Here is a 922,746-nt window from a genome sequence, read left to right as displayed (position 1 = left end):
CAAGTTATTCTGCTTGATAAAGTAGCAAACCTGGGCAGCCTGGGTGACCAAGTGAACGTTAAAGCGGGCTACGCTCGTAACTTCCTGGTTCCACAGGGTAAAGCTGTTCCGGCAACTAAGAAAAACGTTGAGTTCTTTGAAGCACGCCGTGCAGAATTGGAAGCCAAATTGGCTGGCGTTCTGGCTGCTGCTGAAGCTCGCGCAACCAAAATTAACGAACTGGTCAGCGTCACCATCGCTTCTAAAGCAGGTGATGAAGGCAAACTGTTCGGCTCTATCGGTACTCGCGACATCGCTGATGCAGTTACTGCAGCTGGCGTTGAAGTAGCCAAGAGCGAAGTTCGTCTGCCGAATGGCGTTCTGCGTACTACTGGTGATCATGAAGTTCACTTCCAGGTACACAGCGACGTGTTCGCGCAATTGAACGTGATCGTGGTTCCAGAAGCGTAAGTTACGCTGCTGTAAACCTGTTAAAACGCCAGCCTCGTGCTGGCGTTTTGCTTTTGAGGCAAGTGACAAAAGGCATTAGGGTGCCGCTGGCAACATAATATCAAACTCACACAGTTCAGGTGCCACTCCCGAACAGCGGTAAAGTTCAAAGAACGCCGCTTGTTGATACTGCCAATAGGGTTTTCCACTGATAGATGCCCGCCATGTTTTATTATCGAAGTACATATCAAGTAACTTACCTTCGGCTTGCAAGTTATAGGTACATTTCTGGAACCGCCCCTGATCAATAATATTATCTTCTCCGCCATCACTATTGAGAATCAAAAGGGCTTCATGGAAACTCTTAATCGTGCCGTCGTGGGGGATATCCCCTTGTAAGGTGCCCCCCCACTCGCCCACACCAGCGGTATGGGCGTTATAGACTCCGTTGCTGTGTTTGATGGTATCAATAGCCGGGCAATGCTGTGTTGCGAATGCGCCAAAGGGCATCAGTAGCAACACGAAAGGTAATTTATATTTCATCATCATTCCCTCAATTTATGAATACAGCTGTTTATAAATACAGCTGTCAGCTAGTGGATGGCGTTAACCATCCAAAACAACTTAATTCGAGGGGAGTTAGGATGACAATATCAAAGAAAATAAGGCGTTAGATAGAAGGGCTATGGTTCGCAGCCATTAACGCACGCGACGATAGCTGCCATCGCTTTGGCGGGTAAACAGCACTTCCGTACTATTGGTGGTTTCAATAGCCAAGGCGGTGACCACGCCTTGTGCATCCAGCATGATTTTGACTTCCTGACCGGCTTTAAGGTTACTGAGCGGTTTATCATTACCTTCGGCTTGCGCCATGGCAAAAACGTCATTTACCGGCAAATTATTATCGCGAAATAGCTGTGCCAGTGTTTTTCCTGCTTGAATTTGATAACTCTGCCAATTTCCCTGTAGCGGGGGAGTCGCCTCAGGTGTAACCGGTGGTGCCACCGTTGGAGGTGGCGGAGCATCAAGATTACCCTGTAATTGGGCCTGTAGTGGCACGTCTGTGGACGGTGCACTCACCGGAAATGCATTATTGGTATTATCACGGGAAACCGGCCACAACAGTGCCAGCAGCAATACTGTGGTTGCAATAATGACCCAGCGACGGTGAAAGTGAGGTAATGGCTCCATCCACTCAAAATTGTCTGGCAAGTGCCAGATTTTCAGCAGTAGCTTTTTAATCCCTTTTTCCTGTGCGGCGGTAGCGACACTTTCAGGGGACACATTATTTTCAGTAGGGGTGATATCCTCTGCGGGAGAAATGTGTTCAGACGCACTGACTTCAGACATCAGATTATGATCATCAACATTTTTAGCATCTGGCATTATTCTCTGCCTGATACTCAGCCAGGTGTGCAGCAGTGGCTGATAAACCCGAGTGCTTTTCCTTCTCCTGGGCGCGATTCTGCCCATGGTGACCTCTCTTCGACTACGTAAAACTACATAAATAATAAAATGGCACTTTACCCATAGGCTTCTAAGTATAACCCTTCTTGCTTGAAGTTGGGCTAAGCCACTGTCTAACTGATGCCAAAAGACAGAATCTGGTGATACCTAAAGAGGGATCCGCGACTATTGTTTCTTTTTCTACGACAAAAGTCATCATTCGCGAAGCAAGATTTTACCGCACTCCCCTGCTGCTGTTATGCTGACGGCTTCGACATGATTAGCGACTAAAGGAAAATCCATGACAACCCCTTCTTTTGATAGCGTTGAAGCGCAAGCAAGCTACGGAATTGGTTTACAAATCGGGCAACAATTGCAAGAGTCCGGGCTGGAAGGTTTACTGCCAGAAGCACTGTTGGCAGGTTTGCGTGACGCGATGGAAGGGAATGCACCCACCGTTCCTGTTGATGTCATACATCGCGCGCTACAGGAAGTGCATGAAAAAGCTGATAAAGTGCGTGTTGAGCGCCAACAGGCTTTGGTAGAAGAAGGGAAAGCATTCCTGGAAGAGAATGCCAAGCGTGATGACGTTACCACCACTGAATCTGGCTTACAATTCTCTGTATTACAGGCGGGTGATGGCCCGATCCCATCCCGTCAAGACCGTGTACGGGTACACTATACTGGCCGTCTGGTAGATGGCACTGTATTTGATAGCTCAGTTGAACGTGGCCAGCCTGCAGAATTCCCAGTCAGTGGTGTTATTCCGGGCTGGATTGAAGCTCTGTCCATGATGCCAGTTGGTTCTAAGTGGAAGTTGTACATCCCGCACAACCTGGCTTATGGCGAGCGTGGTGCTGGTGCGACTATCCCACCATTCAGCGCATTAATGTTTGAAGTGGAACTGTTGGAAATTCTGTAATTTTCGCAAACAGTGACAATAAAAAAAGGGCGACATGATGTCGCCCTTTGGCATTTAGTGAGCCGGTAAATAATGGGCAATGAAGTTATTCGCCATCCAGCGCGCGGGGAAACAGCAAATTGTTTTCCAGATGAATATGTTCCATCAGGTCAGTTATGAATTCATTGATGCCAGTGTAAAGCGCGCGCCAGGTATTACAGGCACCTTCTGGTGGCGTCATATTTTGTGTTAGTCGTTTAACGATTTCCAATTGTTGCCCTACCGCATCATGCTCAGCTTCCATCACAAAGATGGGCCCACCGGCCTGTGACCCCATACCGCGTTTGATCATTGGAAACAGAATTTGTTCCTCTTTGTACATATGCTGGGTCAGTTCTTCTAAAATCGCCGTCAGTTCGGTTGCTAATCCACGAGGGCAGGCTGGTTTCTCGCCATGAACGCGTTCAACTTTTTCTGCCATAAGAATCAATTCTGGCAGTTGTTCGCGATGGCGGTTGTGATAGCGGCTGATAATAAAATCAATGATGTCTGCCAGCGGTTGCTGTTGCCAATCCTCAGATGACTGCGGTTCGGCTTGCAAAGCACTAAGCTGCGCCTCCAGCTCATCAATATTAAGATTTAACTTAGTGGCGGCCCGTAACAGTGTTTGCTTGCCACCACAGCAGAAATCCAACTGATGCTGACGGAATAATTTTGTTGCCCGTGGAATGGCGATAGCCAAAGCCCCTAGAGATTGATTGCGGTAATCCATGATGACACCTCATTGAGTAATTAAATATTTATAACATGCATAATAAGTACATGTTATAAATTGCGATATAGCTCTAAAGAGGTAGGTGAGACAGCCACAGCGCTCCGTAACGCGCTGTGGCAAGAGGTTAATGACAAAACTGCTGATAGCTCAGTGAGTGAAGGGTTTACCGTACCAAGGGGTACTCCGGTGGCTCACACCACTACGACCCCAACGGCACGATTCTCCTTCATTTAACTTTGTCAGTAGCAAAGCGTGGCGCTGTGGCCAGAGGTTATTTCTGCTGTAAATCTATTTTGTATACTTCGAAACCGATCTCGTCAGTACCCATTGCTTTCATTGGGTATTGCGCTTTTTGCTTAATAAATTCAGCGGCTTTGGCACTTGGTGAGGTTTCAAAACGAACATCCAGCGGCTGCGGACTGTTCAGCGTCGCTAAACGCCAGTTGTTATCCGCTTGCGGGGTTACCTGCCCATTTTTTTTGGTTTCTGCACTGATATAAGCTGACAGAACCGCCCGGTTTTCATCTGGAGAGGCGAACGCAATATGACTATCACCGGTGCCAGCAAATTTACCGCTATAGGCTCGGTAGTTGTTGGTGGCAATCAGGAATGTGGCTTTCGGATCAATAGGTTTGCCATTAAACGTCAGATTTTTGATGCGTTCAGCTTTGTCATTAATTAGCGCACACTCGCCGTCATAGCGCGCAGGCTGGCTGACATCAATTTCATAGTTAACCCCATCGATAACATCGAAATTATAAGTACGGAAACCTTCCCAGTTAATCAGTGACTGCGGTTTACTGCTGTTCACATCAATTTGATTAAATTGTCCGGCGGAGCACTCCAGCCATTGTTTAACATCCGCGCCGCTGGCTTTCACTACCACCAATGTGTTCGGGTAAAGATAGAGGTCGGCGGCGTTGCGGAAGGTCAGTTCGTCTTTTTCCACTTCGACAAAACTGGCGGGGTCATTTTTACGGCCACCGGCTTTAAAGGGCGCTGCAGCAGAAAGTACCGGTAAATCGGCCAAATCAGGATCGCCCTGAATAAAGTGTTCGGTATAGGCGCGCTGGGCATTATTGACAATTTGTACTGTCGGATCGTCTTGGATCAGCGACAAATAGCTATACATATTATCCGATGCTTTGCCGATCGGTTGACTGACAAAATTACGGGTGCCTTGATGATCGGCGGCTAACACTTTGACCAGGTTTGCATTTTCGGCGGCCAGCGATTTTTGTGTCGCTTTATCAAAGATAGGGCGGGCTTCGGCCTTGGCTTGAGTCACCTGCCACTGGCCTTGGTCGTTATTCAGAACAAAATCAACTACACCAAGATGGTCACCCCACTGGCCTGGCATCACTGCCGGAATACCGTTTAATGTTCCCTGTGCAATATCCGCCCCTTTGATAGTGGCAAAGTCTTTACTCGGGAAAACGGCGTGGGCATGGCCAAACATAATGGCATCAATTCCTGGCACTTGGCTGAGGTAGTAAACCGAGTTTTCCGCCATAGTTTTGTAAGGGTCACTGGAGAGGCCGGAGTGGGGGATAGCGACCACTAAGTCGGCACCTTGCTTACGCATTTCCGGTACCCATTTTTTAGCGGTTTCGGTGATGTCATCGACGGTAACTTTGCCGGTAAGGTTGGCTTTATCCCATATCATGACTTGCGGAGGCACAAAACCAATGTACCCAATACGCAGGTTATGGTTTTTCCCGTCGCGATCTTTGACCGGGGTATTAACAATTATATAAGGTTGAAACAGGGGTTTACCGGTTTTGACATCAATGACGTTGGCATTAACATAGGGGAATTTAGCCCCTGCCAGTGATTTTTTTAGATAATCCAGACCATAATTAAATTCATGGTTGCCGATGTTGCCCACGGCATAATCCAGTGTGTTCATCGCCTTATAAACAGGATGAATCTCACCGGCCTTTAACCCTTTGGCGGCCATATAATCACCCAGTGGGCTGCCCTGAATCAGGTCGCCATTATCCACCAGCACACTGTTAGTGGCTTGTTGGCGAGCCGCTTCAATCAGACTTGCCGTACGGACCAGGCCGAATTTCTCCGTAGGTTTGTCTTTGTAATAATCGAAATCCATCATATTGCTATGCAGGTCGGTGGTTTCCAGTACTCGCAAATCAACCGTCGCGGCCTGCGCTGTTGAGGTTGTGAGAGCAATCAGGCTGGCAAGAAGGGATAACGTCAGCGGACGCTTAAACATGGCTTTCTCCATCGTGGCTTTTCCATTAAGAAAACAATTCGACCTGTATCGCAAAAGAATATGTAAATTTAATAGGTCGTCATAACAAAGTGTGAAGTTTGGCAGAAAATGGTTTTGGATAACGCGGAGATGCTCACAGTTGCAGTAGGCAAGTTTCCCTGATTTTATTGAGGGTTATCCGACAAAGGTGGCTATTTGGCCGGAAAATAATTAGTCTGCCAAACATGTATTACGCATTGTGACGATTAATTTTTATTTTAGCTTTGCGTTCTAGAATGAATATAGCGTGGGTGATAAGTTCCAGGAACCCTTATTGATTTAACAATCACTATCAATATTCGACATGACTCATAAAACCAAGGGGTGGATGATGTTAGAGCAAATTTGCCAGTTGGCCCGCGAGGCAGGCGTGGCGATTATGGCGGTCTATCAGGGGGAGAAGCCCCTTGATATGGCCCATAAAAAAGATGATTCGCCTGTTACGGCGGCAGATCTTGCCGCCCATCAAATTATCAAAGCCGGATTGGCGGCATTGACCCCTGACATTCCTCTGTTATCTGAAGAGGACCCACCGACTTGGGCGATGCGCCAACACTGGCAGCGCTACTGGTTGGTTGATCCACTGGATGGTACCAAAGAATTTTTGAGTCGCAATGGCGAATTCACCGTCAATATCGCCCTGATTGACCAAGGGGTACCGGTGTTGGGAGTAGTTTATGCTCCGGCAAGCGAGGTGATGTATAGCGCGGAAAATGGCCAGGCGTGGAAAGAAGAGTGTGGCCGGCGTATGCAGATTGAGGTACGTGATGCCGTTCCGCCGCTGGTGGTTGTCAGCCGGTCTCACAGTGATGCTGAGTTGGAAGATTATTTGGCGCAATTGGGCGAACATCAGACGGTAGCGGTTGGCTCATCACTCAAGTTTTGTTTGGTCGCTGAAGGAAAAGCGCAACTATATCCTCGCTTTGGGCCGACCAATGTGTGGGACACCGCCGCTGGACATGCAGTCGCTATAGCTGCCGGGGCACAAGTTCACGATTGGCAGGGTAAACCACTTTCTTATATCCCACGTGAATCATTCCTGAACCCCGGCTTTAGAGTGTCTTTGTTCTAGTTTTACTGTTTCACAAGTTGGTGCAGTTGGTCGATGACCTGCTGCACTTCTTCTGCGGTCAGCGCACCGTCTTTGATAAATTTAACGTTTCCTTGTTGGTCCAGTACCACGATAGCCGACCCTTTCTCTGCTAAACCCCAGGCCTTTTTGACATTCCCATTGCTGTCGACCACAAACTGCGACCAGGGAAATTCCCGCTTATTACTTTCAATGCTATTACGCACAAACATTGCGGTACCAATGATGGCGTCATCGGTATTGACGATTGTCGTCGTTTGGTAATGTTCGTGTGGCAGATTGGCGTGTTTGATGGCCTCCACCAACGGCGCATTCAGTTCTTTTGCTGATGTGCGGCCAGCAATATGCTGGACAACTCGCACTTTGCCGGGCAACTGCGAGCTATTCCAGTTTTTATAGCTAAACTGATCAGTAGCCTTATCGTAGTTTAATTCGCCTTTATCGCTGACACCTACTGGCGGAACCCGCTGGTCAACTTGGATGGTGAGCGCGCTAGCCATAAAGGGAGTTAACAGCAGCGACAGTATAAGCAGGCTATTTTTTATCATGGGATGTCCTTTAGGATCTTATGAATGATGACTTAGTCCTGACAGCAGACAAGTTTCCCAATAATAGGTGCAGATCAGAGGTCTGTCCTGTTTGTCTAAAATAATTATTTCTGGCACTGACTAGATGGTTATTCTGTCCTTAGCTCTCATTATTTCTCACTCACACTGTAATGTTGTGTCAGGTCAGCATCAATGACTAGTTTTGCGGGAACTTAACGCCATACTCTAGGTCTATTACTCTGCAATTATCTTACGCTACCTGTGATCTTGGTCGCTAAGGCGCCAGAGGGTACGTACTAGTGCTATGGGAGGAAAGTAAAACAATGAGGATCTTCCAACGTTACAATCCTGCAAAAATCGCGATGTATGTCAAAACGCTATTTCGCGGTCGGTTGTATATCAAGGATATGGGGGCTTTTGAGTTTGATAAGGGCAAAATTTTAATCCCGAAAGTTAGGGATAAACGCCATTTTGAGGTGATGTCGGAAGTTAACCGGCAAGTAATGCGTCTGCAAACTGAAGTCTAGTGACATCCCCGGCTCGAATTAATTGCGGCTCCTAAATAGGGGCCGCTAATGTTTCAATCATCATAAAAATGTCAGCGGTTATGCGTCACTACTTTCATGCGGTGCTTTTGGTAATATCGGCGCCGGCTGATCACTGAGTTTGGTCACCAATAACTGATCGATTTTATAGCTATCGATGTCCACCACTTCAAATTTGTAACCGGCATATTTGACGAAATCGGTACGCTTTGGAATTTTGCGTAACATATACATCATAAAGCCACCGATAGTTTCATAATTGCCCGATTGCGGGAATTCGTCGATATGCAACACGCGCATGACGTCTTCAATTGGCGTACCACCCTCAATCAACCATGAGCTTTCATCACGGGCGACAATCTGTTCTTCCTGCCCCTGGCCGACCAAATCGCCCATCAAGGTGGTCATCACGTCATTCAGCGTGATTATCCCAACAACCAACGCATACTCGTTGAGGATAACCGCAAAGTCTTCACCGGCAGTTTTAAAGCTTTCCAGTGCTTCAGAGAGAGTCAGGGTATCCGGCACAATTAACGCTGAGCGGATTTGCACGCCGCTGCTGAGCACCAGGCTCTGGTTGCCCAAGACCCGGTTCAATAAGTCTTTGGAGTCAACATAACCCACAACTTGATCGATATGACCATCGCAGACGAGGAATTTTGAATGCGGGTGGGTCGAAATCTTCTCTTTGATGCTGTCTTCACTTTCCCGTAGATCAAAATAAATCACGCTTTCGCGTGAAGTCATGGAAGAAGGGACGGTACGGGACTCCAGTTCAAAAACGTTTTCAATCAGCTCGTGTTCTTGCTTACGTAGAACCCCCGCCAATGCACCCGCTTCCACAACTGCGTAGATATCATCCGAGGTAATGTCATCATTGCGAACCATTGGCAGCTTGAATAGACGGAAGATCAGGTTCGCCATCCCATTGAAGAACCAAACTAATGGACGACAAATCATCAGGCAGAAACGCATCGGGTTGACGATCCGCACAGCAACCGCTTCAGGTGAAATCATACCGATGCGCTTCGGGGTTAAATCTGCAAACAGAATAAATAAACTGGTTACCAAGACAAATGAGCAAATGAAACTGACTTGATCGGCAAGCTCAGGCGATATAAAACGTTCAAATACCAGCTTGAAAGAGGGCGAGAATGCCGCATCACCGACAATACCACCGAGGATGGCGACGGCATTTAGCCCAATCTGAACCACGGTGAAGAAAATCCCCGGAGTTTCTTGTAATTTAAGTACTCGTAAGGCGTTGATATCGCCTTCATCTGCCAGAAGTTTTAATTTAATTTTTCGCGATGCTGCGAGTGAAATCTCTGATAACGAGAAGAAAGCACTCACTGCGATTAAAAATAGAATCAGTAAAATACTGTTTAACATAATCTGTCCGTGTCGTACCGACGATAGCGCCGGCGATCGTAAGGAAGGGCCATACTGTTATTTCACCCGTCATCTTTCCAACTGCAGGTGTGTTGGCTACTTTCGTTATACCCAAATCACTTACCTGTGTAATCTCATCGGGGTTATAAGCCTCATCAGAGGCTCACTCTGCGGGACAGCGCTTGCCGCCTTCCTGCATCTTGAAATATACCGGGTATATCGTTCAGGTTGAATTTCTGGATAACGGCAGAAAGTCGTTATCGGGCTGAAAATGAACAGCCCGAAGTAGTATAGCAGCAGCAGTGAGAGCGCCGCCAGCCTTACAAATTAGGAGGCATACAAACGCCGATACCGCCCAAACCACAATATCCATGTGGGTTTTTGTATAAATATTGCTGGTGGTCATCTTCGGCGTAGTAAAACGGCAGAGCAGCAGCAATCTCGCTGGTGATAGCTCGGCTGTCACCGGCTTTTATCATGGCTTGTTGGAACAGGGTCTTACCCTCTTGCGCTTGCGCTTCCTGTTCTGGGGTCAACACGTAAATAGCTGAACGATATTGTGTTCCGACATCTCCACCTTGACGCATCCCTGAGCGGGATCGTGATTTTCCCAGAAGATCTGCAATAGTTGCTTATAACTAATGATGGCAGGGTCAAATACAATACGAACCACTTCTGCGTGCGCGGTGCGGCCACTACACACTTCATGGTAGGTTGGGTTTGGTGTGTATCCGCCACTGTAACCTGCGGCGGTGCTATACACGCCCGGTTGTTGCCAAAACAGGCGCTCGACACCCCAGAAGCAGCCCATGGCGAAGATAGCAACTTCCATACCTTCGGGGACATGTGTCATGGAGTGTCCATTCACCACATGGAGAGTTGCGACCGGCATCGGTGTTAGTCGGCCCGGCAAAGCATTCGCCGCATCAATGACGGCAGTTTTATCAAAATTTTGCACCACAATAGACTCCGATGTTGACAGTGAATCCTAAGTTTACAGTAAATTGCTAACAAGATGTTTACAGTGAATGGCGATAGACAGTTGTATCTGATGGCGAGTTTGCACACAATAAGACCCATTCCGCATAAATATAGCGGCTTAAGATAGAGTTTTAGGGGTTATAGGCTTAAATCGGTCTTTGTACGCGGGATGATAGTGTGTTTGATGCCACTTTTTTGAAATGCCCGTAAGATCGTTTTTTACAGGAAAGTAGATCTATTAGATTTCGAGGTACAGGAAGGCGGCAAAGGAGATAATCCCGATAAGCTTACACAGGTAAGTGATTTGGGTGAACCAAAATAGCCAACACACCTGCAACTTGAAAGATGATGGGTATAAAATTTATTGGGAGTACGCGTGCCACGATACCCTATTATTCTGTGTTTTTTATGTGTATTACTCGCCACACCTATCACCTATGCCGCTAATGTGCGGTTGCAGGTTGAGGGTCTTAGCGGGGATTTAGAAAGAAATGTCAGGGCGCGTTTATCAACAATTGGTACTGATGAAGTCACGGCTGATGGACGCTTTCGTTCCAGGGTGGATGAGGCTATCCGTCAGGGGCTACGTGCTTTGGGTTATTACGACCCCACCATTACTTTCGATTTACAAGAACGTCCTGCACCTGCTCGCTCGGTCTTAATCGCCAAAGTGGTTCCCGGAGAGCCGGTTTTGATTGCCGGTGTGGATATCGTGCTGCAAGGCGGGGCGAAAACCGATCCCGATTATCTGGCATTGGTGCGCCGGGATACGCCTAAAATTGGCTCTATTCTCAATCATGGCGATTTTGATAATTTCAAAAGTTCACTGACTGGCCTGGCTTTACGCCGAGGCTATTTCGACGCCAATATGATCAAAAGTCAGTTGGGCGTTGCTGCTGAACTGCGCCAAGCATTCTGGGATATCGATTTCGACAGCGGCGAGCGCTATCGCTTCGGTAAAGTCATCTTCCAAGGCTCACAAATCCGTGAGGACTATCTGCAAAATCTAGTGCCATTCCATGAGGGGGAGCTGTACACCTCTGATGAGTTGGCCGAGCTGAACCGCCGTCTGTCTGCTACAAACTGGTTTAACTCCGTGGTGGTTTCGCCAGATTTTCGTGATGCGAAAAAAACTAAAATATTGCCGCTTGATGCTGTTGTAACCCCACGAACAGAGAATACCGTTGAGTTGGGGGGCGGTTATGCCACAGATGTCGGCCCGCGCCTGACGGCGAGTTGGCGTAAACCTTGGGTTAACTCCTACGGACACAGCCTGACGACTAGCACCACACTCTCGGCCCCTGAACAGACGCTGGATTTCAGCTATCGCATCCCGTTGTTAAAAAATCCACTCGAGCAGTATTACCTGCTTCAGGGCGGGTTCAAACGGACTGATCTTAATGACACTAAATCAGATACCACGACACTCAACGTTGCTCGATTCTGGGATTTGTCCAGCGGTTGGCAGCGCGCGATCAACCTGCGCTGGAGTTTGGATCACTTTACTCAGGGCAGTGTGACTGACACCACGATGCTGCTGTACCCTGGCGTGAGTATCAACCGCACCCGCCAGCGTGGTGGAGCCATGCCGGTTTGGGGGGATAGCCAACGCTATTCCATTGATTGGTCTGATACAACCTGGGGTTCCGATGTTGATTTCGGTATATTCCAGGCACAAAACGTGTGGATACGCACTCTGGGTGAGAAAAACCGCTTTGTGGTACGCGGCAATTTAGGCTGGATTGAAACCAATAATTTTGACCGTGTACCGCCGTCATTGCGCTTCTTCGCTGGTGGGGATCGCAGTATTCGAGGCTATAAATTCCGGGATGTTTCTCCGCGTGATAGCGAAGGTAAGTTAACGGGTGCTTCTAAATTAGCTACCGGTTCTTTCGAATACCAATATAACGTCACTGGTCGTTGGTGGGGCGCGGTGTTCGTCGATACCGGTGAAGCAGTAAATGATATTCGCAAAAGTGATTTAAAAACTGGCGCTGGGTTTGGCGTGCGTTGGGCTTCCCCAGTCGGCCCGATCAAACTGGATATCGCGAAGCCTATTGGTGATAACGAAGCACATGGCGTGCAATTTTATATCGGTTTGGGGCCTGAACTATGACTCGCATAAAAGAACCGACGCAAATAGAGGAACAGGTGCCGGCAGAGAAACCGATGCCGGTAAAGAAACTGAGGTGGGTCAAGAGACTCAGTATCGCCTTTTTGCTCATTATCCTATTGTTAGTAGGAACTCTGGCGGGCTTACTTGGTACCACCAGTGGTTTGCATTTTGTTATCAACAGTGCCGCGCGTTGGGTGTCTGGCCTGGATATAACCAGTGTCAGCGGTGGCTGGCGTGATCTAACACTCAAAGGTATTCAATACCAAATGCCGGGTGTCACCGTGAAAGCGGGGCAGTTTCATCTGTCATTGCAGCTATCATGTCTGAAACGCAGTGAGCTGTGTGTTAATGCACTGACAGCACAAGATGTGGATGTGGTAGTCGATACTAAAGCTATGGAACCTGCCACCCCCGCACCTGCCAGCACTGAACCTATGGGCGAATTGAGTACTCCGTATCCCATCACCCTACGTTTGCTATCGCTGAATAATGTCAAAGTGACTATTGATGACACGGCGATTTCACTCAATGAATTCCGCACTGGCGCGCATTGGCAGCAGCGTGCATTGAACTTGATGCCGACTAAGATCAGTGGGTTATTGATTGCATTGCCAAAAACAGTGCCTGCTATTGTCCCTGATGCGGCGAAACCCGCAGTGGAAACCGCTATCGCCGTCAAAGAAGCGGTTGAGCAACAGGCTGCGGCCCCCGCGCCAGCCGAAACTCCTCTGGGTGAAACCTTAAAAGAGCTATTTGCCAAGCCACTATTACCCGATTTGCCAGACTTCCGTTTGCCGCTGGATTTACAGATTAAAGAGATTTCAGGGCAGCAGCTTCGGCTAACCGGTGACACCGATGTGCTTATCACCAGTCTGTTACTGCAAGCCAGCACGCAAGATAACCGCATCACACTGGATAAACTTGATATCAAATCGCCACAGGGCGGGGTGTCTGCCCGAGGTGAGGCGACACTCGCAGATACGTGGCCACTGAGTATCACCGTCAACAGTGTGTTGAATATTGAGCCACTGAAGGGCGAAAAAGTGAAACTGACTGTGGGGGGCGGGTTACGCGAGCAACTCAAAGTCGCGCTTAATTTATCTGGCCCGGTGAGCGCGCAATTGGATGCCGAAACCGCATTAGCACAGGCGGGGTTGCCAATGGCACTGACCCTGCAAAGTAAGCAATTGCGCTGGCCACTGAGCGGTGAACCTCAATTTCAACTCGATAATCTCAGAATGCGGCTTAATGGGCAGGCGACAGATTACGCACTCTCAATCCGCTCGGACTTTAAAGGTACTGACTTGCCGCCCGCACTCTTCACATTGGACGGCAAAGGGAATGTTGAGCAATTCAATCTGACGCGTTTGCGCCTGGCCGCGCTGCAAGGTAATACCGATCTGACCGGTGTGGTGGATTGGAGCAAGGCGATCAGTTGGAACTCGGTCTTAACTCTGTCAGGGATTAATACCGCCAAGCAGTGGCCGGAGTGGCCGGCAAAACTGGATGGCAAGATTGTGACTCGCGGCAGTATTCATGGCGGCAGCTGGCAATTACAAGTGCCGGAGCTGACGTTGGACGGTAATGTGAAACAGAATCGCGTTACTGCTCGCGGTTCATTGACCGGTAATGCAGCAGGACAGTGGCATATTCCGGGCATCAATCTGGCATTGGGCCGTAATAAGCTGGATGTCAAAGGTGACCTAAATGACAACTGGCTGCTAGATGCCAATGTCGATGCACCGCAGCTTGATGGTGCATTGCCGGGGTTGGGCGGCATTGTCAAAGGCACACTGAAATTACGCGGTAATCTTAAAGCGCCACAACTGTTGGCAGATCTCACCGCAAACCGCTTGCAATGGCAAGAATTGACCATTAATCGGATCAAGATTGATGGCGATGTTCGTTCGACAGATCAAATTCAAGGCCAGCTGGCCATAAGGGTCGAGCAGCTCAAGCAAGCCGACTTGGTAGTCAGCCTCCTAACATTAGATGCCCGTGGCAGTGAAAAACAGCATCAGTTGCGCCTGAATATGCAGGGTGAACCGGTTTCCGGCCAGTTGGCACTGGAGGGAAGCTTCGACCGGCAGCAAGAACGCTGGCACGGGACTCTCAATAACACGCGCTTTGATACGCCGGTAGGTGAATGGCGTTTAAGCCGTGCCATCGCATTGGATTATCAAAACACACTTGAGCGAGTCACCATTGGGCCACATTGCTGGCTTAATCCGAATGCGGAACTTTGTGTGCCGCGTGCGATTGAAGCAGGCCCGAGTGGGCAGGCGAGTGTGGTGCTTAATCGCTTTGATTTAGCGATGATAAAACCGTTCCTTGGCCCGGATACCACTATGAGTGGTGTATTTACCGGGCGGGCCGATGTGAGTTGGAAAGCTGGTGGTAGCTTGCCAGATGTGCGGGTATCACTCAGTGGTAATGGCGTCAAAGTCCAACAAATGGTGCAGGGTAATCCACTGCCGATCGCCTTTGAAACACTAAATTTAAATGGTGGTTTGGCTAATGGGCAGGTGCGGGCCGACTGGTTGATTAAACTGGTGAATAATGGCCAATTCTCTGGACAGGTGCAGGTGGCTGACCCTGAGGGGCGGCGTAATCTATCCGGTAACATTGCTATCAGTAATTTCTCGTTGGCAATGATCAATCCCATCCTGGGTGATGGTGAAAAAGCCTCTGGCTTATTAAATGCCAATCTCCGTTTAGGTGGCAATGCGAAAAGCCCATTAGTCTTTGGTCGGTTGGCGCTGGACAATGTAGATATTGATGGTAGTTGGATGCCATTTGATATCACCGAAGGGCGTCTGGTGATGAATTTCGACGGTATGACCTCGACGCTAGAGGGGCTAATTCGCACCTCACAGGGGCAACTTAATCTATCCGGTGATGCTGATTGGCGTGATATCAATGCCTGGCGAGCCAGAATTGCGGCAAAAGGTAATAAATTACGGGTCACTGTCCCGCCAATGGTGCGGATTGATGTATCTCCGGATATTGTTTTTGAAGCCACGCCGCAACTGTTTAGTCTTAATGGCTCAGTGGATATTCCGTGGGCGCGTATTACGGTGCAAGAAGTACCGGAAAGCGCCGTCGGTGTCTCGCCAGATGAAGTGATGCTCAATAATGATTTACAGCCAATTTCACCGCGCTCGGCCGGTATCCCAATTAACAGTAACTTGGTTATTCATGTTGGTAATGATGTTCGCCTGAATGCATTTGGCCTGAAAGCGCGCCTACAGGGCGATTTAAAAATGATACAGGACCAGCGCGGTTTGGGCCTGAATGGGCAGATTAATATCCCATCTGGTAGTTTCCGCGCTTATGGACAGGACTTGATTGTTAACAAAGGAGTATTGCTGTTCTCCGGGCCACCGGATCAGCCGCTACTTAATATTGAGGCAATCCGTAACCCTGATGCGACTGCCGATGGCGTGACTGCTGGTGTACGCGTAACAGGCATGGCTGATTCACCACGGCTGGAAATATTCTCAGACCCCGCGATGTCACAGCAAGAAGCGCTATCTTACTTGTTACGTGGGCAAGGGTTGGGTAATTCAGGAGCAGACAGCGGACTGATGACTTCAATGTTGGTCGGCATGGGGGTTGCGCAAAGTGGTAAGCTTGTGGGTAAAATCGGCGAGGCATTTGGCGTCAGCAATCTGGCACTGGATACTCAAGGGGTTGGTGATAGCTCACAAGTGGTGGTGAGCGGCTATGTCACCAAAGATCTGCAAGTAAAATACGGTGTGGGTATATTTGATTCGCTGGCTACGTTAACATTACGTTATCGGTTGATGCCCAGGTTGTATCTGGAAGCGGTGTCTGGTATTGATCAGGCATTAGATGTGCTTTATCAGTTTGAGTTCTAACAATGCGAATTATTGTCTACGGTAGTTTACGGCGCAAGCAAGGTAACAGTCACTGGATGACGGACGCCCAATTGTTGGGCGAACATGACCTGGAAGGCTTTGATATGTACAACTTAGGTCACTATCCGGCAGTGGTTCCCGGAGATGGCACTGTGCATTGTGAAGTTTATCGGATTAACTCATCTATTATGAATGAGTTAGATGAACTGAAAAGTAATACCAAGGATTATCGGCGTGAATTGATCCAGACGCCTTACGGCAGTGCCTGGATATACCTTTACCGTTTACCGGTTGAAGGATTGCCACGGATTTACAGTGGTGATTGGCTTAAGCGCCATGAAGAAAATGATAAACCGCAAAGCTAGATAAGCAAAAAAAACACCGCACAATGGCGGTGTTTTTTTTATTCACTTAAAAAGCACCTTTTCAGGAGGTGCTGTTTGTTATTTATTTTTTGTTATATAAAACAGAAAATTACTTCTTAGCGCGCTCGAAAGAGGACAGAATTTCGGCTTTAGCTGCTGCGGCATCTTCCCAACCGTCAACTTTCACCCATTTGCCCGTTTCCAGATCTTTGTAATGCTCAAAGAAGTGTTTGATCTGAGCTTTCAGCAGCTCAGGCAGATCTTGTACGTCTTTAACGTGATCGTATTCTTTGGTCAGTTTGCTGTGCGGAACCGCGACCAGCTTGGCATCTTCGCCTGCTTCGTCAGTCATTTTCAACACACCAACTGGGCGGCAACGAATAACTGAGCCTGGCTGCAACGGATATGGCGTTGGTACCAGCACATCAACCGGGTCTCCATCTAATGACAAGGTATTGTTGATGTAACCGTAGTTGCACGGATAAAACATCGCAGTAGACATGAAGCGGTCTACAAACAGAGATCCAGTCTCTTTATCGATTTCGTATTTGATCGGATCCGCGTTCGCAGGGATTTCGATCACAACATAGATATCTTCTGGCAGGTCTTTACCTGCGGGTACTTGGTTCAAGCTCATGTCGGTTTCCTTTTATCAAACCAGAAATGGAGTGCTGGCTATTATAGCCAAGTCTTATCTGAATTCCTGTCCTTTTCACTGCTTGATGATGGTGAGATTGCCTGAAACAAGGCCATTTCAGGGAGATAAAATACCGTCATTATCTAATTGCATCTATTTTAAGCTGTTTTTCCGGTGGCGGTTCAAGACGACTCTCTTAGCGTCGATAACTTAATCAAATAATAAGACCGTCCGCTGTACTGCTAACACTTTGTAATCTTAACCATTTGCACACAACCGGAAAAAACCGATGTTAAAAAAGATTACCATTAAGAATGGGCTTATTGCTCAACTAAGCCTTATGTCATTGATTTTGTTAATCGTCAGCGTAATTGGCATCAATTCAATCCAGGAAAGTTCACGTGCATTACAGGCCATAAATCAAATCCAAGGGGAGGAGCTGGGATCATTATCAAATAGCTTTACTGCCACATTAAGTGCCAGAACTGAGGCGGCATTGGCCATTCATCAATTAGAGATAGGTTTGATTGATGAATCTTTGCAAACTGCAAAGCAGGCCGAAGAGTCGCTGGCATTATCGCAGAAGGAGATGGCTCGATTTGTCAGCGCAGTATCTGAACGGGGAGATGGGCAGGAACTGGCGACTAATATCCAAAAAAGTTATCAAAATTATGTTGATAAGGGTGTTATACCCATGTTGACGGCCATCAAGGCCGGTTACGCTGACGAGTATTACGAGGTGCTGGAAAAGAGAATTACTGATATCAGCAAAGCATTCAATAATGATGTCGCGGCTTTTCGCAGTTATGCGTTGAATGCGGGCCATTTACAAATTGATAAAGCTAATAGTGCCGCCAAAATTAAATTAGCCATCATTGTGGCTGCGGGCATAATCACCTTAATTTCTGCGGTGCTGGCGTGGTTTGCGCTGAAATACATCATTTTGCAGCCATTGGAGCAATCAATTCATCAGTTGGAATATATAGCTGATGGCGATTTAACTCACACTATCAACAGTGAGGGCAATACGGAACTGACCCGGCTGGCAAAAGCGCTGCAAACCATGCAGCAATCGCTGGTGGTATCTGTCAGTCATGTGCGCGATGTCGGTGGTCAAATTGGTATTGGATCGCGAGAATTAGCCGCAGGTAATAACCATTTGGCGAAACGAACAGAAGAATCGACATCTTCATTAGAGCAGACTGCGGCCAGTATGGAGCAGTTAACCTCGACGGTAAAAATGAATGCTGAAAACTCGGATCAAGCCAATCGTCTGGCGATGAGTGTGTCGGATATCGCCAGTAAAGGCAGTGAAGTCGTCAGCCAAGTTGTTGATAAAATGCAGGCGATTACCACCAGTTCACGGCGTATCTCCGATATTATTGCTGTGATTGATGGCATTGCGTTTCAGACCAACATCTTAGCGCTTAATGCGGCAGTTGAAGCCGCCAGAGCCGGAGAACAAGGTCGTGGTTTCGCAGTGGTGGCGGGCGAGGTTCGCAACCTGGCTCAGCGCAGCGCACAATCAGCAAAAGAAATTAAAGACTTGATTGTTGAATCGCAAAATCGAGTGCGGGAAGGGGCGGATATGGCTGAGTCCGCAGGGAAAACCATGCATGAGATTGCCGATGAAGTGAACCGAGTCACTGCATTGATGCGTGAAATCTCAGCTGCTTCTTATGAGCAAAGTAGCGGAATTGAGCAAGTGAATGTCGCTATAGCTCAGATGGATCAGGTGGCGCAACAGAATGCCACATTGGTGGAGCAAGCGGCTGCGGCAACGCGTTCATTAGAGGAACAAGCCGATGCGCTGTCAGCCAGTATGGCAGTATTTAAATTACAAGGTGATGAGCTGGCGGTCGTAGCATAAAAAAAACAGCGGCTTAGTGGGCCACTGTTTTCTCATGTTAGCGATAGTTACTTAGCTTCTTCATCCGGGAATTTGGCGATAAAGCCTTCCGCATCTTCAACCATGGATTTAGTGCCCACGAAGAAAGGTGCGCGCTGGTGCAGTTTCTCCGGCACGATATCCAGAATACGATTAACCCCATCAGTGGCTTTCCCACCGGCTTGTTCTGCCAGGAACGCCATTGGATTGCACTCGTACAGCAAACGCAATTTACCTTGTGGATGGCTGGCGGTACTTGGATAAATATAAATCCCACCTTTCAACAGGTTACGATGGAAGTCGGCAACCAATGAGCCAATATAGCGCGAAGTGTATGGGCGCTGGGTAGCTTCATCCTGCTCCTGGCAATACTTGATGTATTTCTTCACACCCAATGGGAATTTAATGTAGTTCCCTTCGTTGATGGAATACATGCAACCGGTTGCGGGATAACGTACTTTTTCGCCGGATAAACAGAAAACGCCCAGCGATGGATCATAAGTGAAAGTATGGACGCCATAACCGGTGGTATACACCAACATGGTTGACGAGCCGTACACCACATAGCCTGCCGCAACTTGCTTGGTGCCTGGTTGCAGGAAGTCTGCTTCAGTAATAGGCGTACCAAATGGGGTGATGCGACGATAGATAGAGAAAATAGTACCGACGGACACATTCACGTCAATATTTGAAGAACCATCCAGTGGATCCATAAGAACCACATATTTGGCATTTTCTGCTCGACCACCATCAAAGATAACAATGTCATCTTCTTCTTCTGAGGCGATACCGGCCACTTCGCCACGTGCCTTTAGAGCTGCTTTCAATTTTTCATTGGCAAACAGATCGAGTTTCATCTGGTCTTCGCCTTGAATATTTGAAACACCGCTCGCACCTAAAATATCAACCAGACCTGCTTTGTTGATGTCGCGATGAATGATTTTTGCGCCGAGTTTGATTGCTGAAAGTAATGCAGTTAATTCGCCGGTGGCGTGAGAGAAGTCTAACTGTTTCTCAACGATGAATTCGCCTAACGTTTTCATGACACAATCCCTGAATCTACGGTTAAATATCGATTTATTAACGAACAGCTCACTTAATGGCAGCAGTGTAGCCCAAAGGTGAGAATGATTCATAGGCAATTCCATTTCTTCTCTTTGATTCTGAGCGGTAGAATGGTGACAAACTCGAAGCTATTAATACGGAAAATTTATGCGCATTCACATATTAGGTATCTGCGGCACTTTCATGGGCGGCTTGGCTATGCTCGCCCGTTCATTAGGTCATGAAGTGACGGGATCGGATGCTAACGTATATCCGCCGATGAGCACATTGCTGGAGAATCAAGGGATCGACTTGATCCAAGGATATGACCCGGCTCAACTGGATCCAGTACCGGATCTCGTTATCATCGGCAATGCCATGACCCGTGGTAATCCTTGCGTTGAAGCAGTATTGGAACAAGGCATCCCGTATGTATCTGGTCCACAATGGCTGCATGACTATGTTTTACCGGGGCGCTGGGTATTGGCAATCGCCGGTACACATGGCAAGACCACTACTGCAGGGATGGTAGCTTGGATTCTGGAAGCTTGCGGTTATGAGCCGGGTTTTGTGATTGGTGGTGTGCCTGGTAATTTCGATGTTTCAGCTCGTTTAGGAAATAGCCCATTCTTTGTCATTGAAGCTGATGAATATGATTGCGCCTTCTTTGATAAGCGTTCCAAATTTGTTCATTACAGCCCAAGAACTTTGGTAATGAATAACCTTGAGTTTGACCATGCGGATATCTTTGATGACCTTAAAGCCATTCAGAAGCAATTCCATCATCTGGTGCGCTTAGTTCCAGGGACGGGCAAAATCATTGTTCCGGATAATGATAATCACTTAAAACAAGTGATGGCGATGGGCTGCTGGAGCGAACAAGAGCTGGTGGGTGAAACAGGCAGCTGGTTTGCACGTAAAGTTGCGGTAGATGCCAGTGTCTTTGAAGTGTTCCTTGACAATGAATTAGTGGGCGAGGTCAGTTGGCCATTGGTGGGTGAGCATAATATGCATAATGGCTTGATGGCTATTGCTGCAGCCCGTCATGTGGGCGTGCTACCGGCAGATGCTTGTCGGGCGCTGGGGGATTTTATTAATGCCCGTCGCCGGCTGGAATTACGCGGTGAAGCCCATGGTGTCACGGTTTATGATGATTTTGCCCATCATCCAACGGCAATTCTTGCCACACTGGCGGCGTTGCGCAGTAAAGTCGGCGGAACAGCACGAATTCTGGCCGTACTGGAGCCACGTTCTAACACCATGAAGTTGGGGATGTGTAAAAACGAATTGGCTCCATCTTTAGGTCGTGCTGATGAAGTATTCCTGTTCCAGCCGCAGCATATTCCATGGCAAGTCGTCGAAGTTGCCGAAGCCTGTATTCAGCCAGCGTATTGGAGTGCTGATATTGATGCGTTAGTTGATATGGTTGTTAAAACAGCTCAACCAGGGGATCACATTCTGGTGATGAGTAACGGCGGTTTTGGTGGTATTCACGACAAACTATTGAGTGCTTTGAGTCAAAAAGCAGAGCATGAGGTTCAGTCTCAGGAGTAAGCAGGATAAAAAAAGCCCCCGCATAGCGGGGGTAAAAGGATTCGTCGGATAGACGACCCGGGATTATTCTGTTGCGGTAGTGATCTAATACATCCATTAAATCAATATCATTTCCAATGAGTACTCTATTCAATAGTCCGAGAATTCATCTTTGTCTTAATGTTCAACCTATTGAATAAACCATCGAAACATGGAAAACCTAAAATAGAAAGTATGCCCCTTATTACGGGGCATTTACTTTCATTTCTTATAGTTACTGGTAGATCTTGGCAGTGGCATGCCAGTTGTTCTCTTCGCGAGCTTCAATCACTTTGTAAGCTTTAGCGCCCATTGCATCGGCTTTATCAGACAGTGCCTGGCGAATATCAGAAGGTGCACCATTCAGGCCGCTGACGGTAATAGTCCCCATTGGCTGTAAGTTAGCGGCTTGATTTTCACTGATTGAATCAGCTGCAAAAACACCAAATGACAGTGCAGATAGAATGCTCATTGTTGCGATAGTAGTTTTAACTTTCATGTTATTGCCTCTATTTATTTTTTATCACTTCACAAGAAGTGTGATTTACGTCACGAAAATGAGTATACATCTAGTAACTAAGAATATTAATAGCTCGCTAATAATATTTAATGTCACTTTATCGTGAGTTATTACTTTTTAAGAACGAAAAGGAATAAAAATTGATTAAAAAACAGTAGGTTTAAGAAAAAATAGTGTTTTTTCAATACGATAAGTGTTTTTGACTAAAAGTGCGAAAGAGTATGGTGACTTTGACCATAAATAGAATAAAAGCAGGGGTATTAAGTGATTTTAAATAGATGAGGCAGTCTGATGCCCTGTTTATTGCGAGGTATTTAGGGCTAATAAGGTAGACGTGTACCAAATAAGAAAATGCGGCATATAAGGCCGCATCTATAAATTCGCGGAAAATTAAAGCTCTTGTTCGAACAAACGGAGGATGGCCTCGTGTAACTGTTCGACAGTGAAACCTCTGGCTGGTGTGGTAAAAATAGTATCGTCACCGGCAATGCTGCCTAGAATACCTTCCGCTTTACCTAATGAGTCCAGTAGACGTGCGATCAATTGGGCCGCGCCTGGGCTGGTGTTAATCACTACTACCGAATCGTTATAATCGACATCTAATACCAAGTTCTTTAGTGGGCTGCTGGTTGTCGGAACACCTAATTCAGCCGGTAAACAATAAACCATCTCCATTTTTGCATTACGCGTTCTGACCGCACCAAATTTGGTCAACATGCGAGAAACTTTGGACTGGTTAATATTTTCAAAGCCTTCTTCCTGTAAGGCCAAAACGATTTCACCTTGAGAACTGAATTTCTCTTCTTTCAATAGCGCTTTAAACGCCTTGATAAGATCTTCTTGTTTGGCGGGGTTACGCATTTTTTATGCCCTGAACAGTCAATAGTGAATAGGATTATTATGCATATAAATGAATTTTTATTCAACATGACTATGGAGTATTGGTGATAAAAGCACTGATATCAAGGTGTGCTGAAATTTCAACCCTACTCGCCTGTTACGATTATGCTAAATCAGCTTTATTTAACATTTGTACTGAGTAGCTAAAATGTTATTAAAATGATGTTGTTTTGATGTAAAGGAAGGGTGTAATGTAACCGCCGATTAACCTGTCATGAATACTGAGAAGAACTTTAGAATAATGTGCGCTATATCATTAATGAATAAGCGATTTAATCTAAAATAGACAAACTTTATGTGCCTTTTTGATGCGCGATATCTCAATCTGACTGTTAATAGATTGTGTTTAAAATCGCAATAAATTAAGGTTCGTAAATAGATGAATTCACGGCAAATTTAAATTAAATATAATAAGGAGTATAGGATGAAAGTTGCAGTTCTCGGTGCCGCTGGTGGTATCGGCCAGGCCCTCGCTCTTCTACTCAAGACCCAGCTTCCTTCAGGTTCAGACCTCTCATTATATGATATCGCGCCAGTGACTCCTGGTGTTGCGGTTGATCTGAGCCATATCCCAACGGCTGTTAACATTAAAGGTTTCAGCGGGGAAGATGCTACCCCGGCCCTGAAAGGGGCAGATATTGTTCTGATCTCTGCGGGTGTCGCACGTAAACCTGGCATGGATCGCTCAGATCTGTTCAATGTGAACGCGGGTATTGTTCGTAATCTGGTTGAGCAAATCGCGCATACTTGCCCGAAAGCCTTAATTGGTATCATTACTAACCCAGTGAATACAACCGTTGCTATTGCGGCAGAAGTGCTGAAAAAAGCCGGTGTTTACGATAAAAACAAATTATTCGGTATTACGACCCTCGATACTATCCGCTCAAATACCTTTGTTGCAGAACTGAAAGGTAAGCAACCTCAGGATATCGAAGTACCAGTTATTGGCGGCCATTCAGGTGTGACCATTCTTCCATTGCTTTCACAAATTCCAGGTGTCAGCTTCACAGAACAAGAAGTTATTGATCTGACTAAGCGTATCCAGAATGCAGGTACTGAAGTTGTTGAAGCAAAAGCCGGTGGCGGGTCAGCGACCCTGTCTATGGGGCAAGCAGCTGCACGTTTTGGTCTTTCTTTGGTTCGTGCCTTACAAGGCGAAAGCAATGTTGTGGAATGTTCTTACGTTGAAGGTGATGGCAAGTATGCCCGCTTCTTTGCTCAGCCAATTCTATTGGGTAAAGATGGCGTAGCCGAACGGAAAGATATCGGCAAACTGAGTGCTTTTGAACAACAAGCATTGGAAAGTATGCTAGATGTTCTGCATAAAGATATTGAGTTAGGCGAGCAGTTCGTCAAATAAATCAGTGTAGTAGGGGCTATAGTAGCCCCTAGAATGACACCATCAACCGCCGATGCAGTTTATTGGCGGTTTTTTTATGCTTCGGTTATAGGTTGTCTTATTCTCACTTTTCGGTCGAGAAGTGCACCGGTTTTTAAGTCAAAATAGCGTGTCGGCCAAATTTCAGAAGGATGAATTTCCAGACATTCTGCAATCAACCATTCCCCCTTAGGCCAAGGCCGAGTTAGCGCATTAGCAAGCGTGGATGAGCTTAAACCTGCTTTTCGAGAGACTGCTGCCAGAGTGGTGTCTTTTTTACGTAGTGCCGCAATGATGTCGGCTGGGTGCCAATCAGATTTCCTTAAAATCATCTTTAATCCTTTTTTTTTCTAAGCCGCTGGCGTGTTAGTGATATAAATAACGGTACATTGTTAATCGTACGGTGAACAGAAAGTAATCATTTAGAAGTATTCTAACATTTATTTTCTGAAAGATTTTAAATGTTTTCTAAATATTCCTTTTTTGTGTCGTAACGCATATTAGGAAGCAACACCATGAAAAAAGAGTGGTTTGCCGCTAAGGAATTGGCAGGTCTTGATGGGCTACCGTCATCACCACAAGGAGTTAACCTCATGGCTAAACGTGAGGGATGGGAACAGCGCCGCCGCCGTGGTGTTCAAGGCAAGGCTGTCGAGTATCATATTGAAAGTTTACCTCCCACCATACTGAATTCATTACAGTTAAGGGAAGATCCTGCTCAATATACGACAACACGACAGGACCCGCTGGTTCTCTGGGTTGAAGCGTATTATCATTTTACCGAGGCTGAACGTGAGCAAGTCATTACGTTTATTTTTCGTGAGGGCGCTAAAAGCTTGATAGAGCGGTTGACGACGGATTAGTGCAGGGATTGTTGCTAATGGATAACTCCGGCGATGATACCGGAGTTTCCAGAAAATTTCTCAAAATGAACGTTGTACAGCAATGTGAGCCAAACCTTCTAAAGCCAGGCGATAATCGCTTTCAGGGAGAACCTGCAAAGCAGCAATGGCTTTGTCTGCCTCTTCTTCAGCACGCTGACGGGTATAGTCGAGTGAGCCACACTGCTGCATTGCATCTAATACGGGTTCAAGTAAATGGCGGCCATTACCTTCTTCAATGGCTTGCCGAATCATTGCGGCTTGCTCTGGCGTCCCATTGTGCATTGCATGCAGCAAAGGGAGGGTTGGTTTGCCTTCGTTCAGGTCATCACCGGTATTTTTACCCAGAGTGGTGCCATCTGAACTGTAATCCAGAAGATCATCGATAAGCTGAAAAGCCGTGCCCAGATAGCGGCCATAATTCTGTAAGGCGAGTTCCTGCTCTTCAGTCGCATCGGACAAGACTGCTGCCGACTGCGAAGCTGCTTCGAACAAGCGGGCTGTCTTGCTGTAAATGACCTGCATATAGTTTTCTTCAGTGATGTCAGGATTATTGCAGTTCATTAACTGCAAGACTTCGCCTTCCGCAATCACGTTGGTTGCGGCTGACATCAATGTAAGAACACGCAGCGATTCAAGGCTGGTCATCATCTGGAATGAGCGCGTATAGATATAGTCGCCCACCAATACACTGGCAGCATTACCAAAGGCGGCATTGGCTGTAGCCTTACCACGGCGCATATCTGATTCATCGACGACATCATCATGCAGCAGAGTGGCTGTATGGATAAATTCAATCAATGCCGCGACCGTAATATGTTTAGTGCCTTGATAGCCAAGCGCTCGAGCCACCAGAACAGCGATCATTGGACGGATACGTTTCCCACCGCCACTAATAATGTAATGGCCCAATTGATTGATGAGAACAACATCAGAGTTCAATTGATCGAGAATGGTTGTGTTTACAGCCGCCATATCTGGCGCGGTTAAGTCGATAATCTTTTCTAGGTTCATTGTTATATTCAGCTATTTTTCTCTTTAACTGCGACGAGATTACCGCCCACATTATTACATGACGTTCCCTGAGACTATGATTGTACTTGAAAAATCCATCAAATAAACGAGATGTAAGAAACTGTGCTTTTTTTCTTCTCTTGAGCTGATTATATACTTGTCATTCACTACATTTTTGCGTAGAATTCGCGCCCTATTGTGAATATTTATAGTGCGCTCTGGACTACAAAAGTGGAGTGCGCGGAAAGCGGAGTTTTATATGTACGCGGTTTTCCAAAGTGGTGGTAAACAACACCGAGTAAGCGAAGGTCAAACCATTCGCCTGGAAAAGCTGGACATCGCAACTGGTGAAGCTGTTGAGTTTGACCAAGTTCTGATGATTGCTAACGGTGAAGAAATCAATATCGGCGCTCCTTTAGTTGTCGGTGGCGTGGTTAAGGCTGAAGTCGTTGCTCACGGTCGTGGCGAGAAGATTAAGATTGTTAAATTCCGTCGTCGTAAGCATTACCGTAAGCAGCAAGGTCATCGTCAGTGGTTCACTGATGTTAAAATCACCGGTATCAGCGCTTAAGATTTAGGAGAGCGGATAAATGGCACATAAAAAGGCTGGTGGCTCGACTCGTAACGGTCGTGACTCCGAAAGTAAACGTCTTGGCGTAAAACGTTTTGGCGGCGAAGCAGTTTTGGCAGGCAGCATCATCGTTCGTCAGCGTGGCACTAAGTTCCATGCAGGCATCGACGTAGGTTGCGGCAAAGACCACACTCTGTTTGCTTTGAAAGACGGTAAAGTCAAGTTCGAAGTTAAAGGCCCGAAAAACCGTAAATTTATCAGCATCGAAGCTGAATAAGTTTTTCGCGTCCTGTAAATAGATGTAAGCCCTGCAATTTCGTTGCGGGGCTTTTTACATTTCTGGGTTAACCCCCCTGGTAAAAAATGGATACGAAGCAGCAGGCTGGTTTAGGTATTTTTTTGGCACTAACCACTGCCGTATTCTGGGGTGCCTTGCCGATTGCAATGAAGCAAGTACTTGAGGTCATGGAACCTTATACCATTGTTTGGTATCGCTTTATGATGGCGACTATCGGCTTGGGGATTATTCTGGCTTCACGTCGTCAGTTGCCTTCTCTTAAACTTTTTCGCCAACGTCGCTGGCTAGTATTACTGATAGTTGCGACTTGTGGCTTGCTGGGGAATTTCATCTTCTTCAGCTCATCATTACAATATCTCAGCCCGACCACATCTCAGGTTATCGGGCAACTCTCGCCGGTAGGGATGATGGTTGCCAGTGTGCTGATTTTAAAAGAGCGGATGCGCATCACCCAGGTTATTGGTGCGGTCATGCTGATTTGTGGGCTACTGTTATTTTTTAATACTAGTTTGCATGAACTCTTTACCCGCATGACTGATTATACCCTTGGCGTGGCATTAGGGGTCTGTGCTGCGGTTGTCTGGGTCAGCTATGGTGTTGCCCAGAAGGTGCTATTGAGGCGTATGGCATCGCAACAAATCCTATTATTGTTGTACACTTTATGTGCAATCACATTATTCCCATTAGCAAAGCCCGCCGTTATCTTTCAGCTAAATGGGTGGCAGTTTGCCTGTTTACTGTTCTGTGGGGTTAATACTCTGGTTGGTTATGGGGCTTTGGCTGAAGCCATGGCGCGCTGGCAGGCCGCGCAGGTAAGCGCACTCGTCACACTGACGCCGCTGTTTACCTTGTTTTTTTCAATTTTATTGGCGCTGGCCTGGCCAGATATGTTCGCCGCACCATCTCTCAACTTTGTGGGATACGTAGGCGCATTCGTGGTAGTGGCAGGTGCAATGTTTTCCGCAATTGGGCACCGTTGGTGGCCACGTCGGACAGAAATAAATCGGGTTGCTGCGCAAAAATAGCAGCTCGGTGAATGATTTACGGAGAAAGTAAATGAAGTTTGTAGATGAAGCTACAATTTTGGTTGTAGCCGGTGACGGTGGTAACGGTTGTGTCAGTTTCCGTCGCGAGAAATATATTCCTAATGGTGGCCCTGACGGTGGTGATGGTGGTGACGGCGGTGATATTTACCTGCTGGCTGATGAAAACCTCAACACACTGATTGACTATCGCTTTGTGAAGTCTTTCCGGGCTGAGCGCGGTGAGAATGGTCAGAGCCGTGACTGTACTGGTAAACGCGGTAAAGATATCACCATTAAAGTCCCTGTTGGTACTCGAGTACTGGATCAAGGTACCGGTGAGATTGTTGGCGATATGACTCGCCACGGTCAGCGCCTGATGGTGGCAAAAGGCGGTTTCCACGGGCTGGGTAATACCCGTTTCAAATCCTCAGTAAACCGCGCACCTCGTCAGAAAACTATGGGGACGGAAGGCGAAACTCGTGAGCTGATGCTGGAGCTGCTGTTATTGGCTGATGTGGGAATGTTGGGTTTACCGAATGCGGGTAAATCAACCTTTATTCGTGCTGTTTCTGCTGCTAAACCAAAAGTTGCTGATTATCCATTTACTACGCTGATCCCAAGTCTAGGTGTGGTTCGTATGGATCACGAGCAGAGCTTTGTGGTAGCTGATATCCCAGGTCTGATTGAAGGCGCTTCTGATGGTGCTGGTTTAGGTATTCGTTTTCTCAAACATTTGGAACGTTGCCGCGTACTGTTGCATTTAGTGGATTTGGCCCCGATCGATGAATCTGATCCGGTAGAAAATGCCAAAATCATTATTAATGAGCTACAACAATACAGCGAAAATCTTGCCCAGAAGCCACGCTGGCTTGTTTTCAACAAGATTGACCTGGTAGGGCCGGAAGAAGCTGAAGCACGTGCTAAGGCCATCGTAGAAGCTCTGGGATGGGAAGATAAGTATTATATGATCTCAGCTGCAAATCGCGATAACGTGAACGCCTTATGCTGGGATGTAATGAACTTCCTGAACTCACAACCTAAAGCGATGGCTATTGCTGAAAGCACGCCAGAAAAAGTTGAATTCATGTGGGACGATTATCATCGTGAACAACTGGCTGAAGTGGAAGCTGAAGCAGAATCAGAAGACGACGATGATTGGGACGAAGAAGATGATGACGGCGTAGAGTTCATCTACGAACGTTAAGTTTCTCAGTAGCTGCACGTCAGTGAAGTAGGATGTGAACAAGGGCTGCCATTCGTGGTGGCTCTTTTGTTTGCAAGAGGAATGCTGTTATGAGTAAATCCGTCTAGCTGTGTGTGATCGCCGGTATCCAGCATTGTGCTTTTAGCCCTGAACGGTCAGAACGATTTTCCAGGGTTAGCCTGCCTTGGTGTAGTTGGGCAATTCGGATCACAATATTCAGCCCTAAGCCGCTGCCGCCATAGCGTTGGTCCATTCGGCGAAATGCCTGCGTCAGTTCACCTGCTTGTTCCTGCTTTATTCCTGGCCCTTCATCCATGACTTGCAACAGCGTGCCCTGCGCTTCAGAGGACAGTTTGACTGAAATTTGACTACCGACCGGGCTGTAGCGATGTGCATTTTCAACCAGATTACGCAGCATTAAACGCAGCAATGTAGCATCGCCCTGAGTTTGAGCATCAGCGGGGAGTTCCCAACGTAGGATTTGCTGACGTTGAGCACACATTTCTCCCAGCTCTTCTTTCAGTGGTTGCACCACGTTCTCTATCCAATCCAATGTCTGATAAAGGCCACTGGCAAAATTCTGACCTGCCCGCGACAGCATCAATAGCTGTTCAATGGTATGCATCAATAAATCAATTCTGCTGATAAGGGACTTACTTTCAGCAATACCTTGTTGTTCCATTAATTCAAGATGCAGCCGGATACCGGCAAGAGGGGTACGTAGCTCGTGTGCCGCATCGGCGGTAAACAGGCGCTCTTGTGCAATGGTATTGGAGAGTCGGGATAGCAATTGATTAAGGGTAGAAGTCACAGAGACAATTTCTTGCATGTCACTATTTACCACGACAGGGGTCAGGTTATCTGCGGAGCGCTCAGCCAATTTCTGCTGTAATTGATCCAGCGGTCGAATTATCCAACTGATGGCCCAAAAAGAAAGCTGCAGAGTAATTGTCATCATAATGAGTGACGGTGCAAGAAGTGAGGCTATGGCCTCGGCTATTTCAGTATCAACCCGTTCATTACGCACTTTGGCGCTCAGTGTTTCATCGACCAAAAAGCTAATTTGTTCTTGGCTTTCATGCCACAACCAAAATGCACTGATCAACTGGGTAATCAGTAATATTAACGCTAACATTAAAATGAGACGGCGCCGCATACTGATCATTATAGTGCTTCCAGCCGATAGCCAATACCCCGAACTGTTCGGATCCGATCCTTACCCAATTTACGCCGCAGATTATGGATATGTACTTCCAGCGTATTGGAGCCAAGATCGTCACTCCAAGTATACAGATCTTGTTGCAACAACTCACGATTGACGGTTTGACCCGCTCGCATGATTAAACGTGACAAAATCGCAAATTCTTTCGGTGTGACTTCCAGCGGCTGACCCTGCAAACACACTTGCTGTGTTGATAGGTTGAGGCTTAGGTCATCTTGCTGTATCAGATTATCACTTTGCCCTTGATAGCGGCGGATAAGCGCTCGTACACGAGCCAATAATTCTGCCAGAGCAAAGGGTTTTATCAGATAATCGTCAGCACCGGCATCCAGTCCATCAACTCTATCCTCAAGGGCATCACGAGCAGTGAGGATGAGCACGGGTAGCGTGATGTGCTGGCGTCGCCATTGACGCAGCAATACTGCGCCATCCTGATCCGGTAAACCGAGATCGAGAATAACCATGCTGTACTGACTGGAGAGTAACAAACTATGCGCTTGTGCCGCGGTGCCAGCACAGTCGCAGGCATAGCCCCCGCTGGTCAGCGCCATAGCTATTCCTCGTTGCAGTAGTTCATCATCTTCGACAATCAGTAGTTTCATCGTTTTTAGTTGTTCTGATAAATATCTTTATACAGCCGGCTTTCGAAACGTACCAAGGGTGCGCGGCGATTTTTTTGATCTTCTGGTGGCACCGCATAGCCTGACAAGAATTGCACGAAAGCCATGCGTTGCCCACTGGCGGTAGTAATAAATCCAGCCAAATTGTAGACGCCTTGTAATGCGCCGGTTTTAGCTGAAACTTTGCCGTCAACACCCGCTTCGTGCAGTCCACCACGGTAGCGTAGTGTGCCGTCGTAGCCTGATAATGGCAGCATTGAAATGAAGTTAAGTTCTTGATCATGCTGTGCTATATACTGTAAGGCCTGCATCATGGTTGCCGGTGAAATAAGGTTATGACGTGATAAGCCCGACCCATCCACGACAATACTGTTCCCCAGATCCACACCTGCTTTTTGTCGCAATACCTGGCGCACAGCATCAGCACCGGCGCGCCATGTCCCCGGTACGCCAAAACGCTGATGACCAATAGTTCTAAATACGGTATCAGCAATCATGTTGTCAGACTTTTTCAACATGATTTTCAGCAAGTCATGTAGCGGCGCTGATTGAGCTTGAGCTAACACGGTTCCAGCGGCATTGGGTGTCGTCTGGCGGCGTAAACTGCCATCAATTTGGATATCAGCTTTTTTTAATTCATCTTTCAAAATAGCACCGGCATAGCTGGCCCCATTTTGTACTGCAAAGGCTAAGGGTAGCGGTTCACTGCGCTGCGTTAGGCAGCCGGTAAGAGTGAATCGGTTTAATTCGCCAGGCACTACATCTAATTCGCAATATTGCGCATCAGGCGAACCTTTTGCTAAGGTGCGAACTTCACTAAACATTTGCACCGGGTAATAAGATGCGACTCGGATAAATGCCATGTCACCTGGATTCGGTGCGCTATAAAGAGAGACAGAAAAACAGTTACGATCGACAATCGCGGCCGCAGGCGGCGCACTAAAGCACTGTGTCATGTCGTTCCATGGCCAGCCTGGAGCTTTGTCATGGCTGGCAAACACCGACGTATCAATAATCAAATCACCGGCGATTTGTTTTACGCCTGACTTTCTCAATGTCGCGACCATATTACGCAATTGCTGGCGTGTTAAAGTGGGGTCGCCATCAAAACGTGCTATCAAATTGCCACGTAAAATCCCATCACTAATCGTGCCGTGGCTTTCCAATGTGGTATTGAAGCGAAAATCTGGCCCAAGTTGCAATAATGCCGCCAGCGCAGTCAGGACTTTTTGCGTACTGGCAGGCAATGCCATCTGCTGAGCGTGATAGTCTATTGCTGGCGTTGTAGCCCCGATTTTTTGTACGACTAACGCAAGATTTGCCCCATCAGGCAGATATTGTGTGTAATTCTCGACCTGAGCCGCATTGGCGTTAGATATGCTGATATTGATCGCAATAGCACAGGCCAATCCACTGACAATTCGTGAAAAATGCATAATTTCGGTATAACTGCTGAATAACGTGTTGCCATACTACGGTGCAACGAGGGCGAAAGTAAACGATGACCCTAAAGGAACTCTACGTTAAAATGCATATCAAAATGCAAAATTGATCCTGACTTGGGGTTTTGGCTCCGGGGTGATTTTTTTTGTTTATCGCCTGGAGGCGGGTAGGGTGTCTGGCTAACCGCATTTTCATTCGAAAACGTTAGGATGACGGTTTTTTGAACAGGACAGATTTAGAGGTATTTAAAAGATGAAACAGATTCCGATGACGGTAAATGGCGCAGAGAAACTGCGCGAAGAACTGGATTATTTAAAAGGCGTTCGCCGCCCTAAAATTATTGCTGATATCGCTACTGCTCGTGAACATGGCGATTTAAAAGAAAATGCAGAATATCATGCAGCCCGCGAGCAGCAAGGGTTCTGTGAAGGTCGTATTCAAGAAATAGAAGCGAAGCTTTCTAATGCGCAGGTGATTGATATCACCAAAATGCCGAATAATGGTCGCGTTATTTTTGGTGCCACTGTGCGTGTATTAAATGTGGTTTCTGAAGAAGAGCAGCAATACCGTATTGTGGGTGATGACGAAGCTGATTTTAAACAAAATCTTATTTCAGTTAACTCACCTATTGCTCGTGGCCTGATTGGTAAAGAAGTCGATGACGTGGTTGTTATTCGCACTCCAGGTGGCGAAGTAGAATATGAAATTCTTACCGTAGATTATGTGTAATACTTGTTCATCTGAATAGTAAGTACGCATTGTTTATAAAAAATGAAGTTGTAAAGAAAAGTAAAAGGCCGCTTGCGGCCTTTTATCAGAACAAAGTGCATGGCACCTTTTCTCTAAAACAAGCGTCATTAACGCGGTAAAATAATTTTACGCTCTTTTGCCGGACGATAGAGCACTAAAATATTACCGATGATTTGGACGTTAACGGCACCGGTCTCACGCACGATGGCATCAGCAATTAGAGCTTTGGTTTCACGCTCTTCTGCAGTGATCTTCACCTTGATAAGTTCATGATGTTCCAACGTTTGTTCGATTTCAGCCAGCACCCCTTCGGTTAACCCGTTGTTGCCTAGCATCACTACTGGTTTTAACGGATGGGCCAAGCTTTTCAGGTGCTGTTTTTGTTTGTTATTCAGATTCATCGTCTTTTTTGCTTAAGTTGGGATTGAAAACGGTTCATTCTACCGCCATCTCATGTGTATCACCAAATCGGTCTACGCCGAGAGGGAGTTTACGCGAGCTAAGCAACAGATGCGCGGGCTCTTAATTAAGATAGTTGGAAAAAGAGATGTCTAATAAAAAGCGTTCGGCTAGCTCCAGTCGCTGGTTACAAGAACACTTTAGCGATAAATATGTCATTCAGGCACAGAAAAAGGGGCTACGCTCCCGCGCCTGGTTTAAACTTGATGAAATACAACAGAGCGATAAGCTTTTTAAGCCGGGTATGACTGTGGTCGATTTAGGCGCAGCACCTGGTGGTTGGTCCCAATATGTTGTAACCCAGATCGGTGGTAAAGGGCGGGTCATCGCATGTGATCTTCTACCAATGGATCCTATCGTTGGTGTCGATTTCCTTCAGGGCGATTTTCGTGATGAACTGGTTCTGAAAGCTTTACTTGAACGTGTTGGGGATAAAAAGGTTCAGGTGGTCATGTGTGATATGGCCCCGAATATGAGTGGTACTCCGGCAGTCGATATTCCTAAATCAATGTATCTGGTTGAATTAGCTTTAGATATGTGTCGTGATGTACTAGCACCAGGCGGAAATTTCCTAGTGAAGGTGTTCCAGGGAGATGGCTTTGACGAATACCTACGGGAAATTCGCTCCCTGTTTACGAAAGTTAAGATTCGTAAGCCAGACGCTTCTCGCGCGCGATCGCGTGAAGTGTACATTGTAGCGACAGGGCGGAAACTGTAGTACCCTAACGCTGTTTGTTAACACAGTTGTAATATGAGGTTAATCCCTTGAGTGACATGGCGAAAAACCTAATTCTCTGGTTAGTTATTGCAGTCGTATTGATGTCTGTATTCCAGAGCTTTGGACCCAGCGAATCGAATGGCCGTAGAGTGGATTACTCTACTTTCATGTCCGACGTAACCCAAGATCAGGTTCGTGAAGCACGTATCAATGGACGTGAAATTAACGTTAGTAAGAAAGATAACAGCAAATATACGACTTTCATTCCGGTCAACGATCCAAAGCTGTTAGATACCTTATTGACTAAAAATGTGAAAGTTGTTGGCGAGCCACCGGAAGAGCCGAGCTTGCTGGCCTCTATCTTTATCTCTTGGTTCCCAATGCTGTTGCTGATTGGGGTCTGGATCTTCTTTATGCGTCAAATGCAGGGCGGCGGTGGCAAAGGTGCAATGTCCTTTGGCAAGAGCAAAGCCCGAATGCTGACAGAAGATCAGATAAAAACTTCTTTTGCTGATGTGGCGGGTTGCGACGAAGCAAAAGAGGAAGTCAGTGAATTAGTTGAATACTTACGTGAGCCAAGCCGTTTCCAGAAACTGGGCGGTAAAATTCCGAAAGGCGTATTGATGGTGGGCCCTCCGGGGACAGGTAAAACCTTGCTGGCGAAAGCTATTGCAGGGGAAGCTAAAGTGCCATTCTTCACTATTTCGGGTTCTGACTTCGTAGAAATGTTCGTTGGTGTGGGTGCATCCCGTGTCCGTGACATGTTTGAACAGGCTAAAAAAGCTGCGCCTTGTATCATCTTTATCGATGAAATTGATGCGGTAGGCCGTCAGCGTGGTGCAGGTCTGGGTGGCGGTCATGACGAACGTGAACAGACACTGAACCAAATGCTGGTTGAGATGGATGGCTTTGAAGGTAATGAAGGCATCATCGTTATCGCGGCAACTAACCGTCCAGACGTTCTTGACCCGGCGTTACTGCGTCCGGGCCGTTTCGACCGTCAGGTTGTGGTTGGTTTACCGGATGTACGTGGGCGTGAACAGATTCTGAAAGTTCACATGCGCCGCGTACCACTAGATATCGATATTGATGCTTCTGTTATCGCTCGTGGTACACCAGGCTTCTCTGGTGCTGACCTGGCCAATCTGGTCAACGAAGCCGCACTGTTTGCCGCACGCGGTAACAAGCGCGTCGTTTCCATGGTTGAGTTCGAGAAAGCGAAAGATAAAATTATGATGGGCGCGGAACGTCGCTCCATGGTAATGACCGAAGCGCAGAAAGAATCAACGGCATATCATGAAGCAGGGCATGCGATCATTGGTCGCTTGGTGCCTGAACATGACCCAGTACACAAAGTGACCATTATTCCTCGTGGTCGTGCATTGGGTGTGACATTCTTCCTGCCTGAAGGTGATGCAATCAGTGCAAGCCGTCAGAAATTGGAAAGTCAGATCTCGACTTTGTATGGTGGTCGTCTTGCTGAAGAGATCATTTATGGCCCGGAAAAAGTGTCTACCGGTGCGTCGAATGACATCAAAGTGGCTACGTCTATTGCGCGTAACATGGTGACTCAGTGGGGCTTCTCCGAGAAGCTGGGGCCGCTGCTGTATGCTGAAGAAGAAGGCGAAGTATTCCTTGGCCGTTCAGTGGCGAAAGCCAAGCATATGTCTGATGAAACAGCGCGTATTATCGATCAGGAAGTTAAATTACTTATTGAGCGTAACTATCAGCGTGCACGTAAGTTGCTGTTAGAAAACATGGATGTTCTTCATTCCATGAAAGATGCGCTGATGAAGTATGAAACTATTGATGCACCGCAGATTGATGACTTGATGAATCGCAAAGAAGTTCGCCCGCCAGCGGGTTGGGATGATGCGAACAAGACTAAATCGCCGGACAACGATAGTACGCCAAAGGCACCTACGCCGGTTGATGAGCCACATACACCAACGCCAGGCAATACAATGTCAGAACAGTTGGGCGATAAGTAAGTCTACTGTTGGCATCTATACTCTAAATAATTCGAGTTGCAGGAAAGCGGCAAGTGAATGACAAATTGGTTGCAAACCATTTTGAACGGCGCTTGCGCTGGCCCGCAGGGTGAGTCTCTGATGAGGCTCATCATCCCGATAAGTTGACGCCAGTCAATGATTCGGGTGAGAGAGCAGCTAACGCACATGCAGCTTGAAGTAGACCGAGTATAAAGCGTTGTGATTAATATAAACCTCGGGCTTGCCCGGGGTTTTTCTTTTTTATTGTCATATATACCCTAACTAATTCGAGTTACAGGAAGGTGGCAAGTGAATGGCAAATTGGTTGCAAACCATTTTGAACGGCGCTTGCGCTGGCCCGCAGGGTGGCCTCTGATGAGGCTCATAATTCCGATGAGCTTATATGAGTAAGTAATTCGGGTGATTGAACGTAGCCAATGCACATGTAACTTTAAGTATGACGGGTATATAGAATCGAAGTGAATTGCCACTTTAAGGCGCGAACGCATGCATTTAACGGTCAGAGATCTGGTTTTGGATCTCACTCGCCCACAAGTAATGGGTATCTTGAATGTCACACCGGATTCATTTTCAGACGGTGGGCACCACAATGATCTTGATAAAGCATTACAACACGCCGAACGGATGTTATCAGCCGGTGCTACGCTGATTGATATTGGTGGAGAATCTACCCGCCCAGGCGCTACTGAAGTCAGTGAACAAGAAGAACTTGATCGGGTTGTGCCTGTGGTAGAGGCGCTGGCGAAACGTTTTGATGTTTGGTTATCTGTCGATACATCTAAAGCGGCGGTAATCACCGAGTCGGCTCATGCGGGCGCTCATCTCATCAATGATATTCGTTCATTACAAGAGCCAGGTGCACTCGAAGCTGCGGCTAAAACTGGGTTACCGGTGTGTCTTATGCATATGCAAGGGCAGCCACAGAGTATGCAACAGTCCCCTCATTACGAAGATCTGATGGCCGATGTAAATCAGTTTTTTAAGCACAACATTGACCGCTGTATTGCGGCTGGTATCGCAAAAAGTAAATTGTTACTCGACCCAGGCTTCGGTTTCGGTAAAAATCTGGCGCATAATTATCAGCTACTGGCACGCTTGGCCGAACTTCACCATTTTGAGTTGCCACTTTTGGTCGGGATGTCACGAAAATCAATGGTCGGTCAGCTGCTGAATGTTCCACCACAACAGCGGGTTATCGGTAGTGTGGCTTGTGCTGTTATTGCCGCCATGCAGGGTGCACAGATTGTCAGGGTGCATGATGTCAAAGAAACTGTCGAGGCGATGCGAGTCGTCGAGGCAACACTTTCAGCGAAGGAATAAATAAAAATTATGAGCGACCGTAAATACTTTGGTACAGATGGCATTCGCGGCAAAGTGGGTGACAGTCCGATTACGCCAGATTTTGTATTAAAGCTCGGCTGGGCCGCCGGAAAGGTTCTGGCTCGACATGGTTCTCGTAAAATTATTATTGGTAAAGATACGCGTATTTCTGGGTACATGCTGGAGTCTGCACTTGAAGCTGGCTTAGCTGCTGCCGGGCTATCTGCCTCATTTACCGGCCCTATGCCGACCCCTGCGGTCGCTTACCTGACGCGAACTTTCCGTGCAGAAGCCGGTATCGTTATTTCTGCCTCTCATAATCCTTTCTATGACAATGGCATCAAGTTCTTCTCAATTGATGGCACTAAACTGCCTGATGATGTCGAGGAAGCCATTGAAGCCGAAATGGAAAAACCACTTACTTGCGTCGAGTCTGCTGAATTAGGTAAAGCTAACCGCATTGTGGATGCTGCGGGCCGCTACATTGAATTTTGCAAAGGAACATTCCCGAGCGAGCTCAGTTTGAATGAACTGAAAATTGTGGTCGATTGCGCCAATGGGGCAACTTATCACATTGCGCCAAGTGTATTACGTGAGTTAGGGGCAACCGTGATAACCATTGGTTGTGAGCCAGATGGTATGAACATTAACGAAAAATGCGGTGCTACAGATGTCCGTTTGCTGCAAGAGCGTGTTCTTGCAGAGAAGGCGCATGTTGGCCTGGCATTTGATGGTGATGGTGACCGGCTGATGATGGTCGATCATTTGGGTAATAAGGTTGATGGTGACCAAATCCTCTACATTATTGCCCGTGAAGGCTTGCGTCAGGGCCAGCTGAAAGGCGGTGCTGTCGGCACTTTGATGAGCAATATGGGGCTGCAATTAGCCTTGAAAGAGCTGGGTATCCCATTTGTTCGCGCCAAAGTAGGTGACCGCTACGTGTTGGAAGCTATGCAGGAAAAAGGCTGGCGTATTGGGGCTGAGAACTCCGGTCATGTGATTCTGTTGGATAAAACCACCACCGGTGATGGTATCGTCGCTGGCCTGCAAGTGCTGACAGCAATGGTACGAAACCATATGACCTTACATGATTTGTGTAGCGGTATGAAATTGTTACCACAAATCCTGGTGAATGTGCGTTTCTCCGGCGATCATAATCCACTGAAATCAGAGACAGTCGAAGAAGTGACCCGTCAGGTTGAAAAAGAACTGGGTGATCGTGGTCGTGTCCTGTTACGTAAATCAGGTACTGAGCCATTAATCCGAGTGATGGTTGAGGGCGATGACGCAGAATCAGTGATTGCAGAAATGGCTAATCGGATTGCTGATGCAGTGAAAGCAGCAGGTTAATGACTTTTTTGCTGAGGGAGAGGTCGCTCTCCCCTGTAAATTGCACTGAAGTTGAATAACTTGGCGTTTTTTTCTGCAAATGAACCCATGTAATGAAATTGCCCTTGCGTGTATTAGACGCTTTGGTTAGTATTCACACCCGCTTAAGTGGGTGAATAAGTCCCCGCTTGATGGGTGAGAAGCATTTGGCATGCGGTGAACCCGCAAGGATACAGGTACAACTATGTACGAAGCTCTTCTGGTTATTTTCTTGCTGATTTCGATTGGGCTAGTTGCTCTGATCATGTTACAGCAAGGCAAAGGCGCGGATATGGGAGCCTCATTCGGAGCAGGTGCTTCTGCAACTCTGTTCGGTTCGAATGGTTCCGGTAACTTTATGACCCGTATGACGGCTGTATTGGCGGCGCTGTTTTTCGTCATTAGCTTGATTTTGGGTAATATGAGCACCAACCAGGGCAATAAAGGCAGCGAGTGGGAAAATCTGGGTCAGCCAGCGAAATCTGAGCAGACTGCAGCACCAGTAGCGCCGGCTAAGCCGAGTAGTGATATCCCGCAGTAATGTTTCAAAAGTAGTCAGTAGTAAGAATGAGAAAGAAAGTTTTAAAGTGGTTGTGAAAACTTAAACAGTAAAAACAACCATTTGAATCAGTGCCGGGGTGGTGGAATTGGTAGACACGCTACCTTGAGGTGGTAGTGCCCGATTGGGCTTACGGGTTCAAGTCCCGTCCTCGGTACCAAATCAGACAGATAACTTGCTTTTTTGTCGTTATCAACGTAATATTTGCCACGTTTTCGGACGCGGGGTGGAGCAGCCTGGTAGCTCGTCGGGCTCATAACCCGAAGGTCGTCGGTTCAAATCCGGCCCCCGCAACCACTTTCCTAAAGTGTTTTTTTTCAAATGTTGTATTCGGTAGACCTCAGATACTTTCGATTTCAATTTGAAAAAAATACTTGTCAGAAAGTTGTACCGAAGCCGCTTTGCGGCAAACAGGGTCCAGTTGCATAAAGCCCCGAATTTCGGGGTTTTTTGTTATTTGACAGCAGAATCACTGGGCTATTAGGCCCTTTTTTTATGTCTTGGGGGTGGGCTTGTCCACATTAGAACAAAAGTTAACAGAGATAATTTCAGCACCGGTTGAGGCCTTAGGCTATGAATTAGTCGGCATTGAGTTCATCCGGGGGCGCCAATCGACGCTACGAATCTATATTGATAGTGACGACGGAATCACTGTTGATGCTTGTGCTGATGTCAGCCACCAGGTCAGCGCTGTCTTGGATGTAGAAGATCCCATTACGGTCGCTTACAACTTAGAAGTTTCCTCTCCGGGCCTTGAACGCCCAATGTTCACTGCTGAGCACTATACTCGTTACCTTGGTGAAGAAGTCACTCTGGTTTTGCGTATGGCAATGCAGAACCGCCGTAAATGGCAGGGCATTATCAAAGCCGTTGATGGTGAAATGATCACGGTTACTGTGGATGGAAAAGATGAAGTGTTCGCGCTGAGCAACATCCAGAAAGCGAACCTGGTACCCCACTTTTAAAGTTTGGATGAGGCAACTAGGATGAACAAAGAGATTCTGGCTGTTGTAGAAGCAGTTTCCAATGAGAAATCCCTTCCGCGCGAGAAGATTTTTGAGGCGTTGGAAACCGCTCTAGCGACAGCGACCAAGAAAAAATACGAACAAGAAATTGAAGTTCGCGTCAGCATTGACCGTAAAACTGGTGATTTCGACACCTTCCGTCGTTGGGTTGCCGTTGACGAAGTCACGATGCCAACCCGCGAGATTACGTTAGAAGCGGCTCAATACGAAGATCCTTCGCTCCAGTTGGGCGATTATGTTGAAGATCAGATTGAATCTGTCACTTTTGACCGCATTACAACCCAAACCGCCAAGCAAGTTATCGTACAAAAAGTACGTGAAGCTGAACGTGCTATGGTTGTTGAACAATTCCGCCAGTATTTAGGTGAGATTGTGACCGGTACGGTTAAGAAAGTTAACCGCGACAGTATTGCACTGGATCTGGGTAATAATGCTGAAGCGGTTATTAACCGTGAAGATATGTTACCGCGTGAGAACTTCCGTCCAGGCGACCGTATCCGTGGTGTTTTGTACGATGTCCGTCCAGAAGCTCGCGGTGCTCAACTGTTTGTCAGCCGTTCACGCCCTGAAATGCTGATCGAGTTGTTCCGCATTGAAGTGCCAGAAATCGGCGAAGAATTGATCGAAATTAAAGCTGCTGCCCGTGATCCTGGTTCGCGTGCTAAAATTGCGGTCAAAACCAATGACAAACGTATCGATCCGGTCGGTGCTTGTGTTGGTATGCGTGGTGCCCGTGTTCAAGCTGTTTCCAGCGAACTTGGCGGCGAGCGTATTGATATTGTATTGTGGGATGATAATCCAGCCCAGTTTGTTATTAATGCCATGGCGCCAGCTGATGTTGCGTCAATTGTGGTTGATGAAGACAAACACACGATGGATGTTGCCGTTGAAGCCAGTAACCTGGCGCAGGCAATTGGCCGTAATGGTCAGAACGTACGTTTAGCAGCACAGCTGAGTGGCTGGGAACTGAACGTAATGACGGCGGACGATCTTCAGGCGAAGCATCAGGCCGAGGCTCATGCCGCTATTGATACCTTCACCAAATATCTTGATATCGATGAGGACTTTGCCACCGTCTTGGTAGAGGAAGGTTTCTCTTCTCTGGAAGAGTTGGCTTACGTGCCAATGAAAGAGCTTCTGGAAATCGATGGTCTTGACGAAGATACGGTTGAAGCGCTGCGTGATCGCGCCAAAGCTGCATTGACCACGCTGGCCCTGGCACAAGAAGAAAGTCTTGGCGACCAAAAACCCGCTGATGACCTGCTGAATCTGGCCGGTCTGGAACGTAGCATGGCATTTAAATTAGCTGCGCGCGGTGTGTGTACGCTGGAAGATCTTGCCGAGCAGGGTATCGACGATCTGGCAGATATTGAAGGGCTTAGCGATGAGCAAGCCGGCGAGCTGATTATGGCCGCACGTAATATCTGTTGGTTTGGCGATAACGCGTAATAAACTGTAGCAGGAAGGAACAGCATGACAGATGTAACCGTAAAATCGCTGGCAGATGAGATTCAGACTCCAGTTGATCGCTTGGTACAGCAATTTGCTGATGCAGGGATCAAGAAGTCTGAAGTAGACTCAGTTACCCAGCAAGAAAAAGAAACATTGCTGGCACACTTAAACCGTGAACACGGTAGTGCGCCTAATAAACTCACGCTGCAACGCAAAACGCGTAGCACCTTGAATATTCCGAGCACCGGCGGAAAAAGTAAATCGGTGCAAATCGAGGTCCGCAAGAAACGCACTTATGTAAATACGCCGGAAGCTGAACAAGCGAAAGCGGAAGAGCAGGCACAGCGTGAAGCGGAAGAGCAGGCACAACGTGAAGCGGAAGCAGCAGCGCAGAAAATCGCTGAAGAAAAAGCTAAACGTGCGGCCGAAGAACAAGCCAAACGTGAGGCCGCTGAAAAAGCTAAGCGCCAAGCAGCGGAAAAAGAAAAAGTGACGAATCAACAAACCGACGAAAAAACCAAGCCAGCTCAGACTGATAAAGCACGCCGTGAAGCTGAAGCTGCCGAGCTGAAACGCTCAGTAGAAGAAGAAACACGCCGTAAGGTCGAGGAAGACGCTAAACGCGTTGCTGAGGAAGCCCGTAAAATGGCAGCCGAAAATGAAGGTAAATGGCCAGAACCTGTGGCTGAGCAGACTGAATCTGCCGATTACCATGTAACTACCTCACAACATGCGCGCGCCGCGGAAGATGAAAACGACGCCAAAGTTGAAGGTGATCGCCGCAGCCGCACCCGTGGTGGTAAAGCGACTAAACAGAAGAAAGGCAATAAACTCTCTGAGTCTAAAGCTGATCGCGAAGAGGCACGTGCTGTTGGCCGTAAAGGCAAACGTAAACCAAGCACATTGCAACAGAGCTTCAATAAGCCTGTCGTCGCCGTTAACCGTGATGTAGTGATTGGCGAGACGGTAACTGTTGCTGAACTGGCCAACAAAATGGCGGTTAAAGGTTCTCAGGTCATCAAAGCGATGATGAAACTGGGTGCAATGGCAACCATTAACCAGGTTATCGATCAGGAAACAGCACAGCTGGTTGCTGAAGAGATGGGCCATAAAGTTATCCTGCGTCGTGAAAACGAGCTGGAAGAAGCGCTGATGAGCGACCGTGATACTGGTGCTGAAGCTGCAGCCGAGCACCGCGCTCCGGTGGTGACCATCATGGGCCACGTTGACCACGGTAAAACTTCTCTGCTGGATTACATCCGCTCCACGAAAGTGGCATCAGGTGAAGCCGGCGGTATTACTCAGCACATCGGTGCTTATCACGTTGAAACTGAAAACGGCATGATCACCTTCCTGGATACTCCGGGACACGCCGCATTTACTTCAATGCGTGCCCGTGGCGCTCAGGCGACTGATATCGTGGTGCTAGTTGTTGCAGCCGACGATGGCGTGATGCCACAGACTATCGAAGCTATTCAGCATGCTAAAGCGGCGAACGTGCCAGTTGTGGTTGCAGTGAATAAAGTTGATAAACCAGCCGCTGACCCAAGCCGCGTTAAAACTGAATTGATTCAACACGGTATTATATCCGAAGATTTTGGTGGCGATGTTCCATTCATCGAGGTATCTGCGAAAGTCGGTACCGGTATTGATAATTTGCTGCAAGCAATTCTGCTGCAAGCTGAAGTCATGGAACTGAAAGCAGTTCGTACTGGCATGGCAAGCGGTGTTGTTATCGAATCCTTCTTGGATAAAGGCCGTGGTCCTGTAGCTACCGTGCTGGTTCAACAAGGTACGCTGAACAAAGGTGATATCGTACTGTGTGGCTTTGAGTATGGCCGTGTACGTGCGATGCGTGACGAGTTAGGCCGTGATATCACGTCTGCTGGTCCGTCGATCCCAGTTGAGATCCTTGGTTTATCCAGTGTTCCTGCTGCCGGTGATGAAGTTACTGTTGTTCGTGACGAGAAGAAAGCCCGTGAAGTTGCACTGTATCGCCAGGGCAAATTCCGTGAAGTTAAGCTGGCTCGTCAGCAGAAATCTAAACTAGAAAACATGTTTGCTAACATGACCGAAGGTGAAGTTTCTGAACTGAACATCGTCATCAAATCTGATGTACAGGGTTCTTGTGAAGCTATCTGTGATTCACTGGAAAAACTGTCTACCGATGAAGTGAAAGTACGCATTGTTGGCTCAGGCGTTGGTGGTATCACCGAAACTGATGCAACATTGGCAGCTGCTTCTGGCGCAATCATCCTTGGCTTCAACGTTCGTGCTGATGCTTCAGCGCGCCGTGTTGTTGAAACCGAAGGCTTGGATCTGCGTTACTACTCGGTCATTTATAGCCTGATTGACGAAGTTAAGCAGGCAATGAGTGGTATGTTGGCACCTGAGTACAAACAGCAGATTATCGGCTTGGCTGAAGTTCGTGATGTATTTAAATCACCGAAATTTGGCGCGATTGCTGGTTGTATGGTTACTGAAGGTGTGATTAAGCGTAATAATCCAATCCGTGTTCTGCGCGACAACGTGGTTATCTATGAAGGCGAGCTGGAATCTCTGCGCCGCTTCAAAGATGACGTTAACGAAGTCCGTAATGGTATGGAATGTGGTATCGGCGTTAAGAACTACAATGACGTCCGTACTGGCGATGTGATCGAAGTCTTCGAAATTATCGAAATTAAACGTACCATCGCTTAACCACCTCTGATTTGCTTATATCCATTTGGGGGGCCTTGGCCCCCCAAATTGTCTGGAGAATCCCAAATGGCAAAAGAATTCAGCCGTTCTCAGCGTGTTTCACAGGAAATGCAGAAAGAGATCGCACTCATCTTACAGCGCGAAATCAAAGACCCTCGTGTTGGCATGGCAACAGTGTCAGGTATCGAACTGTCTCGTGATTTGGCTTACGCTAAAGTCTTTGTGACCTTCCTGAACGTATTAACTGACAATGCTGATCCGGATACAGTAAAAAATGGCATTAAAGCGCTGCAAGATGCTTCCGGTTATATCCGTACTCTGCTGGGTAAAGCAATGCGTTTGCGTATCGTGCCAGAACTGACCTTCGCTTATGATAATTCTCTGATTGAAGGGATGCGGATGTCTAACCTGGTGACTAATGTCATCAAAAATGATGTAGAACGTCAGGTTAATCCAGGAAACGACGAGGAGAAGTAATGGGTCGTCCACGTCGTCGCGGCCGTGACATTAACGGCGTTCTGTTATTGGATAAGCCGCTGGGCCTCTCCTCTAATGATGTTTTGCAGAAAGTAAAACGTCTCTTTAGCGCAAACCGCGCAGGCCATACCGGTGCGCTCGATCCATTGGCGACCGGTATGTTACCTATCTGTTTGGGCGAAGCGACCAAGTTTTCCCAATTCTTACTCGATTCTGATAAGCGCTATCGGGTGATTGCCCGTTTAGGTCAACGCACGGATACCTCAGATGCCGAAGGCGCATTAATCAGCGAGCGTGAAGTTAATGTCACACAGGCACAGATGGATGCCGCGTTGGACAGTTTCCGTGGCGATAGCCAGCAGGTGCCGTCCATGTATTCTGCGCTGAAGCATCAAGGCAAGCCTCTGTATGAATATGCCCGTCAGGGGATTGAAGTAGAGCGTGAGGCGCGCAGTATTACCGTCTACGAACTGCTGTTTATCCGCTGGGAAGGCAATGAATTGGAACTGGAAATCCACTGTTCCAAAGGCACCTATATTCGTACCATTATTGATGATTTAGGTGAATTACTGGGTTGCGGCGCACATGTGAGTTATCTGCGTCGGTTGCAAGTGGCGACTTATCCAAGTGACCGTATGGTGACATTGGAACAGTTGACTGCAATCGTTGAAACAGCGCAAGCAGAAGAGCGGTCACCAAACGTTGAACTGGATGCGTTGCTATTACCAATGGATAGCGCGGTGTTAAACTTCCCTGAAGTCAATCTGTTACCTGCTGTTGCGGCCTATGTGAAACAAGGGCAACCAGTACATGTAGCGGGAGCACCTGGTGAAGGGATGGTTCGCATCACTGAAGGTGAAGAGCGTAATTTCATTGGTATCGGCACGATTGCTGAAGATGGCCGTGTTGCTCCGAAACGCTTGGTTGTTGAATATGTGGATGGTGCAAACCCTGTTGTAGCAGGTGTAATAGCAGGAAACACACAGTAGGCCACAAGGCCTTCCTTGCGATCCCGCAGTTCAAAGAGTAGAATAGTGCGGCTTACATATTGGGTTGCTGAATTAGAGATCGGCGCCTGTCTTAATTTATCTATATATTTGGAGTTGTATCATGTCTCTAAGTGTTGAAGCGAAAGCTAAAATCGTTGCTGACTTCGGTCGCGATGCCAATGACACCGGTTCAAGCGAAGTTCAGGTTGCTCTGTTGACTGCTCAAATTAACCATTTGCAAGGTCATTTCTCCGAGCACAAAAAAGATCACCACAGTCGTCGTGGTCTGCTGCGTATGGTATCCACGCGTCGTAAGCTGCTGGACTACCTGAAGCGTAAAGATGTAGCGAGTTATGTTTCCCTGATCGAACGTCTGGGTCTGCGTCGCTAAGTCTGCGAGTTTCGGGAGAAAGGGGCCAAATTGGCCCCTTTTTTCTAAGAAGCAATGATAAAATACGTTAGTATATTGTTGTTGTTCTATAAGATTTGTATGCCCAATAGATTTCGAGATGTAGGAAGGCGGCAAGCGAAAGAGTCCCAATGAGCTTACATAAGTAAGTGATTTGGGTGATTGAACGCGGCCAACACATCAACATCTTGAAAGATGACGGGTATAAATAGGATCTTCCGGTGCAGAGGTTCGCGCGGCTAATGAGAGACTTTAACTTATGGGAGTTAAGGGTTGTCATTAGTCGCGAGGATGCAGTGTGAAGGTATGAGTAACAGGTGGATGAGATCGTCAATACGATCCGGCACCGCATAGTATAAGGATACTATTTTGCTGACTCCGATTATTCGTAAATTCCAGTACGGCCAACATACCGTTACCATTGAAACTGGCATGATGGCTCGCCAGGCGACTGCTGCCGTTATGATCAGCATGGATGACACCGCAGTATTCGTTACTGTTGTTGGCCAAAAGAAAGCTAAACCAGGCCAGAGTTTCTTCCCTCTGACTGTTAACTATCAGGAGCGTACCTACGCTGCTGGTCGTATACCAGGTAGCTTCTTCCGTCGTGAAGGTCGCCCAAGTGAAGGCGAAACACTGACTTCCCGTCTGATTGACCGTCCGATTCGCCCACTGTTCCCAGACAGCTTCCTGAATGAAGTTCAGGTTATTGCGACTGTTGTTTCTGTTAACCCACAAGTTAACCCAGACATCGTGGCACTGATTGGTGCATCAGCTGCGCTGAGCCTGTCAGGTATTCCATTCAACGGCCCAATCGGTGCTGCTCGTGTTGGTTTTATCAACGATCAGTATGTGCTGAACCCAACCACTGATGAACTGAAAGAAAGCCGTCTGGACTTGGTTGTTGCCGGTACTGCGGGTGCAGTATTGATGGTTGAATCAGAAGCAGACATCTTGTCTGAAGATCAAATGTTGGGCGCGGTTGTGTTCGGCCACGAACAACAGCAAGTTGTGATTGAGAATATCAACGCTTTGGTTGCTGAAGCGGGCAAACCTAAGTGGGATTGGCATGCTGAGCCCGTAAACGAAGTGCTGCATGCGCGCGTTGCTGAGCTGGCTGCTGCACGTCTGGGTGATGCTTATCGCATTACCGAGAAACAAGAGCGCTATACTCAAGTTGATGCTATCAAAGCTGATGTAACTGAAGCACTGTTGGCGCAAGACGATACATTAGATGCTGCGGAAATTCAGGATATCTTAGGTAGCGTTGAGAAAGATGTAGTTCGTAGCCGTGTACTGCGCGGCGAACCGCGTATCGATGGTCGCGAAAAAGACATGATCCGTGGTCTGGATGTGCGTACTGGCGTGTTGCCACGTACCCACGGTTCTGCGTTGTTCACCCGTGGTGAAACTCAGGCGCTGGTTACAGCAACACTGGGTACTGCTCGTGACGCACAAAATATTGATGAGCTGATGGGTGAGCGTACTGACTCATTCCTGCTACACTATAATTTCCCTCCATATTCTGTTGGTGAAACAGGTATGGTTGGCTCACCGAAACGTCGCGAGATTGGCCATGGTCGTCTGGCGAAACGTGGTGTGTTGGCAGTGATGCCAAGCCCGAGCGAGTTCCCTTACACTGTGCGTGTGGTTTCTGAAATCACCGAGTCTAACGGTTCTTCCTCAATGGCTTCTGTTTGTGGTGCTTCTCTGGCCCTGATGGACGCAGGTGTGCCGATTAAAGCCGCTGTTGCCGGTATTGCAATGGGTCTGGTTAAAGAAGATGAAAACTTTGTTGTTCTGTCTGACATTCTGGGTGACGAAGATCACTTGGGCGACATGGACTTTAAAGTAGCCGGTAGCCGTGACGGTATCACCGCACTGCAAATGGACATTAAAATTGAAGGTATCACCCGCGAAATCATGCAGGTGGCTCTGAACCAGGCTAAGGGTGCGCGTCTGCACATTCTGGGTGTTATGGAACAGGCTATCAGCACACCGCGCGGCGATATCTCTGAGTTTGCTCCACGTATCTACACCATGAAAATCAATCCTGAAAAAATCAAGGATGTGATCGGTAAAGGCGGTTCTGTGATTCGTGCGCTGACTGATGAAACTGGCACCACCATTGAAATCGAAGATGATGGTACCATTAAGATTGCAGCAACTGACGGCGACAAAGCGAAACATGCTATCCGTCGTATCGAAGAGATTACTGCTGAAATCGAAGTGAACCGTATCTATGCGGGTAAAGTTACCCGTATCGTTGATTTCGGTGCATTTGTTGCCATCGGTGGCGGTAAAGAAGGCTTGGTACATATTTCTCAAATCGCTGACAAGCGTGTTGATAAAGTGACTGATTACCTACAAATGGGTCAGGAAGTACCAGTTAAAGTTATCGAAGTTGATCGTCAAGGCCGTATTCGTCTAAGCATGAAAGAAGCCACGACTCCTGATGCAGAAGCACCGGCACCAGAAGCAGCAGAGTAATTAGTATTCCACAGCTCCTTACTCATGAGTGAGGAGCTGTGTTATCTCGAGGGCAGGATGCTCTTGTGTTAAACAAATGGATGAAAGGATATTTATCCAATGTTTGTCTTCGGGAGTAGGAAATGAAGCCTTTCTTGCGCTGGTGTTACGTTGTGACAGCACTCATGCTGGCAGGATGCAGCAACCATGATTGGCGTAAAGACGAGGTATTGGCAATCCCGTTGCAACCTACGTTGCAGCAGGAAGTGATTCTGGCTCGCATGGAACAAATCCTTGCAAGTCGGGCACTTACGGATGATGAGCGCGCACAGCTTTTATATGAGCGCGGAGTGCTGTATGATAGCCTCGGGCTGCGGGCACTAGCGCGAAATGATTTTTCGCAAGCGTTAGCTATTCGTCCTGATATGCCAGAAGTTTTTAACTATCTGGGGATTTACTTAACGCAGGCAGGCAATTTTGATGCTGCCTATGAAGCGTTTGATTCTGTACTAGAGCTTGATCCAACTTACAATTACGCGCGTTTAAACCGGGGTATCGCTCTGTATTATGGCGGTCGACTTCCGTTAGCGCAGGATGATCTGCAGGCGTTTTATCAAGACGATCCAAATGATCCCTTCCGTTCGTTGTGGCTGTATCTGGTGGAAAGAGAAATCGATCCCAAGACAGCGGCAGTAGCGTTACAACAGCGCTATGAAAAATCGGACAGAGGGCAATGGGGATGGAATATTGTCGAATTCTACCTAGGCACGATCAGCGAAAAAACGCTGATGGAAAGGCTTAAGGTAGATGCAACGGATAACACTTCGCTCGCTGAGCATCTCAGTGAAACTGACTTCTATTTAGGTAAACATTACCTAAGTCTGGGGGACAAGAACACCGCTTCGGCGCTGTTCAAACTGACGGTAGCTAACAACGTTCATAACTTTGTTGAGCACCGCTATGCATTGTTGGAATTGGCGCTTTTGGGCCAAGAACAAGACGACCTATCGGAATCGGACCAGCAATAGCTGACGAACAACTATTAGCCTGACTACCTTGGTTTTTGCCAACGTTAATCACCCTAACAGGTGATGGCCTTTTTGTTCGTTTTATAATCTAATTTGAGCCGGTTCACACTTTTCAATGAAAATGACTGAAAATTTTCTCGACGAGTTATGTAGACTGGCTGCCATTATTAATGAGGCACGTGTACATGACTACTGAGCTTGAAACCTCTTTTGCTGATCTGGGGCTGTCCGCTCCAATTCTTTCTGCTCTGACTGATCTTGGTTATGAAAAACCATCTCCTATCCAGTTGGAATGTATCCCACACCTGTTGAACGGCCGTGATGTTCTCGGCATGGCGCAAACCGGTAGTGGCAAAACAGCCGCATTTGGTCTGCCGCTGTTACACAACATTGATCCAAGCCTGAAAGCACCACAAGTGTTAGTACTGGCTCCAACTCGTGAGTTGGCTATTCAAGTTGCTGAAGCATTATCTAGCTTCTCTAAACATATGAACGGCGTTAACGTGGTAGCCCTGTATGGTGGCCAGCGTTATGACGTTCAATTACGCGCTTTGCGCCAGGGGCCACAAGTTGTTGTTGGTACCCCAGGTCGTCTGTTAGATCACCTGAAACGCGGTACTCTTAACTTGTCCAACCTGAGTGGTTTAGTGTTGGATGAAGCAGATGAAATGCTGCGCATGGGCTTTATCGAAGACGTGGAAAATATTCTGGCGCAGATCCCGGCTGAACATCAGACCGCGCTGTTCTCTGCCACTATGCCAGAAGCGATTCGTCGTATTACCCGTCGCTTTATGAAAGAGCCACAGGAAGTTCGCATTCAGTCTAGCATGACTACCCGTCCTGATATCAGCCAGAGCTATTGGGTTGTAGACGGTGTTCGTAAAAACGATGCATTGGTTCGTTTCTTGGAAGCTGAAGATTTTGACGCTGCTATCATTTTCGTTCGTACCAAAAACGCGACGCTGGAAGTGGCTGAAGCTTTGGAACGTAGCGGTTATAACAGCGCTGCATTGAATGGTGATATGAACCAGGCTGCACGTGAGCAGACTCTGGAACGCCTGAAAAATGGTCGTTTAGATATTCTGATTGCAACTGATGTTGCGGCTCGTGGTTTGGACGTTGAGCGCATCAGCTTGGTTGTAAACTACGATATCCCTATGGATTCAGAGTCTTACGTTCATCGTATCGGTCGTACTGGTCGTGCTGGCCGTGCAGGTCGTGCATTACTGTTCGTTGATAGACGTGAACGTCGTCTGTTGCAGAACATTGAACGCACTATGAAGATGACTATCCCACCAGTCCAATTGCCAAACGCCGAATTACTGGGCGAACGTCGCTTAGCCAAATTCGCGGCTAAAGTTGGCCAACAGCTGGAAAGCAGTGATTTGGATATGTACCGTGCGTTGTTGGCTAAGCTGCAACCAGAAGAAGGGTTTGATATTGAAACTCTGGCTGCTGCACTGCTGAAAATGGCACAGGGCGAACGTCCTCTGATCTTGCCGCCAGAAGCTCCGCGTCGTCCACAGCGTGAATTCAATACTCGCGATGACCGTGGTAGTGATCGCGGTCGTGATCGTAATGACAGCCGTCGTGAACCTCGTTCAGACAGCCGTGACGGTGGCGAACGTCCAGCACGTCGCGAACGTCGTGATGTTGGTGAGATGGAACTGTACCGTATTGAAGTTGGCCGCGATGATGGTGTTGAAGTTCGTCATATCGTTGGCGCTATCGCTAACGAAGGTGATATCAGCAGCCGTTATATCGGTAACATCAAGCTGTTTGCTTCGCATTCAACTATCGAGCTGCCGAAAGGTATGCCGGGCGAAATGTTATCTCACTTCACTCGTACCCGTATTCTGAACAAACCGCTGAACATGCAGTTGTTGGGTGATGCACAGCCGCATGAACGCCGTGAGCGTCCTGCTGGCGGTAACGGTGGTGGTGAGCGTCGTGGTGGTGGTCGTTCATTCGGTGGCGAGCGTCGTGATGGTGCTGCTGGTGCTCCTCCTCGTCGTTCATTCGGTAGCGACCGTGCTCCAGCCGGTGCTGGCGAACAGCGTCGTGGCAATCGTGATGGTCAGCGTTCAGCTGCACCACGTCGTGATGATGCCGCAGCGCCTGCCGCACCCGCTCGTCGTCGTTTCGGTGACGCATAAGCCTTAATCATCCTTGATGATTAAACATAAAAACCAGCCCTCGGGCTGGTTTTTTTATCTCTAATCTATTTACCTACAATAGATTAGCAGTGCTCCCCAGCTTGCAAGTCTTGTTGCAGACTGGCAACTATCTCAAATGAAGATAATCTCGCCTGGTGATCAAAGATCTGACCATTCACCATTAACTCATCAGCTTGAGTTTCACGCAATAACGACTGAAGCCCGTGTCGGACTTTACTCTTATCACCAATAATGGACAGTCGCAGCGCTTGATCAATACCAAACTGTTCGGCTGGCGAGAAGATTTTCTCCATATCTTCGACTGGCGGAGGAAGCTGCCCCGGAGTGCCACGGCGCAGATTGACAAACTGCTGCTGCATCGAGGTAAACAAGAAACGGGCATCACGCTCGCTGTCTGCGGCGACGACATTCACACACACAATCGCATAAGGTTTCGGCCATTGAGCGGAGGGTTTGAAGTTTTCGCGGTACAGTTTGAGCGCCTGGAATAGCATGTCCGGCGCAAAATGCGAAGCGAAAGCGAAAGGTAGGCCCATAGCCGCTGCCAGTTGCGCGCTGTACAGGCTGGAACCCAGCAGCCACAAAGGGACATGCAAACCTTGACCGGGAACAGCTTGTACTGCTTGCCCAGGTTGCACTTCGGCAAAGTAGTTTTGCAGTTCGCGCACATCAGACGGGAAGTTATCTACCTCACCGGACAAATGGCGACGTAGTGCCATCATGGTGCGCTGGTCAGTGCCAGGTGCTCGGCCCAGACCGAGGTCGATACGGTCAGGATACAGCGAGGCGAGGGTGCCAAACTGCTCAGCTATTACTAATGGTGAATGGTTTGGCAGCATAACACCACCTGAACCGACACGGATGGTGCTAGTGCCACCGGCAATATAGCCAATTAGCACAGAGGTCGCAGCACTGGCAATGCCGGTCATATTATGATGTTCAGCCAGCCAGTAGCGGTGGTATCCCCACTTTTCAGCATGTTGAGCCAAGTCTAGCGAGGCGTGAAATGCATCTCGTGGCGTCTTGCCCTGAGCTACCGGTGATAAATCGAGAACAGAAAGCGGGACTTGTGCTTTATCTGTTGTAGCAACATTGTTGTCATTCATAGAATCGTCCATCTTAACCTTATGTCGAGTCGCTTGAAGGGCGAACGCACGAATCCTCTTCGTCCTCGACGTTGCAGGGGTGCTAGCTGCGCGCACTTACCCGAGTCACTTACTTGAGTAAGCTCATCGTGATCCGTTTGCTGACTGGCGACCTGCACCACCAATGACGTTGAGGATCGAACTAACTGGCTCACAGAAATGTGAGGCTATTACCCTTAGCAGCATAATCTAAATAATAGTTGCAGACGGGGTAATAAATGCGGCGATTAAATGGCTGGTAAGCCTATCAGGATTACCAACAAGCATTGGCAATGTAGCTGAAACAATAGCCGCGCTGAAAACCGTGCGTATCAATTTGGTCTATACCCAAGTGCGGGCACCCAATCTATGCGCAATTGGAGCATAACGCATCCGAATCTTTATCTTCAACGTTCGACCAATTTAGCACTCTCCGTTGATCTATCTAGTCAATTATTCTGATTTATTAGCCGATAAATCAATTATAAAAAATTTAATGCTGTTTCAAGTGTTATTGGATCTGGTAGATGTGACCACATCGACAAATATCACATTAACCTTTGTATTTGAGTGGTTAATTTTTATTGATGATCGTCACACATTTACTGTGGAAAAAATAATGTACCGCAGCGCTTATATACTAATAAATCATGTATAATCCTTATTTATCAATACTTTATTGAATATCTTATTGTTTATTGAAATAATATGCTGCTTATTGATCATATGTGTAGATTAAAATTCAGGATAAGACTCTTTTTGTAGAATATTTTTCCCTTCATGATGAGTTAATTAGGTTAAGTGAAAAAAACATTCTCTATTCCTCGGCGTAATATAGCCAAAAAATAATAACACCTGCCCTCGGCTATTTTCCTGAATGGGTTAAATAGCGGATAACTCGCTCTGTACATATTTATAACAATAAAACTTACTAACCAGAGATTAAGGCGAGACCGATTATGGAAACGGCAAAAACAAATAAGAGTGTCATTTTAATTGATTCTCCGGCAGCCAAAAATGCCAAGATGACTGAGAGAGAATGGCAGGAAGCTATTAAGTTTGACAGCACGGATTTTGGCTGGGTAATAATGAGTATTGGGATGGCTATCGGTGCAGGGATTGTATTTTTACCCGTGCAAGTTGGGTTAATGGGATTATGGGTGTTTTTGCTTTCATCTATTATTGGCTATCCTGCCATGTATCTCTTCCAACGATTATTTATTAATACATTGGCAGAGTCACCAGAATGTAAAGACTACCCCGGTGTTATCAGTGGATATTTAGGGAAAAACTGGGGGATCGTCTTAGGCGCACTCTATTTTATTATGCTGGTTATCTGGATGTTTGTTTATTCTACTGCCATTACCAATGACAGCGCTTCCTATTTACAAACATTCGGTGTAACTGAAGGGCTATTATCCGATAATCCTTTTTATGGTTTAGTGCTAATTTGTGTGCTGGTGGCAATCTCCTCCCGAGGTGAAAAACTGTTGTTCAAACTGTCGAGCTTTATGGTGATTACCAAGTTATTGGTGGTGGCTGCATTGGGTATTTCGATGGTAGGGATGTGGCACTTGTACAACGTTGGTATGCTGCCACCCGTGGGTTTGCTAATAAAAAATGCAATAATTACACTGCCGTTTACCCTGACGTCTATCTTGTTTATTCAAACACTCAGTCCAATGGTTATCTCATATCGGGCCAAGGAAAAGTCACTGGAAGTAGCTCGTCATAAAGCCCTGCGGGCGATGAATATTGCTTTTGGTATTTTATTCTGCACGGTATTCTTCTATGCGGTTTCCTTTACGCTAGCAATGGGACACGATGAAGCGGTTAAAGCTTATGAGCAAAATATTTCAGCGCTGGCTATCGCTGCTAAATTCTTCCCCGGCGGATGGGCAACTGTAGTCAGTGTTATTTTAAATATCTTTGCAGTAATGACGGCATTCTTTGGTGTTTATTTAGGCTTCCGTGAAGCGACACAAGGTATTGTGCTTAATATATTACGTCGCATCATGCCACCTGAAAATATTAATGAGCGCTGGGTGCAAAATGGAATCATGGTCTTTGCTGTATTACTGGCATGGGGCGCGATTATATTAAATGCACCAGTCTTGAGCTTTACTTCTATTTGTAGCCCAATATTCGGCATGGTGGGGTGTTTGATTCCTGCATATTTAGTCTATAAAGTTCCGGCACTGCATAAATATAAAGGTCTGTCTCTAACAGTTATTATTATTACCGGTGTTTTACTGTGTATTTCTCCATTCCTGGCATTCTCTTGAAATAACGGCATCTGACATTACCTGCTGTAAATGTTTGAAGGTATTCATTATGAGTAACACAACTGATTTTTCTTTATGGACTGCGTTTATCCATGTCATTCAACGGGATGTGCAACCCGCCGTAGGGTGTACTGAACCGATAGCCTTGGCGTTGGCATCAGCCATTGCTGCTTCATATTTGCCCGCGAAAGCTGAGCGTATTGAGGCGCGGGTTTCACCAAACCTGATGAAAAATGGTATGGGTGTGACAGTGCCTGGCACCGGCATGGTGGGATTACCAATTGCCGCCGCAGTCGGGGCATTAGGCGGTAATCCTGATGGTGGGTTGGAGGTATTGAAAAATCTCAGCTCGCAGCAGGTGGCGGAAGCAAAAGCCATGTTGGATCGGGGGGATGTACGAGTCGATATACAGACGGGAGATGAAATCCTGTTTGCCGAAGCCACGCTATATCACGAAGATCAATGGGCTTGTGTCACTATTGCTGGTGGCCACACTCATGTGGTGAGAATTGTCATTAATGGCAATGTTCTATTTGAACTGGCGTCAGAGTCCCCGTCAGAACAGGTGGCGTGTCATGCTCATGATTGTCTGAAGCAGGCGACGGCTCGTCAGGTTTATCAATTTGCCACCCAAGTGCCATTTGAGCAGATTGCCTTTATTTTACAGGCCGCCAAATTGAATGGGGCACTGTCGCAAGAAGGGCTAACGGGCAACTATGGCTTGCACATTGGTGCTTCACTGATGCGTCAGCGCGGGCGGGGGTTACTGGTTAAAGATTTACTGTCGGATATTATGATTCGCTCAGCGGCGGCATCTGATGCACGCATGGGCGGGGCGCTGTTGCCCGCGATGAGTAATTCCGGCTCCGGTAATCAGGGGATTGCTGCCACCATGCCAGTATTGGTGGTGGCAGAGCACGTAGGGGCCAGTGAGGAAGAGTTGGCGCGGGCGCTTATTCTTTCCCATTTGATGGCTATTTATATTCACAGCCAGTTACCCGCTTTGTCTGCATTATGTGCCGCAACCACCGCCGCAATGGGTGCTGCTGCAGGGATGGCGTGGCTGCTGGAGCCACGTTATGAACCGGTAGCATTGGCCATTGGCAGTATGATTGGTGATATCAGCGGGATTATCTGTGATGGTGCGGCCAACAGTTGTGCGATGAAAGTCTCCACCAGTGTCAGTGCGGCGTATAAGGCGGTGTTGATGGCATTAGACAGCAGCGGGGTTACCGGCAATGAGGGGATCGTCGCTGATGATGTCGACCAGTCAATCGCTAATCTGTGTGCGCTGGCCTGTGGTGCGATGCGGCAAACAGACAGTCAGATTATTGAGATTATGGCGCGAAAGTGTCACTGTGATTAAGCGTTGATAAGTATAAATAACCGGGAGGGCAGTGATGCTCACCCGGCTTATTGTTATTGGCTTATGACACTAATTCCAGACCGGCGAGCCGTCGCCAGTAGCCATTACAATCGGCTTTATCAGCCAGTGTCAGTGGGTTTAATCCCAACTCGTTGGTGCGGAACTGATCAATGACACCCAGCGTTTCCATGCCTTGTGGCGAAAGGCGGACAATATCCACCAAACCTTGCATAGAAATCAGATCGTTACCGAGGTTATAGCAGTAGCCACTTTGGGTCTGAATCCCATTAAGGATAAACACCTGTTGGTCTTCCTGTGACAGCACCGGCCGCCCTTGCGGGTATTTAATGCAGCAGGTCTCACACTCGTCTTTAGCCCGATCTTCTGAGCGTGCAGTAAAGCATCGTGCAGAATAAGCCAGCGGCAGGTGACCGTAGCTCAACACCTCGACTTCAAACTGATTGCGGAACCCCAGTTCTTCACACTGTTGCAGCACATGAGTCAGCCAATCGCGCGAAAGCTCAACTGGCATACACCAGCGCATCATGCCCTGACGATGCAAAATCCGCAGAGTATAGGCGTTGTAGCAATTGAGGGCATGACCGGCCACAAAGGGTAAACCGCGCTCCACCGCCATATTTACCGCACCTAAGTCATTAGCTTCTAACAAGAACTCGCCGTTTTCGACATAGCGCTTTAATTCATTTAATTCTGACGGCGCTTGCAGCAGGGCCAGTGTGGAAATCACCACCTGTTTGCCGCTGGCGGCAACGTCTTTGGCGAGTGCTAACCAGTCACCCACTTTCATTTCGCGGCGTTTGGTACAAACATTCTCACCAAGATAAATGATATCAGCACTGCTGCTGGCAGCAGCCTGATAAAAAGTTTCAATATCGGTTTTTGGCCAGTAATAGAGTACTGCGCCTAAGGCGTACTTCATATTTCCTCCGGCTACTGCCACTTGCGATGATAAGCGCCCAGGGTGGTTTGGGTGCCTTCGGACATTGCACCCAGTTGTTCCATCCATTCTTCTTTGGCGGAAAATTGCGCAGGGTTGGCCAGATAGCGGTCAATCGCCTGCCGCCACACTTTTGCCACCTGGCTGACATAAGCCGGGCTGCGCTGACGCCCTTCAATTTTCACCGAGGCAATATTGGCGGCAAATAATTCCGGTAGCAGTTCAAGTGTATTCAGGCTGGTCGGCTCTTCCAGTGCATGATAGCGTTGCCCATCCACCAGATAGCGCCCTTTGCACAAGGTCGGATAGCCGGCATTTTCGTTATCTTCATAACGGTCGATTAGCACTTCATTGAGGCGAGACTCCATCCCTTGCGGGGTTTGCTGCCAGCGCACAAAGCGCGCCGGAGAGCAGGCACCGACAGTATTGGGTGATTCACCGGTCAAATAGGATGAAAGATAACACCGCCCTTCAGCCATAATGCACAAGCTGCCAAAGGCAAAAACTTCCAAGGGAACCGGGCTGGTGCGGGACAGTTGTTTTACCTGATGCATGGATAGCACCCGCGGCAAAACAACTCGTGCCACATCAAAATGGCGTTGATAGAAGCGGATAGCTTCATCATTGGTTGCCGATGCTTGTACCGATACATGGCGTTCAACTTCCGGGTAGCGTTCGGCGGCATATTCCAACATTGCCAAATCCGCCAGAATCAGGGCATCAGCCCCAAGCTGTGCTGCCATATCAACAGCCCGTTGCCAGCGGGAATAGCCGTCAGGATGAGCAAACGTATTGATGGCGATATGCAATTTCCGTTTGCGGCTGTGAACGTAATTGACGGCTTCCTGTAATTTTTTATCGGTGAAATTCAGTCCGGCAAAATGGCGGGCATTAGTATCATCTTTCAAGCCGATATAAACCGCGTCAGCACCATTATCGATTGCGGCCTTTAATGCGGGTAAATTACCGGCAGGACAAAGCAGCTCCATAGAATTTTCCCTATCCGAAGATGATAGTAGAGTTTAGCGAATGGCGATTTTAGTTAACCCGCCGTGAACTGACCTTGATTTAGGGCAGTTTCTTTCGCATTGGTGCCATTCTTCTGATATTTAGCAAAGATCTGGTGCAAAATTTATTGATATAACAGGCTTCCACATTCTGCCAATGTGGCAAAATAGAACTTTATTTTATACAGATTAATACCCAAAGTAATTGGAGTTGCAGGTAGGCGGCAAAAGAACTCATCCCAATGAGCTTACATAAGTAAGTGATTTGGGTGAGTGAATGTAGCCAACACCCCTGTGGCTTCAAGTACAAAGGGTATATCACCAAAAAGGAGTCAGCCTGTGTTGGGAGAACTACGAGCACGCCTTGTACGCCAAGGGCCAGCGCTGCTGCGGAGGCCGTTAAAATTTACGCCATTTGCTTTGCAACGCCAGGTATTGGAGCAAGTGTTGGGCTGGCAATTCCGTCAGGCGCTGCTGGACGGAGATCTGGAGTTTCTGGAGTCTCGCTGGTTAAAAATTGAAGTGCGTGACCTCGCATTGCAATGGTTTATGACCGTGGAAAACGGTAGGCTGGTGGTGAGCCAACAGGCTGAGGCGGATGTTAGCTTCAGCGGTGATGCCAACGATCTGATTCTGATCGCTGCCCGCAAAGAAGATCCGGATACGCTATTTTTCCAGCGCCGGCTGCGAATTGAAGGGGATACCGAATTGGGCCTGTATGTGAAAAATCTGATGGATGCCATTGAATTGGAATCCATGCCGACGCTACTGCGAGTTGGTCTGCAACAACTGGCGGAATTTATTGAGGCGGGTCAGCAAGAGGGTGCGGCGAGTACTTCCCGTACGTTAGCATCGTGCTGATCCGGGTTGAAATTCCAGTGGATGCTCCGGGGATCGACGCCTTATTACGCAAGGCATTTAAGGGCGATGATGAAGCAGAATTAGTGCAACAATTGCGCGAAGATGGCTTACTGACGCTGGGCATTGTGGCAACCGATGATGAAGGCGGTGTAGTCGGTTATGCGGCATTCAGCCCGGTAGATGTGGGCGGAGAAGACCGTCAGTGGGTTGCACTGGCCCCGCTGGCAGTGGAAGAAGGTCTGCGTCGTCAAGGATTGGCTGAGAAGCTGGTCTATGAAGGTCTCGATTCGCTCAATGAGTTCGGCTATGCCGCGGTGGTAGTATTAGGCGATCCCGCCTATTATCAGCGTTTTGGCTTTGTGCCAGCGGCCCGCCACCAATTAACCTGCCGTTGGCCTGATACTGAAGAAGCCTTTCAGGTGTACGCGTTGGCAGAAGATGCATTGACTGATGCCGATGGCGAAGTGGTATTTTCTGCACCGTTTAATCGGTTCTAACGTCTAGCAACGATACCAATGAGGAGGGCTGGTTCACCACCAGCTTCTCTTTTTGTTGCTTATTGAGCTGCTTGACTCGATATTCCAGCTTCAACGCCGTTGAGCGATCCCCTGCTTCACAATGAAATACCAGCGCTAACTCTCCCTTGCCCCGTAGCGCTTTTGCGCCTTTTCCAGCTTGATGCTGCGTCAGTCTCCTGGCCACATCAGTGGTAATTCCGGTATACAGCATGCCACTGGTGGTGCGCAGCAGATAGAGATACCAAAGGCTGTCCGACATAATCTTATTCCAGTCCGGGGGTAGCGGTTTGGAACATTATTACCGGAATTTCCCATTGCATCCTGACTTTTTTATCTGCTGGCACCTGATCAGTTTAAATGAGTTCTATTTGGCTCAATATGAACCATTCAATTGCTTATTTAGTCTTTGTTGCAAATTCAAAGCGTGGTGAAACCAAACCGTACAATGTCCAACCCAGGAAGGTGACAATCGCACCCCAAGTCATGGCTTCCTGGCCTGAACTATAAAGCGCATAGAAGCTATACATCGCACCGATAAAGGCAATGATATTGGCTTTGCGCGCTTTTGCCGGTGGAACATTGGCGGTTTTCTGAATAATGACCAACGCTGCCATCGATAGAATATAAGGGATGATATTGGTCACGACTGCCAGATTCACCAACACATTGAATTGTTTATTCAATGATGGGCTAATGGTCATTAGCGACAAGACACTTTGGATGGCAACAATAGTCAGCATCCCTTTGATTGGCGCATCAGCTTTACTGACTTTAGAGAAGATTTTCGGGAAGAAACCTTCATCGGCAGAGGATTTAAATACTTGAGCGATGGTGAACTGCCAGCCGAGCAATGAACCTACACATGACATAATCATCAATGCCATGATGATCTTACCCACTGCAGGGGTAAACATATAAGCGAATGCCAGGCCAAACGGCGCTGTTGAGTTCGCCAAGTCCATATTAGGGACAATACCGGCGATGACGTTGGTCGAAATAATATAGATAACCGCTGCACCTAAAGTCCCGCCCAATACTGCAATCGGAACGTTACGTTCAGGGTTTTCTACGGCGTCGGTATTAGCACAGGCAGATTCCAGACCCAGGAAAGCCCATAATGTCATCGAGATGGAGGAGCCGATTGCTTCAAAAGTAGGCACGCCATGTGGGTTCCATGCCGCCGCGTAAGCGGAGCCGCTAAACCAGAACCAACCAATAATCGAAATCCCCACGACTGGAATAATCACCCCCCAGATAGTGACACTACTGATTTGCCCGGTAATACGTGCGCCGCCGAAGTTAGCCACTGTTGCCAACCACAGTACGCCGATAGTCGCGATACAAATACCCAGTGGCGTTAAGGTGGCACCCAGTAATTCAGTTCCGTACCCGACCGCAGATATGGCAATAGCGATATTGGCAATCAATAGGGACGCGCCATAGGTATAGTTGGCCATGAAGTTGCCGGATTTACCGAAGGCGTATTCTGCATAACCGCCCATCCCACCCGATTTACGGCTGAACATCCCGCACTGGGCAAATGCATAAGCCAGCGCCATGGAACCCACGGCGGTGACTAACCATGAAACGATAGAAATCGTCCCAACTTCGGCGAGTTTGGTTGGCAGCATAATTATGCCTGACCCCATCATATTGACGGCAGTCAGAATAGTTAGCTGTACTACTCCCATCTTATTATTTGTTTTACCCATTTTTATTATCTCTTTTTAAATTTCAGAGACTGCGGGAATAATCTCCCGCAGGTTTGAGTTATTGGTGTTGTATAATAGAAGTCTTCTTTTTTACTTGTTTTTCATCATGTAGCCGTATGCGCGGTTCCATCCGTCTTCATCGACTTGTAAATAAACACCTTGTAATTCAGGTGCAAAACCTGGCAATAAGTTAATGCTTTCTTCAAGTGCCAGGAAATAACGTTGAGCAGCCCCCCCCCAAACTTCACCAGGGACAACACACAATACTCCCGGTGGGTAAGGAAGTGCGCCTTCAGCGGCAATTCGGCCTTCTGCTTTACATAATGGAACTAATTCAGCATGTCCACGAACGAATTCAATATTGGCATCCTGAGGATTCATCATGACTTTAGGGAAATATTGTTTGCGGAACATTTCTTTTTGCAGCTGTTTAACATCGTAGCTGACATAAAGGTCATGCATTTCCTGACATAATTTACCGATGGTATAGCCTTTATAACGAGTTTCGTTATTACGATAAACTGTTGGTAATACATCACTCAGCAATGCATCTTCTTCAATGAAACGTTCAAAGCGAGCAATTTGCGCCACCAAATGTTGCATTTTTGCCAAGTCTTCTGCTGGCGTTAATAAGAACAGAATAGAGTTAAGGTCGCATTTTTCTGGCACGATGCCATTTTCACGCAGGAAGTTAGCCAGAATAGTGGCCGGAATACCTGAAGCGGTATATTCGCCGGTATTGGTATCAATGCCTGGTGTAGTTAATAACAATTTACAAGGGTCGACAAAGTATTGTGATGCTTCATAACCTTCAAAAGCATGCCATTTTTCGCCTGGAATAAAATTAAAGAAGCGTAAATCTTGAGCCATAGCCTCGGTGTCATATTCTTGCCAAGGTTTACCATCAACTTCTACCGGCACAAAAGGTTTAATCATATTACAGGTATTTAAGATCATTTTACGGGCTTCAATACCGGTCTTCACACAATCTAACCACATGCGCTGACCACTTTTCCCTTCATGCATTTTCGCATTAACATCTAATGCTGCGAATAATGGATAGAATGGACTGGTGGAAGCGTGCAACATAAAGGCATTATTAAAACGTTTATGGTTACAATAACGATCCTGGCCTTTAATATGTTTATCTTTCTTATGAATTTGCGAGGTTTGCGAGAACCCAGCTTGTTGTTTATGTACTGATTGCGTAACGATAATACCGGGATCGTTTTCATTCAGTTCAAGTAATAGTGGTGAGCAATCTTTCATCATAGGAATAAACTGCTCATAACCCACCCAAGCAGAGTCGAACAGAATATAGTCACAAAGGTGGCCGATTTTATCCACAACCTGACGAGCGTTATAAATGGTGCCGTCATAAGTGCCTAATTGGATAATTGCCAGGCGGAATGGACGCGCTTCGTTGGCACGCTCCGGGGCGACGCTACGTATTTGTTCACGCAGGTATTTCTCTTCAAAACAATGAGCATCAATACCACCGATAAAGCCAAACGGGTTACGGGCAGTTTCCAGATAAACTGGTGTAGCCCCTGCTTGAATCAGTGCGCCGTGGTGGTTGGATTTATGGTTATTACGGTCAAACAGGACCAGATCACCACGGGCTAATAGGGCATTGGTGGCAACTTTATTAGAAGCTGATGTTCCGTTCAGTACGAAATAGGTTTTATCGGCATTAAATACTTTTGCAGCATGTTTTTGAGCATCACAAGGTGCGCCTTCATGAATAAGCAAATCGCCTAACTTGACGTCAGCATTACACATATCAGAACGGAAAATAGTCTCACCGTAGAAGTCAAAGAATTGACGTCCAGCCGGATGTTTACGGAAGAATTGACCACCTTGGTGTCCTGGACAGGCAAAAGTAGAATTCCCCATCTCAACATATTTTTTTAATGTACTGAAGAACGGAGGTAGCAACTCTTTTTCATATTTTTCAGCTGCGGACTCCAGTTGTTTACCGTAAAAGTCAGTATTATCACCGCACAGTTCAAATACTCCATTTAAAGACGGTAATACATCGGTATTCAGCTCTTCTTCACAACAAACAGCCGCAAAAATAGGAATATCCAGACCTAATGAATGAATGCTTTCAATAACACCATTATTAATGTCTTGAACAGAAAGCACCACAGCAGCTATATCAGTAAAATCGGTATGTAAAACATCCACCACTTCACGTTGTGATTCGAAACAAGGGATGGCAGATGTGCTCGCCGCGATATTTAATTTTTTCATCATAAATTCTCTTTTATTTTAAGAGGCTATTTTACTTGTCACTTTGAGATTGAGCAGTGCTCGAAATCCTCACGTAGCCATAATTTTTAAGGTCATGGTGTACGCTCCGGTTTCTGCGCGCTGGTCGCACTCAAATTGTCTGCGACAATTACGCCTACATTATTTGTTGGTTTATTTAAATTAATGCTTATTAAATTTTTGGTATAGCAGTCCGTATCAATGAATTAAAACTCATTAATAAGTAAGTCTGCTTTTCTGCGCAACACGATGCCTTTATACCATTCCTGGTCTTTACATAAAAAAGACAGGATTTAAGGCATAGTGATCCTCATGTCATTTAGCATTAATGACAAAAGTGACATTTAATTTTTACAGGATAGCTATTTTTCTGCTAAAGACTTAAACACCAAGCCAATAGAAATTGAGTCGTAATTAGCAACAATCTATTAGGCGTTGAAATATTACTGTGTGTTGGTCTTTTCGGAGAAAGCAGACAATAGTTAACATAACGAAAAGATATCAAGAGATTTTCGTTGTTGTTAAAATTGTGCATAGACAATGACTATCCAATAAAAAGCGGATGTCATCGCAGGAGGGATATTATCTATAATGGTAATAAGAAAAATTAAAATAACTACGTTGCGCCGGCATCATCAAATGCGTTGTCCGCCTTATATACGCCATTTTCTTGTTGTTATTTTCCATTTGTGTAAGGTCTCTGTTTTTTTAAACAAATTTCCGGTTTTAAACAAGGATGTCGTTTTAAACAAGATTTTCTAAAAACGATCTGATAACGGCTATTCTAGCTATAACATTTATTCATTCTGTGACGCATGTCATGTTTTTATCCTATTTCTAAATGCCTTTTGACTAAAATATGAATAAATAGCTGCTTTTATTCATTTTAAACGTTATATATTCAAAACTGTACTGGGTATTATGCAAAACAGTAAGGTTATATTTAACACAGTAGATACATTACCAGAGCTATTATTATGCGATATTAGCAATGAAAGCGGGTTCTTAATTTAAATTGTATTTTATTTGTTAAGCCAAAATTATTTGTTACATCCAAATTTATACGGGAATATTGCATATAAATTCAAATTCAGCATATGCAGTAAATGTTAGCTAAATCACGTTATCAGGGTGTTACTCGTCTAAATCCCTATAATCAGGGAGGTTATGCTTGTCATCTTATTGTCGTTAGAGATAAATGTGGCAAAACAGGAGCAAAAGCCGCCCCCGAGAGGAGAAATTTAACTGAATAGCGATAGACCACTGGCGGTAAAGGGAATTTTTATCTGTATAACCTGCTGTTACCTGACATCACGCGACCGTCTGATGTGGCAAAGTGAGTCGGGCCAAGGTTAATCAAGCTAAAGTTAATGTACACTCAAGGCTGTTTTTCAGTTGGAAAGTGATATGAACAATGAGTGATGTGAATAACCCTGATGATCTGATCTCCATTATCCGCTTCCTGCGCCAGCAACATGTACTGACGCTGTGCACTGGCAGCGGTATGGATATGTGGTGTGCCAACTGTTTTTATGTCTTTGATGAAACGAAAATGGCGCTTTATCTGATGACAGAAAAGCACACCCGTCACGGCGAGCTGATGCAGATAAACCCGGAGGTGGTCGGCACAATTGCTACCCAGCCGCGCACGGTAGCTTTGATAAAAGGCATTCAATATCGCGGTGAGATAACCGAATTAAAAGATGACGCAGAGCACATCGCCCGCCAGCACTATTGCCGCCGTTTCCCGGTAGCTAAAGTTGTATCCGCCCCCCTCTGGCAGCTCAATTTGCTGGAAATCAAGATGACCAATAATACCCTTGGTTTTGGCAAGAAATTGTATTGGAATGCAGGCCCTTCGCCCTTGAAATTATAGGGATGTTAGCTACTAATACTTACCCAAATCACTCACTGGTTGTTGATCTTAAAAGTCAGTGAGCTCATCGGGATTAATGAGCCTCATCCTTGAGGCTCCCCCTACGGGCTAGCATAAATGCTGTTCAAATCGGTTCCCGACCGATTTGTTATTCGTTTGCTGCCTACCTGCAAAACTCCAATGACTTTGGGCATAGTTTCTTCGCTATGTTCTGGTGTTTCTGGTATTTATTATTCATATCAATTGATTTGATGATTATCTCCATGTTGGGGTGGCGCTAGCGTTTTTATCAGGAGGTCAGATGGCGAAGGTATTATTACTGGGGGCAAGTGGCCTGGTGGGGGGCGAGTTACTGCGCTTGCTGCGTTTGGATGCCCGCGTAACCGCTATTATTGCGCCAACTCGCAAGCCGTTGCCAGCCATGAATAAACTGATTAATCCGCAAGGCGAGAATATCGGCGAGTTACTAAAAACTCTCGATGAGCCGGTGGATTTGGTGTTTTGCTGTCTGGGTACGACTCGCCAGCAAGCGGGTAGTCAGGCGGCATTTCGTCAGGTGGATTATCGACTGGTGCTGGCTACGGGTGAAACCGGTTTGCGGCTTGGCGCGCGGCACTTCCTGCTAGTGAGCGCGATGGGGGCTAACCCGAACTCGTGGCTGTTCTATAACCGCACCAAAGGTGAGGCAGAGCGAGATTTACAAACTCAGGGCTGGCCACAACTCACTTTCGCCCGTCCTTCAATGCTGGCCGGTCAACGTACTAAACCGCGCTTGATGGAAAGCCTTAGCGCGCCGTTGTTTGCCTTATTACCTGATAAATGGCGCTTAATTAAAGCCAAAGATGTGGCACAAGCGCTGCTTGATCAGGCTTTCGCTCCACCGAAAGAGGGAGTGACAGTATTATCTTCAGCCCAAATGCAGCAACACTCATTATCATAAGCTAATGATCTGATTATCCTGCGCGATGGCGATGCCGTCGGGCAGTGTGTTGTCGAGTGCCCAGGCATCCAACTGGTGGCTGATATGGGTCAGCAAGGTGGCTGCCGGTTTTAGTAACTCACTGATGGCGATGGCCATTGTCACATCATTATGATTACGTGGCGGCGGACGGTGTGGGGAAAGATGATGTGGTGGATGGCTGCAATCTTGTACCAGCAAATCGATATTCTTACTGGCTAAAAATAGCGCACTATCGGCGGGCAGCCCAATGGTGTCGGTGAGATAAGCGATAGCCCGGTTAGGGCTTTGCAGCAGGTAGCCGAAGGTGATTTTTGAGTGATTGAGGGGCACTGGCGTAATCTGTAAATCGCCAAATTGAATCGGGTGAAATGCGCTGAGTGGCGGCTGAAAAGCCAGTATTCCCGGGTGCTTATACAAATCGTCACAGCCATCAGGATCTGGCGGCGCGTACACCGGGATCGCATTTCCACACCCCCAACGTAACGGAAATAACCCCTGAACGTGATCCATGTGGTAATGTGTAAGCAAAAAACGCTGAATTTCCCCTCCAGCAAAAAGCTGATCCAGTGTCGGCAACCCGGCATCAATCAAGGTCGTTTCCCCCTGATAACGCAACATTGCACTGCAAGGTTGACGGCGCAGCGCGGGTTCTACCCTGGCTTTGGTACAAATCACACACTGACAACCAAACACCGGCACCTGTTGGGCGCATCCGGTTCCTAACAATGTTAGCTCCATTTTTGATTCCCCTCCTACTGCGTTGTGGCGGGCGTTGCCATAATTGCTGTAATTGCTCCAGCGTGTGGTGCAGTTCGCCATCATTACAAAGTCGCTGGCAGTTAACCGGCAGTTGCTGTTGATAATGTTGCGCCCGCTGTAAACGCGCCTTGATTTGCTCATTGTTCTCGCGCCCGCGTTGCCGTAAGCGCTGAGCTAAAATTGCTGGCGAAACGGTCAGACACAGTGGCAGTAATTGGTGGTGATAGCGCTGTTGGGCTTCGGATAAATAGGCGCGGGAGCCATTGACCACCACATCCAACCCGTGTTGTAGCCAGATATCAATCTCAATTCCTACCCCATAATGATGCTGATGTGCCTGCCAAAACAGCGCAAATAGCCCCTGTTTAGCCCGCAATAAAAACTCCTGTTCACTCAATGCGATATGATTTTCAGCACCCGCATGGGCTTCGCGGGTAATATAACGATGCGCGACCATAACGTTGGTGGGCATGGCCGCTCGTAGCGCGGACAGCAGGCAATCCTTGCCAGCACCGGAAGCACCCATCAGATAGATTAAGCGCGCCATTAGAACACCTGTATTCCCTGCCGCCAGACGTTTTGCACATACACATGCTGGTTGTGCGAACCCTTATGGGTGCGCGCCAATATCAAATCAGCCCGCTTACCTTCGGCAATCACGCCGCGATCCTCTAATCCTAAAGCTCTGGCCGGGTTACGTGTCACCAGATTGACCGCTTGCGCTAAGGTGAGGCTGTTGTTCTCGTCATGCGCGATACGGAATGCGGCATCCAGCAGGCTGGCGGGATAATAATCGGAAGATAAGATATCCAACACGCCCAGTGATGCCAGTTGGTGCGCGGCGACATTGCCTGAATGGGAGCCGCCACGCACAATATTGGGTGCGCCCATCAATACTTGTAACCCATGCTGATGTGAGGCTCTGGCCGCCACTTCGGTGGTGGGAAATTCAGCAATAACACTACCCAATGCCTGTGATTCCGTCACATGTTCAGCGGTGGCATCGTCATGGCTGGCCAAAGCTATTCCCCGCTGACGACAATGAGCGGCAATGGCCTGTCGATTCAGCCCCGACCAGTGGGCGGATAGGCTGATTTGTTCTTCTTCAAACGCGGCCATTTGCTGATCGTTAAGATGATATTTACCCTGATAATATTCACGGTACTTAGCGCGTGAAGCGAACTGGCGCTGGCCCGGTGAGTGATCCATCAGAGATACCAATGAAAGCTCTGGCTGCATCATCAGTTCTTCAAACAGTGGCAAGGTGCTGTCATGGGGCAATTCACAGCGCAAATGAATTCGATGTTCGGCTCGATTCAATCCTGATCGCTGGCTCTCTACCACGGCGTTAATCATTTTTTGCAGATTATCCAGTCGATGGCCGCCATCCCGCACATCACCAACAGCTACGGCATCCAACACGGTAGTTATCCCGGAGGCAACCATTAGCGCATCGTGGCTACTCATTGCCGAATGTGCCGGCCAATCCACATTGGGGCGTGGGGTGAAAAACTTGTCGAGATTATCGGTATGCAGCTCGATCAATCCCGGCAACAACCAGCTATTTTGTCCATCAATTGCTGCTGAAAGTTGTGTCGGACGATCACTATAACTGCGGATCACCCCTTGGTGGATTTCCAGTGATCCACTGACCACCTGATCCTCAAGAATAAGATTGACGTTGTTGAAGATCATGATGGGATCTCTGTGCTGACGTGAGAGGGGGGCGGTGTCATGGTCAGTAAGCGGTCACTGACATGATTGCGTACTTTTTCATCATGGAAAATACCGACAATTGCGGCTCCGCGCTGTTTAGCTTTATCAATCAGGCTGACCACCGCGGCGCTGTTGGTGCTATCGAGAGAAGCCGTCGGCTCATCCAGCAGCAAAATGGGATAATCGACAATAAACCCTCGCGCGATATTAACCCGCTGTTGCTCGCCGCCAGAGAAGGTAGAAGGAGCCAGATCCCACAAACGCGGTGGCACATTGAGTCGCGTCAACAGGTCCTGCGCCCGCTGTTGGCAGATTTGCCGATCAACCCCCAATTCCAGCAGGGGTTGCATCACCACATTTAATGCACTGATTCGCGGGATTACCCGTAAGAATTGACTAACCCAACCCACCGTATGGCGGCGTACCGCCATAATTTGCCGGGCTTGCGCGCTCACCATATCCAGCCATTCTCCCTGATGTTTCACCCAGATATGGCCGCTGTCGGGTAAGTAATTGGCATATAAAGAGCGCAGAAGAGTAGATTTTCCGCTGCCGGAATGGCCGTGCAGCACCACACATTCGCCACTGCTCACTTCCAATGAAGTTTGATGCAGCACCGGCAGGCGAATACCGTGCTGGTGGTGTAACACAAAGGTTTTACTGAGATTTTCAACTTTCATTTGTAGTATAGGCAGCTGTAGGGTGTTCATAGTCAGTTCTCACTCAGTTTTGTAATACCGATGAAACCAGTAGCTGGGTATAGGGATGGTGCGGATCATCCAGCACCCGGTCAGTCAGGCCAGTTTCGATAACTTGTCCCTCTTTCATCACCAGTAGACGGTTAGCCAATAAGCGGGCAACCCCCAAGTCATGAGTAACAATCACCACCGCCAATTGCATCTCCACCACCAGATTGCGCAGTAAATCCAGCAGCCGTGCTTGTACTGACACGTCCAGGCCACCAGTCGGTTCATCCATAAACACCAGCTTAGGATGCGTCACCAGATTGCGGGCAATTTGCAGCCGCTGCTGCATGCCGCCGGAGAAGGTGGTGGGCAGGTCATCAAGACGAGATAAGGGGATCTCGACATCTTCCAGCCAGCGGCCTGCTTGTCGGCGTATCTCGCTATAATGGCGCTGACCAATAGCCATCAGTCGCTCGCCGATATTGCCGCCCGCCGAGACTTGTGGTCGCAGCCCATCGAGTGGGTGCTGATGCACCACACCCCATTCGGTGCGAAGTAAACGGCGGCGTTGGCTTTCGGCCATCTGATACAAATCAACCGCTGATTGTGCATCAGGTCGATAAAAAATTTGCCCATGTTGCGGTGCCAGGCGGGCTGAAATGGATTTCAGCAAGGTCGTTTTACCCGAACCCGATTCACCAACAATCCCTAACACTTCACCGGGATACAGCTGGAAAGAGACATCACTGAACCCCTTACCTGGTGCATACAAATGGGTAAGATTCTCCACCGACAACAGCGGATGAACAGCAGCGGATGGGGAGATAATCTGTTCAGTAATCATGAATATTGGCCTCTGATGCGGTAGTTTGAGCCAGTTGCTGCTGGCAAAAATCAGTATCCGAGCAAACAAACATCCGGCTGCCCTTATCGTCCATCACCACCTCATCGAGATAACTGTGGTGCGAGCCGCACAAAGCACAGGGTTCATCCCATTGCTGCACGCTAAAGGGGTGATCGTCGAAGTCCAGACTTTCCACTTTGGTAAAAGGTGGTAGGGCATAAAGGCGTTTTTCACGGCCGGCCCCAAACAGTTGCAGCGCGGGCATCATGTGCATTTTGGGATTATCAAATTTCGGAATGGGCGACGGATCCATCACATAGCGATCATTCACTTTTACCGGATAGGCATAGGTGGTCGCGATATGGCCGTAGCGAGCGATGTCTTCATATAGCTTGACTTGCATTACGCCGTACTCCTCCAGCGCATGCATTTTGCGCGTCTCGGTTTCACGCGGTTCAATAAAGCGCAGAGGTTCCGGGATCGGTACCTGATAGATAAGGATCTGATCTTCCGTTAGCGGCGTTTCTGGAATGCGATGCCGAGTCTGGATCAAAGTGGCGTCAGCGGTTTTTTCGGTAGTCGCCACTCCACTGACCCGCTGGAAGAAGCGGCGGATCGACACCGCATTAGTGGTGTCATCGGCTCCCTGGTCGATCACTTTCAGCACATCGTAACGGCCAATCAGGCAGGCGGTTAACTGAATGCCACCGGTGCCCCAACCATAAGGCATCGGCATCTCACGGCCGCCGAAGGGTACCTGATAACCGGGGATGGCCACGGCTTTCAGTAACGCGCGGCGTAATGTTCTTTTGGTTTGCTCGTCCAGATAACCCAGATTGTAACCGGTGAGAACTTCAGTCATGGCGTGGCTCCTGTTGTTCTGCGGCTACGGATGAATGCTCACGGCGCAGGCGCTTGAGTAACTCCAGCTCGGCTTGAAAATCAACGTAATGGGGCAGTTTGAGATGAGAAACAAAACCGGCGGCTTCGACATTGTCGGCGTGGGATAACACAAATTCTTCATCTTGCGCTGGGCTGGCAATATTTTCGTCGTATTCCCGGCTTTGCAAAGCACGGTCTATCAAGGCCATCGACATGGCTTTGCGCTCACCACGACCAAATACCAAACCATAACCGCGAGTGAAATGTGGGGGTTCTGCTTCCGGACTGACAAAACCATTCACCATTTCGCATTCGGTGAGTAAGATCTCGCCGATATCAATCGCAAATCCCAGTTCTTCCGGCTCAATTGAAATGGTCAGCTCGCCGGTACGGATCTCGGCGGCGAATGGATGAGTTCGACCATAGCCGCGCTGGGTGGAATAGCCCAGCGCCAGCAGGAAACCTTCATCACCGCGCACCAGCTGTTGCAGCCGAGCTGAGCGATGACACGGATAAACCGGTGGGTTGCGGGTGATATCTTCCGGCGGAGTGCCGTCATCCTGCTCAACTTTCGCTAATTGCTCTTGCGCTAATAAATCAAACACATGAGCGCAATTATTTTGCGATATATCTTCTGGCGATATTTCTCTGCGATTGAGCGCATGCGGCGCTTCACCTGAGGCCAGCAGGGTGAAGTCCAGTAGTCGATGGGTGTAATCATAGGTGGGGCCGAGCACTTGCCCGCCGGGCAAATCTTTATAAATGGCGGAGATGCGCCGCTCCAGCTGCATATTGCCGGTTGCCAGCGGTTGGCTGACGGCCAGACGCGGTAATGTGGTGCGGTAGGCGCGCAGTAGGAAAATCGCTTCGACCAGATCACCGCTGGCTTGCTTGATTGCCAATGCAGCCAGCTCGCGGTCATAGATACCGCCCTCGGTCATCACCCGATCTACCGCCAGACCTAACTGTTGCTCAATCTGTTCGCAATCGATAGCCGGGATTTGCGTATCACCACGACGCTGGTGTTCGAGTAGTTGATGGGCTGCCGCAATGGCTTTTTCGCCCCCTTTGACGGCAACGTACATCAGCACACCTCCACATGGGTGGTTCGTGGGATAGCCATTAGGTTCTCGCCGCAGGTCAATAAAAAATCGAGGCCAGCAGGGAATGCGATCGGGCGGTTAAGCAGGTAATTCAGCACGGCAGAGGGTAATTGGGGAGCTACAGTACGGTGGTGCTCGATGCCCGGCCCACGTAGGCGCAGAGGTATACCAAGGTGCAGACTTGTGGCCTGAAGAATGACGGTGGTGGAGTACTCTGGCGAAAGTTCACTACCTACGGGGCAGCTAATTAAGAGTTTTTCTTTTATCTCATTGTCAAATAAAGAAAAAATTGAATTTTTGATGCTGGCTGTCAGCGGTGCTCCGCAATGAAAACGTATATTCTGTTGCACGGCATCACTGTTGAGCGGTTCATCCAGGTAGAGCGGCGTTTCCTGATCAATCAAGGTCAACAGGATGCTGGTGGTGGCGGGGTTTAATGGCTGCCAGCCGCTGCTATGGGGCAGAGAAACGACAACGCCTGGTTCGCTTAATGCCTTGAGAATACGGCGAAAAGCATGCTGAGCATCATCAACCGGCTGGTCAAAATGGTTTAATAGGCTCATTAGCCTTCTCCTCGCACCAGGGTGAAGAAATCCACTTTACTGGTGGCGATAGCGCGGGCACGTAATTCCCGCCGCTCCTGCTGTATGGCCGCCAGAGGATGAATGACGGTTTTCAGCAGCAATTCACTCAGACCGGCTGGTTTTCCGTTAAGGGTGGAAAGCTGTAATAACGCATCTAATAGCGCGCAGAGTTCTGCATGAGGTTTATTGCGTCCGGCAATGTAGCTGTAACCATAGATATCGGTGCTGTGGTTGAGTTTGATTACCGCGCGGGTGAGGGTCATATCGCCCAGAATAAACCGGCGGCCAGTGCTGCCCATTCGCGCCTGTAATTGGCTCAAACCAATCTCTGGCGCACGGATCACCTGATATTGCGGTGCCAGATTCAAGGGTTGCCAATGTGCGAGTAATTGCGTCGGTTGGCTGTGGGCCAACACTGACATCCAGTCCTGACGGGTGTTAGAGATACTTTCCATTTAGTGCTCCATGGTCAGTTCAATCATGTCGGCACGCGTCAGGCTGACGGAGTACTCCGCCACCTGCTGGCTATCAACACGGACATTTAAAGTGCGCACACAGAGCAGCGGCGCATGGGTGGCAATCTCAAGTAAACGGCTTTCTTTGGCCTGAGCACGGCGTGCGCTAATGCGAGTCTGGTTACGGCTTAAAGGCTGTTGCAGATGTTGGCTGATGAATTGATGCAGTGAACCGGAGTTAAATTGCTGCAACGCGGGCCACCAACTCAAATCCGGCAGGTAGTGATCGATAACGCAGACAGGCACACCATTGACTCGCCGTAGGGTGCGTAAATGGATCACGGTCGTCCCTTCATCCACTGATAGCGCTTTGGCGACATGCTCAATGCACGGGCGTAAGACGGCGAGTAAGCGCTCACTGGTGGGGTCACTACCCTGATCCAATAAGTTCTGGCTAAAGCGCGCATTCGCATGCAGCGGGTAGTCATAAGGGCGCATTAACACCAGAATGCCAATACCTTGCCGACGTTGCAGCCAGCCGCGTTCGACCAATTCATCGACGGCCCGACGCAGGGTATGGCGATTGACCTGATAACGTTCGGCTAACTGCTGTTCAGACGGCAGATAATCCCCGCAGCGATAAGCACCGCGCAGCTCCTGTTCTAGCTGGGCCGCAATTTGTTGATAGCGGGTGGGATAACTGGTCGGTGGTCTAGATAAGTGCATGGCAGATAACCCCTCTGTGTGCATCACTTCTGACGGCCATCCACAATGAAACACAAGGAGCAATACTGATGAGCAGGTTGCGGATTGTCATGGTGATAGCCAGTAAGTTTTCTCACCCGCTATGCTGGCGGTTTTCAATGACAGTAGGGTTAAGCTGAGATGGCGGAATGATGAAATCTTGTGGTTGTTAACAAGGTTTTTTATGGGCTAAAAAGTACGGCTTATAAGAAAACGTTTTATCGCATTATCAATCTGATACATATCACTACGAAAAATCCTCACCTTAAACAAAAAATAAACATTTTCTTAACTTTAGAGAAGCATAAGTTTCTCTTATAGTTAATTTGCGCCGCTGTGGCGTTCTCTCTGGGGGGGTTACTATGTGCCCTAAAAATATCAGCCGTTTGAGCAAAATAAGTTTGGCAATATTACTGGCTTGCTCACTCGCGGCATGTAGTGGCAGTGGCGGAGGTTCTCACAATTCTGCGAAGAATAATGCGGGTCAGACCACGGGAGGTTCGGGCAGCGGAAGCGGAGGTGATGGTTCTGGCAGTGGTAATGGCGGAAATGGCTCTGGTGGCGGGACGGGCGGTGGCGGAACTGATGGCGGTGGCGGCACGACAGCCAGTAATTCTGCGGTTGGAAATGTAGTAATTGGTGTCGGTAACGCGGTAGATGGCGTTGGTAATACCGTCAGTGGTGTTGTAAGTCAAACTCCTGTGGGTAGCTTGCCAATCGTTGGTGGTGGTTTTGTTACTGTCGTCGATAGCGCGGGTAATGCTGTCAGTGATATCGGAACCGGTTTACAGAAGGGTGTAGGTCAATTGGGAAATAATCCTAATGCATTGGGCACTACTGCTGCCGGTATACCGAAGGCTGTGGCTGATGTGGGCACCGGTGTTTCAGGATTAGGTGGAACAGTTTCAGGTATCGCAGCCAACACGCCATTGGGCGGAGTTACCGGTACCGATGGTGGGTTAGTTGATAAAACGGGTGGGGCAGTCACTTCCATCGGTAACGGATTGGCGCAAGACCTGCAAATCGGAACGACCAGTAAGCTAACCACCGCAGCAACCGGGATAGTGACGCCAGTGGTGGGTCAGGTACAAGATATTACTCAGACCGTTGGCTCGACCACTGGCATTGGTGCGCCAGTGAATAATTTACTGACCGCTGTCGGCGGGACGATTGTGACGACGGGTACCCAAGTGGGTACCAATGCGCCAACGTTGGCGGGAGTTGGACAGGTACTGCAAGGCAGCGGGCAAGCCGTTGAGAAGGCGGGTGGTTTAGTCACTCCGCCAACATCAACAGGTGGTTCGAATGGCTTACTGGCAGGTGTCACCAATACCCCGGTACTACCCTCTGGAACCTCTGGTGGCAGTAACAGCAACTTATTGGCTGGGGTGAACAATACTGTCGGTGGTGTTAGCGGCGGATTAACTGCTGATGTCTCAGCCAATGCCAGTGGTGGTTTAGCTGGCGGGATCGGCGGAATATTAAAACCAAAAACCAATTAAATATATATACCCTAGATAATTCGAGTTGCAGGAAGGCGGCAATTGAGACACAAATTGGTTGTAAACCACTTTGGACAGCGCTTGCGCTGGCCCGCAGGGTGAGCCTCTGAGTCCCGATGAGTTGACGTCAGTCAATGATTCGGGTGAGCGAGAGCAGCCAACGCACATGCAGCTTGAAGTATAACGACACTAGCTCTCCCTTATTTATGGGGAGAGCATCGTTATTATAAAAAAATAGATTGTTAAAATTATAATTTAATGTGCGCATAAGGAAATATTCTATGAATAATAGAGTGTGTCTCGTATTTTTATTTGGTGCGGGAAGTGTATGGCAGTTCAGCGCGCTCGCTAATACTATTCCTATGTTAATTGACCAGAATAACCCTTCTAAAATATCGCGCGATATAGCAAGGCCACAAACACCTCGCACGGTGGCACCAACGATTTCAACTCCCGTACCAGAACCCAATTCTAAACTAACACTGGATACTTTAATTAATGTAAAACATATCCAGTTTATTGGTGGTACCCAATATAATATTAATATACTCAGCGAACCATTTACGCCTTATATTGGTAAAAAAGTACCATTAAAGACTCTGCTTTTAGCAACTCAGTCTATTACAAAAATGTATCAGCAAGATGGTTATATTCTCTCTTATGCTTATTTGCCGACTGATAACTTTGCCAATGGCGCATTAAAAATAGGTTTGGTTGAGGGCTATATTGCCAATACCCGTATTCAAAGTGACAACGCAGCGATAGGGAGCTGGCTGACCAAGTTGTCTCAGCGCATTATGGTTGAGAAGCCGCTGACACAGGATACCTTTGAACGCTACAGCATTTTGATGAGTCGAATGCCGGATACTAAAGTGATCGCCACGGCTAAAAACCCGGATAATATTTATGGCGCAACATTATTAGATATTAAAGCCGATCATCCACGTAACTGGAATGTCAGTACTGCATTGGATAGCCGCAAAGGTGTATACAGTGGGGTACTCAATGCAACTCTAAGTGGCTTTACATCTTATGCAGAGCAATTGGGTGTCGCGACATTATTACCGTTAGACAGCAAGAATCGTAACCAATATTTAGGTATAAACTATCAACAATACTTAGGTAGCAATGGCTTATTACTGCAAACCCGTAGTAGTTATTATAAGCAAGAACCGAAAGATTATACTGATATGCTGACACTATTCCCCGCTAATATCACGTTATCCAGTCGCACGCAGCAGATACAATATACTGGTGGGGTGGTGTTAAGTTATCCATTAGAATTAACCCGTAAACGTCAATGGACAGTGAGCGGGGGCGTAGATTATTTGGAGAAAAGCTATAATCTAAAGAGCCGAGCCAGATTTAATAATACATTGCTCGATTTAGAAGAACAGAACCAACGGATGCGTTATCCGGCTGCCGAGTTGGCACTGACGGGTTATCGGGAATATACCCAATCTTATTGGAGCACCCGTGCCAGCGTGCGCAAAGGAATAAACGGCGCTTTGGCCTCTAGTTCAGTTCCTTGGGGAGACTTAGGTTTTACCCGCTGGAAACTCACCGGAGATGGCGCGTATTTAATGGCCGAAAAATGGCGATTGAGTGCCTCGGCGGAAGGTGATTGGTCTGACAATGATTTGCCAGAAGCAGAGCATGTGATTTTTGGCGGGTTACGGTTTGGCCGAGGTTATCCAGATGGTGAGGCAGCGGGGGATTATGGCTATGGCGGACAGGTAGAAATGCGCTATATACATAATCGGGAAAATGGCAATTGGCTGAAAACCATTCAACCTTATGCGGTGCTGGATACGGCACACACTTGGTATAACTCACCGATATTTCGCGCACAAAAACTGGCATCGTACGCGGTGGGGGTGACCTTGGGTGATAACAAACACTATTCATTATCACTGGAAGGGGCGAGGCCGATTGGCGACCTGCCCAGTGATAGTACGCGTCGTGATTGGCGGTTTAACGCGACCTTAACCTATAACTTTGCCAATTAGCGCAAATGATGGATAACTTGATTACCGCTGCCACGCCAAATAAGCGACGGATCTTTTAGGTCTTGCACGAATTTGCCATCGACCAGCACATTGATTAAATCCACCACTTGTTGTTGGTCGGCGGTCAGTTCAGCCAGGGTATAGCCAGTCCAGACCCAAATATCTTTCCCGTCGCACTCTTGGCGTACGCGTTTCACCAATTGCAGAATGGCAGACAAATTTTGTGGATGCAGCGGATCACCGCCGGAGAGGGATAACCCTTGCCGGTGGATACGGGAATCGTTCAGATCCGCTATGATTTTATCTTCCATTTCTTGGGTAAATGGCTTACCCGAATTCAGTCGCCAGGTGCTTTTGTTATAACAACCCACACATTCGTGTACGCAGCCAGAGACGAACAGCGTACAGCGGGTACCGGGGCCGTTGATAACATCGACCGGGTAATATTGATGATAGTTAATAATTACTTGTCCAATATGTTCCCCTTCGTACTTGAAGCTGCAGGGGTATTCGCTGCGTTCACAAACCCGAATCACTTACTGATGTAAGCTCATCGGGATTTATTTGCTTGCTGCCTACCTACAACTCCAATTCCTTTGGGGGCGATTAATATTATTGGGGTAATTTCAATATTGAAAATCAGCCCAGTTGTCCGTTTGCCAAATGCTTAACGCGGCGCTTCACTTCTTCTTGCTTACCGGCGTTAAATGGCCGTGCATCCGGGCTACCTAAATAGCCACAGACCCGACGGGTGACTGACACTTTTGATGGCTCATGATTACCACATTTCGGGCAGGTGAAGCCCTTGCTGGTACAGGAGAATTCGCCGGTAAAACCGCACTCGTAGCATTCATCAATGGGTGTGTTGGTGCCGTAATATGGCACTCGGCTGTAGCTGTAATCCCAGACATCTTCCAGCGCTCTGAGGTTATGCTGCAAGTTAGGGTATTCGCCATAACAGATGAAACCGCCGTTAGCCAATGGAGGATAAGGTGCTTCGAAGTCCAGTTTGTCGTACGGGTTAACTTTCTTTTCAACATCCAGATGGAAGCTGTTGGTGTAATAGCCTTTGTCGGTGACACCTTCTACCACACCAAATTCTGCGGTATCCAGGCGGCAGAAGCGGTCACACAGGTTTTCGCTCGGCGTGCTGTACAGGCTAAAGGCGTAGCCGGTTTCTTCTTTCCAGTTATCCGTGGCTTGTCTCATGCGCTCGACGATAGCTACGCCTTTTGCACGTAACTTTTCGTCATCAAAGACATGGGATTGATTGCCAAACAAAGCATTAACCGTTTCATGGATACCAATAAAGCCCAGCGAGATAGATGCGCGGCCATTTTTGAAGATTTCAGAGATATTGTCATCCGCTTGCAAGCGCACACCACAAGCCCCTTCCATATACAGGATAGGCGCCACGCGGGCTTTGATCCCTTCGAGTCGGGCAATGCGGGTCATTAAGGCTTTCTTGGCTAGCAGCAGCCGCTCATCCAGCAACCGCCAGAATTTCTCTTCATCGCCTTGAGCTTCCAATGCAATACGTGGCAGGTTAAGGCTGATAACCCCCAGATTGTTACGGCCATCGTGGATCTGTTTGCCATCTTCTTCATAGACGCCAAGGAAGCTGCGGCAGCCCATGGGTGTTTTGAAAGAACCAGTAACTTTAACCACTTGATCGTAATTGAGAATATCTGGATACATGCGTTTGGTGGCACACTCCAGCGCTAACTGTTTGATATCGTAGTTGGCATCGCCAAATTTATGGTTAAGGCCATCGCGGATAGCAAACACCAGTTTCGGGAACACCGCGGTTTTACGGTTTTTGCCTAAACCGGCAATGCGATTACGCAGAATCGCCTGCTGAATCATGCGCGATTCCCAACGGGTACCCAGCCCAAAGCCGAAGGTGACAAACGGAGTCTGGCCATTGGCGGTATGCAGGGTATTCACTTCATATTCCAGTGACTGGAAGGCGTCATAACACTCTTTTTCGGTGCGTGACATGGCATAACCGGCGGCATCAGGGATCTGCCACTCTTCTGCGACCCGCTTGTGTTTATTGAAACTTTCAGTGACAAACGGCGCCAGAATTTCATCGATACGGTTAATGGTTGTACCGCCATAGATATGGCTGGCGACCTGCGCAATAATCTGTGCGGTCACTGCGGTAGCGGTAGAAATGGATTTTGGCGGCTCGATTTCCGCATTACCCATTTTAAAACCTTGAGTCAGCATGCCATCGAGGTCAATCAACATGCAGTTGAACATCGGGAAGAATGGCGCGTAATCCAGATCGTGATAATGAATTTCACCACGTTCATGAGCCAAGACCACGTCTCGTGGCAAAATATGTTGTTTGGCGTAGTGTTTCGCGACAATACCGGCCAGCAGATCACGCTGAGTCGGGATGACTTTACTGTCTTTATTCGCATTTTCGTTCAGCAGCGCTTTGTTACTTTGCTCTACCAAACCCCGGATTTCCTGATTCAGGCGACCACGCAGTTCACGCGAGATATCCCGGTCATGGCGATACTCGATATAGGCTCGGGCGAGCTGCTTGTATTGACCGGCCATCAGTTGGTTTTCTACCGCTGTTTGGATATCGCGGATATCAACTTTCGGCTGGCTCTCCATCGTCTGAGCGACCACACGGGCAACAGTTGCGCAGTAATCCGCGTCTACCACGCCAACCGCCAAGGCTGCACGCTCGACCGCCTCCTTGATTCGTACCTCATCAAAAGGTACCTGACAACCGTCCCGTTTAATCACTACTGTTTTCACAATGTCGCTCCTGTATCCTGCCGCGTAGGATTAGCCCCAAAACAATCTTATCCACAAGGCAAACCGCAGCACATAAGGGCTGCGAGGGGGTGTGGATGGTTTTGTGGATAACTACTACATATAGGTGTCTTGATTCCTATAGACACTATATATGGGTAATGGCAGAAGTGACAGTCAACATAATTGACCTAGAACAAGGAAATCAGCTTTAGGTTTATTCCCTGCTCAGTGCATCACAAAATGGACATTTTTATGCCACTTTTTTTGCACGAAATAGTATGAGTTAGCGCTTCATCGGGCGGAAATGTTCCAGTAAAAAATCGACCCAAACGCGTACCCGCGGGGGTAAATCGGCAGAGGCATAATAGAGCCACAATGGAACCGGCGCAGGCCAGTGATGGGCTAGGACTGGCACCAAACTGCCGTCTGCAAAATGGGGTTCAGCATGCCACTGTGCGATATAGGTTATTCCCATATCGGCCAACGCCGCATTCATTAATACTTCGGGTTGTGAAATGACCAAACGGCCCGATAACTCGAAAGATTGCACCTCATTATTGTGTTGCAATAGCCATTTGACTATTCGTCCAGTTGATGGATTGCGGTGTAGTAAACACTGATGCTGATAGAGATGCTGCGGATTGCTGGGAGTGCCATAGCGTGCCAGATATGCGGGGCTGGCCGCTAACACCATTTGCATTGGGTAAAACTGGCGTGCAATCAAGCGACTATCGGGATCAATGTGAGTGCCGATCCCCACATCAAACCCTTCTCCGACCAAATTAACCACTCTGGCTTCCAGCGAGAGATCTAAATCAATTAGCGGGTAGCGCGCCATAAACTCGGGAATCAGCGGCATTAATCGTAGGCGACCAAAACCGGGGATCAAACTGACTCGAACCGTGCCGCTGGGATGTTGCTCATCATTACGTACGGTGTCCAGAGTGTGTGATAGCGCCTGCCAAAGCGGAGCAACCCGCGCTAATAAAGCCTTACCTTCATCGGTTAGCACCACACTATGGGTATTGCGTTGAAACAGACGCAGCGCCAGTTTTTCTTCTAATACGCGGACATTTTTACTGACAGCGGCAGGAGTTACCCCTAATTGACGGGCCGCGACAGAAAAATTCTCATTTTGGGCGGCGCTTAGGAAGGCGGGCAATAAGCGATGAATATCGGAAGGCAGCGACATGGGTTGATACCTTAGGTTGAAATTAATGTGACTGATTGCAGCCTACACCGACAGTGCTGAAAATGAAAAGATAGTGTCATTAAACCTGTTGGGGAATGTGTGATGCCACGTATTTTAGTGTTGACTGCCCACCGTAAGCCGGATGAATCCCGTATCAACCATCGGTTAATAGAGGCTGTTCGCCCACGACCGAATGTGACTGTACATGAGCTGATCCGTGAGTATCCAGATTTTCAAATTGATGTCGCTCGTGAGCAAGAATTACTGGAGTCACATGATGTTATCGTGATGATGTTTCCATTTTACTGGTATAGCTCGCCGGCCATTTTAAGTGAATGGCAGGATGTGGTGTTAACTTACGGCTTTGCTTATGGCAGTAGTGGGGACAAATTGCGTGGTAAGCCATTGCAACTGGTGGTGTCTACCGGCGGCAATGAGCAGGCCTACAGCCCACAGGGCTATAATCGTTACCCGGTGCTGGATTTGTTATTGCCCTTCCACGCGATGGCCAATATGACGGGTATGGATTTCCTTCCGCCATATTTAGTACAAGGGGCCAATGCGATGGAGGAGGAGACTTTGGATCGCTATGTTCAAGGTATGGTGGGGATGATTAAGGGGTTTAGTTGATATAATTGCGTGTACAAATTTAGTATAAATTTGATATTTCGCGGTGCGGGTGATAGCTTGCTTAGAGTATGAACGGTGATTGAAGGAGAAAGCTATATGGCAACAACTATGTCCCAAAAAGCGGCGCGAGAAGGGCTAGGCTCTCCCGAACTTTTTGACGGCGGCGTTTTCGTCACAAAAAATGGTGTCGCTGAGCTGTTTGTCCAACCTGCAGCAGAAAGGGAGGCGGAGATGAGGGAACGTCATCTTGAGCGCCAATCAAATGCTCTGCTGAAGCTGGTTATGCTGGCTAAACAGGATATTAAAAACCAGCAAGGCATGTCGCCGGAAGAAACGCTAAGGAAGCTGCGCGCTGCGCGCAAGTAATAATATTGAGGTTAGGAATGCCCCAAATAATTATATCACCAGCAGCAGAATGGACTCTTCAGGATATCGAATCCTTTAAAAGCGCTACTATGGGGCCGGTTAAGGCTGGGGAGTTCGTTGATAATTTATTGATATCATCAATAACAGCGATCAGTGAAGATCCGGTCTGCTATCGTTTTAACTCAATGTTATCAGATAGCGGTGTGCAATTGCGTGAGCGGCTGGATCCCGACAGTGAGTATCGCGTCATCTATGATTATGATGGTCAAACTGCGGAAATACTGGCTTTTGTCAGTATGAAACAAGATTTGGAACGGGTGCTCTACCGTTACCTCATGTTTCGATAGTATTCTACACCCGGTTTTGCCGGGTACTGAATGGCCTTTGTTGTCCTATAAAACGCTACCCCATAAAATGTTCCGCCAACTCAAGATCCCGCCGCGTAAACTCTCTGACAATCTTCCCACTCTCCATCATGGCTGCGCGCTCGGACATATGTGCCACCACATCACTGTCATGGCTGACCAACAAATAGGTCATACCATGTTCGTGTTTCAAATGATTGAGTAGATTGAGGATTTCTGCTTGCACTGACATATCTAATGCTGAAGTCGGTTCATCCAATAGCAGCAGTTTGGGTCGTAATAGCAGGGCGCGGGCAATGGCAATGCGCTGGCGCTGACCACCGGAAAATTGATGCGGATAGCGTTGTGCCGCCGATGTCGGTAAGCCCACTTGTTCTAAAGCCTGGTCAATACGTTGTTGGATGTTTTGCTCGCCGTGAATCTTTAGCGGCTCACCCAGTGTGCGCTGAATATTATGTTGTGGATGCAGTGACGCATAAGGGTCTTGGAATACCATCTGCACATCTTTACGTAATTGGCCGATGAAACGTTGCCCCGGTTGCAATGGTTGGCCCAGCAAGGTTATCTCACCTTGCCACTCCCGCTGTAAACCGGCCAAAGTACGTAACACGGTGGATTTACCACAGCCAGATGCCCCAATCAGACTGAATGTTTCACCTGCTTCCACCGCAAAACTGACCGACTCAACCGCCGTTTTTAGTTGATTCTTTTGGGCAAAACTGACGCGTAGATTTTTGACTTCAATCAGTGCCACGGGAACCTCCAGAGAAATCAGCGCTACGATCTAATACCGGCAGGTCCGTGCCATAGGTGCTGGCATTCGGGCGGCAAGCCCATAAGGTATGAGTATAAGGGTGAGTAGAATGAGGCAGGTCAGCCGCCGCGCCCTGATCCACCAGTTTCCCCTGATACATCACCAACACGCGATGGCAATGCTCGGCGACTAACGGCAGATCGTGGCTGATCAACAACAAACTTATATTGCGCTGCTCAGTCTGTTCGACAATCAACTCCAGTATTTGATTACGCAATTTGGCGTCCAATGCGGAGGTTGGCTCATCGGCAATTAATACCCGTGGATTATTCACTAAAGCGATAGCTAACATGGCCCGCTGTCCCATACCGCCAGAAAGTTGGCCGGGGTAACTGTGCCAGACACTTTCATTGAGTCCGACCGCGGCTAGCGCATTCAATACCCGCTCGCGGGTATCCGCGCGGGAAAGCGTATTATGTAGCAGCAGGGATTCTTCAATTTGTTTCCCCACGGTGCGAACCGGATTCAGTGCATAGCGCGGATCTTGCAGCACCATAGCAATCTCGCTACCACGTAATGCGCCCCATTGCTTCGGTTTCAACTGCAATAGGTCGTGTTCGATAACTTGGCCTGAATTGCCCTGTTGATCAGTGTTATCAGCATAATAACTGAGTTTTTTAGCACTGACTTTGCCCGGAGCACGAACTAATCCCATCAATGCTCTGGCGGTAATGGATTTGCCCGAACCGGACTCACCCACCAGTGCAACCCGTTCACGACCGAGATGGAATGAAATATTATCCACCACTCGCTGCTGCTGGAAATCGACACAGAGATTATCGATGGCAAAAATTTTATCAGTCATGGTGAGGGTCCAAAATATCGCGCAGGCCATCGCCTAACAGATTAAATGCCATACTGCTCAATAAGATAGCACAGCCCGGAATGGCGGCAATCCACCATTGGTCAAAGATAACCTGCATGCCATCCGCGACCATGGAACCCCATTCTGACATTGGCGGGCGTGCCCCTAACCCGAGGAAGCCAAGACCTGCTGCAGCCAGGATAATACCCGCTAAATCTAATGCCAGGCGCACCACTGCAGAAGGGAGGCACATAGGGAGAATATGTCCCCACAGTAATCGCAACCCTTTGATTCCCATCATTTCAGCAGCTGCCAGATAATCACTTTTACGTAATAACTGAATCTCGGCTCTGGCCTGACGGGCATAGGCTGGCCAAGTGGTCAGGGCCAATGCCAGCGCGCCGTTAATTAAACCGGGGCCAAGCATGGCAACAAAAGCAAAAGCCAGAATCAGTCGTGGCATCGACATCACCACATCGGTGACGCGCATCAGAATACGTTCGAGCCAACCGCCGTAATAACCAGAAAGCACCCCGACCAGTAAGCCTAGCGGCAAGGTTATGACGGTAACCAGCAGCACCAACCCTAAGGTGGGGCGCGTGCCATAAATCAGTCGCGACAGCATATCGCGGCCATAACTGTCCGTTCCCAGCCAGTGAACTGCGCCCGGAGGTAGCAACCGATCGGCCGCGTTCTGCCAGTTGGGATCAAAGGGTGCCAGCCATGGGGCGAAAATCGCGATGAACACCAGTGAGGAGAGAATAAACAGACCAATGCTGGTGGAGGGGGAGCGCTTTAGCGTGTGGCAGATCTTTGTTATCGGTATCGACATATCAGCGCGTTCTCGGATCCAGTAAGCGGACCAGCAGATCCGTCACATTGTTAATCAAAATAAAGCACATACCGAGCAACAGTGTTCCACCCATAATGGCTGTGGTGTCTCCGGCAAACAGCGCGCTAGTCAGATAGCGGCCAATACCCGGCCAGGCAAAAACGGTCTCGGTGAGCACTGCGCCTTCCAACATGCTGGTATAGGCTAGAGCAACCACTGTCAGCAAGGTGCCACGAATATTCGGTAGCACATGCGTCAATAAAATTCGCATCTCACCCGCGCCTTTGGCTCTTGCCAGCGTGATGTACTCTTTGTTCAGTTCACTCAGGCAAGCTGAACGTGTGAGACGAGTGATGCTGGCAAGTGCGTAATAAGAGAGCAGAGAAACCGGTAAGATCAAATGGGCCAGAGCATTACTAAAGGCACCAGCATCACCTGAGCGCCAGGTATCGATCAGGGCAAAGCCGGTTTTCGCTTCCACGGTATATTGATAAATATCATCGAGACGGCCGGGGCCGGGGCTCCATTGCAGGCGTGCATAGAATAGTAATAGCATCAGCAGGCCAAGCCAGAAGATAGGAACCGAGTTTCCGAGCAATGTGATAAAGCGGATAGTGGCATCCAGCTTGCTACCCGCCCAGCGGGCGCACAACAAGCCGAGGACAATCCCCAGTACTGCGCCAATCACTAGCGATAATGTTGCCAGTTCCAATGAGGCAGGGAAAACGGTCAGCAGATCTTGTAATACCGGCTGACCGCTGGCGCTGGCGACACCCAGATCTCCATGAGCCAGGCGCTCCAGATAGTGCCAGAACTGAACCGGTAAAGGTTTATCCAACCCAAGTTGTTGTTTAACTTGCTGGTAAGTGGCCTCACTGGCGTGGTCTCCCACGATTTGCAGCACCCTGTCCACCGGCGACAACGCCGACAGGAAAAAGGTAATAACCAGTAGACCGAATAAGGTCAGGCCCAGGGTGAATAACCCCTGTAAAAAACCCCAAAAACGACGCCGGGATAGGGTTCCCGGCGTTTGATTTAGTGCGACAGGCATCGACTAGCAACTCACTATTTCACAAATAAATTTATCAATCAGCTATGCCCAAGAACTTGGCGTTACAGTTAGGCGGCAAGTGAACGAGTCCCGATGAGCTTACATTGGTAAGTGATTCGGGTGACAAATCGGTCAGGAACCGATTTGAACGCTGCTTGCAGCGGCCTCGCAGAGGCGAGGCCCATGGACGGGCCGAGTAACGAACGCAGCTAACAACCCTGTAACTTCAAGTACGCAGGGAATAGGTTATTTGCTGACACGGTCATAATAGACCATATCGGCATTCAGACCTTGTTGATAGCCTTTTACATTATCTCGTAGCACAACTTGTGCTTTGGCTTGATCAATAAAGATATAAGGCGAATTCTTTTGCAACTCTTCTTGTAACTGAGTGTAGAGCGCGGTGCGCTTGGCCGGATCAGCCTCGGCGACTGCCGCTAATGTTTGTTTATTCAGCTCAGGAATAACCCAACCGTTTAAACCGGCCACGGTGCTGCTCTTACCGTCATTATAGGCAAAGGCGCTGGCATTTGAGTGTGCATCAAAGTAGTCCGGGATCCACAGACGGATTGCTGACTGATGCTGCTTGGCACGCACGCGGCCATACACCTGGCTACCCGCAGCTGGCAATAACACCAATTTCACTCCACCTTGGGCAAAGCTTGCTTGCAGCGACTGGGCAATCGTAATGAATGGCGGTTTGTTCTCTACATCCAGAGTCAGCGTGGCATCCTTAATACCGGCTTTGGCCAGAATTTTTTTGGCTTTAGCAGGATCAAAGGTAAACGGATTGCTTTCCAGCGCACCCGGTAAACCCACTGGCAGGAAGCTTTGATGGACAAAATACTGGCCTTTTAGCAAATCTTTGGTAATTCCCTGATAATCAACCAAATAACGGGCTGCCTGCCAGAATTCAGGTTTACTCAACAGCGGATTGGCCTGATTGGCCGTATTAAAGACCAGATAGTTTTGTTCGGCAGACGGGATTTCGACAACTTTTATCCCTGCTTGGGTTTTAAGCGCCGCAGTTTGATCTGGCCCTAATTCACGTGCGATATCAGCATCGCCTTGTTGGATCAGCAGGCGACGAGCACTTGGATCGGGAACGTTTTTAATAATGATATTTTTAATCAGAGGCTTATCGCCAGGTGATGTCGGATTGGCATCCAGTACAATGGCTTGATGCGGTTGATAAACACGCATTTTGAATGGGCCACTACCGGCTGAATGCATTTTCAACCAGGCATTACCATAATCGCCCTCTTTCACATTGGCAGTTACCGCTTTTTTATCAACAATTGAAGCAATGGGGGTTGATAAAATATTCAGTGCAACTGCGGGGCTGACATCTGCACTCCAGCTCAGTTGCACGGTGTTGTTATCAATTTTCTTCAAATGCTGATCGATATTACTCGCATCCCAGCCCAAGACATTCAGGATAAAGGCCGGTGAACGGTTCATTTTGACTGCGCGATTAAAGGAATAAATCACGTCATCAGCTTGCACCGGATTGCCGGAGGCAAACACCGCCTTCGGACGTAATTTTACAGTCAGGGTTTTGGCGGCAGCATCACCTTCCCAGCTTTCCGCCAGAACGGGTTCTATTTTGGCCGGGTTATCACGATCGGCTTGCACCAGTCGCTGATAAAGACTGGGGACGGTCTGAATACTGGATAGCTCATTGCTTTCAGCCGGATCAAGGCTAACGATATCATCCAGGGATTGCACCACAACCAGAGTATCTGGCGGCGTTGCTGCAAATGCACTGCCAGATAGCGCTGTTAAAACCAACAGTGACAAAATTTTAGCTTTCATTGAGACTCCCTGAAATGGATTAAAACATCGTGTTTTTAAAATATAGCGGTTGTAGTAACACCAATGGGAAATTATTGTTTTTTCGACTATTTCATCGCAGTTTCTCACGATAATAGCTTTGATGTCTGTGGTCAAAGTCTCAACAGTTATTTGTTATAACAATTAGTGATAAAGAAATATTTAAAAATGTAATGATTCCGCGGTGATTTAATACTGTTGGTAGAAACCGATGTAAGCAGCACCACAGGCTGTTTTGGTATAAATAAATGTTAGAGATTTCCCACTAAACATAGAATGAAATGGTTATAATGGAACGTCATTTCATTTTACTTATGTGAAGGGAAAACTATGATCACCGGAAACATCCATCATTTGGAGTTATTGCCTTATCTGCCTGCGCAATTAAAAGAAGCTATTGAATATGTGAAAAGTCATATCACAGCAGAAACGCCATTGGGTAAGCATGATATTGATGGCAACAATCTGTTTGTATTGCTGTCCAATGACAGCACTGACTATCTTGAAAACCGCCGCGCGGAATATCACGCTAAATATCTGGATATTCAGATAGTCCTGGCGGGTGTTGAGGGGATGACTTTCAGTAACTTACCGGCTGGCAAACCCGATACCGACTGGTTGGCAGACAAAGATATTGCGTTCTTACCAGCAGGAGTTGATGAGAAGCTATTTGTAATGAAAACCGGTGATTTCGTGGTGTTCTATCCGGGAGAAGTACATAAACCATTATGTGCAGTGGGTGAACCGGCACGAGTAAGAAAAGCTGTAGTCAAGTTGGCAGTAAAATAAGCTATTTCACTTGCCAGCTTGAGCTTCGGGCAGTGCTCGCCGCCGTCACATACTCCCTGTATGCTCCGTTGACTGCGCGCTGTCCGCACTCAATCTGCCTGCGCCAATAACGCTTATTCATTAGGTGTGAAAATAATTAAAAGCCGACACCGTAGCTGTCGGCCTCATCATGATTACTCTTGACCCAATGTCGCAACCATTACGGCTTTGATGGTGTGCAGGCGGTTTTCGGCCTGATCAAACACAATGCTGTGAGCCGATTCAAATACTTCGTCGGTCACTTCCATACCCCCCGGTAAGTCATAAAGTTCCGCCATTTGTTTGCCGACGGTAGTTTGGTCATCGTGGAACGCGGGCAAGCAATGAAGGAATTTAACCTGTGGGTTGCCGGTCAGTTTCACCACATCCATATTGATCTGATAGGGCTTGAGCAATGCAACCCGCTCCTGCCAGACTTCTTTCGGTTCGCCCATCGAAACCCATACATCGGTATACAAGAAATCAGCCCCTTTGACGCCTTCGACAATATCTTCGGTCAAGGTAATTTTACCGCCGGTCTTTTTAGCCTGCGCCTGACAAGCAGCGACTAGTTCGGCCTCCGGCCAGCATGCTTTTGGCGCGACCAGGCGTAAATCCATCCCTACCAAAGCGGCTGCTTCTAATAGGGTATTGCCCATGTTGTTACGTGCGTCACCAAGATAGGCAAATTTCATTTCACTCAATGATTTGCCCGGCAAGTGCTCCTGCATAGTCAGTAAGTCTGCCAGTAACTGGGTTGGATGGAATTCATTGGTTAGGCCATTCCATACCGGCACGCCGGCAAATTCAGCCAATGTTTCAACCACCTTTTGGCCGTGACCACGATATTGAATACCATCATACATACGGCCTAATACTCTGGCGGTATCTTTAATTGATTCTTTATGCCCTATTTGACTTCCGCCTGGGCCGAGATAAGTCACCCGCGCACCTTGATCATATGCGGCAACTTCGAAAGAGCATCGAGTACGGGTCGAGTCTTTTTCGAAGATGAGCGCGATATTCTTACCTACCAATTTTTGTTGCTCACAGCCGGATTTCTTGGCTTGCTTCAGATCAGCCGCCAACTCTAGCAGGGTTGTAATCTCAGCGGGGGTAAAGTCCAGTAACCTTAGAAAGTGACGTTTATAGAACTGACTCATGGTGTTCATCTTTTGCATCCTGAATAGTCCAATTGAATTTAAATTCAATTTATACGTATAAATATTCAATTACAACCCCAATCAATAAATCTTTCTCGTTTGTAGTGGAGGCAACAGCGTGGGTGTGGGAAAATAGCGCCATACTAAGCCCATTGACTGAGGATAAAGGCATGGCAAACCGCGAAATGCTAGACGAACAACGTGACGAGACCCGCCTGATCATCGAAGAACTTCTGGATGATGGCAGCGATCCGGATGCGCTCTACACTATTGAACACCACCTTTCAGCCGAGAAATTCGAAGTGCTGGAAAAGGCTGCTGTTGAAGCATTCAAGCTGGGTTATGAAGTGACGGATGCTGAAGAGCTGGAAGTCGAAGATGGCTCAGTGGTGATGTGCTGTGATGTGATCAGCGAAGTTGCGCTGAATGCTGAAATTATTGATGCGCAGGTTGAACAGCTGATTGCACTGGCTGAAAAATGTGGCGTGAATTATGACGGTTGGGGCACTTACTATGAAGATCCTAACGCAGAAGATGATGAAGACGGCGAGTTCGACGACGAAGAGTTGATCGATGAAGACGACGACGGTAAGCGCCACTAGATTCCTCTTCGTACTTGAAGCTGTAGATTGTTTGCTAATACTATCAGGGCGCTTGATGCGCCCTTAGACTGCAGACAAAGTCAGATGAAGGGGAAACGTGCCGTTGGGGTCGTAGTCGCTTAAGCGACCGGAGCGCCCCCGAAGTGCGGTCAACCCTTCACTCACAGTACTATAAAAGTGCTGTCAATAACCTCTGGGAGCAATGCACTCTGAATAATTATAATGTTTTCAGCATAGTCACTTCGCAATCCACATGACCGGTATTTCCCATTGGGCCATTGATATGCTCAAAACCTAATCTTTCATATAAGCCTACGGCACTGGTCAAACTGGCCGTGGTTTCCAGATAACAGCGGTTGAAGCCCTGTTGACGGGCAAACTCCAGCGCTTGTAACGCCAACTGCTTAGCCAACCCTTTACCACGCAATATCGGCAGGAAATACATTTTCTGCAATTCACACAGAGACGCTTCACCACCCGACAAAGGTGCCATGCCACCGCCGCCCGCAATATTTCCGTCGACTTCAATCACCCAGTAAGCGCTACGTGGCTGGCTGTACAGCTCATATAAGTGATCCAAATTGGGATCAGACACGGTATAGCCTTTATCGGCAGTCAGGCCGAACTCAGCCGAAACTTCCCGAATGACATTAGCGATAGCGAGGTTGTCTGCTACGGTGATGGGGCGTACCAGCAGGCGGATAGGTGTGGCTGTGGTCATACTCTTTAAACCTAAAGGTAATAACTTAGTAATAATCTGTAATACCACTGAATGATGTCAGGCTGCAATGATAAAAAAACAGCGGCTACCTAAATAGTCCGCTGTTTCTATTTTGCTGTTGAATCTCAGGTTAATTACAGTGCGGCGATAGTCGCTTGTTGCTCAATTAACTTTTGCTTGGCTTCCGCACAGGCCGCCATTCTTTCGCGCTCTTTAGCAACCACGGCTTCTGGCGCACGCGCCACAAAACCTTCATTACTCAACTTGCCTTCGATACGCTCAATTTCAGCTTCCAGCTTAGCCACTTCTTTTGCCAGCCTTTCCAGTTCGGTGGCTTTATCAATCAGGCCAGCCATTGGGATCAGCACTTCCGCGCCTTCAACTAACTTGGTCACAGATACCGGGCCTTTATCACCTTCAGGTAACAGGGTGAGAGAGGACAACCGCGCCAGTGACTGGATGAAACTCTGGTTTTCCAGTACGCGGCGCTGAGCTTCAGCATTGGCGCCACGCAGCATCACTTCCAGTGGTTTACCCGGTGCGATGTTCATTTCTGCACGGATATTACGCACCGCAATAATGGTTTGCTTGATCCACTCCAGATCACTCAGTGCTTTCTCATCAACCTGACTGGCATCATATTCCGGGAAAGGCTGCAACATAATGGTGTCCGCAGTAATACCTTTCAGGGTTTTGACTCGCTGCCAGATGGTTTCTGTGATGTAAGGAATGATGGGGTGTGCCAGACGCAGCAGGGCTTCCAGAACTTCAATCAGAGTATGACGCGTCCCGCGCAGTTCCGCTTCAGAACCGCTGTTCATCACCGGCTTGGCCAGTTCCAGATACCAGTCACAGAACTGGTTCCAGGTAAACTCATACAGAATATTAGCGGCCAAATCGAAGCGGTAAGTGTCCATCGCTTCGCGGTAGGCTTTGATGGTCTGATTGAATTCAGCCAGAATCCAGCGGTCAGCCAATGACAGTACCATTTCGCCGCCATTCTGCCCGCAATCCTGCCCTTCGGTGTTCATCAGCACGAAACGGCTGGCGTTCCACAGCTTATTACAGAAGTTGCGATATCCTTCCAGGCGCTTCATGTCCCAGTTGATATCACGGCCGGTGGAGGCCAGAGCTGCCAGCGTAAAGCGCAGAGCATCTGTACCATGCGGCTCAATACCGTTCGGGAACTGCTTCTCGGTGCGCTTGCGGATTTTCTCCGCTAGCTGCGGCTGCATCATGTTGCCAGTACGTTTTTCCAGCAATTCTTCCAGCGAGATACCATCAACCATATCCAGTGGGTCAATCACGTTACCTTTCGACTTGGACATTTTCTGCCCTTCGTCATCACGGATAAGACCGGTCATGTAGACGGTTTTAAATGGCACCTGCGGCTTACCATTTTCATCTTTCATAAAGTGCATGGTCAGCATGATCATGCGGGCAATCCAGAAGAAAATAATATCAAAGCCACTGACCACAACACTGGTCGGATGGAAGGTTTTCAGTGCTTCGGTTTGCTCAGGCCAGCCCAGAGTGGAGAAAGTCCACAGGCCAGAGGAGAACCAGGTATCCAGTACGTCTTCATCCTGGCGCAATGCAACATCAGCGCCCAGGTTGTTTTCACGGCGTACTTCAGCCTCATCACGGCCCACATACACTTTACCCTGCTCGTCATACCAAGCTGGAATGCGGTGGCCCCACCACAACTGACGGGAGATACACCAGTCTTGGATATCGCGCATCCACGAGTAATACATATTTTCGTACTGCTTCGGTACGAATTGGATCTCGCCGTTTTCGACAGCTTCGATTGCCACTTTAGCCAGCGGAGCGGTGCGAACATACCATTGGTCAGTCAGCATCGGCTCGATAACCACGCCGCCACGGTCGCCATAAGGCACAGTGAGATCGTGGGCTTTGACTTCTTCCAGCAGGCCGAGTTTATCGAATTCAGCCACCACAGCTTTACGGGCAGCAAAACGCTCCAGACCTTGGAACTGTTCTGGAATTGCACCGCTGCATGCATCAGTCGCTTCGCCATTGGTATCAAATACTTCTGCTTCGGTGCGAATATCACCGTCGAAAGTCAGAATGTTGATCATCGGCAGGGCGTGGCGTTTACCGACTTCATAGTCATTAAAATCGTGCGCTGGTGTGATTTTCACACAACCGGTGCCTTTTTCCATGTCGGCATGCTCGTCACCGAGGATCGGAATACGGCGACCAACCAGCGGCAGGATCACTTCTTTGCCGATCAGATCTTTATAACGTGGATCTTCCGGGTTTACTGCCACGCCGGTATCACCCAATACAGTTTCCGGACGCGTGGTGGCGACGACCAGATAGTCTTTGCCATCCGCAGTTTTAGCACCATCGGCCAGCGGATAACGCAGATGCCACATGGAGCCTTTTGATTCGCGGTTTTCGACTTCCAGATCAGAGATAGCCGTGCGCAGTTTCGGATCCCAGTTCACCAGGCGCTTGCCACGGTAAATTAAGTCTTCTTTGTGCAGGCGTACAAAAACTTCTTTAACCGCATTCGACAGGCCATCGTCCATGGTGAAACGCTCACGTTCCCAATCCACGGAGTTACCCAGACGGCGCATTTGGCGAGTAATGGTGCCGCCAGATTCGCCTTTCCATTGCCAGATTTTATCGATAAATGCGTCACGGCCGTAATCGTGGCGAGTTTTACCTTCTTCTGCGGCGATCTTGCGCTCAACCACCATTTGGGTCGCGATACCGGCATGGTCAGTCCCGGCTTGCCACAAGGTATTTTTGCCCTGCATACGTTGATAACGAATCAAGGTATCCATGATAGTTTGTTGGAACGCATGGCCCATGTGCAGGCTGCCGGTGACGTTCGGCGGCGGGATCATGATGCAGTAGCTTTCTTTGCTGGTATCGCCGTTCGGCTTGAAATAACCTTGTTTTTCCCAGTGTTCATACAGCGGTTGTTCGATTTCTTGCGGGCTGTATGTTTTATCGAGGGACGGCTCAGTTTTATCGATATTCGAAGGTGTGTTTTCCATTTTCTTTTTTAGTTCAATTAGTTGGCGGCGTTGCCGTGGTCAAGTGGAAGCCGACGCTGCGATAAGACTTATATCGGTCGCGCGCCAACTGTTTCAAATTTTCTTCGTAAGGAACGAAGTCTACCACTTCATGGAAAGCGGTGGCAAAACCTGCGAACTCTGGTAGCAGGCTGATAAGCAGGTCGCGGGGGGAGTTTCCACGTCGTTCAGGCCATGCCAGTTCGACTGGTGCACCATATTTTGGCCCTTCACCCGCCAAATTATGGGGAACAAATTGCTCAGGTGCCCGTTGCCATAGCGCTTCATCCAGCCGCTGGGCCTGCTCCTGACTTTCACAGGCGATCAGTACCCGTTTGCCTGCTCGCCAACGCTCAGCCGCAATTTCGCAGGCCAACGCCTCATGAGCGCGCAACTCACCAGCGGGCGTGTCGTGTTCGAGCAGATAAAAGGTGGCGTTTTTCATAAATTCTCTCACCCTTCGTACTTGAAGCCGCAGGGGTGTTCACTGCGTTCACTCACCCGAATCACTTACTGGCGTAAGCTCATCGGGATGCGTTCGCTGGCTGTCTACCTGCAACTTCAATTACTTTGGGTGTATATCAAATGGAATACATCAAAACGATTAATCGTCGCCGTTTAACCCTGCGCGGTTAAGCAAGAACTGGGATAACAACGCGACTGGACGGCCAGTTGCGCCTTTGTTCTTACCTGAACGCCATGCCGTACCCGCGATATCCAAATGCGCCCAGCTGTATTTGCGAGTAAAGCGTGACAGGAAGCAACCGGCGGTAATCGCACCGCCCGCACGGCCACCAATATTTGCCATGTCGGCAAAATTGGAGTCCAGTTGCTCGTAGAACTCATCACCCAGTGGCAAACGCCATGCACGGTCACCCGCTTGTTCGGATGCCCCAATAAGCTCGTGAGCCAATGGATTGTGATTCGACATCAAACCGGTGATGTGATGGCCTAATGCCACAACACACGCCCCTGTCAGTGTCGCTATATCAATCACTACTTCTGGCTCGAAACGCTCAACATAGGTCAATGCATCGCACAGCACCAGACGGCCTTCGGCATCAGTATTGAGTACTTCAACTGTCTGACCAGACATGGTGGTGAGAATATCGCCTGGGCGATAAGCGCGGCCACCTGGCATATTTTCACAGCCCGCCAATACACCAATCACATTCAATGGCAATTGAAGCTCGGCCACTACACGCATTACGCCATAGACAGTCGCAGCGCCACACATGTCGTATTTCATCTCATCCATGCCTTCGGCAGGTTTGATGGAAATACCGCCGGAGTCGAAGGTCAACCCTTTACCCACCAGCACAATTGGCTTAGCGTCCGGGTTTGGATTACCCTTATATTCTATCACTGACATCAATGATTCATTCTGCGAACCATGGCCTACAGCGAGATAGGAGTGCATTCCCAACTCTTTCATTTGCTGCTCACCAATTACGCGCGTGATGATATTGGTGCTGAATGCATCGGCTAACTGGCGTGCTTGCGAAGCCAGATAGGCGGCATTACAAATATTGGGCGGCATATTGCCCAAGTCTTTCGCCGCTTTAATACCGGATGCTACCGCCAGACCATGCTGAATTGCGCGCTCACCGCTGGTCAGTTCGCGGCGAGTGGGTACATTGAATACCATCTTGCGTAATGGACGACGCGGCTCGGTTTTATTACTTTTAAGCTGGTCGAAGGTATAAAGCGTCTCTTTCGCTGTTTCTACTGCCTGGCGCACTTTCCAGTAAGTATTGCGGCCTTTAACATGCAGCTCGGTCAGGAAACAAACGGCTTCCATTGATCCGGTGTCATTAAGGGTATTGATGGTCTTCTGGATCACTTGCTTGTACTGGCGCTCATCAAGCTCACGCTCTTTGCCACAGCCAATTAACAAGATGCGCTCGGAGAGAATATTCGGCACATGGTGCAGTAACAGCGTCTGCCCGACTTTGCCTTCAAGTTCACCGCGGCGCAATAAAGCGCTGATGTAGCCATCACTAATTTTGTCGAGTTGTTCGGCAATGGGAGATAGACGACGAGGTTCGAAAACGCCGACTACAATACAGGCACTGCGCTGTTTTTCCGGGCTGCCGCTCTTTACACTGAACTCCATGCACTCTCCTGAATCTTAAAGACAAAGGCGGGAGCTACCGCTAGAATGTAGCGCTCCGCAACGATCTCTCTCCGTTGTGTTAACGACGTGTGTTAACCTTAACGGCATAAGTTGTTTTGTTTTGGCGACTATAAGCATGTTCCTATAGGACACCTAAACGCTAGATGCTGTAATACTATTTTAGCTGTGAAGGTTGCCATATGATGAGAATAAATGGCGGATTAACGATGAAACTATCGATTTTCCTGCAAAAAGACAAGTTTTCACAGGCGTATTAGCGTGATCATCATTAGATATCTGGTACGGGAAACACTTAAGAGCCAAATTGCGATTCTGTTCATCCTGCTATTAATCTTCTTTAGTCAGAAGTTAGTACGGATATTAGGCGCTGCGGTCGATGGTGAAATTCCGACAAACCTGGTTTTATCCCTTTTAGGGCTCGGTGTGCCGGAAATGGCACAACTTATCTTGCCATTAAGCTTATTCCTTGGCTTATTGATGACGCTAGGTAAATTGTACACGGAGAGTGAAATCACCGTGATGCATGCCTGCGGCATGGGCAAGAAATCCTTGATTATGGCTGCATTGATCCTGGCGCTGGTCACTTCTACGCTGGCTGCGGTCAACACTATTTGGCTTGGCCCATGGTCTTCTAAACATCAAGACGAAGTACTGAATGACGCCAGAGCCAACCCTAGTCTGGCCGCTTTGGCTGGTGGGCAGTTTAAATCCTCAACTGATGGCAATTCAGCCTTATTTATCGGTAATGTGACGGGCAAAGAGTTTAACCGTGTATTTCTGGCACAATTGCGGCCAAACGGTAATCAGCGCCCCTCTGTCGTTGTAGCTGACAGTGGCTACATGACCGAACGGCCTGATGGTTCGCAAGTGGTTATCTTAAATAAAGGTACTCGCTATGAAGGCACCGCATTGTTGCGCGACTTCCGCATTACTGATTTTGTCGATTACCAGGCCATCATTGGTCACCAGGAAGTCCAACAAAATAATAATACGGCTGACCAAATGACCATGAAACAGCTGTGGCGTTCGAATCAGCCTGATGCCCGCGCCGAGTTCCATTGGCGCCTAACGCTGATTGTGTCGGTTATCGTCATGGCGTTGCTGGTGGTGCCCCTCAGTGTGGTCAATCCGCGACAGGGCCGTGTACTGAGTATGTTGCCCGCTATGTTACTGTATTTAATCTTCTTCCTGTTACAAAGCTCCCTGCGCTCTAATGCAAGCAGTGGCAAGCTGGACCCCTCGATCTGGATGTGGGTTGTAAATGGTGCTTATCTGGCTCTTGCGGTGATATTGAACCTGTGGGATGGCCTGCCGGCTCGTAAGCTACGTGCTCGATTGAGAGGTGCTGCCTGATGTTTGGTGTATTAGACCGTTATATCGGACGGACTATCCTCAATACCATCCTGATGACGCTATTCATGCTGGTATCGCTGTCTGGCATTATCAAGTTTGTCGATCAGTTACGTAAAGTTGGGCAGGGCGATTACTCAGCGGCATCCGCTGGCATGTACACCTTGCTCAGCATCCCTAAAGATATCGAGATCTTCTTCCCGATGGCCGCGCTGCTAGGTGCATTGCTGGGGCTGGGTACATTGGCTACACGTAGTGAACTGGTGGTAATGCAGGCTTCGGGTTTTACCCGCATGCAAATTGCCGCCTCGGTGATGAAAACAGCGATTCCGCTTGTATTGCTGACCATGGCCATCGGTGAGTGGGTTGCGCCGCAAGGTGAGCAGATGGCGCGTAACTTCCGCGCGCAGCAAATGTATGGCGGTTCATTGCTGTCAACGCAATCTGGGTTATGGGCAAAAGACGGTTCTGACTTTATTTATATCCAACGCGTATCGGGTGATAAAGAACTGACCGGGGTGAATATTTATCATTTTGATAAACAAGATCGCTTGCTCTCGGTTCGCTATGCTGCCACCGCAACTTTTGAAGACAACCTGTGGCGTTTATCGCAAGTTGATGAGTCTGACTTAAGCAATCCAAATAAGGTGACTGGCACGCAGACACTAACCGGTGAATGGAAGACCAACCTGACGCCAGAAAAGTTGGGTGTGGTTGCCATGAACCCAGATTCCCTCTCTATTAGCGGGTTGCACGATTACAGCAAGTACTTGCGGCAAAGTGGGCAGGAGTCGAGCCGGTATGAATTGAATATGTGGGGCAAGATATTTGCACCATTCTCAGTTGCCGTAATGATGTTGATGGCGTTGTCATTCATTTTTGGCCCATTACGAAGTGTACCAATGGGGGTTCGGGTGGTCACCGGTATCTTCTTTGGTTTTGTTTTCTACGTGTTGGATCAGATTTTTGGCCCACTGAGCTTGGTTTACAACATTCCACCGGTCATCGGTGCGCTGTTACCGAGTATACTTTTCCTCCTAATCAGTGTTTATTTGCTGCTAAAACGGCGTTGATGGCGGTTTTTTCAACACTTAGACTAAACTTGGTGGGATAACAGTTGCATGCGGACTTCGGGTAGGTATAATTCACCTCGTTCTCCGCATACTACTTCAGTGCCGAAGTGGCGAAATCGGTAGACGCAGTTGATTCAAAATCAACCGCCGCGAGGCATGCCGGTTCGATTCCGGCCTTCGGCACCATTAGTATGTAAAGAGACGTCTACGGACGTCTTTTTTTATGTCTAAAATCCAGTCCCCGCAAGGCTTTTCCTCTCTTTTCAGTCAACCGACGTCAATCTGAGTTACCCCACATCAACCTGCTTGTGAGTATACAAGTGAGTATATATGCTGGTTCGATAACGTTTATATACTCACGGCGGCATATGGAGGGATTACCATCATGGCCCTGACTGATACTAAGGTTCGCGCTGCAAAACCTGAAGCAAATGACTATTCACTTGTCGATGGTGACGGCATGTCCTTGCTGATAAAACCTAACGGTTCAAAGTACTGGCGCTTTCGCTTCCGTTTTGGCGGGAAGCAACACCTAATGGCCTTTGGGGTTTACCCCGAGACATCTTTGGCCGATGCCAGACAAAAAAGAGAAGCAGCCAGAAAGCTTGTTGCTGCGGGCATAGACCCCCGTGAACATAAGCGTGCTGAGAAAGAAGAACAGGGTAAAGAAGTTATTACCTTTGAAGTAGTCGCTAGAGAGTGGCATGCCAGCAATAAAAAGTGGTCTGAAGCGCATAGTGCTCGTGTGCTGAAAAGTTTGGAAGATAAGCTGTTTGGCGCTATTGGTAAACGTGCTATCACTGAACTTAAGACCCCTGATTTGCTTGTACCAATTAAAGCCGTAGAGATGGCTGGACGTCTTGAAGTGGCTTCCCGCCTGCAACAACGAACCACAGCGATAATGCGCTATGCCGTACAAAGCGGTTTAATTGATTACAACCCCGCGCAGGAGATGGCGGGCGCTGTTGCTACCGGTAAAAGAAAGCACCGTGCTGCACTTGAGTTAAACCGTGTTTCAGAGTTGCTTCATCGCATCGACTACTACAGTGGCAGGCCACTCACTCGGCTAGCGGTAGAATTGACTTTATTGGTCTTTATCCGTTCCAGTGAATTACGCTTTGCCCGTTGGTCAGAAGTAGATTTTGAAACCGCCATGTGGACCATTCCTGGAGAACGTGAACCACTTGAGGGTGTTAAGCATTCGCACCGAGGTTCAAAAATGCGCACTCCCCATCTTGTTCCCTTATCCCGCCAGGCTCTCGCCATTCTGGAAAAGATCAAAAGCATGAATGGAAACCGTGAACTGATCTTTATCGGCGATCATGACCCACGTAAGCCCATGAGTGAGAACACGGTGAACAAGGCTCTACGAGTTATGGGATATGACACGAAGGTTGAAGTCTGTGGCCACGGTTTCAGAACCATGGCTTGTAGTTCATTGATTGAGTCGGGATTGTGGTCAAGGGATGCAGTAGAGCGGCAGATGAGCCATCAGGAGCGCAACTCTGTGCGTGCGGCTTATATCCATAAGGCTGAGCACTTAGATGAGCGTAGACTGATGATCCAGTGGTGGGCTGATTATCTGGATGCGAATCGGGAGAAGGGGGTTAGTCCGTTTGATTTTGGTAAAATATAACTGACAAAAATGCCGTGATAGCTTTAATTAAAGCTATCACGGCATTTTGTTTTTTCTGTTGTAATAATGTTGATTATTTAGTGTTATCAGATATATATCTTCTTTTGGAAGAGACATTGACTCTGTAACTGTGATGGAGCTTATAGATATTTACTAACTACTTCTTTAGTCTTAGAACTATGAGTCATAGCGAATACATCTAAATGTGGGTGTTTTTTAGGAATAAAGAATTAAATGGAAATGATGAATTTTGACGAAGTAATTACTTATCTACATAAAAAATCTAGACCATATTCTTTACTTATAGGGAATGGTTTTAGTATGGCTTATGATAGTGAGATATTTTCATATAACGCACTCTATAATTTTTTGACATCAAGAGATGATTTATTAATAAATAAGCTGTTCGATGTCATAAAAACAAAGAATTTTGAGCTGGTGATGCAGCAATTAGACACAACATTAGCATTATTAGAAGCTTTTGGCTCGGATGATAAATTACAGGAAAATATTAGCTTAGCAAGTAAGAAATTGAAAGACGGCCTACTAAGTTCTATACATCAACTTCACCCTGAGCATGTATACAAAATACCAGAAAGAAAGATAATTGCTTGCGCTGAATTTTTGAATTTATTTATTAAAAGCGGTGGGCATATATTCTCTACGAACTACGATATGTTATTGTACTGGGCCCTTATGCGACAGCATGTTGAAAATGCTATTGATGGGTTTGGGCGAGAAATAGAAAATATTGATGAAGTTCTTCGCGGGGAAACACCTGAGTATTCTGATCTTGTTTGGGGTCCAAATATAGATAACCAAAATATCCATTACTTACATGGGGCTTTGCATATTTTTGATTCAGGGGTTGATATTGAAAAAGAACAATATGATCAGAGTAATTTTCTAATAGAAAAAATTAAAAAAAGACTCGACAGAGGGAGTTATCCAATATTTGTAACTGCAGGTAATGGCGATGAGAAACTTAGTCACATTAGGCATAATAGATATCTATCACATTGCTTTGACAAATTATCATCGTTAGATGGTTCTTTGATTACCTTCGGCTTTAACTTTGGTGAGTATGATGACCATATTATTGAAGCAATCAATAAAGCCACTCATGCTCAAAATAAAACTCCACCTAAATTATGGAGTATTTATATTGGTGTATACTCAGATAAAGATGCGGAACATATACGTTCAATACAATCAAAATTTCACGCAAAAGTTAAGCTTTTTGATGTGAAAACAGTTAACGTTTGGGGTTAACTAATTGAACTGCTCTAGTAACGTGATCTTCTCCCTGAAAACAGTGCCAGTCTAAACTGAAGTATCCGATCTTTCTTTCATCTCACTAAGTGTCTGCACCAAGAGCTGGTATTTCGTGAGTGTTGTTAGAACCACACAGTAATCTGTGTGGTTATGTATCCATTTCTAATCAACCACTATCTGTACTTTTGCATAATCTATATCTGGTTGACCCTGTCTAGCATAGTAGGAAGAAAAACGCGCAACGATATCTTTCAAAAATGGAGATGAAATCTGAACTGAAGGATTTTCAAATTTTTCATCAAAGTTCTCCTGTGTATGCGTTGCTATTTTTCTGAAATTAATAAAACCTCCTTTAAAAAATTCAGTCTTTGGAAGCCAATGGTAGTAAGCGGTTTTGTGCTGTCTGATAGATTTAATTGAGGACTCCTTTTCATTTTTAGCTAATTCATTAATCTCTGGTTTTTTAATCTTTATTTTTATAAGTTTATCTGATAAAAAATCAGCCTCAGAATCTATTTTTGCAAGAAGTGCTCTGTCAGTATTACAGCCACCATTATGACGCTCGGCAAGATCACAGGCCGGATTCATAACAATATAGAAATTGTTAGAGTTTTTACTTTTTACAATGCATCCAGTATTAATTCGCAACGAAATAGGCGGGCATATATACATTTCTTCTGGGTAGCATTTATCTACATCACCGTCAAGAAGCTGAATAAGGTGATTTAGCGCGTGTCTAAGAAGTGCTTTTTCTGTTCTGTTGTTGTCTTCTTCACCATAATTGACCCAGTTTTTCCTTTGTGGAAGAAGATTTGTAACAAAAATGTGGCTGAGACTTTTTTCTATTTCTCCTCTTCCGCCCATTATCTTGGTCAATCCTGTTTTATATATTCCACACAATTCAGTGATTATTTCTGAATATGGTGTTTCACCTTTTTTATAAATAGCAACTAGTGGAAAACCTTCTGTTTCTGCTGCATCCGGTGTGCCTGTCATAATTGCTACTGGGATTCGTCTAAATGTTTCTTTTATTCGGTCTATGACTTGATTTCCTTCATTGCCTTGACCGGCTAGTCTCATATCTATGATTGCGCCGTCATAGTGTGACTCATTTAACGCAGTCAATGCATCATTAACATTTGTACATACTTTAATATTTATTGTGCAGTTGTTATCCTCCTGAAAATCACTTGCTGCATGTTGGCAGGATTGTTGATCCTGCGTTGCATCTTCTACAAGTAGCAGATTTATCTCAGTCATTATTGATTTCCTTTATCTGAAGTCTGAAATAAGCTCCGGTTGATGATTCCAGAGCTTTAAGTTCCAAGTGATTTCTTTCAGCAGCCTCACCAGCAATGGCTAACCCGATACCGCTACCGGATGGCTTGGTACTGAATTGGGGCTCAAAAATAACACCATCGCTAATGTGGGACGACTCTATGCCCGGTCCTGTATCTCTATAGTTAATGTATGCCAGTTTCCCATTTTCCTCAGCAATATCCACTGTGATCTTTCTAATTGATGATTTTTCTTTCATCCAGAAAATGCTGTTGTCAATCAGATTGGCAAAAACAGCGTGAATATCCTGACTCCAAGCTGAAAATATGAGATCCTCACCACCATTAACTTCAAATTCTATATTATGGTCTTCCATTTCCTGGCGAAATATTGCAAAAGAACTCAGGACCTCACTCTTGATATTTAAATTTTTACGAGCAGATCTTTTTCCCATTGCTAGAGGGTCGAGTCTTTTGAATAAATCTGACAAAACAATGGCATTAGATTCTACACCTTGGGTAATCCCAAGGATTTCTTCAATATTCTTCTGATCTCCAGTTTCGGTAAGTTTCTTTCTGAATCGAGATATGCGGGGAACTTCATTACGGAAGTAACTCAAAGGTCGGCGCCCTTCATGGAGAACTACATTTATAATTTTCCCAAGAGTAGCCTGTCCCTGATAGGTGGCAACAGCTTGGCGAATGTCATCTGCCGCCTTAGCTTTTTCTTCTTCCTCATGGGTAATCAGTGCAATAACTTCACCGGCCGCACTCTCAGCCATGCCACCACCGATTAACTTTTCCCGGATTTCCTTTTTCAGGCTGTCAAAAGAAAAGAGTCTTTCCAGCTCTTTTTCAACTTTCAAAGCTGGTTTACTCAGACCTGCCTTGCGACGGTAACTGAAGCGCCGTTCTTCCAATTTACCAATTACTTCTCTAGTTATTTCTTTAAGTTGCTCATACGCCGAATTTTCACGAAGGCCATCACGCGCACTTTTTTCAATCAAACTGGATTGCTCTTCAGACTGAATAAGTACATAACCAATTGCTTGGTTGCTACCGATCCGTAGGGATGGATTCTGAACACGTTGTTCGTTCAGTTTTAGCCAGTCAAAATCAGCATCTCCGAGTGGTCGAATTCTGAATCCATTACGGTAAACACCAATACCGTTAGACTCATTTAAAAGCTGTCTGGCCTGTAGCTTACCAACATAATTTCCATACTTATCCTTCAGCCCTCGAGTGATTAAAGACTCTATGGCGTCAGCCTCACGATCATAAACTCGAATATCAAATGTGAGCTCTCCACACCCTGTGGGTTTACTCAGATTAATTGGTATGTTTTCATCAACGCTATTTCTGGCTTTTTGAAGAGAGCAACTCAATGTACCTTTTCCATCGGAATTTATACTGCCAGATATCCGATAATCAAAAAGCTCAAAAATAGGATAAGACTCAACCGTTTCATCAATATCAGGAACATCTGGGAAACCTGAAATTTTCAGTCTGACTTCAAAGTCTAGGTTTTCTTTGCTAACCACTGAACCTATAGGAGATATTAGTTTTTTTAACTCAAATCTGAGTTTATCAAACTGTTTTTTATTCCATTCGGCTAGATATCTTACATCGCCGGTTATTGTCAGTAATGTCCCTGAACTATCATCTGAGATCTGGCTTTCTATTAGTATTTCTACATCATCTAGGTAATCAGCATTTTCAAAACTTTGCCACTCAACAAAAGCTGTGGTTTTTTCTCTATCGGTAGATACTGTTTCCAGAAGAAGATCAGAACCAAGTACAGAGGCAGCATAACGTCCGACTCCCTTTCTTCCTTGCATTACTCGCCCTTTGGGGCTAGTTTTTCGCTCCAATTTATCTCTGGTTGACGGCACCATCCATTTATTAATGACAGTATCTCTGGACATGCCATGACCATGATCCTGAACCGTGACAGTGTATCCCATCAGATCTTCCTTGGCAGTGAAACAAATATCCACATTCGGAGAATCTGCGTCATAAGCATTCTTAACCAGTTCAACAACAGCAGCATAACTGTCCTGAATAAGCTCTCTGCCAATAGTCAGCAAATGGCGGCCTGCAGGTCTTATTCTGTATGTTCCACTTTCATTCATATCCATTTATCCTTCAATTTTTCAGCAATCTTTCTTGCCAGCAATACAGGAACTGCATTTCCTATTTGCCTGAATGCGGCTGTTCTCCCAGGTTCCGGCTTAATACTTTCAAAATAGTAATCATCCGGGAAAGTCTGAAGCCTAGCGGCTTCCCTTGGTGTGATTGAGCGGTTCTGACTGATATCTGGATGAATATAGTAGTGCCCATCTTTTGATAAATGAGCGACCACTGTGTGAGATGCAGGCAAGTCCGCAGCAACAACTTTAAATCTGTCAACAAAAGCAGTTCTGTTATTATGGGTTTTCAAGTAGTTTGGAAGTTCGTTGTATTCTAGGCGCTTTTGTTTCTGGTTCCATAGCTCTACAACCCTTCTATAGATCTCTAGGTCTTGCGCTGTATTTGGGCGTGATTGATGCCAAGTCACAGGCATTACATCATTCCTAATTCCTGCTTCATAAAGCCATTTTCCAGTATAAGGTTTCAACTGGCAGGGGGAAGCTTGGCCATCTCCAGCTTTGAGCGAGGGAAGATCATTAAACACCTCTGCCACGTTAACAGTAGGATTCCATTTTTCAAGTTCAGGATAGAACCCCGTGAGGTATCCTTTTCTGCCGACCAGAATAATACGTTTGCGTGTTTGCAAAACGCCATAATCATCTGCGCTTAGTATGCGATATTCTGTCTCGTAACCAGACTCGCGAAACAACTGACGCATAGCCTCAAAATAGCTATTACCTCCACTGTCCTTTGCCGACAATAGCCCCAAAACATTTTCAAAGACAAAATACTCTGGTTTATAACGCTTTAGAAATTCCGCATAAAAAATGTATAAATAATTTCTCTTATCTCCAACCATCCGTTTGCTGTCACGGGAACGGCCAACCAGTGAGTAGGCCTGGCAAGGGGGCCCACCCACAATCAGATTCAGTTTGTTTCCTTGAAGCTGTCCATCGATCGCATGAAAGATTTCTGTCAACGATTCTTCAGATATTTCCCTATTTATTACTGATTTTCTGATTTCGTCAGGTACAACTGCATAGAGTTCATTTCGGGATATTTTTCCTTCCAAGTACTCGGCATAGAGCTTTTCCCTGCCGACGGACTGCAGCCAGTGGTACGCCATTCGTGTTCTCAAAGTAAAGCTAGCTGCTTTATCAATTTCCACGTGTGCAACAGGTGAAAATCCTGCCTGAATAAAACCTTCAGATAAGCCACCTGCACCGGCAAATAAGTCAATAAAGCATAAATTTTTTTTCATTGTACAACTTCCTTGGGTACCGATCCTGTCAGTTGCTCGCTAGAAAGGAGTTTAGTGAGGTGGGTATCTCGCACAACCATGAGCACATCCGATTCTTTGATGTTTTTCTTGATGCGTCTGAGCAGAGGCCTTATTAAATTTTCAAACGCTTCAAGCAATTTTTCATATGGAAGCTCGCAAATCACCGTTTCAAATGTCGTTTGTGTGATTGTATCAAAAACAGCACTGTGCGTAACTGTCATCTGATTCTGTAACGAGAGACTGTCGCCGGAACGTTCTTCGAGCTGTTGGTTGATAAAATCAACGTGCATAGTGAATTTTCCTACACTTTTGGTTCGAAGCTGACCTTCAGAAAATTTGTACCCATTTTGGCCTACGGCAATTAAGGCAGGCGATTTTATGAGATAATCTCGGTCAATATCACTTCGCATACAGTGTCAGACGCTCGCTAGATATTCATCAATGATGGGTTTTCTGCTTGTCAGAGGCTTTCCCTCAAGGCGTGGGCGTCGATTATTTTTCATAAAAAAGAGAATGCATTACATGGCTAAATCACCAACCAAGAAAGCTGGCAAAGGCTTCGAAGAAACACTTTGGGATACTGCCAATCAGCTGCGTGGCAGCGTGGAGTCCTCCGAATACAAGCATGTGGTGTTGAGCTTAGTATTCCTGAAATTTATCAGCGACAAGTTCGAAGCCAAGCGCAAGCAGTTAATCGACAACGGCCAGGAAGCCTTTGTCGATATGGATGTTTTCTATCAGCAGGATAATGTTTTCTTCCTGCCACCAGAAGCCCGCTGGTCTTATGTCAAAGCCCGCGCGAAGCAAGATGACATCGCGGTGATTATCGACACGGCCCTTTCTACAATAGAGAAACGCAATGCGTCACTGACTGGTGCCCTGCCGGATAACTACTTTTCCCGTCAGGGGTTAGAGGTGAAAAGGCTCGCTTCTCTTATTGATACCATCGAGAACATAGACACCCTCGCCAACGAATGCGATCTGACCGAAGAGGACCTCGTAGGCCGCGTCTACGAGTATTTCCTTAGCAAGTTTGCCGCTAGCGAAGGTAAAGGTGGTGGAGAATTCTATACCCCTAAAGCAGTGGTGACCTTGCTTGCTGAAATGCTCGAACCCTATCAGGGTAAGATCTATGACCCATGCTGTGGTTCTGGCGGTATGTTTGTGCAGTCCCTCAGATTTGTTGAAAGCCATCAAGGTAAGAGTAAGGACATCGCTATTTACGGCCAAGAGCTGACCAGCACAACCTACAAGCTGGCCAAGATGAACCTGGCGGTGCGCGGACTCTCCGGTAATCTGGGAGAACGTCCAGCCGATACCTTCTTTGCCGATCAGCACCCAGATCTTAAGGCCGACTTTATCATGGCCAATCCCCCCTTTAACCTGAAGGACTGGCGCAACGAGGTGGAGCTCACCAACGATCCGCGCTTTGCAGGTTTTCGCACTCCTCCTACCGGCAACGCTAACTATGCTTGGATCCTGCACATGCTCTCCAAGTTGAGCGAAGACGGCACTGCGGGCTTTGTGCTGGCCAATGGCTCAATGAGTTCGAATACCAGCGGTGAAGGGGAGATCCGCCAAAAGCTGATAGAAGATGACCGTATTGAATGCATGATTGCCTTGCCGGGACAGCTGTTTTTCACCACCCAGATCCCGGTTTGCCTGTGGTTTATCAGCAAAAGTAAGCAAGCCAATCCTCAATATGGCTACCGCGATCGTCGCGGCGAGACTCTGTTTATTGATGCCCGCAATCTTGGCACTATGGTGAGCCGTACCCAAAAAGAACTGACCAATGAAGATATCGCCACCATAGCCGATACCTTCCATGCCTGGCGCAGCAGCGAGAGCGAACTCAAGCGTCGCATTGAGGCCAAGGAGATCGGTGTCGAGCAATATCAGGATCAGGCTGGTTTCTGCAAGGTTGCCACTCTTGATGAGATGAAGGCTAACGGCTTTGTCCTCACTCCTGGCCGCTATGTCGGGGCTGCAGATGTGGAAGATGACGGAATCGCTTTTGAAACCAAAATGCAGGAATTGACCCAGACCCTCTATTGCCAAATGGCTGAAGCGGCCGAGCTGGATGTGGCGATCCGTACAAATATGGAGGCGCTAGGATATGGAGAGTGAAGTACAAATGGTACCTATTGGGGAGCTTTGCGATTTTCTCAGCGGTTTTGCTTTCAAAAGTGAGGATCTTAAAGGTAACTCAGGTATACCCGTTGTAAAAATCAAGAACGTTAACAACAAAGTTGTAACTCTTGAGGATATGCAATTCTATCCAGAAGATAAATTGGACTCTAAAGTTAGTCGTTTTTTGCTATCTGATGGTGACGTTCTTATTGCCATGACGGGGCAAGGTAGTGTTGGCCGAGTAGGTAGGCTAACTAAGCCGAAAGGGACTAAATTGCTTTTGAATCAACGAGTAGGAAAGTTCATACCAAAAAAGACTGTCGCATGTCTCGATTACATATATTACGTAATTTCATCCGAAAAATATGAAAACATACTTTTCAACGCAGCAAGCGGCAGTGGCCAACCAAATCTTAGCCCTGCAATAATCAAGGCTATACAGATACCATTCGTTCCTCTAAAGGATCAGATTGTTGTATCGCAGATACTAACGAAACTGGATAACAAAATCACTCTAAACCGCCAAATCAACCAAACCCTGGAACAAATGGCACAAACCCTGTTTAAATCGTGGTTTGTGGACTTTGACCCAGTAGTCGATAACGCGTTGGATGCAGGGTTTTTCGAGCAAGATTTAGAGTTCCCTGATGAGTTGCTGCGCCGTGCTGAGGCCCGCAAAGCTGTTCGCGAAAGCGCTGACTTCAAAGCCTTGCCGGAGGATATCCGTCAGCTTTTCCCTGCAGCTTTTGAGGGATGCTCTGAGCCTTCACTTGGTTTGGGGGGTTGGGTGCCGGAGGGGTGGAAAGTAAAGATTCTCGGCGAGATAACGAGCGAATTACGTCGTGGTATTTCACCAAAATATATCGACGAGGGTGGAGTTCAAGTCATTAATCAAAAGTGTATTCGTAATCACGAGGTATCCTATGAACCAGCTCGCCGTCATGATCAAGAAGCAAAGAGAACTGATGGGAGAGCACTTAAACTCGGTGATGTATTAGTTAATTCTACAGGGGTTGGAACCTTGGGGCGGATAGCACAAGTAACTCATCTATCTGAAACTACAGTTGCTGATTCGCATGTCACTGTCGTAAGGGTGATTGATAATGCATGCCCTATTTTTACTTTTGGTCAATTAATGCTTTCTCTGGAAGCATTAATTGAGCGACTGGGCGAGGGAAGCACTGGACAAACAGAACTTAGTCGTAAAATTCTATCAGAGCAATTCGTGGTTTTACCGCCATTTGATATTGCAGAGAAAGCAGAGCGATCATTTAAGTCATTTTCTGAAAAGCAGGTATCAAACCGTCAACAGAACTCCGAGCTCATCAAACTCCGAGATACCTTGCTACCCAAACTAATCTCCGGTGATCTGCGCATTAGCGATAGTGAGGTCGACACCGCAGAGGAAGTATTGGCATAAACCATCCTACCGCCACACGGTTTATTTACGGTGAGGCGGTTATTACTTGATCGGCCATACCGACCACAACACGAATAAGAAGCCATTGCCATGAGCCATATTTTCACGGAAGCGAAGCTGGAACAGGCCATTATCTCCCTACTGGGGCAGCACTCGAATGCGAAAGGCCAGCCCTGTTACCCTCACTTTGTCGGTAGCAATGTGCCGCGAAAAGAGAAAAGTGAGGTGCTGATTACGGATGACCTGCGTGAGTATCTGGCCAGGCAATATCAGGCAGAGGGGATCACGGAAGGGGAGATTTCTCACATCCTCCACCAGTTGCAGACGCTTCCTGCCAGCGATCTCTATCAGAGCAATAAAACCTTCTGCCACTGGCTCAGCAACGGCTTTTTACTTAAACGTGAAGATCGTAATAAGAAAGACCTCTATATCGAGCTGATGGATACCAGCACCTTGTCAGAGCAGTTAGCCAGCTTATTTACAGGGCATGGCGAAGAAATGGCCGAGGTGGGCAATAATATCTACCGGTTGGTTAATCAACTGGAGATAGAAGGTCGGACCCGTGACAGCGGACTGCAACTGCGCATCCCCGATGGCATCTTGTATGTGAACGGCCTGCCGCTGGTAGTCTTCGAGTTTAAATCGGCGGTACGGGAAGAAGAGGCCACCACCTATGACGCCTGGCGCCAACTTTGTGTACGCTACAAGCGCGATATACCTAAGCTGTTTGTCTATAACGCGCTGTGTATTCTCAGCGACGGGGTGAACAATAAGCTGGGTAACCTGTTTGCTCCTTACGAATTTTACTATGCCTGGCGCAAGGTGGCCGGTAACGAGTCCACCGAGCAAGATGGTATCAATGGTCTCTATACCCTGATCCAGGGGCTATTTCACCCGGTCCGTCTGCTGGACGTGTTGAAGAACTTTGTCTTCTTCCCAGACACCAGCAAACAGGAAGTGAAGATCTGCTGTCGCTACCCGCAGTATTACGCCGCCCGTAAGCTTTACTACAACATTAAAAAAGAGCGCAAGCAGATAACGGTTAGCGGCGAGAATATCGGTGGCACCGGTAAAGGGGGAACCTACTTTGGTGCCACGGGCTGCGGCAAGAGCTATACCATGCAGTTCCTTGCCCGGCTGCTGATGAAGAGCGTCGATTTTGCCAGCCCGACCATTGTTCTCATTACCGACCGCACCGATCTCGATGAACAGCTCGCGAAGCAATTCTGCAATGCTACCGCTTTTATCGGCGATGCGGTGATTGAACCGGTCACCAGCCGTCAAGATCTACGGGACAAGCTGGCCGGATGCGCCAGCGGCGGGGTTTTCCTCACAACCATCCACAAGTTTACTGAAGATATTCAACTGCTCTCCAATCGCAGCAACATTATCTGTATCTCTGATGAAGCCCACCGAAGCCAGATCAACCTCGACTTAAAGATCAGTATCGATGCTGAAAGTGGGACGGTGAAAAAGACCTACGGCTTTGCTAAGTATTTACACGACTCGCTGCCTAACGCTACCTATGTTGGCTTTACCGGTACCCCTATCGACGCCACCCTGGATGTGTTTGGCCCCACCATCGATAGCTACACAATGACTGAATCGGTTAACGATGAAATCACGGTGCGGATTGTCTATGAAGGACGAGCTGCCAAAGTGGTGCTTGATAATAGTAAGCTGGAAGAGATCGAGCAGTACTATCAAGAATGCGAAAAACTGGGTGCCAGTGAACACCAGATTGAAGAGAGCAAGAAAACCACGGCCAATATGAATTCTATCTTGGGCGATCCGGATCGCATCGAGGCATTGGCTAAGGATTTCGCGCGGCATTACGAAAAACGGGTTACGGAAGGCTCGACTATCAAAGGCAAAGCTATGTTTGTCTGTGCCAGCCGCGAGATTGCCTACGACTTCTATAAGAGTCTGAAGCTACAGCGCCCCGATTGGTTTGAGGCGAAACAGGCTATCGATGGCGCCACCCTTACCGAGCAAGAGAAAAAAGAATTGATGAGTCTTCCTCTGGTCAACATGGTAATGACTCGGGGCCAGGATGATGATGAGGCCATGTATAATTTGCTTGGTACTAAGGAGTACCGCCGTGAGCTGGACAAACAGTTCAAGAACCCCAAATCTAACTTTAAGATCGCCATCGTAGTGGACATGTGGCTGACCGGCTTTGACGTGCCCGAACTTGATACTATTTACATCGATAAGCCGCTGCAAAAGCATAACCTTATCCAAACTATCTCGCGTGTAAATCGCCGATTTGAGGGGAAGGAAAAGGGGTTGGTAGTCGATTACATAGGCATCAAAAGCCGGATGAACATGGCATTGGCCATGTACTCGAAAGCTGATAAGTCCAACTTTGAAGATATCCAGCAGTCGCTGATTGAGGTGCGTAATCACCTGCACCTGCTTGCTCAGGTGTTCCATCATTTCGATAGCCGCGGTTACTTCTCTGGCGCACCTACACTACAACTAGACTGCCTCAACCGGGCTGCCGAGTTTGCTCTGCAGACCAAGAAGATTGAGCTGCGCTTTATGGGATTAGTGAAACGTCTGAAAGCCGCCTATGACGTTTGCGTTGGCAGCGAAGAGATTACCCAGGATGAACGTGAGCGAATTCATTTCTATCTGGCCGTACGTTCTATCGTCTACAAACTTACTAAAGGCGACGCGCCTGACACCGCGCAGATGAACCAGAAAGTGCGAGAGATGATTGCCGAGGCACTCAAGGCTGAAGGGGTGGAGGAGATCTTCACCTTAGGCGAAGATAAAGCCGAGACCATCGACATATTTGATGACGAGTACATGGCTCGCATTGGCAAGATCAAGTTGCCCAATACCCGGATGCAACTGCTGCAAAAGATGTTGGCAAAAGCCATCAGCGATTTTCAAAAGGTGAACCAGCTTCAGGGGATCAATTTCTCCAAGCGTTTCCAAGCATTGATAGAACAGTACAATCAGCGCAAAGAGAATGACGTGCTCAACGGAGAAGAGTTCGACACGTTCACCCAGCAGATGGCCGACATGATCTACGACATCAAGACCGAGATGATGTCATTCGCCGATATTGGCATCGACCTAGAGGAGAAGGCCTTTCTCGATATCCTGGCGCATATGTGCGAGAAGTACGATTTCACCTATGACAAGGATAAGATGTTGGAATTGGCCAAGGATATGAAGGTGATAGTCGACGACAGCGCCCAGTACCCCGACTGGAGTAACCGCGATGACATTAAGGCTAAGCTGAAAGTAGATCTTATCCTGCTGCTACACCGCTATGGCTTCCCTCCAGTGGCCAACGATGAGGTCTACAAAAGTGTGCTAGAGCAGGCGGAGAACTTCAAGAAGTACCTTCATAGCTGATTTATCAAATAGAGGTTTGGCATGAAGTTTCATGTATAGCTGAATGCCGCCTCAGGATGAATGGGCTCTGGTTTGATTACACTTCAGAACCCATTTTGTAGTGACTCGATGCGTTAAAAGAAACAGATTTATGAACCTCCGCTTTTGGAACTGAGCTGCTAAATACAACACCTAACTCTTTCAGCTCTAGTCTGATGATTCGTTCTTTTGTTCCACATAGAAGTACTTATGAGCGTTTCGCATGAGTGAAAATCAGACATCCTGTCGCCTTCATAACCAGAATGGCAGGGACTAACGACAGATGGCTGAAAAACAGGAAATCTTAAAATGAGTGGTACTACCACGGAAGCATGTACAGCAGTCGCTGCTAATAAAGAAAATCCGGTGATTAATGGAGGCTATGGATTATTGGCCGCCGCCATGGGAAACGTAAGTCACGATGAACATCAAGATGTGCATGTGCGGCTGACCAGCTTTGCTGAGCTGGCCACCACAACGCAGCCCCTGATGTTGGACAGTTATCAGCGTGCTTATGTGTGGACAGAAGAAAAAGTAATCCAACTATTGGAGGATTTTGCTGAGTTTATTGCTGGTGAATCATTAGATAGTCAATATTATCTGGGTACTTTGTTGTTCCATCAGAAAGAACATCAAGGGCAGAGTTGTTATTGTGTGATTGATGGGCAGCAACGGCTCACTACATTGGCAGTATTGTATTGGCTGCTGAAGGGAATGTTACCTGATTTTGTTCAGTTCGAATTTCGGTCGTCATATTCTCTGGTGAACGTGCAACAAGCGAAAAACACCATGCAGGAATGGCTTAAGCAGCATTTAGACTCTTATTCTACATTGGTCACCCTCTTTGCCCAGTTGCGCTTCACCGTAATTACCGTAACGCGCGAAGATTTGGCATTTACTTTTTTTGATACTCAGAATAATCGCGGCGTCCCATTGGGCAGTACCGATTTACTTAAGGCATTTCATCTACGTGCAATTCAAAGTGGTGATCTTCAGTTGGTTGAACAACTGCAAAGCCATTGCGCCAGAAAATGGGAGCAGGTGCAGCAACGAGGTGAGCTGGTTAAAAAAAGTAAACGTTACGATTTTGCACCAGATTTGTTCCATTATTATTTGTGGCGTGCCCGTAACTGGCGAGGCTCTGACGTTAATGAGCTAGATAGTCGGGATGAAATGCTTAGCCATTTTGGGGAGCAAAGCCGGGTATCTAAAATCGGGCAAGTGAGACTGTATCCTGGTGGAGCTAATCAGTGGGGCCGAAAATTAGAACTAACAGTGTCGAATGATTATCGCCTCACACCAGCAGTGCAGCAGTTTGGTCAACAAGCGTCACATTTACCTTTTTCAATGCAGCAGCCCATTAGCCGGGGTGTTGGCTTCTTCCTTTATGCAGAAAAATACGCCAATTTGTTGCAACAGCTATTGTTCTCTCCGAGCTTTGAGCCTGAAATAAATGCCACTCAACAATTCTACAAAAATGTTGTGTGCACGTTATCGGCCTATTTACAAAGTCTGTTTCGTTTAGCCTTGCTGATTTACTTTGATCGCCTAGGCAGTCAGGGATTAATGCGTTGTGCCCTATATTTAGATCACCGCTTTGGGGCGCTGCGCCTGTCTAAGTCAGATGTTCGCCGCGAAACACCGCTAAAATTTCTTCGGGAAGCCAAACGCAATTTACTGGATGTAATCTCCTCTGCCTACGATGGTGATGAGATAATTAATTTTCTACAGCAGGATAACGTCGATGGTATATATGCACAAAATGATGGCTGGCAGAAAGAAATTTTGAATAAAGGTAATAAAGTTCAAGGGCGATATGTCACAGCAGTTGCGGATTACTACAAACTATCTCGGCTATCGTTAAAAACGGCACAGTGTATGGACGATAAAGTTAGAGCTGAACTATCAAACTCCAGGCAAGATCATGGTTTACATCAATCAAAAGAGGATCCTTATGGCTCAGTTTTCCTCTGATTTGATTACTCTTAATGATGTAGTAACAAACCGCTATTTATTTAATATTCCTATTTATCAACGTTTATATGTATGGGGAAAAGAGCAGATACATGCTTTGCTTGATGATATCGTTTCAGCTTGCCAGGAGGATAAAAGTTTCTTCTATCTAGGTGGAACGTTGGTGATCGAACGCGACCATGTGATGAACGATAACCGTTCTTACCCTTTATTTGACCTTATCGACGGCCAACAGCGTTTTACTACTCTGTGGTTAATCAGCGTTGTGTTAGGCGGATTACTGAAGGATTACCAGCAGGTCAATACAGACACCGGCGTACGTCCACGTATTAGCTTTGCCATTCGGCCGGAAGTAAGCACATTTTTTGAAAAGATATGTCGTAGCGAAAATACCAGTTTACCTGAAGCAAAGCAGTTAGAAGATGCGCTTCAGGAAATACGGTCATTTTTCGACAATTACTCAACGTTAAATCAAAAGACGTTAGATAAGGCTGCGCTTACCTGTTTTATTCGCCATCGTGTGCAGCTAATTTTAACCAAAGTACCGCGTAACACTGATCTGAATAAGTTATTTGAAGTGATTAATAATCGGGGTGTGCAACTACAACACCACGAAATTTTAAAAGCGAAGTTACTAGAAAAAATTAGTCAGGAAGAGCGGGAAGTTTATGCTCTATTATGGGATGCCTGCTCAAATATGAATGATTATGTTGAGCGTAGCCTGCGGCAAACTACCAAAATCGATACGCTTGCGTTATACGAGGCGAAGGCGCTAGATATTTCGCTTGCTTTTGAACGGGAAGCTTTAGCGAATCCAAAATGCGTCATCACTGCTTTAAGTGAGCAAAAGACTCGCGAAGAGTGCGAACCATGTAGTTTATCTTCTATTTTGACTGCAACTAACATGTTTATTCTTAAAGAAGGCGAAGTGTCTTCAATTGAAGAATCAGATTTGCCAGATCGTGTAAACAGCATTATTACTTTCTCAATGCTGTTGCAGCATGTTCTGCGGATATACCTACAGAGAATGACTGGCTTTGGAGCTCGTGATATCAGCAAGGTATCGGATAAAGACTTGTTGATCCTGTTTGATATGCACTGGTTAAAGTACAAACCGACAGGCACTGATGTGAAAGCCTTTATTGAACTACTTTGGCAAGCACGCTATCTCTTTGATAAACATGTAATCAAGTGGGTTTCAGTTGAAGATGAGCGTGTACATGCAATTCGCCGTTTGTATGTCAACCGCAGTAGCGCGAAAAACACAGCCTATTTGCAGCGCCAATCAAGTGATGCTGAACCAGATTTTGCTTTGTTGCAAAGCATGTTGTACCACTCTCAGCAGATGACAACACACTATTGGCTGACGCCATTACTGAATTATTTGCTCGATCATGATGAGTTAAAAGCCAACTTATATTTGCGCCATTTAGATAACCACTTGCTGAGCAGTGAAGCGGATGCGTCTTTAATTGAAAGAACTCACCGCTATCTGGTTAATCCCTGGCATAAAGAAACATTTCTGGATGCGAAGTTTAGCCTAAACCAACACTTTGATAATGGAACCCAGTATCCACATTACTGGTTCTATAAACTAGAATTTGTATTGTATCTCAAGCTGAAGGCTCAGAGTGAAAGGTCTGTTGATGGTTTTAGAATGACAGCTAAAAACTCAGTAGAGCATGTTACGCCACAAAACCCAGAGAAGGAAAGTGATCGTATTCCGGATGACCTTTTGCATAACTTTGGCAATTTGGCACTTGTGACACGCAGCTTAAATTCTGAGATGAGTAATAAAGGTTTCAGCATAAAAAAAGCCGAGTTTGAGGAGCGCCATCGTGGCCAAAATGTGTCGTTAAAACTGGAAAATATCTATGTCAACTTTCGATGGCAGGAAGCAGAAATCAAATCGCATCAGGAAAATATGATTCAAGAATTTAATCAATATCTAAGTACGGTTGAACGCCAAGTACAGAAATTGATTGATGAGTAGACTAGGTCAAATCGTTACTAAGTAGCGGATAGTGACGCTTTGACTCGCACATAATGAGGTGTAACCTCTTTTCGCCGGATTGCAGGCATGTGTCACTCAGGACCTCGGTTGGCATTTGAACTTACATATCCAATTTGGTTTTTAACACTTCATAAGGTTGACCTGCCCCCAGAATTAGATACAACGCTCAGTTAGTAATGTCGAACTACTGACCCGCTCGGTAATTGCCATTTATATAGCTGCTATACACTTCACGAAAGTAATAACGTGTAGCACTAGATTCAATGAGATCAGCTTTTTCTTCTATACCCATGCTGTGAACAACGTTCATTTGCCATCCTAAATTGTCAGTAAAAGTCCATAACAAGATACGTCAATATGATTAGTATCGTCATTCATGTATGTCAAAAAAGCATCGATATCTGCTTGAATTTTCTCAGCATCCATTTTTTACCTTATTTTTTTAAGAGAGCTAGGAAATAAACATCGTGATAATCAGGTCGCGTGCGTTTTTACTCGTGCTCCTCATCCAAAAAGCCATTTGAAAATCTTTATAACTATATTTTTGTGGGAGGTTTGCTGCTTTGAGATTGTAGCAGTGCTTGGAATATTTTGAGTTGACGATGATTGCTGTGAAACTGAAGTTCTAGTCGGTGCTACATAATGCGCTGATGATTTATTAGGCACTACATGCTGTGTTTGCACTCTCGCTGGTGTAGAAGGCTGCGTTGATGCTCGTATCTTGTCGAGGATTGCCTGGTTTGCCGATGTTGCCTTAGCGCTCATAGGCTGAGGAGCTGAAGTGGTATTCTTACCCTTTATGCGCTCCAAGGCTTCTTGGTTGCTTCTTGTAGAAGTTAGCGTTTGTTGGCTATCGTTTGGCCCAGCAAGACGCCAGCGGGCATCTGTTTCTGAGAGAACTGTTATTTGACCGATGGTCGTTACAGTAATTGCGAGATGCGAATATTTATATTTGTCGTTAGCGAAAGGTGGTTCCATAAGACCGATGACACTAATCCATTTCCCCACCCATGAGGCATCAGGTTTGACAGGCAAAACCTTGAGGCCTTCGCTCCATATTGATATTTTGAAGATATTACCGCGCCAATCTCCGAAATTAACGAAGATATATGGTTTGCCATTTCTGGCCCTATTGAGTTTGACGTCAATAATTTTCCCGATAACTTCAACTTTATCACCAACTCTTTGAAGGCAGGCACTGTACTCTAACGCTGATAATACGGCGTAGGCGCCGATGTAACCGTGTTTCAGCCTGCTGGCTGGAGCATCCCCATTCATACTGATCGAAGCTAGTGGCATGGGGATGTTTCTAGCGGCAATGAAGTCACCAAGGGAAGGCGTTTTCTCCATCGCTGAAGCGCAGACTGCGGCAAAATTCTTTATAAGGGGGGAAAGCTGTTGAATGCCCGATAGCATCCCTAAGATGGAAGATGAACCAGGGTCTACAAAATCATTAGCTCGAAAAATGATTGCATCCAGTTCTGAATTTGATCTATCCCAAATGGACGGGTCGATTTGCAAGGCTTTAAGAGCCAGCCAGAGTGAAATCAGTGAGAAACGGTCCAGAGTGTGATTGAACGGATTCGTTGCTTTACGACGGGGATGCTGAAAATTGACATGCCCTAGCTCTGAGCTTCCTAATGTCTTAATTTCATCAACGAACATTCCGTCATAGTCGATTAACTGAACGGTTGCTCCTCCGTCGGAAACCATCAAGTTTCCGGTCTGGAAATCACCATGTGCAATTTTTTCTTTTTCAAGGTAGGCGGCAAGTGATTCAATCGATGTAGATAGTTTCGCCATTGCTTGAGTAGAACGCCTGTTAACCTCAAGGAACTCTCCTAGCGTCTCTCCCTTAGCCCATGCCATTTTGACGATAGGGTAAGATACTCCTTCGACTTTGATCCCTTGAGGTTGAAACTGGAAGTCGAGAAAATAGGGTGAGCGAAGGCTGGAAATCTTCCTGGATATAGCCTCATAACGACGTTCTAAAGCTTTTGATTCCCTGTGAAAACAACGAACAGCGTATTTCTTAACGCCTGATTTGATCGTATAAGTAAGCGCAAAGCCACCACTAATGGCGAGTGGCAGACCCAACCCTGTTGTTGCGACTGAGCCTGATCTCAATTCAGGATCGCTTAACAGTTTGCTATGTACTTGAAACGCTTGGTTATATTGCTCAAGAGATGGATAAGGCATCTTTATTTCCGCGTTAAAACGATAGTACAAATAGCGTTGAGTCGTCGATACGCATACGTTTTGCTGCTCGCTCCTGCAGGACTAATTCTGCAAGCTGCTCTTCCGTTTGCAGCGAAAGTAATTCGATAAAACCAGAATCCTCCGCCAGCGCTTGTTTCAGTGCCCATTCGCCGAGTGCATCAGTCATACAGAGGAGTTTGGGTTGGGTTAGTTTTTCAAGGTAAAAAGTTTTCCCATGTAGTGTCCAGAAATTACTTCCACTAACGAAATCGTTATGAGCGGGGAGCGTAGCAAGCAGTGTCGGTCGTTCTTTAAATTTTTCCGGATCATCGAAAGGCCAAGCGCGAATGAGTTTCCCGCAATCAACCAGCATGGTGATGCTATCTCCGATCGCAAGAATTTCTATCGTCTGATGCTCTTCAAATTGCTCTACGCCTATAAGTGTTGCAAAGCTGCCTCTTTCGAATGCCGCTTGTTTGGACCAAGACATAGACGGGAAGTCATGCGCGGCAGAATATTCAGCTAAAGCAGATGTTACCCATTCAGGGTTGACTTTCGGGTCTGCAATAAATTTACGAGCGAGAAGATCAGCCCATAACTTTGAGTTGAAGGACTCGCTCGCCCCATCGCAGAGAGCAAGCCTTCTCCCGTCTTCGGAGAAAGCAAATTTGTCCTCATTTTCCTCAGGGCATTCAGGATCTTTTGGAACTGTCCCTGAAAATTCCAGTTTCATTGCTGACTCAGCGCAGTTGAGAAGCGCGGGTTCCGATGTCGAAGAAATCAACGAGTTCGGCAGCCTCAGCATTGAACATGAAACCACGGGATTCTATACCGACTGTATGGCCTTTTTCCTGTGAAAAATGTACCAAGTGCTCAGGTAGAGGGCTGGACATGCGGAACAGTAGTTTAGCGTAGGCATCTGGCAAGCCAGTATCAGAGGAGGGGAATCTGATTGGATCGTTTCCAAGGGAGCTAACATGGATATTGAGAATCAGAACTTCTCCATCGTTGGTGCGAATTTGCCGGAGGTGATTGGCAATCTCTTCTGGGTCCCCGTCGTTTGATTCGCCGTCAGTGACATGCAGGATAGTCGGAGGATAGCAATCTGGATGGGAGTCACACCAAGTCACCAACTCTTCGGCGGCTCTGGTTAGGGCTTCACGCATAGGCGTGCCACCACTTGCAATAGGATCGAACCATACTGGAAACTTAATTGCTGTCTCGATGATTCCGCCTGCTCCATCATCCATCTTCCGTTTGCGATCTTCCACTCTGGCTGGATTCTGTTCGAGAGCAGAAATTGGATTGAGGACTTGTCCTCCCAGCGGACCAGAGAAGCCATTAGACACCCCTTGACCGCCATAACCTAAAACACCAATTTCGAAATAGTCACGCACGCCTTCCGATTTAGTACAGCGGGTGATTAGGTTCATTAAAGTTCGATTAAGCGCATCGGCGACGAATTCAGCCTTGCTTCGACCGGAGGACATTTTGTCTGACATCGAGCCAGACTGATCGACGACGAAAAGAAATGCTGCTGGGTTATTACGACTGATCTGAGCTTCGTAAGCCATATGTCTTTTTCCTCTTTGAAATTGTTTCTATCGTATCAATTTGTTAGCTGAATGCGAGAAATGCTCGAAGAACAGTTCAAATTTTTAGCTAGGTCTTGACTAAAATCACACTAAGCCAATTTATTGAGAAGACAACTAACATAGCGTGCTTATTATTATGATTTTAATGGCTAAATTATATTAATTGACCTAGACCACGCATTAATCGCTACAAGTAATGACATAGATCCAGTCTTCACATTGTGGGCATACCTTTTCACCATGCCAACAGATATAACACCAGTAGCATCGCCAGTTTTGTTTCGTCGTTTTACAGGCGAGCAGGTACCGCATGGCTAGCTATGATAAAAGATCAGAACATCACAGGGACAGTGATTGAATCTGGATTATGCCGAGGGACATGGCTTAACCAGGCGTATCTGACCTGTCAGTTCGGGGTGTACAGGCCTAGCTCTGTGCTCAGTAGGGAACGAGTCGGTATAGCGCCACTAGCACCACTATATTCAATATCACACTGATGATGAAGTACGTTTTAAAGGGCTGCTTTTGTGTTTTATGGCGAAAGATTTTCTGACCGAGAATTGCTCCGGGCCATCCACCCACGAATCCGAACACCAGCAAGGTGAACTCAGGCATTCTACGCCAGGCTTTGCGGGCCGCCATTTTATCTACACCATAAACCACGAGCGTCAACACGTTAGCAAACAGGAGCCACATCACAAGAGGATGGAGCAAGAATGAGCAGCCCATAGCAACTAAGGCCAGAAGTAAATAACAGAAGCGATTGAGGTTCATACGATAGCAACAGCATTAATCAATCAGAATGGAAGGGAACTATATCCGATTCTGTAGGCCGGCAGTAATCTTAACGTTTTCCAAATGGTCATTTACGGGTAAAAGCGCTATTTTAGCGGTTGTTGCTATAACTTCCTGTAATCGTGGATCCGGTTAAATATCCCGACTCGATAGTCGGGATTACTTAGTAAGGCAATATCATGCAAAAATAAGATAAATCCAAACGATATAGAGAAGCCTCGCTAACCATAAAAGTAAATTATTAATACTAATTTTTCTTTCTGAGAAGAATTCTTTTAGAAACTCAATTCCATTTTCATTTTCGAATCGTCGGTTTGATAAGAACCTACAATGAAAGAAAAATAAAACTATTGAAGCTAATCCCATAGTATTAGAAAAAATCAAACTAACCCCCTCCTCTTTGATAAAGCTCAGGAAAGTTCCAAATATATAAATAAATATGAAAAATATCATAGAGTAATTAGATAAAATTCTTTTTTCAAAAAAACAGAAATCAAAGAATTTTAAAGGGGCAGTTACATCCCTAAACGAAAATTTCTTATAATGGCAAAAAATAATAAAACACACTACAAAGCCTATTAAACTCAACGCCATCAAGGAAAAAACAATATACAGTATCATTACTATTTCCCTTCAAAATCATGTTTATATATTTCAGAACTAGTGGAACCATTCATATCTATCTCACCAAATGGGGTTTGTTTGGAAAAACCAGCCCACCCAAAGGATGGGCCAACACCAAACGATAGTCCTATACCATCTTTTCCTGCTGACATGCCAACAGTGCCATACCCTAACCCTAAATCGAAAGAATAACTTTTATCTGGTGATCCGATGACACCAGGGAAATATGGTCCAAATGTTAAACCAACGGTTGCACTTCCTTTCACTCCTAAGGCTGAGGTCATTCCGCCATTAATTAAGAGTTGGTTTGGATCAATAGTTGCTTCGGCAAATCCTGCTGGCCCTAAACCTCCAGCAGCATCAACTTTAGCATAAGGTTTTACTTTGTATGTTGTTCCACCAGAAGGTCCCAGGTAAAGCTCTGAAGACATTTTCATTTGCTCCTCAAAAGTCAGTCGTGGTATAGCTTCGCCTTTCTCATTAACGAGATTCGCTGTATTAAACCACAACGAACCTTGTGTGTTCATTGTGCCTTCAAGGCCAGAAGGAAGAACTGAACCTAAATTAAGGTTATTATTCTCCAGCGCATTCTTCCCAGCCTGCGCACCCGCAACCGCGTCGGCGGAACTGTCACCCGTCAAGCCACCGGCTAACCCTGCAGCTAATGTGCCCAGTGCACTGATGGTCTGTTTCTGTTCTTCGCTCAGTTCATTGCGTGGGATATCGGGATAAAGCTGCTGTGCGATAAATTCACCCATTAATGCACCAGATGCCCCTGACAGCGCGTTATTACCGTTTACCTGCGCCATGACAGCACCCAATACCGCGTGCGCCATCAGGTTAGCTTCGGTGTTCACCTTACCCGTGACCGGGTCAGTAGTCATATTGTGAATAACTTCTGCCAGATACGGTGCAGAGGCTCCCGCCAGCGCTTTCGCCATATCTCCGCCAGCCAAACCTTGGATAGCCGCAGTTGCTGCCTGCGCCGCCTGCTGGAATTTACCCCCTGTGCCATAGCCTGACTCATTGAACGCCTGATCATAAGCCGTTTTATAAACCTGCCCGTTGATATCCTCAGCCGTTGCAACTTTACCCGGATTGGCTTTCTCCCACTGTGCTTTGGCGTCTACCTTATCTTTTTCACTCACATCCAGCATTTTTTCATTCGCCGCTTTGGTGGCGATAATTTTCCCTTGCGTCCGAATAACATCACTGACCTGGCTGCCTATCTCACCTATCAGCTGCGCTTCCCGCAGGCGGTTTTGCTCTTTCTCTTTGTCGAAAATAGGCGACAGGGCGTTGTTGGCGTGCTCGACATCGCGACTCAGGTCATCAACATTTTGTTGCTGCTTTTCGGTATCACGAATGGTGAGGGTGCCGTCGGAGACAGCGGCATGGGTGGTGCTGTCGGAGTGTCCTTCATTGTTGACGCCCGTCAGCAAGCCGTTGGCCATATTACCGGTAAACTGACCGCCGATATTGCCGCCGGTGCTGATGCCCACACTTTGATGCTCAACCTTGAAATCGGCTTTATTTTCAATATCACTGAAGCCCAGCGTGCCAGTATCCAGTGTGTTTTTATCGGCGGTAGCGGTGGAGCCAATCACTGCGCCGTCAAGCTGAGTATGCTCGCCGACTGTAATATCAAAGCCGCCTTTGCCTGCAAAAATGCCGGTCTGTTCCTGCACCGAATCAAAGTTGCTGTGCATCTTGTCCTGGCTGGCATTGATGCTGGCGCTGCCGGTCATCGAACCGAAATTGAAGTTGCCACCGACACTGGCGTCTTGCTGCTTCGAATCGTAACGGTCGCTGTCTTGCTGGCTTTGCAGCAGCAGGTCACGGCCCACATCCGCTTTGACTGTTTCCCCGCTGACCTGCGCGCCTTGCAGCACGGTGTCGCGGCCACTGGTGATGTTGAGCTGGTTACCGGCATTGACCGTGGTTTCCGTGTAAGAAACCCCGTTGCCGCTTTCACTGCCTTTGCCCTTATTCAGGCTGGCCGACACATTGATGCCCCAGCCACCCTGACCGGCACCAATACCTACGCCCAGTGAGCCGCCGCTGCTGCTGTTACTGCCGTCCAGCGTCTGGCTCTCTTGAGTGGATTGCAGAATCACATCGCGATTGGCTGTCAGACTGGCGTCTTTACCGGCCTGTAACTGGCTGCCCTGTACCACAATGTCGCCATCCTGACCTTTCACGCCGTTACCGGTGGCGGTGATATTCAGGTTATTGCCCGCCGTCAGGGTGCTGCCCTGATGGGTGGTTTGATTAACGGTTTGTTCTGACTTTGACGACTGGCTACCATAAGACAGACTGACACCAATGGCATTTTGGTCACGGGCATCCAATGTGGCCAGTTTCCCGCCTTGCACTGCCTGCACGCCACTGAGTGCCGCTTTCACCCCTTGCAGGGCGGCCAGCCGGCCATTGCTTTCTTCGCTGGCGGCTTTGGCGGTGGTAACGGCAGTATTCAGGGCGCTGCCCACCGTGCCGGACAGGGCCAGTGTCAGGCCACTCGATTTTTGCTCGACGGTATGGGTCTGGCTGCTCTGGTTTTCGGCCGCCAGAATACTGACGTTTTTCCCGGTCAGATTGATGTCTTTACCGGCTAACACCTCGGAGCCTTTTACCGTCAGGTCTTCACCGGCGGTCATGTTGACATTGCCCAGTAGGCTGCCGACGGTGCTGCCCACATTGGACGTCGATTGGCCGGTATCAGTGACTTTGGTGCTGTTGCTGCCGACCGTGACACCAATACCGCCAGTGCTCATCAGGCCAGATTTTTTCTGCTCAAACAGGTGAGACTCGCTTTCACTCTGCTGCGCGGTGCCGATGGTGATATTCTCTTGCGCCCGCAAGTTAATATCGTTATCAGCCACCACATTACTGCCGATGACCGCGATATTTTTACCACTGATATCCATAGAGCCGGCTGACAGCATCGAGCCGACCGCCAACGTCTGGCTAATACTGTCTTCGGTGCGGGTGGTAGTGCTGGAGGCCAGATTTTTGCTGATGCCAGTATGATTGCGCTGCTCGTCATGCTGCTCAGTTTGGGTAGTGAGGGTGATATCGCCGCCCGCAGCCAACTTTAGCGCACCGTCGGTTTGTATCGCACTGGCACTGAGGGTGATGTCTTGCGCCGCCTGTAAATTGATGTCGCTCCTGGCATTCAACTGGCTGCCGAGCAGGGTTTCATCATAGAGATTCACTGAGCTGGTGTGGCGATCGCTGGAAGATTCCCCCGTCACATGCAGGCTGTCGGTGGCGGCACTCAGGCTAATATTCTGCGCCTGTACATCAATAGTATTGGCATTAATATTAGCGCCGATGGCGGTCAGATTGTTGACGTTAGCGGTCAGCGCACCGCCGACATTCACCTCACTGCCCAGATGGCGGATATGCTCACTGGTCGCGCTGCCACCGTTATAACTCGAACTTATCTGGTCGCTGTGTTGGACGGTATTGAGCAGCCAGTCGCCGCCAGTATTGACCTGCAAATCCTGACCGACATTGAGGCCAGCGCCTTGCATGATAAAGTCACGTTCAGTATTGATAACCGCGTTATTGCTGACATTGATGCTCGCCAGCGGCCCCAGCACGGTTTGGCTGCGCTGGACGGCCCCATTATCACTGCTGAGCTGCGCACTGTCGGTGCGTAAAATGATATCGCGGCCGCTGTCCAGTTGCAGGTTGGTGGCAGTTAATCGGCTGCTGGTCAGGTCAATATCGCTGTTCAGCGTGCTGAGCAACATGTTGCCGCCCGCCTGCAATAAGCCGCCACGGTTATTCAGGTTGATGTCTTGCGCCATGCTGATTTGCAGGTCATTGGTGGCGTTGATAGCCCCCTGATTGGTGAAACCTTGCATATCGGTTAAGGCGATATTCTCGGCGGCAATTAATGCGCCGTTGGCCTGTAAATCGCCCGGCTTGACCCCCGCCAGATAGACCACCGGCACCAGCACGGTTTGCCCGGCGACTTCACGGCTTTCCATCAGCACGATATTGGTGGTTAATGTTGCCATCTGCTCAGCACTAAGATGGGTACCCAGGGCAATATTGAAGGCTTCACTATATTCGAGGCCTGCCGCAAATAATTCCTCGAACTGCTCCTGGGCGCTACGGTAATCACTGGCTACTGTCTGCCCGGTCAATGCCAGTACCTGATCCCGCACCAGACGCTGTTCATAGGCGTTATCCCCCAGACGTTTGAATATCACATTCGGGTCGTTATTCAGTTGCTGCAGCACGTAGTCCGAACCACGCCAGCTGTTCAGGTTGGCAAAGGCAGGATTCGTTTCTATCAAGTACTGGCTGTTGACGGTGTAGTCAGTACTGAACTGATACAGCCCGCCATTAGGCGGTGTCAGAGAAATACCGTTAAACTCGATGGCCAGATCTTTTCCGCTATTGTTACTACCCTGGGGAGGCGCAATGGCACCGGGATTAGCCCCATTGTTGATCGTGGTGCCACTGCCGCTCAGGGTTTGTGCGGTAATACTGGAGGCATATTGGTTAGTCGCACGCTCGCTGACCTCTGGGCCCCAAGAGGTGCCCCATAAATCGCCTTTGTAGGTGCGGTAGCGCCACTCTCCCGTGGAGGTGGTCTGCTCCATCAGGCGTTGCTGGCTGCCCCAACCATCTTGTTGCAGAGTGACACCGGTGAGTGAAATCTCTCCCTGCGCACTCACTTTACTCCAGTAATTTTCCAGCGTGCCCACCTGAGGGGTAAAGTTACCTCCGGCCAGCAGTTGCGCCTCTGGGCTTATCTGATCGATGCTGTTATAGGCGATACTCGACGTATAATCCGTGCCGATATAATCGCTGTTCATCGAGCCGCCATGAGGCGGTTCAGCATAGCGTCCCCCCGGAATATCGGGGTTATCCTCCGTCCAATAAGCCGAGCCATTCACCGTATCGGCCACGACAAAATCACTGTTGGCGGTGAGAATATGGCGGCGATTGGTCAGGGTCGTGGCGTAAACCAGCAGGTCTTTGCCGGATTCAATCAAGCCGGAAAGGTTGAGCACCTGAGCTGCCTGCTGGTAATTCCCACCACTGTCTTGCCCGCCCGCCAGAATAATCGTGCCCATAGCTAAAATGGTGGTGGTCGGGGCGGCATCAGTGTCAGTGACGGTATCACTGTTTTCAATCACCGGAGCCAGTAAGGCTAAAGTACCGTTTTCATCGGTGGCACCGATCAGGGCGTTAGGGCCTGAGTTGGTGATGCGCTCGCGTGCTTTGAGTGTGGCTTCGGCACCAATCAGGGTGCCGGTGTTGAATAGAGTGTTGGCGTCAGTATTGAGGCTGCCGGTGGTGAGTATTTCGCGGCTATTAATCAATGCACCCGCGACTTTGAGATCGGCTTGCGTCGCAATAATCGTGCCGCTATTCAGTAAGTTGCTCGAATCGGTACTGAGTTTACCACCCGCCAACAATTGCCCGCTATTGGTCACGTCGCCAGAGGTGGTCAAGGTTAAATCACGCCCAGCCTGCAGTGTCGAGCCAGCCAGATGGGTGAAGTCACGCTGTAAGCTAATCGCCAGATCTTCGCTGGCTGTAATCTTGCCCGCGTTATTGTTCAGTTGGCTCAGTTTTAAATGGATGCTATTGGCTGCCAGTGTACCACTCTGGTTATTGAGGGTTTGCCCGGCATTGGCACTGGCGTTAAGGGTCAGTGCGCCAAGGGCGAGTAGATTGGCACGCTGGGTGCTGATATCTCCCTGAGTGGCAGTGATATTCATCTCACGAGCTTGGGTGTAACTGTCACTCAGATCAATCCGGCTGCCGGTTAATATCATGGTATCGGCGGCGAGGGTTTGTCCTTGGGCGATTAATTCCTGACGAGTATTGACCAGCAAATTACCGGATTCTGTCAGGCGGCCATCACTCTGTATGCCCGCGCCCAGCAGGCTGTTGCCGTTGCTGTTTACACCTTCGGTTTGTAGCGAGAGTGTGCCGGTAGACAGCAGAGTGCCATCACGGTTATCAATATAACCCGGCAGATTTAGGTTGAAATCTGTGGTGCCGGTTTGCGCAATCACGCCGCCCACATTAGAGAGGGTTTGCGCGTTAAAGGTTATTTTATCTGCAATCAAGCGGGCATTATTGGTATATAACACCGAAGTCGTTGATGCCGACAGGCTCTGGCTGGCAAGCACCTCAGCCCCGGTGAGATTGATGTCCCCGCTTTGTGCTGTGAGGGCCACATCACGGCTTTGCGTCTGACTACCGCTCAGATCGATACTGTGCGCATTGAAGCTCTGCGCCGTGCCGCTAATATTTTTCCCTTGGGCGATTAACTTGCCGCTGGCTTCTACTTTCAGTGTGCCACTGGTAATGCTGCTGTTGTCGGATTTTACGCCCGCACCTAACACAGAATTTCGGCTGCTATTAACCTCAGCCGCACGCAACGAAGTGTCTCCCGCCGCGGCAATAGTGCCACTGTTAGTCAGTTTACCGGCGGTGGTGAGTTGGTTATTGGCACTCGCATAGAGCACCCCGGTGTTCTCTATTTCAGCACCGGTTTTCACCACTAAGTGCTGTGCGCTGTTGATTTGGCCACTGTTCATCAGCATGCCGTCGGCGGTTATGGTGATATCGCCTGCCGAAGCTCCTATCTCTCCAGCATTGCGTACGCCGACACCGGTTTCGGTGCCAATCAGGCGGATTTTACCGGCGTACATGCCGCCTAAATTGGCGACATCTACTGCGACGGTAGGGCGTGGGCTGCCATCGCTGGCTTTGGCATTAATGCTCTGATGCGCGGCATCCACCTGATTACGTCCGGTGGTAACATTCAGTTCTTTGGCCCAAATACCGGCATTCACTTTGACGGAACGCGCGATCAGATCAGTATGGTCTTGACGGCTGCTGTCCAGGCCGTTGCCCTGAATAACAATTTCGCCCCGTTCTACATCGTAGCCCGTCAGTTGGCCATGAGTGAGTTGTGCCTGACCGGTGGTTAATGTCGCGCGGTTAGCATTGATAAAACCGCAGCCCTCGCAGGTAATACCTGATGGGTTGGCAATCACCACCTGCGCTTTGCGCCCGGCCACCTCGATATAACCATTGAGTTTGCTTGGGTCGCGGCTGTTCACTTCGTTGAGGATAATACTGGCCTCACCACGTGCCAGCCACGGGTTGCCATCCACCACGCCAGCAATCTGGGTTTGGTTGGGTCCGTGGCCGTTATTGAGGATCACGCCGCGATTATCGACATCGAACTGGTTATAAACGTTACGTGAAACACCGCCGCTGCTCGGTGTTTGGATATTCACCTGTGGTGTGCCATTGGCGCTGTTGATAATGGTCGGTTGCTGATTAGTCGGCGCACTGCCATCGGCGACAATATTGGCCTGAGCGGATAATGAGACACAACCGAATGCCAATAACAGGCTGAAACTGAGTGGAGATAATGCGCTAATACGACGGCTTTGAGTGTGCCCAACACCTGATGACGCAGAAGAGGCGGCCTGACCGGAAGCGGCAATATCAGCCACGACCATCAGCATGCCACGCGCCTTGTTGAAAACAATACGGTACAGGTTCTTATTCATGGTTCATTCTCAAAGAGTCGTGATTAATCAGGCGCATTAGTATTGCCAGTTCAGGTTAAAGCCCACTGTCACCGAGTCGGTTTTAAAGCCACCGGGCTTAGACAGCGGTTTACCGGCAAACAAGTCATATTGGGTATGAAACACGCGGCCACGCACCCCGACGACACTGCCCGCCAGATGGTGGCCCAATAAGTAAGGGTCGCTACGGCCGCCGACTTCGCCGTAATCCACACCGACATACAGTTCATGCCCCGGCAGTGGCGTATACCAGCCCAGATCATTGCGCACCGTCCAGCCACGATCGGCATTAAGCGTGCGTTCGCCGTCAAACCCGCGCACTGACCAGCGCCCGCCGATACTGAACTGATCCTGCGGCGTCAGTGGCGTGTTAGTGCTTTGGCGCTGATATTGCAGGTTGTAATGGAAGTTTTGTTTTTGAATGGCAAAAGGAATATCCAATTGCGCATTCATGCGCAGAATTTTGCTTAATGCCGTGGCTTCGCCAAAATATTCTTCCTGCGCAGGCACGGCACCAAACCAGCGAGTGCCGCGTTGATAACTGATACCCGCGTCCAGAGTTGCTTGTGAAATAAAGTGGCGATGTTGTAACCCGACACGCCAGGCCGAGGTGCGGCGGCGCTGCACTTCCACTTCGGTATCATTGATGTAGTTTTTCGACGAGCGAGTCAGTACATCATAGGTCAAAGTGGTTTTCTGGCTGGCATTGCGGTGCAACAGGCGGCTAAGTTGCAACGAGACATTCTCACTTTCCCCGCGATAGCTATAGTCGCCATTCAGACCCGCTACGGTCTGATGATAGTCATAACTGCTGGCGGTCAACCCGGCGGTCCAGTAGCCGAACGGCAGCGAGTAATGGCCAGTCAGGTTATTGGTGCCTTTATCACCGCGATTCTTCATTGAACCACCGGCAGAGACATAGAACTGGTCACTCAGGGAGAGGGAATTATCCAGAAATAGTGTCGCGCCAGCTTGATAGCGGCCGGTGCTGCGGGTGCCTGAGTCATCCAGTGAAGCCGCCAATCGCCACATTTTGCTCTGTTTCCAGCTCAGGGCGATATCGGTTTCACCGGGTTCAGTACCGGGGATCAACTCCATACTGGCCTGAACGGTGGGCAGACGCTGGAGATTTTCCAAACCTTGTTCAATATCACGTAAATCCAACAGGTTACCGGGGCGGGCAGGGAAGGCACTGAACAGTGTGACATGGCGGTCACTGTCTGGCGTGAGCTCAACACTGCGTATTTTGCCGGGCACAATTTGCAGCGCCAACGTGCCACTGTTCAAATCCTGTTGCGGGGCCAGCACACGGGTGGTGATATAGCCGTGGTCGACCAGACGATTTTGCAACTGGCTCATTAACAGATTGATGCCCTTGGCACCCAAACACTGGCCTTGCGCCTGATTGGCGATACGTTGTAGTGGCAACCAGCGCGGCAATGGCTCTGCGCCACTGATTTTTATACGATCAATGGCAAAGCAGGGTTTTTCCGCCGGGAAAGAGAGGCGACCCAAAGAGGTTGAGGGTGCAGATAAACGTACATCCGGTATTGCAGGGGCCAGACGTTCTTCCAGGGCGCGTTGTCGTTCCTGTTGGTGAATACTTTGTTGGATAGGTGCTAATTCTGCGCCATGACTGACATGAGTAATAGCTACCGCAGGCAATAATACGCCAGCAGTTAATATAAAATTATAGGAATGCAGCACAGGGAATACCCTTATTTGCCCAAAAAAAACAGATAAATAGTCGAATAAAAATAATTTGTCGCATTATGCCTACTTAACTATTATTTTCAACGTGTTTTTAATTCTATAAATAACAAAAAAATAGCACCTGATTATTGTAGGAAATATCCCACAAATTAGATAAGGCCAAGAAATATCTTATTTTGTTGAATGCAAAGTGAAAGGAAGTAAGTATTAAATATCGCCATAAATAAGATGCCCCTTAAAAAAGGGGCAGAAAAACTTAGAATCGCAGCCGGAAGCCGATATTAGCCGTTACCGGTGTTTCAATTTTTGAACCATTGAGATAATCCACTTCGGCAAAAATAGTGGTGTTGCTGGCAACGATGGCATCAACACCCACGCCATATTTGCCGACATTACCGGAAAAATCATTATCAAAGCCGATACCGTTAATCGCGACTGCATTGGTTTTGATAAATTCACGGGCAATAGCCAGTTTAACGTAAGGTTTGACTGCCATTGTATTGACGGTATAAGAGGCCGCCAATATTGTGCCTAACTCACCCTGCACGCTATTCGCTTTCGCCACATCCGCTGCCATACCGTTACTGAGGGTATAATCTGCATTACCCATACGTGAATAGCTGACTTTGCCATACGGCTCCAGCACCAGATGGGTATAAACAGGTAACTGATAACCACTTTCTACCGAGGTGGTAAACGCATTCTGGCTGTATTCTGCCCGAGCGCCCTGAGCGCTTAGCTCATGATTAAAACGGTTAGCTTTCAACACAGTATCAACATAAAATCCGCTTTTATCCAGATAGGTCAGGTAGAGGCCACCATTGTAACTGCGAATATCACCATTGGCATCCGCGCGGTGAGTGGCTTTGACATTGGATGAACTGTAGCCGGTAAATGCCCCGATCAACACATTACCCCGACTCAATCCGAGTTGTTTATCAGCCCCAATCTCCATGCCGCTCAAGGTATTTTTGAAAGAGACATTTTTATTATCAGACAACCGACTGTCATCAGTAAGATAACGCGCCCAGACACCGACAGTCCCTTCGGCATCTGTTTTCAACTCACCCTGGCGCTGACGCAAGGTACTCAGTTCCGCATTCAGGATATGCCGCGGTGCTGCGGCCATATTCAGCACGCCTTGTGCCGCAGCACTGAGCACCGGAACGGCTACGTTCAGTGTCGTGCCAGGGTGATCCGCTGCATTGGTAGCCAAATACCAGTCAGTACTGCCATTGGTTTCCTGACTGTATAGTCCGTATTGGTAAATGCCTAAATCCACCACGCCGCCTGCATTGAGTAAGCTGAATTGAGCATCGCCACGATTAATATGCACCAATGTCACGCTGTTGGCGGATTGTGGTTCTTTACCGCTGTCCTGAACAGTAATACCAAACTGGCCGGTCGCCTGCTGCGAGACCGTAATTAAATCACCGGCATTGCTGGCAAGCTGGGTAGTCATCGCAAAATTACCCTGACCAGACAGATTTTCTATCTCCAGTCGGTTAAATTGCCCGCCAGCAGAATAGGGCTGCAGGTTGATATCCCCCCCTTGCATCGTCACATTATTGATTCGAGTCACCAGCACCGGTCCCAAGATTTCAGGAGGAGAAACCGGCACCACACTCGTTCCTACCCAGGAAGGGCCAAGGTCGACTAAGCCCGCTACAGTGAGGTTTTCAATGGTGACATTGGCAGGCAGGGCGGGATTGTGGGTGGTCACATCGCTGGTATAGGTATCATTATTGGAAATAAAAAGTTCTGCCCCTGCGGCGATATTGAGATAACCTTTCGACTGGCTATTGAGTCCCAGAGTCATATAGCCGCCATCATTAATCTGGCTATTTGTCACGATCCCCGCAGTTTTAACCCCAAGCAACCCGCCCTGATTAACAATAGTACCGATTGCAAAAGCATCGGTAACCTGTAACCAACCGCCATCATCCACAGTGGTATTATTGGCTGTACCGGCACTGCTCCCGTTGGTGACAGCAATCTCGGATTTTGAAACAATACCATTATTGATGTGTCCGTGAACCCGGCCATTATTAATGACACCACCGTTACGCACAATTTGTCCGCCATTATCAACGACTTCATTGTTGACGGTTATCCCCTCTACAATCGGTGTAAAAGCCCAGACCTGAACAGGTAATGTGACGAAAGACAGACTGATAATGCCGGCCAATAATGTTTTGTCCATAAAACCCTCAAAAAGATTAAATGCGGTGAGATGATGCCATATCACCCATTACAAAAAGAGACGTACTGTACCCCCTTGGGGCGGTTTGAAAGCAATGGTTATCAGCGGCGATAACCATTGTGGGGAAATACACTGACAATCAACGACATTGAGTCTAAAGGGATATTTACCTCAAGTGAAAAAATGTTGTTTTATATTTTAGCGAAATGAAATTAGCACAGTTCAGCTTGGAATTATAATAGGGTCGGGGTTATTTTTTTGATGAGGCTCGGTAAAGAATGAAATATATTCAACTCGCGCAAGAATAGTCTTAATTAATATTGAGATTATTCTTGATAATATCATCGAATCTATTTTCCCGTAATAAGCGGAGTGATCCAGTGATGTAATACTTAATGCTGCCATCATTCGCTTGAGGTGAGCGAAGCTAACGGGTTTCCGCCGTATACAGGTGCTGTTGGCATTGGGGACACGTCTTTGGCCCACGGTATTCATGTTGGCATAACACACAGAAGTAAGTTCTGTGTGGCAGAGTAGTCTTTGGTTGTGGTGGCGTCATGATAGTGCTTTGCTGGGGGGCTAAGGAGTGAGTTGTTGGTGAAGATATTGGTGCTGTTCTTATCGGGTATAGGTATTGGCAGTCCCTCTCCGACTGGAAATCCGGATGCTCCTGGTTATGAATGAATAGACGTCCTGCAAAATGCGAATGCCGCAATTGCAGCGGGTTATGACAGGAAGGGCAATAATAGTGCTCTGTTATGGAACCTGGAGAGAGGTGTGTGCTATTAACCTGATGGCCCTGTGCCGTCAGGGCCGTTCTGATGCGATGATACATGATGATATCCTTTGATTAATCCTTAATCCCCCAGGTTTTATGCATGCTAAATTGACCTCCGGTCAGTGCGGTGGTTGATGGCATTGGCTTGGGATGATGAGAGAGAAAAGCTGATAAGGTGAGACGCTCGGGGCTTAGAAGCCGTTTTTAGACGTTTTGATGCTGTGAATGCCGGTCTGGCAGGGTTTACAGTATTTCTCCCCATGGTAGTTAGCCGTGCATTTTGTGCAGTGCCAGTCTGCTTTCCTGACCAATGGAAGGGCCCCAGGGACCAGCCTGCGCAGTGCAATGATCCTATCAAGTTCTTCCTGTTCCGGATTGAGGTAAGGGCAGTCATTACGACGGCGCGTTGATATAGGCTGCTCGATATGCTCAAACCAGGGGGACCTGCCGGTTCCCGCGTCGTGGAGTTCCACCGGGCAGCCACACAGATGGCATGTATACACGTGGTGAGGGACTGACAACGCTGAGCGTGCTGACGTTAATCGTCCGGTGCTGCTGATGGCGATGAATGATTTTGCGTACACGGTATGACTCCTTTTCGCCGGACTGCAGGCATGGCTCATCCATCCCTTGAGGGCAGATATCGATGCAAATGCAGGGGCGTAAATCGTGGGGAAAGTGGGGTGTTGGTTAATGACTAATCAAGGGACTCAGGGCGGGACTGGGCGATGCGTTCCTGTAACCAGGCTTCCAGTTCGCTTTTCAGCCAGCGAGAGCTTCTCCCCAGCTTGATGGGCCTGGGGAATAGCCCCTCACTGATAAGCTTGTAAAACCATTTATCCGATAATCCCGTGAATTTTTTAATGAAAGCCATCGTGACCATTTGGTCATCAAGTAATGTAGACATTTGTATTCTCTCTCGTTAAGTGAAATGAGTGAGAGCGTTGTGTGATGTTATCAATACTCAATGTCGGTATCTGACTGTCATCACGTGCTGCTTCTCATTTCATTCATCAAAGAGATAAAAAATTACGGAGCACCTTGTGTCTCGGTGGTCACATCAGGCTAAATGCAGGGAGTGACAACACTCTGGGCCTGCCACGTTTTTTATCCGGTAATTTCATCCTCTCTCCTTTCCCAAAAGTCCGTCCTTTGTCGGGTAATGTCAGTCGGGCAAACGTATCGACTTTGGTCAGATAGGTCACCGCTCTTCGTAAGCCCTCCCGCATGGCGTTATCGGCATGGCTTACCAACCCAATGCCATTGATTCGGTAGTCTGCTTTCCGGGCATTGCAGTTGAAATAAAGTCCTGTGCCTTCGGTGATACTGTCCCGCCAGTACTCACCTATCAACCTGGCCAGGGTCACATCCTCGCGCACCTTAGCGCCATCAAAAAAGAAAATCATGTGGTAATGAAAGCCCTTGTATTCACCAAACTCCAGCTTCCAGATATAGCCCACTACGTGTTCAAAAAGTCGATTGGATTTCATATTTCGGAACAGGCGTTCACGATGCTGCCTAGCCAGTGTGGCGGTTATGTGTTTATTCGCAGCGCGTTGATAAGATAAATCAACACGTACCACCAGTAATTTTGCGTATCGGTCAAACAGATTATCAATGTAGTTGAATGCACTTCGTTGATTCTTTATTGCCACCCGCTGGAAATAGCGCAGTGCCAATTTATGCTTTGCGCCAGAGGCTGCTGCCCTGAAATGGGCCAGGAACTGATTAAGGTGTTTCACCTGCATTTCAATATTGGCCATACGGTCACCCCATGACCGTAATGAATATTGCTCAGTTAACTGACAGAACAATACCAGCGTTGGGTGGAGCGTTCGTTGTGTAGATGCGATATTAGGTAGGTGAGCAATTATTTCAAGTGTCTTCTTCCCTGTTGTTGTGGTATTGAGTGAGGTATATCCCTTAAGTCTATAGTGCATCATGCTGAATTCAGTTTGATTGGATTGTGCTATCTGAGTGACTGTATTTACCCATTTCATCATGTCGTTGAGGTAATTATAATCGTAAGAGAGGGAGAGTGTTTCCTCGTCATTATTATAAGAACTTGTCGATAATGACAGGTATTGTTCATAGTCTATGTTCATCATTGGTTTCCCTGCGAAATCTATTGAATGGCTTTATCGAGAATAAAGCCTGAATATTTACTATGACGGGATAGACAGTGAATTATGGATATTACCCAGACTCACCACAATACGTTACTGAGTATTGTCTATGACTAAGAGTATCACTGGGGTTATCTGTTATATGGGGTACTCTAATCAAATTCCTGTCTATGCCTAAGGCTTAATGATATTGTTTGTCAGTATGCTTAGTGGTATTGCCATAGCCTATGGACATGCTTAATACCACTGCCTGGTGTTATGCCTAATGATACTGCCTATTACTAGGCTTACTTAATAATATAAACTCCTAAATTAGTTATTTTAGTTAATAAACCTGGATTAACGTTTCAGTAGCAGATAACAGACTGACAGCGTCAAATAACGATTAATTAATGTATTTACCCTTATGGTAAGTTAGTGTTTTTCTGACAGTAAAATGAATGTTATTGCATTAGGGCGCTATACTTAAGTACAACGCCAATAAAGGGGCTTGGGACCGAATGCATATTGCACTTACTGTATGATAAAGAATCTTTGCTACAAGTAGGGGGAGAATGCGTTCATCCATCGCGTATCGTTCGGGTTCTATTTATGCGACGCAAGCGGCGGTATATTCAACCGAAGACATTAAAAAGTACAGTGAGTACTGTCATTGGCTATTAATCGTGTTTGCTGGGGTTCATCTCATAGAAGATCTGGGTAAAAAATTACATAAGCTATCACTCTGTTTGTATAGGCGAAGAAATAGCAGTATTCGATAACAGATAGATACAAGGGCTGGTCATAATGAAAGTCATGACGCAGTGTTTAGTAATGAGTGAGGAATGTCCGATGTATCAAGTATCCTATCGGGTCTAAATACACCAAGAAACTTTGTTTATGGAGGGGTATTCACTTAACCATTTCTTCAATATGTGACTCCTGATACCTAATTAGTGCGATTTCCCGACTCACGTCCTTGACGTGGCAAGAATGATGGCTAACATGTACTACATCAAATCATTAACTTGTACATCAAAATGAAAGAAAAATTATATAAAAATGATTTTAAATTTATTACTCCAAATATAGCCAAAACCTCTGAATTAATAGATTTTAATGAAATAACTAATGATTTTTTTAAATTAAAGTCAGAATATAATATCTATAATTACAACAAAATATCGGGGTTTTATGATGTTTTATCAGCGGTTGAGCAGGATTTTAAAGAGCTTTTAAATATTAATCTCGAGGAAAGATATGTTAACTATTTAAATGAGTTGACTAGATTGAGAAATTTAATATGGCCTCTTCTTGAACAAAAAGAGAATTTTTATAAAGCCTTGTCAGTGCATTTTTTAAACTGTAAAGCAAAGTACGAAAACATTACAATACAGCGATTTTCATTTTCGCTCAAAAAAAATTATATGTTTTCTCCTGCGAACGTAACCCTGAGTGATATTATGATAAATGCATTAATACTTGGTGACTACTTTAAGCGCTTTCTTAATCTTTCACGGCACAGAGTTATACACGATAAGATATGTGGCTATTTTTGGACATGGATGCGGATGCCAAATGGGATGCCATATTTACATGTCAATTTTTATATGAAGCGAGGATTTAATGCGAAACTTCCTTGCGATATTATCAATCTTTGGTTAAAGTGCTCACGCGATAGAGGGGCGGTAATCTATTTTTCAATTGGTTCTGATTTTGGAAATTCAGAGGTTTATCACGGAAAAGTGAAAACATTACAATCCAGGAGTCTGTCAGAAAATAGAACTGACTCTTTTGATGTAATTCATTGTGATTATAATTACTCTGTAATGTCAAATATGCATAGTTACTATAAATTTGCTAGCACTCCTAACGACATTAAAAAATTCCATCAATATCTTGATATTGTTTCCCGAGAGCACTATGCATTAAATCTTATTCCATCCGATAGACTTCCTGTATTTGTAAGCAGCAAAAAATCAAAACCAAAAATCATACGTAGTTATGGATTCTCTCAACTAAAATAAAAAAATTATACACCTATATCACTGAATCGAACCTGGCCATGGTATTTCATCGTGGCTTTTCATTCGTTGCAAAGGTGATATATGGATGATGACGTTCCGTTTAGTTCTTTTTACACTTGGCTCGATTTACTGTACGAACACGCGGTTAATGGCGGTGCAGGGCTGGACTCCGCACAACAACTTGCCGATATTTACTTACAACACTTTCCTGACAAAGTGACCTCTGCCTCCAACTTAATTCTCTGGGAATCAACCAAAGCGGCAACCAGCGGTTTTATTACCGGACTTGGAGGGGCGATTACTTTACCGGTGTCTATTCCGCTTAATATCTCCAGCATTCTCTTTCTTCAATTCAGAATGATTGCGGCGGTGGCGATTATTGGCGGTCATTCCGTTAATGACCCCAAAACCCGAAACCTGATTTATCTCTGCCTGGGCGGCAATATTGCCAAAGATATTCTCAAAGAACTCTGTATATGGCGGGTGTTCAGCACACTTTCTGCCAGTTCCGCGCGTCATCTTCAACAGCAGGTGACCACCCAATTAGTGACCCGGCTGACAACACAATTTACCGGAGGAATAACACGCTTTATTCCCCTGATTGGTGGCGTCATCAGTGGCGGTTTTGACTACCTGTCGACATGGGCCGTAGGCCAACTTGCCCGGACGATTTTCATTTCCGACTGAGCCTTATCTCTCATTTTCCCTTTGATTGTTTTGGGCTTATCAAGCCTGAATCTCTCCTCTTTAATTCAAGGAATTCCTATGACACGTCTGGCCTCCCGCTTTGGGCGGGTAAATTCTGTTCGCCGCGACCGCCCATTAACCCATGATGAACTGGCGCACTTTGTCCCCAGTGTATTTTCTGAAGAGAAACATGAATCCCGCAGCGATCGTTATACCTATATTCCTACTATCAGCCTGTTAGGCAGTTTAGCTAAAGAAGGCTTTCAACCGTTCTTCGCCTGCCAGACACGGGTCCGTGACCCGGGCAAGCGGGAACATACCAAACATATGCTGCGTTTGCGGCGGGAGGGACAGATTCAGGGGAAAGAAGTCCCTGAAATCATCCTGCTGAACAGCCATGATGGTTCCAGCAGCTATCAGATGATCCCGGGCATGTTCCGATTCGTTTGCGCCAATGGCATGGTGTGTGGTGACTCTTTTGGCGAAGTGCGTGTACCGCATAAAGGGGATGTGGTTGGGCAGGTGATTGAAGGGGCTTATGAAGTGTTGAATATCTTTGATCGGGTGGAAGAGCAACGTGAATTGATGCAGGATATTCGCTTGTCCACGCTGGCTCGTCAGGCCTTTGCCCATGCGGCGCTGAACTACCGTTATGGTGAAGAATACCATCCGGTGACTGAAGCGCAGATCCTGACGCCGAGGCGGTGGGAAGATAAAAAAGACGATCTCTGGACGACCTATCAGCGTGTGCAGGAAAACATGCTGAAAGGCGGACTGACGGGGATCTCGGTCAACGGCAAACGGGCCCATACCCGTGCGGTCAAGGGCATTGAGGGGGATATTAAACTCAATCGCGCCCTGTGGGTCATGGCGGAGCAGATGCTGGCCCATGCTCAGCCCCGGCATCAGTGACACGGCTTTTGTCCCGATAACAGTCAGTGTTGGTGTGGCCATCTGGACAGGTCATGTCCAATAGCCACGTTTCGTCTGTTGCAAAAAGCATGTTTATCGGCACAAGGCTTATTCTGTGCGGGTTGGCCGGTTTCTCTCTGCCCTGAAAAATAATTCATCCTGTGGTCATACCCTGTCCAGGGGGGCGTGTAAGGTAATCAATAGATTAACTGCACGTTTCATTCTGGAGAACAGCACTGATGGCCACTTACCGCCCTGACCCTGATTTATGTTTCCTTGGGCAATGCGACAACGATGACCTGGAATTCCTGGTGTCATTACTCACTCACGACCCGAAAGACGGCTCACTGCGCTGGTCAGAGACACTGACCGGCACCGATGAGTACAAGCGTCATCATCCCGACCACCAGCAGTATTGGCAGGCCATTGCCGCAGAAGTCCAGACTTTTGGTGCAAACAGTTTTGCCAGCGTACTGCGTGGGGGAAAAGGGGTGACGTACCGTGAACTGTTGTGTGATGCCTGTGACAACATGAAGGTGAATTACAGCAAGAAAACCAGTACGGAGAATATTGAACTCAACATGCTATTGAAGGTGTTGGAGACAAGCTTGGCCGAAATGTCGCCTGACGAATTGAATGAATTCACCAGTGGCATGGAAATTGAACTGACGAACCCCACCCCAGAGTTGATCCTGATGGCCATTCAGATAGCGATACGGGCATCGGGTTTTGCCGCTTATCGCCTGGCGGTCGTCGTGGTGAGCACGGTAGCAAAAGCATTACTGGGACGCGGATTGCAGTTTGGCGCGTTTGTATTGCTGACGCGCGCTATCAGTGTTCTGGCGGGGCCAGTGGGATGGGCGCTGAGCTCATTGTGGCTGGCCACTGACCTGGCCGGGCCCGCCTATCGCATTACTATTCCATCCTGTCTGTTTATCGCGTATATGCGCCAAAAAGCGTTATATCAGTAAATAAGGCGGGTATTTCATCGTGTCTGACAGAACAATGGAACACGGCTTATGTCTGGAGTCAGCATGCACTATGACCGGTTAGCGGTCCGACTGGCCTTGATTATCGGGCGGTTATTGAGGGGGGAAGGGTTATCCATTAACGCACTGGCCAGTGAATTTAATGTTTCCCCCAGAACCTTGCGACGCGATTTTAATCAACGACTGATATACCTCGATCTGGAGCAAATCGATGGAATTTATCGGCTCGCCAAATCCCCTGTCGGGTACCGGACTGACGGCGACATTATTCACTTTGCCAAAGTGACACATATGGCCCCGTTTTTTCCGGCACTCGACAGCAAATTATTGTCGGTCCTGCTCAATAAGAATGTGGGGTCGCCTTATGTGGTCTATCACGCTCCGCCGAAAAACCCGCCGGCATTATTCGGGGGATTTTATCGAATAACCCAGGCCATTATTGATAATGTCTTTATTGAATTAAGTGTGCAGGGAAATGAATACCCTAACCTGGCCCCTTACCGATTGGTTTATTTCGATGGCTACTGGTATTTGGTGGGGGAGCATAATCTCACGCTTCAGGTGTTCCTGCTTATCCATATTACGGATGTGACATTAACCCCCAGGCGGTTTACTAAAAAGGAATACATCACGGCATTAACGGCAGAGGTGGACTTTATAAAAGCACTGCCCCATTTTCAATTTGTACGCAATTTGGTTTTTAATCTGAAAGATAAATGAACAACGCTCAACATTAAAGGATATTACGATGAAAAGAAGACATATTGTCGCCCTGTTATGGGCGTTTTCCGTGGGGGCCTTTGCTGAAATTAACCTGTCAGAGGTCGAGCACTGGACAAACAAGGGGACACCCAACCTGTATTACATGAACACATCCCTGGATGCTGTCGTGGCAGAAACACCCCATCATGCGTTGGTTCGTGCAGATGCGGGCACCAGTTGCCCCGCCGGGTCGTATTACTTATTGAATAAGCAAGACCGCAGTTACCTGCCGGTCGACAGCGGTACGTGTGATGACCGCAAGTTGAAAACGACACTCAGTGCAACGCAGTTAATCTTCACCTCTCACGGCAAGGTCACCGCCCTCTACCCACTGAACTGATGCGGTAGGGCGTTTACTTTTTATTAAAAATTGAATAAGGGATTTTATCATGCACGATGTGACCACGCTAAAAACACAGCTTCAGACTAACACATTACATCTGGCTCTCTTGACGGTGGCGACGGGCGGGATTTACCCGTTACTGTGGTTATACAAAAACCAATCCACCGTGTTCAGCGTCATCGGGAATACGTTCTCCAGTGCGAGTTTCATCATTTGGATAGCCGTATGCACAGGGCTGTCGCGGGTTTTGCCTGGATTAAGCCGTCCTGACGAATACGGTTATAACGCCGCCGGAGAAACGCTGACCATCTTGGCGGGGCTATTGACGCTGGGAGGGGCTGTTTTATATATCATCTGGGCATTCAAAGCTCGGACAGCATTGCAACACTATACGTTACAGACATTCCGTTTTGAATTAAAAATGAATGTATTCTATACCCTGGTATTTAATGTCTATTACGTCGTGTATTGCATCAATGCCCTGCCTGATGCGTTGGCAAAACATACCATCATCTATGGCCACACAACGATGCCGGAGAGTACCTCTGGTACTCATAATATCACCAAAGGGGAGTGAATATGGACCTCAGACAGACGCTGTTGCTTTCTTCCACTCTCGTTATCTCCCTGATGTTGTTGGCAGCGCCTGCTCAGGCCAAACGGGAGGGGAACTACATTCTGTATCGTCTGGTGAAACAGCAAAACAGCCCAGCTGGCGGTGGTTTGAAAATGTGCACGTATAAAAGTGAGTTCGACGGCGCAACGGTAGATATCAATGTGCTTACCTGTAAGGATCATGTTTTCTATTACCCCAAATTGGGTTTGTTCTATGAAACTATTAACTGATCTGGATCAATAGCCTTAAATAAGAAACGTATTATCACGGATAATATTCTTTCCCTATACAAGAAAATTAAACAACAGGATGTATTAATACTGACGTATTAATTACCCCCATAAAACCTCCCTTCCTAAAGGTTTCCCTCCTTACGGATTGTTTGCCATAGAATACATCTCACTGATGTTAATAAATGCAATCTAATACACAAGCAGATACCCAGTAGAGGGGTATCTGCCTTTATGCCGTTATAGGACATTAACCATTTAAATTATAAAGCCGCTATATCACCGAACAGGGGTTTTATTTTTACAGGAATTAGCTATGCAAGATGAAAGCCCGCAACAGCGTATTATCACGATGGCGTTATTGCTGCTGGATAAACAGTTAAAACGAAAGTCAGTTGTCTTCCCCTCTACAGCGGAAGTGAAGCAGTATTTGCGTTTACAGTTGGAGCAGCAAGAAAGAGAACTATTTATGGTGATGCATCTGGATAACCAGCACCGCCTAATCCATTGTGAAACCGCCTCTCTCGGTACCCTTAACCAAACCGCCGTCTACCCCCGCGAAATCGTTAAAACCGCGCTTCACCACAATACGGCTGCGGTAATACTGGCACACAACCATCCCTCCGGTATCCCCGAACCCAGTAATACCGACCGGCAGATGACTGACAGAGTACGGGCAGCACTTAACCTTATTGATGTGAAGGTTTTAGATCACATCGTGCTGGGTCAGGGGGCGCTGGTGTCGTTTGCCGAGCGTGGCTGGTTGTGACGACAATCCCCGGTAATGCCGTTCAGGCACCGTTTCACCCGCATGATTTGAGCCACCGCTCGGGTACCCGGTCAATATCAGACGATGATATCTGTGCCTGGTGCAGCCATCTGTATTACCGCCCCGGTGAAACCAGCCTGTGCCAATTGGCCAGGGAAGAAGGCTATTGGCCTGCCTGTTTTGATGCCAATGGCTACGCGCAATCCTGCCCCCACCTGCAACTGATGTTCACCGCTTCCCAGCCAGCACACGACGGATAATTAATCGTACCTAAACGTCCCCCTGGTAAGTACTTACTCACTTTTATCCCCCCTACGAACAGGCTCCCCCGATTTTCCGGTGGGGCCTGTTTTGTTATTAACCAATGATGACACAAGGTTTTTTCCCATGAAAAGACACCGCAATACCGAAACAAACGGACTCACCGCCACCCAGGTTTCTGATGCGCAGCGCATCCATTTCTGGCCAAGACACTTTGGTCAGATACCTAAATGGGTATTGATTGAACCACAGGTTTTTCGTTGGCTGGATCGCTTATGTGCCGACTACCACGGTGGATTATGGGATTTTTACACCCTCAATAACGGTGGTGCCTTTATAGCCCCAGAAGCCGACGCTAATGAAAAATGGACGCTGTTCAACAGCATGAACGGTAACGGTGCTGAAATGTGTGCTGAAGCTGCCGGGATCACCGCCTGCCTGATGACCTACAGCCACTGTGCCTGCAGCACCGAGAGCGAGACCATGACCGACCATTTCTACCGCCTGCGGGAATACGCACTCCACCATCCCGACAGCCGCGCCATTTTCTCCCTGATTGACTGATGAGCAGGAGTCCCCCCATGTTACATCTGCCTATGCGTGCTTCACTCCCCGCGTTGCCTTTTGCCCAGCAACAGATTATCAGCCAGGCACTGGCGATACTGGAAACTCAACTCCGACACCGGCCCTACACCTTAACCTCACCCGAGGCAGTCAAAGCCTGGCTACAACTCCATCTCCGGCCTCAGGGGCAGGAATGTTTTATGGTGTTATATCTCGATAATCGCCACCGCTTGATGGCCAGTGAAACGATGTCTATCGGTACCTTTAATGCCACCACCGTTTACCCGCGTGAAGTCGTTATTCGGGCACTGCATCACAAGGCTGCGGCTGTTGTCATCGCCCACAATCATCCAGCCGGAGATCCCACTCCGAGCCAGGCTGACCGCACACTAACTACCCGGCTGGTTAATGCGCTGAACATGGTCGACATCCGCGTACTGGACCACCTGATTATCGGTGAGAGCGAGCCGGTTTCGTTAGCCGAGTTGGGGTGGCTGCCATGTTAACGACTATCCAACAAACCAACATCCTGACCCTTCGCGGTCGGCAATGCAGTACCGCACATATCACCGAGGATGACAATGCGCTGCTGTACCGGATATCCCATTGTCAGGTGGCATTCGGCGATGGCGAATGGATCCATTTTACCGGCACAGGCTATCTGATTCGACTTAATGCCTGGAACCACCCGGTATTGCGGCTCAGACGGTTGGGCCTCTCCAAAGCCTGCCGCCATCTGGTCATCACATTAATGAAACTCCATGGGCTAACCTACCTGCATATTGATGCTCTGGGCGATGTGTTGCCCGGTTTCGCCACATTTAACTGGTGATACCACCGCTCGTCTCCTGACGTAATCCCGCATTATCCATATTGAGAACATTCCCATGAAACCACGTGCCACTCCACCGGGCGCATTGCCCGTGTCTGCGATTTATCAACAACTTCTCGTTTTCCTGCTGGAGCATCACTATGGTCTGAGCCTCAACGATACGCCCTATCACGATGAACAGGCGATTGCGCAGCAGATAGAACAAGGGATTTCAGTCGGCGACACCATCAACACACTGGTTGAGAAATATGCCTTAGTGCGAATGGGTCGTACCGGGTTCAGCGCACTGGCACAAGACCCGATGCTGAGTAAGGGGGATATCGCCCGCGCACGCCAGGCTGCGGGTCTGTGGCGTGCTCATTTTCCACCCACTTTGCTGTACCCGACCTAATCCCCCAAACCCCACAGAGATAATTACCATGAATAACAACATTACCGCTGCCCCTGCATGGGGCCTGAAACGTGATATTACGCCACGGTTGGGGGCCCGACTAGTTCAGGAGGGAACGCATCTGCATTTTCTGGCTGACCGTGCCGGTTTTGTCGGCACCTTTTCCGCTCAAGCCACTCAGGCTCTTGATGCGGTATTCCCAGAGCTGATAACCAAACTGGAGTCGCAGTTGCTTTCTGGTCAGCTTGACCCTCGCCGTCAGCAGTGCCTTACGGTCCGGCACGGGGGATTTGTCTGTGAAGCAGATACGCTGGGCAGTCACGGTTATGTATATATCGCGATTTATCAGGAACTATCTGCGTTACTTTCAGAAGGAGGATAGTCGCCTGACATTTAAGCTCCAGAGCTGATAGAACATAATTGAGAAGCGCTATTTGGGGATGTTGGTAAAGTTCATCTGAGCTGCTATTCCTCAATCTGTTTTTCTTTAGTAAATTCACTTAAAATTGTAAAATCTGTCTTCGTTTAACTCATTGATATATTGATGTTATCAATCAAAATTTATTGAGTATACAAGTGAGTATATAAAGTAGAATTATCATGATTTATATATTTATAATTCAATGAATTAGAAGTGATTGGCGAGTCCGGCCTTCGCACCATTAGTATGTAAATCAAGTCACCGCAGGGTGGCTTTTTTTTGCCATGTCTCCATTCCGGTATTTATACGTCCATTAGTGGCCATCATCACTGGGGGCCAAAATGGGAGTCAGCCTTTGTGAAGATCTTAGCAGTGTAGATTGTAGCATCGTGGGTTACCCCATCTGAATTTAATTTCATTTTAGTAAAACAGGTTGTTTTTTTGATTCAGACGTTGCTTACATTCTTCCACATCATTGCCTTTATTCGGACCAAATATATCTTGGCTAATCGTGCCGGTGAGACTTTTCTTAAATAATCCAATATGCGAAGTGAATGATACCTTTGGGGATATCTCAAGCTGCTGGCATAGCTCAGCGGAAAGCGTTGTCACTTAGATGTAAGCGGTACCAGCAAACTTTTATCTTTTTTTAAAGTGTATAAGGTTGGAAAAACTAGAATCGTTGCCTGGCTCTGATAGAGAATGAGTCGCCATCTTAGCTCTTTGATCAATATCAATAGCGATAAGAGCACTCCAATCAATGGTGCTTTTGTAGGCACATATAATGGATAGCAGAACGGGTTACCATCTTTCCGAAAAATCATTATGGGTTATCGATTCATCGCAACTTACATGAATACCGCATTAGTTTGAGGGGAAGTATTGGGCCTGTTTTAAGTAGCAAACTTAATGGATTAGAAGAGAGATGAGCGGCTCCCCCTGTGGCAAGTGACTCTTGCTCTGCGTAGGGAGCCGTAAATTATGGACAGATTTCCCGATGAGGCCCTGGTGAGGCGATATCAGCATTTGCAGGCAGAGCTGGAAAAAAACCATTACCATTACAAATTGTATTGGTATTTTTTAGCTCCGTCACAATAACTATAAACACTTAACAGGATAACGGGAACGGGTGAAAACCACTCTTGTAACACTTTAAGGAAAATGATATTACAAGCAGTTGTGATCAATTAATTTAATTGCAATTTAAATTATTAAAATAGGAAGGCATGTTCCGAAAATGAAGATAAACGTTACAGACAAACCAAACCCACAGGACGAAGAGTATGTTATTGATGGCCTATGGGCCCACAATGATAAAACTCAAAAGGTAGACATTCATCCGCTGTTCTTAACTGTGACCGATGATGATGGAAAAATTGTTGCAGGGTTAGTTGCCAGAACTTGGTGGGGCGGGCTTGAAATCCAATATCTTTGGGTGAGTGACGACTATCGTAAAAGTGGCTATGGCCGCCAGTTAATGGAAAAAGCGGAAGAAGAAGCCTTGACGCGTGGATGTCACATGGCTTATGTCGATACTTTCGATTTTCAGGCCAAAGGCTTTTATGAAAAATTAGGCTATCGTGCATATGGCAATTTAGGCGGGTATGCTAAAAAGCATACGCGACACTATCTGGCAAAAGAAATTTAACCCATTCTTCATCGGCGAGGTCGCCATGGATTTGCCCGATAAAAATAATGAAACTTATTTCAAGGGCCTTATTGCCATGATGGAGCACTTAAGTGAGCCATGGGGCATTAAAGATCTGAATTCCCGCCATATCTATATGAATAAGGCTGCCTTCCTCTACACCAATACACCCTTGAGTTTTGAGGTTGAGGGGAAGATGGACCATGAATTTCCCGGAAATTGGACTGAATTTGCGCCCGACCTGATTGAGCATGACAAGCGGACAGAAGAAACGCAGGATCGGGTGACGGTAATAGAAACCCATTATTGGTATGGGAAAAATACCCTGACGCCGTTTATCAGTGAGAAATTGCCCGTTTATAACGATAGAAAAGAAGTTATTGGTGTGATGTGGAATGCTAAACCCTTTAATACATTATCCCCATTAAAATATATCAACCAGCAAAAGCCGAGTATTCTGACAACTGAAATAAATAACAGTATGTTCACTCGCGCTGAGCTTGACGTTATATTTTTAATGTTGCAAAGACTTTCCGTTAAAGAAATTGCGAAGATATATAATATCAGCACTAAAACGATAGAAAATAGAATATATACAATTTATCAAAAATCTGATGTCCACTCGCTGCAACAGTTTGAGGAGTTTTGCAAATTTGCGCATTTGGATAATTACATCCCGGATCGCCTGGTGGCCAAAGGAATCCAGTTTATCTGAACAACAAGCTATTTGAACAACAAGGTACAGCTCATCGTGATCAAAATTGAAGATTATCCATTAAGCCGGGTGCCACAGGATAAGAGAGTTTCTTTTTTAAGTGTTGCTATTGTTCATATGGGGATGCTGACCGCGCTGGATCAATTTATGCTCGGTGCCGTACTCGGTAATTCCATGACACTGGTTGATGCGTTTACCGCAATTCTCATCGGCAGCATCATATTTGGTGTGGTGACATACGGCCTTGGGCTGGCGGGGATGCGCGAAGGGATTTCGGGCAGTTTACTGGCGCGCTGGTGTGGTTTTGGTCGGTTGGGATCTGCACTGATTGGAATTGTAGTCGCCGTTAGCTTATTGGGCTGGTTTGGTATTCAAAATGCTATTTTTGCCAAATCACTTGATTTTGCTCTGGGCCATAAATTGGGGTTTGGATTAGCTGCGGCTTTATCGGGTAGCTTGCTAACTATTTTGGTTGCCTTTGGCTTTAAGGCATTGCGTATTGCGGCTCGAATTGCGGTACCGATGTTTATATTACTGGTGGCTTATATCTCTATTAGTACATTATCTGGCCATAATCTGAATGAAATTATCCAGCTGATTCCACCGGGTGAATCTTTGTCTATCAGTGCAGGTATTACTATTGTGGTCGGGGGGGCTATTGTGGCCAGCCTGATGACACCTGACCTGACGCGCTACTCTAAAAATAGCAAACATGTTCTTGGTGTGACGATATTCACCATTGTTGCGGGCGAGTTTGTGGTCAATGGGTTGGCTATATTAATTGCTAAAACCCTTGGGACAGCGGATGTCGTGACGATAATGTCTCAAGCCGCAGGGGGGGCGGGTTTGCTGGTCGTAGTGTTCTCCACTTTAAGGGTCAATGATCTTAATTTGTACTCTTCTTCGCTCGGTATTGTTAATGCGGTCGAGGGGCTGACGGGCACCAAACTCAAATATATATCAACCACATTGGTCATTGGTGTGTTGGGCACCACACTGTCTGTGTTGGGGATACTCGACCGGTTTGTTGATTTCCTGACGGTGCTTGGTGTGGTATTCCCTCCGATTATTGGCATCATGCTGGTGGATTATTATGTACTACGCTCCCATCGTAAAATTTTAGATAAAACTCGGCAGGAAGGAACGTTGCCTAATGACAAGCAAACGCCTGTTATTGGTTGGGTGGCGATTATAGCCAGTATTATCGGCAGTATTGTTGGGCTAGTAACTGAGTGGGGGATCCCGACGATCAACTCATTGGTCGTTGCGAGCTTTATCTACTGGGTGTTCAAAGTGGCTGTTAGTCGTAATCAACAGTCAATTGAATCGGAAGAAACGGTTTAATAATTTTGTGATTAATACAAACACTCCCCCGAATAGTGGGGGAGTGTGGATAATGAGTTATCAGCACCTAAAAATCATAGTGACGTAATGCGTTAAGCGCGATATGGGCAACAGCCAAAGCCGTCTCTGGGTTTCCTTCGCTTTCAATATGCCATGCTGCTGATAGTCCGGCCCACGCGACAATCCACGAAAGTAAACGATGGCGGTCTAACCCCGCAATTTCAGCGATGATATCAGTTTGGCGAGTGAGCCGCCCCAGGGATGTCGCTACAGTAAAATCAGGGTTGCAAAATAGGTTGGCGAAATCAAAGCCACGTTCGCCTACAAGTCCTTTAGGATCAATCGCCAGCCAGCCGCGACGGCCAGCATCAAGAATATTGCCATGATGAATATCTCCATGCAGCACAGTTATATCTTGTGGTACCGCCAATAACCTTGCGGCAATAAGCGCGGCATCAGTAAATATTCCCCCCTGCATTTTTGCGGCACTATCCAGTGCACTGAATTGGCCTGATAGCAAGGGGAGTGCTGGCTGTTGCGGTTTATTCTGTGCATGAAGGCGAGCCGCAACATTGCAGATTATTCGACTGGCTTCGTCATCATGCCCATCGCGAGCCATCTCTGACAAAGACCGACATCCAGAAAGCCGCTCAAGAAGGATGGCTTCTTCCGCTTGTTCCAGAATGCAGGCAGCACCATCGCCTGCCCACCACCGCATGAGTTGCGCCCCCAGAACTTCATCTTGCGTCATTGCAATCTTCAGCATAGCAGGCTGACCACCATATCGTACCGGTTGCAGCCAACTTGACTGCGTGTGAAATGCATCGCCGTCGGCAGTCAACTGCCAGAGTGTAATAAACTGATGTAGTGTTGTTAGGCCCGCAGTGAGCATTTGCTGTCGTTCCATCTTATCCTTCTTGAAAATAGTATCACTCTCCTAACGGTGGCTCATCTTGTTGATACTTCTTTCCACTATCGCCCCTTTTTGGGCTGGAAACGTTATTCTATTGGCGCTGTTTTCCGAGGCTTTTTGAGTTTTAAATAACGTGAGAGTCAGGTTTCCAGTGGATCAACACTCATAACCTGCGCAATTAATCTCTCTCCTTTTGGCCAATGACACAACAGCGTATTTGCCAATGTTGAAGAGGCTAATCCTGACTCTCGAGAAAGCGCCGCTATTGTTGTACCACGCTTTTTCAACGCCGCGATAAGAACTGCCGCGTGCCAGTCTTATTTATTCATAGCGTTTATCTCTCCATGTGATTTGTTTGAGTGGTTACCCTATTTTGGGATTATCTTGGTAACGACAGATATTCAGTTCCGACAATCTAAAAGGAATTGGACAAATGGTTTCTATATTCAGATAAATACCAGTCGTTGATCAAGGTGTTGCGTAACCAGCTGGTTGCTAAAGGTATTACTCAAGAGAGTCTTACTGCTCTGTCATCTCCAGTCTTTTATCGCCAAAGTAGAAAATGGTGAAAGACCCTTAGATGTGGTGGGATTTGTGCATATTGCCGGGTTGCTGGGAGGTGCAACAGAGGATGTGCTTGGAAAGAGAGAGTCATTCGATTGTGCTACGTTGGATGTATATTAAAGCAGCTTGTATATTTAAAAATTAATACGGGAAGAGACTGTGGTTTGGAGGAGACCTCCTAAGCCATCATTTCAAGGCAGGGAAAATGGCATCAGAATATTTCTTACTCAAACAGATTGAACAACTTCTAGTCGGTATAAATAACTCTTACTGGTCATTGGCTCATCATGACCCACTTGTTGAAACGGAACGTTTGAAAATATTAACTCAGCATTATAATGGGCATATTAGAGAAAAAGCCGTGCTGTGCCTGGGGCTAATGAGAGAAATATCAGCTCTACCTGAGTTAATTATGCGTGCAAATGATTGGGCTGAGCCAGTGCGTCGGGCTGCAAGACAAAGTATCCGACGGTTGCTAACTGCTGAGAATGCCATACAGTTTAGAGAGAACTTGCCAGGCTTCATTGGGTTACTCAATTGTTCTCGCGATAATCACCCAATTTTGGTAGATGAGATCCTAAATTTTCTGTCTCGGCCGGATAATAAGCGTGTATTATTTGACGGTTTATTTTCAATTAATAAAAATGTAGCGAGATTATCGTTAAATATATTGATTGAGCGTGAACTCTTTCCTCAACAACAAATATTTCATGAGGCTATGCGGCATAGTGACCCATTGGTAAGAATTATGGCAGCTGAGTATCAGTTGAGAGAGGCTCAGCAGATTGACGAGGGAACAATTAATACTCTTCTGAAGGATTCATTTGCTCCGATAAAGCAAATAACGTTGCAATATATCACTGACAATAAATTATTAATATCATGCTCTCAGCTCTCAATATTACTGTTTGATAGAAATGCACTGGTTCGCCAAAGATCGGGAAGATTGCTTATGGAACAATGTATTGATCCTAAAACTATTTATCTTGATACTTTCTATGCCCCTGGTAGTCGGGTCTCTAAAAGAAAAATAGCGCTTTTGGGTTTGGATGAACATCATTATAAAAATATAATAGAAATTGCTGAAGGTAGTATAGATGAGCGTTATTCGAGTCTTTACATTAACGCCTTGAAAATACTTATTCGACATAAAACTGATAATGCGCGTATTATCTTATTTAGTGCACTTACTCATTCATCTATTATCATAGCCAAAGCCGCAGTAAAGATATTTTTCCGACAAAAAATATATCTAACTCTCGCCGAGTTGCAAATTTGTCTGAAGAAATCGCCTTCAACAGCGCATGTTTCGTTATATTACTCTTTAGCACGTAAACTTAATAAATGGGATTGGATTATATTTATATTAGATAATGCTGATGCGGGTAATAGCCAATTAACGCAAGAACATATTTATAATTGGATAAATTACTTCAATCGCTCATGGATTGAGCCTCATACAAAACAGAAAGATAAAATATGCCAACTTATTGATGAGAAACCAGATGTTATGAAAAACCACACCAATATTTTAAGCTTTTTCTGTTCCACTCATCAATAACGATAAAGTCTGGCGGGTGAGTATACCCGCCCTCCTTGTAACAGAACAATAAAGGTGATATTAGGATAAGGAGTGTTGGATGGTACTAGTCTAACTACAATTTTAATCATTAATTTCGCAGAGATTTATATACATACGCATGAAATAATATGGCGATGCTATTTTTAAAGTATATAAACAAATTCAATATACTAACAGAACTGTCATCTTAAATAATAACTAATACGTTATAAAATATAATTTTATCTGTTAATGAATAATAGAATACTCAGTTATTAATAGCTCGAGTGGCTTGGCAACTGTTTATGTTGTGAGAGTTATACGATTGTTCGATTAGTGGTTAAAGGGATTTAATTTATCTGAATAACAAAGGGATATTTTATGATGATCAAAACAGAAGACTATCCGTTAAGTCGAGTACCACAGGATAAAAAATTGTCATTTTTCAGTGTTGCTATTGTTTATATGGGGGCGCTGACTTCGTTGGATCAATTTATGCTTGGTGCTGTGCTGGGTAATTCCATGACGTTAACCGATGCTTTCACCGCACTTTTTATCGCCACCGTAATATTTTGTGTGGTGACATATGGCCTTGGGATAGCTGGCATGCGTGAAGGAGTTTCTGGTAGCTTGTTGGCGCGTTGGTGTGGCTTTGGACGCTTAGGAGCCGCGTTGGTCGGCATAGTTGTCGCAGTCAGTTTGCTCGGTTGGTTTGGCATACAGAATGCAATTTTCGCTAAATCCCTGGATTTTGCTTTAGGCCATAAACTGGGCTTTAATTTGGCTGCAATTTTATCAGGTGGCCTGCTGACAATAATGGTCGCCTTTGGTTTCAAGGCACTGCGCATAGCCGCGAGAGTTGCCGTTCCGATATTTATTTTACTGGTGGCTTATATCTCCTTTAAAATTCTAACTGGAAATAATATTTATGATATCAGTCAGTTGACAGCGGTAGGCAATACACTGTCTATCGGTGAGGGTATCACTATCGTGATGGGTGGGGCCATCATGGCGAGCTTAGTTACCCCTGATCTGACACGTTATTCTAAAAATGATAAGCATGTGTTGGGTGTAATATTTATTGGCATTATCGTTGGGAAATGTACGGTCAATGGCTTGGCTATTCTGATTGCTAAGACACTGGGTACGGCAGATGTTGTCAGTATTATGTCTCAAGCCGTGGGAATCACCGGCCTGCTGGTCGTTGTATTCTCTACCTTGAAGGTCAATGACCTCAACCTGTACTGTTCATCACTGGGTATTGTTAATGCAGTCGAAGGGCTCACCCGTAAGAAACTGAAATATCTCTCAACGACGTTGGTTATTGGTGGGCTGGGAACCACGCTTTCCGTGCTGGGTATCCTGGATAGATTTGTAGATTTCTTAACTGTGCTGGGAGTGGTGCTTCCACCCATTATCGGCATCATGCTGACGGATTATTATGTATTGCGTTCCCATCGAAAAGTGCTTGATAAGAGTCGGTTGGAAGGGAAACTCCCTGATGAAACCCAAACTCCAGTTATTGGTTGGGTTGCGATTATTTCCAGCATTGTCGGTAGTATGGTCGGAGTGGTGACTGAGTGGGGTATCCCTACCATCAATTCATTGCTTGCTGCCAGCTTGATATATTGGCTGATTAAAGTGGCCGTTAATCGTAATCAAAAACTAGTTGGATCGGAAAAAGCGATTTAATAATTGGTGAATATTACGAACACTCTCCCTAGGGGGAGTGTTATCAATCCCCATTCATCATGCTTCATTCATACCCTTTTTCCTCCATACCTGGCATAGTTAACCTAATCAATAAGGCGACTCACTTATTCTGGATGGCGATGCATGGCAGCAGCAAATCACTGGACACGGGATCAACTGTTAGTTGCCTTTACATTGTATAGTCAAATTCCCTTTGGCAAATTGCACTCCAAGAATCCTGATATTATTTATTACGCCGCGTTAATTGGTAGAACGCCGTCGGCATTGGCGATGAAATTAGTTAATTTTGCCAGCTTGGATCCATTTATTATCGATTCGGGTCGAAAAGGGCTCAGTGGAGCGTCTAATACAGATCGCGCCTTGTGGTCGGAAATGAACGAAAATACTGATGATTTTGAGCGGCAATGCCAACAGGTGATGAGCCAGTTAGAAATACCCGTGACCAAGCTATTTGATAGTGGTATTAAAGATTTCAGTGGTAAAGAAAGGACTACTATTATTAAGGCGCGGGTGGGTCAGCAGCTATTTCGTAAAAACGTATTACAAGTTTATGAGGGCCGCTGCTGTATTACTGAGTTAGAAGAACCGGCATTATTAATTGCCAGCCATATCCGCCCCTGGAGTCAGGGTGCAGAGCATCGGCTTAATCCCAGTAATGGCCTCTGCTTGTCGAGCTTGCATGACCGGGCTTTTGATCAGGGATTAATAACCTTTAATGAACATCTGGAAATGGTGTTATCTCCCCAGATCAAAAAACTTAAAAGCAGTATCAGTGAAGAGAATTTCGTTAAGTATGAAGGGCGAAAACTGCGGTTACCGGTACAGTTTTTCCCCGATGAAGGGCAAATGGCCTATCACCGTCAGAATATTTTCTTAAGCGGCAAATAAAAACCGATGAAAATATTACTCTTTATCCAATCCAAACTTTGCCATTCTGCTCAACCCGGCAGCGCACGTCATCATTAATTGGTACGTTGTATGGGCTGTTCATCTGAAGCCGAAAGTACATTTCTTTCATGTTGATGGCTTTCTCGAACTTGACCTTGGTCTGTGGTTTCAATGTGGTGTAGTCAGGGAAGGCTGACAGTTTCCAAACTTCGTGATAGCAAATGTCTGCCACTTGTTTGTCACTGGGAAAGATGTTGGCGTCAGCTTTAAACATTACAGCAGTCAGTAGTATGGCGCATCCTGTTGCGAACTTTGTGTTCATCATTCACTCTTCAATTAATTCTCATAATACTGACGATATTATCCCTGCTGGCTATTATAGCTGTACTCAGACTGCTGACAAACCTCAACAACTCGATTTTGACAGGTAGAAGAGTAAAACGTCCGCGCCAAGGATGGCGCGGGTCGAGCCCATAGGAAGGGTTTACGGCGTCTTTACGATCTGCCTGTTTTCACCGCTACGGGTACTTTGTTATCAACCTCAGTGCAACCCTAAGCTGCGCTCAACCATTTTTCATGCTGTTATTTCAACAAGAATGACTGGCCCTGTTTCAGCACTAAATCGCAGGCTTTGGTTTTAATCTTTTCTGTAATTTGTTCGCTACCCAGGTTGTTCAGATTCAGGCTTTTCCCTTCACCGGTTTTCAGCAACCCACCAAGGCCTTCCTGGTAGTCTTGGCTCTTGGCATTTTCAGTGCTGGTGATCCCCAGTTTACTCATCAATTGATCTTTAATCGCCGTAGTGCCGTTGGCAGAGAGCACATTATTTTGAACGCAATACTGCAAAATACCGGCCGCATTAGTCATGGTGCTGGCGCTCAGGGCTTTATCGCTGCCATTGAGTAAACCGGTTAATGATGACAGTGAAGATGAGCTGTCACCTGATTTACTGTATTGATCTGCTGCGCTTTTTACTGAGTCTAATAAGCTATTTGCGCTAGCAGTATCGGCCAGCAATGTGCTGGAGAAAGCGAAAGCCAGCATCAGGCGATGAGTTGTATTCATAGAAATTCCTGTTTTACGGTGGGTGCCACGGTACTGGGTCGTCATACCGAAATCATTATCTTCGGCGCTAAGAATAACTCAATATATTCATTTTTATGATAAGTGTTATCTGATATTAACCCCTTCAATCATCTTGAACTTTAAATTTACCGTGTTGCTCGAACCCGCCAAATTGCTGTGCGGCATAAGCTGACATTTTGCTGCCACTGTGCCCCACGCCAGGTAAAATCGTAAATTGCCAGTTAAACGGCATTTTATTGTGCCTGGCTTGTTGTTCAGCAGCCATAAAATAGGCTTTAGCGCGCTGTAAACGGCTATCTCCCTGAGCCAGGGCTTGAGGAGAACGTCGCAGCAATGGGTGATTAGGATGATTATCTTTGCCGCCAACGACGATAAGTATTGGTAAGGCAAAATAGTGGGCTAATTGTTGCTGGCTGACTGCAATCGGGACGTTATCTAAACCATATGGCCACGGGGTTTGGGGGGGTGGCATTGTCCACCAACCGGCCGCCGCGCAAATAGCCGCTTTGACTTTTGTCTCGGGCATCAAAGTCAGCATGCGGTGGACAAACTGGCAGCCAGCACTATTGCCAAACAAGTAATAGTTTTTTTGTTGGGTAATTCCCTGTTTTTGTATTTCTGTAAATAGACTGTCGATGACCGAAAAAGCCCATTCTTTCTGCGGATTCAGTTTTCTGGTCTTGGGATTGATTATGTTGCCCAGATTATAGCCATCACTACCGGGATAATCTTGTTGGTTAAAATACGGTGCAATCACAATCAGTTTGTTTTTCCTGGCGTTTTCTATCCAGTCATCACGGTATTTATCGGCATCGCGGCTCAATCCCGTCAGCACAAATACGATTGGCGTGTGGGCATTCGCATCCGGCGGCTGATAGCTGAACACTTCAATTTTTTTAGTCGATTGCGGCACAGTAAAATCAAAACTTCCACTGCCAGTCGGTAGCCCAGCGGCATCGGTTGTCGGACAATTGAAGAGCAGGGTACTCAACAGCACTAAGATATTTTTCATGCAGAATATCCGTCAGAATGATTAAAAAATCATAGCGCAAATTGGGGGGCATATTCAGCGGGGAAAAAGAAAGGGCAGCGTGGGAGAATAACTGCCCCTATCGGTTAAGGCATCAGACCAATAAAGGTCGTTTTCTTGCGCGGGCCGGTCATCAAACCCTCTAGCTCTTCAACACACCTGAGGTAATGAGGCGTTTTCTTATGCGCCGCGACTGCGGCTTCATCGACATAGGCTTCATAGATATAAAAACGTGTTGGGATCGATTCATTCTGCAAAACATCGAAGCGTAAATTCCCCGGTTCCAGGATAGATCCCTGATGATTTGCACGGAAAACTTCAATAAATTGCTCAACTTTGTCTTCTTTTACATTAATTTCGACGAGGGTGACATGCATACCGTTCTCCTTATCACAGAAGGTCTCCTTGTCAGAGCGGGTCAGTCAACGGTCAGTTGACTCAGCCTTTTTCATGTAAAAACAGCTTATACGCTGTTTCTGCATTCTCATTTTTATGCACCACGGCATGAACTGCTTTCAACATGGCAATAGGGGCTTCTGATTGGAAGATATTGCGACCCATATCCACCCCAGATGCGCCTTGATCAATTGCTTGATAACACATTTCCAGCGCATCCCTTTCAGGGAGTTTTTTGCCGCCGGCAATCACGATAGGTACTGGGCAACCGGCAGCAATACGTTCAAAGCCACTGTCGACATAATAGGTTTTGATCACCTGGGCGCCCATTTCAGCTGCGATACGGGTCGCCAGTGAGAAGTAACGCTGATCGCGCGCCATATCTTTACCTACGCCAGTCACCGCCATAGTTGGCATGCCGTAGCGAACACCCTGATCGACCAACTGGATGATGTTCTTGATGGATTGATGCTCGTGCTCGGTACCGATATAGACCTGAGCCGCGACGGCACAGGAGTTGAGCCGCAGGGCATCTTCCATCGCTACCGCCACCGCCTCATTGGATAAATCAGTCAAAATTGAGTTTGCCCCAGATGCGCGCAGTACTACTGGGCGATTGGCTGCGGCGGGCACGATGCTACGCAAAATACCACGGGTACACATTAAGACATCGGCATATTCAAACAGCGGGGCGATGTTGATATCAATTCGCTCCAAACCGGTGGTTGGCCCCTGAAAATAGCCGTGGTCAAATGCCAGCATCACCGTGCGGTTGGTTTTTGGATTAAAAATCCGCGCCAGACGTGATTGCATCCCCCAATCCAGCGAACCGCAGCCTTTAAGTGTAAATGCAGGGTTCTGCTGTGGTACGCCAATACCGAAATCTTTACCGTCTTTGATATCATCTAAATCAGCCATCTGTCATAACTCCCTTAGGTCTGTTCAAGCCCGCCAGTGAGACGGGCCGCCGAGATTAGAAATCGTATTTATCGATGTTTTCTTTAGTGAAGATGACCCGCTGTGGCAGTAACACAATGCCGCTGCCTTTAGCTTCATGGTCATAGCCCTGAACACGGTTTGGTGCGACTTCAACCACGCCTATGTTCGGGATATCAATTTTATCGCCAACATTCAGGTCACCTTTTTTCAGCATTTCATTGGCGACATAGACTGAGATCTTGCCTTGGTTAACCACATCCCACAGGCCGAACTCTTTGACCGTGCCGCGCTCCACATAAGGGCGCATCACATTCGGAGTGCTGAAACCGACGATAGCCACATTGTCGCGTTTGAGGTTTTCCGCTGCCTGTGCCGCAGCGGGCAGGGCGTTGGCATCTGGGGCAATAATCGCATCGAGATCGCTATAGGCTTTCAAGATACCTTCAGCGGTTTGCAGTGATTTAGTGGCGTCGTTATAGCCAAATTGGGTGGTGACAATTTCCCAGCCGGGATGTTCTTGCTGGATTTTTTTCTTCGCTTCATTTACCCATTGGTTCTGGTCGGTCACCGTCGGGCTGGAATAGAAGAACGCCACTTTGGCTTTATCTTTTTTCACCTGATTTGCTGCCATATCGACCAGCATTGACCCCAATTGATTCGGGGTTCCCTGGTTGATATACACCGAGCGACATTCGGGTTTGGTATCAGAGTCCCACGTCAGAATTTTGACGCCCCGCTGCATCGCACGTTTCAGTGCCGGACACAAGCCATCAGGCGAAACCGCAGAGACTACAATGGCGTTATAGCCCTGATTGACGAAGTTATTGATTAATTGTACCTGGCCGGAAACACTGGGCTCGGTCGGGCCATCATAGGTGACATCCACACCCAGCTCTTTACCGGCATCGACGGCACCTTTGCCGCCACTGGTGAAGAAGCCAACCCCGACCAATTTTGGAATAAATGCGATGCGTTCTGCCGCTTGCACGGCATGTATAGAGCTAAAAGTGATACAGGCAAATCCGAGGGCACAAACCAGCGCCAGTTTTTTTAATCTTGGTATTTTCATGGCTATCTCCGATATGGGTAGAGAGGTGTTGGCAATTTTTTATAAAAAAGAGCAGGTTAAACCACGGTATTTCTGCGACGTTGCAGCCATTCATAAATCAAATGCCGGTGCAGGCTGATGGAACGCCCGACCACCACCAGAATCAGTAAGGCACCAGACAGCGCGCTGGATATCTGGTTTGGTGTACCAATCATTTGCAGGCCTTGTTGCAAGTAACCCACCAGTAGAACTGCCAGAGCCGTACCGAGAATGGAGCCGGAGCCGCCATAAATATTGGCCCCTCCCAATACTACGGCGGTGATAGCGGGCATCAGGAATGATGCTCCTAAGTCAGATCGTGCCGAGCCAAAGTAAGAAACCAGCAGGACGGCGGCAATGGCGGAGGCCATGCCGGTCAAGGCGTACAAGAGGCATAAAGTGCGTGCGACGGGCAGGGCGCTGTATCGTGCCACTCGGCTATTTTGCCCGATAAGAAAGACGTTACGGCCACTGTGGGTGCGGTGCATCAGCAACCAGAACAGCAATACGCAGACCATAAAGATCACCAGCGGCACCGGCAGGCCGAACAGAGTTTGGTTGGCAAAATCGGTAAAAGCGGTCGGGAAACCACCAATTCCTTCATAACCGGTTGCGCCGGAAATGCCGGATAACAACAGCGCACTGCCGCCAAACAAGTACATGGTGCCGAGGGTGATGACCAGCGGGTTGACGCCGGTATACAGAATGAGCCCGGCATTAATCAGCCCACACAGTGCGCCAACCATTACGGTCAGTGGGATGGCGATGCTCATTGGCACGCCGGCCTGAAACATCACGCCAAGGAATATTGAGCACAACCCAATGGTGGAACCAAATGAGATATCGATCCCACCACTGACAATCACCATCGTTAGCGGCAGAGCGACGATACCGATGCAGATAAAATCACTGGTGCTGAACAGCAGCACATTGATATCCAACATGCGCGAGTTGGATAAACCAAATAGGCCGATCTCTAGTACCAACAGTGCAGCCAGAGCCAGTTCCCATCCATAACGGCGATATATATTCATCGCGCCACCTCTTTCTTAGTGAATGACTTACCATTAGGCGCTTTGCTATCAGGTGTCTTTGACGGGGCGGCGGCGGATTTTTTATCACTCGCAGCAGGACGAGCGGTAAAGCGAGCATATTTTTGCTGGCGGATATTGCGCTCGACGGCGCATCGCAGGCGACCATCGAACACCAGTACACCCAGTAACACCAAACCGGCGATAAAATCATTCCACCATGCCGGTAGGCGCAGCAGCACCAGCACGCTGTCGATTTGTGTCAGTAAATAAGCTCCGAGGATCGCGCCGATAATGGTGCCGGTGCCGCCGAGCAAGCTGATCCCGCCGAGCACACAAGCGGCAATGGCTTTCATTTCCAGGCCGCTGCCGGTCTGATTGGGGATAAAACCAATTTGTGAGGCAAAGACTATCCCGGCCAGAGCCGCCATCACGCCATTCATGGAGAAAGCAAAAATACGAATGCTATCAGTGCGAATTCCCAATTGGCGTGCGCCCTGCAAGTTATCACCGGTAGCATAGAAGCTGCGGCCAAAGGCGGTTTTGCCCAGCAGCAAGGCCATGGCGACAATCAGCAACATAATCAGCCAGCCAATGGGAGAGATAGAAAACAGAATTGGTGTTGATAAACTTTTCAGATCCGCTGGTAATCCTTCGATCCATTTGCCGCCGGTCAGCAACAGCATCAGGCCGCGATACAACCCCAGCGTACCGAGTGTGGCGACAATGGCCGGAATGCGCAGCCAAGTCACCAGAATGCCATTAAAGAAGCCCGCCCCCATGCCAACCAATAGTGCAAACAGGCAGGATAGCGCCAGCCCAAAACCGGCGTTGAGCGCCATGCCGACCGTCACTGCACTTAAGCCGGTGATCGAACCAACAGAGACGTCGATATTGCGGGTTAGCATCACCATAGTGGCCCCGATCGCCAGCAGGATTAGGATCTGCGCGCTGCTAAAGATCATGGTGAAAGTTTGCAAATTGAAGTAATTACGGTCGATCACGCCGAGTAGGGCAAATAAGGCGAGGATCGCCAGCAGAGCTGTGCCTTCGCGATTGTTCTGAATAAATTTCAACATGATGCGCCCTCATTTTCAGCAGACTGATGGGCCTCGGTATGATGTTCACCGAAAGCTGTCTGTTCACCAAAAGCCAGGTGCATAATGGTGTCGACATTCATAGCACTGCCCTCCAGCGCGCCACTGATTTCCCCCTGGTGCATCACCAACACGCGATCCGCCATTTGCACCACTTCTTCCAGATCAGATGAGATAAAAATGATCGCCACATGTTGAGCTGCGATGCTACGGATCAATTGATAAATATCGCTGCGGGCAGATACATCTACGCCACGGGTCGGTTCATCAATAATCAGTAGTAGCGGGTTAGCCTCCAGACATTTGGCAATCAGCAGCTTTTGCTGATTACCGCCGGATAAGGTGCGAACCGGCTGTTCGAGGTGACTAAATTTGATGTTTAACGCGCGGCGATAGCGCTCCAGGATGGCTGCTTCCTGCGCTGGATGAGTCCATATCCCCTGGTTACCTTGAGTGAGCGAATAGACATTCCAGCTCAATGGGGCGTCGAGATAGAGGCCGGAAGCCTGCCGGTCTTCCGGCAGATAAACCAGGCCGGTAGCCAGCCGATTGACGGTTTTCATCGCGGTGATGTCGCACTCTTCCAACATGACTTTGCCCCCGCTGGTAGGCCGCAAACCATAGAGCGTTTCGGCTAATTCTGTTCTTCCTGCGCCAACCACCCCCGCCAGGCCAAGAATTTCACCGGCGCGTACCTCAAAAGAGATATGAGCAAAACCTTCGCCACTCAGGTCGGACACTTGTATCACCGGTTGATTGGACTGCGCCCGAGCCTGAGAACGGCGATTGCCCGGCAACTCTAGCCATAACTTCTGGGTATCCGTTAGCTCACTGTTTTTGGCTTGTGGGGTAATGGCCTGAATAATGGTGTCAGTTGAGAAGTCGTTAGTGGCACCACTCAGCGCAATCCCGCCATCGCGCATCACACTGACCCAATCGGCTAGTTGGCGAATTTCAGGGAGTTTGTGGGAGATAAAAACCACCCCAACCCCTTGTTGTAATAACATTTTTATTTGGCTGAATAAGCGATTGGTTTCCGCTGGTGTTAGCGAGGCGGTGGGTTCATCAAGAATCAAAATTCGCGAGTCACGCATTAAGCCGCGCATGATCTCGACTAATTGTTGGTCAGCAACATCCAGCGAACCGGCATTGACTGCCAAATCCAAGTGGCAGCCTAAACTTTGCAGCAGCTGTGCCATCTTCTTCTTGTCTGCTTGATGCTTTGGCAAACGGAACAGAATATTTTCCTGAACCGACAAATTAGCAAATAGCATTGGCTCCTGCGGCACCAGATAAATACCGAGCTGGTGGGCCTTGGCAGGAGTGAGGTTAAGGCAGGGTTGCCCATCTATTTCAATAGTGCCGCTGTCGGGGGGAAGCACTCCGGCAATGATCTTCATCAGCGTTGATTTACCCGCCCCGTTGCCTCCCAATAGCGCGTGGACCTGACCCGGTTGCAGAGTAAAGTCGATACTTTTCAATACCACTACGCCGGAAAACTGTTTGCTGATGCCGCGCACTTGAAGCAGCGGTGGCGGTGAGGCTTTAGTGTGAGGCATTATCGTCCCCGTAATGAACAAAAATAATTTAAAATTAAAAGTGTTCAAAAAAGATAGCTGTATAATCCTATTTGCGGCGTAATCAAGATCACAATTTTGTGAATAAAAAAATTTAAATTAAAATATGTTCAAATGTGTGGTTTAAGCTGTTAGCGTAGTTATCTATTAAGATTTAACATTCATGACGTACACATTTGAGTCGATAAGCGGTTTGCATCGATAAGCAGTGAGAAGAGAACAGCCGGTAATGATGAAAGAAAAATCAGTAACAAAAGAAAAACCTATGTTGTCCAACGATGAATACAAATATCCGGGTAATAGCATGAGTGAAGAGGAACTGCTCGCTCGCATTGCGTGGTTTTATTATCACGATGGCTTAACACAAGGGGATATTGGCGAACTGCTGGGGCTGACCAGATTGAAGGTCTCCAGATTGCTGGAGAAGGGCCGTCAGTCTGGGGTTATCCGGGTACAGATTAATTCGCGCTATGAGGGTTGTCTGGAACTGGAAAATGCGCTGCAACAGCATTTCGGCCTGAAGCATATCCGCATTTTACCTTCTTTGGCTGACCTTAGTATCAGTAGCCGGTTGGGTATTGGCGCTGCACATCTATTGATGGCATTGATACAACCGCAGCAGTTATTGGCGGTTGGTTTTGGTGAAACCACCATGTGCGCGTTGCAGCATTTAAGTGGCTTTATTGCCTCGCAGCAGGTGCGCTTGGTGACTCTTTCCGGTGGTGTAGGTTCTTACATGACTGGGATTGGGCAGCTTGATGCGGCCTGTCAGGTCAGCATTATTCCTGCGCCGTTGCGTGCTTCCAGTGCCAAAGTCGCTGAAACATTCCGCCAGGAAAACAGTGTGCGCGATGTGATGCTGGCAGCGTGTGCAGCTGATGTTGCTGTCGTAGGGATTGGCTCAGTCAATCAACAAAAAGAAGCCACTATTTTGCGCTCTGGCTATATCAGCGAAGGTGAACAGCTGATGTTCAGCCGCAAAGGCGCGGTCGGCGATATCCTCGGTTACTTTATGCAGGCCGATGGCGCGCTGGCAGCCGATATGCAGATTCACCAGGAATTAATCGGTATTTCACTGGCAGATTTGAAAAACATTCCTACGGTGATTGGTGTGGCGGGCGGGGTGGAGAAATCTGAAGCCATTGTAGCCGCGCTAAAAGGCAAGTATGTGAATGCGCTAGTGACTGATGAGTTGACGGCGCGCTCTATTATTAAACTGATTTAATTGACTATTTTTACAAGATTTAATTTATGGCAGCAGAGGACGGATTTATACACGAATTTATATAAAAACACATTGAAGCTGAGGATCGAACAATGAATCAACTCTCATCGGCTGAATATCTGATGGCTTTGGATGCAGGCACCGGCAGTGTCCGGGCGGTAATATTTGATCTTAATGGAAATCAGATAGCAGCCGGACAGGCTGAATGGCTGCATTTGCCAGTACCTGATGTCCCGGAATCGATGGAGTTTGATTTAACCACCAACTGGAAGCTGACCTGTCAATGCATCCGTCAGGCGTTGCATCAGGCCAACTTGCCCGCCAGTGCTATCCGCGCGGTTGCGGCTTGCTCAATGCGCGAAGGGATTGTGCTCTATGACCGTAGCGGTAAACCTATTTGGGCTTGTGCCAATGTGGATGCTCGCGCCAGCCGTGAAGTCAGTGAATTGAAAGAGTTACACAATAATGGCTTTGAGCTTGAAGTCTATCAGTGCTCCGGTCAGACACTGGCGTTGAGTGCGATGCCTCGATTACTGTGGCTGGCGCATTACCGCCCTGATATTTATCGTCAGGCCGGGACATTAACCATGATAAGCGACTGGCTGGCGAATATGCTCAGTGGCGAACTGGCGGTTGATCCCTCCAATGCGGGCACTACCGGAATGTTGGATTTAGTCACGCGCAACTGGCAGCCAAACTTGTTGGAAATGGCTGGATTACGCGCCGATATTCTATCGCCAGTCAAAGAAACCGGCACTTTGCTCGGGCATGTCACGGCAGAGGCCGCACAAGAGTGTGGCTTGTTAGCTGGGACGCCAGTAGTGATGGGCGGTGGTGATGTGCAACTCGGCTGTTTAGGGTTAGGCGTGGTACAACCGGGGCAGACTGCGATATTGGGGGGAACGTTCTGGCAGCAGGTGGTTAACCTACCCAAACCGATTACTGATCCCAATATGAATACACGCATTAACCCCCACGTCATTCCCGGCATGGTGCAAGCAGAATCCATTAGCTTCTTTACCGGCCTGACCATGCGCTGGTTCCGTGATGCATTCTGTGCCGAAGAAAAATTACTCGCCCAGCGGCTAGGGATTGATACTTATAGTTTGTTGGAAGATATGGCGGCGCGGGTGCCCGCCGGTGCTTACGGGGTGATGCCCATTTTCTCTGATGTTATGCGCTTTAAATCCTGGTATCACGCAGCACCTTCCTTTATTAACCTGTCGCTGGACCCTGAAAAATGCAATAAAGCCACTTTATTCCGCGCCTTGGAAGAGAACGCGGCAATCGTTTCGGCCTGTAACTTGGCACAAATTGCGGAATTTTCCGGTGTCAAAGCCTCGTCAGTGGTATTTGCTGGCGGCGGTTCAAAAGGCAAACTCTGGAGTCAGATTCTGGCGGACGTGACCGGCATTACAGTTCGTGTCCCAGTAGTGAAAGAAGCCACGGCTTTAGGCTGTGCGATTGCAGCAGGTGTTGGCGTCGGGCTATATGAAGCGCTCGATAATACCGGAGAGCGGCTGGTGCGCTGGGAGCGAGAATACCAGCCCAATATTGAACATAAAGCGCTATATCAAGCGGCTAAAACTAACTGGCAAGCAGTGTATACCGATCAGTTGACGTTAGTAGACAGTGGGCTGACGACTTCCCTATGGAAAGCCCCCGGCCTTTAAATTGACTATCTCACTTGCCAGCTTGAGCTTCGGGGCAGTGCTCATTATATGCTCCGTTGGCTGTGCGCTGGTCGCGTCCAAACTGCCAGCGACGACGTCAATGGGTTATATTGTTTGATAAGGGCAGACAGCCCAAATGTGAAACGGCGGGGAAACGTGCCGTTGGGGTCGTAGCGACGTAAGTCGCCGGAGCGCCCCTAGGTGCGGTCAACCCGTCGCACACGATCAAATAAAGAATTGCCATGCAGTACACACTTGGATAGCATTATCGCCCCTCTTTCGTTGCCGATGATGGCGCATCCTATGATGAATACATCAAATAAGACAGAATCACCTGCCGGGCAACTTTCTGCTCCTGCTCGCGTCAGTGCCGTTAATTTACCGGTCATACTGCGAGAGAAAGAGAATGTTAAACGCATTTTGGTCATTAAATTACGCCATTTCGGTGATGTTCTCCTTACCACGCCTTTACTCAACACGTTAAAAGCCAACTATCCGCAGGCCAAAATCGATGTGCTGCTATATGGCGGAACGCAAGATATGCTGCGGAAGAACAAAACGGTTAATCATGCATTTATTGTCGACCGCGGTCTAAAACATGCGGGCTTAACAGCCCAAATCAGCGGCGAAAAAGCGTTGTTTAATGCATTGAAAGAGCACCATTATGATCTGATCCTCAATTTATCTGATCAATGGCGAGCTGCCGCTTATTGCCGTTTATTAAAACCGGGTTTCAGCATTGGTTTCCATTACCCAAAACGCGATACCTGGTTATGGGGCTACTGCCACTCCACCTTGGTCGCTATTCCCAATGCTGCTGAACGGCACACGGTCCTCAATAATTTGGACATCCTCGCGCCGTTACAACTGACGAATATCATTACTAACGTCAGCATGGCTTATGGCCCACATGATATTGAGCGAGTAAAACAACTGTGTCAGCAACGTAATATTGCGGATTACATCTTGATTCAACCTTCTGCGCGCTGGAAATTTAAAACCTGGGCCAGTGAATCATTCAGTCAACTGATAAATCATCTCACCGAACAAGGCGAGACTGTGCTGTTAACCGGCGGTAAAGACAACGCAGAACTGGACTATATCGCTGACATTATTGCTGGTTGCGCGCAGCCCGAAAAAGTCATTAATTTATCCGGCCTTTTAGCACTGCCGGAACTGGCCGTCTTGATAGAAAACGCTAAGCTATTTATTGGCGTAGATTCCGTGGCAATGCATATGGCGGCTGCGTTACAAACTCCCGCAGTGGTGCTCTTTGGCCCCAGTAATCTTAATCAATGGCACCCATGGCAGGCTCCGCACACCCTATTATGGGCGGGTCATTACCGCACGTTGCCACATCCTAATGAGATAGATACTGACACTACGGATCGCTATTTGAACGCTATCCCTGTAGATGATGTCATAGATGCCGTTGACGCCTGGCGTATTCAAAGCCAGTAGTATGCTAATAATGGACTTGTGACAGCCAATTTTGAGTCTTCCAACCAGCTTAAGCTGAGAGAATTATGATAACTCCATTGACTTCCTCGCCGGGCATATCCCCGGCTAACCCGCGTGGTGAAATACTAAGCAGTATTGCGGCATTACTGTTAGGTATCGCTTTACCAACGTCTAATCCACTCATCAATATATCGCTGGTTTTAATTCTTATCAGCTTGATAATTAATCGTAAGTCTCTGCAATTAAAGCCCTTGCTGACCAACTCATTAGTCTATTTACCCGCCGCTATGTTTGCACTGTTAGCGCTGTCATTATTGTTCCATCACAACAGCTACGGCCCGGAGATGGTGAGTAAAGATAAGAAATTTCTTTATGTCTTGCCGTTGGCATTGTTCTTTATTAATCAACCGCAGCGGGTGAAACTGTTTTGCTTAGGCTTCTTACTCGCCAATACGGTGGCTTTGATTGGAACGATAGCTGTAGGGGTGTTACATATTCCAATTGGCCATGTGGATCCGACAAACCCAACCATCTTTAAACTACAAATTACCCAAAACTTCTTTATGGCATTGGCGGCTATGCTATGGCTGATGCTCGCTGTCAAAAGTCAGGGCTGGAAACGCTGGGGCTACGGTTTGCTGGTGGTAGCAGCCTGTTACAGCATCCTATTCTTGGTATTGGGCCGCACCGGGTATGTGGCTCTGGTTGTTGGGTTAGGGGTATGGTTATTCTTCTCGCTAGGCAGTCGTCAACGCTGGCTCTTGGTGGTGCTGGGAGTCATTGCGTTTGCGGCATTGCTGCTGATTCCCAATAAAGCGACTCAGCGAATCACGCAAGGTGTAGATGAGATTAAAGTCTGCATGGCGGCCTCTGCGGATAACGCCAATGATGCATGCTCTACGTCAATGGGGCAGCGTTCTGCCTTTGCTATCGAGGCAGTTCGGCTAATTAAGGAAGCGCCTATTCTGGGCCACGGTGCTGGCGGTTTTTATTATGAGAACCCGGAAATCAACTACAAGATAAACAATCCACATAATCAATATCTGCTGGAAACTATCCAATCCGGTGTTGTTGGTTTTATTATCTTTCTGGCATGGATTGTCTGTTGTTACCGTGTTATTTGGCAACAAACACCCGCATTACGTAATGTCTTATTAGCGGTATTAACCAGCTATATGGCATGTAACTTCTTTAATTCATTCTTGCTGGACTCTTCTGAAGGCCATCTATTTATGATTTTTGTCGCCATTCTGGCGGGGTATTCCGTGACAGGTACGGGGGCTCAGCTGCGTTTGGATCAGAGAAAGACAACGTAGCGGCCATGTTGAGTGGGCATTAGAGATAACTGATTAAGTCAACGGCTCCCAATGGGGCCGTTCTTCATGGTGTTACCGTCGTTATCCTGGATTACGTAATGATAACAGAGACTTTGAAATTAAAGATATTCTCTAATAAAACCGCGAAGATGTTTATTCATACAGAGGGGTTTAATGAAGTGTGAGTTTTACAAATGTAATTAACCCGTTTTATTTACGTTATCTTATATAGAAAGAGAATAATGAGCTTTTGTGGATGAATTCCTACAACATTCTCATCGATACACTCTTCCTACTTACCAGATGTTTTAACATTCAACATCAATGTTTCTAATGTCACTATTAAGAAAATTCGCTATTTTCTTTATTTAAATTAATTAGTTATTGAAATGCTTTATCTTACATTGACTGTTTTATTAAAAATAAAACCCTATGTGTTAATTTGTGCGCGGCTTTATATCTCTATGGTTTTCGTTAGAGGGAGTGTGAAAACTAAAAATTAACGTTTTAATAGAAAATGTAAAATAAATCAAAATGAACCATAAATATAATCTAAATAATGAACTACTATCGCCAGTTTTATTGATAGGAGTGACTACCGCTGTGGCTACAAGAAAGATATGTCACTTTATTTTATAAAACTAAAATATCTGCTACGAAGCTGGGGGTTTTGGTTGGGGTATCTGTAATTTAAAAGGCTGTTATAACGTTTGAAATGAAAAGGTAGAGAGAATTTTTCTAAGAAATAACCTATTTTTTTATTTGAGGGTGTTTATTTTAATTTGTTGAATTTAAAGGTTTTTTTAATTTCATTTTCAATGGTTAATCATTAAGTCTAGACCATGAGGTTATTGAGTGCAACTTGGTGTGAATTCTATTTTTTCTCGTGTAATTGAGCGAGTGTATCTACTGGAATCATCTTAAATGACTCATATAAAGAAAACAGATTTCTATGCTAATGGAGTGGCTTTTACTTAGTGAATTAAACTGGATAGATTCCCGCTGAATATGAAAAATGATGATTTAGATCACTATTAGAAAATTAGCTGGTGTGTAATAATTTTTTCAACAATTTACATATTGTAATGCGTGGTCTACTTTCCGGACATTATGCAATAGTTTTAAAGGAAGCTATGATAACTATGTATTTATATTGCGAAGTGGGTCCAGGTGAATCTGTTTTTAGGATATACCCGTCATACTTCAAGTTGCATGTGCGTTGGCTGCGTTTGTTATTCGGCCCGTCCATGGGCCTCGTCTCTGCGAGGCCGCCTTCCTGTAACTAGAATTATTTAGGGTAAAGGCAGAATCTTCCTTTAACTTAATTTATCCAACGTCATTGAGAACATCATGGCTAATTCATCTACGAATAAATTATCTTTACCGGCCCTAACTTCTTTAGTGGTCGGCTCAATGATCGGTGCCGGTATATTCTCATTACCCGCAACGTTCGGCAGGGCAACTGGTGGTTTTGGTGCACTCATTGCCTGGTGTATCGCTGGTGGCGGGATGTTAATGCTGGCTTTTGTTTTTCAAACATTAGCTCAGCGTAAACCTAATCTGGATTCCGGTGTATTCATATACGCAAAAGAGGGATTTGGTGATTATCTTGGTTTTGCATCTGCATTAGGTTTTTGGGCCGGTACCTGTATTGGTAACGTTTCTTACTTTGTCCTGATCAAATCAACATTAGGGGCGTTCTTCCCTATCTTTGGTGACGGTAATACCATTCCAGCGGTATTAGTGGCCTCGGTGATTCTATGGGGATTCCATATCCTAATATTGCGGGGTGTTAAAGAGGCTGCGGCGATTAATACCATTGCCACCTTCGCAAAAATAATTCCTATCTTCATCTTCGTCATCGTATTAATTTTTGCCTTTAAAGGTGATGTGTTCGCACTGAACTTCTGGGGCACGCCAGATGTAGTTAAGAGTGTCGATTTATCCCACCTGAATGACTACGGCTATGTTGGCCATGCTGCAGCTGTCATGCCGGTGGTGGCTGAGCCTGAGTCCTTATTCTCTCAAGTTCGTAGCACCATGTTGGTGACAGTCTTTGTGTTCTTAGGTATTGAAGGCGCGAGTGTGTATTCGCGTTACGCCAAAGAACGTAGCCATGTTGGTATTGCCACGGTTCTGGGCTTTATTGGTGTGCTGTGCTTGTTGGTGCTGATAACCATGTTGTCTTACGGTGTGCTGTTACGTCCCGATCTAGCTGCATTACGCCAGCCATCAATGGCCGGGGTTCTGGAAGCCATAGTCGGGCGCTGGGGAGCCATCTTCATCAGCGTAGGATTGATTATCTCAGTATTGGGTGCGTATTTATCCTGGTCACTGTTGGCAGCGGAAGTGCTGTTCTCGGCGGCGAAGAGTAAAAGCATGCCAAAAATATTTGGTACCGAAAACAGCAACGCAGTGCCTTCAGCGGCAGTATGGCTAACCAATATCTTTATTCAAGTGTTCTTAATTCTGACACTGTTTACTGATTATGCATTCCAACTGGCCTTGGAGTTAACCAGCTCATTAACCCTGATCCCTTATCTGTTGGTGGGCGCTTATGGACTAAAACTGGCCTGGACGGGTGAAACTTACGAAACCAATGCACGTGGTCACAGAAAAGATCTTATCTTTGCCCTTATTGCCACTTTCTATTCCGCACTGATGATTTATGCCGGTGGTCTGAAATACTTGCTGCTATCGGCCATCATTTACGGCCCAGGTACGATTTTGTATCTGATTGCCAAACGTGAACAGCATCAGAAAGCGTTTAATACCTACGAAAGAATACTGTTTATTGTCCTTATTGTGGCTGCGGTTGCGGCGATTTATAGCATTGCCACCGGAATCATCACCATATAATTTATTGGAGTTCTTATGTCAGATAAAGCTAAGAAAACTCATACTAAACCCAAATTTGGTGTTCACTCTGAAGTCGGACAGTTGCACAAAGTTATGGTTTGCGCACCTGGGCGTGCCCATAACCGCCTGACCCCCAGTAATTGTGATGAATTATTATTTGATGATGTTCTGTGGGTTGAAAGAGCCAAACGCGACCATTTTGATTTTATGACCAAAATGCGTGAACGCGGTGTTGATGTGGTGGAAATGCATAATTTGCTGGCCGAAACCGTGGCTATTCCTGCGGCCAAAAAATGGATTCTGGATCAACAAATTGTGCCGAATGAAGTTTCACTGGGTATTCTGCAAGAAACTCGCAATTATCTGGAAAGTCTGGAGCCGCGCTTGTTAGCTGAAGTGCTGATTGGCGGTTTATCTACCACTGAACTCCATAAAGATGGCAAATGCGACAAAGAAGAGTTGAAGCTGATCCGCGAGGCGGTTGGCATCACGGAATATCTGCTGCCGCCGCTGCCTAATACTCTTTACACCCGCGACACCACTTGCTGGATTTATGGCGGCGTAACTCTAAATCCGCTTTATTGGCCAGCACGTCATGAAGAAACCATTCTCACTACGGCTATCTATAAATTCCATCCGGACTTTGGCGATGCCAATGTGAAGGTGTGGTGGGGCGACCCAACGCAACATCACGGCAGCGCGACATTAGAAGGTGGCGATGTGATGCCAATTGGCAATAAAACCGTGCTCATCGGTATGAGTGAGCGCACCTCGCATCAGGCTATCACTCAGTTGGCTCAGTCACTGTTTAAAAACAGTGAAGGGCAAGTTGAACGCGTGATGATTGCCGCTATGCCAAAATTGCGTGCTGCCATGCATCTGGATACCGTGTTCACTTTCTGCGATCGCGATGTGGTGACCCTCTATCCGGCGATTGTTAATCAGATTCAAACCTTCTCATTGCGCCCAGATAATGGCCCAACTGGCATTAAATTAAGCCGCGACAAAGGCACATTTGTGGAAGCGGTGGCTGGTGCATTGAACTTGAAAAAACTGCGAGTGGTTGAAACTGAAGGTAATGACTATGACACCGAGCGCCAGCAGTGGGACAGCGGTAATAACATGGTTGCGCTTTCACCAGGGGTGGTGCTGGCTTATGACCGCAATACCAAAACCAACACCCAACTGCGTAAAGAAGGGGTGGAGGTGATTGAGATTGTCGGCAGTGAGTTAGGTCGCGGACGTGGTGGCGGCCATTGTATGACTTGTCCAATCATCCGGGATGCCGTTGATTACTAATTCCCTTCGGCCTTGAAGCCACAGGGTTGTTAGCTGCGCGCACTTACTCGAATTATTTAGGGATAGCGCGGTTGCTCTTAAAAAAATAGCTGATAGTGAGTAGCAGAATAGCGCTATTTTGCTATTGGCTATTTGTCCGTTAACTTATCTTTATTTTTCACGCAAATAACACTACCCATTTGAGTGATAATTGTGATGATCTACTTTTAGGGATATTTACAGGGGGATTATTAATCACACTATTAAAAGAACTGGTGCGTCGTATGTCACAGAAAAATGGTGCAGAAAACAGATACAACAGTGTGAATAACTAATCTGCAATAACTTTGAAAATCTGACTCAACGAGATCTTATAGTGAAGATAAAAACAGTTGTCACCTTGCTATTAACGTTTCTTCTCGCTGCTTGCGACAGAACTACCCCAGAAGTCGTGGAAAGTGTCCGTCCGGTAAAAATATTTACCGTGGAAGACAGTGGACAAAATGGAACTCGTTATTTCCCCGCGCGGCTACAAGCGGGTGATGAAACTCAACTTTCCTTTAAACGTAGCGGGCAATTGCAACAACTGCTGGTTCGTGAAGGTGAGCAGGTGAAAAAAGGTCAGGTAATTGCTAAGTTGAATGATACTGATCTGACTCTGCGTGTCAGAGATCGTCAGTCCACCTTTAACCTGGCACGAGATCAGTTTAATCGTTTCAATACCTTGCAAGGTCAAAGGGCTGTCTCACGCGCTGAGTTGGACGTTCGCCGCGCCGAAATGGAATCTGCTCGTGCAGCATTAGAAATTGCGCAAAAAGAACTCAGTGATGCCACGATTACCGCCCCATTCGATGGAATTATCGCCAATGTTAATGCGCGAAACCATCAGGTCATGGCCCCGGGCCAGCCGGTGGCAACGTTAAGCGCATTGGATACGCTGGATGTCGTTTTCAGTGTGCCAGAACGCCTGTTTACCACTCTCGACATCAGCAACCGCAACTACAAGCCAACGGTATTACTTAATCATCTGCCGGGACGCGAATTTGTTGCTGAATATAAAGAACATACCACCTCAACAACCTCCGCTTCCCAGACTTTCCAAGTGACACTCACCATGAAGCGCCCGCCAGATATGCCATTGCTTTCAGGTATCAGTGGCCGGGTCAGAATCAACTCTGGCAATTTGTCTGGTACTGACCATCCGACGATTGTGGTCCCCGTCGAAGCGGTATTTAACCCTGACAGTGCCCAGCTGAATGATGCGCGTGTTTGGGTCATCAAGAATGATGATGGCCAGATGCACGTTGAAGAACGCAAAGTGCAAGTGGGTCAGTTGACAGCGAACGGTATTCAAATCACTTCTGGATTAGCAGATGGTGAGCAAATTGTCGCAGCTGGCACCGGTGAGCTTCGCCCTAATCAAGTTGTTCGGGCTTGGGTACGTGAGCGGGGTCTCTAATGAAGCTGCTTGATAATTATATCAATAATAGTACCCGTATCTGGTTAACGATTCTGTTGCTAGGTGTTGGGGGTATTATTGCCTATCTCAATATAGGCAGGCTGGAAGATCCGGCCTTTACCATCAAAACAGCAGTAGTTGTCACCCGCTATGATGGTGCGTCGGCACAACAGGTTGAAGAGGAAGTCACGTTACCGCTGGAGAATGCCATTCAGGAACTCTCTTATGTCGATGACGTCACCTCTATTTCCAGTGCGGGCTTATCGCAAATTACTATCAATATTCGTGCGCAATATGGGGCGAATGAGTTGCCGCAAATCTGGGATGAATTGCGGCGTAAGATAAATGATAACAGTGTGCGGTTGCCACCAGGTGCCAGTGCGCCGATGGTCAACGACGACTTCGGCGATGTGTATGGTTTCTTCTTCTCACTGACCGGTGATGGCTACAGTAATCAGGATTTACGTAACTTTGCTGAGCAATTACGGCGTGAGTTGGTACTGGTGCCGGGAGTCGGTAAAGTGGGGATTGTCGGTATCTTGCCTGAGGAAGTTCAGGTAGAGATTTCTCGCGCCCAGATGACTGCCGCTGGTATTACACCACAACAATTATCCGATTTGCTTGCTCGTCAGAATGTGGTGTCCGATGCGGGCCAACTACAGGTGGGTAGTGAGTCGATTCGCTTGCATCCAACCGGTGAATTCCAGAGTGTGCAAGAGCTGGGGAACTTACTGGTCAGTCAACCCGGTAGTCCAAAAAGCGTTTACTTACGTGACATCGCGACAGTGACCCAAGGTTTTGGTCATTCACCAACCAATATATACCGCGCTAACGGTAAGCCTGCATTGGCGCTGGGGATCTCATTCGCTCCGAACGTCAACGTGGTGAATGTGGGTAATGCCATTAAAGCTCGACTGGCGCAGTTGGAAGGTGAACGCCCGTCAGGTATGCACATCAACGTGTTTTATGACCAGTCCCATGAAGTGGAGGGGGCGGTCAACGGCTTTATCCTTAACTTCCTGCTGGCTCTGCTCATTGTTGTTGTCACCCTGCTTATCTTTATGGGGGTGCGCAGCGGTGTGGTGATTGCCATCTCGCTGGCACTGAACGTACTTGGCACCTTGCTCATTATGTGGCTGTTTAATATCGAGCTACAGCGAGTATCGCTAGGAGCGCTAATCATCGCGCTAAGTATGTTGGTGGATAACGCCATTGTCGTGGTGGAAGGGATTGTGGTGGGCCGCCAGCGCGGCGAGAGTCTCTCTACGGCGATCGGCAATGTCGTGAAGCGCTCGATGATGCCGCTGTTAGGCGCGACAGTGATTGCCATTTTAGCCTTTGCCCCGATTGGCCTGTCCAACGATGCAACCGGTGAATATTGTAAATCGCTATTCCAAGTGTTGTTGATCTCGCTGATGTTGAGCTGGATTACTGCACTGACGCTGACGCCGGTGTTCTCTAAGTGGGCATTCCAGAACCAAAAGCCTGCGAAGGTGGATGAGGATAAACCTGCTAAGCAACCTTACGATGGCTGGTTATTCCGCTACTATCGGGTGGTGTTGAATAAATTACTGCAATACCGAACAGTAACTTTGGTTGTGTTGGCGGCGATGTTAGTGGCATCGGTAGTGGGCTTTGGTAATGTTCGCCAGAGCTTCTTCCCGCCGTCTAACACACCTATCTTCTTTGTTGATATTTGGCTGCCGTATGGCACAGATATTAGTTATACCGAAGGAGTGGCGAATAAGGTTGAGCAGTACATCAAGCAGCAAAAAGGGGTGGCTGACACCATGGCGACAATCGGTCAGGGCGCGATGCGCTTTATGCTGACTTATAACGCCCAGCGTCATTATCCTAACTATGCGCAGGTGATGGTTCGCACTGAGCAGCTAGACCAAATACCGGGTTTGATTGATGAAATTGAAGCCTATATGCATGACGAATACCCACAAGTTGATGCGCAGGTCAAACGCATCATGTTCGGGCCGTCAAACAACAGCTCGATTGAAGCCCGCTTTATTGGCCCTGATCCCGAGGTGCTGCGTTCACTGGCCGCTCAGGCGGAAAAAGCGATCATTGCCGATCCGATGGCCGATGGCGCAAGGCATGACTGGCAAGATCGTAGCAAAATGATCCGACCGCAATTCTCTGATTATCTGGGCCGCGAGCTGGGTGTGGATAAACGTGAGGTTGATGGCACCTTGCGCATGAGCTTTGGTGGCTTATCGGTTGGCTTATATCGCGATGGGACGCGCCTGATGCCGATTGTGTTGCGCACACCGGATTCCGAGCGGCTTAATGCTGAACGCCTCAATGATGTGATGGTCTGGAGTCAGGCACGCCAGGCCTTTATCCCGATCGATAACGTCGTGACCAGTTTTGAGACCGAGTGGGAAGATCCACTTATCATGCGTCTGGATCGCAAACGGACATTGACGGTGCAAACTGATCCAACTCAGCAAGGGGGCGAGACCTCGGCTGAGTTATTACAGCGTATCAAGCCAGGGGTTGAGTCTATTCAATTGCCGCGCGGCTATGAGCTCGAATGGGGCGGTGACTACGAAAGTACCAAAGAAGCACAACGGGGTATTTTCATCAGTTTGCCAATAGCATTCCTGATTATGTTTGTAGTGACCGTCTTGATGTTTAGCTCTGTGCGTAATGCGCTGGCTATCTGGCTGACGGTACCCTTAGCACTGATTGGTGTCACCGTGGGCTTTTTGCTCACCGGTATTCCATTTGGTTTTATGGCCTTACTGGGGCTATTGAGTCTGAGTGGGATGTTGATACGTAACGGTATTGTGTTGGTGGAAGAAATTGGCCTACAGCGGCAGGAAAAACCGCTGCGTGATGCCATTATTGATGCTTCCACTGCGCGTTTGCGCCCTATCATGTTAACCGCATTTACTACGGTCTTAGGGCTGGCCCCGCTGCTCAGCGATGCTTTCTTCCAGAGTATGGCTGTGGTGATTATGTTCGGGCTGGGCTTTGCAACCGTACTGACTCTACTGGTATTGCCGGTGATATATAGCTGTATGAATCCGGAACCAAAAGAAAAGGCGCATGATGAGCCAGTGAGTGAATAGCTGAAAGTCTCGTGTCTGAAATAACTTAAACAGCTCCATGCTTGGGGCTGTTTTTTTGTCTTAACCAAAACGATATTGATTCATCTTGATGCCCATAAAGCATTCTGTGCACTACCTCTCTTCCTGCCCCTGACCCTTTACGCATTCGTTTCACTATGAAACCTCATTAAACTAACAGTGTTTCATTTTGGAACGTTTTAACTGTCGATTCTCAGTCTGTTTTTTGCGCTTATAGTGGTTCCAGTTTCATCAAATTGATCCTAAAAAAAGATTCATTCTGACACTATCTCTTACGCTACAGGAGTAAGGTATGCTGAAAGTCATTCAATCTCCGTCTAAATATATTCAAGGTGCCAATGCACTGCAGTCCATTGGTGAATTTGCTAAGTTACTGGCTAATAACTATTTTATAATCGCTGATGATTTTGTAATGAAGCTAACGGCGGATGCTGTTGGAACCAGCCTGCAAGGCAGTGAGCTGGAAAATCATTTCAGCCGTTTTAACGGTGAATGTTCCCGCCACGAAATTGAGCGCTTAACGGTTGAACTGAAAAAATATAAATGTAATGGGGTGATTGGTATCGGTGGCGGTAAAACCCTCGATACAGCTAAAGCGATTGCTCACTATCAACATATCCCCGTGATTGTGGTACCGACTATCGCTTCTACCGATGCGCCAACCAGTGCTCTGTCGGTGATTTATACCGAACAGGGCGAGTTTGCCGAATATCTGATTTATCCAAAAAACCCAGACATCGTGTTGATGGACACTGCGATTATTGCCAAAGCGCCGGTACGTTTGCTTATCTCCGGTATGGGTGATGCGCTTTCTACTTACTTTGAAGCTCAGGCTTGTTTTGACGCCAAGGCCATCAGCATGGCGGGAGGGGCATCGACACTAGCCGCCGTCACTCTGGCTCGTTTGTGTTACGAAACCCTGTTGGCAGAGGGCTACAAAGCCAAACTGGCTGTTGAAGCAGGGGTTGTTACCGAAGCCGTGGAGCGCATCATCGAAGCCAATACTTATCTGAGTGGTATTGGTTTTGAAAGTAGTGGCTTGGCAGCAGCTCACGCCGTTCATAACGGTTTCACTGTATTGGAAGAGTGTCATCATTTATACCACGGTGAAAAAGTCGCTTTCGGCACCCTGACACAGCTTGTATTACAGAATAGCAGTATGGAAGAGATCGAAACCGTTCTCTCATTCTGCCAACAATTAGGCTTACCAATCACATTAGCCGAAATGGGTGTTTCACAGGATATCGAACGCAAAATTCGCGCGGTAGCCGAGGCCAGCTGTGCTGAGGGTGAAACTATTCACAATATGCCGTTTGCCGTCACAGCAGACAGTGTTTATGCCGCTATTATTGTGGCTGACCGTTTAGGCCAGGCTTTCCTCAATTAAGTGGTTCGACAGACAAGTTAACTGACTGAGTATGCCGGTGTCCCTCATCATCGGCTGCTCTCTTTCCCAGGCATTCCCGTTCGCGGAGCATAAAATGAAAAAATTAATCAACAGCGTTGAGAGTGTATTGCAGGAACAAATTCAGGGGCTGGTTGAGGCTCATCCTGAACTGGTATTGCATCAGGACCCCGTTTTTGTCACCCGTAGAGATGCGCCAGTGAAAGGAAAAGTCGCACTGATGTCTGGTGGTGGCAGTGGCCATGAACCTATGCATTGCGGGTTTATCGGTGAAGGCATGTTGGATGGGGCCTGCCCTGGTGAGATTTTTACTTCACCCACTCCAGACCAAATGTATGAATGCGGTCAAGCCATAGATGGTGGCGAAGGCGTTCTGATGCTGATTAAAAACTACACCGGCGACATTCTTAATTTTGAAACGGCGGCAGAACTGCTGCATGCCGATGGTACCGCAGTGACAACACTGGTTATTGACGACGATGTGGCCGTTAAAGACAGCTTGTATACCGCTGGGCGGCGGGGCGTAGCCAACACCGTTATTATTGAAAAGTTACTCGGTGCGGCTGCGGTTCGTGGTGATTCATTGGATGAATGCGTAGCACTCGGCCAGAAAATCAATAATCAAGGGCATTCTATTGGTATCGCGCTTGGGGCTTGTACTGTGCCAGCCGCGGGTAAACCGTCCTTTACCTTGGCTGAAAACGAGATGGAATTTGGCGTAGGAATCCACGGTGAGCCCGGCATCGAACGGCGGCCATTTACCTCGTTGAATGATACGGTAGATGCGATGTTCGCTACCTTGATTGAACACGGTCACTATATGCGCAAACTGCGTCATTGGGACAGAAAAGCCGGCGACTGGTGCGAAACAGAACAAAGTAAACAGCCACTGGCGAAAGGTGATCGAGTCATTGCTCTGGTCAATAACTTGGGGGCGATACCTCTGTCAGAATTGTATGGTGTCTGGCATCGTCTGGCCGCTTGTTGTGCCGATTTTGGTTTGACCGTCGAGCGCAAACTGATCGGTTCTTATTGCACTTCACTGGATATGCAGGGTATGTCCATCACACTGTTGAAAGTGGATGATGAGCTATTGTCACTGTGGGATGCGCCGGTCAATACCCCTGCGCTGGTTAAAAAATAATGCATCAGGAGAAAGCTATGGGACTTACCAAACAACAAATTGTCAGTTGGTTACAGCTCTGCGCTGAGGTGTTTATTGAACAGCGGGACTTCCTGACACAGTTGGATACCGAAATCGGGGACGGCGACCACGGTCTGAATATGAATCGCGGCTTTAATAAAGTGGTCGAAAAACTGCCTTCTTTTGCGGATAAAGACATAGGTTTTATCCTGAAAAATACCGGCATGACACTGCTTTCAAGTGTTGGGGGGGCCAGTGGCCCCTTATTCGGAACGTTTTTTATTCGTGCTGCACAAAGTACCAATGCCAAACAGAGCCTGGATCTGCCAGCAGTCTGTCAGATGTTTAAAGATGGTGTCGAAGGGGTCGTGATGCGCGGTAAGGCGGAACCGGGCGATAAAACCATGTGTGATGTTTGGTGGGCTGTAGTGGCACAGCTTGAACAGGCGAATCAGCAGGGGGTGCCGCTGGTGGATGCTGCGCACAGCTTGCATTGGCGGGAACTATCACCATGCAGGCCCGTAAAGGCCGCGCCAGTTATCTTGGCGAACGCAGTATTGGCCATCAAGACCCAGGGGCGACATCGGCGATGTTGATGATGCAAGCTCTATGGCAGGTTGCCAGCCACTAATATGGCCCAACCGATAAGGTAATCAGGAGGAAAGATGGTCAATCTCGTTGTAGTTTCTCATAGCGCGCTGCTGGCTCAGGGTGTGGCCGAACTGGCACAGCAAATGACACAAGGGGGCTGCCAGTTGGCGGTGGCCGCCGGTGTAGACGACGTGGATCATCCTATTGGCACGGATGCCATCAAAGTGATGGAAGCCATTGAATCGGTTTACTCCCCCTCGGGCGTATTGGTATTGATGGATTTAGGCAGCGCATTACTCAGTGCCGAAACAGCACTGGAGTTATTAGACCCAGAGATGGTAAAAAATGCGCAGCTTTGCGCAGCCCCACTGGTCGAAGGGACTCTGGCTGCGGTGGTGGCAGCTTCATCTGGTGCTTCACTGACCGAGGTATGTGCTGAAGCTATGGGAGCATTGGTGGCAAAAGCTGCTCAGTTAGGTGAGGGCATTGCCCCCGAAGTTAACAGTGCGGTCGGTGCTAAGGCTGCCCCCGATGCACAAAGTGTCAGTTGGGTCGTCCGTAATCCTAACGGATTACATGTTCGGCCAGCGGCCAAATTGGTCGAAGTATTAGCGCCATTTGCAGCAGATTTATTGCTGGAAAAAAACGGCCAATGTGTTAATCCGCGTAGCCTGAATCAGCTTGCCATTTTGCAAGTACGTAAGGGCGATACTATTCGTCTGCTAGCCAGTGGAGATCAAGCCGGTGAGGCGCTGGATGCTTTTATGCAACTGGCCCATCAGCATTTTGGCGAGTCGGTTAGCACCATCAGTGATAATGGATTCACTGGTGTAATGGTTCCTCGTGGGGCCATCACTGCACCAGTCCTCCAGTGGTTACCCGCTATTCCGGTGTTCTTACCGCAAACCATTAATGCCGGGAGTATTGCTAACGAACAATTGCGTTTGCATCAGGCATTAGCACACACCGTGGCAGATTTGCAGCAGTTAGCCCAGCAGGCAGAACAGCAAATTAGTGCTCAGGCCGCCGCTATCTTCAATGCCCATGCCATGCTGATAGATGATGAAGAATTATATGTGTCGATGGAAAAGCGAATAGAACAGCAGTTGGTGTGTGCAGAGTCAGCATTGCAGGATGAGTTGATGAGCATGGTGGCAGACTATCAGGCACTGACTGACGATTACTTGCGTGTTCGCGAACTGGATATTCGCGATATTCTTAATCGTACTTTAGGCCATTTAACCGGATTGCCACCCATTCCTCTTTCAGTCGACTGTGAAATTTTACTGTTAGCGGAGGAGTTATTCCCTTCTCAAATGATTGGATTAAATCGCCAACAAGTAAAAGGCATTTGTTTAAGTGGTGGGCATATCCTCTCTCACAGCGCGATTTTAGCAACAGAATTGGATATTCCGATGCTAGTCGGGGCTGTTGGTTGCCTTGATGCCAGCCGCAATGGTCAAAATGCCCTATTGGATACCGCAACTGGAGCTCTCAAACTCCAGTAAGCGGCGTAAGTCTTCAATACATATAACTCCTTGAAATAGTAGCCTCAATCCAGGGCTGCTATTTGAGGAATTAAGTGAGTCAGTGGCGTTAGAATCTGTTTTTTCCAGTTATAGCACTCTGCGATTAGGGTGGCACTGGCCCGCCTGATAGCCTCTATTTCAAACTCAGTTAATTGGCAAACGTGGCGGATAACTTCCGCTAAATTGGCCGCATCCCCCGGAATATGCAAGAACCCATCAATACCGTGCTCAACTTGTTCTCGTAGGCCACCTGAGTCGGCGGCAACTAATATTGCTCCCTGTTTTCTCGCTAACCAACGCGATTCCATAGGAATTAATCCATTCGGCTCATTTTCGGCAGACAAAACACACACCCGCGTATTACGCCACTGAATTAGGCAGGCCATCAGTTCGCGATCAAATGAATTTATAACCGAAGCGTGTATTTCAAGTTGACCGGCTAATACTGATAACTCCTGCAACACAGGATCACTGACGATAACGGCATGAATATCATCACCCAGATAACTGGCTGCGGACAGTAATAAATCATAGCGCTTATAATGCACACCTCTCCCAAGCGTAATAGCCAACGGATTGTCGAGTGATATTCCGTAAGCGGATAACGTGTTGCAAATCTCTTGTTCACTGCGTATCCGAAACCATGGGTCGTTGATATTTACCCCTGCGGGAACCGGTATCATTGTTTGAGGATCAGCACCATATTGTGAAACTAAATGATCGGCCAGAAAATTGCTGATAGTACCTAGCTTGATATTCGGATCAATCTTTGCCCATTGAATAGGCAATGATTCAGCCATAAGCCTGTCAGGATTAGGTAATGGCATCTCATGATTGAATGCTGTGCCATGAGAAACATAGATGACCTTTAAATTTTCGCCTTCGACAGCAGTATGTAAGCTAACAATTAAAGGGGTAAACGAAAAGGGTAATTCATGGCAAAATGCCAAGGTAATATCGTAATTCTCACTAATATCAATGATCTTTGCGGCGGCGGCAGCTGAGGATATTTTCCAGTTTTGTAAGTTACCGAGAAAAGCATCACCGTAAGGCCATAAACACCCAGTTTCATTACCCAGCGTCATGTTTGGCACCGTTGAAAATGTTCCTCCTAGCTCATGAATTTCTTTTATGTAATGAGTGTGGCAATCAATATCAAAAAACGCATTGTATTTACTGTATGCGATCTCAATAAAATGCGGTTCCAGGCAGATATTATGGGTGGACAAAAAGGCTATCACCTCAGGTAGTGCCTGAACTTGTCCTCTGATATAAGAGCCGACACCGCCAACGAATATTTGGATTCCTTCTGTAGATAAATGAATGATACCTATTCTTAGATTGTTTTTTTTATGGATGGAAAATATATTTTCTTGCATATAAAACCTCGATATTTTAACGAGAAATGTGATTTATTATTTTTTCTTCGAAACTTTATAATTATTGATAAACAAAAAATCCAAACCACAATTTAAAAATAAATCAATTACATCTTTGGGTGTTTCCACTATTGGCATACCTCTGGTATTGAGTGAAGTGTTTAGTAATAGCGGTATTTTAGTTTCTTCAAAAAAAGAAGTTATCAATTTATGAAATTTTCTATTGATATCTTGTTTAACAGTTTGAACGCGAGCACTCCCATCAACATGGACGATTGAAGGAAGATCAGTTCGGTATTTTTCTTTCACATAGGCAATAAATAACATGTAGTCACTATCATGATCTAAGTGAAAATATTCTTGCACTTTTTCATGTAAAATCGCGGGTGCAAAAGGCCGGAAATCTTCACGAAACTTCACATTGATATTAATGTGATCTTTCATCTGCGCGCTGCGAGGATCGGCAAGAATACTTCTGTTTCCTAGCGCACGCGGCCCAAATTCAGACTCCCCTTGAAACCATGCAATGACCTGGCCAGATGCAATAGAGGCGGCCGCCATGACTTCAATATTTTCGACGTAAGTATATTCAATCTTGTCGTTGTGTTTTTCAAGCTCAGTTATTACGCTAATATCATTATAGTTCTTACCAAAAAACGGCGAACCAGTATGTTTGACTCGTTCTTTTTTAAGGACTTCTAGCCAACCATAATAACAACATCCGATAGAAAGCCCATTGTCACCTGCTGCAGGTTGAATATATAAGTTATCAAAATCACACCCATTAAGGAGCTTTTCATTCGCAGTGGCATTTAACGCAACCCCTCCAGCATAAGCGAAGTTTTTCATAGGATGAAGTTGGTAGTAATAGTTAAACAGGTACAATAAAGCTTCTTCAAGTTTGGTTTGTGCCCAATAGGCCAAGTCTGCATAATATTGGAAGTTATTTTTAAAGTGTGCTGGATCAATATTTAATAATGGGTCGATATTTATCCACCAGTCATTGCGTAATATTACTTTTCCTGAATTGAAAAAGAACGGTTGCCAATTGATGGCATTTTCTCTGCCATAGGGAGCCAAGCCCATTAACTTACCGGCACAGTCAAGTTCACCAAAAATATATAAGGCAATTCCCTCGTAAAATTCACCGATAGAATTTTCTATTTCCCATGTTGAAGCGGGATAGATTTTTCTATCCTTCCGATTAACCCAGCGGGAAAAGTCTTTGAAAATTGGTAGCATTTTTCTATCTTGATATACATAGTAACTGCAAGTTTCCCAATAACGGTAACGATTATTGTAATGAATATTATCAGCCCCATAGATATGCCCATTAATATCATTACAACTATCTATGCTGCCACCATGTCCATCAATAACCACAACCCCCATATCATCAAAAGGAGATGTCCCTATTGCACTATAAGCATGAGCCAAGTGATGTGAAAGGGTCACAACAGGCACCATAGGAGGCAGAATCCTATTTTTCCGGTACTCTAATTGCTCGCTAAAAATAGGATTGTGAGAATTTTGCTCTACGATTAATGTCAAGTCATTATATGTAATGCCCGCGGCATCTAAACAGTATTGAATGGTGAGATTATCATTAAACCCATCATGCTTGACTCTTGATATTCTTTCCTTTTCTATTGCAAATATAATTTCTCCGTCTTTCATTAGGCAGGTTGAACCATCATGGGATAGGGCAGTGCCAAGAATATAAATAGGTTTATGCATAATTAATATCCTTATTAATTACATTAGAGTCAGTTAAGTATATAAGCCAGTCGCCGAGATAGTGCGAGTGTCGTTAATGATGGGTTGGCAGCGCCGGGGCGCGGAAATGTACTAGGGCCGATAGCAAATAGATTATTGATTTGATTGAACTCATGATTATCATTTAATATTTCCCCTAAGGGTAAAGTGCTACCTTCATGGTTTTCTGTACCCAGAGGACTAATCCATGTTATTGGTACATTATAATTAAGTATCCTTAATGGCGATCTTATTTGCTTGTGGACATCTCCCATTGTGCGGGCATGGATAATAAATCCTGTTTGAAAATCTAAAGGCTTGAATGGAATTTTCGCATTGCTACATACTTCACGCCAGAATATATCTAATTCATTTTTCTCTTTTTTAATTAGTGTATTATCTGCATAATCTAAATTACAAGAAATGGATAATGGCATTGTTTCACTATTCGTTACTATGCTGATGTTTGTATGAACAGAAGGGATTTGTTCACCCATCGTCCATGCTTCTAATTCAATACCAAGATCTGATTTGTTGATAGTAAAAAACAAATTAAAACGCTCACCACTTAAACTAGGGCTAAAAAATATAGTGTCGGGATGACTCTCAATTAATTCATCGAATCTACTTGGGACTTTATCGTGCTCAAGGGTGACATTAAATCCTTGAACAATATGATCAACAAGGCCCGTTAGTTTTTTCTCTATTAAAATGCCCGAATCATAAAGTGCTTGAGTGGCTAAACGTGAGTTTTCAATTGTTCCTAAAGCAAGCACGCATTTATCTGCCAATACATGATGTATCTTATTAGATACCATGTCTCTTAACTTAGCACCGATACATTTTCTATTTGCAATAATAAGTGCGACAGCTTCATACCCTGCAATAATGAGTGGAGCTTTTCTACGTGTATTATCTTGCTTCCAATAGGATAGAGGGGTATAGGCCTCCCAGCGTTCAGTTTCTCCTAGTGTTCGGATGGCCTGAGGGGCGACCTTGAATTCAAAATTGGCAAATTTAAAACGATAGCTTTCATCATAGCTCTTTTCTGTCCAGGCTAATATTTCTGATTGTACCTGTGTATAAAGAGATGGGCCATCTAACCACTTCTTTGTGAGGTCACTGACAATTCTTTCTGGCCAATATTTGAGAATTTCGGCCTCAATTGGTAAAATAACGCCATGCCAATAAAGTGACCTGCCACCCACTCTACGCCTTAAGCATGTTCCTTTCGAATAATGTGGCTCACTTAAAGATTGCCATGAGCGGTAAGCATATTTATCAGAGTCCTCATTCTTCCATAATTCATTAGCTCGCTGAAAATCTTCCCCTGCATTTATATGATTAAAATCATCAGCGGGCCCCGCTTCTATAATAGCAATATTTTCTACTTCTCTATTATTTAAATGTTTTGCTAACTCTAAACCTGACATTCCCCCGCCTAATATTAGTATGTCAAATTTACCAGGAATTTCTGCTGGATTTTTAGATAATGCAGACGTAATCATATTCATTATGTAACCTCTAAATAGTGATGTTTACTTAAAAACCCATGGCTTTACGTTAAAATCATACGATTCTTGTCTTAATTGATGTATAAAATCCTCCCATGGGCCTATAGGGAATTTTGATTGAGTAAGAAGTTTATTACTGACAAGCTGCATTTTTATTTCTATCTCACCTGCAGCACACATGCACATCCATTCAAATAACTGTAATGCCGCATCTCTGGGGAAGCCTGGATCAACTTTTATATGATGGTATTCGGAACCATAAAACTCAGTAAAAGCAGAGTATTCTGTTACGGCACAAGGAATAGTGAAAATAGCAGCTAGCGCTGGTCCTAAACCGACACTTTCAACATTTTTTACATTCGGCGTAAATAAAACAGCACCTGATAACGTATGACAAATGGTGAGCAAGTCAATTTCGTCCAAACACCATTTATTATGTTTATTTTTATAAGTTTGAAGCGGGACTTCATCCAGAAAAATGATATCCTCATCAAGATGTAACATATTCACCTGATCTTTTAGATAAGCTGCATATTCAGGATCTTCATTCATACTCCCGAATATAAGTAACTTAGGGAGGTATAATTTTTTTTCTTTATAAAGGTCAAGTAATGAATTGAAAATATCAATTGATATTTCGAGACCTTTAACTCTAAATATCCGGACAGGTGCGATAATAACCGTCGAATCTGCGGAGATATTGTGCTGGTTTAAAAATTCTCTATGAATATTATTAAAGTTAGAGCCATCTATAGGGGGTAATATATTCGGGATAACTTTTGCTGCCAGCGCAGTTGGGTAATTATTACATTCATCGGCCAGAGCTTCAGATGCGACTATCCATTTAGTATAGCTATTATCTTGTGGTACTGGAGTTAGTTTATTGGGAGCTTTTGGATATAATCTTTCGGCATTTTCATAAATAGCATAGCTGCCAAAAAGATCATGATCCCAGAAGATGACACCCCCGTATTTTTTCTTTGCCCAATATTTTTTTGCGGTATTATGGATAGCCTGAGTAATGGGTACAGCATCAGACAGTGTCATGTTTAAACAGAAAAGCCAGTCAATATCATTATCCTCAAGCCAATTAATAAAATAATTTTGATATTGCTCCGCAATTAAAATTATATCTTTCTGAATATTTATTACTTCTTCGTGTGTTAACTGGTCATATTTGGCTATTTTATTTCTTATGTTAGTAAAGTCATTACCATAGTTTTCATGACACATTGAATACTGATGAATAGAACTCACTTTCATCCAGGTAGGATAGTGTGAGCCTGGGTTTCCATGAGGAAAGAACTTAACCTTATCTGGTCGCCATGAAAAACCTAGATCTGCGGGTATTTCATAAGTGATTATATTGTTTTTTATTGCCATTTCAGCAACATTTCTAAATATCGTCAATAGACCACTGGTTGGGAGGCCATCTCCTGATATAATTGCCCACTTCATTTTTTTCATTATTTATCCCCTGATGTTAATTATTTAATTGAATTGATTTCTTTGATAAAAAATTAATCAACGAGAAAATTAATATACAACAAATTAATATGGCAACAAACGCTGACCTTAGTGAAGTAAAATCTGCTAATATGCCTATTAATGGTGGTGAAATGAGTAAACCAACTCTTGACATCCATGTTGCAAAAGTAATTCCACTGGTTGCATTGATATTAGGTAACTGGCCAATAAAGGATATAGTTAGTGGGAATATCACGGATATACCTAATCCAATGAGAGAGAAACCTAATATTGTAAAAATAACAGAGTGAACGAATATTATTAATATGATTCCTATCATGGATAAGACCACACCATATTTTAATGTTATTAACTCTCCAAACTTATTTGTATAGTAGTCACCAAATATACGACCAATAACTATGCATATTTGGCAGAATAGATAAGGTAAACCAGAAATTACTAGTGAAGCATCATAAATGTCCTTCATATATATTGCCCCCCAGATACTGGCTGTTTCTTCTATGCTGCATGTGAAGACAAGTACAGTTAAGGCTATAATGTAAACTTGAGTCTCTAATAAACCTATCTTGTTTTTATACTGAGCAGGCAAGTGAGAGCTAATTTCCGTATTCACTTTTTGAAATAGTAGGATGTAAATAACGAGTGCTATTAAATTAATGGTAAGTAATGTAAGGTTGAATTTCGCCATTGAAAACCCGAGACCAATAGCCATGACAGCAATAAGACCCCCCCATATTGTACCGATGCTGCTTATACCATGAAACCGATTAATCAAACTAAACCCATATGATTTTTGTATATTAATGGCTTGTACATTAATACAAGTATCCCCCCATGAATCAAAAACACCGAATAGGAACAGTAATAATGTTATTTCATACCACGACGATGAAAAAGCGACTATTGATATAGTAATAATTAAAAATAAGAATGATATATTTGTTGCCCAATATATCCCAATAAAATTGATAAACCTTTTTGAAAACAATCCGAATATTATTGATCCAGCTGGAATAGCTGATATCATCATTCCAACCATATAGTTAGTAAGGTTGAATTTTTCTTTTAAATTAGGGATCCACGGAACTAAGCTAGCGTAGGCAATACCGTGAATGAAAAATAGTGCGGATAATATGATACTTTGTTTTTTTTGCATTTCTTATAATCATTACATTAATTTTGCATGGGTTAATTATTACGATTAATAATTGAAATCAAATCCTAATATATTTCTATATCCAGATTTAATTGATGGTTCCTTTAGTTTTATTGCTGTGACTTGATGCCAAATAGATGAGTTTTTATCTATATGGAATAGCCCTTCACCGCACTCTAATGTGTGTGATTTAATGAGTTCATTTTTTTCTATACAATAGAGTTTGCTTATGCCTCCTTCAATATTATATTTATCAATAACTAATGCAGAAACAATATAGTCACTCCCATCTTGATGTAAACCTTCTGGCGAGTTTGAAACCTGGTGTATTGATCCATCTATAATTAAAGATATTTGATGGCAAGTGACTCGGATTTTTTTGAGTTTTCTTTTAGGTTCGCATTCGCACAACATTTCGATGAATTTTTTAATGAGTATCTTCAAAATAGCCGAATTTGCAGTGACTTGATCCATCGGGGGAAAACGACGAATTAATTGCCTTAAATCTAATTGATGATCGGCATTTTGGGTGAAATGGGTTACTGTAGGAAGATCAATGTGATTGATAATCCATTTCTTATCAATATATTCGTCAGTGAATTGGCTCATCCCTCTCTTTCTAAAAGGCTTATAGGAATAGAATATTTTTTTATCAGGTACAGATAGTGTGGATATTAGGGATTGAATACCTTTAGGTATCAAACTATCATCAAGATAGCATTGTGCTTCCTGTAAAATTAATTTTCTATCCGCAAAACGTTTGCTGATAAGAAACCTTAATTGAGAGAATTTTATATCATTAGTGTCCCATGCTAATTTTTTAAATGAGAGTTCATTTTTAATTGTTCTTATATTTACACCAAGTTCATTTATATTAAATTGAATTATTTTATATTTAATACCCATGACATAGATATCCTATTAATCAAGTTATTATTTATACGTTATTTATATTGATTTAAGTAAATGATACAAAATTAAATATATTTACTAAAGTTTTCCAGAATAGTGTGCTTAGTTTGATTTTTTATTTCTCTATTTTTATATCTCAAAGAACTCTCTTCAGCAAGCTTTTATAAATAGGAACCCGTATGTATGTTTTTCAAACTATATATTATTGATGTCTTTTCATGAATCACTTTATATTGACATGTTAGGTAATTAACATTTATAGATAACAGAATTGTTTTATTTATCTTTGTTATTGATTACAGCCTTAATTTTTCGAAATCAGCTAAAGGACGTTAATTCTTCATTTTATGATCTAAAATACAATATCAAAAATGTGATCCATGTAAATGGAATGGCGTTTCATTTTGTGTATTGTATTATTAATGACAAATCACACTTTCTATTGTTTATAGTCACACAGCGTGATTTTACTTGGGTGGCTATGAGTTACTGAGGATCTCGAAATGCCAATTAACTTATTGGGTAAAACACTATTGTCAGGATTGATGTCGTTTATTGTATTGGGGACGGTGAATGCTGCGCAGTATAACGCGGTCGTTTCTACCACTCCTCAGGAAGACGAGTTTTCCTCGATTAATGCTGCATTGAAGTCAGCTCCGATGGATGACACTCCTTTTATTATCTTCCTGAAAAATGGAGTTTATACTGAAAGGCTCGAGGTGACCCGTAGTCATGTCACCCTGAAAGGTGAGAACCGCGATGGCACGGTGATCGCTGCCAATACTGCTGCGGGGATGCTCAATCCACAAGGCGAAAAATGGGGAACATCTGGTAGTAGTACTGTGTTGGTTAATGCCACGAACTTTACAGCCGAAAATCTGACTATCCGTAATGATTTTGATTTTCCAGCCAATAAAAAGAAAGCGGATACTGACCCAACAAAATTAAAAGATACTCAAGCTGTGGCACTGTTATTAGCGGAAAATAGTGATAAAGCGCGTTTCAAGGCGGTGAAACTTGAAGGTTACCAGGATACGCTTTATAGCAAAACCGGCAGCCGGGGTTATTTCACAGACTGTGAAATTAGTGGTCATGTTGATTTTATTTTTGGTTCAGGAATCACGGTATTTGATAATTGTAATATCGTGGCGCGCGATCGAAGTGATATAGAGCCGCCTTATGGCTATATCACGGCCCCGAGTACATTAAAGACCTCGCCTTATGGTTTGATCTTTATTAACAGCCGATTGACTAAAGAGCCAGGTGTTCCCACTAATAGTTTTGCTTTAGGGCGTCCATGGCACCCGACAACTACTTTTGCTGATGGTCGTTATGCCGATCCGACGGCAATGGGTCAGGCGGTATTTATCAATACGATGATGGATGACCATATTTACGGTTGGGATAAAATGTCTGGCAAAGATAAACAAGGTGAGAAAATTTGGTTCTATCCGCAGGATTCACGTTTCTTTGAGGCGAATAGTCAGGGGCCGGGAGCAGTAATTAGCGAGGGACGCCGCCAGTTATCTACGGAGCAACTTAAAGCATTCACTTTACCTATGATTTTCCCTGACTGGGAAGTCCATTGAAACTAAAATGGCAGGGACTCGCCACCCTTGAATTGGTGGATATCCAGCCGATGAAGTTTCACTTTTCGCCATAATGTGGTGCGGCCGATCCCCAATAAGGCCGCCATTTCATTCAATTGTCCCTGGCAGACCAATGCGGCACGAATAATGGCCTGCCTTTCTAATTCTTGTAGTGATAGGACTGGCTGAGGTTGTGGCATATCCGGTTCCAATAACAATCTTTTACCTAGCAGATGCTCCGGCAAGTCATTGAGGTTGATACGGTTGTTGCGACAGGCCATCGCGGCCCGCTCAACTACACTTTTTAGTTCCTGATCATTACCCGGCCAAGGGTATTGGCATAACTGACGAATAACACTTTCGTCTGGCTGATATTGGCAGTGAAAATGTTGCCCAAGGCTGGTCAGCGTATGCTGAACCAGTAGTGAAATATCTTGTTGGCGTTGGCGCAGCGGGGGGATATGCAGCTCAAAAGATTGCAAGGTATAGAATAGTTGGCGACGAAAACGGCCTTGTTTGACTAACAAGGGCAAATCTGCGCCGGTGGCGGTAATGATTCTTACATCAACTGGTATCACTCGATTAGAGTTTACTCGCATCACCATGCCGGTTTTGACAATTTGCAGCAACGCTGATTGCATTTCTGGCGATAAATATTCGACTTGCTCCAAATATAAGGTGCCACCGTTGGCTAATTCAAATTTGCTTGGCTGCCCGGATTCACCTTCACTGGCATCACTACCCAGAAACTCCCGTGCCATAAGATTTTGCGGTAATGCCTGGCAATTCAATACGATATAGGGGCCAGCCGCTCGATTGCTGGCATTATGAATAGCCTGACCCAATTGTTGCTTACCCACACCTTCTTCCCCGTGCAGTAAAATGGGGTGTCTGCCTTTAGCCGCCTGTTTGCCATAACGAATTAAGCGGCGCATTTCCAGCGACGCCACTGGCATATCGTCAAAGGTATAACTGGCTCGCCCTAATTGGTTGTGAACCATTTGCCGCAGTAATTCTTGTGGATGCAGAAGTGCAATAAATCCGCAACGGTCGCCATCTGGGATAGGTTTGAGCGTCAGCAAAGCCGGAATAAATTGTTGCTGATTTTCAAAAGTCACTTCTACATGGCTGAGGGCGGTACGATGCAAAATAGCATGAGCCAGCACCGCGGGTAGGGTGAGCAAATCAGTAACTGGTTTACCGAGACTGTTGGTTTCATTGAGCTGCAAGATGGCTGCTGCCCGGCGGTTAAGGTACAACAGACAACCGCGTTGGTCCCAGGCCATTACGCCATCTTCAACGCCATCAAGCAGGGCGTTGAGTTCGTTCAGATGACGGTTAGTTTCGGCCAATAAAGTATCGGCATGGAGGTAATTCCCGATTTCTCGGGCTATCGCCAGTGTTAGCGGCAAATCACTGGCGGCGTTATCAACCAGTAAACTCCCCAGAACAATCACGGCCCGTTGGCGGCCACTGTTGTCATACACGGGTGTGGCGCAGAAGTGCCAAGGATGCAGGGCCTGCTTGAAGTGTTGCTGGCCGCTGACCTGTATCGGATGCCCTTCGGCTATTGCCAGAGCTGGGGCATTGGTGCCGATTAATCCTTCAGCCCAATAACTGCCACAATCAATACCTAACGCTTTTAACTGACTCATGGTCTGCGGATGGCCGCATTGCCACAGGGTACAGCCGCTTTCATCAAGAATTAGCAGGACGCAGTGGCGAGATTCCATATATTCATAAGCATCCTCCAGTGCGGCCTGGCCTAATACCAGTAAATCGTTTTTTCGCTGACAAATTGACTGGAAAGTTGCTCCTGCTGCACGATGTGGTGCCCGCCATTGCGGGGCTTGCATCAGTTTTTGGCAGCGCTGCCACGAACCGATTAGGGCCGGAGTGGCAACTGGCTCAGTGTTGCTCATTCAGTGCCTTGGAACCCGGGTGTCGCCAATGGATTTGGCCCGGCAGAATCAGCTGATTTTGCGCCAAAGGTGTTTCGGCGATCAGAGCGGTGATTATCTCAAAGCTATGGCGTGCCAACCCTGGGCAATCCTGCGCAATGGTATCTATTTTTAAGGGTAAGCAATCAAACAGGTAGTGGTCATCAAAGCTACAAAGATGAATGTCACTGTCCATTAATTGATGCTGATTGAGATAGCGTAGCACCCCCTCCAACAGACCACAGGCGGCGGTAAATACTGCTTTAGGCGGGCGGCCTAATTGCGCGCAAAGCTGGGCAATCATTTCATAACCGGAGCTGGGCAAGTAATGGCCATTTAGGATCCATTCGGGGCGGCATTCGACCCCAGCTTGTTGTAGACCTTGCTGGAAGCCCGCTAAACGGTCACGCGTTGGCGAGATTCGTGGCTGGCCGCCGAGAAAGTAAAATTCATCTGGATGTTGGCGAGCCACGTTTTCAACCAATGCACCGGTAGAGGCGATGGAGTCGGTAATCACCAGCGGCAACGCTGATTCACCAATCAATCTGTCCATCTGCACTACTGGCAGACGAGCATTAATTTTTTGATATTCGCCATCATTGAGCTGGCTGGAAGCGACAATCAGGCCATCAACTTGGCGCTGTACCAAACTGTTTACCGCCATCATTTCCTGGCCAGGATTCTCGTCGGTACAGGCAATAAGCAACTGTAACCCCGCCTCACGACATAACATCTCCAGCTCTCGCGAAATAAGCGCAAAGCCGTGGTTGGTCATCTCTGGCACGACCAGCCCTATGGTGTGACTACGGGTTGATCGCAGCGAACGGGCGTGGAAACTAGGCTGATAATTATGTTCGCTGGCCAGCGCAATAATACGATCACGCGTTTCATCTGAAACACGATATTCTTTACTACGTCCATTGAGTACCAGACTGGTGGTCGATTTCGACACACCAGCCAGTTTTGCAATATCGTTGATGGTAATACGTTTATTGTTTTTCACAGATTAATGTTGTTCGCCGAGTGAATCTGTCGCCTTGAAAGATAGTTCATTCTAACATGGGCGAAGACAACAGCCAGTGTTGCACTCGCAGTTCAGCACTTCCCGCAAAAATGGCTTGTGGCGGTACGGGCGGGAAGTAACTCGACGTCATCACCGCTTCTCCCTGATTGATAAAAATCTCTATGCTGCAACGATCACAAAGTAACTGTAATTGTTGCAGTTGACCGCGCCAGTAACGGAATTCTCGCAATCCGGTGCGCAGATTATTACGGCTTAAAATCAAGCGCGCACCATCCCATTCCAACAGCAGAGTATTGCCCAATTCGAGGGTAAAAGGCGCACTGACGTCGATTATCATTTCAGCGCTAGCAATAGCAAAAGCAGGGGCTTCTTGGGCTCGGCCTTGCCACTGCATATGTTCACACCGTAGTGCGGCTAATTCGCGTGCTGGTTGCTGAATGAGTTTGTCGCCATTAAGACTCAACTCGCGCGGGCAGGTCATGGTATGGATCCAGCCATAGGCCACTGTCGGTTGGTAAAATTCATCTTCATCTGGAATGCCCATCCAGCCGAATAATAAGCGGCGGCCATCTGCGGCTAGCGTGGTTTGCGGCGCGTAGAACTCAAAGCCAGCGTCCAGCTCGTGAAAGTCCTGATGATTGAAGGTGGCGTAGGCATAATCCAATTTGCCTAGTAAATATCCCGCCTGAAAGGTATTACGATAACGTTCAGCTTCGGCCGGTATTCCCTGTGGGCAGAAAATCAAAACGTCTTTATCTGCCAGGGTAAACAAGTCGGGGCATTCCCACATATAGCCAAAAGGCCCAAGCCCCCCCAGACCAGAACCCGCTATCTCACCGAGGTTATGCCATTCGCGTAAATCATCAGAGCGCAGCAGAAGCACCTTGCCTTGCAGTTGTTTGTCCTGAGCACCTAACACCATGTACCACTGGCCGTCGTGCTGCCAGACTTTCGGGTCACGCACATGTCCGGTATAGCCAGCGGGCAAGGGGAGCACTGGCCCTAACTTGTCGAACTCGCCCTGTTTATTTTCCTGTGCCAGACATTGGAATGCGGTACGGGAGCCATCGGGATATTTCACATTTCCGGTGTAAATCAGGGTAATAAGGTCATCAGTAATCACCGCCGAACCGGAGTAACAACCATGACTTTCGTAAGATTCGCTCGGTACCAATGCCACTGGTTGATGTTCCCAATGCACTAAGTCAGTGCTGCGCCAGTGGCCCCAATACTTACTGCCGTGGCGGCAATCCAGCGGATTCCATTGATAAAACAGATGATAATAGCCAGCATGGTAAATGAACCCATTAGGGTCATTCAGCAATCCGACACAGGGAGCTAAGTGCCAGCTCGGCCGGTGTGGATCTTGTAATGCGCGGCACTGACCGCGCATTACTGCCAGCGTAAGATGTTTAAGCAAACTGGCTTCTTGCATTATTCGCTGTCCGTTTTGTATTTAAGTAGCAAGGAAATAATAAATGCAGCACCAAAGGCAATGACCAAACCAATCAGATAGTTAACAATTGAATTGCCTTGCACGATGGCGATGCCGGGAATGCCGGTCAAGCCTACCGCGGTCATATTGACATGATTGGCCACCACCCATGCTCCGCCGAGTGCTCCGCCTGCCAGTGCTGCCAGGAAGGGTTTGATAAAGCGTAGGTTAATCCCGAAAATGGCCGCTTCAGTTATCCCCAGCATGGCGGAAAATGCCGAAGGAATCACAATGGCTTTAATTTTGGCATCGCGGGTTTTAAAGTAGACCGCCAGACAAGCCCCACCTTGCGCAACATTCGCCATCGACCAGATAGGCAGCAGGAAGTTAACGCCAATATTGGGATTACCCAATAAACCTGCTTCGATTGCATGGAAACTATGGTGAATACCGGTTATCACGATAACGGAATATAGCCCACCAAATAACAATCCAGCCAGCCAACCGGCGTGGGTAATCAGGGTACTGAGCACCAGTGAAATGCCATCACCCAGCACGCGCCCGGCAGGGCCAATAAACAGCAATGCAACAAATCCGGTAATAATGACGGTTAGAAATGGCGTGAGAATCAAATCCAGCGCATCGGGGATAATCTTCCGTAGGCGCTTTTCCAATATACTCATAAACCACACGGCTAGCAGGACGGGGAATACCGTGCCCTGATAGCCAATCATTGCCACCTCCATCCCGAAGAAGTTCATGGTATGGAAGCCGCCAGCCACTCCCCAGGCATTGGTCAGTGCCGGATGGGTCAGTATGCCGCCCAGCGTGGCCCCCAGATAGGGGTTGCCACCAAACTCTTTGGCTGCGGTAAAACCAATTAAGATCGGCAGAATAATAAAAGCAGCGGAGCTGAACATATCCAACATAATAAACAGCGCGCTGTTGGCATCGGCCCAGCCATAGGTTTTCACCATGCCGAGCAAACCCATTAACAAACCGGAGGCTACAATTGCCGGAATGATGGGCACAAAAATATTAGAGAGCAGACGGGCGATGCGCTGGAATGGATTTAGCTTACGGGCAGCCGCATCGGCCGCTTCTGATTTACTGGATTCGCTAATCCCCGCCACTTTAATAAATTCGGCGTAAACTTTATTCACCAACCCGGTGCCGAAAATAATCTGTAATTGCCCTGCATTGCTAAAACAGCCTTTAACGCCTTCGACTTTCTCTACCGCTGATTTTTGTACCAGTGAGTCATCAGCCAATACCAAACGCAGTCGTGTCGCGCAGTGTGCTGCGCTGACAATATTGTCTTTACCGCCGAGCAATGGGAGTAGAGCCTTTGCGGTCTCATTAATATTCATTATATCCCTCGCATATAAATTAGGTTACCCGCCGTGGCAGCCAATCCCCTGCCGACGGCGGGGAATGATCAGAACCAGGTTTCCATCTGGATACCAAAGTTCCATTGACCGCCGGCGGCAAAATCATTTTTACCGAAGGCATCATCCTTGGCGTAGTTATCCAGATCTTGACTCCAGTCCATGTAGGTCGCGAAAACACGTATTTCTGGGCGGCTGAAGAAGTTACTGATATCGCCTGCTTTAAAGGTCGGGGCAAAGGTCAGTTTATAGAAACCGCCACTGACTTTGTGATAATCCTTATACCCTTGCGGGTCGAGATTCATATATTGATAACTGCCTTCATACGCCAAAGCAAAGTTTTCAGTGATTTCCTGAATCAGGCGGGCATTGAAGGTGACCCACTTATAACTATCGCCCTCGACATATCGGTCTTTACTCTGCTGCGCCAATATGGCGGGAGCCAGGCTCCAGTTCTTGCTCAGTGCAGTGGTACCGTAAGACGCCAGACGCCAGGTATCTGCCCCGCTGGTCAAGTTGCCATCGGAGCCAATTGATTTCACTTCAGCACCCAGACCGTGGCCGTATAACAAGGCCGTTTTAGACGTCCCCTCACGTAGCCCATAGAAACTGTCACCGTGGTAGGCCACCATGCTGTGAATGCCTTTATCTGCCGCATTGGTATTCACGGTTTCACCGCTATTCTGGCGTGCTTCGTTATCTTTGGCACGCAAGCCACTCAGCATCCACTGGAATGAGCCGTTATTTTGGGTAGATACATAGTTATTTGTGGTGAAAATATAGCTTTGAATATCACTGTTAACATTCTCTATTTCGCCGTAATTACGGCCATATAAGGAGAAGTTACTTTTCAGGTTATCAGTCCATTTGATGTCATAAATACCGCCACCGGTACCGGCCAGAAATACCACATCGGAATCCAGCCAATGAATATCAAAGTTATCGCGATCAAAGCGCTTACCGGCCCACAGGGTACTGTCTTTGAAAATACCATTGAAGGTGGGTAGGGTGCCCAATTCGACGAAAGCCTGACGCACATTCAGGTCACTGCTGTCAGCTGTCCAGTCGTTATAACTACGTTGACCATCAGCCAGCATCACTTTGTAGCGAGTGGTTGCACCATTATCCAGCTTCTGTTTTTTCTCCAAATTCACTTCAACATAGGTATCGGGTTCATTACCTAAACGGCCAATTGCCCCACCGGTACTGCCTGCCGGGGAAACATAAGGGCCACCTTGAGTGCCGGTACCGGAAGAGTTCATTAACAAACCGGAGCGTGCATAACCATGGAACTCAAAACCATTGTCGCTTTGTGTTTTGCTTTCTAATTTCTCAGTGCGTTTCGCAACTTGAACGGTTTTTTCTTCTGCCTGAAGGGTACGAGCTTCGAGTTTTTGTGCTTGTTTTTCTGCAATTTCGGCACGGGTTTCTGCATTTTTTGCCCGTTGTTCTGCTTGCTGCAATCGCTGCTCTAAAGCATTAAGGCGGGCTTCGATATCCACATTTGATGAGGCTGCTGAGGTGGAGGTCGCTGCACAAGAAAGAATAAGTCCTATTGATACAGCAAGATAGCTTGGTTTTATCATCATTTTTATATCACTCGGTATGTGATTGATTGTATTTATGCTAAACAGATAAACCGGTTTTTCATGGCTAACATACGGGCGATCAACTGGAATTAGCAAAACATTTTGCTAACCCCATTCAGCTATTGTGATCTGCACTGCAAATTGAGTGCTGTAGTGAGAGAAGTCGCGCTATGAAAGGGATGAATCAGTCAGCGTTAAGCTGTTGAACGCATTGTCGTGAGCTGAGTGTTTAGCAAAAATTGATGAATAAGAGAAGATGCCGGATGCCAAGGCAGGGCATCCGACAGGCAGGCCGCAGTTAGTGGCTGCTTTGCAGAAAATGCGCCAATTCCTGCGCATTTGGTAGGGCGGTCATTGCCCCTTTGGCGGTAGTAGCCAGCGCACCGCAAGCTTGTGCTTGATCGATGGCCGCACTCAAGTCTTGGTTTTGGTGCCAGTTGTGTTGTTGCGACAATGCTGCCAGCAACCCGGCAACAAAGGCATCTCCGGCCCCGGTGGTGTCTATCGGGGTGATTTTCCGGCTGGCATATTTTTGTAACTTTCTTCGGTTATGCACCCAAACCCCCTCTGCCCCCAATGTTACCAGTAATAATTTACAGGAATAGTCCGCCATAACCTGCTCCATAGCTGTCGCGATATCTTGCTGTGGGCAGATGAAATCCAGTTCCTCCAATGACAGTTTTACCACATCGGCTAACTGTAATGCTTGTTGCAGGCAGAGGAGTAACTCTTGCGGTTGACGCCAGATATCAGTACGAATATTGGGATCAAAACTAACCCAACCTCCGTCAGCTTTGATGCGGCGCATAGCCTCGAATGCGGTGCTGCGGCTGGGTTCCTGACTTAATGCAATGGAGCATAGATGGAGCCATTGGTTGGTTTTAAATTCAGGTAAATCAGTAGGTTGCAGGAATAAATCAGCACTTGGCATCACCATGAATGTAAATGTGCGTTCGCCATCCTGATCCAAATCCACAACAACAGTTGAGGTTCGGTGTTCTGCGTCCAGCGTCATGGCGCGGGTATCCACATTTTCCTGTTGTAAAACCTGCTGCATAAAACGACCAAAGCTGTCTTGCCCAACCCGACCAATAAATGCGCTTTTACCCCCCAATCTTGCAATGCCTACTGCGACATTGGCCGGGGCGCCACCTGGGCACTTAAGGTAACTATTTGAATTTTCAGGAACAAGATCGATAACAGCATCGCCCAAAACCCAAACGGTATTCTCCATGATAAACCCCTAGTATCTTCAATTCTATTTGCTGCTAAAAGTAGAAGAATCGGTTTAGCAAAGCAATAAAATAATCCACAATCCGATAAAAATAGCGAATGATGCGATGAAAAAAGAATTTATCGATACGCCGCAGACAATGATTCCACCTATCAAAAGATATGGATTTTTAGCACAACCGATTGTGGTGACAGATGTTGCAGGCCGGAAGGTGACATTTGCTCAGCCTGTGTCACGAGAGAGATTAGCGGATGTCAGGGCATTGATGGCATTGAACATTCCCCATCCACAAACACCCTTAAAAGGTATTATCGCCTGGGATAACTCACTGAAAGTATTTGCTAGGCTTATGTATTTTTCCCCTGCGCGGTCTAACGAACGTTTCTTTGCATTGCTCATATCTAATATAAATGATAATCATTATTCATATTATTTTATTTGAATAATAACCGCTTGTTGCGTTGAGCAACAAGGCAACTTCTGGTGGGTGATCAGTGGTGTTGAAATAGGAGGAAGAGAGTAAGTTATCATTCAAAAAACTAATTTTTTCTTAGCCAGAGAATTAGAGCGATTATCTAAAATAGATTTTTTATAGCAACAGATGAGTCAGTTATTTATTTTTGTATATGTAATGACAAGATTTAATAACAGCATGAAAGTGGAATGTAATACCGCAGTATTAAGCTCAACCATTCATGAGAGAATAAATAATTGAGCATAATGATTAGTCATTTTATAAGAGTGAGGATTCAATCTCTGATAATTTATCTTGGGCAAACGCAACTTTATTCCGCCCATCTTTTTTAGCGCGATAAAGTGCTTCATCAGCGGCTTTGAGTGAAGAGGCCAAGTCATAGGATTGTAAGGGGGAGATCCCTGCACTTAACGTGACAGTCGTTGATACCTTGTGATTGAAAACATGTGGAATATCAAGCCCTAAAACGCGCTGCCGGACACGTTCTGCTAACTGGCTTGCATACTCTTCACTAACATGTGTCAGCAACACTAAAAACTCCTCACCACCATAGCGCACCACGATATCGCGTGAGCGCACAGCATCACGAATTGCGGCAGCGACGCGCACTAAGGCCTGGTCCCCCATAGTATGACCATAGTTATCGTTATAGGCCTTAAAATGGTCGATATCGAGCAGCAGCACATAATGGTTGCCAGGAGACTGCGCTAATAATGTTTCAAGTTTATTCTCCAACCCACGGCGATTATATAAACTGGTCAGTGGGTCTATCATGCTTAAATCACTGAACTTTTCTCTTTCATTATAAAGACGTGCAACAAGTTTGCGGGTGAAGTCGTCACTACGACGCAGCATCAAATGATGTAAAGAGAAACCAATTAGGGGCAACATAATCGTAAATATGATGCGGAAAATATTTTGAAAGTCGTCCAAAAAAATAACGGTGAGTGCTGCGGGGGCAGTATGCAAACAAAAGGCAAGAAAGTTATCAGACAGCGCAATTGTGCTGATAAAGAAAATGGTGAACAAGCTGAGTAATAAGTAATTGTTTTCATTTGTGCCTAAGTATTCATATTTAAGAATGATTTGCCAGGCCCAAAGAATCCCCATGATAATTGAAAATAAATTCAATTTATCCACATAATTCTTCGAAATAAAAATAAAATATGCCGCCACACTGAGACTGATAACTGTGATCATGACGAGCGGTAATGTCACAGCTGGCGTTTCAGGGGAGGGTAATATCATACTGAAAATAGCGGACGACGCATTAAGAAATAGAAAAAGCAGTAAAGAGAGCCGATGCTTACTTTTCAGAAGCTGATCGTAGGAGTGGCTATTCATATTCAATTCACTCTGCATAATGGCGCGCTGTCAGTAGACAAATAAACAATATCCTCATGAAGCCCTTTTATTTAGGCATCACGATAAATAGTTCTTTAAAGTAATTATTTTTGTTTGAAGCGTTTTAACATGGCTTTAGGAATTTTCTTAGTCAAAATTACCATTTTTGTTTCAGCCTGTCATCATGATGTCGATCAACTAATCAATTTACTCATCGAAATCTGATATATCGATGGTATCAATGGCACTGAGCCAGCCAAACCGCCAGCTTTCTCGCGGCAACTTCATGATGCAGATTTTTATATAGTAGTATATGATATTGCTTATCATTATCATTTAAGTGGCCGTCACTATGATTATAGCCAGATTTTCAGCTTACCGTTTATGGGGTATAAGTGGCTTATTAAGCCGAGGAATGTCCAGTGGTTGGGGGATGTTGCTACCTTTTACTTTGCTACCGCTGCTGGGGTGGGCTGATATCACTGTGGGCCAGTTGAGAGTACTGATTGTGGTCGCGATGCTGGCGACGGTAAGTATGTTATATCATGTACGGTTGCGACACTTTCTGTTACTGCCATCTTGTGTGGCACTTTTGGCGGGTATGGTCGCAGTATTGATGCACCATTGATTTTACATGACGGTACCGGTATGCATTGAAGGCATACATTAATACAATTGAGCTATACAGAGAGGAGTCATCGTGTTGATATTAGAAATCATCGTGGTGCGAAGGGAGGGACTTGAACCCTCACGTCCGTAAGAACACTAACACCTGAAGCTAGCGCGTCTACCAATTCCGCCACCATCGCCCAAATGATTTCTTACTATCTACTATCTTGAAGTGAGTAGAATTTCGGATTTATATCACCAGCGTGGTGCGAAGGGAGGGACTTGAACCCTCACGTCCGTAAGAACACTAACACCTGAAGCTAGCGCGTCTACCAATTCCGCCACCATCGCATGTGCTGTGCAATATAAATCTGTACTACGGAGGCGAATTCTAGAGATTTTCGCGGTCAGGTCAATACTTATTTCCCCTAAGCGGGATGTTTGCTGTAAAAAACATCATATGTTGATCAATTGATTTAATTACGGAAGTTTTCTTTATTTTATGTTCTGTTTCCGAGCTCATCTGATTCGGGTGGGTAATGGGCGAATAGTTCGATTAGCCAGTCGATCAGCACTCTCACTCTGGGCGCCAAAAAGCGACCCGGAGGGAACATAATAAATAGTGGCATCGCCGGTGGCGGTATATGAGAGAGCACCTCAATCAATTCGCCTTGTGCTAATTGGCCCTGAATTCCGGCGGTAGGTGCCTGAATCAATCCCAAACCCGCCATACCAGCCGCAATATAAGCATCTGCACCACTGACACTCAAAATACTGGGTAAAACACGATTTTCAATTTTTCCCTGGCAAACAAATTCCAACGGATAATCGCGATGGTTTAACTGGGAGAAGTAGCCTACGGATTGATGCCCTGCTAAGTCATCCAGCGTCATTGGAATACCGTGTTTTTCCAAATAAGCCGGCGATGCGCAGGTGATTTGTGGCTGCTGGCCAATATTTCGCGCAGCTAGTTGTTCATCGTGTGGTAACCAAGCCCGTAATACACAATCTACGCCTTCACGTAGCAAGTCGATGGTGCTGTCATTCGCACCGAGAATCAATGTGATATGAGGGTAGCGCTGATAGAAATCACTCAAGGCGGGGATGACCACATTGCGTGCCAGTGAATGAGGCATATCGATGCGCACCTTTCCTTCTGGTTGCAACCGCTGGTGGCTGAACAGCGAATCGGCCTCTTCAAATGCCGACAATAATTGTAGGCAACGGTGATAATACAGTGTGCCTTCGGCAGTGATATTCACTTGTCGGGTGGTACGCACCAGTAAGCGCACACCCAGGCGTTGTTCTAATCGCTTTAAGGTGTGGCTGACCGTGGCCCGAGGTAATTGCAGTTTTTCGGCAGCGCGGCTGAAACTACCCAACTCAACAATACGGACGAATATCCGCATGGCTTGTATCTGGTCCATAATTGCGTTCGCCCATTGTTGGTGTTTTTTGAACAGTGATGAGTGATCTGCATTATTTATCTTTCCTCACGAAACAACCACACTTTCTTCCGACATCACTAATCGGGAGTATCGCAATGCAACAACGTCAATTAGGTTCGAATGGCCCGCAGGTTTCTGCATTAGGCCTTGGCTGCATGGGAATGAGTGATTTCTACTCCACTAATCAGGACGCTAACGAGTCAATTGCTACGCTACACCAGGCATTGGAGTTGGGCGTCACGCTGCTGGATACCGCGGATATGTATGGCCCATTTACCAATGAAGAGTTGGTGGGACGAGCGATTAAGGGCAAGCGTGATCAGGTTTTTTTAGCCACCAAGTTCGGTATTGTGCGCGACCCGACCGATCCGACGGTACGGGGTGTGAGCAGCCGTCCTGATTATATCCGCCAGTCTGTTGATGGTAGCCTCAAGCGCTTAGGTGTTGATGTCATTGACCTTTATTACCAGCATCGGGGGGATCCTAGTGTGCCGGTGGAAGATGTCATCGGGACTTTGGCTGATTTGGTCACCGCCGGTAAAATTCGCTATATCGGTTTGAGTGAAGTATCAGCAGCAACATTGGAAAAAGCTCATCAGATGCACCCGATTACTGCGGTGCAGAGTGAATACTCACTGTGGACGCGAGATGTGGAAACTTCCGTCCTGGCAACCTGCCAACGGCTAGGTGTTGGGTTTGTGGCCTATAGCCCATTGGGGCGCGGTTTCTTGACGGGGGCGATACGAAGCCTGAATGATCTGGCTGCAGACGATTTCCGCCGTAATAACCCACGTTTTCAGGAGGATAATTTTGCTCTGAATCTGGATTTGGTCGATACAGTAACAAAAATGGCGCAGGATAAAGGGGTTAAACCCTCTCAATTAGCTTTAGCTTGGGTACTGGCGCAGGGGGAATATATTGTGCCAATCCCAGGAACCAAACGTCGTACTTATTTGGAAGAGAATCTGAGATCATTGGATGTAGTGCTTACCGCGCAGGAGTTGGCCGAGCTGGATGCGGTATTCCCTTTCCATGCCGCAGCAGGTGAACGCTACGGCATGGAAGGAATGGTTTATCTTAACGCTTAATATTAGTGACTGATAATATTAACGTTTTTTCTTAGGATCCCGTGGCGGACGCCCGACAGTTGCCTGATAGACCTTAAAACGACCATTCTGCGCCAGCACTTCATGGCTGCCAAATGCGGCATCCAGCAGCGCAGGATAAGGCAGGAAGGAGTTCGCCACGATACGTAATTTGCCACCCACATGCAGATGTGCGGTAGCGCCTCGGATCAGCATCTCAGCTGCAGTCAGGCTGGTTTGGATCCCATCATGGAACGGTGGGTTAGAAATAATCATCTCGAAGCGGCCTTTAATATCAGAGTAGACATTGCTGGCAATCACTTGCGCCTCGATATTATTTGCCGCCAATGTTGCCCGGCTGGCTTCAATGGCAGCAGCGCTGACATCACTCAAGGTCCATTTTATTTTTGGCGATTGTTGCGCTAAAACACAGGCCAGTACACCAGCGCCACAACCGACATCCAGCACGCTGCCTTTAAACGGCTCGCTGAAAGTGGAGAGCAGCAGATGGCTACCAGAATCCAGCGAATCTCGGCTGAAAACACCCGGCAGGGTTTTTACGATGACATCACCCACCTGATAGCTTTCCCACCAGGCATCGGCATCAAATTCTGGCTGTTTGTCCAGGCGACCATGATAGAGGCCGCAACGGCGGGCGCTATCAATTTTGGTTAATTGCGCAAACTCTGACAGCATTTCTTCTGCACTGCGCACACCGCTGCGATTCTCACCCACCACAAAAACATCACAACCGACGGGCAGCAAAGACAGCAGATTGGCCAGTTGGAACTGGGCTTCTTGTTTGCTTTTAGGCCAGTAATAAACCAGCGTATCGCAGGCGGCGACTGTTTCAGGTGTTGCCACAAGACCGAATTGAACATTCTCTTCCAGCGTATTGCTCAGTAATTGCCAGTGGTGATATTGATTGGTGTGAACCCGTATCCCGGCTGCATCAAATTGCGCTGGCAGCGCATCTTGTAAATCACCGGCAAACAACACGTGGCGGGCTATAAATTCATCACTATGGCGCAGTATCACTTCACTGGCTGGGGTTAATGCAGACATCAGTCTTTGGCTCCTTAAGAATATGATCGGGGATTATAGAGGTTTGTTGGCTCAACCTCTATTTTTGTATTTTTTATACAGAACAATAAGGTGCGACAAAATGTTGCTTTTTGTGGTATTATGCATCACTCTTTAGTGGGCATAGTTATAGTGTGAAGAGGAGTAAAACAATGGCGATTAGTATTCGTCTGGATGAGGATTTTGTCACCGACGTTAAAATTCATGCAGAGGCATCGAGCCGCAGTGTGCCAAAACAAATTGAGCACTGGGCAAAAATCGGCCGTATTGCCGAGGATAACCCTGATTTGTCTTACAGCTTTATTTTGGAAACTTTGCTGGCAAAAAGTGAAATCGACAACAAAAAGGTATCACGTTATGTCAGAAGAACGCAGCGAACATAAGATTGATGTTTATGAGAGTAGCCGTTTTTCCAAAGCGCTTAGCAGGCTTTCCGAGCAGCAACTGATTATTGTTGAAGATGAGATAGAACGTATTATAGCCAACCCGAGTGTGGGTGAATTAAAGAAAGGTGACCTGAGCTATCTTCGAGTGCATAAGTTTCAACTCAATAACCAGTTAACACTGCTCTGTTACAGTTGGATTGAACAAAAAATTGAATTGTATCTGTTAAGTCTCAGCTCTCATGAGAATTTTTATCAGGAACAGAAGCGATTACGCCAAACTGACCTAAAGCTGATCAGCTAAATTCCACCAATTTGCCAAGTATATTTATTGGTAGCTTCTATAAATAGAGGTTTGTTGGCGCATGTTCGATGGGTTTGCTAGCATAGCGTCGAAATACGGGTCGCTTTGACAGGAAAGGGCATGGCATCAAGACGAGACTTACTGTTACAACAGCTTGGTATTACGCAGTGGACATTGCGCCGTCCAGCCGTTTTGCAAGGTGAAATTGCCATACGTTTACCCGACGATACCCGCCTGTTAATTGTCGCAGACCCGCTTCCTGAGCAGGATGACCCGCTGTTGTGCGATGTGTTGCACAGCCTTGGGCTCACTCCCCGCCAGGCCTATGCGCTGACGCCGGATCAGGTGGCAATGTTACCTGAAGAGACACAGTGCAACAGTTGGCGATTGGGCATCAGTGAACCGCTTGCGGTTGCGGGTGCGCAGTTATACAGCCCGGCCCTGACCGGACTTTATCAAGACGCGAGCGCTAAGCGCGCACTTTGGCAGCAGATTTGTCATCATGAAGCAGATTTCTATCCTGACGCCAGCCGATCTGGCCACAGCGTACCAAATTGAACAAGCCAGCCATGCTTTTCCGTGGACGGAAAAAACCTTAGCCAGCAATCAAGGCGAGCGCTACCTCAATTTCAAGCTGAATGTTGGGGAACAAATGGCCGGTTTTGCCATTACCCAAATTGTATTGGATGAAGCAACGTTATTTAATATTGCTATTGATCCAAAGTATCAGCGCCAAGGGTGTGGCCGTCTACTGCTTGAGCATGTCATTACAGAATTGGAAAAACGCCAGATCGTCACGCTTTGGCTCGAAGTACGCGCCTCAAATGCACGTGCAATCGCGTTGTACGAAAGCCTGGGGTTCAACGAAGTTTCTGTGCGGCGCAATTACTACCCGAGTGTGGATGGGCGTGAAGATGCCATTATGATGGCATTACCGATGGGGTAGTGCCTTTTTGCCAGTTATCTGTCTTGAATAACGACTGTTTGTCCTGAAAAAATTGTCTATCCCACATAAATCAGGGAAAATACCGCGCTATAACCACTTATACCCAAAAGTGAGAGGAATCGCTGCTGATAACGCAGTTTTTCAAGTAAAAGGGTATAGCGCCATAATCAATGCCTTGCTTTGCTTGGGCCTGATATCAATAGGATGTCAGGCCCAGAGCAGGGCGGCCTAAAAGTAGAAATTTCAAATTATGTCTCCAAGTGAATACGCACTGGAAGTCGCGAAAAGACGTACTTTCGCGATAATTTCCCACCCCGATGCCGGTAAAACCACCATTACCGAAAAAGTGTTGCTGTTCGGGAACGCCATTCAGACCGCCGGTACAGTAAAAGGCCGTGGCTCAAGCCACCATGCCAAATCTGACTGGATGGAAATGGAAAAGCAACGTGGTATCTCCATCACGACTTCTGTGATGCAGTTTCCCTATGGCGGTTGCCTGGTCAACTTACTCGATACCCCGGGGCACGAAGACTTCTCCGAAGATACTTACCGTACACTGACCGCCGTTGACTGTTGTTTAATGGTGATTGATGCGGCTAAAGGGGTCGAAGATCGCACGCGTAAGCTGATGGAAGTTACCCGTCTGCGTGATACGCCAATTCTGACCTTTATGAACAAATTGGACCGCGATATTCGTGATCCGATGGAAGTGTTGGATGAAGTGGAACGTGAGCTGAAAATTGCTTGTTCACCTATTACCTGGCCGATTGGTTGCGGTAAGTTGTTTAAAGGTGTTTACCACCTTTATAAAGATGAAACTTACCTTTATCAGACGGGTAAAGGTCATACGATTCAGGAAGTGCGGATTGTTAAAGGGCTGAATAACCCGGATCTGGATGCTGCTGTGGGTGAAGATCTGGTCAAACAGTTCCGTCAAGAGTTGGAGCTGGTCCAGGGGGCATCGCATGAGTTCGATCATGACGCTTTCTTGTCTGGTGATTTAACACCGGTATTCTTCGGTACCGCGCTGGGGAACTTTGGTGTCGACCATATGCTGGATGGCTTGGTTGAGTGGGCACCTGCGCCAATGCCACGTAAAACCGACACCCGTGAAGTGGTGGCTGCTGAAGAGAAATTTACCGGTTTTGTCTTTAAGATTCAGGCCAATATGGACCCGAAACACCGTGACCGTGTCGCATTCTTGCGAGTGGTTTCTGGTCGTTTTGAAAAAGGCATGAAATTGCGTCAGGTACGCACCAAAAAAGATGTGGTGATTTCAGATGCACTGACCTTTATGGCCGGTGACCGTTCCCACCTCGAAGAAGCCTATGCCGGGGATATTATTGGCCTGCACAACCATGGGACTATTCAGATTGGTGATACTTTCACTCAAGGTGAAGATATGAAGTTCACCGGCATTCCTAACTTTGCACCTGAATTGTTCCGCCGTATTCGTCTGCGTGACCCATTGAAACAGAAACAGTTGCTCAAAGGCTTGGTTCAGTTGTCAGAAGAAGGTGCAGTACAAGTGTTCCGCCCGCTGACCAACAACGATCTCATTGTTGGGGCTGTCGGTGTTCTACAGTTTGAAGTGGTGTCTTCACGGCTGAAAAGCGAATACAACGTCGAAGCAGTATATGAATCCGTTAACGTATCAACCGCGCGTTGGGTTGAATGTGATGATGTGAAGAAACTCGAAGAATTTAAACGTAAGAATGAGGTTAACTTGGCATTGGATGGTGGTGATAATTTGAGCTATATCGCCCCAACTATGGTCAACCTCAATATTACACAAGAGCGTTATCCGGAAGTGCATTTCCGTAAAACTCGCGAACATTAATCAAGCCGTAAGCCGCATTCTATCGGGGTACTGAGTGCCCCGATTCATTAATTTTCTTCATTATTTTCTCTCTAAGATAACTCTCACTTGATAGTAATATTCCCATTTTAGTCCTATTCCGACTGTAAATCTTCTGAAATGCTCTATCTTTATAGGGACCAGCAGGATTGACTAACATCAAATTCGAGTCAGTTAATCTGCAATAATCGTAAAGTATCCATCAAATTTCCACCCATATAAGGTGGAGTAAGAATCCAAAAATTGAGACCTTACTCTGGTTTGGGTTCATAACAATGAAGGAAGAATCGATGACAAACACAAAATTTGCCCGTTCAATGATGGCTGTTGTTTTAGGTACTGCACTGATGAGTGGTAGTGTGTTCGCAGAAGAGACCATGCTTAACAAAGCTGACAACGTTGTTGACAGTACTGGTGCGAAACTCGATAGATCCATGAAGAAAGTCGACAACTACATGGGTGACAGTGCGGCAACGGCTAAAGTAAAAAGCGCATTGCTGGAAGAGAAAACGCTTAAAAGCACTGATATCTCTGTCGAAACCAACCATGGTGTCGTAACACTGACTGGTTTTGTGACTTCTCAGGCCGAAGCCGAAACCGCAGTTGATATTGCCAAAAACGTTGAAGGCGTCAAATCTGTCAGCGATAAGCTACATGTGAAAGATCAAAAGTCGCAATCAGTTAGCGAATATGCCGGTGATGCGGCAACTACCAGTTCAATAAAAGCCAAATTACTGGCTGATGACATCGTACCCTCACGTAAAATTACCGTAGAAACCACTGATGGCGTGGTGCAGTTATCCGGTAATGTTGAAAATAAAGCTCAGGCCGAGCGTGCCGAAAGTATTGCTAAAGCCGTTGATGGCGTAAAAAGCGTTAAGAACGACCTCAGCATTAAGCCTTAATTATTATACGGCTGATGGGTATTTCGTAGGGCCACAACATAACCTGCGAAATACCCTTTAATAAGTCTCTCAGCCAAATAATTCATCCAATATATCCAAAATAATACGACTTCTGTCAGATACGCTACTGTTAAATAGACAGAGATCGTTAAAGAGTGATTTTCAAACGCGAGTTATGAAATTATTTTTTCAAATGGGAAGGAGAAGCTTATGTTTCGCTGGGGCATTATATTTCTGGTTATTGCGTTAATCGCAGCGGCATTAGGTTTTGGTGGGCTAGCCGGTACGGCCGCCTGGGCTGCTAAAGTTGTTTTCGTCGTCGGTATTATCCTATTCCTCATCAGTTTGTTTACAGGACGTAAACGCCTTTAGTTAGGTGTAAGGGTTACAGCAAAGGTAAGAAGGGGTATCCTCATCACCTGCTGTAACAGAATTAAGGATGGATGGTGGGATACAGAATACCTATCACGCTCGGCAATATTGAGCCACTCGCCTATAAACCATACCAACCCGGTAAAATGGCGTTGGTTTGCGAGGGGGGCGGGCAGCGGGGAATTTTTACAGCCGGTGTGCTGGATGAATTCCAGCGCGCCCGCTTTAACCCTTTTGATCTGATGATCGGCACCTCTGCGGGCGCGCAAAATCTCTCTGCTTTTATCTGCGGCCAACCTGGCTACGCGCGGCGCGTAATTACCCGTTATACCACTACAGCTAACTTCTTTAATCCACTACGCTTTGTCCGTGGCGGGCATCTTATTGATCTCGATTGGCTGGTGGATATCACCTCACAACAATTGCCACTGGCAATGGATCAAGCCGAACAGCATCTACGCGAGGGCCGTGAGTTTCTCATGTGTGCTTGCCGCAGTGATGATTTCGAACCTACCTATATCTCTCCGACGAAAGAAAGCTGGTTACCGGCGATTAAGGCTTCTAGTGCTATTCCGGGCCTATATCGGCAAGGGGTTGATTTAGATGGCGTCAGTTATCTTGATGGCGGGATTAGTGATGCTATTCCGGTTGAGGAAGCGTATCGCCGTGGGGCCGATACGATTGTCGTTATCCGCACTGTACCTTCGCAGGCTTATTACACGCCGCAATGGATGAAGCGAATGGAGCACTGGCTGAGTGAGAGTAGCTTGCAGCAACTGGTGCGAATTATGCAGCAGCATGAGCAAAGTTATCATCGTATTCAGCAATTTATTGAAAAACCGCCGGGTGACTTGCGCATTTTCGAGATTTTCCCGCCTAAGCCGCTAGCCAGTAATGCTTTGGGGAGCCGAATTCCTGCATTGAATCGTGACTATCATCTAGGCCGTCGCTGCGGGCGTTATTTTCTGGCAACCGTTGGGCACTGGTTGCTACCACGAGATCAGCTGGATCAGTTTGAGAACAGCAGTGAAAAAAGGTCGATCTCCCTTTCCCGGCGAATGATCCAGCCGCAAGATATTAATCAGCCAGATGATATGGCTGACTTGATTGATAATGATGATTCTTCATTTGCTATCACTCAACCACCAGAGATTACTTCGCCTGCAAATACGGTAAAAGCCTCGCATCGTCATCTTCCACCTCAGATGATAGTTGCAGACAGTGGGTTGATTATTCCGGCAGTGACTCGGAGCAAAAATAAGCCATTACAAGCGGAGATTATTTTGCCGCCAGATGTGGCGAAAACCAAGGGTGATACCGCGTAATGGCAGTGTTCAGCGGGCAAATTCCGTATTTTATCGATACACATTGTCACTTTGACTTTCCCCCTTTTCGTGGTGCGGAAGCAGCCAGCTTATTGAGTGCCGGGCAAGCGAATGTCAGACAAATTATTGTGCCTGCCGTCAGTGCAGATTATTTTCCGCGTATTCTCGATTTGGCTGCGAACTACCCGCCATTATTTGCTGCACTGGGCATGCATCCGCTTTATATTGCGCAGCATCAAAACGCTGATTTAGCCACACTGGCCTCAGCGCTGGCGATTAAAACAGAAAAATTGGTGGCGGTGGGGGAGATTGGTCTGGACCTCTATATGGATGAGCCGCAGTTACCTCGACAATTGGCACTCTTGAACGGCCAGTTAAAATTGGCCAAACAGTATGATCTTCCGGTGATTTTGCATTCGCGTCGTTCGCACGATCAGCTGGCTTCAGCATTGCGTAAAGCCGCTTTGCCACGTACGGGAGTGGTTCACGGTTTTGCTGGTAGTTTAGCACAGGCACAGGCATTCATTCGCTTGGGTTATTATATTGGGGTGGGTGGAACCATCACTTATGAGCGGGCGCAGAAAACTCGTAATGTTATGGCGGCATTACCTTTATCTGCATTATTACTAGAGACAGATGCGCCGGATATGCCGCTGGCCGGTTTTCAAGGCCAACCCAATCGACCAGAGCGGGCGGCTAATGTATTCACTACATTGTGTAAGTTACGTCAAGAAGCACCGCAAGATATTGCTACTCAGCTTTTGCTCAATAGCCGGCGCTTATTTCAATTACCTCTAGCCGGTCAACCCACACTTTAGGTTTTAATGCCCCCATACAAACCATACTAATAGTTAGCAAGATCCACTTTTTTGCTATTTTAATGTGATATATGTCACGTTAATGACTTTGCAGTTACTTTTAGTTGTGTTTAATTGTGACAGAGATTGTTTGAACGCCACATCATGTCGGTATAATCCCTCACCAATATTATTTTAATACAAATTATTAACAGGATTATCTGCATGCTCATGAGTTTAGTCGGAATGGCAGTACTGATATTAATAGCCGTACTTCTTTCAAGTAATTTTAGGGCGATTAATATCCGCACTGTGGTTGGGGCATTTATTATTCAGGTCGGTATTGGCGCGCTGGTTTTATATGTACCGGTAGGGCGCCGTATTCTGGGTGGTATGTCTCAAGGCGTCGCGAATGTGATTGCTTACGGCAATGACGGGATTTCATTTATGTTTGGCGGTTTGGTTTCCGACAAAATGTTTGAAGTTTTTGGTGGCGGTGGTTTTGTATTTGCCCTGCGAGTCTTGCCCGTCATTGTATTCTTCTCCTCATTAATCGCCGTTTTATATTATATCGGCGTTATGCAACTGGTGATTAAAGTCTTGGGCGGTGGATTGCAAAAACTGTTGAGGACTTCGCGTACTGAATCTCTTTCTGCCACGGCCAATATTTTTGTTGGACAAACTGAAGCCCCATTAGTCGTGCGCCCTTATATTGCCACCATGACCCAATCCGAATTATTTGCGGTAATGTGTGGTGGTTTGGCTTCGGTCGCCGGTTCAGTATTAGCGGGTTATGCGCAAATGGGCGTACCGTTGGAATATCTGATTGCTGCCTCCTTTATGGCCGCACCTGGTGGGTTACTGTTTGCCAAGCTGATGGTGCCAGAGACCGAAAAAACTCGTGATAATGTTGATGCGTCCACACTGATTGCTGAAGATGACCGACCGGCTAATATCATTGATGCTGCTGCGTCTGGCGCGGCGTCGGGTCTACAATTGGCACTGAATGTCGGGGCGATGCTACTGGCCTTTATTGCATTGATTGCATTGCTAAATGGTATTCTGAGTGGCATTGGCGGCTGGTTCGACTATCCGCAACTTTCGATGGAATTGATTCTGGGCTGGGTATTCTCGCCAATTGCGTATTTGATCGGTATTCCGTGGAGCGAGGCGATGGTGGCAGGCTCCTTTATCGGCCAGAAGATCATTGTAAATGAATTCGTAGCATTTATGAATTTCGGTCAGTATCTACAGGCCGAAGAGCTGGTGCGCGCTGCCGGTTTGCAGGTACTGTCTGAACATTCTAAAGCCATTATTTCCTTCGCGTTGTGTGGCTTTGCTAACTTATCCTCAGTCGCCATCTTGTTGGGGGGATTAGGTAGCATGGCCCCTAACCGCCGCCACGATATCGCGCGCTTTGGTTTAAAAGCGGTGGCGGCAGGTACCTTATCGAACTTGATGAGTGCCACCATTGCCGGCTTCTTCCTGGCATTATAATTAGGCTAGCTTGACTTGCCATTTTGGGATTGGGTAGTGCTCGGGACTTGTCACGTACTCTGGTTTATAACGTCAGGTGTACGCTCCAGTCCCTGCGCGCTGCCCGCACCCAAATTGTCTGCGCCGCTGACGCCTAATGATTTTATGGTTCAGGCCCATAATTCTGCGTATTTCTGCCCATAAGCTATCCTTGATGCGAGTGGGCGTTTACTGGCTGAAAGCCATAAATCAGGTTATTTTGTGACTCTAATCACATATAATATCGGGGCGTTACAAGTTACTATTGATTAATGTGAATTTGAACACATCTCATGTACTGATAACGTGTTCAAATAGAGCTATAAGTTAGTGCGGTGAGATGGATCTCAATTGCTACCCATATGGGGCTATCTTCAAGGAACCAAGTCCGCTCGCCAACGTATTGAGCTAGAACTATGCGGCTCATAAATAAATGCTCAGCTTTGGCAAGGTGCCGGGACTGAAATAGTGTTGGAGAGTTTTATGACCGATTTAACCGCCTGCGCTAATCTCAATGATTATGCCAAACGCGCACTGAGTTTAATGGATTTAACCACCCTGAATGACGACGATAAGGTTATTGCTTTGTGTCATCAGGCTAAAAGTCCTGCCGGTAATACCGCGGCAATTTGTATTTATCCTCGCTTTATTCCTATTGCGCGTAAAACATTACGTGAGCAGGGAACACCTGAAATCCGTATTGCAACGGTCACCAATTTCCCTCACGGCAATGATGATATTGGCATCGCGCTGGCTGAAACCCGTGCTGCGATTGCCTATGGTGCTGATGAAGTTGATGTGGTTTTCCCCTATCGTGCCTTAATGGCCGGTAATGATAAAGTCGGTTTTGAATTAGTGAAACAGTGCAAAGAAGCCTGTGCTGAATCCAATGTGTTGCTGAAAGTTATCATTGAAACCGGTGAGTTGAAGCAGGAGCATTTGATTCGTCAAGCCTCTGAGATTGCTATCAACGCTGGGGCTGATTTCATTAAAACCTCCACCGGTAAAGTGCCAGTTAATGCCACGTTGGAAAGTGCCGACATCATGATGCGTACCATTCGTGACCTGGGTGTGGCGAAAACTGTTGGTTTTAAACCGGCGGGGGGGGTGCGCACTGCGGAAGACGCGGCACAATTCCTACAGTTGGCGGATCAATTGATGGGTGAAGGCTGGGCTGATGCTCGCCACTTCCGTTTCGGTGCCTCCAGTCTGTTAGGCAGCTTGTTGACGACTTTGGGTCATCAGAGTAACAGCAACACTACTGGCTACTAATCATTATCTCAGTCATTAAACTGAGCAGATGCACTGCGGGCTATTTTGTCCGCTGTGATGCTTTTATTTCATAAGCAGGGGGATACCTTGTTTCTCGCACAAGAAATTATCCGTAAAAAACGTGACGGCCAGGCACTGAGCGAAGAAGAGATTCGTTTCTTTATTAATGGTATTCGCGATAACGTGGTTTCCGAGGGGCAAATTGCCGCTCTGGCGATGACCATTTATTTCCATGATATGAGTATGCCAGAACGTGTGGCGCTCACTATGGCAATGCGTGATTCTGGCACCGTGCTGAACTGGAAGAGTCTAAATCTTAATGGCCCGATTGTGGACAAGCACTCTACCGGCGGCGTGGGTGATGTGACTTCCTTGATGCTCGGCCCAATGGTAGCGGCCTGCGGCGGCTATGTACCGATGATTTCGGGTCGTGGCTTGGGTCATACCGGCGGAACATTGGACAAACTGGAAGCGATTCCTGGTTTTGATATTTTCCCCGACGACAGTGCCTTTCGCAAAATCATTCAGGACGTCGGCGTTGCTATTATCGGCCAAACTAGCTCCTTGGCTCCGGCGGATAAGCGCTTTTATGCGACCCGCGATATTACCGCTACGGTGGATTCCATTCCGCTGATCACCGCCTCTATTCTGGCTAAAAAGCTGGCTGAAGGGTTGGATGCACTGGTGATGGATGTCAAAGTGGGATCGGGTGCTTTTATGCCGACTTATCAGCTATCTGAGGACTTGGCCAAGGCCATTGTCGGTGTCGCTAATGGTGCGGGTTGTAAAACCACAGCGCTGCTGACTGATATGAATCAGGTATTGGCGTCTAGTGCCGGTAATGCGGTTGAAGTGCGCGAAGCGGTGCGTTTCCTGACTGGCGAATATCGTAACCCGCGTCTGTTGGAAGTGACTATGGCGCTGTGTGTCGAGATGCTGCTATCCGGTGGCTTGGCGCAAGATGACGCCGATGCTCGTGCTAAGCTGCAAGCGGTATTGGATAACGGCAAAGCAGCGGAAATCTTTGGTCGCATGGTCGCTGCGCAAAAAGGCCCGAGCGATTTTGTTGAACGTTATGACAGTTACTTGCCAGCCGCCATGTTAAGCAAACCCGTGTTTGCTGAACGGTCAGGAGTTATCACTGCTATGGATACCCGTGCATTAGGCATGGCCGTAGTTTCCCTTGGCGGTGGTCGCCGTCGGGCAACTGATCCTATTGATTACAGTGTGGGCCTGACCGACATGGCCCTCTTGGGTGCCAGTGTTGATGGTCAGCAGCCATTAGCGGTGATTCATGCCAACAATGAAGATGACTGGCAGCAGGCAGCCGATGCAGTGCGTGCAGCAATCACATTAGGCCAAAAAGCACCGGAAGAAACCCCGGTGGTTTATCGCCGTATTACTGAATAAACGCCATACTTTAAAGGTGTCGCACAGTGTGTGAACCTAGGTAGGAGAAAATGATGAAACGTACATTTATTATGGTATTAGACTCATTTGGTATCGGCGCGAGCGCTGATGCTAACAAGTTTGGCGACGAAGGGGCTGATACTCTGGGCCACATCGCCGAGGCCTGTGCCCGTGGTGAAGCCGATACTGGCCGTAGCGGCCCATTGACACTGCCTAACCTGAGCCGCTTAGGGCTAGGTAAAGCCGCCGAAGAGTCTACCGGTAAATTCCCTGTAGGGCTGGATAAGAATGCAGACATCATTGGTGCTTATGGGTATGCCAGTGAGTTATCTTCCGGTAAAGACACCCCATCGGGTCACTGGGAAATTGCCGGTGTACCGGTGTTGTTCGACTGGGGCTATTTCAGTGATGTGGAGAATAGTTTCCCACAGGAATTGCTGGATAAACTGGTTAAACGCGCTAATTTGCCGGGCTATTTGGGTAATTGCCACTCTTCAGGAACCGTGATTCTTGATCAGCTCGGCGAAGAGCACATGAAAACCGGCAAACCGATTTTCTACACCTCGGCGGACTCCGTGTTCCAGATTGCCTGTCATGAAGAGACTTTTGGGTTGGATCGCCTGTATGAACTGTGCGAAATCGCTCGCGAAGAGCTCACTGAAGGCGGTTACAATATTGGCCGTGTGATTGCGCGCCCATTCATTGGCGATAAACCAGGTCACTTCCAGCGCACCGGTAATCGCCACGATTTGGCAGTTGAACCGCCTGCACCGACCATGTTGAAAAAACTGGTGGATGAGAAGGGCGGCGAAGTGGTTTCTATCGGTAAAATTGCCGATATCTACGCCCACGTCGGCATTACGCAGAAAGTGAAAGCGACCGGTTTGGATGCGCTGTTTGATGCCACCATTGAAGATATGAAAAAAGCCGGTGATAACACCATAGTTTTCACTAACTTTGTTGATTTTGACTCTTCTTATGGTCATCGTCGCGATGTTGCAGGTTATGCTGCTGCACTGGAATTGTTTGATCGCCGCTTGCCAGAACTGATGGCGCTAGTGAAAGAAGATGACATTCTGATCCTGACCGCTGACCACGGTTGTGACCCAACTTGGCCGGGCACCGACCATACCCGCGAGCATATTCCGGTCTTGGTCTATGGCCCGAAAGTGAAACCGGGTTCACTGGGACACCGTGAGACATTTGCTGATATTGGGCAGACGGTAGCCAAGTATTTCGACCTTTCCCCAATGGATTACGGTAAGAATATGCTGTAAGGCCTAAGCTGAGCGTGTCATTTTGGGATTGGGCAGTGCTCGCCCTCCTCGCGTACTCCGGTTTTATAAGGCCAGGTGTACGCTCCGGGGGCTGTGCGCTGGCCACGCCTAAAATTTCGGCGTTCATCTACGTTTCCGATTATTTAAAAATCTGAATTGTATAAGGCGCAGCAAAAGTCAGCATAGTTCAGTTATATAAATTTTAATTCTCTGATTTTTAAGGAAAGTGATTATGGCAACGCCACATATTAATGCTGAAATGGGTGATTTCGCTGACGTTGTATTGATGCCAGGGGATCCGCTGCGTGCGAAGTTTATCGCAGAAACCTTCCTGAAAGATGTGAAGCAAGTAAATGATGTGCGTGGCATGTTGGGTTTCACCGGCACCTATAAAGGGCGCAAAATTTCAGTAATGGGCCATGGCATGGGGATCCCTTCTTGCTCCATTTACGCGAAAGAGTTGATCACTGATTTTGGCGTGAAGAAAATCATCCGCGTGGGTTCCTGTGGTGCAGTTCGTGCCGACGTTAAACTGCGCGATGTGGTTATCGGCATGGGCGCTTGTACTGATTCCAAAGTGAACCGTCTGCGTTTTAAAGACCACGACTATGCGGCGATTGCTGATTTCGATATGACGCGCAATGCGGTTGATGCGGCAAAAGCGAAGGGGCTGAATGTCCGTGTGGGCAACATCTTCTCTGCAGATCTGTTCTATACGCCAGATCCACAAATGTTTGATGTGATGGAAAAATACGGCATTTTGGGTGTGGAAATGGAAGCGGCGGGTATCTACGGTGTCGCTGCTGAATTCGGTGCGAAAGCCCTGACTATCTGCACCGTGTCTGACCATATCCGTACCGGTGAACAAACCACCGCCGCTGAACGCCAAACCACTTTCAACGATATGATTGAGATTGCATTGGAATCTGTGTTGCTGGGTGATAAAGAGTAATTTCGTACTGTGTTTCCTATTCAGCGGCAGAATTCTCTGCCGCTGAAGCTGATTCTAGTTGTCATCCGGTTTCTTGTCTGTCTCAGGCGTATCCTCTTCACTCTCATCTTCTTTGACTGGCTTATTGGCGGTCAGTAGATAAGGTGATTGCTGCCAGCGGCTCCGGCGACCTTGCAGTAAGGTTCGAGCCAGAATAATACCGACAGCCAGCGCTACCAGTATCATTAGCCGCAGTAAATTAGTGGTATTATCCACTTGCTTGGATTCTGTGGCGAGTACGTGGGTGTCGAGTGTCATGCGCAGAAACCCGGTTGGCCCGCTTTTACCGGGGATCAATTCAACAATCTGGTGATTAAAATAACTGCCAGGGCGTTTCCCATCCAAAGCCAGTCTGTCTCGCACTTTGACATTCTCTCCGGCGTTGGCAACCAACGTGCCGTCAATCTGATATACACTGGCATCCAATATGCGACTGGATTGCGTCAACTGCTGAAGAATCGCATCGACTTTCTGGCTATCAATATCATCATCACCGGTATCCATGATGGGTGACAGGCTGAAGGTGACTTGTTTCGCCAAGGTTTTCGCCAGTTCTTCAACCTGTTCCGAGCGAGCGAGTTGATGACTGAGGCTGAAATAGGATGCACCCTGCATAAGTAATACCAATAATGCAAGGCAAATCAATACAATAGCGGTGCGATGTAAGCGGAATTTTAATTTAGCCTTGGCCATGCAGGTTCCTTGCACTAATCAGTGACTTTATGTTGCCAGAAGCCAGGGCGATAGGATAGCTTGATGCGTCCTTTTGTCTGCCTTTACCCCGTTTTCTACAGGAGTCATTCATGTCTAATAGTCTGACCTATTGCGATCTTCCCGCGGAGATCTATCAATGGCCGGGTCTACCACTTTCGCTCAGTGGCGATGAAGTTATGCCGCTGGATTATCGGGCTGGTCATACGGGTTGGCTGTTGTACGGCAGAAAACTGGATAAAAAACGTATTACTGATTTTCAACGCCAGTTGGGCGCGGCAATGGTAATTGTCTCCGCCTGGTGTGTGGAAGATTATCAAGTTATCCGTCTGGCTGGCAGCTTGACTCCGCGAATTAAAACACTGGCCGATGAAAGCGGGCTGGATGTAGCTCCGTTAGGGACGATCCCACATCTGCGTACGCCGGGCTTGTTAGTGATGGATATGGATTCCACGGCTATCCAAATCGAATGTATTGATGAGATTGCCAAATTGGCGGGGGTTGGTGAAGAGGTGGCGGCAGTCACTGAGCGCGCCATGCAAGGCGAATTGGATTTCTCCGCCAGTTTGCGCCAGCGCGTGGCAACCCTGAAAGGGGCCGATGCCAATATCCTCAAACAAGTGCGTGATGAATTACCCTTGATGCCAGGGTTGATCAGTTTAGTGCGCAAACTTCAAGCGCTGGATTGGCATGTGGCGATTGCTTCCGGCGGTTTTACCTATTATGCCGAATATCTGCGTGACAAATTGCGGCTGGTTGAAGTGGCAGCTAATGAGCTTGAAATCAAAGACGGCAAACTGACCGGAAAAGTGCTGGGGCCGATTGTCGATGCACAATACAAGGCTGATACGCTGCTCAAACTGGCTGAAAGACTGAATATCCCGGTGGCGCAAACTGTAGCAATCGGCGATGGTGCTAATGACCTGAAAATGATGCAGGCAGCAGGGCTGGGCCTGGCTTTCCACGCTAAACCTAAAGTTTATGCTAAGGCAAAAGTGGCTATCCGCCACGGCGATTTGCTGAGTGTGCTTTGTATTTTGACCGGCAGTCTGAAACACGAAGAGAGGTGAAAGGTGGCTAAAGCACCAAAACGAGCATTTGTGTGTAATGAATGTGGAGCTGATTACCCGCGCTGGCAGGGGCAATGCAGTGCTTGTAATGCCTGGAATACCATTACCGAGATTCGGTTGGCGGCCGCGACATCATCGACCCGTAATGAACGTTTTGGCGGCTATGCCGGTGATGCTGGCGTCAGCCGTGTTCAGAAATTATCCGATATAAGTTTGGAAGAATTACCGCGCTTTTCAACCGGTTTCCTTGAGTTTGATCGGGTGCTGGGCGGCGGTGTGGTGCCGGGCAGTGCCATTCTCATCGGTGGTAACCCCGGAGCGGGGAAAAGTACCCTGCTGTTGCAAACGCTCTGTAAATTGTCTGAAAACATGAAAACCCTGTATGTCACCGGCGAAGAGTCACTGCAGCAGGTCGCGATGCGCGCGCATCGTTTGGGATTACCCACTGCGGGTCTGAACATGCTGTCTGAAACCAGTATTGAGCAGATTTGCCTGATTGCCGAACAAGAACAGCCTCGGTTGATGGTCATTGACTCAATCCAGGTGATGCACATGGCGGATATTCAATCGTCGCCAGGCAGTGTGGCGCAAGTACGTGAAACCGCCGCTTATCTCACTCGTTTTGCCAAAACCCGTGGCGTTGCCATCGTGATGGTGGGACATGTGACCAAAGATGGTTCGCTGGCGGGGCCGAAAGTATTGGAACACTGCATCGACTGCTCGGTGATGCTCGATGGCGACGGCGACTCACGTTTTCGTACTTTGCGTAGCCACAAAAACCGCTTTGGGGCCGTCAATGAGTTGGGCGTATTTGCCATGACCGAACAGGGTCTGCGCGAGGTCAGTAACCCGTCGGCGATTTTCCTGAGCCGCGGTGATGAAGTGACTGCGGGCAGTTCAGTGATGGTGGTATGGGAAGGGACGCGTCCATTATTGGTTGAGATTCAGGCGCTGGTGGATCACTCGATGATGTCGAATCCGCGTCGGGTGGCGGTCGGGCTGGAGCAAAATCGGTTGGCAATTTTGCTAGCTGTGTTGCACCGTCACGGTGGTTTGCAGATGTCGGATCAGGACGTGTTCGTCAATGTGGTCGGTGGGGTGAAAGTGACAGAAACCAGTGCTGATCTGGCCTTGCTGATGTCGCTGGTTTCCAGTTTGCGTGACCGTCCACTGCCACAGGATTTAGTGGTGTTTGGTGAGGTCGGTCTAGCGGGTGAAATTCGCCCGGTGCCCAGTGGTCAGGAACGTATCTCCGAGGCGGCCAAGCACGGGTTTAAACGGGCTATCGTGCCCTATGCCAATATGCCAAAGAAACCCCTGCCTAATATGCAGGTTTTCGGGGTCAAAAAACTGGCCGATGCACTGGCGGTGTTAGAAGATTTGTAGCACCTCATTTAGTCGTGTTCATCGCGCAGCATACTGTGTTATTTTTGTTTAGTGCGCTAAACAAGGAGGCGGTATGCTGCAGTTCGACTATCTCAAAACAGCGATTAAGCAAAAAGGCTGTACCTTACAGCAAGTGGCAGATGCCAGCGGCATGACCAAAGGTTATTTAAGCCAGTTACTCAATGATAAAATCAAAAGTCCCAGTGCACAAAAGCTAGAGGCCCTGCACCGTTATCTCGAGCTGGAGTTTCCGCGCCGTGAGAAAAAAGTCGGTGTGGTGTTTGGTAAATTTTACCCACTGCATACCGGCCATATCTATCTCATTCAACGTGCTTGTAGTCAGGTCGACGAACTGCACATTATCCTTTGTTACGATGAACCACGCGATTTGGAGCTGTTTGAGAACAGTTCAATGTCACAGCAGCCGACTGTCAGCGACCGCTTGCGCTGGTTACTGCAAACCTTTAAGTATCAGAAAAATATTCATATTCATTCATTTGATGAAAATGGCATTGAACCCTATCCACATGGTTGGGATGTCTGGAGCCGTGGGGTCAAAAAGTTCATGAATGAGAAGGGGATAGTGCCGAATTTCATCTACTCCAGTGAAAGCCAGGATGCGCCACATTATCGCGAACAATTTGGTATCGAAACTATCTTGATCGACCCAGAACGCTCCTTTATGAATATCAGTGGTCGCCAGATCCGCCGCGATCCTTTCCGCTACTGGGATTATATTCCGACCGAAGTGAAGCCATTTTTTGTCCGTACCGTGGCGATACTGGGCGGCGAATCAAGCGGGAAATCCACCTTGGTCAATAAGTTAGCTAATATCTTCAACACTACCAGCGCGTGGGAATATGGCCGCGACTATGTTTTCTCCCACTTGGGTGGCGATGAAATGGCGCTGCAATATTCCGATTATGACAAGATTGCATTGGGGCAAGCGCAATACGTTGATTTTGCGGTTAAATATGCCAATAAAGTTGCCTTTATCGATACCGACTTTGTCACCACGCAGGCCTTTTGTAAAAAATATGAAGGGCGCGAGCATCCATTTGTTCAGGCGCTGATTGATGAATATCGCTTTGATCTGGTTATTTTGCTAGAAAACAACACGCCGTGGGTGGCTGATGGTTTGCGCAGTCTGGGCAGTGATCGTGACCGCAAATCGTTCCAAAATTTACTGGAACAGATGTTGCGCAGCAACAATATTGAATACGTCCATGTTGAGTCGGCAGACTACGACGAGCGCTTCTTGCGCTGTGTCGAACTGGTGCAACAGTTATTAGCCGCAGATTTGCAAAGATTGTCCCGCCCTTCAGTATTGGCTGAAGCGCGGGAAGGATAATCTTAGTAAGCAATCACTATCTTGCCCTGCATATGCCCGCCTGCGACTTGCGCGTGGGCAGCTTTCAGGTTTTCTACTGTCAGGCCATGCAGCGTTTCGCTCAGAGTACCTTGCAGTTTGCCCTCATCAACTAACTGGCCCACCTGCTTTAAAATCTCCCCTTGCTGAGCGATGTCCGGCGTAGAGAACATGCTACGAGTGAACATAAACTCCCAATGCAGGGCGGCGCTTTTCAGTTTCAACTGATTCTGATCCAGCGGTTTTTCGTTCTCTACAATGGTGCAGATTTGCCCCAGCGGGGCGATCAGCTCGCTAATCGCAGGCCAGTGACCATCGGTGTCATTCAAGCAAAGAATATAATCAACTTTATCGATACCTTCTTTTGCTAACTGCGCTTTTAGGTCACGGTAATCCACAGTCAGGTCGGCACCGCGTTCAATACACCAGGTGGCTGATTCCGGGCGTGATGCTGTCGCAATCACTTTAACTGGACTGCGCAAGGCGGCTAGCGGGATAGCCAAAGAACCCACACCACCGGCACCGCCAATAATGAGCAAAGTTTGATCCGCACTAGCCTGCTGAATTTTCAGGTGTTCGAATAGCGCTTCCCACGCAGTGATGGCGGTTAATGGCAGCGCAGCGGCTTGAGCCCAGTTAAATGAGCGCGGCTTATGGGCGGCAATGCGGGCATCGACCAATTGCTGAGTTGCGTTGCTGCCGGGACGAGTGATATCGCCGGCATACCACACTTCATCACCGGCACGGAAATCGGTCACTTTCTCACCAACACTGACAACCACACCGGCGGCATCCCAGCCCAGAATACGCGGTTGTTGCAAGCCATTCTTTTTCAGACCGCCATGTACCTTGGTATCCACCGGATTGATAGATGCAGCTTTGACTTCGACCAGCAAATCAAATGGGCCCGGTGCGAGAGAATCCAGGACGATTTCAATAAAATCATTGAGTTGTTGTGGGTTTACAGCAATAGCTTTAATTGACATGGTGATGTTCCTGCTCCTGTTTAGCCTATTCACTGAGTCTAGACCTATCTGATGAGAGTGATAAGATGGACAATCACTAATGCAGTGTTCGTCTGAGATAAACAATCATGTTTAAGTCATTCAATTATGTTTAAACCTCTCAATTATGTTTAAACAACTACAAGATATGGCGCTGTTCGCCCGGGTGGCAGAATGCGGCAGCTTTACCCGTGCAGCTGACATGGTGGGTTTGCCAAAATCCAGTGTTAGCCAGCGGATCAGTCAGTTAGAGCAAAGTTTGGGGATTCGCTTACTCAACAGAACCACTCGTCAACTGAACCTGACTTTCGCTGGTGAGCGCTATCTGGTGCATTGTCAGGAGATGTTGCAAGCGGCCGATCGCGCGGATATAGCACTGCAACGCCTAAAGGATAACCCCAGCGGTCGTCTGCGCATTTCGACACCCGCAGGTCTGGGGGCCACTTTGTTGGCGCGGCTGGCGACAGATTTTCAGCGGCAATACCCCGATGTTCTGCTGGAAGTTTTGGTGTCGGATAGTATGGTGGATTTGGTCGAGGATGGCTTTGATGTGGCGCTGCGCACCGGCAAGCCGCAGGATTCCTCGTTGATTGGCCGACGATTAGGATACGCGCCGCGTTATCTGCTGGCATCACCTGCATATCTGGCACAGCATCCCCCATTGCTCCACCCACGTCAGCTCGATACCCACCGCTGTATTGCTCATCGTGCCTGGCAAGCTCTGATTTTACGCCATGAAGACGAGTTTTTTCGCTGGCAGGTTCCCGCGTTGCATGTTACCGATAATCTGCTGTATGCCCGTGAATGTGCGCTCAATGGTGGGGGGATTACGTTATTACCTGCATTTTTAAGCCGTGAAGTGGTCGCAAACCGGCAGTTGATTGAAGTTTTGCCACACTGGCAGGCCGAGGGTAATGAATTGTATTTGGTCTATCCAAGCCGCAAGTTGAATTCTCCGGCACTCAGTTGCTTTATTGATGTGGTGATGGGACATCCGGTATTTGAGGATTATATGCAGGGGCTGGAAATACCAAGATGAGCCGGTTAGGCATTAAAAAGGCCTGCAATCGCAGGCCTTTAGTCGAAATAAAGTTTAAAAACGACTTTTATTAACTACTTAGTCATTTTCTTATACTTGATACGATGTGGTTCCAGTGCTTCGGCACCCAGAGTGCGTTTTTTCCACTCTTCGTATTCAGTAAAGTTACCTTCGAAGAATTCCACTTTACCTTCATCTTGATAATCGATGATATGGGTAGCAATTCGGTCAAGGAACCAACGGTCATGGGAAATAACCATGGCACAACCTGGGAATTCCAGTAAGGCGTTTTCCAGTGCGCGCAGGGTTTCGATGTCCAGATCGTTGGTCGGTTCATCGAGCAGCAACATGTTGCCGCCAACCTGTAGCAATTTGGCCAGATGGATACGGCCGCGCTCACCACCGGACAGTTCACCCACTCGTTTGCCCTGATCAATACCTTTAAAGTTAAATCGACCAACATAGGCACGACTTGGAATTTCAAAGTTACCAATTTTCATGATGTCCTGGCCGCCGGAGACTTCTTCCCAGACGGTTTTACTGTCATCCATGTTGTCACGGAACTGATCAACCGAGGCCAACAGTACGGTATCACCGAGTGAAATGGTACCGGAATCGGGTTGTTCCTGACCAGATAACATGCGGAATAGGGTCGATTTACCCGCGCCGTTCGGCCCGATAATCCCGACTATCGCGCCTTTTGGCAGCGCAAAGGTCAAGTCGTCAATCAGCACACGATCGCCATAAGATTTGCTCAGATGCTCAACTTCCAGCACTTTGTCACCTAAGCGTGGGCCTGGTGGGATGAACAACTCACTGGTTTCATTACGTTTTTGATATTCAACGCTGTTGAGTTCTTCAAAGCGAGCCAGACGTGCTTTACCTTTCGCCTGACGGCCTTTCGGATTCTGACGAACCCACTCCAGCTCTTTCTCAATAGATTTGCGACGTGCGGCTTCAGAAGAAGCTTCTAGCGCCAGACGGGCATCTTTTTGCTCCAGCCATGAGGAGTAGTTACCTTCCCATGGAATACCCTCACCACGGTCAAGTTCCAGAATCCAACCCGCAACGTTATCAAGGAAGTAACGGTCATGGGTGATGGCGACGACTGTGCCTTCGTAATCATGCAGGAATCGCTCCAGCCAAGCCACGGATTCAGCATCCAGGTGGTTGGTCGGTTCATCCAGCAACAGCATGTCTGGTTTTTCTAACAGCAGGCGGCAGATAGCCACGCGGCGGCGTTCACCACCGGACAGGTTGGCAATTTTGGCATCCCAAGGCGGCAGACGCAGAGCATCCGCAGCACGTTCTAACTGGTTATCCAGATTATGTCCATCATGGGATTGGATAATGGCTTCCAGCTCACCTTGTTCTTTTGCTAATTTATCGAAATCAGCATCAGGATCGGCATAAAGTGCATAAACTTCATCTAAACGGGTCAGGGCGCGTTTAACTTCACCGACGGCTTCTTCAACCGACTCACGCACTGTTTGTTCAAGATTCAGTTTTGGTTCCTGTGGTAGGTAACCGATTTTGATGCCAGGTTGTGGACGAGCTTCGCCTTCAATATCGGTATCAATGCCTGCCATAATGCGCAGCAGGGTAGATTTACCGGAGCCGTTGAGGCCCAGCACACCAATTTTTGCCCCAGGGAAGAAACTCAGGGAGATGTTTTTCAGAATATGTCGTTTCGGCGGAACTACTTTACCGACACGATGCATAGAATAGACGTATTGAGCCACGTTGCCTCAGCCTCTCTAGATCAGTTTTTATTAGGATATCTGGTGCGGAGTGTAGCCCGTTTTACTATACCCGTCATCTTTCAAGTCTCCGGTGTGTTGGCTGCTCTCGTTATTCTGCCCATTCATGGGCTTCACTTGTTCAAGGCCGCTGCAAGCAGTGATTTAAGGCGCGGTGACGATTATTGCCACGCGACGGTTTTCCGCCCGACCTTTGGCTGTGCGGTTATCTGCCACCGGCTCTAGCTTACCGCGGCCACGAACCTCAATATTGGTACGCGGAATGCCGATTGCTGCCAGAGCATCCGCAACCGCAGAAGCTCGTTGGAAAGATAATTGCTGATTGTAGCCATCTTCTCCCATACCGTCGGTATGTCCATCAATCCGCATATGGTTAATCCCGACATTGTGTAAAGCACGACCAATGTTTTGAACAGTCTGCACGCCCGATGCGTTTAATATCCTGACTTCACTGTCGAATAATACTTTATTTGCTAGCCCAAACTCCCAGCCATTATCAGTTAATTTAAACCCTTGCTCTTGGAGTGCGGCAATTTGTTCAGGGGTCAGTCCTTGTTGTGGCTTGGCCTGACAGCCGACTAATATCAACAAACAAAGAGCAAAAAAGCTGATCCAAAGGGGATTTTTCTGACGATTATTTTTTAAAACCAACATGTCACCTGCCCTAAATTTTCTATGTGTGTACTCGTCATACTTCAAGCTCCATGTGCGTTGGCTGCTCTCGAACACCCGAATCATTGATTGTCATCAACTCTTCGGGATTGACTCAATTGCCGCCTTCCTGCAACTCGATTTATTTAGAGTATGTACTTTCTGGATGAATATAGTCCGACGAATGCATGATGCCTTGTTCACGTAACCGGAAACCTTTCTTTGCCTGATACATCGCTTCATCTGCCCGTTGTAATAATTCATCCGGCGTTTGTGCATGATCAGGATAAATAGCAATCCCAATACTGAGTGAAGTGATAATTTCACTGCCATCAGGCAGCGTTATGGGCTGTGCCATGCTTTTTATAATATTGTCAGCAATGATGAGTACATCATCAGTGTTATAAATGGGTGCTAATAAGATGGCGAATTCATCACCGCCCAAGCGAGCCACTAAATCACTTTCGCGTAATAAGGCGCGCAGACGATCGGCAATGGTAGTCAGCACCACATCGCCAGCAGCATGGCCATAGTTATCATTGATTTCTTTAAAGCGGTCGCCATCGAGGAATAAGACCGCAACGTGTTCGTTGGTCTTACAATCACTGAGTGTTCGGCTTAAACGGCCTTCAAAATAAGCGCGGTTTGCCAAACCCGTTAGACTGTCGTGGGCCGCGCGGTGTGCCAGGGAATCATTTTCCTGAGTGAGGTGCTTCTGCCATACTTCAAGTTCCTCTAGCAAGCCATTGAAGTCGTGACTCAACTCATTCAGTTCGGCAATTTTTGCTGATGGAACACGCTGACCAAAGCTGCGATTGCGCCTGACATTATGCGCAACTTCGGTAATACGATTCAGTGAGCCGATGATGCCAAAGAGCATCCGGCGGGACAAAAATATCGCCACCAGGGTACTAAGAATAAGGCAGACAAAGAGGCCCGCTAACCCCTGCAACAGAAAACGCAGCAGGCTGCCACCATGACCGACAATCACTATTTTGCCGATTTCATTACCAGAGTGAATAATGGGGAGTACCACCGGTTCAGGTAGCGCCCAGCGGGCGACATTTTGCTCCATTTGATGCATGGGGCCGTCGTCAGGCAATGCCCATTCTGCAACCACCCGGCCTTTAACATCCATGATCTTCGCTTCGGCGACTTCTTCATTAGCAGCAATCATCGACAGCGCTTCATTCGCCACCATTGTATCGCCGAAAACAACAGCAGCTTCAGTGGTATAACTGATTGAACGGGCGATCAAATGCAGGTTGTGGTCAGCGTAAACCCGCAAGGCAAACAGAGCGACTACTGTCAGGAAAATACCGGCTGTCGCCACTGATACCAGCGCCACAATTAAATGTATTCTGCCCAGAACCCGGCCAAGTGTCGGTAGCTTTTGGGGATGAGTTTGATTCTTTATCTGCTCAGCAGATTTATTTTTTATAGAACTCATAATGCGTTAGCCTTTTTACGGGCAAGTTGCAACACATTGGGATGAACTCGTATCCCAGCGCGTGCTAATGCATCCATATTGACTTTGAACGAGGCTTGCTTATCTTCCAGTAACAGACAAAATGCGCTGCCCACAGTGCATTCGTCATAATCTTCGCTGATGGTCAGAACCGGCTGCCCAGTAAGTTGAGTCGCCAGTTCCTGACGCTGTTGTTCCCCCAAGCGGCCGAGATAAACCACATCACAGTTGCTAGCCAGCGAAGCGTCGGGTAGGGAATAACGTTGGGTTTTTATTGGATGTGCAGTTTGCATGAATGCTGGATTAAAGAGTTCTTCTGCATAGTTTGTCGGGGCAATAACACACAAACGGATGACTGGCGGTGGGGCTGGCCAGCGCGAATAACTGATAATGCCCAACACCATTTTTGTCGCAGCGTCGCTACGTTCATGAATAAGTTCTTCACTTAAGTTATTTGCGGCCATCGAGGGCCATGAGGTGAATAAAATGAAGAAAAGTAATAATGTGAAGACGCAGGTCAGACGGCAGATACGCGGTGGCGTAAATAGCTTAGGCCGATAATGATATTTTTCATCATTGACGCCATTAATTGCGCAAGGTGCAATATTCATTTTTGCGCTTCCTGTTGGCGACATGGCTCACATGTTAATGGCGGTATCGAATAATAAATCGCCGCTAATCTATTATAAGAATTAATTGGCGTATTAATAGTCATGGTATCGGCAATATAGGATTTATCTTAAATTCTCTTTGCGATATATAAAAAAAGCCCGGCAGAATCGCCGGGCTTGAAGGGGAGCACTGATTGATATCAGACTGAATTCGATGCGCGTTTGAAGCGCCCGATGATCCATTTTTCGACTTCTACAATCAAGAAGATGGCGATGGAGACCAACAGCGTGATACCCCAGTAATAAGCGGGTAATGGCTCAGTACCGAAAGCGGTATTCATAAATGGCAGATAGATAATGGCTAACTGCAACAGAATCAGTACACCAGAAACCAACCACAGCCCCTTATTAACAAAGACTTCTTTGTTCAGCGGGAACCTGTCCATCACGCGGCAGTTAAACATGTAAATCCATTGTGCCGTTACCAGGGTTTGCATCAACACGGTGCGGATGAATTCAGTGCTGTAGCCGCGCGGTTCCATGTAGGCTTCCAGTGCAAAGGCGCTGCACGCTATCAAGGTGCCGACAAACGCGATACGCCAAATAGCATGACCATCTAACACGTGTTTTGATGGGTCGCGCGGGTTGCGGCGCATGATGCCTCTTTCTGCCGGTTCAAATGCTAAACCGAATGAAAGCGTGGTGGAGGTTGCCATATTTATCCACAGAATTTGCAATGGCGTCAGTGGAATAACTGCACCTACCAGGATAGCAAAGATGATTAACAATCCTTGTGCCAGGTTGGTCGGCAAGACAAACAGAATGGTTTTCTTCAGGTTATCGTAGACACGGCGGCCTTCTTCAACCGCGTGAGCAATGGTGGCGAAGTTATCATCTGATAGCACCATATCGGCGGCTTCTTTTGTCACCTCGGTGCCTTTGATGCCCATGGCGATCCCAACATCTGCTTGTTTCAGTGCCGGTGCATCGTTAACGCCATCGCCGGTCATTCCTACGATTTCGCCTTTCTCTTGTAGTGCTTTTACCAGACGCAGTTTGTGTTCTGGGCTGGTACGGGCAAAAATATCATAACGAACAGCGGCTTCAGCCAGTTCCTTATCATCCATATGCTCTAACTGGCCGCCGGTAATGGAGTCTTGGCCATTACCTATACCCAGCATGGCACCAATCGCCATCGCGGTTTCCTGATGGTCGCCAGTTATCATCTTCACGCGAATGCCAGCCTGTTGGCAGGTAGCAATGGCGTCAATAGCTTCGGGCCGTGGTGGGTCCATCATCCCGGCGATGCCGACGAATATCATACCTTGCTGGATATCGCTGTGCCCTAACTCGCTGACCATCTGTTCCGTTGGACGATAGGCCGCCGCTAACATGCGCAGGCCCTGCTTGGTGTAGCGCGTCATCTCTGCATCCCAGTAATCACGGCGGAAGGGAATGACGCCCTTATCCGTCAGTTCTTGCTGGCAGAAGGTAAACAGCACATCTGGCGCGCCGGTCAGGAAGATACAGCTTTCGGACTCAACCTGATGGCTGGTGGCCATATATTTATAGGCAGAATCGAAAGGAATTTTGCCGTGTTGACTCACCTGACCCAGCTCAATACCTGACTTGGCCGCTAAGACTTTCAATGCGCCTTCGGTTGGGCCGCCGACGATAGTCCAATGGCCTTGGTCGTTCTTTTGAATCTGGCTGTCATTACATAAATTCACCGCAGTGATAAATGTTTTTAACGGCCCTTCCAGCACGGCTTGCTGCTCGCTGCCTTCTGGATAAATGTTACCTACGGGCTCATAGCTTTCACCGGTGACCCGGTAGCAATTATCGGCCAGAATCACCGCTTTGACGGTCATTTCGTTCATCGTCAAGGTGCCGGTTTTATCAGAACAGACGACGGTCATGGCACCCAGAGTTTCTACCGTTGGCAGCTTGCGAATAATCGCGCGGTTACGCGCCATTGCTTGCACACCCAAGGACAGAATAATCGAAATAATCGCCGGTAACCCTTCAGGCACCGAGGCTACCGCCAGGCTTATTAGCGCTAGCAACAGCTCATTGACCGGCAGGTCGCGCAGAATAAAGGCGAAGACGAATAAGAATGCCATCATCACCAGAATCAGGATGAAAATTGCTTTGCCCAAGCGGTCCATCTGTTGCAACAGGGGGGTACGAGTGGCTTCAACCGCTGACATCATCTGGTTGATATGGCCCAGCTCAGTATTACCACCACTGGCAATTACCACCCCTTTCGCGGTACCGGCACTGATAGTCGTGCCCGAAAACAGCAGGTTTTTACGATCACCAATCACTGATTCGTTTTCAATGACTTCAATTTGCTTTTCAACAACGGTTGATTCGCCCGTCAGGATAGCTTCTTCAATTTGGAGATTATGGGCTTCGAGTAAGCGCAAGTCAGCCGGGATCTTATCCCCCGGTTTCAATGTGACGATATCACCCGGCACCAAATCTTGTGCATCAATGGTTTTTGCATTGCCATCACGAATGACCACCGCTTTACTGGAGAGCATGTTTTGGATGCTTTTCAGTGATTTCTCGGCTTTATTTTCCTGAACATAACCAATTAATGCGTTAATGACGGCGACACAAAGAATGATAATGGTATCGACAGAGTGGCCCATAAGGCCTTTGACTAACGCAGCAGCTAATAAGATGTAAATTAGGACGTCATTAAAATGAGCGAGAAATTGTAGCAGGGGGTGCTTACTTTTTTTGGCAGGTAGCGCGTTAGGGCCGTATTGTTTAAGGCGTTCTTCAGCTTCTTGTTGGCTTAACCCTTCTTCGCGGCTTTTTAACTGCTGCAAAGATTCTTCCACAGTAAGTTGATACCAAGCCTGGCCTTCTGGCGGTGGCGAGGCGGGTTTGGGATTTGATGAGTTTTGCATTGAAAGAACCTTCTTAAAAATTAAAAATTGAAAATCTGAAATCTATCCGTTTTTCATCTCATTACCGTCGAGGCTAACGGCGCAGGGCAGTGAATACTCTTCCATGAAAAGATCCTGCTCCTTAATTATTTGATTTTTATTAAAAGACAAAAAATTATTCTGAATGATATGTTTACAACAATTATGTTTACAACGACATAGTTATATTAAGCAAGGATAGTAGATTTTTATCAAAATAGTGTTTTGATCTGAGATAATAAAGTCGAAATATTTAGTGGTGATTATTAGCTAATCTGTTGAATATTAAGCTTCTTAATTCATTATCCGAACAGATTGATTATCCATGCCAATACCCAAATAATTCGGGTTGCGGGAAGGCCGCAATTGAGTCAATCCTGATGGGGTGACTCTAGTCAATGATATGGCTACTTGAGCGCAGCCAACACAGATGCAGCTTGAAGTATGACGGGTATCTTTGTACGTGTAATCGCTGGCTATCAGGTGAAACTCTTAGTTAGTATATCCTGCTGCCGGAACTAATTATGACTATGCTAATCAGAAGTTGCGGTAAGTAAAATGCAGTAGCCAACAACCAGTGAGGAAACAGTAAGTATGGACAAGTGGCGATATCTGGCGATTGGCGTGTGTCTGGTGACGACTTCAGGGGTGGCATTCGCCGACTCCATTGATGCCCAACGGCAACGCTATCAGCAAGTTAAGCTGGCCTGGGACAGTAACCAGATGGATACCGTGGCGCAACTGATGCCGACGTTACGCGATTATCCTTTGTATCCGTATCTGGAATACCGCCAGTTGACTCAAGACTTAAGCCAAGTGAGTGCGGCGCAAGTAACCGACTTTTTGAGTCGGAATCCCACGTTGCCACCTGCACGTTCGCTATCATCCCGTTTTGTAAATGAACTGGCGCGTCGTGAAGATTGGCGTGGGTTATTGGCGTTCAGTCCGCAAGCGCCTAAACCGGCAGCGGCCCGCTGTAATTATTACTATGCCAAATGGGCAACGGGTGAACAGCAAGTTGCCTGGGATGGTGCCAGTGAAATTTGGCTCAACGGCCAGGCGCTTCCAGGTAGTTGCGATAAATTATTCAGTGTCTGGCAACAAGCCGGGCATCAGACTCCACTGGCAACACTGGCCCGTATGAAGCTTGCTCTTAAAGAGGGCAATGCCAGTTTGGTGAGTTATTTACTCAAACAGTTGCCAGCAGATTACCAAACTATGGGGATGGCATTGGCGAAACTGCAAAGTGATCCTGCCAGTGTTGAAAGCTTTGCTCGTACCGTCGGGCCGACTGACTTCACCCGTTCTGCCACCACAATTGCATTTACCCGACTGGCGCGACAGGACGTGGAAAATGCGCGCGCGATGATCCCAACCTTGGCGCGGCTGCAAAAAATGAGTGACAACGAGAAGTTGGAGCTGGAAGAAGCGGTCGCCTGGCGTTTGATGGGCAATGATGCGACTTATGACCAAGCTAAATGGCGCGATCAAGTCACTTTACGTAGCCATTCCACCCCGTTGCTAGAGCGCCGTATCCGTATGTCGCTAGGGACGGGCGATCGCCAAGGGTTAGCTGCGTGGATGGCCCGTTTGCCGGCAGATGCACAAAGTAAAGATGAGTGGCGCTACTGGCGTGCTTCATTGTTGTTAGAGCAAGGTAAGAAGGCAGAGGGCGAAGCCATCCTGCGCAGTCTGATGCAGGAGCGAGGCTTCTATCCGATGGTAGCCGCCCAAAAACTGGGTGTTCCTTACCCGATTAATGTTGAGATTGCGACCAAACCTGATGCCTCGCTAGCGCAACGGCCCGAAATTGCTCGGGTGCGCGAATTGATGTATTGGAATATGGATAATCTGGCACGCAACGAGTGGAGCTATCTGGTTGCCAGCCGCAGCAAACCTGAGCAGGAAGCACTGGCACGCTATGCATTTAATCAGAAGTGGGCCGATTTGAGTGTTCAGGCCACCATTGTTGCCAAGTTATGGGACCATCTGGAAGAGCGCTTCCCACTGGCCTGGCCAAAAGAGTTCCGTCAGGCGACGGAAGGCAAGGGGATAACGCCAAGTTATGCTATGGCGATAGCTCGTCAGGAAAGTGCCTGGAACCCGAAAGCGCAATCGCCGGTGGGAGCCTCGGGCCTGATGCAGGTGATGCCACGGACTGCGGAGCACACAGTTAAACTGAATAACATTCCCGGTTATGTGAATAGCAGCCAATTGCTTGATCCTGTTACCAATATTGAGATTGGCACCAGCTATCTGGAAGAGGTCTATCAGCAATTTGGGCGCAATCGGATCCTCTCCAGCGCGGCCTATAACGCAGGCCCATCGCGGGTCAATACATGGCTGGGAAATAGCGGCGGGCAAGTGGATGCTGTGGCATTCATCGAAAGTATCCCGTTCTCTGAAACACGAGGTTATGTGAAAAACGTATTGGCTTATGATGCGTTCTATCGCCACTTTATGAATCGCCCAGCTAAGGTGCTGAGTGATGCCGAGTGGCAAAGACGTTACTGATCCTCTTCGTCCTTGACGCCGCAGGGGTGTTAGCTACGCGCGCTTACCCGAATCACTTACAAGAGTAAGCTCATCGGGATGTGTTTGCTTGCTGCCTACCTGCGACGCCAATGATTTTGAGGTTTCTCTTCGTCCTTGACGCCGCAGGGGGGTTAGCTACGCGCGCTTACCCGAATCACTTACAAGAGTAAGCTCATCGGGATGTGTTTGCTTGCTGCCTACCTGCGACGCCAATGACTTTGAGGTTTATCTTCGTCCTTGACGCTGCTGCGGCGTAACGCCAAGTTCTTTGGCTATATCTGAGGTTATGGTAAGCTGCTGTACTAGTTAAATAGTATGGCGGCTTTCTCTATTATGACAAAACTACGATTGACCGATCCGAATCTGTCGAATGACGACAATCAGCACTGGCTGACTTTTGTTGCATTGTTACAAGACGCCACTGCGCAAGATCTTCATTTACCGCTACTGCAATTGATGTTGACACCGGATGAGCGCACGGCTCTGGGGACAAGGGTTCGTATCATTGAGGAGTTAATGCGAGGGGAATTAAGCCAGCGCGAGCTCAAAAATCAGTTGGGTGCTGGGATTGCGACTATCACGCGAGGCTCCAATAGCCTAAAGGCCGCTCCTCCTCAGTTAAAGAGCTGGCTTGAGGCGCAGTTATTGGCAAACAAATCATCTTGAATTGAGTTTTACTGTACTGGACGCTGGTAAATCTCATTATTAAAGGGAACCAGTGCCAGCAGCAGAGCCTGATGGTAGACGCTGGTTCGGGTCAATTTGCCGTCGGTGAAAATCCCGATGGCTCCACCTTTGTGTTTCACATTCGATATACCGGTTAAATCTGCCATTTCGTCGCCCAGCTCACGGCCTTGGCGAATCCCTTGCAATATAATATCCGGCAGCATCAAGCTGGCAGAGCGGGACTCTCCTCGCCACTGTAAGTGTTCAATTACCATCCATGCAAAGGTCATATTATCTTCAATACCTGCTTCAACCCCGACCCAAAAATCTGCCTCAGGGCGCATCTGGCGTGCATTGCTCACTCGTTGTCTGGCTCCTGTGCGTGTCTCAGCGCTGCCTATCGGTTGCAGGGGAACGCCACTGTCGACATTGACACCTTCAATGCGATACTGACTGGGACCATAAACATCATCGAAAGCGAGGCTAATAGCCTTAATCTTTGCAGGGTTGGTAGTTGCGGCAACAACATGGTACATAGTAAATCTCAATAATTCTTAAATGTTTATTTCACGCAGTATAACGGAAAAATGACATGCTACAGGTATTTCTCGTGCGCCACGGCGAAACCGTATGGAACGCATCGCGCCAGATTCAGGGCCAATCGGACAGCCCACTGACCACTATTGGCGAACGTCAGGCTCACTTGGTTGCGCAACGAGTTCGTAGCCAAGGTATCACGCATATTATTACCAGTGACCTTGGGCGTACGCAGCAAACGGCAAAAATTATCGCCGATGCTTGTGGGCTAAAGGTAGTGACAGATCCGCGCCTGCGTGAACTGAATATGGGTGTACTGGAAACGCGCCCGATTGAGAGTTTAACGCCAGAAGAAGAACAGTGGCGTAAACAGATGATCAATGGCACTGAAGATGGTCGAATTCCAGGTGGGGAATCCATGGCTGAACTAGGGCGGCGGATGCATGCGGCACTGGATAGCTGTTTGGAGCTTCCTGCTGGTAGTAAGCCGTTGTTAGTGAGTCACGGTATGGCGCTGGGGTGCTTGTTGAGCACGCTGTTGGGGTTGCCCGCCCACGCGGAGCGGCGCCTGCGTTTGCGTAACTGCTCGCTATCACGGGTTGATTATCAGGAAAGCCCGTGGTTGGCTTCTGGTTGGGTGATTGAAAGTGCTGGCGATACCGCTCACCTGGATATGCCAGCACTGGATGAACTACAGCGTTAACGCCGGATAGGAATGAGATACTCGCACTTCAGCGAGGCCGGAGGCCCATCTTTCGGCCTTCCCTGAGGGAAGAATCGTTCGATGTCGTATCCACATCGACGGGTTAACGCTAACTGTGGCAAACAGGTGCCATACAGTGTCAGAATGAAGTCCTGCAACCCATCTGGTGGCCCGTCATAGCTAAACTGCACATACTCACCACCTTGTAAAATAACCGGTTGCCCTTCCTGCACATTACCCGGCACATGTTGTGGTTCGATGGCTGTCGTGTAGAAAATCTCTTGCTCATCATCTTTCTCCTGATTGGGACGAGAGTGATGTAAGCCATAAAGCACAGGTGGCAAATGGTCTGCGTCACCCAGATACTGCTGCCAGAAGTGCACTCGCAATTCAGAACGATGAGTCATTATTTGCTCAAGCGTACAAGAGTAGCTCTGTGTCAGCCCCACCAAATGCTGCTCTGGTAAGGTAATAAATTCAGGCTGAGGCAGTATATAGTCACCTAAGCGAATCGGCGGACATATCCCTGCTGAATGCCAATCTTCTGCCCGACGGTACAAGGCTGGTGTTTGCGCAAATTGTTTCTTAAACGCGCGGGTAAAAGTCTGCTGCGAATCAAAGCGATATTGCAATGCAATATCCAGAATAGGGCGGCTGGTTAGTCGTAGTGCGACAGCGGCTTTTGATAACCTTCTGGCGCGGATATACGCACCGATGGCATTCCCGGTGACATCCTTGAACATTCGCTGCAAATGCCATTTTGAATAGCCTGCTTTGGCAGCGACATTGTCCAATGCTAAAGGCTGGTCTAAATGACTTTCTAGCCAGCTAAGCAAATCACGAATGATACTGGCTTGATCCATAGATCTTCCTCGTAAAGCGGCCTAAATTTAGGGTATTAGTGATATGAAAGAATAGCTCTGCCGCATAGTAGCAACTTTTTATGCTCCCGACTGCTTAAGAATTTAATGGCATTGTGTGCTAAAAAAGTATCTAAGATTGATAAAGTCACTTTTTAACCAATATTTTATTATTAGTGAAAATATTTAACGTTGGATAACGTTATTCAACAGTATGGAGTAAGTGTATGAAAAAAAATTGGATATTCCTTGGTTGTATACTTTCTTTCGGGGTAATAACGGCCCATGCGGAAGAAATTGGCGCTGTTGACACGGTATTTAAACTCTTAGGGCCTGACCATAAAATTGTGGTGGAAGCCTTCGATGATCCTGATGTTAAAAATGTAACTTGTTATATCAGCCGGGCAAAAACCGGGGGTATCAAAGGAGGATTAGGGTTAGCGGAGGATACTTCAGATGCTGCTATTTCCTGCCAGCAAGTGGGACCCATTGAGTTAAGTGACAAAATTAAGAATAGAAAATCCGATGGAGACGTGGTTTTCCAGAAGCGGACTTCATTGGTATTTAAAAAGCTACAGGTCGTGCGTTTCTACGATCCGAAACGTAATACCTTAATCTACCTGACTTACTCAGATAGAGTTGTCGACGGCTCGCCGAAAAACGCAATAAGCGCAGTGCCGATTATACCGTGGCAATAAAAGTGTTCGGCTGAATATGAAGTCAATAAAAAAGCCAGCATTTAAATGCTGGCTTTTTTCGTAGACGAGTCAGAGAGTTACTCTTCCAGGTCACCACAGAAACGATAACCTTCACCGTGGATAGTGGCAATGATTTCTGGGGTGTCCGGCGTCGATTCGAAATGCTTACGAATACGACGGATAGTCACGTCAACAGTACGGTCATGCGGTTTCAGCTCGCGACCGGTCATTTTCTTCAGTAATTCGCCACGGGATTGGATTTTGCCCGGGTTTTCACAGAAGTGCAGCATGGCGCGGAACTCACTACGTGGCAGCTTATAATGCTCGCCAGCAGGGCTTATCAATGAGCGGCTATTGATATCCAGTTCCCAGCCGTTAAATTTATAGCTTTCGACTAAGCGACGCTCTTCGCCCACGCTACCCAAATTCATGGTACGTGATAGCAAGTTGCGCGCCCGAATGGTTAATTCGCGCGGATTGAAAGGTTTAGTGATGTAATCATCAGCACCAATTTCCAGGCCAAGGATTTTATCGACTTCGTTGTCACGACCTGTCAAGAACATTAGGGCAACACTTGCTTGTTCACGAAGTTCCCGTGCCAGCAACAGGCCATTTTTGCCCGGCAGATTGATGTCCATGATAACTAAGTTGATATCATTCTCAGACAGGATGTGATGCATTTCTGCGCCATCATTAGCCTCATGAACAACATAGCCTTCCGCCTCGAAAATGCTCTTCAGGGTGTTACGAGTAACTATCTCGTCTTCTACGATCAGAATGTGCGGGGTCTGCATGTTTGCTACCTAAAATTGCCAACAAAATAGAAATAGGAAGTACAGAAGTCTTTGTTATATTAGGATTTTTATTGACTAGTTACTCGTCATCCCATTCATCACATGACTAAAGTACGTAAACGCGTTCTTGATGCACTTTCCATCAACGTCAACAACATCACTAGCTTGGTCGGGGTGTTACTCCCTACAGCCCCAAAGGCGACAAAAGCGGCGCATATCCTAACCCTATTAACAGCAATATAACAGTGTGAGCCGAATTTACCACCCAACAAAACTACGCTTTGTTGACATATATCAAATTCAATTGTAGCACGTTAACACTTTTGTGAAAAAGACTTACAAGAATACCAGCTTAAGCGATAGTTGGTTAAATTATGTTACCGATTCAGTGTTATTAATATTAAAAATTGAATATTCGAGGGAATCTAAAAGTGATTTCCCTAATCTGTTGATTTTTATTGTTTAAAATCAATATTATTTTGTCATTATGGCAATTGACTCACTTTTCTTATTAGTGCTCTGTTTCGCCTAAAAGCATTAGAAGAATTATCATCAATGTTAGTAAAATGTAAATATAAGTGACAAAGTTTTCATTTTTGTTGCCTTTTGAATCATTTGAGCAAAAAACCAAGCTCTAAAAGACGGCTTTATTTCTTAATCGAGTGTATTTCTGCCACCAAGTATCCTCTTATCGTTTAAAGATCGTCTCTATCGCTTATTACCCTATTTCTTCTGATTAAGTGAAAAAAAACCACAGAGTATATCGTAGTGATAAATGCTTTCATTTTAGTTTTATAATCTGGTTTTAAGGGGGTTAATTTATTTATTTCGCCTAAAAAAGCTCGCCAGATAAGACAATAGCTCAGCAGTGAGAGGTTCATTTCGCGAGGGTGGCGACTGAAAAAAATTGACTTGAGGGGACGATTGCTTTAACCAATAGAGGTAGAGCCACATTATTTATGAGACAGACAGACGACATGCGATACATCAGCCTGAACACAACAATTATTACCACCACCGAAACCACAGGTTACGGGGCGGGCTGACGCGTACAGGAAACAACAGAAAAAAGCCCGCACCTAAATAGTGCGGGCTTTTTTTTTCAATCAAATCTTTGCAAAAAAGTTTGCGATAAAAAAACGCGAAAGCGGGAGAGAATCAGAAATGCGAGTGCTGAAATTTGGCGGGACATCAGTAGCAAATGCAGAACGCTTTATGCGTGTTGCCGATATCATTGAAAGTAATGCGCGTCAGGGACAAGTGGCGACGGTATTGTCTGCTCCCGCTAAGATTACCAACCATCTGGTGGCGATGATCGACAAAATGGTGGCTGGGCAAGATATCTCGCCGAACATCAGTGATGCGGAACGGATTTTTTCGGAGCTATTGCGTGGCTTGGCTGATGTGCAACCAGGCTTTGAATATGAACGTTTAAAAGCGCTGGTGGCTCATGAGTTTGCGCAACTCAAACACGTCCTGCACGGTATCTCGTTGCTCGGTCAATGCCCGGACAGCATCAATGCCGCCATCATCTGTCGTGGCGAGAAATTGTCCATTGCCATTATGGAAGCATTATTCCAGGCGAAAGGTTATAAAGTCAGCGTGATTAATCCAGTCGAGAAATTGTTGGCACAGGGTCATTATCTCGAGTCCACAGTTGATATCACTGAATCTACCCGCCGCATAGGCTCCAGCTGTATTCCTGCTGACCATATCATCCTGATGGCGGGGTTCACTGCCGGTAATGACAAAGGGGAGTTGGTGGTACTGGGGCGCAATGGGTCAGATTATTCTGCTGCGGTGCTGGCTGCGTGTTTACGCGCTGATTGTTGTGAGATCTGGACCGACGTGGACGGGGTTTATACTTGTGACCCCCGCGTCGTACCTGATGCTCGCCTGTTGAAATCGATGTCATATCAGGAAGCGATGGAGCTGTCCTATTTTGGTGCTTCAGTTTTACACCCCCGCACTATCGCTCCTATTGCTCAGTTCCAAATTCCTTGCCTGATAAAAAATACCTCTAACCCGCAAGCTCCCGGCACCTTGATTGGTGGGGAAAGTAGTGATGATGGCTTCCCAGTGAAAGGCATCACCAATCTGAATAACATGGCGATGATTAACGTATCTGGCCCAGGTATGAAAGGTATGGTCGGTATGGCTGCCCGCGTCTTTGCGGTGATGTCGCGCAGCGGTATCTCAGTAGTACTTATTACTCAATCTTCTTCTGAGTACAGCATCAGCTTCTGTGTGCCGCAAGGTGAGTTAATTCGCGCTCGCAAAGCATTGGAAGAAGAGTTCTATCTGGAGTTGAAAGATGGTCTGTTAGAGCCATTGGATGTGATGGAACATCTGGCGATTATCTCAGTGGTTGGCGATGGCATGCGCACTTTACGTGGCATCTCGGCTCGCTTCTTCTCAGCACTGGCTCGTGCCAATATTAATATTATCGCGATTGCGCAAGGCTCGTCCGAGCGTTCTATCTCTGTGGTGGTTAGCAATGATGCCGTCACTACCGGTGTACGGGTTTGTCACCAGATGCTGTTCAATACCGATCAGGTTATTGAAGTGTTTGTCATAGGCGTTGGCGGTGTAGGTGGAGCATTAATCGAGCAAATCTATCGTCAACAACCTTGGCTGAAGCAGCGCCATATCGATTTGCGCGTTTGCGGCATCGCCAATTCCAAAGCCATGTTAACCAATGTGCACGGTATTTCGCTGGATAACTGGCGTCATGAACTGGCCGAAGTGCAAGAACCGTTTAACTTAAGTCGCTTAATTCGTCTGGTGAAAGAGTATCACTTGCTCAACCCGGTGATTGTCGACTGTACATCCAGTCAGGCTGTTGCGGATCAATATGCAGATTTTCTGGCAGATGGTTTCCATGTTGTGACACCAAACAAGAAAGCCAATACCTCATCGATGAATTACTACCGTCAGATGCGCGCGGCGGCAGCGAAGTCATGCCGTAAATTCTTGTATGACACCAACGTCGGTGCAGGCCTGCCTGTTATCGAAAATTTACAGAATTTGCTTAATGCAGGTGACGAGTTAATGCGTTTTTCTGGCATTCTGTCAGGCTCACTCTCTTTCATCTTCGGTAAGCTTGACGAAGGGATGACCTTATCAGAGGCTACATTGCAGGCCAAAGCGCTGGGTTATACCGAGCCAGACCCACGCGATGATCTTTCCGGCATGGATGTCGCCCGGAAATTGTTGATCCTGGCCCGTGAAGCAGGGTACAAACTTGAATTGGCTGATATCGAAGTTGAGTCCGTTCTACCAGCAAGTTTCGATGCAAACGGTGATGTAGACAGCTTCCTTGCTCGCCTGCCGTCACTGGATGCCGAGTTTACCCGCTTGGTGGCGAATGCCGCAGAACAGGGCAAAGTGCTGCGTTATGTCGGTGTGATTGAAGAGGGGCGCTGTATCGTTCGGATGGATGCGGTCGATGGTAACGATCCGCTGTATAAAGTAAAAAATGGTGAGAATGCGTTGGCCTTCTATACCCACTATTATCAGCCGATCCCGTTGGTGCTTCGCGGGTATGGTGCGGGTAATGACGTGACTGCTGCAGGGGTGTTCGCTGATCTTTTACGCACATTATCATGGAAGTTGGGAGTTTAAATATGGTTAAGATCTATGCTCCGGCATCGATTGGCAATGTCAGCGTTGGATTCGATGTGCTGGGTGCTGCGGTTTCACCAGTAGACGGCACTTTGCTGGGCGATTGTGTCAGTGTGACCGCATCGGACAGTTTTAGTCTGCACAACGAAGGCCGTTTTGTCAGCAAGTTGCCTGATGATCCAAAAGAAAATATTGTTTATCAATGCTGGGAGCGTTTTTGTCAGGAAATGGGCAAAGAGATCCCGGTCGCTATGGTGCTGGAAAAGAACATGCCGATTGGCTCAGGGCTGGGCTCCAGTGCCTGTTCTGTTGTTGCTGGCTTGATGGCAATGAACGAATTCTGCGGTAAACCGCTGGATAAAGTGACGCTGCTGGGCATGATGGGCGAGCTGGAAGGGCGAGTTTCCGGCAGTGTGCATTTTGATAATGTTGCACCTTGCTATTTAGGCGGGATGCAATTGATCCTCGAGCAACCCGGTTATATCAGCCAAAGCGTGCCCGGTTTTGACGACTGGTTGTGGGTGATGGCTTATCCGGGGATTAAAGTCTCTACCGCTGAGGCGCGGGCTATTTTACCCGCACAGTATCGCCGTCAGGATTGTATCGCTCATGGGCGTAATTTGGCTGGATTTATTCATGCCTGCTACACTCAGCAGCCGAGTCTGGCCGCTAAAATGATGAAAGATGTCATCGCCGAGCCTTACCGTACTCAATTATTGCCGGGCTTTGCTGCGGCAAGGCAAGCCGCGCAGGATATTGGCGCGCTGGCCTGTGGTATTTCCGGTTCTGGCCCCACGCTGTTTGCCGTCTGCAATGATAGCGAAACCGCACAGCGCATGGCGAGCTGGCTACAAAATCATTACCTGCAAAACGACGAAGGTTTTGTTCATATTTGCCGTCTGGATACCGCAGGCGCACGACTACTGGGATAACGCATGAAACTGTATAACCTTAAAGATCACAACGAGCAGGTCAGCTTCGCGCAAGCGATCAAACAGGGCCTGGGCAAGCAACAAGGGTTGTTCTTCCCGCTGGAGTTGCCAGAGTTTGAACTGACAGAAATTGATAAACTGCTGGATCTGGATTTTGTCACCCGCAGCAGCCGTATTCTGTCTGCTTTTATTGGTAATGAAATCGCACCAGAAGTATTAACCAAGCGTGTTCAGGCCGCTTTTGAGTTTCCGGCACCGGTTGCTCAGGTTGAGAATGATATCGCTGCGCTGGAGCTGTTCCACGGCCCGACATTAGCCTTTAAAGACTTCGGTGCACGTTTTATGGCGCAAATGCTGGCCGAAGTGGCAGGCGACCAGCCAGTGACTATCTTAACCGCAACCTCTGGTGATACCGGGGCGGCAGTCGCTCATGCTTTCTATGGCTTGAAAAATGTCCGCGTGGTGATCCTCTATCCACGTGGCAAAATCAGCCCACTGCAAGAGAAGCTGTTCTGTACGTTAGGTGGCAATATCCACACGGTGGCTATTGAGGGCGATTTTGATGCTTGTCAGGCACTGGTCAAACAAGCCTTTGATGATGAAGAATTGAAGCAGGAGTTGAGCCTTAACTCTGCTAACTCTATTAATATCAGCCGTTTGCTGGCTCAGATTTGCTATTACTTCGAAGCCGTAGCCCAGTTGCCGCAAGAAGCGCGTAACCAACTGGTTATCTCCGTGCCAAGTGGTAACTTCGGCGATTTGACGGCCGGTTTGCTGGCAAAATCGTTAGGTTTGCCGGTAAAACGTTTTATTGCTGCCACCAATGCCAACGACACTGTGCCGCGCTTCCTGGTTAACGGCCAATGGCAGCCGAAGCCGACGGTAGCGACGTTATCGAATGCTATGGATGTCAGTCAGCCGAATAACTGGCCGCGTGTTGAGGAGCTTTATCGTCGTAAAATCTGGCAGTTGAAAGAATTGGGCCACGGCGCAGTCAGTGATGACGTCACCAAAGAAACAATGCGCGAGCTAGCGGGGTTGGGTTATATCTCAGAACCTCATGCCGCCATTGCCTACCGCGTGCTACGTGATCAATTACAAGACGGTGAGTTTGGGTTGTTTATCGGCACCGCTCATCCGGCGAAATTCAAAGAAAGTGTGGAAGAGATTTTGGGGCAAGAATTACCGCTGCCAAAGCCACTGGCAGTTCGGGCACAATTACCGCTGTTATCTCATGATTTGCCAGCAGACTTTGCGCAACTGCGCGCTTTCCTGATGGCTTTGCCAAAGTAGTTTGTTATTTGGCAAAAAAAGTTAAAAGCGCCAGATACGGCCCTTTAAGGTTAATGATAAAGTGCCGGTAACGGTGAAAACAGGCAGATCGTAAAGACGCCGTAAATACATCCTTGTAGGCTCAAGCCGCGCCATCCCTGGCGCGGACGCTTTACTCTTCTACCTGTCTTCACCTTGCAAGATCGAGTCCTTAGAGTTTGTCTGCAGTCTGAAGGGCCGGAAACGGCCCTTTTATCTTTCTAGTGTTGCTCAGCCCGCTTAAAAACTAACTCATTTTTCGCCGATAGCCCGGCATCAAATTCATAACCTTCCAGATTAAAATCAACCAGTTGATCTGGCTTTGTGAGCTTATTCTGAATAATAAATCGGCTCATCAAACCACGGGCTTTTTTGGCATAGAAACTGATAATTTTATATTTGCCGTTTTTCTCATCCAAAAAGACGGGTTTAATCAGTGAACCGGCTAATTTTGCTGGTTTCACGGCCTTAAAGTATTCATCTGAGGCGAGATTTATCAGCACGTTATCGCCTTGCTGCTCCAGCGCTTGATTCAGTTTCTCTGTTATCTGGTCGCCCCAGAAGGAATAGAGATCTTTGCCACGTGGGTTAGCCAGTTTTATTCCCATCTCCAGACGATACGGTTGCATCAAATCTAGTGGGCGCAATACACCGTAGAGTCCAGAAAGCATGCGTAAATGCTGTTGGGCAAAATCAAAGTCGACAGCGCTGAAATTCTGCGCCTGCATGCCGGTATAAACATCGCCTTTAAAAGCCAGAATCGCCTGACGCGCATTGTCTGGTGTGAAATCAGGCTGCCATTCGCTGAAACGGGCGACATTTAAACCGGCAAGTTTGTCGCTAATTCCCATCAGGCTGCTGATTTGGGCTGGTGTCAGCTCACGGCAGATCTCAATAAGCTGTTGTGATTTATCCAACATTTCTGGCTGAGTAAACTTCTTGGTCGCTAGGGGACTTTGATAATCAAGGGTTTTAGCTGGGGAAATGACAATAAGCATGATGACATCCTTTTAATACCCGTCATACTTCAAGCGGCATGTGCGTTGGCTACTTTCGTTCACCTCACTCACTTGCCATCTTCCCGCTACTCGAATTATTTAGGGTATATTTAAATAAGACACTGTAGCAAAAAGCGTAGTGTAGCAAAAAGAAGATTGGACGATTGCTAGGATAGATAGATTGAGTTGTCAGAGATGATATAGTTTTGCTAAATCGTCTCAGCACGATAAGAATGGATAAAGTTGCTATTAACCTACCGGTTTCTGGCTGTTTTAAAAGGCGAAAACGGTTGCGAACCGAATACTGCCTGTTTGCGCTTTTTTTAATCAGTTTAACTGCCTTGCACCAAGGCTTACGCATGTTATTATCAAGACAAGGCAGACGTCGAAATAGCTAATATTGCGAAACCGCTAACATTCCGAATGAGATGAAGCGCCATTTCGACCGAGATAAAAGTTGCGACATGCCAAAAGTTCATGCACAAACGATGAGAAACGACAACATGACCGATAAACTTACTTCCCTACGTCAAATCACCACTGTAGTAGCAGATACTGGGGATATCGCGGCAATGAAGCTGTATCAGCCGCAAGATGCAACCACTAACCCATCACTGATTCTGAATGCCGCTCAAATTCCGGAATACCGCAAGCTGATCGACGAAGCCATTGCCTGGGCTCGCGAACAAAGCAGTGATCACGCTCAGCAAATCGTTGATGCAACTGACAAATTGGCAGTCAATATCGGTTTGGAAATTCTGAAACTGATCCCAGGCCGGATTTCTACCGAAGTTGATGCTCGCCTGTCCTATGACACCGTTGCTAGCGTGGCAAAAGCGAAACGTTTGATCAAACTGTACAACGAAGCCGGTATCAGCAATGACCGTATTCTGATCAAACTGGCTTCTACCTGGCAGGGTATCCGTGCTGCGGAACAACTAGAAAAAGAAGGCATCAACTGTAACCTGACTCTGCTGTTCTCCTTCGCTCAGGCGCGTGCTTGTGCTGAAGCGGGTGTATTCCTGATTTCACCGTTTGTTGGCCGTATTCTTGACTGGTACAAAGCTAATGGTGATAAGAAAGAGTTCGCACCACACGAAGATCCAGGTGTGGTTTCTGTGACCGAGATTTACCAGTATTACAAAAAACACGGTTATAAAACTGTGGTTATGGGCGCAAGCTTCCGTAATCTGGGTGAGATAATTGAACTGGCTGGCTGTGACCGCCTGACTATTGCTCCATCTCTGTTAAAAGAGTTGGCAGAAAGCGAAGGCCCAGTTGAGCGTAAACTGGCTTATACCGGCGAAGTTCAAGCTAAGCCAACGCCACTGACTGAAGCTGAGTTCTACTGGCAGCACAACCAGGATCCAATGGCGATTGATAAACTGGCTGATGGCATTCGTAAGTTTGCTGTCGATCAGGGCAAACTTGAGAAAATGATCTCAGACCTGCTGTAATTTGACTGGCGGTGATTGATTCTCCGCGGTAATTTGACGAAAAGGTGGCGTAAGCCGCCTTTTTTATTGCCTATTATCTGGGGCTGAGGGCGGTTCCAATAACATGGGATATGCTATTATTCGCCACAGATAAAGGGCTTTTCGTCGAGGTAGTCATATGAATGCATTACGTATAGGTTTAGTTTCCGTTTCTGATCGCGCATCGAGTGGGGTATATCAGGATAAAGGCATCCCAGCTCTGGAAGAGTGGTTAGCAAGCGCGCTAACTACCCCTTTTGCAATAGAAACCCGCCTTATCCCCGATGAACAAACTCTGATTGAACAAACCCTGTGTGAGTTAGTCGACGAGATGGGCTGCCATTTAGTGCTGACCACCGGTGGAACCGGCCCGGCAAGACGCGATGTCACCCCTGACGCCACGTTAGCAATCGCAGATCGACAAATGCCTGGTTTTGGTGAACAAATGCGTCAAATCAGCCTCCATTTCGTCCCTACCGCGATATTATCCCGTCAGGTTGGCGTTATCCGTAAGCAGGCATTGATCATCAACTTACCTGGGCAACCTAAATCCATCAAAGAAACCCTGGAAGGGGTGAAAGATGCTGAGTCGAAAGTGGTGGTTGCGGGGATTTTTGCCAGTGTGCCTTACTGCATTCAGCTGCTGGATGGGCCTTATATAGAGACCAATGCTGAAGTGGTAGCGGCTTTTCGTCCTAAGAATGCAATTATCGATATAAACAACTAAATTAATTTTTTTTGCAACATAAGAAACCATTATGACAGTGTGGGGAATTTTGTACGGTATAGTCATGTTTACTTTACAAAAGGCTGAAAATATTTTTCTTCCCCTACTCTGGTTTATTACGGTGTCATATGCCCCAAGAACACAATTCATCTCAAGTCGACTTATCGCAACCTCATGTTGCCCAACAACATAATCATAATCGTCGGTTGAATAAGCAAGATTATAAAACGCTCACTCTGGCTGCTTTAGGCGGGGCGCTTGAGTTTTATGACTTCATTATTTTCGTTTTCTTTGCTGCGGTGATTGGTGATCTTTTCTTCCCAGTTGATATGCCTGAGTGGCTGCGTCAGGTGCAGACATTTGGTATTTTTGCTGCGGGTTATCTGGCACGTCCGCTTGGTGGCATTATCATGGCGCATTTTGGCGACTTGGTTGGCCGTAAAAAGATGTTTACTCTAAGTATTTTGTTAATGGCATTGCCAACATTGGCGATTGGTATGTTACCGACCTATGCCTCTATCGGCATCGCAGCGCCATTACTATTGCTGTTAATGCGCGTATTACAAGGTGCGGCGATTGGTGGCGAAGTGCCCGGTGCGTGGGTCTTTGTCGCGGAACATGTACCTCGTCGGCGCATTGGCATTGCTTGTGGAACACTCACTGCTGGTTTGACTGCGGGGATCTTACTGGGGTCACTGGTGGCTACTGCGATGAACACCACCTTAAGCCCTCAGGCCATTTTAGATGGCGGTTGGCGTGTGCCGTTCTTCCTGGGTGGGATTTTCGGCTTATTCGCCATGTATTTACGCCGTTGGTTGCAAGAAACTCCTATCTTTAAAGAGATGCAGGCACGTAAAACTCTGGCTGATGAATTACCACTGAAATCTGTTGTGGTGAATCATAAGAAAGAAGTGTTCGTCTCGATGCTACTGACCTGGTTACTGTCTGCCGGTATTGTGGTGGTTATTCTCATGACACCGACTTATTTACAGAAACAGTTCGGTGTCTTGCCCGCCCTGGCATTACAGGCCAATAGTCTGGCGATTGTGGCATTAGTCTTTGGCTGTGTGATCGCGGGCTTGGCTATTGATCGTTTTGGTGCCAGTAAAACCTTTATTGTTGGCAGCTTGATGTTGTCCGTGTCGACTTGGTCGTTTTATCACACTAATTTGACCGACCCTAGTCAGCTATTTACCCATTATATGTTGGCAGGATTCTGTGTTGGGATTGTCGGCGCAGTACCTTATGTCATGGTGCGTGCATTTCCGGCAGAGGTTCGCTTTACTGGCATTTCTTTTTCCTACAATGTGGCATATGCCATTTTTGGTGGGTTGACACCTATTCTGGTCACGTTATTGATGAAAGTGACGCCTATGGCCCCTGCGTATTACATGCTGTTGTTATCACTGGTGGGATTCCTGTTAGGAATTTATCTACGCAATGATATTAATAGTGAAGTGAAAGTTCCTATGTCCAAGAAGGTATTGGCCGAGTAAAGCAGTATCAAATCAATTTCATCACAAAATAGCCCATAAAACTTGGGCTATTTTTAGATGATTTAAAACTCACCTTTAAAATTAAAACCGACCTTCTGCTTGACGCGAGCCGAGGGCTGAGAAATGACTTCAGAATATAATGTTCTGGCACCTTGTTGTTGCAAATATCGTCCTAACGCTCGAACGGCGGCTGTGCCTGCGCCTCTGACTGTACCTTCACGTTCGGGATGTAGGACAAAGTCTGGTTGTGTGGCTGATGCAACCAGCTCAACTTCATCTTCACGGTTAAATCGGTCGGCAAGAATAATCGCAATAATTCTTCCTTGCAGTTTGACGACCACATAGATCTCTCCGGGGCGATGAAGCCTAAGTCTTCGCTTGATAATCCCCGTCACAATATTTCCGGCATTAAGTAGTCTAGTGAAGGCGTCACTATTTTCATCCATCATGGCGCCTTGAGCTGAGTATCCTTGCTCATACTGATGCTCCCATTGATCAATGGTTTCATTCAGCTTTCTCCGCATAGCTTTGGCATTCCTAACCTCGGCATCTGAAAGCTTTGATTCTTCCATGAGTGTTAGTGTTGGGAGTATTTCTATTTCAAATTCTAATTCAGCTTGCTCAACGGGTTCACCCTGTGAAATTATTATTGGAGTAGTATGTGTGTATATAAAATTCTCTAATAGCAACTCATAAATACCTAACGGTAAGAGTTCCACCCGCGACGGAGGTTCATCAGAAGAGGAATAAAAGCTATAGGATAGATAACTAAGCTGAGCGTAATCAAAAGCAGTTTTAATATCCGCAAAGGAATTATTGGTTGTTTTATCGGTTATTTTTTCTTTTACAGCTTGGATTAATCTATTTTCCACCTCTTGATCTTCTACCACTGTACCAGTGCTTCCTGTACGAATGATAGAGTCTATTACTCTGCCAAAAAATGCTGTATTCCAAGTTTCTAAGTTATGACCGAATAAAAAGGTAAAATCAGTCATGACTTCCAATGTCCAATCAATACATTGAGGTCTTATTTGGCGTGTTGGGCGAGAATTTAGTAAAGAGTGGAGGGGAACCATGCAGGTTTTGGCGGTAGCAGGGAGGCTCAGAGAATGACGATGTTTATTATTATCGATATAAGTCAAAGTCATATGATTATCAACACCTTCAGGTGCTATAGACTCAACTTTTTGGAGCGTGTTTTGTTTAAGTGGACTACTTTTTCCGGCAATATGCAATGTTTTTCCTTTGGTACTACTATTGAAAAAAGCATGTGCGCTAAATACTAGGCCATCTAATTGTTGGCATTTACCTTGTATAAGATAATTATAGATATTTAAAAAAGGCGTAAAAGCACATATTATTTTACTTGTTTGTGTTAAATCTCTTTTTTCCCAGTTTTGCTCTCCTGTATCAGCGGTTAGAATAGATTTTTCGAGCACTAAAGGATTATTTTTATTATAGTTGGTTATTATTATCTCTTGAGGAGTGCTAATCTCAGTGTCTCTGGCAAAAGAGATAATAGGGGAAACATCTACCAAATAATGACTCAATGTCTGGATATATTGCACTTCAACAGTATCTTTTTGAATTTGAATAATAAATGATAAGCTGTCGTTGTATTTGTAACGCTCAAAATAGAATTTATCGACCATGCGGTGATCTGAGAATGTTATGAATCTCTTATGTATACTAATTGCCGGGCTACTAAAGAACTGGATATCAAAATTATCGTTTTCACCGATATCTTTACTATTAAATACTAACAACACTTGTTTATTTTTCAGTCGTTCATCATTCCAATATTCACCAAATACTTCAGGAAGTTGTATTTTATGGCTATTTACAATGACACACTGTTGATCGCAACTTAGGCCTTTACTTTGTGATACCTTGATGCCAGAAATTGCATCACTCATTTCCAGTGATTTTAAATTATTATCTGTGATACTTTCTGTTAACTTGAAAAAAGGAGGGTGGAAATCATCATTTTTGTAGATTGTTGCAATCATCCCTTGGGGTACTGTGATGGATTGAATACTATCATTATAAATAGGTAGTATTTTTCTATCAGATTCAATGATTGCTTCAGTATCGTGATAAAAATCTATTTGTTGATTTGACGCTAAGCAAGTGCTGTTTCCTTGAAACTCATCTTCGGTATAAAAACAAATAGCAGGTGCTATTTGGTATGAGTTTATTTTTTTATAAAACCCTGATGATTTTAGTTTCTGTAGATTAATGTCATTCTTTAATATTAATTTATTGCCGGAGTAGTCAATGTCATCATAAAGGGTAATAATCATACCTGATGGGACAGAAATTGATTCTATTTTATTATCAAACCCTCCATTATAAGCAGATTTTTTTTCACCCTCTACCGAGCAAAATGACTCCCCGCCAAAATTATCAAACTCATAAAAACAGATATTTCCCTCATCTGAATAAATGGGGTTAGATATTATTAGTATAGCGCTTATTAATAGTTTTATGATTATTTTCATAGGCTTGTCCTTAAGTATATTTAATTTTAATACTTCATATTACCTACGGGATATTGATGTTATATGATGTGTTTTTTATTTACTTTATCTATTTTCATTATTCTATTTAATTATTTTATATTGTTAATTTTAAGCACATAATTAATTTTATTTTATAAGTGTTAAATAAGCATAAAAAAAGCCCCTGAACATAAATATTCAGAGGGCCGTTTAATGCAAGTTTGCGGGGCGAACTGTAGTTAAACTACAGGTTGTACTCGTAAAGCCGGGCTTGGTTCACCGATAGGTAATACTGTGCGGCCGTATTGTTCGTTCAATACTTCCGCCATTGCCAGATAAATTGCGCTTGCGCCACAGATGATACCTTCGAAGCCGGCGAAAACCAGTAGCGAATGGTTACCGGTAAAGTTACCGACTGCCAGCAGAGCAAACAGTAGCGTCAGGCTACCGAAAACAAACTGCAAAGCACGGTTAGCTGGCAAAGTACCGAAGAACATAAACAGTGTGAAGATGCCCCATAAACCTAAATAAACGCCGAGGAATTGTGCATCAGTTGCTTCCGCCATACCCATTTTAGGCAGCATCAACAAACCAACTAAACTTAGCCAAAATGCGCCATAAGAGGTAAATGCAGTGGCTGCAAAGGTGTTACCCTTCTTATATTCCAGCATACCTGCCAGAATTTGTGCCAGACCGCCATAAAATATCCCCATACTCAAAATAACAGAGGTCAGGGGGAAGAAGCCTGCGTTGTGCAGGTTAAGCAAGACGGTGGTCATCCCAAAACCCATCAGGCCTAATGGGCCAGGATTCGCCAACTTGGTGGTGTTCATAAGTCCTCTGTAATAACAGATTGCTAAAAATAATGGATAAATATCCGAATAAGTATAAAGCGCCTGAATGACTAAAAAGTCGTCTATTCCCTCAGTGCGCGCGGCATCATAATGATCTGTGCGATTGGAAACAATGATCTCGAGGGTGATAAAAAGTAATTTTTTTTCATCTCCCCCCTTGATGCTGCGTTTCATGGCCCCATCTTATTCCCAACCGCAGGGACTAATCACGAATCAGCGGAGGCATACATCAGTAGAATGCTGGGTATGAAAACATTGATTATGAAAATACGGGCAGTTGAAAAGAAACAATTCGCCCACATATAGATTAGTAACTTGACCGAATATGACTTTTTAGTGGAGGCGTTTTAGATGGGTAAAATTATTGGTATCGACTTGGGTACTACCAACTCTTGTGTAGCAATTATGGATGGTACTAAAGCACGCGTGCTGGAAAACAGCGAAGGTGATCGCACCACGCCTTCTATCATCGCTTATACCCAAGATGGTGAAACTCTGGTTGGTCAACCGGCTAAACGTCAGGCTGTCACTAACCCACAAAATACATTGTTTGCCATCAAGCGTTTGATTGGTCGTCGTTTCCAAGACGAAGAAGCACAGCGTGATAAAGACATCATGCCGTACAAAATTATCGCAGCAGATAATGGTGACGCTTGGTTAGAAGTTAAAGGCCAAAAAATTGCACCACCGCAGATCTCTGCTGAAGTGCTGAAGAAAATGAAGAAAACGGCTGAAGATTATCTGGGCGAACCAGTAACTGAAGCGGTTATCACTGTACCTGCATACTTCAACGATGCTCAGCGTCAGGCAACTAAAGATGCTGGCCGTATCGCCGGTCTGGAAGTAAAACGTATCATCAACGAACCAACTGCTGCTGCATTAGCATACGGCCTGGATAAAGAAGTCGGTAACCGTACTATCGCGGTTTATGACCTCGGTGGTGGTACTTTCGATATCTCAATTATCGAAATCGACGAAGTTGATGGCGAAAAAACCTTTGAAGTTCTGGCAACCAACGGTGATACCCACTTGGGGGGTGAAGACTTCGATAGCCGCTTGATCAACTATTTGGTTGAAGAATTCAAGAAAGACCAGGGTATGGATCTGCGTACCGATCCACTGGCAATGCAACGCCTGAAAGAAGCAGCTGAAAAAGCGAAAATCGAGTTGTCTTCTGCTCAGCAGACCGACGTTAACCTGCCGTATATCACGGCGGATGGCAGTGGTCCAAAACACATGAACATCAAAGTGACCCGCGCTAAGTTGGAGTCACTGGTAGAAGATTTAGTCAATCGTTCTATTGAACCACTGAAAGTGGCTCTGCAGGATGCTGGCTTGTCTGTTTCCGACATCCAGGACGTTATCCTGGTGGGTGGTCAGACTCGTATGCCAATGGTTCAGAAGAAAGTTGCTGATTTCTTCGGTAAAGAACCACGTAAAGACGTTAACCCAGATGAAGCTGTAGCGATTGGTGCGGCAGTACAGGGTGGTGTTCTGTCTGGTGAAGTGAAAGACGTTCTGTTGTTGGACGTTACCCCACTGTCACTGGGTATTGAAACCATGGGTGGTGTGATGACTCCGCTTATCACTAAAAATACCACTATCCCAACCAAGCACAGCCAGGTGTTCTCTACTGCGGAAGATAACCAGTCTGCGGTAACCATCCATGTGCTTCAGGGTGAGCGTAAACGTGCTCAGGATAACAAGTCTCTGGGTCAGTTCAATCTGGACGGTATCCAGCCGGCACCTCGCGGCATGGCGCAAATCGAAGTGACCTTCGATATTGACGCCGACGGTATTTTGCATGTGTCTGCTAAAGACAAAAATACCGGTCGTGAGCAGAAGATTACCATCAAGGCATCTTCTGGTTTGAACGAGGAAGAGATCCAGAAAATGGTTCGCGATGCTGAAGCTAACGCTGAAGCAGACCGTAAGTTTGAAGAGCTGGTTCAGACCCGTAACCAAGCTGACCATCTGATTCACGGTACTCGTAAACAGTTGGAAGAAGCCGGTGACAAGCTGCCAGCAGAAGATAAAACTGCTATCGAAGATGCAGTGAAAGCACTCGAAGCGGCGCTGAAAAGCGAAGATAAAGCAGAGATAGAAGCTAAAACTCAGGCTCTGGTACAAGTTTCTGGCAAATTGCTGGAAATGGCTCAGCAACAGCAAGCTGCCGCAGGCGGTGATGCTGGTGATACCAGTGCCAAAAAAGAAGACGACGTGGTAGACGCCGAATTCGAAGAAGTGAAAGATAAAAAATAATTGCCCTTAAGCGGGCACAGCAGTGGTAGGCCTTACTGTTGCTGGAAACCAGCACGGGCGTCGAGGAAACTCTACGCCCGTGCACGCATGTTAAGGGTAGGAAAAAAGAGAATGGCGAAGAGAGATTATTACGAGGTTTTAGGCGTTAAAAAGGACGCCGATGAACGTGAGATCAAAAAGGCCTATAAACGCCTGGCGGTAAAGTATCACCCGGACCGTAATCAGGACGAGAACGATACCGGCGAAAATTTCAAAGAAGTTAAGGAAGCCTACGAAATTCTGACCGATCCACAAAAGCGTGCAGCCTACGATCAGTATGGCCATGCCGCCTTTGAGCAAGGTGGTATGGGCGGCGGCGGTTTTGGCGGTGGCGGTGCTGATTTTACTGACATTTTTGGTGATGTTTTCGGTGATATCTTTGGTGGTGGCCGTCGTCAGCGATCTTCCCGTGGTTCAGATCTGCGCTATAACATGGATCTGACACTGGAAGAAGCGGTACGCGGTGTGACTAAAGAAATCCGCATCCCAACGCTAAATGAATGTGATGTTTGCCATGGTAGCGGTGCTAAACCGGGCAGTTCTCCGGTAACGTGTTCGACTTGCCGTGGTGCAGGTCAGGTGCATATGCGCCAAGGGTTCTTCACTGTGCAGCAGGCGTGTCCTACTTGTCATGGCAGCGGTCAAATCATTAAAGATCCATGCAACAAATGTCATGGGCATGGCCGGGTTGAGAAGTCAAAAACACTGTCGGTTAAAATTCCAGCAGGTGTTGATACCGGTGACCGTATTCGTTTGAGCGGTGAAGGCGAAGCAGGCGAGCATGGCGCACCAGCAGGTGATCTGTACGTTCAGGTGCAAGTCAAAGCGCACCCAATCTTCGAACGTGAAGGCAATAACCTGTATTGTGAAGTGCCGATTAACTTTGCCATGGCGGCCTTGGGCGGCGAGATTGAAGTCCCGACGTTGGATGGACGAGTTAAGCTGAAAGTGCCTGCGGAAACGCAAACTGGCAAACTGTTCCGTATGCGTGGGAAAGGGGTCAAATCTGTACGTGGTGGTAGTCAGGGTGACTTACTCTGCCGCGTTGTGGTTGAAACGCCAGTGCATCTGAGTGAAAAACAAAAGCAATTGCTGCGTGAACTGGAAGAAAGTTTTGTTGGTGTTGCGGGCGAGAAAAACAGCCCTCGCTCTAAAAGCTTCTTAGACGGCGTTAAGAAATTCTTTGATGACTTAACCCGTTAATTATTAGCTAACTTGCTAATAAAATAGAAAAATAAAAATCCTCGAAGAAGTTCGGGGATTTTTTTCATCTGAGTCTCATTAAATGGTGTGATGTAAATCACTAATAACTCGGTTTATCCGATCATTCAATGCAATAAAAACGACTTTTTTCGAGTTAATGATTATCCTAGAATCTACGAATTAATTTGTTGAGCACAAGCTCACTGTCTGATTTAAGGGAGTCATTCATTGTGACAAACATGATTCGTCAATTTTTACGGCAAGAGGCTGCGGGTGGCCTGATTTTGATTTTTGCTGCTGTTGTGGCTTTATTCATGGCCAACACCCCACTACAAGGGTTTTATCAGTCATTTCTTGAGGTACCGGTATCAGTCAAAATAGCATCACTGGATATCAGTAAACCGCTGTTGCTGTGGATCAATGATGGCCTAATGGCGATATTCTTTCTGGTCGTCGGCTTGGAAGTTAAGCGTGAATTGATGGAAGGCTCACTGGCTGGGCGTGATAAAGCTGTTTTCCCAGCAATTGCCGCCTTAGGCGGTATGTTAGCTCCGGCCTTGATTTATTTACTGTTTAATGGGGCTGATGAAGTTACCCGTCAAGGGTGGGCGATTCCTGCTGCAACTGACATTGCTTTTGCCCTGGGTGTCATGGCATTACTGGGGAACCGCGTTCCAACCAGCCTGAAAGTCTTTTTACTGGCACTGGCCATCATTGATGACTTGGGTGTCATCATTATTATTGCGTTGTTCTATACCCACGAAGTCTCACTACAAGCCTTGGGGATCGCGGCGGCGGCTATTGCGCTATTGGGTTATATGAACTGGCGTGGAGTGGGGAAGACATCGGCTTACCTGTTAGTTGGATTGGTACTGTGGGTCTGCATTCTAAAATCTGGAGTACACGCGACCTTAGCCGGTGTGATTGTTGGTTTTATGATACCACTGCACACTCAAGAGAAGCGTTCGCCATCGGAATCACTGGAACATGGCTTGCACCCTTGGGTAGCCTATTTGATACTGCCGTTATTTGCATTTGCCAATGCGGGAGTTTCATTGCAAGGCGTTTCAATCTCTGGCTTAACATCATTATTGCCTCTGGGGATTGCCAGCGGGCTATTTATTGGTAAGCCTCTGGGGATTTTCCTCTTTAGTTGGCTCGCGGTTAAGTTAGGCGTTGCTAAGCTACCTGATGCAATTAATTTTAAGCAGATTTTTGCTGTATCAGTGTTATGCGGTATCGGTTTCACAATGTCGATATTTATCGCTTCACTGGCATTTGAAGGCGCAGATATTGCTCTGACAACCTATTCTAAATTAGGCATATTGTTGGGTTCGACTACTGCAGCAATTGTTGGATATAGCTTGCTGCGTCTGGCCTTGCCAGCGAAGAAAAAAATAACGCACTGATTCAATATTTGAATGACCAGTGCCTTTACGAATGGCACTGGCGTTCTACCTGATGGATTTCCAGGCTTACCGTTTGTGAAGTCTCAGAACAGGGAACGTTTAGTCGTGCATGGGGTCTGGCTGGCTCGCCGATATGTTAAGGGGATAACAACATGCGAATGTCGCACATCAATTTCAATCATCTTTATTATTTTTGGCAAGTTTGCAAGGAAGGCTCTGTTGTCGGGGCTGCTGAGGCTTTATTTCTAACGCCACAAACTATTACTGGGCAAATTAAAGCATTAGAGGAGCGCCTGGGCGGGAAATTATTTAAACGTCAGGGGCGTGGGCTGGTGCCATCAGAATTAGGGCAATTGGTCTTTCGTTACGCCGATAAGATGTTCATGCTCAGCCATGAAATGTTGGATATCGTTAACTATCGCAAAGAATCCAACTTGTTATTTGATGTTGGCGTAGCTGATGCATTATCCAAGCGCTTAGTTAGCCAGGTATTGGAAACTGCAGTGGTGGATCATGAAAAGATTCATTTACGCTGTTTTGAATCTACTCATGAAATGTTACTGGAACAGTTGAGTCAGCATAAGTTGGATATGATTCTATCTGACTGCCCAGTTGATTCCAGTCAGCAAGAAGGGTTATTTTCAGTAAAACTCGGCGAGTGCAGTGTCAGTTTTTACTGTCGTCAGCCAATTCCTGATTTGCCTTTCCCCGCGTGTTTGCAACAAAAACGGTTGTTGGTCCCGGGTCGTCGCTCAATGTTGGGGCGTAAATTATTAAACTGGATTAACAGCAAAGGACTACAAGTGGAAATCTTGGGGGAATTTGATGATGCGGCGTTAATGAAAGCGTTTGCTATCTATAACAACGCTATTTTTGTTGCTCCGACACTCTACGCAGCAGACACCTATGGCAAAGATGATGAAATTGTCGAGATTGGTCGTTTAGACAATGTACAGGAAGAGTATTACGTTATTTTCGCTGAGCGGATGATTCAACATCCCGCAGTGCAGCGGGTATGTAACAAAGATTTTTCCGCGCTTTTTAGCGGTTAGACCGATTGGTTCAAGTCGAAAATTGCATAGCTACAGGTTACTTGAAGACAAGATACATTTTGCGATTTGATGAGTTAGCCAAATTCTAGATATAAAAAAACCGGCCTAGGCCGGTCTTTTTACGAAGCAGCCAACGTAATGCATTACTGCATTGCGTTGATTTGCGCTGCCAAGTTTGACTTATGGCGCGCTGCTTTGTTTTTGTGGATCAGGCCTTTACTGGACTGACGATCCACGATTGGTTGCATCTCATTAAATGCTTTTTGCGCTGTGTCTTTATCGCCAGCTGCGATTGCCGCATACACCTTCTTAATGAAGGTACGCACCATTGAGCGACGGCTAGCGTTATGCTTGCGGCGTTTCTCAGACTGTACGGCGCGTTTCTTAGCTGATTTGATATTAGCCAAGGTCCAACTCCCAAATATATTCTATTGAGGACAATTCAAAGGCCAAGGAATATGCCCTTTTAGCCTTCGTTTGTCAATGGATTTGTGCAAATAAGCGCCGTTTGTACGGGCGGCACTTGCTACGTTGTGATGGAGCGGGATTTTACCAGCTTCGCGCTGTGGAATACAGTCTTTCGAAAGAAAATTCCACAGTTCACTGCCTTGAAGGGATTCGACGGTGGTTCTTGTAAAGATCTCAGCCTGCTTCTGTATTCAACGGCGTGCGTATTCTACAGGATAAAGTCAGTAAAAGGGATTTTACCTGCGTAATTTTCGTAAAATGGTATGACTTTCGGTTAAAGGTGCCAATCGCGGGTTAACCTTAACCGCTGTACAAGGTATAATCCGGCGATTTCCACTGTTTTGAGCCAGCTATGGAGCTAATTCGCGGTATACATAATATCCGGGCACGCCACCATGGTTGCGTGCTAACTATCGGTAACTTTGATGGTGTCCATCGCGGACATCAGGCCTTATTGGAGCAGTTAAAGCGCGAAGGTCAGCGTTTGGGGCTGCCCGTTATGGTAATGATATTTGAACCGCAACCACTGGAATTGTTTGCAGCGGATAAAGCACCAGCTCGATTGACGCGTTTACGCGATAAAGCCAGATATCTGGCGAAAGCCGGTGTTGACTATCTATTGTGCGTTAAATTTGATCCGCGTTTTGCAGCCAATACTGCGCAAGCTTTTGTTGCCCAGTTGCTGGTAGAGAAGTTGGGTGTTAAGTTTTTAACTGTTGGTGATGATTTCCGCTTCGGCGCAGGGCGTCAGGGGGATTTTCAACTGTTACAACAAGCCGGTGCTGAATTTGGTTTTGATGTTATCAGCACCGATAGCTTTTGTGATGGTGGATTGCGTATTAGTAGTACGGCGATTCGTCAGGCGCTTTATGACGATGATCTGGTGCTGGCTGAGACTCTGCTTGGTCACCCATACAGTATTTCCGGTCGAGTGGTTCACGGTGACGAACTGGGGCGGACGATAGGTTTCCCCACGGCGAATTTGCCGTTAAAACGTTTAGTTGCTCCAGTAAAAGGAGTGTATGCGGTTGAGGTCTATGGCTTGGGTCCAAAGCCATTACCCGGTGTTGCCAATATTGGCACTCGGCCTACCGTTGCGGGTGTTCGCCAGCAGCTAGAGGTTCATCTGCTCGATGTAACTATGGATCTTTATGGGCGCCATATTGATGTGGTGCTCCGCGCAAAACTGCGCAACGAACAGCGTTTTGCTTCGCTCGATGCGTTGAAACAGCAAATCGCCAATGATGTGGTGACGGCCCGAACATTTTTCGGGCTAAAGACACCGGTTTAATATTTCTAGCCGAAACGGAACCGAGAATCTAATGAGTGACTACAAGAATACCCTGAATTTACCTGAAACAGGGTTCCCGATGCGCGGCGATCTGGCTAAGCGTGAACCTGACATGCTGAAACGTTGGTATGAGCAGGATCTGTACGGGATTATTCGTACAGCCAAAAAGGGTAAAAAGACCTTTATTTTGCACGATGGCCCTCCTTATGCGAACGGCAACATTCACATTGGTCACTCTGTTAACAAAATTCTCAAAGATATTATTGTTAAAGCGAAAGGAATGTCCGGCTACGACTCACCTTATATTCCAGGTTGGGACTGCCACGGCCTGCCGATCGAGTTAAAAGTTGAACAATTAATTGGGAAGCCGGGCGAAAAAGTCAGTGCCGCGGAGTTCCGTGCCGCCTGCCGTAAATACGCAGCGGAGCAAGTTGAAGGCCAGAAGAAAGATTTCATCCGTCTGGGTGTGTTGGGCGATTGGGACCATCCTTACCTGACGATGGATTTCAAAACCGAAGCCAATATCATTCGTGCGTTAAGCAAAATCATTGATAACGGTCACTTGCATAAAGGCGCGAAGCCAGTGCACTGGTGTACTGATTGCGGTTCGTCCCTGGCTGAAGCTGAAGTCGAATATTACGACAAAACCTCGCCTTCCATTGATGTGCGTTTTAACGCGGTCGATGTGGCTGTTGTGAGTGCTAAATTCGGTGCAACGAATGTTAATGGCCCGATTTCGCTGGTTATTTGGACTACCACGCCGTGGACCTTACCTGCGAACCGTGCAATTTCACTGAATGCTGAATACAACTATCAGTTGGTGCAGGTTGAAGGCGAATGTCTGATTCTGGCAGAAGATCTGGTTGAAAGCGTCATGAAGCGTGCTGGCATTGCTGAGTGGACGGTATTGGGTAGCTGCAAAGGTGCTGATCTGGAACTGCTGCGCTTCAATCACCCGTTTATGGGCTTCGATGTTCCAGCAATATTGGGCGACCACGTCACACTGGATGCTGGTACTGGCGCAGTTCATACGGCACCAGGCCACGGCCCAGATGACTTTGTTATCGGTCAGAAGTATGGTTTGGAAGTGGCTAACCCGGTTGGCCCGAACGGCTGCTATCTGGCGGGGACTTATCCAACACTGGATGGCATGTTTGTCTTTAAAGCCAATGATGTGATTGTTGAGTTGCTGCGCGAAAAAGGCGCATTGCTGAAAGTTGAAAAACTGGTTCACAGCTATCCATGTTGCTGGCGTCATAAAACACCCATCATCTTCCGTGCTACCCCGCAATGGTTTATCAGCATGGATCAGAAAGGTCTGCGTAAGCAGTCTCTGGAAGAGATCAAAGGTGTGCAGTGGATCCCTGATTGGGGTCAGGCGCGTATCGAAACCATGGTAGCAAATCGTCCAGATTGGTGTATCTCGCGCCAGCGTACTTGGGGCGTACCAATGTCTCTGTTTGTGCATAAAGAGACTGAAGCGCTTCACCCACGTAGCACTGAGCTGATGGAAGAAGTAGCCAAGCGTGTAGAACAAGACGGTATTCAAGCCTGGTGGGATCTGGATCCGGCGGAGATTTTGGGTGCTGATGCAGCTGATTACGTTAAAGTTCCAGATACTCTGGACGTATGGTTTGACTCCGGTTCAACCCACTCTTCGGTAGTCGATGCTCGCCCAGAGTTTGGTGGTCATAGCCCAGATATGTATCTGGAAGGTTCTGACCAACATCGCGGATGGTTTATGTCCTCACTGATGATTGCGACTGCGATGAAGGGTAAAGCGCCTTATCGTCAGGTACTGACTCATGGTTTCACCGTGGATGGCCAGGGGCGTAAAATGTCCAAATCCATCGGTAATACTATCAGCCCGCAAGATGTGATGAATAAATTGGGTGGCGACATCCTGCGTCTGTGGGTCGCGTCAACCGATTACACCGGTGAAATCGCTGTTTCTGATGAAATTCTGAAACGCTCTGCTGACTCTTATCGCCGTATTCGTAATACTGCGCGCTTCTTGTTGGCTAACCTGAATGGATTTGATCCGGCGTTGCATCAGGTGAAACCTGAAGAGATGGTAGTAGTAGACCGCTGGGCTGTAGGCCGTGCGCAAGCTGCACAAGCCGAGATTATGGAAGCGTACGAAGACTACGACTTCCACTTGGTAGTACAGCGCCTGATGCAGTTCTGCTCGGTTGAAATGGGGTCGTTCTATCTCGATATCATTAAAGACCGCCAGTACACCGCGAAAGGCGATAGCGTTGCGCGCCGTAGCTGTCAGACAGCACTGTTCCATATTGCCGAAGCTTTGGTTCGCTGGATGGCACCGATCATGTCCTTTACCGCAGACGAAATCTGGAACGAAATGCCGGGTGAGCGTCCACAGTATGTCTTCACGGAAGAGTGGTATGACGGTCTGTTCGGGTTGGCGGGCGATGAAAGTATGAACGATACTTTCTGGGCTGAGCTATTAAAAGTGCGTGGTGAAGTCAACAAGGTACTGGAGCAAGCGCGTAGCGATAAACGTATCGGCGGTTCGTTAGAAGCTGCTGTGACACTATTTGCTACACCGGAGCTGGCTTCACGTCTGAATAGCTTGCAAGATGAGCTACGTTTTGTGTTGCTGACGTCAGCGGCCAAAGTCGCAGATTATGCCGATGCCGGTGATGATGCACTGCAAAGCGAGCTGATTTCTGGGCTGAAAATTACCTTTAATAAAGCTGATGGTGAGAAGTGTCCGCGTTGCTGGCACTACACTCAAGACATCGGTTTGGTAGCGGAACATGCTGACCTGTGCGGCCGCTGTGTCACTAACGTTGCCGGCGACGGTGAAGAGCGTAAGTACGCCTAATGAGTAAACCTATTTGTTCGACCGGATTGCGCTGGTTATGGCTGGCTGTACTGGTGGTAATTGTCGATCTCAGCAGCAAACAGTGGGTTATGACCCACTTTGCGCTGTATGAGTCTGTGCCACTGATTCCTTTTTTCAACCTGACCTACGCGCAGAACTTTGGCGCAGCATTTAGCTTCCTTGCGGATAAAAGTGGCTGGCAGCGTTGGTTCTTTGCCGGAATAGCTATCGGTATTTCAGTTATATTAATGGTGCTGATGTATCGTTCTACTGCCAAGCAGCGTTTACTCAATTGCGCTTATGCTCTGATTATCGGTGGGGCATTAGGTAACTTATTTGATCGTATGGTGCATGGCGCGGTGATCGACTTTATTGATTTCCACGTCAATAACTGGCATTTCCCGACATTTAACATCGCCGATACAGCAATTTGTATCGGTGCTGCATTGGTCATATTTGAAGGCTTTATAAGTCCGGCTGAAAAAACGGCCATGAATAAAGGTGAGTGATATGCCAGAGCGGATGCAAGACCATTTTATACAAGACAAGAGCGCTGTATTGGTACATTTCACTCTGAAATTGGAAGATGGTTCAACGGCAGAATCAACTCATATTCACGGTAAACCTGCGCTATTTCGGTTAGGCGATAACAGCCTTTCCGATGCGCTGGAGCAGCAGTTGATCGGCTTGAAAGTGGGTGACAAACACGCTTTCAGCTTACAACCTGAAGATGCATTCGGTTTAGAAAGCCCTGATTTGATTCAGTACTTTACGCAGCGTGATTTCGCGCAAACCGGTGTGCCGGATGCGGGTACGATTATGCTGTTTACCACTCGTGATGGCAGTGAAATGCCGGGCGTGGTGCGGGAAGTCGCAGAAGAGTCGATTACTGTTGATTTTAATCACCCGTTGGCAGGGCATATCGTCAGCTTTGATATTGAAGTGCTGGAGATAGATCCCCAACAGGAGGCAATGCATGCAGATATTGCTGGCTAATCCACGCGGCTTTTGTGCCGGAGTTGATCGGGCTATCAGTATTGTTGAACGCGCGATCGAGATGTATGGCGCGCCAATCTATGTACGCCATGAAGTGGTACATAACCGCTATGTGGTTGATAGCCTGCGTGAGCGCGGAGCTATTTTTATCGAGGATATCGCTGAGGTGCCAGATGGCTCCATTTTGATTTTCTCGGCCCATGGAGTGTCACAAGCGGTACGAGCTGAAGCCCGTGCTCGTGAATTGACGATGCTGTTTGATGCAACTTGTCCCTTGGTCACTAAAGTGCATATGGAAGTTGCACGCGCTAGCCGGAAAGGGAAAGAAGCTATTCTGATTGGTCATGCTGGTCATCCGGAAGTTGAAGGCACGATGGGACAATACAACAACCCGAAAGGCGGGATGTATTTAGTTGAGTCGCCTGATGATGTTTGGAAACTGAATGTTAAAGATGAGAATAACCTCTGCTTTATGACTCAGACCACTTTGTCAGTTGACGATACTTCCGCTGTTATCGATGCTTTACACCGGCGTTTCCCGAAGATTATCGGCCCACGTAAAGATGATATCTGCTACGCCACGACTAACCGCCAGGAAGCGGTGCGGAATTTGGCGAATGATGCAGATGTTGTCTTGGTGGTAGGGTCGAAAAACTCATCTAACTCAAACCGGTTAGCCGAACTCGCGCAACGCATGGGTAAATCAGCTTATCTGATTGATTCTGCAGCTGATATCCAAGAATCATGGTTACAGAATGCGAAATGCATTGGGGTGACCGCAGGAGCCTCTGCACCCGATATTTTGGTCCAGCAAGTGATTGCCCGCTTACAAGCGCTTGGTGCAGGTGGGTCGGTTGAGCTTCGTGGTCGCGAAGAAAGTATCGTATTCGAAGTACCAAAAGAGTTACGCGTTGAGGTTAAGCAGATCGATTGATCTCAGATATTCATAACTCATATCAAGCAGCCCCTAGTGGCTGCTTTTTTATGGGTGTATTTCGGCATAACTGCATGAATATGCGAAATAACTGCACCATATCAAATGGCGTACTATGACGATAAGGCCATCTAGATAAAGCGCTGGGGTAACGATGAAAATGATGAGATCGCAGGTTAATTAATGTTATGTAAGGAATTAAGTGGTTTCACTGATAAAAGCAGGCGTATATCATTTTTTTCTAATACAGATTAAATAGGCTGGCAGAGTCCATGACGGGCGGCTAATCTGAACCCTTGTCAGGGTAGATGACACAATATTGGGAGAGATCATGACTAATTCAACAATTCGCATCGCTGTTGTCGGTGCCGGCGGCCGTATGGGGCGACAGCTTATTCAGGCAATCACGCAGACGAAAGGTGTTGTGCTGGGTGCCGCAGTAGAGCGCGCGGGGTCCACTCTGGTGGGAAGCGATGCAGGTGAACTGGCCGGAACTGGTTTGCTAAATATCACCGTAAGTGATGATTTATCCAAAGTAACTGATCATTTTGATGTGTTAATCGACTTTACTCGACCAGAGGGTACTCTGGAACATTTAGCTATTTGCCGCGCACATCATAAGGCAATGGTGATTGGAACCACCGGTTTTGATGATGCCGGTAAAGCCGCCATCAGCGCCGCATCAGCAGATATCAGTATTGTGTTCGCTGCAAATTTCAGTGTTGGGGTCAATGTGGTACTTAAGTTGCTTGAAAAAGCTGCCAAAGTGATGGGCGATTACACTGATATCGAAATTATTGAAGCGCATCACCGCTATAAAGTTGATGCGCCGTCAGGGACTGCGTTAGCGATGGGAGAGGCTATTGCTGAATCCTTAGGACGATCACTGAAAGATTGCGCAGTTTATACCCGCGAAGGCCATACTGGAGAACGCAAACCAGGCACTATTGGTTTTGCGACAGTGCGTGCTGGCGATATTGTCGGGGAGCACACCGCCATGTTTGCCGACATTGGCGAACGGGTTGAAATCACCCATAAAGCCACTAGCCGAATGACTTTTGCCAATGGTGCCGTTAAATCTGCCATATGGCTCTCTAACCATGATAATGGCTTGTTTGATATGCGAGATGTACTGAGTTTGAATGAACTTTAAAGATGTAAAGCACAACCCGTGATGTGGTTATTTTTATCATAATCATATGATAACAGGGCAATATTTTATTGTCCTTTTTTGTTTGTTTATATAATTACATGTTTATTCATTTTTTTATATGTAATGTCTTTTTTGTCGTGTTTTGTCTCGGTTTTTTATCTTTTAGTGTCCTCGTTATCGATTAGTACTCGTTTTCATCACGTCAGAACGATTTTTTTCATTCACATACTCTCGCAACCGTTTACTATGCTAAGTTAGCATGTGTTTTTGCCACTATAATCGTCTCATTTTAACGAGAACGGTAAAAAACAGAGAAAAAATGGCACTTTGGCTAGACAAGAGCGTCACTCATCATTAAAATGCGCCCAATTTGCCAAAAATTAGCTTTGAGGGCGGTTTTTGCATTGATTTAGGTCGCTAGATATGAATTAATATGCAAATAATGTGACTGTTTATTCCTTGGAGGATGTTTTGATTAAGTCAGCGCTATTGGTTCTCGAAGACGGAACCCAATTTCACGGTCGGGCCATCGGGGCAGAGGGTACGGCAGTGGGGGAAGTGGTCTTCAATACGTCGATGACCGGTTATCAAGAAATCCTTACTGATCCTTCCTACTCCCGCCAGATCGTCACTCTTACTTATCCTCATATCGGCAACGTCGGCACCAATGCCTCCGATGAAGAATCCTCCGCAGTACACGCCCAAGGTCTTGTTATCCGCGACCTGCCATTGATTGCCAGCAATTACCGTAATGAAGAAGGCTTATCTGAGTATCTCAAGCGCCACAATATAGTTGCGATTGCAGATATCGATACACGTAAGCTGACAAGGTTGCTGCGTGAGAAGGGCGCGCAAAACGGCTGTATTATTGTGGGTGACTTATCAGATGCTGCGCTGGCGCTGGAAAAAGCAAAAGCATTCCCAGGCTTGAAAGGGATGGATCTGGCCAAAGAAGTGACCACCAAAGAAGTGTATCAATGGCGGCAAGGCAGCTGGACTCTGGAAGGCGATTTACCGGCGGCACAAAAACCTGAAGATCTGCCATTCCATGTTGTGGCGTACGACTACGGAGTAAAACGCAATATTCTGCGCATGCTCGTTGACCGTGGTTGCCGCCTGACCATTGTTCCGGCGCAGACCCCGGCTGAAGATGTCCTGAAGTTAAATCCGGATGGCATTTTCTTATCCAACGGCCCAGGTGACCCAGAGCCATGCGATTATGCTATCGCGGCGATTAAACGTTTCCTGGAAACTGATATCCCGGTATTTGGTATCTGTTTAGGTCATCAACTGCTGGCTCTGGCTAGCGGTGCAAAAACCGTAAAAATGAAATTTGGCCACCATGGCGGCAACCACCCAGTGAAAGATTTGGATGCCAATTGCGTGATGATCACTGCGCAGAACCACGGTTTTGCCGTTGATGAAACCACATTGCCGTCCACTCTACGCACTACCCACGTTTCTTTGTTCGATGGTTCCCTGCAAGGGATCCACCGTACCGATAAAGCAGCTTTCAGCTTCCAGGGTCACCCTGAAGCCAGCCCAGGGCCGCATGATGCCGCTCCGCTGTTTGATCACTTTATCGAGCTGATTGAAGCTTATCGCGCGACAGCCGCTAGCCATACTAATAAATAATCAGGAGCGTCAAACCATGCCAAAACGTACAGATATAAAAAGCATCCTGATTCTGGGCGCAGGCCCAATCGTTATCGGCCAGGCTTGTGAGTTTGACTACTCCGGTGCCCAGGCTTGTAAAGCGCTGCGTGAAGAGGGTTACCGCGTTATTCTGGTCAACTCTAATCCTGCCACAATCATGACTGACCCAGAAATGGCTGATGCAACTTATATCGAGCCGATTCACTGGGAAGTTGTGCGCAAAATCATTGAAAAAGAACGCCCAGACGCTGTATTGCCAACGATGGGCGGCCAAACTGCACTGAACTGCGCACTAGAATTGGAGCGTCAAGGAGTGCTGGCTGAATTCGGTGTCACCATGATTGGTGCAACCGCTGATGCTATCGATAAAGCTGAAGACCGTCGTCGCTTTGATATTGCGATGAAAAAAATTGGTCTGGATACCGCTCGTTCAGGTATCGCGCACAATATGGAAGAAGCGCTGGCTGTTGCGGCTGACGTCGGCTTCCCATGCATTATCCGCCCATCCTTTACCATGGGCGGCACCGGTGGTGGCATCGCGTATAACCGCGAAGAGTTTGAAGAAATTTGCGAGCGCGGCTTGGATTTATCGCCAACTAAAGAGTTACTGATTGACGAGTCACTGATTGGTTGGAAAGAGTATGAGATGGAAGTTGTTCGCGATAAAAACGACAACTGTATCATTGTCTGCTCCATCGAGAACTTCGATGCCATGGGTATTCATACCGGCGACTCCATCACTGTGGCACCGGCGCAGACCCTGACGGATAAAGAATATCAAATCATGCGTAATGCCTCGATGGCAGTGCTGCGTGAAATTGGCGTGGAGACCGGCGGCTCCAACGTGCAGTTCTCGGTTAATCCGAAAAATGGTCGTTTGATCGTCATTGAAATGAATCCACGTGTATCTCGCTCTTCCGCTTTAGCATCTAAAGCAACCGGTTTCCCGATTGCCAAAATTGCGGCCAAGCTGGCAGTGGGTTACACCCTTGATGAATTGATGAATGATATCACTGGCGGCCGCACTCCGGCTTCCTTCGAGCCATCTATCGACTATGTCGTCACTAAAATTCCTCGTTTTAACTTCGAAAAATTTGCCGGTAGCAATGATCGCCTGACAACCCAGATGAAATCTGTGGGTGAAGTGATGGCCATTGGTCGCACTCAGCAGGAGTCATTGCAAAAAGCACTGCGCGGTTTGGAAGTGGGCGCAACTGGTTTTGACCCTAAAGTCAGCCTTGATGATCCAGAAGCCCTGACTAAAATTCGCCGTGAATTGAAAGAAGCAGGTTCTGACCGAATTTGGTATATCGCTGATGCATTCCGCGCTGGTATGTCTGTTGATGGTGTCTTTAACCTGACCAACGTCGACCGCTGGTTCCTGGTTCAGATTGAAGAGCTGGTGCGTCTGGAAGAGAATGTAGCAGAGCTCGGTATCAATGGTTTGACCGCAGAGTTCATGCGTCACTTGAAACGCAAAGGTTTTGCCGATGCCCGCTTGGCGAAGTTGGTCGGTGCGGCTGAAAGTGAAGTGCGCAAGCTGCGTTACAAGTATGGTTTGCACCCGGTTTATAAGCGTGTAGATACCTGTGCGGCCGAATTCTCAACCGATACCGCCTACATGTACTCGACTTATGAGGAAGAGTGCGAATCCAATCCAACCAGCGATCGCCCGAAAATTATGGTGCTGGGTGGCGGCCCTAACCGTATCGGTCAAGGGATTGAGTTCGACTATTGCTGTGTACACGCGTCACTGGCACTGCGTGAAGACGGTTACGAAACCATCATGGTGAACTGTAATCCTGAAACGGTTTCTACTGACTACGACACCTCTGACCGCCTCTATTTTGAATCAGTGACACTGGAAGACGTGCTGGAAATCGTCCGCATCGAGAAACCGCAAGGTGTTATTGTGCAATACGGTGGTCAAACGCCATTGAAATTAGCGCGTGAACTGGAAGCTGCCGGAGTGCCGATTATTGGTACCAGCCCGGATGCTATTGACCGCGCCGAAGACCGTGAGCGTTTCCAGCAGGCAGTAAACCGTCTGGGCTTGAAACAACCGGCAAATGCTACGGTAGCGACTATCGAGCAAGCAGTTGAAAAAGCAGCAGGTTTGGGTTACCCGCTGGTGGTTCGCCCATCTTATGTGTTGGGTGGCCGTGCAATGGAAATCGTTTATGACGAAGTTGACCTGCGCCGTTACTTCCAAAATGCTGTGAGTGTGTCAAATGATGCACCGGTATTGCTCGACCGCTTCCTTGATGATGCGGTAGAGGTGGATGTCGATGCCATTTGTGATGGTGAGCGCGTGCTAATCGGCGGCATCATGGAGCACATTGAGCAAGCCGGGGTTCATTCCGGTGACTCAGCATGCTCATTGCCGGCTTACACCCTGAGCAAAGAAATTCAGGATGTGATGCGCCAGCAAGTGGAAAAGTTGGCCTTTGAACTTTGTGTCCGCGGCTTGATGAACGTGCAGTTTGCGGTAAAAAATAACGAAGTTTACCTGATTGAAGTCAACCCGCGAGCAGCTCGTACCGTGCCATTCGTCTCTAAAGCGACCGGCATGCCGCTGGCAAAAATTGCCGCGCGCGTGATGGTAGGGCAGACACTGGCACAGCAAGGTGTTCTGGAAGAGATTATTCCGCCTTATTATTCGGTAAAAGAAGTGGTGTTGCCATTCAACAAATTCCCCGGTGTTGATCCGATTTTAGGGCCAGAAATGCGCTCTACCGGTGAAGTCATGGGGGTTGGCCGTACCTTCGCCGAAGCTTTCTCTAAAGCTATGCTGGGCAGTCAGTCTGGTATGAAAAAGAGTGGCCGTGCGCTGTTATCCGTGCGCGAGGGTGATAAGCATCGGGTGGTTGATTTAGCCGCCAAATTGCTGAAACAGGGCTTTGAGCTGGATGCCACTCACGGTACCGCGGTAGTGTTAGGCGAGGCTGGAATAAATCCACGTCTGGTCAACAAGGTGCATGAAGGTCGTCCACATATTCAGGACCGAATCAAGAATGGTGAATACACTTATATCGTGAATACCACAGCCGGGCGTCAGGCGATCGAAGATTCTAAACTGATCCGCCGCAGTGCCCTGCAATATAAGGTGCATTATGACACCACCTTGAACGGCGGCTTCGCCACAGCGATGGCACTGAATGCTGATCCGACCGAGCAAGTGATTTCAGTACAAGAAATGCATGCCAAGATTAAGAAGATAAAAGGTTAATCTTCGGTATAAATAGCAGGGCGATGGAGACATCGCCCTTTTTTATGTTCGCATATCCTGCGTATTTGAAGCCGCAGGGGTGTTAGCTACTCTCACTCACCCGAATCACTTACTGATGTAAGCTCATCGGGACTTATTCGTTTGCTACCTACCTGCAACTCCAATTACTTTGGATATAAAGTCGCAGTTTTTACCCGTGAAGACAGTATTTGTAATAAACAAATGTATTATTCATAAACAATAATATTGTTCATAAACAACATTGATCTTCACCAATGTTAACTCTCACTGAATTGTAGATAGTAGGCTCTGGGGCAGCTCAACGCTGTTGCTGCTAGCTTAGCGCCACTTTGATACCCAGGCCGATCAACAGGCCGCCCAGCAATTTATCGACAACTTTTTGTGCTTTTGCCAAACCACGGCGGACTGGCGCACTTTGAATCAGAATCACTAGCAAAGGCCACCAAATAACGGCAAGTATCCAGATGATTGAGGCGTACCACAGTTTTTCACCCACGCCGGAGTTAATCTGTAATATTTGTGTGAAAACGGCGAGGAAGAAAAGAGTCGCTTTCGGATTTAATAGATTGCAAAGGTATCCCTGCAAGAAGGCGGCTTTCAGTGTGATGGGGGATTGTGTCGCGTTATCGATGCTGAACTTACTTTCTCCACGCGATAGCAGTGCCTGGATACCAATCCAGATCAAGTAGCATGCTCCAGCATATTTCAGAAAATTGAATAGCCATGGGGTGGTGGTGATCACTACCGCCAGGCCAGCCACACAATAAGACATATGTGTAGCGACACCCAAAATTACCCCGAGCGCTGTCATCATTGCTGCGGGGCGGCGATAGCGGGCTGCGTTTTTAATGACTAAAAAGAAATCGGGACCGGGTGAGATCATCCCCAATGTAGCAATAGTCGCGACGAATAAAGAAGTTTCTAGCATAAGGATTACCGAGTAAGAGTAGGGCGTTTTGACGATAATAGCGCCACTAGGTTTCCGCTGCATATTCTTATTTGCTCAAGGGGCTGAGTTGTCAGTCAAATGGCATTGAGCATTTATCTTTTACTCTTTTGATGGACAGTGATGCACGAATATGAGCCTGGATAATGTGATAAGCGATGAAATACTAAATCAGAAGCAGCGGGAAATTACACGGTTGTGTATCAAGTGTGCGCTGTTGCTGCTGCAACATGGTGCTGAAAGTATGCTGGTTGAGCAATTATCCGCGCGCCTTGGTATCGCCTTGGGGATGGACAGTGTTGAAAGTTCTATCTCAGCCAACGCCGTCGTTTTAACCACTATTAGCGAGGGGAATTGCCTGACTTCCACGCGCAAGAATACTGACCGTGGTATCAATATGCACGTTGTGACAGAGGTGCAGCATATTGTGATCATGGCGGAGCACCATTTGTTGGATGCAAAAGATGTAGAAAAACGCCTTGAAAATATTAAACCACTGCGTTACCCGCGATGGCTAGTAGTGGTGATGGTCGCCTTATCATGTGGCTGTTTTAGCAAGCTAAATGGTGGCGGTTGGGATGCGTTTTCCATCACTTTTTTAGCCAGTGGGCTGGCGATGTTCGTGCGCCAAAGTTTAACGGCCCGGCATATGAATCCGCTGATTAATTTCTGTATCACGGCTTTTGTCGCGACGTCTGTCTCCGGGTTATTAATGCGTTTACCGTTTTTCCACGAGGCATCTAGTGTAGCAATGGCGGCTAGCGTGCTGTTATTAGTTCCCGGATTCCCGTTGATAAACGCGGTTGCAGATATGTTTAAAGGGCATGTTAATACCGGTTTGGCTCGCTGGGCGATGGCAAGTTTATTGACGCTATCAACCTGTATCGGGGTGATATTTGCCATGGCGACGTGGGGATTGCGGGGGTGGTCATGAGTTTACTCTGGGCGTTATTGCAGGACATGGTGCTGGCGGCTATTCCGGCACTGGGCTTTGCGATGGTATTCAACGTGCCAGTGCGGGCATTACGCTATTGCGCCTTATTAGGAGCAATCGGACACGGCTCGCGTATGTTGATGGTTCACTTTGGTATGAATATCGAGCTGGCTTCATTATTGGCTTCAATAATGATTGGTATCATTGGCATCAATTGGTCGCGCTGGTTACTGGCTCACCCAAAAGTCTTCACTGTAGCGGCCGTTATACCCATGTTCCCTGGGATTTCTGCCTATACTGCAATGATATCGGTTGTTGAGATATCTCACTTGGGTTATAGCGAAGTCTTGATGTCCACCATGGTAACCAATTTCTTAAAAGCGTCATTTATTGTTGGTTCGTTATCGATTGGTTTATCTTTGCCAGGATTGTGGTTATATCGCAAACGTCCTGGTGTATAAGGTTTTTTTCTGTCTCTGTTTTTGTAGTGGGCTAAGAGCAGTCTTATATGTGTAATTAGCCTGCTTATCGCTATCGACGCTGGATTAGGCTTTACGTATAGTGTGAGCAATTTTTCGGTACTGGCTCTCGCAGCCTACAGGGTTTAACAATGATTATCAGCCTGATTGCTGCATTGGCAGCGGATCGCGTTATTGGTATGGAAAACGCCATGCCATGGCACTTACCAGCTGATTTAGCCTGGTTTAAACGTAACACGCTAAATAAACCGGTAATTATGGGTCGTAAGACATTCGAATCTATTGGTCGCCCTCTGCCGGGGCGGTTGAATATTGTTATCAGTAGTCAACCGGGAACGGATGATCGGGTAACGTGGGCAACCTCTATTGATGACGCACTCGCTTTGGCGGGTGATGCAGAAGAAGTGATGGTGATGGGGGGCGGCCGTGTCTATAAGCAATTCTTAGGCCGCGCTAACCGTATGTATCTTACCCACATTGATGCTGAAGTTGGAGGCGATACCCATTTCCCAGATTATGAACCCGATGAGTGGGAAAGCACCTTCAGTGAGTTCCATGATGCAGACGAGGCTAATTCACACAGCTATTGTTTCGAGATCCTAGAACGCCGCTAGTCGCAGCTATAGCCTGAAATAAGAAAAAGCCTGTTTATTAGCAGGCTTTTTTAATTTTCATTGTCTAATTATTTATATCTTACAAGTAACTAGAGGGATCTTTTGCTGCTGCGGCTATTTCGTCAGCATTGGTTATTTCAGCTTCAACTTTGAAAGCGGATTGTGTGAAATAACGTTTATCTTCCCAACGAAGCAGGGTTAAATTGCCTCCCCAGCAACATCCCGTATCCAGCCCATAAATTCCTTCTGGTACACCTTTCCCTTCCAATGATGCCCAGTGACCAAAGATAATCGAATACTCAGGGCTGACCAGTCGTGGTAGCTCAAACCAAGGCTTAAGCGGGGCAGGGGCGTTTTCTGGTGTGTCTTTACAGATCATATCCAGTTGCCCATTTGGGAAGCAAAAACGCATGCGGGTCAATGCATTAGTGCTAAAACGCAAACGTGCTAACCCCGTCAAGTCGGGTGACCAGTTATTGGGCATATCACCGTACATTGCATCCAGGAAGAGTGGATAGCTATCACTGCTCAACACAGACTCTACTTCACGGGCACACATCTTGGCCGTTTCAATATCCCACTGAGGGGTGATACCGGCGTGAGCCATAATTAATTTTAGTTCGTCATCAACCTGCAAAACCGGTTGGCGGCGTAACCAATTAATCAGTTCGTCAGCATCAGGGGCTTCAAGCAGCGGGGTGATACGATCTTTAGGTTTGTTACGACTAATGCCAGCGTAAACCGCTAATAAGTGCAGGTCATGGTTACCCAGAACCATACGAACAGCAGGTCCTAATGAGCGGACATAGCGTAATACGTCGAGTGAAGCGGGGCCGCGGGCAACTAAATCGCCGGTCAACCACAAGGTATCTTGCTGCGGATCAAAGTCAACTTGCGCTAATAGCGCAAGCAACTCGTCAAGGCAGCCGTGAACATCGCCAATAAGATAAGTAGACATAGTTGAGGTCAGGATTAATGGATCAGTGTTGGGATCGCTAAGCGGAACACCGGAATCACAGTACGGAACGCCTGACCAAGATGATCAACCATCTCATAATGCCCTTCCATGGTACCCAGCGGCGTTTCTAGCACGGCCCCGCTGGTGTATTGGAACTCGTTACCTGGCAGGATCAACGGCTGTTCACCGATAACGCCTTCGCCCTGAACTTCTGTCTGCCGGCCATTACTATTAGTAATTAACCAATAGCGACCCATGAGTTGCACACTTGAACGGCCCAGATTACGAATCGTCACAGTATAGGCAAAGACGAACCGTTCCTCGTCTGGTATCGACTGAGTTTCCACATAGATACTTTGCACCTGTACACAAACGCGGGGCTGTTCAATCATAATGTGCTCCTGCTTATTCTTGCGGTGTCGATTGAGCTGAAAGCCAGTTAGCCAGCTTACAGTATTGCGCTACCGAAATATTCTCTGCCCGGAGTATCGGGTCAATACCTAATTCGATTAACTGCTCTGGAGTGAATAGATCACCCAAGCTGTTACGCACGGTTTTTCGGCGTTGGTTGAAAGCTTGTGTCGTAATGCGGCTGAGCATACGCACATCACCGACCGGGTTAGGCGTATTCACATGAGGGATTAGACGCACTACAGCTGAATCCACTTTGGGGGCCGGAGTAAACGCAGTTGGCGGCACTTCCAACACAGGAATGACGTTGCAATAATATTGCGCCATGACTGTCAAACGACCATAAGCTTTACTGTTAGGCCCGGCAACCAAGCGATTAACCACCTCTTTTTGCAACATGAAATGCATGTCACGAATAGCAGAAGTATAGCTGAAAAGATGGAACATCAGCGGGGTAGAGATGTTGTATGGCAGGTTTCCAAATACCCGTAATGGCTGTCCGGCAAGCTCGGCCAATTCAGAAAAATTGATTTTCATCGCATCTTCTTGATGGATAGTGAGCTTATCTTTCAGTTGAGGATGGCTGGCCAGACGAGCGGCTAAGTCACGATCCAACTCAATGACCGTCATATGATCCATGCGGGCTGCTACAGGTTCAGTTAATGCGCCTAAGCCGGGACCAATCTCAACTACCGCCTCACCTGGAAGCGGATGAATAGCGGAGACAATGCTATCGATGACAAACTGATCGTTTAAAAAGTTTTGTCCAAAGCGTTTGCGGGCAAAATGCCCTTGGTGGACTCTATTATTCATTGCTGTTATTTATCATTTTAATGGCTAAATTTAATGCCGTAATGAAACTACCAACATCGGCAGTACCGGTTGCGGCGAGTTCTAAAGCGGTGCCGTGATCCACAGATGTGCGGATAAAAGGCAAACCGAGAGTGATATTAACTGCCCGGCCAAACCCTTGATATTTCAGTACTGGCAGACCTTGGTCATGATACATGGCCAGAACGGCATCTGCATGTTGCAGATATTTGGGCTGGAATAGTGTGTCTGCCGGGAGTGGGCCAATAAGGTTTATCCCTTGCCGACGTAATGCATCTAGCGCTGGAATTATCGTATCGATCTCTTCATGGCCCATATGACCCCCTTCACCCGCATGAGGATTAAGTCCACACACATAAATCTGTGGTTGGCTAATACCAAATTTGGTTTTCAGGTCATTATCAAGAATGGAAATCACTTCATGCAGACTGGCTTGTGTTATTGCCCCAGGCACTGCCAGTAAAGGCAAGTGTGTGGTCGCCAGCGCTACGCGCAACTCTTCTGTAGCCAACATCATCACCACTCGTGAGCAGTGGCTACGGTCAGCGAAGAATTCGGTGTGCCCGATAAAAGGGATACCTGCATCATTGATAATGCTTTTTTGTACTGGGCCAGTGACTAATGCGGCAAATTCGCCACTGATGGCACCATCACAGGCTTTAGCGAGGGTTCTCACTACATAGTGGCTATTTTTGACATCAAGCTGGCCTGGAACTACCTCTGCCGCTATTTTCACAGGTAAAATAGTCAGAGTGCCAGCAAGTTGTGCCACTGCTGGCTTATCTTGCTGATATTCACGTAGCTTCAATGGCAGATTAAGTTGGCTGGCGCGGGCAAGTAGCAAAGCCGGGTCAGCACAAACCACTAGTTCAACAGGCCAATCCTGCTGCGCTAGAGCAACGACTAAATCCGGCCCAACCCCGGCAGGCTCGCCGGGGGTGATGACAATACGGTTATTGTGGTTTTGCATCACTACCATCAAGAATTTTCACATAAGCTGCGGCACGTTGCTCTTGCATCCAAGTTTGAGCTTCTTCTGCAAACTTACGGCTAAAGAGCATACGGTACGCCCGATCTTTCTGTGCTGCATCAGTTTTGTCTACCTGACGGGTATCAACAACCTGAATTAAATGCCAGCCGAAAGAAGAATGTACGGGTGCGCTGACTTCGCCTTTTTGCAGTTTCATCAGTGCATCACGGAATGCAGGATCATAAATGTCTGGCGAAGCCCAACCCAAATCACCGCCTTGCATGGCAGAACCTGGATCCTGAGAGATCTCTTTAGCGATTGTAGCAAAGTTGGCTTTGCCGCTCTTAATATCTGCAGCCGCAGCCGTTAACTTAGCACGAGCCTGATCATCGGTCATAACTGGTGAGGGCTTCAGCAAGATGTGACGCGCATGAACTTCGGTAACTGAAATAGTCTTATCAGCGCCACGAATATCATTTACTTTCAGAATGTGGAAACCGACACCGGAACGGATTGGACCAACAACATCACCTTTGTTCGCTGATTGCAGTCTTTCAGCAAACAGAGAAGGCAATTCCTGTAGTTTACCCCAGCCCATCTGGCCGCCTTTCAGGGCCTGAGAGTCGGCAGAGTTTGCGATAGCCAATTTACCAAAATCAGCTCCGCCTTTAATGTCGGATACTAATTTTTTCGCCAGGTCTTCTGCTTGATCAACTTGTTGTTGAGATGGGTTTTCTGGTAATGGGATCAGTATGTGGCTCAGATTCAACTCGGCATCACCGCTAGTTTGGTTACCAATTTGTTTGGCCAACGACTCAACTTCTTGCGGCAGAATAGTAATGCGACGGCGCACTTCATTGTTACGCACTTCTGACGTTAGCATTTCTTTGCGGATTTGCTCACGATAGGTATCGTAATTCAGACCATCTGCGGCTAAGCGACTACGCATCTGAGCAGGCGTCATGCGGTTTTGGGCGGCAATGTCTGCAATGGCTTTATCCAGCGCTTCGTCACTGATGGTAATCCCCATCTTCTTCGCCATCTGCAATTGGATATTATCCATGATCAGGCGCTCAAGAATTTGATGACGCAATGTCGCATCATCAGGAACTTGCTGCCCAGCTTGCTGTGCATTCAGTTTCACTGATTGTAACAAACCGTCGACATCACTTTGCAGAACGACGCCGTTATCAACCACTGCGGCAACTTTATCAACTTCTTGTGGTGCTGCGAACGCGGTATTGGCACAGACAACCAATCCGAGAATAAGCGTTCTCCAGTTCTTCATACCTTTTCCATTTATGTAATCCGCTTTTGCGGGTTAAAATTCACTGTATTCAGTGTGTTACACAGTATCAGAATGCACTTTGATAAGGCAGTATACCTGAGCCAAGCATTTGCGCAGTACCCAGGTTATGGTCGCTGCTCAGACCACGTAATTCGATGTTAAAGCTGACTTTGTTGTCATACTTACTGGTTTCATTTTGGTTGTTCCAACCAGTGATTTTCCGTTCATAACCTAAGTTAATTGCCCAACAACAAGTATTGTATTGTACGCCAACCAATTGGCTTGCAGGCTGATTGGCTTTGGTATCGTAGTAATAAGCTCCAACCAATGCCCAGCGGTCAGCAATCGGCCAACTGGCGGTGGTACCAATCTGAGAAATACCCTGTTGGTAACCCGGGCTTTTCACGTTCGGCACAGCTGCTTGAATATATTCAGGGCTGGCATAGCGATAATTCAATTGAATCATACGCTCGGCGTCTTTCCTATACTCCATTACCGCATTGCCGAGGGTTAAACTCCCCAACCGGGTATCATACTGCGCCCCGCCTTTCAGGCCCAATTGATCGTTAATTCGCCAGAATGTATCCCCTGCCCAAACCAGGCTACCAGTATCATCACTGTTATCAATGGTTTCACTATTACCTGTCCGCGAACGGCTAAAGTAATAGATTTGACCCACCGAGACGTTAAAACGTTCAACCAGCTCATCATCATAAATGCGAGAAGTTAAACCGGTCGACACTTGATTTGCGGAAGCTATACGATCCAGACCACTATAAGTACGGTCACGGAACAGACCAGAGTAGTCCGACTGCATCAACGTGGTGTCGTAAATATAGATATCATCCTGATTCCGATAAGGAGCATAGAGATACTGTACGCGCGGTTCCAATGTTTGGGTGAAGTCTTTCGCCCAATCCATTGGCCGATCAAATACCACCTTGCCATCAACTTTAAATTGCGGCATGACACGGTTAATCGAATCTTTTAGGTCTGGAGCTGTTGCGCCATTATTCTGACTTGCATAATTACTGGCGAAACCGTTTGGAATGTCTTGTTGGTAGTGTGTTGCCAGTAATTTAGCTTCAGTATTTAAGCTACCCCAGCCGTTGGACAAAGGCAGGCTCATTGACGGTTCGATATGGAAACGAGCAGCTTCCGGATTTTCCGGATTAACACTGGTGAACTTGGCGGCCTGACCATAGACATGCAGATCAAACGGACCAATATCATTTTTATAGTAGTTCATATCCAGCTGCGGCTGAGCGCGGTAAGCATTATTGTTACCGCCGGTCGTAAATACCTGGAACTGTTTGGAAGCCAGAGTGGCATCCCAGTTCTGGTCAGCATAACCGACACTGAAGATTTGTGTGGCGTAGCCGTCAGTGGTTGAGCCGTATTGTGATGTTAAGTCGGTAAAGTAATCGGGATCACTGACTCGGGTGTAGTTGACATTGAAACGCCAAACTTTGTCCATCACACCGGAGTGGCCCCAGTAATATAGCCAGCGAGTGGGGTCTTTTTCTAAACCATCAGTGCCGTGATATAACCGGTCACTCGGCAGCCAGTCCAATGCCATGGTACCGGAGCCCGGAGCCAATAAATAACGAAACTCATTTTGCCACTGTAAACCACGTCGCTCCATGTAATGAGGGGTAATGGTGGCATCAAAGTTTGGCGCAATGTTCCAGTAATATGGCAGCATGAATTCTAAGCCGTTATTACTGGTGTATTTCGCATTAGGGATCAGGAAACCAGAGCGGCGTTTATCGCCAACCGGTAATTGCATATACGGGCTGTAGAACACCGGTACTTTGCCGATTTTAAAGCGGGCGTTCCAGATCTCTGCGACTTCTTCTTCGCGATCGTGAATAACCTCTGAACCGACAACACTCCAGCTATTATCACCCGGCAGACAAGAGGTGAATGTCCCATTTTCTAAAATGGTATAGCGGTTCTGACCACGTAATTTCATTAAATCCGCATCACCACGGCCTTGACGACCGACCATCTGATATTTGCCTTTATCCATATCAGTGTCTTTAGTATTCAAGTTTGACGAGCCTTTCGGGCCTTTCAGCTTGATTTGCGGATCGTCATAATTAACGTCGCCAGTGGCTGTTACAGTACGAACCGGGATAGCTTCGCCGGGTTTTTGTACCTGTGTCAGCTCTACCTGATTGGCCGTTAACGTACTATTACCTTGTTGGACAACAACATTACCTGTAAACAGGGCGTTGTCTGGGTAATTGGCTTCGGTTTTATCCGCATTAATACGAACCGGTAGCTGATTCGGATCGCCTGTGACTAAAGGTTGGTCATAGGTAGGTACGCCAAGCATGCATTGCTCGGAAAGGTCAGCCAGAGTGTGCTGGCTATATAGTGCCGTCCATATCAATGTGGCCAGCAGTGTTGGGAATCTTTTTTTCATACGCGGTTTTGGTGTTCCGTCATCGGGGGGCATCATGCCGGCAAACGGTCTGAGACTATATTACTCATCACAGTTGCGCTAGTGTTAAATCCGGCCGTTTACACGTCTCGCTGTTAGGCGCTGAGCTGAATGCCGAGTATGATAATGCAAATTTTGACTGACGGCATGATGAATTGAGGAGTATATGCAGTATTGGGGAAAACTGCTCGGGCTAATACTGGGATTTCTATCCGGTGGAGTCTGGGGTGCGATACTTGGGTTGCTGGTTGGCCATATGGTCGACAGGGCGCGTAGCACAAAGCGCCGCGGCTTTTTTGCCGATCAACAAACACGACAATTAATTTTTTTCCGCACCACTTTTCAGGTCATGGGACATTTAACCAAGGCTAAAGGTCGGGTAACGGAGGTTGATATTCAACTCGCCAGTCAATTGATGGATAGAATGCAATTGCATGGCGAAGCTCGAACTGCGGCACAGCAAGCATTTCGTGAGGGGAAAGAGAGTGGGTTCCCGTTGCGTGAGCGGTTGCAGGAATTGCGCGGAGTTTGCTTTGGTCGTTTTGATTTAATTCGGATGTTTCTGGAAATCCAGTTGCAGGCCGCATTTGCTGATGGCTCTTTGCATCCTAACGAACGGCAAGTATTGTATGTCATTGCGGAAGAGTTAGGGATTTCTCGCGGTCAGTTTGATCAGTTCCTGAGCATGATCGAAGGTGGGCGTCAGTTTGGCGGTGGTGCCTGGCATGGTCAGCAGGGAGGATACTCTCAAGGTGGCTACCAGCAAACATCAAATGGCCCGACATTAGAGGATGCCTGCAAGGTGCTGGGGGTAAGCAGTACGGATGATAGTGTTACCATCAAACGTGCTTACCGTAAACTCATGGGGGAACATCATCCAGATAAATTGGTGGCGAAGGGATTGCCGCCTGAAATGATGGAGATGGCTAAGCAAAAAGCTCAAGAGATCCAGGCCGCATATGATTTGATCAAGCGCGAGAAGGGATTCAAGTAAGAATTCTTGTGTCAGGAAAGCTAAAGCCAGATCGGATGCTGTATTCCGATCTGGTTTGATCCTGAATCAATTTTCTACTGAAAAATCAAAATTCTGGCTCGCATTTAAAATGCATTACCGTCCCAAACTCCGGATGAGTAATACATAATTCCTGCGCATGCAGCTGTAATCTGGGTGCCATTGCTTTAGCCTCGGGATGGGCATAGAAGCCATCACCAAGAATAGGGTGACCTATCGCCAGCATATGAACCCGCAACTGATGTGAGCGCCCGGTGATGGGGGATAACTTCACTCGCGTACTGCCGTCAGCATCCCGTGATAGCACCTGATACAGTGTTTGCGAGGGTTTACCCGTTTCATAACACACTTTCTGCTTTGGCCGATTCGGCCAGTCACAAATTAACGGCAGATCAATCAACCCTTCATCTTGTGCCAGATGGCCCCAAACCCGTGCAATATAAGACTTTTTCGGTTCACGCTCACGAAATTGCCGCTTTAGCTCGCGCTCAGCCGCTTTGGTCAACGCGACCACAATAACGCCGCTGGTCGCCATATCTAGCCGGTGAACGGATTCAGCCGTCGGGAAATTGGCCTGAATACGGGTCATCACACTATCTTTATTCTCTGGTGCGCGGCCCGGAACGGACAGCAAACCGCTGGCTTTATTGACCACCATGATGTGCTGATCCTGATACAAAACTATCATATATGCCTATTTCTACCTGTTATTCATGAGGTTTATTAATATAATCAATTGAATTATATACGTTAAATTCTCATCTATCTTATCACCTCATTTACCCCACTATAAATCACCTAACCCCAGAGCGAAATGTACTGATTATCTCTACATTATGAGGAGGATTAGTGTTAATCCATATCTAATGGAAGGTGGGTACTGAGGGAGAAATGAGTATGCGAGATAATACTACCACTGGCACTAGACTCCTGCATATTCAAGCCGGGTAACATGACTTATTTCGCAAGGGATTGGGATGAGCTTAAGGTCTCCCGACATCAGCCAAGGATAATGGCGTTTTTCTATCACGAATTCGCTTCACGGCACAACTTGCAAAAAAGCCAGCGGGGTTAGCCGCTGGCTTTCGTGTTGACAAAGTTAATTACCGCTTAGTCTTTTCGCAGTAGCCTAACCCTCAATGGGGATAGGCTAATGGTGTGATTATCTGACACACATATAAGCCAGACTGCTGTTACCACCCGCATGTGATACCCCAGTGTTCGGATGGAAATCATTGCCACTGGTTGATGTCCAGATAATTGATGCTGACGGGAAGTCAGGATAATTATTCAGATTCCCCCATTCACCAAAGAAAGTACCGATACCACGTGTCGTACCACCGGTTGACAGCTCACTCTCATTTGGCAATCTCAGCCCTTGAGCCACACATGCACTATTGGCTACAGCCCAACTCACTGTGGTCGAATTATAGTCGCCAACCCAAGCGTTTAACGTAAACTGATAAGTGAATACTTTACTCTTGTCTTGTTTCCAGGTTGCAGTAATGGTGACTGTTCCCGTCGTGTCTTTATCAAGATTAACCAAACCTGAGCTGCTGACACTGATACTCGTATCACTGCTGGTCCAATCATAGTCGCTATTACTGGCAATATTACCGTGTGGTGCCAATTGGAAGTTAGCGTTTTTAAATCCAGTGGTTGGGAAACCGCTGCTGACACTGAAGCCGCTATAAGCATTCACCGGGGTATTCAGTGTTGCTTTAGAGAAATCAGGATAGAACGTCACATCTTTATCAGTGGAACTGCTGACACCCGCAGTGTTAGTCATCGCAGCTGTTACCGTACTGATGGTACCACCTACATTAGCCATGGTCAGGTCGGTTGCCGCTTTACCATCAATACCTGTTTGGACTGACGCAGTTTTTACTGTCACACCATTGTTCGCTGCGAAAGTCACGGTCATATTAGGGACGGGATTTCCCTGTTTATCCAGCACGATAGCTTGTACCCGGTTAGTCCCGCTACCTGCTGTTTGATCATTCACTTCCACGGTAAAGTTATCCGCGGTAATAACGGCTGTCGCCGTATCAGCGATAAAGTTCACCTCTACCTGTTGGTCCATACCATTAAGTTTTGCTGTTACAGTATAGTTACCCGCCGTGGCACTGAGTATCTTCGCTGTGGCGACACCCTGAGCATCGGTGGCGGTAAATTCACTGATTGTTGCATCGCTCGTGGTACTGAAAGCGACATTGATATTAGGCACGGTGTTACCGAACTTATCCACCACCGTCAGTTTTACCATATTGGTGCTACTACCATCGGCAGGCTGACCGTCAGTAACCAACTGCAATTTATGTTCAGCACTGCCATCCAGAGTGGCGCTACCAGCATCAGCGATAAAGTTCACATCAACCTGTTGTGTTTCACCATTCAATTCAGCTTTAACCGTGTAGCTATTAGCCTTGGAACTGGTGATAGTTGCCGTTGCAATCCCTTGTTTATCACTGATTGTAGTCGCAACAATATTAGCATCAGTATCTACGGTGAAATTAACTGCAACACCAGACAATTTATTGCCATAAGCATCGACAACGACCGCTTTCACTTGGTTCGCCGTAGCATTATCGGCAATGCTACCATTGGTCACAATTTGCAGACTGCTATCTTGAATTGTCGCAGTACTCTCATCGGCAAGCATGGCAACTTTAGTTTTCACATCACTCAATGGCACACCATTAATCTGAGCGCTGATATTAATCAGTTGTGGTTTGCTGCCGGCTGTGAGTGTGGCCTGATAAACCCCAGGCGCTGACTCGCTGATTTGCGTTATCGAATACTCAACACTCGGCAATGGCGCGGCACGTGCAACTCTGGCGCGCTGCGAGTCAGGTAATTCTGCCACTTCAAGAGAGAATGTGAGTTCATCGACAATACCTGTAATCGGCTGGTTGTTATTGTCCTTAATATTAAGTTCAATCACGCTGCTTGCTGTAGCATTGGCCGGCATAGACTCAGGTGAAGCAGTCAGGCCAGAGGCGGTAGTATTCACCCCATAGCTGTCTACCACGATATCACTGTAAGCAACAGGAGAAGCATTACCTTGGGTGTCGTAAGCAATAGCGCTAATACGATAAGTGTTATTACCCTCACCGCCCGCCAGATAGCTTGGCAATGTTACCTGCCAATTATTGCCACTGCCGATCATTTTCCCACCGGCGAGCGTCAAGGTACTGGCTTCCCATTCAATACGATCAATACCTTGTTGCGCCGTGGCATTTGCCACTAAAGGCATGGTTTGTCTTGCGGCACCATTAACACGAGCTGGTAACTCTAGGGTAACCAAATTCTGTTTGCGGTATTTCATAACAATCTGATTGTTACGATCGACCAGATTATAGCGGCTACCAATTAGGCTACGTTTAATTGCGACAGCCTCAGAGTCGAGCTGTTGTGCCAGTGGGGTGCCAAATGTGTAGTTAAAACCAAGATTAAACCGAGTGTCATTCATCCCGGCGCGTCCCATCTTATGGTCGACACCCACAGTCACTAACGGAATTGGGGTATAATTCACACCCACAGTGACCGCAAGAGGATTTTTCTGACGGTTATCCACGCCAAACAAGCCAACTTCATCACCAAAATATTGTTCATAAATCAGCTTACCACCCAGTTGTGGCAAGGTTGGCAAATAAGCTTCGCTGCGCAAATCAAAGCCGTTTGCGACTTTTTCATCATACTTATCAAGGTCTGGGGAGTTTTTCCAACCACTGACACCAAAGTAGCCGTTAGCTGCCAGATTAATAAAATCACGACCATATTCAGCACCGACGCCAATACGGGTATGGCTATAACTGGCATCATGATCGACAAACAGGTTGTAGCCCAGCATTTGCTGGGCAAAGAAATGGCGTTGGCCCAAGCCAAAGTTTAATGTCACGCGGTCATCAATATAACGGCCACCTAACTGAGTAAAGGTCAGCAAATCTGGGCTATCGGTCAGTGGCAACAACACATCCAGTTGGCTGCCTTTAAGGCTCAACTTTTCATCCAGATTGAGTTGTACTTTCGCACTACCAAACTGATTAAACCACTTTTGTAATGCTTCATTACCGGCACTGGTGGCGGTGCCACGCGCAATGGAACTCGCTTGTTTGGCTGAATCACCATCAGCCAATATTGATGCCAACCTTGTTGCGGCATCAGCGGTAGACTGTTCAGCCTGTGAGGCCGAACGCTGGGCCTCATCTGAGGCTGCGGCGGTTCCAGCAGCCATTACTGAAGGGGTAAAAGTAATACTTAACGGAAATATGGCCTGGATGACTATATTTGCCCAGATTACTGATTTAGAAATTCGTGTTTTATTTAACGATTTGGTTTGATGTAGTGACGATACGCGATGCAAGCTCATACTTATCTATGCTCTATAAGTCAATAATGAATAAAAAATAACAAAATACGCTTATTTGTATTTATGAATTAAACGGCATTCCTCCGGTGTATCACGTGCGGGATATCTGCCATAAAAATAGTGAAACTGTTGTTGTGACTAAAGTCTGTGAGTGGATATTTGTTGATAATAGATAAAGTAGTCATATTAAGGCTCGTCGGTATTAGCACCTTATACACAAGAGATAATATGATTAATTTAATTATTTACTAATAAAACAAACACATACTGTATTTCTGTCACAGCGAGTTTATTACTGTATCCAGCGATGATGGATCAAATCACAAAAGATACATAGGTGATGCCATGAGTGAGATTAAGTTACAAATTTGATGGGCAATTAGACAACATGTAACATATTTTATATATCGGAACACAAGAGAACTTTATGTGGGAATTCTCCTACATGAAATTTCATTTAAGGTTTGTTTATTGTTATCAGATGGCTATTAAAATCAACTTATTATAATTAGCTGTTCGTTTAATAAGCTCAAATAACATCTAAAAATAAATTAATTTAAGATATTAACCGGGCATAATTCTGAAAATAAAGGGCGTTAATAAGGGATTCGCTTTATTAATTTAAATTTGGCTAACGAGATGATGGTCTAAATTATTTCGTTCTTCAGTTTTCAGTGGGGATGTGACCAGATTATTCGAGAGAAATTAGAGCGAGGAAAGTCGGTGTGTAAGGTTTATCAGGTAACGACGTCATACAGGTTTAGAGGCGGATGAGGATTGATGCAGATTACAGTTGTGATAATCAGTGGTTATGGATCAGAGTGGTATCCTGTAGCTCGAATACCACTCTGATAAATTACTGGTGTGTCACCACGACAAGACGAATGGCATCCAAACGCCAACCCGCCTGATTGAGGTTTTCCAGCACCATTTTACGGTTATGCTCCAGAGTCTCTATTTCGTCATCACGAATATTGGGGTTAACCGCTTTCAGGGCTTCCAAACGTGCCAGTTCGGCACTCAATTTATCGTCCGCTTCATGCTTGGCTGCTTCAATCAGCAAACGCGCCTGTTCTTCAACGAGTGCTTCTGCTTGTTGTAACATCGCGTGAACTTCTTGCTGAACCGCGTTGACCAGTTTGCTGGAGGTATGGCGATTGACAGCATTCAATTGACGATTGAAGCTTTCAAATTCTACTTGTGCCGCCAGGTTGGTGCCGTTCTTATCCATCAGCATCCGTACGGGTGTTGGGGGTAAGAAACGGGTCAATTGCAAGTGTTTCGGTGCTTGCGCTTCAACCACATAGACCAATTCAGCAAGCAGAGTACCCACTGGCAATGCTTTGTTTTTCAACAGAGAAACCGCACAGCTTCCGGTGTCACCGGAAAGGATCAGATCCAAACCGTTACGGATGATCGGGTGTTCCCAACTGACAAATTGAGCATCTTCGCGCGATAACGCTTGTTCGCGATCAAATGTTACCGTGCAACCATCTTGTGGTAATCCTGGGAAATCCGGTACCAGCATATGGTCAGATGGCGTCAGCACAATTAAATTGTCGCTGCGATCTTCCTGATTGATCCCGACAATATCGAACAGGTTCAGCGCAAAACTGACTAAATTGACGTCATTGTCTTGATCTGCAATGATTTCTGCCAGTTCTTGCCCATGTTCGCCTCCGTTGGAGTGCATCTCCAGCAAGCGGTCACGGCCCTGTTCCAATTGCAGTTTCAGCCCTTCATGCTGCTGGCGGCAGGTGTGGATAAATTCATCCAGTCCTTCCTGCTCACTTGGCGTTGCCAGGTAAGTAATCAATTCCTGATAACCGCTATCATAAATGGTGCGGCCCGTCGGGCAAGTATGCTCGAAAGCATCCAAACCTTCGTGATACCAGCGTACCAGTACCGCCTGCGCGGTATTTTCCAGATACGGCACCATGATTTGGATTTCACGGTTTTGGCCGATCCTATCCAAACGACCAATACGTTGCTCAAGCAAGTCCGGATTAAAAGGTAAATCGAACATCACCAGTTGGCAGGCAAACTGGAAGTTACGCCCTTCAGAGCCGATTTCTGAACACAATAATACCTGTGCGCCGTCTTCTTCGGAGGCAAAATAGGCCGCAGCACGGTCACGTTCAATCAGTGACAAACCTTCATGGAATACTGCGGCACGGATAGCTTCGCGCTCGCGTAGTACTTGTTCAAGCTGCAATGCGGTGGCGGCTTGTGCACAAATTACCAGCACTTTCTCATTTCGGTTAGCAATCAGGTAGTTAAGCAGCCATTCAACCCGTGGGTCAAAGTTCCACCAGGTGGCGTTTTCACCTTCGAATTCTTGGTAGATTTGCTCTGGATAAAGCATGTCTTTGGCCCGTGCTTCGAGGCTTTTTTTAGCCCCCATAATGCCTGACACTTTAATAGCAGTTTGGTATTGGGTCGGCAGTGGCAGCTTAATCTGATGCAAGACCCGGTGTGGGAAGCCTTTCACCCCATTACGGGTGTTGCGGAACAAGATTCGGCTGGTGCCATGTCTGTCCATCAGCATGGTTACCAACTCTTGACGTGCCGCTTCGCTATCTTCAGTTTGGCTGTTTGCCGCTTTCAGCAGTGGCTCGATATCCTGCTCGTTAATCAGCTCACCGAGCAGATTCAGCTTATCGTCAGTTAAGCGCTCACCACCCAGCAGCAAGGTGACAGCATCGGCGATTGGGCGGTATTTTTGCTGCTCATTAATAAATTCTTCGTAATCGTGGAAGCGGTCAGGATCAAGCAGACGCAAGCGAGCAAAGTGGCTTTGCTGGCCCAGTTGCTCAGGTGTTGCGGTCAGCAGCAAGACGCCAGGAATATGCTCGGCCAGTTGTTCAATAACTTGATATTCGCGGCTCGGTGCTTCTTCACTCCAGGCCAGATGGTGTGCTTCATCCACCACCAGTAGATCCCAGGATGCATCGGCTAATTGCTCCAGACGCTGTTTATTACGGCGTACAAAGTCCAGCGAGCAAATAACCATTTGTTCAGTTTCAAACGGATTGGTGCTGTCGAGCAGGGCTTCGGAATAGCGACTGTCATCAAACAATGAGAAGCGCAGATTGAAGCGGCGCAGCATTTCGACCAGCCACTGATGTTGCAAGCTTTCCGGCACCACAATCAGAATACGTTCAGCACGACCTGACAGCAGTTGCTGATGGATAATCATCCCCGCTTCGATAGTTTTACCCAATCCTACTTCATCGGCCAGCAAGACTCGTGGCGCATGGCGTTGACCCACTTCATAGGCGATATGTAATTGGTGTGGGATCAAGCTGGCACGGATGCCGCGCAAACCACTCCAGGGCAGGCGGAACTGCTCACTTTGGTATTTACGGGCGCGAAAACGTAGGGCAAACCGATCCATGCGATCGATTTGGCCGGCAAATAATCTGTCCTGCGGTTTGCTAAAAGTCAGTTTGCTATCGAGCAAAACTTCACGCATGGAAACGCCGGTTTCCTCTGTGTCCAGGCGAGTACCCATATAGGTAATCAGCCCGTTCTCCTCAGACACTTCTTCCACTTTCAGCTGCCAGCCTTCGTGGTGAGTGATGGTATCGCCCGGATTAAACATGACACGGGTAATTGGAGAATCATTTCTAGCGTAAAGGCGGTTTTCACCGGTTGCGGGAAACAGTAAGGTGACCATGCGTACGTCAATGGCAACGACAGTACCCAATCCCAGTTCGCTTTCTGTATCGCTGATCCAGCGTTGACCAAGTGTAAAAGGCATAAATTATCGGCTCGATTTTTTTGTTGGACTGTTAAGAGTAGAAAAGTCTGGTAAATATGATTGATGCGAATTTTGGCAAGGGCGCTATGGTAATGGAAGCTGAGCGTTTCGTCACCTGTAAAATACCCGTCATACTTCAAGCCGCATGTGCGGTGGCGGCCGCAGTTTACGCCAGTCACTGCCTGTTTTTGACCCTAAAATCAATAAGCTCTTGGGGACTCGCTCACTTGCTGCCTTCCTGCAAATTGAATTATTTAGGGTATAAGCTATTAGAATAATCCCATTTGACCGGTTGTCAGTGTTGTGAAGTCATCATGCATGAAGGGAAGGATAGCGTCTGCCACAGGCTGTAGCTGACGTGTCAGGTAGTGATCGTAATCGATAGGGGATTGTCGGGTTTCCAGTGGTTCGGGGCCAGCAGTGGTCATGACATAGCTTATCCAGCCGCCATTTTGGTATTGCAACGGGCGACCCAGCTTGCGGTTAAACTCATCTGCCAGACGGGCAGCTCTGGCATGAGGTGGGACATTGCGCTGGTAGTCATCCAGCCGGCGGCGCAGGCGTTTACGGTAAATCAGTTGCTCGTCCAGTTCGCCATTGAGGGTGCGGGCGACATAATCCCGTACATAGTCTTGATAAGGTTGCTGCTGAAAGATCTTTAAATACAGTTCACGCTGGAACTGCTGGGCCAGAGGTGTCCAATCCGTCCGCACTGTCTCCAGCCCCTTATAAATCATCTGGTCACCCGTAGGGGTTGAAATCAACCCGGCATAGCGCTTTTTACTGCCTTGCTCCGCGCCCCGGATGGTGGGCATCAAAAAACGTCGATAGTGGGTTTCAAACTCCAATTCAAGAGCGCAGGGTAGATCAAAGGTTTCACGGATGTGGGTTTGCCACCATTGATTCACATACTGCACCAGTTCTTTGCCGATACTGGAGGCCTGTTCCTCATTATGGGCGTTTTTTAGCCAAACAAAGGTTGAGTCGGTATCGCCATAAATGACCTGATAGCCCCGCGCTTCAATTAGTTCGCGGGTTTTTCGCATGATTTCGTGGCCGCGCATAGTAATTGACGAAGCCAATCTGGGATCGAAAAAACGACATCCACTGGAACCCAGAACACCATAAAAGGCATTCATGATTATCTTTAGGGCTTGGGATAATGGCTTGTTTTGCTGTCGCTTTGCCGCTTCTCGCCCCAACCAAATCTGGTTAACAATCGCCGGTAGACAGTGCTTTTCGCGTGAAAACCAAGCCCCACGAAAACCGGGCACTGCATGTTGTTCATCAGGCTGGGACATCCCTACGACTAATCCAACCGGATCAATCAAGAAAGTACGGATAATTGAGGGATACAGACTTTTATAGTCAAGCACCAGTACCGAGTCATACAATCCTGGCTGAGAATCCATCACAAAGCCGCCGGGGCTGTGCTCTTCTGGCAACTCGCCCAAATTGGGCGCAACATAGCCGATACGGTGCATACGTGGCATATAAAGGTGGGTAAAGGCCGCGACGGAGCCACCACTGCGATCCGCTGCCAACCCGGTGACCGTTGCCCGCTCAAGTAAGAAGCTGAGTAATTCGGTTTTGGCAAAAATCCGCGTCACCAGCTCACAATCTTTCAAGTTATAGCGCGCCAGAGCCGGTTTATCATTGGCAAAGCGCTGATTGATTTCGTCCATCCGCTGATAGGGGCTATCACTGGCTTTACCTTCGCCCAATAAGGTTTGTGACACCGACTCCAGGCTGAAAGACGGGAAATTCCAGGTAGCGGATTTCAGTGCTTCAATGCCATCAATGATTAACCGCCCTGCGGCAGAAGCAAAAAAGTGCCCCTGCTTAAAACCGTGCTCCCGCCATTCCAGCAAGTTGCCGCCACGGCCAAAGCGCAGCGGGATTTGATAGCGGTCAGCGTGCTTTTGTAATACGCGCAAGTCAAATTGCACCAGATTCCAGCCGATAATGGCATCGGGATCGTGCAGCTCCAGCCATTGGTTGAGTTTTTCCAATAATAGCGGTCGGCTGGCGACATATTCCAGATTGAAATCTAGCACCGCTTCATCGGCCGAATTACCATTGGGTGGCCCCAACATGTACACCTGCCGCTGGCTGCAGCCTTCCAAACCAATGCAATAAAGCTCGCCGTGTTCGCTAGTTTCGATATCCAGCGACACCAGCTTTAGTGTCGGACGATAGTCATCGGCAGGTTTCATTTGGGTATTGAGCAGTGGGCCATTGCCATTGTCTTCACCGCTAAACCAGACCGGCGCGGTAATAAAACGCTCCATGAGAAAGCGCTCTGGCGGGCGAATATCACCTTCGTAGACATTCACTCCACTTTCTTTGAGCAGTTTTTCCAAGCGAATTAATTGACGATGTTGGTTGCAATATAGCCCCATAACCGGGCGTTGATGGAAATCGGTCAGTTCAAGAGGCCGCAGTTGACAGCGGCGCTCATCACGCAGCACGGTTTCAGCCCTTTGCCGCTGTTCGGCCGGGATAAATGCTACCGAGGATTGAGGCGGCAGCCTGACTTGCTGCGGGCCATCATCGGTGGCTAACCAGAATTCAACTTCGGTGCCTGCCTGCGTGTCGCGCCAGTGGCGGGTGAGCAGGAAGCCCTGACGGATTTGCCCCACAATGCTAACCTTTAAGTAATGAATGACGGCTGAAAACTTATACTATAATAGCATGGGTATTTATACAGTAATTGTCTATTTCACTGATGATTTACCATTGATTCATACAATTCCATGATTGACTCATTTCGCGACACGCCGGACAATCCTCGCCCCTGAGCCTTGGGTGTTAACCAACGGACAAATCTATGGAAGCCTATTTATTACATTTACTGACGCAATCTCTGGCTTTCACGCTATTTGTTGTCATGTTAGTCACTTTTTTAGAATCGCTGGCGCTGGTGGGCATGTTACTGCCCGGCACGGTCATGATGACCAGTGTCGGCGCATTGATTGGCAGTGGGGAAGTGGGTTTTTATACCGCCTGGGCTGCCGCGACGGTAGGGTGCTTGATGGGCGATTGGCTATCATATTTTATTGGTCGCCGCTTCAAAGAGCCGCTGCACCGCTGGTCTTTTCTGAAAAAACATAAATCGCTATTGGCGAAAACTGAGCATGCATTACATAACCACAGTATGGCTACAGTGCTACTGGGGCGTTTTATTGGCCCGACACGGCCTATCGTCCCGATGGTCGCGGGCATGCTGAATCTACCGCCGGTAAAATTTGCCTTACCGAATGTGATTGGTTGCCTGACCTGGCCACCGATCTATTTCTTCCCCGGCATACTCGCGGGCGTGGCGATTGATATCCCGCCGAATGCCAACAGTTATATGTTTAAGTGGCTCCTATTTATCGTTGTGATGCTAATTTGGTTGGCGTGCTGGTTGTCATGGCGCTGGTGGCGTTTTGGCAAACGCAGCCCGGACCGCTTGAGTAAATGGTTGCCTTTGGCCCGGTTGCGTTGGGTGACGGTGCTTTCAATTATCGTGGCCATTGCCAGCTTTATCTGGTTGCATATGCAGCCCATTATGCCGATTTACCGTCATCTGTTGTGGAAAGTCATTGCTGGCTAAAAATGCCCAGCACACTGGCTTCGGGGGCGGTGCCGTTAACCAGTGCTTGAGTGGGGCCGTCGTAGTAAATGCGGCCATCGACCACCAATAAAGTGCGCTCGGCAATACGGGCGGCGTCATCCAAATTGTGTGACACCATCAGTAATGTCAGATTGCGGTCAGTACACACCTGACTGACCAATTGCAGCATTTCATTGCGCAGTGCCGGGTCTAATGCGGAAAACGGCTCGTCCAGCAACAGGATAGGTTGGCTACGCACTAAGCAACGAGCCAGCGCCGCCCGCTGACGTTGACCGCCAGAAAGCTGTGCCGGTAGTCGGTCGAGGCACGCTTCCAATCCAACTTGTTGCGCTATTAGGCCGAGCAGCAACTTTTGCTCATGATTGAGCTTTAGCCCCGGATGCAATCCCAATGCGATATTCTGTTCGACAGTTAAATGCGCGAACAGATTATTTTCCTGAAACAACATGGATACCGGCCTTTGAGCGGGCGGGGTGATGGTGTGATCTTGATTATTCAGTAGCATCCTGCCGCTGGCCGGTGCTAAAAAGCCCGCAATCAAACTCAGCAGAGTGCTTTTACCCGCCCCACTAGGGCCAAGGATAGCCACCCGTTCACCCGGTTGAATGCTCAAATCGAAGCGCATCGGTAAGTGGTCATACAGATAGGTGATTTTCTCAAGCTTTAGCATGGCGGCTCGGCAGTTTTTCAATAAGTGTAAACAGCAGGAAACACAGTAATAGCAGCAGCAGGGCAGTCACTGCGCCATCATTACTGCGATAAGATCCTATCTGCTGATAAAGATAAAATGGCAAGGTACGGAAGTGCTCGTTACCAAACAGCGCCACTACACCAAAATCCCCAAGAGAAAGCACCGTGGCGAAGGCCAGCGCCTGAGCCAGAGGGCGTTTCAGTGCACTGAGTTCAATATGGCGCAAACGGTGCCAGCCGCGAATATCCAGTGATAAACACAACGGCGTATAGCGCTCGGCAAGATCTCGCATCGGGTTATCCAGCACTTTTAAAGCATAGGGTACCGCCATCAGCGCATTGGTTAAAATCACCAGTGCATAAGGGGATTGCGGCAAGCCCAACGTATCATTGAGTAATAAGAAAAAGCCGGTCGCCAGCACGATACCCGGCATCGCCAGAATGACCATGCCGCTGACGTCCATGGCTTGCCCGTAAGCTGCATGGTGGCGCAGCTTCAGTTCACGACTGCTCCATAACAGCATCATGGTCAGAGTGACGCACAATAATCCTGCGCCAATGGCGATGGTCAGTGAGGTAAAGAAGGCGTGCCACAGTGCCGGTTGCTGCAGCACGGTCAATATCGTTTTATTGCTGCCATCAATCACGACAGCCAATAATGGCGGCACCATCAATAGTAATGCTGCGCCGATTAACAGGGTATCGCTGATGCGTGACCAGGCACTGTCCTGCTGACTGCGCCAGATTTGCCCATGAGTATTGCCCACTGCCAATACTGAACTTAGCCGCTGGCTCAGTACCACCCATCCGAGGCAACACCCCAGTTGAATCAGTGCTAATAATGCAGCGCGCCCTAAATCGTAGTCATAACTGAGTGCTTGATAAATAGCCAGTTCGATAGTGGTGGCTTGTGGTCCGCCACCGAGCGAGAGCACAGTGGCGAAGCTGGCAAAACACAGCATAAAAATCAGTGCGGCAGTGGGGAGAATCTGGCGGCGTAGATAGGGCCACTCAACCCAGCGAAAATGCTGCCAGCCATTCATGCCCAATTGTGCGGCTAACTGGCGCTGTTCAACGGCTATGCTTTCCAATGACTGTAATAACAAACGGGTCGCCAGTGGCATATTAAAGAAAATATGTGCCAGCAAGGTTCCCTGTAGACCGTAAGGCGAGAAGCGGTAATCCACCCCTAACCAGCCAAATAGCGCCGCCAACCAACCTTGGCGACCATAAACGGTCAGAATACCAAAGATGGCGACCAATACCGGCAGCACCAGTGTCATGGCGCATAAGCGCAACAGCAGTTGGCGGCCGGGGAAGCGCCGGCGGTATAAGGCGCGCGCTAAAAAAATTGCCGGAATAACTGACAGTAATGCAGAGAGAAACGCCTGCCAGAAAGTGAAGCGGATCACATGCCACAGATAACTGTCATGCCAGATGCTGTGCCAATCCGTACCAGGGGCGGCGTGCCGCCAGATAGCAGTGAACGCCAGCAAAGCGACACCGACTATCAGTAAGGCGGCGATTAGCCCCGGCCATAACCACGCGGGGATCAGCGACTGACGGCGGATTGCCATGCCTGAATCCATTTGCCGCGATTATCAGCCACGTCTTTAGCATCAAATTGTAATGCTTTTTGTGGCACGGTCAGGGTGTCAAATCCAGCAGGTAAATCCATTTTGATCACTGGATACATCCAGTTGCCGGTTGGAATATGATTCTGGAATGCAGGTGTGACCATAAATTGCATAAAGCGCTGCGCCAGTTCTGGCTGCTTGCTGGATGCCACCACACCGGCGACTTCCACTTGCAAATAGTGGCCTTCGCTAAAATCGGCGGCGGCATAGTTGCTTTTCTTCTCTTCAATCAGATGATAAGCCGGAGAGGTGGTATAACTCAGCACTAAATCCCCTTCACCTTTAAGGAACAAGCCGTAAGCTTCGCTCCAGCCTTTGGTCACGGTAACGGTTTTCTTCGCCAGTTGCTGCCAGGCTTGCGGGGCTTTATCGCCATACACTTTTTGCATCCACAACATTAAGCCGAGGCCAGGTGTGCTGGTGCGTGGGTCTTGATAAATGACCTTCCACGGCTCTTTACTGTCGACTAATTCTTGCAGGCTCTTCGGTGGGTTTTTCAATTTTTTTTTGTCATACACAAAAGCAAAATAGCCATAGTCGTACGGGACGAAGGTCTTATTCTGCCATTTTTCCGGCAAGGTTAGTTTGCTGGTATCTACCTGACTTGGCACGAATAATCCGGTCTTTTCCGCCGCTTGTACTAAATTGTTATCCAAACCTAAAATGACATCGGCCTGACTGTTTTTACCTTCCATGCGCAAGCGGTTTAGCAGTGAAACGCCATCTTCCAACGCGACAAATTTAAGTTGGCAATCGCACTCAGCTTCAAAGGCTTTTTTAATGGCAGGTCCTGGGCCCCAATCGACAGCAAAAGAGTCATAGGTATACACTGTCAATGTGGGCTTATCAGCAGCCACAGCGGCCGCAGACAGTAAAAATAAGCAGGGAATAAGGCGTTTAAACACTTTGCACTCCTTAAGAATAAAGGTGGCAAAGGTATCTGAGGCGGTAGCTAACATCGGTATCCATGGAGTACAGGTGTTATCTTTCTCAAATCCCTCCGCCGGTGTTAACCGGATCAGGTTCGACGGGTTTGCTCTCAGCTAACTTGCCGTTTTCTGCAATTTAGCACCCCGTTGAGACGCCGCTATTGTAGAGATTAATTTGAGTAGGGGAAAGGGTATTGTTGGCCGATAAGATGTTTGTGAGTCAGTCAATGCCGTCAATAATTATCCAATATTAAATACCTATAGGATATTAATAAATAAGATTAACGCTCGGGGTGTATTCTGAAAATAGAGAGGTAACTCTGCGTAAAGGCTGAAATAGACCTCTATGAGTAGGCAGCCCAGTGATACCGGTTGGAAGATAAGATATTCTCTCTTTTTATTAATTTAATTATGGATGATGTTTTATGGATATTTACTTGAATAGAAGAGAAAGGGACAATAATTACTTTCTTGCATTGGCCCACTCTGCTGCCAACGACTTAATGAAAACAGCAAAGAATGTTTCCTCCCGCCATATTAAGGATTTCTTCCTTAAAGCTCGATTTGAAAGTGAAGTAAAACAACTGTCAGATGGCAACCTAAACATTATCCGTAATGCAAAAACTGATTCAGAGTGTCGTGCTGCGATCAGTAATATCAAAGATGAGTGCGCCAATATAGAAAGGCAAGGCACCATGCTTTCGCTGGATAGAGCAAAAGTCTATATGACAATTAATATGGAAAAATATAATAATGAAATTGGTTATACCATAAATGCCATTGGTGTTGTCGGTGGGGGATTACAAGCTATTTCCGGGGCAGGACTTATAGTAAAGTCGGGATTTGTTATAGGAAAATTGGCTGGCGCACATTTAACGCTTAGTGGTGCTAGTACAGTCGCTGAAAAAGTATATCATTTATTCGGTCAAGATAACTATGTAGGGTTTATGGAAAAAGGTTACAGAATAACCGCTAAGTTTATGGGATTTGAGCCAAAAGCAGGCTCGATGGCTTATCATGCTGTAGATATGGCATCATCACTGTATGGTGTGGTTGCCCTGAGTTTAAAACCTGATGTATGGCGATTATATAAATATATTCCGAGTGATTACTATAGAAACTTTACAAAAATGAGTCAGGGCGCTTTAATGCTAAAGTTTGCTGGGGCTGGAAATAAAATACGTATTATTTCAGATATTAACAATCATGAAGATGTAACTTACATAAAATAATAAATAAGGGGGAGTCATTCCCCTTTGCTTCTGTTTCGTTTTTTTAAAAACATATATGACTTATATGATAATTTCATTGGGTTAATTAAATTAACACTAAATAATGAAAATATTGCAACCACTGAGAAAGCTATTACCCCTATTCTAACAGGTTCGGTAACGATCAATGGATATAATAATGGAATAGTCCCAATAATAATACAGCTTGGAATAAAACCTTTCTTTAAATCAAGGATGAGTGATTCCAATGTCTCACCTCCAGCATCATTAACATGCTCATGGGTCAGAACTTTCTTTAATCTATTGACTTCTTTTTCCGTAAAACCGTTAGCTAACAGTTCTTTCTCCATTTCGCTATCTGTCACCGCGCTATCTCCTTATTCTGCGTCCATTGGTATTATATCGCTAAGGAGATGGTGTCGTCCAATGCATTGATTGAAGCTGTTATTATCAAAATCCCCGCAGAGTATTATTCTCCGCAGAGAAAGTGAATAGATTTTTAAGCCTCAGGTGGTGTAAACCAGGCTGATTTGAAATCAAACCAGCCGAGTGTATTCATACGCACACCACGCATACTGTGTTGCCCGTATAATTCTAGCCAGTGATGAAACAAGGGATGGAATTGATTTTGGCTGACCAGTCGTTGGCTCCAATCCGCCATCTGTAAAGTATCATTACGCCATAATTCAACGTCTTGGTGTAACTCTTCATCCAGACAATATTGCAGTAGCGGTAGCTCATATAAAGTGGCAAACAGAGAAAACTCCAGTGGCAAGTAGAAGTTAGCGCTGCCAAGCCACATGTCGCTCTGGGCATCCCCTTGATACCACTGTGTGTAGCCCACTACGTGTATTTTTAAATTAACACCTTGATCTGAAAGCAATTTTGTTAGTGTCTGACTGATGGCATCAAACTCTGAATGGTGGCTGTAAAAGGTGAGAGTCAGTTCGGTCAAACCTTCTGGTTTCGTTTCTAATACTCTGAGTCGGTTGTGATGCCAGCGCGGCAACATGCCGTAGGCCGGTGACCAATAGCGCTGATAAAAGGGGTCTGCGTGGCTGAGTAGAGCGACAGGAGTAATCAGTTCACAAAGCCAGCGGCGAATATCAGGATTGCGGGTCAGGGGAGAGCGCTGGTCAAACAGTAAAAAATAGCAGCCTTCTTCCAGCCGACTTTCCAGTTCATTTTTGCTGGTATCGTCAGCCTGCAATTGTACGCCGGAATAAACCAATTCTTCAGACAGCTCCGGTAGAACCCATATATTGACCTCATCAATTAGTGCGCGGAAACCGAAATAGTTATCAAAAGCCTGAATTTTCAATTGGCTCTGGTGATTCCGAATCACAGAATAAGGGCCAGTCCCGATAGGATGCCGACGGAAGTCGGGTTGATTTTCCCATTCTTGGGGCAAGATCATGGCGTGCACACTGCCCAACAACCACGGCAGCCAGTTATCTGGGGCGCTAAGATGCACATCAATGACATACGGCGTGGGTGAACGCACTGCCGTGATATGTGAAAACAGTGGCTGCGGGATTAATCGGGTCAGACTGGTGATCACATCACTCATTTCCAGCTCACGGCCGTGGTGAAAATGTATCGCTGGGCGCAAATAAAAGCGCCAATGCAATGGGCTTATGGCTTGCCAGTGATGTGATAAGTCTGGTTCTAGTTCCCCATTTTCCTCATTTATCCGCGTCAGGCCATTAAAAATCTGCCGTACCATATGGGTTTCTGATCGGCGTAGCGCTGTGCCGGGCAGTAGGTTCTGTAATGGGCGGTAATAGAGCACTCGCAGAATATGTTTACCTTGCCGAAAGCTGCGCCCTAACTGGGATAGCAGCATTTGGCGTACCGCTTTTTTATCCCCGACCAACTGTACTAACTGATCGATACTCTCTTGTTCCAGTAACTCTTCGGCTCGCTGTTGTTGTAAGGCTAAGCCGGAATAGAGGAAGATCAATTGTGAGCGCTTACCTCGGCCCGCCTCCGCCTGCCAGCTAAGCCACCCTTCTTGTTGCATGCTGCCCAGCAAAGAACGTACGTGGCGACGCGAACAGCACAGCACTTCAGCCAGCTCCTGCAAGGTGGTTTCTGTTGGTAAACCGCTAAAACGCTGCCAGAGGCGAATGAACTGTTGTTGCAGGCGTGAGGTAGACATAAAAGAGGAACTCCTCGACAAATTTCATCAATTTTTCTTTCCCTATATTACGCAGATACTGGTTGCCAATGAAAGTAGCTTAACGCGGCAATGTCGGTGCAATCACAGCCACAATGGGAGGGATAAGATGATTTTTAATTTACAACGTTATTCCACTCATGACGGCCCCGGTATTCGTAGCGTGGTATTTCTCAAAGGTTGCTCACTGAGCTGCCGCTGGTGCCAAAACCCAGAAAGTCGCTCACGTCAGCCAGAGGTATTATTTGACTCGCGCTTGTGTTTATCAGGCTGTGATTTGTATCAGCAGACTTGTCCGCAAGCAATCCAACACATTGATAATAAAATTGTTATTCATCGTCAGCAATTAGCAGAAAACGATATTCAGGCGCTGAAGGTTTGCTGTCCGAGTGGTGCCCTGACGGTGTGCGGCAGTCCGATTGATATCGATGCCACCCTGGAGACATTGTTACGCGATTTACCATTTTATCGGCGCAGTAGCGGCGGAGTGACGTTATCCGGCGGTGAGCCTTTTATGCAACCGGCTGTGGCGGCTGAATTATTGCAGCGCTGCCACCAGCATGGAATCCATACCGCAGTTGAGTCTTGCCTGCATACACCATGGCACTATATCGCCCCCTCTTTGCCTTGGCTTGATTTGATGCTAGCGGATTTGAAACACACTGATGAAAAACGCTTTCAGCAGTGGACGGGCGGTTCAGCCAGGCGTGTGATGAATAACTTTCGTCAATTAGCGGCGGCAGACACCAATATCATTGTAAGGGTGCCCTTAATCCCGGATTTCAATGCTGATCGCCGCTCGGTACAAGGTATTGTCGATTTTGCCGCGGATGAAATTGGTGTGAAAGAGATTCACTTTTTGCCTTATCACACGCTGGGTATCAACAAGTATTCACTGTTAGGTGAAGAGTATCTGGCAGCCAAGACACCTTTAGATTCTCCTGACCTGCTCGCCTTTGCGGAAAGTTATGCCCGTGATAAGGGTCTTACCGCAATTTTAAGAGGATGACGCAATGACCACTCTCGATTTGGTAACCTTAAGCGAACGGACAAAACAGCATAAAAACGCGCTGATTCATATTGTAAAACCGCCGATCTGTACTGAGCGGGCTGTACATTATACCGAGGCTTATCAACAGCATCAGGATAAACCGCTGCCTGTTCGACGAGCGCTGGCATTGGCCCATCATCTACAGCAGCGCACTATTTGGATTAAGAATGATGAGCTGATCATTGGTAATCAGGCCAGTCAGCTGCGGGCCGCGCCGATTTTTCCGGAATACACGGTGAGCTGGATTGAGAATGAAATTGACGATCTCGCCGATCGCCCTGGTGCGGGTTTCTCCGCCAGTGAAGAAGACAAAGCGGTATTGCACCGGTTGTGCCCGTGGTGGCGGGGTCAAACTGTGCAGGATCGCTGCTATGGTATGTTCACCGACGAACAAAAAGCCTTGCTGGTAACCGGCATTATAAAAGCCGAAGGGAATATGACCTCCGGTGATGCGCATTTGGCGGTTAACTTCCCGTTATTGCTAGAGAAAGGGCTGGATGGCCTGCGCAGTAAAGTAGCCTGTCGCCGTGAACGGCTGCAACTGACGGACTGGAGTGATCTGCATAAAGAACAATTCCTGAAAGCGATTGATATTTCGCTCGCGGCGCTAAGCGAACATATTGAGCGCTACGCCGCAGTTGCACAGCAAATGGCACAGGATGAAACTCGCGAATGGCGTCGGATAGAGCTACAGACTCTCGCCGAAAACTGTGAATTGATTGCCCATCAGCCACCGCAGACTTTCTGGCAAGCCCTGCAATTATGCTATTTCATTCAGCTGATTTTACAGATTGAATCTAATGGCCACTCGGTTTCCTTCGGTCGTCTGGACCAATATTTGTACCCTTGGTATCGCCGCGATGTTGAGCTGGAAAACACCCTTAACCGCGAACAAGCTATTGAAATGCTGCATAGCTGTTGGCTGAAATTACTGGAGGTGAATAAAATCCGCTCCGGCTCGCACTCCAAAGCCTCTGCGGGCAGCCCACTTTATCAAAACGTCACTATTGGCGGGCAAAAGCTGGTACAGGGCAAAGCTATTGATGCCGTGAATCCACTTTCTTATGCAGTACTGGAGTCGTGTGGGCGCTTGCGTTCTACTCAGCCAAACCTGAGTGTTCGTTACCATGCTGGTATCAGTGATGATTTTCTGGATGCCTGCGTGCAGGTTATTCGCTGCGGTTTTGGTATGCCAGCGTTTAACAACGACGAAATTGTTATATCCGAATTTATCAAACTGGGTGTCGAACCACAGGATGCCTATGATTATGCTGCGATTGGGTGTATTGAAACGGCGGTTGGCGGCAAGTGGGGTTACCGCTGCACCGGCATGAGTTTTATTAACTTTGCCAGAGTGATGTTGGCGGCGCTGGAGCAGGGCCGAGATGCAACATCCGGGCAGGTATTCTTGCCGCAAGGGCAAGGGTTATCGAAGGGCAACTTTAGTGATTTCTCTCAAGTGATGGCGCAATGGGATGCACAGATTCGTTACTACACTCGTAAATCCATCGAGATAGAGTGTGTCGTGGATACGGTATTGGAAGAGAACGCCCACGATATTGTCTGTTCTGCGCTGGTGGATGATTGTATTGAGCGTGGCAAAAGTATCAAGCAGGGCGGGGCGCGCTATGACTGGGTTTCTGGTTTGCAAGTCGGGATTGCCAACTTAGGTAATAGTCTGGCGGCAGTACGCAAATTGGTATTTGAACAACAACTTATCAGCCAACAGCAGCTGGCTACAGCATTAGCCAATGATTTTGCCGGTTTGAATGGCGAGCAACTGCGTCAGCACCTGATAAATTCAGCTCCGAAATATGGCAACGACGTTGATGACGTCGACCAACTGTTAGTCCGCGCTTATCAGACTTACATTGATGAGCTGAAGCAATATCACAATACTCGCTTTGGTCGCGGCCCGATTGGCGGCACTTATTATGCGGGTACGTCATCCATTTCTGCCAATGTGCCCTTTGGCGCGGCGACCATGGCAACACCGGATGGCCGTAAAGCACACAGCCCATTGGCGGAGGGGGCAAGCCCGGCTTCAGGCACCGACCATCTGGGCCCAACGGCGGTGTTTAACTCGCTATCGAAATTACCGACTGCCTCGATTCTTGGTGGGGTATTGCTCAATCAAAAACTGAATCCATCCACATTGGATAATCCGCGTGACCGTGAAAAATTGATGATGATGCTGCGCACCTTCTTTGAAGAGTATCTGGGATGGCATGTGCAATACAACATCGTCTCGCGGGAGACCTTGTTGGAGGCCAAGCAATATCCGGATCGTTATCGTGATTTAGTGGTTAGGGTGGCGGGTTACTCGGCATTCTTCACCGCACTGTCACCGGATGCGCAGGACGATATTATCGCCCGCACGGAGCATACTTTGTAATCGACTGTTTTAAATAATTTTTTTGAGTAATGAGTTTTGCTGTAGTCCTGAGTTCCAAAAATTTCTGAGTAATGGTGGTTTTCACCAGCCAGCGGATGAAGAGTCTGCTGGCTTTTTTCTTTTCTATAGATAACCGCTTCTGTAGCATAGCGTTCACTCGCTGTCTTTGGCGCTGGAGCCTGGAATGAAATCTGCATTAACCTTTTCCCGTCGTATCAACCCGGTTTTTCTTGCGTTCTTTGTGGTGGCTTTCCTCTCTGGTATTGCAGGCGCTTTGCAGGCTCCTACCTTAAGTCTATTTTTAAGCACCGAAGTGAAAGTGCGCCCGTTGTGGGTTGGGCTATTTTATACCGTCAATGCTATCGCGGGGATCACCGTCAGCTTTGTATTGGCCAAGCGCTCGGATGTTCGAGGAGATCGTCGCAAGCTGATTATGGTTTGCTATCTGATGGCGGTGGGGAACTGCCTGCTGTTTGCTTTTAATCGTGATTATCTCACCTTGATCACCGCCGGTGTGCTATTGGCCTCGGTGGCTAACACCGCCATGCCACAGATTTTCGCTCTGGCGCGTGAATATGCCGATAGCTCAGCTCGCGAAGTAGTGATGTTTAGCTCAATTATGCGTGCGCAGCTTTCATTGGCGTGGGTTATCGGGCCGCCATTGTCATTTATGCTGGCGCTGAATTATGGCTTCACTCTGATGTTCAGCATTGCTGCGGGTATTTTTGTGCTGAGTGCGCTGGTGGTGTGGTTTATTTTGCCGTCGGTGAAGAGAACAGCGCTGGTGGTGGATGCGCCTGTGGTTGCGCAGGGTAGCCTGTTTGCCGATAAAGATGTCCTGCTGCTGTTTATCGCCTCAATGCTGATGTGGACATGCAACACCATGTACATCATTGATATGCCGTTATATATCACTGCCAATCTGGGGCTGCCGGAGCGGCTGGCCGGCTTATTGATGGGAACGGCGGCTGGGCTGGAAATTCCTATTATGCTGCTGGCGGGGTACTCGGTCAGGCGTTTTGGTAAGCGTAAAATTATGCTGTTCGCCGTGCTGGCTGGCGTGCTGTTTTATACCGGGCTGGTGTTATTTAAGTTTAAAACAGCATTGATGTTATTGCAGATTTTTAATGCCATTTTCATCGGTATTGTTGCTGGGATTGGGATGCTTTATTTTCAGGATTTAATGCCGGGCAGAGCGGGAGCTGCCACTACACTATTTACCAACAGTATTTCAACTGGGGTGATTTTGGCGGGGGTATTGCAAGGAGTATTAACTGAAAGCTGGGGTCATAATTCGGTGTATGTGATGGCGATGATCCTCGCCATTCTGTCGCTTATTATTTGTGCGCGAGTGAGGGAAGCTTAGCGCTCCGTAGGGCGCTGTGATTAATGGCAAAGTGTCCGTAACGGTGAAAACAGGTAGGTCGTAAAGGCGCCGTAAACCCTTCCCTGGGGGCTCGAGCCGCGCCCTCCCTGGCGCGGACGCTTTACCCTTATCCCTGTTCTCACCTTGTAAGATCGAGTTGTTGGGGGGTGTCAGCCGTCTGAGTGCCCCGCAGGGCGCTGTGTGGTTTTTAGTAGACGGGCAGCAAGTTCAGACTCGACAGAATATGGGCGATGGCATTAATCGCCCCGAACAGTAAAATTAATACAATCATCGGGGTACCGCCCCAGACGCGATACAGCGGGCTACCAAATCGTTTACGTGAGGCTCGTGCCAACAACGCAGGGACAATGGCGGCCCAGACGGTAGCGGCTAATCCGGCATAGCCGATGGCGTAAATGAAACCATCGGGATAAATCAACCCACCCAATATTGGCGGCAGGAAGGTGATGGCGGCTGTTTTTGCTCGGCCTAAACGGCTGTCGTTAAATTTAAATAAATCAGCCAGATAATCGAATAACCCCAAAGTGACGCCAAGGAATGAGCTGGCGACGGCGAAGTTTGAGAATACTGTCAGCAGCAGGTCCATTGACGAACTTTTTAATATCCCGCCCAGCGCACTGACCAGCACATCAATATTCCCTCCCTGACTGGCTATTTCGCGAAATTGTGGTCGTGGAATATTCCCCATAGTACCAACCAACCAGATGATATATAGCGCCAGCGCCAACAAGGTACCAAATAGCAAGCAGTTACGGATACGGTGTGGATTTTTACCGTAATACTTCATCAAACTGGGGACATTGCCGTGATAACCGAATGACGCCAGACAAAACGGCAGTGTCATCAACAGATAGGGCAGGTAGCTTGGGTTGGCGTCACTCAGATTAAATAATTTCACTGGTTCGATATGGCCTAACAACCCGCCGAATGTCATAAAGAAAGTGAGTATCTTGGCGCCTAGCACGATAGTGGTCATTCGGCTCACCGCAGTGGTACTGAGCCAAACAATAAAAGCAACGAATAAAGCAAAAAACAGACCGCCCAGACGAGCCGGGAAGTCTATTCCCATTCCGCGTAACGTATGTTGAATAACTGAGCCACTGGCAGAGATATAGGCGTAGGTCAGAATGTAGAGAACAAAGGCGACGGTCAGGCCATTTATCACATTCCAGCCGTTGCCCAGTAAGTCTTTGGTGATGGTGTCAAAGCTGGCACCGGTATGATAGTTGAGGTTAGCTTCGAGGATCATTAATCCTGAGTGAAGCATACAAAACCAGGTCAAAACCAGAACCGCAATAGACCAATAAAACCAGATCCCTGACATGACAACGGGTAGTGAAAACATCCCTGCGCCGACGATAGTGCCTGCAATAATCATGGCACCGCCGAGGAGGGAAGGATTTTTAATTTTTGCTGCTGTGACCTGATCTTCTAGTGTAGTTTGGGCCATAGTAGGGTGTCCTCGTGTGGTTTTACCACTTATAGAGGTAGCGATTTTGTAGCTGTTTTCCCCCTGCCAGAGCAGCAGGGGGCGTGGTCTTGGTATGGCGGTTGCCGCTTATTCGATAGGTTTTAATCGGGCAACAAAGTGGCGCAGAACAGGGGGTTCGTAGGTGAAGGTTAAGCCTTTGATTTCTTCAGCGCGTGATTTGAGTGAAATCAGGGCGTCGGCAATATAATCCATATGGTCATTGGTATAGACTCGGCGCGGGATGGTCAGGCGCAGCAGTTCCAATGGTGATGGTTTTTGTTGACCGGTTTGTGGATCACGACCTAGCAGCAATGATCCAATTTCCACACTGCGAATACCTGCTTCCAGATACAGCGCATTATTCAGAGCCTGTGCCGGGAATTGTTCGGCTGGAATATGAGGCAGCAGGATTTTGGCATCGACAAACACTGCATGACCGCCGGTAGGATATTGAATCGGAATACCGCCAGCACGCAGCCGCTCACCAAGATACTCTACCTGCCCAATACGGTATGTCAGGAAGTCTTCATTCATCCCTTCCTCCAACCCAATAGCCAGCGCTTCCATGTCACGACCGGCCAACCCACCGTAAGTGACAAAACCTTCCATTGGGACACAACGTATACGAACGTCGTTGAATAGGTCCTCATCGGTACGGAAACAGCACAGTCCGCCAATGTTCACCATTGGGTCTTTTTTGGCAGACATGGTGAGCATATCGCCATATTGATACATTTCCAGAATGATCTCTTTGATCGACTTGTCGCCATAACCTGGTTCGCGTTGTTTGATAAACCAGGCATTTTCACAGAAGCGGGCGGAGTCGATGACCACTGGAATATTATGCTGTTGAGCAATTCGATACACTTCGCGCATATTGCTCATTGAAATTGGCTGCCCACCGGAACTGTTACAGGTGACGGTGGTAATAATGGACACCACGTTATCAGCGCCATATTCAGCAATTGTTGCTTTCAATTGGTCTAAATCGAAGTCACCTTTCCAGTCATAATAAGCCACAGTATCAAAGGCTTTCGGGGTGACGACGTTGATAGCTTTAGCACCATTCATCTCAACGTGAGCGGCGGTGGTATCAAAATGGAAGTTGGAAATAAAGACCGGGTTCTTGGCGCCGCCAGCTTTTTGTTTTTTCGCAATTAGGCAAGGGAACAGGATTTGTTCAGCGCCACGGCCCTGATGTGTTGGGATAGTAAATGGGTAGCCAATCAGTTTTTTAACCTGATCGCACAGGTGATAATAGTTACGTGAACCGGCGTAGGCCTCATCACCCATCATTAATCCAGCCCACTGACGGTCACTCATCGCCCCGGTGCCGGAGTCAGTCAGCAAATCAATATAAACATCTTCACTTGGTAATAAGAATGGGTTATAGCCCGCTTCAATCAATGCTTTCTCACGATCTTCTCGGTTGGTCATCCGAATATTTTCGACCATTTTAATGCGGAAGGGCTCAGGGATGCGTTTCATAGCTTATTACTCCAAATACCCTTCGTATTTGAAGCCGCAGGGGCGTTAGCTACGCGCACGCACCCGAATCACTTACTTGTAGTTGACCTACTTGAATAAGCTCATCGGGATTTGCTTGCTGCCTATCTGCAACTTCAATTATTTTGGGTATATATATTAATATTAAAATGCAGTCATGAGTGACGAGCGAAAATAACTGTTCGTATTACCTATGACGGCAACAAAATAAAGAAATGAGTTTTTTCAGCCTAAGCTGAATAAGCAATGGAGGAATTAACGCGGGAAATCGTTGGCAAGGCGGTAATCAATATTAAACCAGGCTCGGCTGTCGCCGGAGATGCGTGCTTGGTAACGCAATGCAATGCGTGTCATAAGGCGCCCTCTAGGTGTGGATAGTGAGTAACAGCATAGCGTTGTTTAAAAAATAAAAAGTGACATTCAGCACAAATTACAATCAATTAAAACTATATTAGAGTTACTAATATTATATGAATTAATAAGTTACGCATCTGTTATATAACAGATTGATTGATATGGGATTTGTATTTTACTGTCAGTGGAAAGTGAAGGGTGAATGATTTTTTTTGATTAGGATTTTTATCTATTTTTAATTGTTGGGTCAGGGGTTTCCTGACACCAACAATATACTCACAAAATATTATTAAAATAATTAACGTAGGAATTCTGGCTGTTGCTTTTCATATGCTGAAATATTGTTTTCGTGCTGCAATGTCAGGCCAATACTGTCTAAACCGTTAATCATGCAATGGCGACGGAAACTATCAATCTCGAAAGAATAACTTTTCCCACCTGCATTCACCGTTTGGTGTTCTAAATCGACAATAAACTCAATACCTTCATTCTCTTTAACCAGCTGGAATAAAGTATCAATATCACCTTCGCTTAATGTTACCGGTAATAATTGGTTATTAAATGAATTGCCGTAAAAAATATCAGCAAAGCTCGGAGCAATAACCACTTTAAAACCGAAATCTGTCAGTGCCCAAGGTGCATGTTCACGTGATGAACCGCAGCCGAAATTTTCGCGCGCTAATAAAATGGTCGCACCCTGATAGCGAGGTTGGTTCAGTACAAATTCCGGGTTAGGAACTTTGCCTGCATCGTCCAGAAAACGCCAGTCGTTAAACAGGTGCTGACCAAAACCAGTGCGTGTCACTTTTTGCAAAAACTGTTTCGGGATAATCGCGTCGGTATCGACGTTCGCCGCATCCAACGGAGCGACCAGACCCTTATGTTGAGTAAATTTTGTCATGGTGATATCTCCGGTTAGTGGGTGGCAGCAGATAAGTCGCGGACATCAGCAAAATGACCGCTGACCGCAGCGGCGGCTGCCATTGCCGGGCTAACCAAATGGGTGCGACCCCCACGGCCCTGACGCCCTTCAAAGTTACGGTTGCTGGTGGATGCACAGCGCTCGCCGGGTTCCAGGCGGTCGTTATTCATCGCCAGACACATGGAACAGCCAGGTAAACGCCACTCAAAACCGGCTTCGATAAAGATTTTATCCAAACCTTCCGCTTCGGCTTGTGCTTTCACCGGGCCGGAGCCGGGCACCACAATCGCCTGTACACCAGTGGCCACTTTACGTCCTTGTGCCACTGCGGCAGCGGCACGTAAATCTTCAATACGCGAGTTAGTGCAAGAACCGATAAAGACTTTATCAATCGCGACTTCGGTCAATTTGATGCCGGGGCGTAAATCCATATAAGCCAAGGCTTTTTCTGCTGAAGCACGCTCAACAGGATCACTAAAGGACTCTGGTGCCGGAATAATTTGATTAACCGCAATCACCTGACCCGGATTGGTGCCCCAAGTAACTTGTGGCGCGATGTCAGCGGCATCTAAGGTCACAACTGTATCAAATTTAGCATCAGCATCAGCATCAGATTTCAAGGTGCGCCAGTAGGCCACGCCTTGTTCCCATTGCTCACCCGTCGGAGCGAATTGGCGGCCTTTTAAATAGTTAAACGTCGTGTCATCCGGTGCGACTAAACCGGCTTTGGCGCCCATTTCAATCGCCATATTGCACAATGTCATACGGCCTTCCATGCTCAACGCTTCAATCGCGCTGCCACAGAACTCCACTACATGTCCGGTGCCACCGGCACTGCCGGTTTTGCCGATAATCGCCAACACGATATCTTTGGCGGTAATGCCAGGGCCCACATCGCCGTTGACTTCGATTTTCATGGTTTTGGCCCGACCTTGTTTCAGCGTCTGGGTAGCCAACACATGTTCAACTTCTGAGGTGCCGATACCAAATGCTAATGAGCCAAATGCACCGTGGGTCGCGGTATGAGAGTCACCACAAACAATCGTCATTCCCGGCAATGTCATTCCTTGCTCTGGGCCAATAACATGGACAATGCCTTGGAATGGGTGATTCAAGTCATATAAAGACACGCCGAACTCAGCACAGTTCTTGATCAACTCCTGCATCTGAATTCGGGCCATTTCACCACTGGCATTGATATCTTTGGTTTGTGTCGAAACGTTGTGATCCATGGTGGCAAAGGTTTTACCCGGTTGACGCACCGGGCGGTTCATGGCGCGCAAGCCATCAAAGGCCTGCGGCGATGTCACTTCATGCACTAAGTGGCGATCGATATACAACAGCGGTGTTTCATTCGGCGCTTCGTAAACGATATGTGCATCATATAATTTCTGATATAACGTCTTGCTCATCTTAAACCCCCTCAGCCACGAACTTAGCGATAATATCGCCCATTTCGTTGGTGCCGATTGCTTTGCCATCACCTGCCAAATCAGCGGTGCGATAACCTTGTTCCAATGCCTGATTGATGGCATTTTCGATAGCGGCGGCCGCGTCGTCTTTACCTAAGCTAAAGCGCAACAACAGGGCTAAAGACAGAATTTGCGCGATGGGGTTGGCAATGTTTTTGCCTGCAATATCCGGTGCAGAACCGCCAGCGGGTTCGTATAAGCCAAAGCCTTGTTCGTTCAGACTGGCAGAGGGCAACATGCCCATAGAACCGGTAATCATGGCGCACTCATCTGACAAAATGTCGCCAAACAAGTTAGAACACAGCAATACGTCAAACTGGGATGGATCTTTAATTAACTGCATGGTGGCGTTATCAATATACATATGGGACAACGCCACATCTGGATAGTCCGCCGCAATGGCGGTAACGACTTCACGCCACAGAATGGAACTTTGCAAAACATTGGCTTTATCAATAGAAGTAACTTTGCCACCGCGTTTGCGAGCGGACTCAAAAGCAATGCGAGCAATACGTTCAATTTCAAAGCGATGGTAAACTTCGGTATCAAATGCACGCTCGTGCATACCCTGGCCTTCACGACCTTTTGGTTGACCGAAATAGATACCGCCGGTTAATTCGCGCACACACAAAATATCGAAACCTTTCGCTGCGATATCACTGCGTAATGGGCAGAAATCTTCTAATCCCTGATACAAACGTGCAGGACGCAAGTTACTGAATAATTTAAAGTGTTTGCGTAATGGTAACAGTGCACCGCGTTCAGGTTGTTCAGCCGGTGGTAAATGTTCCCATTTTGGGCCGCCCACCGAGCCGAATAAAATGGCGTCTGCTTGTTCGCATCCGCTCACTGTTGCTGGCGGTAAGGGGCTGCCATGACGGTCGATAGCTGCGCCACCGACATCATAAGCGCTGGTTGAAATCTTGATGCCGAAACGCTGGCGCACGGCATCCAATACTTTATTTGCTTGAGCCATTACTTCAGGGCCAATACCGTCTCCGGGCAAAACGGCAATATGATAAGTCTTAGTCATGTTCACACCATTTCCTGATTATTTTGTTGCAGACGCTGCTTCTCGATTTCTACCTGATGAGCGCGCCAGATGTTATTTAATACGTGAACCAACGCCTTGGCAGATGACTCGACAATATCTGTAGCCAGCCCCACACCGTGGAAGCGGCGACCTTTATGGTCAACAACAATATCAACCTGACCTAATGCGTCTTTACCCTGACCATTGGCAGACAGTTGATATTTCACCAGTTCAATGGGGTAGTCGGTAATGCGGTTAATGGCTTGATACACTGCGTCGACCGGGCCATTACCTGTGGCGGCTTCTGATTTGATTTCTTCACCACATACTAATTTGACTGATGCGGTCGCCATCACACTAGAACCTGATTGCACACTGAAATAATCCAAGCGGTAATGCTCTGGCTCTTCTTGCTGCTTATTGATGAATGCCAAAGCTTCCAAGTCGTAATCAAAGACCTGACCTTTCTTATCAGCCAGTTTCAGGAATGCGTCGTACAAGGAATCCAAATTGTAGTCTTTATCCTGATAACCCATTTCTTCCATACGGTGCTTCACGGCTGCACGACCCGAGCGCGAAGTCAGGTTTAACTGTACTTCTTTCAAGCCGATGGACTGTGGGGTCATGATTTCGTAGTTTTCGCGATTTTTCAGCACACCATCTTGATGAATACCGGAGGAGTGAGCGAATGCATTACTACCGACAATAGCTTTGTTTGCGGGTATTGGCATATTGCATAATTTACTGACCAATTGGCTGGTACGGTAAATTTCTTGATGATTAATATTGGTATGCACGCCCAGCATGTTTTCGCGCACTTTAATGGCCATGATCACTTCTTCCAGTGAACAGTTACCTGCGCGCTCACCCAAACCATTAATAGTGCCTTCGACCTGGCGCGCCCCGGCTTGCACCGCGGTAATGGAGTTGGCAACCGACATGCCCAAATCGTCATGGCAATGGACAGATATAATGGCTTTATCAATATTAGGTACGCGTTTATACAAGTCAGTGATAATTCCACCGAACTGATACGGTGTGGTGTAGCCGACGGTATCAGGAATATTGATGGTAGTCGCGCCCGCATTGATAGCGGCTTCTACGATACGGCACAAGTTGTCAATTGGGGTACGACCAGCATCTTCGCAAGAGAATTCTACGTCATCAGTATAGTTGCGGGCGCGTTTCACTGAATGTACCGCCATCGCCAACACATCATCAAACGAGCGCTTTAACTTGGATTCTATATGTAAGGTAGAGGTCGCCAAAAATACGTGGATACGGAATGCTTCGGCAATACGTAAAGCTTCAGCGGCAACATCTATATCCTTATCAACACAGCGAGCTAAGGCACAAACCCGGCTATTTTTTACTTGCTGCGCGATAGTACGAACTGATTCAAAATCGCCCGGAGAGGAGACCGGGAAACCGACTTCCATGACATCAACACCCATCCTTTCCAGTGCTAACGCGATTTGCAGCTTCTCTTTAACGCTCAAACTGGCTTGTAATGCTTGTTCACCGTCGCGCAATGTTGTATCGAAAATAATGACTTGTTGGCTCATGGGTTATTCCTTGTCGTGTTTACTTTTGCGCTTAGCGGGTAAAAAAAAACCCGCGCATTTGCGCGGGTTTGTTAATCTTGATGACTGAATCAGTTCTGATTTCCGTCCACCAACATACCGCGCAAGAGAGATGCGTTGAGTAGTAGGCCTAGTAGACGGGTTGAGTAGAACATAATTTTTCAGTTTCTCATTAGTTAAAATATTGCGTTGCATAAATTGATACGTGAATTCTATGGTTATGTCAACATTTGTTTAAAATGGCGTGTTCAACTGGTTACACGGATTGTAAATTCCTTATAACGACATATAAAACCTAAAAGTTAAATTTTTAAGTTTTATCATCTAAAAATCCAAGTGATGTTTTTAACTTTGTTTGGTATAACGTTAAAATTATGGATTATTGTTCTCTTTACGATTTTATGAACAGATGGGCTATTTACTCTCAGCCTATGGTCTGTTAAAAACCGCGTTAGGGAATAGGAGACACTGGCAAGTGTTGAACGTAATAGGTTAGCAATCAAATAATCCAACGGAAGGGGATCTTATTTTTTATTTATATAGATAAAAGGTTAATATCTATTATATTTTATCTTATCACTTGGATTTGTTCATTTTTCTTATATTTTAAGACTGTTTATATTAATTATAACTAGATCAATATCAAAACCTCCCGGTACTATTGTTTTTTTAAGATAAATTAAGGATTAATAAGTTATAAGTGGAGAATTTATTATTCATTAATGCCATAGTTGTTAATGTTCTCATTTTGTGATGTGGTCATGTCAAGGTTATATTTTATATGCTGACAAGACGTTGTCTTGATATTGATAATGTAGATTGGTTTTATTCACCATGCAAAATATTTCGCATGTTTTTATTGTTTATATGTATACCTACGGATATTTATTGATCACCAAATGCATTAGGTGTGATTTATGTTTTCACACTTATACAAGGATGAGACTCGATTCTACCTCGTCGAGGTATTAAAGAGAATATTGGTATCATTAATGATAAGTGTTCAAAGATATTTTAAAAGAGAGACAAATATCTATGAGGTTATTTATTAATCATGCCATCTGCATAAAGCTTAGTGGAGTTAAGCATGTTTGAACACAACTTAGTAATCGACAGTCAAGTCACTAAAAAGGAAGGTAACGATGTTCATTTACGCAGTGTTGACCTTAATCTATTAACTGTTTTCGATGCTGTGATGCAAATGCACAATGTCACGCGCGCAGCACAGTCACTGGGAATGTCCCAACCTGCGGTAAGTAATGCTGTTGCTCGCCTTAAAGTGATGTTTAATGATGAATTGTTCGTGCGTTATGGTCGAGGTATTCAGCCAACTGCCAGAGCGCGGCAGCTTTTCGGCCCGGTGAGACAAGCACTGCAATTAGTACAAAATGAGTTACCAGGTGCGGGGTTTGAAGCTAAAAATAGTGGGAGAGTATTTAATTTATCTATTTGCAGTCCTCTGGATATCAGGTTAATAGCACCGATTATACAACGAGTTAATCAATTAGCACCTAATGTTCAGCTCCTTGTTAGATCTTATCTTAATGAGAATATTGAGCATCAATTACGTTATCAAGAAACTGAGTTTGTGATAGGTTATACCAAATTCGAACGTTCCGATTTTCACCATGTATCATTATCCAATGATGAATTAGTTTTAGCTGTATCTAAAAATCATCCACGTATTGATAATTCAATTACGCAAGAACAACTCCTTTCTGAATCACATGCGATTGTCTCATTGGATAAAGTGGGTTCTTTCAGTCAGCTTTATTATGAATCAGCGATTAGCACCAAAACTATTGCTTATGAAAGTACTGATATGAACAGCGTGCTAAATATTGTATCTCAAACTAGCTTTGTCGCCATTGCTCCTCGCTGGTTGGTTCAAACATACAGTGAGGCGCTTAATTTGAAGCTGATTTCCTTACCTTGGGAAGAAACATGTCGCCCATGTTACCTTACTTGGCATGAATCAACGGATAGAGATAAAGGACATCAGTGGATGAAAGAACTACTCAACCAACTTAGTATTCCTTCTTAATTATTATCGTTAAGTCCTGCTGCTGAAGTTATCTTATTCTCAGTGGCAGGCAAGGGCAGTCGTTACCTTTAACATCATTATTTCTGGTGTTTAATTATGATCCCATCCCGTCAAATACTTTTATCTGCTTTAATTCCCTCTCCATTACCTTGACTGTTGTTTTTTTCGTCAAAATCGATTTCAGCTCACATTTCTGTGCCGAATTTTATTTGCCATAGCTTATAGAGTGAGTAGACTGCGCGAAAAAAAGTGAACGCATGTAAGCTGAAAGCTGACAGGCAAAAAGTGGCGGTACACTTTAACGAATGATTTCCCAGCGAGCTGCGATTTTTATGACCCAAATATTAGATCAATACCACCTTGTGCGCCGTTTGCGCCAACAAATAAGCCAGAGAACCGACAACGTCGCCTTTCGTGAATGGTCGCCACAAGGCGAAAGTCAGCTGACCTGGCGGCAGATTGATACGCACGTAACGCGGATCTCTGCGGCTTTATTGTCTTTGGGCGTTGCCATTCAAGAGCGTATTGGGATTTTTGCTAATAACAGCATGGCCTGGTCATTGGCGGATTTAGCTATTTTACAGATTCGTGGTGTGAGTGTGCCGTTGTACGCTACCAATACAACGGCTCAAGCGGCTTACGTAGTGAATGATGCTGATGTGCGTATTGTGTTTGTCGGTGGACAAGCACAATTTGACGTTGCGATCACACTTAAGCCGCTCTGTCCACAGCTTAGCCATATTGTTGTATTAGATCCTGATGTTGATTTACGTGGTTGTGAATATGCTCAACATTTGGCTGATTTTGAACAACAGCCAGATGCGGTACAACAGCATCTATTAACCGCGCGTATAGAAGGTTGCGATTTAAGTGACTTATTCACATTGATCTATACCTCAGGTACCACGGGGGAACCGAAAGGTGTGATGCTGGAGTACCGAAATATGGCGGCTCAACTCTACTTACATGACCAACGTTTGACCCTGACATCTGACGATACTTCTCTTAGCTTCTTGCCGCTGTCCCATGTGTTTGAGCGGGCCTGGAGTTTTTATGTCATGCATACTGGCGCACAAAATGTGTATATCAGTGATACTAATTGGGTACGCGCAGCGATGCAGGCAGTAAAACCGACAGTCATGTGTGCGGTTCCCCGTTTCTACGAGAAAGTATTCAGTGCCATCAATGACAAAGTTGCTCTGGCGAAATGGCATCGCCAAATGCTATTCCGCTGGGCGGTAGGGTGTGGCGAGCGCAAATTCCAAAACTTGCAAAGTGGGCAAACCTCCTCGTGGCTTTCTGAGCAGCTGTATAAGTTGGCCGATGGTTTGGTATTGAGTAAATTACGCGGTGTTCTGGGTGGGAAAGTTCGTTTTTTACCGGCTGCAGGGGCTCGATTGGATGATAATATCATTCTGTTTTTCCAAGCAATGGGTATTAATATCAAGTACGGCTATGGGATGACAGAGACTTGCGCCACCGTGTCTTGTTGGGAAGAAAAAGATTTCCGTTTTGGCTCTATCGGTAAGCCATTACCGGGGATCGAGGTGCGTCTGGGCGCCGAAAATGAAATTCAGGTGCGCGGCCCGATTGTGATGCGCGGCTATTTTAATAAACCCCAAGAGACAGCGGAGTCTTTTACGGAAGATGGATGGCTCAAAACAGGTGATGCCGGCGCATTAGACCCACAGGGGAATTTATTCATTACTGAACGGCTGAAAGATTTGATGAAAACCTCCGGTGGAAAATATATTGCACCGCAGATGATCGAAGGCACCTTGGGTCAGGATCGATTTATCGAGCAGATTGCTATTATTGCCGATACCCGCAAATTTGTTTCGGCGCTGATTGTTCCGTGTTTCGAGTCACTGGAAGAATATGCTCATTCGATAAACCTGAAATACCACGACAGATTAGAACTGTTGCGCCATAGCCATATCGTCAGTTTGTTCGAGCAACGACTGAAAGATATGCAAAAAGAGCTGGCAAAGTTTGAACAAGTTAAGCGTTTTACTCTGTTACCGCAGGCCTTTACCATGGAAACGGGTGAATTGACTCCTACCATGAAATTACGGCGTAAAATCATTCTCCAGCGTTATCAGAATGAAATTGACTCCATGTACCGCGACTGACTCAGCATTACCTTCACTGTAACGGCCGATATCTGTTTAATGATAGCGGTCGTTGCTGACTTTCTGACCAAGCGTCTCTCTCCCTTCTCTTTGTGCGCAGTAACTATTTTACTGTAGCTAATCTGCAAAAATTCCCAACCTGATTTAGTTCTTTGATTAATGAATAAGTCGGCGTGAAAAACAAGTTTGTGGGAGATCAGGCAGTGTTTTGTTTTTCTGATGAAGATAAATCCAGTTTGTGACCAACACAATTGCCTTTAACGCAGATAATTGCTGTTTGCCTGCCAGAAATTCTGACGTTATGTTAATAAGTTAGTTATGTTAATAAACATTAGAACTATAACAAACAAAGATAGGAATACAGGGCGTTGTGCCTTTCCTACCGGATTTCGTGGAAATGATTTCCCGTTATCCAATGAGCAAACTAAGCCTGGAGGCAAAACCCATGGAGATGTTGTCAGGAGCCGAGATGGTTGTCCGATCGTTAATCGATCAGGGCGTTAAGCATGTATTCGGTTATCCCGGCGGGGCCGTACTTGATATTTACGATGCCCTGCACACGGTCGGAGGCATTGATCACGTGCTGGTGCGCCACGAACAAGGTGCGGTTCATATGGCCGATGGCTATGCGCGTGCCACAGGTGAGGTCGGTGTCGTGCTAGTCACATCAGGGCCCGGTGCGACCAATGCTATAACCGGCATTGCAACGGCGTATATGGATTCAGTGCCGATGGTAGTGCTTTCTGGCCAGGTGCCTAGCTCATTGATTGGCTTTGATGCTTTCCAGGAGTGTGACATGGTGGGGATCTCCCGGCCAGTCGTCAAACACAGTTTCCTGGTCAAACGTACTGAAGATATTCCAACCGTATTGAAAAAAGCATTCTATCTGGCATCGACAGGCCGCCCTGGCCCGGTAGTTATTGATCTACCAAAAGATATCGTCGGCCCAGCGGTGAAAATGCCTTATGCCTACCCTGAACAAGTCAGCTTGCGTTCTTATAATCCGACGGTGCAAGGCCATCGCGGGCAGATTAAACGCGCACTGCAAACCATTCTAGCGGCGAAGCGGCCTATCATGTATGTCGGCGGCGGGGCCATTAACTCAGCTTGCCATGAAGAGTTACTGACCTTGGCTGAAAAGCTTAATTTGCCGGTCACTAGCTCTCTGATGGGATTAGGTAGTTTCCCTGGGACTCATCGCCAAAGTGTAGGTATGTTGGGGATGCACGGGACGTTTGAGGCCAACATGGCGATGCACAATACGGATCTGATTTTTGCCGTTGGTGTGCGCTTTGATGATCGTACCACCAATAATCTGGCGAAATATTGCCCGAATGCTGCTGTGGTTCACATTGATATAGACCCGACGTCCATATCAAAAACCGTGGAAGCTGATATTCCGATTGTTGGCGATGCCAAACAAGTTCTGACGCAAATGTTGGATTTATTGCCTCAAATTGATTGCGCACAAGACTTCGATAGTTTGCGTGATTGGTGGCAATCCATTGAACAATGGCGTGCCCGTGACTGCCTGAGTTACAGCCGCGATAGTGGAAAAATCAAGCCGCAGGCGGTGATTGAAACACTACATCGCCTGACCAAAGGCGATGCCTATGTCACCTCCGATGTGGGCCAGCACCAAATGTTTGCCGCGCTTTACTATCCATTTGATAAGCCACGGCATTGGATCAACTCAGGTGGTCTGGGCACCATGGGCTTTGGTTTGCCAGCGGCCCTTGGGGTGAAATTGGCGCTACCGGATGAAACTGTGGTATGTGTCACCGGTGATGGCAGTATCCAAATGAATATTCAGGAATTATCTACCGCTCTGCAATACAACTTACCGGTATTGGTCTTGAACCTGAACAACCGCTATCTCGGCATGGTGAAGCAGTGGCAGGATATGATCTATTCTGGCCGACATTCACAATCTTACATGGATTCGCTACCTGATTTCGTCAAATTGGCTGAAGCATATGGTCATATTGGTGTTTCTATCCGCACGCCTGATGAGTTGGAAAGTAAACTGGCCGATGCTTTGACACAATTATCCGAGACTAATCGCCTGGTATTTGTGGATGTAACTGTCGATGAAACAGAACATGTTTACCCGATGCAGATTCGTGGCGGTGGCATGGACGAAATGTGGCTTAGTAAAACGGAGAGGACATAATTATGCGCCGCCGGATTTTATCAGTTTTGCTGGAAAACGAATCAGGTGCTTTATCAAGAGTGGTGGGTCTGTTTTCTCAGCGCGGTTATAACATTGAAAGTTTGACGGTTGCACCTACCGATGATCCTACATTGTCAAGAATGACTATCCAAACTGTAGGTGATGCCAAGGTTCTGGAACAGATTGAAAAACAACTGCATAAATTGGTTGATGTGTTGCGTGTGAGTGAGCTGGTTTCTGGTTCACATGTTGAGCGCGAAATCATGTTGGTGAAATTGCAGGCCAGCGGTTACGGGCGTGAAGAAGTGAAGCGCTGTGCTGAAATCTTCCGAGGTCAGATTGTGGATGTTACCGCGACGCTCTACACCGTGCAGCTTGCTGGTACCAGTGACAAATTGGATGCATTTTTAAATGCGGTGCGTGAAGTGGCAGAAATTGTTGAAGTTGCTCGCTCCGGTATTGTCGGTGTTTCCCGTGGTGACAAGATCATGCGTTAATTTAATTATGGTGATTAATACCGACTAATCTCCAATTATCAGGCTCAGCCAGTAGGCTGGGCTTTTTTTTTCTTATTTTTTAACCGGAATAGCGTTATATGGCGGTTAAAGCGGTTGCTCAATGGTGAGTTCTGCTGTTAGATCATATCCACGATTAAACTATGTCTATAGACTTCTTAGTCTAATCTACAACTTCACTTTACAGGGTATAAGGGGTCTATGTGAAACTGGATGAAATCGCGCGCCTTGCGGGCGTTTCGCGTACTACGGCCAGTTATGTCATTAATGGCAAAGCGAAACAGTACCGAGTCAGCGATAAAACAGTCGACAAAGTTATGGCAGTTGTCAGGGAACATAATTATCACCCAAATGCTGTTGCGGCCGGGTTGCGCGCGGGCAGAACCCGTTCGATCGGATTGGTTATCCCTGATTTGGAGAATACTAGCTATACCCGTATCGCGAATTATTTGGAACGTCAGGCTCGCCAGCGGGGTTATCAGCTCCTGATCGCTTGTTCTGAAGACCAACCTGATAATGAAATGCGTTGTATCGAGCACTTGTTACAGCGCCAGGTTGACGCCATTATCGTTTCTACCGCTCTGCCACCTGAGCACCCTTTTTACCAGCGCTGGGCCAATGATCCATTACCGATAATCGCACTCGATCGTGCGCTTGATCGGGAACATTTCATTAGTGTTGTCGGTGCAGATCAAGAAGATGCACAGATGTTGGCACAAGAACTGCGTTCATTCCCGGCTGAATCCATATTATATCTGGGGGCGTTGCCAGAATTGTCGGTCAGTTTCCTGCGGGAGATGGGGTTCCGTGAGGCGTGGAAAGATGATCCGCGTAAGGTCGATTATCTGTATGCCAACAGTTACGAGCGCGAAGCTGCTGGTACGCTGTTTGCGCAGTGGCTGAAGACCCATCCCATGCCGCAAGCGCTATTTACTACCTCATTCCAGCTATTGCAGGGTGTTATGGATGTCACTTTAAAACAAAGTGGACGCCTACCCAGTAACCTTACTATTGCTACTTTTGGCGATAATGAGTTGTTGGATTTCCTCGAATGCCCAGTATTGGCAGTAGCACAACGTCACCGCGATGTGGCTGAACGTGTGCTGGAGTTAGTCTTAGCTAGCCTGGATGAACCGCATAAGCCAAAACCGGGGTTAACTCGCATTCGCCGCAATTTATTCCGCCGCGGTAGCTTAAGCCGCAAATAGTCTACGCTTTAGCAAATCAGGGCTCATCCGAGGCCCTGATTATTGTTTGCTTGTGTCATTCATGCCACTTATACCTAATAGATTTCAAAACGCAGGAAGGCGGCAAGCAAGGAAATTCCGATGTGCTTACTGAAGTCAAGTGATTCGGGTGCATGAGCGCGACCAACACACCTGCAAGTTGAAATATACAGATATATTAGACATACCCTGCGACTCGAAACAGCTTACGGCAATACTCCAAAAAATAGCCATAAGCTACACCCATAGCCATTGAGACCAAGGCGTTACTCGTGACTGCCGTGGTTATCTGTTCTAAATCCGCACCAACAGACCACAGAATTAAGGCATAAACTGGCGACTGGAAGCTGACATAAGCCAGTAAGTCGGCAAGGTTCCTCGCCCACATATGTTCGCCTGCATGGCGACGTGCAAAACGGATGCACGCATCACGATATACGCCGTAGGGCCAGGCAATCAGAATGTTGACGGGAATTGAAACCAGTCGGGAAGAGAGTGACTGCTGGAATGTCATTCCAGAGATCACTATTTCAATTATCATGCCGATGACAAAACAATACACCACAAGTGCAAAAGTATCGGCTGCGGCACTACGCAGACGGGACCCAGTTGAAAACATTGTCATTAACTCCCTAATTGGGGGAAAATTCTGTCGAAACCTCCATTGCTGAAATTAATGGCAGGTTTTATGTATTGCTCATTATTTAAATTGCAGGTTATTGTATTGTTATTTTGCTTTTTGTGTAGTTTACAGTGCTGACATTGGTAATATAACTAGCTTAAAATTTTTGTTTTTAACATTTGCCTGATTTTTATACTTAGTACTGCGAAGAATTGGGCTTTTCGTGGTTTTTTAAATGGCGTCATATGTGTTTTCTTTTTAAAAACATATAGTTATTTTTTTAGGCGGTTGGCAGAGAAACATTGGGTGTCAGGAGGAGAATTTAAAACGAACCAAAGAAAGAAAATTAATTTACAGTCTTTTCCTAATTTAGGATTTATCTGTCTGAAGGTATTCATATTTCATCAATACCTAAAAATAGGCGCTAATAATTTATTTCAAAATAGATTAATCCTTATCGATTAATTGAAGTAAAATGTCTGTCGAGAAACACTTGGTGTTATCAAGGGTATTATTGTCTTACCGTTGGTTTTGCTGCTCATAGCAAGACTTTTTCTTAGGAAAGGCCAGCCGCCGCGGGTTTTGCACTCAAAGTGTGTAATTTTAAACCGTACGATTTTTATACTAAAAATGAGACATTCCTTGCAGAAGGAAATAATGCGTCAATTAATTGACAATTTATTATTTATTTAAGTTGCCGGAATTATTGGCGGAAAAATAGCCCGTTTATCATGACGTTAATTTCTATTCCAACCGCGAAAATAGCCCCTTATACGAGATATATCTCAAAAACGACCCATAAATATTGTCAAAGCGCATCCGCTCTGGCTTGACAAGGTTTTCATACCATCCGTAAACTCTTTAATGTGGGGATTTGTGGGATAAAGTGGCGAATTGGGTCATGAAGGGGTAACTCAGTCATGTTTCGTGGGGCAACGATGGTTAACCTCGACAGCAAAGGGCGGCTTGCCGTACCTACCCGTTACCGGGATTTGCTGAATGAGGAATCGCAAGGCCAGATGGTCTGTACCATAGACCTTCACCAACCATGCCTGTTGCTTTATACACTCCCTGCATGGGAAATCATTGAACAAAAATTATCCCGACTGTCGAGCATGAACCCAGCTGAACGTCGAGTTCAGCGTTTGCTGTTAGGTCATGCCAGTGAATGTCAGATGGACGGCGCTGGGCGCTTACTGATTGCAGGAACATTGCGTCAGCACGCCGGGCTGAATAAAGAAGTGATGCTGGTTGGGCAGTTCAACAAGTTTGAGCTGTGGGATGAACAGACCTGGTATCAACAAGTCAAGGATGACATCGACGCAGAACAGTCTACTCAGGAACCTCTATCTGAGCGGCTACAGGACTTATCGCTATAAGCATGGTAGATAACAATCAGATTGTAGATAACAACTACAAGCACACAAGCGTATTGCTGGATGAGGCGGTTAATGGCCTGAACATCCGTGATAACGGCATCTATATTGACGGAACTTTTGGCCGTGGTGGCCACTCGCGTCTGATTTTGTCCCAACTTGGGCCAGAAGGGCGCCTAATAGCAATAGATCGTGACCCACAAGCGATTGAAGCAGCGAAATCTATTACAGACCCACGTTTTTCTATCGTACACGGCCCATTTTCTGATTTAGCACATTATGTGCGGGAATTGGATTTAGTCGGTCGTATTAACGGTGTATTGCTGGATCTAGGTGTCTCCTCTCCCCAATTAGATGATCCTGAGCGCGGCTTTTCCTTCATGCGCGATGGGCCATTGGATATGCGTATGGACCCAACTCGTGGGATATCAGCAGCTGAATGGTTGATGAAAGCCAGTGCTGACGATATCGCTTGGGTGTTGAAAACCTTCGGTGAAGAGCGTTTTGCCAAACGTTTAGCCAAGGCCATTGTTGAGCGTAACCTCACTCAACCGATGACACGCACTAAAGAACTGGCGGATTTGATTGCCAATGCCAGCCCATTCCGCGAAAAACATAAGCATCCTGCGACGCGCAGTTTCCAAGCTATCCGCATCTATATCAACAGCGAATTGGAAGAGATCGAGCGCGCACTCGACGGTGCTCTTGAAGTTTTGGCACCTGAAGGTCGTTTATCGGTCATTAGCTTCCACTCGCTTGAAGACCGTATTGTGAAAAACTTTATCCGTCATCACAGCCGCGGCCCACAGGTTCCGGCAGGTCTGCCATTGACGGAAGCACAGTTACGCAGCATGGGGGGCCGCACCTTGAAATCTGTCGGCAAAATGATGCCGCCGGATGCTGAAGTGGCCGAGAACCCGCGGGCGCGTAGCTCGGTATTACGTTTTGCCGAGAGGATTAAAGAGTGATAGGTAACGAACGCCACGGTTTAGTTGGAGTCATCGGCGGGGATTTACTCCGCAATGCGAAGATCCCGTTGATTCTACTGATTGCGGTGTTGGTGTCTGCCATTTTTGTTGTGACCACCGCCCACCGTACGCGTTTGCTGACCGCTGAGCGCGAACAGTTGGTACTGGAACGGGATGCGCTGGATATTGAATGGCGCAACTTGATTCTGGAAGAAAATGCATTGGGTGACCACAGCCGTGTTGAAAGTATCGCAACCGATAAGCTAAGAATGCAACATGTTGATCCATCACAAGAAAACATTGTGGTTCAGCAATAGGTTTTTCCAATAAATAAAGGAATTTGTCGCCACCATGACTCTGAGTAGCCAAGGTAACGCATGAAAGCAGCGCGCCCCGGGAAGTTAAAGCGCCAGGAAGAACAAGCCAGCTTTATAAGCTGGCGTTTTGCGTTGCTGTGCGGCTGTATTTTGCTGGCATTGGTCGGCTTGATGTTACGTACTGCTTATCTGCAAGTGATTAATCCCGATAAGTTGGTGCGTGAGGGTGACATGCGCTCATTGCGGGTACAGGAAGTCCCTACTGCGCGTGGGATGATAAGTGACCGATCTGGCCGACCATTGGCGGTCAGTGTGCCTGTTAACGCTGTTTGGGCCGATCCCAAAGAGTTGACTGAACGCGGTGGCATTACTCTCGATACCCGCTGGAAAGCCCTGTCTGATGCTTTGGAAATCCCATTAGACCAACTGGCGGCGCGTATTAACGCTAACCCGAAAGGGCGTTTTGTTTACCTGGCTCGCCAGGTTAACCCGGCAATTGGCGACTATATCCACAAGTTAAAATTACCCGGAATCTATTTGCGCCAAGAATCCCGTCGTTACTATCCGGCTGGGCAAGTGATGGCCCATATCATCGGTGTAACTAATATCGATAGCCAAGGTATTGAAGGTGTAGAAAAAAGCTTTGACCGCTGGCTTACCGGGCAGCCGGGCGAACGTACTGTACGTAAAGACCGTTATGGCCGCGTTATTGAGGATATTTCCTCCGTGGACAGTCAAGCGGCACACAATCTGGTGTTGAGTGTTGATGAGCGCTTGCAGGCGTTGGTATACCGCGAGCTGAACAATGCAGTGGCATTCAACAAAGCCGAGTCTGGGACCGCAGTGCTGGTCGATGTGAATACCGGCGAAGTGTTGGCGATGGCGAACAGCCCATCCTATAACCCGAATAACCTCACCGGTACGCCGAAAGATGCGATGCGTAATCGGGCAATTACCGATATTTTTGAACCCGGCTCGACAGTTAAGCCAATGGTAGTGATGACGGCATTACAGCATGGCGTTGTGAAAGAGAATAGCGTGCTGAATACCTTGCCGTACTTTGTTAACGGTCACCAGATTAAAGACGTGGCCCGTTATGCAGAGCTATCTGTGACCGGGATCTTGCAGAAGTCGAGTAACGTCGGTGTTTCTAAACTGGCGTTAGCGATGCCATCCTCAGCTTTAGTAGAAACTTACTCAAAGTTTGGGTTTGGGAAAGCGACCAATTTGGGGTTGGTCGGAGAAAGCAGTGGCTTATATCCTAAAAAACAACGGTGGTCTGACATAGAGAGGGCCACCTTCTCTTTCGGCTACGGGCTAATGGTAACACCGTTACAGCTAGCGCGAGTCTATGCAACCATCGGCAGTATGGGGATTTATCGCCCGCTGTCGATTACTAAAGTTGACCCGCCAGTGGCCGGTGAACGCGTCTTCCCTGAACCGCTGGTGCGTACCGTGGTTCATATGATGGAAAGCGTGGCATTACCTGGCGGCGGGGGCACCAAAGCGGCAATCAAAGGTTACCGAATTGCCATTAAAACCGGTACCGCCAAGAAAGTCGGCCCTGATGGCAAATATATGGACCGATACCTCGCTTACACCGCTGGCGTCGCGCCTGCGAGTAACCCTAGATTTGCTCTGGTTGTGGTCATCAATGACCCGCAGGCAGGGAAATATTACGGTGGTGCGGTTTCTGCACCGGTGTTCGGTGCCATCATGGGCGGTGTACTGCGCACCATGAACATTGAGCCAGATGCATTACCCACTGGTGATAAAAGCGAATTAGTGACTAATACAAAAGAGGGTTCAGGTGGCAGATCGTAATTTGCGCGACTTACTCGCTCCTTGGGGGCTAGACGTCCCGGAGCGTGCGCTACGGGAAATGACATTAGACAGCCGTGTTGCCGCTGCCGGGGATTTATTTGTCGCTATTGTCGGCCATCAGACGGACGGGCGTCGCTATATCCCGCAAGCTATCGCTCAAGGTGTGGCGGCCGTGGTCGCTGAAGCTGATGGTGTGGCACCGGATGCCAGTATGGTCGAGATGCATGGTGTTCCTGTTATATATCTGCGTAATTTGAATCAGCACTTATCCAAACTGGCGGGACAATTTTACCATCAGCCGGGTGCCGCATTACGTTTGGTCGGAGTGACGGGAACCAATGGTAAAACCACCACCACTCAATTGCTGGCACAATGGGCTCAAAAGTTGGGCGAAACCAGTGCAGTGATGGGGACGGTTGGCAATGGTCTGTTAGGTCAGGTTATCCCGACTGAGAACACCACCGGCTCAGCGGTTGATATCCAGCATTTGTTGCGCAATCTGGTCTCACAAGGGGCAACTTTCGCTGCGATGGAAGTCTCTTCCCACGGTTTGATTCAGAACCGCGTTGCTGCATTGCCGTTTGCTGCCGCAGTGTTCACTAACTTAAGCCGTGACCATCTGGATTATCACGGCAATATGGCGAGTTACGAAGCAGCAAAATGGCTGCTGTTCTCCACCCATCAGTCCGAACACAAAATCATTAATGCTGATGACGAAGTTGGTCGCCGCTGGTTAGGGCAGTTACCGCAAGCGGTCGCCGTGAGTATGGAAAGCAATATTCCTGTGGGTTGGAATGCCTCATGGCTATCTGCCACTCAGGTTCACTATCACGATAATGGTGCCAGCATTGCTTTTGATTCAAGCTGGGGAGAGGGGCAGTTAGAAAGCCGTTTGATGGGGGCATTCAACGTCAGTAACTTGCTGGTGGCACTGGCAACACTGCTTTCACTGGGTTACCCACTAACACAATTATTAGCTGCCGCACCTCATCTACAACCGGTGTGTGGGCGGATGGAAGTATTTAATGCACCGGGCAAACCAACGGTAGTGGTGGATTATGCCCACACACCGGATGCATTGGAAAAAGCACTGGCGGCGGCGCGTTTACATTGTAAAGGCCAACTGTGGTGTGTATTTGGTTGTGGTGGTGATCGTGACAAAGGTAAGCGCCCACTTATGGGCGGTATCGCGGAACAACTGGCTGATCGGGTAGTTGTCACTGATGATAATCCCCGTAGTGAAGAGCCGCAGGCGATTATCGCCGATATCCTCAGCGGATTGCTGGATGCCGGACATGCACAAGCCATCCATGGTCGTGCAGAAGCCGTGACCAGCGCCATCATGCAAGCTAAAGCCGATGATGTGGTGTTGATTGCGGGCAAAGGACATGAAGATTATCAATTGGTCGGCAATCGCCGCTTGGATTACTCCGACCGAGTCACCGTCGCGCGTCTGTTGGGGGTGGTGGCATGATTAAGGTCTCACTGCATTTTCTGTCCACACTGCTGAACGCTGAATATATTGGTCGCGATAACGCCGATATTATCGAAGTGACCATTGATACCCGTAAGGTCACTCCTGGGTGTTTATTTGTTGCGCTGAAAGGCGAGCGTTTTGATGGACATGACTTTGCAGAAGATGCTGTTGCCGCTGGCGCTGGTGCTTTGCTGGTAAGTAAACACTTACTGGTGGAGGCACCACAATTAGTGGTTAAAGACACCCGTCTGGCATTGGGGCAATTAGCGGCATGGGTGCGCCAGCAAGTGCCTGCCCGAGTGGTGGCCTTAACCGGTTCCTCTGGTAAAACCTCGGTAAAAGAAATGGTTGCGGCGATTTTGCGCCAATGTGGCAAGGTGCTTTATACCGCTGGTAACTTTAATAATGATATCGGCGTGCCGCTGACCTTGCTGCGTCTGACGCCCGAGTATGATTTTGCTGTCATTGAGCTAGGTGCCAACCATATCGGTGAAATTGCCTACACGACGGACTTAAGCCGCCCTGAAAGTGCTTTGGTTAACAATTTAGCTGCCGCACATTTGGAAGGTTTTGGCTCATTGGCCGGTGTGGCTAAAGCCAAAGGTGAGATTTTTGCCGGCTTACCCGCGAATGGCACTGCGATTATTAATGCTGATAGCAATGACTGGCCGCACTGGCAGGAAACATTGCATAACAAGCGGGTGTGGCGTTTTGCACCTCTCGGCGCAGAAGATATCGATTTCTTTGCCAGTGACGTGCGTATTACACCGCAAGTCACCCATTTCACTCTGCATTCTCCCTTCGGCACGGTGGCTATCGAATTACCACTGCCGGGGCGACATAACATTGCCAATGCATTAGCCGCCGCGGCGTTAGCCATGTCGGTCGGCGCTAGTTTAGCTGCCGTTCGCGAGGGGTTGACTCAATTACAGGCCGTACCGGGTCGATTATTCCCGATTGAGCTTGCTGCTGGCAAGTTGCTGCTCGATGACAGCTACAATGCCAATGTCGGTTCCATGACCGCCGCCGCGCAAGTGCTGGCCGAAATGCCGGGCTATCGAGTGATGGTAGTAGGTGATATGGGCGAGTTGGGCGAAACCGCAGTCGATTGCCACCGTCAGGTGGGCGAAGCCGCGAAACAGGCGGGCATCGATAAAGTCCTTAGCGTAGGTACATTAAGCCAGACACTGAGCGGTGCAAGCGGGTGCGGCGAACATTTTCAGGATAAGAACACTTTGGCAGCCCGTGTCAGTGAGTTGCTGCTCGAACATCCGGTTATCACAGTCTTAATTAAAGGTTCACGTAGCGCCGCCATGGAAAATGTCGTGCGTGCGTTACAGGAGAAGGCATCATGTTAGTTTGGTTGGCTGAATACTTAGTAAAATTTTACTCGGGTTTTAACGTCTTTTCTTATTTGACGTTCCGCGCCATTGTCAGTCTGTTGACGGCATTAATTATCTCGTTGTGGATGGGGCCGCATTTGATCGCCTATTTGCAGAAATTACAGATTGGTCAAGTCGTCCGTAATGACGGGCCAGAGTCACATTTCAGTAAACGCGGCACCCCGACTATGGGGGGCCTGATGATTTTGTTCTCCATCACTATTTCGGTTCTGATGTGGGCTTACCCGTCTAATCCGTATGTGTGGTGTGTACTGTTTATTCTTATTGGTTATGGGATTGTCGGTTTTATCGATGATTATCGCAAAGTGGTACGTAAAGACACCAAGGGCCTGATCGCTCGCTGGAAATACTTCTGGCAGTCCATCATTGCACTGGCTGCTGCTTTTGCGATGTACAGCATTGGTAAAGATACCCCGGCCACTGAGCTGGTGGTGCCCTTCTTCAAGGACATCATGCCGCAGCTTGGCTTGCTGTATATCCTGCTAGCTTATTTCGTCATTGTAGGCACCAGCAACGCAGTCAATTTAACCGACGGGTTGGATGGTTTGGCGATTATGCCGACAGTATTTGTTGCTGGCGGTTTTGCATTGGTAGCCTGGGCGACCGGTAACGTGAACTTTGCTGCATATCTGCACATCCCTTACCTGCGCCATGCTGGCGAGTTGGTGATTGTTTGCACCGCAATTGTCGGGGCTGGGCTGGGCTTTTTATGGTTTAACACCTACCCGGCCCAAGTGTTTATGGGTGATGTTGGCTCTCTGGCATTGGGTGGAGCGCTGGGTACCATCGCGGTATTGCTGCGCCAAGAGTTCTTATTAGTGATTATGGGCGGGGTGTTCGTGGTTGAAACACTGTCGGTCATCTTGCAAGTCGGTTCCTTTAAGTTACGTGGGCAGCGTATTTTCCGGATGGCCCCGATTCATCATCATTACGAGCTTAAAGGCTGGCCAGAACCGCGAGTGATTGTGCGCTTCTGGATTATTTCGCTGATGCTGGTGCTGATTGGCCTGGCGACGCTGAAGGTGCGGTAATTATGGTTGATTATCAGGGTAAAAAAGTCGTCATTATCGGGCTGGGGCTAACCGGCCTTTCCTGCGTTGATTTCTTCATCGTGCGTGGCGTAACGCCGCGAGTGATGGATACCCGTATCAATCCACCGGGCCTGGATAAATTACCCGAAAATGTCGAGCGCCATGTTGGTGACTTGAATCAGCAGTGGTTATTGGACGCTGATTTGATTGTTGCCAGCCCCGGTATTGCGCTGGCACATCCTGCTTTGAGTGAAGCCGCTGACGCAGGTGTTGAGATTGTCGGCGATATCGAACTGTTCTGCCGTGAAAATCAAGCACCGGTGGTAGCGATTACCGGCTCTAACGGTAAAAGTACTGTAACCACTTTGGTCGGCGAGATGGCGAAAGCGGCTGGTTGGCAGGTGGGTGTAGGGGGCAATATTGGTGTGCCTGCCCTGAACTTACTGAAACAGTTGACCTTGCAAAAACACGAAAACCAATTGGTGGTGTTGGAGTTATCCAGCTTCCAGTTGGAAACCACTTCAAGTCTACGTGCCAGTGCAGCAACCATATTGAACGTGACAGAAGATCACACTGACCGTTATCCATTCGGTTTACAGCAATATCGCGCAGCTAAACTGCGGGTATATGAAAACGCTAAAGTTTGTGTTGTGAATGCCGATGACGCGCTCACTATGCCAGTCCGCGGTGCTGATAATCGCTGTATCAGCTTTGGGGTGGATGTCGGTGATTACCATTTGAATAAGCAGCAGGGAGAGATCTGGCTGCGGGTTCGTGGCGAGAAAGTGCTGAATACTCGGGAAATGAAATTAACCGGACGGCATAACTATACCAATGCGCTAGCCGCACTGGCATTGGCTGATGCTGTGGGTATCCCGCGTTCATCAAGTTTGAAAGCATTGACCACGTTCACAGGTTTGCCACACCGTTTCCAGTTGGTGTTTGAACACAATGGCGTGCGTTGGATTAACGACTCCAAAGCGACCAATGTGGGTAGCACAGAAGCTGCTCTGGATGGTTTACAGGTTGATGGTACTTTGCATTTGTTACTGGGCGGCGACGGGAAATCGGCAGATTTCTCTGGGCTAACCCGCTTTTTACAAGGCGACCATATCAAGATTTATTGTTTTGGGCGTGATGGTGAGCAACTGGCTGAACTGTGTCCGGAAGTGTCGCAACTGACTGAAACAATGGAACAAGCTATGGTGTTGTTGGCGAAATCATTGGCACCGGGCGATATGGTGTTATTGTCACCCGCTTGCGCCAGCTTGGATCAGTTCCGCAGTTTTGAGCAACGTGGTGATGAGTTTGCTCGTCTGGCAGAGGAATTGGGCTGATGCGTATGCCGGGGCTGGGGCTGTTTAATATCGTAAAACATTTTGTGATGGGGTCGCGCGAAAGCGACACCACCAGTATGGTGCTTTACGACAGAACCTTGCTGTGGCTGACATTCGGTTTGGCGATTATTGGTTTTGTGATGGTGACATCGGCATCTATGCCCATCGGTCAGCGTTTGGCCAGTGATCCTTTCCTGTTTGCCAAGCGAGATGCGCTGTATCTGGCGCTGGCTTTTGGTATGTCGCTGGTAACCCTGCGTATCCCGATGGCCGTCTGGCAGCGCTACAGCAATATTATGTTGCTGATTTCTATCGTGATGCTGTTGGTGGTATTGGTGGTGGGGAGTTCAGTCAACGGGGCATCCCGCTGGATCTCACTCGGGCCACTGCGTATTCAGCCCGCTGAACTATCCAAGTTATCGCTGTTTTGCTACCTAGCCAGCTATCTGGTGCGTAAGGTGGAAGAGGTTCGCAGTAACTTTTGGGGTTTTTGTAAACCCATGGGCGTAATGGTTATTTTGGCAGTATTACTGCTCGCACAACCCGATTTGGGTACCGTGGTAGTGTTGTTTATTACTACATTGGCCATGTTGTTCTTGGCCGGTGCCAAGATGTGGCAGTTTTTAGCCATTATCGGTTCTGGCGTGTTTGCCGTTTGCCTGCTCATTATTGCTGAACCTTACCGTATGCGCCGAGTGACATCATTCTGGAACCCATGGGCGGATCCCTTCGGCAGTGGTTACCAGTTGACCCAATCACTGATGGCCTTTGGCCGCGGTGAATTCTGGGGGCAGGGCTTAGGGAATTCAGTGCAAAAACTGGAGTATTTACCGGAAGCACATACTGACTTTATTTTCTCGATTTTAGGCGAGGAACTCGGGTATTTCGGTGTGGTTCTTGCATTGTTAATGGTATTCTTCGTCGCTTTTCGTGCTATGTCCATTGGTCGTCGCGCTTTAGAGATAGATCAGCGATTTTCTGGCTTTTTGGCCTGTTCGATTGGTGTCTGGTTTAGCTTTCAGGCGCTGGTTAACGTTGGGGCTGCTGCTGGAATGTTGCCAACCAAAGGTTTGACACTGCCGCTGATAAGTTACGGTGGTTCAAGCCTGATTATTATGTCAACGGCCATAGTGCTGTTGTTACGCATTGATTTTGAAACACGTTTGGCAAAAGCCCAGGCGTTTGTAAGGAGTGCCCGATGAGTGGCAAAACCAAGCGTTTAATGGTGATGGCGGGTGGCACTGGGGGGCATGTATTCCCGGGCCTGGCCGTGGCTCATCATCTGATGGCGCAAGGCTGGCAGGTGCGTTGGTTAGGCACCGCTGACAGAATGGAAGCGTCATTGGTACCCAAAAACGGCATTGAAATTGATTTTATTGAGATTTCTGGCTTACGCGGTAAGGGCTTGATGGCCCAACTGACCGCGCCGGTGCGTATTTATCGCGCGGTGCGTCAGGCGAAGAAAATCATGCGTGATTACCAACCGGATGTGGTGTTGGGAATGGGCGGTTATGTTTCCGGCCCCGGTGGTTTGGCAGCATGGTTGTGCGGCATCCCTGTGGTATTACATGAGCAAAACGGGATTGCGGGTTTGACTAACCGCTGGCTGGCCAGAATCGCGAAAAAGGTTTTACAGGCATTTCCAGGGGCATTCCCGCATGCCGAAGTAGTGGGTAACCCGGTTCGTACTGATGTACTGGCATTGCCATTACCCGCTGAGCGCTTAGCCGGTCGCGAAGGGCCGATTCGGGTGTTAGTCATTGGCGGTAGCCAGGGTGCGCGAGTACTGAATCAAACCTTGCCTCAGGTTGCAGCAACATTGGGTGAACAGATAAATATTTGGCATCAGGTGGGTAAAGGCGCATTACCTGATGTGTTGCATGCCTACCAGCAAGCAGGGCAGGGTGATAAGCATCAGGTAGTTGAGTTTATTGATGACATGGCTGCAGCTTATGCCTGGGCGGATGTGGTGGTTTGCCGCTCCGGTGCGTTGACGGTCAGCGAAGTTGCCGCCGCAGGGTTACCGGCGATTTTTGTACCGTTCCAACATAAAGACCGGCAGCAATATTGGAATGCATTGCCGCTGGAAAAAGCCGGCGCCGCCAACATTATTGAACAGCCACAATTTACAGCACAAGCGGTGAGCAACCTGTTAACCGAGTGGGATCGCCCCACCTTATTAGCGATGGCCGAGCAAGCAAGATTAGTGGCTATTCCTGACGCAACTGAGCGAGTGGCCGCCGAAGTGGTCGCTGCCAGTAAGTGATACAGAAAAGATAGTTACTGAAAAGAAAGATAGTTATCGCTCGCACTTATGCGGGCTATGAATATGTAACAGACAAAAAAGTGAAGAAAACGTGAATACACAACAACTGGCGAAACTACGTACTATCGTGCCCGAGATGCGTCGCGTCCGGCACATTCACTTTGTTGGCATCGGTGGTGCCGGCATGGGTGGTATCGCTGAAGTGTTGGCAAACGAAGGTTATCAGATTAGCGGTTCAGATTTGGCACCCAATCCGGTCACTCAGCATTTGACTTCATTAGGCGCACAGATTTATTTCCATCACCGTCCAGAGAATGTGCTGGATGCCAGTGTGGTGGTGGTTTCAACAGCAATTTCTGCGGATAACCCGGAGATTGTTGCAGCTCGCGAGGCGCGTATTCCAGTGATTCGTCGTGCTGAGATGCTGGCTGAATTGATGCGTTTTCGTCATGGGATTGCGGTTGCTGGTACGCACGGTAAAACGACCACCACAGCGATGGTTTCCAGCATTTATGCCGAAGCAGGTTTGGACCCAACTTTTGTGAATGGCGGTTTGGTTAAAGCGGCAGGCACTCATGCCCGGTTAGGTTCCAGCCGTTACCTGATTGCAGAAGCTGATGAGAGTGATGCGTCATTCCTGCATTTGCAGCCGATGGTGGCGATTATCACCAACATCGAAGCCGACCATATGGATACTTATCAGGGCGACTTTGAGAATTTAAAACAGACATTTATTAACTTTTTGCACAACTTGCCATTCTATGGCCGTGCGGTGATGTGTATCGACGATCCGGTAGTGCGAGAGCTATTGCCACGGGTAGGCCGCCATATCACCACCTACGGTTTCAGCGATGACGCCGATGTACAGATCGCCAGCTACCAACAAGAAGGCCCGCAGGGGCACTTCACACTGAAACGGCTGGATAAGCCGCTGATGACAGTGACCTTGAATGCACCGGGCCGTCATAACGCGCTAAATGCGGCTGCGGCAGTGGCAGTCGCGACCGAAGAAGGCATTGAAGACGATGATATCCTACGTGCATTGGCAGGGTTCCAGGGGACAGGCCGCCGCTTTGATTTTCTCGGCAACTTCCCGCTGGCACCGGTCAACGGGAAAGAAGGCAGTGCAATGCTGGTGGATGACTATGGTCATCACCCGACAGAAGTGGATGCCACAATTAAAGCTGCGCGTGCTGGCTGGCCGGATAAACGTATTGTGATGGTATTCCAGCCACACCGTTATACCCGAACACGCGATTTGTATGATGACTTTGCTAACGTTCTGTCGCAAGTTGATGTTTTACTTATGTTAGATGTGTACGCAGCCGGAGAACCGCCGATCCCAGGCGCGGATAGCCGCTCGTTGTGCCGTACCATCCGTAACCGTGGCAAGTTGGACCCTATTTTGGTGTCCGACAGTGATACGGTGCCAGAAGTGTTAGCACAAGTGCTGAACGGCGATGACCTGATTCTGGTTCAGGGCGCAGGCAACATTGGTAAGATTGCCCGTAAATTGGCTGAGCTTAAATTGCAGCCACAGACAAAAGACGAGGAACATCATGGCTGAGAAAGTTGCGGTACTGCTGGGTGGGACCTCTGCTGAACGTGAAGTGTCATTGTTATCAGGCCAGGCGGTATTAGCGGGCTTGAGAGAGGCGGGTATCGATGCTCACGGTATAGATACTAAAGACTTCCCGGTAACACAGCTTAAAGAACAAGGTTTTGACAAGGTATTTATCGCTTTGCATGGCCGCGGTGGTGAAGACGGTACGCTGCAAGGGGTGTTGGAGTTTCTGCAACTGCCTTATACCGGCAGCGGCGTGATGGCTTCGGCGCTGACAATGGATAAATTGCGCACCAAATTGGTATGGCAAGCCTCAGATTTACCCATTTCGCCTTATGTCGCGCTAAATCGTCAACAGTTTGAAACACTTTCGTCAGAGGAATTGGCGGCATGTGTCGCTAAGCTTGGCCTGCCATTAATTGTTAAGCCAAGTCATGAAGGCTCTAGCGTAGGAATGAGCAAGGTTAATCAGGCGAGTCAATTGCAGTCTGCTCTGGTTGAAGCTTTCCGTCATGACACCGATGTGTTGATTGAGAAATGGTTGAGTGGGCCAGAATTTACTGTCGCGATCCTCGGTGATGATGTTTTACCGTCGATCCGCATCCAGGCTCCCGGCGTGTTTTATGATTATGAAGCTAAATATCTGTCGGATGAGACCCAGTACTTCTGCCCAAGTGGTTTGAGTGCTGAGTTAGAGCAACAGTTGGCTGCATTGTCATTACAGGCCTATCAGGCATTGGGTTGCAGCGGTTGGGGCCGTGTTGATGTCATGCAAGACAGCGATGGCAGTTTCTATCTGCTTGAAGTGAATACTTCACCGGGTATGACCAGCCACAGTTTAGTGCCGATGGCTGCCCGCCAATATGGGTTGAGTTTTTCCCAGTTGGTAGCTCGAATTCTGACGTTGGCTGACTGATATGTCACAAGCTGCCCTAAATGCGCGTGAACGTGCGGCTGAAAACAGCGCAGCCCGGCGCAGTAATGGAGGCCAATTAGCAGGGCTGATTTTCCTGCTGATGGTGCTGGGTACCATCCTCTGGGGAGGCTGGGTGGTAGTAGGTTGGATGAAAGATGCCAGCCGATTGCCACTGTCGAAACTGGTGGTGACCGGTGAGCGCCATTACACCACCAATGACGATATTCGCCAGGCGATTCTGTCATTGGGCGCACCGGGTACCTTTATGACGCAGGATGTCAATATCATCCAGCAGCAGATTGAGCGGTTACCGTGGATTCAGCAGGCCAGTGTGCGCAAACAGTGGCCGGATGAGCTGAAGATCCATCTGGTGGAGTATGTGCCTTTTGCGCGCTGGAATGATTTGCATATGGTTGATGAGCAGGGGCGGTCATTCAGTGTGCCGTCTGAGCGAGTCGGCAAACAGAAATTGCCATTACTGTATGGCCCGGAGGGCAGTGAACAGGATGTTCTTGAAGGCTACCGGGCAATAAACAAAGTGTTAGCGGCCAATAAGTATCAGCTAAAAATGGTGGCAATGAGTGCCAGACATTCTTGGCAGTTGGCCTTAGATAATGATGTTCGGCTGGAGCTGGGACGGGATGACCGGATGGGGCGTTTGCAACGTTTCATCGAGTTGTATCCGATGTTGCAACAGCAGCCAGATAAACGGGTCAGTTATGTTGATTTGCGATATGAAACAGGGGCTGCAATAGGTTGGGCTCCGGTATTTATCGGCAGTCAGGGTGGTGAGCCACCAGTAAATGGCCAGCAGAACAGTAATCCGCAACAGAATCAGGCACAGGCAAAACAACAATGATCAAGTCGACGGACAGAAAACTGGTAGTAGGTCTTGAGATCGGAACGGCAAAGGTCTCCGCATTGGTAGGGGAAGTTCTGCCCGATGGCATGGTCAATATTATTGGGGTTGGCAGTTGCCCGTCCCGTGGCATGGATAAGGGTGGAGTTAACGATCTTGAATCGGTAGTTAAATGCGTTCAACGCGCTATCGATCAGGCAGAGTTAATGGCGGATTGCCAAATTTCATCTGTATATCTGGCATTATCGGGCAAACATATCAGTTGTCAGAATGAAATAGGGATGGTTCCTATTTCAGAAGAGGAAGTAACTCAGGAAGATGTAGAAAACGTAGTGCATACCGCGAAGTCGGTACGTGTGCGTGATGAGCATCGTATCCTGCACGTTATTCCGCAGGAATATGCCATCGATTACCAAGAAGGTATCAAGAATCCGGTGGGGCTTTCTGGCGTGCGGATGCAAGCTAAAGTGCACCTGATTACCTGCCATAACGATATGGCGAAGAATATTGTTAAAGCGGTGGAGCGGTGTGGCCTGAAAGTGGACCAACTGATTTTCGCCGGTTTAGCGGCAAGTTATGCAGTATTGACCGAAGATGAACGCGAACTGGGTGTCTGTGTGGTCGACATCGGCGGCGGTACCATGGATATGGCGGTTTATACCGGTGGGGCGTTGCGCCACACCAAAGTTATCCCTTACGCCGGGAACGTGGTGACTAGCGATATCGCGTATGCTTTCGGGACACCGCCTACAGATGCGGAAGCGATTAAAGTTCGACACGGCTGTGCGCTCGGGTCGATAGTCAGCAAGGACGAAAGTGTAGAAGTGCCAAGTGTTGGCGGACGCCCTCCCCGTAGTCTGCAAAGACAGACGCTCGCTGAGGTTATAGAACCACGCTACACCGAACTGCTGAATTTGGTTAATGACGAGATTTTACAATTGCAGGAGCAATTACGTCAGCAAGGCGTGAAGCATCATCTGGCAGCCGGTATCGTGCTGACAGGCGGAGCGGCACAAATTGATGGTTTGGCTGAATGTGCTCAACGGGTATTCCATGCCCAGGTTCGCATCGGCCAACCGCTCAATATCACCGGGCTGACGGATTATGCACAGGAACCTTATTACTCCACTGCTGTTGGGCTGTTGCACTATGGTAAAGAATCTCATCTCAGTGGTGAGTCAGAAGTAGAAAAACGTGCCTCAGTGGGCAATTGGTTTAAACGCATCAATAGCTGGCTGAGAAAAGAGTTTTAATGTTTCAACAAAGAGATCATGCTGAACATATTTTTTGATCTCGAAGCGACAGGCACAAAACGGAGAGAAACTATGTTTGAACCTATGGAACTAACCAATGACGCGGTGATTAAAGTCATCGGCGTCGGTGGTGGCGGTGGTAATGCCGTCGAACACATGGTGCGCGAGCGCATCGAAGGTGTTGAATTCTTCGCCGTTAATACAGACGCTCAGGCGCTACGTAAGACGGCTGTTGGCCAAACCATCCAAATTGGTAGCGGTATCACCAAAGGTCTGGGTGCTGGCGCGAACCCAGAAGTGGGGCGTAATTCAGCAGAAGAAGACCGTGAAGCTCTGCGTGCAGCCCTTGAAGGCGCAGACATGGTCTTTATCGCCGCAGGCATGGGCGGTGGTACCGGTACTGGTGCTGCTCCTGTTGTTGCTGAAGTAGCGAAAGAACTGGGTATTCTGACAGTTGCTGTGGTTACCAAGCCTTTCAATTTTGAAGGCAAGAAACGCATGGCATTCGCTGAGCAGGGTATTGCTGAATTGTCCAAGCATGTGGACTCACTGATCACTATCCCTAACGATAAGTTGTTAAAAGTTCTGGGTCGTGGCATCTCCTTACTGGATGCATTCGGTGCAGCCAACGACGTATTAAAAGGCGCTGTTCAGGGTATCGCCGAGTTGATTACCCGCCCAGGCCTGATGAACGTCGACTTTGCTGACGTGCGCACAGTGATGTCCGAAATGGGTTATGCCATGATGGGCTCAGGGGTAGCGTGTGGTGAAGATCGTGCTGAAGAAGCTGCAGAAATGGCGATTTCCAGCCCGTTGCTGGAAGATATCGACCTGTCTGGCGCTCGTGGCGTGTTGGTCAACATCACTGCTGGTTTCGATTTGCGTTTGGACGAATTCGAAACTGTGGGTAACACTATCCGTGCATTTGCATCTGACAATGCGACCGTCGTTATCGGTACATCGTTAGACCCGGAAATGAATGACGAACTGCGCGTAACTGTGGTTGCAACCGGTATCGGCATGGATAAACGTCCTGAAATCACGTTGGTTACTAACAAGCAGACACAGCCTGTTATGGATCACCGTTACCAGCAGCATGGCATGTCACCTTTACCTCAGGAAGTTAAACCTGCAGCTAAAGTGGTCAATGACCCAACTGCTCAAACCAATAAAGAGCCCGATTATTTGGATATTCCGGCATTTTTGCGTAAGCAAGCCGACTAATTTCTGAAAAAATTGGAATCTCCGCTCTTTGTGCTAAACTGTCCCGCCGATCTTGTTATAAGCTTGGTCGGTAGGATGGATAACATTGCGAGATAAAACGATGATCAAACAAAGGACTTTAAAACGTATTGTTCAGGCGACTGGCGTCGGTTTGCACACCGGTAAGAAAGTCACACTGACAATGCGACCCGCGCCGGCTAACACCGGGGTCATCTATCGTCGCACTGACTTGAATCCACCGGTTGATTTTCCGGCAGATGCAAAATCCGTGCGTGATACCATGCTCTGTACTTGCCTGGTCAATGAGCATGACGTGCGTATTTCTACTGTTGAGCATCTCAACGCTGCTCTGGCAGGGTTAGGGATTGATAACATTATTATTGAAGTTAACGCTCCCGAAGTACCGATAATGGATGGTAGTGCCAGTCCATTCGTGTACTTGCTGCTGGATGCGGGTATCGAAGAGTTAAACTCTGCGAAGAAATTCCTGCGTCTGAAAGAGACTGTGCGGGTTGAAGACGGTGATAAATGGGCTGAATTGTCTCCATTCAATGGATTCCGTTTAGATTTTACCATTGATTTTAATCACCCGGCGATTGACTCCAGTACGCAGCGCTACCGTTTAGATTTCTCGGCCGATTCATTTGTCCGTCAAATCAGCCGTGCGCGTACTTTTGGTTTCATGCGTGATATCGAATATTTACAGTCCCGCGGTTTGTGCCTGGGCGGTAGTTTCGATTGTGCCATCGTGGTAGATGACTACCGTGTATTAAACGAAGATGGCTTGCGCTTCGAAGATGAATTTGTTCGTCATAAAATGCTGGACGCCATTGGCGACCTGTTTATGTGTGGCCACAATATTATTGGCGCATTTACTGCGTACAAATCAGGTCATGCATTAAACAACAAGCTATTGCAGGCTGTTTTAGCTAAGCAAGAAGCTTGGGAATTTGTGACGTTCCAAGACGAAGCCGAAATGCCATTGGCATTCAAAGCTCCGTCTACAGTATTAGCTTACTAAATTTATTTATACCCAAAGTAATTGAAGTTGCAGGTAGGCAGAAATCGAGTGAATCCCGCTGAGCTGACTGAAGTCAGTGATTCGGGTGAATGAGAGCAGCTAACAACCCTGCAAATTTAAGTAATAAGGGTAAATTTATTTATCACTTTTGGTTGTGCTGGCACTCTCTCCGGCCAGCGCAGCCAATCGTTCCAATATTGTCCTCAGTTTTTCAGGGCTACGGCTCGCTAATCCTCTTAATTCCTTAGCGCTCTCCAAACTTAGATGACGCAATGGCGGCGATTTCTCAGGATCTTGTGAAGATTTTGCGACATTCTGCGCATGGTTATGACCGCTGGTCATTAACGACGGATTAATCCTGATGTCGATTGAAGACAATGATGGTAGAATTTGCGCTCGTAGTGCAGAGAGTAATGCCGGTTGTTCATAGCGCAAGCGCATTAACCAACTGGCGTTCGCGGTTTCTAGCACTAAAACACTCTGGCGATAGTTAGCAACACGGCACCATGGCTGCAATTGTGAAGGGAGCAATCCTTTTACCGCACGGTTAAGTTTTAACAGTGCAGTAGCGCGTTGTTGTACGTTGTGCAGCGGTCCATTTTCTGCTGCAATTGCATCATCGAACAGAACATCTAATAATTGTGGGCGGCTTTCACGCATTGACAAGGCTCCGGCGGATTTTAAACTCGTGATCGGTATTCTAAATCGTTGGCGACAATTTGGCAGACGTTATTTCTGGCCGCATCTCCTTTTGGGGATGGTAGCGGCGAGTCTTGGCGTGCCATCAAACCTGTCTGGCGTTTCTGATCAAGCTGCGATACCGAACACGTCATCAAGCCAAAGCCGTCAGAATTACGGTGCGACAAACTTTAGTAGTTTGGCATTGCTGCATGATATGCATCGTCGCCCTTCATTCAGCGTAGACTACTGGCAACAGCATGCACTGCGCACGGTTATTCGTCATCTTTCATTTGCACTGGCACCTCAAGCGGCCTATGCCCGAGTGCAAGAAGTGGCAGAGGCAGAACAAGTACAGTCATCACAAATTCAGCAGCTTGCATTATTAAATACCCTGAATGCGTTACTGACTCACGAGTTCAAACCACCCACTATTATTCGCTATACCGAGCAGGTTGAACGGCCTGTTCTTTCGCTGCATAAACCGGGACTTTGGCTTGCACAAGTACAAGGTATCCGTGCCGGGCCCGCCAATTTCATCTAATTATTCTCTTGGCTTCCCTCAATTTTATACAACTTTTGGCCACCGGGTTGGTGGTTTTGTAAGAGACATTAAGAATCATGCTAATTAAATTATTAACCAAAGTTTTTGGCAGTCGTAACGATCGTACATTGCGCCGTATGCGGAAGGTGGTTGATCTTATCAACCGTATGGAGCCTGAAGTCGAAAAGCTGACAAATGAGGAGTTACGTGCCAAAACTGACGAATTCCGTGAGCGTTTGGCAAATGGAGCCGTGCTGGAAACGTTGATCCCTGAGGCTTTTGCTGTCGTGCGCGAGGCCAGTAAACGTGTGTTTGGCATGCGTCACTTCGATGTGCAGCTGCTTGGCGGTATGGTACTGAATGAACGCTGTATTGCAGAAATGCGTACGGGTGAAGGTAAAACGCTGACTGCAACTCTGCCAGCCTACCTGAATGCGTTGAGCGGGCGTGGTGTCCATGTGGTTACCGTCAACGACTATTTGGCTCAGCGTGACGCCGAAAATAACCGTCCCTTGTTTGAGTTCCTGGGCCTGAGTGTGGGTATCAACTTGCCAAATATGGCAGCTCCAGCTAAGCGTGCTGCTTATGCTGCGGATATCACCTATGGTACCAACAACGAATTTGGTTTTGACTACCTGCGCGATAACATGGCGTTCAGTCCAGAAGAACGTGTGCAGCGCAAACTGCATTACGCGTTGGTGGATGAGGTTGACTCCATCTTGATCGATGAAGCACGTACTCCGCTGATTATCTCCGGCCCGGCCGAAGATAGTTCAGAGATGTATATTCGGGTTAACAAGCTGATTCCAAAACTGATTCGTCAGGAAAAAGAAGACTCTGATACTTTCCAGGGCGAAGGTCACTTCTCTGTGGATGAGAAATCACGTCAGGTGCATTTGACCGAACGCGGTTTGATCAAAATTGAAGAAATGCTGGTAGAAGCGGGCATCATGGAAGAGGGGGAGTCACTGTATTCTCCAGCTAACATCATGTTGATGCATCATGTAACGGCAGCTCTGCGCGCTCATGTATTGTTCACCCGTGATGTTGACTACATTGTGAAAGACGGTGAAGTTATCATTGTTGACGAACATACCGGGCGTACCATGCAAGGTCGTCGTTGGTCAGATGGCTTGCATCAAGCGGTTGAAGCAAAAGAAGGCGTAGAAATTCAGAACGAAAACCAGACGCTGGCTTCAATCACTTTCCAGAATTACTTCCGCCTCTATGAAAAACTGGCCGGTATGACCGGTACAGCAGATACCGAAGCATTCGAATTTAGCTCCATTTACAAGTTGGATACCATTGTTGTTCCAACCAACCGCCCAATGATCCGTAAGGATTTGGCTGATTTGGTCTACATGACCGAACAGGAAAAGATTGGTGCGATTATCGAAGATATCCGTGAGCGCACTGCTAACGGCCAGCCGGTATTGGTGGGGACTATTTCGATTGAGAAATCAGAAGTGGTATCTGCTGAATTAACGAAAGCAGGCATTGAACACAAAGTTCTGAACGCCAAGTTCCACGCCATGGAAGCTGAAATTGTTTCCCAAGCGGGGCAACCGGGCGCGGTAACTATCGCGACTAACATGGCGGGTCGTGGTACCGATATCGTATTGGGTGGCAGCTGGCAGAGTGAAATTGCCTTACTGGAAAACCCAACAGAAGACCAAATTGCGGCAATTAAAGCCGCGTGGCAGATTCGCCATGATGCCGTACTGGCCTCCGGTGGTTTGCACATTATTGGTACTGAGCGCCATGAATCTCGCCGTATCGATAATCAGCTGCGTGGTCGTGCCGGCCGTCAAGGTGATGCTGGTTCTTCCCGCTTCTATCTGTCAATGGAAGATGCCCTGATGCGTATTTTTGCCTCTGACCGTGTGTCTGGCATGATGCGTAAGTTAGGAATGAAACCAGGTGAAGCGATTGAACACCCGTGGGTGACTAAAGCTATCGCCAATGCGCAGCGTAAAGTTGAAAGCCGTAACTTCGATATTCGTAAGCAATTACTGGAATATGATGATGTGGCCAGCGACCAACGCCGGGCTATCTACAGCCAGCGTAATGAGCTGTTGGATGTGGCTGATGTGAGTGAAACCATCAACAGTATCCGTGAAGATGTATTCAAAACGGTTATTGATAGCTACATTCCAACCCAGTCTCTGGAAGAAATGTGGGATGTCGAAGGCTTGGAACAGCGTCTGAAAAATGATTTCGACCTAGATATGCCAATTGCTCAATGGTTGGAAGATGAACCACAACTGCACGAAGAAACTTTACGTGAACGCATTTTGCAATTGGCAATTGCTGATTATCAGCGTAAAGAAGAAGTAGTTGGTTTTGACATGATGCGTAACTTCGAAAAAGGTGTGATGTTACAAACACTTGATTCGTTGTGGAAAGAGCATTTGGCGGCAATGGATTACCTGCGTCAGGGCATCCATCTCCGTGGCTACGCACAGAAAGATCCTAAACAAGAATACAAGCGTGAATCTTTCGCGATGTTTGCTGCAATGTTGGAATCACTGAAATATGAAGTGATCAGCGTTCTGAGTAAAGTACAGGTGCGGATGCCGGAAGAAGTAGAGGCATTGGAAGTACAACGTCGCGAAGAAGCTGAACGTTTGGCTAAACAGCAACAACTTAGCCACGAATCTGATAACAGCGCACTGATGTCACAGGAAGAAGCCAATGTGGCTGCCAGCCTTGAGCGCAAAGTCGGGCGCAATGATCCGTGCCCATGTGGTTCAGGTAAGAAATACAAGCAGTGCCACGGTCGCCTACAGTAATATTTTAGGCATAAGTTGATGCATTGATAACGAGGGCGGCTTAAACACCGCCCTTTATTTTGCTTATCTTTTGAGTACGAGTGAACTGGTGGGGGAGTGCTCAGACCAACATTGATGCCCTGACAGGAGATAATAATTGAAACACTTACAAATTGCAGTTGGGATTATCCGTAATTCCCAGCAAGAGATCTTTATTACCCAGCGTGCCGCTGATTCCCATATGGCTGGGTTTTGGGAGTTTCCCGGCGGCAAAATTGAGCAAGATGAAACACCCGAAGTTGCATTGAAACGTGAGCTGTTGGAAGAAACAGGAATTGCGGTGAAAGAGGCGGTTTTGCTTAAAGTGTTAGAGCACACATTTACTGACCGCATAGTAACATTAAGTTTTTATTTGGTTGAAGAATGGGATGGTAAACCCTTTGGTCGCGAGGGCCAGCCGATGCGTTGGGTGAAGCAATCTGACCTGCTGGCTGAAGAGTTCCCACCTGCCAATGCAGCCATCATTGAATTACTTACTCACCTTCGTACTTAAAGTTGCAGGGTTGTTAGCTGCGCTCACTTACCCGAATCACTTACTTGAGTAAGCTCATCGGGATTGTGAGCCTCATCAGCGGCTCACCCTGTAGGCCAGCGTAAGCTCTGTTCAAAGTGATTTACAACCAGTTTATCACTCAATAGCTGCCTACCTGCAACTTCAATTACTTTGGGTATTGCATGGTATTTAATATTATTAAGTTGCTCTATTTTATGAAGTAATAGGGGATCAGTGCTTAGGCGGCTCTTCTTCGCTCCATTCATCACTATCAGATAGCTCACCATTACTGGAAATGCGTTTTTCTTCGTCGGCCCACTCACCTAAATCAATCAGCTGGCAACGCTTGCAGCAAAATGGGCGATAAGGGCTTTGCTCGCCCCAGATAACAACTTTTCCGCAGGTCGGACAGTTAACTTCTATGACTTCAGTTTCCATGTTTTCTCCTAAAATCTATCCAATGCCAGCGACTAATCACAAACTCAGCAGCAGGCTAATTCAAACGATAAACGCGCCGGCACGGTACCATTTTCACTGTCGAGTGGTAAGAAGCGAATTGCATATCGTGTCTTATGGCCGGAAATCTGTGGATATAACTGTGGGTCTAGCGGCAGACGCAATCTCAATAAATCAGCCCCTTCCGCATTGTCTTGGAAGAAACCATTTAAGCTGATTTGTGCTCGCAGAGGCCCAGATTGGCGAATTAAATTTAAAATAATAGTGAGCGACTGATTGAGCGGGGTTAGGCTTTCCAATAATTTGGCAATATGTTGATTACGCTGTTCCTGGGGTTGATGTAGCCAGGTATGCAAAGTGGGTAAGTCGAAACTACAGCAGCCACCAGGGATACTCAGGCGCTGGCGAACAACGCTGATTAAGCGATCTTCTTTTAGCGACTGCCCGATGCGCGGTGCCGACATCAATACTGAAGCCCAGCTTTTTAACTGACTACGCAAGGAGTCCACCAGCGACATATCAACACCGGGTATATCTGCCCATAGTTGTAACTTCTGTTGTTGGCGCTCTAATTCTTTAAGCAGATCAGTACGAACTTCGCCGCGTTCAAGAACATCAATTAAATCAGATGCTGTGCGGAAAAATGTTAATGCACTGGCGATATTATCTAACGTACGCTGGCTTTCTAATTGTTGTAGTAAAAATTCCATTCTTAGCCAGGTACGCATTTTTTCATTGAGCGGATGTTCAAAAAGTATTGTTGAGGTGAGGTCACTCATCTATGTAGATCCTGTTGGGCCGCAGCTGCCAATTTTAAATATTGCTGGTGTAATAAAGTAACTTGCGGGGCGATAACTACGGGATCGCCGCTATTGTCAATAATGTCATCAGCACAGGCTAGCCGCTGTTGTCGCGAAACCTGTGAAGCTAAAATATCTTCTGCCTGTTGGCGGGTAATACCATCTCTCGCGATTGTACGAGCGAGTTGTATTTCAGGTGCCACATCTACCACTAACACACGATTAGCACGGCGATGTAAACCATTTTCAACTAACAAGGGAACAACCCAAAGTACATACGGCTCATCAATATTGGCGAGTTGACTCTGGGTTTCCTGTTGGATCAGTGGATGCAACAATGAATTTAACCACGCTTTTTCCTGCGGCTCACTGAAAATTTTCTCGCGTAATGCTGCACGATTCAATGTGCCATCTGTGTGCAAGATAGTTTCCCCATAACGGGAGGCGATTTCCATTAATGCTGGCATGCCGGGTTCAACTACCTGACGGGCAATAACATCAGCATCAACCAGAGGGACCCCGAGATTGGCGAATGCATTTGCGACTGTGCTTTTACCACTGCCAATTCCACCAGTAAGAGCCACAATATAGGTCATTGCCTAGCCTTGCATACAGTTAGTGAGTAGCCGAATTGTATCTGAAAGCAGGTGCCAAGGCATAGCAAGGCGTGCATTCTGTTTGCGCTACGTAGAAAAATAAGTGAAGTGAGTACGAGGGTAACTGCAGGATTGGGACTCTTCAGGTAATTTGTGGGATTGTAGCGTAAATAAAGGTGGATTCGCAGTCTTGCCGTAGAATTATTCATGCGTATGATAGCTTCACTGGGATGGCGTGATTTACGCCCGATCACATTTTGCGATCTATCGCCAATAACCAGGAATAATTAGCCATGCGTATTGAAGAAGGTTTGAAACTAGGATTTAAAGATGTGTTAATCCGCCCCAAACGTTCAACACTGAAAAGTCGGTCAGAAGTCGAACTGGAGCGCCAGTTTACTTTCAAACATTCAGGTTGGAATTGGTCTGGTGTCCCTATCATCGCTGCTAATATGGATACTGTTGGCACCTTCCGCATGGCAGAAGTTCTGGCCTCATTTGATGTTTTGACCACAGTTCACAAACACTACACTGTTGAGCAGTGGGGCGAATTTGTGAAACGAGTTCCTGAATCAGTCTTACGCCATGTCATGGTCTCTACCGGGACATCCTCTGCTGATTTCGACAAAATGAAACAAATTTTAGCGTTATCACCTGCCTTGAAATTTATCTGTATTGATGTGGCTAACGGTTATTCCGAGCATTTCGTGTCTTTCTTGCAAAAAGCTCGTGAAGCATGCCCAGATAAAGTTATTTGTGCGGGCAATGTTGTGACCGGAGAGATGGTAGAAGAACTTATTCTGTCGGGCGCTGATATTGTTAAAGTTGGGATTGGCCCAGGTTCGGTTTGCACCACTCGCGTGAAAACAGGTGTTGGCTATCCGCAGTTGTCGGCGGTTATCGAGTGCGCTGATGCAGCACACGGTTTGGGCGGGCAGATTGTCAGCGATGGCGGTTGTTCCGTGCCGGGTGATGTTGCAAAAGCTTTCGGTGGTGGTGCTGACTTTGTCATGTTAGGCGGTATGCTGGCTGGGCATGATGAGTGCGAAGGCCGAGTTGTTGAAGAAAATGGCGAGAAGTTTATGCTGTTCTACGGTATGAGTTCAGAGTCAGCCATGAAACGCCATGTAGGTGGTGTTGCTGAATACCGCGCGGCGGAAGGTAAGACGGTTAAATTGCCATTACGCGGCTCCGTTGATAACACCGTTCGCGATATTATGGGCGGTTTGCGTTCCGCTTGTACCTATGTGGGTGCATCGCATTTAAAAGAACTGACTAAACGCACCACTTTTATTCGCGTAGCCGAGCAAGAAAACCGTGTGTTTGGTAGTAACTGATATTAGATTTTCGAGAGTAAGTTGTCCTCTGATAAAGTTAGCAATTATGTGTCTATAATTGATACGAAAAGAGGCGCAGTTCAACGCCTCTTTTCAATAAAATCCCACCGGATAGCCCCCTCTAATAACATCATTTATCCTATGACATCACCTAACTGAAATATCGGTAAATACATCGCGATCACTAAAATCCCCACGATACTGCCAATAATTAGCATCAAAAGTGGCTCCAGCATTTGAGTTAGATTGTCTGCCAAATCCTGTGTTTGCTGTTGGTGCCAACGGGCCAATTTATCTAAGAGTACATCCAACGCACCTGACTCCTCACCCACACGAACCATCTGTTGGCATAAGGGTGGAAATAGCGGGTGCTGGGAGAGAGTCATATAGAGTGGAACCCCTTGGTTGATCTGTTTTTGAATGACCCTCAATGCTTGCTGGTAGGTGTCGTTATTAATCGAGCGAAGTGCTGCATCTAACCCGGTAGTCAGTGGTAGCCCTGCATGCTGAGTGATCGCCAGTGTTTGAAAAATTTGACTGAGACAATTGCCACGTATCAATGCTGATATTAATGGAATACGTAATAAAAGCTTTTGCTCCAATTGTTGGTAATAAGTTCGATGTCGCCGTAAGTAGAAATAGCCAATAAAAAGTGATGTTAATAATGCGGCGAGGTATGGCCCATAAGCTGTAAGGTATGCAGATATTAATAGCAGCATAGCAGTCAGCGCGGGTAATGTTGTGTCGAATGATTGGTATATTTGTGCGAATTCAGGTAGTACCAAAACAAGCATAACGATGCTGACAATCAGCGCAATAACACAGACAAATACCGGATATTTAAGTGCCTTAATCACTTTTTTTTGCAGTTTTTGTTGCCGTTCCTGGTGTAGGACTAATTGTACGCAGCACTGCTCAAGATTACCCGTCAACTCTCCCATTGCAATCACGGGGGGATATAGTTGAGGGAAAGTATGGGGATAACGCGTCATTGCCTCCGAGAATGATTGTCCTTGAGAGACCTGCTGGCTTATCTCTTGTAATAAACATTGCCAAGGTAAGGCATCTATTTCTTTTGCCAACAATTGCAAGCTACTAACGAGAGGTAAGCCAGCTTGCAATAACGTTGCTAATTGGCGAGTCACAGTAATAAGGCGTTCTCCTCGCCAATAGCGTATTGACAGCCGTCTCCCACCTCTAACATCGAGTGGCTGTAACCCATGGTGCAGCATATGTTCATAAACAATATTTCTGTCCGTTGTTAATAACGCGCCTGTTTGTAATTGCCCTTCGGTATTAATGGCTTTCCAGTAAAATAAACGCTGATAGCTCACTGTGTTGCCTCAGTTTCAGCCAGGGAACCAACCACACGATTTATTTCACTGAGAGTGGTAATACCTTTTTCGACCAATACCAAACCAGCTGAAAGTAATGTGATTTGCTTTTGCTCCTGTGCAATTTGGGTGAGTTCTGCTGGGCTGAGATTATTGAGTAAAGCTTGTTGGATTGGCGGTGTGACATTTAACATTTCGTAAATACCCGTTCGACCATAATAACCGGCACAACATTGTTCGCAGCCGACAGCAAGATAATGTTGCAATGGGCTAGCCCATACTTTTGGTAACGCGTGGAAAGGCGTGGGTGATAGCTGACGGCAGTGTAGACATAACCTTCGTACTAATCGTTGGGCAATGACTAGTATTAGGCTGGAGGCTATCAAGTGACGCTCTACCCCCATTTGAGTCAGTCGTACCAATGTTTCAGCCGTGGAGTTTGTATGTAACGTAGAGAGAACCAAGTGCCCTGTTAGCGCTGCTTTAACTGCTATTTCTGCAGTTTCATTATCACGAATCTCACCGAGCATAATGACATCAGGATCCTGACGTAGCATGGCACGCAATACATTAGAGAAATCTAGCCCAATTTTACTGTTGGTCTGTGTTTGATTTATACCGTCAACCTGGATCTCAATAGGATCTTCAACACTACAGATGTTTATTTGTCCCTGATTGAGCTGCTCCAGGCTGCAATAGAGAGTTACTGTCTTACCACTTCCTGTTGGCCCAGTAACCAGAACCAACCCCTGCGGCGCAGATAGCGCTTGAGTTAATTGTTGGTGGGCCACTGTTGTAAGCCCCAGCTTTTCCAGAGTAGGCTGCTGCTTCATATTAAGAATCCGTAGCACGACTTTTTCACCATATTGCACCGGGAGGGTCGCTATTCTCATTGAGTAGCGGATACCGTCTAATACAAGAGCTAGCTGACCATCTTGCGCTAGCCGTTTTTCCGCAATATTCAGTTTAGACATAACCTTCAGGCAACTACTAATACGACGTGATAATTCAACTTTAGGCGATGGAGATTCATGTAATACACCATCAATTCTTAGACGAATGCGGTAGTGATATTGATAAGGTTCAAAATGGATATCTGATGCGCGTTTCTGAATCGCCAATCTGAGTGTCTGAGTTATAAATTGAATAACAGGTGTATCGTTTTCATTATCAAGTAATGTGTCATCGGCCTCCTCTGTGGGTAAGTTAGTTTTTAAGTGCTCTTGCGTTGATGGGCTCAAATTGAGCGATTGTTCAATTCGGGCCTCCGGCCAGCATTCCACCTTGATTTTCCGGCCACAAGCGAAACGTAGTGCAGTTAACAGTGCCTCATTGACAGGATGAGGTGAAGCTATGGTTAGGTTTTTACCATCGAGTTTTAAGGCTATAGATCTATAGCGGCGGCAGATGGTATGTAACTCATTGTTTATTATTTCGTTTGGACGCTCTATAAATTCGGTCATTTAATTACGGCCTTATCATTAAAGCGGAACACAGCTTTACAGTTGTCAGTTATGCTGCTGTCTGTTGCGGTGCAGGTTCTTGTCCAGATGACATTTCCGCTGTCATTTATTGTTGGCGACATAGCCAGAGTCAGATTGGCAAGTGTTTGTCGGCCTGTGAGCGTAATGACTCCATTATTTATAGTTGTCGCACTGACATAGTGTGATGCTCCCCCTCTTGGTATACCTTGCTTTCCGCCATCACAGCTATCAAGACTGGCATGTTCTAGAGCGCAAAGCTCTACCGCCATTTTGTAAGGAACTATGGCTTGTAACATATCGGTGAGCGCTGCTTTTTGGATGTAGCGTTGATAGGACGGAATACCAACACCACTTAGAACTGCAATGATGGCAATCGCAACCATCAATTCAATTAATGTAAAACCTTGTTGATTAGTCATTTGACACTCTCCATGTGTGTGAGAAAACATGGGCAGAGTGCGCTTTTTAAATGGGTGCTAACAAGAGGGATCAGAGCGATTTGCGAAGACTACTGCTGGATATTTATGTTCTTACAATAGCATCACAGATAACTTCGGCGGTGCTCGCAAAAAAGAGTAAGAGTCTGTTTTTGAGATCCATCCGCCGAAAATAATTTGATAGGATTATTTAAAACGCATAGAAAGATCCAAGGCAGTAATATGTTTAGTCAGCGCCCCGACTGAAATATAATCAATACCTGTTTCAGCATAGCTACGAAGTGTTTCCAGTGTGACGTTGCCCGAAACCTCCAGTTGTGCGCTGCTCTGGGTTTTGGCAAGTTCATCGCGTATATTTACCGCTTCACGCATCATTGGAATAGTGAAGTTATCGAGCATGATGATATCAGCACCCGCTTCCAGGGCTTGCTGTAGTTCATCAAGGGATTCAACTTCAACTTCCACAGGGACATCGGCATGTATCCAAAATGCTTTTGCAACCGCTTCTTTAATCGAACCGGCAGCAATAATATGATTTTCCTTAATGAGGAAAGCATCAGATAAACCAAGCCGATGGTTATTACCACCACCACAGAGGACTGCGTATTTCAACGCCGTACGTAACCCCGGCACTGTTTTTCGTGTATCAAGTAATTGGGTATGTAACCCAGAGAGTGTGGCTACATAGCGGCTCACTTCAGTTGCTACGCCTGATAAAGTTTGTAGGAAGTTAAGTGCGGTACGTTCACCTGTCAGTAAAATACGGGCAGGGCCAGTCAAATGGCAAAGAACCTCACCTGGGGCCAGTTTGTCTCCATCGTTAACTTCCCAAGTTACTGATACTTGGGCGCCAAGTTGAATAAACACTTCATTCAACCATCGCTGACCACAAAAAACACCGGCTTCACGAGTAATGATAGTTGCCTCTGCCGGCTTATCTGCTGACAGTAATTGTGCAGTGAGATCACGGTCGGCGTTGACTTCACCGCCAAGGTCTTCACTCAAAGCTTGGGCAACAGTGGAGGGTATATCGCGTTGAATTCGTTCCAATAGCTCGGCGCGGCGGCTGTCGGCATTATAGCTGCGGGTCGGCATAGAAAACTCCGAAATGGCGGATAGATAGTTGTCCAAACATGCTACTCTGTTGCTGGTAGAAGTGCCATAAAAGAGCCGGTTGAAGTGTACTATTTAGGTGAGGGGACTTAGGTAAACTATGCAGTTAGAAAATAACTGGCAGTTAGAAAATGGCTGGATTTCTGGGGTAAAACGGGTCGTTTCCCCCCACTTCGATCAGCGGGCAGAGGGTGAAGATCCTTCTCTGCTGGTGATCCATAATATCAGTTTGCCTCCAGGTGAGTTTGGCGGTCCGTATATCGATCAGCTATTTACTGGCACCCTCGATGCTGATGAGCATCCTTATTTTGCCGATATTGTTCACCTGCGAGTGTCAGCTCATTGCCTAATCCGCCGAGATGGTGAAATTATTCAATATGTTCCATTTGATAAACGAGCCTGGCATGCCGGAGTCTCAATTTTTGCCGGGCGTGAGCGGTGTAACGATTTTTCTATTGGGATCGAGTTGGAAGGCACGGATGTGTTACCGTTTACGGTCGCACAATATCGCAGCTTATCTGAGCTTAGCGCACTGCTATTTGCCTCTTATCCGATAACTGCAGAACGGGTTGTTGGCCACAGTGACATTGCGCCGGGTCGTAAAACAGATCCAGGCCCTGCTTTTGACTGGGCTTTGTATCGACAGAGTTTAGCGAAGTTACCTTTACCATCGTAATACGGAAGCCATGCAGTATTAACCAGAGGTTCATGGTCGAGCACCTATAGCTTGTTACCTTGCCTGATATTGTCGTTTATGCATGCCGGGAGGCATATGCCCTGTTTGTGGGCGGGTTAAGTACAAAGGGAGAGTAAGAGCTAATGACACTGTTTACGCTGTTGCTGGTGCTAGCATGGGAGCGCTTGTTTAAACTGGGCGAACATTGGCAGCTAGATCATCGCCTTGAAGTGGTATTTACGCGTTTACGCCACTTTTCGTTGGTACAAACAATTTTACTGACCGCCGTGTGGATGGTTCTGGTATGGCTAGTTTTGCGGCTAGTGCAAAACATCATGTTTGGTTTGCCTCTTTTGCTTCTCTGGATACTAATTTGCCTGCTGTGTATTGGTGCGGGTGGAATACGTAAACATTATCGAGCTTATTTGAAAGCTGCACGTCAGGGCGATGCTCATGCTACTGATAAGATGGCTGAGGAGTTGGCACTTATTCATGGCTTACCGATGGATAGTGGTGAAAAAGCCCGGTTGGAGTCTCTGCAAAATGCATTGTTATGGATAAACTTCCGTTACTATTTAGCGCCGATCTTCTGGTTCGTCGTTTGTGTTAGCTATGGCCCAGTGGCATTAGCAGGGTATGCGATGTTACGCGGGTATCAAACTTGGTTGGCGCGTCATCACACTCCTTTACAGCGCTCACAATCGGGCATTGATCGTATTTTGCATTGGCTTGACTGGATACCGGTGCGGTTAGTCGGGGTTGCCTATGCATTATTGGGACATGGGGAAAGAGCCTTACCCGCCTGGTTTGCTTCATTGGGTGACTTTCGTTCTTCTCAGTACCAAGTGTTAACCCAACTGGCGCAATATTCGTTGGCGCGAGAGCCTCATTTAGATCCGGTACAGACACCCAGATCTGCGGTCTCTTTAGCGCGAAAAGTCACGGTGACCGTCATTGTGGTGGTGGCGTTATTAACGATTTACGGCGCGTTAGTTTAGTCAATAGCGTGTTAGTTGTGTGAACCGGCTGATAATGATTTATCAGCCATCTTTAATATGATTTTCTATTAGGAATTCTTTCTACTTTATCTTACCAATGAAAAGGTCAATTCTAATTAATTAATTTATTATTACATATCAGGGCATTATGTTTTTCTGGTGCTTTTCGATGCGATTGTAAATCTGACTTTTTCTCTGGCTGAGTGATATTTTATTTTTTTTGGAATTACTCTGATTTTAAATAAAAAACGATATTTTTATTATTTATTATTGGTTCGATTTAATTCCAAGCTATTCCTTTTTATTATTTCACCATTCGCCATATTATCCACCTGATCAATTTCTATTGGCCTCTTTATCCATGCATGGCTAAACCTCTTTTCATATGTATTTATATTTTAAATCCATTTTGAATTAATGCGTGTTTGATTATGCCAATAACAAATCAGGAATTTTATAATGGGTTCAATTTTTAAAGGCATAGAACGTTATTTAGGCAATGGTTTTCTTAAGAAAGCCATTGCCTATTCGCAAATAATTTTACAAATATTATTAAGTACACTTCCACTGTATTCGGTGAGTTTCAGTACCCAGGCGAACAGTGATGATATGCCGAAAAAAGCAGTGCTTTTTAAGCAACTTCATACTCTCACCCCAACTGACACACTTGAGTCGGTTGCCGCAAGCTATGGCTTATCTATTGATGAGCTTTGGGCGTTAAATATTAATTTATATAACAACCGCAGTGCGTTTGAAGCAGTCAAATACGGTGCGGTGGTTTATGTTCCTAATCAGGAAGAACAGCAACAAGCTACCCAGCAAGCCTCTTTAGTTGCTTCTCATTTGTCACAGGTAGGGAACTCGCTAAGTAGTGAGAGCCGTGTCGATGCATTCTCTCGTTTAGCTAAGGGGATATTGTTATCGTCTACAGCGAAAACGGTTGAGGAATGGTTAGGTCATATCGGTCAGGCTCAGGTTAAATTGCAGGCTGACGATAAGAATGATTTCAATGGGTCAGAACTGGATTTATTTATCCCACTCGATGACCAGCCAGATAGGTTGGCATTCAGCCAGTTTGGTTTTCGTCGTATTGATCAACGCAATATTATGAATATCGGGTTGGGGCAACGTCATTATGTGTCTGACTGGATGTTCGGCTATAACATTTTCTTTGATCAACAAATATCTGGCAATGGTCACCGGCGGCTAGGGTTGGGCGGTGAATTGGCACGGGATTATATTAAGCTGTCAGCCAATAGTTACCACCGTTTGGGTGGATGGAAAAATTCCGCTCGACTTGAAGATTATGACGAACGTGCGGCTAATGGTTACGACATTCGTACCGAAGCCTATTTACCTCATTACCCGCAGTTAGGCGGGAAGTTAATGTATGAGCAATACTTCGGCGATGAAGTCGCCTTGTTTGGTATTAACGAACGCCAGAAAAACCCATCGGCATTAACTGCTGGTGTCAGCTATACCCCTATTCCACTGGTGAGTTTAGGTCTTGACCACACTATTGGTAATGGCGGTAAAACGAAAACTGGAGTGAATGTTGCCGTTAATTACGAAATTAATACCCCTTGGCAGCAGCAGATAGATCCCACAGCGGTGCAAGCGACGCGGACTCTCGCGGGTAGCCGCATGGATCTGGTCGATCGTAATAACAATATCGTGCTGGAATACCGCAAGCAGCAGGTAGTGACATTAAATTTACCTGACAAAATCAGTGGGAAAGAAACACAAGTCTTACCGGTAAATTATACCTTTAATGCTCGTCATGGTTTGGATCGTATCGAGTGGGATGCCGCTGATGTGATTCTGGCTGGGGGGCAAGTTAGCGATTTGGGTAATTTGGCCTATCATGTCGCTTTGCCACCGTATATTGACGGTGCGGTGAATGCTTATGTATTAAGCGGCCGTGCGGTGGATAAAAAAGGGAATTACTCTACTTCCAGCTCCACCAATATTTACGTTACCGGCGTCAATATTAATAGTGTAAATAGTATTTCTTCATTGACGCCATCTACACTGCCAGCCAATACGACCAGCCGTTCGATACTCCAGTTAGCGTTAAAGACCGATGCCAGCAAGACTGTAGGTGGTGAAGCGCGCAACATCACGTTTGCGGTGCGCGACGTCACGGGCAATGTTCCTCGCGCCAGAAGTTTCACTCCGGTAGTGATAGGTGAAGCACAGGAGATTCAGCCCGGTGTTTATGAAACTACTGTGACCAGCGGTAGCGCGGTTGGGCGTTTTGAAATTACGCCAACGGTGCGTGGGGTTCAGTTGAATCCAATTATTCTCACCCAAACTGCTGATGCCACTACTGCGACAATTAATAGCAGCGCATCTGTTTCTATTTCTACTCCATCAATTACTGCGAATTCTACCGATAAAACCAAGCTTGAAGTACAGGTGACTGACGCATTGGGTCATCCGGTGCCGGGCGTCGAAGTCAAGTGGGTTAGCGATTTAAATTCGCCGGGCCTTGAGCACGTTACCAGTATTACTAACGAGCACGGTATTGCAGAAAACAATTTCAGCTCAATTGTTACTGGAACTGCCAATATTACGGTGCAGGTAGGTACTGAAGCCCCTATTCAAGCGGGTGCGATTGAAATAAAGGCAGATAACAGCACCATGACGGTGAAAGCCAGTGACTTTACTGTCACGACTACTACCGCTCAAGTGGTCGCTAATGGTAAAGATACAACCGTTTATAAAGTGAAGGTTACAGACAAGCAGGGCAATATCGTCCCTGGTGCAGCTGTGGAATGGTCGAGCAATATTGGCTCCTTTGTTCAGGGCAGCACCACTACCACCACCGATGCTAATGGGGAAACCTCTATTGAGTTCGTAAGCACCAAGGCAGAAACGGCCAAAGTGACGGCGACTGTCGGTGGCAAGCCTTATAATGCAGGCGAGGTGGTCTTTATTGCTGATCGTCAAAGCGGCAAGATTACGCTACTTCCTGTAAGCAAAAACAGTGCTGCGGCCAATGGCACAGACAGCATTACTCTCAATGCCAAAATTATCGATGCCAACGGCAACCCGATTAAAAATGAAAATATCATTTGGACTACACCCAATCATAAGGTCACTTTCGCTCCCGTAACGGGAACGACCCAAACCAATGATTTGGGTGAAACGCAGATTACCCTTACCAGCACTGATGTGGGTGATATCACCATTAATGCGCAGGTAGTGAAAGGTGATTTGGCGCTTAATCTGGCAACCGAAAAGCTGAGTTTCACCTCAGATGCTGTGACGGCCAAAATAGCTGACTGGTTAGCACCGACTGATACCAAATTGGTTGCTGATGGTCAGGCGCAGGTGACTTACAAAGTTGTAGTGAAAGACAGCAACGGCCATGTTGTGGCGAATAGTCAGGTTCTTTGGGAAACCAATCTGGGCGAATTTACTCCGGCGCAGGCTACCACTGTAATGACTACTACCAACAGTCAGGGTGAAGCGACTATAGATCTTGTCAGTATTAAGGCGGGTTCTGCCACAGTTAAAGCATCTGTTAATGGCAATCAAAGTACATCGCCTGCCAAAGTTGAGTTTATTGCTAACAGCAACAGCGCAACAATCGCCTTAGCACCAATGACTCAGCGTGATTTCGTTGCTAATGATAAAGACAAGGTGACTTACAGCGTTACCGTCGTTGATGCCAGCAACAATCCAGTGACAGCTGAAAATATTACCTGGAAAGATGAGAACGGGCATCCGGTCAGTATTGATAATCCGACGAGTAAGACAGATAGCGCCGGTAAGTCAACGGTCAATATTACGTCCAAGAAAGCGGGCACGGCAAAAATCAGCGCAACCCTTGCCAATGCTGCCAAGGATATTGCATTACCGATTACCTTTAATGCCGATCGCCAAACTGCGAAGATCGAGAGTGTAGTTGTGTCTGGTAGCAAAGTGACCGCACCTGATGGTTCCAGCTCGATCAGTTATGTGACGACAGTTAAAGATGCTAATGGTAACCCGGTTAGCGGAATGATTCTAAGCTGGGGCAGCAATATCAATAATGTTGCCACTCCATCAACTACCACCGATGCTAACGGCGAGAGTATTCAAACCATCACCGGCACACAAGCGGGTAAAGTTGACCTTTCTGTCCAGTTAACCTCCGGCAATAATGCCAGCACACCGGTGAAAAATAGTAACGAGGCAGAGTTTGTCGCGGTAACACCGGTGATGACCAATGCGGATTTGTTGTTACAACCGAATATGATCATTGCTGATGGTAAGCAAAACGCCACGTTGAAATTTACGTTGCGTGATGCCAACCACAACCCGGTTTCGGGTCAAGAGAACAAAATTGAGGTCACTCAGTCAGTCGCCAGCCATGTCACCGTTGGCGCTATCACTGAATCAGCAGTAAAAGGAGTTTATCAAGCCACTATCACCGGAACCAAAGAAGGTACGGTGGATTTAACTGCCACAGTTAAAGGTAGCAATGTGAGTAAAACACAGAAGCTATCCTTACAAGCGGATAATAAAACCGCCACGTTGAAGACGGTCACATCGAATATCAAAACCGCTAAAGCTGACGGCAAGGAGAGTATTACTTATACCGCCACCGTGGTAGATGCTCAAGGTAACCCGAGTCTGGCTAATGTTTCAGTGGGTTGGAGAACCAACTTAGGTGAGTTGGCTGCAATGAGCAAAACTAATGCGTCGGGCGAAGCAACCGTCACTCTGACCAGCAAACAAGCCGGTAGCGCGACAGTTACTGCGATTGTCAGCAGCAGCAGTCAGATGGACGCGCTACTGGTGACCTTCACCGCCGGTGAGATTGTTATCGCACAATCATCCGCGAGTGTATCGGCGGCAAATCTGGTGGCTGATGGTACTATCACCACCACTCTGACAGTTAAGGTCAATGATGCGAATGGCAACCCATTAACCGGTCAAAGCGGGAAAATTAGCGCCAATGCACTTGGTTTAGCGGGGATATCGGTTGGTCAATTTACTGAAGTGTCGGATGGCGTCTATACCGCAACCATTAGCGGGACTACAGCCGGTGAGGGTGAAATTGTCACGACACTTGATGGCAAAGAGTTAGCTAAACAGAAGTTGAAAGTCACGGCTGATGTACGCACTGCCAAGATTGCAGCAGTGAAGCCATTGCAATCCGGGTCTGTTGCTGTAGGTGATAAAGTCACTTATCAGGCGACCATCAAAGATGCGCACGATAACCTGCTGGGAGCCGATATTCCGGTGCATTGGTCAGTTAACCGCGACACGCTGATGAGTGGCAACTTGATTAGCTTAACCAACAGTGCGGGGGTGGCAGAAGTCGAAATTAGCCGTGATATGGAAGGTGATGCGCTGGTTACGGCGGCGGTAGGCAAGAACAGTTTGCCGGCCACTGCAGTTAAATTTATCAGTGGCGGGGTGGACATCAACAAATCCACTGTGGCGTTACTGACGCAACAAATAACCGCCAATGGGCTAGATATTGCCACCGTGCAGGTTGATATTGCAGACAGCAAAGGTAACCCGTTACCTAATCTGGCAAGTCAGATAACCACCTCACCCAAGCATGGGGAAAATGGTCTGGAAATCAACACCAAAGCTAACTTATCGGGCGGCTATTTGGTGACGATTAAAGGCACTCAGGCCGGTAAATATCCTGTTACTGTCTCTGTTAATGGCAAACCTTTACCAAATGTAGTTGATGTGGCGCTGGTGGGGGATAGAACAACGGCTAAATTAGCCGCGGTTGGCTCAGACAAAACGGCGTTTAAAGCCAATAACACAGATCAAGTGACCTATACTGCCAAGGTAGTGGATGACAATAATAATCTGTTGGATAACTTCCCGGTTGCATGGCGTTTGGCGCAGGGCGAAGGTCAGTATCAGGGCCTGAGCTATACCAATAACTCCGGGGTTGCTGAAACCAAATTGAGTGCCAGTCGTTTGGGCCAATATAAAATGGAGGCACAGGTTCGCCAACAGGTTAAAGCAGCAGCGGATGTTAGCGGCACAGCAGGGGATGTCGAACCTGGTCAGTCTGATTTTGTGGTGGATGTCGCCAGCATTGATGCCAGCGGCAACACTAAAGCGAAGTTAACCGCCACGTTGAAAGATAAATTTGGCAATTTATTGGCAGGCCAACAGGTTAAGCTAACAGACAGTAATAAACTGACCGGTATAAAACTCAGTGCTAATCCAATGACGGATAATGGCGATGGGACTTACAGCACTGAAGTAACATCAACCACTAAAGGAAATACCCAATTTATTGCCAGTATTAACGGCATAGATTTGACTCAGCAGCCACAACTGCTGGTAGGGAATATTATTCCGCAGTTGAGTTTTGCTAACCAAAATGTCGCAGTGACCTATACCAGTAAGAAATTAGCAGCCCAACCGCTGAAAACTTCACTGAATACAGGATTAAAAGCGAATTGGAGCAGCGATAATTCAGATGTGGCGAAAGTGGACGCGGCCAGTGGTGAAATTACAGTACTTAAAGCTGGCGTGGTGAATATTTCAGCGGTAACACTGCCAAATGAAACCTATGCGATGGGAACGGCCAGTTATCAGCTTGAAGTTGAGCGGGCTGACCCTAAACTGAAATTCCAGCAGCCGATACAAACTAATAAATGGGGTGAAATAATTGCTGCACATCAACCCGTTGCAGATAATGCTGATGCAGATATTGCTAAATTAACCTTAAATTGGGCAATTGATAATAGTGCAGTAGCAACAATTGATTCCGGTAAAGGTGAGATCACCACCAAGAAACCTGATACCACTCAAGTTACGGTGAAATCTGCGCAAGATGATCGTTTCAAGGCTGGCACTGCCACTTATGCGCTGGTTGTAGAAAAGAAATCATTCCCGATTATTTTTAATAGCTCTACGATTCAATCAAAAATTACTGATAGTGTTTCACTGCAATCACCAAAAGGCACTCCAATCCCTAATCTCGAGTGGTCATCTTCAGATAGTAATGTTCTTACGGTGAATCAGAATGGAAGCATTTTAAAAGTAAAAAAACCAGGGCGAGTAGAGCTAACCGCTAAGGTTGCGGGAAGTGACTATTATCTGGCGAGTAGCGAGAGTTATGCACAGGAAATTTATGGTAAGCCTGAAGTGAAAATTGATTCAACCGACTCTGTTAGCAAATCGTCATCTAATATCGACTCCAATAGTTGGAACCTGACATTTGTTGGCGATAAACTGATTCTTAAATGGTCAAATGTTCATTCAGATTTTTATCGAAAACCTAATGATGTTTCGGTTGAAATATATGATGTAGGTAATAGGAAAGAACTAGAAACTCGTCATAGTGTTGGCGATATAGTTGAAGTTGCCGCCAACAAAGATTGGATAGGGAAAACTGTTAAGTTTATTATTAAACCAAAAGGATTTAATAATATTGAAGGCACGTATTCCCATAGTAGAGAAATTAAAATCGGTTCACTGAGGCCCCATGAAATCTGGTCTGATGCTCAGTTGACGAATTATATAGAAATAAGAACAGCAGGGAAGCCGTCATCTAATGGTTTATGTGGTTTCTATATGAATCCAAATATATATAAGGTGAATTTAGAGGTTCATTTTAAGGCGGACTTGGGTAGAAATAAACTGCTGTGGCCTATGGAATACGCAATTTATGATGGTGACAAGCTCATAGATCAAGATACTTCAGATGAGAAAATCGCTATTTTGGGGAATAGGGAGCTAAATAATAATTGTAACTATAGTTCTGATGGAACGGTTAAGCCGCACGTGATTGTTAATTATCTTGGTGCTAATTTTGATTACAAGCACAAAAATGAGGAAGTTTATTGGCGAGGTGCTCTAAAAGGAGGGGGAGCTAATGACAAACATCCTAATGTGCATACACAATTAATTAGCACAAAGAGTGAGTTAAAATTATAATTTAGTCTTCAGAAGTAAAAAGGCAGTGAGTACTCTGCCTTTTTACTGCTTACTATATTGTATTTTTTTAGTTCTTATTCATATCCCCATTGCTAAACCCCAACATCAACTACTCCAAAATTGAAATCCCCATCAGGATTTCGCTCTTTGGCTGCGATTTTTCAATATATAACCCACCGCCAGCACCAACACCCATACCGGAATCAGTAATACCGAAATCTGAATACCCGGTGTCAGATACATAATCACCAAAATTCCGCTCAGAAACAGCAAGCACAGGTAGTTACTAAACGGATACCAGAATGCTTTGAATTGCGGGATAACGCCCTGACGGTTTTTCGCTGCACGGAACTTAAGGTGTGCCAGGCTAATCATCGCCCAGTTGATCACCAGTGCGGATACCACTAATGCCATCAGCAATTCAAAAGCGCGGCCCGGAATCAAATAGTTAATCAGCACGCAGAAAGCGGTGGCGAAGGCAGAAACCGCAATGGCAATAACCGGTACGCCGCGACCATCGACTTTCAACAGCATTTTCGGGCCATTACCTTGCTTGGCTAAACCGAACAACATGCGGCTGTTACAGTAAACACAACTGTTGTAGACCGATAATGCTGCGGTCAATACCACGACGTTCAATACCGTTGCCACCACATTACTGTTCAATGCATGGAAAATCAGCACAAACGGGCTGCCACCTTCCACCACTTTGCCCCACGGGTAAAGTGACAACAAAATTGCCAGAGAACCGATATAGAACAACAGGATACGATAGATAACCTGATTAGTTGCTTTCGGGATACTCTTGGCTGGGTCTTCTGCTTCTGCTGCGGTGATGCCGACTAACTCAAGCCCACCGAAGGAGAACATAATCACCGCCATTGCCATCACTAACCCCATGATTCCATTTGGGAAAAATCCGCCCTGAGCCCATAGGTTGGTGACAGTGGCTTCCGGGCCACCCTGGCCGCTTAGCAATAACCAGCCGCCAAATAGAATCATCGCAATAATGGCGACCACTTTAATGATGGCAAACCAGAATTCCATCTCGCCATATACTTTCACGTTAGCCAGATTGATGGCATTAATCGCGAGGAAGAATACCGCGGCAGAGACCCATGTTGGGATCTCCGGCCACCAATATTGCACATAAATACCGACGGCGGTGAGTTCCGCCATGGCGACTAACACGTACAGCACCCAGTAGTTCCAGCCAGAAGCAAAACCAGCAAAATTGCCCCAGTATTTATAAGCAAAGTGACTAAACGAACCCGCAACCGGCTCCTCAACCACCATTTCCCCTAACTGGCGCATAATCAGAAACGCGATAAAACCGCCAATCGCATACCCCAGTAACACTGAAGGCCCCGCCATTTTAATGGTCTGCGCGATGCCGAGAAACAGCCCCGTACCAATAGCACCACCTAAGGCAATAAGCTGAATGTGACGGTTTTTAAGCCCCCGCTTTAGCTCCGCACCTTCCTGTTGAATACTCATTATTGCATCCTCTGTCGTTGTCACTATTCACCGGCAAAATGGTTGCCGCGTGCTATGCGTAAGATTTTGATTACATTATTTGTATTATTATGTTTACGGGTGCTTTTTTCAGAATTTACTCTATTGGCTACCCTTTAAAAGAGAATAGTGGTAGGTGAAAATTATTGCATCTGCTTTTTATTCTATTCGATGAATTTTTCAGCAAAATGCCAATAAAAATGTTGGTGGATGATCAAGCTGTTGTTTGCAGGAAAAGCAGGAATCGACCTTTTTTGCGCAAAAAGTTATCAGTTGGCCATTTTTATAATGGTCATACCAGTTATTGGGGAAAGGAAAGAGAAAATACAGACATTTCTTGAATGTGGTTGAATTTAAATTCATATAAATAGGATTTAAATTCATAAATAAAATAACTATAACGCTTCAGCTTGCCTAAATATCCGTTTCACAAAAGTTAAAACTCTCGGGTGTCAGGTAATGGTAATACCAACGCCACGTTATCACTTTGCATCGCGCTGTCAGTAAAGTTGTTAAAATGTGCTGGGTTTCATGATTTTGGTCAAGCTCCGTATGGACAGGTAGTGAATACTTTGTTACTTTATCGTCACGTTTTTGAAATTGGTATTACCAATTGACTCCGCACTACTCGCAGAGACGATTCACTCAATACGGCTTACAACAAATTATGGCCTACAACAAAATACGCCAACCCAAATTATCAGATGTTATCGAGCAGCAGCTTGAATACCTGATTTTGGAAGGGACGCTACGCCCAGGTGAGAAATTGCTGCCTGAGCGCGAGTTGGCGAAACAATTTGATGTTTCCCGGCCTTCTCTGCGAGAAGCAATCCAGCGCTTGGAAGCCAAGGGGCTGTTATTGCGCCGTCAGGGGGGGGGTACTTTCGTGCAAACCAATCTGTGGCAAAGCTTTAGCGATCCGCTGGCTGAACTTCTGGCCGATCATCCAGAATCACAATTCGACTTGTTAGAAACCCGTCATGCTCTCGAAGGTGTCGCTGCCTATTATGCTGCACTGCGCGGTACTGATGAAGATCTACAACGCATTCGTGATTGCCATACTGCGATTCAACAAGCACAGGATAGCGGCGATTTGGATGCCGAGGCTGATGCTGTTATGCAGTATCAAGTGGCGGTCACCGAGGCAGCACATAATGTAGTGTTACTGCATTTACTGCGTTGCATGGGGCCAATGCTGGAACAAAACGTTAAACAAAACTTTGAATTGCTTTACTCGCGCCGCGAAATGTTGGCAACGGTGAGCAGTCACCGCGCCGGGATTTTTGAGGCGATTGTGGCTCGTGAGCCAGAGAAAGCTCGCGAGGCTTCACATCGTCACTTGGCGTTTATCGAGGAAATTCTGTTGGACCTCAGTCGGGAGCACAGTCGCCGTGAGCGATCTTTGCGTCGGCTCCAGCAGCGCAAGGACTAAGAGCTTATCCTGCATTTGGGTCGGTTCTATATGCTTATTTTGAGCACGAAACGCGGCAACTAAACTGATGGGCCTATCTTCCGGTGTTTTCACCAGGGCACGTGCTTTAGCCTGGGGTTAAAGCACAGGAAGATAGGCTCCAAATAAACCATTAGAAACAGATAAGGAATACCACCATGTCAGAACGTTTAAATAATGACGTGGATCCGATCGAAACCCGCGACTGGCTACAGGCGATCGAATCGGTCATCCGTGAAGAGGGTGTTGAGCGTGCTCAGTATCTGATTGATCAGGTTTTGGGCGAAGCCCGTAAAGGTGGTGTGAGTGTTGCAGCTGGTTCAGCCAGCCGTGATTACATCAATACTATCCCGGTAGAAGACGAACCGGCTTATCCTGGCAACCTGGAGCTGGAGCGTCGTATTCGTTCCGCGATCCGTTGGAATGCCGTGATGACCGTGTTGCGTGCATCGAAGAAAGACCTGGATTTGGGCGGCCATATGGCATCCTTCCAGTCTTCCGCTACCTTCTACGAGGTTTGCTTCAACCACTTCTTCCGTGCTCGTAACCAAAAAGACGGCGGCGATCTGGTTTACTTCCAGGGGCACATCTCTCCGGGCGTTTACGCACGTGCCTTCCTTGAAGGTCGCTTGACTCAAGAACAGATGGATAACTTCCGTCAGGAAGTTGACGGTAAAGGTTTGTCTTCTTACCCGCACCCGAAACTGATGCCTGAATTCTGGCAGTTCCCGACTGTCTCTATGGGCCTTGGCCCAATCAGTGCAATCTATCAGGCCAAGTTCCTGAAATACCTGTCTCACCGTGGTCTGAAAGACACTTCAGCACAGACCGTATACGCCTTCTTGGGCGACGGCGAGATGGATGAGCCAGAATCCAAAGGTGCGATCACCATCGCGACCCGTGAAAAACTGGATAACCTGGTCTTCGTTATCAACTGTAACTTGCAACGCCTTGATGGCCCGGTTACGGGTAATGGCAAAATCATTAATGAGCTGGAAGGTATCTTCAGTGGTGCTGGCTGGCAAGTTCTGAAAGTGATTTGGGGTGGTCGTTGGGATGAGCTGCTGCGTAAAGATACCAGCGGTAAACTGATCCAACTGATGAACGAAACGCTGGATGGCGACTACCAAACCTTCAAATCTAAAGACGGCGCTTATGTGCGTGAACACTTCTTTGGCCGTTTCCCAGAAACTGCTGCATTAGTGAAAGACATGAGCGACGACGAGATCTGGTCTCTGAACCGTGGTGGTCATGATCCGAAGAAAGTCTTTGCTGCACTGAAAAAAGCACAAGAAACTACTGGCAAACCAACTGTTATCCTGGCCCATACCATTAAAGGTTACGGCATGGGCGAAACAGCTGAAGGTAAAAACATCGCCCACCAGGTGAAGAAAATGAACATGGAAGGGGTTCACCACTTCCGCGATCGTTTCAACGTACCTGTTGCTGATGCTGATATCGAAAAACTGCCATACATTACCTTCGAGAAAGATTCCGAAGAGTACAAGTATCTGCACGAACGTCGTCAAGCGCTGGAAGGCTATGTGCCAACCCGTATGCCTAAGTTCACTGAAAAGCTGGAAATGCCAGCATTGTCAGATTTCAGCTCCTTGCTGGAAGAGCAGAACAAAGAAATTTCCACTACTATCGCTTTCGTACGTGCGTTGAACGTGATGCTGAAGAACAAGTCTATCAAAGACCGCATTGTTCCAATCATCGCCGACGAAGCGCGTACCTTCGGTATGGAAGGTCTGTTCCGTCAGATTGGTATTTACAGCCCGAATGGTCAGCAGTACACCCCACAAGACCGTGAACAGGTTGCTTACTATAAAGAAGACGAAAAAGGTCAGATCCTGCAAGAAGGGATCAACGAACTGGGTGCGGCTTCTTCCTGGCTGGCTGCTGCGACTTCATACAGCACCAACGACTTGCCAATGATCCCGTTCTATATCTACTACTCCATGTTTGGTTTCCAACGTATTGGCGATCTGTGCTGGGCAGCGGGTGACCAACAGGCACGTGGCTTCTTGATCGGTGGTACTTCAGGTCGTACGACGCTGAACGGTGAAGGTCTGCAACATGAAGATGGTCACAGCCATATTCAGTCACTGACTATCCCGAACTGTATCTCTTACGATCCGGCTTATGCGTATGAAGTTGCTGTCATCATGCATGATGGCCTGGTGCGTATGTACGGTGACGCGCAAGAAAATATCTATTACTACCTGACCACGCTGAACGAAAACTACCATATGCCAGCCATGCCACAGGGCGCAGAAGAAGGTATCCGTAAAGGTATCTACAAGCTGGAAACTCTGGAAGGTAAGAACGGTAAAGTACAGCTGCTGGGTTCAGGTTCGATCCTGCGTCATGTGCGTGAAGCCGCTCAGATTCTGGCTAACGACTACGGCGTAGGTTCTGACACCTACAGCGTAACTTCCTTCACCGAACTGGCACGTGACGGGCAGGACTGTGAGCGTTGGAATATGTTGCACCCAACTGAAACTCCACGTGTGCCATACATCGCTCAGGTGATGAATGAAGCACCAGCGGTAGCGTCTACCGACTACATGAAACTGTTTGCCGAGCAGGTTCGTACTTTCGTACCCGCTAGCGATTATCGCGTACTGGGTACTGATGGCTTCGGTCGTTCAGACAGCCGCGAAAACCTGCGTCACCACTTCGAAGTTGATGCTTCATACGTGGTGGTTGCTGCTCTGGGTGAACTGGCTAAACGCGGTGAAATTGAAGCTTCTGTGGTCGCTGATGCGATTAAGAAATTCAACATCAACCCAGAAAAAGTTAACCCGCGTCTGGCTTAAGAGGTACTGAATAATGTCTATCGAAATCAAAGTACCGGACATCGGTGCAGATGAAGTTGAAGTCACCGAAATTATGGTGAAAGTGGGTGATACCGTTGAAGCGGAGCAATCACTTATCACTGTTGAAGGTGATAAAGCTTCTATGGAAGTCCCTTCACCACAGGCAGGTGTTGTTAAAGAAATCAAAATTGCGGTTGGCGATACTGTTGCAACCGGCAAACTGATGATGATCTTCGAAGCAACAGGTGCCGCTGCGGCACCTGCTAAAGCGGAAGAGAAATCAGCGGCTCCTGCTGCGGCAGCGGCGCCTGCAGCATCGGCTGTCAAAAATGTTGAAGTACCAGATATCGGCGGTGATGAAGTTGAAGTCACTGAAGTGATGGTCAAAGTGGGCGACACTGTTGCCGCTGAACAATCTCTTATCACTGTAGAGGGCGATAAAGCTTCTATGGAAGTGCCTGCGCCATTCGCCGGTACGGTTAAAGAGATCAAAATCAGCACTGGCGATAAAGTCAGCACTGGCTCTCTGATTATGGTATTTGAAGTGGCAGGTGTTGCGGCACCTGCAGCGGCAACTGAGTCAGCTCCGGCGGCTCCTGCTGCACCGGCGGCCTCTGCTGCAAAAAATGTTGAAGTACCAGACATCGGTGGTGATGAAGTTGAAGTCACAGAAGTGATGGTGAAAGTGGGTGATAAAGTTGCCGCTGAACAATCACTGATTACCGTTGAAGGTGATAAAGCTTCGATGGAAGTTCCGGCACCATTTGCGGGCATCGTGACAGAGATCAAAATTAACACCGGCGACAAAGTGAAAACCGGTTCTCTGATCATGGTGTTTGAAGTGGAAGGCGCGGCACCTGCTGCTGCACCAGCCCAGCAAGCCGCACCTGCTGCAGCACCGGCCAAAGCCGCTAGTGCACCGGCACCTGCTGTCAGCAAAGGCGAATTCGCTGAGAATGATGCTTACGTGCATGCAACGCCAGTTATCCGTCGTTTAGCCCGTGAATTTGGCGTGAATCTGGCAAAAGTGAAAGGTACTGGTCGTAAAGGCCGTATCCTGCGCGAAGACGTTCAGGCTTATGTGAAAGATGCGGTCAAACGTGCTGAAGCAGCACCAGCGGGGGCTACCGGTGGTGGTCTACCAGGCATGCTGCCTTGGCCGAAAGTTGATTTCAGCAAGTTCGGCGAAATCGAAGAAGTGGAATTGGGTCGTATCCAGAAAATCTCTGGTGCTAACCTGAGCCGCAACTGGGTCATGATCCCACATGTAACTCACTTCGACAAAACCGATATCACCGATCTGGAAGCGTTCCGTAAGCTGCAGAACGAGGACGCTGCTAAGCGTAAGCTGGACGTGAAGTTCACCCCAGTGGTGTTCATCATGAAAGCTGTTGCTGCTGCTCTCGAGCAAATGCCACGTTTCAACAGCTCACTGTCCGAAGATGGTCAGAAGCTGACGCTGAAAAAGTATATTAACATCGGTGTTGCGGTAGATACGCCAAATGGCCTGGTCGTTCCGGTATTCAAGGATGTGAACAAGAAAAGTATCACTGAACTGTCTCGTGAACTGATGGCTATCTCCAAGAAAGCGCGTGATGGCAAGCTGACAGCTGGCGAAATGCAGGGCGGTTGCTTCACCATCTCCAGCTTGGGCGGTATCGGAACAACTCACTTCGCGCCGATTGTTAACGCGCCGGAAGTGGCTATTCTGGGTGTCTCCAAGTCTGCGATAGAGCCAGTTTGGAACGGTAAAGAGTTCCAACCGCGTCTGATGATGCCAATGTCGCTCTCCTTCGACCACCGTGTGATTGACGGTGCTGATGGTGCGCGCTTTATCACCATCATCAACAACATGCTGGCCGACATTCGCCGTCTGGTTATGTAATCGTCAAGGCCGGCTTAGCGCCGGCCTTGTTGCTATTACAGACAGACAAAAGACAGTTATGAACCGGCTTTGTCGGCTTGTTACATAAGTCGACAAGGTTGTTGAGACACTCGTCACGCGATGCGGCTTTTCAGATTATTAACAATTCTGTAAACTGCACGCGGTGCAAGCGTCACGGTGGATCAAGGCGTTATGCAATTAATTAGCCTAAAAATGATGTCTGACCCGCCGGACAAACAATTAAGAGGTCATGATGAGTACTGAAATTAAAACTCAGGTCGTGGTACTTGGGGCAGGCCCTGCAGGGTACTCTGCTGCTTTTCGTTGCGCGGATTTAGGTTTAGAAACCATTCTGGTTGAGCGTTACTCCACACTGGGGGGGGTTTGCCTGAATGTCGGTTGTATCCCATCCAAAGCGTTGTTGCACGTCGCTAAAGTTATCGAAGAAGCTAAAGCATTAGCTGAACACGGTATCGTGTTTGGTGAGCCTAAAACTGATATTGATAAAGTACGTGTTTGGAAAGAGAAAGTTATCAATCAGTTAACTGGTGGTTTGGCAGGTATGGCTAAAGGCCGTAAAGTCAAAGTAGTTAACGGTTTAGGTAAGTTCACTGGCGCGAACACCCTGGTTGTTGAGGGTGAAAACGGCCCGACGACTATTACTTTCGATAATGCAATTATCGCCGCAGGTTCTCGTCCAATCCAACTGCCATTCATTCCTCATGAAGACCCACGCGTTTGGGACTCTACTGATGCACTGGCACTGAAAACCGTTCCTGAGCGTCTGCTGGTCATGGGCGGCGGGATCATCGGTCTGGAAATGGGTACGGTTTACCATGCGTTGGGCTCGAAGATTGATGTAGTCGAAATGGCGGATCAAGTTATTCCGGCTGCAGACAAAGACGTGGTGAAAGTATTCACCAAACGTATCAGTAAGCAATTTAACCTGATGCTGGAAACCAAAGTGACTGCGGTAGAAGCCAAAGAAGACGGCATCTATGTCACGATGGAAGGCAAAAAAGCACCAGCAGAACCACAACGTTATGATGCAGTGCTGGTTGCTATCGGTCGTGTACCTAACGGTAAATTGCTGGATGCCGGTCAGGCTGGCGTTGAGGTTGACGAACGTGGCTTTATCCACGTTGATAAACAGCTGCGTACCAACGTACCGCACATTTTTGCTATCGGCGACATCGTGGGTCAGCCAATGCTGGCACATAAAGGTGTTCACGAAGGCCATGTTGCTGCTGAAGTTATCTCCGGCATGAAGCATTACTTCGATCCAAAAGTTATTCCATCGATTGCGTACACTGAACCAGAAGTCGCATGGGTTGGTTTGACCGAGAAAGAAGCTAAAGAAAAAGGCATCAGCTACGAAACCTCGACCTTCCCGTGGGCGGCATCAGGTCGTGCTATCGCATCTGATTGTGCAGACGGTATGACCAAACTGATTTTCGACAAAGAAACACACCGTATCATCGGTGGTGCAATTGTCGGGACTAACGGTGGTGAACTGTTAGGTGAAATCGGTCTGGCAATTGAGATGGGTTGTGATGCTGAAGATATCGCATTGACTATCCATGCTCACCCAACGCTGCATGAATCTGTCGGTCTGGCAGCAGAAATCTACGAAGGTAGCATTACTGACTTGCCTAACCCGAAAGCGAAAAAGAAATAAGTTTTGCTGACGCAGTAAGATAATGGACGGCTCCTGAATAGGGGCCGTTTTTTTTGTTTAAGGGATCGTATCAATCAGATGTTATTGATCGCTTAATTTTTAGCGATCAAAGATAGCCCCAGTGCGTAATTGGCTGGGCAAAATATTGAAAGTGCGGCGCAACGCTGTAGCAAAATTTGCCGGGCTGGTATAACCCGCAATAGTTGCCGCTTGATCGATAGTGATCCCTTCTTTCTGGATCGCCAGCATGGCGCGTTTTAAACGGCAATGGCGCAAATATTCAAATACCGTAATGTTGTAGTTTTCACGAAAACGCCGTTGCAAAGTGCTTTGACTCATATTGACCAAACGCGCCAACTCACTCATCGATAGATGATCTGCCTCACCACTTTCCAGCCAATCACGTACTTGCTGGATTCGATTTATGCCGCGTAAAGATATTTTATTTTGCTGTAACGCCTGCTGCTCTAGCGAACTGAATGCTTCGATAATTAAGCCAATACATTGTGTTTCACAATGCAAACGTTCCAATGGGGTTGAGAAGGGCGGAGCACTTGCTATTTTCTGAGCGATGGCTTGCGCGTGAACTGATGGCCGCCATAAATGGATCGCCAGATGTTGCTGAGTAAAGTTGTATAGCGTATCCCACGAGCCGGCTTGCGGTAATAGGTCGCCATATAGCCATTCACGGTCAAAGGTGAGGGTCAGAGTGCGCTCATGGCTATTGTTCTTACCGTGGCGAGTAAAAAAGGTGTTTTCAGTCAAGGAAACCAGTGAAGCATCGCCCTTTTCCTGCAAATGCAACTCCTTACCGCCAAATGAGATATGTGCGCTGCCACTGACCACAATTGCTAGCTTCAGCGCCGGATTGAGCTGATTCTGCGTTTTGATGTCGTAGAGGTTAGTCACATTCGCGGTATGTAGGATCAGATGCGGATTCAGACGCAATACCTGAAAATCGCCATACAAAACCGGATCAGTGGACAATGACTTTGCGCCACTCAGTTGATAGTCGCTGGCCACCAGGTTTGACTGTTGCACAATTTGATCACGATAAATCGGTTTTGATGACGGGGAAATATTGCGCAACTTGTTTTTCTTCGCCGCCGGCATGATGGCCTCTCTAAAGATATTCATGTTTTGACAACATTGACTTTATAACAAAGGGTTTTGCTGTTTGCACAAACCATTTTTCTGATTGCAAATGTAACAATTAGTCAGATGAATTGATAATGAAAATAATTATCAATCTTGTTCGTTTTTGTTGCCCTATGAATAGATTGGCAGAGACTTTCCTCTGCTGACATTTGCTGTGGGCGTTTGCATCGGGGAAAGTGTAATGAAAGTAAAATGGCAGCGGCGCTCTCTGACGACCTTAGCGAGCTTGATTGGTATCTGTATTTCGACTCCGCTTTGGGCGCAGACACAAGATACCACTCAGGCAGGGTCTGATACAGCCGCAACACAACAAAAAGAAACAGCAGCGACAGACAACAAAGCAAGCACTGGCGATACCTTGGTGGTTACGGCCCAGCAGCAAGTCCGTCAAGCACTTGGCGCATCCACTATCACGGCGGAAGATATCCGCAAACGTCCTCCAGCTAATGATTTGTCTGAAATTATCCGTACCATGCCCGGCGTTAACTTGTCCGGTAACTCAGCTAGCGGTCAGCGCGGGAATAACCGTCAGATTGATATTCGCGGCATGGGACCTGAAAACACGTTGATTATGATTGATGGTATTCCGGTGTCGAGCCGTAATGCCGTACGTTATGGCTGGCGTGGTGAGCGTGATACCCGTGGTGATACCAACTGGGTACCGGCGAATATGGTTGAGAAAATCGAAGTGTTACGTGGGCCTGCTGCCGCGCGCTACGGTAATGGTGCCGCAGGTGGCGTGGTGAATATCATTACCAAACAGCCGGACAAAGAACTGCATGGCAGTTGGAATGCTTACATGAATCTGCCGCAGCACAGCGAAGAAGGAGCGACTCGTCGTACTGACTTCAGCCTGTTGGGGCCACTCAGTGATACCGTCAGTTTCCGTTTATACGGTGGATACAATAAAACTGATGCTGATGATTGGGATATTAACCAAGGCCATGAATCTGCCCGAACCGGTAATCAGGCTGGCACATTGCCTGCCGGTCGCGAAGGGGTTCGTAACAAAGATATCAATGGGTTACTGCGCTGGGAGTTTGCGCAGGGCCAATCCCTGGAGTTCGAGGCGGGCTATAGCCGTCAGGGGAACATTTATGCCGGTGATACACAAAACACCAACAGCAATGCCATTGTGCGCAGCCTATATGGTGCAGAAACCAATGTGATGTATCGCGATAATTACTCGTTAACGCACCGTGGTTTTTGGGATAACGGCGTCAGTACCACCTCCTATATACAGTATGAAAATACCCGCAACTCACGTATTAATGAGGGGCTGGCAGGGGGTACCGAAGGTATCTTCTCAAATAATTATTTCAGTACGATCAAGCTGGACAACTATCTGGCCCACTCCGAGGTTAACCTGCCATTTGAATTAGGGGTTAATCAAGTGCTGACTGTCGGTGCTGAATGGAATGACCAGAAAATGAATGACCCGACCTCCAATACCCAGGCGACGACTGAGGGGGGGAGTGTGAGTGGTCTAATGGGAAAAGGCCGAAACACGCGCAGCTCAGCACAGATAGCCTCGGTGTTTGTTGAAGATAATATCGAGCTGACGGACACCACAATACTGACCCCAGCACTGCGATTTGACCATCACAGCACCGCAGGGAGCAACTGGAGTCCGGGATTAAACCTGTCACAGGAACTGGGCGATTACTTCACCATGAAAATGGGGATTGCCCGCGCCTATAAAGCGCCAAATCTCTATCAAACCAACCCCAATTACCTACTGTATAGCCGTGGTCAGGGTTGCTATGGCGGCGGCGGTAGCTGTTACTTGATGGGTAATGATAATTTATCAGCAGAAACCAGCGTCAACAAAGAGATCGGTTTCGAATTCCATAATGATGGCATTATTGCGGGTATCACTTATTTCCGTAACGATTACCGTAATAAGATTGAGCCAGGTTTAGTCTCCCTGGGGACGGCTAATGGCGGCACCGGAACTTATGCTAATTCCGATATTTTCAAATGGGAAAATGTGCCGAAAGCCTTGGTTGAAGGGCTGGAAGGTAACCTGACGGTGCCATTCACCGACACGGTGCAATGGAGTAGCAACCTGACCTACATGCTGGAGTCGAAGAACAAAACTACCGGCGATTACTTATCGATTACGCCAGAGTTTACCCTGAACAGCTCAGTGAATTGGCAGGCTACGGATGATTTATCCTTACTGTCTACCGTGACATGGTATGGGCGTCAGAAACCGAAGAAATATGACTATCAGGGGCTGCCAGTCACCGGTACAGCGCGCAACGAAGTGAGCCCATATGCCATCTTTGGTCTGAGCGCGAGCTACACAGTGACAAAAAATGTCAGTGTGACCACCGGTATTGAAAACCTGTTCGATAAACGCCAGTTCCGTGAAGGGAATGCCCAGAACGTCGCGAATATCGCCGGTGCCGGTGCCGCAACCTATAATGAGCCAGGCCGGACATATTTTGTTAGCTTGAATACCCAATTCTAAATGTCCGTTCATACTTGGGGCCGCAGGGGTGTTAGCTACGCGCACTAACCCGAATCACTTACTCATGTAAGCTTATCGGGGGTAGTTTGCTTGCTGCCTACCTGCAACCCCAATTATTTCGGGCATTGGTTTTTTGTTAAAGCAGAAACAGTCATTATCGGCTGTTTCTGCTGCATTTATCGCCACAATATTTTCCCCTTCTCATTCCGCGCGCTAAAAGCCCTATCAACAGCACGAGATTTTCACCGAGAGATGGTATCCATTCCTAATGTATGGTTATTATGCAGGGAGGTTTTGCCGATATTTGCCCTCTTGCAAAGAGCTAACTGAGAGCGGTTATCAATAGTTCAGGTGATTACACTGCGCTCTACGATTCAGCAAAAATTTAATGTTGCTTTTATGTGAACGAATTAACACCGAGTTCAAATACTGGTATGCTGGCTGAGCGAAACTGGGCATCTTACCTTACACCTGGTGCATCATTGATGATGGCTGGTGACTACAGATAAGCCTGGCAAAATATATGACAATAAAAGCGAGGAGAGAGTCGTGCTAGAAGAATACCGTAAGCACGTGGCCGAGCGTGCCGCTGAGGGTATCGTCCCCAAGCCATTAGATGCATCACAAATGGCAGCGCTGGTTGAATCATTAAAAAATCCGCCTGCGGGCGAAGATAAATTCCTGTTAGATCTGCTGATTAACCGTGTCCCTCCCGGTGTTGATGAAGCAGCTTATGTTAAAGCCGGTTTTCTGGCGGCCATCGCTAAAGGTGAAGCCCACTCCCCACTGATTACCCCTGAGAAAGCAATTGAACTGCTTGGTACCATGCAGGGCGGTTATAATATTCATCCGTTGATTGATGCGTTAGATAATGAAAAGCTGGCTCCGATTGCGGGCAAAGCTTTATCTCACACCTTGCTGATGTTTGATAACTTCTACGATGTAGAAGAAAAAGCCAAAGCAGGTAATCCTCACGCCAAGAAAATTATGCAATCCTGGGCTGATGCCGAATGGTATCTGTCCCGCCCACCTTTGGCGGAGAAAATCACGGTAACCGTATTCAAAGTCACCGGTGAAACCAATACCGATGACTTGTCTCCGGCTCAAGATGCCTGGTCGCGCCCTGATATCCCACTGCATGCGCTGGCGATGCTGAAAAATGCCCGCGAAGGCATTCATCCGGATCAACCGGGCAGTGTTGGCCCAATCAAACAGATTGAAGAGCTGAATAAAAAAGGGTTCCCGCTGGCCTATGTTGGCGATGTGGTCGGAACCGGTTCTTCTCGTAAATCAGCCACCAACTCGGTGCTGTGGTTTATGGGCGACGACATCCCTTACGTGCCGAATAAGCGCGGCGGTGGTGTGGTGTTGGGCAGCAAAATTGCGCCAATCTTCTTTAACACTATGGAAGATGCGGGTGCACTGCCAATCGAAGTAGATGTCAGCAACCTGAATATGGGCGATGTAATTGATATCTTCCCGTATCTGGGCGAAGTGCGTCACCATGATACTGGCGCGATTTTAGCTACTTTCGAACTGAAAACTGACGTGTTGTTGGATGAAGTGCGCGCCGGTGGCCGTATCCCATTGATCGTCGGCCGCGGTTTGACCACCAAAGCGCGCGAATCTCTGGGCCTACCAGTTAGCGAAGTTTTCCGTGTGGCGAAGCCAGTTGCCAAGAGTAACAAAGGTTTCTCGCTGGCACAGAAAATGGTGGGTCGTGCCTGTGGCGTTGCAGGTGTGCGCCCAGGTGAATACTGCGAACCTAAAATGACCTCGGTCGGTTCACAAGATACTACCGGCCCCATGACCCGTGATGAGCTGAAAGACTTGGCGTGTTTGGGCTTCTCCGCTGATCTGGTGATGCAATCATTCTGTCATACTGCGGCCTATCCGAAGCCTGTAGACGTGACCACTCATCACACATTACCTGACTTTATTATGAACCGTGGCGGTGTGTCACTGCGCCCGGGTGATGGCATCATCCACTCATGGCTCAACCGTATGTTGTTACCGGACACTGTCGGTACTGGTGGTGACTCTCACACCCGTTTCCCTATCGGCATTTCCTTCCCTGCGGGTTCTGGTCTGGTGGCCTTTGCGGCAGCAACAGGCGTCATGCCTCTGGACATGCCTGAATCGGTGTTGGTGCGCTTTAAAGGTAAAATGCAGCCGGGTATCACCCTGCGTGATCTGGTGCATGCTATCCCTTACTACGCGATTCAGGAAGGTCTGCTGACAGTTGAGAAACAAGGCAAGAAGAACATCTTCTCTGGTCGAATTCTGGAAATTGAAGGCTTACCAGAGCTGAAAGTTGAACAGGCATTCGAGCTGGCTGATGCTTCCGCCGAACGTTCTGCTGCCGGTTGTACCATCAAACTGGATAAAGCGCCGATCATTGAATATCTGCAATCCAATATTGTATTGTTGAAGTGGATGATAGCTGAAGGTTACGGCGACCGCCGTACACTGGAGCGCCGTGTCAATGGTATGGAAAGCTGGTTGGCTAACCCGAATCTGCTGGAAGGTGATGCGGATGCGGAATATGCTGCGGTGATCGAAATCGATCTGGCGGAAATAACTCAGCCGATTCTCTGTGCGCCTAACGATCCTGATGATGCGCGTTTGCTGTCTGATGTTGCTAATAGCAAAATCGATGAAGTGTTTATCGGTTCCTGCATGACCAACATCGGCCACTTCCGTGCGGCCGGTAAGCTACTGGATCAACACAAAGGTCAGTTGCCAACCCGCCTGTGGGTCGCGCCACCGACCAAAATGGATGCCGCACAACTGACCGAAGAGGGCTACTACAGTGTCTTTGGTAAGAGTGGTGCCCGTGTTGAGATCCCAGGCTGCTCGCTGTGTATGGGTAACCAGGCACGTGTAGCCGATGGAGCGACAGTTGTCTCTACTTCGACCCGTAATTTCCCGAACCGCTTGGGGAATGGGGCGAATGTTTATCTGGCTTCGGCTGAACTTGCAGCGATTGCATCACTGCTTGGGCGTCTGCCAACTCCTGATGAATATCAAACTTATATGGCCCAAGTTGATAAGACCGCAGCAGATACTTACCGGTATCTGAATTTTGATCAGTTGAGCCAATATACGGATAAAGCAGATGGTGTGATTTTCCAAACCGCCGTGTAAGTTGCTATACCTGTAACACCAATTATCTTGGGTATAATGTATAATACCTATCTGACGGGAGGCCAATGGCCTCCCGTATTTATTTTAAACATCGCATCGAAGTGAAATATTGCCGCTATTTACTGGCTTTGCGAGCTTGCGCCAAGTGATATCACTCAATACGGTTACAATAATTAAAAAAGCATCAGGAGGACGTGCTATGGACTATGAATTCTTGCGTGATTTAACCGGGCAAGTGCTGGTCAGATTCTCCATGGGACATGAAGTGATCGGCCACTGGCTCAATGAAGAAATTAAAGGCGATTTAGCCAAACTCGATCAAATTGAAGCTGCAGCGGCAGAAGTCAAAGGCAGTGAACGACAGTGGCAGCTGGATGGTCATGAATATACCTTGTGGCTGGATGGTGAAGAAGTGATGGTGCGCGCCAATCAATTAGATATTGAAGGCGACGAGATGGAAGAAGGCATGAATTACTATGACGAAGAAAGCCTCTGTTTGTGTGGTTTAGAGGACTTTCTGCTGGTATTGCAAGGCTACCGTAACTTCATCATGACTAAATAGTGGTGCGACTGGCAGACCAACATAACAACGAGCCGAGCACTACCATAGCAACACCCGGCCAGAATGCGGCTGAGGGGGGCGTATTGAGCCATAAACTGGCAATCAGTATTGATAATAAAGGCGTGAAGTAAGAGAGGGCAGCGACCAGTGTAGCGTTGCCTTTTTTCATGGCGATATCCCAGCACAGATAGGCCAGCGCGGTATTAGCCCCCATCAGTAGCAGTTCAAAAGTGGCGCGTTGGGTGAAATGCAACTTACCGGGTGTCAGCATAAAGAACATCACCCATAGACATAATGCACAGGCGAGCAAAAACAGTGGCAATGCCCCAGGCCCTCGGCTGTATATCCGTACCAGATTGGAGTAGCCGGCCCAGGTAAATGCTGCAATCAGCGCCAAACTGTAAGCCAATGGATTACTGCTAATATTGGTTCGTAGCACGTTGATATCCAGTCCATTCCCACCACTGACTACCCAAATCACGCCAAACAGGGCCAGAGTTGCGCCCGGCCAGAGCCACCACCGTGCACAGAGTTTAAGTAACGGTACAGCCAATAGCAGCGTCAGGCTCGGCCACAGGTAATTGATCAGACCTATCTCTAGTGTCTGCTGGCGATCATTCGCCATTCCGATAGCTAAGGCAAAAGCCACCATATACACCACAAATAGCAAACCACAACCGTATAGATAAGCCGGATGTTGCCCGCGAACAGTTGGTTTACCCGCCACCAGCCACACCAAAATACCACTGACGGTGTAAATGGCAGCACCTGCGCCAAATGGCCCTAACGTTTCAGATAACCCACGCGTCAAGGCGACACTCATGCTCCAGAGCAGGATCGCAATAATGCCATACAGGGTCGGGAGGCGGTTCATCACAGTGGCATCATCCTTGTGCGATATCAGACGGAGAAAATAGGATCTTCTTATACATTGCCGGTCAGGGCGATGGGAATAGCGGAAGATCAATTATTGCTTAATTACCCATATATCCTGAGCTGTTTCATTTCATCGAGATCTATGCTTCCTGATGTACCACTAATAAATTTTATTTTAATAAACAATAAACTAATAAATAAACTCAGCCAAACTACGATGAAACCCCGGACCTGAATTAGTTAAAATACTGGCCATGCGGTGGTCGCTGGGATTTCGGCGTCGCTGGCTGGCGTGGTGCGCGGGAAAAGGTTTGGGCAAACAGGAGCAGCTTATCCGACAGGAATTAGCTTTAATATCAATCAGAAGAATCACCTAGTAAAGTTTGACGGAATAACTCATCGAAATGGAATTGGAGGGACACATAATGCTGATGCTTTCAATCAGGTTGTATCCACAAAGGGTGTGAAAATTATTGGACAAACATCGGGTTTAGCAAATGGTATTACTGAAATTTCATATCAAATTCCAGCATATAACCGAGCGGAAAACGTTGTTGGTTATAAAGCAAAAGTATTCATTAAAACAGTCTATGACCCGAAAGTTTTCTCAGATCAAAAGATGTTAGAGCTTGGGTAACAAGCTGCATCAAATGGTTATAAGTCAGCTATAGCTTCAGGAGTTAGAGAATATGCATCAACAGCAGATGGTATTAAATTCCAAGTTTATTTAGATCAAAAACTAGCGCAGTGATTAATATTTTCCCGGTAACTAAATGATGAATGAGTATATTTTTGAGCGGATAGATTATAATAATGACCCTGAGTGGGTCGTGAAAGATTTTTTCAACTCAATGAATCTACAGAGTAAATTCCTATGGTCTTTACCTTTTATTATAAAAAAAATAGGCTGTGTTGTTAATGAAACTTATTGCCATTTTCCTGATTTAGATGATCCTGATCCTGAATGTCATTTCGACGGCATAATGTTTGGCGTCTGGGAAGGTGAGGTTATTGTTCCAGAGTTCGTAGGTTTTGAATATGTCAGATTAGCCTGTGAAAAGTATCTCCAACTTCATCCCGAAGATACCGATAAAGTTAAAACCTTATTTACCCAACTACCTTAACCAAAAATCCCGGCGAAAACCGGGATTTTTGACGTGTTATTACCCAAACGACATCACACTTCTGGCACATTGCGGCCATAGTAGATTTCCTGCATTTCTTTATACAGCAGGCGGGTAATGCGTTCTCTCTCTTCCGCCCTCAGCTCTTCTGGCTTGGCGTTAAACAGGTAATGCTTCAAATCAAAATCTTTCAGCATCATTTTGGTATGGAAGATATTTTCTTGATAAACATTCACATCCATCATGTGATACAGCGATTTCATATCGTCAGACATGAAATTCTGAATTGAGTTGATTTTATGATCAATGAAATGTTTTACCCCGTTGATATCACGGGTAAAACCACGCACCCGATAATCCATGGTGACAATATCGGATTCCAACTGGTGGATAAGATAGTTCAGTGCTTTCAGTGGTGAAATGACGCCACAGGTCGAGACTTCAATATCTGCACGGAAAGTACATAATCCTGCTTCAGGGTGACTTTCCGGATAGGTATGGACGCAGATATGGCTCTTATCCAAATGGGCGACAACGGTGCTTGGCAGCGGGCCTGGGTGCTCGGAGTTATCAACATCGCGCGGATCGACGGGCTCTTCGCTGACTAAAATGGTGACACTGGCGCCCTGAGGATCATAATCCTGACGGGCGATATTCAAAATATTTGCGCCAATGATTGAGCAGGTTTCAGTCAAGATCTCGGTCAGGCGGTTGGCATTATACTGTTCGTCAATGTAGGCGATATAGCCATCGCGATCGTCTGCGGTTTCGGCATAACAAATATCGTAGATACAAAAACTCAGGCTTTTAGTCAGGTTGTTGAAGCCGTGCAGTTTAAGCTTTGACAATTTAGTTCACCTCCTTACGGATTATCAACGTTTTGCCGTTAAGGCATTCAGTAGATACTGCGGCAAGGCAAAGCTGCCGACATGAATGGCTGGGTTATAGTAGCGACAGGTTAGGCCCGCTTCGACAAAACGCTGTTGTAGCGTGGTGATATCTAACTGGCGCAACTGTGGGTTTTGCGTCGCCCAGGCGAAGGTCATGATACCGCCGTAATATGTTGGAATAGCGGCTTGATAAAAACTGACATCGTTAAAATAGTGGCTAAGCTTATTATGGCTATCAACCGCTTCATCTTGTTGCAGGAAGCACACGCCGTTTTGTGCAACAAAGATGCCGCCTTCATTCAAGCTACGGGCACATCCTTCATAGAAAGCCGATGTGAACAGGCTTTCCCCTGGCCCAATGGGGTCAGTACAGTCAGAGATAATGACATCGAACTTTTCAGTTGTTTGATTAACGAAGTTGACGCCATCATCAATAACCAACTTGAAACGGGGGTCATCATAGGCTCCCGCGCTATGATTGGGCAGATACTGGCGGCAGAACTCGACGACACCGGCGTCAATTTCTACCATGGTAATCTGTTCGATATTTTTGTGACGGCTAACTTCGCGTAGCATCGCGCCATCGCCGCCACCGATGATAAGTATTTTCTTTGCCTGACCGTGGGCCAACAAAGGGACGTGCGTCATCATTTCGTGATAGATAAATTCATCGCGTTCGGTGGTCTGCACCACACCATCCAACGCCATTACCCGACCCAGCACAGGGTTCTCAAAAATCACCAAATCCTGATGCTCAGTTTTCTCGCGGTACAGTACATTTTCTACTGAAAAATACTGGCCGAAGTTGGCATGTAATGTTTCATACCATAGTTCTTTCTGTGACATGTTCGGGGCTTCTCCTTCGCAGTAACAGCCATGAAAAATGGGGGCAACATCATAGCCAACTCTGGCTGAGGTTGCACGGCTGAATTTTAGGCTGAAAGGGTAAATGCGGGATCGCTAGTTAGCGTAGGCCAATAAACTTAAAGAGTCACGAGCCAGAGATTTGCATTTGATAGGAACCGGGATCGCAATGCCCCGCAGGTCGCGATAGCTCTCTTCACCCAAGGTTTTCATATTAAAGCTATTGTAGTTACGCAGATCCCAGCGATTCTGTTGAGCAAAATAAACAATTGCTCGTTTGATTTCATTATTGGGTAATTCGTTATAGCCACAATCATTTTTCAGATAAACGAATACCGCAGTCAGATCGGCAAGATCTTCTGCTTCAGATTCACTTAATGCAGAACTGGCAGATGAAAATCCGCACAGAGTGAGCAGCAGCATAACTAATGTTGTTCTTTTCATAGCGGAGACTGGCTTATTCATTGTTAGCAGACGTTATCACACTGTGATGGTTCAGAGTAAATTTTATTATGCTCTCCGTGTGGGTATATACGGGGATTTATTCACAAAGTGATTGATTACTCCTTGACCTTCCCTCAAGGAGAGGGTTTATGCTGGCATACAATACTGTTTTTGTGCCCAGTAGGCACTTACTCACTATCACTTACCCACAGTCCAGAATGGAGACGACCATGCATCGCCGTGATTTTATTAAGTTAACGGCAGCTCTTGGAGCCGCCACTTCACTGCCTTTATGGAGCCGCGCGGCTTTGGCCGCAGATTTTTCACCTTTACCCATCCCGCCATTACTTCAACCAGATGCCAGCGGCAATATTAATCTGAATATTCAAACGGGTTCTATGGCCTGGTTGCCCTCCACCGCCACTCAAACCTGGGGCTATAACGGTAACTTATTAGGGCCAGCGATTCGATTACAGCGCGGCAAGCCGGTCACGATTAATGTCACAAATTCCTTACCGGAAGCCACAACTGTGCACTGGCACGGGCTGGAAATACCTGGCAACGTCGATGGTGGGCCACAGGCACTGATTCAGCCGGGGGCTAAACGCCAGGTGGCATTTACAGTAGAACAACCCGCCGCCACCTGCTGGTTCCATCCCCATACCCACGGTATTACCGGCCGTCAGGTCGCGATGGGGCTAGGGGGATTAGTGCTGATAGATGATAGTGACAGCGAAAAACTGCCGCTCCCGAAACAATGGGGCGTGGATGATATCCCGGTCATTTTGCAGGACAAATTACTCGATAAAGATGGTCAAATTGACTATCAATTGGATGTAATGACGGCTGCGGTTGGGTGGTTTGGTGATCGAATGTTCACCAATGGTGCCCAGTATCCACAGCACATTACCCCGCGCGGTTGGGTGCGCTTACGGCTGTTGAATGGGTGTAATGCGCGATCACTGAATCTGGCCCTTAGCGATGGCCGCCCAATGTATGTGATTGGCAGTGACGGTGGTCTATTGGCCGAACCCGTTGCGGTGCGCGAATTGCCGATACTAATGGGAGAGCGTTTCGAGGTGTTGGTGGATACCTCAGATGGTAAGGCACTTGATTTGGTCACTTTGCCGGTAAAACAGATGGGGATGACATTAGCGCCATTTGATAAGCCACTGCCGGTATTACGGCTCCAGCCTTCATTAGTCGCAGGCAGTAAAGTATTGCCAGATTCATTGGTCGTGGTGCCGCCACTTGCTGATGCCACGGGGCTGCAAGAGCGTTGGTTCCAACTGATGATGGATCCTAAACTGGATATGCTGGGCATGCAGGCGTTGATGAGCCGTTATGGTATGCAAGCTATGGCAGGGATGAGTATGGATCACGGCAATATGGGCGGGATGGATAATGGTGCTATGGCAGGGATGGACCATGGCAATATGAAAGGTATGAATCATGGGGCGATGGCCGCGGCTCCTGCTTTTGATTTCAGCCATGCCAATATGATCAATGGCAAAGCCTTTTCCATGACCGAAGCGGCATTTGATGCCAAACAAGGTAAATATGAGAAATGGACGATTTCCGGTGAAGGCGACATGATGCTGCATCCATTCCATGTCCACGGTACGCAGTTCCGTATTCTGACCGAAAATGGCAAGCCACCTGCGGAGCATCGCCGTGGTTGGAAAGACACCGTACGAGTGGAAGGCGCCCGTAGTGAGATATTAGTGCGTTTTAATCATCTGGCCCCAACCAGTACCCCGTATATGGCACACTGTCACCTGCTGGAACATGAAGATACCGGCATGATGCTGGGCTTTACTGTCAGTGCTTAAGGGCTATCAACAGGTTATGTCTGCGGCGGGGGAGTCCGTCGCAACCTGGCTCAGGCTATGGTAAACTCAGCGGCTTTCTTCCGGCAAGCAACGTAAAAAAGCGACGTTAATACCTATGAAACACACTGTAGAAGTCATGATTTCCGAGCAGGAAGTCAAAACCCGAATTGCCGAATTAGGCCGCCAAATCTCCGAACATTACCGCGACAGTGGCAGTGAAATGGTGCTGGTCGGGTTGCTCCGTGGCTCATTTATGTTTATGGCTGATTTATGCCGCGCCATTGATGTTTCCCATGAAGTCGATTTTATGACCGCCTCTAGCTATGGCAATGGCATGAGCACCACCCGCGATGTGAAAATCCTCAAAGACTTAGATGAAGATATCCGCGGCAAGGACGTGCTGATTGTTGAAGATATCATCGACTCAGGTAACACATTAAGTAAAGTCCGCGAAATTCTGCAACTGCGTGGCCCGAAATCATTGGCTATCTGTACGTTGCTGGATAAACCCGAGCGCCGCGAAGTACAGGTGCCTGTCGAGTGGGTCGGCTTCACTATTCCTGATGAATTCGTGGTGGGTTACGGTATTGATTATGCTCAAAGATATAGACACCTCCCTTATGTTGGAAAGGTTGTTATGCTTGATGAGTGATCGGAGCGGCTACTGCGCGTCGTCATTTTGAGATTACGCAGTACTCAAAATTGAGTGGCGTTAGAGATATACCCTAAATAATTCGAGTTGCAGGAAGGCGGCCAGTGAATGAGTCCCGATGAGTTGACGCCAGTCAATGATTCGGGTGAAAGAGAGCCGCCAACGCATATGCAGCTTGAAGTATGACGGGTAAAATGGGAGAGGGTGCGTTTCAACACCCTCCTATAGCGACTCATTAGTTTTGTCTGTTTGGTTGCAGTATTTTAGCCATTGCTTCGCGGTACTTGATTTCCAGTTCGCTGAGACTGGTACTAGAGATATTTAAATCCGTCAGTTTGCCGTCTTCAATACCATAGACCCAGCCGTGAATCATGGCTTTCTGCCCGCGCTTCCAGGCGGAACGAACAATAGTAGAATGTCCCAAGTTATACACTTGCTCTACCACATTGATTTTGCATAACATATTACTACGCTCTTCAGCAGGAAGTTCACCCAACAGCGTGCTATGTTTAAACCAAAGATCGCGAATGTGCAGTAACCAGTTGTCGATAAGCCCTAATTCAAGATCTTTTTTCATTGCGGCTTCAACACCACCACAGCCAAGGTGACCACAGATAATGATATGCTCGACCTGTAAAACGTCGATAGCATATTGCACCACTGATAGGCAGTTCAGATCAGTATGGATAACCAAATTGGCAACATTGCGGTGAACAAACAATTCCCCAGCTTTCAGGCCGGTTAACTGTTCTGCGGGGACGCGGCTGTCTGAACAACCAATCCACAAAAACCGAGGTTTCTGGGCTTCCGCCAGGTGTTCAAAAAAACCAGGATCGTCTTTACGAATGGCTTTAGACCAGACGTCATTGTTCGCGAGGAGCTTCTCTATTTCTTTCATTAATGTAAATAGCCTGTAATGAACGGATTGCGATAGGATAATATACGACAAGGATCACGATTTTAAAATCGGAACAGTGACTTTGTTGTTGGTACAATTTTTGTCTGCGCAACATCTTCTCTGTATCTAACTGCTTCCCTTTGCCCCCGTAACTTGCCCTGACAGGGAGGGTTAAGCAAGTCACGGACATGCAGTGACCGTTGGGAACTCATAGAATAAGGTTCTTTTTTACTTATGACATATGCACTGGAAATAACGCAGCTGACCAAAACCTATGCAGGTGGCGTTCAGGCTCTGCGTGGCATTGATCTGCACGTAGAGGCAGGCGATTTTTATGCACTACTTGGGCCTAATGGGGCGGGTAAATCCACCACTATTGGCATTATCAGCTCATTGGTGAACAAAACCTCTGGCAAGGTGAAGGTCTTTGGTTACGACATCGACCAAGATATCGTGAATGCCAAACGCCAACTCGGGCTGGTACCACAAGAGTTCAACTTTAACCCGTTTGAAACAGTATTACAGATTGTGATTACTCAGGCGGGGTATTACGGCGTCACGCGGCGAGAGGCCATGCAGCGGGCTGAAAAATATCTCAGCCAACTAGATTTATGGAGTAAACGTGATGAGCGTGCGATTCGTCTATCCGGCGGCATGAAGCGCCGTTTGATGATTGCCCGTGCGCTGATGCATGAGCCAAAACTACTGATTCTGGATGAGCCGACCGCAGGGGTAGACATCGAGTTGCGTCGCTCCATGTGGGGGTTCCTCAAAGAGCTAAATGCGCAGGGAACCACCATCATTCTGACGACCCACTATCTGGAAGAGGCTGAAATGCTGTGCCGTAATATCGGCATTATTCAGAATGGCGAGCTGGTAGAAAATACCACGATGAAACAGCTGCTTGGCAAACTTGAGTCAGAAACCTTTATTTTTGATTTAGCGATTAAAAGCCCGCTGCCGAAGCTGGAAGGGTATGGTTATCGTCTAACAGATACCTCAACGTTGGAAGTTGATGTTAAGCGTGAACAAGGTCTGAATGGCCTGTTCAGCCAACTGAATGCTCAGGGAATACAGGTACAAAGTATGCGTAATAAGGCTAACCGTCTGGAAGAGCTATTTGTCACCTTGGTTAACGGCAACGGGGGAGAAAAAGCATGACCCGCCTGTATTGGGTAGCACTACAGAGTATTTGGATCAAAGAGATCACCCGTTTTGCTCGCATCTGGATTCAAACTCTGGTGCCTCCGGTGATTACTATGTCGCTCTATTTCGTTATTTTCGGCAACCTGATTGGTTCCCGAATTGGTGATATGGGTGGCTTTGATTATATGCAGTTTATTGTTCCTGGCCTGATAATGATGGCGGTGATAACAAACTCCTATGCCAACGTTGCAGCCTCATTTTTTGGTGCAAAATTCCAGCGCAGCATTGAAGAATTGCTGGTCGCACCGGTTCCCACCCATATCGTGATTGTGGGTTATGTTGGTGGTGGGGTGGCGCGTGGGATCTGTGTCGGTATCCTGGTGACCATTGTTTCGCTGTTCTTTGTGCCGCTGCATGTCCACTCCTGGTCTATGATTGCACTGACATTAATGCTGACAGCGATTCTGTTTTCTCTTGGCGGATTGTTGAATGCCGTTTTTGCCAAAACATTTGATGATATCAGTCTGGTGCCGACCTTTGTGTTAACACCTCTGACGTATCTGGGCGGGGTATTTTACTCGTTAGCCTTGCTGCCACCGTTCTGGCAAGCGGTATCAAAACTTAACCCTATCGTGTACATGATCAGTGGTTTCCGTTACGGATTCCTCGGAATTACTGATGTACCACTGGTATTTACCATCGGTGTATTAGTGGTGTTTATCGCGGTATTTTATGCTTGGGCTTGGTATTTGATAGAGCGTGGTCGCGGCCTACGTACCTAATCCCCTGCGGCCTTGGCGCTACAGCGATGTTGGCTACGTCCACTTACCCGAATCACTTACTAATGTAAGCTCATCGGGATGCGTTGACTTGCCGCCTTGCTGTAACGCCAATGACTTTGGGTATACCTGCGGCCTTGGCGCTACAGCGATGTTGGCTACGTCCCCTTACCCGAATAACTTACTAATGTAAGCTCATCGGGATGCGTGGACTTGCGGCCTTGCTGTAACGCCATATACTCTTCGGGCTAGACGTTGCAGGGGGTTGGCTATGTGCACCTCTGCAGCGTCAGTGACTTTGGATCGCACTCTAAGGTTCACTCGTAAATCATTAGTTAGTTAATTGTTGTTAATGCTGGAATTTAATCGTAATAAATAATGTTCCCGTCTGATATCGTCTTTCTCAACTTCAAGTGTCTCGTGCTATGCTGACGCACCAGATTTTCCCTTTCCAATTCAGCGCCGAATGCGCATAAGTAGAACGATAATGTGGCATAAAAACAGAATAGCTATTGGGATGCTACTCGGTATTGTCATGTCGGTAATGATGCCGGCAACCCATGCAGATCTTTTGCCAGACGAAACAGCTCTTACCCCTAAATATATGGTGACAGACCGTGACAGCGAAATATATTCGCTGGTGGGGGAGCAGGTTATTCCTGTCGGTGAGGTTAAAGAAGATCAACTTATTCAGGTTTTGCCCGCAGCGGCAGAATACTATGAGTTTAAATTTGGCAATGGTATCGGCTTTATTGATAAAGATGACTTACGTGATATCAATAAAGCTAGGAAAAACAACGACATATTGGGGGATTTAAATAAGCCTCTACCGAACCAAAATATTATTATCAAGCGCGAAACGCCGGTTTATCTGGCGGCAGATGTCGACAGCGAACAATTTGCCACCCTAGTAGACAATTTGCGCTACCCGATTGTAGGTAAGTTGAAAGACAAGCTAAGTAATACTTGGTATCAGGTTAATATTGGTGATCGTTTGGGCTATGTCAGCAGTAGTGATGCTGAAATAGATAATGGCATTCCTATCCTGACTTATCACCATATGTTGAAGAATGAGGAAAATAAACGTTTCCTCAATACCTCGACGACAACCTCTGATGCCGCGTTTAGTAACCAGATGACCTATCTCAAGCAGACGGGCTACGACACGATTTCTCTTTATCAGCTTGAAGGTTATCTCAATAACAAGATTAATCTTCCTGGGAAAGTTGTCGTGCTGACATTTGATGATGGCCTTAAATCAGTCCATCGCTATGCTTACCCGATTCTAAAAGAAAATGGTTTCCGAGCTACCGCTTTTATTATTTCATCACGTATAAAACGTCATCCACAAAAATGGAATCCTGACTCATTACAGTTTATGAGTATTTCTGAATTGAAAGAGATTCAGGATGTATTTGATATTCAATCTCATACACACTTTTTGCACCGGACAGACAATAAACGTAATCCAATCTTATTGAGCCGCTCTTATCACAATATTATTTTTGATTTTGAGCACTCTCGCCGTGCATTATCGCAGTTTAATCCACACGTGATTTTTCTATCATATCCGTTCGGTGGCTTTAATCAAACTGCGATTGATGCTGCTAAAAATGCCGGCTTCCATTTGGCGGTAACGACGATGCAGGGCAAGGTTAAACCCGGCGATAACCCGTATACCCTCAAACGGCTTTATATTCTGCGTACGGATTCAATTCCGACTATGGCAGAGCGGATTGCCAATGAACCTGGCCAGCCGGTTGCCCCTGCCCCTGCAGTGATGGAGTCGGATTAGTTATTTTATAGTGTGATATTAAAATCAGAAAAAGGCGCTTTTTTAAGCGCCTTTTTTATTGTGCGGCTTCAAGTACCAAGGATAATTAAGCGACCTGAACGGGTACGGCTTTAGCCTTGCGCTGCAGCTGATTTTCACCTTCAAAATATGCCACTTTGGGGTGGTGTAGGCGGGCATCGGCATCAGACATCTGGACATAAGAACAGATGATCAATTTATCACCCACACAGGCACAGCGTGCTGCCGCACCATTTACAGAGATAATCCGCGAACCGCGTTCGGCGGCAATGGCATAAGTCGAAAAACGCTGACCATTATCAACGTTATAAATATCAATGGCTTCGTATTCCAAAATCCCAGCGGCTTCCAGAAAATCCTGATCAATAGCGCAGGAACCTTCATAGTGCAAATCAGCTTGAGTGGCTTTCACCCGGTGCAGTTTGCCTTGCAACATAGTGCGTATCATAACTCTTACCTTTGACCCCGGTTATTGCCCAGAATAAGTCTGGCACCCTATCCCATAATCGACCGATTTAGAGACAAGTGCTCAGTTTTGCTGATTTTATATCGCTTGTCTATGGCTGACTTTATATGCTCGTCTCGCCATAATCTAATTTTTAAAATTAATTATGTAAATCAACCTGTTGATTATCAATTAGGCGTGCTTTACCCAGCCAGGCGGCCATGAGAATTACCGCCTGTTTGCTGTCAACCGTCAGTGGCTGCAAGGTTTGCGCATCGCGGATAAACAGTTCATCTGGGCTAAAGCCGGCATCACGCAATTGTTCTGCGGTGTCAGCCAATAAATCATCAATTTGCCGTTCGCCCAAGGCGAGTTTTTCAGCCAATGCCTGCATTATTTTATAAAGCTGTGGCGCGATTTTACGTTCCTCAGCACTCAGATAGCCATTGCGAGAGCTGAGTGCCAGGCCATCTTTGGCTCGCACAATGGGCACGCCGACAATATTGATGTCATAGCCCATATCCGCCATCATTTTGCGGATCAGTGCCAGCTGTTGGTAATCTTTTTCGCCAAAACAGGCTACATCCGGCTGAACCAGATTGAACAACTTGCTAACGATGGTCGATACGCCACGGAAATGTCCCGGGCGGCTAGCACCTTCTAAAATGGTCGATAGGGCTGGGACGTCAACATAAGTCTGAGCTTCCAAACCTGCCGGATAGACATCAGAGGCGGCGGGGGCAAACACTAAATCAACGCCGTGTCGGGTTAGCTTCTCGCAATCTTCTTGTAAAGTGCGTGGGTAGCGGGCCAAATCGTCTGGGCGTTCGAATTGCAGCGGATTGACAAAAATACTCACGACGACAACATCGGCGCGAGTTTTGGCATCTTCTACCAATGTCATATGCCCTTCGTGCAGGTTGCCCATAGTAGGGACCAGTGCGACTCGCTTACCCTCTTGACGCCAACGGCGGATTTGCTGGCGTAGCAATGGCAAGGTTTCAATAATCAGCATTCTTTTCTCCGTATACCCATGATCTTTCAAACTGCAGGTGTGTTAGCTGCCCTAGTTACTCGGCCCGTCCATGGGCCTCGCCTCTGCGAGGCCGCTGCAAGCAGCGTTCAAATCTGCTCCCGGCAGATTTGTCACCCGAATCACTGACTTGTGTCAGCTCATCGGGATGATCTCGCTTGCTGCCTTCCTGCATCTTGAAATCTATTGGGTATAAATGGGATGTAATAGCAGTGTATTATCAACATAAACTTATTGAAAAGTATGTTCTTCAGCGGGATAAGCACCGCTCTCAACTTCTTGAATATACAACTTAATGGCAGCACGAATATCGCCCGCACTTTGGGCCAGAAAGTTTTTGCTGAATTTCGGTGTATGGCCACCGGTAATACCCAGCGCATCATGCATGACCAGAATCTGCCCATCGGTAACATTCCCTGCGCCAATACCAATCACCGGGATAGCCAGTGCTTCCGTTACGCGCTGCGCCAGTTCCACCGGGACACATTCCAGTACCAATAATTGTGCGCCAGCATTTTCAAGCGCTTGAGCATCTTTCAATAGCTGGTTGGCCGCCACTTCTTCGCGGCCCTGTACTTTGTAACCACCGAAAATATTGACTGATTGTGGCGTTAACCCCAAATGCCCACATACTGGAACAGCACGTTCTGCCAGCATGCGAACGGTATCGCACAACCAACTGCCCCCTTCAAGTTTGACCATATTGGCCCCAGCACGCATCAACTCGGCAGCATTAGCAAATGTTTGCTCAGGTGTGGCGTAACTCATAAACGGCATATCTGCCAATAACAGGCAATGAGGCGCACCACGGCGTACTGCTCGGGTGTGATAAGCCACATCGGCAGTTGTGACCGGCAGGGTAGAGTCGAAGCCTTGTAATGTCATACCGAGCGAATCACCCACCAGCAGAACCTCAATTCCCTGTTCGGCAAATAGCTGAGCAAAGCTGGCATCATAGGCAGTCAGTGTGGCGAACTTACGCTTCTCGAGTTTCCATTGGCGCAAGTGGCTCATGGTAGTGGCTTTCATCACTCTTTCTCCTGAGACGGTAGGTTAAAATGGTGGGATATCAGATAGGGTATACAGCGTGTTGGATTGAGTCAGTTACCAAAGCACCAAGCCATTTTTATCCACGAGTTTAAGGCGATCTGACAGGGATTCGCCATCGGGGAAAATAAGGTCAGGGGCGATATCGGCCAGGGGGTAGAGCATGAACTCCCGCTCTTTCAGGCCATAATGCGGCACGATCAGACGATCGGTTTTTATCACCTGATGACCATACAGCATAATATCGAGATCCAGAGTTCGTGGCCCCCAACGCTGTTCTTTCCTCACTCGCCCTTGGTTGCGCTCAATGGCTTGGGTACTATCCAACAGTTGTTCTGGTGGAAGGGCGGTATCTAACGCCACGACCGCATTAAGGAAATCCGGCTGATCCTGTGGCCCTAACGGCTTAGTACGATAAAACGGCGAACAGGCCACCAACCGGGTGCGCGGCAGATGCTCCAGCGCTTCCAGTGCGGTTTTGACCTGTTGCAGTGGCATGGACTGATTACTGCCTAGCGCAATATAGACCCGGATCATAGTGCGTATTATGCCCCTTCTTTACGTGGTGCTGGCTTACGTGGGCGGCGAGGACGAGAGCGTCGCGGTGCCGGATCAGCCCCTAAAGTATTTAGCATATTTTTCTGTTGCAGCGGCGTTGCTTCCTGGAATTCTCCCCACCACTGCGCCAGGCGCTGTAGTTCATGGTTGTTTTCCACTTCTGCCCGCAATACGAGTAAATCGTAAGCCGCACGGAACTTTGGATGTTCCATCAGCTTGTGTGCACGTTTACCCTGACGGCGTGACAGCCGCAATTGCAGCAGCCAGATATCTCGCACCAATGAGGTAATACGCTTTGGAATGGCCAGCGAACGGCACTCTTCATCCAGCACATCATTCATTGCCAGTGCGAAAGCATCGTAATAGGCCAAGCCGCTTTCTTGCGTCAGCTTCTGCGCATGTTCGATTAGCGGATACCAAAGCATAGCGGCAAATAAGAATGCCGGATTGACGCGCTTATCATTATGCAAACGATGGTCGGTATTTTTCAGCACTTGAACCAAAATACGTTCCATCGCTGAATCATGATGTTCGGTAAAATTACGGGCAATCAGCGGGAATAACGGCTGGAAAAGCTGATATTCACACAGTTTTAAATAGGTTTTATAGCCGTAGCCCGATTGCAGCAGTTTGAGTGATTCTTCAAACAGACGAGCGGGTGGGATCTCATGCAGTAGCGAGGCCAGACGCGGGATTGGCTCTGCTGTTTCCGGGCTGATCGTCATATCTAGCTTGGCGGCAAAACGAACCGCTCGTAGCATCCGCACCGGATCTTCACGATAGCGAGTTTCAGGATCACCAATCAGCCGGATAATGCCCTCTTTCAGATCACGTAAACCGCCGGTGTAGTCGCGCAGTGCAAAATCAGAAATACCGTAATAGAGGCTATTAATGGTGAAATCACGGCGTTGGGCATCATCTTCAATCGTGCCAAATATGTTGTCACGCAGCAGCATGCCATTTTGTGCCTGCTGAGAAGAATTTTTGTCACTGTCTTCTGTTTGTTGCTGTTCGTGGTGACCACGGAAAGTCGCGACTTCAATAATTTCCGGGCCGAACATCACATGGGCCAGACGGAAACGGCGACCCACCAGACGGCAGTTACGGAATAATTTTCGTACTTGTTCTGGAGTGGCGCTGGTGGTGATATCAAAATCTTTCGGTTTTTTGCCCAGCAACAGGTCACGGACACCGCCGCCGACCAAATAGGCTTCATAACCTGACTTATTCAGGCGATAGAGAACCTTCAGCGCATTATCGCTGATATCTCTACGAGAAATATTGTGCTGATCGCGCGGTATAATCGTCATCGCACTGTGTTGTGAAGAAAGCTGTTGTGAAGCTGGCACCGCATGATTCTTGCGGCCAGTATTCGTTCTGGCAGGCCTTTTCTCTTTGCGGGCCACGTTATCTTCACCGGGCACTTTATCTTTACGGGCACTGCTATCACGGGCCGTGTCTTCACGGGCAGCTTTGTTATCGCGAGTTGATTTATCATCGCGAATCAGTACCTTACGGCAGAAATTGGCTACTCGGGTAAAAATGGTACACCTCGATAGTGGCTAATAAATTACAGAACAACAGAAAAACAGCGGCTAATCATAGCTCACCGTGGTTCCTTTGAGAATGCCGTTGTGTTTTCAGTGGTGGTTATCGCCCCTTGAAGTGGGATAGCTGCCAATGTCCAATTTTCGACTGCAAAACGTAATAATAACGGCAAATCAAGATCTTGCCAGCATTCCGGTAGGGGTTGATGCAAGAACTTTAGCGCTTCCACCAAAATCGGGCGCGGATCGCCATTTGGCAGCGGAGGCGCATGATTTTGCTTGGAGAGCTTATTACCATCATGGTTCAACGCCAGTGGCAAGTGCAAATAGCTGGGTACCGGCTGTTGTAACTGCTGATAGAGAGCTATCTGCCGCACGGTTGGCTCGATTAAATCGGCTCCGCGTACAATCTCGGTCACACCTTGAAAGGCATCATCAACCACTACTGCCAGATTATAGGCAAACAAGCCATCTCGACGACGAATAATAAAATCTTCTTCGGCCATCGCAGACACTGCATGTAGCTCGCCGAGTAATTTATCACAAAAGGTATAAACCGGATGAGTTTGGCGTAGACGAATGGCCGCATCCACGTCGGGTAAATGGCGATCGCGACAATGGCCGTCGTATAAGCCGCCGATCTGCTGAATTCGGCTGCGGGTACAGGTGCAGTTATAACTCAGCCCTTGTTGCTTTAGCCAGTCTAAGGTAGCGCGATAGGCTTCGTGGCGCTGGGATTGGTAGATAACCGGGCCATCCCAATGCAGGCCGTAGTGGTCAAGAGAGGCTAAAATACGGGCCGCAGCACCAGGGATTTCACGGGGGGGATCAATATCCTCAATGCGAACCAGCCAGCATCCACCTTCAGCGCGAGCTTGCAGATAACTGCCCAATGCTGCAATCAGCGAACCGAAATGCAAATCACCGGAGGGAGACGGCGCAAAACGCCCTACATAGCCTGACTGTCGAGTATTGATATTTTCGGACATAAAAGGGAAAGGGAGACCCAGCGTGATAAATGCGGTGCCGGAGGTGGCTCTGGCACCGTGTCACATCCTTCGTACTCGAAGCTGTAGGATGTTAGCTACCTATAGCTCCAACTTCGTTGGATATATATATTTTTGCTGTGTTAGCCTGCCATCTGCTTTTCGCGGATTTCGGCCAGAGTTTTACAGTCAATGCATAAATCTGCAGTTGGCCGTGCTTCCAGACGGCGAATGCCGATTTCTACGCCACAAGACTCGCAGAAACCGAAATCGTCATCCTCGACTTTTTTAAGCGTCTTCTCGATCTTTTTGATCAGTTTACGCTCGCGGTCGCGGTTACGAAGCTCAAGACTAAACTCTTCTTCCTGCGCGGCACGGTCAACCGGGTCAGGGAAATTAGCAGCTTCGTCTTGCATGTGCGATACAGTACGATCCACTTCATCCCTGAGCTGGTTGCGCCATGCTTCAAGAATAAGCTTGAAATGCGCCAATTGGGCGGCATTCATATACTCTTCGCCTGGCTTCTCTTGGTATGGTTCTACCCCAGCGATGGCGAGAATGCTCAAGGACGAGGTTTTACGTTTTTGCCCTTCTTGCATGATGCTTCTCCTACATTCATACGCACTATCGAAATCCCCAAGACGGGGAAAAATCAGGCCGCTATAAATAACAGAAGGAAGGTAGGTTGGCAATTATTCCTGTCGCCTGCTTGACAATGGTGTGAAGGAAGGCGTATTTGGCGAGCAACTTTACTCCATAATCGCTGCTTTACTCGGCGTTATGGATTGGGTGTTTCGTCCAGCAATAACGGTAGGCGAGCATCCAGCGCAATACCGTCAGGCGATAGTTGAAAACCGTAGCAAATAACCTCCACTCCTGCTTGCTGAGCCTGGGCCAGCAATTCTGCATAGCGATTGTCAATGTGTCGGGCCGCAGCAACTTGCCTGATGCCCGTATGCAATACGGCAAAAAAAAGTACCGCCCGGTGACCGTTGGCAACCATGCTTTGTAACTCCCTGAGATGCTTTTGACCCCGCAGGGTGACGGCATCCGGAAAATACCCACACTGTTGCTGTAATAAGGTAACCGACTTGACTTCAATATAGCAGTCAGACCTATTTTCTGCTTGCAATAACAAGTCTATACGGCTGTTCTCATCTCCATATTTAATCTCCCTTTTGACAGAAGTGTAACCAGATAATTCAATTATCTGATTATTATCTATCGCAACACTAGCTAACTCATTGGCACGTAATGTATTTACGCATATCCAGTCACCGGTTTGGGTTTGAGTCAGCTCCCAACTATGGGGATACTTTCGTTTTGGATTATCCGAAGTTGAATACCAAACTGTATCCCCTGGTGTCGCACAACCGGTCATTGCCCCAGTATTAGCGCAATGAATGGTCAGCACTTCTCCAGCGGGCGTCACAATATCAGCTAAAAAGCGTTTATACCGCTTAATAAGTGTGGCTGGCTGTAACCTTGGGTTAAAAGATAACAATTTTGTATCAAGCGGCATTCAGTTTCCTTTTACTCTCTGTCAGTCAGCGCCCAACTGTGCACCATGTTATAGCGGGTACGGCCACGCGCATATACCGACTCATATAACGAAAAATGGTTCACCCGAAAGTTTTCATTGGTGGTTCTGGCCGGTATGGCGACTGGGCGAATAGCGCCACGGAATAAGGAGACATGAGGATGAAATGGCAGCGGTGTTTGGTGACAGCCACTGCGCGCCGCTTGGGAACGCAATAATTGAGCCAGCTGTAACAACCCGCGCGGGGGATGCTTACACCCGAGCCATATCACTCCGGAGCCGGGCCAATGGCCGATATCATCCAGTGTCACATTAAAACCTGATTGGCTTATGCGACCGGCTTGTTGCTGTAAGACCTGTGCTTTGGCATGACTGACCTCGCCGAGAAACGCCAGCGTCAGGTGGAGGTTTGCCGCAGCAATAGGGCGGCCAGTTTCTGGCGGAAAGTTATCTGCTCGCCATTGCACAATGCTGTGTTGCAGAGCATCAGGCAGTGTCAGGGCAAAGAACAGACGACGAAAACTTGTTTTATTAACGATAGTTTTATCAACAGCATTAATCATTAGGTTGGCATAATCACTCGGCTAAATACGCTATACGGCCATGATGTTACAATGGCTGACGATGAAAGTAGAGAGTATGGGGAAGAATGTGGTGAGTCAGAGAGAAAATAGTGCGCAGATAGGGGCTTTACCGGTAGGTGAAGTGCTCAGTGAGATATTGTCTGCGTTGCAAATCTCACCACAAGTTTTGCTCCATGCCCCCACTGGGGCCGGTAAATCGACGTGGCTGCCGCTGCAGATTCTAAAATATAGCGGATTGCCAGGCCGGATTATTATGTTGGAACCCCGACGGCTGGCGGCGAAAAATGTCGCTTACCGTTTGGCTCAGCAATTAGGTGAACAGCCGGGCCAGACTGTAGGCTATAGGATGCGAGCTGAAAGCAAAAGTGGGCCGGACACACGCCTCGAGGTGGTAACCGAAGGTATTTTGACCCGCATGCTCCAGCAAGACGCCGAGTTGACCGGCGTGTCTTTGGTTATCCTCGATGAGTTTCATGAGCGCAGTTTGCAGGCTGATTTGGCACTGGCGCTATTGCTTGATGTGCAGCAAGGGCTGCGTGATGATCTCAAACTGCTGATTATGTCCGCAACGCTGGATAATCAACGCCTTTCTACACTGCTGCCATCAGCCCCAACGATTGTTTCAGCGGGGCGCAGCTTTCCTGTCGAGCGCAGCTATCAGCCTTTGTCTAGCCATGAACGGCTGGAGGATGGGGTTGCCAATCGCGTTAAACGATTATTGAATGAGCAATCTGGCTCTTTGCTGCTATTTTTACCCGGTGTTGGCGAAATTCATCGTGTTATGGAACGGTTGCAAGGCGACATCGCCACAGACACCGATCTTTGCCCACTGTATGGTGCTTTATCACTCACTGAGCAGCAGAAAGCCATTCAACCGGCTCCTGTTGGGCGGCGAAAAGTGGTGCTGGCGACCAATATTGCTGAAACCAGCCTGACGATTGAAGGTATTCGGCTGGTCGTCGATAGTGGATTGGAACGGGTTGCGCGCTTTGATGTCAAAAACGGCCTGACCCGATTAGTGACTCAGCGTATTAGTCAGGCCTCAATGGTGCAGCGTGCTGGGCGAGCCGGGCGACTGGAACCGGGGATCTGCTGGCATTTGTTTGCTAAAGAACAGAGCGAGCGGGCGGCGGAATATAGCGAACCAGAAATTCTTAACAGTGATTTATGCAGCTTGTGGCTGGAATTGTTGAATTGGGGATGCCAGGATGCGGCACAGCTCAGTTGGCTGGATCAGCCCCCACAAGCGGCACTGGCTGTTGCTCGAGATTTACTGCGCCGTTTGGGGGCTATCGACTCGCAGGGGCAGCTTACCGGTACCGGGCGCAGTATGGCGAACGTGGGGTGTGAACCACGACTGGCTGCCATGTTGTGTTTTGCCGCCGGGCAAAGTCCGGATACCTTGGCCACGGCGGCACTGTTAGCCGCGATTCTGGAAGAACCGCCCCGTTCCGGACAAATTGATTTACATGACTGGCTTAGCCGCCCACAGCCGCATTGGCAGCGGCGGGCAAAGCAACTGGTACAAAGAATTAATGCGCGGGCAGGCGCTGTAGACAGTGCTCTGGCTGGTCAGTTATTGGCGCTGGCTTATCCGGATCGCATCGCGCAACAACGTGGGCAAGATGGACGCTATCTGTTGGCTAACGGTATGGGCGCTGCTATGGCGCAAGACGAGGCGTTATCACGTGCGCCTTGGTTATTGGTTGCCAGCTTATTACAAAGCAACAGCGGGCCGGATGCGCGCATTTTATTGGCGCTGCCAATTCAGGTTGAACAACTGGCGAAACAATTACCCCATTTGATTGAAGAGCAAACTGCGGTCGAATGGGATGAAGAGAAGGGGACATTACGCACCTGGCGACGCTGGCAAATTGGGCGATTAACCTTACGAGCACAACGCCTGGCAAAGCCGAGTGATGAAGCATTGCAATCCGCATTGTTAAACTGGATTCGTGAGCAAGGGTTGCAGATCCTGAATTGGGATGAAAATGCCGAACAGTTGTGCACCCGTATACAATGCGCCAGCCGCTGGCTACCGGAAGATCAATGGCCCGCGGTAGATGATGATAATTTACTGGGCAAACTTGAACTGTGGCTACAGCCGTCGTTGTCCGGGGTGCGAGATTTACGCGGGCTGCGGCAGGTGAATATCGCGGAAGCACTGACTCGTTTGTTGAGCTGGCAGTTACGTCAACGGCTGGATACTGAGCTGCCAACTCATTACACTGTGCCGACGGGTAGCCGTCTGCCAATTCGTTATTATGCCGATCGGCCACCGATACTGGCAGTGCGTTTACAGGAAGTTTTTGGTGAGCAGCGCAGCCCGCTGCTTGCCAATGGGCGGGTAGCCGTAGTGCTTGAGTTACTTTCACCCGCGCGTCGTCCATTACAGATTACCGGCGATTTGGCCGCTTTCTGGCAGGGAGCATATCGCGAGGTACAAAAAGAGATGAAAGGGCGCTATCCCAAACATGTCTGGCCGGATGATCCCGCGAATACCCGGCCAACACGCAGAACCAAGAAGTATCAGGATAACTAAGAACACTCGGCCAGAAGCCAATAATTTCAGATGTTTCCCCTTTCTATTCGATGTGTTGGGGAATATATGATACCCAAAGTAATCCGAGTTGCAGGAAGGCGGCAAGCGAAAGAGTCCCGATGAGTTGACGCTAGTCAATGATTCGGGTGATTGAACGCAGCTAACGCGCATGCAGCTTGAAGTATGACGGGTATAAGCCGCAATAATCGCCAATGCGCGTGGAGAGAAAGACATGTCTGGGGATGACCGCGAGCCGATAGGGCGCAAGGGCAAGAAAGCCCTACCCAAAGCCACACCGAAACGGCCATTGCGCCGGCGGCGTGATGAAGATGAATACGAAGAAGAAGACTATTTAGATGACGAAGACCAAGACGATGATGACTATGATGATGACGAGGAAGAACCGATGCCAAGAAAGGTAGCATCACGTCCACCCCGCAAAAAACGCCGTTGGCTTGGATTATTTATCAAATTGTTCCTGGTTGGTGCCGTGGTATTGGCAATCTATGGGGTTTACCTGGATTCGCAAATCCGCAGTCGAATTGATGGCAAGGTTTGGCAATTACCGGCTGCCGTCTATGGTCGCATGGTGAGCCTTGAACCGGGGATGTCCTACAGCAAAAAAGAGATGATCGATTTGCTGGAAGGGATGCAATACCGTCAGGTCACTCGAATGACTCGCCCGGGCGAGTTTACCGTGCAGGGTGACAGTATTGATATCTTACGCCGCCCGTTTGATTTCCCAGACGCGAAAGAGGGTCAAATTCGTGCGCGTTTGGTGTTTAAAAATGATCAATTGGCCCAAATCCAAAATCTGGATAACCAGCGCGATTTCGGCTTCCTGCGCCTTGATCCTAAATTGATCACCATGCTGCAATCGCCAAATGGTGAGCAGCGCTTGTTTGTACCACGAGCCGGCTTCCCTGATTTACTGGTCGATACCTTGCTGGCAACAGAAGATCGCCATTTCTATGAGCATGATGGCATTAGTCCGTATTCCATTGGCCGTGCGGTGGTTGCCAATCTGACCGCCGGTAAGGCTGTTCAGGGTGGGAGTACGTTAACGCAGCAGTTGGTCAAAAACCTGTTCCTGACCAATGAACGCTCACTGTGGCGTAAGCTCAACGAAGCCTATATGGCATTGCTGGTGGATTACCGTTACAGCAAAGACCGAATTCTGGAACTGTATCTGAACGAAGTCTATCTTGGTCAAAGTGGCAGTGATCAGATTCGCGGTTTCCCCTTGGCTAGCCTGTATTACTTTGGTCGGCCGGTGAATGAACTGAGTCTCGATCAGCAAGCCATGCTGGTGGGAATGGTAAAAGGAGCATCGCTGTATAACCCGTGGCGGAATCCGACTCTGGCCCTTGAACGCCGTAATCTGGTGCTGCGTTTGTTACAGAACCAGGGGGTGATTGATGCCGAGCTATACACCATGCTGAGTGCTCGCCCATTAGGTGTGCAGCCGAAAGGGGGAGTAATCACCCCTCAACCGGCCTTTATGCAGATGGTGCGTCAGGAGTTACAACAGAAACTGGGCGACAAAATCAACGATTTGTCCGGTGTAAAAATCTTCACCACGCTAGATCCTGTTTCACAGGATGCAGCAGAAAAAGCCATCGAAGATGGGATTCCGGCATTGAAAGCGGCCCGTCATTTGGATGATTTGGAAGCGGCGATGGTGATTGTTGACCGCTTCAGTGGTGAAGTTCGTGCCATGGTGGGCGGCGCACAGCCGCAATTTGCTGGCTTTAACCGCGCGATGCAAGCCCGCCGTTTGGTGGGTTCACTCGCTAAGCCACCAACCTATCTGACGGCGTTAAGTGAACCGGATAAATACCGCCTCAATACCTGGCTGTCGGACCAACCGCTGTCGATCAAATTACCCAACGGTTCATCATGGCAACCGAAAAACTATGATCGCCAGTTCCGTGGTCAGGTGATGTTGGTCGATGCCTTAGCTAACTCGCTAAACGTGCCGACAGTTAATCTGGGGATGTCAGTCGGGTTGGATCAGATAAGTGCCATGCTGCAACGTTTAGGCATTCCAAAAGACGTTATTCACCCTGTTCCGGCGATGTTACTGGGGGCGATTGACCTGACACCGGTTGAAGTCGCGCAGGAATATCAAACTATCGCCAGTGGCGGGAATCGCGCGCCGTTATCTGCCGTGCGCTCGGTTATCGCCGAAGATGGTACTGTGTTGTATCAGAGTTTCCCACAGGCGGAACGCATGGTTCCGGCACAAGCCGCTTATCTGACTCTGTACGCCATGCAACAAGGGGTAGCCCGTGGGACATCTCGTTCATTGTCAGTGAAATTTTCTAAATACAATTTGGCAGCCAAAACCGGTACCACCAACGACCTGCGAGATAGCTGGTTTGCGGGTATTGATGGCAAAGAAGTGGCGATTGCTTGGGTGGGGCGTGATAATAATGGCCCAGCCAAATTGACCGGTGCTAATGGTGCTCTGACCTTGTATCGCCGCTATCTTGAGAATCAAACTCCATTACCGCTGGTATTGCAGCCACCGGAAGGGATTAGCCAGATGAATATTGATTCGGCGGGGAATTTTGTCTGCGGTGATGGGGGCGGTATGCGCTCAATCCCAGTCTGGACAGAGAATCCACAAGGCTTGTGCCAGGCTGCCCAGCCTGCGGCAGAAGCCAAACCTGATGGCGAGGGTGTCGCGGGTTGGATCAAAGATATGTTCGGCCAATAAAGCCCAAACAATTGGCACGGTTACTGTTATCGTGCCAATTGTTCATTTCTCTTCACTTTCACTCTTCGCACCTATCTTCGGTATTTCATCCGGGTCAATCGGCTGGCATTGCGCTTGCAGTCCATCGTCGGTTACGCATAAACTACGCGCTTTGATAATTATTATCGTTTCGATTCACCTTCTCGTTATTTATCGATAACTTTTTCATAATTGTAGGGCACCATCTTGGACCAACAGGCAAGCCAATCCAGCGTATTTTCACTTCAAGAGCTGAGCTTTTCGGTTCCTGGCCGAACCTTATTGCAACCTTTGTCACTCACATTTCCACAAGGGAAAGTTTGCGGGCTGATTGGTCATAATGGTTCAGGTAAATCGACGCTTTTAAAAATGCTGGGTCGCCATCAACCGCCTTCTAGTGGCAAGGTGTTGCTCAATGATGTGCCATTATCCCTGTGGGATAACAAAGCCTTTGCCCGTGAAGTCGCTTATTTGCCGCAGCAATTACCGGCAGCTGAAGGGATGACAGTGCGTGAGCTGGTCGCGATAGGTCGTTATCCGTGGCATGGTGCGCTGGGGCGTTTTCGTCAGGAAGACCGAGAGCAGGTGGAAGAAGCGATTGCGCTGGTGGATTTAAAACCTCTGGCGAATCGGTTAGTCGACAGCTTATCCGGCGGCGAACGTCAGCGCGCTTGGTTGGCGATGATGGTGGCACAAAATAGCCGATGTCTACTGCTTGATGAACCGACCTCAGCACTCGATATCGCACATCAGGTTGAGGTGTTGGGGCTGATTCAACGGCTTAGTCGTGAGCGCGGCCTGACAGTTATTGCGGTATTACACGATATTAATATGGCGGCCCGCTATTGCGACTATTTAGTAGCATTACGTGGTGGCGAAATGATCGCGCAAGGCTCTGCTAACAGCCTGATGCAAGGTTCTATTCTGGAAAAAATTTACGGTATTCCTATGGGAATATTGCCCCATCCGGCCGGTGGTGCGCCGGTAAGTTTCGTGTATTAATGAAAATGCATTTATCCATGAAACACGCCCATCTGACGCCGCCAGACCTTACCCGTCGTAGATTACTCACTGCGCTGGCCTTATCGCCATTATTGTATTCATTACCCGGATGGGCAGTAAATTCTCCTAAGATTGATAGCCGCAGGGTGGTTGCTCTGGAATGGTTGCCTGTTGAGTTACTGCTGGCTTTGGGAGTGACGCCGTATGGTGTGGCAGATACCCATAATTACCGTTTATGGGTTGAGGAACCTGAATTATCTGCCAGTGTCATTGATGTAGGCCAGCGCACAGAACCTAATTTGGAATTGCTACAACAAATGGCGCCGTCGCTGATTCTGATGTCTGAAGGTTTCGGCTCTTCACCGGAAAAACTCGCTCCGATCGCCCCTTCGATGAGCTTTGCTTTTAGCCAGCAGGGCAGTACCCCTCTTGCTGTCGGTAAAAGTTCCTTGTTTGCACTAGGCCAGCGTCTTGGATTGGAGGCCGCTGCCGAACAACACCTCAATGATTTTAATCAATTTATGCAAGCTGCTCGCCAACGCTTCTCCGCTAGCCGTAACACATCATTACTGATGTTTTCTCTATTGGACACTCGCCATGCCTTGGTCATCGGCCAAGGCAGTTTATTCCAGGATGTATTAAACGAGTTGAATATTAAGAATGCCTGGCAGGGCGAGACTAATATCTGGGGCAGTGCTGTGGTGGGAATCGAACGTTTAGCAACAGTAAAACCAGGCCGTGCAATGTGCTTTGTTCATGGCAATAGTGAAATACTACAACAGGTTACCCGCACACCATTATGGCAATCCATGTCATTCGTGCGTCAAAATCAATTACAAATACTGCCTGCGGTGTGGTTCTATGGCGCGACATTATCAGCCATGCGATTTGTGCGGTTATTAGAATCGGCATGGGGCAAATCTTCATGATGGCCAAGACTCTGCCTAAAAGCTGGTTTCTACCAGCCAGCTTACTGATCTTACTGCTGATTTTTGCCGTGGCGTTAACGTTATACAATTTTAGTCAGGTATTACCAGCCCCGCTTTGGGGGGCCGCGCTATGGCAGCCTGACAGCGATGACGTACGCCAAATGTTATTCCATTACAGCCAACTTCCTCGGCTCACGGTGGCATTATTAACCGGTGCTGGATTGGGGCTGGTGGGGGTTTTGTTCCAACAAGTCTTACGTAACCCGCTGGCTGAACCAGCCACATTGGGTGTGGCTGCGGGCGCCCAGCTTGGCCTGACTATCGCGACGTTATGGATGCTACCCGGTGGTGAGCTAACCCGCCAACTGGCAGCGATGGCCGGTGGTATCCTTATTGGTGTGTTAGTGTTCGGTGTGGCTTGGGGTAAACGGATGTCACCCATCACACTGATATTGGCGGGATTGGTACTCGGTCTTTACTGTAGCGCGGTCAGTAATCTGCTGGCGCTATTTAATTATGATCAACTTCAAGGCTTGTTCCTGTGGAGTAGCGGTGCTCTGAATCAACAAGATTGGAGTACGGTACAGTTTTTACTGCCTCGCTTGCTGATAACCGGTGTATTGGCTGCTTTATTGATTCGCCCATTAACCTTGCTCGGTCTGGATGATGGTGTCGCTCGTAATTTAGGGTTAGGTTTGTCTGTAGCACGGCTGTGTGCGTTGGGATTGGCAATCCTGTTTAGTGCAATGTTGGTCAACGCTGTCGGTGTGATTGGTTTTATTGGCCTGTTCGCACCTTTATTGGCCAAAATTCTCGGTGCTCGCCGTTTATCGCAACGCCTGATGTTGGCACCTATCTTGGGGGCTTTATTGTTGTGGGTAACGGATCAAGGGCTAATCTGGTTAGCTCAGGTTTGGCAAGAAATTCCCACAGGGGCGGCGACTGCGCTGATTGGCGCACCACTACTATTATGGCTGTTGCCCCGCTTACATAGCGCGACGGCCCCCAGCATGGATTTTGGCGATTATGTTCCCGCTGAACGGCAACATTTGGGGGGATGGATCAGCGGTGGTTTACTCATCCTGCTGGCTGGATTAACCGTGGCCCTGATGTTTGGTCGTGATAGCTACGGTTGGAATTGGATTAGCGGTGATGACATTCAGGCATTATTACACTGGCGCTGGCCACGAGTATTAGCGGCATTGGCCGCCGGTATGATGCTGGCGGTCGCGGGAACATTAATTCAAAAACTGACAGGTAATCCGATGGCCAGCCCCGAAGTGCTGGGGATTAGCTCTGGCGCATCTTTTGGTGTGGTGATCATGATGTTTATCGTGCCAGGTAATGCACTGGCATGGTTGCTACCCGCAGGTAGTTTAGGCGCGGCCGCGACCTTATTGTTGATTCTGATCGTTGCTGGTCGGGGTGGTTTCTCTCCCGGGAGAATGCTATTGGCTGGGATTGCACTGAGCACCGCTTTTACCACGGTAATAACCATGTTACTGGCCAGTGGCGATCCACGCATGCGCGGCTTGCTGGCATGGATTTCAGGTTCTACCTATGCTGTTGATGGCTCGCAAGCACTCAGTACCGGTATTATTGCTCTGGTGCTGATCGCATTAGCACCGCTATGCCGCCGTTGGTTGATGATTTTGCCATTAGGGAGTGTGACGGCAAGAGCATTAGGCGTAGCGCTGGCACCTAGCCGGTTAGCTATTTTGCTATTGGCTGCCATTATGACAGCGGCAGCTACACTGACGGTTGGGCCATTAAGTTTTGTCGGCCTGATGGCGCCTCATATGGCTCGTATGTTGGGCTTTCGCCGAGCCATTCCACAGCTATTTATTGCGGCAATCTTAGGTGGTTTATTAATGGTATTTGCTGATTGGTGCGGCCGGATATTGTTATTCCCGAATCAGATTCCTGCGGGTTTATTGGCGACATTTATTGGCGCACCGTACTTTGTTTACTTATTGCGTAAACAGGGTCGGTAACCTGACTTTATTAATACCATCTCCCAGCATAGGGAGATGGCTAATTTATTGATATTAAAGCTTAGCGAAGCACCGACGAGCGGCATCTACCGTTTTCTTGATATCTTCTTTGCTGTGCGCCACTGACATAAAGCCAGCTTCAAAGGCTGAAGGAGCCAAATAAACACCTTCTTCCAACATTAAATGGAAGAAGCGTTTGAAGCGCTCGACGTCGCAATTCATCACATCCTGATAGCAAGTCACGGTTGGGGCATCAGTAAAGAATAATCCGAACATACCGCCAACGTGGTTAACCACCAATGGGATATTCTCTTCTTTAGCTGCTGTTAGCAGACCTTCGGCCAGTGAATCAGTTAATTCAGTCAGTGTTTTATGAATTCCCACCTGCGCAACTTCAGTCAGACAGGCAAAACCGGCAGCCATGGCAATAGGGTTACCAGACAGGGTTCCTGCTTGATAGACCGGGCCTGTTGGTGCCAAAGCATCCATCACATCGCGACGGCCACCAAACGCACCGACCGGCATACCACCACCGATGATTTTACCCAGACAAGTCAAATCAGGAACAACATCGTAATATTCTTGTGCCCCCGCTAATGCCACGCGAAAACCGGTCATCACTTCATCGATAATCAACAGCGCGCCGAACTCGTCACACAATGTGCGCAGACCCGGTAGGAACTCAGGCAATGGTGGTACGCAGTTCATGTTACCGGCGACTGGCTCGACGATAATACAGGCGATATCGCGGGGATATTGCTCAAAGGCTTCCCGCACAGAAGCTAAATCGTTATAAGTACAAGTCAGGGTATGCTTGGCAAAATCAGCAGGTACACCGGGTGAGTTAGGCTGACCCAGTGTCAGGGCGCCCGAACCGGCTTTAACCAACAGACAGTCAGCATGGCCATGATAGCAACCTTCAAATTTGATGATTTTATCCCGGCCAGTGAAGCCTCTAGCCAGACGAATGGCACTCATCGTTGCTTCAGTTCCGGAGTTGACCATCCGCACCATATCCATGGTTGGGACTAAATTGGTGACCAACTCGGCCATTTTGACTTCCATCTCTGTCGGCGCACCAAAGCTCAGACCGCGCTCCACGGCTTCAATCACGGCCTGACGAATTGCCGGGTGATTGTGCCCCAAGACCATTGGTCCCCAAGAGCCAACATAATCAATATAGGCTTTACCATCTACATCAAACAGATAAGCGCCGTCGGCACGTTCGATGAATAATGGGACTCCACCGACACCAGTGAATGCACGCACCGGAGAGTTAACCCCGCCTGGGATAAACTGTTTAGCCTGTGCATACAGACTTTCGGATTTACTCATAAACTGGCTCCTGAATTTGGCGACACTAACCTTGGATTAGCCTTGGTTAGAACAATTCTGCTTATTCTAAAGGACTGGCAGCGGTTATCAAATGATTGGACATATTTTACGTATGGCTTGCGCGATGTGCCGCAAACTCAAGAAAAAAGCTTTTTCTGAGCAAGATCATTTCATTGGCGTTTAAACAGGCGGACTAGTAGCGTGTAGGCTAGACTCATACGGCGGATTTGTATTACTTATTATTTAACTGACAAGCATACAAACTATGACTGATTCAACCCAAAATATACCTACTGAAAGTATTTCTGAAGTTAAGCGCGGTCGCTTTATCCACGCATTGGTTAATCGTGACACAACACCTTTGGTCATTCTTATCATGGCTGCTGTCGTTGGCGCAGTTACTGGTTTATTGGGTGTGGCGTTCGATCGCGGTGTTGATTGGATCCAGCAAGAAAGATTGGCAACCTTGGCTAAAGTTGCTAATAGTGCGATTTTAGTTTGGCCGCTGGCTTTTATTATATCGGCGTTATTGGCTATGGTGGGCTACTTTCTGGTGCGCCGTTTTGCTCCTGAGGCGGGAGGATCGGGAATACCTGAAATAGAGGGGGCAATGGAAGAGATGCGGCCCGTTCGCTGGTGGCGAGTCATCCCGGTCAAGTTCATTGGTGGGCTTGGTACGCTAGGTGCTGGCATGGTATTAGGCCGAGAGGGGCCAATGGTACAAATGGGGGGCAACAGTGGGCGAATGATTGTCGATATCTTCCGTCTACGCAGCGCTGAAGCGCGTCACTCATTATTAGCGACCGGTGCGGCTGCGGGGCTATCCGCTGCTTTTAATGCTCCGCTAGCTGGGATTTTATTTGTTATCGAAGAGATGCGCTCGCAGTTCCGCTATAGCTTGGTTTCAATTAAAGCTGTCTTTGTTGGGGTTATTACTTCAACTATCGTTTACCGCTATTTTAATGGTGAGCGTGCAATTATTGATGTAGGTAAACTCAGTGATGTTCCTCTAAATACCCTATGGCTCTATTTGTTGCTAGGCATTATTTTCGGCGCAGTAGGAGTGATATTCAATGCGCTAATATTTCGCACACAAGATCTGTTTATGCGTTTTCACGGCGGCGACTGGCGTAAGTTGGTACTGATAGGTGGTCTGCTGGGCGGAATGTGTGGCTTACTTGCATTGATTCATGGCGAGGCCGTGGGCGGCGGGTTTGCATTAATCCCTATTGCAGTCGCTGGCAATTTTAGCATTGGTATGTTGCTCTTTATCTTTATTGCCAGAGTGATTACCACTTTACTGTGTTTTGGTTCTGGCGCACCCGGTGGAATATTTGCCCCGATGCTGGCTCTGGGAACCATTCTGGGCACCGCTTTTGGTCTATCCTGCGCACACTTTTTCCCACAGTACAGCATTGATGCCGGTACTTTTGCTATTGCTGGTATGGGCGCGTTGTTTGCTGCCTCAGTACGTGCGCCATTGACTGGGATCGTGCTGGTGCTGGAAATGACCGATAATTATCAGCTCATTTTACCTATGATTGTGACTTGTCTGGGGGCGACTTTAATAGCGCAGTTTATGGGGGGGCAGCCCTTGTATTCAGCTATTTTGGCCCGCACATTACAAAGACAAGAGCAGGCAGCAAAGGCAGCAGAACGACAGGCAGCGATTGAAAGTAGCACTCAAACAGGTAGATAATATATAACATTAAGCCACAATACTTGAATGAATTACTCGGGTATTAGATAATCAATACACAGATCAGGCTGCCATTGTAGTGACCTGCACCTCGAACACCGGTTGGGAGTGATGAGTATGAGCGATGAAACAGTACTGCCCCTGCAGTTTACCGAGGCAGCGGCAAAAAAAGTGAAACTGCTGATTTCTGATGAGGAAAATCCAAATCTGAAGCTGCGGGTTTATATTACCGGTGGTGGATGCAGCGGGTTCCAGTATGGCTTTACTTTCGATGATCAGATCAACGATGGCGATATGACAATTGAGAAGCAAGGTGTCGAGCTGGTCGTTGATCCCATGAGCCTACAATATCTGGTTGGTGGTGCAGTGGATTACACGGAAGGTCTGGAAGGCTCCCGCTTTATCGTGACTAACCCGAATGCGAAGAGTACCTGTGGATGCGGTTCTTCTTTCAGCATCTAATTTACCCTTAACAGCAATGAGTTAGGGTATAAGATCACTGCTTGATTTTCGATAAAAAAACCGCAGCTTTAATAACTGCGGTTTTTTTTATATCTGAATATTACCATTCTACAGTAATCAATTGCGCCATCTGGTTGGCACCGGTTTTACTAACATGCAGGCCATTTGATGCAATAAAAGAATGGCTGATTTTAGGCTCTGTAACCAATCCATTTCCTCTATGACACTGTATTTCTGGATAATTCTTTTTGGGATCATTAACTATATGTACGTTTTGATTTGGTGATTGTACCTGACAAGATGGCACTATAGTCAGATGTAAATCTATTGTGCCGCTTAGCCCCTGGGCTAGTGACGGACTGGCAAGAAAGACCAGCCAAAACATCAACAAAAAAGATTTCATGATTTATAACAACATTTTTAACTGCCACTACCGGAGGCGGTAGCGATAGTTCTGGATATCGGCTAATTATTTAAAAACTTGAAGATTTAACTCACACTAAAAATGTATTTCATCTTTATTTACAGAACTTTAGGCTCTATAAGAGCCTAAAGGATATATATTGTATAAAATACAACCTACACCTGACAATCAAAAACTGAAAATGACGACTACTGCTCTATTTCAAATGTGGGTAGTTTTAAGCGCCAACGGATAGCGGCAAGCCGGATACCAAGGGTTATCACCATGCCCAGCATCATTGCTTGTTGTAATGGCATACCAAAAGTATAAAAAGCAGTAGCATGCACAATGCCACCAATGATGCAGGCAGTGGCGTAGATTTCGGTTCTCAGGATCATAGGGATCTCGCGGGCTAACACATCACGAATAATCCCGCCCCCAACGCCGGTTATTACCCCCATACAGATAGCAACTAGCGGGCTGGCACCAGCAGCAAAGGCTTTATTGACCCCAATACCCACGAATACCGCCAGACCAATAGCATCCAGTACGGGAAGGATCCATTTTGGGGTTCGTCGTGGTTGTCGCACCAGCAAAATAGTTGCCAGACAAGTTACCATCGCAACAACTAGATCTGTGGGATCTTTCACCCAAAATACAGGGCCATTGGCTAAGGCCATATCACGAATTGTGCCACCACCAACGGCAGTCACAACACCTAATACCAGTACACCAAACGGGTCCATACGTAACTTCCCCGCCAGCAATACACCAGAGATTGCAAATACCGCAGTACCTAAAATATCTAGCCAATAAACCAGCATTAATGTGACTCCGCCACAGAGGATGGAAGGCTGGCCATTTGTTGGCACAGCTGTTTAGCGGCCAGCAGAATACGTGGGCCAGCGCGATTAAACCAGTCCTCATTGAGAGTTATTATTGGTACTGCAAGTTGGGGGCGCCAGAAAGCGCTAATATTATTTGCTTGAGACTTATCACCGCTGACTACAATCACCTGTGGTTGGCGGATCATCACTTGTTCACGGCTAACCTGCGGCCAGGGAATGCGGCTACCAGCAAAAATATTTTCACCACCACAAAGGGAAATAACCTCACTCTGCAATGTATGCCCGGAACTGGTAAACAGTGGCTGGGTACCAAATTGCAGGAACGTGCGTAATGGTTGGCTGCGCGCATTGCGGCTACGTAACTTGCGAACTTCCTGGCGTAGCTGTTGCGCAGATTGATGTGCTTGCTCTGGGTATGGACTGTATTGGGCCAATTTATCCAGATCATCCGCTATCTGATCAATATTAACGGGATCAGAATAGAATATTGGAATACCAAAAGAGGCCAATTGATCTAGTGGACGTTGCGGATTCCCTCCACGCCAGGCGAGGATTAAATCAGGCTTTAATGCCAGAATACGTTCGACATTTACCCCCTGCCACGAAGCAACATGTTCTAGTTTTTTAGCGGTTTCTGGGTAGTCAGAGTAAGCACTTACAGCAACCAGTTTATCCCCAAGACCTGCGGCATAGGCCATTTCTGTAGTGCTGGGTGATAAACTGATAATCCGCTCTGCCGCTAGCGCGGGTGAGTTAAACAGGCCGAGCAACAATAACATCACTGCTTGGGGCAGGATTATTATTGCTCGTAGCATGGAGATAATATTAAATCGCACCATTAACCGCATTTAGCCAATCTGGTTAACATCGTTTCTATCATCAGCGTCGACTGTTTAGCAGCGACAACCAGGAATTCATCAAAACTTAAATGAGATTCTTGGTCGGCAACATCAGAAATAGCTCGCACGACAACAAAAGGTGTCTTGAATAGGTAACAAACATGACCGATAGCCGCCGCTTCCATTTCAACTGCTGCAACACTCGGGAAGGTTGCGCGAATGCGAGCCAAAGGAGCTGCACCATTGATAAAGGCATCGCCGCTGCAAATCAGGCCGCGTACTGCATTTAAATCCAATTGTTTGATGCAACTTTCAGCTAATTCAATCAACTTTGGATCAGCAATAAAGGCGGCGGGGCAACCGGCCATTTGGCCAGGCTCGTAACCAAAAGCTGTCACATCAGCATCGTGATAGCGAACTTCTGTAGAAACCACGATATCACCGACTTTCAGGCTAGAGGCCAGGCCCCCAGCAGAACCGGTATTGATAACAATGTCGGGTTGGCAATGTTCTAACAAGAGAGTGGTGCCCATTGCGGCAGACACTTTACCGATACCGGATTTCAGTAAGGCGACATCAACGCTATTGAGTTGGCCGGTGTAAATCTCACAACCCGCGCGAGACAAGGTTTGGCGATTTTCAATTTTGTCACGTAGCAATGTGACTTCTTCTTCCATTGCGCCAATAATTCCTACTTTCATATGGATACCCACCGATTTTAAAGGATTAATTAATCTGTAATAAGCCATACACAGTTTATCAGGTAAGTGAGATTGCCGGGTAGTTCACCCAAGATAATACGTAATGTGCCGCAGTTCATACGCAATCAGCCAAAGTTCACACGTAAACAATTGCATCTTCTGCTGAGAGTGGGTATCACTGTATTTAGATGAATGTTCAGGGGGTAATATGTCCGGGATCGACTTTAAACAGAAAATTAGTGTTCAGCGGCCATTTGGTAAACCCAGCTCGGCTGAAGATGAGTATGAGATTACCCGGGTATTTGAAAGTGATCGCGGCCGGATTGTAAACTCTGCGGCTATTCGGCGTTTACAACAAAAAACACAAGTCTTCCCGTTGGAGCGCAATGCTGCTGTCCGCAGCCGTTTGACACATTCGCTGGAAGTTCAGCAAGTTGGCCGTCATATCGCCAAAGAGATCCTCAATCGTTTTAAGCAAGATAAAAAAATTAACATCTATGGGCTGGATAAACTGCTGGATCCTTTTGAAAGTATTGTAGAAATGGCGTGTCTGATGCATGACATCGGTAATCCTCCTTTTGGGCATTTCGGTGAATCAGCAATTAATAATTGGTTTACTAAACAAATGGATCCTAATGGTGGCGGTGCAGAGCTGCGGGGCAAGGATCAATGCCTGGTTAATACATTAAAATTACGGGAAGGGGAGACTGAGCTTAATATTCTACGCAGTAAAATTCGCCAGGATTTAAGCCATTTTGAAGGTAATGCGCAAGCGATTCGTTTGGTTTACAGCTTATTAAAACTTAACCTCACTTATGCACAGGTCGGCTGTATTCTTAAATATACCAAACCGGCTTATTGGTCAGGCGATATTCCCGCTTCTCATAACTATTTGATGAAGAAACCTGGCTTTTATCTTGCTGAAGAAGACTATGTTAAAGATTTACGTCGCGAACTGAATATGGGGGAATTTAATCGTTTCCCGCTGACCTATATTATGGAAGCTGCGGATGATATCTCTTATTGCATTGCCGATTTAGAAGACGCGGTCGAAAAAAATATTTTGAGTGTTGAACAACTTTATGATCATATGGTGCAAGAGTGGGGTGAGACTACTCATGGTGATTTATTTGATAAAGTTGTTGGCGGTGCATTTCGTCAATTAGGTCGAGGGCAAGGTCGGCGTAGTTCGGAAGACCAATTCTTTATGTATTTACGGGTAAATACTGTAGGGAAATTAGTTCCACATGCTGCTCAGCGTTTTATTGAGAATTTGCCCACGGTGTTTTCTGGTTCGTTTAATCAGGCTTTATTAGAAGATTCCAGTCCGGCGTGTAAATTACTGCAAATTTTTAAAAAGGTAGCAGTAAAACACGTATTCAATTATCCAGAAGTGGAACAGCTTGAATTACAAGGATATAGAGTTATTAGTGGCTTGCTTGATATTTATAGCCCGCTATTAGCGATGTCGCAAGCGGCATTTACGCAATTAGTCGCTGAAGACAGCCATCAGGAATATCCCATTGAGACGAGATTGTTCCATAAGTTGTCGACTAAACATCGCCTAGCTTATGCAGAGTCAACAGAGCGGTTGCGTCATTTATCGCCAGAACAACATGAGATATATGAATATTATTACCGAGCGCGTTTAATTCAAGACTATATCAGTGGCATGACAGATCTTTATGCCTATGATGAATATCGGCGTTTGATGGCTGCGGAATAGTATGCAGGAAAACTAAAATGTCCGTTAATTAACTATAGATTTGTAAAGACGGACAATATTTTTTACTTTTCTAATTATTGGTTCTCTGAACTTCATCCCCCATATTTAATCTTACTATGCAAGACGACTATATCCTTCTTAACTTGAATTGCTGCGTTGAATCTATCCGATTCACTACATTGAGTTCGAATATCGGGTTCGCCAGCTTGATCTGCGGTAGGGTTAATTATTATAGGATAAGTCTGTATACACCATTTATTGACTCATTATTAATTGTATAGCGAGAGCCAGAATACATGAAAAAAACAACTTTAGTATTAAGTGCATTGGCATTGAGCATCGGTTTAGCCATGGGGCCGGTTTCTTCTGTCGTTGCGGCAGAAACGGCCTCTTCCAGCAGCCAGCAGCTCCCTAGCCTGGCGCCAATGCTAGAGAAGGTAATGCCTTCGGTTGTGAGTATCAATGTGGAGGGAAGTGCTCAGGTAAGTAATGCCGGCGGCATGCCACCACAGTTCCAGCAATTCTTTGGTGATGATTCGCCATTCTGCCAGGACGGTTCTCCGTTCCAAGGGTCACCAATGTGTCAGGGGGGGCCAGGTAGCAAAGGCGGAGCACCCAGCAAGCAGGATTTCCGTGCACTGGGTTCAGGCGTAATTATTGATGCCGCTAAAGGTTATGTCGTTACCAATAACCACGTGGTCGATAATGCAACCAAAATCAATGTTAAGTTGAGCGATGGCCGCAGCTTTGATGCAAAAGTAATTGGTAAAGATCCACGTACCGATATCGCCTTATTACAACTGAAAGATGCTAAAAACCTAACTGCGATTAAAATTGCCGACTCTGATCAACTGCGCGTTGGGGATTATACCGTTGCTATCGGCAACCCCTATGGTCTGGGTGAAACCGTCACTTCTGGTATCGTATCGGCGTTGGGTCGTAGTGGCTTGAATGTCGAAAACTACGAAAACTTTATCCAGACTGACGCTGCAATTAACCGGGGCAACTCTGGTGGAGCATTGATCAATCTGAACGGTGAACTGATCGGGATCAACACGGCTATCCTGGCGCCGGATGGCGGTAACATTGGTATCGGTTTTGCTATCCCAAGTAACATGGTGAAAAACCTGACCTCACAGATGGTTGAATTTGGTCAGGTGAAACGCGGTGAACTGGGCATTATGGGTACAGAACTGAACTCTGAGCTGGCGAAAACCATGAAGGTTGATGCCCAGAAAGGGGCCTTTATCAGTCAGGTACTGCCAAAATCTGCTGCAGCTAAAGCAGGGATTAAAGCGGGGGATGTGATTGTCAGCATGAATGGCAAAGCCATCAATAGCTTCGCTGGCTTCCGTGCCGAGATTGGTACTCTGCCAGTGGGTAGCAAAATGACATTGGGTCTGTTGCGCGACGGTAAACCAGTCAACGTGGAAGTGACATTAGAGCAAAGCAGCCAAACTCAAGTTGACTCCGGCAATCTCTACACTGGTATTGAAGGGGCTGAGCTGAGTAACTCTGATATGAATGGTAAGAAAGGCGTTAAAGTTGATAGTGTGAAACCTGGCACTGCTGCTGCGCGTATCGGTCTGAAAAAAGGCGATATTATCATGGGTGTCAACCAGCAACCGGTTCAGAATCTGGGTGAGCTGCGGAAAATCCTTGATACCAAACCATCGGTATTGGCGTTGAGCATTCAGCGTGGTGATACTTCGCTCTATCTGCTGATGCAGTAATCGCCACTAATGCAGTAATAGGTATTTATGTAGAAAAAGTATAGATACCGTCAAAAAGGGCACAACCGTTTATCGGTGTGCCCTTTCTATTTAGATGTGGTGGCGGCCGATATTAGGCTGCGCCGAGATAATTCCGTGCAGCAAAGCGGACGTTGTCTATCTCATCTAACAACTCAAGCCACTCAGGTTGCAAGTCTTGTATGTCAGTTTGTTGCCGCAATTGTTGTTCAATCGTCATGCACAATTGCCGCAGTCGCGGCACACCGCTACATGCGCAACTGCCATGAAACTTGTGAATCAGATTCAGAATATCATCGTCATGGCTACCGGCTAGAATCGCCTGCACGCGCTGTGTCACTTGTGGCGTAAACTCTAACAACATGGTTAACAGGTCTTTAGCCAGCGCTTCTTTATTTGCTGCTTGCCTTACCGCGAGCGGCCAGTCTATTGACTCTTTACATTCAGATTGTGGAACTGACTGAATATGGGCCTTACCCTCGCCCTGTTGTTGTAAAGTATGGGATTGTTGTGAAACTCGGGATTGTTGTAAAGCGTGAGGCTGTTCATCATGGGACTTTGGAGCATCATCAGGTAGATAGCGCGAAAGTGCTTGTATCAGCCGAGCTTCATCAATAGGTTTCGCGAGATAATCAGCCATACCCAATTTTAGTAATTGTTCCCGCTGCCCTCTAACGGCGTGAGCCGTGACCGCAATGATCGGTGTGTCCTGATGATGTGACATCTGATGAATCACTTCACTGGCGCGGATGCCGTCAATTTCCGGCATTTGAATATCCATCAAAATGATATCCAGTGTATTTTCACGGGCATAGGCTATGGCTTTTGCCCCGCTGTCACATAACACCGTTTCTTCAACCTGTTCTTCAAGCAAAGTCCCCATTAATTTCAAGTTAGCTGGGTTGTCATCGACGGCCATTACTTTGAAAGGCAGCTTAGGCTGCTTGTGGACTTGCTCTACCACCGGTAATTCACTATGCGCCTTTTCATAAGACAATAAAGGAATTAACCGGTTAGCGGAGATAGGCTTAACCAGGCATGCTTTAGCGCCGATCTGCTTAAGTTGCTCTGCTTCTATTTGTGATTGACTCGGCAGTGCCAAAATAACTTGCTCAGAAATTTTCATTGCTGCGATCAGTTTGTCTTGATGAACAGCCATATTATTGCGGTACGGGATAGGCACCCCGACGAGCAGAAAATCATAATGTTGTATCGGCAATTGGGCTAACGTCAGGCTATGAATCACCTGTAAAGGAGTGATGCTGAGAATATCTAATGTTGCTCTTGCCGCAGCAGCATTACGTTCAATATAAGCCAGCGTTTTCCCTTCCAGATGCGACATATCTGGGCGGCGGGAGGGAATAGCTTCATTGAGATCCAAGGTTAGATGAAATCTGAAAGTCGAACCCCGATCAACCTGGCTGCGGAAGCTGATATCGCCGCCCATCTCTTTCACCAATCTTTCGGTGATAACGAGCCCAAGGCCGGTACCCCCGTGTCGACGTGAAATACTGGCATCGGCCTGACGGAATGCCTGGAACAGTTGGGCTTGCTGAGATTCGGAAATACCAATGCCGGTATCGTGAATTTCTACCACCAGCGTCACCTGCTGGCTAGCTATTGCTCGTACCGCCACCAGAATATCGATATTGCCTTGTTCGGTGAATTTAATCGCATTACCCAGCAAGTTTGTGACTATTTGCTGCAAACGCATGGCATCGCCAATCACTTGTTCCGGCACATCTTTATTAACATGTAGGGTCAGTTCCAGGCCTTTTTCATGAGCGGTGTGTGCCAGGAGAATAATGACCTCATCTAGCGCGCCGCGTAGTGAGAATGGGATATGTTCGAGAATCAGCTTTTCAGCTTCTAATTTGGAGAAGTCCAGTACGTCATTAATGATGCACAACAGGTTATTTGCTGATCGTTGGATAGTTTGCAGATAGTCAGTTTGCGTCGGGGTCAGTGATGTTTTCAGTGTTTGGCGGGTAAATCCAATCACCCCATTGAGTGGCGTACGTAACTCATGGGACATATTAGCCAGAAATTCAGATTTAATTCGCGCGGCTTCTTGCGCACGTTTTTTCGCCAACCCCAATTCCACGTTCTGGATTTCCATCTGCTCCAGCGTTTCACGCAAGTCTGACGTGGCTTGATCGATATTCTGCTGCATCTCTTCGTGATACGCCGCCAGTGACATTGCCATCGAGTTAATGCCGTTTTTCAAAATATTCAACTCGCCGAGCATATGCCCTTCCACTCGGCTGTCTAATTGCCCGCGGCGAATGCGGTCCACCGCATTCACCATGTTACGGATGGGGCCAGTGACATCACGCATCAGCCGATAAGCAAATAAGATAGCCACACACATACAGAACAACAGCAGTAGAGTCGAAATAAAGATTTCTTTATATTGCTGCAAGCGTACGGATTGTAAATCCAAATCTATGGCGATATAACCCAATGGCCGATTGGTTATATCTGAATCGGAAGTCCGGTTACTGGACAGGTTGGATTCTGAAACAATAGGCATGCGCAGAATCAAAGAGTCGCCACGATAGGAAAGCATTAGTGAACTGGGAATAGCGTCGTCTTTCGACAATCTTAATTGTGAGGAATTGTAATTATAGTTAGATGTGACAAAAAGATTATTATCTGCGTCAAAAACGGATATTGATCGAACAATATTCGAGTGACGGCGATGAAGAAGATTTATTAACTGACGGACAGTATCGCGGTTGCGGAAGGTCATTCCGTACTCACTGGCAACCGCTAGCGGTTCGATAATACTTGTACCTGCGTTAACTAATTGTTTTTGCAATTCATTGTAACGATTGACCATAAAGGTCGTACTGAGTAACAGCCCAAGAAGCAGCGTGGGGGCCAAGATTAAAATCATCATGCGCGCGCGAAGACTGTATTTGGTCATGGTATTCCAATGTGGGAGAATTAGCAGCTTACAAAACCGATGCTTGATCAATCAATATGGCGCAATTCTACTCTCCAAACCGACGTGTGACGACCAAACAAACACTAACAGTGACCGTAAACTCGCTTGACCCTTTTGGTCAAGGGGTAGCGCATCACCAAGGCAAAGCTATCTTTATTCTTGGCGCTCTACCAGGAGAGCAAGCTGAAATAGAGCTTACTGAGCAAAAGCGCCAATATAGCCGCGGTAAGCTTAAACGTTTGTTGAACCGATGCAACGAAAGGGTTGTTCCTGTTTGCCCTCACTTCGGAATTTGTGGTGGCTGTCAGCAGCAACACGCTAATAGCCAGCTACAGCAAATGAGCAAAGCAGATTCACTCCAGCGTTTGATTATGCGAGAGGCAGGTGCTTGCCCTGAATTAGACCCCGTTATTTGCGGGCCGGAATACGGCTACCGGCGGAGGGCAAGATTAGGGCTGCTCTATCAATCCAAGCAGCATCGATTGCAAATGGGGTTTCGCCAAACTGAGTCTCATGATTTAGTTTGCATCAAGCACTGTCCGGTTTTAAGACCTGAGTTGGAGCGCTTGTTATTACCACTTTATCAATGTTTATCTGGCTTACAGGCTGTTCGCCGCCTTGGGCATGTGGAATTGGTATTAGCCGATAATGGTCCGTTGATGGTTTTACGCCACCTTGATACCCTTAAAGAGGTAGATCGTGTGGCGTTAATTGACTTTGCCAAACGAGAGCAGGTCGCCGTCTATCTGGCTGGTGATAGTGATAATGTGGAAAAACTGAGTGGTGAGGAACCCTATTACCAGATTGAGGGTCTACGCTTAGCGTTTCATCCGCGCGATTTTATTCAAGTCAATGATACGGTCAATCAGCAAATGGTAGCTCAGGCTATAGCATGGCTTGATGTGCAGCCTGATGAGCGGGTGCTGGATCTGTTCTGCGGTATGGGCAATTTCACCTTGCCGCTGGCAAAGTTGGCTTGCGAAGTGGTTGGGGTGGAAGGAGTTGCGGCGTTGGTAGCGAATGGGCAGTATAATGCTCTGAATAACGCGTTATCCAATGTGTCTTTTTTCCATGAAAATCTGGAATCTGACATCAGTTGTCAGCCGTGGGCAACACAAGGGTTCGATAAAGTATTGTTAGATCCCGCCCGCGCAGGTGCTGCCGGGGTCATGTCACATATAGTTAAACTGGCGCCAAAGCGGGTGGTGTATGTTTCGTGTAACCCCACTACGCTGGCACGAGATAGTCAGGTGTTGTTAGCCGCCGGTTACCGTCTTGCTCAGGTGCGAATGTTAGATATGTTTCCCCACACCGGGCATCTTGAATCTATGGCGCTGTTCATGCAGGAGCCAGGGGTCGCAAAGTAGGGAGAAGTTATGGTTGCGGTACGAAGTGCACATTTGAATCCAGCGGGCGAGTTTGCTCTCGACGATTGGATCGCCAGTTTGGGGCTTCCTAATCCGCAGTCAGGTGAACGCCTGGCCGAAACCTGGCGGTATTGTGAGCAGCAGACGCAAAACCATCCCGATGCCTCATTGTTACTGTGGCGCGGCCTTGAAATGGTTGAAATTCTTTCCACTCTTAGCATGGATAATGACAGTATGCGCGCGGCGCTACTGTTCCCGCTGGTGGACGCCAATGTGGTGGATGAAGCTACGCTGACCGAACAATTCGGTAAAGGTATTACTTATCTGGTGCACGGTGTGCGCGATATGGATGCCATCCGCCAGCTGAAAGCGACCCATAATGACTCCATGAGCTCTGAGCAAGTGGATAATGTGCGCCGTATGTTATTGGCGATGGTGGAAGATTTCCGCTGTGTGGTCATCAAACTGGCCGAGCGTATTGCTCATTTGCGCGAAGTGAAGGATGCACCGGAAGACGAGCGCGTGCTGGCGGCCAAAGAGTGTTCCAATATCTATGCGCCACTGGCTAACCGTTTGGGTATCGGCCAGATCAAGTGGGAGTTAGAAGACTTCTGCTTCCGCTATTTGCATCCAGATGAATATAAGCAAATCGCCAAATTGCTCCACGAGCGCCGTATCGATCGTGAGCAATTCATTGATGACTTTGTAGCCACATTGCGCAAAGCTATGGCAGATGAAGGGATCAAAGCCGACATTTATGGTCGCCCCAAGCATATCTACAGTATCTGGCGCAAAATGCAGAAGAAGTCGCTGGCCTTCGATGAACTGTTTGATGTGCGAGCTGTGCGCGTGGTGGTCGAGCGTTTGCAGGATTGCTATGCCGCACTCGGTATTGTCCATACCCATTTCCGCCATTTGCCTGATGAATTTGATGATTACGTTGCTAACCCAAAACCCAATGGCTATCAGTCGATCCACACCGTAGTGTTGGGGCCGCGTGGTAAAACACTGGAAATTCAAATTCGTACCCGTCAGATGCATGAAGATGCTGAACTGGGCGTTGCTGCGCACTGGAAGTATAAAGAAGGTGCTGTGGCCGCTGGTCGTTCCGGTTACGAAGGGCGGATTGCCTGGTTGCGTAAATTGATTGCGTGGCAGGAAGAGATGGCTGATTCCGGTGAAATGCTGGATGAAGTACGTAGTCAGGTGTTTGACGATCGGGTATATGTGTTTACACCGAAAGGTGATGTCATTGATTTGCCCGCGGGTTCGACACCGCTGGACTTCGCTTACCATATTCATAGCGATGTGGGTCACCGCTGTATTGGGGCTAAGATCAGTGGCCGAATTGTGCCGTTTACTTACCAGTTACAAATGGGCGATCAGATTGAAATTATCACCCAGAAACAACCTAACCCGAGTCGGGACTGGTTGAATCCGAATCTCGGCTATGTGACCACCAGCCGTGGTCGTTCCAAGATTCATAACTGGTTCAGAAAACAAGATAGAGACAAGAATATTCTTGCAGGTCGGCAGATGTTGGATGACGAACTAGAGCATCTGGATATCAGCCTGAAAGAGGCGGAGAAGCTGCTGGTACCGCGCTATAACATGAATTCTATGGATGAAGTGTTGGCGGCTATTGGCGGTGGTGATATCCGTCTGAATCAGATGGTTAACTTCCTGCAAGGGAAACTGAATAAACCCACTGCGGAAGAGGCGGATTTAGAGGCATTACGCCATCTGAATAATAAAATTCAGGCGCCGCCACGCAATGCCAGCAAAGACAGCGGGCGTATTGTCGTAGAAGGTGTCGGCAACCTGATGCACCATATTGCGCGCTGCTGCCAGCCTATTCCAGGTGATGAAATTATTGGCTTTATCACGCAAGGGCGGGGGATATCCATTCACCGCGCTGATTGCGAGCAGCTAGCTGAATTGCAATCCCATGCACCTGAGCGGATTGTCGATGCGGTCTGGGGAGAAAGCTATTCCAGTGGCTATTCGCTGGTGGTGCGGGTTACCGCCAATGATCGTAGTGGCTTGCTGCGTGATATCACCACCATTTTGGCGAACGAAAAGGTCAACGTACTGGGGGTTGCCAGCCGTAGCGATATCAAAAAGATGGTAGCAACCATCGATATGGATATCGAGATCTACAATTTACAGGTGCTGGGTAGAGTGTTGGCCAAGTTGAATCAGTTGCCGGATGTTATTGACGCCCGTCGGTTACACGGCAATTGAAATTATCTATACCCAAAGCCATTGGAGTTGCAGGTAGGCGGCAAGCAAACAAATCCCGATGAACTTACTCAGGTAAGTGATTCGGGTGCGTGAGCGCCGCTAACAACCCTGCGACTTTAAGGGAGAAGGGTATAAACGGCTACTGCGCTTTGGCATATTGATATTGGGCAGTGCTCGCCCTCCTCATGTACCGGTTTTTATAAGATCAGGTGTACATTCCGGGGGCTGTGCGCTGGCCGCAATCAATCTGCCTGCGCTCGCTACGCCTCAAATTTTTTTAAAAAAAGTGAATAAATTCAGATGACCCAATCAGTAACTTCCCCTGGTACCACCGCTTTAGCGCTACAACGTTTGCTGGATATTATGCGTACTTTGCGTGATCCGGAACATGGTTGCCCGTGGGATCGTAAGCAGACCTTTGACACTATCGCGCCTTATACATTAGAAGAAACCTATGAGGTGCTTGACGCGATTCAGCGTAAGGATTTCGACGATCTTCGTGATGAATTGGGAGATTTGCTGTTTCAAGTGGTGTTTTATGCGCAGATGGGGCAGGAGCAAGGGCTATTTGCGTTCGATGATGTTTGTCATGCCATCTCCGATAAGTTGGTACGTCGTCATCCACATGTGTTCCCTGATGCGCCGCACAACGTTTCAGACGCTATAATTAGCAGTGACACTGCATTGGCAGGGTGGGAGTCGCGTAAAGCCGAGGAAAGGGCGGAGAAGGCCTTATATTCGGCATTAGATGATATCCCTGACGCGCTGCCCGCGCTGATGAAAGCGCATAAAATCCAGAAACGTTGCGCATCAGTCGGTTTTGATTGGGATACTCTCGGGCCGGTGCTGGATAAAGTCTACGAAGAGATCGATGAAGTGATGTTTGAAGCTCGCCAAGCGGTGGTGGATGAAGAGAAGTTGGGTGAGGAAATTGGTGATTTACTGTTTGCCACCGTCAACTTATCTCGCCATTTAGGCCATAAAGCTGAAAATGCCTTACAGGCGGCAAATCGTAAGTTTGAACGTCGTTTTCGCCAGGTAGAACAAATAGTTACGGCGTCAGGTAAGACTATGGAGAGCGCGACACTGGATGAAATGGAATCTGCCTGGCAGCAAGTTAAAAAGCAAGAAACTGAAATGTAAGGTGTTTTAATTCATTTGATGGATGGTTGTTGAATTTTAATTACGTTAATATATTGAATTATAACGGATAGCAGGGCGATGTTCCGCACAGAAAAAACGGCGAAAACGGCCACTGGTGCGGAGATAGTTTGTAGCGAAACCAAGGTTCGGGTATACTACTTTCCCGTCTTGGTTCTTCCATCGTCTTTAAACCTAAACTCTCAGGTTCAGCATGACAACTAATTATATTTTTGTGACCGGCGGGGTCGTATCCTCTCTGGGTAAAGGCATTGCCGCAGCCTCTCTGGCGGCTATACTTGAAGCCCGTGGCCTCAACGTTACCATCATGAAACTGGACCCGTATATCAACGTGGATCCGGGCACCATGAGCCCGACACAACACGGGGAAGTTTTTGTCACCGAAGATGGTGCTGAAACCGATCTGGATTTAGGGCATTACGAGCGCTTCATCCGTACTAAAATGACCCGCCGTAACAACTTCACTACTGGCCGTATCTACTCTGAAGTTCTGCGCAAAGAGCGTCGCGGCGACTATCTGGGTGCGACTATCCAGGTTATTCCTCATATCACCAATGCAATCAAAGAACGTATCATCGAAGGCGGCGAAGGTCACGATGTGGTATTGGTTGAAATTGGTGGCACCGTAGGTGATATCGAATCCTTGCCATTCCTGGAAGCTATTCGTCAGATGGCGGTTGATGTTGGCCGCGAGCATACACTTTATATGCACCTGACATTGGTTCCTTATCTGGCAGCTGCTGGTGAAGTGAAAACTAAGCCAACGCAACATTCGGTAAAAGAGCTGCTTTCTATCGGTATTCAGCCAGATGTGCTGATTTGCCGCTCTGACCGCGCAGTTCCTGCTAATGAACGGGCTAAAATTGCCTTGTTCTGCAATGTGCCAGAGAAAGCGGTTATCTCCCTAAAAGATGTTGATTCCATTTATAAAATTCCAGGGCTATTGAAATCACAGGGCCTTGACGATTATATTTGTAAACGATTCAGCTTAACTTGTCCTGAAGCAAATCTCGCAGAATGGGAACAGGTATTATACGAAGAGTCGAATCCAGGTGGCGAAGTGACCATTGGGATGATCGGCAAATACGTAGAATTGCCGGATGCCTATAAATCTGTGATTGAAGCCTTGAAGCACGGCGGGCTGAAAAATCGCCTGACGGTAAATATCAAGCTGATTGATTCACAGGATGTTGAGACGCGCGGCGAAGAGATGCTGAAAGGATTAGACGCGATCCTCATCCCAGGCGGCTTCGGCTACCGTGGTGTGGAAGGCAAGGTTCTGGCGGCACGTTATGCCCGTGAACACAATATTCCTTATCTGGGCATTTGCTTGGGTATGCAGGTTGCACTGATGGAGTTTGCCCGCAATGTAGCGGGAATGGAAAACGCGAACTCCACAGAATTTGTGCCAGACTGTAAGTATCCGGTGGTTGCATTAATCACCGAATGGCGTGATGAAGACGGCAACGTTGAAGTCCGCACGGAAGAGAGCGATTTAGGCGGTACCATGCGTGTGGGTGGGCAGCAATGTCACCTGACTGAAGGTAGCCTGGTTCGTCAGATGTATGGCGAACCGACCATCGTTGAGCGGCATCGTCATCGCTATGAAGTAAACAACATGTTGTTGAAGCAGATTGAAGCCGCCGGGTTACGTGTAGCAGGGCGTTCTGCGGATAACAAACTGGTGGAGATTATCGAGCTGCCAAATCATCCGTGGTTTGTGGCTTGTCAGTTCCATCCTGAATTTACTTCGACGCCACGTGATGGTCACCCGTTGTTTGCTGGCTTTGTGAAAGCGGCTGGTGAGTATCAGAAGCGCCAGGTGAAATAAAATATTTGGTAGAAGGGGCGGCAGCGATGTCGCCCCCTCTGTCTGGAGTTTTAGTTTAACTTGTACTGAGGAAAATCTAATGTCCAAAATCGTTAAAGTCATCGGTCGCGAAATTATCGACTCCCGTGGTAACCCAACTGTAGAAGCCGAAGTTCATCTGGAAGGCGGTTTTGTTGGTTTGGCTGCGGCACCATCAGGTGCTTCTACTGGTTCCCGTGAAGCACTGGAATTGCGTGACGGTGACAAATCCCGTTTCCTGGGCAAAGGCGTTCTGAAAGCCGTTGCAGCAGTAAATGGCCCAATTGCTCAGGCAGTTATCGGTAAAGATGCCAAAGATCAGGCTAATATCGATAAAATCATGATCGATCTGGACGGTACTGAGAACAAATCCCAGTTTGGTGCTAACGCCATCCTGGCTGTTTCTCTGGCGGCAGCGAAAGCAGCAGCAGCATCTAAAGGCATGCCTTTGTATGAACACATTGCTGAACTGAATGGCACCCCAGGCAAATTCTCTATGCCACTGCCTATGATGAACATCATCAACGGCGGCGAGCATGCTGATAACAACGTTGATATTCAAGAGTTTATGATTCAGCCAGTTGGCGCTAAAACTCTGAAAGAAGCCGTTCGCATTGGTTCTGAAGTGTTCCATACTTTGGCTAAAGTTTTGAAAGCTAAAGGCATGAGCACTGCGGTAGGCGACGAAGGTGGCTACGCGCCAAACCTGGGTTCTAATGCCGAAGCACTGGCTGTTATCGCTGAAGCGGTAAAACAGGCTGGTTACGAGTTAGGCAAAGACGTTACTTTGGCGATGGACTGTGCTGCATCTGAATTCTATAAAGATGGCAAATATGTTCTGGCTGGAGAAGGCAACAAAGCTTTCACTTCTGAAGAGTTCACTCACTTCCTGGAAGACCTGACTAAACAGTACCCAATCGTTTCTATCGAAGACGGTCTGGACGAATCTGACTGGGCTGGCTTCAAATACCAGACCGAAGTTCTGGGTGACAAAATCCAGTTGGTTGGTGACGACCTGTTTGTAACCAACACCAAGATCCTGAAAGAAGGTATCGAGAAAGGTGTTGCTAACTCTATCCTGATTAAATTTAACCAGATCGGTTCTTTGACCGAAACTCTGGCTGCTATCAAGATGGCGAAAGATGCAGGTTACACCGCGGTTATCTCTCACCGTTCAGGCGAAACCGAAGATGCTACCATTGCCGACCTGGCAGTAGGTACCGCAGCAGGCCAGATCAAAACCGGTTCTATGAGCCGCTCTGACCGTGTTGCTAAATACAACCAACTGATCCGTATCGAAGAAGCGCTGGGCGACCGCGCACCATTCAACGGTTTGAAAGAAGTAAAAGGCCAGTAATTACTGCGCTTAATCTTCTATAAAAGTTGATTGATAAAACCCGCTTCGGCGGGTTTTTTTATGCAGTTAGTTTTTAAAGACTATTATCGCTAACTTACTCCGCAAGATTAATCTGAATCTCACCGGAACCTTTCACCGGACTCACATCTCAAACACCACCGCCGTGCAGATAATTCATCACCCGTTATGATTAATGAGTACCCGAATGACTCGACAATAATGCATAAAGGAAGATAACTGATGAAACTGAAATACCTACTTTTACCCGCGATCTTTTTGACTGGTAGCGTGCTAGCTGCGGATATTACTGTGACCATGAATGAAGTGCTATCGGAAGGCAATGGTAAAGCTTTGGGTACCGTGACAGTAACCGAAACTCCTTATGGTTTATTGTTTACACCTAACCTGACTGGGCTGGTAGCGGGTATTCATGGTTTCCATCTGCATGAAAATCCAAGTTGTGCAGCGGGACAGAAAAACGGTAAAGCGGTGCCCGCACTGACTGCTGGCGGACACTTTGACCCACAAAAAACTGCTGCTCATCTCGGGCCTTACAATAATAAAGGGCATTTAGGCGATCTACCTGGACTGGTGGTGAATGCCGATGGGACTGCCACTTATCAGGTATTGGCTCCACGGCTGAAATCACTCTCTGAACTGAAGCAGCATGCTTTGATGATCCATGCTGGCGGGGATAATTATGCCGACCATCCAATGCCTCTGGGCGGTGGCGGTGCGCGAATGGCTTGTGGAGTGATTGAGTAACTGTCTGATACAAACAAACTGGTAGCGACGGTGTTACCAGTTTGGTCACAGCTATGGAATCTGCGATAATCGCCCATTGGTTTGAATGACGATAGAGATACTGATGCAGTACCCGATTAATGAAATGTTCCAGACCTTGCAGGGCGAGGGTTACTTCACCGGCGTACCGGCGATTTTCGTGCGTTTGCAGGGCTGCCCAGTCGGTTGTAGCTGGTGCGATACCAAACATACCTGGGAAAAAGAGGCCGATCGGGAAGTCGATATGCAGCGTATCATGGTAAAAACTGCGGAAAGTGATGCCTGGGCAACCGCTAGTGAACAGCAATTATTGGATATTTTCTCTCAGCAGGGGTATACCGCTCGCCATGTAGTCATAACCGGCGGTGAACCCGCTATTTACGACTTGTTCCCTTTAACGTCTCAGTTGGAACAGGCCGGTTACAGTTGCCAGATTGAAACCAGCGGTACTCATGAGGTGCAGTGTTCCGCCGCCACTTGGGTCACCGTTTCGCCAAAAGTGAATATGCGTGGTGGACTGAAAGTGTTGCCTCAGGCATTACAGCGCGCAGATGAAATTAAGCATCCGGTGGGGCGTGTACGGGATATCGAAGCACTTGAGCATCTGCTGGAAACACTGACGGATGATAAAAAGCGGATTATTGCATTACAGCCCATCAGCCAGAAAGATGAGGCTACCAAACTCTGTATTGAAACCTGTATAGCTAAGAACTGGCGGTTGTCGATGCAGACACATAAGTATTTAAATATAGCTTGATAGGCAGGGCGTGGTAGCGCCCTGATAAATCAATTTTGCTCGTTACGATTTATTCACCGCGAAAAACACAACCCGCAGAACAAGTCTCTTTTACCATGACGGCGCTCAGTTCTGGTAATTGCGGTTTAAGCTGTTGCCAAATCCAACTGGCCAGCACTTCACTGGTCGGATTTTCCAGGCCGGGAATGTCATTTAGATAGTGATGATCCAAACGTTCCCAAATCGGTTTAAACGCTGCTTTGAGCTCAGCAAAATCCATCACCCAGCCGGAGTGAGCATCAACTTCACCTGTGACCTCGATACGGATCATAAATGAATGGCCGTGCAAACGACCACATTTGTGGCCCTCTGGTACATGGGGCAACAAGTGGGCTGCTTCAAACTGAAAATCTTTAAATAGGGTGGTGCTCATCATTCTGACCTTATTAACTCAAAAAACCGCCGCATAGTACCGGAAAGCATCGATGCTGGCTATGAATGCGCTAGCGATGTGGCCTCCCGAGGCTGACGCGTTGTGCTTATCTACAGCGTAGCTTACTGATTTATATACAGACGAACTCAATCTGTGGCGCAATTTCAGAGGAAACGAATTTCCTAATAAGTTGAACACTTTAACTTATATCTATTACCTGAAAAACCGCTTAGTCGTTTTGGTTATTTATTATTTCTATTGCTTCTTTAATTGTTATTATCCGGATGGTTAACCTTACAAACATCAAGATTTATTTGCTGAATATATCAGCTGGCACTGGCTATAGCTTAAGGGAATTAGTACTGCAATGACGACTCAGGTTCCTCCTAGTTCTTTACTTCCGCTATCGCCGGAGCAGTTAGCCCGCTTGCAGGCGGCGGTGGGTGAGTTTTCCCCAACCCAAATGGCATGGTTATCTGGCTACTTTTGGGGCATGGTTAATCAGCAACCCGGTGCGGTTGTTGCTCCTGCTGTAGCGGCCCCTGCGGCGATAACTATTACCCTGATTTCTGCCTCTCAAACCGGTAATGCGCGGCGTATAGCCGAACAGTTACGCGATGATCTTTTGGCTGCCAAGCTGAACGTCAATCTGGTTAACGCCGTTGATTATAAATTTAAGCAGATAGCGCAAGAACGTTTGCTGGTGATTGTGGCCTCCACTCAAGGTGAAGGTGAGCCAGCCGAAGAGGCTGTTGCCCTGCATAAGTTCCTATTCTCTAAAAAAGCGCCTAAATTGCCAGAAACTGCCTTTGCGGTATTTGGTTTAGGCGATACCTCATACGCGCATTTTTGTCAGGCAGGCAAAGATTTCGACAACAAATTGGCTGAGTTGGGTGCGCAGCGGTTATTGGACAGAGTCGATGCTGATGTGGAATATCAAGAATCCGCACAGCTGTGGCGTCAACAGATTGTGGCGGCATTGCAGGCAAGAGCGCCTGCGCAATCAGCGGCTGCGGTAGCAGTAACACAAAGCGGCGTTGTTGATGAAATCACCTCCAGCCCATACAGCAAGGCTGCGCCACTGACCGCACAGTTATCTGTGCAGCAAAAAGTGACGGGCCGCAATTCAGAGAAAGATGTACGCCATATTGAAATTGATTTAGGGGACTCCGGGCTGCGCTATCAGCCCGGCGATGCTCTCGGTGTCTGGTTTGATAATGATCCGGCATTGGTCGAAGAGTTGTTGGCGTTATTATGGCTTAAAGGCGATGAGCAGGTCAGTATTGATGGGCAGAATATATCGCTGTCGCAAGCACTGCGTAGCCAGCTTGAACTGACACAAAATACCACCCTGATCGTCGATAAATACGCAGCACTTTCCCGTGATGAAAAATTGATTGCTTTGCTGGCGGATAAACCCGCGCTGCAACATTATGCGAAGAATACCCCAATTGTTGATATGGTTCGTCAGGCCCCTTCAGACTTGAATGCCGATCAACTGGTTGCGCTGTTACGGCCACTAACCCCCCGCCTCTATTCTATCGCCTCCTCACAGGCTGAAACCGAGAATGAAGTGCATATTACCGTCGGTGTGGTGCGCTATGACATCGATGGTCGGCCACGTACTGGTGGTGCATCGGGTTATCTGGCGGATCGGCTGGAAGTGGATGGTGATATTCGTATCTTTATCGAACATAACGATAACTTCCGTTTACCCGCTAACCCAGAAACGCCAGTGATAATGATTGGGCCAGGAACCGGTATTGCTCCCTTCCGTGCGTTTATGCAGCAGCGCGAAGCCGATGGTGCTACGGGCAAGAACTGGTTACTTTTCGGCAACCCGCATTTTACTGAAGATTTTCTCTATCAGGTCGAATGGCAACGCTATGTTAAAGATGGCTTGCTGACTCGTATTGATCTGGCATGGTCGCGCGATCAAGCTCATAAAATATATGTACAAGACAAACTGCGCGAACAAGGTGCAGAACTGTGGGATTGGATCCAACAAGATGCCCACATTTACGTCTGCGGCGATGCTAATCGCATGGCGAAAGACGTTGAGCAGGTTTTACTGGACGTGGTGGGTCTGCACGGCGCGATGGATGCTGAGCAGGCTGATGAATATTTAAGTGAGCTGCGCCTGGCGCGCCGTTATCAGCGGGATGTGTACTGATGAATGAGAAACACCCAGGGCCACTGGTGGTAACCGGTAAGCTCTCCGACGGCGAGCGCATGAAGTCGCAAAGCAACTTCCTACGCGGGACGATTGCAGAAGATTTGAATGACGGGCTGACCGGTGGGTTCAACGGCGATAACTTCTTGCTGATCCGTTTTCACGGCATGTATCAACAAGATGACCGTGATATCCGTGCCGAGCGCGCTGAACAGAAGCTGGAGCCACGTCACGCTATGATGTTGCGCTGCCGTTTACCCGGTGGAATCATCACCCCGCAACAGTGGTTGGGTATTGATAAGTTTGCTGCGGATAATACCTTATATGGCAGTATCCGTATCACTAACCGCCAGACATTCCAGTTTCATGGCATTTTGAAAGGGAATGTGAAACCGGCTCACCAGTTGCTCAATCAATTAGGTTTGGATGCATTGGCGACGGCAAACGATGTTAACCGTAACGTGCTGTGCACCTCGAACCCAGTGGAATCAGTGCTCCATCAGGAGGCTTATGAATGGGCGAAGAAGATTTCTGAACATTTACTGCCGCGCACCCGCGCTTATGCTGAAATCTGGCTGGATGCAGAAAAAGTCGCGACCACTGATGAAGAACCGATCCTCGGTGCCACTTATTTGCCACGCAAATTTAAAACTACGGTAGTTATTCCGCCGCAAAATGATGTGGATCTCCATGCCAATGACCTTAACTTTGTCGCTGTGGCGGAGAAGGGCAAGTTAATCGGCTTTAACGTGCTGGTAGGCGGTGGATTATCTATTGCCCACGGTGATAAGAATACTTACCCACGTAAAGCCAGTGAGTTTGGCTATATCCCGCTACAACACACTTTAGCTATCGCCGAAGCGGTAGTGACAACCCAGCGTGATTGGGGTAACCGTAGTGATCGCAAGAATGCCAAAACCAAATATACGCTAGAGCGCGTCGGTGTTGATGTGTTTAAAGCCGAAGTTGAAAAGCGCGCCGGTGTGAGTTTCGGAGCCATCAAACCTTATCAATTTACTGGCCGTGGCGATCGCATCGGTTGGGTGAAAGGTATAGATAAAAAGTGGCATCTGACCTTATTTATCGAAAATGGTCGTTTGCTGGATTACCCAGGTCGCAGTCTGAAAACCGGGGTGGCGGAAATTGCCAAAATTCATCAGGGCGATTTCCGTTTAACCGCTAACCAGAACTTGATTGTGGCGGGGGTGCCGGAAAAAGACAAAGCACGCATTGAAGCATTGGCCCGTGAACATGGCCTGATGGATGACAGTGTCAGCCCGCAGCGTGAAAATTCAATGGCTTGTGTTTCGTTCCCCACTTGCCCATTGGCGATGGCCGAAGCGGAACGCTTCCTGCCGGAATTTGTTACCCGTATTGAAGGTATTTTGCAACAGCACGGTCTGCCTGATGAGCATATTGTGATGCGAGTCACCGGTTGTCCGAATGGCTGTGGCCGCGCTTTATTGGCGGAGATGGGACTGGTAGGGAAAGCGGTTGGCCGATATAACCTGCATCTGGGCGGCAATCGAGAAGGTACGCGAATACCGCGGATGTATCGTGAAAACATTACCGAAGATGAAATTCTGGTCATTACCGATCAATTGGTCGGGCGCTGGGCGAAGGAACGTCATACTGATGAAGGTTTCGGTGATTTTGTTATTCGCGTCGGTGTTATTGCTCCGGTGATAGATTCAGCCCGCGACTTTTATGATGTCCAGGAGGCGGTATGAGTCAATTTAATCTCAATGAACTTAATGCGCTCCCGAAAGCGGAACAAGCGGCGGCATTGGCGTTGGTTAATGGGAAATTGGAGCATCTCACTGCACAGGAGCGCGTCAGCTGGGCGTTGGAAAATCTACCCGGTGAGTTTGTGCTTTCTTCCAGCTTTGGTATTCAGGCTGCAGTTTGCTTGCATCTGGTGACCCGCCAGCAGCCGGATATTCCGGTGATTCTCACTGATACAGGTTATCTGTTCCCAGAGACCTATCAGTTTATTGACTCTCTCACCGAAAAACTTCAGCTCAATTTGCAGGTGTTTCGGGCGCAGCAAAGCCCTGCCTGGCAAGAAGCTCGCTATGGCAAACTGTGGGAGCAGGGTGTTGAGGGGATTGAGCACTACAATGATCTGAATAAAGTTGAGCCAATGAATCGCGCACTGGACACCTTAGGTGCTCAAACCTGGTTTGCAGGCCTGCGCCGTGAACAATCGGGGAGTCGTGCAAAACTACCCGTTTTGGCAATTGCGCGCGGGGTCTTCAAGTTGCTTCCTATCATTGATTGGGATAACCGCCAGGTTTATCAGTATTTGACCCAACATGGCTTGAGCTACCACCCACTGTGGGAGCAGGGCTATCTCTCTGTTGGTGATACCCATACCACCCGTAAATGGGAACCGGGAATGAGTGAAGAAGAGACGCGTTTCTTCGGCCTAAAACGTGAATGTGGTTTGCATGAAGGCTGATCGTGACAGATTGAGAATAGGGCGCTAATTGCGTCCTGAGCTTAATGACAAAGTGCCCGTCTCGGTGAAAATAGGCAGATCGTAAAGACGCCGTCAATCCATCCCTGGAGGCTCGATCCGGGTCATCCTTGGCGTGGACGCTTTACTCTTCTACCTGCCTTCACCTTGCAAGATCGAGTTGTTGGGGTTTGTCAGCAGCCTGAGAGCGCTAATCGCGCCCTTTCTTTTAGTGGCCACTAACGAGCAATTCGCTCACGCGCCAACTCGGCCAGAAACTGGCTACGATTCTTATAAACACGGTGGGTGGCAATAAACTTATCAATCGCAGTGAGTAGATTCTGCGACATCGTCAGATTAAATTTTATTGCCTTACTTTCATACTTGGCCGGATCGATCTCGACAAATCCCAAAATGCCGCCGTCTTCTTTTAAACGCGGATCATTGATATACCGTTGTGGATCTTTGGGAGGCGTTGGTAATGGAAAACCTTCATCCATTAGTGCCTCAATATGAGTGGCAAAGGCTTCTTCAGCATTCTGACTAATCTCCGCAAAGGTGTTACCGGCAAAGAAGCAGCCATCAATATCGGGAAAATAGCCGTCGAATCCTTCTACAGTACTGAAGATAAAAATAGGGTAGATCATGGTTAACTCCCCAAGCTGTTTATACCCGTCTGGCAGCAAGCTGCATTGATTATCCCAGCCACTTACTTGTGTAAGTTCTTGGGGATTTGCAACTTGAACTATTTAGGGTATACCGCGTAGCTTAAATCAATTTAATCCCGGAAATCTGCTGGGCTTGTCGCAGCATGCCTTTGGATAACTCTTTGCGTGGATGAGGGAGCGTAATAATTTTACGGATACCTGGTTTACATAGAGTGATATGGCTCCCACCATTGGTTTTTTTACCTCCTCTGATTTGCCAGCCCGCATCCTGCAATTGCTTTATTAATTCGCCACTCTCCATGTGACCTCCTGGTGAGTGCTGGTAGGTATCATACCCACCAGCAAGATTGAGTCAATTATTTATAGGTATCATACCTACCAAAAGTTATACGCTGAAAACACGGAAAAGGGCGACCGTACTGATCGCCTTTGATTTGAATTAATTGGTTTTTTTACTTGTTTTGCGTGGTGTTTCGCATAGTGGAAACTATTTTTTAGCGGCAGCTAATTCTTGTATCAGTGGCAGCAATATCTGTACGGTATCGTGCGTACGTTTGGTGATTCGGCCCGGTAAGAATTTATCCAGATAATTTAAGTTATCCAGTTGGCTTTGATGACGAGTGGTTCCCTGTGGGAAATGCTTACTGATAGCTCGTTGTTGGCAGCCATCTTTATTGCCCAATGTGTAGTTGCTGGTCTCGACGAATAACACCGGTATTCCTGTAGAATCAAATGAATCCTTCTCTACCCGACATGGTGAAGTCACTTTATCTTTTACGGTGGAAGCTGTAATGCCATCGTGGCGTGCCAGCGTCAGTGCCTGATCTCTGGCAGCTTGAGCCGAGGGTTGGTTACTGGCATTAAAGTAGAGGCGATCGCCAGTGATCAGGTTATCTAAATTGATGACCAGTAATGTATTGGTTTTCTCTATTGGACTCATTCGTTGTAGATAATTTTCAGTGCCTTGCGCGCCAATTTCCTCGGCACTGAGCGCGACAAAACGCACATCATAGTGCAGTGACGTTTTTTTGAGGCGCTCCGCCAGTTCCAGCATCACTCCGACACCCGCGGCATTGTCATCAACACCTTGTAAGGTCAGACCGCCCAGATTTTTATCTAAATCTTTATCACTTTGCGGGGTGTAAGTATCAAAGTGCGCCATGATGATTATCTGTTTTTGATCATCTTCTTTATTGGTCGATGCGTTGCGGGCAGCAATGACCGAGGTCGCACTGACATTTCGCCAGCTTTGCTTGCCATTCTTACTGGTGTAGAGATAACGGGTATTGAAGCCACGTAAATTACTCTGATAGCCCATCTGCTGAAAACGATGATTAATATACTCAGCTGCCAGTAATTCAGCAGGGCTGCCTGCCATGCGGCCAGGAAAGTAGGTACTGATATGGCGAATTTGTTGTTCAGCTATTTGACCGGTGGTGGGAGATGTCGCTGCCTGAAGTGGCAGGACGGTCGTTAAACTCAGCGTAAAGAGTGCCCACTTCAGGCAACGACGGGAAAGCATACCGAAATATCCTTGTTTATAGTCTGCGCTATACCTGTTGGCATAGATAACGTCATTAGTATGGGAGTGTCGTGTGTAATAGACAATCCGTATGGCTCCTAAAGTACAGATATTTATGTCAGCAGATGAGAAAATTGCTCACAGTGATAATCTGAGAGACATCGCTGGGAACCTTACTATCACGCCTATATATCATTATGGAACTTGTAATTACTTTTAGTCATTTCATAAGGACATAACCCCCCCCTATAGTCACCCTACGTATATGCTTATTATGTAATTGAAGGATGCTGTGGACTATCTACCTCTTTTTGCCGACTTGAAACAACGTCCGGTACTGGTCGTTGGTGGCGGTGAAGTTGCTGCGCGAAAAATTGACTTACTCCAGCGCGCGGGTGCACAGGTGCGGGTAGTGGCACAGACTCTCTCATCCGAACTCGAGCAACTTCATCAGGACGGTCGCATTCACTGGCTGGCATTAGACTTCTTACCCGAGCAGTTGAATGAGGTGTTTTTGGTGATTGCCGCCACCAATGATACAGCGCTGAATGCAGCAGTTTTCGCGGCAGCAGATAAACGGCATCTTCTGGCGAATGTGGTTGATGACCAACCCCGTTGTTCATTTATCTTCCCGTCAATTGTCGATCGATCTCCGCTGGTGGTGGCGATTTCCTCCGCCGGTCAGGCACCGGTACTGGCGCGTATATTGCGTGAGAAGTTGGAAGCCTTGTTACCCAGCAGCTTGGGCGATATGGCTGCTGTCGCCGGGCGTTGGCGCGGTCGGGTTAAACAGCACATTGCTTCAATGGGGGAACGCCGCCGCTTCTGGGAAAATGCTTTCAGTGGCCGTTTCGCCAGCTTGATCAGCCGTGGTCAGTTAGTACAGGCTGAAGAAGAGTTGCAATTATCATTGGAGGGGCAGAACCGCAATCAGGGAGAAGTCGCTTTGGTGGGGGCTGGCCCAGGTGATCCCGGTTTGTTGACCTTACGCGGTCTGCAAGTTATTCAGCAGGCTGATGTGGTGCTGTATGACCATTTAGTTAGCCCAGAAGTGCTGGATTTAGTTCGCCGTGATGCGCAACGTATTTGTGTTGGTAAGCGAGCGGGGTCGCACTCGGTAGCCCAAGAAGAAACCAATCAATTATTAGTCACCTTAGCGCAGCGCGGCAAACGAGTGGTTCGGCTAAAAGGGGGCGATCCTTTTATCTTTGGCCGTGGTGGCGAAGAGCTGCAAGTTGTGGCGCGTGCGGGAATACCCTTTCACATCGTGCCCGGGGTGACAGCCGCTAGCGGGGCGACAGCCTATGCGGGTATTCCTCTGACTCATCGTGACTACGCACAAAGCGTGACATTCATTACCGGGCATTGCCGCGCTGATAGTGATGATGTGGATTGGCAGGCGCTGGCCCGTGGCCGCCAGACGTTGGCGATTTACATGGGCACAGTGAAAGCGGCTGAAATCAGCCAACAATTAATCGCCCACGGCCGGGCCAGCACCACGCCAGTGGCAGTGATTGGTCGGGGCACTCGTGCTGATCAACAAGTCCTGACGGGCACATTGGCCGAGTTGGAGTCATTAGCACATCAGGCCCCAACACCCGTACTGTTGGTTATCGGCGAAGTGGTGGATTTACATCACCAAATTGCCTGGTTTGGGCAACAACCTCAGACTGAACAGGCCATCAGCCCATCAGTCGTGAATTTGGCATAAAGGATCTGTTATGGACGAAAAACGACTCACTCATTTGCGGCAATTGGAGGCGGAGAGTATCCATATCATCCGTGAAGTGGCCGCCGAATTCGGTAACCCGGTGATGCTCTATTCCATCGGTAAAGACTCTTCCGTGATGCTGCATTTAGCGCGTAAGGCATTCTTCCCCGGTAACTTGCCATTCCCATTATTGCATGTGGATACCGGCTGGAAATTCCGTGAAATGTATGAGTTCCGTGACCGTACGGCCAAAGCGTTTGGCTGTGAGTTGCTGGTGCACCGCAATCCGGAAGGGGTGGCTATGGGGATTAACCCATTTGTTCACGGCAGTGCCAAACACACCGATATCATGAAAACGGAAGGCCTTAAACAAGCGCTGAACAAATACGGCTTTGATGCCGCTTTTGGTGGTGCGCGGCGGGATGAAGAGAAATCTCGCGCCAAAGAACGTATCTATTCGTTTCGCGACCGTTTCCATCGCTGGGATCCGAAAAACCAACGCCCGGAGCTGTGGCATAACTACAACGGCCAGATTAACAAAGGTGAAAGTATCCGCGTTTTCCCGCTGTCTAACTGGACTGAGCTGGATATTTGGCAATATATCTTCCTGGAAAAAATCGACATTGTGCCGTTGTATTTGGCGAAACCACGGCCAGTGGTGGAGCGCGATGGGATGTTACTGATGGTGGACGACGATCGCATTGATTTGCAGCCGGGCGAAGTGATTACTCAGAAGATGGTGCGTTTTCGCACTTTAGGTTGCTGGCCACTGACCGGTGCGGTGGAGTCCGAGGCGCAAACCTTGCCAGCCATTATCGAAGAGATGCTTATCTCGACCACCAGCGAACGTCAGGGTCGTATGATCGACCGCGATCAATCCGGCTCCATGGAGCTTAAAAAGCGTCAGGGATATTTCTGAGGAGCGCCCGATGAACACCAAATTTCAAGGCCAATCAGTGGCAGAAAAACAGTCGATTTTAGACAGTAAATCAATGATTTTACAAAACACCTCCATCGCCCAGCAAATCGCTAACGAAGGTGGGGTGGAGGCTTACCTGCATGCCCAACAGCACAAAACCATGCTGCGTTTTTTGACTTGCGGCAGCGTGGATGATGGCAAAAGTACGCTAATTGGCCGTTTATTGCATGATACTCGCCAAATCTACGAAGATCAGCTCACTACGCTGCACACTGACAGCAAGCGTATTGGTACTCAAGGCGAAAAACTGGATCTGGCATTGTTGGTGGATGGCTTGCAGGCAGAGCGTGAGCAGGGCATTACTATTGATGTGGCTTATCGTTACTTCTCGACTGAACAGCGCAAATTTATCATTGCCGATACCCCTGGGCATGAGCAATACACGCGCAATATGGCGACCGGTGCTTCAACCTGTGATTTAGCCATTTTGCTGATAGATGCCCGTAAAGGGGTTTTGGACCAAACTCGCCGTCACAGCTTTATCGCCACATTACTGGGTATCCGCCACTTGGTGGTGGCCGTGAATAAGATGGATTTAGTCGATTATCAGGAAAGTGTTTTCGAGCAATTTAAACAAGATTACCTGAGTTTTGCCCAACAACTTCCCACTGATCTGGATATTAAATTTGTCCCGCTATCCGCGCTGGATGGCGACAATGTGGCCTCTCCCAGTGAGAAGATGAATTGGTATTCTGGCCCGACGCTGCTTGAAGTGCTGGAAACTGTTGATGTAGTTAATGCCAGTCGTCAGCAGCCGCTGCGTTTCCCAGTGCAATATGTTAACCGGCCAAATCTGGATTTTCGCGGTTATGCTGGCACCTTATCTGCCGGTATTGTGCGGGTTGGGCAAAAAATCAAAGTGTTGCCCTCAGGAGTGGAATCCACTGTCGCGCGCATTGTCACTTTTGATGGTGACTTAACTCAGGCTGGCCCTGGTGAAGCTATCACGCTGGTGCTGACCGATGAAGTAGATATCAGCCGTGGTGATTTATTGGTTGATGCCAGTGAAACCCTGAAAGCGGCGCAAAACGCGCTGGTTGATGTGGTATGGATGGCGGAACAGCCATTGGTGGCCGGGCAAAGTTATGACATCAAAATCGCCGGGAAAAAGACCCGTGCGCGAGTTGAAAATATTCAGTATCAGGTTGAAATCAACTCGCTGACCCAGCGGGTGGTTGAAAGCCTGCCACTGAATGGGATTGGTTTGGTTGAACTGGCGTTTGATGAGCCGCTGATGCTGGACAGCTATCAACGCAATCGCGATACCGGCGGTATGATCTTCATCGACAGGTTAAGTAATGTCACCGTGGGGGCTGGGTTGATCCGTGAAACAGTAGAGTCGGTTTATCAGGAAAATACTGAGTTCAGTATCTTTGAACTGGAGCTGAACGCGCTGGTTCGCCGCCACTTCCCACATTGGGGCGCGCGTGACCTGTTAGGGGGGAAATAACGTGCACGCCGATCAGACTAATTATGTGGGTATAAATGAGCGGGAAGGCGCACCAGTCGACGAAAATGTTGTCTGGCATCCTCATGCGGTGACCCGAGAAGATCGTGAGCAACAGCATGGGCATCAGGGTGTGGTGCTGTGGTTTACCGGTTTGTCTGGTTCCGGTAAATCTACGGTTGCCGGTGCGCTGGAGCAGGCACTGTTCGCTCGCGGTGTCAGCACTTACTTACTTGATGGCGACAACGTGCGCCACGGTTTATGTCGCGATTTAGGCTTTTCTGATGCTGACCGACGCGAGAATATTCGTCGGGTTGGGGAAGTGGCTAAATTGATGGTGGATGCCGGTCTGGTGGTGTTAACGGCGTTTATCTCTCCTCATCGGGCAGAGCGTAAAATGGTGCGGGATATGCTGGCATCAGGCCAGTTTATTGAGGTGTTTGTCGATACACCGTTGGCGATTTGCGAAGCGCGTGACCCGAAAGGATTGTATAAAAAAGCCCGTGCCGGTGAGCTAAAAAACTTCACTGGCATTGACTCTATTTACGAATTTCCTGAGCATCCCGATATTCATTTGCGGGGTGAACAATTAGTAACAAATTTGATTGAACAATTGTTAGACGTACTGCGTGGTCGAGCTATTATCAAATCCTGATATATACCCGTCATACTTCAAGCTGCATGTGCGTTGGCTGCTTTCGATCACCCGAATCACTTACTTGAGTAAGCTCATCGGGATTTGCTCAATTGCCGTCTTCCTGCAACTCGAATTATTTTGGGTATAGATACTTATAGCTGCTGGTAAAACGCCCTTAGAGTGTGCCGGTGGTAAACTGTACCCACAGGATTTCTATGCTGAATATCACCCAAATTACTATCGACGAACAACGGGAACGGGAGGAGCCGTCCTACTCCTTTCTCGGTGGCGTTACAGGCTTTGTCTTCTATTGGCTAGCGTTCGCGATCCCATTCGTTGTCTATGGCCCCAATACTGTCTTCTTCTTGCTCTACACTTGGCCGTTCTTTTTAGCCTTGATGCCGGTGTCAGTGTTGATAGGGATTACGCTGAGTATGCTATCGCGCGGGAATGTGCTCATTACTGTAGGTGGCGCTGGCATTGCCGTGGTGTGTTTATTCTGGATGCTGTTTTCATTTCTCACCGGCTGGTGAGTATTCAATTAGTGGGCTGTTTGGTTTGACCCAGTGACAGCCCGCTTCCATTTGTGACAAGTTTGTTCGGGTAGTGTTTATCCTTGCGCCGACAGCACTTTGCTAAGAAACGCCTGCGTACGCGGATTGCTTGGCGCAGTAAAGATCTCTTCCGGTTTGCCTTCTTCCTGAATTACGCCCTGATCAATAAACAGCACCCGGTCAGCGACATCACGGGCAAAGCCCATTTCATGCGTGACCACCACCATAGTCATTCCCTCCAGAGCCAATGCTTTCATCACTGCCAGCACTTCGCCCACCAGTTCCGGATCGAGTGCCGAGGTTGGCTCATCAAACAGCATGATTTCAGGCTCCATCGCCAAGGCTCTGGCGATGGCGACGCGCTGCTGTTGCCCACCTGACAGGCTGCTGGGATAGGCATCAATTTTGTCCAGCAAACCCACTTTACGCAGTAGCAATTCAGCCCGTTCGATAGCCTGCACACGTGGCAGTTTTTTGACATCCATGGGCGCCATAATCAGGTTTTCCAACACCGTCATATGAGGGAACAAATTGAAACGTTGGAATACCATGCCGACACTTTCGCGCATACGGTTGAGATCGGTTTTTGGGTTATGGATCTCAAAGCCATTCACCGTTATCTCGCCACCCGATAAGGTTTCCAGTGCATTAATACAGCGCAAAAAGGTGCTTTTACCTGAGCCAGAGGGGCCGATGATACAAACTACTTCTTTTGGCTGGATTTCACATGAAATACCGCGCAGCACATGGGTTTCGCCAAATTGTTTTTGTAGGTTATGTACGTGAATCACTTTTACCGAACCTCGTTTCCATATGCCGAACTAACAGCGAAAGTAAGAATGTGATAACCCAATACACTACGGAAATGACCAAGTAGGGTTCCCAATAAGTTGCATAGGCACCGGAGACAGTACGCGCGGCATAGGCTAAGTCAGCCAGTCCAATCGCGGATGCCAGCGATGAATCTTTCACAATAGCGATAGCATTGTTACCGAGCGGCGGTAACATGCGGCGAAAAGCCTGCGGCAGGATAACCTTGCGCATGGTTTTGCCATAACTCATCCCCAGTGAGCGGGAAGCTTCCATTTGACCGCGATCAATGGATTGAATCCCTGCACGGAAAATCTCGGAAACATAAGCCCCGGCGTTTAATGTGATAGCGACGATACAAGATAGAAATGCGCCATAATCAGAACGCAGCATTCGGGCAAAATCAGAGGACATAATGCCATTAGTGACCAGAATGCCATCCCGTGGATTGATAAACAGTGGCACCAGAGCAAAGTGCACCACCATTATCTGCACAAAGAGCGGTGTTCCACGAATGGCACTGATATAGATACGCACCGGCCATTGAACAAAGTAATACAGGATGGGCTTCCAGATACCATGAGGTGCCTGTGCTAACCGCCCCAGACCAAGAGTTAACCCCCAGGTGGTTCCCAGAATGACACAAATAATGGTGCACTTTATTGTCATCCAGGCGCCGTCCATAAACAGTGGGGCGTATTCCTGAATGATTTCCCAACGAAATCCCGACATAAGACAAACAACCTGGTCAGTGAAATAAAACGAGTGCCACCGCAGCTACTCGGTGGCTAAAATAAGACGATATTTATTTTGTAGGCAGGGTTGGAACCTGGGCATCAAACCATTTTTCGTAAATTTTGGCGTAAGTGCCGTCAGCGACGATTTTTTGCAGGCCACTGTTGATTTTGCTGCGTAATTCTTCGTTACCTTTCGCTACTGCGATGCCGAAATATTGGCGCTCAAACTTATCATCAGCCACCAGTTCAAAGGCTTTTTCCGGATGGGTTTTCAGATAGAACTTGGCAACGCCCACATCACCTACTGCTGCGGCGATACCGTCTTCATATAACTCTTGCAGCATCAGCGGGGTATTATCAAACCGCTTTATTGCTGTGCTGTTTTTCCCCAAAACATCGGATACCACGATATCCCCGGTGCTGGAATTCACGACGCCAACATTCAGGTTTTTCAATGCGGCAATAGAATCAACTTTGGAGTCTTTAGGAACAACAATAGTTTGTTCTGCTGGGAAGTAAGGGTCAGAGAAATCAACCATTTGCTTGCGTTTATCAGTAATAGTTATACCGGAAATAATGATATCGCGATCACCTGAGCCTAACGTGGCAAAAATACCTTCCCACGGCGTATTCACTAATTTGACCTGAAAACCTTCCGCTTTGCCGATAGCTTTAATGATATCGATATCAAAACCTTCCAGTTGTTTTTGGCTATTTTCATACTCGAATGGGCGATAAGTGCCACCGGAACCGACCACATAAGTCGGTTCGGCAGCAATCGCAGCGCCCGCAGACAAGACGGCAGCCAGACAAGTCCCGACTAACATTAAACGTTTAAGCATGTAAATCTCCCGGTTAAAAGCTAGAAATAAGTAAAAGTCTTATTTTTATTTATGCAATCTGATTGCATAAAAATAATCTTTTATAAACGTAAACTCAACTATGATAGGAGTTATTTATTTATGGCGATATTAAATGTGCATATTTAATCTATTCATTGGCACAAGCTAATAGCAAAATCAATTTTTACAGTGTTTATCTCTGGACAACGTTGCTAGTTTCTTAATCGATAATGGCAGCGAGAAAGTGTGCTGAAAATTAGCATTTAATGACATTTTGTCGATTTACGTGGTATTTTTGCCGAAAATCGTCCTTTGAGCCTATTTGATTAGACTCTTGATCTGTGCTTTGTGGCCTATTTCTGTCACACAGTGGAGTCCGACGAAAAGTTGTGGGATGATTAGGCCGTTTTTCGGGGGGCGGGAATGGGAAAACTTACGTTACTATTGCTGATTTTACTTGGCTGGCTACAGTATTCATTGTGGCTGGGCAAGAATGGTGTTCATGATTTTGTTCGGGTGAAGGATGACGTGGCGCTCCAAGAGGTCAATAACGGCAAACTTAAAGCCCGAAACGATCAGCTATTTGCTGAAATCGATGATTTAAACGGTGGTCAAGAGGCGATCGAAGAACGCGCACGTAACGAGCTGGGTATGATTAAACCCGGCGAAAGTTTCTATCGTCTGGTTCCTGACCAATCCAGACGCAATGCGAGTATCCCTTCGACACAAAATAACGCACAACAATAAATAATGAGTAATTTCGCAGTTTCCCTTCCTGAAGATATAGCGCCTGAAGTTATAGCGCCTAAAGTTATAGCGCCTAAAGTTATAGCGATAGTACCGGCGGCAGGCATTGGCAGCCGCATGCAGGCTGATTGCCCTAAACAGTATTTAATAGCGGGGGGCAAGACCATCATTGAGCATGCTATTTGTTCTTTGCTTGGTCATCCACGAATCCAGCGGATTATTGTTGTAATACACCCGCAGGACAAGCAATTCTCTCAGTTATCTATTGCCGATGATCCCCGTATCAGCATGGTTCACGGCGGTGACGCACGAGCTGATTCTGTCATGGCGGGTTTGCAGCAAGCTGGGCAAGCAGAGTGGGTATTAGTCCATGATGCGGCTCGTCCTTGTTTGCACCAAGGCGATCTTGAAAAGCTATTAGCGATTACACAACACAGTAAGGTCGGCGGCATTCTGGCAGCACCGGTTCGTGACACCATGAAACGGAGCGAGGCTGGAGTTCAAGCCATTGCCCATACTGTCGATCGCCAGGCGCTGTGGCATGCCCTTACACCGCAACTTTTCCCGCTTGAGTTATTAAAAATGTGCTTATCCCGTGCCTTAAACGACGGCGCAGTGGTCACCGATGAGGCTTCAGCTTTAGAGCATTGCGGCTATCATCCGCTATTGGTTTCGGGACGTTCGGATAATATTAAGGTGACGCGCCCAGAGGATCTGGCGCTGGCAGAGTTTTATTTAACCCAACGGCAATATCCAAAGTGATTGGAGTGCAATTAATGCGAATTGGTCATGGTTTCGATGTTCATAAATTTGGCGAAAATGGCAGTGGCCCGCTGATTATTGGTGGGGTGCGCATTGCTTACGAAAAGGGCTTGTTGGCACATTCTGATGGGGATGTCGCCTTGCATGCCGCCACCGACGCATTACTGGGTGCAGCGGCGCTAGGTGATATCGGTAAGTTATTCCCTGACACGGATCCGGCATTTAAAGGGGCTGACAGCCGCGCCTTATTACGTGAAGCATACCGCCGCATTCTGGCGAAAGGCTACCGGTTGGGTAATCTGGATATCACGATTATCGCTCAGGCACCGAAAATGGCCCCGCATATCCCGCAAATGCGCGTTCATTTGGCTGAAGATCTCCAATGTCATATGGATGACATCAACGTAAAAGCGACCACCACTGAACAGCTCGGTTTTACCGGCCGTGGTGAAGGCATTGCGTGTGAGGCGGTAGCGCTATTAATTAAAGTTGAACAGGCTTAAGGCATAACTGATGGATATGGACAATCTAACCTGGTTGCACGGCAAGCCCAAGGCGAGTGGCGTTTTAAAAGCCAACCCGGAAGATTTTGTGGTGGTTGAAGATCTGGGTTTTGAGCCGGACGGTGAAGGCGAGCATTTATTGGTTCGTATCCGCAAAAATGGCTGTAACACCCAATTTGTTGCTGATTATCTGGCGCGTTTCGCCAAGATCCACCCACGGCTGGTGAGCTACGCGGGCTTGAAAGATCGTCATGCTGTCACCGAGCAGTGGTTTTGTCTGCACTTACCGGGTAAAGAAGCGCCGGACCTTTCGACTTTCGAGCTGGAAGGCTGTGAAGTGCTGGAGTCTGTGCGGCAGAAAAGAAAGCTACGTATCGGTTCATTGAAGGGCAATGCTTTTACCTTAGTATTGCGCCATATAACAGGTAGTCAGGACGTAGAACAACGATTGCAACAGATAGCCGCGCATGGCGTACCTAACTATTTTGGTAGCCAGAGATTTGGTCGTGGTGGCAATAATCTGGTGCAGGCTCGCTTGTGGGCAAACAATGAAATTCGGGTGAAAGAGCGCAGTAAACGCAGCTTTTACTTATCCGCTAGCCGTAGTGCCATGTTCAACTTGATTAGCAGTAATCGTTTGGCTCAACAGCAAGCGAAGACGGTGTTGGAAGGCGATGCGTTACAGCTCTCGGGTCGCGGCAGTTGGTTTGTGGCCGCTCCTGATGAGTTGTCCTTGTTACAGCAGCGAGTTGATGCGGGCGAACTGAATATTACTGCACCATTGCCCGGTGATGGTGAACTGGGCACTCAAGGCGCCGCATTAGCTTTCGAGCAGGCATGTTTAGCGGATCAAACCGAGTTATTGGCACTGATTAAACGCGAACGTGTCGAAGGTGCACGCCGGGCTATTTTGCTTAAACCGCAGAATATGACGTGGAACTGGTGGGATGAGGTCACTTTAGAACTCAGCTTCTGGTTACCCGCTGGTAGTTTTGCTACCAGTGTGGTGCGCGAAATAATGAATCAGGATAATGCTGATGCTGCGGATATTGCTGAGTAACGATGATGGTATTACTGCGCCGGGCATACAGACGCTGGCTGCCGCATTGCGGGAGTTCGCGCAGGTACAAATCGTAGCACCCGATCGTAATCGCAGCGGCTCCTCTAATGCATTAACACTAGACAGCGCCTTGCGTATTACCACTTTATCGAATGGCGATATCGCCGTGCAGCAAGGTACACCAACAGATTGCGTCTATCTGGGGGTCAATGCATTAATGCGCCCGCGGCCAGATATTGTGGTTTCTGGTATTAATGCTGGCCCTAATCTTGGGGACGATGTTATCTACTCAGGTACGGTAGCCGCAGCGATGGAAGGACGGCATTTGGGGTTTCCTGCTTTAGCGGTTTCACTCAATGGGCATCAGCATTATGCGACGGCGGCAGCGGTCACTTGCCGTATATTGCGTGCGTTACAACATAAACCGTTGCGCACCGGCAAGATACTGAATATTAATGTACCTGACTTACCCTTATCTGAAATTAAAGGGATTCGAGTGACGCGTTGTGGTAGCCGTCATCCGGCAGAGCAGGTATTTTGTCAGCAAGACCCACGTGGGCAAGATCTCTATTGGATTGGTCCCCCTGGAGAGAAGTTTGATGTCGCGGAGGACACCGATTTTGCTGCTGTTGAGCAGGGTTATGTGTCTATCACGCCGTTGCAGGTTGATTTAACGGCCTATGGGGCTCAAGACGTGGTTGAAAACTGGTTAGCCAGCATGGCTGATTAGCCAATATGAGGTTGACGGGGAATGGTGAATAAACGCATGCAAACATTGTTGATGCAGTTACGTCAGCAAGGTATTCACGACGAGCGCTTGTTACAAGCACTCGAAGCGGTGCCGCGTGAGCGTTTTGTTGATGAGGCGTTATCCCATAAAGCGTATGAAAACACAGCCTTGCCTATAGGCTCTGGGCAAACTATTTCTCAGCCTTATATGGTGGCGCGCATGACGGAGTTGTTGCAATTGACTCCCACTTCACGCGTATTAGAGATAGGTACCGGATCGGGTTATCAGACCGCTATTTTGGCGCATTTAGTCGAACATGTATGCTCAGTTGAACGAATCAAAGGGTTACAGTGGCAGGCAAAACGTCGCCTGAAACAGCTGGATCTGCATAATGTCTCTACCCGCCATGGTGATGGCTGGTTAGGTTGGGCATCACGCGGGCCATTTGATGCGATCATTGTGACCGCCGCCCCACCAGAAATACCTAATGCTTTATTAGAGCAATTGGATGAGGGCGGGATATTGGTTCTGCCTGTGGGAGAACAGGCTCAAACATTGCAGTGTGTGCAGCGTCGTAACAATGAATTCAAGGTCGAGACAGTAGAAGCTGTTCGTTTTGTGCCTTTAGTTAAAGGGGAGTTGGCCTGAAAAAAGTTATTATTTCAGTCCTAACCGTTGACTAAAGTCGAAGTGTCAGACTGCTGACAAACCTCGATAACTCGATCTTGCAAGGTGAAGACAGGTAGAAGAGTAAAGCGTCCGCGCCAGAGATGGCGCGGCTCGAGCCTACAAGGATGTATTTACGGCGTCTTTACGATCTGCCTGTCATCACCGTTACGGGCACTGTGTCATTAACATCAGTGTGGTTTTTTTGTGCTAAAGATTGGACAAAAATCAGTAACATAAATTATATGGTATGGCAGAGGCGCTATTGATAGCATGCGCGCATCTCTATTGGATATATCGCTTAATATTGCTGTCATGGGGGAAGCATGAGCACGGGAAGCCCAATGATTACATTACGCCGGGTCGCGGCATGTACGGTTATGAGTTTATGGTTGGTTGGTTGTAGTAATGATAATACAACATCTGCACCCATCAGCAGTGTCGGTGATGATCGTTCCGGTGCCATGCTAAGTGGTTCGGACACCAATAGTGCGGGTGAACGCATCGTTTATAACCGTAGTTACGATAATATTCCCAAAGGAAGCTACAGCGGTAATACCTATACTGTTAAACGTGGTGACACACTATTTTATATTGCCTGGATAACGGGGAATGACTTCCGTGATCTGGCGGCAAAAAACAATATTGCTGAGCCTTATAGCCTGAATGTAGGGCAATCTATCCAGTTGGGTAATGGTTCTGGCGGTGGAATGTTAGCCGCGACGGATGCCACATCAGGTGGACTAACTAAACCGCCGTCAAATATTCAGAACACAACTACAACGGTTGATTCTCAATCAACTAGCGCGTATTCTGAAAACTCGGGTAAACAGAATGTTGGCAAAATGTTGCCATCGTCAGGGGCCGCTGTCGCTACAACCGCACCTGTTACCGCGCCAGGCAGTACAATCAGTGACCCTACCAGCAATGGTGGTCCAGTCAGTAGCTGGAAATGGCCAACTGAAGGTAAAACGATCGATAGTTTCTCTGCTTCCGAAGGGGGCAATAAAGGGATTGATATCGCCGGTTCTCGCGGGCAACCAATTTTCGCTACAGCAAATGGGCGAGTTGTGTATGCCGGGAACGCACTGCGTGGTTACGGTAATCTAATCATCATCAAACACAATGATGATTACCTGAGCGCCTACGCTCATAACGATACAATGCTGGTCCGGGAACAAGAAGAAGTGAAGGCGGGGCAAAAAATAGCAACCATGGGTAGCACCGGAACCAGTTCAGTAAGATTGCACTTTGAAATTCGTTACAAGGGGAAATCCGTAAACCCGCTGCGTTACCTTCCGCAGCGATAGATTGGGCAGAATACGCTGTATTCTGCTCGCCGGATTCACGGGTAGGAGCAGCATATGAGCCAAAATACGCTGAAAGTTAACGAGTTGCATGAAGATGCTGATTTTGATGAAAACAGTACGGAAACTGAAATTTTCGACGAAAAAGCATTAGTAGAAGATGAACCTACTGAAAGCGAGTTAGCAGAAGATGAGCTGTTGGCGCAAGGTGTTACCCAGCGAGTGCTGGATGCGACACAGCTCTATCTTGGTGAGATTGGTTATTCGCCGTTATTGACCGCAGAAGAAGAGGTTTATTTTGCCCGACGTGCATTGCGCGGAGATGTGCCTTCACGTCGGCGTATGATCGAAAGTAACTTGCGGTTGGTAGTGAAGATTGCCCGCCGTTACAGTAATCGCGGTTTAGCACTGCTGGATTTGATTGAAGAGGGCAACCTCGGTCTTATCCGCGCGGTGGAAAAGTTTGACCCAGAACGCGGTTTTCGTTTCTCCACTTATGCCACATGGTGGATACGCCAGACAATTGAACGGGCAATAATGAACCAAACCCGAACTATCCGTCTGCCTATCCATATCGTTAAAGAATTAAACGTTTATTTGCGTACAGCACGAGAACTTTCTCATAAATTAGATCATGAACCGAGCGCAGAAGAGATTGCAGAGCAACTCGACAAGCCAGTTGATGATGTGAGTCGTATGTTGCGCCTTAACGAACGTATCACTTCTGTTGATACACCTTTAGGCGGTGATTCAGAGAAAGCTTTGTTAGATATTCTGTCTGACGAAAATGAAAATGGCCCAGAAGACACCACGCAAGATGACGATATGAAACAAAGTATCGTTAAATGGCTGTTCGAATTGAATGCAAAACAGCGCGAAGTTCTGGCCCGTCGTTTTGGTCTGTTAGGATATGAAGCTGCAACATTGGAAGATGTTGGTCGTGAAATTGGTTTGACACGTGAACGTGTGCGCCAGATTCAGGTTGAAGGGTTACGTCGTTTGCGGGAAATTCTGCAAGCCCAGGGCCTGAGCATCGAAGCATTGTTCCGCGAATAGCGATACTATCGCAAACAGTCTGGAAAACACAAAAACGGTGAACTGATGTTCACCGTTTTTTTATGGCGACAATTAACCGTTAACTGGGTTACACCATATTTTTCAGGCGATAAATCCACTCAAGCGCCTGACGTGGTGATAGGGAGTCTGGATCTAATGACTCTAAGGCTTCCACCGCTGGGGATACCTCTTCATTTAGCAACGTGAGTTGCGAGCCATCAATTTTGCTTGCGGCTGCATTGTTGGACAAGGATTCTAGCTCTTTCAGTTTTTGCCGCGCGCGCTTAATCACATCCCGTGGTACACCGGCCAAGGCTGCAACAGCTAAACCATAACTTTTACTCGCCGCGCCATCTTGCACACTGTGCATAAAAGCGATGGTTTCGCCATGTTCCAATGCATCAAGATGAACATTGACTACCCCTTCCATTTTTTCCGGCAGGGTCGTTAGCTCAAAGTAATGAGTGGCAAATAGCGTCATGGCTTTGATACGGCTAGCCAGATTTTCAGCGCAGGCCCAAGCCAATGATAAGCCATCATAGGTTGATGTGCCGCGACCAATTTCATCCATTAATACCAAACTTTGTTCGGTGGCATTATGCAGAATATTGGCTGTTTCTGTCATTTCGACCATAAAGGTTGAGCGGCCGGATGCCAGGTCGTCAGCAGCACCGACGCGAGTAAATATGCGATCAACCGGCCCAATAGTGGCTTGATCTGCAGGAACGTAGCTGCCCATATGTGCCAGTAAAACTATCAATGCGGTTTGGCGCATATAGGTACTTTTACCGCCCATATTGGGGCCAGTAATGATCAGCATTCGGCGTTGAGGTGATAGTGTCAGCGGGTTAGAAATAAAAGGCTCACTAAGTACCTGCTCTACTACCGGATGACGGCCGCCCGTAATTTTGATCCCCGGTTTATCAGTCAGTACAGGGCAGTTGTAGTTGAGTGTTTCGGCTCTTTCGGCCAGATTCGCCAAAACATCAAGTTCTGTTAGTGCATTGGCGCTAGTTTGTAACTCAGGTAGATGCGGCAACAGCAGATCGAAAATTTCTTCGTATAAACCTTTTTCAATCGCCAAAGCCTTGCCTTTCGAGGTCAGAACTTTGTCTTCATACTCTTTCAGCTCTGGAATGATGTAGCGCTCGGCATTCTTCAACGTTTGCCTGCGAACATAATGGATCGGTACTAAATGGCTCTGACCACGGCTAACCTGAATGTAATAGCCATGAACACCATTAAAACCGACTTTTAGAGTATCCAGACCCAGCTTTTCGCGTTCACGGATTTCCAACCGGTCTAGATAATCGGTTGCACCATCAGCCAGCGCCCGCCATTCGTCTAACTCGGTATTGTAGCCAGGGGCGATGACACCACCATCTCGTACCAATACTGGCGGCGCTTCAACAATTGCGCGTTCCAGTAAATCTTGTAATTCATCAAACTGGCCGACTTGCGACAGTAAATTTTGGATATGGGGAACATTCACTGGCTGCAATAAACGATGAATCTCAGGTAGTTGCTGAAATGCATGTCGCATTCTTGCCAAATCTCTCGGGCGAGCGGTTCGTAGTGCCAGTCGTGCCAAAATACGTTCTAAATCCCCGACCTGACGCAGTGGCGTTTGCAGTTCAGCGGTAATATCTTGCAGACCACCAATGGCTTGCTGGCGATCAGTCACCACTTTGGTGTCACGGATTGGCATATGCAGCCAGCGTTTCAACATGCGACTGCCCATGGCTGTTACCGTGCAATCCAGGATCGCCGCCAGCGTATTTTCCGTTCCACCCGCTAAATTCTGCGTTAGTTCAAGATTGCGACGGGTTGCAGCATCCATTACAACGCCATCTTGCTGACGCTCCATGGTCAAGCCACGGATATGGGGCAAGGAGGTGCGCTGGGTATCTTTAACATATTGCAGCAGGCAGCCCGCAGCCCGAAGTGCCTGATGGGCTTGCTCGACACCAAAACCGATTAAATCGCGGGTGCCGAATTGCAGGTTTAACTGCTGTTTGGCTGTATCCAGCTCAAACTCCCATAATGGGCGGCGACGTAAGCCATGTCGATGTTCGATCAACGACATTTGCTGGAAGTTTTCTGGATAAAGTAACTCTGCGGGATTGGTACGTTGTAACTCAGCAGCCATAGTTTCAAGGTCAGCAGGTTCTGCAACGCTAAAGCGGCCTGAACTGATATCCAGTGTCGCATAACCAAATCCACGCGGATCCTGCCAGATAGCTGCCAGAAGGTTATCTTGGCGCTCTTGCAGTAGGGCCTCATCACTCACGGTACCGGGGGTCACGATTCGCACGACTTTACGTTCAACCGGCCCTTTGCTGGTAGCCGGATCACCGATTTGCTCACAGATAGCCGCTGACTCACCCAATTGAACCAGCTTTGCCAGATAGTTTTCTATCGAATGATAGGGAACACCTGCCATAGGAATAGGTTCACCGGCGGAAGCCCCCCGTTTTGTCAGTGAGATATCCAATAACTGAGACGCGCGTTTGGCATCACTGTAGAACAGCTCATAAAAATCTCCCATCCGATAAAATAGGAGTATTTCAGGATGTTGGGCCTTTAGCCGAAGATACTGCTGCATCATCGGCGTGTGGCTAGAGAAGTCCTTGTCAATGTCTTCATTCATATTGATTTTACTCATTTTTATATTCTTTCAGGTGCTCATGTGGCCCCGTTTAAATCTCTGTTAAACTCACATGAACCCGCAAATTTGTAGCTCACCTGTAGCTCAGAACGTGATAGATTGGTTTTACTCTTTTTCTGGGCTACAAACAGTGGTGGTACTTTGAAAACAACTCTCACTCAGTCTTTTATTATCAACAAGTTAAGCATCCATGTTAAGCCAGAACTTAGTAGCTCTGGAAAAGTTGTTTTCGAAGCTAACCCTGATCAAAAACCTTACATAGTCTTTGATGATCACAGGGACGCCCCTGTGGGATTCGGGGTAAAGGTAAGTTTGACGAAAAAAACCTATGTAATCCAGCGAAGAGTATCTTCTGGTGATCGTAGTGTGAGTGAAGGTAAGAAACCAAGTTCTGTGCTTAAAGTAAAAGTTGGGAATGTTTCTGATTTTCCGAGTATCGATCAAGCTCGTGAAGCAGCACGACAGTTGGTTCAGACGATGATCGCAACAAAGAGGAATCCTAATAGGATTAAGCGAGAAACAGAAGCTTCAGAACTCACTATCAGTGAAGTGTTCGCTCAATACCGTCAACACCTACTTGGAAGGTCTAAACCAGCAAAGCCGAATACACTTAATGTGCTGAACAAAGCAGAAAATCGTCTGAAAGAGTGGGAAGCTTTACGAGTGAAGGATCTCACTGGTAATGACATCCTTCGTAAGTTTGATGAAATTGCCTCAAGAGCCAGAACAGCAGCGGAGCAGACATTCAGGTGGGCCAACGTTGCGGTCAAACACGCAATCGAGATTGAAGCAGGGAATGCGCAGACACAGCAACGGCAACCTTCACTATCCTACAACCCTTTTAGCATTTTAAAGGTACAGAAAAAATTCAGGACTCGTTCTGAGCTTGAAGATAGCTACAAAGCGAAAGGTGTTCGAAACCCACTTTCTCCGAAAGACAGCTTAGGTAGATTTCTGACTGCACTACACAACAAGAGAAGCTTTAACCGTTTGGGTTGTGATTACCTACTGTTGACGGTTCTTCTTGGTGCTCGTAAAGAAGAAACAGCTTCTCTGTGCTGGCGAGAATACCTTACTAACGAAGAAGCCAAAACGACAAGCTATGTCGATCTCGAAAATCGAAAGATTCGATTCTACGACACAAAGAACCGAAATGACCACGAGCTTCCTATTTGTGATGCTGTGAAACGGGTGCTGGAAGACAGAAGGGACATTGTTCAGGAAGCAGAAACTCGTCAAGAAAGACTAAAATGGGTTTTCCCTGCCCGTTCCAAAAGAAGCAAAGCTGGACACTATTCAGATAGTAAAAGTTTGAGAGAGTATCTATGTACGGAAGCTGAGATCGTCAAACTTGGTATGCATGACCTAAGACGAACTTTCGGAAGAGTAGCAGAAGAACTTACTTCTTATGCTGTCGTTAAGAAGCTGCTTAACCACCGCAATACGACAGATCCAACAGAGCGTTATGCAGTTCCAGACGAAGATCGGGTTTACGAGGCTCTACAGCGCATTGAATTGCATATGTTGATGACTGCGCCTACGTTATACAATGCACTTTTAGCATCAGCAAAATATCCACCATTATCTGACAACAGGGAGTAATGGATGAGTGTTGTTGAAACATTGAGAGAACTGTCCGAAGTTTGGCAGTTATTTGGTGATATGCCTGATGACACTACGTTAGGTGTCGATTTAGCGGCACTCTACCTTGGTATCAGTGTCAAAACTCTTGCCCGTTATCGTCAGAACGGCAATGGACCAATCTACGTCCAGTATCAATCTGAAGACAGTAAAGCCAGAAACCAGCGGGTTAATTACCTATTGAAAGACCTTCGTTCCTGGAGAGATAGCCATAGAGTCAGTAGCACAATGCACGCTGCTCAAGTTCGGGGATTAGCATTTACCTGCATATCTGATTTAACCGAGCCTCAACCTTTCTGGCAGATCACCAGCAATACTGGCTCTACAAGCAAAATCATATCCCATGCACTAACTACTCCTGATGATATCTTCAGGCAGCTACTGGAAGAACCTAATAAAAAAGTAATCTGGACCTCCATAGAAGAAGCTCTCTTTATGGATTGGATTAATGTCGATGAAAGAAAGAAATGGAATGATTTATTTAATGAAGTTTTAAATTATTTAATTAAAAGCTCAAATGCTGCATTGGAAAAGCAAACTATTGAAACAGCCCTTAACTTTAAAGGAATGTAGAAAAAATGAAAACAGGCTCATACAAAAGTAAGTCAAAAGAATACTATATCGATAAGAGACTTAAGAAAAAGAGTAATCTAAAAGATAAGGATGAATATGAATATTTCCTTGTTAATAAAAATGATCCAACAGACGAAATTGGACCATTTGAAACACTGCAAAAAGCAGAAGATGAATTACTTAAACTAAACCCTCACTATCGCCCTGAGTAGTTAAAGAAACTCGGATATAACCTTTATGTTGGTCTTTTAAAATTTCTAATGGGAGATCTATATCACATAGCCTCCCATTGTTTTCACCTGGAGACAACAGACGGCGAATATTTCCCGGTTTTCTATAATGGTTATCGGGTTCATTTATAACATCACTTTCTTTTTGGTATTCATTATTAAAAGAAAGCATTACGCAGTTATCTTCTTCAACAAAATCAACAATCGTATTTTCTTTAATTAAGGACACTACAGGTATCTTTATTTTCCTCCTGAAAATATTATCATTTGCATCTCTGAATAAAAATTCTCGGTATTCACTAAATAACTCATCATCGTAATTATTCCTGGACTGGAAAAACTCTGTTTCATCGATATCATCATTTTCATTGAAAAACTGTATTTTTATTTTATTCATATAGCACCTCTATAAATATATGGTATTTACTAATATCTATAGTGAAATAAATCTAAAGTCAACGTATGAGTTGAACTTAATATTCTATGAAAATTTTATAATCAATAAAACCTAACTATATGGTTAGGTGTGTGCGGAAAAATACGACCAATGGAACACTGGCCGTGTTTTATGCATACGCCTACTTCTCTCTATACATTTCCATGTTAAAATTATTTCCAAAGGGATTTATCACATCGAGTTTTTTGTAATTGTGGTTATCAATGATGATTCTATACGATTGGCTTGCCCCTTTCGCTAACATGTCTTCTACAGCAGGAAACTTTTTGTTTGTGAGTTTTTCAAGAAGAGATAAATTATCAAGATCTATTTTTTCTCCATTATAAATGATTTTATCAGGATTGGATTTTAAATTATTGAGGGAGATAACTAACTCTTTATCATTGATCTGCCATTCGCCTGCACCGTTAACTCTATAGGATACGAACAAATTTTCATTATTGATTTTATCGGAGCTATAAGACATTTCGCCACTAACATTGTATTTTCCGTTTGAAAAATAAGATGTTTTTACCTTTGTGCTTACTATAATTCCCTGTTCATTATATGAATACGAACCATTTGTTGCCCACGTTCCTATTATATCTTCCTTCCGGTGCATATCTGGTGCATTAGGAAAATATCCAAAGTATATTCCGTAAAAAACACCTATAAGTGGCAATCCAATAACGAGTGTTTTCAATACTCTATTCATGGTGAACCTTCCATAGTCAATGCATTTGCAAACCAGAAGACCATTGTATCACGCTTTTATTTCCAGAGAGATAACTACTGATAACGGTATATTAATTTTTTTTTTTTGTTTTTGCTGAAAATAAATTTGTACTGCATACATTCTATCATGTAATGTTATAAACAATAATTTTGTCAATTATTTTCAGGGCTTATTTCGAGTTATTTGCGATATTTTTTACGTTTGTTATTACAGGTATTGTTTATACTACTTTCTCGTAATTAAAAGGAAAAGGCAGTAAACATAACAGAGCTTAGTTCTACTATTAAATGAAATTGTAAAAAATTTGCAAAAAAAGGCAAATGTTCCATATATTTATGATTTATTTAGGATTGGAAAAAATAGTCAAAATTAAAGATGGTTAAATTGCAACCATAGTTAGAGAATAAAAAGTAAAAAAAAGGGGGTTATTGTGGGTAATTTTTATGTAAAGAATTTCATGTTTGAGAACGGTGAGAGGTATTGTTTGTTATTTGATAAGGCGACTAACATACCGAGATATTACGAAAACATGTATATAACAGTAGAGGTGAGAAACCGAACTCACTCAGTAAAGACGATGGAAGCAGTAATCAGAACCTTACTGTTATTGAATGATTATTTAAATCTGAAGAATATAAACATAATAGAAAGGATAATGGAATTAGAATTCCTGACTATTCAAGAGATAGATGAATTGGTCTACTATTTAGGTTTAAACCATACTACAAAAAAAGTTGTAAAAATTACACATGGAAGAAGGCAACCAATAAGTGTAAAAACTAAGTATAACAGGATAAATTGGATTAGCAGGTATTTCACATGGCTTTCTAACTATCTTTTATATGATAAGAAAGTGGAAGTAAAAAAACAAAATGTATTCATAAGAACGCTGGATAGCAAAAAACCGAAACTTTGTTATGATGATGACTATTATACCTCAGAGTCAAAATCTCTTGATGATCACCAAAAGAGGCAACTTTTTTCTGCAATAAAATCATCCTCTCCTCAAAATCCGTTTTCAAAGACAGTTCGCACAAGGAATGAATTAATAGTAATCATGCTGTACATGTTGGGTGTGCGAGCAGGAGAGCTTTTGAACATTCGTTTGCGAGATATAGATCTTGAAAACAGGACGATCAAAATTATTCGTCGTCATGATGATCTTACGGATAACAGGATCAAGCAGCCGCTTGTTAAAACTTTGAACAGAAACATTTACATGTCAGAGTGGCTTGAAAGTAAGATCTACTTTTACATACAAGGTGAACGACAAAAGAACATAAAGAAGCACAAACATGATTTTCTGTTCATAACACAGGGTAGCTCTCTGAATAGAGGATTACCGTTGACAATGGCAGCGTATGAGAAGTTATTCGAGCGAATAAAAGAGATTGATAGCTTACCAAAGAATTTTTCAGGACATAAGTTGAGGCATACCTGGAACTATGAATTTTCTAAAGAGGTAAGGAATGCGACGATAGAAAATGGGAACATAAATGAAGAGTTAATTCGATCTTATGTTATGGGATGGGTTCCGAATACAAACATATCGAAGGTGTACAATCAAAGATTCACTAAAGAGATCTGTAGCCAAATCCAGAAAGCAATGCAAAAAAAGATGTGTAAAATAATTGAGGTGATGGGCGATGATTAATCAGACAATACTTAAAGAAGAATTCAATATAAGATATAGTATGGCTGGATATGAATTTGATCTCAGAGAAAAAATTTGGAATCTGAAAAGGGGAGTAATAATTAACTTATCATTTCTGGATGATTTTTTAGAAAAAATTTATCATGAAGGTTTCATTCATACTCTTTCTTATTTTGCACAGGTATACAAACCAGAGTCAGTAAGTTCATTTGTTGTTAAAATAAAAGCTATTATTTTTGGTTATAATGTTAGGACTTTCAGTGAACATGAACTTATTACTGCATATAGCGACTTGCAGAGCAAAGATTACGAAAAATTCATAATGTTTAAGAGCTTTATAATTAAATGGAAAGAACTTGGTTATTATGGAATAGATGACAATGCTTATGAATATTTAAAAGTAATAACTATCCCTACAAGTGTTCATGGAGATGTCGTTAAAAGAAGAGACCCAAAATTAGGTCCATTTAATGATCTGGAAATTAAAATGATTGTAGATGGACTTGAAACGGGTATAAATCGAGGCACAGTAAGTGAGTATTGTTATATTTTCACAAGGATTTTACTACTAAGTGGTAGAAGACCTATTCAAATCATGTCATTAAAACACCGAGATGTTATAAAGAATGAAGGGGGATACTTTTTAAGAATACCGAGAGCTAAGCAAAAGAATAATGTGTTCAGGGGGACGTTCAGAGAAATAGAAATTACAGAGGATATCTGGCAACATTTAATGAAAGTAATGGTTCACAATATAGATAAAGTTAAAGAAATTATTGCTGAAGATTTAAATGAGAAGTTTTTCGACGATTTGCCTATATTTCTTTCAATCCCTCAATTATGTAAAGTTTCAGATGGGATAGATTTCTCTAAGTACCTACAATGTGATTTTTTACATATCAGAACAGATCAGGCTCGATTTTGGTTAAAAGATTTTGCTAAGAAATTTAAAATGTATTCTCCAAGGACAGGGGAATTATTGAAAATTCATCCAGTAAGGTTTCGCTATACATTCGGGACGTTATTAGCCAGAAGTGGAGGAAACTTAAGCACAATTGCTTTCGCAATGGATCATTCGTCTGATACCAGTGCAGGTTATTATATTAAAAACTTACCTGATAACGTCAATGTTATAGACAAAGCAGTAGAACGTTATCTAACAGATATATCAGATGTATTTCTTGGTAAAAGAGGATACCAGGGGGATTTATTACAAAAAGTGTTCACAATGGACATAAAAAAAGAAAATAAAAACAATAGAAACTGTGATGGTTGTCAACATTTTAAAGCATGGAATAAGGGGGTAAAATGACTGTCTTAATATTTAAACCAGTTAATGATGAGAAGGAGAAAAATTTAGAACAATTCATATCATTTTGTAAGCAGCAATTTAACCATCAAAAAAGAATGCATACATGGGATGACAATATTTGGTATAAGTTGGGCACATTCACCAAACTAAAAACCAAACATTGGGAAGATGGTAATTCAATGAATTTGGAGTTTGTTGACTTTGCGAAGTCTTACATTATTTATCAAAGAGGTCTAACAAAGAAGAAGAAATTTCAACGAGAGATGGTTGTTTTAAAATGCATCGAAGAATCACTAATCAAATTAAAGGGCAGTGCATGTATAACTAACTGTGATACTATGGTTTTTGATTTGGCTTTAAATATAATAAAAAAAAGTTTTTCAGAATACTCTGTATACAAACTATCAAAAGTATTAGAAAGGTTTTCTATATTCTTGGTTGAAAAGAAATTAGTCAGAAGATTTTTTATAGGATGGGTGTCTCCTTTAAAATTAAAACAGGTCGAATGTTATAAACCGCTTTCAGAAGTAATTGGAGAAAATGGAAAATTATCAAATTTATCTGCCATTGAAGCATTAGCGAGTATTTTTGCAAAAGAAGATTCGAAACTAAGTGAAAAGGATCAGTATGTAAGTTCTGTATTCGCTCTTTTGATGTGTGCTCCGAGTAGAATTTCAGAGATCCTTGCTTTACCGGCCGATTGTGAAATCGTTGAACAAGATAAAGATGGTGCAGAGCATTATGGGCTTCGCTTTTATTCAGCAAAAGGATATGGAGCAGATATTAAATGGATACCTTCGATAATGGTTCCCGTAGCTCAAAAAGCAGTGGCAAGACTCAGGAGACTATCAGCGAACGCAAGAGCCATCGCGTTATGGCATGAAAACAAATCATCAGTTTTTAGACTGCCTACTTGTCCAGATGTAGATGAAGAACAACCTCTAACAAGTGCTCAGGTATATAAAGCTTTAGGTTATGATGTTAATTTAAAATGGAAACATGGTTATAAAGCAAAAATAGAATCTTTGTTATTAAATGATAAAAAAACATTCTTGGGTAAAAAGTACTCCTATACACTGAAAACTCTATTCCAAACAATCCATAATTCGCCGCCGCCAGATTTCCCATATTACGATAGGGAAAAAGGGATTAAATATTCCAATGCTCTATGTATTGTTAATGGTTATCAACTTAATGAAGATGCACAAACTAATCTGTGGCAAATTCACAAATATTCAGCTAATAGCCTCATATTGGAAATTGGACACAAAAAGATAGGAGGACCAAATATATTTGAAAGACATGGTTTTTTTGATAGAGATGGCAAACCATTGATTGTATATAGCCATCAGGCAAGGCATTTACTTAATACGTTCGCATATCTTGGCGGGATGAATGATTTTGATATCGCAAGATGGTCTGGGCGTAATAGGATTACAAGCAATAGAAATTACAACCATGTTTCCGAAGAACACATGAAGGGGTATGCCATTGACATAAGCGAACAGAAGCAAAGTACCATTGAGCCTTTCTTAGGAACTGATAGTGGCATCTCTGACCCGAACCTTGACCCTGATGTGCATGGAGCTGTGCTTGCTACAGAACAGGGCTATTGCCTACATCACTACTCTATCAAACCCTGCTCCAGGTTCTCTGGCTTAGATGACACAACAGGTAGCGGCAGCACCGAGCTGACCGATCTTGTAGACAAGCTGGTATATAGAACTGAACAGGATAAGAACGATGGTGTGTATGGTGCAGAACAATGGTTAGAACTACATCTTAAATATAAAGAAAAACTCAATAAAAAATAGGAGAGAGTATGGCAAAACATTTAAGTAGAAGAGATATCGATTATATACTTTATTCAATCACCGAGTGGAACATGAAAAGCGACAAGCTAACTTGGGACAACTTATGCAAAAAAGTATCAAGAAAGATCGGGAAAACCCCAACAAGGCAATCCTTATATACACACAAAGAAATCGTAGATTTATACATGGCTAAAAAGAAGGCTATCAGGCAGAAAGTTGATCTCGCTGACAAACCATCCAGCATTAAAAAAGCCTACGAAAAGATCGATAAATTAGAAATCAAAGTTGCAGAACTGTCTAACCTGAACAATATACTGCAAGAGAATATAGCTAAGCTACAGTACAGTTGCTATCTAAAAGGGATAAAAGAACATGAGATAGAAGAAAACTTTCCCATCATTAAAAGATAATATTGATAGGTTTTAACTATTGACATGATTGAATATTATGCTAATTGTATAGACAGAAATACGGACGTTAACAATTGCAAGGATGCAAATTATGGAAAAACTAAATAGCATGGAACGTTTTCTAATACTCTTTGAACGCTTCATTAAAAAGCTCGAAGAGTCTGGGATGTCAGAATCTGATATAATAGATAAATCTTATCTGTTTTGTGTTGGATTTTATATAAAGTATAAAAATGTGAAGTGGTCAACAAAAATTGGCCACGGCTTTAGAGCTTTCCCAAAACAATCTTTCTGATTCATTGGGTGTTAATCCACCGTTATATTGGTGGGGTCTGAGCCGGCTGTAATAGCCAATGATATAACTCGTTATCGCTATGTTTGCGTCGCTAAAATTAGCGTAACCACTTTTCGGTACCCATTCTGATTTCAGGCTTCGGAAAAAGCGTTCCATTGGACTATTATCCCAACAATTTCCCCGCCGGCTCATGCTTTGCTTTATACGATATCGCCACAGTAACTGTCTGAATTTCCTGCTGGTATAGTGACTGCCCTGATCTGAATGGAACATAATACCCGCGGGTTTACCTCTTGATTCCCAGGCCATCGTTAATGCCTTTCCCGTCAGCGCACTGTCAGGTGAAAACGACATCGCCCAGCCGACTGGTTTGCGGGAGAATAAATCCAAAACCACCGCCAGATAAGCCCACCGTTTACCCGTCCAGAGATACGTCACATCACCGCACCATACCTGATTAGGCTCGGTCACCGCGAACTGACGCTCCAGATGATTCGGGATATCTACATGCTCTTTGGTGGCCTTTTTGTAGCGATGCGCGGGTTGTTGGCAACTGACGATATTCAGTTCTTTCATTAGCTTAGCTGCCCGCCAACGACCTAAAGGCATTCCCTTTGCGCTGACCATATCGGCAATACTTCGCGCCCCTGCGGAACCTTGACTGGCGTGGTGAACTTCACGGATCAACCCCAGTAAAAGGACACGCTCCGCATCAGGTAAACGTGGCCGATTGAACCAGTATCGATAGCTGCTGCGATGGATCCCGAACACCTTGCAAACAGTGGAAACAGAAAACCGCGTCCTGAGTTTCTCAACTAGCGAGAATTGTTCAGGGAGTCCGACATCAAGAGCGCGGTAGCCTTTTTTAAAATATCGTTTTCCATTTCAATACGTTGAAGTCGTTTCTTTAGCTCGCGGATCTCTATCTGTTCAGGCGTTATCGGTGAGGCTTTTGGGGATTTACCGATGCGTTCTTCTTTAAGCTGACGGACCCATTTATCCATGGTGGACTTACCGACATTCATTGCCGTGGCAGCAGCGGAAACGGTGTAATGCTGATCGAGGACCAACTGTGCGGCTTCAAGTTTGAACTCTGGGCTGAAATTACGTCTATTACTTCTGGTCATTATGTCACCTGTTTTGACTATGAGGCGATGATATCACCTCTATTCAGGTGGCCAAATTTAGTGTGCCACTTCAATGACATTGATAATATAGAGTTAGCTAACAGAGATGTCGTTTTATCCTTTATGCTTACATCATATTATTGCTTTATTACTAATGTTGAAAAAAGAGTAATAGATGCAGATAAAATAAGAAGAATGTGTGGATTACTTATTCACTTCATTATGAAAAACAAATCCGATTCTGAAAATGTATTTATAACAGAAAAAAGAAAATATGATCGTTCTATTTTGGCAAGATCATTAAAAGAAAGAAATCTCAACTATGCAGCGAACTATAATAAAAACACTTAAAACAGAATCTGTCCACTTATAGATTCTGTTTTAAGTATAAGATACTTAATTTCATGCTGGATTCAAGTTCTGATCAAAGATCTCCATCCATTGATTAAGTTGTGCTTTGAGATCATTAATGCCCTTACGAGAGTTAAAAGAATCATTACGAGGATAGAACCGGATATGCCATTCTGGTTTACGAACGTCTTTTACGCGGATAAAGAGACCTGTATCAGCGATGTTTTGACTTAATGTTTTACCGTTCTCTCTGATACTGCTTAATCCAGCACCTGCAACTTCACCACCATAGGTAATGTTGTAGCTCCACTCTTTAATTTCCTCAAAAGAATATGTATTTGCTCCTTCGCTATTTTTAAGGAAAACCTCTTGTTTATTTGTGTCTAACCGGATTTCACAATCATTGAATTTATGACGATAGATCCCATCATTATTATCATTAAGATAATTCAAAGTGGCAGAGTTATTTTTTTTAACGACATATTTGCCATAAGCTGTTGCACATAACATAGCACTGATAAAAAACAGGGGTACCCAATAAACTGACATAACCTTAGCCCCCCCAAAATAAGCAACAAAAACAGGGAGTGCAATCGCCAGCAATACACGCTTCATCATGAAGTATTTCATACGTTTGTTCCTGTACGATGTAAAAAAAATGAAAATAGGCTAGTAAAATCAATCTATTAGCCGATAGTCCCTTCAACGTACATTGTGTACGAAGCTGCAAAGTTATCAAATCATTTGTACCGATCGATATTTTATAATTTGATAGTTGATGCCTATCATTGTTACTTTATAGATCGGTATAAACGATCAATTATTTTCCGTAAAATCAGTGGTATAGCTATTTATAGCTCTATCATGATTAATTTTTCAGTCCAAAACCGCTTTTTTGAGTGTATTTTTCAACAGATAAAAGAGATGGTGGTTCTAAAGAAAGGAACGTGGCAGAAAAAATCCTGAAGGGCTTTTTGTAACCTTTTAACAATGAATTGTTTAGCTTTTTGAAGGTGTTGACTATCAAATCTATAAAAGGAATGGTTTCTAACCACCTCATTGTTATGTTGATATAACTCTTGCTATTGGGCTTAACTTTTCCTGTATAAACATTATTATTTTCAGACACTGCTTTTTCTGGTAAGGGTAATAAAATATCTGTTGGGTTGAACAGGGGTAAGCAAGATTTAATTACTGTTTGATGTTCTTCTGAAGATAAATCATTTTTTCCTGTTTCTTTGGCTTCATTAAAATTTTCTCTAATGTCATTCAAAACACAAGACTCATTTTTATCAGGAAGAGAACTCATAACAATAAATGGTTCTAAGTTCTTCCATGAATACTTTTTACCTAATTGGGATGCTTTGAATGAAATTTTGGCGTATTCAAAGGAAAAACCGTTCATTTTTCCGGTTGAAGCCCTGTTGGGGATTGCTTTTATCTTCTGATCTGCAAGCTGCTGTACAAACCTTTCTTCGGAAATCTTGCTGGTTATGAGTGTATCTATAGCTTCTTGTATGATTGTCTTTGCACATTTCTCGCCAGTTCTCTCTTCTAACATTGCTTCATTACGTGATTTTTTACGTTTGGCAGGTGAGGAAGAAGGTTTCATAGCATCAGTTCCTTTAGTTCTTGTTAGCTGGTAGTCCTTTTCAAGTTCCTGGATGATACGTGTGCTGATAAGGTTCTCATTTTTACCTAAGTAGAGCTTCCCGGATGTTGCATCGATGCGACTTGCTACTATGTGAATATGTTGGCCATCTTTATCATCATGAAGCACGTATGCACGTAGATGCGTTTCAGAGAAGCCCATACGCTTCATGTAGTCATCAGCTATCTGTTTCCATTTCTGCATTGGTAAACTCTCACCAACAGGAAGACGTAAAGAGTTATGCCATACAGGTTTACTTACATCGGATCGTAGGAGCTTCGTCGCATTGAACTCTGCACTTAGTGCTTCTGAGAAGCTTTCTATGACATTGCCACCGACCACATACGGATCTGACTTGTGGTGCGAAGCAGGTTTTAATAAATAAGAAATTAGCCCGTTAAAGGTTTTCCCTCTTTTGATTTTTTGCATTCCTTTCATTAAAGCTAACTCATAGATCTCTTGGAGGATGTAAGACAGAAGCGAAGCTCAGAAATTTGGCGCTTCACTGCGAAGATCTCTGTCTTTGTAAGCTCACCACCAGTGCTTTTACTTTCGAGATGAATAAGTAGCTTGTTCAGCTTCTGTGATATTTCGCTGAGGGATTTCCAAGCTTCTATGTTGATCGAAGGAACTACTATGGGAAGCTTATCAAGAGAAGCTAATCTGAGCCATTCCCCCTTGCTTTTCTCTCCACGTTTAGCATTGAGAAGCTGTAGTTCTTCATGGTTCAGTCGAACACTGATGCAATGCGTTCTTAGTAAATTTTGATATGATTCATTTTTATTAATTTTATTAAAAGTATTTTCCATACGAACTCCATTCGTGTTTTTATCCGAAGCATATTCCTTATGCTTAGAATATTTATATTTCACAAAAGAAAAATGTCAATGTATACAGGTAATTTAGGTTGAATAAAAACGAAGCTATTGCTGAAATAATACAACATCTTCAGAGTGTTTTTGCATTATGGTTTTTAGTTTTTGATGTTCTTTTTCAACCGAAGGGCGAAAAAGCAAGGTCAACTTGAGAAGCGTAGCTTCGATAAGTTAGCCCTTGCTAAATAATAATATAAGAAGTTTAGATAATTGACAAAGTTGTTTCATAATGTATAAAGAATTAAACATAGCAATTATATAAAAGAGGTATATATGAAGGGTAATAAAAGATATCAAAATTTAATGGCCATAATCTTTGTAGTCTGTTTTTTCTTTAATCTACCATTCAGTCAGCCATTATATAAAGATGGAAGTGTCGTGGAGGTATTCGTAGTATTAGCTAGTTTCTTTTACATGATGGCTTTCCCATTCTTTTACTTTTTTGAAAATAAATGCAGAGATAAGGTATAATCTCCGCATTATTAGCATTCATCCGTATTTATGGTAATTTTTTTAATATAATTGCGGAAATTATTTTTGCTAATGAAAGAGAAGCTATTACAACTATAATTAAATACCCTATAACACTTTGAAAAAAATATGGGAATAGATCATTCTGTGTATTTGCCAAAGTATCAATACACAAAGTCAATGCTCCCAATGCAGAAGCAATGGAGAAAATAAACTCTGCAATCTTTTTCAATTTTTCGTAGAAAATAGAAAAACCAAAAGCTATTAAAATTGGAGGAACTAGCAACCAATATTTAGAAAGGATTTCATTGTTGAGTTCTTTTACAATGACTACCACTATAACAGCTATAATTCCAATACCCACTATCCCTATTGCAGCTTTGATACAGTTTGGATGTAATGAGTTATTCATTCAAAATCCTTCCTTTCTAAACAATATTTAAATTTATGTAATTTTTCCCCATCTGCTGCTACCAAATAACAATTGGAAATATTCGCTTTGTTCGGAATTATTAGCATGATGAAAAAGGGTCTTGTATGTCCTGATTTTATAAATAAGTCTTGGATACTGCGGATATCCGTCCCAGAAGGGTTTGCTACGGCTTCGTTATGTGTATGCCAATCACCCAAATAGTGAAATCCCTCTTTAAATAATGAAGTAATATCTGCTTTGGCTTTCTTCTCGTCTAACTTGAAATAATTTCTTCTCCGCAAGTCAGAAGGGCCAGGGATAGTAATTTTATTAATTTCAACCTCTGAGTCATTAAGATTATTTGAAAATAACATACCTCCAGATTCTTTACTGAAACAGTGGGTTTGACGGTGAGAAAATAATTCATCTACTATGCTTTGGCTGATGCATATTTTAAAATCTAATTCGGTACAATCAAATTTATGCATCGCATTTTTCCCAATTAGAATTTTTAAAAATAAGAGGTATAATACAATCACCTTTTTCTGGGTTTCCGAATTGTGCTATCCATTTATTATTCCATTTTCCACCCAACTCTAAAAGTTCTGCTTCTCTTCCTAAATAACTATAAGCAAAAGATTCATTTGAAAAACGAGCCATAATAAGATCTATTACTGTTCTTGCAGTTAGAGCATGTAAATTAGTCAATGGGATAGCTCCGTATGGCTGGAACTCTCCGGCACATGCAGCTATTCTTTTGCGAGTATTTTCTTTCCAGTCAGTAGCAGGATATTTTAATGCACCAATATATTTACCTTCTGTAATATGCCAGCTATTAAAAGCATTAGAATCCACTTGGTTGACTATTACATGCCCAGCCATTGCATGAGCTTCAACAAATGCAAAGACAATAGCACCAAGAATGTCTTCCGACTGTCTTTTAATTAACTGCTGTTCAGTATTCCAATGTGCAGTGCAGCTTACTATAATATCGGCTTCTGCAATTTTTTTGTTATTCTTGGAATCTTCTGTCCAATCTTCATTAAAAGCTTCTATATAGGCATTTGGAAACTCTTCCCGTAGCCTTGAGGCAAGAGCTAATGCTTTATTTTTATAAACAGAATCAAATCCTAATAGATGACGAGAAGAGTTTTCACTCTTCATTAAATCATCATCCCAAAGCATCATTTTTCTAATGCCTGATTGAAGTAACAGTCTTGATACCGAAGATCCTACTGAACCACATCCGACGATAGCTACTTTATGTTCAGAGATTTTCTTGTAAGTTTTGTTATGCTCACGGCCCGTTAACCAAGAATCGTCAGAACGGTCAACTATGAGATTTTCTGTTTTAGTTTGGCCTATTCTATTTTTTAAAATCTTTCCATCGATGTAATTTCTATATCCATCTAATAAAGCTGTATTTCTAAATCGGCCCCGACTAAGACCTCTGGTATCGAAGCGGTCTGAGGCAAGATCACTAACTCCCTTGGGAATCTGTATTCCTATAATATTCATCCCAGAAGGAGTTGGGAATGAAATTAGAATTATTGGCTTGACATTGAACATATTAGCACAAGATCTTAAGATCAATTCAATAGTGCTTTCTGAATCTTCCTGTTGCTGATTTATGAGTTCAAAAAAATCCCTTGCAGTTTTGGGATACTGACTCGGATACCAGGCTTCATCGAAGAATATCAATGGAATTGAAACTATTTTAGATAGATGCTGTTGCCTTATTCGCTTATCTTTTGAATTACTTCCATCCGATTCTAATGGCAATATTTTTTGATTTTCCAACCAGTTAATTAATTCTTTTTGTGTGTCAGAATATATTACTCCAAATTTCCGAGTCCGATAACCGAAAACCAACCTTGTGTTTTTATTTGTTAGATCACACAGGCTTATAAGTCGATCTATTTTATTACATTGATAAATCCAATAGTTCTGGAACTCATCAATAAAATCTTCATTTAAATCTCCATTTATCCCTTTTCTTAGCATTAGTATAGCATCATTTAGTAAATCGACTGCATAGGTCATATCATTATGATCGATGATATAACTGTCAGGCCAAACACATAACTTACCATTTTTTTCCAAGTGCGGGAGTTGGCAAACATCAATTTTGGGTGAGGAAATAAACACATCTGGAATGTCAAATTGACTAAGAGTTTTGTATCTTAGTTGCAATACAATAGGTTCATTACTAAGTTCTAAATCAGTTATTAATTCCCAAGCACAAACATATTTATCGTTGAATTTTGATAATTCATTCGTAGAAAGCTTCCTTGCACCATAAGGTGCAAGGATTGTGCTCAACTGATCTATCTTTTTATTAAGACAATCAGGCATAACCACCACCACCTTGTCTATTTACAGCGGCACTTGATGATTCAGCCATACCTAATGCAGATGCAGCGATTTTCTTAATACCATTATCCGAAATTTCAATCTCTAATGGAATATTCTCTCCATTCTTTTTATGGTCTGACACACATAAAAACTGACCTTGCACATCATCTATTATTTTTTCATATTCTTCTTTGGCTCGATATGATGGGGGATCATTAGCATCATCTGCAATAGGATCTGAACTTGCAATTATAAATGCATTTTGTTTTGCTCGGTTGAATACTTCCATCGCCAGTTCGGAGGTTTTTGCTTCATCTCCTTTACCGCTTGAACTATCATGCGATAAAGATCGCCAAGAGCAATGATGTGGAGTTTGTAGTATATCGTAATCAAGCCACGACATATTGTAATTTTTAAACAGGCGGTTACGGACACCTTCCCAACAAACAACTTCCGCATCACCACCACTTAAAAAGAATGCTGTTTTATTATCGCCTTTTAACTCAAAATTGATAATTACACTTGAATGATTCTTACCTAACTTATCTTCATCCTCATCCAAATCTTTTTTTGGTGATGGTGCAAGCAAATGAGCTTCAAAATTGTATGAATATGCACCATTAATTAGTCGAGTTGTATTATCAAGTTGCAGTACAATATTAGGGATATCATCAGTTTTACCATTTTCATCTTTACCTAAGATTAAAACTTGATTACCGACACCATCTAAATATCGTTTTTCTTTGTAAAGATTAACTCTTCGTTTTACTTCTGAATTAAGATCTCTTGCATCTTGGACTAAATTATGATTTTGTGCATGGTGTCGCCTAAATACTATCGGACTGGACCAGATTTCATTAATAAAGATTTTATCTGACCTTTCACTCCAGTCTTCGGGTTTGCCTAAATGGAAGTGCTCAGAAATTCCAGAACAATGATCTTTATCGGGATGAGACCAAATAAATAGATGGATAAATAATCTACCTTTCTCATCACGATCCAGCTTTTCTCTTAACTGAGAAAGAACATCGGGGTGTTCCTTCCCTTTTCTTATGTGGCAATCGATTAAAATATTTTGCCCATCTTCCGTTTGGATGAGTGTCATATCCCCATTGCCAACAGGAAAGAAAGATATCTTTGCAGACATATTATATCCTTGTTAATTATTTCTGATCAGAATTATCACCCGATCTTGCTGTGCGAGATTTTTCAATCCCAAAAATAGCCATACCAACATCTTCAATTTTGCCAACGAACTTATCGACATTCAACCCTGCAAAGAAGGCAAATGCCATATATCCGTAGTCACCACCACTGCCATTTTGTGATGCATCTAACACTATTAAACCCGCTTTAAGGAACAGGTAAGCCACAACACCACATATACCACTAACAATAGGCCTCAACACATACCAAACATGCCAACGGTCATCCCAGCAGTTTCTGACACACTTGTTTATATACACACCACGGAGGCAGTAAAGGGTCCCACCAAGCACTCCTATCAGGCCACAACGGATCATCAGCTTCTTGCTCATGATCCATTCAGGGAACACATCCCCTTTAACTAACCCAGCATACACAAGGGCAACGAGCAGAAGCAGGGTGAAGAGATAACCAATTATTCGTTTCATACATGTCCTCTGGGGGATTGAGTTATGATAATTTTACCCCCCTTTAATTGAGTTATCTACATATAATGTGTTGGATATATTTATCAATGACTATGTGATATATAGCATTTTTAATTAGAAGGAGTGGCAATTAAATTGTTTATTGGTTCTTTTGCGGGTTGAAAAATCATCGGAGCAAGTGCTAGATATTGCACTTGTTCCGATTGTATATGACCATCATTTAAATATTGGGAGATTGCAGTTTAATATTAGTAGGATTCGTATAAATGACTGACACAAGTCCCACAAACTTTTCTTCCTATTTTAGCGATTTTCTCCCTTGCTTCTTGCTCAGTAGCGCATGTGAAACGGTTTTTTTTACTATCTGATTTGTCCATTTTTTTGCATACAGATTTTACCTTTGAATTACATTTATATTCAGGATCGTTCGGAAGCATATCTCCTTCAAAGAGGTGAAGTTCTCCTGAATCTTTATGTTCTTTTAGTGTGTAAGCTTTCATATATATCTCTCTTATTTGATAACAATACCCTTTCAGGTTAAAAATAGCATAAATATTTTACGGTTTTGCAATTGGATGATCAATATGTTTATTCTATATAGAGTTGACTTTATGCGTATTTTTGTTATTAAAAATGTAAGATTATTAAATAATAACTGAGGGGTGATATAATGGTTTCGTTAATAAATAAAGCTGTAAATAAATATAATCATTGGTGGAACAAAAAAGAACTATCGGAGCAAGTCGTTTTGATTGCCCTTGTTCCGATTGTATATGGAGTTTGGTTAATAATTACAACTTGGTGAATTAATAACTTAATTCTGAAAAAACGTTCGTTTTACGGTGCGAGTTATCGACGTTCTTAACGGAATTAAATATGAGTGCTAATAATATAGCAACAATTGCAATGCAGGCGAAGATAACGTATTTCTTCGCTTTTAATTGATCTGAAAAGTGAGCTTTACGATATTTTGCTATAATAAAAAAGAATGCAACTATTAAAATAATCGCCCAGATTAAGTAGTTTTGAATAAAGAAATTAAAATATTCTGCATATAGTCCTAACTTATTGATGAAATCCATAACTATCCACCTCTAATTAATATGTTATATTTATATCAGTCATAAAGCCACTTTCCTGCTTTCGCTGATTCGGAAAACATTCTGATTGTTAAAGGTTTACGGGTTCGTTCAACATCTTCCCGTTTTAATTTAAACCATCGTATAAGCAGTGGAGTATTCTCCCAAGGGAAATAATACGACCATTTAACTTGTGATAAATCTACATTAAATTGTTTTTCAAATTTATCCAAAGCTTCATGCAGATCATCGCCGGGAGCTTCAAATAAATCAGAATTAAGTTCTAACGGGATTTCTTTCCTGTTTCTGTCTAAATACCCAGAGATCTCTTCTCGAAATAGTTCCAGAGCTTTGTCTTGAACGGTTTTCATTTAAAAGATCTCCATTATGATTGCATTCACTTTTCAACTAAAAAGCCCCGCAGGGCCTTGTTTATGCTGTTGCTCTTTCGTTCCAGGCATCAGTATACTGAATATTGCCATCAACAATTCGCCAGGTGATTTTTTCATACTGTAAGCTGACACTTTCCACATGGTTCATTTTATCGTTGCCAGCTAATTTCACATTTGGCACACCACAATTAACACCCGTAATTTTCACATTTTCCATTAGGACAGTGTAATAGCAAACTTCTTGTCCGGCATCACTGATATGATAAAAACGGATTTCAGCACTTTTTAAAGTCTGACCAGTAGCTGCTGCTTTATAAAGATATGGGGTGGAACTATCCACTTCTTTTTCAATCATCATAGAAGAATGCTGACGAGTGCCGGTGATTTTACCATTCGCATTATCCACTGGAAGATTTATACCGTGGCTTAACCCAATAATTTCTATGCTACCGTCACGATCTTGAACATCAACAGAACCTTTAATATCTGCACCACCATCATCTTTAAGCCACATATACGGAGGAATTGGCATATTATTTGTTCCTTATTTTGTTAATTAACTTCATTGTAACTAAATAGATTAAAGTTGTTATAGAAAAAACTGTTATTATGGACACGTAAAAATAAAGATCATAGTAATTGTCAGCACCTATTTCCCCTGAGCCATAAATAAGATGACCAAGCCATGAATAGAACTTGTCGCTTATCCAATTTTCAGGAGCACCTAAGGTGCGAGCTACGACCAGAGACAGAATAATATAAAATATAACTTTCGCAATTCTACGGGCAAGTGTTTGAGCCATTGGCTACTACCTCAACCCAACCACGAGCCATAAGTGATCGCATACAAGGGACTTGTATTGGAGCCGTTCTTAGAAGTGCATTTCTGATGAGAGCATAGTCGGAGTTATGTGCGATTGTTATACACCCCTCAGACACTCTCCCCGGATGAAGCCTAAACAATCCACGGTGAACACCATTAATCCAAGTCCCGTCATCAATACCCCAATCATCCTTGTATAGAGCAAACCACTCATCCCGCCCAAATTCAGCGCCATAGTAAAATTTGTTGTATAGATCTTGTGCCTTAGCTTTAACCCAAGAGCCTAGCCCACCCGCTCCTCGCTCTACTATCCAGTACTTTCCCGGCGGCAGTGGGCCGTCGCTCGGAATAGCTCCACATGCTCCTTTATTCCGGTATACCCCTTTACCAGAGAAAGCCATGAAAACACCCACACCATACAGATTGAAAGGTGCATAATCTGCCCCATTCAATATCAATTTTCCGTGTAAGGCCATGCTCCTTTTCCTTATGCTATTGTAAATCCTTGCAAATAGTGTATCTATTGAGTGGAGGTGAGTAAACAACCAATCTGTGGTTTTTTTGCTCTGAGGAAAGGTTAGTTATCTGCTTCTATCAAAACACACCTACAATTCCCCAAATTGTATCCCATCAGTAAACTAGAGCCTACTCAATAAACACTTTGTTCCTCAATTTCAACAGCTTAATCACTGAAAAATGGTACTGCTGCATCATTGGTGTGTGGCTATCTAAATTTTTGTTGTCAATCATAGACATAATTTATTTATTCCATTGAATTTAAAGTGAATTGTGATTTTAGTTATTATCATTAAGTATCACGTTGTCTCATAAGAAATCACCAAAACCCGCTTGTAAGTGTAGGTCAAAGTGTAGGTTGTTATGTAGGTTATGGTATAATTGTACTCAATAAACGCACAACCTACACTTGGTAAGAAAAGCTGTATTTTAGCCTAATTAAGTCAAGTGGTTAGCCATAAAATGGATCTTATATGACGGATAAACCAGCAGGCAAACCTTTGTCATCCAAAGCTATCGAAATGATGAAGCCCACGGACAAAAACAAAGCTGATACGGGTGAAAACCGGGGCTTGCGTGTGACTTGCGGCGCTTCTGGTATCAAGACCTTTTTCTACCGCTATACTAGCCCAGTGACCAATAAGCTGTCACAGGTAAAAATTGGAAGCTTCCCGCAAACCTCGCTCGCAATGGCCCGCATGAAGTTGCAAGAACTCAAACTAATCAGAAGTGAAGGGCGCTGTCCGGCGTCTGAGCTGAAAGATGAGAAGCAACGATTATTAGAAGAGAGCCAAAAACCGAAAGCGGCAGTGCTGACAGTTGAAGGGTTGGTTGAGCTGTACCTGACTGAACGGATAGAAGACCGTAAAAGTAATGACGGAAAAATCATTCCAGGAGCGCGTAAAAAGAAAGGGCAAAAGGAGGTGCGGCGTACATTGGAAAATGATGCAGTTGCCAAATTAGGTGCGCGTGTTGCAGTAGAAATCACTCGTAAAGATATCGTCGAACTGGTTAATGGAGTGATTGAACGAGGTGCCAAAGTTCAGGCAGGAAATCTGTTGCGTGAACTATCCTCTGCCTATGAATTTGCAATTGGCTTAGGGCGCTTCGATGACAGCTTTGCTAACCCGGCACTGTTAGCTAAATCCAGTCTGCGCCAGACCAACATCAAACTGACCTGTGAACGTGGCACTCGAATACTGAGTGAGAAAGAATTAGCTAAATTCCTGCATTGGCTTCCCGGCTCTGCTTATACGCCAACGATCAAAAATGTGCTGCGGCTGACGCTCTGGACTGGGTGTCGAACAGGCGAGGTCTGTAACATGGCCTGGGATGATGTAGATCTCGATAAGGGAACTATACATCTGCGAGAAACCAAGACTGGGGTAGAGCGTTATGTCCAGTTATCGACTCAGGCTATCGACTTTCTTAAAATTCTGCGCCTCAACTCTGATAAATATCTATTCCCCTCTCAAGCGACCAAAAGGCCAATTCAACAGAAGTACCTGACCGAGAATTCATGGCGTTTACGTGAAAGCGGTCAAATGCTTGATATACCTCACTGGACGCCCCACGATCTGCGCCGTACAGTACGGACAGGGCTATCCCGTTTGCAATGCCCAAATGAAGTTGCAGAGGCCGTGTTAGGGCATACGCGTGGTGGTATTGAGAGAATCTACAACCTGTATAAGTATGATGCCGAGTGCAAGAAGTGGTTACAGGTTTGGGCGAATTATTTGGCTAGCTTGCTTACTGCTAACCACGATATTTCCTATTAACTCAGTTGTATTGCCTCAGACTTAATCTGATATCGTTACTACTCTGGGCACAATTAGCTCCGACAATCAGCTCAGTGCCAGAAGCGGAAGTGAACAACTCAATTCAGACTAGCCAGTTTCAATTTACTATTAATATACAAAAAATTAAACGCGATAATTTACAATATATTATTCGCTATTTTGAGTTTTTAGGGATATTTGGGGGAGACTTTATACCAGATTGCGCACTGACTCACGGGTAATTACTCGGTCTGATTTACCCATAATGCCATGCGACAATACTTATGGCTTACTTACAGGCGCTTGGTCGCTGGTTCAAGCCCAGAGTGTCCATCAAATAAAACAAAGAACTACGCAATTATAAACACGCCATCAAAAAAATTGAATTTCGTCAAACTGTCAGGATAGAAAGTTTCTAATAATATAATTCTCCGCAAAATCCTCTACTAACCTCCCTTTAATTTTGACGCTTCCTTTACAACCAATTTCAACAAAATACTCCTCGTTAAGGATTTTCATATTAAAACCTATCTTAGTTAAGTTTGAATCAATATCTCCAAGATGGTTTTTCATCTTGCTAATCAGATCAGAATTTGAAGAAACAACCATTTTCACTCTCGAGTCTTTGAACAATTCGTTGGTTGTAAGCTCAATATCAGTCAAATTAACATCATATTCCTGTTTACACAGTAACGATATAACATTCTTTAAGTTGATAATTTTATTAGCAATAATACATTGAAAACCCAAGGCTTTCAATAAATCAGTCCTGAATGGTATTAGTGATCTTGTCGGGTTGGTAATATATAGCGTATTGTCTTTTATCTTAGCTTCATTGATAGCATAATCAATAGTCGTATTTTCATACTCATCTCCGAAGGGCGTCACAACCTTATCAATATTGATATTCTTTTTTATGTGCCGAAAATAAATCCCATTATCATTTCTCTTATTTAGACTAAAACCAGAATTGGCATCATGTGTAAAACGATGCTCAAGAAATCGGTTAACGATTTGCTCGTGATTTAGTTTCGATTCGAAATCATAAAATACTATTCTTTTTTCCATCGCAGCGTCTCTTTACGGTAATGAAGAATATACTTTAAGAGCTGTTTGATATATTAACTTACCTATATTTTCTTGATCGCTCTTCAACGGATTTTCTGTAGTGACATTAAGTTTATCTCTTGAGGAATATTTTTGCACTGTTTTAACACAATATTTTAACCCTTTAGCCTTATCTTTATCACTAAACTCTATCTCAACAGTGTAACAATCAGATTTATCCGAACCAACCTTTGGAATAACCTTACGTATCTTCCAAGTTATTTTATAAATGTAATAGTTATCGACATTTAAACTACCATATATTTTAGAGGTTAATATTTGCCTTCCTCTTAATATAGCATTCCTAACCTCCCCAGTGAAAGCTTCGTCTACACTTTCACTTTCATCTGTCAAAGAACTTTCCTGCTCCTTCTTATCATCAACTTTTTTAACTGCAACAGTGACTACATCATAAACATCATAATTTTCGACATTATTTATTACTTCCAGGAAAAATTTGTTTCTTGTCGGTATGCTAGAGAATTCAAAATCAAACTCAATTGGTTTTAACTCTGTTTGTAGCTTTGTAGAAAGTTGACTAATCAAATGCTCCTTTATAATAGAGCCAACTTTATTAGCGGGGTAATTTAACATAGCTCCCTTATCATTTATGTCACATTCAACAATGCCTTTGCGGAATGATTTTTGGCGCATAGGTGGTTTTGAATGATCAAATTCCACGTATTCATAATTGATTACTACTTTATTACGCCCAAACTTTTGAACATTCGCAGTTATTTGATGGTCCTCTAAGGCGCCTTTTATTGCATCAAAGGTTTGTACAATCTGCGTTGTTGTAACCTTTTTATCAATATCAATACTCGACTTACTTTCCTTTTTATCCTGATTAGCAAGTAAGGAGGATAAATAAACATATTCATAATAGTCGAATCTGAGGTATTTTAGTATGTTAATCAATTCTTCTTTAGACGCTAAAGGCGAAACAATGATATTTCGCTCCTTTAAAATTTTAATTAAATGCAAAGGTTTTATTTTTTGAGCTAAAAGACCATCTCTTATGTTTTGATCATTCATATAATATATGCTATGACCATATTTTTTCTCTACATCACTCACGACAACACCCCCAACTCAATCGGCGAAAATTGTGGAACAACTTGATCAATTGTACCTTTAACCATGTTGTTGGCTAAAGCTCTTGACTCTTCTTCACTGCGGCCTAAAAACTTATAATATTTACATATAGCAGTTATTAAATTATTAGCAGCGTGATCATTCTTTTTGGTAAGTTTAATCCTAACGTTAATAGTATTATCTATTATTTGATAATAACTTAAGGCATCAATAAAATAATCAAACTCTTCCTCTTCTGAACCATCTTTTGTATAATATATTAAGTAACCAGCTTTCTCTCTTTCACATTCCGCATGTTTTATTATAATCCAAGGAGAAGATAAAACATTAATGGTAGCAGGCTCTGTATAATCATGGTCAAAATGATTTTTAATTAGCATTTCATTTGGATGATAGTAACTAAATTTATTCAACTTAGGTAACTCATCCTTGCCTATCATTACTCTAATATCACTGGCAATGCTATTCAAAGTAGTAATTTGATAGGGAGAGAAAATACAAATCATTTTGTCACTATCTAAATGATTATCATCACTTCCAATCTCTGCGATTATTTCTGAAAAATTCCCGTTATAACCACCGCAATGGTTATATACAAAGAGCATTCCTATAACTGAAAAACTCCCTGTCGGCTTGAAAAGCTTTCTCCAATTTTCATTATATGCCGCACAATTAGTTGCATATGAAAGTGAATGGATTGCCTTATTAATTTGCTCTTTACTTATTGTAGTTTTCGCATAACTTTTTAGATCAGTGTTTATATATTTAACTTCGCCATCGTAAGGATCTCTGTAATAAAAAATACAATCTGAAGGATGATCTTTTTTTCCACCATGCTCTTCTGGACTGTTACAATCCCAACTATGATCAGAAACAACCTTTCTTTCCCATTTAAAAACTGCGAACAAGTTGTCTGCTACTTTTTCTGCCATTTCAGATATATGCTTTGTTTCACTCATTAGATATTCCGTTTAATTGAGAGCATATGAAGGAACGCTACCGCCCTCAGCAAAGACAAAGCTGAATATGATAGACGCCTGATTGTAAGTACGCTTGGAACGTCATTGATTTAATACATAGTTTTCTCTTGTAAGCAACTGTAACTTAGCGCGTGTTCAGCCCAAAATCCCCGCTGGCTCACGGAATACAACAGCGAGCGGCCTCATGAATACCTGAATACCTGAATACCTGAATACCTGAATACCTGAATACCTGAATAACCGGTCACCAGAAGAGTACCGGCTGATGATAGAAAAACCGGAAACCTCAAAAAGTGCGTGGAGCTTAAATGGTTATGCTTACAGTGTGTTAAGGTGAATCATTGATAACTTTACTGGGTGAGATGCAATAAATGGAGAAGATCGAACGTCGGTTTCAGCGCTGGAAAGTCATTATGGTTCCGGGGGAGAAATCCTATGAAAGCTGGGATGAAATGGTGACTGGTGAAAACTTTCCAGAAGAGGCTAGACAAAAATATAAAACGCATCGTACTAAGGCAATCGATCAGACGTTGAACCAACCCGGTTACATTCATACCATGTCTGAGAGTGGAATCACTGTCCGGTACCGAATGGAACGCTGGCGCTGAACGTGCATAGTCGCAGGACGTACAGGGATGTTATATCAAATATAACGGTAACAATCAGTCGTTGTGAGCGTAAAGTCTGCTATTCGCTCATAGCAGACCTCGCGGCGCTTTAGGCGGTCCGCTTCGTGCTAGGAGCGGATGTTTTGAAGGATTGTTTCCGGCAATGACATAACTGACTGGCATTGTTGCAGTGCTGAATCCGTTTCCTCGCGCTGTATGACGCACAGGAACACCTCTGAGCCTGAGATAAATCAAAACCGCCTTTCGGCGGCTTTTCTCATTTATTTTCACTCATTTTATTAAGACGGCGGACCTGGTCTGCCGAGAGCGACAAGCTAGCTGCTGCAAGGTTCTCGCGGAGATGCGCCACCGAAGAAGTACCGGCTATGACCAAAATATTGGGTGATCGCTGAAGCAGCCAAGCAAGCGCTATCTGCTTTGGTGTCGCACCGGCTTCTTCTGCAATCCGGGTAAGCAGCGAGGACTGTAACGGAGAAAATCCCCCGAGCGGGAAAAAGGGTACATAGGCCACCCCTTCTTCTGCAAGCGCGTCGATAAAAGCATCATCGTTGCGGCTGACAAGATTGTACTGATTCTGCACGCAGACAATGTCAGCGACAGCTTTCGCCTCAGCAAATTGTCCGGGAGTCACGTTGCTAAGCCCGATATGGCGGATTAAACCTCTCTGCTGTAAGCGGACAAGCGCCTCAAGTGACTCAGCGAAGGGAGCTTCCTGAGGTCCGTTCGCATCCCCCAGTCTCAGGTTGACAATGTCAAGCGTACTGAGTCCCAGTGTATCAAGATTTTCAAACACTGCGCGTTCAAGTCCTGCCGGACTCCGATCAATCTGCCAGGACGCATCTTCTCTCCGGACAAAGCCTACTTTGGTGACCAGAGTCAGGCTGTCCGGATAGGGTGACAGTGCCTCGCGTATCAGCTGATTCGCAACATCGGGCCCATAAAACTGTGCGGTATCGATATGGTTTACCCCCATATTTACCGCCTCCCGTAGCACCGCAATTGCCGCCTCTTTATCACGTGGCAGTCCCCATACGTGCGGCCCGGGAAGTTGCATGGTGCCATAACCCATCCGCCTGAGGCTAAGGCGGGTTCCGGCAGGTGTGTAAATATCGTCAGTAAGGTGATATTTCATAGGATTTTCCTGAACATGCGTGCTGTGGAGGGGCGAATAAATTTTATGGCTTGTGAAAGCTAGCCTGGCCGGGATAAAATTGCACCCGGTGCAAATAAATGTATTGCACTGAGTGCATAATTTCAATAGAAACGGGAAAGTATCGTGTCAGAAGCGTCATCACAGCATGAAGGTCTGCGTGACAGGAAGCGCAGGGAAATGTACCAAAACCTTACTGAAACAGGCCTGAAACTGTTTTCCGAAAAAGGGTTTGAGGCAACAACCCTTGATGATATCGCCAGTGCAGCGGGTATAGCACGGCGCACATTCTTCAACTATTTCAGCTCTAAAGAAGAGATCATCCTGGCCTGGCAGAATGGTCTGCCTGATGCCCTGTATGCCGAAATACTCAGACGGGGCAAAACGGTTATGCCGTTCACCCTTGTCAGTGAAGCCCTGATGACGATGACGATAAATATGTCGCCTGACATTGCGATGCTGATAGCAAAAATCACTCAGTCGACTGAACAGTTGCGTCTGGCAAACCAGATGAAGTTTCTCCGAATGGAAGAGGCCGCTCATGCTGCCCTCTGCGTGCTATGGCCGGAAACGGAAAGCATGCAGGCACTTAAAATCGCTGCTATGGCAGGTGTGGGTGCTATGCGAATTGCAGTTGATACCTGGCTAAGCGAAACGTGCAGTAAACCCCTCAGTCACTATCTCGAGAGTAATGTTCACTCTTTGCAGTCTGCCGTGATTCACTCCTGACAGAGCAGATCCGTACGGCGGAAGTATTTTCTGGCATTACAACAGGATCATTATCTCGTCTGTCTGAGAAATTAACCTGTATCAGACTGAGGCTGACGCGCAAAAAGGATACCTATAACAGAACACGGAGCTGTCGCATAACAATCGATTGGTGATGTCCGCTCCTCGCTCAAAGCTGCCCGTGGTAGTTGCCGTGGGCAGTATTGTGCCAGAATTGGACATTACAAACACCACGGCACGTTAAAAGATGGGAAACAGGTCAGCTCTATATGCTGTCAAAGCAGCATTAAACTTAGCCTTTACTACAAAGGGGAAATTGTTTGCTGCTTGATTTTAAGGTCCTGGGCGGTGCTCAGATCTTTGTGGATGCACTCGCTTCTGGTCATATATCGGCAATCTGTTCAGGAAATGTAGTAACGTTAGTCCCCTGAGAGTAGCTGCACTTCACATGCTATGGGCGGATTTTGGTCGGGTTCATCAGTCGTTGATATAGCGGTGACCCTACATTTTCCTGGCAATTTAGATGTAATGATGAAAGGAGTGTCAATTGGCAGGGCTACCTCTTTTTTCTCTGCCTTAAATTTGAGGAACCAACATAATGTGGCAACAGCGGTAATGATAGCAGCAACAGCTAAGACCTTTTTCATGGAATATCCTTTTGGTTTAGTAATATTAATTACTTTACCCAAAAGGATCCCTAATGTTGGCTTGATTATAAACCAAATATGTTTATATAAAACTGCCCGTCGTTATCATCCGTTTTTTGGATATTATAGGTTATTGGGATACTGGTTGATTGTTCTGGTTTGAGGAACAGCTTCAGGTCAGCCGCACACTGGTATATATCAAGCTTGTTTTGGTGATCAATAGTTCTGACGTTTTCTACGGCAAGATGTAATTTCTCAAATATCTCTGCGCGATAGCTTTTTGACATTTCCTTCTTGGCAATATCAACCACCAAACTCTTAGCGTCATCACTGTTGCATTTTGGTGTACCTGAATCACATCCAGCCAGGCTGATAACGGCACATACTATCATGAGTTTTAATTTCATCTGATTGCCCATCATTACAAGAAAAAGAGCGAGACAGCTAGCAGGCAAAGCAAGGTATCAGCCCCAATCACCGTCAGAGCAATTCCTTTCCATAATTTATTGGCCGTAGTTTTCAGCACTGCCAAAAACATGAACCCGCTCAGAATCAACATGACGGCATCGAGTTTGAATATCATACCCTTTGATTCAGAGACATATTCCATCACTGACATTGCGACTGTTGGCAAAAGCCAGAACAGCCAAAATGTCTTAGTCAGTCCGAAACCACCGCTAAGCAACTTGTTCTTAACTGCATTGAAATCGTTACGTCCCGCCTCTTCATTCTTCTTTTTGTTTTCTTTTAATTTATCGATAAATGACATGGTATATCCTTATTTAATAGGTTGATTGTTTAGTCTTATTTGTTCAAGAATATTAGCCGCACGGTTATAGCCAATTCTAAAGTGAAACTGAATGTCCTTTACTGTTATATTCTTTAACGCAGTATTCAGAATGAAGTGAATGGACTGGCAATAAAGGGCGTCTATTGTTGAGTCTTGGTCGTCAATTGGCAATAATGGGTATTTCTCATTATCAGGTGTACTGGGCATCACTTCCTCAAATAAGTTAATATTAATGCCGAAAAATAGAGTGGTCTGTCATTTATGTGTTGATAACGTAAATTACGAATGTTTGTAATGAAAAGTTTATTTATATATGCCATTCAGCGAATTACCGGCATTCATACCGCAATAGCTATTGCATTCCTCACTGGCTTTGACATTCACCTTAGCCTGCCCCCATTTCAGGGTGATCCGGCATTGACTCTTATCCTGCCATTGTAAAATGCTCTGTTCTGGTGAGTTAGCAATAATAACTGCCGTTCCTTCGACTTCACACGCATGCATATCCACGTTGGTATTCATGGCGAACTTTACCTGCTGGTCATTACCCTTTACGGGGGACAGTCTGATTTCACCATTAGACTTCTGGTAGACAATTGTTTTCCCCTCCATTTTAGCGGCGACTGCCACGTGACAAAATAATCCCGCCAGTAATGCAATAAAGACTTTATTCATCGTTTATTCCTTGTCAGTTAATACGAATGTTTTTAGTGATTTTCCCGAATGTTAGCGGTCTGCGTTTTTCAACATAGAAATAGGCGACGTTGAATGCAGACTTTTTATGATTACCTTTCCCAAGCGAAGGCCAGTCCCGAAAAGCCTCTATTTGGGCTTCTGAATAGGGTGTGGTGGAGAAGTCGAAAAGTACCAGCAACGCCTTGCCGTCGAACTTCATCAGTTTCTTCATTTCCGTGCTGTTAACCGTAGCGGATACCGTTGATTTGGCGGCGGTGGGTTTGCGGACGGCAAATTCCACCGCCACGTCATCAATCACAAAATCGATATAGCCATTTCCTGTAATAGAGCCTGGGAGCTTCCCTTTCACTTCCGGTGATACATCATCAGAAAAGCACCCTAAAAGGTAGCAACGTACCAGTGGGAGGAGTTCTCTTTCACTACACTCATTCAGTCGTAACGTTTTTACAAACTCGGTGCGGTAAAGGGAGTGAAAGAAGTATTCAAAACTTTCTGTTACCGAGGTGATGGTGGTTGCCATGGCTATTCCTTGCCGGTGTTGAGAGAGGGCATTTTATTGATGTAACGACTGGGCCATATTTGCTCTGGCAACATCCCCAGCGCCGCCGCTATCAGTCGTTCAGCCTTGGGGTAGTGTTGGCTGAGCGCATTATTCAATGTGCGAGAACCTAATCCCTGGTCACGGGATAGCTGGGCCAGGCTGAGCCCTTGCTTGTGCAGTGCAGCCACAATGTCAGCCCTGTGCCAGTCCTTAATCCTTCCCTTAGTTCGCTTTTTTTGCGATGCTACGTGGTTATTCACAGTGTTAACTCCTTTGTATCAGTACAGGGACATTAAATGCGAATAAAAGGAACTTATCAAGTTCTCTTTGTGGTCTTTTGTTGGCTCATTTGTTAACGTATTGATATTCTGGACTAAGTTTATGAAAAATATTTTGGATGCGGCTTCTCTTCAGGAAAACCCAGATGATAGTGTTCATGATGAGCAATGGCTCTCTGCACAGGCATTTGTAGGAAAGCCGGGGATGCCGGGGACGGCAAAAGGTTGTCGTTTACGTCTTGAAAAGCTGGCGGCTATGCATCCCGAGATAAGAAGAAAGAGAACGGGACATAAGGGCTTTGAGTACCATATCCGCGCTGCAGGCATGTCGTTGAAAAGTGAGCGGGCAGAGCAATCAGCACAGCCAGCGGTTTCCCCCTATGGCAGTGACGAGCAACTCAACCTCTGGGTGCAACTGTTCAAAACGATGAAACCCCATTCCCGTGACAGACTGTTAAAACAGGCGCTTGAACAAGTGGCTGAAGATATCGCTTTGGCTCAGCCCACGTTACCTTCAGAAGTGATTACATTAGCCCGCCAGTTATTGATGTTTTCAGAAGAGCAGCGCGAAGAGTTACTGGAGATAGTTTCCAGGCAATAACCCATTCGGGATATTATTTCCCCCTACGTTTATCCCTCTTTTACTAATTTAATTAATAATAGTTTCTTGGTGAAACTATTTGCTCGCTACATGCTATTTTGATATAATGTCATTACTGAAACGTGTTTGTTTTCAGCCAGTTTTTAATATTCATTTAATTGTATGCCCATATTATTAATCCTTCACTGGAGGGCTGACTGCATTTAAAAGTCGGCTTGGTGATTATTTAAATAGGAAATAACAATGTGCTCATTATTACAATGGCAAAGGGTCGTAAATAAACTCTTCATAAAATATTATGGGGTAAACATCAATGACACTGCATTCTGTGAAATTAACTTTGCAAAGCGTTACTGGCGTGATGGTGTTCCCCCTTATCAGGCAGTGAATGAATGGGCTTATAAATATGATCTGCGCAGGCTTGATTTAGTTGCTGGGTTGCTGAGTGAAAATGATGAATCTGAAATTAAATATCAGTTCAAAACAAAATAACACAAAGGAGGTTGAAATGAATGTCATCCATCAGGGTAATTATGTGCTTCCGGTTAAACAAGCGCTGATTGATTTATTATTTAAAGAAATGGGTACGCCACCGCCAATGAAATCAAGGTTGCTGGCTGTATCATTTATATTTCGGGATATTCACTACAGCCCGGAAAGTGGTGGCTATCATCCGGTAGAAATTAGACTGGTTCATGATGATGGCCAATTCTATTTTGATTACATTACCGACCTTGCCTATAGGGGGAAAGTTTACCCTGAGCTGGAAAAGGAAATCGATTTTAGCTGGTCACAGCAATACGCTTTCTTTGCGGGAATAGGGGACTTATCCCATCGGGACGGTTGCGAGTTATTCGAACTGTGGCAATCCAACTTTATCAGTTACTGGACGATGGGCGTTTATACCCCTCAAATCCTGTGGGAAAGCTAAGTTAATCCAGTCAGCCATTAATCTGACAACCAATTAAATTAAATCAAAGCGGGAGAAATCTATTGTGACTAAGGATAGAGGGATCAGTGCGTCTCAACAGGGCGAACTGGATTGTCTTTGTGGGGCTTACAGCCTTGTCAATATGATGAGTTATCTGTTTGACGGCAGGGTGAAACGAAGACCACTGATGCGTGCATTGTTGAAGGAGTACGGGTATCAGTGGATGCTTGATGAGTGGTTTACCCACGGCATTGATGAAGACCGCATGGATTGCCTGATCGACACCATATTGCGGCGGGGTTACTACCATAAGCATTTCCCCATCCAGGTTAGCCAACCTTTCAAAGAAGCTCGACGCCTGACCTCAAAACACATCCTCGACGGCATGGCCGACTACCTTACCCCCTCCGATTTCTCCCGCGTCATTCTGATTAGCGACCAATATCACTGGTCGGTGGTCACCCGCATCGATAGCCAGTACCTCTACTTCTTTGACAGCAACGGTCGAAAAAGGTCGCACAGAACCTCGTATTCCCTGCGTGCGGACGCCAGCAGTTACCAGCTATATCCCGGTGCCATTTACTTTGTCGAAAGGGAGTTTTGATATGGCTAACTCTATGCTGGCCTGCAACGAAGATCTGATACTGCAACAGACGCAATCCATCATCGAAAACCGCTACATCCGGGGCCAACAGTTGCTGTCATCGCAGGCGGTGCGTGAGTACTTGAAGTTTAAGCTGGCACCGCTGGAGCATGAAGTTTTCTCGGTCTTGCTGCTGGATAACCAGCACCGGGTATTAACTTACCAGGAGTTGTTCCGGGGTACGCTTAACGCGGTCAACGTCTATCCTCGCGAAATCGTCAAACTCAGTCTGCAATATAACGCCGGAGCGTTAATCCTGGTTCATAACCATCCCAGCGGCGAACCCGAACCCAGCTGGGCAGACAGGGAGATCACCCAAAGGCTCAAGTTGGCGCTGGATCTGGTTGACGTGCAGGTTCTCGACCACCTTATCGTTGCCGGTACGCAGGTGGTATCCATGGCTGAGCGAGGGCTGGTGTAATGCAGAAAGTTACTTGGTTTAATGTACGTTATTCAGGGTTAGGCAATGGCTAAGCTAAAGCTGGCGGTATCGCGAAGAAGTGCAACCACGGTGTTTGATGCGTACATCAATAGCCTGGCAGTGTCTGGGCGCGGAGGTATCACCAGCATGTTGAACAAGAGCGCCTGCATACTCAACAAGCGATCGACAGCGGTAACCTATGCGTGGGAACAACTGGACTTCGGCAAGGTGGCGAGAGTTCGCGCCCACTTAATCGATGCAGGGTATGCCATTGCGTCGGTCAACATGGCATTGGCGGCACTACGGGCATTGGCACAAACCGCCTTTAACCTGCACCGGATGGATGCGGAAACGCTGGCACGTATCAAAGCGGTGAAACGCGTCAAAGGTGATCCTATACGGCAAGGGCGAGCATTAAGTCGGCAGGAAATCCGGTTACTGCTCAAAGCCGCCAAAACCCATCACGAACCCGCCCGTCGATACAGGGACACGGCAATTCTCATGACATTATGCGGGACAGGCCTACGCGCCGGTGAACTGGTCAAACTCCAGGTGGATGACTATAAGAATGGCGTACTGATAGTCCGGCAAGGGAAGGGGCGGAAGTATCGGGAAATCCACGTAGCGCCCGCCGTCGGCAAGGCGTTGACCATGTGGTTGGCAATAAAAGGTGAAGAGGGCGCGCTGTTCACCAGGATCTACCGTTCCGGCCAACCAGCATCAGGGGCACTGACAACGGCGGGTCTTACAATGATCCTGGAACAATTACGCGTGACCGCCGACGTTGCCGAGTTTACGCCCCACGACCTGCGCAGGACGTTCATCACTCAGCTATTAGAGCAGGGCGTCGATATCAACACCGTACGTCAGTTAGCCGGTCACAGCGATATCAGTACGACAGCCAGCTACGATCACCGTGGGGATGAAGCAAAGGTTATGGCTTCACAGCGGTTACGGTGCTGGTAGCGGACCGCTGAGGGCGGCTATTTAATTTCGCAAGGCATTCATTCAAAGCATCAGTGTTTAGCAGAAAATCAACATCCTCCTTCTTCCATTTGGTGGGCTTCAAAGCGATTTGCTTCAGAGGTCTGGGGCCAAACACATCATCTGATGTTGGCTCTTTATTAACATTCATATAATGAACAATATGCGCGTTAGTTTTTCCATTTTTTCTCATGGATTTTGCTATTTGGTAAAGGTTGTACAACTTCTGGCTCTTTATTGTTTCTGGCGGAACAATAGGCGTCGGGAGATTCTCACCACTTAGCTTAGAATTAATTTCATAATAAACTCTTTCAATACAATAGCTTATTGCTTCATCTATAACCTTGCCACTGAGGGTTGGATGGTTGCCATACTCTGGATGCCTGGAATTGCATATACAAACAAGCCTTGAGAAACAATCCAGACCAATCGCTGCATTAATGGACTTCATTTTGGTTTTATATCCTTTTATTTATTAATTTTATGAAATTAAATATTATTTATCGATGATGTAAATCTTGTGCATCCCGCTACAAGAGGGCTGAAAATTATTTTAACTACAATTACATATGTTTTAGCATTAATTTCCATTAACCAATTTTACCCCAAATTTTCTTCCTTCTGTTCGCAATCGTTTGCGCAAGGGGGGATTGTATTAACGAGCGATTTTGCACTCAATCCAGGCAAAAAAGGGGGGTGTATGATTCTTCCATCAACTAACGGGGAGAACATTATGAAACGTAGTGAATTGGTAAAAATCAATGAAGTATTAAAACGCTGTGCAATGAGTCGTTCGACGGTCTACAGAATGATATCTGAAAAACGCTTTCCGACACCGGTTTCGGTAATTGGAAATCGTGCGGTCGCATGGCGGGAAGAAGATATTCAACGCTGGATTGAGGAGCGTCCAACTATAGGTAAATAAGGAGAGTAATGAGTATATATAAAAAATTTCCATTGGCAATATTAAATGATGATCTTGAAGAGTTAGCTGAAGTATTACCTAAATTTGAAACGGCAAAGGAGGTTCGTGCTGAAAGGCTTATAAGAGAGAGAACGTTGCAGAAACATCCGGGGAAGGTTTATCGGGATCTTTTAAATAAGCTTAAGGATTGCCATCCGGATTATCCTTGTGGGAGTGCTGCATGTCCTGAATGTTTCAGGAAACACAGGTTAGAAATGATTGGGGAACTAATTAAAATATGTCGGCAACGTAAGAAGTGGCGTAGCGCGACATTGATCTTCTATCAAGATGCACTTAGTGATGATGAATTACTTGATTGGCGGCCCACAGCGCTAATAGCACGACTTCGACGCTGGTTAAAAGAGTGTGGCTTCGCTGGAATGGTGATTGGTGGGTTTGAAATGGACTTTCATGTGGATGAAAAGAAATGGATGCCTCATTTTCATCTTATCATCCCCAACGATGAGGACGCTATTGAGCGCTTACGAATTAAAATGAAGAACAAGAGGAATATGAATACGCGAAATAAGGTGAAAAATCGCCCCATGTTGGTGAGTAAATTAAAAGCCCCAATGCGGCAAATCAGTTATCGGTTTAAAGCTATCTGGTGGCGGGTTGAATCAATCCAGTATGATGATGTTTATTTTCATGGAAACAAAGAGAGGAAGCGGAAACGCTGGACGAAGAAGTATCGGTTATTGAGCAAGCAGCATGCTGATTCTCTGGTTTTATTAGATGCTATTGGGATAGCTGGATTAACTTTTATGTACAGGGTGAAAAAATATGGTGACCATTTGATCAAGAAGTAATTAACGAGTTAAATTATTAAGGCATTAACTATAAACTACGGCATGAGACATTATAAATAATATTTCACATGAGAAATTATGTGAGAAGTCCCTTGCGCTTTAAATGAGGAAGATAATCAAATGAACGTTAAGGGACCTATAAATTAAATAAGGTTCAATTAAATGAAAGTTTATAAAAAAGAAATGAGCGATAAAGAAGGAAAGCTGCTGGTTACATTGTTGGCTCGGACGAAAACGTCCTCTTTATACCCAGTGGCATATAGGCTAATTGAAATTATCAACTCAGAGGGGCATGAATTAACTCGCGTGCTCGTCCCTGCGGTTGCTCTTATCAATGTATCGGAGTTGAAGAAGGTTTTATTAAGGGCTGGGCATAATCCCAACGTCAGTAAGGGGTATTGGATACGTGCGCACGAGGAGGTTATAAAAGAAACAGATAAAATAATCACACTGTGTTATAAACCGGGTTTCTACGGTGATTCTTATTTATGTGTTAATGATAAAATCATCGGTAAAGTTAAAAGGGAACGGCCGATATTACACCCCAGTGTGAAAAATCATTTGCCGGTTGAGGAAAAGAAGGAAACGTTAAAGTTGTGGAAGAAATATGTCGCTGTATATGCGTTGCACAGTTCTCGTATAATGTTGGCGATTTGCTGTGGCTTCTCCGGCTTCATATTAAAGCTTTTAGATATTGAAGGCGGTGGTTTTCATTTATGGGGGATGAGTAGTACAGGGAAAACCTCAACTGCGTACGTTTTAGCCTCTTTGGCTGGTTCACCTAAGGAAATCATCGTTCTTTGGAATAATACTGACAAAGGCCTTGAGGAAATTGCTGTTGCTCATAATGATAGCTACTTAGCTCTTGACGAGTCTAAGCTGCTGGACAAAGACATATCGGTAGCCGCTAAAATCATGCAGAACCGCGTGTATACGCTATCCGGGGGGAAAGGTAAGACACGTTCTGCAATGTTTGATAATAAGGTTGCGGAATGGCAAGCGAGTATTTTCAGTACGGGTGAGAGTAGCCTTCAACAACTTGCTGACTCCGGGAAAATGGAACGTCTTGAAGGTGAGAATGTCAGGGTTATCGATGTTCATGCCGATGCAGGTTGCGAAATGGGTATCTTTGAATCTTTACCAGAAGGTGTCAGCTCCAGTAACGAACTTGTACATGCAATCAAGGATGTTACTCATCACTATTACGGCAGCGCCAAACCTGCCTTTCTCAAGCGCCTGGTGGCTGATATTCAGGATGATCGTGAGAGTGTGAAACGGAAGCTTGAAAAAGGGATTGAGTTCTTTCTGGATAAGCACAAGGTAGATCGTAACTCCGGCATTCAAGTACGCATCGCCAAACGTTTTGCCATCGCTTATGTAGCAGGTTCCATGGCGGTGAAATATGGTGTTTTACCATTTACAAAGCAGGATGTGATGAAGGGGATCTCAACATGCTACCTGGACTCCCTTAAGGTGGTTTTATCTGAACCTGAAATGACTAAACCCCTAATGGGGAACTCGTTGAATGCAATTATTGATTTTTGCAAAAAGGATGATCTTTTAAATCTGATTGGAAATGATCGCGTAACCCAAACGGAGATTAAAAAGGCACCGGTCATTATCCACAAAGTTAAAGGTCGTGCTGTATATGCAGTTGATAAGGATCTGGTACACAACTACTTGTCGAAATCTCAGCGCAAGGGCATTCTGACATTATTAACAAAGCAAGGGGTGTTATTATCCGATGTGAAAAAGGAGTACAGTACCATTCAGATTATTTATAAACGTAAGCAGGTTGGCCGTCGCTATTGTTTTATTTGCAAAAATCTTGAAAAGCTAATGAAGTAATACATTTATTAGCTGGTAGGGTTTTAATGGAGTGGCTTATAACCACTCCATTAACTATTTCAGGGGTTGGATTGAAAATCCTCAATTATCTTCTGGTTATAATCATCCAAGTAGTTTTGTAGTTCTTTTCGGTCAATCAAACGAACCATCGCGGAATCTGCTAACTCTTTAGCTGATCGGGTAAAGTAAGAGTTTGTTACAACCATTGCTTCATCACACCCATAAAATGCTTTAGCCGAAATTGCCTGCTGTACGGCTGAATTACCTACTGAGCCAGAATAATTTTTTGCCTGTATTACCATATTCTTGCCAAACCGGGTAACAAATAAATCCGCACCCTGATCCTGAGTTTTCTTTGTTTCTTTAACGTCATATCCGATTGTTTGAAATATCTCAACTAAGAAGGCTTCAAACTGGAAACCATCCATTGCATCTACAAGATACATTGTGACAAATTTATTAGGATTGAAATGTTCAAGGCGGGTAGCTAACCTGTCGACCAAAATATCAAAATAGATACTCTCGCAAATGGAAAGAAATTTATTGATGTTGTCTAGTGGTAATAACGGTATGCCAGGTGTTCTTTCAGCCTGCTCATTATATGTTACAGCAGGGTACTGGATTTTATTAGCCCACAGGTAATACAGAAACAAAGAAAGATCTGCACGATAAGTTGTGCCAGCCTCTTCTATCCATGATTTGAGTGTCTCGGTGAGTGTAGGTTTGATATGGCGTTTGACCTCTTTGGCAAACCCTGAATAAATAGAGTTAAAAGAAGTCGTCAGCAGTAATTTGTCTAACAATGATGGCAATTCTTCAAGCTCGTGAAAACCCTTTCGAACAAGTACTTCTTGAAATAGTCTTATTTCTGAATAATCACTGCTATTTTCACTGTTTAGATGACTGTTATCATTCTTATTCTCATATGAAAATCGTGACGTATGGATGAAGTTAGTAAAATAAGGATCTTTAAGATCTGCATATTTCACGAGTACATTATCGAGTAACTGGCTAAGTTGTGACTGCTCTTTCTTCTTGCCAAATAAATCCTTCAATACACCTTTCGATTGGTATTGAAAATCAGGATAATATGACGGATCTAGTGGTGTCATTTGTCGGAGGTTTGGCACACTATCAGAACACCAAGGACAGTTAGTTTCAAAAGTCGTTCTATTGCAAGAGTAGCATTGGTAAATCATTATCATCCCTTATTATATAAATGCAACTTCACGGTATTTTACAAAGATAAATAAATTCTTAAAAATACATTTACCCATGTCTATAACTGTATTTCTGAGTGGTTAATTTACCACTCGGTTTTTATTTAAAAATCTTTAAGACCTATATCAAAATACGGTGTTAAAATTAACTCTTCAAATAAGTCATACTCATGACGTGGCACTTTAACAAAAGTTGAGTTGTGATTAGGTGTCCACCATTTCTCGACACCATAGTACTCCTCTCTGGCATTGGCTTTGTGGATAAGCCGAAAAGGTCTGTCCATCCAACCGTCACTGTGTTTCGTGAAGTAGTTAACCGGGCCAGTGAATTGACCAAGTAGGTATACCCCTTGGTTACCATGAGTCAGGTAGAAGTAATCACCAATCGGAGCGTTTACAAACTCTTCCGCTTGGCTGACAGACGACACTCCTTTACCAGCGGTCGTGCGGTGAATGTAGACTAGCTTTTCATCAATGCATTCGACCATATCCAGAAATGAGAATTCCTTCCAGCCGTGAGACAGCTTCCAGAAATGAGAATTCCTTCCAGCCGTGAGACAGCTTCCAGAAATTGGGCATCAAATCGTTATTCATAAGCCTCTTAGCCTTACGTTGTAAGTGATCGCAATCTGTTGAAATGCGGATCGATTGTGATGACCATTCTGGCGCTGAATACCCATAATCGCAACAAGGTTTGTTGATGAGCTTTTCGCTGAAATCGTTCAAAGAGGGTATCGGGAAGGTATGTAGATGCGTTAACTCGCCTAGTTGCTGGTAATGGGCGATCAACACTACTCAGTACTGGCAGGGGGACCAATACTGAAAATTTTGGCGCTTAAAAAAAAGTGATTGGGTGATTTAGTGATTCCGAATCTGAGGTGCATGGTCAAGGTTGGGTCCCCCAAGGCATTAAGAATCAGCAGAAATTTGCTGTCCTTCATCATCAAGAATTTGTTCGTAAGTCCGCGCATTCATGCCTGCTCCTGGAGGTCTGTTCTGCAATACCATTACTACCCTGTCGGCATAATACTTCGACCGATCATTCAGTATGTTTACGGGTAAAATTCTTTGCGGACGAATCGGGTAATGTGCATCTCGGATAATGTGAATCTGGGAAAATGACCGCCTTTTGACCGCCCAACGTAGCCAGGTTTTGCTATGGTTGACCGGCTAACTACCGGTGTTGCTGGGCGTCAAATCTGCACCTCGTACAATGGTAGGGGTAAACCGGCGATTGATTTTGCAGATCCTGAAGATGGCAAGGATCGGCGGTTTTGAGTGAAATCGCGGTTTCAAAAGAGTGAAATTCAGGAAATAACGTGCGTCTACCACCGCAATCTATTAGCCCCTGACCGTTATTATGCCGCCTAACAACCGGTAACCTTGGGGGTGACCGCTACTCCCATTCTGGCTGAGCTGGGAATTAATTGCTCCTTCAGTCTACCAGGTGTATTACTGTATCTATTATGCTCTATAGGTACTGTATCTCTATATTATTATATATATGTCATTACATACTATAGCCATTATCCAGTATTAGCTATCATGAGGCTCCAGCCTCCAATATTATTATCATCTAATAACCATCTGAACCTTGTTGGGTTCACGCGTGATTTGCGTAATTCAGTTGTAAATAAATGGGGTCAGGGCATGGTGCCATGGCCTCGATATATACAGGTGAATTATGAAACCATACATTACGCATAACAATATCCTTGTGACAGATTCAACGCTGGATTATTTCAAGAAGATTATTTTCAGTATTCCTTATAATGGTGTGCAAAGTTTACGGCGTCCATTTTATCGTAATATAGCAGTATTTCTTCAGCATGTTATTTGTGTCGCTACCTGTAGTCGTAAGAACAGGAAAAAAGCAAAGATTCAGGCGGACAATAAATGGTCTTATTCTGTGCCAGTACCATTTGAGCTGGGCAGGGAGAAACTTCCCGGAGTATTTAAGAAAAGTGGACCGAACTATGAGCGTGCAATGGAAGCACTCGAAAAGGCCGGGATTATCAAACTAACTGGGTATTCAAATACTCAAAGCTCATGCCGGGAATACGCTATATCTCAACGTTTTCTGCGTAAGTTGTTTGGCAACGACAGAGAGGCATACCTTAGCCGTAAGGATCGCTACCATTATCTGACGGACATTTTCACCAAGCGTAAAAGTTACACATTTGATGATCTGATTGGAGTTGCGATCGACCGTGGGAGCAATGCTAAACATAAGCAGTCTAAACGCGATATCCCTAACGTTACCTTCAGGGAGCTGGTAGTAGGTGTGTGGAACAACCTTGAGCCGCTGGAAATCAATCTGGATGCACTACTTGCTTATCATCGTGAACATCCCACGAAGAAAAACAAAATTTTCATTTTCAACTTCCTGTCGCGACTGGCTGAAACAGGTGTGGATCTGGTGAAGGAATCACCGTTAACGGTTTCTTACAGGCAATCTTATAAAACAGCCAGTATTGGAGGTCGATCCTTTGAGGTTGGCACAGGCTTCCAGAGTCTACCGTCTAAAATGAAGTGGGTGTGCCTGGGGCGTGGGCATAACTATGATATCAAGGGATGCCAGCTTGAGATACTACGGCATGAGTTGAAGGCTATTGGCATTTCGGCCAAGTCGCTGGAAGTTCTGGAAACGAGCTATATCTGCCGCGTATTGCGGGTTGCCGAAGAACTGGTGAAGCAATTCAGGTTTTCCAGTGTATTCAATGCCGGGTTTGTTACGCTATCGCTAAAATCAAGCACTAGGCGCCTGTTGAATCGTGAATTAGGTAAGGTAAAAGCAAAACGAGTACTGAAACGCTGGAAGCGCCTTCTGAAACCCTTAAGGCGAGATCTGGCTTTACTGCTAGATCATTATGAAGGCACCGCTAAAACCAATCGTTATGGCAAATGCGTTACCAATGCGGTAGGACAGCCATTCAACACTACCTATAAAGATGTGGAATCGCGTAAACGCAGGAAGTCAGATGTGATGCGCCGGAAGCTGTTGTCGCACATGTTACAGGGTCTGGAAAGTCAGGCTGTATACGATTATGTTGCCAGCCATAAGGGCGTTTGCGCACTGGAGCACGATGGGTTTGTTTCATATGAAGAAGTAACTGACTGGTCACATCCTTACCTTTTGATTGAGAAAAAGCATTAAAGGGAGTCATCCAGTTAGCTAAAGTTAATCCTCGGTTAATAAACGTGGTATGACCTTTGACAGGCTCTAACTTGATGGTCATAACCGACAGCCGTTACCTGTCGGTTATGAGCGAAAAGAAGCGGCAGCCGATGCAGATGCGGCGCAAGCTCCTGTCCCATATGTTGCAAGGGTTGGAAGCCAGGCCATCTATGACTTTGTTGCCACCCACAACGGCGTATGTGCACTTGAACATGACGGTTTTATCAGCCTCTGCAAATTGGCCGATGATGAGTGGCAGCATCCCTATTTGCGGATTTTTTTGAAAAATGAGGCACGTTTCGGTGTGTAACGGGAAGATTTCTATACTCGGAGAGTGACACCCACAACCCTAAAGCTTCTACCGTTTAACGATATCCGCCATGCCAGGAAATGCATCAATGAATGTCATAAGGATGATAACGAATACCAACAGCACTCCACTCTGAATTATCTGACGTGGTGTGAATTGGCAGCAGGCTGGCAAAAGGGGGATTTCGAGCGTAGGGGAACGGACATCACTAACTGAGCGTTATATCTCTTCCTGAGGGGTAGGTTGCTCCATGAAAAGGCGTTTTTAGTTACGGCGGGAAACAAATGCCCCCCGCAACATCAGGGGGCATGGCATTAAAGAGAGTTACTGAGCATCTTTACCGTAATTCGGTGAACGCGGACCATACAGAATGCCGTTAGGCGTTCCTGCCGTCAGCATACGGGTGCTGGTAACACCGGCAATATCATGACTACGATCAGTCAGTGTATCGCTGATTTGTGTGACCGCCGCTTGCACCAACATGCCGATGACACCACCAGAAGAGTTATCGCCTTCATTGCTGGACGCAGTAGCACTGCCGCTCCACAACAATTTGCCGGTTCTCAAATCAACCAGTTTGGCATTCGCAGTGACACGAGTATCACTGGTGATAATCTGATAAGAGGTACCGTATTGCACCACAGTGATGTACAGCACCGCATCTGCGCCAAAGATTTTATGCAGTTTGGCCGGGCTGGCAGCATGGATATCACCCGCATTCGTCATGCCATTTTGCTTAAATGTCTCTTCCACGACAGCAACGGGCAGCACGTAATAGCCCGCCTCAGAGAGTGGATAAGTGACCTGAGACAACATGCCATGGCTGGCAGAAACTTCTGGTGATTGGTTCTGTGGCAGCAAGACCAAAATACTCTTTGGTTTACTTTGCTTAAATGCAGAATAGTCCTGCTGTACTGGTTTGGCACAGCCAGTCAACAGTAGCGCCATCATGACCGCGCAGATTGCGAAAATAGATTTCATTTAAATGCCCCTTTATCCTTGCTCATCAAGAAATCCATAAACGGAGCAGACTCAGGGAATGCCGTTTTCTCGGTATTGAATTCAGCCATCGCCAAATCTGTATGCCCGGTATTGCCATACAGCATGCCCAAATGAGCATGTAAGCCCGGAGGAACTGGCATGTTTTTCGCGCGTGACTTTTCAATATTCTCTTTTAAAGCTGCAATTTGCTGTTCAGGGCTGGCATCCGATTTATAGTAATCATAAATCGTTGTTTGGTAGTTATCCCAGTTGTAAATAGGTTTAGGTGTTGTGGCACACCCCGCCAATACAGCGGCAGCCAGCACCAAAGAGAGCTTTTTCACTAATTTCATGTTGCGGTATCCATACTCGTGATTAAAAATTATTTTTCCATTAATGTTTATTTTGCTGGTTGCCATGCACCGGACTCAATGCCAGCAACCAAATTATTGACGGCTTCACGGATAGCCAAATCCAGCACTTTACCATTCAAGGTCGAGTCGTAACTTGCTGTTCCGCCAAAACCGATCACTTCGCGGTTGGAGAGTTCATACTCGCCAGCGCCTTGTGAAGAGAACACCACTTCAGAGGTTTTCACATTGATGATATTCAGATTCACTTTGGCATAGGCAATCTGAGATTTACCCCGACCCAAAATGCCAAATAACTGACGATCGCCCGTCTCTTTGCGACCAAACTCGGTCACATCACCGGTCACGACATATGTCGCACCTTTCAATTGCTGGCTTTGCCCTGAAATGGCCGCTTCGGTTTTCAGCTCTTCCATATTGGTGCGCTCTAATACGTTAAAGCGGCCAGTTTGTTGTAAGTGCGTCACCAGAATGGTTTTTGACTGGTTCCCCAAACGATCGACACCATCGGAGAATATCCCGCTCATATAGCTTGAACGGTTGTCGAATTTACCCACAGAAATAGGGCTGCGTGGGCCGTTATATTGCGTGCCGTAAGAGGCGACTTTCGCCACTTCTAACGACCGCGAGGACTCAGAGGCACATCCACTTAATAAAAATACGATTATTAAGGAGGAGGCTAAAAATATTTGTTTCATCATAAAAGTACTATTCTCGATAAAAGATTGAAAAATTATATCTGATGCCCTTGGCAGACCTGTTATGGAGCACTTAGGCAGCCAAAAAACTCAGATGGTTAAACAGGTTACTATTGGGTCTCTTTTTTATTAGAAATACATATTAAATCAAAAAGATAAAAAATGTCATTATTAGGCAAAGCCAGTTCCCTACATCAGTGTGAGTTCACCGCACTATTAGCCGAACCATCTCTACTCTGAGAAGCGGCGAGAGGCAGGAGGATTTATTTTCGACAGGTGTAGTGGTCAAGTAAAACTGGCCAAGGCTTTAGAGTTTTTCCAGAACAATCTTTCTGATTCATTTGGCGTCAAACCACCATTATATTGATGAGGTCTGAGCTGGCTGTAATATCCCGTTATGTAATTCGTTATCGCTGTGCTGGCTTCGCTAAAATTCACGTAACCGTTATCCGGCACCCACTCCGTTTTCAGACTTCTAAAAAAATGCTCCAGCGGGCTATTATCCCAGGAACTCAGGCTTTGCTTTATTTTATATCTCCACAGTAACTGCCTGAAATTCCTATTGGTATAGTGGCTGCATTGATCCGAGTGATACAGTAAATTAGCCAGCTTATCGCCATGCGAGTATGAAAATCAGTGGAAAGAGGCTATAAGGATGTCCTGATTTTGTGAGCCACTACATATGCTTATTGTTTTAATATAGTAATATCCTGATCTCTTCCCAAGGCAACGACTTCACAGTTAGTCTCATCAAATGATCCTAATATCATAAAAATGACCCCATTATTTGACCAAAAGAAATCCATCCATTCAGTTTCTGAGGTCATATTTCTTTCATCATCCTTTGATATGTCGGAATGGGTGAAAGCAAAAAATATTTTTTTTTCAGAGTTTAGTATATCTTTTAGGCAAGCGAGTAAATGCAGCGGACAATGACATACACCAGAGAGTATTAAACCGTTAGGAGTACAAGCTATAAAACTCTCCTTGTTTAACAAGAAATCAATGTCATAACCTCTTGACTTCAGCAATCCCCAAGTTTTTTTGTATCGAACAATAGCCGAATCTGGTTGAAAACTTGATAACTGTAAATGTATATAAATAGTTACATTTGAACTGTTACGAGTCAATTTTTTTAGCATCTCGCTTAAAAGATGGATAGCGCCGTCTTTACGACTTACATTTGGTAGTTCCCAGCTCACAGCTGCAACATTTCGTCTGGGTATACCTAATACGTGAAAATTGGCTATTTCATTTTGATTATTTATATTCTCAGCATATCTGACAATAGTATCAATAGTCATAGTGATTACCTTGTGCATCATTGAAATGAGAGCCTCTATTCTGGGTATCTTGTTCACCAAAGAAATGTCCACCAGCATCATCTCTAATTTGTATAGTCTGAGTACCTCCACCAGGTTTAGGAACATCAAACTCATATATTTGACCAGGCTGAGGATTACCGCGTTTATCTACATTAGGTAAAACCCTATCTGGTGATTGGCTTACAGGGATTCCAGACTGCCGTTTAGCTTCATTAAATGCACCAGCCCTACCAGCATCCTCTGGAGATAAATTAGCAGGGCGGCTGCCTTCTGATGTATATGCCAAATCGTCCTTGTTTTGTTCGGCAACGGGGGTACTTGTCGTATTCCCTCCAGTATTTGGCTTGCCATCCATATTACCAGTATTGGTAGCACCATTCTCGCCACTTTTATCTGGTGTCACCAATGCCGTTCCCTTGTTTTGATCGGGCGCAGGATTTATCAGCTTACCGCCTGTGGGATCATCAACTGGAGTTGGGAATACAGTAATTAAACCCTTACTATTTTTTAATTCTTCGTAAGCTGCTCGCTCGGAAGGTGACAGTTTATCTATCTGTTCTTGATCACCTGACATTGCAGCCAGCATAACATTGGTTTTCTGTACTCCAGAAAGTTCTTCAATCGCCGATGTGGCAACACCAACACCGATGAGAGCACCAAATCCAAGATCTATGACCGCTTTGCTACAAACGGCTATCTCTGCACAAGCGGCTGCACCGGTACGCAAGATAGCAAGGTTATTATTCTCAAGCGCATTCTTCCCAGCTTGCGCTCCGGCAACTGCGTCAGCGGTGCTGTCACCCGTCAAGCCTCCCGCCAGCCCTGCTGCTAATGTGCCCAGTGCACTGATGGTCTGTTTCTGTTCTTCGCTCAGTTCATTGCGTGGGATATCGGGATAAAGCTGCTGTGCGATAAATTCACCCATTAATGCACCAGATGCCCCTGACAGCGCATTATTACCATTTACCTGCGCCATAACAGCACCCAATACCGCGTGCGCCATCAGGTTAGCTTCGGTGTTCACCTTACCCGTGACCGGGTCAGTAGTCATATTGTGAATAACTTCTGCCAGATACGGTGCAGAGGCTCCCGCCAGCGCTTTCGCCATATCTCCGCCAGCCAAACCTTGGATAGCCGCAGTTGCTGCCTGCGCCGCCTGCTGGAATTTACCCCCTGTGCCATAGCCTGACTCATTGAACGCCTGATCATAAGCCGTTTTATAAACCTGCCCGTTGATATCCTCAGCCGTTGCAACTTTACCCGGATTGGCTTTCTCCCAATGTGCTTTGGCGTCTACCTTATCTTTTTCACTCACATCCAGCATTTTTTCATTCGCCGCTTTGGTGGCGATAATTTTCCCTTGCGTCCGAATAACATCACTGACCTGGCTGCCTATCTCACCTATCAGCTGCGCTTCCCGCAGGCGGTTTTGCTCTTTCTCTTTGTCGAAAATAGGCGACAGGGCGTTGTTGGCGTGCTCGACATCGCGACTCAGGTCATCAACATTTTGTTGCTGCTTCTCGGTATCACGAATGGTGATGGTGCCATCGGAGACTGCCGCATGGGTGATGCTATCGGCGTGACCTTCATTGTTGACGCCCGTCAGCAAGCCGTTGGCCATATTACCGGTAAACTGACCGCCGATATTGCCGCCGGTGCTGATGCCCACACTTTGATGCTCAACCTTGAAATCGGCTTTATTTTCAATATCACTGAAGCCCAGCGTGCCAGTATCCAGTGTGTTTTTATCGGCGGTAGCGGTGGAGCCAATCACTGCGCCGTCAAGCTGAGTATGCTCGCCGACAGTGATATCAAAGCCGCCTTTGCCTGCAAAAATGCCGGTCTGTTCCTGCACCGAATCAAAGTTGCTGTGCATCTTGTCCTGGCTGGCATTGATGCTGGCGCTGCCGGTCATCGAACCGAAATTGAAGCTGCCACCGACACTGGCGTCTTGCTGCTTCGAATCGTAACGGTCGCTGTCTTGCTGGCTTTGCAGCAGCAGGTCACGGCCCACATCCGCTTTGACTGTTTCCCCGCTGACCTGCGCGCCTTGCAGCACGGTGTCGCGGCCACTGGTGATGTTGAGCTGGTTACCGGCATTGACCGTGGTTTCCGTGTAAGAAACCCCGTTGCCGCTTTCACTGCCTTTGCCCTTATTCAGGCTGGCCGACACATTGATGCCCCAGCCACCCTGACCGGCACCAATACCTACGCCCAGTGAGCCGCCGCTGCTGCTGTTACTGCCGTCCAGCGTCTGGCTCTCTTGAGTGGATTGCAGAATCACATCGCGATTGGCTGTCAGACTGGCGTCTTTACCGGCCTGTAACTGGCTGCCCTGTACCACAATGTCGCCATCCTGACCTTTCACGCCGTTACCGGTGGCGGTGATATTCAGGTTATTGCCCGCCGTCAGGGTGCTGCCCTGATGGGTGGTTTGATTAACGGTTTGTTCTGACTTTGACGACTGGCTACCATAAGACAGACTGACACCAATGGCATTTTGGTCACGGGCATCCAATGTGGCCAGTTGCCCGCCTTGCACTGCCTGCACGCCACTGAGTGCCGCTTTCACCCCTTGCAGGGCGGCCAGCCGGCCATTGCTTTCTTCGCTGGCGGCTTTGGCGGTGGTAACGGCAGTATTCAGGGCGCTGCCCACCGTGCCGGACAGGGCCAGTGTCAGGCCGCTCGATTTTTGCTCGACGGTATGGGTCTGGCTGCTCTGGTTTTCGGCCGCCAGAATACTGACGTTTTTCCCGGTCAGATTGATGTTTTTACCGGCTAACACCTCGGAGCCTTTTACCGTCAGGTCTTCACCGGCGGTCATGTTGACATTGCCCAGTAGGCTGCCGACGGTGCTGCCCACATTGGACGTCGATTGGCCGGTATCAGTGACTTTGGTGCTGTTACTGCCCACCGTCACACCAATACCCCCGGTGCTCATCAGGCCGGATTTTTTCTCCTCACGCAGATGAGATTCACTTTCACTCTGCTGCGCGGTGCCGATAATGATGTTCTCTTGCGCCCGCAGATTGATATCGTTGTCAGCCACCACATTACTGCCAATGACCGCGATATTTTTACCACTGACATCGATAGAGCCTGCCGACAGCATCGAGCCGACCGCCAATGTCTGGCTAATACTGTCTTCGGTGCGGGTGGTGGTGCTGGAGGCCAGCCCTTTTTTAGTGCCGGTATGATTGCGCTGCTCGTCATGCTGCTCAGTTTGGGTGGTGAGGGTGATATCGCCGCCCGCAGCCAGTGTCAGCGCACCCGAAGTTTGTACTGCGCTGGCGCTGATATTGATGTCGTGCGCCGTGTTCAGGTTGATATCGCCGGTGGCGTTCAACTGGCTGCCACGCAGGGTTTCATCATAGAGTTCCACTGAGCTGGTATGGCGCTTGCTCGAAGATTCACCGGTGACATGCAGACTGTCGGTGGCCGCACTGAGGTTAATGTTTTGCGCCTGTATATCAATGGTGTTGGCATTAATATTAGCGCCTACCGCAGTTAAATTGTCGACGTTAGCGGTCAGCGCACCGCCAACATTCACTTCGCTGCCCAGATGGCGGATATGTTCACTGGTCGAGCTGCTACGGCCAGAATTCGCCGTTATCTGGTCGCGGGTTTCCACTGTATTGAGTAGCCAGTTACCGCCGGTATTGACCTGCAAATCCTGACCCACATTCAGGCTCGCACCTTGCATGATAAAATCACGCTCAGTATTGATAACCGCGTTATTGCTGACATTGATACTCGCCAGCGGCCCCAGTACGGTTTGGCTGCGCTGAACCGCACCATTATCACTGCTGAGTTGCTCACTGCTGGTGCGCAGTATCACATCGCGGCCACTGTCCAGTTGCAGGTTGGTAGCATTGAGCCGCGCACTGGTCAGGTCAATATCACTGTTCAGTGTACTGAGCAGCATATTATTACCCGCCTGAAGCAGGCCGCCATGGTTATTGAGCGTGATGCCTTGCGCCATGCTAATGCTCAGGTTATTGCCGGCTTTCATCGCCCCCTGATTAGTGAACCCCTGAACCTCGGTTAAGCTGATATTCTCGGCGGCAATTAATGCGCCGTTGGCCTGTAAATCGCCCGGCTTGACCCCCGCCAGATAGACCACCGGCACCAGCACAGTTTGCCCGGCCACTTCACGGCTTTCCATCAGCACGATATTGGTGGTTAATGCCGCCATCTGTTCTGCACTGAGGTGAGTACCAAGGGCAATATTGAAGGCTTTGCTGTACTCCAGGCCCGCCGCAAATAACTGCTCGAACTGCTCCTGCGCGCTACGATAATCACTGGCCACCGCCTGGCCGGTCAACGCCAGCACCTGGTCGCGCACCAAACGCTGCTCATAGGCATTATCGCCCAGCCGTTTGAATATCACATTCGGGTCGTTATTCAGTTGCTGCAGCACGTAGTCGGAACCGCGCCAGTTATTCAGGTTGGCAAAGGCAGGATTCGTTTCTATCAAGTACTGGCTGTTGACAGTGTAGTCAGTACTGAACTGATACAGCCCGCCATTAGGCGGTGTCAGAGAAATACCATTAAACTCGATGGCCAGATCTTTGCCGCTATTGTCGCTCCCCTGGGGAGGCGCAATGGCACCGGGATTAGCCCCATTGTTGATGGTGGTGCCGCTGCCGCTCAGGGTTTGTGCGGTAATACTGGAGGCATATTGGTGGGTGGCGCGCTCACTGACTTCTGGCCCCCAATTATCACTCCACAAACCGCCTTTATAGTTACGGTAATTCCATGTGCCACTGGAGGTGGTGCGTTCGATCAGGCGTTGTGTACTGCCCCAGCCATCCTGTTGCAGGATGACGCCAGAGAGATTAATCTCGCCCTGTGCACTGATTTTACTCCAGAAATTCTCCAGCGTGCCCACCTGTGGGGTCAGGTTCCTGCCGGCTAACAGTTGCGCCTCCGGGCTGATGTTATCAATGCTGTTATAGGCGAGAGTCGAGGTATAATCGGTGCCGATATAATCGCTATTATCTGCCCCGCCATGAGGCGGTTCTTTGTAGCGTCCCCCCGGAATATCGGGATTTTCTGCTGTCCAGTAAGCCGAACCGGTCACGGTGTCGGCCACCACAAAGTCGCTATTGGCGGTGAGAATATGGCGGCGATTGGTCAGCGTATTGGCGTAAATCAACATATCTTTGCCGGACTCAATCAAGCCGGAAATGTTGAGCACCTGAGCCGCCCGCAGATAATTCCCGCCGCTGTCTTGTCCGCCCGCCAGAATAATCGTGCCCATCCCTAAAATGGTGGTAGTCGCGGCGGTATCGGTGTCAGTGACGGTATCGCTGTTTTCAATCACCGGTGCCAGTAAGGCTAAGGTGCCGTTTTCATCGGTGGCACCGATCAGGGCGTTAGGGCCGGAGTTGGTGATGCGCTCCCGTGCGTTAAGTGTTGCTTCTGCACTGATCAGGGTGCCTGTGTTGAACAGGGTGTTGGAGTCGGTATCGAGCCGCCCGCGGGTTAATATCTCGCCATGGTTAATGATGGCGCCTGATGCTGTCAGGTCGGCTTGCGTTGCAATAATTGTGCTGTTATTCAGTAAATTATTCGAGGTGGTGCTAAGTTTGCCGTCCGCCAACATTTGCCCGTTATTGGTCACGTCGCCTGCGGTGGTCAAGGTGAAATCACGCCCAGCTTGAAGGGTAGAACCCGCCAGATGGGTGAAATCACGCTGTAAGCTAATCGCCAGATCTTCGCTGGCTGTAATCTTGCCAGCATTATTATCCAATTGGCCCAGATCCAAAGAAACCGTGTTTGCCGCCAGCGCGCCACTCTGGTTATTGAGTGTTTGCCCGGCATTGGCACTGGCATTGAGGGTCAGTGAACCAAGGGCGAGTATATTGGCGCGCTGGGTGCTGATATCTCCCTGAGTGGCAGTGATGTTTATCTCGCGGGCTTGCGTGTAGCTGTCGGTCAGATCAACCCGGCTGCCCGTTAACGTCATCGTACCGGAGGCGAGGGTTTGTCCTTGTGCGACTAATTCTTGCCGGGTTTTCACCACCAGATCACCGCTATCCGTCAGGCGACCATCACTCTGTATACCCGCGCCCAGCAGGCTGTTGCTGTTGCTGTTTACACCTTCGGCTTGTAGCGAGAATGTCCCGGCAGACAGCAGGGTGCCATCACGGTTATCAAGGTAACCCGGCAGATTCAGATTGAAATCTGTGGTGCCGGTTTGCGCAATCACGCCGCCCACATTAGAGAGGGTTTGCGCGTTAAAGGTTATTTTATCTGCAATCAAGTGGGCATTATTGGTATATAACACCGAAGTCGTTGATGCCGACAGGCTCTGGCTGGCAAGCACCTCAGCCCCGGTGAGATTGATGTCCCCGCTTTGTGCTGTGAGGGCCACATCACGGCTTTGCGTCTGACTACCGCTCAGATCGATACTGTGCGCATTGAAGCTCTGCGCCGTGCCGCTAATATTTTTCCCTTGGGCGATTAACTTGCCGCTGGCTTCTACTTTCAGTGTGCCACTGGTAATGCTGCTGTTGTCGGATTTTACGCCCGCACCTAACACAGCATTTCGGCTGCTATTAACCTCAGCCGCACGCAACGAAGTGTCTCCCGCCGCGGCAATAGTGCCACTGTTAGTCAGTTTACCGGCGGTGGTGAGTTGGTTATTGGCACTCGCATAGAGCACCCCGGTGTTCTCTATTTCAGCGCCGGTTTTCACCACTAAGTGCTGTGCGCTGTTGATTTGGCCACTGTTCATCAGCATGCCGTCGGCGGTTATGGTGATATCGCCTGCCGAAGCTCCTATCTCTCCAGCATTGCGTACGCCGACACCAGTTTCAGTACCGATCAAGCGGATTTTACCGGCATACATGCCGCCTAAATTGGCGACATCTACTGCGACGGTAGGGCGTGGGCTGACATCGCTGGCTTTGGCATTAATGCTCTGATGCGCGGCATCCACCTGATTACGTCCGGTGGTAACATTCAGTTCTTTGGCCCAAATACCGGCATTCACTTTGACGGAACGCGCGATCAGATCAGTATGGTCCTGACGGCTGCTGTCCAGGCCGTTGCCCTGAATAACAATTTCGCCCCGTTCTACATCGTAGCCCGTCAGTTGGCCATTAGTGAGTTGTGCCTGACCGGTGGTTAATGTCGCGCGGTTGGCATTGATAAAACCGCAGCCCTCGCAGGTAATACCTGATGGGTTGGCAATCACCACCTGCGCTTTGCGCCCTGCCACCTCGATATAACCATTGAGTTTGCTTGGGTCGCGGCTGTTCACTTCGTTGAGGATAATACTGGCCTCACCACGTGCCAACCACGGGTTGCCATCCACCACGCCAGCAATCTGGGTTTGGTTGGGACCGTGGCCGTTATTGAGGATCACGCCGCGATTATCGACATCGAACTGGTTATAAACGTTACGTGAAACACCGCCGCTGCTCGGTGTTTGGATATTCACCTGTGGTGTGCCGTTGGCGCTGTTGATAATGGTCGGTTGCTGATTAGCCGGCGCACTACCATCGGCGACAATATTGGCCTGAGCGGATAATGAGACACAGCCGAATGCCAATAACAGGCTGAAACTGAGTGGAGATAATGCACTAATACGACGGCTTTGAGTGTGCCCAACACCTGATGACGCAGAAGAGGCGGCCTGACCGGAAGCGGCAATATCAGCCACGACCATCAGCATGCCACGCGCCTTGTTGAACACAATACGGTACAGGTTCTTATTCATGGTTCATTCTCAAAGAGTCGTGATTAATCAGGCGCATTAGTATTGCCAGTTCAGGTTAAAGCCCACTGTCACCGAGTCGGTTTTAAAGCCATCGGGCTTAGACAGCGGTTTACCGGCAAACAAGTCATATTGGGTATGAAACACGCGGCCACGTACCCCGACGACACTGCCCGCCAGATGGTGGCCCAATAAGTAAGGGTCGCTACGGCCGCCGACTTCGCCGTAATCCACACCGACATACAGTTCATGCCCCGGCAGTGGCGTATACCAGCCCAGATCATTGCGCACCGTCCAGCCACGATCGGCATTAAGGGTGCGTTCGCCGTCAAACCCGCGCACTGACCAGCGCCCGCCGATACTGAACTGATCCTGCGGCGTCAGTGGCGTGTTAGTGCTTTGACGCTGATATTGCAGGTTGTAATGGAAGTTTTGTTTTTGAATGGCAAAAGGAATATCCAATTGCGCATTCATGCGCAGAATTTTGCTTAATGCAGTGGCTTCGCCAAAATATTCTTCCTGCGCAGGCACGGCACCAAACCAGCGAGTGCCGCGTTGATAACTGATACCCGCGTCCAGAGTTGCTTGTGAAATAAAGTGGCGATGTTGTAACCCGACACGCCAGGCCGAGGTGCGGCGGCGCTGCACTTCCACTTCGGTATCATTGATGTAGTTTTTCGACGAGCGAGTCAGTACATCATAGATCAAAGTGGTTTTCTGGCTGGCATTGCGGTGCAACAGGCGGCTAAGTTGCAACGAGACATTCTCACTTTCCCCGCGATAGCTATAGTCGCCATTCAGACCCGCTACGGTCTGATGATAGTCATAACTGCTGGCGGTCAACCCGGCGGTCCAGTAGCCGAACGGCAGCGAGTAATGGCCAGTCAGGTTATTGGTGCCTTTATCACCGCGATTCTTCATTGAACCACCGGCAGAGACATAGAACTGGTCACTCAGGGAGAGGGGATTATCCAGAAATAGTGTCGCGCCAGCTTGATAGCGGCCGGTGCTGCGGGTGCCTGAGTCATCCAGTGAAGCCGCCAATCGCCACATTTTGCTCTGTTTCCAGCTCAGGGCGATATCGGTCTCGCCGGGGGCATCACCGGGGATCAACTCCATGCTGGCCTGTACCGTGGGGAGGCGCTGTAGATTCTCTAACCCTTGTTCAATATCACGCAAATCCAATAAGTGACCGGGGCGGGCGGGGAAAGCACTGAATAACGTGACATGGCGGTCACTGTCGGGTGTCAGCTCAACACGACGTATTTTGCCGGGCACCACTTGTAACGCCAGGGTACCGCTGTTCAAATCCTGCTGCGGGGCCAGCACGCGGGTGGTGACATAGCCATGATCCACCAGGCGGTTTTGTATTTGGCTCATCAGCAGATTGATGCCTTTAGCTCCTAAGCACTGACCTTGGGCCTGATCGGCAATGCGTTGTAGTGGCAACCAGCGAGGTAATGGCTTTGCGCCACTGATTTTTATGCGTTCAATGGCAAAGCAAGGTTTTTCCAACGGAAAAGAGAGGCGCCCCAAAGAGGTTGAGGGTTCAGATAAACGCACATCCGGTGTTGAGGGGGCCAAACGCTCTTCCAGGGCACGTTGCCGTTCCTGTTGGTGAATACTTTGTTGGACTGGTGGTAATTCCGCGCCAAAACTGGCGAACGGTATAGTCAATGCTGGCGATAATACGCCCGCGATTAATATAAAATAACAGGAACGCGACACAATAAAAGCCTTTCCCCCTATTTTGGGGTAGGTAAATATAAGATGATTTGCGCGCATTATGCCTGCAAAAACGTTATTTTCAATGTATTTTTGTCGATAAAATGAGCGGGCAAGAACCCGCCCTTACTGGTGTGGGAAATATCCTACAATGCAGGAGTTAGTGCGGGAATATATTATTAAAAGATATTTGAATGGCAGCTCGAAGCCTGGGAAATAATATTCCGTCGACGTTTAAAAAAGTGACGGGTAAGCCTCCCCCGATAAAGACGCGGGTTTACCGTATTTAATGATTATCGATGCCTCTTTGAATAGACCTGACCCATACTTCGTCTGCCTGGCTGATACAATAACGTCACTGAACCATAAGGGTATCAAGATAATCTGCCCATTTTTGCAGCCAAATCTTACATTCTGCCTCGTAGCGATACAGGTCGTAAGTCCCTTCGATCCCTTTGCGGGAGTGACCTAACACGGCTTCTGCCACTTCGCTGGGGCATCCAAGACGGGCCAAGCCAGTACGTACGGTTCGGCGTAGGTCGTGCGGTGTCCAGTGGGGAATAGCGTGAGAGTGAGGCATTACCTGTTGTTGCTGTTTTATCCGTCAGCATGGTGCCATCCTGTGTTTAATTATCTGGGCTGGTGCACCCATTAATTTATATGCATGAATTGTCTGCAATTTAAACAGGGAAGCCAGGGTTGGCAGAATATATGCTTTAAAATCAAATGTTCATTGAGGGGGATATGCACATGGTTAGATAAGCGTATCAAGGCCATCAGCCCACTATTGTAGCCAAAATTCACCCTTAGCTTTACATCAGCCCCGCACCACAGCTCATCACCGTTATAAGCCTTAAATAGTCCCACATAGTGATTACATTGGTAATGGCGGAAACTAAATGTAGGGAAATTTACATTTAAGCGATTCGACGTGACACCGGCTCTAATCTTACACTTGGATCCACTGTATTGGCGTCTAATTTGCGATACTATGGGCTTAATATCTAAGCAAAGGTGAAGGCGATTGAATGGAAGCATTAAGGGCTAACAACTACCTTCTATATTAGTAAATAGCATTCGTTTACAGGAGCTGATATGCCCACTGTTGGTTGGATTCAGGAAACGGCAATTGATCTCTATCATGAACGAGGTTTTTCTGAAAAAGAAAAAACGATTACGACAAAATTTTCCTGCCTCGAATGCCAGATGGAGTTTTCTTCGTTATCAGCGCTTAATCAGCATGAGCGTATTCACCCTATCGCCAACCCTACTCTGATTATAGCTGGACGCGAGGTGATGGGGGATAACTTAAAACTAACCCATTCGGTTTGTTCCGAAGATATCGTGTTGAATTTTGTTGATGAAGTTGAACTGAATGGTGTTGTTCTCGGATATCCAGATGAGTTGTTGCATAAACTTAGTGAAGAAAAGAAAGGCTTTTTTGACATCAAGTTACTTCGTAAAGGAATCCATCCTAAGAAAGTAAAGATAGACATGCTGGTAGCCTCAACTTCCCAACTCGCACATGTCGATCAGAGTTTTTTGCGCTTATTTGGCCGGGATGATTTCGATGGCGATACTATAGACCGCTTCATAAGCGAAACTGCTCACTGTGATGAGGCTAACTGGTACAGAGATGGCCTTGTACGTTACTTACATGGAGTTATGGCGAAAGATAATCGTGCTGAGCGCTTAACATCCAGGGATTTTTCCGAATGTTTTAATCGGGCATTGCAACTACTCGGTGAATATCCTACAGCTTTAGCCAATTCCCTATCCCAACTGATAAAATTTACGTTCAATGACTTCTCATCTCTAAAGGATAAATCGTCAATATCGCATCTGGATGAAGCTTTAACGTTATTTCGTGGAGACGTCGTTCCTGCCAAAGAGGACGACGATTCGACGCTTTTAAGATTGCCCACGGATCAAATTATAGGTCGTATCCTGAACGATTTTGTCGCACATTTTTCACGCTATTCTTTGCAGAGCCTTGAGCAGGCTATAACTGAGATAAAATTCTTAGGGCTAATGACGCATGATCGTCAAAAATTGTATTTTCTCTGTTATCTCAAGGCCGTCGAGTCCGGCCACCTTAAGGCGCAGCGCAATTACGGTTCAAAATTGAAATATAGTGAAGTATTTAAAGTTATAGTTCCAGAATCAGAGGCTTCAGATGACTGAAAATAAAGCAAAAAAGACAAGGATATTATTCCTAAATCGGAACAAGAGTATTTCAGATTCTCCTGAGCCTCCAACTGCTCCTGAACATATCGAAGAGATCACCGAATCTCTCTCTGATTCCAAAAGTATCCACCGCATTCCGAACAGTGTTCAGAGACCCGTTGCTTCAAGCGAAAATAAGTCAAAAGATGCTGAAAAAATAAAATCATTAGAAAGTATTTTGGTGCAACTTTTTCTTCCCGTAGCAAATAAGGATGGGAAAGTTCGCGGTTCAGCCTTAACCCAGACATTGCAGTCTGAATTAAAGCGAATACAGCAACCGGGCACCATACCGAACAAGGTCCTCGTGGAGTTGGCAGCTTCTATTGGTACGACTGACCCAGAGTTCAATAAATTGACGCAAGTCGTGATACTCACGCTTGGTAATCGTGCAGTCAATAAAGTCGTACTTGATTTCTCTGTCCGGGCATTAAGTGAAAACTGGGTGGGTAAACACCTAGGGAATTCAAATCTCTTTTTGGCGGAAGCTGAGCCTCTAATCTTCAGTAATCCGAGCATTTTGGCGCATTTAACCACAAGTATTAATGGCCGTTACAGCAAACGGATTGACGCGTTCAAGGAACAACTGAAGCAGAAAGAGGCTTCAAATGAATCATCTTCTTCTCAACTTCGTTCCCTTACACCGGAACATCTTCGCCAGCAATGTGAGAACCTCCTAACGATTTGTTATTTGTGGGCGGTAGAAACGGGAAAATGCGATGTGAAAATCGGTATTCAGGCTTTCAAAAAACGCATATTAGAGCGTGGTGATAACTGGAACAATGAGAAGAAAATTTGCACTTTTCTCGCTTCTCAACTGAGTGAGCCAAAAGGGGGTATTGCCGAAACACTTAGCTATTACGACGAATTTCTGAGCAGTGCTCGTGAAAAACAGCAAAGTGCTGAGACTATTAATGAACAGCTCGGAAGAAAACTTAATAAAGTCGAAGCTGAAAAGGTTCAACTGATGCAGCAAGTTTCTGCGTTGCAGCAGGAAATTGATCAGCTAAAAGCCAGTATTAGCCAGGTTAAAACCCAGTCGGAAGAGCAAGTTCTTGATGATAAAGCATTGCGTGTTCATCTTAAGGATGATGTCAGTAAAGCCAAATCACGCGCTTTCAATCTATTAAATGAAGAAGTTATGGAGCCCCTTAAATTGTCTCTTAGTGCATTGCAGAGAGAAAAACCAAAGGTGGAAATAGCGGCGCATCAGGTTGAACTAGTACTTGAAAGCATTGAGCGAGAATTAGAATGGTTCAAAAAATAGGTATTGATTTCGGCACAACAAATAGCCTGATCTCGGTTGTGACGCGAGCCGGAAAAATTAAATCTTTTGATGATTTAGGACGGCCACATCCTTCAGTCGTTCGCTATGAGAGTGATAAAATCATTTGCGGTAAAATAGCTAAAGATAAACTTGATCAGCATGGGATAGGTGTTTTAGGGAATACTGTTCGTGGACCTAAGAAGCTTCTGGGCTGTTCTGATGTCAATGTCGAAGGACGCTTGCTTAGCCCTACTGAAGTGGTAACCGATTATATTCGATATCTTGTTGGTCATGCTCGTGATGAGGATGACGAAGAAAGTGCTGATTTGGCGAATGCGGTTGTGACCATCCCCGTTGCGATGGGAGGGCGTGAACGACAGGTACTTCGTGAGGCTCTACTTAATGCCGGTGTCTATGTTGAAAGCTTTGTGCATGAGCCTCTTGCGGCGCTATACGGATATTTCAGAGATCAAGAAAATCCCAAAGAGGCGTTACGGCGATTCGAAGGAAAAATAGTTCTGGTCTTTGACTGGGGCGGCGGCACCCTTGACCTAACGTTATGTAAGGTCGTCAATGGTAATATATTGCAAATCCTTAACCGTGGTAACAACAGCGTAGGTGGGGACTATCTTGACGACGCGATTCAGAAGTATGTTGAACAAAAACATGCTGACCAGCATGGCTGGGACGAAGAAAATCGGCTTGAGCGTAATCCTGGTATGTTAGCTAAATTACAGGGTGCTTGTGAACGTGCGAAAATTACGCTTTCAACTCACGAGAAGACATCAATTTTTGTTCCTGATTACTATATTGGTGAAGGCGATGAGTCGGAGATTGACTACTGGTTAACGCGGGATGAACTTGAGGTTATTTCCCAACGTCTAATCCGTCAGGGGATAAATGAAATTGATGCGTTGTTAGCAGATGATCAGGCTGATATTGACAGGCAGACGATCGCTCTGTGCCTTGCTACTGGTGGTATGGTCAATATGCCGCTTATCAAACGGCATTTGAGTGAGTTGTTCGGTATCGCTTCGCTCGAGGTATCAAAGAAGGGCGATCGCATTATTTCTGAGGGGGCCGCATGGATAGCGTCAGATGAGTTGAAACTGACATTATCAAAGCCTTTAGAGCTACTTGAAGCACGCAATTCGATGTTGACTATCATCCCTGAAGGAACATTGCTTCCTACCCGTGGAAAATCTATTAGTTATCCACAATCTATGTATTGCACGGATCCACGAGATGGAAATGCAATCGCATCGTTTAAACGACCACAAATGGTAGGAAAAACAGCCGCTGCAGATCCCCGAACCAATTACGGCGAGCTGGTTATCCCGATTAATCCCGACTTTCCTCCTCTCGAGGAAAGAATTGAGCTGAAAATTAGTATTGATGAAAATCTGATTGTTCATGTTTCTGGACTTGGTGGCGACAGGCAGATCCAATGCTCGATAGAGTTTTACGATTTAGAGTTCGGCCTTGCGACGACGAAAACGTTGTCGGATTAAAAAAAAAAACGACTTAAATTAGAGGGAGAAAAAAAACTCCCCTATGGCTTGATGGTCAGAGCGAATGTGACGCCCAATAAAGAAAACTGGGAGCTGGTCCCAGGGGAGCTTTTGAAAGCTTATAACGATGCCCACTCCTATCACAGAAAGACGTTAACGGAGCAACAGAGAACCGAGTTTGTTCGTTATCAGCCATGCAGTATCTGTGGTGCTCGTTGGGCTAAAAACTGTTGCTCGGGGAGTTGCAAAGACTGAGTGAAACATCTTTAAAAAGCTGTCTCTGTTTTTTTGTAAAATAATGCGTGGATCCTGTAAGAATTGTATTAGTAGCGACTTGATCTGACACTGGACCTTGAAAGGTTGAGAGTTACCGGTTTTGATATGGGTGTCGAATCCTTATACAAAACACGAGGTAACTCTCATGCTTCATACTGACAATCCCATCATCAAACACAAAGCTGGCTTACTCAATCTGGCGGAAGAGCTCGGGAACGTATCAAAATCATGGGTGTATCACGCGACACGTTTTATCGTTATCAAGAGTTGGCCGAAGAAGGCGGTAACCGCCTATCCAACTTTGACGCAATTCCCTGCAAATTAGATATCTTTTCGATTTCCTCTTTGGTCATCCAGCCATCCCAACACTCGGTGATGCCTTTGGATATGTTGCTCATCGCATGACCGATATTAAATGCATTGATGTCATCATGAGTTCGCAGAATATAAGCTTGTATATATCGCTCTTTCATAGGACGAATATTAGTCATTACTCGATTGCCCCATACGAGATCAGCCTACTGCCACAAGGGGAGTTTACGGCTGTTTAACGCAGGTAACGGGCAAAAGCCACTTCATGAGCATCAATATAGGCAATAATCGCATCACGAGTTGCCGCGTAATGTTCGGGAGAAATAAATCTCTCCAGCAAATAGCATTCGTGCGGGTGTAAGACGGCCATTATTTGTCCTTAAACATAGCGAATAATGAAGCGCCAATATTAGCGCCGGATTTACTCCGGTATCACAAACACGCTACCCTTATCGTCTCGCTCCAGCAGTGACCAGCAGGCTCGGTGCTTGTTGCCGTAGATATCTTCAAACTCCGGCATCTTCTGGCCTTCGCGGGTCTGGATATACTGCGTGGTGCCTTCAACGATAGAGGCCCAGCGGCCGGCATGAGGGGCGATTTCATCCGTCCAACATTTGATACGTACTGGTTCGTATGATTTGCCTTCATCTTCTTTATCCAGCAAATCACTAGCTTCGTCGAAACGGGCAACCCATTGCATGGATGACTCTTTTTCGAACTGGAACCCTTCGTTTTCGGAGTAGAAGAGCAGACTGTTATGTCCGTCATAGCGAACAGGGCGGATAAGCTGGTTCCCGAAATATATCAGAGTCTGGCGTGAGAGTTATCATTTAGAGTAAAGAGAGACAAATGTGCTCGGGCAGTTAACAGAGAACGTGTAGCATAGATATAAATTGAACAGACATTGCTGCCAGCCGTTCCGCATTTATGGGGCGTTGCATGGTCTGAGACGTGATAAAAAACAGGGAACATGATGAAATTTACTGAAGATACCCGGGTTAAAATCCCCGTCATCCTCCATCTGATACGATTGGGTTACGAGTACCTTTCCCTGAAAGAACAGCGCTGGGACAAAGAAACCAACATCTTCCCTGACATCTTCACTGCCGCACTTGCCAGAATAAACCCTGGAATCGCGTCCGACGACATCAGACGCCTGTTAAAAGACCTAACGCTGCTTCTTGATAACGATGACCTGGGCCGCGCCTTCTTCGAAAAACTCAGCGATCGCTCCGGCATCAAGCTAATCGACTTCGACAACTTCAATAACAACAGCTTCCATGTCGTCACCGAACTGACCTGCGAAAACGGCGATGAAGAGTTCCGTCCGGACATCACGCTACTGATTAACGGCATGCCGCTGATCTTTATCGAAGTGAAAAAGCCTAACAACCGGGAAGGCATCGTCGCAGAACGCAACCGCATCAACGAGCGCTTTAAGAACCCCAAATTCAAACGTTTCGCCAACATCACCCAGTTCATGATCTTCTCCAACAACATGGAGTATGACGACAGCGACCCGGAGCCGATTCAGGGGGCGTTCTACGCCAGCAGTTCTTACAGCAACCCGGTATTCAACTACTTCCGCGAAGAAGAACTCTTTAACCTGACCAACTTACTGAAACCGCTGTCAGAGGAAATCGAAGTCGCCGTCCTGAAAGACAACAACCTGGAAGTGATCCGCACCAACCCGGAATTTCAGACCAACAAAGATCACAACCGCCCGACCAACCGCCTCTGCACCGCTCTATTGAGCCGCGATCGGCTGGCATTTATCCTGCGCTATGCACTGGTGTACGTTGCTGAACCAGGCGGCATCCAGAAACACATCATGCGCTACCCGCAGCTCTTCGCCACAAAAGCAATTGAGCGCAAACTCAACGCTGGCGTGAAAAAAGGCATCATCTGGCACACCCAGGGCAGCGGAAAAACCGCACTGGCTTATTATAACGTGCGGTTCCTGACGGATTATTTCCAGAATCAGCAGGTGATCCCAAAGTTCTACTTTATTGTTGATCGTCTGGATCTGCTCCAGCAGGCGCAGCGCGAATTTACCGCGCGTGGCTTAATCGTTCACCATATCGACTCACGCGAAGCTTTCACCCGTGACATCAAAGCAACGCAGGCGCTGCATAACCACCACGGCAAAGCGGAAATCACCGTCGTCAACATCCAGAAATTCCGCGATGACCCGGACATCGTCACCACCAAAGACTACGACATCAACATTCAGCGTGTGTACTTCCTCGATGAAGTACACCGCAGCTACAACCCCAAAGGGAGCTTCCTGGCAAACTTAAGCCAGTCGGACACCAAAGCCATCAAAATTGGCCTGACGGGTACGCCTTTACTGGGAACGGACTACAACTCCCGCGACCTCTTCGGCGACTACATCCACAAATACTACTACAACGCCTCCATTTCCGATGGCTACACGCTGCGCCTGATCCGTGAAGAGATCGCCACCAATTACCGTATGATCCTGCAACAGGCACTAAAAGATGTGGAAGTCAGAATGGGCGATGTGGATCGCAAATATATCTACGCCCATCCCAGCTTCGTTAAACCGATGCTGAACTACATCGTCACCGACTTTGCCAAAAGCCGGGGCGTGCTGAATGATGACACCATCGGCGGCATGGTGATTTGCGACAGCTCTGAACAGGCCAAACAGATGTTTGAATTGTTCAACGCCGAATTGCCTGTCGTCGAAGAATCTGCGGAAGAAATACCTCTCTCACAGGCCGCAGAACCCGCCGTCGTTTACCAGATTCACGCCAAAGAAACGCGGACAATCAAACGCGCAGCCTTAATCCTGCACGACGTCGGCAGCAAGCAGGAACGCAGAGAATGGGTGGAGCAATTCAAAGCGGGGGAGATTGACCTGCTATTTGTCTACAACATGTTGCTCACCGGCTTTGACGCCAAACGGCTGAAAAAACTCTATCTTGGTCGCGTGATCAGAAAGCACAACCTGCTCCAGGCACTCACTCGCGTCAACCGTACATATAACAACTTCCGCTACGGCTACGTGGTGGACTTTGCCGACATCCGGCAAGAATTTGACGCCACCAACAAAGCCTACTTTGAAGAGCTACAGGCCGAACTGGGCGACGAAATGGAGCACTACTCCCGCCTGTTCAAATCGGCAGAAGAGATCTACGAAGAAATCGAACACATTAAAGACGTTCTGTTCAGCTTCGATACGGAAAACGCGGAAATCTTCACTGACCAGATAAACCAGATTCAGGACCGGCAAACCGCGCTGGCGCTTAAAAACGCGTTGGCTGACGCCCGTAGCCTGTACAACCTGATCCGCCACCAAGGCAACACTGAATTTCTCCAGGCGCTGGACTTCAACAAACTCAACATCCTCTACCGCGAAGCCTGTCACCGCCTCGACTTACTCAACCTGAAAGCGGATCTGGAGCAGGGCGTAGACCTCTCCGGCCTGCTGAATCGGGCGCTGGAAGAAGTGATTTTCGAATTCCATAAAGTGGGCGAAGAAGAGCTGGTACTGGCAGACGAACTGAAAGAGACGCTGCGCCGCACCCGCGAGGCGCTGGCCGCCAACTTCGACCAGCAGGACTTGCAGTTTGTCAGCTTGAAAGACGAACTGGAGCGCCTGTTCAAGAAAAAGAAACTCAGCGAAGTCACCCAGGAAGAAATGGTTGCGAATATCGGCACACTCAATAAAATTCATGACCGCATCAAGGAGCTGAACCGCCAGAACAACCTGCTGCGCCAGAAATACCGGGGCGATGTGAAATACGCGCGTACCCACAAACGCCTGCGCGAGCGCGGCGGCCTTAGCGAGCCGGAGCGTAAAATCTTCGAAGCACTGCTCGGCGTTAAGCTGGATGCGGATGAAAAAGTGCTGAATAACAGCCAGATACTGAACAATGAAAGCTACTTTGAGCGCCAGATCGTGTCATGTGTGCTTGACCACTTTGAGCAACAGCAGCACATCACCCTGAGTGCGAAAACAGCTAGCGACATCAACCGCCTGATTGTGGCGGAATACCTGAACGAATTTAATACCGGAGCACGTACGTGGTAGAACTGGAATTTAGAGACAAAACCAAAACCCTGATCGACAGCCTGAAACAAATTTGTGCGAACTACGGTCTGGGTAACGACGGTAATGAATTCAAAATCATCACTCAGGCATTCCTGTACAAATTTCTGAACGACAAATTCGCCTTTGAAGCCAAAAAGGTGGATAAAAGCATCGCCAGTGCCGAAAAATGGGAAGTCGCGCTCAATCAGATGAGTGAAGAACAGCGGGATAAACTGCAACTGAAGATGAGCGCCGACACCGCGCGTCTGAAGCCACATCACTTCATTCAGTATTTATACAACCGTCAAAATGAGGCGAGTTTCGCCACCACCTTTGACGACACCCTGATGGATATCGCTGCCACCAACAACGACGTCTTCGCAGTCAAAACCGACGGCGGCGCGAAAGTGGTGCTGTTTGAACGCCTCAGCCAGTATATCTCCGACGAATCAAAGCGCGACGACTTCTGCCGCGCCATCATCAACAAACTGGCCGACTTCAGCTTCGAACGTATCTTCACGCAGAAATTCGACTTCTACGCCACCATCTTTGAATACTTGATTAAAGATTACAACAGCAACTCCGGCGGCAAATACGCCGAATACTACACGCCTCACGCCGTGGCGCGCATCATGGCGGAAATTCTGGTGCCGAAAGCGCAGCAGGGTGTAGTGCGCAACGTAAGCTGTTACGACCCGTCCGCCGGTTCCGGTACGCTGCTGATGAACGTGGCGCACGCCATCGGGGAAGATCGTTGCAGCATCTTTGCTCAGGACATCTCGCAGAAATCTTCCAGCCTGCTGCGCCTGAACCTGATCCTTAACAACCTGGTGCATTCGATCCCTAACGTTATACAGGGCAATACCATTTTGCACCCGTTCCACAAAGACGGCAGCGCGCTGAAACACTTTGACTACATCGTCTCCAACCCACCGTTTAAGATGGATTTCAGCGACTTCCGCGACGCGCTGGACAGCAAGGAAAACCAGCAACGCTTCTTTGCTGGGATACCGAAAATCAAAGCCAAAGCCAGGGACAAAATGGAGATTTATCAGTTGTTCCTGCAACACATCATTTTCTCGCTGAAGCCGGGCGGTAAGGCGGCGGTCGTGGTGCCGACCGGTTTTATCACCGCGCAGTCGGGTATTGATAAAGGCATTCGCGAACATCTGGTGAAAAACAAAATGCTGGCGGGCGTGGTCTCCATGCCGTCGAATATCTTTGCCACCACCGGGACTAACGTCTCGATCCTGTTTATTGATGCCAGCAACAAAGAGAAAGTGGTGCTGATCGACGCCTCGAATTTGGGGGGGAAAGTCAAAGACGGCAAAAACCAGAAAACGGTACTGACCGAAGAAGAAGAGCAGCGCATCTGCGAGGTGTTCAACAATAAGTGGAGCGAAGAGGATTTCTCGGTTGTGGTCAGCTATGACGATATAGCCGGGAAAAATTACTCGTTCAGCGCTGGTCAATATTTCGACGTTAAAATTGAATACACCGATATAACGCCGGAACAGTTTGCCGCGAAGATGAAAGGGTTTACTGACAATCTGGAGAGTTTGTTTAGTCAGTCACGTGAGCTGGAAACGGAGATTAAGAAGCAGATGGCGGGTCTGAAGTATGAGTAATCAGATCAATTCAACGCTCGGCGATTTGGTTAAAACGGGCGGCGGAATCATACATACAGGTCCTTTTGGGAGCCAACTCCATGCTGAGGACTATGTTGCGCAAGGTATTCCCTGCATTATGCCTGCGAATATGAAGGACAATAGAGTTGACCTCTCAAATATTTCATATATTTCAGAGGGAGATGCTCAACGGTTGTCAAAATATCTCGTCAAAGAAGGAGATATTGTTTACAGCAGGAGAGGTAATGTCACACTCAAAGCGTTGATCCGAAAAAATGAAGCTGGGTATTTTTGTGGTACAGGCTGCTTGTTATTAAGATCTGGTAATCTGCTTGATTCTGAATACCTGACTTATTATCTGAGTACAAAAAAAATTCAATCATGGATTATTAGCCAATCTATTGGGGCGACGATGCCCAACATCAATACGGGAATTTTGGCGAGGATTCCTTTTTCAGGTCCTGAAAAGGTTATTCAGGAGAAAATTTCATCAGTGCTTAGGGCCATAGATGACAAAATCGCCCTCAATAACCGCATCAACACCGAACTGGAAGCGATGGCGAAGACGCTTTACGACTACTGGTTTGTACAATCTGATTTCCCTGATGCCAACGGAAAACCGTATAAAACTTCCGGCGGTAAGATGGTGTATAACGGCACGCTGAAACGGGAAATCCCGGCGGGATGGACAGTCCAAGCACTGTCTCAAATATCGAATATCACAATGGGGCAGTCTCCAGCAGGGGAGTCTTATAATGAAGATGGGGTCGGAACTCTATTTTTCCAAGGTTCAACAGACTTTGGCTGGCTTTTCCCAACTCCACGTCAGTACACAACATCACCCGCGAGAATGGCGAAAAAGGGTGATATTTTACTCAGTGTTCGTGCACCTGTTGGTGATATGAATATTTCCAACGCCGATTGTTGTATTGGACGAGGACTTGCGGCATTAAACAGCAAAAGCCACTCAGATGGATTTTTATTCTACGTGATGAAGTATTTCAAACAGGTATTTGATCGACGAAATGCGGAAGGAACAACATTTGGTTCCATGACAAAAGATGATTTACATTCACTGCAAGTCGTTTGCCCTGAACCCGGATTACTGAAACGATATGACGATATTGTTACAGGATACAATAAAATGATTTTCACTCGTAGCCTTGAAAATCAAGATCTAATTAAACTCCGCGACTGGCTCCTCCCTCTGCTAATGAACGGGCAGATTACGGTCAAATAATTCCAAGTGTGTTTTGCGAGGTGCATATCAGATCCGAATAGCGCCTCGCTTGCCGCAACAAAACTGCTTTGCATCCTTTTTCCTAAGGTATCCTGAGTGGTTCGCTTATACCCTTTAACAAGGTATTGAGTGAGTCTCTGAGAGACTTGAGTGAATTCGCCTGGAAATTTTGGTATGATGTCTATGCGATGACTTTCAGCCCAGATTCTACTTTTCAGGAGTAATTATGAGCAACAGCAAAAAAACTCAGGCAAGCTACGCCAAGCCATCTCGTGCTGACATCGTTCGCTCAGTAGCAACATCTACGGCTGTTGAAACAGGGCAGTCCTCCGCGAAGATCGAAGCTTCACTTGAAGCCACGCGCAAAAAATTTGCTCATTTGCGTCTTGCGGTTTAATTACTTCTTAATGCTTCTCTCACCCAGTGTTTCATCGGCTCGTAGTCCATTGATACACCTGCATGGATAGCCGAGATATACTGGGTTTTGTTTTGCTCCCAGCTTTGATAATCCAGCGGTTTATGTCCACCCTGAACGGCCATCACGTCGGCTAATAGTCGAGACAGGCGCCCGTTTCCCTCTCTGAATGGATGGATAAGTATCAGCTCGACATGAGTGATGGCGATAGCGGTGATGAGTTGTTCTTCGTCCATGCCGTTACACGGCGTGTATTGAGCCAGATACTTGTTGTCGAATTCGTTCAGCAGTTTTGGCAACTGCGCTGAGGGGGCAAACATAAAGCCGCCTTTGCTGATATTGACCGCTCTTTCTTGTCCAGCCCACTCGTAGATGTTACCTAACCAGCGGCGGTGCCAGCTTTTTACCAGGGCTACGCTGAGCTGTCCTTCCGGGAACTGTTCTTCAAAAACGTACTGGTAGAGTTGTTCTAACAGGACAAGTTCCGCTTCATCCATCTCATCGGAAGCAGCGATATCCAGTTTATTAGCCAAAACCTGCTCGCCAGAGTCTTTCTCATACTGTCCTTCACTACTGGATACATGGTATCGGCTCATGGAGATGCCCTGTGTTATTAGAGGAATGGAAAAACAGAGGGATTATAACGCTGGATAAGTACAGCAAACAATATTCGTAAAATCAGGTGGTTACTAAAGTGTAGGTTGAAATGTGGTTTTTATATTATGGTAGAAAATAATCGTTAGTAATCAGTGTAAACACACCAATGCATCATTGGGGTGTGGGAATCTAGCTTATCAGTATTATTCATGCGGTTATGTTTTCTAGTTAAGTCCTTTTTCCAGCCGATATACTAGCCCAGCAGCTCGAAAACTGACATAGCTAAAACTCGAGACGACTCGCAAACAAGGCAGATCAGCCCCTGAACAAAGGGGCTATATAGCTATCTTTCTTTAGATGGGATTGGTTCTACCTGAATGTCGGATTTTCGAGGAACAGTGCATGAGCTCTCTGGCGCAGATGATTGGCTTGTATGAGGTCATTCTGATATTGCGTAATCATGATAAGGCTCTGATAAACATTAGGATCATTGTGCAATTGAATGTATTGCTCAGCCCATACTCTGAACTGGCTCAATAATGCCGGATCGGGATTGTGGTTAAATTGCAGCAACAAGTTGATATGTCGAATATATTGGTATCTTTCCCACTGTATATAAGGATTTATCAGGTTATCTAATGGCTGCATGTTAACCAAACCACTTCTTTCACTCAGTGTCAGTATCCGGCCAGTTTTAAAGCCCGTCATCATAAATAGCAAGGTGCAACAGGCTGATAGCACAATAATGCCATGCAACCAGCGCCACCAATGAGATGGGGAAAGAGGTCTTGATATCAACATATGCTCTGGAACTATCAATCGGCCCAATAAAATCAGTATCAACCAATGCGCGGTAGATTGATAAAGAGGGAGTTCTGTCATCAGATGCAACGCTATCGGTAAAGTGAGTACCCAGAGAGGGAAAACAACCTTTGGCTGAATTAATAGCGGTTTTATATATCCGATAGCTAATACCAGCATCCCCACCAGCGCCACAATGCCGCCCTCGACCCAGCCATAAAGTATTTCATTATGGGGATGAGAAGGAAAAGAAAAGGGGATGGGCACGCCTATGGTTTGTATCAGCGTTTGGGCAAAGGCTGACTCAAAGCTACCATAACCCCAGCCTTGCCACGGCTGCTGTCGTATCATGAGCCAGGTGTATTCGAGTATTAACCAGCGCTCTTTATTACTCCCCTCTTTGGAGGGCAGCGAGCCACCTATTATATGCTCCAGTAGATAAGCAGCTACCAAGAGACTCAGCAGGCTGCATAGCCATAACCAAGCCATTTTTCGCTGACGCCAGTAATAGAGAGAAAGTAATAATAAGGTTGTTACTCCTCCGACCCAGCCAATCCTTGATTGCAATAGCAATAACATGCCGGGGAAAACCAGTAGCGTAAGGGTGCTTATGATTCTTATGACACGATAGCTTGAGATCATAAACAAATAGGCTGCGATGGCATAACCCGTTGCCAAATAGCTAGCCAAGACGTTGACTTGCTGGAAGATACCATAAGGGCGTTGGGTAAGATCAAATTCCATCCAGTTATCTGCTGTCAAAACAAACCATTGCAGTAATGCCAACGTGATCTGGCTCCAAGCCGACAACAGTATCAGTAGTAGCCAGCCCTGCCGTGTAATGGGGCTTAATTTCAGCCGAAATAACCCCAGTAACAGAATTATTCCCCCCCATAAACCGAGTACACGTGGTAACCAGGCACCGACATGATGTAATGATGCCGGCCACAATCCAGGAAGCGTTATCATTAGTGCACCAATCAGCAGCCATAGTTTGCCCGGAGAGGTCACCACATGGGATTCTTCACTTTGTGGCCAATAGAGCGTTATCACCAGCAATGCCATCATGGCCCAGATGATGATGTTATGAGGAAGATGCAGCCCGGCGCCGCCTCGATTGATCTCATAGTGCAGCATGGAGATAAATGTAACGGCCATGAGCAGTAAAACAATAAGGTTAACTTTGCGCGCTGAAAGTGTCGATTTTATGGATGGTAAAGATAGTAATTTCATTATTTTCAATTGGTTGCTGTTTTTTAGACATGAGAATACCGGCTCGATCGTTAGCGGGCTATTCGGTACCTTGAGTCATAAATACTCAATAAGAACGATTATCTTTATTTTTCAGTTGGATAAGCAATGAACCAACGTAATGAATTCATCACTTTGGTTTCTGACATTTTTACTCGATTTTCATCGACCAACTTCATTAATACTAACCTTGCAGTGTAAATATCCAGCTGTGCTTTATCAGCAAGTTCTCTAGTTTTTGGCCAATTGATTACAGGAGGTGGAGATTCGCTGAACTGTTCTTTAAGAACATGACAGTATTCTTCCAATATACCCATAATTTCTTCTTTACGTTGATCCTTTGGTTTCATTGATTAACTCCTCATGTGATTTAAATGTTAAAAATGTTTTATGTTTAATTTCTTATATTCTCATTGCTGGTTTTATATTTCCTACGCTTTAGTTGGGGGTATCCTACAAACAAAAAAGACTATTCATACAAACGATATTCTATTTTCTTTTTTATTTTATATGTCTTTTCTAATTCTTATTCTCATCATCAAAGTTAGTGCGAATAAATTTAACAATCAGAAGAAAATACTTAGTCTAATAATTATTTTATTTAATTTAATTTTATAGGTAAATAAAGGATATTTCTTAACATTTCAAATGATAACTTTATTAAAAATGTAAATACTCATTTAATTCAGTGTTTTATGTCGATTTGCATATGAGGAAAAGTCATGTGTATTTGAATTGAATAAAGAATTAACAAATTTTAAATTTAATATCTTTAAGCTTTTTCTGCTTTTATCGTTAGGCTTATAAGGATTTAATATCGATTATAATTTGACTTATGGAATAAGCAATCATTAGTTTTGGAAAAAAGGCTTTTAGCGATCTAATCTGTCGATTTGCTCTTTTTTGCGGATCTATATATCGAAGGTATAATGTTTATCGATCAAACTTATCGATATTATTGTTTTAACTTAGTCAATTAATTTAAACACTCTGAATTTTGACGCTTTGAATTAAATAACTATGAAGCATGAGGTTATATTTGTATTATCAGAATCGAACGAAAGGGTTTTATCGTTATTTAAATAGTTTCTTAAGATGTAGAAAATTATCAGTTTTTCCATTTCAACTTTATGGTTCTAGGCGGTCTACGACTTCTTTTTCGTATTTAGTCGATAAAAAACCGTATGGGTTTATATTTTTAAAACTACTTCGATGCGGCATTTACTTTGATTTTATTAAGGTAATTCAGCGGACAAATTTTAATTGTGTATAAAGGAATCACGTAATGAAACTGAATAAAACTATCTTGGCTGCTGGTCTGGTATTAGGTTTTGCTTCTATGGCTAATGCGGCGGATCAAGGCCAAGGTACTGTGACCTTTAATGGTTCAATCATTGATGCACCTTGCTCAATCGCAGCAGGTTCCGATGCACAGACTGTTGAAATGGGCCAGATCTCTAACGTGGCACTGCAAAATGGCGGCAAATCATCTTCGCATGATTTCAAAATCAAATTGGAAAACTGTGACACCACAACGCTGAAAACGGTAACCACCACCTTCGGCGGTGCGGAATCAGCAGCAGTACCTGGCCTACTGGGTATCACTGGTGTAGCCGAAGGTGCAGGTGTTGCAATCGTTGATGGTACTGGTTCTGTTATTACTCTGGGTACTGCGACTGAGCAGCAGACTCTGGTTACTGGTAACAACACCCTGACATTCTCTGCTTATCTGCAGGGCAGCACTGCATCTAATGCTATCAAACCAGGCAGCTTCTCAAGTGTTGCTGACTTCACCCTGGCTTACCAATAAGTCCTCTTTTCTAATTGGGCATGCGGAAAATCCGCATGTCTTTTTCTCTTGAAAAAGAGACGGATTGGATGAGCTAGGTGATTTATGTCCAGGTCATTTTTTTTAATAGTGCCTCCTTCCTTACTGATGGCGTCATTGCTGAGTTTGTCGGTAATGGCAGACCCCATGAAGACAGATTGGGGCCGCGTGAGTATGGAAGGAAGTATTACTGATACTGCTTGTGCAATAGGTCCCGGAAGTCTGGAACAGACGATTGATATGGCAATTTTCCCTATCGGTCAGTTAGTTCAGAACGGTGTCGGAGATGAACACCCGTTTGCGATCAGCTTACTCGATTGCACGATAGCTCACCCAGATCCAGACAAGTCGAACCAGCAGCATTTTGTTGTGACATTTGACGGTACTGCAGACGGTAATAATTTTGCAGTTAATGGTGACGCCGAAGGCGTGGCAATACAAATTATTGATGATAAAGGCAATATTTCGAATCCCGGGGTGGCATCACCGGAGATCAATATTATCCCTGCTGAGATGAAACTCAATTATGCCCTGCGGTTAGTGGGCAATGGCAAGACGCTGCATGCTGGAACGTATCATTCTAGCGTTCGTTTCAAATTGGATTATTACTGATTTCAATGAGTAAGGTGACATATCTTATGGTATCCGCTCGTTCCATCACCTCCGGCCTGGCTCCTCGTGATTTATTGCGAATTTTGATTGCAGTTGCATTAAGTGGCAATGCTTATGGTGTGTTGGCCAGCGATGACATTCAGTTTAATACCGATGTGTTGGATACCAAGGATCGCGCTAATTTTGACTTGAGCCAGTTCTCCCAACGCGGCTTCATCATGCCAGGGAATTATAACTTGTTGGTTAGCATGAACAAACAGGAACTTAGCGAACAGCCAATTGTGTTCTACGTCTCAGAAAAAGATGCAAAAAAAAGTGAGGCGTGTTTAACACCCCAGTTAATCGCGTTGTTGGCATTGAAAGAAGATAGCTTCAAAAAGCTGACCTGGTCGCGTAATGGGGAATGTCTGGATATTAGCAGCTTACCCGGCTTGACTGTGGAAGGTGATTTGGCGAAGTCATCGCTGTACTTGAGTGTGCCGCAAGCTTGGCTGGAATACAGCGAGCCGGATTGGGATCCTCCGTCTCGCTGGGAGGAGGGGATTCCCGGTGTACTGTTTGATTACAACGTGTTAGGGCAATTAAACCGTCAGGAAACGAACAATACCAATAATAATACGTTAAGCGGTAACGGAACCACCGGCGCTAATCTGGGCGCCTGGAGATTCCGTGCTGACTGGCAGACCCGTGTCGAGCAATCATCAGGTTCATCGACTGAGCGTCAATGGGATTGGAGCCGTTATTACGCTTATCGCGCTATCCCGAGTCTGGGAGCAAAGTTGACGCTGGGTGAAGGTTTTCTGAACTCATCCATCTTTGACAGTTTCCGTTTTAACGGCGCTAGCCTGGCGACAGATGACAATATGTTACCGCCAAATTTACGTGGTTATGCTCCTGAAATAACGGGGGTTGCTCGTACCAATGCGCGAGTAGTTGTCAGCCAGCAAGGGCGTGTGTTGAGTGAAACGCTGGTTGCTGCCGGCCCTTTTCGTATTCAGAACTTGAACAGTTTTGTCTCTGGGACGCTGGATGTGCGGGTAGAGGAACTTGACGGGCAAGTTCAACAATTTCAAGTCAATACCGCCAGTATTCCTTACCTGACCCGCCCCGGAATGGTGCGTTATCGTGTCGCTGCCGGCAAGCCTTCGAATATCGGGCATCGGGCGGAAGGGCCCGTGTTTGGCAGCGGGGAATTCTCATGGGGGATCAACAGCGGCTGGTCACTGTTTGGTGGCGCGATGAGTGGTCAAAACGAGTATCAAGCGGCATCTATGGGGATTGGCCGTGACTTGATGGAATTTGGTGCGGTGTCGGTTGATATGACCCAATCATGGGCCACTTTACCTGAGCAAGACACGTTGAGTGGCGGCTCTTATCGGGTCAACTATTCGAAAAACTTTCAGGAAACAGGCAGTCAGGTGACGTTTGCGGGCTATCGCTTCTCTGAACGTAACTTTATGAGCATGAGTGAATATCTCGACGCGCGTTATCGAAATAATGCCGTGGGTGGCAATAAAGAGATGTACACCATCAGCTTCAACCAGCAATTTCAGGATCTGGGGCTGAGCGCGTATCTGAACTATAGCCATCAGACCTATTGGGATCGCTCGGCAAATGATCGTTATAACCTGGCACTCTCGCGTTATTTTGATATCGGTAAAGTGAAAAATGTCAGTTTGACCTTCTCTGCTTACCGTAATCGCTATAACGAAAGCAATGATGATGGCGTGTATTTGTCCATGTCGATGCCATTTGGTAACAGCGCGACCATCAGTTATAGCGCGACGGTGAGTGGCAGTGAGCATAGCCAGCGAGTGGGCTATACCGATCGTCTGGATGCTCACAACAATTACCAGATCAATACCGGGGTAGCACGTAGCGGCGTGCTAGTTAGTGGTAACTACAACCACATAGGTAATAGTGCGGATATTAACGCCAATGCCAGTTATCAGGAGGGGCAATACTCTTCTGTTGGTTTAGGTATTCAGGGCGGCGCGACTATCACGGCTGAAGGCGGTGCTCTACATCGGGTGAATACCCTCGGAGGTACCCGATTGTTACTGGATACCCAAGGTGTATCTGGCGTTCCGGTTCAAGGATATGGCTCATCAATACGCACTAATCAGTTTGGTAAAGCGGTAGTCGGCGATGTGAATAGCTATTACCGCAATCGGGCCAGTATCGATATAGATAACCTGGCTGACGATGTTGAAGCCAGAGGAACCGTAGCACAGGTCACACTGACCGAGGGTGCTATTGGTTATCGCCGCTTTAATGTGATTTCCGGCGAAAAGGCAATGGCGATGATACGTATGGTAGATGGCACATCACCGCCATTTGGGGCCACCGTATTAAATGAAAATCAGCAAGAGACCGGCATTGTTAACGACGACGGTTCCACTTACCTCAGTGGGATCAAAGCCGGTGAAACCATGTCAGTGCACTGGAATGGTGAGACGCAATGCAGCATCACCTTACCGAAGGCCCTTTCTCCAGCAATATTGGCGAATCTACTGTTGCCTTGTCAGTCAATAGCCCCAGGGGATAAACCTGCGGTATCACAGTAGAAAGGTTTAGTAATAAACCTGGGGGCAGTACCCGCTCAGATAAGTGAAAAAGTGGGTTACCGCCAGGTTCTGACCACATTAGTTCGAAGGGAAAAGTAATGAATTCGAAGGAAAAGATAATGAAATTGAATAACAAATTGCGTATCACCACCATTTTAGTGACGGTACTGATGACTCAGCAAGCAACCGCAGCGATTGCACTGGACAGAACCCGGGCCATTCTTAATGGTGGCGATAAGTCGATCAGTTTGAGCATCAGCAACCAGAATAAGGAATTACCTTATCTGGCGCAGGGATGGATTGAAGATGAGCGGGGTAACAAAATCAATTCACCGTTGACGGTCGTTCCGCCAGTTCAGCGGGTAGAACCTGGTGCGATGAGTCAGTTAAAAATACAAAGTTTGCCTGCGGTGAATCAGCTGGCGCAAGATCGGGAAACCTTGTTCTATTTTAACCTGCGCGAAATCCCACCACGGTCGGACAAACCCAATACTTTGCAGATTGCTTTGCAAACGCGCATCAAACTTTTCTACCGCCCAGCGGGCATCGTGCCACAAAAGACCGATATGTCGATACCTTGGCAGGAGAAGTTACAGCTGACTCGTCAGGGTGATCGCTATCAGGTTAATAATCCGACGCCGTATTACATCACTCTGGTCGATGCCAGTGAGAGTAAAACCGGCAAAACGGCATCAGGTTTCAAGCCGCTGATGATTGCACCAAATGCGCAGGGCATGTTGGATGTGAGTGCTGCGGCATTAGGTAGCAAGCCAGTGTTGACCTATGTCAACGATTTCGGCGGCCGTCCAAAACTGATCTTCGGCTGTACGGGTAGCTCGTGTTCTGTGGTGGAAAGTATCAAGTAACAGTGTATTCCGCCACGACACATAAGAATAAGACTGGGCGGATGTCTGGCTGAATGATGAAGAAGGAAGATGGGATGGCTGTTCATTGTAAGGGAGTAGTGGCCCGGCTGGCCATAATTGGGGTGACAGCCATCGTAACATTATTAAGTAACCCAGCATGGGCATTGAATAAGACTGCGACGGTCAATGTCGCGGTCACTATTTTTGCCGCCCCGCCTTGTGTGATTAACGGTAACAACACGATTAATATCGATTTTGGCGATACTGTTCTGACCTCAAATATTGATGGTATTCAATATATTAAGCCAGTGAACTATACGTTGAACTGTACTTCGGCGGCCTCTAATGCATTGAAATTAAGCATCATAGGTAATGGAGCTAATTTTGATACCCGTGTTCTGAAAACGAGTAATTCAGCTCTGGGGATCAAGTTGATACGTAATGGGCAGGAATTTCCACTGAATACAGTATCCAATTTTACCTATCCGAATGTTCCTGTCTTGCAGGCGGTACCGGTCAAACAAACAAATGCAACGTTGAGTACGGGCTATTTTTCCGGCACAGCGACTCTGGTTGTGGAGTACCAGTAATGAAAATTAATGCATTGATATCAGGTAGTGTCGTTGCGATAGTGCTAGCTCTCGGTAGTTCGTTTGCCTATGCAGACAACATGCTGTTCTCAGGTACATTAATTAATCCTCCACCCTGCGTAATTAATAGTGGCAACACGATAGATGTACCTTTCGGGGAAAATTTGGGTGTAAACAAGATCGATGGCATCAATTATACCCAAGCCGTGCCATATAGCATGACATGTGAAACCGTCAGTAGCAGCTTGGAATTAGGTATCACAATTGTCAGTGCTTCTGTGACGACATTTGATGCTGCAGCGATACAAACCGATGTTCAGAATCTGGGCGTTCGCATACTGAAAAATGGTATTCCTTTTGCGCTTAATACCCGAGTGACTTATGACAAAAATAATCCACCGGTACTTAAAGCTGTGCCGGTGAAGGCCACTGGAGCAACATTAAACGAAGGAAGATTTGAGGCTACCGCTACATTATTAGTGGATTATCAATAGGATCAAATGATGAATAATTTAAATCTGCTGATGCACGTGGGGAAAACTATATTAAGTATTCTTATTCTACATATTTTGGGAACTCTGCCGGTATCGGCCGCTGACAATATGCGTTTTCATGGCGCATTAGTGGCTGAGCCTTGTACGATTCGCCCAGGCGATGATGCTATTAGTTTGAATTTTGGTACTGTCGTTGATAAATATCTATATTCGAATCAGAGAACGTTAGGAAAACAGTTCCAAATACATTTGCTAGATTGCGATATCAGCTTAGGTACAACCGCCAATATTATTTTTACTGGTAATGATAGTGTTAATTTACCTGGACTGTTGGCAGTTGACAGTAGTGATATGGGTATCGCCATCGGTCTTGAAACATTGGCGGGAAAGCCGCTGTATCTAAACCAATCGAGTGACGATATCGCACTTGATACAGGTAATAATATTATTACCTTGAAAGCTTATGTTCGGGGGGAGCCGGATGCGATAACTCAACGCACCATTAAACACGGTGAGTTCAGTGCAGTCGCAACATTTAACCTGCAATATTATTAATTAGAGAGCTTACTAACTTTATTTCAATACGAATATGTTAATGCTGAAACTTATTATCATCCTCTTAAGTGCAGATATGTAGATATGCAGATAGAGATAATGGAACCTAAACGAATGACACAGCCTAATATGCAATTAAGTTATAAATATTGCTGGCTAATCGCTTGCGTACTGTTCTTATTTCCGCTTTATAGTCAAGCCAGTGCTTGGGTTTCGACTCAAACGCGAATAGGGGGTCAATATACCGGAACATTCTCCTGGCCAAGTGAGGAACTAACCAACGTACTTTGTACATCCTCATCTTGCTCTGTGGCTATCTGCCACTACTCCAGTAATGAAGCTGAGCGGTGCCTTAACCCGAGTGAGGCATCAACGCGAGTGATTGTTTCTCAAGGAGCAACCGCGCAAACCATGCGAGATACATTTGTTAGTCGCAATGGTGCTTCTGGAAGTTGGAGCACCACTACTCCGGTCTTGAGTTCTTCAAATACCTGTTTTGGTATTCTATATTGGCAAGGGGTAGGCGATTTAAACTTTAGCGGCAATCTGATCCCCGGCTCCTATTGTGGTGCAGTTCCTCCGACCCCGGAAACTTGCGATATTACCGGTGATGTGTATATCAATTATGGTTCGCTTAATCAGCAAAGTGTTGATGGCGCGATAAAAAGTGAACCGCTGACGATCAACTGCACGGTCATAACATCCGTGAAATTAACGCTAGTAGGGGCTAAAAGTATTAACCTCGGGCAAAATGGCAATCTGACGTCCACATTAAAAGTATCAGGGCAAGACTTATCCAATGGCGTCACGGTAACAGCAAACATCGGTAATACCTCTTTCCTGATTGAATCAACACTTCATGCGCCCACTTTGCCGGACGCAGGAACATTTAGTGGTAGTGGAGTTATTATTATGTCCTATTTATAAATACAGAGTCGGATACACTCATTATCTGAGTGTATGATTATTATGAATATAAAATAGCGATTATAATTCTTTTTTTATATTCATAAGTTGGGTTATTTTACTGCCATACATATATGGCAGGGCATTCCCATGATATTTATTTTTGTATTATTTAAAATTAAATAAATGTTATTTTTTTTGTTGTAATATATTGAGTTGATATAGTATAAATATATTGCGTTGGATTGTTCAGGTATCAAGTCTTTATCTGGAAATGAAACGCGAACTTCAATGGCCTATTAAATAAATAGACTGTAAATTTTTAATTTTAAGGATTTTTCTCATGAAAAAAATGAACATGGCAGTTGCTAATACAATCGTTGGCGGTACAGGTAAAACGTGTAAAGATACTTTCGAGTGGCAGACTACCGGTACCACTGCAACTTGCATTGCAGTCACTACTTGTACTGATAAACACGGTAAAGTATTAAGCTCAACATCTACACCTAGCAACCTTGAAAACTGTATTTAATTAAATATTCGTTAATTTATATCGATATTTAATTGTATCCCAGGCAAGTATGGGAGGAATTTCTATACTTGCCTGATTTATTTTTTAAAAAATTTCATTGATGCTTAAAATCAAGAATTATCTCATTAATTGAATATTGTAAAATCACTCCACAGACATAAATCTCATTTCATTTTTTATGTCTTACCTTAACTCTGATTGTGAATGAAACTGACTATGTCTACTGAAAAAAATATGTTTAGGAGTAAGGGATTCTTTATAGGCTATACACTGTTGGTTATCCTTATTTCTTCATTGATAACAACGGCCTATTTCCACTATTTCGTCCTCAATCAGGATGCACAAGAAAGTTTATTCTCTGTCAGCAGCAGTGACATTGAAAACAGCCCAATTAAAGACGATAACAGTATTATCGAGATCTTCTCTTATGGCTGTCATTACTGCGCCATTAATGAACAGAACATCACTCAATTAGAAAACCACATGCCAGAAGGAACTCGTTTTATCCGTCTGCATATCAGCAGTGATAAAACCACTGGCTTGGGGCGTTTTGCACCTATTTTTGCCACCTTATCGGTGATGGGTATTGAGCCGCAACATCGTAAAAGTGCTTACAAAGCGGTACTCGATGACAACATCGACTTGAGTGACAACAGTCAACTCGAAACCTGGCTAAAAGCCAATGACATCGATGTGGCTAATTACCAGCAAGTGAGTCAGTCCGCTGAAGTTAAAGCGTTAATTTCCTATATGACGGCAGTGACCGCGCATTACAAGATAGACGCAACTCCGACCTTTATTATCAGCAAAAAATGGATAGCGTTGCAGGACAGGGAATTCCCTGCGTTCTCGAATCACCTCTTATCATTACTCGAGCACGATAAGGCGCTGGAGAAATAATGAGACTGCTAGCCGTATGGGGTTATTTCACCTGGCGAAACCAGCTCGATAAGCTGGCTTTCAGTGGACGCTTGTTCGCTCGCGGGCAGGCCAAGGCAGCTATCTGGCTGTTACGGCACGGTGATTATCGTTTCTTGCTGGTACTCGGTGTTTTGCGCCGTGTTTTCGGTTTGGCTTCGCGGCGTCAGATGAATCTGGCGCGAGTGGCGGCGGCGAATAGCCAGTGTTTGCTCAATGGCCAAGCTAGTCCATCAGTACAGGATTTCATCGGTACTGCACAGCGCCGTCAGGTGTTGGAGTCGGCCGCAACTTATGGTCAGAATCGGCAAGTTTTAGCCCAGTTAGCGGCGTGTACCCAGCAGCTAGACGGTCAGGTTAGTGCGCTGCATGAGGCCGGTTCTCCGGTTATTTTGGCGCCATTGCATATGGTGTCAGATGTGTTGGCTGGCATGGTAGGCGCGAATGTTTACCCGGGTCAGGCGACCGCAGTGGTTTCAGCCAGCGCTGAGGCTTATGAAGAACAGTCACGGCAAATGGGGGGGGTAAACATTACCTATTGTTCCATCCATGCTGACAGCCGTGCCATCGCCGGTAACCTGATGAGTGCCATCATGGAAGCGGCCGAGCATAAGCGAAATATTATGATTTTTCCGGATATTACGCCGGACTACACCGTTAATAACCAACCAGCAGAAACAGCAAAAATGGCCTGCCAACTGTTTAACCGCCCAGCCAATTTACACAGCGGCATCATTCGTCTTGCCAGAGCATTGTCAGCACAGGTGGTTTTTTATTATCTGTATTACGACAAAGAAATAAAAATACATATCTATCCTGCACTTAGTGCACGAGAAGTGAAAAGTAAATTACCTGAATTAATTGAAACATCCCTGACGCAGCATCCACAGGATTGGCTGTTATGGCACTCACATTCGTTATTTTTTATTAACGAATAATGTCCCTGATGAAGAATAGTAGAAAATGGAAAAGATAATCCCAACGCTAGTTTTTCAAAGCGAAACCAATGAGTGTGGTTTGGCCTGTATTGCGATGTTGGCACAGACGCAAGGCATAAATGCGCCGCTAGAAAGCTTACGTGAGCGTTATCCTGCCTCTGGGCATGGCACATCACTGGCCACGCTTTGTACTATTTTATCTGAGTTGGCAATACCGGCTTATCCGGTGGTATTTGAACATCAGGAGCTATCTGCTTTACCGCTGCCCGCCATCTTGCATTATGGTGCCAGCCATTATGTATTGCTGGCGTATCGCAAAGGTAACTATGTCTGCGTTATGAACCCGGCCATCGGGCAGCAGTTACTGCCGTTGGATGCATTGAAAGCAGAAATCAGTGGTTATGCACTGGTATTGGACCCGGAAACACCCGCCTCACCTGACGCGCTGAAAAACATTGAACACAGCAAGCGACTCAGTGCGCTCGATTGCATGAGCTTGAAAGAAACCGCCAGTGTTCGCGGTATCTATTGGCTGATGACATTGGCGTTTTTGATCTCGCTGACACTCTTTATTATGCCGACCATGGTCAGCAGCGCCATCAATGATGTGTTCTCATCTGCGGGCGATAAAGATTTCCCCTATTTCTATTTTCTGCTGGCTTTTGTTGTCTCCACATCACTCGCTTTTTGCGTGCGATATATCACCGAGCGTTATATTAAACACTTTGTGGTGCTTAACAGTGTCGCGGGTTTCTCTCGCTTGCTCAGTCATTCGCTGAACTTCTTTGATAAGCGAGCACCGGGTGACATCTTTAGCCGGTTCTCGAACTGGCAGATGGCGGCAACTCAAAAAATCGAGCTGGATAACGGTCTGCGTACCGATTGGATAATCGGTGCCATCGCGCTGGCAGTGATGTGCTACATGAGTCCACTGCTGGCGATGGTGTCTGCTATTAGCGTCATGTTGATGGGCCTTATCAGTATTTGGGCTATCTACCGTGACCGCTACTACACCCAACAGTTGCAGGTTAAAAGTGCCGAACAAAGTGATTTTATTCTGGAAACCATTCAGGGTTTCTCTACGATTAAATCGGCCGGTTTATCCAGCCAGCGCCAAGGGGTATTTGCTCGACTGGCGCTGTCGTTATTTACGACGTTGCAGAAGAAGAAAATCTACGATCAGGTTAAAAATAGCCTGTATCAGCTGATTGGTAGTCTGGAAATGGTGTTCTTTATGCTGCTGGCTTTGCCGCTGCTGAAGCAGGGGACACTGAGTCTGGGCGAGTTCTTCGCCTACAGCTTTGTGCGCGAGATTTTTACCTCCTATATTACCAAGATTTTTTATGCGGTTTTGCAGAAAAACCAGTTGCACGTCATTGATATCCGCGCGCGCGACCTATTCCCAGTCGGGCAGTCTACATCGCCGGAAAAGCGTTCTTCCATTTCGACTGCGCCACCAACATTTACGCAGAAATTGGTCTATCAGAACATTCGCTTCGCCTACGATGCCAGCCAGCCGGTATTGCGTGATTTATCGCTGTCCCTGACGCGCGGGCAAAGTGTGGCAATTATCGGTGAGTCCGGTGCCGGGAAAAGCACTTTGCTAAAAGTGATGGCAGGATTGATGCCACCACAGGGAGGGCAAGTATTGGTCGATGGCGAAACTGTTGATTTCCAACAAGCACATACTCTGTTCTTTCTGCAAAGTCAGGAAGACATTCTGTTTAATGCATCGGTATTACAAAATATCACTTTGTTTGATGGGCATTTGGATACCGATAAGCACCAACGTATCGAACGCTCATTGCAAGGGCTGCAATTAACACAAGTCATCGAAAAATTACCCGGCGGTCTCAACGCGCTGGTGCGCGAAAGTCACGCTGCTCTTTCATTGGGGCAACGTCAGCGATTACTACTGGCTCGCGCCATGTACAGCGACTGTCCGGTATTGGTACTGGATGAACCTACGGCTAATCTGGACGAAGAAACTGCCCATCAGGTAATGCAGACTCTGCTTGCCCACTGCCGTGACTATCAGAAAACATTGATAACCGTGACCCACAGCGAAAGTGTGTTACCGATGTTTGACGGTGTTTTCCGCTTAAACGACGGCCAATTGGTACGCTATGCTCAGCCGTTGGCCTCAGTCCGCCTGACACCAGCGGCGGTTAACTGATGCCTATCAAGCTGAAAAATAAGAAGCATCAGCTCATGCTGGGGCTGTTTATTATTTCGTTGCTGATTATCAGTCGCGCCATTGCGTTGTCGATCTCGGATAGTCAGCAGGATATGCCGCAGTTAACTGAAACCATTGGGCGCGGTGATATCGAACGGAATGTAATGGCAGCCGGCAGTTTAAAACCTTCATTGCAGGTCAATGTGGGCGCGCAGGTGAACGGGCAGCTAACCAAACTGTATGTCAAACAGGGAGATCGCGTTACCCGTGGTCAATTGTTGGCTGAAATAGATCCGACTTTGCAGCAAAACGAATTGCGTAAATCGGAAGCTGAATTGCAGAGTGCGCAGGCGCAGAAGCAGGCAAGTCAGGCTTTGTTACGTCAATATCTGCTCGAGTTTCGCCGCCAACAGACCTTGGCAAAAGAAGGTTCTGGCGTGAAAAGTGCGCTGGAAAAAGCACAAGCGCAATATGACAGCCAGCTAGCGCAATTGCATGTAAATGAAGCGCAAATTGTGCAAAGCCAAATGGCAATGGAAACAGCAAAAGCTAATCTGGGATTTACCCGTATCATGGCGCCGATTGACGGTGAAGTGCTGGGTATTGTCACCAAAGAGGGGCAAACCATTGTTTCCTCTCAAACCGCACCGACCATTTTGGTGCTGGCGAATGTCGATACCATGACGGTGCACACGCGCATTTCAGAAACCGATATTCTCAAAGTCAGTGTAGGGCAACCCTTGTGGTTCTATGTGGTCGCTGACCCCGATCGCCGTTATGACAGCCGGATGGATGCCATTCAGGAAGCGTCGGCTGAAAGTTTGCGCGAAGACAGTTCTGGCTCAGCGAGCAGCCAGCAACCTTCTGCGGTTTATTACAACGGCATATTCAACATTGCCAACCAAGAGCGGCTATTACGGACATCAATGACTGCGCAGGTATTTATTATCACCGCGCAGGCAAAAAATGTATTGCGGGTGCCACTGTCTGCGTTGGGTGAGCAACAATCAGATAAGCGCTATCGGGTCCAGATTATCAACGGCAAACAGACGTCAGTGCGCTGGGTCTCTGTTGGCCTGCGTAATGCGCAGTATGCCGAGGTGAAAGCAGGGCTGGCGCAGGGCGACCAAGTGTTGTTACTGGGAACGTCAGCGGGAGCCAGCAATGAACATTAATGCCGTTCATCCCGCTGATGCTAACGATAACCCATTGATTGAACTCAAGGGGATCTATCGTCATTTTACTTCCGGCGCAGAATCCTTGGCGGTGCTCAAGAATATCTCATTGTCGATTCATAGCGGCGAAATGGTGGCAATTATTGGTGCATCTGGCTCCGGTAAATCGACACTAATGAATATCATCGGCTGTTTGGATAAGCCCACACAGGGTGAGATGTCAATTCATCATATCCCGACACGGCAGGCTAGCAGTGAACAATTGGCGCAATTACGCAGCCAGTACATCGGTTTTATTTTTCAGCGCTATCACCTGATGCCGTATTTAACTGCCACTGAGAATGTGGTTATTCCTGCGCTTTATACTGCCATGACCGCCACCGAACGCCATGAGCGCGCGGTGTATCTGCTGCGTCGTCTGGGGCTGGGTCAGCATTTACTGCATAAACCGGCACAATTGTCAGGTGGGCAGCAGCAGCGAGTGAGCATTGCCCGGGCCCTGATGAATGGTGCCGGTATTATTTTGGCCGATGAACCTACTGGCGCGCTCGACCGCAGCAGTGGTCAGGAACTGATGGGCATTTTGCATGGTCTGCATCAGTCTGGCCACACCATTATTATCGTGACCCACGACCGTAATATCGCCAACCAGGCGCAGCGCATTATCGAAATTAGCGACGGTGAAATTATTGCCGATCGAACTAATGAAGCAATAGACACCAGCGCGATGCAAGCAGCATTACCTGTTCCGCTTGCCACCGGCCGGCCGCATTGGTGGTTGAGCGTTAGAGAAGCGATCAAAATGGCCTGGCGCGCCCTGCTGGGGCATCGAATTCGCGCCTTTTTATCAATGCTCGGCATCATTATCGGCATTTCGTCGGTGGTGTCCTCTATGGCGGTGGGCGAAGGTGCTCGTCAGGAAATTCTCAATGAAATTAGCCAATTAGGAACCAGCAACCTGGACATTCGCCCAGGGCTTGGTTGGGATAAACCGCGCCCGGATTTTGAGCGTGCACTGTCAGTGGCCGATATTGAGCTACTGAGCCAGCAACCTTACGTCGATAGCTTGTCCCCGGTAGTGAGTAAAATGGTCGTAGCGGTGCGGGGCAACAAACAAGTGATGGTGTCGCTCTCTGGCGTCAGCCAAGAGTTCTTTCAGGTGAAAGGGCTGAATTTTTCTGTGGGTGATGGTTTTACCCAGAGCCACGTCAATGCGCGTGAGCCGGTCGTCATCCTGCAACCAGAACTTAGCGATACGCTGTTTGCTGCCGGGCAGAATCCACTAGGCGAAATTGTTCAGCTCGGTGGTATTCCCTTACGTGTGATCGGTGTCGCCAAGCGCGGTGGTTCATCCTTTGGCGGATTACTGGCCGCGTGGATGCCTTATACCTCACTCACCGAGCGTATTTCAGGTGATATTCCACTGGAGTCAATAACTGTGCGAGTGCGCGAAGGTTACAACCTGAATAATGTGCAGCGCGATGTTGAAAAACTGCTGGAAGGTGCCCACGGTCAGCGCGACTTTTTCATTCTGAGCAATGACCAGATGAGCAAGGCAATTCAAAAAACCTCTGACTCGATGACACTACTGATCACCTCGATTGCCGCCATTTCGCTGCTGGTGGGTGGAGTTGGCGTGATGAATATCATGTTGGTGTCGGTGACTGAACGCACCCATGAAATCGGTATTCGTCTGTCGGTCGGTGCTCGTCCAAGTGACATCATGATCCAGTTCCTGATTGAAGCGGTGGTGATATGTACCCTTGGTGGCCTGATAGGGATCGTCGGCTCGGCGCTGGCAGGGGTGGTTTTCTCGTGGGTTACCCAAGAGTTCACTATGATCTTCACTTGGCCACCGTTGGTGTTGGCTTGCAGTTTCTCCGCGCTTATCGGGTTGGGATTTGGCTTTTTCCCAGCGCGCAATGCCGCTCGTTTGCATCCGACTGAGGCATTGGCTCGAGAATGACCAGATTGATGATTAAACTTTCAATATCACTGATAAGCCTGCTACTTCTGGGCTGTGGCTCATTACTGAAAAGCGAATATCAGCGGCCGATGTTGTCAGTTCCCGATGAGTGGCGAGTGAAGGATACCGGGGGCGGTTACCTGCATCACAGTGTGCATTGGTGGGAGAATTTCGACGATCCTCAACTGTCTGACAGCATCAGTCGCATGTTGGTCAGTAACAACGATTTGGCCGCAGCAGGTTTTAAGTTGCAACAGGCACGCCTGACGGCAGGGCTGACCAATACCAACATGACACCGAACGTCACTTTGACCGGTGCGGGCAGTAATACTCGCTCGTTGAATGAAAATACTCAGCCACGCGAGAGCTACAGCACTTCGCTTAGGCTGAGTTACGAACTGGACTTGTGGGGCAAACTGGCCCGCGCCCGTGATCAATCGGCGTGGTTAGTGAATGCGACTGAACAGGACCAGCAGGAAACGGCGCTGTCATTGATTGGCACCACCGCTGATCTCTATTGGCAGATTGCCAAATTCAATCAGCAGCTGAGTTACCAACAGACGGCATTAGCTATCTCGCAAGATACGCTCAACATTGTGCGTTCACGGCTCGCGGCGGGTGATGCCAGTGAAATTGAGTTATTGCAGGCGCAACAAACCTTGCTGGATAGGCAAAATCAATATCAAAACCTTGAGCAACAACGGGAAGCTACGCGTAATGCCATGGCATTACTGTTTAACCGCGCCCCGGATTATCGCCAGAGCGAACGCCAATCATTAGATTTAAAACAACAGGTTGCGATAGCAAACAGTGTGCCACTACAGGTTATTGCTCAGCGGCCAGATGTGCAAGCGGCCGAGTGGCGTTTGCGTGCGGCAATGGCTGGCTCCGATGTAGCGAAACTGAATTTCTACCCGACACTCTCGTTGGGAGCGACATTGGATGCCGGTAGTGCGGTGTTTTCACAATGGTTTAGCAACCCGAGCCGCACACTCAGTGCCAATAGTGCGTTGCCTTTCTTACAGTGGAACACCGTGCAACTCACCATTGACCAGTCAAAATTGGATGTGAAATTGGCCGCTGTGGATTTTCGCAGCAAGGTTTACAGCGCCCTTAAAGATGTCGATGACGCCATGACGGCACGGCTGAGCTATCAGCAGCAAAAACAGAATCAGTGGCAGAACCTACAACTGAGTCAGCGGCGGTTAACTCTGGCTAATAGCCAATACCAGGCAGGCGCCGTTTCATTTCAGACCTTACTGGATGCGCAGGATGCCCTACTGACCAGTGAAACCAGTTTGCTCGAACTTCAATATAACTATCTGAATGCCACCATGAAATTCTGGTTGGCGTTAGGTGGCGGCGTTGATAACAGCAGGGACAGTAAAGGAATTAAATCATGACGAATACAGTTAAACAGCGCCGGGTGGTTGTCACCGGTTACGGCAGTGTAACTCCGATGGGCATGACGGCGCAGCAAAGCTGGGAAGCTATTATGGATTATAAATTGGGTTATCGTTATTACGATAAATCCGCGCAGGGGGTCAAGTCGCGCTTTTTTGGTCTGCTAGAGGCCGAACCTAATTTGAAATCAGTCCCTGCCGCAATTCGCCGTCGCCTGCCGCGCTATGCCCGACTGGCATTGGCCGCCGCACGAGAGGCCATGACGATGGCATTTGCTGAGAAATCTGTCGCAGATTATTACGATTTGCTTGATTGCGGCACTATCATCGGCAGCGGCTGGGCTGGGCAGGATGAAACTCATGATAACTATAAAGGTTATTTAGAAACCGGTTTGGGCACCCCGTTTGGCTGTTTCTTATCGATGCCGAATGCGGGTACCGCGGCATGTAGCTTGTATTGGGGATTGCGCGGCTATCAGAACTCACCGATTGCCGCTTGCGCCACTGGCACCATAGCCATTGGTGATGCATTTGAAATTATCCGCAGCGGACGAGCCTCCATGATGCTGGCAGGAGCAGGAGAGTCTCTGCGCAGTGACTCTGCCGTCTGGAACATCGATATTTTGGGTGCCTTGGCGCACGAACAGGAAGATGCCAGCAAAGCGAGTTGCCCTTTCAGTTTGGATCGAAACGGCTTTGTGTTATCCGAAGGCGCGGCGGTACTGTGTCTGGAAGAACGTGAAAGTGCGATTGCCCGTGGCGCTACCATTCTCGGCGAAATTAAAGGCTACGGTAACTATTCCGATGCCTTTGATTTCACCGCCCCGGCAGAAGACAAAGTGGCGCGGGTGAAAACCATTCAGCACGCCTTGCAACAAGCGGGTTTGAGCGCCGATGAGATTGATTATGTCAACCTGCACGGTATCTCGACTCAGCTTAACGATCTGAATGAAACCCAAGCCATTAAGCAAGCCTTTGGTGCTGCGGCGTATACCACGCCACTGTCGAGTACCAAATCCTATTCTGGGCATTTAATTGCGGCGGCGGGTAGCTTTGAATCTATTATCTGCCTGCAAGCGCTGGAGCATCAGCTGATGCCCGCGACCTGTAATCTGAAAAGTGCTGACCCGCAATGTGACCTTGATTACATCAGTGAAGGTCATCGGCCAAAAACCTTGCGCAATACATTAAATCTGAGCTTTGGCTTTGGTGGTGCGAATGCTGCATTGGTTATCGGGTTGGATTAAGCATGAACTCGACTTTTAACTACCACTACAACCTCAACGACGCCGAGCGTTGGGCTGAGTTTTCCGGTGATTACAATCCGATCCATTTTGACCTGCAACATGCGCAGCATCTGGGGCAGGAGCAACTGGCTGTTCACGGTATGCGCGCAATGCTGGATATCAAACATCAGCTCAGCACGGCGTTATTACCGCTTTTGCCCGAGACTGAATTCCTACGGTTTAACGCTCGCTTACGCCAGCCGGTACAGTGTCATACCTCTTATCAGCTGCAACTCAGCGAAGCGGCAGGGCAGGTGAACGGTAATCTGATTGATTTTGGCAGCAGTGAAAGTTGCTTCACCGCCCGGTTGCGCGGTGCGCCTGCACTGGTGCAAACGGGCACTGAATGGATTTCTTTATCTGCGGATGACGTTTTCCAGTTCAGCCAGCAATTTCTGGGCGATGCATCACAACCGGCTGAATGTTGGAGTTTTTTCGATGCCTTACTGTTCAAACTGTTGGTCGCTGCGCCGCAAACACTGGCAACGGCTAAACAAGTGTTACCGGGGATTGAAGCTGAAACGTTGATTGATGTTTTCAACTCAGTGCCGGTTATCCAGACTCACCATGATGTGCATTTCCGTACAGATTTGCTACGCATCAATTATTCAAATGCATGGGTTCGCAGTGCACTGTACTACGCCATCGAACCGACACTGATGGTCGGTAGCTCTACCGATGGCTGGGTATTGCGCGCGTCTATTGCGGCCTGTTCAGACTTAGGGCCATTAATTACCACAGCAGTAACATTGAAAACGTGGCCGTTAGCCGCGCATTAAAAAGGATAAGAGCATGGAAAAGTATCAACAGGTTTATGACACCGTATGTGAAATGCTGTGTGACGCTAAAGACCTGGAAATGTCGGCGCTGTCACCAGAGATGCCACTGTACCAGTTAAAACTCGACAGTCTGGATTATGTCGAATTGATGGTGCTGGCAAAGCGCGAGTTCAGTGCCACGCTGAACGCAGAGATGTTTATGGAAAATCCGGACATGACCTTAGGAGAGCTTTGCCAGAAGTTGGCTGAGCAGAAGAAATAATAATATGAACAGGCAATGGGTGTTAATTACCGGTGGCAGCCGTGGCATTGGCCGTGCATTGGTCGAAGAGCTGGCCAGGGAGTGGGATGTTGTTTTTACCTGGCGCAATGGTGAACAGCAGAGCCACGATGTCATTGCAAGCTGTGAAAAACTGCCCGGTCAAGTGACCTGCTATCGCTGTGATGGCAGCAATGAAGCGGATGTCGATGCGCTGGCACCGCAATTGCTGGAAAAATACGGCGCACCCGGCGCGGTAATTCATAATGCTGGCATTACGGGCGATAGCTTACATATTCAACAAAACGGTGATAACTGGCGCAGTGTGCTGGATACCAATCTGAATGCGGTTTTCTACTGGAATAAGCATGTCTTGCCGCAAATGATGATGCAGGGGGAGGGGGCAGTCTTGCTGATGTCTTCAGTGAGCGCGATTAAAGGCAATATCGGCCAGAGCGCTTATGGTGCCAGTAAGGCGGCGCTGATTGGTCTGGGCCGAACGCTTGCGCTTGAGATGGGGCGTTTTAATATCCGCGTTAACTGCCTGTTGCCAGGGGTTATCGACAGCGATATGACTCGCGACATGCCTGCTGATGCCTTAAAAGGATTACGTAAGCAAATACCATTACGCCGTTTAGGGAATGCGCAAGAAGTCGCTCGCGTCAGCGCCTTTATGATAGGCAATGACAGTCGTTATATGACGGGGCAGACCTTGGTGTTAGATGGCGGATTGACGGCGTGATGCCAACATAGAAATTGCCAAGGATAGCCATTAAATTAAAGAGACAGATAATTGCCTGCTCATATACGCCGGCAATTAACCGCCATTTACTCGGAAATATTCCACTTATGAGCTAATGTCGATTTAGTCTCACCGGCCAGCCATTGATTTACTTTACTGAGTAACGGCTGATTATCTTTCGACATCATATACACTTTGTAGCTACCGGTACCGGGTAAAATATCCGCAGTCGCGACACAAAATACGCCGGGTTCTTTGCTCTGGTAGTAATTACCTTCGATTAAGTCAGTAAACATAATATCTGCACTTTTATCTCGGATACCCTGCAAATTAGCCACATTATCGTTAGTGCGGACGATGCGTGCTTTCTTAATATTGGCATCGACAAAAGATTGGTTGGTGCCCCCCGGATTAACAATAACTCTCACTGTTTCACGATCAATAGCTTCTAACGTTGGGAATTCTTGGGATTGCTGGCAATTGGCTAAGGCAATTTTGCCATTCTTGACCACGGGGCTAGATAACGCGAATTGCGCTGCGCGGCCTGGTGTCTCAGTGACGCCACCCATAGCAATATCAAATTTATTTGACGCTAAATCTTCAGAAAGAGTGGGCCAACTGCTTGGCACAAAATTAACTTTAAGCTTCAAACTTTCGCCCAGGGATTTTGCCATATCAATATCGTATCCCACCAGATAGCCTTGTTTATCGTGAAAGGCTAAGGGAGCATAATCGCCGGGAACACCAATACGTAATTCCCCACTTTTTTTAATTTCTTGCCAGCTTTTTGCCAAAACCTGCTGGCTGCTGATTAATACCAAAATCATTATTCCCAGAGATAATTTCTTCATTTTTATTCCTGTTTTTTTTATGAAAATCAAAATGAGAATAGCGTTATGCCTTATTATTAATCAATAATTTTATTAGAAAATAAAAAATGGCTTCTCGCATTGCCACGAGAAACCATCAGTCAGACATCCTATCTAGAAATTAACCCGGAAGCCGATATTGGCCATGACTGGTGACTCAATATAGGTACCTTTCCGGTAATTAGCTTCCGCATAAATCGTGGTCTTTTTCGTCAGGTTAACATCAATACCTAGTCCATATTTTGCAGTGTTACCGGAAAAATCATTATTAAAATCATTAGCCTGGTTAATGGTTACAGTATTTGACGTCATAAACTCTCGTTCAATGGCGATTTTGCCGTACGGGCGAATAATTGCCCCATTTTTTAGATCAAATTGTGTCCCAACGTGAGTACCTAATTCACCTTTTGCTGAGCGATTATTATCAATATTCGCTTTCATACCATTGTTGAGTGCAATATCTTTAGCTTGTGCGGTGAAATAACTGGCGCGGGCATAAGGTTCAACAAACCAATTATCGGATAGTTTGTAATGATAACCAGCCTCCAGTGAACCACCTGTCGCATTTTGATTGTAATCACTTTGTACTGAACCACCGTTTGTCATATTTGCATTCAGCGAGTTATTAAAGCGGTTAGCCTTTAGAACAGCATCAATATAATAGCCACCGTTATCGAAATAACTGCCGTAAGCACCCAAGCTATAACTATCAACTTTACTGTTCCCACCACGAGCATGTTTCACACTGTTATTGCTATAAGAGGTAAATCCTCCCAAGACTAACTGGCCTGACGCCAAGCCAAATACCTTATCTGCACCTATTTCAAAACCATCCTGCTGTAAACGATATGCAGCACCATGGGCAGCATTGACACGCGTATTATTGGTCAAATAGCGGCCCCAAACATTGGCATTCTCACCTTTGCTGTTATTTAAATCACCTTTACGTAAGCGCAAGTTCTGTAATTCACCATCAAAAATAAACTGATTAGCTGAGGCCATACTTAATACGGCATCTGTAGAGGGTGTTGTTTTCATTTCTATTTCAGGGGTTGGTTCTAATGGGCCAGGGGCAAGGCCTGTATCCAAAGCACTACCCAAATACCACAAGTTACCTCTAGCCCGTGCCGAGTTATCCCACTTTTTCAAGCCGTAAACGTATGTACCACCGTCAATTTCAGTGATATTGACACCGGTAATTGAGGCCAGTGTGAATTGCGCGTGACCACTAAGATCATGGATAAGATCCAGTGTTGTTTGACCGGGCGCGGTTATTTCGGCACCCGAGTCATTTACCATCACTTTGTGCGAACCGGTGGCATTTGCGATGGTGACAAAATTGCCTTTGCCTTCGGCAATCGAAGTGTTGAACAGGAAAGAGCCTGTGCCGGAAAGTGTACCAATATTTAATGAGGTATAATGATTGCCAGTACCTGACTGAAAAGCCACCCCGCCCCCATTTAAAATTAATTCATCAACGGTTGCTGAAGCATTATTTGCGGCATTATATCGTACGACTAAATGGGTGTTTTCACCGTTAAGAACCACATTTTGGGCATATGCTCCATTAGTTTCATCCGTATCGAGATACACAGAGGCAGCATTATTAACTTGTGTCAGCCCGGTTAATTTCCCTCCGGCCCGAACCCAGGAATAAGTGCTATCAAATAAGGCGGTATCCTGTGATTCACCACCTGCATAAATATTTTGGTAAGAGGTGCCTTTAAATATAGCCGCGCTAGCAACCCCTGTATCGTCAATACGTTGATAGGCTTTATCATAAAATTTCGCATCAACACTATGACCATTTGCAGCTACAATTTGGCGGCTAGAATTCACGAATTCAGAATCATATGATGTGGCTTTGGTATCCCAGTTATTTGACTCTTTTTTCATACCCCATAACATTTCATAGGAAGTGTCTTGATAGCGGCTATTCGTAATATAAGGGTCGAACTCAATACTGCCATCTTCCTTAGTCTCAGTATAAGTTGAACCATCCATAGCAAACTGGGTAGAGACAATCACCGCTGAATTACCTTTGGCTATCGTCTGGTCAGCCGATGTCATGACCCACATCAGGCTATTATTCAATGTGGTATTTTCTGCCCGACCCTCATAAGTTGGGCCACCCTGATAATGAGTGCCAGTGATAGTAAAAGTGCTGTCATTGACTACGGTATAACGGATAGCGCCCAAGGCAACGGATGATGCGAAATAATTATGAGGATAATATAATTTGTATCCTTCACCATTAAACACAAAATGATTATCTTCAGTACCGGCTATTACACCATTTCCCAGAGAAATGCTGTGAAATTCACCTGCACCGGACTTTGATTGCTCGCAAATATCGGTGACGATATAGCCCACACAAGGTGCAGCATTTACATTCACTGTACTTGCCGTGTAAATGATTGATGAAATAGCTATGCTAAGATAGGTTCTTTTTATAGAAATATTCATTACGGCAAGATTCCTGGTTATTTTATTAGTGTTTACGCATTCTCAATTGATATGTTATTTTTTAGGATGTTTATTGATTCAATAAATGAAGTTCATAATTAATTTAATTATGACTATTAGGGCTTGTTTATTTATTAATTAAAGCTAATAAGTTAATACGTTCTAAATTAGTGAAGGGATGGTAACAAACTAACATAGGGCAAAGTATGGGAAAATAGCTCCATCAGTGTGGGAAAATTCCCAGAGAGATGTGAAAATGATCCAGATCAATATTTTAAAAATGGGATTGAATGTTCTTAGCTCTATTACGCTTAACTACTATTTTGGCTGGTAATACGTAAAAATATCCGCAGAAAGTGCCCCTAGAGGTCAAAGTCATCATGCCTTAGGGCGCGTCTATTATGGCGCGCCCAATTCTCACGACTCTTCTGCCATTTTTTTTAGCCACCTAACAAAGGCATTAATTTTCGGCCATTGCCGGTCAGACAGCGTTGAGATGTAATAGCGCTGCTCACACTTCACCTCCATGCCGGGGAACGGCATAATAAGCTCTTCATTTTCCAGCCGTTTGGTCACCAATTTTTTACGTCCCATGGCAACACCAACGTGATTTATGGCTGCAATAATTGCCAAGTCTGAGCGGTCAAAACCCATGCTGCGCTGCATGGGAGCTATCTCAAAACCTGCTTGTTGACCCCAGCTGTTCCATTCGCTGCTATCGGAATCATAACTCCAGGCTTGTCGGTCATGCAGCAAGGTACATTGCCGAAGATTGTTCAGGTTGCCCTTAATCTGATGTTTTTCTGCATATTCTGGACTGCATACTGGCACCATTGATTCATCCATTAAGTGTTGATATGACAATTTCTCCGGTGTTTTGTCGTCAAAATAAATAGCCAAATCAATGCCGCCACCTTGGAAGTTGACATTCTCATTGCCGGTCAGAATATTCAAACTGATGGCGGGGTAGTGATGGGCGAAATCAGCCAGTTTAGGCACCAGCCAGCATTGGGCAATGGAGGGGCGAGAGTAAACTGTAAGTGTGCCAGACAGTTCCTGATTCTTTATCTCCAGAATTTCTTGATTCAGGTATTCCAGCGAAGACTTTAGTACCCAAAATACCCTTTCTCCCTCGCTGGTCAGTTCCACTTTGCGATGAAAACGCTGGAATAGCTTGAAACCTAATTCATCTTCAAGGCTATTAATCCGGTGACTGACAGCGCTCGGGCTTATCGATAACTCATCAGCGGCCAGCGCAAACGAACAATGTCGTGCGGCAATTTCAAACGTATAGAGTTTAGATAGCTGATAGCCATTCAGTAATTTATTACGGGTGATGTAGCTTTTTTCCGGGTACATAACGGCCTCTCAGACAATCTATTTATATAAATAGCATACCGCAATGACCGATAAAGTAGATGTTTAAGATTATCCAGTGTGATTCAAATCAGGGTTAATAGCGAAAATTTGACCGATATTGCACTTTTGATTCAATCTGGCTCATCTGAAAGACGTTTTTTATCATTTGTCAGTACCGGCCAATTCTTATTCAATGGAGGCAGAACTTATTATTAGAAGAGGTTGGCTATGGACTCACAAATATGGGTGGTGGGGACGTTATTAACGAGCATCATTATTATTATTTTCACCATTGTAAAACTAAAAATACATCCTTTCCTCGCCCTGTTATTAGCCAGTTTTTATGTCGGGCTATTGATGGGCATGAACCCACTAGAGATGGTGAACTCCATTGAAGGCGGGATTGGCGGGACATTGGGTTTTCTGGCCGCAGTCATTGGGCTGGGAACCATCTTAGGGAAAATGATGGAAATATCCGGTGCGGCTGAGCGCATCGGTATCACCTTACAGCGCTGTCGATGGTTATCACCGGATGTCACTATGGTGCTGGTCGGGTTAATCTGCGGTATCACCCTATTTGTTGAAGTAGGGGTTGTCTTATTGATTCCGTTGGCATTTTCTATTGCAAAAAAAACCAATACCTCATTGTTGAAGTTGGCTATTCCGCTGTGTACGGCGCTGATGGCGGTGCATTGTGTCGTACCTCCACATCCGGCAGCCATGTATGTCACCAATGCTCTAGGGGCAGATATTGGTACCGTGATTGTTTACGGCTTGGTCGTCGGGCTGGCCGCGTCACTCATCGGTGGGCCGCTATTCCTACGCATAGTTGGTAAACGCTTGCCATTTAAAGCAGTGCCGCCAGCATTTTCCGAAGTGAAAATCCGTAGTGAGGATGAATTACCGTCTTTGGGGGCGACTTTATTTACTGTAATGCTGCCGATTATTTTGATGTTGGCAAAAACGGCCGCCGAGCTGAATATGGAAAAGGGCACCACGCTCTATCTAATATTAGAATTCATCGGTAATCCAATTACTGCCATGTTTATTGCGGCGTTTGTTGCCTATTACACATTAGGTATTCGGCAAAATATGGGTATGAGTACCCTGTTGGCAAAAACGGAAGAGAGTTTTTCTTCTATCGCCAATATTCTATTAATCATCGGTGCTGGTGGGGCATTTAACGGAATATTAAAAGCCAGCGGATTGGCAGATTCATTGGCGGTAATTTTATCAAATCTGGATATGCATCCCATTCTATTGGCATGGTTGGTCGCACTGATTCTGCATGCCGCAGTGGGTTCTGCGACGGTTGCGATGATGGGGGCAACGGCTATTGTTTCACCAATATTACCGATGTATCCCAATGTCAGCCCAGAGATTATTACTCTGGCTATTGGCTCCGGCGCAATTGGTTTCACCATCGTCACTGACTCGCTATTTTGGTTAGTAAAACAATATTGCGGTGCGACGCTGAGCGAGACATTTAAATATTACACTACCGCGACCTTTATCGCGTCGGTGATTGCATTGGGTACCACTTTCCTGCTTTCTTACATCATATGATCGAAAAGAGACATTCTATGAACAGCACTAAAATTGATAAATTAATTACCGACTATCCACTGGTCAAAAATCTTATCAATCTGGAAGAGGTGACGTGGTTTAATCCGCAGGCGACCACCCTTGAAAAGGGGCTGCCTTATGTCGGGTTATCGCAGCAGGATGTTGCCGACGCCGAGGCCCGGTTGCAACGTTTTGCCCCTTATTTGTGCCAGGCATTTCCTGAAACACAAAAAACAAAGGGTATTATCGAGTCGGACATTGTGGCTATCCCTGCCATGCAGAATGCCTTGCAACAACGCTATGGGGTGGAGATAACGGGTCGCTTATTGTTAAAGAAAGACAGTCACTTGCCTATTTCCGGCTCCATTAAAGCCCGTGGTGGTATTTATGAAGTATTAACCCATGCAGAAAAACTGGCACTACAGGCTGGTTTATTGCAGGAAACTGATGACTACAGCAAGTTGTTTTCCGATGATTTTCGCCAGTTTTTCAGCCAATACCACATTGCAGTAGGATCGACCGGCAATCTGGGGATGTCAATTGGCATCATGAGTGCCAAGCTGGGGTTCAGTGTCAGTGTGCATATGTCGGCTGATGCCCGTGAATGGAAAAAACGTAAACTACGCCAACATGGCGTCAATGTGGTTGAGTATGCACAGGACTATGGGGTGGCGGTAGCGCAGGGGCGTAAGCAGGCGGAATCTGATCCAAATTGCTTCTTTATTGATGATGAGAATTCACCCACCTTATTCTTAGGATATTCGGTGGCGGGTGGCCGGTTGAAACAGCAGTTTGCCGAGCAGCAGATAGCGGTAGATGAAAATCATCCGTTATTTGTTTATCTCCCTTGTGGTGTGGGCGGTGGCCCCGGCGGGGTAGCGTTCGGATTGAAACTGGCCTTCGGTGACCATGTGCATTGTATTTTTACCGAGCCAACTCATTCGCCGTGCATGTTATTGGGTGTTTATACCGGTTTGCATGATGGTATTTCTGTGCAAGACATTGGTATTGATAACATTACTGCCGCAGATGGTTTGGCTGTTGGACGGGCGTCCGGCTTTGTTGGTCGGGCTATGGAGCATTTACTGGATGGTTTCTATACCTTAAGTGATGCCGAAATGTATGACCTGCTTGGTTTGCTCAATCAGTATGAAGGTATTCGACTGGAGCCGTCAGCATTAGCGGGTATGCCAGGCCCGGCGCGGGTTAGTAGCAGTTCGGATTATTTAGAGCAGAATCATTTTAGCGCCGAGAAAATGCGTCATGCGACCCATCTGGTTTGGGCGACAGGCGGCGGTATGGTGCCGAGTGATGAGATGGAGAAGTACCTCGCAACCGCCAAAATTTGATTTTTATCCTGCACAGAAAAGGCGCAAATTTGCACTTTTTCTGTGCGCTTAGCGTGCACTGACTCAATCACTTTCCTACCCTGTCTTTATCCTGCCCATGCTGGTTCTTCAGCGCTAAATAAAAATAGATCTTTAACTACAGTCTGTTACTGACAACTCCTTTCACTTATTTTCTCCCTTGATGCTTGCTGGCACATTTCATGCTTAAGTCATTACATTCAAGTTACTTGAATAAACTTCACACTACTTTAAATGGGGCGGCAATCATGACACGACGTAAACAGGCGATACCTCTGTGCTGGGCAATGCTGTGTGCTGCCAGCGTATTCTCTGGCGCGGTTCATAGCGCAGATTTGCTGGACAAAATTAAAGCCGATAAGACGATAACTATTGCAACTGAAGCACGTTATGCACCTTTTGAGTCGGTAGAGAATGGGAAAATTGTGGGGTATGACGTTGATTTAATGAATCATATTTTGCAGAAAAGCCTACCGGGTGTTGAAGTTAAGCAACTTGATTTACCTTTCCAGGGCATCTTGCCCGGCCTTGATGCTAAGAAATTCGATTTTGTCGTCACCGCCGTGACGGTGAACAAACAGCGCATGGATCACTTTGCGTTTACTGTGCCGATTGCCGAATCGACTGTAGCGTTACTCAAACGTGACAACGATAGCTCTATCAATTCGTTAGATGACTTAAGTGGCAAGGTGGTCGGTTCTCAAGCCGGTTCGGGTCAGCTCCAGGTGTTGCAAGAGTTTGATAAAAAACTGAAAGCCAGCGGTAAACCGGGCATCAAAGAAATTAAACAATATGTCTCTTTTGACGAAGCCTATGCAGATCTGGCGAACCAGCGTCTGGATGGTGTCGCCCAATCACTCGCCAACCTTGGCCCCTTAATCAAAACCCGTCCCGGCGTCTTTACTACCCTGAAACCCATGTTAGGGCCAACCACCTATTTTGGCTGGGTTGGGCGTAAAGGAGATGACAGTGCAACCTTGGTGAAGCTGTTCAGTGATGGCATCAGTGAAGCTAACCGCGATGGCACCATGAAAGCATTACAGCAGAAATGGTTCGGCTTCGTGATGGATGTTCCGGCTGATCAGATGCCAACACCGAGCTTGTAAGAGGACTGACGATGGCGGAATTTTTCCAATTACTGAGGTCGTGGCTACCGATGTTGATAGACGGCGCGGTGACCACCGCCTCGCTGTGTGTCGTGGCTATTGTTGCTGGTTTCTTTATCGGTGTGGTGATTTACCTGATGGAAAGCGGCCACTCACGATTGGGAAGAGGGTTCGCCCGTATCTATATCAGTTTGTTTCGCGGCACGCCGGTTCTGGCTCAAGTTCTATTGTGTTTTTACCTGCCAGGGGAGTTGGGATTGTCACTTCCCGGTTATCTGGCTGCGGTGTTGGCACTCACATTCAATACTGCAGCCTATCAATCACAAATCTTACGCAGTGGTTTTAATGCTATCCAGCCGGGGCAGTTAGAAGCCGCGGCGATGTGCGGATTAAGTCCGCGCCAGACCTTGTGGCATATCCAAATTCCACAAGTGTTGCGCCTGACTCTGCCATCACTGATTTCAGAGTTAATTGATGTGATTAAGGCCTCGGCAGTGGTATCGGTCATCGCCATCACCGATTTGATGCGGGTGGGGCAGCAGTTGGCATCGGCGACCTACCGCCCATTAGAGGTGTATATCGCGATTGCGTTGTCTTATCTGGTGCTGACCAGCTTGCTGGCACTGTTAGGCAATTATGTTGAACGGCGCTGGCATAAGGAGAGCCGATGAGCGATTTCTTCCTTTATCTGCCGGACTTTGCTCGCGCATTGGGTGTCACGCTGGATATTAGCATGAGTGCGGCGATCATCGGGGCTTTTGCCGGCTTTATCTTGCAGGCGGTGTGCCGTAATAGCCGTTGGTTGTTCTGGCCTTGGCGCACCTATGTGTGGCTGATTCGCGGCACACCTTATCTGGCACAGCTAGCGGTGTTTTATTTCGGTTTACCCGCTATCGGCGTGACGCTAAGTGCAGTTGAGGCCACGGTGATATCGCTGGCCATATACAGCTCGGCTTATTTTGGCGAAATCTTCCGTACCGCGTGGAAAAGTATCGGGCACGGGCAACTGGAGGCAGCACAAGTACATGATATTTCAGCGTGGAAAAGTTTTTGGCACATCCAGACGCCGCAAGCTTTGCGCTTTAGCTTACCGCTGTTGGGTAACCAGTTCATTTTAACCATTAAAGAGAGTGCCGTGGCATCGATTATCACGGTGCCAGAGTTGACCATGACCACAGGGCAGATAGTCGCCAATACCTACACCTATATTGTGCCTTACACCCTGTTGATCCTCAGTTATTGGCTGCTGGCGCAAGGTGTCAGTGTTGGTGTGCGCTTACTCAGCCGTCAGGCCATAGAGGGATAATATGACGAGTCACGAACCCATTATTGAATTACGCCAGTTGGGCAAATCCTTTGCGACTAATCGGGTGTTGGCAGGCATTAATTTGACGGTCAATGCAGGTGAAATTGTCACCTTAATTGGCCCCTCAGGTTCAGGGAAAACCACCGCGCTGCGTTGCATGAATTTCCTCGAAGCGTATGACGAGGGTGAAGTCCTGATCAAAGGGCAATTACTGGGTTACAGCAGTGCAGGGCGTGAAGCAAAACACCGTGATAGCGCGGCGTTAATTGCTGAGGTGCGCCGCCCACTGGCAATGGTGTTCCAGCAATTCAATTTGTGGCCGCACATGACGGTGCTGGAAAATGTCTGTGCGCCTCTGATTCTGGGAAAAAAACTGCCACGCGATGAAGCGCGTAAAAAAGCGGCTGGGGCATTGGCTCAGGTCGGGATGTCGGACAAGGCGCAAGCTCGTCCGTCACGATTATCCGGCGGGCAGCAGCAGCGGGTAGGCATTGCCAGAGCATTGGCTTTGGAGCCGGAGTTATTGTTACTTGATGAGCCGACCTCCGCTCTTGACCCAGAGCGGGTGGAAGAGGTGCTAGATGTCATTAAGATACTGGCAAACCACGGCATGACGATGGTGATGGTGACACATGAAATGTCGTTCGCTGCCAAGATTTCATCCCACGTAGTGTTTATGGCTGACGGCTCAATTATTGAAAGTGGTGCGCCCGCGACGTTATTCCGCCAACCGCAGACTGATAGGTTGAAATCATTTCTTGCGCCGTGGTTTAAACGGCCACTGCAACTGGATGAGCCGGAGGCCGGACATGCTTAATCGCGCAGCTGTTCAGGTTGCCGGTCATATTAGTCAACAGCGCTTAATGGATAAGTTGGCGCAATTAGCCCGCTTTGGTGCGCTGGAGAACGGCGGTGTTAATCGACAAGCTTTATCCGCTGAAGAGTTAGATGCTCGCGCTTGGCTCATTGGCTGGGCCTATACATTAGGTTGCGAAGTGATGACTGATGACTGCGCAAACCTGTTTATTCGCCGCGTCGGTCGTGAAGATTTACCGCCGGTAGTGACGGGCAGCCATATTGATACTCAGCCCTGCGGCGGCAATCTTGATGGTTGCTATGGCGTCATTGCCGGTATGGAGTGTTTGAGCGCTCTGGCTGAGGCCGGAGTCACCACTTTGCGCCCGATTGAAGTGGTGGTTTGGATGAACGAAGAGGGCAGCCGATTCTCTCCCGGAGCCATGGGTTCGAGTGTCTTTGTGCAACCGCAGCGTTTGGCAAATTATCTGAATAATCAGGATGCACAGGGCGAGACTTTAGCGCAGGCGTTGGCGCGCTGCCATCAGTGTTTCCCACATTTACCACGCCGTGCCACCTTGCCCTTGGCGGCTTTTGTCGAATTGCATATCGAGCAGGGGCCGGTACTGGAACAAGCCAATCAGCCGTTAGCACTGGTGAAAGGTATCCAAGGTGTGCGTTGGTATCAGGTTACCTGCCTGGGGCAATCGGCTCATGCTGGCACGACACCGATGGCGGATCGCCAAGATGCGATGTCATTGGCCCGCCAGACCGTTCAGCAACTGGAACAACGAGCTACCGCACTGCCAGCAGATGAATTACGTCTGACTTTTGGCCGCTGGGAGATTGAGCCAAATGCCATTAATACCATTGCCGGTCGTGCCACCTTCACCCTTGATTTCCGCCATGCCAGCCCTGCGATATTGGCGCAGTTTGATGATTGGATGCAGCAGATAGCTGCGGATAACGTGGTAGTCGAGTGCGTATTCAGTCATGCGCCGGTGGCCTTCAATACACAGCTATTGGCGCAACAATATGCTTGTACCCAGGCGTTAGAGATAGAAACCGCGACGCTGACTTCCGGTGCATTTCACGATGCGATGCATCTGGCCAGTCATTGCCCGACCAGTATGTTTTTCGTTCCCAGCCATAACGGCATCAGCCATAACCCGGCTGAATATACAGACCCTCAGTATCTGTACCTCGGCGCGAAGGCCTTAGCCTGTTGCCTGACAGAACTGGCAAATCAACCCATAGGAGTTACCCATGAGCACCCACACTTATCCTGCTTGCTGTGAAAAAGACAACGGTAGCGCGCTGGGCACGAATGCCACGTTATCCTCGCCCATTTCTGCTGATGGGACGCCGGTGATTGGCGAAGTGTATACCGTTCCTGCCCGCTGTGGCCGGGCGGTACGCTTAAAAAAAGGGCAGATTATCCGTATTATCAACACTCCCGGCAGTCAGGTGTGTGACACCTGGTTATTGAATAGCGCCGATCTGAGTGAGTTCTCATCAATGGAACACACTCGTGCATTTATTGATAAAATCATTCCTCAGCCGGGAGATGCACTGGTCACCAATCAGCGCCGTATTATCGGCACATTGCTGACTGATACCTCACCCGGTGTGCATGACACGCTGATTGCGGCTTGTGACCTTTATCGCTATAGCAACATGGGGATCACTGAATACCACGACAGTTGTGCCGATAATATGCGCTTAGCGTTGAATGCGATCGGGCTGCGCGCGCGTGAAGTGCCACAACCCTTGAACCTGTGGATGAATACACCCGTCAATCCGGATTACACCATTTCCTGGTTACCGACGGTGAGCAAAGCGGGTGATTATGTTGAGATTCGAGCCGAGTTAGAATGCATTGTTGTGATGTCTGCTTGCCCGCAAGACATTGTACCAATCAATGGCTGTAACCCGCAGGATGTGCATTTTAGCGTCGCTGAGTAATGTGCATTGCGTTCTGTATTGATAACGTTGCCCGGCAATGATACGCCGGGTGTTTGAGTTTCTTTGAGCAGCAGATATCAACTTATGAAAAAAAACGGCGATAACGGCGGTTTTGTTTTATCTGATTTAGGGATGCGTTTACGTCATGCCCGTGTGGCGCAGGACATCACGTTAAAGCAGCTAGCGCTCAAAGTGGGATGCTCAGAGAGTTTATTGTCGAAACTAGAAAATGAGGTAGCGTCGCCGTCGCTGGCGATGTTGCACCGGCTCGCCAGCGCTTTGGAAACCAATATTTCGGATTTGATGGCCGAAAGTTGGGTGGCAGACTCACCGGTGTTGAAACCGGAGCAGCGGATCCGTAAACGGTTTGTGCACCGTAACAAGAAAGGTGGCATTGCGCTGGAAAATCTGACGCATCACCACAAAGGTGGATTGTTGCAGGGAAACATTCATATCATTGAGCCGGGTGTCGCCAGTGATGGGCAAATAGAACATCACGGTGAGGAGATGGGATACGTGCTGGAAGGGGAAATTGCCCTGTATTTAGGTGAAGAAACCTATACCCTCAGCGTGGGTGATTCCTTTTATTTCCCCAGTAATGTGCCCCACGGTTATCGCAATATTGGTGACTCAGTAGCTAAGGTGTTGTGGGTGAATACGCCGGTGACTTTTTAATTCTCCGTCATCTTTCAGGTTGCAGGTGTGTTGGCTGTTTTCTGGTCATTAAAAAACCGCCACTGGGAAAACTCCAATGGCGGCTTGGTCTGAACTTCATAGCGACGGTTAGCTTCTATTACCCCGCGCCGCAATAATGGCATCGGCAACATTACGTGGTGCTTCAGCGTAATGCTTGAATTCCATGGTATAAGTCGCACGACCTTGTGACATGGAACGCAATACTGTGGAGTAGCCGAACATTTCGGATAACGGCACTTCGGCACGGATAATTTTCCCGCCACCGACCATCTCTTCCATCCCTTGCACCAGGCCACGACGAGAGGAAAGGTCGCCCATCACATTACCGGCATACTCTTCCGGTGTTTCGACCTCAACACTCATCACTGGCTCCAGGATCACCGGTGAGGCGCGTTTGGCGGCTTCTTTGAAACCAAAGATGGCGGCCATTTTAAACGCCAGTTCCGATGAGTCGACTTCGTGATAGGAACCGAACGTCAGAGTGACCTTCACATCCACCACCGGATAACCGGCCAAAACTCCGGTATTGGTGGCTTCGAGCACACCTTTTTCGACCGCTCCAATAAATTCACGCGGCACTACACCGCCTTTAGTCGCATCGACAAAAGCAACTCCGCTACCCGGCTCCTGGGGCTCAAGGGTAAAGACCACGTGGCCATATTGCCCTTTACCACCAGACTGACGGACAAATTTACCGTCTACATCTGTCACTGTCTTACGCACTGTTTCGCGGTAAGTTACCTGCGGTTTGCCGATATTGGCTTCCACACCGAACTCACGTTTCATGCGGTCAACAATAATTTCCAGATGCAACTCACCCATACCGGAGATAATGGTCTGGCCGGACTCTTCATCAGTACGAATGCGGAATGATGGGTCCTCCGATGCCAGCCGTTGCAGTGCGATACCCATTTTCTCCTGATCCGCCTTCGTCTTCGGCTCAATGGCTTGCGATATAACTGGCTCAGGGAATTCCATACGTACTAGCGTAATCACGGCATTTGGGTCGCACAGGGTTTCCCCGGTGGTCACATCTTTCAATCCTACACAAGCCGCGATATCACCAGCACGGATTTCATCCACTTCAATCCGATTATTGGCATGCATCTGAACAATACGGCCAATACGCTCTTTCTTACCGCGAATTGGGTTGTAAACACTGTCGCCTTTGCTCAGTACGCCGGAATAGACGCGCACGAAAGTCAGTTGACCGACATACGGGTCAGTCATTAATTTGAATGCCAGTGCCGAGAATTTTTCATTATCATCGGCTTTACGGCTGACTTCATTTCCGTCTTCATCGGTGCCACTGACCGGCGGAATATCCACGGGCGATGGCATCAATTCAACCACTGCATCCAACATGCGCTGCACTCCTTTGTTCTTAAAGGCGCTGCCGCATAACATGGGCTGGATTTCACCGGCAATGGTCCGAATACGTAGACCTTGGGTGATTTCATCCACTGTCAGGTCACCGGTTTCCAGATATTCTGTCATCAGCGCTTCAGAGGCTTCAGCCGCCTCGGAGACCATTTTCTCGCGCCACTCATTGGCTGTCGCCAGCAAGTTCTCCGGAATTGGCTCATAGCTAAATGTCATGCCTTGAGACTCTTCATCCCAGATAATGGCGCGCATAAGTCGTAAATCCACCACCCCAGTAAAGTGATCTTCACTGCCGATTGGAATCACAATGGGCACTGGATTCGCTTTCAGACGATCAATCATCATCTGGCGTACGCGGAAAAAATCAGCGCCGGGGCGGTCCATTTTATTCACGAATGCCAGACGTGGAACACGGTATTTATTGGCCTGCCGCCAGACGGTTTCGGATTGTGGCTGCACACCACCGACCGCGTCATACACCATCACCGCACCATCAAGTACCCGCATGGATCGTTCCACTTCAATAGTGAAATCCACGTGCCCGGGGGTGTCGATAATATTGATTCGGTGCTCGGGTAAGGTTCTGTCCATACCTTTCCAAAAGCAGGTCACGGCAGCCGATGTAATGGTAATGCCACGTTCCTGCTCCTGCGCCATCCAGTCAGTTGTCGCGCCACCATCATGCACTTCACCCAGCTTATGACTGACGCCGGTGTAGAACAAAATGCGCTCGGTAGTGGTTGTTTTACCTGCGTCGATGTGGGCGGATATACCGATATTGCGATAGCGCTCGATAGGAGTTTTACGTGCCATATTAAGTCCTTAAATGATAATGGCAATTTCGGGGTGGGCGGCTTGATGCCCTACCGGGAAGTTGTTGGTTTATGTTCAGCATTGCTGTTAATGATCACTTGATCGCCACCAGTATAGTCCTATTGTTCGAATGTACACGTACAATTTAATTATTTGTTCTGAAACTATGCAATAATAGCGAGGAGCGATGACTGAGGGGGCTTCCATCATTGAGCTAGAATTATTAGTAGGGTCGACATGGAGTATAGGCTATATTGCTGCCCGCTAAGGGCCGTTTGATTTGGCCGAACCCGGTAGTTTGGTAGGGGAGTTCCCTGCTGACTGTCACTTATTAATAGGAACACTATGATTGCAAATCACCCTGAGCGTGAGCAGATCCGTTTGGAAAATGTGCTGACGGCTTTAGGTAATCCGCTGCGGCTGGCCGTGGTCCGCAGACTGGCAGCAGGGGGCGAACATGCATGTGGCACTTTGGTGCACGGGCTATCTAAATCGACCTTAACCCATCATTGGCGGGTACTGCGTGAAAGTGGTGTTATCTGGCAACGACCATGCGGACGTGAGAGTTTGTTATCACTGCGACGTGATGATATTGATGCCAGATTCCCCGGCTTGTTGGATGTGTTACTAAGTGCAGTCGAGAATGATGCGACCACTGATGAGTCAACGGCAAAACATCTGCTGGGGGAGTGAGTTGAGGGCGGCTATATATTTTCCGCCCTCGCTCAAAAGGTTAAATCTCTTTGGCGTGAGCTAAAACAAAATCTTCAGCTGCTTTTGACCACAACCCGTCAGTTTTACGCAAAATAATTTGCAGTTCTTGTAATAACGGTGAATCTTGCTCGCGACTCATTAGTTCACTCAATGATGTCAGCGGCATATTTTTGCCGGTGTAAACCAACTTCTTACCACCGATAATTTGCGGTAAATTCAATGTGGTTTCTGCGGCATCATTTAGCCCAAGAATATGAGATACCACTTTCCCAGCATTCACTTTCTTCGCTTCAATTAACTTTACCGCTTCTCTCATATCGTCGGTATTGCCACCCGAGGTGCCAACATAATGGGTAAAGGAGTAATGGATATCGTAGAAATTAATCGACGCCATAAAATTCTTATCCTGTGGGCCAGCAAAGAAATTAAAGCAACCATCTGGCGCTAATAGGCTCGAAGCTAATGTGACCAATTCAGCTGAAGGGACGAAAACAAAGATATCGTCATAACCTTTACCCTCGGTCAGAGCCATTAAACGTTCAAACTGGTCATCAGTCTGTTTGGTATTGAGATAATGCACTTGCGTCTGAGGTTCACTCGGATACAAGCGCGCAGCATAATCCAGTTTTTGCTGGTGGCGGTCTGTAATAACCAATAATTGCGGATTAACTGGCCCGTGGAGTGCGTAATCAATAGCTAATAATCCCATTGGGCCGGTACCGCCAAGAATCAACACATTACCGCCAGGTTTGATTCCCATTTTATGCTGATAAGTGCCGGGAACCAGATGATAATTGGCATTAAATGCACCGATAACACAAGAAAGCGGCTCGACCAATGAACCCTCAAAATAACTTTCACCTTCATATGGCAGTAAGCAATCTTGTTCCATCACTTCATTGGGAATAACCACATGGGTGGCCTCACCACCAACATATGGGAAAGAATATCCGGGGCAATCTGGGCGGTCGGGTAATTGCAAATTAGCCTGAATCACATAACGGCTGCCGGGTTTGAATTTATGCTGCCATTTCTTACCGACTTGTAGAATATCGCCGCAAAATTCATGACCAATAATAATGGGATTTTCTGCCACATTATCCGGTACTTTTTTATGGTCAGCGCCCAAATTTGCCTCTTTCCATGAAGAGAGGCAAATACTGTCGGTCACTACTGTTGCCAGAATTTCATCGTCGCCGATTTCCGGTAAATCAAAGCTTTCCAGACGTAAGTCATTTTTACCATATAAACGCAGTGCTTTAGTTTTCATGTGGAACCACCTCAATTATTTTCAAATATAAAACGTCAGGTCGAATAAAAAACTTCAAGTTGAATAAAAAAACTCCCTGGCATTAATTAGGAAAGAATGCCAAGCCATGAGCCTACAATTCCGAGGCCAAACAGGGAGAAAATGAGCCAGATAGGATTAATTTTGCGTTTGAGCAAACGCATCATTAATAGAGTAAGACCCAGTGCCAATAAACCTGGGCACAGCTGATCGAGAATGTTTTGTACGGTCATGGTTACTGTCGTACCGTCGTGGCCCGGTGTTTTCGATATCACCAGCGGCACATTGATACTGGTCCATTTGGTGACCAATACCCCCATGATAAACAAGCCCAGAATCGAGGCACCCTCGGTCAGTTTTTGCAGCACATTTCCGCCAAGGTCTTTGACGATATTGATACCCTTGGTGAAACCGTATTGCAGGCCGAACCATTTCAGGGCCAAGCGCACTGAGTTGAAGGACAAGAAGAAGAGAATTGGCCCTAGCACATTGCCGTTTAGTGCCAGCGAGGCTCCTAAGGCGGCTGTGATGGGGCGCAAAGTGCCCCAAATCAGTGGATCACCGACCCCGGCCAATGGCCCCATTAGCCCAACTTTCAAGCTATTGATCGCGCCCTCATCAATATCAGCGCCATTCGCTCGAGCTTCTTCCATGGCAGCGGTGACGCCGATCACTGGTCCGCAGACTGCCGGTGTGGTGTTGAAGAACACTAAATGGCGTTTCAATGCGGCAATTTGGTCTTCTTTTAGCGGATACAAGCGCTTGATTGCGGGCACCATGTCATAGCAGAAACCCAAGCCATGAATACGTTCATAGTTAAATGAGGCCTGTTGCAAGTTGCTGCGTAAAAACATTTTAAACAGATCAGACCGGGTTAATCGTTTGTTTAATATGGTCATGTCGGCGTCTCCTAATCTTCTAATTCATCAAGTTTGGCTTGGCTGGCTTGCGCTACAGGCGCTGCCGGTTTCTGATAAAGCGGGTTTAACTGGATATACAGCAAGGCAATGATCAGACCAATACCGCCGAACGCGAGTAGGCTGAACCCGAGGTAGCCGCCGACAATAAAACCGAGGAAGAAGAAGGGCATAAGGTATTTCACGCCCATCATGTTGAGCACCATGGCGTAACCGACAACGACGATAAACCCGCCGGCAATTTGCAACCCATGAGTCACTACAGTTGGAATCGCATTAAGCATATGGCTAACGGTATCGGCACTCACAAAGATAGAGACGATTAATACTGGAATGGCGACCCGCATGGCCTGAACCAGCAATGCCGACACATGCATAAAATCAATCATAGCGAAATTGGCTTTTTCAGCGGCCCGGTCGGCGGCGTGTTGGAACGCCACGGTGATGGTACGGGCAAAGACAGTCAGCACCTGACCTGCTGCGGCTACCGGCAGGGCAATAGCGATCCCGGTGGCAATATTCTGATGACCGACAATGACCAGAATAGTTGAGATAATACTGGCGAGTGCGGAGTCTGGGGATTGTGCAGCGCCGACGTTCATCCAACCAAGGGCAATTAACTCCAGCGTACCGCCGAGGATAACGCCGGTGGTCATATCACCCAGAATCAAGCCGGTAATGGTGCAGGCAATTAATGGCCGGTGAGTTTGGAATTCATCCAGCACGCTGCCGATACCGGCAATACATGAGAAAATAAAGATTAAGATTATTTGTAGTAAGCTTATTTCCATGGTGGACCCCTTTGGACAATACATTCCCATGGCTATATAGCCGTGGATTATAACTAAATAGTTGTATTGCCCAGGTTAAGTAATCGGATTTAAATGGTTAATAAAAAATGGGTTATTACTTATATTTCAAGTGAAGTGTCGTTATTTAGACTCCAGCTCGCGTAATTTTTTAATCACATCCACATCAGGATCGGAGGTGACTACCCGTAAATCTAAATGAACACCGCGCTCTGCTAATGCATAAAAAGCGTTAATGTCATTTTGATCAACTGATACCGCTTTGGTTAGTTGTGTTTTCCCATGTTTAAATGCCATGCCGCCAATGTTAATAACATCAATTTTTACTCCCTGATCTACTAATCGTAAAACATCTGTTGGATTGGTAAATAAATAAAACACAGTGTCATTGATATAATTTGGGTTGTGATAAACCGCTACCGCTTTTTCAATATTAACCACATTCACTTTTATTCCCGGCGGTGCTGCCTGTTTTAATAATGTTTTCCGAATTTCATCGTTATAAACGTCGTCACTACAAATAATAATACGCTCAGCTTTAGCTTCTTTGGCCCAAACCGTGGTGACCTGACCATGAATCAGCCGGTCGTCAATTCTTGCCAGATTGATTTTCATATAAAATCGGCCTCTTCTTCTTCGTTATTTTTTTTGTGTCGGAATGACTGCACGCATTGTGTGCCAATGTCGAGTAAATAGTCTGTCAGCTCTTCTGCCGCCATCGCTTGCTGGTTATCGGCAATTTCCAGTGCTAATGGTAGAGATAATCCACTGATAACCTGAATACGACTATCACTGAATGCCAGGCGTGCGGCGGCGTTATAAGGGCTGCCACCTTGCAAATCGACGGCAATTAGCCAGGAATCATGTTGATTCTTTGCTATGACATCCTGCATTTTATTCACTAAATTTTCGGCATTCTCACCTCGATTAAACAGCAGCGGGGTAATATTCTGTGTTTCGCCATATACCATATTGACGGAATTGAGCATTGAAACCGCTAAGTCACCGTGAGCACAAAAAATGACGTTAACCATTATGTCTCCTGTTAGCCTGAATTTGGACAATACTCAGCCACACACGCAATCATGCAATTTATAATGGTGTGGTGAGCTATTTGGGGAAATGCTTCCCCTTATTTATAACTTATACTGTAAGTGCCAGAATCTCCTCGGCAGTTTCTTTGGTGGTTACCAAACTATTAATATATTTTCCTTTAATAGCACCGATGATCCCGCTGATTTTTTCATGGGAGTGCGCAATCCCAATGGAATAACGCGCTTTTTTAATTTTGTCTAATTGAATGGTAATGGTTTTATCCGAAATATAAGTTTCTACCGGATTCCCTTGTAAATCATAAAAGCGTGAGCAGATATCACCGGCAACCTGTCGGTCATTAAAGTGCTCAATTACATCGCTGCCATAAAAGGCGCGCCAGGTAGAATTGCCAGAAATATTAGGTGAACCAATACCAAAAATAGCGATGTCCAGCCGCTGCCAATAATCTGCAATAGCCTGATAATGCTGAGACTGCATGATTCCATCGCGAATAACACTCTCTTCCAGAATTGCTGGGAAATCGATCAGCAATGACTCACCTTTTAATTTCATCGCGGCGCTGTAGACTAGCGTATTCACATGAAAGCGGCTTTCCAATTTGCCGGAAGGGCCACCGACCATTGGGATGCAGGTTAATTGGCGCGATACTGGCGAGGTATCCATTTGCTCAACCAGGGTGGCAATAGCACTACCCCAGGAGAAACCCAGAATATCGCCATTTTCAATAATACGATTTAGCAGTGCGCTACAGTGCTTTGCCATTAGGATCAGTTGTTGTTCTGGTGATTGGTCTTGCTCGGCCGAAACGACAATTGCCTCGCGTAATTTAAAGCGCGATTTCAACTGCTGTTCCAACAACAAATTTTCGTTATAGTTATAGTTGATTGAAATAGTGACAATGCCTTGTTCACGCACTCTCTTAAGCATGCGGCTGATGCTGGTGCGATATATTCCCAGCGCCCGCGCTATCTCAGCTTGCGTGAAATTTTGCTCGTAATACATTTGTGCAATTTTCACCATCAGGCGTAGATCATCGCTCTTTTCCATTTCAGCCTCTTGCACATTTGTGCAAATATCATTAAGTTATCTATGACCTGATATAATCACTTTCTATTTTTCAAGTCAAAAGCACAAAATAACGCCTCCCTTTGAATTTGCACAATAATTCCCTAAAACAATCAATGAAATTAATTTCTGATATCGCACAAGTGTGCAATAATCTTTAATTGTTTGATTTATATTAATTAAATAGAAAAGTGATTTTTGTGTTCGACTACTTTATTCCGGACAAATTTTGGATTCTGATCACATTTTTATTTTGCGTGACGTGATGGCTTTCGCACATATGTGCAAGATAGTGGTGTAATTGAACAACTCCCTGCTGTATTTAGCTGAGAGTTGTCAGGGAAAGGGGCTTACTTTAGCAGTGGTGTGTAGTGATGGGGTTGGCGCATGGCCACCAAATTTATCTGTAATCGATCCGACCTCGGCAAAATTACCGAGGTCGGATTGCGATATTAACCGCAGCGGTTACATTTTGATGCTTGGATCTGTTGGAAGAAATCGTTGCCTTTATCATCTACCAAAATAAAAGCTGGGAAATCTTCGACTTCAATTTTCCAGATGGCTTCCATACCCAGCTCAGGGTACTCCACACATTCCAAACTCTTGATGCTGTTTTGCGCCAGGACGGCTGCGGGGCCACCAATGCTGCCCAGATAGAAGCCGCCGTGCTTGTGGCAGGCATCGGTGACTTGCTGGCTGCGGTTGCCCTTTGCCAGCATGATCATGCTGCCGCCATGGGATTGCAGCAGATCAACATAGGAATCCATGCGCCCTGCGGTGGTGGGGCCAAGTGAACCAGAAGCATAACCTTCCGGGGTTTTCGCAGGCCCTGCGTAGTAGATCGGATGATCTTTAATGTATTGCGGTAAACCTTCGCCGTTATCCAGCCGCTCTTTTAATTTGGCATGAGCAATATCACGGCCAACAATAATAGTGCCGGTCAGCGACAGACGGGTTGATACCGGATACTGTGACAGTTCTTTTAAGATATCGGCCATCGGGCGGTTAAGATCGATTTTAACCACTTTGCCTTCGGTGCTATGGCGCAGGTGCTCAGGAATATATTTTCCTGGGTTTTGTTCCAATTTCTCCAGCCAGATACCTTTGCGGTTAATTTTACCTTTGATATTCCGGTCAGCAGAGCAGGAAACCCCCATGCCGACTGGGCAGGAGGCTCCGTGACGCGGCAAACGCACCACCCGCACATCATGAGCAAAGTATTTACCGCCAAATTGCGCACCCAGACCTAAATCCTGTGCTGCTTCCAGCAGTTCTTGCTCCAGTTGGATATCACGGAAAGCTTGCCCGTGCTCATTGCCTTCGGTTGGCAGACCATCGTAATACTTGGTGGAGGCCAGTTTAACGGTTTTGAGCGTGCTTTCAGCTGAGGTGCCGCCGATAACAAAGGCGATATGGTACGGCGGGCAGGCAGCTGTACCCAAGGTACGCATTTTCTCAACCAGATAGTCTTTCAGCTTACCTGGAGAGAGCAGAGCCTTGGTTTCCTGATACAGATAGGTTTTGTTGGCTGAGCCGCCACCTTTGGTGACGAATAATAATTTATAATCTTCACCCTCAGTGCTGTACAGGTCGATTTGTGCTGGCAGGTTGGTGCCGGTATTCACTTCTTTGTACATATCCAGCGCCGCGTTTTGTGAGTAGCGCAGATTGTCTTCAATGAAAGTGTTATACACACCGCGTGACAGGGCTTCGGCATCATTCCCGCCGGTCCAGACGCGCTGGCCTTTTTTACCCACGATAATAGCCGTGCCGGTATCCTGACAGGTCGGTAAAATTCCTTTGGCTGAGATTTCAGAATTGCGCAGGAATTGCAGGGCAACATACTTATCATTTTCGCTGGCTTCCGGATCATCCAAAATAGCAGCAACTTGTTTTTGGTGAGCGGGACGGAGCAGGAATGAGGCATCGTGGAAAGCATGTTGGGCGAGGAGGGTCAGGGCTTCAGGCTCGACTTTTAGAATGTCGTGACCTTCAAACTGTGCGACCGAAACATGATTATTACTGACAAGGTAATACTCAGTATCGTCTTCCTTTAACGGGAAGGGATCCTGATAGTGGAACGGTTTGTTTGACATATTTTTCTCACATTCAACATCAGTTAGCGAAAGCGTTCGATAACAGAAACAATCGATAGAAGAACCAAGCCGATATTTTTTGTTTCCCCTTCGAACCTGAAGCTGCAGCGGTGTTAGCGGCGCTCACTCACCCGAATCACTTACTTGAGTAAGCTCATCGGGATTCATTTACTTGCCGCCTACCTGCAGCTCCAATCTCTTTGGGGATATGACTTTAACAAGAATTTTACTATAGATTGTCGGTGCGAGGCGATGGCTCCACCCTCTTTATAAAGGGTGGATCTCATTTTCCGCACTTATCGATGGTACAGGCAGGATGATGGTGGGACACTGGCCGACCGCCAGTATATAACACTGCAATATCCGGGCTTTTTATCGCTAAATTCTGCATGTGGCGCCATCACATGACGCTGCTTAGCGCCTCAGCGATGCGCTTAAATTTCTCAAAGCGCGTTCTTAACATTGAGTGCTTTTCCGCATTGGGTTGCAGGCGGGTGATGGGCGGCGGGCTGGCAGATATCGCTTGCTCAAAACCGCTGTAATAGCCACTTCCTACCGCTGCACACAGGGCCGCAGCCCGACAGCCAGATTGCTGAATATCGACAATTTCCAATGGCAAGTTACTGGCATCACAAAACATTTGCATCCAGATGACAGAATGCGTTGGGCCGCCAGTGAAACGAATGCAGTCAGTGTTATCACCCAGCGCGAGAATTTTGTCCTGATGTAACAGATGCGAAAAGACAATTCCCTGATAAATCGCGTAAACAATATCCTGAGTCGTGTGGTGCCCGCTAAGTCCTAACAGGCCGCCGCTGAGATTGGCGCTATGATTGGAGCCGTATAGCCACGGGAAGAAGAGAATATCTTCCGACTTTTCATAACCGAGTGCCGCCCACTGATTAAGTGTTTGATAGTTATCGGGTAAATCCGGCAAGAATTGTTGCACAAACCAGGCCAGATTACTGGCGGAAGTGGGGCTGCCTTCGTGAACAAAATAGGTGCCTGGGATACAATATTTTCCCCACACATAGGGGTAATCTGAGGGCTGTACACCCTCGAACACTCGGGTGGCAATTGACCAGGTTCCGGCCACGGCACTGAGCTGGTGGCTGTCATGCAAGCCAGAGGTTAAGGCTGCACCGACCACATCAAACATGCCGCCGAATACCGGTGTGCCAGGTTTTAAACCACTGACCTGCGCTGCTTGTTGACTGATAAAACCGGCCAATTCTGCCGAACCAATAATTGGAGCCGTTTTCTCCACGACTTCTTCAATGCCGAATATCTTCATCAGTTGTGGATCAAAGTGACCGCTGTACTGATTATAAAGATTGCTGCCAGAGATATTGGTTTCTTCGGTAGTAAACTCGCCTGTCAGGCGATAACGGATATAGTCATGCACCATTAACACATAGCCGCTGCGGTGATAATTTTCCGCTTCGTTCTCTTTGAGCCAGCGCAGCAGAGCCGCTGGGTGAGATGGCCACAGTTGTTGCAGGCTAAGTTCATACGCCTGATGGGCTTTGCCTTCTTTTTGCCAGCGGCTAACCAAGGCTTGCGCACGAGAGTCGGAGGAAACAATGCCGTGGCGCACCGGCTGACCCTGTTTATCCACCAGATATAACCCTTTACCGTGAGCCGAGAAACTGATGCCGCGAATATGCTCAGGCGAGACGCCAGCAGAGGTGTGCGCCGCATTGAGTGTCTGGTGGATGACCTGACAAGTCGCTGCCCACAGGTCTTCCATATCGCGCTCGCAAAAACCTGCTTGAGGGCTAAGCACTGGTAGAGCCTGCTCTGTAACAGCAATCTCGCGACCTTCGGCGGTGTAAACCCCGGCTTTGGTCACTGTGCCGCCTAGGTCAATGCCGAGAAAATAGTGGCTCATGAGGGCTCCTTAGCGCACGGCCTGTAAGGCATCGTTACTCCAACCCGCCAGACGCATTTTATCTTCAATCCAATGGCGAGCGTGGATGATTTCCAGCAAAGGTTCGGCTGACTTCTCTGTCCACATCTCAATCAAGAAAGTGCCGCGATAGTTCAAACGCCGCAGAGTTTTAAACAGATTAACAAAGTCGACACAGCCTTCACCGAAAGGCACATCACGAAATTGCCCCGGACAATCTGCGGTCACAGCGAAAGTATCTTTCAGATGAATGGCCGCAATGCGGTCAATACCACTCGCTAGCTCAGCATCAACTTCATTCCCCCACGCAGTGAGGTTGCCAATATCCGGATACACCGTAAACCACGGCGAGCCAATTTTATTGTCGAGCGCTTTCCACTTGCTGATGGAGTTCATAAATTGGGTATCCATGATTTCCACCGCGCACATCACTTGTGCCGCTGCTGCCTGCTGTGCAGCCCATGCCATTCCCTCTTCAAAACGGGTAATGGTTTCACTGTCTTGTGGTTCGTAATACACATCATAACCGGCAAGTTGAATGGTACGGATACCGAGATCTTGAGCCAACCGGATGGCCTGCAACATGATAGTGCGTGCTTGCTCACGAGTAGCAGCATCACGGCTGCCAAAGGGATAGCGGCGATGTGCGGACAGACAAAGTGTGGGAATTCTCACTCCTGTTTGTTGGATAGCGGTGATTACCGCCATACGCTCCTCTCGGCTCCAATTCAACCGCCCCAGGCGCTCGTCACTCTCATCAACTGACATCTCGACAAAGTCGAAACCGCAGGATTTCGCTACAGCCAGCTTTTCAACCCAACTGGTGCCCGCAGGCAGCGCTTTTTCATATATTCCTAATGGGTGAATTCGCATTACTTAGCTCTCCCTGTTGCCATTTTAGTCAAATGTTTCAATCGATTACTTTTCATGGCACGCTTCGCTTTCCATTTCTCTTTAAAGAATTTAAAGGCCAGCGCGAAGATAAGTGTGATCCCCCAAACTGCCAGATTGAAGTGCAGGCTGACACCGAGCAGGCTTAGGCCGGTGGCGATGACCTGCAACACCAACAGGGCACAAAACACATGACTGACTTTCCCTACACCACCAAATGGATTGGTGCCACCCAGCACTATCGCCAACACGGTCAGTAACAGATAAGAGTCGCCATATCCCATACGTGCTGAGTTAAAACGCGACATCATAATCAGGCCCGCTAATACGCATAACAGGCTGGATATAGAGTAGATGGCAATCATCACTCGGTCAGTGCGGATACCGCTGAACCAGGTTGCGTTGATATTGCTGCCACACATATAGATGGTTTTACCCAGCCGTGTTTTGCCTAATATCAGTGCCAGCACCAGTGATGCGACCACGAAAATAATCATCGGGATAGGGATGCCCATCACCACTTCGGACCCCATACTGCGCACAATCGGCGGCATACCACTGAGCGCAGCCCCTTTGGTCAGATAAACCCCGATGCCGCTAATTATGGTCATGCTGCCTAAGGTCACCAGAATGGGATGCGCACCGATGCGGGCAATCATCAGCCCGGTCAATGTTCCGATAACAACAGCAATCACTGCGGCTCCCAACAGGGCAATCACCAGCCATATCAGTTGTGTGGTCGTGCTGGCATCGGCCGGAACATATTGGATAAGCAACCAGGCCATAAACAGGCCGGTGAGGTTAGCTGTACCGATGATGGACAGATTCAGCCCGCCGCTGAGCATCGGGACAAACATGGCGAAGGTCAGCAGCCCTAACTCCGGCAATTGGAAGGCGATGCTCAAAAAGGTATTTTCAGTAAAGAAACGGCCGGGCATTGCCAGACTGAAAGCCAGTGTGGCCAGCGCACAAATACTCAATAACCCAGAGATGGTGCCGTCGATATGGAAAAATGTGTTCTTTTTCATAAATGCCCCTGTCAGACAAAGCCAACATCAGTTTCTTTGCGTTTTTTGTAATGGGTGACGCAAATGGCGGCGACGATCACCACGCCAATCACAATGTTGACGAAGTAGCTGGAAACGCCGATCAGGTTGAGGCCATTTTTCAAGATACCAATCAGGAATACGCCCATCAGTGTGCCGACCACCGAGCCGCGCCCGCCGGATAAGCTGGCTCCGCCCAACACTGCGGCGGCCAACACATCCAATTCGCCGCCCACCAGCGCACTCGGCACCACTTCACTCATGCGGTAGGTCTGCAACATGCCGCCGATGGCCGCGGTTGCCCCTAAATAGCCATAAGCGAACAGGTAAAGCAGCGACACGCGGATACCAATGCGGCGCGCAGATTCAGGGCTACCCCCAACGGCATACAATTGGCGGCCGATATGCGTTTTATTCAATAACAGCCAGGTGAGCAGAGCGATGGCGAGCATGACGATTAGCGGTAAGCCAATCTGGTAGCTCTCACCATCAAAGGTAAAGGGCAGAATGGATCGTTGGGTTATCCACCAGTCCGGCAAGTCATAAATACTGTGGCCGTTGGTTATCCACATCAGCATGCCAAACAGCAGCGATTGCATGCTGATGGTGATAATGATGGAAACGATATTCAGATAGTAAATCAGTATCGCATTGACGAAACCGAGTAATACCCCAATGGAGATGGCGATAACCAGGCATAAGACCGGGCTGGCAATGACATCATTGAGCAGCAGAGATGCCACCACGTATTGCACCACAGAGGCTACGGCGGCAAAGGAAATATCAATACCACCGGTCACCAGCACCACGAAAAGCCCGAGGGCAAAGACACCGGTTACGGCATAGCTTTCTGTCAGATCTAGCAGGTTTTGTATGGATAAAAACTCACTGCTGAGCAGGGAGAACAGGGCCAGCATAATGACGATAACCCAGGCCAGCCACCCTTCAACGGATTGCGGTTTAAGTCTGTTGATATTAGGCATTGATGGCCTCCGCAAGCTGTTGTTCAGTCATTTGATTCGGGATCAATTCATTGACGATGCGCCCTTGCTTCATATGCAGGATGCGGTCACAGTTGTAATAGGCCTCTGGTACTTCATCGGAGATAAGTAATACCGAGATGCCGACACCTGAAAGGCGATGAATTAGCTTGTAAATACTGTCTTTCGCACCGATATCGACCCCTACGGTGGGAGAGTCAAGAATCAATACTTTCGGTTTAGTCAGAATCCATTTCGCCAGTACCACTTTTTGCTGATTACCACCGGATAACGTCGACAGGGGGTTATCAGGATTGGTGACTTTAATGTCTAAATCTTTTACCCACTCCTGCACCAATGCGGCTTTTTTAGCCTCATCAATCAGGTAGATAGGGGTGCGGATACGTTGCAAAATCGACAGCATCATGTTGTCAGCAACCGATTGAGGTAGCACCGCCCCCAGTGTCAGGCGATCTTCAGAGACATAACCCATCCCCAGCTCAATGGCGCGGGTATTGTCTTTAATGCGCACCGGATTGCCATCAATGGTAATTTGGCCGCTATCTGGATGGGTGATGCCAAACAGGCTCAATGCCAGCTCTGTTCGTCCGGATCCCAGCAAACCGCATAGCCCTAAAACTTCACCGCGATGCAGGCTGAAAGAAATATTCTCAAACTGCCCTTTGCGGCTGAGATTATTCAGTTGCAGTACCACTTTGCCCTGTTCGGCATTCGGCAATTTTTGCTCGTGGGTAATGGTTAACCCAGTCATTAGCTCGGTAATCCTGCCAACGGAAAGATCGTTTGCTGGCCAGGTTCCCACTTTTTCACCATCGCGAATCACGGTAATGCGGTCTGAAATCTCTTTAACTTCATCTAATCGGTGGCTAACAAACACCACGGTGATGTTTTTGTCGCGCAAATAATTTACTGTGCGTAACAATTGATTGACTTCGGTTCGGGTGAGAGACGCGGTCGGCTCATCCATGATAACCAGTCGGGCATCAGCCACCAGTGCGCGGCAAATAGCGACTTGCTGGCGCTGCGCTATAGGTAGGTTCTGTACCAGTGCATCCGGGTCGATGGTAAAGGCCAGTTCTTGTAAAATTTGGCAGGCTTTCTGTTTGATTTTTGCTTTGCTGAACCAACCAAAGTAGCCTTTCAAGTTGTATTCGAAGGCAATGTTCTCTGCCACGCTCAGGTTAGGGAACAGCGACAAATCCTGATAGATAACCTGCACACCTAAATCGCGGGCGCGGTCAGGAGTTAAACGCGAGTGTGATTTATCGTCGATAATAATTTCACTGCCGTCATCAGGGGCATATACACCACTGATGGTTTTTATCAGCGTACTTTTGCCGCAGCCATTGGCTCCGGCCAAACAGTGCACTTCGCCTTTATTCAACGTCAGAGTGATATTTTTAAGTGCCTGATGCCCACCAAAGCTTTTTGATAGCTCTTTCAGTGTGATGAGCGGCACTCCTTTATCAACATCAGAAATATAAGTCATCGTGCAGTTCCCCGGAAAACAGCCTCAACATTGGGGCCGAAATATGAGCCGGGCAGGTCAGTACCCGGCGATACTTTTTAACTTAGACGTGACTTATAAGCCGAGCTTGACCAGGCGTTTGGTGTTTTCAATATCCAGTTTTTCTGGGTTATCACTGAGAATTGTGTTGCCCTTGGTTTTGATTTCGCCCATATCGCCCAGCTTGACACCATCTTTGATTGGCTCGCCATTCATCATGGCAGTGGCGACTTGCACAAAGACCTTACCGGCGACCATTGGATTAGAAATATAGCCACCGTCAATAGCGCCTTTCTCTAACAGCTTGATACCCTGACCCGGTGTAAATGTCCCGAAGACACAGGTGGTGTCGTTTTTCTTACGTTTATCAATTGCACGGCCTGCACCAATCGGGCCTTGTGAACCGAATGACATAATGCCTTTTAGATCTTTATGTTTCGATAGCAAGTCATTGGCGGTACGCATAGAATCATCGACTGATTCAGCTACGCCAAAACGGTCTTCAACCAGAACCATTTTTGGGTAATGTGCTTTTTGATAAGCAATCGCAGCATCGGCCCATTCATTGACCAGAGGCACCGTCAGACTACCGACGAACATGGCATATTTACCTTCTTCACCCATGCACTTCGCCATGTCTTTCATATGGTTAGCACCCATGCTTTGGGTATCAAGCAATTCGAAATCCCAGTCAGCATTGATTTGGCCCGGTGATTCATGGGTAATGACTTTAATACCCGCTTCCTGCGCCCGTTTCAGTACCGGTTCCAGCACCTTGGCATCATTAGGTACCACACCAATGACATCGACTTTCTTGGCAATTAAGTCTTCAATTGCTCGTACTTGCTCGGCAGGATCAGCGGTGGTAGGCCCCACTTGCCAGGCATTAACCCCCAGCGCCTGGCCTTCTTCTTTAATACCCTGTTCCATCACATTGAACCAAGGAATACCGCCCACTTTTACCACTACACCCATAGTGAACGGTTTATTGGCTTTTTGTGGAGCTTTACTGTCATCAGCCCAAGCTGCATGGGAAGCCATTAATGTCGTGATTAAGTAGGGTAAGATTAACTTTTTCATGATTAAATCCTCTGAAAGAACCATTAGTAAGCATCAAGACATCCGACCTTATATTCATATAAGGCAGCTTGGCTTATTCTTATTGTGTTACTATTTCACTGGTGTTGACGCTATTATTCGATGAATAATTTTGTTACTTATCTGATTCGATAATATTTAATTTAGGATTGTCGCTACGATAATTTTGTGAACTTAACCTGTTAGTAATAAGTATGTCGACTTCATCCAACATACATATTTTACAAAATGCATACTGATCAAACTTACTGGAGTCCGCTAATAATATTTTTTGCCCCGAGACTTGTAACATAACTTGTTTTAATTTCGCGTTAATGTCATTGCCATCGCGTACGCCACTTTCCTGATTAATCCCTTGGCAAGAGAAGAAAAAAGTATTGATCTGGAAATTACGTATGGCATTTTCTGCCACCGGGCCGTGAAAATCATCGTGGCGGGCTGAGTATTCACCACCAATACCAATAATGCGCACTTTGTCTCGGCAGGCCAGTGCCTGGATAATCTTCACTGAGTTGGTAACAACAGTAATTTCAATATCCGGTATCTGCCGCGCCAAAAACCAACAAGAACTACTGTTATCCAACAAAATACAGTCGCCTGGGTGAATAAATTGTAATGCCGCTTTAGCAATTTTCATTTTAATATCAGGGTGTTCTTCCGTACGCTTACGGAAAGACTCCGCTCTATCAATAGCATTAAGACTGTAGTGGGTCTCTTTCATATCAATGACCGACAGATCAGGGCCATCCAGTGCTACTGCACCGCCAAAACTGCGAATTAGTTTTTGCTTTTTTTCCAACACAGTCAGGTCACGACGAATGGTTTCTTGCGAGACTTGGCATAAGACAGATAACTCAGTCACCAGCGCCGAGCCTTGTTGCTGCACATGGCTACAAATGATTTTATAGCGTTCGGCTTGTAACATGTTTACCTCAACTGTTGTCTTAGCGCTTAATACCCTAAAGCACCCATCACATTCATGCTGTTATATTGGTATTTATCTGCTGTTTATACAGTGATTGAATTCATGTATTGCTTTAAGTCGTATTTTTCCCTGAATTTGTGTGGTGTAAATCATGTTTTAATTGTGCAATTTCTTTTGTTGCATGATTTAGTGTGATGAACATCTCATATAAAAGGCTTATTTTCTTTGTGAATGGGCATTGTTGGTAATGAAAGCACACAATCGGGCATTAAATAAATGACCGATGATGCCCGAGTGTGACTGTTTTCTTCTGTTTGATGATTGTGCAGTATTCCACATTCTTTAATTTAGCCATAAATAGGGTTAGGTTAGTTTGCCGACGGGTATTCTGTTTGGCGTTTTAAACCCTACGGTAAATAATGATTTTTGAACGCCGATGTGGAATTAACACTATTTTTAATTAACGGTTATTAATTAATCTGACGGCATTATGCATATCACTTCTGATTGTTAATTACCGTACTGAATATTATTTCATGAGGTGGCATTATGTTAGAACAGTTAAAACAGCAGGTTTTTGAAGCTAATTTAGCATTACCAAAATATAAGCTCGTGACATTTACCTGGGGGAATGTCAGTGGCATTGATCGCGATCGCGGGCTGGTGGTAATTAAACCTTCCGGTGTTGAATATGATGTGATGAGTGTTAATGACATGGTGGTGGTGGATTTAGTGACTGGTGAAGTCGTGGAGGGAAATAAAAAACCGTCTTCCGATACTGATACTCATCTGGTGCTGTACCGTGCATTTGCGGAGATTGGCGGCATTGTTCACACCCATTCGCGCCATGCCACTATCTGGGCGCAGGCCGGCAAGCCGCTTTCGGCATTAGGCACCACCCACGCCGACTATTTCTATGGTCCCATTCCTTGCACTCGTCTGATGACAGATACCGAGATTGCCGGTGATTATGAGCATGAAACTGGCAATGTTATTGTCGAAACCTTTGCCCAGCAGGCGCTGAGCGCAGCACAGGTGCCGGCTGTGTTGGTTAATGGTCATGGCCCATTTGCCTGGGGCAGTAATGCTGATAACGCGGTACATAATGCCGTCGTGTTGGAGGAAATTGCGTATATGAACCTTTTCACTCACCAGCTTGAACCCGCGGTGACTGATATGCAACAAACCTTGTTAGATAAACATTACCTGCGTAAACATGGCGCTAAAGCGTATTACGGCCAGTAATAGTCACCCAGTGGTAAATAACGGCTACGCCACTGGGCGCTATTCAGCATCGATATTCGAAATAACCTGTTCAACATCATCAAGTGTGCCGATTTTCACTTCGCCGGTTCTGCACATCTTGCTTTTATCTATCAGCAAAATGGATTGCGTCGCGCGCTTAAGGAGCATGGTCTTGAATTCGGCATTAAATGGGTTGGAATCCCACATAATGCCGTCAGTATCAATGCCCTCACATGAGAAGATAAACAGATCAATTTCGATAGTTTTCAGTAACGAAAAAAGAGCCGGATTCACATAACAGGCATATTTGCGTTGTAACTGCCCCCCGGCACTGATCAATTCGATATTTTGGTGCTTCGCCAATTCCTGACAAATTCGCACACTGTTGGTAAACACCGTGATATCAATATCCGGCAGTTTTTTGGCTAGATACCAGCAAGTGGAGCTGGCATCCAGTGCTATCACCATTCCGCTATCTATCAGAGATAAGGCATGCGCAGCAATGCTAGCTTTGCTGGAGAGATGGCTTTTCAGGCGGGTGGTGAAAGGATCACCACTGTCTTTAGTGGCACGTTTGATGCTTTTAGCTCGCCCGTGCTGGCGGATGATCAATCCTTGCGCCTGGAGTTCATTCAGGTCGCGGCGAATAGTTTCCTGACTAACCGCAAGTAAGTTAGCCAGGTCTGCCGTCGTCAGCGTTTCATGCTGTTTGATATGTTGCAGGATTTCCTGGTGACGGGACGCTTTCATGATCTTCTCCATCAGCGATGCCATGTATCTTATGCCAGATTAATACCAGCATTAAATACATGGCTAAAGGCGTGAGGTTACGTGATCATCGATTTAAAAAACAGGCGTCACCCCTTTCTTTAACAGAATATTGCCATACTTGGCGGTCTCTCCTGTGATGACGATCGCAAATGCTTGTTCGGCACGTTGGTAAAAGGCATAGCGGTCAATGCGCTCTACCGGCAGGGCTTTTTCTGTGCCGAAGAGGGCGTGTAAATAACGTTTCTCAACTGAAGCATCCAGCATATCGCCATCGACGGCCGCCATCATCACTAACGGTGGGGCGTAACTGTCTAATTCGAATAAAGGGATGGTGGCCTCCAACAAGGCACTGACCGATAACCCATCGGCATGAATCACTTGCGGCCCACCATTTTTACCAATGGCATGGGCGGGGAAATGGGCATCAGAGAAAATTATTTCATCGCCGTGGCCCATTTCTGCCAATGTTTTTAGCAGTTGTGGTGACAACAGTGGCGAGATGGTTTTAAGCATGACACTCTCCTTTTAGCGATACAGTCGCAGTCATCGGGGCAGGATGCGCGGTAAGTGATTGATAAAGCGGCTGTTGGTCTCCTGGATGATAATACTGATAGTGATAGTTGACCTGTGCGCGAGCCTCTTCAGCACTGGCGTAATAACCTGTTGCGTGCCAGGCAAATAGCGCCGCCCCCAGCACGGTTGTTTCTGACTCATCAATGACTTTGATGGGCAGATTTAGCACGTCGGCTTTGATCTGGTTCCACAGTGCATTGCGGCTGCCACCACCGACCAACAGCAATTCCCGAGTACGGAACTCACCAATCCTTTCCAGCACTGCCAGGTTATCTTTCAATTGCCAGGCAAGACTTTCTAATGCAGATCGGTAAAAGTGCCCACGTCGGCTCGACAGCGAAACGCCTTGCCAGCCGCCGGACAAGTTATGGTGCGAGTTTCCCAGCAAGTTGCAATCCATGCGCATGCCCTCGGCACCTGGCGCAATAGCGGCTGCTTCGGCAATCATCTGCTGGTAAACGTTGGCACAGGCATTGTCATGCCAGTAGAGTTGGCGGACCCACTCCAACACGCCAGAGGCTAGCCACTGTAAACCGGGGTTAAATAACCGCGGGCAACTATCCAACTCACAGGTCGAACCGGCAAATTGTGGCAGTAAGGTGGTATTCACATTCGGCGTTCGTACCATCAAAATTTCCCAAGTGCCGGATGACAGCACCGGTTGGTCTAAATCTGCACCTGAACCAAATAAAGCGAATTGAGTATCGTGACCGGCAGAAATCACCGGTAAACCCGCCGGTAAGCCCAGGTGAGAGGCGATGCCCGGTAACAACTGGCCGATGATTTCCCCTGCTGCGACCATCGGTGGGAATAAATCGGCCTGAATACCTATCTTTTGTAAAATAGCGCTACTGAATTCTTCTTGTTTCACATCTAGCAACTGGCTGGTGCCAGCCATCGTGCGATCCGTGGTGAATTCCCCGGTGAGGCGCTGGTTAATCAATGATGAAATAAATAGCCAGGCGTGGGCCTGCTCGACTAAATCTGGCCGATTCTCTTGCAGCCAAATTAGCTTGTATAAGGTGTTAAAGCTGAATTGACCAATGCCGGATATCTGCTGTAATTTTTCGGCAGACATATAGCGGGTAATATCGTCCATGACCGCCACTGTGCGCGGACACTTCCAACTGATAATTGGGTATAGCATGTTGCCACTGGCGTCCACTAAAGCGCCGTCCACGCCAAAAGTGGTTACGGTCACCGCATGGATCTTGCATTGATCAATCTGCGGTAATAATTGGCGGCAGCACTGAGCAAAACTCTGCAAAATGCCATCTAGCGGCCACAATTGCCATTGCGGATTGGCCGGATCGGGCTGGCTGTGGTTTGGCTGAACGGCTTTGGCGACCACGACACCTTGAGGATTAACTGCAATCGCCCGGATGTTGGTTGCGCCGCAATCTAAAACGATGACCACATCGCACTTCATAAAGGCTCCTGTCACTCGCACCAAGGGGCTTTCCTCTTGGCTTGATGTTATTAGCCGTCTGATAAGAGCCGCTTCCCTGCGCCCTTGATCAAACACCGTATTATTTTTTATATAATGGGCCGTAATTCTGGCAAGCACGGTAATCCTGTCCTTCAATATCCATACCGTGTGCACCCCAAGCCGTTGGCCGATAAACACTTTCTTCTTCCACGTTATGCATACAAACCGGAATACGCAGCATCGACGCCAATGTAATCAAGTCGGCACCCACATGGCCGATAGTCAGTACGCCGTGGTTAGCCCCCCAGTTCGCCATTACCGAATACACATCACTGAATGGCCCTTTACCCGTCAGGCGCGGAGCAAACCAGGTTGTTGGCCAGCTTGAATCAGTGCGTTTATCCAGCGTGTCATGCACCGATTTTGGCAATTCAACACTCCAGCCTTCAGCAATTTGCAATACCGGCCCGACCCCCTTAATCAGGTTGATACGGCTCATGGTAAATGGCACACCACCCCGAGTCAGGAAGCGTGAAGAGAAGCCACCTCCACGGAAGTATTCATGAATAGCCGGGCACCATTCAGTCGCCGCCAAACATGCATCGGCTTCTTGCTGACTGACTTGCCAGTGCGGTTTGATGGTGGGTTTACCGTGCGCATCGTTTTGGCAACAAGTACCATCCAGTGCGGCGGAACCCGAGTTAATCAAGTGGATAATGCCGTGTTCGGCTGCGCCTTCAAGTTGATGCCCTGTTACCCGTAATACTGCTTCCGGAGACCAATAGGTGCGCACATCGGCAAAGATTTGTGCGGTGCCGGTGAGGGTATGACCAAACAGCATCGCCACTCCATTGAGGCTGTCATTTTCGGTGGCGATAACCATAGGTTTACGCACCCCGTTCCAGTCAAATGAACTGTTCAACAGTGCTTCGGCGGTGTCACCGTTCGGGTATTGATCCGTCCAGTGGCGCTGCCCCTGGAAACCGGCTGCGATGGCGTTATAACCCAATGCTTCTTCACCAAAACCTTTGGCTGCCAGCTTAGCGTTACCTTGCATCATATCGCGGATACAAATGGCCATTTGCAGGCTTTCCCGCAGAACCGCACGGCTACTTTCCGGTGAGCGGCGATACTGTTCGGCATTTTTATCTGGCCCGAACTTGAAGTTGTTATCGGCCCAGGATAACGCTAGTTCCAGTTCTTGCTCATCATAGATTTTGTGATCAATACGGCGGCGCAATTCAGTCATATCAACCGCTTGCACTTTCATCCCTAACCAGGATTCAAAGAAGTTATGGTCAACGATGGAGCCAGCAATTCCCATAGAGACGCCCCCCAGAGACAGGTAGCTCTTGCCTTTCAAGCTGGCGACGGCTAGCCCTGCACGGGTGAAACGCAGCAGCTTTTCTTGCACATCGGCGGGGATACGGGTGTCATTGGCATCCTGTACGTCATGGCCGTAAATTGAGAACGCGGGTAGGCCTTTCTGATTATGTGCTGCCAGCGCAGCTGCCAAATAAACGGCTCCTGGGCGTTCGGTACCATTAAAGCCCCAAATAGCCTTCGGACGGAATGGGTCCATATCAATGGTTTCGCTGCCGTAGCACCAGCAAGGTGTCACGGTAATGGTCAACCCGATATTCTGTGCGCTGAATTTATCATCACAAGCGGCAGATTCTGCCATGCCAGCAATACAGGTATCAGCAATGACGCATTCAACAGGGGTTCCACACGGATGGCGCACCACTTCTTGCAGGAATTCTGCGGTGGCGCGAGCCATTTTCATGGTTTGTTCTTCCAGCGATTCACGCACCCCCATTCTGCGGCCATCAATAACTGGACGAATGCCAATTTTTGGTAATTGAATTGTCTTTTTCATAATAGATCCTTATGTTCTGTAGCAAATTTAATTTATCAGTCGCCCGCGAAATTAATTCGTAGGTACAGTTTTGAACTTGGCGAAAATAAAAATAATAGCGAAGCACAGTGCCGGAATAAGTTCTGCTGTCGGTATATTTCCCGCTGCATCACTGACCAGCCCCATAATAGGTGTCACAATACCGCCACCGACAATAGTCATTACAATGATGGACGCACCATATTTGGTGTCTTGATTCAGATTCTTAATGCCTAAAGAGAAAATGGTAGGGTACTGTATTGACATAAACATGCTGCATAACGTCAGTGCTAATAATCCAATGTGCCCCCCAAAGGCTGCCGAGATAATACATAGAAACATTGAAATTAATGCATAAGCGGCTAATACCTTCTCAGGCGCGAAGCGGGTAATTAACCAGGTTCCACTGAATCTGCCGATAAAGAAACATACCATGGTGGCAGTTAAATAATTAGCAGCATATCCGGGTGTGATATTTGGCAATTCCTCTATTGCATAGCGAATTAAATAACTCCAACAGGCTGTTTGTGCGCCGACATAACAGAACTGCGCTAATACTGCCCAGCGCCAGTGGGTTATTTTTAATAAACGAGGTAATGATGAAAAGAAAGAGCCATTATGCGTGTCATCAGACTCGCTTTTTATTGCAGGGAACCGAGTAATAAGAATCAATAGTGCAACAAAGATAACCACTGCTACAATAATTAGATAGGGTAGTTGTACCGCTTTGACCAAGCTATGGTGATAACTATTTAAATCCTCAACCGACAATTTATCTAATACTTCTTGTGTCTGATGGGGGACATTAGAGAGGATTAGGCTTTGTCCGAATACCACGGCGATAATGGCACCAAAAGAGTTAAATGTCTGCGCCAGGTTGATCCGAAAATGGCCGGTTTTCTCAGGCCCCAATACGGTAACAAAGGGATTAGCGGCTGTTTCCAGGCAACCCAAACCGGCTGCGATGATGAATAAACCGATTAAAAACAAAGTGTAATTCATCGTCTCTGCGGCAGGCCAAAACAGGGCTGCGCCAAAGGCGTAGAACAGAAGACCGGTGATGATCCCCGCTTTATAACTGAATCTTTTCATCAAGATGCCAGCCGGAATTGGGATCAGAAAATAACCGAAATAGAATGAGGATTGAATCAGGCCAGCCTGAAAATTAGTTAGCGTAAATGCCTGCTGAAACTGAGGTAATAAAATATCATTTAGGTTGTTTGCTACTGCCCAAAGAAAGAACAGCGAGCACAGCAACGCGAAAGGAATCAGATATCTTTTTTTATTTGTCGACTCGTCACTTACCGAGGCGGAAATTTTGGTGCTATCTGTTTGTATTAAAATATTTCCCATGGTGCCCTCGTCAGATACTTCACTCGTTCGAAAGTTCGTAATATTCGACGGAAATTTTTTTTTAATGAATGATATCTTTCGTTGGTAGACATGAGTTGTCCGAGCCCAAATTAAAATATCCTCATTGCGTTAAGTCCTGTTCTTTATAAGGTAAAAATAGCTAAAAAGTATGAACTGAATCACATTGGTAACTCAATGCTGATATTTTGTGATGGTAATCACTTTAAATAAAAACAATTCATGACCGTTTGAAATGAATTGTGTTTCAAACACACAAAGCTAATGACCGATTATTTTATTTTTGTCACAAACGGTCAATTAGCCATAAATATATATGTAAATGGATATTTGACTGTTTAGTCATGTTGTATTTTCAAACGGACATTTTATAAAAATAAATAATACGTAAAATGGCATTAAACAATGAATACTCATGATCTGGTTCACACTTTTATGTGCTTTATTTTTCACTTTAATTAAATGAGCGAAAAATATGCATCATCCCCACGTTTATTAACCCAGTACATTATTTAATGTATTTTTACATTTAGATATTTGCATCCCAGGAGAGGAACAAATGAAAAAAGAAGCATTGGCGCGCGACATTATTAATACTTGCCTTGAAATGACCCGCTTAGGCCTGAATCAGGGAACGGCTGGCAATGTTAGCGTACGCTATCAAGAGGGTTTTTTGATTACGCCGTCCGGTATCGCTTATGACAAGCTCACTGAGTCACATATTGTTTATATTGATGCTGAGGGGCACCACGAGGCGGGCAAAGTTCCTTCCAGTGAATGGCGCTTTCATCAGGCCGTTTACCAAACCCGGCCCGATGCCAATGCTGTGGTGCACAACCATTCAGTTCATTGCACGGCAGTTTCCATTCTAAATCGTCCGATTCCGGCCATTCATTACATGATTGCTGCCGCGGGTGGTGATGATATCCCTTGTGCGCCATATGCCACCTTTGGCACCAAAGCGCTTTCTGAACATGTCGCTGTGGCGATGAAAAATCGTAAAGCGACTTTGTTGCAGCATCATGGCTTGATTGCTTGTGAAGAAAACCTGGCGAAAGCACTGTGGCTGGCTCATGAGGTGGAGGTTTTGGCCACATTGCTACTGGCGATTTTACCGATTGTTGATGAGGTGCCGGTGTTATCTAAAGAGGAAATCAGTGTGGTATTGGAGAAATTCAAAACCTACGGTTTGCGGGTGGAAGACTAGCTTGTGGCTAAAAATAGCAGGTGGACAAAAACACCGAGGAATCAATCATGAATAGAATGATTTTAAATGAAACGGCGTGGTTTGGTCGCGGATCATTGGCGGCACTGACCGATGAGGTTACCCGGCGGGGTTATCAAAAAGCATTGGTCGTCACGGATAAAATACTGCTCGAATGTGGTGTGGCAATTCGTTTAATCAGTCGCCTGGAACAGGCCGGTTTGGATTTCGCCATTTTTGATGCCGTCAAACCCAATCCGACTATCAGTGTTGTGCAACAAGGGGTAGATGCTTTTCGCCAAAGTGGAGCGGATTACCTGATAGCCCTGGGGGGCGGCTCGCCACAGGATACCTGTAAAGCTATTGGTATTATTATCAATAACCCTGAATTTGCCGATGTGCGTAGTCTGGAAGGTGTCGCAGATACCCGTAAGCCTTGCGTACCTATTCTCGCTATCCCTACCACTGCAGGGACTGCTGCGGAAGTGACCATTAATTATGTGATTACTGACGAAGAGCGGCGGCGTAAATTTGTTTGCGTCGATCCTCATGCCATTCCCGCTGTAGCATTTATTGATGCCGATATGATGGACAGCATGCCAGCGGCGCTAAAAGCGGCGACGGGGGTTGATGCGTTAACACATGCTATCGAGGGATATTTGACGAAAGCCGCTTGGGAGCTAACCGATACTTTGCATCTCAAAGCCATTGAGGTTATCAGCCGTTCCTTGCGCGCAGCAGTAAAAGGTGATGCCACAGCGAGCGAAGATATGGCGCTTGGGCAGTATATTGCCGGTATGGGCTTTTCCAATGTGGGGCTGGGATTGGTGCATGGTATGGCTCACCCGCTTGGCGCGTTTTACAACATGGCACATGGCGTGGCTAATGCCATTTTATTGCCTTATATCATGCGCTATAACGCGGCTTGTACCGGTGAGCGCTTCCGCCAAATTGCAGTGGCGATGGGGCTGGATAACGCCTTGAATTTGCCGTTGGATCAGGTGCGAGAGCAAACCATTCAGGCGGTATTTGCACTGAATCGTGATATTGGTATCCCAGCCTCTCTCAGTGCTGTTGGGATGCGGGCTGATGATATCCCAGCACTGGCGGCTGCCGCCTTTGCCGATGTCTGTACTGGGGGCAATCCGCGTGAAGCCTCGGTTGATGAGATTATGACGCTTTATCATCAAGCTTGCTGAAAGAACGGTTATTCGTCACAAATTGATTATAAAGTCATGAGGAAAGTTTAATCCTCATGGCTTTATTGATACCAAACAACTCCGACTATACCCAAAAGAGGTAGGGTCACTGATGCGGGCGGTATTTTATCATCCTAACTATAACAAATTGCTATCACTGAGCCACCGCGCTCTGTCTTAACTATCCCTCCCGCTGAATGATTCATTTTTTTGAATTAATCGGATTTCATCTATTGCGATGTTCTCCATTTTCTGGAATGCAACCAAGTGGGAATCTTATGAAAGAGACCAACCAATCCCGACTGTTAACGGCAGAAATTACGCGCCGAAAACTTGTTCAAACGACAGTCGTCGGTGGCCTTGCCGTGGCTACCGGAGCGTTTTCGCTACCGTTTTCCCGCACCGCACAGGCTGTCCAATCGGTAATAAACCCGGCTAATGATGGCAAAGTGATATGGAGTGCTTGCACCGTTAACTGCGGCAGCCGTTGCCCATTGCGCATGCATGTGCTTGATGGAGAGATTAAATATGTCGAAACGGATAATACTGGTGATGATGATTTTGAGGGTTTACATCAGGTGCGTGCCTGTTTACGTGGCCGCTCGATGCGTCGGCGGGTGTATAACCCCGACCGATTGAAATACCCAATGAAACGAGTAGGTGCGCGCGGGGAAGGCAAGTTTAAACGTATTTCATGGGATGAGGCATTTGATATCCTCGCTGCCAGTATGAAAAGCATCATTAGTGAGTATGGAAATGAAGCCGTCTATTTGAACTACGGCACGGGTACGCTGGGCGGCACCATGACCCGCTCGTGGCCCCCGGGTTCAACCTTATTGGCTCGATTGATGAATTGCTGTGGCGGCTATCTTAATCATTATGGTGATTACAGCACCGCACAGATTGCAGCCGGCCTGAATTATACCTATGGCGGTTGGGCCGACGGTAATAGCCCATCAGATATTGAAAACAGCAAATTGGTGGTGTTGTTTGGCAATAACCCCGGCGAAACCCGGATGAGTGGTGGCGGTGTCACTTATTATCTGGAGCAGGCGCGGGAGATGTCTAACGCCAAGATGATTGTTATTGATCCGCGTTATACCGATACCGCGGCAGGCCGTGAGGATGAATGGATACCGCTGCGGCCAGGAACGGATGCCGCTCTCGCCTGCGCACTGGCTTATGTGATGATTAGCGAGAATCTGGTGGATCAGCCGTTTCTCGATAAATATTGCGTGGGCTATGACGAGAAAACCCTACCCGAAGACGCGCCGAAGAATAGTCATTATAAAGCCTATATTTTAGGACAGGGCACAGATAAAACCGCCAAAACACCACAGTGGGCGGAGGCTATCACCGGTATTCCCGCCGCAAAAATAATTAAGTTGGGCCGCGAAATTGGCTCGGTGAAACCCGCTTATATCGCGCAGGGGTGGGGGCCACAGCGCCATGCTAATGGCGAAAATACCAGTCGCGCAATTGCCATGCTGGCTATCTTGACCGGTAACGTGGGGATCAATGGTGGCAATTCCGGTGCGCGTGAAGGCTCTTATGGCCTGCCGTTTGTCCGTATGCCGACGTTGGAAAACCCAATTAAAACCAGCATTTCAATGTTTCTGTGGACTGATGCCATTGAGCGCGGTCCTGAAATGACCGCTACCCGCGACGGAGTACGGGGTAAAGATAAACTGGACGTGCCCATCAAGTTTATCTGGAACTATGCCAGTAACTGCTTGATTAATCAGCATGCAGAAATAAACCGTACTCATGACATTCTGCAAGACGATAAGAAATGCGAAATGATTGTGGTCATCGATAACCACATGACGTCTTCAGCCCAATATGCCGACATCATTCTGCCAGACTGTACCGCATCCGAGCAGATGGACTTCTGCCTCGATGCATCGAGTGGCAACATGGCGTATGTGATCTTCGCCGATCAGGTGATCAAACCGCGCTTTGAGTGCAAGAACATCTATGAAATGACCAGTGAGCTGGCAAAACGTATGGGGGTGGAGCAGCAATTTACCGAAGGGCGTACGCAAGAGGGCTGGCTGCGCCATCTCTATCAGCAATCACAGGAAGCCATTCCTGAGCTGCCTTCCTTTGATGAATTCCGCGAGCAGGGCATTTTCAAAAAACGCGATCCGGCAGGGCATCATGTTGCCTATAAAGCCTTCCGCGCCGATCCGGTTGCTAACCCGCTCACCACGCCATCGGGCAAAATTGAAATCTACTCTGCCGAGTTAGCACAAATTGCCGCGACCTGGGAGTTACAACCAGATGATGTTATTGATCCGCTGCCAGTGTATGCCGCTGGATTCGAAAGTTTTGACGATCCCCTAAATCAGAAGTATCCATTACAACTCACCGGATTCCATTACAAAGCCCGAACTCACTCGACTTACGGCAACGTCGACGTACTGAAAGCTTCTTGCCGTCAGGAAATGTGGATTAACCCACTTGATGCCAGAGAACGCGACATCAAAAATGGCGATATTGTGCGGATATTCAATGGCCGTGGCGAAGTTCAGATTAACGCCAAAGTCACGCCGCGCATGATGCCGGGTGTTGTGGCGCTAGGGGAGGGGGCGTGGTACAGCCCGGATGAAAATCGCATTGACAGAGCGGGCAGCATCAACGTATTGACCACACAGCGCCCCTCTCCGTTGGCGAAAGGGAATCCATCCCATACCAACCTCGTTCAAGTAACCAAGGCTTAAGGAGCTAACTGATGACGCAATATGGCTTTTACATCGACTCCAGCCGGTGCACAGGGTGCAAAACTTGCGAGCTGGCATGCAAAGATTTCAAAAACTTATCAACCGATGTGAGCTTTCGGCGCATTTACGAATATGCCGGAGGTGACTGGCAGCAGGCTAACGGTGCATGGCAGCAGAATGTGTTTGCTTACTATCTTTCTATTGCCTGCAACCACTGTAGTGACCCCGCCTGTACCAAAGTATGCCCGACTGGCGCGATGCATAAACGCGATGATGGTTTTGTTGTAGTGAACGAGGATATTTGTATCGGTTGCCGCTACTGCCATATGGCCTGCCCGTATGGTGCGCCGCAGTATGACGAAGCAAAAGGGCATATGACCAAGTGTGACGGCTGCTATGAGAGAGTCGCCGCTGGTAAGAAGCCGATTTGTGTCGACTCCTGCCCATTACGAGCGCTGGATATGGCACCTATCGATGAGCTTCGTGAGAAATACGGTGAATTGGCCGAAGTTGCCCCACTGCCCGCCGCTCATTTCACGTTACCGAATATTGTCGTGAAACCGAATGCCAACAGCCGCCCGGTCAGAGATACCACCGGTCATCTGGCAAATCCGAAGGAGGTATAGCATGGGTATGGGATGGCATGAATGGCCATTGATGGTCTTTACGGTACTGGGACAGTGCGTAGTCGGGGGCTTTATTGTTCTTGGGCTGGCATTGATATTTGGCGGCTTGAGCCGTGGACAACAACAGCGTGTTCACCGCAGCATGTTTGTCTTATGGGTGTTGATGGCTTTGGCTTTCATTGCCTCGACATTGCATTTGGGCTCGCCCATGCGGGCATTCAACTCGTTAAATCGGGTCGGTGAATCGGCGCTGAGTAATGAGATAGCCGCCGGTTCGGTGTTCTTTGCCGTAGCGGGTTTTTACTGGTTGCTGGCGATTTTGGATAAGATGCCCGCGCTGTTCGGTAAAATCTGGTTGGTGGTAGCAATGGTGTTGGGTGTGGTATTCGTTTATGCCATGTGTCGGGTTTATTCCATTGATACAGTACCCACCTGGGATAACCTTTATACCCCACTGGGCTTTGTGCTGACCGTCTTTATTGGCGGGCCAATGTTGGGTTATTTACTGCTGCAATGGGCGGATATCAATGGGCGGGCGATGCGACAGCTGCCGATGATCAGTGTGTTAGCACTGATTATCAGTCTCGCCAGTGTCATTATGCAGGCCGCGAGTTTGCCGCTGATTTACAGTTCGGTGCAGCAAGCCTCCCAGCTCATCCCTGATTACGGCACCTTGATGGTCTGGCGTTTGGTGTTGCTGGTATTAGGATTGGGCTGTTGGATTTGCCCCTTAATTCGAGGGCGCACACCCATGACACTCGGGATGATATTTGCCATGTTGTTGATTATTGTCGCTGAATTGATTGGTCGAGGCGTGTTCTACGGGCTGCATATGACGGTAGGAATGACATGATTTATCAGCAAGTTGCATTGACAGGCCGGGTGTTGGGCGCACTATTTTATTGCGAGCCAGACAGTCCGGCATGCCATGATATTGTGACGCAATTAAGTCATGGGTTATGGGTGGCACAGTGGCCTTATGGCTCGGAACAGCAACGGCTAGCGATTGCCGCTTTACTGGCGCAATCAGCAACCGAAGAAACGCGAGAAGAGGCTTGGCAGCGACTGTTTATTGGCCCTTATGCTTTGCCTACCCCGCCTTGGGGCTCTGTTTATCTCGATAAAGAGAATGTGTTATTTGGCGATTCCACCTTAAAACTGCGTCACTGGATGGCGCAACAGCAAGTGGAAGTGACATTGGATCAGGATGAGCCGGAAGATCAGTTTGGTTTAATGCTGATGATGGCCGCCTGGCTGGCAGAGCATCAACCAGCCGGTTTGCCCGAGTTACTGGCAGATCACTTACTGCCTTGGGGGTATCGCTATCTGGTTTTGCTGCAATCCGACGCCGGGCATCCGTTTTATCAAGGGCTGGCTCAACTGGCAACTCTGACGCTCACCCATTGGCAAAATGAATTGCAGGTGACACCAGCAGTGGTTGAGTTGTATCGCTAGTACTCAGGAAATAGGTTCTATTTAAGATAGATATTATTTTCACGATATTAACTTTATCTTTCTTTGGTCCAGTCTTCTATTGAGAGGGCTGGAGCCATTGAAAACGCTTTATCGTTAGTCACTAAAATGGCTCCAAGGCTTAGTGCATGAGCTGCAATTAATTGATCCAGCGCCCCCATGACATGTCCTTTCTTTTCCATTTTTGCACGTAGTTTGCCATAGCATTCTGCTGCTTCACTATCCCAGACTTGTAAGGTCACTGAGTCCAGTAAGGCTGCTACTGTTGCTTTTAGCGTTTTACTTTGGCGTTTTGCTATTCCGTAGAGCAATTCAGCTTCTGTAATGCTGGAGATACAGACATCAGAAGGTTTCACCTGTTGTATGTTTATCAAAACATTAGGGTGGCGTCGAAATAGATGGCTCACTGTATTTGTATCAAGCATGTACATTGGCATTACTCTATTCCGTCGAATGGATCACGGCTTGCTGTACCTTGCTGACGTTCATGAATGCTGAGGAAATCAGCCGGTACACGTGTTTTATTAATAACGTGAAGCAGATGGTCCCAGTTGTCTGGTTTAGCCGGTTGTTTTGATAATATTACATTTCCATTTTCATCACGGCGAATGTAGACTTTATCGGTATCGAACTCGAATTCAACAGGTAATCTAACTGCTTGATTTCTACCGTTTTTAAATAACTTCGCGACTCTGTCCATTATTTACCCCCTTAGTTATTGGCCTATGCCTTAGCATAGGCCAAATTTTGACTTATGCCAAGGTGTGATTTTTCCATCTCTAATCTCATTCCCTCGATCTCCCAATCGACTAATTTGTGACCGGCTTCTACTTTCCTTGCTCGCATGTTGGACAAGCCGTGGGGCGTTTGTATTATTAGATTGAATATAAATTTAATGGTGAATATATATTCAATGCGGAGAAAAATAATGAAAAATACCCTACTGAAATCCTGTCTTACCGCAGCATTGATCTCGATGGCGGGTGTTGCTGGTGCCGCCAGTAACGGCCTAATCGCCATTATCACCCCATCCCACGATAACCCGTTTTTCAAGGCGGAAGCCGAAGGTGCCAAAGCTAAAGCGACGGAGCTGGGATACACCGTATTGGTGGCGTCTCATGATGATGATGTGAATAAACAGAACCAACTACTGGAAACCGCTATCGCCCGTAAAGCCAAAGCGATCATTCTGGATAATGCCGGTTCAGATGCCACTATCGGGCCGTTGAAAAAAGCCAAAGCCGCAGGTATTCCCACCTTTCTGATTGACCGCGAAATCAATGAAACCGGCATTGCAGTTTCACAAATCGTGTCCAACAACTATCAGGGGGCACAGCTCGGTGCTGAGAAATTTGTCGTCCTGATGGGGGGCAAAGGCAAGTATGTTGAATTACTGGGCCGTGAATCAGATACCAACGCACACGTACGTTCACAGGGTTATCACGACGTGATCGACGAACATAGCGACATGAAGATGGTCGCTCAACAGACTGCAAACTGGAGCCAGACTGAAGCCTTCAACCGTATGGAGTCCATTTTGCAGGCTAACCCGGATATTACCGGGGTGATTTCGGGTAACGATACTATGGCGTTAGGCGCTGAAGCCGCATTAAAAGCAGCAGGGCGCAATGATGTGATTGTGGTTGGATTTGACGGTAGCGACTATGTTCGCGACTCCATCATCAATAAAGGCAATATCAAAGCCACCGTACTTCAGCCAGGTTGGGCACAAGCCCAGATGGCGGTCGTTCAAGCTGATAAATATCTGAAAACCGGTTCCACCGGGCAGGAAGAAAAACAGTTGATGGACTGCGTATTGATTGATGAAAACAATGCCAAAAACCTGAGTGTCTTTGCGCTGAAAGAGTAACGCCTTAAGCGGCTTACTAACACGCGCATTTAAAAGGCAATGAGGGGCGCACCAGCCCCTCCTGACAGGAGGCAGTATGTGGTTCAGTGCCCTATCGAAAGCTGGCGGCTTGTTGATTATCAGCACCGTATTGGTGGCTTGTACCGTGGTGGATTTAGATGAAAACGGTAAACCGATTTTGCCGGTCGATCCGAATGCGGTGGTCAGTGACTATAACCAACCACCGGACAAGGTCGCCTCCACCATTTGGGTGAGCAAAGTGATGCCATTTGCCAACAGCAATGCGCTCAGTTGGCAGCAAGTGAAACAACAGAATCAGCCAGCAACAGGGAAAAATAGCCAAAGTCATTTTGTTCGCTTCAACGGCAAAGTGGTGGCGGTAGAAACAGAAGGGCGGGAAGGGGCAATAAGAGTGGCAGTCGAAGGCGATGAGCAAGTGCTGCAATTGGGGCCTATCGTCAAAGGTAATGCTATTCGTGATGCATCAACCTTTATCCGCTTCGAAGATTTTAAAAACCAGGTGCAATATGCCCAGCTCTCCAAGGCGTTGAGCAAAAGAGCTTTACAGGATGTGGCCAAACCGGATGCCAGTTGGATCGGCCAGCAAGTTGAGGTATTGGCTGCAGTAACAGTGGCCACCACCGGCTTGAGTAATGCGGTACCGCTCCGTTTGAATAAGGAGAGCCACTAATGGACCACAGACCTGACATCGTCATGCGTGCTGAGAACATTTCGATGCGTTTTCCTGGCACATTGGCATTAGATACCGTCAGTTACCATGTATATCGCGGCAAAGTTAATGTGATTATTGGTGAAAATGGTGCGGGAAAATCTACTCTGATGAAGATTCTGGCGGGAGTGCAGCAACAAACTTCCGGCCAGATTTATCTCAACGAGCAGCCGGTAACCATTGCCAATACCCGTGAAGCGGCTGCATTGGGTATCGGCATGGTGCATCAAGAACTGAATTTGTCAGAAAATCTTAATGTTGCGGAAAACATCTTTCTGGGACGCGAGATTCAGCAAGGTTTGAAGCCGATCAATCAGGCGGCGCAGGAATTGATCGCCGAGCAACTGATGGCACGTCTTGATCAGGCTATTTCACCCAAAGAAATGGTGTCGAACCTGAAAGTCGGGCAGCAGCAACTAATTGAAATTGCTAAGGCTCTGGCTGAGCAGGCAGATATTTTGATCTTAGATGAGCCAACTTCGGCGCTGAGTAAAACTGAAGTCGATATCTTATTCCGGGTGATTCGTGAACTGACTCGCCAGGGCGTTTCTATCGTCTACATTTCGCATCGGTTGGAAGAGCTGATGGCCATTGGCGACTATATCACTATCCTGCGCGATGGCCGTTTTCAGGCGGAAGCCGCCGTCAAAGATATTGATGTGCCGTGGATTGTGCGTGAAATGCTGGGTAGTGATCCGGTTTCCAGCTTCCTTCATCCCAACCGGACTTTCGGTGCAGCAATGATGGAAGTCGATAACGTCACTTTAATCAATGAATCCGGTAATACCGTGGTGAATCAAGTCTCGCTGCAAGTGCGTGCTGGTGAGATCGTCGGTATTTATGGGTTGATGGGGGCTGGACGCACTGAACTGTTCGAATGCCTGCTGGGTACGCAACAGAGCTATCTCGGCACCATTCGGCTCAATGGCACCGCCATCAGTGCCAAAACCTCAACCGCAGAGCGCATCCGCCTTGGCATGAGTTTAGTGCCGGAAGATCGCAAGAAAACCGGCATTTTCCCGGTGTCATCGGTGGCGAATAACCTGACCATTTCCAGCTTATGGCGTCGGCTAAAACATAGCTTCGCCATCTGGCAGGAAGGTGAGTCACAGGTGGTTGCCTCGGTGATTGGCGACTTGTCTATCAAAGTCTCTTCACCTGAAGTGGAGATCCAGGCGCTCAGTGGCGGCAATCAGCAAAAAGTCGTCATTGGCCGCTCATTACTGACCAGTCCGAACATTTTGCTGTTGGATGAACCGACACGGGGCATTGATGTCGGTGCGAAAGCGGATATGTTTGAAATGATGGTGAAACTCTCTGAGCAGGGGATCGGCATTCTGTTTTCCACCTCAGATCTGAAAGAAATTATGGCGGTATCAGACCGCATTCTGGTGATGTCGAACGGCAAGCTGACTGCGAATGTTTCCCGCCAGTCCGCCAATGAATCGGCATTGGTTACGGCAAGCGCACAAGGGTTTGAATGATGAAAGCAACAACTGGCACTGCGTTGGCGAGTCACCAGCCCGGTGGAGCGTCGTGGTCACGGGAAAATATGCTGCTGCTTCTGCTCAAGATGCGCACCTTTATTGCCCTGTTTCTGATTCTGGGTTTCTTCTCTGTCATGGTTCCGGGGTTTTTGGCGACCGGTAGCTTGATCATTATGGTCAAGCATATCGCGATCAATGCCTTCCTCGCGTTGGGTATTACTTTTGTCATTATCACCGCAGGGATTGACCTTTCTATCGGAGCAACCCTAGGGCTGTGCGGCATGATTGCGGGTTGGATGATCACTCAAGGTATTGTTTTACCGATGTTTGGTATTGCTATTTTCCCGAGCGTCTGGGTGGTAGTTCCGGTGGTATTGGTTATCGGAGCACTGATTGGCGCGGTTAATGGTTGGATCATTACTCGCTATAACGTTGCCCCGTTTATCTGCACCCTCGGCACCATGTATGTGGTGCGCGGTGCGGCGATGCTGATTTCTGGTGGTGAAACTTTCCCCGGCTTACAAGGGAATCCACAACTGGGTAATACCGGCTTTGACCTGCTGGGCTCTGGTACCTTGCTGGGCTTGCCGATTGCCATCTGGATCATGTTTATTCTGGCACTGATCATTGCCTATGTTGCCCGCCGTCTGCCCTTTGGCCGCCATGTTTATGCCATTGGTGATAACGAACGAGCCGCAGAGCTTTCGGGCGTCAAAGTGCGGCAGGTCAAAGTGTGGGTCTACACCATATCGGGCTTCTGCGCAGCCATTGCCGGGATCATTGTTTCCGCTCAGCTGGTGGCTAGCCATCCAGCCAACGGCAGTGGTTTTGAGATGAATGCCATTGCCGCCGTGGTACTGGGCGGGACTTCTCTGGCCGGAGGCCGTGGCACTATTCTCGGTACGCTGATTGGCGCATTTGTTATCGGCATTCTGGCGGATGGTTTAGTGATGATGGGGGTTAGCGAATTCTGGCAAATGGTGATTAAAGGTATCGTGATTATAGTGGCGGTCATTATCGATCAGATGCAGAACCGGATGCAGCACAAAGCAGCGATTGTCTCGCAAAAGTCCACTGTGGTGGCACAAGTTGGGAAAAGCGAACAGGTATAAAGAATAGGCGAAACAATTTGTTGCGGCCTATTGGCTACATAAACAGATTATTTACAGAAACACATTGGCGACAGAGAAGATGTCACGCCGGAGGGCGATTTCCGGACAGGCTTGATGAAAGCTATTTTTTAGCACCATCAGGAATAAATATTCGGTAATGAGTAAAAATTCAGTTATCGATAAAATTTAAGAGAGGTAATGTCATGAATCCGTATTCACTGTCAGTCGATGAGCTGGTGAAAAAGGCACGGGCCATCCGTCGCCGCATCGTCCTGCTTAATGCGAACAGCCCCGCAGGGGGGCATACCGGCGCTGATCTTTCGCAAGTAGAGATTCTCACTGCACTCTATTTTCGTATCCTCAATTGTGCGCCCGACCGACTTACCGATCCTGAGCGTGATATCTATGTTCAGTCTAAAGGTCATGCAGTCGGCGGTTATTACTGCTGTTTGGCTGAGGCGGGTTATTTTCCCGAAGCGTGGCTGGCGGCCTATCAGCACGCCAACTCACATCTCCCCGGACACCCTGTCAAACATAAAACTCCGGGTATTGAATTAAATACCGGTGCTTTGGGGCACGGCTTACCTGTGGCGGTAGGGATTGCACTCGCAGCAAAACGAGCTAACAGCAAACGCCGGGTATTTGTACTGACTGGTGATGGTGAACTGGCCGAAGGCAGTAACTGGGAAGCTGCGTTAGTGGCTGCTCACTATCAGTTAGACAACCTGATAATCATTAATGACAAAAACAAACTCCAACTGGCAGGTACGACCAAATCCATTATGAACACCGATCCGTTGGCGGATAAGTGGCAGGCGTTTGGTCTACAAGTCACTGAATGTCAGGGCAATGATATGCAATCAGTAGTAGACACATTGGAGGGATTACAAGCGAGCGGTAAACCCAACGTGGTGATTGCCAACACCGAAAAAGGTGCCGGTATCTCCTTTATTCAAGGGCGTGTGGAGTGGCACCACCGGGTGCCGAAAGGTGCTGAAATTGATCTGGCGCTGGAGGAATTGAGCGATGAGTAATGCAGAACATTTGGCCGCAGTGATGGTCGAGCAGTTTATTAAAGCCGTGGATAACGGGGTGGATCTGGTACCTGTTGTCGCTGACTCCACTTCGACGGCGAAAATTGGGCCGTTTATAGCCCGTTTCCCAGATCGGGTGGTGAATGTCGGGATTGCCGAGCAGGCGATGGTGGGCACCGCGGTAGGGTTATCCATGGGCGGAAAAGTGGCAGTCACCTGTAATGCCGCGCCCTTCCTGATTTCGCGCTCCAACGAACAGCTCAAAATCGATGTTTGTTACAACAATAGCAATGTAAAACTGTTTGGTTTGAACTCAGGAGCCAGTTATGGGCCGTTGGCGAGTACTCACCACTGTATTGACGATATCGCCATTCTACGCGGCTTTGGCAATATTGAGATTTATGCCCCCTCTGACCCGCAAGAGTGCCGCCAGATAATTGATTATGCTCTGGCGCATATTGGGCCGGTTTATATCCGCCTCGACGGTAAATCTTTACCGCCACTGCATGATGAACACTACCAGTTTGCTCCCGGCCAGATTGATGTTTTGCAGGAAGGTCAGGATATTACTCTGGTGGCTATGGGTTCTACAGTTCATGAAGCTGTTAGCGCGGCTGCGATACTGGCAGATAACAATGTTTCTGCTGCGGTGGTCAACGTTTCTTCGATTCGCCCATGTGATACTCAAAAGCTGTTAACCATCCTCCAAAACAGCCAACGGGTGATAACCATCGAAGAGCACAATATTAATGGCGGTGTGGGCAGTCTGGTGGCTGAAGTGCTGTCCGAGGCGGGCAGTGGCATTCCATTGGTGAGACTCGGTATTCCTGACGGGGGCTATGCGATCGCGGCTGACCGAGCAGAAATGCGGGCTTATCATGGTTTTGATGCGGCAGGCATTGTGGCTCGTGCTTTGCGGTTTTGCCGGGGAGAGTAATCATGCCGACGCCGATTATTTTGGCCATTGATGAGGGAACCACCAACGCCAAAGCCATTGCGGTGGATGCTGCTGGGCAAATTCTGGCGAAAGCCTCGGTGCCGCTGTTATTGGAGCATCCGAGGCCAGGCTGGGCGGAGCAAGATCCACTGGCTATCTGGCAGGCAGTTTCTTTAGCCATCGAAGGTTGTTTGAGCCAGTTGGCAGGGGGACGAGTTGCCGGTATTGCTATCAGTAATCAACGCGAATCGGTGCTTATCTGGGAGCGAAAGACAGGAATGCCACTGACACGAGTGGTCAGTTGGCAGTGTCGGCGCTCGGAGGCTTTCTGCCAAGCGCTGAGTCAGTTACCGGAAGCGGCGATGATAGCCGAACGTACCGGATTACAGATTGACCCCTTGTTCCCTGCGGCTAAAGTTCACGGCATGTTGGCGGAAATCCCGCAGGGTGTCGAGCGCGCGGCCCACGGCGAATTGTGTGTGGGTACTATCGATTGCTGGCTCACCTGGCAGCTCAGTGGCGGCCAAAGTTTCTCGACTGATTTTTCCAATGCTGCCCGAACTCAACTGTTTAATATTCATTCGGGTCAATGGGATCCAGACCTGTTGGCGCTATTTGGCATTCCTAGCCTTTGTCTGCCCGCGGTTTTACCTTCGGCGGCTATCCACGGGCACACTGGCAATATGGGTATTACTGGCTTGAGTCAGGGGATACCGATTGTGGCGCAAATTGGTGATTCGCACGCTGCGCTCTATGGGCAGGGCGGTGACCGGGCGGGCGAAATCAAAGCCACCTACGGCACCGGTTCATCGTTGATGACCACTCTGAAGCAAGCCAGTGCGCAAAGTCACGGCTTAAGCACCACGATTGCCTGGCATGATGGTGAATTACGTTACGCCCTTGAAGGCAATATCACTCATACCGGTTCCGGTGTGGCGTGGGTTTCGCGCATGTTGGGGGTGACTGACTTGGCTTACCTGACTGAAATGGCGCAAAACCAGGCGGGTAATCAAGGAGTCTATTTTATCCCGGCATTATCAGGTTTGGGCGCCCCCTATTGGGACAGTCAAGCTCGCGGTTTGTTCTGTGGCCTCACTGATGCAACTACGCCCGCAGTTCTGGCCCGTGCCGGATTGGAATCTGTCGCCTACCAAATAGCGGATGTCTTTTTTGCCATGGAGCGGGCTGGTCATCATCGCCTTGAGCGACTTCGGGTTGATGGCGGCGCAACCAGTAACCGCTGGTTGATGCAATTTCAGGCCGATTTGTTACAGCGCACCCTGATACGCAACCATACCGCAGAAGTGTCGGCACTGGGGGCGGCTTATTTAGGGGGGAAAACCTTGGGCTGGTGGCAGGATAGCCAGCAACTGGCGGCACTCCCCCGAGAAGTGGAATACATCGAACCGCGCGCTCAAAGTGCGGAGATGCAAGATAACTATAGCCTCTGGCAAACGGCCATCGCGCGTGCGCGTTTTCAGCCGAAATAACCCAAACCAGGAGTAAGCATATGTCAGCAATACCTCGTAAGTTAACTTTCGCGGTGATTATCGGCAACCGGGGTTTCTTCCCTAGTTATTTAGTTGCAGATGCACGCCGCGATGCCCAGGCACTGTTTGATCGCTTGGGGATCAACATCATCATGCTGAATGAAGAGCAAACGCCGCTGGGTGGGGTGGAAAACTGGCGCGATGCCAAAGTGTGTGCTGAATTATTCCGTAAACATAGTGAAGAAATTCATGGTGTGGTGGTCATTTTGCCTAACTTTGGCGATGAAAAAAGTGTCTCCGATGCCATCCGTCTCTCTGGCCTTAAAGTACCGGTGCTGGTGCAAGCAGAAGAAGATGCACTGGACAAAATGGGGCTGGCGACACGGCGTGACAGCTTCTGCGGTAAAATATCGCTCTGCAACAATCTGCGCCAATATGGCATTCCCTTCACATTGACCCAGCAACATGTTTGTAGCTTAAACAGTGATATATTCAGTCGTGATGTAGAGCAGTTTGTACAACTTTGCCGTGTGGTACATGCCATGAAACGCGTCAGAGTTGGGGCTATTGGCGCGCGGCCAACTAACTTTAATACTGTGCGTTACAGTGAAAAGTTATTAGAGAATTTGGGGATAACCGTTGAAACCCTTGATCTATCTGAAGTATTTTTCCGTGTAGCCAACCTCAGTGGTCATGATATCCGTGTCGGTGAAAAACTGGCGTTATTGAAAGCAAATGGTGATACCAGCGCTATTCCACAAGATAAATTGCATAAAATGGCAAAACTGTTTGTGGTTATTAGTGAGTGGATTATTGCTAATGATATTGATACTACCGCCATGCAGTGTTGGACGTCGCTACAACAGAATCTGGGAATTAACGTCTGCTCCATCATGAGTGTGATGTCCGGGCAATTAATGCCAAGTGCCTGTGAAGTGGATGTGATGGGCGCATTATCGATGTATGCCCTGGCAAGTTGTTCGTTGGCGCCCGCTTCAATTGCTGACTGGAATAATAACTTTGGCGAAGAACGTGATAAGTGCGTGCTATTCCATTGCGGCAACTTTGCCAGTGAAAGTTTAGAAAGCTCAACTATGGGCACTGCCGATATTATCGGAACAACTGTGGGTTGTGAGAATACCTGTGGTGCGGTTCATGGGCGCATGAAATCAGGCCCATTGACCTATTTCCGCCTATCATCAGACGATTTCACTGGGCAGGTGCGAGCCTATGTGGGGGAGGGGCGTTCAGTCAGTGATGAGTTGGATACAGTCGGGTGCCGCGCAGTTGTAGAAGTGCCGCAATTGGAAAATTTACTCACACATATCTGTAATAATGGTTTCGAACACCATGTGGCGATGAACCATTCGGCTACAGCTAAAGTGCTGCAAGAAGCATTCAGTAAATATCTGGGTGTTGACTGCTATTGGCATGCGAAATAGCGTGTTGGCGTTAAGTGCTTAAATTATGCCGCACCAGGGACGGCGCGGTTAAATCTATAGCTTCAGTAAACTTCTGGTTTCAGTAACCCTATGGCTACAGTAATGTCTCGGCGGTAATTCTGTCGGTAATCAATACATCAATATAGTGACCTGTCAGTGCGCCCCGAATAGCGGCACTTTTTCCTACTCCACCGGCCAGTGCGACGACTCGCGGGCAAGCCCGTAATTGTGGCAGAGACATACCAATCACCGGATCTTCTTCGTCACTAAGTACTGCGTTTCCCGCAGCATCAAAATAATGCAGACACAAATCCCCCACGGCACCGCGATCAGCCAGTAATTTAAGCATCTCTTCGTGGTAATAGTTACCGGAGTTTTTCAATAGCTGGGATGGCTCCAGATCGCCAATCCCGACTAACGCCAGATCTACTTCAGTAAATTTATTCACCACATCAGCGACTTCGCCGCTTGATATCAGGCGGGTGCGATCTTCAGTCGAGCGCTCGATACTTTGTGCGGGCAGTAAGTAGGCTGGGCAATTCAAAATATTAGCCAGTGCCTGGGTTAACAATGTGGCTTGCACATTACCGTTGGGGCCAACCCCGCCCAATAATTGAATGACGCCGCTAGTTTTGATGTTAAGCGGATGAAGATTATCAACCATTGCTCGAATTGTGCTGCTCCACGAAGAAATACCGACCATATCGTTTGGGCGAATACTGGTTTGCATATAGTGGGCTGCGGCAGAACCTATAGCGTGTTTTATCTGAGCAGGGCTGGCGTCATCGGCGACATCGACCACGATGGCTTGGTCGATACCATAGTGTTTTTGAATCTGCGATTCGATACCAATAAACATATTAGGAGGCTGGATGACGCTGATTTTAACCACCCCCTCTTTAACGCAACGGGTAATCGCCCGGGAAACAAATGACTGGGATAAATGCAGGCTGTCGGCAATCTCGGATTGCTTCATACCTTCGGTGTAATATAGCGTGGCTATTTTTACCAATAACCGCTGTTCATCTTGTCTCGACATTGCTCTATCCCGCTAAATACCTCATGTCGGTATTTTTATTCAAAGCCGAATAAATAACAAGCAGTACCCATTTCCATTCTTTTTAATCAAAATTTAGCAAAGTATCTATAGAGAAAGGTTATGGATATTGAAGTTTCTATGCTTGCCACCAATGTGATTATTGCTGCTGAGGCTCATCTTCCGAGGCGTTTTCTCCCAGTTCTGTTTCAGTTTGATCAGGCGGGGGCATGATGTCGTGAATCAACTGTTCATCAAAGCTGGGGTTAAGTGCCGGGGAGAGTGGAGAACTGACCAAACTGTCGGGTATGGCCATATGGGGCACTGGAGCATCATTAACAAATTCGTCTTGATCCTGTTTAACTGTTCTGCTGAATGCTATCAAACTTAAGCCGCAGAGTGAGAAAAACGCATACAGAATATTGCCACCCAGAGGGGCAATCAGCGCGCCCACGGCAAGTGGCCCGATACTGGCACCCACACCGAATGACATCAATAAACATGCCGCTAAAGAGACTCGCCGTTCCGGTGCAATCAGGTCATTGGCTAGTGCAACGACCAATGGATAAAGCGTGAACTGCAACATGCTAACGATAAAGCCTAAACCCAATAAAAAATGGAACGAGATATGAGGCACCAGCGCTAGCGGCAGTGCTGTTAAGGCCAGTAATGATGCGTTAATACGGAGCAGGAGAGTGCGATTATAGCGGTCGGACAACCAACTGAGTGGAAGCTGGGCGACCAATCCGGCAAAAATAGATAACGCCATGAACAGGCCGGTTTCTTGAGTAGAAAGTGATTGTAAGCTGGCATAAACCGGCGCCAGACCATAAAACGAGCCGACAATCATGCCGATAACTAATGTCGAGGCCAGTATTTTGGGGATGGAGTTGATAAAGAATTTCAGTTCCATAGGGGCCGGTGACATCTGCTGAGCATTACTGCGAGTGGTCAGGGCTACGGGCACCAAACACAGAGCAAAAAACAGAGCAATAATCATGAGTGTGCTTAAACCCAGCTCAGGTTGAAGCATCAACACGACTTGGCCTAATGCCATGCCAGCATAAGTTGCTGCCATATAAAAGCCAAACACCGTACCGCGCTGGCTAGACTCCGCTTGGTCATTTAGCCAACTTTCCAACACCATAAACTGGCACATCATGCAAAGGCCAATAATCAGGCGTAGAACTACCCATGCAGGGATATATTCAGTAAGGCCATGAATTAACACCGCAGCTGTAATAATACCGGCACAGGCCACATAGGCACGGATATGGCCTACCCGAGCGATGAGGAAGTGGCCGACCTTGCCTCCAATCACTAAACCAATATAGTTTGCGGCAATGATTGCCCCGATTAATGCACCGGAAACATGGATAGCAGTCAACCGTAACGAGATATAAGTGGTCAGTAAACCTGACCCTAATAACATCAGCACTGTTGCGCTATAAAGTGGGAAGAAGGCGTTGAGAATTTTTTTCACTATCACGTCCTAAGTTCATCATGCCGGTAAGTTACCGGTACTCCAGATGTCGCCAGTCGCATCTTCTTTATTTTGATACTAACAGCTGAGTCCCTGAGGTAAAGCTTTGTACTGTAATGTGCTTTTTTTTCATGCCACCTTTCGAGGCGTTTCGCATAACGAACAGCTGTTGTTGTTACGGCCCAAAGAAGTGCTACTATCGGCGGCGGCAGACTTCATTCGAGTAGGGGCAATAATGCGCGAAGAACAATTACGTCAGCTGAGTACCGCAGTGGGTAATAAACTCATACATCGTGGTGCCTGGGTTACCTGTGCCGAATCATGTACAGGTGGTTGGGTGGCTAAAGCCCTGACAGATATTGCGGGCAGCTCGGCCTATTTTGATCGTGGTTTTGTCACGTACAGCAATGCGGCAAAACATGATTTATTGGGGGTAAAAGAAAGCACTTTAGCTGAGCATGGCGCAGTTAGTGACGCTGTCGTTCGAGAAATGGCATTGGGTGCATTGCGAGCGGCTAATGCGGACTTCGCGGTATCGATAAGCGGAGTTGCCGGGCCTGATGGCGGCACGCCAGAGAAACCAGTGGGCACCGTGTGGTTTGCTTTTGCTACACGTAACGGTGAGGTTAGTGCGACAAAACAACTTTTTTCCGGTGATCGTGACGAGGTCAGATCGCAAGCGGCTGTTTTCGCACTACAAACACTTTTAGATAATTTTCTATAAAATTAGTCTTGATACTGTATGATTGTACAGTATAATTAATGGTAATTTCTTGCATATACACTAAATGATTTGAGTTGCAGGAAGGCAGCCAACGCACATGCAGCTTGAAGTATGACGGGTATAAAACAACATTCAGTGGTGATGACGGGGCAACTCGGCATCCCAGAGAGGGAGTAAAAATGGCTATTGATGAGAATAAACAAAAGGCATTAGCAGCAGCACTGGGCCAAATTGAAAAACAATTCGGCAAAGGCTCTATTATGCGCCTTGGCGAAGACCGCTCAATGGATGTTGAAACCATCTCTACTGGTTCTCTTTCTCTTGATATCGCATTGGGGGCGGGTGGTCTGCCAATGGGGCGTATTGTTGAGATTTATGGCCCTGAATCGTCCGGTAAGACAACACTAACCTTACAGGTTATTGCTGCTGCACAGCGCGAAGGTAAAACCTGCGCCTTTATCGATGCCGAGCATGCTCTTGACCCTATTTACGCTAAAAAACTAGGCGTAGATATTGATAACTTGCTGTGTTCTCAGCCAGATACTGGCGAGCAAGCACTGGAAATCTGTGATGCGCTAACTCGTTCGGGCGCGGTTGATGTCATCATTGTTGACTCCGTCGCTGCATTAACACCAAAAGCTGAAATTGAAGGTGAAATTGGTGATTCTCACATGGGCCTTGCGGCTCGTATGATGAGCCAGGCGATGCGAAAACTGGCGGGTAACCTGAAAAACGCGAATACCCTGTTAATCTTCATCAACCAGATTCGTATGAAAATCGGCGTTATGTTTGGTAACCCTGAAACTACGACGGGTGGTAACGCCCTGAAATTTTATGCATCCGTGCGTTTGGATATTCGCCGTATTGGTGCAGTAAAAGAAGGTGATGTAGTTGTTGGTAGTGAGACACGCGTTAAAGTGGTGAAAAACAAAATCGCAGCACCATTTAAACAAGCCGAATTCCAGATCCTGTATGGTGAAGGTATCAATATTAACGGCGAGCTCGTTGATTTAGGCGTTAAGCACAAACTGATTGAGAAAGCCGGTGCATGGTATAGCTACAACGGTGACAAGATTGGTCAGGGTAAAGCGAATGCCAGTAACTACTTAAAAGAAAACCCAGCAGTTGCTGCTGAGTTGGATAAAAAATTGCGTGAAATGCTTCTTAATGGTGGCAATGGTGAGCAGCCTGTAGCAACAGCCGCATTTGCTGATGAAGCAGATGAAACCAGCGAAGAATTTTAATTTGTAAGGTCATTGACCGAGTTAGCAAATTAAGCAATTAGCCAACGGCTCACTTAATCAGTGGGCCGTTTTAGTTAATGATGGTGTGTTTAAATGCTTCATTAGAAGTCTACACCCAAAGTAATTGGATTGTGGCAAGGCAGCAAACGAATGAATCCCGATGAGCTGACATGAGTCAGTGATTCGGGTGACGAATCTGCTGGGAGCCGATTTGAACGCTGCTTGCAGCGGCCTCACAGAGGCGAGGCTCATGGATGGGCCGAGTAAAGAGCGCAGCTAACACGGCTGCAGTTTCAAGTAATAAGGGTAATTATGAATGACCTACTGAGTCGTGCTATGAGACTCCTCTCTCAACGTGACCATAGTGAATCAGAACTGCGCCGCAAGCTTGCATCTCAACCATTCTCGGCAAAAGGCCATTGGGGGAAACAAACAGGTCGTAGTGATAACGAACCCGCTGTCGATATTGATCCGAAAGTTATTGAGCAAGTGATTGTCTATTGTTATCAACATAATTGGCTGGATGATGCCCGCTTTGCTACCAGCTATATTAATAGCCGTAGTCGTAAAGGATATGGTGCACAGCGTATTCGTTCTGAATTGATGCAAAAGGGTGTCGATAAAGAACTTATTCAAGCTGCTTTTGAAATCAGCGAAATAAACTGGTGTTTGTTGGCAAAAGAAGTCGCGCAACGCAAATTTAGTGAAATTTTACCGATTGAATGGAAAGAGAAGGCCAAAGTTCAGCGTTATCTTCTCTATCGTGGTTTCTTCCAGGAGGAAATTCAGTCGATTTACAATGATTTTGTTGAATGAATGCACACAGGATTTTACTTCCCCTCGAAGAAAATTTATCTTAGTCCCACTTTTTGTTCGTGAGCTTACCCATTGTGTCGCTATTCAAAGTAACGCAATCCGCTCGCGAGCTTATTCTTTTAGCTTGTTTCCGGGACAATTATGAGCAAGAGCACCGCTGAGATTCGTCAAGCGTTTCTCGATTTCTTCCATAGCAAGGGACATCAGGTTGTATCAAGCAGCTCTTTGGTCCCTAATAATGACCCTACGCTGTTGTTTACCAATGCCGGGATGAACCAGTTTAAGGATGTCTTCTTAGGTTTGGATAAACGGGCATACTCCCGTGCGACGACCTCTCAGCGCTGTGTGCGAGCAGGTGGTAAGCATAATGACCTTGAAAACGTAGGCTATACCGCACGCCATCATACTTTCTTCGAAATGTTAGGTAATTTTAGCTTCGGCGATTACTTCAAACATGATGCCATCAGCTTTGCTTGGGAATTATTAACTGGCGAACAGTGGTTTAATCTACCGAAAGAAAAACTGTGGGTAACTGTTTACGAAACCGATGACGAGGCTTATGAAATTTGGGCCAATGATATTGGCATCCCTCGTGAGCGTATTATTCGCATTGGTGATAACAAAGGCAGTGCCTTTGCATCAGATAACTTCTGGCAAATGGGTGACACAGGCCCTTGTGGCCCATGCACAGAGATTTTCTTTGACCACGGCGACCATATTTGGGGCGGCCCTCCAGGCTCGGCAGAAGAGGACGGCGATCGTTATATTGAGATCTGGAATATCGTCTTCATGCAGTTCAACCGCCAGTCTGATGGCACAATGCTGCCATTGCCTAAGCCATCGGTTGATACCGGCATGGGGCTTGAGCGTATTGCTGCGGTTTTACAACATGTTAACTCCAACTATGAGATTGACTTGTTCCGCGATTTGATTAAAGCGGTAGCGGAAGTTACCGGTGCAACTGATCTTTCTAGCAAGTCACTGCGCGTTATTGCTGACCATATTCGCTCTTGTGCTTTCCTTATCTCCGATGGTGTTATTCCGTCGAATGAAAACCGTGGTTATGTTCTGCGCCGTATCATTCGTCGTGCTATCCGTCATGGCAACATGTTGGGCGCGAAAGAGACTTTCTTCTACAAACTGGTCGCTCCACTGATTGCTGTTATGGGGCCTGCTGCCGATGAGTTGAAACAACAACAGGCAATGGTTGAGCAGGTTCTGAAAACTGAAGAAGAACAGTTTGCGCGTACATTAGAACGCGGCTTAGCTCTGTTGGATGAAGAACTCAGTAAATTGACTGGTGATACCCTGGATGGTGAGACAGCTTTCCGTTTGTACGACACCTACGGCTTCCCGGTTGATTTAACCGCAGATGTCTGCCGTGAACGTAATCTGAAAGTGGATGAAGCCGGTTTCGAGCAAGCAATGGAAGCTCAACGCCGTCGTGCGCGGGAATCCAGTGGCTTTGGTGCCGATTATAACAACTTAATTCGTGTCGATAGTGCTAGCCAGTTCTCTGGCTATGACCATGTTCATCAGCAGGCCACCGTGACGGCGTTGTTCCGCAATGGCGAAGTTGTTGATGAAATTCATGAAGGCGAAGAAGCGGTTGTTGTCCTCAATCAAACACCATTCTACGGTGAGTCTGGCGGCCAGGTTGGCGATACAGGCGAGCTGAAAAATGCGACTGTAACCTTTGCTGTGGCTGATACTCAGAAATATGGTCAGGCTATCGGTCATTTAGGGCAATTAACTCATGGAACATTGCGGGTTAACCACAGTATTGATGCTCAGGTTGATGTCGCACGGCGTAACCGTATTCGCTTGAATCATTCCGCAACTCATTTATTACATGCAGCGCTACGTAAAACACTGGGCGATCACGTTGCTCAGAAAGGCTCATTAGTAAATGATAAATACCTGCGTTTCGATTTCTCTCATTTTGAAGCAATGAAACCGGAACAGATTCGCCAGGTAGAGGATATGGTCAACGAGCAAATTCGCCGTAATATGCCAGTCCAGACTGAAGTGATGGAACTGGATGCGGCGAAAGAAAAAGGCGCTATGGCACTGTTCGGCGAGAAATATGACGACCAGGTGCGAGTCTTGACCATGGGTGATTTCTCAACCGAGCTATGTGGTGGTATTCATGCCAGCCGCACTGGTGATATTGGTCTGTTCCGTATTTTATCTGAATCAGGTACCGCTGCTGGGATTCGACGTATTGAAGCGGTAACTGGCGAGGGGGCTATTGCACTATTGCATCAGCAGAGCGACCTGCTACAGGATGTTGCTCACTTGGTGAAAGGTGATACCAATAACCTGGCTGATAAAGTCCGTGCGGTGCTGGATCGCAGTAAAATGCTTGAACGTGAACTTCAGCAATTAAAAGATCAGCAAGCCGCTCAGGAAAGTGCCTCATTATCGTCCAATGCGAAATTGGTCAATGGTGTGAAACTTTTAGTTAGTCAGTTGGATAACGTTGAGCCAAAAATGTTACGTACTATGGTTGATGATCTTAAAAATCAACTGGGCTCCGCTATTATTGTGCTGGCAACGATCGCAGATGATAAGGTCAGCCTAATCGTTGGCGTAACTAAAGACCTGACAGGTAAAGTCAAAGCGGGTGAATTAATCGCTGATATTGCTCAACAGGTCGGTGGTAAAGGCGGTGGACGCCCGGATATGGCTCAGGCTGGCGGTACTAATGTGCAAGCATTGCCATCAGCATTAGCTAGTGTTGAAGCGTGGGTGGCATCTCGCTTATAAGTCAGTAATGACCCATTAAATCAATGCGCCATATCTCTATGTTGAGTATGGCGTTTTTCAGTTTTCCTGTCATAGTTCGAAAACAAAGTTAAACGCAAAGTTATTTGCTTCAGCTAAACTTGTATTAGTTAGAGACTTGACCAAGCTACTTACATTTAATGTGAATGTGATAGCTTACGTTTTCACGGTGTATGATGGATAATGGCGGGGAAACTGAGAGACCCGACTCTTTTAATTTTTCAAGGAGCAAAGAATGCTTATTCTGACTCGTCGAGTTGGTGAAACACTCATGATTGGCGATGAGGTTACGGTTACTGTATTAGGAGTTAAAGGCAACCAGGTTCGAATTGGTGTAAATGCTCCAAAAGAGGTTTCTGTTCACCGTGAAGAAATCTACCAGCGCATCCAAGCAGAAAAGTCTCAACCGACGACTTACTGATTTTGAAGCAGCGTCTCGTGTTACACGAGGCGCTACTGCTGTTTATTCCCCCTCATATTTCACTATTCATTCCCTTTTTATGTTCTTATTCTGGTAATAATTTTCTGTTCGCGGCCAATTTAATGGGGTGGGCAGGATAATTTCATTTTTCTCTCAATTTGATTACACCGCAATAAACAGTATCTTGCCTGTTGATAAAACACTCTTTTTGACGCCAAACTGGTCATGTTGCGTGTGAATTGTGCAAATGAACGCTAGTTGGGAAAAATTGTTTGACTTATAAGTGCGGGAAAGTAATATGTGCGCCACGCAGTGCCGATGAGCTTCTTCAAAAGTAAGTCAGGTACAATTCGAAAGAAGCGTATGGTGAGGTGGCCGAGAGGCTGAAGGCGCTCCCCTGCTAAGGGAGTATACGGTCAAAAGCTGTATCGAGGGTTCGAATCCCTCCCTCACCGCCATTTACTATGCACCCATAGCTCAGCTGGATAGAGTACTCGGCTACGAACCGAGCGGTCGGAAGTTCGAATCTTCCTGGGTGCACCATATTTTGCAGTATGGTGAAATAGTCAAATGAACATCAGGTAGTGTCAAAGAATTAATTGCACCCATAGCTCAGCTGGATAGAGTACTCGGCTACGAACCGAGCGGTCGGAAGTTCGAATCTTCCTGGGTGCACCATCTTCTAGGTCATCAATCTTGTTGTTAAGTTTCACTTGCTGAAACGCCTCCGTTAAATTAGAAATACAAAACCGCACCCATAGCTCAGCTGGATAGAGTACTCGGCTACGAACCGAGCGGTCGGAAGTTCGAATCTTCCTGGGTGCACCATTTTAAGAAACCTCGCTACGGCGGGGTTTTCTGCTTTTAGGCCTCCTATTTTATTATACCTCTCAACGCATTGATTTTTACGATGTATCACAGCGCTATTTCCTATTGTGAATGATATTTTATTTAATAAATTCAATCAATTATACAGTGAGCGACAATTTAGTTAGTTTGCGATAAAGTAGCTTTTGATTTCTTCTTGGTCGTGGAGCCACGATGTACGAGTGCTATGAAGGCCTGATTTTTGATATGGATGGTACCATCCTGGATACTGAGCCCACGCATCGGCAGGCGTGGCGACAGGTTCTGACGCCTTATGGCATGGCATTTGATGAACAGGCATTAGTGGCTTTGAATGGGGCACCGACGTGGAAGATTGCCCGCGTAATCATTGAAAATAATCAATCGGATATGGATCCCCATTTACTGGCCGCTGAGAAAACGACACTGTTTAAATCACTGCTACTGGATAATGTGAAGCCTCTGCCGCTCATAGACGTGGTTAAAGCCTATTATGGACGTAAACCTATGGCTCTCGGCACTGGAAGCGAACACGCCATGGCAGAGCTGCTTTTATGCCACTTAGGTTTACGTGGCTATTTTGATGTTATTGTCGGTGCCGACGATGTCACCCAACATAAGCCAGAGCCAGAAACATTCTTGCGTTGTGCGCAACTATTAGGTGTGCCCCCGGAAAAATGTGTGGTTTTTGAAGATGCTGATTTTGGTATTGAGGCGGCAAAAAGGGCGAATATGGCAATAGTTGATGTGCGCCTACTGTGAGTAGTACGCTAGCTGTTGCTTCATTATTTGGGAGTAGCTTTCTCAGCGCGACACTCTTACCCGGAAATTCTGAAATTCTATTAGTCACCCTTTTAACGGCAAGCAGTGCGCCGGCCATGATGCTGGTGCTGTCTGCCACTGTCGGAAATACTCTTGGGGGGCTAACAAACGTTGTTATAGGCCGTTTATTACCGGAACTAAAACCACAGCGTGGGATGAGTACAGCTCTTGGCTGGCTCCAACGTTTTGGCCCAGCTGCTCTGTTATTGAGTTGGTTGCCGGTAGTGGGCGATTTGATGTGTGTGTTGGCAGGCTGGTTGCGTATGCCTTGGGCTCTTGTCGCTTTTTTTCTGTGTCTGGGGAAAGCATTGCGTTATATCGTATTAACGGTAATTACGTTACAAGGAATTGCCTGGTGGCAGTAAAGAATGTGACAAACTTACGTAGTCACATCTATGCAGTTTCAGTATGCTGGCGAGTTATGGTTTTCAAGAGCGGGAGGTCGATTTGATCCCGGATGTATCACACGCGCTGACTTGGTTGGAAGCGCACCCTAAAGCCCTGAAAGGTATCCGCCGCGGTATCGAGCGGGAAACATTGAGAGTAACTGCCGATGGCCAATTAGCCTCGACAGGCCACCCCGAGTCATTGGGTGCTGCACTGACACATCAATGGATTACCACCGACTTTGCTGAGGCATTACTGGAATTTATTACTCCAGTAGATGGCGATATTGACCATTTGCTGACTTTTTTGCGTGATATTCATCGTTATACCGCACGCAAACTTGGTGATGAGCGTATGTGGCCACTTAGCATGCCTTGCTTTATTGGTGCAGAGCAGGATATCGAGCTTGCTAAATATGGCTCTTCTAACATTGGCCGTTTCAAGACTCTTTACCGTGAGGGTTTAAAAAACCGTTATGGTGCCTTGATGCAAACTATTTCCGGCGTGCACTATAACTTCTCTTTGCCGCTGGAGTTTTGGCAAGCGTGGGCGGGTGTTACCGATGAAAAAAGCGGGAAGGAAGAGATTTCAGCGGGATATTTCCGCCTGATACGTAACTATTATCGCTTTGGCTGGGTTATTCCTTATCTGTTTGGTGCATCACCGGCCATTTGTGCATCATTCCTGCAAGGGCGTGAAACGGCATTACCGTTTGAGCGCAATGATAAAGGGATGTGTTATCTGCCGTATGCCACCTCATTGCGCTTGAGTGATTTGGGTTATACCAATAAATCACAAAGCAATTTAGGGATTACGTTTAATGACCTGCATACCTATGTTGCTGGGTTGAAGCGCGCAATTCAAACACCATCAGAAGAATATGCGGCATTGGGACTAAAAGACGGTGATCGTCATCTGCAACTGAACACCAATGTGTTACAGATTGAAAATGAACTTTATGCTCCGATTCGACCTAAGCGGGTTACCCGTGCTGGTGAGTCGCCATCTGATGCATTGCTGCGCGGCGGTATTGAGTATATTGAAGTCCGTTCCTTAGACATCAATCCATTCTCACCTATTGGTGTTGATGCGGTACAGGCACGCTTCCTTGATCTGTTCTTGATTTGGTGTGTACTGGCGGATGCGCCTGAAATGAGTAGTGATGAGCTGCTGTGCACCCGTAAAAATTGGAATCGGGTTATTTTGGAAGGGCGTAAACCGGGACAGACCATCGGGAGGGGATGTAACGATACACGTGAGCCGCTGGAAAAGGTCGGTAAAGATCTATTTGCCGACTTGCGCCGTGTTGCAGAAGTCTTGGATGATAAAGATAGCACCGAATATCAACAGGTTTGTGATGAACTTGTTGCATCCTTTGATGATCCGAACCTGACGTTCTCTGCACGTATTTTGCAAGCGATGAAAGAAGGTGGTATTGGTGGTGTTGGCCTTGAGTTAGCAGAGCGCTACAGGGAAATGCTGCAAAATGAACCGTTGGAATTGCTAACTGAAGAGCAATTATCCGAAGAGGGTGCTGCTTCTTGGGTACGTCAACGTGAGCTGGAAGCCAAAGATAAGCTAAGCTTTGAAGAGTATTTGGTACTTCACGGCGGGCAATAAAAAGAAAAGGCCACATTGCTGTGGCCAAATTAACATCTCTGATAACAGGGATGATGATAACAAATGCGCGTCTTTCACATATTAAGACGTGCGGGATACAAAAAAGTTTCATGAGTTGCGAAAAAAAGATCGAATAAAAATTATTTTTTTATGAGGAGGTAACTAAATGCCATTATTGGATAGCTTTACCGTAGACCATACCATTATGAAAGCTCCGGCTGTACGCGTTGCTAAGACGATGAAAACCCCTCATGGCGACGAGATAACGGTATTCGATTTACGTTTCTGTGTGCCGAATAAAGAAGTGATGCCAGAACGAGGGATTCATACACTTGAGCACTTGTTTGCCGGTTTTATGCGTAACCACCTCAATGGTAATGGTGTGGAGATTATCGATATATCCCCAATGGGATGTCGTACCGGTTTCTATATGAGCCTGATTGGTACGCCAGATGAGCAGCGAGTTGCTGATGCCTGGAAAGCGGCAATGGCTGATGTATTGAAAGTGACCGACCAGCGCAAAATTCCTGAATTGAACGAATATCAGTGTGGCACTTACCATATGCATTCGTTGGAAGAAGCGCAGGAGATAGCCAAAGGGATTATCGACCGCGGCGTGCGTATCAATCACAACGAAGAACTGGCATTGCCGAAAGAAAAATTGACTGAATTACATATCTAGTTTTCAGTTGTAGATTGTGGTGTTTGGCAGATAAATGCAAAAAAGACGCTAAAAAGGCGTCTTTTTATTTTCTTGATATCACTGATTAGCGCGCATGGTTATCAGGCAGGATAGGAGTAACCCGCACCCGTTTAATCATATTTTCCTGTACGTCCAGCACATCAATCAGATAATTTCCAACACGAACCTGCGCATCTACCAGAGGGATATCTTCGATTTCTTCCAGTAACATGCCATTGATTGTGCGTGCTTCGATAGGGAGTGACCAGTTAAATGCTTTATTCAATTCGCGCACATTGGCGCTGCCATCAATGAGTACAGAGCCATCGCTCTGCGGATTGACCTCTTCTGCCAAGCTCGGAGACATTGATGTTGTGAAGTCGCCGACTATCTCTTCCAAAATATCTTCAACGGTCACTAATCCCTGAATATCACCATACTCGTCGACAATCATGCCGACTTTTTCTTTATTACGCTGGAATTTCACCAGTTGCACATTTAATGGTGTGCCTTCTGGGATAAAATAGATCTCATCGGCAGCACGCAGCAAATTTTCTTTATTGAATTCTTTTTTCTCTGTCATGAGCCGGTAGGCTTCTCGCACGCGCAGCATGCCGATAGCATCATCTAATGATTGGCGATACAAAACGATACGACCATGTGGGGAGTGAGTGAGCTGCCGCATGATTGATTTCCAATCATCATTGATATCAATGCCGACTACCTCATTACGCGGCACCATGATATCGCTGACGGTGACCTTCTCCAGATCTAGCACGGATATCAACATATCTTGATTACGACGAGAAATTTGTGAGTGCGATTCATTCACAATGCTGCGCAATTCATCTTTACTCACTGCATCACTACTGTGAATGTTTCCGCGGATACCACACAAGCGCATCAGCCCACGAGTAATGGTATTGAGTAGCCATACCAGTGGCAGCATGATTTTTTGTAATGGGGCCAGTAAAACACTACTGGGGAACGCCACGCGTTCAGGATAAAGGGCGGCGATAGTCTTCGGCATCACTTCGGCAAAAATCAGCACCACAAAAGTTAATACACCTGTGGCTATGGCGACCCCGGCATTGCCATAAAGTCGGATACCAACGATGGTTGCCAGTGCAGAGGCCAGAATATTGACCAAATTATTGCCAATTAATACCAAACTTATTAGGCGGTCAGGGCGACGTAAGAGTTTCTCAACCCGACGTGCGGCGCGGTTACCTTGCTTGGATAAGTGGCGTAGGCGGTAGCGATTGAGTGTCATCATGCCGGTTTCTGAAGCTGAAAAATAAGCCGAAACTACGACCATAATGACCAGAATGATGATCAGCGTGCTAGTTGAGACATGATCCAACACAGTGTTCCTTAATAACAATGAAAGCCTTGTGGGTTCGACAAGGCTATGTGTGGATGATTGTAATGATGGCTAAGAGATCATGATTTCCTGTAGCAGGCGGCTGCCAAAATAGGCCAGAGTGAGTAAAAATGCGCCTGCAAAACTGAACCAAATCACTCTACGCCCGCGCCAGCCTTCGTGGTAATGGCCCCACAATAAAACGATGTAGACAAACCACGCCATGATTGATAACACCGCTTTATGGACGTTTTCTTTACTGAATATGTCATCCATATAAAGCAGGCCAGTACACAATGTTAGGGTCAGTAAAACCACCCCGATTTGGGTGATGTGAAACATTTTACGTTCAATGCTCATCAAGGGCGGCATATCAGCATTAAAGGTGACTTTCTTATTTTTTAACTGATAATCGAGCCAAGCCAGTTGAAGGGCGTATAGTGCTGCGATGATAAGAGTGGCGTAGGCAAATAGTGCTAGCCCAATGTGAACGAAAATGGCCGGACTGGCTTCCAGATGAGTAATGAACTCACCAGGGAGCAGACTGGCCAGTGCAAGATTGATCATGGCGAAGCTATAAACTATTGGCAGCAAAAACCATCCACGGCCTTGTGAGGCGACGATAGTCATGATGGTGCAAATCATCAGCCCGACAATGGAGCCGATATTCAATAAAGTGAGGTTTTGGCCACCGCCGACATCAAAAATCTGATGCTTCAGAGCAATAGCATGGCACACTAGCGCCACGACGGCAGAAACCAGCGCTAACCGCCGGTAAGCACTATTTTTCTGCACCAAGCTTGGGACAATCAAGCCCAGGCTGAGCGAATATGCGATCAAAGCCAAAATGGAGAACACGGGCATAGCGTTATATGGGCATCGGCTAAGTGAATTAGATAGCCAGTATAGCGTCGAGCGCGTCCCTCTCCAACCGTTCTCCGATGTGAGGGCAGAGATCGTTTAAGCTTCGTGTTATAATCCCCCCATTGTGTCGCCAGAGCGGCCTGTTTCCACGTTGAGTATGAGACAATGTTTGAGAACTTAACTGATCGATTGTCGCGCACATTGCGCAATATCAGCGGCCGTGGCCGGCTGACAGAAGAAAATATTAAAGAAACGCTACGTGAAGTACGCATGGCGTTACTGGAAGCTGACGTAGCTCTGCCGGTTGTTCGTGATTTTATTAACCGGGTAAAAGAGCGCGCTGTCGGGCATGAGGTCAATAAGAGCCTCACGCCAGGACAGGAATTTGTCAAAATCGTTAAAAATGAACTTATTGCCGCGATGGGCGAGGTCAATAACGAACTGAATCTGGCAGCGCAACCGCCAGCAGTGGTGTTAATGGCCGGCTTGCAAGGCGCAGGTAAAACCACCAGTGTGGCTAAGCTGGGTAAGTTCCTTAAAGAAAAACAGAAGAAAAAAGTGCTGGTTGTTTCCGCTGACGTGTATCGCCCTGCGGCGATCAAACAGTTGGAAACCCTGGCTCAGGGTGTTGGCATTGATTTCTTCCCGTCTGATGTACAAGAAAAACCGATTGATATCGTCAATCGTGCTCTACAGCAGGCGAAGCTTAAATTTTATGATGTTCTGATTGTCGATACTGCCGGTCGCTTGCACGTCGATGAAGCGATGATGGACGAAATCAAACAAGTTCATGCCGCGATTAATCCGGTTGAAACTTTGTTTGTTGTGGATGCCATGACCGGTCAGGATGCGGCCAATACAGCGAAGGCATTTAACGAAGCGCTGCCGCTCACCGGTGTCGTGCTGACCAAAGTTGATGGTGATGCCCGTGGCGGTGCTGCGTTGTCTATCCGTCATATTACCGGTAAGCCGATTAAATTCCTTGGTGTCGGTGAAAAGTCAGATGCGCTCGAGCCCTTCCATCCAGACCGCGTGGCTTCACGTATTCTGGGAATGGGCGATGTCCTGTCGCTGATTGAAGATATCGAAAGCAAAGTTGACCGCGCACAAGCGGAAAAACTGGCAACAAAGCTGAAAAAAGGCGATGGCTTCGATCTCAATGACTTCCTGGACCAACTGAAGCAAATGCGCAATATGGGCGGTATGGCCAGCATGTTGAGTAAAATGCCGGGTGCGGGACAGTTACCGGATAACGTGAAATCGCAGATGGATGACAAGGTGACCGTGCGGATGGAAGCTATCATCAATTCGATGACGCTGAAAGAACGCGCCAAGCCAGAAATCATTAAAGGTTCACGTAAGCGCCGTATCGCCACGGGTTCTGGTGTACAAGTGCAGGATGTTAACCGCTTACTCAAGCAGTTCGACGAAATGCAGCGCATGATGAAGAAAATGAAAAATGGCGGTTTGGCTAAAATGATGCGTGGCATGAAAGGTATGATGCCACCAGGTTTCCCGGGCCGCTAAGTGTCACACCCAAAGTGATTGGAGTTGCAGGTAGGCGGCCAGTAAACGAATCTCGATGAGCTTACTCAAGTCAGTGATTCGGGTGAGGGCGTGCAGCTAACAACCCTGTAGCTTCGAGTACGAAGGGCATATTTCGTGCTGCGATGTTAACCGGCGTGATGTGAGCAAAGATTTCCCGCTGAAAACAGCGGTAAACGAAGAAAATTGTGCTCATTATAAAACTAGCGCATAGGAATCTACGCTTTAGATTGCTTTTTGCGCCAAAATGAGTAAAATTTTCGGGCTTTTTATATTGCAACTGGACCCCGTTCCCCGATGGGGTCCAGTTGTTTTATTAACTAAAGAGGATGTTATGGTAACAATTCGTTTGGCTCGTGGCGGCGCTAAAAAGCGTCCGTTCTATCAAGTAGTAGTAACTGACAGCCGTAATGCTCGTGACGGCCGTTTCATCGAACGTGTAGGCTTCTTTAACCCGATCGCATCTGGTCAGGCTGAAGCTCTGCGTTTGGACCTGGATCGTATCAACCATTGGGTTGAGCTGGGTGCAACAGTTTCTGATCGCGTATCTGCGCTGATCAAAGAAGCTAAGAAAGCAGCTTAATCTGTCGCGGTGGTGGTTATTATGAGCAAGCAACTCAATCCAGTGGTTCCCGAACAGCCGATTGTTCTCGGTAAAATGGGTTCAACTTACGGCATTCGCGGTTGGCTCAGAGTATTTTCATCCACCGAGAACGCCGAAAGCATTTTTGATTACCAGCCGTGGTTTATCCAGCAGGGTGGTAAGTGGCAGCATGTCGAGTTGGAAGACTGGAAGCGCCACAGTCAGGATCTGATCATTAAGGTTAAAGGTGTTGATGATCGGGATGCCGCGAATCTACTGACCAATTGCGAAATTGTCGTCGATTCCAAACAACTGCCTGAACTGGAAGAGGATGATTACTACTGGAAAGACCTTATGGGCTGTCAGGTAGTAACAACCGCGGGTTATGAACTGGGTAAAATCATCGATATGATGGAAACCGGTTCTAACGATGTGATGGTCGTGAAGGCAAACCTGAAAGATGCATTCGGTATGAAGGAGCGGTTGGTCCCGTTTCTTCATGGGCAGGTTATCAAGAATGTCGATCTCACTGCTCAACGTGTTGAAGTAGATTGGGATCCTGGTTTTTGACCTCCGAATTAAACGGCAAAGATGAGTGGAACAAAACAATGTGGATTGGTGTTATTAGCCTGTTTCCCGAGATGTTCCGCGCAATAACCGATTACGGGGTGACTGGCCGGGCAGTAAAAAATGGCCTGCTGAGCGTGCAGTGTTGGAGTCCTCGTGACTTTACCTACGATCGGCATCGTACCGTGGATGACCGCCCATATGGTGGTGGCCCGGGAATGTTGATGATGGTGCAACCGCTAAGGGAAGCCATTCATGCAGCAAAAGCAGCGGCAGGCGAGGGAGCAAAGGTGATTTATCTGTCACCTCAAGGGCGCAAACTGGACCAACAGGGTGTTTGCGAACTGGCGACCAATCAGAAAATGATTCTGGTGTGTGGTCGGTACGAAGGAGTTGATGAGCGCGTAATCAAAACTGAAATTGATGAAGAATGGTCAATTGGCGATTATGTTCTCAGCGGTGGCGAGCTACCGGCAATGACTCTGATAGATTCAGTATCCCGCTTTATCCCGGGTGTGCTGGGTCATCAGGCCTCAGCGGAGGAAGATTCTTTTGTTGATGGTTTGCTGGATTGCCCACACTACACTCGTCCTGAGGTGTTAGAAGGGATGGAAGTACCGCCAGTCTTGCTGTCGGGTAACCATGCCGAGATTCGTCGCTGGCGCTTAAAGCAGTCGCTGGGCCGTACCTGGCTTAGAAGACCTGAACTTCTAGAAAGCCTAGCTCTGACTGACGAGCAAATGGTGTTGCTGGCTGAGTTCCAACGGGAACACAAGCCCTGAAGCAACAGAACTATGAAAGGAATGTTGTGCCGCGTGCCAACTTCCTGATATATCAGTTTACCTAGGGTAAGAGACTTATTATGAGCAATATTATCAAGCAAATCGAACAAGAGCAGATGAAGCAAGACGTACCTGCATTCCGTCCGGGTGATTCCGTGGAAGTTAAGGTATGGGTTGTTGAAGGTTCTAAAAAGCGTCTGCAGGCATTCGAGGGCGTGGTTATCGCTATTCGTAACCGCGGTCTGCATTCTGCGTTCACCGTTCGTAAAATTTCCAACGGCGAAGGTGTTGAGCGTGTATTCCAAACTCACTCCCCAGTAATCGACAGCATTACTGTGAAACGTCGTGGTGCCGTTCGTCAAGCGAAACTGTACTATCTGCGTGAGCGTACTGGTAAGTCTGCTCGTATCAAAGAGCGTCTTAACCGTATTAACTAAGATACAGCTCAGGCTTCATCCAAAAGTTAATAGTTATGAAGGGGTTAGCCATGTGCTAACCCCTTTTTTTATTCCTATATCCGGTATATTCAAGCTGCATTTGTGTTGGCTGCCTTCCTACAACTCGAATGATTTAGGCGATAGAAGATAAATAGAAGGGATATCCGAGGGAATTAGCGTGGCATCACACCACGCTATAGATAATGATTAGAGGCCGTAAACCAGAGTTACCGATGTTGTGGTATCGGTGTTTTTTGGTGCGCTGGCAGGCGGCTTAGTGTTGTAGGTCACGACATAGGCTAAGCGCAAAGCGAAGCTTTTATTGATAGCCACGTTCAATGCTGTTTCTGAGTTCAATGTCGTTTCTTCGTTCGCCAGCGCTGAAACACCCTCACTGAACACTGTGTTGTCGGTCAACTGATAAGTATAGTTACCGCCAGCATAGGCTAAGGCTTTCGTCGCACGTCCACCTTCATAAAACTCATCATGGCGAACACCCGGACCAAATTCCACCCGCAGATTATGCAGTGGTGTGGTCATAATCTGACGACCATAACCCGTGGTTAAAACCGAGCGGGAATCAAAACCGTTATAACGGTCACTCAACCAACTGGCTTGTCCAAACAGGTAATTTCGATCAGTCAAATTATAGCGAGTACGGCCACCTAATTGATAACGTTCGGAAGAGCGTTCATTGTTGGCGCTAGTATTACGGGCTGCTCCCCACAAACTATAAGCGGTATTAGGCTGGAACCAAGTTAACGTTGAGTTGGCCGTCAATGTTGAGTTCGTGGTATTGCCTGACTGGGCGGTATAGCCTGCTTCAACGGTACCATCGAAGCTCTTTTTGGCTGTGGCTGGATCGTCTAAGGCAGTAAAAACAGTCGCGTCAGCAAGAACTGAGGTGCTGATGAGAGATAAAGCGAGTGTGCTGATATAAAACGGCAACGCCCTGGTATGACGCAAAGAAAACATAATAGGTCCATGGTGAAGAAAATGATTTTTGTGATGCGGCACGCATTGTAGCAGTTGTGATTCCACTTGCTCAGAAGATATTTCGGATGGAATAATTAATTATAATAAGAAGGTTTTTTTGATGAGTTCATTATTAAAATGTAATAAACAGCAAAATTTGCACTTGGATACAGACAAAAAACAAATGAAAGGGCCAGAATTGCTCTGACCCCTAATTTAGTTCTTCCGCGTTTTTACATAAAAGTGGTGACTAACACGTAGCCGGTGATGCATGAACAGATAACACCGATAAGGCCTGGAATAATAAAGCTATGATTAATAATAAATTTGCCAATTTTGGTCGTGCCTGAGCGGTCAAAACCGATGCAAGCCAGATCACTTGGGTAGGTTGGCAGCACAAAGTAGCCATAAGCTGCAGGGAAGAAGGCTATTAGCATTTTAGGATCAACACCCAACTGCAATCCCATTGGCGCAATGGCAGTAAGCGCTGCAGCCTGGCTATTAACTAATTTTGAAACCAGGAATAGAACAATAGCATAAGTCCACGGATGGCCTTTCACCACATCTTCCAGCACGAGTTTTAGATCCCCCATATGGGCCTGGAAGAAGGTATCACTCATCCAGGCAACACCAAATACTGAGAATATGGCGACCATACCGGCTTTGAATACTGCGCCGTTAGAGATATCGCTGGGTTTAACTTTACAACCCATCAGAATAACGGCACCGGCAATCAGCATCATCATCTGAATAACCAGATTCATTGATAATGACTGCATTTTGCCTTTAACTTCAAAAGCAGGACGCAGATCTGCAAACGCACCGAGTAACACCACTAACGCAATAGCAACAAAAAATATTGCAGTTGACCAATAAGCTTGTTTCGGAAAAACCTGATTTAGTAAGGTATCTGTTGAGCCATAGATAAAGTCGCGTTGCTCTGGGTCTTTGATTCTTGCCTGGAAATCTGGATCTTTATCCAGATCTTTACCGCGGCGTAAGCTCCACAATGCAGCCATCAAAACGCCAACTAAAGAAGCGGGCACTGATACGGCCAGAATCTCCAGAATACTGTAAGCCTGACCTATACCGTGGTTAGCCCCAATAATTGATACCAATGACACCACCGCGACTGATACTGGGGAGGCTGTAATTGCCATTTGCGAGGCAACTGATGCAACCGCCATTGGCCGTTCCGGGCGAATACCTTTTTTAATAGCAATATCGGAAATAATAGGGAACATGGTATAAACAACATGTCCGGTACCACATAAAAAGGTTAATGACCACGTTGTAAAAGGGGCTAATAGTGTAATGTGCTGAGGATGTTTTCGTAATAATCGTTCAGCAAATTGCATCATTACATTTAAGCCACCCGCAGTTTGTAATACAGCAGCACAACCGATCACGGCTAATATCGTCAGCATCACATCGACAGGGGGTTTACCTGGTTCTAGGCCAAAGATAAAGGTCAGAATAAATAAGCCAATACCACTTATTAACCCCAGCCCCATACCCCCATAGCGTGTCCCAACTAACAGACAGAGAATTATAATTATAAATTGTAGTGTTATCATAATATTACCTTGCTTCCAACATGAATGAAATTCCGTTGTATTTAGCGGATTTAAGCAATGGACATGGCTCTTACTCATTTTTATCTATCAGAGCACAGGTTGAATTGATTAAAACCTTGCTAATATCAAGGCTATATTGTTTAGTTATGTAATTAATTAAATCTGAGATCTGCCTCTGTTTTTATATCAGATCTGACTTTTCTAATTAATTAAAGTGGAATTGGCTGGCGTTAATGGAATATAAGATTAGGTTGTAAAAGTAATGTATTAATATTGTTTTAAATGAATTCATTAATAGCACAATGGCGCAACATATAAATATATTTCAGGCTGAAATAGCCTCTAGTTAATTCCCAACTTCTCCTTTAGAGGTTTTAAGTAACGACGACTCACAGGAATATGTTTACCACTGCGGGTAATAACTTCGGCAGAACCATTATCCATCAGTTGTATCTCGCCCAGCTGTTCAGTATTAACCATATATTGGCGATGGCAGCGGACAAAAGGTGTTTTCTCTTCCAGCGTTTTGAGTGATAGCTGGGTATAGCCTGATTGTATGGTTCCGACTACATGCACGCCGCTCAGTTCAGAACTGAGATATTCTACTTCCTCAATTTTCAGTAAAAAAATACGGTTATGACCAGAACACGGAATATGGCGCAGCATCGGCTCTGTGATTTTGTGTAAATTATTATTTACACTAAGGCATCTTCTTAGGCGAACGAGCGTTTTGGCGAACCGTTGCTGGTCGAGCGGCTTTAACAGATAGTCAAAGGCATGCTCTTCAAAAGCACGGATAGCATATTCATCGTAAGCGGTAACAAACACGATCTGCGGCATCTTTTCTGGATTGAGCATCGAAGCCAACTCCAGGCCATTAATTCTCGGCATTTGGATATCGAGAAATATCACATCGGGTTGCAGGCGTTGGATTGCGGGGATAGCTTCCAGGGCGTTGCTACATTCGGCGACAATCTCAATATCATGTTCTTCACTTAATCTTTCGCGTAAATCTTCACGCGCAGGTTGTTCATCGTCGACGATGATGACTCTTAACATACGGCCTCCACAAATTTTCCGCATTTTATCATGGCCTCAGAGTGAGGTTAGAGGCATCTGCAGAAACTGCGACTTACCGCAAAGGTCAGAACGAAATATGCCTGTAAACATGCGGGTAATTATTTATTTACACATATGGATTGAAAAGTTTACATGTCGTGGTATTGTGGAAACCTCAAACGACAAACACGCTAAACGACATCCGCTAAACAGAGACAGGTAAAGAATATGATCATGCAAAAAGATGCGCTCAATAATGTCCACATCAGTGCTGAACAAGTACTGATAACGCCGGAAGAACTGAAAAATCAGTTTCCATTGAGCGACAATGATCAGTATGCGATTGCTAGCGCGCGCAAAACCATTGCTGACATTGTTCAAGGACGAGATCCTCGCTTATTAGTGGTATGTGGCCCCTGCTCTATTCACGATGTAGATGCGGCTTTGGAGTATGCGCGTCGTTTGAAAACGCTTTCTGCACAATTAAGTGACAGCCTGTATATCGTGATGCGTGTCTATTTTGAAAAGCCGAGAACCACGGTCGGTTGGAAAGGTTTAATCAATGATCCGGCAATGGATGGCTCTTTTGATGTGGAAAGAGGGTTGCATATCGCACGTCAATTATTGTTGGATTTAGTCGGCATGGGTTTGCCTCTGGCGACAGAAGCTCTGGATCCGAATAGCCCACAATACTTAGGCGATTTATTCAGTTGGTCAGCCATTGGTGCGCGTACCACTGAATCACAAACTCACCGTGAAATGGCTTCGGGTTTATCGATGCCAGTTGGGTTTAAGAATGGTACTGACGGCAGTTTGGGCACGGCTATTAATGCCATGCGTGCCGCCGCTATGCCACACCGCTTCATGGGGATTAACCAGTCGGGCCAGGTTTGCTTATTGCAAACACAAGGGAACCCACACGGCCATGTGATTTTGCGCGGTGGTAAAACACCTAATTACAGTGCGCAAGATGTCGCGCAGTGTGAAAAACAGATGCAGGATGCGGGACTCGTTCCATCCTTAATGATAGATTGCAGTCATGGTAATTCGAATAAAGACTACCGTCGTCAGACTGCGGTCGCTGAATCTGTGGTTGAACAGATCAAGGCTGGCAATCGTTCTATCACTGGTGTGATGCTGGAAAGTAACATTCATGAAGGTAATCAATCCTCTGAGCAACCACGCGCTGATATGCGCTACGGTGTTTCAGTAACCGATGCCTGTATTGATTGGGACAGTACCGAAACCCTGTTACGAGGCATGCACCAGGAATTACGTTCAGCGCTGGCGGCACGGACTGCAGAGGAAAAGTAAGTATGGTGGCTGAACTGACCGCTTTACGTGATCAAATTGATGAAGTCGATAAAGCACTATTGGATTTGCTGGCAAAGCGCCTGCATTTAGTCGCAGAAGTAGGTGAAGTTAAAAGCCGTTATGGCTTGCCTATTTATGTTCCAGACCGTGAGGCGGCGATGTTGGCCTCACGCCGACAGGAAGCCGAGGCTTTAGGTGTTCCATCTGATTTGATTGAAGACGTATTGCGCCGGATAATGCGAGAGTCTTATACCAGCGAGAATGACAAGGGGTTTAAGACACTATGCCCACAGCTGCGCCCGGTGGTTATCATCGGTGGAGAGGGGCAGATGGGGCGTTTATTCAGTCGAATGCTCACACTGTCCGGTTATCAGGTAAAAACGCTTGAGCAACAGGATTGGGCACAGGCTGAATCTATTCTGGCAGATGCAGGGATGGTGATTGTCAGTGTGCCCATCCATATCACTGAAGAAGTGATAGCTCGATTGCCAAAATTGCCGTCAGATTGCATTTTGTTGGATCTTGCTTCAGTCAAAAATAAGCCGCTGCAAGCTATGCTCGCCGCTCATGAAGGGCCAGTGGTAGGATTGCACCCAATGTTTGGGCCTGATGTAGGCAGTTTGGCAAAGCAGGTTGTAGTGTATTGCGATGGACGTGACCCTGAAGCTTATCAGTGGCTGCTAGAGCAGTTGCAGGTGTGGGGCGCGAGATTACATCGTATTAGCGCGGTTGAGCATGACCAGAATATGGCGTTCATTCAGGCATTGCGCCATTTTGCGACCTTTGCCTATGGGTTACATTTAGCAGAAGAAAATGTACAGCTTGAACAGCTATTGGCGCTCTCTTCACCCATTTATCGGCTGGAACTGGCAATGGTGGGACGGCTATTTGCACAAGATCCACAGCTTTACGCCGACATTATTATGTCATCGGAAGATAATCTGGCGCTGATTAAACGCTATTACAAACGTTTTGGTGAGGCGATCACTTTGCTTGAGCAAAGTGACAAACAAGCCTTTGTGCAAAGTTTCCAGAAAGTTGAGCATTGGTTTGGCGATTACGCGGAACGCTTCCTGGTGGAGAGCCGCTCGTTATTGCGTCAGGCGAACGATAACCGCCAATAGTAGCCATTTGTAACTTATCTATTGCCAAAAAGTCATCCCGACAATATCGGGGTGACTTTTTGCTATTTAGGTTATAAAGAGGGGAGAAGGAGATTAGCTCGGATTGACCGGAACTACGTTTTCGCTTGGGTAGCAGCCTAATACTTTTAATGACCGAGTTATTGGTGTCAGGTCTGCCAGCGCTTTTTGCATAGATTCAGAACGCAAGTTAGCCTGTACATCGATATAAAACATCTCTTCCCACGGATTGCCATTTATTGGCCGTGATTCAAGCTTGGTCATGATAATACCGTGATCTCTCAGTACCAGTAGTGCTTCAACCAATGCTCCCGATTGTTGCCCTGTCGCCAGAATTAAGGTGGTTTTTGCCGGGATCTGGTCAGAAACATCAATAGCTTTACGGGCAAGAATAATAAAGCGAGTGATGTTTTGCTGCTGATTCGCCAGATTGTGTTCCAACACCTGTAAATTATAAAGCGCACCACCGGCTTCACTTCCTAATGCGGCCGCTTCAGGTGAGTTCAATTGCGCCACTTTTTCCATTGCCGCAGCAGTGCTTTCGCAATACTCGATTTTCCAATGCGGGAAACGGTTAATGAATTGGCTGCACTGCTGGAAAGGCTGTGGATGGCTGTAGACGGTTTTGATTTGACTCAGACCTGTTTCAGTCGCGACCAGAACACAGTGATCAATCGGATTGGTAATCTCACCGACAATTGACAAGCTGGTGTGTTGCAGCAAGTCATACACGTCGTTAATAGAACCGGAGCTGGTGTTCTCTATAGGTAATACGGCGTAATCCGCTTGGCCTGTTTCTACTTGAGTAAAGATATCCTGGAATTTTTGGCAACCACATTCAATCAATTGTTCAAAGTGACGAGCTGCATATTGGCGCGCTGCCAGATGTGAGTAAGAGCCTTTTGGACCAAGGAAGGCGATACGGGCTGAGTGCTGGGCGGTTTGATTTAGCTGGTGTTGTAACAGTGCTTGTTGAGTCAATACTGAATCTTCAATAATCAGCTGAAAAAGGCGCGTGATATAGAAGCCATCAAGGTCATAAGGTTTGGCTGCGGTGATGAGCGCATCCAGCAAATCACGCTCACGTTCTTTATCGCGGATCGGGCGGTGATGAAGTTGTTTGGCTTTAGCCACATCTACCGCTAATTCACGCCGTTCTGCCAGCAATGCCAGCAGTTTTAAGTCTAGTGCGCTTATGCGCTCACGTAGCACCAGTAATGGATTATCGGTCATAGGGATTCACCTTGTTATTTTTCTAAATGATTACACCCTACATAATTCGAGTTGCAAGAAGGCGATAACTAGGCGAATCCCCAAGAGCTTACATAGGTAAGTGACTGGAGAGCGCTAAGGAAGCCAACGCACATGCAGCTTGAAGTATGACGGGCATTTATACATAAAAAAAGCCTCCCGCTTGGGAGGCTTTTTTGTTCGTCTTCGCATTCTTTATCACACGACGAAACGCCTCCCAATCAGGGGAAGGTAAAAAAGAATGCGAAGAAAAACACTTTATTGAGCATCGTTGCTGCTTACCTGTTATTGAAGACTGTTTTTGATACTGACTGGAACGATATGCTATAGCTAAAACAAACAGCCTCTAAACTAACCGCCAGCCTGAATTGCTGTCAATAAAAAAACGCGCCCAAAGGCGCGTTAGATCCGAAATGAGATGGATTATGCCGGCTATTGTTCCTGCTCGGATTCTTCTTCCTCTACATCTACTGACTCCAGATTAGCTTCTTTAACACTGCTTGCTGCGCGACGAGCTTCACCTTTGTGTTGCACTTTATTTAATTGGCGTTCTAGTTTGGTGATCAGTTCATTAATTGCAGCATACATATCGTCATGTTTGGCACTGGCAACCAAGGGGCCCATGGGTGTACTGATTGTGGCGTCTGCAACAAATCCTTGCGGATCTTTAGACAGTACAATGTGTGGGTTTATCAACTGGGCCTGCCATTTATCCAGTTTGGTGAGACGGTCTTCGACATGTTTACGGATTGCTGGGGTAATATCCATTTGTTTACTGGTGATGTTGACTGTCATATGACTTACCTCTCTGTCTACTCCATCTTGGATAACTTCAGCATACCTCGCTTTTTACCAAAATGTATGATCAAGATCACTAATTTTTGTCACTTTTTGCAAAGGTCGTGGGAACTGTGATTTAACGTCAGTAATAGGCGCTGAAGGCTTGAATCATTGATCAGAATGCCGCATTATCGATAAGTTATATCGCAGGGATATAATCAAAAACGGCATTATTTTTACGATTTAACTAGAATATCAGCGCGATAGCCTGTGGGCATGAATCTCTCGGTTTGTTGCTATCAAGGCGGAATTGAAAACGGCAGCCTAAGCTGCCGTTTGTTATTTTATCGTTCCAGACTTATTTTGTCGTGACAGACAATATCAGACTGGGTTCGCTGCTATTATCTTGGCAACTTTGTCTGCCTGAGCATTCAATTGCAATTGTTTGTAAGCATTTTCCATCAACGGCAGCGCATCGCGAGTGGCTTGAGTATCAGGATAATCTCTCAACATTTGTTCAACACGGTTAACTACCGCGACGTAAGCGCCTCGTTTCGTGTAATATTGCGCCACGGCCAGTTCATGCTTGGCCAGACGATCTTTCAGGAACATCAGGCGTTTTTGCGCGTCAGTTGCGTATTGGCTGTTCGGATAGCTTTGAATCAACTGGTTAAAATCGCGGAATGCGGCCTTAGCATGTTGCGGATCGCGATCTGAGCGATCTATCCCGAAGAAGCCTTGCAATGCGCTGTCATCCAGAGCCATGTCAGTCAAACCACGCATATATAATACGTAATCGATGTTAGGATGTGTAGGATTGAGGCGCATAAAGCGATCGATTGAGGCTTGCGCCAACGGCAGATCAGCAGATTTATAATACGCATAAATCAAATCAAGCTGAACTTGTTGGGAGTAAGGCCCGAAAGGATAGCGGTTATCTAACGCTTCTAGTTGCGTAATAGCTCCCTTAAAGTTACCGTCCTGCAGTTTTTGCTGAGCGGTAGCATAGAGCTCAGAAGGCGGGTTATCGGGAACCACGTCCTTGTTACTGGAGCAACCGGTCAGCACCAGGCTCAACGTGGCGGCAGCCACCAGATATTTCATACGCGTCATGACGTTTTGATTATCCTCGAAGTGTTATTCCGGGAGACTGTCCGTTAAGCTCCCGACAAAGATCTAGATACAATAGCACATTATATTAAACGGCATCGCCGTCAAAACCCAACGTTAACGAACAAGAAGCTGCATATGGCACAACAAGTACAACTCAGCGCAACGGTGGCCGAATCACAACTCGGTCAACGGTTAGATCAGGCTTTGGCCGAATTGTTCCCTGATTATTCAAGATCTCGCATAAAAGAATGGATCTTGGAAGACAAGGTGACTGTAAACGGTAAAACAATTAACAAGCCTAAAGAAAAAGTGTTGGGTGGTGAGCTCGTCGCAATTGACGCGCAAATTGAGGAAGATGCCCGTTGGACGCCTCAAGAAATCCCACTGGATATCGTCTATGAAGATAACGATATTCTCGTTATTAATAAACCCCGTGGCTTAGTCGTGCACCCCGGCGCCGGTAATCCAGACGGTACCGTTCTGAATGCATTGCTTTATTATTATCCAGAAATTATGGATGTCCCACGCGCGGGTATCGTACATCGCCTGGATAAAGATACCACTGGCTTGATGGTTGTGGCGAAAACCGTTCCGGCACAGACTCGTTTGGTGGAAGCCCTGCAAGCGCGCGAAATTACCCGTGAATACGAAGCGGTGGCAATCGGCAATATGACAGCTGGTGGCAGAGTTGACGAGCCTATTTCTCGTCACTCTACCAAGCGAACACATATGGCTGTGCATCCGATGGGTAAACCGGCGACTACGCATTATCGTATTATGGAGCATTTCCGTGCTCATACTCGTTTGCGCTTGCGTCTAGAGACAGGCCGTACGCACCAGATCCGTGTGCATATGTCCCATATCAACCATCCGCTGGTAGGTGATCAGCTGTATGGCGGTCGTCCACGCCCACCACGCGGTGCTTCTGATTCCTTTATTGCTATTCTGCGCGGTTTTGACCGCCAGGCGCTGCATGCAACTATGCTGCGTTTGTATCATCCAATCAGTGGCATTCAAATGGAATGGCATGCGGCATTACCAGAAGATATGGTTGAGCTGATTAATGCGCTGAAAGCCGATACTGAAGAATTCAAAGATCAGATGGATTGGTAATGAACAAGCTGATACTTCCCGACTGGCCGATGCCTGCCACTGTTAAGGCATGCAGTACTACCCGTTATGGTGGTATCAGCGAATTCCCTTATGATTCATTAAACCTTGGCACCCATGTCGGGGATATTGCCACCAGTGTGGTTACAAATCGCCAATCTTTAGTGGAACAAGCGGGATTGCCGCAAATGCCCGTTTGGCTCGAGCAGGTGCATGGCACTCGTGTCCTGCATCTGGACGGCAAGACTGTTTCTGATGTACAGGCTGATGCTGTTTATAGCCGCGTCAGCGGACAAGTTTGTGCGGTAATGACAGCAGATTGCTTGCCAGTGCTGTTTTGCTCGTCGGCAGGTGATGAAGTGGCTGCGGCCCATGCGGGGTGGCGTGGCCTTTGTGCTGGTGTTCTGGAGCAAACGTTAGCTCAGTTCAATGCTGATCCTTCTTCTATTATTGCCTGGCTAGGCCCGGCAATTGGCCCGCAGCAGTTTGAAGTCGGTGAAGAGGTTAAACAGGCATTTATCCAAATCGACGCACAATTCTCGGCTGCGTTCACACCTTCCGGCTCTAAATATCTCGCCGACATCTATTTATTAGCTCGATTGCGGCTACAGGCCGCAGGTATTCACGCTATATATGGCGGTGATCGCTGCACAGTGACTGAAAAACAACATTTTTTCTCTTATCGGCGCGATGGAATCACTGGACGTATGGCAAGTTTAATCTGGCTGATATAACCTATTGAATTAGGACGATCCGCTGGCGCATGACGTCGTACTTTAAATATAGTGTCGAAATAACCTTGAAAATTTGAGGGATGACCTCATCTAATCTCCAGTAGCAATTTTGACCAATATTGGAGGTGTTATGCGTCTGGATCGTCTTACTAGCAAATTCCAGCTTGCCCTCGCCGATGCCCAATCTTTAGCTCTTGGGCGCGACAACCAATTTATTGAACCGTTACATTTGATGAGCGCACTGCTCAATCAGGATGGGGGGACGGTTCGCCCATTGTTGACCTCGGCGGGTATTAATGTTGCCAGTTTGCGCAGCGACATTGAGCAAGCATTAGGTCGTCTTCCACAAGTTGAAGGGACTGGCGGCGATGTTCAGCCATCAAATGAGCTCGTCCGTGTATTGAATCTTTGCGATAAATTAGCGCAAAAACGTGCAGATAAATTTATTTCGTCAGAACTGTTTGTTCTGGCCGTACTTGAAGATCGCGGTACTTTAACTGACATGTTAAAGGCAGCCGGAGCAACAAAAGATAAAATAAATAAGGCAATCGAAGATATGCGTGGTGGTGACAAAGTTGATGACCAAGGTGCTGAAGACCAGCGTCAGGCATTGAAAAAATTCACTATCGACCTGACTGAGCGGGCAGAGCAAGGCAAGCTTGATCCGGTTATTGGCCGTGACGAAGAGATTCGCCGTACTATTCAGGTGCTACAACGCCGGACTAAAAATAATCCGGTGCTAATTGGTGAGCCTGGTGTTGGTAAAACAGCCATTGTTGAAGGTCTGGCGCAACGAATCGTGAATGGTGAAGTGCCAGAAGGCCTGAAGCATAAACGTGTGCTTTCATTAGATATGGGCGCACTGATTGCGGGTGCGAAGTATCGCGGTGAGTTTGAAGAGCGCTTGAAAGGCGTGTTGAATGATTTATCAAAACAAGAAGGTAGTGTGATCTTGTTCATTGATGAATTGCATACCATGGTCGGAGCCGGGAAAGGCGATGGGGCGATGGATGCCGGCAACATGCTGAAACCTGCGTTAGCGCGCGGTGAATTGCATTGCGTTGGTGCCACAACACTTGATGAGTACCGTCAATATATAGAGAAGGATGCGGCGCTAGAGCGGCGTTTCCAGAAAGTGTATGTTGCGGAGCCAACTGTTGAAGACACTATCGCCATTTTACGCGGCCTGAAAGAGCGCTATGAACTGCATCACCATGTGCAGATTACTGACCCGGCAATTGTGGCTGCGGCAACGCTATCACATCGTTATATCTCGGATCGTCAGTTACCGGATAAAGCTATCGACCTTATTGACGAGGCCGGTTCTAGTATCCGTATGCAGATGGATTCAAAACCAGAATCATTGGATCGCCTGGAGCGCCGGATTATCCAATTGAAACTGGAACAGCAGGCATTGAAGAAAGAATCTGATGATGCCAGCAAAAAACGTCTGGAAATGCTCAATACCGAATTAGAGCAAAAAGAACGTGAATATTCAGAGCTAGAAGAAGAGTGGAAAGCAGAAAAAGCTGCTCTCACCGGAACTCAGAATATTAAAACGGAACTGGAACAAGCCAAAATCAGCTTAGAGCAAGCTCGTCGTGTGGGCGATTTGGCGCGGATGTCAGAACTTCAGTACGGTAAAATTCCTGAGCTGGAAAAACAGCTAGCGGCGGCAACGGCGCTTGAAGGGAAAACCATGAAGTTGCTGCGTAACCGGGTGACGGAAGCAGAAATTGCGGAAGTGCTGGCGCGTTGGACCGGTATTCCTGTATCTCGCATGCTGGAAAGTGAGCGTGATAAGTTGCTGCGCATGGAACAGGATCTACATAAACGCGTGATTGGGCAGGATGAAGCTGTTGAAGCCGTATCTAATGCTATTCGCCGTAGTCGTGCTGGGTTATCAGATCCTAACCGCCCAATTGGTTCCTTCTTATTCTTAGGGCCTACAGGGGTCGGTAAAACGGAGTTGTGTAAAGCGCTGGCAACCTTCCTGTTCGACAGTGATGATGCCATGGTGCGTATTGATATGTCAGAGTTTATGGAAAAACATTCCGTTTCTCGGTTGGTTGGTGCGCCTCCAGGCTACGTGGGTTATGAAGAAGGTGGTTACCTGACAGAAGCTGTGCGCCGACGCCCTTATTCTGTCATTCTGCTGGATGAGGTAGAAAAAGCGCATCCGGATGTATTCAACATTCTTTTACAGGTGTTGGATGATGGGCGTTTGACTGACGGGCAGGGGAGAACAGTCGACTTCCGTAATACGGTGGTTATCATGACCTCTAACCTCGGTTCAGATTTGATTCAGGAACGTTTCGGTGAAAGAAGTTATAGCGAAATGAAGGAAATGGTGATGGAAGTTGTCACTCACCACTTCCGCCCTGAATTTATCAACCGTATAGATGAGGTTGTTGTCTTCCATCCACTGGGCCGAGCGCATTTGGCTTCAATTGCCAGTATCCAACTGGAGCGCCTGTACAAACGGTTGGAAGAACGTGGCTACCAGGTCACTATCACTCAGCCTGCGTTGGAGTTCTTGGGCGAGACTGGTTTCGATCCTGTTTATGGTGCGCGGCCATTGAAACGTGCAATCCAGCAGGAAATCGAGAATCCACTGGCGCAACAGATACTTTCCGGCAAATTAATACCGGGAGTCCCTGTCACTCTTGATGTGGAAAATGGGCATATTATTGCCAAACAGTAATAGTAAATCCTTGAGGGGGCGAGAAATCGTCCCCTTTTTGTTTTCTTTTTCACCGTATTTCGTGTTTTTGCCGCATTAGTGAGCGGTTGAAAAGTTTTTTGAAATTAGGGGTTGCAGGCTGTCAGGAACTCCCTATAATGCGCCTCCACTGACCGGGAACAACGAAATACACTTCGCCGGGTCAGGAAGAGAAATGATTGAGTTTGACTTCGAAAGAAACCAAATAAACTCTTGACTCTGTAGCGGGAAAGCGTATTATCTGCCTCCCGCGTTACCGTAAGATTCGCTGCAAGGCAAACGGGTAACGAACGCTCTTTAACAATTTATCAGACAATCTGTGTGGGCACTCGCAAGACGATATCGAAGCCTGTTTCGGCAGGCAGAAGAAATATCAAAGTCTTGAAGAGTGACCAAAGCAGTACACATTTGAACTTCGGTTCGAATGCATATTTGCAGAAAGTAATCTTTGAGCATCGCTATGTTAACTCATAGCAAATCAAACAAATCTTAAATTGAAGAGTTTGATCATGGCTCAGATTGAACGCTGGCGGCAGGCCTAACACATGCAAGTCGAGCGGCAGCGGGAAGTAGTTTACTACTTTGCCGGCGAGCGGCGGACGGGTGAGTAATGTCTGGGAAACTGCCTGATGGAGGGGGATAACTACTGGAAACGGTAGCTAATACCGCATAACGTCTACGGACCAAAGTGGGGGACCTTCGGGCCTCACGCCATCGGATGTGCCCAGATGGGATTAGCTAGTAGGTGGGGTAATGGCTCACCTAGGCGACGATCCCTAGCTGGTCTGAGAGGATGACCAGCCACACTGGAACTGAGACACGGTCCAGACTCCTACGGGAGGCAGCAGTGGGGAATATTGCACAATGGGCGCAAGCCTGATGCAGCCATGCCGCGTGTGTGAAGAAGGCCTTCGGGTTGTAAAGCACTTTCAGCGAGGAGGAAGGCATAAAGGTTAATAACCTTTGTGATTGACGTTACTCGCAGAAGAAGCACCGGCTAACTCCGTGCCAGCAGCCGCGGTAATACGGAGGGTGCAAGCGTTAATCGGAATTACTGGGCGTAAAGCGCACGCAGGCGGTTTGTTAAGTCAGATGTGAAATCCCCGCGCTTAACGTGGGAACTGCATTTGAAACTGGCAAGCTAGAGTCTTGTAGAGGGGGGTAGAATTCCAGGTGTAGCGGTGAAATGCGTAGAGATCTGGAGGAATACCGGTGGCGAAGGCGGCCCCCTGGACAAAGACTGACGCTCAGGTGCGAAAGCGTGGGGAGCAAACAGGATTAGATACCCTGGTAGTCCACGCTGTAAACGATGTCGACTTGGAGGTTGTGCCCTTGAGGCGTGGCTTCCGGAGCTAACGCGTTAAGTCGACCGCCTGGGGAGTACGGCCGCAAGGTTAAAACTCAAATGAATTGACGGGGGCCCGCACAAGCGGTGGAGCATGTGGTTTAATTCGATGCAACGCGAAGAACCTTACCTACTCTTGACATCCACAGAATTTAGCAGAGATGCTTTAGTGCCTTCGGGAACTGTGAGACAGGTGCTGCATGGCTGTCGTCAGCTCGTGTTGTGAAATGTTGGGTTAAGTCCCGCAACGAGCGCAACCCTTATCCTTTGTTGCCAGCACGTTATGGTGGGAACTCAAAGGAGACTGCCGGTGATAAACCGGAGGAAGGTGGGGATGACGTCAAGTCATCATGGCCCTTACGAGTAGGGCTACACACGTGCTACAATGGCAGATACAAAGTGAAGCGAACTCGCGAGAGCAAGCGGACCACATAAAGTCTGTCGTAGTCCGGATTGGAGTCTGCAACTCGACTCCATGAAGTCGGAATCGCTAGTAATCGTAGATCAGAATGCTACGGTGAATACGTTCCCGGGCCTTGTACACACCGCCCGTCACACCATGGGAGTGGGTTGCAAAAGAAGTAGGTAGCTTAACCTTCGGGAGGGCGCTTACCACTTTGTGATTCATGACTGGGGTGAAGTCGTAACAAGGTAACCGTAGGGGAACCTGCGGTTGGATCACCTCCTTACCTAACGATACGCATTGCGCAGTGTCCACACAGATTGTCTGATAGAAAGTAACGAGCAAATAAGGCCGGACTGAGAAATTAGTCGGGCTTTAGTACCTTGTTGGGTCTGTAGCTCAGGTGGTTAGAGCGCACCCCTGATAAGGGTGAGGTCGGTGGTTCAAGTCCACTCAGACCCACCAACTCACCATTCCCTGTTGAGTTGCAGCAATAAGGTGATTTGCTTTTTATATGGGGCTATAGCTCAGCTGGGAGAGCGCCTGCCTTGCACGCAGGAGGTCAGCGGTTCGATCCCGCTTAGCTCCACCATATAAAAATTATTTCAAAACGTACTGCGGTCGCAAGACACAGTGTGTTGTGAAATATTGCTCTTTAACAATCTGGAACAAGCTGAAAATTGAAACAATACAGCTGAAACTTATCTCTCCGTAGAGGTACTGAGATAAGGATTAACCTGTATTAGAGTCTCTCAAATAATCACAACGCAAGTTGTCGTCAAGACACCTTCGGGTTGTGAGGTTAAGCGACTAAGCGTACACGGTGGATGCCTAGGCAGTCAGAGGCGATGAAGGGCGTGCTAATCTGCGATAAGCGTCGGTAAGGTGATATGAACCGTTACAACCGACGATACCCGAATGGGGAAACCCAGTGCAATTCGTTGCACTATTGCATGGTGAATACATAGCCATGCAAGGCGAACCGGGGGAACTGAAACATCTAAGTACCCCGAGGAAAAGAAATCAACCGAGATTCCCCCAGTAGCGGCGAGCGAACGGGGAGGAGCCCAGAGTCTGAATCAGTTTGTGTGTTAGTGGAAGCGTCTGGAAAGTCGCAGGGTACAGGGTGATACTCCCGTACACAAAAACACACTTGCTGTGAACTCGATGAGTAGGGCGGGACACGTGACATCCTGTCTGAATATGGGGGGACCATCCTCCAAGGCTAAATACTCCTGACTGACCGATAGTGAACCAGTACCGTGAGGGAAAGGCGAAAAGAACCCCGGCGAGGGGAGTGAAATAGAACCTGAAACCGTGTACGTACAAGCAGTGGGAGCACCTTCGTGGTGTGACTGCGTACCTTTTGTATAATGGGTCAGCGACTTATATTTTGTAGCAAGGTTAACCGAATAGGGGAGCCGTAGGGAAACCGAGTCTTAACTGGGCGTCTAGTTGCAAGGTATAGACCCGAAACCCGGTGATCTAGCCATGGGCAGGTTGAAGGTTGGGTAACACTAACTGGAGGACCGAACCGACTAATGTTGAAAAATTAGCGGATGACTTGTGGCTGGGGGTGAAAGGCCAATCAAACCGGGAGATAGCTGGTTCTCCCCGAAAGCTATTTAGGTAGCGCCTCGTGAACTCATCTTCGGGGGTAGAGCACTGTTTCGGCTAGGGGGCCACCCCGGCTTACCAAACCGATGCAAACTCCGAATACCGAAGAATGTTATCACGGGAGACACACGGCGGGTGCTAACGTCCGTCGTGAAGAGGGAAACAACCCAGACCGCCAGCTAAGGTCCCAAAGTCATGGTTAAGTGGGAAACGATGTGGGAAGGCATAGACAGCCAGGATGTTGGCTTAGAAGCAGCCATCATTTAAAGAAAGCGTAATAGCTCACTGGTCGAGTCGGCCTGCGCGGAAGATGTAACGGGGCTAAACCATGCACCGAAGCTGCGGCAGCGACACTTAGGTGTTGTTGGGTAGGGGAGCGTTCTGTAAGCCGTTGAAGGTGACCTGTGAGGGTTGCTGGAGGTATCAGAAGTGCGAATGCTGACATAAGTAACGATAATGCGGGTGAAAAACCCGCACGCCGGAAGACCAAGGGTTCCTGTCCAACGTTAATCGGGGCAGGGTGAGTCGACCCCTAAGGCGAGGCTGAAAAGCGTAGTCGATGGGAAACAGGTTAATATTCCTGTACTTGGTGTTACTGCGAAGGGGGGACGGAGAAGGCTAGGCTAGCCGGGCGACGGTTGTCCCGGTTTAAGCATGTAGGCGGAGTGACTTGGTAAATCCGGTTACTTATCAACGCTGAGGTGTGATGACGAGCCACTACGGTGGTGAAGTAGTTGATGCCAAGCTTCCAGGAAAAGCCTCTAAGCATCAGGTAACATTAAATCGTACCCCAAACCGACACAGGTGGTCAGGTAGAGAATACTCAGGCGCTTGAGAGAACTCGGGTGAAGGAACTAGGCAAAATGGTGCCGTAACTTCGGGAGAAGGCACGCTGGCATTAGGTAAAGAGACTTGCTCTCGGCGCCGAAGCCAGTCGCAGATACCAGCTGGCTGCAACTGTTTAATAAAAACACAGCACTGTGCAAACACGAAAGTGGACGTATACGGTGTGACGCCTGCCCGGTGCTGGAAGGTTAATTGATGGGGTCAGCCGCAAGGCGAAGCTCTTGATCGAAGCCCCAGTAAACGGCGGCCGTAACTATAACGGTCCTAAGGTAGCGAAATTCCTTGTCGGGTAAGTTCCGACCTGCACGAATGGCGTAATGATGGCCAGGCTGTCTCCACCCGAGACTCAGTGAAATTGAACTCGCTGTGAAGATGCAGTGTACCCGCGGCAAGACGGAAAGACCCCGTGAACCTTTACTATAGCTTGACACTGAACATTGAGCCTTGATGTGTAGGATAGGTGGGAGGCAACGAAGTGTGGACGCCAGTCTGCATGGAGCCAACCTTGAAATACCACCCTTTAATGTTTGATGTTCTAACTCGGCCCCGTAATCCGGGGTGAGGACAGTGTCTGGTGGGTAGTTTGACTGGGGCGGTCTCCTCCCAAAGAGTAACGGAGGAGCACGAAGGTTAGCTAATCACGGTCGGACATCGTGAGGTTAGTGCAAAGGCATAAGCTAGCTTGACTGCGAGAGTGACGGCTCGAGCAGGTACGAAAGTAGGTCTTAGTGATCCGGTGGTTCTGAATGGAAGGGCCATCGCTCAACGGATAAAAGGTACTCCGGGGATAACAGGCTGATACCGCCCAAGAGTTCATATCGACGGCGGTGTTTGGCACCTCGATGTCGGCTCATCACATCCTGGGGCTGAAGTAGGTCCCAAGGGTATGGCTGTTCGCCATTTAAAGTGGTACGCGAGCTGGGTTTAGAACGTCGTGAGACAGTTCGGTCCCTATCTGCCGTGGGCGTTGGAAGATTGAGAGGGGCTGCTCCTAGTACGAGAGGACCGGAGTGGACGAATCACTGGTGTTCGGGTTGTCATGCCAATGGCATTGCCCGGTAGCTAAATTCGGAAGAGATAACCGCTGAAAGCATCTAAGCGGGAAACTTGCCTCGAGATGAGTCTTCCCTGGGGCTTTAAGCCCCCTGAAGGAACGTTAAAGACTATGACGTTGATAGGCTGGGTGTGTAAGTGCAGCGATGCATTGAGCTAACCAGTACTAATGATCCGTGAGGCTTAACCTTACAACACCAAAGGTGTTTTGGATTTGAGAGAGTGAGATTAATTTTCAGCGAAGTTCCGAGATTGGGTTGGCTGGCTGGGTAGAGATACCAAGCGGGTTAATTAAAACAGAATTTGCCTGGCGGCCATAGCGCGGTGGGACCACCTGAACCCATGCCGAACTCAGAAGTGAAACGCCGTAGCGCCGATGGTAGTGTGGGGTCTCCCCATGCGAGAGTAGGACACTGCCAGGCATCAAATCAAGCCAAGACCCCATGCCAAAAGCGTGGGGTTTTTGCTATGTGTGAATTATACAAAAAACGAGAGAAAGCGTTTTTTGTATAGAGTTTGGCGTGAATTTTTGTGCATGAAAAGCCAAATAAAAGAGAAGGCTACCCTGGCGGGTGGCCTTTTTTGTTTTATGGTTCTGACAGAGACGGCCCGAGCATGATATGTGACAAACAGGATAAAGTGTCAATTGACTGCCTGATAGAGGCTATAGCCAGTCACCGCGCCGGCTACATCCCAGGCAAAATCTTTCCAACTCCAGCCAGTACCACCTTGGCGACTATCATATAGCTCCTTACCTGCGCCGATACCTATCGAAAATAGCAGACCGAAATTACGGCTTTTTACATCAGACCAGTTCTGATGTTCACCATAGGCCGTACCCGCAGCAGCAAGTACGGCAGAGGCAAAGAAGTGTTGTGTTTTATCCTTCCCTGTCCAATTGTCATTGGCCATATGGGTACATGCAGAACTGGCAAAAAGTAGCGGGGCAAGAATTAAAGGACGAAGACAAGGTGAGTACCACATGCAGTCTCTCCCTAGGCCAGAGACAGAAAACCCGGTATAGTCCCGGGTTTTTTATTTAGATTTATAGAATGCGACTAATCAGTCGGTCGATACGAATTCTGCGTAAGCGGCGGATCAACTTACGTACCTTGACCGGATATTGCTGGATATTCTCGAGTTCAAGGTAGTGTGAAACAACTTTAGTATGAGTTCGAATGCATTCCAGCTCTTTTGCACGCTGCTCATGCATCTCATGCTTAGGATCGTGGATCAAAATAGCATTCTCCAGATCCAGACGCCATGCACGTGGGTTCAGGTTATTACCCGTAATCAATTGCCAACTATTATCTACCCACATTCCTTTCAGATGATAGGTATTGTCGCCATCTTTCCATAAACGAACAATCAGTTGGCCATTGTCCACAAAGCGCTGTAAGCGGCTGAGGAAGCGGCGCAAGTTGATTTCATATAAGTATGGCAATGCGCCTATAATTTTAAACGGTTGATCTTCGGGAATATAAAAATCGTTTGCAGTTTTGTCGCCAACAATAATCTCAACCTGTTTACCTTCTCGCAGCAGATAAATGATATTGCGAACTAACAATGCAGGCAGATTGAAGTAGGGCGTACAGATAGTGAGGCGTTCATCCGCAGAAGCCATTAAATGATGAATTGTCTTGTTGAGTTGGCTTTTCTTACCTAGCCCAACCAACGGGGTCACTGCTAATTCATCATTACCAGCCTGTGCTGGGAATTGATAACCGATATCTCGCAGTGACGAGCGAAACTGTCGGGTTTCATTTTTGATCTCGGGATTAGTCGGTCGATCGGTGCGATCGAGACGTTGAACAGCACCTGCGCTCAGAATCCGCTGTTTCACATAATCAACCATAATATTGGCCAATGATGGATTTGTGATTAATTGGTAGCGATCATAGCGATACTTATCATTTTGATAGAGATAGACGTCATTGATGCTGGCACCGCTGTAAATAACGGTGTCATCAATGACAAAACCTTTCAGATGCAATACGCCAAGGGCTTCGCGGGTATTCACCGGGACACCATAAACCGGAACGCAGACGTCCGGATGCTTCTCTGCCATCTCACAATACCAATCTGCATTAGTATTAACGGCGGCGGCCCCAATACGGCCACGTTGCGCACGATGCCAGTCGACTAATACACAAATTTCAAGCTCAGGATACCGCTGCTTAGCCTGATAGAGGGCACTCATCACATCACGGCCTGCATCATCCTGCTCAAGGTAAAGCGCCACCAGATAGATACGTTTGGTCGCTTGGCCTATTAATTCCAGCAGAGTTGAGCGGAAAACCTTGGGACAATAAAGCGTTTGGACATCATCAACTGGCTGGGGGAGTTTGGGCAGTTGTGCAAGGTGTTGTTGATGTTTGCTACGTTTGAATTTTGACAACATCACAGTGCGCTTCTTCTCTTGTTATTTGATGGCAGAACCGCCATATCCAAAAAAACACTAATCCATAGAGTCGGGCGATAATACCACTACTTTTCCGGATTGTGCGCAAGTTTTGCCAAGCGTAGACTGAATCACTTATCTATGTGGGCTATATCACAGTGATTCATGTGATTGAAATCAAAGTGCCAGCTCTAGATTAACGATCCCATCCTCCATCTGCACATCAATACTAAAACCCAGTTTTTTTGCTAACCCTATCATGCCACGGTTATTGGGCATAGTGACCGCCGTTAGGCGTGTTAAGCCGTGGCTGCGAGTGTACTGGATCATTTTCTCAAGCAACTCTCGTCCCAGCCCCAGCCCTTTTAGATCCGAACGCACTAATACTGCAAACTCTGCATCTATATTGTCAGGATCGGACAGCGCGCGGGTAACACCAATGATTTCCGGCCCTGCCACAGTTTGGCGCACAGCAACGAAGGCCATCTCACGATCATAGTCAATTTGGGTCATATTCGCCAAATCGTCGTGACTGAATTCGTTGATCTCGCTGAAGTAGCGATAATAGAGATCTTCTTTAGTCACTTGGTCGATAAATAATTTTAGCAGCGGTTCATCTTCCGGCAAGATGGGACGAAACAGGCAATCAGATCCGTCTTTTAGCACCACGGTTTGTTCTAACTCGTGTGGGTAGGGGCGAATGGCCAGCCGAGCTTGTGGGTCACCAGTAACGGGTGCCAACTGCATTGATACATCCAGCAACGTGAACTCATTCCCAGAAGCAAGCACGGGATGAATATCTAAACGTGAGATTTCAGGGCAATCAATAATCAGGTTAGAGACCTGCACCAGCAAGCGACTTAGCCCCGGAATGTCCAAAGGTTGCAGTGAACCACGGTTACGAATCTTTCCACCTTTTACCGCCTGAATTATCAGGTAGCGGGCTAATGCCATATTCAGTGGCGGTAATGCGACTGCCGCCTGTGTTTCATGGTGCCATTCAATACCGCCTTCCCCTAGCATAATCAGTGGGCCGAAGATGGCATCTTGCTCGACCGCAATCCGCAGCTCCTGTGCTCCGGCACGGTTTGCCATACTTTGTACCAGTAAACCGTCGATACGGGCTTGAGGATAAGTCCGTTTTACGCGATCGAGGATATCGTCTGCGGCTCGTTGCACTTCCATTGCGGTACGCAGGTATAGCATGACCCCCTGAACTTCTGATTTGTGCGCAATATCTGGCGAGCGGAGTTTGATGGCCACCGGGTATCCTAGCTGCCCGGCGATGTGTACCGCTTCTACACTATCACTGGCAATCCAGGTTGGTAGCATGCTCAGGCCATAGGCTTCAAGGATCGGCTGCACTTCATGGGTATCCAGTTGAGTTGTTCCTTCTGCCAGCGCCTGGCGAATTAACTGGTGTACATGCGCAGTATTGGCAGTGAGGCCGACAGGCAACGCCGGTGTTTCTTTCAACTGTTTTTGGTTACGGCGGTATTCCACCATGTGCATAAACGCGGTTATCGCGCCTTCTGGTGTGCGATAGGTTGGGATACCAGCTTCCGTGAATAAACGCCGGGCATCTTGTGATGAATATTCACCGCACCAGTTAGTTAGCAAAGTAATACGCTTGCCACGTGGGTGCTGACGGATGGCCGATATCAATAACTCAGCGGTTTTACTGCCTGGTGCCGCAGCACTCGGTGAGTGGATCAGCAGTAACGCGTCATAATCGGTGCTGTCCAATAAGGGTCTAAGCGCCGCTAAATAGCGTTCGGCGCTAGCATCATCTCGCAGGTCTATTGGGTTACGTATGGAAACAAAAGGCGGTAGCGCAGCACTCAGCGCGGATTGGGTGCTATCAGAGAGTGTTGCCAACTTACCGTTACGGCTAATTAACTCATCCAATGCCATCGCCGCCGGGGCTGCCCCATTACTCACAATCAGTAGCCGCTCACCGCGCAGTGGGTGCATATGACTCAGCGTTTCGACTGCTGAAAAGAGCTCGTGAGTATCCTGAACCCGTAACAGGCCAGCACGTTGAATAGCTGCATCATAGGCGGCGTCCAAACCTTGCTGACCGCTGAGTAACTGTTGCGCACGTTGGCTGCGGCCGCTTTTTACCACCAGAATCGGTTTATTACGTGAAGCACTGCGTGAAGCCGATAAGAAGCGACGCGCATCACTAATATGCTCGATATACAACATGATAGCGCTGGTTTTACCGTCTCGGGCAAGGAAGTCGAGTAAGTCATCGACATCAATATCCAGGCTATCGCCCAGCGCAATAAAATAAGAGAAGCCCACTTCCCGTTGCTGTGCCCAGTCCAAAATGGTGTTAGCTACTGCCGCTGACTGGGAGATAAACGCCAGTCGACCTTTTTTGATCGGGACTGGTGAGAAACTGGCATTTAATCCTTGCCACGGTGCCAGTAAACCTAAGCTGTTTGGGCCAAGCAGGCGCATGTGGTGACGCTGCGCACAGGCTTTTAGCTCAGAAAATTGTTCAGTTGCCGCCGACAGGATAATCACAGCCTTACAGCCACGGGTACCCAAATCGTCCAGCAGCGTTAGGTTACGGCGATCATGGGTACATAAAATGGCTAAGTCAGGCGTGATGGGTAGGCTGGCGATATTGGCGTAAGCCAATACACCGCAAACTGCTTTATGAGTAGGGGTGACGGGGAGGATTGGGCCATTGAACCCGCCATCCAGCAGATTACGCATCATCAGAAAACCCGCGCGCTCCGGTTTTTCAGAGGCGCCAATAACGGCAATAGACTTCGGGCGTAGTAGTGCTTCTAATCCACGTTGGCTCATATTATCCCCGCCATCTTTCAAGTTGCATAAGTTACAGGCCGCTTTACTGATTTTATGCGATATCTTCGATACTTGCTGTGACTCGGCCCACTGGATGATGAGGTTTTCCGGCTAAATATTGCTGACGGAAATAATGGAAATGCGCGGTTAATCCATCCGCTGCCTGAATATCACCGGCTTGTTGCAGCAGGGCTGCGGCAACCTCGACAGTGCAATGTTGTTCCGGACGTTGTGCTTCACGCAGTAGATAATCCGAGGTGTTACTGACATTCAGCGACAACATGGGGAGTTCGGAAAGATACGGGCTTCTGCGGAACATTTTTTTAGCTTCAGTCCAAGTACCATCCAGTAAAATAAATAACGGTGGTTTATCGCTATTAGGTAATTGATTGAGTACCTGCCGGTCAGGGTCGGCATATTTTTCCGGAAAGACCACATAAGGCTGACGAGAAGGGTCGCGTATTGCGGCTAAAAGCTCAGGATCAACTTCTGTTCGCGCCCAGAGGAAGGCTTGAGTGTTTGGCAGAATATCAGCAATTAGGCGGCCGGTATTACTGGGTTTAAGGGGCTCAGTATCAAACATGATCAGGCAAAAGCGGCTGCTGGCTGTTTGTGGTTTGATGGTGTCACACAAACAAAAGCGCTCAGTCAGCAGGCAGCCTTGGCAGCGAATAGCGCGGCAGCCACGAGCGCGATACGGGCGGGTAGATGCGGATAACCGCTGCTGGCGTAACCGCAGTACTGCATTTCCCGTCGTTATGACCGTAGATAAAGCCTGGTCGGTAGTAGATGATTCAGTCACAACGGACTCCTGAAGAAATAGCGCTATTCTAATCAACCCTGGTGCTCAGTCATACCATAAAAGAAAAAACAACGCCCCAACAGAAAACTGTCAGGGCGTGGGCTTTATCGGGCAGTCGAACTGCCCCGAATGGTGATAAATGAGTTAAACTAGCTTAGCGGGCAACGGGTTCCACTGATAATTGTTCATTTAGCCAATTATCAAAAGCGGCCTTTGGCAATGCGCCGCTTAACATATCGACCATTTTGCCGTTTTGATACAGCATAATGGTGGGAATGCTGCGGATACGGAAACGCGTGCTGAGTGCCTGTTCTGCTTCAGTATTGATTTTAACAAAGCGAACTTTTCCGGCGCGCTCTTTGGCAACCTCTGCAAAAATGGGCGCGAAGCTGCGGCAAGGGCCACACCAAGGAGCCCAGAAGTCGATGACGACCGGCAAGTCATCTTGCAGCAGTTTATCCAGTGTTTCGGCGGTGGCGTTAATGACGCTGCCATCAAATAAAGAGTGGCCACAGCGCCCACATTTAGCGCCGTCATCAATACGTGCTTCAGGTAGGCGATTCGTCGCCATACAAGCTGTACATACCGTATTCATAAATTAGCCTTTATTTTGTATCTGAGTAGATAAAGAGAAACCAGACAGTCAATATGAGCTGAATTGTTTCGTTGTTGTTATCTATTATGGATATAAATGAAGTCATTGCCAAAATGGTTTATTCGATGAATACGATAGTTGCTAGCTTTTAGCGCTTGCTTATGGCTAACCGAGCAGACATCAGGTAATCTTCGCGCCCTGCGCGTTGGTGGAGAAGACAATGAACGATTCATTTAGTGGCAAAAACGGCAAAGTTAAAGTGATGTACGTCCGCAGTGACGAAAACAGCAGCGACGACCGTAACAGCAATAACCGGGGTAAAAACCCGCGTCCGGCAGGCAAAGGTCGTCCGGGTGATAATGCAGGTCGGGGCAGTTCACCGCGTAATAATGACTCACGTCGTAACGATTCCGGCCGTAATGAACGCGTGAGTCCTAGCCGTCCGGCGCGTTCTGATAATAATGGCCCTTACGATTCACCGTGGAAAACCGTGTCTCGTGCGCCATCAGAAGAACCAGAGTTTGATCACGGCGGTATCAGTGGTAAAAGCCATGTAGATCCGGCACAACTGCGTCGTCAACGGGCTGAAGAAACACGCGTTTATGGCGAAAATGCCTGTAAAGCGCTGTTTGAAAGCCGCCCTGATGCTATCGTGCGCGCCTGGTTTGTGCAGTCAGTTACCCCACGTTTTCGCGAAGCGCTGAAATGGATGGCGGCTAACCGCAAGGCTTATCATGTGGTTGAAGAAGATGAGCTGGCAAAAGCGTCTGGCACTGAACACCACGGTGGCGTGTGTTTCCTTATTAAGAAACGTCAGGGTTTGGATGCAGAAACTTATCTGCAACAGCAAACTCAGGCGAAAGATTGTGTACTGGCACTGGAAGATGTGGGTAACCCCCATAATCTGGGTGGCATTATGCGTACCTGTGCGCACTTTGGTATTAACGGCGTGTTGCTGCAAGACCCAGCGATGCTGGAGTCTGGTGCGGCAGTTCGTACCGCAGAAGGCGGTGCGGAGCATATCAAAGCAATCAATGCTGATGATTTCCTTTCTGTGTTGGATACCTTTCGTAAAGCTGGCTACACCATCGTGACCACCTCAAGCCATAAAGGTGTTAGTCTGGCAAAAGCTGAACTGCCAGCTAAAATGGTGCTGGTTTTAGGGCAAGAAAGTGATGGCCTAACCGACAGCGCCTGGCAGCAGGGTGATGTGAGTGTGTCTATCGGTGGTACTGGCAAAGTCGAAAGTTTGAATGTGTCTGTCGCGACGGGTATTTTGCTGTCGGAGTGGTGGCGTCAAAATCAGGCTTAATTCATTCGTCGTTGCAATAGCTAAAATATAAAGTAACAAGTTGATAAGTGGGGAAATGTGCCGAATGAGTCGTAACGGCATAAGCCGTCGGAGCGCCCATCGGTGCAGTCGCCCCCGCTAATCTCCGAACTATAAAATAGCTTTGTCGATAACCTTAAAGGGCGCTGATGATAAGTCAGCGCCCTTTTTGTTGCTCAGCATTGCCTGTTAGTGCGCACCGCCACCGCCTCCACCGGAGGTAAATGGCGGTTTGGCAAACCACACCAGAGCCAGTAGCAGTAGGAACACCCCAGCCGAGAGCCAGAAGATCTCATTGGCAGAGATAATCAGCCCCTGATTGGTAATTTCTCGCGCCAGATAAGCCGACGCTTGCTGCTGGTTCATCCCCAGCTTTTCTAAATCCTGATACATCTGTGTGGCATTCGGGTTAAACGGATTAACAAACTCCGTCAACTGCGAATGGTGCATCGACTCTCTTTGCGTCCACAAAGTGGTGGTGATTGAGGTACCAATCGACCCGGCCAATGTTCGCAGGAAGTTAGACAAACTGGATGCTGCCGCCATACGCTCCGGCGGTAAGCCGGACAAAGTAATCGCTGTCAGTGGCATAAAGAAGCAGGCAATAGCAAAACCTTGCACAAACTGCGGCCACGCCGAGGCACCAAAGTCCATTCCCGGTTCGAATGTATATGCTCGCCAGTAGAAACAAACTGCATACATAATGAAGCTGAATGTGACTAACTGCCGCATATCAATGCGATGCGAGAAACGCCCAATGATAGGTGACAGCAAGACAGGCAAGATACCCACAGGCGCCGATGCCAGACCGGCCCAGGTGGCGGTATAACCATATACCTCCTGTAGTAGCTGCGGCAGCAAGACAATTGCGCCAAAGTACAGCATATAGGCCAAGCTGATACACAAACAACCAATAGTAAAGTTTCTCGATTTGAATAATGACAAATCAATTACCGGATGGTCGTCGGTTAGCTCCCACACTATCAGGAAGGTAATGGCAATCACGGCAATGACCGTCAGGACGATTATCTCGGTTGAGTTAAACCAGTCCAGCTCCTTACCTTGGTCGAGCATGATTTGTAAGGCACCGATACCCACCACCAATAATACCAATCCCACGGTATCAATAGGTTTGATTTCTGTTTTGGTTTCTCGCCCTTTCAGCGTACTGCCGGCCACCAAAATGACGACCAGTCCAATCGGGATATTGATAAAGAAGATCCAGCCCCAGTGATAGTTGTCACTGATATAACCGCCGAGGATCGGCCCAAAGATTGGGGCGACAACAATAGTCATCGACCACAATGCCAGGGCCATACTTCGCTTCGCGGGCGGGTAGTTATTCAGGAGTAAGCTTTGTGACAATGGGATCAATGGGCCTGCGACCAGCCCTTGAATGACCCGGAAGAAGATAAGCATTCCCAGGCTGTTTGACACGCCACACAGCCATGAAGCCAGTGCAAATAACCCTGTTGACCACAGGAACAATCTGACTTCACCGATGCGTTTTGCCAGCCAACCAGTGATCGGGATTGAAATCGCATTTGCCACACCGAATGAGGTAATAACCCATGTGCCTTGGGAGTTGGACGAGCCAAGATCTCCGGCAATTGTCGGAATAGCCACGTTTGCAATGGTGGAATCCAGCACCTGCATGAAAGTCGCTAGTGATAATGCGACTGTCATCCAGGCTAGTTGGGCACCCTCAAGCGGTTTTTGTGCCACAGAGGCCTCCGGCGCGCTTAATTTGCATTTGCATCAACATTAACCCGCATTCGCATGAACAATATCGCTAATCATTTGATTAACTGGCGCTAAATCCAATGACAACGCATTGGTGACAAATGCCGGTTCTTTACGTACGTTTTGCGCTAATACCTGTCCGTCGGTATCGGCGGTGTCCACCCTAACGGTGGTTGATAAACCAATACGTAGCGGATGTTCAGCCAGCTGTTTGGCATCCAGTTCAATACGAACCGGCAAACGCTGAACCACTTTGATCCAGTTACCGGTTGCGTTTTGCGCGGGTAGCAGTGAGAAAGCGCTGCCTGTTCCCATATCCAGACCGACAACTTTCCCTTGGAAGACGACATCATCACCGTAGAAATCAGTGACTACTGTGGCGGGTTGACCAATACGCATATTGGCTAATTGTGTTTCTTTAAAGTTAGCGTCAATCCACATTTCATTAGCCGGAATGACCGCCATCAATGGCGCACCATTGGCAATTTCAGCGCCCAATTGCACGCTTCGACGCGAAACAAAACCGGTGATTGGGCTGACAACTTTGGTACGTTGCAGGGCGAGCCAGGCATCACGCAGTTTGGCCGCCGCTTGTTCGACCGCTGGTTGTTTTTCCAGTGGCGTATTCAGAACCAGCGCCTGATTGGCGTTATATTGTGCAATCGCCACATCCAATGAAGCTTGCGCTGCATCGGCGGCATCACGGGCGTGTTGCAGTTCTTCACGACCAATTGCATCAACAGAACCCAGTACCACACGGCGTTTCAGGTCATTTTGTGCTTTGCTCAGTTCAGTTTTCTTCAGCGCAATATTGGCCTGATACTGTTTGCTGTTAATGATGAGCTGGTGGGTTTGCCGCACAGTATTTGCCAGTGCAGTTTTCGCTTGCTCGTAAGCTTGCTCGGCATCTGTTGGGTCAAGTGTTAACAACACATCGCCACTTTTGACCAGATCAGTATTTTCAAAATTAACACTGACCACACTGCCGGGAACCTGTGACATTATCTGTACCTGATTGCCCGAAACATAGGCATTATCAGTCTCTTGGTGATGACGTAGCACCAGGAACCAATAAATAAGGTAAGCCACCCCAATAATAATAAAAATACCCGTCAGTATTAGCAGCACGCGTTTACGTTGCTTCTTTTTATTCTGCGGTTGTTGCGGTACTTGAGCTTCCGCGTTTGTACTCATGCTGTTCTCCACGCTCTATACCCGTCATACTTCAAGCTGCATGTGTGTTGGCTACGTTCAATCACCCGAATCACTTACAACACAGTAAGTTTATCGGGACTCCCTCACTTGCCGTCTTCCTGCAACTCGAACTATCTAGGATATATATTGTTTTATATTATTTTATTTTGTGAACCATCACTGACGGGGGCCTGATAGCCACCACCGAGTGAACGGATCAAACCAATCTTGGCCTGCAATAAGTTGTTGCTGGCATTGAGTTGTGATTGCTGCTGTTGCAGGTATTGCGACTGGCTAATCAACAGTTCATCGCGTCCGATAATCCCTGCCGTATATCGAGCGTCGGCGACGTTATAAACCTTTTGCATAGATTGCGATGCGGATATAGCTTGCTGTAGCTGGAGTTGACTGCTTTGTTGGATGGTGATGGCATCCGCAGTTTCCCGTACAGCATTGAGGATGGTTTGGTTATAGGATTCAACCGCTTCATCATAAAGGGCTGATTCTTCGCCTAACTTACTGCGCAACGCGCCTGCGTGGAAAATGGGCAGTGAGATGGCGGGTGCAACGTTCCATGCCTGACTGGCTGCTTCCAACAGATTAGGGTTGGTGCCCTGGAAGTTAGTGGTAGAAAGCCCAGCAAATCCGGTAATGGATAAGCTGGGATAAAACTCTTTACGTGCTGCTTTAACTCGTTGGTCATAAGATTCAACCAGTTGGCGCTGAGCAGTAATATCCGGTCGTTTACCTAATAAATCCGTGGTCAGCTCGCCTTTAGGGGCCAGGCGGGTGATATCGGGTAATGGTACTTGGCGCAAATTTTGTGTAGCACTTGGGCCTTGCCCTGTCAGCGCTGCCAACTGATGTTTCAGTTGTTCGCCTTGAGATTGCAGTTGAATGATTTGTTGTTTGGCCGTATCCGCCTGAGCTTTTGTTTGCTGAGGAATTTCAACGCCATAGATGCCTGCTTGATATTGCTTCGTGCGCAGTTCAGCCAGACGATCATTATTATCGACTTCCTGCTGCAATACATTTTGCAGGGCAAAATTACTCTGTAATTGGTAATAAACTGATGCCACTGAGCTGGTTAGTGTCAGCGCGGCCTGCTGCTGTTCTGCGCGGGCAGCATTAACCTGTGCATTGGCGGCATTGACCCGATTGCGGTATTTACCCCACCAATCAAATTCATAGCTAAGATTCAGGCCGAGCGTATTGGAAGTCTCATACAAGGGCTTGTCGGGATAAGATTGCAAGAACGGTTGTAGTGTATTTTGCGAGACCTTTTCCCGTTTACTGCTACCGTTGAGATCCAGGTTGGGGCCATTCGCTGCATCGGCCTGACCCATTACGCTTTGCGCTTCACGCACCCGCGCTGCCGCTTGTTTAAGCGAAGGCGAGGTTTGTAAGCTTTGAGTCATCAAAGCATCAAGTTGAGGATCTTCCAGTACCCGCCACCACTGAGGACTGAGTGCCAACGAGCTGACTTTAGGTTGTGCCAATTGCAGTTGTTGGTTATCCAGCATGTGAGACTGAGGAGCAATATTATCGCTTGAGGCGCAGCCCGCCAGTATGAGCACGACAAGCAGGGGCGCGAGTCTCCAGCTATGTGGGGATGACATAGTGATTTACCTGGATAAAAGTTATGTATCTGGATAGAACCGGTGGAATTACTGTTCCGGTGTTTCCATTTGGTCCAAACGCGTCAGTAACTTGCGCGTCAGCGCTTCAAGTTGTTGCTGCTCGTCGGCGTCCAGAGTTGACCAAAGAAAATGCAGACACTTATGTTGTGGGGGAAGTAGTTGATTTAAAAACTCAACGCCCGCCTCGGTCAGATGTAAATGCAAACAACGTCGGTCATTATGGCTTTCACGGCGTTCAATCCAGCCTTTCTTTTCCAACTCGTCAGCAATACGGGTGGCATTGGTGCGTGAAGACCCCAGTGCGGCACTGAGTTCTGACGGCTGAATACTGTGGCTCTCTTGTGCTTCCAGCGTAATTAGTGCCATAAACAGGGTCTCGTTAATCCCTTGCGCTTTCAGCATCTTATTGCGATTTTCCAGCAATTTACTGTGCATATGCATACATAAGCGTGTCAGCAGAATTTCTTGGTAAGGGAAATCTTTCAGACGTTTGGCACGAGAGTTAAGCATCTGCTCGATGGGACTAAAGGAACTTTCCATTATAAGGAGCCTCATTAATTTCAAATGGTACAGTAACGGTAGTGACTAATAATGTAAACGGGTTAATAAGAGAAAAATTTAGCAATTCGTGTTATTCAGTCACTGCGTGTGAATAATTAGTATTATTAATTGTAAGGATATTGTGTTTCAGCTCACAATTCAGGCAAATTGTTATGTCAAAATCATCAGTAATTTGAATGTCAGACCGTAACTGAGCGCTCCCAGTAACGTGGCGAAGATAATACTGTTGGTTCTATAAAAGCATCCGCAGATAACTAAAAAACCAATCAGTGTAGGAGTTAATTTCTGTGGGTTATGCACTATCTCCGGGGTACTGGAAACCACCAATAACGCGCAGATAGAGGCGATCCCGATACTGTCTAGCAACAGGGAGGCTTTACCTCGTTGCAGGCCCGCTTGTTTGCGGGCAGGCCCAAGGCGCAGTGGCAGATATCGAAATAGGTAATTGACCGTTCCTACTACCAAACCAATGATCAGAACATCCATATTCATGGTTTTGGCTCCTCTTTATCATTCTCGTTGTGTTCTAAGACGGCCTCAGGGACGGGTTGGATCAGGGCAGCCAGACATCCGCTGCCAATACCGGCCAAAATAGCCACTGGAATAGAGAACAGCAGCACGCCCAGCAAGGCCCCCGTCAGTGAAGCAATAACGGTAAGGCTGTATTGGCGTTTGAACGAGGCCAATAGGAAGCTTAGGAATAGCGCCGGGAGCATAAAGGAGAGTGATGCTTCAATCGCCGGGTAATTTTCCAGCGGCCCATTACCAAACATTGCGCCAATAGCGGTGCCAGCCACCCAAGACAACCAGGAGGTGAACGCGATGCCAAGCATCCAGTTCTCACTCCAGCGCCGTTGATCTTTCATTAGCTTGGTTGTTGCGGCGGCAAAAACTTCATCAGTAAGACCAAAAGCCCACAGTGCCGTTTTTTTGCCCGATAACTTGGTCACAATGCGGTGTTTCAGTGCTGGCCCGTATAAGATATGGCGGACATCCATAGCCATCACGGTCAAGGCGGAAACCCATAATGACATCCCCGCACTGAGCAGGGCAGTAATAACGAATTGGCTGGCTCCGGCATAAATAATGCAAGAAAAGAAAATACCTTCCCATGGAGTAAAGCCAAGTTTTACCGAACTCAAACCAAAGGCAAAAGCGACGGGTAGATAACCGATAACAATCGGTAGGCTATCGGTTATTCCTTCAATAAAGGTGGCTGTCGGCTGGGCCGTCGAGGGGGAGTCGGTGGTTTGGCTTTGCATAGGGTCAGCTATTGGTAATTTGGGTTATATATCCGTCATACTTCAAGCCGCATGTGCGTTGGCCGCGCTTAATAACCCGAATAATCACTTACAACACAGTAAGCTCATCGGGTTCTCTCACTTGCCGCCTTCCTGCAACTCGAATTATTTAGGATATAGGATAAAGTTAAGTAACATTACCAGAGTGGTAATTGTCTTAATACCCTATAACCCAAATTTATATCTTAATTGATTATTAGTTAGCTAACTAATCAAGATTACTCGACAGGTTGATTGGCTGGGGGATCAAAGCGTTTACCTGCCAACCAGGTGGTGATGTTCAAGATACATAGCACCAGCCCGGCAAGCGCCACGCCATACCAGCCTGCATGTTGATAGGCGGCGGCTGAAATCAGGGAACCTAGTGCCCCACCAATAAAGTAAGTGGTCATGTAGCCTGCAGTTAAGCGATTCCTGGCTTCAGGCATCATGCGGTATATCACGCTCTGATTGGTGACATGTACCCCTTGAACGGCCAGATCTAACACGATAATCCCGATTATCAGCGCAATGATTGAATGCTGTCCCAGGGCTATTGGGATCCATGACAACAGCAATAATACCAAACCCACGCTGGTGGTTATCCGCGCCTTTCCTTTATCTGCCAGTTGACCCGCTTTGGTGGCCATTAATGCCCCCGCCGCGCCGACCAAACCAAATAGCCCAATCGTGGCTTCTGAATAGCCAAAAGGTGGCGAAGCCAGCAGGAAAGCCATTGATGTCCACAAGACACTAAAGTTGGCAAAGGATAGTGCGCCCAGTAAGGCGCGGGTGCGCAGCACTGGAGTACGGATAAATAAAGAAAATATTGAGCCGAGCAACTGGCTATAATTGAGGCCAGAATGTTGCTTATAACGCGGCAGATAGCGCCATAGAATCAACGCCATGATTATCATTAATACACTGGCAACCCAATAAATGGTGCGCCATCCCCCGATGGAGGCCAATGCGCCCGCCACAGTTCGTGCCAGTAAAATGCCCAACAACAGGCCGCTCATGATAATACCGACCACTTTGCCGCGTTTTTCCGGTGCAGCCAGTGTAGCGGCTAAGGGCACCAGCAGTTGCGCCACCACTGAGAACAAGCCGGTGAGGGCGGTGCCGACAATCATCATGACGAGGTTTTGCGACATCGCGGTAATCAGCATGCCACCTGCAGCCAGCAGAGTCATGCCGACAATCAACCCACGTCGTTCAAACATATCTCCCAAAGGAACCAGGAACATTAACCCCACCGCGTAGCCCAACTGAGCCGCCGTTACGATGAAACCGGCCTGATTGACCGAAAGATTAAAGGCTTGTGCGATGGTTTCCAGCAATGGCTGGGCATAATAGTTGCTGGCAACTGCCAGTCCGGTAGCGACCGACATCAAGACGATCAAGGCTGGGCTTAAACCGGCGTTTTCGGTTTTTTGTGTCATAACGAATTATTCTGAATTGGAAAGAGCGACAGTATTAGATAAATAAGGGTAATAAACCAATAGATAAATTTTACCTCACTTTAATTCAGTTTAGTTTTAGGTAGATTTGGTTGATGGTTGATTAAGTGATTTAGTTCGGTTGTTAGAGCACCGAGTAGGCTTTACCTCCGATGAACCAACCGCCAAAGGGGGCTGCGGCCCCCTTGTGGAATCCCGCGCTTTCGCACGTATCGCCTGCCCACTGCGTGGGTGCCCTCACTCATCATTTCGCTGTCGGGACGGCTTTACGCGGGTCCCTCCGCGTGACGCCTAAATCCGCCGTCCATGGCGGATTTCCCTTGCTCCATTCTTCACTCGGCGGCTCAAATGTGCTTTTAAACTTCAAAACCTAAAACCCATGGTTTTGAATTGGCTTTTGACGTTGAGCGCAATCAGGAATATTGCCGACAAGGAGTGAGGGTAGAGTGAGCGGGCAAGGACGCCCGCGAAAAGCGCGCTTGAGCATGGATTGCGAATCGCTCTGGCTCGTCAGCCCGAAAGACGCAGGCGGTTTACCCGCAGGGCAATATTTCGCGCAAGCCGCAGGTGCAGGAGGGCCGGCTTGCCCTCCTGCTCGGTTGAGGCGACTGGGATTAAGTGGTCACTGAACGACTATCAACCGAAACAATGCTCCCATGCTTTAACCACCGAACCTGATCACCAAACCAAACTTTACTCCGAAATTAAACTCACATGCGCTGCCACAATCCGCCAGCCGCAGGGCAGCTTAACCCATGTCTGCATCTGTCGGCCGACTCGTGAAGTGCCTTCACGGTAGAATTCGGTACTGGCGACCGCCATGTCCTCACCAAAAGTGGTGATCATCGTATTCTCTAAAGTACGATCCAAACCTTTTGATGGCCGGCCCTGGCGAAACGCTCTGATGGCATCAATGCCAAACAGATCCTCTCCCGCGCCAAAGCGCACAGTGCGGCTATCGTGCCAAAACAATTCATCCAATACCGGAATATCGTTGCTAATCAACGCCTGTTCATAGCGGTAAAATGCTTCATTCACCTGTGCAAGGATCGCTGGGCGATCAATAAATTCATTTTTCATTTTATTGCTCTCATCGGAAGGTGCTTTCTAAATGATGCTACTGACCGGCGCACTCACTAATCCTTGCTGTTCTAATGCATAAGCGGCACGTAAGCAGTGGTCTTCACGCCACGGTGCGGCAATGAGTTGCACTCCGATTGGTAGGCCGCCAGCTGTTCTCAATGGAACGGTGACTACTGGCAGACCGAGGAACGAAATAGGCTGGGTTAGCATCCCCATACTGGCGCGAATGGGAAGATCGGTGTCATTGATTCGCATCATCTCCTGACCAATAAGTGTGGCGCTGCAAGGTGTTGCGGGCGCAATCAAAATATCCCAATGTTCAAATAAGGGCAGGATTTGTTGACGGAAATGGTGGCGAAAACGTTGAGCCTGAATATACCAACTTGCTGGTAGCATGGCTCCGGCTAATAGCCGTTCCCGTGAGTGCGGTTCAAAACGTTGTGGCGATTTTCTTAGGGCAGGGAGATACTGATTTCCTCCTTCGGCAGCACTGATAATAAATGCAGCTGTTCGGGCCAAATCACTCTGTGTCATTTCGACTTCGGTAGCCGCTTCCAGCCCTTTGGCGACGACCAGCACCGCAGCTTTGGCATCATTGTCACCCCATTGTTGGAAATACCCGCCCAGCACGGCACTTCGCAAGCCTTGCTGACCACGCGAGAGTAAATTCAGACAGGGTGAGACAGGTTTATCAGATTGAAAACTATCGTGAATATCCGTTCCTTGCATCACATTATAGACGGCGGCTAAATCTTGCGTGCAGCGCGCCATCGGGCCGATACTGTCTAAACTAGCGACAAATGGATGAGTACCGCGGCGTGATAATCGGCCAAAAGTCGGCTTCAGCCCGAAAATACCGCACAAAGAAGCCGGAACTCGAATAGAGCCGTTGGTATCGCTGCCAAGCGCGAAATTAACCAGTCCCGCAGCAACCGCTGCCGCCGATCCACCGGAGGAGCCACCGGCAATACGATTGACATCGCGCGGATTACGCGTGGCACCGTAATGGCTGTTTTCAGTGGTAAAACCATAGGCGTAAGCATCCATATTCAGCATGCCGGACAACATAGCCCCTTGTTGAGAGAGGCGTGAAATAACCGGTGCATCTTGTCTCGCTGGCGCTCGTTCACAAAACAGGCTGGCACCTGCAAGCGTGGTTTCGCCCGCCACATCAAACAGATTTTTTACAGCATAAGGAATGGCGGCCAATGCGGGCAGAGCTTGTCCTTTGGCGCGTAAGGTATCCAGCCGATATGCTTCACTGAGCATACGATCTGCGGTGATATGGGTATAAGCATTGATCGCGGGATTGGCTGCGCTAATGGTATCCAACGTGTGTAAGGCTATTTCTTGTGCGGATAAGTCACCCTGATTGAGCGCTTGCTGAATCTCGGTGATAACCAGAGTTGAAATCTGTTTCATAACCGGTATACCCCAGCTATCTCTTGCTTTTCATCCAGAGGCAGGGCCATCAATGGGCCTGCCATAGTAGCGATGCGTTCAAATTGCTGTAGCAATGCCGTGCGGCGGGTATCGTCCAACTCTAATGCTAATAAGATTTCCATTTGCCGAATGTAAGCAGCCCAATCCATAGCATTTTTTTCTGATGTTTCTTTCATGACAATTCCTGTGCTGAATAAGTAAATTGTGGATGAAATCAATAACCGGCGGCACTGCCATTACTGCGTGGGTCAAATGCGCCTTCTAACATGCCATTACGGTGGCGAACAACAGCGCCGGCATGGCCGACAACCTCGCTAAAATCGGGTAGCAGTTCAACCTGATGCCCGCGTTGGCGCAGGTAATCAAGGGTTTCTACCGCGAAGCGTGCCTCCAATTTCAGTGAGTCAGAGCTTTCCCCCCACGTGCGGCCTAATAGCCAGCGTGGGGCGGTGATGGCTTGCTGTAAGGGCAAGCTTTGCACAATATGGCGGATAAACACCGCCGCTTGGGTTTGTGGCTGACCATCTCCGCCCATTGCGCCATACACCAGGGTTCGGCCATCCTTCAGACGGGCAGCGGCAGGGTTTAAGGTGTGAAATGGCTGTTTTCCTGGCGCTAACGCTAGCAGATGCTTGGAGTCAAGACTGAAAGATGCGCCACGGTTTTGCCAAATAATGCCCGTTGCGGGCAGTAGCACCCCACTGCCAAATTCATGATAAATGCTCTGAATAAATGAAACCGCCAGCCCATTGTTGTCGATCACCCCCATCCAGACGGTATCACCCGGCCCGCGACCACTGCCCCAGTTGGCGGCTTGCTCGCTATTGATATAAGACGCCAGTTGGTTGAGTGGCTCTTTTTCCAGTAAGGATTGTGGGCAATGCTCCATCCACAACGGGTCGGTAATGACTTGATCACGCAGCCCAAAGGCGAGTTTGGTTGCTTCCACGAGGGTGTGAATGGTTTGGCCTTCACTCATTTGGGCGACTGGTTTGCGGTCAGCCAACCCGAGAATCGCCAGTGATACCAAACCTTGCGTCGGTGGTGCCAGATTGAAGACTTCACCTTGCTGGTGGCATAGCCGTAGAGGGGTTCGACGCTTAGGCCGATATTGCGCCAGATCTTGGGCGGTAATCGGCATTTCTGCGGCGGTAATGTCAATGATGATTTTTTCGGCTAGCGGGCCGCGATAAAAGCTACTTAGCCCTTGCTCTGCGAGTGCTGTCAGCGTTTGGCCCAATTGCGGTTGAACAAAGCATTCGCCCGCTGTTGGAATATGGCCTTGCGGTATAAAAACGTCGGTAAAATCAGTGAACTCAGCCAACTCATTGGATTTAGCACGAGTGGCGGCTTCTTGGGACGGGGTGACCGGAATACCGCGTGTAGCGTAGGCAATCGCATCTGCCAGTAAGCGGCGCAGTGGCAGGGTATTTTCACCGAGTTCGCGAGCAACATTCAGCGCTTCTTCCCAGCCGCCGACAGTTCCGGCAATCGTCAATGCGGCTTGCGGCCCACGGTGCGGGATCTGTTGATATGCGCTATAGCGCTCAAGCGTCGCCAGCTCACCTGCGGCTCCACTGGCATCTATGGCAATCGGATCGCCATTGGGCGGGACAATCAGCCAGAAACCATCGCCCCCCAATCCATTCATATGTGGATAAACCACTGCAATGGTGGCCGCCGCTGCGACCATGGCTTCAATTGCATTGCCGCCTTCACGTAATACAGCGAGGGCACTTTCACTGGCTAAATGATGTGGGGTAACCGCCATTCCTTGCGGTGCCATGTTGCTGTTGATCATTTCTGCTTTCCTTATCACCCGTTTATTGAAATAGAAAACTGAGGTAACAGAAACTAAGCAAGAGGCGTTCCACAATGTCGGATTTTATGTAACTAATAAAAATTCTCATATTAGCGGTGGGGGCTTGTGTGCTATGTTTCGCAAAAATGCCTATGCTGAAACGATAGTTTCATTGGCCGGAGAAGGGTATGAAACAGATTGATGAGCGTTTGCGGGCGCATTACGCGCAATTAACCCCACAGGAACAGCGCGTTACCGATTTTATTTTTGGTCATTTTGATGACTTCATCAGTTACAACAGCGCCGAGCTGGCGCGATTGAGTAGTGTGTCTAAGGCGACGGTCAGCCGCCTGTTTAAACGGCTGGGTTATAGCAGCTATCGAGAAATGCGGGAAGAGGTGCGAACCTTACGCCAAAGCGGAATGCCGCTGACCGATAATCGCGATGCTGTACAAGGGAATACCTTGTTGGCACGGCATTATAAGCAAGAAATGGCAAACCTGACTCATTGGGTAAATCAATTAGATAGCCAGCAATTTAGCGACATTATCAATGCCTTGGCGCGAGCACCGCGTATCTTGTTATTGGGGTTACGTAACAGCTATCCGATTGCACTGCATCTACGTCAGCAATTGCTCCAGGTTCGTCAGTCTGTCCAGTTAATTCCGCAAGCAGGGCAAACATTGTCGGAGGAGTTAGTCGATACTGGGCCGCGTGATGTGGTGGTGGTGGTGGCATTCCGACGCCGCCCGAAAGTTATCCGCGAAATTTTGCTGCAAATGCAGGTGCAAGGTGTGCCTACCTTGCTGATTTGTGAGCCGCAAGCCCAGTCGTTGCTGTCATTAGCACACTGGCGATTAACTACGCCGCTCGACAGTGTGTCTGCTTTTGACAGTTATTCTTCGGCCATGAGTTTGGCGAATTTACTCAGTAATGCGTTGCTGCATGAAATGCTGACACAGGGCCGACAGCGCATTCATCAAATTGCTGATTTGTATGACGCTTTCGGCGAGCTGGAGCAACGTTAACTTCAGTGTTTGAAAGGGTTATCGTACTCAGGGGCGCTCCGGCGGCGTAAGCCGCTTTCGACCCCAACGGCACGCTTCCCTTTCAGTTAGCATTGTTTGTGATTGATTGCCTCTCTATGGTGCAAATAAATTATCCTTCTGCACTTTTTTTGTGAATCTCTTGCTCCGATTTATTCCTCCGATTTATTCCCTACATGGCTTGATGCCCCTAACGATGGGACTTTCATCTTGGCGATTTATTGGCACAGTAGTTGCAACGATGGTTTCAGTAATTTGATTTAAAGAATCTATTGTTTCATTACTGCATTATCGGAGATAAGCTATGAACATGAAAAAGCGGATGTTGGCATTACTGGGGGCAGCATTGATATTGGTTCAGGCTCCCGCCGTATTAGCTGATCAATTAGAGAAAATTCAACAGCGTGGCGTGTTACGGGTCGCTGTTCCACAGGATTTCCCCCCATTTGGTTCCGTCGGGACGGATCTTCAGCCGCAAGGCTATGACATCGATATGGCGCATTATCTGGCCGATAAAATGAAACTAAAGTTGCAACTGGTGCCAGTGACCAGCGCTAACCGCGTTCCCTATCTGCAAACCGATAAAGTGGATTTAGTGATTTCCAGCTTGGGTAAAAATCCTGAGCGGGAAAAAGCTATCGCCTTTAGCCGTGCGTATGCGCCGTTTTTCCTTGGCGTCTTTGGCGCGAAAGAGGATGCGCTGAAACAGCCAGAGCAACTGGCCGGTAAAACTGTCGGTGTGACGCGGGGGGCGGTAGAAGATATGGTGCTGAGTGAGTTAGCGCCTAAAGATGCCCAAATAAAACGTTACGAGGATAACAACACCACATTATCAGCCTATTTGTCCGGGCAGGTGGATTATCTGGCAACCGGGAATTTGGTGGTGAGTGCCTTGGCCCGTCAGAATCCTGCTCAGGCACCTGTGGCGAAATTTATGCTGAAAGATTCACCCTGCTATATCGGTTTACGTCAGGGGGAATCGGCACTGAAAGCTAAGGTTGATGCGCTGATTGTTGAGGCTTTGCAAGATAAAACCCTGAATGGTTTGTCCGAGAAATGGCTGAAGGCGCCGTTACCAGCCGATCTCGGCGCATAACAGGAGCGGGCGATGACCTATCAGCTGAATTTTCCTGCCCTGTGGCCTTATCTGCCCGAGTTGTTATCGGGTCTGTTGATCACCATTGAGCTGACGGCTATCGCAACCTTGGGGGGGATCGCTCTGGGGATTGTCGGTGCGGCGATCCGCTGTAGTCATAACCCTCGCTTCGATAAGGTCATCTTGCGGCGGGTATGGGGCGGTTACGTAGAAATTGTGCGCAATACCCCTTTTGTCGTGCAGCTGTTTTTCATCGTTTTTGGTTTACCCGCGCTGGGGTTGAAATTAAGCGCCGGGCAGGCTGCGGTGTTGGCGATGACAATAAATTTAGGCGCTTACAGTACGGAGATTATCCGCGCTGGGATTCAGGCCAGCGCCAAAGGTCAGTGGGAAGCGGGACGAGTACTGGGTTTGAGCCGCAGTCAGACATTTTTTCGCGTGATTTTACCGCCGTCATTGCAGCGTATTTATCCAGCACTGGTCAGCCAATGCATCATTGTGATGCTCGGTTCTGCGGTGGTGTCGCAGGTGTCATTTGAAGAACTGACATTTGCCGCCAATCTGATTCAGTCGCGTACCTTCCTCAGTTTTGAGGTCTATCTGGTGACCACATTGCTGTACCTATTGTTGTCCATTGCGATGCGTCAGTTGTTGTTAGCAGCTGGGCGTCGATTCTTTGGGAGGCGCGCCTCATGATGTTTACTGATTGGGATATCATCCGCAACCTACTACTGGCAGCTCGCTGGACGCTACTACTGTCATTGACCGCCTTTCTTGGCGGGACGTTGGTGACATTGCCGCTGATGCTGATGCGCTTGAGCCGTTGGCGCTGGATGGCACGTTTTGTCCGCGGTTACACCGAACTATTTCAGGGCACTCCGCTATTAATGCAGCTGTTTTTGGCTTTCTTCGGATTAGCACTGTTTGGCATTGATGTCAGTCCGTGGGCGGCAGCAGCGATGGCATTAACACTGTTCACCAGTGCCTTTCTGGTGGATATCTGGTGCGGCAGTATTGATGCTTTACCGAAAGGTCAGTGGGAAGCTTCCCGCTGTTTAGGCCTGAGTTTCAGCCAAACCTTATTTCGCGTGATTGCGCCACAAGCGACGCGTATTGCGATTGCACCCACGGTGGGGTTTTCAGTGCAAGTCATCAAAGGGACGGCGCTGGCATCTATCATCGGTTTTGTTGAGCTGACCAAAGCCGGCACTATGTTAAATAATGTCACTTATCAGCCATTTAAAGTATTTGGTTTGGTGGCGCTGGGCTATTTTCTGATGTGCTATCCCTTGTCGCGTTACAGCCACTATCTGGAGAAGAAATTGCATGCCGCTGATCACCATTAATCAGGTTCAAAAATATTATGGCCAGAATCATGTGCTGAAAGGTGTGGATCTGGATATCGAGATCGGCGAAGTCATTTCGATCATTGGCCGTAGCGGTTCAGGTAAAAGTACATTGCTGCGCTGCATTAATGGGCTGGAAGGCTATCAGGACGGCAGTATCAAACTCGGCGGGATGACGGTGACCAACCGCGATTCACAAGCGCGTGAAATTAGCCGATCAGTGGGGATGGTATTTCAGAACTTCAATTTGTTCCCGCATATGACTGCACTTGAGAATGTGATGCTGGCACCGCGCCGAGTCTTGAAAAAGAGCGCTGCCGAGTGTCGTGATCTGGCGGCAGAGATGTTGACCAAAGTCGGGCTGGCGGATCGGATGGATTATTACCCTGCCAATCTTTCTGGCGGCCAGCAGCAACGAGTGGCTATTGCCCGCGCGTTGGCGATGCAACCTAAGGTCTTATTGTGTGATGAAATTACCTCTGCGCTGGATCCTGAGCTGGTGGGGGAAGTGCTAAAAGTTCTTGAGCAGTTAGCAGCAGAAGGTATGACCTTGATTCTGGTGACCCATGAGATGAATTTTGCGCGTGAAGTTGGTGACCGCGTGGTGTTTATGCATCAGGGGCGGGTGTGGGAGCAGGGCGAAAGTCGTGCGTTATTTGCTCAGCCACAAACAGCGGAATTAAAACAATTTATATCCTCAGTGCGTGGTTTGTAGGAAACATTTTACTGATTCATATAAGAATGGAGATTTTCTATGTCGGCAGTTAACCATAATCCGTTGTTTAGTCAGATTAATCCACCAGCAAGGTTACTGATGGGGCCGGGGCCAATCAATGCCGATCCACGGGTACTGCGCGCGATGGCAAGCCAGTTGATCGGACAATATGATCCGGCGATGACGGATTATATGAATCAGGTGATGGCGCTGTATCGCGGTGTTTTCCGTACTGAAAATCAGTGGACGATGCTGGTTGATGGCACTTCCCGCGCCGGTATCGAGGCCGTTTTGCTGTCGTCTATTCGACCGGGCGATAAAGTGCTGGTGCCGGTTTTTGGTCGTTTCGGCCATTTGTTATGTGAAATTGCCCGCCGTTGCCGTGCCGAGGTCCATATCATTGAAGTGCCGTGGGGCGAAGTATTCACACCGGATATGATTGAGGATGCTATTAAGAAAGTGCGTCCGCGCCTATTGTTGACGGTGCAGGGCGACACATCAACCACCATGCTGCAACCGCTGGCCGAATTGGGCGAAATTTGCCGTCGTCATCAAGTGCTATTTTATACCGACGCCACTGCATCATTAGGTGGAAACGTATTGGAAACAGATGCATGGGGACTGGACGCAGTCTCGGCTGGGCTACAAAAATGCCTCGGTGGGCCATCGGGCAGTTCTCCGGTGACGCTGAGTCCACGGTTTGCTGAACAAATTCGGCGTCGTAAATGTATTGAGCAGGGGATCCGTACGGCGGAACATACTGACGGCGATGAAGAGATGATCTATTCCAATTACTTTGATCTGGGCATGATCATGGACTATTGGGGGCCGGAGCGCCTGAATCACCATACTGAGGCGACCAGCATGTTGTTCGCCGCCCGGGAATGTGCGCGGGTGATGTTGGAAGAAGGTTTGGATAGCGGCATTGCGCGTCATGCTTTGCACGGCGCGGCATTGCTCGCGGGGATTCAAGGCATGGGGCTTGCCGTTTTTGGTGATCTGAAACATCGCATGAATAATGTGTTGGGCGTGGTCATTCCGGCGGGGATCCATGGTGAACAAGTTAGGCAATTGATGTTGAATGATTTTGGTATTGAGATAGGTACTTCATTTGGGCCGCTGAATGGCAAAATTTGGCGCATAGGTACTATGGGGTATAACGCCCGTAAAGATTGTGTGATGCAAACGCTGGTAGCGCTTGAAGCGGTATTGAACCGGTTAGGATTTACCACTGTTCAGGGCGCTGGGTTGCAAGCGGCGTGGGATGTCTATCAGGTTGAACAAAACTGATGGCCGTTACCTTGCCAGATGCCGAGGTAGAGCAAGCTGCATTGCGGGTATTAGCCCGTTGTGATGTGCTGGCGGCAATCAGCGAGTCCCCCGATATGCTGACGCGAGTGTATCTGTCTCCTGAGCATTTGCGGGTAAATCAGCAAGTGGGAGAATGGATGCGGGCGAATGGCATGCAGGTTTGGCAGGATCCTGTCGGAAATATCTGTGGCCGTTATGAAGGTTTGCAATCCGATGCACCAGCCATATTACTGGGTTCCCATCTTGATACAGTGCGCAATGCCGGGCGTTATGATGGCATGCTGGGAGTATTAAGCGCGTTGGAGGTGGTGGGCTACTTACACCGCCAGCAGTTGCGCTTACCGGTTGCTATTGAGGTGATTGGTTTTGCTGACGAAGAAGGGACGCGGTTTGGCATCACGTTGCTCGGCAGTAAAGGGATTACTGGCCGTTGGTCCGCAGATTGGTTGAGTAAAACCGATGCTGAGGGGATCAGTGTGGCGCAAGCGATGGCGAATGTCGGCCTCGATCCGATGGCGGTTGCACTGGCGCAGCGGACAACCCGTGATTTCTGTGCCTATCTTGAATTGCATATTGAGCAGGGGCCGTGTTTGGAAAAGGCCGGTTTGGCATTGGGTGTGGTGAGTGCAATTAATGGTGCTCGTCGTTTGAATTGCCACTTTACCGGGCTGGCGGGTCATGCCGGTACCGTACCAATGGGGCAGCGACAGGATGCATTAGTGGGTGCTGCCGAATGGATTTGTTCCGTTGAGCAGCTAGCCGAGAGTTATGGCGAGCATTTGGTAGCGACGGTGGGGACCCTGGCTTGTTTACCTGGTGCGGTGAATGTGATTGCGGGGGAGGTGAAGTTGACTCTGGATATTCGAGGCCCGCAAGATAGCAGTGTCAGCAAGTTATTGGCCAATTTATTAGCGCAAGCTGAGGTGATAGCGGCACGCCGTGGCCTGACTTTTGCAGCGCAAGAGTTTTACCATATCAATGCAACCAACTGTGATGATAATTTGCAGCAACACATTAGTGCCAGTGTTAGTCAGGTGCAGGGGCGCTCATTAGCGCTGCCCAGCGGCGCAGGTCATGACGCCATTGCGGTAGCGGAGTGTTGGCCGGTAGGGATGTTATTTGTGCGCTGCAAAGGTGGGGTTAGTCATCATCCAGATGAATCGGTGACTTGCAGTGATGTGGCAATGGGGATTCAGGCTTATCTGGAAACGGTGTTGTCGTGTGCGGCATCAGAGACGCGGTGGACGGTAAGTTAAACGTACTTGGGGAGTATTTTTATCGCCAGCTCCCCATCGTTCAGCACTTATAACAACAAAAACTTATCGGTATCGTGGAAAGCCGGAAACCTTTCCCGATAGGCTTGCAAGGTTTCTAAAGACAACTCCGCATCCAGTCGCGCCGCTTGCCCCGGTTCTGCCTGGGCTAGAATCTCACCCTGGGCATCCAAAATCACACTATCACCCTGATAACGATGGCCATTATCATCATCACCAACCCGATTACAGCCAGCGACATAAGCCTGATTTTCTATTGCTCGTGCCGCCAATAGCGTTTGCCAATGTTTAGCGCGGGCGGCAGGCCAGTTAGCGACATACAGCGCTAAATCATAATCTTGCTGATTGCGCGACCACACCGGAAAGCGCAGGTCATAACAGACTTGCGGCAGAATACGCCAGCCTCGCCACTCAACAACTTTACGTTCTTTACCTGCCAGATAGTGATGGTGCTCACCAGCCATACGGAATAAGTGGCGTTTGTCATAGTGATGGATTGTCCCATTCGGCTGCACCAACAGAAAACGGTTAACCGCGCCGTCAGGGGTATTCAGCGCTACGCTACCGCCAATCAGGGCATCGGTGCGTGCCGACCAATGGCGTAACCAATCAATGACTTCGGTTTCTGGTAATGCATTCTCAGCGGCATTCATTGCAAAACCGGTGGTAAACATTTCCGGCAATACAATCACATCACGCTGCTGTATGTGTTCCAGCAGCATATCAAAGTGACGCAGATTCGCCTGAGCATCCAGCCACACCAGCGGTTGTTGCAGCAGAGTTAGTTTTAAAGTTGACACAATCGCTCCGCAGCAGCATCCAGCGTGGCATCCTGTTTGGCGAAGCACAATCGGATCAATTTATGGGGGAACGGGCCTGCGCAGAATACGGATAAAGGTATCGCGGCGACACCTACGTGTTCGGTGAGCCATTTGCAGAACTCAACATCGTCGAGATCAGAAATAGCGCTGTAGTCGGCCAACAAGAAGTAGGTTCCTTCACTGGGCAGAATGTTGAATCGGCTGGCTGACAGCGCATTGACGAATCGATCGCGGCGCGCGCGGTAGAATTCCGGCAATTGTTGCCAATGTTCCGGTTCGCTATTCAGCATGTCAGCCAGTGCAAACTGGACGGGAGTACACACCGAAAATGTCAAATATTGGTGAATTTTGCGCACTTCGGCACTGATCGCCGCGGGTGCGATGCAATAACCCGCTTTCCAGCCAGTCATATGAAACGTTTTGCCGAAAGAGGAAACCGCAATAGCCCGCTGGCGTAATTGTGGATGGGCCAACACACTGGCATGGCCTGCCGCGCTGAAGCAGATATGTTCGTATACTTCATCACTGAGAACATAAATATTGCGCTCAGCAATCACTTGCCACAATTGTTCAAAATCTGCTGCGCGCCAAACTGTTGCCGAGGGATTATGTGGCGTATTCACAATCACCAATCGGGTGCGTTCAGATATTAAATCAGCAAACTCAGCCCAGTCGGTGTTGAATGCGGGAGGTTTAAGCGCAATGCGTTTGAGTATTCCGCCGGCCAACTTAACCACTGGGGCATAACTGTCATAGCTGGGATCAAAGCAAATAACTTCGTCGCCTGGGCGAACCAGCGCGGTAATGGCGGCAAAGAGAGCTTCGCTGGCACCGGTGGTGACAGTGACTTCGCTATCGGCATCGGGTTTCCAGCCATAGATTTTAGCTGTTTTCTCGGCGATGGCGGTGCGTAGCGGTGCGACGCCGGTCATGGGAGCATATTGGTTTGCGCCCTGACTAACATGATAGGCTAATCGTTGTTTTAAATAATCTGGACCATCAAAATCAGGGAAGCCTTGCGACAGGTTAATTGCTTGATGTTTTTGCGCCAATGCACTCATTTGCGTAAAGATTGTGGTGCCCTGTGCGGATAATTTACTGTCTGGAATAAAAGATAAAGTGCTCATGGCAGGTGAATACTCCTGGCGCTGTATGTTGCTGTCAATATAACACGATGTTAAGATTTGGCAATCAAGACGCTTAGATGTTTAAACGGCTAAATGACGAAATTAGCTAAGCATAGATAAGATCTCGCTAATGATTTTTTGCGCTACTAAATGTCGTCATGCCGATTGCAGTGGCAACATGCCATAGCACATCAACACCACAACAGGGATATGCAATGACAGAAAATGTACAACTTGGCGCGCTGCTAGCCGCCTGCCACTGGATTGGCGAGAAGGGCTGGTGCCCAGCGACCGGCGGCAATATGTCCCTGCGACTGGATTCCGCTCAATGTTTGGTGACGGAGTCAGGCAAAGATAAAGGGAGTTTGACCGCTGATGATTTTTTGCTGGTGGAAACGGCCAATAACCATGTTCCCAGTGGGCGTACCCCGTCAGCGGAAACGGGTCTGCACACCCTGCTTTATCGGTTGTACCCTGAAATCAACGCGGTATTACATACTCACTCGGTGAATGCTACGGTGCTATCGCGCGTCGAGCGTAGCAATGAGTTGGTATTGCACGGCTACGAGATGCAGAAATCCCTCTCAGGGCAACGCAGTCATCTGGATAGTGTGGTGATCCCCATCTTCGATAATGATCAGGATATCCCGGCCTTGGCACAGCGAGTTGCCGCGCTGGCTGATAATCATCCATTGCGTTATGGCTTTTTGGTTCGTGGTCATGGTTTGTATTGTTGGGGAAATAGTGTGTCTGAAGCCCGCCGTCATTTGGAAGGGCTGGAATTCCTGTTCCAGTGTGAACTGCAACGCCGTCTGTTGGATGCCAATTTTAAACTGGGGGCAAAATGATTCAGGCAATAGTGACCGACATTGAAGGTACCACCACCGACATCCGCTTTGTCCACCAAGTATTGTTTCCATATGCTCGTGAGCGGCTGACGCCTTTTTTACTTGAATATCAACAGGATGAAGAGGTTGTGAACGCATTACTCAGCTTGCGGCGTGAGATTGAACAATCGGATGCAGATATTGAAACCCTGATTACCACATTGCACAGTTTTATGGATGAAGACCGCAAATCTACTGCGCTAAAAGCTATTAAGGGCATTATTTGGCGCAGCGGTTATCTGCAAGGTGATTTTCGTGGCCATCTGTATCCCGATGTTGCGCCGCAACTGGCTGATTGGCAGCAGCAAGGGCTGAAGTTGTATGTTTATTCATCCGGTTCGGTTGATGCTCAGAAATTATTGTTTGGTTACAGTGATGCAGGGGATTTACAGCCATTATTCAGTGGCTATTTTGATACCCATGTTGGGGCCAAGCGCGAAGTGAGCGCTTACCAGAATATTGCTCATCAGCTGGCTATTGCCCCGCAAGCATTGCTGTTTTTATCTGATATCCGCCAGGAATTGGATGCCGCACAGCTTGCCGGTTGGCAGACTTGTCAGTTGATTCGAGATCTTCCAGACAGCGAAAGCCGTCATCCCCAAGTCAGCCGTTTTGATGAAATAGACATAGAGGGTTTTACAGCATGAGCGGATTAACCATTTTTAGTGATGAGCAGCCAGAACAGCCGCTGTGGCAAAGCCGCGATGCTGAGGAAATTCAACAGCAATTGACCGCTATTGGCGTACGATTTGAGCGCTGGCAGGCGGATCGTGAACTGGGCGATAACCCACAACCGGATGCTGTGATTGCAGCTTATCAGCATGAAATTGACCGGCTGGTAGCGGAAAAGGGCTATCAGAGCTGGGATGTGATCAGTATGCGTCCTGATAATGAGCAGCGTGAAGTATTGCGTGAGAAATTCTTATCAGAACATACTCATGGTGAAGATGAAGTGCGTTTCTTTGTCGAAGGAACCGGGTTGTTTTGCTTGCATCTCAATAGGAAAATTTATCAAATTCTTTGTGAAAAGAATGATTTGTTGTCAGTTCCGGCTGATACCCCGCATTGGTTTGACATGGGTTCTAAACCGAATTTTACCGCTATTCGGGTATTTGATAATCCAGAGGGTTGGGTGGCGCGTTTTACCGGCGATAAGATAGCCGATGCCTACCCGCGCCTAGATTGATCCCCTTCGTCCTTGAAGCCGCAGGGGTGTTAGCTACGCTCACTTACCCGAATCACTTACTTGAGTAAGCTCATCGGGATGTGTTCGCTTGCTGCCTACCTGCGACTCCAATGACTTTGGGGATAAAATTTCAAATACTGCTAATTCTTGGGCTGGAAGAATCCTGCGGTCACTTGTTCTGGCGTGATAACACCGCTGTCTAGCACCCAGCCACTGATTAATGCGGCAGGGGTAACATCAAACGCCGGGTTATACACCGGCGCATTCGCAGGTGCCCATTGGCAATGGCCGAAACCGCCTGATACCCCTTTGACTTCACTGGCATCCCGTTGCTCTATGGGGATGGCCGCGCCATTTGGGCAGTCAGGATCATGAGTGGTGTGTGGGGCCGCTACGTAGAATGGAATGCGGTGATAATGCGCCAATACGGCCAAACTGTAGGTACCAATTTTATTCGCTACATCGCCATTCGCTGCAATGCGATCAGCGCCCACCCAGACAGCATCGACTCTGCCCTGAGCCATCAGGCTGGCAGCCATCGAATCGCAAATTAATTGATAGGGAATCCCTAATTCGCCTAGTTCCCAAGCGGTTAAGCGACCACCTTGCAGCAATGGCCGGGTTTCATCTACCCATACCTGCTTGATCTTACCTTGCTGATGCGCTTTCAGTAGCACGCCGATAGCCGTACCAATGCCCGCAGTGGCGAGCCCGCCGGTGTTGCAGTGGGTGAGTAAGTTGCTGCCAGGTTTAACCAATTGCACCCCATGCTGGGCAATCCGCTCACATAACTCGCGGTCTTCCTCGACCTGACGCAATGCTTCGTGAGTCATGGCTGCGACCCAATTAGCTTGCAATAACGCCTGCTGCATCCGCGCCAGATTATTCATTAAATTCACGGCGGTTGGACGCGATTCCCGCAGCGCAATCAGTGCTTGTTCAAGCTTGGCTTGGGGCAAACCCCGCTCTGCCAACAAAGCCAACAGCAGACTGGCTGATAAGCCAATCAATGGTGCACCGCGTACGCGCAGTGCTTGAATATGCTCAATCAGCAATTCTACTGTATCGGCAGATAGCCATTCCTGGCGTTGTGGCAAGGTTTGTTGGTCAAGTATCCACAGTTTCCCATCAACAATCTTTAAGCTGGTCGTTTGTAAATCAAGCGTGTTAAGCGTCTGCATTGTCAGTTAAATCCATGTTGCGTTATTGCATCTGGTTTCTTATTCTGCCAACATATCTTATGGATGTGTAGACGTCTATATGGTTTTACGCCTAAATACGGATTTTTTTGCTCGAACAGGGAATAATTTCACGGCTAAGCAAATGGTTGGCGGTGAGTGAATCAGAATCAGATAAAGAATAATGAGGTTGAAAATGTCTCGCTACCATACATTTACTGCTGCGGATGCTGTTGAATATGCTCGCCAATTTGGTCAAATAGCTGATCCACTGGCGCTGGTGACAGCCGACGAAATTGGCGATGGGAATCTCAACCTGGTGTTTAAAATCCGTGATGCTGCCGGGGTTAGCCGGGTGATTGTTAAGCAAGCACTGCCTTATGTGCGCTGTGTGGGAGAGTCCTGGCCGTTGACCCTGGATCGCGCCAGAATTGAAGCAGAAACTCTGTTAACACACAGCCAATTTTGCCCACAACATACAGTTAATATTCTGCATCACGATGCAGAGCTGGCGGTGATGGTTCAAGAAGACTTATCTGATCACGAAATCTGGCGCAGTGAATTGGTGAAGGGAAAATACTATCCGCAAGCGGCGGGGCAATTAGCTGAGTATTTAGCACAAACCTTATTCCATACTTCCGATTTTTATCAGTCGGCCCAAGCTAAAAAGGCCGCAGTCAGCCGCTATACCAACCCGGAATTGTGCCAAATTACCGAAGATCTGTTCTTTACTGATCCCTACATTGAACATGAGCGTAATAATTTCGATCCGGCGTTATTACCCGAGGTGCTGGCATTACGTCAGGATGATGCACTCAAGTTGGCTGTCGCTTCGCTAAAGCACCGTTTTTTGAGCAAAGCTGAAGCATTGCTGCACGGTGATATTCATAGCGGTTCTATTTTTGTTGCCGAGGGGCGTTTGAAAGCCATCGATGCCGAGTTTGGTTTCTATGGCCCGATAGGTTTTGATGTGGGCACTGCACTGGGTAATTTACTGCTTAATTACTGTGGTTTGCCGGGGTTAGCTGGTCCAAGGGATGCAGCGGCGGGCCGAGAACAGCGCTTGAAAGATATTTATATTTTGTGGGAAACTTTCTCCCACCGTTTTCTGGCATTAAGCGAGAAAAAAACACAAGACTCAGCGCTGGCAACGGCGGGTTACGCCCAGCTATTTCTACAGCAGGTTTGGCAAGATACAGTGGGATATTGTGGCAGTGAATTGATTCGGCGCACCATTGGGTTGGCCCATGTGGCTGATCTGGATAGTATCGCTGACGATGAGATGCGCCGGGCATGCCAGCGGCATGCTTTGAGTTTGGGGTGTACTTTGATTTTGGCAGCGCCGCACATAGATAGCATTGATGATTTGATTGCACGCATTAGGCAGAATGGGTAGCAAAGATTACTCATAGCTCAATGTGATAGTCATGTAAATGAAAATATAATAATCCCGCTAAGTCATGCGGGTTTTTTTATTATAAAAATTACTATTAGGTAAAGTATTTATAAACATAAAAATAACACATTTAATATTTCAATAAATAGTTGATAACTATGTTTCTTAAAAAGTACATTGATTTTTTTACTGCCATGATTTGTTTTATCTATAACTTATAATTTACGTTAGCTTAATTTTAATTGATATTATCAAGAGGGTTTGTTTTGTTTTTACGCTATATATTTCATTTGGTTGTGTTGTTACCCTGCTATTCATAATAAATAAAATCGCTCTAATAAAAAATCAGAATTAAACATAATTATTATTTCATGTTGATAGAGATATATCTACCATAAATAACTATTTGTTCTAAATATGAACTGAATATTAGTCTGGAACAATAGAGAACTCTCTTTCGGGTTTTTGTAATGACTACAGTTAGCACATTCTTTTTTATAAAAGAAAAACTAAAAATAAATTCTAATGGGTCAGTGTTAAATAACTTGCTTTTATTTAAACTGACGTTGTCATCATGCTAAGTAGGCGTATTTTATGCGATATTTTTATTATCCAGAAAAATTATGGCATCAGAATAACTTTAGCTTTACAGTAATAATATCAATTCTTTTTTTTTGTTCACGGGTCGTTGCCGCTCCGCAGGTAATAAATGTACCGAATGCTGGTGCGATGAGTAACGCAATACGGCAAACCACACCAGAACCATTGCTTGCACCACATAAGGCTGAAGTCAAAATTCCACCTTTGATTTCACCCCCTTCGCTGGGTCGTTCTCCAACGATGGAAACAATCATTTTACGTGAAGTCAGATTTGAGGGGGATACTCAGTTATTACAGTCTGGCGATCGGAGTAATAAAGTACTATATGGCGTCATTAATCTCTGGCTAGGGCAGAGATTAACCTTTAACGATTTGCAAGCCATGACCTTGGCGATAACTCGTTTCTGTCGACAACAAGGGTTTGTTGCGGCTCAGGCAATATTGCCGCCACAAACTATTCGTGAAGGTATTGTCGTCGTTCGTATTATTGCTGGCCGATTAGATAATCCGGAAGTTAATAATCAGAGCCGCTTGAATACTGAATTTGCTACTGCTGTGATTGAAAGTAATAGTTGCAGTAAAACGGTGGGGTTCTTTGGTAATAAAGATTGTTCGGTTTCTCCGGCAGAATTATTTCGTCTTGAAAGAACGGCTCTTATTCTTAATGAAATACCCGGGGTTGATGCTGTTTTGGCATTAAAGCCAGGAGCCCAATCGGGAATGACAAGAATTTATGCTGATATTACCCCAAGCCAACCCGCGATGGGATATATCGGTATAGATAATCAAGGTAATGATTACTCTGGTCATAATCGGTTATTAGCCGGAGGGGCTATCAATAATCTGACGGGGTGGGGAGATCAATTACGAAGCGATTTAATTTTATCCAGCTCGGCAGATGTATTCAATGGCATGTTGGACTACAACTTTCCCATTAATACCTATGGCACTCGTGCAGTGCTTAATTATAGCTATCTGGATTATACCCTGAAAGGGCCTTTCAAAATATTGGATGCTCGGGGTCATTCTAACCGTTGGGGTATTAATTTTAACCATCCGTGGATACGTAACTCAGCGGCGCGGATTGATGCGAGTGCGGGTTACTATCAGAGCAGAATGCGTGATGCATTGATTCTGTTACCGGAACAAAAACGTAATCTGGATGCCAGTGAGTTTGGGGTTGGTGGCACTTTTTCCGCAGTACCTCGCGGGTTAAGTCATTTTAATTTACTGGGCACAGTCGGTCATCTTTCATTGGATGATGAATTTAGTCAGAGCATGAATTCATTGACCGGCATTAGCGGTACTTTTGCCCGTTTTAATTATCGCGTGGGTCATGATCAGGGGTTTAGCCCTTATTTCTCTTTCTTCAATCAATTTACCGGTCAAATGGCCAGTAAGAATCTTGATAGCTCACAAAAGTTGCTGTTGGGGGGACCATTGGCGGTTCGGGCTTACGGTATTGGCGAAGGATCGGTGGATAAAGGCACGCTTTTTACCACTGAATTACGGACTCGCTGGCAACCCCCGCTTCTAGACTGGGCCGGTGCGGGTAATCAAATCACGGTTGCGGCATTTTTTGACCAAGGATGGGGATCCTATTTTCGCCAGCCTATTGAGGGATTGACGGGAAATAACATTAATCTGTCAGGTTTTGGTGCCTATATCACTCTCTCTCGTCCGGCAGATTATTTTTTGAATCTGACTTGGGCACATCGGACCGGCCAGGCTGCAACTTCTCAACCGGATAACGACCAACTTTGGCTTAGCGCTTACAAGTTGTTTTAGCGCTTATCGGCATATTTGTCAGATTTAATGGATGTGAATAATGAACAGTAAATTATACAAACTTATTTTCTGCCGGCGGTTGGGATGCTTAATTGCTGTGGGAGAGTTTACCCGAACTTACGGTCGATCATTTTCGTCTTTCGGCAAAAAAATTATTAATGAGAGTCATACTAAGGTTGGAGAATTACGTCACCTGGCTATTCTGACGGGATTAGTACTCGGCACATCGTCTCTACTGGTATTTGCCCATCCCCCTTTACCGGTCAAGGGCAATATTGTGTTTGGTCAAGGGGGGATGAGTGTTAATAACACCACTCTTACCGTCATTCAGCAAAGCGAGAAGTTGGCGATCAATTGGGACAGTTTTGATATTGCGCAGGGAAACAGCGTTATTTATAACCAGCCAGGACAGCAGAGTATTGCGCTGAACCGGGTGCTCGGCCGTGATACATCACAAATATATGGCAACTTGAAAGCTAATGGTCAGGTCTTTTTACTTAATCCGAATGGCATTCTATTTGGTAAAGGTGCGCAAGTTAATGTCGGTGGCTTAATTGCCAGTACTAAATCAATGTCTAATCATGACTTTACTCGCGGGAACTATACGCTGACCAGCCAAATACAAGAAGGTAAATTGGTTAATCAGGCCAATTTGCGCACCACGGCAGGTGGCTATATCGCATTGATTGGTCAGCAGGTTGATAATCAGCCATCTGGTATTATCAATGCTCCGCAAGGGAAAGCGGCATTAGCGAGTGGCAGTCGTGTCATCCTTAATTTGGATCGCGGTAACTTACTCGGGGTGCAAGTCCAAGGTGAACAGGTCAATACTTTGCTACAAAATGGTGGATTGATTCGGGCTGATGGCGGGGTTATTCAACTGACTGCGCAAGGTAAAGATATGTTGATGAATACCGTGATTGATAATACCGGTATTTTGCAGGCGCGTGGTTTATCAGAAAAAAATGGTGTTATTTATCTCGATGGCGGCAATGAGGGCGTGGTGAGTCAGCAGGGGATGATTAATGCCAACAGCCAGCAGGGGCGTGGCGGGAATGTTATCTTGGTTGGTGAAAATATACATTTGGCTGCTGCGAGCAAAATTGATGCGAGTGGGGACGAGAGCGGGGGTAAAGTACTGGTCGGTGGCAGCTGGCAGGGCAAGAATAAGCTGATAAAGAATGCTCGTTCGGTTGTGATGGACAAAGGTGCCGATATAGATGTTTCCTCAACAAATCAAGGCGCTGGTGGCACCGCAGTTTTGTGGTCTGAACATTACACCGCTTTCTATGGTGATATTCATGCTCGAGGTGGGCCACTGTCAGGTGATGGTGGTCAAGTTGAAACATCCAGTCAGCGCAATTTACAGTCTTTTGGTCGGGTTGATGCCAGTGCGATTGTGGGCAACATGGGTGGTTGGTTGCTCGATCCGGCAGAGGTCAATATTGTTGGTAGTGGTGCTGAAAGCGGAGTATCGGTTCAGGTAGCTGATATCCCTGTCGGGTATGCGAAGAATGCGCAGATTTTCACACCAATGGTCAATATTACGCAAATATTGAACAGTAGTATCAATGCACAACTCGATAAAGACACCAATGTCACGATTACCACCAGAAATGGCAGTTTAACGAATTGTCGCTGGTGTAATATTACTCTGCAAGCTGATATTAATAAAACAGCGGGTGGCGATGCTACGCTAACTTTACAAGCTGACGGTAATATTGTTAGTAGTGGCCATAATATTACGGCGACTACGGGGAAACTGAATCTTAATTTATTATCTGGAGCATCGATCGTAGATTCGACTATTACATTGAATAATAGTGATGTGTTATTAAATGGTGGGGATTTACTGATGAAACACGCCAATAAAAATAATACAGCGCGCATCAGTATTATGGGAGGTCGGTATCAGGTCGGAAATCTAACACTGGAAGGTAATACCGGGGTGGCATCTCAAGTTGGCGTCAATATTAGTAATGCTGCTAATATTTCCGTGGTAGGTGAAACTCGCATAACCGGTGAAAGTAGCAATGCTAATCAGCAAGGGTGGCGGGGTATTGATATATCCGGTGATTCAGTTTTCACTGGAAAGGGTAATATGTCATTTACGATGAAATCTAATTCTAAAAGTTCGTGGATGGGAACATTCACTAATGCAACTATCGCTGGCGATAAAAATATTACCTTTCAAGCCAAGGCTAATGGTACTACGTCAGGAGGAGTTGATTTTACTAATGGAAGCCTTGTTTCTAAGTCTGGCAATATTTCATTTGATATCAATGGCAAAATTATCACTCAGACTAGTTTTGGACTGCGGATTCAAGGTTCACAAGTTAGTGGTAATAATGTCAATGTTGAAATAAATTCCACTGGAGCTAATGGTTTCTTACTCAGCGATAGTTATGTTACGGCGACCGTAGGTAATATTAATGCCAATGCAACCTCAACGAATAGAGGTATTATTATCAGGCAAAATACAACCTTAAGTGCACAAAATGAACTTATATTAGCAGCTAAAAGCAGTACCGAAAATGAAGCCATTATAGTGCAAGGGTTATCAGATGAATCACGTAGTTACTTAGTTGCACAAGGTAACATCAGCTTAAAAGGTAGCAATAGCACAGGTTTAAACCCGCGTTCAGTCGTTAATCTAACGAATGTTAGTCTGACATCAGTTGGGAAGGATATTGATATTAATGGGGCATCAGTTGATGATGGAAATATTTATTTTAATAATGTCGGTCTTAATGCCGAGTTGGGGAATGTTGCGGTTTATGGTGAAGCGCTATCAGCTGCCACAAACTCTGTATTAAGTCTGGGAGGGAATAACAGCATCAAAGCCCTAAATGGCGCACTTATTGGCTACGCGATTAATACGAATCAAGGTGCGGGCACTCTATTTAGAGCCAATAGCAGCTTATTTGTTGAAGGGAATATTGCTATCCAAGGTGTGAGCGGTGGCACCGGTACAACTCGTAATGGTATTGCGTTTTATGGTACTAATACACTTAATATTGCCAAGGGCAGCCAGTTATCTCTGCTCGGTGAAAATACACATTCGGAAATTACTGCTGACGGAAATGGCATCAGCTATCTAAGCCCTGAAACGTTAACTATTAATAATAATGGCTCTTTAAAAATGGAAGGGCGTTCAACCAGTAGTGCCGGTATTAACTTTCCTATTAGTAATAATTCTTTTGTATTAAATGGTGAAGGTGATTCGCTAATTAAAGGTAGCAGTGTTGTTGGTAGTGGGGTGGCTATTTCTGGAGTGGTTAATAATAGTAGCGGCATTGTCACGATTGAAGGAACCAGTACTGATGGCTCTGGGGTTCACTTGTTCAGTGCTGAGCACCAAATTAATCGTATTAATGTGACTGGTAGTTCAATCCAAGCTGAAGGCCTACGCATCAGCGGCAATGCCACCATCACTGATACTGCATTGACCGGTAAATCAATGAATGGCAGTGGCATCAAAGTTGATTCATTGCCTGGTACTGGTGTCATCACCCATGTCGTACTTGATAATGCTGCGCTCAATGGTAGCAGTACTCATGCCGTAGGGGTGGAGACAACCAGTGATATAAACGGTATTCATCAGAGTATTATTAACGGCACCACTGAAGGTATCGGTTATGGCATTGATATTATTCAAAACTTACATGTTACAGGTACCAGTGAAGCGGATTTACTCACTTTACAAGGAGTCGCGACGACTGGAAATAGTACTGGGATAAAACTTAATGGCAATAACGATTTAAGCAATACCAGTTTAAAGGGGTCAACTGTTGATGGTATCGCTTTAGATATTTCCGGTTCATTGACTAATCGTGGCCACACCCGACTAAACGGTATCGCTTCAGGTGGCGGTGTGGGGGTGCAGATTAATGGGGTACTCAGCCACGGTGTCGTCAACGGAACTTCAGCCAGCGGGGTAGGCGTGCAGGCCACTGGCTCGCTGGATGATAGCTACGTTACTGGTATTTCTGCCAGCGGTAGCGGGGTTAAAGTTGACGCTGAAACTGTTCTTAACAACACCATGCTTAAAGGTACCAGCACTGATGGTATTGGTGTGGAAATCACTGCCAATCTATCAGGTAATTACGGTAGCTCAGTGCAAGGTGATGTAACCGACGGCACCGGGGTGATGATTGATAGGGATACCTTCCTTGCGGGGAGTGGCACGGACGATCTGTTGGTTATCAAGGGTAATGCGACCGGAGACCAAAGTCGCGGTATCCAGCTTAATGGCAATAATATATTTGATAACATCACCTTAGCCGGTATTGCCACCGATGGCGTGGGTATTGATATCGACGGCCCGCTGACCAACAAAGGTAATAGCATGCTTGATGGCAAAGCCACGGACGGCGACGGCGTGCAACTGAATGGCGCTATTGCGGGGGGCAGGGTAAACGGCACTTCAGAGCTCGGCTCTGGTATATATGTTGATGGCGACAGTGTACTTGATAATGCCACGCTGAGCGGTAACAGCCCGGATGGCAAGGGCATACAAATCGCAGCCAATCTGACCGGCAATCATGGTAGCGCGATACGCGGCGAGGCTATCGACGGCACTGGGGTGGATGTCGGCCCCAATGCCACGCTTACTGGTGGTAGAGCCGACGATCTGCTGGCGGTCACCGGTGATGCCAACGGCTATACCGGCACTGGTGTGCAGATCTATGGTAATAACACCCTCGATAACACCACATTAGCGGGCAACGCTAGCGATGGTCATGGTGTAAAGATAACCGGCTCCGTGTCCAACACCGGTAATACGACGATTAATGGTAATACCGCTGGTGATGGTCATGGCGTTCATATTGATGGCTCAATGAATGGCGGCTCAATGAATGGCTATTCAGTGAATAATCACGGTATTTTCCTCAATGATTATGCAGCGATTAATGATATTGCGCTGGGTGGGAATACTGGCTCAGGCAAGCCACTGATATTGATATCCCTACCGGAAAATATTGGTAGCAATGTCACTATCAATGGCAAACCGGTTGATAAAAGTAGCGTTAGCGGTAGAACCAGACCTGAACCGACTCAGACCACAACCCCGAGGCCTATCCCAACTCTGCTATCTGAGGGGAAAACACTATCAAAGCAGATAACGCCGCCTCAGGAAGAAAGTAAACTCGGCTCATTACTCATAAAGCGAAGCCAGATCCTGAGCTCCCTCGACGAACAAATATTACCGCCGCCTATCGTGACTGAATTTGAGAGAGATATTGCGGCCAGTATCCGTGTTGCAGTTTGTATTCCTGAGAGTGTTACTACCGATAGCGAGCCTTGCGATACGCATATTTTAGGTAAGTGGAGGCCCCTGTCTGAGATCTCGGCTCAGGAGTAGCGGGCTTGTTAGCTCGCTAAATTTACTCGGAAAGTCGTGATATCAAAGTGACAAGGAGAGCTGATAATGGCGGATAAAACGATTGAGGTATTACAAGAGGTAGATAATTCGACAGCTTTTTCATTGCCTTATTTCGAATTTTTAGTGTGTGGGCGGCGTTATGAAGACGCGGGGCGATTACTGATATTAATGCTGGAGCAACTGGATACTCAATATGGTCGCTGGGATGTTTTTTCGCTTAAGCAACATTCGATACAACAGCAGGAACATTATTGTAATCGGCTCGCGGCAGCTATTGGTAACTTATTTTCCGATCCTGGATTTGTGTTATCTGAAAAAGGATTCTTACAACTTATTGATTTCCATCGTTGGATTGCATTAATTTTCGCCGCGTCCCCATTTGGTCATGCCGACCATGTTATTACTAATCTTAACCAGGTCGGTGAGGGATGTGCTCATCCTCTTCGCTTTGAGCAGAATAGTTTTCTTAAATTCTGTGTCATGTATTTACCGGAATCGGGTATTCCTCTACAGCCCGATATATTATGGCAATTTAACTCCACTGCAGCGGCAGCCTTATTTCTGGCTTTATTGTCCCCGCGAATTTTACCCAGCGCAGTGGGGCACGCAAAGCGTGAGCTTTTATTGGGATGGTTACCGGAACGGTTATTGACACTCGATAGCCTTGAACACCTACCAGAACGTATCTTGCATGATGTTTATATGCATTGCAGCTATGCTGATATCGCTGAAAAACATGCCATCAAACGCAGTATTAATTCGCACTTGCGCAAAGCACTATTGCGCAATGGCCTATCTGATAATCACTTATCACCGCCATCACGCGATAAGCCATTGATGCTGGTTATTCTTGAATGGTTTAACAGCGGGCATTCTATCTATCGCACTCATTCCAGTACGTTACGGGCGGCGCGCGAGCAATTTTCTACTCATGGTGTCACTATTATTGATGCAACCGACGCAATAACCCAGGCTGTATTTGATGACTTTACTGAGGTTAATCGAGTGAGGGCGGTCGAGGCCATTGTGGCATTAACGCAACAGTTACTTCCCGATGTGATCTATTTCCCCAGTGTTGGGATGTTCCCGCTGACCATTGCACTCACTAATCTGCGCTTGGCTCCGCTGCAAGTGATGGCCTTGGGACATCCTGCGACCACTCATTCTGATTATATTGATGCAGTTTTAGTGGAGGAGGATTATTTAGGTGATATTGCGTGTTTCTCAGAAAAGGTCATCCCATTACCTAAAGATTGCCTGCCCTACGTGCCGCCCGCCAATATTAGCCAGCCGGAACCCATATTATATTTTGCTGAGCGGCCAGCTATACATATTGCCGTTTGTGCTTCTGCCATGAAAATTAACCCTCGCTTTTTAGCCACGTGTGCTGAAATCGCTCGGCAAGCATCCACACCGATAGTATTTCATTTTCTGGTGGGGTTTTGTTGGGGGATTACCCATCGGGTGATGGAAAAAGCCGTTAATGAGATTCTTCCTCAAGCCAGAGTTTATGAGCATTTGGGGTATCTGGATTACTTACAGGTTATTAATCAGTGCGACCTGTTTATTAATCCATTTCCCTTTGGTAATACTAATGGGATTGTTGATACCGTGCGCCAGGGTTTACCCGGTGTGTGCCTAAGTGGAATCGAAGTTCATGAGCATATCGATGAGGGGTTATTTCGTCGTTTGGGGTTAGATGAAGAGTTAATCGCGCATGATTTGGCAGAATATATCGCGGTAACAGTACGGCTAATTTCGGATAAAGAGTGGCGTCAGAGTTTACGCCAACGTCTGTTACAGATTCAGCCTGATAATGTGTTGTTTACCGGAAAACCTGAGCAGTTCGGATTGATTGTTCGTGGCTTGCTGGCAGATAAAAAAAGCCTCCGGTAAGGGAGGCTTTGGTATAGAGAGTTAGACACTCACTTCAATGAGATTAGACCGTTATGCCGCTTCAGTTTGTCGCTGTTTCGCCGGCTGTTTTGCCAAGGGTTTGGTCGCCAGTGCATTCGCTTCGAACTCATCGACATTAATAGAGCGCAGGCGGCTATGCTCTGCTTGGGTCAGTATTGCGGCTTCCTCGGCATTGATTTTTCCTTCAGCCAGCGCGCGTTTAGCAAGCTTATCCAGTCGGGTAAATGGCAAGCTCTTGCCCGCTTCTTTACTCAGGCGCTTATGAATCGGCTCTGCTGCAATGACATCCTGCAATGCCGCTTCCAGTAAACCAACCGGGTTAAATTCGCTCGGTGTCAGATATTGACCACGACCAATACGGCTGCGGGTGGCTGACGGTATTTGCAACAGTTGCGCCAACTGGTGATCCAGGCGGTCTGATGGGGCCTGATGAGTGCGCCCAAATGGGAAGATAACAAACCGCATTAACCCGGCAATAAAGCCATTAGGGAAGTTACGCAGTAAATCATCCAGCGCTTGCTCTGCCTGATTCAGCGCATCTTGTACCCCCCAATGTACCAGTGGCAGATCTTCTTTTTGGCGGCCCTCATCTTCAAAGCGTTTCAAAGTGGCCGAGGCCAGATACATTTGGCTAAGAATATCCCCCAAACGGGCAGAAATTCGTTCGCGACGTTTCAGACTCCCCCCTAGCACACCCATCGAGACATCAGACAATAAAGCCAGATTGGCGCTCAAGCGGTTCAGATGCTGATAATAACGACGAGTACTGTCCTTAGTCGGCGTAGCGCTGGTACGGCCATTGGTCAACCCCAGCCAGAAACTGCGGACTTTGTTGCTACCTACATGGCCCAAGTGGCCGAATAGCGCTTTATCAAAAGCGGCAACATCATTCGATTGCGCAGCCGCCATTTCATCCAGAACAAACGGATGGCAGCGGATCGCGCCCTGGCCGAAGATAATCATACTGCGGGTCAGGATATTCGCGCCTTCCACGGTGATACCAATGGGAGCCCCTTGATAGCTACGAGCAATAAAGTTGGCAGGACCAAGGCAGATACCTTTACCCCCGGCGATATCCATCGCATCCATCACCGCGCGTTGACCACGATGTGTACAGTGATACTTAACAATGGCAGATAACACCGCCGGTTTCTCACCCAGCATAATGCCGCTGGTAATCAAGGTGGCTGCGGCATCCATAACATAGGCGTTACCGGCAATGCGTGCCAAAGGCTCTTCAATTCCTTCCATTTTACCGATTGAGATTTTGAACTGACGGCGAATATAAGCATAAGCGCCGATACCCATCGCCACGCTTTTCAAGCTACCAGTGGCATTGGAAGGCAAGGTAATACCGCGCCCCACAGATAGACATTCCACCAGCATCCGCCAGCCCTGACCGGCCATTGTTGGCCCGCCAATAATGTAATCGATCGGTACAAAGATATCGTTACCGCGGGTTGGGCCATTTTGGAATGGCACGTTCAGCGGGAAGTGGCGATGGCCAATTTCTACCCCGGGAGTGTTGGTTGGGATAAGCGCACAGGTAATCCCTAAATCCACCGTTTCGCCCAGCAGATGCTCAGGGTCAGACAGTTTGAATGCCAGCCCGAGGACGGTGGCGATGGGGGCGAGGGTAATATAGCGTTTGTTCCAGGTCAGGCGCATGCCCAGTACCTGCTTGCCTTGCCATTCCCCCATACAAACCGTGCCGCTATCCGGAATGGCACCAGCATCTGAGCCAGCTTCCGGACTGGTCAGAGCGAAACAAGGAATTTCGTCACCGCGTGCCAATCCCGGCAAGTAATGATTCTTTTGCTCTTCAGTTCCGTAGTGTTGCAGTAACTCTCCGGGGCCGAGGGAGTTGGGTACGCCGACGGTGATAGCCAATATGCCAGACACACCGGACAGTTTTTGCAGTACCCGTGCCTGAGCATAGGCTGAGAACTCAAGGCCGCCGTACTCTTTCTTAATGATCATCGCGAAAAAGCGATTCTCTTTCAGATAGGCCCACAGCTCTGGCGGCAGGTCAGCCAACTCATGGGTAATTTGGAAATCATTAGCCATACGACAGGCTTCTTCAACTGGCCCATCAATAAATGCTTGTTCTTCTGCGGTTAATTGCGGTTTTGGATAGTTGTGCAATTTCTTCCAGTCTGGTTGGCCCTGGAATAAATCGCCTTCCCACCAAGTGGTTCCGGCATCAATCGCTTCTTTTTCAGTACGCGACATGGCTGGCATGACTTTACGGAACATGCGCAGTGCCGGTGCTGAAAACAGGGATTGGCGCAGTGGTGTGAGTGTCAGAGGCAGCAGAACAATCACCAGTGGCAGTAACGCCCAGTATGACCATAACTGTGCCGCACCCATCGCTGCGGTATAAACCACAAGAATCAAACTACTGAGGTACAGGTTCACCCGGTGATAGAACAGCACACCAATAAGAACCAGCAAGGCAACAATGCTTAGAACCATCATAATGAAGCTCCTGAGATGTAGGAGGTCTGACCTGTTGAGTGATACATTTGTTGTAGTTCATCTCATTATATTTATCAATACCATTACATGTTATTTACAACTCATCTCACAAATTGGCAGCACTAACCGCTAAAACTGTTTTGGCTAATTCAAAACCGTACTGGCTAACTCATCACAGTGCTTCTCGCAGTTTATGCTATCCGGTACACTGACTGAGGAAGAATAATGATGCCATAGGACTATAAAGAGGCTCCCATGTACCACGATTTAATCCGCAGTGAACTGAATGAAGCAGCAGACACACTGGCAAACTTTTTGAAAGATGATGACAATATCAATGCTATTCAGCGCGCAGCCGTATTATTGGCTGATTCTTTTAAAGCGGGTGGTAAAGTATTGTCATGCGGTAATGGCGGTTCCCATTGTGATGCCATGCATTTTGCAGAAGAACTGACCGGCCGTTACCGCGAAAATCGCCCAGGTTATCCGGCAATTGCTATTTCAGATGTCAGCCATATCTCTTGTGTCAGTAACGATTTTGGTTATGACTACATTTTCTCGCGTTATGTTGAAGCGGTAGGCCGTGAAGGGGATGTGTTGTTAGGTATTTCCACTTCGGGTAATTCAGGTAATATCATTAAAGCCATTGAAGCCGCGCGTGCTAAAGGCATGAAAGTCATCACTCTAACAGGTAAAGATGGCGGCAAAATGGCGGGTTCTGCGGATATCGAAATTCGAGTTCCTCATTTCGGCTATGCAGACCGTATTCAGGAAATACATATTAAAGTGATTCACATCTTGATTCAGTTGATTGAAAAAGAGATGGTAAAAGCTTGATGTGTCGGGGTGATCAACGATAGTCGTTTTTTCGTTGGTCACCTTGAGATTGAAAAGGGTTCGGCTATTGAAGCCATATTTAGCTGCTCGGAGGAATATATGTGCGAACTGCTCGGGATGAGCGCAAATGTTCCGACGGATATTTGCTTTAGCTTTACCGGCCTGGTGCAACGGGGCGGGGGAACTGGCCCACATAAAGATGGCTGGGGGATTACCTTTTATGAAGGTAATGGCTGCCGCACGTTTAAGGATCCTCAACCCAGTTTTAATTCACCGATCGCCCGATTGGTACAAGATTATCCGATAAAATCCTGTGCGGTAGTTTCCCATATCCGTCAGGCAAACCGTGGCGAAGTGGCATTAGAAAATACTCATCCCTTTACCCGTGAAATGTGGGGGCGAAACTGGACTTATGCCCATAACGGCCAACTTAAAGGTTATCGCCAATTGGATACCGGAACATTCCGGCCTATCGGTCAAACAGACAGTGAATATGCTTTCTGCTGGCTGCTGAATCAACTGGCAAAACGCTACCCGCGCACACCGAGTAATTGGCCCGCCGTATTTCGTTATATTGGCACCCTATGTGAGCAATTACGCGCCAAAGGGGTGTTTAATATGTTGCTCTCGGATGGACGTTTTGTGATGGCGTTTTGTTCAACTAACTTATATTGGATAACCCGTCGTGCGCCTTTCGGCAAAGCGACTTTGCTGGATAGGGATGTTGAAATTGATTTTCAACGCCAAACCACACCTAAAGATGTGGTTACGGTGATCGCGACTCAGCCTCTAACCGGTAATGAAACCTGGCACAAAATTGCACCAGGTGAGTTTGCATTATTCTGTTTTGGCGAGCGTATTTGATTTCGTCAGCGCATCTGATTTTGTCATCGCATACTGTGATGTCGGTGTACTGGAAGTCGGCGGGCGGCTAAGCACATACTGCCCGTTGATGACAGAAACTGAGGGCGGCATGTGGTTCTTGGCAAAATACTCATAACCCGGCTGCAATTGACGCCAGAAGTTATAATCCGAAGAGTTACGGTGACGTTGCATATTTTGTTCAGTCATGCGGAAGGGATAGATACTGATATCCACTTTCTCCTGACCAAAGATAAATGCGGTTTGCACGTAGTTAAATATCTCGTCCATATAGGCATCAGTCATTGCATAACAGCCGATTGATTTGCAAGCTCCATGGATCATCAGATATTTCCCTGAATAACCTTGCGACTTATCATAATCATTTGGGAAGCCAATATTGATAGCCCGATAAAACTTACTGTCGGGTTTTAAATGGCGCATATCAATAGTGTAAAAACCTTCCGGACTCTTAAAATCCCCTTCACGGCGTTTTGGGCCAAGGCCACCTGAGAATTCACAGATACGGTAGCTTTGCACCAAACGATACTCACCTTGTAACCTGGCATATAATTCCAGAGTACGTTCTTCTTTGAAGATTTGAATATAGACCGATGACCCTAGTAATTGCTGTTTTAGCTCTTTGGATACCGCCACAGGCTCACTGGCTGAGCTGGTGAAGGAGACCGCAGGCAAACAAATTATCATCGCAAACATTATCGTCACGAGTGACGTCGCGATTTTGCCCATTCTTATTCCTACTTATATTTATAGATGCCACTGACTTTCTCATTTATAGGCGCAGATTATCAGTCAGAAAATTTTTAGCAATATATGTTTTGTATAAAATAAATACAAAATCGTTAAAGGTGAATTAACAACACGATTTTACCGAATATATACAAAATTTAGCAGTAAATTATTTGTGTTTGCTTGACTCAAGTCACTGCATTTGTCGGACAGTGCTGGATAGCAAATGCTAAAATTGCACTCCACGGATGAATGGCCCAATTAATCGCCACTCTCATTATTTTTGCTGCGACAACATTGAGTATCGATATTTGCAATAATTTCTGAGACTCATTTAGTTAGTATTGATGTTCGTCTAAATCGACTCAGTATTAAAGCGCCGTTTAGCTGAATCATGAAAGTAACTTCTCTTTGTGTAGCTGTACTTTGGGTCAGGTACAGCATTTGATATAACTAATAAAGTAGTTCAACTCTATGATTAAAATAAAGAAAGGGTTAGATATCCCCATCGCTGGAGCACCTGCACAAATAATAGAAGAAGGGCCAGCAATTCATCATGTTGCTTTGCTCGGTGAAGAGTATGTCGGGATGCGTCCCTCAATGTTGGTTCAAGAAGGCGATTGGGTAAAAAAAGGGCAGGCGCTATTTGAAGATAAAAAGAATCCAGGTGTGATGTTTACCGCCCCTGCCAGTGGCAAAGTCAGTGCCATCAATCGTGGTGAGCGGCGGGTTCTGCAATCTGTGGTGATTGAAATTGACGGGGACGAGCAAGTTCCGTTTGAATATTATGAAGAAGCTTCTCTCAACCAACTGAGTGATGAACAAGTGCAGCGCCACTTGCTGGCATCGGGTTTATGGACAGCTCTCCGTACCCGCCCTTTTAGCAAAACCCCTGCTCCTAATAGTCGCCCGCGGGCCATTTTTGTTAGTGCCATGGATACCCAACCGCTGGCTGCCGACCCGCAAGTGATAATTGCGGCCGAGTTTGATGCATTCAACCATGGTTTAACTATATTGGCCCGTCTGACCGAGGGAAAAGTGCATGTTTGTCATGCGCCGGGGCAGGCCGTTGCCAGCTATCAGAACGCACAGGTGACTTACAATGAGTTTTCCGGCCCGCATCCTGCTGGTTTGGTAGGAACTCATATCCATTTCCTTGAGCCGGTCAGTCTGAATAAAACTGTATGGCATGTGGGCTATCAGGATGTGATTGCTATCGGAAAATTATTTACTCATGGTGAGTTGTGGACTGATCGTATCGTCGCATTGGCTGGGCCGCAGGTACAGCAGCCGGTTTTACTACGAACTCGCCTCGGGGCCAATTTATCTGAACTGACTGCCGGTCGACTGAAAGAGGGGGATAACCGCATTATCTCCGGTTCCGTGCTCAGCGGTACTGCTTTCTCCGCTACTCATGGCTATCTCGGGCGTTTTCATCAACAAGTGTCTGTCATCCGCGAAGGGCGAGAAAAAGAGCTATTCGGTTGGGTGATGCCGGGGCGTGATAAATATTCGATGACTCGCACTACATTGGGTCATTTCTTCAAGCACAAGTTGTTTGCTTTCTCCACTGATTTGCATGGTGGTGAGCGCGCAATGGTGCCTATTGGTAACTATGAACGCGTTATGCCACTGGATATTTTGGCTACTCATTTGCTGCGTGATCTGTTATCTGGCGATACCGACAGCGCCGCTGCGCTCGGATGCCTGGAATTGGATGAAGAAGATTTGGCTCTGTGTACATTTGTCTGTCCCGGTAAGTATGAATATGGGCCGGTATTGCGCGACATTCTGACCAAGATTGAGCAGGAAGGATAACCGATGGGCCTGAAAAATTTTCTTGAGAAAATAGAGCATCACTTTGAAGCAGGTGGCAAGCTTGAGAAGTATTATCCGCTGTATGAAGCTGCGGCCACCATTTTTTATACTCAAGGTAAAGTGACACCGGGTGCCTCCCATGTTCGCGATGCTATTGATCTAAAGCGGATGATGATTCTGGTGTGGCTGGCAGTATTTCCGGCGATGTTCTGGGGAATGTATAACGTTGGCGGGCAGGCGATCCCGGCGTTAAACCAACTCTACAGCGGTACGGAACTACAACAGATTATTATCAGTGACTGGCATTACCGGCTGGCGCAATTACTGGGTGCATCATTAGCACCAGATGCCGGTTGGATGAGTAAAATGGTGCTAGGCGGGGTTTATTTCCTACCGATTTATGCTGTTGTATTTATTGTGGGCGGTTTTTGGGAAGTGGTGTTTTCCATTATCCGCAAACATGAAATCAATGAAGGTTTCTTTGTTACCTCTATTCTGTTTTCCCTGATAGTCCCCCCGACATTACCCTTATGGCAGGCGGCGCTGGGGATCTCTTTTGGGGTAGTGATCGGTAAAGAGATCTTCGGCGGTACTGGGCGCAACTTCCTTAACCCAGCACTGGCTGGGCGTGCTTTCCTGTTCTTTGCTTATCCGGCACAAATATCGGGTGACTTGGTTTGGACTGCGGCAGATGGTTTCTCGGGGGCAACACCTTTATCACAATGGAGTGTTAACGGTAGCCACAGTTTGATCAATACCGTCTCGGGCCAACCTATCACCTGGATGGATGCCTTCCTTGGCAATATTCCGGGTTCCATTGGCGAAGTATCTACGCTGATGATTCTTATCGGTGGGGCCATTATCCTCTTTGGTCGCGTGGCGTCCTGGCGAATCGTGGCTGGGGTCATGATTGGCATGATGGCAACCGCCTACCTGTTTAACGGGGTCGGCTCCACAACCAACCCATTATTCGCTATGCCATGGTATTGGCATTTGGTGCTCGGTGGCTTTGCTTTTGGCATGATCTTTATGGCGACTGATCCGGTATCTGCTTCCTTTACTAATAAAGGTAAGTGGTGGTATGGCGGCTTGATTGGCGCAATGTGTGTACTAATCCGTGTCGCCAATCCTGCTTATCCTGAGGGAATGATGCTAGCGATTCTGTTCGCCAACCTGTTTGCACCGCTGTTCGACTATGTGGTTGTTCAGGCCAATATCAAGCGGAGGAAAGCCCGTGGCGAATGATAAACCAAGGAATAATGACAGCATCGGCAAAACACTGCTGGTGGTTATCGTGCTCTGCCTGGTGTGTTCTGTCATCGTGGCCGGTGCTGCAGTAGGTTTGAAGGCTAAGCAACAAGAACAGCGCTTACTTGATAAACAACGCAATATTCTGGCAGTGGCGGGATTACTGCAATCGAGAATGCCAGCAGAAGAAGTACAGCATGAGTTTGCGTTGCGGATTGAACCGCGTCTGCTGGATTTGCAGAGCGGAGAGTTTATTCAACAAGATCCGGCTACGTTTGATCGCGTGCAGGCACTGCGTGATAACCAAATGAGTATTGCGCTGACACCTGCACAGGATACCGCCGGTATTCGCCGTCGAGCGAACGTGGTTGAAATTTATCTGGTGCGCAGTGAAAGCGGGCAGGTCGATAAAATTGTGTTACCGATTTACGGTTCTGGTTTGTGGTCAATGATGTATGCCTTTGTTGCTATCGATACTGATGGCAAAACCGTACGTGGTATCACCTATTATGATCAAGGTGAAACCCCTGGGCTGGGCGGTGAGGTTGAAAACCCGATTTGGCGTAACCAATGGATTGGCAAGCGGTTGTTTGACGAACAAGGGCAACCGGCGATTCGTATTATTAAAGGAAGAGCGCCAGCTAACGATCCCCATGCGATAGATGGATTATCTGGTGCTACGCTGACATCCAATGGGGTACAGAATAGCTTTGACTTTTGGCTAGGTGAAAACGGCTTTGGCCCGTTCCTGAAAAAAGTGCGCGAAGGGGGGTTAAAAAATGGCTGATAGCAAAGAGATTAAACGGGTCTTATTGGGGCCGTTATTTGATAACAACCCGATTGCGCTACAAATTCTGGGAGTGTGCTCTGCGCTGGCAGTCACCACCAAATTGGAAACGGCTTTAGTGATGACACTGGCGGTAACCTTGGTTACCGCATTCTCCAGCTTCTTCATCTCATTGATTCGCCATCATATTCCAAATAGCGTGCGTATCATTGTTCAGATGGTAATTATTGCCTCATTGGTCATCGTGGTGGATCAGATTTTGCGCGCTTATGCCTATGAGATATCCAAACAGCTATCAGTATTTGTTGGCCTGATTATCACTAACTGCATTGTGATGGGGCGCGCAGAAGCTTATGCGATGAAATCTCCACCTATCGAAAGTTTTATGGATGGCATCGGCAATGGTTTGGGCTATGGCGTGGTGTTAGTGCTGGTGGGTTTTGTCCGTGAGTTGATTGGTTCAGGTAAATTGTTTGGTGTGACGGTACTGGAAACTGTCCAGAATGGCGGTTGGTATCAACCTAATGGATTATTCCTGTTGGCACCTAGTGCATTCTTTATTATTGGTTTGCTGATTTGGGGCCTGCGAACCCTAAAACCTGCGCAGATTGAGAAGGAGTAATTGATGATGGAACATTACATCAGTCTGTTTGTCCGCGCAGTGTTTGTTGAGAATATGGCGTTAGCATTCTTTCTGGGAATGTGTACTTTCCTGGCCGTTTCCAAGAAAGTCTCGACAGCCTTTGGCCTTGGCATTGCGGTAACCGTCGTCTTGGGAATCTCTGTACCGGCTAACAATTTGGTTTATAACCTGGTTCTACGGGATGGTGCATTAGTTGAGGGTGTTGACCTCAGTTTCCTGAATTTTATTACCTTTATTGGCGTTATCGCCGCCATCGTACAGGTGCTGGAAATGATCCTCGATCGATATTTTCCTGCTCTGTACAACGCACTGGGTATTTTCCTGCCACTGATTACCGTGAACTGTGCCATTTTCGGGGGGGTATCGTTTATGGCACAGCGTGATTATAACTTCCCTGAGTCCATTGTTTATGGATTCGGTTCCGGTATCGGTTGGATGTTAGCTATTGTTGCGCTAGCGGGTATTCGTGAAAAAATGAAATATGCCAATGTGCCTGCGGGTTTACAGGGGTTAGGGATCACCTTTATCACCACCGGACTGATGGCCTTAGGGTTTATGTCTTTCTCCGGCGTGAGCTTATAAAGGCAGGAATAATTCATGGAAATAATTCTAGGCGTAGTCATGTTCACCCTCATTGTATTGGCATTGACGGTGATGATTTTATTTGCCAAGTCAAAGCTGGTGAATACTGGCGATATTACAATTGATATAAATGAAGATGCGGATAAGAGTTTCACCGCTCCGGCAGGGGACAAGCTGCTCAATATGCTTTCCAGTCATGGCATATTTGTTTCTTCCGCGTGTGGCGGTGGGGGCTCTTGTGGGCAGTGCCGCGTGACGATTAAAGAAGGCGGTGGCGATGTTTTGCCCACGGAGCTTTCGCATATTTCAAAGCGGGAGGCCAAAGAAGGTTGCCGGCTGGCATGTCAGGTTAGTGTGAAACAGAATCTGAAAATTGAATTGCCGGAAGAGATCTTTGGGGTGAAAAAGTGGGAATGTGAAGTTATCTCTAATGATAATAAAGCCACATTTATTAAAGAGCTGAAGCTTAAAATACCGGATGGCGAGGTAGTACCATTCCGCGCCGGGGGCTTTATCCAAATTGAGGCTGAACCCCATACAGTAAAATACGCTAATTTTGATGTGCCTGAGGAATATCGTGGCGATTGGGATAAATTCAATTTATTCCGGTTTGAATCCGTAGTGACGGAGCCAACAGTGCGCGCTTATTCCATGGCAAACTATCCGCAAGAGCACGGTATTATCATGCTAAACGTGCGTATTGCTACGCCGCCACCGTCAGTACCAGATGCTCCACCAGGCATCATGTCTTCCTATATTTGGTCGCTAAAACCGGGTGACAAAGTGGTGATTTCCGGGCCGTTTGGCGAGTTTTTTGCCAAAGATACGGATGCTGAAATGATCTTTATTGGCGGCGGTGCGGGTATGGCACCCATGCGTTCGCATATTTTTGATCAGCTTAAACGGCTGCAATCAAAGCGTAAAATCAGCTTCTGGTATGGCGCGCGTTCACGGCGCGAAATGTTTTATGAAGAAGATTTTGATCAGTTACAGGCTGAAAATGATAATTTCCGTTGGCATGTGGCTTTGTCTGACCCGCAGCCAGAGGACAATTGGACGGGCTATACTGGTTTTATTCATAACGTGTTATTAGAAAACTATCTTAAAAATCACCCGGCGCCTGAAGATTGCGAATTTTATATGTGTGGCCCGCCAATGATGAATGCGGCAGTCATCAAGATGCTGAAAGACCTCGGTGTCGAAAATGAAAATATTATGCTCGATGATTTTGGTGGCTGAGTTGCCACCACTCGGATTTCTACATTAATTGGGGATATTGTGCGAAAACATATAATGCATTGGCTAATGGCTACTGTGGGGGTTTTGCTGCTAACAGGCTGTGGTCCTGAGCAAATTAACCTCGAAGGTAAAACTATGGGCACCTCATACTCAATTAAGTATGTAAGTGACTCATCAACCCTCAGCCCAAAAAAGTTACAACAGGAAATAGATCGTGAACTGGAACAAGTTAATGATCAAATGTCGACTTATCGGCCGAATTCCGAACTGAGCCGTTTCAATAAAAGTCAGAAAGTGGATACGCCATTTTCTGTTTCTATGGCAACCGCCAAAGTGGTACGTGAGGCTATTCGTATTAACCGTCTGACTGATGGGGCGCTGGATGTGACTGTCGGGCCATTGGTTAATTTATGGGGCTTTGGTCCAGAAGGACGACCAAATAGGGTGCCTACTGATGCTGAGATAACTAAACGTCGGGAATGGGTTGGTATTGATAAACTTACCGTAGAAAATGGTGCTTTAATCAAACGTATTCCTGAACTGTATGTTGATCTTTCTGCTATAGCTAAAGGATATGGCGTCGATGTCGTTGCCGAATATTTGGAAGCGCAGAATATCGATAACTATATGGTCGATATTGGCGGCGAAGTTCGGACTCGTGGCAATAATGGGGAGGATAAACCTTGGCGCATTGCTATTGAGAAGCCAGTTGCAGGATCAGAGCAAAGTGCGCAAGAGATTATTGAACCCGGTCGGATGGCTATCGCAACTTCGGGTGATTACCGTAATTACTTTGAACAGAATGGCGTGCGCTATTCACACACCATTGACCCTGCTACTGGTCGGCCGATTAACCATCGCTTAGTTTCTATCACTGTTTTAGACCCAAGCTGCATGACTGCTGATGGGCTCTCGACTGGATTAGGGGTTCTTGGGCCGGAGCGAGGAATGGCATTAGCTAATTTATTGGGTATTCCGGTATTTATGATAGTGAAAACTGATGATGGTTTTGAGGAGCGTTCTTCAGAGTCGTTCAAACCTTATCTGCAAAAACGGCTGTGACAGGAGAGGGATATGTTAACTGTTTTTATCGCGTCCTTTGTCTTTTTTCTCTTGGTTATTGCTGGGATGTCTCTGGGCTATATCGTAAAACGTAAAACCTTACAGGGCAGTTGCGGAGGTATAGGGGCTTTGGGAATGGAAAAAGTGTGTGATTGCCCCGAGCCATGTGATTCGCGTAAGAAACGGTTAGCTAAAGAGGCCGCTCGTCAGAAAGCTCTGGAGCAGTATCGCATTCTATAGTGGGGATCTAAATTGTCTTACTGTATGTAAGCCCCCTCGCTCAATGAAGATTTGAGCGAGGGGACTTATTTCTTATATATTCTAAATAATTCGAGTGGCAGGAAGTTAGCACACCTGGAGTTTGAAATATGACGGTTAGCGTTATTTACTGTCGTGGACTATCTTTTTAAATTGGCTTGGAGAGTCGACCATCACACCATTAGCCCCTAATTCTTTTGCTTTCTTATAATCTTGAGGAGTATTAATTCCGAAGAAAATAATATGTGCATTTGTATTTTTACGGAAACAATCAACGGCTTCTTTATCCCAACTTAATACTGCTTTAGAACGTCCTTCACCCAGAGTGTATTTTTCCACGACTTCAACATTGCGGTGTAACTCCAAACCGTACCAGCGCTCTTTATTATCTGCTGGTAATTCACACTTATGATCCATCGTAATGTTAGCTAACTGCGTTCGAGTAAAGTCTCGGCTTTCAAAACGCTGAATCTGATGTGTCGCATCACTTTTTTCATTAATCGCATCCAATGCTTTCAGGTAACTATCATTGGTTGAGTAAACTCGGGTTCTGCTCAGCCTGCTTTGTTCGCCTTTGGTGGCTGCATTCAGCGTTTTTTGTAGTGCTTCGGCAAAGGCTACAGGGTCTGCATCTGGTGATTTAATGTCGAGGTAAAATGTTGTTGTTGGGAATGCTTTCAATACTTCATCCAGCGTAGGAATGCCAATGCGTGAAGCTGGTTTAGGTTGAATATTATGTTTTTCATTATACTTAACGCTGGCATCAAAACCAGCGAGTTGCTCAGCGGTATAGCTAGAAACTTTTCCTGATTCATTGGTTAAGTCATCAAGGAGAATAGGGCGATACAATATTGGAATATTATCCTTTGATAACTGTAGTGTTATCCAGATTGCATCTGCTCCATTAGCCAATGCTTTCTTGATGGCTGGAATCGTATTTTCAGGGGCGTCGGCTGTTCCACCTCGATGAGCTATAATTTGTGGTGTCTGGAGGGGAGTCGTTGAAGTAACTGAATTAGCATTGGTTACAAAGGTAGTTGAGAGTAATAAAGTAGCCATAATATAATTTCGCATAATATTTAATTTCCATCCATTGACTGGTGGTGAGTTGTTGCAGGGTGATGTTAATCATATAGCCAATATTATTCGGCTTTGTCGAATTTAATGATTTTTTATTAAAAATAAATGACAAAAATGGAAAAAAGACAATTACAGCATTCAACTCTGTTATTGCCTAATTTGGTTGCCATATTAATTAGGATAATTATGACTATCGGCTATGACGAATTAACGTCTTATATTCTTAAAAGAAGTATTTAGCGCTAATCTCTCTCAGGTAAAAGTGGTTTATCCATCCGAATCAGAAAATTCTGTAAGAATCTTAAAAATCATTAGTGAAGCATGCAAAGGTTGTATTAGTGTTACCTGTAATTTATTGGGTGCTACGCCTGTAAGTACCCGGTCTTAAGAAGGAATGTAGTGTGTCGAAATTGCGAGTTGGTGTGATTTTTGGCGGTAAATCGGCTGAACATGAAGTGTCATTACAGTCGGCCAAGAACATCGTAGATGCGATTGATAAAGAAAAATTCGATGTGATGTTGTTAGGCATTGATAAACAAGGACAATGGCATGTTAATGATGCATCCAATTACTTGTTAAATGCAGAAAATCCAGCATTGATTTCCCTGAACCATTCAAACAAAAATGTCGCGCTGATCCCAGGTCAAGAGCATCAGCAGCTCATTGCTACCGATAATGCCTCTGCATTGGCTCAGTTGGACGTCATTTTCCCGATTGTCCATGGGACTTTAGGGGAGGATGGATCCTTGCAAGGCCTGCTACGCATGGCCAATATTCCTTTTGTCGGCTCAGGTGTGGTGGGTTCTGCGGTCAGCATGGATAAAGATATCACCAAGCGGTTATTGCGTGATGCTGGGTTAAATATCGCGCCATTTATTACCCTGACACGGGCGAATAAAGATCACTACCGTTTTGAGCAAGTTACGGCAAAACTCGGGTTACCTTTATTTATAAAGCCAGCAAATCAGGGTTCTTCGGTTGGTGTGAGTAAAGTACGTAATGCAGACGAATATGAACAGGCAGTAGCATTAGCCTTTGATTTTGACCATAAGGTTCTGGTGGAATCGGCTATTATTGGGCGAGAAATCGAATGTGCAGTCATGGGCAATGATAACCCGCAAGCCAGTTTGTGTGGTGAAGTCGTTATTAGCGACGAGTTTTATTCCTATGACACAAAATATATTAATGAAACCGGTGCTCAGGTCATTATCCCTGCATCCATAGACAGTACCGTCAGTGACAATATTCGTGCAGTTGCTTTAGCCGCATTTCGTGCACTTGAGTGCCGTGGTATGGCTCGGGTTGATGTCTTTTTAACAGCCGATAACACCATAATTATCAATGAAATAAATACCCTGCCTGGATTTACTAATATTAGTATGTATCCTAAATTATGGCGTGCTACAGGGGTTGGCTCGACGGAATTGATCACCACACTGATTGAGTTGGCTTTAGAACGCCATCAGCAAGATAAATCACTGAAAAGCTCTATTCTTAAATAACACTCACTCTCACGAATTCAATAGTAAAAAGCTGCCGCGTGCAGCTTTTTTATTGAGATGTTATGCGCATACAATCAATTTGACAAAGTGTCATAAATTGACAATACTTCAATTATGAAACTAACAGAAGATCAACTCCTGTTGCGGGAGAGCAAAAAAATCGTTGAAGCATTGGGCAAAACATTTGCACCCTTGGTGGAATTTGTCTTGCACGACCTGACTCAGCCTGAACATGCCATCGCGGCGATTTCAAACAACTTATCCGGTCGGGAAGTCGGTGAGCCAGCGACTGAGCTGGGGTTGAGCCGTATTGCTGACCCTAACTTCCCTGAGGTCATCCTTAACTATCCGAATCAATTTCCTGATGGCCGCCCGGCAAAAAGTACATCAATTGGCCTGAAAAATAGCAAAGGAGAGTTTATCGGGGCTCTTTGTCTGAATATGGACATCTCCCTATTTTCTGCCGTTAGTGCCAGCTTGTCACAACTGACACAAACTACACCCACCGAAATTCAAGAGTCTTTGGCATCACCTCGCCTTGAGATGTTACGGACCCAGTTGGAACAATTTGCGGCGGCGCACAATACCACGCCACGCGCACTGAATCCGGCACAGCGGCGTGAAATTGTCCGTCAATTGGCGCAGGCAGGGTTGATGGATTTGAAAAATGCCCAGACCGTGGTTGCCAATAATCTGGGTGTCGCCCGTTCGACTGTCTATACCTATCTCCCTACTGAAGGAAACTGAAGATGGCCCCATTAGCAATCTGTTACGACGATATTGTTCTAGCACATCAGCGGATTACTGGGATTGCGCTCAAAACTCCAGTTTTGACCTCATCCACTGCCAATGAGCAGACCGGCGCGCAGCTGTTTTTTAAATGCGAAAATTTCCAGCATATGGGGGCATTCAAATTCCGAGGGGCCTATAACGCGCTGGTGAAATTATCGCCGCAACAGCAAGCAAAAGGAGTTATTGCTTTCTCGTCGGGTAATCATGCACAAGCTATTGCTTTGTCTGCTCGTAAACTGGGCATTCGCGCGGTTATCGTCATGCCTATAGATGCGCCAGCGGCTAAAATTGCAGCAACCCGTGGTTATGGCTGTGAAGTGGTGCTGTATGACCGCTACCTTGAAGATCGCGAAGCTATTAGCAATAAACTGGCGCAGGAACAGGGGCTAACCTTAATCCCGCCATACGATTATCCGGATGTGATGGCGGGTCAGGGAACAGCGGCGAAAGAATTATTTGAAGAAGTGGGTGAGTTAGATGTGCTGCTGGTACCCCTTGGGGGCGGGGGGCTGTTGTCCGGTTGTGCCACAGTCGCCAAAGCGCTCTACCCCAATTGCCAAGTGATTGGGGTGGAACCTGCCGCGGGTAATGATGGGCAACAGAGTTTCCGCAGTGGAAAAATTGTTAAGATTGAAACGCCAGTGACCATTGCGGACGGCGCGCAAACACCGGCTTTGGGTCACTACACTTTCCCGGTTATTCAGGAGAGAGTTGATAATATTCTGACTGCGACTGATGATCAGTTAATTTCAGCGATGAAATTTTTTACCAGCCGAATGAAGATTGTGGTTGAACCCACTGGCTGTTTAGGGGCTGCAGTGGCTTTTGGTGACCAGTTGGATTTGCATGGTAAACGCGTTGGGATCATTATTTCGGGCGGTAATGTCGATTTAGCGCGTTTGGCCCATTTTATTGATAAGCCTTTATGATGTCTGAGCCTATCTTGATAAATTCAACATCAGGCCTGCCGCCGGCGGGCCATTATAGCCATGCTGTCTGTGCGGGGGGTATGATCTATCTCTCCGGTCAATTGCCTGTCACGCCACAGGGAGTGGCCTTATCAAATCAACCTTTCGATATTCAGGTTAAGCAGGTATTTACTAATATTGAGGGGATACTTACGGATTGTCATTGCAGTATATATAGCTTGGTTCAGGTGCGAGTTTATCTGTGTGACATTGCCCTATGGCCACATTTCAATGTGCTCTATGCTGACTGGTTAGGGCCACACAAACCCGCGCGTTGCGTGGTGCCAGTGCCCATTTTGCATCATGATGTGGCCTTAGAGATTGAAGCGGTGGCTCTGCTTCCGGGCTAGTTTTTCGCTATCACGAAATTTGCGTGGTCAGGATCTAGGATAATCTTGAATTTCTCCGATTTAACTGTATTCTTATACAGTGGTTTGGTTGGGAGATAAACATGCGGAAAATTATTCATGTCGATATGGATTGCTTCTTCGCGGCAGTCGAAATGCGTGACGATCCCAGCTTGCGTGATATTCCTATTGCGATTGGCGGTAGCCGTGACCGGCGCGGTGTGATTAGTACCGCCAATTATCCCGCCCGCCGTTATGGAGTTCGCAGTGCGATGCCCACCGCTATGGCATTGAAACTTTGCCCACAACTGAAAGTGATCCCCGGCCGAATGGCGGCGTATAAAGAAGCCTCGCAGCATATTCGTGAGATTTTTGCGCGCTATACCCCATTAATTGAGCCACTTTCGCTAGATGAAGCCTATCTGGATGTCTCTGATTGTCAGGCATGCAGTGGCTCCGCCACATTAATAGCACAAGAAATCCGCCAATCCATTGCGATGGAGCTTAATTTAACGGCTTCTGCGGGTATTGCCCCTATTAAGTTTTTAGCCAAGATCGCGTCTGATTTAAATAAACCCAATGGCCAGTATGTGATAACCCCGGATCAGGTATTGCCTTTCTTACGCGACTTACCGCTGAGTAAAATTCCCGGGGTGGGCAAGGTGACCGCAAAACGTTTACAAGAACTGGGGCTGATAACCTGTAGTGATGTACAAAACTATTCGCAGGCAGAATTATTAAAGCGCTTTGGTAAGTTTGGTCATGTGTTGTGGGAGCGCAGCCACGGTATTGATGAGCGTGAGGTTTCTCCTGATCGTTTACGTAAATCAGTCGGGGTCGAGCAAACACTAGCCGAAGATATTCATGATTGGGAAAGCTGTGAGTCATTGATTGAAAAGCTTTATATTGAACTGGAGACTCGTCTTCGCAAAGTCAGGCCCGATCTGCATATTGCCCGACAAGGGGTGAAACTCAAATTTCATGATTTTCAGCAAACGACACAAGAGCATGTTTGGCCGCAGTTGAATAAAGCCGATTTATTGCAAGTGGCACGGACAGCATGGAATGAGCGCCGCGCAGGGCGTGGGGTTCGACTAGTCGGTTTACACGTCACGTTGCTCGACCCACAACTTGAGCGGCAATTGTTACTGAGTTGGGAATAACGCTGAAAGTATTATGAAAAAAGGCGAACCATTAGGCCCGCCATTATTATTGGTATTAAAAGTTAGCTAATTCAGCTTATGCGCGCTCAGGAATCGCTTTCAGCAGCGCCGTCAGTAATTGCCAATATTGACCCACACTTTCGATATGAACTTGTTCATCCGGTGAATGTGGTCCAGTCATGGTTGGCCCAATCGATACCATATCCATATCCGGATAAGGTTTTTTGAACAAACCACATTCCAGACCCGCATGGATCACCATGATATTAGGTGTTTTGTTAAACAGCTTTTGGTAGGTTTCGCGCACCAGCGCCATCACCGGTGAGCTTGGGTCTGGCTGCCAGCCAGGGTAGCCGCCTTTCGGTGAAGTTTCAGCGCCAGCCAACTGACCAATAGCCGTCAGCATACCGACGACGTAATCTTTACCGCTGTCAATCAGGGAACGAATCAGACAAATGATTTCTGCTTCATTTTCATTCATGGTTACTACGCCCACATTCAGTGAGGTCTCAACCACGCCTTTCACCGCATCACTCATACGAATGACACCGTTTGGTGTGGCATTCAATAAAGCGATCAGGCGCTGCTGCGTATCTTTGGTCAGGGCTTTGGCATCAATAGATGTTGGCTCAAGCAGTACAGTCAGATTTTTTTCAACTGCGGCCAGCTCATTTTTCAAGGTGGCCAGATACTCTTGGCTCAGACTTTTCAACTGATCGACTTTGTCTGCAGCAATTGCCAGAGTCACAGAACCTTCACGTGGGATAGCATTACGCAGTGTGCCGCCATTCAAATCCAGTATCCGCAGGTCTAACTCTTTGGCATGATCGAACAGGAAACGAGCCAGCAATTTATTGGCATTGCCTAGTCCTAAATGGATATCAGCTCCTGAGTGACCGCCTTTCAAACCCTTAATCGTCAGTTTCAGCGTCTGATAACCGGCGGGGATTGCTTCGCGCTTTAGGGCTAAAGTGGTAATAAAATCAATACCACCGGCGCAACCCATATAGATTTCGCCTTCTTGCTCGGAGTCGGTGTTAATTAAAATATCGGCTTGTAACCAGTTAGGTTGCAGACCAAATGCACCATCCATACCGGCTTCTTCGGTCATGGTCAGCAGCACTTCTAACGGGCCATGCTCGACGCTATCGTCAGACAGTACCGCCAGCGCGGAGGCCATACCAATACCATTATCTGCACCTAAGGTGGTGCCACGGGCTTTAACCCATTCACCGTCGATATAAGGCTGAATAGGGTCTTTGGTAAAGTCATGCACCGTATCATTATTCTTCTGCGGAACCATATCCAGATGGGCTTGGAGGGCAACAGGCTTGCGGTTCTCCATCCCCTTGGTAGCAGGCTTACGCAACAGGATATTACCGACCTTATCACGCTCGGCATGCAGACCTTTTTCTTTGGCCCAGGTCATAATATGTTGTGCTAGCGCTTCTTCATGGTAAGACGGATGAGGGATCGAGCAGATTTTTGCGAAAATATCCCACAACGGCTGAGGCGAAAGTTGAGACAGTTCAGACACTGTAAGTCTCCTGTAACAGCATTCTCATATCGGCAACCTCACAGTAGAGATGTCAGAGATGCTATTGGGTTGATGACTAAAGATTTTAAGGGTTGTGATACACCGCCATTAAGATGGCGAGATAGTTTGAGAATATCACTTTCATTGGTATTACGCGCGTATCGCCACACAATAACTGTAACTGACTCGATTAATTAGCCGGATAATTGCTGGTTTTTATCCGGCTGGCTCTCTATAATCTCGCGCAACCTTTTTTCCCCTTCTGAACCATGGCAAGCCACTTCTATACTGGCTGGGATTACACTTTATGAGCGAAAAATACGTTGTTACCTGGGATATGTTGCAAATTCACGCCCGCAGATTGGCAAGTCGTTTATTGCCTGCTGAACAATGGAAAGGCATCATCGCGGTTAGCCGTGGTGGCTTAGTACCAGCGGGTATTCTGGCGCGTGAGCTGGGTATTCGTTATGTCGACACCGTTTGCATCGCCAGCTATAACCATGATAACCAAGGCGAGCTTAAAGTCCTGAAACGTGCTGAAGGCGATGGTGAAGGCTTTATCGTGATTGATGACTTAGTTGATACTGGCGGTACCGCGAAAGCTATCCGCGAAATGTATCCGAAAGCACATTTTGTCACCATTTTTGCTAAACCTGCTGGACGCCCATTAGTTGATGACTATGAGGTTGATATTCCGCAGGGTACCTGGATTGAGCAACCTTGGGATATGGCGGTAACCTTTGTTGCCCCACTAAGCGGTAAGTAATTTAGCTCGCTTTAAATGCCCGGGCCTACCGGGCGTTTCATTTTCCCCGTAGTATGAGTACACTTGACTCCATCTGACCAGCCCTAATGGGCTTGAATCACGGCTTATGGAGGCTATTTTTATCATGGCACAAGCCAACCTTTCTGAAATTCTATTCAAACCAAAATTTAAGCATCCTGAAACCTCAACGTTAGTGCGGCACGCTCATTGCAACAATGCAATGAATGTTCATTCGGCGCTGGATGGGGACACAACCAGCCATTGGTATCGCATGATAAACCGCCTAATCTGGACGTGGCGTGGTGTCGATCCTCTGGAGATCGAAGAGGTATTGTCACGCATTGCTTGCTCGAAAGCGGAACACACTGATAACGAACTGCTCGATACGGTGGTGGGTTACCGCAATGGCAACTGGATTTATGAATGGGCCCATCAGGGGATGCAATGGCAGCAAAAAGCCATGGAAGAAGCTGACCCTATGCATGCCGGCCAGTATTGGTTGAATGCGGCAAATTTATACAGCATTGCCGGTTATCCGCATTTGAAAGGGGATGAGTTGGCCGAGCAAGTGGAGGTGCTGTCTAACCGTGCATATGAAGAAGCGGCCAAGCATTTGCCTTACACCTTGAAAGAACTCAGTTTTGATATTTCTGATGGCGGTACGCTTACCGGCTTCCTGCATATGCCGACCCTCGGCAGTGCGCCATTCCCTACTGTACTGATGTGCGGTGGGCTGGATACTTTGCAAAGCGATTATCATCGCCTGTTCCGCGACTATCTGGCCCCCAAAGGGATAGCCATGTTGACCATCGATCTGCCATCCGTCGGGGCTTCATCAAAGTGGAAACTCACTCAGGACACCAGCTTCCTGCATCAGCAAGTGTTGCAGGCATTACCCAATATTCCGTGGATTGATCACCTACGCGTCAGTGTTTTTGGTTTTCGTTTCGGTGCCAACGTGGCGGTACGTCTGGGTTATCTGGAACCACAGCGTGTGCGCGCAGTGGCGTGCCTCGGGCCAATTGTGCATCATCTTTTGTGCAACGCGGATAGCCAGCACAAAATGCCTGATATGTATATGGATGTGATGGCCAGTCGTTTGGGAATGGCAGATGCTGCGGATGAAATACTCAGAGCAGAAATGAACCGCTACTCTTTAAAAACCCAAGGGTTATTAGGGCGACGTTGCCAAACGCCTATGTTGGCTGGTTTCTGGGAAAACGACCCTTTCAGCCCGAAAGAGGAAGCTAAACTCATTTGTTCTTCTTCTGCTGATGGCAAATTATTACCCATATCATCAACACCGCTGTATGACAATTTCCATCGCGCATTATTGCAAACCAGCCAATGGTTAGAAGATAAAATGCGTTAATGAGTTGCTAATTTTTAACAGTTTGCTAAAAAGGTGAGTCTACATAAGGAGATTTAAGAATGACGTCAACCAGTGCTCATCCTAAAAGCAAGCTTATGAAACGTTTTGCAGCTTTAGGGCCATACCTGCGTGAAGGGCAGTGCCAGAACGACCGATTTTTCTTTGATTGTTTGGCTGTGTGCGTCAATGTGAAGCTTGCTCCAGAGAAGCGTGAGTTCTGGGGATGGTGGATAGAGCTGCAACCAGCGGCTGATCATTTCACCTATGTTTACCAGCTCGGCCTGTTTAATAAAGATGGCAACTGGAAAGCTGAAAAGATTAAAGATCCTGAAGTACAAGAGAAACTGGAGACCACATTACGTGGTTTCCATAAACGCCTCGCCGAGATGCTGACTTCCATTGAAATGAGATTGGAGCCAGCACAAGATTTTAGCGAGCAGCCGGTTAAGTTGTCGGCATAAAAATAGACCTGTTTAACGGGCATTGCAGGCTTATACCCTACCTGCAATGCCAATTAAGACGCCGATCCGCAAAGTGCTTGGCATAACGCCTCCCACCTGTTAAAAAGACTCCTATACCCTTTCTTTTATTCTTACATCCCAACGGCAGAAAAATTATGAGTGGCAGCCAGACATTGGTTGTGAAATTGGGGACGAGTGTCCTGACGGGCGGTTCCCGTCGTCTTAATCGTGCCCATATTGTTGAATTGGTGCGCCAGTGCGCCCAGCAACACGCAAAAGGTCATCGTATTGTTATTGTCACCTCTGGCGCCATTGCAGCTGGGCGTGAACATCTGGGTTATCCGGAATTGCCCGCTACGATTGCTTCGAAGCAATTGCTTGCCGCAGTCGGACAAAGTCGGCTTATCCAGCTGTGGGAACAACTGTTCTCAATCTATGGCATTCATATCGGCCAGATGTTGCTGACCCGTGCTGATTTAGAAGATCGTGAGCGGTTTTTAAATGCCCGCGACACCATGAATGCTTTGCTGGATAACCGCATAGTGCCGGTTATCAATGAGAATGATGCTGTTGCCACGGCTGAAATCAAAGTTGGCGATAACGATAATCTCTCTGCATTGGCGGCGATTCTGGCTGGTGCCGATAAGTTGCTGCTACTGACAGACCAGGCCGGGCTATACACTGCTGATCCACGTAATAATCCGCAAGCTGAATTAATTCGCGAAGTGCATGGTATTGATGATGCTTTGCGCGGGATTGCAGGCGATAGTGTCTCTGGTCTTGGCACCGGTGGCATGGCGACAAAATTACAGGCTGCTGATGTCGCTTGCCGTGCCGGTATTGATGTAGTGATCGCCGCGGGTAGTCAGGTGGGTGTTATTGCTGATGTGATTGAGGGAACGCCGGTTGGCACTCGATTCCACGCGCTGGAAACACCACTGGAAAACCGCAAACGCTGGATCTTTGGTGCACCGCCCGCCGGTGAAATTACCGTCGATGATGGCGCGGTAACCGCGATAATGGAGCGCGGCAGCTCGTTGCTGCCAAAAGGCATTCGCAGTGTGGTGGGGAACTTCTCGCGCGGTGAGGTAATTCGTATCCGTAATCTTAGTGGGCGCGATTTGGCTCACGGCGTGTCGCGCTATAACAGTGATGCCTTACGTATGCTGGCGGGGCACCATTCGCAACAAATCAGTGAAATCCTCGGGTATGAATATGGCCCGGTGGCTGTTCATCGTGACGATATGATTGTCAGCTAAGGAGCAAGCATGAGCATGCTGGAACAGATGGGGAAAGCCGCTAAACAGGCTTCCTGGCAATTGGCGATGTTGAGTACGGCAAAAAAGAATCAAGCTTTGGCCGTGATTGCTAATTTGCTGGAATCTGAAAGTCAGGTCATTTTACAGGCCAATGAACAAGATATGGCGGCTGCTCGTAACAGCGGTATGAGTGAGGCGCTGCTGGACAGATTGCTGCTAAGTCCTGCGCGTTTAGCTGCTATTGCGAATGATGTGCGTCAGGTATGCCGCCTAAATGATCCTGTTGGCCGGGTGATTGACGGTAGCTTACTCGACAGTGGCTTAAAACTTGAGCGCCGCCGCGTCCCGCTGGGAGTGATTGGTGTCATTTATGAAGCACGCCCTAATGTCACGATTGATGTGGCCAGTTTATGCTTGAAAACAGGCAACGCGGTTATTTTGCGCGGTGGTAAAGAGACGCACCATACCAATCAGGCAACAGTAAAAGTTATCCAGCAAGCACTGGAGCAATGTGGTTTACCCCCCGCTGCGGTGCAGGCGATTGAAAGCCCGGATCGTGAGTTAGTGACTCAATTACTGCGGATGGACAACTATATCGATATGTTGATCCCACGTGGCGGAGCAGGCTTGCATAAATTGTGTCGTGAGCAATCGACTATTCCTGTTATCACCGGAGGCATCGGTGTTTGCCATACTTTTGTCGATGAAAGCGCTGATTTTGAGAAAGCCTTATTAGTCATTGAAAACGCTAAAATTCAGCGGCCAAGTGCATGTAACTCATTGGAAACCTTGCTTGTTCACCAAGAAATTGCCGCGCGTTTCCTACCGATATTGAGTGACAGAATGTATGCGTTTGGTGTGACACTGCATGCCAGCCCGCAAGCTATGCCATTTTTGGCGGAAGGTAAAGCCAGGGTCGTGGCTGTAGAAGCTGCTGATTATGATGATGAATGGCTATCTCTTGATCTTAATGTGGAGATTGTGGCTGATATCAATGCTGCCATTGACCATATTCGTGAACATGGTACCAGTCATTCTGATGCTATTTTGACTCGCTCACTCGGCAATGCTGAACATTTTGTTCGCGCGGTTGATTCATCAGCCGTTTATGTCAATGCCAGCACGCGTTTCACCGATGGTGGGCAGTTTGGCTTGGGCGCAGAAGTGGCAGTCAGTACACAAAAACTCCATGCCCGTGGCCCAATGGGGTTGGATGCATTGACAACCTATAAGTGGATTGGCTACGGCGATGATTTAGTTCGTAATTAATTTATTACGTATCGGCGCTATTCAATAAAGCGATATTTGGCATTCGCCAATGTCGCTTTATTTTTAAATTTAATCTAGCGGGTGGCGTTTAAGATAATAACTTATTTTATAATCAGTCGGATTAAAAGTAATTACCGAGAAATCCACAATCACCCCATCCGTGGTATTCGATACCGCCAATAGTTGCAGCAATAACGTACGCGGATCACAATGAAGCTGCAAAGCGAATTCCTGACTGGCAACAATCGGTAAAAAGGTTTGCCGACAGCCCTCAATTTGGTAATTAGCCTGTTTTTCAATAAAATCATACTTTGATGATTCAAGATGGTGATAGGTTAAATCCGGCATCAGAGTCACTGGCAAATAACTTTCTTCTATCTGAATGATCTGTTTGTCGGCATAGCGTAATCGCTTGATATAATATATTTTATCATCTTGTGGGATATTTAATTGGGTAGCAATAGCCTGTGGAGCTCTGATGATTTTGAATTCAGATACCTCCGTATGGGGTGTTTTACCGAGCATTTTCATGTGTTCAGTAAAACTGTTCAGATGATTATTATCGTGTTTAAGATCTTTCCCGATAATAAAGGTGCCCCGGCCTTGCTGACGCTCTAATAAACCATCCTGAATTAAAACTTCTAATGCCTTCCTGACCGTCATTCGTGACGCACCAAAACGTTCGGCTAACTGAATTTCAGAGGGTAAGCAATCACCCACAGAAACATCCTGATGATTTATTAGCTTTCGAATATTAGTGACTAGATTTTTATATACCATTTTCATACCTATTTTGGTGGAGATGCTTATCACGAATGTGTTTTCAACTAATTGATAAATAGCTGATAAAATTTAGTCGGTATAAAAAATGGCTTAAATGTCTAACTTTGAAGAAAATAATATACAAGTGTGACTAACGATTTAATGCAATCGTGATCACATATTTTTATCAATCGTCAAATCATAACCTGACGATTCCATAGAGTGATGACTGTTCATACTCAAGAGGGAAGCTGTCATGTTAAGTTCGTTTAATCGGTTTGGCGGGGCAATGCTCGGTGCGGTGCTACTCTTCCCTTTTGCCGGGATGATAGTCGGTCTATCTTTGGTACTGCAAAATCCAACCTTTGCCAGCCCAGATGGTCTATTTTTCCAACTATTGAAAATTATTGAATCCGGTGGCTGGACGGTATTCAACAATATGGGGTTGTTATTTGCGGTTGGCTTACCTATTAAATTGGCAAATAAAGTACCAGCCTCTGCCTGTTTAGTCTCATTAATTACTTATCTGACCTTTAACGCTTTCCTCGGGGCAATGTGTGAAGTCTGGGGCGCACATTGGGGGGTTAATTTCGCACAAGAGACCGGCGGCACCAGTGGTCTGGCGATGATTGGTGGGATTAAAACGCTTGATACCAGTGTAATTGGCGCAATTCTGTGCGGCAGCCTGGTGACCTGGATACATAACCGCTATTACTCAACTGAATTACCTGATTATATCAGCATCTTCCAGGGCGCAGCCTTCGTTAATATTATTGGTTTTATTGTCATGCTTCCGTTGGCCTTTATAACATTAATGCTATGGCCAAAAGTGCAGTTAGGCATGATTTCATTGCAAGGTTTCATTTTGCATGCCGGTAATTTTGGTATCTGGTGTTATATCTTCTTGGAAAAGATCTTATTGCCTACCGGTCTGCATCACTTTGTTTATAGCCCTTTCCAATATACAGATGTCGCTGTACCTGGCGGTACCACACTGTATTGGTTAACCCATTTACAAGAATTCAGCCAATCGACTGAACCTTTAAAACAGCTATTCCCGGCTGGCGGTTTTGCTATGCAGGGCAATGGGGCGGTATTTGGTGGTTTGGGAATGGCGTTGGCAATATACAGTACGGCGAAACCAGAAAATAAAGCCAAGGTGGCGGGGTTATTGATCCCGGCAACCATTACCAGCATGTTTATCGGTATTACTGAACCGCTGGACTTTACCTTCCTGTTTATTGCTCCGGCGTTATTTGTTGTCCATGCCATGCTTTCCGCCACTATGACCGTGGTGATGTATAGCTTGGGGGTAGTGGGAAACTTTGGTTCTGGAATACTTGAGTGGGCAACACAAAACTGGATTCCAATGTTCAGTAACCACGCCAATGTCATGATTACCCAAATTATTGTCGGCCTTATTTTCAGTGGTGTTTATTTCTTGATATTCCGTGTTTTGATTCTGAAATTTAATTTCAAAACCTTGGGGCGTGAAGATAGCGATCTCAAACTTTACTCAAAACAAGATTATAAACAAAAAGGCGAAAGTCAGGGTAATGAGTTCCAACAACGTGCCAGTGCTTATTTAGAAGCTGCAGGTGGGAAAGATAATATTGCAAGTTATACCCACTGCTTTACTCGTTTGAGATTAGTGGTAAAGGACATTAGCCGGGTTCAGCCCAGCACCGCATTCAAAGCCTATTCCGCGATTGAGGTTTATAAAAATGGCAATGATGTGCAGGTGATTGTTGGCAACAATGTGACTCATATTTATGAGAAATTTGCTGAGTTGATGAATTAAGGAGTTTTTAGATGAAAAAGTCATCCATTTTGATTGCTGGTGGTGGTTCAACGTATACACATGGCATTATTCTTATGCTGCTGGATAATTTACATCGTTTCCCTATTTCTGAAATAAAACTGTATGACAATGACGGCCCACGCCAGGAGATTGTCGCAAAAGCTTGTGAAATTATTCTGCGTGAGCAATCAAACGGAATAAAGTTTTCCTATACCACCGACCCTAAAGCTGCTTTTAGCGGAGTTGATTTCGTGATGGCACATATTCGGCAAGGCAAACTTCCGATGCGTGAAAAAGACGAAAAAATTCCAATGAAATATGGCTGTGTTGGGCAAGAGACTTGTGGTGCAGGGGGGATTGCCTATGGTATGCGTTCTATTACCGGGGTGCTGGAGATTCTTGATTATATGGCGGAATATTCTCCAAATGCCTGGATGCTAAATTATTCAAACCCGGCTGCTATTGTTGCTGAGGCGACGCGCCGCTTACGACCTACGGCTCGTATTTATCATATTTGTGATATGCCTATCAGTATTGAAGAGGCAATGGCTAAAATACTGCACTATCCTTCTGCGGCAGATTTGGAAACTCGCTATTACGGACTCAACCATTTTGGCTGGTGGAGTTCAGTACGTGATAAAGCCACCGGCGAAGACTTAATGCCGAAATTGGCCGAACACGTAAGACAATATGGTTATGCTGATGAGCAAGGTGAGGGTAAAGAAGAGATCAGCTGGAATGAAACTTTTGCTAAAGCTCGGGATAGTTTTGCACTAGACCCCAGCAGCTTCCCAAATACTTATTTGCAATATTATTTGTACGGCGACGATATGGTAGCGCATACCTCACCTGACCATTCCCGAGCGAATGAAGTGATGGAAGGTCGGGAAAAGTTCGTATTTGACGAATGCCGCAAAATTATTGCAGAGGGGAGTGCTGTCAATACTCAACTCAAAATTGATGAACATGCGTCTTATATCGTCGATCTGGCACAAGCGATTGCGTTTAATACCAAACGTCGCATGTTATTGATTGTGCCTAATAAAGGCGCTATCAGTAATTTCGATAATGATGCGATGGTGGAAGTGCCTTGTCTGGTGGGGGCTGAGGGGGTAGAGCCATTAGCTATTGGTGATATTCCGACTTTCCAGCGCGGCCTGTTATATCAGCAGCATGCGGTAGAAAAATTGGTGGTAGATGCGTGGATTGAAAAGTCCTACCAAAAATTGTGGCAAGCACTGACATTATCCAAAACTATTCCCAGTGCCAAAGTCGCGAAGCTGATTTTAGACGATTTAATTGAAGCGAATAAATCCTACTGGACCTTGAATTAGCTTTGACAAAATACCGTTATGGTCTATTTAGGCTGTAACGGTGTGCCTAATCATCGTGTGGCCACTCCAGGGACTCACATTTTATAAAATAATAACTAAAGTTTCGCCAAAGTCTGCCGATAACGATGTCTGATATTTATATGCTTATTAATAATAATCTGGGTATCCAGAGCAATAAATTAAAGATGGGGATGTCTGGTGAGCGAAACGTCTAAAGAGAATTTTGTAAAAACCAATAAATTAGCGATCTGTGCAATTCTTCGTGATTTAAAGAAGAATGATACCGCAGTGATGATAGTTCATGCTCGCGGGCAATTTATTAGCCGTATTCTGGATGTCGTTCCTGAGACGAATCAATTTATTTTTGATTTTGGCAGTGTAGCTGCTGAGAACATTGCGGCACTTGCTGCCAGCCAACTGACAATCATTGCAGAGCCGACAGGTGCAAAAATTGAATTTATTTGCAATCCACTGAAAGAAATACAATATTTATCTTTACCTGCTTTCAGTACTTTCATTCCTGACAGCCTTTACTTTATTCAACGTCGGGAGTATTTCCGGATCAATATTCCTCAGTGGCCTGCCTATTATTGTGCAGGCAAATTCGCTGACGGCAGTAAATTCTCATACACATTAGCTGATGTTTCTTTGGGGGGAATGGGAGTGTATGCCGTGAAAGGTAGTGAATTCCCTGTCCAGAATTGTGGCATTCTGCGTGATGTGTCAGTTGATTTATGTGGTTTTGGTATTTTTAAGTTGGATTTGCAGTTTATCCGAGCTATCGATAAACAAGTAGTGAATAACAAAGGTGAAACTCTCACTGTGCAGCGCTTGAGTTTTAAATTCCCGCGTTTAAGCCCCATCCAAGAAAAAGGATTGCAACGGGCTATTTTTGAACTGGAAAAACAGCAAACTGCCAAGGCGCGAAAATTCCAGGATAGCATTTAGCTTCTGAAACACCTGCTGCCGATGTCATTGTACCCAGACAGCAGGTCTGATAATTTCCTCTCTGGTTATATCTATAATCATTTGTTTTATTTATCTTATTTATGCTCTGATCCGTATTTCTTTCTTTGAGCTATAGTTAATACTATTCAGCTTTATCGCTGTCGCATATTTATGCATAACGTCAGCCTTTACTCGCCTCTTTTTTGACTGTTCGTTTTTATGTATCAGTCTTTTGCTTTCTACCTTCACTCAGCATCTTTGACAGCATCCTGCCTGTAAGGGTGTTTTCTGTTCAAGACCATGCGGCTCGCCCCGATCTTTAATTATACAGATTGCCATAAGACTGTATGAGCACCCGACCAGAAAGGTACCTATGAAATCATTTCTAAAGACTATTCTTGGGCAACGATCCATTTTGGGATCAAGAACTACAGTCACACCTTGGCATGATTTAGCGCCGGTCAGGGAAGAGTTATTCAGTGTCGAGCGATTGGAGCAACATGCTGAAAGCCTTGCTAAAGCTCAGTCGATAACGCCCCACCCACCGCGGGTGTCGACTTTGCATGCCCGCCTTAATGATAATGCCAATACATTGCTGGCGGCATATCGAGCCAGTGCCGCAGAGTTAGAAAAAGGCCGTGCGGTAGTACCTGCGGCTGAGTGGTTGCTAGATAATTATCATCTGGTTGAAGAACAGATCCGCGAGATTCGCGACGATTTACCGCCGGGCTATTACCGCCAATTGCCCAAACTGGCAAATGGCCCATTTGCGGGTTACCCACGTGTATTGGGTATTACCTGGGCTTTTGTCGCACACACCGATAGCCATTTGGACCCCGAGGTATTGTGCCGCTTTATTATGGCGTATCAGCGTGTTCAACCGCTGACTATCGGTGAGCTATGGGCGGTCGCGATTACACTGCGTATTGTGCTGATAGAAAACTTACGTCGCCTTGCTGACCAGATTACGCAAGGGCGCAAAGCGCGTGCAGATGCCGAAGCATTGGCAAATCGGTTATTGGCCGCAGGGGATAGCCGGTTAGCTCTAGAGTCCGATATTGCGATGCGCTCAACGGAGCCATTATCTGAACAATTTGCCTCCCAGCTGGCAAAACGGCTACGCGATCAAGATCCGCGCACGACCCCCGCACTGGGATGGCTGGAAGATCGGCTGAAGTTACAAGGAGTCACGATCAGCGAAGTAGTACAGCATGCCCAATTACGGCAGGGGGCATCTAATGTTTCGGTCCGAAATGTGATTACCAGCATGAGGATGATTTCGGATATTGATTGGGCTGATTTATTTGAGAGTGTCAGTCTGGTTGATGAATGTTTACGGCAAGGAAGTACCTTTGCCAGTATGGATTTTCAAACCCGCAATTTGTATCGCAGTGCCATAGAACAATTATGCCGTGGCTCGACTTACACTGAACTGGAAATTGCCAACTTTGCCTTACAAGCGGCGCAGAATGCGGTAACCACCGCGGAACCGGAAAATGTTGATCGCTGCCGCGACCCCGGTTATCACTTGATTGGCGCTGGTCGTCGTGAATTAGAAAATCAGATCAGATTCAGCCCCTCAATGCGATTATGGTTCAGCCGCCTGAGCATCAGCCTGGGTGTTGGCGGTTACATAGGTGCGATTTTACTGGTTACGGTTGGATTGCTTGCATTGGCATTGTGGGCGCTCTCTTTACCTGGTTTGGCAGTCGGATGGCTGGTGCTATTTGCCTTAGTCGGGTTTATTCCGGCGACTGAGGTGGCAACTGCGTTGGTTAACCGCGTCATTACCTGGAGCTTTGGTGCCACGATTTTGCCGGGGCTGGAACTGACCAGTGATGTTCCCGATGAGTTGCGAACCTTAGTGGTGGTGCCCACATTGTTGACCAGTAAAGCTGATTTACTGGAGCAAATAGAGCAACTGGAAGTTCATCATTTGTCGGGTACTACCGGCTCTCTGACTTTTGCGCTGCTGCTTGATGGGGTTGATGCTGAAACGCAGGTATTGGTAAGTGACGGCCCACTATTGGCTTTGGCCGATGAAGCCATTGCCCGGCTGAATCAACAATATGGCCCCGGCCCGGCTGGCCCGCGTTTTCTGTTGCTTTATCGTCAGCGCATATTTAATGAAAGTGAAAACCGCTGGATGGGCTGGGAGCGCAAGCGCGGCAAGTTGCATGAGCTTAACCGCCTGTTACGCGGAGCAACAGATACCTCATTTATTGCCACTGCTGCTGGTGAACCGCAGGTGCCCGCAGGTGTTCGTTATGTGATTACGCTGGATGCTGATACCCGCCTTCCGCGTGATGCGGCGCTGCGTTTAATAGGCAAAATGGCACATCCACTTAATCGGCCACGTTTTAGTATTGATCAACAACGGGTTATTGATGGCTACGGCATTCTTCAGCCGCGAGTGACATTGGCATTGCCTATGGGAAAAGGCGGTTCATTGTATCAATGGGCCTTTTCCGGCCCCGGTGGTATCGACCCTTATGCCGCTGCGGTTTCCGATGTTTATCAGGATATGTTTGGTGAAGGCTCCTACACCGGCAAAGGCATTTATGATGTTGATGCGTTTGAAGCCTCACTGGCAGGTAGGGTGCCGGACAATACCTTGCTCAGTCATGATCTGTTTGAGGGCGTGTTTACCCGTGCGGGCTTAGCTTCAGATATTGAAGTGGTTGAAGAGTCACCGGCACGCTATGACGTTGTTAGCAAGCGCCAACACCGCTGGACGCGGGGTGATTGGCAGTTACTGCCCTGGATTATCAAACCATCCATTATCAAACACAGTAAAAACAATCAAAATATCCCGCTGCTGGGCCGTTGGAAGATGGTTGATAACCTGCGCCGTTCACTGGTTGCCCCTTTTACCTTGTTGTTGCTGGGGGGCAGTTGGATGCTCCCCATGCCAGCCGCATGGGGCGGCGTGCTAGTGGTGGTAGTGTTGGCTGCTTTACCCTCTTTATTGCCGATTTTGTTCTCATTATGGCCGCCTCAAAATACTCGACTTAGCAATCATTTACGTTCTTTATTAGATGATGCCAAACGCGCCGGTAGCCAGATATTACTTTCGCTGGTCTTTCTGGCTGACCATGCCTGGCAAATGGTAGATGCTATTGGGCGCACACTGATTCGCCTGTTTATAACGCATCGGAATTTATTGGAGTGGACGACGGCGGCCCAATCCGCAGGAAAGCCGCGCCCCGGTTTAGCCGGTTTTTATCGCCATATGGCCGGTGGTACATTATTTGGTTTGCTGATGGCCGCCATTGCACTGATTATCTCTCCCGCCGCCTGGCCGTTGATTTTGCCTTTTGCGCTACTTTGGCTGTTTGCCCCTGCCATTGCATTGTGGGCCAGTCGCGCCCATCAAGTGGTATCGCATAAACCGATGACTGGGGAAGATATTCCCGAGCTGCGACTGATCGCACGCCGTACCTGGCGTTTCTTCGAAACTTTTGTCACACCTGATGAGAATATGCTGCCGCCTGATAATTTTCAGGAGGACCCAAAACCAGTGGTGGCACACCGCACATCCCCGACGAATATGGGCCTGTATTTGCTCTCAACTGTGGTGGCCCGTGATTTTGGTTGGGCGGGGACGTATCGCACTTTGGTACGGTTGGAAACCACTTTTGAAATCTTGCATAAATTGGCGCGTTTCCGTGGGCATTTCTTTAACTGGTATGGGACGCAAGATCTGCGCGCACTGGAACCGGCTTATGTTTCCTCCGTTGACAGTGGGAATTTGGCCGGGCATTTGATTGTACTGGCCAATACCTGTGAAGAGTGGACCACAGAACCCTTAGCGGCTAACGGGGCCAAGGGATTGATGGACAACCTGTTGCTGGCTGAAGCATCGTTTAGACAACTCCCGCCGGGTGATGCTGATTTTAAACGTAAACTCTGGGCAGTACTGGAGCAAATTCGTCTGGATTTAAAAGATGTCGGCGAAGCTGAAATGTTACCGCTGGTGTTGAAACCTCTGTTAGCGAAAGCCGCTGCGATGGTGCACGGTGTCGCTCGCCCAATCGATGATCATGCTTTTATTGATTTGAGTTATTGGATTGAGGCGCTGATTGTTGCTGCCGCAGAACATGAGTATGACCAACAATTGACCCAAGAAGTGCAGGAGCAGGTGAATGACCGGTTGCTCAAGTTAGCGGCCGAAGCTCGCCATATGGCGCTGGCGATGGATTTCGCTTTCCTACTCGATCCCGAACGTAAGTTACTGTCTATCGGCTATTCGCTGGTGGATAACAGCCTTGATCCGAGTTGCTATGACTTACTGGCTTCTGAAGCGCGACTTGCCAGTTTATTCGCTATCGCCAAAGGGGATGTGCCGACGCGTCATTGGTTCCGTTTAGGGCGGGCTGCAACACCAATCGGCAAAGGTGCGGCGCTGATTTCATGGTCAGGTTCGATGTTCGAATATTTGATGCCATCATTAGTGATGCGGGCGCCCGCAGGGAGCCTATTAGAGCAAACCAATCAATTAGTGGTTGAGCGGCAACAGGCTTATGGGCGTAGCTTAAATATCCCGTGGGGGATCTCTGAGTCGGCATACAGTGCGCGCGATATCGAGTTTACCTATCAATATTCTAATTTTGGTGTGCCGGGACTTGGGTTAAAACGCGGTTTATCAGAAAACACCGTCATCGCACCTTATGCGACGGGGTTGGCTACCATGATTGACCCTCATGGTGCATTACAAAACTATGAGCGGCTGGCCGATATGGGGGCACTGGGGCGTTATGGTTTTTATGAAGCGTTAGACTTTACGCGCTCCCGATTGCCGGAAAACGAACCCGTAGTGATTGTGCGTAACTATATGGCGCACCATCAGGGGATGACTATTGTGGCTATCGCCAATACCGTGCAACAGGGACGGATGCGTAATCGCTTCCATCATGAACCGATGATTCAGGCCTGCGAGTTATTGTTACAAGAACGCATGCCGCGTAATGTGGCCATTGCCTATCCACGTACCGAAGAAGTGTTGCTATCAGCGGTGGCGGACAGCGCGTTGCCGACAGTGCGCCGTCTGTCTTCGCCGGTTATCGGGCCGCCGGTCACTCATCTATTATCCAATGGGCGTTATGCTGTGATGCTGACCACCGCGGGGGCCGGTTATAGCCGCTGGTTGGATGTTGCCGTCACCCGCTGGCGAGAAGATGCTACCTGTGATGATTACGGTTCCTTTATTTTCTTGCGCGATTTACGAAGTGGTCGCAGTTGGTCGGCTGGGGCACAGTTGGCCGCCAGTGATAATGCGCATCGCGAGGTGATTTTTGGTGAGGATCATGCTGAGTTTATCTGTCGCGATGGCACACTCACCAGCACCATGAATGTCCTGATTTCCAGTGAAGATGATGGTGAAGTTCGTCGCGTTTCATTGCTAAACACCGGTCGCCGTGCTCGCGAGATTGAACTGACCTCTTATGCTGAAGTCGTGCTTGCGGCAGCCTCAGCCGATAATGCGCATCCGGCATTCGCCAAAATGTTTGTCGTGACCGAGTTTTTACCTGAGCTGGGGGCCTTAATTGCCACTCGTCGGCCTCGGACGGCACAAGAGCCTCAGGTCTGGGCGGCGCATTTCGCGGTGGCTGATGGCTTGCCAATGTCTGTATTGCAATATGAATCGGACCGAGCAAAATTTATTGGCCGTGGTCATCGGGTTGCCACCTCAACAGCACTACAAGCGGGGGCGTCGCTGTCAAATACGGTGGGAACAGTGCTCGATCCGATATTCTCACTGCGCCAAAGCTTACTGGTCCCGGCCGGTAAGACCATCACGGTCTCTTTCTGGACACTGATTGCCTCTTCAAAAGAGGACTTGCTGGATATGGTGGATAAACACCGTGACCGCAGCGCATATGATCGTGCTAAAACGCTGGCCTGGACTCAGGCCCAGGTGCAATTGCGCCATCTGGAAATTAAAGCGGAAGAAGCCGCTGATTTTCAGCAACTCGCTGCGCCGATTTTGTATGCCGATGCTCGCTTCCGCTCGCCGTCCACAACTATCATGCGGGGTGCGGGAATCCAGTCAATGTTGTGGTCGCAATCAATCTCCGGCGATTTACCGATAGTCTTACTGCGCATTGAAGATATCGAAGACATTGAGCAAGTGCGGCAATTACTGCGCGCACATGAGTACTGGCGCATGAAACGTCTGGCGGTTGATTTGGTTATCATCAACGAGCGAGCCTCTTCGTATGTACAGGATTTGCAAATCGCCATTGAAACCGCGGTGCGCAGCAGCCAGTCACGCCCTCGTTTTGGCGATGAACTTCGCCAAGGGTCTGCCTATGCTTTGCGAGCTGACCTGATGAGTGCCGAAACACGCGCATTACTGCGCTCTGTCGCGCGAGTGGTGCTCTCAGCCCGTTATGGCACATTGGGCAATCAACTGAATCATCTATTATTCACGCAGGATAAAAAGATGCTTCCGTCCGCTAAAAAATTATTCTCATCGGATAAGAAATCATTAATATCTGATAAGCGATTGATTGAACAGGATAAAAAAACAGGTTTTTCTCTGGTTAAATCTGCCAGTCCACCGATCACAGCACAGCTACCGTTATCGAAAACATTATTACCGCTACCGGATAATTTGGAATTCTTTAATGGGCTGGGCGGCTTTGGTCAACAGGGACGGGAATATGTCATCTGCCTCAATGACGGAGAAAACACACCGGCACCCTGGATCAATGTTATTGCTAATCAGGCCTTTGGTTTCCAAGTTTCCGCGACCGGCAGTGGTTATACCTGGGCTGAAAACAGTCGGGAAAACCAGATAACGCCGTGGTTAAATGATCCAGTTATCGATTCATCTGGTGAATGCCTGTATCTACGCGATGAAGATTCCGGCCAACTGTGGAGCCCGACGGCGCAGCCTATTCGTGATGGTGGCACTTACATTACTCGACATGGCCGTGGCTACAGCCGATTTGAGCATCAGGCTAATGGTATTGGCATGGCGCTACTGCAATATGTACCGCTGGCTGACCCGATCAAGATATCTCGCCTGACATTACATAATATGTCAGATACACCACGGCGTATCTCAGTAACGGCCTATGCCGAGTGGGTATTGGCGACATCGCGCGGCGCCACTGGGCCCTTTATTATTACCGAAATAGATGAGACAACCGGCGCGATGTTGGCGCGTAATCCGTGGAGCACCGCTTTCCCCGGTAGAATTTCCTTTTCCGACCTCAATGGGCAGCAGAGTGGCTGGACCGCTGACCGAAGCGAGTTCCTCGGCCACTATGGCAATAGTGCTGCCCCATTTTCACTCTTGGCGAAAAGATCACTATCTGGCGTGACAGGGGCGGGATTCGATCCCTGTAGTGCATTACAACAGACCATTGAACTGGCCGCCGGTGAGCAGGTTGAAGTCGTTTGGTTTATGGGGCAGTGCCCTTCTGTGAGTGAAGCGCAGGCGTTAATTATGCGCTATCGCACTGCCAATCTGGATGCCGTACTGACTGAAGTCATTGAATACTGGCGTACAGTGTTGGAGGCGGTTCAGGTGAAAACGCCGGACAGACAAATGGATATCATGCTCAATGGTTGGCTGCTGTATCAAACGCTGGCATGTCGGGTTTGGGCACGATCGGCGTTCTATCAAGCCAGCGGCGCTTACGGATTCCGCGACCAACTACAAGATGGTATGGCGCTGACCTTTACTCAGCCGGAGATGACTCGTCACCATCTGCTACGTGCGGCCGGGCGACAATTTATTGAAGGTGATGTTCAGCACTGGTGGTTACCCCATTCAGGGCAGGGGGTGCGTACTCGAATCTCTGATGATCGGGTATGGCTCTCTTATGCAACAGCCACTTATATTCTTGCCAGTGGTGACGGCGCGGTACTGGATGAAATTGTACCCTTCCTCGAAGGGCCGATATTGCATTCGGGCGAACACGATGCCTTTTTCCAGCCATTGGTGGCGCAAGAAACCGCCTCACTGTTTGAACACTGCGCCAAAGGGTTGGATCAATGCATTGAACTGACAGGAGAACTGGGTCTGCCATTGATGGGAACGGGGGACTGGAATGATGGGATGAACCGGGTTGGTGAGGAAGGAAAAGGTGAAAGTGTTTGGCTAGGTTGGTTGCTGGTGGCAACGCTGAAAATGTTTATTCCGCTGGCAAAAGAGCGTGATCCGCAGCGGGCCAGCCAATGGCAACACCATCTTACTGGCTTAATCGCGGCATTGGAGCGGGAAGCGTGGGATGGTGAGTGGTATCGACGTGCCACCTTTGATAACGGCAGTTGGTTGGGGGCCAAAGAGTGCGAAGAGTGCCGCATAGATTCTATCGCCCAATCATGGGCTGTGTTATCTGGAGCGGCAGACCCGCAGCGAGCAGTGCAGGCGATGACCTCGCTCGAACATCATCTTATTCGCCCTAACGATGGCATGGCCTTGTTGTTCACTCCACCGTTCGATAAAACGCCTGACGACCCCGGTTATATTAAAGGGTACCCACCGGGATTACGGGAAAATGGCGGCCAATATAGTCACGCTGCGATGTGGGTGATTTTTGCTTTTGCCGAGCTAGGGGAAGGGGATAAAGCCCGTGATTTGTTTTCATTACTTAATCCGATAAATCATGGGAATACCCCGGCGGGAATTGAGCGTTACAAAGTTGAACCTTATGTGGTTGCCGCTGATGTTTATTCTGTCGCACCTCACGTTGGGCGTGGCGGCTGGACGTGGTATACCGGCTCAGCAGGTTGGATGCATCGTGCCGGTATTGAAGGTATCCTGGGTATTCGGCGACAAGGAAAAGAGTTAGTCATTAATCCTTGTATTCCAGCCAGTTGGCAGGGTTTTGAAGCGACTGTTAACCTTGCCAACACGCGCTATGCCATCCGTGTTGAAAGCCCGGCTCAGCGCTGTCAGGGGATCAGTTCTGCGACACTGAATGGCTCGCCTATCTCTTCTCAACCGGATGGATTACGTGTAGCGCTAGATGGTGGAGAGTACGAACTGATTATTATTTTGTAGCTAATATCGACTGAGTCGGGATAGTCAATCAGCGCTATCTCGACTTAACAAAATAAAAGCTAAAAAATATGTTGAATTATCATGCAACTGCCCCAATATTATAAGCTGAACAATAAGGAGGATTAAGTATGGGGATCAGCGAGGAAGAGAGTATCCGCCGTTTGACTAATGAGAAAAGTTCTATTGGTCATTCGGCTAAATGGGTAGCAATTATATCTGCTGTCTATTTCGTTATTATGCTGTTTTATAAGCATGAATTAGGTGTACTAACCTTGGCAGGCGGGATTTTTGTTGTGTCATTCTCAATCTGGATGAAGAAGCGCCAGAAAGTGAAGTCTTACAAGGATCAGCTGCAACAGATGGGTGATGACAAAATGGTTTAATCTCACTCCCACACTTCGATTAGACTGATTTATCAGAGGAACAGCAGGTAACAATCCTGATGAACTGTTCGTCCGATTCTCAGCCTTTTATCTCTTTTCGTTTGCTGACCTGCAAGCGCATCCTTAATATTGCCTTTATCTCTATTATGATTTGTCCATTGGTTGTAGCGATTTGGACATATTAAACCCCGTTATCACAAATTTCATTTGCTCATATAATCTCTTCGCCTGTGGGTTATCCGCCGCGACGCGTAGCTTTATCTCAAATATATCTTGAGCCACCAGCAATTTTTCTAATTCATGTAAACAGGCCGAGCCATATCCTTTGCGCTGACACTGCGGCAGCACATAAAAATCTTTAATAAAGGCAGCGCTATCATTTTCGCCTAAACCAAACCATAAATAGCCCACCAGTTGGCTATCTTGGCCGATATTGCTTTTATTTTCGATGCAATACAAATGATCGTCAGGGCTATTAACCCCCTTTGGTAGGTAGCTATCAAAGCTATGCGTGGCATGAGCGATGGCCTGTTCGCTGCTATAACCACTGTTGGACGATAAATCTTGCGCATATTCGGTAATAAATAAATTCCGATAGTCGCTAAGTTCCGCAGTACGCATCTCTCTGAGTACGATCATGATGTTTCCCTAATGTAAACGCGCTATTGTGATTGTTCAGTCTTGGGTAGAGTAGATTTAATTCGGGTAAGCATTTTAACCCTTTTTAGGTAATAAGATAGATAAAGTAAATCAGATGGTTAAATCATAAAATGGGGATGTAATGATGACGAAAAATAGCCACAAAGATACCGTTGAAAGGCAGTTTGGTGATCAGGCAAATGCCTATTTAACCAGTGCGGTTCATGCTCAAGGTAAAGATTTACAGCGCCTGGCAACACGACTACAACCCCACGGTGATGCTCGTTTGCTTGATCTCGGCTGTGGTGCGGGGCACGCCAGCTTTACCGCTGCGGCAGCGGTAAAATCAGTGGTTTCTTACGATCTTTCAGCACAAATGCTTGATGTTGTCAGCCAGGCTGCTACGGATAAAAAACTGACTAATATTGAAGTAAAGCAAGGGTTAGCTGAATCATTGCCCTTTGATGATCAGAGTTTTGATATTGTGATAAGCCGCTATTCAGCTCATCACTGGCATGATGTAGGCCAGGCTTTGCGCGAAGTTAAGCGGGTATTACGGCCGGGTGGCAAGGTGATATTTATGGATGTCGTTTCTCCTGGTCATCCCGTATTAGATATCTATCTGCAAACTGTGGAGGTTTTACGTGATACCTCACATGTTCGTAATTATGCTCCGGGCGAATGGCTAGCATTGTTTACCGAGGCTGGATTGATCATTAATGAAGTGACGTCTGATCGGTTATATTTAGAGTTCAGTAGTTGGATTGCCAGAATGCGTACACCGACACATTTCGCGACCGCCATCCGTGAGCTACAAAAAGCAGCCTCTGATAGCGTAATTAATCATTATGAGATTCAACCTGATGGTTCTTTCACCAGTGATATTATGATGATTGTTGCACAGCGTATCTAAATATATATAACTGGGCGGCAGTATATTATACTGACGTCCCTATTTTTCATTCATATTCTCCTGCGACATAGATATTTTTATTTCCTCCTTATTCTCCTCACAATGATTAGTCTTCTTTACACAGCATTACGTCCCCTTGCATTGGTTCACTCATAATTAACCTCACAAAGACATTACATATAATCCGTCAGTTGGAGCATATTATGAAACTACTACCAGTCATCGCAGCTGCACTTATTGCTACCGCATCATTCTCCACTATGGCTGCGCAAGAAGTCAGCTCAGAACAAGCAACCAAATTACAAAGTATCGGGGTTATTTCTCTTTCTAATGTCAGTGGGTCACCGACTGATGTGGAGACAGCACTGAATGCCAAAGCGGATGCTGATGGTGCCAGCCACTACCGAATTATTGGTATTAGCAACCCTGGTGACTCGAGTAATTACAGTGCCAGTGCTGAAATTTATCGTTAATCCTTCATCGTCAGTATGCGTTAACGAAATAGTTAGATACAGTATTGATTTTGATTAAAAGCCCAATATGACAATGGTTGTTTATTGTTATATCGGGCTGGATTGTTTTAGTGCGGTAAGTATTCATAAAGATAAATTTCTTCTATTTATAGACTAAAAATAGTTAACTCTTAGAGCAATCTTAATGAGAACTTAAGGAAAATAAGGTGTTATTGTAGTCCATCCGGGTTTCCGAGGAGCGGCTATGCTAAACACTGTCCGGCGTAATTTTAAAAGTCAGTTTTCTTATTTACAGCGTTTTATTGCCTCACCACGTACCGTTGGTACCTTGGCCCCCTCCTCGCCTTGGTTATGTCAGGCGATGTTGAATCAGGTCGATTGGAAAAAAAGTCTTAATATCGCTGAGCTAGGGGCGGCTGATGGAGTGCTGACCAAGCGTATTCTGTCGCATATGTCAGAAAGCTCGCGTTTGCAGGCTTACGAAATCCAGCCTCATTTTGTGCATTCTCTGCATCAGATTAATGACTCTCGATTACAGGTCGCTTTCCGTTCTGCTGAGCAATTGGATCAAGATTACGATGTGGTGTTTTGTTGTTTGCCACTATTATCAATTCCGACCAAGATAAGTATCAAGATATTACAGCAGACCCAGCAGCGCTTACGAGCCAACCAAGGCGTTTTAGTGTTATTCCAGTACAGTCACCTTTCCGAGCCTCTATTATCCCGCTATTTCACCTGGAAAAAGATACGCGTCGTACGTAATTTCCCGCCGGCTTTGGTCTATATTTGCCAGCCTCGTTAGAGGCTCATTCTGATTATTATCCTCAGCGGAATTACACTGTTTTCTCTTTTTTTTCAGAGGATTATCAGGCGGAAAGCACAATTTCCTCTATCAATTAAGGTGCGTGCTGAGGGGACTTTCTACTGTTTTTCTTTCATCTCCTGATGCAATAGTCAATACAATTGAAAACATCAATGATAATGATTACCATGCGCACTTGTTTTTTCGGATTATGTAAAGTACATGCGCTATTTTCAAATTCTATTGGTTTTTTGCCTGTTAAGTTTCTCTCTCTCCAGCCAGGCAAAAAGTGTTACCGATATTCTCGGTCGTCAGGTCATCGTACCGGATAACCCGCAGCGTATTATTCTGGGTGAAAGCCGGATGTTATATACATTGGCGTTATTAGAACCCGGCAACCCTGCACAGCGTGTTATTGGTTGGCCCGCAGATCTTGAGCGTTTTGATGCGCAAAGCTGGCAGCTTTACACCCAAAAATTCCCCGAAATCGCCAAGATTCCAATAATTGGCGGTGGAAATATTCGTCAGATAAATGTTGAGCGTTTAATCCAATTACAACCTGATCTGATTATTCTGCCGCGATTTGCCCGCGCTGAGGGTGATGAGGGGACACTTGCGGGCCTGACGAAAGCCGGTATTCCGGTTATCTATGTGGATCTGCGGGTCGATTTATTAAAACACACCGTTCCCAGTATTAAACTTTTAGGTGAGGTGCTTAATCGCCAAGCCCGAGCTGAGCAATTTATCAATTTTTATCAACAGCATATGCAGCTTATCCAGCAGCGTCTCGCGAATTATCAAGGGCGAAAGCCGACAGTTATGCTGCATTTACATCTTGGGCGACGTGAAAGTTGTTGTACCACGGCCTCTAAAGGCAATCTTGGTGATCTGATTGCTTTTGCTGGTGGCGACAATATTGCCGTTTCTCGTATTAATACTGTTTATGGTGAGCTGAATCCAGAAAATGTGCTGCAAGCCAACCCCGATATTTATATCGCAACTGGCATGGCAGGCCAGACGGGAAAACGCTTCTCAAGTTTACAATTAGGGCCGCTGGTTAATGCTGAACAGGCGCAGCACAGCTTCCAACAAGTGTTATCAGAGCAACCGATCCTTTCTCATCTTAACGCGGTAACACAGGGGCGGGCCTACAGTATCTGGCACAATTTCTACCTCAGCCCCTACCATGTTGTGGCGGTCGAAATGTTTGCTAAGGCCTTCTATCCAGACCTCTTTGCCGATATTAATCCGCAACAAACTTTCCAACAATTATATCAACAATTTTTGCCGTTGCCTTTCTCAGGGATTTATTGGAGTCAGTTAGAAAATGAAAATAATTAAACGCCAGCATATGTACTGGTGTAGCCTGCCGCTGCTAGTTATAGGGCCCACTACCCAAGCTGCTGATTCTCAAACAGCAACTAAAAATAGCGAAGAAAAAACCAAGATAGTGGTGATGGGTCAGCAACGTGAAACTGACACACAAAGTTATCAGCCAATCACCAGTGTTACCGGGACGCGTACTGAAACTAATCTGCTGAATGTACCGCAGGCGGTTAACGTGGTTCCGCGGCAAGTATTACGTGACCAGGCGGTAAGAAACATTGATGAGGCGCTGTATAACGTCAGTGGCATTACTCAATCTAATACACTGGGTGGCACACAAGATGCCGTGATGAAGCGAGGGTTTGGTGATAACCGTGATGGCTCCATCTTGCGCGACGGCGTGCGCTCAGCCCAGGCTCGCAACTTCACCCCCACCACAGAGCGGGTCGAAGTTTTGAAAGGCCCGGCCTCAATGTTATATGGCATGGGGGAGCCGGGGGGGGTGATTAATATGATTACCAAAAAGCCACAGTTAGTGCAGCAAACACATCTTGAAGGGTGGGGCAGCAGTTTTAAAGGAGGCGGCGGGCAGTTGGATGTCACTGGTCCATTGGGCCAATCCGGTTTTGCGTACCGGATGATTGTCGATCACGATGAAACTGATTATTGGCGCAACTTTGGTCGTAATCGTCAAACGGTTGTCGCGCCATCGGTTATGTGGTTTGGTGACACGACCACAGTGCGTGTAGCTTATGAACACATGGAGTATCTCACTCCCTTTGATCGCGGCACTATTATTGATAGCCGTACCGGGAAACCGGTCAATACTCCGCGTGATCGTCGCTTTGACGAAGCCTATAATGCCACTCGTGGTGATCAGGACAATATCACGCTGCAAATTGATCAGGTGCTGAATGATAATTGGAAAAGCTCTCTAACCTACGCCTATAACCGCAATCGTTATAGTGATAACCAAGCACGTGCATTATTGCTAGATCCGATTACCGGCATCTTGAGTCGCCAGGCCGACGCCACTGCCAGTGCGGTTAGCCGCGCTCAGGCCGTACAAATGACACTCAATGGTGACCTTGACTTGGGCAGCATGGGCCATCAGATGCTCGTTGGTTTTGATTACGAAGATAACCGCACATATCGTGGTGATATGATTCGCGGTAAAAAGAACTCAAACTTTAATATTTATGATCCCGTATATGGTTTGATGCCACCTTCAACGGCCATCAGCGCTAAAGACAGTGACCAGCGTGAAAACCTGAAAAGCTATGGCTGGTTTATACAAGATTCCATAGAATTGACCGATAAATGGATTGTACTGGCAGGTTTACGTTACGATCATTTTGATGTTTTTGCGGGTAAAGGCCGGCCATTCATCACCAATACTGATAGCTCTGAAAGCAAATTAGTTCCCCGTGCTGGAGTGGTTTATAAGCTGACGCCAGAAGTCTCTTTATATGGTAGTTACAGCGAGTCTTTCAAACCTAATTCATCTATCGCCACCCAAATAGATTCGCTGCCGCCGGAGCAAGGTCAATCCTGGGAGGTGGGGAGTAAAGTGGAATTAGTCAATGGAGTGACGGGGACTTTGGCGCTGTTTGATATTGCAAAACGTAATGTCATGGTCAATGAGTTAGTCAATGGTGAAACCATCACTCGCACTGCAGGTCGTGTGCGTTCGCAAGGGGTTGAATTAGATATCGCAGGGCAGTTGACCGATAATTTAAGTGCGATTGCCACTTATGCTTATACTGATGCCAGAGTAACAGAAGACCCTGACAATAAAGGCAATCAGATGACTAATGTGGCCCGTAATAGCGCCTCTGTATTTCTGACGCAAGCATTGGGAACTACCGGTTGGCAGGACGGTGATGATTTACGAATAGGTGCGGGTGCACGTTATGTCGGGCGGCGAGCCGGTGATGCAGCCAACAGTTTTACCTTAGATGATTACACGGTGGCTGATGCATTTATCTCTTATTCATTGCCTATCAATAATTATCGGGTGAAATGGCAATTCAATGTGAAGAATTTCTTGGATAAAACCTATTACCCATCCAGTGGTGGTAATTTGCGCGTTGCTGTTGGTGAGCCTCGGCAGTTTGTTTTACGCGCCAGTGTTGATTTCTAATTCCGGTTATCACCCGATGTGCATTGATGTTACACATCGGGTGATAGTGCAATAGGCTATCCATTAGCTGTATCGTTAATTTTACAATATTGTAAAGTTTGCACTACCCTCAATTATAGGTATGATTTGCAGCTACAGTGTAGGGTTGAGTGTTAATCCAGTTTAAGTGGCCAATAATAGTGGCCGGTTTTTGATGTCGAGAATTTATCCCTAAAAGCGGATGCGAAAGGACTTTCAAGTAATGACACAGACTATCTTTATGGTCGGCGCACGCGGTGCAGGTAAGACAACAATAGGGAAAGCGTTGGCACAGGCGTTGGGATATCGCTTTATTGATACAGATTTGTTTATGCAGCAAACTTTGCAGTCGAGTGTAGCCGAAATTGTTTCCCGCGAGGGGTGGGATGGTTTCCGTTTGCGAGAAAGTATGGCCCTACAGACCGTAACTGCGCCTAAAACAGTGGTTGCTACCGGTGGTGGTGCGGTGTTATCTCATGGTAACCGTACATTTATGCGCCAACACGGGGTGGTTATTTATTTGCGCGCATCAGCTAATGTCTTGGCAGAGCGATTGGCGGAAGATCCGGAGGATGCCCAGCGGCCAAGTTTGACCGGCAAACCGATTGTTGAAGAAGTGCTGGATGTGTTGGCCAGTCGGGAGTCACTATATCAGGAAGCTGCTCATCATGTGCTGGATGCCACTCAACAGCCAGAAGAGGTTGTTGAGCTAATTTTGCAAATACTGGCTGACGAGAAAGTGAAATAGTCGGTAGATCTAATTTGTAAGATACGTGCTTTATGGAATGAATCGCTCGCCTATCTGATTGCCTGTTAATTATACGAAGAGTACAATTATCATCTACATAATCATTTTGACGTAAATTATTTCCGTCAACTGATGCCTCTTATGGCAAGGCCACCAAGGCGGGCCGATGAAAACCTTCAAATTGTTTATCCATCAACACACCAATTTTATGCCAGCATTTTGGTCAATATTGATTGTGGTATTTGAAACTTCGCTGGCGCTGTATATTCTCCGTAATCTTTAATATCACCTCGTTTTCGTACTATGAGCCTTCACCCAATGTTGTGAAGGTGTTTTCTGGCCGCTAAATCGTACGCTTTCTCCGCAACCACAGCAGTGAATCCGGTTATGATCCCATTTCGCCATAATAATCAGTGACAGACCATTTATAGTGACTCTAATATGAAAGCTCAATTTTGATTAAGGCGCGGGTGCAAAACTATGCTGAAATTTAATGAGTATTTTACCGGGAAAGTGAAATCTATTGGTTTTGACAGTGACAGCATTGGACAGACTAGCGTTGGGGTGATGGAAAAGGGCGAGTACACCTTTAGTACCGCTAAACCGGAAGAGATGAGGGTGATCACCGGTAGTTTAAAAGTATTGCTTCCTGGCTCACCAGATTGGCAAGTTTTCAATCCTGGAGAAACTTTCTATGTCCCTGCGAACAGTGAATTTAACCTGCAAGTAGCTGATACATCTGCGTATTTGTGCAAATATTTATCGAAATGATTCGGCATAAGTGAAAATTTCGCCCTCTCATAACGACAGGGCGATGTTGTTTTTTGCGCTTAAATTAGTGCTGGGCTTCACCACCCAAGGCTTCAATCAGATGTTTAATCAGAGCAGTCAACTCGCTGGTCATCAGAATAAAATCGGCATCGAAACGTTGAGCAAAATCTTCCCGATCAATATCTTCGTTTTGCTCACGCAAGGTATCTGAGAATTTCAGGCGTTTTAGTGAACCGTCATCGGACAGAACGAGCTGAACACGCTCTTGCCAATCTAGCGCCAGCTTAGTCACCAATTTACCCGCTTCAATATGCACTGCGATTTCATCACTGAACAAATCCTGTTTCTTACAGCGGATCACGCCGCCATCTTCCAGAATCGCTTTCAATTCAGCTTCATCCATCAGTGCAAAGCCAGACGGTAATTCTTTGCTACGAACCCACTCAGTTAAAGTCAGTTCAATTGGATTTTCTAACGTCAGTGGAACGACCGGTAAAGAGCCCAGGCTTTTACGCAGTAATGCCAGGGTATCTTCAGCACGCTTGGCGCTGGCAGCATCGACCATAATCAGGTCATTGACGGTATCTATCCATAAGAAGGTTTGGTTAAAACGGCTAAATGCACGTGGCAATAAACTGTGCAAAACCTCATCTTTTAATGAGTCTTTTTCAGTTTTCTTCAGCTTGCGATGTTGTTCACCTTCCAACCGTTCAATTTTGGCTTGTAACTCTTGCTTAATGACCGGCGATGGCAAGATTTTCTCTTCTTTTCGCGCACAAATGACGATTTGACCATTAACCGTATGGGTTAAGGCATCGCTGTGTGAACCCATCGGTGATACCCAACCGGTTTTTGCCATATCCTGACTGCCGCACGGTGTGAAACTGAAGGCGCTTAACTGTTTCTCCATTTCATCCGCAGACAGCGAAACTTCCCGGCTCAAACGGTAAACCATTAAATTCTTAAACCACAGCATAGTGTTATCCCTGGCTCGGGCGCGCCTGGAGCGCGCGAGTTAATCAAACGCAGGGCGGCATGATAACGAATTGAGGCCTTGGCCCCTAGTAAAAGAATAAGAAAAAAACGGTGCTCCGGGGTAACTCACTGAAGCTGATTCATATCTCACTGGATTCAAATACGACAAAACGCAAAATTGCGTGTGACAGAGATTGTGTCGTAGCGAGGTATTGTCCAAACTAAAAGGAGCCGTTTTTATTGTCACTAAACAATCCTGTCGATGAGGTAAGGCGCTATGCGCATTGGTATAGATCTGGGTGGCACCAAAATTGAAGTTATTGCTTTAGCAAATGATGGGCTGGAGCTTTTCCGTAAAAGGATCGATACCCCACGCCATGATTACCAAAAAACTTTGCAGGCAATTGCGGCATTAGTCGCCGATGCAGAAAAGGCTGTTGGGGAGCAGGGCAGTGTCGGCGTGGGTATCCCTGGGACACTTTCTCCGTTCACTGGGAAGGTGAAAAATGCTAATTCAGTTTGGCTGAATGGACAAGAGCTGGATAAAGACCTGTCAACGCTTCTCTCTCGCCCAGTGCGTCTGGCGAATGATGCTAACTGTCTTGCTGTATCGGAGGCAACAGATGGTGCAGGTGCTGGAAAGCATCTGGTATTTGCAGTCATTATTGGTACGGGTTGTGGTTCAGGTATTGCCATTGATGGGCGCGTACATGCGGGTGGTAATGGTATTTCCGGTGAGTGGGGGCATAACCCATTGCCGTGGCAGGATGATGAAGAGCGGCAGTATCAGCAGGAAGTGGCTTGTTATTGTGGGAAATCAGGTTGTATTGAGACCTTTGTCTCCGGAACGGGTTTTGCTACGGATTATTTTCGCCTAAGTGGTCAGCCACTTAAGGGCCATGAGATTATGGTGTTAGTTGAACAAGGTGATGTGTTGGCTGAACAGGTGATGGTCAACTACGAGCGTCGCTTGGCCAAGTCATTAGCCCATGTTATCAATCTATTTGATCCTGATGTTGTGGTATTAGGTGGCGGCATGAGCAATGTCGACCGTCTATATAAAACGGTGCCTGCGTTAATTAGCCCTTGGGTATTTGGCGGCGAGTGTGAAACCCCAGTTCGTAAAGCTGTGCATGGGGATTCTAGTGGGGTGCGCGGAGCCGCTTGGTTGTGGCCTGCCCCTCGTCCTTGACGCTACAGCGTTATTGGTTGTACTTGTGCACCCGAATCACTTACTTGCAGTTGATCTTAGTTATAAATAAGTTCACCGGGATTTGATCGCTTGCTGTATGGCTGTAACTCTAAATGAGGTTAACGACAAAGTACCCGTAGAGGCGAAAACAGGCAGATCGTAAAGACGCCACACTTCTTTTGTTAAAACAAGCGTTCCTGGCGCGGACGCTTTACTCTTCTACCTGTCATCACCTTGCAAGATCGAGTTGTTGGGTTTGTCAGCAGTCTATCTAAATGCTTAGTCTTGATTGACTCGGAAGATGTTATCTAAGCGGCTAACACCCAATCCGTTGACTCTTTTCACTTTAATTTGCACTGGGATTCTGTCTTTCATCGCCTCGACATGGCTAATAACACCAATGGTTTTACCCGATGCATTCAGGCTATCGAGGGCATCCAGTGCAGTATCCAGTGTCTCCGCATCTAAGGTGCCAAAGCCTTCATCGAGAAACAGTGAATCAATACTGGTTTTATGGCTGACCAGATCTGATAGCGCCAAAGCCAGAGCTAAGCTGACCAGGAAGCTTTCTCCCCCTGACAAGGTGCGGGTGTCACGGATAGCATCTGCTTGCCAGGTATCCACCACTTGTAGTTCCAGCGCGTCACTGGTTTTACGCTGCAATTGATAGCGCCCATGTAGGCGGCTGAGTTGGTTGTTTGCCAGATAGACCAAATGATCGAGTGTCAAGCCTTGGGCAAACTTGCGGAATTTATCACCTTCTTTAGAGCCAATTAAGTGATTGAGATAGCTCCAGTCATCATATTGTTGCTGGCTATGTTCAATTTGCTCAAACAGTGCATGTTGGTTGCGACGGCGAACTATGTCGCTTTCTAGCTGATTGCGTAATTCACCTTGCCGTAAAGTATTGGCTTTCAGTTGGGCCAGTAATTGTTCTGATTGCCGCTGTAATACCGTCAATTCAGATGTTTGATCGACGCCACCAGGGCAAGATTGTCTCAGTTGAGCCAATGCTTCACGGGCTTGTTGGTGACGGATATTGGCCTGTTGCTGGCGCTCACTCAGTTGCTGCTGCAATTGCTGCAAACGCTGCCTTTCTTCCTCACTTAGGAGTGCAGCGGTTAAGGCTGCCTCATCATCAAATTCACTGCTTGCCAGTGCTTGTCGTAATTCAGTTTGGGCAGTGGTGGCTCGCTGTTGATTTTGATTACGTTGCTGTTCTAGCCCTGCCAACTCGCCGGAGAGCAAGTTAAGCTGAGATTGTGCTTGTTGTAGGGCTTGAGCTGTATTTTGTTGAGCCAGTTCTACTTGTTGCAGTTGTTGGCGCAACAACTGGCGGGCTTCAACCACACTCCGGTCACCAAAGAGCGTCTGACGTTGTTGTTTTTGTTGCTGCAACAGTGTTTCGGTCTGCTGATGTTGTTGCGTGAGGATGGACAACTGATCAATACACTCTTGCAAGTGGCGGCGTTCATTTTCAATTTGCGTTTCCAGTGCTTTTTGCCCCAGCGCCAACTGTTGTTGTTCCTGCTGATACTGGTGCCAGCGCTGACTTTCCTCTTCCCGTAGTGCAAGCCAGCTCTGCTGTTGGTCTGCTTCAGGCATTGATAGCGATAACTCAGCCAGAGTATGGCTAAAGCCTTGGCGTATTTTTGCCAACTCAACGAGTTGGTGTTGATGCTGTGCATGCAACTTTTGGTGCGCTTGCTCGGTATCTTGTCGGCGCTGACCAATTAGGGCTAATTGCTGCTGATGCTTTTGCTGCTGCTGTTCTGCTTGAGTCAGAATATCCTTAGCTTGTTGATATTGCTGATTCAGTTTTTCATATTCCGCCAGTTTTAGCTGACAGATTTGCTCTGATTGTTCTTGTTGTTCCAACCAGGTTATTAAGGTCTCAGGTTCATTCAACGCAAATGTTAGCGTTAGTGGCTGTGCCAGAGTATGCCATTGCTGGTGATAATCTGTCAGTTGCTGCTGGCTGTGCTGTAACTCTTGCTCCAGACGCAACTGTTGTTGCTGCATACTTGCGACCTGAGTGCGTAATTCAGTTCCCGCAGTGAAAAGTTGCTCAACCTGAAGTCGCAGTTCTTCTACTCGCACCACCGTTTCAGAGGGTTTTACAGCCTGATACTCAGTAATGGCAGGGTGATCCAATGCTCCACATAATGGGCATTCTTCTCCCGGTTGCAGTTTGGCTCTTTCAGACTCTAACCGGACGATTTGTTTTTCGCACTCAAGCAACTTTTCCAGATCAGTCAGATGCTGCTTTTGTTGTTTATATAACTGACGTTTTTCTGCTAGTTGTTGTTCGAGTAATTGCAGTTGCTGCTGCTGGGCAACGAACTGTTGTTGCTGTTTATCATGCAATGCCTGAACTTGCTGCGCCAATGGCGATAATGCCACTAATTGCTGTCGCACCGGCCGTTGTTGTTGTAGCTCGATGAGCTGTTGGCGTAACTGCGCGGAGGGCTGTTGTTGCTCAAGTGCTGACAATTGTTGCTGAATACTACTGGTCTGCGAATGGGCTTGTACTAATGCAGCTTGTTGCTGCTTATCTTGTTCATGTAGTGTGTCAATTTGCTGTTGTAAGGTCGCGAGTAACGTGGCCTGCTGCTGTAACTGCTGCTCGCTTTCAACTGATTGTTGTTGCTGCATTTGTAATTGGCGGAACTGCTCACGCCATAAAGGCAGGTTTTTTTCCCAGTGTTGATGGTGGGCATATTGCTGGGTGTACTGAGTTAGTTGTTGTAGGCGCTGCTGAGCTTGCTTGAACTGTTGTTCATCCAGTTCAAGCTGTTGTTTAATTTGCTGTTCTTTGGTGCGCAACTGTTTCAGTTGAGTATCTAGTAGCATTAATGAGTGTTGCTGCTGAGCAATAAGGTTATCCAGCGGAACGACTTTTTGCTCGATCAGTATCTCTTGCTCATGCTGATTAGTTGCGTGTTGCTGGCGTGCAAGATTGGCTTGTTCCAGCGCCTGAGCCAGTGGCGTCAGTTGTGTCTGAAGTTGCTGTTGCTGCTGCGTTAGTGTGGCGATGCGCAGTTGTATTTGCTGCAAATCCTGTAGGCTACGAGAACACTCACGTAATAGGGGACGCAACTTTTCTGCCGGCTCACTCCGGGCCAATCGTTGCAGTTCGGGTTCTGCTTGCAGATACTCTTGCTCAATGATTTTCTGCTGCTGTTGATATTCCAACACATTCTTTTGCTGTTGCTGCCATCCGGTGAGCCAATTTATTTGGTTTTGATTGACCCGTTGTTCAGAAGCAAGCTGTTTTTCCTGTTCACCGAGGACATCTAATTGTTGTGCCAGGTCTGTGCGCTGCTCTTCATTTAGTAGTTCAATACCGCTGGCGCGTTGATGTAATGCATCCAGTGCGATCTTGGCTTGCTTATGTTGCTCAAATACATGTTCAGATAACCGACCATAGATGTCCGTGCCGGTTAACTCTTCCAATAATTCTGCGCGGTCATTGGCATCAGCATTGAGAAATGCAGCAAATTGCCCCTGTGACAGCATCATCGACTTGGTAAAACGGCCAAAATCCAGTCCGGTAATTGCGGCAACCATATCAAGTTTATCACGCACTTTATCGGCCAGAATCTTACCGTTTTCGCACAGCGCCAGCTCAACTTTAGGCGCTTGCAGATTTCCTTCCGGGCTATTTTTAGCGCGCCGTTGGCTCCAGAAAGCACGATAACGCGTTCCTTTTACCTCAAACTCGACTTCAGCCAGTGACTCCGCCGTGTGGCGAGTCATCAGTTCGTTTTGGCTGGGAGTGACATTTAACCGCGGAGTTTGGTGGTATAACGCGAGACAAATAGCATCGAGCAGGGTGGTTTTCCCTGCCCCAGTCGGGCCGGTTATCGCGAATAAACCGTTACTGGCAAAAGGTTCGGCGGTGAAATCTATCTTCCATTCACCCTGTAGAGAATTAATGTTTTTCAGCCGTAGACTTAAAATTCTCATGCAGATTGCTCCTCTGCGGCATCTTTACCTTGCGTGATATCTTCAACCACCAGATTAAACATTTGGCGCATACGTTCTTGGCGTGGTTCGGCTAAATCTGCCTCTAGCGCCAACCGGCGTTCAAATACATCAGTGACACTCAGTTCATTGAGTGTTTCCTTTTCCTGCCGCTCAATACTGTTATTTCGTTGCTCTTTGCTGCGGCGTAAGAGTACCACCTCAACGGGAAGTTCTGCGGCTAATGCCTGAATTCGCCTTTGAATATCAGTGAGATAATCTTGTGTGGCAACTTCGATATCCAGCCACACCGGTGACCCTTGATGGTCGGCAAATTTAGCCAACTGCTGCTCAATTTGCGCTAAGTCGCCTTTGATTAATTGCATTGGCTGAAATTGTGGGATGAAGATTGGGGTCACTGAGGCTAATATCTGCTGGGCAAATTCCACCAGATAAACACTTTTCTCTTTGCTCAACTCATCAAAACTCAGGGCAATTGGCGAGCCGCTATAACGGATATGTTCGGTTTTTGCTACTTGCTGAGCACGGTGAATATGGCCCAGAGCAATATAATCTGCCGGGGGGAAAGCGTGGGCCGGGAAAGCATCCAATGTGCCGATGTAAATATCACGAACCGAGTCCGAGGTAGTGACACCCACCGTAGTTAGGTGTCCGGTAGCAATAATCGGCAAGGGCAGACCTAACTCGGTACGTAGTTCGACGGCTCGCTGATAGAGCGCCTGATAGTGAGCAGCAATGGCTTCCTGCAACGCCAGTTGCTTCTGACTACCTGATTCACCCGCCTGACTGGTGACTAGATCCCGGGGACGTAAAAAAGGGATCGCGCACAGCAGCGCTGCAGGTTGATTTTGGCGGTCTTTCAAAATAATAACCTGTTGGTCCAGATTGCTGCTGGCGCAGGAAATGACGGTGGTATTCAAATAAGAAAGCAAGCCGCGAGATTCATTTAGCGTTGATACTGAGTCATGGTTACCCCCCAGAACAACCAACCGGCAGTTCGTCGGTTGTAGTTCAACCACGAAACGGTTATATAGCTCACGTGCATAGCTGGGTGGGGAACCGGTATCAAAAATATCACCCGCCACAATCAGCGCATCTACCTGATTTTCTTTGATCTGCTCTATGAGCCAGTGCAGGAATGCCTGATGTTCAGCCGCACGGCTTTTGGTAAAGAAATGCTGGCCCAAATGCCAGTCAGAGGTATGAATAATGCGCATAAATCTCCCGCTCGGGCAGGTCGCCATTTAAAGATAATGGCGCTGATTATAAACGCTGCCTGCTGGATGTCGCGGCTAAAAAAAGGCTGTGAGGAAAATCTCCGAGACGCCTCGCAAACTTGAGTGCTACGTTTTGCATTTATCGTGAAATTTATCACTATGCTTATTGCTTGCAAGAGGGGGATGTTTTTCATAAAAATGTCACAAAACTGACGCATAATGACTTCCGAAATCAAATAGTGACCACTAACTTACTGGCAGGGTTGATGATGGCAAGACGCATACTGGTAGTTGAAGATGAAGCTCCAATCCGTGAGATGGTGTGCTTTGTGTTGGAACAGAATGGCTACCAACCGTTAGAAGCCGAGGATTACGACAGTGCAGTAACTCGTTTGTCCGAGCCTTACCCTGATTTAGTGTTGTTGGACTGGATGTTACCTGGCGGCTCGGGTATTCAGTTTATTAAACATATGAAACGTGAAGCGCTGACCCGAGATATTCCGGTGATGATGCTGACAGCGCGTGGCGAAGAAGAAGATAGAGTACGTGGTTTGGAAGTGGGTGCTGATGATTACATTACCAAGCCTTTTTCACCCAAAGAGTTGGTGGCACGTATCAAAGCGGTTATGCGCCGGATATCGCCAATGGCGGTTGAAGAAGTGATTGAAATGCAAGGGTTGAGCCTTGATCCCTCCTCGCATCGGGTTATGGCCAATGAGCAAGCGTTGGATATGGGGCCGACCGAATTTAAATTATTGCACTTTTTCATGACTCATCCAGAGCGTGTTTACAGCCGTGAACAGTTGCTTAATTATGTTTGGGGCACTAACGTTTATGTAGAAGATCGCACCGTTGATGTACATATTCGTCGGCTACGTAAGGCGCTGGAAATTGATGGCCATGACAGAATGGTACAAACTGTCCGGGGAACCGGATACCGTTTCTCAACGCGCTACTGAGTTTTCAGTGCCGGAGAATTCGTTGTGTTAGAACGTTTATCATGGAAAACGCTGGCTATAGAGCTGGCTCTTTTTTGTCTGCCCGCATTACTGTTGGGTGCCTTTGTCGGGTACCTTCCCTGGCTATTATTAGTTTCGGTTATTGCGGCGCTGGTGTGGAACTTCTATAACCAACTCAAATTATCTCACTGGCTGTGGTTAGATCGCAGTATGACGCCACCTTCAGGGCGTTGGAGTTGGGAGCCTTTATTTTACGGTTTGTACCAGATGCAACTGCGAAATCGCCGTCGGCGTCGTGAGTTGGCTACACTTATCAAACGCTTCCGCAGTGGTGCTGAGTCTTTACCTGATGCGGTGGTTATGACGACGATTGATGGCAATATTTTCTGGTGTAATGGTTTGGCTCAGCAATTACTCGGCTTCCGTTGGCCGGAGGATAACGGCCAACATATTCTCAACTTGCTGCGTTATCCCGAATTCAGTCAATATTTGCAACAGCAAGAGTTTTCCCGCCCATTGACCCTGCAACTCAATAATGGTTATTACGTTGAGTTCCGGGTGATGCCTTATTCAGAAGGGCAATTGCTTATGGTGGCTCGTGATGTTACCCAAATGCGTCAGTTGGAAGGGGCGCGGCGTAATTTCTTTGCCAATGTGAGCCACGAACTGCGCACTCCCTTAACGGTGTTACAGGGATATCTGGAAATGATGCACGACCAAGAGTTGGTCGGGCCATTACGAGATAAAGCGCTAGGGACGATGCAAGAACAGACCAAGCGAATGGATGGGCTGGTAAAACAATTATTGACGCTATCGCGAATCGAAGCTGCACCCAATGTGGATATGAATGAGCAGGTCGATATTCCGCGCATGCTGAAAATGCTGCAACACGAAGTGCAAGCGCTGAGTAATGGGCGTCATGAGATCACCTTCCGAATTAACGACCAATTGACGGTATTTGGTAACGAAGATCAACTGCGCAGTGCGGTTTCCAATCTGGTTTATAATGCAGTCAATCACACCCCTGATGGCACCCAAATTGAGGTGTGCTGGCAGCGAACACCACAAGGTGCACAATTTCAGGTGAGTGACAATGGGCCGGGTATTGGCCCTGAACATGTGCCACGTCTTACGGAACGCTTCTACCGAGTGGATAAGGCCCGCTCAAGGCAAACTGGGGGGAGTGGCTTGGGGCTGGCAATTGTGAAACATGCTTTGAGCCATCACGATGCGCGTTTGGATGTGATGAGTGAAATCGGCCTGGGGACGAGATTTATCTTTACCTTGCCTAATCGGTTGATTGTTCCAACGGTTTTAACCGAGAATGCAGTCAAATCCTAAGACTGTATGGATATCAAACTGATGAGATGGGGAAAACTGGCGCTGTTGTATGCTCTGCTAGGGTTTAGTTGCGGCGTCCTGGCACTCCCTGTTGCGGTATCGACTGCTACAGTGGTTGATGCGTTAAAGCCAGATACTCTGTCTGGTAATCTTTCCAGTGTCGGTTCTGACACCCTAGCTAACTTGATGTCTTTATGGGCTGATGATTTCAATCATCATTATCCCGGCGTTAATTTGCAAATACAGGCGGCAGGTTCCTCGACAGCTCCAGCGGCGCTCGCTGCAGGGGCCGCGCAACTCGGCCCGATGAGCCGGCCAATGAAAGCGGCTGAAATCACGGCATTTACTGAGCGTTATGGCTATCCACCACTTGCTGTCCCCGTCGCAGTGGATGCATTGGTAGTTTTTGTTCATCAGGATAATCCACTGGATAAACTAACCTTATCTCAGCTTGATGCTGTATTTTCACAAAATCGCCGTTGTGGGGAATCCCACCGCATCCAACGTTTTGGCGAACTTGGGCTAAAAGGGCGCTGGGCCGAGCGCTCGATACAACGCTATAGCCGAAATTCAGCCTCCGGCACCTATGGTTTTTTCAAACAGTTGATACTGTGTGGTGGTGATTTTTCAAATAATATCAATGAATTGCCTGGTTCTGCTTCCGTTGTGCAAGCTGTCGCGGGTTCGCTCAATGGTATGGGGTACGCCAGCATTGGTTTTCGAAACAGTGGTGTTAAGCCATTGTCCTTGTCAGCGAACGGCCAGGATTATGTGATGCCAACGGCTGAGAATGTTAAAGATGGCCGCTACCCTCTATCTCGCTATCTGTATATTTATATCAATAAAGCACCGGGCAAGCCGTTGGAGCCGTTGACTGCGGCCTTTCTTGAGCGCGTTTTGTCACCAGAAGGGCAAAAGCGCGTGACTCATGACGGCTATTTACCTTTACCCCCAGAGATCCTGAATCACACACGGAAAGAGTTGGGATTTGCCTATTAATTTGGCGAATTATTAGAGTGTATCTGCCGTAATCTGTTAACAGTTGGATATAAATGATACAAATCATATGATGTGTATTTATCAAAAACTGGCATGATCATCTGCTTTTGTAATATTATATGGATGAAGACTCTGCTTTTATGATCCCGACTTGCCTTTCTTCGCTATAAACGGTCTACTTACCGCCGTTGTTGGCCTATTCCACCTGCAAATAACTTCAAAAACACTGCATACTGACGAAATAGATTGCTTATTAACCGCCGGAGTTTGCGTTTATCAGAGCTTTGTATCGTTTCGATCACGTCGGAAAGCCACAACTTAGGACTTTTTCTTTTGATCATTTAACTAGGCAACGCACATCACTATGAGTCATCGTTTATCGTCTAAAGATATTATGGCATTGGGCTTTATGACCTTTGCTTTATTCGTTGGGGCCGGCAATATCATCTTCCCGCCTATGGTTGGTTTGCAATCGGGTGAACATGTGTGGTGGGCCGCTTTGGGCTTCCTGATTACCGCCGTTGGATTACCAGTCATTACTGTTATTGCACTGGCTAGAGTGGGCGGCGGTATTGATGCTCTGAGTACTCCAATTGGTCGCGGTGCTGGTTTGGTACTGGCAACTGTTTGTTATCTGGCTGTTGGTCCTCTATTTGCCACCCCGCGTACTGCCACAGTTTCCTTTGAAGTCGGTATTGCGCCTTTAACGGGTGATGGCCCATTGCCACTGTTTATTTACAGTGTGGTTTACTTTGCGCTGGTTATCGGGATTTCCCTGTATCCGGGGCGTTTACTTGACACAGTAGGGCACATTCTCGCGCCACTGAAAATTTTAGCACTGGCTGTTTTGGGTATCGCTGCTTTGATTTGGCCTGCTGGCCCGCTGATTCCGGCCACTGATGCATATCAGAATGCCGCATTTTCTTCTGGTTTCGTCAATGGCTATCTAACCATGGATACCTTAGGCGCTTTGGTGTTCGGTATCGTCATCGTCAATGCAGCGCGTTCACGTGGTGTGGTTTCTGCTGGATTGCTGACGCGCTATACCATTTGGGCAGGTTTGATTGCCGGTATCGGTTTGACGCTGGTTTATCTGAGCTTGTTTAAGTTGGGTTCAAGCAGCGGTAGTTTGGTGCCTGATGCGCAAAATGGTGCAGTGGTCTTACATGCCTATGTTCAGCACACCTTTGGTGGTTTAGGCAGCGTGTTCCTGGCTGCATTGATTTTCATCGCCTGTATGGTGACTGCGGTAGGCCTGACCTGTGCCTGCGCTGAATTCTTTGCCCAGTATTTGCCGCTGTCATACCGTGCACTGGTATTTATCCTCGGTATCTTCTCAATGATGGTATCGAATTTGGGGCTGAGCCATCTTATTCAGATTTCCATCCCGGTGCTGACGGCAATTTACCCGCCATGCATTGTGTTGGTGCTGATGAGTTTCACTTTGCGTTGGTGGCACCATGCTCCACGTATCGTGGCTCCAGTTATGTTGATCAGCTTATTGTTCGGTATCCTTGATGCGGTAAAGGCCTCGACCTTTGCACAATATCTGCCGGAATGGACTCAACATCTGCCATTGGCTGAGCAAGGCCTGGCATGGTTATCTCCATCCCTACTGGTATTCGTTGTCGTGGGGTTGTACGATCGCCTGTGCTGTCGTCAGGTCGTTGCCGCTAAGCAATAACTGCACAGTTATCGAGTATTTTTAGCCACGGCTCATCCCCGTGGCTTTTTGCTGAAAAAAGACGGGATAAAGTTCATGGAATTACCAGTCAAAAATAAGCTGAAACGCGGCCTGACGACACGCCATATCCGCTTTATGGCATTGGGGTCAGCAATAGGTACCGGCTTATTCTATGGTTCGGCTGATGCAATAAGAATGGCGGGGCCAAGCGTATTATTGGCGTACCTGATTGGTGGCGTAGTGGCATTTATCATCATGCGCGCCTTAGGTGAGATGTCAGTCAATAACCCACAAGCCAGCTCTTTTTCTCGTTATGCGCAAGATTACCTTGGGCCAATGGCGGGCTATATCACTGGCTGGACTTATTGCTTTGAGATTCTGATTGTTGCTATTGCCGATGTGACCGCGTTTGGTATCTATATGGGGGTCTGGTTCCCAGACGTGCCGCATTGGATATGGGTATTGAGTGTTGTCCTTATCATTGGTGCAGTCAATATGATGAGTGTTAAGGTGTTCGGCGAGCTGGAGTTCTGGTTCTCATTCTTCAAAGTTGCCACCATCATCGTCATGATCCTGGCCGGTATTGGTATCATTGTCTGGGGTATCGGTAACGGTGGGCAGCCGACCGGTATTCATAATTTATGGACAAACGGCGGCTTCTTCAGTAACGGTTTTGTTGGCATGATCCTGTCACTGCAACTGGTAATGTTTGCTTACGGTGGGATTGAGATTATCGGGATTACTGCCGGTGAAGCCGAAGATCCGAAAAAGTCTATTCCGAAAGCCATCAACTCAGTGCCGTGGCGTATCCTGATGTTCTATGTCGGTACCCTGTTTGTCATCATGTCTATTTACCCATGGAACCAAGTAGGCACTAACGGTAGCCCATTTGTGCTGACCTTCCAGCATATGGGGATTACTGTTGCTGCGGGAATTCTGAACTTTGTGGTTATCACCGCATCATTATCAGCCATTAACAGTGATGTGTTCGGTGTCGGCCGTATGCTTAACGGGATGGCGGAGCAGGGCCATGCGCCAAAAGCCTTTGCTGCCATTTCTAAACGCGGCGTGCCGTGGGTGACGGTGTTGGTGATGATGGGAGCTATGCTGACGGCGGTTTATCTGAACTACATTATGCCGGAAAATGTGTTCTTGGTTATCGCTTCACTCGCGACCTTTGCGACCGTCTGGGTGTGGATTATGATCCTATTCTCCCAAATTGGTTTCCGCCGTTCGTTAACTAAAGATCAAGTGAAATCGCTCGATTTCCCGCTGCGTGGCGGCACCTTGACTTCCGTGCTGGCTATCATTTTCCTGGTGTTTATCATTGGCCTAATTGGCTGGTTCCCAACGACCCGCGTCTCACTGTATGTCGGGTTAGTATGGATAGCTTTGTTGCTGGTGGGATATTACTTCAAGGTAAATCATCAGAAGAAGAAGGCGAACGAGCTGAAAGTCGCAGAGTAATTTTGAATATAAAGCCGGGAGATATCCCGGCTTGAGCGTAATGACAAAGCTGTTGATAACTTAGTGAGTGAAGGGTTTACCGCACTTCGGGGCACTTCGGGGCACTTTGGTCGCTTACGCGACTACGACCCCAACGGCACGCTTCCCCTTCATTTGGCTTTGTCATCAGTCTGGCCGGGAGATATCCCGTTTTTTTTGTCTCTTTATTTAGCCATTCCATAGTTCTCTCCGCCCCCGACCTCATCCTCAATATTTATGCTGACAGATGAGGGGTATTCCTCCGCAACATGGCATTGTTTCTATCGACTTATTTATACAGGTGAATGTGTCGCGGCGTTAATGTCTGCACCAGATAGCCTTAACAGTAATCGTTTTGGTTAAAGCAGGAGAGTTTTATGCTGAGTGGTTGGCATCTGCCGGTCGCGCCTTTTGTCCGTCTACGGGGCGATGCGTTACATATTACACTGTGGTTACATGGAGAGTGGTTGCAGGGGGATAATTTACCTGCGCAAGTTTTCTTACGCTGTGAGCCGGATAATGAAGAGTGGCTGCTCATCATGAAGGGTGAACTGCATGATGGTTTCTGGCGTTATCGCGCATCATTGCCATTACGTGAAGGTCAGTCAGTACGGCGTTATTGCTTCAAGTTACTGTGGAATGAAGATCAACTGTGGTTCGGGCCATTAGGTTTTTCGATAGTTCCTCCGGCGCAATTGGCTCAGTTTGCTATTGAGCTGCCAGACAGTGGCCCTGATTGGGTTGCCGATCAGATTTTTTATCAAATTTTCCCCGATCGCTTTGCCTCGAGTTTGGGTGAACATGGTGTGAAGGATGGCAGTTATACCCATCATGCTGCTGGTTGCCCGGTATCGCGTCGTGAATGGCAGCAACCCTTGGATGATGTGAATGCGGCCTCGACATTCTATGGCGGCGATTTGGCTGGTATTTGCCAAAAACTCCCCTACTTACAAAAGTTGGGTGTGACTGCACTTTATCTCAACCCGATTTTCACCGCGCCCAGTGTACATAAATACGATACACAAGATTATTATCAGGTTGATCCTTACTTTGGTGGCGAAAGTGCTTTCTTGCAATTACGCAGTGCTACCCGTGATGCTGGCATGAAATTGGTCCTTGATGGTGTGTTTAACCACACTGGTGATTCCCATCATTGGTTTGATCGCCATCAACAGGAGGAAAATGGTGCCTGTCATCATCCAGATTCACCTTATCGGGGGTGGTTTAATTTCTTCCCCGACGGCCGGGCGCTCGATTGGAAGGGCAATGCCAGTTTGCCAAAACTCAACTTCGCGAGTGAAGATGTGGTCAATCAAATTTATCGCGCCGAAGATAGCGTGGTGCGCCATTGGTTAAAACCGCCTTACAGTATTGATGGCTGGCGGCTGGATGTGGTGCATATGCTAGGTGAAGAAGGCGGTGCAAAAGGGAATTTACATCATCTGGCGGGTATTTATCAGGCGGCAAAAGATGAAAATCCTCAGGCCTATATTTTGGGCGAGCATTTTGGCGATGCGCGAGATTGGCTCCATGCTGGCGTAGAAGATGCGGCCATGAATTATATGGGTTTTGCCTTACCGGTACGTAGTTTCCTCGCGGGTTGTGATGTCGCCTATCATCCAATAAAACTCAGCGCGGAGGATTGTGCCTATTGGATGGATGAATACCGTGCCGGATTACCTCATGGGCATCAGCTGCGCTTATTTAATCAATTAGATAGCCATGATACTGCCCGTTTTATCACTTTGCTGAATGGCGATAAAACGCGCATGCAAATGGCGTTGATATGGCTATTTAGCTGGATTGGCGTGCCTTGCTTATTTTATGGCGATGAGATTGGCCTCGATGGCGGCAATGCTCCTTTCTGCCGTAAACCTTTCCCGTGGGACGAGACATTGTGGGATGGCGACTTGCTGACACTGTGTCAGCGGATGGCAGCTTTACGGCACAAAAGCTTGGCACTGCGACGCGGTGGATGCCAGGTTATTTATGCCAATGGCGATTCTCTGGTCTTTATTCGCAGCTATCAGCGCGAACGGGTGATGGTAGCTATCCAGCGCAATCGCGCTAGTAATATCTTCTTTCCCGTATCTCCTTTACTGAAAGTTTCTCAGTGGCAGCGTTTAGAAGGGATATCAGAACTGGAGCTCACTGATGCAGGCGTCAATCTGCAATTGTCTGGGGAGAGTGTCACGTTGTGGCGTGGTCAATCTTAGCGATTGGCCATAGTGAGCGCTAACTTAAGAGTTAGTCTGGTAGTGCGAGATATTAAAATCGGCTGAGCGCCACGTCCGACTGCTGATAAACCTCAACAACTCGATCTTGCAAGGTGAGGACAGGTAGAAGAGTAAAGCGTCCGCGCCAGGGAGGGCGCGGCTCGAGCCATCAGGGATGATTTTACGGCGTCTTTACGATCTGCCTGTTTTCACCGTTACGGGCAGTTAGTCATTAACCTCAAGCGGCTGAGCGCCGCTTTTTCTTTGGTTGAAATACTATGTATATAACGGGTATAGATAGTTGTCAGGTAAATTCACCGAAGGGAAAATATGATGAGCACAGCTAAAAGACAGGCATTGGTAATCGGCGCCTCTCGGGGATTGGGACTGGGATTAGTTGATGAGCTTAACCGCCGTGGCTGGTCGGTCACCGCGACCACGCGCGGTATAGCAAAAGATACTGCTGCACATGCGGCCCATTGGCTAACATTGGATATTAACCAACCCGACAGTATCAAAGCATTCTTACCACAGATACAGGGCCAAACGTTTGATCTGATTTTTATTAATGCCGGTATCTCCGGGCCGGAGCATCAATCCGCGGTTGATGCCAAACCGGAAGAAATTCTCGAATTATTCCAGACCAATACGGTTTCTCCCATCCGTATTGCCCAGCTTTTGCTGGCACAGCGTAATCCCACTCACAGTGTATTAGCCTTTATGTCTTCACAACTGGGGAGTCTTGGACATAACGCTTCAGGCCATAAACCTTTGTATTCAGCCAGTAAAGCTGCATTAAATATGATGACGCGCAATTTGGTCGCTGAGGTAGCGGACCCCTCGCTGACGGTGTTATCTATTCACCCGGGTTGGGTAAAAACAGATATGGGCGGGGATGCGGCACCACTGACAATAGCGACCAGTGTGAAAGGAGTGGTGGACCAAATTGAGCGCGCTTCCGGCAAGGGCGGTCACGGCTTTATTGATTATCAAGGACATACTCTACCCTGGTAATCTAAGCAGAAGAATTCCCCCATCGATATACTGATGGGGGAATAGTCACATTAGTAAGCCATCACTATCAGTAACCGATGGCAGCACCTGCGGGGCGGCGAACATCATTAGCCCCATACAAGTAACCCTCTCTCACTTTCCCTGAGACGGCAGAATCATTGCCTGAATTGGCAGGACTGACACCCTCAACACCCGCTAATCCGACTAAAATTAACTCGGCTGCTCCCCAAGGATTCTGCTCAACCATTTTATATCCCATTGTTTTCAGGAGATTAAGGCTGTCTGCGGAAACCCCACGTTGCTCGTAGTAGACTTCATCGGGCAGCCATTGATGATGGATGCGTGGTGCATCTACGGCCTCTTGTGGTGCCATACCATGGTCAATTACATTCAATGCAGTTTGCAAGGTAATGGTGATGATTCGTGAACCGCCTGGTGAACCTAATACCATAAATGTCTTACCGTCTTTGGTCACCAGTGTAGGGCTCATAGACGATAGTGGGCGCTTACCGGGGGCGATAGAATTGGTTGCTCCCTGCACTAAACCATACAGGTTTTGCTCACCGACTTTGACGGTAAAATCATCCATTTCATCATTCAGGAAAAAGCCGGTACCAGGCGCAATGACGACTGCACCAAAGCGACCATTCACCGTATAGGTGGTAGAAACGGCATTACCATCATGATCGACGATAGAATAGTGAGTTGTTTCAGGTTTCTCATGCGGCTGCATGCCCGGCTGAACTTCTACCGATGGCGTGGCCTTATTGGCGACGATTTGCTTGCGAATATCAGCGGCATAACTTTTACTCAGTAGGCGGTCAATCGGGTTTTTAACAAATTCGGGGTCGCCGAGGAAAGTATTACGATCCATATAAGCATGGCGCATTGCTTCTGTCAGCGTATGAATATAAGCGGCAGAGTTGAAGCCCATGTTCTTCAGGTCATATCCTTCAAGGACATTCAGCGTCTCACATAAGGTTACGCCGCCGGAGCTAGGTGGTGGAGAAGAAACGAATTTATAGCCACGGTAGCTACAGGTAATAGGGGCGGTTTCGGTGATTTTATAATTGGCAAAATCAGCAGCGGTCAAAATACCTCCACCTTTCTTAGCTGCCGCTTCAACTGCTTGCGGTATTTTCCCCTGATAGAAAGCATCTGGCCCTTTCTCCGAGATAGCTGTCAGAGTATTAGCCAGATCAGCTTGAATCAGACGGTCACCCGGTTGCAGAGCTTCGCCATTTTTACGTAGGAAAATACGAGCTGATTCAGGATCTTGGCGGAAGCGTTTAACCGTAGTGTCAAGAATATCTGTATCAGCACGAGTTAACACAAAGCCTTCCCGTGCCAGTTTGATCGCCGGAGCCATGACTTGCTGGCGGGTTAATTTGCCGTATTTCTTTTGCGCACTGTCCATTCCCAATACAGTACCTGGAACACCGGCAGCCAAATAACCATACAAACTGGCATCTTTGGTGACTTTACCTTCTTTATCCAGATACATATCGGCACTGGCAGCAGCAGGGGCGGTTTCACGGAAGTTTATAAATGTATCTGTTCCATCTGCAAGGTGAATGGTCATAAAACCACCACCACCAATATTGCCACAGCACGGATTCACTACTGCTTGCGCATAACCCACAGCAACCGCTGCATCAATTGCATTTCCGCCCATTTTTAAAATATCGGTCCCAACTTGTGAAGCCAGATGCTGGGATGTCACAACCATGCCATTTTTTGCTTCTACTGCGGGTGTTGAGGCAGCATGAAGTGTGCCGCTCACCAGTAAAGCCAATACAGTTAAAGGTTTATTCCATTTTTTCAAAAACATTCTGACTCCTGTTGTTTCCTGCTCGCCAGGGATTACCCGGTCATTTTGTTTGGCAGCTTAGAAGTGCTGCTTATGAAATGTGCAGAACACACACATGGTAATAATTAATAGCAGAATTAATGTTTATGAATGCAACTAAGTTGAACATTTAGAATAAATGAGTAAGCACTTACATGCATATCGATCTATTTTTTTGAGAGAAAATTAAAATAAATAGAAGCAACGTCCTGAAAATTAAGGGGGACTAATAATGGATATAAGCTGGGAATGAGGAGTGCTATTTCAATAGATTCTGGGGCGGTGCTGGGCAGGTTGAAATATTGCCAGAATAAAAAAGCCAGTCAGTTTGCACCGACTGGCTTGGTAGTTAACAATCTAATCGTTAGCTGTGTAAACTTTTATTACAGTTTAGAGGCGTTTTCAGACAGGTATTTAGCTACGCCATCTGGAGATGCGCCCATACCTGCTTTACCTTTTTCCCACTGAGCAGGGCAAACGTCGCCGTGTTCTTCGTGGAATTGCAGTGCGTCAACCATACGCAGCATTTCGTCAATGTTACGGCCCAGTGGCAGGTCGTTAACCACTTGATGACGAACAACACCGTTTTTGTCGATCAGGAAAGAACCGCGCAGTGCAACACCCGCATCTGGGTGCTCAATGCCGTAGGCTTTCTGAATTTCACGTTTGATATCAGCAACCATTGGATATTTAACTTCACCAATACCGCCTTTATCGACCGGGGTTTTACGCCAAGCGTTGTGTACGAACTCGGAGTCAAAAGAAACACCAACAACTTCAACGCCACGTTTCTGGAATTCTTCGTAACGGTGGTCGAAAGCGATCAACTCTGAAGGACAAACGAAAGTGAAGTCCATTGGCCAGAAGAACAGGACTGCAGGGCGGCCGTTCAGGTGTTTTTTCAGGTTGAAGTTTTCAACGATTTCGCCGCTACCAAGAACAGCAGCTGCTGTAAAATCAGGGGCTTGACGAGTTACCAGAACCATAAATTACTCCTGTTAATTAGGGATGGATTAACCAGTTGTCTTAAAAGTATCGGCACAGCATAGGTATTTAAGCGCGATGAATAAAGGGATAAATACCGATTGTTGTGATAGCTTTTACCTATTGTTACAACGATTTTAGTTTCTTATTCTTGCTAAGATACCCATTCTTACAGAAAGCGCAAGTGACTTAGAATCAATAACCATACAATAAAGAATGTTTTAATCTAAATTTGTTTATCTTGTGCCTGCGACATCATTGCAGGATAAAAAGCCCAAAACAACTGCTCTAACGGCTGATAGTGTTGCTCTATATCGTGAAATGACCCTGCAAGTGCTGCCAGCTTTGGCCGTCGGTTAGCCATACCTTGTAACACATCAGCTATAAAGGGGAGTTCAGCGTAGCGTTCCAGCCAACGCTCAGGCCACAGATAGGCATTAAGGTTCTGAAACCGAGCCGGTGTTAGGGATAAATGTGGCAAAATTTGGCATTGCGCGTGCTCGATAAAATCGGGCAGCGAGCAGTTTGGCATCAGTTTATCCCAGTTGCGTGACAGAAAATGATCCCATAAAACATCCAGAGTAATAGGTGCAACTCGGCGATAGTCTGTACTGAAATAGCTACGGGCCTGTTTCACTAATGGCAATGTATCCGTCATCACATCAACGCGACGATGCATCATGATGCCAGCGACTATCTCAGGGGAGTATTCCCCTTGTGGATTACCGCGCACAAAATCGGCCAGCAAATTGCCCAATAAAGAGCTGTCAGCCAGTGTTGCAAGATGGAGGTGAGCAAGAAAATTCATGCGTTGAGTATAATGCAAATAGCCGCTAACTCTCCTTATTTCTTGCAGCCAGCCTTTCAGGGTTCTAGACTAACCGCCTATTTTTGTGAACCTGCCCCCTCATATCAGCGGGCTGGATCTGTTCTGATATAAAGTGGAAACCCATGCGCGTTGCCGATTTTTCTTTTGAGCTGCCAGAATCTCTTATTGCCCATTACCCTCAGCCCCAGCGTAGCGGTTGCCGCTTATTGTCACTGGATGGCCCAACAGGAGCACTAACGCACGGCATTTTTACTGATTTGCTGGATAAACTGGTGCCCGGCGATCTGCTGGTATTCAATAATACGCGGGTTATTCCGGCGCGTTTATTTGGCCGCAAAGCCAGCGGCGGCAAGCTTGAAGTGTTGGTAGAGCGCGTATTGGATGATCACCGTGTTCTGGCTCATGTCAAAGCGTCAAAAGCGCCTAAACCCGGTACTGAGCTACTGCTGGGTGACGATGAGAGTATCCATGCCACCATGATGGCACGCCATGACACACTATTTGAGTTGCGTTTTGATGATGAGCGGGATGTTTTCACTATTTTGGATGCAGTCGGCCATATGCCTTTGCCTCCTTATATAGACCGACCTGATGAGGATGCCGATCGCGAGCTATACCAAACGGTGTACAGCCAGCGCCTGGGGGCAGTGGCAGCGCCGACCGCCGGTTTACATTTTGATGAACCGATGTTGGCCGCTTTGCGGGAAAAAGGCATTGAGATGGCTTTTGTTACCTTGCATGTCGGCGCGGGGACGTTCCAGCCAGTGCGAGTAGAAACAATTGAAGATCACATCATGCATTCTGAGTATGCCGAAGTGTCGCAAGAAGTGGTTGATGCAGTTCTGGCCTGTAAGGCCCGTGGTAATCGGGTCGTTGCGGTGGGTACCACATCAGTACGTTCATTGGAAAGTGCCGCCAAGGCGAGCGATAATGGCCTGATTGCCCCTTTCTTTGGTGATACCAGAATCTTTATTTATCCGGGTTATCACTATCATATTGTTGACGCATTAATAACCAATTTCCATTTACCTGAATCAACATTGATAATGTTAGTTTCTGCTTTTGCTGGCTATAAAAATACTATGAATGCTTATCAGCAGGCGGTTGCAGAGCAATATCGCTTTTTCAGTTACGGTGATGCCATGTTTATCACCCGTAATCCACAGGCAAGCAGCGAAATGATATCCCTGGACGGCCCGGCTAATCAGTAGCCTTATGCCGATACTTTTTTCTGGGAATTACATCCCCTAAACCCGCATATGTGATTACTCCCTGAAACACCCGGAGTCAGGCCGCATCTGTCTCCGGGGTAAATGTTGGTTAATGGCCTTTGGCTGCATCTTCAATCAACGCAATAATTTCATTGGGATGGGAAGCCAAAGAGGCGTGGCTGGAGTCCAGACGAATGGTTTTCTTCGGTTTCATACGTTCTGTAAACCACTGCTGAGTTTCTGGCGGTATCATATGGTCCTGATTGGACATCTGATACCAACTAGGTTTGGTTTTCCAAGCCGGTTCTGCCGAGGTGTCTTCAAAACAACGACATGAAGTAGGCTTTTGCGCGGCAGTCATAATGATGGCTTCGTTTTTGTCTAAGTCGTGACAAAAACTTTCGTGGAATTTATCCCGTTTAATCCAAAGAAAACCATCAGGATCGGGAACAAGATTAGCCGCCCCGGAAGGGAGGTCGCGTAGTTGGAAAATACTGCCAAGGCTTTCGCCTTTATCCGGAGCAAAAGCGGCAACAAAGACCAGCCCAACGACATGAGGTAAATCACCAAGTTGGGAAATCACCATGCCCCCATAGGAATGACCCACCAAAATGGTAGGACCTTCCAATGAAGCAGCCAGCTTTCTTGTTCGTTCCACGTCATCCGACAACGATGTCAGTGGGTTTTGTACTGCATATACCGGATAATCTTTGTTGTGTAGCGTAGGAATAACATGACGCCAGTGAGAGCCGTCGCCCCATGCGCCGTGTACTAATAGGATATTCGGTTTTTTTGTCATTTATTGCCCCGTATTATCAGCAGGGATAATGAAAATAGGGTAGTGGGCAGATGGATATCTGCGGTGTCGCAGATTGATGAAAAGTATAGTTCAAGCATAACTTTTTATACGGATATCAGCCTATGTCACGCTGCTAATATCATCCACCAAGACGGCAAAGTATTATCGATAAAGTTGCACGCAAAATTATAGAATAATGCATATAACGATAAGTGCTACTTAAGCTGGCTGGCTTGTGTCGCGGGTGAATCAGTTGCTATCATGCGCTCCTTTTAATCACGCACCAGACTGTTTCTCTGATGCTGGAGGTTATGTGAAGTACGAATTACAAAAAACTGATGGGCGCGCCCGTCGTGGTCGTCTGGTATTTGAACGCGGTGTCGTAGAGACCCCGGCATTTATGCCGGTTGGCACCTACGGTACGGTAAAGGGAATGACGCCGGAAGAAGTGAAAGAAACCGGTGCGCAGATCCTGCTGGGGAACACTTTCCACCTGTGGTTACGCCCAGGTCAGGAAATTATGAAGCTGCACGGCGACTTGCATGATTTTATGCAGTGGCACGGCCCTATTCTGACTGACTCAGGCGGTTTCCAGGTATTCAGCCTAGGGGCGATGCGCAAAATCAAAGAAGAAGGGGTAACATTCCAAAACCCAATCAACGGCGATAAAGTGTTTCTCAGCCCAGAAAAATCGATGGAAATCCAGTATGATCTCGGCTCTGATATCGTGATGATTTTCGACGAATGCACTCCCTATCCAGCTGATTGGGATTATGCTAAACGTTCGATGGAAATGTCATTGCGTTGGGCCAAACGTAGTCGCGACCGCTTTGATGAATTGAACAATAAGAATGCTTTGTTCGGTATTATTCAGGGGGGCGTTTACGAAGATTTACGTGATGTATCGGTAAAAGGGCTGGTAGATATCGGTTTTGATGGTTACGCTGTGGGCGGCTTGGCGGTAGGTGAGCCAAAAGAAGATATGCACCGTATTTTGGAACATGTCTGCCCGCAGATTCCAGCAGATAAACCACGCTATTTAATGGGCGTTGGGAAACCTGAGGATTTGGTCGAAGGTGTACGTCGTGGCATCGATATGTTTGACTGCGTTATGCCAACACGTAATGCTCGTAACGGCCATTTGTTTGTCACTGACGGTGTCGTAAAAATCCGTAATGCCAAGCATAAGAGTGATACTGCAACGCTCGACGAACACTGTGATTGCTACACTTGTCGCAATTATAGCCGCGCTTACTTGCATCATCTCGACCGTTGTAACGAAATACTGGGTGCACGCCTGAATACCATTCATAACCTGCGTTACTATCAACGCTTAATGGCGGGTTTACGTCAGGCTATTGAAGAAGGTAAATTAGAGAGCTTCGTTGAAGATTTCTATGGTCGGATAGGAAAGCCTGTTCCACCACTATCTCCACAATTAAGTGATTGATTTTAAAATTATTGCCTTTGCAATTATGGACTAAACGGTTAGGATTTTGCGGTTGCTGATTTTAACACACTGATTTCACACTACTGATATTGATAACAATGAGGGAATTTTAATGAGTCTTTTCATTTCCGATGCTGTCGCATCCGCTGGGGCTCCGGCTCAGAGCAGCCCGTACTCCCTGGTGATTATGCTGGTGGTATTTGGTCTGATTTTTTACTTCATGATCCTGCGTCCACAGCAAAAACGTGCCAAAGAACACAAAAAACTGATGGATTCTATTGGTAAAGGTGATGAAGTGCTGACCACTGGTGGTTTGCTTGGTCGTGTTACTAAAGTTGCGGAAACAGGCTATATCGTTATCGCGCTGAACGACACCACTGAAGTGATGATCAAACGTGACTTCGTTGCTGCCGTTTTACCGAAAGGTACAATGAAAGCTCTGTAATTTTCGATTTTCCCGAAGGGAATTGCCGTGTTAAACCGTTATCCTTTGTGGAAGTATCTGATGTTGATCGTAGTGATCTTCGTCGGTCTGCTATACGCACTTCCCAACCTTTATGGTGAGGATCCGGCTGTTCAAATCACTGGTGCGCGAGGAATCGCCGCCAGTGAAACAACGCTGGTCCAAGTCCGTGACGTTTTAGAAAAAGACAACATAGCGAGCAAGTCTATTGCACTGGAAAATGGTGCAATCCTGGCTCGCTTTAGAGATCCTGACGTCCAGTTGCGCGCTCGTGAAGCACTTGTAGCTGCGATGGGGGACAAATACGTAATCGCACTGAACCTTGCTCCTGCAACCCCTTCGTGGCTTGCAAAATTGGGTGCAGAGCCGATGAAGCTTGGCCTTGACCTGCGTGGCGGTGTGCACTTCTTGATGGAAGTGGATATGGACACTGCGCTTGGCAAGCTACAAGAGCAAACGATGGATACTCTGCGCAGTGATTTGCGTGAGAAAAATATCCCGTATGCGACGGTGCGTAAATTGGATAATTATGGTGTTGAAGTGCGTTTCCGCGATGATAAAACTCGCGATGACGCTATCAGCTACCTTTCTCCTCGCCACCGTGATTTGGTGATTGGCTCCAATGGCAGCAATACGTTAAAAGCTGTGATGAGTGATGACCGTCTGCGGGAAGCGCGTGAATACGCCGTTCAGCAAAACATTACTATTCTGCGTAACCGGGTTAACCAATTAGGTGTAGCCGAGCCGTTGGTTCAGCGCCAGGGTTCAGATCGTATTGTCGTTGAGTTACCGGGTATTCAGGATACTGCACGTGCCAAAGAGATTCTTGGTGCAACTGCGACTCTGGAATTCCGTTTGGTTAACAGCAATGTTGACGCCTCCGTTGCTGCTTCCGGTCGTGTACCGGGTGATTCTGAAGTCAAAAACACGCGTGAAGGCCGCCCGGTTGTCTTGTACAAGCGCGTTATTCTGACCGGTGACCATATTACCGATTCGACTTCCAGCACCGACGAATATAACCAGGCTCAGGTTAATATCTCGCTCGATAGTGCCGGCGGTTCTGTTATGTCTAATTTTACTAAAGACAATATCGGCAAGCCGATGGCGACTTTGTTTGTAGAATATAAAGACAGCGGTAAAAAAGATGCTAATGGCCGAGCGGTTCTGGTTAAGCAGGAAGAAGTTATCAACGTCGCGACCATCCAGTCTCGCTTGGGTAACAGCTTCCGCATTACCGGTATCGATAATCCGGCTGAAGCTCGCCAGCTTTCTCTATTGCTGCGCGCTGGTGCATTGATTGCACCTATCCAGATTGTAGAAGAACGCACTATTGGACCAACTTTGGGATCTCAGAATATTACCCAAGGTTTGGAAGCTTGCTTGTGGGGCTTGGCGGTTTCTATCCTGTTTATGGTGGTTTACTACCGTAAATTTGGTGTGATTGCCAGTACTGCGCTGTTGGCGAACCTGGTGTTGATCGTGGGTGTGATGTCTCTGTTACCGGGGGCGACATTAACCATGCCGGGTATTGCCGGGATAGTGTTAACCCTAGCGGTGGCAGTTGATGCTAACGTTCTGATTAACGAGCGAATAAAAGAAGAGTACAAGAACGGGCGGACGATTCAGCAAGCGATTCATGAAGGGTACAAAGGTGCCTTCTCAAGTATCGTCGATGCGAACGTAACGACACTTATCACAGCGATTATTCTTTATGCTGTGGGTACCGGTTCGATTAAAGGCTTTGCCATTACAACGGCAATCGGTGTTGTAACGTCAATGTTCACCGCAATAGTCGGTACTCGTGCCATCGTCAACCTGCTTTACGGCGGCAAGCGCATTAACAAGCTGTCTATTTGAGGAGTACGTTGTGGCACAGGATTATACTGTTGAACAACTGAACTACGGCCGTAAAGTCTACGACTTTATGCGCTGGGATTATGTTGCTTTCGGCGTCTCATTGCTGTTGTTAGTGGCATCCATCGTGGTGATGTCCACTAAAGGGTTTAACTGGGGTTTGGATTTCACCGGTGGTACGGTGATTGAAATTTCCCTGGAGAAACCTGCGGATCTGGACCAGCTGCGTGACACATTAGAAGCAGCAGGCTTTGAATCGCCAATTCTGCAAAACTTTGGTAGCACCCGTGATGTGATGGTACGTATGCCACCCGCCACCGGAACTGCCGGGCAGGAATTAGGCAACAAAGTCATCTCTGTTATTAATGAGTCGGTTGATAAGAATGCATCGGTAAAACGTATCGAGTTCGTCGGGCCAAGTGTGGGCAGTGATTTAGCCCAGGCAGGCGGTATGGCGTTGATAGTCGCGTTACTGTGTATTCTGGTTTATGTCGGTTTCCGTTTTGAATGGCGTCTGGCACTGGGGGCGGTTATCGCCTTGGCGCATGACGTGGTTATTACCATGGGGATCTTGTCGTTATTCCATATCGAGATTGACCTAACCATCATCGCTTCATTGATGTCGGTTATTGGTTACTCACTTAACGACAGTATCGTGGTATCAGACCGTATTCGTGAGAACTTCCGCAAGATTCGCCGCGGTACGCCTTACGAAATCATGAACGTGTCTCTGACTCAGACCTTAAGCCGTACTATCATGACCTCTGCAACTACGCTGATGGTGGTATTGATGCTGTTTATCTTCGGTGGTGCGATGCTGCAAGGCTTCTCACTGACGATGCTGATCGGTGTTTCCATCGGTACTGTTTCATCTATCTACGTTGCGTCAGCACTGGCGTTGAAACTGGGTATGAAACGCGAGCATATGTTGCAGCAGAAAGTTGAGAAAGAAGGTGCTGATCAGCCTTCAATCCTGCCTTAAGTCGTAAACGATAGAACGTAAATAAGCCCTGATACTGGTATTGCCGGTATCAGGGTTTCTCATTTGTTGAACCAAGTTCGTAATGCTTCAATCAACATAAACTACCGCTTCCGCCCTTTGTTGTCCCGGCAGTTCGCGGTAAACTGTCACTAAGTTTAAGCTCACCCATCAGGAAGCGCTATGCATTGCCCGTTTTGTGCCGCTGTGGATACCAAAGTCATTGACTCCCGTCTAGTGAGCGATGGTTCGCAAGTGCGCCGTCGCCGCCAGTGTTTAGATTGTAATGAACGTTTTACCACTTTCGAAGTGGCTGAACTGGTGTTACCGCGCGTGATTAAAAGTGATGATGTGCGCGAGCCCTTTAATGAGGAAAAATTACGCCGTGGCATGCTGAAAGCATTGGAAAAACGGCCTGTCAGCTCTGATGATGTCGAAACGGCAATCAGTCACATTAAATCTCAGTTACGCGCCACCGGCGAGCGCGAAGTGCCTACCAAGATGGTGGGTAATCTGGTGATGGAAGCGCTGAAGCGCCTGGATAAAGTGGCCTATATCCGCTTTGCCTCGGTGTATCGCAGTTTTGAAGATATCCGCGAATTCGGCGAAGAAATTGCCCGCTTGCAGGATTAATCAACATAGCCGTCAAACCGTTAGCACCCTGCTAATTGCCACAACATAAAAGTAAGGAAAGCCATGCAGCCCGATGAATTCTATATGGCCCGTGCCTTTGAGTTGGCGCGGCTAGGGCGTTTTACCACGTCACCGAACCCTAATGTCGGGTGTGTTCTGGTGCGCGATGGCGAGATTGTCGGTGAGGGCTATCATTTACGAGCTGGCGAACCTCATGCCGAGGTGCATGCTTTAAGGATGGCGGGTGAGAAAGCGCGTGGAGCGACTGCCTATGTCACCCTCGAACCATGCAGCCACCACGGGCGTACGCCGCCATGTGCTGATGCTTTGCTTACTGCCGGCGTAAAACGCGTGGTAGCCGCGATGCAGGACCCTAATCCGCAGGTTGCCGGGCGCGGATTATATAAATTAAAGCAGGCTGGAGTTGAAGTCGATCACGGTTTAATGTTGGCGGAGGCTGAAGCCGTTAATCTCGGTTTTTTGAAACGGATGCGCACGGGTTTTCCTTACCTGCAATTGAAAATGGCTGCATCCCTGGATGGCCGCACCGCAATGGCCTCGGGTGAAAGTCAGTGGATTACTTCACCGCAAGCGCGCCAGGATGTGCAGCGTTTTCGGGCACAAAGCTCTGCTATTCTTAGCACCAGTGCCACCGTATTGGCTGATGATCCTGCGCTAACCGTGCGTTGGCAAGAGTTGGATGCGCAAACCCAAGCTCTCTATCCGCAAGATATGTTGCGCCAGCCGGTTCGAATTATCGCCGATAGCCATAACCGCGTGACGCCACAGCATAAAGTCATACAGCAAGACGGCCCGTGCTGGTTAGCTCGGGTTGAGGCAGATGAACAGTCATGGCCTAACAATGTCGAGCAATTGTTGCTACCACGTCATGGTAATGGGGTGGATTTAGTCTTATTAATGATGCAATTAGGTAAGCGGCAAATTAATTCTGTTTGGGTTGAAGCCGGGCCACAATTTGCGGGCGCGCTTTTGCAGGCGGGTGTGGTTGATGAGCTAATTCTGTATGTTGCACCAAAATTATTAGGTAGTGATGCCCGTGGGTTATGCCAGTTGGCTGGGCTCACCAGCCTGGCCGAAGCACCAGAGTTTGTATTCAGCGAAGTTCGTCAGGTGGGACCAGACTTACGTCTGCGCTTGAAACCGAAGTATTAATGAAATTATCTGGCAGGGATTCCCTCTGCTAATCATAGTCTTGCCAGTGTTTTACAAATGCGCAGGGGCAGGGCGTGAAAGAATATGATAGAATCCGCCCCCCTGCGGGGTATGAACCGATATTGAGGAAAGCTATGAACGTTATCGAAGGTGTTGTTGCTACTCCTAATGCCCGCGTGGCGATTGTAATTGCGCGTTTTAACAACTTTATCAACGACAGCCTGCTGGAAGGTGCTATTGATGCCCTGAAGCGCATTGGCCAGGTAGCGGATGACAACATCACTGTTGTTTGGGTTCCCGGTGCTTATGAATTGCCGCTGGTTGCTAATGTATTAGCAAAAACAAATCGTTACGATGCGGTAATTGCTTTAGGTACGGTTATCCGTGGGGGCACTGCGCACTTTGAATATGTTGCTGGTGAAGCGAGTTCTGGCCTATCAAGTGTAGCTATGAACAGCGACATTCCAGTAGCTTTCGGTGTGCTGACCACAGAAAGTATTGAGCAGGCAATTGAGCGTGCCGGTACTAAAGCAGGTAATAAAGGTGCAGAAGCTGCCCTGACCGCGCTTGAAATGATTAATGTAATCAAAGCTATTAAAGGCTGAATTTAGTTAAGTTAAGGGGAATTCCGTGAAACCTGCTGCTCGTCGCCGCGCTCGTGAGTGCGCTGTTCAAGCGCTCTACTCTTGGCAGTTGTCTAAAAACGACATCGCTGATGTTGAATTACAGTTCCTGTCTGAGCAGGATGTCAAAGATGTAGACATCGCCTATTTTCGCGAATTGCTGTCTGGGGTTGCCGTTAACGCAGCATCTCTGGATGCGCTAATGGCGCCTGTTCTTTCTCGCCAGCTCGAAGAATTAGGTCAGGTTGAAAGAGCCGTTCTGCGTATTGCGCTGTTTGAACTGAGCAAACGTGATGATGTCCCTTATAAAGTGGCGATCAATGAAGCGATCGAACTTGCCAAAACGTTCGGTGCTGCTGATAGCCATAAGTTCGTCAACGGGGTGCTGGATAAGGTCGCTCCGACGGTACGTAAGCGAAAGTAACTCGTTACATTAACGACTTGAATTGGGGCCGGTTTCCGGCCTTAATTTATTGATCAGTTAACATTTCTGGAATTGTATTATGGCATGTGGCGAATTTGACCTCATTGCCCGCTACTTTGACCGGTTCAGAAGTAATCGCCGGGATGTAGAACTGGGTATTGGAGACGACTGCGCACTTCTTACAGTGGCAGAGAAACAGCTGTTGGCCATCAGTACCGATACACTGGTGTCGGGTGTTCATTTCCTTCCGGATATCGATCCGGCCGATCTCGGATACAAATCTTTAGCGGTAAACCTTAGCGACTTAGCCGCTATGGGGGCCGACCCTGCCTGGTTATCTCTTGCACTGACCCTCCCTAATGTCAATGAAGATTGGCTGCAAGCATTCAGCGATAGCTTATTTGATCAGCTTAATTATTATGGCATGCAATTGATTGGTGGTGACACCACCCGTGGGCCACTGAGCCTGACCTTAACCATTCAAGGTTTAGTCCCTGAAGGACGAGCATTGAAGCGTGCTGGTGCTAGGATCGGTGACTGGATCTATGTGACTGGTACCTTGGGTGACAGTGCCGCTGGTTTGGCAATTTTGCAAAATGAGTTGCGGGTTGATGATGAGGCAGACAGAGCGGCGCTTATTCATCGCCATTTGCGGCCACAACCTCGAGTTTTACAAGGGCAGGCTTTGCGCTCACTAGCCAGTTCTGCCATTGATATTTCAGATGGTTTAATTTCTGACATACAACATATCCTCAAAGCCAGTGGTTGCGGTGCCCGCATCGAGTTAGATGCTTTGCCCTATTCTGATGCACTGAAACATCAGGTGGATGCTGAACAAGCTCTGCGCTGGGCCTTGAGTGGTGGTGAAGACTATGAACTGTGCTTTACCGTGCCAGAAATAAATCGTGGGGCGCTGAAAGTTGCATTGGGTCATACCGGGGCGGGGTACACGTGTATTGGTCAGATTGGTCCGCAATCGGAAGGAGTTAAATTTTTCCGTGAAGGTAAGGCGGTTGAAATGAATTTGCGTGGTTTCGACCATTTCTCAGCAGGTAAAACGCATGGATGAAGCTAAACGTCGTCTGCGGTTATCTAATCCGTGGCACTTGTTAGCAACGGGTTTTGGCAGCGGATTATCGCCGTGGGCACCAGGTACCATGGGATCAATTGCTGCCATTCCGTTCTGGTTATTATTGATTCAGTTACCTTGGCAACTTTACTCCCTTGCGGTGATGTTTAGCATTTGTATCGGTGTCTATATCTGCCATCGCACCGCCAAAGATATGCAAGTTCATGACCACGGTAGTATCGTGTGGGATGAATTTGTCGGGATGTGGATTACCTTGATGGCATTGCCGGTCAATGATTGGCAATGGATAGTTGCTGGTTTTGTGGCATTTCGTATTTTTGATATCTGGAAGCCTTGGCCGATTCGCTGGTTTGATCGTAATGTTCACGGTGGCATGGGGATCATGGTGGATGACATTATCGCCGGGGTGGTTGCGGCGGCGATTATTTTTGTCGTGGGGCACTACTGGCCAGCAGATCTGTTCTACTGATACCCGTCATCTTTCAAGTTACAGGTAAAAGCCGAACCAAGGGAAACACTCCGTTCGGGTCGTAGTGGCGTGAGCCACCGTAGTGCCCGTAGGAGTGGTCGCCCTTGGCTCACTTCTAATCTGTCTAAGTTACTCCAGCCATGCTTCAATCTGACTTTGTATTCCCGCAGCATCCAAACCACATTCTGCTCGCATTTCATCTTGTTCGCCTTGTGGAACAAAATGGTCTGGTAAGCCGAGATTCAATACTGGCACTAACTGGCGTTTTGCCATCAGTAGCTCATTCACACCACTGCCCGCGCCGCCCATAATGGCATTTTCTTCAACTGTAACCAAAATCTGGTGGCTAGCAGCCAGTTCCAGTACTAACTCTTCATCCAATGGTTTAACGAAACGCATATCTACCAGAGTTGCATTCAGATTCTCTGCTACGATTTGCGCCTGAGCGAGCAATGTCCCAAAGCACAGAATGGCCACTTTTTCACCCTCGCGGCGCACGATCCCTTTACCAATCGACATTATTGCCAATGGTTCAAGCACTGCACCAGTACCATTGCCACGCGGGTACCGTACTGCCGCTGGCCCATTGTGGTGATAGCCGGTGTGCAGCATCTGACGGCACTCGTTCTCATCACTTGGGGTCATAATGACCATGTTAGGGATGCATCGCATGAATGATAGATCGAACGCGCCTTGATGAGTTTGACCATCTGCACCCACCAAGCCGCCTCGGTCAATGGCGAATAGAACCGGCAGATTCTGGATGGCTACATCGTGGATCAACTGGTCATAAGCCCGTTGCAGGAAAGTGGAGTAGATAGCAACGATAGGTTTATAGCCACCAATTGCCAAACCGGCAGCAAAGGTCACTGCATGCTGCTCGGCTATCGCTACATCAAAATACTGCTGCGGATATTCACGCGAGAAGCGCACCATCCCCGAGCCTTCGCGCATTGCTGGCGTTACGGCCATTAACTGGCTGTCTTTGGCAGCGGTTTCACATAACCATTCACCAAAAATCTTGGAGTAGGTGGGGACATTGCCTTGGCTTTTTGGCAGTGTGCCGGAGGCCGGATCAAATTTTGGTACGGCGTGCCAGCCGATGGGATCTTTTTCAGCCGGTGCGTAGCCTTTGCCCTTTTTGGTCATGATATGTAACAGTTGCGGGCCTTTCAGGCTGCGCATATTTTTCAATGTTTGCGTCAGCGCTTGCACGTCGTGACCATCAACCGGGCCGATATAATTAAAACCTAACTCTTCAAATAAGGTACTGGGCACCACCATACCTTTTAGGTGTTCTTCGGTACGTTTCAGCAAATCTTTAATCGGCGGTAAACCCGAAAATGCTTTTTTGCCACCTTCACGCAGACTGGCGTAAAGCTTGCCAGATAATAACTGCGCCAAATGGTTATTCAGGCCGCCAACATTTTCTGAGATAGACATTTCGTTATCGTTAAGAATAACTAGCATGTCTGAGTGGATATCACCCGCATGATTCATGGCTTCAAAAGCCATTCCTGCTGTGATAGCACCATCACCAATCACACACACGGTACGCCGCCCTTTACCTTCACGCTCCGCAGCTACCGCCATGCCTAAGCCAGCACTGATGGACGTTGAGGAGTGGCCGACAGAAAGGACGTCATATTCACTTTCGCCACGCCAAGGGAAAGGATGCAAACCATCCTTTTGGCGAATAGTCCCTATTTGCTCGCGGCGGCCCGTCAATATTTTGTGCGGATAAGCCTGATGGCCGACGTCCCACACCAAACTATCAAACGGCGTATTGTAGACGTAATGCAACGCGACAGTCAGCTCGACCACACCTAACCCTGAGGCAAAATGCCCACTGGATCGGCTGACAGAGGCAAGCAAATACTGCCGCAGTTCATCACATAACTTCGGCAGACTTTCTTTCGGCAACATGCGCAGTTCTTCGGGATTTTCTGCAAGTGCCAATGTCGGGTATTTGGCTATATCAAGACTCATTCGATGCTCATATCAAAAGGTTAAGTAGGCATTGACTCACTGCCAGCATATTTCTAATTATCACGCTCAATAATAAAACAGGCTAACGCCTGTAGTGGCGCTATGTTATAGGATTGCGCCGACAGCGCATTCAGGGCGCTAAGTGCTTCCTGATAAAGATCGATGGCTTTGGCTTTGGCGCAATCTAGCCCCATAAGGGCCGGATAAGTGCTTTTCCCGTGTTGCTGATCAGAACCTTGGCGTTTACCAATTGTAGCTGTATCGCCGATAACATCTAAAATATCGTCTTGCACCTGAAAGGCCAGACCGATTGCATTTGCATAACGGTCAAGTAAGGGTAGAGCTTCGCGCCCTGGGAAACCAGCAGTCAGCGCACCGAGACGAACTGCGGCGCGAATAAGTGCTCCGGTTTTATGACGATGGATCTTCTCAAGGTCATCCAGTGTTATCTGACGGGATTCAGCTTCCAGATCCAATGCCTGACCACCGCACATACCGGCAACACCGCTGGCATGGGCTAATTCTGCAATCATCGAAAGCCGATCTTTATCAGCCACATCGGGCATTGGTGCTTCTGCCAGGATAGAAAATGCCAGAGTTTGCAGGGCATCACCGGCCAAAATGGCATTGGCCTCACCAAACTTCACATGGCAAGTCGGTTGTCCACGGCGTAAATCATCGTCATCCATCGCCGGCAAATCATCATGAATTAATGAATAAGCATGGATACATTCAATTGCCGCTGCTGGGGCATCCAGATTGGCCAGTGACAGACCGAACATTTGGCCGGTGGCATAAACCAGATAAGGGCGCAACCGCTTACCACCGAGCACAGCGCCATAGCGCATCGCCTCAACCAAATCACTTTTGCCAAACGGCAGGGGCGCAATAAAATCCAACATAGCCTGATTGACTCGCTGCTGGTGTGCGGCAAGCTGTTGATTAAAATCAACTGAGGATGAGGTGTTAGACATAAGACTACTCAGCATCCGGGGTGAAGGGGGCGAGTGGTGCATCAACTTCATCACTCAGAAGAATCTGAACGCGCTGTTCGGCTTGTAATAATGTCTGCTGCCCAAGACGCGCTAGTTGTACGCCGCGCTCAAACTCATTTAACGCTTCTTCCAGTGGGAGTTCGCCTGACTCCAGGCGAGTAACAATCTGTTCCAGTTCGCTGAGCGATGTTTCAAAACTGGCAGCTTTGGTTTCAGGTGATGCGGCTTTTTTCGGCATAGTTTTTATTTAACTCGATATTTTTTATGAAACGTAACCTTGATGGCGCGTAACGTCTTCTGATGGCAGAGAGCAACTCTTAAGGCCAAAAGCTTATTACCAGCTATTCTAGCGGATAATGAAGGGGAAATCGTGACGTTTAAGTCTGGTTTTTAGTACGCAGCCACGCATCATATAGTGATATACTCTACGGCTTGCATTTTTTCGCTAACGCCTTTGACTGTCGCTATCGACAGCGACACCATCACTCCATAACCAGACAACTAAAGACTGCCATGAAGTTTATCATTAAATTGTTCCCAGAAATCACCATCAAGAGTCAATCTGTGCGATTGCGCTTCATTAAGATCCTCACAACCAATATTCGCAACGTATTGAAAAACCTTGAGGACGATACCCTCGCGGTTGTACGTCATTGGGATCATATTGAAATCCGTACTAAAGATGACAATCTTGGGCCACAGATTTGTGATGCCCTGACTCGTATCCCAGGAATTCACCATATTCTCGAAGTGGAAGATCGCAGCTACACCGATATGCACAATATATTTGAGCAAACGCTGGAAGCTTATCGCGAAACACTGGTCGGAAAAACATTCTGTGTTCGGGTAAAACGTCGTGGTAAACATGAATTTTCCTCCGGGGATGTCGAGCGCTATGTCGGCGGTGGCCTGAACCAACATATAGAAAGTGCCAAAGTTAAGCTGACCCATCCTCAGGTGACCGTTCATTTAGAAATTGATCAGGACAAACTGACACTGATCAAGGCGCGTCATGAAGGATTGGGGGGGTTCCCAATTGGTACACAGGAAGATGTTTTATCTCTGATTTCAGGTGGCTTTGACTCCGGTGTATCTAGCTATATGCTGATGCGTCGTGGCTGTCGCGTGCATTATTGTTTCTTCAATCTGGGTGGCTCTGCCCATGAGATTGGGGTGAAGCAAGTAGCTCATTATCTGTGGAATCGTTTTGGTAGCTCCCACCGGGTGCGTTTTCTTGCTATCGATTTCGAACCAGTGGTGGGCGAAATCCTCGAAAAAGTCGAAGATGGTCAGATGGGCGTGGTGTTGAAACGCATGATGGTGCGCGCAGCATCTCAGGTGGCAGAGAGCTATGGCGTGCAGGCATTAGTCACCGGTGAAGCATTAGGGCAGGTATCCAGCCAGACACTGACTAACTTGCGTTTAATTGATAATGCTTCTGACACCCTGATCTTGCGCCCGCTGATTTCTCATGACAAAGAGCACATCATCAATCTGGCGCGTGAAATCGGTACCGAAGATTTCGCTAAAACCATGCCAGAATATTGCGGCGTGATTTCAAAAAGCCCAACGGTGAAAGCGGTTAAGGCTAAGATTGAAGAAGAAGAATCTCACTTTGATTTCTCTATTTTGGAGCGAGTGGTCAGTGAAGCCAAGAACGTCGATATCCGTGAAATCGCCGAACAAAGTCGTGAACAGGTCGTTGAAGTTGAAACGGTTGCAGAGTTGGCGGATACCGATGTGTTGCTGGATATTCGTGCTCCTGATGAGCAAGATGAAAAGCCACTGAAGTTGGATGGGATTGAAGTCCGTGCGTTGCCGTTTTATAAGCTGAGTTCGCAATTTGCTGATTTGGATCAGAGCAAGAGCTATCTGTTGTATTGCGACCGCGGTGTAATGAGCCGTTTACAGGCTTTGTATCTGCGTGAGCAGGGCTATACCAATGTGAAAGTTTACCGCCCTTAAAGGTGATAGGTTAACGGCTACTGCGCGTGTGGATTTTGGGATTGCGCTGTGCTCGAACTCCTCACGTACTTCGTGTACGCTCCGGGTTCTGCGCGCAGGGCGCACCCAAACTCCTTTCGCTCGCTACGCCTTGTTGGGGATAGCGAACAACCCTGTGGGTTCAAGTCCGAAGGGTATAGTTATAAATCCCTGGCGGTAGTACCAACTGCCAGGCGATCTCTTCTGCTTTTTCTCGTCCGAGCAGCAAAAAAACAATCTTTAGCGCAAAATCGATGGAGGTTCCTGGCCCCTGGCTCGTGACCAGATTGACTCGCCGGTCATAAACAACACGTTGATCCATCCATTTTGTTGAGTCAATTTTGTCTTTTAATGCCGGAAAACCAGTCATATTGCCAACCGGGAATAACTTGTGATGCTCAAGCACCAAAGCGGGGGCGGCGCAAATGGCGGCAACCAAACGGCCCTCTTTATGCGTTTGTTCTACGGTAGCAACTAACAATGGACTGTCGCGGAAATATTCCGCGCCCTTAATTCCCCCGGGCAGGACAACTACATCAAACTTTTGATCTGCCACATCCACCAGGCGGGTGTCGGCCAGTAAACGGACGCCGCGTGAACAGACGATTTCCAGTGCGCCATCACTGGCGACACTGGCTGTTGTGACATGAATGCCTGCGCGCACCAGAATATCAATCGTGGTGACCGCCTCGGTTTCTTCACTACCAGGAGCCAGGCAAACCAGCGCCGATACGCTCATACTCATTTTCCTTACGTTTAATTAAATCATACAACCGGGCATTCTCCGGCAGAGTCATACCGTGATTCCTGGCGCGTCGCAGTAAGTAACCGGTGATGTAGTCAATCTCAGTGTGCCGCTGGCAACGCAAATCCTGTAGCAGTGACGAGACATTATCGGCAGTACTCTGGATCACATTGTTGACGTAGCTAAGCAGGCTTTCTGTTGAGGTATGATAGCCCTCCATCTCCATTACGCTGGCGACTTCAGTACATAACCGCTCAATCAGTTCTGGATAGCGCTGTAAATCACCATTACGGCAGTTATACAGGCCGGTAAGCGGATTAATAACGCAGTTTACAGCCAGTTTTTGCCAGCAGGCCGCCGAGATATCATTGTGCCAGGCCACGTCCGGCAAAGCCTGATGTAAGATATCTGCCAGGTTACTGATATCGGTCGCAATAGGAGACATCGGGCCAATATGGGTGATACCGCTGGCGACATGGACAATTGTGTTGCCATCACGTCGCGCAGCGTGAGTGGTCACACCGTGGAGAAAAAGATGATCATCTCTGGGTAATTCTTCCTGCGTACCCATCCCATTATGTAACAGTAAAATCTTACATTCGGGATTGAGCTTAGGCAGTAAGGCCGTGATGGCACTGGAAACTTGCCACGCTTTTAAGCAAACCAGTAATAATTCACTTTTCGACAAATGCTCAGGATCGTTAGTGGGGAGATTTTGATTGAATGCGTCACCGCCTAACAATATGACATTAACTGAACAGAAAGGCTGTGGCACACGAAGCCAGCCTTGCACATCGTGGCCCTGCTGGTAGAGCGCTGATAACCATAACTGCCCGAGAGCTCCGCAACCAAGCACAGTAATTTTCATTGAGACCTCCTTGGTGTAGGCGGAAAGCATACTGCTTGTTTCTAAGTGTTATGCTTTGATTATAGACTTTTTGGTCATTAAACGCAGAGTTAGCTATAAACCGGTTTACCAAAAACCGTGAGTGAGTTGAGCAATTCTCAGCGGCTTGACTTTGTCTGTAGGGATAAAGCGGTTATTATGCTCGCCATTCATCTTATCAGGAGGAGGGAATATGCCATCTTTCGACATCGTATCTGAAATTGATATGCAGGAAGTGCGTAACGCAGTTGAAAACGCCACCCGTGATCTGGCGAACCGTTGGGATTTTCGTAATGTTCCAGCGAGTTTTGAGTTAAATGAAAAGAACGAAAGTATCAAAGTTGTCAGTGAATCTGATTTCCAGGTCGAGCAGCTGTTGGATATTTTACGTGCTCAACTGAGTAAGCGCGGGATTGAAGGGGCTGCACTGGAGATTCCGGAAGAAATGGATCGCAGTGGCAAAACCTACAGTGTGGAAGCTAAGCTGAAGCAAGGTATTGAAAGTGTGCAAGCGAAGAAGCTGGTTAAGCTGATTAAAGACAGCAAGCTGAAAGTTCAGGCACAAATTCAGGGCGAACAGGTCCGGGTCACCGGCAAAGCCCGCGATGATTTGCAGAGTGTGATGGCATTAATTCGTGGCGCTGATCTGGGCCAGCCATTCCAGTTCAATAACTTCCGCGACTAGTATTTAGCTAAATTAGGTACAAAAGTATCGATCACTTTTGTACCTGCTTTTGTTTATAACGCGTTAACGAGCTCTTCCAACTGGCTGCGATTAGTTTTTTTGGTATCGACTTTGACGTAAGCACTACGCTCGGCTCTTACCACTACTGCTTCAGTGACGCCGGGTTGTGCTCTAATTCGCTCTTCCAACGCTGAGTCTTTTACCGCCAATTCGGACAAGGTAATTCGCAAGCTACTGACATAAGGTGGCTCTTGCATCGTGGCACTCACGCCAAACCACACCAGCGCGATAACAGTCCCAGCGGCAAATACCATACTTGCCCCTTCCATACCAAAAAGCCATCCGCCTACACTGCCACCGATAGCCACACCAATAAACTGGCTGGTGGAGTAAATCCCCATAGCGGTACCTTTATAGCCTGCTGGCGATTCTTTACTGATCAATGATGGCAATATTGCTTCCATTACATTGAAAGCAATAAAGAATAACTGCACCCCGGCTATGATGATCCACAGTTGTTGCCCGGCAGACCACAGCACCACTTCGGCGGCAAGCAGCACAGCGACACAGCCCATGAAGACCTGCTTCATCCGGCGTTTGACTTCAGCATAAATAATAAACGGCACGACTGCGGCGAAGGATACCAACATGGTCACCAGATAGACAATCCAGTGTTGGGCCGGAGCCAAACCGGCACTGGCCATAATCTGTGGTAAAGCAACGAAGCTCGACATCAATAAAATGTGCAAACACATGATGCCGAAATTGAGTTTGAGGAGTCGACTGTTGTTGAGTACTTTGCTCACGCTACCTTTGACGATACTGGATTCGCGATTAAGCACATGGGTATCAGCATCCGGTACTACGGCTAATGTAATAACAATACCTAACAGTGCCAGTATCGCTATTGCCCAGAACAGGGCATGCAAGCCAAAAGCGTGAGTGACAATCGGCCCCAGCACCATCGCGATGGCAAAAGTAATACCAAAGCTAACACCAATAAAAGCCATCGCTTTGGTACGATTTTGCTCACGAGTCAAGTCAGACAGCAGTGCCATGACTGCGGCAGCGATAGCACCAGAGCCCTGTAATGCGCGACCCAGAATGATGCCCCAGATAGAGTCACTCAGTGCGGCAATCAGACTTCCCAGCGCAAATATCAATAAACCACCGACGATCAGTGGCTTACGGCCAATACGATCAGAAACTAGCCCAAATGGAATCTGAAAAATGGCCTGAGCCAGACCGTAAATACCAATGGCGATACCAATCAATGCTTCGCTAGCACCGGAAAGCGCCATGCCATAAGTGGTGAGAACGGGGAGAACCATAAACATGCCGAGCATGCGCAAAGAAAATACCGTACCCAGCCCCCAGGTTGCCCGGAGCTCTAGCGGGGTCATTTTATTGTCGTTCATTACCACCTCAAAAAAACATTCTGCGCCATTGTAATGATGTTAGGGCCAGTGGGTAAATCTATTGATGTTTAGAATGTATTACAGGCGAGTTTTTAGTTAACAGTAGGGCAGAGGAGAAATAAAAAATGGCTGGTAGGAATAGCCCACCAGCCATTTTTATCACAACAGGGTTGAAGTTATCCGACGTAAGTCAGTAATCCAGCCGAGGAAGGAACATTGAAATCAACCGACATCATGACGCTCAATGATGTAATAGCAATGATAGAGAATACAAAGAGTTTTCTCGCCCAAACGCTATCATTGGTCGCTTTATAACCGCGCAACGCCATACCCAACCACCAGACACTAACCGCAGCAGCGACAACCAGGTATTTGTAACCGGCATAGCCACTTAAGGTCAGCATCAAGGTGGCAACCATAAATGCCAAGATATAAAGAGTAATATGGTTTTTAGTCACCGATATTCCTTTTATCACCGGCAAAACCGGAATGTTGGCAGCTTGATAATCCTTAAAGCGGAAAATCGCGATGGCATAAGAGTGTGGCATTTGCCACAGGCTGAAGATAAGCAACAGGATCAAAGCACCCATATCGAACTGCCCGGTAACGGCACAGTAACCAATCACTGGAGGTGCGGCACCTGATAGGCTGCCAATCAATGTGCCGTAGACGGATTTGCGCTTCATGTAGAGGCTATAAACCCCGACGTAAATCACGAATCCAATCACAGCCAGCCACATGGCTAACGGGTTAGCGCCAACATAGAGCAGTAGCATGCCAGCAATACCCAGTATCGAAGCATAAATCAGGCTTATTTTCGGATCGATAAGCCCTTTTACCAGGACACGATTCTTTGTTCTCTCCATGATGCGATCGATATCACGGTCGATATAGTTGTTAAATACGCACCCGGAGGCAACAACTAACGAGACACCGAACAGGGTGGCGAGAAAAAGTGGGTAATCAATCACGCCTTTGGAAGCGAGGAGAAATCCCCCAACGACAGAAATTAAATTGCCGAAAATAATTCCTGGTTTAGTTACTTGCAGGTATTGCTTAATCATCACATGCAGCTCTTCAGTCAACCATCATATTGATGTTGAGGTTGTACATAATCCAGAGTGAGCCCACAACAACGATTGCGATAATCATAGCGGTGAACAGGAACGCCACCAGATTCCAACGTTCTTCTGACGATCCATTCATATGCAGGAAGTACACCAGGTGCACGATAATCTGCACTACGGCTAAACCGACCACTGTGGCCAGAATAGTCGTATGGGAAGCGGTACCGCTCATCACCATAGCAAATGGAATAACTGTCAGAATGACCGACAGAATGAAGCCAATAATATATGACTTCAAGCTACCGTGGCTGGCTCCACCGTGAGTCGTTGTTGAATGACTAGATGTTGGATGGCTCATCACATAGCTCCTAACAGATAGACAACGGTGAATACGCAGATCCAGACCACATCCAGGAAGTGCCAGAACAAGCTCAGACACATCAGACGGGTACGGTTCGTTTCATTCAGGCCGCGTTTTGCTACTTGAATCATCATAATGATGATCCAAACCAGGCCAGCAGTAACGTGAATACCGTGGGTGGCTACCAGCGCGAAGAAGCTAGACAGGAACGCACTGCGATCCGGGCCGTAGCCTTCAGCAATCAGGTGATGGAATTCATAGATTTCCATTGCCACAAAGCCCAGACCGAACAGGAAGGTTAGACCTAACCAGGTGTTAACCTGGCTTTTGTGGCCTTTGTTCATGCCCAGCATAGCGATGCCGTAAGTAATACTACTGAACAGTAACAGGAAGGTTTCAACCAGAACAAAGTTCAAGTCGAAGATATCCCGGCCTGAAGGGCCGCCAGCTGTCCCGTTTACCAGCACTGCATAAGTTGCAAACAATGTCGCAAACAAAATACAGTCGCTCATCAGGTAGATCCAGAAGCCGAAGACTTTCGTCGCTCCTGCATCGTGATGCCCATGCTCTGCATGGGCGACGTTATGGTTAGTCAGAGTTTCAGTTGACATGATTCACGCCTGCTTTGCTGATTTGTTCATGATGAAGATCTTCAATGCGCTCCACTTCTGCAACCGGCACATAGTAATCAACATCCTCGTCGAAGCTTTTCACAATCCAGGTCACAATCATACCGACGAAGCCAACAATGGCCAGCCACCAGATGTACCAGATCATGGCAAAGCCGAAGATCAAGCTGAATCCAGCAATAATCACACCTGCACCGGTATTCTTCGGCATGTGGATTTCTTCGTATTTCGCTGGGCGTTTGTATGCTTCGCCTTTCTCTTTCATATCCCAGAATTCGTCACGGTCTGTCACTTCAGGTACAACGGCGAAGTTATAGAACGGCGGTGGGGAAGAGGTAGACCACTCCAGCGTACGGCCACCCCATGGATCACCAGTCAGATCGCGATTTTGTTCGCGGTCACGGATACTGACGAATACCTGGATAACCTGACACAAGATACCGCAAGCAATCAGTGCTGCACCGCCAGCTGCCACCATCAACATCGGGTGGAATTCCGGGTTGATGTCTTGGCTCAGACGACGGGTCATACCCATAAAGCCCAAGACATACAGCGGCATGAAGGCAACGAAGAAGCCGATAATCCAGAACCAGAATGCACGGATGCCCCATTTCTCATTCAGCGTAAAGCCGAAGGACTTAGGCCACCAGTAAGTCAGGCCAGCGAAGCAACCGAACACCACACCACCGATAATCACGTTATGGAAGTGAGCAATCAGGAACAAGCTGTTATGCAGCACGAAGTTTGCGCCCGGTACCGCCAACAGAACGCCGGTCATCCCACCAATAGAGAAGGTGATGATGAAGCCAACAGTCCACAGCATCGCGGAGTTAAACTGAATGCGGCCTTGGTACATGGTGAACAGCCAGTTGAATATTTTCACCCCTGTTGGGATAGAAATAATCATCGTTGCTATACCGAAGAAGGCGTTAACGTTGGCACCTGACCCCATGGTAAAGAAGTGGTGGAGCCAAACAATAAACGACAGTACGGTAATCGCGATGGTTGCCCACACTAAAGAGGTATAACCAAACAGGCGTTTTCTTGAGAAGGTCGCGGTAACCTCGGAGAATACCCCGAATACCGGCAGAACCAGAATGTACACTTCCGGATGGCCCCAGGCCCAAATCAGGTTGATGTACATCATCATGTTGCCACCCATATCATTGGTAAAGAAATGGGTGCCAAGGTAGCGGTCCAAAGTCAGTAACGCGACGGTCACAGTCAGGATCGGGAAAGAAACGATAATCAAAATGTTGGTGCAAAGTGCCGCCCATGTGAAGACTGGCATCTTCATCATCGACATGCCAGGAGCACGCATTTTCAAAATAGTGGCGAAGAAGTTAACACCGGTCAGCAAGGTACCTAAACCAGAAATCTGTAGACTCCAGATCCAGTAATCGACCCCGACACCTGGGTTGTACTCTTTACCTGACAGTGGCGGATAGGCCAACCAACCGGTTTGCGCGAATTCACCGACCCCCAGAGAGATGTTAATTAACACCACCCCGACGACAAAGAACCAGAAACTCAGGGAGTTCAGGAACGGGAAGGCAACGTCACGAGCACCGATTTGTAGCGGTACGACTATGTTCATCAAACCCACTACGAAAGGCATCGCCATGAAGAAAATCATGATAACGCCGTGAGCGGTGAAAATCTGATCGTAGTGATGAGGCGGCAGGAAGCCAGCTTCACCAGCGGAAGCAAGTGCTTGCTGGCTACGCATCATGATGGCGTCGGCAAAACCACGCAGAAGCATGACCATGGCGACCAGAATGTACATGATACCGATTTTTTTATGGTCAACCGAGGTCAACCATTCGCTCCATAACCATTTCCACTTGCCGAAATAGGTCAGGAGGGCAACAAGAGCCGCCCCGCCCAGAACAATTGCAGCAACGGTAACCATAATGATTGGTTCGTGTAGCGGAACCGCATCAAGTGTTAATTTTCCCAACATCGTTTTATTCCTCGGCTCCGGCGTGAGCGGCGTGTTCGCCCATATCCATGCCCTGGCTCATATCCATGCCCTGGCTCATATCCATACCTGAATGGGTATCATCGCCTTTCTTGTGCATGTTCATATCACCCATAAACTTGCCAATAATTCCTTTAAACAGCTCCGGTTTAACACTGGAGAAATACTCAACCGGGTTATTTTCGCTCGGTTCAGCCAGTTTATTGAAATCGTCAGTAGTATTCAGAGTGTTCGGCGATTTTTTCACCTGTGCGACCCACTGGTTAAAGTCTTCCTGCGTAGGTGTTGCGATCGCAGTGAATTTCATACCAGAGAAGCCTTTGCCACTGAAGCTACTGGAAATACCATTGTATTTACCGGCTTCGTTGGCAATCAGATGCAGTTTGGTTTGCATCCCGGCCATCGCATAAATCTGCCCGCCTAACTGAGGAATAAAGAACGAGTTCATGACCGAGTTAGAGGTGATTTTAAAGTTCACCGGAACATCAGTAGGGAAGGCCAGTTCATTTACTGTAGCGATACCTTGTTCTGGATAGATAAACAGCCATTTCCAGTCCAGGGAAACCACTTCAATAGTGATGGGTTCCTTACCCGCGACTTCTAGCGGCTTGAACGGATCAAGTTCGTGGGAGGTTTTCCAAGTTATCGTTGCCAAAATAGCAATGATAATGATTGGAACAGCCCATACAACAAGCTCAATTTTGTTGGAATGGGACCAGTTTGGGGTGTAGGTCGCACTTTTGTTGGACGCGCGATACTTCCATGCAAAAGCAAACGCCATAAAAATAACCGGAACTACGACGATCAACATTAAACCGATAGCTGTCAGTATCAGTGTTTTTTGCTCGACTCCGATTGCGCCTTTGGGATTCATCAATACCATATCGCAACCACTGAGCATTACCGTGGCTGCTAATAAAGACAACATACCCATATTTTTAATGTATTTCTTAAGTCTCATCTAACGACCTCAATTACAAAATGGCTCTATTGTCGTTTCATGTGTGCGGGCATTTTACGGGAAGGTTGCAGGACTGTAAACATGCTTAAGATTGTGTCAGCGGCTTGTTGACACTTTATGTTAAGGGGGTCACAGATGTTACCTTGCGTGACAATTTACTAATCGCAACAATATGTTGGCGAAGGTAGAGGGATGCAAAACGGCGGATGTTAAGGAAAAACAACGGTTATTACGCTTTTATTCACGGGAAATACTGATTTTTATTTATTACCTAGACTTATTTTATGTAAATAATATGTGATAACACGGTAAATTAAAAACTATTCCGGGGTGCTAAAATAGGTACCCCGGAATCATTTAGCTAGAAATTATATTTAATGGAATACACGATACCGTCTTGTAAAAAATCTTCGCCTAATTTGTTATAAGCATAACGGTACTGAATACCCGTGGTGAATTGTTTAATTGGTGTCCACCAAAGTGCAAGAGCACCGTTCACCCCATTACGACCACCGTTACCTGCGGCGTAGCGCTCAGCTCGGTTAAACTCCAGTTCATTCCAATTGGTGATGCTGAAGTTTTCGTCGAATGCAGTAAAGTCATAACCAGCAACCCAACCCACCACATAACCGTTATTACCTGAGTAATAAGTCTGATCAACATAGTGCAGCGCAACAAAGGGTTTCATCCACACACCGGCAACAGTGGCGTTGTAGCCGATACCGTACAATGTATTCACTTCATGGAAGTTGCTGTAATTGTTACCCTCAGCACTTGGCAGTGAGTAAGTGCCATAAATATGGCCATAAAGGTTGAAACCAGAATCGCCTAAGTAGTAGCGGCCTGTTGTTTTAAAGGTATAACGCTGATTATCACCTGGTTGTGCTGTTTTTGAATTGAATGGGTTTTCTAAATCAAAGAAACCGTAAACCTCGCCCCAGCTATAACCCGCACCACCTTCCAACTCAATATACGCAAAGTCATCTTTATGTGAAGAACCACCGGATTTATGTGTAGTGCTGCGAGTCCAGTCAAGATAGTTCATGCTGATATTAGCAAAACCCCACTTATATTCAGCTTGCACGGCAGGAGCCAAAGTGATCGCAGTCAGCGCCACGGCGCCGATAAGAATTTTACGCATAAATGCCTCTGTGTGGTTGAAAGATGCCAGAAGAAATAAAAGGAAACAGTCCTTAACAAAAAGTGCGCTCATCATAGTCTTAGAGCACGAAAGGATAAATAGTTTGAAGTGATGCGGATCTCGTTTTGTGAATAATATTTTGCAAGTGTTACTAAAATTTGTGATTTATATCAAAATAATGGCGAGGAAGCGTTCAGGTGGAATGTTTTTCAGCCGTAAAAAAAGCCGGCACAAGTACCGGCTTTCATAAAATGTAATGGTTGATTAGGCTAGTTTCTTACGTCTAAGCGCGAGATAATCCAATACGCCGCCAAGAACCATTCCGACCACACTGAGCTGAATACCACGTAGTAGCAGCGTATCGGCCACATCTGGAGCTGCGGTCCAATCTAATGCATTACCTATCAGCAAAATTAGCCATGCGGCTAATAGTACGCAGCCAATGGTTAGAAAACGTAATGCCCAACGATAAGCTGTTTTAAACTCTGTTCTGGGCATAAATTCATCGGTTTTTTGTGTGTATTCCAATGTCTGGCGGCAGATATAGAGCAGCAAAAGTCCAGGAATGGCAGCAGCAATAGAGAATAAATAGAACAATGGCCAGCCATGTGTTTCAACAAACCACCCTGCTATCGGGCCAACATATACCCGGCCCACAGCAGAAAGTGCAGATAACAAAGCAAATTGGGTGGCCGAGAAAGATTTGTTGCAAAGCGTCATCAAGAGAGCAACAAAGGCTGCCGTTCCCATCCCACCACACAGGTTTTCCAGGAATATAGCACTGCCCATCGAGAATATATTTTTATCTGTAATGGATAACAGCCAATAACCAATGTTGGATATGGCTTGTAAAATGCCAAATATCATCAATGCCCGGAATAAACTCAGGCGTTGCATCAGTAAACCGCCATACAGTGCGCCAATAATAGTGGCGATTAATCCCAAGGTTTTATTGACCAAACCGACTTCGCCGGCATCGAACCCAACTCCACGGATCAAAAAAGTGGTGCTTAGGCTAGCCGCAAAAGCATCACCCATTTTGTACAAAACGATAAGCAGTAGAATCAGCCAGGCATTGTTACGACCAAAAAAATCACGCAATGGCTCGACGATTGCCTGTTCCAGGGTTTTCGGCGGAGCAATACGAATATCGGGTTCTGGGGCAAATAACGTGGCAAATACCCCTATCAGCATTAATCCGGCCATCAGCCAGTAAGTGGATTGCCAGCCGAGATAACGATCCGCTATCCACAGTGCTAGTCCACCAGACACCAACATGGCGAGGCGATAGCCCAATACCGAAACTGCGGCACCGGTACCACGCTCTTCAGCTGTAAGTAAATCGGTTTTATAGGCATCAAAAACAATATCTTGCGATGCAGAACAGAATGCAACCAGCACGGCGATAGCGGCCAGCCACCATAAATGTTTAGCCGGTTCCATAAAGCCCATGGCAATAATGGCAACAATTAGAAGTAACTGACTGATGATCAACCAGCCACGGCGACGCCCCAGAAAGGAAGGGGTGTAGCGATCCATCAGTGGAGACCAGAGGAACTTAAAAACGTAGGCTTGGCCGACCAGCGAAAAAATACCAATAGTTTTCAGGCTGACATTTTCAACCGTCATCCAAGCTTGCAATGTCCCGCCTGTCAAGGCTAAAGGGAGGCCTGAGGCAAATCCCAACAACAAAAGAACAAGCGAATTACGTTGGGTAAAAAGATTCGAATAGCGATTGGACATGTGAGACCTACGTGCTCCACCCTATCCGCAGGGCGGAGCATTCTGTTAAGCGGTAGTAATGTTAAGCAAGAAGCAGATTAGCGGGCATTTTGTTTGATAAAGCTGCTGACGCTGGTGTCTTGCGCCATATCTGCAATAACATCACTCAACACGGTATTAACAGCATTAGTGATTTTTTCGTTGGTCGCAGTGAATGCCCCCTGAACGTTATAGCTGGCACGGTAGTTTTTAACCTGCTTGTTGCCGTTTTTTGCGGTAGCAGTGATAGAAATATCGGCTTTAGTGGTGATGTTGTAGCGAAGGTTGCCTTCTTGCACATCAGCGAACAGTTGATTCACGACAATTTGCAGATCAACGGGCGCATTAGTACCAATCATATAACCACGGGCAGTCATTTGTTTTTCAAGCACTTCTTGTAATAGGAAGCGTAGATCACGAGACGGTGTTAATACGACCAGTTGGCCATCACGATTCACTTTAGCCAGGGCAGCATCTTGGCGCTGATCGGCACCATTAATGCTGATAGTCACCCCCATCAGCGTTGGGTCTTGGGGTGGCAAGACCACTTTCGGGGTAACGTTCAAGGTGTTGTTACTGGCAGCACAGCCCGCCAGTATAAAAACAGCCAACAGCGGGAAAAGAATTTTCTTTAGCATGTTCACTTTCTCAATAGTTATGGAATTCTTTAATAATCAGAGCGGGATAGCAGCCATGTTATTTTGCGAGTTTGCAGTGGCGACATCATAGCACTGCAAGTGGCTGGTGGAAGATCCTGATGTAGAGAAATTCACCAAAAAATACGTTTTTCCCCCGAGTGACCGGCCATTTAATTTAAAGCCTATGCAAATCATATTTTGGTTGACGAGAAGATGAGTGTTTTCGCCAGAACGGGTAACGGTGAGATATTCGGGATATTTTGTATCTGAAATGTTATAAAACAGCGAAAATACACTAATATTGCAACAGAGAATAGGCAGTTTTTTGCCTCAGCAGTAAGGAGAATATGATGATTTTGATTCGGGAACAAATTGAAGAAAAACTAAAAACGGCATTCGAACCGGATCATCTGGAGGTCATTAATGAAAGTTACCGCCACAACGTTCCTGCTGGTTCGGAAAGTCATTTTAAAATTGTGATCGTTAGCGATAGATTTCAAGATCAACGCTTTCTCAATCGCCACCGTGCGATTTATAGTGCGTTAGCTGAAGAGTTGGCGAGTACTGTCCATGCGTTGGCTTTACATACTTACACCCTGAAAGAGTGGGCTGGATTGCAAAACACTGTGCTAGCTTCGCCCTCATGTCGTGGTGCAGGGGAATTGGCTCAGTTGCCAGATTAATTAAATCAGGCTGGATAACAGTAGTCATTCCAGCATGATTTAGGGTATTAGTAGATGAGAATTTTGCAGGCGGCCCTAGAGCCGCTTGTGTTTCTGTATAGGCGACATCTTTATTTCATTAGTGCGCCACAGGAGTTTTAGCCGAGGGAACGATTCACGCGTGAATTTTACCGCGACAACATTCGCTTGCTTTCCTCGACTCATACCTTGTGCGCCGCTATAATGTCGCGTCTTATTTTTCCGGAATGGTTTCGGGACGCTTCTGACATCTGGGATACTCGGTTCTGTTTAATGCGGCCGTCCCGGTTCTTAGAGGGTGTTTTCAGAGTTCGCATCATTCCTGAAAGGGGAGTGGTGCTGCTTCGTTTGCAGCTTCTGGAGTTGACCGAGCACTGTGATTTTTTTGAGGTAACAAGATGCAAGTTTCTGTTGAAACCACCCAAGGCCTTGGCCGCCGTGTAACAATTACTGTTGCTGCTGACAGCATTGAAAAAGCCGTAAAAAGCGAATTAGTTAAAGCTGCTAAAAATGTTCGTATCGACGGTTTCCGTAAAGGCCACGTGCCAATGAACATCGTTGAACAGCGTTACGGCGCATCTGTTCGCCAGGACGTACTGGGTGATCTGATGCAACGTAATTTCGTTGACGCGATCATTAAAGAAAAAATCAACCCAGCTGGCGCACCTAACTATGTGCCGGGCCAGTACAAAGAGGGTGAAGATTTTACTTATTCCGTTGAGTTCGAAGTGTATCCGGAAGTTGAGCTGAAAGATCTGGAAAGCATTGAAGTAGAGAAGCCAGTTGTTGAAGTAAACGACGCTGACGTTGATACCATGCTGGAAACTTTGCGTAAGCAACAAGCTACCTGGAAAGAAACTGACGCTGCAGCAACTGCTGAAGATCGCGCAACTCTGGATTTCACCGGTTCTATCGACGGCGAAGTTTTCGAAGGCGGTAAAGCGACTGATTTCGTATTAGCAATGGGCCAGGGTCGTATGATCCCAGGTTTTGAAGAAGGTGTAATCGGCCATAAAGCCGGTGAAGAATTCACCATCGACGTAAACTTCCCAGAAGATTACCACGCAGAAAACCTGAAAGGTAAATCAGCTAAATTCGATATCGTGTTGAAGAAAGTTGAAGTGCGTGAGCTGCCAGAACTGACCGAAGAATTCATCAAACGTTTCGGCGTTGCTGATGGTTCAGTAGCAGGTCTGCGTGCTGAAGTGCGTAAAAACATGGAACGCGAGCTGAAGGGTGCGGTACGTAACCGTGTTAAAACTCAGGCAATCGACGGTCTGGTTAGCGCGAACGAAATCGACGTTCCTGCTGCACTGGTTGAAGGTGAAATCGACGTTCTGCGCCGTCAGGCTGCACAGCGTTTCGGTGGTAATGAGAAACAAGCTGCTGAATTACCACGTGAATTGTTCGAAGAACAAGCTAAACGTCGCGTTGTTGTCGGTTTGTTGCTGGGTGAAGTTATCAGCCAGCACGAACTGAAAGCAGATGAAGATCGTGTTAAAGCACTGATCGAAGAAATGGCTTCTGCGTACGAAGATCCACAAGAAGTTATTGAGTTCTACAGCAAAAACAAAGAGCTGATGAACAATATGCGCAACGTTGCTCTGGAAGAACAAGCAGTAGAAACCCTGCTTTCTAAAGCTAAAGTAACTGAAAAACCAACTACCTTCAGTGAGCTGATGAATCAGACCACTACGGCGTAATGTTTTTTAGCGTATCAAGCTGGATATAATTTATCTGGTGTATTGAAAAAGCCCGTAGCCCTATGGTCACGGGCTTTTTCTTTTAGAAACAATAATCCCTCAATAGTATGATTAATCTGGCATGTTTCGCTGCAATCTGCGCTATATTTGAAAAGTAAAATGAAGTGCTCAACAGATAAATAATTAATAGGGCGTCGCGATTACGGCAGAGATGGTGGGTAGTTTTCAGGTTAAAAAGCGGGTTGTTAGGCTAAAAAGATATCGCTGGGGCTTGAAAATGAATATTAATCCCCCAATTAATCTAACAGACGCTCATATGAAACACTGGCTGATTACCGCCATCGGATGAGTCTGGATAACCGGGCTGTTAACATAGTCATCATTCCTTATCTCAAGTAGAATCGGTTATGAATGGCGCCAAAGTAAATTCTATTAGGAGACGGTAATGTCATACAGTGGCGAACGAGATCAATTTGCACCTAACATGGCTCTGGTGCCAATGGTGGTTGAGCAGACTTCACGTGGGGAACGTTCTTACGATATTTTCTCCCGTCTGCTGAAAGAGCGTATCATTTTCCTGACAGGCCAGGTTGAAGACCATATGGCCAATCTGATCACAGCGCAAATGCTGTTTCTGGAAGCAGAGAATCCAGAAAAAGACATCTTCCTGTATATCAACTCACCGGGTGGAGTGATTACTGCTGGGATGTCAATTTATGACACCATGCAATTCATTAAGCCGGATGTCAGCACGATTTGCATGGGCCAGGCATGTTCAATGGGTGCATTCCTGTTGACTGCGGGTGCTAAGGGTAAACGTTTCTGCTTGCCGAATTCACGGGTAATGATTCATCAACCGTTGGGCGGCTTCCAGGGGCAAGCTACAGATATTGAAATTCATGCCAAAGAGATTTTGAAAGTGAAATCACGCATGAATGAACTGATGGCAAAACACACGGGTAAATCTCTTGAAGAAATAGAGAGAGACACTGAGCGTGACCGTTTCTTGTCAGCTGATGAGGCTGTAGAATACGGTTTAGTTGATTCTGTGTTCACCCGTCGTGACTAACGACTTATTTCTGTGAGCCGATATACTATAGTGAATGTAGCGAGAACAAACTCTAGTGCTGAATAAGGCCTGATTGCGTATTGTTTGTACACCACCCATTATATCGGCTGTCCGTTGAAAGCTAACGTTCCGTACAGAAATAGCGAGAATAGTCTCCCTGCCGCATGGTTTCAGATGTGGCAGATACTGAAGAAGAGGTTTACTGATGACAGATAAGCGCAAAGACGGTTCTGGAAAGCTGCTGTATTGCTCTTTCTGCGGCAAAAGCCAGCATGAAGTGCGTAAGCTAATTGCCGGGCCGTCAGTGTATATCTGCGATGAATGTGTCGATTTGTGTAACGACATTATTCGCGAAGAGATCAAAGAAGTTGCGCCGCACCGGGAGCGTAGTTCGCTGCCAACGCCGCATGAAATTCGTCGCCATCTTGATGATTATGTCATTGGGCAGGAACCGGCGAAAAAAGTGCTGGCTGTTGCTGTGTACAATCATTACAAGCGGTTACGCAATGGCGATACCACTAATGGCATCGAGTTGGGTAAAAGTAATATTCTGCTGATTGGTCCTACGGGTAGTGGTAAAACGCTGTTAGCGGAAACATTGGCTCGCTTCCTGGATGTACCGTTTACTATGGCAGATGCGACCACACTGACCGAAGCTGGTTACGTGGGTGAAGATGTTGAAAACATTATTCAGAAGCTGCTACAGAAATGTGATTACGACGTCCAGAAGGCGCAACGCGGCATCGTCTATATCGATGAAATTGATAAGATTTCACGTAAGTCTGATAACCCATCCATTACTCGCGATGTTTCGGGTGAAGGTGTGCAGCAGGCGCTGTTGAAATTGATCGAAGGGACTATCGCTGCTGTACCACCACAAGGTGGTCGTAAGCATCCACAGCAAGAGTTTTTGCAGGTTGATACCTCTAAGATTCTGTTTATCTGTGGTGGTGCTTTTGCGGGCCTGGATAAAGTTATCGGGCAGCGCATTAACACCGGCAGTGGTATTGGCTTCGGAGCCACGGTAAAAGGCAAGTCAGAAAAGGCGACAGAAGGCGAGTTATTGAGCCAGGCTGAACCGGAAGACTTGATTAAATTCGGTTTAATTCCTGAATTTATTGGTCGTCTACCCGTGGTAGCAACCTTGAGTGAATTGAGCGAAGACGCACTGATTCAGATTTTGAAAGAACCGAAAAATGCGCTGACAAAACAATATCAGGCATTGTTCAATCTTGAAGGTGTGGAACTTGAGTTCCGTGATGAAGCGTTGACGGCTATTGCTAAGAAAGCGATGGCACGTAAAACAGGTGCTCGTGGCCTGCGCTCTATCGTAGAAGGTGCTTTGCTCGATACCATGTATGATTTACCGTCAATGGAAAGTGTGGAAAAAGTGGTAGTAGATGAATCAGTTATAGCTGGTCAATCTGCACCAATGCTGATTTATGGCCAACCGGAAGCCCAAGCTTCTGGCGAATAATTAGCCAAATAATCCAGATGGTTAGTATGACAATGGGGGATTTTATCCCCCATTTCTTTTTCCTCGCATTGTAATCGTTGAATGTAAGACATTCGTCCCCATATACTCAATTACCTATTTAGTGAAACTCGTGATGACTCGTGTTTCACGAGATTCCCAGTAATCTGGTGGAAGCTAAACTAAGAGAGAGCTCTATGAACCCTGAGCGTTCCGAACGCATAGAAATCCCCGTATTGCCTCTGCGCGATGTGGTGGTTTATCCGCATATGGTGATCCCACTGTTTGTTGGCCGGGAAAAGTCGATTCGGTGCCTGGAAGCTGCAATGGACCATGATAAAAAAATCATGCTGGTTGCGCAGAAAGAAGCCTCGACGGATGAGCCTGGTATCAATGATCTATTTTCAGTCGGCACCGTAGCCTCGATTCTACAAATGCTAAAATTGCCTGATGGCACCGTAAAAGTGCTGGTTGAAGGGCTACAGCGTGCGCGTATCACCACGCTTTCCGACAGCGGCGAGCATTTTGCTGCTCAGGCGGAATATCTTGAATCGCCGGTAATGGACGATCGTGAGCAGGAAGTGCTGGTCCGCACAGCGATTAATCAGTTTGAAGGCTATATCAAACTGAACAAAAAGATCCCGCCGGAAGTCCTGGCTTCGTTGCACAGTATTGATGATGCAGCACGTCTGGCTGATACTATCGCGGCACATATGCCGTTGAAGTTAAACGACAAGCAAGCTGTCCTGGAAATGTTCGATGTGACCGAACGTCTGGAATATCTGATGGCAATGATGGAGTCCGAAATCGACCTGTTGCAGGTTGAAAAGCGGATTCGTAATCGTGTCAAAAAACAGATGGAAAAGAGCCAGCGCGAGTACTATTTGAATGAGCAAATGAAAGCCATTCAGAAAGAACTGGGCGAGATGGACGATGCACCTGACGAGCATGAAGCGCTAAAACGCAAAATCGAAGCGGCTAAAATGCCGAAAGATGCACGCGAAAAAACCGAAGCTGAACTGCAAAAACTGAAAATGATGTCGCCAATGTCGGCGGAGGCCACCGTCGTTCGTGGTTACATTGATTGGATGTTGCAGGTGCCGTGGAACAGTCGCAGCAAAGTTAAAAAAGACTTGGTAAAAGCGCAGGAAGTTCTGGATACCGACCATTACGGCTTGGAACGTGTTAAAGATCGTATTTTGGAATATCTCGCAGTCCAGAGCCGGGTCAGCAAAATCAAAGGGCCAATTCTGTGTCTGGTTGGGCCTCCAGGGGTGGGTAAAACTTCCCTTGGGCAATCTATTGCCCGCGCGACAGGCCGTCAATATGTGCGTATGGCACTAGGTGGCGTGCGTGATGAAGCAGAGATCCGTGGCCACCGTCGTACCTATATTGGTTCTATGCCGGGTAAATTGATCCAGAAGATGGCAAAGGTTGGGGTGAAAAACCCACTCTTCCTGTTGGATGAGATCGATAAAATGGCATCCGATATGCGTGGTGATCCGGCGTCAGCATTGCTGGAAGTGTTAGACCCAGAGCAAAACGTGGCATTTAACGATCACTATCTGGAAGTGGATTACGATCTGTCGGATGTGATGTTTGTTGCGACCTCTAACTCCATGAACATTCCGGCGCCGTTGCTAGACCGCATGGAAGTGATCCGTCTGTCCGGTTATACCGAAGATGAGAAACTCAATATTGCCAAGCAGCATCTGTTGCCAAAACAATTTGAGCGTAACGCCATTAAGAAAGGCGAACTGACCATCGATGACAGTGCGATCATGAGCATTATCCGTTATTACACCCGCGAGGCTGGGGTGCGTAGTCTGGAGCGTGAAATCTCCAAACTGTGCCGTAAGGCAGTCAAAAATCTGCTTATGGATAAAACGGTTAAGCACATTGAAATTACCGGAGACAACCTGAAAGACTTCTTGGGCGTACAGAAAGTCGATTATGGTCGCGCAGACACTGAAAACCGTGTTGGTCAAGTGACTGGCCTGGCATGGACAGAAGTGGGTGGTGATTTGCTGACCATCGAAACCGCATGTGTGCCGGGTAAAGGTAAATTGACTTACACCGGTTCACTGGGCGAAGTCATGCAAGAGTCCATTCAGGCTGCATTGACTGTGGTGCGTGCGCGTGCAGATAAATTAGGTATTAACCCTGATTTCTACGAAAAACGCGACATCCACGTGCATGTGCCAGAAGGCGCGACGCCGAAAGATGGGCCGAGCGCGGGTATTGCGATGTGTACAGCGCTGGTTTCTTGTTTGACCGGTAACCCGGTGCGGGCAGATGTTGCAATGACCGGTGAAATCACCTTACGTGGTTTGGTATTACCAATCGGTGGTTTGAAAGAGAAATTATTGGCTGCTCACCGTGGTGGGATTAAAGTTGTGCTGATTCCAGATGATAACAAACGTGATTTGGAAGAGATTCCAGACAATGTTATCGCTGATCTGGAAATTCATCCGGTTAAGCGAATTGATGATGTTTTAGCCATTGCTTTGCAAAATCCTGCCTTCGGGGCACAGCCGGTAGCGTCAAAATAGTGACGGATCGCAAGAAGTATTGATAAAACTGATGCTGGTAAGTGAAATGCTACTTGCCAGCTATTTTTTGTGCCGCTAAGTTAGTTCGTCTGTCTGGTAAAAGTTTTAGTCTTTGGGCTGCTTGCTAAGGTCAGACAGGATTGATATAACAGCTGCGCTGTCGTGTTGTCCGTAGGGATTTTCGGCGCGACAATAGAATTTAAAAGGGGATGAAAGAGTGAATAAGTCACAACTGATCGACAAAATTGCCGCAGGTGCTGATATTTCTAAAGCGGCCGCTGGGCGCGCATTGGATGCAATTATTGCTTCTGTTACTGAGTCTTTGAAAGAAGGGGATGACGTAGCTCTGGTTGGTTTTGGTACTTTTGCAGTACGTGAGCGTTCTGCACGTACTGGCCGTAACCCTCAGACAGGCAAAGAAATCAGTATTCCAGCAGCCAAAGTACCAGGCTTCCGTGCCGGTAAAGGCCTGAAAGACGCTGTAAACTGATTGCCGCGTCAATTCTCACCTGTGTTTGTGTTAACAATAACCTGACGCAGTTGAGTTGGTAAGGTAAGATACAAGGCGCATCGTTAATGATGCGCTTTTTTTTCGCGCAGCAGCATGAAGGGCTGTCGCAAGGAATGCTGGGTTTATTTAAACCTGCGCAACAGTTTTTATCCATATTACAGCGGAGTATTGTCACATTATGATGGACAATTTACGCGCGGCTGCTAATAACGTCGTGCTCAAAATCATTCTGGCCCTGATCATGTTGTCCTTTATCCTGACTGGGGTTGGCAGCTATCTGATTGGTGGCTCCAACGACTTTGCTGCCAAAGTTAATGGCCAAGAGATTAGTCGTGCTCAGTTAGAACAGGCTGTACAGAGCGAACGTGGCCGCTTGCAACAACAATTGGGTGAACAGTTCTCCGCGTTGGCCGCCAATGAAGGTTACATGCTGCAACTACGTCAGCAGGTACTTGGCCAATTGGTCAACAATATGTTGCTCGACCAATATGCTAAAAAATTAGGCCTGACTGCCAGTGACGAGCAAGTGAAAGAGGCTATTCGTCAGGCACCTTATTTCCAGACTGATGGCAAGTTCGATAATAACAAGTACCTTGAACTGGTCAATCGGATGGGCTACACCCCAGATCAATTCGCCCAATTACAGCGCCAGCAGCTGATTAATCAGCAATTGCTACAAGCATTCGGCGATACTGGTTTCGTGTTGCCTGCCGAAGTACAGGCAATGTCAGAGCTGATTTTGCAGCAACGTGAAGTCCGTCTGGCAACGCTAGACCTCAAAGCACTTCAAGCGCAGCAGAAAGTCACAGATGAAGAACTGCAAGCCTATTACGATCAGAACAAAAACAGCTTCATTGCCCCAGAACAGATGAAAGTGAGTTTCATTGCAATGGATGCTGCGGCGATGCAAGACAAAATCACTGTTACTGAAGAAGATATCACCGCGTATTACGAGCAGCACAAAAGTACTTATACTAAGCCTGAGCAACGCAACTACAGTGTCATTCAGTTTAAAACTGAAGCTGAAGCCAAAACTGCATTGGATGAGCTGAAAAAAGGTGCTGATTTTGCCGCAATCGCAAAAGAGAAGTCGACTGACATCATTTCTCGTAAAAATGGCGGCGAGTTGGGTTGGTTAGAACCGGAAACAACAGCGGATGAGCTGAAACAAGCAAATCTGACTGAGAAAGGCCAGTTGTCTGATGTGGTGAAATCTTCTGTGGGTTATTTGATTATTCGTCTTAACGATATCAAACCCGCGCAGGTAAAACCGTTGTCAGAAGTTCATGATGCGCTGGCTAAGCAGGTTAAGCAGGAAAAAGCGGTTGATGCATATTACGCCTTACAACAAAAAGTGAGCGAAGCGGCAACCAGCGATAACGAGTCTCTGGCTTCGGCTGAAGAAGCCGCGGGTGCGAAAGCTAAGCAAACCGGTTGGTTTACCCGTGATGCGGTGCCAGCGGAGGTTAATTTCAAACCTGTTGTACAAGCCATCTTTGAAGGGGGCTTGGTTGGTGAGAATGGCGCACCTGGTAGCAACTCCGATGTCATCACTGTTGACGGCGATCGGGCTTTTGTTATTCGTATTGACGGCCATAAACCTGAAGGGATCGAACCATTTGATCAAGTTCGTGATCAGGTCGCCGAACTGGTAAAACGTCAGAAAGCAGAGCAATTAGCTCGTGTTGATGGCGAGAAGATCCTGACTGCGCTAAAACAAGGTAAAGGCGAAGAAGCTATGAAAGCCGCTGGAGTCAGCTTCGGTGAGAAGAAAACCTTGTCACGTGCGCCTGATGATGACCAATTAGTGCAGACTATCTTTGCCTTGCCTCATCCACAAAAAGACCAGCCGGTATATGGCTTGTCTCAGGATCGTCAAGACAACATCGTGTTGATCGAACTGTTATCGGTGACCCCTGGCAAATTACCGGAAGGCGAAATGAAGAACTTTATCGCTAAGATGGAAGAAGGCGCTAGTGGTGTGACTTTCGATGCACTGATGGCGAATCTGCGCAAACAAGCCACGATTAAAATGGGCCCTGCGGAGCAGCAGCAACCACAATAAGCATCGCATTGATTTGCAATTTGATGTAACAACGAAAGGTCGCTTTGGCGGCCTTTCGCATATCTAAAATCTACTCTTTGCGTCAAATCGGAGGCTCAGGCAAGGTGGGCATGCTGTCAAACACAAGGAGGATACAGCATGAAATTCATAGGAAAATTATTTATCATCACGGCATTACTAGCAGGTTTTAATATTCAATCTTTGGCTTATGCCGCCCCAAGCTCTTCTCAGGATAAAGTTCTTAATCCGTCAGTACCTGCTCAGGCTACAACCAAGGCAAATACCGTATCGAAAATTCCCGCGAAAGCGACGCATGACAAAATGGTCGTGACAGCTACTGCTGGTAATTTACAGGATAATCCGCAGAGCCAAATCAATATTAATGATGCAGATGCGGAACAGCTGGCACAGTCCCTCAGCGGGATTGGCAGAAAGAAAGCGGAAGCAATTGTTAACTATCGTGAGCAGTTCGGATTTTTTACTGATACAGAGCAACTGCTTGAAGTGCCAGGTATTGGCCCCTCTTTCTTAGAGAGAAATCGCAGCAAGCTTACAATGTAAATAGAGTCAGGAAAACAGATATCGCAGTCAGGCAGATGCTGTGTTTGCCTGGCTTTTTTTACCACGAACAACTTCCAGTATTTCATAATGTAAGTCGCAACTATCAGGTAAAACTGTGATGTTGATCCGGATTATATAATAAGCACGCTATGAATGGGTTTTCCTCTGCTAGGCTTTCTTCTTGAGGTCATACCAGTTGTATCTATCATTCTATAATAACAACTTATTGTCTGGAGAAGCTCGTCGCATGCATACTCATATTAGAGTCAGGGGTTTTCATATTGATGTTTTTCAACATGTTAATAATGCCCGCTATTTAGAGTTTCTCGAAGAAGCCCGCTGGGAATGGCTTGATGGAGAGCCAGCAGCACAATGGATGGCGGGAAATCAAATCGCTTTTATCGTGGTTAATATCAATATTAACTATCGCCGGCCTGCGGTTTTGGGCGACCTGTTACGCATCGATAGTCAACTATTAAGATTGAATGGAAAAAGTGGTGTGATGAAACAGACTGTCACGCTAGAGCCTGATTCTATTCCTGTGGCTGATGCAGAGTTGACTTTTGTATGCATCGATTTGCGTAACCAAAAGGCATTACCCATTGATGGGGAATTACGCGAAAAACTTCAGGAGTTTGTTCATCGGGGTTTATAAAAAAAGGATTGTGCTTAATGGGGCTCTACCTCGCACTGGAGGAGGTAGAGAAAGGCTGGTCACGGCTAGTCTCTGAGTTTAAAGCGGTTAAATCAGTCCGGTTTTTTGTTTTAGGCTTAGCATGACTTTAGGTTTATTCGTCAGATAGAACTCTAACCCTTTGGCGCGTAAGTGGCAGGCCGCACATTGACCGCAACCATCACCTTGAATCCCGTTATAACAAGTTAGTGTGTCATGACGGATAAGATCGAGTTGCTGATAGTAATCCGCCAACGCCCATGTTTCTGCTTTATCCAGCCACATCAGCGGGGTGATAAAAGCAATATCACGGCCAATACCTAAATCTATGGCATGGTTAAGAGCCTTAACGAATTCATCCCGGCAATCTGGGTAACCGGAAAAATCTGTTTCACAGACACCGGTAATGACGGCCTGAGCTTGTACTTGATAAGCATAAATAGCAGCCAGTGTCAGAAATAGAATATTTCGGCCAGGGACAAAGGTACTGGGAATTGAATCCTCACTCTCTTCACTGTAAGACGGTACAGGGATGCTGTCCCGGGTCAGGCTACTGACAGCTAACTCATTGAGCATGCCCACATCTAGCACTTTATGCGCCTTAGCCCCAAGTTGAATTGCCAGTTCACGAGCGACATCGATTTCGGCACGATGTCGCTGTCCATAATCGAAGGTAATGCAGTGGATTTCATCATACTGCTGTAATGCTTGAATCAAACAGGTTGTGGAATCTTGTCCACCACTAAAGACAACTACGGCACGTTTCATACTGTTACCTTGTACGCTGTGAGCCCTAAAGCGCAAACCTCACAGCAAAATTGAAAACTGGCAGTATGGTACTCAGATAGAGTCAGAAAAGGTAGCTACCGGAGTCTGGTTATCACGTCGCAGTCGGAGGGAGCCACGCCTGACTGAAGTCGAACCAACCGTAAGCCGTTAATGTCACACCATTAATTCGTGGTGGAGCATTGACCTGATATTGATAGTTGAACAGCGGTAGAATCAATCCGGATAGCATCAGATCATTATAATGCTCTCGTAATTGGTGGTGTCGCTCTGAAGCTAGCTCTATTTGCTGAATATAGGTCAGTGTTTTTTGCTGCTGCTCCCACTGCGATGGTGACAGGATGCCACGCCAGAGGGGATCAAGTCGGAGCCAGCTTTCCATTGCGGCCTCTGGTGATTCACCAACCAAATGGTCTGCTAATAATAAATCAGCCTGTTCAATTTGGTGGCTATCTTTCCACTGTTTATCGTGGCTGGCACGGATTTCTAATGTGCAGCCCTGCGCTGCCAATACAGCTTTTAGCTGCTCGGCGACACTTTCAAGCTCCATTGGCGGTTGATATATCAATATTAGATGAGCTGGCAATGGAGAGTCATCATCAGATGCAAACTGTGGGATTGGCCAACCCGGTAACATTTCATGGCTTGGAGTTATGATCCCGCGCCGGATTGATAACTCCTCTAATATGCCCGAGGTTTGCACTAACATCAGTAACCTGGTGAGTTGCTGAGACGTCATATTGCTACGATGCTGATTAACCGCCAGATAGCAAAACCCTAGGCTCATACTGCGCTGAACGGGGCGGGCTAAAGGGAAGTCCTCTTCCTGGCCGATGGTAATGCGCACCGGATGCTGGCAACTACCGTCGGTTGATTGCACCATTAGGTGCGGGGTTATCCAGTATTCAATAATTTCCAGATAAGGGTGCTGCAAATGGTAGAACTCATGTTGTTCTAACTGCACCAGATGCTGTTCGAAGGTCGCCAATTTAAAAGGGCCGGCACCTAGCAAAGGATTGTCTGGATGAAATAGCCGGCAGGGTAAATCAGCTAAACGATGAGCCAACCAGTAGTCTGGCTGATAAAGGGTAAACTGTAGGCATAGGGCGTGGGGTAGGGTAATGGTCAAAATATTGGCAAAACTTGGCTGGCTGCGGGGATTGGCACGCAGTAGCTTGAGTGTTTGCAATAATTGCTGGCCGTGAAGGCGCTCACCATGATGCCAACGTAACTGACTGCGTAAAAAGAATTGCCAGGTCAAACCATCATCACTGACTTGCCAATGGTGAGCCAGATCCGGTTGGGGTTGTGGGCAACCGGTATTAAAACGAGTTAAACCTGCGTGTAACGTATAAATCAGGTGCTGCTCTGCCCGGCCGGTAGCGGTGAGTGGATTTAACGGCTCAAGCATACGGTAATATGGAATACGCAATACTGGGCTGTCTGCTTGCCACTGCCCCCCCATATGAGGGTTCAACAACGCCTGTAAACGTTCAGGTTCCAGTTGAGCCAATTCGAGTGCGGCCTGATGATCACCTTGTTCGAGAAACGCCTGCATATAGGTTGCTCGAAGTGTATCGGGGCTTTTCAGGCATTGTAGTCGCGCGCGTTTTCCCCGCCCCACTTGCGAATGCCAACTGATCCAGCCATTTGTCTGTAACTGTCGTATTAAGGTCCGAGCATGGCGCTCACTGCAAAATAGCAAACCTGCGACTTCACTTACTGTTGTCGAAGCCAGGCTTTCTCCGAACTTTTGGAATAAACGCTGATATTGAGTAAGTCGATGAATAATGCGCATGCTAAATCCGGAATGGTTTAAATTATTTGTTCACTATTAGTTCCGTAAATACTACGCCATAATTTTATACATACCACCAGTTTCACTCTTAGTGAGGTTTTGAATGTACCGTTTAGCCGCTTTTGATATGGATGGAACCTTACTGATGCGTGACCATCGAATGGGGGGCGCGACATTGAATGCGTTACACCAGTTAGTGGAAAATGGGATGATCCTCACATTCGCTACAGGGCGGCATTACCTTGATATGAAAGGGATCCTATCTTATTCAGGTATTAACGGTTATTTAATTACTGGTAATGGCACACGAGTGTGTGACATGGATGGCGTGCATTTAGATGGTATGGATTTGCCGGCAGAACTGGTGGAGTTTGTGCTGCGGACCCCCTGGAAGACTAATGCCAGCATTCATATCTTCCGCGATGATGGCTGGTTTACTGATTACAATGACCCCGCTTTATTGGCAGCCCATAAAACCAGCAGCTTCCAGTTCCAACTGACAGCACTTGATGCATTACCGAAAACGGGTAATCACAAAGTTTGCTTTGTTGCGCCACATCAGGAACTGATCGAACTTAAGATTCAGCTTGAGCAACAAATAGGTGATAAAGCCGATTTCTGTTTCTCAGCAGCTGATTGCCTCGAAATGCTACCTAGTGGTTGTAATAAAGGCGCAGCGTTAGAGCGATTGAGCCATCATCTTGATTTAACCTTGGCGGATTGCATGGCGTTTGGCGATGCGATGAATGATAAAGAAATGTTGTCGCGCGTCGGTCGTGGGTTAGTCATGGGAAATGCATTACCGCAACTGAAACAAGAGTTACCTCAGTTACAGGTTATTGGTTGCTGCGAGGAACAAGGCGTAGCTCATTATTTGCAACATTGGCTAAGTTCACCACACCTCACCTATTCCCCCGAATTCTGAGGTATATCCACAGGTTATTGGTGCGATAAAACTAATGACTTTGAGGATAGCTATTAGCCAGCCGGATAACCATCCGGTTTTTTTCTTCTGAAAGGGGCCGGATTACGGCCCCGTTTATCACGATATTACAGATTGTTTAATTCATCACGATATGGCGTTAAATCGCCGATATTGTTGCTGACCCACTGAGGATCGTAATAAGTATCGAGATAACGCTCACCGCTGTCGCACAGTAACGTCACGATAGCACCGGTTTTACCTTGCTCGCGCATCTGCTTAGCGAGTTGTAATGTTCCCCAAACGTTAGTGCCGGTAGAGGCTCCCACTTTGCGGCCCAAAATGCCTTCCAGCCAATGGATGGTAGCAATGCTGGCTGCATCGGGAACTCGCAGCATACTGTCAATCACTTCTGGAATGAATGATGGCTCCGCTCGTGGCCGGCCAATACCTTCAATACGGCTGCCACAACTGCCGGTTACGGTACGATCACCGTGACAAAAACAATCATAAAAAACGGAGTTTTCCGGGTCGACCACCATCAGTTGGGTGTTATGCCCTTGATAGCGAATGTAGCGTCCTAAAGTGGCTGAGGTGCCGCCGGTACCTGCGCTCATCACGATAAAATCAGGTACGGGGAAAGGTTCGCGCGCCATTTGGCGGAAGATGCTATCGGCAATATTATTATTGCCGCGCCAATCAGTCGCTCGCTCAGCATAGGTGAACTGGTCCATATAGTGGCCCTTAAGTTCACGCGCCAATTGCTCAGAGGCAGCATAAATTTGCCCGGCATGATCGACAAAATGACAGCGGCCACCATACAACGCGATTTGCTCCACTTTACGTCGGGCAGTGCAGCTTGGCATTACCGCGATAAAGGGCAAACCAATTAAGCGAGCAAAGTAGGCCTCTGACACCGCCGTGCTTCCAGATGAAGCCTCGATTATTGTTGTGTCTTCTTTAATCCAGCCATTACATAAGCCATAGAGGAACAATGAACGGGCCAAACGGTGCTTTAAGCTACCGGTTGGATGCGTACTTTCATCTTTTAAATAGAGATAAATGCCAGGAAATGCTGGAAGATTTAGGCGGATCAAGTGTGTATCAGCGGAGCGTTGAAAATCGGCTTCTATTTCGCTGATCGCATTTTTTACCCAAGTGTTGGTCATTTTTATGGCCTGCGATGTAGGTAGTAAACTAATGATAACTAGATTAACGGTTATTAAAGAAAAAAACGTTGCCATTTTTCCTTCTTTATCGCCAAATGGTAGAAATTTATTCTATGGTTGCTCGCTATGTTAGATAAAACTGACCGTAAACTTCTTTGCATGTTGCAAGAAGATTGCACGCAGTCGCTGCAAGTGCTGGCTGAAGCCGTCAATTTGACCTCTACACCCTGTTGGAAACGTTTGAAGCGCCTTGAGGATGAGGGGTTTATTCGTGGGCGCGTGGCATTACTAGACAGTGAAAAATTAGGATTAGGACTTACCGCATTTGTACTGATCAAGACACAGCAGCATAATAGCGGCTGGTATCAGGAGTTCGTCGAGTTCACTAAGCAGATGCCAGAGGTACTGGCTTTCTATCGCATGGCGGGGGAATACGACTATTTGATGCAGGTCGAAGTTGCTGATATGAAAAGCTACGACAGTTTTTACAAACGTATGGTTAACGGTGTTCCAGGGTTGATTGATGTGACTTCGAGCTTTGCGATGGAAAAGATTAAATACACCACCGTGTTGCCAGTGCCAGAGTGATAACCCGCTATGCTTCAAACCGCTGAAGTCTTGGCTGCTTGGCATCTATTGGGTATAAAAAATCATTTTAACGATGGTATTCTACTGCCCTGTCGCGTTTAGCGAACAAATGCCGATGTTATTCGGTGTCAGATCATGGATAAAACTGCGTGAGATTGTTTGCACAATTAGGCTGGTATTTCCGCCGTGAATGGCGTCGCTATGTAGGTGCGGTGCTGCTACTGATCATTATTGCTATTTTGCAATTATTTCCCCCTAAATTGGTAGGGGTAATTGTCGATGGCATCAGCACCAAACAGATGTCGACCAATATGTTATTGGTATGGATTGGCGTGATGCTGGTGACGGCCATCGTGGTCTATTTGCTGCGCTATGTTTGGCGAGTGTTACTTTTCGGGGCCTCCTATCAATTGGCCGTGGAGTTACGGGCGAATTTTTATCGCCAACTGAGTCGCCAGGCTCCTGGGTTCTATTTACGTCACCGTACTGGCGATTTAATGGCACGCGCCACGAATGATGTTGACCGCGTAGTTTTTGCCGCAGGTGAGGGCGTATTGACGCTAGTGGATTCGCTGGTGATGGGGTGTGCCGTGCTGATTGTCATGAGCACGCAAATCAGTTGGGAACTGACCTTGCTGTCATTACTTCCCATGCCTGTCATGGCAGTAGTTATCAAATATTACGGCGATCAACTGCATCAGCGTTTTAAGTCAGCTCAGGGCGCATTTTCTGCTCTGAATAATCAGACGCAGGAAAGCCTTACCAGCATTCGCATGATCAAAGCTTTTGGTCTGGAAAATAATCAGTCGCAACAATTTGCGAAGGTTGCTGAAGAAGCGGGTGCCAAGAATATGTATGTCGCTCGTATTGACGCCCGTTTTGATCCAACCATTTATATTGCAATCGGTATTGCAAATTTATTAGCCATCGGTGGCGGTAGCTGGATGGTGGTCAATCACAGCATCACCTTAGGGCAGTTAACCAGCTTTGTAATGTATTTGGGGCTAATGATCTGGCCGATGCTGGCACTGGCGTGGATGTTCAATATTGTTGAGCGCGGTAGTGCTGCCTATAGTCGTATCCGCAGTTTGCTGGAAGAAGCGCCAGTAGTGAAAGATGGCGATATCGCATTATCAAACGATCGCAGTACTTTAGCGGTGAATATTCGTCATTTCTATTATCCTGAAGCTGAAAAGCCCGCTTTACACGATGTCTCACTGAAATTGGCACCGGGGCAGATGTTAGGTTTATGTGGGCCAACGGGTTCCGGCAAAAGTACCTTATTGGCATTAATTCAGCGGCAATTCGATATTGATGACGGCATGATTTGTTATCAAGGGCATCCTTTGTCTGATATCCGTTTGCATGATTGGCGCGGGCGCTTATCTGTGGTCAGCCAGACACCTTTCTTATTCTCTGATACGGTCGCGGGCAACATTGCATTAGGTAAACCTGATGCCACTCAGGATCAAATCGAGCGCGCTGCTCGTTTGGCCAGCGTACATGAAGACATCCTGCGTCTCCCACAAGGATATGACACTGAGGTAGGTGAGCGCGGTGTAATGCTGTCCGGTGGGCAAAAACAGCGTATTTCTATTGCTCGGGCCTTATTGTTGGATACTGAAATTTTGATCCTTGATGATGCACTCTCTGCGGTTGATGGCCAAACCGAACATGAAATCTTAAAGAATCTGCGTGAGTGGGGCGAGCATCGTACCGTGATTATTAGCGCACACCGCCTTTCTGCTCTAACTGAAGCCAGCGAAATTCTGGTGTTGCAGCATGGTGGGGTGATGCAACGCGGTACGCATAATGTATTGGTGAATCAGTCTGGCTGGTATCGGGAAATGTATCGCTATCAACAATTAGAGGCAGCATTGGATGATGGTGAGTCGGAGGCCAAAACCGATGAGTAAAGTTCAGCAACTTTGGCCAACCCTAAAACGCCTGCTTTCTTATGGTTCTCCCTATCGCAAGCCATTAGGGCTGGCGGTGCTGATGCTATGGGTTGCAGCAGCAGCCGAAGTCAGCGGCCCACTGTTGATCAGCTATTTCATTGACCATGTAGTGGCGAAAGGCACGTTACCTTTGGGATTAGTCAGTGGGCTGGCCTTGGCTTATTTGCTGCTGCAATTGCTGGCAGCCGCATTGCACTATTTTCAAGCATTGCTATTTAATCGCGCAGCAGTCGGTGTGGTTCAACGGCTCAGGATTGAAGTGATGGATGCAGCTTTGCGCCAGCCTCTCAGTGCTTTTGATACTCAACCTGTTGGGCAATTAATTTCCCGCGTAACCAACGATACCGAAGTCATAAAAGATTTGTATGTGATGGTGGTATCCACAGTCTTGAAAAGTGCGGCGTTAATTGGCGCGATGCTGGTGGCAATGTTCAGCTTGGATTGGCGCATGGCGCTGATTTCTATTTGTATTTTCCCTGCGGTACTGGTGGTTATGGCGATTTACCAGCGCTACAGCACGCCAGTAGTACGCCGGGTTCGGGCCTATTTGGCCGATATTAACGACGGTTTTAACGAAATCATTAGCGGGATGGGCGTTATTCAACAGTTCCGCCAGCAGGTGCGTTTTGGCGAGCGTATGGAGTCTGCCAGTCGTGCTCATTATAAGGCGCGGATGCAAACATTGCGTCTGGAAGGCTTTCTGCTGCGCCCGTTGCTGAGCTTGTTTTCTGCCATGGTACTATGCGGTTTATTGCTGCTTTTCGGTTTCAGCCCAGAAGGTTCAGTCGGGGTTGGGGTGCTATATGCATTCATCAACTATCTTGGCCGCCTCAATGAGCCATTGATTGAATTGACATCACAGCAGTCGATCTTGCAACAAGCCGTGGTCGCGGGTGAGCGTATTTTCGATTTGATGGATCGCGTTCAACAAGGTTATGGTGGCGATGACCGCCCGCTGACTAGCGGCCATATTCAAGTGAATAATGTCAGCTTTGCTTATCGTCACGATAAAATGGTGCTGCAAAATATTTCCCTTGATGTGCCTTCACACGGTTTTGTCGCTTTAGTTGGGCATACCGGTAGTGGCAAGAGTACCCTGGCAAATCTGTTAATGGGCTATTACCCGGTGCAGCAAGGCGAGATTTTACTTGATGGTCGCCCTCTAGCCGAATTATCACATCAAACTTTGCGACAGGGCGTTGCTATGGTGCAACAAGACCCAGTGGTGTTGGCAGATTCGTTTTTTGCCAATGTGACGTTAGGCCGTGATATTAGTGAACAGCAAGTGTGGGATGCGCTGGAAACTGTGCAACTGGCCTCGCTAGTCCGTGCGTTGCCAGATGGATTACACAGTTTGCTTGGGGAGCAGGGCAACACATTATCCGTCGGGCAAAAACAGCTATTGGCGATGGCTCGGGTATTGGTACAAGCACCACAAATTCTGATTTTGGATGAAGCGACCGCCAATATTGATTCTGGCACTGAACAGGCCATTCAGCGGGCATTACAGCTGATTCGCAAAAACACCACGCTGGTGGTGATAGCTCACCGTCTTTCAACGATTGTCGATGCCGATACTATTTTGGTATTGCACCGCGGTGTGGCAGTTGAGCAGGGTAAACATCAAGAGTTGCTGGCGGCGCATGGGCGTTATTATCAAATGTATCAGCTGCAATTAGTCAGTGAAGATTTGGCGGCCATTGATCAAGTCGAAACTGCGGTCAGTTAAATAATACGTTGTGGGGTCAAGTGGCCCCATTACTTTTCACTATTCTTCATTCGCTGCTGTTACTTTTCATTCCAGTCAATAACTCTGCCAGCGCCTATTAGGAATAAGTTGCCGCACCATAATCAGGCAAAGCAATAGCGCAAATATACCGTAGTGCACTTCTGTGACGCGTATCGCACTAATTTGGTGCGCAAAGACTGTTCAATCCTCTCTATTTGCTCACACCGCAATTGTGCGGCGCATCTCAAGCCCCATGAGTTCGCCCTTTCAGTATTAAATTCTCGTCAATATTATTTATGGCATAGCCTTTGCTTTACTTGTTTTATGAAAAGTAAATGTTTTAAGAAAAGTAAATGTTTTAAGAAAGGTAAGTGTTTTGTAGAAGATAAGTATTTCGTAGCCGACATAAATTCGACTTAATTCGAGAAGGGGCAAATATGAAGCTGGTTACCGTGGTTATCAAACCATTCAAGTTGGAGGATGTGCGCGAAGCCTTGTCCTCAGTAGGTATTCAGGGGTTGACCGTAACCGAAGTGAAAGGATTTGGTCGCCAGAAAGGGCATGCAGAACTCTATCGGGGAGCGGAATACAGCGTCAATTTCTTACCTAAAGTAAAAATTGATATCGCGATTGCGGATGATCAATTAGATGAAGTGATTGATGTTATTAGTAAGGCCGCTTATACCGGAAAAATTGGTGACGGCAAAATTTTCGTTGCTGAATTGCAACGTGTTATTCGCATCCGTACCGGCGAAACAGACGAAGCAGCACTGTAATTTGCAGGCTCAAATTTAGTGAATAGGGATGGGTTGATGATGAAAAAACTTTTATCCGTGTTGGGCCTGAGCTCGGTAGCGATGCTACCTTCTTTGGCAATGGCTGCTGCACCGGCAGTGGCTGACAAAGCAGATAATGCCTTTATGATGATTTGTACCGCGTTGGTGCTGTTTATGACCGTGCCCGGTATTGCCCTGTTCTACGGCGGCCTGCTGCGTTCCAAAAACGTATTGTCAATGATGACTCAGGTCATGGTGAGTTTCGCGCTGATTTGTGTCTTGTGGATTCTGTATGGTTATAGTTTGGCGTTCAGTACGGGCAATGCGTTCTTCGGTAACTTTGATATGGCGATGCTCAAAGGCATTGGCCTGACCAGCTTGAGCGGCACCTTCTACCAATATATCCATGTGGTATTCCAGGCTTCCTTCGCTTGTATCACAGTGGCTCTGGTGGTGGGCTCATTTGCTGAGCGTATCCGTTTCTCTGCGGTACTTATTTTTGCTGTGCTGTGGTTCACCTTCTCATATCTGCCAATAGCGCACATGGTATGGGGCGGCGGTTTCCTGGCAATGGACGGCGCTCTGGACTTTGCGGGCGGTACTGTGGTGCATATTAACGCCGCGATCGCAGGGTTGGTAGGGGCTTACTTACTGGGTAAACGTGCTGGTTTTGGTAAAGAGGCATTTAAACCTCACAACTTACCGATGGTATTCACGGGTACGGCAATTCTGTATATCGGCTGGTTTGGTTTTAACGCTGGTTCAGCCAGCGCCGCTAACGAAATCGCTGCATTGGCTTTCTTGAACACTGTTGTTGCAACCGCAGGTGCCATTCTTTCCTGGGTATTTGCTGAGTGGATTTTGCGTGGCAAGCCGTCTCTGTTAGGCGCATGTTCAGGTTGTATCGCCGGGTTGGTTGCGATTACACCTGCGGCAGGTACTGTTGGTGTCGGTGGTGCATTGATTATCGGCTTAGTGGGCGGGGTTGCCGGTCTGTGGGGTGTGGTTCTGCTGAAGAAATGGTTGCGGGTGGATGATACCTGTGACGTGTTCGGTGTCCACGGCGTGTGCGGGATTGTCGGTTGTATCCTGACCGGTGTCTTCACCTCTGCCTCATTAGGTGGTACAGGTTACGCGGCTGGCGTCACCATGGGGCATCAAGTAGGTGTACAGTTGTTCAGTGTGGGGGTGTGTTTGGTCTGGTCCGGTGTAGTTGCTTTCGTTGCCTACAAAATTGCTGATCTGGTGGTTGGTCTGCGGGTGCCAGAAGAGCAAGAGCGCGAAGGTCTGGATGTCAACAGCCATGGTGAAAATGCCTATAATCAGTAAGTTAAGAATGTCAGTAAGTTATCACTGGCAGTAGAATAAATAATAATGATGATAGCAACAGGGGCGATGGAGACATCGCCCCTTCTATTTTTTGCTATGACCGATGTAAACGAATCACACCTTCCTGCACCGTAGAAGCAACCAATATCCCTTCCCGGTTATAGATTTGCCCGCGAACAAAGCCACGAGCACCTGAAGCTGAGGTGCTTTCTACCGCATACAACAACCAGTCATCAAGGCGGAATGGGCGATGGAACCACATTGAATGATCGATTGTGGCGATTTGCACCCCCGGTTCAAGGAACCCAATTCCATGAGGCTGCAAGGCCGTCGGTAAGAAATTAAAATCTGAGGCATAACCTAGTAAATATTGATGAACTCGCAAGTCATCCGGCATTTCGCCGTTAGCCTTAAACCAGACGTAGCGATTGGGTTCCGCTGTCGAACCTTGCAGTGGATTGTGGAATTTCACCGGACGCATTTCAATCGGTTGATGGCCGATAAATTTATCCCGCACTTTCTCGGGAATTAAATGGGCAAATTTGCGGGCGATATCCGTTTCAGACATTAACCCTTCCGGTGGCGGGACGTCCGGCATGGTATTTTGGTGCTCAAAACCCTCTTCCTGATTCTGGAAAGACGCCGTCATATAAAAGATAGGTTTACCATTTTGAATCGCACTGACTCGACGGGCGCTGAAACTGTTGCCATCGCGCAATGTTTCTACGTCATAAATGATGGGTTTGCTGCTGTCCCCCGGACGTAAAAAGTAGCTGTGAAATGAATGGACCACCCGATCAGTGGGGACAGTTTGTTTTGCCGCATAAATCGCCTGACCGACAACTTGCCCCCCGAAGACCTGGCGCAAACCGAGATCTTCACTTTGGCCACGGAAGATCCCTTCTTCAATTTTTTCAAGAAAGAGTAGGTCGAGCAATTTTTCTAATGCCTGGCTCATGTTGTGGCCCCTGGTGGTTGAGTTCGTACACAGTGTGCTGAATCATCATGGCTATCGTCAATATATTGCTGTGAAACAGCTGTGCGGTTGAAGTTAGTCTTATAAGGAATCGTCTGATAAATGACTCAATCGAGAGAGAAACGGCAGGAGATAGCAGATTGTGCTATAATTAGCTTGCTAGGTGGTTGAAGCCACTTATTAAACGCGAGTTTTTTTGGATAAAACTCGCATCTTAATAATAAGAAGGAGTGCGACCTATGAAACCTTGGCAATCAAAAAAATTCTGGCAGGTAGCGGGTGGGGCAGCATTAGTAGTCAGTTTAGCTGGGTGTGCCCACAAAGGGGCTGATGTTCCCGTTCCGGCACCAGCAGGAATCACGACAGCCGCTGCACCTATTGCGCAACCGTCCGTACAAGGGACAGTAAATATCCGCGAGCGCATTGCCTTGCCACCTGATGCTGTCGTTACGGTGACGCTGTCGGATGCCTCACTGGCTGATGCGCCAACGCGAGTTATTGCTCAAAAAGCGATTCGCACCGAGGGTAAACAAGCACCATTTACTTTTACCTTGCCGTTTAACCCTGCAGAAATTCAGCCAAATGCCCGTATCATTGTAAGTGCAGCCATTACTCATAACGGTCAGCTAATGTTTATCACTGATACCATTCAGGAAGTGATTAACAATGGTACCGGTACTCAGGCTAACTTGCTGCTGGTTCCTGTGACTTCTGTGGCTATTGAAACTGCCCCTACCGCGACAATGACCGGGACAGGTACGATACAGTAACTTTCGATTGGCTTTGCGCGCTACAGGGCATAGCGTCCTGTGGCGCTGAAGCTAGCTGTATTGCCAACAATATTGCAGTAAATCAATCCGTCCGGTAGGACTTATTTCAATACCTTCCGCCAGTAATGCATTTTTCTGCCTAAGATAATCATCCCCAATTAATGATATTTCACCATGACGATTAATAACCCGATGCCAGGGTAAAGTAGAGCCTTCAGGTAAGCGTTTTAGAACGCCGCCCACCTGACGCGCGGCTCGGGGAGAGCCTATCAGTCGGGCGATATCACCATAGGTGGTGACTTGCCCATAGGGGATAGCAGCCACAACGTGAAATACCCGCTGACGAAAGTTATCCATTTTACTGTGTTCTGCTGGATCATCCGGTTTTTTTAGTTCTATTTTTGTTGATATCACTGCATCCTCTTTCTGAGCTGTTTTCACTACGCACGAGTCATGGAGAGAGAGTAAGAAATAGAGCGAGATAAATAGAATGAAGGCAATAAATAACATTATCAGAGCGTTTTTTGCCAGAAGAAAATAGGTTTAGGCCTAACTTTGGACTGCCTGGGCAAGAAACCACCAGTTAGCGTGTGTTGTCTTGCTATTTCGAAGTTCATGGCCGATAATGCCCACCGCTCCAGAGTATAAGGAGCCGTTAACGACAATGGAGGCCCTGTTGGTTCTCCCGCAACACTAACTTGTGAACTCGGTCAGGTCCGGAAGGAAGCAGCCGCAGCAGGCGAGGTGTGTGCCGGGATGTAGCTGGCAGGGCCTCCACCATTTCTGATAAGTGCATGATATCCATCATATTCAACACTTGTCTCGTGCATTGGCCGGTAGTGATACAACTTTTGTGTATCACCTAGGGCGCTAATCAATGTCGCATCTTATGCTTTCCCGTCACAGAATCTGGTACTACCGTAGAGTCTCCTGACATTTAGAAAACGTCGTGAAATTAGAATTTTTCTTGTACACCTTTGAGACGTAAATTTTTGTTAAATATAGTTAAAAACTCACTTTACAACCTTTCCTCTGTGTGCGGCACTCGATCTCGATATACATCTCTTTTGCTATTCCTTTAAATTATTGTGATTTTTGAAAATAACATGCCCGCTGGTTTATTATAAAACGTGGCGTCATCCACATACCTCAGCCCATGAATATGGGGTTGTTCCCGCAGTTACAAGACGTGAGCTACTTGCGCTAATGCGGATAAGGACTCCGGTAGCATTCGTATTTTGCTATCTAACAATGTGTCGCTCAGCGCTAAGGTAATTAGACGGTATGTCATTGTGATAAAATATAGAAAATATTTAAATGTGATTGAGTTTAATCAAGTCATTATAAATAAATATAAAAGACACATTGAAATTTCTAATGATTTTTAAAATGATCTTAATCAACTAATCGTTATTTTTGTTATGCCGCCCAATGCGTAAATTTAAGTCAATTCATTGAATTTGAATTGGATAAATTTAAGTTAATTTAATTGTAGGAAGATTCATACAGATAGTGGTGATGTGTTCTTACATTATTGTCTTGTTAGTCGATGGTATATTTCACTCGAAATGAATAAGTTTTTATTTTTTTAGAAAATAAAAACCATTTCTAATTAAAATAAAATCCATGAAAATTACAAATATCAACTTGTTTTAATTTCGCACAGAATAACCAGGACATTAATATGACCCCCCCGCTGGCAAAAGTTTTTAAAAAGAAAAGAATAACTATTATCATTTCATTGACAATGGGCTTATTTAGTGTCCAAAGTTTTGCTGGATGCAATTTAACCATTTGTACTGACTCTACTTTTTGGGACGGTATTTATGGGGACGACTACTCGATTACCAATACATTTGACCTAGTTTCTAGCCCTACTAACGCTGTTGTCGGGCTATATAAGAATCAGGCAGGTGAGATGAAATTTGGCAATAATCTGTACATCAATGTATCGGGTAACAAAGCTGATGCGATACAGATAAAGTCGGGCGCACCTGCCAATAATCCGGCCATTATTACTGTTGGGAACAATGCCAGTATTTATGCATTAGGGGCTTCGGGTGATGGCATAAATGCCGGTAACAACACGGGTTCAAGTCTCATTACACTGGGTAGTGATGCAGAGATCTTCGCTAAATATGGGATTGGTGTACGTGCTAACCTGACCAATACGGCAGGGCAGTATAATAATATTGTTTTGGGCGACAGGGCTGATATCACAACCGAAGGTTCAGGATCGAATCTTGTTGATGGCCTGGGCTATGGCGTTTACGCCGGGAACCGTGAAATGGGGGATTCTGGGCAAACAGGATCAGCCAGTGTGACTATCGGTAAAAATAGCGCAATTACAACCTCTGGTAATTCAGCTGATGGGGTTTTTGCCAACAAAAGTGGTGTAGTAAATTTAGGTGATGGCACCAAGGTGAAGACCAGCGGTGCCAGTGCCAACGGTCTAAAAGCAAGTTCGGGGCTTTCTACCAATACCCGTGGTGGTATCATTAATATACTGGGTGGTTTGGTAATTAACGCGAGTGGCAGTAATTCTAATGCTATATACGCGACAGGTATCGGTTCAGAAATAAAATCTTATGATGCTGTTAATGATCAATCAACTACGGGTGTTTTTCATATTCATGGCAATATTCTGGCAGAAAAAAGTGGCTTAATTGACTTGAGCCTGGCTGAGGGATCTGTTTTTAGCGGGACAACTAAAAGCCTTGGTAGCACCAGCAGTAATAATGGCACTATTAATCTGGCAATAAGTGGTCACTCCAGTATCTGGAATATGTCCGGCGATTCTAATCTAACCACCTTGAATTTAGCCAATGGTGCCATTGTTAATTATGTCGATAACGGTTCTAACTTTAAAACACTGACTGTGGCGGGTAATTATCACAGTGATGGCGGCTATATCTATTTTAATACCGCGCTGAATGACGATACTTCAGAAACCGATAAGCTCTTAATTGAGGGTAATACCTCTGGGACGACTTACGTAGTGGTGAGAAATGCGGGTGGGATGGGTAATGAAACCCTTGAGGGTATTGAGTTAATTCGGGTTAATGGGGATTCTAATGGTGAATTTATCCAATCAGGACGTATTGTCGCGGGTGCTTATGATTACCGCCTGAATCGTGGACAGGATAGTAGCTTAAGCCGCAGCTATGATGGTAATAGCAGCCACTGGTATTTAACTAATGCTTCTGCACCGATTATTACTCCGCTCGATCCACCTGAGCTTGTTGACCCAACAGCACCGGGTGAGCCAGAGCAGAAACAGAAAGTTGAGCGGCCGGAAGCTAGTGGTTACTTTGCCAACCTGGCTGCAGCAAACACCATGTTCGTTACAAGTTTACATGACCGTTTGGGGGAAACTCAATATATCGACGCCTTTACGGGTGAGCAGAAAGTCACCAGCCTGTGGATGCGTAATGAGGGTGGACATACTCGTTCCAGAGACAGTTATGACCAATTATCTACTCAGAGCAACCGCTATGTGCTGCAACTGGGAGGAGATATTGCTCAGTGGAGCAACAATGATGCAGATCGTTTCCATCTGGGCATCATGGGGGGATACGGTAACAGCAAAAGCCGGACTGAATCCCACTTATCTGGTTACAGTGCTCGCTCCTCTGTCGATGGTTATAGCCTTGGGATGTATGGCACTTGGTATGCCAACAAAGCCGATAAGTCGGGTTTATATGTGGATAGCTGGGCGCAATATAGCTGGTTTAATAACCGGGTTGAAGGGCAGGAGCTGGCCAGCGAAAGTTATAAATCTAGCGGTGTTACAGCCTCTATTGAGAGTGGCTATACCTTTAAAATGAGTGAAAATGCAGCTAGGAATGCTACCTACTTTATCCAACCTAAAGTGCAGATGATCTGGATGGGCGTGAAAGCTAATGACCATAAAGAAGCTAACGGCACTTATGTCTCCGGTGAAGGTGATGGCAATATTCAAACTCGTCTCGGGGTGAAAACCTTTATGAGCGGCTATGCCGATCAGGATAAAGGCAAAAACCGGGTATTCCAGCCCTTTGTTGAAGTCAACTGGATTCACAACACTAAAGATTTCGGTACGACTATGGATGGTATTATCGTGAAGCAGGACGGTGCCGCCAATATAGGTGAATTGAAGTTAGGTGTTGAAGGGCAGTTGAACAAAAATGTAAATGTCTGGGGTAATGTTGGCCAACAAGTGGGCAATAATGGCTACAGCGATACCGCAGTGATGTTAGGGATTAAATATAACTTTTGATACTGACTAAAAATCACAAATAAGCAAACCGGGCAATTAAGCCCGGTTTTGTCTTTTGCGTTTCAACGAAATAGCTTTTATTGATCATGACCCTGAATTTATTGAACTAATGGGTGCTCTGTCTCATCACTCATATGACAACAGATAACCGCCAGTTATCCGCGGATGTGCATGCTAATCTGAACGATGGCATAGGTGAATAGTACCGTAAGCGCACACATCATCAACTCATGATTGAATGATAATATAAGATTATTCTTATTTATTTGCAGGTTGCATTTTTTATTTGCATTTTAGTTTTAGCTAATAATTAATAATATCTCTAAATTATTAGCCATTAAGCAGATTTTTAATAAATTAAATAGCACATAACTGCGCACCCCTTAAATGCTCTGATAACGCATTGGGCTGCATCTAAACACAGGTATACAATAACGCGGGATTAAAGTTAACCTTCAATACCGTTGTTCTATCATGACGTTTATCTAACATTAAACATTTATAACCCGCTTGCTGCATTGAAGCCGATAACGATTATCGGCTCAACGTTGTGTGTCTTAACCAGCGTTAAGCAGACTATTTCACATGTTGCCATACAGTAGGTGGAATTTTATCATAAAGTTTATTCATTGTGAGTTCAGCTAAGCGGTGGTCTGCTGCTGAGTAAAACAATTCCAGCTCATCGTCAGAAAGTTCGTACTTATTTTTTTCAATTACACGTTCCAATGTATCAATAGTCGTACATTTTCTTAAACGCATTAGGTAGTCAGTTTTTGTCATGGTGTTTTTTCTTCTCAATATAAAAATACTATAGGGAAACTATCCCTTAAGTTTTCATCAGGGTACAGATGTATTCCCCTGAGAAAAGTCTGAATAAACGCTCTTTGGTCTTTTGCCAGCGCTGTAATTCGGGATCATTGATTCCGTAACTACTAAACAGAGTATATGTGTCGTCTAAATATTCTTCCACTAACTCTGAAAGATCCCCGCCATCCGGGTATTTTATTTTAAAACTCATCACAAATGAAGCTATATGCTCGATCAAATCATTGAGTTGCAGGTTTACGGCTGAAGTTGGATCATTTACCCAGCCATGATGGCTATCACCAAGGGTAGCAATGCCTTCATCATACAAACTCTCGCACAGGAACTTCAACTGGGCAACGTCATGCCGCTTAGGTGAGTACTCATCCATATCATCCCCTCCGTAAACGCTTAATTCGGTGTTGATAACACAATGTGAGTAGATCGGTAATCATATAAATGCAGGGGCTTATCAGAAACTAAATAAACTGGTCTTGCTATTAATATAAATCATTTCTCCGCTCACCGCGCAACTTTATTACTTCATCTTACAATTCGTCAGCGGTTGAAGGTCTGTCATTGTTAATTATATCAAAGATGATTTTTTGAGGATGTACAATAAATGTTACAGTATTTGTTAGTAAATCTTCAGTGTTGATATCCAAACAGGGGTTGAAAATATACCACTTAAAACAGTAACTCATTGAATAACGGTTATCTTTCAAAGCGAAAACATCAAGAATTTCTAATGAACCATCTGTGTACTGTGCATTTTCAGAATAATACATTAACCCGGAAACTAAACTTCCTTCAATTTCACGAATATTATTTCTGATAACATCCGTTAGTAATGAAATCGGGTAACATCCTGAGGAGAAGTCCCCAGCTATTTCATTGTTCATTAATTGTCCGCTCATGGTGACATGATTAATTCATCAGCGCATTGCCATTGTCACAAAAAATGCGATAACAATTTTTTTGAAGCACTACTCGTATGATTTGAATCAAAAAAATCAAATTTAATGGGATTTATCAACTAAGCTGACTGAGTTAACACACAGTGGTGTTATTAAAATTACCATCTTCAATAACACCGTATGGCAATAAAATAACAACCTCTAAATAGACATCCTCATATTTAAGACTATTACTTACGATTAATTTAACCCTCTTCTATTAATTTAGAATGCTATACGGATTTGATCAAGAGGTGGGCTCGCCGAATGGCTTATTTTTTATTGCATAATTTACTGTTTTGCGAGCACGAGCGAATAGTTCGGTGGTTAGATTAGCAAAATTCAGCGGGTACTCACCAGCCAGCCCTCAGTAAACAAAGTTTAATTTACTGTAACTAACTATGAGAGTGTTGCGTATTTTATCAACAGCGGTAGTTTTACTTCCCCTCACACGTCCGTACTGTGCTGGTATCCCGTCATGGCTTGTTACTTTTGTAATCGATAAGGCAGTGATGTGCGCTTGAATTTAACAATTTAATGTGATGTTATATTGTATCAATTAATCACTTATTCTTTCTGACATGAATAAATTCACTGCTCGGTTTACTTCACTTCCACATTGGACATTGTTCTCATTATCTTCTTTGCAGCGCATTGCCGGTGTTGCCTTGCTTTGTGTTTTGCTGTGGTGCTCTATCTATTGGGCGAATGTATTACCATGATAAACTTGAAGAATACTGAAATTGGATATGGTAGTTATGCACTGACACCTCCCATTGATGGCTGTTTTGTCGCTGGTTCGCTTACCGCCATTATCGGAGCAAATGGAGCGGGTAAATCCACTTTGCTTAAAACTTTGGCAGGACTACACCCGGCCGTCTCAGGGCAGATTACCTTTACCGGCGGGAGAGTTCCACAAATGGCCTACTTACCTCAACAAGCCGAATTAGACCGGCAGTTTCCCATTGTCGTTCAAGATGTTGTTGCCATGGGGTGTTGGCCACAAAGTGGGTTACTCGGCGGGATTAATCATCAATCCAGACAACGAATTAACCAGGCATTGAGCGCGGTCGGAATGCAGGATATGGCTCGTCAGCCTGTAGGTGAGCTTTCCGGCGGGCAGTTACAGCGAGTGTTATTTGCGCGTCTTTTAGTGCAACAAGCGCAACTGATTTTATTGGATGAGCCTTTTGCCGGGATCGATAGTCAAACTGTCGGATTACTGCTTGAGGTTATTCATCAGCTACATACTGAAGGGCGAACTATTATTGCTGTCTTGCATGACATGTCGATGGTGGAAGAACATTTTCCTCATGCCTTATGGCTAACACCTCATGGCCACTGCTGGCAGTCCGCTGAGCAGGTTTTAGTGCAATGGCATCAATCGCACGGCTCATCTTGCTCCTTTTCCCCTCAGCCCAGCACATTAAGGGCAATCAACTCATGACGTTGTTTCATTTACTTGCTGATCCTTTTATAGATTTTGGCTTTATGCGACGAGCATTGGTGGCTTGTTTAGCTTTGTCACTCAGTTCAGCACCTCTGGGAGTTTTCTTATTATTAAGACGAATGAGTTTAGTCGGTGATGCCCTATCTCACGCGGTATTACCCGGGGCCGCTATTGGATATCTGATTTCAGGCATGTCGTTGGTTGCGATGGGAATTGGTGGTTTTATTGCAGGACTTGCGGTTGCCATGATGTCTGGCTGGGTGAGCCGTCGAACACTGTTAAAAGAAGATGCCAGTTTTGCGGGTTTCTATCTTGGTTCTTTGGCTTTGGGTGTCACCCTCGTCTCTTTGCGTGGGTCCAGTATGGATCTGCTACATGTATTGTTCGGTTCTATTTTGGCGGTTGATACCAACGCCATGACCATGGTTGGCATCATCACCACATTCTCCATGTTGGCATTAGCCGCCATTTATCGCGCATTGGTGGTGGAGTCATTTGACCCCGTTTTTCTACGAGTAAGTATGGGCCGCTGGTTGATGGTGGTTCATGCGCTATTTCTGTCGTTGGTCGTCCTTAATTTGGTGGCTGGATTTCAGATTTTAGGCACTTTGATGTCAGTCGGATTAATGATGCTACCGGCAGCCAGTGCGCGGTTTTGGGCCAAAAATTTGCCGCAAACACTGGGGATCGCTATGACGATCGGCATGATTGCCAGTATCGTCGGCTTACTGTGGTCTTATTACGCCTCATTACCTGCCGGACCTGCGATTGTCTTGAGCGCCAGTTTGATTTTCTTTTTATCTATTTTATTTGGAACGCGTGGTGGTGTGTTAACCACTGCGCGCCGTTGAGAACTGTTTATTATTAAGAAACCCGTGTCATTAAAGGAGAGTTAAATGAAGTATTTACCTATTAGCTTGGCGGTAGCTGCCCTATTGTCAAGCCCACTGGCGATGGCCAAAACGGTTGAAGCCGTTGCCAGTTTTTCTGTTTTAGGTGATATCGTCCAGCAGGTTGGAGGAGAGCACGTCAATGTGATTACCTTGGTCGGACCAAATGGTGATCCACATGGTTTTGAACCCACGCCGAAAAATAGCAAACAATTGTCAAAAGCTGATGTGGTGTTTGTCAGCGGTTTAGGTTTGGAGGGATGGTTAGAAAGGCTGATCACCGCCTCTGGCTATAAAGGACAGGTTGTGATTGCATCAACCGGAGTGAATACCCGTAAGATGGATGAGGAAGGCAAAATGGTGACGGATCCCCATGCATGGAACAGTATGGCGAATGGTATCAAATATGCTAACAACGTAATGAATGCATTGATTGCCGCCGATCCAGAAGATGCAGACTATTTTCGCAAGCGTGGAGGAGAATACATTCAGCAACTGGAAAAACTGGATGCTTATGCCAAAGCGCAGTTTGCTGCAATCCCTACCGGGCAGCGAAAAGTGCTGACCAGCCATGACGCATTTGGCTATTTTAGTCAGGAGTATGGGGTTAACTTCTTGTCACCAGTCGGGTTTTCCACCGAGTCTGAAGCCAGTGCCAGTGGGGTTGCTGCCCTGATTAACCAAATCAAAAAAGAGAAAATAAAAACCTATTTTATTGAAAACCAAACGGATCCACGATTAGTGAAACAAATTGCCGAAGCCAGTGGTGCACAAGCCGGCGGAGAGCTTTATCCAGAGGCGCTATCTGCTGCAGGTGGCCCGGCAGTAACTTATGCGCAAGCGTTTAAACACAATGTGGATACCCTTGTTGGCGCCATGAAGTAATAATAGAATGAAATTTGCTCAGCCTCGAAGGGAACCAAGGGGCTGAGTTCTTAAACCTTTTATGACAAATAGAAAAGCCCCGTTGGGCAGCAACGGGGCTTTTTAGTGGCAGGGGATAAACCCAACATCAACGCTTCTTATGGGTTCCTCCCTGAACCGCTTTAAAACGTGGATTACTTTTGCAAATGACATACACCCGCCCACGACGACGGACGATTTTGCAATCGGGATGGCGGTTTTTTGCCGAACGTAATGAACTCAATACTTGCATAATTAACTCTCAGAATTAGCTGGCTTTTTTGGTCAGGAAACTGGCGTAACGCTGCTGGAAACGTGCGGTGCTACCTTCTTTTGAAAACTCTTTTTGTTTACCTGTGTAATACGGATGCGATGCTGAAGAGATATCCAATGTGACGTAAGGATAGGTCTGACCATCGCGCTCAATGATGCGCGCTGTGACGATAGTTGAACCGACAGTGAAATAAGTGTCTGCACTGGTATCGTGAAAAACCACAGTTCGGTAGTTAGGATGGATGCCAGGTTTCATATGAACTTCATTTGTTATGTTATACCATAACAATAATTATGCTCCTTAAGATTTTCAGTTTCAAGTCCGAGTTTCAAATCCGAATAAATAAAAAGTCCGCAAAGCGAAATTTGCGGACTTTTTTAGATAGATGGTGCTGTGGCCTGCGACTAGGCGACTACGTGTAGTCCGAGTACAGCAAAGATATTCGCCAATATACCGACGATAATGGCCGCAATCGGGCCTGCCGCCAGTTTCATCACCGGACGGCCATAAATGCATAAATTATCGGATCGCCTACGGAGGCGAGGGCATCAAGGAAGTTGACCGGAAGATAACTGAAGCCTTTAATCAATCCATCCAGCGCAATAGTGATTAAAGCGCTATAAACTGCTTAGTATTATTCAGTGATACTCCAATAATATCCGCTGTTAGCAAAATGATATGAATAACGATAATACCGGTTGCCAATGTAATCGGCATGGCGAAACCAGTAATAAACCCAATGCTGATAGCAAAAGAGATGCCCGCCAGCTCTTTCCGGCTCATATTATCGTTCATAAACTCCGGCATAATAGGCCGCAATCCATCGTAATAAACCGCGATAGATTTATTGGCGAGAAAGGTGGCGAATCCCCCCCATTAGCGCGAAAAGAATAATCTTGACTAAATTAAACGATTCCATATCACGACCCCATCGGGCCCCAGGCTAATATTTGCTGGCTTCAGTAAGTTGTCGCCAGAAAGAGTGACCGTTTTGTGGAGCAATTGCCGCGAAAAACTCACAGGCTGTCGCACCAACATCTGACAGGGTTTCCCGGATACCCAGGTGAATGGCTTTCTGCTGTGAATGTTTAATTCCCGGATGATAGACCAGTAATGGAACTTGCTCGCGTGTGTGCTTGCTGTGACCGATTGTCGGGTCGTTGCCATGATCGGCCATCACGACCAGGCAATCACCGGGTGCCATTGCTGCGATGATTTTCCCTAACATGTTATCGACTAATTGCAGACGCTCTGCATAACGTGCCACATCTTGCCCGTGGCCTGCCAAGTCAGTTTCCTGAATATTGGTGCAGATAAAGGCACTACCCGCGCGTTGCACTTCTGCTAGTGTGATATCCAAAATAACTTGGGAATCAACCAATTGCTGGTAGCTTCTCCCCGCCGGATTGGCAACAATATCCGCGACTTTACCGACCAACACGGTAGGAATACTCACTTTCTCAAGCTGATGAGGCACCTGAACATCGGCATCTACACCATAACCGAGATGAATAACCTGAAAACCGGTATCGTAAACACCTGATTTTGGACTGTTAATGCCAATATAATGTTGTTGCTTAACTTCAGCTGCACTGATGATTGCTTGGCTATTCATCAGTTGCCCTCCGTAGGCGATAACGCGGTTTACTTCTACACAACCGCGAACTATCCGACCTATCTTTTGGACCTGCTCAAAATCAATGGCATTTAAATTAGCACAAATATTAAATACTTGACCTAAATCTGCCTCAAGATTATCGCCAATTGCGACGCAGTTATTGACCCATAGAAATTGTAAATCAATGCTATTATCAGCCGCACTGTGCTCTTCAACCTGATAACCCTGCTGACGTAATGCATCAGCGACATGTGACTTTACGGTGGAGAACGGCATGCTTAAGGGCGCGCGGGGCAGGGTACCCATGATTTCTTGATGACCCATAAAGGTGTCACCACCTTCGTGTTGCAATAGTGCGACACCAAAACTGGCCAGTGGGTTGTCTTGCATTACGCTGTCCTGAAAATCAGGTGAGCCGATGTGCAAGGCATTGAGTAACCCCAACTTTTCTAAATTGGCTAAACGCAATTCCGGGTAAGTTTGTAAAATATGGGCACAAGTATTTGCTCCCAGATCCTGTGGACGTACATCAGAGACATCAGGCATAGCACCCACACCAAAGCTGTCGATGACCAGTACAATAAACTTACTCATAACCCCTCCTGTTCTGTGGACGCTGGAATGGTATTGCCCTGACTATCAAAAATCCCGAGCAATTTAGGTTGACCAGATTGGATACCTGCGACCAAGACCACATCACTGCGGGTAACGAAAATCTGTGTACGAAAGCACATCACTACCGGGCTGCCGACGGCAAATGGCTCGGTAAGGCCCAGTGTGTAATCAATGCTGTCATTGGCTGGACTCACTACTTTGGCGGTATGCCACTGTTTGTCATATACCAGCGCATTGCTTAAATGGCCGCGCCGATAGTACCCGCCACCATAGCAATAACTTTTACCTTGATGGCAATGGGAAACTTCAGTCAGATACAGCATGGCGACATGCTCGGGCTGATTACCTTGTTGGTTAGAGGGCATTGTCCCGGTTAAAGAGTGACCCGGTTCGGCGTGTGTCACTCCCCATTTAGCCAATTGCGGCAGGCTTTCAACCCCGGTTGCGGAAGGGCCATTAACCTGCTCAACCTCTATACCCTGTTGCTCAAGAATACTTTTTGCTTCAATCAATGTGTTGAGATTTGGGCTGGGCAGCGTCTTGCCTTTTTCATTATCAAAAAGCATACAAGGAAAATGCGTGACACCCACCAAACGGATGCCGGGTATTGTTTTTATTTCACGGATAACAGTCGGTAATTCATCCAGAGAGAACCCCGCTTCTTGGCCGGGATACATCAGGTCGCCGTGATGATAAATCTTCAATAACAGAGCTTGTTCTTGATTTTGACGCACGGCTGCTGTGGCAATTTCGCGTGCTTTGTCAATACTATAAACAGTAATAACCTCGGGTAGGCGGGATACAACTTCATCCACCATTGCACTGGGGATTTGAACTAAATGGCCGACATGGGCGACCGGCAAGTTATGTTGATAGAGTTGACGTACTTCTTTGAAATCTACCGCGACGATACCCTGGTAACCACACTCCAGCAGGAGTTTACACAGTAGTGGATTGCGGCCAAACTGTTTGCTCATCAGATAAAGAGTGATCCCATAACGTGTTGCTGTTTCCAGTAGCAAACGCGCATTTTGTTTGACCTGATCAACGTCAATAACATAACTGTCAGGTCTAATCATCCCTTGTTTCCAGAATGAAAGAGCGACTTCTATCAGAGCTGGATTTTGTTTTTGTAATGCTTTCAGTAGCATATTAGATCCCTATATTACGCCATTTTATTTTTCATTTTTTTGAATATTTAATGAGTGCTAAAATATTTAGCACTCCATCTGCTGCGCAAGGTGCAGGCCATGTAAATTTGCTAATAAATATCCTACTTCGTAATCGGGCACTTTAAAGGTAAACAGTGAGAGTAGATCGTGATTAATTTCCGTGATATTGGCAAAAATAGCTGAGGTTTCGATCTCTTTTAATATTTCATCATCGATAGCTGGAATAACCTGTTCTTGACTCGCTCTCATCAGTGCATTTGCCATATGAGTGATCAGCATTTCTCCCTGGGAATGGCGAATAGATAATTGCCAGTGTTGTTCCAAACGAGTGAGAACATTCAGCATCCCGAAGTAGACAGCAGAATCAATAACCTGCGCGTCATATAAAATTTTTAATCTCGTTTCCATTTCCTTATCTTCATTTTTATGAATATTTATATCATAGTAATTTATTATGCAGCTGCAAACGCTCAAATTGTTATTTGGTATATTGATCACAATATAATCATTCGCACGAAATAGGCTGCTTTCATGTAGCGATAGCGCCCGGTTTTCTGCTGGGGCGATGTTGCAGAGATTGATGGGAGATAAAGAAAAAGGCCGCAATTGCGGCCTTTTCAATATGACACATGGGTTGCCAGTGAGGTTTATTTCACTTTATGGTCAACAGGATGTGCATGTTCTACATCTTCACTTTTCCGGCTGAAGCGGCGGCGAACCACCACGAAGAATACCGGAACAAAGAAGATAGCCAGTACGGTAGCGGTTATCATACCGCCCATAACACCAGTACCAACCGCATTTTGTGCACCAGAACCCGCGCCGCTACTGATTACCAATGGCAGAACCCCAAGGATAAAGGCCAGTGATGTCATCAATATTGGGCGCAGACGCATACGCACCGCTTGCAATGTTGATTCCACCAAACCTTTGCCTTCTTTATCCATCAAGTCCTTAGCGAACTCAACAATCAAAATGGCGTTCTTGGCGGATAGCCCGATAGTGGTCAATAAGCCTACCTGGAAGTAAACGTCGTTATTCAGGCCGCGCAGAGAGGCTGCCAATAACGCACCGACCACACCCAGAGGTACCACCAACATAACGGAGAATGGAATCGACCAGCTTTCATACAACGCTGCCAGACACAAGAACACCACAATCAGTGAAATGGCATACAGCGCCGGAGCCTGGTTGCCGGACAAACGTTCCTGATAGGACATACCGGTCCAGTCATAGCCGATGCCGCTTGGTAACTTAGACGCCAACTCTTGCATCAGATCCATCGCCTCACCGGTACTTTTACCCGGAGCAGCCTGACCCAAAATTTCCATGGATGGCAAGCCGTTATAACGTTCGAGTCGCGGTGAGCCATATTCCCATTTGGCAGTGGAGAAGGTGGCAAATGACACCATCTGGCCGGCGTTGTTACGCACATACCACTTATCAATATCACTCGGTAACATACGGAATGGCGCATCAGCCTGCACATAAACTTTCTTCACACGACCACGGTCGATAAAGTCATTTACATAGCTGCCGCCCATTGCTGAACCCAGGGTGGTATTGATATCAGAAATAGACACACCCAGAGCTTGTGCTTTTTCCTGATCCACTTCGATTTTGAACTGCGGCGTATCTTCCAGACCGTTAGGACGCATACCTACTAGCATATCAGAGTGCTGTGCCGCCATACCGAGCAGTTGATTACGCGCTTCGGTTAACTTTTGATGTCCGACGTTACCTTGGTCAATTAACTCGAAGTCAAAACCGGTAGCTGTACCTAGCTCTACAATTGCTGGCAAGTTAAAGGCAAAAACTAAACCGTCTTTAATTTGCGAGAAAGCAGCAGACGCACGGCTAACAATCGCTGGGACTTTGTTTTGCTCGCCAGGGCGTTCATCCCAGTTTTTCAAACTCACGAATGCCAAACCGGTATTCTGACCCTGACCACTGAAACCGAAGCCGTTAACGGTAAATACTGAGTTAACAACATCTTTTTCTTTGTCGAGATAATAATCAGTGACCTGATCCAGCACTTTCTGCGTACGCTCTTGGGTCGCACCTGCCGGCATTTGCACCATTGTCAGGAACACGCCTTGGTCTTCTTCCGGTAAGAATGATGTTGGTAAGCGCAGGAACAGCACACCCATACCAATCACGATGGCCAGATAGATAACCAAATAACGTCCAGTACTGCGCAGAATGTTGCCAACACTGTCGGTATAGTGGTGGGTGCTTTTCTCGAACATACGGTTAAACCAACCGAAGAAGCCGGTTTTAGGGCCATGTTCGCCTTTGGCTATCGGTTTTAACATGGTCGCGCACAGTGCTGGCGTCAGTATTAATGCCACCAGAACAGAGAGCACCATGGCCGAAACGATAGTGATAGAGAACTGACGATAAATCGCCCCGGTTGCGCCGCCGAAGAAGGCCATCGGGATAAATACCGCTGATAGCACCATCGCGATCCCCACCAATGCACCCTGGATTTGCTCCATGGATTTCTTGGTGGCTTCTTTCGGTGGTAGCCCTTCCTCTTGCATCACACGTTCGACGTTCTCTACCACAACGATGGCATCATCCACCAATAGCCCTATCGCCAACACCATCCCGAACATCGTTAGGGTGTTTATCGAATAGCCAAAGGCCGAGAGAATGGCGAAAGTCCCCAGCAATACCACCGGAACGGCAATCGTTGGAATCAACGTCGCCCGGAAGTTTTGCAAGAACAGATACATTACCAGGAACACCAAGATAATGGCTTCTACCAGTGTTTTAACCACTTCGTTGATGGAGATTTTAACGAACGGCGTGGTGTCATACGGGTAGACCACTTTCAACCCTGCCGGGAAGAACGGCTGTAATTTTGCCAATTCAGCTTTTACTGCCGCAGAGGTGTTCAGGGCGTTAGCCCCTGTTGCCAACTTAATACCGATACCTGCAGCTGGCTTACCATTAAAGCGGGCAATAATGTTGTAGTTTTCAGCACCCAGCTGAACGATAGCCACATCTTTCAAGCGAACCTGTGAACCATCGGTGTTGACCTTCAGCATGATTTGGCTGAATTCTTCCGCATTGGTCAGACGGGTCTGAGCAATAATGGATGAGTTCAGTTCTTGCCCTGGAACTGGCGGTGTACCACCTAATTGGCCGGCGGCAACCTGGTTGTTCTGCACTTTAATAGCGTTAATAACATCGACCGGAGTCAAGCCGTAGTTATTCAGTTTGTGCGGGTCCATCCAGATACGCATCGCGTATTGGGAACCAAATAACTGAACATCACCCACACCTAGGGTTCGGCTAATTGGGTCTTTAACGTTAGAACCTACATAGTCGGCGATATCTTCCTGTTTCATGGTGCCGTCGTCAGAAATAAAGCCGGCAACCATCAGGAAGCTACTACTGGACTTTTCAACGCTCACACCTTGCTGCTGTACTTCTTGCGGCAGTAAAGGCATAGCTAATTGCAGTTTGTTCTGCACCTGAACCTGAGCAATATCAGGGTCAGTGCCTGAGTTAAAGGTCAACGTCAACTGCACGTTACCGGAGGAGTCACTGCTGGAAGACATATACAGCAAGTTATCGATACCGTTCATGTTCTGTTCGATAACCTGCGTAACTGTATTCTGCACAGTGGTCGCATCGGCGCCAGGGTAGTTGGCGGAGATTGAAATTGCCGGTGGCGCAATGGTCGGATATTGCGCTACGGGTAACTTCATTATCGCCAGACTACCAGCCAACATAATTATGATGGCGATAACCCAGGCGAAAATAGGGCGATCAATAAAGAACTTAGCCATGAATTACCGGCTCCTTTTAAGACTTCTTCGCTGTGTCAGTCGGGGCTGTTTTTTGTTCTGTCTCAGCAACTTCCTGCACTTTCACCTGCACGCCCGGTCTGATTTTCTGCAAGCCGGAAACGATCAGGCGATCGCCTGCTTTCAAACCTTCAGTTACCAACCATTTATTACCGATAGCCTGATTAGCGACCAGTGTGCGTAACTCAACTTTGTCATCAGCACCAACCACCATGGCAGTTGCTTCACCGCGTGGGTTGCGCGTCACACCTTGTTGAGGCACTAACAGTGCATCAGGGCGGACACCTTCATCCAGACGAGCGCGGACAAACATCCCTGGTAACAACGCTTCATTCGGGTTAGGGAAGATAGCGCGAATAGTGATAGAGCCTGTGGTTTCATCTACGGTCACACCAGAGAATTCAAGGGTACCGGTTTCGGCGTACTCAGAGCCATTTTCCAGTAACAAGCGAACTTTGGCTTTACCGTTTTCCTGTTTCAGAGTGCCGTCAGCCAGCTCTTTTTTCAGGCGCAGGTACTCGTCACTTGACTGAGTTACATCAACATACATCGGGTCAAGTTGTTGAACTGTTGTTAAAGCCGTAGCCTGACCACTGGTCACCAATGCACCTTCAGTCACTGAGGATTTACCGGTTCGACCGCTGATTGGTGAGGTCACCTGAGTATAGGCCAGGTTGATGCGGGCACTTTCTACTGCCGCTTTTGCCGCAACAACTGCTGCGTTAGCTTGCATAGAATTAGACACCGCCTGGTCATACTCTTGTTTACTGATGTAGTTGGTACCCAGCAATGGTTTGTAGCGATTAACTGTCAGGCGAGCGATTTCAGCCGCAGCTTGTGCTTTAGCTAAGTCACCTTTGGCACTGTCATAAGCAGCCTGATAAGTGGCTGGATCAATTTGATAAAGGGATGTTCCGGCGGTGACATCACTGCCTTCAACGTAGTTACGTTTAAGAATAATACCGCTAACTTGCGGACGAACTTCTGCAACACGAAATGCGGACGTGCGGCCAGGCAATTCGGTTGTGATATTCAGTGGTGCTGCTTTTAATGTCACAATGCCGACTTCAGGTGCCTGTTGAGCATGGGCTTGCGCCGCATCTTTGTCATTACATCCTATAAGTACTAAGCTGCCTGAAAGTACCAGAATTGCAGCCAGAGGCATTACCCCTCTGTTTTTGCTCATAGATAAACCTCAAGTGTCCGATTTTTAATTTAATTCAATGGATCACAAGCTTTAAAACCCATTGCTGCGTAAATTATATGTGCGTGCTATGGTACATACATTCGTTAATGTATGTAAATCGCACCCCCTCGAAAAAACAACGCTATGGCACGAAAAACCAAACAGCAAGCCGAAGAGACTCGGCAACAAATTCTAGATGCCGCAGTGCGGGAGTTTTCTGCGCACGGCGTTTCAGGGACTTCCCTTACTGATATTGCTGTCGCCGCAGGTGTCACCCGAGGCGCAATTTACTGGCACTTCAAGAATAAGGTAGACCTATTTAACGAAGTCTGGGAGTTATCAGAGTCTAAAGTTGATCTGCTCGAATTAGAGTATCAGGCAAAATATCCTGATAATCCACTCCGTATTCTGCGTGAAATACTCATTTATGTGCTTGTTTCTACGCAAGAGGATTGCCGGCGACGCGCATTGATGGAAATTGTATTCCATAAATGCGAATTTGTCGGAGAGATGACCTCTTTCCACGATGCACGTAAAGTCCTTGATTTAGCTAGTTATGAGCGAATTGAATCGGTTTTGCAAGGCTGTATTGAAGCCAAGCAGCTGCCCATCAATCTGGATACCCGCCGTGCTGCGATTATCATGAGAGCCTATATTACAGGTTTGATGGAAAACTGGCTTTTTATGCCAGAAAGTTTTGATATAAAACAAGAGGCACCGGTATTAATTGATGCCTACCTGGATATGCTAGTCCACAGCCTTTCATTGCAAAAAGAGATGAATAGCAAGGTATCGGATTAACTGGAGAAATTGATATGAGCGATAAAGCGAATTCAATGGTCGTCATTGCTAATGGTGCCGCATATGGCCAAGAGTCATTATTTAATGCGTTGCGTTTATCCATCGCATTGAAAGAACAGCAAAGTGACCTCGATTTACGTTTATTTTTAATGTCTGATGCGGTTATTGCTGGCCTTCAAGGGCAGCAGCCAGCAGAAGGTTACAATTTACGGCAGATGTTGGAAATACTCACTGCACAGAATGTTCCGGTTAAACTCTGTAAAACTTGTACAGATGCGCGTGGGATAACTGGATTAACACTGGTTGACGGAGTGGAAATCGGTACTTTGGTCGAATTGGCCCAATGGACGCTGGCTGCAGAGAAAGTGCTGACGTTTTAAGAAACTTGGGCGCTTCTGATTTTGATTTTCTCAATCAACCGTTATTTCTATCTGTTACACACTGTTCAAGAGTAAATGCGTAACTGCCCGCATTAATGACAGCTATTCATGCCCGGAAAAACTTTTCTTATTATGACTCGAGACTGAACGTGATAGGATTTCATTCTCTCTGTTGAAATGAAGTTCAAATATGAGCAGCAGATTTCCTAATCCAGATTCTTTGTCGTTTGCGTTGTCATCAAGTGCTTTTTTATTGCGCCTGCAGACAATGGTTACCATGCTTATAATATCACTATTAATTTCACCGGCAATTTTTGCGGCTGGAATGAATATAGATGTACCGACGCACAGTGAAGTGCTGAGTCAGTTGGATGCATTATCAAAACAAAAAATATTGTCACCCGCTGAAAAGTTATCGCAGCAAGATCTGACAAAAACGCTGGAATACCTTGATACCATTGAGCGTACCAAGCAGGAAGCCGCTCAACTCAGACAACAATTAGCACAGGCTCCAGCGAAGCTACGGCAGTCGACGGAAGGGTTGGATACACTCAAGAACAGTTCAGCCGATACCCTGACCCGAGAATCTCTGTCTAATTATTCATTGCGCCAATTAGAATCTCGCCTAAATGAAACTTTGGATGATTTACAATCTGCCCAAGAAGATCTTTCGGCCTATAACAGCCAGCTAATCTCCCTACAAACTCAGCCAGAACGCGTGCAGAGTGCTATGTATAACGCATCGATGCGTTTAATGCAGATTCGCAACCAACTCAATGGATTGACTCCGAATCAAGATGTTTTACGGCCCACCCAACAGCAAGCGCTGTTGACTGAACAAGTCATGCTAAATGCGCAGCTAGATTTACAGCGTAAAAATCTGGAAGCCAACACCACCTTACAAGATTTACTGCAAAAACAGCGGGATTACACCACCGCGCACATTAATCAGTTGGAGCGTTATGTCCAGCTATTGCAAGAGGTGGTGAGCGGCAAACGGTTAATCCTTTCGGAGAAAACAGCCAAAGAAGCTCAAGTGCCCGATGATGCAACTGATATCCAAAATGATCCCTTGGTCAGCCGTGAATTGGCGATAAATAAAGAGTTGAGCCAGCGGCTGATTAATGCCACTAAAGAAGGTAACACGCTGGTACAACAGAATATCCGGGTCAAAAACTGGCTGGATCGTGCATTACAATCTGAACGCAATTTAAAGGAACAAATTACCGTTTTACGTGGCAGTTTGCTGCTTTCCCGTATTCTATATCAGCAGCAACTTAATTTACCTGCGTCTGGGCTGATTACGAATATGGGGCCACAAATCGCTGATTTGCGCCTGGAACAATTTGAAATTAATCAGCAGCGTGACCAGCTATTCCAGGGTGATGACTACATTCAAACCCTGATGACTGACAGTAAAGAGAAAGTCAGCCCTGATGTCGAAGACGCACTGGGGCAAATAGTTGATATCCGGCGTGAATTGCTGGATCAATTGAATAAACAGTTGGGTAATCAACTGACTCTGGCAATCAACCTGCAAATTAATCAGCAGCAGTTATTGAGTGTTAATGAATCACTGCAACATACACTGACACAGCAAATTTTTTGGGTCAGCAGTAATAAACCGATGGATTGGTCTTGGCTAAAAGCGCTGCCGGGGGCAGTGAAAGCTGAGCTGAGTAATTTTAATTTTACGCTGTCATGGAATGATGTTTTAGCAGGATTAAAGAAATCACTGCTGTTTCTGATACCGATGCTCATTGTGGTCGGGGTGATCCGTTCACGCTCCAAAATCATTAATAAGCATTTGGATAGCCTGGCTGCTGATGTCGGGCAATTAAAACACGACAGTCAAATGCATACACCGAAAGCCATCATGCTGACCTTGTTAAAAGTGTTGCCAGGGGCTTTGATCATATTAGGTGTAGGGTATTGGTGTTTGCACTCAGGTTTTAATCTTAGTGACTTCTTCTGGAGTTTCTTCCAACGTCTGGCTCTGTTCTGGCTAGTGTTTGACCTGACATATCGCATGTTATCGCCAGGCGGCATTACCGAGCGGCACTTTATGATAGCCGCTGAACGATGCGCTCATTATCGACGTCAAATGGTGCGATTGGGGGCTGCATTGCTGCCTGTTATCTTCTGGTCTGCCTTGGGGGAGAAAAGCCCACTTCGATTAGTAGATGATGTTATCGGGCAGGTCGTCATTGTTATTGCTTTGGCATTGTTGGCACTGTTTGTCTATCCATTCTGCCGTGATAGCTGGCGTGAGAAAGATTCTCATGCGGTTCGACTTGTGATAGTCACGGCCATTGTAGGAACGCCGATCATATTGATTGGATTAATGATTGCTGGATATTTCTACACGACTCTGCAGCTGGCAGGCCGCTGGATTGATAGCCTCTACTTATTATTCCTATGGAATATTATTTACCTGACGGCGATTCGTGGATTAGGGGTTGCTGCACGGCGTTTAGCCTATCGTCGTGCTATCGTTCGGCGACAAAATCTGGTGAAAGAGGGGGCTGAGGGGGGTGAACCGGTCGAAGAACCACCGCTGGCACTGGAACAAATTAACCAACAGTCATTGCGTTTGACCACGATGGTTCTGTTCCTGATTTTCGCCACGTGTTTCTATGCAATCTGGGCTGATTTAATAACGGTTATCTCCTATCTGGACAGCATCTCTTTATGGCATTACACCGCAACCGTGGCGGGCGCAAGTGTTTCTCAGGCGGTCACATTGGGAAATATGCTCGTGGCATTAATGGCGCTCGTAGTCGCTTATATCTTGACGCGTAACCTGCCCGGATTGCTTGAGGTGGTGGTGTTGTCGCGGTTACAACTACGACAGGGCACCTCTTATGCCATCACGACCATTTTAACCTATCTGATTACTGCTATTGGGGTGATAACCGCACTCAGTTCCCTGGGCGTTTCATGGGATAAATTACAATGGTTGGTCGCTGCTCTCTCGGTAGGTCTAGGGTTTGGTTTGCAGGAGATTTTTGCCAACTTTGTCTCCGGTTTGATTATTTTGTTCGAACGCCCTGTTCGTATCGGCGATACCATAACCATTGGCACTTTCTCCGGCAATGTTAACAAAATACGTATTCGTGCCACGACGATCACCGACTTTGACCGCAAAGAGGTGATTATTCCGAATAAGGCCTTTGTTACCGAGCGCCTGACCAACTGGTCGCTATCAGATACGATTACTCGGATTATTATTAAAGTTGGTGTTGCGTATGGCACTGATTTAGCAAAAGTTAAACAGATATTGCTAAAAGCGGCTCATGAGAATCCGCGGGTTATGACTGACCCTGAGCCCCATGTATTCTTCCTCAACTTTGGTGCCAGTACTCTTGATCATGAATTGCGTGTGTATGTGCGCGAATTACGCGACCGTAGCTATACTGTGGATGAATTGAACAGCACTATTGATAGGTTATGTCGCGAGAATGACATCAATATTGCGTTTAATCAGTTGGATGTGTATTTACACAAACCTGATTGCACTGAAATTCAAGAGGTCAGCCGGTCTTTTGATGCGAAAGAATTGCCTTCTGTACCGTCTGAAAAGTCGGCAATTGGGAATGCCAAACCTGATTTACCGGATATCAACAAGCCACTCGCTTAAAACTGCTCGGCAGGGATAACGGTGAATTCAACCGTTTAGCATGCAACGGTCCACCGCAAGGCGATACTCATGGTATCGCCTTGGCTAAACATCAGAAATCATCGGGTCAATCAGATGTTTGATTGCGAAGCTTACGCTGATAATCAAGTTGCACGATAGCTAACGCTGCCAGTGCTGTTTCCGGTGCTATCTCATTGCATTCCAGCAAGTAGATAAGATCTACTGCCAGTTGCAGTTCTGGTGAAGCTTTTTCAACTGACATAATCTGGCCAATATTTGATTTTCAGTGAGTGAGAAAAGTCGGATGGGGATACGTTACTGCCGGTTCCCACCTAACTTGATTTCAATTCATCTACCCAATAGATTTCAAGCTGCGCTCAGGTGGCTAGTGAGAAAACCCGATAAGTTCACATCAACACAGGGTATGGGGGATTGAACCAGTTAACCCCTACAACTTGAAACAAGGTAGGTATAAGACATTATAGAAAAGTATTCGCTATCGAAACCTTAATGATTCAAAAAATGTGACAAATATTCAAAAACCGTTCTCTTTCTTCTCGATACTGCGTTCTATTTTTATCAGTGCCTGTCGGCAGCGCATTAAGCGGCCCTCCAGTGCGGCGAGTTCTTTCTGGATTTTTTGTTGCTCGGTCAATAAATTTTGTTTACCCAGTTGGCTCTCTCTGTCCTGAATCATGGCCAGTATTCGCCGCTCATAATCTTGATGCTCAGCCAGCTTGTGGTAAGGGTCCAACTTATTATACGTGGGTTCAGGGTTGGTTTTTCTGAGCTTTTGAGTGGCTAACTCTCTTTGTAAGGCGGATATTTGCGCGACCAGTTTCTCAGCTAAAAAGGCGACCTGCTGTGTACGATTCTCTGCAACGACCTGTTTTAATTGGGCCATATTTTTGTGTACTTCCAGTAGATAATCGCGAAAACGGTTACCATGATTACCAAATAATTTCAGATCAAAACGGGCTTGCTGAGAAGGGATATTAGCTTGTGGGCCGACCTGCGCCGATAATGCCTCAATTTGGCTTTCAAGCACCTGTAATAGCTTTTCTGTACTCATGGCGCTTCTCCTGGGGGATTTTCCGCCAGCTTGCCTTTGAATGTCGATACTTACAAGCGAGGGGCGACTAAAACGCACTGTTAGTGATAATAATGCCAATAATATCTATTGATGATGAACAGTGCATGCGTTAATGATAGGGCCACATAAAGAAATATTATTATAAAGGGAGTGTATGTCTCGTTGGTTGTTGATAGCTTTGGGTTGGCTGGCAGTGGTTTTGGCAACTTTAGGTGTTGTGCTCCCTTTGTTACCCACTACGCCGTTTTTGCTACTGGCCGCGTGGTGTTTTGCGCGATCCTCTCCCCGTTTTCATCATTGGTTGCTTTATCGTTCATGGTTTGGTCGTTACATACGCACATGGCAGCAACATCGGGCTTTGCCCCCTGGCGTCAAATGGAAAGCAATATTGGTGACAGTGCTTACGTTCGCTATTTCGCTCTGGTTGGTGAAAATTTGGTGGGTCAAAGGCATCTTGCTGGTGATATTGACGCTATTATTGACTTTCATGCTACGAATGCCAGTTATTGACCTATCGCAACAAAAAAGGCCCTGAGTCGCTCACGTCAGTTGCATTTTAATGCCAGTTTGCATAAATTTGAGCGTTTTCGTGCGCGGGATAATCCCTTGTTGTGTCCTTAGGATTAAGGATGCAGTAATTTAATCTATCAAGACCACAGTTAACCGGTAGAGCAAGTTACTCAGCTGATGACATTTTAGCATCGACTGGCCGCGCTTTAGTATGTACAGCAGTTTTATCAGGCACAAATTATGACCGCTACTGCACCTAATACAGCACAACAGCTTAAATATATTAAAGACAGTATCAAAACCATCCCCGATTACCCAAAAGCGGGAATACTGTTCCGTGATGTGACCAGCTTGCTGGAAGATCCATTAGCCTACGCTGCCAGCATTGAGCTGTTGACTGAGCGCTATCTGGACAAGGGCGTGACTAAAGTCGTAGGTACCGAAGCCCGTGGTTTTCTGTTTGGTGCGCCAGTAGCTTTGTCTCTTGGCGTTGGCTTTGTTCCAGTCCGTAAGCCGGGCAAGTTACCGCGAGCCACTATCAGTGAAAGCTATGAGTTAGAATACGGTACTGACAAACTTGAGATCCATACCGACAGTATTCAACCTGGTGACAAAGTTCTAGTTATTGATGACTTACTGGCGACCGGCGGGACAATTGAAGCGACAGTTAAACTTATTCGTCAACTGGGCGGTGAAGTTACCGATGCCGCATTTGTGATTAATTTACCCGATTTAGGTGGCGAAGCTCGCCTGAATGATCAAGGGATTACTTGCTATAGTCTGGTTGATTTCTCCGGCCATTGATTGTATTGAAAATATCAGCCTCGCTGTCAGTAGTGAGGCTGTGTTAGCATGACCCTCTATATTATTCAACTTCCCCGGTATTAATGAGCTATCAGGTCCTTGCCCGTAAGTGGCGCCCCAAAACGTTTGCAGACGTCGTTGGCCAGGAGCATGTCCTGACGGCGTTGGCTAATGGCCTTTCATTAGGGCGAATTCATCACGCCTATTTATTTTCTGGCACCCGTGGGGTAGGTAAGACCTCTATTGCCCGGTTGTTAGCCAAAGGACTGAATTGCGAAACGGGCATTACTGCCACGCCTTGTGGCACCTGTGCAAATTGCCTGGAAATCGAGCAAGGCCGTTTTGTTGATCTGATCGAAATCGATGCGGCCTCGCGCACTAAAGTCGAAGATACCCGCGAACTGCTGGATAATGTCCAATATGCGCCAGCCCGTGGCCGCTTCAAGGTCTATTTGATCGACGAAGTTCATATGTTGTCGCGGCACAGTTTCAACGCATTGTTGAAAACGCTTGAAGAACCGCCAGCCCATGTGAAATTCCTGTTGGCGACGACCGATCCGCAGAAGTTACCCGTCACCATACTTTCCCGCTGCTTGCAGTTTCACCTTAAGGTCATTGATGTTGAGGTGATTCGTGCCCAGCTCGAAAAAATATTGTTAGCCGAGCAAATCAGTAGTGATGCCAGAGCATTGCAACTACTGGCGCGCGCCGCTGATGGTAGTATGCGTGATGCGCTCAGTTTGGCTGATCAGGCTATCGCGATGGGCGATGGTCATGTCACTAACGCCACTGTTAGTCAAATGTTGGGAACGCTGGATGACGAACAACCACTAGCGATCATCGAAGCGTTAGTGAATGCAGATGGCGCGCGAGTGATGGCCCAGCTTGAGCAAGCGGCATCCCGCGGTGTTGACTGGGAGAATCTATTAGTCGAAACCTTAAGTTTGCTGCACCGCATTGCGATGGTGCAGTTATTGCCCTCCATGCTGGATAATCACTACGCGACTATCGAGCCGCGATTACGCGAGCTGGCGCGAACACTACCGCCGACAGATATTCAGTTGTACTACCAGACATTGCTGGTGGGGCGAAAAGAGTTGGCGTATGCCCCTGATCGCCGCATGGGGGTCGAAATGACTTTATTGCGCGCATTGGCATTTCACCCTAAAGCGATAATTGCCGAGCTACAGAAGGTGCCAGTCAGTGCTCCTGCGACGATAGCGGATAATATGCCAGCGCCGCAGCAACATTTTCAGGCCCCGTCATCGACCCAACATGTGCCACAGCATGAGGCCCAGCCATTAGGTGCCACTGCGCCGGTTAATACCGAGCTTCCAGACGCTACAGCGCAATTGTTGCAAGCACGCACGCAGTTACTGCGCAAGTCGGGGACGACCCCACCAAAAAAGAATGAGCCGGCAGCGCCAGGAAAAGCGCGGCCGGCAAACTCAGCGCTGGAGCGTTTAGCTTCGGTGACTGAGCGCAGCCAGCAGCGCCTGGCCGCCAAACCCACAGAAGAGAAGAAACCGGCGAAGAAAGAAGCTTATCGCTGGACGGCGCAGAATCAGCCAGAAGTGCTAGCTGAGCCGGTAGCGACACCGAAAGCATTGCGATCTGCGTTGGAGCATGAAAAAACGCCGGAACTTTCTGCTAAATTGGCTCAAGAAGCAATGGTGCGCGATCCTTGGGCAGCAGAAATTGATAAGTTACACATTCCTAAATTGGTGCAACAACTTGCGCTGAATGCATTTAAAGAAGAAATAGAACCGGGTAATATTCGTCTTCACCTGCGTTCAGCTCAGCGCCATTTAAACTCGCCCTCGGCACAAAAGGCGTTGGCAGACGCATTGAGTGAATTACACGGCAATACGGTAACACTGAGTGTTATCGAAGATGATAATCTGGCGGAGCGTACTCCGTTAGAGTGGCGGCAGGCCATTTATGAAGAAAAGCTGGCACAAGCGCGCCAGTCAATTATTGCGGATAATAATATTCAGACGCTGCGTCGTTTCTTCGACGCCGAACTGGATGAAGAAAGTATCCGACCGGTTTAACCGCTGCGAGAAGTGCATGGTGCACTGACGCAGCCCCTTGCTATGAGAGATGACTATGTTTGGTAAAGGCGGTATTGGCAATTTAATGAAACAAGCCCAGCAGATGCAGGAAAAAATGCAGCAGATGCAGGAAGAAGTCGCCAAATTAGAAGTTACCGGTGAATCTGGCGCGGGCTTGGTAAAAGTGACTATCAATGGGGCGCATAACTGCCGCCGGGTTGAAATCGACCCAAGCTTGTTGGTCGAAGAAGATAAAGAAATGCTGGAAGATTTGATTGCTGCGGCATTGAATGATGCTGCTCGTCGCATCGATGAAACGCAAAAAGAAAAAATGGCTTCGGTATCAAGTGGTATGCAGTTACCACCAGGCTTTAAGATGCCGTTCTGATGCAAACCAGTCCACTCCTTGAATCATTGATGGAGGCGTTGCGCTGTTTGCCGGGTGTTGGCCCGAAATCGGCGCAACGTATGGCATTCCAATTGCTACAGCGGGATCGTAGTGGTGGAATGCGGCTGGCACAGTCTCTGACGCGCGCAATGTCTGAAATTGGTCACTGCGCTGACTGTCGTACGTTTACCGAGCAAGAGCATTGTACTATTTGCTCTAATCCACGGCGGCAACAAAATGGTCAAATCTGCGTGGTCGAAAGCCCGGCAGATATCCATGCCATTGAGCAAACTGGCCAGTTTGGCGGGCGCTATTTTGTGTTGATGGGGCATTTATCGCCCATGGACGGCATAGGTCCCGGTGATATTGGTTTGGATTTGCTTGAAAAGCGGTTGGAAACTGAAACTATCAGTGAAGTCATTCTGGCGACCAACCCGACAGTCGAAGGGGATGCAACCGCTAACTATATTGGTCAGATGTGCGGTCAGTATGGTGTGTTAGCCAGCCGTATTGCACATGGTGTGCCAGTCGGTGGTGAGTTGGAAATGGTTGATGGTACAACCCTATCCCATTCATTAGCGGGACGTAATCCCATTAAGTACTAGTTTCAGTAACGACTAGCTTCGATAAGTACCCATCCTATTTAATCTGGTGGGCGATTGTTTTGTTATTGATTATCATATGAATAATTTCATTCGTGATGTTCAATCAATCGCCCCTGATTCTCTGTTTTTTCTGTGTTAAGGCTTGAAAGCTCCCGCTGTTGACCCCATTTGTTACTCACTGTTCGATTTTATCTATACCCGTCATCTTTCAAATTGCAGGTATGTTGGCTGCGCTCGTTCACCCGAATCACTGACTGGAGTCAGCTCATCGGGCTCACGGGCTTGCCGTCGACCTGTATTTTTGAAATCTATAGGGTAAACCTGTCGGTAATTTGGATTGAGGTAATTAATGAGTATGAAAGGTCAAGAAACCCGTGGATTTCAGTCAGAAGTAAAACAGCTTCTTCATTTGATGATTCACTCGCTTTATTCCAATAAAGAAATTTTCTTGCGCGAGCTTATCTCTAACGCCTCTGATGCGGCAGATAAACTGCGTTTCCGCGCGCTGTCTCACCCAGAATTGTTTGAAGGTGATGGCGAGCTGCGTGTGCGTTTATCTTTTGATAAAGAAAAGCGTACTTTGACCCTGAGTGATAACGGCATTGGCATGAGCCGTGAAGAAGTCATTGATAATCTCGGCACTATCGCGAAATCAGGGACTAAAGCATTCCTCGAATCTATCGGCTCAGACCAAGCTAAAGATAGCCAATTAATTGGCCAGTTTGGTGTGGGCTTCTACTCTGCTTTCATCGTGGCAGATAAAGTCACTGTTCGCACTCGAGCAGCTGGCGCGCCCGCAGATGCCGGTGTGTTCTGGGAGTCAGCAGGTGAGGGCGATTACACTATCGCGGATATCACCAAAGAAGACCGTGGCACAGAAATCATCCTGCATTTGCGCGAAGGTGAAGATGAATACCTTGATAGCTGGCGCCTGCGTTCTGTTATCAGCAAATATTCAGACCATATTGCACTGCCAGTCGAAATCGAAAGCAAAAATGAAGAAGATGGCACTATCACCTGGGAGAAAATCAACAAAGCCCAGGCGCTGTGGACTCGCGGCAAAGCTGAAATAACTGACGACGAATACAAAGCATTCTACAAACACATTGCTCATGACTTCACTGACCCACTGATTTGGAGCCATAACCGCGTAGAGGGTAAGCAAGAGTACACCAGCCTGTTGTACATCCCGGCGCAAGCACCTTGGGATATGTGGAATCGTGACCATAAGCACGGCCTGAAACTGTATGTACAGCGTGTCTTTATTATGGATGACGCTGAGCAGTTCATGCCGAATTATCTGCGTTTTGTTCGTGGCTTGATTGATTCCAATGATCTGCCGCTAAACGTTTCTCGAGAAATCCTACAAGACAGCCGTGTTACTCAGAACCTGCGCAGTGCGCTGACCAAACGTGTACTGCAAATGTTGGAAAAACTGGCTAAAGACGACGCTGAGAAATATCAGCAGTTCTGGCAACAGTTTGGTATGGCGCTAAAAGAGGGGCCAGCGGAAGATAGTAGCAACAAAGATACTATTGCCAAGTTACTGCGCTTTGCTTCGACGCATACTGACAGCTCCGCGCAAACCGTGTCGCTAGAAGACTATGTCAGCCGCATGGCTGAAGGGCAGGAGAAGATTTATTACATCACTGCGGATAGCTATGCCGCGGCCAAGAACAGCCCGCACTTGGAACTGTTCCGCAAAAAAGGCATTGAAGTCTTGCTGTTGTCCGATCGTATCGACGAATGGATGATGAGCTACCTGACTGAGTTCGATGGTAAAGCTTTCCAATCAGTCAGCAAAGCAGATGACTCATTGAATAAATTGGCCGATGAAGAGCGCCCAGAACAGCAAGAAGCGGATAAAGCACTGGAGCCTTTTGTCGAGCGTGTAAAAACGCTGCTGGGTGAGCGTGTAAAAGATGTCCGTCTGACCCACCGTTTGACGGATACTCCGGCCATTGTCACCACGGATGCGGATGAAATGAGTACGCAAATGGCGAAATTGTTCGCTGCTGCTGGCCAGCAGGCGCCGGAAGTGAAGTACATCTTTGAATTGAATCCGGAACATAGCCTGGTCAAACGCGCTGCTGATGTAGCTGATGATACTCAGTTTGCTGAATGGGTTGAGTTACTGCTGGATCAAGCGCTATTGGCTGAGCGAGGAACCTTAGAGGACCCTAATCAGTTTATTCGCCGCATGAACCAGCTATTAACCGCTTAATTTAGTATTAGAACGCCTCGGACATGTAAGATGGTTGAGGCGTTTTTTTTATTTAATTTCATGCTGTTATAGTTATATTTCGCCAGGACTTTCCTGATCCAATCCCTCTGTCTCGGCTCGCGCGCCTTGAGCCACCCCCCTTGGAAATGGTAAGGTTGTTCGTTTTCCGCAAAAATACATAGAAAAACTACATAGCAAGGGGATTTACGCAATGCGTATCATTCTGCTGGGCGCTCCGGGCGCTGGTAAGGGTACTCAGGCTCAATTCATCATGGAGAAATACGGTATTCCGCAAATCTCTACTGGTGATATGTTGCGCGCCGCTGTAAAAGCAGGTTCTGAGTTAGGTCTGAAAGCGAAAGAAATTATGGATGCCGGTAAGCTGGTCACTGACGAGCTGGTTATCGCATTGGTTAAAGAGCGCATCACACAGGACGATTGCCGTGACGGTTTCCTGCTAGATGGGTTCCCGCGTACCATTCCTCAAGCTGATGCCATGAAAGAAGCCGGTATCAAGGTTGATTATGTGCTGGAGTTTGATGTTCCAGACGAACTGATTGTTGATCGTATCGTCGGGCGTCGGGTGCATGCTGCTTCAGGCCGCGTCTACCACATTAAATTCAACCCACCTAAAGTCGAAGATAAAGATGATGTGACTGGCGAAGAACTGACAATTCGTAAAGATGATCAGGAAGCAACAGTTCGCAAACGTCTGGTTGAATATCATCAGCAAACTGCACCATTGGTTTCTTACTATCGTAAAGAAGCTGATGCAGGTAATACACAATATTTTAAACTGGACGGAACCCGTAAGGTAGCAGAAGTCAGTGCGGAACTGGCGACTATTCTCGGTTAATTCCGGATGGTAAGATAGTTGAGGCGGCCTAAGGTCGCCTTTATTATTTTACAGATATAGCTGAAACATATTTGTCGGTTTGAATAAACGGCATAATACACAATAAGGACTCCTGCATGAAGCAAAGCAAGCCTGGCGTACTGATGGTTAATCTGGGAACACCGGATGCCCCGACATCGCAAGCAGTAAAACGCTATCTGGCTGAGTTCTTGAGTGATCGCCGGGTAGTTGATACCTCACCGTGGTTGTGGTGGCCTTTGCTACGAGGGGTAATTTTACCGATTCGATCTCCGCGAGTGGCAAAATTGTATCAATCTGTCTGGATGGATGAAGGTTCTCCTTTATTGGTCTATAGCCGTCGACAACAAAAAGCCTTGGTAGAACGTATACCAGAAATCCCCGTAGAGTTAGGGATGAGTTATGGCTCACCAAATCTGCCAGATGCAATTGATAAACTACTTGGACAAGGTGTGACTAAGCTGGTGGTATTACCGCTTTATCCGCAATATTCATGCTCGACCAGTGCGGCAGTCTGGGATGCTGTTGCCAACATTTTGAAAGGCTATCGCCGTTTACCATCGATTTCTTTTATTCGTGATTATGCTGAACATCCCACCTATATTTCAGCGCTAAAACAAAGTGTTGAAAACTCTTTTGCACAACATGGTAAACCAGACAGATTAGTCCTATCTTTTCACGGTATTCCTAAACGCTATGCGCAATTAGGGGATGACTACCCACAACGCTGTGAAGACACGAGTCGTGCTTTGCGGGAGGCGTTGGATTTGTCATTGCCAGCAGAGCAAGTCATGATGACATATCAATCACGTTTTGGTCGCGAGCCGTGGTTAACCCCATATACTGACGAAACCTTAAAAAGCCTGCCCTCACAAGGTGTTAAACACATTCAGCTGATATGCCCCGGTTTTTCTGCAGATTGTTTGGAAACCTTGGAAGAAATAAAAGAGCAAAACCGAGAGATTTTCTTACATGCTGGCGGCGAGAAGTTTGAATATATCCCCGCACTGAATGATGACAAGGCACATATAGACCTTTTAGAACAGTTGATAAAACAAGAGATTAGTTTATCAGTTCATCATTTATGATTTTTTATGTCTTGAACGGTACTAAATGATACATCATTACATATTTTTACCTGACCCTTTTGCTTGTAATACCTATTTGGATGTATAAGAATTACATTTTTATAAAAATAGATGTGTGAATATTTTTTAACTCACTGTTGTAGTTTGATATTTAAATGAGCTACACGATGAAATCAGAAAACAGTGCATTGGTAGCTGTGAGCCAAGGGCGGTAGCGTGTCTTGATGTTGATTCAGGCCTGTATTTCTGCAGATTTCGGGTGCGAAATATATTTACTTTATGGATGAGTTAATAAATAGACTCAAATTTCATAAAAATGTAATTTAACCCAACAGCTGGAAATTTAAATGTCAGTGTTACGGAGAAATATTTTTTCTTTACTTTTGTTACAGGGGAGTAATTATATTATTCCCCTTTTAACTTTACCCTATCTAACTCGTGTCTTAGGCGTTGAAGGTTTCGGTGTCTACAGTCTTACACTTTCATTAGCCCAATATTTTGTTATTTTAATTGATTTTGGATTTAATTTATCAGCATCAAAAAAAATAGCTGAACATCAAGATGACCCAGAATATATATCTAAGATTTTTTTTGAAACGCTGATCTCAAAATCTATATTATGCTTAGTTTCAATTGTAATAGTAGTTTTACTTCTTGCGACAAATTCACATGCAGTAATTCAGCGTGAGTTAATTTATACAGTACTCATGTTAATAGGGACGACACTGATGCCAGTGTGGTTTTTCCAGGGAATAGAAAAACTGTCTGTAGTGACTAATTTAATGATAATTGCAAAGTTATCAATGTTGCCATTGTTTTTTATATTTGTACATGGTGATGCAGATGTTAAATATGCCGTGATGATTCAATCATCGATGAATTTACTGGCAGGTATAATAGCAATAATATATATATACCGGAAAAAATTAGTTAGGGCAGTTAACTTTTCCAGTTTAAGAGTGGCATATACGTTAAAAGATTCATTTCCGATATTTTGTGCCACGCTTTCTATCAGCCTTTATACCATGAGCACCACAATTATTATTGGTATATTCAGTAATGTCTATGAAGTTAGTATATTTACTGCAGCAGATAGAGTAAAAGGTGCTATCCTTGGTGTTTTTCTAGTCTTAGGAAATGCATTTTATCCGAGAATAAACTCATTGTTAGTCAATAAAAAAGAAGAAGCATATGCTCTAATTAGAAAGATTTTTTATTGGCAAGGCGCATTATGTTTAATCATAACTATATTTGTTATTGTATTTTCTAAACTAATTACCAAAATCATGTTTGGGCATGAATATTCAGAAGTATCAACTTTGCTGATCTTATTCTCTCCGGTTTATTTATTAGTCATACAGTCCACAGTACTGGGTAATTATATTTTACTACCTCATGGACATAAGAAGTCCTACACTATTTTGCCCATGATTTCAGCAGTGATTCATATTCCTCTCTGTGCATACCTTGCATCTAGGTATGGCGCGTGGGGAGGGGTGGTTTCAATTATTGCTATTGAGACTTTATCATTTATATGCCTGATTCTTATTCTTAAGAGAAAGAAATTATTATCTGAAATTCTTTCGAGAAATAAAAATGAATAATAAAAAACTGCTCTCTTTGATTATACCGGTATTTAATGCAGAACAATATCTTGATGCATGTCTAAGCTCTGTATTTAACCAATGGGATAGTACATTAGAAGTTATTATTATTAATGATGGTTCAACGGACCATTCGGCTAATATAATACAAAAATACAGTAAAAAGTGTGATTTTATTTATATCACACAAGAAAATACAGGCATTTCCGTTGTCAGAAATATGGGGATATCGGTTTCAACAGGGGAATATATTACTTTCTTGGATGCTGATGATATTTGGTGTGATGGAATTTATAACTCTATTAAGAAAATTGTTCTAGAGAATTCACCAGATGGAATGGTTTTCAATTACTCCGAATTTTTCGATGACAAAGAACATGTATTTGATTTAATAAAAGTAAATAAATTTACTATTGATCGTCTTGACCATGTAAAATTAAAAATAGCTGAAAGCGAGATGTTTTATGTCTGGCGATGTGTCTTTAGAAAAAATATTTTTGATGGAATGTTTTTTGATGTGGGACGGCGATTTGAAGACCAGTTATTATTACCTATACTGATTGATAAATGTAAATCAATATTCGAGTGTAAAGATTTAATTGTCAAATATAGACAAGTATCTAGTAGTATTACTAAAAATCTGAATATATCAGACTTGGATGACAGTGAATTCGGATTGGCAAGATTTAGGGATAAATACTTAAAACATAAAAATAAATACTGGGCTGTCGTCTTAGCTAGTGTCTTTATTTCACATGTTTCAAAATGTGCTAGGATTTATCATTTTAATAAAATAAGGGCTTTAGAAAGTTTTAATAAGTCTTATGCTATTGTTTCATTGAAACCGATACTTCATTCGGGGAAGTTAAAACCTATTTTATATTATATGATTAAAAATAAGTTATTTTTTAGGCTTGTTTCATCTGTTGAAAAAGAGGTGAAAAAATAAAATGACGCGGGTTACTATATTTACACCTACTTTTAATAGAGCACATGTATTAAAACGCTGCTATCTATCAATTTTAGAGCAGGATAGAGATGATATAGAGTGGTTAATCATTGATGATGGATCGACAGATGACACGGCCAATACAGTTAAGAAATTTCAAGACGAAAATAAATTAAAGATAAACTATATATATCAAGATAATAGTGGGAAACAAGCAGCCTGGAATAGAGCCGTTGAAAATGCTAAGGGAGAGTATTTTATTGGGGTAGATTCTGATGATGCGCTTGTTGCTGACTCTATAAATAAATTGCTTCTGCTGAGTAATGTGCTTGAAGATAAAGAAATTATTGGGATTAGAGCAATCTCAGTGAGTTCAGAAACATTGAAACCTAATAACTGTTATTTATCTAATGCAGATAAAAAGGCCTCATGGTTTGATGAATTTCGTTCAGGCAGTCGTGGTGAGCGAATTGATTTTTTCAAAACTGAATTATTAAAAAAGTTTCTCTATCCAGTCGTGCCAGGTATCAATTTCATTCCTGAAATTTGGTTTTATAGTACTGTCGCGAAAAAGTATTGCTTCTACTACAGCTCAATACCTGTTCGCATTTTTTTCGATAATGAAGCAACTAATCGGCTAAGCAAATCATCTATAAAAAGGCACGCTGTCGGTCATTATATTTCGCGTAAAGCTTTATTAGAAAATACACCTTTGAAAATATGGTTATCTCGTCCGTTAGATTTTGTAAAATCTGTTTTGCGGATAAACCAAGCCATGATGATGATGGATAATAAGTATATCGATCATGATAAATCGTCTCTTTTAGTGAGAGTTGTTACTTTGCCTAGTGCAATAGTTCACATAATTAAAAAATAATAAGAGATTTTATGAAAAAAATCGCTTTCTTTGGTGGCGATATAAGCCATACCGGTGGAACTGAGCGGGTCAGCTTAGCACTTGCTAACTATCTTGTTAAAAATGGCTATCAGGTTGTTATTATCAGTTTAAGCGGTAACGCGCCGCCAAAGTTTCATGTAGAAGAAAGCGTAAAATTAGTATCACTTTTTGATGAAAAAAGACGTTTTTCACTGGCCTATGTGGCGGTCGTTTCTAGGTTACGTCGTATTTTACTAGATGAATCAATAGATGTTTTGATTGATGTTGACACAATGTTAGCATTATTTAGTACTACTGCACTGTTAGGCACCAAGATAAAGCATATATCGTGGGAGCATTTTAACTATAAAAGTAATCTAAATATAAAATCACGTAAACTTGCCAGGAAGATAGCTGCCAAATTTTCAGATGCAGTTGTTACTCTCACAGAGAAAGATCGCGATTATTGGTTGGAAGAAAATAAATATCCTGAAAAAATAATATCAATACCTAATCCATTACCTTTTGAGTCAAAAAATAAATTAACAAAAAAACACGCTAAAAAAGTTTTAGCTCTGGGCCGTCTTACTTATCAGAAAGGTTTTGATCTTTTATTAGATGTATGGGCTAAGGTTGAGAAAACTAATAATAGTTGGACTCTTATCATTGCTGGTGATGGAGAAGATAAACAATTGTTATTAGATAAAATAAAAATATTGAACTTAAACAATGTAAAGTTACTCCCGTCAACTCAGCATGTGAGCGATTTATATGACCAGTCTGGTATCTATGTAATGACATCTCGTTTTGAAGGTTTTCCCATGGTACTGCTTGAAGCAAAAGCCAGTGGGTTACCAATAATTGCATATGACTGTGATACCGGTCCTTCTGAGTTGATCATTAACAATGAAGATGGTTTCCTTATCCCATTTGCTGATAGCGATGCTTTTACTCGGCATCTGATTTTACTCATGAATGATGATGACTTAAGAGAGTCTATGTCTCTCAGATCATTGAAGAATGCAGAAAAATATAAAATAGAAATGGCAATAGGGGATAAATGGAAGTGTTTAATAGACAATATTTGAAATTAAATTTCGTTAGATGTTTACTTTATCAGTCGTTCATTTATTCGAAAAGTAAGTTTTAAATATTACGAGTTAGTATAAAAATTCAAACACAAAAATTTTAGAGATAAAAAGAGGTTTTAGTGAATTTATTATATGTTATTACCGGGCTTGGCATGGGGGGGGCTGAGAAACAAACTGTTTTGATCGCTAATAAAATGTATGAAGCAGGGCATAACGTAATGATTATTTCGCTAACTGGTGAGACATTGGTTAGGCCTAATAATGGCGTTAAATTGAATGAACTGAAACTAGAAAAAACTCCTTTTAATTTATTTAAGGGGTTATTTGTAGTAAGAAAAATAATAAAAAAATTCAAACCTGACATTGTGCATAGCCATATGTTTCATGCTAACTTATTCTCCAGAGTTCTGCGGATTTTTACAAAAATACCAACTTTAATATGTACAGCACATAATACTAACGAAGGAAGTTCATTGAGGATGTTGGCATATAAATATACTGACAAACTTGCTTCTTTGTCGACTAATGTTAGTCAAGATGCAGTTGACTCCTTCATCCGTAAAGGTGCCTCCAGTGCTGACAGAATGATTGTTGTTTCAAATGGTATCGATGCTTCTCAGTTTGATTTCTCAGTAGATGATAGGAACGTGAAGCGGTCAGAGCTAGGTATATTTGATGATACTCCAATACTTCTCAGCGTAGGTCGACTAACTGAAGCAAAAGATTATCCAAACTTACTAACAGCCTTTTCTTTGCTTATTAAAGATAATAGCTTACAAAGTTTCCCTCAACTATTTATTGTTGGAACCGGGCATCTTGATGGGTACCTTAAGAATATGTCCAAAGAGCTTGGTATTGATAAATATGTAACATTTATTGGACAAAGAGATGATATACGACAGTTAATGTGTGCTGCTGATATCTTTGTGCTCTCTTCTGAATGGGAAGGTTTCCCGCTTGTTATTACTGAAGCGATGGCATGCAAGAAAGTCATCGTTGCAACTGATGCCGGTGGTATAACCGAGGCATTGGGGGATTGTGGTTCGATTGTCCCGATAAAAGACCCTAATAGCTTATCTCAAGCAATAAATAAAATGATAAATTTATCTGAAAATGAAAAAGAGATATTAGGTCATAAAGCGAGAGAACGAATTATACAGACAAACTCCATTGGAAAGATAATTGAACGTTGGATGTCTATTTATACTCAATTTAAAAAATAATTGCTAAGTTAGGTTTGTTAAGAACAGCGAAATATTTTTGTAATTCCTATTGCCAGAAAATAAATTTGGGACCGAAAATGCCAACTTTAATTTTTTTACTAACAATATTCTTTCTTATATCAGTAGGGTTGACATATTTATTACGGCTCTATGCATTAAAGAATAATATCATTGATACTCCTAACTCTCGTAGCTCGCATGTGACTCCAACACCAAGAGGCGGTGGGGTTGCTATCGTTATCAGCTTCTTTATTGGCACAGTCCTTTTCTATTTCCTCGGCTATCTTCCAATTTTATCTGCAGTAGGATTAATCGTATCTGGCGGAGTAATAGCTCTGATTGGTTTTTGGGATGACCATGGCCATATTGCTGCTCGCTGGCGTCTTTTAGCTCATTTTTCCGCAGCGGCATTCTTACTATTCTGCTTAGGCGGTTTTCCCGTGTTTAATTTTTCGGGTTTTATTCTTGACCTGGGGATTTTTGGCAGCTTATTTGGTTTATTATTTTTAGTGTGGATGCTAAATCTCTATAACTTTATGGATGGCATTGATGGTTTGGCAAGTACGGAGGCGATATTTGCTTGTATCGGGATGATTGTCATTTATTATATAAGCGGAGATCACATTGAACTGAATAGTTATCTGGTTCTTTGCTTGCTTGCATGCACTGTTTTAGGCTTTTTACTTTGGAATTTCCCGCCAGCTAAAATATTCATGGGAGATGCTGGAAGTGGTTTTCTGGGGCTAATGATTGGTTCTTTAGCAATAAGTGCAGGTTGGATAGAAACAAAGTTTTTCTTTTGTTGGCTAATTCTATTAGGCTTATTTATTGTTGATGCAACATGGACCTTAGCGCGTCGAATTCTCGGTGGATTTAAGGTTTATGAAGCTCACCGAAGCCATGGCTATCAAATTGCATCTAGACGATTTAAGCGTCATTTACCTGTGACTTTATCAGCTATTGGTATAAATATAATTTGGCTATTTCCTATTGCATTATTGGTAGGGCTTAACATAGTCAATCCAATAATAGCACTCATTATTTCCTATATTCCTCTTTTATATATTGATTATAAACTTAACGCCGGTATTAATAACAACTAATTGTTTTGAATTGATGACTGGATAATTGAGTTGAATGAATACTGCTTAACACAGCGTGTTCCTTATTAGGGTTGGTACTATATGTTTCTCGTATTTTTATTATCGTTGCCAAGGCCTGTTAAACGAATCATTATGCTATTGTTAGATGCGATTCTAATTGCTCTAGCATATTGGGGGGCTTTCTGGGTTCGACTGGATGTAGACAGTCCCTTCACCAGCATAGAACAATGGGCCGCTTTAGCTGCAATTATACCACCGACACTTTTCGTATATATAAAATTGGGTCTATATCGAACGGTATTACGTTATGTCAGTGCTAAGATTGTTAGTACTGTACTTGTAGGTGTTGTTCTTTCTTCTGGTTTACTTGTACTTGGTTCTTATTTCTTGGGAGTATATTTACCAAGAACCGTCTCTGTTATGTTCTTTATTTTCTCATTAGTGCTTATTTGTGGCTCCCGATTGTTTTTTAGGATGTTGTTAAATTATGGTGTTAGAGGAAAGATTCCCGTTGTTATATATGGTGCGGGCGCTTCTGGGAGACAATTATTACCAGCTCTAATGCAAGCCAGTGAGTATTTCCCTATTGCTTTTGTTGATGATAATCCTAAGTTACATAAAGCTGTTATTCATGGTGTCACCGTTTATCCTTCAGAAAAACTTGAATATTTGATTGGTCGCTATGGTATCAAGAAAGTATTACTGGCCATGCCAAGTGTCGGCCAGAGTCAGCGTCGAGCAGTTGTCAATAAACTCGAAAACCTCTCTTGTGAAGTTTTATCTATTCCGGGGATGTCTGATTTGGTTGAAGGCCGAGCCCAAATAAGTAGTTTAAAGAAAGTTTCTATCGAAGAGTTGCTGGGGCGAGATCCTGTTGTACCAGATGAAAAACTGTTAGCTAAAAATATTACGGGAAAAGTGGTAATGGTGACTGGGGCTGGGGGGTCAATAGGCTCTGAGCTATGCCGCCAAATTATTGTGGAGAAACCAAGATTATTAATCCTTTTTGATATTTCTGAGTTTTCGCTTTATTCCATAGAAAATGAAATAGCAGCAATATGTAAAAAAAATAAAATTGAGACGGAATTTTTCGCATTACTCGGGTCTGTACAAAGTGAAAAACGATTAGTTCAGATAATGTCTAACTTCCATGTAAATACTGTTTATCATGCAGCAGCTTATAAACACGTGCCTCTTGTTGAAAACAACGTTATAGAGGGAGTAAGAAACAATATATTCGGTACGCTTTATTGTGCTAAAGCGGCAATAAAATCTGGGGTTGAAAAATTTGTTTTAATTTCTACAGATAAAGCCGTACGGCCAACCAATACTATGGGAGCTACCAAAAGAATGGCAGAACTTGTATTACAGGCATTATCGATAGAACAAAATAAAACAAAGTTTTGTATGGTTCGTTTTGGTAATGTGCTTGGATCTTCTGGTTCTGTTGTTCCGCTCTTTAAGAAACAAATTGCAGAGGGTGGTCCAATCACTCTTACACATAAAGATATTATTCGCTATTTTATGACCATTCCTGAAGCTGCTCAACTTGTTATTCAAGCTGGTGCTATGGGGCAAGGCGGCGATGTCTTTGTATTAGATATGGGCGATCCGGTTAAGATTATTGATTTGGCCAAGCGGATGATTAATCTTTCAGGTCTTTCTATTAAGAGTGAAGAAAATCCCGATGGCGATATCGCGATTGAGATATCAGGATTACGGCCCGGCGAAAAGTTATACGAAGAATTACTTATTGGTGATACTGTGCAGCATACCTACCATCCCAGAATTATGACTGCAACTGAAGTTATGCTTGAATGGGATGACTTGAATACTCTCCTAAGCAGAATTGAAACTGCCTGTAATGATTTTAATTACGAATGTATCCGTTCTTTATTATTAGAAGCACCTGCTGGGTTTCAACCAACAGATGGTATCTGTGATATTGTTTGGAAAAAGGCTCACGGCGAAAATGCAAAAAACGTCATTGTTCACTGACGGCTTAAAATTACTCTCTAAGCAAATTTGCATCTTATTGTTTATGGAATTGATATGAAGAATATTGCATTTGTAATTACTAAATCAATCATTGGTGGTGCTCAAGGTTGGGTTTTGGAGCAAGTCAAACTACTCAAAGACGATTGTAAAATTATTTTAATAACCTCTGAATCGGGCTGGTTAACTGAAACTATTGTCTGTGACAAAATTGTTATTATTCCAGAGATAAGAAAAATGGCTAGTATTAAGGCCATTTACGTTTTGTATAAAACTCTTAAAGAAAATAAGATTGATATTGTTGTTTCCAGTTCTGCCAATGCCGGTCTTTACAGTCGGTTAGTCCGTTTATTCCTGCGTTTCCGTGGTGTGTATGTTTCTCACGGATGGTCATGTATTTACAATGGTAATGTACTTAAATTCATATTTTGTTATATTGAAAAACTACTATCATACATTACAGATGTCGTATGGTGTGTTTCTCAGAGTGATGCAGATAAGGCTATTAAGATTATTGGGATTAAATCTGAAAAAATAATAACTCAGCTTAATGCTATAACGCCACTAACTGAGCGACCTAACCGTCCCTGCCAAAATAAAATTATTTATGTCTGTCGATTAGCTTATCCAAAACGTCCTGATTTAATTTTAAAAGTCGCTGCTGCTAATCCTAATTTTGACCTCGATATCGTTGGTGATGGAGAGTATTTTCAGGATCTTAAGAAAGAATATTCTAGTTATGACAATATTCATTTTTACGGTGAGATCAAAGGATTCGACAGATTTCATGAGTATGATGTGTTTGTATTAACATCAGAAAGTGAAGGTTTACCTATGGCCGCAATTGAAGCTACCAGTGCCAGTCTACCGGTTATTTTGAGTGACGTCGGTGGTTGCAGTGAGGTCGTTAGTAAAAATGGCATCTTAATTGGTAATACGATAGAGGAATTAAATTCCGCTCTTAATACTGTATTTTCAAATTATGATTCATTCTATAAAGAAGCACAGAAGCAAAAGAATAAATTTGATATAAATAGCGTAAAAGATAAATGTAGAAAAATTATTCTTGGATAATGGATTTGTCTGGTTTCTTAAATTTAATAGGTGAGTTATGACTATTTTAGTAACGGGTGGTGCAGGTTATATTGGATCGCACACGGTACTTGCTCTGTTAGAGAATGGAGAAAATGTTGTTGTATTAGATAATTTATCTAATGCTTCAGCTGAGTCATTGTTACGCGTATCTAAAATTACGGGCCGTACACCCGTATTTTACCAAGGTGATGTATTAGATAGAAATTGCCTTAAGAAAATATTTTTGGAACATAAAATTGATTCTGTTATTCATTTTGCAGGTTTGAAATCAGTGGGGGAGTCTGTAGTTAAGCCCATTGAGTATTATCAAAACAATGTAACAGGCTCGATTATTTTGCTCGAAGAAATGACCATCTCTGGCGTAAAAAAATTAATATTTAGCTCTTCTGCGACTGTGTATGGTGATCCTGAGTTTATTCCCTTGACTGAAGATGCTCGTATTGGAGGAACTACAAATCCTTATGGTTCATCAAAGGTCATGGTTGAGCAGATATTGAAGGATTTCTCTTTTGCTTATCCTGATTTCTCTATAAGAGCGCTGCGGTATTTTAATCCTGTTGGTGCTCATACATCAGGGCTAATTGGGGAGGATCCAAATGGGAAGCCTAATAATTTACTACCATTCATTACTCAAGTTGCGATTGGTAAACTTCCCAAATTAGCAGTGTATGGTAATGATTACTCTACCGTTGATGGTTCAGGTGTTCGGGATTATATCCATGTTATGGATCTTGCCGAGGGGCATCTTTGTGCGCTTAATAATCTAACGCATGGATTTAAGGCTTATAATCTTGGCTCAGGTGTTGGGCATTCAGTGTTAGAGATGATTGCAGAGTTTGAGCGGATATCAGGCAAAAAAATTCCTTATGAAATTGTGGCTCGTCGTCCTGGCGATATTGCTGAGTGTTGGGCCAGCCCAGAGCTTGCTTTTAAGGAATTAGAGTGGAAGGCCAAAAGAAATTTAACTGACATGCTACAAGATGCATGGAATTGGCAGCAATCTAATCCAAATGGTTATGTTCGCTGAATACTTGGTCAGCTGTGCTAGAATCCCTTATCTTTTCATCCCTAATCCTGTAACAAACAACAATGAAATTTCCTGGTAAACGCAAATCTAAGCACTATTTTCCTGTTAATGCTCGCGACCCTTTATTGCAACCGGCTCAGATGGAAAATGAAGTGAGCACGTCTTATATCGTTGGTATTGATCAGACGTTGGTTGATATTGAAGCGAAGGTCGATGAGGACTTTATTACGCGATATGGTCTTAGTCAGGGGCACTCTTTGGTTATTGAGGATGATGCTGCTGAACGCCTTTATCAGGAACTGACGACCAATGGGTTAATAACGCATGAATTTGCGGGGGGAACCATTGGTAATACGTTACACAATTATTCTGTTTTGGCCGATGACCGCTCTATCTTATTAGGCACGATGTGTAGCAATATCAAAATTGGTAGTTATGCCTATCGTTATCTGTGTAATACCTCGAGTCGCACTGACTTGAACTATTTACAGGCAGTTGATGGTGCGATTGGTCGCTGTTTCACTCTCATTACGGATAATGGTGAACGCACATTTGCGATCAGCCCCGGTCAAATGAATCAACTACGACCGGAAAGTATCCCTGAAGATATTATCGCAGGCGCATCGGCATTGGTTCTTACCGCTTATTTGGTGCGTTGTAAACCGGGCGAACCAATGCCTGAGGCGACGATGCAAGCTATCTGTTATGCGAAGAAATACAATGTTCCTGTGGTGATGACACTAGGGACAAAATACGTTATTGCAGATAATCCGCAGTGGTGGCGTGATTTTCTTAAAGAGAATATCTCTATAGTAGCGATGAATGAAGATGAAGCTTTTGAACTGACTGGGCTTAATGATCCGCTGATGGCTTCAGATATGGCCTTGAACTGGGTTGATTTAGTGCTTTGTACCGCTGGTCCTAATGGTCTTTATATGGCGGGCTATACGGAAGAGGCTAATAAGCGCCAAACTCAGCACCCATTATTACCCGGTGCGATTGCTGAATTTAACTTGTATGAATTCAGCCGTGCAATGCGTAAAGAACATTGCGATAACCCATTACGAATTTATTCGCATATTGCTCCCTATATGGGCGGCCCTGAGAAAATAATGAATACTAATGGGGCAGGGGATGGCGCTTTATCAGCGGTGCTGCATGATATTGCTGCCAATGGCTATCATCGCAATAATGTCCCTAACTCTAGCAAACATGTACGTAGCTACCTCAGCTACTCTTCATTGGCACAAGTGTGTAAATATGCCAATCGAGTTAGTTATCAAGTGCTGAATCAGCATTCACCGCGTTTAACGCGTGGTTTGCCTGAGCGGGAAGACAGTTTGGAAGAGTCGTACTGGGAAAGATAATTGTCATCAAATAGTGAATAGGGCCAGCATATGCTGGCCCTATTGGTTTATAACTTGCTAACACTGAGATGTTTTTAAATTGGGCAAAGCGGGCGTTTGTCTTCTTCAGTCAGCGTTTCTATCTTCAACATATTAAGCATACTGTTAGCAATTTCACGTTCGCCCATCACGACCTGGTTCGCACCACGATCCGAGATATAAACCACTTCGTCGTCATAATGTGCGCGAGCAATTATCTCAAGATCAGGCCGTTTAATTCTGGCGGAGGCGACAATTTCTCCAGCTTCGTAGCCATTCGGTATGGTCAGTAATAACCAGCGGGCACAATCCAAACGAGCCAGTGACATAATATCTGCACTTGCAGCATTACCTAATACCGCATTAATACCTTGTTCACGTAGCGCTTCAACTCTTGGTCGAGAGTTCTCAACGACCACTAATGGAATCCCTTCAGCGTGTAGTTTTGCACCTAATAAACTCCCCACCCGACCATAACCGACTAACAGTGCATGATTGCACAAATCTACCGGAATTTGCTTTTCCTCTTCGACAGCCTCTTCCAGAATCAGATCTTCCATAGTCTCGTTTTTAGCCAAATAACGATCTAATAGTGTAAACAGTAACGGGTTGAGCATAATGGACAAAATTGCGCTCGCCAGCACTAGATTACGGCCATGCTCAGACATTAAACCGAGAGAAATCCCAAGCCCGGCGAGAATAAAGGCAAATTCTCCGATTTGCGCCAGGCTGACCGAAATAGTGAGTGCTGTGCGTTTTGAGTGACCAAACATCCTCACTAATATAAACGCTGCCGCTGATTTGCCGAAGATGATGATAGCCAGTGAAGCCAGTACAGCTAATGGTTCGCGTAGCAAAATCATTGGATCGAACAGCATCCCAACTGAAACGAAGAACAGTACGGCGAATGCATCACGTAACGGTAAGGTATCTTGCGCCGCACGGTGGCTGAGCTCTGATTCATTCAATACCATTCCTGCGAAGAATGCACCGAGAGCAAAGGATACATCGAACAGCCCTACAGCGCCGTAAGCAATGCCAAGCGCTAATACCAGCACTGCCAAGGTAAATAGCTCACGGGAACCGGTACTGGCGGTTTTAGCCAGTATCCAGGGGACCAAACGCCGACCGACAACAATCATCAGCGTAATGAAGGCAATGACTTTACCGATGGTTATTGCTAATTCAGTGAATAACTGGCTGAGACTGGTGGTTTCGTTACCCATCACTCCGGCAAAGGCGGGTAATAGCACTAATGTGAGTACCATCGCCAAATCTTCGACAATTAGCCAGCCAATAGCAATTTGCCCCCGCTGGCTATCTATGAGTTGCCGTTCTTCTAGAGCTCGCAGTAATACCACGGTACTTGCTGTTGATAGACAAAGACCGAAGACAAAACCCGTCATCAAATCCCAGCCTAATAAATGAGACAGTCCCATCCCGAGTAAGGTGGCAACGGCAATTTGTGCCACAGCACCGGGTATGGCGATGGCTTTTACTGCGAGGAGGTCTTTAAGTGAGAAGTGAAGTCCGACACCAAACATCAACAAGATAACACCAATTTCAGCCAGTTCTGGTGCTAATGAGGTATCAGCAACGAAACCCGGCGTAAATGGCCCGGCCAGCACCCCTGCTGCAAGGTAGCCCACCAGCGGTGAGATGCGCAGACGGTGAGCCAAGGTGCCCAAGAGGAAGGCGAGAACAAGGCCTCCGACGATCGTGGTAATTAAGGGTGTTGAATGGTGCATCCAGACTCCTTCTAGTTCGGCAGGGCGGCAAGCATTTCACAGCAATAACATCAGTTTATTGCATTTATGCGATCAATGCGCGATAAAAATTCATTTTTTATCGATAAAAGTCAGCTTTGGCATGAAAATTGTTTGAAGTGGTTGTTTGTGATGAATTTGCTGTTTCTATCTCTATTACACAGGGAACTCTCCCAACTGAAACAGATATCTCAGTCGGGATTATAAGGTTATTACTATTACTTATCTTCTATATTGGGCAGGAAGACCGTAATTATCCCCAGTAATGGTAAGAAGGCGCATATTTGATAAACCAGTTCAATACTGGTTAAATCAGCAACATACCCTAGTACAGCCGCACCTAACCCCCCCATACCGAAAGCAAAACCGAAGAATAGACCAGATACCATGCCTACTTTCCCTGGGATAAGCTCTTGTGCATACACCAGGATTGCCGAGAAGGCCGAGGCGAGGATAAGGCCAATGATCACGGTTAAAACCCCCGTCCAATACAGAGAAACGTAGGGTAAAATAAGGGTAAATGGTGCAACGCCCAATATTGACCCCCAAATAACATATTTTCGACCTATCCTATCGCCAAGAGGCCCGCCAATGATGGTTCCTGCGGCAACGGCAAATAAGAACACAAACAAATGTATTTGGGCATTTTGTACAGAAACACCGAATCTATGCATCAAATAAAAGGTGTAATAGCTACTGATACTGGTCAAATAGAAGTATTTAGAGAATATCAGCACCATCAAGATAACTAATGCGCTAATAACCGTCTTTTTAGGCAGTATTTTGGCCGATGAGATTTTTACTACTTTGCCATAGGTTGCTTTTTGTTGCTGTTGATACCATTTACTGACCTGTAACAGCACCACAATAGCCAGCAGTGCCGCGAGTGAAAACCAACCTACATTACCTTTACCGTAAGGTGCAATAAGGATAGCGGCTAATAGTGGGCCAAGGGCGCTACCGAAGTTGCCCCCCACTTGAAAAATAGACTGAGCCATACCGTGACGACCACCGGATGCCATGCGAGCGACGCGCGAGGATTCTGGGTGGAAGACCGAAGAGCCGGTTCCGACTAATGCTGCTGCCAGTAAAACCACCGGGAAAGTCGTGGCAACTGCAAGCAGTAAGATACCTGATAAGGTGAAACCCATGCCAATTGGCAGTGAATAGGGCTGTGGATGCTTATCAGTATAGAGACCAATTAGTGGCTGTAATAATGAGGCTGTCAGTTGGTAAGTGAGGGTGATTAATCCAATCTGCGCAAAACTCAGAGAAAATTCAGCTTGTAATAAAGGATAAATCGCCAGAATCAGCGACTGGATCATATCGTTAAGTAAGTGAGATACGCTGATCGCACCCAAGATGGAAAATGATGTGCGCTTTACCTGGGTATTATCGAAGGGCTGGGTATTGACGGAGGGAGGGAGTTCCGTCTCAGAACGATCGGTCATAGTGAGTATTCGCCTAATAATTATCACTGTTAATAATATATTGGTAATGAATACATATTATGCAGATCGAATGATTTTTACTACAGCAGATACAATTTGATATATATTCAAATATTCTGAAATTCACCCATAGATCATCAAACTACAATACGACTCCTGTCACAGTATGATCTTGATTTATCATGATATTGGTATTTTTCACCCCATTTTCACTTATTAAACTGGCGTTGAACAGGCTGGTTTTAACGACAATATGGAGATTTGCGATGCGTTTTTCATTATCGACCACAGCAGCTGCTTTAGCTGTGTCACTGGCGTTTGTGCCGGGATGGGCTGCCGCCTGGGAAAAAGATAAAACTTACGATATCACCATACTGCACACCAATGACCATCATGGCCACTTCTGGCAAAATGACCATGGCGAATATGGCCTGGCGGCACAGAAAACCTTAGTTGATGACATTCGCAAGCAAGTTGCCGCAGAAGGGGGAAGCTTGTTGTTACTCTCCGGTGGGGATATCAATACCGGTGTTCCGGAATCTGATTTACAGGATGCCGAGCCTGATTTTCGCGGTATGAACTTGGTCGGTTATGATGCAATGGCTATCGGTAACCATGAGTTTGATAATCCACTGAGTGTGCTACGCCAGCAAGAGAAATGGGCCACTTTCCCATTATTATCAGCCAATATTTATCAGAAAAGCACCCAACAGCGATTATTCAAACCTTACGCCCTATTTGATAAGCAAGGTGTGAAGATTGCCGTCATTGGTTTAACTACAGATGATACCGCTAAGATCGGCAATCCCGAGTATTTCACCGATATCCAATTCCGCGTGCCTGCGACAGAAGCAAAGCAAGTTGTCGAGCAACTGAGAAAAACTGAAAAGCCTGACATTATCATCGCGGCGACTCATATGGGCCATTATGATGATGGCAAACACGGGTCGAATGCGCCAGGTGATGTCGAGATGGCGCGCAGTTTACCGGCGGGCTATCTGGATATGATTGTGGGTGGGCACTCACAGGATCCGGTCTGTATGGCTAGTGAGAACCATAAGCAGGCTGATTATGTTCCAGGCACGCCTTGTGCCCCAGATCGGCAGAATGGAACGTGGATAGTACAGGCCCATGAATGGGGTAAATATGTAGGGCGGGCAGACTTCAAATTCCGTAATGGTGAGTTGAAGTTAGTGAGCTATCAGTTAATTCCAATCAATTTGAAGAAAAAAATAGAGAAAGCTGATGGCACCAGTGAGCGAGTCTTTTATACGCAAGAGATTGCTCAAGACCCGTCAATGCTGAAGCTGCTGACACCATTTGAACAACAGGGTAAAGCGCAGTTGGATGTCAAAGTCGGTAGTGTGAATGGCAAGTTAGAAGGGGATCGCAGCAAAGTGCGTTTCGAGCAAACCAATCTGGCGCGGTTGCTATTGGCGGCACAAATGGAACGTGCGGGTGCTGATTTTGCGGTGATGAGTGGTGGTGGGGTTCGTGACTCTATCGACGCGGGTGATATTACCTATAAAGATGTTCTCAAGGTCCAGCCATTTGGCAATACTCTTGTTTATGCCGATATGACAGGCAGTGAAGTTGAGAAGTATCTGGCGGTTGTGGCCAATAAGAAAGTCGATTCAGGTGCGTATGCACAATTTGCCAATGTTAGCTTAGTCGCTGATGGCAAAGGTGTCAGTGACGTCAAAATACAAGGCAAACCGCTAGAGCTGAATAAAACTTATCGTCTGGCAACTTTGAATTTCAATGCGCTAGGTGGTGATGGTTATCCGAAGATTGATACTTTACCGAGCTATGTAAATACCGGTTTTATCGACGCAGAAGTGCTTAAACAGTATATTGAAAAGCACTCGCCACTGGATGTCAGTCAATATCAGCCGAAAGGCGAGATTGTTTATAAATAATCAAATAGATAAGGAGTCACTGTAGTCAGTGGCTCCTATTATATAATTCTGACTGCCATCGGATATATACAAACCAAAGTTCGTTAAGAGAGAATTTTTTTGTTGATATATTGTTTATATTTCTGTTTATAAAATCTATTTTACCTAAGTGAGATAATATCACTGGGGGCTAAGCCAAAGATGGTAAGTAAGTTACTTGTTATTTATTGGGTATTAGATTCAGGAGGCTCACTATGCGCTTTCATAAAATCGTTATTATTTTTTCAGTGCTCACTGCTCTGCCTGTTGCGAGTGCACTCGCGTGTTTCCACCAACCTAGCTGTTTTACACGATGTGCTCAATTGCCGCTCTGGGAGGTGCCTTTCTGTGATCTTGGCTCAATACATAAGCCGGTTTTGCAAAGTGGAAATTTAAAGAGTCCAATAGAGTTATATTCCTCATTTAAAACTAATCACAGTGATGACGATTTATTTAACGTAAAAGAGCTTTATAGACAATAAGTTAATTTCATATGAAAGGGCTATTTTGAGCCCTTTCATATTTTTGAAGACTCAATCCCGCTTCGCGATATCAGCAAAGGTGCCCTGCAATAAACGGCATAGGTCTGTTGCTGCTAATTCAATATCTAACCCCCGCTTACCGCCGGAAACAAATATAGTGGCATAGCCTTGAGCAGGACTATCAATCACAGTGGGTAAGCTTTTTTTCTGCCCCAATGGGCTGATACCGCCAACTAGATAGCCAGTACTGCGCTGCGCTAATTGTGGATCCGCCATCTCGGCTTTTTTTGCCCCCAATGCACGCGCCACTTTCTTGAGATCAAGTTGGGTAGCTACCGGCGTGACGGCAACCGCCAGATTTTTGGCGTCGCCATTTAACGCAACCAGCAATGTTTTATAAACTTGATCGGCATTGAGACCCAGTTTTTTTACCGCTTCATCACCAAAATTGGTTTCTGTGGCGTCATGGTGATAGGGGTGCAATATGAAAGGAACTTTTTGTTTTTCCAGCAAAACGACTGCAGGTGTCATAATAAACGTCCAATTTAAAATGAAAATTTATTCAGTTGGAATATCCTACACTCAATCTTTGTCACAGGACTAAAAATTAACCTAATAAAATCAGCACAATGATCTGAAGAGATACAATATATGATGAATGTCAGTTGCTAATCTAATCGTCAGGTTGCTACCCTATACTGGCTGCTCATATTTTCCGCAAGGAATATGAGGGCTTAATAACTAAAATAATGAAAATTCCTCTTTGACTGGCCGATAGAGATATCGGCCATTTTTTTGTATTTTTTACAGACGGCGAGGCTGCAAGAGTTCGGGAAGATTCCCTTCGCCATATAAATGTAATGCGCCGACCGCTACCACATAGTCGCCAGCTGGCAGTTGTTCAAGCTGCTGCTGCCAGCGTTTATTGCGCTGTATCATCAGTACGTCGTATAACCCCTGACTAAAGGTAGGGGCCAGAGTGGACAGGTCATTAGCCGGATGATGTTCCAACCACCAACCAATCATGGTTTGCAGCAGACGAGCGTTGGTGTGCCAGTGAGTTAAGGTATCGAGCAGTAAAGGCATGCCGTTGTCGGGCAGTGTTTCCAGTAAATCGAGCTGCATTTGCGCGCCTTCTAGCTCAATAATGGTTTTCTTCTGCGCTGCGGCTGCTTTCAGTAATTGGTAATCGATACCGTATTCGCCGCGTAATCCCAAACGTTGGGCTTGTCGGGCCTGAAGCATCAAGGCGACTTGCCATGCGGGCAGAAAGGCCATGAACAGAGGGTCATTATCCAGTTCTTCGCAGCGTTGCAAAAATTGTTGGTACTGCTCTTCAGATAATCGGTCAATCAACGGAACGGCCAGATTTTCGTTACTAAACGGTGAGGTTGCGTCAGTGATATCCGCTTCTACTATCAGCGCATCAGCCTGATTCAATTTATTCAGCAATTCGTGAGGGAGGGGAAACATGCCTTCGGTTCCCATATGGATGCTGCCGACCAGATGCAGGTGGCGTTCACCGGCTAGAGTGACATCTAAAGCGGGGTAGGAGTAAGTCGCTGGCGCACAAACACCTAAAAATTTTGCGATGCGGCGTAATAATTGGCCCATGCCTATATGCTTCCCTTTTAGCGTTTTCTGTATCCTAAACGCTTAGTGGCGCACAAGAAAGTATTGTGCGCCACCGAGTTTTTATTGTTTAGGTTTAAAACGCAATAGGCGGTTAGCGTTGCTGACCACAGTAATAGACGACAGTGCCATCGCCGCACCCGCAACTACTGGACTGAGTAATGTGCCGGTGAACGGGAATAGAATACCCGCAGCAATTGGGATCCCCAGCGCATTGTAGAAAAATGCGCCCAATAGGTTTTGTTTCATATTGCGCAATGTTGCTTTGGAAAGCTCAACAGCATCAGCAACCCCATGCAGGCTATGGCGCATCAAGGTAATAGCCGCAGTTTCAATCGCAATATCACTGCCGCCTCCCATGGCAATCCCGACATCGGCTTGCGCCAGTGCCGGCGCATCATTAATACCATCACCAATCATGGCCACTTTATGCCCGGCTGCTTGCAGTTGCTTGATAGCTTCAGCTTTGCCATCAGGTAGAACTCCGGCGATCACCTGATCAATACCTGCTTCTTTGGCAATGGCATTGGCAGTAATAGGATTGTCCCCGGTTAACATCACCAAGTTGTACCCTCGCTGATGTAAACGTTGCAATGCGCTGATACTGTCACTGCGCAGTGGGTCGCGTATTGATAGCAGTGCCGCAGGCTTACCTTGTGCTGTCAGAATCACCGGAGTTGCACCACTTTCAGCTTGTTGCTGTATTAATGATTGCAATTCCGTGGTATCAATCTGTTGTTCCTCCAGCAGACGATTATTCCCCAGCAGCAGTGTCACGCCATCAACCTCGCCGCTCACACCTAAACCACGTAATGTGCGGAATTGGTTGACCGTTCCCAGTGTCAGTCCCTCGGCGCGTTGTAAAATGGCGCGTGCCAGCGGGTGATTCGAGCCGGTTTCTAACGCGGCAGCCCATACCAGCGCTTGTTGCTCACTGACCCCATTAAAGGTATGAATGGCGACCACTTGCGGATGCCCTTCGGTCAGAGTGCCGGTTTTGTCGAACACCAAGGTGTCGAGATTACTGGCCTGTTGCAAAGCATCAGCATCACGTACTAATACACCAAATTCAGCCGCCCGACCCACGCCCGAGATGATTGACATTGGCGTGGCCAGCCCAAGCGCACAAGGGCAGGCGATAATCAGCACTGTCGTGGCGACCACCAAGGTATAGACTAATTGCGGTTGCGGGCCGAAGAAATACCAAATCAATCCAGCAATAACGGCAATAGCGACCACCGTTGGCACAAATACCGCGGAGATCCTATCGGCCAGCTTACCAATCTCTGGTTTACTGCTTTGGGCCTGACGCACCAACTTAATGATACGTGCTAATGTTGTTTGGCTGCCGATAGCATTGGCGCGAAACAGCACCGTGCCATCCTGTACTTGCGTCCCGGCATGGACAACATCACCGGTGGACTTTTGTTGTGGGATAGGTTCGCCAGTCAACATGGCCTCATCCATCCACACCTCCCCTTGTACAATCTCACCATCAACCGGCACACGGTCACCTGTGGTCAAACGCAAGGTCATACCCAGCTGTACATCGGCTAAGGGGATGAGTTTCTCACCTTCATCGGTAACCAGCCGCGCAGTCGGCGGTGCCAAATCCAATAACCGCTCCAGCGCATTGGAAGAGCGCTGTCTTGCGCGTTGTTCCATCGCATGACCAAGGTTAATCAGACCGATAATCATGGCACTGGCTTCATAATAAAGATGTCGGGCTTCCATCGGGAAGACATCCGGCCAGATATTTACCGTGATGGAGTAGACCCACGCCGCACCGGTACCCAGTGCTACCAAGGTGTCCATGGTGGCACTACCATTTTTTAGGCTGACCCAGGCATTACGATAAAAATGTCCACCGGCAAATATCATCACCAGCAGGGTAATTATCCCAACTATCAGCCAGGGCATTTGAGTCTCAGGGGTTAGCGTCATGCTACCGCCAAGTAAGCCCCATCCCATCAATGGAATACCCAATAACAGCCCCAATGCTGCTTGCCACTGAAAACGCTTCATACTGGCTTGCGACATTTGCTGTTGTCGCTCGCGTCGCTCTGTTTCATCTTCAATAATTTCAGCACCATAACCGGCATTTTTGACTGCAGCAATCAGTGCCTCATTGCTAGGGTGACCTGTGACTAATGCACTGCGCTCCGCCAGATTGACTCGTGCGACTTCAACACCATCAACACTTTGCAGTGCATTTTGTACTTTAGATACACAACTGGCACAGCTCATCCCGGTCAATAACAGCTGAACACTGTCATTATCAGCAGGTTCTGCTATCGGCAAACTGGGCTGCGTATTTTTAATGTCAGTTGACGCTGCCGGAATGGTTGAAGAGGCCGCTGCCAGATATTCCGGCGAAGATGGGGCTGGGTGAGTCAGCGGCTCAGTTTTTGGGGATTGCGCCCCTGACAGTGTGGCGTGATAGCCTGCTTGCTCCACAGCATCAATTAACGTTTGCGCCTCAACTTTGCCATACACTTTGGCGCTATCGAGTGACACTTCTGCTGCAATCACACCGGGAACAGCTTCCAGCGCTTTACGCGTAGATTCGGTACAGTGCCCACAACTCAAGCCAGAGAGCTGTAATTCAACATCAGGAGTTTGAGCTTCTTCTGCCTGATAACCCGCTTGTTTAACCGTATCAATCAGTGTGGTGGTTTCGGCTTCGCCCGTCACCTTGGCATAATGCACATTCACTTCTGCATGATGAACATCTTCACGGCTTTCTAATGCCGTTTTTACGCGTTTGGCACAATTCATACAGGAGAGGCCGTGTAAGGCCAGTATTGTGGTTTGCAACATAGTTGACTCCTTATCGAGTAGGGAACCTATCCATAAATTTGTCGGGATAAGTTTAGTCGGTATTCCCAGTCATATCCCTTATGTAGGGCAATAACGGACGTTGATCTGCACAGGTTTTATACTCGCCATACTTCAAGTCGTATCCGCGTTGACTGCCGTCGCACCCCAGTCACTGACTCAGCTAAGCTCTTGGGGATTTACTCAGTTGTCGCCTTCCTACAACTCGAATTATTTAGGGTATGTTCCGCTTGACTGACATCCTTGCTTTCATTAATTATAAAGGTTAAACCTTCCAGCAAGGGGAAGGTCAAGGGAGACGCATGAATATTAGCGATATCGCAAAAAAAACCGGTCTAACCAGTAAGGCCATTCGTTTTTACGAAGAAAAGAAACTGGTGACACCGCCTATCCGCACGGATAATGGTTATCGAAGCTACAGCACCAAACATATCGAAGAGTTAACACTTTTGCGTCAGGCACGGCAGGTCGGCTTTACACTAGATGAATGCCGCGAGCTGCTGGCATTGTTTCATAACCCCGCTCGTCACAGTGCGGATGTGAAAGCTGCAACGTTGCAAAAGGTAGCGGAAATCGAGAAACATATTAATGATCTTAATCAGATGCGATTACGTTTATTGGCTTTGGCAGACGAGTGCCCAGGGGATGAAGGTGCTGATTGCCCGATTATCAATAATTTGGCAGGGTGTTGCCATGGGAATGAAAAACAGAAAGTTGGTTAATGTTATGTGAAAGGCGTATCAAAATAAATACGCCTTTTCAATGTCTTAGTGATGAACAGCCCTTACGTGCAAGGTATTGCCTTCTACTAGTATCACTTCAACTTCGGTGCCGACACTTAGTTCATTAGCGCTGTAAATGCGCCAACTGCTATCACCCACCTTCATGCGGCCGTAGCCATCAACTGTCGGTTCCATCAGGGTAGCCCGCGTTCCCAGCAATTGATGATTACGTTGATTCAACATCGCGGGTTGTGGCTTGGTGCGCTTACTTAGCCAATACCACCACAAGATGGCTGACACGACTGTCAAAACAGCAAATAGTACGCCTTGCATCTCCCAGCTAAAGGGAAAAAGCCAGACCAGAATACCGACCACCACGGCAGCGACACCGCTCCACAGCATATAACCACTGGCTCCTAGCATCTCGGCTGCCAGTAATAGGCCGCCGAGTGATAGCCAAAACCAGTTTGGATTTGCTGCAATTTCCTCCAGCATGGTTATTTACCCCGGCTGTTTTTACTCTCGCCAATCAGCTCTGCAATACCACCGATAGCTCCCATCAGGTTGCTGGCTTCCAGTGGCATCATAATGACTTTGCTATTATTGGCCGAACCAATGTGTTGTAGGGCGTCGGTGTATTTCTGTGCCACAAAGTAGTTAATGGCTTGAATATCACCGGCAGCAATAGCTTCAGAAACCATTTTGGTTGCTTGAGCTTCCGCTTCTGCCGCACGTTCACGAGCTTCTGCTTGCAAGAATGCAGACTGACGTTCACCTTCGGCTTTCAGAATTTGTGATTGTTTCTCGCCTTCAGCACGCAAAATGGCTGCTTGACGAACCCCTTCGGCTTCCAGAATATCTGCACGTTTAGTACGTTCAGCTTTCATCTGGGCATTCATCGCAGAAATAAGCTCAGTCGGTGGGCGCACATCACGGATTTCAATACGGGTAATTTTAATGCCCCACGGGTTGGTAGCTTCATCGACGATATGCAGCAGGCGGCTGTTGATGTTGTCGCGTTGGGACAACATTTCATCCAGCTCCATAGAACCCAAAACAGTACGGAAGTTGGTCATGGTCAAGTTGACGATAGCCAGTTCCAAATTGCTGACTTCATATGCGGCTTTCACCGGGTCAATAACCTGAATAAAGCAGACGGCATCAATCGCCACATTGGCGTTGTCGCGGGAAATGATTTCTTGGGATGGAATATCCAGAACCTGTTCCATCATATTGATTTTACGACCAATACGATCCATAAATGGCACGACGATATTCAGGCCAGGCATCAGTGTTTTGGTATAACGGCCAAAACGCTCGACTGTCCATTGAAAACCTTGTGGGACGATTTTGATTGAGGAAAAGACCACAATCAGAGCTACAACGATAAGAACAGGGATAACCGTAAACATATTTAACTTCCTGTCAGCAATGATTTTTGTATCTTAATATTACGTGACGGGGCGCTAAATGCCTAACGAAAGGCAGGTAAAAGCGTGTAAATGAGAGAAAGTCAGGTTGTGGCAGAATAAAACAGCGCGGGTTGGCCCCGCGCAGTAGCAAATAATGATAACAAGTCGGACGGAAAATGATCGTTAAAAGCGCTTGTTAATACAGCAATGCATAAAGCTGACGGCGGTATTTAGCCGCCAGTGCATCGCCAGTACCTAATGCGGCCAAAATATCCATTAATGTCTTACGCGCGGTACCGTTCGCAGCTGCCAGATCTTGCTTCAAGTGGCCTAGCAACAACTCCAGTGCTTCTTCGTTACGGCCGACCTGATGCAGTTGCAGTGCTAACTGAACGGCCAGTTCGACGTTATCTGGCTGTTCAGCGACTTGTTGTTGGAGTTGCTGAATTTCTGGTGTGTCGGCGGCTTGTTTGAGCAACTCGATTTGTGCAATCAGCCCCTGATAACGGCTATCACGGTCTTGCAGTGGTATAGTTGCCAATACGCTTTCAGCATCTTCACTACGATTGAGCTGAATTTGTACCTCAGCCAGTTGCAGCGCAATATCGCTGGTTTGTGGATTATGGCTTTGCTGCATCAACTGCCAGGCTTCTTTCAGCAGTGGTAGTGCTTCTTGTACGTTACCCTCGCTTATTAACTGTGCCGCTTCGGCCGCTTTCAACTCTTCAGGCTTCGGTAATACCCGTTGCAATAATTCGCGGATAACTTCTTCTGGTTGTGGCCCTTGGAAGCCATCAACCGGCTGTCCGTCTTTAAACAGATAAACGGCCGGAATTGAGCGCAAACCAAATTGTGAAGCTACCATCTGCTGCGCATCGCAATCGACTCGCGCCAGAATGAATTGGCCTGCGTACTCAGCGGCCAATTTATCCAGTACTGGAGTGAGTTGCAGACAGTGCTGGCTGCGTTCAGACCAAAAATAGAACAGCACCGGTGCTGTCATGGATTGTTCTAAGGTTTGGTGTAGGTTTGCTTCGTTAATATCAATTGTTGTAGGTGCTAGCATGAATTATTTCTCTCATCCGTTTTATACCCGTCATACTTCAAGCTGCATGTGTGTTGGCTGCTCTCGTTGACCCGAATCATTGACTGGCGTCAACTCATCGGGATTCTAAGTCTCCTAGAGACTCACTCTGCGAGTCAGCACAAGCGCTGTTCAAAATGGTTTACAACCAATTTGTCATTCACTTGTCGCCTTCCTGCCACTCGAATTATTTAGGGTATAGCAGTTAATTGGGGAAAATTATGTTGCTTCAACCCTCATCACTATTATCAAGAGTTGCCACGCAGGACTTTATCCAACATCCGGCCCGGTAAAATCCGGCGCAATATTGTCAATGCATGAGCCACTAAGGTGACTGGATATCGCAATTGCGGGCGCGGGCTTTCTAGCGCGTGACGCAATTTCGGCAAAATCGCTTCTGGTGGCAGTGTAAAGCGCTTCGCAATACCGGGGTTATTCACCGGCTTATCAACTTGGGCCTGATTCACATTTTGTGTGAAATGAGTGCTTATCGGGCCTGGTTCAATCAAACTGACATGAACTCCGCTGTCATGCAGTTCCATTCGTAATGCATCAGACCAGGCTTCTAACGCATATTTACTGGCAGCATAGGCGCCACGGCCAGCAGTTGAAACCAATCCCATCACTGAACTGGTTTGAATAATGCGCCCTTCACCATGAGGTAGCATGGCGGGCAGTAAAAGCTGCGTCAATTGATGGGTGCCAAACAGATTGGTGGAAAATTGTTTTTCCAACTGCTGGCGTGAAATTGTCTGTAATGGGCCGTACAGACCAAAACCACCATTATTAAACAAACCATACAAGCGCCCGCCTGTCAGTTCAATAACTTGTGCTGCCGCGCGTTCGACACTGGCACTGTCATCCAAATCCAGTTCAATACCTTCCAGACCCAACGATGTCATCTTTGCTACGTCACCGGGCTTACGGCAGGCGGCGAGGACGCGATAGCCTCGGTTTTTCAAGTCTTGTGCCGCAATCAGGCCAATGCCGCTGGAGCAGCCGGTAATTAATACTGTTTTTTGCATAACTTTACCTGGTGAGTGGTTCTATTTATCTAAACAAGTGGTTAACTAAGGCTTATTAGTGATTAAAGGCTTGAGTTGTTGCGCCATCCAATCTGCAATGAAAGGTTGCGCCTGTGCGTTAGGATGTAAACCATCATCCTGCATCCACTCTGGCTTCACAGCAACCTGTTCCATAAAGAAAGGTACCAAAGGAATGCCAAATTGCTGTGCCAACTGTGGATACATCGCACTGAAGGCATCAGTATAACGGCGGCCGTAGTTAGGTGGAATGCGGATTTGCATCAACAAAGGTTGTGCTTTTGCTTCTTTTATCAGATTGATAACTTGCGTGAGATCCCGTTGAATATCCTGAGGTGGGAAACCGCGTAGGCCGTCATTGGCCCCTAATTCAATCAGCACCCAGCGGGGCTGATGTTGTTTCAGCAAGGCAGGCAGACGGGCTAAGCCCTGGGCCGCGGTATCGCCACTGATACTGGCGTTAACCACCTTTGGTAATGATGGGGTGGCCTGCCATGCTTTATCCAGCCGTGAAGGCCATGCTTCGGCAATGGGCAGGCGGTAACCGGCGCTTAAACTGTCGCCGAGAATCAAAAGTGTATCGGTTGCGGCGGCACGCAAACTGAATAATCCCAACAGTAATAGGAAGGGAAGATGCCAGCGGAAAACGTTCTTGAAGTTCATCATCTTAATAAACACGTCGGTCAGGGTGAGCAACAGCTCTCCATCCTTACCGGAGTTGAGCTGGTTGTCAAACCCGCTCAGACAATTGCGCTGATTGGTGAGTCAGGTTCAGGTAAATCAACTCTGTTGGGAATCCTGGCGGGCCTCGATGATGGCAGCAGCGGCGAGGTAAGTTTACTCGGTCACTCTTTGACCGCAATGGATGAAGAAGGGCGCGCGCAACTGCGGGCAAAAAATGTCGGTTTTGTTTTCCAATCATTTATGTTGGTACCGACACTTAATACATTAGAAAACGTGCAGCTTCCGGCGCTGTTACGTGGTGAAAGTGAACGCGAGAGTAAAGTGCATGCCATTGAGCTATTAAAGCTGGTGGGCCTTGAAAAGCGCCTTCACCACCTTCCGGCCCAACTCTCCGGCGGCGAGCAGCAGCGGGTGGCGCTGGCTCGGGCTTTTAGTGGTCGACCAAAAGTGTTATTTGCCGATGAGCCAACCGGTAATCTTGACCGCCATACCGGTGACCGTATCGCCGACTTACTTTTTTCTCTTAATCGCGATTATGACACCACGCTGATACTGGTAACCCATGATGTGCAACTGGCTGGCCGTTGCCAGCGTCGGCTGCGGCTACAAGACGGTAAATTGTGGGAGGAAGCATGATTTGGCGCTGGTTTTGGCGTGAATGGCGCTCGCCCTCACTGCTAATTGTCTGGTTGGCATTAACTCTGGCTGTCGCTTGTGTACTGGCGCTGGGGGCTATTAGTGACCGGATGGAAAAAGGGCTTAGTCAGCAAAGCCGTGATTTTCTGGCGGGCGATCGGGTGCTGAAAACATCTCATCCAGCCCCGGAAAAGTGGTTATTAGAGGCGAAGCAGCAGGGATTGTCAGTCAGTCGCCAGCTTTCATTTATGACCATGACTTTTGCTGGTGATCGTCCACAACTGGCGGATGTCAAAGCCACTGATTTAGCTTATCCGCTGTATGGCAAGCTTGAAACCTTACCGCCAGATGTCAAACTTGAGCCGGGAAACGCGCTGGTGGCCCCGCGGTTGTTGGCGCTGCTCGGCGTTAAAGTCGGCGATACATTGGAAGTTGGTGATACTTCACTCAAAATCATTGGCGAAGTGCTGCAGGAACCTGATTCTGGTTTTAATCCCTTCCAGACCGCGCCGCGAATTTTAATCAATCTGTCTGACGTGGAAAAAACCGGTGCAATACAACCGGGTAGCCGTTTGAGCTATCACTATATGTTTGCAGGCCCAACGGAGGCTATCACTCAATTTAGTGACTGGCTGACGCCGCAATTGAAACCGGATCAGCGCTGGTATGGCTTGCAAGAGTCGGGCGGAGCACTGGGGAAATCCCTACAGCGCGCGCAGCAGTTCTTGCTGTTATCGGCGTTATTGACGTTATTGCTCTCTATTGCTGCGGTTGCCGTGGCGATGGGGCATTATTGCCGCAGTCGCTATGATCTGGTGGCCGTGCTTAAGACACTAGGTGCCGGGCGCAGTGCGTTGCGGCGGTTGATTATCGGCCAATGGCTCTCGGTTTTAGTCTTGGCAGGGCTATGCGGCAGTATAATTGGTTTATTGTTCGAGAAAATATTAGTTCGTTTGTTATCCCCGGTATTACCCGCTGCATTACCGGCAGCTGGCGTATGGCCATGGGTATGGTCAATGGGATCACTGATATTGATTTCTCTGTTGGTGGGTATTCGCCCATATCGGCAACTGCTGGCGACTCAACCGCTGCGGGTACTGCGCCGAGATGTCTCCGCCAATGTCTGGCCGCTGCGCTACTTTATTCCGGCGATGATCGTCATTGTGGTCGGGCTATTAGCCTTACTGATGGGGGGGAATGCGCTGCTATGGGCGATCCTCGGGGGAATGGTGGTATTGGCGTTACTGTTAGGTGTGGTCGGATGGGGCGGTTTATTACTATTACGCCGTCTGACGGTCACTCGCCTGTCATTGCGGCTGGCTATTAACCGCTTACTGCGCCAACCTTGGATGACTTTGACCCAACTGGCCGCATTCTCTCTTTCATTTATGCTGTTGGCGCTGTTATTGGTGCTGCGCGGGGATCTTTTGGATCGCTGGCAACAACAGTTGCCACCAGATAGCCCGAATTACTTTTTGCTGAATATGACGCCGCAACAGGTGCCGCAAGTTACGGAGTTTCTCACGCAGCATCAGATAACGCCATCGACTTTCTATCCAATTGTCCGAGTGCGTTTGAGTGAGATTAATCAGCAACTGGCGACTGAGCGAGTCGCAGAAGATGCACCCGGCGGTGAGGCGGTTAATCGGGAGCTGAATTTGACCTGGCAGCAGGATTTGCCAGCGCATAATATTTTGACCGCAGGCCAATGGCCACCTAAGGCGGATGAGGTATCGATAGAGCAGGGGATTGCTGACAGGTTGGGCATTAAAATCGGCGATAAACTGATATTCAGTGGCGATACGCAGTCATTTGGTGCCACGGTAAGCAGTGTTCGTCAAGTGGACTGGGAAAGTCTGCGGCCTAATTTTTACTTTATTTTCCCGCCGGGCGCTCTGGATGGGCAACCACAAACCTGGCTGACCAGCTTCCGTTATCACGGTGACGGGGAGATTTTGACGCAATTGAATCGCCAGTTCCCGACTCTCAGCTTGCTGGATATCGGGGCGATGTTGAAACAGGTTGGGCAAGTGCTGCAACAGGTGAGCCGGGCGTTGGAAGTGATGGTGGTATTGGTGATTATCTGTGGCACCTTACTGCTATTAGCGCAGGTACAAGTCGGTATGCGCCAGCGCCGTCAGGAACTGGTGGTTTACCGGACACTTGGCGCAAGTAAACGGTTACTGCGAGGCACATTGTGGTGGGAGTTTGCGTTATTGGGGCTGGTGGCGGGGCTGGCGGCAGCCATGGGTGCCGAAGCCGCACTTTGGGCATTACAACGGCTAGTGTTTGATTTCCCGTGGCAGCCAAACTGGGTCATGTGGTGGTTATTACCACTGGTATCGGCCTTGTTGCTGTCACTGTGTGGTGGTTGGTTAGGGGCTAGATTATTGCGGGGACGGGCGCTGTTCCGCAGTTATTAGAATATCCTTCTTCCTTGACGTTGCAGCGTTGTTGGCGGCTCTCGTTCACCCGAATCACTGACTTGTGTCAGCTCATCGGGATTTGCTCGTTTGCCGCCTAGCTGCAATGCCAATTACTTTGGGTATTGATCGAAATTAGTTACAGTTTAGCTTGCGCCCAGCGTAGGGCGTTTTGGTATTCCCCCGGTAACAGCGGGGCCAGTGCCGCCAAGGCGGTGCTCAATGCCGCACCATCTGGATCATTTAAATTCAAATGACCCACTTTGCGGCCTTCGCGCACTTCTTTTTCATACCAATGCAGATGCACCAAGGGCAGTGACAGCCACTCGGTATTCACTGGTGTACCAATCAGATTGACCATTGCAGACGGAGTATTGACCACCGGCGTTGGCAGCGGTAAATCCAAAATAGCGCGCAGATGCAGCTCGAACTGGCTGATAGACGCGCCATTTTGTGTCCAATGCCCACTATTATGCACCCGGGGTGCCAGCTCATTGATTAGCAAACTGTCGCCGACGATAAAGCATTCCATCGCCATCACACCAATATAATTCAGCTTATCCATAATGGCAGACAGTATTTTTTCTGCTTGCTGCTGTAGTTTGCTATTGGGTTGTGGCAACGCCACACTCATGCGCAGGATGCCATCTTCATGCAGATTATGGGTGAGTGGATAAAAGACCGATTGACCTTGATGGCTGCGCGCGCCGACCAGTGAAACCTCGCCAGAAAAGTTTATACCCTGCTCGACAATACATTCGCCGTAAGCATCGGCGGGTAAATTCTCTTGTTCACCGGTGCGTAAACGCCACTGACCTCGACCGTCATAACCGCCAACCCGGCGTTTTATGATGGCTAATTCACCCAGCGTGGCAAAAATGTGCGGCCATTCGCTGGCGCTTGCCAATAATTGCCAGGGAGCGGTCGCCAGATTCAGGCTATCGAGCAATTGCTTTTGCGTCAGACGATCAGCCAACTGAGGAAAAATATTGCGGTTAACGAAAGCTGTGTGGGTGGCGAGTTCGCGGGTTAAAGCCGTTTCCGGCCAGCGCTCAATTTCGGCGGTAATCACACTATTCTGATAGGGCACGGCTTCTGGCTCGGCATCTAAACCCACCGGATAAACAGCAATACCTAGCGGCTCACCGGCCTGACGTAGCATGCGCCCTAACTGACCATTTCCTAATACACAAACAGGTTTCATGCTTCCACCCGCGGATCTGGATTATCTAACACTTCGTCGGTTTGGCTTGTACGCCAATCAGCTAAACGAGCAGCCAATTCAGTATCATGCAGTGCCAGTATTTGTGCCGCCAGCAAGGCTGCATTCGCCGCCCCCGCTTTACCAATCGCCAGTGTTCCCACAGGAATACCGCGCGGCATCTGCACGATGGAATACAGGCTATCGACACCACTTAATGCTGCGCTTTGCACCGGTACACCTAGGACGGGCACCAGTGTTTTAGCTGCCAGCATACCCGGTAAGTGAGCGGCACCACCCGCGCCTGCAATAATGACATGTAAACCATTGGCTTCGGCTTGTTCAGCAAAACTGAATAGCTTGTCAGGGGTTCGGTGCGCGGAAACAACTTCAACATGAAACGGGACATTGAGCGTGGTGAGCACGTCGGCGGCGAAATGCATGGTGGCCCAGTCACTCTTGGACCCCATTACGATAGCGATTTTAACCCCGGCTGGATAAGCCGAATCGAGGTTAGCTCCCATGAGTGTAAAGCTCCTGTGATTGCGCAAGCGTCGGCCAGAGCGATTTCTATAAATCGTGACTGGCGAAGAGGGCGTAGAGCATATCATGAGCTACAGGCAAGGAAAACGGTTGCGTAGCTGCTTTTAGCGGGTTTTATCAGTTTTTTATCGTGGGTCATGGGGTAAAACGTGAAGGCTAAAACGGGAATTTAATCAATTCAACCTTATCAGCCGTGACTTTAACCATTGAGCCTTCAACATGCCAGGCGCCCAAAACCACCCGGTGTGCGGTTGTCGATGCTAATTCAGCAGTATGAACAGCAGGGCGATGGGTATGCCCATGAATCATCCAACTGACATTATTCCGCTCGAAAGTCTCAACTACCGCGTGTGGATTTACATCCATAATCAGTTGCGATTTACCGCTATTATTTTGTTGGCTTTGATTGCGCATATAAGCAGCAATGCGCAATCGAAAGCGCAGTGGCAGCCATAAGAATAATTTTTGGATCACTGGGTTGTGTACTCGACGTCGAAAATGTTGATAGTCAGCATCATCAGTACACAGAGTATCGCCATGTAAAATAACGATTTTATGGCCATATAAATCAACAACTTTTTCTTCCGGTAGCAGAGTCATACCGCTTTCAAAAGCAAAGCGTTTACCGAGTAGAAAATCACGATTGCCGTGGATAAAGTAGCAAGGCACGCCGTATTGTTGGAGTGATTTTAATGCTGCGGCAATTTGTCGATACAGCGGTTCGGGATCATCATCGCCAATCCAGGATTCGAATAAATCACCTAGGATATATAACGCGTCAGCATGAATTGCTTCACGCTGGATAAAATGCAGGAAACCGGCAGTGATTGCCGGTTCCTGAACGCTAAGATGCAAATCTGCAATAAAAAGCGTGCTCATTAAGCAGTTATTACTCGCTAACAGTAACGCTTTGAATGATCACATCTTCTTTTGGCACATCTTGATGCATACCGCTGCGACCGGTAGCAACGTTTTTGATTTTATCAACTACGTCCAGACCTTCAGTCACTTCAGCAAATACGCAGTAACCCCAACCATCCGGGCGTTCTGAACGGAAGTTCAGGAAGTCATTGTCTGCAACGTTAATAAAGAACTGAGCAGTGGCAGAGTGTGGATCGTTAGTACGCGCCATCGCCAGAGTGCCACGGGTATTTTTCAAACCGTTGTTGGCTTCGTTCTTGATCGGAGCATCAGTCGTTTTCTGGTTCATGCCTGGCTCAAAACCACCGCCCTGAATCATGAAACCATCGATAACACGGTGGAAGATAGTGTTATCATAGAAACCTTTACGGCAGTAGTTCAGGAAGTTTTCAACGGTAACCGGCGCTTTATCCGCGAAGGTGTTGATGACGATATCGCCGTGATTAGTATGAATAGTGACCATAATAATGTTCCTGCTAGTGTAATAAGTGTATTCACAAATGAGTCGTGACTCTTTAGACGGCTCTTATATCATATAAGCGGGATTGAGTCAGCACTCGAAACGCCGCCAGGATAGGCGAAAAAGTGCTGTACCATGAGCTGATTTGCCGCATAATCTGATGATATCTTTTTAAACCATGCGTTTCGCAAAAACAAAAACTACGGAATGTCCCGATGCTAAAGATTTTTAATACACTGAGTCGCCAAAAAGAGGAATTCAAGCCTATTCATGCCGGTAAAATTGGCATGTACGTATGCGGGATCACCATTTATGACCTGTGTCACATTGGGCATGGGCGTACTTTTGTCGCTTTCGACGTCGTTGCACGTTATTTGCGTTATTTAGGTTACTCTCTGACATATGTCCGCAACGTGACAGACGTTGACGACAAAATTATCAAACGCGCCATTGAAAACAATGAAACTTGTGAACAATTGACCACACGCATGTTGGCTGAAATGCATAAAGATTTTGATGCATTGAACCTTCAACGCCCGGATTTAGAACCTCGTGCTACCCATCATATCCCTGAAATTATTGAGCTGACCGAGCGCTTGATCGCCCGCAACCATGCTTATGTGGCTGCCAATGGGGATGTTATGTTTTCTGTTGAAAGTGATCCAGATTACGGTGTGTTGTCGCGCCAGGATTTGGATCAGTTGCAGGCGGGTGCACGTGTTGAAGTGGCTGATGTAAAACGTAACCCGATGGATTTCGTGCTGTGGAAAATGTCTAAACCGGGTGAACCTAGCTGGGAATCACCTTGGGGGCCGGGCCGTCCTGGTTGGCATATTGAATGTTCTGCAATGAACGGTAAGCAGCTTGGTGCGCATTTCGATATTCACGGTGGTGGTTCTGATTTAATGTTCCCGCACCATGAAAATGAGATTGCACAATCTACCTGTGCGCATGATGGCCCATATGTTAATTACTGGATGCATTCCGGTATGGTAATGATCGACAAAGAAAAAATGTCGAAATCACTGAACAATTTCTTCACTATCCGTGATGTGCTGGCGTATTACGATGCGGAAACTGTGCGCTATTTTCTGATGTCTGGCCATTATCGTAGCCAACTTAATTATAGCGAAGAAAACCTCAAGCAAGCGCGTGCATCATTAGAGCGTTTATATACTGCGCTGCGCGGTACTGATGAGAATGCAACGCCTGCGGGTGGTGCTGAGTTTGAAGCACGTTTCCGTGCGGCAATGGATGATGACTTCAATACTCCAGAGGCCTACTCGGTGCTGTTTGATATCGCGCGCGAAGTGAATCGCCTCAAAACTGAAGATATAATCGCAGCAAATGCATTAGCGGCCGAGTTGCGTAAACTGGCGCATGTACTGGGATTATTGGAACAGGATCCAGAACTATTTTTACAAAGTGGTGCGCACACGGACGACGATGAAGTGGCAAGAATCGAAGCTCTTATCAAGCAGCGTAACGATGCCCGCAGTAGCAAAGATTGGGCGCTGGCAGATTCTGCTCGTGATCAATTGAATGAATTGGGTATTGTGCTGGAAGATGGCCCACAAGGGACGACTTGGCGTCGTAAATAACACGGAGTTTAGGCGCTGTTAACCTAAATAATTCGAGTGGCAGGAAGTCACATGCAGCTTGAAGTCTGACAGATAGAAAATTAAAAAAATTGCGGTTCTGGTGTTCGCCAGCAACCGCATTTTTTTGCCCATATTGGGTACTTTTACTACTACAACGGCAGTTTTTTGCAATACCAGCTAAACCTCGCCGTTGCTGAGGTTATTAGGCTTTAACCTGTACTTTCATACCTTGAAACTCAACAATTTGGTCTACCAGGATCTTGCAGCGCTTACGCGTTTCTACATTCCCGTCGACTTTTACCTGCCCATCAGCAATGGCGGCTTTTGCTGATGCACCGCTGTCGTTCCAACCTTGCAACTTTAATAAGTCACACAGTTCGACGTGCGGGTGTTTTTCCAAATGAAAAATGTCCATTACTGTCCTTTCACTTTATTTTCGTTGATGTCGTGATATTCCTCGCAGGCTTGCAAGGTATTTTGTATCAGTGTTGCAACGGTCATAGGCCCGACGCCACCGGGAACCGGTGTAATCCAACCCGCACGCTCAACAGCGACATCAAATTCTACATCGCCGACTACTTTACCACTTTCAAGGCGGTTAATGCCGACATCAATCACGATTGCACCGGGTTTAATCCACTCACCGGGAATAAAACCGGGTTTACCGACGGCAACCACCAATAAATCTGCATTTTCAATATGCTGGCGCAGATTTTTAGTGAAACGATGAGTGACGGTAGTAGTACAGCCAGCCAGCAATAACTCAAGGCTCATCGGACGCCCTACAATATTGGATGCCCCAACGACGACAGCGTTCAGACCGTAAGTCGGGATGTCATAGCGCTCCAGTAGTGTCACTATACCGCGTGGGGTGCAAGGACGCAGTTTAGGCGCGCGCTGACACAAGCGACCCACGTTGTAAGGATGGAAACCATCGACGTCTTTATCTGGATGAATGTGTTCCAGGACTTTGACATTATCAATCCCGGCGGGCAGTGGCAGTTGCACCAGAATCCCATCGATTTCACTATCGTTATTCAGTGAATCAATTAAGGTTAACAGCTCGGCTTCCGTGGTGGTCATCGGCAGGTCATAAGAACGGGAAACAAAACCCACCTCTTCGCATGCCTTACGTTTACTGGCGACATAAATTTGTGAAGCTGGATTTTCACCTACCAACACAACAGCAAGGCCGGGAGCTCGTTTACCCGCGGCTAAACGTTTCTGTACTAACGCAGCTACTTCGTTTCGTACCTGCTGCGCAATCGTTTTACCATCTATAATTTTCGCTGACATCAGTGGAAGGGTCCATCAATTAAAAAAGCGGGAATCTGCCTATTTTGTCAGAAGCGGGGCGTGCTGTCAGGCGTATAATAACGATTAATTAACGATTAAATAGCCAGTTGATAAACCATAAGGTGAAAACCCATTGACTCAAAAGCGACTGCCCGTATAATCCAACCCGCAACTGACTACCGGCAGCGTTCTATGCTGCGGTAAATATCAAATGCGCCCTTAGCTCAGTTGGATAGAGCAACGGCCTTCTAAGCCGTAGGTCACAGGTTCGAGCCCTGTAGGGCGTACCATTAAAATCAATGAGTTACCCTCTGTTTACCCCCTAATTATCAGCAACCTTTTTTAAAAGTGCCAGATTAGTGACATTAATCCCCATTACCTCGTCAATTTTACGCGCATGTTCAGTTAGATGGTTTGGTGACAAATGAGCATACCGTCGCACCATTTCAATGCTTTCCCATCCTCCCATTTCCTGAAGCGCTGATAGTGGAACCCCGGCTTGAACTAACCAGTTCGCCCAAGTGTGCCGCAAATCGTGAAAACGAAAATCAGTGATTCCTGAGCGCTTTAATCCAGTTCTCCATGCTGTATTATCATCAACACGCATTTTCCTGACATCATCGGTTTTTGTTCCATCTGCACGGTGCCATGCCGAGGTGTGGACAAACACATATCTTGAGTGTCGGCCTATCTGTTCACGTAATACCTTGCATGACATATCGTTCAGAGCTACGCCAATTGCCTTGCCCGCCTTAGCGTCCTCTAAATCCATGCAACGCACATGGAATATGTCAACAAATACATGGAGTCAGTGGACAGGGCAGGCTATAGGGCTAACTCTCGCTAACTCATGGGGGGCAACGTCCGTCCCCTCAGCAACAATATCTGCAGACGGCATGGTAAACATTTCCGCATTTCTCACTGGTGGAACCACCACTTCAGGAACTCAAATACTAACTGGATTACCAGTGATATTTAGACTAGGAGTAGAAAAGAGATTTGCAGTGGCAAATGATAACGGATCGCTAACATGTGTTGGGGTATCCCCCTCAGGGAATATATTCCTGGTTGGTTCAACAACAAGTTCGGCAGGGGTTCATGTAAACGTTAGCTATTATGCACAATAATAAATAGGGGCGAGTGCCCCTATCTCTATTTTCTAATACTTCGGAGGAAATTATTTATTGGTCTTTCGTAAAAAATGAACATAACGCATGAAATCAAACATCCGGCAATAACTACTGGCAACATGAATGACAACACATGATAGGCAGAGTCTATATTAACAGGGAATAACCTGAATGCAACGTTGATCCATATTTGGTGAATCATGTAAAGGCTAAAAGAAGCTTCACCAAGTAATATTATTACTCTGTTGTTCATTAACTTTGAAATCGCCCCATTACCAAATGCAAAAACATAAACAATCATAGCCATTGGAATTATGTAGTAAATGTCATATCGCCAAATCATAGGTACATATTTCATACCTACAACTATAAATACTACCATTAATAATATAGATGCTATTTCATATGTTGTAGTATTTTTTCCATTAAGCGACAAGCCTCCAGACATAAACAGTCGACAAAGTAACATCCCAACAATGAAATCTATCACTCGAAACGCAGGGTTTATATAAAAAAGCCAACCAGAGTACTGCGGAGAGTGATTCACACCAACAATATGGAAAATTATCATTGATAGAACGCACCCACCAATAACAAGCAGTTGCTTGGTATTTAAAGTGACAAGAAAAACAAATGAAATATAAAAGAACATTTCAGTCGAAACGCTCCAGGAAACCCCATTAAAGCTAAAGAAGAAATCAGAGTTTGCTATGGCACTTTGAATTAAAAGTGCATTTGCTATTAATTTAGTTATGTCAATGGTGTTAAAATAAGATATCGGTATATAAGCAAATATCGCAAGTATCAATGTGGCGATATGTACAGGATACAGTCTTGAAAATCTATTATAGAAAAAATCTCTTATCCGATATGTTCCTTTCTTTCTATGCTGCTCATAGCTATATGATATTATAAATCCAGAAAGAACATAAAAGAATGTAACGCCAACGAACCCCTCAAAAAAAATCACGCTTAATTTTTTTAATATTTCGCTCTTTGTAGCTGCGAAGAATTCAAAATGATGTATAAACACCCCGAGAGCAGCAAAGAAACGAAGTGAAGTAAGCGAGTTAAGTCTCATTTTTTATTCTCTCTTGCCCATTGGACTTCGCTAAGAACACATATTGACACCATAAAAATATCCAAATAAAAGATAAAGCCATCATCCATAGTGACACTTCCCCTTACTAGGGAGTAAAGAGCGAGAAATCCGGCAGCCCTAGTAATCCATTTCATAAGTACACCCCACACCATATTTTTTCAGCATGATAACCTCATGACGCAGATGTCACAATGTGATCGAGTCTATCAGTGTGTGAACTGCGGTTCTTCATTTTCGCGGGGAGCTGGCAGGGATGTCTATTGATGAGTGACATATTAGTGACGCATCTATAGTGCCAAAGAAGTGTCACTGGTATGTCACTGTTAGCCATAATATCACTTGTGAATGCAGATTAAGCCAATATTTACAATGAGTTATATATACTACGACGTTCTTCTAAGCCGTAGGTCACAGGTTCGAGCCCTGTAGGGCGTACCATTTTCAAGTCAACACACCTCTACTGAATTGGCTTTTTATCCTTTATATTCCCTGAACTTACTGAGTTTTCTGTTAAGAGCTCAACCGAGGTCAATTCAGTTATACCTAAATAGAGAAGAAGCCAAACGAATTGTGGCTGCTGGTGGTGATCCCGGTGAAGAAAAAAAGCAAATAAACAGGCCAAGAAAGTCAGCATTGATAACACGTTCGAAGCTCTAGCCAGAGAATGGCATGCCTACAAAAGGCCCAATTGGTCCAAAGGTTATTCTGATGATTTAATGGAGTCATTCGAAAAAGACATCTTCCCTTACGTTGGCAAACGTCCAGTTGCCGAAATCAAACCTCTAGAAATTCTCGAAACCCTACGCAAGTTAGAAAAGCGCGGCGTCCTCGATAAAATGCGTAAAATCCGTCAGGCATGTAGCCAAACCTTCCGTTATGCAATCGTAACCGGAAGGGCAGAGAACAATCCAGCAAGTGAACTAGCTGGCGCTCTGGCGGTTCAGAAGCACACGCATTACCCCCACCTCTTAGCGAATTAGCTGCCCGACCTATTATCAATCGTATAGCCAACGGCCCGCTTTGGCAGATTCGATTAGCATACCGATGGTGAAATCCGGCACCTGAGGAATATCGCTTTTACTGAACGGATTAAGTAAGTCACTCAACGGGGGTTCTGGCGGATAGTATGTTGTGATAGAAAAATTCCCGCGCTCAACACTAAACCTCGAAAAAAAATCATCCATAAGTGCCTGCGCTTCATCATCTTCTAGATGCAGATCTGAATCCAGATCGGTTGCCGGTGTCAGCTCTTTTTTCTTAAAAAGGTAAATCCCATCATGGCTTCTTACCAGTTCGTAAATTCGCTGCTCAAGAGTGTCACTTACCATATTTTATCGTTCCCTCTGGCAATACGGTTGTAATCTTTCAGTGTACACCAAGTGATCTCTGAAACATCAGCAGCCAGAATTATCCATCCAACAACAGGTATGGCACGGCCAGTAAACGCGCTGATTTTTGCAACCATTTTAATTTTCAATGTTGATGGCGGATATCCAGCTATTATGGAGGGTAGGCGTATTCCCCAAGGAAACTTAGCATTCCCAAATACTTTACGGGAGCCACGGGAAGCTAACGAAGTCCCCTCAATGGCATCTCGTGGTTTTGTACGTGTAGGTAATACGTTGAGTCCAGCCACAATGGACACAATCGCCCCAAAATCCTGCACACCAAGCTGGTTTGCCGTATTCTCACAAAAAATCATAAACAGGAGTTCGCTGGCGGTTAAATTCGAACGACCAGCATAAAAATAAGTATTATTGAGCTCTTCAACCGTATCCATAACTTTTCCTTGTTATTGCCTTATATATTCCCGCCTAAGCATATTGAAATTGGATGATTACTCCAAACAATTAGGGCGAGCAAAATTCTGAAAATAGGATGACACTATGTTGGCAGCTGGGCCGGGTTAGTTATTTTATATCGCTGATTTTGCAAAAGATATTATTTCGCTTTCATCATTGTGATTAAGATGAGCAATATGATTTTTATCAAAAGTTCGGCGTATCTCATCCATTACTCTAGTCTCTACAGCGGTAGGATTTTTTTGTCCGTCAATTGTAAAAAGAACGCTTGTTAAGTTTAAGAGATTCTCGTTTGCGGCTCGAGTAACCCTTGAAACCCAAGAGTCGCAGTGCTCCATCATTTTACCAGGTTCATTCTGAACAAAAGCTAGAGGCTTGATCGCGCATAGAACTTTTTCATCATCTTTTGCAACAAATTGCATCGTGAATTTCGTTAGGTCACCGCCAAAAGTTTCACGTTTAAAGGCGTTGCGAAGCTCTGCGTGCGTGTTAAGCTGTAGTGGTCAAGCAAAACTGGCCACGGCTTTAGAGTTTTTCCAGAACAATCGCTCTGATTCATTTGGCGTCAAACCACCATTATATTGATGAGGTCTGAGCTGGCTGTAATATCCCGTTATGTCATTCGTTATCGCTGTTCTGACTTCGCTAAAATTAGCGTATCCATTATCCGGTACCCACTCCGTTTTCAGACTTCTAAAAAAACGTTCCATCGGGCTGTTATCCCAGCAATTCCCTCTGCGACTCAGGCTTTGCTTTATCTGATATCGCCATAATAACTGTCTGAAATTCCTGCTGGTATAGTGGCTGCCTTGATCCGAGTGATACAGTAAATTAGCGGGCTTTCCTCGCGCTTCCCAGGCCATGGACAGCGCTTTACCTGTCAGTGCAGAGTCCGGGAAAAATGACATCGCCCAGCCAACCGGTTTACGGGAAAACAAATCAAGCACAACGGCCAAATAAGCCCAGAGTTTACCCGCCCAGATATAAGTCACATCACCGCACCAGACCTGATTAGGCTCTGTTACTGCAAACTGGCGTTCCAGATAATTGGGGATCTCTACGTGTTCCTTAGACGGCTTTTTATATCGATGACCAGGCTGCTGACAGCTGATGAGATTAAGTTCTTTCATTAGCTTTGTTGCCCGCCAGCGGCTCAGTTTTACGCCTTTGGTAGTGACCATCGCGGCAATATTACGTGCACCTGCGGAGCCATGACTTTCGCGATAGCTTTCACGAACAAGACTGAGTAATGCCACGCGTGCGGCATCAGGTTTTTTTGGCTGCCGCCAGTATTTATAGCTGCTGCGATGAACCCCAAACACGTTGCACACAACGGCAACAGGAAACCGCGTCCTGAGTTTCTGAACTAACGAGAACTGTTCAGGGAGTCTGACATCAAGAGCGCGGTAGCCTTTTTTAATATATCTCTTTCCATTTCAACGCGTTGAAGTCTTTTCTTCAGCTCGCGTATTTCAATCTGCTCAGGTGTCATGGGTGACGCTACGGGTGATTTCCCTCCTCGTTCTTCTTTCAACTGCCGAACCCACTTATCCATCGTGGATTTGCCGACATTCATTGCCATAGCAGCGGCTGCAACAGTGTAATGCTGGTCGAGTACAAGCTGGGCAGCTTCGAGGCGAAACTCGGGGCTAAAATTGCGTTTATTACGTCCGGTCATAATGTCACCTGTTTTGACTATGAGGCGATGATATCACCTCTATTCAGGTGGGCAAATTAACTATGCCACTACACCCCAACATTCAACTCATCAAGCGGCACATCTACGATACTGCTAAACCACTCATCAAGAGATGACCTAGTGTTAGGCTCATAATTACCGCCTTCTGCTATTAATAGATCCCTAAACGTTGTCATATGGCGTACTCTTTGATCGTCGATTCTATTTTGTTAATCGCTTCTGTTGCTCTTCCGTAAGCTGCCTGAGCTTCCGGATTATTAACATTTTTTAGCGTGTTTGCATGATTCCTTAAACTATTAAGGGTATCTTGCATCTCTTTCATATGGTTTCTGTTTTCCCCACTTCCATTGGGTTTAGGAATAGGGTTGTTGTCCATATCTTTAAGAAAACCTGTAATATCATGATTTTTCAGAGAGTTTTTAATTAGGTTGTCGATCTTTCTCATGGCACTTTCTTGCTTCTGATTCAGCTTATCGACTTTTTTCTCTCCCGATTTGTTCGGATCGTTTTCTGGTGGTAGTGGTGTTTCCGTTTTAGACCCCGAACCACCCAGCTCTTTCTTTTGCTCATCCGTCAGATCCTTGCTGATATTAGGATTAGAACCAGACTCATCTTGGCCTATCATGCCCTGCATCGCTAATATCACTAGCTGTGCGGCAACTGGGCAATCACCACCAGATAGGCATTATTTTACAACATCACGGCCAAACTCTTTCACCGCCGCATCCAACTTCTGGGCGATTGCCGCGTTGGCTTCAGTTTGAGGCGTTAAAGAAATCTCGTATTGTTAAGAGGCTGCATAGCAAAGATTGAATCAGTACACAAAGTTATGTACTTGCTCAAAAGGGAAGCACGCTTCCCTTTTAAAATATGATTAGATGATTTATTTCTTAAGCAATCGCGGTAACTGATTATTAAGCTCAAGCAAACAACTGCTCATATATTTTTCTGTCTCGGCAGTGACGCGGGCATAATTATTGGCTCGCCAATCCGATAGCTTCGCTTCTACAGGCGCTGGAGAGCATTCCGCTACAGTAAAGGCGGAGAACATATTGCCATCTTCAAGGCGCTTATAAAAAATCAGTTTGTATTTCAGTTGATAGGCTGGATCGGTCGCCGCCACATCGTTATAAATCAGTGCCCATGTTGCATGACCTATATAAAGCGGATTCTTATAAGTATACCCATTACCATTGTCCGCCAGCCACTGGCTGATATTCTGCTTCGCTTTCGGCGTAAACCAGGCATCCGTTGGATTGGTCAACGCATCAATAGTGTTACCTTTGTAGTTCTCTTTATCAAAATCACCGCTATTGATATTTCCCGTAAGCGCCCCTAACACGGCAATTCCCATCCCCATCGTGGCATGCGTCGGCGTGACCTCGCGTAACTTGTTATCGGCAATTCGGTTTTTATTAAGATCTGCAAGTGCAGGCACGCTGAGGATACCAGACAGTGCCAGTGTCAGGCCGCTACTTTTTTGCTCAACGCTGTGGGTCTGGCTGCTTTGGTTCTCCGCCGCCAAAATAGCGACGTTTTTACCGGTCAGATTGATGTCTTTACCGGCCAACACCTCGGAGCCTTGCACCGTCAGGTCTTTACCTGCGGTCATGTTGACATTGCCGCCCAGACTACCGATCGTGCTGCCCACGTTGGAGATGATTTTGCCGGTATCAGTCGTTTTCTGGCTATGACTCCCAATCGTGACACCAATCCCGCCGGTGCTCATCAGACCGGATTTTTTCTGCTCGAACAGGTGAGATTCACTCTCGCTCTGTTGCGCAGTGCCGACGGTGATGTTCTCTTTCGCCCGCAGGTTAATAGCGTTATCGGCCACCACGTTACTGCCGGTGACCGCGATATTTTTGCCACTGACATCCATAGAACCGGCTGACAGCATGGAGCCGACTGCTAGTGTCTGGCTTCGGTTATCTTCGGTGTGGGTAGTGGTGGTCGATGCCAGACCTTTGTGCTTACCGGTATGAATGCGCTGCGCATCATGTTGTTCAGTCTGGGTGGTGAGGGTGATATCGCCGCCCGCCGCCAGATTCAGCACGCCATGAGTTTGTACCGCACTGGCACTGATATTGATGTCTTTTGCCGTCTGCAAATTGATATCGCCGGTGGCGTTCAACTGGCTGCCACGCAGCGTTTCATCGTAGAGATCCACGGAACTGGTATGGCGCTTGCTCGAGGATTCGCCAGTGACAGAGAGACTGTCGGTTGCCGCGCTGAGGTTAATGTTCTGTGCTTGCACATCAAGGCTATCGGCATTGATGTTTGCGCCCACGGCGGTCAGATTGTCGACCTTAGCGGTCAACGCTCCACCGACATTCACCTCGCTGCCCAGATGGCGGATATGCTCACTGGTCGAACTGCCACGACTATCATGGGTGCTTATCTGGTCGCTGCTTTGTACGGTATTAAGCCGCCAGTCGCCGCCAGTATTGACCTGAAGATCCTTACCGACATTGAGGCTGGCACCTTGCATGATAAAATTACGCTCGGTATTGATAGTCGCGTGATGACTGACATTGATACTCGCCAGTGGCCCCAGTACGGTTTGGTTGCGCTGAACCGCACCATTGTCACTGCTGAGTTGCTCACTGGCGGTGCGCAGTAACACATCGCGGCCGCTATTGAGTTGCAGATTAGTGGCATTTAACCGCGCGCTGGTCAGGTCAATATCGCTGTTCAGTGTGCTGAGCAACATATTGCCACCGGCTTGAAGTAAGCCACCACGGTTATTGAGCGTGATGTCTTGCGCCATGCTAATACTCAGGTCATTGCTGGCTTTAATCGCGCCCTGATTGGTAAAACCCTGCATATCGGTTAATTCGATATTATTCGCGGCAATCAATGCACCATTGGCACGCAAGTCGCCCGGTTTCACCCCCGCCAGATACACCACCGGTACCAGCACGGTTTGCCCGGCGACTTCGCGGCTTTCCATCAGCACAATGTTACTGGTTAATGCCGCCATCTGCTCGGCACTGAGGTGGGTGCCAAGGGCAAGATTGAAAGATTTGCTGTATTCGAGGCCCGCGGCAAACAGTTGCTCGAACTGCTCTTGGGCGCTGCGGTAATCCGTGGCGACCGCCTGACCGGTCAGTGCCAGTACCTGATCCCGCACCAGACGTTGTTCATAGGCGTTATCTCCCAAGCGTTTGAATATCACATCCGGGTTACTATTCAACTGCTGGAGTACGTAATCTGACCCGCGCCAGTTATTCAGATTGGCAAATGCCGGGTTAGTTTCAATCAGATAGCCGCCGCTGACTGTGTAGTCGGTATTGAACTTATACAGTCGGCCATTGGGCTGGGTCAGGGAGATGCCGTTAAACTCGACAGCGAGATCTTTACCGGTGTTGTCGCGATCACTCGGTGGTGCAATAGTCCCAGGGTTGGCCCCGTTATTGATTGTGGTGCCACTGCCGCTGATGGTTTGTGCGGTGATGCTTGACGCATATTGGTTAGTCGCGCGCTCTTTGACCTCTGGCCCCCAACTTCTGTTCCACAAGCCGCCTTTATAGTTACGGTAATTCCAGTGACCGCTGGAGGTGGTGCGTTCGATCAGGCGTTGTGCGCTGCCCCAGCCATCCTGTTGCAGAGTGACGCCAGAGAGTGAAATCTCGCCCTGTGCACTGATTTTACTCCAGAAGTTTTCCAGCGTGCTGACCTGTGGCGTCAGGTTCCCGCCGGCCAGCAGTTGTGCCTCTGGGCTGATTTGATCGATGCCGTTGTAGGCGATAGTCGACGTATAATCGGTGCCGATATAATCGCTGTTATCTGCACCACCATGAGGGGGTTCACTGTAGCGTCCGCCTGGAATATCAGGGTTTTCTTCTGTCCAGACCGCCGACCCATTCACGGTGTCGGCCACAACAAAGTTGCTATTGGCGGTGAGAATATGACGGCGATTGGTTAGCGTCGTGGCATAAATCAACATCTCTTTGCCGGATTCAATCAAACCCGAAATATTGAGTACCTGAGTCGCCGCCAGATAATTGCCGCTGTTGTCCAATGCACCGGCAAGGATAACCTTGCCCATGCCTAAAAGGGTGGTGGTTGGCGAGGAATCAGTGTTAGTGACGGTATCGCTGTTTTCAATTACCGGTGCCAACAAGGCTAAAGTACCGTTTTCATCGGTGGCACCGATCAGGGCGCCGGGGCCGGAGTTGGTAATACGCTCCCGTGCTTTAAGCGTGGCTTCGGCACTGATCAGAGTGCCGGTGTTGAATAGGGTGTTGGAATCGGTATCGAGTCGCCCGCTGGTTGATATTTCACCACGGTTAATCAATGCGCCTGCTGCATTGAGGCTAGCTTGCGTCGCAATAATATGGCCGCTATTGAGTAAGCTGCTTGAGCCGGTGCTGAGTTTGCCGCCCGCTAATAACTGTCCGTCATTGGTTAACGCGCCGCGAGTGGTTAAGGTTAAATCATGTCCGGCCTGCAGTGTCGAGTCGGCCAGATTGCTGAAGTCACGCTGCAAATCAAGGGTCAGATCCTGACTGGCAACTATTTTGCCTGCGTTATTGTCAAGTTGGCCCAGATTCAACGTGATGTTATTCGCCGCCAGTGTGCCACTCTGGTTATTGAGGGTTTGCTCGGCACTGGCCCCCGCATTAATGGTGAGAGAACCCAGGGCGAGAATATTGGCGCGCTGCGTACTGATATCACCCCTGTTGGCGGTGATAGCTATCTCTCGGGCTTGGGTATGGCTGTCGGTCAAATCAACCCGGCTACCGGTTAACGTCATAGCACCGGCGGCGAGGGTCTGCCCCTGCGCGATCAGATCCTGACGGGTGGTTACCCTCAAATCACCGCTATCCATCAGGCGTCCATCACTTTGTACGCCCGCCGCTAACAGGCTGCCACCATTGCTATCAAGGCGCTGTGCGTTGACCGCCACATTGCCTTTAGAAAGCAGGGTGCCACCCCGGTTATCCAGATAACCCGGCAGATTCAGGTTGAAATCTGTGGTTCCGGTTTGGGCTATCACCCCGCCGAGATTAGAAAGCGATTGGGCGTCAAGCGTGACCCTCTCCGCAATCAATCTGGCGTTGTCAGTACGTAACATAGCGGCGGTCGAAGCAGACAGGTTGTCACTGGCTAACAGTTCAGCCCCGCTGAGATCGATAGCGCCACCTTGCGCGGTGAGTGTCAGGTCACGGCTCTGTGTTTGGCTGCCACTCAGATCGATACTGTGCGCGTTAAGTACCTGCGCCGTGCCGCTAATATTTTTTCCCTGAGCGATTAACTGTCCGCTGGCATCAACCCGCAAGGTGCCACGGGTAATGCTGCTATTGTCGGATTTGACGCCCGCACCTAAGAGAGAATTGCGGCTGCTATTGACTTCAGCTGCACGCAGAGCGGTATCACCTGCCGCCGCGACAGTACCGGTGTTATTCAACTTGCCTGCGGTGGTGAGCTGGTTATTGCCCTGCGCATAGAGTACACCTGCGTTCTCTATACCGGCGGCCGTATTCACCGCCAGATGTTGAGCACTGTTGATCTGGCCGCTATTGACCAGCATGCCATCCGCCGTGATAGTGATATCGCCGGCTGACGCACCTATCTCACCGGCATTGTGCACCCCGACACCGGTTTCAGTCCCGATTAGGCGAATCTTACCGGCATACATGCCGCCCAAATTGGCGACATCCACCGCCACGGTAGGGTGGGCGCTGCCATCATCGGCTTTGGTGGTAATATTTTGATGCGCGGCGTCAACCTGATTGCGCCCGGCGGTGACCTTCAGATCACTGGCCCAGATACCGGCATTGACTTTAACCGAACGAGCGATCAGGTCAGTATGGTCCTGACTGCTGCTGTCCAGACCTTTGCCCTGAATAACAATCTCACCCCGATCCACATCGTAGCCAGTAAGTTGGCCGTTATTGAGCTGTGCCTGACCAGTGGTCAGCGTGGCGCGATTGGCATTAATAAAGCCACAGCCATCACAGGTAATGCCTGATGGGTTGGCGATAACCACCTGCGCTTTGCGGCCAGCAACCTCGATATAACCGTTAAGTTTACTCGGATCGCGGTTGTTGACTTCGTTGAGGATAATACTGGCCTCACCGCGTGCCAGCGACGGGTTACCGTTGACAAAACCGCCGAGTTGGGTCTGGTTGACACCGTGGCCGTTATTAAGGATCACGCCGCGATTATCAACATCGAACTGGTTGTAAACGTTACGGGAAACCCCACCGCTGCTGGGTGTCTGGATGTTGACCTGTGGCGTACCGTTGGCACTGCTGATAATGGTCGGCTGTTGGTTACTCGGCGCACTGGCATCGGCGACAATATTGGCTTGCGCGGATAACGAGACGCAGCCTAAGGCCAGTAACAGGCTAAAACTCAGCGATGACAAGGCACTGATACGACGGCGTTGAGTATGCCCAATACCTGACGAGGGTGACGAGGCGGCCCGACCGGAGGCGGCGATATCGGCCACTACCATCAACAAGCCACGAGTCTTGTTAAATACGATACGGTACAGGTTCTTATTCATAACTCATCCCAGAGTAAAGCGTTAAGCGGGTGCATCAGTATTGCCAGTTCAGGTTAAAGCCCACAGTCACTGAGTCGGTCTGGAAGCCATCAGGTTTTGACAGCGGCTTGCCAGCAAACAGGTCATAACGGGTATTCAACACATTGCCACGCACCCCGACGACACTGCCCGCCAGATGGTGGCCCAACAGATAGGGGTCACTGTGACCACCGACCTCGCCGTAATCCACGCCGATATAAAGCTCATGACCAGGCAGTGGGGTATACCAGCCGAGATCATTGCGCACCGTCCAGCCGCGATCGGCATTCAGCGTGCGTTCGCCATCAAACCCGCGCACCGACCAGCGGCCACCGATAGAGAATTGATCCTGTGGCGTCAGTGGCGTGTCGGTGCTTTGCCGCTGATATTGCAGGTTGTAATGGACGTTTTGCGACGCAACCACAAAAGGAATATCCAGTTGCGCATTCAAACGCAGAATTTTGCTCAGGGCAGTGGCTTCGCCGAAATACTCTTCTTGGGCGGGCACGGCACCCAACCAGCGGGTGCCGTGCTGGTAACTGACACCCGCGTCCAGTGTCGCCTGCGAGATAAAGTGGCGATGTTCCAGCCCGACACGCCAGGCCGAGGTGCGGCGGCGCTGCACTTCAATTTCGGTATCATTGATATAGTTTTTCGACGAGCGGGTTAGCACATCGTAGGTCAGGGTGGTTTTTTGGCTGGCATTGCGGTGCAGCAGGCGGCTGAGTTGCAGCGTTACGTTCTCACTTTCACCACTGTAGTTGTAGTCGCCATTCAGACCTGCCACCGTTTGGTGGTAGTCATAGCTGCTGGCGGTCATGCTAGCGGTCCAGTAACCAAACGGTAGCGAGTAGTGGCCAGTCAGGTTATTGGTGCCTTTATCACCGCGATTCTTTATTGAACCCCCGGCAGAGACATAAAACAGGTCACTCAGAGAGAGCGGGTTATCCAGAAACAAGGTTGCGCCACCTTGATAGCGGCCGGTACTGCGGGTGCCAGAGTCATCCAGCGAGGCCGCCAGTCGCCACATTTTGCTCTGCTTCCAGCTCAGGGCGATATCTGTCTCGCCGGGGGCCTCACCCGGGAGCAATTCCATGTTGGCTTGCACCGTGGGGACGCGCTGTAGGTTCTCCAGTCCTTGCTCGATATCACGCAAATCCAACAAGTTACCGGGGCGGGCAGGGAAGGCACTGAACAACGTGACATGGTGGTCACTAGCCTGCGTCAGCTCAACATGGCGTATTTTGCCGGGCACGACGTGTAACGACAGTGTGCCGCTTTTTAAGTCCTGCTGCGGAGCCAGTACCCGGGTGGTCACATATCCGTGGTCGATCAGGCGGTTTTGCATCTGGCTCATCAGCAGGTTAATGCCCTGGCCCCCCAAACACTGGCCTTGTGCTTGATTGGCGATATGTTGCAGTGGCAACCAGCGAGGTAATGGCTCTGCACCACTGATTTTTATACGATCGATGGCAAAGCAGGGTTGCTCAACCGGGAAGACAATACGGCCTAAATAGGCCGCTGGCGCTGATAAACGCACATCCGGTGTTGAGGGGGCCAAACGCGCTTCCAGTGCTCGCTGCCGTTCCTGCTGATGAATACTTTGCTCAACGGGGGGGAATTCCGCGCCATAACTGACAGGCGAAATAGCCAGTAACGGGAATAACACACTCGCAATAAAGGAGAAATAACAGGCGCGCAGCACAGGGCATATCCTCTTTGCCCGGCTGGGGCAGAATAAAAGGGCTTAATAAAATTTCGCCGCATTATGCCTAGGTAAACGTTATTTTAAAATCCATTTTCAGAATATAAGAAAACATAAGAGATAACTTATATATTCTGTGGGAAATATCCTACAAAATGATGGGTTTTTATGAGAAATATCTTATTGGTTGTCTTTTTTAAATAAAATGGAGGGGCCATGAATGTTGCCGTAAATAAGATAATCCTCAGAAAAGGAGCTGGCAAAAAATTAGAACCGTAGACGGAATCCGATATTAGCTGTTATCGGTGTTTCAATTTTTGAACCATTAAGACAATCCATTTCGGCAAAAATTGAGGTGTTATTGGCAACAGTGGTATCGATGCCTATACCATATTTACTGACATTATCGGAGAAATCATTATCGAAGCCAATATTATTAATGGTGACTGTATTGGTTTTGCTAAATTCGTCATTATTCCATTTTGGGTGGAGCCATAAACCCAGCCATTATTGATGACGCCACTATTACGCACAATTTGTCCGCCACTATCGACGATTTCATTGTTGATGGTTTCCCTCTACAATTGGCGTAAAAGCTAATACCTGAACAGGTAATGTAACCAAAGACAGACTAATTGCTCCAGCCAATAATGTTTTGTCCATAAAAGCTCAAAATATTAAACGTAATGAGATGATGTCATATCACTCATTGCAAAAAAGAGATACACCGCCTTTGAAACGGTTTGAAAGTCATGTTTATCAGCGGGAATATAAATTGAATAAATACGCTGATATTCAATGCGGCAGAATATCAAGAGTTATTTATTTCGCTATAAAAATATTAGTGTGTGTTTTTTAACAAGCAGAAAATATTACAGTTAGTCCTGTAGTTATCATAAAATTAGAAGTGTTTTTTTGATGCTTTTTGATAAGTCATAAAATGAGTTAAATATGTGAAAGAATAATCTTGAACGATATCAATGTTGTTCTTAATCAATAACACTTAATTTATCTTTTCGAAATAACTTTGAGTAATGTGGGTATGTGATATTAATTCTCTGAATATTCACTTCAGATAAACGGCGCTAATAGGCCTGAATCATATGTGCTGAACCCAATTGATCGGCGCGTATATCTGAGCAGAGCTCGGTGGTGAGTCATGTTCGACATAACCGTAAATACACGGATTAATACCATCAACCCAGTGCTTTGATTAATGACTCTAACCCTCTTTTTTTTACTTAACCTTACGACGTCATTGACCAATGACAAGGCAAGGCATGTGGTAGCCACTTTATAATCATGGCCGTTTGTCTTCTTACTGGTGTGAAAGCATGACTTATCAACTCAATCTTAATTGGCCCGAATTCTTAGAGAAATATTGGCAAAAACAACCTGTGGTATTAAAAAATGCCTTCCCGAACTTTGTCGATCCGATTACGCCGGATGAGTTGGCTGGGCTGGCAATGGAGGCTGAGGTAGACAGTCGCTTAGTTAGTCATGTTAATGGCCAATGGCAGGCAAGTAACGGGCCCTTTGAGCATTTTGATCATCTGGGGGAAACCAACTGGTCACTACTGGCCCAAGCGGTTAACCACTGGCATGCTCCATCTGCTGAGTTGGTTCGCCCATTTCGAGTGCTACCGGACTGGCGCTTAGACGATCTAATGATCTCTTTTTCTGTCCCAGGCGGCGGCGTTGGACCGCATATCGATCAGTATGATGTCTTTATTATCCAAGGGATGGGGAGCCGCCGTTGGCGCGTGGGCGATAAACTGCCACTGAAGCAGTTTTGCCCGCATCCGGCACTGCTGCATGTTGAGCCATTCACACCGATTATTGATGAAGATTTAGCTCCGGGCGATATCTTATATATTCCACCAGGTTTCCCACATGATGGGTTTACCCATGAAACTGCATTCAACTACTCAGTGGGCTTTCGCGGACCAAATAGCAGGGATTTAATCAGTAGTTATGCTGATTATGCGCTGGAGAATGATCTTGGCGGTGAGCACTACAGTGATCCTGATTTAACCTGTCGCGAGCATCCAGGGCGGGTGGAAGAATATGAACTCGACCGCTTGCGTGGAATGATGATCAATATGATTAATCAACCGGAAGATTTTAAACAATGGTTCGGGCGCTTTGCCACAACACCGCGCCATGAACTGGATATTGCGCCAGTAGATCCACCTTACGAGCCAACTGAGATTGTCGATGCACTGATGGATGGTGAAGTCTTGATACGTCTGAATGGGCTACGGGTTTTACACGTTGGAGACAGCTTCTTTATCAACAGTGAACGACTGGAAACGGTGGATCCTAAAGCCGCTGATGCACTGTGCCGTTATACTATGGTTGGTAAAAAAGAGCTGGGGGAGGCATTACATAATCCAGCGTTTGTAGCTGAGCTAACTGATTTGGTTAATCAGGGTTATTGGTTCTTCGACGAGTAATTACGCGGTTAACAGCGGCTTTTGAATGAGTGTATTATGGCGTAATTCGACAGCCGCTCGATTAAGATATCCTGCAATATTTTTAGTTCTGCATTAGCCTCAAGATGAATTCTATCTATCACAATAATCACATTTTTCCACATAGCATTAAAGGAATTACCGGGTCATGATGTATTGGCGTGGGATAGCTATATTTTGAAGATACAGTGTGACATGCGGCTAATGATATGTAAGTTTGTTGCATTTTGCTGGTTTTTTCCATAATGCTTGTTGATATTGGCGCAATCAAGTTCCGCATTAGCAACGATTTTAATATCTAAGATTTAATCCCTTTTTTATTTCTCTATCTTGCACTTGTGAAGATAAAATAAAACCAGCACTTATTAAGATAAATGATCTCGAGACCAGTATGTAAGCGGATTAGTCGTTTTGCATACCGGGCGATGAAATGTGAGAGGAACCCAGCCAATATACTGTTTTACATGTATTTTATATAATTAAATGATGCTGGGTAATCATATGGAATCAACAGATACTGATTCGGTTTTTTGGTCATTATCGACTTGTGTACATACAATTGAAAAGCCTCACTCATCTCAAGTGGGGCTTTTCAATTGTACTTTCTAATATATCTGGAACAGTATTACACCTATATATCAATAATCACTAAGCGAAATTAGTAAAGGTTGAAAGCGGTCTTCTGAAATCTTCTGGTTCAGGGGAGAGTGCAATCGTTCTTAAATGACGATTACAGATAAACCATATTTCATCTCGGTCATTAGATAAAATGTAGTAGGCATCAGAGGTTTCTGATGGATTGAATAGGCCGAGTGCTCGATATGCTGATGTCGCATTGAAACCACTCTGAAGTGGCAGTGGTCGCGGACCATTGTCCATTTCACTGATTCTCAGGTATAAACCTTGTTCGAGCCACATCATCTGCTAACCTCAAGTTTCCACAAGTTACACTAATTATAGTGTATATATTTTTATAACTTATAAGACTCTTCTGTTATTCATCGGACAGAGTGTGGGTAGATGATAGATTATCGTCTGGTTTGTTAGGCCATAACTCTGATACGTGGCAGAATATAAAAAAATAATGACTGCTAACCCACCTGAGATGACAAATAAATAAATATGGATCGCTCCCGTATACTGAAATTCCTGCTGCCTTATCTGTGGCCTAAAAATAATCCTAAACTGCGTTACTACCTGATTGCCGCCGTCATATTTATGGTGGTTTCGAAGGTCAGCACCACTCTGGTCCCTCTTGCATATAGGGCGATGATCGACACATTGAGCAGTGAAAATGCCAAGATGATGGCAATTCCCATCACCTTGATAATTGCCTATGGGGTCGCGAGAGTCAGTGCTTCTCTATTTGAAGAATTGCGTAATGTTATGTTTGTGCATGTCAGTCAGAATGCGACCCGGTTGCTTGGTTTACGAGTATTTAAACAATTACACGATCTCAGCTTACGTTTTCATCTGGACAGACAAACGGGCGGGTTATCTTTATCTATTGAGCGGGGTACACAAGCGGTTGCGACGGTACTTTCACGCATCTTGTTCTCTATATTCCCCATTTTATTTGAGATAACATTGGTCTCTCTTATTATGTGGCATCTGCTCGATGGTTGGTTTGCTGTAGCCATTCTGGCGACCGTTGCCTGCTATATTCTATTTACCGTAATGGCTGTCAGTTGGCGAACTCGCTTCCGGCGCGAGCTGAATCAAGCTAATGCCGATGCCAACACCAAGTCTATCGACAGCCTGATAAATTATGAAACTGTAAAATATTTTGGTAATGAACAGTTTGAGGCCGAACGTTTTAATCACTCTCGGCAGCTGTATGAATATGCAGCAATAAAAAATCAATTCAGCTTTACTGCATTAAGCCTGGGTCAAACTGCCATTATATCGGTAGGGCTGGTTGTGATGATGTCTATGGCGGCGCAAGGCATTACGCAAGGCCGTCTGACCATCGGTGATTTTGTATTGGTTAATGCTTATCTTCTCCAGTTGTATCAGCCACTCAACTTCTTTGGATTTATTTACTCCGAGATCAGACAGGCGCTGATTGATATGGAGAATATGCTCGATTTATTGATGGTAAAAAAAGAAATTACAGATTGTCCTAATGCACCAACTTTGCAGCTGACAAAAGGAGAAGTGCGCTTTGACTCTGTGAGTTTTGGTTATGACCCACGCAGACCTATTCTGAATAAAGTAGATTTTACTATTCCGGCGGGTAAAACGGTGGCAGTCGTTGGTGCATCGGGAGCAGGTAAATCGACACTATCACGTTTGCTGTTTCGTTTTTATGATGTGACTGATGGCGCGATTTATATTGATGGTCAAGATGTTCGCAATGTTACTCAAGCGAGTTTACGTGAGGCTATTGGTATCGTGCCTCAAGATACCGTGCTATTTAATGACACACTGCGTTATAACATTGCTTATGGCAGAACCTCTTCAAGTTTTGCAGAAATAGAACGTGCAGCTAAACTTGCGCATATCCATGATTTTATTATTAGCTTGCCTGATGGTTATGAGACGCGAGTCGGGGAGCGCGGGCTTAAGCTATCTGGTGGTGAGAAACAGCGAGTAGCGATTGCGCGCACGATTCTTAAAAATCCGGCTATTTTGGTTTTCGATGAAGCAACCAGTGCATTAGATACCCATACTGAGCGCGAGATTCAGGCCCATTTGCGGGAAGTTAGCCGTGATCACACGACGTTGGTTATTGCTCACCGTTTATCCACCATCATTGATGCTGATGAAATTATTGTGATGGAAGCGGGCACAATAGTTGAACGCGGGCGGCATGAGGAATTATTGCTGCAAAATGGCCGATACTCAGCTATGTGGCAGAATCAATATCATGAAGAAGAGCAACAGGTATTGTAACCGGTTGCTTTGAAACGCTATTCAAAAGGGTGCATAAAGATGAGTGTGCACTCTTTTCGCTGATATTGGTTGATCTGTGGAACCAACCGCCTGAAATGCTCTGTGGCGCAGTGTGTATCTAATGCCGCTTGGTCTGGCCACTCTTCAATAAAAACGAAGTTACCAGAGTCTTTATTATCAATATATAAATCGTAGGAAATACAAAGGGGTTCAAGCTTTGTTTTTTCCACTAATTCTTTATATAGCGGCATAACATCACTGATGTTTTCTGGTTTGATAAAGTCTTGTGCAATAACTTTTAGCATAGGTTTGATTGCGTTAGGCTCCGGTAAAGTGCGTGTAAGCAAATACCGCGAGGGCAATTGCTATCATAATCATCGTTGTTTTTCTCATTTCAATTCTGTTCTCATTATAAATGGCAAGTTTTGGCTGGGTTATCTAAACGATAACGGAAAATCCGCTAAAAAACATCGACCCACGACAAAATAACTGACTTCAGTTTAATGTCAGTAAAATCAATAACACTACCGGTATCGGGGGGGCTAAGGTTGGCTATTTCCTTTTTGGTTGATCTGTGTCCCGGTTTTAATATAATTATTTGTGTTAAATTTCGCAGTGTGCTACGTCGGATAAAGGGGGGTAACATGTCAGCACTTGAGAAACTTGTTTCGGCATATTGCCATACCAGCCTGGATTTTGTGGCATCCACGGTTGCTTTTATGGAAAACCAAAAAAAGAAAATTAAAGTTGATGAAATTGAAGCAAAACTTTCATCAGATGAACTCGGTTTTTTCCGGGAAAGATTAGCTCACTACAGAGACATATATCGGCCTCAGTGATTCTAAGGCGGTTTGTTGTCCTTTCAACGTAGAATAAGCCGCTTGAGGGTGGCTTATTCTATATTTAACTAAACCCCGCATTGGGGTTCATAAATCGAGCAGCTAAGCTAAAATTCAAGTGGGCAATACACTGACCTTGATTCAGATTCAATGATGAAAAGTGCCGGCAACAGAAGTGCCTGCTATCCCCATCATTTACTGTCACCGATATAGTTGATTCTGCTAGTCTATTTTCGCTTGTGCGAGTTTTGTTGTTGCTGCTCTATCTGACCCGCCACCACTTTGTATGGCGGCGGGTTATGTCTATCAAAATGAAATGAAACGTGACGTGTATTTATTAAGTAATAGAATCCGTGATAACAGGACTGAGGCCGCAAATACTGATAACAGTAATGTGAACCTCAATGTGACATCGGATAAGTTATACGCGCTGGCGATAAAATAGAAAATTCCGTCATGCAAAATATACACGCCAATCATGGATGGGCTGATATAGGCTAAGGTTTTCTTTATCCATTCACGTTTAGTGTCAAAGTTATCAAATATGACAAATAAACATAGACTCAGGATTAAAACGTGTAAATTATCGAGGAAGTAGCCTGCATTCACTGTTTTATATACATGTATCGACATAAAACTTTCATAGTAATACATTGAAATTGCCGTCGGGATAAGAAGCACTTTTGCGACAAGACGTATCTTAGGCAATTTGGTTATTTTTTGGCAAATCTTTGAGCAGAGAAATCTGCCAGTCATATAATAAAACACCCACGTCCATAGTCTAAAATATTGTGGGAAATCAATTAAATATGGTCGTTCACTGAACGCGCTAATTAAATCGATAGAAATAGAGAATATAACCAAACATGAGAGGGTGATGATAGTCGTTCTGTTACTTTGTAATACTTTCGAGATTATCGGGTTGATCAGATAAATAATAGCAATACTGAATAAAAGCCAGCTTTGTAAGAAATAGCCCCGCTTGAAGCCATCCTCATTGATAAAGTAGAAAAGCACGTTCCAGAAAATGATAATGGTTATGATAGATTTTAATTTTCTGAGTATATCTGTTTGATCTATCTCATCACTTGAGTCGATATAACCGATAATCATAAAAAACAGCGGGGTGGCGATGATCGACAAAAAGTACAGAACACTCATTACTTCTCCACCTAGGAAGCACTGTTCGGTACAGGTTTTACTGGCAGAATAAAAGGTAACGGCAGAAAAGCAGCTCAATGTCTTTAGCGCATGTAAACCAACATTTCTCATATAATCGTTCGGCTTGAAATAAGGTTAAATAAGATTTCTGGCTGTAAATGGCGTAGGTATAACATTAGAATTTTCCTAGTTAGGCTACTAATTTTTCACTATTTTTACATATAATCTAAATGCTGTCACGCTTGGCAGATTTAAGTATAAATAAAAAAAGAGAAATATTCTTTTGTAAAAAAGAAGTTTCCTACACCCTCCGGTGTTGCCTTCCTATATATCTCATTACGCCTCTATGGTTTACTCAAAAGTAGGGTATTTCTAGTCTATCTTCATAATATTTAATAGTTTTAATTTCATCATAAACAGATGTGAGTTAACAATTCATAGAGTGCTAAAGCACTAGCGGGTGTGGCCAATATGATAAGCTGTATGATCGTTGATAACGATAAATATCAAACACTAGGTATGGTAGCTATCGTAAAAAAGATATTTACATCTCTAGGATTTAAAAAAGAGATCAAATTCTATCGAAAAGCATTTTATTCAGCAGATATCATTTTTATTGGGGTTGATGAGTTCAGTTTTTTTGATGCTCTAAAACGTCTCGATAAAGCACCTTCTGAAGCTGATGTTTTTTTGATTTGTGATGCTCGTTTGAACAGCTTTTTACAGGGTATCCCAAGATTCAGTAATGTGACGATGATCTTCAGAGAAGACTGCGTTGATACTGTCACTAATAAAATTACGACTGTCTTCAAACGTAAGTTTCGCGGGCTCAAAGATAACTTATCTGAGCGCAAATCTGCGAAAATTCTGAGTATACCTTCGTCAGAGCGGCAGTATCTGACACCCAATGAAAATATCGTGTTGAAATTATTTAATGAAGGTTTTTCCGGCGGTGATATCGCAAAGATTTTGAAAAAAGTGAGAAAACAGTCAGTGGGCAAAAACGGTCTGCTATGAAAAAACTGGGAGCCCGTACTGACGTTGAATTGATTAAAATGTTTATGTTCAAATAGTTAATGTAAATAACGGACTGGGTTTTTAGTTACTTTTCCCGTCAACATCAGAGAATACCAAAGGGATTGTCTAGTGCTAGCGGGCAGGGATGCCAGCTTCAAAAACCGGGAATACCCGGACATCCCCAAAGCTATTTGGGGATGTTTATGGGGATATCGCGGCGTTTTAGTTAAAACAAATCGGGATTAAATACTCTTCAATTTGGCAATCGTACTGTCAATATCGACTTCATGCTCTGAGAATGTGTAAGTAACATTTTGGAATGTTGTTATCGATAACATTTTCAATGGCACAGTTTTCTCAGAAATATCTTCTTCCTGCGGCCGGATTTTACTCATCAGTAAATTGACTGAAAGGATGGTATTGGCTTTATCAACTTCAGCCTGTGCAGGCACTTCTTTAGTAAAAGTATTGAAGGACTTGATACTGGTGAGCTTGATTCTTTCATTGGCAATAAAGATGTATTTGCTCTCAATCGCCACTTTCACCGCAAATGCTGACAACCCTTTGGTATTGGTCGTTGGCTCGAAAGTCACTTCCGCACCTTTTTTAATCATCTCGGGATTAGCAACTTTAATAACGTGAAAATAACGGTTATCTCCGTTCTCATCGGTGATAAAACCAAAACCTTTATCTTCAAAAAAAGTTGTTATTCTACCGTTCATCATGCATCTCATATTAGCGTATCCAATGGATAAGTATAATACAGGTGAAACGCTTTCAGATACAGTCTGGGACTTTTCTAGGGCTAGTGCGGGTGAGCTGTAAAAGAACAAAATATGGATTTCTGTGCTAAAAATTGAGGATAAAAGCTGAGCTTTTCACTTTTTCTCTATTTTTTGTGATCTCTGCCGTGGACAAAAAACAGTTCTATTGCTGTACTGTATTTGACACACATTTTGTGTCCAACATTCACGTAAAGGTAAGTTTGATGTCTAAGATTAAAGGTAGCGTTAAGTGGTTCAATGAAGCTAAAGGCTTTGGTTTTATTACCCCAGAAGATGGCAGCAAGGACGTTTTCGTTCATTTCTCAGCCATCGCTAGCAACGGTTTCAAAACTCTTGCTGAAGGCCAGCGTGTAGAATTTGAAATCACGAGCGGTGCCAAAGGGCCATCAGCTGCTAATGTTATCGCTATCTAAGTAGCCCATATCTCTTAAAACCCGCCTCATTTTTATCAGGCGGGTTTTTTATTTATAGCCTCAACAAGCATTGAAGCGAAATGAGCTAAAAGAGATATGCCGTTAAAAAGGCAACAGTGATAGCCAGGCAAAAAATAACTGCCAGCCATTCGGTTCCTGTTTTGGGTAAACTAAACATAGGATCTATCCGGCACATCAGTCACCCCATTGGCTAACTGTTCTCAGCTAAATAATTATCCGGTTCGTAGTTTAAGAAAACATTAAGACGCTGTAAGTAATTGTGATTTTTTATCCACGATTATTGAGCAGCAAAGTAATTAACCAATATGAAAGCCAGCATTGTTATGGCTAGTGAACCGGCCAGATTAAGTGCAACTGTTGCCGCAGCCCAAGCTAATTTCCCATCCTGAAGTAAATAGACAACCTCAACAGAGAAGGTTGAAAATGTTGTCAGTCCACCACAAAAACCAGTAGTAATAAGTAATTTCCAAACAGGATCAATGTGTGCGATTCGGGTGAACAGGGCTAATGTCAGGCCGATAATAAAAGCACCGACCAAGTTTACAATAAGTGTTCCCACTGGGATATTTGGGGACAAACTGTTTAGCTTCAGGCTGACCAGCCAACGGGCGACACTGCCCACACCACCACCAATAAATACTGCAAGCAATGTATTAAACATAAACACCTTTTTTTAGGGATGCCACTATATTGGTATTTTACCGCTATTCAGCTTGCCAGCTCAATGCGGTTGCGACCATTGTCTTTTGCCAAATATAGTGCAGAATCGGCGGCTTTTAACCATTGCTGATAGTTAATCATGTCATGACGGTAATCCGCGATACCGGCACTGACTCTAAGTTGCAGAGGGGGTGCTTGAATAAAAACTAAATCGGCTAACCTTTCTTGAATTCGCATTAATACTTCCCGAGTTTGTTCGGGAGTTGTATTGGGTAAAATAGCACCAAACTCGTCACCACCATAGCGGCCAACAATATCAATGGCTCGCAATCCCAGCAGTAATTCTTCCGCAAGAACAGTAATAGCTTCATCACCCACTGCATGACCAAAGGTATCGTTAATAGATTTAAAATTATCAATATCCAGTAAAATTAGCGTGTCACCATGTTGGTAACGTCGGCAACTATCAAATTGATTATGTAGCTGATGTTCCCAATGTCTGCGGTTATAGAGCCCAGTTAATCCATCCCTGACACTGATACGCAATAATTCTTCTTTATTTTCAGCCAGGCGTTTTGCGGTACGATAGGTGACTAGTCCAAGCAGGGAAGGATAAATAATTATCATCGGCAGACAGGCATATACCTGAAATGGCGAGGTCTCAGGTTTAAAGGGTAAATTAAATATCCACGCAGTCAGTAAGCTACAGGCTATCTGTAAAGCCAGTCCTTTACAAAAAACATTTTTCCCACCAGAAGCAATATTGTTCATGCTCATCATAGAGAGAATAACGATTGATGGCAGAGCATTGAATGACATTATTGCAACCCAGACACCTCCCAGTGCCGAGTCTATTTTCATATTTATGATTTCTTGCTCAAACGGTTGTTGAGAGCGTGAGGCCAGTAGATAGGCAATATGTGGCCATACCAATCCATTTAGTACCAGCATGAGCCATAGCCATAATGGAGCATTCTGTGTGTAGAGTACGGAGCCCACACAAAACATGCCAATACCTAAACCAAATGCGCGGGGCAAATAAGTCCTTTTAGCAAAACTTAACCCGGATCTGCGAGTATTGATTCTACTTGAATAAGGCAATTGGCGGCTCCCTCGTTCTTTCTGCTTTGGGGGGATGTTAACGGCAATGTCTCATCCGGAATGAGTCAAAATAAATGAGAATAGACTCTTGAGTAAATCATAGTTCACTAACGAAATCTGTTACATATTACTCTTGTTTTAATCGACAATTTATTCGTAAATAGCGCATGATTTAATGAACAGTACTAATCAAGAAGGTGTGTATGGAAGGTATCAGTATTACCAAATTGCTGGTAGTCGGCATATTGATTGTGTTGTTGTTTGGTACCAGCAAATTGCGCACGTTGGGCGCGGATTTAGGCGCGGCGCTGAAAGGCTTTAAAAAGGCGATGGGTAATGACGACGCTCCTCCAGCCAATACGGCTGCCGAGTCTAAAGTTGCTACAGAAGCCAAGCCGCCTATCGAGCATAAAGACTGATTATATCGTAAGGTAATAGAAATCGGGCTGAGAAACCAAAAAACGGATCTCCAATGGAAATCCGTTTTTGATTATCTGCTGTTTGAGATGTAATAAAATATTTCAATCAAATTAGTCCGAACAACTATTCAGACTAGTTTGACTTATTTAACTTCCAACCCTTTTGCTTGCAGGTCAGCATGGTAAGAGGAGCGAACAAATGGGCCGCAAGCTGCATGGGTAAAGCCCATCGCCATTGCTTCAGCTTTCATTTCATCAAACTCTGCTGGGCTAACATATCGCTGTACAGGTAGATGGTGACGGCTAGGTTGCAAATATTGCCCCAGCGTCAGCATCGTGACCCCATGACGGCGCAAATCGCGCATAACTTCCACGATTTCAGCATTCGTTTCACCCAAACCAACCATCAAACCAGATTTGGTCGGAATATCTGGGTGGGCTTCTTTAAAGCGCTCCAATAATTTAAGCGACCACTCATAGTTAGCCCCTGGGCGAACCTGACGATATACCCGTGGAACGTTTTCCAGATTGTGGTTAAAGACATCTGGTGGCGTGACAGTCAGAATATCTAACGCGCGATCCATACGGCCACGGAAATCAGGCACTAATGTTTCAATTTTAATGGTTGGATTTTTGGCACGAATCGCTGAGATACAATCTGCAAAATGCTGGGCACCGCCATCACGTAAATCATCGCGGTCAACCGATGTGATAACCACATAGCGCAAACCCATATCTTTGATTGTTTGAGCTAATTTCTCTGGCTCATTGGCATCCGGTGTCACTGGGCGGCCGTGTGCAACGTCGCAGAATGGGCAACGGCGGGTGCAAATCGCGCCGAGGATCATAAAGGTCGCGGTACCGTGGTTAAAGCATTCCGACAGGTTGGGGCAGGAGGCCTCTTCGCAAACCGAGTGGAGACCATTTTTTCGCATTGCTGCTTTAATACCTTGAATGCGGCTAGAGTCAGCAGGAAGCTTGATTTTCATCCATTCGGGTTTACGTAGCAGCTCTTGGCGTTCGGTAACCACGGTTTTAATCGGGATTAACGCCATTTTATCTGCGTCGCGGTATTTGACGCCGCGTTCCATCTGAATCGGTTTACTCATAATCGTGCAGGTTCCAGTTATGAATCTCTCAACTTGAGATTTTTAATTAAATTCAACGGGATGTGGCGTCGTTAAAAAAATTTTTAAAATTGTTTAAAAATTATAGCATCTTTAGTCTGTCCCATTCAGCCCCCAATTTTGTAGGCGTTTGTAAATAGCGCCGTATTGAGTTGCGGTGGGAGCATCATTCATACTTCACATTGTTTATTGCCGGGCTATTGAGCGTCTGGTGGTAAATAATCAGCCAATGACCACGGCTGCTGCTTGGCATCGGGATAACCTAGCTGATGGGTAAATTCGCGCACCAATATGGGTTGAACATCGGCCATAGTAGTACCCGCTTTCAGCGCGCTGACTTGCGTCATTTGCATGCCTGCGTAGCCACAGGGATTAATGCGCTGGAAGGGTTCCAGATCCATTGCAACATTTAATGCCAGACCATGGAATGAACAGCCCCTGCGAATGCGTAGACCTAATGAGCAAATCTTCTGTTGACCCACATAAACACCGGGAGCATCCGGGCGGGCTTGTGATTCAATGCCTAAATGGGCTAGCGTCTCAATCACGGTATTTTCAATGGCGGTCACCAGCTGCCGCACACCCAATTTGGCCCGCTTGAGATCAATCATGATATACATGACTTGTTGGCCGGGACCATGGTAAGTAACCTGGCCCCCGCGATCACTTTGGATAACCGGAATATCACCGGGCATCAGAACATGTTCGGCTTTTCCTGCCTGACCCTGAGTAAAGACGTGTTGATGCTCAACCAGCCAGATTTCATCTGCGCTGCTATCGGTGCGAAACTCAGTGAAATTATGCATGGCTTGAGATACGGGGGCATAGGGTTGTAGCCCTAGCTGACGTAAAATGATCTTGTGTTGTTGCAAGCGAGGCATCATCTGGTTACAGAAATGGTGGCGTCAGTATACCAGTCCAGTTGTGTGGAGGCACTATTTTGACGGATGAAAGCGATACTTTGGCCGTAAAAAAATAAGGCCCGACGGCTGAGTAAGCAGTGTGGGCCATAGGTGAGTGATCAGTATTTGAACGCTATTACAGCACCATTCTGACCAATTCAAGATTACCTAATTCTTCATACAGCGTTTCCACTTGATCGATATGGGTTGCTGTAATGGTAATGGAAACAGAGTGATAGTTGCCTTTACTGCTCGGTTTGATTTCGGGGGTATAATCGCCCGGAGCATGGCGCTGTACCACTTCAACCACCTGGTTAACCAGTTGAGGTTCAGCAATGCCCATTACCTTGTAGGTAAAGGGACAAGGGAACTCAAGCAGTTCATTCAGTTTAGTTTTCATGTGCGCTCCTGGGGTTTGACGGACAGATTGTTGTCGGACTGGTGCTAGGATAAAAAGTACCCGACTATAAAATTATAACTCCCGCCTGGGCGGGAGTTTCACATTATTTATAATATGGGGGTCTACTTCGGCTTTTCAAGGCCTGCGATTAGCCAAACCAGCGGTGGAACATCAGTTTGATGTAATCCACCATGCGGCTGAAGATTCCGCCTTCTTTCACTTCATTCATCACAACCAGTGGTCGTTGATCGATGGTTTTACCATCCAACTGGAAGTTAATCATCCCGACAACCTGGTTTTTCGCCAGTGGCGCATGGATTTCTGGAGTATTCAGAACATAGCTGGCTTTCAAGTCTTTCATTCGGCCACGTGGAATAGTCAGGTAGACGTCTTTATCCACGCCCAACTGCACCCGGTCACTGTCTCCGAACCAAACTGGCTCTGAAGCAAACTCTTTACCGACTTTCAATGGTGCTACGGTTTCAAAGAAACGGAAGCCCCAAGTCAGCAGTTTTTTGCTTTCAGTTTCACGGCCTTTATAAGTGTGACCACCCAGAACGGCTGAAATCAAACGCATTTGACCATCGGTAGCAGATGCCACCAGATTATAGCCAGCAGCTTCGGTATGGCCGGTTTTAATACCATCCACATTTAAGCTGGTATCCCACAACAAACCATTACGGTTCATCTGGCGAATATTGTTGAAAGTGAATTCTTTCTCTTTGTAGATGGCATATTCATCGGGTACATCACGAATCAGCGCTTGACCAATCAGCGCCATATCGCGCGCAGAGCTGTACTGCCCTTCAGCATCTAAACCGTGAACGGTTTTGAACTGGGTATTTTGCAGGCCCAATGCTTTAACGTAGTTATTCATCAGGTTTACGAACGAGTCTTGGCTGCCAGCAACGTAATCAGCCATAGCAACACAAGCATCATTACCCGATTGCAGGTTGATACCACGCGTCAATTTAGACACTGGCACACGGTCACCTGGCTTCAGGAACATCAACGAAGAGCCCTTGAACTCAGGATTGCCGGTTGCCCACGCGTCTTTGCCCACGGTAACCATATCTTCTGGCCCGATTTTACCTGCTTTGATGGCTTGCCCAATCACATAGCTGGTCATCATTTTGGTCAGGCTGGCAGGATTGCGGCGTGCATCGGCATTCATTTCTGCTAATACTTTGCCGGAGTTGTAATCAATCAGAACGTAGGCTTCCGCGTCGATCTGTGGTACGCCGGGGATCATGGTTTTTAAGTTGACGTCATCAGCGTTTGCAGCAGATGCTGCGCTCATAACAATAACAGTGCCGAGCGCCAGGCTCTTGATAATACGAGAAGTAGTTACATATTTCATGATCAGGACAACAACATCCGTGGGAGTAAGTTAAAAAACGTGCCACATCATACCATAGCCTTCTGGCTTGACGCTGTAGCCTTGCTACAGCGTCAATTAATTTGACTATAAACTCATGTGGCGTTTATACATTCAACCGTAACATTCTGTTAGCACAAGGAGTTACGGTTATTTTTGTTTGGTTAGACTTAAATTGCTACAAGCTATGTATATTTAAGGCGCCGCCACCACAAATGACTGCTGTTGAGCTTCACTCGACAGGCGCTGTTGCAGTTCAACTGCCTGTTGGCGGCTATTAAATGGCCCAAGCTGAACACGGTGGACACTGCCATTGGTGGTTACTTTCCCTGGTACACCAAAACGTTGACTCAGACTTTGCTGCCAGGTTTGGGCACGGCTTGCATCACTCAGTGCGCCCACTTGAACCACATAGCCACCAGATGATGATGGGGCAGCGGCCGGTGCCACTGACGAGGTCACTGGGCCGGGGTTAGCGACTACCGGTGGCTGTACTGATTGCGAACTCAGGGCGGGTTCTGAACTTTCGAGCACTCCTGCTGGCACGGGTGTAGATGCGCGCAAGAAACCACTGCTTTGTGGTGCAACGGGCTGGGTCGTATTGGCACCGGACAACTGACTATTATCGATAGGGCGCACAGGCGCACTTACTGCCGGAGCATCCTGCTGAATTGGGGTGCCCATGCCACTGGAAGTGAGATCAGGTCGGCTAGGTAATGCATAGCTTTGCTTCGCAATGGTTGTACCAACCATTCCGGGACCAGATAATGAGCCATCAGGTGCTACATTGATAAAATCAATCTTCACCTTGGTATTATTCGAAATATTTAGGCGATCAGCGGCAGCTTTGGATAAATCAATCACCCGGCCGGGGGTATAAGGGCCGCGGTCATTGACGCGCACCACAATTTGGCGACCATTGCTAATGTTAGTGACTCGCACATAGCTTGGGATGGGCAGAGTAGGATGGGCCGCCGTCAATGCATTGGGATCAAAGATTTCGCCCGTTGCTGTAGAGTTGCCATTAGCCTCTTCACCGTACCATGCTGCCAGACCCACTTGACTGAAGTTTTGCGGGTCTTTAACGATGCTGTAAGACTGGCCATTCACTTTATAATCCTGATTAAAATTAGGATTGAAAGGTTCATAACGAGGTTCTGCACCGCCTATTTCTACCACCGGGCCATTGTATGTCTGCTGCACTTGTTGCTGGGGTGCAGGAGGTTGACTGGTACATGCTGATAGCAATACACCTGCGATGCCGATCCAAAGCCATTCCTTACGCATTGCTCACCTCTATAAATTCTTAGATAACATTTTTCGATGAGTATGTATCGACATCACGATACCAAACCCGGCCATCAGCACTATCAGCGCCGAGCCTCCGTAGCTGACCAAAGGCAAAGGTACGCCAACCACAGGTAAAATTCCACTTACCATACCTATGTTAACAAACACATATACAAAGAGTATCAGCATTAGCCCGCCAACCATGACTCGGCCGAAGGTGGTTTGTGCATGAGCTGCAATCACCAAACCCCGCATAATCAGGCATAAATAGAGAGCTAATAACACCAGCACACCGATTAAACCTAACTCTTCAGCCAGTACGGCAAAGATAAAGTCGGTATGGCGTTCTGGTAGGAATTCCAGCTGTGATTGAGTTCCGTGTAGCCAGCCTTTACCTGATAACCCACCGGAACCAATAGCAATTTTCGACTGAATGATATGATAACCCGCACCGAGCGGATCGCTTTCTGGGTCTAGCAGCATCATCACGCGATCTCGCTGATAGCCATGCATCAGGAAGAACCAGAGAATAGGAATAAATGCGGCAACCAAAATGGCTGCAATGGCAATCAAACGCCAGCTCATACCGGAAAGGAACAAAACAAATAATCCGGATGCGGCTATCAGGATAGAGGTGCCGAGATCGGGTTGTGCGGCCACCAATAAGGTTGGCATAAAGATTAAAATCAGTGCGATACCGGTATTTTTCAATGACGGTGGGCAGACGTCGCGGTTCATAAAGCGTGCGACCATCAAGGGAACCGCAATTTTAGCAATTTCAGAGGGTTGAAAGCGAATAAAGCCTAAATCCAGCCAGCGCTGCGCACCTTTACTGATTTGGCCAAATGCATCAACCAAGACCAGCAAAATGACACAGACAAAATAGAGATAAGGTGCCCAGCTTTCATAGACGCGAGGCGGGATCTGTGCCATGACCAGCATCACAACCAAGCCCATTGCAATTTGACCGACCTTGCGCTCCATCATACCTATGTCTTGCCCGCTGGCGCTCCACATCACGAAGGCGCTATAAGCCAGCAGCGCCAGTACGCAAAGCAGAAATGGCAGGTCAATGTGCATTTTGTACCACAAAGAGCCTTTTTGTTGATTATCAGTCATGAGTTACCTTAATCCGCTGCAACTAATCTGCTTTGGCTAGTCTGCTTCAACGCCCGGAGGCAGAGGAGCTGCATCCGGTAATTCAGTGTTGTTATCGCCCAATAAGATATGGTCGAGAATTTGGCGGGTAATCGTCCCTACAGCAGGCCCGGCCCCGCCATTTTCTAAAATCATGGCGACAGATACGGTCGGGTTCTCGTAGGGGGCAAATGCAACCATCAACTTGTGATCACGCAAATGCTCGGCCACTTTGTGGGCATTATAGGTTTCATAGCTATAAACCTGGGCGGTACCAGATTTGGCTGCTGCCTTATACGGCGTGCCTTCAAAGAACTTACGCCCCGTTCCGTTCGGGCGATTGGCCACGCCATACATGCCATCTTTGGCAATTTCCCAGTAGCCAGAATGAATATCGCCAATCTGAGTATTGTCTTCCTGCTTATAAGGCACTAAAACGCCATCAATCCGAGTGCTTTGCAGCAAATGAGGTGTTTTAACTGCACCATCATTGATCAGGGTCATCAGGGCTTTTGCCATCTGAATAGGCGTGGCAGTCCAATAACCTTGGCCAATACCTACGGGGATGGTATCCCCTTGATACCAAGGTTTTTTATGGCGTTTTTGTTTCCATTCTCGGGTCGGCATTAGGCCAGCCCGCTCTTCAGATAAGTCGATGCCGGTATATTCACCGTAACCGAATTTACTCATCCATGAGGATAAACGATCTATTCCCATGTCATAAGCCACCTGATAGAAGAAGGTATCGGCCGATTCTTCCAACGCTTTGGTGACATTCAGCCGGCCATGACCCCATTTCTTCCAGTCGCGAAAACGTTTTTCCGAACCGGGCAACTGCCACCAACCGGGATCGAACAAGCTGGTGTTTTTGGTGATAACACCGGCGCTGAGAGCCGAAACTGCAATATAGGGTTTTACCGTCGAGGCGGGCGGGTAAACCCCTTGAGTGGCGCGGTTGATCAATGGGCGGTCTGGGTCGTTCAATAACCCTTGATAGTCTTTATTAGAGATACCATCGACAAATAAGTTCGGGTCATAGCTTGGGTTTGACACTAAGGCCAATATGCCACCGGTGCGCGGATCCGTTACCACGACTGCCGCGCGGCTACCACTTAACAATTGCTCAATATAGGTTTGCAGGTGCAAATCGAGTGTCAGATAAATGTCTTTACCTGCTTGTGGTGGTTGCTCATGCAATTGGCGGATCACTCGACCACGGTTATTGACTTCAACTTCTTCATAACCGGTTTTACCGTGTAATACTGATTCATAATAGCGCTCAATACCCAGCTTGCCGATATCGTGGGTGGCGGCATAGTTCGCGAGAATGCCGTCTTTATCCAGTCGTTCAACATCTTTGTCGTTAATCTTGGAAACGTAGCCGATAACATGAGTCAGTGCTGAGCCATAGGGATAGAAGCGGCGTTGGTAGCCCTTGACCTCAATGCCAGGGAAGCGGAACTGGTTAACCGCGAAACGAGCGACCTGCACTTCGGTAAGCGGCGTTTTAACCGCAATAGAAGTAAAGCGACGTGATCGCTTACGCTCTTTTTCAAAGTTGGCGATATCCTCATCCGTCAGATCCACTATTGGGCGCAGTGCATTGAGGGTCGCGGGGAGGTCTTCAATTTTTTCCGGCATCAGCTCTAACTGATAAATCGTCCGGTTCATTGCCAGTGGCGTGCCGTTACGGTCAAATATCATGCCGCGGCTAGGGGCGATAGGAACCAGCTTAATCCGGTTTTCATTGGAACGGGTGCGATAGTCTTCAAAACGGACTACCTGCAAATTGTACATGTTTGCGACCAATATCCCGCTTAGCAGCAGGATACCGAGGAAAGCCACGAGGGCACGGCGGACAAACAAGGCTGACTCAGCCGAATAGTCGCGAAAAGGATTAGGTTCTTTTTTCATCCCACTGCTATTTCATTTTGTCCAAAACCAGCATCTTACTCAGAGCCATCACTTTACTCAGGTTCATCGCCCGCTTATTCCCGATGATAAGGGTGATTGGTCGTAATACTCCAGGCACGATAGAGGCTCTCCGCCACTAAAACGCGCACTAAAGGATGAGGTAGCGTCAACGGAGAGAGCGACCAGCTCTGCTCTGCGGCGGCTTTACAGGCCGGGGCTAACCCCTCAGGCCCGCCAATCAGCAGACTGACATCACGGCCATCCTGCTTCCAGCGTTCTAATTGCTGAGCCAACTGCGGGGTCTCCCAGGGGGTTCCTGGGATATCCAGCGTGACAATGCGGTTGTTTTTGCCAACCGCTGCCAGCATCAGCTCGCCTTCTTTTTCCAAAATGCGTTTGATATCCGCATTTTTGCCCCGTTTACCTGCTGGTATCTCCACCAGCTCGAAGGGCATATCTTTGGGAAAGCGGCGCAGGTAATCGATAAAACCTGTCTGCACCCAGTCCGGCATTTTAGTGCCGACGGCTACCAGTTGCAGTTTCACCGCTTAGCTCCAGAGTTTTTCCAGTTCATACATACGGCGGCTTTCTTCTTGCATCACATGCACAATCACTTCGCCTAAATCGACCACGACCCAGTCAGAGACACCCTGACCTTCGATACCAAAAGGTATCATGCCTGCCGCGCGGGATTCTTGAACCAAGTTATCTGCCAACGCCATCACATGGCGAGTGGAGGTACCGGTACAAATAATCATGTAATCAGTGATGCTGGACTTACCCTGAACATCCAGAGTAATAATGTCCTGGCCTTTCAAATCATCGAGCTTGTCGATAACAAATTCTTGGAGCGCTTTACCTTGCAAAGGTTCCCCCTCGGGTGATTTCTGTCTATACCCTTCGTTCTTGAAGTTGCCGGGGTGTTAGCGGCACTTTCTCACCCGAATCACTTACACTCATGTAAGCTCATCGGGATTCGTGCGCTGGCTGCCTACCTGCAACGTCAAGTTCTTTGGGTATTAACGTTCTTCCGTATTGTTTGCAGGAGATCCCGCGAACAGTTACCGGTATGAACAGTTAGAATGTAACGGTTTTTCAGCGAATACCTGAAATTTAGCGGCGGAGTATAACATGGGTGAATGCATCGCGATATAAACCCTCAGTTACTCAGCCGCGATACAAACCTTGTAACTCAATATATCGCTGTACCGCGCGTGGTAGCAGATCATCGCAACTTTCGCCGTTATGACGCCGATGGCGAATATCTGTGGCAGAAATGTCCAGTAAAGGCGTATCTGCCAGATAGATTGCACCATGTGGCCTCAGACTCAGTGCTTGTGGATCAAAAACGCGATGAGCATCAAGCCATTGCTGTAACTCGGGTGTTTCCAGCGTTTGTGCATAGCCTGGGCGAGCGCACACTAACAAATGACAGACATCTAACAATGATTGCCAGCGATGCCATTTATGCAGCGATAATAAAGAATCTTGCCCAATAATAAACGCTAAGGGACGTTCAGCACCACGCTCTTTACGAAGTGCTTCCAAGGTATCAATGGTGAATGATGGGCTATCACGCAATAACTCTCGTGAATCAACACTGAACAATGGGTTGCTGGCCACGGCCAGTTCGACCATTTTTAGCCGTTGCTGTGCATTGGCCTCAGGTTGTGGGCGATGAGGTGGGACATGGTTAGGTAATAAAATAATGTGTTGCAAACCCACTTGTTGAGCCAATGCTTCAACTGGCTTTAAATGGCCATAATGAATGGGATCAAAAGTACCGCCGAACAGGGCATAGAGGGTGCGAGTCGGGGATTTATTGGGCATCAAAAAAACTCTCAGGTAAAATTTTTCCACACATCAGCATAGATAGTGTTTCTAACTCCGGCCAGATTGACTGACCGTAATCCTGTTTCAGGCGAACTTCCATCTGTGAGAGTAAACGCACGGCCTGTTGCAGTTGTGGCATAGAAAGACGTTGTAACGCTTGAGTCATCATAGGACGACGATTTTGCCACACTTTAAATTGATCGAATAATGTTCGCAGTGGCACTTGCTCCATTCGGCGCTTTAGTGTTAGCAATTGCAATAGCTCGCGCTGGAGTGTGCGTAGCAAAATAACCGGCTCACTATCTTCTTGCTGTAATTGTTGCAAGATATGCCAGGCACGTTTGCTTTTCCCCACCAGCAAAGCGTCAAGCCAGTGGTAAGGGGTGAAATGTGCGGCATCGTTGACGGCTTCTTCTACTTTGGGCAGTGTTAATTTACCGTCAGGATAGAGTAATGATAGGCGCTCCAGTGCTTGTGATAATGCCAGCAGGTTACCCTCATAGCAGTAGCAAAGTAGCTGAACGGCAGCATCATCAATATCTAAGTTTAGGCTTTTGGCACGCGTGCTTACCCAACGAGGGAGCAGCGCTTGTTCTGGTGTCTGGCAACTGACGAACACTGCATTTGGGCTGAGAGCTTTAAACCATGTGCTGTTTTCTTGTGCTTTCGTTAGCTTATTGGCGCGTAATATCAGCAAAATATCTGGGTGCAAAAGGCCGGATAATTTGACCAATTGTTCATTCATCGGTGCGGTTAACCCACTGTCAGGGAAGCTCAATAGCAGTGTCTGTCGGCTGGCAAATAAACTCAGCGCCTGACAAAGGCTAAAGATATTGTCCCATTCAGTGTGAGCATCCAGCGCGAAACTGAAATGCTCGCTGAAATCATGCGTTGCTGCCACACGGCGAATATGGTCCTGACTTTCCTGTAATAACAAGGGTTCGTTACCACACAACAGATAACAAGCGCTCAGCCCCTCATGGAGCTGCGCGGCAAGTTGTTCAGGATAAACTCGAATCATTGGACAGGGGTACTGACGGCAGGTTTGCCAATATTGATTTCTTCGACATCAGCCATTTTAGCGGTACTGGTAGCAGTCTTATTACCACTCTGTGTCTCGCCATTTTCCTGCGCATTCTTTATTTCTGCAGCATGTACCACTAACAGCTTACGCACTAACTGTTGCGCTGCCTGGTCACGCATTTCCTGACGCAGCACCTCGGCTTCAGCTTCTTTCGCCAGCGCGGTTAACGGGTTATCGAAGAAGGTACGGAAGATATTCACCCGAATTGGATAAATATCATGACCTGGAATCAATACTTGCGCCTGAACGTGTAATACCAGCTGATATTCGGCTGTCACGCCGTTGCGGAAGATAGACACGGTATCCTGATTTTCGGATGAACCGATAATCCGCAGTGCTGGCAAGTCCTTCCGCATCGGGTCATCAACAATAGTGACGTTATTTAAACGCAATTGTTGGCGTATCGCACGGGTTAACGGGCCATAAGGATCGCTACTTTCCAGCAACAGTTTTTGTAGCTCAGGTGGCACCTGAGTGGTACCCCGCAGATTAAAGCCACAGCCAGCAGTGGCCAGCACCGCCAACCCCAGCAACAGCATCAGAATACGATGTCGCACAACTCCTCCTTGCCTTAACCTACAACCAGGTTAAGTAATTTGCCAGGGACATAGATGACTTTACGTACGGTAACCCCATCCAGGTATTTAGCCACCAAGTGTTCCTGACCAGCGCGTTCACGCACTTGCTGTTCAGTGGCATCGGCTGGCACAGTAATGCGACCACGCACTTTACCATTAACCTGTACGACTACTAATTTCGAGTCTTCGACCATCGCTTGTTCATCAGCGATTGGCCATGGTGCGGTATCAATATCACCCTCGCCACCCAGTGCTTGCCACAAACTGAAGCAAACGTGAGGCGTGAATGGATAAAGCATACGAACCACTGCCAATAATGCTTCTTGCAGCAGAGCACGATCTTGCTCGGTTTCCTGAGGTGCGCGACCCAGCTTGTTCATCAACTCCATCACCGCAGCAATAGCGGTATTGAAAGTTTGACGGCGGCCCACGTCATCAGTGACTTTGGCAATGGTTTTGTGTAGGTCACGACGTAAGGATTTCTGTTCTTCTGTCAGGCTGGCAACATCCAGTGGTGCGGTTGCCCCTTTGGCGGTGTGATCATAGGCCAGACGCCAGACGCGTTTCAGGAAGCGGTTAGCCCCTTCAACACCTGACTCCTGCCACTCCAGCGTCATTTCTGCTGGTGAAGCAAACATCATAAACAGGCGCACTGTATCAGCACCGTACTTTTCTACCATGACTTGCGGGTCGATACCGTTATTTTTCGATTTCGACATTTTGCTCATGCCAGCGTAAACCAGTTCATGGCCTTCGGCATCAGTCGCTTTAATGATTCGCCCTTTATCATCACGCTCAACAATGGCGTCAACCGGTGAAACCCAGATACGTTCACCATTGGAACCGCTGTAGTAGAAGGCATCAGCCAGAACCATACCCTGACATAACAGGCGCTTGGCTGGCTCATCAGAGTCAACTAAACCTGCGTCACGCAGCAACTTGTGGAAGAAGCGGAAATACATCAGGTGCATGATGGCATGTTCAATACCACCGACATACTGATCCACCGGCAGCCAATAGTTGGCAGCGGCGGGGTCGAGCATACCTTTGTCAAATTGTGGGCAGGTATAGCGCGCGTAATACCATGATGATTCCATAAAGGTATCAAAGGTGTCGGTTTCACGCAGCCCCGGTACGCCATTAACGGTGGTTTTAGCCCACTCAGGATCGGCCTTTATTGGGCTGGTAATACCATCCATCACCACATCTTCCGGCAGGATAACCGGCAGTTGATCTTCAGGCGTTGGTACGACGGTGCCGTCTTCCAGTGTCACCATCGGGATAGGCGCACCCCAATAACGCTGACGGGAGACACCCCAGTCACGCAGGCGATAGTTGACTTTGCGTTGACCCACGCCGAGTGCGACTAGTTTGTCGGCGATAGCATTGAAGCCATCTTCATAATTCAGGCCATCAAACTCACCGGAGTTGAACAGTATGCCCTTCTCGGTCATGGCTTCCTGGCTCAAGTCCGGCTCACTACCATCAGCGGCCAAAATAACCGGTTTGATTGGCAAGTTATATTTGGTGGCAAATTCCCAGTCGCGAGCATCGTGGCCCGGAACCGCCATTACGGCACCGGTGCCGTAATCCATCAAGACAAAGTTAGCCGCCCAGATAGGTAATTTTTCACCTGTCAGTGGATGGATGGCATACAGGCCGGTCGCCATGCCTTTTTTCTCCATGGTAGCCATTTCAGCTTCGGCAACCTTGGTGTTACGGCATTCAGCGACAAAATCAGCCAGTGCAGGGTTAGTCGCCGCGGCTTGTAATGACAGCGGATGACCAGCAGCCACAGCCACGTAAGTCACACCCATAAAGGTGTCTGGGCGCGTGGTGTAAACGGAGAGCTTATCTTCGCTATCCGCTACGTTGAAAACGATATCAACCCCTTCTGAGCGGCCAATCCAGTTACGTTGCATTGTCTTAACTTGTTCTGGCCAGCTTTCTAGCGTGTCCAGATCATTAAGCAATTGATCAGCGTAATCAGTAATTTTAATAAACCACTGTGGGATTTCTTTGCGCTCAACTTTGGTATCACAACGCCAGCAGCAGCCGTCGATAACCTGCTCGTTAGCTAACACGGTCAGGTCGTGTGGACACCAGTTAACGGCTGAGGTCTTTTTGTAGACCATGCCTTTTTCATACAACTTGGTGAAGAACCACTGTTCCCAACGGTAGTAATCCGGTGAGCAGGTGGCAATCTCGCGATCCCAGTCATAGCCGAAGCCCAGTAATTTTAACTGGTTCTTCATGTATTCAATGTTGTCGTAAGTCCAGGGGGCCGGTGCGGTGTTGTTTTTTACCGCAGCGCCTTCAGCTGGCAGACCAAATGCATCCCAGCCGATCGGCTGTAACACGTTTTTACCCAGCATGCGCTGGTAACGGGAGATAACATCACCAATGGTGTAGTTACGAACGTGCCCCATATGTAGGCGTCCTGACGGATACGGCAGCATGGATAGGCAGTAATATTTTTCTTTGCTGGTATCTTCAGTGACTTTAAAAGTTTGCTTCTCTTGCCAGTGAAGCTGTACTTGCGTTTCGATATCTTCTGGGCGGTATTGCTCTTGCATGGCGGCCGGTGGTCCTATAGTGAAAAACAGCTACGCCTGTAGCATCATCTGTTTCATATCATAAAGAGAGATCCGCATAGCATAGCTGATAAGCGGCAGCGGCAACAACACTCTGCATCCTACTGGAGGCTTTTTCTGCGCAGTGAATGGCAGAAATCATCAAAGTGGCGCGAGAACAACCTGATGATGACGTGACTTCAGTCATTTACGACTAAAATAATTAACGTTAGCTTTAATATCAGAGTAAGTACGTGCAGATAATAGAGACGGGTAACTCAAAAAGATGGAAAAACCTATTTTCTTTGTCACAACTTTGGCTTTATCACAATTTGCTTTATCACAACCGTGGATCGAGGAGACTGTATGAACAAGGTAGCTCAATATTATCGTGAGTTGGTGACATCACTGACTGAACGCTTGAAAAATGGTGAACGTGATATCGATAAGCTGGTGGACAGCGCCGAACAGCGGTTGGATGCCGTAGAAGAGTTATCCCGTAGTGAAGTTGAGCAAATCATTCAGGCGGTGCGGCGTGATTTGGAAGAGTTTGCTCGTAGCTATGAAGAAAGTAAGGATGAATTTACTGATAGTGTATTTATGCGCGTTATCAAAGAAAGCTTGTGGCAAGAGCTGGCTGATATCACCGACAAAACGCAATTAGAGTGGCGTGAGGTGTTTAAAGATGTCAGTCATCATGGGGTTTATCACAGCGGAGAGGTGGTCGGATTGGGTAATCTGGTCTGTGAAAAATGTCACTATCATCTGGCTTTCTATACCCCCGAAGTGCTGCCGGTCTGTCCAAAATGCGGCCATGACCAGTTTACGCGTCGGCCATTCCAGCCTTGATTGCGGGTGGTACATATACCACCTCCCCCAATGGGGGAGGTGTGGTTATTAATGTAGGATTTTTGCCAGGAAGTCTTTAGCGCGATCAGATTTAGGATTGTTAAAGAAATCATCTTTGTTGCTGTCTTCGACGATTTTCCCTTCATCCATAAAAATAACCCGATTAGCCACTTTACGTGCGAAGCCCATTTCGTGAGTGACGACCATCATAGTCATGCCTTCCAGCGCCAGTTTGACCATAACATCCAACACTTCGTTGATCATTTCAGGGTCAAGGGCCGAAGTCGGTTCGTCAAACAGCATGGCGATAGGATCCATACAAAGTGCGCGGGCAATCGCGACACGCTGCTGCTGGCCGCCAGATAACTGCGAGGGGAATTTATCCGCGTGGGTGGTAAGGCCGACACGTTCTAACAGTTTCAGCCCTTTTTCTCTTGCTTCTGTTTTGTCGCGTTTGAGTACTTTAACTTGCGCCAGTGTCAGGTTTTCAATAATAGATAGGTGTGGAAACAGTTCAAAATGCTGAAATACCATGCCGACTTTAGAGCGTAATTGCGCCAAATTGGTGCCTTTATCATTCACACCTATGCCGTTGACCGTAATGCTGCCTTTCTGGATAGGTTCCAGCCCATTAACCGTTTTGATTAAGGTTGATTTGCCTGAGCCGGAAGGGCCGCAGACCACCACGACCTCACCTTTTTTAACTTCGGTAGTGCAGTCAGCCAGCACCTGAAAGTGGCCGTACCACTTAGAAACATTTTTCAGGGAAATCATCAAACAGTCCTTTTCTTCAAATAGTTGACCAGCATCGACGCGGAGAAACTGATAACGAAATACACCAAACCGGCAAATAGCACCATTTCGACCTGAGTACCGTCCCGCTCACCAATCGTGGTGGCGCTGCGGAAGAAATCGGCCAGACTAAGGACATACACCAGTGATGTATCCTGAAATAACACGATCCCTTGGGTTAACAGTAATGGCACCATGGCGCGGAAAGCCTGCGGCAGGATAACCAATCTCATTGACTGGCCTTGGGTCATGCCTAGAGCCAGGGCCGCAGAGGATTGTCCACGAGAGATGCTTTGGATCCCGGCACGGATAATTTCTGAGTAATAAGCCGCTTCAAATAATGAAAAGGCTACCATGGCAGAGATTAAGCGAATATCAGTTTTTGGTGATAAGCCCAGCACATTTTGTAATAAGCTCGGCACGACCAGATAAAACCATAACAGCACCATGACCAACGGAATAGAGCGGAACACGTTGACATAAGCGGTAGCGAACCAGCTGATAGCTTTAATCGGCGACAGGCGCATCACCGCCAGAACCGTGCCCCAGATTATCCCGAACACAATGGCGATGAGGGTTATTTTGGCGGTAACCGCCAAACCTTGCAGCAGGTATGGCAGGCTGGGTGCGATGGAACTCCAATCAAATTCGTACATTATTTACTCCCCAGATTGCCGGATAACTGCACTTTTTTCTCAACTATTCGCATCAACAGCATGATCACGGCATTGATCAGTACATAACCAAGGGTGATGGCGGTGAATGACTCATAGGCGTGAGCTGAGTAATCCAGCAATTTACCGGCCTGCGCAGCCATATCTACCAGCCCGATGGTTGAAGCAATCGCTGAGTTTTTAACCAAATTGAGCATTTCTGAGGTCATTGGGGGAATAATGACCCGATAAGCATTGGGCAATAAAACATAGCGATAAGTCTGTGGCAGGGTTAATCCCATCGCCAGACCGGCCGCTTTCTGACCACGAGGCAGTGATTGGATCCCAGCTCGAACCTGCTCACAAACACGGGCGGCGGTGAATAAACCAAGACACATCATTGATGAGAGAAAGAACTGTATATTCGGGTCCAACTCGCTTTTGAACCACATGCCAATATCAACCGGCAATAATTCAGGGATAACCAAATACCAGGTAAAGAATTGCACAATCAGCGGCACATTACGGAATAGCTCTACGTAACAGGCCCCAATACTGGATAAAATGCGGTTGGGGACTGTTCTTAAAATCCCAAATAAAGAACCGACGAAGAAAGCGATAATCCAGGCGCACAATGATAATGCGACAGTGACCTGAAAGCCGGACCAGATCCAGCCAAGGTAGGTGGTATTACCGAAAGGGGCAGGTTGCAGGAAAATGCCCCAGTTCCAGTCTATTGACATAAAAAACTCCCTTAAAAGGATGGGTAAGCCACCCTGATGACTGATGATTCAATGCGTTGCGGCCTCCCGAGGGTGAACAAAAAAATGCGGAGTGGGGAACGGCCACCCCGCATTCACTATCCTGTATCCCATCGGTCCATCATCAATCTGTAGGGCTAGCAGAGCTGGCCCTGATTATTATTGTTAGTTCAATGCTTTATCGTTAGGGGCTTTGAACAGCGCCTTCATCTCATCAGACAGCGAGAAATTCAGGTTAAGATTTTTCGGTGGAATTGGGTTTTTGAACCAACGGTCAAACGACTTCTCAGCCACACCAGAGGTTTGTGCGGTTGCGATGGTTTCATCCAACAGAGTTTTAAAGGCTGGATCGTTTTTACGCAGCATACAGCCGTAGGCTTCCTGCGATTGTGGCGTACCGACGATATCCCACTGATCCGGTTTCTTGGCTTTAGCTCGTTCGCCAGCCAGCAAGGCATCATCCATCATAAAGGCGACAGCACGGCCACTTTCCAAGGTACGGAAAGAATCGCCGTGGTCTTTGGCGCTGATGATACGCATGTTCATTTTATCTTTTTCATTCAATTTATTGAGCAACACTTCAGAGGTGGTACCGGAGGTAACGACCACAGGTTTTCCTGCCAAATCTTTGAAATCTTTAACTTCAGAACCTTTTTTGGTCAGCAGGCGCGTACCGACAACAAAAATGGTGTTAGAGAACGCGGCTTGTTGCTGACGTTCCAGGTTGTTGGTGGTG

768 protein-coding genes, 12 tRNA genes, 3 rRNA genes, 1 other RNA gene, 20 pseudogenes, 1 riboswitch and 3 other annotated features (2 of these 808 only partly in view) are annotated in these 922,746 nt (G+C 46.9%); of the genes and pseudogenes, 446 read left to right on the top strand and 358 right to left on the bottom strand.

Annotated features, from left to right (window positions below; genetic code table 11):
- Positions 1–450, top strand: the 3' portion of a protein-coding gene (gene rplI / locus ACF3VQ_RS18780; RefSeq protein ID WP_025379720.1) for a 50S ribosomal protein L9. 3 nt of this gene lie to the left of the window's left edge; 450 of the gene's 453 nt are visible here — the last part of the coding sequence; its start codon lies beyond the left edge, outside the window; the stop codon is at positions 448–450.
- Positions 451–525: 75 nt separating this feature from the next.
- Here rplI and ACF3VQ_RS18775 read toward each other — a convergent pair whose 3' ends face one another.
- Entirely contained in the window at positions 526–975 is a 450-nt protein-coding gene (locus ACF3VQ_RS18775; RefSeq protein ID WP_392435703.1) for a DUF3757 domain-containing protein, read from the bottom strand.
- Between the two features lie 153 nt (positions 976–1,128).
- The gene (locus tag ACF3VQ_RS18770) at positions 1,129–1,902 is read right to left on the bottom strand and encodes a LysM-like peptidoglycan-binding domain-containing protein (protein WP_392432510.1); all 774 of its coding nucleotides are present in this window, start codon (positions 1,900–1,902) and stop codon (positions 1,129–1,131) included.
- 274 nt (positions 1,903–2,176) lie between these two features.
- Here ACF3VQ_RS18770 and ACF3VQ_RS18765 point away from each other — a divergent pair, with 274 nt between their 5' ends.
- The gene (locus tag ACF3VQ_RS18765) at positions 2,177–2,797 is read left to right on the top strand and encodes a peptidylprolyl isomerase (protein ID WP_392432509.1); all 621 of its coding nucleotides are present in this window, start codon (positions 2,177–2,179) and stop codon (positions 2,795–2,797) included.
- Between the two features lie 85 nt (positions 2,798–2,882).
- On the opposite strand, the gene ytfE is transcribed toward ACF3VQ_RS18765, so the two are convergent.
- The gene (gene ytfE / locus ACF3VQ_RS18760) at positions 2,883–3,548 is read right to left on the bottom strand and encodes an iron-sulfur cluster repair protein YtfE (RefSeq protein WP_392432508.1); all 666 of its coding nucleotides are present in this window, start codon (positions 3,546–3,548) and stop codon (positions 2,883–2,885) included.
- 274 nt (positions 3,549–3,822) lie between these two features.
- Complete coding sequence (locus ACF3VQ_RS18755) at positions 3,823–5,796, bottom strand: bifunctional 2',3'-cyclic-nucleotide 2'-phosphodiesterase/3'-nucleotidase (RefSeq protein ID WP_392432507.1); 1,974 nt, start codon at positions 5,794–5,796, stop codon at positions 3,823–3,825.
- A gap of 358 nt (positions 5,797–6,154) precedes the next feature.
- On the opposite strand from ACF3VQ_RS18755, the gene cysQ reads away from it, so the two are divergent.
- The gene (gene cysQ / locus ACF3VQ_RS18750) at positions 6,155–6,895 is read left to right on the top strand and encodes a 3'(2'),5'-bisphosphate nucleotidase CysQ (protein ID WP_392435700.1); all 741 of its coding nucleotides are present in this window, start codon (positions 6,155–6,157) and stop codon (positions 6,893–6,895) included.
- A 2-nt stretch (positions 6,896–6,897) separates the two neighbouring features.
- Here cysQ and ACF3VQ_RS18745 read toward each other — a convergent pair whose 3' ends face one another.
- Positions 6,898–7,461, bottom strand: a complete 564-nt coding sequence (locus ACF3VQ_RS18745; RefSeq protein WP_392432506.1) for a YtfJ family protein — start codon at positions 7,459–7,461, stop codon at positions 6,898–6,900.
- Positions 7,462–7,784: 323 nt separating this feature from the next.
- Here ACF3VQ_RS18745 and ACF3VQ_RS18740 point away from each other — a divergent pair, with 323 nt between their 5' ends.
- Positions 7,785–7,988, top strand: a complete 204-nt coding sequence (locus tag ACF3VQ_RS18740; protein ID WP_005156335.1) for a DUF1107 domain-containing protein — start codon at positions 7,785–7,787, stop codon at positions 7,986–7,988.
- 78 nt (positions 7,989–8,066) lie between these two features.
- Here the strand turns inward: ACF3VQ_RS18740 and ACF3VQ_RS18735 are convergent, their stop codons facing one another.
- On the bottom strand, positions 8,067–9,398 hold the full coding sequence (locus ACF3VQ_RS18735) for a hemolysin family protein (protein ID WP_392432505.1): 1,332 nt from the start codon (positions 9,396–9,398) through the stop codon (positions 8,067–8,069).
- 320 nt (positions 9,399–9,718) lie between these two features.
- Positions 9,719–10,356 (bottom strand): annotated as a pseudogene (gene msrA, locus ACF3VQ_RS18730) (peptide-methionine (S)-S-oxide reductase MsrA).
- Between the two features lie 414 nt (positions 10,357–10,770).
- On the opposite strand from msrA, the gene ACF3VQ_RS18725 reads away from it, so the two are divergent.
- The 3 genes from ACF3VQ_RS18725 (at position 10,771) to ACF3VQ_RS18715 (ending at position 16,741) form a co-directional block, all read left to right on the top strand.
- Positions 10,771–12,495 (top strand): autotransporter assembly complex family protein, encoded by a 1,725-nt coding sequence (locus ACF3VQ_RS18725; RefSeq protein WP_392435698.1) that lies wholly within the window; start codon positions 10,771–10,773, stop codon positions 12,493–12,495.
- Positions 12,496–12,563: 68 nt separating this feature from the next.
- Positions 12,564–16,376: a translocation/assembly module TamB domain-containing protein gene (locus ACF3VQ_RS18720; RefSeq protein WP_392435695.1), complete on the top strand. Its 3,813-nt coding sequence runs from the start codon at positions 12,564–12,566 to the stop codon at positions 16,374–16,376.
- A gap of 2 nt (positions 16,377–16,378) precedes the next feature.
- The gene (locus tag ACF3VQ_RS18715; RefSeq protein ID WP_019080701.1) at positions 16,379–16,741 is read left to right on the top strand and encodes a gamma-glutamylcyclotransferase; all 363 of its coding nucleotides are present in this window, start codon (positions 16,379–16,381) and stop codon (positions 16,739–16,741) included.
- Positions 16,742–16,850: 109 nt separating this feature from the next.
- On the opposite strand, the gene ppa is transcribed toward ACF3VQ_RS18715, so the two are convergent.
- Positions 16,851–17,378, bottom strand: coding sequence for an inorganic diphosphatase (ppa, locus tag ACF3VQ_RS18710; protein ID WP_002210169.1), 528 nt, complete (start codon positions 17,376–17,378; stop codon positions 16,851–16,853).
- A gap of 289 nt (positions 17,379–17,667) precedes the next feature.
- Here ppa and ACF3VQ_RS18705 point away from each other — a divergent pair, with 289 nt between their 5' ends.
- Entirely contained in the window at positions 17,668–19,248 is a 1,581-nt protein-coding gene (locus tag ACF3VQ_RS18705) for a methyl-accepting chemotaxis protein (protein WP_392432504.1), read from the top strand.
- Between the two features lie 47 nt (positions 19,249–19,295).
- Here the strand turns inward: ACF3VQ_RS18705 and fbp are convergent, their stop codons facing one another.
- Positions 19,296–20,309, bottom strand: a complete 1,014-nt coding sequence (gene fbp, locus ACF3VQ_RS18700; RefSeq protein WP_004875434.1) for a class 1 fructose-bisphosphatase — start codon at positions 20,307–20,309, stop codon at positions 19,296–19,298.
- 169 nt (positions 20,310–20,478) lie between these two features.
- Here fbp and mpl point away from each other — a divergent pair, with 169 nt between their 5' ends.
- Positions 20,479–21,864, top strand: a complete 1,386-nt coding sequence (mpl, locus tag ACF3VQ_RS18695; RefSeq protein WP_392432503.1) for a UDP-N-acetylmuramate:L-alanyl-gamma-D-glutamyl-meso-diaminopimelate ligase — start codon at positions 20,479–20,481, stop codon at positions 21,862–21,864.
- 253 nt (positions 21,865–22,117) lie between these two features.
- On the opposite strand, the gene yhcN is transcribed toward mpl, so the two are convergent.
- Together yhcN and argR are read right to left on the bottom strand one after the other, a co-directional pair.
- The gene (gene yhcN / locus ACF3VQ_RS18690; RefSeq protein ID WP_392432502.1) at positions 22,118–22,381 is read right to left on the bottom strand and encodes a peroxide/acid stress response protein YhcN; all 264 of its coding nucleotides are present in this window, start codon (positions 22,379–22,381) and stop codon (positions 22,118–22,120) included.
- Between the two features lie 411 nt (positions 22,382–22,792).
- Positions 22,793–23,263, bottom strand: coding sequence for a transcriptional regulator ArgR (argR, locus tag ACF3VQ_RS18685; protein WP_004389210.1), 471 nt, complete (start codon positions 23,261–23,263; stop codon positions 22,793–22,795).
- Between the two features lie 463 nt (positions 23,264–23,726).
- Here argR and mdh point away from each other — a divergent pair, with 463 nt between their 5' ends.
- Positions 23,727–24,662 carry a malate dehydrogenase gene (mdh, locus tag ACF3VQ_RS18680; protein ID WP_392432501.1) on the top strand — a complete coding sequence of 312 codons (936 nt, stop codon included), beginning with the start codon at positions 23,727–23,729 and terminating at the stop codon, positions 24,660–24,662.
- A 74-nt stretch (positions 24,663–24,736) separates the two neighbouring features.
- On the opposite strand, the gene ACF3VQ_RS18675 is transcribed toward mdh, so the two are convergent.
- Positions 24,737–25,012: a helix-turn-helix domain-containing protein gene (locus ACF3VQ_RS18675; RefSeq protein ID WP_392432500.1), complete on the bottom strand. Its 276-nt coding sequence runs from the start codon at positions 25,010–25,012 to the stop codon at positions 24,737–24,739.
- Between the two features lie 183 nt (positions 25,013–25,195).
- Between ACF3VQ_RS18675 and ACF3VQ_RS18670 the strand changes: the two genes are divergently transcribed.
- Positions 25,196–25,543: a DNA-binding protein gene (locus ACF3VQ_RS18670; RefSeq protein WP_019080695.1), complete on the top strand. Its 348-nt coding sequence runs from the start codon at positions 25,196–25,198 to the stop codon at positions 25,541–25,543.
- 60 nt (positions 25,544–25,603) lie between these two features.
- Here ACF3VQ_RS18670 and ispB read toward each other — a convergent pair whose 3' ends face one another.
- Entirely contained in the window at positions 25,604–26,575 is a 972-nt protein-coding gene (gene ispB / locus ACF3VQ_RS18665) for an octaprenyl diphosphate synthase (protein ID WP_392432499.1), read from the bottom strand.
- Between the two features lie 259 nt (positions 26,576–26,834).
- On the opposite strand from ispB, the gene rplU reads away from it, so the two are divergent.
- From rplU to cgtA, 4 genes are all read left to right on the top strand, one after another.
- On the top strand, positions 26,835–27,146 hold the full coding sequence (gene rplU / locus ACF3VQ_RS18660; RefSeq protein ID WP_004699896.1) for a 50S ribosomal protein L21: 312 nt from the start codon (positions 26,835–26,837) through the stop codon (positions 27,144–27,146).
- A gap of 19 nt (positions 27,147–27,165) precedes the next feature.
- Positions 27,166–27,423 (top strand): 50S ribosomal protein L27, encoded by a 258-nt coding sequence (gene rpmA, locus ACF3VQ_RS18655; RefSeq protein ID WP_004699897.1) that lies wholly within the window; start codon positions 27,166–27,168, stop codon positions 27,421–27,423.
- An 86-nt stretch (positions 27,424–27,509) separates the two neighbouring features.
- Positions 27,510–28,469 carry a DMT family transporter gene (locus tag ACF3VQ_RS18650; RefSeq protein ID WP_392432498.1) on the top strand — a complete coding sequence of 320 codons (960 nt, stop codon included), beginning with the start codon at positions 27,510–27,512 and terminating at the stop codon, positions 28,467–28,469.
- Positions 28,470–28,500: 31 nt separating this feature from the next.
- The gene (cgtA, locus tag ACF3VQ_RS18645) at positions 28,501–29,673 is read left to right on the top strand and encodes an Obg family GTPase CgtA (RefSeq protein WP_392432497.1); all 1,173 of its coding nucleotides are present in this window, start codon (positions 28,501–28,503) and stop codon (positions 29,671–29,673) included.
- Between the two features lie 103 nt (positions 29,674–29,776).
- Here cgtA and pmrB read toward each other — a convergent pair whose 3' ends face one another.
- From pmrB to dacB, 3 genes are read right to left on the bottom strand one after another with little or no spacing between them, the layout of a single operon-like run.
- Positions 29,777–30,838, bottom strand: coding sequence for a two-component system sensor histidine kinase PmrB (gene pmrB / locus ACF3VQ_RS18640; protein WP_392432496.1), 1,062 nt, complete (start codon positions 30,836–30,838; stop codon positions 29,777–29,779).
- A complete protein-coding gene (gene pmrA / locus ACF3VQ_RS18635) occupies positions 30,838–31,497 on the bottom strand; it encodes a two-component system response regulator PmrA (protein ID WP_392432495.1) in 660 nt (219 codons plus the stop codon). Before pmrA ends, pmrB begins: the two co-directional genes overlap by 1 nt.
- 5 nt (positions 31,498–31,502) lie before the next feature.
- The gene (dacB, locus tag ACF3VQ_RS18630; protein WP_005175403.1) at positions 31,503–32,951 is read right to left on the bottom strand and encodes a serine-type D-Ala-D-Ala carboxypeptidase; all 1,449 of its coding nucleotides are present in this window, start codon (positions 32,949–32,951) and stop codon (positions 31,503–31,505) included.
- Between the two features lie 259 nt (positions 32,952–33,210).
- Here dacB and greA point away from each other — a divergent pair, with 259 nt between their 5' ends.
- Entirely contained in the window at positions 33,211–33,687 is a 477-nt protein-coding gene (greA, locus tag ACF3VQ_RS18625; protein WP_005156286.1) for a transcription elongation factor GreA, read from the top strand.
- 128 nt (positions 33,688–33,815) lie between these two features.
- Here greA and yhbY read toward each other — a convergent pair whose 3' ends face one another.
- On the bottom strand, positions 33,816–34,109 hold the full coding sequence (gene yhbY / locus ACF3VQ_RS18620) for a ribosome assembly RNA-binding protein YhbY (RefSeq protein ID WP_004389225.1): 294 nt from the start codon (positions 34,107–34,109) through the stop codon (positions 33,816–33,818).
- A 146-nt stretch (positions 34,110–34,255) separates the two neighbouring features.
- Here yhbY and rlmE point away from each other — a divergent pair, with 146 nt between their 5' ends.
- From rlmE to ACF3VQ_RS18535, 17 genes are all read left to right on the top strand, one after another.
- Complete coding sequence (gene rlmE / locus ACF3VQ_RS18615) at positions 34,256–34,885, top strand: 23S rRNA (uridine(2552)-2'-O)-methyltransferase RlmE (protein WP_013649143.1); 630 nt, start codon at positions 34,256–34,258, stop codon at positions 34,883–34,885.
- A 56-nt stretch (positions 34,886–34,941) separates the two neighbouring features.
- Entirely contained in the window at positions 34,942–36,876 is a 1,935-nt protein-coding gene (gene ftsH / locus ACF3VQ_RS18610) for an ATP-dependent zinc metalloprotease FtsH (protein ID WP_392432494.1), read from the top strand.
- Positions 36,877–37,383: 507 nt separating this feature from the next.
- A complete protein-coding gene (gene folP, locus ACF3VQ_RS18605) occupies positions 37,384–38,217 on the top strand; it encodes a dihydropteroate synthase (protein ID WP_392432493.1) in 834 nt (277 codons plus the stop codon).
- A 9-nt stretch (positions 38,218–38,226) separates the two neighbouring features.
- Positions 38,227–39,567, top strand: a complete 1,341-nt coding sequence (gene glmM, locus ACF3VQ_RS18600; protein WP_392432492.1) for a phosphoglucosamine mutase — start codon at positions 38,227–38,229, stop codon at positions 39,565–39,567.
- A gap of 223 nt (positions 39,568–39,790) precedes the next feature.
- Entirely contained in the window at positions 39,791–40,126 is a 336-nt protein-coding gene (gene secG / locus ACF3VQ_RS18595) for a preprotein translocase subunit SecG (protein ID WP_392432491.1), read from the top strand.
- 91 nt (positions 40,127–40,217) lie between these two features.
- Positions 40,218–40,304, top strand: a tRNA-Leu gene (locus ACF3VQ_RS18590).
- Positions 40,305–40,364: 60 nt separating this feature from the next.
- Positions 40,365–40,441, top strand: a tRNA-Met gene (locus tag ACF3VQ_RS18585).
- A gap of 215 nt (positions 40,442–40,656) precedes the next feature.
- Entirely contained in the window at positions 40,657–41,109 is a 453-nt protein-coding gene (rimP, locus tag ACF3VQ_RS18580; protein WP_005156279.1) for a ribosome maturation factor RimP, read from the top strand.
- Between the two features lie 21 nt (positions 41,110–41,130).
- Positions 41,131–42,618 carry a transcription termination factor NusA gene (gene nusA / locus ACF3VQ_RS18575; RefSeq protein ID WP_005156278.1) on the top strand — a complete coding sequence of 496 codons (1,488 nt, stop codon included), beginning with the start codon at positions 41,131–41,133 and terminating at the stop codon, positions 42,616–42,618.
- Positions 42,619–42,642: 24 nt separating this feature from the next.
- Positions 42,643–45,321 carry a translation initiation factor IF-2 gene (gene infB, locus ACF3VQ_RS18570; protein ID WP_392432490.1) on the top strand — a complete coding sequence of 893 codons (2,679 nt, stop codon included), beginning with the start codon at positions 42,643–42,645 and terminating at the stop codon, positions 45,319–45,321.
- 66 nt (positions 45,322–45,387) lie between these two features.
- On the top strand, positions 45,388–45,798 hold the full coding sequence (rbfA, locus tag ACF3VQ_RS18565; protein ID WP_032816249.1) for a 30S ribosome-binding factor RbfA: 411 nt from the start codon (positions 45,388–45,390) through the stop codon (positions 45,796–45,798).
- On the top strand, positions 45,798–46,787 hold the full coding sequence (gene truB, locus ACF3VQ_RS18560; RefSeq protein WP_392432489.1) for a tRNA pseudouridine(55) synthase TruB: 990 nt from the start codon (positions 45,798–45,800) through the stop codon (positions 46,785–46,787). The genes rbfA and truB overlap by 1 nt, the downstream gene beginning before the upstream one ends.
- A 121-nt stretch (positions 46,788–46,908) precedes the next feature.
- Entirely contained in the window at positions 46,909–47,178 is a 270-nt protein-coding gene (gene rpsO, locus ACF3VQ_RS18555) for a 30S ribosomal protein S15 (RefSeq protein WP_005156269.1), read from the top strand.
- A gap of 387 nt (positions 47,179–47,565) precedes the next feature.
- Complete coding sequence (pnp, locus tag ACF3VQ_RS18550) at positions 47,566–49,686, top strand: polyribonucleotide nucleotidyltransferase (RefSeq protein ID WP_392432488.1); 2,121 nt, start codon at positions 47,566–47,568, stop codon at positions 49,684–49,686.
- A 122-nt stretch (positions 49,687–49,808) separates the two neighbouring features.
- Positions 49,809–50,693 (top strand): lipoprotein NlpI, encoded by an 885-nt coding sequence (nlpI, locus tag ACF3VQ_RS18545; RefSeq protein WP_392432487.1) that lies wholly within the window; start codon positions 49,809–49,811, stop codon positions 50,691–50,693.
- A gap of 115 nt (positions 50,694–50,808) precedes the next feature.
- Complete coding sequence (yrbN, locus tag ACF3VQ_RS18540; protein WP_096335046.1) at positions 50,809–50,889, top strand: protein YrbN; 81 nt, start codon at positions 50,809–50,811, stop codon at positions 50,887–50,889.
- A complete protein-coding gene (locus tag ACF3VQ_RS18535; protein ID WP_392432486.1) occupies positions 50,879–52,849 on the top strand; it encodes a DEAD/DEAH family ATP-dependent RNA helicase in 1,971 nt (656 codons plus the stop codon). The genes yrbN and ACF3VQ_RS18535 overlap by 11 nt, the downstream gene beginning before the upstream one ends.
- Before the next feature lie 83 nt (positions 52,850–52,932).
- Here ACF3VQ_RS18535 and ACF3VQ_RS18530 read toward each other — a convergent pair whose 3' ends face one another.
- Positions 52,933–53,976, bottom strand: a complete 1,044-nt coding sequence (locus ACF3VQ_RS18530) for a luciferase-like monooxygenase (protein ID WP_392432485.1) — start codon at positions 53,974–53,976, stop codon at positions 52,933–52,935.
- Between the two features lie 977 nt (positions 53,977–54,953).
- Between ACF3VQ_RS18530 and ACF3VQ_RS18525 the strand changes: the two genes are divergently transcribed.
- On the top strand, positions 54,954–56,279 hold the full coding sequence (locus ACF3VQ_RS18525) for a hypothetical protein (protein ID WP_392432484.1): 1,326 nt from the start codon (positions 54,954–54,956) through the stop codon (positions 56,277–56,279).
- A gap of 49 nt (positions 56,280–56,328) precedes the next feature.
- A complete protein-coding gene (locus ACF3VQ_RS18520) occupies positions 56,329–57,645 on the top strand; it encodes a serine dehydratase subunit alpha family protein (RefSeq protein WP_392432483.1) in 1,317 nt (438 codons plus the stop codon).
- A 61-nt stretch (positions 57,646–57,706) separates the two neighbouring features.
- Here the strand turns inward: ACF3VQ_RS18520 and ACF3VQ_RS18515 are convergent, their stop codons facing one another.
- Together ACF3VQ_RS18515 and ACF3VQ_RS18510 are read right to left on the bottom strand one after the other, a co-directional pair.
- Positions 57,707–58,585, bottom strand: coding sequence for a U32 family peptidase (locus ACF3VQ_RS18515; protein ID WP_392432482.1), 879 nt, complete (start codon positions 58,583–58,585; stop codon positions 57,707–57,709).
- An 11-nt stretch (positions 58,586–58,596) separates the two neighbouring features.
- On the bottom strand, positions 58,597–59,592 hold the full coding sequence (locus tag ACF3VQ_RS18510) for a peptidase U32 family protein (RefSeq protein ID WP_019080678.1): 996 nt from the start codon (positions 59,590–59,592) through the stop codon (positions 58,597–58,599).
- 357 nt (positions 59,593–59,949) lie between these two features.
- Between ACF3VQ_RS18510 and ACF3VQ_RS18505 the strand changes: the two genes are divergently transcribed.
- Together ACF3VQ_RS18505 and ACF3VQ_RS18500 are read left to right on the top strand one after the other, a co-directional pair.
- Positions 59,950–60,471: an SCP2 domain-containing protein gene (locus ACF3VQ_RS18505; protein WP_392432481.1), complete on the top strand. Its 522-nt coding sequence runs from the start codon at positions 59,950–59,952 to the stop codon at positions 60,469–60,471.
- On the top strand, positions 60,465–60,968 hold the full coding sequence (locus tag ACF3VQ_RS18500; RefSeq protein WP_046051695.1) for a GNAT family N-acetyltransferase: 504 nt from the start codon (positions 60,465–60,467) through the stop codon (positions 60,966–60,968). Before ACF3VQ_RS18505 ends, ACF3VQ_RS18500 begins: the two co-directional genes overlap by 7 nt.
- Here the strand turns inward: ACF3VQ_RS18500 and ACF3VQ_RS18495 are convergent.
- The 4 genes from ACF3VQ_RS18495 to speFL all read right to left on the bottom strand — a co-directional run bounded on the left by ACF3VQ_RS18495 (position 60,955) and on the right by speFL (position 65,641).
- Positions 60,955–61,248: a GIY-YIG nuclease family protein gene (locus tag ACF3VQ_RS18495; protein ID WP_392432480.1), complete on the bottom strand. Its 294-nt coding sequence runs from the start codon at positions 61,246–61,248 to the stop codon at positions 60,955–60,957. The genes ACF3VQ_RS18500 and ACF3VQ_RS18495 overlap by 14 nt on opposite strands.
- A 136-nt stretch (positions 61,249–61,384) precedes the next feature.
- Entirely contained in the window at positions 61,385–62,701 is a 1,317-nt protein-coding gene (gene potE, locus ACF3VQ_RS18490) for a putrescine-ornithine antiporter (protein WP_392432479.1), read from the bottom strand.
- Positions 62,702–62,791: 90 nt separating this feature from the next.
- Positions 62,792–64,957 carry an ornithine decarboxylase SpeF gene (gene speF, locus ACF3VQ_RS18485; protein ID WP_392435692.1) on the bottom strand — a complete coding sequence of 722 codons (2,166 nt, stop codon included), beginning with the start codon at positions 64,955–64,957 and terminating at the stop codon, positions 62,792–62,794.
- Positions 64,958–65,557: 600 nt separating this feature from the next.
- Positions 65,558–65,641, bottom strand: a complete 84-nt coding sequence (gene speFL / locus ACF3VQ_RS18480) for a leader peptide SpeFL (protein WP_392435689.1) — start codon at positions 65,639–65,641, stop codon at positions 65,558–65,560.
- Positions 65,642–66,389: 748 nt separating this feature from the next.
- Here speFL and ACF3VQ_RS18475 point away from each other — a divergent pair.
- The gene (locus ACF3VQ_RS18475) at positions 66,390–66,851 is read left to right on the top strand and encodes a YhbP family protein (RefSeq protein ID WP_392432478.1); all 462 of its coding nucleotides are present in this window, start codon (positions 66,390–66,392) and stop codon (positions 66,849–66,851) included.
- A 301-nt stretch (positions 66,852–67,152) separates the two neighbouring features.
- Entirely contained in the window at positions 67,153–67,791 is a 639-nt protein-coding gene (locus ACF3VQ_RS18470) for a hypothetical protein (RefSeq protein ID WP_392432477.1), read from the top strand.
- Here ACF3VQ_RS18470 and phnP read toward each other — a convergent pair.
- From phnP to phnF, 10 genes and pseudogenes are all read right to left on the bottom strand, one after another.
- Positions 67,786–68,550, bottom strand: a complete 765-nt coding sequence (phnP, locus tag ACF3VQ_RS18465) for a phosphonate metabolism protein PhnP (protein ID WP_392432476.1) — start codon at positions 68,548–68,550, stop codon at positions 67,786–67,788. The two genes, ACF3VQ_RS18470 and phnP, sit on opposite strands and share 6 nt — an antisense overlap.
- A pseudogene (phnN, locus tag ACF3VQ_RS18460) lies at positions 68,541–69,118 on the bottom strand (ribose 1,5-bisphosphokinase). Before phnN ends, phnP begins: the two are co-directional and overlap by 10 nt.
- Complete coding sequence (phnM, locus tag ACF3VQ_RS18455; protein ID WP_392432475.1) at positions 69,118–70,266, bottom strand: alpha-D-ribose 1-methylphosphonate 5-triphosphate diphosphatase; 1,149 nt, start codon at positions 70,264–70,266, stop codon at positions 69,118–69,120. The pseudogene phnN and the gene phnM overlap by 1 nt, the downstream one beginning before the upstream one ends.
- Positions 70,263–70,997 (bottom strand): phosphonate C-P lyase system protein PhnL, encoded by a 735-nt coding sequence (gene phnL, locus ACF3VQ_RS18450; RefSeq protein ID WP_392432474.1) that lies wholly within the window; start codon positions 70,995–70,997, stop codon positions 70,263–70,265. The genes phnM and phnL overlap by 4 nt, the downstream gene beginning before the upstream one ends.
- A 13-nt stretch (positions 70,998–71,010) precedes the next feature.
- On the bottom strand, positions 71,011–71,817 hold the full coding sequence (gene phnK, locus ACF3VQ_RS18445; RefSeq protein ID WP_392432473.1) for a phosphonate C-P lyase system protein PhnK: 807 nt from the start codon (positions 71,815–71,817) through the stop codon (positions 71,011–71,013).
- The gene (locus tag ACF3VQ_RS18440; RefSeq protein ID WP_392432472.1) at positions 71,807–72,679 is read right to left on the bottom strand and encodes an alpha-D-ribose 1-methylphosphonate 5-phosphate C-P-lyase PhnJ; all 873 of its coding nucleotides are present in this window, start codon (positions 72,677–72,679) and stop codon (positions 71,807–71,809) included. Before ACF3VQ_RS18440 ends, phnK begins: the two co-directional genes overlap by 11 nt.
- Complete coding sequence (locus tag ACF3VQ_RS18435; protein WP_392432471.1) at positions 72,672–73,784, bottom strand: carbon-phosphorus lyase complex subunit PhnI; 1,113 nt, start codon at positions 73,782–73,784, stop codon at positions 72,672–72,674. The genes ACF3VQ_RS18440 and ACF3VQ_RS18435 overlap by 8 nt, the downstream gene beginning before the upstream one ends.
- Entirely contained in the window at positions 73,784–74,365 is a 582-nt protein-coding gene (gene phnH, locus ACF3VQ_RS18430) for a phosphonate C-P lyase system protein PhnH (RefSeq protein WP_392432470.1), read from the bottom strand. Before phnH ends, ACF3VQ_RS18435 begins: the two co-directional genes overlap by 1 nt.
- Positions 74,365–74,841 carry a phosphonate C-P lyase system protein PhnG gene (gene phnG / locus ACF3VQ_RS18425; protein WP_392432469.1) on the bottom strand — a complete coding sequence of 159 codons (477 nt, stop codon included), beginning with the start codon at positions 74,839–74,841 and terminating at the stop codon, positions 74,365–74,367. Before phnG ends, phnH begins: the two co-directional genes overlap by 1 nt.
- On the bottom strand, positions 74,842–75,567 hold the full coding sequence (phnF, locus tag ACF3VQ_RS18420; RefSeq protein ID WP_392432468.1) for a phosphonate metabolism transcriptional regulator PhnF: 726 nt from the start codon (positions 75,565–75,567) through the stop codon (positions 74,842–74,844).
- A 380-nt stretch (positions 75,568–75,947) separates the two neighbouring features.
- On the opposite strand from phnF, the gene ACF3VQ_RS18415 reads away from it, so the two are divergent.
- Both ACF3VQ_RS18415 and ACF3VQ_RS18410 read left to right on the top strand, forming a co-directional pair.
- Positions 75,948–77,087 (top strand): collagen-like triple helix repeat-containing protein, encoded by a 1,140-nt coding sequence (locus tag ACF3VQ_RS18415; RefSeq protein ID WP_392432467.1) that lies wholly within the window; start codon positions 75,948–75,950, stop codon positions 77,085–77,087.
- A 281-nt stretch (positions 77,088–77,368) separates the two neighbouring features.
- Positions 77,369–79,096, top strand: a complete 1,728-nt coding sequence (locus ACF3VQ_RS18410; protein WP_392432466.1) for a ShlB/FhaC/HecB family hemolysin secretion/activation protein — start codon at positions 77,369–77,371, stop codon at positions 79,094–79,096.
- On the opposite strand, the gene nrdG is transcribed toward ACF3VQ_RS18410, so the two are convergent.
- From nrdG to ACF3VQ_RS18395, 3 genes are all read right to left on the bottom strand, one after another.
- Complete coding sequence (gene nrdG, locus ACF3VQ_RS18405; RefSeq protein ID WP_392435687.1) at positions 79,093–79,557, bottom strand: anaerobic ribonucleoside-triphosphate reductase-activating protein; 465 nt, start codon at positions 79,555–79,557, stop codon at positions 79,093–79,095. The two genes, ACF3VQ_RS18410 and nrdG, sit on opposite strands and share 4 nt — an antisense overlap.
- 178 nt (positions 79,558–79,735) lie before the next feature.
- Complete coding sequence (gene nrdD, locus ACF3VQ_RS18400; protein ID WP_392432465.1) at positions 79,736–81,874, bottom strand: anaerobic ribonucleoside-triphosphate reductase; 2,139 nt, start codon at positions 81,872–81,874, stop codon at positions 79,736–79,738.
- A 283-nt stretch (positions 81,875–82,157) separates the two neighbouring features.
- Positions 82,158–83,066 carry a LysR substrate-binding domain-containing protein gene (locus ACF3VQ_RS18395; protein WP_392432464.1) on the bottom strand — a complete coding sequence of 303 codons (909 nt, stop codon included), beginning with the start codon at positions 83,064–83,066 and terminating at the stop codon, positions 82,158–82,160.
- A gap of 102 nt (positions 83,067–83,168) precedes the next feature.
- Here ACF3VQ_RS18395 and ACF3VQ_RS18390 point away from each other — a divergent pair, with 102 nt between their 5' ends.
- From ACF3VQ_RS18390 to ACF3VQ_RS18380, 3 genes are all read left to right on the top strand, one after another.
- A complete protein-coding gene (locus ACF3VQ_RS18390) occupies positions 83,169–83,696 on the top strand; it encodes an NAD(P)H-dependent oxidoreductase (RefSeq protein WP_392432463.1) in 528 nt (175 codons plus the stop codon).
- 96 nt (positions 83,697–83,792) lie between these two features.
- The gene (locus tag ACF3VQ_RS18385) at positions 83,793–84,062 is read left to right on the top strand and encodes a hypothetical protein (protein ID WP_050114449.1); all 270 of its coding nucleotides are present in this window, start codon (positions 83,793–83,795) and stop codon (positions 84,060–84,062) included.
- 17 nt (positions 84,063–84,079) lie between these two features.
- On the top strand, positions 84,080–84,409 hold the full coding sequence (locus ACF3VQ_RS18380; RefSeq protein WP_392432462.1) for a type II toxin-antitoxin system RelE/ParE family toxin: 330 nt from the start codon (positions 84,080–84,082) through the stop codon (positions 84,407–84,409).
- Between the two features lie 55 nt (positions 84,410–84,464).
- On the opposite strand, the gene ACF3VQ_RS18375 is transcribed toward ACF3VQ_RS18380, so the two are convergent.
- From ACF3VQ_RS18375 to ACF3VQ_RS18355, 5 genes are all read right to left on the bottom strand, one after another.
- Entirely contained in the window at positions 84,465–85,181 is a 717-nt protein-coding gene (locus ACF3VQ_RS18375; RefSeq protein ID WP_392432461.1) for an ABC transporter ATP-binding protein, read from the bottom strand.
- Positions 85,168–86,046, bottom strand: a complete 879-nt coding sequence (locus ACF3VQ_RS18370; protein WP_392432460.1) for an ABC transporter ATP-binding protein — start codon at positions 86,044–86,046, stop codon at positions 85,168–85,170. Before ACF3VQ_RS18370 ends, ACF3VQ_RS18375 begins: the two co-directional genes overlap by 14 nt.
- Entirely contained in the window at positions 86,039–86,872 is an 834-nt protein-coding gene (locus ACF3VQ_RS18365; protein WP_026017978.1) for an ABC transporter permease, read from the bottom strand. Before ACF3VQ_RS18365 ends, ACF3VQ_RS18370 begins: the two co-directional genes overlap by 8 nt.
- 7 nt (positions 86,873–86,879) lie before the next feature.
- Positions 86,880–87,929, bottom strand: coding sequence for an ABC transporter permease (locus ACF3VQ_RS18360; protein ID WP_392432459.1), 1,050 nt, complete (start codon positions 87,927–87,929; stop codon positions 86,880–86,882).
- 246 nt (positions 87,930–88,175) lie between these two features.
- Complete coding sequence (locus tag ACF3VQ_RS18355; RefSeq protein WP_392432458.1) at positions 88,176–89,744, bottom strand: ABC transporter substrate-binding protein; 1,569 nt, start codon at positions 89,742–89,744, stop codon at positions 88,176–88,178.
- A gap of 348 nt (positions 89,745–90,092) precedes the next feature.
- Here ACF3VQ_RS18355 and ACF3VQ_RS18350 point away from each other — a divergent pair, with 348 nt between their 5' ends.
- Positions 90,093–90,551, top strand: coding sequence for a YhcH/YjgK/YiaL family protein (locus ACF3VQ_RS18350; RefSeq protein ID WP_392432457.1), 459 nt, complete (start codon positions 90,093–90,095; stop codon positions 90,549–90,551).
- A gap of 173 nt (positions 90,552–90,724) precedes the next feature.
- Here the strand turns inward: ACF3VQ_RS18350 and argF are convergent, their stop codons facing one another.
- Entirely contained in the window at positions 90,725–91,732 is a 1,008-nt protein-coding gene (gene argF, locus ACF3VQ_RS18345) for an ornithine carbamoyltransferase (RefSeq protein WP_392435684.1), read from the bottom strand.
- A gap of 170 nt (positions 91,733–91,902) precedes the next feature.
- On the opposite strand from argF, the gene rraB reads away from it, so the two are divergent.
- Positions 91,903–92,334, top strand: a complete 432-nt coding sequence (rraB, locus tag ACF3VQ_RS18340; RefSeq protein ID WP_075338623.1) for a ribonuclease E inhibitor RraB — start codon at positions 91,903–91,905, stop codon at positions 92,332–92,334.
- A 217-nt stretch (positions 92,335–92,551) separates the two neighbouring features.
- Here rraB and ACF3VQ_RS18335 read toward each other — a convergent pair whose 3' ends face one another.
- From ACF3VQ_RS18335 to pepA, 4 genes are all read right to left on the bottom strand, one after another.
- Entirely contained in the window at positions 92,552–93,055 is a 504-nt protein-coding gene (locus tag ACF3VQ_RS18335; RefSeq protein ID WP_392432456.1) for a GNAT family N-acetyltransferase, read from the bottom strand.
- Positions 93,056–93,189: 134 nt separating this feature from the next.
- Positions 93,190–96,087, bottom strand: coding sequence for a valine--tRNA ligase (locus ACF3VQ_RS18330; RefSeq protein WP_019080644.1), 2,898 nt, complete (start codon positions 96,085–96,087; stop codon positions 93,190–93,192).
- 13 nt (positions 96,088–96,100) lie between these two features.
- Positions 96,101–96,550, bottom strand: coding sequence for a DNA polymerase III subunit chi (locus tag ACF3VQ_RS18325; RefSeq protein ID WP_002209309.1), 450 nt, complete (start codon positions 96,548–96,550; stop codon positions 96,101–96,103).
- A gap of 159 nt (positions 96,551–96,709) precedes the next feature.
- Positions 96,710–98,221 carry a leucyl aminopeptidase gene (gene pepA, locus ACF3VQ_RS18320; RefSeq protein ID WP_005175279.1) on the bottom strand — a complete coding sequence of 504 codons (1,512 nt, stop codon included), beginning with the start codon at positions 98,219–98,221 and terminating at the stop codon, positions 96,710–96,712.
- Positions 98,222–98,500: 279 nt separating this feature from the next.
- Here pepA and lptF point away from each other — a divergent pair, with 279 nt between their 5' ends.
- The 5 genes from lptF (at position 98,501) to ACF3VQ_RS18295 (ending at position 103,573) form a co-directional block, all read left to right on the top strand.
- Positions 98,501–99,595: an LPS export ABC transporter permease LptF gene (gene lptF / locus ACF3VQ_RS18315; protein WP_392432455.1), complete on the top strand. Its 1,095-nt coding sequence runs from the start codon at positions 98,501–98,503 to the stop codon at positions 99,593–99,595.
- Entirely contained in the window at positions 99,595–100,665 is a 1,071-nt protein-coding gene (gene lptG / locus ACF3VQ_RS18310; RefSeq protein ID WP_392432454.1) for an LPS export ABC transporter permease LptG, read from the top strand. Before lptF ends, lptG begins: the two co-directional genes overlap by 1 nt.
- Before the next feature lie 101 nt (positions 100,666–100,766).
- A tRNA-Leu gene (locus ACF3VQ_RS18305) sits at positions 100,767–100,851 on the top strand.
- A 199-nt stretch (positions 100,852–101,050) separates the two neighbouring features.
- Positions 101,051–102,301 carry a tyrosine-type recombinase/integrase gene (locus ACF3VQ_RS18300; RefSeq protein WP_392432453.1) on the top strand — a complete coding sequence of 417 codons (1,251 nt, stop codon included), beginning with the start codon at positions 101,051–101,053 and terminating at the stop codon, positions 102,299–102,301.
- Positions 102,302–102,535: 234 nt separating this feature from the next.
- Positions 102,536–103,573 carry a DUF4917 family protein gene (locus ACF3VQ_RS18295; protein WP_392432452.1) on the top strand — a complete coding sequence of 346 codons (1,038 nt, stop codon included), beginning with the start codon at positions 102,536–102,538 and terminating at the stop codon, positions 103,571–103,573.
- Positions 103,574–103,738: 165 nt separating this feature from the next.
- On the opposite strand, the gene ACF3VQ_RS18290 is transcribed toward ACF3VQ_RS18295, so the two are convergent.
- The 4 genes from ACF3VQ_RS18290 to ACF3VQ_RS18275 are packed head-to-tail and all read right to left on the bottom strand — an operon-like array spanning position 103,739 to position 108,555.
- A complete protein-coding gene (locus tag ACF3VQ_RS18290; protein ID WP_392432451.1) occupies positions 103,739–104,836 on the bottom strand; it encodes a hypothetical protein in 1,098 nt (365 codons plus the stop codon).
- Entirely contained in the window at positions 104,829–106,985 is a 2,157-nt protein-coding gene (locus tag ACF3VQ_RS18285; RefSeq protein WP_392432450.1) for an ATP-binding protein, read from the bottom strand. The genes ACF3VQ_RS18290 and ACF3VQ_RS18285 overlap by 8 nt, the downstream gene beginning before the upstream one ends.
- On the bottom strand, positions 106,982–108,244 hold the full coding sequence (locus ACF3VQ_RS18280) for a DNA cytosine methyltransferase (protein ID WP_392432449.1): 1,263 nt from the start codon (positions 108,242–108,244) through the stop codon (positions 106,982–106,984). The genes ACF3VQ_RS18285 and ACF3VQ_RS18280 overlap by 4 nt, the downstream gene beginning before the upstream one ends.
- Complete coding sequence (locus tag ACF3VQ_RS18275) at positions 108,241–108,555, bottom strand: hypothetical protein (RefSeq protein ID WP_392432448.1); 315 nt, start codon at positions 108,553–108,555, stop codon at positions 108,241–108,243. Before ACF3VQ_RS18275 ends, ACF3VQ_RS18280 begins: the two co-directional genes overlap by 4 nt.
- A gap of 232 nt (positions 108,556–108,787) precedes the next feature.
- On the opposite strand from ACF3VQ_RS18275, the gene ACF3VQ_RS18270 reads away from it, so the two are divergent.
- The 5 genes from ACF3VQ_RS18270 (at position 108,788) to ACF3VQ_RS18250 (ending at position 119,172) form a co-directional block, all read left to right on the top strand.
- On the top strand, positions 108,788–110,392 hold the full coding sequence (locus ACF3VQ_RS18270) for a type I restriction-modification system subunit M (RefSeq protein ID WP_392432447.1): 1,605 nt from the start codon (positions 108,788–108,790) through the stop codon (positions 110,390–110,392).
- Positions 110,382–111,815, top strand: a complete 1,434-nt coding sequence (locus ACF3VQ_RS18265) for a restriction endonuclease subunit S (protein ID WP_392432446.1) — start codon at positions 110,382–110,384, stop codon at positions 111,813–111,815. The genes ACF3VQ_RS18270 and ACF3VQ_RS18265 overlap by 11 nt, the downstream gene beginning before the upstream one ends.
- 90 nt (positions 111,816–111,905) lie before the next feature.
- Entirely contained in the window at positions 111,906–115,187 is a 3,282-nt protein-coding gene (locus ACF3VQ_RS18260) for a type I restriction endonuclease subunit R (protein WP_392432445.1), read from the top strand.
- 327 nt (positions 115,188–115,514) lie between these two features.
- Positions 115,515–117,179 (top strand): DUF262 domain-containing protein, encoded by a 1,665-nt coding sequence (locus ACF3VQ_RS18255; protein ID WP_392432444.1) that lies wholly within the window; start codon positions 115,515–115,517, stop codon positions 117,177–117,179.
- Positions 117,160–119,172, top strand: a complete 2,013-nt coding sequence (locus tag ACF3VQ_RS18250; RefSeq protein WP_392432443.1) for a DUF262 domain-containing protein — start codon at positions 117,160–117,162, stop codon at positions 119,170–119,172. Before ACF3VQ_RS18255 ends, ACF3VQ_RS18250 begins: the two co-directional genes overlap by 20 nt.
- Before the next feature lie 525 nt (positions 119,173–119,697).
- Here the strand turns inward: ACF3VQ_RS18250 and ACF3VQ_RS18245 are convergent.
- The 11 genes from ACF3VQ_RS18245 to ACF3VQ_RS18195 form a co-directional block, all read right to left on the bottom strand.
- Positions 119,698–121,392 (bottom strand): serine/threonine protein kinase, encoded by a 1,695-nt coding sequence (locus ACF3VQ_RS18245; RefSeq protein ID WP_392432442.1) that lies wholly within the window; start codon positions 121,390–121,392, stop codon positions 119,698–119,700.
- Between the two features lie 13 nt (positions 121,393–121,405).
- Positions 121,406–122,125 (bottom strand): TerY-P anti-phage system serine/threonine phosphatase, encoded by a 720-nt coding sequence (locus ACF3VQ_RS18240; RefSeq protein WP_392432441.1) that lies wholly within the window; start codon positions 122,123–122,125, stop codon positions 121,406–121,408.
- Between the two features lie 7 nt (positions 122,126–122,132).
- On the bottom strand, positions 122,133–122,966 hold the full coding sequence (locus tag ACF3VQ_RS18235; RefSeq protein WP_392432440.1) for a TerY-P anti-phage system-associated VWA domain-containing protein: 834 nt from the start codon (positions 122,964–122,966) through the stop codon (positions 122,133–122,135).
- 459 nt (positions 122,967–123,425) lie between these two features.
- Entirely contained in the window at positions 123,426–123,761 is a 336-nt protein-coding gene (locus tag ACF3VQ_RS18230; RefSeq protein WP_392432439.1) for a DUF1294 domain-containing protein, read from the bottom strand.
- A gap of 644 nt (positions 123,762–124,405) precedes the next feature.
- The gene (locus ACF3VQ_RS18225; RefSeq protein WP_392432438.1) at positions 124,406–131,968 is read right to left on the bottom strand and encodes a hemagglutinin repeat-containing protein; all 7,563 of its coding nucleotides are present in this window, start codon (positions 131,966–131,968) and stop codon (positions 124,406–124,408) included.
- Between the two features lie 36 nt (positions 131,969–132,004).
- Positions 132,005–133,651, bottom strand: coding sequence for a ShlB/FhaC/HecB family hemolysin secretion/activation protein (locus tag ACF3VQ_RS18220; protein ID WP_392435681.1), 1,647 nt, complete (start codon positions 133,649–133,651; stop codon positions 132,005–132,007).
- Between the two features lie 304 nt (positions 133,652–133,955).
- The gene (locus ACF3VQ_RS18215; protein ID WP_392432437.1) at positions 133,956–135,902 is read right to left on the bottom strand and encodes an autotransporter outer membrane beta-barrel domain-containing protein; all 1,947 of its coding nucleotides are present in this window, start codon (positions 135,900–135,902) and stop codon (positions 133,956–133,958) included.
- Between the two features lie 427 nt (positions 135,903–136,329).
- The gene (locus ACF3VQ_RS18210) at positions 136,330–136,737 is read right to left on the bottom strand and encodes a putative zinc ribbon protein (protein WP_392432436.1); all 408 of its coding nucleotides are present in this window, start codon (positions 136,735–136,737) and stop codon (positions 136,330–136,332) included.
- Positions 136,738–136,871: 134 nt separating this feature from the next.
- The gene (locus ACF3VQ_RS18205) at positions 136,872–137,303 is read right to left on the bottom strand and encodes a putative zinc ribbon protein (protein ID WP_392432435.1); all 432 of its coding nucleotides are present in this window, start codon (positions 137,301–137,303) and stop codon (positions 136,872–136,874) included.
- A gap of 74 nt (positions 137,304–137,377) precedes the next feature.
- A complete protein-coding gene (locus tag ACF3VQ_RS18200) occupies positions 137,378–137,587 on the bottom strand; it encodes a helix-turn-helix transcriptional regulator (protein WP_392432434.1) in 210 nt (69 codons plus the stop codon).
- A 148-nt stretch (positions 137,588–137,735) separates the two neighbouring features.
- Positions 137,736–138,788 carry an inovirus-type Gp2 protein gene (locus ACF3VQ_RS18195; protein WP_392432433.1) on the bottom strand — a complete coding sequence of 351 codons (1,053 nt, stop codon included), beginning with the start codon at positions 138,786–138,788 and terminating at the stop codon, positions 137,736–137,738.
- Positions 138,789–139,825: 1,037 nt separating this feature from the next.
- Between ACF3VQ_RS18195 and ACF3VQ_RS18190 the strand changes: the two genes are divergently transcribed.
- The 18 genes from ACF3VQ_RS18190 (at position 139,826) to ACF3VQ_RS18105 (ending at position 152,296) form a co-directional block, all read left to right on the top strand.
- Positions 139,826–140,812 carry a hypothetical protein gene (locus tag ACF3VQ_RS18190; protein ID WP_392432432.1) on the top strand — a complete coding sequence of 329 codons (987 nt, stop codon included), beginning with the start codon at positions 139,826–139,828 and terminating at the stop codon, positions 140,810–140,812.
- An 81-nt stretch (positions 140,813–140,893) separates the two neighbouring features.
- Positions 140,894–141,499 (top strand): EcsC family protein, encoded by a 606-nt coding sequence (locus tag ACF3VQ_RS18185; protein ID WP_392432431.1) that lies wholly within the window; start codon positions 140,894–140,896, stop codon positions 141,497–141,499.
- A gap of 78 nt (positions 141,500–141,577) precedes the next feature.
- A complete protein-coding gene (locus ACF3VQ_RS18180) occupies positions 141,578–142,411 on the top strand; it encodes a DUF932 domain-containing protein (protein ID WP_392432430.1) in 834 nt (277 codons plus the stop codon).
- A 239-nt stretch (positions 142,412–142,650) separates the two neighbouring features.
- Positions 142,651–143,382 carry a DUF3944 domain-containing protein gene (locus tag ACF3VQ_RS18175; protein WP_392432429.1) on the top strand — a complete coding sequence of 244 codons (732 nt, stop codon included), beginning with the start codon at positions 142,651–142,653 and terminating at the stop codon, positions 143,380–143,382.
- Positions 143,383–143,430: 48 nt separating this feature from the next.
- Positions 143,431–144,120 carry a helix-turn-helix transcriptional regulator gene (locus ACF3VQ_RS18170; RefSeq protein ID WP_392432428.1) on the top strand — a complete coding sequence of 230 codons (690 nt, stop codon included), beginning with the start codon at positions 143,431–143,433 and terminating at the stop codon, positions 144,118–144,120.
- A gap of 28 nt (positions 144,121–144,148) precedes the next feature.
- Positions 144,149–144,502, top strand: coding sequence for a hypothetical protein (locus tag ACF3VQ_RS18165; RefSeq protein ID WP_392432427.1), 354 nt, complete (start codon positions 144,149–144,151; stop codon positions 144,500–144,502).
- 49 nt (positions 144,503–144,551) lie between these two features.
- Positions 144,552–145,082, top strand: coding sequence for a hypothetical protein (locus ACF3VQ_RS18160; protein ID WP_392432426.1), 531 nt, complete (start codon positions 144,552–144,554; stop codon positions 145,080–145,082).
- A gap of 2 nt (positions 145,083–145,084) precedes the next feature.
- Entirely contained in the window at positions 145,085–145,351 is a 267-nt protein-coding gene (locus ACF3VQ_RS18155; protein ID WP_392432425.1) for a hypothetical protein, read from the top strand.
- Positions 145,352–145,667: 316 nt separating this feature from the next.
- The gene (radC, locus tag ACF3VQ_RS18150) at positions 145,668–146,120 is read left to right on the top strand and encodes a DNA repair protein RadC (RefSeq protein WP_392432424.1); all 453 of its coding nucleotides are present in this window, start codon (positions 145,668–145,670) and stop codon (positions 146,118–146,120) included.
- Positions 146,117–146,380 (top strand): hypothetical protein, encoded by a 264-nt coding sequence (locus tag ACF3VQ_RS18145; protein WP_392432423.1) that lies wholly within the window; start codon positions 146,117–146,119, stop codon positions 146,378–146,380. Before radC (ACF3VQ_RS18150) ends, ACF3VQ_RS18145 begins: the two co-directional genes overlap by 4 nt.
- Positions 146,381–146,507: 127 nt before the next feature.
- Positions 146,508–146,945 carry an antirestriction protein gene (locus ACF3VQ_RS18140; protein ID WP_392432422.1) on the top strand — a complete coding sequence of 146 codons (438 nt, stop codon included), beginning with the start codon at positions 146,508–146,510 and terminating at the stop codon, positions 146,943–146,945.
- 32 nt (positions 146,946–146,977) lie between these two features.
- Entirely contained in the window at positions 146,978–147,451 is a 474-nt protein-coding gene (gene radC / locus ACF3VQ_RS18135; protein WP_392435679.1) for a DNA repair protein RadC, read from the top strand.
- Positions 147,445–147,777, top strand: a complete 333-nt coding sequence (locus ACF3VQ_RS18130) for a DUF5983 family protein (RefSeq protein ID WP_392432421.1) — start codon at positions 147,445–147,447, stop codon at positions 147,775–147,777. Before radC (ACF3VQ_RS18135) ends, ACF3VQ_RS18130 begins: the two co-directional genes overlap by 7 nt.
- A gap of 55 nt (positions 147,778–147,832) precedes the next feature.
- On the top strand, positions 147,833–148,168 hold the full coding sequence (locus tag ACF3VQ_RS18125) for a TA system toxin CbtA family protein (protein WP_004712443.1): 336 nt from the start codon (positions 147,833–147,835) through the stop codon (positions 148,166–148,168).
- Between the two features lie 28 nt (positions 148,169–148,196).
- A complete protein-coding gene (locus ACF3VQ_RS18120) occupies positions 148,197–148,550 on the top strand; it encodes a type IV toxin-antitoxin system YeeU family antitoxin (protein ID WP_392432420.1) in 354 nt (117 codons plus the stop codon).
- A gap of 1,276 nt (positions 148,551–149,826) precedes the next feature.
- Positions 149,827–150,237: a GNAT family N-acetyltransferase gene (locus tag ACF3VQ_RS18115; RefSeq protein ID WP_392432419.1), complete on the top strand. Its 411-nt coding sequence runs from the start codon at positions 149,827–149,829 to the stop codon at positions 150,235–150,237.
- A 25-nt stretch (positions 150,238–150,262) separates the two neighbouring features.
- Complete coding sequence (locus ACF3VQ_RS18110) at positions 150,263–150,952, top strand: helix-turn-helix transcriptional regulator (RefSeq protein ID WP_392435676.1); 690 nt, start codon at positions 150,263–150,265, stop codon at positions 150,950–150,952.
- 36 nt (positions 150,953–150,988) lie between these two features.
- The gene (locus ACF3VQ_RS18105; protein WP_392432418.1) at positions 150,989–152,296 is read left to right on the top strand and encodes a cytosine permease; all 1,308 of its coding nucleotides are present in this window, start codon (positions 150,989–150,991) and stop codon (positions 152,294–152,296) included.
- Positions 152,297–152,363: 67 nt separating this feature from the next.
- On the opposite strand, the gene ACF3VQ_RS18100 is transcribed toward ACF3VQ_RS18105, so the two are convergent.
- Both ACF3VQ_RS18100 and ACF3VQ_RS18095 read right to left on the bottom strand, forming a co-directional pair.
- The gene (locus tag ACF3VQ_RS18100; RefSeq protein ID WP_392432417.1) at positions 152,364–153,203 is read right to left on the bottom strand and encodes an aminoglycoside phosphotransferase family protein; all 840 of its coding nucleotides are present in this window, start codon (positions 153,201–153,203) and stop codon (positions 152,364–152,366) included.
- Positions 153,204–153,349: 146 nt separating this feature from the next.
- Positions 153,350–153,526: pseudogene (locus ACF3VQ_RS18095) on the bottom strand (helix-turn-helix domain-containing protein); the annotation flags it as partial.
- A gap of 108 nt (positions 153,527–153,634) precedes the next feature.
- Here ACF3VQ_RS18095 and ACF3VQ_RS18090 point away from each other — a divergent pair.
- The 4 genes and pseudogenes from ACF3VQ_RS18090 (at position 153,635) to ACF3VQ_RS18075 (ending at position 157,935) form a co-directional block, all read left to right on the top strand.
- Positions 153,635–153,893 (top strand): annotated as a pseudogene (locus tag ACF3VQ_RS18090) (XRE family transcriptional regulator).
- Between the two features lie 85 nt (positions 153,894–153,978).
- The gene (locus ACF3VQ_RS18085; RefSeq protein WP_392432416.1) at positions 153,979–155,334 is read left to right on the top strand and encodes a HEAT repeat domain-containing protein; all 1,356 of its coding nucleotides are present in this window, start codon (positions 153,979–153,981) and stop codon (positions 155,332–155,334) included.
- Positions 155,335–155,718: 384 nt separating this feature from the next.
- Positions 155,719–157,026 (top strand): cytosine permease, encoded by a 1,308-nt coding sequence (locus ACF3VQ_RS18080; RefSeq protein WP_392435674.1) that lies wholly within the window; start codon positions 155,719–155,721, stop codon positions 157,024–157,026.
- Positions 157,027–157,170: 144 nt separating this feature from the next.
- Entirely contained in the window at positions 157,171–157,935 is a 765-nt protein-coding gene (locus tag ACF3VQ_RS18075; protein WP_392432415.1) for an HNH endonuclease, read from the top strand.
- A gap of 22 nt (positions 157,936–157,957) precedes the next feature.
- Here the strand turns inward: ACF3VQ_RS18075 and ACF3VQ_RS18070 are convergent, their stop codons facing one another.
- The 9 genes from ACF3VQ_RS18070 to lsrA form a co-directional block, all read right to left on the bottom strand.
- Positions 157,958–158,260 carry a hypothetical protein gene (locus ACF3VQ_RS18070; protein ID WP_392432414.1) on the bottom strand — a complete coding sequence of 101 codons (303 nt, stop codon included), beginning with the start codon at positions 158,258–158,260 and terminating at the stop codon, positions 157,958–157,960.
- A 257-nt stretch (positions 158,261–158,517) separates the two neighbouring features.
- Positions 158,518–159,000 (bottom strand): DUF2501 domain-containing protein, encoded by a 483-nt coding sequence (locus ACF3VQ_RS18065; protein ID WP_392432413.1) that lies wholly within the window; start codon positions 158,998–159,000, stop codon positions 158,518–158,520.
- A gap of 124 nt (positions 159,001–159,124) precedes the next feature.
- Positions 159,125–160,033: a hypothetical protein gene (locus ACF3VQ_RS18060; RefSeq protein WP_392432412.1), complete on the bottom strand. Its 909-nt coding sequence runs from the start codon at positions 160,031–160,033 to the stop codon at positions 159,125–159,127.
- A gap of 104 nt (positions 160,034–160,137) precedes the next feature.
- On the bottom strand, positions 160,138–160,428 hold the full coding sequence (lsrG, locus tag ACF3VQ_RS18055; protein WP_392432411.1) for a (4S)-4-hydroxy-5-phosphonooxypentane-2,3-dione isomerase: 291 nt from the start codon (positions 160,426–160,428) through the stop codon (positions 160,138–160,140).
- A gap of 61 nt (positions 160,429–160,489) precedes the next feature.
- Positions 160,490–161,365: a 3-hydroxy-5-phosphonooxypentane-2,4-dione thiolase gene (gene lsrF / locus ACF3VQ_RS18050; RefSeq protein WP_019080627.1), complete on the bottom strand. Its 876-nt coding sequence runs from the start codon at positions 161,363–161,365 to the stop codon at positions 160,490–160,492.
- 55 nt (positions 161,366–161,420) lie between these two features.
- On the bottom strand, positions 161,421–162,455 hold the full coding sequence (lsrB, locus tag ACF3VQ_RS18045; protein WP_392432410.1) for an autoinducer 2 ABC transporter substrate-binding protein LsrB: 1,035 nt from the start codon (positions 162,453–162,455) through the stop codon (positions 161,421–161,423).
- Between the two features lie 56 nt (positions 162,456–162,511).
- Entirely contained in the window at positions 162,512–163,507 is a 996-nt protein-coding gene (lsrD, locus tag ACF3VQ_RS18040) for an autoinducer 2 ABC transporter permease LsrD (protein WP_392432409.1), read from the bottom strand.
- Positions 163,504–164,583: an autoinducer 2 ABC transporter permease LsrC gene (gene lsrC, locus ACF3VQ_RS18035; protein ID WP_392432408.1), complete on the bottom strand. Its 1,080-nt coding sequence runs from the start codon at positions 164,581–164,583 to the stop codon at positions 163,504–163,506. The genes lsrD and lsrC overlap by 4 nt, the downstream gene beginning before the upstream one ends.
- Complete coding sequence (lsrA, locus tag ACF3VQ_RS18030; protein ID WP_392432407.1) at positions 164,577–166,160, bottom strand: autoinducer 2 ABC transporter ATP-binding protein LsrA; 1,584 nt, start codon at positions 166,158–166,160, stop codon at positions 164,577–164,579. Before lsrA ends, lsrC begins: the two co-directional genes overlap by 7 nt.
- 250 nt (positions 166,161–166,410) lie before the next feature.
- On the opposite strand from lsrA, the gene lsrR reads away from it, so the two are divergent.
- The 13 genes and pseudogenes from lsrR to dhaM all read left to right on the top strand — a co-directional run bounded on the left by lsrR (position 166,411) and on the right by dhaM (position 185,201).
- A complete protein-coding gene (lsrR, locus tag ACF3VQ_RS18025; RefSeq protein WP_046052083.1) occupies positions 166,411–167,403 on the top strand; it encodes a transcriptional regulator LsrR in 993 nt (330 codons plus the stop codon).
- 92 nt (positions 167,404–167,495) lie between these two features.
- Complete coding sequence (gene lsrK, locus ACF3VQ_RS18020; RefSeq protein WP_392432406.1) at positions 167,496–169,076, top strand: autoinducer-2 kinase; 1,581 nt, start codon at positions 167,496–167,498, stop codon at positions 169,074–169,076.
- A gap of 303 nt (positions 169,077–169,379) precedes the next feature.
- Positions 169,380–170,537, top strand: coding sequence for a putative lipopolysaccharide heptosyltransferase III (gene rfaQ / locus ACF3VQ_RS18015; protein ID WP_392432405.1), 1,158 nt, complete (start codon positions 169,380–169,382; stop codon positions 170,535–170,537).
- A 65-nt stretch (positions 170,538–170,602) separates the two neighbouring features.
- Complete coding sequence (gene waaL-ps, locus ACF3VQ_RS18010) at positions 170,603–171,853, top strand: O-antigen polysaccharide ligase WaaL-ps (protein WP_392432404.1); 1,251 nt, start codon at positions 170,603–170,605, stop codon at positions 171,851–171,853.
- A gap of 1,350 nt (positions 171,854–173,203) precedes the next feature.
- On the top strand, positions 173,204–174,712 hold the full coding sequence (locus tag ACF3VQ_RS18005) for an amino acid permease (RefSeq protein WP_005159143.1): 1,509 nt from the start codon (positions 173,204–173,206) through the stop codon (positions 174,710–174,712).
- A gap of 15 nt (positions 174,713–174,727) precedes the next feature.
- Entirely contained in the window at positions 174,728–176,011 is a 1,284-nt protein-coding gene (gene arcA, locus ACF3VQ_RS18000) for an arginine deiminase (protein WP_005159142.1), read from the top strand.
- Between the two features lie 123 nt (positions 176,012–176,134).
- Positions 176,135–176,325: pseudogene (locus tag ACF3VQ_RS17995) on the top strand (LapA family protein).
- A 41-nt stretch (positions 176,326–176,366) separates the two neighbouring features.
- Complete coding sequence (locus tag ACF3VQ_RS17990) at positions 176,367–177,449, top strand: efflux RND transporter periplasmic adaptor subunit (RefSeq protein WP_392432403.1); 1,083 nt, start codon at positions 176,367–176,369, stop codon at positions 177,447–177,449.
- Entirely contained in the window at positions 177,449–180,535 is a 3,087-nt protein-coding gene (locus ACF3VQ_RS17985) for an efflux RND transporter permease subunit (protein WP_392432402.1), read from the top strand. Before ACF3VQ_RS17990 ends, ACF3VQ_RS17985 begins: the two co-directional genes overlap by 1 nt.
- Before the next feature lie 310 nt (positions 180,536–180,845).
- The gene (locus ACF3VQ_RS17980) at positions 180,846–181,940 is read left to right on the top strand and encodes a glycerol dehydrogenase (protein WP_392432401.1); all 1,095 of its coding nucleotides are present in this window, start codon (positions 180,846–180,848) and stop codon (positions 181,938–181,940) included.
- Between the two features lie 94 nt (positions 181,941–182,034).
- Positions 182,035–183,102, top strand: a complete 1,068-nt coding sequence (dhaK, locus tag ACF3VQ_RS17975; protein WP_392432400.1) for a dihydroxyacetone kinase subunit DhaK — start codon at positions 182,035–182,037, stop codon at positions 183,100–183,102.
- A 17-nt stretch (positions 183,103–183,119) separates the two neighbouring features.
- Positions 183,120–183,733 (top strand): annotated as a pseudogene (gene dhaL / locus ACF3VQ_RS17970) (dihydroxyacetone kinase subunit DhaL).
- Between the two features lie 34 nt (positions 183,734–183,767).
- The gene (gene dhaM, locus ACF3VQ_RS17965) at positions 183,768–185,201 is read left to right on the top strand and encodes a dihydroxyacetone kinase phosphoryl donor subunit DhaM (protein ID WP_392432399.1); all 1,434 of its coding nucleotides are present in this window, start codon (positions 183,768–183,770) and stop codon (positions 185,199–185,201) included.
- 44 nt (positions 185,202–185,245) lie between these two features.
- Here the strand turns inward: dhaM and ACF3VQ_RS17960 are convergent, their stop codons facing one another.
- From ACF3VQ_RS17960 to ACF3VQ_RS17935, 6 genes are read right to left on the bottom strand one after another with little or no spacing between them, the layout of a single operon-like run.
- Positions 185,246–186,601, bottom strand: coding sequence for a glycosyltransferase family 4 protein (locus tag ACF3VQ_RS17960; protein WP_392432398.1), 1,356 nt, complete (start codon positions 186,599–186,601; stop codon positions 185,246–185,248).
- Between the two features lie 36 nt (positions 186,602–186,637).
- On the bottom strand, positions 186,638–188,338 hold the full coding sequence (locus tag ACF3VQ_RS17955) for a carbamoyltransferase (protein ID WP_392432397.1): 1,701 nt from the start codon (positions 188,336–188,338) through the stop codon (positions 186,638–186,640).
- Between the two features lie 29 nt (positions 188,339–188,367).
- Positions 188,368–189,870: a GMC family oxidoreductase gene (locus ACF3VQ_RS17950; RefSeq protein WP_392432396.1), complete on the bottom strand. Its 1,503-nt coding sequence runs from the start codon at positions 189,868–189,870 to the stop codon at positions 188,368–188,370.
- 24 nt (positions 189,871–189,894) lie between these two features.
- Complete coding sequence (locus tag ACF3VQ_RS17945) at positions 189,895–191,337, bottom strand: hypothetical protein (RefSeq protein WP_392432395.1); 1,443 nt, start codon at positions 191,335–191,337, stop codon at positions 189,895–189,897.
- Between the two features lie 16 nt (positions 191,338–191,353).
- On the bottom strand, positions 191,354–192,517 hold the full coding sequence (locus tag ACF3VQ_RS17940) for an MFS transporter (RefSeq protein ID WP_392432394.1): 1,164 nt from the start codon (positions 192,515–192,517) through the stop codon (positions 191,354–191,356).
- A 45-nt stretch (positions 192,518–192,562) separates the two neighbouring features.
- Entirely contained in the window at positions 192,563–193,423 is an 861-nt protein-coding gene (locus tag ACF3VQ_RS17935) for a 2OG-Fe dioxygenase family protein (RefSeq protein WP_392432393.1), read from the bottom strand.
- 509 nt (positions 193,424–193,932) lie between these two features.
- Between ACF3VQ_RS17935 and ACF3VQ_RS17930 the strand changes: the two genes are divergently transcribed.
- Positions 193,933–195,018: a pectinesterase family protein gene (locus ACF3VQ_RS17930; protein ID WP_392432392.1), complete on the top strand. Its 1,086-nt coding sequence runs from the start codon at positions 193,933–193,935 to the stop codon at positions 195,016–195,018.
- Between the two features lie 2 nt (positions 195,019–195,020).
- Here ACF3VQ_RS17930 and dhaR read toward each other — a convergent pair whose 3' ends face one another.
- The 6 genes from dhaR to ACF3VQ_RS17900 all read right to left on the bottom strand — a co-directional run bounded on the left by dhaR (position 195,021) and on the right by ACF3VQ_RS17900 (position 203,628).
- Positions 195,021–196,940 (bottom strand): dihydroxyacetone kinase operon transcriptional regulator DhaR, encoded by a 1,920-nt coding sequence (gene dhaR, locus ACF3VQ_RS17925; protein ID WP_392432391.1) that lies wholly within the window; start codon positions 196,938–196,940, stop codon positions 195,021–195,023.
- The gene (locus ACF3VQ_RS17920; RefSeq protein ID WP_392432390.1) at positions 196,927–197,961 is read right to left on the bottom strand and encodes a LacI family DNA-binding transcriptional regulator; all 1,035 of its coding nucleotides are present in this window, start codon (positions 197,959–197,961) and stop codon (positions 196,927–196,929) included. The genes dhaR and ACF3VQ_RS17920 overlap by 14 nt, the downstream gene beginning before the upstream one ends.
- A gap of 46 nt (positions 197,962–198,007) precedes the next feature.
- Positions 198,008–199,417 carry a sucrose-6-phosphate hydrolase gene (locus ACF3VQ_RS17915; protein ID WP_392432389.1) on the bottom strand — a complete coding sequence of 470 codons (1,410 nt, stop codon included), beginning with the start codon at positions 199,415–199,417 and terminating at the stop codon, positions 198,008–198,010.
- Positions 199,417–200,787, bottom strand: coding sequence for a sucrose-specific PTS transporter subunit IIBC (locus ACF3VQ_RS17910; protein ID WP_050075792.1), 1,371 nt, complete (start codon positions 200,785–200,787; stop codon positions 199,417–199,419). The genes ACF3VQ_RS17915 and ACF3VQ_RS17910 overlap by 1 nt, the downstream gene beginning before the upstream one ends.
- Positions 200,788–200,855: 68 nt before the next feature.
- Positions 200,856–202,394: a carbohydrate porin gene (locus ACF3VQ_RS17905; protein ID WP_392432388.1), complete on the bottom strand. Its 1,539-nt coding sequence runs from the start codon at positions 202,392–202,394 to the stop codon at positions 200,856–200,858.
- Between the two features lie 298 nt (positions 202,395–202,692).
- On the bottom strand, positions 202,693–203,628 hold the full coding sequence (locus tag ACF3VQ_RS17900) for an aminoimidazole riboside kinase (protein WP_392432387.1): 936 nt from the start codon (positions 203,626–203,628) through the stop codon (positions 202,693–202,695).
- Between the two features lie 139 nt (positions 203,629–203,767).
- Between ACF3VQ_RS17900 and ACF3VQ_RS17895 the strand changes: the two are divergent.
- A pseudogene (locus ACF3VQ_RS17895) lies at positions 203,768–203,971 on the top strand (hypothetical protein); the annotation flags it as partial.
- Positions 203,972–204,361: 390 nt separating this feature from the next.
- On the opposite strand, the gene ACF3VQ_RS17890 reads toward ACF3VQ_RS17895, so the two are convergent.
- A complete protein-coding gene (locus tag ACF3VQ_RS17890; RefSeq protein WP_392432386.1) occupies positions 204,362–205,465 on the bottom strand; it encodes a GGDEF domain-containing protein in 1,104 nt (367 codons plus the stop codon).
- Positions 205,466–205,799: 334 nt separating this feature from the next.
- Here ACF3VQ_RS17890 and ACF3VQ_RS17885 point away from each other — a divergent pair, with 334 nt between their 5' ends.
- Positions 205,800–206,075: a DUF1435 domain-containing protein gene (locus tag ACF3VQ_RS17885; protein WP_392432385.1), complete on the top strand. Its 276-nt coding sequence runs from the start codon at positions 205,800–205,802 to the stop codon at positions 206,073–206,075.
- A gap of 94 nt (positions 206,076–206,169) precedes the next feature.
- On the opposite strand, the gene ACF3VQ_RS17880 is transcribed toward ACF3VQ_RS17885, so the two are convergent.
- The 3 genes from ACF3VQ_RS17880 to ACF3VQ_RS17870 all read right to left on the bottom strand — a co-directional run bounded on the left by ACF3VQ_RS17880 (position 206,170) and on the right by ACF3VQ_RS17870 (position 207,483).
- Positions 206,170–206,256 (bottom strand) — tRNA-Leu (locus ACF3VQ_RS17880).
- Between the two features lie 64 nt (positions 206,257–206,320).
- Positions 206,321–206,407 (bottom strand) — tRNA-Leu (locus ACF3VQ_RS17875).
- Between the two features lie 149 nt (positions 206,408–206,556).
- Positions 206,557–207,483, bottom strand: coding sequence for a LysR family transcriptional regulator (locus ACF3VQ_RS17870; RefSeq protein WP_392432384.1), 927 nt, complete (start codon positions 207,481–207,483; stop codon positions 206,557–206,559).
- A 116-nt stretch (positions 207,484–207,599) separates the two neighbouring features.
- On the opposite strand from ACF3VQ_RS17870, the gene ACF3VQ_RS17865 reads away from it, so the two are divergent.
- Positions 207,600–208,592, top strand: coding sequence for an aldo/keto reductase (locus tag ACF3VQ_RS17865; RefSeq protein WP_392432383.1), 993 nt, complete (start codon positions 207,600–207,602; stop codon positions 208,590–208,592).
- An 18-nt stretch (positions 208,593–208,610) separates the two neighbouring features.
- On the opposite strand, the gene rsmC is transcribed toward ACF3VQ_RS17865, so the two are convergent.
- Positions 208,611–209,654: a 16S rRNA (guanine(1207)-N(2))-methyltransferase RsmC gene (gene rsmC / locus ACF3VQ_RS17860; protein WP_392432382.1), complete on the bottom strand. Its 1,044-nt coding sequence runs from the start codon at positions 209,652–209,654 to the stop codon at positions 208,611–208,613.
- Between the two features lie 170 nt (positions 209,655–209,824).
- On the opposite strand from rsmC, the gene ACF3VQ_RS17855 reads away from it, so the two are divergent.
- The 14 genes from ACF3VQ_RS17855 (at position 209,825) to deoD (ending at position 222,988) form a co-directional block, all read left to right on the top strand.
- Complete coding sequence (locus ACF3VQ_RS17855) at positions 209,825–210,055, top strand: hypothetical protein (protein WP_392432381.1); 231 nt, start codon at positions 209,825–209,827, stop codon at positions 210,053–210,055.
- Complete coding sequence (locus tag ACF3VQ_RS17850) at positions 210,030–210,359, top strand: type II toxin-antitoxin system RelE/ParE family toxin (RefSeq protein WP_392432380.1); 330 nt, start codon at positions 210,030–210,032, stop codon at positions 210,357–210,359. Before ACF3VQ_RS17855 ends, ACF3VQ_RS17850 begins: the two co-directional genes overlap by 26 nt.
- 120 nt (positions 210,360–210,479) lie before the next feature.
- Complete coding sequence (locus ACF3VQ_RS17845) at positions 210,480–210,917, top strand: DNA polymerase III subunit psi (protein WP_019084022.1); 438 nt, start codon at positions 210,480–210,482, stop codon at positions 210,915–210,917.
- The gene (gene rimI, locus ACF3VQ_RS17840) at positions 210,862–211,305 is read left to right on the top strand and encodes a ribosomal protein S18-alanine N-acetyltransferase (RefSeq protein ID WP_392432379.1); all 444 of its coding nucleotides are present in this window, start codon (positions 210,862–210,864) and stop codon (positions 211,303–211,305) included. Before ACF3VQ_RS17845 ends, rimI begins: the two co-directional genes overlap by 56 nt.
- 250 nt (positions 211,306–211,555) lie before the next feature.
- Complete coding sequence (gene prfC, locus ACF3VQ_RS17835; protein WP_392432378.1) at positions 211,556–213,145, top strand: peptide chain release factor 3; 1,590 nt, start codon at positions 211,556–211,558, stop codon at positions 213,143–213,145.
- A gap of 308 nt (positions 213,146–213,453) precedes the next feature.
- Positions 213,454–214,068 (top strand): molecular chaperone OsmY, encoded by a 615-nt coding sequence (osmY, locus tag ACF3VQ_RS17830; RefSeq protein ID WP_392432377.1) that lies wholly within the window; start codon positions 213,454–213,456, stop codon positions 214,066–214,068.
- 210 nt (positions 214,069–214,278) lie between these two features.
- Positions 214,279–214,440, top strand: a complete 162-nt coding sequence (locus tag ACF3VQ_RS17825) for a DUF1328 domain-containing protein (RefSeq protein ID WP_004389381.1) — start codon at positions 214,279–214,281, stop codon at positions 214,438–214,440.
- 71 nt (positions 214,441–214,511) lie between these two features.
- Positions 214,512–215,765 (top strand): patatin family protein, encoded by a 1,254-nt coding sequence (locus ACF3VQ_RS17820; RefSeq protein ID WP_392432376.1) that lies wholly within the window; start codon positions 214,512–214,514, stop codon positions 215,763–215,765.
- On the top strand, positions 215,765–216,583 hold the full coding sequence (locus ACF3VQ_RS17815) for a TatD family hydrolase (protein ID WP_392432375.1): 819 nt from the start codon (positions 215,765–215,767) through the stop codon (positions 216,581–216,583). Before ACF3VQ_RS17820 ends, ACF3VQ_RS17815 begins: the two co-directional genes overlap by 1 nt.
- Positions 216,584–216,787: 204 nt before the next feature.
- On the top strand, positions 216,788–218,059 hold the full coding sequence (locus tag ACF3VQ_RS17810) for a NupC/NupG family nucleoside CNT transporter (RefSeq protein ID WP_392432374.1): 1,272 nt from the start codon (positions 216,788–216,790) through the stop codon (positions 218,057–218,059).
- Positions 218,060–218,560: 501 nt separating this feature from the next.
- The gene (deoC, locus tag ACF3VQ_RS17805; RefSeq protein ID WP_392432373.1) at positions 218,561–219,349 is read left to right on the top strand and encodes a deoxyribose-phosphate aldolase; all 789 of its coding nucleotides are present in this window, start codon (positions 218,561–218,563) and stop codon (positions 219,347–219,349) included.
- 87 nt (positions 219,350–219,436) lie between these two features.
- Complete coding sequence (gene deoA, locus ACF3VQ_RS17800; RefSeq protein ID WP_392432372.1) at positions 219,437–220,759, top strand: thymidine phosphorylase; 1,323 nt, start codon at positions 219,437–219,439, stop codon at positions 220,757–220,759.
- Positions 220,760–220,812: 53 nt separating this feature from the next.
- Positions 220,813–222,036 (top strand): phosphopentomutase, encoded by a 1,224-nt coding sequence (gene deoB, locus ACF3VQ_RS17795; RefSeq protein WP_392435673.1) that lies wholly within the window; start codon positions 220,813–220,815, stop codon positions 222,034–222,036.
- A gap of 232 nt (positions 222,037–222,268) precedes the next feature.
- A complete protein-coding gene (deoD, locus tag ACF3VQ_RS17790; RefSeq protein ID WP_050075812.1) occupies positions 222,269–222,988 on the top strand; it encodes a purine-nucleoside phosphorylase in 720 nt (239 codons plus the stop codon).
- A gap of 54 nt (positions 222,989–223,042) precedes the next feature.
- On the opposite strand, the gene ACF3VQ_RS17785 is transcribed toward deoD, so the two are convergent.
- Positions 223,043–223,720: a YtjB family periplasmic protein gene (locus ACF3VQ_RS17785; RefSeq protein WP_392432371.1), complete on the bottom strand. Its 678-nt coding sequence runs from the start codon at positions 223,718–223,720 to the stop codon at positions 223,043–223,045.
- 110 nt (positions 223,721–223,830) lie between these two features.
- On the opposite strand from ACF3VQ_RS17785, the gene serB reads away from it, so the two are divergent.
- The 3 genes from serB to nadR all read left to right on the top strand — a co-directional run bounded on the left by serB (position 223,831) and on the right by nadR (position 227,545).
- Positions 223,831–224,808, top strand: coding sequence for a phosphoserine phosphatase (gene serB, locus ACF3VQ_RS17780; protein ID WP_392432370.1), 978 nt, complete (start codon positions 223,831–223,833; stop codon positions 224,806–224,808).
- A gap of 3 nt (positions 224,809–224,811) precedes the next feature.
- A complete protein-coding gene (radA, locus tag ACF3VQ_RS17775) occupies positions 224,812–226,194 on the top strand; it encodes a DNA repair protein RadA (protein WP_019080578.1) in 1,383 nt (460 codons plus the stop codon).
- 73 nt (positions 226,195–226,267) lie between these two features.
- A complete protein-coding gene (nadR, locus tag ACF3VQ_RS17770) occupies positions 226,268–227,545 on the top strand; it encodes a multifunctional transcriptional regulator/nicotinamide-nucleotide adenylyltransferase/ribosylnicotinamide kinase NadR (RefSeq protein ID WP_392432369.1) in 1,278 nt (425 codons plus the stop codon).
- Positions 227,546–227,547: 2 nt separating this feature from the next.
- On the opposite strand, the gene ACF3VQ_RS17765 is transcribed toward nadR, so the two are convergent.
- A complete protein-coding gene (locus ACF3VQ_RS17765; protein ID WP_392432368.1) occupies positions 227,548–228,549 on the bottom strand; it encodes a zinc-binding alcohol dehydrogenase family protein in 1,002 nt (333 codons plus the stop codon).
- Between the two features lie 145 nt (positions 228,550–228,694).
- Between ACF3VQ_RS17765 and ACF3VQ_RS17760 the strand changes: the two genes are divergently transcribed.
- Entirely contained in the window at positions 228,695–229,606 is a 912-nt protein-coding gene (locus ACF3VQ_RS17760; RefSeq protein WP_392432367.1) for a LysR family transcriptional regulator, read from the top strand.
- Between the two features lie 74 nt (positions 229,607–229,680).
- Here the strand turns inward: ACF3VQ_RS17760 and ettA are convergent, their stop codons facing one another.
- The 5 genes from ettA to ACF3VQ_RS17735 all read right to left on the bottom strand — a co-directional run bounded on the left by ettA (position 229,681) and on the right by ACF3VQ_RS17735 (position 237,017).
- A complete protein-coding gene (gene ettA / locus ACF3VQ_RS17755; RefSeq protein WP_077174264.1) occupies positions 229,681–231,348 on the bottom strand; it encodes an energy-dependent translational throttle protein EttA in 1,668 nt (555 codons plus the stop codon).
- Positions 231,349–231,510: 162 nt separating this feature from the next.
- Positions 231,511–232,020, bottom strand: coding sequence for an OmpA family protein (locus ACF3VQ_RS17750; protein ID WP_392432366.1), 510 nt, complete (start codon positions 232,018–232,020; stop codon positions 231,511–231,513).
- Positions 232,021–232,159: 139 nt separating this feature from the next.
- A complete protein-coding gene (locus ACF3VQ_RS17745) occupies positions 232,160–233,467 on the bottom strand; it encodes a diguanylate cyclase domain-containing protein (RefSeq protein WP_392432365.1) in 1,308 nt (435 codons plus the stop codon).
- Entirely contained in the window at positions 233,464–234,096 is a 633-nt protein-coding gene (locus ACF3VQ_RS17740) for a YfiR family protein (protein ID WP_392432364.1), read from the bottom strand. Before ACF3VQ_RS17740 ends, ACF3VQ_RS17745 begins: the two co-directional genes overlap by 4 nt.
- Before the next feature lie 200 nt (positions 234,097–234,296).
- Complete coding sequence (locus ACF3VQ_RS17735; RefSeq protein ID WP_392432363.1) at positions 234,297–237,017, bottom strand: cation-transporting P-type ATPase; 2,721 nt, start codon at positions 237,015–237,017, stop codon at positions 234,297–234,299.
- Between the two features lie 612 nt (positions 237,018–237,629).
- On the opposite strand from ACF3VQ_RS17735, the gene sltY reads away from it, so the two are divergent.
- Positions 237,630–239,549: a murein transglycosylase gene (gene sltY, locus ACF3VQ_RS17730; protein ID WP_392432362.1), complete on the top strand. Its 1,920-nt coding sequence runs from the start codon at positions 237,630–237,632 to the stop codon at positions 239,547–239,549.
- 354 nt (positions 239,550–239,903) lie between these two features.
- On the top strand, positions 239,904–240,236 hold the full coding sequence (gene trpR / locus ACF3VQ_RS17725; RefSeq protein WP_392432361.1) for a trp operon repressor: 333 nt from the start codon (positions 239,904–239,906) through the stop codon (positions 240,234–240,236).
- A gap of 8 nt (positions 240,237–240,244) precedes the next feature.
- Here the strand turns inward: trpR and yjjX are convergent, their stop codons facing one another.
- Positions 240,245–240,772, bottom strand: coding sequence for an inosine/xanthosine triphosphatase (gene yjjX, locus ACF3VQ_RS17720; protein ID WP_392432360.1), 528 nt, complete (start codon positions 240,770–240,772; stop codon positions 240,245–240,247).
- Between the two features lie 56 nt (positions 240,773–240,828).
- Here yjjX and gpmB point away from each other — a divergent pair, with 56 nt between their 5' ends.
- Positions 240,829–241,476: a 2,3-diphosphoglycerate-dependent phosphoglycerate mutase GpmB gene (gene gpmB, locus ACF3VQ_RS17715; protein WP_392432359.1), complete on the top strand. Its 648-nt coding sequence runs from the start codon at positions 240,829–240,831 to the stop codon at positions 241,474–241,476.
- Here the strand turns inward: gpmB and robA are convergent.
- The gene (robA, locus tag ACF3VQ_RS17710; protein ID WP_392432358.1) at positions 241,473–242,339 is read right to left on the bottom strand and encodes an MDR efflux pump AcrAB transcriptional activator RobA; all 867 of its coding nucleotides are present in this window, start codon (positions 242,337–242,339) and stop codon (positions 241,473–241,475) included. The two genes, gpmB and robA, sit on opposite strands and share 4 nt — an antisense overlap.
- Before the next feature lie 224 nt (positions 242,340–242,563).
- Between robA and creA the strand changes: the two genes are divergently transcribed.
- Complete coding sequence (creA, locus tag ACF3VQ_RS17705) at positions 242,564–243,034, top strand: protein CreA (RefSeq protein WP_392432357.1); 471 nt, start codon at positions 242,564–242,566, stop codon at positions 243,032–243,034.
- Between the two features lie 77 nt (positions 243,035–243,111).
- Here creA and arcA (ACF3VQ_RS17700) read toward each other — a convergent pair whose 3' ends face one another.
- Positions 243,112–243,828, bottom strand: a complete 717-nt coding sequence (gene arcA, locus ACF3VQ_RS17700; protein ID WP_004706052.1) for a two-component system response regulator ArcA — start codon at positions 243,826–243,828, stop codon at positions 243,112–243,114.
- Positions 243,829–243,930: 102 nt separating this feature from the next.
- On the opposite strand from arcA (ACF3VQ_RS17700), the gene ACF3VQ_RS17695 reads away from it, so the two are divergent.
- The 5 genes from ACF3VQ_RS17695 to thrC all read left to right on the top strand — a co-directional run bounded on the left by ACF3VQ_RS17695 (position 243,931) and on the right by thrC (position 249,677).
- Entirely contained in the window at positions 243,931–244,071 is a 141-nt protein-coding gene (locus ACF3VQ_RS17695; RefSeq protein ID WP_392432356.1) for a hypothetical protein, read from the top strand.
- 716 nt (positions 244,072–244,787) lie between these two features.
- Positions 244,788–244,874 (top strand): thr operon leader peptide, encoded by an 87-nt coding sequence (gene thrL / locus ACF3VQ_RS17690; protein ID WP_071598596.1) that lies wholly within the window; start codon positions 244,788–244,790, stop codon positions 244,872–244,874.
- Positions 244,813–244,931, top strand: a sequence feature (Thr leader region). Its footprint overlaps the gene before it by 62 nt.
- 61 nt (positions 244,932–244,992) lie before the next feature.
- The gene (gene thrA, locus ACF3VQ_RS17685; RefSeq protein ID WP_392432355.1) at positions 244,993–247,452 is read left to right on the top strand and encodes a bifunctional aspartate kinase/homoserine dehydrogenase I; all 2,460 of its coding nucleotides are present in this window, start codon (positions 244,993–244,995) and stop codon (positions 247,450–247,452) included.
- A 2-nt stretch (positions 247,453–247,454) separates the two neighbouring features.
- Positions 247,455–248,384, top strand: a complete 930-nt coding sequence (gene thrB / locus ACF3VQ_RS17680) for a homoserine kinase (protein WP_392432354.1) — start codon at positions 247,455–247,457, stop codon at positions 248,382–248,384.
- A 3-nt stretch (positions 248,385–248,387) separates the two neighbouring features.
- Complete coding sequence (gene thrC, locus ACF3VQ_RS17675; protein ID WP_392432353.1) at positions 248,388–249,677, top strand: threonine synthase; 1,290 nt, start codon at positions 248,388–248,390, stop codon at positions 249,675–249,677.
- A 239-nt stretch (positions 249,678–249,916) separates the two neighbouring features.
- Here thrC and yaaA read toward each other — a convergent pair whose 3' ends face one another.
- On the bottom strand, positions 249,917–250,693 hold the full coding sequence (gene yaaA, locus ACF3VQ_RS17670; protein WP_392432352.1) for a peroxide stress protein YaaA: 777 nt from the start codon (positions 250,691–250,693) through the stop codon (positions 249,917–249,919).
- A 503-nt stretch (positions 250,694–251,196) separates the two neighbouring features.
- Here yaaA and tal point away from each other — a divergent pair.
- The 3 genes from tal (at position 251,197) to ACF3VQ_RS17655 (ending at position 254,391) form a co-directional block, all read left to right on the top strand.
- Positions 251,197–252,150, top strand: a complete 954-nt coding sequence (gene tal, locus ACF3VQ_RS17665) for a transaldolase (protein ID WP_392432351.1) — start codon at positions 251,197–251,199, stop codon at positions 252,148–252,150.
- 157 nt (positions 252,151–252,307) lie between these two features.
- Positions 252,308–252,895, top strand: coding sequence for a molybdopterin adenylyltransferase (mog, locus tag ACF3VQ_RS17660; RefSeq protein ID WP_392432350.1), 588 nt, complete (start codon positions 252,308–252,310; stop codon positions 252,893–252,895).
- A 128-nt stretch (positions 252,896–253,023) separates the two neighbouring features.
- The gene (locus tag ACF3VQ_RS17655) at positions 253,024–254,391 is read left to right on the top strand and encodes an MFS transporter (RefSeq protein ID WP_392432349.1); all 1,368 of its coding nucleotides are present in this window, start codon (positions 253,024–253,026) and stop codon (positions 254,389–254,391) included.
- Positions 254,392–254,453: 62 nt separating this feature from the next.
- Here the strand turns inward: ACF3VQ_RS17655 and ACF3VQ_RS17650 are convergent, their stop codons facing one another.
- Together ACF3VQ_RS17650 and satP are read right to left on the bottom strand one after the other, a co-directional pair.
- The gene (locus ACF3VQ_RS17650; protein ID WP_392432348.1) at positions 254,454–256,892 is read right to left on the bottom strand and encodes a peptidase inhibitor family I36 protein; all 2,439 of its coding nucleotides are present in this window, start codon (positions 256,890–256,892) and stop codon (positions 254,454–254,456) included.
- 239 nt (positions 256,893–257,131) lie between these two features.
- A complete protein-coding gene (satP, locus tag ACF3VQ_RS17645) occupies positions 257,132–257,725 on the bottom strand; it encodes an acetate uptake transporter (protein ID WP_392432347.1) in 594 nt (197 codons plus the stop codon).
- A gap of 372 nt (positions 257,726–258,097) precedes the next feature.
- Here satP and dnaK point away from each other — a divergent pair, with 372 nt between their 5' ends.
- The 4 genes from dnaK to nhaR all read left to right on the top strand — a co-directional run bounded on the left by dnaK (position 258,098) and on the right by nhaR (position 263,711).
- Complete coding sequence (gene dnaK / locus ACF3VQ_RS17640; RefSeq protein ID WP_019080558.1) at positions 258,098–260,008, top strand: molecular chaperone DnaK; 1,911 nt, start codon at positions 258,098–258,100, stop codon at positions 260,006–260,008.
- Positions 260,009–260,119: 111 nt separating this feature from the next.
- Positions 260,120–261,250: a molecular chaperone DnaJ gene (dnaJ, locus tag ACF3VQ_RS17635; protein ID WP_392432346.1), complete on the top strand. Its 1,131-nt coding sequence runs from the start codon at positions 260,120–260,122 to the stop codon at positions 261,248–261,250.
- 230 nt (positions 261,251–261,480) lie between these two features.
- Entirely contained in the window at positions 261,481–262,659 is a 1,179-nt protein-coding gene (gene nhaA, locus ACF3VQ_RS17630; RefSeq protein ID WP_392432345.1) for a Na+/H+ antiporter NhaA, read from the top strand.
- A 152-nt stretch (positions 262,660–262,811) separates the two neighbouring features.
- Positions 262,812–263,711, top strand: a complete 900-nt coding sequence (nhaR, locus tag ACF3VQ_RS17625; RefSeq protein ID WP_392432344.1) for a transcriptional activator NhaR — start codon at positions 262,812–262,814, stop codon at positions 263,709–263,711.
- A 143-nt stretch (positions 263,712–263,854) separates the two neighbouring features.
- On the opposite strand, the gene rpsT is transcribed toward nhaR, so the two are convergent.
- Positions 263,855–264,118 (bottom strand): 30S ribosomal protein S20, encoded by a 264-nt coding sequence (gene rpsT / locus ACF3VQ_RS17620; RefSeq protein WP_019080555.1) that lies wholly within the window; start codon positions 264,116–264,118, stop codon positions 263,855–263,857.
- Positions 264,119–264,531: 413 nt separating this feature from the next.
- On the opposite strand from rpsT, the gene ribF reads away from it, so the two are divergent.
- From ribF to carB, 8 genes are all read left to right on the top strand, one after another.
- Positions 264,532–265,470: a bifunctional riboflavin kinase/FAD synthetase gene (ribF, locus tag ACF3VQ_RS17615; protein ID WP_392432343.1), complete on the top strand. Its 939-nt coding sequence runs from the start codon at positions 264,532–264,534 to the stop codon at positions 265,468–265,470.
- Positions 265,471–265,501: 31 nt separating this feature from the next.
- A complete protein-coding gene (gene ileS, locus ACF3VQ_RS17610; protein ID WP_392432342.1) occupies positions 265,502–268,318 on the top strand; it encodes an isoleucine--tRNA ligase in 2,817 nt (938 codons plus the stop codon).
- On the top strand, positions 268,318–268,827 hold the full coding sequence (lspA, locus tag ACF3VQ_RS17605) for a signal peptidase II (protein ID WP_392432341.1): 510 nt from the start codon (positions 268,318–268,320) through the stop codon (positions 268,825–268,827). Before ileS ends, lspA begins: the two co-directional genes overlap by 1 nt.
- 1 nt (position 268,828) lies before the next feature.
- Positions 268,829–269,314: an FKBP-type peptidyl-prolyl cis-trans isomerase gene (fkpB, locus tag ACF3VQ_RS17600; protein WP_392432340.1), complete on the top strand. Its 486-nt coding sequence runs from the start codon at positions 268,829–268,831 to the stop codon at positions 269,312–269,314.
- Entirely contained in the window at positions 269,295–270,248 is a 954-nt protein-coding gene (gene ispH / locus ACF3VQ_RS17595) for a 4-hydroxy-3-methylbut-2-enyl diphosphate reductase (RefSeq protein WP_392432339.1), read from the top strand. Before fkpB ends, ispH begins: the two co-directional genes overlap by 20 nt.
- A gap of 331 nt (positions 270,249–270,579) precedes the next feature.
- On the top strand, positions 270,580–271,401 hold the full coding sequence (dapB, locus tag ACF3VQ_RS17590) for a 4-hydroxy-tetrahydrodipicolinate reductase (protein ID WP_392432338.1): 822 nt from the start codon (positions 270,580–270,582) through the stop codon (positions 271,399–271,401).
- A 471-nt stretch (positions 271,402–271,872) separates the two neighbouring features.
- Positions 271,873–273,036, top strand: coding sequence for a glutamine-hydrolyzing carbamoyl-phosphate synthase small subunit (carA, locus tag ACF3VQ_RS17585; protein ID WP_392432337.1), 1,164 nt, complete (start codon positions 271,873–271,875; stop codon positions 273,034–273,036).
- A 16-nt stretch (positions 273,037–273,052) separates the two neighbouring features.
- The gene (carB, locus tag ACF3VQ_RS17580; protein WP_392432336.1) at positions 273,053–276,286 is read left to right on the top strand and encodes a carbamoyl-phosphate synthase large subunit; all 3,234 of its coding nucleotides are present in this window, start codon (positions 273,053–273,055) and stop codon (positions 276,284–276,286) included.
- 334 nt (positions 276,287–276,620) lie between these two features.
- Here the strand turns inward: carB and ACF3VQ_RS17575 are convergent, their stop codons facing one another.
- A complete protein-coding gene (locus ACF3VQ_RS17575; RefSeq protein ID WP_392432335.1) occupies positions 276,621–277,235 on the bottom strand; it encodes a LysE family transporter in 615 nt (204 codons plus the stop codon).
- A 151-nt stretch (positions 277,236–277,386) separates the two neighbouring features.
- Between ACF3VQ_RS17575 and ACF3VQ_RS17570 the strand changes: the two genes are divergently transcribed.
- The 3 genes from ACF3VQ_RS17570 (at position 277,387) to folA (ending at position 279,280) form a co-directional block, all read left to right on the top strand.
- Positions 277,387–278,187: a threonine/serine exporter ThrE family protein gene (locus ACF3VQ_RS17570; RefSeq protein WP_392432334.1), complete on the top strand. Its 801-nt coding sequence runs from the start codon at positions 277,387–277,389 to the stop codon at positions 278,185–278,187.
- Positions 278,184–278,648 carry a threonine/serine exporter gene (locus ACF3VQ_RS17565; protein WP_019080545.1) on the top strand — a complete coding sequence of 155 codons (465 nt, stop codon included), beginning with the start codon at positions 278,184–278,186 and terminating at the stop codon, positions 278,646–278,648. The genes ACF3VQ_RS17570 and ACF3VQ_RS17565 overlap by 4 nt, the downstream gene beginning before the upstream one ends.
- A gap of 149 nt (positions 278,649–278,797) precedes the next feature.
- Complete coding sequence (gene folA / locus ACF3VQ_RS17560; RefSeq protein WP_050121592.1) at positions 278,798–279,280, top strand: type 3 dihydrofolate reductase; 483 nt, start codon at positions 278,798–278,800, stop codon at positions 279,278–279,280.
- A 79-nt stretch (positions 279,281–279,359) separates the two neighbouring features.
- On the opposite strand, the gene apaH is transcribed toward folA, so the two are convergent.
- The 6 genes from apaH to lptD form a co-directional block, all read right to left on the bottom strand.
- On the bottom strand, positions 279,360–280,238 hold the full coding sequence (gene apaH, locus ACF3VQ_RS17555) for a bis(5'-nucleosyl)-tetraphosphatase (symmetrical) ApaH (RefSeq protein ID WP_392432333.1): 879 nt from the start codon (positions 280,236–280,238) through the stop codon (positions 279,360–279,362).
- A 14-nt stretch (positions 280,239–280,252) separates the two neighbouring features.
- Positions 280,253–280,630 (bottom strand): Co2+/Mg2+ efflux protein ApaG, encoded by a 378-nt coding sequence (gene apaG, locus ACF3VQ_RS17550; protein WP_392432332.1) that lies wholly within the window; start codon positions 280,628–280,630, stop codon positions 280,253–280,255.
- A gap of 13 nt (positions 280,631–280,643) precedes the next feature.
- The gene (gene rsmA / locus ACF3VQ_RS17545) at positions 280,644–281,462 is read right to left on the bottom strand and encodes a 16S rRNA (adenine(1518)-N(6)/adenine(1519)-N(6))-dimethyltransferase RsmA (RefSeq protein WP_392432331.1); all 819 of its coding nucleotides are present in this window, start codon (positions 281,460–281,462) and stop codon (positions 280,644–280,646) included.
- Complete coding sequence (gene pdxA / locus ACF3VQ_RS17540; protein ID WP_392432330.1) at positions 281,455–282,450, bottom strand: 4-hydroxythreonine-4-phosphate dehydrogenase PdxA; 996 nt, start codon at positions 282,448–282,450, stop codon at positions 281,455–281,457. Before pdxA ends, rsmA begins: the two co-directional genes overlap by 8 nt.
- Complete coding sequence (surA, locus tag ACF3VQ_RS17535) at positions 282,434–283,738, bottom strand: peptidylprolyl isomerase SurA (protein WP_392432329.1); 1,305 nt, start codon at positions 283,736–283,738, stop codon at positions 282,434–282,436. Before surA ends, pdxA begins: the two co-directional genes overlap by 17 nt.
- A gap of 67 nt (positions 283,739–283,805) precedes the next feature.
- Positions 283,806–286,169 (bottom strand): LPS assembly protein LptD, encoded by a 2,364-nt coding sequence (gene lptD / locus ACF3VQ_RS17530; RefSeq protein ID WP_392432328.1) that lies wholly within the window; start codon positions 286,167–286,169, stop codon positions 283,806–283,808.
- Between the two features lie 184 nt (positions 286,170–286,353).
- On the opposite strand from lptD, the gene djlA reads away from it, so the two are divergent.
- A complete protein-coding gene (gene djlA / locus ACF3VQ_RS17525) occupies positions 286,354–287,181 on the top strand; it encodes a co-chaperone DjlA (RefSeq protein ID WP_005167009.1) in 828 nt (275 codons plus the stop codon).
- An 85-nt stretch (positions 287,182–287,266) separates the two neighbouring features.
- Here the strand turns inward: djlA and rluA are convergent, their stop codons facing one another.
- The 4 genes from rluA to ACF3VQ_RS17505 form a co-directional block, all read right to left on the bottom strand.
- Positions 287,267–287,887, bottom strand: coding sequence for a bifunctional tRNA pseudouridine(32) synthase/23S rRNA pseudouridine(746) synthase RluA (rluA, locus tag ACF3VQ_RS17520; RefSeq protein ID WP_392432327.1), 621 nt, complete (start codon positions 287,885–287,887; stop codon positions 287,267–287,269).
- 474 nt (positions 287,888–288,361) lie between these two features.
- On the bottom strand, positions 288,362–291,436 hold the full coding sequence (locus tag ACF3VQ_RS17515; RefSeq protein ID WP_392432326.1) for an inverse autotransporter beta domain-containing protein: 3,075 nt from the start codon (positions 291,434–291,436) through the stop codon (positions 288,362–288,364).
- Positions 291,437–292,427: 991 nt separating this feature from the next.
- Positions 292,428–295,334, bottom strand: coding sequence for an RNA polymerase-associated protein RapA (gene rapA / locus ACF3VQ_RS17510; RefSeq protein ID WP_392432325.1), 2,907 nt, complete (start codon positions 295,332–295,334; stop codon positions 292,428–292,430).
- 269 nt (positions 295,335–295,603) lie between these two features.
- Positions 295,604–297,976: a DNA polymerase II gene (locus tag ACF3VQ_RS17505; RefSeq protein WP_392432324.1), complete on the bottom strand. Its 2,373-nt coding sequence runs from the start codon at positions 297,974–297,976 to the stop codon at positions 295,604–295,606.
- Between the two features lie 188 nt (positions 297,977–298,164).
- Here ACF3VQ_RS17505 and ACF3VQ_RS17500 point away from each other — a divergent pair, with 188 nt between their 5' ends.
- Positions 298,165–298,932 (top strand): DedA family protein, encoded by a 768-nt coding sequence (locus ACF3VQ_RS17500; protein WP_392432323.1) that lies wholly within the window; start codon positions 298,165–298,167, stop codon positions 298,930–298,932.
- Here the strand turns inward: ACF3VQ_RS17500 and thiQ are convergent.
- Genes thiQ through thiB form a run of 3 tightly spaced genes read right to left on the bottom strand, consistent with a single transcriptional unit; the run spans position 298,919 to position 302,185 of the window.
- Positions 298,919–299,623: a thiamine ABC transporter ATP-binding protein ThiQ gene (gene thiQ / locus ACF3VQ_RS17495; protein WP_392432322.1), complete on the bottom strand. Its 705-nt coding sequence runs from the start codon at positions 299,621–299,623 to the stop codon at positions 298,919–298,921. The genes ACF3VQ_RS17500 and thiQ overlap by 14 nt on opposite strands.
- Entirely contained in the window at positions 299,610–301,220 is a 1,611-nt protein-coding gene (gene thiP, locus ACF3VQ_RS17490; RefSeq protein ID WP_392432321.1) for a thiamine/thiamine pyrophosphate ABC transporter permease ThiP, read from the bottom strand. The genes thiQ and thiP overlap by 14 nt, the downstream gene beginning before the upstream one ends.
- Positions 301,196–302,185 carry a thiamine ABC transporter substrate binding subunit gene (thiB, locus tag ACF3VQ_RS17485; protein ID WP_392432320.1) on the bottom strand — a complete coding sequence of 330 codons (990 nt, stop codon included), beginning with the start codon at positions 302,183–302,185 and terminating at the stop codon, positions 301,196–301,198. Before thiB ends, thiP begins: the two co-directional genes overlap by 25 nt.
- A gap of 72 nt (positions 302,186–302,257) precedes the next feature.
- A riboswitch (TPP riboswitch) is annotated at positions 302,258–302,366 on the bottom strand.
- Positions 302,367–302,634: 268 nt separating this feature from the next.
- Here thiB and ACF3VQ_RS17480 point away from each other — a divergent pair.
- Entirely contained in the window at positions 302,635–303,441 is an 807-nt protein-coding gene (locus tag ACF3VQ_RS17480) for a DUF4225 domain-containing protein (RefSeq protein WP_392432319.1), read from the top strand.
- 14 nt (positions 303,442–303,455) lie between these two features.
- On the opposite strand, the gene ACF3VQ_RS17475 is transcribed toward ACF3VQ_RS17480, so the two are convergent.
- Positions 303,456–303,791, bottom strand: a complete 336-nt coding sequence (locus tag ACF3VQ_RS17475; RefSeq protein WP_032901987.1) for a hypothetical protein — start codon at positions 303,789–303,791, stop codon at positions 303,456–303,458.
- 149 nt (positions 303,792–303,940) lie between these two features.
- Positions 303,941–305,602 carry an HTH-type transcriptional regulator SgrR gene (sgrR, locus tag ACF3VQ_RS17470; RefSeq protein WP_392432318.1) on the bottom strand — a complete coding sequence of 554 codons (1,662 nt, stop codon included), beginning with the start codon at positions 305,600–305,602 and terminating at the stop codon, positions 303,941–303,943.
- 127 nt (positions 305,603–305,729) lie between these two features.
- On the opposite strand from sgrR, the gene ACF3VQ_RS17465 reads away from it, so the two are divergent.
- The 3 genes from ACF3VQ_RS17465 to ACF3VQ_RS17455 all read left to right on the top strand — a co-directional run bounded on the left by ACF3VQ_RS17465 (position 305,730) and on the right by ACF3VQ_RS17455 (position 310,432).
- The gene (locus ACF3VQ_RS17465) at positions 305,730–306,629 is read left to right on the top strand and encodes a glycyl-radical enzyme activating protein (RefSeq protein ID WP_392432317.1); all 900 of its coding nucleotides are present in this window, start codon (positions 305,730–305,732) and stop codon (positions 306,627–306,629) included.
- 4 nt (positions 306,630–306,633) lie between these two features.
- A complete protein-coding gene (locus tag ACF3VQ_RS17460) occupies positions 306,634–309,066 on the top strand; it encodes a formate C-acetyltransferase/glycerol dehydratase family glycyl radical enzyme (protein ID WP_392432316.1) in 2,433 nt (810 codons plus the stop codon).
- A 184-nt stretch (positions 309,067–309,250) separates the two neighbouring features.
- A complete protein-coding gene (locus tag ACF3VQ_RS17455; protein ID WP_392432315.1) occupies positions 309,251–310,432 on the top strand; it encodes a sugar efflux transporter in 1,182 nt (393 codons plus the stop codon).
- 208 nt (positions 310,433–310,640) lie between these two features.
- Here the strand turns inward: ACF3VQ_RS17455 and mtr are convergent, their stop codons facing one another.
- From mtr to leuA, 7 genes are all read right to left on the bottom strand, one after another.
- Positions 310,641–311,903 (bottom strand): tryptophan permease, encoded by a 1,263-nt coding sequence (gene mtr, locus ACF3VQ_RS17450; RefSeq protein WP_392432314.1) that lies wholly within the window; start codon positions 311,901–311,903, stop codon positions 310,641–310,643.
- A gap of 108 nt (positions 311,904–312,011) precedes the next feature.
- The gene (gene tnaA, locus ACF3VQ_RS17445; RefSeq protein WP_392432313.1) at positions 312,012–313,412 is read right to left on the bottom strand and encodes a tryptophanase; all 1,401 of its coding nucleotides are present in this window, start codon (positions 313,410–313,412) and stop codon (positions 312,012–312,014) included.
- Between the two features lie 273 nt (positions 313,413–313,685).
- A complete protein-coding gene (gene tnaC, locus ACF3VQ_RS17440; RefSeq protein ID WP_005156906.1) occupies positions 313,686–313,784 on the bottom strand; it encodes a tryptophanase leader peptide in 99 nt (32 codons plus the stop codon).
- Between the two features lie 298 nt (positions 313,785–314,082).
- Positions 314,083–314,685, bottom strand: coding sequence for a 3-isopropylmalate dehydratase small subunit (leuD, locus tag ACF3VQ_RS17435; protein ID WP_392432312.1), 603 nt, complete (start codon positions 314,683–314,685; stop codon positions 314,083–314,085).
- A gap of 14 nt (positions 314,686–314,699) precedes the next feature.
- Positions 314,700–316,118 carry a 3-isopropylmalate dehydratase large subunit gene (leuC, locus tag ACF3VQ_RS17430; protein WP_392432311.1) on the bottom strand — a complete coding sequence of 473 codons (1,419 nt, stop codon included), beginning with the start codon at positions 316,116–316,118 and terminating at the stop codon, positions 314,700–314,702.
- Between the two features lies 1 nt (position 316,119).
- Positions 316,120–317,211 carry a 3-isopropylmalate dehydrogenase gene (leuB, locus tag ACF3VQ_RS17425; RefSeq protein WP_046695445.1) on the bottom strand — a complete coding sequence of 364 codons (1,092 nt, stop codon included), beginning with the start codon at positions 317,209–317,211 and terminating at the stop codon, positions 316,120–316,122.
- A gap of 2 nt (positions 317,212–317,213) precedes the next feature.
- On the bottom strand, positions 317,214–318,776 hold the full coding sequence (gene leuA, locus ACF3VQ_RS17420) for a 2-isopropylmalate synthase (RefSeq protein WP_392432310.1): 1,563 nt from the start codon (positions 318,774–318,776) through the stop codon (positions 317,214–317,216).
- A 1,105-nt stretch (positions 318,777–319,881) separates the two neighbouring features.
- Between leuA and leuO the strand changes: the two genes are divergently transcribed.
- The 5 genes from leuO (at position 319,882) to cra (ending at position 326,866) form a co-directional block, all read left to right on the top strand.
- Positions 319,882–320,838 carry a transcriptional regulator LeuO gene (gene leuO, locus ACF3VQ_RS17415; RefSeq protein ID WP_392432309.1) on the top strand — a complete coding sequence of 319 codons (957 nt, stop codon included), beginning with the start codon at positions 319,882–319,884 and terminating at the stop codon, positions 320,836–320,838.
- A 332-nt stretch (positions 320,839–321,170) separates the two neighbouring features.
- On the top strand, positions 321,171–322,970 hold the full coding sequence (locus ACF3VQ_RS17410) for an AMP-dependent synthetase/ligase (protein WP_392432308.1): 1,800 nt from the start codon (positions 321,171–321,173) through the stop codon (positions 322,968–322,970).
- A 445-nt stretch (positions 322,971–323,415) separates the two neighbouring features.
- Positions 323,416–325,143 (top strand): acetolactate synthase 3 large subunit, encoded by a 1,728-nt coding sequence (ilvI, locus tag ACF3VQ_RS17405; protein ID WP_392432307.1) that lies wholly within the window; start codon positions 323,416–323,418, stop codon positions 325,141–325,143.
- Positions 325,144–325,145: 2 nt separating this feature from the next.
- Complete coding sequence (ilvN, locus tag ACF3VQ_RS17400) at positions 325,146–325,640, top strand: acetolactate synthase small subunit (protein ID WP_004388986.1); 495 nt, start codon at positions 325,146–325,148, stop codon at positions 325,638–325,640.
- Positions 325,641–325,861: 221 nt separating this feature from the next.
- On the top strand, positions 325,862–326,866 hold the full coding sequence (cra, locus tag ACF3VQ_RS17395) for a catabolite repressor/activator (protein WP_392432306.1): 1,005 nt from the start codon (positions 325,862–325,864) through the stop codon (positions 326,864–326,866).
- A gap of 196 nt (positions 326,867–327,062) precedes the next feature.
- Here cra and ACF3VQ_RS17390 read toward each other — a convergent pair whose 3' ends face one another.
- Positions 327,063–327,503 (bottom strand): L-alanine exporter AlaE, encoded by a 441-nt coding sequence (locus tag ACF3VQ_RS17390; RefSeq protein ID WP_392432305.1) that lies wholly within the window; start codon positions 327,501–327,503, stop codon positions 327,063–327,065.
- A gap of 923 nt (positions 327,504–328,426) precedes the next feature.
- Between ACF3VQ_RS17390 and mraZ the strand changes: the two genes are divergently transcribed.
- From mraZ to lpxC, 16 genes are all read left to right on the top strand, one after another.
- Positions 328,427–328,885 (top strand): division/cell wall cluster transcriptional repressor MraZ, encoded by a 459-nt coding sequence (mraZ, locus tag ACF3VQ_RS17385; protein WP_050095375.1) that lies wholly within the window; start codon positions 328,427–328,429, stop codon positions 328,883–328,885.
- Between the two features lie 2 nt (positions 328,886–328,887).
- The gene (gene rsmH / locus ACF3VQ_RS17380; protein ID WP_392432304.1) at positions 328,888–329,850 is read left to right on the top strand and encodes a 16S rRNA (cytosine(1402)-N(4))-methyltransferase RsmH; all 963 of its coding nucleotides are present in this window, start codon (positions 328,888–328,890) and stop codon (positions 329,848–329,850) included.
- Complete coding sequence (ftsL, locus tag ACF3VQ_RS17375; protein ID WP_005156880.1) at positions 329,847–330,167, top strand: cell division protein FtsL; 321 nt, start codon at positions 329,847–329,849, stop codon at positions 330,165–330,167. Before rsmH ends, ftsL begins: the two co-directional genes overlap by 4 nt.
- A 60-nt stretch (positions 330,168–330,227) precedes the next feature.
- Positions 330,228–331,991: a peptidoglycan glycosyltransferase FtsI gene (locus ACF3VQ_RS17370; RefSeq protein WP_004388992.1), complete on the top strand. Its 1,764-nt coding sequence runs from the start codon at positions 330,228–330,230 to the stop codon at positions 331,989–331,991.
- On the top strand, positions 331,978–333,465 hold the full coding sequence (gene murE, locus ACF3VQ_RS17365; RefSeq protein ID WP_392432303.1) for a UDP-N-acetylmuramoyl-L-alanyl-D-glutamate--2,6-diaminopimelate ligase: 1,488 nt from the start codon (positions 331,978–331,980) through the stop codon (positions 333,463–333,465). The genes ACF3VQ_RS17370 and murE overlap by 14 nt, the downstream gene beginning before the upstream one ends.
- Positions 333,462–334,826 (top strand): UDP-N-acetylmuramoyl-tripeptide--D-alanyl-D-alanine ligase, encoded by a 1,365-nt coding sequence (gene murF / locus ACF3VQ_RS17360; RefSeq protein ID WP_392432302.1) that lies wholly within the window; start codon positions 333,462–333,464, stop codon positions 334,824–334,826. The genes murE and murF overlap by 4 nt, the downstream gene beginning before the upstream one ends.
- Positions 334,820–335,902, top strand: a complete 1,083-nt coding sequence (gene mraY, locus ACF3VQ_RS17355) for a phospho-N-acetylmuramoyl-pentapeptide-transferase (RefSeq protein WP_005167069.1) — start codon at positions 334,820–334,822, stop codon at positions 335,900–335,902. The genes murF and mraY overlap by 7 nt, the downstream gene beginning before the upstream one ends.
- A 2-nt stretch (positions 335,903–335,904) precedes the next feature.
- A complete protein-coding gene (murD, locus tag ACF3VQ_RS17350) occupies positions 335,905–337,239 on the top strand; it encodes a UDP-N-acetylmuramoyl-L-alanine--D-glutamate ligase (RefSeq protein ID WP_392432301.1) in 1,335 nt (444 codons plus the stop codon).
- Complete coding sequence (gene ftsW, locus ACF3VQ_RS17345; RefSeq protein WP_392432300.1) at positions 337,239–338,441, top strand: cell division protein FtsW; 1,203 nt, start codon at positions 337,239–337,241, stop codon at positions 338,439–338,441. The genes murD and ftsW overlap by 1 nt, the downstream gene beginning before the upstream one ends.
- Positions 338,438–339,505, top strand: a complete 1,068-nt coding sequence (gene murG / locus ACF3VQ_RS17340; protein ID WP_392432299.1) for an undecaprenyldiphospho-muramoylpentapeptide beta-N-acetylglucosaminyltransferase — start codon at positions 338,438–338,440, stop codon at positions 339,503–339,505. Before ftsW ends, murG begins: the two co-directional genes overlap by 4 nt.
- Before the next feature lie 91 nt (positions 339,506–339,596).
- Positions 339,597–341,072 (top strand): UDP-N-acetylmuramate--L-alanine ligase, encoded by a 1,476-nt coding sequence (gene murC, locus ACF3VQ_RS17335; protein ID WP_392432298.1) that lies wholly within the window; start codon positions 339,597–339,599, stop codon positions 341,070–341,072.
- Positions 341,065–341,985 (top strand): D-alanine--D-alanine ligase, encoded by a 921-nt coding sequence (locus ACF3VQ_RS17330; RefSeq protein WP_392432297.1) that lies wholly within the window; start codon positions 341,065–341,067, stop codon positions 341,983–341,985. Before murC ends, ACF3VQ_RS17330 begins: the two co-directional genes overlap by 8 nt.
- A gap of 1 nt (position 341,986) precedes the next feature.
- Complete coding sequence (ftsQ, locus tag ACF3VQ_RS17325) at positions 341,987–342,844, top strand: cell division protein FtsQ (protein WP_005167080.1); 858 nt, start codon at positions 341,987–341,989, stop codon at positions 342,842–342,844.
- Entirely contained in the window at positions 342,841–344,097 is a 1,257-nt protein-coding gene (gene ftsA / locus ACF3VQ_RS17320; RefSeq protein ID WP_002210431.1) for a cell division protein FtsA, read from the top strand. The genes ftsQ and ftsA overlap by 4 nt, the downstream gene beginning before the upstream one ends.
- Before the next feature lie 72 nt (positions 344,098–344,169).
- Complete coding sequence (ftsZ, locus tag ACF3VQ_RS17315; RefSeq protein ID WP_004389003.1) at positions 344,170–345,321, top strand: cell division protein FtsZ; 1,152 nt, start codon at positions 344,170–344,172, stop codon at positions 345,319–345,321.
- A 100-nt stretch (positions 345,322–345,421) separates the two neighbouring features.
- The gene (gene lpxC / locus ACF3VQ_RS17310) at positions 345,422–346,342 is read left to right on the top strand and encodes a UDP-3-O-acyl-N-acetylglucosamine deacetylase (protein WP_004389005.1); all 921 of its coding nucleotides are present in this window, start codon (positions 345,422–345,424) and stop codon (positions 346,340–346,342) included.
- A gap of 135 nt (positions 346,343–346,477) precedes the next feature.
- On the opposite strand, the gene ACF3VQ_RS17305 is transcribed toward lpxC, so the two are convergent.
- Complete coding sequence (locus ACF3VQ_RS17305; protein WP_392432296.1) at positions 346,478–347,002, bottom strand: DUF721 domain-containing protein; 525 nt, start codon at positions 347,000–347,002, stop codon at positions 346,478–346,480.
- A gap of 28 nt (positions 347,003–347,030) precedes the next feature.
- Between ACF3VQ_RS17305 and secM the strand changes: the two genes are divergently transcribed.
- From secM to mutT, 3 genes are all read left to right on the top strand, one after another.
- Positions 347,031–347,564, top strand: a complete 534-nt coding sequence (gene secM / locus ACF3VQ_RS17300; RefSeq protein WP_392432295.1) for a secA translation cis-regulator SecM — start codon at positions 347,031–347,033, stop codon at positions 347,562–347,564.
- Positions 347,565–347,641: 77 nt separating this feature from the next.
- Complete coding sequence (secA, locus tag ACF3VQ_RS17295) at positions 347,642–350,356, top strand: preprotein translocase subunit SecA (RefSeq protein WP_392432294.1); 2,715 nt, start codon at positions 347,642–347,644, stop codon at positions 350,354–350,356.
- 136 nt (positions 350,357–350,492) lie between these two features.
- Complete coding sequence (mutT, locus tag ACF3VQ_RS17290; protein WP_392432293.1) at positions 350,493–350,888, top strand: 8-oxo-dGTP diphosphatase MutT; 396 nt, start codon at positions 350,493–350,495, stop codon at positions 350,886–350,888.
- A 231-nt stretch (positions 350,889–351,119) separates the two neighbouring features.
- Here mutT and yacG read toward each other — a convergent pair whose 3' ends face one another.
- Genes yacG through coaE form a run of 3 tightly spaced genes read right to left on the bottom strand, consistent with a single transcriptional unit; the run spans position 351,120 to position 352,740 of the window.
- Positions 351,120–351,326 carry a DNA gyrase inhibitor YacG gene (gene yacG, locus ACF3VQ_RS17285; RefSeq protein ID WP_050075903.1) on the bottom strand — a complete coding sequence of 69 codons (207 nt, stop codon included), beginning with the start codon at positions 351,324–351,326 and terminating at the stop codon, positions 351,120–351,122.
- Between the two features lie 44 nt (positions 351,327–351,370).
- Positions 351,371–352,123: a cell division protein ZapD gene (gene zapD / locus ACF3VQ_RS17280; protein WP_392432292.1), complete on the bottom strand. Its 753-nt coding sequence runs from the start codon at positions 352,121–352,123 to the stop codon at positions 351,371–351,373.
- A complete protein-coding gene (gene coaE / locus ACF3VQ_RS17275) occupies positions 352,120–352,740 on the bottom strand; it encodes a dephospho-CoA kinase (protein WP_392432291.1) in 621 nt (206 codons plus the stop codon). The genes zapD and coaE overlap by 4 nt, the downstream gene beginning before the upstream one ends.
- 293 nt (positions 352,741–353,033) lie before the next feature.
- Here coaE and ACF3VQ_RS17270 point away from each other — a divergent pair, with 293 nt between their 5' ends.
- Entirely contained in the window at positions 353,034–354,077 is a 1,044-nt protein-coding gene (locus ACF3VQ_RS17270; RefSeq protein WP_392432290.1) for a GMP reductase, read from the top strand.
- A 134-nt stretch (positions 354,078–354,211) separates the two neighbouring features.
- Here the strand turns inward: ACF3VQ_RS17270 and hofC are convergent, their stop codons facing one another.
- The 4 genes from hofC to nadC form a co-directional block, all read right to left on the bottom strand.
- Entirely contained in the window at positions 354,212–355,411 is a 1,200-nt protein-coding gene (gene hofC, locus ACF3VQ_RS17265) for a protein transport protein HofC (protein WP_392432289.1), read from the bottom strand.
- The gene (gspE, locus tag ACF3VQ_RS17260; RefSeq protein ID WP_392432288.1) at positions 355,408–356,874 is read right to left on the bottom strand and encodes a type II secretion system protein GspE; all 1,467 of its coding nucleotides are present in this window, start codon (positions 356,872–356,874) and stop codon (positions 355,408–355,410) included. The genes hofC and gspE overlap by 4 nt, the downstream gene beginning before the upstream one ends.
- On the bottom strand, positions 356,871–357,314 hold the full coding sequence (gene ppdD / locus ACF3VQ_RS17255; RefSeq protein ID WP_392432287.1) for a prepilin peptidase-dependent pilin: 444 nt from the start codon (positions 357,312–357,314) through the stop codon (positions 356,871–356,873). The genes gspE and ppdD overlap by 4 nt, the downstream gene beginning before the upstream one ends.
- Before the next feature lie 204 nt (positions 357,315–357,518).
- Entirely contained in the window at positions 357,519–358,427 is a 909-nt protein-coding gene (gene nadC / locus ACF3VQ_RS17250; RefSeq protein ID WP_392432286.1) for a carboxylating nicotinate-nucleotide diphosphorylase, read from the bottom strand.
- 118 nt (positions 358,428–358,545) lie between these two features.
- Between nadC and ampD the strand changes: the two genes are divergently transcribed.
- From ampD to ACF3VQ_RS17235, 3 genes are all read left to right on the top strand, one after another.
- Positions 358,546–359,121, top strand: a complete 576-nt coding sequence (ampD, locus tag ACF3VQ_RS17245) for a 1,6-anhydro-N-acetylmuramyl-L-alanine amidase AmpD (protein WP_392432285.1) — start codon at positions 358,546–358,548, stop codon at positions 359,119–359,121.
- Between the two features lie 143 nt (positions 359,122–359,264).
- Positions 359,265–360,119 carry a beta-lactamase regulator AmpE gene (ampE, locus tag ACF3VQ_RS17240; RefSeq protein ID WP_392432284.1) on the top strand — a complete coding sequence of 285 codons (855 nt, stop codon included), beginning with the start codon at positions 359,265–359,267 and terminating at the stop codon, positions 360,117–360,119.
- Between the two features lie 459 nt (positions 360,120–360,578).
- A complete protein-coding gene (locus tag ACF3VQ_RS17235; RefSeq protein WP_392432283.1) occupies positions 360,579–368,030 on the top strand; it encodes an Ig-like domain-containing protein in 7,452 nt (2,483 codons plus the stop codon).
- Positions 368,031–368,162: 132 nt separating this feature from the next.
- Here ACF3VQ_RS17235 and ACF3VQ_RS17230 read toward each other — a convergent pair whose 3' ends face one another.
- Complete coding sequence (locus tag ACF3VQ_RS17230) at positions 368,163–369,527, bottom strand: amino acid permease (RefSeq protein ID WP_392432282.1); 1,365 nt, start codon at positions 369,525–369,527, stop codon at positions 368,163–368,165.
- 685 nt (positions 369,528–370,212) lie between these two features.
- On the opposite strand from ACF3VQ_RS17230, the gene pdhR reads away from it, so the two are divergent.
- From pdhR to lpdA, 4 genes are all read left to right on the top strand, one after another.
- Positions 370,213–370,977, top strand: coding sequence for a pyruvate dehydrogenase complex transcriptional repressor PdhR (gene pdhR / locus ACF3VQ_RS17225; RefSeq protein WP_392432281.1), 765 nt, complete (start codon positions 370,213–370,215; stop codon positions 370,975–370,977).
- 176 nt (positions 370,978–371,153) lie between these two features.
- Positions 371,154–373,817, top strand: coding sequence for a pyruvate dehydrogenase (acetyl-transferring), homodimeric type (aceE, locus tag ACF3VQ_RS17220; protein WP_019080494.1), 2,664 nt, complete (start codon positions 371,154–371,156; stop codon positions 373,815–373,817).
- 13 nt (positions 373,818–373,830) lie between these two features.
- On the top strand, positions 373,831–375,702 hold the full coding sequence (aceF, locus tag ACF3VQ_RS17215; protein WP_392432280.1) for a pyruvate dehydrogenase complex dihydrolipoyllysine-residue acetyltransferase: 1,872 nt from the start codon (positions 373,831–373,833) through the stop codon (positions 375,700–375,702).
- A gap of 253 nt (positions 375,703–375,955) precedes the next feature.
- Positions 375,956–377,380, top strand: coding sequence for a dihydrolipoyl dehydrogenase (lpdA, locus tag ACF3VQ_RS17210; RefSeq protein ID WP_162484248.1), 1,425 nt, complete (start codon positions 375,956–375,958; stop codon positions 377,378–377,380).
- 99 nt (positions 377,381–377,479) lie between these two features.
- Here lpdA and ACF3VQ_RS17205 read toward each other — a convergent pair whose 3' ends face one another.
- Complete coding sequence (locus tag ACF3VQ_RS17205; RefSeq protein WP_392435671.1) at positions 377,480–378,493, bottom strand: helix-turn-helix transcriptional regulator; 1,014 nt, start codon at positions 378,491–378,493, stop codon at positions 377,480–377,482.
- Between the two features lie 226 nt (positions 378,494–378,719).
- Here ACF3VQ_RS17205 and ACF3VQ_RS17200 point away from each other — a divergent pair, with 226 nt between their 5' ends.
- The 3 genes from ACF3VQ_RS17200 (at position 378,720) to yacL (ending at position 384,723) form a co-directional block, all read left to right on the top strand.
- Positions 378,720–381,014: a TonB-dependent siderophore receptor gene (locus ACF3VQ_RS17200; RefSeq protein WP_392432279.1), complete on the top strand. Its 2,295-nt coding sequence runs from the start codon at positions 378,720–378,722 to the stop codon at positions 381,012–381,014.
- Between the two features lie 549 nt (positions 381,015–381,563).
- The gene (gene acnB / locus ACF3VQ_RS17195; RefSeq protein ID WP_392432278.1) at positions 381,564–384,161 is read left to right on the top strand and encodes a bifunctional aconitate hydratase 2/2-methylisocitrate dehydratase; all 2,598 of its coding nucleotides are present in this window, start codon (positions 381,564–381,566) and stop codon (positions 384,159–384,161) included.
- A gap of 199 nt (positions 384,162–384,360) precedes the next feature.
- Positions 384,361–384,723 carry a protein YacL gene (gene yacL / locus ACF3VQ_RS17190; RefSeq protein ID WP_019080488.1) on the top strand — a complete coding sequence of 121 codons (363 nt, stop codon included), beginning with the start codon at positions 384,361–384,363 and terminating at the stop codon, positions 384,721–384,723.
- Here yacL and yddG read toward each other — a convergent pair.
- Positions 384,716–385,597 carry an aromatic amino acid DMT transporter YddG gene (gene yddG, locus ACF3VQ_RS17185; RefSeq protein ID WP_392435670.1) on the bottom strand — a complete coding sequence of 294 codons (882 nt, stop codon included), beginning with the start codon at positions 385,595–385,597 and terminating at the stop codon, positions 384,716–384,718. The genes yacL and yddG overlap by 8 nt on opposite strands.
- Before the next feature lie 261 nt (positions 385,598–385,858).
- On the opposite strand from yddG, the gene ACF3VQ_RS17180 reads away from it, so the two are divergent.
- Together ACF3VQ_RS17180 and cdiI are read left to right on the top strand one after the other, a co-directional pair.
- On the top strand, positions 385,859–386,236 hold the full coding sequence (locus ACF3VQ_RS17180) for a CdiA family toxin C-terminal domain-containing protein (RefSeq protein WP_392432277.1): 378 nt from the start codon (positions 385,859–385,861) through the stop codon (positions 386,234–386,236).
- A 136-nt stretch (positions 386,237–386,372) separates the two neighbouring features.
- The gene (gene cdiI / locus ACF3VQ_RS17175) at positions 386,373–386,723 is read left to right on the top strand and encodes a ribonuclease toxin immunity protein CdiI (protein ID WP_392432276.1); all 351 of its coding nucleotides are present in this window, start codon (positions 386,373–386,375) and stop codon (positions 386,721–386,723) included.
- A 53-nt stretch (positions 386,724–386,776) separates the two neighbouring features.
- Here cdiI and speD read toward each other — a convergent pair whose 3' ends face one another.
- The 3 genes from speD to ACF3VQ_RS17160 all read right to left on the bottom strand — a co-directional run bounded on the left by speD (position 386,777) and on the right by ACF3VQ_RS17160 (position 388,921).
- On the bottom strand, positions 386,777–387,571 hold the full coding sequence (speD, locus tag ACF3VQ_RS17170) for an adenosylmethionine decarboxylase (protein ID WP_392432275.1): 795 nt from the start codon (positions 387,569–387,571) through the stop codon (positions 386,777–386,779).
- Between the two features lie 24 nt (positions 387,572–387,595).
- Positions 387,596–388,459 carry a polyamine aminopropyltransferase gene (gene speE / locus ACF3VQ_RS17165; protein ID WP_392432274.1) on the bottom strand — a complete coding sequence of 288 codons (864 nt, stop codon included), beginning with the start codon at positions 388,457–388,459 and terminating at the stop codon, positions 387,596–387,598.
- A 114-nt stretch (positions 388,460–388,573) separates the two neighbouring features.
- The gene (locus ACF3VQ_RS17160) at positions 388,574–388,921 is read right to left on the bottom strand and encodes a YacC family pilotin-like protein (RefSeq protein WP_392432273.1); all 348 of its coding nucleotides are present in this window, start codon (positions 388,919–388,921) and stop codon (positions 388,574–388,576) included.
- 230 nt (positions 388,922–389,151) lie between these two features.
- Here ACF3VQ_RS17160 and cueO point away from each other — a divergent pair, with 230 nt between their 5' ends.
- Together cueO and hpt are read left to right on the top strand one after the other, a co-directional pair.
- A complete protein-coding gene (gene cueO / locus ACF3VQ_RS17155; RefSeq protein WP_392432272.1) occupies positions 389,152–390,753 on the top strand; it encodes a multicopper oxidase CueO in 1,602 nt (533 codons plus the stop codon).
- A gap of 115 nt (positions 390,754–390,868) precedes the next feature.
- Positions 390,869–391,405, top strand: coding sequence for a hypoxanthine phosphoribosyltransferase (hpt, locus tag ACF3VQ_RS17150; RefSeq protein ID WP_392432271.1), 537 nt, complete (start codon positions 390,869–390,871; stop codon positions 391,403–391,405).
- A 235-nt stretch (positions 391,406–391,640) separates the two neighbouring features.
- Here hpt and can read toward each other — a convergent pair whose 3' ends face one another.
- A complete protein-coding gene (can, locus tag ACF3VQ_RS17145; protein ID WP_392432270.1) occupies positions 391,641–392,303 on the bottom strand; it encodes a carbonate dehydratase in 663 nt (220 codons plus the stop codon).
- 234 nt (positions 392,304–392,537) lie between these two features.
- Between can and ACF3VQ_RS17140 the strand changes: the two genes are divergently transcribed.
- From ACF3VQ_RS17140 to ACF3VQ_RS17130, 3 genes are all read left to right on the top strand, one after another.
- Positions 392,538–393,464 carry an ABC transporter ATP-binding protein gene (locus ACF3VQ_RS17140; protein ID WP_019080482.1) on the top strand — a complete coding sequence of 309 codons (927 nt, stop codon included), beginning with the start codon at positions 392,538–392,540 and terminating at the stop codon, positions 393,462–393,464.
- Complete coding sequence (locus tag ACF3VQ_RS17135; RefSeq protein ID WP_005156782.1) at positions 393,461–394,231, top strand: ABC transporter permease; 771 nt, start codon at positions 393,461–393,463, stop codon at positions 394,229–394,231. Before ACF3VQ_RS17140 ends, ACF3VQ_RS17135 begins: the two co-directional genes overlap by 4 nt.
- A gap of 484 nt (positions 394,232–394,715) precedes the next feature.
- Positions 394,716–396,023 carry a polysaccharide deacetylase family protein gene (locus ACF3VQ_RS17130; RefSeq protein WP_392432269.1) on the top strand — a complete coding sequence of 436 codons (1,308 nt, stop codon included), beginning with the start codon at positions 394,716–394,718 and terminating at the stop codon, positions 396,021–396,023.
- Between the two features lie 85 nt (positions 396,024–396,108).
- Here the strand turns inward: ACF3VQ_RS17130 and panD are convergent, their stop codons facing one another.
- From panD to thpR, 9 genes are all read right to left on the bottom strand, one after another.
- Complete coding sequence (gene panD, locus ACF3VQ_RS17125) at positions 396,109–396,489, bottom strand: aspartate 1-decarboxylase (protein WP_392432268.1); 381 nt, start codon at positions 396,487–396,489, stop codon at positions 396,109–396,111.
- Positions 396,490–396,646: 157 nt separating this feature from the next.
- Positions 396,647–397,501, bottom strand: a complete 855-nt coding sequence (gene panC, locus ACF3VQ_RS17120) for a pantoate--beta-alanine ligase (protein WP_392432267.1) — start codon at positions 397,499–397,501, stop codon at positions 396,647–396,649.
- A 249-nt stretch (positions 397,502–397,750) separates the two neighbouring features.
- Positions 397,751–398,548 (bottom strand): 3-methyl-2-oxobutanoate hydroxymethyltransferase, encoded by a 798-nt coding sequence (panB, locus tag ACF3VQ_RS17115; protein WP_005167163.1) that lies wholly within the window; start codon positions 398,546–398,548, stop codon positions 397,751–397,753.
- Between the two features lie 75 nt (positions 398,549–398,623).
- On the bottom strand, positions 398,624–399,103 hold the full coding sequence (gene folK / locus ACF3VQ_RS17110) for a 2-amino-4-hydroxy-6-hydroxymethyldihydropteridine diphosphokinase (RefSeq protein ID WP_392432266.1): 480 nt from the start codon (positions 399,101–399,103) through the stop codon (positions 398,624–398,626).
- An 8-nt stretch (positions 399,104–399,111) separates the two neighbouring features.
- On the bottom strand, positions 399,112–400,434 hold the full coding sequence (gene pcnB / locus ACF3VQ_RS17105; RefSeq protein ID WP_011815589.1) for a polynucleotide adenylyltransferase PcnB: 1,323 nt from the start codon (positions 400,432–400,434) through the stop codon (positions 399,112–399,114).
- Between the two features lie 296 nt (positions 400,435–400,730).
- On the bottom strand, positions 400,731–401,660 hold the full coding sequence (gene gluQRS, locus ACF3VQ_RS17100) for a tRNA glutamyl-Q(34) synthetase GluQRS (protein ID WP_392432265.1): 930 nt from the start codon (positions 401,658–401,660) through the stop codon (positions 400,731–400,733).
- Between the two features lie 140 nt (positions 401,661–401,800).
- Positions 401,801–402,256, bottom strand: a complete 456-nt coding sequence (dksA, locus tag ACF3VQ_RS17095) for an RNA polymerase-binding protein DksA (RefSeq protein WP_005156764.1) — start codon at positions 402,254–402,256, stop codon at positions 401,801–401,803.
- Between the two features lie 179 nt (positions 402,257–402,435).
- Positions 402,436–403,179, bottom strand: a complete 744-nt coding sequence (sfsA, locus tag ACF3VQ_RS17090; RefSeq protein ID WP_392432264.1) for a DNA/RNA nuclease SfsA — start codon at positions 403,177–403,179, stop codon at positions 402,436–402,438.
- 11 nt (positions 403,180–403,190) lie between these two features.
- Positions 403,191–403,760, bottom strand: a complete 570-nt coding sequence (gene thpR, locus ACF3VQ_RS17085) for an RNA 2',3'-cyclic phosphodiesterase (protein ID WP_392432263.1) — start codon at positions 403,758–403,760, stop codon at positions 403,191–403,193.
- Between the two features lie 43 nt (positions 403,761–403,803).
- On the opposite strand from thpR, the gene hrpB reads away from it, so the two are divergent.
- The 5 genes from hrpB to fhuB all read left to right on the top strand — a co-directional run bounded on the left by hrpB (position 403,804) and on the right by fhuB (position 412,988).
- Entirely contained in the window at positions 403,804–406,323 is a 2,520-nt protein-coding gene (hrpB, locus tag ACF3VQ_RS17080; protein ID WP_392435665.1) for an ATP-dependent helicase HrpB, read from the top strand.
- 232 nt (positions 406,324–406,555) lie between these two features.
- Positions 406,556–409,045, top strand: a complete 2,490-nt coding sequence (gene mrcB, locus ACF3VQ_RS17075) for a bifunctional glycosyl transferase/transpeptidase (protein WP_392432262.1) — start codon at positions 406,556–406,558, stop codon at positions 409,043–409,045.
- Positions 409,046–409,270: 225 nt separating this feature from the next.
- On the top strand, positions 409,271–410,065 hold the full coding sequence (gene fhuC, locus ACF3VQ_RS17070; RefSeq protein ID WP_392432261.1) for a Fe3+-hydroxamate ABC transporter ATP-binding protein FhuC: 795 nt from the start codon (positions 409,271–409,273) through the stop codon (positions 410,063–410,065).
- 17 nt (positions 410,066–410,082) lie between these two features.
- Positions 410,083–410,994: a Fe(3+)-hydroxamate ABC transporter substrate-binding protein FhuD gene (fhuD, locus tag ACF3VQ_RS17065; RefSeq protein ID WP_392432260.1), complete on the top strand. Its 912-nt coding sequence runs from the start codon at positions 410,083–410,085 to the stop codon at positions 410,992–410,994.
- A complete protein-coding gene (gene fhuB, locus ACF3VQ_RS17060) occupies positions 410,991–412,988 on the top strand; it encodes a Fe(3+)-hydroxamate ABC transporter permease FhuB (protein ID WP_392432259.1) in 1,998 nt (665 codons plus the stop codon). The genes fhuD and fhuB overlap by 4 nt, the downstream gene beginning before the upstream one ends.
- 54 nt (positions 412,989–413,042) lie before the next feature.
- Here fhuB and hemL read toward each other — a convergent pair whose 3' ends face one another.
- The gene (hemL, locus tag ACF3VQ_RS17055; RefSeq protein ID WP_392432258.1) at positions 413,043–414,323 is read right to left on the bottom strand and encodes a glutamate-1-semialdehyde 2,1-aminomutase; all 1,281 of its coding nucleotides are present in this window, start codon (positions 414,321–414,323) and stop codon (positions 413,043–413,045) included.
- Between the two features lie 265 nt (positions 414,324–414,588).
- Between hemL and clcA the strand changes: the two genes are divergently transcribed.
- Both clcA and erpA read left to right on the top strand, forming a co-directional pair.
- Positions 414,589–416,022, top strand: a complete 1,434-nt coding sequence (gene clcA / locus ACF3VQ_RS17050) for a H(+)/Cl(-) exchange transporter ClcA (RefSeq protein WP_392432257.1) — start codon at positions 414,589–414,591, stop codon at positions 416,020–416,022.
- A gap of 117 nt (positions 416,023–416,139) precedes the next feature.
- A complete protein-coding gene (erpA, locus tag ACF3VQ_RS17045) occupies positions 416,140–416,484 on the top strand; it encodes an iron-sulfur cluster insertion protein ErpA (protein ID WP_004706254.1) in 345 nt (114 codons plus the stop codon).
- Positions 416,485–416,584: 100 nt separating this feature from the next.
- Here the strand turns inward: erpA and ACF3VQ_RS17040 are convergent, their stop codons facing one another.
- The 4 genes from ACF3VQ_RS17040 to mtnN all read right to left on the bottom strand — a co-directional run bounded on the left by ACF3VQ_RS17040 (position 416,585) and on the right by mtnN (position 419,275).
- The gene (locus ACF3VQ_RS17040; RefSeq protein WP_392432256.1) at positions 416,585–416,887 is read right to left on the bottom strand and encodes a hypothetical protein; all 303 of its coding nucleotides are present in this window, start codon (positions 416,885–416,887) and stop codon (positions 416,585–416,587) included.
- Positions 416,888–417,096: 209 nt separating this feature from the next.
- The gene (locus ACF3VQ_RS17035) at positions 417,097–417,711 is read right to left on the bottom strand and encodes a TRIC cation channel family protein (RefSeq protein ID WP_005164092.1); all 615 of its coding nucleotides are present in this window, start codon (positions 417,709–417,711) and stop codon (positions 417,097–417,099) included.
- Positions 417,711–418,574 carry a vitamin B12 ABC transporter substrate-binding protein BtuF gene (gene btuF / locus ACF3VQ_RS17030; protein ID WP_392432255.1) on the bottom strand — a complete coding sequence of 288 codons (864 nt, stop codon included), beginning with the start codon at positions 418,572–418,574 and terminating at the stop codon, positions 417,711–417,713. The genes ACF3VQ_RS17035 and btuF overlap by 1 nt, the downstream gene beginning before the upstream one ends.
- A complete protein-coding gene (mtnN, locus tag ACF3VQ_RS17025; protein ID WP_392432254.1) occupies positions 418,574–419,275 on the bottom strand; it encodes a 5'-methylthioadenosine/S-adenosylhomocysteine nucleosidase in 702 nt (233 codons plus the stop codon). Before mtnN ends, btuF begins: the two co-directional genes overlap by 1 nt.
- Before the next feature lie 208 nt (positions 419,276–419,483).
- Between mtnN and dgt the strand changes: the two genes are divergently transcribed.
- Positions 419,484–421,001: a dGTPase gene (gene dgt, locus ACF3VQ_RS17020; protein ID WP_392432253.1), complete on the top strand. Its 1,518-nt coding sequence runs from the start codon at positions 419,484–419,486 to the stop codon at positions 420,999–421,001.
- Positions 421,002–421,297: 296 nt separating this feature from the next.
- Positions 421,298–422,734: a serine endoprotease DegP gene (gene degP / locus ACF3VQ_RS17015; protein WP_392432252.1), complete on the top strand. Its 1,437-nt coding sequence runs from the start codon at positions 421,298–421,300 to the stop codon at positions 422,732–422,734.
- A 112-nt stretch (positions 422,735–422,846) separates the two neighbouring features.
- On the opposite strand, the gene barA is transcribed toward degP, so the two are convergent.
- Entirely contained in the window at positions 422,847–425,681 is a 2,835-nt protein-coding gene (barA, locus tag ACF3VQ_RS17010) for a two-component sensor histidine kinase BarA (RefSeq protein ID WP_392432251.1), read from the bottom strand.
- Between the two features lie 56 nt (positions 425,682–425,737).
- On the opposite strand from barA, the gene rlmD reads away from it, so the two are divergent.
- The 7 genes from rlmD to queE all read left to right on the top strand — a co-directional run bounded on the left by rlmD (position 425,738) and on the right by queE (position 435,220).
- On the top strand, positions 425,738–427,069 hold the full coding sequence (rlmD, locus tag ACF3VQ_RS17005; protein ID WP_392432250.1) for a 23S rRNA (uracil(1939)-C(5))-methyltransferase RlmD: 1,332 nt from the start codon (positions 425,738–425,740) through the stop codon (positions 427,067–427,069).
- A 9-nt stretch (positions 427,070–427,078) separates the two neighbouring features.
- Positions 427,079–429,313 (top strand): GTP diphosphokinase, encoded by a 2,235-nt coding sequence (gene relA, locus ACF3VQ_RS17000; RefSeq protein WP_392432249.1) that lies wholly within the window; start codon positions 427,079–427,081, stop codon positions 429,311–429,313.
- Positions 429,314–429,613: 300 nt separating this feature from the next.
- Entirely contained in the window at positions 429,614–430,456 is an 843-nt protein-coding gene (gene mazG / locus ACF3VQ_RS16995; RefSeq protein ID WP_392432248.1) for a nucleoside triphosphate pyrophosphohydrolase, read from the top strand.
- A 211-nt stretch (positions 430,457–430,667) separates the two neighbouring features.
- Positions 430,668–432,305, top strand: coding sequence for a glutamine hydrolyzing CTP synthase (gene pyrG, locus ACF3VQ_RS16990; protein WP_005167247.1), 1,638 nt, complete (start codon positions 430,668–430,670; stop codon positions 432,303–432,305).
- Positions 432,306–432,384: 79 nt separating this feature from the next.
- Complete coding sequence (eno, locus tag ACF3VQ_RS16985) at positions 432,385–433,680, top strand: phosphopyruvate hydratase (protein ID WP_005164105.1); 1,296 nt, start codon at positions 432,385–432,387, stop codon at positions 433,678–433,680.
- 240 nt (positions 433,681–433,920) lie between these two features.
- Positions 433,921–434,445 (top strand): superoxide dismutase [Cu-Zn] SodC, encoded by a 525-nt coding sequence (sodC, locus tag ACF3VQ_RS16980; protein WP_392432247.1) that lies wholly within the window; start codon positions 433,921–433,923, stop codon positions 434,443–434,445.
- Between the two features lie 103 nt (positions 434,446–434,548).
- Complete coding sequence (gene queE, locus ACF3VQ_RS16975; protein WP_392432246.1) at positions 434,549–435,220, top strand: 7-carboxy-7-deazaguanine synthase QueE; 672 nt, start codon at positions 434,549–434,551, stop codon at positions 435,218–435,220.
- 49 nt (positions 435,221–435,269) lie between these two features.
- On the opposite strand, the gene queD is transcribed toward queE, so the two are convergent.
- The gene (queD, locus tag ACF3VQ_RS16970) at positions 435,270–435,632 is read right to left on the bottom strand and encodes a 6-carboxytetrahydropterin synthase QueD (protein WP_392435662.1); all 363 of its coding nucleotides are present in this window, start codon (positions 435,630–435,632) and stop codon (positions 435,270–435,272) included.
- Positions 435,633–435,999: 367 nt separating this feature from the next.
- Here queD and cysJ point away from each other — a divergent pair, with 367 nt between their 5' ends.
- From cysJ to ACF3VQ_RS16955, 3 genes are read left to right on the top strand one after another with little or no spacing between them, the layout of a single operon-like run.
- Positions 436,000–437,805, top strand: coding sequence for an NADPH-dependent assimilatory sulfite reductase flavoprotein subunit (gene cysJ, locus ACF3VQ_RS16965; protein WP_392432245.1), 1,806 nt, complete (start codon positions 436,000–436,002; stop codon positions 437,803–437,805).
- Positions 437,805–439,535 (top strand): assimilatory sulfite reductase (NADPH) hemoprotein subunit, encoded by a 1,731-nt coding sequence (gene cysI / locus ACF3VQ_RS16960; RefSeq protein ID WP_392432244.1) that lies wholly within the window; start codon positions 437,805–437,807, stop codon positions 439,533–439,535. The genes cysJ and cysI overlap by 1 nt, the downstream gene beginning before the upstream one ends.
- Positions 439,532–440,266, top strand: a complete 735-nt coding sequence (locus ACF3VQ_RS16955) for a phosphoadenylyl-sulfate reductase (protein ID WP_392432243.1) — start codon at positions 439,532–439,534, stop codon at positions 440,264–440,266. Before cysI ends, ACF3VQ_RS16955 begins: the two co-directional genes overlap by 4 nt.
- 236 nt (positions 440,267–440,502) lie before the next feature.
- Here ACF3VQ_RS16955 and ACF3VQ_RS16950 read toward each other — a convergent pair whose 3' ends face one another.
- The 3 genes from ACF3VQ_RS16950 to ACF3VQ_RS16940 form a co-directional block, all read right to left on the bottom strand.
- Positions 440,503–440,910: a type II toxin-antitoxin system HicB family antitoxin gene (locus tag ACF3VQ_RS16950; RefSeq protein WP_392432242.1), complete on the bottom strand. Its 408-nt coding sequence runs from the start codon at positions 440,908–440,910 to the stop codon at positions 440,503–440,505.
- A gap of 121 nt (positions 440,911–441,031) precedes the next feature.
- On the bottom strand, positions 441,032–441,232 hold the full coding sequence (locus ACF3VQ_RS16945) for a type II toxin-antitoxin system HicA family toxin (RefSeq protein WP_392432241.1): 201 nt from the start codon (positions 441,230–441,232) through the stop codon (positions 441,032–441,034).
- A 186-nt stretch (positions 441,233–441,418) separates the two neighbouring features.
- Positions 441,419–442,453 carry an aminopeptidase gene (locus ACF3VQ_RS16940; protein WP_392432240.1) on the bottom strand — a complete coding sequence of 345 codons (1,035 nt, stop codon included), beginning with the start codon at positions 442,451–442,453 and terminating at the stop codon, positions 441,419–441,421.
- Positions 442,454–442,745: 292 nt separating this feature from the next.
- Here ACF3VQ_RS16940 and cysG point away from each other — a divergent pair, with 292 nt between their 5' ends.
- From cysG to ACF3VQ_RS16915, 5 genes are all read left to right on the top strand, one after another.
- Positions 442,746–444,164 (top strand): siroheme synthase CysG, encoded by a 1,419-nt coding sequence (gene cysG, locus ACF3VQ_RS16935; RefSeq protein ID WP_392432239.1) that lies wholly within the window; start codon positions 442,746–442,748, stop codon positions 444,162–444,164.
- A gap of 10 nt (positions 444,165–444,174) precedes the next feature.
- Positions 444,175–445,083 (top strand): sulfate adenylyltransferase subunit CysD, encoded by a 909-nt coding sequence (gene cysD, locus ACF3VQ_RS16930; RefSeq protein WP_019083933.1) that lies wholly within the window; start codon positions 444,175–444,177, stop codon positions 445,081–445,083.
- Between the two features lie 10 nt (positions 445,084–445,093).
- Positions 445,094–446,593 carry a sulfate adenylyltransferase subunit CysN gene (gene cysN / locus ACF3VQ_RS16925; RefSeq protein WP_392432238.1) on the top strand — a complete coding sequence of 500 codons (1,500 nt, stop codon included), beginning with the start codon at positions 445,094–445,096 and terminating at the stop codon, positions 446,591–446,593.
- 1 nt (position 446,594) lies between these two features.
- Entirely contained in the window at positions 446,595–447,245 is a 651-nt protein-coding gene (gene cysC, locus ACF3VQ_RS16920; protein WP_392432237.1) for an adenylyl-sulfate kinase, read from the top strand.
- Positions 447,246–447,442: 197 nt separating this feature from the next.
- Positions 447,443–447,760 carry a DUF3561 family protein gene (locus tag ACF3VQ_RS16915; protein WP_392432236.1) on the top strand — a complete coding sequence of 106 codons (318 nt, stop codon included), beginning with the start codon at positions 447,443–447,445 and terminating at the stop codon, positions 447,758–447,760.
- Between the two features lie 77 nt (positions 447,761–447,837).
- Here ACF3VQ_RS16915 and ACF3VQ_RS16910 read toward each other — a convergent pair whose 3' ends face one another.
- From ACF3VQ_RS16910 to ACF3VQ_RS16900, 3 genes are all read right to left on the bottom strand, one after another.
- Complete coding sequence (locus ACF3VQ_RS16910) at positions 447,838–448,572, bottom strand: amino acid ABC transporter ATP-binding protein (protein ID WP_019080446.1); 735 nt, start codon at positions 448,570–448,572, stop codon at positions 447,838–447,840.
- A complete protein-coding gene (locus ACF3VQ_RS16905; protein WP_019080445.1) occupies positions 448,556–449,323 on the bottom strand; it encodes an amino acid ABC transporter permease in 768 nt (255 codons plus the stop codon). The genes ACF3VQ_RS16910 and ACF3VQ_RS16905 overlap by 17 nt, the downstream gene beginning before the upstream one ends.
- A 73-nt stretch (positions 449,324–449,396) precedes the next feature.
- Positions 449,397–450,170, bottom strand: coding sequence for a basic amino acid ABC transporter substrate-binding protein (locus ACF3VQ_RS16900; RefSeq protein ID WP_392432235.1), 774 nt, complete (start codon positions 450,168–450,170; stop codon positions 449,397–449,399).
- 423 nt (positions 450,171–450,593) lie between these two features.
- Between ACF3VQ_RS16900 and ftsB the strand changes: the two genes are divergently transcribed.
- The 8 genes from ftsB (at position 450,594) to rpoS (ending at position 457,001) form a co-directional block, all read left to right on the top strand.
- Positions 450,594–450,917: a cell division protein FtsB gene (gene ftsB / locus ACF3VQ_RS16895; protein ID WP_005167289.1), complete on the top strand. Its 324-nt coding sequence runs from the start codon at positions 450,594–450,596 to the stop codon at positions 450,915–450,917.
- Positions 450,918–450,920: 3 nt separating this feature from the next.
- Positions 450,921–451,679 carry a 2-C-methyl-D-erythritol 4-phosphate cytidylyltransferase gene (gene ispD / locus ACF3VQ_RS16890; protein ID WP_392432234.1) on the top strand — a complete coding sequence of 253 codons (759 nt, stop codon included), beginning with the start codon at positions 450,921–450,923 and terminating at the stop codon, positions 451,677–451,679.
- Between the two features lie 14 nt (positions 451,680–451,693).
- On the top strand, positions 451,694–452,182 hold the full coding sequence (gene ispF, locus ACF3VQ_RS16885) for a 2-C-methyl-D-erythritol 2,4-cyclodiphosphate synthase (RefSeq protein WP_392432233.1): 489 nt from the start codon (positions 451,694–451,696) through the stop codon (positions 452,180–452,182).
- 10 nt (positions 452,183–452,192) lie between these two features.
- Entirely contained in the window at positions 452,193–453,242 is a 1,050-nt protein-coding gene (truD, locus tag ACF3VQ_RS16880; RefSeq protein WP_392432232.1) for a tRNA pseudouridine(13) synthase TruD, read from the top strand.
- On the top strand, positions 453,220–453,972 hold the full coding sequence (gene surE, locus ACF3VQ_RS16875) for a 5'/3'-nucleotidase SurE (RefSeq protein ID WP_050157224.1): 753 nt from the start codon (positions 453,220–453,222) through the stop codon (positions 453,970–453,972). Before truD ends, surE begins: the two co-directional genes overlap by 23 nt.
- A 21-nt stretch (positions 453,973–453,993) precedes the next feature.
- Positions 453,994–454,620 carry a protein-L-isoaspartate(D-aspartate) O-methyltransferase gene (locus ACF3VQ_RS16870; RefSeq protein WP_392432231.1) on the top strand — a complete coding sequence of 209 codons (627 nt, stop codon included), beginning with the start codon at positions 453,994–453,996 and terminating at the stop codon, positions 454,618–454,620.
- 362 nt (positions 454,621–454,982) lie between these two features.
- Positions 454,983–455,948: a murein hydrolase activator NlpD gene (nlpD, locus tag ACF3VQ_RS16865; protein ID WP_392435660.1), complete on the top strand. Its 966-nt coding sequence runs from the start codon at positions 454,983–454,985 to the stop codon at positions 455,946–455,948.
- 54 nt (positions 455,949–456,002) lie between these two features.
- Entirely contained in the window at positions 456,003–457,001 is a 999-nt protein-coding gene (rpoS, locus tag ACF3VQ_RS16860; protein ID WP_005167303.1) for an RNA polymerase sigma factor RpoS, read from the top strand.
- 88 nt (positions 457,002–457,089) lie between these two features.
- On the opposite strand, the gene mutS is transcribed toward rpoS, so the two are convergent.
- Entirely contained in the window at positions 457,090–459,651 is a 2,562-nt protein-coding gene (gene mutS, locus ACF3VQ_RS16855) for a DNA mismatch repair protein MutS (protein WP_392435657.1), read from the bottom strand.
- A 159-nt stretch (positions 459,652–459,810) separates the two neighbouring features.
- Between mutS and ACF3VQ_RS16850 the strand changes: the two genes are divergently transcribed.
- The 3 genes from ACF3VQ_RS16850 to ACF3VQ_RS16840 are packed head-to-tail and all read left to right on the top strand — an operon-like array spanning position 459,811 to position 462,095.
- The gene (locus ACF3VQ_RS16850) at positions 459,811–461,271 is read left to right on the top strand and encodes a tyrosine-type recombinase/integrase (RefSeq protein WP_331411396.1); all 1,461 of its coding nucleotides are present in this window, start codon (positions 459,811–459,813) and stop codon (positions 461,269–461,271) included.
- 3 nt (positions 461,272–461,274) lie between these two features.
- On the top strand, positions 461,275–461,883 hold the full coding sequence (locus ACF3VQ_RS16845; RefSeq protein WP_392432230.1) for a hypothetical protein: 609 nt from the start codon (positions 461,275–461,277) through the stop codon (positions 461,881–461,883).
- A 5-nt stretch (positions 461,884–461,888) separates the two neighbouring features.
- Complete coding sequence (locus tag ACF3VQ_RS16840) at positions 461,889–462,095, top strand: hypothetical protein (RefSeq protein WP_049153490.1); 207 nt, start codon at positions 461,889–461,891, stop codon at positions 462,093–462,095.
- On the opposite strand, the gene ACF3VQ_RS16835 is transcribed toward ACF3VQ_RS16840, so the two are convergent.
- Together ACF3VQ_RS16835 and ACF3VQ_RS16830 are read right to left on the bottom strand one after the other, a co-directional pair.
- Complete coding sequence (locus tag ACF3VQ_RS16835) at positions 462,064–462,510, bottom strand: hypothetical protein (protein WP_124988839.1); 447 nt, start codon at positions 462,508–462,510, stop codon at positions 462,064–462,066. The genes ACF3VQ_RS16840 and ACF3VQ_RS16835 overlap by 32 nt on opposite strands.
- A gap of 181 nt (positions 462,511–462,691) precedes the next feature.
- Entirely contained in the window at positions 462,692–463,264 is a 573-nt protein-coding gene (locus ACF3VQ_RS16830; RefSeq protein WP_392432229.1) for a hypothetical protein, read from the bottom strand.
- A gap of 676 nt (positions 463,265–463,940) precedes the next feature.
- Here ACF3VQ_RS16830 and ACF3VQ_RS16825 point away from each other — a divergent pair.
- Genes ACF3VQ_RS16825 through ACF3VQ_RS16810 form a run of 4 tightly spaced genes read left to right on the top strand, consistent with a single transcriptional unit; the run spans position 463,941 to position 468,475 of the window.
- Positions 463,941–464,939, top strand: coding sequence for a tyrosine-type recombinase/integrase (locus ACF3VQ_RS16825; RefSeq protein ID WP_392432228.1), 999 nt, complete (start codon positions 463,941–463,943; stop codon positions 464,937–464,939).
- Entirely contained in the window at positions 464,932–466,251 is a 1,320-nt protein-coding gene (locus ACF3VQ_RS16820) for a tyrosine-type recombinase/integrase (protein ID WP_392432227.1), read from the top strand. The genes ACF3VQ_RS16825 and ACF3VQ_RS16820 overlap by 8 nt, the downstream gene beginning before the upstream one ends.
- Positions 466,248–468,065 (top strand): DNA-binding protein, encoded by a 1,818-nt coding sequence (locus tag ACF3VQ_RS16815; RefSeq protein ID WP_392432226.1) that lies wholly within the window; start codon positions 466,248–466,250, stop codon positions 468,063–468,065. Before ACF3VQ_RS16820 ends, ACF3VQ_RS16815 begins: the two co-directional genes overlap by 4 nt.
- An 8-nt stretch (positions 468,066–468,073) precedes the next feature.
- A complete protein-coding gene (locus tag ACF3VQ_RS16810) occupies positions 468,074–468,475 on the top strand; it encodes a hypothetical protein (protein WP_049153499.1) in 402 nt (133 codons plus the stop codon).
- 244 nt (positions 468,476–468,719) lie between these two features.
- Here the strand turns inward: ACF3VQ_RS16810 and ACF3VQ_RS16805 are convergent.
- The 14 genes from ACF3VQ_RS16805 to ACF3VQ_RS16740 all read right to left on the bottom strand — a co-directional run bounded on the left by ACF3VQ_RS16805 (position 468,720) and on the right by ACF3VQ_RS16740 (position 480,416).
- Positions 468,720–469,897 (bottom strand): IS3 family transposase gene (locus ACF3VQ_RS16805; RefSeq protein ID WP_392432225.1). Its coding sequence is split into 2 segments (ribosomal slippage): positions 468,720–469,639 and positions 469,639–469,897, totalling 1,179 coding nucleotides; the frame shifts between segments, so codons are not numbered across the junction.
- Positions 469,898–470,299: 402 nt separating this feature from the next.
- Positions 470,300–470,878: a DUF4755 domain-containing protein gene (locus ACF3VQ_RS16800; RefSeq protein ID WP_049153502.1), complete on the bottom strand. Its 579-nt coding sequence runs from the start codon at positions 470,876–470,878 to the stop codon at positions 470,300–470,302.
- 238 nt (positions 470,879–471,116) lie between these two features.
- Positions 471,117–472,337, bottom strand: coding sequence for a relaxase/mobilization nuclease domain-containing protein (locus tag ACF3VQ_RS16795; RefSeq protein WP_392432224.1), 1,221 nt, complete (start codon positions 472,335–472,337; stop codon positions 471,117–471,119).
- A gap of 5 nt (positions 472,338–472,342) precedes the next feature.
- Positions 472,343–472,708, bottom strand: a complete 366-nt coding sequence (locus ACF3VQ_RS16790) for a hypothetical protein (protein WP_124988833.1) — start codon at positions 472,706–472,708, stop codon at positions 472,343–472,345.
- Between the two features lie 565 nt (positions 472,709–473,273).
- Positions 473,274–473,657 carry a hypothetical protein gene (locus ACF3VQ_RS16785; RefSeq protein ID WP_392432223.1) on the bottom strand — a complete coding sequence of 128 codons (384 nt, stop codon included), beginning with the start codon at positions 473,655–473,657 and terminating at the stop codon, positions 473,274–473,276.
- Complete coding sequence (locus ACF3VQ_RS16780) at positions 473,654–474,145, bottom strand: Mov34/MPN/PAD-1 family protein (RefSeq protein ID WP_392432222.1); 492 nt, start codon at positions 474,143–474,145, stop codon at positions 473,654–473,656. Before ACF3VQ_RS16780 ends, ACF3VQ_RS16785 begins: the two co-directional genes overlap by 4 nt.
- The gene (locus tag ACF3VQ_RS16775) at positions 474,138–476,012 is read right to left on the bottom strand and encodes a ThiF family adenylyltransferase (RefSeq protein WP_392432221.1); all 1,875 of its coding nucleotides are present in this window, start codon (positions 476,010–476,012) and stop codon (positions 474,138–474,140) included. The genes ACF3VQ_RS16780 and ACF3VQ_RS16775 overlap by 8 nt, the downstream gene beginning before the upstream one ends.
- Positions 476,005–477,159 carry a hypothetical protein gene (locus ACF3VQ_RS16770; RefSeq protein WP_392432220.1) on the bottom strand — a complete coding sequence of 385 codons (1,155 nt, stop codon included), beginning with the start codon at positions 477,157–477,159 and terminating at the stop codon, positions 476,005–476,007. Before ACF3VQ_RS16770 ends, ACF3VQ_RS16775 begins: the two co-directional genes overlap by 8 nt.
- A gap of 16 nt (positions 477,160–477,175) precedes the next feature.
- Positions 477,176–477,646 carry a hypothetical protein gene (locus ACF3VQ_RS16765; protein WP_392432219.1) on the bottom strand — a complete coding sequence of 157 codons (471 nt, stop codon included), beginning with the start codon at positions 477,644–477,646 and terminating at the stop codon, positions 477,176–477,178.
- 248 nt (positions 477,647–477,894) lie between these two features.
- On the bottom strand, positions 477,895–478,146 hold the full coding sequence (locus tag ACF3VQ_RS16760) for a hypothetical protein (protein WP_392432218.1): 252 nt from the start codon (positions 478,144–478,146) through the stop codon (positions 477,895–477,897).
- A 617-nt stretch (positions 478,147–478,763) separates the two neighbouring features.
- Entirely contained in the window at positions 478,764–479,096 is a 333-nt protein-coding gene (locus ACF3VQ_RS16755; protein WP_392432217.1) for a DUF1493 family protein, read from the bottom strand.
- A 61-nt stretch (positions 479,097–479,157) separates the two neighbouring features.
- Positions 479,158–479,649, bottom strand: coding sequence for a type VI secretion system tube protein TssD (locus ACF3VQ_RS16750; RefSeq protein ID WP_023187464.1), 492 nt, complete (start codon positions 479,647–479,649; stop codon positions 479,158–479,160).
- Position 479,650: 1 nt separating this feature from the next.
- On the bottom strand, positions 479,651–479,920 hold the full coding sequence (locus ACF3VQ_RS16745; RefSeq protein WP_392432216.1) for a hypothetical protein: 270 nt from the start codon (positions 479,918–479,920) through the stop codon (positions 479,651–479,653).
- Positions 479,898–480,416 carry a DUF2778 domain-containing protein gene (locus ACF3VQ_RS16740; RefSeq protein WP_392432215.1) on the bottom strand — a complete coding sequence of 173 codons (519 nt, stop codon included), beginning with the start codon at positions 480,414–480,416 and terminating at the stop codon, positions 479,898–479,900. Before ACF3VQ_RS16740 ends, ACF3VQ_RS16745 begins: the two co-directional genes overlap by 23 nt.
- Before the next feature lie 513 nt (positions 480,417–480,929).
- Here ACF3VQ_RS16740 and ACF3VQ_RS16735 point away from each other — a divergent pair.
- A complete protein-coding gene (locus ACF3VQ_RS16735) occupies positions 480,930–482,234 on the top strand; it encodes a site-specific integrase (protein WP_050878917.1) in 1,305 nt (434 codons plus the stop codon).
- 399 nt (positions 482,235–482,633) lie between these two features.
- On the opposite strand, the gene ACF3VQ_RS16730 is transcribed toward ACF3VQ_RS16735, so the two are convergent.
- The 3 genes from ACF3VQ_RS16730 to ACF3VQ_RS16720 are packed head-to-tail and all read right to left on the bottom strand — an operon-like array spanning position 482,634 to position 485,395.
- Positions 482,634–483,302, bottom strand: coding sequence for a hypothetical protein (locus tag ACF3VQ_RS16730; protein ID WP_392432214.1), 669 nt, complete (start codon positions 483,300–483,302; stop codon positions 482,634–482,636).
- A 12-nt stretch (positions 483,303–483,314) separates the two neighbouring features.
- Positions 483,315–484,418: a hypothetical protein gene (locus tag ACF3VQ_RS16725; RefSeq protein ID WP_392432213.1), complete on the bottom strand. Its 1,104-nt coding sequence runs from the start codon at positions 484,416–484,418 to the stop codon at positions 483,315–483,317.
- Positions 484,415–485,395: a hypothetical protein gene (locus ACF3VQ_RS16720; RefSeq protein ID WP_392432212.1), complete on the bottom strand. Its 981-nt coding sequence runs from the start codon at positions 485,393–485,395 to the stop codon at positions 484,415–484,417. The genes ACF3VQ_RS16725 and ACF3VQ_RS16720 overlap by 4 nt, the downstream gene beginning before the upstream one ends.
- A gap of 171 nt (positions 485,396–485,566) precedes the next feature.
- On the opposite strand from ACF3VQ_RS16720, the pseudogene ACF3VQ_RS16715 reads away from it, so the two are divergent.
- Together ACF3VQ_RS16715 and ACF3VQ_RS16710 are read left to right on the top strand one after the other, a co-directional pair.
- Positions 485,567–485,753: pseudogene (locus ACF3VQ_RS16715) on the top strand (hypothetical protein); the annotation flags it as partial.
- A 34-nt stretch (positions 485,754–485,787) separates the two neighbouring features.
- Positions 485,788–486,024, top strand: coding sequence for a hypothetical protein (locus ACF3VQ_RS16710; protein WP_155483167.1), 237 nt, complete (start codon positions 485,788–485,790; stop codon positions 486,022–486,024).
- Positions 486,025–486,301: 277 nt separating this feature from the next.
- Here ACF3VQ_RS16710 and ACF3VQ_RS16705 read toward each other — a convergent pair whose 3' ends face one another.
- The gene (locus ACF3VQ_RS16705; protein WP_392432211.1) at positions 486,302–487,177 is read right to left on the bottom strand and encodes an oxidoreductase; all 876 of its coding nucleotides are present in this window, start codon (positions 487,175–487,177) and stop codon (positions 486,302–486,304) included.
- Between the two features lie 198 nt (positions 487,178–487,375).
- Between ACF3VQ_RS16705 and ACF3VQ_RS16700 the strand changes: the two genes are divergently transcribed.
- Positions 487,376–487,924, top strand: coding sequence for a helix-turn-helix domain-containing protein (locus ACF3VQ_RS16700; RefSeq protein WP_392432210.1), 549 nt, complete (start codon positions 487,376–487,378; stop codon positions 487,922–487,924).
- Between the two features lie 419 nt (positions 487,925–488,343).
- Here ACF3VQ_RS16700 and ACF3VQ_RS16695 read toward each other — a convergent pair whose 3' ends face one another.
- The 6 genes from ACF3VQ_RS16695 to ACF3VQ_RS16670 all read right to left on the bottom strand — a co-directional run bounded on the left by ACF3VQ_RS16695 (position 488,344) and on the right by ACF3VQ_RS16670 (position 490,858).
- Positions 488,344–488,571, bottom strand: a complete 228-nt coding sequence (locus ACF3VQ_RS16695; RefSeq protein WP_392432209.1) for a hypothetical protein — start codon at positions 488,569–488,571, stop codon at positions 488,344–488,346.
- A 65-nt stretch (positions 488,572–488,636) separates the two neighbouring features.
- Positions 488,637–488,978, bottom strand: coding sequence for a hypothetical protein (locus ACF3VQ_RS16690; RefSeq protein ID WP_050878924.1), 342 nt, complete (start codon positions 488,976–488,978; stop codon positions 488,637–488,639).
- Positions 488,979–488,992: 14 nt separating this feature from the next.
- A complete protein-coding gene (locus ACF3VQ_RS16685) occupies positions 488,993–489,340 on the bottom strand; it encodes a hypothetical protein (RefSeq protein ID WP_050878925.1) in 348 nt (115 codons plus the stop codon).
- Between the two features lie 324 nt (positions 489,341–489,664).
- Entirely contained in the window at positions 489,665–490,036 is a 372-nt protein-coding gene (locus tag ACF3VQ_RS16680; protein WP_050878927.1) for a hypothetical protein, read from the bottom strand.
- Between the two features lie 13 nt (positions 490,037–490,049).
- The gene (locus ACF3VQ_RS16675) at positions 490,050–490,577 is read right to left on the bottom strand and encodes a hypothetical protein (protein ID WP_050878928.1); all 528 of its coding nucleotides are present in this window, start codon (positions 490,575–490,577) and stop codon (positions 490,050–490,052) included.
- A gap of 2 nt (positions 490,578–490,579) precedes the next feature.
- Positions 490,580–490,858, bottom strand: a complete 279-nt coding sequence (locus ACF3VQ_RS16670) for a helix-turn-helix transcriptional regulator (protein WP_050878929.1) — start codon at positions 490,856–490,858, stop codon at positions 490,580–490,582.
- Between the two features lie 121 nt (positions 490,859–490,979).
- On the opposite strand from ACF3VQ_RS16670, the gene ACF3VQ_RS16665 reads away from it, so the two are divergent.
- The 6 genes from ACF3VQ_RS16665 to ACF3VQ_RS16640 all read left to right on the top strand — a co-directional run bounded on the left by ACF3VQ_RS16665 (position 490,980) and on the right by ACF3VQ_RS16640 (position 494,438).
- Positions 490,980–491,477: a hypothetical protein gene (locus ACF3VQ_RS16665; protein ID WP_230831945.1), complete on the top strand. Its 498-nt coding sequence runs from the start codon at positions 490,980–490,982 to the stop codon at positions 491,475–491,477.
- 243 nt (positions 491,478–491,720) lie between these two features.
- Positions 491,721–491,969, top strand: coding sequence for a TA system toxin CbtA family protein (locus tag ACF3VQ_RS16660; protein WP_050878930.1), 249 nt, complete (start codon positions 491,721–491,723; stop codon positions 491,967–491,969).
- A 16-nt stretch (positions 491,970–491,985) separates the two neighbouring features.
- Entirely contained in the window at positions 491,986–492,408 is a 423-nt protein-coding gene (locus tag ACF3VQ_RS16655) for a DUF2787 family protein (protein WP_050878931.1), read from the top strand.
- A 64-nt stretch (positions 492,409–492,472) separates the two neighbouring features.
- A complete protein-coding gene (locus ACF3VQ_RS16650) occupies positions 492,473–493,012 on the top strand; it encodes a hypothetical protein (protein ID WP_050878932.1) in 540 nt (179 codons plus the stop codon).
- 1 nt (position 493,013) lies between these two features.
- Positions 493,014–493,472, top strand: coding sequence for a DNA repair protein RadC (gene radC / locus ACF3VQ_RS16645; RefSeq protein ID WP_392432208.1), 459 nt, complete (start codon positions 493,014–493,016; stop codon positions 493,470–493,472).
- A gap of 45 nt (positions 493,473–493,517) precedes the next feature.
- Positions 493,518–494,438 (top strand): site-specific integrase, encoded by a 921-nt coding sequence (locus tag ACF3VQ_RS16640; protein ID WP_050878934.1) that lies wholly within the window; start codon positions 493,518–493,520, stop codon positions 494,436–494,438.
- On the opposite strand, the gene ACF3VQ_RS16635 is transcribed toward ACF3VQ_RS16640, so the two are convergent.
- Complete coding sequence (locus ACF3VQ_RS16635; protein WP_050878935.1) at positions 494,407–494,907, bottom strand: hypothetical protein; 501 nt, start codon at positions 494,905–494,907, stop codon at positions 494,407–494,409. The genes ACF3VQ_RS16640 and ACF3VQ_RS16635 overlap by 32 nt on opposite strands.
- Before the next feature lie 282 nt (positions 494,908–495,189).
- Here ACF3VQ_RS16635 and ACF3VQ_RS16630 point away from each other — a divergent pair, with 282 nt between their 5' ends.
- The 3 genes from ACF3VQ_RS16630 (at position 495,190) to ACF3VQ_RS16620 (ending at position 498,077) form a co-directional block, all read left to right on the top strand.
- Entirely contained in the window at positions 495,190–495,381 is a 192-nt protein-coding gene (locus ACF3VQ_RS16630) for a helix-turn-helix transcriptional regulator (protein WP_392432207.1), read from the top strand.
- 8 nt (positions 495,382–495,389) lie between these two features.
- Positions 495,390–496,229, top strand: a complete 840-nt coding sequence (locus ACF3VQ_RS16625; RefSeq protein ID WP_050878936.1) for a hypothetical protein — start codon at positions 495,390–495,392, stop codon at positions 496,227–496,229.
- 162 nt (positions 496,230–496,391) lie between these two features.
- On the top strand, positions 496,392–498,077 hold the full coding sequence (locus tag ACF3VQ_RS16620) for a DUF927 domain-containing protein (RefSeq protein ID WP_392432206.1): 1,686 nt from the start codon (positions 496,392–496,394) through the stop codon (positions 498,075–498,077).
- Positions 498,078–498,136: 59 nt separating this feature from the next.
- Here the strand turns inward: ACF3VQ_RS16620 and ACF3VQ_RS16615 are convergent, their stop codons facing one another.
- Together ACF3VQ_RS16615 and ACF3VQ_RS16610 are read right to left on the bottom strand one after the other, a co-directional pair.
- Positions 498,137–499,276: a restriction endonuclease gene (locus ACF3VQ_RS16615; protein ID WP_392432205.1), complete on the bottom strand. Its 1,140-nt coding sequence runs from the start codon at positions 499,274–499,276 to the stop codon at positions 498,137–498,139.
- A 125-nt stretch (positions 499,277–499,401) separates the two neighbouring features.
- Positions 499,402–499,725 carry a hypothetical protein gene (locus ACF3VQ_RS16610; protein ID WP_392432204.1) on the bottom strand — a complete coding sequence of 108 codons (324 nt, stop codon included), beginning with the start codon at positions 499,723–499,725 and terminating at the stop codon, positions 499,402–499,404.
- A gap of 1,256 nt (positions 499,726–500,981) precedes the next feature.
- Here ACF3VQ_RS16610 and ACF3VQ_RS16605 point away from each other — a divergent pair.
- The gene (locus tag ACF3VQ_RS16605) at positions 500,982–502,454 is read left to right on the top strand and encodes a hypothetical protein (protein WP_050878941.1); all 1,473 of its coding nucleotides are present in this window, start codon (positions 500,982–500,984) and stop codon (positions 502,452–502,454) included.
- 655 nt (positions 502,455–503,109) lie between these two features.
- Here ACF3VQ_RS16605 and ACF3VQ_RS16600 read toward each other — a convergent pair.
- The 8 genes and pseudogenes from ACF3VQ_RS16600 to ACF3VQ_RS16565 form a co-directional block, all read right to left on the bottom strand.
- Positions 503,110–503,766, bottom strand: coding sequence for a DUF799 domain-containing protein (locus tag ACF3VQ_RS16600; protein WP_050878943.1), 657 nt, complete (start codon positions 503,764–503,766; stop codon positions 503,110–503,112).
- Entirely contained in the window at positions 503,763–504,119 is a 357-nt protein-coding gene (locus tag ACF3VQ_RS16595; RefSeq protein ID WP_050878944.1) for a DUF4810 domain-containing protein, read from the bottom strand. The genes ACF3VQ_RS16600 and ACF3VQ_RS16595 overlap by 4 nt, the downstream gene beginning before the upstream one ends.
- Positions 504,120–504,166: 47 nt before the next feature.
- Positions 504,167–504,838: a CsgG/HfaB family protein gene (locus ACF3VQ_RS16590; protein WP_050878945.1), complete on the bottom strand. Its 672-nt coding sequence runs from the start codon at positions 504,836–504,838 to the stop codon at positions 504,167–504,169.
- A 282-nt stretch (positions 504,839–505,120) separates the two neighbouring features.
- Positions 505,121–505,435 (bottom strand): annotated as a pseudogene (locus ACF3VQ_RS16585) (IS3 family transposase); the annotation flags it as partial.
- Between the two features lie 86 nt (positions 505,436–505,521).
- Positions 505,522–506,139, bottom strand: coding sequence for a hypothetical protein (locus tag ACF3VQ_RS16580; RefSeq protein WP_050878946.1), 618 nt, complete (start codon positions 506,137–506,139; stop codon positions 505,522–505,524).
- Positions 506,129–513,889: a hemagglutinin repeat-containing protein gene (locus ACF3VQ_RS16575; protein WP_392432203.1), complete on the bottom strand. Its 7,761-nt coding sequence runs from the start codon at positions 513,887–513,889 to the stop codon at positions 506,129–506,131. Before ACF3VQ_RS16575 ends, ACF3VQ_RS16580 begins: the two co-directional genes overlap by 11 nt.
- Before the next feature lie 36 nt (positions 513,890–513,925).
- Positions 513,926–515,614, bottom strand: coding sequence for a ShlB/FhaC/HecB family hemolysin secretion/activation protein (locus tag ACF3VQ_RS16570; protein WP_392432202.1), 1,689 nt, complete (start codon positions 515,612–515,614; stop codon positions 513,926–513,928).
- A gap of 352 nt (positions 515,615–515,966) precedes the next feature.
- Positions 515,967–516,173: pseudogene (locus ACF3VQ_RS16565) on the bottom strand (integrase); the annotation flags it as partial.
- Positions 516,174–516,706: 533 nt separating this feature from the next.
- Here ACF3VQ_RS16565 and ACF3VQ_RS16560 point away from each other — a divergent pair.
- From ACF3VQ_RS16560 to ACF3VQ_RS16545, 4 genes and pseudogenes are all read left to right on the top strand, one after another.
- Positions 516,707–517,795, top strand: a complete 1,089-nt coding sequence (locus ACF3VQ_RS16560; RefSeq protein ID WP_392432201.1) for a hypothetical protein — start codon at positions 516,707–516,709, stop codon at positions 517,793–517,795.
- A complete protein-coding gene (locus tag ACF3VQ_RS16555; RefSeq protein WP_050878949.1) occupies positions 517,788–519,101 on the top strand; it encodes a hypothetical protein in 1,314 nt (437 codons plus the stop codon). The genes ACF3VQ_RS16560 and ACF3VQ_RS16555 overlap by 8 nt, the downstream gene beginning before the upstream one ends.
- On the top strand, positions 519,086–520,612 hold the full coding sequence (locus ACF3VQ_RS16550) for an Hsp70 family protein (protein ID WP_392432200.1): 1,527 nt from the start codon (positions 519,086–519,088) through the stop codon (positions 520,610–520,612). The genes ACF3VQ_RS16555 and ACF3VQ_RS16550 overlap by 16 nt, the downstream gene beginning before the upstream one ends.
- 421 nt (positions 520,613–521,033) lie before the next feature.
- A pseudogene (locus tag ACF3VQ_RS16545) lies at positions 521,034–521,173 on the top strand (helix-turn-helix domain-containing protein); the annotation flags it as partial.
- Here the strand turns inward: ACF3VQ_RS16545 and ACF3VQ_RS16540 are convergent.
- A pseudogene (locus ACF3VQ_RS16540) lies at positions 521,173–521,570 on the bottom strand (type VI secretion protein ImpA); the annotation flags it as partial. The pseudogenes ACF3VQ_RS16545 and ACF3VQ_RS16540 sit on opposite strands and share 1 nt — an antisense overlap.
- Positions 521,571–521,621: 51 nt before the next feature.
- Positions 521,622–521,900 (bottom strand): hypothetical protein, encoded by a 279-nt coding sequence (locus ACF3VQ_RS16535; RefSeq protein ID WP_050878951.1) that lies wholly within the window; start codon positions 521,898–521,900, stop codon positions 521,622–521,624.
- A gap of 273 nt (positions 521,901–522,173) precedes the next feature.
- On the opposite strand from ACF3VQ_RS16535, the gene ACF3VQ_RS16530 reads away from it, so the two are divergent.
- The 4 genes from ACF3VQ_RS16530 (at position 522,174) to ACF3VQ_RS16515 (ending at position 528,525) form a co-directional block, all read left to right on the top strand.
- A complete protein-coding gene (locus ACF3VQ_RS16530) occupies positions 522,174–525,260 on the top strand; it encodes a type I restriction endonuclease subunit R (RefSeq protein WP_050878952.1) in 3,087 nt (1,028 codons plus the stop codon).
- The gene (locus ACF3VQ_RS16525; protein WP_050878953.1) at positions 525,254–526,888 is read left to right on the top strand and encodes a class I SAM-dependent DNA methyltransferase; all 1,635 of its coding nucleotides are present in this window, start codon (positions 525,254–525,256) and stop codon (positions 526,886–526,888) included. Before ACF3VQ_RS16530 ends, ACF3VQ_RS16525 begins: the two co-directional genes overlap by 7 nt.
- Positions 526,881–528,128 (top strand): restriction endonuclease subunit S, encoded by a 1,248-nt coding sequence (locus ACF3VQ_RS16520; protein WP_050878954.1) that lies wholly within the window; start codon positions 526,881–526,883, stop codon positions 528,126–528,128. Before ACF3VQ_RS16525 ends, ACF3VQ_RS16520 begins: the two co-directional genes overlap by 8 nt.
- A 226-nt stretch (positions 528,129–528,354) precedes the next feature.
- Positions 528,355–528,525: a hypothetical protein gene (locus ACF3VQ_RS16515; RefSeq protein WP_196334323.1), complete on the top strand. Its 171-nt coding sequence runs from the start codon at positions 528,355–528,357 to the stop codon at positions 528,523–528,525.
- Here the strand turns inward: ACF3VQ_RS16515 and ACF3VQ_RS16510 are convergent.
- The 3 genes from ACF3VQ_RS16510 to ACF3VQ_RS16500 all read right to left on the bottom strand — a co-directional run bounded on the left by ACF3VQ_RS16510 (position 528,522) and on the right by ACF3VQ_RS16500 (position 531,542).
- A complete protein-coding gene (locus tag ACF3VQ_RS16510; RefSeq protein ID WP_392432199.1) occupies positions 528,522–529,139 on the bottom strand; it encodes a Fic/DOC family protein in 618 nt (205 codons plus the stop codon). The two genes, ACF3VQ_RS16515 and ACF3VQ_RS16510, sit on opposite strands and share 4 nt — an antisense overlap.
- 370 nt (positions 529,140–529,509) lie before the next feature.
- Positions 529,510–531,174: an O-antigen ligase-like protein WaaL-xs gene (waaL-xs, locus tag ACF3VQ_RS16505; protein ID WP_392432198.1), complete on the bottom strand. Its 1,665-nt coding sequence runs from the start codon at positions 531,172–531,174 to the stop codon at positions 529,510–529,512.
- Positions 531,175–531,278: 104 nt separating this feature from the next.
- Positions 531,279–531,542: a FaeA/PapI family transcriptional regulator gene (locus tag ACF3VQ_RS16500; RefSeq protein ID WP_392432197.1), complete on the bottom strand. Its 264-nt coding sequence runs from the start codon at positions 531,540–531,542 to the stop codon at positions 531,279–531,281.
- A gap of 935 nt (positions 531,543–532,477) precedes the next feature.
- Between ACF3VQ_RS16500 and ACF3VQ_RS16495 the strand changes: the two genes are divergently transcribed.
- From ACF3VQ_RS16495 to ACF3VQ_RS16405, 19 genes are all read left to right on the top strand, one after another.
- Positions 532,478–533,002 (top strand): fimbrial protein, encoded by a 525-nt coding sequence (locus ACF3VQ_RS16495; protein ID WP_392432196.1) that lies wholly within the window; start codon positions 532,478–532,480, stop codon positions 533,000–533,002.
- A gap of 126 nt (positions 533,003–533,128) precedes the next feature.
- Positions 533,129–533,632, top strand: a complete 504-nt coding sequence (locus tag ACF3VQ_RS16490) for a fimbrial protein (RefSeq protein ID WP_392435653.1) — start codon at positions 533,129–533,131, stop codon at positions 533,630–533,632.
- Between the two features lie 26 nt (positions 533,633–533,658).
- The gene (locus tag ACF3VQ_RS16485) at positions 533,659–536,199 is read left to right on the top strand and encodes an outer membrane usher protein (RefSeq protein ID WP_392432195.1); all 2,541 of its coding nucleotides are present in this window, start codon (positions 533,659–533,661) and stop codon (positions 536,197–536,199) included.
- A gap of 119 nt (positions 536,200–536,318) precedes the next feature.
- On the top strand, positions 536,319–537,065 hold the full coding sequence (locus ACF3VQ_RS16480) for a fimbria/pilus periplasmic chaperone (RefSeq protein ID WP_392432194.1): 747 nt from the start codon (positions 536,319–536,321) through the stop codon (positions 537,063–537,065).
- Positions 537,066–537,139: 74 nt separating this feature from the next.
- A complete protein-coding gene (locus tag ACF3VQ_RS16475; RefSeq protein ID WP_392435651.1) occupies positions 537,140–537,655 on the top strand; it encodes a fimbrial protein in 516 nt (171 codons plus the stop codon).
- The gene (locus tag ACF3VQ_RS16470) at positions 537,655–538,149 is read left to right on the top strand and encodes a fimbrial protein (RefSeq protein ID WP_392432193.1); all 495 of its coding nucleotides are present in this window, start codon (positions 537,655–537,657) and stop codon (positions 538,147–538,149) included. The genes ACF3VQ_RS16475 and ACF3VQ_RS16470 overlap by 1 nt, the downstream gene beginning before the upstream one ends.
- Before the next feature lie 9 nt (positions 538,150–538,158).
- Positions 538,159–538,704: a fimbrial protein gene (locus ACF3VQ_RS16465; protein ID WP_392435648.1), complete on the top strand. Its 546-nt coding sequence runs from the start codon at positions 538,159–538,161 to the stop codon at positions 538,702–538,704.
- 114 nt (positions 538,705–538,818) lie between these two features.
- Entirely contained in the window at positions 538,819–539,631 is an 813-nt protein-coding gene (locus ACF3VQ_RS16460) for an exotoxin (protein WP_392432192.1), read from the top strand.
- 322 nt (positions 539,632–539,953) lie between these two features.
- Positions 539,954–540,142: a DUF4762 family protein gene (locus ACF3VQ_RS16455; RefSeq protein WP_392432191.1), complete on the top strand. Its 189-nt coding sequence runs from the start codon at positions 539,954–539,956 to the stop codon at positions 540,140–540,142.
- A gap of 273 nt (positions 540,143–540,415) precedes the next feature.
- Entirely contained in the window at positions 540,416–541,042 is a 627-nt protein-coding gene (locus ACF3VQ_RS16450) for a DsbA family protein (protein ID WP_392435646.1), read from the top strand.
- Positions 541,042–541,998, top strand: coding sequence for an ABC transporter (locus tag ACF3VQ_RS16445; RefSeq protein WP_392432190.1), 957 nt, complete (start codon positions 541,042–541,044; stop codon positions 541,996–541,998). Before ACF3VQ_RS16450 ends, ACF3VQ_RS16445 begins: the two co-directional genes overlap by 1 nt.
- Positions 541,999–542,023: 25 nt before the next feature.
- Positions 542,024–544,174: a peptidase domain-containing ABC transporter gene (locus ACF3VQ_RS16440; RefSeq protein WP_392432189.1), complete on the top strand. Its 2,151-nt coding sequence runs from the start codon at positions 542,024–542,026 to the stop codon at positions 544,172–544,174.
- Positions 544,174–545,349 carry an efflux RND transporter periplasmic adaptor subunit gene (locus ACF3VQ_RS16435; protein WP_392432188.1) on the top strand — a complete coding sequence of 392 codons (1,176 nt, stop codon included), beginning with the start codon at positions 544,174–544,176 and terminating at the stop codon, positions 545,347–545,349. Before ACF3VQ_RS16440 ends, ACF3VQ_RS16435 begins: the two co-directional genes overlap by 1 nt.
- The gene (locus ACF3VQ_RS16430; RefSeq protein WP_392432187.1) at positions 545,339–547,315 is read left to right on the top strand and encodes an ABC transporter permease; all 1,977 of its coding nucleotides are present in this window, start codon (positions 545,339–545,341) and stop codon (positions 547,313–547,315) included. Before ACF3VQ_RS16435 ends, ACF3VQ_RS16430 begins: the two co-directional genes overlap by 11 nt.
- Positions 547,312–548,718 carry an efflux transporter outer membrane subunit gene (locus tag ACF3VQ_RS16425; RefSeq protein WP_392432186.1) on the top strand — a complete coding sequence of 469 codons (1,407 nt, stop codon included), beginning with the start codon at positions 547,312–547,314 and terminating at the stop codon, positions 548,716–548,718. The genes ACF3VQ_RS16430 and ACF3VQ_RS16425 overlap by 4 nt, the downstream gene beginning before the upstream one ends.
- The gene (locus ACF3VQ_RS16420; protein WP_392432185.1) at positions 548,715–549,965 is read left to right on the top strand and encodes a beta-ketoacyl-[acyl-carrier-protein] synthase family protein; all 1,251 of its coding nucleotides are present in this window, start codon (positions 548,715–548,717) and stop codon (positions 549,963–549,965) included. The genes ACF3VQ_RS16425 and ACF3VQ_RS16420 overlap by 4 nt, the downstream gene beginning before the upstream one ends.
- A gap of 2 nt (positions 549,966–549,967) precedes the next feature.
- Positions 549,968–550,783: a hypothetical protein gene (locus ACF3VQ_RS16415; RefSeq protein WP_392432184.1), complete on the top strand. Its 816-nt coding sequence runs from the start codon at positions 549,968–549,970 to the stop codon at positions 550,781–550,783.
- A 13-nt stretch (positions 550,784–550,796) separates the two neighbouring features.
- Positions 550,797–551,045, top strand: coding sequence for an acyl carrier protein (locus ACF3VQ_RS16410; protein WP_019080420.1), 249 nt, complete (start codon positions 550,797–550,799; stop codon positions 551,043–551,045).
- A gap of 4 nt (positions 551,046–551,049) precedes the next feature.
- Positions 551,050–551,784, top strand: coding sequence for an SDR family NAD(P)-dependent oxidoreductase (locus tag ACF3VQ_RS16405; protein ID WP_392432183.1), 735 nt, complete (start codon positions 551,050–551,052; stop codon positions 551,782–551,784).
- Between the two features lie 86 nt (positions 551,785–551,870).
- Here ACF3VQ_RS16405 and ACF3VQ_RS16400 read toward each other — a convergent pair whose 3' ends face one another.
- The 3 genes from ACF3VQ_RS16400 to dsdC form a co-directional block, all read right to left on the bottom strand.
- The gene (locus tag ACF3VQ_RS16400; RefSeq protein ID WP_392432182.1) at positions 551,871–552,635 is read right to left on the bottom strand and encodes a transporter substrate-binding domain-containing protein; all 765 of its coding nucleotides are present in this window, start codon (positions 552,633–552,635) and stop codon (positions 551,871–551,873) included.
- Between the two features lie 132 nt (positions 552,636–552,767).
- Positions 552,768–555,119: an autotransporter outer membrane beta-barrel domain-containing protein gene (locus ACF3VQ_RS16395; protein ID WP_392432181.1), complete on the bottom strand. Its 2,352-nt coding sequence runs from the start codon at positions 555,117–555,119 to the stop codon at positions 552,768–552,770.
- Between the two features lie 417 nt (positions 555,120–555,536).
- Positions 555,537–556,478, bottom strand: a complete 942-nt coding sequence (dsdC, locus tag ACF3VQ_RS16390; RefSeq protein WP_392432180.1) for a DNA-binding transcriptional regulator DsdC — start codon at positions 556,476–556,478, stop codon at positions 555,537–555,539.
- A 228-nt stretch (positions 556,479–556,706) separates the two neighbouring features.
- On the opposite strand from dsdC, the gene dsdX reads away from it, so the two are divergent.
- The 9 genes from dsdX (at position 556,707) to ACF3VQ_RS16345 (ending at position 565,258) form a co-directional block, all read left to right on the top strand.
- Positions 556,707–558,044 (top strand): D-serine transporter DsdX, encoded by a 1,338-nt coding sequence (dsdX, locus tag ACF3VQ_RS16385; RefSeq protein ID WP_392432179.1) that lies wholly within the window; start codon positions 556,707–556,709, stop codon positions 558,042–558,044.
- A 17-nt stretch (positions 558,045–558,061) separates the two neighbouring features.
- Positions 558,062–559,393 carry a D-serine ammonia-lyase gene (locus ACF3VQ_RS16380; RefSeq protein ID WP_392432178.1) on the top strand — a complete coding sequence of 444 codons (1,332 nt, stop codon included), beginning with the start codon at positions 558,062–558,064 and terminating at the stop codon, positions 559,391–559,393.
- A 266-nt stretch (positions 559,394–559,659) separates the two neighbouring features.
- Positions 559,660–560,517, top strand: coding sequence for a transporter substrate-binding domain-containing protein (locus ACF3VQ_RS16375; protein WP_392432177.1), 858 nt, complete (start codon positions 559,660–559,662; stop codon positions 560,515–560,517).
- 11 nt (positions 560,518–560,528) lie between these two features.
- Positions 560,529–561,188, top strand: a complete 660-nt coding sequence (locus ACF3VQ_RS16370) for an amino acid ABC transporter permease (RefSeq protein ID WP_392432176.1) — start codon at positions 560,529–560,531, stop codon at positions 561,186–561,188.
- On the top strand, positions 561,185–561,823 hold the full coding sequence (locus ACF3VQ_RS16365; protein ID WP_392432175.1) for an amino acid ABC transporter permease: 639 nt from the start codon (positions 561,185–561,187) through the stop codon (positions 561,821–561,823). Before ACF3VQ_RS16370 ends, ACF3VQ_RS16365 begins: the two co-directional genes overlap by 4 nt.
- Position 561,824: 1 nt before the next feature.
- Positions 561,825–562,640: an amino acid ABC transporter ATP-binding protein gene (locus ACF3VQ_RS16360; protein WP_392432174.1), complete on the top strand. Its 816-nt coding sequence runs from the start codon at positions 561,825–561,827 to the stop codon at positions 562,638–562,640.
- Complete coding sequence (locus ACF3VQ_RS16355; protein WP_392432173.1) at positions 562,633–563,916, top strand: M20 family metallo-hydrolase; 1,284 nt, start codon at positions 562,633–562,635, stop codon at positions 563,914–563,916. The genes ACF3VQ_RS16360 and ACF3VQ_RS16355 overlap by 8 nt, the downstream gene beginning before the upstream one ends.
- Positions 563,885–564,583, top strand: coding sequence for a DUF1989 domain-containing protein (locus ACF3VQ_RS16350; RefSeq protein ID WP_392432172.1), 699 nt, complete (start codon positions 563,885–563,887; stop codon positions 564,581–564,583). The genes ACF3VQ_RS16355 and ACF3VQ_RS16350 overlap by 32 nt, the downstream gene beginning before the upstream one ends.
- 84 nt (positions 564,584–564,667) lie before the next feature.
- The gene (locus ACF3VQ_RS16345; protein ID WP_392432171.1) at positions 564,668–565,258 is read left to right on the top strand and encodes a cupin domain-containing protein; all 591 of its coding nucleotides are present in this window, start codon (positions 564,668–564,670) and stop codon (positions 565,256–565,258) included.
- A gap of 108 nt (positions 565,259–565,366) precedes the next feature.
- On the opposite strand, the gene fusA is transcribed toward ACF3VQ_RS16345, so the two are convergent.
- Positions 565,367–567,475 (bottom strand): elongation factor G, encoded by a 2,109-nt coding sequence (gene fusA, locus ACF3VQ_RS16340; protein WP_392432170.1) that lies wholly within the window; start codon positions 567,473–567,475, stop codon positions 565,367–565,369.
- Positions 567,476–567,820: 345 nt separating this feature from the next.
- On the opposite strand from fusA, the gene ACF3VQ_RS16335 reads away from it, so the two are divergent.
- Complete coding sequence (locus tag ACF3VQ_RS16335) at positions 567,821–568,168, top strand: ArsR/SmtB family transcription factor (RefSeq protein WP_392432169.1); 348 nt, start codon at positions 567,821–567,823, stop codon at positions 568,166–568,168.
- A gap of 40 nt (positions 568,169–568,208) precedes the next feature.
- Here the strand turns inward: ACF3VQ_RS16335 and ACF3VQ_RS16330 are convergent, their stop codons facing one another.
- The 14 genes from ACF3VQ_RS16330 to ACF3VQ_RS16265 all read right to left on the bottom strand — a co-directional run bounded on the left by ACF3VQ_RS16330 (position 568,209) and on the right by ACF3VQ_RS16265 (position 583,797).
- A complete protein-coding gene (locus ACF3VQ_RS16330; RefSeq protein ID WP_392432168.1) occupies positions 568,209–569,459 on the bottom strand; it encodes a zinc-binding dehydrogenase in 1,251 nt (416 codons plus the stop codon).
- Between the two features lie 86 nt (positions 569,460–569,545).
- Positions 569,546–570,376, bottom strand: coding sequence for a PTS system mannose/fructose/sorbose family transporter subunit IID (locus ACF3VQ_RS16325; protein WP_392432167.1), 831 nt, complete (start codon positions 570,374–570,376; stop codon positions 569,546–569,548).
- Positions 570,377–570,387: 11 nt separating this feature from the next.
- Positions 570,388–571,185 carry a PTS mannose/fructose/sorbose transporter subunit IIC gene (locus tag ACF3VQ_RS16320; RefSeq protein WP_005165149.1) on the bottom strand — a complete coding sequence of 266 codons (798 nt, stop codon included), beginning with the start codon at positions 571,183–571,185 and terminating at the stop codon, positions 570,388–570,390.
- A 141-nt stretch (positions 571,186–571,326) separates the two neighbouring features.
- Positions 571,327–571,818 carry a mannose/fructose/sorbose PTS transporter subunit IIB gene (locus ACF3VQ_RS16315; protein WP_392432166.1) on the bottom strand — a complete coding sequence of 164 codons (492 nt, stop codon included), beginning with the start codon at positions 571,816–571,818 and terminating at the stop codon, positions 571,327–571,329.
- The gene (locus ACF3VQ_RS16310; protein WP_392432165.1) at positions 571,815–572,237 is read right to left on the bottom strand and encodes a PTS sugar transporter subunit IIA; all 423 of its coding nucleotides are present in this window, start codon (positions 572,235–572,237) and stop codon (positions 571,815–571,817) included. The genes ACF3VQ_RS16315 and ACF3VQ_RS16310 overlap by 4 nt, the downstream gene beginning before the upstream one ends.
- Positions 572,238–572,346: 109 nt before the next feature.
- Positions 572,347–573,306, bottom strand: coding sequence for a sugar-binding transcriptional regulator (locus ACF3VQ_RS16305; protein WP_392432164.1), 960 nt, complete (start codon positions 573,304–573,306; stop codon positions 572,347–572,349).
- A 470-nt stretch (positions 573,307–573,776) separates the two neighbouring features.
- Positions 573,777–575,420: a class I fumarate hydratase FumA gene (gene fumA, locus ACF3VQ_RS16300; protein WP_392432163.1), complete on the bottom strand. Its 1,644-nt coding sequence runs from the start codon at positions 575,418–575,420 to the stop codon at positions 573,777–573,779.
- Between the two features lie 400 nt (positions 575,421–575,820).
- Entirely contained in the window at positions 575,821–577,311 is a 1,491-nt protein-coding gene (locus ACF3VQ_RS16295; protein WP_392432162.1) for an FGGY-family carbohydrate kinase, read from the bottom strand.
- Positions 577,312–577,320: 9 nt separating this feature from the next.
- Complete coding sequence (locus ACF3VQ_RS16290; protein WP_392432161.1) at positions 577,321–578,202, bottom strand: L-ribulose-5-phosphate 3-epimerase; 882 nt, start codon at positions 578,200–578,202, stop codon at positions 577,321–577,323.
- Positions 578,202–579,248: an ABC transporter permease gene (locus ACF3VQ_RS16285; RefSeq protein ID WP_392432160.1), complete on the bottom strand. Its 1,047-nt coding sequence runs from the start codon at positions 579,246–579,248 to the stop codon at positions 578,202–578,204. Before ACF3VQ_RS16285 ends, ACF3VQ_RS16290 begins: the two co-directional genes overlap by 1 nt.
- A gap of 11 nt (positions 579,249–579,259) precedes the next feature.
- Positions 579,260–580,249, bottom strand: coding sequence for an ABC transporter permease (locus ACF3VQ_RS16280; protein ID WP_392432159.1), 990 nt, complete (start codon positions 580,247–580,249; stop codon positions 579,260–579,262).
- Positions 580,242–581,756, bottom strand: coding sequence for a sugar ABC transporter ATP-binding protein (locus ACF3VQ_RS16275; RefSeq protein WP_392432158.1), 1,515 nt, complete (start codon positions 581,754–581,756; stop codon positions 580,242–580,244). Before ACF3VQ_RS16275 ends, ACF3VQ_RS16280 begins: the two co-directional genes overlap by 8 nt.
- Positions 581,757–581,849: 93 nt before the next feature.
- Complete coding sequence (locus ACF3VQ_RS16270; protein WP_392432157.1) at positions 581,850–582,854, bottom strand: substrate-binding domain-containing protein; 1,005 nt, start codon at positions 582,852–582,854, stop codon at positions 581,850–581,852.
- 133 nt (positions 582,855–582,987) lie between these two features.
- Complete coding sequence (locus tag ACF3VQ_RS16265) at positions 582,988–583,797, bottom strand: DeoR/GlpR family DNA-binding transcription regulator (protein ID WP_392432156.1); 810 nt, start codon at positions 583,795–583,797, stop codon at positions 582,988–582,990.
- Between the two features lie 549 nt (positions 583,798–584,346).
- Between ACF3VQ_RS16265 and ACF3VQ_RS16260 the strand changes: the two genes are divergently transcribed.
- Complete coding sequence (locus ACF3VQ_RS16260; protein ID WP_392432155.1) at positions 584,347–585,042, top strand: L-ribulose-5-phosphate 4-epimerase; 696 nt, start codon at positions 584,347–584,349, stop codon at positions 585,040–585,042.
- Between the two features lie 39 nt (positions 585,043–585,081).
- Here ACF3VQ_RS16260 and fucR read toward each other — a convergent pair whose 3' ends face one another.
- From fucR to fucP, 5 genes are all read right to left on the bottom strand, one after another.
- Entirely contained in the window at positions 585,082–585,792 is a 711-nt protein-coding gene (gene fucR / locus ACF3VQ_RS16255; RefSeq protein WP_019080383.1) for an L-fucose operon activator, read from the bottom strand.
- A 93-nt stretch (positions 585,793–585,885) separates the two neighbouring features.
- Positions 585,886–586,326: an L-fucose mutarotase gene (gene fucU / locus ACF3VQ_RS16250; protein ID WP_392432154.1), complete on the bottom strand. Its 441-nt coding sequence runs from the start codon at positions 586,324–586,326 to the stop codon at positions 585,886–585,888.
- The gene (fucK, locus tag ACF3VQ_RS16245; protein WP_392432153.1) at positions 586,319–587,815 is read right to left on the bottom strand and encodes an L-fuculokinase; all 1,497 of its coding nucleotides are present in this window, start codon (positions 587,813–587,815) and stop codon (positions 586,319–586,321) included. The genes fucU and fucK overlap by 8 nt, the downstream gene beginning before the upstream one ends.
- Before the next feature lie 100 nt (positions 587,816–587,915).
- Positions 587,916–589,694 (bottom strand): L-fucose isomerase, encoded by a 1,779-nt coding sequence (gene fucI, locus ACF3VQ_RS16240; protein WP_392432152.1) that lies wholly within the window; start codon positions 589,692–589,694, stop codon positions 587,916–587,918.
- A gap of 51 nt (positions 589,695–589,745) precedes the next feature.
- Complete coding sequence (gene fucP / locus ACF3VQ_RS16235) at positions 589,746–591,065, bottom strand: L-fucose:H+ symporter permease (protein ID WP_392432151.1); 1,320 nt, start codon at positions 591,063–591,065, stop codon at positions 589,746–589,748.
- Positions 591,066–591,642: 577 nt separating this feature from the next.
- Between fucP and ACF3VQ_RS16230 the strand changes: the two genes are divergently transcribed.
- The 6 genes from ACF3VQ_RS16230 (at position 591,643) to dmsD (ending at position 598,290) form a co-directional block, all read left to right on the top strand.
- The gene (locus tag ACF3VQ_RS16230; RefSeq protein WP_392432150.1) at positions 591,643–592,290 is read left to right on the top strand and encodes an L-fuculose-phosphate aldolase; all 648 of its coding nucleotides are present in this window, start codon (positions 591,643–591,645) and stop codon (positions 592,288–592,290) included.
- Between the two features lie 44 nt (positions 592,291–592,334).
- On the top strand, positions 592,335–593,486 hold the full coding sequence (fucO, locus tag ACF3VQ_RS16225) for a lactaldehyde reductase (protein WP_392435643.1): 1,152 nt from the start codon (positions 592,335–592,337) through the stop codon (positions 593,484–593,486).
- Between the two features lie 278 nt (positions 593,487–593,764).
- On the top strand, positions 593,765–596,209 hold the full coding sequence (dmsA, locus tag ACF3VQ_RS16220; RefSeq protein ID WP_392432149.1) for a dimethylsulfoxide reductase subunit A: 2,445 nt from the start codon (positions 593,765–593,767) through the stop codon (positions 596,207–596,209).
- Between the two features lie 8 nt (positions 596,210–596,217).
- The gene (locus tag ACF3VQ_RS16215; protein WP_392435641.1) at positions 596,218–596,835 is read left to right on the top strand and encodes a DMSO/selenate family reductase complex B subunit; all 618 of its coding nucleotides are present in this window, start codon (positions 596,218–596,220) and stop codon (positions 596,833–596,835) included.
- A 1-nt stretch (position 596,836) separates the two neighbouring features.
- Positions 596,837–597,688, top strand: a complete 852-nt coding sequence (locus ACF3VQ_RS16210) for a dimethyl sulfoxide reductase anchor subunit family protein (RefSeq protein WP_392432148.1) — start codon at positions 596,837–596,839, stop codon at positions 597,686–597,688.
- Entirely contained in the window at positions 597,685–598,290 is a 606-nt protein-coding gene (gene dmsD / locus ACF3VQ_RS16205) for a Tat proofreading chaperone DmsD (RefSeq protein ID WP_392432147.1), read from the top strand. Before ACF3VQ_RS16210 ends, dmsD begins: the two co-directional genes overlap by 4 nt.
- Positions 598,291–598,343: 53 nt before the next feature.
- Here dmsD and ACF3VQ_RS16200 read toward each other — a convergent pair whose 3' ends face one another.
- A complete protein-coding gene (locus ACF3VQ_RS16200) occupies positions 598,344–598,739 on the bottom strand; it encodes a type II toxin-antitoxin system VapC family toxin (protein ID WP_392435639.1) in 396 nt (131 codons plus the stop codon).
- Positions 598,740–598,744: 5 nt separating this feature from the next.
- Entirely contained in the window at positions 598,745–599,008 is a 264-nt protein-coding gene (locus ACF3VQ_RS16195; protein WP_392432146.1) for an antitoxin, read from the bottom strand.
- A 228-nt stretch (positions 599,009–599,236) separates the two neighbouring features.
- On the opposite strand from ACF3VQ_RS16195, the gene ACF3VQ_RS16190 reads away from it, so the two are divergent.
- The 8 genes from ACF3VQ_RS16190 to ACF3VQ_RS16155 all read left to right on the top strand — a co-directional run bounded on the left by ACF3VQ_RS16190 (position 599,237) and on the right by ACF3VQ_RS16155 (position 608,410).
- Positions 599,237–600,178 carry a D-ribose ABC transporter substrate-binding protein gene (locus ACF3VQ_RS16190; protein WP_392432145.1) on the top strand — a complete coding sequence of 314 codons (942 nt, stop codon included), beginning with the start codon at positions 599,237–599,239 and terminating at the stop codon, positions 600,176–600,178.
- 76 nt (positions 600,179–600,254) lie between these two features.
- The gene (locus ACF3VQ_RS16185) at positions 600,255–600,869 is read left to right on the top strand and encodes a DUF2291 family protein (RefSeq protein ID WP_392432144.1); all 615 of its coding nucleotides are present in this window, start codon (positions 600,255–600,257) and stop codon (positions 600,867–600,869) included.
- Complete coding sequence (locus ACF3VQ_RS16180) at positions 600,869–602,392, top strand: sugar ABC transporter ATP-binding protein (RefSeq protein WP_392432143.1); 1,524 nt, start codon at positions 600,869–600,871, stop codon at positions 602,390–602,392. Before ACF3VQ_RS16185 ends, ACF3VQ_RS16180 begins: the two co-directional genes overlap by 1 nt.
- Positions 602,392–603,507 carry an ABC transporter permease gene (locus ACF3VQ_RS16175; protein WP_392435636.1) on the top strand — a complete coding sequence of 372 codons (1,116 nt, stop codon included), beginning with the start codon at positions 602,392–602,394 and terminating at the stop codon, positions 603,505–603,507. Before ACF3VQ_RS16180 ends, ACF3VQ_RS16175 begins: the two co-directional genes overlap by 1 nt.
- A 203-nt stretch (positions 603,508–603,710) precedes the next feature.
- Positions 603,711–604,541 (top strand): transketolase, encoded by an 831-nt coding sequence (locus tag ACF3VQ_RS16170; RefSeq protein ID WP_392432142.1) that lies wholly within the window; start codon positions 603,711–603,713, stop codon positions 604,539–604,541.
- On the top strand, positions 604,534–605,478 hold the full coding sequence (locus ACF3VQ_RS16165; RefSeq protein ID WP_005167408.1) for a transketolase family protein: 945 nt from the start codon (positions 604,534–604,536) through the stop codon (positions 605,476–605,478). The genes ACF3VQ_RS16170 and ACF3VQ_RS16165 overlap by 8 nt, the downstream gene beginning before the upstream one ends.
- A gap of 2 nt (positions 605,479–605,480) precedes the next feature.
- Complete coding sequence (locus ACF3VQ_RS16160; protein WP_392432141.1) at positions 605,481–606,968, top strand: FGGY family carbohydrate kinase; 1,488 nt, start codon at positions 605,481–605,483, stop codon at positions 606,966–606,968.
- A 20-nt stretch (positions 606,969–606,988) separates the two neighbouring features.
- Entirely contained in the window at positions 606,989–608,410 is a 1,422-nt protein-coding gene (locus ACF3VQ_RS16155; protein ID WP_392432140.1) for an L-fucose/L-arabinose isomerase family protein, read from the top strand.
- Positions 608,411–608,504: 94 nt separating this feature from the next.
- Here ACF3VQ_RS16155 and ACF3VQ_RS16150 read toward each other — a convergent pair whose 3' ends face one another.
- Complete coding sequence (locus ACF3VQ_RS16150; RefSeq protein WP_392432139.1) at positions 608,505–609,449, bottom strand: sugar-binding transcriptional regulator; 945 nt, start codon at positions 609,447–609,449, stop codon at positions 608,505–608,507.
- 157 nt (positions 609,450–609,606) lie between these two features.
- Positions 609,607–610,929 carry an MFS transporter gene (locus tag ACF3VQ_RS16145; RefSeq protein WP_392432138.1) on the bottom strand — a complete coding sequence of 441 codons (1,323 nt, stop codon included), beginning with the start codon at positions 610,927–610,929 and terminating at the stop codon, positions 609,607–609,609.
- Between the two features lie 235 nt (positions 610,930–611,164).
- On the opposite strand from ACF3VQ_RS16145, the gene pncC reads away from it, so the two are divergent.
- The 13 genes from pncC to luxS all read left to right on the top strand — a co-directional run bounded on the left by pncC (position 611,165) and on the right by luxS (position 621,278).
- Positions 611,165–611,653, top strand: coding sequence for a nicotinamide-nucleotide amidase (gene pncC, locus ACF3VQ_RS16140; RefSeq protein ID WP_392432137.1), 489 nt, complete (start codon positions 611,165–611,167; stop codon positions 611,651–611,653).
- A gap of 179 nt (positions 611,654–611,832) precedes the next feature.
- Positions 611,833–612,897, top strand: coding sequence for a recombinase RecA (gene recA, locus ACF3VQ_RS16135; protein WP_005166464.1), 1,065 nt, complete (start codon positions 611,833–611,835; stop codon positions 612,895–612,897).
- A 312-nt stretch (positions 612,898–613,209) separates the two neighbouring features.
- Positions 613,210–613,713 carry a recombination regulator RecX gene (gene recX / locus ACF3VQ_RS16130; protein WP_392432136.1) on the top strand — a complete coding sequence of 168 codons (504 nt, stop codon included), beginning with the start codon at positions 613,210–613,212 and terminating at the stop codon, positions 613,711–613,713.
- A gap of 141 nt (positions 613,714–613,854) precedes the next feature.
- Positions 613,855–616,482, top strand: coding sequence for an alanine--tRNA ligase (gene alaS / locus ACF3VQ_RS16125; RefSeq protein ID WP_392432135.1), 2,628 nt, complete (start codon positions 613,855–613,857; stop codon positions 616,480–616,482).
- 253 nt (positions 616,483–616,735) lie between these two features.
- Positions 616,736–616,921 carry a carbon storage regulator CsrA gene (gene csrA / locus ACF3VQ_RS16120; RefSeq protein WP_002209449.1) on the top strand — a complete coding sequence of 62 codons (186 nt, stop codon included), beginning with the start codon at positions 616,736–616,738 and terminating at the stop codon, positions 616,919–616,921.
- Between the two features lie 365 nt (positions 616,922–617,286).
- Positions 617,287–617,379 (top strand) — tRNA-Ser (locus ACF3VQ_RS16115).
- Positions 617,380–617,387: 8 nt separating this feature from the next.
- A tRNA-Arg gene (locus tag ACF3VQ_RS16110) sits at positions 617,388–617,464 on the top strand.
- Positions 617,465–617,522: 58 nt separating this feature from the next.
- Positions 617,523–617,599: transfer RNA gene (locus ACF3VQ_RS16105), tRNA-Arg, on the top strand.
- A gap of 73 nt (positions 617,600–617,672) precedes the next feature.
- Positions 617,673–617,749, top strand: a tRNA-Arg gene (locus ACF3VQ_RS16100).
- Positions 617,750–617,962: 213 nt separating this feature from the next.
- On the top strand, positions 617,963–618,529 hold the full coding sequence (gene yqaB, locus ACF3VQ_RS16095) for a fructose-1-phosphate/6-phosphogluconate phosphatase (RefSeq protein WP_392432134.1): 567 nt from the start codon (positions 617,963–617,965) through the stop codon (positions 618,527–618,529).
- A complete protein-coding gene (locus tag ACF3VQ_RS16090; protein WP_392432133.1) occupies positions 618,526–618,954 on the top strand; it encodes a YqaA family protein in 429 nt (142 codons plus the stop codon). The genes yqaB and ACF3VQ_RS16090 overlap by 4 nt, the downstream gene beginning before the upstream one ends.
- 43 nt (positions 618,955–618,997) lie before the next feature.
- Entirely contained in the window at positions 618,998–620,596 is a 1,599-nt protein-coding gene (gshA, locus tag ACF3VQ_RS16085) for a glutamate--cysteine ligase (RefSeq protein ID WP_392432132.1), read from the top strand.
- A 166-nt stretch (positions 620,597–620,762) separates the two neighbouring features.
- Positions 620,763–621,278 (top strand): S-ribosylhomocysteine lyase, encoded by a 516-nt coding sequence (gene luxS, locus ACF3VQ_RS16080; RefSeq protein ID WP_004877244.1) that lies wholly within the window; start codon positions 620,763–620,765, stop codon positions 621,276–621,278.
- Between the two features lie 85 nt (positions 621,279–621,363).
- Here luxS and ACF3VQ_RS16075 read toward each other — a convergent pair whose 3' ends face one another.
- Both ACF3VQ_RS16075 and ACF3VQ_RS16070 read right to left on the bottom strand, forming a co-directional pair.
- Positions 621,364–622,641 carry an HlyC/CorC family transporter gene (locus ACF3VQ_RS16075; protein ID WP_392435633.1) on the bottom strand — a complete coding sequence of 426 codons (1,278 nt, stop codon included), beginning with the start codon at positions 622,639–622,641 and terminating at the stop codon, positions 621,364–621,366.
- 72 nt (positions 622,642–622,713) lie between these two features.
- Positions 622,714–623,505 carry an inner membrane protein YpjD gene (locus ACF3VQ_RS16070; RefSeq protein ID WP_005167431.1) on the bottom strand — a complete coding sequence of 264 codons (792 nt, stop codon included), beginning with the start codon at positions 623,503–623,505 and terminating at the stop codon, positions 622,714–622,716.
- 165 nt (positions 623,506–623,670) lie between these two features.
- Here ACF3VQ_RS16070 and ffh point away from each other — a divergent pair, with 165 nt between their 5' ends.
- From ffh to rplS, 5 genes are all read left to right on the top strand, one after another.
- Positions 623,671–625,032, top strand: coding sequence for a signal recognition particle protein (gene ffh / locus ACF3VQ_RS16065; RefSeq protein WP_005167432.1), 1,362 nt, complete (start codon positions 623,671–623,673; stop codon positions 625,030–625,032).
- Between the two features lie 352 nt (positions 625,033–625,384).
- Positions 625,385–625,633: a 30S ribosomal protein S16 gene (gene rpsP / locus ACF3VQ_RS16060; protein ID WP_005166006.1), complete on the top strand. Its 249-nt coding sequence runs from the start codon at positions 625,385–625,387 to the stop codon at positions 625,631–625,633.
- A 21-nt stretch (positions 625,634–625,654) separates the two neighbouring features.
- Entirely contained in the window at positions 625,655–626,203 is a 549-nt protein-coding gene (gene rimM / locus ACF3VQ_RS16055) for a ribosome maturation factor RimM (RefSeq protein WP_005166009.1), read from the top strand.
- Between the two features lie 38 nt (positions 626,204–626,241).
- Positions 626,242–626,982 carry a tRNA (guanosine(37)-N1)-methyltransferase TrmD gene (gene trmD, locus ACF3VQ_RS16050; RefSeq protein WP_004393426.1) on the top strand — a complete coding sequence of 247 codons (741 nt, stop codon included), beginning with the start codon at positions 626,242–626,244 and terminating at the stop codon, positions 626,980–626,982.
- Between the two features lie 80 nt (positions 626,983–627,062).
- The gene (rplS, locus tag ACF3VQ_RS16045; protein WP_042547926.1) at positions 627,063–627,419 is read left to right on the top strand and encodes a 50S ribosomal protein L19; all 357 of its coding nucleotides are present in this window, start codon (positions 627,063–627,065) and stop codon (positions 627,417–627,419) included.
- 207 nt (positions 627,420–627,626) lie between these two features.
- On the opposite strand, the gene ACF3VQ_RS16040 is transcribed toward rplS, so the two are convergent.
- The 3 genes from ACF3VQ_RS16040 to btsR all read right to left on the bottom strand — a co-directional run bounded on the left by ACF3VQ_RS16040 (position 627,627) and on the right by btsR (position 631,030).
- A complete protein-coding gene (locus ACF3VQ_RS16040; RefSeq protein ID WP_046051510.1) occupies positions 627,627–628,394 on the bottom strand; it encodes a YdiY family protein in 768 nt (255 codons plus the stop codon).
- Between the two features lie 233 nt (positions 628,395–628,627).
- Positions 628,628–629,971, bottom strand: a complete 1,344-nt coding sequence (locus ACF3VQ_RS16035; protein WP_392432131.1) for an anaerobic C4-dicarboxylate transporter — start codon at positions 629,969–629,971, stop codon at positions 628,628–628,630.
- A 342-nt stretch (positions 629,972–630,313) separates the two neighbouring features.
- Positions 630,314–631,030, bottom strand: a complete 717-nt coding sequence (btsR, locus tag ACF3VQ_RS16030; RefSeq protein ID WP_392432130.1) for a two-component system response regulator BtsR — start codon at positions 631,028–631,030, stop codon at positions 630,314–630,316.
- Between the two features lie 234 nt (positions 631,031–631,264).
- On the opposite strand from btsR, the gene ACF3VQ_RS16025 reads away from it, so the two are divergent.
- The gene (locus ACF3VQ_RS16025; protein WP_392435630.1) at positions 631,265–632,344 is read left to right on the top strand and encodes a 3-deoxy-7-phosphoheptulonate synthase; all 1,080 of its coding nucleotides are present in this window, start codon (positions 631,265–631,267) and stop codon (positions 632,342–632,344) included.
- Between the two features lie 2 nt (positions 632,345–632,346).
- Entirely contained in the window at positions 632,347–633,468 is a 1,122-nt protein-coding gene (gene tyrA, locus ACF3VQ_RS16020) for a bifunctional chorismate mutase/prephenate dehydrogenase (RefSeq protein ID WP_392432129.1), read from the top strand.
- A 93-nt stretch (positions 633,469–633,561) separates the two neighbouring features.
- Here tyrA and pheA read toward each other — a convergent pair whose 3' ends face one another.
- From pheA to bamD, 3 genes are all read right to left on the bottom strand, one after another.
- Positions 633,562–634,719 (bottom strand): bifunctional chorismate mutase/prephenate dehydratase, encoded by a 1,158-nt coding sequence (pheA, locus tag ACF3VQ_RS16015; RefSeq protein ID WP_392432128.1) that lies wholly within the window; start codon positions 634,717–634,719, stop codon positions 633,562–633,564.
- 163 nt (positions 634,720–634,882) lie between these two features.
- Positions 634,883–635,007: a sequence feature (Phe leader region), on the bottom strand.
- Between the two features lie 162 nt (positions 635,008–635,169).
- Positions 635,170–635,532, bottom strand: coding sequence for a ribosome-associated translation inhibitor RaiA (raiA, locus tag ACF3VQ_RS16010; protein ID WP_005166518.1), 363 nt, complete (start codon positions 635,530–635,532; stop codon positions 635,170–635,172).
- A 366-nt stretch (positions 635,533–635,898) separates the two neighbouring features.
- Positions 635,899–636,630, bottom strand: a complete 732-nt coding sequence (gene bamD, locus ACF3VQ_RS16005) for an outer membrane protein assembly factor BamD (RefSeq protein ID WP_392432127.1) — start codon at positions 636,628–636,630, stop codon at positions 635,899–635,901.
- Positions 636,631–636,765: 135 nt separating this feature from the next.
- Here bamD and rluD point away from each other — a divergent pair, with 135 nt between their 5' ends.
- The 8 genes from rluD to rrf all read left to right on the top strand — a co-directional run bounded on the left by rluD (position 636,766) and on the right by rrf (position 646,882).
- Positions 636,766–637,743 carry a 23S rRNA pseudouridine(1911/1915/1917) synthase RluD gene (gene rluD / locus ACF3VQ_RS16000; protein ID WP_392432126.1) on the top strand — a complete coding sequence of 326 codons (978 nt, stop codon included), beginning with the start codon at positions 636,766–636,768 and terminating at the stop codon, positions 637,741–637,743.
- Positions 637,743–638,474: a purine nucleoside phosphorylase YfiH gene (gene yfiH / locus ACF3VQ_RS15995; RefSeq protein WP_392432125.1), complete on the top strand. Its 732-nt coding sequence runs from the start codon at positions 637,743–637,745 to the stop codon at positions 638,472–638,474. Before rluD ends, yfiH begins: the two co-directional genes overlap by 1 nt.
- Positions 638,475–638,604: 130 nt before the next feature.
- Positions 638,605–641,178, top strand: a complete 2,574-nt coding sequence (clpB, locus tag ACF3VQ_RS15990) for an ATP-dependent chaperone ClpB (protein ID WP_005167451.1) — start codon at positions 638,605–638,607, stop codon at positions 641,176–641,178.
- 509 nt (positions 641,179–641,687) lie between these two features.
- Positions 641,688–643,230, top strand: a 16S ribosomal RNA gene (locus ACF3VQ_RS15985).
- Between the two features lie 102 nt (positions 643,231–643,332).
- Positions 643,333–643,409, top strand: a tRNA-Ile gene (locus tag ACF3VQ_RS15980).
- A gap of 51 nt (positions 643,410–643,460) precedes the next feature.
- Positions 643,461–643,536 (top strand) — tRNA-Ala (locus tag ACF3VQ_RS15975).
- Positions 643,537–643,744: 208 nt separating this feature from the next.
- Positions 643,745–646,651: ribosomal RNA gene (locus tag ACF3VQ_RS15970) — 23S ribosomal RNA — on the top strand.
- A 115-nt stretch (positions 646,652–646,766) separates the two neighbouring features.
- A 5S ribosomal RNA gene (gene rrf / locus ACF3VQ_RS15965) occupies positions 646,767–646,882 on the top strand.
- The 16S, 23S and 5S rRNA genes sit together here with 2 tRNA genes alongside, the layout of an rRNA operon.
- 220 nt (positions 646,883–647,102) lie before the next feature.
- Here the strand turns inward: rrf and ACF3VQ_RS15960 are convergent.
- From ACF3VQ_RS15960 to trxC, 5 genes are all read right to left on the bottom strand, one after another.
- Positions 647,103–647,444, bottom strand: coding sequence for a YfiM family lipoprotein (locus tag ACF3VQ_RS15960; RefSeq protein ID WP_392432124.1), 342 nt, complete (start codon positions 647,442–647,444; stop codon positions 647,103–647,105).
- 61 nt (positions 647,445–647,505) lie between these two features.
- Positions 647,506–648,858, bottom strand: a complete 1,353-nt coding sequence (gene pssA / locus ACF3VQ_RS15955; protein WP_392435628.1) for a CDP-diacylglycerol--serine O-phosphatidyltransferase — start codon at positions 648,856–648,858, stop codon at positions 647,506–647,508.
- Between the two features lie 180 nt (positions 648,859–649,038).
- On the bottom strand, positions 649,039–651,681 hold the full coding sequence (locus tag ACF3VQ_RS15950) for a bifunctional acetate--CoA ligase family protein/GNAT family N-acetyltransferase (protein WP_392432123.1): 2,643 nt from the start codon (positions 651,679–651,681) through the stop codon (positions 649,039–649,041).
- Between the two features lie 52 nt (positions 651,682–651,733).
- Positions 651,734–652,483: a tRNA-uridine aminocarboxypropyltransferase gene (locus tag ACF3VQ_RS15945; RefSeq protein ID WP_392432122.1), complete on the bottom strand. Its 750-nt coding sequence runs from the start codon at positions 652,481–652,483 to the stop codon at positions 651,734–651,736.
- 154 nt (positions 652,484–652,637) lie between these two features.
- Complete coding sequence (gene trxC / locus ACF3VQ_RS15940) at positions 652,638–653,078, bottom strand: thioredoxin TrxC (RefSeq protein WP_392432121.1); 441 nt, start codon at positions 653,076–653,078, stop codon at positions 652,638–652,640.
- 220 nt (positions 653,079–653,298) lie between these two features.
- Between trxC and ACF3VQ_RS15935 the strand changes: the two genes are divergently transcribed.
- The gene (locus tag ACF3VQ_RS15935; protein ID WP_019081391.1) at positions 653,299–654,390 is read left to right on the top strand and encodes a tRNA/rRNA methyltransferase; all 1,092 of its coding nucleotides are present in this window, start codon (positions 653,299–653,301) and stop codon (positions 654,388–654,390) included.
- Between the two features lie 207 nt (positions 654,391–654,597).
- Here ACF3VQ_RS15935 and emrB read toward each other — a convergent pair whose 3' ends face one another.
- The 7 genes from emrB to ACF3VQ_RS15900 all read right to left on the bottom strand — a co-directional run bounded on the left by emrB (position 654,598) and on the right by ACF3VQ_RS15900 (position 662,268).
- Positions 654,598–656,094: a multidrug efflux MFS transporter permease subunit EmrB gene (emrB, locus tag ACF3VQ_RS15930; protein WP_392435626.1), complete on the bottom strand. Its 1,497-nt coding sequence runs from the start codon at positions 656,092–656,094 to the stop codon at positions 654,598–654,600.
- A 78-nt stretch (positions 656,095–656,172) separates the two neighbouring features.
- A complete protein-coding gene (emrA, locus tag ACF3VQ_RS15925; RefSeq protein ID WP_392432120.1) occupies positions 656,173–657,345 on the bottom strand; it encodes a multidrug efflux MFS transporter periplasmic adaptor subunit EmrA in 1,173 nt (390 codons plus the stop codon).
- A gap of 152 nt (positions 657,346–657,497) precedes the next feature.
- Positions 657,498–658,964, bottom strand: coding sequence for an efflux transporter outer membrane subunit (locus ACF3VQ_RS15920; protein WP_392432119.1), 1,467 nt, complete (start codon positions 658,962–658,964; stop codon positions 657,498–657,500).
- 48 nt (positions 658,965–659,012) lie between these two features.
- Positions 659,013–659,525: a transcriptional repressor MprA gene (mprA, locus tag ACF3VQ_RS15915; RefSeq protein WP_392432118.1), complete on the bottom strand. Its 513-nt coding sequence runs from the start codon at positions 659,523–659,525 to the stop codon at positions 659,013–659,015.
- A gap of 171 nt (positions 659,526–659,696) precedes the next feature.
- On the bottom strand, positions 659,697–660,038 hold the full coding sequence (gene ygaH / locus ACF3VQ_RS15910) for an L-valine transporter subunit YgaH (RefSeq protein ID WP_392432117.1): 342 nt from the start codon (positions 660,036–660,038) through the stop codon (positions 659,697–659,699).
- Positions 660,035–660,808, bottom strand: a complete 774-nt coding sequence (locus tag ACF3VQ_RS15905) for an AzlC family ABC transporter permease (protein WP_392432116.1) — start codon at positions 660,806–660,808, stop codon at positions 660,035–660,037. The genes ygaH and ACF3VQ_RS15905 overlap by 4 nt, the downstream gene beginning before the upstream one ends.
- Positions 660,809–661,065: 257 nt before the next feature.
- Positions 661,066–662,268: an MFS transporter gene (locus ACF3VQ_RS15900; RefSeq protein ID WP_392432115.1), complete on the bottom strand. Its 1,203-nt coding sequence runs from the start codon at positions 662,266–662,268 to the stop codon at positions 661,066–661,068.
- Between the two features lie 464 nt (positions 662,269–662,732).
- Here ACF3VQ_RS15900 and ACF3VQ_RS15895 point away from each other — a divergent pair, with 464 nt between their 5' ends.
- Positions 662,733–662,915: a hypothetical protein gene (locus ACF3VQ_RS15895; RefSeq protein ID WP_392432114.1), complete on the top strand. Its 183-nt coding sequence runs from the start codon at positions 662,733–662,735 to the stop codon at positions 662,913–662,915.
- Positions 662,916–662,979: 64 nt separating this feature from the next.
- Here the strand turns inward: ACF3VQ_RS15895 and hpxZ are convergent, their stop codons facing one another.
- From hpxZ to ACF3VQ_RS15875, 4 genes are read right to left on the bottom strand one after another with little or no spacing between them, the layout of a single operon-like run.
- Positions 662,980–663,366 (bottom strand): oxalurate catabolism protein HpxZ, encoded by a 387-nt coding sequence (gene hpxZ, locus ACF3VQ_RS15890; RefSeq protein WP_392432113.1) that lies wholly within the window; start codon positions 663,364–663,366, stop codon positions 662,980–662,982.
- Positions 663,367–663,393: 27 nt separating this feature from the next.
- Complete coding sequence (locus tag ACF3VQ_RS15885) at positions 663,394–664,791, bottom strand: AtzE family amidohydrolase (protein ID WP_392432112.1); 1,398 nt, start codon at positions 664,789–664,791, stop codon at positions 663,394–663,396.
- Positions 664,788–664,988 carry an oxalurate catabolism protein HpxX gene (hpxX, locus tag ACF3VQ_RS15880; RefSeq protein ID WP_392432111.1) on the bottom strand — a complete coding sequence of 67 codons (201 nt, stop codon included), beginning with the start codon at positions 664,986–664,988 and terminating at the stop codon, positions 664,788–664,790. The genes ACF3VQ_RS15885 and hpxX overlap by 4 nt, the downstream gene beginning before the upstream one ends.
- Positions 664,989–665,026: 38 nt before the next feature.
- Positions 665,027–666,613, bottom strand: a complete 1,587-nt coding sequence (locus tag ACF3VQ_RS15875; protein ID WP_392432110.1) for a gamma-glutamyltransferase family protein — start codon at positions 666,611–666,613, stop codon at positions 665,027–665,029.
- Between the two features lie 188 nt (positions 666,614–666,801).
- Here ACF3VQ_RS15875 and ACF3VQ_RS15870 point away from each other — a divergent pair, with 188 nt between their 5' ends.
- From ACF3VQ_RS15870 to hpxK, 7 genes are all read left to right on the top strand, one after another.
- Entirely contained in the window at positions 666,802–667,641 is an 840-nt protein-coding gene (locus ACF3VQ_RS15870) for a MurR/RpiR family transcriptional regulator (protein WP_392432109.1), read from the top strand.
- Positions 667,642–667,963: 322 nt separating this feature from the next.
- On the top strand, positions 667,964–668,755 hold the full coding sequence (locus ACF3VQ_RS15865) for a transporter substrate-binding domain-containing protein (RefSeq protein WP_392432108.1): 792 nt from the start codon (positions 667,964–667,966) through the stop codon (positions 668,753–668,755).
- A gap of 12 nt (positions 668,756–668,767) precedes the next feature.
- Complete coding sequence (locus ACF3VQ_RS15860) at positions 668,768–669,451, top strand: amino acid ABC transporter permease (protein WP_392432107.1); 684 nt, start codon at positions 668,768–668,770, stop codon at positions 669,449–669,451.
- A complete protein-coding gene (locus ACF3VQ_RS15855) occupies positions 669,448–670,101 on the top strand; it encodes an amino acid ABC transporter permease (protein WP_392432106.1) in 654 nt (217 codons plus the stop codon). The genes ACF3VQ_RS15860 and ACF3VQ_RS15855 overlap by 4 nt, the downstream gene beginning before the upstream one ends.
- Positions 670,082–670,816 carry an amino acid ABC transporter ATP-binding protein gene (locus ACF3VQ_RS15850; RefSeq protein ID WP_392432105.1) on the top strand — a complete coding sequence of 245 codons (735 nt, stop codon included), beginning with the start codon at positions 670,082–670,084 and terminating at the stop codon, positions 670,814–670,816. Before ACF3VQ_RS15855 ends, ACF3VQ_RS15850 begins: the two co-directional genes overlap by 20 nt.
- Before the next feature lie 39 nt (positions 670,817–670,855).
- Positions 670,856–672,106, top strand: a complete 1,251-nt coding sequence (locus ACF3VQ_RS15845; protein ID WP_392432104.1) for a pyridoxal-phosphate-dependent aminotransferase family protein — start codon at positions 670,856–670,858, stop codon at positions 672,104–672,106.
- Positions 672,106–673,383, top strand: coding sequence for an allantoate amidohydrolase (gene hpxK, locus ACF3VQ_RS15840; RefSeq protein WP_392432103.1), 1,278 nt, complete (start codon positions 672,106–672,108; stop codon positions 673,381–673,383). The genes ACF3VQ_RS15845 and hpxK overlap by 1 nt, the downstream gene beginning before the upstream one ends.
- A gap of 47 nt (positions 673,384–673,430) precedes the next feature.
- Here the strand turns inward: hpxK and ACF3VQ_RS15835 are convergent, their stop codons facing one another.
- Positions 673,431–674,201 carry an amidohydrolase gene (locus tag ACF3VQ_RS15835; RefSeq protein WP_392432102.1) on the bottom strand — a complete coding sequence of 257 codons (771 nt, stop codon included), beginning with the start codon at positions 674,199–674,201 and terminating at the stop codon, positions 673,431–673,433.
- Positions 674,189–675,349: a pyridoxal phosphate-dependent aminotransferase gene (locus ACF3VQ_RS15830; protein WP_392432101.1), complete on the bottom strand. Its 1,161-nt coding sequence runs from the start codon at positions 675,347–675,349 to the stop codon at positions 674,189–674,191. Before ACF3VQ_RS15830 ends, ACF3VQ_RS15835 begins: the two co-directional genes overlap by 13 nt.
- Positions 675,350–675,564: 215 nt before the next feature.
- Between ACF3VQ_RS15830 and ACF3VQ_RS15825 the strand changes: the two genes are divergently transcribed.
- Genes ACF3VQ_RS15825 through ACF3VQ_RS15815 form a run of 3 tightly spaced genes read left to right on the top strand, consistent with a single transcriptional unit; the run spans position 675,565 to position 677,422 of the window.
- Complete coding sequence (locus ACF3VQ_RS15825; RefSeq protein ID WP_005167480.1) at positions 675,565–676,197, top strand: methylthioribulose 1-phosphate dehydratase; 633 nt, start codon at positions 675,565–675,567, stop codon at positions 676,195–676,197.
- Positions 676,194–676,883: an acireductone synthase gene (gene mtnC, locus ACF3VQ_RS15820; protein ID WP_392432100.1), complete on the top strand. Its 690-nt coding sequence runs from the start codon at positions 676,194–676,196 to the stop codon at positions 676,881–676,883. Before ACF3VQ_RS15825 ends, mtnC begins: the two co-directional genes overlap by 4 nt.
- Positions 676,880–677,422 carry an acireductone dioxygenase gene (locus ACF3VQ_RS15815; RefSeq protein ID WP_392432099.1) on the top strand — a complete coding sequence of 181 codons (543 nt, stop codon included), beginning with the start codon at positions 676,880–676,882 and terminating at the stop codon, positions 677,420–677,422. Before mtnC ends, ACF3VQ_RS15815 begins: the two co-directional genes overlap by 4 nt.
- A 140-nt stretch (positions 677,423–677,562) precedes the next feature.
- Here ACF3VQ_RS15815 and mtnA read toward each other — a convergent pair whose 3' ends face one another.
- Positions 677,563–678,603 carry an S-methyl-5-thioribose-1-phosphate isomerase gene (gene mtnA / locus ACF3VQ_RS15810; RefSeq protein ID WP_392432098.1) on the bottom strand — a complete coding sequence of 347 codons (1,041 nt, stop codon included), beginning with the start codon at positions 678,601–678,603 and terminating at the stop codon, positions 677,563–677,565.
- Between the two features lie 193 nt (positions 678,604–678,796).
- Here mtnA and mtnK point away from each other — a divergent pair, with 193 nt between their 5' ends.
- From mtnK to ACF3VQ_RS15790, 4 genes are all read left to right on the top strand, one after another.
- Positions 678,797–679,996, top strand: a complete 1,200-nt coding sequence (gene mtnK / locus ACF3VQ_RS15805) for an S-methyl-5-thioribose kinase (protein ID WP_392432097.1) — start codon at positions 678,797–678,799, stop codon at positions 679,994–679,996.
- 594 nt (positions 679,997–680,590) lie between these two features.
- Positions 680,591–682,384 carry a ShlB/FhaC/HecB family hemolysin secretion/activation protein gene (locus ACF3VQ_RS15800; RefSeq protein ID WP_392432096.1) on the top strand — a complete coding sequence of 598 codons (1,794 nt, stop codon included), beginning with the start codon at positions 680,591–680,593 and terminating at the stop codon, positions 682,382–682,384.
- Between the two features lie 40 nt (positions 682,385–682,424).
- Entirely contained in the window at positions 682,425–687,749 is a 5,325-nt protein-coding gene (locus ACF3VQ_RS15795) for a filamentous hemagglutinin N-terminal domain-containing protein (protein WP_392432095.1), read from the top strand.
- Positions 687,750–687,815: 66 nt separating this feature from the next.
- Positions 687,816–689,666: a glycosyltransferase gene (locus ACF3VQ_RS15790; protein ID WP_392432094.1), complete on the top strand. Its 1,851-nt coding sequence runs from the start codon at positions 687,816–687,818 to the stop codon at positions 689,664–689,666.
- A 51-nt stretch (positions 689,667–689,717) separates the two neighbouring features.
- Here ACF3VQ_RS15790 and fadE read toward each other — a convergent pair whose 3' ends face one another.
- Positions 689,718–692,165, bottom strand: coding sequence for an acyl-CoA dehydrogenase FadE (fadE, locus tag ACF3VQ_RS15785; protein WP_392432093.1), 2,448 nt, complete (start codon positions 692,163–692,165; stop codon positions 689,718–689,720).
- A gap of 255 nt (positions 692,166–692,420) precedes the next feature.
- Here fadE and lpcA point away from each other — a divergent pair, with 255 nt between their 5' ends.
- Both lpcA and ACF3VQ_RS15775 read left to right on the top strand, forming a co-directional pair.
- A complete protein-coding gene (gene lpcA, locus ACF3VQ_RS15780; protein WP_005167499.1) occupies positions 692,421–693,002 on the top strand; it encodes a D-sedoheptulose 7-phosphate isomerase in 582 nt (193 codons plus the stop codon).
- A 99-nt stretch (positions 693,003–693,101) separates the two neighbouring features.
- Positions 693,102–693,866 (top strand): class II glutamine amidotransferase, encoded by a 765-nt coding sequence (locus tag ACF3VQ_RS15775; protein ID WP_005160484.1) that lies wholly within the window; start codon positions 693,102–693,104, stop codon positions 693,864–693,866.
- Here ACF3VQ_RS15775 and dpaA read toward each other — a convergent pair.
- The gene (gene dpaA / locus ACF3VQ_RS15770) at positions 693,840–694,613 is read right to left on the bottom strand and encodes a peptidoglycan meso-diaminopimelic acid protein amidase (protein WP_392432092.1); all 774 of its coding nucleotides are present in this window, start codon (positions 694,611–694,613) and stop codon (positions 693,840–693,842) included. The genes ACF3VQ_RS15775 and dpaA overlap by 27 nt on opposite strands.
- Positions 694,614–695,087: 474 nt before the next feature.
- Here dpaA and ACF3VQ_RS15765 point away from each other — a divergent pair, with 474 nt between their 5' ends.
- The 8 genes from ACF3VQ_RS15765 to nqrM are packed head-to-tail and all read left to right on the top strand — an operon-like array spanning position 695,088 to position 702,232.
- On the top strand, positions 695,088–696,431 hold the full coding sequence (locus ACF3VQ_RS15765) for a Na(+)-translocating NADH-quinone reductase subunit A (protein WP_392432091.1): 1,344 nt from the start codon (positions 695,088–695,090) through the stop codon (positions 696,429–696,431).
- 3 nt (positions 696,432–696,434) lie between these two features.
- The gene (locus ACF3VQ_RS15760; RefSeq protein ID WP_392432090.1) at positions 696,435–697,676 is read left to right on the top strand and encodes an NADH:ubiquinone reductase (Na(+)-transporting) subunit B; all 1,242 of its coding nucleotides are present in this window, start codon (positions 696,435–696,437) and stop codon (positions 697,674–697,676) included.
- Positions 697,666–698,466 carry a Na(+)-translocating NADH-quinone reductase subunit C gene (locus ACF3VQ_RS15755; RefSeq protein ID WP_392432089.1) on the top strand — a complete coding sequence of 267 codons (801 nt, stop codon included), beginning with the start codon at positions 697,666–697,668 and terminating at the stop codon, positions 698,464–698,466. The genes ACF3VQ_RS15760 and ACF3VQ_RS15755 overlap by 11 nt, the downstream gene beginning before the upstream one ends.
- Complete coding sequence (locus ACF3VQ_RS15750; RefSeq protein ID WP_050077284.1) at positions 698,459–699,088, top strand: NADH:ubiquinone reductase (Na(+)-transporting) subunit D; 630 nt, start codon at positions 698,459–698,461, stop codon at positions 699,086–699,088. Before ACF3VQ_RS15755 ends, ACF3VQ_RS15750 begins: the two co-directional genes overlap by 8 nt.
- Positions 699,089–699,094: 6 nt before the next feature.
- On the top strand, positions 699,095–699,691 hold the full coding sequence (nqrE, locus tag ACF3VQ_RS15745) for an NADH:ubiquinone reductase (Na(+)-transporting) subunit E (protein WP_129197426.1): 597 nt from the start codon (positions 699,095–699,097) through the stop codon (positions 699,689–699,691).
- Between the two features lie 15 nt (positions 699,692–699,706).
- On the top strand, positions 699,707–700,930 hold the full coding sequence (gene nqrF, locus ACF3VQ_RS15740; RefSeq protein WP_392432088.1) for an NADH:ubiquinone reductase (Na(+)-transporting) subunit F: 1,224 nt from the start codon (positions 699,707–699,709) through the stop codon (positions 700,928–700,930).
- 39 nt (positions 700,931–700,969) lie between these two features.
- A complete protein-coding gene (locus tag ACF3VQ_RS15735) occupies positions 700,970–701,992 on the top strand; it encodes an FAD:protein FMN transferase (protein ID WP_392432087.1) in 1,023 nt (340 codons plus the stop codon).
- A 12-nt stretch (positions 701,993–702,004) separates the two neighbouring features.
- Positions 702,005–702,232 (top strand): (Na+)-NQR maturation NqrM, encoded by a 228-nt coding sequence (gene nqrM, locus ACF3VQ_RS15730; protein WP_005167513.1) that lies wholly within the window; start codon positions 702,005–702,007, stop codon positions 702,230–702,232.
- Positions 702,233–702,373: 141 nt separating this feature from the next.
- Here nqrM and ACF3VQ_RS15725 read toward each other — a convergent pair whose 3' ends face one another.
- On the bottom strand, positions 702,374–703,324 hold the full coding sequence (locus tag ACF3VQ_RS15725; RefSeq protein WP_392432086.1) for a glycerophosphodiester phosphodiesterase family protein: 951 nt from the start codon (positions 703,322–703,324) through the stop codon (positions 702,374–702,376).
- A gap of 407 nt (positions 703,325–703,731) precedes the next feature.
- Between ACF3VQ_RS15725 and ddlA the strand changes: the two genes are divergently transcribed.
- From ddlA to dinB, 5 genes are all read left to right on the top strand, one after another.
- Entirely contained in the window at positions 703,732–704,832 is a 1,101-nt protein-coding gene (gene ddlA / locus ACF3VQ_RS15720; RefSeq protein WP_392432085.1) for a D-alanine--D-alanine ligase, read from the top strand.
- A 114-nt stretch (positions 704,833–704,946) separates the two neighbouring features.
- Positions 704,947–705,579, top strand: a complete 633-nt coding sequence (locus tag ACF3VQ_RS15715; protein WP_011816929.1) for a transcriptional regulator — start codon at positions 704,947–704,949, stop codon at positions 705,577–705,579.
- Positions 705,580–705,581: 2 nt separating this feature from the next.
- Entirely contained in the window at positions 705,582–706,553 is a 972-nt protein-coding gene (locus ACF3VQ_RS15710; RefSeq protein WP_392432084.1) for a threo-3-hydroxy-L-aspartate ammonia-lyase, read from the top strand.
- Positions 706,550–706,942, top strand: coding sequence for a RidA family protein (locus tag ACF3VQ_RS15705; protein WP_392432083.1), 393 nt, complete (start codon positions 706,550–706,552; stop codon positions 706,940–706,942). Before ACF3VQ_RS15710 ends, ACF3VQ_RS15705 begins: the two co-directional genes overlap by 4 nt.
- A 101-nt stretch (positions 706,943–707,043) precedes the next feature.
- Positions 707,044–708,102, top strand: a complete 1,059-nt coding sequence (dinB, locus tag ACF3VQ_RS15700; protein ID WP_019081353.1) for a DNA polymerase IV — start codon at positions 707,044–707,046, stop codon at positions 708,100–708,102.
- Between the two features lie 76 nt (positions 708,103–708,178).
- On the opposite strand, the gene pepD is transcribed toward dinB, so the two are convergent.
- Positions 708,179–709,639 carry a beta-Ala-His dipeptidase gene (gene pepD / locus ACF3VQ_RS15695; protein WP_392432082.1) on the bottom strand — a complete coding sequence of 487 codons (1,461 nt, stop codon included), beginning with the start codon at positions 709,637–709,639 and terminating at the stop codon, positions 708,179–708,181.
- Positions 709,640–709,946: 307 nt separating this feature from the next.
- Between pepD and gpt the strand changes: the two genes are divergently transcribed.
- From gpt to proA, 5 genes are all read left to right on the top strand, one after another.
- On the top strand, positions 709,947–710,405 hold the full coding sequence (gpt, locus tag ACF3VQ_RS15690; protein WP_392432081.1) for a xanthine phosphoribosyltransferase: 459 nt from the start codon (positions 709,947–709,949) through the stop codon (positions 710,403–710,405).
- A gap of 124 nt (positions 710,406–710,529) precedes the next feature.
- Positions 710,530–711,777: an esterase FrsA gene (frsA, locus tag ACF3VQ_RS15685; protein WP_392432080.1), complete on the top strand. Its 1,248-nt coding sequence runs from the start codon at positions 710,530–710,532 to the stop codon at positions 711,775–711,777.
- Between the two features lie 59 nt (positions 711,778–711,836).
- Complete coding sequence (crl, locus tag ACF3VQ_RS15680) at positions 711,837–712,238, top strand: sigma factor-binding protein Crl (protein WP_392432079.1); 402 nt, start codon at positions 711,837–711,839, stop codon at positions 712,236–712,238.
- Positions 712,239–712,393: 155 nt separating this feature from the next.
- Entirely contained in the window at positions 712,394–713,497 is a 1,104-nt protein-coding gene (proB, locus tag ACF3VQ_RS15675; protein ID WP_005167536.1) for a glutamate 5-kinase, read from the top strand.
- Positions 713,498–713,512: 15 nt separating this feature from the next.
- A complete protein-coding gene (proA, locus tag ACF3VQ_RS15670) occupies positions 713,513–714,766 on the top strand; it encodes a glutamate-5-semialdehyde dehydrogenase (RefSeq protein WP_392435624.1) in 1,254 nt (417 codons plus the stop codon).
- Between the two features lie 69 nt (positions 714,767–714,835).
- Here proA and ACF3VQ_RS15665 read toward each other — a convergent pair whose 3' ends face one another.
- A complete protein-coding gene (locus tag ACF3VQ_RS15665) occupies positions 714,836–715,546 on the bottom strand; it encodes a GntR family transcriptional regulator (protein ID WP_392432078.1) in 711 nt (236 codons plus the stop codon).
- Between the two features lie 238 nt (positions 715,547–715,784).
- On the opposite strand from ACF3VQ_RS15665, the gene ACF3VQ_RS15660 reads away from it, so the two are divergent.
- The 5 genes from ACF3VQ_RS15660 (at position 715,785) to ACF3VQ_RS15640 (ending at position 729,013) form a co-directional block, all read left to right on the top strand.
- The gene (locus ACF3VQ_RS15660) at positions 715,785–717,329 is read left to right on the top strand and encodes an alpha-glucoside-specific PTS transporter subunit IIBC (protein WP_392432077.1); all 1,545 of its coding nucleotides are present in this window, start codon (positions 715,785–715,787) and stop codon (positions 717,327–717,329) included.
- A gap of 11 nt (positions 717,330–717,340) precedes the next feature.
- The gene (locus tag ACF3VQ_RS15655) at positions 717,341–718,663 is read left to right on the top strand and encodes a 6-phospho-alpha-glucosidase (RefSeq protein ID WP_392432076.1); all 1,323 of its coding nucleotides are present in this window, start codon (positions 717,341–717,343) and stop codon (positions 718,661–718,663) included.
- A 198-nt stretch (positions 718,664–718,861) separates the two neighbouring features.
- Positions 718,862–719,611 carry a flagellar brake protein gene (locus ACF3VQ_RS15650; RefSeq protein WP_392432075.1) on the top strand — a complete coding sequence of 250 codons (750 nt, stop codon included), beginning with the start codon at positions 718,862–718,864 and terminating at the stop codon, positions 719,609–719,611.
- A 373-nt stretch (positions 719,612–719,984) separates the two neighbouring features.
- A complete protein-coding gene (locus tag ACF3VQ_RS15645) occupies positions 719,985–728,630 on the top strand; it encodes a GH36-type glycosyl hydrolase domain-containing protein (RefSeq protein WP_392432074.1) in 8,646 nt (2,881 codons plus the stop codon).
- Positions 728,631–728,758: 128 nt separating this feature from the next.
- On the top strand, positions 728,759–729,013 hold the full coding sequence (locus ACF3VQ_RS15640; protein ID WP_392432073.1) for an ABC transporter ATP-binding protein: 255 nt from the start codon (positions 728,759–728,761) through the stop codon (positions 729,011–729,013).
- Between the two features lie 144 nt (positions 729,014–729,157).
- On the opposite strand, the gene ACF3VQ_RS15635 is transcribed toward ACF3VQ_RS15640, so the two are convergent.
- Complete coding sequence (locus ACF3VQ_RS15635) at positions 729,158–729,652, bottom strand: GNAT family N-acetyltransferase (RefSeq protein ID WP_392432072.1); 495 nt, start codon at positions 729,650–729,652, stop codon at positions 729,158–729,160.
- A 142-nt stretch (positions 729,653–729,794) separates the two neighbouring features.
- Here ACF3VQ_RS15635 and ACF3VQ_RS15630 point away from each other — a divergent pair, with 142 nt between their 5' ends.
- The 7 genes from ACF3VQ_RS15630 to ppnP all read left to right on the top strand — a co-directional run bounded on the left by ACF3VQ_RS15630 (position 729,795) and on the right by ppnP (position 736,846).
- A complete protein-coding gene (locus ACF3VQ_RS15630; protein ID WP_392432071.1) occupies positions 729,795–730,565 on the top strand; it encodes a class I SAM-dependent methyltransferase in 771 nt (256 codons plus the stop codon).
- 203 nt (positions 730,566–730,768) lie between these two features.
- Positions 730,769–731,038 (top strand): DUF1471 domain-containing protein, encoded by a 270-nt coding sequence (locus ACF3VQ_RS15625; RefSeq protein ID WP_392432070.1) that lies wholly within the window; start codon positions 730,769–730,771, stop codon positions 731,036–731,038.
- Positions 731,039–731,282: 244 nt separating this feature from the next.
- Entirely contained in the window at positions 731,283–731,840 is a 558-nt protein-coding gene (locus ACF3VQ_RS15620) for a class I SAM-dependent methyltransferase (RefSeq protein WP_392432069.1), read from the top strand.
- A gap of 222 nt (positions 731,841–732,062) precedes the next feature.
- Positions 732,063–733,181 carry an ABC transporter substrate-binding protein gene (locus ACF3VQ_RS15615; protein ID WP_392432068.1) on the top strand — a complete coding sequence of 373 codons (1,119 nt, stop codon included), beginning with the start codon at positions 732,063–732,065 and terminating at the stop codon, positions 733,179–733,181.
- Complete coding sequence (locus ACF3VQ_RS15610) at positions 733,168–735,309, top strand: TonB-dependent siderophore receptor (protein ID WP_392432067.1); 2,142 nt, start codon at positions 733,168–733,170, stop codon at positions 735,307–735,309. The genes ACF3VQ_RS15615 and ACF3VQ_RS15610 overlap by 14 nt, the downstream gene beginning before the upstream one ends.
- A 241-nt stretch (positions 735,310–735,550) precedes the next feature.
- Positions 735,551–736,075 (top strand): shikimate kinase AroL, encoded by a 525-nt coding sequence (gene aroL, locus ACF3VQ_RS15605; RefSeq protein WP_392432066.1) that lies wholly within the window; start codon positions 735,551–735,553, stop codon positions 736,073–736,075.
- Positions 736,076–736,555: 480 nt separating this feature from the next.
- Positions 736,556–736,846 carry a pyrimidine/purine nucleoside phosphorylase gene (gene ppnP, locus ACF3VQ_RS15600; RefSeq protein WP_392432064.1) on the top strand — a complete coding sequence of 97 codons (291 nt, stop codon included), beginning with the start codon at positions 736,556–736,558 and terminating at the stop codon, positions 736,844–736,846.
- 64 nt (positions 736,847–736,910) lie between these two features.
- Here the strand turns inward: ppnP and rdgC are convergent, their stop codons facing one another.
- Positions 736,911–737,822, bottom strand: a complete 912-nt coding sequence (gene rdgC / locus ACF3VQ_RS15595) for a recombination-associated protein RdgC (RefSeq protein WP_392432063.1) — start codon at positions 737,820–737,822, stop codon at positions 736,911–736,913.
- Positions 737,823–738,098: 276 nt separating this feature from the next.
- Here rdgC and mak point away from each other — a divergent pair, with 276 nt between their 5' ends.
- A complete protein-coding gene (gene mak / locus ACF3VQ_RS15590; protein WP_392432061.1) occupies positions 738,099–739,013 on the top strand; it encodes a fructokinase in 915 nt (304 codons plus the stop codon).
- 279 nt (positions 739,014–739,292) lie between these two features.
- Here the strand turns inward: mak and ACF3VQ_RS15585 are convergent, their stop codons facing one another.
- Together ACF3VQ_RS15585 and sbcD are read right to left on the bottom strand one after the other, a co-directional pair.
- Positions 739,293–742,982 carry an AAA family ATPase gene (locus ACF3VQ_RS15585; RefSeq protein ID WP_392432059.1) on the bottom strand — a complete coding sequence of 1,230 codons (3,690 nt, stop codon included), beginning with the start codon at positions 742,980–742,982 and terminating at the stop codon, positions 739,293–739,295.
- Positions 742,979–744,217 (bottom strand): exonuclease subunit SbcD, encoded by a 1,239-nt coding sequence (gene sbcD, locus ACF3VQ_RS15580; protein ID WP_392432057.1) that lies wholly within the window; start codon positions 744,215–744,217, stop codon positions 742,979–742,981. The genes ACF3VQ_RS15585 and sbcD overlap by 4 nt, the downstream gene beginning before the upstream one ends.
- A gap of 269 nt (positions 744,218–744,486) precedes the next feature.
- On the opposite strand from sbcD, the gene phoB reads away from it, so the two are divergent.
- The 7 genes from phoB (at position 744,487) to ACF3VQ_RS15545 (ending at position 753,915) form a co-directional block, all read left to right on the top strand.
- On the top strand, positions 744,487–745,176 hold the full coding sequence (gene phoB, locus ACF3VQ_RS15575) for a phosphate response regulator transcription factor PhoB (protein ID WP_026018045.1): 690 nt from the start codon (positions 744,487–744,489) through the stop codon (positions 745,174–745,176).
- A gap of 24 nt (positions 745,177–745,200) precedes the next feature.
- Positions 745,201–746,517, top strand: coding sequence for a phosphate regulon sensor histidine kinase PhoR (phoR, locus tag ACF3VQ_RS15570; RefSeq protein WP_392432055.1), 1,317 nt, complete (start codon positions 745,201–745,203; stop codon positions 746,515–746,517).
- A 21-nt stretch (positions 746,518–746,538) separates the two neighbouring features.
- Complete coding sequence (locus tag ACF3VQ_RS15565) at positions 746,539–747,516, top strand: PstS family phosphate ABC transporter substrate-binding protein (protein WP_392432053.1); 978 nt, start codon at positions 746,539–746,541, stop codon at positions 747,514–747,516.
- A gap of 364 nt (positions 747,517–747,880) precedes the next feature.
- Positions 747,881–749,200 (top strand): branched-chain amino acid transport system II carrier protein, encoded by a 1,320-nt coding sequence (gene brnQ / locus ACF3VQ_RS15560; RefSeq protein ID WP_392432052.1) that lies wholly within the window; start codon positions 747,881–747,883, stop codon positions 749,198–749,200.
- Between the two features lie 75 nt (positions 749,201–749,275).
- Positions 749,276–750,667 (top strand): proline-specific permease ProY, encoded by a 1,392-nt coding sequence (gene proY, locus ACF3VQ_RS15555; RefSeq protein ID WP_392432050.1) that lies wholly within the window; start codon positions 749,276–749,278, stop codon positions 750,665–750,667.
- 395 nt (positions 750,668–751,062) lie between these two features.
- Positions 751,063–752,901 carry a maltodextrin glucosidase gene (gene malZ, locus ACF3VQ_RS15550; protein ID WP_392432049.1) on the top strand — a complete coding sequence of 613 codons (1,839 nt, stop codon included), beginning with the start codon at positions 751,063–751,065 and terminating at the stop codon, positions 752,899–752,901.
- 333 nt (positions 752,902–753,234) lie between these two features.
- Complete coding sequence (locus ACF3VQ_RS15545) at positions 753,235–753,915, top strand: SDR family oxidoreductase (protein WP_392435622.1); 681 nt, start codon at positions 753,235–753,237, stop codon at positions 753,913–753,915.
- A 67-nt stretch (positions 753,916–753,982) separates the two neighbouring features.
- Here the strand turns inward: ACF3VQ_RS15545 and ggt are convergent, their stop codons facing one another.
- From ggt to ACF3VQ_RS15530, 3 genes are all read right to left on the bottom strand, one after another.
- Positions 753,983–755,746: a gamma-glutamyltransferase gene (gene ggt / locus ACF3VQ_RS15540; protein ID WP_392432047.1), complete on the bottom strand. Its 1,764-nt coding sequence runs from the start codon at positions 755,744–755,746 to the stop codon at positions 753,983–753,985.
- 401 nt (positions 755,747–756,147) lie between these two features.
- Complete coding sequence (locus ACF3VQ_RS15535; protein WP_004707520.1) at positions 756,148–756,750, bottom strand: peroxiredoxin C; 603 nt, start codon at positions 756,748–756,750, stop codon at positions 756,148–756,150.
- A 224-nt stretch (positions 756,751–756,974) separates the two neighbouring features.
- Positions 756,975–757,556 (bottom strand): ACP phosphodiesterase, encoded by a 582-nt coding sequence (locus ACF3VQ_RS15530; RefSeq protein WP_392435620.1) that lies wholly within the window; start codon positions 757,554–757,556, stop codon positions 756,975–756,977.
- 143 nt (positions 757,557–757,699) lie between these two features.
- Here ACF3VQ_RS15530 and queA point away from each other — a divergent pair, with 143 nt between their 5' ends.
- Positions 757,700–758,788, top strand: a complete 1,089-nt coding sequence (gene queA / locus ACF3VQ_RS15525; protein WP_392432044.1) for a tRNA preQ1(34) S-adenosylmethionine ribosyltransferase-isomerase QueA — start codon at positions 757,700–757,702, stop codon at positions 758,786–758,788.
- Positions 758,789–758,897: 109 nt separating this feature from the next.
- Here queA and ACF3VQ_RS15520 read toward each other — a convergent pair whose 3' ends face one another.
- A complete protein-coding gene (locus ACF3VQ_RS15520; protein WP_392432042.1) occupies positions 758,898–759,587 on the bottom strand; it encodes an alpha/beta hydrolase in 690 nt (229 codons plus the stop codon).
- 313 nt (positions 759,588–759,900) lie between these two features.
- Here ACF3VQ_RS15520 and tgt point away from each other — a divergent pair, with 313 nt between their 5' ends.
- From tgt to pgpA, 10 genes are all read left to right on the top strand, one after another.
- On the top strand, positions 759,901–761,037 hold the full coding sequence (gene tgt / locus ACF3VQ_RS15515) for a tRNA guanosine(34) transglycosylase Tgt (protein WP_005166606.1): 1,137 nt from the start codon (positions 759,901–759,903) through the stop codon (positions 761,035–761,037).
- 112 nt (positions 761,038–761,149) lie between these two features.
- Complete coding sequence (gene yajC, locus ACF3VQ_RS15510) at positions 761,150–761,482, top strand: preprotein translocase subunit YajC (RefSeq protein ID WP_005166605.1); 333 nt, start codon at positions 761,150–761,152, stop codon at positions 761,480–761,482.
- A 27-nt stretch (positions 761,483–761,509) separates the two neighbouring features.
- The gene (secD, locus tag ACF3VQ_RS15505) at positions 761,510–763,357 is read left to right on the top strand and encodes a protein translocase subunit SecD (protein ID WP_392432039.1); all 1,848 of its coding nucleotides are present in this window, start codon (positions 761,510–761,512) and stop codon (positions 763,355–763,357) included.
- Between the two features lie 10 nt (positions 763,358–763,367).
- Complete coding sequence (secF, locus tag ACF3VQ_RS15500) at positions 763,368–764,336, top strand: protein translocase subunit SecF (protein ID WP_013649437.1); 969 nt, start codon at positions 763,368–763,370, stop codon at positions 764,334–764,336.
- A gap of 180 nt (positions 764,337–764,516) precedes the next feature.
- Positions 764,517–764,966, top strand: a complete 450-nt coding sequence (nrdR, locus tag ACF3VQ_RS15495) for a transcriptional regulator NrdR (protein WP_004716459.1) — start codon at positions 764,517–764,519, stop codon at positions 764,964–764,966.
- A 63-nt stretch (positions 764,967–765,029) separates the two neighbouring features.
- Positions 765,030–766,139, top strand: coding sequence for a bifunctional diaminohydroxyphosphoribosylaminopyrimidine deaminase/5-amino-6-(5-phosphoribosylamino)uracil reductase RibD (ribD, locus tag ACF3VQ_RS15490; RefSeq protein WP_392432037.1), 1,110 nt, complete (start codon positions 765,030–765,032; stop codon positions 766,137–766,139).
- Positions 766,140–766,273: 134 nt separating this feature from the next.
- On the top strand, positions 766,274–766,744 hold the full coding sequence (ribE, locus tag ACF3VQ_RS15485) for a 6,7-dimethyl-8-ribityllumazine synthase (RefSeq protein ID WP_392435618.1): 471 nt from the start codon (positions 766,274–766,276) through the stop codon (positions 766,742–766,744).
- Between the two features lie 25 nt (positions 766,745–766,769).
- Positions 766,770–767,186 carry a transcription antitermination factor NusB gene (nusB, locus tag ACF3VQ_RS15480; protein ID WP_005166503.1) on the top strand — a complete coding sequence of 139 codons (417 nt, stop codon included), beginning with the start codon at positions 766,770–766,772 and terminating at the stop codon, positions 767,184–767,186.
- A 79-nt stretch (positions 767,187–767,265) separates the two neighbouring features.
- Positions 767,266–768,255, top strand: a complete 990-nt coding sequence (gene thiL / locus ACF3VQ_RS15475; protein WP_392432035.1) for a thiamine-phosphate kinase — start codon at positions 767,266–767,268, stop codon at positions 768,253–768,255.
- Entirely contained in the window at positions 768,248–768,745 is a 498-nt protein-coding gene (gene pgpA, locus ACF3VQ_RS15470) for a phosphatidylglycerophosphatase A (protein WP_019081315.1), read from the top strand. The genes thiL and pgpA overlap by 8 nt, the downstream gene beginning before the upstream one ends.
- A 129-nt stretch (positions 768,746–768,874) precedes the next feature.
- Here the strand turns inward: pgpA and dxs are convergent, their stop codons facing one another.
- Genes dxs through xseB form a run of 3 tightly spaced genes read right to left on the bottom strand, consistent with a single transcriptional unit; the run spans position 768,875 to position 771,967 of the window.
- The gene (gene dxs, locus ACF3VQ_RS15465) at positions 768,875–770,734 is read right to left on the bottom strand and encodes a 1-deoxy-D-xylulose-5-phosphate synthase (RefSeq protein ID WP_392432033.1); all 1,860 of its coding nucleotides are present in this window, start codon (positions 770,732–770,734) and stop codon (positions 768,875–768,877) included.
- A gap of 53 nt (positions 770,735–770,787) precedes the next feature.
- Positions 770,788–771,708, bottom strand: coding sequence for a (2E,6E)-farnesyl diphosphate synthase (gene ispA, locus ACF3VQ_RS15460; protein ID WP_392432032.1), 921 nt, complete (start codon positions 771,706–771,708; stop codon positions 770,788–770,790).
- A gap of 4 nt (positions 771,709–771,712) precedes the next feature.
- Positions 771,713–771,967 (bottom strand): exodeoxyribonuclease VII small subunit, encoded by a 255-nt coding sequence (gene xseB / locus ACF3VQ_RS15455; protein ID WP_392432031.1) that lies wholly within the window; start codon positions 771,965–771,967, stop codon positions 771,713–771,715.
- Positions 771,968–772,242: 275 nt separating this feature from the next.
- Here xseB and thiI point away from each other — a divergent pair, with 275 nt between their 5' ends.
- Positions 772,243–773,694, top strand: a complete 1,452-nt coding sequence (gene thiI / locus ACF3VQ_RS15450; RefSeq protein ID WP_392432029.1) for a tRNA uracil 4-sulfurtransferase ThiI — start codon at positions 772,243–772,245, stop codon at positions 773,692–773,694.
- Between the two features lie 160 nt (positions 773,695–773,854).
- Here the strand turns inward: thiI and yajL are convergent, their stop codons facing one another.
- Together yajL and panE are read right to left on the bottom strand one after the other, a co-directional pair.
- The gene (gene yajL / locus ACF3VQ_RS15445) at positions 773,855–774,451 is read right to left on the bottom strand and encodes a protein deglycase YajL (protein ID WP_392432027.1); all 597 of its coding nucleotides are present in this window, start codon (positions 774,449–774,451) and stop codon (positions 773,855–773,857) included.
- Entirely contained in the window at positions 774,414–775,325 is a 912-nt protein-coding gene (gene panE, locus ACF3VQ_RS15440; RefSeq protein WP_392432025.1) for a 2-dehydropantoate 2-reductase, read from the bottom strand. The genes yajL and panE overlap by 38 nt, the downstream gene beginning before the upstream one ends.
- 211 nt (positions 775,326–775,536) lie before the next feature.
- On the opposite strand from panE, the gene ACF3VQ_RS15435 reads away from it, so the two are divergent.
- On the top strand, positions 775,537–776,028 hold the full coding sequence (locus ACF3VQ_RS15435) for a YajQ family cyclic di-GMP-binding protein (RefSeq protein ID WP_005182170.1): 492 nt from the start codon (positions 775,537–775,539) through the stop codon (positions 776,026–776,028).
- 53 nt (positions 776,029–776,081) lie between these two features.
- On the opposite strand, the gene ACF3VQ_RS15430 is transcribed toward ACF3VQ_RS15435, so the two are convergent.
- The 9 genes from ACF3VQ_RS15430 to ACF3VQ_RS15390 form a co-directional block, all read right to left on the bottom strand.
- Complete coding sequence (locus ACF3VQ_RS15430; RefSeq protein ID WP_392432023.1) at positions 776,082–777,446, bottom strand: MFS transporter; 1,365 nt, start codon at positions 777,444–777,446, stop codon at positions 776,082–776,084.
- A 176-nt stretch (positions 777,447–777,622) separates the two neighbouring features.
- Positions 777,623–778,510: a heme o synthase gene (gene cyoE, locus ACF3VQ_RS15425; protein WP_392432021.1), complete on the bottom strand. Its 888-nt coding sequence runs from the start codon at positions 778,508–778,510 to the stop codon at positions 777,623–777,625.
- Between the two features lie 13 nt (positions 778,511–778,523).
- Positions 778,524–778,871, bottom strand: coding sequence for a cytochrome o ubiquinol oxidase subunit IV (locus tag ACF3VQ_RS15420; RefSeq protein ID WP_005163527.1), 348 nt, complete (start codon positions 778,869–778,871; stop codon positions 778,524–778,526).
- Positions 778,871–779,485 (bottom strand): cytochrome o ubiquinol oxidase subunit III, encoded by a 615-nt coding sequence (locus ACF3VQ_RS15415; protein WP_392432019.1) that lies wholly within the window; start codon positions 779,483–779,485, stop codon positions 778,871–778,873. The genes ACF3VQ_RS15420 and ACF3VQ_RS15415 overlap by 1 nt, the downstream gene beginning before the upstream one ends.
- Positions 779,475–781,466, bottom strand: coding sequence for a cytochrome o ubiquinol oxidase subunit I (gene cyoB, locus ACF3VQ_RS15410; protein WP_392432018.1), 1,992 nt, complete (start codon positions 781,464–781,466; stop codon positions 779,475–779,477). The genes ACF3VQ_RS15415 and cyoB overlap by 11 nt, the downstream gene beginning before the upstream one ends.
- Before the next feature lie 4 nt (positions 781,467–781,470).
- The gene (cyoA, locus tag ACF3VQ_RS15405) at positions 781,471–782,445 is read right to left on the bottom strand and encodes a cytochrome o ubiquinol oxidase subunit II (protein ID WP_392432017.1); all 975 of its coding nucleotides are present in this window, start codon (positions 782,443–782,445) and stop codon (positions 781,471–781,473) included.
- A gap of 361 nt (positions 782,446–782,806) precedes the next feature.
- The gene (locus tag ACF3VQ_RS15400) at positions 782,807–783,586 is read right to left on the bottom strand and encodes an outer membrane protein OmpK (RefSeq protein ID WP_392432015.1); all 780 of its coding nucleotides are present in this window, start codon (positions 783,584–783,586) and stop codon (positions 782,807–782,809) included.
- 264 nt (positions 783,587–783,850) lie between these two features.
- Entirely contained in the window at positions 783,851–785,329 is a 1,479-nt protein-coding gene (gene ampG, locus ACF3VQ_RS15395) for a muropeptide MFS transporter AmpG (protein WP_174849280.1), read from the bottom strand.
- A 77-nt stretch (positions 785,330–785,406) separates the two neighbouring features.
- Entirely contained in the window at positions 785,407–785,985 is a 579-nt protein-coding gene (locus ACF3VQ_RS15390; protein ID WP_005167631.1) for a lipoprotein, read from the bottom strand.
- A gap of 353 nt (positions 785,986–786,338) precedes the next feature.
- Between ACF3VQ_RS15390 and bolA the strand changes: the two genes are divergently transcribed.
- From bolA to ACF3VQ_RS15345, 9 genes are all read left to right on the top strand, one after another.
- The gene (gene bolA / locus ACF3VQ_RS15385; RefSeq protein WP_392435616.1) at positions 786,339–786,668 is read left to right on the top strand and encodes a transcriptional regulator BolA; all 330 of its coding nucleotides are present in this window, start codon (positions 786,339–786,341) and stop codon (positions 786,666–786,668) included.
- Between the two features lie 416 nt (positions 786,669–787,084).
- Positions 787,085–788,389 (top strand): trigger factor, encoded by a 1,305-nt coding sequence (tig, locus tag ACF3VQ_RS15380; RefSeq protein ID WP_005163508.1) that lies wholly within the window; start codon positions 787,085–787,087, stop codon positions 788,387–788,389.
- A 445-nt stretch (positions 788,390–788,834) separates the two neighbouring features.
- On the top strand, positions 788,835–789,458 hold the full coding sequence (clpP, locus tag ACF3VQ_RS15375; RefSeq protein WP_005167636.1) for an ATP-dependent Clp endopeptidase proteolytic subunit ClpP: 624 nt from the start codon (positions 788,835–788,837) through the stop codon (positions 789,456–789,458).
- Positions 789,459–789,663: 205 nt separating this feature from the next.
- Positions 789,664–790,935, top strand: coding sequence for an ATP-dependent protease ATP-binding subunit ClpX (gene clpX / locus ACF3VQ_RS15370; protein WP_392432013.1), 1,272 nt, complete (start codon positions 789,664–789,666; stop codon positions 790,933–790,935).
- Between the two features lie 194 nt (positions 790,936–791,129).
- Complete coding sequence (lon, locus tag ACF3VQ_RS15365; RefSeq protein WP_004707582.1) at positions 791,130–793,484, top strand: endopeptidase La; 2,355 nt, start codon at positions 791,130–791,132, stop codon at positions 793,482–793,484.
- A 217-nt stretch (positions 793,485–793,701) separates the two neighbouring features.
- Positions 793,702–793,974 (top strand): nucleoid-associated protein HU-beta, encoded by a 273-nt coding sequence (gene hupB / locus ACF3VQ_RS15360; protein WP_004392663.1) that lies wholly within the window; start codon positions 793,702–793,704, stop codon positions 793,972–793,974.
- A 199-nt stretch (positions 793,975–794,173) separates the two neighbouring features.
- Entirely contained in the window at positions 794,174–796,060 is a 1,887-nt protein-coding gene (ppiD, locus tag ACF3VQ_RS15355) for a peptidylprolyl isomerase (protein ID WP_392432012.1), read from the top strand.
- Between the two features lie 138 nt (positions 796,061–796,198).
- Positions 796,199–796,621: a ComEA family DNA-binding protein gene (locus ACF3VQ_RS15350; RefSeq protein ID WP_392432010.1), complete on the top strand. Its 423-nt coding sequence runs from the start codon at positions 796,199–796,201 to the stop codon at positions 796,619–796,621.
- Positions 796,622–796,868: 247 nt separating this feature from the next.
- Positions 796,869–797,276: an acyl-CoA thioesterase gene (locus tag ACF3VQ_RS15345; protein WP_392432008.1), complete on the top strand. Its 408-nt coding sequence runs from the start codon at positions 796,869–796,871 to the stop codon at positions 797,274–797,276.
- 87 nt (positions 797,277–797,363) lie between these two features.
- On the opposite strand, the gene queC is transcribed toward ACF3VQ_RS15345, so the two are convergent.
- Both queC and ACF3VQ_RS15335 read right to left on the bottom strand, forming a co-directional pair.
- The gene (queC, locus tag ACF3VQ_RS15340; RefSeq protein WP_392432006.1) at positions 797,364–798,062 is read right to left on the bottom strand and encodes a 7-cyano-7-deazaguanine synthase QueC; all 699 of its coding nucleotides are present in this window, start codon (positions 798,060–798,062) and stop codon (positions 797,364–797,366) included.
- Positions 798,063–798,174: 112 nt separating this feature from the next.
- The gene (locus ACF3VQ_RS15335) at positions 798,175–799,878 is read right to left on the bottom strand and encodes an SgrR family transcriptional regulator (protein ID WP_392432004.1); all 1,704 of its coding nucleotides are present in this window, start codon (positions 799,876–799,878) and stop codon (positions 798,175–798,177) included.
- 103 nt (positions 799,879–799,981) lie between these two features.
- On the opposite strand from ACF3VQ_RS15335, the gene cof reads away from it, so the two are divergent.
- The gene (gene cof / locus ACF3VQ_RS15330; protein ID WP_392432003.1) at positions 799,982–800,803 is read left to right on the top strand and encodes an HMP-PP phosphatase; all 822 of its coding nucleotides are present in this window, start codon (positions 799,982–799,984) and stop codon (positions 800,801–800,803) included.
- A 125-nt stretch (positions 800,804–800,928) separates the two neighbouring features.
- On the opposite strand, the gene ACF3VQ_RS15325 is transcribed toward cof, so the two are convergent.
- Positions 800,929–801,969 carry a PLP-dependent cysteine synthase family protein gene (locus tag ACF3VQ_RS15325; RefSeq protein ID WP_392432001.1) on the bottom strand — a complete coding sequence of 347 codons (1,041 nt, stop codon included), beginning with the start codon at positions 801,967–801,969 and terminating at the stop codon, positions 800,929–800,931.
- A 126-nt stretch (positions 801,970–802,095) separates the two neighbouring features.
- Here ACF3VQ_RS15325 and ACF3VQ_RS15320 point away from each other — a divergent pair, with 126 nt between their 5' ends.
- From ACF3VQ_RS15320 to amtB, 5 genes are all read left to right on the top strand, one after another.
- Positions 802,096–802,557 (top strand): Lrp/AsnC family transcriptional regulator, encoded by a 462-nt coding sequence (locus ACF3VQ_RS15320; protein ID WP_005163482.1) that lies wholly within the window; start codon positions 802,096–802,098, stop codon positions 802,555–802,557.
- Positions 802,558–802,706: 149 nt separating this feature from the next.
- Positions 802,707–804,473: a SmdA family multidrug ABC transporter permease/ATP-binding protein gene (locus ACF3VQ_RS15315; protein ID WP_392431999.1), complete on the top strand. Its 1,767-nt coding sequence runs from the start codon at positions 802,707–802,709 to the stop codon at positions 804,471–804,473.
- Complete coding sequence (locus ACF3VQ_RS15310; protein WP_392431997.1) at positions 804,466–806,244, top strand: SmdB family multidrug efflux ABC transporter permease/ATP-binding protein; 1,779 nt, start codon at positions 804,466–804,468, stop codon at positions 806,242–806,244. Before ACF3VQ_RS15315 ends, ACF3VQ_RS15310 begins: the two co-directional genes overlap by 8 nt.
- Before the next feature lie 437 nt (positions 806,245–806,681).
- A complete protein-coding gene (gene glnK, locus ACF3VQ_RS15305) occupies positions 806,682–807,020 on the top strand; it encodes a P-II family nitrogen regulator (protein ID WP_002208627.1) in 339 nt (112 codons plus the stop codon).
- A 39-nt stretch (positions 807,021–807,059) separates the two neighbouring features.
- Positions 807,060–808,349, top strand: coding sequence for an ammonium transporter AmtB (gene amtB, locus ACF3VQ_RS15300; RefSeq protein ID WP_392435614.1), 1,290 nt, complete (start codon positions 807,060–807,062; stop codon positions 808,347–808,349).
- Between the two features lie 94 nt (positions 808,350–808,443).
- On the opposite strand, the gene tesB is transcribed toward amtB, so the two are convergent.
- Positions 808,444–809,307, bottom strand: a complete 864-nt coding sequence (gene tesB, locus ACF3VQ_RS15295; protein WP_392431993.1) for an acyl-CoA thioesterase II — start codon at positions 809,305–809,307, stop codon at positions 808,444–808,446.
- A gap of 257 nt (positions 809,308–809,564) precedes the next feature.
- On the opposite strand from tesB, the gene ACF3VQ_RS15290 reads away from it, so the two are divergent.
- A complete protein-coding gene (locus ACF3VQ_RS15290; RefSeq protein WP_392431991.1) occupies positions 809,565–810,095 on the top strand; it encodes a YbaY family lipoprotein in 531 nt (176 codons plus the stop codon).
- A gap of 51 nt (positions 810,096–810,146) precedes the next feature.
- Here ACF3VQ_RS15290 and ACF3VQ_RS15285 read toward each other — a convergent pair whose 3' ends face one another.
- Positions 810,147–810,452: an MGMT family protein gene (locus tag ACF3VQ_RS15285; RefSeq protein ID WP_392435613.1), complete on the bottom strand. Its 306-nt coding sequence runs from the start codon at positions 810,450–810,452 to the stop codon at positions 810,147–810,149.
- Between the two features lie 317 nt (positions 810,453–810,769).
- Here ACF3VQ_RS15285 and ffs point away from each other — a divergent pair.
- An RNA gene (gene ffs / locus ACF3VQ_RS15280) (signal recognition particle sRNA small type) lies at positions 810,770–810,866 on the top strand.
- A 427-nt stretch (positions 810,867–811,293) separates the two neighbouring features.
- Here the strand turns inward: ffs and ACF3VQ_RS15275 are convergent.
- Positions 811,294–811,386, bottom strand: a pseudogene (locus ACF3VQ_RS15275) (pyridoxal phosphatase); the annotation flags it as partial.
- 456 nt (positions 811,387–811,842) lie between these two features.
- Between ACF3VQ_RS15275 and ACF3VQ_RS15270 the strand changes: the two are divergent.
- Positions 811,843–814,353 (top strand): autotransporter outer membrane beta-barrel domain-containing protein, encoded by a 2,511-nt coding sequence (locus ACF3VQ_RS15270; protein ID WP_392435611.1) that lies wholly within the window; start codon positions 811,843–811,845, stop codon positions 814,351–814,353.
- 576 nt (positions 814,354–814,929) lie between these two features.
- Here ACF3VQ_RS15270 and ymoA read toward each other — a convergent pair.
- From ymoA to ACF3VQ_RS15255, 3 genes are all read right to left on the bottom strand, one after another.
- The gene (ymoA, locus tag ACF3VQ_RS15265; RefSeq protein ID WP_002208622.1) at positions 814,930–815,133 is read right to left on the bottom strand and encodes an expression modulating protein YmoA; all 204 of its coding nucleotides are present in this window, start codon (positions 815,131–815,133) and stop codon (positions 814,930–814,932) included.
- A gap of 46 nt (positions 815,134–815,179) precedes the next feature.
- Positions 815,180–815,548 (bottom strand): Hha toxicity modulator TomB, encoded by a 369-nt coding sequence (gene tomB, locus ACF3VQ_RS15260; RefSeq protein ID WP_005167670.1) that lies wholly within the window; start codon positions 815,546–815,548, stop codon positions 815,180–815,182.
- A gap of 157 nt (positions 815,549–815,705) precedes the next feature.
- Complete coding sequence (locus ACF3VQ_RS15255) at positions 815,706–816,059, bottom strand: hypothetical protein (protein WP_392431990.1); 354 nt, start codon at positions 816,057–816,059, stop codon at positions 815,706–815,708.
- Positions 816,060–816,831: 772 nt separating this feature from the next.
- Here ACF3VQ_RS15255 and ACF3VQ_RS15250 point away from each other — a divergent pair.
- The 3 genes from ACF3VQ_RS15250 to ACF3VQ_RS15240 are packed head-to-tail and all read left to right on the top strand — an operon-like array spanning position 816,832 to position 819,338.
- Positions 816,832–817,560: a metal ABC transporter ATP-binding protein gene (locus tag ACF3VQ_RS15250; protein ID WP_392431988.1), complete on the top strand. Its 729-nt coding sequence runs from the start codon at positions 816,832–816,834 to the stop codon at positions 817,558–817,560.
- Positions 817,557–818,414 carry a metal ABC transporter permease gene (locus ACF3VQ_RS15245; RefSeq protein ID WP_392431986.1) on the top strand — a complete coding sequence of 286 codons (858 nt, stop codon included), beginning with the start codon at positions 817,557–817,559 and terminating at the stop codon, positions 818,412–818,414. Before ACF3VQ_RS15250 ends, ACF3VQ_RS15245 begins: the two co-directional genes overlap by 4 nt.
- A 45-nt stretch (positions 818,415–818,459) precedes the next feature.
- The gene (locus ACF3VQ_RS15240; RefSeq protein ID WP_392431984.1) at positions 818,460–819,338 is read left to right on the top strand and encodes a metal ABC transporter substrate-binding protein; all 879 of its coding nucleotides are present in this window, start codon (positions 818,460–818,462) and stop codon (positions 819,336–819,338) included.
- 127 nt (positions 819,339–819,465) lie between these two features.
- Here the strand turns inward: ACF3VQ_RS15240 and ykgO are convergent, their stop codons facing one another.
- The 9 genes and pseudogenes from ykgO to acrA all read right to left on the bottom strand — a co-directional run bounded on the left by ykgO (position 819,466) and on the right by acrA (position 828,039).
- On the bottom strand, positions 819,466–819,609 hold the full coding sequence (gene ykgO, locus ACF3VQ_RS15235) for a type B 50S ribosomal protein L36 (RefSeq protein WP_002208618.1): 144 nt from the start codon (positions 819,607–819,609) through the stop codon (positions 819,466–819,468).
- A 15-nt stretch (positions 819,610–819,624) separates the two neighbouring features.
- Entirely contained in the window at positions 819,625–819,885 is a 261-nt protein-coding gene (locus ACF3VQ_RS15230; RefSeq protein WP_392431983.1) for a type B 50S ribosomal protein L31, read from the bottom strand.
- Between the two features lie 149 nt (positions 819,886–820,034).
- A complete protein-coding gene (locus ACF3VQ_RS15225) occupies positions 820,035–820,124 on the bottom strand; it encodes a hypothetical protein (protein ID WP_392431981.1) in 90 nt (29 codons plus the stop codon).
- Positions 820,124–820,449 (bottom strand): annotated as a pseudogene (locus ACF3VQ_RS15220) (YhfT family protein). The gene ACF3VQ_RS15225 and the pseudogene ACF3VQ_RS15220 overlap by 1 nt, the downstream one beginning before the upstream one ends.
- Before the next feature lie 124 nt (positions 820,450–820,573).
- Positions 820,574–821,842, bottom strand: coding sequence for a phosphopentomutase (locus tag ACF3VQ_RS15215; protein WP_392431980.1), 1,269 nt, complete (start codon positions 821,840–821,842; stop codon positions 820,574–820,576).
- On the bottom strand, positions 821,839–823,014 hold the full coding sequence (locus ACF3VQ_RS15210; protein ID WP_392431979.1) for a YhfX family PLP-dependent enzyme: 1,176 nt from the start codon (positions 823,012–823,014) through the stop codon (positions 821,839–821,841). The genes ACF3VQ_RS15215 and ACF3VQ_RS15210 overlap by 4 nt, the downstream gene beginning before the upstream one ends.
- Positions 823,015–823,080: 66 nt before the next feature.
- Positions 823,081–823,443, bottom strand: coding sequence for a PRD domain-containing protein (locus tag ACF3VQ_RS15205; RefSeq protein WP_392435609.1), 363 nt, complete (start codon positions 823,441–823,443; stop codon positions 823,081–823,083).
- A gap of 239 nt (positions 823,444–823,682) precedes the next feature.
- Entirely contained in the window at positions 823,683–826,835 is a 3,153-nt protein-coding gene (gene acrB, locus ACF3VQ_RS15200) for an efflux RND transporter permease AcrB (RefSeq protein ID WP_392431977.1), read from the bottom strand.
- A gap of 16 nt (positions 826,836–826,851) precedes the next feature.
- Positions 826,852–828,039 carry an efflux RND transporter adaptor subunit AcrA gene (gene acrA / locus ACF3VQ_RS15195; RefSeq protein WP_392431975.1) on the bottom strand — a complete coding sequence of 396 codons (1,188 nt, stop codon included), beginning with the start codon at positions 828,037–828,039 and terminating at the stop codon, positions 826,852–826,854.
- 144 nt (positions 828,040–828,183) lie between these two features.
- Between acrA and acrR the strand changes: the two genes are divergently transcribed.
- From acrR to mscK, 3 genes are all read left to right on the top strand, one after another.
- Positions 828,184–828,840, top strand: a complete 657-nt coding sequence (acrR, locus tag ACF3VQ_RS15190; RefSeq protein ID WP_392431974.1) for a multidrug efflux transporter transcriptional repressor AcrR — start codon at positions 828,184–828,186, stop codon at positions 828,838–828,840.
- A gap of 14 nt (positions 828,841–828,854) precedes the next feature.
- Positions 828,855–829,220 (top strand): DsrE/DsrF/TusD sulfur relay family protein, encoded by a 366-nt coding sequence (locus tag ACF3VQ_RS15185; protein ID WP_392431973.1) that lies wholly within the window; start codon positions 828,855–828,857, stop codon positions 829,218–829,220.
- Between the two features lie 190 nt (positions 829,221–829,410).
- Positions 829,411–832,860 carry a mechanosensitive channel MscK gene (gene mscK, locus ACF3VQ_RS15180; RefSeq protein ID WP_392431972.1) on the top strand — a complete coding sequence of 1,150 codons (3,450 nt, stop codon included), beginning with the start codon at positions 829,411–829,413 and terminating at the stop codon, positions 832,858–832,860.
- Positions 832,861–832,966: 106 nt separating this feature from the next.
- Here the strand turns inward: mscK and rsmS are convergent, their stop codons facing one another.
- Entirely contained in the window at positions 832,967–833,122 is a 156-nt protein-coding gene (rsmS, locus tag ACF3VQ_RS15175) for a pleiotropic regulatory protein RsmS (RefSeq protein ID WP_005158164.1), read from the bottom strand.
- Between the two features lie 273 nt (positions 833,123–833,395).
- Positions 833,396–833,932 carry a primosomal replication protein PriC gene (gene priC / locus ACF3VQ_RS15170; RefSeq protein WP_392431971.1) on the bottom strand — a complete coding sequence of 179 codons (537 nt, stop codon included), beginning with the start codon at positions 833,930–833,932 and terminating at the stop codon, positions 833,396–833,398.
- A gap of 175 nt (positions 833,933–834,107) precedes the next feature.
- Here priC and ACF3VQ_RS15165 point away from each other — a divergent pair, with 175 nt between their 5' ends.
- The 18 genes from ACF3VQ_RS15165 to ACF3VQ_RS15080 all read left to right on the top strand — a co-directional run bounded on the left by ACF3VQ_RS15165 (position 834,108) and on the right by ACF3VQ_RS15080 (position 854,831).
- Entirely contained in the window at positions 834,108–834,488 is a 381-nt protein-coding gene (locus ACF3VQ_RS15165; RefSeq protein ID WP_392431969.1) for a DUF454 family protein, read from the top strand.
- A gap of 215 nt (positions 834,489–834,703) precedes the next feature.
- The gene (gene apt / locus ACF3VQ_RS15160) at positions 834,704–835,267 is read left to right on the top strand and encodes an adenine phosphoribosyltransferase (protein WP_174849249.1); all 564 of its coding nucleotides are present in this window, start codon (positions 834,704–834,706) and stop codon (positions 835,265–835,267) included.
- An 83-nt stretch (positions 835,268–835,350) separates the two neighbouring features.
- A complete protein-coding gene (dnaX, locus tag ACF3VQ_RS15155) occupies positions 835,351–837,321 on the top strand; it encodes a DNA polymerase III subunit gamma/tau (RefSeq protein ID WP_392431968.1) in 1,971 nt (656 codons plus the stop codon).
- Positions 836,651–836,715, top strand: a sequence feature (DnaX frameshifting element). It overlaps the preceding gene by 65 nt.
- A 55-nt stretch (positions 837,322–837,376) precedes the next feature.
- A complete protein-coding gene (locus tag ACF3VQ_RS15150; protein ID WP_019081276.1) occupies positions 837,377–837,709 on the top strand; it encodes a YbaB/EbfC family nucleoid-associated protein in 333 nt (110 codons plus the stop codon).
- Positions 837,709–838,314, top strand: coding sequence for a recombination mediator RecR (gene recR / locus ACF3VQ_RS15145; RefSeq protein WP_005158177.1), 606 nt, complete (start codon positions 837,709–837,711; stop codon positions 838,312–838,314). The genes ACF3VQ_RS15150 and recR overlap by 1 nt, the downstream gene beginning before the upstream one ends.
- A gap of 355 nt (positions 838,315–838,669) precedes the next feature.
- On the top strand, positions 838,670–840,538 hold the full coding sequence (gene htpG / locus ACF3VQ_RS15140) for a molecular chaperone HtpG (protein ID WP_392435607.1): 1,869 nt from the start codon (positions 838,670–838,672) through the stop codon (positions 840,536–840,538).
- Between the two features lie 211 nt (positions 840,539–840,749).
- Positions 840,750–841,394 carry an adenylate kinase gene (adk, locus tag ACF3VQ_RS15135; protein ID WP_005158184.1) on the top strand — a complete coding sequence of 215 codons (645 nt, stop codon included), beginning with the start codon at positions 840,750–840,752 and terminating at the stop codon, positions 841,392–841,394.
- Between the two features lie 116 nt (positions 841,395–841,510).
- A complete protein-coding gene (hemH, locus tag ACF3VQ_RS15130; RefSeq protein WP_392431967.1) occupies positions 841,511–842,500 on the top strand; it encodes a ferrochelatase in 990 nt (329 codons plus the stop codon).
- A 347-nt stretch (positions 842,501–842,847) separates the two neighbouring features.
- Positions 842,848–844,104: a flippase gene (locus ACF3VQ_RS15125; protein ID WP_392431966.1), complete on the top strand. Its 1,257-nt coding sequence runs from the start codon at positions 842,848–842,850 to the stop codon at positions 844,102–844,104.
- Positions 844,097–845,053: a glycosyltransferase gene (locus tag ACF3VQ_RS15120; RefSeq protein WP_392431965.1), complete on the top strand. Its 957-nt coding sequence runs from the start codon at positions 844,097–844,099 to the stop codon at positions 845,051–845,053. Before ACF3VQ_RS15125 ends, ACF3VQ_RS15120 begins: the two co-directional genes overlap by 8 nt.
- Position 845,054: 1 nt before the next feature.
- A complete protein-coding gene (locus ACF3VQ_RS15115; RefSeq protein WP_392431964.1) occupies positions 845,055–845,930 on the top strand; it encodes a glycosyltransferase family 2 protein in 876 nt (291 codons plus the stop codon).
- An 11-nt stretch (positions 845,931–845,941) separates the two neighbouring features.
- Positions 845,942–847,018, top strand: a complete 1,077-nt coding sequence (locus ACF3VQ_RS15110; protein ID WP_392431963.1) for a glycosyltransferase family 4 protein — start codon at positions 845,942–845,944, stop codon at positions 847,016–847,018.
- A gap of 122 nt (positions 847,019–847,140) precedes the next feature.
- Positions 847,141–848,244, top strand: coding sequence for a glycosyltransferase (locus tag ACF3VQ_RS15105; protein ID WP_392431961.1), 1,104 nt, complete (start codon positions 847,141–847,143; stop codon positions 848,242–848,244).
- 77 nt (positions 848,245–848,321) lie between these two features.
- Positions 848,322–849,347: a glycosyltransferase family 4 protein gene (locus ACF3VQ_RS15100; protein ID WP_392431960.1), complete on the top strand. Its 1,026-nt coding sequence runs from the start codon at positions 848,322–848,324 to the stop codon at positions 849,345–849,347.
- 81 nt (positions 849,348–849,428) lie between these two features.
- Complete coding sequence (locus ACF3VQ_RS15095; protein WP_392431959.1) at positions 849,429–851,345, top strand: polysaccharide biosynthesis protein; 1,917 nt, start codon at positions 849,429–849,431, stop codon at positions 851,343–851,345.
- Positions 851,346–851,399: 54 nt separating this feature from the next.
- Positions 851,400–852,416: a glycosyltransferase gene (locus ACF3VQ_RS15090; protein ID WP_392431958.1), complete on the top strand. Its 1,017-nt coding sequence runs from the start codon at positions 851,400–851,402 to the stop codon at positions 852,414–852,416.
- A 37-nt stretch (positions 852,417–852,453) separates the two neighbouring features.
- Positions 852,454–853,464 carry a UDP-glucose 4-epimerase GalE gene (gene galE, locus ACF3VQ_RS15085; RefSeq protein WP_392431957.1) on the top strand — a complete coding sequence of 337 codons (1,011 nt, stop codon included), beginning with the start codon at positions 852,454–852,456 and terminating at the stop codon, positions 853,462–853,464.
- A 62-nt stretch (positions 853,465–853,526) separates the two neighbouring features.
- A complete protein-coding gene (locus ACF3VQ_RS15080; RefSeq protein WP_392431956.1) occupies positions 853,527–854,831 on the top strand; it encodes an inosine/guanosine kinase in 1,305 nt (434 codons plus the stop codon).
- Between the two features lie 74 nt (positions 854,832–854,905).
- On the opposite strand, the gene ybaL is transcribed toward ACF3VQ_RS15080, so the two are convergent.
- Together ybaL and ACF3VQ_RS15070 are read right to left on the bottom strand one after the other, a co-directional pair.
- Complete coding sequence (gene ybaL / locus ACF3VQ_RS15075) at positions 854,906–856,597, bottom strand: YbaL family putative K(+) efflux transporter (protein ID WP_392431955.1); 1,692 nt, start codon at positions 856,595–856,597, stop codon at positions 854,906–854,908.
- A 236-nt stretch (positions 856,598–856,833) separates the two neighbouring features.
- Entirely contained in the window at positions 856,834–858,066 is a 1,233-nt protein-coding gene (locus ACF3VQ_RS15070) for an MFS transporter (protein WP_392431954.1), read from the bottom strand.
- A gap of 266 nt (positions 858,067–858,332) precedes the next feature.
- On the opposite strand from ACF3VQ_RS15070, the gene ushA reads away from it, so the two are divergent.
- Entirely contained in the window at positions 858,333–859,985 is a 1,653-nt protein-coding gene (gene ushA / locus ACF3VQ_RS15065) for a bifunctional UDP-sugar hydrolase/5'-nucleotidase UshA (RefSeq protein WP_392431953.1), read from the top strand.
- Positions 859,986–860,536: 551 nt separating this feature from the next.
- Here ushA and ybaK read toward each other — a convergent pair.
- The 3 genes from ybaK to copA all read right to left on the bottom strand — a co-directional run bounded on the left by ybaK (position 860,537) and on the right by copA (position 864,937).
- A complete protein-coding gene (gene ybaK, locus ACF3VQ_RS15060; protein ID WP_392431952.1) occupies positions 860,537–861,016 on the bottom strand; it encodes a Cys-tRNA(Pro)/Cys-tRNA(Cys) deacylase YbaK in 480 nt (159 codons plus the stop codon).
- A gap of 273 nt (positions 861,017–861,289) precedes the next feature.
- Positions 861,290–862,099: a TraB/GumN family protein gene (locus tag ACF3VQ_RS15055; protein WP_392431951.1), complete on the bottom strand. Its 810-nt coding sequence runs from the start codon at positions 862,097–862,099 to the stop codon at positions 861,290–861,292.
- An 81-nt stretch (positions 862,100–862,180) separates the two neighbouring features.
- A complete protein-coding gene (gene copA / locus ACF3VQ_RS15050; protein ID WP_392431950.1) occupies positions 862,181–864,937 on the bottom strand; it encodes a copper-exporting P-type ATPase CopA in 2,757 nt (918 codons plus the stop codon).
- 320 nt (positions 864,938–865,257) lie between these two features.
- Between copA and cueR the strand changes: the two genes are divergently transcribed.
- Positions 865,258–865,677 (top strand): Cu(I)-responsive transcriptional regulator, encoded by a 420-nt coding sequence (gene cueR / locus ACF3VQ_RS15045; protein WP_392431949.1) that lies wholly within the window; start codon positions 865,258–865,260, stop codon positions 865,675–865,677.
- Positions 865,678–865,722: 45 nt separating this feature from the next.
- On the opposite strand, the gene ACF3VQ_RS15040 is transcribed toward cueR, so the two are convergent.
- From ACF3VQ_RS15040 to tesA, 5 genes are all read right to left on the bottom strand, one after another.
- Positions 865,723–866,172: an NfeD family protein gene (locus tag ACF3VQ_RS15040; protein WP_392431948.1), complete on the bottom strand. Its 450-nt coding sequence runs from the start codon at positions 866,170–866,172 to the stop codon at positions 865,723–865,725.
- A 2-nt stretch (positions 866,173–866,174) separates the two neighbouring features.
- Entirely contained in the window at positions 866,175–867,089 is a 915-nt protein-coding gene (locus ACF3VQ_RS15035; RefSeq protein WP_005158246.1) for an SPFH domain-containing protein, read from the bottom strand.
- Between the two features lie 196 nt (positions 867,090–867,285).
- The gene (locus tag ACF3VQ_RS15030) at positions 867,286–868,155 is read right to left on the bottom strand and encodes a co-chaperone YbbN (protein ID WP_392431947.1); all 870 of its coding nucleotides are present in this window, start codon (positions 868,153–868,155) and stop codon (positions 867,286–867,288) included.
- A 266-nt stretch (positions 868,156–868,421) separates the two neighbouring features.
- The gene (locus tag ACF3VQ_RS15025) at positions 868,422–869,198 is read right to left on the bottom strand and encodes an SDR family oxidoreductase (protein WP_392431946.1); all 777 of its coding nucleotides are present in this window, start codon (positions 869,196–869,198) and stop codon (positions 868,422–868,424) included.
- A 45-nt stretch (positions 869,199–869,243) separates the two neighbouring features.
- Positions 869,244–869,879 (bottom strand): multifunctional acyl-CoA thioesterase I/protease I/lysophospholipase L1, encoded by a 636-nt coding sequence (gene tesA, locus ACF3VQ_RS15020; RefSeq protein ID WP_392435606.1) that lies wholly within the window; start codon positions 869,877–869,879, stop codon positions 869,244–869,246.
- Here tesA and ybbA point away from each other — a divergent pair.
- The gene (gene ybbA / locus ACF3VQ_RS15015; protein WP_019081253.1) at positions 869,850–870,536 is read left to right on the top strand and encodes a putative ABC transporter ATP-binding protein YbbA; all 687 of its coding nucleotides are present in this window, start codon (positions 869,850–869,852) and stop codon (positions 870,534–870,536) included. The two genes, tesA and ybbA, sit on opposite strands and share 30 nt — an antisense overlap.
- The gene (ybbP, locus tag ACF3VQ_RS15010; RefSeq protein ID WP_392431945.1) at positions 870,533–872,959 is read left to right on the top strand and encodes a putative ABC transporter permease subunit YbbP; all 2,427 of its coding nucleotides are present in this window, start codon (positions 870,533–870,535) and stop codon (positions 872,957–872,959) included. Before ybbA ends, ybbP begins: the two co-directional genes overlap by 4 nt.
- Before the next feature lie 139 nt (positions 872,960–873,098).
- Here ybbP and purK read toward each other — a convergent pair whose 3' ends face one another.
- The 4 genes from purK to ppiB all read right to left on the bottom strand — a co-directional run bounded on the left by purK (position 873,099) and on the right by ppiB (position 876,087).
- Positions 873,099–874,163 (bottom strand): 5-(carboxyamino)imidazole ribonucleotide synthase, encoded by a 1,065-nt coding sequence (purK, locus tag ACF3VQ_RS15005; RefSeq protein ID WP_392431944.1) that lies wholly within the window; start codon positions 874,161–874,163, stop codon positions 873,099–873,101.
- Positions 874,160–874,684 (bottom strand): 5-(carboxyamino)imidazole ribonucleotide mutase, encoded by a 525-nt coding sequence (gene purE / locus ACF3VQ_RS15000; RefSeq protein ID WP_392431943.1) that lies wholly within the window; start codon positions 874,682–874,684, stop codon positions 874,160–874,162. Before purE ends, purK begins: the two co-directional genes overlap by 4 nt.
- 175 nt (positions 874,685–874,859) lie before the next feature.
- Positions 874,860–875,582, bottom strand: coding sequence for a UDP-2,3-diacylglucosamine diphosphatase (locus tag ACF3VQ_RS14995; protein ID WP_392431942.1), 723 nt, complete (start codon positions 875,580–875,582; stop codon positions 874,860–874,862).
- 10 nt (positions 875,583–875,592) lie between these two features.
- Positions 875,593–876,087 carry a peptidylprolyl isomerase B gene (gene ppiB, locus ACF3VQ_RS14990; protein WP_392431941.1) on the bottom strand — a complete coding sequence of 165 codons (495 nt, stop codon included), beginning with the start codon at positions 876,085–876,087 and terminating at the stop codon, positions 875,593–875,595.
- A 212-nt stretch (positions 876,088–876,299) separates the two neighbouring features.
- Here ppiB and cysS point away from each other — a divergent pair, with 212 nt between their 5' ends.
- Positions 876,300–877,685, top strand: a complete 1,386-nt coding sequence (gene cysS, locus ACF3VQ_RS14985; RefSeq protein WP_392431940.1) for a cysteine--tRNA ligase — start codon at positions 876,300–876,302, stop codon at positions 877,683–877,685.
- Positions 877,686–877,887: 202 nt separating this feature from the next.
- On the opposite strand, the gene ybcJ is transcribed toward cysS, so the two are convergent.
- Entirely contained in the window at positions 877,888–878,100 is a 213-nt protein-coding gene (gene ybcJ, locus ACF3VQ_RS14980; RefSeq protein ID WP_392431939.1) for a ribosome-associated protein YbcJ, read from the bottom strand.
- Positions 878,100–878,981 (bottom strand): bifunctional methylenetetrahydrofolate dehydrogenase/methenyltetrahydrofolate cyclohydrolase FolD, encoded by an 882-nt coding sequence (folD, locus tag ACF3VQ_RS14975; RefSeq protein WP_392431938.1) that lies wholly within the window; start codon positions 878,979–878,981, stop codon positions 878,100–878,102. The genes ybcJ and folD overlap by 1 nt, the downstream gene beginning before the upstream one ends.
- Positions 878,982–879,194: 213 nt before the next feature.
- Here folD and ACF3VQ_RS14970 point away from each other — a divergent pair.
- Positions 879,195–879,271: transfer RNA gene (locus tag ACF3VQ_RS14970), tRNA-Arg, on the top strand.
- A 32-nt stretch (positions 879,272–879,303) separates the two neighbouring features.
- On the opposite strand, the pseudogene ACF3VQ_RS14965 reads toward ACF3VQ_RS14970, so the two are convergent.
- Positions 879,304–879,744, bottom strand: a pseudogene (locus tag ACF3VQ_RS14965) (site-specific integrase); the annotation flags it as partial.
- Positions 879,745–880,133: 389 nt separating this feature from the next.
- Positions 880,134–881,192 carry an acyltransferase family protein gene (locus ACF3VQ_RS14960; protein WP_392431937.1) on the bottom strand — a complete coding sequence of 353 codons (1,059 nt, stop codon included), beginning with the start codon at positions 881,190–881,192 and terminating at the stop codon, positions 880,134–880,136.
- A gap of 570 nt (positions 881,193–881,762) precedes the next feature.
- On the opposite strand from ACF3VQ_RS14960, the pseudogene ACF3VQ_RS14955 reads away from it, so the two are divergent.
- Positions 881,763–882,190: pseudogene (locus tag ACF3VQ_RS14955) on the top strand (tyrosine-type recombinase/integrase); the annotation flags it as partial.
- Positions 882,191–882,208: 18 nt separating this feature from the next.
- Here the strand turns inward: ACF3VQ_RS14955 and ACF3VQ_RS14950 are convergent.
- From ACF3VQ_RS14950 to ACF3VQ_RS14915, 8 genes and pseudogenes are all read right to left on the bottom strand, one after another.
- On the bottom strand, positions 882,209–882,541 hold the full coding sequence (locus tag ACF3VQ_RS14950; protein ID WP_392431936.1) for a DUF1493 family protein: 333 nt from the start codon (positions 882,539–882,541) through the stop codon (positions 882,209–882,211).
- Positions 882,535–882,993, bottom strand: coding sequence for an STM2901 family protein (locus ACF3VQ_RS14945; protein WP_392431935.1), 459 nt, complete (start codon positions 882,991–882,993; stop codon positions 882,535–882,537). The genes ACF3VQ_RS14950 and ACF3VQ_RS14945 overlap by 7 nt, the downstream gene beginning before the upstream one ends.
- A 135-nt stretch (positions 882,994–883,128) precedes the next feature.
- The gene (locus ACF3VQ_RS14940; RefSeq protein ID WP_392431934.1) at positions 883,129–883,437 is read right to left on the bottom strand and encodes a hypothetical protein; all 309 of its coding nucleotides are present in this window, start codon (positions 883,435–883,437) and stop codon (positions 883,129–883,131) included.
- 81 nt (positions 883,438–883,518) lie between these two features.
- Positions 883,519–884,693 (bottom strand): IS3 family transposase gene (locus tag ACF3VQ_RS14935; RefSeq protein WP_392431933.1). Its coding sequence is split into 2 segments (ribosomal slippage): positions 883,519–884,426 and positions 884,426–884,693, totalling 1,176 coding nucleotides; the frame shifts between segments, so codons are not numbered across the junction.
- 193 nt (positions 884,694–884,886) lie between these two features.
- Positions 884,887–885,321, bottom strand: a pseudogene (locus tag ACF3VQ_RS14930) (hemagglutinin); the annotation flags it as partial.
- Between the two features lie 840 nt (positions 885,322–886,161).
- Positions 886,162–891,231 (bottom strand): annotated as a pseudogene (locus ACF3VQ_RS14925) (filamentous hemagglutinin N-terminal domain-containing protein); the annotation flags it as partial.
- A gap of 34 nt (positions 891,232–891,265) precedes the next feature.
- Positions 891,266–892,951, bottom strand: a complete 1,686-nt coding sequence (locus tag ACF3VQ_RS14920) for a ShlB/FhaC/HecB family hemolysin secretion/activation protein (RefSeq protein ID WP_392435604.1) — start codon at positions 892,949–892,951, stop codon at positions 891,266–891,268.
- Between the two features lie 270 nt (positions 892,952–893,221).
- A pseudogene (locus ACF3VQ_RS14915) lies at positions 893,222–893,422 on the bottom strand (autotransporter outer membrane beta-barrel domain-containing protein); the annotation flags it as partial.
- A gap of 866 nt (positions 893,423–894,288) precedes the next feature.
- Here ACF3VQ_RS14915 and ACF3VQ_RS14910 point away from each other — a divergent pair.
- Positions 894,289–895,410 (top strand): JmjC domain-containing protein, encoded by a 1,122-nt coding sequence (locus tag ACF3VQ_RS14910; RefSeq protein ID WP_392431932.1) that lies wholly within the window; start codon positions 894,289–894,291, stop codon positions 895,408–895,410.
- Between the two features lie 666 nt (positions 895,411–896,076).
- Here the strand turns inward: ACF3VQ_RS14910 and ACF3VQ_RS14905 are convergent.
- Positions 896,077–896,349, bottom strand: a complete 273-nt coding sequence (locus ACF3VQ_RS14905; protein WP_392431931.1) for a hypothetical protein — start codon at positions 896,347–896,349, stop codon at positions 896,077–896,079.
- 201 nt (positions 896,350–896,550) lie between these two features.
- Between ACF3VQ_RS14905 and ACF3VQ_RS14900 the strand changes: the two genes are divergently transcribed.
- Positions 896,551–898,323 (top strand): ABCB family ABC transporter ATP-binding protein/permease, encoded by a 1,773-nt coding sequence (locus tag ACF3VQ_RS14900; RefSeq protein WP_392431930.1) that lies wholly within the window; start codon positions 896,551–896,553, stop codon positions 898,321–898,323.
- A gap of 17 nt (positions 898,324–898,340) precedes the next feature.
- Here ACF3VQ_RS14900 and ACF3VQ_RS14895 read toward each other — a convergent pair whose 3' ends face one another.
- Entirely contained in the window at positions 898,341–898,628 is a 288-nt protein-coding gene (locus ACF3VQ_RS14895; RefSeq protein WP_392431929.1) for a putative quinol monooxygenase, read from the bottom strand.
- Between the two features lie 339 nt (positions 898,629–898,967).
- Between ACF3VQ_RS14895 and ACF3VQ_RS14890 the strand changes: the two genes are divergently transcribed.
- Positions 898,968–899,162, top strand: a complete 195-nt coding sequence (locus ACF3VQ_RS14890; RefSeq protein WP_392431928.1) for a glycogen synthase — start codon at positions 898,968–898,970, stop codon at positions 899,160–899,162.
- A 306-nt stretch (positions 899,163–899,468) separates the two neighbouring features.
- Here the strand turns inward: ACF3VQ_RS14890 and ACF3VQ_RS14885 are convergent, their stop codons facing one another.
- Positions 899,469–900,434, bottom strand: coding sequence for an acyltransferase (locus ACF3VQ_RS14885; RefSeq protein WP_392431927.1), 966 nt, complete (start codon positions 900,432–900,434; stop codon positions 899,469–899,471).
- Positions 900,435–900,806: 372 nt separating this feature from the next.
- Here ACF3VQ_RS14885 and ACF3VQ_RS14880 point away from each other — a divergent pair.
- Positions 900,807–901,396, top strand: a pseudogene (locus ACF3VQ_RS14880) (LuxR C-terminal-related transcriptional regulator).
- 186 nt (positions 901,397–901,582) lie between these two features.
- Here the strand turns inward: ACF3VQ_RS14880 and ACF3VQ_RS14875 are convergent.
- A complete protein-coding gene (locus tag ACF3VQ_RS14875) occupies positions 901,583–902,062 on the bottom strand; it encodes a cold-shock protein (protein ID WP_019082650.1) in 480 nt (159 codons plus the stop codon).
- Positions 902,063–902,328: 266 nt separating this feature from the next.
- On the opposite strand from ACF3VQ_RS14875, the gene cspE reads away from it, so the two are divergent.
- The gene (gene cspE, locus ACF3VQ_RS14870; protein WP_004716300.1) at positions 902,329–902,538 is read left to right on the top strand and encodes a transcription antiterminator/RNA stability regulator CspE; all 210 of its coding nucleotides are present in this window, start codon (positions 902,329–902,331) and stop codon (positions 902,536–902,538) included.
- Positions 902,539–902,836: 298 nt separating this feature from the next.
- Here cspE and crcB read toward each other — a convergent pair whose 3' ends face one another.
- Both crcB and ACF3VQ_RS14860 read right to left on the bottom strand, forming a co-directional pair.
- Entirely contained in the window at positions 902,837–903,220 is a 384-nt protein-coding gene (gene crcB, locus ACF3VQ_RS14865) for a fluoride efflux transporter CrcB (protein ID WP_392431926.1), read from the bottom strand.
- Between the two features lie 47 nt (positions 903,221–903,267).
- On the bottom strand, positions 903,268–904,320 hold the full coding sequence (locus ACF3VQ_RS14860; RefSeq protein WP_392431925.1) for a diguanylate cyclase: 1,053 nt from the start codon (positions 904,318–904,320) through the stop codon (positions 903,268–903,270).
- Positions 904,321–904,523: 203 nt separating this feature from the next.
- On the opposite strand from ACF3VQ_RS14860, the gene tatA reads away from it, so the two are divergent.
- Entirely contained in the window at positions 904,524–904,739 is a 216-nt protein-coding gene (gene tatA, locus ACF3VQ_RS14855) for a Sec-independent protein translocase subunit TatA (protein WP_005167881.1), read from the top strand.
- Between the two features lie 143 nt (positions 904,740–904,882).
- On the opposite strand, the gene lipA is transcribed toward tatA, so the two are convergent.
- The 13 genes from lipA to leuS all read right to left on the bottom strand — a co-directional run bounded on the left by lipA (position 904,883) and on the right by leuS (position 918,958).
- Complete coding sequence (lipA, locus tag ACF3VQ_RS14850; RefSeq protein WP_004712243.1) at positions 904,883–905,848, bottom strand: lipoyl synthase; 966 nt, start codon at positions 905,846–905,848, stop codon at positions 904,883–904,885.
- Positions 905,849–906,063: 215 nt separating this feature from the next.
- Positions 906,064–906,750: a lipoyl(octanoyl) transferase LipB gene (gene lipB, locus ACF3VQ_RS14845; protein WP_392431924.1), complete on the bottom strand. Its 687-nt coding sequence runs from the start codon at positions 906,748–906,750 to the stop codon at positions 906,064–906,066.
- Positions 906,751–906,904: 154 nt separating this feature from the next.
- Entirely contained in the window at positions 906,905–907,168 is a 264-nt protein-coding gene (gene ybeD, locus ACF3VQ_RS14840) for a DUF493 family protein YbeD (protein ID WP_392431923.1), read from the bottom strand.
- A 148-nt stretch (positions 907,169–907,316) separates the two neighbouring features.
- Complete coding sequence (gene dacA / locus ACF3VQ_RS14835) at positions 907,317–908,528, bottom strand: D-alanyl-D-alanine carboxypeptidase DacA (protein ID WP_392431922.1); 1,212 nt, start codon at positions 908,526–908,528, stop codon at positions 907,317–907,319.
- Between the two features lie 213 nt (positions 908,529–908,741).
- Positions 908,742–909,833 carry an endolytic peptidoglycan transglycosylase RlpA gene (gene rlpA, locus ACF3VQ_RS14830; protein WP_392431921.1) on the bottom strand — a complete coding sequence of 364 codons (1,092 nt, stop codon included), beginning with the start codon at positions 909,831–909,833 and terminating at the stop codon, positions 908,742–908,744.
- 9 nt (positions 909,834–909,842) lie between these two features.
- Complete coding sequence (gene mrdB, locus ACF3VQ_RS14825; RefSeq protein ID WP_392431919.1) at positions 909,843–910,955, bottom strand: peptidoglycan glycosyltransferase MrdB; 1,113 nt, start codon at positions 910,953–910,955, stop codon at positions 909,843–909,845.
- 36 nt (positions 910,956–910,991) lie between these two features.
- The gene (gene mrdA / locus ACF3VQ_RS14820) at positions 910,992–912,887 is read right to left on the bottom strand and encodes a peptidoglycan DD-transpeptidase MrdA (protein ID WP_392431917.1); all 1,896 of its coding nucleotides are present in this window, start codon (positions 912,885–912,887) and stop codon (positions 910,992–910,994) included.
- Positions 912,888–912,961: 74 nt separating this feature from the next.
- Positions 912,962–913,432 carry a 23S rRNA (pseudouridine(1915)-N(3))-methyltransferase RlmH gene (rlmH, locus tag ACF3VQ_RS14815; RefSeq protein ID WP_004390602.1) on the bottom strand — a complete coding sequence of 157 codons (471 nt, stop codon included), beginning with the start codon at positions 913,430–913,432 and terminating at the stop codon, positions 912,962–912,964.
- 3 nt (positions 913,433–913,435) lie between these two features.
- On the bottom strand, positions 913,436–913,753 hold the full coding sequence (gene rsfS, locus ACF3VQ_RS14810; RefSeq protein WP_005167894.1) for a ribosome silencing factor: 318 nt from the start codon (positions 913,751–913,753) through the stop codon (positions 913,436–913,438).
- A 301-nt stretch (positions 913,754–914,054) separates the two neighbouring features.
- Positions 914,055–914,717, bottom strand: a complete 663-nt coding sequence (nadD, locus tag ACF3VQ_RS14805; RefSeq protein ID WP_392431913.1) for a nicotinate-nucleotide adenylyltransferase — start codon at positions 914,715–914,717, stop codon at positions 914,055–914,057.
- Positions 914,707–915,741 (bottom strand): DNA polymerase III subunit delta, encoded by a 1,035-nt coding sequence (holA, locus tag ACF3VQ_RS14800; protein ID WP_392431911.1) that lies wholly within the window; start codon positions 915,739–915,741, stop codon positions 914,707–914,709. The genes nadD and holA overlap by 11 nt, the downstream gene beginning before the upstream one ends.
- The gene (lptE, locus tag ACF3VQ_RS14795; RefSeq protein ID WP_392431909.1) at positions 915,738–916,361 is read right to left on the bottom strand and encodes an LPS assembly lipoprotein LptE; all 624 of its coding nucleotides are present in this window, start codon (positions 916,359–916,361) and stop codon (positions 915,738–915,740) included. The genes holA and lptE overlap by 4 nt, the downstream gene beginning before the upstream one ends.
- Positions 916,362–916,375: 14 nt before the next feature.
- The gene (gene leuS / locus ACF3VQ_RS14790; RefSeq protein ID WP_392431907.1) at positions 916,376–918,958 is read right to left on the bottom strand and encodes a leucine--tRNA ligase; all 2,583 of its coding nucleotides are present in this window, start codon (positions 918,956–918,958) and stop codon (positions 916,376–916,378) included.
- Positions 918,959–919,321: 363 nt separating this feature from the next.
- Here leuS and ACF3VQ_RS14785 point away from each other — a divergent pair, with 363 nt between their 5' ends.
- On the top strand, positions 919,322–919,804 hold the full coding sequence (locus tag ACF3VQ_RS14785) for a zinc ribbon-containing protein (RefSeq protein ID WP_019081193.1): 483 nt from the start codon (positions 919,322–919,324) through the stop codon (positions 919,802–919,804).
- A 48-nt stretch (positions 919,805–919,852) separates the two neighbouring features.
- Here the strand turns inward: ACF3VQ_RS14785 and ACF3VQ_RS14780 are convergent, their stop codons facing one another.
- The 4 genes from ACF3VQ_RS14780 to ACF3VQ_RS14765 all read right to left on the bottom strand — a co-directional run.
- The gene (locus ACF3VQ_RS14780) at positions 919,853–920,578 is read right to left on the bottom strand and encodes an amino acid ABC transporter ATP-binding protein (protein WP_005167914.1); all 726 of its coding nucleotides are present in this window, start codon (positions 920,576–920,578) and stop codon (positions 919,853–919,855) included.
- Positions 920,578–921,252 (bottom strand): glutamate/aspartate ABC transporter permease GltK, encoded by a 675-nt coding sequence (gltK, locus tag ACF3VQ_RS14775; RefSeq protein ID WP_392431904.1) that lies wholly within the window; start codon positions 921,250–921,252, stop codon positions 920,578–920,580. Before gltK ends, ACF3VQ_RS14780 begins: the two co-directional genes overlap by 1 nt.
- Positions 921,252–921,992 (bottom strand): amino acid ABC transporter permease, encoded by a 741-nt coding sequence (locus ACF3VQ_RS14770; protein WP_392431902.1) that lies wholly within the window; start codon positions 921,990–921,992, stop codon positions 921,252–921,254. The genes gltK and ACF3VQ_RS14770 overlap by 1 nt, the downstream gene beginning before the upstream one ends.
- A gap of 183 nt (positions 921,993–922,175) precedes the next feature.
- A protein-coding gene (locus ACF3VQ_RS14765) for an amino acid ABC transporter substrate-binding protein (RefSeq protein WP_392431900.1) crosses the window boundary here: on the bottom strand, positions 922,176–922,746 show its 3' portion. 344 nt of this gene lie beyond the right edge of the window; 571 of the gene's 915 nt are visible here — the last part of the coding sequence; its start codon lies off the right edge, out of view — the gene reads right to left on this strand; its stop codon occupies positions 922,176–922,178.

It is taken from the genome of Yersinia fenwicki (genome assembly GCF_043099325.1).
Taxonomy (GTDB): Bacteria; Pseudomonadota; Gammaproteobacteria; order Enterobacterales; family Enterobacteriaceae; genus Yersinia.
Note: the sequence above shows the minus strand (reverse complement) of the source record. Positions and strands in the feature narration are given on the sequence as shown.

Excerpts from the sequence above, each read along its gene's own strand:
- ACF3VQ_RS18240 (WP_392432441.1), bottom strand. The coding sequence starts at position 122,125 with ATGAAACTGGAATTTTCAGGGACAGTTCCAAAAGATCCTGAATGCCCT.
- ACF3VQ_RS16190 (WP_392432145.1), top strand. The coding sequence starts at position 599,237 with ATGAAAAATACCCTACTGAAATCCTGTCTTACCGCAGCATTGATCTCG.
- ACF3VQ_RS16070 (WP_005167431.1), bottom strand. The coding sequence starts at position 623,505 with ATGCCCGTGTTCTCCATTTTGGCTTTGATCGCATATTCGCTCAGCCTG.
- satP (WP_392432347.1), bottom strand. The coding sequence starts at position 257,725 with ATGAACACCACCAAGTTGGCGAATCCTGGCCCATTAGGCCTGATGGGT.
- rimI (WP_392432379.1), top strand. The coding sequence starts at position 210,862 with ATGAAGCAGATTTCTATCCTGACGCCAGCCGATCTGGCCACAGCGTAC.
- fusA (WP_392432170.1), bottom strand. The coding sequence starts at position 567,475 with ATGGCACGTAAAACTCCTATCGAGCGCTATCGCAATATCGGTATATCC.
- ACF3VQ_RS18300 (WP_392432453.1), top strand. The coding sequence starts at position 101,051 with ATGGCCCTGACTGATACTAAGGTTCGCGCTGCAAAACCTGAAGCAAAT.
- fumA (WP_392432163.1), bottom strand. The coding sequence starts at position 575,420 with ATGTCAAACAAACCGTTCCACTATCAGGATCCCTTCCCGTTAAAGGAA.
- ACF3VQ_RS16280 (WP_392432159.1), bottom strand. The coding sequence starts at position 580,249 with ATGCCTAATATCAACAGACTTAAACCGCAATCCGTTGAAGGGTGGCTG.
- yajL (WP_392432027.1), bottom strand. The coding sequence starts at position 774,451 with ATGAGCGTATCGGCGCTGGTTTGCCTGGCTCCTGGTAGTGAAGAAACC.
- fucR (WP_019080383.1), bottom strand. The coding sequence starts at position 585,792 with ATGAAAGCGTCCCGTCACCAGGAAATCCTGCAACATATCAAACAGCAT.
- ACF3VQ_RS15035 (WP_005158246.1), bottom strand. The coding sequence starts at position 867,089 with ATGTTTACGGTTATCCCTGTTCTTATCGTTGTAGCTCTGATTGTGGTC.
- erpA (WP_004706254.1), top strand. The coding sequence starts at position 416,140 with ATGAGCGATGAAACAGTACTGCCCCTGCAGTTTACCGAGGCAGCGGCA.
- ACF3VQ_RS15245 (WP_392431986.1), top strand. The coding sequence starts at position 817,557 with ATGACGTTGTTTCATTTACTTGCTGATCCTTTTATAGATTTTGGCTTT.
- ACF3VQ_RS16480 (WP_392432194.1), top strand. The coding sequence starts at position 536,319 with ATGAAATTGAATAACAAATTGCGTATCACCACCATTTTAGTGACGGTA.
- ACF3VQ_RS17910 (WP_050075792.1), bottom strand. The coding sequence starts at position 200,787 with ATGAATATTAATGAGACCGCAAAGGCTCTACTCCCATTGCTCGGCGGT.
- ACF3VQ_RS18270 (WP_392432447.1), top strand. The coding sequence starts at position 108,788 with ATGGCTAAATCACCAACCAAGAAAGCTGGCAAAGGCTTCGAAGAAACA.
- ACF3VQ_RS18530 (WP_392432485.1), bottom strand. The coding sequence starts at position 53,976 with ATGAATGACAACAATGTTGCTACAACAGATAAAGCACAAGTCCCGCTT.
- ACF3VQ_RS15845 (WP_392432104.1), top strand. The coding sequence starts at position 670,856 with ATGTCGGCAGTTAACCATAATCCGTTGTTTAGTCAGATTAATCCACCA.
- ACF3VQ_RS16040 (WP_046051510.1), bottom strand. The coding sequence starts at position 628,394 with ATGTTTTCTTTGCGTCATACCAGGGCGTTGCCGTTTTATATCAGCACA.
- ACF3VQ_RS18765 (WP_392432509.1), top strand. The coding sequence starts at position 2,177 with ATGACAACCCCTTCTTTTGATAGCGTTGAAGCGCAAGCAAGCTACGGA.
- trmD (WP_004393426.1), top strand. The coding sequence starts at position 626,242 with ATGTGGATTGGTGTTATTAGCCTGTTTCCCGAGATGTTCCGCGCAATA.
- ACF3VQ_RS16955 (WP_392432243.1), top strand. The coding sequence starts at position 439,532 with ATGAGTCAATTTAATCTCAATGAACTTAATGCGCTCCCGAAAGCGGAA.
- thiQ (WP_392432322.1), bottom strand. The coding sequence starts at position 299,623 with ATGCTAAAGCTTGAGAAAATCACCTATCTGTATGACCACTTACCGATG.
- yacL (WP_019080488.1), top strand. The coding sequence starts at position 384,361 with ATGGACTATGAATTCTTGCGTGATTTAACCGGGCAAGTGCTGGTCAGA.
- ACF3VQ_RS16730 (WP_392432214.1), bottom strand. The coding sequence starts at position 483,302 with ATGGAAAAAAGAATAGTATTTTATGATTTCGAATCGAAACTAAATCAC.
- ACF3VQ_RS16490 (WP_392435653.1), top strand. The coding sequence starts at position 533,129 with ATGGCGTCATTGCTGAGTTTGTCGGTAATGGCAGACCCCATGAAGACA.
- ACF3VQ_RS18705 (WP_392432504.1), top strand. The coding sequence starts at position 17,668 with ATGTTAAAAAAGATTACCATTAAGAATGGGCTTATTGCTCAACTAAGC.
- ACF3VQ_RS15100 (WP_392431960.1), top strand. The coding sequence starts at position 848,322 with ATGCCAACTTTAATTTTTTTACTAACAATATTCTTTCTTATATCAGTA.
- fbp (WP_004875434.1), bottom strand. The coding sequence starts at position 20,309 with ATGAAAACGTTAGGCGAATTCATCGTTGAGAAACAGTTAGACTTCTCT.
- ACF3VQ_RS15640 (WP_392432073.1), top strand. The coding sequence starts at position 728,759 with ATGGGGATCAGCGAGGAAGAGAGTATCCGCCGTTTGACTAATGAGAAA.
- ACF3VQ_RS18770 (WP_392432510.1), bottom strand. The coding sequence starts at position 1,902 with ATGGGCAGAATCGCGCCCAGGAGAAGGAAAAGCACTCGGGTTTATCAG.
- ACF3VQ_RS16370 (WP_392432176.1), top strand. The coding sequence starts at position 560,529 with ATGGCGGAATTTTTCCAATTACTGAGGTCGTGGCTACCGATGTTGATA.
- ygaH (WP_392432117.1), bottom strand. The coding sequence starts at position 660,038 with ATGAATATGGATGTTCTGATCATTGGTTTGGTAGTAGGAACGGTCAAT.
- ACF3VQ_RS18475 (WP_392432478.1), top strand. The coding sequence starts at position 66,390 with ATGAGTGATGTGAATAACCCTGATGATCTGATCTCCATTATCCGCTTC.
- ACF3VQ_RS15055 (WP_392431951.1), bottom strand. The coding sequence starts at position 862,099 with ATGGGCCAATTATTACGCCGCATCGCAAAATTTTTAGGTGTTTGTGCG.
- ACF3VQ_RS15120 (WP_392431965.1), top strand. The coding sequence starts at position 844,097 with ATGAATAATAAAAAACTGCTCTCTTTGATTATACCGGTATTTAATGCA.
- ACF3VQ_RS16465 (WP_392435648.1), top strand. The coding sequence starts at position 538,159 with ATGAATAATTTAAATCTGCTGATGCACGTGGGGAAAACTATATTAAGT.
- ACF3VQ_RS17870 (WP_392432384.1), bottom strand. The coding sequence starts at position 207,483 with ATGGACCAGATACAAGCCATGCGGATATTCGTCCGTATTGTTGAGTTG.
- ACF3VQ_RS15225 (WP_392431981.1), bottom strand. The coding sequence starts at position 820,124 with ATGAAACTGGCGGCAGGCCCGATTGCGGCCATTATCGTCGGTATATTG.
- ACF3VQ_RS15620 (WP_392432069.1), top strand. The coding sequence starts at position 731,283 with ATGCTAAACACTGTCCGGCGTAATTTTAAAAGTCAGTTTTCTTATTTA.
- ACF3VQ_RS15760 (WP_392432090.1), top strand. The coding sequence starts at position 696,435 with ATGGGCCTGAAAAATTTTCTTGAGAAAATAGAGCATCACTTTGAAGCA.
- proA (WP_392435624.1), top strand. The coding sequence starts at position 713,513 with ATGCTGGAACAGATGGGGAAAGCCGCTAAACAGGCTTCCTGGCAATTG.
- mak (WP_392432061.1), top strand. The coding sequence starts at position 738,099 with ATGCGCATTGGTATAGATCTGGGTGGCACCAAAATTGAAGTTATTGCT.
- lsrC (WP_392432408.1), bottom strand. The coding sequence starts at position 164,583 with ATGTTGAAATTTATTCAGAACAATCGCGAAGGCACAGCTCTGCTGGCG.
- mtnA (WP_392432098.1), bottom strand. The coding sequence starts at position 678,603 with ATGCAGACGCTTAACACGCTTGATTTACAAACGACCAGCTTAAAGATT.
- amtB (WP_392435614.1), top strand. The coding sequence starts at position 807,060 with ATGAAAAAACTTTTATCCGTGTTGGGCCTGAGCTCGGTAGCGATGCTA.
- panC (WP_392432267.1), bottom strand. The coding sequence starts at position 397,501 with ATGCTGATTATTGAAACCTTGCCATTGCTACGCCAGCAAATCCGCCGT.
- ACF3VQ_RS17815 (WP_392432375.1), top strand. The coding sequence starts at position 215,765 with ATGGCAGTGTTCAGCGGGCAAATTCCGTATTTTATCGATACACATTGT.
- thrA (WP_392432355.1), top strand. The coding sequence starts at position 244,993 with ATGCGAGTGCTGAAATTTGGCGGGACATCAGTAGCAAATGCAGAACGC.
- ACF3VQ_RS16690 (WP_050878924.1), bottom strand. The coding sequence starts at position 488,978 with ATGAAATTAAAACTCATGATAGTATGTGCCGTTATCAGCCTGGCTGGA.
- ACF3VQ_RS17740 (WP_392432364.1), bottom strand. The coding sequence starts at position 234,096 with ATGAATATTGCACCTTGCGCAATTAATGGCGTCAATGATGAAAAATAT.
- ACF3VQ_RS15900 (WP_392432115.1), bottom strand. The coding sequence starts at position 662,268 with ATGACACAAAAAACCGAAAACGCCGGTTTAAGCCCAGCCTTGATCGTC.
- ACF3VQ_RS16735 (WP_050878917.1), top strand. The coding sequence starts at position 480,930 with ATGACGGATAAACCAGCAGGCAAACCTTTGTCATCCAAAGCTATCGAA.
- rsmS (WP_005158164.1), bottom strand. The coding sequence starts at position 833,122 with ATGTCAGTTGAAAAAGCTTCACCAGAACTGCAACTGGCAGTAGATCTT.
- ACF3VQ_RS16685 (WP_050878925.1), bottom strand. The coding sequence starts at position 489,340 with ATGTCATTTATCGATAAATTAAAAGAAAACAAAAAGAAGAATGAAGAG.
- ACF3VQ_RS15215 (WP_392431980.1), bottom strand. The coding sequence starts at position 821,842 with ATGAGTAAGTTTATTGTACTGGTCATCGACAGCTTTGGTGTGGGTGCT.
- panB (WP_005167163.1), bottom strand. The coding sequence starts at position 398,548 with ATGAAAGCCACTACCATGAGCCACTTGCGCCAATGGAAACTCGAGAAG.
- ACF3VQ_RS16455 (WP_392432191.1), top strand. The coding sequence starts at position 539,954 with ATGAAAAAAATGAACATGGCAGTTGCTAATACAATCGTTGGCGGTACA.
- cysQ (WP_392435700.1), top strand. The coding sequence starts at position 6,155 with ATGTTAGAGCAAATTTGCCAGTTGGCCCGCGAGGCAGGCGTGGCGATT.
- ACF3VQ_RS16175 (WP_392435636.1), top strand. The coding sequence starts at position 602,392 with ATGAAAGCAACAACTGGCACTGCGTTGGCGAGTCACCAGCCCGGTGGA.
- lsrR (WP_046052083.1), top strand. The coding sequence starts at position 166,411 with ATGAAAGAAAAATCAGTAACAAAAGAAAAACCTATGTTGTCCAACGAT.
- ACF3VQ_RS16835 (WP_124988839.1), bottom strand. The coding sequence starts at position 462,510 with ATGAATAAAATAAAAATACAGTTTTTCAATGAAAATGATGATATCGAT.
- ACF3VQ_RS16380 (WP_392432178.1), top strand. The coding sequence starts at position 558,062 with ATGAACAGCACTAAAATTGATAAATTAATTACCGACTATCCACTGGTC.
- ACF3VQ_RS17480 (WP_392432319.1), top strand. The coding sequence starts at position 302,635 with ATGGATATTTACTTGAATAGAAGAGAAAGGGACAATAATTACTTTCTT.
- ACF3VQ_RS15165 (WP_392431969.1), top strand. The coding sequence starts at position 834,108 with ATGTCTCGTTGGTTGTTGATAGCTTTGGGTTGGCTGGCAGTGGTTTTG.
- bamD (WP_392432127.1), bottom strand. The coding sequence starts at position 636,630 with ATGACGCGTATGAAATATCTGGTGGCTGCCGCCACGTTGAGCCTGGTG.
- tig (WP_005163508.1), top strand. The coding sequence starts at position 787,085 with ATGCAAGTTTCTGTTGAAACCACCCAAGGCCTTGGCCGCCGTGTAACA.
- lsrB (WP_392432410.1), bottom strand. The coding sequence starts at position 162,455 with ATGAAAATACCAAGATTAAAAAAACTGGCGCTGGTTTGTGCCCTCGGA.
- ACF3VQ_RS14770 (WP_392431902.1), bottom strand. The coding sequence starts at position 921,992 with ATGTCAATAGACTGGAACTGGGGCATTTTCCTGCAACCTGCCCCTTTC.
- ACF3VQ_RS17515 (WP_392432326.1), bottom strand. The coding sequence starts at position 291,436 with ATGGCTGCTGGAACCGCCGCAGCCTCAGATGAGGCCCAGCGTTCGGCC.
- ACF3VQ_RS18650 (WP_392432498.1), top strand. The coding sequence starts at position 27,510 with ATGGATACGAAGCAGCAGGCTGGTTTAGGTATTTTTTTGGCACTAACC.
- ilvN (WP_004388986.1), top strand. The coding sequence starts at position 325,146 with ATGCGCCGCCGGATTTTATCAGTTTTGCTGGAAAACGAATCAGGTGCT.
- aceF (WP_392432280.1), top strand. The coding sequence starts at position 373,831 with ATGTCTATCGAAATCAAAGTACCGGACATCGGTGCAGATGAAGTTGAA.
- arcA (WP_004706052.1), bottom strand. The coding sequence starts at position 243,828 with ATGCAGACCCCGCACATTCTGATCGTAGAAGACGAGATAGTTACTCGT.
- mtnN (WP_392432254.1), bottom strand. The coding sequence starts at position 419,275 with ATGAAAGTAGGAATTATTGGCGCAATGGAAGAAGAAGTCACATTGCTA.
- ACF3VQ_RS16640 (WP_050878934.1), top strand. The coding sequence starts at position 493,518 with ATGGCTAAGCTAAAGCTGGCGGTATCGCGAAGAAGTGCAACCACGGTG.
- tyrA (WP_392432129.1), top strand. The coding sequence starts at position 632,347 with ATGGTGGCTGAACTGACCGCTTTACGTGATCAAATTGATGAAGTCGAT.
- ffh (WP_005167432.1), top strand. The coding sequence starts at position 623,671 with ATGTTTGAGAACTTAACTGATCGATTGTCGCGCACATTGCGCAATATC.
- ACF3VQ_RS15095 (WP_392431959.1), top strand. The coding sequence starts at position 849,429 with ATGTTTCTCGTATTTTTATTATCGTTGCCAAGGCCTGTTAAACGAATC.
- phnK (WP_392432473.1), bottom strand. The coding sequence starts at position 71,817 with ATGATTACTGAACAGATTATCTCCCCATCCGCTGCTGTTCATCCGCTG.
- ACF3VQ_RS16680 (WP_050878927.1), bottom strand. The coding sequence starts at position 490,036 with ATGAATAAAGTCTTTATTGCATTACTGGCGGGATTATTTTGTCACGTG.
- ACF3VQ_RS16770 (WP_392432220.1), bottom strand. The coding sequence starts at position 477,159 with ATGTCTGCAAAGATATCTTTCTTTCCTGTTGGCAATGGGGATATGACA.
- ACF3VQ_RS15800 (WP_392432096.1), top strand. The coding sequence starts at position 680,591 with ATGCGATATTTTTATTATCCAGAAAAATTATGGCATCAGAATAACTTT.
- ACF3VQ_RS18245 (WP_392432442.1), bottom strand. The coding sequence starts at position 121,392 with ATGCCTTATCCATCTCTTGAGCAATATAACCAAGCGTTTCAAGTACAT.
- ACF3VQ_RS18670 (WP_019080695.1), top strand. The coding sequence starts at position 25,196 with ATGAAAAAAGAGTGGTTTGCCGCTAAGGAATTGGCAGGTCTTGATGGG.
- ACF3VQ_RS18260 (WP_392432445.1), top strand. The coding sequence starts at position 111,906 with ATGAGCCATATTTTCACGGAAGCGAAGCTGGAACAGGCCATTATCTCC.
- ybaL (WP_392431955.1), bottom strand. The coding sequence starts at position 856,597 with ATGCACCATTCAACACCCTTAATTACCACGATCGTCGGAGGCCTTGTT.
- phnG (WP_392432469.1), bottom strand. The coding sequence starts at position 74,841 with ATGGAAAGTATCTCTAACACCCGTCAGGACTGGATGTCAGTGTTGGCC.
- ACF3VQ_RS18230 (WP_392432439.1), bottom strand. The coding sequence starts at position 123,761 with ATGAACCTCAATCGCTTCTGTTATTTACTTCTGGCCTTAGTTGCTATG.
- rimM (WP_005166009.1), top strand. The coding sequence starts at position 625,655 with ATGAGCAAGCAACTCAATCCAGTGGTTCCCGAACAGCCGATTGTTCTC.
- dhaR (WP_392432391.1), bottom strand. The coding sequence starts at position 196,940 with ATGAGCAACACTGAGCCAGTTGCCACTCCGGCCCTAATCGGTTCGTGG.
- ACF3VQ_RS18440 (WP_392432472.1), bottom strand. The coding sequence starts at position 72,679 with ATGACTGAAGTTCTCACCGGTTACAATCTGGGTTATCTGGACGAGCAA.
- ACF3VQ_RS18210 (WP_392432436.1), bottom strand. The coding sequence starts at position 136,737 with ATGTATCATCGCATCAGAACGGCCCTGACGGCACAGGGCCATCAGGTT.
- ACF3VQ_RS17940 (WP_392432394.1), bottom strand. The coding sequence starts at position 192,517 with ATGCAAAAAAAACAAAGTATCATATTATCCGCACTATTTTTCATTCAC.
- clpB (WP_005167451.1), top strand. The coding sequence starts at position 638,605 with ATGCGTCTGGATCGTCTTACTAGCAAATTCCAGCTTGCCCTCGCCGAT.
- ACF3VQ_RS16740 (WP_392432215.1), bottom strand. The coding sequence starts at position 480,416 with ATGGCCTTACACGGAAAATTGATATTGAATGGGGCAGATTATGCACCT.
- nlpI (WP_392432487.1), top strand. The coding sequence starts at position 49,809 with ATGAAGCCTTTCTTGCGCTGGTGTTACGTTGTGACAGCACTCATGCTG.
- tatA (WP_005167881.1), top strand. The coding sequence starts at position 904,524 with ATGGAAGGTATCAGTATTACCAAATTGCTGGTAGTCGGCATATTGATT.
- thrL (WP_071598596.1), top strand. The coding sequence starts at position 244,788 with ATGAGACAGACAGACGACATGCGATACATCAGCCTGAACACAACAATT.
- ACF3VQ_RS18115 (WP_392432419.1), top strand. The coding sequence starts at position 149,827 with ATGAAGATAAACGTTACAGACAAACCAAACCCACAGGACGAAGAGTAT.
- ACF3VQ_RS16765 (WP_392432219.1), bottom strand. The coding sequence starts at position 477,646 with ATGAAACGAATAATTGGTTATCTCTTCACCCTGCTTCTGCTCGTTGCC.
- yddG (WP_392435670.1), bottom strand. The coding sequence starts at position 385,597 with ATGAACCGCCTCCCGACCCTGTATGGCATTATTGCGATCCTGCTCTGG.
- queA (WP_392432044.1), top strand. The coding sequence starts at position 757,700 with ATGCGCGTTGCCGATTTTTCTTTTGAGCTGCCAGAATCTCTTATTGCC.
- thiI (WP_392432029.1), top strand. The coding sequence starts at position 772,243 with ATGAAGTTTATCATTAAATTGTTCCCAGAAATCACCATCAAGAGTCAA.
- degP (WP_392432252.1), top strand. The coding sequence starts at position 421,298 with ATGAAAAAAACAACTTTAGTATTAAGTGCATTGGCATTGAGCATCGGT.
- ACF3VQ_RS17455 (WP_392432315.1), top strand. The coding sequence starts at position 309,251 with ATGAAATCTGCATTAACCTTTTCCCGTCGTATCAACCCGGTTTTTCTT.
- ACF3VQ_RS15435 (WP_005182170.1), top strand. The coding sequence starts at position 775,537 with ATGCCATCTTTCGACATCGTATCTGAAATTGATATGCAGGAAGTGCGT.
- thpR (WP_392432263.1), bottom strand. The coding sequence starts at position 403,760 with ATGATTAATGCTGTTGATAAAACTATCGTTAATAAAACAAGTTTTCGT.
- ACF3VQ_RS18415 (WP_392432467.1), top strand. The coding sequence starts at position 75,948 with ATGTGCCCTAAAAATATCAGCCGTTTGAGCAAAATAAGTTTGGCAATA.
- ACF3VQ_RS18120 (WP_392432420.1), top strand. The coding sequence starts at position 148,197 with ATGAATAACAACATTACCGCTGCCCCTGCATGGGGCCTGAAACGTGAT.
- ACF3VQ_RS15920 (WP_392432119.1), bottom strand. The coding sequence starts at position 658,964 with ATGTCATCCCCACATAGCTGGAGACTCGCGCCCCTGCTTGTCGTGCTC.
- ACF3VQ_RS14940 (WP_392431934.1), bottom strand. The coding sequence starts at position 883,437 with ATGCAATTTGTTGCAAAAGATGATGAAAAAGTTCTATGCGCGATCAAG.
- nadR (WP_392432369.1), top strand. The coding sequence starts at position 226,268 with ATGCTGCAGTTCGACTATCTCAAAACAGCGATTAAGCAAAAAGGCTGT.
- ACF3VQ_RS18520 (WP_392432483.1), top strand. The coding sequence starts at position 56,329 with ATGAGTAACACAACTGATTTTTCTTTATGGACTGCGTTTATCCATGTC.
- ACF3VQ_RS15335 (WP_392432004.1), bottom strand. The coding sequence starts at position 799,878 with ATGCGCATTATTCATCGACTTACTCAATATCAGCGTTTATTCCAAAAG.
- ACF3VQ_RS16430 (WP_392432187.1), top strand. The coding sequence starts at position 545,339 with ATGAACATTAATGCCGTTCATCCCGCTGATGCTAACGATAACCCATTG.
- speE (WP_392432274.1), bottom strand. The coding sequence starts at position 388,459 with ATGTCACAGAAAGAACTATGGTATGAAACATTACATGCCAACTTCGGC.
- ACF3VQ_RS17695 (WP_392432356.1), top strand. The coding sequence starts at position 243,931 with ATGACTAAAGTACGTAAACGCGTTCTTGATGCACTTTCCATCAACGTC.
- dksA (WP_005156764.1), bottom strand. The coding sequence starts at position 402,256 with ATGCAAGAAGGGCAAAAACGTAAAACCTCGTCCTTGAGCATTCTCGCC.
- nqrF (WP_392432088.1), top strand. The coding sequence starts at position 699,707 with ATGGAAATAATTCTAGGCGTAGTCATGTTCACCCTCATTGTATTGGCA.
- ACF3VQ_RS17765 (WP_392432368.1), bottom strand. The coding sequence starts at position 228,549 with ATGTCAATTAAAGCTATTGCTGTAAACCCACAACAACTCAATGATTTT.
- dnaK (WP_019080558.1), top strand. The coding sequence starts at position 258,098 with ATGGGTAAAATTATTGGTATCGACTTGGGTACTACCAACTCTTGTGTA.
- ACF3VQ_RS18235 (WP_392432440.1), bottom strand. The coding sequence starts at position 122,966 with ATGGCTTACGAAGCTCAGATCAGTCGTAATAACCCAGCAGCATTTCTT.
- queD (WP_392435662.1), bottom strand. The coding sequence starts at position 435,632 with ATGAGCACCACCCTATTTAAAGATTTTCAGTTTGAAGCAGCCCACTTG.
- creA (WP_392432357.1), top strand. The coding sequence starts at position 242,564 with ATGAAAAAAAATTGGATATTCCTTGGTTGTATACTTTCTTTCGGGGTA.
- leuS (WP_392431907.1), bottom strand. The coding sequence starts at position 918,958 with ATGCAAGAGCAATACCGCCCAGAAGATATCGAAACGCAAGTACAGCTT.
- ACF3VQ_RS16150 (WP_392432139.1), bottom strand. The coding sequence starts at position 609,449 with ATGTCGAGACAAGATGAACAGCGGTTATTGGTAAAAATAGCCACGCTA.
- frsA (WP_392432080.1), top strand. The coding sequence starts at position 710,530 with ATGGCACAAGCCAACCTTTCTGAAATTCTATTCAAACCAAAATTTAAG.
- nadD (WP_392431913.1), bottom strand. The coding sequence starts at position 914,717 with ATGCCCAATAAATCCCCGACTCGCACCCTCTATGCCCTGTTCGGCGGT.
- ACF3VQ_RS15310 (WP_392431997.1), top strand. The coding sequence starts at position 804,466 with ATGAGTAAAGTTCAGCAACTTTGGCCAACCCTAAAACGCCTGCTTTCT.
- acrB (WP_392431977.1), bottom strand. The coding sequence starts at position 826,835 with ATGGCTAAGTTCTTTATTGATCGCCCTATTTTCGCCTGGGTTATCGCC.
- ACF3VQ_RS16265 (WP_392432156.1), bottom strand. The coding sequence starts at position 583,797 with ATGTTACAAGCCGAACGCTATAAAATCATTTGTAGCCATGTGCAGCAA.
- lon (WP_004707582.1), top strand. The coding sequence starts at position 791,130 with ATGAACCCTGAGCGTTCCGAACGCATAGAAATCCCCGTATTGCCTCTG.
- ACF3VQ_RS16345 (WP_392432171.1), top strand. The coding sequence starts at position 564,668 with ATGAAAAAAAACGGCGATAACGGCGGTTTTGTTTTATCTGATTTAGGG.
- ACF3VQ_RS16350 (WP_392432172.1), top strand. The coding sequence starts at position 563,885 with ATGAGCACCCACACTTATCCTGCTTGCTGTGAAAAAGACAACGGTAGC.
- ACF3VQ_RS15875 (WP_392432110.1), bottom strand. The coding sequence starts at position 666,613 with ATGATCAACAGCAACATGGCACCGCAAGGAATGGCGGTTACCCCACAT.
- ybcJ (WP_392431939.1), bottom strand. The coding sequence starts at position 878,100 with ATGGACATTTTTCATTTGGAAAAACACCCGCACGTCGAACTGTGTGAC.
- ACF3VQ_RS18510 (WP_019080678.1), bottom strand. The coding sequence starts at position 59,592 with ATGGAGCTGCTTTGTCCTGCCGGTAATTTACCCGCATTAAAGGCCGCA.
- ACF3VQ_RS15710 (WP_392432084.1), top strand. The coding sequence starts at position 705,582 with ATGGCCCCATTAGCAATCTGTTACGACGATATTGTTCTAGCACATCAG.
- ACF3VQ_RS14885 (WP_392431927.1), bottom strand. The coding sequence starts at position 900,434 with ATGAGAAATGTTGGTTTACATGCGCTAAAGACATTGAGCTGCTTTTCT.
- ACF3VQ_RS18170 (WP_392432428.1), top strand. The coding sequence starts at position 143,431 with ATGTCTGGAGTCAGCATGCACTATGACCGGTTAGCGGTCCGACTGGCC.
- ACF3VQ_RS17460 (WP_392432316.1), top strand. The coding sequence starts at position 306,634 with ATGACCACTCTCGATTTGGTAACCTTAAGCGAACGGACAAAACAGCAT.
- ACF3VQ_RS15750 (WP_050077284.1), top strand. The coding sequence starts at position 698,459 with ATGGCTGATAGCAAAGAGATTAAACGGGTCTTATTGGGGCCGTTATTT.
- ACF3VQ_RS15545 (WP_392435622.1), top strand. The coding sequence starts at position 753,235 with ATGAGCACAGCTAAAAGACAGGCATTGGTAATCGGCGCCTCTCGGGGA.
- ACF3VQ_RS16400 (WP_392432182.1), bottom strand. The coding sequence starts at position 552,635 with ATGAAGAAATTATCTCTGGGAATAATGATTTTGGTATTAATCAGCAGC.
- malZ (WP_392432049.1), top strand. The coding sequence starts at position 751,063 with ATGCTGAGTGGTTGGCATCTGCCGGTCGCGCCTTTTGTCCGTCTACGG.
- ACF3VQ_RS16845 (WP_392432230.1), top strand. The coding sequence starts at position 461,275 with ATGAGTGTTGTTGAAACATTGAGAGAACTGTCCGAAGTTTGGCAGTTA.
- mrdA (WP_392431917.1), bottom strand. The coding sequence starts at position 912,887 with ATGAAAAAAGAACCTAATCCTTTTCGCGACTATTCGGCTGAGTCAGCC.
- ACF3VQ_RS16170 (WP_392432142.1), top strand. The coding sequence starts at position 603,711 with ATGAATCCGTATTCACTGTCAGTCGATGAGCTGGTGAAAAAGGCACGG.
- alaS (WP_392432135.1), top strand. The coding sequence starts at position 613,855 with ATGAGCAAGAGCACCGCTGAGATTCGTCAAGCGTTTCTCGATTTCTTC.
- nusA (WP_005156278.1), top strand. The coding sequence starts at position 41,131 with ATGAACAAAGAGATTCTGGCTGTTGTAGAAGCAGTTTCCAATGAGAAA.
- ACF3VQ_RS16310 (WP_392432165.1), bottom strand. The coding sequence starts at position 572,237 with ATGGTTAACGTCATTTTTTGTGCTCACGGTGACTTAGCGGTTTCAATG.
- lipB (WP_392431924.1), bottom strand. The coding sequence starts at position 906,750 with ATGATGCCTCGCTTGCAACAACACAAGATCATTTTACGTCAGCTAGGG.
- ACF3VQ_RS17135 (WP_005156782.1), top strand. The coding sequence starts at position 393,461 with ATGACCCGCCTGTATTGGGTAGCACTACAGAGTATTTGGATCAAAGAG.
- rdgC (WP_392432063.1), bottom strand. The coding sequence starts at position 737,822 with ATGCTGTGGTTTAAGAATTTAATGGTTTACCGTTTGAGCCGGGAAGTT.
- ushA (WP_392431953.1), top strand. The coding sequence starts at position 858,333 with ATGCGTTTTTCATTATCGACCACAGCAGCTGCTTTAGCTGTGTCACTG.
- mazG (WP_392432248.1), top strand. The coding sequence starts at position 429,614 with ATGACCCAATCAGTAACTTCCCCTGGTACCACCGCTTTAGCGCTACAA.
- ACF3VQ_RS16435 (WP_392432188.1), top strand. The coding sequence starts at position 544,174 with ATGCCTATCAAGCTGAAAAATAAGAAGCATCAGCTCATGCTGGGGCTG.
- coaE (WP_392432291.1), bottom strand. The coding sequence starts at position 352,740 with ATGACCTATATTGTGGCTCTTACTGGTGGAATTGGCAGTGGTAAAAGC.
- yaaA (WP_392432352.1), bottom strand. The coding sequence starts at position 250,693 with ATGCTTATTGTCATTTCCCCAGCTAAAACCCTTGATTATCAAAGTCCC.
- ACF3VQ_RS16335 (WP_392432169.1), top strand. The coding sequence starts at position 567,821 with ATGATTGCAAATCACCCTGAGCGTGAGCAGATCCGTTTGGAAAATGTG.
- ACF3VQ_RS16535 (WP_050878951.1), bottom strand. The coding sequence starts at position 521,900 with ATGCAATGGGTTGCCCGTTTCGACGAAGCTAGTGATTTGCTGGATAAA.
- deoD (WP_050075812.1), top strand. The coding sequence starts at position 222,269 with ATGGCAACGCCACATATTAATGCTGAAATGGGTGATTTCGCTGACGTT.
- ispF (WP_392432233.1), top strand. The coding sequence starts at position 451,694 with ATGCGAATTGGTCATGGTTTCGATGTTCATAAATTTGGCGAAAATGGC.
- ACF3VQ_RS18330 (WP_019080644.1), bottom strand. The coding sequence starts at position 96,087 with ATGGAAAACACACCTTCGAATATCGATAAAACTGAGCCGTCCCTCGAT.
- ACF3VQ_RS16460 (WP_392432192.1), top strand. The coding sequence starts at position 538,819 with ATGACACAGCCTAATATGCAATTAAGTTATAAATATTGCTGGCTAATC.
- yacG (WP_050075903.1), bottom strand. The coding sequence starts at position 351,326 with ATGGAAACTGAAGTCATAGAAGTTAACTGTCCGACCTGCGGAAAAGTT.
- ACF3VQ_RS18470 (WP_392432477.1), top strand. The coding sequence starts at position 67,153 with ATGGCGAAGGTATTATTACTGGGGGCAAGTGGCCTGGTGGGGGGCGAG.
- ACF3VQ_RS18070 (WP_392432414.1), bottom strand. The coding sequence starts at position 158,260 with ATGATGAACACAAAGTTCGCAACAGGATGCGCCATACTACTGACTGCT.
- waaL-ps (WP_392432404.1), top strand. The coding sequence starts at position 170,603 with ATGATAACTCCATTGACTTCCTCGCCGGGCATATCCCCGGCTAACCCG.
- raiA (WP_005166518.1), bottom strand. The coding sequence starts at position 635,532 with ATGACAGTCAACATCACCAGTAAACAAATGGATATTACCCCAGCAATC.
- ACF3VQ_RS15905 (WP_392432116.1), bottom strand. The coding sequence starts at position 660,808 with ATGCAAAGCCAAACCACCGACTCCCCCTCGACGGCCCAGCCGACAGCC.
- speF (WP_392435692.1), bottom strand. The coding sequence starts at position 64,957 with ATGAAAAAATTAAATATCGCGGCGAGCACATCTGCCATCCCTTGTTTC.
- thiP (WP_392432321.1), bottom strand. The coding sequence starts at position 301,220 with ATGGCAATCCGCCGTCAGTCGCTGATCCCCGCGTGGTTATGGCCGGGG.
- sgrR (WP_392432318.1), bottom strand. The coding sequence starts at position 305,602 with ATGTCTACCTCACGCCTGCAACAACAGTTCATTCGCCTCTGGCAGCGT.
- glmM (WP_392432492.1), top strand. The coding sequence starts at position 38,227 with ATGAGCGACCGTAAATACTTTGGTACAGATGGCATTCGCGGCAAAGTG.
- gltK (WP_392431904.1), bottom strand. The coding sequence starts at position 921,252 with ATGTACGAATTTGATTGGAGTTCCATCGCACCCAGCCTGCCATACCTG.
- murD (WP_392432301.1), top strand. The coding sequence starts at position 335,905 with ATGGTTGATTATCAGGGTAAAAAAGTCGTCATTATCGGGCTGGGGCTA.
- ACF3VQ_RS15390 (WP_005167631.1), bottom strand. The coding sequence starts at position 785,985 with ATGCTAAAGAAAATTCTTTTCCCGCTGTTGGCTGTTTTTATACTGGCG.
- pepA (WP_005175279.1), bottom strand. The coding sequence starts at position 98,221 with ATGGAGTTCAGTGTAAAGAGCGGCAGCCCGGAAAAACAGCGCAGTGCC.
- rpsO (WP_005156269.1), top strand. The coding sequence starts at position 46,909 with ATGTCTCTAAGTGTTGAAGCGAAAGCTAAAATCGTTGCTGACTTCGGT.
- ACF3VQ_RS17330 (WP_392432297.1), top strand. The coding sequence starts at position 341,065 with ATGGCTGAGAAAGTTGCGGTACTGCTGGGTGGGACCTCTGCTGAACGT.
- ACF3VQ_RS17370 (WP_004388992.1), top strand. The coding sequence starts at position 330,228 with ATGAAAGCAGCGCGCCCCGGGAAGTTAAAGCGCCAGGAAGAACAAGCC.
- ACF3VQ_RS17945 (WP_392432395.1), bottom strand. The coding sequence starts at position 191,337 with ATGAAAAAAATGAAGTGGGCAATTATATCAGGAGATGGCCTCCCAACC.
- ACF3VQ_RS18495 (WP_392432480.1), bottom strand. The coding sequence starts at position 61,248 with ATGTCGGACAGCCTTTGGTATCTCTATCTGCTGCGCACCACCAGTGGC.
- cof (WP_392432003.1), top strand. The coding sequence starts at position 799,982 with ATGTACCGTTTAGCCGCTTTTGATATGGATGGAACCTTACTGATGCGT.
- panD (WP_392432268.1), bottom strand. The coding sequence starts at position 396,489 with ATGATACGCACTATGTTGCAAGGCAAACTGCACCGGGTGAAAGCCACT.
- ACF3VQ_RS16825 (WP_392432228.1), top strand. The coding sequence starts at position 463,941 with ATGGAATTAGAATTCCTGACTATTCAAGAGATAGATGAATTGGTCTAC.
- ACF3VQ_RS16815 (WP_392432226.1), top strand. The coding sequence starts at position 466,248 with ATGACTGTCTTAATATTTAAACCAGTTAATGATGAGAAGGAGAAAAAT.
- ACF3VQ_RS16700 (WP_392432210.1), top strand. The coding sequence starts at position 487,376 with ATGTACCAAAACCTTACTGAAACAGGCCTGAAACTGTTTTCCGAAAAA.
- ACF3VQ_RS16635 (WP_050878935.1), bottom strand. The coding sequence starts at position 494,907 with ATGAAGTCCATTAATGCAGCGATTGGTCTGGATTGTTTCTCAAGGCTT.
- deoB (WP_392435673.1), top strand. The coding sequence starts at position 220,813 with ATGAAACGTACATTTATTATGGTATTAGACTCATTTGGTATCGGCGCG.
- hrpB (WP_392435665.1), top strand. The coding sequence starts at position 403,804 with ATGTTACAATGGCTGACGATGAAAGTAGAGAGTATGGGGAAGAATGTG.
- ACF3VQ_RS16515 (WP_196334323.1), top strand. The coding sequence starts at position 528,355 with ATGAGCAACAGCAAAAAAACTCAGGCAAGCTACGCCAAGCCATCTCGT.
- secG (WP_392432491.1), top strand. The coding sequence starts at position 39,791 with ATGTACGAAGCTCTTCTGGTTATTTTCTTGCTGATTTCGATTGGGCTA.
- radC (WP_392432208.1), top strand. The coding sequence starts at position 493,014 with ATGGCTAACTCTATGCTGGCCTGCAACGAAGATCTGATACTGCAACAG.
- pcnB (WP_011815589.1), bottom strand. The coding sequence starts at position 400,434 with ATGACGATTATACCGCGCGATCAGCACAATATTTCTCGTAGAGATATC.
- glnK (WP_002208627.1), top strand. The coding sequence starts at position 806,682 with ATGAAGCTGGTTACCGTGGTTATCAAACCATTCAAGTTGGAGGATGTG.
- ispA (WP_392432032.1), bottom strand. The coding sequence starts at position 771,708 with ATGTCTAACACCTCATCCTCAGTTGATTTTAATCAACAGCTTGCCGCA.
- ACF3VQ_RS18740 (WP_005156335.1), top strand. The coding sequence starts at position 7,785 with ATGAGGATCTTCCAACGTTACAATCCTGCAAAAATCGCGATGTATGTC.
- dgt (WP_392432253.1), top strand. The coding sequence starts at position 419,484 with ATGTCCGGGATCGACTTTAAACAGAAAATTAGTGTTCAGCGGCCATTT.
- panE (WP_392432025.1), bottom strand. The coding sequence starts at position 775,325 with ATGAAAATTACTGTGCTTGGTTGCGGAGCTCTCGGGCAGTTATGGTTA.
- ACF3VQ_RS15530 (WP_392435620.1), bottom strand. The coding sequence starts at position 757,556 with ATGAATTTTCTTGCTCACCTCCATCTTGCAACACTGGCTGACAGCTCT.
- ACF3VQ_RS18525 (WP_392432484.1), top strand. The coding sequence starts at position 54,954 with ATGGAAACGGCAAAAACAAATAAGAGTGTCATTTTAATTGATTCTCCG.
- tesA (WP_392435606.1), bottom strand. The coding sequence starts at position 869,879 with ATGAACTTCAAGAACGTTTTCCGCTGGCATCTTCCCTTCCTATTACTG.
- ACF3VQ_RS15185 (WP_392431973.1), top strand. The coding sequence starts at position 828,855 with ATGAGCGATAAAGCGAATTCAATGGTCGTCATTGCTAATGGTGCCGCA.
- ACF3VQ_RS15665 (WP_392432078.1), bottom strand. The coding sequence starts at position 715,546 with ATGGTATATAAAAATCTAGTCACTAATATTCGAAAGCTAATAAATCAT.
- ACF3VQ_RS15205 (WP_392435609.1), bottom strand. The coding sequence starts at position 823,443 with ATGGAAACGAGATTAAAAATTTTATATGACGCGCAGGTTATTGATTCT.
- ACF3VQ_RS14890 (WP_392431928.1), top strand. The coding sequence starts at position 898,968 with ATGTCAGCACTTGAGAAACTTGTTTCGGCATATTGCCATACCAGCCTG.
- ACF3VQ_RS15825 (WP_005167480.1), top strand. The coding sequence starts at position 675,565 with ATGACAGAAAATGTACAACTTGGCGCGCTGCTAGCCGCCTGCCACTGG.
- yajC (WP_005166605.1), top strand. The coding sequence starts at position 761,150 with ATGAGTCTTTTCATTTCCGATGCTGTCGCATCCGCTGGGGCTCCGGCT.
- ACF3VQ_RS18085 (WP_392432416.1), top strand. The coding sequence starts at position 153,979 with ATGGCATCAGAATATTTCTTACTCAAACAGATTGAACAACTTCTAGTC.
- ACF3VQ_RS16580 (WP_050878946.1), bottom strand. The coding sequence starts at position 506,139 with ATGACTATTGATACTATTGTCAGATATGCTGAGAATATAAATAATCAA.
- ACF3VQ_RS18745 (WP_392432506.1), bottom strand. The coding sequence starts at position 7,461 with ATGATAAAAAATAGCCTGCTTATACTGTCGCTGCTGTTAACTCCCTTT.
- ACF3VQ_RS16295 (WP_392432162.1), bottom strand. The coding sequence starts at position 577,311 with ATGAGCCACTATTTTCTCGGCATTGACCTAGGCGGCACAGTGACCAAA.
- ACF3VQ_RS17130 (WP_392432269.1), top strand. The coding sequence starts at position 394,716 with ATGTGGCATAAAAACAGAATAGCTATTGGGATGCTACTCGGTATTGTC.
- nadC (WP_392432286.1), bottom strand. The coding sequence starts at position 358,427 with ATGCCGACCCGCAGCTATAATGCCGACAGCCGCCGCGCCGAGCTATTG.
- ACF3VQ_RS18130 (WP_392432421.1), top strand. The coding sequence starts at position 147,445 with ATGTTAACGACTATCCAACAAACCAACATCCTGACCCTTCGCGGTCGG.
- mtr (WP_392432314.1), bottom strand. The coding sequence starts at position 311,903 with ATGGCCCAAACTACACTAGAAGATCAGGTCACAGCAGCAAAAATTAAA.
- ACF3VQ_RS15630 (WP_392432071.1), top strand. The coding sequence starts at position 729,795 with ATGATGACGAAAAATAGCCACAAAGATACCGTTGAAAGGCAGTTTGGT.
- sodC (WP_392432247.1), top strand. The coding sequence starts at position 433,921 with ATGAAACTGAAATACCTACTTTTACCCGCGATCTTTTTGACTGGTAGC.
- fucK (WP_392432153.1), bottom strand. The coding sequence starts at position 587,815 with ATGAAGTGCGATGTGGTCATCGTTTTAGATTGCGGCGCAACCAACATC.
- ampD (WP_392432285.1), top strand. The coding sequence starts at position 358,546 with ATGCAGTTAGAAAATAACTGGCAGTTAGAAAATGGCTGGATTTCTGGG.
- cyoA (WP_392432017.1), bottom strand. The coding sequence starts at position 782,445 with ATGAGACTTAAGAAATACATTAAAAATATGGGTATGTTGTCTTTATTA.
- ACF3VQ_RS17850 (WP_392432380.1), top strand. The coding sequence starts at position 210,030 with ATGTCAGAAGAACGCAGCGAACATAAGATTGATGTTTATGAGAGTAGC.
- ppnP (WP_392432064.1), top strand. The coding sequence starts at position 736,556 with ATGCTGAAATTTAATGAGTATTTTACCGGGAAAGTGAAATCTATTGGT.
- ispB (WP_392432499.1), bottom strand. The coding sequence starts at position 26,575 with ATGAACCTAGAAAAGATTATCGACTTAACCGCGCCAGATATGGCGGCT.
- ACF3VQ_RS16780 (WP_392432222.1), bottom strand. The coding sequence starts at position 474,145 with ATGCATAAATTTGATTGTACCGAATTAGATTTTAAAATATGCATCAGC.
- rpsP (WP_005166006.1), top strand. The coding sequence starts at position 625,385 with ATGGTAACAATTCGTTTGGCTCGTGGCGGCGCTAAAAAGCGTCCGTTC.
- ACF3VQ_RS15115 (WP_392431964.1), top strand. The coding sequence starts at position 845,055 with ATGACGCGGGTTACTATATTTACACCTACTTTTAATAGAGCACATGTA.
- pyrG (WP_005167247.1), top strand. The coding sequence starts at position 430,668 with ATGACAACTAATTATATTTTTGTGACCGGCGGGGTCGTATCCTCTCTG.
- rplU (WP_004699896.1), top strand. The coding sequence starts at position 26,835 with ATGTACGCGGTTTTCCAAAGTGGTGGTAAACAACACCGAGTAAGCGAA.
- ACF3VQ_RS15585 (WP_392432059.1), bottom strand. The coding sequence starts at position 742,982 with ATGAGAATTTTAAGTCTACGGCTGAAAAACATTAATTCTCTACAGGGT.
- ACF3VQ_RS18515 (WP_392432482.1), bottom strand. The coding sequence starts at position 58,585 with ATGAAGTACGCCTTAGGCGCAGTACTCTATTACTGGCCAAAAACCGAT.
- ACF3VQ_RS16305 (WP_392432164.1), bottom strand. The coding sequence starts at position 573,306 with ATGGAAAAGAGCGATGATCTACGCCTGATGGTGAAAATTGCACAAATG.
- deoC (WP_392432373.1), top strand. The coding sequence starts at position 218,561 with ATGACCGATTTAACCGCCTGCGCTAATCTCAATGATTATGCCAAACGC.
- ACF3VQ_RS15615 (WP_392432068.1), top strand. The coding sequence starts at position 732,063 with ATGCGCTATTTTCAAATTCTATTGGTTTTTTGCCTGTTAAGTTTCTCT.
- ppa (WP_002210169.1), bottom strand. The coding sequence starts at position 17,378 with ATGAGCTTGAACCAAGTACCCGCAGGTAAAGACCTGCCAGAAGATATC.
- dpaA (WP_392432092.1), bottom strand. The coding sequence starts at position 694,613 with ATGGGCAAAATCGCGACGTCACTCGTGACGATAATGTTTGCGATGATA.
- ACF3VQ_RS17855 (WP_392432381.1), top strand. The coding sequence starts at position 209,825 with ATGGCGATTAGTATTCGTCTGGATGAGGATTTTGTCACCGACGTTAAA.
- cgtA (WP_392432497.1), top strand. The coding sequence starts at position 28,501 with ATGAAGTTTGTAGATGAAGCTACAATTTTGGTTGTAGCCGGTGACGGT.
- ACF3VQ_RS16510 (WP_392432199.1), bottom strand. The coding sequence starts at position 529,139 with ATGAGCCGATACCATGTATCCAGTAGTGAAGGACAGTATGAGAAAGAC.
- ACF3VQ_RS17035 (WP_005164092.1), bottom strand. The coding sequence starts at position 417,711 with ATGCTGGTTTATTGGCTAGATATTTTAGGTACTGCGGTATTTGCAATC.
- pdxA (WP_392432330.1), bottom strand. The coding sequence starts at position 282,450 with ATGCAAAACCACAATAACCGTATTGTCATCACCCCCGGCGAGCCTGCC.
- ACF3VQ_RS17390 (WP_392432305.1), bottom strand. The coding sequence starts at position 327,503 with ATGTTTTCAACTGGGTCCCGTCTGCGTAGTGCCGCAGCCGATACTTTT.
- ACF3VQ_RS15830 (WP_392432101.1), bottom strand. The coding sequence starts at position 675,349 with ATGAGCACTTTATCTTTTATTCCAGACAGTAAATTATCCGCACAGGGC.
- ACF3VQ_RS16410 (WP_019080420.1), top strand. The coding sequence starts at position 550,797 with ATGGAAAAGTATCAACAGGTTTATGACACCGTATGTGAAATGCTGTGT.
- pheA (WP_392432128.1), bottom strand. The coding sequence starts at position 634,719 with ATGACCGATAATCCATTACTGGTGCTACGTGAGCGCATAAGCGCACTA.
- ACF3VQ_RS17810 (WP_392432374.1), top strand. The coding sequence starts at position 216,788 with ATGCTCATGAGTTTAGTCGGAATGGCAGTACTGATATTAATAGCCGTA.
- ACF3VQ_RS18160 (WP_392432426.1), top strand. The coding sequence starts at position 144,552 with ATGCACGATGTGACCACGCTAAAAACACAGCTTCAGACTAACACATTA.
- lspA (WP_392432341.1), top strand. The coding sequence starts at position 268,318 with ATGAGTAAACCTATTTGTTCGACCGGATTGCGCTGGTTATGGCTGGCT.
- ppiB (WP_392431941.1), bottom strand. The coding sequence starts at position 876,087 with ATGGTCACTATTCATACTAATCACGGCGATATCGTCATCAACACCTTC.
- ACF3VQ_RS15430 (WP_392432023.1), bottom strand. The coding sequence starts at position 777,446 with ATGAACGACAATAAAATGACCCCGCTAGAGCTCCGGGCAACCTGGGGG.
- ACF3VQ_RS17985 (WP_392432402.1), top strand. The coding sequence starts at position 177,449 with ATGAAGCTGCTTGATAATTATATCAATAATAGTACCCGTATCTGGTTA.
- ACF3VQ_RS16485 (WP_392432195.1), top strand. The coding sequence starts at position 533,659 with ATGGTATCCGCTCGTTCCATCACCTCCGGCCTGGCTCCTCGTGATTTA.
- ACF3VQ_RS16200 (WP_392435639.1), bottom strand. The coding sequence starts at position 598,739 with ATGTACATGCTTGATACAAATACAGTGAGCCATCTATTTCGACGCCAC.
- ACF3VQ_RS15885 (WP_392432112.1), bottom strand. The coding sequence starts at position 664,791 with ATGAAACAGATTTCAACTCTGGTTATCACCGAGATTCAGCAAGCGCTC.
- ACF3VQ_RS15815 (WP_392432099.1), top strand. The coding sequence starts at position 676,880 with ATGAGCGGATTAACCATTTTTAGTGATGAGCAGCCAGAACAGCCGCTG.
- mprA (WP_392432118.1), bottom strand. The coding sequence starts at position 659,525 with ATGGAAAGTTCCTTTAGTCCCATCGAGCAGATGCTTAACTCTCGTGCC.
- fhuB (WP_392432259.1), top strand. The coding sequence starts at position 410,991 with ATGATGGCCAAGACTCTGCCTAAAAGCTGGTTTCTACCAGCCAGCTTA.
- pdhR (WP_392432281.1), top strand. The coding sequence starts at position 370,213 with ATGGCCTACAACAAAATACGCCAACCCAAATTATCAGATGTTATCGAG.
- ACF3VQ_RS18180 (WP_392432430.1), top strand. The coding sequence starts at position 141,578 with ATGACACGTCTGGCCTCCCGCTTTGGGCGGGTAAATTCTGTTCGCCGC.
- clpP (WP_005167636.1), top strand. The coding sequence starts at position 788,835 with ATGTCATACAGTGGCGAACGAGATCAATTTGCACCTAACATGGCTCTG.
- lsrF (WP_019080627.1), bottom strand. The coding sequence starts at position 161,365 with ATGGCTGATTTAGATGATATCAAAGACGGTAAAGATTTCGGTATTGGC.
- dsdC (WP_392432180.1), bottom strand. The coding sequence starts at position 556,478 with ATGTACCCGGAAAAAAGCTACATCACCCGTAATAAATTACTGAATGGC.
- ispD (WP_392432234.1), top strand. The coding sequence starts at position 450,921 with ATGAGTAATTTCGCAGTTTCCCTTCCTGAAGATATAGCGCCTGAAGTT.
- ampE (WP_392432284.1), top strand. The coding sequence starts at position 359,265 with ATGACACTGTTTACGCTGTTGCTGGTGCTAGCATGGGAGCGCTTGTTT.
- gluQRS (WP_392432265.1), bottom strand. The coding sequence starts at position 401,660 with ATGTCCGAAAATATCAATACTCGACAGTCAGGCTATGTAGGGCGTTTT.
- cueO (WP_392432272.1), top strand. The coding sequence starts at position 389,152 with ATGCATCGCCGTGATTTTATTAAGTTAACGGCAGCTCTTGGAGCCGCC.
- ACF3VQ_RS16775 (WP_392432221.1), bottom strand. The coding sequence starts at position 476,012 with ATGCCTGATTGTCTTAATAAAAAGATAGATCAGTTGAGCACAATCCTT.
- ribD (WP_392432037.1), top strand. The coding sequence starts at position 765,030 with ATGCAGCCCGATGAATTCTATATGGCCCGTGCCTTTGAGTTGGCGCGG.
- ACF3VQ_RS16950 (WP_392432242.1), bottom strand. The coding sequence starts at position 440,910 with ATGATCTACCCTATTTTTATCTTCAGTACTGTAGAAGGATTCGACGGC.
- ACF3VQ_RS15350 (WP_392432010.1), top strand. The coding sequence starts at position 796,199 with ATGAAATTCATAGGAAAATTATTTATCATCACGGCATTACTAGCAGGT.
- adk (WP_005158184.1), top strand. The coding sequence starts at position 840,750 with ATGCGTATCATTCTGCTGGGCGCTCCGGGCGCTGGTAAGGGTACTCAG.
- ACF3VQ_RS18110 (WP_392435676.1), top strand. The coding sequence starts at position 150,263 with ATGGATTTGCCCGATAAAAATAATGAAACTTATTTCAAGGGCCTTATT.
- ybbA (WP_019081253.1), top strand. The coding sequence starts at position 869,850 with ATGCCAGCGGAAAACGTTCTTGAAGTTCATCATCTTAATAAACACGTC.
- ACF3VQ_RS16475 (WP_392435651.1), top strand. The coding sequence starts at position 537,140 with ATGGCTGTTCATTGTAAGGGAGTAGTGGCCCGGCTGGCCATAATTGGG.
- cyoE (WP_392432021.1), bottom strand. The coding sequence starts at position 778,510 with ATGATTAAGCAATACCTGCAAGTAACTAAACCAGGAATTATTTTCGGC.
- ACF3VQ_RS15080 (WP_392431956.1), top strand. The coding sequence starts at position 853,527 with ATGAAATTTCCTGGTAAACGCAAATCTAAGCACTATTTTCCTGTTAAT.
- ACF3VQ_RS16405 (WP_392432183.1), top strand. The coding sequence starts at position 551,050 with ATGAACAGGCAATGGGTGTTAATTACCGGTGGCAGCCGTGGCATTGGC.
- copA (WP_392431950.1), bottom strand. The coding sequence starts at position 864,937 with ATGTTGCAAACCACAATACTGGCCTTACACGGCCTCTCCTGTATGAAT.
- ACF3VQ_RS17935 (WP_392432393.1), bottom strand. The coding sequence starts at position 193,423 with ATGGGTATTAAATATAAAATAATTCAATTTAATATAAATGAACTTGGT.
- ACF3VQ_RS14780 (WP_005167914.1), bottom strand. The coding sequence starts at position 920,578 with ATGATTTCCCTGAAAAATGTTTCTAAGTGGTACGGCCACTTTCAGGTG.
- can (WP_392432270.1), bottom strand. The coding sequence starts at position 392,303 with ATGAAAGAAATAGAGAAGCTCCTCGCGAACAATGACGTCTGGTCTAAA.
- purE (WP_392431943.1), bottom strand. The coding sequence starts at position 874,684 with ATGGGAGCTAACCTCGATTCGGCTTATCCAGCCGGGGTTAAAATCGCT.
- arcA (WP_005159142.1), top strand. The coding sequence starts at position 174,728 with ATGTCAGATAAAGCTAAGAAAACTCATACTAAACCCAAATTTGGTGTT.
- ybaK (WP_392431952.1), bottom strand. The coding sequence starts at position 861,016 with ATGACACCTGCAGTCGTTTTGCTGGAAAAACAAAAAGTTCCTTTCATA.
- fkpB (WP_392432340.1), top strand. The coding sequence starts at position 268,829 with ATGCCAGAGCGGATGCAAGACCATTTTATACAAGACAAGAGCGCTGTA.
- ACF3VQ_RS18385 (WP_050114449.1), top strand. The coding sequence starts at position 83,793 with ATGGCAACAACTATGTCCCAAAAAGCGGCGCGAGAAGGGCTAGGCTCT.
- fucU (WP_392432154.1), bottom strand. The coding sequence starts at position 586,326 with ATGCTTAAAACCATCTCGCCACTGTTGTCACCACAACTGCTAAAAACA.
- leuB (WP_046695445.1), bottom strand. The coding sequence starts at position 317,211 with ATGACTAAGACTTATCATATTGCCGTTTTGCCCGGAGACGGTATTGGC.
- ACF3VQ_RS17235 (WP_392432283.1), top strand. The coding sequence starts at position 360,579 with ATGGGTTCAATTTTTAAAGGCATAGAACGTTATTTAGGCAATGGTTTT.
- rlmE (WP_013649143.1), top strand. The coding sequence starts at position 34,256 with ATGTCTAATAAAAAGCGTTCGGCTAGCTCCAGTCGCTGGTTACAAGAA.
- ACF3VQ_RS17500 (WP_392432323.1), top strand. The coding sequence starts at position 298,165 with ATGGAAGCCTATTTATTACATTTACTGACGCAATCTCTGGCTTTCACG.
- rlpA (WP_392431921.1), bottom strand. The coding sequence starts at position 909,833 with ATGCGTAAGGAATGGCTTTGGATCGGCATCGCAGGTGTATTGCTATCA.
- mog (WP_392432350.1), top strand. The coding sequence starts at position 252,308 with ATGAATGCATTACGTATAGGTTTAGTTTCCGTTTCTGATCGCGCATCG.
- ACF3VQ_RS15090 (WP_392431958.1), top strand. The coding sequence starts at position 851,400 with ATGAAGAATATTGCATTTGTAATTACTAAATCAATCATTGGTGGTGCT.
- ACF3VQ_RS17750 (WP_392432366.1), bottom strand. The coding sequence starts at position 232,020 with ATGTTGGTTTTAAAAAATAATCGTCAGAAAAATCCCCTTTGGATCAGC.
- csrA (WP_002209449.1), top strand. The coding sequence starts at position 616,736 with ATGCTTATTCTGACTCGTCGAGTTGGTGAAACACTCATGATTGGCGAT.
- ggt (WP_392432047.1), bottom strand. The coding sequence starts at position 755,746 with ATGTTTTTGAAAAAATGGAATAAACCTTTAACTGTATTGGCTTTACTG.
- rfaQ (WP_392432405.1), top strand. The coding sequence starts at position 169,380 with ATGATGAATACATCAAATAAGACAGAATCACCTGCCGGGCAACTTTCT.
- xseB (WP_392432031.1), bottom strand. The coding sequence starts at position 771,967 with ATGCCGAAAAAAGCCGCATCACCTGAAACCAAAGCTGCCAGTTTTGAA.
- cysN (WP_392432238.1), top strand. The coding sequence starts at position 445,094 with ATGAACACCAAATTTCAAGGCCAATCAGTGGCAGAAAAACAGTCGATT.
- ACF3VQ_RS18200 (WP_392432434.1), bottom strand. The coding sequence starts at position 137,587 with ATGTCTACATTACTTGATGACCAAATGGTCACGATGGCTTTCATTAAA.
- lpcA (WP_005167499.1), top strand. The coding sequence starts at position 692,421 with ATGTACCACGATTTAATCCGCAGTGAACTGAATGAAGCAGCAGACACA.
- ACF3VQ_RS15950 (WP_392432123.1), bottom strand. The coding sequence starts at position 651,681 with ATGAGCCAACGTGGATTAGAAGCACTACTACGCCCGAAGTCTATTGCC.
- ACF3VQ_RS16440 (WP_392432189.1), top strand. The coding sequence starts at position 542,024 with ATGGAAAAGATAATCCCAACGCTAGTTTTTCAAAGCGAAACCAATGAG.
- ACF3VQ_RS17890 (WP_392432386.1), bottom strand. The coding sequence starts at position 205,465 with ATGCAGAGTGAATTGAATATGAATAGCCACTCCTACGATCAGCTTCTG.
- ACF3VQ_RS18195 (WP_392432433.1), bottom strand. The coding sequence starts at position 138,788 with ATGATGAACATAGACTATGAACAATACCTGTCATTATCGACAAGTTCT.
- ACF3VQ_RS18335 (WP_392432456.1), bottom strand. The coding sequence starts at position 93,055 with ATGACCACAGCCACACCTATCCGCCTGCTGGTACGCCCCATCACCGTA.
- ACF3VQ_RS16495 (WP_392432196.1), top strand. The coding sequence starts at position 532,478 with ATGAAACTGAATAAAACTATCTTGGCTGCTGGTCTGGTATTAGGTTTT.
- ACF3VQ_RS15725 (WP_392432086.1), bottom strand. The coding sequence starts at position 703,324 with ATGCGAAATTATATTATGGCTACTTTATTACTCTCAACTACCTTTGTA.
- ACF3VQ_RS16615 (WP_392432205.1), bottom strand. The coding sequence starts at position 499,276 with ATGATTTACCAATGCTACTCTTGCAATAGAACGACTTTTGAAACTAAC.
- ACF3VQ_RS17410 (WP_392432308.1), top strand. The coding sequence starts at position 321,171 with ATGACCCAAATATTAGATCAATACCACCTTGTGCGCCGTTTGCGCCAA.
- fhuD (WP_392432260.1), top strand. The coding sequence starts at position 410,083 with ATGAAACACGCCCATCTGACGCCGCCAGACCTTACCCGTCGTAGATTA.
- ACF3VQ_RS16290 (WP_392432161.1), bottom strand. The coding sequence starts at position 578,202 with ATGCGAATTCACCCATTAGGAATATATGAAAAAGCGCTGCCTGCGGGC.
- argR (WP_004389210.1), bottom strand. The coding sequence starts at position 23,263 with ATGCGTAACCCCGCCAAACAAGAAGATCTTATCAAGGCGTTTAAAGCG.
- mpl (WP_392432503.1), top strand. The coding sequence starts at position 20,479 with ATGCGCATTCACATATTAGGTATCTGCGGCACTTTCATGGGCGGCTTG.
- ACF3VQ_RS15520 (WP_392432042.1), bottom strand. The coding sequence starts at position 759,587 with ATGACAAAAAAACCGAATATCCTATTAGTACACGGCGCATGGGGCGAC.
- cdiI (WP_392432276.1), top strand. The coding sequence starts at position 386,373 with ATGATGAATGAGTATATTTTTGAGCGGATAGATTATAATAATGACCCT.
- ACF3VQ_RS15400 (WP_392432015.1), bottom strand. The coding sequence starts at position 783,586 with ATGCGTAAAATTCTTATCGGCGCCGTGGCGCTGACTGCGATCACTTTG.
- ACF3VQ_RS16915 (WP_392432236.1), top strand. The coding sequence starts at position 447,443 with ATGCTGAATATCACCCAAATTACTATCGACGAACAACGGGAACGGGAG.
- ACF3VQ_RS16810 (WP_049153499.1), top strand. The coding sequence starts at position 468,074 with ATGGCAAAACATTTAAGTAGAAGAGATATCGATTATATACTTTATTCA.
- ACF3VQ_RS15415 (WP_392432019.1), bottom strand. The coding sequence starts at position 779,485 with ATGTCAACTGAAACTCTGACTAACCATAACGTCGCCCATGCAGAGCAT.
- robA (WP_392432358.1), bottom strand. The coding sequence starts at position 242,339 with ATGGATCAAGCCAGTATCATTCGTGATTTGCTTAGCTGGCTAGAAAGT.
- ACF3VQ_RS17845 (WP_019084022.1), top strand. The coding sequence starts at position 210,480 with ATGGCATCAAGACGAGACTTACTGTTACAACAGCTTGGTATTACGCAG.
- ppiD (WP_392432012.1), top strand. The coding sequence starts at position 794,174 with ATGATGGACAATTTACGCGCGGCTGCTAATAACGTCGTGCTCAAAATC.
- ACF3VQ_RS16705 (WP_392432211.1), bottom strand. The coding sequence starts at position 487,177 with ATGAAATATCACCTTACTGACGATATTTACACACCTGCCGGAACCCGC.
- tal (WP_392432351.1), top strand. The coding sequence starts at position 251,197 with ATGACCGATAAACTTACTTCCCTACGTCAAATCACCACTGTAGTAGCA.
- ACF3VQ_RS17205 (WP_392435671.1), bottom strand. The coding sequence starts at position 378,493 with ATGCCGGCGGCGAAGAAAAACAAGTTGCGCAATATTTCCCCGTCATCA.
- ACF3VQ_RS15565 (WP_392432053.1), top strand. The coding sequence starts at position 746,539 with ATGAGATGGGGAAAACTGGCGCTGTTGTATGCTCTGCTAGGGTTTAGT.
- phnL (WP_392432474.1), bottom strand. The coding sequence starts at position 70,997 with ATGAACACCCTACAGCTGCCTATACTACAAATGAAAGTTGAAAATCTC.
- rapA (WP_392432325.1), bottom strand. The coding sequence starts at position 295,334 with ATGCCTTTTACACTTGGTCAACGCTGGATCAGCGATACAGAAAGCGAA.
- tomB (WP_005167670.1), bottom strand. The coding sequence starts at position 815,548 with ATGGATGAGTACTCACCTAAGCGGCATGACGTTGCCCAGTTGAAGTTC.
- crl (WP_392432079.1), top strand. The coding sequence starts at position 711,837 with ATGACGTCAACCAGTGCTCATCCTAAAAGCAAGCTTATGAAACGTTTT.
- ybeD (WP_392431923.1), bottom strand. The coding sequence starts at position 907,168 with ATGAAAACTAAACTGAATGAACTGCTTGAGTTCCCTTGTCCCTTTACC.
- mrcB (WP_392432262.1), top strand. The coding sequence starts at position 406,556 with ATGTCTGGGGATGACCGCGAGCCGATAGGGCGCAAGGGCAAGAAAGCC.
- ACF3VQ_RS17230 (WP_392432282.1), bottom strand. The coding sequence starts at position 369,527 with ATGAGTATTCAACAGGAAGGTGCGGAGCTAAAGCGGGGGCTTAAAAAC.
- ACF3VQ_RS18370 (WP_392432460.1), bottom strand. The coding sequence starts at position 86,046 with ATGACTGATAAAATTTTTGCCATCGATAATCTCTGTGTCGATTTCCAG.
- ACF3VQ_RS17040 (WP_392432256.1), bottom strand. The coding sequence starts at position 416,887 with ATGAAATCTTTTTTGTTGATGTTTTGGCTGGTCTTTCTTGCCAGTCCG.
- infB (WP_392432490.1), top strand. The coding sequence starts at position 42,643 with ATGACAGATGTAACCGTAAAATCGCTGGCAGATGAGATTCAGACTCCA.
- ACF3VQ_RS18775 (WP_392435703.1), bottom strand. The coding sequence starts at position 975 with ATGATGAAATATAAATTACCTTTCGTGTTGCTACTGATGCCCTTTGGC.
- ACF3VQ_RS18140 (WP_392432422.1), top strand. The coding sequence starts at position 146,508 with ATGAAAAGACACCGCAATACCGAAACAAACGGACTCACCGCCACCCAG.
- recA (WP_005166464.1), top strand. The coding sequence starts at position 611,833 with ATGGCTATTGATGAGAATAAACAAAAGGCATTAGCAGCAGCACTGGGC.
- ACF3VQ_RS17955 (WP_392432397.1), bottom strand. The coding sequence starts at position 188,338 with ATGCATAAACCTATTTATATTCTTGGCACTGCCCTATCCCATGATGGT.
- ACF3VQ_RS17200 (WP_392432279.1), top strand. The coding sequence starts at position 378,720 with ATGAAAGTAAAATGGCAGCGGCGCTCTCTGACGACCTTAGCGAGCTTG.
- secA (WP_392432294.1), top strand. The coding sequence starts at position 347,642 with ATGCTAATTAAATTATTAACCAAAGTTTTTGGCAGTCGTAACGATCGT.
- lsrD (WP_392432409.1), bottom strand. The coding sequence starts at position 163,507 with ATGAATATATATCGCCGTTATGGATGGGAACTGGCTCTGGCTGCACTG.
- ymoA (WP_002208622.1), bottom strand. The coding sequence starts at position 815,133 with ATGACAAAAACTGACTACCTAATGCGTTTAAGAAAATGTACGACTATT.
- ACF3VQ_RS16575 (WP_392432203.1), bottom strand. The coding sequence starts at position 513,889 with ATGAATAAGAACCTGTACCGTATTGTGTTCAACAAGGCGCGTGGCATG.
- argF (WP_392435684.1), bottom strand. The coding sequence starts at position 91,732 with ATGAGTCAGTTCTATAAACGTCACTTTCTAAGGTTACTGGACTTTACC.
- folP (WP_392432493.1), top strand. The coding sequence starts at position 37,384 with ATGCATTTAACGGTCAGAGATCTGGTTTTGGATCTCACTCGCCCACAA.
- ACF3VQ_RS15230 (WP_392431983.1), bottom strand. The coding sequence starts at position 819,885 with ATGAAACCTGGCATCCATCCTAACTACCGAACTGTGGTTTTTCACGAT.
- cysD (WP_019083933.1), top strand. The coding sequence starts at position 444,175 with ATGGACGAAAAACGACTCACTCATTTGCGGCAATTGGAGGCGGAGAGT.
- ACF3VQ_RS16795 (WP_392432224.1), bottom strand. The coding sequence starts at position 472,337 with ATGAAAGGAATGCAAAAAATCAAAAGAGGGAAAACCTTTAACGGGCTA.
- thrC (WP_392432353.1), top strand. The coding sequence starts at position 248,388 with ATGAAACTGTATAACCTTAAAGATCACAACGAGCAGGTCAGCTTCGCG.
- cysS (WP_392431940.1), top strand. The coding sequence starts at position 876,300 with ATGCTAAAGATTTTTAATACACTGAGTCGCCAAAAAGAGGAATTCAAG.
- nrdR (WP_004716459.1), top strand. The coding sequence starts at position 764,517 with ATGCATTGCCCGTTTTGTGCCGCTGTGGATACCAAAGTCATTGACTCC.
- proB (WP_005167536.1), top strand. The coding sequence starts at position 712,394 with ATGAGTGGCAGCCAGACATTGGTTGTGAAATTGGGGACGAGTGTCCTG.
- speFL (WP_392435689.1), bottom strand. The coding sequence starts at position 65,641 with ATGGCGTATATAAGGCGGACAACGCATTTGATGATGCCGGCGCAACGT.
- ACF3VQ_RS15325 (WP_392432001.1), bottom strand. The coding sequence starts at position 801,969 with ATGACCAACACTTGGGTAAAAAATGCGATCAGCGAAATAGAAGCCGAT.
- ACF3VQ_RS16675 (WP_050878928.1), bottom strand. The coding sequence starts at position 490,577 with ATGGCAACCACCATCACCTCGGTAACAGAAAGTTTTGAATACTTCTTT.
- ACF3VQ_RS17655 (WP_392432349.1), top strand. The coding sequence starts at position 253,024 with ATGCCCCAAGAACACAATTCATCTCAAGTCGACTTATCGCAACCTCAT.
- ACF3VQ_RS17820 (WP_392432376.1), top strand. The coding sequence starts at position 214,512 with ATGGTGGGATACAGAATACCTATCACGCTCGGCAATATTGAGCCACTC.
- ACF3VQ_RS17735 (WP_392432363.1), bottom strand. The coding sequence starts at position 237,017 with ATGCAAAACTCATCAAATCCCAAACCCGCCTCGCCACCGCCAGAAGGC.
- pmrB (WP_392432496.1), bottom strand. The coding sequence starts at position 30,838 with ATGATCAGTATGCGGCGCCGTCTCATTTTAATGTTAGCGTTAATATTA.
- ribE (WP_392435618.1), top strand. The coding sequence starts at position 766,274 with ATGAACGTTATCGAAGGTGTTGTTGCTACTCCTAATGCCCGCGTGGCG.
- dnaJ (WP_392432346.1), top strand. The coding sequence starts at position 260,120 with ATGGCGAAGAGAGATTATTACGAGGTTTTAGGCGTTAAAAAGGACGCC.
- rplS (WP_042547926.1), top strand. The coding sequence starts at position 627,063 with ATGAGCAATATTATCAAGCAAATCGAACAAGAGCAGATGAAGCAAGAC.
- rraB (WP_075338623.1), top strand. The coding sequence starts at position 91,903 with ATGGCAAACCGCGAAATGCTAGACGAACAACGTGACGAGACCCGCCTG.
- ACF3VQ_RS18350 (WP_392432457.1), top strand. The coding sequence starts at position 90,093 with ATGATCACCGGAAACATCCATCATTTGGAGTTATTGCCTTATCTGCCT.
- ACF3VQ_RS16760 (WP_392432218.1), bottom strand. The coding sequence starts at position 478,146 with ATGAAAGCTTACACACTAAAAGAACATAAAGATTCAGGAGAACTTCAC.
- ACF3VQ_RS15285 (WP_392435613.1), bottom strand. The coding sequence starts at position 810,452 with ATGGATAACTTTCGTCAGCGGGTATTTCACGTTGTGGCTGCTATCCCC.
- ACF3VQ_RS14875 (WP_019082650.1), bottom strand. The coding sequence starts at position 902,062 with ATGAACGGTAGAATAACAACTTTTTTTGAAGATAAAGGTTTTGGTTTT.
- ACF3VQ_RS18290 (WP_392432451.1), bottom strand. The coding sequence starts at position 104,836 with ATGACTGAGATAAATCTGCTACTTGTAGAAGATGCAACGCAGGATCAA.
- ACF3VQ_RS17930 (WP_392432392.1), top strand. The coding sequence starts at position 193,933 with ATGCCAATTAACTTATTGGGTAAAACACTATTGTCAGGATTGATGTCG.
- nlpD (WP_392435660.1), top strand. The coding sequence starts at position 454,983 with ATGATTACATTACGCCGGGTCGCGGCATGTACGGTTATGAGTTTATGG.
- zapD (WP_392432292.1), bottom strand. The coding sequence starts at position 352,123 with ATGAGTGACCTCACCTCAACAATACTTTTTGAACATCCGCTCAATGAA.
- cspE (WP_004716300.1), top strand. The coding sequence starts at position 902,329 with ATGTCTAAGATTAAAGGTAGCGTTAAGTGGTTCAATGAAGCTAAAGGC.
- ACF3VQ_RS16830 (WP_392432229.1), bottom strand. The coding sequence starts at position 463,264 with ATGAATAGAGTATTGAAAACACTCGTTATTGGATTGCCACTTATAGGT.
- ACF3VQ_RS17575 (WP_392432335.1), bottom strand. The coding sequence starts at position 277,235 with ATGCTAGAAACTTCTTTATTCGTCGCGACTATTGCTACATTGGGGATG.
- cysJ (WP_392432245.1), top strand. The coding sequence starts at position 436,000 with ATGACGACTCAGGTTCCTCCTAGTTCTTTACTTCCGCTATCGCCGGAG.
- mtnC (WP_392432100.1), top strand. The coding sequence starts at position 676,194 with ATGATTCAGGCAATAGTGACCGACATTGAAGGTACCACCACCGACATC.
- ACF3VQ_RS14895 (WP_392431929.1), bottom strand. The coding sequence starts at position 898,628 with ATGCTAAAAGTTATTGCACAAGACTTTATCAAACCAGAAAACATCAGT.
- ACF3VQ_RS16660 (WP_050878930.1), top strand. The coding sequence starts at position 491,721 with ATGTGCTCATTATTACAATGGCAAAGGGTCGTAAATAAACTCTTCATA.
- ACF3VQ_RS18390 (WP_392432463.1), top strand. The coding sequence starts at position 83,169 with ATGCCACGTATTTTAGTGTTGACTGCCCACCGTAAGCCGGATGAATCC.
- ACF3VQ_RS15420 (WP_005163527.1), bottom strand. The coding sequence starts at position 778,871 with ATGAGCCATCCAACATCTAGTCATTCAACAACGACTCACGGTGGAGCC.
- ftsB (WP_005167289.1), top strand. The coding sequence starts at position 450,594 with ATGGGAAAACTTACGTTACTATTGCTGATTTTACTTGGCTGGCTACAG.
- btsR (WP_392432130.1), bottom strand. The coding sequence starts at position 631,030 with ATGTTAAGAGTCATCATCGTCGACGATGAACAACCTGCGCGTGAAGAT.
- dacA (WP_392431922.1), bottom strand. The coding sequence starts at position 908,528 with ATGAAATATGTAACTACTTCTCGTATTATCAAGAGCCTGGCGCTCGGC.
- trxC (WP_392432121.1), bottom strand. The coding sequence starts at position 653,078 with ATGAATACGGTATGTACAGCTTGTATGGCGACGAATCGCCTACCTGAA.
- eno (WP_005164105.1), top strand. The coding sequence starts at position 432,385 with ATGTCCAAAATCGTTAAAGTCATCGGTCGCGAAATTATCGACTCCCGT.
- ACF3VQ_RS18155 (WP_392432425.1), top strand. The coding sequence starts at position 145,085 with ATGGACCTCAGACAGACGCTGTTGCTTTCTTCCACTCTCGTTATCTCC.
- cysI (WP_392432244.1), top strand. The coding sequence starts at position 437,805 with ATGAATGAGAAACACCCAGGGCCACTGGTGGTAACCGGTAAGCTCTCC.
- ACF3VQ_RS16620 (WP_392432206.1), top strand. The coding sequence starts at position 496,392 with ATGAAAGTTTATAAAAAAGAAATGAGCGATAAAGAAGGAAAGCTGCTG.
- ACF3VQ_RS17950 (WP_392432396.1), bottom strand. The coding sequence starts at position 189,870 with ATGAATATGATTACGTCTGCATTATCTAAAAATCCAGCAGAAATTCCT.
- recR (WP_005158177.1), top strand. The coding sequence starts at position 837,709 with ATGCAAACCAGTCCACTCCTTGAATCATTGATGGAGGCGTTGCGCTGT.
- phnM (WP_392432475.1), bottom strand. The coding sequence starts at position 70,266 with ATGATCTTCAACAACGTCAATCTTATTCTTGAGGATCAGGTGGTCAGT.
- purK (WP_392431944.1), bottom strand. The coding sequence starts at position 874,163 with ATGAAACCTGTTTGTGTATTAGGAAATGGTCAGTTAGGGCGCATGCTA.
- ACF3VQ_RS14910 (WP_392431932.1), top strand. The coding sequence starts at position 894,289 with ATGACTTATCAACTCAATCTTAATTGGCCCGAATTCTTAGAGAAATAT.
- ACF3VQ_RS18435 (WP_392432471.1), bottom strand. The coding sequence starts at position 73,784 with ATGTACGTTGCCGTCAAAGGGGGCGAAAAAGCCATTGCGGCAGCCCAT.
- gpmB (WP_392432359.1), top strand. The coding sequence starts at position 240,829 with ATGCTACAGGTATTTCTCGTGCGCCACGGCGAAACCGTATGGAACGCA.
- ACF3VQ_RS18410 (WP_392432466.1), top strand. The coding sequence starts at position 77,369 with ATGAATAATAGAGTGTGTCTCGTATTTTTATTTGGTGCGGGAAGTGTA.
- ACF3VQ_RS16840 (WP_049153490.1), top strand. The coding sequence starts at position 461,889 with ATGAAAACAGGCTCATACAAAAGTAAGTCAAAAGAATACTATATCGAT.
- surE (WP_050157224.1), top strand. The coding sequence starts at position 453,220 with ATGCTGCGGATATTGCTGAGTAACGATGATGGTATTACTGCGCCGGGC.
- ACF3VQ_RS15870 (WP_392432109.1), top strand. The coding sequence starts at position 666,802 with ATGAAACAGATTGATGAGCGTTTGCGGGCGCATTACGCGCAATTAACC.
- luxS (WP_004877244.1), top strand. The coding sequence starts at position 620,763 with ATGCCATTATTGGATAGCTTTACCGTAGACCATACCATTATGAAAGCT.
- sltY (WP_392432362.1), top strand. The coding sequence starts at position 237,630 with ATGGACAAGTGGCGATATCTGGCGATTGGCGTGTGTCTGGTGACGACT.
- rpoS (WP_005167303.1), top strand. The coding sequence starts at position 456,003 with ATGAGCCAAAATACGCTGAAAGTTAACGAGTTGCATGAAGATGCTGAT.
- rsmC (WP_392432382.1), bottom strand. The coding sequence starts at position 209,654 with ATGTCTGCATTAACCCCAGCCAGTGAAGTGATACTGCGCCATAGTGAT.
- hpxK (WP_392432103.1), top strand. The coding sequence starts at position 672,106 with ATGGCCGTTACCTTGCCAGATGCCGAGGTAGAGCAAGCTGCATTGCGG.
- ACF3VQ_RS16530 (WP_050878952.1), top strand. The coding sequence starts at position 522,174 with ATGAAATTTACTGAAGATACCCGGGTTAAAATCCCCGTCATCCTCCAT.
- ACF3VQ_RS18255 (WP_392432444.1), top strand. The coding sequence starts at position 115,515 with ATGAGTGGTACTACCACGGAAGCATGTACAGCAGTCGCTGCTAATAAA.
- ACF3VQ_RS18355 (WP_392432458.1), bottom strand. The coding sequence starts at position 89,744 with ATGAAAGCTAAAATTTTGTCACTGTTGGTTTTAACAGCGCTATCTGGC.
- ACF3VQ_RS17140 (WP_019080482.1), top strand. The coding sequence starts at position 392,538 with ATGACATATGCACTGGAAATAACGCAGCTGACCAAAACCTATGCAGGT.
- ACF3VQ_RS16155 (WP_392432140.1), top strand. The coding sequence starts at position 606,989 with ATGTCAGCAATACCTCGTAAGTTAACTTTCGCGGTGATTATCGGCAAC.
- ACF3VQ_RS14945 (WP_392431935.1), bottom strand. The coding sequence starts at position 882,993 with ATGGATACGGTTGAAGAGCTCAATAATACTTATTTTTATGCTGGTCGT.
- ACF3VQ_RS18295 (WP_392432452.1), top strand. The coding sequence starts at position 102,536 with ATGGAAATGATGAATTTTGACGAAGTAATTACTTATCTACATAAAAAA.
- ACF3VQ_RS15535 (WP_004707520.1), bottom strand. The coding sequence starts at position 756,750 with ATGGTTCTGGTAACTCGTCAAGCCCCTGATTTTACAGCAGCTGCTGTT.
- ACF3VQ_RS18285 (WP_392432450.1), bottom strand. The coding sequence starts at position 106,985 with ATGAATGAAAGTGGAACATACAGAATAAGACCTGCAGGCCGCCATTTG.
- ACF3VQ_RS15935 (WP_019081391.1), top strand. The coding sequence starts at position 653,299 with ATGAACGATTCATTTAGTGGCAAAAACGGCAAAGTTAAAGTGATGTAC.
- rluD (WP_392432126.1), top strand. The coding sequence starts at position 636,766 with ATGGCACAACAAGTACAACTCAGCGCAACGGTGGCCGAATCACAACTC.
- ACF3VQ_RS18175 (WP_392432429.1), top strand. The coding sequence starts at position 142,651 with ATGGCCACTTACCGCCCTGACCCTGATTTATGTTTCCTTGGGCAATGC.
- pgpA (WP_019081315.1), top strand. The coding sequence starts at position 768,248 with ATGGATGAAGCTAAACGTCGTCTGCGGTTATCTAATCCGTGGCACTTG.
- dinB (WP_019081353.1), top strand. The coding sequence starts at position 707,044 with ATGCGGAAAATTATTCATGTCGATATGGATTGCTTCTTCGCGGCAGTC.
- apaG (WP_392432332.1), bottom strand. The coding sequence starts at position 280,630 with ATGATTGAACAGCCCCGCGTTTGTGTACAGGTGCAAAGTATCTATGTG.
- mtnK (WP_392432097.1), top strand. The coding sequence starts at position 678,797 with ATGTCTCGCTACCATACATTTACTGCTGCGGATGCTGTTGAATATGCT.
- djlA (WP_005167009.1), top strand. The coding sequence starts at position 286,354 with ATGCAGTATTGGGGAAAACTGCTCGGGCTAATACTGGGATTTCTATCC.
- thiL (WP_392432035.1), top strand. The coding sequence starts at position 767,266 with ATGGCATGTGGCGAATTTGACCTCATTGCCCGCTACTTTGACCGGTTC.
- ACF3VQ_RS18125 (WP_004712443.1), top strand. The coding sequence starts at position 147,833 with ATGAAACCACGTGCCACTCCACCGGGCGCATTGCCCGTGTCTGCGATT.
- sbcD (WP_392432057.1), bottom strand. The coding sequence starts at position 744,217 with ATGCGCATTATTCATACCTCTGACTGGCATTTGGGCCAGCATTTCTTT.
- ACF3VQ_RS16550 (WP_392432200.1), top strand. The coding sequence starts at position 519,086 with ATGGTTCAAAAAATAGGTATTGATTTCGGCACAACAAATAGCCTGATC.
- ACF3VQ_RS18275 (WP_392432448.1), bottom strand. The coding sequence starts at position 108,555 with ATGCACGTTGATTTTATCAACCAACAGCTCGAAGAACGTTCCGGCGAC.
- ACF3VQ_RS15765 (WP_392432091.1), top strand. The coding sequence starts at position 695,088 with ATGATTAAAATAAAGAAAGGGTTAGATATCCCCATCGCTGGAGCACCT.
- ACF3VQ_RS15705 (WP_392432083.1), top strand. The coding sequence starts at position 706,550 with ATGATGTCTGAGCCTATCTTGATAAATTCAACATCAGGCCTGCCGCCG.
- dmsD (WP_392432147.1), top strand. The coding sequence starts at position 597,685 with ATGATTTATCAGCAAGTTGCATTGACAGGCCGGGTGTTGGGCGCACTA.
- pncC (WP_392432137.1), top strand. The coding sequence starts at position 611,165 with ATGCGCGAAGAACAATTACGTCAGCTGAGTACCGCAGTGGGTAATAAA.
- ACF3VQ_RS15255 (WP_392431990.1), bottom strand. The coding sequence starts at position 816,059 with ATGAACAATGAAATAGCTGGGGACTTCTCCTCAGGATGTTACCCGATT.
- ACF3VQ_RS15625 (WP_392432070.1), top strand. The coding sequence starts at position 730,769 with ATGAAACTACTACCAGTCATCGCAGCTGCACTTATTGCTACCGCATCA.
- ACF3VQ_RS18265 (WP_392432446.1), top strand. The coding sequence starts at position 110,382 with ATGGAGAGTGAAGTACAAATGGTACCTATTGGGGAGCTTTGCGATTTT.
- rsmA (WP_392432331.1), bottom strand. The coding sequence starts at position 281,462 with ATGAATAATAGAGTCCACCAAGGGCATTTTGCCCGCAAACGCTTTGGA.
- recX (WP_392432136.1), top strand. The coding sequence starts at position 613,210 with ATGAATGACCTACTGAGTCGTGCTATGAGACTCCTCTCTCAACGTGAC.
- fucI (WP_392432152.1), bottom strand. The coding sequence starts at position 589,694 with ATGAAAAAGACAATTCAATTACCAAAAATTGGCATTCGTCCAGTTATT.
- hpxX (WP_392432111.1), bottom strand. The coding sequence starts at position 664,988 with ATGAAAGAAACATCAGAAAAAAATGCTATGGATTGGGCTGCTTACATT.
- ACF3VQ_RS18360 (WP_392432459.1), bottom strand. The coding sequence starts at position 87,929 with ATGCCTGTCGCACTAAATCAAACGCCGGGAACCCTATCCCGGCGTCGT.
- nqrM (WP_005167513.1), top strand. The coding sequence starts at position 702,005 with ATGTTAACTGTTTTTATCGCGTCCTTTGTCTTTTTTCTCTTGGTTATT.
- ACF3VQ_RS16445 (WP_392432190.1), top strand. The coding sequence starts at position 541,042 with ATGAGACTGCTAGCCGTATGGGGTTATTTCACCTGGCGAAACCAGCTC.
- ACF3VQ_RS16025 (WP_392435630.1), top strand. The coding sequence starts at position 631,265 with ATGCAAAAAGATGCGCTCAATAATGTCCACATCAGTGCTGAACAAGTA.
- osmY (WP_392432377.1), top strand. The coding sequence starts at position 213,454 with ATGACAAACACAAAATTTGCCCGTTCAATGATGGCTGTTGTTTTAGGT.
- fucP (WP_392432151.1), bottom strand. The coding sequence starts at position 591,065 with ATGGGAAATATTTTAATACAAACAGATAGCACCAAAATTTCCGCCTCG.
- rsmH (WP_392432304.1), top strand. The coding sequence starts at position 328,888 with ATGGTAGATAACAATCAGATTGTAGATAACAACTACAAGCACACAAGC.
- ACF3VQ_RS15320 (WP_005163482.1), top strand. The coding sequence starts at position 802,096 with ATGTTAGATAAAACTGACCGTAAACTTCTTTGCATGTTGCAAGAAGAT.
- potE (WP_392432479.1), bottom strand. The coding sequence starts at position 62,701 with ATGGGTAAAACAAATAATAAGATGGGAGTAGTACAGCTAACTATTCTG.
- ACF3VQ_RS18535 (WP_392432486.1), top strand. The coding sequence starts at position 50,879 with ATGACTACTGAGCTTGAAACCTCTTTTGCTGATCTGGGGCTGTCCGCT.
- dsdX (WP_392432179.1), top strand. The coding sequence starts at position 556,707 with ATGGACTCACAAATATGGGTGGTGGGGACGTTATTAACGAGCATCATT.
- lptG (WP_392432454.1), top strand. The coding sequence starts at position 99,595 with ATGTTTGGTGTATTAGACCGTTATATCGGACGGACTATCCTCAATACC.
- mdh (WP_392432501.1), top strand. The coding sequence starts at position 23,727 with ATGAAAGTTGCAGTTCTCGGTGCCGCTGGTGGTATCGGCCAGGCCCTC.
- phnF (WP_392432468.1), bottom strand. The coding sequence starts at position 75,567 with ATGCACTTATCTAGACCACCGACCAGTTATCCCACCCGCTATCAACAA.
- ACF3VQ_RS18065 (WP_392432413.1), bottom strand. The coding sequence starts at position 159,000 with ATGAATACAACTCATCGCCTGATGCTGGCTTTCGCTTTCTCCAGCACA.
- ACF3VQ_RS16360 (WP_392432174.1), top strand. The coding sequence starts at position 561,825 with ATGACGAGTCACGAACCCATTATTGAATTACGCCAGTTGGGCAAATCC.
- ytfE (WP_392432508.1), bottom strand. The coding sequence starts at position 3,548 with ATGGATTACCGCAATCAATCTCTAGGGGCTTTGGCTATCGCCATTCCA.
- ACF3VQ_RS14960 (WP_392431937.1), bottom strand. The coding sequence starts at position 881,192 with ATGAGACTTAACTCGCTTACTTCACTTCGTTTCTTTGCTGCTCTCGGG.
- ACF3VQ_RS16695 (WP_392432209.1), bottom strand. The coding sequence starts at position 488,571 with ATGAAAAAGGTCTTAGCTGTTGCTGCTATCATTACCGCTGTTGCCACA.
- ACF3VQ_RS16185 (WP_392432144.1), top strand. The coding sequence starts at position 600,255 with ATGTGGTTCAGTGCCCTATCGAAAGCTGGCGGCTTGTTGATTATCAGC.
- gspE (WP_392432288.1), bottom strand. The coding sequence starts at position 356,874 with ATGACCGAATTTATAGAGCGTCCAAACGAAATAATAAACAATGAGTTA.
- cyoB (WP_392432018.1), bottom strand. The coding sequence starts at position 781,466 with ATGTTGGGAAAATTAACACTTGATGCGGTTCCGCTACACGAACCAATC.
- ACF3VQ_RS16630 (WP_392432207.1), top strand. The coding sequence starts at position 495,190 with ATGAAACGTAGTGAATTGGTAAAAATCAATGAAGTATTAAAACGCTGT.
- ACF3VQ_RS17650 (WP_392432348.1), bottom strand. The coding sequence starts at position 256,892 with ATGAAAATAATCATAAAACTATTAATAAGCGCTATACTAATAATATCT.
- ACF3VQ_RS16285 (WP_392432160.1), bottom strand. The coding sequence starts at position 579,248 with ATGAAAAAGAACACATTTTTCCATATCGACGGCACCATCTCTGGGTTA.
- ACF3VQ_RS16745 (WP_392432216.1), bottom strand. The coding sequence starts at position 479,920 with ATGGCTCAAACACTTGCCCGTAGAATTGCGAAAGTTATATTTTATATT.
- dxs (WP_392432033.1), bottom strand. The coding sequence starts at position 770,734 with ATGAGTCTTGATATAGCCAAATACCCGACATTGGCACTTGCAGAAAAT.
- ACF3VQ_RS16945 (WP_392432241.1), bottom strand. The coding sequence starts at position 441,232 with ATGGAGAGTGGCGAATTAATAAAGCAATTGCAGGATGCGGGCTGGCAA.
- ACF3VQ_RS15240 (WP_392431984.1), top strand. The coding sequence starts at position 818,460 with ATGAAGTATTTACCTATTAGCTTGGCGGTAGCTGCCCTATTGTCAAGC.
- ACF3VQ_RS18225 (WP_392432438.1), bottom strand. The coding sequence starts at position 131,968 with ATGAATAAGAACCTGTACCGTATTGTTTTCAACAAGGCGCGTGGCATG.
- rbfA (WP_032816249.1), top strand. The coding sequence starts at position 45,388 with ATGGCAAAAGAATTCAGCCGTTCTCAGCGTGTTTCACAGGAAATGCAG.
- ACF3VQ_RS17980 (WP_392432401.1), top strand. The coding sequence starts at position 180,846 with ATGCTGAAAGTCATTCAATCTCCGTCTAAATATATTCAAGGTGCCAAT.
- ACF3VQ_RS16625 (WP_050878936.1), top strand. The coding sequence starts at position 495,390 with ATGAGTATATATAAAAAATTTCCATTGGCAATATTAAATGATGATCTT.
- rluA (WP_392432327.1), bottom strand. The coding sequence starts at position 287,887 with ATGATAGTTTTGTATCAGGATCAGCACATCATGGTGGTCAATAAAGCC.
- ppdD (WP_392432287.1), bottom strand. The coding sequence starts at position 357,314 with ATGACTAATCAACAAGGTTTTACATTAATTGAATTGATGGTTGCGATT.
- ACF3VQ_RS17745 (WP_392432365.1), bottom strand. The coding sequence starts at position 233,467 with ATGAGTTCTATAAAAAATAAATCTGCTGAGCAGATAAAGAATCAAACT.
- ACF3VQ_RS18165 (WP_392432427.1), top strand. The coding sequence starts at position 144,149 with ATGAAAAGAAGACATATTGTCGCCCTGTTATGGGCGTTTTCCGTGGGG.
- ACF3VQ_RS16375 (WP_392432177.1), top strand. The coding sequence starts at position 559,660 with ATGACACGACGTAAACAGGCGATACCTCTGTGCTGGGCAATGCTGTGT.
- ACF3VQ_RS18185 (WP_392432431.1), top strand. The coding sequence starts at position 140,894 with ATGGATGATGACGTTCCGTTTAGTTCTTTTTACACTTGGCTCGATTTA.
- ACF3VQ_RS14905 (WP_392431931.1), bottom strand. The coding sequence starts at position 896,349 with ATGATGTGGCTCGAACAAGGTTTATACCTGAGAATCAGTGAAATGGAC.
- ACF3VQ_RS16820 (WP_392432227.1), top strand. The coding sequence starts at position 464,932 with ATGATTAATCAGACAATACTTAAAGAAGAATTCAATATAAGATATAGT.
- ACF3VQ_RS16790 (WP_124988833.1), bottom strand. The coding sequence starts at position 472,708 with ATGGAAAATACTTTTAATAAAATTAATAAAAATGAATCATATCAAAAT.
- ACF3VQ_RS15850 (WP_392432105.1), top strand. The coding sequence starts at position 670,082 with ATGCCGCTGATCACCATTAATCAGGTTCAAAAATATTATGGCCAGAAT.
- ACF3VQ_RS16710 (WP_155483167.1), top strand. The coding sequence starts at position 485,788 with ATGGAGAAGATCGAACGTCGGTTTCAGCGCTGGAAAGTCATTATGGTT.
- queE (WP_392432246.1), top strand. The coding sequence starts at position 434,549 with ATGCAGTACCCGATTAATGAAATGTTCCAGACCTTGCAGGGCGAGGGT.
- ACF3VQ_RS15960 (WP_392432124.1), bottom strand. The coding sequence starts at position 647,444 with ATGTGGTACTCACCTTGTCTTCGTCCTTTAATTCTTGCCCCGCTACTT.
- ACF3VQ_RS17960 (WP_392432398.1), bottom strand. The coding sequence starts at position 186,601 with ATGCAAGAAAATATATTTTCCATCCATAAAAAAAACAATCTAAGAATA.
- trpR (WP_392432361.1), top strand. The coding sequence starts at position 239,904 with ATGACAAAACTACGATTGACCGATCCGAATCTGTCGAATGACGACAAT.
- tnaA (WP_392432313.1), bottom strand. The coding sequence starts at position 313,412 with ATGAAACGCATCCCTGAGCCCTTCCGCATTAAAATGGTCGAAAATATT.
- ACF3VQ_RS16275 (WP_392432158.1), bottom strand. The coding sequence starts at position 581,756 with ATGACTTATATTTCTGATGTTGATAAAGGAGTGCCGCTCATCACACTG.
- dhaK (WP_392432400.1), top strand. The coding sequence starts at position 182,035 with ATGAAAAAATTAATCAACAGCGTTGAGAGTGTATTGCAGGAACAAATT.
- carB (WP_392432336.1), top strand. The coding sequence starts at position 273,053 with ATGCCAAAACGTACAGATATAAAAAGCATCCTGATTCTGGGCGCAGGC.
- ilvI (WP_392432307.1), top strand. The coding sequence starts at position 323,416 with ATGGAGATGTTGTCAGGAGCCGAGATGGTTGTCCGATCGTTAATCGAT.
- ACF3VQ_RS15715 (WP_011816929.1), top strand. The coding sequence starts at position 704,947 with ATGAAACTAACAGAAGATCAACTCCTGTTGCGGGAGAGCAAAAAAATC.
- leuC (WP_392432311.1), bottom strand. The coding sequence starts at position 316,118 with ATGAGCAAGACGTTATATCAGAAATTATATGATGCACATATCGTTTAC.
- ACF3VQ_RS16870 (WP_392432231.1), top strand. The coding sequence starts at position 453,994 with ATGGTGAATAAACGCATGCAAACATTGTTGATGCAGTTACGTCAGCAA.
- ACF3VQ_RS17885 (WP_392432385.1), top strand. The coding sequence starts at position 205,800 with ATGATTATAGCCAGATTTTCAGCTTACCGTTTATGGGGTATAAGTGGC.
- ACF3VQ_RS15025 (WP_392431946.1), bottom strand. The coding sequence starts at position 869,198 with ATGCAAAAAACAGTATTAATTACCGGCTGCTCCAGCGGCATTGGCCTG.
- ACF3VQ_RS16750 (WP_023187464.1), bottom strand. The coding sequence starts at position 479,649 with ATGCCAATTCCTCCGTATATGTGGCTTAAAGATGATGGTGGTGCAGAT.
- ACF3VQ_RS18325 (WP_002209309.1), bottom strand. The coding sequence starts at position 96,550 with ATGAAAAACGCCACCTTTTATCTGCTCGAACACGACACGCCCGCTGGT.
- nhaR (WP_392432344.1), top strand. The coding sequence starts at position 262,812 with ATGCGAATGTCGCACATCAATTTCAATCATCTTTATTATTTTTGGCAA.
- ACF3VQ_RS16325 (WP_392432167.1), bottom strand. The coding sequence starts at position 570,376 with ATGACCATATTAAACAAACGATTAACCCGGTCTGATCTGTTTAAAATG.
- leuO (WP_392432309.1), top strand. The coding sequence starts at position 319,882 with ATGTTTGAACACAACTTAGTAATCGACAGTCAAGTCACTAAAAAGGAA.
- mutS (WP_392435657.1), bottom strand. The coding sequence starts at position 459,651 with ATGAATGAAGACATTGACAAGGACTTCTCTAGCCACACGCCGATGATG.
- lipA (WP_004712243.1), bottom strand. The coding sequence starts at position 905,848 with ATGAGTAAACCGATTCAGATGGAACGCGGCGTCAAATACCGCGACGCA.
- ACF3VQ_RS17160 (WP_392432273.1), bottom strand. The coding sequence starts at position 388,921 with ATGAAAAGAACAACATTAGTTATGCTGCTGCTCACTCTGTGCGGATTT.
- nqrE (WP_129197426.1), top strand. The coding sequence starts at position 699,095 with ATGGAACATTACATCAGTCTGTTTGTCCGCGCAGTGTTTGTTGAGAAT.
- ACF3VQ_RS17900 (WP_392432387.1), bottom strand. The coding sequence starts at position 203,628 with ATGGAGAATACCGTTTGGGTTTTGGGCGATGCTGTTATCGATCTTGTT.
- ACF3VQ_RS16355 (WP_392432173.1), top strand. The coding sequence starts at position 562,633 with ATGCTTAATCGCGCAGCTGTTCAGGTTGCCGGTCATATTAGTCAACAG.
- ACF3VQ_RS14950 (WP_392431936.1), bottom strand. The coding sequence starts at position 882,541 with ATGGTAAGTGACACTCTTGAGCAGCGAATTTACGAACTGGTAAGAAGC.
- ACF3VQ_RS16315 (WP_392432166.1), bottom strand. The coding sequence starts at position 571,818 with ATGAAAATCAATCTGGCAAGAATTGACGACCGGCTGATTCATGGTCAG.
- murF (WP_392432302.1), top strand. The coding sequence starts at position 333,462 with ATGATTAAGGTCTCACTGCATTTTCTGTCCACACTGCTGAACGCTGAA.
- radC (WP_392435679.1), top strand. The coding sequence starts at position 146,978 with ATGCGTGCTTCACTCCCCGCGTTGCCTTTTGCCCAGCAACAGATTATC.
- ACF3VQ_RS15660 (WP_392432077.1), top strand. The coding sequence starts at position 715,785 with ATGTTAAGTTCGTTTAATCGGTTTGGCGGGGCAATGCTCGGTGCGGTG.
- prfC (WP_392432378.1), top strand. The coding sequence starts at position 211,556 with ATGTCTCCAAGTGAATACGCACTGGAAGTCGCGAAAAGACGTACTTTC.
- lpdA (WP_162484248.1), top strand. The coding sequence starts at position 375,956 with ATGAGTACTGAAATTAAAACTCAGGTCGTGGTACTTGGGGCAGGCCCT.
- ACF3VQ_RS16230 (WP_392432150.1), top strand. The coding sequence starts at position 591,643 with ATGAAAAAAGAAGCATTGGCGCGCGACATTATTAATACTTGCCTTGAA.
- ACF3VQ_RS18100 (WP_392432417.1), bottom strand. The coding sequence starts at position 153,203 with ATGGAACGACAGCAAATGCTCACTGCGGGCCTAACAACACTACATCAG.
- mrdB (WP_392431919.1), bottom strand. The coding sequence starts at position 910,955 with ATGACTGATAATCAACAAAAAGGCTCTTTGTGGTACAAAATGCACATT.
- ACF3VQ_RS15110 (WP_392431963.1), top strand. The coding sequence starts at position 845,942 with ATGAAAAAAATCGCTTTCTTTGGTGGCGATATAAGCCATACCGGTGGA.
- proY (WP_392432050.1), top strand. The coding sequence starts at position 749,276 with ATGGAATTACCAGTCAAAAATAAGCTGAAACGCGGCCTGACGACACGC.
- lsrK (WP_392432406.1), top strand. The coding sequence starts at position 167,496 with ATGAATCAACTCTCATCGGCTGAATATCTGATGGCTTTGGATGCAGGC.
- ACF3VQ_RS15070 (WP_392431954.1), bottom strand. The coding sequence starts at position 858,066 with ATGACCGATCGTTCTGAGACGGAACTCCCTCCCTCCGTCAATACCCAG.
- mraY (WP_005167069.1), top strand. The coding sequence starts at position 334,820 with ATGTTAGTTTGGTTGGCTGAATACTTAGTAAAATTTTACTCGGGTTTT.
- ACF3VQ_RS15655 (WP_392432076.1), top strand. The coding sequence starts at position 717,341 with ATGAAAAAGTCATCCATTTTGATTGCTGGTGGTGGTTCAACGTATACA.
- ACF3VQ_RS15790 (WP_392432094.1), top strand. The coding sequence starts at position 687,816 with ATGGCGGATAAAACGATTGAGGTATTACAAGAGGTAGATAATTCGACA.
- hemH (WP_392431967.1), top strand. The coding sequence starts at position 841,511 with ATGAAGCAAAGCAAGCCTGGCGTACTGATGGTTAATCTGGGAACACCG.
- ACF3VQ_RS16600 (WP_050878943.1), bottom strand. The coding sequence starts at position 503,766 with ATGAAATCTATTTTCGCAATCTGCGCGGTCATGATGGCGCTACTGTTG.
- phoB (WP_026018045.1), top strand. The coding sequence starts at position 744,487 with ATGGCAAGACGCATACTGGTAGTTGAAGATGAAGCTCCAATCCGTGAG.
- ACF3VQ_RS16900 (WP_392432235.1), bottom strand. The coding sequence starts at position 450,170 with ATGCTTAAACGTTTAATGTTAGTCGGGACTTGTCTGGCTGCCGTCTTG.
- lpxC (WP_004389005.1), top strand. The coding sequence starts at position 345,422 with ATGATCAAACAAAGGACTTTAAAACGTATTGTTCAGGCGACTGGCGTC.
- ACF3VQ_RS17865 (WP_392432383.1), top strand. The coding sequence starts at position 207,600 with ATGCAACAACGTCAATTAGGTTCGAATGGCCCGCAGGTTTCTGCATTA.
- fadE (WP_392432093.1), bottom strand. The coding sequence starts at position 692,165 with ATGATGGTTCTAAGCATTGTTGCCTTGCTGGTTCTTATTGGTGTGCTG.
- clcA (WP_392432257.1), top strand. The coding sequence starts at position 414,589 with ATGACTGATTCAACCCAAAATATACCTACTGAAAGTATTTCTGAAGTT.
- relA (WP_392432249.1), top strand. The coding sequence starts at position 427,079 with ATGGTTGCGGTACGAAGTGCACATTTGAATCCAGCGGGCGAGTTTGCT.
- ACF3VQ_RS16195 (WP_392432146.1), bottom strand. The coding sequence starts at position 599,008 with ATGGACAGAGTCGCGAAGTTATTTAAAAACGGTAGAAATCAAGCAGTT.
- ACF3VQ_RS15250 (WP_392431988.1), top strand. The coding sequence starts at position 816,832 with ATGATAAACTTGAAGAATACTGAAATTGGATATGGTAGTTATGCACTG.
- ACF3VQ_RS15125 (WP_392431966.1), top strand. The coding sequence starts at position 842,848 with ATGTCAGTGTTACGGAGAAATATTTTTTCTTTACTTTTGTTACAGGGG.
- radC (WP_392432424.1), top strand. The coding sequence starts at position 145,668 with ATGCAAGATGAAAGCCCGCAACAGCGTATTATCACGATGGCGTTATTG.
- dmsA (WP_392432149.1), top strand. The coding sequence starts at position 593,765 with ATGAAAGAGACCAACCAATCCCGACTGTTAACGGCAGAAATTACGCGC.
- folD (WP_392431938.1), bottom strand. The coding sequence starts at position 878,981 with ATGTCAGCGAAAATTATAGATGGTAAAACGATTGCGCAGCAGGTACGA.
- ACF3VQ_RS18250 (WP_392432443.1), top strand. The coding sequence starts at position 117,160 with ATGGCTCAGTTTTCCTCTGATTTGATTACTCTTAATGATGTAGTAACA.
- ACF3VQ_RS16035 (WP_392432131.1), bottom strand. The coding sequence starts at position 629,971 with ATGATAACACTACAATTTATAATTATAATTCTCTGTCTGTTAGTTGGG.
- ACF3VQ_RS15635 (WP_392432072.1), bottom strand. The coding sequence starts at position 729,652 with ATGATCGTACTCAGAGAGATGCGTACTGCGGAACTTAGCGACTATCGG.
- btuF (WP_392432255.1), bottom strand. The coding sequence starts at position 418,574 with ATGGTGCGATTTAATATTATCTCCATGCTACGAGCAATAATAATCCTG.
- htpG (WP_392435607.1), top strand. The coding sequence starts at position 838,670 with ATGAAAGGTCAAGAAACCCGTGGATTTCAGTCAGAAGTAAAACAGCTT.
- murG (WP_392432299.1), top strand. The coding sequence starts at position 338,438 with ATGAGTGGCAAAACCAAGCGTTTAATGGTGATGGCGGGTGGCACTGGG.
- mscK (WP_392431972.1), top strand. The coding sequence starts at position 829,411 with ATGAGCAGCAGATTTCCTAATCCAGATTCTTTGTCGTTTGCGTTGTCA.
- cueR (WP_392431949.1), top strand. The coding sequence starts at position 865,258 with ATGAATATTAGCGATATCGCAAAAAAAACCGGTCTAACCAGTAAGGCC.
- lsrA (WP_392432407.1), bottom strand. The coding sequence starts at position 166,160 with ATGCCTCACACTAAAGCCTCACCGCCACCGCTGCTTCAAGTGCGCGGC.
- ftsH (WP_392432494.1), top strand. The coding sequence starts at position 34,942 with ATGGCGAAAAACCTAATTCTCTGGTTAGTTATTGCAGTCGTATTGATG.
- emrA (WP_392432120.1), bottom strand. The coding sequence starts at position 657,345 with ATGAGTACAAACGCGGAAGCTCAAGTACCGCAACAACCGCAGAATAAA.
- ACF3VQ_RS18005 (WP_005159143.1), top strand. The coding sequence starts at position 173,204 with ATGGCTAATTCATCTACGAATAAATTATCTTTACCGGCCCTAACTTCT.
- phnH (WP_392432470.1), bottom strand. The coding sequence starts at position 74,365 with ATGAGCCTATTAAACCATTTTGACCAGCCGGTTGATGATGCTCAGCAT.
- ACF3VQ_RS15345 (WP_392432008.1), top strand. The coding sequence starts at position 796,869 with ATGCATACTCATATTAGAGTCAGGGGTTTTCATATTGATGTTTTTCAA.
- truB (WP_392432489.1), top strand. The coding sequence starts at position 45,798 with ATGGGTCGTCCACGTCGTCGCGGCCGTGACATTAACGGCGTTCTGTTA.
- ACF3VQ_RS17475 (WP_032901987.1), bottom strand. The coding sequence starts at position 303,791 with ATGGAGAAAGAACTGTTAGCTAACGGTTTTACGGAAAAAGAAGTCAAT.
- folK (WP_392432266.1), bottom strand. The coding sequence starts at position 399,103 with ATGATCCGGGTCTATATTGCGCTAGGCAGTAATCAGTCCATGCCACTG.
- ACF3VQ_RS18395 (WP_392432464.1), bottom strand. The coding sequence starts at position 83,066 with ATGTCGCTGCCTTCCGATATTCATCGCTTATTGCCCGCCTTCCTAAGC.
- ribF (WP_392432343.1), top strand. The coding sequence starts at position 264,532 with ATGGAGCTAATTCGCGGTATACATAATATCCGGGCACGCCACCATGGT.
- ACF3VQ_RS16425 (WP_392432186.1), top strand. The coding sequence starts at position 547,312 with ATGACCAGATTGATGATTAAACTTTCAATATCACTGATAAGCCTGCTA.
- yhcN (WP_392432502.1), bottom strand. The coding sequence starts at position 22,381 with ATGAAAGTTAAAACTACTATCGCAACAATGAGCATTCTATCTGCACTG.
- ACF3VQ_RS14900 (WP_392431930.1), top strand. The coding sequence starts at position 896,551 with ATGGATCGCTCCCGTATACTGAAATTCCTGCTGCCTTATCTGTGGCCT.
- ACF3VQ_RS16330 (WP_392432168.1), bottom strand. The coding sequence starts at position 569,459 with ATGAAAACTAAAGCACTGCGTTTATATGGTAAAAATGACTTACGTCTG.
- ACF3VQ_RS16665 (WP_230831945.1), top strand. The coding sequence starts at position 490,980 with ATGAAAAATATTTTGGATGCGGCTTCTCTTCAGGAAAACCCAGATGAT.
- ACF3VQ_RS18075 (WP_392432415.1), top strand. The coding sequence starts at position 157,171 with ATGGCAGCAGCAAATCACTGGACACGGGATCAACTGTTAGTTGCCTTT.
- ACF3VQ_RS15795 (WP_392432095.1), top strand. The coding sequence starts at position 682,425 with ATGAACAGTAAATTATACAAACTTATTTTCTGCCGGCGGTTGGGATGC.
- surA (WP_392432329.1), bottom strand. The coding sequence starts at position 283,738 with ATGAAGAACTGGAGAACGCTTATTCTCGGATTGGTTGTCTGTGCCAAT.
- gshA (WP_392432132.1), top strand. The coding sequence starts at position 618,998 with ATGCTGGCGAGTTATGGTTTTCAAGAGCGGGAGGTCGATTTGATCCCG.
- priC (WP_392431971.1), bottom strand. The coding sequence starts at position 833,932 with ATGAGTACAGAAAAGCTATTACAGGTGCTTGAAAGCCAAATTGAGGCA.
- ACF3VQ_RS18755 (WP_392432507.1), bottom strand. The coding sequence starts at position 5,796 with ATGGAGAAAGCCATGTTTAAGCGTCCGCTGACGTTATCCCTTCTTGCC.
- ACF3VQ_RS16800 (WP_049153502.1), bottom strand. The coding sequence starts at position 470,878 with ATGAAATACTTCATGATGAAGCGTGTATTGCTGGCGATTGCACTCCCT.
- ileS (WP_392432342.1), top strand. The coding sequence starts at position 265,502 with ATGAGTGACTACAAGAATACCCTGAATTTACCTGAAACAGGGTTCCCG.
- ACF3VQ_RS17465 (WP_392432317.1), top strand. The coding sequence starts at position 305,730 with ATGATTTTTAATTTACAACGTTATTCCACTCATGACGGCCCCGGTATT.
- yqaB (WP_392432134.1), top strand. The coding sequence starts at position 617,963 with ATGTACGAGTGCTATGAAGGCCTGATTTTTGATATGGATGGTACCATC.
- serB (WP_392432370.1), top strand. The coding sequence starts at position 223,831 with ATGTCTAATAGTCTGACCTATTGCGATCTTCCCGCGGAGATCTATCAA.
- greA (WP_005156286.1), top strand. The coding sequence starts at position 33,211 with ATGAAACAGATTCCGATGACGGTAAATGGCGCAGAGAAACTGCGCGAA.
- tnaC (WP_005156906.1), bottom strand. The coding sequence starts at position 313,784 with ATGACACGCATTGCATTGCGTTACCAAGCACGCATCTCCGGCGACAGC.
- ACF3VQ_RS16555 (WP_050878949.1), top strand. The coding sequence starts at position 517,788 with ATGACTGAAAATAAAGCAAAAAAGACAAGGATATTATTCCTAAATCGG.
- ACF3VQ_RS18215 (WP_392432437.1), bottom strand. The coding sequence starts at position 135,902 with ATGGACAAAACATTATTGGCCGGCATTATCAGTCTGTCTTTCGTCACA.
- ftsQ (WP_005167080.1), top strand. The coding sequence starts at position 341,987 with ATGTCACAAGCTGCCCTAAATGCGCGTGAACGTGCGGCTGAAAACAGC.
- clpX (WP_392432013.1), top strand. The coding sequence starts at position 789,664 with ATGACAGATAAGCGCAAAGACGGTTCTGGAAAGCTGCTGTATTGCTCT.
- apt (WP_174849249.1), top strand. The coding sequence starts at position 834,704 with ATGACCGCTACTGCACCTAATACAGCACAACAGCTTAAATATATTAAA.
- lptD (WP_392432328.1), bottom strand. The coding sequence starts at position 286,169 with ATGAAAAAAAGATTCCCAACACTGCTGGCCACATTGATATGGACGGCA.
- rlmD (WP_392432250.1), top strand. The coding sequence starts at position 425,738 with ATGGCGCAATTCTACTCTCCAAACCGACGTGTGACGACCAAACAAACA.
- apaH (WP_392432333.1), bottom strand. The coding sequence starts at position 280,238 with ATGTCTACTTATCTTATTGGCGATGTTCACGGCTGCCTTGACGAGTTG.
- ACF3VQ_RS16165 (WP_005167408.1), top strand. The coding sequence starts at position 604,534 with ATGAGTAATGCAGAACATTTGGCCGCAGTGATGGTCGAGCAGTTTATT.
- ACF3VQ_RS16470 (WP_392432193.1), top strand. The coding sequence starts at position 537,655 with ATGAAAATTAATGCATTGATATCAGGTAGTGTCGTTGCGATAGTGCTA.
- ampG (WP_174849280.1), bottom strand. The coding sequence starts at position 785,329 with ATGTCCAATCGCTATTCGAATCTTTTTACCCAACGTAATTCGCTTGTT.
- dnaX (WP_392431968.1), top strand. The coding sequence starts at position 835,351 with ATGAGCTATCAGGTCCTTGCCCGTAAGTGGCGCCCCAAAACGTTTGCA.
- yjjX (WP_392432360.1), bottom strand. The coding sequence starts at position 240,772 with ATGTACCATGTTGTTGCCGCAACTACCAACCCTGCAAAGATTAAGGCT.
- ACF3VQ_RS16415 (WP_392432184.1), top strand. The coding sequence starts at position 549,968 with ATGAACTCGACTTTTAACTACCACTACAACCTCAACGACGCCGAGCGT.
- ACF3VQ_RS16365 (WP_392432175.1), top strand. The coding sequence starts at position 561,185 with ATGAGCGATTTCTTCCTTTATCTGCCGGACTTTGCTCGCGCATTGGGT.
- dacB (WP_005175403.1), bottom strand. The coding sequence starts at position 32,951 with ATGCATTTTTCACGAATTGTCAGTGGATTGGCCTGTGCTATTGCGATC.
- ACF3VQ_RS16520 (WP_050878954.1), top strand. The coding sequence starts at position 526,881 with ATGAGTAATCAGATCAATTCAACGCTCGGCGATTTGGTTAAAACGGGC.
- barA (WP_392432251.1), bottom strand. The coding sequence starts at position 425,681 with ATGACCAAATACAGTCTTCGCGCGCGCATGATGATTTTAATCTTGGCC.
- ACF3VQ_RS16605 (WP_050878941.1), top strand. The coding sequence starts at position 500,982 with ATGAAACCATACATTACGCATAACAATATCCTTGTGACAGATTCAACG.
- mraZ (WP_050095375.1), top strand. The coding sequence starts at position 328,427 with ATGTTTCGTGGGGCAACGATGGTTAACCTCGACAGCAAAGGGCGGCTT.
- yrbN (WP_096335046.1), top strand. The coding sequence starts at position 50,809 with ATGAAAATGACTGAAAATTTTCTCGACGAGTTATGTAGACTGGCTGCC.
- thrB (WP_392432354.1), top strand. The coding sequence starts at position 247,455 with ATGGTTAAGATCTATGCTCCGGCATCGATTGGCAATGTCAGCGTTGGA.
- ACF3VQ_RS18380 (WP_392432462.1), top strand. The coding sequence starts at position 84,080 with ATGCCCCAAATAATTATATCACCAGCAGCAGAATGGACTCTTCAGGAT.
- ACF3VQ_RS16755 (WP_392432217.1), bottom strand. The coding sequence starts at position 479,096 with ATGAAAACCGTTCAAGACAAAGCTCTGGAACTATTTCGAGAAGAGATC.
- ACF3VQ_RS16940 (WP_392432240.1), bottom strand. The coding sequence starts at position 442,453 with ATGCTTTCCCGTCGTTGCCTGAAGTGGGCACTCTTTACGCTGAGTTTA.
- pmrA (WP_392432495.1), bottom strand. The coding sequence starts at position 31,497 with ATGAAACTACTGATTGTCGAAGATGATGAACTACTGCAACGAGGAATA.
- ACF3VQ_RS16260 (WP_392432155.1), top strand. The coding sequence starts at position 584,347 with ATGTTAGAACAGTTAAAACAGCAGGTTTTTGAAGCTAATTTAGCATTA.
- gpt (WP_392432081.1), top strand. The coding sequence starts at position 709,947 with ATGAGCGAAAAATACGTTGTTACCTGGGATATGTTGCAAATTCACGCC.
- ACF3VQ_RS18080 (WP_392435674.1), top strand. The coding sequence starts at position 155,719 with ATGATCAAAACAGAAGACTATCCGTTAAGTCGAGTACCACAGGATAAA.
- ACF3VQ_RS16595 (WP_050878944.1), bottom strand. The coding sequence starts at position 504,119 with ATGAAATTAGTGAAAAAGCTCTCTTTGGTGCTGGCTGCCGCTGTATTG.
- aceE (WP_019080494.1), top strand. The coding sequence starts at position 371,154 with ATGTCAGAACGTTTAAATAATGACGTGGATCCGATCGAAACCCGCGAC.
- ACF3VQ_RS18060 (WP_392432412.1), bottom strand. The coding sequence starts at position 160,033 with ATGAAAAATATCTTAGTGCTGTTGAGTACCCTGCTCTTCAATTGTCCG.
- ACF3VQ_RS15775 (WP_005160484.1), top strand. The coding sequence starts at position 693,102 with ATGTGCGAACTGCTCGGGATGAGCGCAAATGTTCCGACGGATATTTGC.
- ACF3VQ_RS16180 (WP_392432143.1), top strand. The coding sequence starts at position 600,869 with ATGGACCACAGACCTGACATCGTCATGCGTGCTGAGAACATTTCGATG.
- ACF3VQ_RS15865 (WP_392432108.1), top strand. The coding sequence starts at position 667,964 with ATGAACATGAAAAAGCGGATGTTGGCATTACTGGGGGCAGCATTGATA.
- holA (WP_392431911.1), bottom strand. The coding sequence starts at position 915,741 with ATGATTCGAGTTTATCCTGAACAACTTGCCGCGCAGCTCCATGAGGGG.
- ACF3VQ_RS17785 (WP_392432371.1), bottom strand. The coding sequence starts at position 223,720 with ATGGCCAAGGCTAAATTAAAATTCCGCTTACATCGCACCGCTATTGTA.
- folA (WP_050121592.1), top strand. The coding sequence starts at position 278,798 with ATGATTATCAGCCTGATTGCTGCATTGGCAGCGGATCGCGTTATTGGT.
- ybbP (WP_392431945.1), top strand. The coding sequence starts at position 870,533 with ATGATTTGGCGCTGGTTTTGGCGTGAATGGCGCTCGCCCTCACTGCTA.
- crcB (WP_392431926.1), bottom strand. The coding sequence starts at position 903,220 with ATGTTTAATACATTGCTTGCAGTATTTATTGGTGGTGGTGTGGGCAGT.
- ACF3VQ_RS17570 (WP_392432334.1), top strand. The coding sequence starts at position 277,387 with ATGAGCCTGGATAATGTGATAAGCGATGAAATACTAAATCAGAAGCAG.
- ACF3VQ_RS16160 (WP_392432141.1), top strand. The coding sequence starts at position 605,481 with ATGCCGACGCCGATTATTTTGGCCATTGATGAGGGAACCACCAACGCC.
- ACF3VQ_RS16320 (WP_005165149.1), bottom strand. The coding sequence starts at position 571,185 with ATGGAAATAAGCTTACTACAAATAATCTTAATCTTTATTTTCTCATGT.
- ACF3VQ_RS15855 (WP_392432106.1), top strand. The coding sequence starts at position 669,448 with ATGATGTTTACTGATTGGGATATCATCCGCAACCTACTACTGGCAGCT.
- rpmA (WP_004699897.1), top strand. The coding sequence starts at position 27,166 with ATGGCACATAAAAAGGCTGGTGGCTCGACTCGTAACGGTCGTGACTCC.
- ykgO (WP_002208618.1), bottom strand. The coding sequence starts at position 819,609 with ATGCAAGTATTGAGTTCATTACGTTCGGCAAAAAACCGCCATCCCGAT.
- ACF3VQ_RS16420 (WP_392432185.1), top strand. The coding sequence starts at position 548,715 with ATGACGAATACAGTTAAACAGCGCCGGGTGGTTGTCACCGGTTACGGC.
- sfsA (WP_392432264.1), bottom strand. The coding sequence starts at position 403,179 with ATGCCGCTTGATACAAAATTGTTATCTTTTAACCCAAGGTTACAGCCA.
- ACF3VQ_RS15610 (WP_392432067.1), top strand. The coding sequence starts at position 733,168 with ATGAAAATAATTAAACGCCAGCATATGTACTGGTGTAGCCTGCCGCTG.
- acrA (WP_392431975.1), bottom strand. The coding sequence starts at position 828,039 with ATGAGCAAAAACAGAGGGGTAATGCCTCTGGCTGCAATTCTGGTACTT.
- brnQ (WP_392432052.1), top strand. The coding sequence starts at position 747,881 with ATGAGTCATCGTTTATCGTCTAAAGATATTATGGCATTGGGCTTTATG.
- ACF3VQ_RS15290 (WP_392431991.1), top strand. The coding sequence starts at position 809,565 with ATGAAACCTTGGCAATCAAAAAAATTCTGGCAGGTAGCGGGTGGGGCA.
- ACF3VQ_RS18205 (WP_392432435.1), bottom strand. The coding sequence starts at position 137,303 with ATGAGCCATGCCTGCAGTCCGGCGAAAAGGAGTCATACCGTGTACGCA.
- ACF3VQ_RS17270 (WP_392432290.1), top strand. The coding sequence starts at position 353,034 with ATGCGTATTGAAGAAGGTTTGAAACTAGGATTTAAAGATGTGTTAATC.
- emrB (WP_392435626.1), bottom strand. The coding sequence starts at position 656,094 with ATGACAGTCGCATTATCACTAGCGACTTTCATGCAGGTGCTGGATTCC.
- leuD (WP_392432312.1), bottom strand. The coding sequence starts at position 314,685 with ATGACAAAATTTACTCAACATAAGGGTCTGGTCGCTCCGTTGGATGCG.
- ftsA (WP_002210431.1), top strand. The coding sequence starts at position 342,841 with ATGATCAAGTCGACGGACAGAAAACTGGTAGTAGGTCTTGAGATCGGA.
- ACF3VQ_RS16905 (WP_019080445.1), bottom strand. The coding sequence starts at position 449,323 with ATGTCGGGATTTCGTTGGGAAATCATTCAGGAATACGCCCCACTGTTT.
- ACF3VQ_RS15030 (WP_392431947.1), bottom strand. The coding sequence starts at position 868,155 with ATGCTAGCACCTACAACAATTGATATTAACGAAGCAAACCTACACCAA.
- ACF3VQ_RS16395 (WP_392432181.1), bottom strand. The coding sequence starts at position 555,119 with ATGAATATTTCTATAAAAAGAACCTATCTTAGCATAGCTATTTCATCA.
- ACF3VQ_RS17825 (WP_004389381.1), top strand. The coding sequence starts at position 214,279 with ATGTTTCGCTGGGGCATTATATTTCTGGTTATTGCGTTAATCGCAGCG.
- lsrG (WP_392432411.1), bottom strand. The coding sequence starts at position 160,428 with ATGCATGTCACCCTCGTCGAAATTAATGTAAAAGAAGACAAAGTTGAG.
- ACF3VQ_RS16785 (WP_392432223.1), bottom strand. The coding sequence starts at position 473,657 with ATGAATAACTCATTACATCCAAACTGTATCAAAGCTGCAATAGGGATA.
- waaL-xs (WP_392432198.1), bottom strand. The coding sequence starts at position 531,174 with ATGAAATTACTATCTTTACCATCCATAAAATCGACACTTTCAGCGCGC.
- ACF3VQ_RS16720 (WP_392432212.1), bottom strand. The coding sequence starts at position 485,395 with ATGAGTGAAACAAAGCATATATCTGAAATGGCAGAAAAAGTAGCAGAC.
- ACF3VQ_RS18190 (WP_392432432.1), top strand. The coding sequence starts at position 139,826 with ATGAAAGAAAAATTATATAAAAATGATTTTAAATTTATTACTCCAAAT.
- ispH (WP_392432339.1), top strand. The coding sequence starts at position 269,295 with ATGCAGATATTGCTGGCTAATCCACGCGGCTTTTGTGCCGGAGTTGAT.
- acrR (WP_392431974.1), top strand. The coding sequence starts at position 828,184 with ATGGCACGAAAAACCAAACAGCAAGCCGAAGAGACTCGGCAACAAATT.
- ACF3VQ_RS16590 (WP_050878945.1), bottom strand. The coding sequence starts at position 504,838 with ATGATGAAACAAATATTTTTAGCCTCCTCCTTAATAATCGTATTTTTA.
- phnP (WP_392432476.1), bottom strand. The coding sequence starts at position 68,550 with ATGGAGCTAACATTGTTAGGAACCGGATGCGCCCAACAGGTGCCGGTG.
- galE (WP_392431957.1), top strand. The coding sequence starts at position 852,454 with ATGACTATTTTAGTAACGGGTGGTGCAGGTTATATTGGATCGCACACG.
- ACF3VQ_RS18675 (WP_392432500.1), bottom strand. The coding sequence starts at position 25,012 with ATGATTTTAAGGAAATCTGATTGGCACCCAGCCGACATCATTGCGGCA.
- yfiH (WP_392432125.1), top strand. The coding sequence starts at position 637,743 with ATGAACAAGCTGATACTTCCCGACTGGCCGATGCCTGCCACTGTTAAG.
- ACF3VQ_RS17915 (WP_392432389.1), bottom strand. The coding sequence starts at position 199,417 with ATGCAAGAAGCCAGTTTGCTTAAACATCTTACGCTGGCAGTAATGCGC.
- ACF3VQ_RS16270 (WP_392432157.1), bottom strand. The coding sequence starts at position 582,854 with ATGAAAAAGTTAATCTTACCCTACTTAATCACGACATTAATGGCTTCC.
- ACF3VQ_RS18735 (WP_392432505.1), bottom strand. The coding sequence starts at position 9,398 with ATGTTAAACAGTATTTTACTGATTCTATTTTTAATCGCAGTGAGTGCT.
- leuA (WP_392432310.1), bottom strand. The coding sequence starts at position 318,776 with ATGAGCCAACAAGTCATTATTTTCGATACAACATTGCGCGACGGTGAA.
- ACF3VQ_RS17565 (WP_019080545.1), top strand. The coding sequence starts at position 278,184 with ATGAGTTTACTCTGGGCGTTATTGCAGGACATGGTGCTGGCGGCTATT.
- ftsZ (WP_004389003.1), top strand. The coding sequence starts at position 344,170 with ATGTTTGAACCTATGGAACTAACCAATGACGCGGTGATTAAAGTCATC.
- ACF3VQ_RS16655 (WP_050878931.1), top strand. The coding sequence starts at position 491,986 with ATGAATGTCATCCATCAGGGTAATTATGTGCTTCCGGTTAAACAAGCG.
- tesB (WP_392431993.1), bottom strand. The coding sequence starts at position 809,307 with ATGAGCCAGGCATTAGAAAAATTGCTCGACCTACTCTTTCTTGAAAAA.
- hemL (WP_392432258.1), bottom strand. The coding sequence starts at position 414,323 with ATGAGTAAATCCGAAAGTCTGTATGCACAGGCTAAACAGTTTATCCCA.
- ACF3VQ_RS18715 (WP_019080701.1), top strand. The coding sequence starts at position 16,379 with ATGCGAATTATTGTCTACGGTAGTTTACGGCGCAAGCAAGGTAACAGT.
- yhbY (WP_004389225.1), bottom strand. The coding sequence starts at position 34,109 with ATGAATCTGAATAACAAACAAAAACAGCACCTGAAAAGCTTGGCCCAT.
- hpt (WP_392432271.1), top strand. The coding sequence starts at position 390,869 with ATGAAACACACTGTAGAAGTCATGATTTCCGAGCAGGAAGTCAAAACC.
- ACF3VQ_RS16210 (WP_392432148.1), top strand. The coding sequence starts at position 596,837 with ATGGGTATGGGATGGCATGAATGGCCATTGATGGTCTTTACGGTACTG.
- ACF3VQ_RS16560 (WP_392432201.1), top strand. The coding sequence starts at position 516,707 with ATGCCCACTGTTGGTTGGATTCAGGAAACGGCAATTGATCTCTATCAT.
- ACF3VQ_RS15040 (WP_392431948.1), bottom strand. The coding sequence starts at position 866,172 with ATGCTGGAGGAAATTGCAGCAAATCCAAACTGGTTTTGGCTATCACTC.
- ACF3VQ_RS17905 (WP_392432388.1), bottom strand. The coding sequence starts at position 202,394 with ATGATGATAAAACCAAGCTATCTTGCTGTATCAATAGGACTTATTCTT.
- ACF3VQ_RS15210 (WP_392431979.1), bottom strand. The coding sequence starts at position 823,014 with ATGCTACTGAAAGCATTACAAAAACAAAATCCAGCTCTGATAGAAGTC.
- ACF3VQ_RS14785 (WP_019081193.1), top strand. The coding sequence starts at position 919,322 with ATGAACAAGGTAGCTCAATATTATCGTGAGTTGGTGACATCACTGACT.
- dhaM (WP_392432399.1), top strand. The coding sequence starts at position 183,768 with ATGGTCAATCTCGTTGTAGTTTCTCATAGCGCGCTGCTGGCTCAGGGT.
- ACF3VQ_RS15860 (WP_392432107.1), top strand. The coding sequence starts at position 668,768 with ATGACCTATCAGCTGAATTTTCCTGCCCTGTGGCCTTATCTGCCCGAG.
- ACF3VQ_RS15270 (WP_392435611.1), top strand. The coding sequence starts at position 811,843 with ATGGGCTTATTTAGTGTCCAAAGTTTTGCTGGATGCAATTTAACCATT.
- ACF3VQ_RS15150 (WP_019081276.1), top strand. The coding sequence starts at position 837,377 with ATGTTTGGTAAAGGCGGTATTGGCAATTTAATGAAACAAGCCCAGCAG.
- aroL (WP_392432066.1), top strand. The coding sequence starts at position 735,551 with ATGACACAGACTATCTTTATGGTCGGCGCACGCGGTGCAGGTAAGACA.
- ACF3VQ_RS17760 (WP_392432367.1), top strand. The coding sequence starts at position 228,695 with ATGTTTAAACAACTACAAGATATGGCGCTGTTCGCCCGGGTGGCAGAA.
- queC (WP_392432006.1), bottom strand. The coding sequence starts at position 798,062 with ATGAAACGTGCCGTAGTTGTCTTTAGTGGTGGACAAGATTCCACAACC.
- ACF3VQ_RS17305 (WP_392432296.1), bottom strand. The coding sequence starts at position 347,002 with ATGCGTGAAAGCCGCCCACAATTATTAGATGTTCTGTTCGATGATGCA.
- ACF3VQ_RS15645 (WP_392432074.1), top strand. The coding sequence starts at position 719,985 with ATGAAATCATTTCTAAAGACTATTCTTGGGCAACGATCCATTTTGGGA.
- ACF3VQ_RS18280 (WP_392432449.1), bottom strand. The coding sequence starts at position 108,244 with ATGAAAAAAAATTTATGCTTTATTGACTTATTTGCCGGTGCAGGTGGC.
- hpxZ (WP_392432113.1), bottom strand. The coding sequence starts at position 663,366 with ATGAAAAATGAATTTATTGATCGCCCAGCGATCCTTGCACAGGTGAAT.
- ftsW (WP_392432300.1), top strand. The coding sequence starts at position 337,239 with ATGCGTATGCCGGGGCTGGGGCTGTTTAATATCGTAAAACATTTTGTG.
- dapB (WP_392432338.1), top strand. The coding sequence starts at position 270,580 with ATGACTAATTCAACAATTCGCATCGCTGTTGTCGGTGCCGGCGGCCGT.
- ACF3VQ_RS16500 (WP_392432197.1), bottom strand. The coding sequence starts at position 531,542 with ATGAAACCAAAGGATCAACGTAAAGAAGAAATTATGGGTATATTGGAA.
- truD (WP_392432232.1), top strand. The coding sequence starts at position 452,193 with ATGGATATGGACAATCTAACCTGGTTGCACGGCAAGCCCAAGGCGAGT.
- ACF3VQ_RS14995 (WP_392431942.1), bottom strand. The coding sequence starts at position 875,582 with ATGAGCACGCTTTTTATTGCAGATTTGCATCTTAGCGTTCAGGAACCG.